The organism is Adhaeribacter swui (genome assembly GCF_014217805.1).
Taxonomy (GTDB): domain Bacteria; phylum Bacteroidota; class Bacteroidia; order Cytophagales; family Hymenobacteraceae; genus Adhaeribacter; species Adhaeribacter swui.
In genome coordinates this window covers 3633299-4556044 of the sequence record NZ_CP055156.1, presented here as the reverse complement: position 1 = coordinate 4556044, position 922746 = coordinate 3633299, and the positions used below count along the sequence as shown (strand labels likewise).

Here is a 922746-nt window from a genome sequence, read left to right as displayed (position 1 = left end):
GGCGGGCAGCCATTCAAATAATACAGCCTGCTGAACCCAGTTTAAACCGGACAGTTCTAGAATTTTGTACCCCTGATTCTTCTTTTGTTCTGCTTCCGACTCCCGGTAAAGCCGCCGAAATAAAGTTTTCAGGCGAATACTCTGTTCCCGAGAAAACATAGAAAATACCGGGGCATAATCAGTATTTGCCTGGCTAAACGTGAAACCAGCTTTTTCCGGTAAAAGATATTCTTGCTTTAGCTCCCGGATTTTCTCGCGGGTAGTGGGCTTGCAATTCTCATTGAGCCGCTGCCAAACAAAAGTATGTAGCGGTTGATTTTTTAAAAAATCTTTAAATTTTCCGGGCTGCTGCTTCGCTACCCGGTTTATGATAGCATCCAGGTTTAACGACTGACTTTTATCTATCCACCAGGGCACATCGCCGGTTTCTAAAAAAGTTTTTACCAGTTGCCACTCCTGCTGTAGCGTAAATTGCAGCTTTTGGCTGGCCAGCTTATTTATTAACCGAACCGCAGCCCCTCCCGGATTATAGGCATCTTGTTGAAAATTTCTTAGGGAACCGTCAGAATTATCAATTAAAAGTGACTCAAACTCCGGCTGCAGTTTACCCGCCAGTAAAATGTTGTTTTTATAATTAATAAGTTGCTGCGTAAATTCCTGCTCAAACTTTATTAAGGTGGTCGCCTGGCTTAATTCCAACGGAGCAATTTGGCCCAGATCTATTTCCAGAAAATCAATTTGCAGGTTTGTTTGGGGAAAGCGCTCCGTAACAATTTTTAAAATTAGCGCATGGAGTTGCGGCGCCAGATAGTGCACAAATTCTTGCTGCACTATTCTGGCTTTTTGCTCTTGGGTGCAACTAAACTCAAATACTTCTTTATTTATCGCTACCGCATGCATCTTATTTGCGCAGTTGATTTAGCTGGTAAATCAAATTATTTTCTACCTCGGTGTTCGCAATTTCGGCTTGGGGCAACTCTTCCAGCCATAGTTTATACGCTTCTTCCAGTTCGCGCATTTGCTTGTGGTTTAACCAAAACACCTGCGGATAAATATGCGCCGGCGTTTCCATGTAAATGGTTTTTTCGAGCAAGTGCTTAAAAGTTTTATTCCGAAACCGGGCAGGCCACTCAGGCAGCATTATCGATATTTGAAAAGAATATGGGTCGGCTTGCGCCAGCAGGGCGTTTTCTTCATCGGGTTGATTAGCGGGGTTTTGCTGCTCAAACGAGAAAAATGTAACCATGCTGGTTAGTTCGGCTTCGAGTTCGTCTAGTTGCCGGTAGCGTTTTTTGCTTTCGCCCAGCACCCGGTCTACATCTACTAAGCGAAAAAAATGGTAGCCATCGGCATTTTGCTCAATGGTGAAATTAGCTCTATCGGAAGCAAACTGCCGGATTTGTTCCAGGCGGCGGGTCAGGTGTTTATAAAACAGAAAATCTTCGTTTATCAACAAAATTTCGTTGTAATCTTCTTTGGTAAGGCTTAAACGCCAATTGGTTTTACCTTCGTTTTTAATGTTGATAATCCGGAATTTGTATAAAGGCGCCGGATTTTGAAAAGTGCTTAAATTGTTAATGGCGGAAGTGGTATTTACCGATAAGTATTCTACCGTATCAGCGTTTAAACTGCTGCCCCTTTTACCGGACCGCTCCCGCCCGTCCACTTTGGGCCGCAGCAAAATATGCTCGATTACATGGAAATTCTCGTCGGTAGCAAAGCCGGTAAGCACGCCCATTGTTTGCTCATAAGCAGCTTCGGCATCGGCTTGATACGTAAATGTTTGGCTTGCAATAATTTCGTAGTCGTTTTCGTGCGTAAATCTTTTCAGGTGATAGCTCCACTTATCGCGGCGGCCTTCTTTTTCGTACAAATCTGTGTTGGATCCATTCTGCAGTATATAATTTAAAATTTCTTCGGCTTCGCTCGCAAATTCGTACTCCAGGCTTCGCAGCAAAACTTTTTCTTTATTCTCCGGATTGGTAAGCACCACCACGTAGCGGCGCACCTGGTTATCCGGGGTTATTTCCTGAATCGAGAGGGCATTGCTGGCGATAAACTTTTGGCGGTAATGCGGCATGCCCAGTAAGCGGCAAATGCGTTTTTTTAAGCCGCTCACATTGGTGCTGTCCCAGGTTGCGTCGGGGTTGTTGTAGTTAAAGCCCTGGCTGCGGTAAGTACTTACGGCTACATAATCTTGCAGGAAAGCTATTTTATCCTGAATTAATTTTTGGTTAGTGTTTTTGCCGGCGGTAGTCTGCAGAAAATTACCGTATTTATCCAGGCTTTCGGCAAAGCGGCCCAACAAATGGTTCAGGAGTTGGTTGCGCCGGGTAAAATAAGTTTCTTCAGTTTCGGCCAGGCGTAATTGCTGTTCCTGAAATTTAGCGTAATCCAGAAATAATGCTTCGTAGTCGGGTAACCCGGCTAAGGTTTGCGGAAAATAAGTTTGCTTCAGGTTAGCCGAAAAAGAAAGCAAATTCCGGATTTCGGCTAGCTGTCCCAGGTAATCCGCTAAAATTTGTTCAAACACCATCAGGTAGCCGCGCAGTTGCAAAGCCAGGCGTTGCCGGGGTTCCAGTTGTTGTAGTTGCCGCAAACGGTACATATCGCGCACCTGTTGCACCTCTTCTTCGGGTAAATCAAACAAAGAGCTATTGGTAATTTGATTAACTACTTGCTGTATTTCGCGGGCCATACGGGAACTAGCCACCGGAATACGGCGGTGCTGCGCCAAAAGCGCGGTCATCTGTTCCGGAATGGGTAAAGCGGCTATTTCGGCGGGTACCAGTTGGGGTAAATAACGGGTAATAATAGGCGCATTTTCTTTGTCCGTAGCAATTTGTTGCAGTATAGCGTCGACCTCTTCTACCGTAAGATTTAAGTTTGTCAAATGGTTGATTTGTTCGAGTAGCGTATCGTCGTTAGGTTTTTCAATCAGCAGCAAACTAAGTAATTCCCGCAGGGTTAAGCCGATTTGCGCATCTAATAATTCAAAAGCCGCACTTTTTATTGTTGAAGCGGTAAGCGGCGGGTGCAAGTACGTTTCGGCTAAGCCATACACCGCCGGCAAACTTTTTTGCACCGGATAATAATCCCGCACATCCATGAACTCGCCCGCGGGTACCGGTAAATCTTTGCCCGCGCCCTGCAGCCGCGCCCGGAAATTGGCCGATTGAAAAAAGGAGAACAAGGCTTTTACGCGTTCCGGATTGGGCTGTTTTTCCAAGTTGTTGCGGTGCCGGTCACCGCTGCGGATAAAGGAAATCCGGGAATTATCGGTATCTAAGCGCGGGGCGCGTTGGTGGTCTTTTACATCGGTAAGCCAATCTGTAAAATCCGAAAAAGCCGACTGCGACTCCCGGGGTAAAGCTAGTTTTTTAATGGCAATTACACCTTCAATGCCGGAGATTAAACGCATAATATCCGACAGATGCACGTCTTTGTACTTCTCCGATTTTTCCAGTTCTTCCGACTCGATAAAACCGTGGCGCAGCACCGGTCCCTGAAAAATCTCTTCGGCGGAGTACCCTTTAGCAATCATTTGGTCCAGTGTATAAAAAGTAACGGGCGGCGAAAAAAAGTTGTAAATCACTTCGAAAATGCGGGCATTTATTTTTTCAATATCTGTGCCTTCACTTACCTGAATTTCTGCTTCCATTTTAAAATATTCGTACTCAATGGAAGTAACACTAATAAAATCTTCGCCGAGGTTGCGGTGCGCATAAAGCCGCTCTTTAATTTGTTGGGCTATTTCTTCTTCATTTTTTTTAAAAATTACGTCGGGCTCGTATTCCACAAACACTTTGTATAGCCCTTTTAACCGTAGCAAGTCGCCGGTTTCGCCGGATAAAACATACAGGGGTTGCTGCGCATCTCCCGAACTATCGGCTGCCCGCAAATAAATTGGCACTTCGGCATCGTCACTTATTTCAATCCAGGCGTTACGAACCCCTGCTACATCAATAATCAGTTTGCGGTAATCCAATAAAGTAACCGGGTGACACGGCAATGCCTGACGGGCAGTTAAAAAACTTTCCTTCCAGGTTTCGGGCCTGAGTTCCGGGGGAGTAATTAAATCTTTAATATCAAAGTGAGTCCGGTAGCCTAAATCCGTGAGGGCATAGCAAAATTCTTCCAGTAAAGTAATGCCCGGATCGTGGGTGTTGTAATCGGTCCAGACTTTACCGGCTAAATCCTGAATTAACTTAATGCCTTCTTTGCGCAGAAAATGGTAATCTTCGGCTGGCGGCAGCTTGTTTTCTTTTTCGATGGTTACCGGGGCGGGCATATTTAGTTGTGGGTTACAGGTTGTTTATAAGTTGCAGGTTACAAGTTGCAGGTTGTTATAAGTTATAGGTTGTGGGTTGTGGGTTTTTGGTTGATTTATTTTTTAAATTTTCTTGTTTTGGGCAAGTGGTTAAATACTTAAACCAGTTCAATTTCGTGTTTGGGGGCAGATACCAGGATGGAGTGGCCGGTGGTGAATTTGGTTTCTACTAAAGACGTAAGCTGGTCGGTATCTACCGCGAAAATCTTACCGCCCTGGTCGGTTTCGGTGTATTGCTGCATAATCAGGTCTTGCACATAATCCACATACTCGCGCTGGTCAATAAAATTAATAATGGACGAAGCGTAAATCTTAGCGGAAAAAACCAGCGATTCGGAATCTGTGCTGGCCCAGGGGGTTAAAAACTGAATTAATTCTTCGTTCAGGCGCTGCAAATAAAAACCCTGGTCTACGCCGGTGTAGAACTTCACCTTACACCGGATTAAAATTTGGTCTAGCTGCGGATTAAGGGCGTGGATTTTTACAAACGGCGAAGCATGGGCACTTAGTTTTTTTTCGATGGCCCGCAAATCGATGTAACTTAACTTAGGAAACAGCAAGTTGCTGCCGTAATAATTGCGGTTGCGTAAATCCGATACGGGTACTACCGTAACATGGCCAGTAACAAATTGCCCGTTATAATAATTGTTCAGACACTTTACTTTATATACCGCCGGAAAATGATCTAAAACCAACCGCTCAAAATCCCAATTGGTAATTGCCCGGTTTTTATGACGCAACCGCTCGCTTACGAGGGTATAATATGCCGAATCCTGTTCCTGCATTTGGCCCCCAAAGGAGGCAACCGGCTGACTTACTTTTTTTATATCGGGTATCTTCTCAACTAAATTTTTAATTTTATTGGCTTCCAGAGGTAAAGCCAAATGCTGCGGATCGTTTTCTTGATCTAAAAACGTTACTTGAGCCGCCTGGGCTTTTACAGAAATTAATTGCGGAAATGCGTCGGTATCGCTGGCTACGCTGGCGCATAACCAAAATAAATGGTTCGTGTTAAAAATACCCGTCTGGTTTTCGGCGTTGGCCGGAATGGCAAATTGCAGGATACCCGTTGTTTGTAAGCCGTAAGTACTATCCGAAATTAAGGCATCTTCGCTTAGTGGCCGCCATTCGGCGTTGTGGCGGAACCACCAATGAACGACGGGCGGTTTTTTATCGTTTACCCGTGACCCTTCGGCTACCTGCACCAGCAAGGCTAAATTTTGGTTGGGTACAACCTCGCGGAGCCCGATAAATAACATGCCCGGCATAGTAGCGGTACCCGGCCCTTGCGCCAACAGGTATTTCGGGAACACGGCCGCAGGTTTTGCTAAAGTGCCCGCGCCATTGCTGTTGCTGCCATACTTGTTTGCAGGAAAAACACCCAAAGGAGTAATGTGATAAAACAGATCGTTGGGGGGAACGGCTAGTTTGGTACTGGTATAACTTAGCGAGATAGCGTTTATTAAAGGCGCGTAAGGTGGCGGCGGTAATTCATTCGACGATAACAGGATGGCTATTTTGCGGGCAATCATGTCGTTGATTACTTCGTTGGCCTCTTTAAATTCCTGGGCTAACAAAGCCGATACCTGCACCGGATCAGCTACCTGGTTTGCGCGGGTGGCTAAAATTTCGTCTACCACGTTGGCTACGGTTTTGCCAATGGCGTTGCTGGCTTCTGTTACAATTACGTTTTCCAATTCCCGGTCGGTGGGTAAGATAAAATCGGCCTGGCGGGTTACTTTTTCTTTTACCTCGTTTACTACTTCCGGGGCGCCTTGCTTATCTTTATCGTAGTAAATGGTATCTGCTACCAAATTTATTTTTTTTAAAAATCGCAAAATCCGCTCGATGTAATTATCGTCGTTCACGATAACCTGGCCTTCTTTTTCGGGCGTTCCGGTTTCCTGTTCCGGGGTAGGCTTGGGCTTACGCACCAGTAAATGGGTACCATTTACCCGTCGGATCATTTCACTTAAGCTATTGATAATCATGCTGCGGGCCTGAGCCGGGTTGGGCACTTTTTCCAGGATGTCGTACACCACGCGCAAAGAGCCGCCGCGTTGCGCCATGTCATCGGGCAGCTTAATGGTAATCCGGGAATCGTGGAGTTGCTTTTTTACAATTTTATAGAAATCTACGGAACCGTACTTCGACGAAGCTTTTTCCATAACGGCGGTAGTAATTAACTGCGGATAAATGCTATGCCCAAAATCCGGGTAATTCAGTTTTAAGCGCAAGGTACCGTCCTGGTGCTCGTTATCCACGGTGGCTACATCCATGTCCGGTTCGTTTTCCGGAGTAGAGATTATTTTGCTAAAATCCAGACGTAATACTTTAAACCGTGGGCCGCTGGCGTCTTTATCAATCACCGAAACTTCACTTATTTTTTTCCAGCGCTTATTTACCAGAATGCTTAAAGCAACTTTAAACTGATGCGAATCGTAGGGTGGCAGGTATTTGTTGTAGTAGGTGCTAAAATTATCGGGCAAGAGCCACTCCAGGTTTACGGTTAGTTTATCTATTTTTTTATAAAATAAATCCTTGCAGCCCAAGTAAAAAGCAGAACCCACTTTAGGTATTGGTGTAAAAGGATAAAACGGTTTTTTGCTATCAATTGGGGCATCATTGTTTTCCAGAATCAATTCTTTTACGCCGTCAAAACTTACCGGAGCGTTTAAGCTACCGACTTGCGCCTGAATGCGGGCGCTTTTTATGTGCAATTGCTGCAGCACATTTAACTGTTGAATGTGCTCCTGATACAGGGCATACTGCGGGTCTTCGGACAGTAGCTGGCGGCGCGGAAATTTTAAAATAAATTGCACTACCGGCATCTTCGTAGCAAAATTACCGGCGTGCGTGGCCGGATCAAAAGCCACAATTGCGGACTCCTGCGTAGCTGACACACTAAAATTTAACTCTAAGGTTGTAGGGATCGTGCGGATTAAGGATTGCACGCTGATACCGCTGTTGACATCGTCGCTGTTTAGCCAGCCTTTTTCGCCGGTAAGCAAAAGCCGCAACAGCCGGGTATTAAATTGTTCCACCGGAACAGGTTCTTCGGTTTCCAGCACCAGGGTTACTTTTCTTTCGCCTTTAGCCAGGTAAAACTGCGTGGAGGCAATACCAAAACCCACTTCCGCAAGAGTGGGTGTTTTTGCTTCGCCAAACATTTTCCAGGAAGCTACCTCGATGTTTTCGGTATTTGCTTCCGGGTTTATAGTTAGCTTTTCGGTGTAGTAATTCAGGGTTTGTTTGTTCGCGTCTTGTTGCAGGAACAAGGTATGCACGGCGGCCACCTGCGCTTTGGTAACGGTAATATCATCCTGCAATTGGTAAATCAGTTCGGTGTTTTGTTTGTCTTTGCCAGCGGTAAATAAGGTGCCTTTTTTTAAAAAAGTGGTTTCAAATCCTTTGGCTAATTCTAAAATTATGTAAGCTTGGTCGGGTACCGCGGACTTGGTTTTAATTTGTAAAACTTCTTTGTAGTAAAAATCCAGGTGTTTCCGGGGTAAATTATTTAGTTCTTGCTGGGCATAACCATATAACTTTATAAAAGCGATAAACAAAGCTAAATGGGGCGGATGATTTTGCTGCTGGCGAATAATTTCTTCGAAATAATGACGGGAGTGGTTTACTATATTTTCAGTGGCATAATATACCGCCTCAAAAATTTTGTTTAACCGCAAGGCGGCGCTGCTCCGTTTTTCTTCGTCGGTTTTGCCGGCAAACAGCCGTTCGCGCAAGCTACTATTTTCTTTATCCTGGAGCGCCCATACATTATCCTGTTTTAAAATTTCTTTTACTTTTTCATGGGCGTTTAGTTGATTTGCCTGGCTTCCGGAAAAATTAAAATTTTTAAAAATAGCATTAATTTCCCGTTCGTTATCGGCCGCGGTGCTACGGCTACTAAATAAATCTGTTTGAAAATCCGGGAGGCGGTAGTTCTGATTTACCAAGAGGTTGCGGGTATACAGCAGCATTTCCTGCAAACTTTCCAGTTCGGGACGCAAATACGAGCTAATGTAAAGTTTTAAATCAAAGTTTAAAGCACCATCGGCGGCTGAAGCATAATACCAACTGTTAATTTTTTTGTACCGGGAAAAAGTAAATTCAAGCAGTTCGTTAAAGTTGTTCAGGTTATTTTCCCGGTTAAAAAGCGCCAGTAAATGGTCGTGGGTTTCTTTGTAGGCAGCCACGTTTTTAGTGGCAATATGGGCAAGCAGCAGAACGCTGTTATTTTTAAAAAAATCTTCCCAAGTGGTTGTTAAATCCACCTCCGATGCCTGCTGCGGTACAAACAGCACCTGTTTGGCGTACCGCTGCGCAAAAGAAATAAAGTCCTGCAACTGCCGGTCATCCAGTAAAACCGATCCGGGATCCAGGGCGGGCAAAAAACGCTCGTACCGGGAAGTTCCTTCCTGTTTTAAAACATTACCAAAACTTCGCAGATCATTCATGGTTACAGGTTTATTGGTTTGAAGGTTGGAAGGTTTGAAAGTTGGAAGGTTTATATTGCGGATGTACTTAATAACCAGACAGCTAAAGTTTAGCTTCTTCTTTATGAAAGCGCAGCATTATATTTTTCATTAATAGTTTTATTCATTATTAAAATTACAACCTTCCAACTTTTAAACCTTTCAACCAATACTCACCACTCCAAATTGGTGGCTTCTTTCAGGTAAAAAGGATAGACATAGTTGTACCGGTTGTTAGTGGCAGTTATTTTGTATGCTATGGCAATATCCAGCCGGTTACTTTCATCGGGGGCTAATCGCAACTCTATATCGGTGATAACAATGCGGGGTTCGTTAAACAGGATTTCGTCGCGCACCACGGCTTCCAGGTAAGTTAAGTTGCTTTTGTGCATGGGCATAAACAAAAAACTGGATAAAGAAGAACCATAGCGGGCATGCATGAGGCGCTCCCCCACTCGCGTCGAGAACAAAACCTCTAAACTGTTGCGAATATCTTCTTCGCCGGATAACAGCACAACTGAACCGGAATTAGAATCAAACTCTACCGGAAATTTCCAGCCGTTACCCGTAAAATTTTGAAAAAATGCGTCCATTTATTAACCGCCTATCATTACATTGGCACACCCCACTACTATCATGCCCCCATGCACCGTCGGGTCGCCCATGCGGACGGCAGGCTTTTTACCAATAAATACCGTAGCCGAGCCTTTTAAAATACTATCGGGCCCGCCCGCGCAAACCAGCATATCTCCCACCGTGGCGGCCGGCAAACCGCCAATAAAAACTGTTGGATTGCCGGGAGGTAAAACCGGCCCGCCCACGTGGGGCACTACGCCTGTTACCATGGGGCAGGTATGCATATCGGTTACGCGGGCTGCTAAAGGCATTTTTAAATTTTTTGCTTTTATGGGTTCTTGTTGCGTTTTGCTGAAGCTATTTTTTATTTCTTCTAACTAGCTCTCGTTCGCATAGCCACCGCGCTTTGGTTAATTGCCAGTAATTCTCGTTCGCATAGCTGCTGCTGTAGTTGTAATTTCAAAGTGAAGTTGTTTCATTGCTCGCTTCTTGTTCTTTTTGTCTTGACACAAAAAGAACCAAAAAAGTCAAGACGCTACTCGCTGAACGCTCAAACAGTTTAGCGTCGTTCTTTGCACCTGGCTAAAGCTATCTGTTGCATAGCAGGTCAGCAGAATTTAAAAAATTTAAATTTTCAACTTGAAACTTCCAACTTGTAACCTGCAACTTTACAACCTTCCAACTTTCCAACCTTTCAATTTTCCAACCTTCCAACTTTCTAACTAATTAATATTCACAATAGAGCCTTTTACCACGGTTTGGCCGGAGGATTGGAGGCTGGCGGTGGCGCTGCCTTCGGCGCTGTATTGGGCTTTGGCTTTGCTTTCGATATTTACTGCTTCCATTTTAATGTTGCCAACGGTGGTTTTCAGGATTATATCTTTTGCGCTTTCGATTTTAATGCCGGAAGCGTCCAGCGTAATTTTATTATTGTTTTGGTCCGAGAGCGTAATGGTGTTTTGATCGTCGTTGATTTCTATTTTTTTGCCTTTGGGGGTTTCCAGGTTAATCGTGTTTTTCTCGTCGTTAAAAGTTAGTTTCATTTTACTCCGGGTGACAAAACCTTTTTCGTTGTTGTCGTCTGAGGCCACTAGAGGCGCCGGTTTGGCGCTGCTGTGCAGCATGCCCAGAATAATAGGGTGACGTGGATCATCGTTCAAGAAACCGACCACTACTTCGTCGTTAATTTCGGGTCGAAAAAAAGCCCCCCGTTCTTTGCCGGCATCCAGGCTGGCCATGCGGGCCCAAATGGCTTCTTTGTTATCGATTAAAGGCAATTGAATTTGCACCCGGTCTTGTTGTTCCGGGTCGTTTTCTAACTGCGTTACCAAGCCAATTTGCAAGCCGTTAATGCAAGGCAGTAAACCAGCGGCCGGTTTTTCCAGAATATCTTCGCGCTGGTAAAACCATTGCTCCGGAAAACCAAACTGCATATCGGTTTCCCAAATGGATTGTTCGTAGCTGTGCCGCAGCCCCGTTACCAACACCGGACCATTAAACCTTTGGCTGAACCCAATTAACTTAACCACTTGATTTAACTTAATTTCCGTAGTTCCTTTTAATTTAACACGACCCATTACTTTGGCCAAGCGGCTTTTTAGCAACCGGGCTTCGCTCCAGGCTTTTAATTCATCAGCAGTTAAGGCAGCCCCGTGTATCAGGGTATTTTCCTGGCGGTTTAAGGCTTCCGCTAATTGGTTGGCTTTAACGTTACCCGGTTCTTTAAAACTTATGCTTGCTTCCGGCGATTCTTCTAATTTCTGATCTTGTGCATTCCAGCTTTGGGCTTTTACTTGTTTTAACTGTGAACCCGCGTCCAGCTCGCTTTCAAATTCAATCACGTCTACGCCATAAGTAATGTCTTTCACCGGAGCCTGGTTAGTATCGGGCTTTTTAATGATGAGTTTGTTATCGTCCGGAAACACCAGCATGCCGTTCATCTCGGCCCGGGACAATATAAAATCCCAATCACTTACGTTGTACTGTACCATCTGCGCGTGTTTACCGGGGGTAACGGCTATATCCAGATCGCGGCTGCTGAGCCCGGCTTTCGTACATATTTGCTCGATAATGTCTTTATCCGATTTATTTAAAAAGCAAACATTATGGCGATTACCGGCCAGTTTAATGGCTTTGTCTTTGGCCTCAATGGTTACATACGATTTTTTATTTTTTCCCGACCGTAAGGCTTGCTTCACGATTATGCCTTTAAAAACCACTTGCGCCCGACCATGATACCCCATAGCAATTTCCATTTCACTCCCCGGCACCAAGGCCGCTTCCTTGCTGCTGATTTCAAAATCTTGTTTAGCTGGGTCTCCGTCCGCCAGGGTTAGCCGGGCGTAAGAGATTTTATTTAAATTTTTAAAAATTTGTAATCCTACTACCGCGTACTCGCCGTTCATAGCGTTGCCATTTAACTTTATTTTAAAGTTTACTAAATCGGTAGGCTGTTCGCGCGCAGCTAAAGTATTTGCAGTTTCAGGCATCTTGCTCAACCATTGGAGGTAAAATCAAAGTAACACCCGGCGGAATGTTCCGGAAATTTTTTAATTTATTTACCCGCGCCAATTGCAGGTAATAAGCGGAGTCTTCGTAGTTGTTGCGGGCAATCAGCGGCAAAATATCGCACTCGCGCACTACTTGGTATTTTGTTAAATCCGGCGACTCGAGGCGCGATTGCCGCCCTCCTTTGCCAGGCGCAATCCGTTCCAGGAAATTACAGGTTACCTTGGCGCGCAAAGGCGTTCCTTCGGCATCGAACAAATTATACGTAATGTTTAAGGCGGTAATAACGCACTCCAGCCGGAAGGTGCCCCATAATAAAGCCAGGTAGTTGGGCCGGTGAATATCGCCGTTAATGCCGCTGCCGGTTACCTCGCGTAGTTTTATAATTTGTGATTTAACGTAGTCGTGTTTTTTATTTTTAAAATTATTTTTTTTATCCGGCGATAAATTACCCATGGCTACGCCGGTACCATCGATGGTAAACTCCAGACTAAACTCCAAGGGTGGAATTTTTTCAAATACCGGATCGCCGCCCGTTTGGCCTTTGGCATCGGGTTGTTTGTACTCAATTTTGTTATTTACCGTAAAAGTGTTCGGGTTAAAATCCACGGTAAAATCCCCGATTTCTTTGGATGGATCTCCGTCTTTGGGTTTACCGTAAGCAATAATCCGCAGGTTCGTTTCCGCCATTACCGTTGATTTTTAGTTTGTAGTATTTCCAGCACCAGGGCCGCACATTCTTTTACCAGTTCTTCCTTGTTCACTTCACCCGCCGCAGCCGGTGCTTGGTTATTTTTATCACGGGAAGTTCCTTCAATAATATTAGCCCGGATCACCATTTCATTTATTTGTACTGGCATTGATTTTTGGTTGAAAGGTTGGAAGGTTGCAGGTTACAAGTTGCAGGTTACAGGTTGTAAGTTGGAGGGTGCAGATTGAAGGTTCTAAAAGGTGTATTCAGGATTATTCTGATAAGCTTTTTAAAATTTATAATTTATTATAATCCATACATTTACTATTTTAAATTTTAAGTTTTAGTACAAGTTTATTCTTACTAATTTATCCAGTCGTAATCCTACAAGTTTATGAGATAGTATTCCTTTTTTCACTTAAAAAGCAAACGGTCTTATTCTTTTAACTTTCCAACAAACCAACTTGCAACCTGCAACTTGTAACCTGCAACCTTCCACCTTTCCAACTCGCCCTCACTTCCTCGTGAAGAATTGGTAGGCTAGTTCGATGGTTTCTACTACCAGGGAGTTTTCTAAGGCCTTGAAATCCGAGATGACCCATTTAACGGGATAAGCTTGCCGGAAATCCCAGGAGTTAAGTACTTCGTGTTTCTCGTTGAGCAAATGCACGCTTAAATCCACGGGCTCAAATTCAAAGTTCTCGATCGCATTCCGGAACCATTTAATTAATCCGGAGTCTTTGAGCATGCCGCGTTTTAATACTACGTTGGCGTATTTAGCTCGGGTAGGAAGCCGGTAGGTAAACCGGTTTTCGCCACCTACGGCTAGTTCCTCTACGCCAATTTCGGCGCTCAATCCGGTTACTTCCTGAAACCGCATGTCTTTATCTCCGGCTCCAATACCGGGGATATCTACTTTAAAATGAAAGCCAACGGGTGGGTAATAGGCGGCCATAAACCGGACAATTTTTTTGAAATTTTAAAATTATATAATATTATATATCAATGATATCCATCAAACCAATAAACCTATTACTTTAATTTACCTAACTAGCTATTTTCGAGCGTTAGACCTTCGTGAGCTATTTCAATGGACTCGATGGCGACTTCGTTACCGTTGGCTTTTAAACCCGGACCTTCTACTTTTACAGGCCAGCAATTGCGGGCTTTCCAGCTCATAACCGGCTCGTGGTTTTCGTTTAACAGGTTTATGGTTAAGTTCCGGCGTTCTACGGTATTTAGCTGCACGGTATTTAGCCAGGTAAAAAATTCGTTGTCGCCTTTGGCAATGCCGCGCTTCAGGGTAATATTGTTGTACTTGTGCAAGCCCGGCATTTTAATGGTGGAGTAATCAGGGCTGCTGCCCTCGCGGTATTCAATGAGCTGCACTTCCTGGGTAAGTCCGGAAACTTCCGAAAATCCGATTTTGGTGCCCCCCCATTCTACTCGAAAGTGAAAGACGGGTAATGGATAATCTGCCATAATACTTTTAGTGATTAAAGGTTATTAACTACGATTTCTGGAGAAAATGCGAAAACCGGATAATAATAAACTCGGCCGGCCGCACCGCCGCTAATCCAATTTCAATAATCATCCGGCCTTCCAGAATATCAACCGGCGACATGGTTTCGCCTAAGCCTACCCGCACGTAAAACGAATCATCGGCTTTCGCTCCGGCCAAGGCGCTTTGTTCCCATTTTTGGTACAGGTAATTCTCGATCATGGCGCGTACGCGTACCCAGGTGTTTTTATCGTTGGGTTCAAACACAGCCCAGTACGTCGATTTTTTTATGGATTCTTCTACCATATTAAAGAACCGGCGCACGTTCACGTAACGCCACTCGTTGTCGTTGCCGGCCAGGGTGCGTGCGCCCCAGATTTTGGTACCCATCCCCACAAAAGAGCGAATGGCGTTGACTGATTTACCGGCTACCACATCCACGTTTAAATCCCGTTGGTCATCATCGGTAATCCGGGCGGCGGTAGAAGTAACGTAGTTCAAGCTTATATTGGCGGGTGCTTTCCAAACGCCGCGGGTGCTATCTACGGCTGCGTACACGCCCGCCACGGCAGCGCAAGGGGTTAATTGCACGCCTAAACCCCCAATCATTTTTTTAATTTGGTTTTGTACTGCGTTATTTTGAGCCTCAAACGTTTGTTCCGTTACAGCTTTACCGGCGGCATCGGCCACAGTTTGAGCCGCTTTGGCCGCTGACTCTAAATCTCTCGCTCTTTTTTCGGCATCGCCAATTCCTTTTTTGGCATCCGCATCGCCGGCATCGGCGGCTTGCTTTAACCGGTCTACTTCGGCCCGGGCCGCATCCGCATCACGCCGGGCTACTAAGGCCGTTTGCCGGCTATCTTCCAGGGCACGTGCAGAGGTATCATCCCCGGCCAGCAACACGCGCACATTGGCGGGTTCGTAGCGGTAATCGAGGCTGGTATTTAAGTAAGGATAATAGGCCGCCCCGTATTTGGTTTCGGATAGATTAGCAGTAATGTTTTGCCGGAAAGCCGCTACCGAAGCTAAAGAATCATCGTTCACGTTCAATACATCCACAATGGCAAACCGGTCGCCGAGGCGGGAACATTCGGCTAAGGCATCGTTCATTAAACCGTAATAATCGGCGGCGTTTAAAATAAAAGGCGCATCCGGAAAAACCAGCAAGGTGGGCTCGTCTTCTTTAGAACTGGCCAGTAAAGCATTGCCGTAAGCTTCGCGCGGATTGCCGGCACTGTCGGCAAAATTGCCCGTAGACACAATGTAGCAAGGTCCGCCCCCATTGGCAAAATACATCTGCAAGGCGTAGTAAAGTACATTTTTAGATTTAGTAGCCGGATCAATGGTAACGTTGAGTACCCGGGTTTCGGCAGCATTACTGGCATTTTTTTCTACGGTAACCGTAATACTTCTTTCAATCTCAGCGTACCCAAAATATTGCTGGTATTCCACCAGCGAAGCAATTCGCCGGGCATCGTTGCGCACCCCGGTTTCCGTAAAGCCGATAAAGGCCGGGATGGCCGTTTCTACCTCGGCCACCGAGGGCGGTAAAGTGGTTATTTCTTCAATGTATACCCCGGGGGTTTTATAAGTTAAAGTTGCCATTTTTCAGGTTTTAATATGTGTACATTTGAATTTGGATGCATGGTGCTTCAATTGGGGCAAAAGGATAGTCGTAACAGTTGCAGAACTGCTAAAATCAAAGAATAAACGGCAGGTAGTTTACCTGTTCAAAAAAGCGTCAGGAACTGTTGGAGCAAACAAAAGTGGGTAACCGGAACAGCATGGATCAGAATTATTTTTAATTTTTAAAAATTTAGATCGAACCAAAACCAGGCGCGGACAAACAAAAAGAAGCAAAAATCCGGAGCGAAATAAAACTGCTTTTTTTAAATTTTACCCGGCGTTTTATAGATACTAAGGTACTAGCAACACCGGCAGAAAGAAATACTGATTTTTCAGTATTTTTAAGGATAAACTAATTGCGGATTCAAACGGATGAAACGGATTTCGCTGATTATTGGAGGGATGTGAAGCGTTTATTGGAGAAGGTCAGAGTTATTGATTTTTTTAAAATAAGAATGGAAAGAAGGCGTATTGGTGGGCTTTATATTTAGATTAGAAAGAATTTCAATAAAAATTTAAATTATCATCTTAATAATAGCAAGCTCAGGCTCCCATTTTGAATCAATTTACTTCCTTGCTGGATAGACTTGCAAATAATCGGCACAATCTAACACATCTGCTTTAATCCGCGATTTTAGGCGGACTTATCTTCTTTCCGGAGTTCGCGGCGGATGCCCAGCAGTAAATCGTCCTGGTACAAAGTCTGGTCGGGGCGGCTTAGGGCTTTGAGCGCGGCAAATTGCACGATGTTGAGGATGGAAGCGCCGCTAAGTTCGTGTGCGTCGGCAAGTTGCGAAAGGTTAAGCTGGTTGTGCGTGGTTATAGAGTGTGGTAAAGATTGTTGCCAGAGCCTTAATCGTTCCTGAGCGTTCGGCATCGGGAAATGCACAATAGAATGGAACCGGCGCAGAAAAGCTTCGTCCATGTTGGCTTTGTAATTAGAAGCCAAAATTAACAAGCCCCCAAAATCTTCGACCCTTTGCAGCAAAAACGACACTTCCTGGTTAGCGTATTTATCGTGGGAACTTTGCACGTTCGTGCGTTTGCCGAACAAGGCATCGGCTTCGTCGAAAAACAAAATCCAATCTTTGTGTTCGGCCCGGTCAAAAATTTTGCTCAGGTTCTTTTCGGTTTCCCCAATGTATTTCGAGACAATCTGCGACAAATCGACGCGGTAAACATCTTTGTTAAATTCTTTTCCCATGAGGCCGGCCGTGAGGGTTTTGCCGGTGCCTGGTGGCCCGTGAAATAAAACCCGGTAGCCTTGTCTGATTTTCCGGGATAAATTTACATCGGCTTCCAGTACGGTGTGGTAGCGGAACCAGCGTTTAATATCTTCTATTTGTTCGGCGGTAAACGGGTGCAAAACCAGGTCGTTCCAGTCCATTTTAGTTTGCACCAACTTTGCCGGAAAATCGGGGCTAAATTTCGGTTTTACATCGGTACCTTTTAACAAGGTATTTACCCACTCGGGAGCCAAAATAATCCGGCCGCTCATGGTAGGCTCGCCTTCCCGCACGGTTTCAAGCCAAATAATATCGTTCTGGTAAAAAAAATGTTCTTCCTCAAATAAAGCTTGTACGGCTAATCGTTGCGTTAAATCGGTGCCACCAATAATAAACTGCGCGGTTTCGCCGGTGGGCAAAATACCCCGGTGGTTTGTTCCTTTTACCCCGCCAAACTCCGGAAAATCGCCGCCGCCGGGTAAATGCTCCACCATAATAGATTCAAAAAAGTTTGGTTGCAGGTGCGGCACCAGGGCCAGCAGCAGCACCATGTATTCTGCCGGGGTTTTTAGCTGCGGCAATTGCCGGGCAAAGGGCAGCTTCACGAACTGGTCCGCAAAAGTCCGGGATAACCAATTATCAAAAGCAGCCGCATCCTGCTGAAAATAAGATTCCAGCCGCTGTATAATAATCTGCCGCAAATCGGAGAGCATATTTTCCAAAACGGGCGGGGCAACAATTTCTTCCGGAAGAGCAGTCGACATAGCGACAAGTAATTTAGTAGTGAATTAAAATACCAAATTATTAAATACTTTACTTTTGGTAATTTAAGTTAAGGATTAAGGTTGTAAAAGATAAATTTTTAAAAATTTTGCTGAATGTTTCGCTGGGAGCTACTTACCAACAAATAAAAATTATGCGTCGCAATTGCATGGTATAGTAGGATTAAAGGGATCGAGTTTATCGCTTTTGGCATTGGCAGCTTCTCTTCTTTTGGTATTTAAATTTTCGTGAATGGTTTGAATGTGGGCATCTAAACCGCTGGCGCAACCCAGGTATTTATACGGGGTATTGATTTTTCCATTGTAAGTTTTAAAGGCGGCCACATGCTGCATTTCGTGGTTTTTGAGGGTAGTATTTATAAAACGGGTAACGGCTTTAGATTCACATTCGCTTAAATTCTCGGGTACGTCGGGTAAAGTAACCACCGGATTAGCTTTAAACTCCGAAATAACCGTACCCTTAGCCGCCACACAATCATCGGGGCAATCTTCGCATTTGGTGGATGGCGTGGTTGTGCCGGTTGAGGTATACGAATCGGTATAGTTGGCTTCGGTTTTTCCTTCCACCGCTACTCCTTCGCAACCATAGGCTACTTTATTTTGGTTATGATAGGCTTGGCCGCTAATGGTAACGGTTTGGCTTTTAACCGCACGGTTTAAAACTTTTTCATCTGGCTGGCTAATGGGTTTTACATTTTTATTGTGTTGCACTACGTGGGTTAGTTCGTGGGCCAGCAGTTTTTTTCCGGCTACGGAATCAGGATTGTACTGCCCTTGATTAAATACCAGGTGGTGATCCACGGCATAGGCTTTGGCGTTCAGCTCGCGCGCCGATTGCTCCGCTTCGAGATTAGTATGTACTCTTACGGGGCTAAAATCGAAGCCCATGCGGTGGGCAAAAAATTTTAAGGTTACCGGAGACAAAGCGTTGCCCTTGCCGGTTAAAGAATTTACAAAATCATGGGTGCGAGCCAGAACACCCGGGCTACTTTTATTTTCTTTTTTATCTATCTTTTTCTCTTCCGGAATATCGCTTTTTGTAGCCAAATGCTTTTCTTCTTTTTTTTCCTGTTTTTGTAAATTCTTTTCCTCCGGATCTGCGGACATCTTCTGTAATTTCTTTTCTTCTTCTTTCTGCTGGGGCATTTTCTGCAGCTTTTTCTCTTCTTTTAAGTCGGTTTGGCGGCTTACTTTTTTATCCTCGGCTTCGCAAGTGGCGCACTTACGTTGGATGGATGAATTGGGCTTAAAAAAACTTACCGGAGAAGGACCCGCAAAAAAAGCAGGCTCTGGTTGATGATCTTTTTTGGCCGAATCCCAGGCTCGGGAAACCGGCCGACGGTAGCGGCGGGCATAAGTTAGTTTCATAACGATCCATGTTTGTTCTTATTCCTCTATTTTTCTCTTTCTAATCAAGGCAGTATTTAAATTTTTTTAATATTTAATATTAGCGGGTAGGTTCAAAATCGAGCTATCTAAAAATTTAAATTTTTAAAAATTTATTTAACTCAATACCTGATAATAGCCCCGGCCGTGTGGCGTACCAGGTTTTACCGAAACACCTTTTGTGCGGTAATAAGCTTTTTTAAATTCTTCGTGTTCCGCAAAATTGCGGCTCTGCAACAAGTACTCCCGGATGCTGATCAGCTCGTTCACTCCTTCGGCATTGGGCCGGCTGAGTTTTGATTTTAAATGAGCCGGCAGAAAATCCAGTTGACTGCGGTCGTAGGTACCGAAAATCCGGCCAACGTTCTGGTTGATGGCAGTAGGCGCCCAGGCTAAATTCTTCTCGGAGTTAACTTGCTGCGACGAGAAAATGCCGCTCCGTAAGGTACTGTGCTCTACGGTATGTTCCCATTGGTAAGCAGCATCGTTGTTCAGTTGAAATCCGCTTCTCCGGTAATTCAGCACTTTGTTAGCTATAGCGTAAGAATCCCAGGCAGATTGCGCGTTTAATTGCAGGAAGTTATTGTCCAGGGGCATTTGTGAAGGCTGCGGAATTTTGCTGTACGTTTTGCCATAATCGAGGTATAAAAAGTTGGCCGTGCCGCCTTTCTCACCCAGGTAGGTAGCTTTTACTCTTTGTTCGGCATTGTTCAGGGCTATAATTTCGTACTCTTTGCTGCCTTGTTTTACAAAATCACCGACCTGCACCGGCGCCGTTAGTACTTCGCGTTTTACATCGTGTTCCGTTACACCCACTTCCCCGAACGTTTCTATAATTTTATCTACTAACCCGAAAATATCCCGCTGCAGCCCAGATTTCTCTTGTTCATCCGTTGCCTGTTGCAAATTTGTTTTCAAAACGTTCATGGCCTTATAAGTTTTCTCGGCCTCCGTTAGTTTTCTACGATAATTTCTTTTCTGCCCCTTATCCATTGCTTCATCATTACTAATTTCGGCCCGACGATTGGCTACGGTTTCTTCAAAAGTTTTAGGGGTGGTGGCAATCATTAACTCCGGATTATCAGGGTTACCGGCAAAGTAAATGGTATGAGAAGCGGAGCCGCTGGCAAATGTTTTTTTGCGGCTTAACCAGCCCATTAAATTTTTCACGCCTGACTTCACGGCTCCGCCCACGCCTTTAACTACACTCACGGCTTTTAAAAGTCCCCAGTCGATGGCTTTTTCGACCCGGGTTTTTACTCGCGTAATAATATCCCGGATTTTGGCGGCAATATTATTTAAACGCAACAGTGCCGCCAGAAAACCAATAATTACCGGAATCGATTTAGCAAAGGCTCCTTCAATGGCTTTGGCAGCCCCGTCAACCGCTCCCGATGCAAGGTTGGTAACAGCATTTAAAATAGTATCCAGCAAGTCCATAATGCGGTCTTTAAACCGGACCAACAGCATTAAAAAATCGTAAATAGCGATACAAACTTTTACAAACGCCCCGACCGGATTAAGCATACTCAGCAGAAAAGTGAGAGCAGCCTCGATAACCCGGGTTTGCAGATAAGATTTAATCGTTTCCCATACTATTTCCTTAAAATCGCTAAGTTTTTCCGAGATAATGTCCCAGAGTACCCCAAAACCTTCGTTGTAAATCCGGACTAATAATCCACCGCCAGCTTCCAGTAGCGCTACTTTTTTTTCGCCCAGCAAAGCCACGGCCCTTTCGCGAATGTGCGCTTTGGTAATGCTCATAACCTGCAAGGCCAAACTAAATATCGCCGATGGCTCAAATTTCTGGGGTAATTCCAGGCCATTGATGCCAAGATTTGTTTTAAGCCAATCCATTAAACCTTGTTCGAGGTAGCCTAAAAAGTTCTTTTTAAAATTATCAAATCCCAGACTAAAGGCTTTGCCCAGGTTAGCGAAAAATTTACCCGGATTACTCAGCACGATGTCGATGATGGAAGCAAGTTTGGCAAAAATGGTGGTAAACAGATTGGTTAAGTCTTTAATTATTTGCCATACTTTTTTCAGGAAACCAATGGCTTTGTCAATCAGGCCTTGGTTGGCTTCTTTCATTTCGGTAATGCGGTCGTCGAGTTTTTTAACATTATTTACGTATTTCCGGGCGAAGCCTTCAATTAACGCGTCGCGCTTATCGTTTACACTTTGTTCCAGGGCATCAAACCTATCCTGAATAGTAGCGGCGGCTTCTTTGCAAACTGCAGCTAAATCCCGGGGCAATTGCGCCACGTAATCATCAATGGCTTTTTTACCCTCGGCGATGGCTTGCTTGGCTTGGTTTAGTTTGGTAGTAACCGTGTTGGCTACCCGGGTAATTACCTGGTCCATTTTATTCAGGTATAATTGCCGGCCTTGCGTGTAAAAAGCATTTACTTCTTCGGACATGCCAAACAGTTTATCTTTGCCCCAGCGCAGCTTGCCCCAAAAACCAGAGTAACGCCGTTTTTTGTAGGCCCGCATTTTTTCGGCCACGGTATTTTCAAATTCTTGCCGGGCGGCTTCCGCCCCTTCGTCAAAAAGCTGGTTCGATTCTGTTTCTGCTTCTTCCAACGCTTTTTTCACCTTGTTTTCGGCAAGAATGTATTTTGCCTGGATTTCCTGAGTTACTGCAGCCCGGCGGTCCTGGTCTTTTTGCTTGGTGGTTTGTTGTTGCTGTACTACGGCTGTAAAGTTTTTACCCCGGTTGGCGTGCATGCCCGTTACAGCCTGCGCAGCATCCTGCTGCACCGATGCTTGTGCCTGGTTGATTAATAATGCCTCCTGCTTGCGGTATTGTTGCGGTTTTTCGATGGCATCTTGCTGGGCTTTTCTTTTTTCCTGCAAGGCGGTTGTAAAATCAGGTTCGTTGCTGGTTATTAATTGCTCTTCGGTTACCTGGTGCGCTTTTATTTCTTCGTCCAGGGATTTGCTTTGCTCCTGTAACGAAATTTCCGGGGCTAATTTAGGTTTAGGGGCCGCTTCCCGGGCACCCAACATTGCCGGAACAGCGCCTTGGGGTGTGGGCGGCAAAGGCGCTGTTTTTTTATGATCTTCCTCGTTTATTTTTAAAGGTTGGGCGCTTGCCTGCGCAACCGGAGCGGTAGTACTTTGTTTTTCCTGAGCTACTTTTTTGCCCATCGCCTTTTTTACTTCCCCGATGCGGTTGTTTTCTTTAAATTCGGTTGCCTCTTGCAGCGTTTGAGGGGTAATTTCCTCTATTTTTTTAAATAATTCTGTTTTAAAAGCATCCTCGTTAAAAGCTTTATCTATTTTTCCAGCTTCATCCAGACCATCAGTTTTTCTTTTTTGTGCTTTGCTTTCCGCCTCGTTTGCTACTGCCGGTGCGGCTTTTTGGGCATCTGTGGCTTTAACTCCGGCATCCTCGTGTTGCTTCTGGGTTTTGGCGGTGGCTTTAACTTTACCTACTATTTTTAAAAATGCCGGATCTTCACCGGGTTGCGCGGGCGATTTTTTAAAATTTTGCTTTACTGCTTTAAAAGCCGGGCCATCCGAAATAGGTTTTTTCTTATTTTTCCGGAACGCAGCACTTTTTTCTTTTTTAGACCCGGATTTAGCGGCCGCCAGATTTCCGGTTTTCTTTTTATCTAAAGCGGAAGGCAAGGTTTTCTCTTCGGGTGGAGTAGTTTTATTTGGTGCGGTAACGGAGTTATCTACCTGGCAACTGGCCGTAATCTGGTTCATTAAACCCGGAGTTGGAATGCCCAATTGTTTTAAAGATCCGGCAACTTGTTGAGCGAGTAATTGGCTTCCTGCCTCGGTTCCGGGCGCATATTTCTCCGGTACAAAGTAAAGGTGATTCCCTTGGGTAAAAGCGACTGCCTGTTTCTCCCGACAAATAGCCGCGGCTTCCGCATCGGCATGTACCTGGATAGTACTGACATCAGCTCTGTACGAATCCTGAAAAAATTCCTGCGCTTCCGCGGGTAAAGGCATACCGCCTAATGTTCGAAATAAATGGGTAATACCTAAGGGTGCAGCAGGAGCATGTGCCTGTTGCGGAACCCGGGAAAGAAAGGAAGGTATATCGGACTTACTACCCAAGCTTTCCTGCTCCCGCCCAGATTGCCGGGCCAGCCTTTGCACCGAAGCCGATAACATAGCTGCTAATTTTAAATTTTGCTTAAAATTAGCAGCTACTTCCGGGGAATTAGTTTTTTTTGGTATTATTTCTTCTTTTAAGCGGGAAAGTTTTTCTTCTTTTTTCTGCGGCTCATCCGGATTATTTACTGTTAACTTGGCCTGCACCGGAGGGTGAAGAAAACGCGCATTTTCTTGTTTAGCCACCTCCTTTCGGAAAAAACCTTCATCACCTGCCTTCCGGAAGAAGGAGGTGTCCGCAGCTTTTTGTGGCAAAACAGCTGTGGGTTTCACGGTTTTTTCAGCGGTTGTAAACATTATTTTGATTTTAAAATCAACTTATTCTGGGTAAGCTGTTAAGATGAAAAAGCTTTTCTTACCATTAATAATTAATCTTTTTAAGATAATTCTGGCATGCCAAACATCATCTTTATGAATGATGTTATCTATTTTAATCAATCCAGTTCCTAAAACATTTGCCCGATTGCCTCGATAATTAAATCTATTTTTTTCATTATCCGGATCATTATACACTAGCCATTTAATAATATTAGTTCTATTGGAAGTAATAACGTTGGATATCGTAGTAATAGCAGTTTGTTGATCGTTCCAGGCCGAACGGGCATCTTCGGTATTTTCATTCCATATCCTAGATGTTGCATATATCTCATTCATTTGTTCCTTTGAGTGGGTAGCTGGTGTAATCCCTGGGATTATGGGATCAGTATGTTTTTCTATGGTATGTCCGCCCCGACCTTCATGCCAGCTTAAAACCAAAGGTGGCCACTCTAGTTCTCTTTCTACCAGATCATAATCAATCTCCATCCTTTGTCCATTAATTACAGGATTAATCTCTGCATATACGTGTACTGTTTCACCTTTATCTTTTTGTTCATCTACTACATACTTAAGGTCTTTTAAACGAAATTTATTTTTGATAGATTGAAGTCGATTATCTCTAATTCTTTTATCTAAAATCCTCTCACCTAACAAGGAATTACTTTCTTTCACGGCACCTTCTAAATCTTTTAGCTTTTGTTCATTAGTGCGTTCATCAGATTTAAGTTTAGCATCTCCGCCCATCACCATATAAATTACCTTCTCCACAATCGTCACCAACTTATCAATCAGCCAGGTTAAGCCGGTATCTACTTTTTGGCGCACGGTGGTTAAGGCATCGCGCAGGCGGCCCCTTAAGTTTAAGCCGATTTGGTTAGCTAGGAAGCCAATTACAATGGGCACCCCACGACCCAGCGCGTTTTCGAGGAAGTTGGCGGCTTTTTTGGTGGCGCCTTTGGCAATTTCTAAAGTACCCTCCACAAAAGAGTTAACAATTTCCAGCATTTGCCGCAGGTACCGGATAAAGCTCTGAATGGCTCTGTACAAGGCAATGGCACTGTTGATAACCGCCATAATACCGGTAGGGTCCAGCATACTGAGTACTTTTTGCATGGCCTTGTTGATAATCTGATCCATAACAAAGCTTTTCACTGAGTCGAGCACCAGATCCCACACGTTGGTTAGCTTTTCTTTGATTTTTTCCACGATAACCACCATAAAGCCCCGTTTACGCACATCCTGCACAAATTCGTAAGCCTCGCCGGCGGCATTGGCTACCTGCTCGGCTTTATCAATAAAGCGGCGGATTTTATTTACTTTTTCTTTGCCAATCTTTTCTTCCAGCTTTTTCCAGATTTTTTCCCGGGTAATGTCCAGCACGGCTAATAGCCATTTAATAATGCCCATTGCAGTAAAATCGGTCGGGATGGGAATGCCCGCGGCCTGCACTTCCGAGAGGAACCAGGTTTTTAAGCCGTTCCAGAGGTGCGTTAAAATGTTGCCGAAGAACTGCAAAAAACCTTCTTTAATGGCGCGCAGCAAATTTTTTAAAAATCCGATCGGGTCGCGTTTAATCATCTCGATGGCCTGCATGGCTTTGGCCACAATGTTCTGGATAAGATCAGTTGGGAACTGCATGACCTGCAGCAGAATATCAATTACAATCCGGATAATTTCTACCACAAAGGCTATCAGGCGGCCAATTGGTTCGCCAAAGCGGGCCATGATGCGCTGAAAAGCCGCAATCGGATTTGCCAGATCGGCAAAACTAAACGAATTCCAGATTTGGATGAACAACTGCAAGACGTACTGCGGGGTCATGTTCAAGCGGTTCACGGCCGCTTGTACGCGTTGTTCGGCGCGGGCAATGGCGCCCGTTTGTTTCATTTGATGAAACTGTTCTTCGCCACCGTCCATCAAACTCATAAAGCCCTGAATCAGGTTTTCGACGGTGCGGGGCACAACCTGGTTAGTAAACGGATCTTTGCCGATAATAACGGTTACTAAGCTATACCCCTTCACGGTTTTAGCCCAGGCACTCAGGCGAACCATTAAAGCTTCTTTAATAAAGCCCAGAATAGCGGTCAGGGCTTCGCGCCCAAAATCCAGCACCTGTTTTACCGGGGCGGCAAAGGTGGCGTAAATGCGGTTAAAAGTAGCTACCGGATGTAGCAAACTCTCAATAGAAACCACATTCCAGATCTGGCCAAAATTGCTCCGGATGGTAGCGTATAAATTACCAAACACCGCTATACCGCGATCGATCCAGGCAACAGCTTTCGGGAAAGTACCGGTTTCCTGCATTTGCTTGCGCTGCTCCCGGCCGGCATCGCCGCCCATTTCCAATAAAGCATTTAAAATATTGGTACCGTTGCGCGCTACCGGTTCTTCGGTAACGGGGTCGTGGCCCAGAATAACCTTTAGCAGCTCATAAGCATTGGTGTGTTCTTTAATAAAGCCGACTACGTGCGTGAGCAGGAATTTTTTAATAATGGCGAGCAACTCGGCGGCGGCCCGGCGGGCAAAATCAATAATGTTGTTTAAGGCTCTTTCGAGAATAGTACCCAGGTTCCGGACGATGGCCATGGGGCCATCCAGAATGCTGCCGGCGTCAATGGCATTCCAGGCATTCGTAAACTCTGCCCGGACACCCCCTACGATGCCTTTAACCGTATCAATTTGGGTATCAATCCAGGCGGCGGCCCGCTCCAGAATGCCCAGTTCTTCTAATTTTTGTTTTAAGAGGTTTCCGCCCGGAATAATATCTAATCCGGCTTCCAGGAAGTTGCGTCCGTTGCGCGGAATTTCTTGACCCGTAATGGGATCGTGCCCCAGAATAACGCCCAACGCCCGGTAACCCGGAATATACGAAGCAAACTGGCGCACCTTACCCAACAACCAACCCTTCGGATCGGCCAAATCAGCGAGTCCGGGCAAATCAGTTAAAAATTCACTGACCCGCGCTAAAGCGCCATCGTAGAGGGCGCGTTGCACCGATTTTGCTTTAGTAGAGCTGCTTACTAAACTTACGGGAGGCGCCCGTAAACTTATGTTACTAGCCGGCCCAGAAGATAAGGGTACGCTAGTACGAGCAACAATTGTGTTACCGGATTGCACGGCAGTGCTTGGTAAAATGGGTTTACCTCCTGTGGCAACTGACCGATCTACCTCTACCGGGGATAGTGGTTCTGACGCGGCTTTTTTGGGTAGGCTGGAAATTGAATTTTTTAAAAAATCAGCTTTTACAGGTGGTGCGGTTTTCGCCTGAGCTTCCGGAAAATGCTGTAATTCCAAAACAGATTTACTTGGGGCTACCTGCAACTTACCTCGCGGGTTTATTTGCCAGCTACTTAATGGCGTTTGCCGAACCGAGGCTTTGGAGTTCGGCGAATCCGCGTTTATCCAATTGATTTTGGGTAACCGGTTTATTTTAAAATGCTGATTTCCGGTACTGGGCTCAGGAGTACTTCTGGTTTGATAAGAAGATTCCCCGGCAGTTTGCCCCAATACCGACCTGGACAGCTTAGTAGTAGCCGGATTAGAGTTTATTTTTTGCGCGGACACGTTGGCTTTGCTCGCCCCCTGCTGAATGGTATGAGTGAGTTCGTGGGCCAGTAAGGTGCGCCCGGAAGTTGAATCCGGCGAAAACTTACCCTGGTTAAAGTAAATATCAGGCCCATTCGCAAAAGCTTGCGCTTGGATGATGCTGCTCAGGTTTTCGGCCGTAGGACCGGTATGAATGCGCACGCTGCTAAAATCGGCGTTAAACCGGCTTTCCATAAATTGCCGGGTAGCATCGGGTAAAGCGCTGCCACCTCCTTTAGAAGCCGCTAAAGTTTGTTCAAAATTAGTTGCTATGGGTGGGGAGCCGCGGCCATTTCGTGGCAGAATATTACTTGCAAAAAGGGATTGAGACTTTCGGCGTAAGATTGGTACGGTATCGCTTTTCGTACCTAAAGTTTCTTGTTGATTAGCCACTTGCCGGGCTAAAACCTGTACCGGAGAAGCTAACTTGGCGGCCAGTTTTTGTTCAGGTTCTTCTTTGGCCGGAATAGGTAAAGTTTCTGATTTGGCCTGTACTTCCCGGGCTTCTTTCCGGGAAGGTTTTTCTTCTTTTTTCTCCGGGTTGTTCAAAGTACTTGCTACGGGTTCGGGTAGGCGCATTACTTGGTCGGCTACCGCATCGGCTTCTTTTTCCTGTGGGTCATCCGGACGGCTTACCGTTAACTTGGCCTGCACCGATGGATGAAAAAAGCGCGTATTTTCTTGTTGAGCCGGTTCCTTTTGGAAAAAACCTTCCTCCCCTGCCTTCCGGAAGAAAGAGGTGCCCGCAGCTTTCTGTTGCAAAGCAGCGGCAGGTTTTACGGTTTTTTCGGCAGAGGAAAACATCTTTATTTTAAATTCTTAGGTAGCTCATCCGTGAAATTTTAAAATTTAAAAATTATTGATTTACCATTAGCTAGTTAAAATACATTCTAGCAATAATTTAGTAGTTTAAATACATTTCGGAGCAGATGTAATCGTAGTCGTCGCGGTGGCATTTGCTAAAACGTTGCCCTGAGGGATTAGGCAAAGGCGCTAGCTTAAAATCAGAGGTATTAAATTCTAGCTTCAGGGTTTTAATTACCCCTTCCGATAAAGGAATGGGAACGGTAGATATAAACGCATCGCCGGTTAAATCAAACTGATATTGGTTGTGGCCGGTATCCGTAATAGTTTGGGCACGGTCGTCTTTCCGGATGTATTTCCATAAAACGCGGCGCGTCGGGAAGAAGATGCTGTAAGCCGGGATTTTAAATTTTTCTTCGTCGGTGAGCAAAGCGTATGGATTATCGCCGGGTAAAAAATTAAAAATTTCGATTACACCTAAAACTTTCCCGTTAGGCAAATTAGGATCGTAGTAAACCGGCACGGTTTCTTTATTTACCACAATCTGGTATTTACCGGCTGGCAGTTGATTTAATTGAACGTTTACTTGGCTTACCGGCTGACTAAAATGCTGCGTTTGCGGCAAACTGACGGGCACATCGTAGGCCGGGTTTTCCGGATGGTAGTTAAAACCCAGAATACTGATTTCGGCCTGATTAACGGGTTCCGGTAAAGTAACCAGGTAATTGCCATTGCTAAAATCAATCTGGTCGTTACCGGTAGGATACTGCAGTTGGCCGGTGCCGCGGTTTAGCCAAAAATTGGCATCTTTTAACTGCGCCCCGTTACTACAAATATGTTGACGGACAGCTTCCCATATTTGGTCTTCGTGAGTAACCAGATCGCCGGGTTGGTAGTTTTTGCCGGTTTGTAGCGGCGCAACAGGTGTGCCTAGGTAAGGCAAACCTTTGGGTGCCCACAATGCTAAATCATTCAGATCGGTTTTTTTCTTACTTAGGTGTTTGCTGTTGGCTTCGTACACCTGGCCCGTTTTACCATCGCGCACGAGTTTGCCGGGTTGGTACAATTTGTTCGTGGTATATTCTTCCAGAGGAACAGTTAAATTCAAATAATTATTCTGGAAGTTAGCCGCCCGGTTGCTGAAGTAAAATATTTTACGCGGCGTGGGCTGTAAATTGGTATAATTTAAAAAAACCGGATCTTTCAGGCTTACATAAAACCGGAAAATAGATTGGCCATAATCAGCACGGTAAAATTTAATTTGGCCGAAATTGATAAATGGATCTTGTGCTTCGTTGGTTCCGATTAAGGCTACATATTGGTTTTCTATTTGGCGGCCGTGCATGTTCAGGCGCCGGAAAAGCATTTGACAATCCGGGGTAGGTATTATGTCCAGGTGCGGGCACTTCCGGTTAAGGTAGTACTCATGATATAAATTGAGCGAGAAAAAACGGTGGTAATTGCGAACCATTTTTTTAAATTTATTCGGTTGCGTGGTTGATGTAAATGCCCGAAACCGGCTCGGCTTGCATGTCGGCCAGATCTTCTTCGATGGTTATCAGGCGCACTTTGTATAATACCGAAGGCAAATACTTACCCCCTAACGTGGCCCATAAATGATTTACCTGTTCGGCGTTCATCGATACCATATCCAGGATTAATTTTTCTATTTTGGGGTCCAGGGTCAATCCGTTATCCGACGGGGTATTTTTGGCGGTAATTACATTTTTGTACTGGAAGCATTGCAGAATTAAGGAAAGGTATTGCAAGGCCGTTTCGTAGGAGCTATGGTTCACCGAAAACAAACAATACAAATTAAGGTACAGCTTGGGGTTGCGGTATTCAATCTTGTCGTTCAGTTTCACGTAATTGTTGGGATTCCGGGCATTTCTTTCTTCTTCCAGGTTTACCAGGGTAAGCAAACCCGGCGCCGTTGACGAATCGGCCCGCGCCCCCCCGGCATCGCCTTCCTGAGCTTTTGCCACGTTGCCAATCATCATCCGTTTCGTAGAAGTCGGGTCGCGGTCAGGGTCCAGTTTGCGCACAATGTACCGGTTTACTTCGTTGGCAATTACCTTTAATGCATTATCAATCATACACCGGCTTTTTTAAAATTATAATTAAACTGTACCCGCATGGGCTTAAGTAAAAAAAAGCAAATACGACAGACAGGTGCGCTGTTTTTTTATTTTGAATAGACTAAGGTAGGTGGCCGGCAAAGCAGTTTCAATACTGATTTTTCAGTATTTTTTAATTTACTAGTGCATTATAAATGCGCATCATCAAGAAAATATCAACAAAATATAATCTGCTACAGCCTCGCGAAAACAGCTTTTTTAAAAACAAAGTCCGGGTTAAGGAAAGCTCTAGATTTTTAAATTTTCTCTACGTTCCAGCCTATTTAGATTTATGGCATTTTGTGCTTACTGGCTTAGTTTATTCCGGCTTAAGATTTTGTTTTTAACCTACTTGAGTTCCAATATAATAGTAGTAACACCGCGGGTTAACCACAACAATTTTCCGGATAAGTGCAAAACCCTGGATTAAGTTTTTCGTTTTTTATTATAGATGAAACAACGGGAAGCGCTTACTCTGATGAACTTAAATTTCAATAATTATCACAAATACACGAATCATTTACTTTCGGCGGAACAAAAACAATTTGATAAATACCGCAAATATATTTTACAGTTCTGCCGGGAAGCGCAATCGCGTTGCGCCATTTTAAACCACATTGGAGTAGAAGAAAACTACGAGAATTATAAAAAGTACATTGTGAAGATGATCAACGAAAGGTATTTGAATTATACCGATCCACGGCATCCGCAATCGCCGAAGCAAACCTTTATTATAACCCAAAAAGGCTTAAATTATTTAAAAGCTATTTCGTAAAATCAGCGTTTCCAGCTACTTGTTGTTGTAGTTTTTAACTTAAATAGCCGAGGTTAAAAACCTTAATTGTTTATTAAACCATCAATTACGCTTCTGCTTTTTAGGCATTTTTTAAATTTTTTCTACTGTACCACTTTAATCAGCGTGCCGGCGGTTACCTGGTCTTGCAGTTCCATGCCGTTTAAAATGGCCATTTCGGTTAAGCGATTATCGGTTACTTTGTTTTGGCGCAAAGCCTCGGCCAAGGTAGTAGTTTTGGCAATGGTTTTAATGCGAACACGTTCGGGTTGTTTATTCAGCCGGGCCGGATCGGTTAGTTTCCGGAACTGCTGCATGGTGTTGCTAAACGTAGTAAAGTAAGTTTCAAAATCTGGCTTCGCCGAAATACCCATTAAACTATAAATCGAAGCGCCATCCTGGATAAAATACGTTAAGGTGCGTATGGTAGCAGTTTGTTGTTGTTGCTGTTGCTGCTGATCTTGCTGGGCTTGTTGATCGGCTACTACCGCCAAAGCCGGAAACCCATTAACAGTAACTTTCTTCGACTCCAGGGCTTGCAAAGAATATTTTTGCATGGTTTGCTGGGCGGCCTCCTCTAAAGTTTTACCGCCCGCTAAGGTTAAAGCCAGTAAGGCCTTGCCTTCTTTTTCGGCCATCTGAAACTGGGTTGGCGAATTTTGGTACAACCAGCCGGTTGGTACCGGAAATTGAAACTTTAACTCCGGATGGTAAAACACGTTGGCTTCCACAAAGCCTTGCCGCGGGTCTTCGCCGTACACCAGGCCATCAATTAATTTTAAGTAAGTATTCCGGTTTACCTGCAGGTTCTTGGCTTTGGTTTTTTGTTGCCAATCAGCGGCTAATTCTTTCACGGTTTGGTAGCGGTCAGCGGGATTGGGGTGGGTAGATAAAAAATCCGGAATAGGCTCGGCCTCGCTTTGCTCCTGTTGGCGTTGCAAGGTCCGGAAAAAATCGGCCATGTAGTTGGCATCGTACCCAATTTTGGTAGAATATTCCACGCCTAATCGGTCGGATTCGCGCTCATCGTCGCGGCCAAATTTTAAAAATAGCAAAGCCAGACTTTGCTGGGCTTGTTCGCCAAACTGGGCCAACTCCGGCGATACTACCATGCCCACCACTAAGCCTAATTGAGCCAGCATGGTTTTGCTTTGCTGGCGGGCCGAGTGCCGCGCCGCAATATGCCCGATTTCGTGACCCAATACCCCGGCAAACTGCGCCTCGTTGTTAAAGTGGGCCATAATGCCCCGAGTAAAATACACGTAACCACCCGGCACGGCAAAAGCATTGATTACCGGCGAATCCACAATCCGGAACTGGTATTTTAAATCTTGCCGATGCGACACGGCTACCATTTGCTGCCCTTTTTGGTTGATAAAGTTTTGCAAAGCTTCGGATGGATACAAGCCAAACTGCGCAATCACCTCCGGGTCGGCTTGTTGCCCCATGGCAATTTCCTGATCTTTGCTAACCAGCGAAAAATCTCTTTTGCCCGTAACTGGGTTTCTGGCGCAGGAATTACAAATAAAAATGGCGGTTAAAACCAGTACTACTTTTTTACTTTCTGTTAATAACCGCTTCATAGTGTATGCGTATTTTAGATTTATAATTAATTTTATCTTAGAAAATTTATATTTATTTAAACGATTTTTAAAGTAATAAGTTGCCCGGAAGCTTTGCAGTTACCCTCATCCCATTTTAGGTGAATCATCGAAACATACCCATTTCTTAGCTGCTCCATTATCAGCTTATTCTATACTTCCTGCTTTCCCATCATAAATATTGGTTGAGAATACCGGCATCTATACTTGCGGCTCTTTTGTTCTGTAACCCGTTGTTTATAATAGCATAAAATGCAACAAATTATAGGCTTTTACTTATAACAAGTACCACTTTATAAATCAGTTTATGAAAAAAACATCTACTGCTTTGGTTGTGCTCCGGCAACGTATTTTTTTAAAAATTTTACTTTTACTTTGCTGGTTTTGGGGCAGCGCAGCACCAGTACCCGCCGCTATTCTTAGTAAAGCAAACAACCATATTGTAACTTCCGGATCAGCGCATTACTCTACCTGGCTTGCGGCATCGGCACCGGTTTTTACCCCGGAAAAGTATGTATTTAGCTTATCGGAAGACATTTTTCCCGGCACTACCATTGGAAAAGTAAAAGCCACGGATGCCGCCCGCGAAACCTTAATTTACACGATAACCAACGGTAATACCAACCAGACTTTTACCCTGGATGCTGTTTCGGGTGTCCTAAAATTAGGCAAAAAATTAAACTACCACACCCAAAGTACCTACCAACTTACCGTACAGGCCACCAATACCGCTAACCAAACGAGCGAAACTACAGTTACCGTAGCCGTTACCCAAGCTACCGGAGAAGCCCTGCTAAATAAAATTACCTGGAGCTCGGCGGCTAACCAGCCTTACATTTTTTACGAAGGCCAGGGGGAAGTAGTAAATAATAAGTGGTATACCTTTAGCGGTTTCGATGCGCTCAAAGGCTTTACGCCTACCAGCCGGGCTTACGTGTACGATCCCAAGGTTAATACCTGGTCGCCGATTGCGCCTATGCCCCCCATGAATGGTACCAAGTACGGGGGCATTACCCACGCCGGCTTCACCACCGACCAAACGGACATTTACTTTGCGGGCGGCTATACGGCCAATGCTTCTGGTAAAGGGCAGATTTTAGGCACCAGCGAAGTTTGGAAGTACGTGGTGGCCGAAAACCGGTACGAGCGCTTGCCGGATTTGCCCCGCGTAAGTGCCGCCGGGCAACTGGAATACCTGAACGGCCAACTGCATTACATTGCCGGCACCGACCGTAAACTGCAAATTGATTTAGGCGACCATTACGTGCTAGACCTGGGTAACCTAGCGGCTGGTTGGGATACGTTGGCTCCCTTGCCTAGTCCGCGGCAGCACGCCGGCTCAGCGGTTTACCAAGGCAAAATTTATTTTATCGCCGGACAAACCGGTCACGACGAAGGCTCCGTATCCAGCAAATTAGTGCACGTCTATGACCCAGCTACGGATAGTTGGACCCGTCTGGCCGACATTCCGGCTCCTGCGGGCACACCCGGTATTGCGCACATTTCTTCGTCGGTAGTAGTGCTGGATAACCAGATTCTGGTGCTAGGCGGCGAATACGCCTTTACCAAAGGTACCCGGCGCGTATCGGCTTATACTCCGGCCACCAATACCTGGACAGAACTATCCGGTTTACCCATGATTATGCGGGGCGGAGTTGGAGCAATTATTGACGGTAAAATTTACTATACCGGGGGCAAAGGCGTAAAAGCTACTATTTCCGGTGTTCCCGTTTCTGACCAATCAATAAAGCAACTTACCTGGGTAAATACCACCAACAACGCCGATATAAAACCTTTAACCGCCAACGATACCGTTAACCTGGCAGCTTTGGCTACTTCCCGCTTAAGCATTCGGGCAACCACCAGTCCTGATACCGTGGGCAGTGTCGTTTTTGAATTAAGCGGTACGCAAACTCATTCTCAATTAGAAAATAAAATGCCGTACGCCTTATTCGGCGACACCCGGACCAATAAATATACAGCCTGGGCACCCAAACCGGGGGCTTATACGTTAAAAGTAACGCCTTACAGCCTGGCGGGAGGCAAAGGTTTAGCCGGACCAACTTTAACCGTAAAATTTACCGTAATAGATTCGCTGGTAACGCAACTCCAAAGCACTACGTCGCGCCGGTATGCCATCAGTACCTTAAAGTCCGGCGCTAAGGTGTATACCGACCGGACTTATCAGGCGCTTACTGTGCCGGAATTTTTACAAAATGCCACCTTTATTCAGGTACCCAACGACGATAAGAGTAACACCTCCGACAGCGTATTTTCTTTCTATTTAAACCGTGCCGCAACGGTATACGTGGCTTACGATTCTCGGGGAACAACCTTGCCGGCCTGGTTAAGCAACTGGCAAAAAGTAGACAGCCAAGTTGATATTAATAGTCCTAAAAACAAACATCTGGTGCTGTACCGCCAACAGTTTGCGCCAGGCAAAATTACAATGGGCGGTAACCGGGCAGCCCCAGCAGCGGGTACCCTCAATAATTATTTTGTAATAATCCAGTCAGAAATAGTCCCGGCCGCAATAGTAACCAACAATCAATCTGGCCTGGAAGTTATAAGCAAAAGTCCCGCCTCGTTAAACGCTTATCCTAATCCAAATAAGCCTGGCTCGAAAGTCACACTAGAATTAGATAATCTGAAGCAAAACGAAGAAATACAACTTACTTTATACGATATTTCAGGCCAGGCACTACTAAACCAAAGCGCAGTATCGGATGGAAAAGGAAAAGCCAACGCCGAAATATCGCTGGCAAAAATTACAAAAGCTGGCCTGTATCTGATTCAAGTAAAATCAGGCACTGGTAACCAACAGATAAAGCTTTTGGTGGAGTAATCCGTTACACTATTAAATAAAAAAGCTACCCCAGGGTAGCTTTTTTATTTAATAGTGTAACAAATAATGATTTCGTAAGACCGTTGATTTAAACCTTTACTTAACCCAATCATAACCATCTGTTAATAGTAGCTTAACCCGTAATAGCCGTGTAAATTTTATCTTTATAAGATTTTAAAATTCGGGATAATTGGAATAGATACTGCTGCTGAATTAATAAAATTTAAAAAAGGATTTTGGGCCGATCTATTCAGGTTATCTGGATAAATACGCCACTTGTTGTTGGAATAAAAATTTGATTTAATCACCGGATGAAAATAATTGCTCCTTTTCTTTTATTAACAGGTGTGATATGGATCTATGGTTTACAGTCACCGGAAGAAAGCGATCCGGCCGTTTCCTATGCCAGCACCTTATCTCAAAACACTTCTCAGGCTGCATTCAGCAAATCGGTAACTCAAAATAAACAGGTGCATTCTGGTATGACTAAAGCTACCTTTTCCTTGGATGAAACTTCCTATCCTTTACAGCAGCAAGCCCAGCCTGATTCCAGTTTAAAGAAAAATTTATAATTAAAACAGATGGCAATATAAGGTATAACCGGAAGGTAAACTGTTGCCGCTGCTTCATTCATTAACACCAACCTGTCTTTAGATATTTTTTGATGCCTATTTAAAGAACAGGCTTGTTAAGCTTATTTTTTTCCTTTCCTGCCGCTTTTACCCTTTTATTCACTTTTGCTTTATTGTTTGTTGGTTTAAACCAGCTTTCCCCTATTTACCCAATATAGGATTATACCCACTCTGTACTTAAATATAAGTTACTTGAGCAGTACTATCTACTATAATTACGTAGTAGTCCTTATTCTTTTGGGGGTATGTAAAACCTTAACTTTGTGTTACTTAATCAATCAAAACAATTAAAATTTTTAAAAATAATATTTAACCCTTTACCCTGAACAATTAATCAACCTATGAAAAAAACAAACATGCACCAAGTAGGAACAAAGGCAGTATTATTTACCCTTTTAATGCTGGTTTCCCTGATGCTACCCTCCTGTTTTCTGTTTGGCGATGACGATGAAGATGACCCCAAGCCGGCGCCGCGTTCAGAAGTACCAGCCGCGTTAGCGCACAAATGGCTGGCCGGTCAATTCTCTATGACCGAGTTCTGGAAATACGATGGGTCTTACTCCGGAAATGCGTTTGAAATGGGTATTGCTTTTGACTTTAAAGCGAATGGCGACGCCGAATTTTACATGGTTACCGGCGGTACTTCCATGGGTTGCCGCACCGAATCTTTCATCTACAAAAAAGGAACTGTGCTTTTTAATAACAACAATTCGTTTACCTTTTACCCCACCGAAGGCAGAAAACGAGGCTACTACCGGGGCTGCGCCGCTTCTTACGACGATTACGACGAAAAATACACCAGTAAAGACCTGAAACCGGAAACGTATTTTTACACCATCGAGAAAAACAGTAACGGCCAGGACCAACTCGTTACCCGGTTTAAGGTAACAGATGCAGCCGGCACTTATTTCCGGGTAGTGAACTGGTAAGTTTTACCGGAATCTTACTGGCAATAAAGGAATAAAGCCAGCATCTAAAAAAATAAAAATTAAAAAAAAGCCGGTTGCTAGAACAGCAACCGGCTTTTTTTTAATTTTTATCAATCCTGAAATTAAGAATTATCTTTTTTACTATTCACCTGAAAAAGTACTTCTCCTCTACCGGGTTTTCCTTCGTCCGAGATCCCTTCGGCCTGGGCACGGTAGCTGGTAGTGCAGTCGGTGGTGTAAAAAGTAACCGTGGCTTTACCTTGAGCGTTGGTTTTAACGCTGGGGTTCCAATACAACGTAGTCCGTAAATCGGGCTCGTTGCTGGCTGGCGTGGTGCCGTTGTATTTGGGGCTATAAAACTCCCTCACCTTGCTGTACCCTTTGGCGTGGTGAATAATAATGTACGTGCCTGGCGTTACTTCTTTCGGTTCATCGTTGTTGCGGTCAGTAAATAAAGCAATAACGCCCCCGGAAGCCCTGCCTCCATAAATGGCCGCACTAGCCGTATTTTTTAAAATTTCGATGCGGCTAATATCAAATTGGCTAATCCCCGAAACAGTACCTTCCAAAATGGGCATTCCATCCAGTAAATACAGCGGCGAATTTTGCTGGCCCCGAATACTGGCCCGGAACTGATTTTGACCTACCCGGTACACCTGTAAACCAGCTACCCGACCCTGCAAACTTTCGATAATATTACCCGAAGGTGCAATCGGCAACTCCCGGCGGTTAATAACTACATCTGCTTTGTCGTGCAGTTTAAACGGTACAAACACGTCTTTTTCGCCTTTTACTTCTATACTGGATAACAATATGCTGCGCAAAGTATAGTTGCTGTTGGTGGTAGCCGCCGAAGCCATTTGCTGCTGGCTAGCTACGATAAAATCTTTATTCGTGCTGGCTAGCAAACCATCGGACCAGGAAGGAACTGAAAAAGCCGGAATAGCCGGTACATACTGCTTATCATCCATTTTTACCTGCAAGCGATCCCGACGGCCGCGGGCATCGGTACCCTGTACTACCACATCGATGGTGCCGGTAAAATCAAAACCCGGAAAACTAAATTCCCCGTTCTTTCCGGTTTCGGTGGTGATAAACGTTTGGTGTTGCCCTTGCAAATACAACAAGGCCTCCCCGCCTTCAACCGCTTTGCCTTTATTGGTTACCAATTTACCGCTAATAGCAAGATCGGTTTCTGCCGGGAAATTTAATTGCGGAAATTTACCCGTGGCTATTTCCTGCCAGTTAAACCGGCGCCAGCCTTGGGTTAAAAGCAAATTGTCCAGGGCTTGTTTTCGTGCTAAGTCGTTGCCGGCAAAATAATAACCCGGTTGCTCTACCTGCCCTTTTAAATCCGAAGTCAGGAAAAAATAAGCTTTCAGGTTTAAGGCGTTTTGGGGTTGTTTCACTAATTCTTCGTCGGTAACGGCGAGGGCTAAATCGGTAGCTACGGGTTTTCCGGCATTATCCTGCGCGGTTACTTGCATGGTTACCTGATCGCGACCCGCATACGTTTTTTTATCCGAAGTTAAAGTTATCTGCAAATCATCGTGGTTATCTGCAAAGGTTAGTCGTTCGGCTATTGGTTCGCCGTTGCTTTTACTTAAAGTAAACCGCACAATACCAGTGGCAAATTTATCATTATTAACTTTTACCGATGTTGGTTGGCCGGGCCGCACGTTTATCTTTTCAGAATATAGCAGGGCATCGCGACTTAAACCGGTTAATATCAATGGTTCGGCGGGCGTGTTCTGGCTCGTTACAGTTATCTGCCAATTTTTAAAATCTGGTGTTTCTTCTACGCGCAATACATAGCCGCCGGGCTGGGCAATAGGCAAGGCATAATCCAGGATTTTACCATTTACGGTAACTTTGGCCAAATAATTTTTACCAGCTTGGGGCAGCAATTCAAAAGAGCCCATACCTAAATGAACATCTTTAAAATCAAGCACTTTCTGCCCTTGATTATCAAAAACCGTTCCTTCAACGGGAACGCCGGTGCCATTTGGATTGATAGCTTTAAAAGCTACCCGGCTGGGCAAACCCGCAATTAAGTCGCCTCCTTCCGGAAAAAACTGCAGTTCTATTTTATAGTTAGTTGTGGCATTTTTCTGGCTAGCGGTAGTGGTACCCACTACATCTATGGCTTGATTATAAAAGTTTTCTTCACCAAAATTACGCTGGTATTGGGTGTAAGCAATTAAATGGTACTGACCAGCGGGCAAGTCGGTGGGCAGGGCAATATCGCCTATTGCTTTGCCGGCTACTATTTTTAAAGTAAGCTGTTCCACCGCTTTGTTTTCGGTGTTTAATAAATCTACGTACAACACGCCGCTTTTACCCGAAGGCCGCAGGCTACCGGCCTCCCGCACGTAACCTTTTAACCAGATCGATTGGCCGGGGGCGTAGTACGGTTTATCCAGGGTTAAGTAAACTTTCTCGGGGGCGTATTGGGTCCGGTAAGTGTCCAGATTGGCTTTCAGTTGCGGTAGCCACTTATCCGGCGGACTTATAAATGCTCCTAAAGCCAGCAAAAATGCAGGCAATAAATATATAATATTTTTTATTTTTCGGTTAGTCATCTTGTCTAATTATTAGCTAAACTATAGGCTTATTTTTCTTTATTTATAAACAATTATTCCGTTTTTATCATTCCCATGCTGGGGTATTTAAATGATGTATTCTATAATATTTCCTGGAACATACAAGCAGCCTGCACGCAAATTTTCAGGGAATAATGCTGCCAGGAAATTAAAAAATCAGGCTAGACTTAATGTAACGGTAACCCGAATAAGCTGCCGGGTTAATTAAGGAAGGGAATTTTACCGGTTTTTACGAAACGTTCTTATCTCGTTTATTCCGGCAAGAAATAAAAGTTTACCATCTACCTACGCTCCTCCTGTTGCTTATTCTATAACGGCGGTTGTGCCATTATCTTATGTACTAAACGCTACCCAAAAGCTAAGGTTGAAAACAAGGAAATTTTGTTCGTAATACCCTCGCGTACCTGCTTTTATAATGGAGCAATTAACGGGTTCGTGGTTTTTTATTAACCTTAAGTTAGGCTTTGTCCGTACAATGGTATTCCGGGTGAAAGGCCGGGAAAACCAGAAAAATTTAAAAATTTTAAATTATAACCGAAATAACCATGTCTGACAAAGTAAATAACCAAGAAGGTAACAGCCAGTTAAAACACGATAATACCGGTAAAGGCGTAGGGGTTAGCGGCCAGCAACCAACGCAGCACGAAGGTCCGGTAGCGGGTGGTGCCGATAATACCCGCGGCGAAAATAAACCAAGCCGCGAAGGCCACAGCGCCGGCGCCAAACACGGAAAAGATACGCCCGAGCATAACAGTCCGCAAGGCTCGCATGCCAATCCGGCCGATACCCGCGGCTCCGATAGCAGCGATAAAGAATTCCGGAATAACCAGCCCAACGCCAGCACCTTAAAAGGTTACAAAAACAGCGAAAACTCTGGCAGCGAAGAAAGCGGCCAGGAATAACAAAATTTAAAAACAAGTTCCTTTCTTTTATAAAAACACCCGGGTTTGTCCCGGGTGTTTTGGTTTATAGTGGTTCTTAGCTTTTATGTATTTGGTTAATACCGATAAACCAGTATTTATCCGGCAACTTAAGCCAGTTCGGGGCGTACGGTAAGCAGTGTATTTTAGAAAATTTAAAATTTTACATTTATGGTAGCAATCATAACAGGTGCATCCAGTGGTATTGGCCGGGCTACCGCCCTGGAATTTGCGCGACAAGGTATATCGGTGGTATTGGCTGCCCGTAACGAAACTGCCTTGGAAGAACTAGCCCAGAAATGCACGAACCTGGGCGCGGAGGCTTTAGCCGTTCCTACGGATGTAAGCAACGAAGACGAAGTAAACGCCTTGGCTAATCGCGCATTGGCGCATTTCGGGCATTTTGATATTTGGGTAAACAACGCAGCCGTATCGCTTTTCGGGAATTTTGACGAAATTCCTACCAACGATATCCGGCAACTTATGGAGATAAACGTATTTGGGTATATATACGGGGCACGGGCAGCTTTACGGCACTTCCGCGACCGCAATGTGGGTTTGCTCATTAACGTTTCCTCAATGACCGCCTTGGTAGGCCAGCCGTTTAGCGTGCCGTATTCCATCAGCAAATTTGCGGTGCGGGGTTTAAGTTTAAGCTTGGCGCAGGAAGTAGCCGATAAGTCCAACATTCACGTGAGTTGCGTATTACCAGCTGTAATTGATACGCCTATTTTTCAGCACGCAGCTAATTACATGGGTAAAAACGTAAAAGCCCCTGAACCGGTAATTCCGGCTACCGATGTGGCTAAAGCTATTTTTAAATTAACTCAATCGCCGAAAGAAGAAATTGCCGTGGGCAACATGGCCCGGATGCTGCGCGCGCAACGCCTGGTAATGCCGGCCGGTATGTTCGATAAACGCATCCAGAAAATGATCCGGCAAAAACATTTTAACAACGAAAATTCCCAATCGTATCAAGGCAACTTGTACCAACCCGACCTCAATCATACCCGCATAGATGGTGGCTGGGTGGCGCTATCCAAAATTAAAAACAAAAAGAAAAAACAAGGCAGCACCTTTAATGTGGTGTCGGGTTTTGCTACTTTGTTTTTGGTGGGTGGTATTCTGGGCGCCGCCTGGATTAACAACAAAATAAACAGCACCGTACCCGCCACGATTTAAAATTTTAAAAAGCAATTGTTTTTCTGCGCTGGTTAAAGAACCATTTGCTAAGGTACCATTGCAGCGGAAGTTGGTTTAGCCAAAGGAGCTTTGCTTTTCCAAAATCAAAATTTTAAAAATTCTTATTCCGGAATACTTCAGAAAGCCGTTGGATTTGTTTCAACGGCTTTTTAGGTTCTGTGGCTCATGGTACATTTAAACTGAACAAGATTACCAGCAAACCTTACTACCTTTGCGCTTTCCGGTAATTAGTATTTAATGTTTACCCTACCATTTAGCATGCCCCATCAACATTTTATGCTGCACAAACCTTATGGTTATTTAAGCCAGTTTGTGGGAGAATCGAAAAAGAAAAAACGTTTGGGCGATTTGTTTCCTTTTCCGGAAGGATCCATGGCCATTGGCCGCCTCGACGAAGCCAGCGAAGGTTTATTGTTACTCACCACCAACGGCAAGGTAAGCACCTTAATAACCAGCAGTAAACTGGAAAAAGAGTATTACGCCCAGGTAGATGGCTTAATTACCCCGGAAGCCGTAGCGCAACTGCAACAAGGAGTAGAAATTGGTTTGCGCAACGAAAAATACCAGACGAAACCTTGCTGGGCTTATATTCCCGAAATTATACCGGATTTTGGGGAGCGCAGCCGTAAAATCCGCGACGAGCGCCATGGGCCTACCAGTTGGGTATCCATAACCTTAACCGAAGGCAAAAACCGGCAAATCCGCAAAATGACCGCTGCCGTTGGTTTTCCTACTTTACGGTTAGTACGGGTGCGCATCGGGGCTTTTCACCTGGGCAACCTGCCGGTCGGCGAAGTTCTGGATATAACTAACCAAATGGAAGAAATGCTTCAACTGCATTTTTAAAAATAAAAGAATTTATTACTTTAACTACAAATACTTGATCCAAGCCCAATCTTATTTACTACTTGTTAAAGAACTACGCTATGGAAACTACGCCAAAAAAATTAACGGCAGACCAGATTGATCAGTTTGTGCAGCAAGGATTTGTGAAAATAGAAAATGCTTTTCCCAGCGATGTAGCAGCCGAAGCCCGCGCCATTTTGTGGCACGATACAGGCTGCAATCCGCATGACCCGGCCACCTGGACACAACCCGTTATCCGGCTGGGGAATTACCACCAGGAGCCTTTCCGGCAAGCCGCAAACACGCCGGTCTTGCACCAGGCTTTTAACGATCTGGTAGGTCAAGACCAATGGCTGCCCCGTACCACTTTAGGTACTTTTCCGGTGCGTTTTCCCAGCGCACAAGACCCCGCCGATACCGGTTGGCACGTAGATGCCAGCTTTCCGGGTACTGAACCAGAAAATTACCTGGCCTGGCGCATTAACGTAAAATCCAGAGGCCGGGCTTTGTTAATGCTGTTTCTTTTCTCGGATGTAAGCGAAGACGATGCGCCTACCCGCATTAAGGTAAGCTCGCATGTAGAAGTCGCCTGCTTGTTGCAACCCTTCGGCGAGACTGGATTATCTTTTATGGAGTTAGCAACGCAATTGCCCACCCTAAAAGCCACCCCCGAAGTATTAGCCACCGGCCCGGCCGGTACCGTTTATTTGTGCCACCCTTTTTTGGTACATGCCGCCCAGCCCCACCACGGCACCTCGCCCCGCTTCCTGGCCCAACCACCTTTACACCCCAGAACCGAACTCGACCCGTTTGCCCCCGGAAAAACTTATAACCCAGTAGAAAAAGCCATCCGGTTAGGTTTAGGATTAGACTGAAGTTTAAATTTTTAAAAATTTAAACTTTTAGGTACATCTATTTTTTTGCTAAGTAGGTTTATTACATGCCCTTATTTTTGTATTGTTTTAATTATATATAGTATATTCACAAATAAACCATAGTTTTTAGTAAAGGATATCAGTTAATTAAGATATTACCTTAGCATAGAAGGAGGAAATTTCAAGATTGAAAAACGCCATTTTAATTTTTATTCTTATTTTATTATTAAGCTGTTCTGGCAACAAACGAGAAAAACCTACAGATTATAGTCAACTCTACGATAAAATAGAAAAGTTAAAGCAGAAGTACCACTTGGTAGATGTAAGATTTGATACAGAATACATTTATAATCCTGGAGACTTATCAAATTTATTAAGTCATATTGTAAACACAACAATACCAGAAAAGAGAATAAAAGTTAATGAACAGTTATCTAAAAATGGTAAATTTTATGTAGCTACTGTAACTAATTCCGATACAACCATCCAAATCTCCACTCCTATTAATTCTGATTGGTTGTCTGATGACGTTATGGATAAAGTGTTTAAAATTCCTGAAATCTTTAAATCAAATAAAAAATTTTATTTGATTAATCCGGTAATTACCGGCCAAGATGCCTGGTTTTTTTGCGGCTTAGAAGAGGACTTAAAAGCGGCCAAAAAAGAGGGTCTTCCGATATATTTTTCAGGGGAAGATCCCACCACAACTCCTGAGTTTACAAAATTTCAATAGCAATACTTTCAACAATTAAAAACTAATCCCAAAAACCATAACCCGGTAAGCTCGGCTTTTAAAAATAAAAAATTTTAAAAATTACTTGCGTAGCTAAATAACTACATATTAATTTGTAGCCAAATAACTACACAATGAATTTAAGACGAGATGTTTTTCAAGCCATCGCCGATCCTACGCGCCGGGCTATCCTGCTTCTGGTAGCCGCGCAAGCCATGCCGGCCGGTGCCATTGCCGCTAATTTTGATACAGCACGCCCCACTGTTTCAAAGCATTTACAAATTTTAACTGAGTGCGAGTTACTGCAGCAGCAGCAACAAGGCCGGGAAATTTACTACCATCTCAATCCCAAAAAAATAAAAGAAGTAGCCGACTTTATTGAACCTTTCCGGCAAATGTGGGACGAGCGATTTAATAAGCTGGAAGACATTATGCAGCATTATCAACCCAAAAAATAACTACCTATGAAACAAAAAACCAACGTGCATGCCGAAGAAGGTAAACAAGATTTGCTCATTACCCGTGAATTTAACTTGCCCCTGGAGTTGCTTTTTAAAGCCTACTCCGAACCTGAGCTGGTGGAGCAATGGATGGGAACCAAAGTGCTGAAGCTAGAAAACAAACATCACGGCAGTTGGCAGTACCAAACCTCCGATGCGCAAGGCAATGTAGTGTTTCAGGCGCACGGGGTCATTCATGAGTTCAGTCCCGAACAAAAAATTACCCGCACTTTTGAAATGGAAAATGCGCCGTTTGGGGTGCAGCTAGAATTCCTGGAATTTGAAAAATTAACCGAAACTACCAGCAAACTGAACATGCAAATTATTTACCAGTCGGTTTCCCACCGCAACCAAATGCTCCAACTGCCCTTTGCCCAAGGACTGAACATGGCTCATAACCGGTTACAAGACCTCATAGGTAAATTACAAATTAATTAAATCGGTATGAGCAAAAGAAATAAAATCATGTATTGGGTTGCCACTCTTTGGTTGGCCCTCGGTATGTTTTCTACCGGACTTGTGCAGTTGTTGCGGGTACCGGCAGAAGTAGAAAATATAACCCAATTAGTTTATCCGGAGTATTTTCTGACTTTACTCGGTACCTGGAAAATTTTGGGAGTAATAGCGGTGTTAATTCCTGGTCAGGCGGTAGTAAAAGAATGGGCCTACGCTGGCTTTTTCTTAGCTATGTCGGGCGCTACTTTTTCCCGGATTGCTGCCGGCAGTTCCGTTAATGAGGTTTTTCCTTCGTTGTTATTGCTGGTTTTAACAATTGTGTCCTGGTATTTTCGTCCACCAAATAGGAAAGTGGTTGGTTTCACGCCTAATTCATAAACGATTAATTTGAAGGTTAAACCTTTTAATCCGGGAAATCCGCGTAGCCAAATACGTTCCGCACATTCTTCCGGGTAAGGGTTTGCACGATTAAAATTTTTAAATTTTTACTTTTCCGGCAGTTTAAGTTGGTAATGTGCATGAGCTATGGAAGGTTTATACCAGAAGTATTTAGCGGCGAATCAACCAAAAATTTTAAAAATTAAAAATTTACAGTATCATACGGGCCTTATCGAAATAACCAGGTTGCGTTAATTTTTATAACAATTTTCTTTTTTGCGGGTAATCTATACTACTGTAAACTGATTTTCGCAACCCGCGCCTATGCAACACCAAAATCGACCGTACCAGCCTATCGAGAATTACGGGATAATTGGCAATTTAAGAACCGTGGCTTTGGTTTCCACGCATGGTTCCATTGATTTTATGGCTTTTCCCCGGTTCGATTCGCCCACCGTTTTTGCGGCTTTACTGGATGCCGACAAAGGCGGGTATTTTTCGATTGAGCCGATTATGGCGGATTATACCAACAAGCAACTGTATTTACCCGGCACGGCTATATTAATTACCCGGTTTTTCTCTGAAGACGGCATTGCCGAAATTATCGATTACATGCCCCTGGACCCGGAGGCCGATCATCAATTAAGTACCATTGTACGGAAAGTAAAAGCGGTTCGCGGAAATTTAAATTTTCGATTGCATTGCGCACCCCGGTTTCATTACGCCGCCGCTAATCATGACAGTAGTTTACAGGAAAATCAAATTATTTTTAAAGCGCAGAATGATGGGGCCGTGCAGTTGCGCTTACTGGCTGATGTACCATTGCAACTAAATGGCCAGGATGGTTACGCTGAGTTCACAGTGAAAGAATCGGAAATCGTGCACATTGTGCTGGAATCTTTTGTACCTGGCAAAGAACAGGCTTTACCAGATCTTTCGCATTATGCCCAAGATACCTACGGCGAAACTTTAAATTTCTGGCGTAACTGGTTGAGCAAATCCCACTACAAAGGCCGCTGGAGCGAGTTAATTCACCGGTCGGCCATCACGTTAAAACTGTTAACTTCCGGGGAGTTTGGTTCGGTAATCGCGGCAGCCACCTTTGGCCTTCCCGAAACCATTGGGGGCAACCGCAACTGGGATTACCGGTTTACCTGGGTGCGCGATGCGGCCTTTACCATGTACGCTTTTCTGCGTCTGGGATTAAACGAAGAGGCCACCAACTTTTTACAATGGATTTTTAAACAATGCCAAAATAATAAACTGCAACTTATTTATGGGGTAGATGGCAACACCCATTTAGTTGAGCAAGAATTAGATTCGTTGGCCGGTTATAAAAATTCGAAACCTGTCCGGATTGGGAACGGCGCCATGGACCAACTCCAGATAGATATTTACGGCGAACTGATTGATACCATTTACATTTACAATAAATCGTATAAACCCATCACGTTTGCTTTCTGGACCCAGGTAACCCAAATGGTGGAAGCTGTTATTCAGCAATGGCAATTACCCGACCATGGCATTTGGGAAATCCGGAGTGAGAAACGCGAATTTTTACATACCCGCCTCATGTGTTGGGTGGCTATGGATCGCGCCATTAAAATTGCCGAACACCGGTCGTTCCCCTACCCCATTACCGAATGGACCGAATTGCGAAACGAAATTTACCTGGATATTTACCACAACTTCTGGAACGAGGAAATACAAGCCTGGGTGCAATACAAAGGGGCGCAGGTAGTAGATGCCAGCGTTTTACTAATGCCCCTGGTGCATTTTATTTCGCCGGTAGAACCGCGCTGGCTTTCCACGATGGAAGTAATAGATAAGCGGCTTCGACTGGACGTGCTAATCTACCGTTATCAAAACTCGTTCGAGAAGATAGACGGCCTGGACGGCGAGGAAGGCACTTTTAACATGTGCTCGTTTTGGTACATCGAGGCCTTAGCCAAAAGTGGCCAGGTAGACCGGGCCGTAGAAAATTTTGAAAAAATGCTGGGCTATGCCAATCACCTGGGCCTTTTCAGCGAAGAACTGGGTAAAAAAGGCGAGCACCTGGGCAACTTTCCGCAGGCTTTCACGCACTTAGCTTTAATTAGCGCCGCTATGGAATTAAACAAGCAGCTCGACCGCATTTACGATTAAGCCATTTTTTTAAAATTGCTGCCGTAGCAAAGGTTATGTTTTTAAAATTTTAATTTTTCGCGGAGGTAAGTTTATGATTTACCGGATAGCGCTACCCGCCCGCAACCAGTTATATTCGTAGCCGTCCAGGTTTAAAGTAAAGCCAGCAGTATTGGCTACTACCTTGTTATGGTGCGTCAGGCTGAATAACTCCTTTTCGCTTTCGGATTGCTGGGGAATTTCAATTTGCTTTGCTTCTTTGGAAAAATTATGCGCCATGAGCACTGATTTCCCCTGGTAATTATACCGGATTACTAAAACCTCGGGCACACCGGCATCCACAATCTGCCAATCGCCTAAACCAATCTCAGGGCATTCTTTCCGGATGCGCATGATGTTGGCGGTCCAGTTAAGCAGCGAGTTAGGATCTTGTCGTTGAGCCGCTACGTTTACTTTTTTATAATCAAAAGCACCCTCGCTGATTACCGGCCGGAATGGTTTTTCGGCGGAAGTAAAACCAGAATTTTTCTGGTTGGTCCACTGCATGGGCGTGCGCACGGCAATTCGTTCTTTTAACCGCAAGTCATCGCCCATGCCAATTTCGTCGCCGTACCGGATTACGGGTGCACCCGGCAACGAGAACACCAGGCTATAAGCCATTTCGATTAATTTTCGGTTATTGCCCAGCATGGGCGCTAATCGCCGGCGAATGCCCCGGTCGTAGAGTTGCATGTTTTTATCGGGGCCAAAAACCTGATACACTTTATTGCGCTGTTCGTCGGTTAAGCGGCCCAGGTCAATTTCGTCGTGGTTGCGCAAAAAGTAAAACCATTGTGCCGTGCCGGGTATTTTTTTGGTGTCGAGCAAAGCTTTTTTAAAAGGTTCTACTTCGCCGGTAGCAAGGCCGTAGAACAAGTACTGATTGGCGTAAAAGTTGAACATGGTGTGCATGCGGTCGCCGTTTTCGCCAAAGTATTCTTTGTTTTCGTCGGGCAAAACGTTGGCCTCGCCCAGAATTAAAGCATCGCCTTTGCGCCATTGCACAAACCGCCGGAACTCCGTAATTAACTCAAACATATGTTCTGGTTTTTCGGCACTGGTTTTGGGCAAATCAATAATAAAAGGTACGGCATCCAACCGAAAGCCGCTCACGCCCTGGTTCAGCCAGAAACCCAAAACACGTTGCGCTTCATTGCGCACATCAGGGTTTTCAAAATTTAAATCCGGTTGAAAGTTATAGAAACGGTGGAAATAATATTCACCGGCTTTTTTGTCGTACGTCCAGCTTTCTTTTTGTACCCCCGGAAAAGCCATGCCTTTGTTCCAGTCTTGCGGCCGCTCCTTAGACCATACGTACCAGTTGCGGTACCGCGAGTTTTTATCCGCACGGGCTTGTTTAAACCAAGGGTGTTGGTCGGAAGTATGATTTAACACAATATCCATAATTACCCGGATGTTATGCTTGCCCGCCTGGTACATAAACTCGGCGAAATCGCCGGGGCTGCCGTATTGCGGGTCCACATCGTAGTAATTGGCTACATCATAACCATCGTCCTGCTTCGGCGACGATTGAAACGGAGCCAGCCAAATGGCATCCACTCCCAAAGATTTTAAATAGGAAAGTTGGCCGGTTAAACCTTCAAAATCGCCGGTACCATCGCCGTTGCTGTCACGAAAAGTGCCTACCTCCAGGGAGTAAATGACCGCATTTTTGTACCAAAGTTCTTCATTGATGTCGTGGGCGGTGTTTTGCGCAAAAGCCGGCTGAGCCACCAAGCACCAGAGCGCTACGCAGCAACCAAGTATTTTTTTCATAGTAATGTTTGTTCGAGCCAACTTACGGAACAGCAGAAAAGAAAGATATTTAAAATGTAGGGTCGCCCGAAAGGTCAAAAGTTTAAATTTTAAAAATTACGGTTTACTTGGCGCTACTGTCTAAAAGCTTCTGCATCTGGTAAACTGCCGGCAAACTAAATACCCAACAACCTCTTTATTAGTAGGATAAATTTATTTATGCTCCCGGATGGCTTTTTCCAGTTCTTCTTTTTTCATGGTGGAGCGGCCTTTTATATCTAGTTTTTTAGCCTGTTCCAGTAAGTCTTTCTTGGTAGCGCCTTTTTCGTTTTGGCTTTTTACCTGCTGCATGGCTTTTTTAACAGCGGTAGTATAAGCAATGTGTTGTTCGCCTTTTTTAGAACCTTTGGCTTTAGTTTGTTCGGCTTGTTTTTTCTCTTCGGGGCTTAGTTTTTCCCACACTTCTTTGGGCAGGTAGCGGCTGGTTTTATCTTTTTTCCGGGCTTTAACATCACCTTCTTTTGTCTGCCAGTCTTCCTGGGTCCATTGGTCTAGTTCTTTGGATTTTTCATCTTTGGGTCCTTTGTAGCCGCCGCCCTGCTCTTCGTATTCTTTGGCTAACAACTGGCTCTTGCGCGCCGACCATTGCCCTTTTTTGCCGCCTTTATCCGATTGTTTTAATTCTTCTTTTATTTTCTCCCTCAGTTCCGGTTTGGTATACTGCTGTTCGTTTCTATTCTGGGCCATTTTTCTATCATGTTAGTGCTAGTAAGTAACTGGTTTAGGCAGAAAAGGTTATAACAGGTGGTGCTCACATAGCTCCTGAATAGCTGGGAAAAAGATTTTTTAAAATTTTCTATTTATTCAGATCTGATGGTTGAGATAGTATTGGCGTATATTTTATATTTTAGTACTTGATTACCATTAAATGCAACGACTATTCTTTGGAGCCTGTTCCAGCCTCCATGATTTGGTGATATCTAACTTGACAAGTAACCAGTTTGCCTCATGGCCGGCGGGCCCCGTTTGGCTCTTACGGGCTAGTCTAAGCTTGTTTTCCTCGTTCCTCGGAATGCTACGCACCACAACCTTAGAAGGCCCTTCACAGCCAAACTGATGTCGTTTACTTTTAACGACAGCTTTTCTGGTTTATATTGATAAGAATGAAGAAATCTTAATTTTTAATTTTTACCAACTACAATATTATAATTAATCATACTACTTCTATTCCTCTCTTCTGGATAAAACAGTAGCTAAAAGTAACTGACACCAGTTTGGCTGTGGAGCACCTGCTAGGGTTCCGGTACTGCGCAGCAGTATTCCGCAGCGGAGCGAGGAAAGGAAGGCTAGCGAGTTGCGGAAGAGCCAAACGAGGCCCGCCGGCCATGAGGCAAAACTTGTAGCTAGCAAACTAGATAGCACCGCAGCCTGGAGACTGGAACAGGCTCCAAAGATCATCGGTAAGCGTTAAAAGTTTTACCCACCCAAGAACATAATCCGGACAAACCAGTTAATAGGAAAACTTTACCTGAACAGAAACCTATAAACTATAAGGTTTTAGGGGCTTTGACCCGGAACCTAGCCGCTTATTCATGAAAAAAAACACCATTGTACTAGTTGGAGGGGGAGCTAACGGGGTAGCTTCCTTTATTCACCTGGTCATAAAACTAATTATTCACAAAAAGCCTGGTTTAGTAAACCTGGTATTGTTAGAAAAAGAGGAAGAAATTGGACCGGGCTTGGCTTACGGCACCCGCCAGAAGGGCCATTTACTCAATACCCAGGCTAAACTCATGGGCATTTTTGCCGAAGAACCCCTTCATTTTGTTCATTGGTGCCGGCAAAACCAACCTATTATACAAGAGCATTTTCCCGGCCTGGAGATTCAGGAAAACTCTTTTCCGCCCCGCGAACTGTATGGTTTTTATTTAAAAGCCGTGCTACAGGAATACGTGCAAATAGCCCGCGCCAATAAAATTCAGGTAGAGTTGCAACAGGACGAAGCCGTGGATGCCGATATAGTTGGTAATAGAATCAACCTTCACTTGCAATCCGGCACCAACCTGCTGGCTGACGTGGTAGTGCTCGCGACGGGCACGCCAAAGCCCAATAACTTTCCGCATTTAAAAAACTCGCCGCGCTATTTTGATTTTCCTTGGCCTGCAAAGCCACTGTTGGAGCGAATTCCTAGGAACGAACCGGTAAGTATTTTGGGAAGCAGCCTGACGGCCATTGATACCGTAATGACTTTCGTGGACAACGGGCACACCGGCCCTTTAACCATGTATTCGCACCACGGCTTAATTCCGCGGGTGCAAACGCCTTTTGAGGTGCCGTATGAGCGGAAAATACTTACTATGGAAAACATCCGCCAAATAATGCGGGAGCAGCAAAGACCCATCCGGGCCAAAGATTTATTCCGGCTGTTTATCGCGGAAGCGGAACAGGTGATGGGCAAACAAGGCTCCTGGAAAAAATTTAACCGCACCGATCAGCCGCACCAGGAATTACTGCAGCACGATATTGCTGTGGCTGAAAAAGGAACCAGCGTATTTCAGAATATCGCCTACTCTACCCGCCATTTGTCTTCTAAGGTCTGGCAGCTTTTACCGGAAAACGAAAAAATTAAATTTTTAGAATGGCTTGGCCCACATTGGGACCTGAACCGGTTTAGCATGCCCCCGGAAAACGCCCGCAAACTCCTCGGGTTGTTACAAACCCGCCAGCTTACCATTCAAGGTCATTCCGGCAAGATAGAGTGGCAAGCCGCGGAACAACAGTTTTTACTGCACCTGGAAAGCGGCGAAACCCATACTGCCCGCTGGCTGGTAAATGCAACCGGCACGGCCAAAAAACTAGAGAAAATGGAAATACCTTTGTTGCAGCAAATGCACCGAAAAAGCTTAATTCAACCTTTTAAACCTGGTGGCATTCAGGCCAATCCGCATAACTTACGCATTCCGATACCCCACCATCCGGCTGTTTTATTGTACGGTACCGGTCAATTGTTAAACGGCGAACTGCTGGATACCAATTCGGTGTGGTTTAACGTAACCGGCATCGACCGCCTCACCAACGATATTATAACCCGCCTTTTGCATGGAAGTACTGAGTAAATTATTAACCAGCGTAGTACCGCTGTATTTGTTTATTGGGGTTGGTTATTTTGCCAGCAAATGGTGGAATTTAAAAAGTAAGTTTTTATCAAAACTGATGCTCTATGCCTTAATTCCGCTCCTTATTATTGATAACATCTTGCAAGCCGATATCGCGCAACTGCTGATTGTGGTTACCATTGTGTTTGCTTTAGCCCTGGCCATGAGTGTACCGGCCTGGTTTACGCACCAAAAATTGGTAAAAGACTTTAATCCCTACTTGCTATACTGCGGCTTTTCTTATTTTAACGTGGGTTGGTTTGGTATTCCGGTGGTGCTGGCTTTGTTCGGCGAAAAGCAAATGCCGCTCATTATCAGCGCTTACATGGGCAACGTGTTGTACGGCGATACCATTGGCTATTACCTCATGTCCCGGAGTAAAGATTTGCCGGTAAAAGAATCCGTGAAAAATGTAATTAAAATTCCGGCAATTTATGCCTGTGCGGTAGCTATTGTGGCCAATCTACTGGGTTTTAAATCACCCGAGTTTATCTCGCCGATTATGAAAGTGGTGAGTTGGATTGTTTCGGCTTTGGGTATGGTGATTATCGGCATTGGCCTGACGAAAGTAAATTTTAAAGAAATTGCTTATAAGATGTTCGGCAAACTGCTTGGTGTTCGGTACGTAGCCGCGGCCGTTATCATGGGCTTGCTGGTGCTGGCCGAAATGCTGCTCGTGGGCCAGTTAAAATCCGACGAGCAAAAGCTGTTGTTATTAATTCCGGCTTTCCCGATTGCAGCCAACCTGGTAGTATTTTCGTCTTACCTCGATACCGAAAATGAAAACGCTTCCTTGCTGGTATCCTTATCATCCTTAATTTCCTTAGTAATCGTGCCCATTGCTTGTTTGCTTTTGTTTGCGAAATAGTTAAAATTTTAATATTCCCCTTAGACGAGAATAAACATATTGAGCACGGCCATACCTTGCAAAACATTGATTTTGCCAAAGTAGCGGAAGGCTGCGGCGCCGAAGGGTACCGTTGCGCCAAACCTAACGAGCTAGCTGCCACGCTCAAAAAAGCTTTTGCATCTAAAAGACCGGCGGTAATCGAAGTTAGCATCGATCCGAAAGAGTTACCCAAAGCCCCGGATAAAGTTAAAGCTTAAGCCGGGCAAACTAAGTTTATTGCTTACTAGTAAGCCGTTTATCTGGTTTGTAATTCGGTTTTCCCGGAAAAGTTTAAAACGAAAGTACTTAATTTTAAAAAGTAACCGTTAAAGAATACAACCCAGGAAAGTTGTCCGGGTTAAACAAACCAAACTAAGCTCCTGACTATGAAAAAATTTAGCTTGTCTTCGGCCTCAAACCGGCGCAATTTTTTAAAAAATTTCTCTTTAGCCGTTGGCACTACGGCGGCGGGCGTTTCGCTGCTTTCCTTAAGTTCCTGCAATTCCAACAAGTCCGGCGAAAAAGAACAAAATAATGCGGCGCAAAATGCGGGTGGCAAGAAGTTAGGCATTGCCTTGCTGGGCTTGGGTAAATACAGCGAAGGACAACTCGCCCCGGCCCTGCAGGAAACCCAAAATTGCTATTTAGCGGGCATTGTAACGGGTTCGCCGGATAAAGTAGATAAATGGAAACGCAAGTACGACATTCCGGATAAGAACGTCTACAACTACGAAAACTTCGACCAGATAAAAGATAACCCCGACATTGATATCGTGTACGTTGTTACGCCCAATGCCCTGCACCGCGAATTCGTGGTACGCGCTGCCCAGGCAAAAAAACACGTCATCTGCGAAAAGCCTATGGCTACCACCGTAGAAGATTGCCAGGCCATGATTGATGCCTGCAAACAAAACAACGTGCAACTATCGGTTGGGTACCGCCTGCACTTCGAGCCGCATAACCAACGAGTAATGGAACTTGGGCAAAAAGAAGTTTTTGGTCCGGTAAAAAGCATTAAAGCCGCCGATAGCTTTAAAATTTCGGTTAAGCCCGACGATTGGCGGCTGAGTAAAGAGTTAGCCGGGGGCGGCCCTTTGATGGACGTGGGCATTTACTGCGTACAAGGCGTTATTTACACCATGGGCAAAGAACCCATTGCCATTACCGCCAAGTACGGCGAAAAAACCCGGCCCGATTATTTTAAAACCGTGGAGCAATCCATTAGCTGGCAAATGCAGTTTGAGGGCGGCGTAATTGCCGATTGCGTGAGCAGTTACAACGACGAAGCCGGCATGTTATACGGCGAAGCCCAGGATAGCTGGTGGCGTTTAGATCCGGCTTACAGTTATAAGGGCATTAAAGGCGAAACCAGCCAGGGTAAAATGGATTTTGAGGAAGTAAATCAGCAAGCCCGCCAAATGGATAATTTTGCCGATTGCGTGCGCAACAACAAACCCACCCAGGTTCCCGGCGAAATGGGCTTGCGCGACGTACGTATTTTACTGGCCATTTACGAAGCGGCCCGCACCAACCAGAAAGTAGGCGTTTAATTTGTGCCCGGTTAGCCGCTCCAGATTTAGTAACTGGATATCTTACCCGCAACTTTACTGAAAAAATTACCACCCCTAACCCCTCCTGTACTTAGGAGGGGAGCTGTTACTCTTCTAAGGTCCGGTATTGTTTATTTGTCTTTTTACTGGAATAAACTTTTTTTTAAAATTTTGGTATTCTAACCCAGGCGGTTAAACTACTTTGGTCGCTAACTCCGTCCTTTTTGTAGGCTTGGTTAATCAGGGCAGTATTTTTTCCGGCAACATTCAGGACATTCTTTAATTAAGCACTTATGGAGCATTACCAGGCCATTATTATCGGTTCCGGACAAGGCGGTACGCCACTCGCCAAAAAACTGGCCCAAGCCGGCTGGAAAACGGCTTTAATCGAAAAGGAAAAAGTAGGCGGCACCTGCGTGAATTATGGCTGCACGCCTACCAAAACCTTAATTGCGTCGGCCAAAGTAGCGCATACCGTGGCCCGGGCAAGTAACTGGGGCGTAAAAAGCAATGAATATAAAGTAAATCTGCCCGCCATTATCGACCGGAAAAATAAAGTTGTAGCACAATTCCGAGGTGGTTCGCAAAAAGGTTTAGAAAGCACCGAAAACTTAACTTTAATTTTTGGAGAAGCTACTTTTACCGGAGAAAAACAAATTAAAATAAAACGGAATACCGGCAAAGAGCAGGTTATCAGCGCCGATAAAATATTTATTGATGTTGGCACGCGCCCCACGGTGCCGGATATTCCGGGCCTGGCAGAAGCGAACTATTTAACCTCCACAACCATCCTGGACCTTCAGGAAATACCTGAGCATTTAGTAATTATTGGCGCCGGCTACATTGCTTTGGAATACGGACAAATGTTCCGGCGTTTCGGGAGCCAGGTTACCATTCTGGAACATCACGCGCGATTTTTAAAAAAAGAAGACGAAGACGTGGCCGCCGAAGTACAAAAATTTTTAAAAAACGAAAACATTCAGATCCTTACGCAAGCCAAAGTAACCCATATTACCCAGCAGGAAAATAATCAGGTTTTAACCCTGGAGGTGGCCGGCAAGCAAACTAAAATTACCTGTTCGCACCTGTTACTGGCGGCCGGTCGCACACCCAATTCCAATACTCTAAACTTAAACGTAGCCGGAGTAAATACCAACGAAAAAGGGTACATCGTGGTAAACGAAAAACTGGAAACCTCCGCAGCAGATATTTATGCCATTGGTGAAATTACCGGCGAGCCCAAGTTTACCCATATTTCGTACAACGACTACGTTATTTTGTATAAAAACTTATTAGAACAAGGCCAGGAAACCACCACCAACCGCATGGTGCCCTACTGCATGTTTACCGATCCGCAGGTAGCCCGGGTAGGGCTAAACGAAACCGAAGCGCGCGAAAAAAACTTAAACTTTAAAGTGGCGCAAATGCCCATGGCAAAGGTAGCCCGAGCCATTGAAACTGGTGAAACGGCGGGGCTGATTAAAGCCATTGTGGATGCGGATACCGGACAAATTTTAGGCGCTACCGTAGTGGGCCCCGAAGGCGGAGAATTAATGTCGCTGATGCAAATGGCCATGGTTGGTAAGGTAAATTACCAAACACTGCGGGAAATGATTTTTGCCCACCCGCTATACGCCGAATCGCTGAATAACCTTTTTGCAACTATTGAATAAAGTATTTTGCAGAATTGTAGAATTTTTAAAATTTTATAGTTGCTAGCTTAGTCTGGGCTTTTTATACCGTTTAACCCGGTCCAGGACGGTATTCATTTCGTAGTTAACGGCCCTAAACGCAATTTGCGACTCGATAATGAGTAAAAGGCTGGCGTAAAAAAGAAAACCGGCGCCAAAAATAGTTAACAAGGTAAGCACCCAGGTATGTTGCAAGCCCGAAAACTCTAGTATGCCAATGGTAATACTAATAGCTACATACATGCCCAAGGTAATGTATAAGGTTGTTAAAGCTTGTTGCAATAACCGGCTGCGGCGGCTGGCATATTGAATTAATTCTATTACAATTTCATTTTCGTCTTCCAGAAAAGTACTTTCGCCGGGATGCATCATGAGTTTGCGCAATTGGTCGGATAAATTACGCACGCGCTCCACGGAGCGGCTTAAACGCTGCGAGGTTGTTAAAATTAAAGATCCGCTGGCAACAATAAGCACGGCCGGCGTAATCATGGCCGATAGAATAGTTAAAGCTTCGTTCAGGTTCATTCGGGTAAATTGGTCTGTACTTCAGAGGCAAAAGATACCACAAAATACAGAACTATAGCAATGCCTGGCTAAGTAGTAGCTGGCGTGATATTTAAAAAACCGGATTTATTGATTTACTCCGGAAATATTGCCTGATGGTTTTTTCGTAACGGCAGAATAAATAGCCTACAGCCAAGCATACCCCTAAATTTAAAACCAGGTTAAAGCGGTTTTCGATTAACCCGAAGTAAATAATTTGCACCAGAAAAATATGGTACGACGCCTTACCCAAAATTGCCAAAAATTTTAAAACAGGGTTATCAGACTGACTCGGTAAAGCTTTAAACAACAGCAAAACCACAAATGCGGCGTAGCTAAACGTAAGCACATTCTGGGTTTTCCATTCTTCTTTTATCTGGGGCAAATTTAAATCGCCGTACATCATTTCGAGCAGATAAACCCCACTGATAAGCGCCGCACTGGTAATTAAAGTAATTTTGGTAGCCCGGGCTTGCCGGAACACCAGCTTCGATAAAACCAACCCAAAAGCAATTGCCGAAAAATACCGCGGAAAAGCGGCGCTGTACAGGTATTTATTGCGGCTAAATAAGGGCAGGTCAGCGCTCAGGAGCAGGAAAGCCACTTCCAGCACCACCAAGGCAATAATGGTAAAAAAGGGATGCCACTTAAACCCGTATTTAATAAAAGGCAGCAACAGAATAGACTGAAAAGTTAAGGTAATAAAGTAATTACCCGGGCCCGATACCGGCAACACCCCCATCAGGTTAGATTTTCGGAATTCTATTTTATAATGCCCGGTAAGCCAATACCAGATAAACCCCAGGATAATGGATAAACCAAAAATTAAAAGAAAAGGCACCACAATCCGGTCGAACTTTTTTTTGAAATAGGTTGTGGTGAAGAGCTCCGCAAATTGGGGTTTTTTATTAAAAACCGACATGCCGGTATTCAGGCCCATGAGCACCATAAATAAAGGCACCGCCTGCCAAATGTGCAGTACCGAATAAGTTTTTAAAAGCGCTTTTTGATCAACAGAATGCAGAATAATTACCGAAATAATGGCAAATCCTTTAATTACATCTATCTGCTGAAAATCTTTACGCATGGGTTTTTGGTGCCGAAGAAAATACCCGTACCGGCAGGCTTAACAACTTCTCTTTACCTATTCGGGCAATTACCATTTTTTAATTTTTCAAATTTTATGTTTCACCGTACCAGTGTACCACTATGTTAACCATTCATCAGCGTTTTTGTTGCTCGTTGAGCCACAGCAAAGTAGGATTATATACCAGGTCGTGCACGCCTTCAAATAACACCAGCGTTACGTTAGCCGATTTTTTTACCAGGTGCACTTTAGGGTCCGCAGAACCAAAATACGATTCGGTGTCGGTGCTTTTTAAATCTTTTGGTACGGCTTTATTTTTTACGATGTAGTTAATCTGTTCTTCGGTTAACCGGTCTTTTTCGTCGGCCAGTAAATTATACGCCCGCAACGAATGGTCCGGGGGCACCAATATATCTTTAATGCCGTGGGCAATGTAAATAGGCATATCAATTTTCTGGTTTAAATGACTGATGGCACTGCGCTTTTTAGTTTCTTCCTCCGCTTTTTTATCTTGGGTGGGGTCGCCGCCTGCCGCCGCTATAATTTGTTGGCGGTATTTGCGGCTCGGGAATTTGGCGTTGTATTTAAACCAGCTATAAATATCTACCACGGGTACCCAGGCCGCTACCCCGGCCCAAATTTCGGGATGGTGGCTGGCCGCCAGTAAAGAACCCATTCCGCCCCCCGAAGCGCCCGTAACGTACACCCGGCTGGCATCTACGTTGGCGTTTTTCTTGGCGTAATTTACCGCATCCACAATATCCTGAATGGCCAATTCTGAACCCATGGCTTCCGGTGTTTGAAAAATGCCCCGGTAATTAGGCTGAATAAATACCCAATCGTACTTTTTGGCCCACAAGCAAAACGGAATGCTAGCCTGTTGTAAATACTCGTCGCTCCAACTGTGCAGCACTACCAACAGCGGCTTTTTTTTATCGCTACCGGAGTTAAAAAATAAAGCGGGTTCCTGTTTTTTGTCTTTGCTGGAGGTAACTTTAATATTCTGGATTTCTGGAACAGCTTTTTTCCAAGCGTTAAAATCCTGCGCCGAAAACGAAACGTATTTGCGGCTGGTGGTATACTCCGCCATGCGTTCTACTTTTTGCTTTTCCGGGCTTCCTTCCGGTTCCGGCTCTTCTTTTTTGGCGTTGGCACTATCGTTAACTTCGGCATTTGTGGTTTGGGCAGATTCGGCCGGCGAAGTACTTTCCTGGCTTTGTTGTTCGGTTTTCTGGTTATTTGAACAGGCGCTTAGGATAATAGCGAATACAATACAGCAGTTGTAAATAAAAACACGTGGCTTCATGAGGCTTTATTTTATTTTCTGCTCTAAGTAGCAGGCGGTTATCTGCCTCCAATACGGCTTATTAGTAAATTTAGATGTAGTTGCTTTTATATTTCCCTGATTTTTTTCCGGCGAAAACCGAATTATTAACCAATAGTAAGAAGTAGTTGCTATGGTGGACTTTGCTGTAGTTCTTTGGAGCCTGTTCCAGCCTCCAGGCTATGGTGCTATCTAATTTGCTGGCTTCAAGTTTTGCCTCGTGGCCGGCAGGCCTCGTTTGGCTCTTTCGGGCGGTTTAGCGAAACTTGGCTCGTTGCACTGCGCCATGCCTCCTGCGTCGGCACCGGAACGCTAAAAGGCCCTCAACAGCCAAACTGGTGTCAGTGGCCATGAGGCAAACTCAGCCCGTACAAATAAGATGGGAGCCGGCTCCAAAAGAAACACTTACTTTCAAGCAAAATCTATGTTAACTTTTTAATTCGATTTGATACGATTTAATTGGAAGCTTAAAAAATGGTTCGGCTGATTATGCACCAAAAATAAGGAAACCTGCGGGCATTTGTGTTAGGCAGAAAAGAGGATTTTTTAAAAAAATTGATTTTTAGCTTTAATATAAAGGGTTAGGTTGGTAGCCTGGGCCATACAAAATGTCCCCATTGCGCACACCGGTGTGTTTTCCTTCGGCGAGGGTGAGTTGGCCGTTTACCAGCACGTATTCCACTCCTTTGGTGTACGCGTGAGGCTTGGTAAACGTACTTAAATCCTGAATGGTATTGGGGTCGAACACCACTATGTCAGCCATCATCCCTTTGCGGAGCAGGCCGCGGTCTTGTAAAGCAAATTTTTGCGCGGGCAGCGAGGTCATGCGCCGGATGGCATCTTCCAACATAATAATTTTGCGGTCGCGCACGTAGTGGCTTAATACCCGAGCGTTGGTACCGTAACTCCGCGGGTGCGGCACCCCCACCCCAAACTCCCGGATTCCTCCATCCGAAGTAACCATGGTAAACGGGTACTGCATAATGTATTCCACATCGGCCTCGTTCATGCTGTGAAATACCATTTGCGCGCTCGATTGCTCAGCTAAATCCAGAATAGTTTCTATCTCGGCCGGAATAGTTTTGGAGCGGTGGAGCAAGGCATTTATTTCCGAAATATTTTTGCCGTTGTAAGCGGGTTTGGGTAAAAATTGCGCTACTACGCAGTAACTAAAATCGGGGCGTTGGCGGCGTTTCATATCGCTCACCATTTCGGCAATTATTTTTTTCCGGATAGCTGGTTGATGAAAACGGTAACTAATACTGTCCTGGCCGCCGGCCAAAGCCCACGCTGGAATTAAGGTATAAATGGTAGTGCTGCTGGCCGTATACGGATATTGATCGATTGTTACTTCCAGACCTTCTTCCCGGGCTTTTTTAATCATGGCCAAGGTTTCATTAGAGCGGTTCCAGTTGGGTTTGCCAATTTTAAAATGCGACACCTGCACGGGCATGCCGGTTTTTCGACCTACGTTTAAGGCTTCATCAATCGCTTCAAAAATTTTGTTGGTTTCGTTGCGGATGTGCGACGTGTACACGCCCTGGTGTTTGGCAGCAGCTTTAGCCAAGGCAACCACTTCGGCGGTGCCGGCGTAAGTGCCCGGCGTATAAATTAAGCCCGTCGAAAAACCGTTAGCCCCATCGCGCATGGCTTGCGCCACCAGGTTTTCCATTCTGGATAATTCTTCGGCGGTTGGGCGGCGGTTCGCCATTTGCATCACGGCTTTGCGCACATCGTTGTGCCCGATAAAACTGCCGATATTTACCGATACGCGTAAACTATCGATGTAGCGGTAATACTGACCAATGTCGGTGCGGGAAATACCGCAGTTACCGGTAATGATAGAGGTTACCCCATCGTAAATAAAGTTCTCGGCTTTAGGACTGGCTTTTTCGTCGCCTTCAATGTGGGTATGCACATCAATAAAACCGGGCGCAATTACTTTCTTTTTTACGTCAATTACTTTTTTAGCCGGAATATCTAACGAAGTACCCACCGCCATAATCCGGTCACCGAGCACGGCCACATCGCCGTAGTACCACGAATTGCCGGTGCCGTCCACTATTTTCCCGTTTTTCAGCAAGAAGTCGGCCTCGGTTGCGGTTGATTCAATTGCAGTTGGTTTTGTTGCAGGCGCAGGCGGCTGCTCCGGAAATTGGGTGGAGAGCAAAAAAGTAAAAAGCGATATCAGAAGAAAATAAAATACCATCATTTTTTTACCCGTTCGTTGCAAACCTTAAACTCACCGGAATAGTTTACCCGGATTTTATTCCTGCGTTTATAAATGCTATTAGCTGTTACGTAGATTTTTTAAAAAAAGTAAGTTGGGTTGCTGTTTTAAACCAACGAAGCTATTTGGTAATTCCCTCAAAAACTAAGCTGCTTGCGAGAAGACCTTGCATTATTACTCATTCCAAATGCATTGCCGCCAGCTTGTAGCTGGCGGGATTTTATAAGTGGAAATGGTTAATTCTAAAATCAAATTTAAAAAAATACACCTGCTACCTGATACTTGCTACCTGCTACGTGCTACCTGATACTAAAACCTAACTACTTACTACCTTCCACTGTGCAGCTTAAAAAAACTAATTTTTCTTGGTTTAAACCTTTAACCAATTAATTAGTTTAATACCAAAAATAAAATAGTTATGCGAAGCCTTGTGTATACTTGGTTCGCATTTTTGTTGAAATACCCGACAAAATTTATTTTAGCGGCGGGAAAGTATTAGAAAAACCCTGAACTATAATATCTAAAAAGCCAGTATGTTCGCAACACCTTTACCCACAAAGATGATTTTCACGAAGCTTTTTAGTGCCTACTATGAAACAAACTATGAATTTTTTAGAAAATCCTGTACTCGAGCAGGAAAGAATACAAGATTTACATTCTTATTCAATTCTGGATTCTTTCTCGGAAGAAGATTTTGATAACCTAACTACCATTGCTTCCCAAATTTGTGGCACCAGCATTTCCCTGATTTCGCTGATAGATAATGATCGTCAATGGTTTAAAGCCAAACACAATTTTACGGCAGACGAAACCCCGCGCGAATTTTCTTTTTGTGCCCACGCCATTAATCAACCAAACGATGTTTTAATCGTGGAAGATGCCCGCGCCGATACGCGTTTTCAGGATAATCCTTTAGTTAACGGCTCCCCCAATATTGTTTTTTACGCGGGTGTTCCTTTGGTTAGCGAGGCCGGTTATCCCTTAGGGTCGCTGTGCGTAATCGACGAAAAACCTAAATTGCTGAGCCCCGAGCAAATTACCTCCCTGAAAGCGCTTTCCAAACAAGCCATGAACTTAATGGAACTGCGGAAGAAGAAAATACAACTGGAAAAAGCAGAAGCCCGCTTGCAAGAGAAAAATGCCAACCTGGAGCAATTTGCCGTTTTGGCGGCTCACGACCTGAAATCGCCGTTGTACAACATTTCTTCGCTGATTGACTTAATCGAAAGTCAGTACGAGCAAGATATCCGGGAAGAAGTAAAAGAAATTTTAAATTACATTAAAGCCTCATCTACGAAGCTAAAAGATTTAATTGAGGGCCTGCTCGCCTACAGCCGCTCCGATCAGTTATTTAACGGCAACCAGGTAGAAATTAAATTATCGGACTTGCAACAAGATATTACCTGTTTGTTCCGGGGCAACAAAAACAGCCAGATACGCTTTTATTCTGAGGTAGACGCGGTGTATACCAACAAAGCCATATTGCAACAGATACTGGTAAACCTGGTAGCTAACGCCATTAAATACAACAACAAAAAAATGGCCGAAATAGAGATTGGCGTAACTGAGCAAGAAGAAGAATATCTGTTTTACGTGAAAGATAACGGCCCGGGCATTGCGCCCAAAAACCACGAACGCATTTTCCGGATTTTTGAAACGCTGCTCCAAAAAGACCAATACGGCGAAAGAGGCAATGGCATCGGCCTGGCTACCGTAAAAAAAATAATTGAACGCTCCGGCGGCACCATCCGGGTGGAATCGGAAGTCGGGCAAGGCGCTACGTTTATTTTTACTTTAAAGAAACCCGGTTTTACGCCAGCTCTACCTTAGTGCGGGGTTTGCTCAGGTCTTTTTCCGGAAGTTTTGAGGTAAACTGATTATTGTTAAGCTTAGCTAAAACTGAATTTTTTAAAAAATTAAAATCTGGATTACCTTTTTTAATAAAAAAACAGCCAGTTAATTAAACTGGCTGTTTTTAAAATAAGTTATCTGCAAATTATTATGGACACAGGTGCGTGGATGAGTATTTTGTTTTTTCGTCCCGCTCCGGCACGGTACCATCCGGTAATTGCCAGGGCCGTATGGCAGTAAAGGGCAGCCAAAACAGCTTTTTGGGCGTTTGTTCTTTGGGATCGCGGTAGGCGGGTACGCCAATAACTACTTTCTGCTGAGGCACATTTAACCGCAAGGATTGGTGCAGCCGGTCCCACCACGAAAATATTACCGAAAAATTGCTGTTGGTTTCCTGAGCCACAATGGAATGATGAATGCCGTGCATACGCGGAGTCACCAGCACTTGATTTAAACGTCGCTCTACTGGGTACGGCAATTGCCAGTTAGCATGATGAAAGGCAGTACAAGCTTCAAAAATAACTTCGTAAAATAAAACCAACGAAGAAGGCGCCCCCATTAGCGCAATAGCCGCCCCTCGGTAAGGTACCGACGCAATGTTTTCCCCGATGTGAAACCGCCAAGCCGTAGACAGGTCTAAGTCCAGATCGCTATGATGTACCTGATGAAAGCGCCACAACACATCGGATTTGTGCAGCAGTACGTGCCACAAGTAATTTGTGTAATCGAGTAGCAAAAAACCTATTGCGTAACGCAACCAGGTAGGTAGCCTCAGCCAGGCCAATAAACCAAAATTCTGTTTTTCGGCCCACCGGCCGGCGGCGTACATGCCCGGCACCAGCAACAGGCGCAAGGCCGGCAAAGCCGCTGCGGCCACACTGCCGTTAATCAGCAGCCTTTCTGGTTTAGGGCGGGTTCTGGGGCGCAGGGGTTTTCGGGCTTCCATTATAAAATACACCGCCGCCGCCAAACCCACCAGGGGCATCCCCCACTTATCAAACTTAGGAAATATAATTTTCATTCGTTTCAGTACCTCTTTCCGGATGCCTGGGTTACAAAGTTTGCAGCAGCCTAAATTTTTAAAATTTTAAATTCCGGAAAAATAGGAATGTGTTTCAGATTTGGCTTAAAACTAAGTTGATTATCTGAAACCATAACCTTACTACCCATTCAATATACCTTGCATTGCTGCCAGCTTAAGCTGTCTGGAACTTATAAATGCAAGAGCTCCAACTTTTCACAGCGTTAAACTCGAAGAAGGCATAGCGATATAATACCTGGTCCGCGTTGGATTGTATGAACGCCAACCGAACCAGGTATTTTATGGCATTACTTATTCAGTTTTAAAGTTTGGTGCACTACTCCCGAGTTGGTAATTAAGCGACTGAAATACAATCCACCTGGCAATTTGTTGCCATCCAGTTCTAATTCGTATTGCTTACCGGCTTCGGCATTACCGTTAAATAAAGTAGTAACCGGCACCCCGTTTACGTTATAAATAACCAGCGAAGTTTGACTGGATTCGGCCACGGTAAACTTTATTTTGGCTTTCTGGGAAAAAGGATTCGGGAACACCTTTAACTCGCTTTTGCCTTTCAGCTTTTCGGCCAAAAGGGGTACATCCAGCTTGCTGTTGGTGGCAGCAAAGAAAATAACTTTGTTGGAACCGGCTTTGCCCTGGGCCGCTGCATCGGGGTACGTAGTGGCAAGCAGCGAATATAAGGACGTGCTGAAATTAATACCCGTGTTGGTGTTAGTGCCGGCCAAATCGTAAGGCACTTTATTTTCGGTGGTAACTACGCCGTTTAAATTAAACTGCACGCTACCCACCTGGGCAGGATTGGTAACGGCTCGGATATTAAGTTTATCGGGCAACTCGGGCAAGTACAGAATATCGCCATTGTTTAAAGTTTTAATTACTTTTCCGGTAGTTACATTCACTAAATCAAAGCGTACAATTTCTTCTTCAACTACTTTAAATTTAATGGTAAGCGGCACTCCTTTTTCGCCTTGTCCGTTGGCTTTGCTGTACGGCGTGGCGGTTAAAGTATATTCCCCGGCTTTTAACTCAAATCCTTCACTAGCCGAATTCGGAAATTCATATGGCATTTTGTTTTCGGTAATTTTGCTGCCGTTCAGCTCCAGTATTACGCTGCCCACCTGCCGCGGGCCAACCATAGCCTGAAAGCGTACCTTTTTGCCAGGCAGCCGGGTAAGATTAACCACCGTTCCGTCGTAAATAGCTTGGATTTCTTTGTTGTTAGCGGCATTAATCAAAGCAAAAGACCGGGTGCCGGGCTTCGCCACGGCATTTATCGCGTCAAAAGCATTTAAAAAACCGTATCCGGTGTTATAGTCAAAACCTGGTTCGTCCATGTCGATGGCGGTTTTCTGCATGGTTTCCAGTATTTCGTTACGGTCTAGATTATTGCCGGCTGATTCTTGCATTAAAGCTGCTACGGCTGCCGCGTGCGGGGCCGCCGCCGAAGTTCCAAAGAAATAATATTTGCCCTGGAAAAGTTGACCAAAGAACGAGGTATTACCACCATCCGGTGCCGAAATTTCGGGTTTAGGCCGGACTACTTCTTTTATTTGTTTGCCATCTTTATCAAACAAAATCGGGGTGCCGCCCATCGAAGAAAAATCTTCCAAAAGAGGTTTAGCTGAACCATACGCCGGCGTATCGCCCCAGAATACCGCTCCGGTACTTACCGCACCGGTGGCATTGCTATGCCCATAAATGGTAGGGCTATTGGTAACATGTTCCTGGGGTTGGCCATTGCCAAAATCAACCCATTTTATATACATGGGATCTGGCCCGCTTACTTTTACAATGGCAATTTCAATTTCTTCTGAACTTGTGGTATCGGTAGAGAGCCCTATAAATTCAAAAGGATCGTTGCCGGCGCTTCTCTCCAGCGAAGAAAATTCATTAATCAGCTCGCCTTTGTAAAAAACCAAAACATCTAAATCGGTTTGGGCGCCGGGCACCCCACTCACCGAGAAAAACGGATCGGACCACTGTACCGGCAAAGTAATACTGCCCCCGGCCGGAAGAACAATGCGTTGCTTAATGTCGCCCTTGCCAAAGTCGTGGGCTACGCCGTAATTTCTTCCGTTTGCCACAATGTATTTACCGGAATTTTTAAATTTTGCCTGATACGACTGCTTCCCATTATTACCCGCCGAGCTAAAGTAAGCCACGTTCTTTTTAGTTACTTCATCTACGGCCTGGGCAATAATGCCATCCTGAAACATGGGTTCGGCAAAATAACTTACATCGTCGGTGATGATGTTACAACCGGCTTTTTGCAAATCCAGAATACCCTGGGCAAAGTTGGCCTGGCCGGCAAAAGCTGTATGAAAAGCCAGCTCCGCCGCTGGCGCTACATCATGAATAATCTCCAGCATGCCCCGCCCTTCGTCGCTATAAGAATTTTCATCAGCATCTTGTAGCACCTGCACCGGCGTAGAATAACCGTTGGGATTGCCTTTACCGGGCAACTCTCCTGCTTTCACGCCTTTATCTGCTCCCCCCTGGCTATTATAGCTATCCGACAATACCCCGATTTTGTTGTTTTTGCCTTTAATTACCTGGTATTTCCGGGCCGAATCGGCGTACATGGCAACATCGCCCTGGCTGTTTACTTCGCCGGTCCGGTGGATGGGCTTATAGCCCGGCCGGGCAAAATGCAGGTTCGTTAAGGCCGCTACCTTGTTTAAATTCCGGATCGGCATTTTACCCGACACCATGCGTCCGTAAACAGCTCCCTGCACCAAGCCCAAGGCCTGCAAATCCCGGAGTAGTTGGGCAGTTTGCTCTGGCTCAGCTACCGCTTCAATTACCACGTATCCGTCCTGGACTTGCAAGAAGCTTTTTTTGGTGAGATTACCCGGTCCTTTTTTTGGAATAGCACGGACACCCGTCTGGTAGTTCAGATGCAGTTCTGCTAACTCCGAACCAATTTTAGCTAAAGGGTGGGTAGCCGCCATTTTAGCATCTGGCTTGGTTTGCGCCCGTGCAACGCCAAGCCCAGCTAACAAGAGCAGGAAACAACTAAAAATAAGTAGCTTAAATGATTTTTTTTGGAAAAAGTAAATCATAATGAAAGGGTTTAAGAGTGGTTGAAACGAAAATCAAAAATTCTCCCTAACCCGAATCAAAGCAATAGCAAACTATGACCTAAGCTGGGCAAGGGCAATGAAAACGTGCAACAGGTAATCATTAAAATTAAGAAAAGAATAGCTAAACTAGACGGACGGTAGAGCTTCCATCCAGTTGTTAAGACGAAAAAAAACGTACTTGGTTAAAACTAATTTCACTTTTGGCAGAAAATTAAGTTTTAACATAGAAGCAGCCACTAACTCACTGTTTTTAAGAACTTAATGTAATAAAATTAACAAGCAAAAAAAATTAAAGGTTTATTTTAACTCCGTAAAACAGTTAAAGAGCGGTAGTATTGTTTTACCTGACGCCTAAAAAGAACCCAAAATAAAATACTATAAATAAACCCGGTAGGTTTGGGAAACCTACCGGGTTTGCCTGGTATTAAACTGAAAAATAAAAATTTTTAAAAATTTAAAATCTGAGCGTGCTATATAGATACACTAAGCTTATTTAAAAGCGTATTAACTTTAAAGTACAGCTCTAACTTTGCATACCCAGCGATGGCGCTCCCAATCCTTCTTCTTTTTTGCCGAACCGTTTTCTTAGCTTAGCTATAGCTTTATCAACGGTAAAGTAAATGGATGGCACCAACACCAAGGTTAATAATAAAGAACTTGTTAACCCACCAATAATTACCCAGGCCAGGCCATTTTTAGTTTCAGCGCCGGCCCCTTTGGCCAACGCAATGGGCAGCATCCCGAACACCATGGCCAAGGTGGTCATTAAAATTGGGCGTAACCGCTCCCGGCCGGCTTCTATTAAAGCTTCGCGTACCTCCATACCTTGAGCTTTTAAGTGATTGGTAAAGTCCACGAGTAAAATTGCGTTTTTCGCTACCAAACCCATGAGCATAATCAAACCAATAATGGAGAAAATACTTAAGTTTTCCAGGGATAAAGCCAAGGCCAGCAAAGCCCCGATTAGCGCCACCGGCAACGAGAACAACACAATAAACGGATAAACAAAGGAATCGTACAAGGCCACCATAATCAGGTAAACAAAAACAATCGCAATAATTAAGGCCAGACCTAAACTACCAAAAGCGTCGGATTGCTGCTCCAGCGAACCGCCATAGGACAGCGTCACCCCATCGGGCAGTTTTTTACTGGCCATAGCCTCCTGGATATCGGCACCCACAGTTCCTACCGGCCGACCAATAACCTGGGCATTAACCGTAATAGAAGTTTGCCGGTCGCGGCGTTCGAGTTTGCTGGCTCCTAGTTCCTGACTTACCTGGGCAAATTGCTTTAGTTCAACTTTTTGATTTTGATTGTTCACGAAAGAAATGTTACGCACGTCTTCCTGGCTGGAACGATTAAATTTATCCAAGGAGATTACAATATCATATTCGTAACCCTCTTCGCGGTACTTAGAAACGTCGTTACCGTTAAAGGCCGTTTGCAGCGTTGAGCCTACATCGCCTACGTTCAGGCCCAAGGCCGCCATACGGTCCCGGTCCAATTTCACCTGTAATTCCGGACTTGGGTCTTCCACGGATAAGTCTACGTCCGTAGCGCCTGGTACATTTTGCACTACCTTTAATACCATGTTCGCCGCTTCGCGCACCCGATCGATGTCGGTACCTTTTAACACTACCTGCACAGGAGCCTGGTTGGCGTTACCCGTTATACCTGTTGGGGCGGCGGTAGCTTTTACGCCAGGTATTTGCCGTAACTCTTCTTTAATGATACCGCCAAATTCTGAAGAGCTCATGCTGCGTTGCTTCTTATCCACCAGAATTACCGTCATTTCGGAGCGGTTGCTGGTACCGGCTACCCCAAAGGTGGCACTGGAGTACCCCACCCTACTGATTACCCGCTGCACTTCCGGGTGCTTCATGATCAATTGCTCTACTTGCCGGGTGGTTTGGTTATTTTGGTAGAGGCTTACCGAAGGTTCCATTTCCAGTTGCACAATAATTTCGCCCTGGTCACCTTGGGCGGCAAACTCACTGCCAATAAACCCCGCGGGCACTAAAGCAATAGAGCCGGCAAAAAGTAAAAAAGTAATTAAGTATACCGTTTTCCGACGGTTTAAGGCCCATCTTAAAATATTGGCATAGGTATTCTGTAACCGCGTAAACCCGGCTTCGAACCCTAAGGAAATGCGTCCCCACAATGTAGCGCGGGTAAAATGGTCGAGTTTACCAAAGCGGGATGCCAGCATGGGCGTAATGGTAAACGAAACAAATAAACTCATGAGCGTAGAAAATACCACCACCAAGGCAAATTCCCGCAAAATATTACCAATTAAACCTTGGACTAGCGACATCGGCAAGAATACCACTACGTCCACGAGGGTAATGGCCATGGCAGTAAACCCAATTTCTTCCCGGCCTTCCAAGGCGGCGGTGCGTTTATCTTTGCCCATTTCCATGTGCCGGTAAATATTTTCGAGTACCACAATCGAGTCGTCCACCAGAATACCCACTACCAGCGACAGCGCCATCAGCGACATCAGGTTTAGCGAAAAATCGAACAGGTACATGAGTATAAAAGTAGAAATCATGGAGGCTGGAATAGCTACCATTACAATCAGGGAACTCCGCAAACTATGCAGGAAAATCAGCATAACCGCTGCCACAATAATTACCGCCAAAGCTAAATCGTACACTACGGCGTTGGCCGAAGCCAAGGTATAGATGGAAGAGTCGTTGGCAATGTTAAATTTAACTCCCTGGGCTTTGTACATGTTCTCGATGTTACCGATTTCGGCCCGTACCCGTTCGCTGATATCCACGGCGTTGGCATCGGCTTGTTTCTGAATAATCATCCCGATGCTGGCGCGGCCGTTAATGCGGTTTAAAGTAGTGTAATCGGCAATGCCATTTTGCACTTCGGCAATGTCGCCTACCCGCACCTGGCTGCCATTGGGATTTGTAAAAACAATTAAATTCCGGATTTGGTCCAGGGAAGTAAACTTAGCGGCCATCCGGATATTGTACTGCTCCTCGGTGGTTTCGATTTTACCGGTAGGATAATCCTGGTTGGCGGTAATAATGGCTTGGGTTACCTGGTTTAAGGATAAACCGTAGCCCCGTAGTTTTTCCGGGTTAACGTTTACTTTAATTTCGCGCTCTTCGCCGCCTACCAGCGTAATCTGGCCTACCCCTTGTACTTTGGCGAGTTGCGGTTGAATCCGGTCTTCTACTAATTTAAAAAATTCGGTGGGCGGCACGTTGCCCGAAATACCCAACTGAATAATCGGCAAATCAGAAGTAGAGAATTTGTTGAGCGTGGGCGATTCTACTTCGTCGGGCAATTGGGCCAGAATGGCGTTTACCTTGCGCTGGGCATCCTGCACCGATTGGTCCACGTTGGCGGATTGCAGCAATTGTACAATTACCATCGAAACCCCTTCGGATGAAGTAGACTGCAGCCGGTCCAGGTTTTCTAAAGACGATAAAGCATCTTCGATGCGTTTGGTAACGGAAGTTTCTACCTCGCCGGCGGCGGCTCCCGGGTACAACGTAACTACCGAAACGACCGGCGCTTCAAACTCCGGCAATAAGTTATAGTTGAGTTGGGTGTAGCAAATAGAACCCAATATGCCTAACACGGTAAAAATAACAATTACCAGAGCAGGCCTTTTGATGGATATTTCGGTAATAGACATAATTTCCTGATTTTTTAAAAAAAGCAATTTTGGGTAAGCGCATTATTGCACTACCGCTACCAAGGCATTATTGGTTAAGTTGATTTGGCCGGTAGTTACCACCGTTTCACCTTCTTGTAAACCTTTCAATACTTCCAGGTAAGCGCCGTTATCAGAACCCACAGTAATATTGCGGAGCTGGGCTTTATTATCCTGTACCACGTAAACCTGCGCTTCGCGCACGCTGCCCACTAAAGCTGACCGCGGTATTTGCAAGGTAGCCACCTGGTTTTTGCGGTTAAAGGCAACATCAACGTAAGTACCAGCCTTCAGGGAATTTTTGTCCTGGTTTTGCAGGGTTACTTCTACTGGGTAGTTGTGGGCTTCGTCGCCGCGCGGACTGATGTAAGAAATTTTACCGGCATAGGTAACACCCGGGTAAACGGTAGCGGTAATTTGTACCGGATCGCCCAGCTTTAAAGCGTACACATCGTTTTCGGAAACGCTAAGCAGCACTTTTAAACTCGATACATCTACAATAGTTACCAAGGAAGTACCAATATTTACGAATGCGCCTTGCTCCACGGCTTTTTGGGTAACCTGCCCACTAATGGGAGCCGGCACGGCCGTGTTGGAGGCTTCGGTGCGGGCTTGCGCCAGTTGAATTTCGGCGTTGTTGTAGGCGGTTTGGTATTGCTCAAACTGGGCCTGCGTGGCAGCGCCCCCTTCGAGTAAGCGGCGGTAGCGCTCCAGGTTTACGCGGGCATCGTTCAAGGCTTGCGAGGCGTTGGTTACCGACAAAGCGCGGGTGCGATCATCGACGCGGGCAATAATTTGGCCGCGGCGTACCCGGTCTCCTAAATCCACAGTCAGGCTGGTTAACTTACCCGGCGTTTCGGCTTTAACGTCTACTACTTCGTTGGCTTCCACGGTACCTACCAAGCGCAAAGTTCTTTCGGAAACCCGGCTTTGTACTTGGGCCACGTTCACGGTAACCCGAACGTTGCTATTATCCACTACCTGGTTCTTGGACGAAATTTCTTTTTTATTATTTAATAATCGAACAACGATTAATCCAGCTATTACCAATACTATTACAATGGTGATGGCTCTTTTCATGAGTCTATTTTTAAAATTTTTAATTTTTTAATTTGATTGGAGGTAGTCCATTAAGGTGCCTTTGGCTCTTTCCAAGTCCAGGCGGGCGGTATACCAATCGAGTAAAGTAGTAATAAAGGTATTTTGGGTCTGACGCAACGAAGTTTCGGCCTCCACTAAATCGGTGGAGGAGCCTACTCCTTCCCGGAACTCCAGTTGCGTTACATCATACACTTCGCGGGCTAAAGCCACATTATCTTGTTCGGCCTGGATGCGCTGTAAGGTATTTTGGTATTGAGTTAAAGCGTTTGATACTTCCAGGTTAATGCTTTGCTTGGTAAGCTGCATGTTTTCTTCTAGTTGCTGAAATCGTAACCGGCTCTGCCGCACCTGCGCGGAGCGCTGTAAACCATCAAATAATGGAATGCTTAAGCGTAAGCCCACCGACGACGTCGTATAATCGACCCAGCCGTTATTGGGGGTTCTAAAAAAACCAAAATCGGCGCCCTGGCCCTGGTAGCCATAATTGGCGAAAGCCCGCAACGACGGGAAATAACCCGACGAAATGTTGCGTCGATCCAGGTTCTGTAGTTCCAAGTTGGTTTTTAAAATTTTGTACTCAATCCGGTTTTCAAAATAATTATCCGGCGCATCGGTACCAACTACTTCGGTTTGGTTAAAAGTTAAGGTAGTATCGGTAAGTACCACCTGCTCTTTCAGCGACATACCCATCTGGAATTTTAAAGCGTTTAGGGCTTGTTGCATATTTAGCTCGGCTTGCCGAATTTGCGATTGCAGGTTGCTAGCATTTACCCGGAGGCGGCTTACATCTACCTTTCGGGCAACACCGTTCTGGAACTGCAGCTCCGTGGTAGCCAATATTTGCTGGGTACTTTTTAGGTTAGATTGCAGTAATTGCCATTGTTTCTGAGCCACAATTACCTGGTAGTATGCGTTGGCAATGTTATAAGCGGTTTCTTCGGTTACCTGCTGGGTAGTTTGCTGGTACAACTGGCTCGAATACCGGGCAGCTTTTAAGCCTACCCAAAACGAAGGATCATAAATCATCTGGGTAATTTCGGCGTTTAAAGCTGAGTTGTATTTGTAACCCAAAGGGATGCCTTTGCCATTAGCGTTATCGCCGGTATTGCTACCCGAAGAATCAGGTGAAACTCCGCCCCCGAAACCGCCCGGAATAACCAATAAGGGTACTTTTAACCGGTTTTCGAAACTGCCATTCGCGTTAATTTGCGGTAAGCCGCGTCCTTTTACCTGGTTGGTTTGCTGTTGGGCAATGCGTTCATCCAGGCGCGAAACTTTTAAATTACTATTATTTTGCTGCGCGTATAAAATGCAATCCCGGATAGAAAAAGTAGTGGGTGTACCCGTAGACTGCGCTAACGCGGACCAACTCCCCAAGCACAAAAATAAAACCGGGAAACATCTACGATTAAAAAGAAAGTACGGGTAGAACATAGGGTAATTTTTAAATTTAACTGTTTTGATAAGAGCCGAAAAGCAAGCCATAGGTTGACTCTGCTGGATTTAGGGTTAGGCGGTTTAAAATTAAGGTTAAAAAACGGAGTAGATTTTATACCTGCATTTTTATACTTAACTAATTAGCTTTCAATACCTGGCTTTAATTTTCTTTTGCTTATACTGCCCAATCTAAAATTGGTTGAAACAGTCAACTATTTTGTTAAAAAATTTTCGGATTTTGGGCTACGTTGCATGTGCAAAGCTACTTTCGTAAAAGTGGCTATCTCTTCGGGGGTTAAACCTTGCTGTAGTTGCGCAAAAACTTTTTCGGCGATGGTTTGTGCTTTTTTAAACAGGTTGGTGCCGGTGTGGGTAAGCTGCAATTTCTTTTTCCGGCGGTCCTGGCTGTGCGGTATCCGCGTTACCAGGTTCTTTTTTACCAGTACATCAATGGAGCGCAGCACCGCTGATTTGTCTTTTTTTAAAATTTCAGCCAAATCCTGCTGAATTAATTCCTGGCCGGTAAATAAAAAATTTAAAAAAACGTACTCCCGGAAGTTTAGGTCGATCCCGCTGCTATCAAATTCATGTTCAATGGCCTTGCCGCTGTGAAAAGCAGTTTGCGCAATAATCAAGGCGTAATTATTATTCATGATTATCTTTTAACGCCGGAGTACACGGGAATACCTGAATGAGCAGGAGTACCAACCCAAACGCCTTCTTCAAGTAGGTTCTGGCTTAATTTAAAAATGCATACTCCTTTTTCCCGGTTTAGTTGGCACTCCGAGAAGAATTCTTTATTACCAAAACAACTGCGCGTTTGCGGCTTAATCCGGAGCCGTTTTAAGGAAGGAAAATTGTAAAATGAAAGGAGGGTTTAATTAGCTGTTGTAAAACGAGGAGATAGTAGAGCCCGTCAAGATTACGGTAGAATTTTAAAAATTTTAAAATCTAAATGCTATAAGCTACCTCACACTTCCACGGAGAAGCTCACCCGCCAAAAGCTTGCCGGTGAAAATCCGAAAACTCCGTGCAGAAATCATTCAGAAAATTGCCCGGCAACTTCATCCAATACGCATACTGTAATATAGTTTACTTACCTGACTGCCTTGCATTGCCGCCAGCTTAAGCTGGCGGGTATTCATAAAACCGGGTATTCATTAAACGGATTGATGTATTTCAGCATCAGCCGGCACGGGAATTTCCTGATTAGCGCGCCATTCTTGTTGTAATTGCTTCGCAGTTTTGCGGCTACCATCGGGGCTCCAACCCGGGGGGCCGAACACGTACATCACGCGTTCCCGCCAGGTTTTCGCCTGCTTAACATCTTTCCAGATATCATTAAACTCATGAAAATTTAGCGTGATTGGGTTGTGTCCGGTAGGCGGGTGCAATACCCCAAATTGCGTTTCCAGGTTTTTATCTTTGTCTAAATAAGTACCGAATATTCGGTCCCAGATCAGTAAAATGCCGCCGTGGTTGCGGTCTAGGTACTCGATGTTGCGGGCGTGGTGCACCTGGTGCACCCAGGGATTATTAAAAATTTGGCCCAGCCAACCCAAACGTGGCACTAAGGTAGTATGTAAAAAAAACTGATAAATCGAATTAAACGACATGCACAAAGCAATCATGATGGGGTGAAAACCCAGCAGGGGCATCCAGATCCAGTAAATGGGCTTATACAAAAAGATGGTCCAGCCGTTACGAAAAGCGGTGCCTAAGTTAAATTTTTCGGAAGAATGGTGCACCACGTGGGCTGCCCAAAACAACCGGATGGTATGGCAAAAGCGGTGATGCCAGTAAAAATTAAAATCGTCGCCGATTACGCAAAGCACCCACACCCACCAGGCCCAGCCTAAGTTATCGTAGCCTAGGTACTTTAGGCGCACCGGCTCGAACAATTCGTAAAACAAAAAGAAAAAACCAATTTGGTAGGCTTTGGTAAGGGTGTTAAATACGGCGGCCCCAATGCCCACCCAGGTACTGGCTACGGAATCTTTAAAATTGTACAATTCCCGATCTTCGCGATAACTGATGTAGGCTTCGCCCACAATAAGCAAAGCAAAAACGGGCATAAAATAGGCAAATGGGTTGGGTAAATTACTGAGAAGAATTTCCATAGAAATGTATTAAAGGGTTGGCCTTTTACTTGATTAACATTTCTGGAAATCGAGCCGAAATTTTTAAAATATTTTCAATTCTACACCATAATAACCTAAAAACAGCAGGTTTCTTATAAGTAGCTAGAGATAATTATTGCTTTGCTTTTACCTGATACGAAATAAAAAACAAAGCGGTTAATGCTATTACACGGGGTTTAACACTAACCGCTTTGTTAAAAATTTAAAAAATCACAACTGATTAAGCCAGTTTCCAGCCGTTTTGGTACTCGCGTTTTACAAACTGGTTCGCTTCTTCGAAGTTAGTTATGCGGGTTTTGGCGCCATCCCATAACAGTTTTTTGCGACCCGGATAATTAAAGCCCTTGCCATCGGCGGTTGGGGTACGCAGGTTATAGCTCCGGATTGCCAGGTTCCCCATCAATACAGTTTCGGTAAGCGGACCGGCGTAGTCGAAGGAAGAAGTTAAAGCTTTGTGTTTGGCGCTGTTGAACCCGGCCTTGCAGGCTTCCTGCCAGGCTAAATTATGGCCCCACTCCGGTACTGATGGATTTGTATTGGAACTTTCGCCGTTGCTGTTTATTACTTGCCCGTTGTTCAGGAAAACTTTGGGGTTTACGCCATAGGTACCGCAATTAATTACGCCTTTGGTACCAACCATAAATACGCCGTTGCTGCCATCTGGTTCGCTTAGTTCGGCATCGGCCGGAATTACTTCCGGACGGAAAGCGCGCAGACCGCCATCGGACCAGGTCATGGTAATGGGGGTTTTATTTTTAGAAGTAGCCGGAAACTTTAATTGCACATGCGACGACGGCGGCGCTCCTTCGGGTAAATATTCGGGAGTCCAGTCTTTCAGGAACACCGAACCCACGCTGGCTTCTACCTCGGTGGGATAACCTAAGCCCAGCACCCGGAAAGGCGGATCGATAAGGTGGCAGCCCATGTCGCCAAGCGCACCCGTACCAAAATTCCACCAGCCCCGCCATTTAAATGGATGGTAAGCCGGCGTATAACCTACCTTGGTAGCTGGCCCTAACCATAAATCCCAATCCAGGGTATCGGGCGGCGACCCGGCTGGTTGCGGTACCGGAATGCCTTGCGGCCACACCGGACGGTTAGTCCAAACGTGTACGGTATGCACATCGCCAATTACACCGTCGTTAAACCATTTTATCATTTGTTGCTGCGCCGGGTTCGAGGCCCCCTGGTTTCCCATTTGGGTTACCACTTTATACTTCCGGGCGGCTTCGGTTAATAAGCGCGCTTCGTAAATGTTGTGGGTTAAGGGTTTTTGCACGTAAACGTGCTTGCCTAACTGCATGGCCGCCAAAGCTACCAAAGCGTGGGTATGGTCGGCAGTAGAAACGGTAATGGCATCAATATTTTTTCTTTCTTTTTCCAGCATCTGCCGGAAATCTTTGTAGCGCTTGGCTTTCGGGTGTTTTTCAAATTGTTCCTTGGCCAAGTTCCAATCCACATCGCACAAAGCCACAATGTTATTGGCTCCGTTGTTGTACGCGTTATTTACGTCCGAAAATCCTTTGCCCGATACTCCTACCCCCGCAATGTTGAGTTTATCGCTCGGCGGAATAAATCCTTTACCGAGTACGTGCCGGGGGAAAATAAAAAAGCTGCTTACAGCCAGGGCACTGGTTTTAAGAAAATCGCGACGGCCGGTCGTTGTTTTTTCTTTTTCTTTCATGTTTGATTTGAGGTAGGGATAAGTGAATTTTTAAAAAATTGAATTTATGGATAGAAAATAACAGAAAGAAGTACAAAGCGTATTATTTTTTCCGGTTTCTATTTTTCCGGCTACTCCCGCGAATTAGCCGGCTTACCTTTAACTAACGTCTGCCTTTAAAGTTATAATTAACATCAACTTATAAATAATTGATTTACAATATTATAAAATTTTTAAAAATTTGGCTACCAGCTACTATTTTATTCTAAGCAGGTAAAAATTTCCAACAGTTACAGAGTAGATTTCTTCTTTATTATTTAGCCATCAGATTAAAGCTAGCTTAAATTATCAAACAAGCTAACCAGCCCGGTTTATCAGCAATATCAACGATAAAACGGGCGGCTTTGCAAATCCCGGGGCCCGTAGATGGTTTCTGGTTGACCGGCTTCCAAGGCACCTAAGTCCGGGGCTTTGCCTTTAAAGTTATTATTTACATTAGGTAAAATTTCGCCGGCATCGATGGCCTTGCTTTTGGCTTTAAGCTGAAACGAGAAATCGGTGGCGTGGTAAATAGCGTGAGGTTTAGTTGCATCCGGCGCCGGCAAATTTTTAAAAATAGTATAATCCAGCTCCACGCCGTGCTTTTCCAGGCCACTACTTTTGGTGAGGCTGCTTAAATCCGGAAAAGATTGCGCATCTTTTAAGGTACGGGTATAATCGCGGAGTTGATTTTTGTCCGGCGAAACCCAGCGGTATTGCTCCGGGCTATTGCGGTTAGGCCTGTAACCGTTGTAATCCGAAGTAGAATAAGCGGTAGCATTCGGGAAAATAACAATGGGCCGCTGGGGAGCATCGGTGCCCAAAAACAAATTGTTCCGGAAGTGGGCATTAGAAAACGTTTGCGGATTTACATTCTCCGAAATAAACGTGTTATGGTAAACTATTAAACCGGCTGGTTTCGACATGAATTTTAACGCACAGCCGGTGGGAATATGGTATAGTACATTCCGGATAAAATAAGCCGGTCCGCCAAATATTGGCTGGGCGCTCAAGCCACATTGGGCGGCATTTACCCCCCGGTTCCGCATTACCCTTATGTTGTGCACCCCACCATCGGCTTCGATAAAATCATCGACCATTACATGAATGTCGTTGTTATAAATATCAATGGCTACGGCTTTTTGCTCCGGATCCGGGGTACCGTAAGTAGATACCGTAATGGCATCGTGAAAGTAAGCCACCGCATTAAAACAGATTACATGGCCGGACCCATATACTTTTATAGCAAAATAACTTTTAAGGGGAGTAGCCGCATATTGTCCCGGGTTGGCCCAGCCTACTAAATGGTGCCGGTCGTCGCGGCCCAAAATCAGATTATCGGCAATGTAAAAGTTTTTAGACCCGGCATATTCGGTAGTTAAGGCAATGCCTACGTCTGTAATGCGGCAATGGCGCACCGTGAGGTCGGTAGCTCCCAATACTTCTTTTTGCCCGGCCATAAAAGCTACATCGGTGTCCCGGATTACTAAATTTTCAAAAATATGGTGCGTTGTTGCTGTTACATCGAATAACCGGTGGGCGCCGGCCCCATCAAAAATAGCTTCGCCATCGCCAGCTCCCCGAATTACAATAGGCTTGTCGGCAGTGCCTTTGGCGGTTAAAACGTATGTGCCATCAAACGGAATGCCGTGAGGTTCTACGTAATTCAGGCGGTCGGCTTTGTATAAACCCGCGTGTACCAGAATAATATCGCCGGGCTGCACTTTGCGCTCACTCACCACCGACCAATCGCCTAAGCCGGAGCCGTAGTAAGCTGCCTTTAATCCCGTAAAGGCCGGTTCTTGTTTAGCCCCTTTCCAATCGGGCGGGTACACGTGCAAAACCCGGCCTTGCGGCGCTCGCTGGGGCTCGGTTCGGGTTTGTACGGTAACTACTTTCGTCGCTTCGCCCAGTACGCCATCGGGGTCGGTCATGGTGAAGCGGCATTCGTAAGCGGTACCGGGTTCCAGATCCAGAATGCTACCGGCAAATGCATGGGGCACCGTATAATCCAGGTATTCTGTTTCCCGGATTACCCGCTCCCCTCCTAGCCGAAGCAAGGGCTGCGCATCGATCCACTTGTTTGCTCCTTTCGGACGATAGGCAACTTGTACGGTAGCATTCCGGTTGTCGTCGCCGGTGATGGACCAATCAAAGCCTAAGTTCAGTAAAGTAGGCGGCTCTACCGTAAATTGCCCCGGACGAACGGCATCCTGGGCTTTAACCAGGAACGGGAATAATAAAAAGCAAAAACCAACCAGCCGAACCAACGAGGCACTTAAAAGGATTGTGGAAATTTGCTGCATAGCCGTGGCGCTTTTTAAAATTATTTTGCTTCCAGCAAAATACTATTTCTACTGCATTTCTTTTACTGGTTTACGCTTTAGATTAGGCCTGAAAAGCAAATTTTTAAAATTTTACATTTATTACTTAGCCGTTTTTCTATGGAAAAAGCAAATTACCGCGATAAGCAATTGGTGGTAGATATACTTACCGCTGCTTTTGCCGCGAATAAGAGTGTTCATTATATAGTAAAAACAGGTAAAAACCAATTAAAGAGAATTAGGTATTTAATGGATTATGCCTTTGAGATGTGCTATCGATTTGGATGCGTTTTTATCTCCAACGACCGGCAAGCCTGTGCTTTAATTTTATACCCGGATAAAAAACAAACTACGTTTAAAGCCATTTGGTTGGATATTAAGCTAATTTTGTTTGTGTGGGCCTTCTGAATTTAAAGAAAACGCTGCGCCGCGAAGCTGTGATTAAGAAACTCCACCCAACCAACCCAATTACCTACTTATGGTTTATTGGAGTGCACCCAAACTATCAGGGCCGAGGATTGGGCACTCAACTTTTAACCGAACTTATACAAGATAGTCTTTCTATTAACCGGCCTGTTTACTTAGAAACGTCAACCCAGGAAAATCTACCTTGGTATGTTAAACTTGGCTTTAAGCAATATTACGCGCTTGATCTGGGTTATACTTTGTATTTTTTTAAAAAAGATAATTATTAAAGAGTGTTAGTAGTGCTTTTATAATAAGAGTGGCTTCTTAAAAGCACAAAAAAAATGTAACCAAATCTACCGAAAGGCAGGAATTTGTAAAAATCAATGCATCATCTACTCATCCCTATTTTAATATACGATTAAGGCTAATAAAGCGAGTTTCGCTCTACAAAATTAATCTTTAATAATTAAGTAAACGGTTTTATACAGGGATGATTCTATCTATTCTAAGAAGTACTTAAGTAGTCCTGAATAAAATAGATATACTCTTTAGTCAGGCTTTATTTATCCTTTATAAAGCCTAAAATACCTATACGGTAAGATTTAGCTTTTTTAAAAATAAAATAACTATAAAATATATTTTAATATTATAAAAAAATATTAGATTTAGCCAAGATACACCTACATCCATTCAGCCAGCTTTAGTGAGACGATTCTTTGCCATTGGTCTACTCGCGATTCATCTATTTAACATAGCTGGCTACTCCCTCGTTTTTCAATATTTTATTTACCAAACAGATACCAACCTGATTACAAAACTGGATTTGAACCAGTACCGGGAAAGTGAGCTGATTCAATTTAAAATTCCGATTTCGGTACCCTACATTGCCGACCGGCCCGATTACGAACGGGTAGACGGGCAAGTAGAAATAAAAGGCGTTTTATATACCTACGTAAAGCGCAAGATTGAAAGAGATACCATTTACCTGCAATGTTTGCCTAACCGGGTAACGCAGCGTTTAAGTAAAGCCCGCAATGCTTATACAAAACACGTAAACGATCTGCCCCAAAGCAAGAAAAACCAAACGGGTAGTACTATTAAAAAAAGTGGTATTTTTAGCGAGTACGACTTTAAAACCCTAGATTATCAGTTTGCTGCACCTCTAGCAACAGCCAGTACTTATATTTCCTATCTTTCTCCATCGCCCGTTCCAGGAGCGTTAGAGGTTCCCGGCAAGCCGCCGGAAAACCGTGGTTAATTCTTTCTTTCTGCTTTCGCGAATAACCTGCCGGATTTTACCCAGTAAGGTGAATTTGGCTTTACCTACCTGTATTCCGGGTAAGGCCATAATGCTATTCTGGTATTAGTTGCTGTTAATTGTTGCTGTCAGCGGCTATTATAGTCTGCTGCTTATAACAATTTGCTTTGGCCAGCTTATTCGCCTCTGTTTGCTTGCCGCTAAACTGCGCTGTTAAAAATAGCAGCGGTTTTGGGGGCTGCTATCTGTATCATTTATTTTAATTGTATTTCATGTCTTATATTCCTCTGGAAGCGCACTTGCCGGGTATTACCGGCTTGCTCGAATACCGGCAAGACTCCGCCGAACCTATCCGCCATTTAACTCAATTGTTACTCCGTGGCCCTTCTACGCTCACCGAAGCCGAGCGCGAACTCATTGCTACAGTAGTATCGTCGGGTAACGAATGTACGTTTTGCACCACCGCCCACACCGCTGCCGCTGATTTGCTGCACGGCGATCCGCACCTGACCCAACAAGTAAAAAAAGATGTAGCTACCGCGCCACTGAGTTTTAAAATGAAGGTGCTGCTCACCATTGCGGATTTAGTGCGCCAAAGCGGCCAATTAGTAACACCCGAAATTATTGCCCAGGCTAAAGCCGCCGGAGCTACCGATCTGGAAATTCACGATACCGTGTTGATCGCTGCCTTGTTTTGCCTCTACAACCGCTATGTCGATGGTCTGGCTACTGCTTTGCCAGCGGAACCAGCCTTCTATGACCAGCTCGCCCAACGCCTCGTGGTCCACGGTTATACCCGCTTGCCCCAAGGTTATGATCACCTCAAAAAATAAAGAATTTTAAAAAACATTTAAAATGAAAACAATCCTACTCCTTTATCTAACCTTTTTCACTTTTACTTTATTCGCGCAAGATACCCAACTATCCGGCACCATTACCGATGCTGCTACCAAAGAACCGCTGCGGGGCGTGAGTATTTCGGTAAAAGATAATTTAATTGGTACCATCACCAACCGGGAGGGTGCCTTTAACCTTTCGGTACCAAAAGTAAAATTGCCATTCAACTTAGTCATTACATCGGTGGGTTTTGAGCGGCAGGAAGTGGCAGTCACCTCTTCTGGTCAGGAAATAAATATTGCTTTGCAGCCCCAGTCGGTACAGCTCAACGAAATGGTTTTTGCGGCTCGCCGCGTGAATGAAGGCATTCTGGAATCGCCGGTGAGCATCGAGAAAATGACTACCCAGGCCATTCAAGAAAATCCTTCTTTTACTTTCTACGACGGCCTGCAAAATTTAAAAGGCGTGGAAGCGGTAACCAGCAGCATCACGTACAAACAGGTAAATACCCGCGGCTTTAACAGTACCGGCAATTCCCGGTTCTTGCAGTTAGTAGACGGCGTAGATAACCAAACGCCCGGTTTAAACTTTTCGGTGGGCAACCAGTTTGGCGCTTCTGACATTGACGTGGAAAGCGTGGAAATTATACCGGGTGCAGCTTCGGCTTTGTACGGCCCAGTGGCATTTAATGGACTGCTGTCGATGCGCACCAAAGATCCGTTTACCTACCAAGGTTTAACGGTACAAGCCAAAGCTGGTCTCAACCACATCGGCGAAAACGAAGTACAGCCCAAAGGTTTGTACGATTTTGCCGCCCGCTACGCCAAAGCTTTTAACAACCGGTTCGCCTTTAAACTCAACGCTTCTTATTTATCTGGGGTAGATTGGTACGCCACTAATTTTACCGATGTGAGTGCCCAAACCGCTCCGGCGCAACGCGGACCAAACAACCCAGGCCGGGATGCTTTAAATATTTACGGCGACGAAGTATCCCGCACTTTACCGGGTATTGGTCTGGTATCGCGCACAGGTTACGAAGAAAAAGATTTGATGAATTATAATGTGTACAGCCTGAAACTAAATGGTGCGTTACATTACCGGATTTCGAATAACCTGGAAGCCATTTATCAATATAATTTTGGCCGCGGCACCGCCAGTTATACCGGCAGCAGCCGTTTTGATTTAAATAATTTTGTGCTGCAAACGCACCGGGCCGAGTTAAAAGGCAGCAATTTTTTCCTGCGCAGCTACGCCGTATCCGAAAACTCCCACGATTCGTACAACACCCGCTCGCTGGCGCAGTTTATTAACCGCGATTGGGTGCAAAACCTGGATGGGCAAACCGTAGCGCCCAACCAAGCCGACGACACATGGTTTACGCGTTACGCCTATGCATTCAACGGCAGCGCTACTGGCGTAACGGCCAATAACCACCCGGCGGCCCGCGCTTTTGCTGATCAAGGCCGGTTTTTACCCGGTACAGCGGCTTTTAATCAGGCCAAAGATGCTTCTATTCATAATTACGGTTTAAGCGGGGCTGGCGTGTTTAGTAACAGTAAGTTCTACCATTCCGAAGGACAATACGATTTTACCAAGTTTACTAAAGTGGTAGAGTTGCTGGCCGGGGGTAGTTTCCGGTACTACGATATGTTTACCAACGGCAGCTTGTTCGACGATAAAGATCAGAAAATTACCATTAAAGAATACGGAAGCTTTGTGCAGGCTTCTAAAAAACTGTTCCAAGATAAATTAAAATTAACCGCCTCGCTGCGCTACGACAAAAACGAAAACTTTAAGGGCAACTTTACGCCCCGCTTTTCCGGCGTTTATGCGATCAATAAGATGCATTACTTCCGGGCATCGTACCAAACTGGTTTCCGCAATCCAACTCCTGTAGATCAATTTATTAAATTAAATGTAGGGCCTATTACTATTTTGGGAGGAGCACCTAAGAACAGCCGGGGCTTAAACGTGTACGAAAATTCCTTCACGGCTGCTTCGGTGGGGGCATTCGGGGGCGCTTTCGGGGCAGCCCTGGGCGGTGGCAAACCTTTCCCGCAAGCAGTTTCCGAAAATTTAAATTTATTGCAAAAATCGGACGTCGCTTACATCAAACCGGAACAGCAAAAAGCGTTTGAGGTGGGTTACAAAAGTTACTTAGCTAGTAAATTACTGGTGGATGTGAATTACTACTACAGTTCCTACACCGATTTTCTTTTAAATACGGTCGTGATTCAGCCTCAAAATAACGTGTACGATGCGAGTGGTAAAATAAATTTCGACGCGGCTACCGATATTCTGAACGGCAAGGTGCACGCGTTTCAGTTGTATACCAATGCTCCGGATAAAGTATCAGCGCAGGGTGCCGGTTTATCATTGACTTATCTGCTCAACAAAAGCTACAATGTGGGTGGTAATATTACCTGGGCCGATTTTAATTTAAAAAATGCGAACCGCAACAACATTGCGGCTTTCAATACGCCGGAGTACAGCACCAATTTAACTTTAGGCAACCCCAACGTTTTTAAAGATTTTGGTTTTAACCTGGCCTGGCATTGGCAAAGTGCTTTCGACTGGTACGGCACTTTTAATGGCAACCGCCCCGGCCGCATTGATGCCTATTCGTTGGTAGATGCCCAGATCAGCAAAAAGTTACCGAAGGCTAACTCCACTTTAAAAATAGGCGCCAGCAATTTATTTAATAATCGGGTGTACCAGGCCTACGGCTCTCCGGCGATTGGGGCCATCTACCACGTGTCTATTATTTTCAACGACCTTTTAAAATAAGCACATGGAAACGACGGTATTAAATACTCCAATAGCTACTCCGCAAGAACGCACCGGGCAACGCTACCGGACTGTTTTGTTCTTGCTATGTTTTATCAGTTGTGCCCTTGGCGGCACGGTTTCTACGTTAATGGCCGTGTATCTGCCGGTAGTAACTACAGATTTGCAGGTTGGTGTTAGTTTTAAAGTTGGCAGCGATGTTAGTGCCTACATTAACGCCATGTTTATTTTCGGCTGGGCTTTGGGTGGTTTCTCCTGGGGAGTAATCAGCGATAAGTTTGGGCGTAAGAAGGCGCTCCTACTGGCTATTGCATTTTATGGCTTGTTTACGTTGGCTACAGGTTTGGCTCCTACCTGGGGCGTGGTGGTGCTTAGTCGTTTTCTCAGTGGTTTTGGAGTAGGCGGCGTATTGGTGGTTTCGTTTACCTTGCTCAACGAAGTTTGGCCGGCCCGTAGCCGGGCCATTTACACGGGTATTTTGTCCATTGCTTTTCCGGTGGGTATTTTCTCGGCGGGTTTGCTCAATTACACCGTGGCATCGTGGCGGGCAGGTTTTTTAATCGGACTAGTACCTTTAATCCTGGCTTTGCTGGGCATCTGGTTCGTGCACGAATCCGATAAATGGCTGGCTTACCGCCTTCAAAACCACCAATCTGCCCCACCTTTAACCACCTTGTTTTCCGGGGCGCACCGGTCTGCTTTGCTTCGGGGTTCTTTAACTTTTGGTGCCATGCTCATTGGATTATGGGCGATATTCTCGTGGTTACCTACCTGGGTGCAAAGCCTGATTGCCACGGATGCACCGCAAGAGCGCGGACTTAGCATGATGTTTTTGGGAATAGGCGGTTTAAGCGGCGGCTTTTTGTCGGGTTGGCTCATCCGTTTTCTGGGGCTGCGGCAATCGCTGGTGTTGTGTTTTGGCGTGTGCACGGTGCTGTCATTCGTTCTGTTTAAAACGAACCTGATTTTTACGCCCATTATTTACGCGGAGATTATGGTGCTGGCTTTGTTTTTTGGCTTAAGCCAGGGCGTTTTGTCGGTGTATATTCCGCAATTGTTCCCCACCGGCATCCGGTCTACTGCCACCGGTTTTTGTTTTAACATTGGCCGCTTGTTTACCGCTTCGGCGGTTTTGTTGGTGGGTATCCTGGTTTCTAAGCTGGGCGGCTACGGCAATGCTATTTTCCTGTTTTCCCTGGTTTTTCTGATAGGCTTGCTAGTGGTATTGTTCCTGCAAGATAAACGGGAATTAACTCTAAATACATAGCATTGAGGCTTTGTGAAAATTTTGAAAATAGATAAAGTATTATTCCCGGGAGAAGCTGATAAAGTAAATTTTTAAAATTTTTACCCAAAAGGCAACCGGCAAAACTTATTGCAAACTGGTTAATCAATCCTTTACCTGGCTCATTCCAAGCCAAAATTCAAAATCTGTTGTTCTGCTGGGAGCTTAATGCTGGCTCTTTTCAGCCATCGAGTTTCCGGTAGAACAACAGTAAAAAATAAACAACGCTTACCTTAATTGATTTACTAAATATTTAAAATAAAAAGAATTATGGCTCACATTAACGTTCCGGAAGGAGTACCGGGTATTCGATCATTGGCAATGTTCCGGCCCGACACCGGACAACATTTATATAATTTGGCGCAAGTGCTACTGCGGGGCGAGTCGCCGCTTTCGGCCGCTGACCGGGAACTGATTGCTACCTACGTATCGCATTTAAATAACTGTATGTTTTGCCGCAACAGCCACGCGGCGGCAGCCCGTTGTTTATACAGCCCGGAAGATTCTCACCACGTAGACGAAGTTTTGGCGGATATGCAACAATCGGCGGTTAGCCCCAAACTAAAAGCCTTATTGCACATTGCCCACAAAACGCAAATATTGGGCAAAGCCGTTTTACCCGGAGATATAGCGGCTGCCCGCGACCTAGGTGCTACCGACCGGGAAATCCACGATACAGTATTGATAGCTGCTACCTTTTGTATGTTTAACCGCTACGTAGATGGCTTGGCTACTCTAACCCCCACTGATGCTGCTGCTTACGCCGCCATGGGCGAACGCCTGTCCGAACACGGTTATGTAACTCCGCAACCCGCCTTAAAAATTTAAAAAAATGGCCCACATTGATTTACAGAATGATTTACCCGGTATCCGGGGTCTAATGGCTTACCGGCCCGATACGGCCAAACACCTAAATGCCTTAGCCGAAACGCTCCTGCGGTCGGATGATAATACCCTGAGCCGCGGCGAGCGCGAATTAATCGGATCGTACGTATCTTACCTAAACGACTGCTTTTTTTGTCAGCACGTGCACGGCGCTTTGGCCGGTCATTATTTACAATGCGATATCCAAACGATTGAAGAAATCAAGAAGAATTTTACTGCCGCCGATTTATCGGACAAAATGAAAGCCTTGCTGGCAATTGCTGCGAGCGTGCAACAAAGCGGCCGAAAAGTAACCTCCGAACAAATAGCCGAAGCCCGCGATTTAGGCGCCACCGACCGGGAAATCCACGACACGGTTTTGATTGCCGCCGCCTTTTGTATGTTCAATCGCTACGTCGATGGTCTGGCAACCTGGGCTCCTACCGATTTGCAATTCTACGTGAACCGGGCACCGCAACGCGCCGCCAAAGGGTATATTGCTACGGATCTACACACATAGCAGTTAATGCATTATTTTGATTGCCAACAGCCTGACCAATCTTCTTCAGAAAAGGACGAAAAAAGATTTAAGAAGACCTTAGTAAAAGTTAATTTTTAAATTTTATAAAAATTTACGGGAGAAGCAGGATTGACTTGTCTAGAAAAATGAGGCAGTTAATCTAGATAATACAGTCAAGCTTGATAGATTTAAAGTCTACCGGAAATAAAAATGTTTAAGTATTGTTAAACCCATAGAAGCAAAAAAGCCTGTAAGAACTTATCTTACAGGCTTTTTAATTTAATTACAGCAGAGAGGAAGGGATTCGAACCCTCGATACCCTTTTGAGGTATACACACTTTCCAGGCGTGCTCCTTCAACCACTCGGACACCTCTCTGTTTATGGGAGTGCAAAAAAACAGATAAAAATTTATCCAAGCAAGTTTACGGGTTATTTTATGTTGTTTTTAATTAGGTTCCTATTTCAGTATATTTTGGCAAATTACTAATTATCCCCCTTTTACTAATCTTATTACTCTCTTCTTTCTACTTAATCCTACTTTACCTAAAGCTTAAAAAATTATAAAGTAACCAATTAACTTACAGATAAAAAATACTGAAAAATCAGTATTTTTTAAACTAAAAAACTTCTATACCTTACCCACCTTAATCCATTTTAAGCTTGCTTTTGAGACATTTATCAGTCGTTAAAAACAAGATCAATTCTTAATTTCATTTTCTCCTATTTAGGTGCTTACCTGCTAGTATATTTCTTATTACCGGACACCTGGTTGGCTGATTTTTTTCTCAGCAGCATACTACTTGCTAACATTATTGATTAAAGCTCCCTCTGGCATCTTCTCCATTTTCATTTTACAATCTCGCAGCTTTTCTGCTTTATAAGGCAGCAAGCTAAGTTTTCATGTTTTCTGCTACTAGCCAGCTCTGCTGGAAATACAAAATTTTAAAAACGTAAAAATTAAAAAACAGCTTAGCCTACTTCTATCAGGCGCTATTACTAATCAATTCTTAACTCCTAAAACTAAAAAATCATGAAACCATCTTTACCAATAGCATTTTGGGTTGATTTCCTGAATTCAGGAATAATAATTTTTAATTCTAGATTCCAGAACTCCCGGAACTTTCTTTACCGGGTTCTTACCTTTATTACTTTAATTATGAGCGGCTTATTATTGCCTCTTCCGCACCTATATGCCCAAGATGAGCTCTTAGGCCTTACCTCGGTTGGTGGAGCACAAGGAGCCGGTACTGCTTTCAGCATAAAAAGCAATGGCACTAATTTTAATGTGCAGAAAACTTTTACCCAATCCGGCTACACGCCTTACGATAACTTAATAAAAGGACCCGATGGCAATTTTTATGGGATGACCTACCAAGGAGGCGCCTACAACGACGGTACTATTTTTAAAATGACTTCCAGCGGTACCATAACAATTTTACTAAGCCTGCGCTCCGCAGAAACAGGTAGTAACCCCCAAGGCAGCCTGTTACTGGCTACTGATGGAAACTTCTACGGGATGACTTACAGCGGAGGAACATTTGGGTACGGTACTGTATTTAAAATAACCCCTTCCGGCAACTTTACCTTACTGCGTAAATTTAACGGACAAATTGATGGCAGATATCCCCAAGGCAGCTTAGTTCAAGGAAACGACGGTAACTTTTACGGCATGACCTACCAGGGTGGTTCGAGTAATTATGGTACTATTTTTAAAATATCAGCAACAGGGGCGTTTACCGTAATCAAACATTTAGATAATACCACAGGCAGTTATCCGCAAGGCAGCTTGGTAAAAGCTAACGATGGTAATTTTTACGGTTTGACCTATCAGGGTGGCACCAACAACTACGGCACTATATTCCGGATAACACCCAACGGGAATTTTACGATACGGCGGCACTTAGATAGTAGTATTTCGGGGGGATACCCCCAAGGTAGTTTGGTGCAAGGTAGCAATGGTTCTTTGTACGGCATTACCTACCAGGGGGGTGCTAACGGTTACGGTACGATTTTCCGGATGGCTTTAAATGGTACCTTTACGGTGTTACATAGCCTCAATTACACCACCGATGGCGGTTATGCGCAAGGAAATTTAATTCAAGGTACTGATGGCAATTTTTATGGCACTACGTACCAGGGAGGTACCAACAGCGCCGGTACAATTTTTAAAATATCTGCCAACGGAAAATTTACGGTTCTCCATAATCTAGATAACATTAATGATGGTCGTTATCCTAGAGGCGGTTTAGTGCAAGGTACTGGTGGCAATTATTACGGAATGACTTCATCTGGTGGTCCCGGTGACCAGGGTACTGTATTTCGAGTTACTTCTTCCGGATCATATTCTGTACTGGCACATTTTCCGGAATCCAGCAAAGGCCAAGCCCCGCTCGGAAGTTTAATCCAAGCTAAAAACGGCAACTTTTATGGTCTAACTTCTTCCGGAGGAACCTATGGATACGGCACGCTTTTCCGGTTGTGCAACGATTCGTACTCCACGCTACATTCCTTTAACTCAAGCACAAGTGGTCGTAACCCCCAAAGCAGTGTGGTACAAGGTGCCGATGGCAATTTTTACGGCACTACCCAAGACGGCGGTACCAGTAGCTATGGCACTATTTTTAAAATTACCCCGGGTGGTACCCTGACGGTGTTACGTAACCTGAGCTACGCTACTGATGGGGGAAACCCCACGGGCAGTTTAATTCAAAGCGGTACTAATCTTTACGGCATGACTTCTACGGGAGGTACTGAGGGTTATGGTACCATCTTCCGGATATCGCCCTCGGGTACTTATACCGTGTTAAAGCATTTAGAAAATTCAACTACTGGAGGGCGTCCGCGCGGTAGTTTAATAAAAGGTACCGACGGCAACTTTTATGGGATGACCTACCAGGGAGGTGCAAAAAGCTATGGTACCATATTTAAAATAACTCCGAGTGGTACGCTAACTGTGCTCCGGAATTTAGATTATAGTAATGATGGCGGATACCCGTACGGAGACCTAGTTCTGGGCACAGATGGCAACTTCTACGGCATGACTAACCGGGGCGGCCTATTTAGTAGCGGAACTATTTTTAAAATTACAGCCGGTGGAGTGTACACGGTAATTCATCACCTGGACTTTTATAATGATGGTGGCCAACCAACCGGAAGTTTAATCCAGGGTAGTGATGGTAGTTTTTACGGTTTAACTCCGGAAGGTGGATACTTCAGCAGCGGTACTATTTTTAAAATCACGGCAAGCGGCACATTCATGGTTATTCGACAGTTAGATCAGGAAACCGACGGCGGTAAGCCCCTGGGCAGTTTGGTAATTCGCAAAGCTAATCCCATGGCCAATGCCCAAAGTGTTACTACCGTAGAAGAAACCAGTAAACTCATTACGCTTACCGGCTCAGGAAGTGGTACTCCGCTATCTTATAGCATTGTTACCCCACCGCAAAACGGTACTTTAAGCGGCGGAACAGGCGCTAATCGCACTTATACCCCCAAAACCAACTTTGCCGGAAAGGATTCTTTCACTTTTAAAGTAATTTGGGGTTGTCAGGAATCAACGGTCAAAACAGTGTCCATTACCGTAACCAACGTGAACGATGCTCCGGTACTCGCAGCCATTGGCGACAAAAATGCTACGGTAGGATTTCCACTTCAGTTTACGGCTTTGGCCACTGACCCGGATGTTGGTCAAAATAAAATTTTCTCCTTAATCAGCGCTCCTGCGGGGGCCAGTATTAACGCCAGTTCAGGTAAATTCAGTTGGACTCCGGCCACAGCAGGCAGTTACACTTTTAAAATAAGAGTAACCGATAATGGCACCCCGGCCTTATTCGACGAAGAAGCCATCACAGTAACCGTTTCTGCGGGCATTGTTCGTTTAGCTAGCCAGGAATCAAAATCGGGTGAATCGGAAAACGCCAATACGCTAGAACTCTATCCAAATCCTGTTATTTCTACTGTAACGGTGAACTTACCCGAACCAGTAACTACCTTAAATACGATTATTAATGATGCCAAGGGAGTAAAACTGTTGGTAAACAAGCACCAACAGATTAGCCCGAATCAGATTCAAGTTAATGTACAGAAACTACCGGCGGGTTTATACTTATTTCATCTTCAGTTAAACAACAAAGGCGAAACTCTTAAATTTATTAAACAATAATCAATTCTTTAACGCTCTTCCTGCTGCGGAAGAGCGTTAAAGAATTGATTATACATGCCTCTTATGGTTTAGCCCAAATAGCAACTTCCGCTTTCCGGTAAAAAAATAATGCCGCAGAACTAAGAACTGCGGCATTATTTTTAAAATTTTTAATTTTTTAATTGAAATTACAATCAGAATGAACTAACCAACTGAAAACTTATTCCATCGTCATTTCGCCGCGCAAATCAGTTTGCAACAGGCGGCGGGTTTCTTCGGGGGATAGATTTTGGCCCAGCACAAACATGAGCTTAGTAACGGCGGCTTCGCTGGTTATATCGCTTACGCCAATAATGCCCATTTCTTCCAGGTATTTGCTGTTCTGGTATTTTCCCTGAAACACCCTTCCCCCATCGCACTGCGATACGTTTACGATAAAGGTACCCCGGTTTATAGCGCCCTCCATGGCATCTAAAAACCATTTGGCAGTAGGCGCATTCCCGGAGCCGTAACTTTCCAGCACCACTCCTTGCAAATTTTCGGTAAGTACCAGGTTGCGGATAACGTGTTCCGAAAGGCCCGGAAACAAGCGCAAACGGACTACCCGGTTATCGAGTTTCTGGTGCGCTTTAAAAGGGCCATTAGGTAAAGGCAAGATGTTTTTAGCATGGTATTCTATTTCAACACCTGCTTGAGCCAAAACCGGGTAATTCGTTGATTTAAAAGCATTAAAATGACTGCTTTCTACTTTTTTAGACCGGTTGCCGCGCAATAACAGATCGCCGAAGTAAATACACACTTCCGGCACAATGCAAATACCCCGGCTGGTAGAAGTAGCAATCTCCAAAGCAGTAATTAAATTTTCACGGGCATCGGTACGCATCTTGCCAATGGGCACCTGAGCCCCGGTAAAAATCACTGGCTTTTGTAGATTTTCGAGCAAAAAAGATAAGGCCGAGGCCGTGTAAGCCATGGTATCGGTACCGTGCAAAATTACAAAACCATCAAAATCGTCGTAGTTCTGCTGAATGATGTAGGACAATATAATCCAGTCGGCATCGGTTACGTCCGAAGAATCAATAGGACGGGCAAAGCTAATCAGGGATAAATCAATGTTCAATTGCCGCAGTTCCGGCATTTTGTCCATGATTTCGTTAAACTTAAAAGGTACCAGGTGTTGGCCGGTTTTATCAAACACCATTCCGATGGTACCACCAGTATATATCATTAACACAGACCCTTCCGGCTCCAGTGTAGCTGCGGTATTTAAATGAACTTTACGTAATTTCATGTTATAATTTAAATAAATTACGGGTATTCTGGGTGGTAACCTGACCTACTTTTTCGGGAGAAATTTGCTTTAAAGTAGCAATTCGCTCCGCAATCAACGGTAAATAGGCCGGTTCATTCCGTTTACCCCGGTACGGTACCGGCGCCAGATACGGGCAGTCGGTTTCCAGTAAAAGATTGTCTAACGAAATTTCGGGCAGTAAGGTATCCATTCCCCCGTTTTTAAAAGTACTTACGCCACCAATACTCAGGAAAAATTTTAAATCGATGGCCCGTTTGGCTTGCTCCGGCGTGCCACTAAAACAATGAAATACCCCGGTTAAGGTACCATCCTGGGCGGCAGCTACTAATTCGTACGTTTCCTCAAAAGCATCGCGGGTATGCAGCACAATAGGAATTTGGTATTTTTTTGCCCAGTCCAGTTGAATGGTTAAGGCTTCTTTTTGCTGGTTGATAAACGATTTATCCCAGTACAAATCCAGGCCGGTTTCGCCGACGGCAATAAACTGGCGTTTACCCAACCACTCTTCTATCAAATATAACTCTTTCTGAAAATCTTTTTTTACGGAACAAGGGTGTAAGCCCATCATGGGCAGGCAATAACCCGGAAAATCTACTTCGGTTTGCAACAAACTATCTAGCGAGGTATGATCCACGTTGGGCATTAAAATCTGGCTAACCCCGGCAGCCCGCGACTTCCGGATTACTTCGTCGCGGTCCGGTTTAAATTCCGTAGCGTAAATGTGCGCGTGCGAATCAATTAAATCAATCATGGTAAGGCAATGGCATTTGAAATACCAAAGTTACCCAAGCTTACGCATATTTTCGTTGTTTCCAGGTAATTTTAACGGGCAAGATGTAATAGATGATAGACGCAATGCCCAGGAACATCATAAAGAACTCATATAGCAGTAGTTGCCAAATAGAAAATTTAAAATTGATACGCCGGGCACATAACCAAATAAACAAAGTTTGCCAGGTTACTTTTGCTACTAATATACCCCAGTAAAATAAAGGCGTGGTTTCCTGAAAAAACGGAATCCAGATGGGGTAAAAGCAAGAATATAAAATAAATACCGCCGACATGTAAAACGGAATGTGGCTGATGCCTTCCATCCACCTACGACGCTGCCGTAATAATTGCCCGGTATCCAAGGCCGGTGTAGATAAAGCCAGTACCGATTCGTCGAAGATGTTAACCGTATGAAAATGCTTCTTCACTACCTCCTGGTAAAGTTTGGCATCTTCGGTTACCGAGAATGGAATGTTTTCGTACCCACCGGTAGCTTCGTAAGCCTCGCGGGTAATCAGCATGTTATTGCCCATAGTAAATACCGGCAAATCCAGGTCCGTAACCACCTGAAATAAACCCAGAGCATAAATCCAATCAATAGATTGCAGCTTATCAAACAACCTTGGGCCTTTAACAGTGGTAATGCCGGTAACAATACCAATGTAAGGTCGCACGTGCGCCATCATAATCTGAATCCAGGAAGGCGGTACCTGAATATCGGCATCGGTGATAAAAAAGTAATTGCTGGTAGCCATGTGGGCTAAATGCGCGAGCACATTGCCTTTGCCGCGGGCCATTCCCATATTTTGGGTAATGGTAACACATTTAAACTGGGGTTTATCCTGAATAAATTGCCGCACAACCCGGTAGGTATTGTCCGTGGAGGCATCGTCGCCGATTAAAACTTCTATTTTATCGCGCGGGTAATCTAAATTCTCAATGGCCTTTAAACAACGGAGAATGGTATGTTCTTCGTTGCGCGCGGCAATTAAAATGCTCACCTTCGGGAAAACCAGCAACTGCGAACGGTAACGCCGGCGGTTAAACACCCACAAACCCAGGATAACCAGCGACACGCTAAATAAAACTGCAAAATAAATTACCTTCAGCATCATAATAATTTAAAGCTGTAACCAAGCCCGGTGAAATAATGCAGAAAACGGGGCAGCACGTACTGCAGGTTAGGAAACGCTTTTACGGAATCATGAAAAACCACGACCGAGCCAGCAGTAGTTTTTTTTAAAATTTTCTGCAGGATTTGCTCCGGCGCCAGGTTAACATCGAAATCATACGTAAGGATATCCCACATGATGACGCGATAAGAAGATTTAATTTTTAAAAATTGCTTTTTTTTAATGCGGCCATAAGGTGGCCGAAACAGTTTAACGCCGTTTTCCGGTTGAATTTGACTTATTTGCTCCTGGCATTTTTGAATATTCTGCACGTAATCTTCCGTGGGAGTTGCCCAGCCTCGTAAATGATTATGCGTATGATTTGCCAGTTGATGGCCTTGCTGCACCACCTGCCGGGCGATGTCCGGGTAGCGGCCTATATTTTCGCCCACGCAGAAAAAAGTAGCTTTCGCCTGAAAGTTGGCCAATTGATTTAACACAAATTCTGTTACCACCGGAATAGGTCCGTCGTCGAAAGTAAGATAAATAATTTTTTTGGTATTGGGTTGTTGCCAGACGTATTCCGGATATAAAAACCGCAACAAAGCGGGAGTTTTAAAAATTCGCATTTTACCCGTACTTAACTGAAATATTTGGGGTTTGTACGGCTTCTTCCAGTTTTTGATAAACTAATTGCGCAGAATGTGACCAAGAATAGCGCTGGCAATTTTGCTGCCCCAACCGAATTAGGGCTTCTCGTTTATCGGGATAATGGTACAGTTGCATCAGAGCTTCACCTATTTCGTCGGGCAATAATGGATTTACTAACAGGGCGCTATTTCCGGCTACTTCGGGCATGGAACTGGTATTGCTGGTAATTACGGGGCAATGGCATTTCTGGGCTTCAATAATAGGTAAACCAAAACCTTCGAAAATAGAAGGAAAAACCAGCCCCAGGGCCGAACCGTACAATTGCCGGACCTCCGCATCCGAAACCCGGCCGGTAAAAACCACATCGGCTTTATGCTCCATTTGGCGGTAAGCTTTTAAAATAGATTGGGCTTTCCAGGCTTTGCGGCCCACAATTACCAGTTTTACTTCGCTGCGGGTTAAATTTTTAAAAAAATCAAAAGCTTTAAATACGTTGGCCAGGTTTTTCCGGGGCTGCAAAGCGCCCACAAATACAAAATACATTTCGCCGGCGCAGTATTTTTGCCGGATTTCTATTTGCTGCGCGTAAGCTGTTGGTTTAAAAAAATTAGAAACACCGCAGGGAGTTACCTGTATTTTTTGGGGCGCTACCCCTAATTGTTGCACCACATCGGCTTTGGTAAACTCCGAAACCGTTAAAATAGCCCGCGATGCCGCCGCAAATTGGGGGATAAACCGTTCGTAATAACGCCGGTCCAAATACTTTTTTTCTTCCGGAAAATGCAGGTAAGCCAAATCGTGAATAACCGTAACCCGGGGCACTTGCGTGCGCAGGCTGGTCATGTTATCCATCGATAGAAAAACATCGGCTTTTAGTTGCCGCAATACCCGCGGCACCATTCCCTGAAACCACAGGTAAAACAAAAAAGGATGCCGGGCCGGGGGGTAAATAACCAAGGGTTTTACATTTGGCCCGTAAATAAACTGCGGATGGTACGGACGGTCGAACAAAAAATAAAATTCGTGCTCCGGATGTTGCCCTACCAGGTGCCACAGTATTTCGTGCGTAAACTTGCCCACTCCTTCTAACTGATCGGGTAATAAAACCCGGGTATTAACAACTATTTTCATGCAAACAGATAGCAGAATTTTACTTATTTGGCGTGAGCAGATTTGCCTTGATTTCGGAGAGATTAATGATGCGGGTAACAAACAACAATCCTATTAACGCGAAACCCGCCAGGATAGTGTTTAACCACCAATAACCCGAAAACCAGGATAAAATATAAAATATTCCTGCTAACCCAAGCGTGGTTAATCCTAATTTTAAAATTAATACAAATGGGATGGTAATGTTTAACTTAGGCCGCAATAGAGCCAGATACCCCCCCGAAACCAACACGGCGCTTAGCAGGGTATTAACGGCCGCCGCCAAAGAACCATAAGCCGGAATAAAAATAAAGTTAAGCAGCACGTTTACCACAATACTAGCGGCCACCAACTTACTTACCGTTAATTCCCAATTACTGGCCGTAAGAATGGTAGAGTAAATAGCAAAAAAACCGTGCACCAAAACGCTGGCAAATAAAATTTGCAGGTTTAAACGCATTAAATTTAACTCCGTTGCCGACGAATTGCTAAACTGCCAGAACAACTTTTCGCCGTAAAAAAACACGAATACACTCATAAAAATTAAAGGTACACTCCCGATTACCTGCCCAAAGCGTAATAATTTTTGCTGCTCCTGGGGCTCGCGTTGATGCGCCGCAAACTTGGCAAAAAAGATGGGCAGCACCGTCCAGGTATACATCATAACGGCATCTACCCACCGGTACGCCCCGGCGTAAATTCCGGCTTCTTCGCTCGAGGCTAAGCGCTCCAATAGCACCATATCTACTTTCTCGTTAATTCCATAAACCAGGTTAATTACGGCAAACGGAAAACTGGCTTTAATTACCCGAAGCAGTTGCGAAGAATTCCACCTGGCCGGAAATGCGCCAAAGGTGCGCCGAAAAATCAAAAACAAAATACCGAACGTAAGAAGTACCGAGGCTAGCCGCGCGTACACGTATTTTTCGAGGTTAATGCCGAAATACAGCAAAGCCGCAATAATAAAAATCAGCAGAAAACGCTCTAACACCGACAATAAGGCATCGAGATTAAAGTATTGGTGCGCCTGCAATATGCCCCGTAAAAAAAGCGTAAACTGGGTAAACGTAAAAGCAAAGCCAATTAACGTTAAATAATAAAGCTCCTGCGCCTTATACCCAATTACCCAACCCGCTACCACCATAAGCACCGGAAACAACAAAGAAATAATGGTTTTAAAAGGCAAAATTACCGGTAAATGCGCGGGCATAAAAGCCGGGTTAGCGGCGGTTTGTTTCGTAAAATACTGGTGAACGCCTAAATCGGTGAAGGCAGTAAAGAGGTAGGTAAAAGAAAATAAAGCAGCAAAAGTACCATAAGCCATATGCCCGATTTGGTTTTGCACGTTATTTTCCAGAACCAGCCAAACCGGTTTCACGAGTAAATTAAGCAGCACCACCAGGCTGATATTACCAAATAGCTTTTTAATACGTTTTCGGGTAAGGGAATAATGATTTCCAGAAGATAGAAACAGAAATTTTTAAAAATTTCTGTTTCTGCAATCGCCGGATGATTAACAATGCGCAAATATAAATAGCCTAGCCCAGTTCGCAAGATTTTAATTTAAAGGCGATTTAACCGGTATGCTCTCCTGGCTTGCATATCATGGTTTTTATGTAGTTTTTTGTAATTATAAGCTTAAGCAAATGAACTATATCCCCGAAAAATACTGGTCGAAAGTAGCCCAGGAAATTGCCAAAAGAAACAACGGAAACGTAATTGCGGGAGATGATGAACCGTATTATGAATACAAAAGGCAGCAATTTCTGAAAGTTTTTAACCAGATAAATTTTCGGGGTAAATCGGTTTTAGAACTAGGTAGCGGCCCCGGTGGCAACTTACGGGAAGTGCTCCGGCACCTACCCGCCCGTTTAGTTGGCGTGGATTTATCCGAAAACATGTTGCAATTGGCAGCGCAAAATGTAAATAATAATACCGTAGAATTGATAAAAACAGATGGTACCGGCATTCCATTACCCGATAACGCCATGGATATTGTTTACTCCGTTACGGTTTTGCAACACAACACCGATTATAACATGTTTCGGCTGTACCTGGAAGAAATGGGCCGGGTAGCGCGCGAGAAAGTAATTTTGTTTGAAAGAACCGAAGCAACGGAAAAAGGCGACGAGTTAAACATCGGGCGGCCGATTAGCACTTACGTCGAAATTTTAAAAAATAAAGGATTTGAACTGGTAGCTACCCAATATTTGCCTATTCATGTTAGTTATTATGTTTGTGGCGCCATCCGGAAGTTATTTAACCCGGCTAACCGGATAGAAGGCGAACCATTAAGTAAATTATCGTTATTTTTAGAAAAAGCCACATTGCCCATTACCCGGCTTATGGATCCATTTTTTATTCTGAAAAAAGAAGTTACCAAAATGGAATTTCAAAAAATTAACCAGGCACCAGTAGCAGGATATTAGATGTTGGATGTAAGATATTAGAAGACTTTTGAATAAAGTGAGAAGTGTAAATCTACTTATCGGCTGATGTAGTGATAGCGAGTATTTTATTGTGAAGCTGTTTAGTATTAATAGAAATTGAGGCAACCTGCGCCTTTGGGGGTGTCTCCACCACCAAAATGGGATATCTCCACAAAATCCTACTCGCTTCTAGTTGGTAGATTTAATTATTACATTTTAGAATGCGAAGCAGCTTCTGTTTTAATCTCGAAACTTACACAATAATGGAGTGGCGAAAACCAGAATTTTTAAAAATTTAAATTAACGATAAAGCGTAAAGTTGGGCAATAGTTACATGGCGTCTTCGGAATTTAATTTAAATAAATTTTTACCCTTAATGCAGCAATGGCGCTGGCCCTTAGCAGGAGTAACTTTGGCTGGTTTTCTGGTGAGTGTTATTACGGCGTTGTTATTGCCGGATATTTACCGGTCTACGGCCATTTTCTATCCTACTAATTTGCCGGCCCTGCAAACCACCCTTAACCCCGAATATACCACCCAAGAGCGCTTAGCTCTGAGCATGAGCACTGACGATGCCGACCGACTTATTAGCATCGGGCAATCGCAGCCGGTTTTAAAACACATTATTCAAAAATTTAAACTCGCAGAGCACTACGGCTATCCGGCCCACGATACTTCCGATAAAATCCGGCAAAAAGTAACGGAAGAATTTTTATACAACTACAACATTTACCAAAATAACCGTTCGGCAGTAGAGGTTTCTTTCGATGACCAAAATAATTTTTTTGCGGCCCGGATGGCCAATGCCATTATGCAGCAAATTGATACAGTTAATCAACAGCTAACCCGATCTAATCAGTTTAAAATTTTAGATGCTTATGCCCAACGCGAACTGGTTTTACGGCAAGAGTTAAAACAAATGCAGGATTCGTTGCTGTTAACGCGGCAGCAATACAACATTTTCGGATCTATGTCGGCTGAAGCCGAAGGTAGGCCCGAAAGCCGTTTTTTAGCGGAACGTTTAGTGCAAACCGAAACCGATCTGCAACAGGCGCAGGGCACGCTGCAAAGTTACAAAAGCCAACTTCCGGCAAATCATACCAAAATTATTACACTTACAGCCGAGATTAAAGGTTTACAGGCGGCATTAAAGGCATTAAAAAGTAAAAGCGCCGGCAGTAGCATTAATCTAGAGTCTTACTTAGCCGGCTCCGATCGTATCGCTCGTCTGGAAAACGCTTTTAAAGCTTTGCAGGAAGAACACCAAAAAGCCCGGCAAACCTACGCCGAAGCGCAACTTACCCTGAAAAATGGCACTACCTCTTTGTACCTGGTGCAACCGGCTACTCCGGCGCTTAAAAAAATTCGGCCTATCCGGTGGTTAATTGTTGTGGGTTCTACGCTCGTTACTTTTGTGCTGTCGGTGGTGGTAATAACTCTGCTGGAACGGAGAAGAAGCCTGCAGCACCAAGCCTTTTACGCATGATATGGCCGGAATCTGCTACTGGTAATCGTACTATTGGTCTGTTTTGGGCTTTTAGCTTTATTTTACTGGCGAGTCTGGGAATGGCAATTTACTGGCAGAATGTTTTTATTCTGGTTATACCCTTGTTATTCGTTGTAATTGGCGTGGTACTCACGGATTACTCGATTCTGTATTACTTATTATTGATTGCGATTCCGTTTTCCGTAGAAGTAGACTTGCCTAATGGTTTAGGAACCGATTTATTCTCAGAGCCCCTGATTATTTTGCTGGCTGGCTGTACGCTAGGCTCCTGGCTTTTGGGTGCCAAACAAAACCCGCATTTCTGGAAGCACAGTTTAATTAAAATGCTTTTGCTCGTATTTATGTGGGCGGTGGTAACTACGCTTTTTTCTGAAAATTATGTGCGTTCCGTAAAGTATTTGCTCGCGAAAAGCTGGTATTTATTGGTGTTTGTATTTTTAACGAGCAGCTTGCTGCAAAACCCGGCTACGCTGCAAAAATACCTGTACTTTTTTATGGGAGCCTTGGGCATTGTGGTGGGCATAACGTTGTTGCGGCACGCGCAGGTAGGTTTTTCTTTTGGTTTAGTTAATAAAATCGTCGCGCCTTTTCTCCGGAACCACGTGGCCTATGGGGCATTAGCTGCGGCTGCTTTGCCCTTTTCGGTGTACCTCACCCTTTATCAAAAAAACAAATTCTGGCAGGCTCTATGGGGTATGGTTAGTTTGCTGCTGTTGGCCGGAGTGGCGGCCTCCTACACCCGGGCTTCGTGGTTAAGTTTGCCTTTGGCACTGGCCTATGCTTTGGTTATCCGGTTCCGGTTAACGCGCTACTTGTTGCTCTCAGTTTTTATAATCTGCCTTGGCACAGTGCTATATTTTAGCTCGAACTACCGCTACATGCAATACGCCCCGGAGTACGAAAAAACTATTTTTAACCAGGGCGATATTACCAAACATTTGAAAGCCACTTACACCTTACGCGATGTATCGGGGATGGAACGGGTGTACCGCTGGATTGCCGCCGCCCGCATGGTAGCTGCCAAACCCGTGATGGGCCACGGCCCTAACTCTTTTTACCCCGAATATTTTAAATATACGGTAAGCCGATTTACGACCTACGTCAGCGATAACCCGGAGAAATCCACGGTACACAATTATTTCTTGTTGCAATTTGCCGAACAAGGTTACCCTGGCGGTATTTTGTTTTTAATTTTAATGGGCTATGCCCTGCTCCTTCCCGAAAAGTTGTATCACCGGGCAGCTACTACACCAGAATTTAAAAAAATAACTTTGGCGGCCGGTTTATGCTTTTTTATTATTACCGTGCACTTGTTTTTAAATGAGTTGGTAGAAACCGATAAAATCGGCTTTTTGTTTTACTTCTCTTTGGTGGTATTAATCCGGTTGGATATTTGGACTACAGAGAAAGGCAAAGTTATCGATGTAAAATTTTAAAATTCTACCTGAAAGAATACCTCACATTCTAAAAACAGCCTATAATCATCCCTGCCAGACTTTAGCCAATGGTCCTTGGACTATCGACCATCGACTATACTCTACTTAAACCGGCAAGAAAGCAGGGTAATGTCGTCGTGGAAGTTGGTGCTGCCTTGGTTGTGTTCTTTAATTTCTTCGAGCAGCTCTTCGTGCAGTTTGGGCAAGGGCAAGTACCGGTAATTTTGCAGGAACTTGATGGTATTTTCCAGGCCATACTCGTCTTCGTCGGTGTTAAATACCTCGGTTAAGCCATCGGTATAACACAACATTAAAGATTTAGCCGGAATGGGAACCTCCGTAAGGGATATAAAGGGCAAGGTTTCAAAAATACCCAACATGGTACACCCTTCGGTAAGTAATTGCACCGCATTATTTTCGTGCAGCAATACCGGCGAATTATGCCCCGCGTTTACGTAACTTAATACTTTAGTCTGGCGGTTATAAATACCGAAGAAGGCCGTAATAAACTTTTCGGCAATGGCGTTGCAATAAATTAAAAAATTAAGCTCCGAAACAATGGTTAACAGGTTGGTAGTCTGACGCAGGATGGTGCGTAAACCCGCCTGAAAGTTAGACATTAACAACGAAGCCGGCACACCTTTCCCCGAAACATCAGCAATGCAAAACAAAAACTGGTCGGCATCAATTTGAATGTAATCGTAGTAGTCGCCGCCAATGGAAGAATGGGGCAAATAACTCGCGTGAATTGCTAAGGCATCATCGTTGGGCAAACCTTTCGGGAAAAGCATGGTTTGCACTTCGCGGGCAATTTTAATTTCGTTCCGGATGGCTTCTTCTGCTAAACGCTGCCGGGCCATGCGCCGATTTTGCATAGCTACCAAAATAATATTACTTAGCGTTTGCACAAAAGATAAAGCGCCCAAAGTAGAATAGTAGTCGTGCGAATTGCCGATAAAAACAAAAGCAATTATTTTTTTATTCTGCAAAATAGGCACTACGGTTTCAAACTCGCTCCACTGCGCATCCAGGTTCAAATCGGTAACGTAGCTGATTTCGGTGAGGCACGTAATGGCGTCGGGCAAAGATTCGCCATTTTTAAAATTATAGCTGGTGCCAAAATTTACTTTACACTCCCAGGAATCTTCGAGCACAAATAAACTTAACCGCGAAATGTGCAATTGCGCCAGTAAGGTAAAATGATAGATTTTGTAAAGATCCTGATCGGTTAAGTTGCCGTTAATTGCCTGCGTAATTTCCAGCAATGCCGAAAGCTCGAGCTTTTTTAAATCAAGCTCCTTCTTCATAAACTCCGCGTTTACTTTAGGCATTGTGGATAAGTAATTTGGGGTCATAAGCATCACGTAGCCCGTTACCAAGCAAGTTAAAAGATAATACCAACATACTTATACATAAACTCGGCAGCACCACCAAAAACAATCCGGACCGAGTACCGATTAATTGAAATCCTTCGTTCACCATCATTCCCCAGGAAGGGGCCGGTGGTTGTACCCCCAACCCTAAGAAACTAAGGCCAGCTTCCATTAATATGGCCGCCGCAAAATTTGCCGTACCCATTACAATTAACGAGCCAATCATGTTTGGCAGTATATGCCGGAAAATAAGTCGGGTTTGTGGTAAACCAAGTACCCGGCCTGCTTCAATGTACGTTTTTTCTTTTATACTTAAAAACTGCCCCCGCACGAGCCGGGCCACATCTACCCACATGGTTAAGCCTACAGCCACAAAAGAAACCCACACGCCCCGGCTATCCAGCGCCAGACTAATGGCAATAACCAGCAAAATGCCGGGTATCGACCAAACAACGGTCATCAGAAACAGCATTACCTGATCTACCCAACCGCCAAAGTAACCTGCCACCGCCCCAATTAAAATGCCCAGGCTTACCGAAATAACCACCGCCACAAAACCAATACCCAGAGAAATACGGGTTCCGAGCATGAGCCGGCTTAATACATCCCTGCCTGCGCGGTCGGTACCCAACCAATACGTTTTGCGAACTACAGCTTCTTTAATTACTTTTTGTTTCAGCTCGTCCGCACTCAAGGGATGTTGTAAGTTACTTAGATTCAAGCCAAAAACCTCGTGCAGATTAAAAATACGTATATCTTCGGGCAAAGCGTGGGTATTTACGTACGGATTTATCCGGATGGATTTAGCGGTAACCTGAAAAGTTTGCACGGGAATTTCTTCGTAAGGCAAATCCTCGCCAAAGAGCCATTGATCCAGGAAGTTAGCTGGCCGGGTTACTTTTTTTTTCAGGCGAAGAATTAGAACCGAAAACCCCGGCTCTTTTTTTTGCAATTGTACCAAGGCGTGGTTGGCATTAGGAGTGGCATCGGGCATAATGGCGTAACCCAATACGGCAATGAGTACAGCCAGCAAAATAATACTTAAACCAAACATAGCCGGCTTATTGCGCAGTAATCGCTGTTTAATGTAATAAGCCGGGGGATGTGCCATTTTTTAAATTTTTGCTTTTTAGCGCGAATTGTGCGCCATTAAACCAGCTTTGGTAGCCAGGTAGTAAAAGTGGGTGCCTTGTTCCCGGAAAGTAGCTGGATTATAGTCTACTTCGGTATCCGGGTCGGGGAAGAAGCACTTTACATAGCCTTTTTTAAGCAGTTCCTGTAGACTTTGGCTTAACTCTTCCTCTTCTAAAGCTAAAGTAGTAGCTATATCCGCGAAAGAATTTACAAAATATAACTCATCAATAATATCGAATTCTGTTTCCGTCATGTCAAAAAGGCAAATTTTTAAAATTTATACTCCACCAACCCCTAACCTGGACTTATTTCCAGCATACAGGTTAAAGCTGTTCTTATTTTGTTTTTAGTTAAACCGGTACTTTTTCTATTTGCCGGCCTTTCCAGGAGTAAGCGCCCCGTAAACCCCGCAGCGCCGTATACAGCACGTAGGGTATGTAAACAAATTGTAAAGGAATTTGATACAAAATATATCTTCCCCGCTTAAAAAAAAGCAAAACAGTTAGTAAAAACAAACCATCAATGCCAAACTTAAACAAATACAAACCCAAGGTTTGCGGGCCGGTAAAACCACCAAAAAAGTAACTGATTATAGCCCAGAACAAGCCCAAATTTACGGCAAAAACCAGCACTGCAAGCGTTTTAATATGGGCAGCTTGGTAATTGGGCCATTTACTTGCCCAGCGGATGCGCTGTTGCACAAAGGCTGGTATTGTTTGTTGCGCGGCCGTATATACCATGGACGCCCGCGATTTTAAAAATAGAACTTGCCCCGGAAATTTTCCGGCTAGTTTATGCATTAAAAATTCGTCGTCGCCGGAGGCTACGTGTTCGGTGCCCGCATAACCTTGTACGTCCAGAAAAGCTTTTCGTGTGTAAGCCAGGTTCGCGCCATTGCACATATTGGGTTTTCCCAGAGCCATAGATGCCCCTCCTACCCCAATTAAACTGGCAAATTCTACTACCTGCATGCGGGTAAATAAATCGCCGTTATCTATTAAACACACCGGGCCGCTAATGCATACTGCTTGGGTTTGCTCGTAAAATTGGGCTATAGTTAAAAGCCAATCCGGATTAACCCGGCAGTCTCCATCGGTTTGTACGATTAGTTCGCCTTGAGCTTGGGTTACGGCTGTGGTAATCGCCGCTTTTTTTTGACTTAAGCCGATGTACTCCTGCAGACAAATTAACCGAACCGGTAAATAACTGCTTTTTTTAAAATTTTGAACTAAATCAACGGTATTATCTTCTGAGTGATCATCAACCACTACAACTTCAAAACCTGACTTGGCATACGTTTGCTGCTCTAAATCGGCCAATAAATTTAAGATATGCCGGGCTTCGTTACGCACCGGTATAATTACCGAGATAAAAGTAGTTGGAACAGCCACAGTTGGAACAACATCTGGTACGCGCAGCCAGGCCCACCAACGTCGTAAAATAATCCATCCGTAAGCCAGGCATAATCCCCCGCAAATCAAAAAAGAAACATACATGCTATTAAAACACCCGGGCCCTAAAATTAAAATTTTTAAAAAACCGAAAAAATAGGTTGGTTTTACGCCCGCAAATTATTTTTTTATTAAGAAAGTAGCTTGTTTTACAAATAAGCTGTAATATTAGAACAATCTCTCCAAAAAAATACACTTCTGAATTTACCGAAACAGGCTATTTATTTAAATCTGATTGTAATCTTAAAACTTAAAAATGAAAGACCCCCAAAATTCTTCTGAGCAAAATAAAAAAGCTTTCAGCCGGCGCGATTTTATGAAAGGAGCCGCATTAACCGCCGCCTCTTTTTACATTTTCCCGCGGCACGTACTGGGCGGACCAGGTTTTGTTGCTCCCAGCGATAAATTTAATGTAGCCGGAGTGGGTGTTGGTGGCATGGGCCGGGCTAATTTACTAAACTTATCGAGCCAGAATATTGTGGCACTATGCGATGTAGACTGGAATTTTGCGGGAAAAGCTTTCGATAAGTTAGGTACCGATTTAGAAAACGCCCAAACGCGTTTGAAAAACGCGACCACCGACAAAGATCGCGAAAACATTACAAAACAGATTACCAATTTTACGCAATTAAAAGCGCAATACCCCAAAGCCAAGCGTTTTAAAGATTACCGCGAAATGCTGGATAAAATGGGCAAAGACATTGATGGTGTGGTAGTGGCGACGCCCGACCATACCCATGCGATTATTGCCATGGAAGCCATGCGCCGGAAAAAGCACGTGTACGTGCAAAAACCGCTCACTTATACCGTACACGAAGCCCGTGCCTTAACCGAAGCCGCCCGCAAATACAAAGTAATTACGCAAATGGGCAACCAGGGGCATTCCAGTGAAGGTGCCCGCTTAATTAACGAATGGATTGCTGATGGCGCCATTGGTAAAGTAAATACGGTTTATGCCTGGACTAACCGGCCTATCTGGCCGCAAGGTATTCCGCGGCCAACCGATACCATGGCCACCCCGGATGGTTTAGATTGGGATGCTTTCTGTGGTCCGGCCCCTCTGCGGCCTTATCATTCAGCGTACCATCCGTTTAAATGGCGCGGCTGGGTAGATTATGGCGCCAGCGCACTCGGCGACATGGGAGCTCACTTACTCGACCACCCCAACTGGGCATTAAAGTTAGGCGCTCCGTTGAGCGTAGAAGCAACCAGCACGCCATTTGGTGGCGGAAAAGACGACCTAGCTACCTACCCGAGTGGCTCCATGGTAACCTACGAATTTGCCGCCCGCGACAACATGCCGGCCGTTACCTTAACCTGGTTCGATGGCGGTTTAATGCCACCTAAACCTGAGGAAATGGCTCCTACCGAAAATATGGATAAAAGCGGTGGGGTATTGATGATTGGCGACAAAGGCAAGTTAATGCACGAAACTTATGGTGCTAACCCGCGCCTGCTCCCAGCCAGCCGCATGGCCGAATACAAGCAACCCGCCAAAACCATCCCGCGGATTGATGTAAGTCACGAAATGGATTGGGTGCGGTGCGCCAAAGACGGTAAAAAACAGCCTTCCTCCAGCTTTGACTATGCCGGTCCGCTTACCGAAACCATGTTGCTGGGCATTATTGCTACCCGCTTTACCGGTAAAAAACTATTGTGGGATTCCGCTAAAATGCAGTTTACCAATGCCCCGGAAGCAAATCCGTACGTTACCCGGGAGTACCGTTCAGGTTGGAGTTTAACGGCCTAAATTTTTAAAAATTTACTTTTACAACGGTGGCTTATTTATAGGTCACCGTTTTTTTGTGGGTAGTACATATGTTATATTGACTTTTAGAAGAGTTAATCTGCATTGATAATAGTAAAATTTTTATAACGCTGTTCTATACATTTTAATAATACTATAAACCTATTATAGTACCCTAAATGTATACTTGACCAATAAATTTTAAAAAATTAAAAACTTTAGCGCTTGCTTCAGAAGTATTTTGGGCTACAAAACAGATATACTTGTTATCAAAAAGGCAGGATAAGAGTAAAAATTAAGTAATATTGGGTGCTTTATCAGTTTATCTATTACATGAACGCTAAAACTCCCCAGGTTACTTTAGTGGGCGCCGGTCCCGGCGACGTGGAGTTGTTGACTCTGAAAGGGGCGAAAGCTTTAGCTGCCGCCGATCTGGTACTTTACGATGCTCTCATTAATCCGGCTTTATTGGATCTGGTACCCGCTGATAAGCCGCGCATTTTTGTAGGAAAACGTTCCGGTAAGCACGAGTACCCGCAAGAAGAAATTAACGCGCTCATAGTTAAATACGCTTTAGAATACGGGCACGTGGTGCGCTTAAAAGGCGGCGACCCATTTGTGTTTGGCCGCGGCTACGAAGAAATTCAGTTTGCGGCCCAGCACGGCATTGTTACGGCGGTAGTTCCGGGTATCAGCAGCGCCGTAGCGGTTCCGGCCTCCCAGAACATACCGCTCACCAGCCGGGGCGTAAGCGAAAGCTTTTGGGTAATTACCGGTGCCACCAAACACGGACAAATCTCTTCCGATATAGCTTTGGCTGCGCAATCGTCGGCCACCGTTATTATTTTAATGGGTATGAAAAACCTGGAAGATATTACCCGGGTTTTTCAGGTATTGGGCAAAAACAATACGCCTGTAGCCATTATTCAAAACGGTACTTTACCCAACGAGCGGCTTATCTGCGGCACCATCGATACTATTTACCAGATAGCCCAGGAACAGCAAGTTACCTCGCCTGCCATTATTGTAATTGGTCAGGTGGTAGATTTACGGTTTAACTCAGAACATAAAGCCCATATTATAAATGAAGCCAACCGCTTTAGCCCACCCGAAAATTTAAATTTTTAAAAATTTTTATTTCCTGCCATTTTTCTAAAAAAGAAGTGCTTAGTACGTAAAGCTAAATTTTACTTAATGTAAATGGCTGGATGGAGCATGCATTTAGATATAAATTTTTAAAAATTTACAATTCCGATGAATGAATTTACACTGGATCATAAAATTTATGCTTATACCCCATCCGGATTGTAAAACCTCCTGCTTTCAGTTACGTTTGCCAGTACAAATACACATCTTATTTCTTGAATAAAAGAAATATCCCATTTAGATTTTTCCGGGTTTAAAAATAGAATTGGTTGGAACCATGTCACTTATATATTTATAACCTTTCACTTAATCTAAAAACAATGCGCAGAAAACTTACTTACCTCCTGTCTTTTGCCTTATTGGTTGGCACCTCTGGTTGCGATGAATTTTATGAAATTGTGGACGAAATAAAACCGAAGCCACCTAAATCGAAAAATGTAATTACCGGCTTACACGCGCCCATAGGCATTGAAGCGGATAATAAAGATCAATTATGGATTACTGAATCTGGTACCGGAAAGTCGCTGGAGGGCATTAATGACGGCCAGGTTTCTTTAATTACCCCGGATGGTCAGGTTTATCCGGTAGTACAAGGTTTTACTTCGTTTGTTAACGATGGCGCCGTGGTTGGTCTGAATAATTTACTTTTAAGAAACGGTGTGCTCTGGATTTTACACGGCATTGAAGGCCGCTTATATAAATTAGATATTACCACGTTTAAACCCGGCGATACGCCATACCATGCATCTGATTTAAAATACGAAGATTTAGGTACTTTTATTAAAAATTACGAGTTTACCGAAGACACGAACGAATCAAATATTTACAATTTAACGATTGGTCCGGAAGGCGATTTTTACATTGTAGATGCGGCAGCTAACGCCATTATCCGGCGGGAGGCTGAAACCGGTAAGTTAAGTATGTTTGCTTTTGTGCCGGCTGTGCCGTATGCGGGCGGGGAGCTACCCGGTGCCCAATCTGTACCTACCGGCATTACTTTCGACGGGGATAAATTTTTAGTATCTACCTTTACCGGCTTTCCGTTCCCGCAAAAACAAGCGCCCATTTACGAATTTGATTTACAGGGCAATGTTTCGGTTTATCAAACCGGCTTTACCAGCGCCACCGATATTGTACTGGGCACCGACCGCCACCCGATTGTGGTGGAATACAGCGCTTTCAATAATCAAACCTTTACGTTTACTCCTAATGCCGGTAGTCTGGTATTTTCGAGCCGGCAAAAAAATGTGCCGGTTTTAACTAATTTAAACTTCCCGACCTCCATTGAACGCTCTGGTTTAAAAACCTATTACATTGTATACAACACCGATGGTAAAATACAAAAAGTTAACTTCTAGTTGTACTACGTGTGAACTGCAGTAATAAAATCAACAAAAAAAGGCGGCGTTTAGGTAAACGCCGCCTTTCTCATATTAAAATTTTAAAAATTTAAAATTTTAGTAAGCCCGCACTTCTTTCTTTTCCATGAAATTCATGAAAGCCCGGTTTACCACTTTATTACCGCCTAAAGTGGGGTAATTACCGGTAAAGTACCAGTCCCCGGTATGGTTGGGGCAGGCTTCGTGCAGGTTTTCGATGGTCTGGAAAATAACCTCAACTTCCGCGTTAATTTCGGGAGCCCGCACTATTTGAGCTACTTTCGCCGAAATTTGCTCTGGCGTAAATAAATCAAATAATTCTTTTACAAAATTGCTGTGTTTAAAAGTTTCGGTGCCTTCGTACATGCGGCACTTGTCGTACACTTCTTCCAGCTTTTCGTCTAAATCGTTTTCTTCCAGCAAGTGCAACATCGCCCGGAAAGCCACAAATTCCTTCAGTTTAGACATATCAATGCCGTAACAATCGGGGTAGCGAATTTGGGGAGCGCAGGAAACCACCACAATCTTTTTCGGCTCCAGCCGGTCCAGCATCCGGATGATACTTTTCTCCAGAGTAGTACCGCGCACAATTGAGTCGTCGATCATCACAATGGTGTCCACGCCTTTATTGATAACTTCGTAGGTGGTGTCGTACACGTGCGCTACCAGGTCGTCGCGGTTATCGTTATCGGTAATAAAGGTGCGCATTTTAGCATCTTTAATTACTAACTTCTCGGCCCGGGGCTTGGCCACTAAAATTTCGTCCAGTTCTTCCGGACTTACACCTTTTAAAATAGCTTCTTTGCGGTACTTGCGCAAGTAATCTTCAATGCCCTGCATCATGCCCAACCAGGCCGTTTCGGCGGTGTTGGGAATATAAGAGAATACTGTATTTTTTAAATCGTAATCAATAGACTCCAATACTTGCGGTACAAGCAATTCGCCCATGCGCTTGCGCTCCTGGTAAATTTCCGGATCGTTGCCGCGCGAGAAGTAAATGCGCTCGAAGCTGCACGATTTCTTTTCGGCTTCCGGTAAAATTTCGAGTTCACGGGAGCCGCCGTTTTTGTTAATGATTAAAGCATGCCCTGGCGTTACTTCCTGAATCTGGCTGTATTCAATACCAAAGGCAGTTTTAATGGCTGGTTTTTCCGAAGCAATTACCACTACTTCTTCGTCGATGTAATAATAAGCCGGCCGGATACCCGCAGGGTCGCGCACGACAAAAGCTGCTCCATAACCCGTAAGTCCCGCCATGGCGTAGCCCCCATCAAAATCTTTACAAGCCCGGCGCAAAACCCGTTGTAAATTTAAATTATCTTCAATCAGGTGGGTTATTTCGGTGTTGGTGTATTGTTGTTGTTTATACGACTCAAACAAAGATTGATTTTCTTCGTCGAGGAAATGGCCGATTTTTTCCAGAACGGTAATGGTATCGGTGGTTTGGCGCGGATGCTGCCCAATATCTACCAGCACGTTAAATAACTCATCGGCATTGGTCATGTTAAAATTACCGGCTACAGCTAAACTGCGGCTGCGCCAGTTATTTTCCCGCACCATGGGGTGGCAGTTATCAATGCTGTTTAAACCGTGCGTGCCATAACGCAAATGGCCCAAGTAAACATCGCCTAAAAAAGACAGATTTTTCTTGAGCCATTTGGTGTCGTTTACCTGATCCGGAAACTGTTTCTTTAGCTTGGTATACGCCCTGCTTACTTTACCAAAGATTGCTGGAATTGCCTGGGTTTTAACGGAGCGGTAACGCGAAATATATTCGGTGCCGGGTTCGGCATCAATTTTAATACTAGCTACCCCAGCGCCGTCTTGCCCGCGGTTGTGTTGTTTTTCCATTAACAGGTACAACTTATTAATGCCGTACATGGCGGTACCGTATTTATCGACATAATATTGAGTAGGTTTCCGGAGCCGGATTAAAGCTATACCACACTCATGCTTTATTGCGTCGCTCATAATTTTTCAGAGTAAAAATAGAAGTAATGAATTGCAAGTTACTTGAGCTAACTTGTTCGTTTTTAATTAAATAAAATTTTGTAATGCTTGAAAAAACTTAATTAATTTTTAAAAATAGAGGAAACAACAAATAAGCTCTGCTACTATTTAATATACAAATGAATAAAATTCATCAACCAATCGGTACGAAAGAAAAAAAGTATAATGGGCAACGCGAGTATCAGAATAAATACTTGCGAAGTTACGGGTATAACCTTTTTTTGCTTACGTAAATTCCTTTTGAAAAATAAGAAATACGGAATTTTTACATAATAAAAAAAAGCGATCCCGGTAAACAACAAACCCGCTACTACCAATACCAACATTAACGGATTACCGGATATCTGGTAATTTTGCCAAACCGAGCTAAAAACCAATAATTTTGCCGTAAAACCAGCCGTAGGTGGCAAACCGGTTAAGGAAACCAGATAAACTAAGGTAAGCACCCCTAATAAAGGATATTGCCGGCCCAAGCCACTATAATCCGGAAATTGGTTGATACCCCACCGGTCTTCAAACTCCTGAATAAACCAGAATAGGCCGAAATTGGTAAAAAGCAGCACCGTAACGTAAAAAAGTAAATTGCTTAAGTTATCGCCCGACAAAGACAAACAGGCCGCCAGCATAAATCCGGCGTGCGAAACCGAAGAATAGGCCAGCATCCGTTTAGGCTTTGTTTGCCACAACGCCGTAAAATTACCAATAATTAAAGTAAAAATGGCAATGCCCGCTACAAAAAGCAGCACATCAAAATATAAAGCCTGGTATAATTCCTGCGCTTTTAAAACTTCCACCAAACGCAAAATTACCACAATACCCGCTATTTTAGGAGCCGACGAAAACAAGGCGACTACCGGGGTAGGCGTATTCTCGTACACATCGGGCGCCCAAAAATGAAACGGCACCGCGGCAATTTTAAATAGTAAACCGGCCAGGGTAAAAACTAAAATTACCGTAACCGCCGGCGGAAAAACCTGACTTACGCCTTGCCAGAAATCGGCTTGTAAAAACTGCAAAGAACCGGTAAATCCGTACAAAAACGACATGCCGTACAGCATTACTCCGGCGGCCATGGTACCGTACAAAATGTATTTAATGCCGGCTTCGGTACTCCGCACGTTATCCTTCACGATCATGGTAAGGAGATAACCCACAATAGAAACCAGCTCAATACTCACAAATAAAAGCAGTAAGTTAGCCGACTTTACCATGAAATTTAGACCAACTGCCAATATAAACAGGTAGGCATAAAACTCACCCTGGCCAAAGTTTGGGGTTTTAAAAAGAGTATGGTTCCAACTCAGCAAAATGGTGAGCAAGCCGGCCAAGGAAAATAACAGACCGGCGTACATGCTTAAACCGTCTTTTAAAAGCAAGCCCAGCAAAAAAGAATCGGAAAGCGCAAATTTTAAAATATGGAAGCCTTCGTACAATTGGTAGCTTAGTACCAGGCCAAAACCCAGCAAGGCTACCCAAGGTAAGAGTTTCTTCAGGGTTCCGGATTTAAATAAATCTAAAAAAATAAGCAAGATACCCAAGCTGGCAAGTAACAATTCGGGCAGCAAGGAACCTAATCCGTTTTGAATTTGCTCCAGGGAGGCGGTTAAGGTTTGTACGGTTTTTTGCACGTTGCTCCGGGTTTAAGGCATGGATTTTAAAACCTGCTGGAGTTGGGTACTACCTTGGGTAAGCACATGTTCCAGAAAAAGGCTAACGTCCAGATTAATTTTGCCGAGCAAAATTGAAGGAAAAATTCCGAATACAATTACCAGAATAGCCAGCGGAATAAATAAACCGTACTCCCGGAGAGTTAAATCTGTCAGTTTGGTTCGTTCGCGCAGTTCCGGATGAATCCAGTGTTTTCCAAAAAACATGCGCTGCAAAGCCCATAAGTAGTACGCAGCTCCTAATAGCATACCACTCATGGCCGCAATAGCTAACCAGCGCGGCAACATACCCGAAGTGGAAGCGGAGGCGAAAGCGCCCAACAATACCAGCAGCTCCGCGATAAACCCAGCTAAACCGGGCAATCCTAAAGAAGCAAAAAAAGCAATAATCACTACCGTAGTAAATGCCGGCATCACATCGGCCAGCCCCCGGAAACAAACAATGGAACGGCTGCCCGAACGGTCGTAGATAACACCTACTACCAGAAACAACATGGCCGAAATAAGGCCGTGGCTAAACATTTGGTAAATAGCGCCATTGGCTCCTTCGGAAGTTAAAGCCGCTAATCCCAGCAACACAAAACCCATGTGCGATACCGAGGAATAGGCAATTAACTTTTTTAAATCACTCATGGCTAAGGCACACAGCGCACCATAGATGATTGTAATCACCCCCAGCAATCCCAGGAAAAAAGAAAAATAAACCGCTGCATCCGGGAAGATTGGGTACACAATCCGGAATAAGCCGTAGCCTCCAACTTTTAACAACAGACTGGCCAAAATAACGGATATGGGCGTAGGCGCTTCCACGTGGGCATCGGGGAGCCAGGTATGAACCGGCACCAAAGGCATTTTAATGGCGAAACCCGCAAAAATTAACAAGAAAGCCACAAAACGGATAGGCACCGAACCCAGCATTTTACCCGAAGTAACGTGCAGTAAACTATCCGGAATAAAGTTTTGCGGCGAAACCATATCGGGAATACTGAAGGAATGCACCAATACATTGCTAGGCAATTTACCCGCGGCTAATAGTTGTTGTACCCGACTAATTATCTCTGCGTCTACGGACATATTTTTAGATAATGCCCCGGTTTGCCACGCTGTAGCTTCCGGATCTATAACCGAGGTATATAAACCAATAATGACAATCAGAATAAAAATAGACCCGATAAGGGTGTAAATAAAGAATTTAATTGCCGCGTATTCCCGCCGGGGGCCACCCCAAATACCAATCAGGAAGTACATGGGCAACAACATAAATTCAAAAAACAGGTAAAATAAGAATAAATCCAGAGCCAGAAAGCAGCCCATGATACTGCCCAGTAATAACAAGTATAAGGCAAAATAACCTTTTACGCTTTTAGTAATGCTGAACGAAGAAATGGCTCCCACTAGCCCGATAATGCCGGTAAGCAGCACCATACTAATGCTTAAGCCATCTACCCCTAAAAAATAATTGATTTGTAAATAGCCCAGGCTGTTCAGGCTTAAACTAATCCATTTAACTTTTTCGACAAATTGGTAACCAGAAGAACCCAAACCTGGACCCGACCAAAATTCGAAGAATAACAGTACCGCCAACAACAATTCCACGAAGGTAACCCCGCAAACCACCGATCTTATCAGGCGAACGGACCGGGCAGGCAAGGCAAGAATTAGCAGAACAGATGCTAACGGAATAAAGATCAGGCTACTCAGGATAAAATTCATTCAAATTATTTGTTTCCCGCAGGCTTTTTTTAAAAAATTAAAATATAAAATACCAACAGCAACAAGCCCAGTAAAGAAAATAAGTAGTACGATTGGACTTTGCCGTTTTGCATCCACCGTCCTACATTACCAGATAATCGGGCAAGCACCGCCAAACCTCGTACCAAGCCATCTACAATAGCCCGGTCAAACCAACCCACGATTTTAGAAAAAACCACCAAAATTTTAGCGAAGGTGTTAATGCTGTAATCAATCAGGTAGGCATCGGTTTTGGCCACCCCGGCAGCCAACCACAATATCGGTTGCACCAACATTTTCTGGTAAACCCGATCAAGGTAAAAATTTAAAAATATAAATTTTGTAAACCGGGAAGGCGGCAAAGCTGATAGTTGATAGTTGGTGGCATTAGTAATTAAGTTACGGCCAAATCGACGCCATGCCAGGCCACCCCCCAAAATAATGGTGAGCACCGATATAATGGGAGCCAGTAAATGCGCATTATGCTGATCTAGGGAATTTAAATTTTTTAACCAGGTACCCGCCAGTAAAAGATTATTTGGATTTAAAATTTTTAAAGAAATGCCCTGCAGGAACCAGCTATGGCTACCCGATAGTGGATTAAAAGAGTAGAAAAAGCCGAGCGCCAGCCCGGATAAAATCAAAACAGGTACCAGCATGAGCCAGGAAGCTTCTTGTTGCGGGCTTACCCGCAAGTGCTTTTCGCCGAAACCCAACCGGAACTTACCCAAAAAAACAAAAATGAGCTGGCGCATCATGTAATAGGCTGTAAGCGCCACCGAGGTAAAACCTACAATTGGAACAAGATACCACCCGTAACTTCCGGTAGTTGCCTTGCCGTAAGCAGCCCAATTCCAGGCTCCAATTAAAATAGCGTCTTTGGATAAAAATCCTGAGAAGAAAGGTACGCCCACCAGGGCAGCAGCCCCCAGTAAATACGCGTAAAAAGTTAAAGGAAGTATTTGGCGCAGTCCGCCCATGTTACGGATATCCTGGGCATCAATCAAGGCGCGGGTTTCGGCATCTTCGTGCAGCAAGGCATGATGAACGGCATGAATAATAATGCCCGAGTTTAAAAATAAAGCGGCTTTAAAAAACGCGTGGGTAGTCAGGTGAAACAAAGCGGCATCGTGTGCCCCTACTCCCATACCCATTACCATATAACCCAGTTGCGAAATGGTAGAATAAGCCAGGATTTTCTTAATATCAAACTGTGTGCAGGCTACTAATGCTCCCATGAAAGCGGTAAGCGCCCCCACCAAAGTAATTATGAGTAACGCATCGGGGGTGAAAAAAGCGTAGCATTTGGCCAGCAGGTAAATACCAGCGGCTACCATGGTGGCCGCGTGGATTAAAGCGGAAACCGGCGTAGGGCCTTCCATGGCATCGGGCAACCAAACCTGCAGCGGAAATTGCGCCGACTTACCCACGCAGCCACAAAATAAAGCTAAACCGGTTAAGGTAAGCAGGTAAGTGGGTATTTGCGCCGGAGTAAAAACTTCTGAAACAGAAAAAGTGTTTGAACCAGCGGGTAAATTATTTATTAAAGTACCAATCTGCGCTTTTAGGGTAATTAAATCAAAAGTTCCAAAGAAACTATACAGTAAGAATAAACCAATCAGTAAGCCAATATCGCCCACACGGTTTACCAGAAAAGCTTTTTTACTGGCTTGCGCCGCCGCCGGACGATAAAACCAAAAACCAATGAGCAGGTACGAACAAAAACCCACCAACTCCCAAAATATAAAAATCAGGAGCAGATTATCCGCTAAAACCAAACCCAGCATACTGCCGGTAAATAAATTTAAATAAGCAAAATACCGGTTATAATGTTCGTCGTTGTGGAGGTAGGCTACCGAAAATATTTGCACCAGCAAAGAAATAAAGGTAACAAATACCAGGAGCAGTACCGACAAGTTATCGAGGTAAACACCTGCCGTAAATAGTTGCTGGGTATTATTAAGGCCGGTTAACCTAAACCAGGTAAATTGCTGATGAAGAGGAAATTGTTGCCAAACCTGACTAAAAAGATATAAGGCCAGCATTAAAGAGAGTGCTCCCGCACTGATGCTAAACCAATCGCCCTGGCGAGGCAATTTTTTACCAAGAAAAAAACAAACAGCAAACCCCAGCAAGGGCAACAAAAGCAAACCTCCGGCAAAAGCGAAGGCAAGATTTTGGTTGGTTGAGCTTGTCAGGAGACTGGTGTTCAAAACGCTTTATCCTTGCGAGGCATCTACCTCGTTTACATTTACAGTGTTAAAATATTGATATACTTTTATGACAATAGCCAAAGCAATGGCAGCTTCGGCGGCCGCAATCACAATTACAAAAAGCGCAAATACCTGCCCTTGCAACAAATGGGGGTCGTGCTGGCTAAAAGCAATTAAATTTAAATTTGCAGCGTTAAAAATAAGCTCAATCCCCATGAGAACGGCCACCGCATGCTTTTTAATAACAATGGCCAGAACGCCAATGCTGAACAAAACAGCACTGAGCAACAACAAATGTTCGAGCGGTACGGACGCCATTATTTCAATTTACTTTGCGAACTAATAAAGGCAGCTCCCATTAATGCCACGAGTAAAACCAGTGAAGCAACTTCAAACGGGAGCGCGAAGTTACTCAATAAGTTGATACCAATGCCATGTAAAGTAGATTTTGCACCAGTGCTTGCTAAGGTTTCGCCTTGTTTCATCCAGGGTAATTGCGTAAAACCCACCCGGGCAATAATGTACACCAAACCTCCAAGTAACAAAAAAGTAAGCAAGCCCCCTGCCGCCACGTTACTGGATTCAGAGCGGATAAAAAGATTATCGCCGCGGTTACTCAGCATAATTCCAAACAAAATTAAAACTAAGATTCCGCCTACGTACACCATCAGTTGCGTCACAGCAATAAAGTCGGCCATTAACAACACGTACACCGCCGCTAAGCTTAATAAAGTAATTAAGAGCATAAAAGCCGCGTGCAGCAAATTCTTCATGAAAACCATGAGCAGCGCCGAGCAAAGTATCAGAAAAGCAAATACATAAAATAAGGTCAGCACCATAGTTGAAAAGTTGGAAAGTTTAAAAGTTAGAAGGTTATAACTTTAATTAAATTGAGAATTTACTTCAAACATTATATACCAGTGTATTTTTAAAATTATCACTATTTTATTAATCCAGTTAATCTTGCAAACTTTTCAACTTTTCAACTTACTTCTATTTTTTCTTCGCGGCTTGTTGTTGTTCGAACAGTAGCTGTTTTTCGCGGGCTTGTTCAGGGGTGAGGTCGGTGAAGTGGTAAATCATGTTTTTAATATCCACTTCTGGAAAGTCGTACACCTTGGTCATGGTTAAACAGTCGGTGGGGCAAACGGTGGTGCATAAGCCGCAGTAGCAACATTTGGCCAGATCAATATCAAATTTAGGCGCATACAACCGCTTTTTAGTGCCGTCGGAGGTAATGCCAATTTCTTCGGTGGCTTTAATCGATTCTATTTCGATGCAATTAACCGGGCAAATTTTGGCGCATAGATCGCAAACGATGCAATCATCTATTTCGTTGTGCAAACGGTAACGCCCATTATCCGGCACCGGGATGGCTTCATAGGGATATTTTAAGGTTACTAATCCTTCTTTCTGCGCAAAATAATCTTTGTCAGAAATATATGCCTGGTTGCGCCGCTTGGTAGCTTTCCGGATGTGGCGCAACGACAACATCAACCCGCTCCACAACGAACTGACCGATGCCCAAAAGCTATTTTTACTTTCTATATTTACTGTGTTATTTTCCATGTAATTAAATCATCAACAACCGCCAGATACCCGCCAATAAAACCATCCCTAAACTAACCGGAATTAAAATTTTCCAGCACAACTGCATTAATTGGTCCACGCGCATGCGGGGGTAAGTCCAGCGTAACCAAATCTGGGAAAGCAATAAAATGCTTACTTTACTCATTAACCAGAAAAAGCCCCAAAGGTTGGCCACAATTGTTCCGGGTGTGCTGGTTGTCCAGGTGGCTAGCTTGAGTGGGCCCAGATTAGGTAAAGGAGTATTCCAGCTACCTAAAAACAAAATGGTAGCTACCAGGCAAACCAGCACCATCATGGTGTACTCCGCTAAAAACAAAGCAGCAAACCGAAAACCCGAGTACTCCACGTGAAAACCCGCCACTAATTCCGATTCAGCTTCCGGAATATCAAACGGCGCCCGGTTACATTCGGCTAAAGAAGCAATGTAGTACACAATAAAACTCACCATTAAAAACGGCATACGCACAATGTTCCAGGTGGTTATGCCGCCTACCTGGGTCACATCTATTTGTAAAGCTTTTAAGCCGAAAAGGTAATTTTTCTCGTTCTCTAATCCGGCAAACTGGTTTAACAAGATACCCTGCTGAAAGCTGATTTCCTGCAGATTTAAAGACTGGCAAATCATAATGGCACTTAAAATGGCGAGTCCGGCCGGAATTTCGTACGAAACAATTTGCCCCACCGAGCGCATCGCTCCTAATACGGCGTACTTGTTATTAGAACCCCAACCGGCCATCAGCAGGCCAATTACATCCAGCGACACAATCGATAACAAAAAGAAAATACCCACTTCGGCCCCGGAAGCAATTAAATCTGGCGAAACGGGTACCACGGCAAATCCAGCTAAAACTGCAGCAAAAATGATTATTGGTGCTAGCCGGAATAAATTTTTATCGGCAACGGTGGGTATAATATCTTCTTTTTGCAGCAGTTTTACTACATCAATAATGGCCTGAAACATGCCATACGGACCAACTTCGGTAGGCCCGAGGCGATCCTGGATAAAAGCCGCTACTTTACGCTCGGCGTAGGCCAGCGCAATTACCACCCCCAAAATAACAACAAGGCATACAAGCAGTGCCACCATATTAATCCTACCTGAATAGCAGACAAAAGTTTTAGTCGATATAAAACCAAATACTTTTCTGCCAGATTGGTCACAGGTTTAGTTTAAAATCGCGTAAACTTATGAAACTTTAGCTTTAAAATTAAAAAAAGAACCCACTGCTTCACTTATTTATTCCGGCACTTCCTGAATTTTAAAAATCTACTACCGGTAGTATCAAGAACAAGTTAGATACTATATATTTATAAGTTAAGAATACCTCGGCGGTAAATTGATGGATTAATCCAGAAAGTAAAAAGTAGTCCGGAATATAAACATCTGAATTGTAGCCCTATTTACTTAGCGCTGGTGTTTAAACTATAAACTTGCGACCTGATAAAACCGGAAGAAAAATTTTTAAATTTTTATGAAAAACAGCAACCATGCTGCCGATTACGGCAGAAGAAAATTTTTAACTTCAGTTACAAAATTAGCGGGTACAACGGTGCTTCTAACCGCCGCGGGACAAAGTTTCGCTCGCCAGATAAATCCTGTTCAAAAAACAGTTACGGTAAAGCAGGTTATTAATACAATTTTGAAAGAAATACCTAATGCGCCTTTTGCCTCCACTGTGGATCAGTTGCGGTCGGGCAGTATGGAACAGGAAGTGAAAGGCATTGTTACTACCATGTTCCCGACCATTGAGGTAATTGAGAAAACGGCTAAAGCCGGCGCGAATTTTATTATTGCCCACGAAACCCCGTTTTACAATAACCAAGACGAAACCGATTGGTTAAAACAAGATGATGCCTACCGGTACAAAGTAGATTTACTAAACAAACATAACATTGCCGTTTGGCGCTTTCATGACTACTGGCATGCCCACAAACCCGACGGCATTATTATGGGTAATCTGACCAAACTGGGCTGGGATAAATATTACGATGCAAACAATCCGCGGTTACTTACTTTACCGCAGCCGCTTGCTTTAAAAAATATTGCTACGCTGGCCAAAAACAAATTGGGTATTGCTAGTGTGCGGGTGGTGGGTAATTTAAACCAGAAATGTACTACCGTTTACCTGGCTTTTGGCTACATGGATAGCCGCCGGCAAATTGCCGCGATTCAGGAAATGAAACCCGATTTAATCTTGAGCGGCGAAACCCGCGAGTGGGAAACGGTTGAACGTGTACGAGACGGTTTACTGATGGGCCAGAAAACTTCTTTACTGGTATTAAGCCACGCCGTAAGCGAAGAAGCCGGCATGGAATACGCCGCCAAATGGTTACAACCTAAATTACCTGGTGTTAATATCACCCACATAGCTTCTACCAGTCCGTTTACTTATTTGTAAAAGTTAGTAAAAGCTAAATTTTTAAATTTCTATTTGATTTATCCGAAAAAATAGAAATTTAAAAATTTATTGAAAAGGAATGAAGAAATATGCTAAGTAAGCTTTAAGTTAAATTCTTGCCCAATATTATTTTTGAAGACAATACAATAATTTTCTTCTAAACTTTGGCAATATATTTTTTCGAAACTGGATAAACTATCCAGGTAATTTTGCAAATGGTGATTTTTTAAATTTGAGACAGTTGCTGCTTCCACGCTTAATGGAAAGTTATTCTGATTAGGGTTTGACGTGTGAATATAAACAGCATCATCCGAACTATCATAATCATGAATAATGGCGAATAAGTGAAATGGCTTGGGATAACTATTTAAACTTTCTTCAAAACTGTTAAAATGTTTAATTAAGCTATCTAAATGCGGCTTTCTCTTTTTCCAGCTTTTATTTCCTAATCCTTTCCAATCAAAATGAATGTGCCAAAGGTCAAACCAGGAATTTGAATTACCGGAAAGATCCAAGGCGTTATTTTTAAAATTTTTTAATTTTTGAAGATTGCGGTAATATCTTCTTTGGCCCCGAAGTTTTTTCATAATTACCGATTTATATCCAACAGGTGCGGCAAAAACTGCGACAAGTTCGTGATAATGCCTTTTTCCCGGCGCAGGCCAATGGCGCAACCTTCGCCAGCCCAAAATACGCCGGCCTGGTACAAATTACCTTGGTCGTCTTGGGGTAAATCTACCCAGGCTTGGTAAACAAACTTTTGATTGGCGTACTCCCCTTCTTTTTCGTCCACAATTTTTTGATCTACTACCTGCACGTTTTGCCCTTCGCGACCGAAAAAAGGCTTACGAATGTATTTGCCCGGAATAGGCTCTAAGGCTGTTTCTAGTAAAAGCGGGTGATGCGGGTAGGCTTTCCAGAGCCAGGCCAGAAAACCTTTGCTTTGCCAGATTAAGGTATACGGCGGATTAGCTACCACCACATTGCGGGTAAGCATCAGACTGGCTAAGTCCTCGGCGAGTTCCGGTTCTTCCCAAGCAATCTGCTCCCAGGGCAGTAATTTAAATACAAACGGAAACTCAAGCCATTCATCCTTCCCCACTTCGCCCCAAACGCCCCGGTCTGCTCCCTCGGTAGAAAAAGTTAATTCATCAATCGGAAATAAGAAGGCTTCGAAGCCGGCTTCGCGGGCCGCCTGGGCAATAACTTCGCAGTTGGTACGGTCTTCGGTGCTTTCGCCAATGTAGGTTAATACTAAATTCGGGGCTAAGTCGTCGTTCCGGGAACGCCAGTTGGCTAGTTGCTCCACCAAGGCTTCGTACAAGCCCGAGGCTTGGGCCGCCTCGTTTTTACCCGCCGCTGCCAAACTAGCCCATTGCACCACGGCGGTTTCCGGAATAGAAGTAGCGGTATCGGCATTAAATTCTAAAAGCTTGGGCCCTTCAGGAGTTTGCACCAAATCAAACCGGCCATATAAATGCCAGTGCCGGTCATCGTTCCAGGACTGCCGGATTATGGGCCACAGGTTTTCCGGAATATCTAATATTTGCAAGAAATCAGCGGGTAAATCGTCGGGCACGGCGGCCACCATCAGGTCGTATAGCTGAGTAGCGGCATTTAATAAAGCATCCGCCTCTTTTTCGGGCAAAAGAACTGCTTCGTCGGGCAAATAATTTGCGCAGCCTTCCTCGGTTACCCAGTTCCAGCCTAAACCTTGCAGCACCGCATTTACATTGCCGTGGTGTTTTATTACTTGCACGCGGGTATTTTTACTCCCATTAAAAGAAGCGAATTTCTCTAAGTTTGCCAAAGTGTATTAAAAGCTAAATGTACGTCCAGAACAGCGGAAGTTGCCAGAAAACTCAAATTTTTAAAATTTTGATTAGCTGGCAATTTCTAAAAGATTAGACCGGAAGATTTAAGAGGAAAAACCACTGCGGCGGCCGGAAAAATAGCCCGAACGGCCCTGCGGTGCTTGAGTAGCACTCCGGCTCCGGTAAGTGCCGCTGCCGTAATAACCACCCCGGCCCCCACTTTGCTGCCGTTGCTGGTAAATGTTATTCCGCCAACCACTGGTCCGGTTTAAGATAGAAGAATTAGCATAATAGGCCGGGTTCGGCGACATCATGCGGCCGGCCATGTACCCGATGCCGCTCCACATGAGCACATCCATCATGCCAAAGCGGTTGGTATTATTCGGGTGCACCGAGGCATATTCGTTCATGGCGCGTTGCAGCGGCTCGCCGGTTAAAGTATCTACTTTGCCATCGTAATGCTTTAAAATGGCGGCTACTTGACCAGCTCCGGCTGGTTTTTCGTCGGTTATTTTCCAATTATCCGGGCTGGTTTCGGTCATTTCGGTAATTACGCCTTGGCTTAAAGTGCTGGTACCCGTTGACCAGTCGCTGGTAGCCGTATCCTGCTGCGAATTGCTGCCCGAACTACAACTCGCTAAACCCAGACTGCTCGCCGCCGCCAGAATAAGCATGTTGCGTTTTAAATCGCCAATGATATGATATCTTTTCTTCATTTATTTAGTCCCTAGTCCATGGTCCATAGACCACAGATTTTTAAATTTTTAAAATTTGGAATGCCGGTCTAGGTATAATTAAGAATAACCCAAAGTATACCCTTAAACTTTCCAACACGTCCACCTTTCAACCTTAAACTTGTAACCTGCAACCTGTAACCCCTTACTCCCACAACGGGTAGTGTTCCAGATTTACTTTCCGTTCAAAGAAAATCCGGGTAGATTCTTCGAAGGATCGGGTAAAATCAGATACGTAAAACGCGTGCTCTTTAACTAATTTTTCGGCGGTTAAATCGTTGGCAATTAAAAATTGCTTTACGTGTTCGGCCACGAGCGTCGATGCATCCACAATATCTACGCGCCCCTGATAAAACTCATTAATCTGGTTTTTAATTAATGGGTAGTGCGTACAACCTAGTATTAACGCTTCGATGTTGTCGAGCTCTGGGTCCGATAGATACTTTGCTATAACGCTTTCACTAATGTTATTATTGAAAAATCCTTCTTCAATCATGGTGGCCAGCAAAGGGGTAGCTAAAGATTGCAGGGTAATGTTTTTTTCCAACGCATCGATCTTCTTTTTGTACACGTTGGAATTTACCGTTTGTTTTGTACCAATAAGCCCGACGGTTTTATTAGCGTAATGCTGGCCAATATATTCTACGGCCGGATCGATCACATTTAAAATTTTAGCTTTACTGCCCACGTACTCCCGCACTAAATCGTAAGCGGCCGCCGAAGCAGAATTGCAGGCAATTAAAATAACTTTACACTGCTGCTGAATGAGCAAGTTGCAAATTTTAACGGAATAAGCCTGAATAGCCGCCGTAGATTTATCGCCGTAGGGCAAGTGGGCCGTATCGCCAAAATAAATTAATCTTTCGTGGGGCAGTAAGCGGGTAATGGCCTGGGCCAAGGTAAGTCCGCCAATGCCGCTGTCAAATACCCCAATGGGTTGTTGTTTTAAATGCTGGCTCATGCAACAAAATTACGGCAATTTTATGAATAACCACCTAGTTGGCCGAAAGGCTTAAATTATTAGAAATATTAAATTAAGTATACCTACTTACGTATTTATACTTATATAATTAATTTAATACCAAATACCTAAAATTAGCTTGTTACCCACATGTTATTTGTATTTTAAAAACCTTTACTCCACCCAACCGTATAGAAACCCAAATAAATAATATTACTCTTTACTACCAACTAAATAAGTAAAACTATGCGTATTATTCCAACAAGAATCCACGGGATTTTAGATTATCTGGTGGGTATCATTTTAATAGCCTCACCATGGGTGTTTGATTTTAACAACGGCGGAGCAGAAACCTGGGTACCGGTAATTGTAGGTATTATGGTGTTATTGCAAACCATCATGACCGACTTTGAAGTAGGTATAATCCGGAAAATTCCGATGGTAAGCCACTTGCGGATGGATTTGTTTGTGGGCTTATTTTTAGCGGCCTCACCCTGGATTTTTAATTTTCATGAAGTAGTTTGGGAACCGCACGTAATTTTTGGTATTTTCTCCATCCTGGCTTCCCTCATGACCCGTACCGTGCCGGCCACCGTAACAAACGCTACCCGGAGCACTATAATCAACGATTTAAATAACAATCGTAGTTAATTTAGAATCTATTATTAATTGGTTTAGGAGAAAGCCGGCAAATGCCGGCTTTTTTATTGTTAAATTTTTAAAAATTCAGGCTAAACCTAAGCAGCTTAACTAAACGGCGGGCTTCTCCAATCTTTCCGCTACCTTTGCAGTATGAATTACTTATCTGCCGAAAATATATCGAAAACGTTCGCTGACCGCTGGCTCTTCCGGGATTTAAATTTTGGAATCAGCAAAGGGCAGCGTATGGCGCTGGTAGGCGTAAACGGGTCCGGGAAAACTACTTTGTTAAACGTACTGGCCGGCAAACTAGCTCCTGATTCCGGTTCTGTGAGCATCCGTAAAGAAATTAAGGTGGGCTACCTGGGTCAGCAACCCGAGTTTAACGAGGCCATGACCGTGCAACAAACCTTGTTTTCGGGCCAGAATGAAATTATTGAAACCATAAGCCAGTACGAACGGATTTTACTTCAGGAAAACGCCAATCCGGACGAACTGCAACGCTTAATGGAGCGCATGGAAGAACTGAACGCCTGGGACTACGAAACCAAGGTAAAACAGATTTTAAGTAAATTTGGCATTAACGACCTCGAAAAAGAAATCCGCCATTTATCAGGTGGCCAGAAAAAACGGGTAGCCATGGCCCGGGTACTTATTGAAGAACCCGATTTGCTGATTATGGACGAACCTACTAACCACCTGGATTTAGATACCATTGAGTGGCTCGAAAATGTGCTATCGTCGCCGCAGCAAACCATACTGATGGTAACTCACGACCGGTATTTTCTGGATAAAGTAGCTAACGAAATTGTGGAGCTGGACCAAGGCAAAGTTTACTCTTACAAAGGCAACTACGCGTACTTTATTGAGAAAAAAGCTGAGCGGGAATTGCAGCAAGACCTGGAAATTGAAAAAGCCCGCAATTTAATGCGCAAAGAATTAGATTGGATGCGCCGGCAACCCAAAGCCCGGGGCACCAAATCTAAATCGCGCATTGATGCTTTTTACGACCTGAAAGAAAAAGCCAGCAGCAAAGTAAACCAGGCTCAACTGGAGTTATCGGTAAAAACAACCCGGCAAGGCGGAAAAATTATTGAGGTTGAAAAGATTTCTAAATCATTTGGTGCCAAAAAGATAGTTGATAATTTTTCCTACGTTTTTAAGAAAAAAGACCGCATCGGCATCATTGGCGAGAATGGCGCAGGTAAATCCACGTTCCTGAATATGCTAACCGGCAAATTAAAACCCGATTCGGGCGAAGTAGACCCAGGGCAAACGACGGTGGTGGGCTATTACACCCAAGACGAACTCACGTTTAAAGAAGACCAACGGGTAATTGATATTGTAAAAGAAATTGCTGAAGTGGTAGAAATGGCCAACGGCGAGGTAATTACCGCGTCGCAGTTTTTGCAGCACTTTATGTTTCCACCGGCGCAGCAATACACGTTGGTAGGTAAATTAAGCGGGGGCGAAAAGCGCCGCTTGCAATTACTCCGGGTGCTAATCAAAAATCCGAATTTTTTAATTTTGGATGAGCCTACCAACGATCTGGATATTATCACGCTTAATATTCTGGAGGACTTTTTACTGCAATTTGGCGGCTGTTTGTTAATTGTATCGCACGACCGCTATTTCATGGACCAATTGGTAGAGCATTTGTTTGTGTTTGAAGGAGAAGGCATAATCCGCAATTTTCCGGGTAATTACTCCGATTACCGCGAGTGGCAAGCCGAAAACGAAAAAGAAGCGGCTAAGCCAAGTACCAAACCAGCCACTCCCCCTCCTACTGCTACCCCGGAGCCAGCAACGAGCGCAAAACGAAAAGCGAGTTACAGCGAAAAACGAGAGTATGAGCAATTAGAAAATGAAATTGCCACTTTAGAAACGGAGAAAGAAGCCATTATTATCCGCATGAACAGCGGCATCGCCGATCATAAGCAACTTGCCGAAGACGCAGCCCGTCTGAAGCAAATAGACCAACTACTCGATCAAAAATCAGAGCGATGGCTGGAACTGGCCGATATAATGGATTAACGATTTAATGGACTAAAACTAAAAGGCCCGCCGGATAATACCGTGGGCCTTTTAAATGCAAATTGTATTTAACATAATAAATACAACAAAGTACTATTTTTTAAATTTTTTATTCTTGGAAAAGCGGCACCAGCCCAAACTTAATACAAGCCTTGAAAGTTGTTATTGTTGCTTTCGTAGCTAAAACTAAAACCCAACTTCTGGCCGCGGCTTACTTGCTGGTTTTCCATTTTTTGTTTCACCGAAATCTTTTTGATATCATCGATGGCTGGGGCTATTAAATCGTTATTAACCGAAGCCACCATCGCACTTTCGATAAATAAACGTAGCGCTTTATCATCAATTACATTTTTAGAAATATCCGAGTATTCCAGATCAAGCTCGCTAACCCCCTCCAGGTAATAATGGTTTTCTACGTTAATCAGGATGCGGGCCAGCAAGTACCCAGGATCGTTCATGCGGTTGTATTTAATAGAATCGGCCATAAAATTATATGCCATGATGTGCCCAAAAAACCGGCGGCGGAAATCTTCTTCCACGTAGGGGTTACTCATTAGTTCATGATCTTCCGGAAAAGTTATAACATTGGAATGCATCACAAAAATGAGCAGATCGCCGGAAAACTTAATTTGAAATTCAAATTCGTTAATGTTGCGGTATTCAATTACTACATTAGAGTCTACTTCCGTGATTTTTTGACTTAAAATATCCACAATCTCGGCCGCTGCTACCCGTAATTTTTCAAATACTACCTGCGTGTTCCGGTAAATTGTTTGTTTGGTGATTGATTTTTGTTTAAGCCCTTCAAATATTACTTCGAGTTTGTCTTCCATATTCCATGCATTTAGCTATTGCTTTATTCGTGCAATAGCACGTAATCTTATTTAAGTTTTTCGAGTAAATGATTCGGTAATTATTTACTCGTTTATTATTTCAAAATTTCAGCCAAACTTTGCAAGCTGGTATTTTTTACTGGTTACATTTCTAAATTGGCCATCTGCTCCTGGTTTAATTCCAAATTGTGATATACTTTTTGCACATCGTCGTCGTCTTCGAGTACATCAATCAATTTAAGCACTTTTTTGGCGGCTTCATCGTCCAGGGCAACAGTGGTTTTGGGTAGGCGCTGCAGTTCAGCGGTTTCTACTTCCAGATGCAGGCTTTCTACCATTTTTTGCAAAGCGCCAAAATCTTCCATGGCGCAATAGATGGTAATATATTCTTCTTCAAAAATTACTTCTTCGGCTCCGGCATCAATCATTTCAAAAGTAAATTCTTCTTCATCCAAAGGAGGTTGGGTTTGTTTCACCACAAAAACCCCTTTCCGGTCGAACAGAAAATCCAAAGAACCGTTGGTACCCAAAGCCCCACCATTTTTACTAAATGCCGACCGCACACTGGCTACCGTGCGGTTTAAATTATCGGTTAAACACTCTACATAAACGGCCACGCCGTGGTTGGCGTATCCTTCGTACGTAATTTCGGTGTAGTGGGCATCATCCGCGCCCGAACCTTTTTTAATGGCCCGCTCCATGTTTTCTTTGGGCATGTTGGCAGCTTTTGCACTTTGGATTGCTAAACGCAAACGCGGATTACCATCCGGATCGGGGCCGCTCTCGCGTACCGCCACCGATATTTCTTTAATAATTTTAGTAAATATTTTGGAGCGTTTGGCATCAAGGGCTCCTTTCTTCCGCTTAATCGTTGACCATTTACTGTGTCCTGACATGTGCCGTTTTAATCGTTATGAGTTATTTATTAGTTGTTTGCTGTTTAAGTGGTTGTTGCCGGTATAGGTGTATACGCTGTAAAACAGATTTTTAAAAATTCGCGTTTTCTACTAACTTATATTTGATAAATAAACGTTGATTTACTGCCAAATTATTTAATAATCTTAGTAATGTAAAGTTCTGGTTAAAAGCTCTTCGTTAATCCCTATTTTGTATATTAATTTCACAACCCTAAGCTGTTACTTTAGTTATAATCCTAAATTTAAGCCGTTAAAGCTATTTAATTTAGTATCTTTACTTTTTACGTATTAGCATTTACTTTATTATAATGGATATTCAACCCGATGATCAACCTGTTTTGGAACAAGATTTTCATTCTTTCCAATTACACGATGACCTCTTAGCCGGTATCGATGCCATGAACTTCCGGAAGCCGACACCTATTCAGCAGGCGGCTATTCCGGTAATTCTGGAGCAACACGATTTAATTGCCTGCGCCCAAACCGGTACCGGTAAAACCGCCGCTTACGTATTGCCGCTGCTGGATAAAATATCGCACGCTGGCCACAATCATACCAGCACATTAATTTTAGTGCCCACCCGCGAACTGGCTAAGCAGATTGACGACCAGATTGCCGGTTTTGCATATTTTGTTTCGGCTACTTCCATTGCTATTTACGGCGGCAACAAAGGCGAAAGCTGGGACCAGCAAAAAAATGCTATAACCAGCGGGGCCGATATTATTATTGCCACGCCCGGCCGCTTAATTGCGCATATGAACATGGGTTACGTAAAGTTTGACCAACTGGATTACCTGGTTCTGGACGAAGCCGATAAAATGCTGGACATGGGTTTTATGCCCGATTTACTCCGGATAGTAAGTGAGTTACCGGTTAAACGGCAAACTTTAATGTTTTCAGCCACTATGCCCCCGAAAATACGGGAGCTGGCCCGCAAAATTTTGAAAAATCCGAAGGAAATAAACCTGGCGATTTCTAAACCCGCTGAAGGCATTGACCAGCGCATGTACCTGACTTATGACAAGCAAAAACCAAAATTACTTGAGCATTTGCTGAAAGATTTAACGGTACAAAGCATGATTATATTTACGTCCCGGAAATCGGCAGTAAATGAAATTGTGCGGATTTTACAAAAGATGGGCCACAAAGCCGAAGGCATTACCTCCGACCGCACTCAGGACGAACGCGAAGCTACTTTGCAAGGCTTCCGGAACAAGCAATTTCAAATTTTGGTGGCCACGGATATCATGTCCCGGGGCATTGATATTGATAATATCAGCCATATTTTAAATTACGATGTGCCCCAGGATGCCGAAGATTACATTCACCGGATTGGCCGGACGGCGCGGGCTTCCACCACTGGTACTGCCATAACTTTTATTAACGAGAAAGACCAAATCCGGGTTAAGCGTATTGAACGTTTAATTGAACGGGAATTACCTAAGCTGGAAAACCCAGAAGAAATTGGCCCGGGCCCCGCATTCGAACCCAGCAAACACCGGGACACGGACCGTGCTAAACCCCGGAATAAATCCCGCAAAAAACCCGGTCAAAAATCAACTGCGCCGGATGCAAAATTGACAGAACCAGTGGTCCCCAAAGAAAGAAGACCCAAATCGAACAAACCCAAACCTTCGCGGCCTAAGCCAGTGGCTGAAAACCAACAGGACCGACCAAAAGAATTGTATAAGCCCAAACCGCGGTTTAATAAAAAACGCAGCAATAAATCCACCGGCGAAACCCCAGCATCAGAAGCTACTCCTGCCGTACAAAGCGAAGAGTAATTGAAGTCCAAAAAAATTTAAAAATCCTTGGCTAACCTGTATTTAAATGATTGGGTTAACCAAGGATTTTTAATTTTTATAATTTCTAAGAATTTTAAGTTTAGGTATCGCTTATACCTAATACTATATACAAGCTATCCTGAATTTTGCTTGTTGGTAAGGAAAGTTCTTTGGAGCCGGTTACCGTCTCCAAAGAACAACAGCAAAGCTAGTATAGCAGCAACTACTTCTAACTATTAGATTTAACTAGTTCACAAAATTTGCCCGATGCCAAATAGCAAAACAAAAAGCATGGTGCTTAAAGCCATTTGTTTTAAATAAGGGTCAAGCTGGGCGGGTTGTTGCAGGCGGTATACGTGGGTACCGATTCTAAAAAAAAGCGGTAAGGTAATTAAAAACAAAAATTGCCCCGGCGAATGGTAGTTTAAACCCACGTATATAATTCCGGAAAGTAAACCGGCGGCTAACAAAAACCAATGATACACCCGGGCACGCTGCGGCCCTAATCTTACAGGTATCGAGCGTTTACCAGCCAGTTCATCCGACCGGATATCGCGGATGTTGTTTATGTTGAGCACTCCCGTGGAAAAAAAACCCAGGCTGGCCGCTGGCCAAAACATATCGGCGGTTAACACGCCGGTTTGCAAAAAATACGTACCTAAGACCCCGACTAAACCAAAAAACACAAACACGGCAATATCGCCTAAGCCCGCGTAGCCGTAAGGTTTACTGCCCGCCGTATACGATACTGCCGCCCAGATGCACACCAGGCCCAAAGCCAGAAAAGTAAAAAAAAGGTAAATGCCGTGCGTGCCCAGCGCCAAAAACAAAAGCAGCACTCCGGATACTAAACTTAAAAAAGCCGTCAGGTAAATAGCCTTTTTCATTTCGGTGGCGTTAATATGCCCCGCTTGCACCGCGCGGGAAGGACCTTCGCGGTGCAGGCTATCCGCCCCGTGCTGCGAGTCGCCGTAATCGTTGGCCAGGTTAGATAAAACCTGCAGAAGTACGGTAGTAAGGGCGCATAAAAACACAATCGTAAAGTTAAATTTACCTTGCGATGCGGCCAGAAAACTTCCCATGCCGATACTGGCCAAAGCTAAAGGCAACGTACGGAGCCGAAAGGCCGAAACCCAGGCCTTTACTTTACCAGGCGACTGAATGGAAGAAGATGAAGCCAATTTTTAAAATTTTTTATTTTTGAATAGCCGCGATTATTTCTTCGCTCATAGGCGCTACTTTCGATGAGAAAAACTGCACTACTTTGCCGTCTTCGTTAATTAAATATTTGCAGAAGTTCCAGGTAGGTGCCTCGTCGGTTATGCCGTTTAAAGATTTGCTGGATAAGTACTTGTACAAAGGATGCTGTTCCGGGCCAGTTACTGCAATTTTTTCTACTACCGGAAAAGTAACGCCATAGTTCTTTTCGCAAAATGCCGCAATTTCCTGATTAGAGCCGGGTTCCTGACCGCCAAAATCGTTAGCCGGGAAACCAATTACCACTACCTTGGTGCCGTACTGGTCGTAAAGTTGCTGCAGTTCTTTATACTGCGGCGTAAAACCACACTCCGAGGCCACGTTTACCAGCAGCATTTTGCGGCCTTTAAACTCGTTCAGGTTAATTTCTGAACCATCCAGAGTTTTAAATCTAAAATCATAAACCGAAGGTTTGTTTCCTTCTACGTGTTCTGTTGTTGTTTCCATAACGGTTGTTTCGGGTGGAGTAGATTGTTCTTTGGCCTTAGTAGACTGCTGACAAGCAAATGGCAGCCATAATAACAGAAGTATACCCAGGTATTTCATATTTGTTTAACCATTTTACCGGTAATTTGCTTTTTAGGAGCGCGTAAAAATGTAAATTTTTAAAAATTTAGCATGTACGGCAGTCAGCAGACTGCCGCCCTTTGTTCACGTACACCAGTAATGCTTCGCTGAATACTTGCGCCAGTAACAAGAATCTAAGTCTAGTATCTAACGTCTAGTGTCAAATCTCTAACCTACATGCGCTCCGGTACTTCAATGCCTAATAGCAGCATGGCCCGTTTAATGGTTTGAGCCACCATTCTGGATAAAGTAACCCGAAAGCTTAAGGCCGCCGGATCGGTTTCCTGAAAAATAGAAACTTCGGTATAAAAGCGGTTATAGGTTTTGGCTAACTCATAAGCGTACTGCCCTATTACCGATGGAGCATATAAATTGGCAGCTTCCTGCACCACATTCGGGAAGGCGGCCAATTGGGTAATTACCTCCCGTTCTGTTTCGTGAAAAGATTTTACACCGGCATAAGCTTGTAAATCAGTCGGAATATTTAACTCGGCGGCTTTACGCAAAATAGCCGCAATGCGGGCGTGGGTATACTGGATAAAAGGCCCCGTATTACCAATAAAGCTGATCGATTCTTCTGGGTTAAACAGCATGCGCTTTTTTGGATCAACTTTTAGCAGAAAATACTTGAGCGCTCCCATGGCTAATGTATGATACAAGTGCTGCGCTTCGGCTTCGGTAAATCCTTCAATCTTGCCTAGTTCGTCGGTTTGTTTGTGGGCCGTTTCTATCATCTCGGCTACCAGTTCATCGGCATCCACCACCGTTCCTTCCCGCGATTTCATTTTGCCCGAAGGCAAATCTACCATGCCGTATGATAAATGATAAATGCCGCCGGCATAAGGCTTGCCTAATTTTTTAAGAATAGCCTGCAACACCTGCATGTGGTAATTCTGCTCATCGGCAATCACGTAAATGGATGAATCGTAGTTAAAATCCTGGTACTTTAACTCGGCAGTGCCTAAATCCTGGGTAATGTACACCGAAGTTCCATCGGCCCGCAGCACTAATTTCTCATCTAAACCTTCGTCGGCTAAGTTTACCCACACCGAACCGTCCGGTTTTTTAAAAAATACTTCTTTGGCTAAACCTTCTTCTACCGTTGATTTACCGAGTAAATACGTTTGTGATTCGTAGTAAAATTTATCAAAGTCTACGCCGATGTTTTTGTAAGTTTCATCAAAACCCGCGTACACCCAGCCGTTCATTTGCTGCCAGAGTTGGATGGTGGCGGCATCGCCTTGCTCCCAGCGCTGCAACATTTCCTGCGCTTGCCGCATTAAGGGGGCTTCTTTTTTAGCTTTATCTACCTCCATGCCACTCGATACCAGTTCGTCAATCTCTGATTTATACGCTTTATCGAAGAGCACGTAATATTTACCCGCCAGATGGTCGCCTTTAATGCCGGCACTTTCGGGGGTTTCGTTGTGCCCGAATAATTGGTACGCCAGCATGGATTTGCAGATGTGAATGCCCCGGTCGTTTACCAGATTTACTTTTACTACCTCGTGGCCGTTGGCTTTTAAAATTTCGGCTACGGAGTACCCTAAAAAGTTATTGCGTAAATGCCCCAGGTGCAAAGGTTTGTTGGTGTTGGGCGAAGAATACTCTACTACTACTTTGCTTTTCTTAGTTTTAGCGTAACCAAAATCCGGATCGTTGGCTAATTGCTGGAACACGTTGGCCCAAATTGCATCATCTATTTCCAGGTTTAAAAAACCTTTCACCACGTTGTAGCTGTAAACCTCACCGGTATTTTCTTTCAGGTATTTGCCTAACTCTACTCCTATCAGGTCGGGGGTTTTGCCGATGGTTTTGGTATATGGGAAAGTTACAAAAGTAAAAGTACCGGCAAATTCTTTGCGGGTGGGCTGCAAGGCAATGGCCGTTGGTTCTACGGTAATGGAATATAAATTCAGAAGGGCTTCGCTGATACTTTGGGCAATAGCTTGTTGTAATTCAATCATACAGGAGTACTAAAGTTTAGTTTTGGGCAAATAAAACAAACGTTAAAATTATTTTACCCGGTTATATTTCTTTAAATGCTACCGGAGCATGCGTTTTTTAGTGTTTTAAGCCGGTAGCGCTGTTTAATTATTGTTATTACTATTTTTTAAATTTTATAGAACCAAGATCTAAATAGTCGAATTTAAAAAATTAGCCTGTCCGGCTTAAAATAGCTTCGGTGGCAAGTTCCAGAATACGAAAGGCATTTTTGGCCATGGTATTTTTAATATCCAGCATGGGGTTAATTTCTACCATTTCAAAACAACATACTTTAGGACTGAGGCATAAAGTATAACATAGCTCCTGAGCCTGGGTAACCGACAAACCAATAGCTACCGGCGTACCCGTTCCCCGCGAAAATTTTGGATCTAAGCTATCCACGTCGAAAGATACGTAAATGATATCGCAATCTTTTAAACGCTCCAGCACCTCCTGCCCTACTTGTTGCGGGCCTTTTTCGTTAAACTCTGCGTATTTGTAGTTTTTAATCCCGTGTTGCTGCATTAACGTATTTTCCGGTTCTTCGGTAGAGCGCACCATTACGTACACTAAGTGTTCGTGTTTTAACTTGGGGCCTTCGCCGCCCACCCTTTTCAGCACGTTCCAGAAAAACAAGGTTTCGAGGTCTGGGTTATTTACCTGGCAGCAGAGGTTGTCTTCGTTTAAAGCAATTCCTAAAGGCATGCCGTGCACATTACCTGATGGCGTGGTAAATGGCGAATGGCAATCGGCGTGCGCATCAATCCAAACCACCCCCAGGGTTTTATCGCGGTTAGCGGCTTTAATGCCCGCAATAGTTCCGGCGGCATTTGAGTGGTCGCCGGCCAGCACCAACGGAAACATACCTTGCACCATGGTTTGCTGCACCGTAGAGGCAATGCTTTTTTGCACAGTTAAAATAGAATCGATGTATTTGGCAAACGGAAATAAATTGCGGTCGAAAAGTACGTAATTTAAATTAGCAACTTCCGTAGAAATGAAACGCTTAAAGTAATCTGATTGTTTATTCAGGCAGGCCACTTTCAGCGCATCAATGCCCATGCTCGCTCCCCGCGTGCCGGCTCCGAGTTCTGAACGTACCTCAATAAGTTTTATGTTTTTATTAGTTAACATAACAATAACACAACAATCTTTTGCAAAGATGGTAAAATACAAACAATTTTACATCGCCCGCAGAGAGTTAAACCTAGCATGGATAAATACATCGATTTAATAAACCAAACTTTTGATTTTCCCACCGAAGAATTTCACGTAGAAGATGATCAAATGATTTTTAACGGCATTCCGCTGCTCGAAATCATTAAAGAATACGGTACTCCGCTTAAGCTTACTTATTTACCCAAAATCAGTTCCCAGATTCAGAAGGCCAAAAAGCTGTTCCGCGAATCAATGGAAAAGCTGAATTACCAAGGTACTTATACGTATTGCTACTGCACCAAGTCGTCGCACTTTTCTTTTGTGCTGGAAGAAGGGTTAAAAAACGACATTCACATCGAAACTTCGTCCTCGTACGATATTCCGATTATCCGGGCTTTGTACGAAAAGGGAAAATTAACCAAAGACCGTTACGTGATTTGCAACGGCTTTAAACGCGAACTATACAAAAGCTACATCGCCGAGTTAATTAACGACGGGTTTTACAATGTTACCCCTATTCTGGATAACCTTTCGGAAATTGATTATTACAAAGAGCACGTAACCGAAAAATGCCGCCTGGGTATTCGGGTAGCTTCCGACGAAGAACCAAAATTTGAATTTTATACCTCACGTTTGGGCATCCGGTACAACGATGTGGTAGATCTTTATTTAAATAAAATTAAAGACGATCCAAAATTCGAATTAAAAATGCTGCATTATTTTATAAACAGCGGCATTAAAGACACCTCGTATTACTGGTCAGAATTAAGCCGGTTCGTGCATAAGTATTGCGAACTGAAGAAAGTTTGCCCGGAACTGGACAGCATTGATATTGGCGGCGGTTTCCCGATTAAAACGTCCATTCAATCAGAATACAACTACCGCTACATGGTAGAAGAAATTCTGCGTACTATCCAGCGTATTTGCCAGGCCGAAGGCGTGCCGGAACCGAATATTTTTACTGAGTTTGGTATTTTTACCGTTGGTGAGAGCGGCGCCAATATTTATTCCATTCTGGATTTAAAATTACAGAACGACAAAGAATTGTGGTACATGATTGATGGCTCGTTTATTACCAACTTGCCAGATTCATGGGCTTTGAGCCAGCGGTATATTTTATTGGCTATTAACCATTTAAATAAAGGTTACCGGCGGGTGCAAATTGGCGGCTTAACCTGCGACAGCCAGGATTATTATAATTCCGAGACGCACTCGTTCCAGGTGTTTTTACCCACTATAACTTCCGAGGAGAAAGAACCGTTATACATTGGATTCTTCCATACCGGCGCTTACCAGGAGTCGTTGAGTGGTTACGGGGGCATTAAACACTGTTTAATACCGGCCCCGCGCCATGTTATCATCGATCGCGACGAGAACGGCCACCTGAAAACTAAAATGTTTGCAGATGAGCAGGATAGCGATTCGATGTTAAAAATATTAGGCTATAAACAATAGAAAAAAAAGTTGTTCGTTTATTTTATAATACCAGTAATATTTATGTATTTTTGCATTATATAAAGATACTAAAAATCATATATGAAAAAGTTACTTGTTGTTGGCGCCGTTTGCTTAGTAGGGTTAAGCTCGTGCAGATCTGTGCCTTGTCCGGCTTACACTAAAAAGGATGCCGTTAAAAGCCCCGCTTCCCAAATGGTAAAGGCTAATACCACGATTGAAAAAAATAGAATTTAATCGTTTTCATGCTTTTTCAGATAAATAAAAAAACCGGCCAGAGCCGGTTTTTTTATTTATGGCTTAAGATCAACTGAGTAGCATCCCATAAATTAGTACGCTGTTGAAGGTACGTTTCCGGCGGGTGCGGCCCCACTAAAATTCCTTTTACGTGTACTTTCCCAGCCGCTTGCATGTCACGTAACTGGTCGCCCACCATCCACGATTTGGACGGATCAATGTTAAATTTAGCGATGGCTTTTTCCAGCATTAACGAACCGGGTTTGCGCGCCAACGAAGCCGATACCGCCGGATGGGAAGGCGCGTAGTAAATGGCATCGATGATATCCCGGCAATTTTGCTGGAGCTTTTGGTGGCAGGCTTGCATTTGCGCCCGGGTAAATAATTCTTTGGCCAAACCGCCCTGGTTGGTTACTACAATTAACAAAAATCCATTTTCTTTTAATAAAGCTAAGGCTTCCGGTACTTTTTCTTCCAGAATAAAATCTTCGGGCAAATACGTATAGTCGCCGCGTTCTACGTTTAATACGCCATCGCGGTCTAAAAAAACAGCTTTTTGTTTCATCCTAATTTAAGCTCCTACGGTGGATCCAGACAGAATTTTAAAAATTTAAAAATTTCAAGTTAAGGCGGCAAATATATTCAAATCGGAGAAATCTTGTTTCCTGGGGTTTTTACTATCTTTGTCAGGTCATGAAAAATTCGCTTGTTATTATTCCTACTTACAACGAAAAAGAAAATATTGAAGATATTATCCGCAGTGTACTTTCGCTTACCCCACCTTTCCACGTTTTAATTATAGATGATAACTCGCCGGATGGCACCGCCACCATTGTTAAAAGCCTGCAAATAGAATTTCGTGACCGTCTTTTTTTAGAGCAGCGCCTGGGTAAATTAGGCTTAGGTACGGCCTACATTCATGGTTTTAAATACGCTTTGGCCAACGGCTACGACTATATTTTTGAAATGGATGCCGATTTTTCGCACAATCCCAACGATTTGCCGCGCTTGTACGATGCCTGCCATCGCGAAGGCTACGACCTGGCCATTGGCAGCCGGTATATACAAGGGGTAAACGTGGTAAACTGGCCCATGAACCGGGTACTGATGAGTTATTTTGCCAGCGCTTACGTGCGTTTAGTAACTGGCATGCCCATCCAGGATGCTACGGCTGGTTTTAAATGCTACCGCCGCAAAGTACTCGAAACCATCAACCTTGACGAAATCCGGTTTATTGGCTACGCCTTCCAGATTGAGATGAAGTTTTTAACGTACAAGTTTGGCTTTAAAATAAAAGAAGTACCCATCATTTTTACCGACCGCACCAAAGGCATTTCTAAAATCAGCAAAGGCATTATAAAAGAAGCTTTTTACGGCGTGCTTAAAATGAAGATTAATAGCTACTTCCGGTACTTTAACCGCTAATGCCGGATAATTCTTTGCGCCTGATGTATGCTTTGTGCCTGATTAGCCTTAAATTTCATTTTTAATTGAGTAATTCCCGTTAAATGTAAATGGTTACTCTGGTATTAATTTTTTGTTAAGCTGCTAAAAACCAGGCACAAGCCGGTATTAACAGCTAAAATTTACGTATTAAAATCAATGGATCACAATAATATATATTTTTGGATACTGTTCAACGCCTTTATTTTATTACTACTGGGCCTGGACTTATTTGTATTCCACCGGAAGTCGCACGAAGTAAAAATTAAAGAAGCGCTGGGCTGGAGTGCCTTTTGGGTTGCTTTAAGTTTATCGTTTAATGCGTTAATTTATTTCTGGATGGGCCCCACGCCCGCCTTAGAATTTTTAACCGCCTACCTCATCGAAAAATCACTCAGCGTCGATAACTTGTTTGTGTTTATCATGATTTTTTCTTATTTCAAGATTCCCATCCAGTTTCAGCACAAAGTTTTGTTTTGGGGTATTTTGGGGGCCTTGGTTTTGCGGGCCACTTTTATTGTGGTGGGCGTAGCCTTACTGGCTAAGTTTCATTTTATTATGTATATCCTGGGCGCTTTCCTGATATTTACCGGAATTAAAATGGCTACCACCGAGCAAGAAGAAATAGACCCGAAAGCTAACCCGGTAGTTAAATTTATCAGCCGTTATATTCCGGTTACCAACATGCTGGTGGGCGATAAGTTTTTTGTTAAATACGATAAAACCTGGTTTATAACGCCTTTGTTTTTGGTGCTGGTAATGGTAGAAACCACCGATGTGGTTTTCGCCGCCGATTCTATTCCGGCTATTCTGGCGGTTTCGCGCGATTCGTTTATCGTGTATACGTCAAATGTGTTTGCCTTATTGGGTTTACGCGCCTTGTACTTTGCCCTGGCGGGCATTATGAAGTTATTCCACTACCTGCATTATGGTTTATCTTTAATTCTGGTATTTATCGGGGCCAAATTATTGCTCTCGGATATTTATAAAATAGACATGGTTTACGCCTTAATTGTAGTGGCGGTAATTTTAGGAGGCTCGGTAATTATATCTATTTTGTTACCGAAAAAAGAAACCGATGAACCCGAAATAGTTATCAAAGAATCGGAAAAACCCCAGCAGGAATAATTATTTAAAATTTCTAAAAATAATAAACTTACTCCTTCTAATAACAGAGTAGTAAAAAGAAAGCTCGCCGATGCAACATGGGCGAGCTTTCTTTTTAGATATTTTTAAAAACTGATGTTATGGCTGATAATCAATCCGGTAAATAACGCCATTTGTATCGTCTGATAACAGCAACGAACCATCGGGGTGCACCGCTAAACCTACCGGCCGGGCAAAATGCGCTTTATTCTTATTCACCAAAAAGCCTGTTAAAAAATCATCAAAACGAGTGGGCTGGCCATTTTCAAAGTGCAGCCGCACTACGCTGTATCCTACCGGCGAACTGCGGTTCCAGGAGCCGCGCATAGCAATAAAGGCATCGTTCTGGTACTCCGCCGGAAACTTAGTGCCAGTATAGTATACCATTTGTAACGGAGCCGCGTGGGCCTGGTACGTTAAGGTAGGTAGAGTAGTTTTTTGTAAATATTGCTGGTAAGTTGTATCGCCTTCGGGCCGGTCGCCGGGGTTATACTTGCCCTCGCCGTAAATATAGGGCCAGCCGTAGTCGGCGCCTTGTTTAATCTGATTTAGTTCTTCTTTTTGGTCGTTGTCGCCTAACCAATCAATGCCGTGGTCCATGCCCCATAAAACCCCGGTTTGCGGGTGCCAGCCAAAGCCAATGGTATTGCGCAACCCTTTGGCGTAAATTACACGGTTGGTACCATCGGGATTGGCTTGCAAAATGGTGGCATTTTCTTTATTGGGTTCCGGACATGAGTTACAGGTACTGCCTACGGTTATGTATAATTTGTCATCCGGGCCAAAAGCAATGGTACGGTTAGGGTGCTGGCCGGCATCGGGTAAATCGTTCAATAACATTTGGGGTGGGCCCAGCGTACCATCCGGGTTTATATCGGCCCGGTACAATTCCCGCACCGCCACCAAGTACATTTGGTTGCCCCGAATGGCTAAACCGTGTACTTGTTTAATGTTGGCTACCGTATTTTTGCTATCGCTGGCGCCATCGCCATTGGTATCTTGCAGTAAAGTAACCGTGCCAGCATCCCGGTCAGAAGCGTACACGTGCCCGGCGGGGCTTACCACCAACATACGGGGTTTGCCCAGATTTTCGGCAAACTTGTTAACCTTAAAACCCGCGGGTACTTTTAGCTGCTGCACATTTTCATCGGTGGCCGGTACTAAGGCCGGTTTAAAAACGTAGCCGTTTATTTGGGTAGTAGTAGGGTCTTTATCGGTTTCCGGAATCATGGCATCCCAGAAACTATCGTCGTCGCTACAGCTCCACACTAATCCGGTAAAAGTAAAAAATACAACAAATAGTTTAATCCAGTTTTTCATAGTTTCATTTTATAACCAGCACAATCACAGTCAGCAGCAAACACATTCCAGCGAGTCCGTTTTTTTTAAATAATTATCATTCTTAACGGAAGTAGGTAGAGATAGTTAATTAAATAACTACCTAAATTTTAGGAACAAGGCGCTTTTTGCCGCAGCAGTTGCAATACGGGTTAGTTTTAAAATGAAAAGGATTAACGGGAGCTCCGGATAAGAATTAATTAGACTACCACTTAGCCCGAAAATTAATTTTTAACCTCACGGATTAAACCGCTTAAAAAAGGAATTTGACTGATGCATGCAGCCAACAGATCCAATATCTGGTAAATACTGGTTAAACAGGATTTAAAAAGAGCCGCAACCCAAATAACTATCTGCTTCCGTTGGCTAAGCCTTTTTAAAAAGAAAATTAAAAAAAAGAAAATTTTTAAAATTTAGCTCGGCAGCTATTATTTTTCATTTAGCCAGGCCAACGCTTTTTGGTAATCGGTAAAGTTTTTAACCTGGAATTTGGTTACGCCTAAAGCATCGGCGCGGGTTACTACCGACTCTAAAGCAATTTTAGAAAAAACGTTTTCAGGTAAAATGCGCGCAAGCTTGGCTAATTTTGTGGTAGAAAGAAGCTGGTAAAAACTGGTGGACATCCACTCCTTGGCTTCGCTGGATAAAGTAGTTAAAGTTTGTGCATTGGCAACGGCGTATTCAATACCTGTGTCCCGTAAAACCTGGTAAAGCGCAGTGCCGCCCGAAACTATTTCGGCTTTATCCGATGCCCGTAGCCAAGTAGCCTGTAATAAATTTGCTGTTAAATCAACTTCAATCCGGTAAAAATTAGAGGCATACCTCACTTCGAAAGGCATATAACGAGTACGTTTTACTTTTGGATGTATGTAATTGTTTGTTCAATAGAATGCGGCACAAAAAATTTTTAAAAATTTAAAATTTAATCGTGCCCTCTTTTTAAAGTTAACTTACTACTAATTAATGTTTAAAAGCAGAATTTAAAATAAGCTATTACATGCTTAAGTAATTAAAATTCAAGCCTTAATTCCGGAAAGCCCAGCATAAAAACTCCGGCATAATTTTACCCCAAGTAGTAATATCATGGCGCCCGCCCAGCAGCTCTACGTACCGTACTTCTGTGTTCCGTTCGTAGCCTTTCCGGTATAGTTCTGCAATCAGGCTGGTGGTATCGTCAATGGAATCGATAATGCCGTTTTGGTTGCGGTCTGATTTTTCGTCTTGGGTGCCGGCCTGAAACCAAAATTTTAAATTTGGCTTATCGTTTGTCTGCCGGATTACCTGGTGCGCAATGCGGTGTTTATCGGGGTTCTTGGGCGTATACTCTTTGCTGCGCCACCAAAACGAACCGGAAAAAGCCCCTACTCTGGAGAATATAGTTGATTCGTGCCAGGCAATATCCAGGGCCGATAAAGCACCTAGCGAAAAGCCCGCAATCGTATAACTGCTAAATGCTGCCCGGCTCGTGTGGGAATGAATAAAAGGCAATAATTCCTGAACAATAAACTGCCGGTAATGATGCGCTTCGCTGCCGCGTTCTTTAAAATCGGGTTGGCCCGATACGCCGTATTCCTGCAGGCGGTTACCGGCTTTAATGCCCACGGTAAGTACCGATTGTATATTTTTATGCTGTAAGGTCCGGGTTAAGATCCGGTCGTACTGCATGGTAACTAAATCTTGCCCGTCGTTTAATAAAAGTAAATGCAAAGGCCCGGTAGCGCTCAGGTATTCGGGTTGGTAAATAACCCCGGAAACTTCCCGGTTTAAAATTTGCGACGCAATGGTCCATTCTTCCACACAAATGCGCACTTCAGCTTCGGCGTAATCAAAAAACATGGTATAATTCAGGCAATTTCTAAAAAGTCAAAATTAACCAAATTAAGTTTAATAAGTATAATGGAATTGTACTTTATCCTTTATTACCGAATAACTTAAATCTTTCCTATTCCTTTATCAGAAAAATACTTTTGTCAATAAAAAGTATATATTTAAGCTATGACCGAGCAGTATCATAAATGGTATTCGCAGCAACTTAACGCCGAAATCGAAATGCTGGTTTTTGGGCACCAGGGTTACCCGGTAATCTTGTTCCCTACGTCCAAAGGCCGTTATTACGAAAACAAAGATTTTAAATTAATTGATAGTGCTGCCTGGTTTATAGAGCAAGGACTGGTAAAAATTTATTGCATCGATTCGGTGGATGCGCTTAGCTGGTATAACAAAGCAGTGCACCCGGCCGAAAGGGTACAAAACCACCTGCGCTACGATCAAATGTTGTACCACGAATTGATGCCCTGGGCTTTGCACGAAACCGGTAAAGAAAAAGTATGCGTGGCCGGCTGTAGCTTTGGCGGTTACCACGCCGCTAATTTTGCTTTTAAACACCCCGATAAAGCCAGCCACCTGTTTAGTATGAGCGGCGCTTTTGATATCCGGGAACAACTGGATGGCTTTTACAACGATGATGTGTATTATAACAATCCGGTAGATTTTGTTTCGAACAGTGCAGATCCGGCCATTTGGCAATTAAAAATAATTCTGGGTACCTCGGAGTACGACATTTGTAAAGACGCGAACTTGAATTTGAGCAGCATTCTGTCCCGCAAAAATATTCCGCATTGGCTGGATGTCCGGCCCAATGCCGTGCACGATTGGCCGGTATGGCGCGACATGTTCCCGCATTACTTATCCACTTTGTAAAAATTTAAAAATCTATTATGAAAAAAATCGGAATTCTTTTTGGTCAGGAAAACACCTTTCCGCAAGCTTTCGTGGACCGGATTAATAAAAAAGGGGTGAGAAATATAACGGCCGACTTTGTGTTGATAGATAAAGTAATTCAGGGAGAAGCCTCGGGCTACGACGTAATCGTGGACCGGATTTCGCAGGATGTGCCTTTTTACCGCGCCATGCTAAAAAATGCGGCCATGTCGGGCACGGCAGTAATTAATAACCCCTTTTGGTGGAGCGCCGACGAAAAATTTTTTAATAATGCCTTAGCCGTAAAAATTGGCGTACCGGTACCCAAAACCGTATTGTTGCCTTCGCGCGATATGCCCGATAATACCAACGGCAATTCGTTCCGGAACCTGGAATATCCTTTAGATTGGGACGGCATTTTTAAATACGTGGGCTTTCCGGCTTACATGAAACCGTTTGACGGGGGCGGCTGGCGCGATGTGTACAAACTGCACAGTCCCGAAGATTTTTTTGATAAGTTTAATCAAACGCGGCAACTCGTAATGATGCTGCAGGAAGAAATAATTTTTGAAGATTATTTCCGGTGTTACTGCGTGGGCGGCCAACACGTGCGCATTATGCAGTACGAACCCCGCAATCCGCACCATTTACGTTACGAACACGGCAAAGCGCCGGCGGCCAAAAAAATCTTAAAACAAGTAAAAGAATACGTTATTAAGCTTAACCAGTATTTGGGTTACGATTTGAACACCGTAGAATTTGCCATCCGCGACGGCATTCCGTATGCCATTGACTTTTGCAACCCTGCTCCCGATGCCGATTTAAACAGTGTAGGCGAAGAGAATTTTGAGTGGATTGTAGAAACCATAGCTTCTTACGCCATTAACCGGGCCAAAGCGCACAAACCGGGCCTCGATAACTTAACCTGGGGACAATTTGTAAAATCCGGCGCCTCCAAAACCGATTTAATACCAAATGCGGTTGCGCCGCAGGTTCCGGCCCAAAGCAGCCTAAAACCCCAAGTTAGTTCCTAAGGTGTCCTGGGTTTATTCGCTGCCTTTATAACTTACTTATAATTAAATTCCGGAATCCGCGGGCGGCATATCAAAATTCAGTATGCACCGAAATAAAGAGCAACCAGAAGAGCAATTTTTTAAATTTCTTAATTTCTAAGAATCTATCAACTACTTATTACTACCGTTGGTTGACTTTACAGAATAGCAGCACCTTACCTATCAGTCAAATAAATCGGGATTAATAGCTTCATACGAGCCAAAACTTATACATAACCAAACTCATGAATAAATTCACCTTAGGCGTAGAAGAAGAGTTTATGGTAATTGATCCCGTTTCGCGGGAGTTAATATCGCACGAACAAAAAATTGTAGAAGCCGCACAGCGGGTGCACGAAGACCAGGTAAAAGCCGAAATGCACCAGGCCGTGGTAGAAGTAGGCACCAGCATCTGCCAGAACACCGCCGAAGCCCGCACCGAGGTTACCAAATTACGAAGAACGGTAGCTACTTTGGCCGGCGAATTAGGCTTTCGGATTGGCGCAGCCGGTACCCACCCTTTTTCGCATTGGCAGCACCAACTCATAACCGACCACCCGCGCTACGCCGAAATTGTGGATGAATTGCAGGAAGCCGCCCGATCAAATTTAATTTTTGGTTTACACGTGCACGTCGGTTTTCAATCGCGCGAAATGGCCATTCATATTGCTAACCAGGTTCGGTACTTTTTACCGCACATCTACGCGCTTTCTACTAACTCGCCGTTTTGGGAAGGCCGCAATACGGGTTATAAATCGTTTCGTACCAAAGTATTTGATAAGTTTCCGCGCACGGGCATTCCGGATTATTTTCTAAGCATAGAAGAATACGATAACTACATTAAGCTGCTGGTTAAAACCAATTGTATCGATAACGCCAAGAAGATCTGGTGGGACGTACGGGTGCACCCCTTTTTTGAAACAATCGAATTCCGGATTTGCGATTGCCCCATGCTGGTAGACGAAACCATGGCTTTTACAGCGCTTTTTCAGGCGCTTTGTGCCAAGCTGTATAAATTGCGCCAGCAAAACATGAAGTTTATTACCTACAACCGGGCTTTAATTAATGAAAATAAATGGCGGGCCGCCCGCTACGGCATTGATGGCAAACTGATTGATTTTGGCAAAGAAACCGAAGTAAATACCCGTTCCTTAATTATGGAATTACTCGATTTTGTAGACGATGTAGTAGACGAACTGGGTAGCCGCGACGATATTAATTACATTACCAAAATACTGGAACATGGTACCGGTGCCGACCGCCAACTACAAGTTTATCAGAAGAACCAGAACTTTGTTGATGTGGTAGATTACATCACTTCGCAAACCTTAAAAGGCGTTGATATTTAACTTATTATTTAAGTGAATAATTTTCTTAAGAATTTAAGTTATCAGAAATTTGTAATTTTGCCCCTGCATGTAAGCGGCAATAATTTTTAAAAAAATCGTTTAAAGCTAATAAGTAACAGAACCGCATCCAGTTTTCCGTTTAAAGCCCGGCTTATTGCCCACATTTGTCTTGTACTAACTGCATATAATCGCTGGATGTTAGGTTCTCTTGCATCGTTTTATTTTATATTTCAATAACATAGTGTCAGTAAAAGTTGCCATTTTAGATCTGAATGCGGGGCATCCTAACCAAGGCTTGCGTTGCATACAAGATATTTTAGTACGATATAGCCAGAAAAACCAAATTGCCTTAGATTTTGAAATTTTTGAGGTTCGGGTTAAAAATGAAATTCCGGATTCTGACTTTGATATTTACATTTCAAGTGGCGGCCCCGGCAGCCCTTTAGAAAGTGTTGGTACCGAATGGGAGAATAATTACTTCGGCCTGATTAACGAATTGGAAGCTATTAACAACAACCCGGACCGCTTGGATAAAAAGTATGTGTTCTTTATTTGCCATTCTTTCCAGTTAATTTGCCGCCATTACCAGTTGGGTACCCTTTCGAAAAGAAAATCTACTTCGTTTGGCATATTTCCAATTCCCCGCACTTTGGCGGGCAAAACCGAAGAACTTTTTAGAGGTTTAGATGAGCCTTTTTACGCCGTTGATTCCCGGGATTGGCAAGTAGTTGAACCCGACGAAAAGCAGTTTATAACGATGGGCGCTAAAATTCTGGCTTTAGAGAAAGAACGGCCCCACGTAAACTTAGAACGCTGCATAATGGCTATCCGGTTTAATGCGTATTTCTTTGGGACACAGTTTCACCCGGAGGCCGACCCGGTTGGCATGAAAAAGCTTTTGCTGGAAGAAGAAAAGAAAAACCAGATTATTCAGGTGCATGGCGCTGATAAATACGCCGACATGTTGCAGTTTTTAGATGATCCTAAAAAGCTGGAACGTACCCAGAACCAAATAATACCCGCTTTTATAAATCAGGCCATACAAGCACTTCAGGAAACTTACTCATGATTAAAGATACCCGTTCGGCCTACAACGCGGCTTTTACCGAAGTAGCTTACCAACAGCTATTAGCGGATTTAAACCATAACTTGGAGAAAAAAATCGAATTCCGGGTTGCCGAAACACCCGTATTTTTAACGCCCGAATTCAAAAACAAGCTAATAAAAGCGGGCGATGATTTAGTTAGTACCATAAAAAAAGAAAATTTTAAAAAATTAACCGAAAATGCCATCCCCGAAAATTGGCGGGTAGCCCACGAAAACAGTCATCCGCATTTTTTAACTTTTGATTTTGCTGTTACCCGCGATAACACCGGTGCGCTTACCCCGAAGTTAATTGAATTACAAGGCTTTCCCTCGCTGTATGGTTTTCAAGCAAAGTTAGCCCAGGCATACCAAAACAATTTTCCGGTGAGTCGAGGATTTACCCCTTTTTTTAACCACTTAGACCAGGAAAGTTACATTGCCTTGCTCCGGCAAACCATTATTGGCAACAGCTTGCCCGAGGAAGTAATTTTACTCGACATTGATGCCTTTGAACAAAAAACTGCCGTTGATTTTTTTATAACCGCCGAGTATTTGGGCATTGCCGTGGTTGCTTTACACGAATTACAGCAAAAAGATAATATCTTTTATTACTTCCGGAACGGGAAACAACACCAGGTAAAAAAGATTTACAACCGATTAATCTTTGATGAAGTACCAAATCAAAAAGCAGCATTTTTAAAAATTCCGGATTTACTAACTACCAAAGCTATTGATTGGGTAACGCACCCCAACTGGTTTTACCGGATCAGTAAATACACCATGCCTTTTTTAGAAAGCGAGTTTGTACCGGCCACCCATTTTTTATCGGAGCTAAAAACGATTCCGGATAATCTGGACAACTACGTATTAAAACCGCTATTTTCTTTTGCCGGGCAGGGCGTTATTATTGATGTTACAGAACAAGATATTCAGGCGATTGCGGACCCGGAAAACTGGATTTTGCAGGAAAAGGTAACCTACGAACCCGTGATCGAAACCCCGGATGGACCGGTTAAATGCGAAATCAGGCTGATGTACTTGTGGCCCGACCAAGACACAGAACCAACCTTAGCTATTTCGCTGGCCCGTTTAAGCCGCGGCAAAATGATAGGCGTGCGCTACAACAAAGATTTTAGTTGGGTAGGCGGTAGCGTTTGTCTTATTTAAAATTTCAAAATTTTAAAAATTTGATTTTGTCGTAATTACTGGTAAGCCAATACAGCTTGCTTTTTCGGCCTTTTTACGGGCAACAAACTTTTACCGGTTAATTGATTTAAATCCACGGTAACGCTAACGCCGGGCACGCCATACAGGTAAGTAGGCGCATACACAATGGTAGGTTTACGGCCCCAACGGTTGCGGTGCGACAAATAAGCTAAATGCGACGACAATATACCAATACCGGCCCCGGCAAATACATCCGATTGCCAATGTTTGTTGTTTAACATCCGTAAGGCTCCCACTCCAGTAGCAATGGTATAAGCGCCAATACCAAACCACGGGCTGCGGTGCCGCAATTCCGAATGAATAATAGAGGCCGCTAAAAACGCGTGGGCCGTATGCCCCGACGGAAACGAATAAGAATTTTCGCCGTTGGGTCGTTCTTGCTTGGTTAAACTCTTTAATCCAAAAACCGCTACAGCGTTAATTGCTTCGGCTTTTAAAATTAAAATACCGGTATTTAAATAATCATGGTTTCCTTCAAATTGTAAGACGTAAGCCAAGGCCAATTCCGCAAATGGTGCAAAAATTAAATAATCATCTACGTTGGTTTTAAAATTAGGAAAATGTCGCTGTAAATCGCGCTTGGCATCGTAGCTGCTGTAAATACCATGATCCTTAATAGTGCTTACGCCATAGCCAATTAAAATAGCCGGTACAATGGTAGCCCGAAAACCTTTAGATTTAAAAAAAGAAGCTTTGGTGGGAACAGCAGTAGTATCCTGGTATTTTCTTAAGGTGTCGGTATCCTGCGCCTGTAATTCGGGGCTTAAAAAACTAAGAAATAGTGAAACAGTTATCCATACACGAGTAACAGACTTCATAAACCTTTTTAATAAAAATAAGAATTTAACCTTAGTGTAGTATCATTCGCAATACCGCTATTTAAAGTTGCCTTTACCTTTCTCCTGATTGTACAGTAGCTACTGTTATTATGTTATAACAACCAGCTATCTACCTCTTTATCAATATTTTTGCTTATTCATATTCTATTTAGCCCGAATTATAAAAATTTAAAAAATCGCATAATTTTATCGCTTTTGCCGCAGCAATCGTATGGAATTAACCTGCAAGATTAAATTTAACGCGCCTCTTTATTATGTTCTTTAAGTTGCCTTTTCTGTATTTATCTGATAAGATTCGATTGTTTTTCCGGAAGCCGTTTATGCAGCGCTTAAAGGCCAGGTATCCGGGTATTTTTGCTTTTATCCGGAACAGGTTTAAAACCGGCAACTTCTTTGGCCTGCCCTTTACAATTTTGCTTTTCTTGATTTTTTTAAACGTTGCCATGCTCTCGGAATTAGCCGAAACCGTGATTAATTCCCAACAATTAAAAAAACTCGACATAGAAGTATCGGCGGCCTTATTTAACATCCGAACTCCGATTTTAAGCCAGGTGCTTTTTTACTTTACTAAGCTGGGCTCGGTATATGGCATTACTTTAATTACTACCCTGGCGGGGGCAATGCTAATTATTAAAAAACGCTTAATTCAATTAGTGGCATTACTTTTATCGGTGTTGGGCAGCGGCATCACCATGCATTATTCTAAAATTTACTTTCACCGGGAGCGCCCTTTAAACATTGCGTATTACGTGCCGGAAAATTCTTTTTCTTTTCCCAGCGGCCATTCTACGAGCATTATGGCTTTAATTGGCATTATTTGCTATTTTATTTTTATCGATGCCAAACCCCGGTGGCGGCGCAATAGCCTGGTATTACTGGGTTGCAACGTTATTTTGCTGGTTGGTTTTAGCCGCATTTACCTGGGAGTTCATTTTTTAACCGATGTTACGGCAGGTTATTTACTGGGCTTTGTTTGGGTATTGTTAGCCGTCGGGGTTATGGAATATTTAACCTTAAGGCAGCTCCGGCGAACAGCTAAACTAAAAGCCCTGAAGAGCAAGTAAACAAGTAGGATAATTCTGATATTTTAATAGGATTTTAAAAAATAAACTTTAAGCTACCTGCCTCTTTTTGTTTTAATTAACCTTAAATTAGTATACTCAGCTTAGCTTGTATAAGCCGTGTTGAAGAATAAGCTTTTTTGCTACCGACCTCCAGACTGATAGTATAAATACTTGGTAATTCGCAAATTACATAAATAATTTGCCGTATATCTTTGTTTTAAAGTAGCCGTAGGAAGTATTATGAGCCTTGATGAATTTCTTATTCAACCCTTGGATTGGCGTGCCCAATTTGTCAGCTTGAAAGGTGTGTTTCTGGCTACCAGAAACGGTTATAAATTTGATTTTAGCCTGTATTACGTTGCCGATTTTTTTGTGGAAATCTGGTATACCAAAGGAAGCCATGAGGTAGGCTTAATCCGGGGTTTTACCGAAACAGCCTGCCTCACTACTTACCTCGACGAAATTGATCTGGCGGATATCCTGATTTAACAATAAAATCATTCCTGAACCCGCTATAAAATTGACGTTATCTTTTAAAATCCTTGTGTTGTTCTTAGGCTTTATTGGTTATTAATCTAATAAATCAATGGGCGTAACCAAATCCATTTGTAAAGAATCTACCGCGGTGGTATCGGGTGCTGGTGTTGCCGTAACAATTAAATCGCGGGCCCTACCGGCCAGATTTACGTGCGGATATAAGTTGTCGTATTCTTCCTGCGAGATTAAACCCCGGCGCAACATAATACCCGAAATAAGTTTGAAATAATACTTGGTCCGGTTGCGCAAATTACCGTAAGAGTCAAAAGAATAACGGTAAGCTTTGGGGCGGGGTATAATGCTGGTTAAAAACAAACTCTCGGCTAAATTAAGGTCCGCCGGATATTTTTCAAAAAAGAACCGCGATGCTTCTTTTACGCCATATACGTTGGGCCCCCATTCAATAATATTGAGGTACACTTCGTACATGCGCTGTTTAGAAGTAAGCCGGTTATTTTCTATCAGCCACACAATCAGCATTTCTTCTACTTTACGGGCCACCGTTTTTTTACGGGTCAGGAACACATTTTTAACCAACTGCATCGAAATAGTACTGCCCCCGCGGGTAAAATTCTTTTCTTTAATATTGGTAATCATGGAATGCCGGAAGGCGCCTTCGTGAAAGCCTTTGTGTTTAAAAAATCCGTAATCTTCGGAAGTTAAAATGCTATTTTTTAAATAATTGGAAATCTGATTGTAAGGCGTAAAGTTCGGGTTTTGTGGCCCTACCGTAAACGTGCGCAAGGGCTTGCCATATTCGTAAACCGTATGCTCAAAAGGCTCGTTCATGCGGCGCAAATCGGTTTTGCCGTAACTTAAAATATTAAAATACTTGCCTTCTAAGCCCGAATTAAACTTTAAACTGTCTACCTGCGCCATATCCACGTAAAAGTTCATGTTATACGTTAAATACCCCTGGGCTTTAATGCCTTCCAGGGTTTCGAACATGCCCTTGGGTAAGGATTCAAAAAAGTCGTTGGCTTCGGTTTGCGCCGACCGCACCTTTAAGGCAATGCGTTTAGATGGTTGGGTTATCAGGCGGGCCTGCGGATAAATAACCATTTTATTTAATGTTACCCGGCTTAACGTATCCAGGGAGTAATAATCCTGCCCAATGGTAACTACGTAATTAATAGCTCCTTTATCAATTTGCACATCGCCATCGGCTACTTTCGGATGGTTTACCAAAAGTTTATTCATGCGCCCCTCACCCTTAATGGTTAGCCGGTTTTGCTTGTACACTTTGTCGGTTAAACTAACCTTTAAAGAATCAAAGGACAGTTTAGCGCCGTATTTTTCTTTGATGTACGGAATGCGGATACCGGCAGTATCGGTGGTATAAAGGTTAGCCGAAATCTGATAATCATCGGGGTTAATGTTACCCTCTACGTGCAGTTTATTTATTAAGGAATCGGTTTGCACCGTTAAAGAACTGCTGATATTTCCTTCATCTACGGTTAGCAAAGGCATATTTACCCGGATGTTGCGGTTATCGCCTTCGTAGGTTACCAACAAATTACGGAAAGTAACCGCTTCCGGCACATTCTCGAAGGCCGTTTCAATTAAGTTATTTAGTATTTCGCCGTAGTTGCGGCCCGTTTTTGATTTTTTAACACTAGGTTCGGCCGGTTTTTTCCGTAGTAAAAAGCTGTAGTTATTCTGGGTTTTAGTTTTCCGGGCGGTAAGGTAAGCATTCGCGATTTTTAATTCGCTAAAAACCGGCCGGCCTTTAAAAATGGTCCATAAACTAATTTGGGCATCTACGCTATCGGTAGTAAACAAGGTATCGGCTCCTTTGGGTATTACGGCAATGTTGCGCATAATTACCGTATTTACTCCCACGTAGTCGGCTTTTCCAATTACCAGGTCCACGGGGTATTTGCGTTCCACGCGGGTGGTAACTTCTTTTACAACAAACTGTAAAATATTCCGGCGGAAAATAAAGATAATACTTAATCCGATAAGCACTATCCCAGCCGCAATAATGGCTACTCTGCCAGCAATTCTGGCACCTTTACTTTTTAAAAATTCTTGTATTTTCGGATTCAACGCAGTTACATTTTAAATTAATTACCAGGCAACTAACACTTTACAGGCTTACCGGTAATTTTACATCGTTCACATAGGTTTACGTTTAACAACTTAAACATAAACGTAAAAATTTTGCTAAAAGGTTATCTATTTTTAATTTTTAAGCGTGCGGCAAGCGCCACAAAATTAACGCCATTTCTTTAATTTTAGCATCTTTTACCTTCCTGGCCGCACCTTTATTTAAATTATCATGCTTATCTTTGACCAAAACATGGATGTATGAAATTACAAACCTTAACGGCCCTATCCCCGATAGATGGCCGCTATCATCGGCAAACGGCGGAACTAGCGCCTTTTTTCTCTGAATTTGGTTTAATAAAATACCGGATACTTATTGAAATTGAGTACTTTATTGCCTTATGCGAATTGCCGCTGCCTCAATTGGCCGGGGTTGCAAAATCAGTTTTCCCGGACCTGCGGCAGGTTTACCAAAACTTCACCGTAGAAGATGCCGCAGCTATTAAAGAAATTGAAAAAACCACCAACCACGATGTAAAAGCCGTGGAATATTTTATAAAAAATCATTTCGACCAGCTAGGTTTGGCCGCTTACAAAGAATTTATTCATTTTGGCTTAACCTCGCAGGATATAAATAACACCGCTATTCCTTTATCTTTAAAAGAAGCTTTTAGTGGGCAAATACTACCGGCGTTTGAGCAAATTTTAAATGAGTTGCAAGCCATGGCTACAACCTGGCAAAATATTCCTTTACTCGCCCGAACTCACGGACAACCCGCCTCTCCTACCCGGCTGGGCAAAGAAATACAGGTGTTTGCCGAACGGTTGCAGGTGCAGTTAAAGCAATTACAGGCTGTGCCTTTTTCGGCTAAATTCGGGGGAGCAACCGGCAATTTTAACGCCCACTTTGTTGCTTATCCACAAATTGATTGGATAAATTTTGCGAATAATTTTGTAAATAATAACCTGGGTTTAAACCGGAGCCAGTATACCACCCAAATTGAACACTACGACAATCTGGCAGCTTTCTTTGATGCGCTAAAGCGGTTAAATACCATTCTGATTGATTTTGCCCGCGACATTTGGCAGTATATTTCGGTGGGTTATTTTAAACAAAAAATTAAAGCCGGCGAGATTGGTTCTTCGGCCATGCCCCACAAGGTAAACCCCATTGATTTTGAAAACGCCGAAGGCAATCTAGGATTAGCCAACGCCTTATTCGAGTTTTTAGCGGGTAAACTGCCCATCAGCCGGTTGCAGCGCGACCTCACCGACTCTACAGTGCTCCGCAATGTTAGCGTACCTTTAGCGCACACCCTGATTGCTTTAAAATCGTTAATAAAAGGAATTGGTAAACTGGAGTTAAACGAGCAAGCCTTACAGCAAGATTTAGAAGATAACTGGGCCGTAGTAGCCGAAGGTATTCAAACCATTTTGCGGCGCGAAGGTTACCCGCAACCCTATGAAGCCCTGAAAGCTTTAACCCGGGTAAACGAAAAAATCACGGCCAACACCATTGCCAGTTTTATTCAAACTTTAGCCGTAAGCGACGAAGTTAAAAAAGAACTGGCTGCTATTACCCCATACAATTACACCGGTATAAATTTTTAAAAAAGCCAATAACCGGCAGCTATGTAAGAAGCTATTTTGTCATATTGTAAGAATTTAAAAAATTGCCCCTGGTAGTGAAAACACCACCAAGAATGAGCTTGCAATAAAATCAATGTTGCGGAAACTCACGATATTTATAATTTTAAATATGACAAAATAGCTTTTTAGCCTAATGGCTTAATTTCTAATTCTTAATTTCTAATTTCACTTTTAAAAGAATGTCTGTTTTAAACGGAGTACAGGTACATACCGATTGCATTTATTTCCGGGGCGATATTCCGTGCAAACCCAATAAAGAATCAGGATACCAGTGCGGCAATTGTCCGGTTTATATACCTGTTCTAAAACGCATCTTAATTATAAAGCTGGGCGCCATCGGTGATGTAATCCGCACTACGCCCCTGCTGCGTAAAATCCGGACTACTTACCCACAGGCAAAAATTACCTGGCTTACGCATACACCAGCTATTTTGCCCAAGCAGGAAATTGAAGAAATTTTAAAATTTGACTTAGCGGCCATTCTGTACCTGCAAAATACGCAATTTGATATTTTATTTAACCTGGATAAAGATAAAGAAGCGTGTGCTCTGCACGACTCCATTCAGGCGGATCAGAAATTTGGTTATACTTTAAAAAACGGGGTAGCTTACCCGTCCAACGAATTAGCCAATCACAAATTTTTAACCGGGGTTTTTGATCAGTTAAGCTTAGAAAACAAAAAATCGTACGTCGAAGAAATTTTTGAAATCTGCGGCTGGCAGTTTAACTACGAAGAATACATTTTCGATAACCACCAGGATAAAGGCTTTAGCTGGCCTTTCGACCACAGCAAACCTTTAATTGGCCTGAACACCGGCTGCGGCGACCGCTGGACTACCCGGCTGTGGTCGGATGAAAAATGGATAGAGCTGATTCAGTTATTGCACCAGGAAAACTATACCGTTGTATTATTGGGCGGCGAGCAGGAAGATGCCCGGAATACCCGCCTGCAAGAAGCCACTAATGCGCTTTATTTGGGTTACTTTAAACTGGAACAATTTATTAATTTAATGTACCAGATGGATGTAATTGTAACCCAGGTAACCATGGCCATGCATATTGCCATTGCGCTGCAAAAGAAAATGGTGTTACTCAACAACATCTTTAACCCGTACGAGTTTGAACTGTACCAACGAGGTGTAATTATTCAACCAGATAAGGAATGCGCTTGCTTTTACCGCGGAACCTGTAAATACGGCACCTCGTGCATGGAAGATTTACCAGCCAGTAAGGTTTACCAGGCCGTAAAAAACACCCTGCACCAACCAGTAATTACACCTGCGCCGCCAATTGCTTAAGAGCCTCAACCATACTTTGCCAGGAAAACTGTTTTTTTAAAATTTTTACTTCCTGCGATAAATAAGTTTCGCGGTTATTCTGGTAGAAATCCAGAATGGCATTGGCAATAGCTTCGGGTTCGACGGGTATTACGTACCCGGCTTTACCATCTGGTATTAACTCGGCTAAGCCCCCAACGTTGGTAACCAGCATGGGTTTATTAAAATGATAAGCGATTTGCGAAACCCCGCTTTGCGTAGCGTGTTTGTAAGGCTGCACCACCAAATCGGCCGCGCAAAAATAATTTTTAACCTGACTATTCGGAATAAAATGCGTTGCCAGCACAATGCGGTCTTCTAACGCATGATGTTGAATCAATTGGTTATATGGCTCGGGGTTTTCGTAAAACTCGCCCGCAATAATTAATTTTAAATTTTTTAATTGGGCAAGCCGCGGGTCGGCAAAAGCTTGCAGCAACAAATCCAATCCTTTATACGCCCGGATAAAACCAAAAAATAAAATGTATTGGTCGTCTGGGTTAAGGTGTAATACTTTTTTGGCCTCCGGTTTAGACAAAGGCTCCCCGAAATTATCGTAGAGCGGGTGCGGATGATATTTTTTTGGTTTGCTGGGTTGGAGCTTTTGCAATTGCGCCAACACCTCCACCGACATGGTAACAAAACCGTGGCACGCAGCCAGAAAATATTTGGTGAAAGGCAAATCGCCCGGCCGCTTTTCGTGCGGAATTACATTATCCGTAATAGCTAGTAATTTAGTATGCTTGTTCCACTTAATAATTCGGGCTATGGTGCCTAGGGCGGGTCCCATAAAGGGCAACCAAAACCGGAAAATAACGATATCGGGCTTTTGTTGCCGGAGGTAATTTCCGGTTTTTAGCCAACTTAGCGGATTTATGGAGTTAATGAAAGCCTTAATGCTTAAATCAAGGGGTGCCGGCTCATCGGAATACTGCGTTTGGCCCGGAAACAAAAAACCAGGATACTGTAAGCTAAACGTGACAATCTCTACGGCATCGCCGTTTTCCTGGAATGCCCGGGCTAAGCGCTCGTTGTAGGTAGCTAACCCGCCGCGTAAAGGATGCGCCGGCCCAATAATTACAACTTTAGACATGGGAGGGCGCTAAACCAATTTGGTCCCGGATAAGGTATTCGTTTTTCCGGCTACCGGTCAGGGAAATCATTTCGGCCAGGAAACCCGCTAAAAATAGCTGCACGCCTACAATTAAAGCTACCAAAGCTAAAAAAAACAAAGGCTGCGCTACTACATCGCGGGTTCGTTGGTGCAGGTAAAACGAGTAATAAACCTTGTCCCCAATCAGCCACAGGGTAATAAAAAATCCTACTAAAAACGACAAAGTACCCATAGTACCAAAAAAGTGCATGGGCCGCTTTTTAAACCGCGACACAAAGGTTATGGAAAGCAAATCTAGGAAACCGTAAACAAAACGCTCCAGACCAAATTTAGTGTAGCCGTATTTGCGTTCGCGGTGCTGCACTACTTTTTCGCCGATATTTTTAAAACCGTTCCATTTGGCAATAACCGGAATGTAGCGGTGCATTTCGCCGTACACGTCAATGTTTTTAACTACGCGCTGGTCGTAAGCTTTCAGGCCGCAATTAAAATCGTGCAGCTCAATTCGGGAAATTTTGCGCGTAACGCCGTTAAATAGTTTGGTAGGAATGGTTTTGGACAATGGATCGAACCGCTTTTTTTTCCAGCCCGAAACCAAATCGTAGCCTTGTTCTTTAATCATGCGGTAGAGTTCCGGAATTTCATCGGGACTGTCCTGCAGGTCGGCGTCCATGGTAATTACTACTTCGCCGCGGGTTTCTTTAAAACCTACGTTTAAAGCCGCCGATTTGCCGTAATTCCGGTTAAACCGGATGGCTTTAATGGCGGAGTTGAAGGTAGCCAGTTCCTGAATAACCCGCCAGGACGTATCGGTACTGCCATCATCCACTAAAATTATTTCATAAGAATAGCCGTGCAACTGCATTACACGGCTAATCCATTGGGTAAGTTCCGGGAGCGATTCTGCTTCGTTTAAGAGCGGAATAACCACCGATATATCTAAATCGGGTTGTTGCATCAATTAAATTTATTCAAACTCGGGCTTATTCTTTTTAGTTATTGCGGATACAATCAAAGAAAAAAGAAATCCCATCGTTAATCCAGTAGTTAGTCCACCTGTAATTTGTTTCGCCGGAGTGTTGCTTTCTTCCAATTTTTGAATTGCTTCGTCCATCTTATCTTCTGGCAGGCCAAATTTTTCCATCATCACAATTTGCAATTCATTCATCCGATCTATAACGCTCATATCAACAAATTGAATGTAGGCAAAAGAAATTAATCCGCCCACTAAACCGCTTATTGCTGATAGGATAGTGCCAATAAGTAAACCCCGGCCATAGGTCATAAATCCGTTATTCTGAGACTTAAAATCTTTATGGGCAAAGACTATACTTCCAATTTGAATTACAACACCAATTATAAATCCTATCCAAACCTTCTCAAACCCTCCCGTAATAAATAACAAAATACTTACTACCCCAGCCACTAAACCGGTAATAATGCCATACCTTAAAGCTACCGGAAACCAAGAAGGTTGGGTATAAGTTGAAGTAGAATTTACGTTTTCCATATATTGACTATATCATTTTCGGTAAAATGTAGCGGATACTAAGGAAAATAAAAAGCCGATCAAAGTTAATTTTATAAAATTATCTAGTACTAAAGTGTTACCGGTAATTTGGTCGAGTTGCTGGTAGTTGGTATTGTAGGCTTGCTCACCGTTGGGTAATTTTAAAAATTGCGCTTTGTTTTCCTCCATCATGGCTTTCATTTCCTGCACGTGCTCTTGAATGGCGCCGGAACCTGCTACCTGCGTAAATCCAAATAACAAGATACTAAAAGTTACGGCCGCTATTAAGGTTACCAACCAGCCAAATTTTAAGCCTTTAAAAAATTTTAATTCCGGATCTATTTTCCGTCTTAAAAAAGCCGTTCCTAAAACTAAAAATACGGGCAGTAGAAACAAAGTGTAAAAGCCACTTTGCCCAAACGGATTTTTGCCAGCTACATACAACAGCACCATTATTATAAAACTGGAGAGTGCGGCCAATACCCCGTACCGCAGGGCCACACGAAAAACAGGTCTTTCAAACATCCGGGGGCGTTTACAAAATTTAAAATTTTAAAAATTTGCTACGAAAGCGCGAAGTTGGGATTAAACACAACCTGGCTTTTATTAATAATGCCAAACACCTGGCCTTGTAAGTTTTTGCCGTAAAAGGGATTGTTAAAACTTTTAGAAGCGGAATTGGCTTCGGCTGGAGTCCAGGTTTGCTCCGGGTGAAACAAAGTTAAATTAGCGATTGCACCGGCTTTAATTTCGGGTACGGCCATTTGTAAAATCTGGCGGGGTCCATCCGTTAGTTTGGCAATAACCTGGTCTAAACCAATTACCGGGCCTAAATACGTGTTGGCTACCGCAAAAGCCGTTTCCAGGCTGGTAATACCAAACTCGGCCATATCAAATTCCAGGTTTTTAGATTCGGTATCCTGCGGCCGGTGCGCCGTAACTAAAGCATCAATGGTACCATCCTGTAAACCTTGCTCAATGGCCTCCCGGTCTTGTGGCGAGCGGAATGGCGGATTTACTTTGTAATTGGTATCGAAAGGTATAATTTCTTCGTCGGTAAAGGCGGTTTGGTAGGCAGCTACATCGCAGGTTACGGGTAAACCTTGTTTTTTAGCTTCGCGTACCAGATCCACGGCTTCTGCCGACGATATTAGGGTAAAATGCAAGCGTCCGCCGGTGTACTTTAGTAATCGTAAATCACGGGCAATAATTACTTCTTCGGCCAGGGGCGGCATGCCTTTTAAGCCCAACTGCGTACTTACCACACCTTCGTGCATTAAGCCGTGCTGGGTTAAACTGGTATTTTCGGGTTTCTGAATAATTAAGCCCCCAAAAAACTGCACGTATTGCAAAGCTTTTACCAAAACATCGGCCTGCTGCACGGGGTGCAAACCATCCGTAAAAGCTACGGCGCCGGCCTCGTGCAAGTCAATCATTTCGGTTAATTCTTTGCCGTGGGTATCGGTGGTAATAGCGCCGAAGGCATGAAAACTTACCGGCAGCAAGCGGGTTTGATTTTGAATATAGTTAATCGCGTTTTTAGTCTGGTGTACCGGCTCAACGTTGGGCAAACAAACTACTTCGGTAAAACCGCCCTTAGCGGCAGCCAAAGCAGCGCTTTGTAAATCTTCTTTGTGCTCTAAACCCGGATCGCCTACCCAGGCGTTTAAATCCAACCAACCCGCCGACACACACAAACCCGGCTGCTCCACGGTGGTTAAGGGAGCATCCAACAGCGTTAAATCGGGGTTAATGGCACTGATTACGCCATCTTGTATATAAATATCAATAGTTTGTTGATGAAATTCGGAAGCGGGAGCAATTACTTTAACTGATTTCAGTAGTACCTGCATGTTAGAAATAGCGGATTAATAAAATTTCGGTGAACATAAAAACCAGACACAATAATAGGCAATATTTCCATAGCGGCACACCTAAATTTTCGTTAGTTAACTCTCTTTGTAAATTTAACTCATTCGAAGTGTCTAAAACATGCACGTTTTTCTGGCCGGCCACCGCGTTGCGCAGCTCCTGCACCGAAAATTGTTTTAAATCCGATTCGCGTTTATCAAAGTTAAAAGCCAGGGTTGCCAAAACTTTATCTTTAAGCATCAGGTCGTAAAAGCCGGCTTCGTTGGCCTCGGTCGGGATACCCAGTACCAGTTGGTTTTTGCGCACCTGTTGTTCCGGAATAAACGAAACGCTGTCTTTGCGTAACTGCACTACCTGGTCGGCGGGTAATTCTTGATTAAAAGGTACCGTAAAAATGCGGTTATTCAGGGCATAAGCCAAAGGTTGTTGCTGGCGCGAGCTCAACATAGCCATCTTATACATTACCGGCACAAACAATCCATTGCTCTGAAAATCCGAAAATTCTTCGGTAAGCGGCGAAGCAAATAAATAAACCTGCCCGCTGCCTAAGTGGAAGGACGATAAAAAGCTGCCGCCTTCTTTAAAGTGTAAAATATCGCTGGCCGACCGGTTCCAGCGCCAGGCTTTGGTAGCGCTCGGTAAAATGGTGTTGCGGCTGGGTTCGCTAAAAATATTTTGAAAAAACGAGTTACGGATGTCCGGGTAAGCTAGTAAACTTTTTTTATTTTCCTGATTGCCCGCCATGGGTTGCACACTGGTTAACTGCAACTTACGCATAAACTCCTGGTAAGAACCAACGTTGGCCTTAGCCGCCGGAATCAGCAACACATTACCGCCTTCCTGCACAAAGGCGCGCAGATTGTCGGCCAAAGGGGCATCAATTTCTTCGATGCTGTTCAGAATAATAAAATCGGCTTGCCCAATTTGTTTGTAGTTTATGTTGTTGTAAGCCGAAGAAGTATACTGAAAAATATTTTCGTTGGTATATAATTTATCACCAACGGTATTTTGCCCGCTTAATTCTAAAATTTTTATGTTTTCGGAAGGTTTTAAATTAAAATAATACGTGTTATCGAAAGTAACCGGAAAATCTTCCAGCACCAGCCGGCAATTGGCCGTTTGGTTGCCGCTGAGGCGGTAGTTTAAGGTAAAAGGCACCGTTTTGTTTGCCGGTACATCTATACTCAAGGCCGATACTTGTTTGGCACCGATAAAAAATTTAACCTGACAATCGTTTACGTCTTCGTTGCCGGCGTTGCGCAATTTTACCTGCAGCACATTATTTTCATTTTCGCGGATAAAAGCATCTTCGCTGTAAACCGTATCGATAAACACGTTGCGGTTGTTGGCGCTTTGCACCGGCACCAGGTAATATTCGTTAACGGTATCCGGAATAACTAAAGTAGGCGATTTAAGATTAGATTTTTGAAAATCCGAAATTATGAATCCTTTAAAAGGTTTGCGGTCTTCTTCCTGATTAAACCACGCAAATACTGAAGCCAGAGAGCGATTATTGGCCGATTCGTTAATGCTGCTTATTTGCTTCTGAAAATCGGATTTGCTAAAATCGACATAAGACAATTTAGCCTGCGTGCCCAATTGATACGAAGCGTTTACGTTAAATAATTGCGTTAGGCGGTTAGCCTGATCCAGAGCTACCTGCAACAGCGAGTTTTCGGAAGTACTCGCCTGGTTTTGCATGCTAAACGAATTATCCACAAATATCTTTGCCCGGTTGGTAGATAATGCTTGCTGGCTGCCGGTAGAACGGTAGGGCTGGCTGAAAAGTAAAACCAGAAAAATAATAAAAAGGATGCGGGCCAGTAAAATAAGCCAGCGTTTTAACTGGCGGTGACTAGCCGTTACGTTTTTAACTTCTTTAATAAAACTTAAGTTGGTAAAAACCACCCGCTTGGCTCTGCGGAGCTCCACTAAATGGATGATAATGGGAATGGCGATTGCAGATAAAGCATATAAAAAAGAAGGAAATAGAAAACTCATCGAATAAAATTCCTTTCTGGTGAAGAATCAAGTTACAAAAAACATCTGAATAGGTGAAGGCAATTCAAAAAATTACCGCTTTACCCCTACTTGCAACGTAGGTTGCCCTGTTTTAGATATGGTAAGTGCCCGGCTAAGTGCGTTTTATCTGATTTTTTAATTTTTTACTTTTCCGGTAGAAGAACTTTCTTTTTTTATTTAAAAGTAAAAGCCAGATTTAAGAAGTTGTGCCGTATCTGGATCAAAACAAAGCTGATTGTCTGGCACGCTCGCCTTACAGCCTATTCAAAATACCCTGCCTTGCCGCCAGCTTAAGCTGGCTGGTATTCGGGTAATCTGGTATTATCCAGAAAATTAAAAATATAAAAATGAGCAAAATAAAAAAGGAAACGCTTAAAGCGCTTCCTTTTTTAAACCATTATAGCTAAGCATTATTTTAAAATAATCCGGCTTTCTTTCTGGCCGGCGGCTCCGGTAGCCCGAAGTATGTATATGCCTGGGTTCATGGTTGTGCTTACCGGCATTTCGGCGGAGCTGCGGCCTTGTTCATCTACCTGTATGGTTTTAGCCTGGTATAATTGCCCGAAACTGTCGTACAGGTTTAAAGTTACGGGTTCATTGGCGTTAAAACCGGCTAAATCAAAATAGATCTTAGATCCTACTTCGTTCGGGTTCGGATATACATTTAATTTAAGTTTATCGGGGTTTAATAGTGGCTTGGTTACATCCACTACAATATTGGTAGCCGAATCCAATAAACCGCCCAGCACCGAATCAATGCCTTCGTAGGTAATTCCTAAACCAACCAGATCAACCGAAACAAACTGGCCTTTTTTCTTTTTGTTATTTACGGCTTCTAACTTGGCGTGCTTTAAACCAATGGATTTTGGATAAAACGCTACGTTAAAGGTGATCGAGCTGTTCTTCCGGATTTTAATTGGTTTGTTTGGATTAACATTAGGTTGGTCTAAGATTTTAAATTCGCTGGCATTTGGGCCGGTAATTTCCAGGTTTTTCAGCATTAAATTTCCCCGGCCGGTATTGGAGATCGTAACCGCATGGCGCGTAACCCGCGAAAAATCCAAGAGGTCATCGTCATCATTATTGCCGTCATCGCCTTTGCCATTATCCTGATCGTCATCATCATCATCGTCGTCTTTATCTTTACCCTTGCCTTTACCTTTATCTTCTTTTTCTTTCTTGTCTTTTTTAGCTGTACCTGCAAGTAAAGGAGATGTCAGGTTTTGCACCGAATTTAAAATATTAGAAACTCCCACTACTTCGGTAGCCGATATTTTTTGCGGATAGGCCGATGCATAACCGTCGGCGTCTGAAATATTGCTCACGCGCAGCAATGTAATCTGTGAAGTACGGTCAGGAATATTGTTCCAGTTAAACTCAATCACGTACAAATTGCCGGTTTGCGGGTCTTCTACCAAATCCAGGGGATTAATAAAGCCCGACATGCCGACCAAGCCATTAGTACCGGCGCCGGTATAATTATCGGTGATATTGTATTGTCCATCGGTGCTGCCTTTTACTACCGAACCTGGTTTTAACACGATGATATCGCCCCCCCCACTGAAGCGGCACACCAGTATTTTGCCTTTTAACGCCCCGTTAAATGCATTGCTCTTGTACTCAATGGCACCGTTGGGGGAACGGTTCAGGTTAAAATTAAAGGCGGCACCCCGGTAGTTCGGATCTGCTACTACGGTACTGGCGTATTTCGAATTATCTTTGTAACCCCGGTTTGCCACGTACTCGCCCCGCAATGGGTTTGGATGCCCGTAATAACCGCCTTTTTTTATCCGGAACAGCCAATCGTTTTGCACCTGCACCCCACTGGTTGCCGGAATAGAAGGACCACTATACTTGCTGCCATCCGGGCGGCGGGTGCCACTTAACGAAGCGGGCGTATTTCCCCCGGCGGCCGAGCCATTTGCCGGTGAATACAACTGCCCATTGCTGTGCCACACTAAATCGTAAGCATTGCGCACGCCCGAAGCATAAATAGTAAGCGGTGAAGCACTGGAATACGGATTGTAGGTACCATCCGACATTTTGGCGGAAGTACCGGAAGCCGCGTTAATCACGCTTTGGTTTGTAGTGGTTTTTGCATCTAAAGTAGCGCTGCCTAACTTAACTAAATCCAACCGCAGAATTGACCCTGACAATAAACTTTCGGTGCGTTGCCATGAGCCATCGTAAGCGCCCATGGAACTGTTACTGCCTTGCGATATATACAAAGCCTTATCGGGCCCGAAAGCCAAACTGTTAACTAAATGGTCTTTGGTAGAACGGGGCAAGTTGGTTACCAGTAAGCGTTCAGTGGTAAGGTTAGCGCCCGTTAATTTTGAAATTTTACCATCAAAGGCCGGGGCGCCTTCCAGCTTACCAGAACAATGCGACACGTACGCAATTAAATTAGAAGCCGTAGAAGCCGGATCAAACACTAACCCAACAGCCGCCCGGCTACCGTACTTGCCCGATAAAGCCGTACTAATTACCGATTGGTTACCCAGCATACCGGTGGTACGGTTTATGGTAAACCGCTCAATAGCGCCGTCTAAACGCAAAGCATAAAATTTACTATCCGGGCCAATTACAAGCGAAGAATATTTTTTCTTTTGGGTACCCGGGATGGCTACTTTGGTAAACTCTACCGAAATGGGATCCCGGGATTCCAGCGCGGCCCCAGTGGTAAAGGTAGCTGTGTACGGAATAAACGAAGCCTTACTGTACGATTTTACGCCATCGGTAATTACAAACTTATAAGTAGCATTGGGTTCCAGGGCAAAAGTGGGGGAAAAGCTAATGGCATCGCCGCCACCGGTACCCTGCACCACTCCTTGTATCTGGGTAGTACTGGTGCCTACTACTTTTAATAATTTTACGGTGCTGCTGGTGATGGTGCTGTTATCGACACCGCCTTTGTAACCGGCAACGGTGGGTACGAACAAATTATTAGCCGCAATACTGGAGGTATTTACACTTACATTGGTAGCTTTATTGGCCGGCGTAGACGAAATTACATAAGGCCGGGGTGCACTAACTGTTACCTTAACCGTTACACTTCCGGCGGTAAACCCAGCGGCAGCGGCATACACCGTGGCTTTGTACGTGCCCAATGGTAAGTTTTGGGTAGCGGTGTAGTTAATGGTTACGTTGGGCTCCGTACCCGAATGTGTCCGGTTAAAACTCAACCAGCCGCTTGCACCGGTACCATACGTAGCTGAAAGCGTATATTGTACGCTTTTGTTGCTGGAGTTGCTTAAATCTAAAGAAAAGGTTTTGGTGGTGGCAGAGCTGGTTTTCTGCACGCTTAGCTGTTGCTCATTCGCCGACCAGTAAGTAAATGGCCCGGTAGAATAAGGCACAATCCGGACAGAGTTGATTTTGGTATTCACGCCGCCATCGGCATTAATCGTTAAATTTCCATCGGTAACGGCAACCCGCACGGTGGCGCTTTTAAAACGCGTACTGGAACCGGCAGCCCCGGTGGGAACAAAATCCTTAATGGCTTGCACGCCCTCCACGTTTAAAGTGTGTTTTTCCGGAAATGAATAGACGCCGGCATCGCCCGCTGATACTACCACATCGTAAATGCCCTTGGTTAATTTAGCTTCCCAATAACCTTCGGCTTTAGTTCCGTCAAAAGTACCGGCAATATCGTCGGCTTGCATGTGAATAAGCGTGGCTTGCAAAGGATCAGATGGCATTTTCCGGTTACGGCCGTTGCCCGGCGTGGAACCTCCTACCGACAGATTTAACAAGCTATTATCGGAACGTTTTTTCCAACCGTAAGTACGTTGATTGCCCTGGTAAGAACCCGTGCGCAGGCCATAAGCTTGTCCGTAATCGCGAACCCACCCCGTAGGCGGAACCGTTTTGGGATCTTGGAAATTAACTTTAAGTAACTGCGGAAAACCGGCCGTACTTAATGCCAGACCAACTATTAAAAAGAATAATTTTTTAAAATTTAACAAACCAATAAGCGAGAAGTGAACAGTAAAACCTTTTTTCATTGTAAGCTGATTAATTAGAAATAATTTTTACTAAAGCGCGGGATTGATAAAATGAAGGATTGAAGTAGAAAGATGTTAATGATAAATGCAGAGAAGGAAACAATCATGTTCGGCGTAATAATTTATTGAAATACAAGCAAATAAATGCCAGTTTATTAAAACTAGAATTTACTTTTTTTAAAATTCCTGAATTCTAAGAATAGGTAGAAGAACTGCGTTATAAACCAGTACTAATTAAAATTAAAATAATCCAGAATTTTAGACCGTTTTAACGGTCTTTTACCGGAATAAGTTCTGGTTTAAGGCATAAATGTTTCAAGCTATAGTAACCCGCTCCTCTCCATTAATTCTGATTGCAATATTCCTAATTAATAATTTTCGCCTAATTTTCAAGAAATTGCTTAATCTAATAGCACATACAGCTTTATAATAAAACTTAGCTCCTAGAAAGTATTTAGCACAGCAACACAGGACTACTACTGGATTTAAGGGAAGATGTATCTGAAAAAAGGAAAGAAGCTTTCTTATTTAAGCAGGTCAAATGCCGCCATGGGATTAGAAATAAAAAAGGGGAATGGCGTTGCCACTCCCCTTTGCTGTTAATGAAGTTGTATAGCCTATATAATACTAGCGGCAACCTTCGCCTTTGTTGGTGTCTCCACTACCAAAGCAGGATTGCTCCACAAAATACGACTCACTTCTAGCTAGTACCTTTATTTTCTAAGTTTTAGAATGCTAAACAGCTTCATTTTTTAAAAATTTAAAATTTTACTATTTTAAAATGAGTTTACTTTGTTTTTGGCCCGATGCTCCGGTAACCTTCATGATGTAGATACCGGCATTCATGTTTTTATTAACCGGCATTTCGGCGGAACTAATGCCTTGCTCATCTACCCGTACGGTTTTAGCCCAGTATAGCTGGCCATAACTATCGTACAAACTTAAGGTTACTGCTTCTTTCGGCGCAAAGCCGGCCAAATCAACGTAAATTTTTGAACCAGCTTCGTTCGGATTCGGATAAACGCTAAGTTTTAAGTCTTTGCTTTTGGAAATTTCACTCAGGCTACTAGCCGTTTCAGTAACCGAATCTACGGGAGAACCTGTACCCACCGTATCTATTCCTTCGTACATAATGCCCAAACCTTCTAACTCCACCGATACCGATTGATCTTGTTTTTTCTTACTGCTCACGGCTTCTATCTTAGCCTTTTTTAGCCCTTTAGTGGTAGGGAAAAACGCCACGTTAAAAGTTACTGAGCTATTCTTCCGAATTTTAATCGGTTTATTGGGTTTCGCATCGGGTTGGCCAAGTAACCGGAACTCAGCGGCATTTTCACCAATAATGGACAAATTTTTTAATTTTAAATTACCCCGGCCCGTGTTGGAAATTGTAACCGGATGCCGCGTTACTTTTGATAAATCCGGCAAGTCGTCATCTTTATCCTTGTCCTTGTCTTTGTCTTTATCCTTGTCTTTGCCTTTTTGGCTGGCGGCAGCGGCTTTTTGGGCAGATGTTACAGTATTGGTGCTGGTAATCCCAACTACTTCGGTAGCGGATATTTTTTCCGGGAAAGCCGTGGCAAATCCTTCATCATCCGAGATGCTGCTTACGCGCAGTAAGGTAATTTGAGCCGTCCGGTCGGGAATATTGTTCCAGTTAAACTCAATCACGTACAGGTTTCCGGTTTGTGTATCTTCCACTAAATCTAAAGGATTGATAAAGCCCGACATCCCTACTAATCCATTTGTACCGGCACCGGTAAAATGATTCACTATATCGTACTGTGCATCGGGGCTACCTTTCACTACCGAACCTGGTTGTAACACGATAATATCACCCCCACCGCTAAAGCGGCACACCAGTATTTTGCCTTTTAAGGCGCCGTTAAAAGCATTGCTCTTGTATTCAATAGCGCCATTGGGTGAGCGATTTAGCTCAAAGTTAAAAGCAGCACCCCGGTAATTTAAATCGGAAGTTACATTGGTGGCGTATTTGGGGTTATCGGCATAACCCCGATTAGCCACGTACTCACCCCGTAAAGGATTAGGATGGCCGTAGTAACCACCACTTTTTACCCGGAATAACCAGTCGTTTTGCACCTGCACGGCCGAAGTAGCCGGAATAACCGGACCGTTATAGGTAGTGCCATCGGGGCGGCGGGTACCCGCTACCGATGGTGGCGTATTTCCGCCAGCGGCCGAACCATTGGCTGGGGCGTATAACTGGCCGTTGCTGTGCCATACAAGGTCGTACGCATTGCGCACACCCGAACCGTATATTTTTAAAGGAGCATTGGTAGCGTACGGGTTATACGTACCATCCGACAATTTCAGGGAGCTGGTGGTCGCAGCGTTGATGACGCTTTGGCTGTTGGAAGTTTTAACATCCAGCGTAGTACTGCCAAGTTTGGTTAAATCCAGCTTTAAAACTGCCCCTGATAACAAACTTTCAGTGCGTTGCCACGAGCCGTCGTAAGCGCCCATGGAGCTATTACTGCCCTGGGAAATGTACAGCATTCCATCCGGCCCAAATGCCAAACTGTTTACCAAATGGTCTTTCGCGGAACGCGGCAAGTTGGTTACCAACAACTGCTCCGTAGCCAGGGTAGCTCCCGATAATTTTGAAATTTTACCATCGAACTCGGGGGCACCGGTTAAGCCGGAAGAGCAGTGCGAGACGTAAGCAATTAAATTAGATGCCGTAGAAGCCGGATCGAACACCAGTCCAACTGCCGAGCGGGCACCGTATTTATTAGGTAAAGTAGCAATGTTGGCCTCTAAAGTTAAAGTACCGCTTGGGCGGCTTATGGCAAAGCGTTCGATGTTGCCATTCAGTAACAAGGCGTAAAATTTACCATCGGGGCCAATCACCAGCGAAGAATATTTTTTCTTTTGGGTGCCCGCAATAGCCACTTTGGTAAACTCCACCGAAATCGGGTCGGTTGGTTCAATAGCATCACCGGTGGTAAAAGTGGCGGTATACGGAATAAACGAAGCACCGCTGTACGATTTTACGCCGTCGGTAACCATAAACTTATACGTAGTATTGGCTTCTAAAGCAAAAGTTGGTGAAAAGCTAATGGCATCGCCGCCGCCGGTACCCTGCACCACGCCTTGTATTTGCGTGCTAACCCCATTTACAACTTTAACTAATTTAACGGTGCTGCTGGTGATGGTACTGTTATTTACCCCACCTTGGTAGCCAGCAACTTCCGGCACAAATAAGTTATTGGCCGCAATGCTGGAGGTATTTACGCTCACATTAACGGTACCATCGGCCGGCGTGGATGAAATAACGTATGGGCGGGGCGCACTTACTACTACCTGAATAGTAACGCTGCCGGTGCTAAACCCGGCCGCAACGGCGTTTATAGTAGCTTTGTAGGTACCTATAGGTAGATTTTGCGCAGCGGCATAATTAAAAGTTACGTTAGGTTCGGCACCGGTATGGGTGGCGTTAAAGGTTAACCAACCACTAGCGCCAGCTCCGTAAGTTGCCGTTACCGAGTAGGTTATATCGTTCCGGTTGCTGGAATTGCCTATATCTAAAGAGAAAGTTTTTTTTGTGGCAGAACTGCCTTTTTCAGCGGATAATTGTAATTCATTGGCCGACCAGAAAGTAAATGCACCCGTAGAAACCGGCACAATCTGTGCGGAGTTTATTTTGGTGTTAGTACCACCGTCGGCATCGATGGTTAGATTACCATCCGTAACCGTTACCCGCACGGTACCACTTTTAAACCGGGTGCTTGCACCGGCTGCGCCACTCGGTATAAAATCTTTCAGAGCGGTTGCCCCTTCTACGTTTAACGTGTGTTTTTCCGGGAAAGAATAGACTCCGGCGTCCCCAGCCGAAACGGTAACATCATAAATTCCATTGGCTACTTTGGCTTCCCAGTAACCTTCGGCTTTGGTGCCGTCAAAAGTGCCGGCGATATCGTCGGCTTGCATGTGCATGAGGGTAGCTTTTAATACATCGGCCGGCATGTTACGATTACGCCCGTTACCCGGCGTGGTACCCCCTACCGCTAAATTTAATAAGCTGCCATCGGCCCGTTTTTTCCAGCCATAAGTTAAATTACTGCCTTGGTTGGTGCCGGTGCGTGCGCCATAAGGTTGCCCGAAATCGCGCACCCACCCCGAAGGAGGTACGGTATTCGGATCCTGAAAATTTACCTGAATGGCCGGTTGGGTTGTTTGGCCAGTAGCAAAGCTGAAAGTAATGGTTTTGGCCGTACCAGCAGTCCCGCCGCCACCGGAGCCGGAGTACGGAGTAGCTTTTAAGGTGTAAGTCCCGACAGCCGGAACCCAGGCGTGATAATCTCCGCTAACATCGCCGAACAAGGCATAGGGCGCACCCGTTTCGGTTTTATTGTACGTTTGTTTGCCGCTTAAATTCATAACCACACTGCCCACCGTAGCCGGACTGGTGTTTATCCGGATGTTTAAATTTGTAGTAGCTAAACTAGCGAGGTTAATGGTGCTGCCATTGGTAATGGTTTGAATATCTGTATCCGAATCGGCATTGATTAAGGTAAAGCTGGCAATGGTTTCGCCAGCCAAGGGCTTAGCTGCCTTTTTTAAGTTTTCTGGTGCATGCTTGTTAAAAGCACTAACGGAATAACTTTGCAGAAAAATAAGACAACAGAAAAGTAAATTAAATAATTTTTTACTACGGGATGAACACACAACCACGCGTGGAGGAGTACAAATCTTTTTCATTCGTTTAGGATAAGATTAATTTTTTAATAATTAACTAAGGCAAAAAGTTTTTAATGCGTATGAAGCTAAGAGCAAGCAAGAAAAGCAACCGGAGCACGGATGACTTAAGGGGGAAGAATAGAAGGTAAAACTAAAAACCGGGATAAATTCAGCAAATTTTCTTACACAAAAAGAATAATCTGCCTGCTTCAGAAAGAATTTTCAGTTGGTTTTAAATGCAATTAAATTTTTAAATATTCTTATGACAAATTAAAGAATAAGAACATAAAATTCAAATATATCTTTAATAATTTATTGGCATATAATAGCTTATACAACTAAGTTACTTACCAACTGATTTAACCTTAAAAGGTAATCAAATTGTACCCACTATAGTTTCTGTTATTACAATTATGAAGCTGGTAAATACCGGCATCTACTACCGGAATTATAAAGTAAAAAGCGAAAGCTTTGATTTTAGAATAGCAGCATTTTAAAAAAAGTAGCTATTTCGTATTTATAAACCAGAGGCAACCTTCGCCTTTGAGGTTGTAACCACCACCATAACAAGATAGCTCCACAAAATACTACTCGCTTCTGGATGGTATCTTATATTATTCGATTTTAGAATACTAAAAAGATTCATGTTAAGCAGCGACCAACTGTTGCAACCTGGCTTTATTTAATTTAAAAAATTTAAATTTTAGTTTCTATTGTTACTTCCGGTTTAAAAGCGCTCCTGAATTTTGGGTTGGTGTAAAACTTATTTAAGTGAAACCGAATGAAGGATTTTTAAAGGGTACTGGAGAAAGGATAGTCTTTTATTTTTTGCCAGGGGCCGCCTAAATACTCCCACAAACTTAAACCTACGCCCTGAACAGTAAAGCTGTTAAAGGTGGCTATTAATTTATCGTATAAAGCCTGGGCTTCAGCGGGAGTAACTTTATTCTGCACAGTTACATGGGGCCGAAAGCCCTGGCGGTCCTGGGGGGTTAACCAATTATACCACTGCTGCTTTAGTTGAGCCTGAATTTGCATTAAAGCCTTGCTTTCCAGTTTAAAGGCTATGCCCCTGCCAAGTTTAAAAATGCTGGTTACCTGCAGGGTTATATGGGGCTGTTGGGAAGTTAGCGTTTCTAAAACCTGTAAAATTTCAGACTCCGCCGGCAAATGATGGAACAAGGTAACATGCGCATCTAAATAGTTAATTTGCGCCGGAAAATGCTTTTTCCTTAAATCGTTGAAATAACTAAAACCGGACTCTTCCAGTTGTAAGGTTAAAATGCGCGGAGGCTGGTTATTCATAAAGTAGCTTACGGAGCAAGAGGAATTTCGACGAAAATACCGACGCTATTCTATAATCCATAATGGCTACTGATGCCCATAAATATTGGTTAATTTTCGTTTAGTTTAAGACTGCGCCTACCCCAAAGAATAATAAAAGTGGATGACATCTTCTTCGTTGGTTGGGTGGGTTCCCCGGTAAAAATCCAATGCATAATCATCCACTACATCGGCCTGTACAAAAACTTCCTGGTAATTGTTTTGCTGGCAGTAAGCGTTAATTGCCGCGATTAATTTTTTACCAATTCCCTGCCTTTGATATTTGGTAAGCACCGCCAAATCGTAAATGTAAGCCAACGGTTTTTCGGAATAATACTGCGTTAGCGTGTATGCGGTTAATCCTGCAATTACTTTATCTTCTTCTTCGGCCACAAACACTATAAAATCTGGTTTAGACAGAAGTGCCGACAAATGTTGCGGCGGGGGCATAACAAAATTTTGCATTTCAAAGACTTCTTCAAAAACCAAAATCAACTGAATAAAGCGCTCAACATCATCGTGATTTAATTTTTTGATTTCCATTTTTTAAATTTTTTAAAAAATGTTTGAATAGTTTGGCTAGCAGATTAACCTAATATTTTAAAAATTTTTACTGTTTCGTTATTGCTTATAAAAAGGGAAAAGCAGATAAACTACGTCACAGAAGTCTAATTTAAAGCTTGCTTTACTTCTCTTATAATTGGCGGTTACAACTATATCGCTGCAAAACAAAATTCTTAAAAATTAAGCTATTATGGGGGTAATTACTTTGCCGTGCACATCGGTTAGCCTAAAATTTCTTCCCTGAAAAGCATAGGTTAATTTTTCGTGATCCATGCCCAGTTGGTGCAAAATGGTGGCTTGCAAATCAAAAATATCGGTACGGCCGCTAATGCCGTAGTAGCCTATTTCATCGGTTTCGCCGTGGGTATAGCCTTGTTTTATGCCTCCGCCGGCCAGCCAAACGGTAAAGGCTTCGGTGTGGTGGTCGCGCCCTTTAAAGGCCATTTCTTTGCCTTCGCGGTTTTCCTGCATGGGCGTGCGGCCAAACTCAGCTCCCCAAATTACCAAGGTTTCTTCTAACAAACCCCGCATTTTTAAATCCTGCAACAAAGCGGACACCGGCTGATCGATGTTGCGGCACAAATTACCAAATCCTTTATCCAGGGCATTCATGGGGTCATTGCCATGCGAATCCCAGCCCCAATCAAACAATTGCACAAAGCGCACGCCCCGCTCTACCAGGCGCCGGGCCAGCAAACAATTATTGGCGAAAGAAGCCTGCCCGGGCGAGGTGCCGTACATTTGGTGTACGCTGGCTGGCTCCCGCGAAATATCCATAACATTGGGCACGGACACCTGCATTTTAAACGCCATCTCATACTGGGCAATGCGCGATATTATTTCGGGATCCTGCATTTCTTCGTAGTGCAGTTTATTGATTTCGTTGATGGCCGAGATGGATTGCTGGCGCAAATTGCGGCCCATGCCCTCCGGATCGGATACGTACAACACGGGCTCGCCTTTTTGCCGGCATTCTACACCCTGGTAAACGGTTGGTAAAAATCCGCTGCCAAAACCAGCTTTACCCGCATCGGGCGCTTTGCCACCCGACAGCAAAACCATAAAACCCGGTAAGTTTTCGTTTTCGGAACCTAAACCGTAGGTTACCCAGGCGCCCATGCTGGGCCGGCCCAGGCGGGCATTACCGGTTTGCATGAGCAACTGAGCCGGCGCATGATTAAACTGATCGGTGTGCATGGCTTTGAGAAACGAAACCTCATCCACCATTTTAGAAAAATGCGGTAAGTGCTCCGACACCCAAGCCCCGGATTGGCCGTGTTGTTGAAATTTAGCCTGCGGGCCCAACATTTTAGGAACTCCTTTAATAAAAGCAAACTTTTTACCTTCCAGCAACGAAGGCGGGCAATCCTTGCCGTTTAACTGGTGCAACTCCGGTTTATAATCAAATAACTCTAACTGCGACGGTGCCCCTGCCATATGCAGAAAAATAACCGACTTGGCTTTGGGTGCAAAATGCGGCGGTAAAGGCGCAAAAGGCTGATTTAAATCCCGGAGAATAGAGCTGGCATTTTCGGGTTCCAGGGATTTACCGCGACCCGAACAGCCCAGCAACGAAGACAGAGCCATCGCGCCTAAACCCGTGGTGCATTGCTTTAAAAAATGCCGCCGGGTAAAGTATTCATTCTGCCGGAAAATAGCTTCTTCCAATAAATTCATGCGATTATAGTTTAGGTAACCGGTTCCTCTTAATTTACTGATCTATTGTTTATCTCGACCTTGCGCCGCCATCGTTTTTAAATTTTTCAATTTTTAAAACTTAACGGTTGCTCCTTTAAGTTCTTTTTTCCTGTCTAAAGCTTAGTTAAGTATTTCTCTAGTTCTGTTGTTACTCTTTGGTGATAAATTCATCCAGGTTCATGATAGCATTCGCCACAACCGTTAAGGCAGCCAACTGCGGAGCATTTTTTAATTGATGATCGATAGCTGGTAAAAACTTTTGTAGCTCCTGGGTTTTTTGGGTAAAATGCTGCTCGCTTTGCTGGTATAAGCGCGTTAATACATGTAAGGTGGCAAAATTAGGTTGTTTAAACAAAGCCCGGTAGTATCCTGCTTTAATTTGATTTTGGGGCGTCGCACTCATATTTTGCATTTGCTGGGCTAAACCGCGGGCAGCCGTTAAATATACCGTATCGTTTAAAGTAACTAAAGCTTGTAATGGCGTGTTGGTCCGGATGCGCCGGGATACACACACTTCGCGGCCGGCGGCATCAAAAGTTAATAAAGACGGGTACGGACTCGAACGCCGCCAGAAGGTGTACAGAGCACGCCGGTAAGCATCTTCCCCCTCGCTGGTTTCCCACTGCATGCCACTGTATACAACCTGCCATACGCCGGGTGGTTGAGGTGGCATTACGCTTGCGCCGTACATTTTAGAACTCAGCAAGCTGCCGGTTGCCAACGCCTGGTCCCGGATTTGCTCGGCCGATAACCGCACGCGCGGCCCCCGGGCCAGCAAACGATTGGCCGGATCTTTGGCCAGCAAACGGGCATTTACGCGGGAGCTTTGCTGGTAAGTTTTAGAAAGAACCAACAAGCGCAGCAATTTTTTAATTTGCCAGTTTTGTTCCCGCTGAAAATGGATGGCCAGCCAATCGAGTAACTCCGGGTGCGACGGTTTACTACCCTGCGAGCCAAAATCTTCCAGACTTTCTACCAAACCCGTTCCAAAGAGTTGTTCCCAAAACCGGTTTACCGTAACCCGGGCGGTTAAGGGGTTTTCCGGACTAACCAGCCATTGCGCCAGGCCTAACCGGTTTTTTTTAAAATTTTTAAAATCTGGCAAAAACCGCGGCGTGTTAGGCTGCACCTCTGGGCCTTTGGTTAACCAATTACCGCGCACAAATACCCAATTTTTCCGGCTAAGCTCCGAGGGGTTTTCGCGCATAACGGGTATTTGCTCCATTTCAGCATTGAGTAGAGCCAGCAAAGTTTGTTCATTTTCGAGGTAGCCGGGTTTAGAGCTACCGGGCAAATCTTCCAGAAACAACACGTATTCTAACTGGCACACGTAATCCTGGGGGTTCGGCTGGGCCGCATTTTTAAAAACAAAATACAAATCGTGTATACCGGTGCCTGGTTTTAGTTTAACTAAAACGCGCTGGTTTCCCCGGCCAATTGTTTTTTTGTTCTGGTATACGCCAATTACTTCCCCATCCAGTTTATCTTGCCGGATTTCCAAAGTACCTTCTTTTTGGTTCGACCGAATACTGAGCAGCAAATTTGCTTTACCCGTTAAGTTCACGTTTTTTAAACGGGCATACCCCGCGTGCCCGCCGCCCAGGTATTTGCCATCGGATAAAGCCGCGTTGGTTAATTGATCAAAGGCATGCGGATGGATTTTAGGTTCGGTAAACTGCAACAGATGTTCAATAGTTTTGCTGCCAGCCGCTGCTTCCGGAGCAGGTAATTGTTGGTGCAACCAGGCTTTTACCTGTTTAATTTTTAACTCGGCTTCGGGCTGGTATTTATTTAAGTTCGGGTATTCGCCGGGCACATCTTCGTCGCGGGTATTATTAAAAAAAGCCATCGATTCGTAGAACTCCTGGTGCCTAATCGGATCATACGGATGGCTGTGGCATTGCACGCACGCCATGGTAGTACCCTGCCACACTTCCCAGGTATTGCTTACCCGGTCCAATACGGCTGTAGTCCGGAATTCTTCGTCGTCGGTGCCGCCTTCGTCGTTGTTGGCGGTATTGCGGTGGTAGGCGGTAGCAATAATTTGTTCTTCGGTAGGTTCCGGCAACAAATCGCCGGCGAGTTGTTCCAGGGTAAACTGATCGAAGGGCTTGTCTTGGTTAAACGAGCGGATCACGTAATCCCGGAAACCCCAGATGTTGCGGTAATCGTCTTTTTCGTAGCCTTTGGTATCGGAGTAGCGGGCCAGGTCGAGCCACATGCTGGCCCAACGTTCCCCAAAATGCGGCGAAGCTAGTAAGCGGTCTACTTGTTTTTCGTAAGTTTTGGGTGATTTATCCGCCAAAAACGCCTGCATTTCGGCGGATGTAGGTGGTAAGCCAATTAAATCCAAACTCAGGCGGCGCAGTAAAGTTGCTTTGTCGGCGGGACTGCTGGGCTGCAAGGTATCGGCTTGCCAACGCGCCTGGATAAACCGGTCCACGGGATGATCGGACCAGTTGGTAGCGGGCGGCAGCGCTTTTTTTTCTGGTTTTACATAAGCCCAATGATCAGCCCAGGGTGCCCCCTGGTTAATCCATTGCTTCATTTTGGCAATTTCCGGGTTGCTTAACGGCGCAGCGTGGTACGGCATGCGCTCGTCCTCGTCCTCGGATAATAAGCGCCTGATAAGTTCACTGTCTGCAGCGTTGCCCGGTATAATGGCCGGCTTGCCCGATTTGGTTTTGCGCAAAGCATCTTCCCGGGAAAATAAACTAAAACCGGCACTTTCTTTAACGCCTCCGTGGCACGAGATACATTTGGTATTTAAAATAGGCCGAATATCCGTATTAAAGTCAACGGGTTCTTCCGAGCGAAACCAATGCCTCGAAATCCAGCCGACTATTAAAGCCACTATGGGAATCAGCAAAATTTTAAAAAATTTCATGGCCTAAATGCTTGAAAGAAAAATACCGCTGTCTTTTTTAATGCAGTTTGTAAGTTAAGGAATCTGGCAGCAGAATGCAAAATTCCCTTTCACTAGATATAATTATCAACAGGGTTATTCTTTATTGAATTGCCTTTACGCTATTATGGCCTAGTATTATATTAAATCGATTACCAACACCTCTCCTGTCACAGAAAATTAAACCTACAAAACTGGAGTCAGAAACTTCTAAATTTGTAGAAGTTCTCAAAATTAAATATATAAAATATTAAATAATTTAAATACACTATCTACCCTTGCCATTTAAACTATCTTTAATAATTAAAATTTTTTGCTTTAAAAAAGCGAGTATACGCTTTAAACCCAAGGCAGCTCTTCTTTATTTTATCCTACATTCAACTTAAATTTTAAAATAACCAACCCAAAACAACTTAGATTTATTACATACTGCTGTGATAACCTGAAAATTGAATTTTTAGGTTGTTTATTCTCAGCATAGATAAATTTTAAAATAAAATACTTGTATATCTTACAATTATACTTTTATTTGTACCGCAACAAACCAAAACTTTATCCAACATTTACTTTAAAATTTTATAATAAGGAGTTAATAGCAGCTCTTTGTGCAACAATTTGTAAAAGGGTGATAGGTATATACTATTCCCCTATTTATAATTAATTACATATGTGTACCGGCGTAATTTTAAATTTTTTAAAATTTAAAATTATAAACCTGGTATTTACCTGATTTTATTACTTAAAACATAAAAAACTAAACCCAGATAAGTTCAAGTACACGCCCATGCAACTTATTTTTAAACGGTACAATTTAACCACTGTAGCTCATAGGGTTAGTTATTTCACTTTGCTAGTATTTACGCTTCTTTTCTCAGCCTTTACCCGAACAGTTAATCTATCTAAACTATTATTGTATGCCCAGAAAATTTACGCAAGTATTTTTTTCGTTACTGCTTTGTGCTCTTTTAAACCACCCGGTATTGGGTCAGGGTTTTCAGAAAGCCTGGGATAAAACTTTTGGCGGCAGTAGTTCTGATATTTTACTAACCAGTATAACTTGTAAAGATGGTGGTGTTTTACTGGCGGGCGCTTCCGACTCTAATGGCGGTGGCTCTAAATCCAGTAACAGCAAGGGAATTCAGGATTTTTGGGTAGTTAAAACCGATGAAAATGGCAATAAAAACTGGGATAAAACTTTTGGCGGCTCCGGCAATGATTTTTTGCAGACTGCGCTTCAAACCCCGGATGGCGGGTTTATATTAGCCGGCACCTCTAATTCGCCGGTGAGCGGCGATAAATCGGTTTCGGCCTCCAGCCAGTACGACTACTGGATTGTGAAAATAAACGCGTCCGGCGATAAACAATGGGATAAAAGTTTTGGGGGCACGGGCAACGACCATCTGCGCTCTATTTGCCCCACCAGCGATGGTGGCTACCTGCTTGCTGGCTCGTCTAATTCGCCGGCTAGCGGACGCGCCCCATACAACAAAACTACCAGCAACCGGGGCGAACAAGATTACTGGGTGGTAAAAATCAATGCGGCAGGCACGAAATTGTGGGATAAAACTTTTGGCGGCAGCAATTACGATTATTTACAAACCATAGTACCTACCCGCAATAATGGTTTTATTTTAGCCGGATCTTCTTATTCTTCTAAAGGGGGCGATAAATCAGAAAGCGGTACGGCCTACAGCGATTATTGGGTATTAAAAATTGATGCTTCCGGAAACAAGCAATGGGATAAAACTTACGGCGGCAGCCAGGAAGAAACCCTGAAAGCCTGCCTGGTTACTTCCGATGGTGGCTTATTACTGGCCGGCAATTCCAACAGCCAGGCTGGCAGCGAAAAATCAACAAACTCTTATGGTTTAAACGATTTTTGGCTCATTAAAACCGATGCTTCCGGAAACAAACAATGGGACAAAACTTACGGCGGAAATAACAACGATTACCTACAAGCTATAACGCAAACTTCTAACAGCAGCTTTTTAGTGGGAGGCACTTCTAAATCGCCGGCGAGTGGCAACAAAACCAGTGCTTTAAAAGGAGACGCCGATTTCTGGATTTTAAAAATTAACGCTTCTGGCAGCAAACAATGGGAAAAAACCTACGGCGGCGAAAGGTACGATAACCTGCAGGCTCTCCATACCACCAGCAACGGCAATTTCTTTGCCAGCGGCACCTCTAACTCCGGCTCCGACAATGATAAAAATGCCCCAAACCGGGGTGAATCGGATTACTGGCTTCTTTCTTTGAAATCAGGAAGTCAAGACGAACCAGATGAGCCGGACGTTCCCGAAGACCCTACGCCTGAGCAATTAGTAGAAAGTTTTACTTTATTAAATGCAGACAAGGACAGCGATATTCAAACATTGGCCAATAACGCAGTTCTAAATTTAGCTACTTTACCCACCACTAACTTGAACATCAGAGCCAATACCCGTACCAATGCGGTTAGCCTGGTATTCCGGCTTAGCGGTACCCAAAGCCTGGAGCGCAATGAAACCAGCGCTCCGTACATTGTATTTGGCGCCTCTGGTAATGATTATTATAACTGGAATTTTGTTCCGGGCAATTACACGTTAGAGGCAATTCCTACCCTTAATAGTCAGCCGGGCCTTACTTATAAGATTAATTTTCAGGTAATAAATCAAGGATCCGGCAACAAAATACCCGTGGCCGAGGCGGGGGCAAATACTACCCTTACCCTACCCAAAAACTCCCTCACTTTAAACGGTTCCGGCTCAGACCCGGATGGCAGCATCACCAAATACCAGTGGTCGCAGCTAAGCGGCCCCAATACCGCCACATTTAACAGCAAAGAAATAGCCAAACCAACGGTTACCAACCTGATTGCCGGAACCTACACCTTTAGCCTGATGGTTACGGATAATAAAAACGCTAGCAGTTTAGCCGATCAGGTAGTTGTAACGGTTAATAGCAGTAACACTACCACTCAGCAGGTAACTAGCTATACTTTAATGAACGCGGATACCGATACCGAGATCATGACCATTACGGATGGATCCGTAATTAACTTAAGTACGTTCCCCACCAAAAATTTTAATATTCGTGCTAATACCAACCCTGGTAAAGTGGGCAGTTTAGTGTATGCGCTGAGTGGCGCCTACACTATTAATAAATCCGAAACGGCTGCTCCATATGCTTTGTTCGGAGATGATGCCGGCGATTTTAAACCCATTGCTTTAAAGGTGGGCCAATATAACTTAAAAGCTACGCCGTATACTTTGGCATCAGGCAGCGGAACAGCTGGTACTCCTTTGGCCATTAGCTTCAAACTAACCCGTACATCGGCTAGCGCCAATAACTCCGATTCCAGTTACGTTTACCCGGAAGAAGAACTCGGTGAAGAAGAACCCTGGGATATTTATGCTTCTGATACGGATCCAGCTTCTGTGGTGGAACTTACTAATTATCCTAACCCCTTTCAAGAAAATACCACGCTGCGGTTTACCTTCGCCGAAGAGCAGGAATACACTTTAGAAGTTTACGATTTACACGGTACATCCATCAGCGAACCGCGGCAGGGGCTTGCTTTACCGGGCGAACCCGTTACTCAAATTTATGATTTAAGCCAATCCCCCAACGGAATTTATCTGGTAAAATTAATTACGAGCCGCGAGGTGCAGCACTTACAAATTATTCACGGAGATTAAGGTTTATTAAGGTTTATTGCCTGATAAACAGAAAATAAGTTTCTTTTATATTCAGCTAATGCCCACGGCAATTTTTGGTTTTAGAAAAATTTTAAATTTTTAAAATTTAGATTGCTACTTTGCGCCTATGCAAGTACCTATTGACAAGCAAATTTTTGAAGGAGAAATTGCCACTTATTGGTTCGACGATGGGATATTGGTTTCGTTATCTAAAAGCCCGCGACGGACTGTTGCTAACATTACCGGTAATGTAGCCTTGGTAAAGCAGATTACCAACAACACCCGAATGCCTTTGTTGATTTACTTATCTAACTCGCCCGTACCGGATAAAGAAACCCGAAAATTTTCGACGGAGCAACTGCCTACCATTTATTCGGCTATGGCCATGGTTTCCAAGCCAGGTTTATCTCGTTTTATCATGAATATTCTGTTTGCTTTAAAACCACCACCCATTCCCATGAAAAGCTTTACCGACGATAAAGCCGCTAAAGAATGGCTGCAGCAATTTACTTAAGCGGAGCACTTATAAAACCCGAATAGCAACATCTACGGAAATTGTTATCTACACTTTTTAATCCGCATCAAACAACATTAGCTAGATTCCTAAATTTAAAAAATTGGTTTTTCTTAAATCACTGATTAAAAAGTTATCCATTGAATCGATTATTTAAGAATTACCCCTAAAAACAAAAAGGCTTCACCCCGTCTGGGTGAAGCCTTTTTTAGCATCTAAAAAATTATTTTATCCGCTTGTATTGGTTTTTTATACGCGTATAAAACCCGAAGGTTTAGTAATTACTGCGTTTTTTCTTTTTATCGAAGTTACCACCGCCAAAGCGAGACCCAAATCCACCCCGATCCGAACGGTCGGAGAATCCTCCCCGGCTACCACCTCTTTCGGAATAGCCTCCACGATCACCTCTACCTCTTTCGCGATCACCACCCCGGTCACTGCCTTTATCGCCACGATCTTCACCGGAACCAGCGGTTTTCTTTTGCGCCTTCTCAAAAGATACCGGCTTGCCCAGCATGGTGGTACGGCCTAATTTATCAACTACTTCCGAGGTATATTCTTTCGGGATTTCAACGAAAGAAAATTTATCGTATAAGCTAATGTCGCCTACTTTGCTGGCCGGTAAGCTGGTGTTATCCGAAATTATATCCACGATATCTTTCGGGTTAACGCGGTCTTTTTTGCCAATCGTTACAAACAAGCGGCTCATGCCTTCGCGCGGGCCATCGAGTTCTTTCGACACTTCTTTGGCTTTTTCTTCGCGCATGCTCATTTTCATGAGGGCGGCAGCAATTTCCAGCGAAGTAAAATCTTCGGCGAGTAAACGCTCTACGCGGGCAATGTGCTTGGTTAAATTTCCTTTTTGAATAACTTCTTTTACCTGGCTTAAAAACAAAGTGGTTTTTACTTCGGCTACATCTTCGTAGCTTGGTACGCTGGCCAGCTTAATTTTCGCGTTAGTAAAACGCATGATATCTTTTAATTTGTAAATATCGCGGCCCGATACAAACGAAAACGCCCGTCCGGATTTACCAGCCCGACCGGTCCGGCCAATGCGGTGTACATACGCTTCTTCGTCTTGCGGTAAGTCGTAGTTAAACACGGCTTCCAAATCTTCTACGTCGATACCCCGGGCGGCTACATCGGTAGCTACCAGAATTTCCAAGGTACCATTTTTAAATTTGGCCATTACGTTGGTCCGCTGCGTCTGGTTCATGTCGCCGTGTAAACCATCGGCAAAGTAACCGCGGGCTTGCAGGTTAGCCACCAGTTCATCTACCATGCGTTTGGTATTACAAAACACAATGATCGATTTTAAATTGTACATATCTACCACGCGCGATAACACATCCATTTTCATGTTGTTACGCACTTCGTAGTAAACCTGCTCAATGTTGGTTACCGTTAAAGTCTGGTGTACTACTTTCACCAACTGCGGATTAGTCTGGTATTTTTTGGTAAGCTCCATTATGGGCTTACTCATGGTAGCCGAAAAGAAAATGGTCTGGCGGTCTTCGGGGATTTTACTTAAAACAAACTCAATATCCTCCCGGAAACCCATGTCCAGCATTTCGTCGGCTTCGTCCAGAATAATTTTTTTAACTTTATCCAGTTGCAACGTACCGCGCTCAATGTGGTCCATTACCCGTCCCGGGGTACCAATTACTATCTGCACGCCTTGCTTTAAAGCCCGTAATTGCCGGTCGTACGCCTGACCACCATATATCGGCACCGTGCTGATATTACGCTTGTATTTGATTAATTTATTTACTTCTTCGGAAACCTGGATAGCCAGTTCCCGGGTTGGGCACAAGATAAGTGCCTGCACGCTTTTATCCTGCTCATCGATGCTCTCGATGGTCGGAATGGCAAAAGCGGCGGTTTTACCGGTTCCGGTTTGCGCCTGGCCAATTACATCCTGGCCTTGCATCAATACCGGAATTGCTTCGGTTTGTATAGGTGATGCTTCTTCAAAGCCCATGTCGGCAATAGCACGTTGCATTTCCGGCGAGAGCGGAAGCTCGTCAAATCTTAATTTGTTCATGAATTAAATTTTTTAAAAAATAGGTTTTACGCAATCTGGCATCAGCAGGCTTGCATCGGAACCGGTATTTATCATTTATGAAGGCAAAAATGAGACGGGTTTTAATGCAACAAATCGAACGACAAAAATTTAAATGAAGATAAATCCGTACGCTGATTCCAAAATTCCGGGGCAAAGGTAAGCTTTTTATTTAGATTTTAGGCTTATTCCTTTTGCTTCATGATAATATAACAAGCAAGGCTTCGTTTTAATTCATTGTATTTACTGTATCTTCTGCAGATTATTTCCTGTAGTCTATTCATAATGTTCACTATGGCGCGGAAGTTACTTCCGTGACTTGCTATTCACAAAGATGATTCTTGTTCGCATAGCTACTGTTCTCGCTTTGATTGTTGATTGAAGTTGTTTCATTGCTCGCTTCTTGTTCTTTTTGTCTTGACACAAAAAGAACCAAAAAAGTCAAGACGCTAAAAACTCGCTGAACGCTCAAACAGTTTAGCGTCGTTCCTTGCACCTGGCTAAGGCTATTTGTTGCATAGTTGATAGTAGAATTTTAAATTCTTAAAAATTTAAAATTTTACCCACGGTGTCATTCAGAAGGAACCTATTTAGCTACGCAGCAGAATCATTATCATTAAAACAGGATATTTTTAATTGATTAACAACTCTTTACATTTTGTTTTACAGAGTTAAACCTGAGTTATAACAGGAGAATAGTGCCTTTTAAAAGGTATAGGTGTAGAATTATTTAAAAAGCCGTAGCTAAACGCAATTGAAACCAGTTTGGCTGTGGAGCACCTGCTAGGCTTCCGGTTTTGCGCAGCAAAATTCCGCAGCGGAGCGAGGAAACAGAATAACGGCATCTCCTCCCCTGTTTTTAGGGGAGGTCCCGCAGGGGGAGGGGTAAACACCGCCGGCCACGAGGCAATCTTAGGCCTGTCAAATCGAATTAGCACCAGTACATGGAGACGGGAACAGGCTCCAAAGAATAACATCAACTTACTTCTAGGCCAAACATTTCAAGATGATAGAAGTACAAAATCCTTCTGCCAACATCTTTGCTTATCTTCAAAGTAAGCTGTAATTTTAAAAATCGCTCCATTTAGCCAACAGATTCATTCTTCTAACAAGGGTATTTCGGAGCATCCAACAACCAGCAACGAATAACGAACACGTGCCGCAGCAATTTAAAATTTACTCTTCTTCCGCCGGTTCTGGCAAAACTTACCACCTCACCAAAGAATACCTGAAGCTGGCTTTGCAAAGCGAGAACCCGGGCTATTACCGTTCTATTCTGGCCATTACGTTTACTAACGACGCCGCCAACGAAATGAAAGAACGGATTCTAGCGGCTTTGCGGCAGTTTAACGAAGTACAGGCAAATGCGAACGCCCAGGCCCGCAGCGAAGAATTGCTGGATCTGATTACCCAAGAAATTCAAACAGAATACAATCAACCGGATACCGACCGGGAAATGGTTCGGTCGCGGGCGCAGCGAACGTTTGAACAAATTCTGTACAACTACTCGGAGTTTGCCGTGAGTACCATTGATGCTTTCGTGAACAAAGTGGTAACGGCTTTTACCCGCGAACTCAATATTCCTTACAACTTTGAAGTAGACCTGGACACCACTACCCTGCTCAACACGGCCGTATCCATGTTGCTGGATAAAGTGAATAATGCGCCGGATAACAGCTTGCTGGCTCAAACCCTGGAACAATACGCCTTGGAAAAAGCCGACGAAGGCCGTAGTTGGAACAGTTTACCCGATGAGTTAGCGGCCTTTGCGAGTAATTTACTCAACGAGCAGGTGTACGAAGCGGTGTCGGAGTTGCAGCGGCTGAAACTGGAAGATTTTAAAAAAATCCGGCAAGACTTGTACCGGTTTAAAAAGCAGATTGAAGAAGCGGTGGTGGAAGCCGCGCAAGCAGCTCTGGATTTATTCAGCGCTAATCAGATTGAAGCCAGCTTTTTGCATTATAAAGAAAAAGGCATTTACGGGTTTTTTAATAAATATTTAAAAAATTTCGAATTTCAGAAGCCTAATACTTATTCCGAGCAAACTATTTACAACGATAAATGGGTTGGCGCTAAGGTTCCAAAAGATGTCGAAGCGCGAGTAAACAGCATTAAAAGCCAGATCGTAGCTTATTTCCAAACCATTGAAACCATCCGGACGCAGCAAAGTGCCAATTATATTCTGATCACCGAAATTATTAAACACTTGTACCAGGTTTCGGTGCTGAACGAGCTCGAAAAATGCATTCAGGATATTAAGCGCGATACCAACCTGGTCCATATTTCGGAATTTAATAAACGCATTACCGATATTGTTCTGAACGAGCCGGTACCTTTTATTTACGAGCGGCTCGGCGAAAAATACAACCACATCCTGATCGATGAGTTTCAGGATACCTCTTCGCTGCAATGGAACAACCTACTGCCTTTAATTGAAAACTCGTTGGCTTCGGGGTATTTTAACATGGCCGTGGGCGATGCCAAGCAAGCTATTTACCGGTGGCGCGGCGGCGACATGGACCAGATTCTGCATTTGTACAAACGCAACACGCCGGCTTTGTACCAAAACCGCAAAAACGAAGATTTGCTGGAAGCCCGTTACGATACACTGGATATCAGTTTAACGCCCGCCGACCTGAACACCAATTACCGGAGCGCCTCGGAAATTATCAGCTTCAACAACGATTTTTTTAAATTTGTGAGCGAAAGCAACCCGGCTTACCCGATGCTGCAAAGCATCTACGACGAAAACTTTAAACAAGCCACCCCCGAAAGCAGCACCCGCACCGGCGGACACATTCAGGTAATCTTCACCCACAACGAAGACACGAACTACCAGCACGAATTAAATTCGTGCGAACGTACCGGGCAATTGTACGATGGCTACGAAAAGCCCGAAGTACTCACTTACCAGGAAAGTACTCTCCAAATAGTATTGCAGCTGATCCGGCACGCGATGGCCGAAGGCTACGAGTGGAAAGACATTGCCGTGCTGAGCCGCACCAACCGCAACAGCCGTTTGGTGGCGGGCTTCCTGAAAGAAAAGAAGTTTGATATTATTTCGCAGGACTCGCTTTCGTTGCAATTTGCCGAAGTGGTAAACCTGGTGGTGGCTTTGTTCCGGGTTTTTAACCGCCCCGATGATACCCTGGCCCGCTCCGAAGCCATGTATTTGTTCTGCAAAGTGGTATTAAACGTGCAACCCGACAATACCCTTACCCAAACGATTGCGACCATTGCGAACTGTGCCGACAATACCGCTTTTTTTGATGAACTGCGTACTGCCGGTTACGACCTGGAAGAAAAAGAAACGGGCAATTTATCGATCTACGAACTTACCGAAAAGATTATCCGGGTATTTAAATTATTAGACAAAAACAACGAGTGCGAGTACTTGTTCCGCTTCCTGGATGTGGTGCTGGAGTACAGCTTGAACCAAAGCAATAACCTGAACAATTTCCTGGAATACTGGGAAACCCACAAGGAAAAACTCAGCATTAATTCGCCCAAAAATCGCAACGCCATTACCATCACCAGCATTCACAAGGCCAAAGGTTTGGCGTACCCGGTAGTCATTATTCCGTTTGCCGATTGGTCAGTGGAGCCGCAGCGCAGCGCTTTGCTGTGGAGCCGTTTGCCCGCAGATTTACCCATCTTCCATGATTTGCCCGCGGCCGTGGTAACCATGAGCAAGCGCCTGGAAGAAACGCCCTTGCAGCCCCAGTACCAAATGGAGCTGGAAAAAACCTTTATCGAAAACCTGAACATGCTCTACGTGGGCTTCACCCGCCCCCAGGACCGCCTGTACTTAATTGCCCAGAAAAAAGATTTCAACCAGGGAGGCAACCAGAAAAATACCAGCTTTTTATTGTACCAATACCTGCAGCACCTGGACTTATGGCAAGACGACCAACTGTGTTACCAGTTAGCCCAAGGTGCCGCCACGCAACATTCCAGCACGCCATTTACGGAGCAGGTTTTTCACCTGGACTTATTTAGTTCTTTTAACTGGACCCAGCGCCTGAAACTAAAACAACACGCCAACAACGTGTTCGACTTTGAAACCCAGCAGGAATACCGCCGCCTGAATCGCAAATTACACTACGCCCTCTCCCGCATTACCACCGCCGACGACCTGAATTTTGTACTGAAGCAACTGGTTAACGAAGGCATTTTCAGCAGCAAAGAAACCCCGGAACTGCGCGAAACTTTAAAAAAGATCATCAACCACCCCGAGATCAAGCGTTATTTTGGTAAAGACATTCTGATCGAAAAAGAAAAAGAAATCTTAAACGTACGGGCTACCCGCTACAAACCCGACCGCATTGTTTTCGACGGCACCAAAGTCGTGCTCCTGGATTTTAAAGCCCCCCCTTTTACCCCCGAACACGCCGACAACCTGAACTTCTACGCCAGCCTTTTTAAAGAATTATTATACACCGAAATTGAATGCGTGCTGTATTATTTTGACGTGGAGGAAGTGCAGAAGTGGGTGTATGTGGAAGATTTGAAAGTTGGTGTTTAAATAAAGTCAATTAACGAGTTATATATAACATACCAAAGTGTATTAGCAACATAAATTCAGATTTACTCATTGTTGATTATGAATAATAAAATAAGGGAAGAATCAGAAGTTTTTACAGAATTGTCTGAGTTATGCACCTCTCCTGGATATGTCCATGCTATTGCATTTCTCTGTTTTCGAGATAATACTATAAAGCATGGTGACACATTGACTGCCGAAGATGTATTGCAGCAATTTACTCCAGAAAGATTATTAAGAACAGAAATATCAACACTCATAGGTCTTGCCTGTAAAAAAAAGCTTGATACAGATCTTCCATCGCCAGAAATCATACAAAGATATCTAGAAAGAACAGAGATATTGCTTAAAGAACTTCATCATTCTATGATGGCACCTTCTTTAGAAATGCTAAATCCTAGTAATTTAATTGATGAAAATTACAACCCATTTAGAAATGGTTCTATATTAAGAGAATCTATATTTTATGGGGGAGAAGGTGTATATCTTTCTCAATACAGAGATTTTTCAAGTTTAAAGTACCAAAAGGATAATAATTGGTTCTTAGAAAATAAAGGTTTTACAATTGATCAGGCTACTGAAGTGATTGCTACTATCCAGTCACTTCAAAATGTAAAAATCAATTATGAAATGCTTAGTTTAATTAACAAAAAGCCACAAGAATGGAGTTTGCTTCCAGCATACGAATTTACTACTGATGAGATAAGTAAAGCATCAAACATTGAAGCAAGCATTGTTAAAGGAGTTATCGAATCCTTTGTATCAACTAATATTGAATATGACTTTGCTTCTTTAGATGATTTTAATCCTAAAAATGCATATCCAATCATCAAGTTGTCAGAAGATAATTATTTACTGTTTCAGAATTATAGCCTAGCACAGGCTTTATATGAAACGCCTTTCTTTTGGTTGCATGATGACAGAAAATATCGTCCTGCAGCAATGCAACATAGAGGAGAGTTTGCAGAAACATTTTCTACGGAGAGATTAAAACTTGTATTTGGAGAAAACAGGGTATTTTCAAACATTAATATTTATACTTCTAAAAAAAATTAGCGGGAGAAATTGATGTACTAGTAATCTTTGCGAATAGAGCAATCGTTCTGCAGGCGAAGTCGAAGAAACTTACAATTGCTGCTCGTAAAGGTAACGATAACAGTCTTCAAAGTGATTTTAAAAAAGCTGTTCAAGATGCCTATGATCAAGCTTATTTATGTTCAACATTACTAAATAATAAAGATAATAAATTTATAGATGCTAAAGGCAAGGAATTAAAGATACCTAATAATCTAAAAGAAATATATCCAATTTGTATTGTTTCGGAGCATTATCCAGCACTTACTTTCCAATCTAGGCAATTTCTAGAGGTTTATGAAAATGAGATTATAAAAGTTCCATTCATAATGGATGTTTTCATGCTTGATGTAATGACGGAAATGTTGCAATCACCTTTATACTTCCTAAGCTATGTAAATAGGCGAACATCATACGGTGATAAAATTATGTCAACTCATGAATTAACTATCCTTTCCTATCATTTAAAAAGAAATTTATGGATAGATAATGAGTACACAATGATGCAACTCGAAGATGATATAGGTGCTGATCTTGATCTTGCTATGCTTACTAGACGAGATGGTGCCCCTGGTTTAGATACGCCTGAAGGAATATTAACAAAATATAAAGGAACACCATTTGACTTAATAATTACAAATATAAATAGACTTGAACACCCGTCTATTATAGATTTAGGTTTTTTACTGCTATCCTTAAGTAGTGAAGCCATTGAACCCTTAAATGAAGGTTTTACTCAAATACTTAATTTATGCAAAGAAGATGGCAATAATCATACTTTAACTTTAACGTTCCCAGAATTGAAATCTGGGTTAACTATTCATTGTAATAATGATATTACATCTATTTCTATCCCTCGTTTGAATAATCATTGTCGGCAAAGAAAATATAAAGAAAAAGCTAATTTTTGGTTTGGCATCTGCATTGAGCCCATAATGCAAACTATTAAATTCGGAATCAATTTAGAAAGTACTTGGGTGCAATCTGACAAGATGGATGAAACTGTAAAAGATTTACCAACTTACAAAAAAGGAAAATACAACTTTCCTTCGAATACAGTTACACTCACAAAACTAGGAAGAAATGAAAAGTGTAATTGTGGAAGTGGTAAAAAGTATAAAAATTGTTGTTTAAAATAACAAATTTTTGAAAAATTAGCATTAATAATTTAATATGAGGATTTTACAAAGCCATTACTTCTTCAACCTTTATTACTGTTTACGTTTTCTATATTATCTTTTTAACAAGAACACCAATCAATATTAGATAATTTAATTTCAATATGAGTAAAACATTACAAAGAAATATTTGGCAAATAATATTAATCTCATTAATATTTACTTCAATTTACATGTATATTGAAAAACAAGTAATTATTAAAATAGAAGTTTTAATTACAGCAATAGCAAGCTTAATAACTATTTATTTAAGTTTTGTAAAACAAAAAATAGAAGATGATAAAGTTTTTAGAGAATTATTTATTGACTTTAATAATAAATATTCTGGTGAGTTAAATGACCTTTTGAATAAACTTCGCACACAAAATGAAATTACATTAACAGATAAAGAACGCTTAAGTATCATCGATTACTTTAATCTATGCTCAGAGGAGTATCTCTGGTATTCAAAGGGCAGAATACCTAAATCGGTATGGTATGCATGGCAATCTGGTATTTTGGAAAATCTTTCAATTCCAGTAGTTAGGAATATTTTTGAGGATGAAACGAATACTGAAACTAAATCAAAATCTTATTACGGATTTGCAGAAGAAATAAAAAAAAGACTATGACTATATCTGAAATTAAATTCAATTGTTCTTAAATTTTGAAGTACAATAATTATCCCAGAATAAGTATATACTTGTTTCTAAAAAATACAAGGTTTGAAAATTTAAATTCTTCCTTCTATTTAGAATTAAGTAACTTTAAATTTGGCTCTTACTACTATGATCATAACCAATATAATAACTTACCCACCATGCAGCTAAATGTGTTTACAACAAAAATGTCAAAAACGCAATATACTTAAAATTTGCGAAAGCGGCCCTTAAGCATTTTAGGACTGCCATCACTCCGGCTTCATGGCAGCTATCAGTCCGTAATCCATCAAAGTAGGAATTTCATCCGTTGTTGGTACCAAGCCAGCTTTCGTAAACCAGTTGCGGTATTCTTTTCTGCTGTAGCAACGTCCTTTGGTTCCTAAAAAGAGCATCGCCGAGTATTCCGTCACGGCTAAAGGGCCATCCAGGGTATCATGTAAAAAAGCATCATGCACCCACAAGGAGCCTCCCTGTTTAAGACTTTTAGTAAATTTCACCGCCAGCTTTTCGCAGGTTTCTACGGGCCAGTCATGAAATAAACTGGCGGCCAGCAAAACATCTGCTTCCGGAAGTTCGTCGGTCAGCATATCGCCGGGCTTAAAAGTTATCCGATTTTTAAGGGAAGTGGCCTCCGCCGGATGGTCCTGGCAAAATTCTTCGAACAGTTCCGCAGCTACTTTCAGCACTTCGGGCCGGTCGAAAAGAATGGCCCGGGAGGTTGGATTAGCTAGCAACCATTGATAAGAATAGTAACCCGTGCCACCCGCTACATCCAATAATACACCGGGGTGTTTCGTAATTTTATTTGTTACCAAGGGCGAAAGAAACTTAGCCCTACCCGCTAAGGCCATAGTAAAAAACCGGGCAGTTTCCGCCTCATCCATCGGCGAAGGTGCGTCTTCGTCTTTTACATACGAAAACCCTTGGTCTGTATTTACCGGTCCGTCGTTTTGTAACCATTCCACCATTTGCTTTACCCCCGGATCATCTTTTTCTAAACCAACATAGCCCAACAGATGGGTGGCGTTGGTGGTGGTTAAATATTTTCCGGTTTCAGTTAGCTTTAGTTTACCGGCTGCATCATATTCCAGCATACCCATGGCGCATAAAGCCGGGAACAAAACCAGGGCAGGCCGTTCTTTTAAATGTAGCCGTTCCTGCATTTCCGGTATAGATAATGCGCCTTGGCTTAACTCTTCAAAAACCGGTAAGTAATGCGTGGCGGCAACTAAAAGATGAGAGCTGGCTTTTGCTCTTAAAATTCGGGTAATCGGCGCGAGGTCTAACATGGTAGCGGGAAATTTTCTTCAATAATAATTGCAAAAAGGGTCGCATAAAAACTTTATATAAATTAATAATTACTCTTTTAAATGAAACCGGATTTAAAACCAGTCATTTGCATTTCTAAACTTCTGTTAAGAGGATGTAGTACGTTGAGGAAACAAGCTTAAGGAATACTTACCTAAAAAATGCTATGGTTCAGGTAAACACTGAAAAAATCTGGCTCCCGGAAGTTTTTTCGAAAGAAGATATTATTTGTCGGTTAGCCCGGGTAGACGTGCAGGTATCAAACTACCCACAACTATAATTATTTGCTATCCGGCAGGACCTGAAACCGAATCAGAATTTTTTAATCTTAATTATTATTAACATTTCAGCACTTGTAAATCCTTCGATTTAGAACATGCATAGTAAATTATATTATAAATTTGCTGGTATCGCTTAGATTTTATATTTCTAAAATTATAGCAACATTTCACATTTTGCCCTATCGTAAATTTTTAAAAAAATGAGATTTACACTTTTAATTATACTAGTTTTCTCTTTCACTGGAGCTTTGGCTCAAGCTAAGAAAGCATCCGCATCCAAAGACGCGGAGTCAACTGATTCATTTAAAATCGAAAAAGGCCAACAAGTTTGGATGATGACTTACTTTCGTCAGCGTTATCCTACTCGTATTGAAATTGATGCGCAGGGAAAAACCATTGAGGTACCTTTGCCAAATCCCATGCAAGTAGAAAGTTTGCACCTGGCCTTATCCACGGACGGCCGTCATTGGACCCCTTTAAACAACAACCAACCCATATGGGAGCAGCAAATGCGTGATCCTTATGTGCGGCGGGGTCCGGATGGACTTTGGCGATTATTGGCAACTGGCGGCGGAAAGCGTAACGACCGCGAGCAAGTAGGGCCTAGCTGTTTGTATGCCACTTCTAAAGATTTAATTCACTGGCAAGTGGAAGGTGCTTTGCCTTTAATGAAAGACGCCCGGAACGAAGCCAATGCTTTGGCTCGCAATATATGGGCCCCTGAATGGTTTTATGATGCTATAAACCAAGAATATATGTTGTTCTGGTCTTCGTCGTTTGAAGATGCTGGCTGGAAAAAGAGCCGGTTGTATTATTGCAAAACGCGCGACTGGAAAACATTTACCCCAGCCAAAGTACTCTTTGCTCCCTCCTATTCGGTTATTGACGGAACCTTATTGGAACATAAAAAGACCTATTACCTTTACCATAAAGAAGAAGAATTTGGGGTTAAAACCGGCGAAAGAAGAGCCATTCGGGTAGCCACCGCCAAGAACCTGGAGGGGCCTTACACTATTCAAAAAGGGCATTTAAATAAAGGCCAGATTGCTCCGGTAATTACCGAAGGCCCCACGGTAATGAAAGACCCCATAAAGACCGGTTGGTTATTGTTATATGATTTCCCGATGGCTAATGGTTTTGGAGCTTCTTACTCGCCCGATTTACTAAACTGGAAAATAGAAGAAAATGTAAGTTTTCCGCCTGACGCCCGGCATAGCACCGTATCGCTTTTAACCCCAGAGGAAGCCAAGGATTTATTGGCAGCTTATTCCAATAAAAACTGATAAAAGGAGTTAAACGATAAAGTTATATATAACTTGTTTGTACCTTCTATTTTGATTACAGGATTCATCCGAATAAAGAATACATGAAATCATTCCTGCACCAGGCAGCCGAATATATTTACAGCAAACACGCCGAAAACATCAGCCAAATTTGCGTGATTTTACCCACGCGGCGGGCAAGCGTTTATTTTAAAAATGCCCTGGCCCAGGTCGCCTCTGAAGGTATCTGGTCGCCGGAGGTGTCGTCGATGGAAGATTTTGTTACCCGGCTGGCCCGGGTAGAAGTACTGGAACCCATTCACCTGCAACTGGATTTATTCGATATCATGCAGGAACTCGACCCTAATATTGAGTTCGACCAGTACGTTACCTGGGCGAATACTTTGCTGGAAGATTTCAGCCGCATGGACCAGGAAGTAGTAAATACCGGCAAACTGTTCGAGTATTTAAGCGAGGCCAAAGCCCTGGAACGCTGGGACCCGAAACGCGCCGGCTTTGATATTTCGCCCATGCTGAAAAAGTATTTTAAGCTCTGGGACAATCTGCAGGAAGCCTACACCCGCCTGAAGAAAAAACTACGCGCCGAAAAGCAAGCCTACATTGGTATGGCCTATCGGCACGTAGCCGAAAACGTGCTGGATATTGTGCAAAAAACCACTTGTTCGCAGTTTATTTTTGTCGGGCTTAATGCCTTGAGCCGTTCGGAGCAAGTTATTATCCACACCTTACTCAAAGAAAACAAAGCCGAGGTATTATTCGACTCGGATGCGTTTTACATGGATGAGCAAACCCAGAACCGGGCCGGTTATTTTTTAAAACGTTACCGAAAACAATGGCAACTGCCCGACTGGAAATGGGAACAAAACCACTTACTTACCAGCACCAAAGAAATTAACGCTATTGCGGTAGCTAACGCGAGTATGCAGGGCAAAGTAGCTGGACAATTGCTGCAGCAAATCCGGCAGGAAAACCCGCAGGCGCAGGTGGCTATTATTTTGCCCGACGAAACCATGTTGCTGCCGGTGCTGCACTCCATCAGCGAAGATATTCCGGATTACAACGTTACCATGGGACTTACTTTTAAAGGAACGCCTCTTTATAACCTGATAGATTTACTGTTCGAGTTGCACTTAACCGGTGTTATTCAGCCCAACGATGCGGGTTATAAAGTAAACCGCTACCATTACCTCACGGTCCAGAAAATTCTTAGTCACCCGTTTATCCGGCGCTACGAGCAATATTACAATACCGTAACCGAAGATGCCGCGGAGCAAAACTTAATTTCCCAGGTTTTAACCGAGATCATTACCCAAAACAAAGTACTGGTTTCGGCAAAAGAATTAATTGATGCAGGCAAAGAACACCCCATATTTAAAGCCTTATTCCGCACCTGGCGCAACTGCGACGATATAATTGCTTCTTTTTACAACCTGATCGACCTACTCAAGCAAGTGTACCAGTTCCAGGCCGAGAACCCCATCGAAACCGAGTACCTGTATATTTTCTATACTTTAGTTAAGCGGCTCGATTCGATTTTTGATTGCCGGGAACAACGCATTTCGGTGCGCAGTTTTAAAAAATTCCTGTACGAAAACATTGCCCAAACCCGCCTGCCTTTTAGCGGCGAACCAATTTCGGATATTCAGGTAATGGGTTTTCTGGAAACACGGGCCCTGGATTTTGAAAATTTAATCATTCTGTCGGTGAACGAGAACGTGTTGCCGCAGCCAAAGAGCCATAAATCGCTGATGCCCTACGACGTACTAAAAACCTTTGGTTTACCCACTTACGCCGAACAGGAAAGCATTACCTCCTATTATTTTTACCGCTTGCTGCAACGAGCCAAACGCGTAAACCTGCTGTATATTTTACCTTCTGATACCTACGGTTCCGGGGAGAAAAGTAGGTTTATTTTACAATTGCAGCACCACTTGGTACCAGCCAATCCCAACATAACTTTTCGGGATTTAACCGCCGTAGTAGAACAGCACGAAAGCAAAACCTACGAACCCGACATCGTTATTCAGAAAGACGAACAAGTGCTGGCCAGCCTCAAAAAAGCGCTGCAAAAAGGTTTGTACCCCTCCCACCTGAACATGTACATTAACTGTTCGCTGCAATATTACTTCAACAAAATTGCCGGCCTGAAAGAAACCGACGACATTGAAGAAAAAATTGGCGCCGATCAATTCGGGAATATCGTGCACAAAGTGCTGGAAGATTACTTTAAACCTTTCCGGGAGAAGAACATTCTGGTTACCGCCCCAGATATTAACCGCATGCGAGCCGTGTTGCCGCAGCGGGTACAACTAGCATTTAAAACCGGCGTTTTGGGCAATGTGCCGGAGCAAGGCATGAACTATTTACTCCTGAAAGTAGCCACCCAAGTGCTGGACACTTACCTGAAAAAACAAGCCGAGTCGCCGGATTTACCCCTGCACATCATTAGCCTGGAACAAGTGCTGGAAACGGTGTTGGAAGTGAATCTGGAGGACGAAGTGATTAACGTAAAAATTGCCGGTAAAGCCGACCGCATTGAGAGCACCGGCAAAGCCACCCGGGTAATCGATTATAAAACCGGCCTGGTAAATGCCGCCGATTTAAAGATAAAACAGGAACACGTCGCGGAAAATTTACTCACCAATCGCAAGTACGAGAAAGTGCGGCAATTATGGCTGTATCGCTACTTAATGGCCAAAAAAATGCAAGCCGATGGTAGTTTAAGCAACTCTTTGTTTCAACCAGAAATTGAAGCGGGCATTATTTCGTTCCGGAACCTGAACGCCGGCTTTATGACTTCCGATATTGCATTCTCCGATAACAAGCCTGAAACTTTGGAATCGTACATTCAGCATTCCGAAGATTACCTGAGACTATTTGTTCAGGATATGCTCAACCCCGACATACCCATCCGGAAAACCCACGACCTCGAAGTTTGCCAATATTGCATTTATCGCGGCATATGTGCCCGGTAAAGTAAAAACCCGGTAAGTTTTACAACCTACCGGGTTTATCTTTTCATTCAAAACTCGAACATCCAATATCTAACGTTCGAACCTCTAAATCTATCGCGGAATCACAAATTTTTGACCCGGATGAATTAAGTTCGGATCTTTGATTTGGTCTAGGTTAGCCTGGTGAATTTTGTGCCATTGCTGGGCATCGCCGTATAATTCTTTCGCAATTTTAGACAGCGAATCACCGCTTTTTACGGTATAATATTCTTTTTGCGGCGTGGCGGGTGCAGCAGTTGGTTGCGGTACGTCGCGGTTATTAGCTTGCGCCTGGTTACCGGTTGGTGGTACGTTAAAAGCATTTTTATTCGGGTCGGCTTTCGGCTGGGCCGGTCTTTCCTCCCCTTTTTTCAAGAAATCAAATAGTCCCATAGTTTTATTTTCTACTAAATAGTTTTTTCATATCAAGCTCTGTATCAATCCAGAGCCCCGATAATCCACATACGCCGGAATTCCGGATAATGTTCTATTTAGTAATGGCAAACACCTCATTGAGAACCAATGCTAATCAACTTTTTAATAATCTAAATCAGAACTTTACGATTCATTATACCTGTCAGCATTCAATTTTTTAAATTTTTTAAATTTCTGGGGAAACGTCAGGTTAAAACTTTAATTAAAGGTTTGTGAATAAGGGAAGCCTGTTATTATTCTGAGTAAAAAAACATAAACGGTTAATTCCATTTAACTAAATCCCATATCCGCCGTAATATTCAAAAAGTTAAGTATTAAAACTTAACCTAAAAGTCACTATAATCCTAAAACTATGAAAATCTATAATCTTAGAAATTACCTGATGTTGCTGAGCTTTACCCTTTTACTTTTTGCGGGAGCATGCAAGAAAAAAGACAGTGTGGGCAATGCAGGCATGTTAACCGGCGCCGACAGCAAAGTTTGGAAAACCGAAAAAGAAACCACCGCCTCCGGGGAAAAAGATAAATTAACCAAAGACGAAAAAGAACAAGAAATTCAGTTCTTTGCCAACGGCTCGTTTAGCATGCGCTCGAAAACGCAAAATGCATCGGGTAAATGGACCTACGATGCCATGGCGCGGAATTTATCGCTGCAATTTGTAGGATCTGATTTAACCGAAAATTTCCAAGTTTTAAATCTTACCAATGATGAGTTGAAGTTGCAAGCTGCCGATGGTTCGCAAATGATACTGGAAGCGGATTAAAAATTTAAAATTTTTTAAAATTTTCATCGTCAGGCTGTTCATATGAGCAGCCTTTTTTATTTATAAGCCTTTTTTACATTCGGTTCTTCGTTAGAGCCTTTACAAGTCTCCATGCTCCGGTGCTATCTAACTTGCTAACTTCAAGTTTTGCCTCATGGCCGGCGGGCCTCGTTTAGCCAGTTCGGGCGGTCTAAGCTTCCTTTCCTCGCTCCGCTGCGGAATTTTGCTGCGCAAAACCAGAACCTTAGAAGGCCCTCACTAGCTAAACTGGTGTCAGTTGCTAATGGCTTCCGCTATCCTTATAGCAACTTCTAGAATGATAAGTAATCTTAAAATTACCTTATACTTATATAGGTTTAGCGAAGGTTTGGTCAATCACAATCACAAAAACAGTTTAAACAAGTAAATACAGTAGCTAAGAGCAGATGACATCAGTTTGGCTGTGGAGCACCTGCCAGGGTTCCGGTGCCGCAGGCATTCCGCAGCGGAGCGAGGAAAGGAAGGCTGGCGAGTGCGGAAGAGCCAAACGGGGCCCGCCGGCCATGAGGCAAACTCAGCCACTTCAAATAAGATGGAACCTGAGCCTGGAGGCTTGCAAAGACTCCAAAGAATTTCTTTTGTAATACTTTCCGCTAAAGAAGGAGAATAGAATATGAAAAGTAAACAAAAAGCTTAACCGCCGCAAAAGGCACTTCCTACCCCCACAATTTGTTACAAAACCCAAATAATAGTAAATTCAAGGGATGGAAATAATATTGGTGATAACGGGTTTTCTGGTAGGATTAATTGGTGCTTATCTGGCTTTAAAAGCAAAACAGAATGGTACCCAACAACAAGTAAACCAGGCAATAGTAGCGCAGCAGGTTTGGCAAACCCAGGTGCAGGAAAAAAATGCCGAAATAAACCAACTCAAAGAACAACTGCGTACCGAAAACAACACCATTTTGGGTTTGCAGTCGGAATTAACCAAAACCGAAACCGATCTGTACCACCTCAAGCAAAAACTGGAAGATCAGAAAATAGAAATGGAAACCTTGCGTAATACGTTTCTGCAGCAATTTTCCAGCGTGAGCAACCAGGTTTTACTAAACAATGCCGAACATTTTAAAAAAGCTTCGGCCGAAAACCTGGAAACCATTCTGACTCCTTTAAAAGAGCGCATCAAGGAATTTGAAACCAAAGTAGATACCACCTACGAGAAAAGCCTGAAAGAAAATACTGCCTTAAAAGAACAAATTACCATGCTGGCTCAACTAAATCAGCAGATGAGCCAGGATGCAATTAACCTGACCCGGGCTTTAAAAGGCGAACGCAAAACCCAGGGTAACTGGGGCGAATACCTGCTGGAAGTGTTGCTGGAAAAATCGGGTTTAAAGAAAGACGAACATTACCGGCGTGAAGTGGTATTGCGCAACGACGACAATAAAGTGTACCGCCCCGATGTAATTATTAATCTACCCGGCGAAAAACATTTGATTATTGATTCCAAAGTATCGCTTAACGCCTATGATGCGTACTGCAACTGCGACGATGAAGCCATGCAACTCGCGCATTTAAATAGCCACATTCAATCCATTCGGACGCATTTTCTGGAACTCAGCAAAAAAGAATACCACCAGCTCATTGGAGTAAATTCTCCGGATTTTGTGCTCATGTTTATTCCCATTGAACCGGCATTTAACTTGGCCATGCAACACGACCGCGAATTGTTTATTGATGCGCTCAATTACAACGTGGTTTTTGTAACTACTTCTACCCTATTGGCCACGCTGCGCACCGTAGAAGGCGTCTGGAAGCAGGAAAATCAAAAAAATAATGTATTGAGAATAGCCAAAGAAAGCGGTTTATTGTACGACAAGTTCGCCAACTTTGTGGAAGACTTAAAAGCCATTGGCAAAAGCATTGAAAGCAGCCAGACCAGTTACACCGCCGCCATGAACAAACTCACTGAAGGCAAAGGCAACTTAATCCGGAAAGTGCAGCAATTAAAAGTATTAGGCGCGCGCACCACCAAAACCATCGATACCAATTTTCTCCGGGAATCAGACCTGGAACCAGAAACAACCCCATCCCAACCAGAATTGTTGGAAGAGTAATTGGAGATTAGATGTTGGATGTTGGATTTGGACAACTTTTTAAACAAATGAATACACCCTTCAAGTATCTGACCAGAAAAAGCGAACATACATTACAATTGAGTAAAATAAACAGCTACAATATTTATCCTTTTTCCCATTAGATATGCAACAAGTAGCTTTAGCCAGGTGCAAAAAGTGACGCTAAACTGTTCGAGCGGTCAGCGAGTTTTTAGCGTCTTGATTTTTTTGGTTCTTTTTGTATCAAGACAAAAAGAACAAAGACCTCAGCTATGAAACAACTCCACTATACAATAAAGCTACTGCAGCAGCTATGCGAACGAGAATTTTTTAAATAACACGTTTACCCATAGTTTTAATATCTCATTAAAAAATCTTTCCGATTTAAAAGAAATAAACCGAACCAGCTTGGAACAGTATACAAGCTGGCAACCTATTAAAAATTTAAAAAACTATGCAAGAAACCACTCAGCTACGCATTGGCGGCGTACCCGAACATTTTAACATTCCCTGGCACCAGTCCATAGAGCAAGGCTTGTTCCAGGCCGAAAACATTAATTTAACCTGGACCGATTACCCAGGGGGAACCGGTGCCATGGCGAAAGATTTACGCAATGGGACTTTAGACATAGCCGTTTTACTTACTGAAGGCATTGTGGCCGATATTGCCAATGGCAATCCCAGTAAAATTGTACAGGTGTACGTAGAATCGCCGCTGATCTGGGGCATTCACGTGCCGGCAAATTCTAGTTTTCAGTCGCCTGATGATTTACAAGGAAAACGCTACGCGGTAAGCCGGATGGGTTCCGGTTCGCACTTAATGGCTTTTGTAGATGCGACCCAACGCGGGTGGAACCCACAGGCGCAGGAATTGGTATTGGTGGGCAATCTGGATGGCGCTAGAGCCGCTTTTAAAAACCAGGAAGCCGATGCTTTTATGTGGGAAAAATTCATGACCAAACCCCTCGTGGATTCCGGCGAATTCCGGCGGGTAGGCGAAACGCTCACGCCTTGGCCTTGTTTTGTTATTGCGGTTCGGGAAGAAGTGCTGCAAAATAATTTACCTGCTGTGCAAAAAGTACTCACTGTTATTAATCGCACTTGTCAAAAATTTATGACTAACCCGCAATCTGTAGATTTGGTTGTGGAGAAATTTCATTTGCAACCGGAAGATGCGGTAGCCTGGTTTAAAAGTACCCGCTGGTCTACGGGTGAACCTATTTCAGAGGAAATGCTACAGACCGTTATATCTACTTTGCAGGACCTAAAAGTTATTACCACTAACGTTGAGCCCGCGGATGTATACCAAACGGTATCTTAGTTAGTATTGTTTTTAATTAAAAGGGCTCCTTCGATTTTACCTAAAATTTAAAAATTCATGAAAAAACTTCTGCTTTCCGGCTGTGCATTGGCGTTGCTATGGTCCTGTGAAACAAAGAAAGATTACAAACAGCAAGCCGACACGTTCCTGCAAGCATATTCGGCGCAGTATAAAAAATTGTACACCGCTTCCAGCGAAGCCGAATGGGCATCCAACACCCGAATTGTAGCCGGGGTTTCTACTAACGCCATCGTTACCCGTAAAGCCAACGAAGCCTTCGCGGCTTTTACCGGCAGCAAAGAAAACATCCAAGAAATTCAAGCTTTATTAGAGCACAAAGACCAACTCACCGAATTACAAGTCAAGCAACTCGAAACTGCTTTACGAGCCGCTGCCAACAATCCGCAAACGGTAGCCGACGTAGTAAAAAGCCGCATTAAAGCTGAAACGGAACAATCCGAAAAACTATATGGCTTTGATTACAAAATAGACGGAAAATCGGTTACTACGAACCAGATTGAAGAAATATTACGTACCGAAACGGATCCGGCGAAACGTTTAGCTGCCTGGCAAGCGAGTAAAGAAGTGGGAACCGTGCTTAAATCGGGTTTAGTAAATCTGCGGAATTTGCGTAACAAAACCGTTCAGGCCCTCGGCTACGATGATTATTTTAGTTATCAAGCTGAGGACTACGGCATGAAGCGCGAAGACATGATGAATTTGATGCGCCAAATAAATCAGGAACTAAAACCTTTGTACCGCGAACTGCACACCTACGCCCGTTACGAACTAGCCAAAAAATACGGGGTGAAAGAAGTGCCCGACATGCTACCAGCACACTGGTTACCGAACCGTTGGGGACAAGATTGGAGCGCGATGGTAGAAGTAAAAGGCAGCAACCTGGATGCTGCATTAAAACCCAAAGGGGCCGAATGGCAGGTAAAACAAGCCGAACGTTTTTACCAGAGTTTAGGATTTCCGGCTTTACCCGCCAGTTTTTATACTAAATCCAGTTTGTACCCGGTTCCTGCGGGGGCTAATTATAAAAAGAACAATCACGCCTCGGCCTGGCACATGGACTTAGAAAAAGATGTACGTAGCTTGATGAGCGTAGAACCTAACGCGGAATGGTACGAAACTACCCACCACGAACTCGGCCATATTTACTATTACCTGACCTATACCAACCCCGATGTACCTATTCTGTTACGTGGTGGCGCTAACCGGGCTTACCACGAGGCCATGGGCAGTTTAATGGGCTTGGCGGCAATGCAGCAACCATTCCTGGCGAATTTGCAATTAGTAGATGCTAACGCCCAAACTGACCAGGTGCAAAGTTTATTAAAAGAAGCGTTGAACTACGTGGTTTTTATTCCGTTTGCCTCCGGGGTAATGAGCGAGTTTGAGCACGATATATACGCTAAAAACTTAGCTCCCACAGATTTTAATAAACGTTGGTGGGAACTAGCGCAACAATATCAAGGCATTGTACCACCTAACGAGCGCGGCAATAAATACGCCGATGCTACTACCAAAACGCACATCAACGATGATCCGGCACAATACTATGATTATGCTTTGTCGTTTGTCATCTTATTCCAACTACACGACCACATTGCCACCAAAATTTTAAAACAAGACCCGCATGCCACCAATTACTATGGCAATAAAGAGGTAGGTAAGTTTTTAGCCAGCATCATGTACCCCGGTGCCAGCGCCGATTGGCGGCAAATGTTAAAAGAAAAAACCGGCGAAGATCTGAGCGCCCGCGCCATGATTGCCTATTTTCAACCCTTAATGGACTATTTAAAAGAGCAGAACAAAGGCAGGAAGTATACTTTATAGACGCAAGATATTAGACGCTAGACTCTAGATTTAAGAAGGTGAATTTAAAAGTTAGGTGAGTTAAATCTAAATATCCAAAAATTTAAAATTTACTCAGAATCCATCAAAAAAGGCAGTACTGGGCTGCCTTTTTTACTTCGATCAAAATACGATAAACTGAATTTTTAATATTTAGGGTCCAGTATCTAGTATTTAGTGTCTAAACTAATAATTCGCCTCCACGGCTGGAACATCAACTAAAATAAAAGAACTATCTTGGCTGGCCCGGATGAGGATGGCGCTTTCTTCGTCAATGCGTAACTGGTCGTTAGTGGTAGCTTGCATGCCGTTGGCGAACAACTCTCCTTCCAGTAAATAGATCAGGGTGCCCCGGATTGGGAATGTTTTAAAATCTATTTCTTTGTCTTTCTTTAGGCGTCCGAAATAAACCGTAGAATTTGAATTCATAAATACGACATCTTCCAACACTTTCTGTCCGGTAACTAGAGGAATTAATTCGTTTTTAGCATCGGTAAAATCAATGTTTTTTTGTTCGTACGAGGGGTTTAAACCCGGTTTGTTCGTATTAAACCACAATTGTAACAAGTGCAAATCTTTATCGGAGTTGTTGGTTTCTTTGTGCGTAATGCCGATGCCGGCTGTCATGCGTTGCACATCACCAGCTTTAATAACCGTGTTGTTTCCCAAGCTGTCTTCGTGCGTAACTTCGCCGTCCAGCACAATGGTAATTATTTCCATTTCGGAATGCGGGTGCTGCGGAAAGCCGGAGTTTGGTGCCAGGTAGTCGTCGTTAAAAACCCGGAGCGGGCCGAAATGTGTATTGCCCGGATCGTAGTAATCGGCGAAGGAAAATAAATAATGCGATCGCAGCCAATCCGTCGACGAAAAATGGCGGTCTTCGGCGTTAATAAGTTTTACCATAGTTTTATCGTGTAGGTATCGTAATTTTTAAAAATCTGATTTTTCTAAAATACGCGATATCAGGTGATAAGTTAATGCCGGTACCTGGTAACCGTAAAAACTGCGCTATAAACATAAAAAAGCCCGGCTTACAATAAAGTAAACCGGGCTCATAAAATGGATTAATTAATTTACGCTTTCTTTAATTTAAGTACTTCTTGCTGCAAGTCCAGCACAATCGAAGTTAGTTTGTTTAAAGATAAATCGGCAATGGGGAAAGTAGTGCTAATGTAAGCGCGGGCTTCCCAAATTTCCAGAATATCTTCTACCTGAATCTGGTACGGCGAGTAAGAAGGATTATCGGAATGCAGGTAAAGTACAGCTTCGTTTTTCAGTTTATTAAATATCCGTTTAAAAACCACACCTTCTTTCTGGCTCACGATAATACAAGGAGTTCCGTCTTTAATGGTGGTCCAATCTTCGATAAACCGGCCAATAATAACGGCTCCCGAAGCAATCGGCAACATGGAATCCCCGGAAATTTCGAAAGCACGATGCGTACCCTGGTTACTCAACATGGGTAACCGGAAACGGGGCAATTCTTCAATAAACTCCGGATCGGCATAACCATTCAGGTAACCAGCACTCGCCCGCTGGGGCACCAATTCAATATTTTCCCGATCTTCCCGGTCTACGGTAATGGCCAACACCCGCAGGTTACCGTTATTAGGCCGCTGCACCGCCATGCTGCTGGATTCGGTACTGGAAGAAGGCAAATCTTTAGTAATTAAAACATCTAAAGAAATATTAAACAGCTTCGAAATATTTACTAAGGTGCTTAGCTTAGGCTCGGCGCGACCTTCTTCGTAAGCTCCGATTAAAGAACGCTTAATGTTCAGTTTTTCCGCTAACTGCGACTGAGTCAGACCAGTTTGCTTTCTCAGAAATTTTAAATTAGTATTTATCATGCCTTTGTATTCTTATTTCCTTTTACGGAAATTAATTCTTTTAGACAAAGTAAATTTACTAATTTTTTTATTATTTCTAAATCATTTAGCAAATTAATTCAGAAGCATTTAGAAAATTTTTTAAATTTTTCAAGTTGGAGCATTAAACCCGAACCAGGAAGACCGGAATTAGCTGATAAATAATAATTAGGTAAGTTCTGCTTGCTAAAAGTCAATCTACTTAACCGCTTTTAGCTTGCGTTTGTACACAGCTATAGCCATACGGATGGTGTTGTAGTCTACTGTTCCTTCAAAATGATCGAAGTATTCTTTTAGTTTTGCATCGGTGCCTAAGCGGGCAATTGTTGGCTCTAGTTTCTGGTAATCGGCCGCCGAAATATATTCTTTAATGTCGATGGCGTAACCTTGCTCGTACAACGTGGCCAGGTGGGAGTAAATGGTAACAATATTTAAATTGCGTTGCAAGGCAATTTGTTCAGCTTTGTAACCTTGCTTGTAAGCTTCCAGTGTAATTAAATGGGTAGCGCCTTTCACCTTATTGCCTTGCTCCTGCTGATCGGTAACAAAGGCAATAATTTCGTTGATAAACGCTTCGCCGTAGTTTTCCAGTTTTACCATACCAACGCCCGAAATCGACAACATAGCCGGTCGGCTGGTTGGTTTTTCCTGGGCCATTTCGCTCAAGGTAGTATCGTTGAAAATAACGTATGGCGGCACATTTTGCTCATCAGCAATTTTCTTACGCAGTACCCGCAAGCGCTCGAACAATTCGTCTTTTAAAACTTCTTTCTTGCTCTTTGCTCTAACGGGCGCCACTTCTTCGGCCTCCGCTTTAGGCTCAAATTTAACTAAGGCAAAGGGCTTATTCTGCAGCAACACTTCTTTACCTGCCTTGCTGATTTTAAGCGTATAAGCGTCATCGTAGGCTATTTCAAATAAGCCTTGGTTAATCATCTGGTGCAGGTAGTTTTGCCAGTCGATGTAGGAAGTATCCCGGCCTGCCCCGTAGGTTTTTATTTGATCGAAGTTTTTTTCCAACACCTGCTGGCTCCGGGAGCCGCGAAGTACATCAATTACCAAACCCAAAGGTGCTTTTTCGAGCATGCGGGCCACGGCGGAGAGTGCTTTCTGGGCGTGAATGGTGCCATCAAAAGATGCCGGCGGGTTGCGGCAGATATCACAGTTCTGGCAATTTTTATGTAGCGTTTCGCCGAAGTAATTTAATAAAATGCGCCGACGGCAACTGGTAGCCTCGGCGTATTGCTGCATGCGCTCCAGCTTTACTAATTGTAAGTCCTGTTGTTTTTTATCGCCCTCAGTCAGCATTTTACGCAAATTCAATACATCGGCGAAAGAATAAAATAACAACGCATTGGCCGGCGCCCCGTCGCGACCACCCCGGCCAATTTCCTGGTAATAACTCTCGATGTTTTTAGGCAGATTATAGTGTATTACCCAGCGCACATTTGATTTATCGATGCCCATCCCGAAGGCAATGGTCGCGCACATAATCTGGATGTTATCTTTCAGGAAAGCATTTTGCGTACTTGCCCGGGCCGTGGCCGACATGCCCGCGTGGTAATGGGCCGCTTTGTAGCCTTGCGCCCTTAACTTTTGGCTAAGCGACTCCGTGGTATTGCGGCTTAAACAATAGATAATACCTGGCTGCCCTTTGTGGCTATCCAGAAAATCCGTGATCCGGTTAAACCGATTACGCCCCGGCAACACGGTTAAATTAATATTAGGGCGGTCGAAAGACGAAATAAAAACAGCCGGATCCTGCAGGTGCAATTGCTCCTGAATATCTTTTTGAGTTAACCTGTCGGCGGTGGCGGTGAGGGCAATAACTGGTACGTGCGGGAATTGCTCTTTTAAGCTGCGCAGTTGGGTATATTCCGGCCGGAAATCGTGCCCCCAGGCCGAGATACAGTGCGCTTCATCCACGGCAAATAAATTAACCTGCAACCTTTTTAAAAAAGAGAAAAACCCCTGTGAAAGCAATTTCTCTGGCGATACGTACAGCAGTTTAATAGCTTTGCCTAAACAAGCGGTTTCGATGTTATATTGTACATCAGCGGTTTGGGTGCTGTTTAAATAAGCGGCATTAATGCCATTGGTGGATAAGGCTTTTACCTGGTCTTGCATTAAAGCAATTAAAGGCGAAATAACCACGCAAATACCCGGCATTACTATGGCTGGCACCTGGTAGCACACCGACTTACCCCCACCGGTTGGCATTAAAACTACCGTATCGCGTTTCGCCAAAACCGAAGAGATAATATCCTGCTGCATGGGCCGGAAATTATCGTAACCAAAGTATTTTTTTAAAACCTGCTGCGCTGCTGTTATCATCTTACCTGTTTAGCTCTCGTAACAACAAATTTACGGTTTTAGATGCAAGGCTTAAAAAAAGTTTTCGAGCCAATAATTACAACCACTGCTTATACCGGCTGCGAGTGAATAAGGTATTTTTTAAACATGCTGGTAAGAGCCTCGTACAAACAAACTTACCTGTGCTTTAAACTTAAAATTTAAAAAACTATGAAATCGGAAGTAACGAATAACCTTGAACACGTTTTAATTAAGTGTATTACTGCCTGCGAAACCTGCATGACTTTGTGCTTGCAAGAAGAGCACGTAAATATGATGGTAAAATGCATTCAACTGGACCGCGACTGCGCTGATATTTGCACCTTAACTGCGCGGTTTGTAGCCCGTAATTCGCCGCACGCGCCCCATATTATGCGGGAGTGTATCGAAATTTGCAAAGCTTGCGCCGAAGAGTGTGCCAAGCATGATGCTGATCATTGCCAGAAATGCGCCGAAGAGTGTCAGGAATGCGCCGATGCTTGCCAGAATTGGCTGCAAACCAAGGCCGCTTAAATGCAAAAGGCCCGGCAAAAAGCCGGGCCTTAATCGTAATTTTTTAAAAATTTTATTTTGTAATCATATCCACGATAGAGGTAAGAATAGATAATACAAAGCTAAAAATAAGCGCCCAAAAGAAACCGTTCACGCTAAAACCCGATAATAAATAATCGGCGATTAAAATAATAACAGCATTAATTACCAATAAAAACAAACCTAAAGTAACAATGGTAATGGGTAAAGATAACACTACCAAAATAGGTTTTACGATAGCGTTTAAAATACCAAGAACAATGGCCAGCAAGATGGCGGTACCTAAGCCGTCGATGGTAACCCCCGGCAAAATATAAGATGCTACTAAGGCTGCTACCCCCGTTAAAATTAGTTTAATAATAAATCCCATAGTTTTTTTGTTTTAGTGAACAGATCGTAATACGGGCTAAAACAAAAAAGAGATTTTGTGCTTCGTAAAGCGCAACCAGAAAAAGAAATTAGCACCAGATTTTACCTGCACCTGTTCTGTTTATCTAATTACTTTTTCTTTAGTTTTACCCCGTAAAATTTTAAAAATTTTAAATTTGGCTAAGTTAAGCCTAATGGTATTATACCGGATTATACGCTTTCTTAAACCAAATGGCTATACGGAATAAAACAGATTTGTGTACAGTAATACTTTACTCCGCAGAAGTTTGCGCTAATTTATTAGACACTGCCATCCAGTTACTTAATTGATACAGTAAGCGGGCGCCCACATTGCCGTTCCAATCAGAGTCGCCGGGAGCTACTTCGCATAAATCAAACCCAATAATTTCGCGGCCGGATTTTACCAAAGCTTTAATTAAGTAAACGGCTTCTTCAAACTCTAAACCGCCGGGCACCGGCGTACCCGTAGCCGGGCACAACTTAGGATCTAGCCCGTCGATATCAAAACTGATGTATACTTTGGCGGGAAGCTGGGCAATAATTTTCTTGCATTGCTTTTTCCAGGTTTTACCTTCGTACATCTCATTTTTTAAAAAAGAGTCGAAGAAAGTAGAAACTCGGCCGTTACTGTGCCGAATTAAAGCATTTTCGGATTCGGCACTATCGCGGATGCCCACCTGCACCAGTTTTTTAACTTGTGGTAATTTTAAAGCATTATACATAATAGAAGCGTGCGAGTACGTGAAGCCTTCGTATGCTTCCCGTAAGTCAGCGTGTGCATCTACTTGTAAAATACCAAACTCTGCGTGTTTTTCGGCTAAGGCGTGCATTAAACCCAAAGGCGAGCTGTGGTCGCCGCCTACTACGCCCACTAATTGACCCTTATCTAAATAAGCTGTTGCTTTTTGCTTTAGCCAGTTTAGTAATTGCTCTCCTTGCTCATTTACCTGGTTAAGTAAACTGGTAATATCGGTTTCGGTTAAATCCGATTCTGCTCCTTCCAGGTACTGGATATAAGCGGCGGTTTGTTCGCGCAGGCGGGTACTGGCTTCGTGCCAATTCGTATCTATCGGTTCCAGGGCCAAGCCAATTTGCCAGGCATCTGCTATTGCTGGGTCAAATAAATCCATTTGCGAAGAAGCCGATTTAATGGCCTCGGGGCCTAAAGCAGTACCGGCACTGTACGATACCGTTACTTCCCAAGGCACCGGAATGAGCACCACAGCGGCTTCGTCGGGGGTAAAAGGCAAACCGTATACGCCGGCGTTGCTGTTGCCAACGCCACTCGGGTCAAAATTTAAAATTTTATCTTTTCTGCTCGCGGCTCTATCTGCTGCCTGGTTCATAGTTAAATTCTGAGTAAGTTAAAGAATGAATAAATTTTAATTTTTTAAAAAATCGGCTAAAACTTCTGCTTTGCTAATTGTACCTACCCGCATAAGACAAGTAAGTGGCAGGGGTTAAAAGCAAAAGAGCGTTAAACTAACGCTCTTCGTAAAATTTATAGGAACGAATAATTTCTAAGATTTTATTAAAGGTTATGGTATCGAAAAAGAGGAACAAAGGTAACTCCACCATGCCCTCATGATCGGTAAAATGCGTGAGCACCGTAAAAATCATGGGTTGGAACTGCGGATTCACCTCCAGGATATGTTTTAATGATTGGTTGATGCCGTTGAGCGGATACAAAGGCGGCGAACCATAAATATCGGCTTTTAAAATATTGGCTAACTGGGTAACAAAAGCGCCGGTTATAATATTGCTGATTTCCAGCAACAAAGATTCCTGCATGGTGGTGAGCGGCTTTTTATATGCCTGGTGTAAATTCAGGCAAACCGCCGAAAGCATTTCTACGTGGTTGCCCGAAAACAGCATTAAGGTAGTGCCATTCAAATCGCCTTTAATGTCGGATTGAATAATTTCGTGGGTACCCTCGTAGCCGCCTATAATTTTAAAAAGGTCGCCAGCCCCAATCAGTTCCATGTCCGGCACTTTCATCAGCACCTTATCTTTGGCTATCGAAGCAAAAGAATCGGCCGCCCGGGCAAGCCCTATATTTAAAATTTCCTTAATAATATCCTTTTCTAATTCGGTTACCTGTAGTTCCATGAATAAATCTTTATTACGTGCCGGCAACTTGGAATATAACCCCATCCTCCGCTATTTCTTAGTAACAAAATAACGGGTAATGGCTGGTACATCCAGCACCAGGCAAACTTTACCTGTTCCCAGCAAAGTAACACCGCCGTAAATATCGATGTTATCTACTGGTTTATTTAATGGTTTAATAACAATATCTTGCTGGCGATACAGTTTATCTACAATTAAACCTAAGCGCCGGTTGTTGTAAATAACAATTATTGTGTTTTGCACCGAGCCATTTAGCCGGGATTTATTGCCCGGCAACATTTTACCCGTGTCGTTATTTAAAAAATCGCGCAGGTAAATAACCGGTATGGTTTCGTCTTTAATATTGGCTACCAGCATGTCGCCCACTTCGTGCAACTCGTCTATATCCAAGGCCACCACCGAATCGGTGTGCATTAACAATATGGCGTAGTAGCCGCCTTCCACCTCAAACAATAAAGCGCCTTTTACCGCAATAGAAGTAGGCAAGTGCAAAGTAAACGTGGTTCCCTTGTCTTTTTCGGAATGTACTTGAATGCGGCCGCCAATCGAATCAATGGCATTTTTAACTACGTCCAACCCTACGCCGCGCCCCGAGAACTCCGTAACTTCTTTGGCCATAGAAAATCCGGGCTCAAACAAATACGATAAAACTTCGGCTTCGCGTAAATCTTCTACGGCTTCGCGGTTTAAAAATTTACGCGCCACAATGGCTTTTTTTACTGCGGGTACATCAATGCCTTTGCCATCGTCGGTTAACCGGATTAAAACATTATCGCGGTCGCTTTGCGCCGACAAAATAAGCGTACCCTGCGGAGGTTTATTCTTTTTAAGCCGGACGGCCGTTTTTTCGATGCCGTGCGAGATGGCGTTCCGTACTAAATGCAGCAAGGAGTCGGTCATGATTTGCAGAATATTCCGGTCGATTTGAATATCCTGGCCCACAATTTCCAGTTGAATTTCTTTTTGTTCGGCTTGCGCAATATCCCGGACAATCCTCGGAAATTTGTTGAACAAGGAGCCCACATTTACCAATCGGGCATCCATTACGCTAAACTGGATTTCTTCGGTAATCCGGTACAAATGCGAACTCACCGCTTTTAACTCTTCGCTGTTTAAGTCTTTACTTAGCGAGATAATGCGGTCGCGGTCGATGATTAATTCTCCAACTAAATTTAACAGATGATCTAATTTTTTAATTTGAATATAAATCAGATCTGAAAGCGTAATGTTGCGGTCGTTAACCTTTACTACTTTGGCTACTTCGGTAGTGCTATGGGCTAATTCGGGGTTAATAATAACATCGAGGTTGCGAATGATGTTTTCATCCGGAATCTTATAATCTTGGTTATCGACGTTGGTAATTTGTTCGCCCAGCAAATCTATGCCATCAAACAACACAGCCGCCACTTCGTTGCTAAAAGCTAATTCGTGTTTGCGGATTAATTCAAAAGCAGTTTCGAGTTTATGCGATAAATCAGAAATTTGCAGGTAACCAATGGCCTTGGCATTCGCCTTCAGGTTATGTAATAAGCGAAAAACCTCAGCCAGAATTTGCTCATCTTCGGGGGTTTTCTCTAAAGTACTTAAATGCCGGTTTAGGGCATCAAAATACTCCAGGGCCTCTGCAATAAATATTTCTTTATATTCTTGTTCTCTCGATTTCATGCGTTGTTTAAAACAACCTGGCTTTCTGCAGAATAAGCATTCCTGTAAGAAAAAGCCTTGCTTTTATTCCGGTTTATCTCGGAATGTTTTACATAACCGCTTAGTAATTTTTTAAAATTTCAGTTACAAATAAGCTTTTTTGAACTGTAAGTTGCGGTTAACCAATAGTATTGCATCACTTATTATTAAAACTGTGCCGTGCTAAAGTTTAAAATTTTAAATATTTCGCCACTATTAAATTAGCGTTTTGGCGCAGGTATAAACTAAGCTTCTTTCAAGGCTTGCGCTACCGTATCTAAAACTTTTTCTTCGGAAAAAGGCTTCACGATGTAAGAAAAAGCGCCATTCTCGATGGCTTCGTTTACGATTACTTCCTGCCCTACAGCACTTACTATAATTACTTTCATATCCGGCTGGTCTTTCTTAATTCCTTTCAGTACATCCAAGCCGGTATTATCGGGTAAAATAACGTCTAAGGTTACTAAATCCGGATTGGTTTCCCGGGCTAGTTGTAAGGCGGTCTGGCCGTTGGGGGCCTCGCCTACTACTTCGTAGCCGGCATCCGATAACATGTTTTTAAGCATGGTGCGCATGTAAAAGGAGTCGTCTACTATTAATATTCTATTTTTCATGTTGGATATATTTTTTTCCTTGGCTCTGATTAGAGTTCAGGCTACAATATGCGTTATAATTTTTAAGCTTTTAATTGTTCTATTTCTTCAAACGTTAAAATCTTCTCGAAATCCAGCACAATAATCAGTCGGTTGCCCAACTTACCAATGCCTTCGATGTAGTTATCGTTAATATTTAAATCCTGAATAAAAGTAGGCGTTTTTTCGATGCGGCTCACCGGGATGGTTAACGATTGCGGCACTTCCCGCACCATTAAACCCATGGTATAATCTTTGGCCTCTAACACCAGAGTATAGGTATTCCGGACTTTAGTGGCATCATTATTTTCCGGAACAACAGGAGTTATCCGGAACCGCTCTTCCAGGTCCATTACAGCAATAATATCGCCCCGGATATTGGCAATGCCTTTTATAAAAGGTGGCGTTTTGGGCATCCGGGCAATTTCGGGCGTGATGGTTACTTCCTTCACTTGCTCAATCCGGATGCCGTATTCCTCGGCCCCTAATTTAAAAACAATTAAGTGCAAGCTGGTTTCCCGGTTAACTTCCCGCTTTTCGCTAATCTCGTCTGGTTGCATTTTTATGATTTCGACTTATTCGACGTTTTTTTAGCCGGTACTTTTTTAATTTCTTCGGTGTTTGGTGCCGGTTGTTTTACTACTTTACTTTTAACCGGAACATTTTCTTTGGGTAAAGCCGGTCCGGGCTGGGTTGTAGTTTTAGCTTTTGCCGGCGCAGGTGTTCCATTTCGACGCACGGGTTGCTCACGACGGGTAGGCACCGGTTTAGTTGCCGGGTAAACCCGTGCCGGACGTACCGGTATAACTGGCGGTTGGTAATCCCAGGAATCGTCTAACAATTTAAAGGCGGCAATACCTTGTTGTAAATCGTCGGCAATATCATTAAGCTGCTGACTGGAAGCCGTCATTTCCTGCATGGAACCCGAAAGTTGCTTGGCGGTACCCGCCACTTGCTGCGTACCAGAAGCAGTTTGTTCGGCAATGGCCACTACTTCTTCCACGTACTTTACTACATCCGAAATGGAAGCTTTCTGTACTTCGGTAGCGGTTAAGATATCCTGCGAAGTGCGCAAAGTTTCGCCGCTGGAAGTAGCAATGTTTTTAAATGCCCCGGAAGCTTCAAACGTCGCGTTTTTACCTTTAAGTACCCGGCCTTCCATGGTAGAAATAGCCGCTGCGGCGGAGGAAGTATCTTTCTTTACGTCGTTTACCAGAGTTTCAATTTCGCTGGCTGATTTACGGGAACCTTCAGCCAATTTCCGGATTTCTTCGGCTACCACCGCAAAACCCCGTCCCGCTTCACCGGCTCGCGCCGCTTCAATGGCGGCATTAAGCGCCAGTAAATTAGTTTGGGAAGCAATGTCGGTGATTACCCCCAATGATTTCGAAATTTCTTGGGAACGGGTGCTTAATACTTCAATGGTTTTGGCCGTTAAAGCCGCCGCCGAAGAAATTTCTTCCATGTTTTTAACCACCTCGGCTACGGTTTTCAAACCTAACTGTGAGGTTTCTTCACCCAGAATCGCGGCCCGGTTTACCACATCGGCTTTGTTGGCAGTGGCTTTGGTAGCTTTCATAATTTCTTCGATGAGTTTGAAAGCCTGGTCTGTTTTTAAAGCTTGATTCTGGGCACCCTCGGCCATTTGCTGCATGGCTAAAGCCACTTCCTGGGTAACCTGGCTCATTTCCTTTCCTTTTTCCGCCATTTCCTCCGACGAAGAACCTACTACCAAAGAAGAATCATTGATTTCTCCTAACAGCGTGTTCAGGTTTTCTACCGCCAAGTTTAAGGCGTTAGACATGGCCAATAAATCACCGGAAGTTTGAATTTCTACTTTTTGGGTGAGATCCCCTTCCGAGATAGCCCGCACTACCCGGGATACTTCTAATACTGGGGTTACAATAGACTCTAATAAGTCGTTCAGGGTGTCAACTAATTCTTTCCAGGAGCCGCCTACTCCGTGCACCGTAGCCCGTTCGGTCAATTTGCCTTCTACCCCGGCTACCCGGGCTACCCGGCTAACTTCCCCGGCTAAACGGTTCAAGTCATCCACCATCCGGTTAATGGTTTCGGCTAAATCGGCTACCTCGCCTTTGGCTTCCAGAATTAGTTTTTGGGTTAAATCGCCCTTAGAAACCGAATTTACAATTTTAACAATGCCCCGCACCTGTGTAGTCAGGTTTGAAGCCATGGTATTTACATTATCGGTTAAGTCTTTCCAGACGCCGCCCACGTTTGGTACCGAAGCTTGGCCACCGAGTTTTCCTTCGGTTCCCACTTCCAGCGCCACGCGGGTTACTTCGCCGGCAAATATATTTAAGGAGTCTACCATCTGGTTCAAGATGTTTTTCAACTCCAGAATTTCACCTTTTACATTTACCGTCATTTTCTGGCTCAAGTCGCCTTTTGCAACGGCCGTGGCTACGTTGGCAATATCCCGCACTTGGAGCGTCAGGTTACTGGCCATGGTATTTACGTTATCAGTTAATTCTTTCCAGGTTCCGCGCACTTTCGGTACATCGGCCTGACCACCCAGTTTCCCTTCGGTACCTACCTCGCGCGCTACCCGGGTTACCTCATCGGCAAAAATATTTAAAGAATCCACCATCTGGTTGATGTTATCCTTTAACTGCAACAACTCGCCTTTCACATCTACCGTAATCTTCTGGCTTAAGTCGCCCCGGGCCACTGCCGTGGATACGTTCGCAATATCCCGCACCTGGCTAGTCAGGTTACTCGCCATAAAGTTTACGTTATCGGTTAGGGCTTTCCATACGCCACCCACGTTCGGCACGAAAGCTTGCCCTCCCAATTTTCCTTCGGTTCCTACTTCTAAGGCTACCCGGGTTACTTCCCCGGCAAAGATGTTCAAGGAGTCCACCATCTGGTTCAAGATGTTTTTTAATTCTAATATCTCCCCGTTTACATCTACCGTCATTTTCTGGCTCAAGTCGCCGCGGGCTACGGCGGTAGCTACGTTGGCAATATCCCGTACCTGACTGGTTAGGTTAGAGCCCATGGAATTTACGTTATCGGTTAGGGCTTTCCATACGCCGGCCACATTCGGCACGGAGGCCTGACCGCCCAGCTTCCCTTCGGTACCTACTTCTAAGGCCACGCGTGTTACCTCCCCAGCAAATATGTTCAAAGAGTCCACCATTTGGTTGATGTTCTCTTTTAGTTGCAACAGTTCGCCTTTTACATCTACCGTAATCTTCTGACTTAAGTCGCCCCGCGCTACGGAAGTGGCCACATTGGCAATATCCCGTACCTGGCTGGTTAAGTTGCTGGCCATGGAGTTTACGTTCACCGTTAGCTCTTTCCAGATACCGGCTACCCGCGGTACATTGGCTTGTCCGCCCAAAATACCTTCGGTTCCTACTTCGCGGGCAACCCGGGTTACTTCATCCCCAAAAATATTCAGAGAGTCCACCATTTGGTTGATGTTCTCCTTTAATTGCAACAGCTCGCCTTTTACATCAACCGTGATTTTCTGGGTTAAATCGCCTTTAGCAACGGCGGTAGCTACATTGGCAATATCGCGCACTTGGAGCGTTAAGTTGCTGGCCATGGAGTTTACGTTATCGGTCAATGCTTTCCACACCCCGGCTACATTCGGCACGGAGGCCTGGCCACCCAATTTCCCTTCGGTACCTACTTCTAAGGCCACGCGGGTCACTTCGCCAGCAAAGATGTTCAGGGAATCCACCATCTGGTTGATGTTCTCTTTTAACTGCAACAGTTCGCCTTTTACATCTACCGTAATCTTCTGGCTTAAATCGCCGCGAGCTACGGCGGTGGCTACGTTGGCTATGTCGCGTACCTGGCTGGTCAGGTTAGAGCCCATGGAGTTTACATTATCCGTAAGGGCCTTCCAAACCCCGGCTACATTCGGTACATTGGCCTGCCCCCCGAGCTTACCTTCCGTTCCCACTTCCAGCGCCACCCGGGTAACCTCCCCGGCAAAGATGTTCAGGGAATCCACCATCTGGTTCAAGATGTTTTTTAATTCTAATATCTCCCCGTTTACATCTACCGTCATTTTCTGACTTAGGTCGCCTTTAGCCACGGAAGTAGCTACGTTGGCTATATCGCGTACCTGGCTAGTTAGATTACTTGCCATGGAGTTTACGTTATCAGTAAGCGCTTTCCAGACGCCGGCCACATTCGGCACTAAGGCCTGACCACCGAGTTTTCCTTCCGTACCTACTTCCAAAGCCACCCGGGTTACCTCACCAGCAAAAATATTCAAAGAGTCCACCATCTGGTTGATGTTCTCTTTTAATTGCAACAGTTCGCCTTTTACATCTACCGTAATCTTCTGACTTAAGTCGCCGCGGGCTACGGAAGTAGCTACGTTAGCAATATCCCGTACCTGACTGGTTAAGTTACTCGCCATGGAGTTTACATTAACCGTTAATTCTTTCCAGATACCGGCTACCCGCGGTACATTGGCTTGTCCACCCAATTTTCCTTCCGTTCCTACTTCGCGGGCTACCCGGGTTACTTCATCGCCGAAGATATTCAGAGAGTCCACCATTTGGTTAATGTTCTCCTTTAATTCCAGAAGTTCGCCTTTAACGTTAACGGTAATTTTTTGGGTTAAATCGCCTTTAGCAACGGCGGTAGCTACGTTGGCAATGTCGCGTACCTGGCTGGTTAAGTTACTCGCCATGGTATTTACGTTATCGGTTAGTTCTTTCCAGGTACCGCCCACATTCGGCACACGGGCCTGACCACCCAGTTTCCCTTCCGTTCCTACTTCGCGGGCTACCCGGGTTACCTCATCACCAAATATATTTAAAGAGTCCACCATTTGGTTGATGTTCTCTTTTAGCTGCAACAGTTCGCCTTTTACATCAACCGTGATTTTCTGCGTTAAATCGCCTTTAGCAACGGCGGTAGCTACGTTGGCAATGTCGCGTACCTGGCTGGTTAAGTTACTCGCCATGGTATTTACGTTATCGGTAAGGTCTTTCCAAACACCGGCAACGTTGGGCACCGAAGCCTGGCCGCCTAATTTTCCTTCCGACCCTACTTCCAAGGCTACCCGGGTTACCTCGCCGGCAAATAAATTTAAATTATCAATGGTGCGGTTAATGGTTTCGGCCATTACCTTAAAATCACCGGAAACCGGAATCTGAAAGGTTTCGTCGAGGTTGCCTTTGGATATATTTTTTAAAACTTTACCTACTTCCAAAACCGGCACCGCAATAGAATCTACCAGACCATTAATGTTATTGATCATGTCTTTCCAGAAACCAGAAGCGCTTTCGGCGGAAGCCCGGGCCTTTAAGTTTCCTTCTACCCCCGCTACTTTTGAAATGCGGGATACTTCGCCACCTACGCCCCCGATCATTTCCACCATGGAATTATAAGCTTCGGCTATTTCTGCGAAAATATCATCGTCTTGTTTCGTTAAACGCACCGATACGTCGCCTTTTTTAAAAGCATCCAGGGCATACAACACCCGATTTAATTGTTCGTTTAAATACGTTTGCTCCCGGGTATCCGATCCATCGCCGGCCACCGAAGATTTGCGGGCTGAATTGCCACCAGCGGAAATCCGGGAAAAAGATCTTCCTTGCCCGTTTTTAGGGATTGTGGGAGTACTAGAAGTTGAAACTGCTTCCGGCACGGTTTCCTTCGCGATGGCAGATTTAGTTGCTTGTTCCGGTTTAGATTCCGTAGCCGTACTTTCCGGCACTTTACTGGTTTCTAAAGGCGCAATTAACTTTTCTTTATTCAACTTCATGTTTTTTCCTAAAGCCATATTGCTTTTATAATTGTATGTAATTGTTCAAATGGGAGTATTTGGTAAATCAGCCTAAGTTTGCATAAAGCTGATTTGGCAAAAGCTAAAGTTATAAATTATTTAGATTAAAAAGGAAAAAGCTTTGATGGTTAAAGCTATAAAACCATTTTTTAACGGGTAAAATTAATGTTTCGGCGGGTAAAAAGTGTTATATATATTATTCTATTTTTCCGCAGTAAAATCAAGCAATTTGTAAATATTTAATTTTAAGTTAAATACATAAATCCTATACTACCCTAGCAGTAATCAGTCGTTTACAGTGATTGAATTTATTAAGCCGTAAATTCTTTGGCTAATGCCAGATAATCTTGGGCGCCATTCGATGAAGGGTCGTAATCCAGGATGCTTTGACCAAACGAGGGCGCTTCGGCCAGTTTTACGTTTAAACGGATGCGCGACTTAAAAATCTTTTCGTTTACATTTTCCTGCAGAAATGCCTCTACTTCGGAGCTGAGCTTGCGCCGTTTATCGTACATTACAATTACAATTCCTTTTACCTGGAGTTTGGGGTTTAAAGTAGTTTTAATTTTGCCAACGGTATTTAGAATTTGATTAAGTCCTTGCATGGTTAACACTTCCATTTGCAAAGGAATTAAAACTTGGTGTGAGGCCGTTAAGGCATTTAAGGTAAGCACACTTAGTGAAGGCGGACAATCAATTAAAACATAGTCAAAACCTTTAATGCCCGAAAGGATATTTTTTAAAAAATTTTCTCTTTTCTCCTGCGTAACCAACGAAATTTCAACATCCACCAGTTCGGACGAGCCCGGAGCTACAAAAAATAATTCGCCTTTTTGAATCAGAATTTCTTTTAATTTTTTAGTTCCGGTAAACGCATCAGCCAAGGTGAATTTTGGCTCCGAAATATCCAGCGAGTACGACAGGTTGCCCTGCGGGTCCAGGTCAACAAGCAATACCTTATGCCCCAGTTTACTTAAAGCCCGACCTAAATTAATGGTAGTGGTGGTTTTGCCCGTTCCGCCCTTTTGGTTAATAACCGATACAATTGTTGTTGCCATACGTAAGGTTTAATAAACGGCCTTCGCCTTAAAAACCTGAGATTAACTTACCAGAAGGATTAAAGCAAACTAAAGTTTAGTTTAACTTTTAAATTTTAAAAATTTTAAAATTTCCAGCAGCCAATCAGGTTTATACTTCTACCTTTTATTTGCCTAAATAAGCCCTGTAGTTTTTAGCGGTGGTTATAAACAGCTCACTCCAATCGGCCATTTCAAAAGGTAAATAATGCACACTGCCGGTTGGCACATTGCCCTGGTTTTTACCACTTAAAGTACTCACCACATCCGACACTCCTGGATTATGTCCGACTAAAACAATTGTTTTTTGTTCCTTTTCTGTTTTGGCCAGAAAATTTAAAAGCTGGCTCTCCGAAGCATTGTACAAAGCTTTTTCGGCCAGAACCTTTTGCTCTGGGTAAGCAAGTTTAGCTGCTATAATGGCCGCGGTAGTCCGGGTACGTTGGGCACTGCTGCAAACAATTAAGTCGGGTTTTGTGGCTTGTAGTTGCAACCAATTTCCGGCTTGTTCTGCTTCCAGAATTCCATTTGGGATTAGCTCCCGTCCAAAATCAGGAAGGTTAAAATTGGGCTCTTGCGCCTGCGCGTGGCGGCAGATAAATAAATGATAGGACATATAAGCTATTGAACTTGTAACATTCGGATTGGGTTGTAAAATTACACACAGCTATAATATCTTACTAAATAGTCTTGCGGCAAAGAACAGACATTTAGTAATAATGTAGAAAAAATATTCATCTTTGCGCAAAAATGGCGATTAGGCCAACTTTAATATAGAATGGTAAAAAACTTAGTTATTGTGGAGTCGCCTGCCAAGGCAAAAACGATAGAAGGGTATCTGGGAAAAGATTTTGTGGTAAAATCCAGTTTTGGTCACGTGCGCGATTTACCTAAAGATAATAACGCGATTGATATCAAAAACGGCTTTAAACCCACCTATATTGTTTCGGCAGATAAAAAAGATGTGGTTGCCGAATTAAAGAAACTAGCGAAAGAAGCCGAAATGGTTTGGCTAGCTTCCGATGATGACCGCGAAGGAGAAGCTATATCATGGCACTTAGCCGAAGCACTTAATTTAAATGATAAAAAAACCCGGCGCATTGTTTTTCGGGAAATTACTAAAAATGCCATCCTGAACGCCATAGAATCGCCGCGCGGTATTGATATTGACCGGGTAAACGCCCAGCAAGCCCGCCGCGTGTTAGACCGTTTGGTAGGTTTTGAGTTATCGCCGGTACTCTGGAAAAAAATAAAAACAGGTTTATCAGCTGGTCGGGTGCAATCGGTTGCGGTGCGCCTGGTAGTAGAGCGCGAACGGGAAATTGAGCGTTTTAAAGCAGATTCTGCGTTTAAAGTTACCGCTCTTTTTACCGTAGACGGCAAAAAACTGGAAGCAGAATTACCGAGCCGTTTTAAAACGCAAGCCGAAGCGGAAGCTTTTCTGGAAAAATGCAAAGGTGCTACCTACACCATTGACAACCTGGAGAAAAAACCTTTAAAAAGATCGCCGGCTGCTCCTTTTACCACTTCTACTTTACAGCAAGAGGCCAGCCGGAAATTAGGTTTTTCGGTTGCCCAAACCATGACCGTTGCGCAAAAATTATACGAAGCCGGTAAAATCTCGTACATGCGTACCGACTCAGTAAACTTATCGAAAGATGCCATTGATGGGGCTGTAGCCCGGATTACGGCCGCTTTTGGCGAACAATACGTAAAAGTACGGCAATATAAAAACAAGTCGCAGTCGGCACAGGAAGCCCACGAAGCCATCCGGCCCACCGATTTTTTTGCGAAAGAAGTTTCTTCGGACCGCAACGAACAACGTTTGTACGAACTAATCCGTAAGCGGGCCATTGCCTCGCAAATGGCCGATGCCGAAATTGAAAAAACCACGGCTACCATTGGCATTTCTACGGTAAAAGAAAAGTTTGTAGCTACCGGCGAAGTAATCACTTTTGACGGATTTTTAAAAGTTTACATCGAATCGAAAGATGATAGTGAAACGTTGGAAGAAGATGAGCATGACATGTTGCCGCCTTTAACCATTGGTCAGCAATTAGCCGCCGAAAGAGTTTTAGCTACGCAACGGTTTTCCCGGCCGGCACCGCGCTACACTGAAGCCAGCTTAGTTAAAAAACTCGAAGAAATGGGCATCGGTCGGCCATCTACTTACGCGCCTACTATTTCTACCATTCAAAAACGCGGCTACGTAGAAAAAGACAATCGCGACGGTAAAGAACGGGCTTACCAGGTTTTATCTTTAGTAAAAGATAACATTACCACCCAAACCAAAACGGAGCTGGTAGGTGCAGAGAAAGGCAAACTCTTCCCGACGGATATGGCTATGGTGGTGAATGATTTTCTGGTAGATTATTTTCCAAGCGTTATTGATTATTCGTTTACCGCTAAAGTAGAAGAAGAATTTGATCAGATTGCGGCGGGCAAAAAAGCCTGGGATAAAATGATCGAACACTTTTACAGCGGTTTTCACGAAACGGTAACTTCCAGCCAAAACGTAGAGCGCTCCACCATTAGCGGAGCCCGGGAGCTAGGCGTTCATCCGGAAACCGGGAAGAAAATCACGGCCCGTTTGGGTCGTTTTGGACCTTTCGTGCAGATGGGAGAAGAGAACGAAGAAACCAAGGAAAAACCCGTATATGCCAGCCTGCGGAAAGGGCAATTTTTAGAAAATATTACCTTGGCCGATGCTTTAGAATTATTTAAGTTACCGCGGGTAGTAGGTACTTTCGAGGAAAAAGACATGACCGCGGCCATTGGCCGGTTTGGGCCTTTTATCCGGCACGACAACAAATTTTACTCATTACCTAAAACCCTGGACCCTTATACTGTTAATGCAGATGAAGCCATTCAACTGATTGAATCTAAGCGCAAAGCAGATGCCGAAAAATGCATTAAATCTTTCGCCGAAAACCCGGATGTACAGGTACTCAATGGTCGATTCGGACCGTACATTGCCGTGGGCAAGAAAAATGTAAAAATTCCGAAGGATAAGGTTCCCGCCGACTTAACGTTAGAAGAATGTTTAACTTTAGCCGAACAAACTCCGGATAAACCGGCCCGGGGCGGGTTCAAGAAAAAAGCGGATGCTAAAGCCGATACGCCGGCCAAAACTACAGCCAAAAAAGCAGCTACTAAAAAACCCGCAGCTAAAAAAGCAGGCACTAAAAAAACAACTGCTTCTGAAAAGAAAAAATAATCAAATTTTTAAAAATATAGTAAAGCGAAGTAGGCAACAAAGCGTACTTCGCTTTTTTATTTTACCTAATTGCTTAGCTGAAAAATAAAAAATTTAAAAATGACAACACGTAAAAAAGTAGTGGTTTTAACTGGAGCCGGTATAAGCGCCGAAAGCGGCATTGCTACTTTCCGGGATTCAAATGGTTTATGGGAGGGCCATGAGGTTATGGATGTAGCCTCGCCGGAAGGTTGGCGACGTAACCCGGAGCTGGTACTTAATTTTTATAACGAACGGCGGAAAAATGCCCATCAAGTACACCCCAATCCAGGACATTTGGCTTTAGCGCAACTGGAAGAACAGTTCGAGGTTACCGTTATTACGCAAAATGTAGACAACTTACACGAAAGAGCTGGCTCCTCTAAGGTAATTCACTTGCACGGCAAGTTATTTGAATCGCGGAGTACCGTAGATGAAAACTTAATTTACCCTATAAAAGGCTGGGAGTTAAAAGTAGGCGACTTATGCGAAAAAGGCTCACAGTTACGGCCTAATATTGTTTGGTTTGGCGAAATGGTACCCATGATGGAGGTGGCGGTAAAAGAAGCCCAGGAAGCCGATATTTTTATGGTAGTAGGCACCTCGTTGGTAGTTTATCCGGCAGCAGGTTTAATTGACTACGTACCCTACGGCATTCCCGTTTACGTCATCGATCCGAATTTACCTTCCGTAACCAAACGACCTAACCTGCATTTATTCCCCGAAAAAGCCAGCACGGGAGTACCTAAAGTAGCAGAAATTTTAAAAAATGAAAATACTACAGAAAATCAATAACGGCTAAAATTTACCTTTTAAGCCGATAAATAATTTAAGGATTTACCAGAATAAACTAGGGTAATTTGTGGATTAAAAATTTTTTAATTTTATTTATAAAACACTATAAATCAAAAATATAATAATTTAAATTTAAAGCTATAATTAAACACTAGACGTATTAGTCTTTACACTTTTTGATACCATAATGGTTGCAAATCCCAGGTGGCGGTTGCCTCATAATAAAGTTTACCAGACCTAATAGTTAAGGGCGAGCGCACATTATTGTGGTACAGTTGGCCCGTGCCCAGACCTTGTTCTGTCTGTAAATTATACTCGGCCGTAAACTGGCTAATCGCATTTAACCCAATATTCGACTCCAGGGCCGATGTAATCCACCAGGAAATGTTTTGCGCTGCGGCTAACGCAATCCATTCTCGAGTAGCCTGAAAACCGCCCAATAAAGTTGGCTTTAAAATGATGTAAGCCGGCTTCAGATTGAGGAGCATTTGTTGCTGCTCGATTTTATCAACAACACCAATCAATTCTTCGTCTAAAGCAATAGGAATAGGCGAATGCCGGCACAAATAAGCCATTACCTGATGCTGCCTCGGTTTTATGGGTTGTTCTATAGAATGGATGGCGAATTGGCTTAATTGTTCTAGCTGGTTTAAGGCCCGCTCTGGGGCAAAAGCGCCATTGGCATCCAACCGGATGCTTAACACTTTTGGACTGGCAACTTCCCGGATTTGCTTTAAAATGGCGAGTTCGGTGTTGAAATCTAAACCGCCGATTTTTAATTTTAAGCAAGAAAAACCTTCTTTTAACTTCTTCTCAATCTGCTGCTGCATAAAAGATTGGTCGCCCATCCAGATTAATCCATTGATTGGAATACCCGTTTGCGACCGGGAAAAAGAATTATTAAACAGTTTTTTACTGCCTTGTTGCTGCCAATCTAACCAAGCAGTTTCCAGAGCAAAGCGCAAAGAAGGCCAATACTGTAGGTTAAACTTATTATTTAAATAATTTATTTCAAATAATTCATTATCAATAGTCTCCTTATTAAAATCACTTACCCAAGTATTTAATCTGTGTTCAAAGGTAGAATCGTGTTCCGGACTTAAACCAGGTAGTGGGGCGCACTCCCCGATTCCGGTAATTTCCGGATAACGGGTATCCTGCAATTTTAAATAAAACACTTCGTGCTGCTGCATAGCTCCCCGCGAGGTACGAGCATCAAACTTAAAATTTAATAGATGCTTTTGCACAGAAGCCTGTATTGCCATAATCCGGAAATTTACTTTTAATTAACAGAAATAATATGTTGTTTTAGTCAATAAAGATAACCATTCGTTTTGTTTTAACAGTTGCGCGGCGAATAACTAAACCTTTAGGGTTATTACAAGTTATATCAAAAAACCATCTTATTTCTTACCTTATGATGCCAGTTGTTGCCATAGAAACGGAAAACCTATTACAACGTTTTTTAAAAATCCGGAATCAGACGGAAGTTTTATGCCGGCCGCTGTTGCCAGAAGATACGGTAGTACAACCCATGGTAGATGTGAGCCCGCCGAAATGGCACCTGGCGCATACCAGTTGGTTTTTCGAAACCTTTATTTTACAAAAGTATTTTAAGGATTACCAGGTTTTTAATAAAGACTATAATTACCTGTTTAACTCGTATTATAACTCCATTGGCAGCCGTATTTTAAGGCAATCGCGGGGTACTTTGTCGCGCCCCCCTCTAGAGGATATTTACCAGTACCGGACCTATGTTAATGAGCACGTAGCGCAATTATTCACTAAGCTGGATGATGTAACACTTACTGAAATGTGGCCCGTTTTTGAATTAGGTTTACAGCACGAGCAGCAACACCAGGAATTATTAGTCACGGATATCAAATACATATTAAGTACCAATCCTTTAATGCCGGCCCTGCTGCCGCCAAGCAAGCAACCACCTGTTGCCCCGGAAAGCTTGGCTTTGCCGGAGTACTTACCGGTAAAAGCGGGATTGTACACCATTGGTCATGCTGGTTCTGATTTTTGTTTTGATAATGAGTTAGGCCTACACCAGGTTTGGCTCGATGATTTTTCGTTCCGGAATAAATTAGTAACCAACCTGGAATACCTCGAATTTATGGAAGCGGGCGGCTATCAGGATTTCCGGTTTTGGTTACACGAGGGTTTTGATCTGGCGCAAAAAGAGCAATGGGCCAGTCCGTTGTATTGGGTAAAACAACCAAATGGCTGGTACCGCTTTACCCTGCATGGTTTACAGCCCGTAGATTGGAATGCCCCCGTTTCGCACGTTAGCTTTTACGAAGCCGATGCTTTTGCAAATTGGGCCGGCAAACGCTTATTATCCGAATTTGAATGGGAAGTAGCCGCACAACAATATCCGGCTACTGCTGAACCCGGTAATTTCTTGGAAGAAGGATTATACGACCCGCAACCCAACCCCGAAAACAGTCAATTACTGGGTGATGTCTGGGAATGGACTTACAGCGCTTACTTACCTTACCCCAAGTTTAACAAAGCCGAAGGAGCCCTGGGCGAATACAACGGTAAATTTATGATAAATCAAATGGTTTTACGTGGTGGCTCTTGCGCTACTCCCCGCAGCCACATCCGAACTACTTACCGTAACTTTTTTCATCCGGATAAACGCTGGCAATTTACTGGTATCCGGCTCGCTAACAAATAACTATGAAACCTAAAACTGCATTGCCTAACGTCACCACCCTGGAAGAAGCCGACACTAACCAATTTGCGCAAGACATAATTCAGGGCTTATCCGGTAATCCGAAAACCTTATCATCCAAGTATTTTTACGATGGTACGGGAAGCAGACTTTTTCAGCAAATTATGGATTTGCCAGAGTATTATTTAACCCGCACCGAAACCGAGATATTCACCCGACAACAAGAAGCTATTACCAAGGCTTTTTGCGCGCCCGGTTCTTTTGATTTAGTTGATTTAGGATCGGGGGATGCGGCAAAAACTAAAATTTTGCTCCGGGCGTTAGTTAACCAGGCAGTAGATTTTACTTACGTGCCCATAGATATTTCTTTGGATGCGGTACAGGAATTACAATTGAGCTTAGCGGATGAATTGCCGGGCTTAAAAGTGGCCCCTTTAACCGGTGATTATTTTGAAGCCTTGCAGCAGTTGCAAACGCAATCCACTAACCGCAAAGTGCTTTTGTTTCTCGGCTCCAACATTGGCAATTTTTCTTATCCTGAAATCAGGAATTTTTTAAAAAACTTGCGCCAATACTTCGTTGCGGGCGATCAATTACTCATTGGATTTGATCTAAAAAAAGACCCGCGGGTAATCCGGTCGGCCTACGACGACCAAGCCGGCATTACTGCTGAGTTTAATTTTAACCTGCTGCGCCGGATAAACCAGACTTTTAACGGTAATTTTAACCTCAACCATTTTAAACATTTTGCCGAGTACAACCCTGTTTCGGGAGAAATGAAAAGCTTTTTAGTAAGTACACATAATCAAGAAGTTACTTTACACGACTTAGATTTTAACTTTAAGCTGAGCGCCTGGGAAGCCATTCACACCGAATCATCTTTTAAGTTTTCCGAGTCGCAGATTAAAGAATTAGCGCAAGAGGCAAACCTGCAAACCGAGTACGTGTATACCGACTCCCAAGAATATTTTGCCGATGTTTTATTCCGGGTGAGTTAATCAATTAAAGCCAAGATGGATTATATCAATTTAGCCTCCGGAGCCGCTTATTTTCCTACTGCAGAGATAGTACAACAAGCGGCTATTGCCGCTATTCAACAAGGGCAAACAACCTACGGGCCTACTGAAGGTTTACCAGAACTAAGACAAGCCATCGGGGACCGGTACCGCGCATTGAACCAATCGGTAGTTGCACCGGAAAAAATTATTGTAACAGCCGGCGTAAAACAAGCCATTTTTAATCTTTTCCGGACCGTGCTGCAGCCCGGCGACGAAGTAATTGCGCCAGTGGCCAATTGGTTCGGCTTCCACGAATTAATAGAAGAAGTAAGGGCCAAACTAATAGTTTTACCTACCTCTCCAGCGGATAATTATACCATTAATCCAGAAGTTTTAGAGAAGTTAATAACCCCGAAAACCAAGGCATTTATTCTGTGCAACCCGGGTAACCCTACTGGACGGATTTATAACAAAGCCGATTTAGCCGCTATCCTACAGGTTTTGGAGGCGCACCCTAACGTGTTGGTTTTATCCGATGAAATTTACGATTTAGTAACTTTTAAAAATCAGGTACCCTCCTTAGTAGAGTTTCCGGATAATTATAACCGGTACGTGGTAGTTAATGGTTTTTCTAAATCGTTTGCTATGTCGGGTTGGCGGATTGGTTATCTGATTGTACCAGAGCAGTTTTACCAAGCTTGTTTTAAATTCCAGCAAAATACCATTGGTGGTTTAAGTCCGTTTACCCAAAAAGCAGCCGCGGTTGCTTTACAAAACTACCACGAGGTACTGGCTCCAATGCGAAAGGTGCTCACGCAGAACCGGGAAATAATGTGTTCGGGGCTACGGCAAATAGGAAATATTTCTTTTAACGAACCCGAAGGCACTTACTACGTTTTTGCCGATTTAAGCGCTTATTTAAACAAGAAGTGCCCGGAAACCGGCGAAACCATCGATACTAGCATCGAATTAAGTAAATTTTTAAAAAATAAGTTTGGCTTAGAGATTTTTGCCGGCGATTACTTTGGCGCTCCGGGTTTTGCCCGAATATCTTTTGCCGTAGAACCAAACCAATTGCAAGAAGCCCTTAAACGGCTCCAACAAGGTCTCCACAGCTTATCATAGACGCAACTGGTAGGTTAGTCTGCGCGGTTTAAGTTGTAAAGTATTTATCTTATTTTTGCCGGCTCGTTTTTAATTTTACTTTCAACCATGCTGGTAGCAAGCTTTAAATCGCACTTTAAGCAAAATTTTTTCTTAGCTTATCCGGTGGTGTTGAGCCAATTGGGGCACATCCTGGTTTCGGTTTGCGATAGCATTATGGTGGGCCGGACCGGCACTTTGCCTTTAGCCGCAGCGTCATTGGGCAATAGCATCTTTACTATTTTTATGGTGGTGGGCTTGGGTATTTCGCTGGGCATTACGCCGTTAATAGCTGCCGCAGATGGCCGCAAGAACCGGCGACGAATTTCCCTATTGCTCATTAACGGTGTTTTAATATGTACTGTGGTAGGGGTATTGTTGTTTTTGATGGGTTATAGTTTCTCACCGTTCCTGTATTATCTTAATCAACCGGAACAAGTGGTTCGTTTAACTATTCCTTACCTGAACATCTTATTTATTTCGCTCATTCCTTTAATGATTTTTCAGGGTTTCCGGCAGTTTGCCGAAGGCCTGATGCTTACCCGGCAGTCGATGTACATTTCGGTGCTGGCCAATGTGGTCAATTTTATTCTCAACTATTTGCTGGTTTTTGGTAATCTGGGCTTTCCTAAGTTGGGTTTAAACGGAGCCGCCATTGCTACGCTTATTTCCCGGATTTTAATGCCGATTATAATGGGCATTTACGTTTGGCAAGCGCCCCGCTTTGCCGAATACCGCGCCCGGGCCCAGGCCAAAATAATCTCCTACAAACACATCCGGCGCATTATTCAACTGGGCTTTCCGATTGCTGTACAAATGATTTTTGAAATGAGCGCTTTTAGCTTTTCGGCTATTATGATTGGCTGGCTGGGCGCGCGGGAATTGGCCGCCCACCAAATTGCCATAAATATAGCCGCCGTTACCTACATGATGGCAAATGGCATTGCCACGGCTACAACCATCCGGGTAAGCAACGAACTGGGTCGGGGCCGGTACCAACAAATGCGCGAGGCGGGGTTTAGCAGCATGATTATGACCCTCTTATTTATGCTGGCAATGGCCGCCCTAATGGTTTTGGGCAAACATTGGATACCCAGTTGGTACGTAACGGATGTAGACGTAATTCAAATGGCGGGTGGACTCTTAATTATTGCAGCCTTATTCCAATTATCAGATGGTTTGCAGGTAGTTGGGTTAGGGGCTTTACGGGGCCTGGAGGATGTTAAAGTACCCGGCGCTATCTCGCTTTTAGCGTATTGGGTACTGGGTTTACCTACCGGTTACTTGTTTTGTTTTAAACTGGGTTACGGGGTAAACGGCATTTGGCTGGGCTTATTAACCGGGCTAACCATTGCGGCTTTGTTGTTATTTTTTCGGTTTAAAAAATTATCCGCCATTGTCGCACGAAGATTATAGTTTTTGAGTTATAATGTAGATAGTAGCTACTGCTGACAAAGTAAGATTTAAATTACGATAAAACCTTTAAACCAGGTAAATAGCAGTTGTTTTATCTTGTTATGATTTAAAAATTTTAAAGTTTCCGGAATAATTCCCCTATATGTTTAATCATATTATTCTTGTTTTATTGCTTTTGTTTTCGGGAGAAAATACCGCTTCTTTTGTATCAGCAACCACATTTACCGATAAACCAATAACAGAAGATTCGAAGCAAATTACCTGGAGCAGCAACCGCAAGTTAACCTGGGACGATTTTCAAAAAGAAGCAGATGTGAATGATCCCTTGCACGCTATGGCTTCTACTAATATTGCCGTGAAAGCTACTTGCCAAAATAACGTGATGGTTTTTGATGTTAAATGCCAGTTTGCCCCAAACGAATCTTGGACTAAAAACAAAGTATCGGAAGATTTGCTGCAGCACGAGCAATTACACTTTGATATTACCGAACTCTACGCCCGGCAATTACGGCAGAAATTAAGTCAGCAAAAAAGCTTGTGTAGCGGTGACAAAAATAAATTTAAAGCCGTAGTAAATAAAGTTTTTGCAGATTGGCAAAAAGCGCAAACCCGCTACGATAACGAGTCGAAGCATGGCATAGATGATGCGAAACAAGCTGCCTGGACCCAGTCTATAGCTGAACAATTAAATAGTCTATCAGCCTTTCAATTAGAAGAAGATAATTCCGCCGGATTGTAAGCTACTATAATTTAGCTTCTACATTCATTAAAATTTTAAAAATTAAAAACCGCAGGACCTAAATACTGCGGTTTTTTAATTTTTAAATTTTGCTATTTAGCATTTCCTAAATCCGATAAGGCCGGACCGGTTACTACCTTGCCGTATGGATCAAAACGGGATCCGTGGCAAGGGCAATCCCAACTTTTCTCTACGTTGTTCCAATTTACAATGCAGCCCAAGTGCGGGCAAACGGCCGAGTGTTCGTGTTTTACTCCATCTAAGTCGCAGTAAACAGCTACTTTAGTTACTCCTTTCCGAATAACGCTGCCGGTACCCGGTAAGACCTGCTCGGCACTTTCTACTTCTCCGGGAGTTACCCAATCGGTATATTGAGCCGCTACGTTCACATTTTCTTTAATAAACTCTAAAGCCGATGGCCCAGATAAAGTTACCCGACCGGGATTATACAATTTTTCCCAGGCATTTGGCCTACCTACAATTAAATCGGTTATCAAAATACCAGCTATGGTACCGTGCGTCATGCCGTGGCCGGAATCACCGGTAGCAATATATACATTATCATCGCCGGGATTTTTACCAATGTAAGCCAGATAATCTACCGGCTCCAGCACCTGCCCCGACCAACTGTAAACCACCTCGCCCGCCATCGGAAATTTTTCGCGGGTCCATTGCTCTAAACATTGCAACCGTTCCCGTTCGTCAGTTTCCTGGCCGGTTTTATGATCCTCCCCTCCTACAATCAACACATTGAATTTATCCTGACCGGCTTGAATAGCATCGGGATGTTGGTCCTTTACTAACCGAATGTAATGGTAAGGTTCGGAGTTATCCCAATAAAGCGCATTCGGAATAGCATCTTCGAGTATTTTAACCCCGACCACGTAGGTGCGGTAAGGTGCTTGCTTGGTATGCATTTTAACGGTATCGTTAATCGGCGAATTAGTAGCCACTACTACCTGGTTGCCCGTAATGGTATGCCCAGATTCTGTTTTAACCCGAACCACACCACCTGTATTATCAAAAGACTGCACGTGGGTTTCTGTGAAAATCAAACAACCTTCTTTTTCCAGAATGGCCCGGCTTAAACCGGCCAAATATTTCATGGGATGAAAATGCGCCTGGTCCGGAAAACACAATACGGGGCCTTCGGATAAACTGGGCACCGGGCATTTTTTTAATTTGGTTACCCCGGTAAAACCTAACTTCCAGCAAGCGTCTAATTCTTTGTCCAGAGAATCTTCTGAGTCGCTGGGTTGTACGAACAGGTAACCATTTACGCGTTCAAAGTCGCAGTCGATATTTTCTTTTTTTAAAATTTCCTCAATCCGCCGGATGGCTTCGGTGTGGCTCTCGGCTGCCAAACGCGCATTTTTTTCGCCGTGCAGTTGTATTAATTTTTCGTACCGATCGTCGAGAGCGTTAGATAAATGGGCCGTGGTACGGGAAGTTTCGCCGCCGCCAATGGTTTTAGACTCTACCACAATTACTGTTTTACCTTCCTGCGCCAGCAAATAGGCAGTGGTTAAGCCCGAAATGCCTGCTCCCACTACGCACACATCGCACTGTAAGTCGGATTGCAAAGCCGTGGTAAAAGGCAAATCTACCCCGTGTTTCCAAACAGATTGTGTAAAGCCAGAATCAATTCTCATAGTTTTATATTTTTGCGCTAGTTTTTAATTAAAGAACCAGAAGCTATACTCATTATAATAGTTAAAAAACTGGTTTGATTTGATTACGACCATAAATAGGTTTAGTTACTAACCTGCGCCAATTATAAAGTACTATGGAAACGATAAACTGGAATGATTTTGAAAAAGTAGCCTTACGGGTAGGTACCATTATAGAGGTAAACGATTTTCCGGAAGCCCGCAAACCGGCCTACAAAATAATAGTAGACTTTGGTCCGTTAGGAATTAAGAAATCGAGCGCGCAGGTAACGGTTAATTACACAAAAGAAGCGTTAATAGGCAAGCAGGTAATTGCGGTGGTTAATTTTCCGCCGAAGCAAATCGGGAAATATTTATCGGAAGTGTTAATAACCGGTTTTGAAGATGCTAATGGCCACATTGTTTTGGCCCAACCCCAAAGCCCCGTACCCAATGGTGCAAAATTGATGTAGGATGTAATAGTTGGAAAGTTAAAAGGTTAGAAAGTTGGAAGGTTGTAAAGTTTGGATAGTTGAATGGTTGGGAAATAAAAAATTTAAAAATTTCGATTTTACCTGAATTTACCGTAAGGTCTTTACTTACATGATTTTGAAACTCATGTTTTAACCTTTCAACTTTTAAACTTTTCAACCTTTCAACCAAATAAACCTTCCAACTCCACTACTTCGGGGGTTGGGCTTTGAGCAGGGTTTCTCGTACGGTGAGGCTATCGATTACCTTTTCGTAGATTTTGTCGAGCAGGTTTAAATTGCGTAGGTAATACTGGTAGCTGGTATTAAAGTCTGTTTCTTTTACCTGGTATTTTTTAAAAATTTGCTGTTGCAGTTTGCGGTAAACCGCTTCCCCGGAATCTAACGGCAAGCCAGCATTTTCAACCTGTGCCTCTGCCAGATGTACATCCATCATAATGCGGGTCATTTTTTCTTCCGGAATTAAATTAGCCGGTTGAGGCTCGCTGGCCGGCGAACAAGAAAGCAGTAAGAAAAGCGGGGAAATTAAAAATAGGGATTTCACGAACTAAAATTAATTAAATAAATTCTAATTTTAAATTTTAAAGCTAACGGGTAAGCCACTATGAAAGATTTGGTAAGAAAGCTGCAAAAGTACGAAATTCGGATACGCAAGGCGATTAATACCCAAATGCAAGGCAACTTCCACTCGGTTTTTAAAGGTACCGGGCTGGAGTTCGACGATGTGCGCTCCTACCAATACGGCGATGATGTACGGGCTATTGATTGGAACGTTACCGCCAAAGGCCACGGTACTTTTGTTAAAACCTACAAAGAAGAAAAAGAACAATCGGTTTTTTTAATTCTGGACGTAAGCGCTTCGCAGGCCATTGGCGCGGCCGGCCAGCAAAAAATAGATATTGGCAAAGAAATTTGCGGCATTCTGGCTTTAGTGGCCGCTAAGCAAAGCAGCCAGATTGGCATCGTTTGCGTTTCGGACCAAAAAGAAAAATACATTAAACCCGGTTTAGGTATTGAGCATGCTTTTACCATTATAAAATCCGTTTTTGAATTAAAAGCAAAATCGCTGCGTACGAACCTGGCCGCCGGTATTAAGCTGGCATTAAGCATTATTAAACGCCGCAGCATTATTGTTTTAATTTCGGATTTTATTGATCAGAATTACGAGCGCGAATTAACCATGCTGGCAAAAAAGCACGATTTAGTGGTTATTCAGTTAGTGGATAAGCGCGAAATAGATTTTCCGGCATTAGGCATTATTCCCTTGTTGGACAAAGAAACCGGTAAAACCATTTGGGTTAATACGTCATCTACTTCTTTTCAGCACAGTTATTTAACTACTTACGCCGATAATCAAGAAAAAATTGCTAAAATTTGCCGGAAATACCAAGCCAATTATCTCACCATCGATACTTCGGATGATTACGTGCCGCAATTGGTAAACCTGTTTCGGTTAAGAAATTTAATGCGGAAAAGTGTTTAAAAAAATTCAGTTATTCTTCTTTTTTCTTTTAACATCTATTCTGCCGGTTAATTCTGCCGTGGATTTGCCTGTTGGCAATTTTCTTCAGGATTCGGTAAAAATAGGGCAGCCGGTAAGATACATGCTGTGTTACAAGCATGTGCCCAACCAAGAAATTATCTTACCCGATTCCACTTTTTCGTACGCACCATTTGAGTTTGTTTCTAAAACCTATTACCCTACCCGCACCCGCGGAAACATTAGTACCGACAGCGTTATCTACACCTTACGCACTTTTGATTTAGGTAAAGTACAGCGACTGCAAATACCCGTATTAATCCTGCAGAACGGTACCACGCAACCACTTAAACCAGCTCCCGATAGTATTTTTTTACAGGAATTAGTTACCCTACTTCCATCCGACTCTTTAATGCTAAAAGCTAATACGCAGTTAATTCCGGTAAATCCCCACTTTAATTATCCATATGCTTTTGTGGCGCTCGGGGTAATTTTGTTATTAGCTTTAGGAGTTTGGGGAATCTTTGGCCGACGAATTATCATTAATTTTAATTTGTATAAACTCAAAAACGATCATAATGCCTTTGTAAGCCGGTACAATACCCACATCGAACGGTTTAACCGTGTTCAATCCTTAGAAAATATCGAGAAAGCCATTACCCTCTGGAAAAATTACCTGACCCGTTTAGAAGGCAGCGCCATTAATTCGTTTACTACCAAAGAAATTGCCCAATTTTACGGCGAAGACGAAGACGTTACCACTGCCTTAAAGTTATTTGATAAAGCTATATATGGCAATATGCTGTCGGATGAATCGTCGGAAACCATTGTGGCTTTTTACTTACTGCACCATTTTGCCGACCGTAGGTACGAATTTATAAAAAACCAAACGCGTTATGTTGCCGTTGCCCGATAATGCTTTTGAATGGTTTAATGTGGATTGGTTTAGTTATGCCACTTTAAAATCTTTTGAGTGGATCAATCCGTTGTACTTGTACTTGTTACCGGTAGTGCCTTTTTGTTTTTTACTGCGTTGGCTCCTCGCCCTGCGGTTCCGTAAGAAATTAGATATTGCTTTTTTCGAGGGCAAAGCCCGGTGGCATTGGACTTCTATTTTGCGGTACATCCCCGACGTAGTATTTACCGCCTTTGCTTTACTGGTGATGGTTGCTTTAGCCCGGCCCCAGCGCACCAACGAAATTATAGAACAAACCTCCGAAGGCATTGATATTATGCTGGTACTAGATACTTCGGGTTCGATGGAGCTGAAAGATTTTAAACCCAATCGGTTAGAGGCTGCTAAAGGAGTTGCGCTGCGTTTTATTCAAGGCCGTTTTCAGGACCGGATTGGCTTGGTGGTATTTGCCGGCGATGCGTATTCTTTAGCCCCACTTACTACCGATTATGATTTGCTGCGCGAAACCATTACAGGCATCCATTTTAAAATGATTCCCAACGACGGCACCGCCATCGGCAGCGCCTTAGGAGTAGCCATAAACCGCATGCGCGAATCTACGGCTAAGTCTAAAGTATGCATCTTAATCAGCGATGGGGAAAACACAGGGGGCAACATTGAACCTACCGTTGCTGCTCAATTAGCCCAGGCTTACAACATCCGGATTTATACCATTGGCGTAGGCGAAGATGGCCAGGTACCCTACGGTACTAACGAGAAAGGCGAAGTTACCTACGTAAACACCCGCCTCGATGAAACCAACCTCCGCGAAATTGCCCAGGTAGCCAATGGCCAGTTCTTCCGGGCTACCACCGTAAATACTTTACAGCAAATATTCAGTAAAATTAACTTACTCGAAAAATCAGAAATCAAAGAACTGCGCTTCCGGAATACCAAAGACTATTACGATATCTATCTGAAATGGGCCGTGGCCTTTCTCTTGTTATGGCTTTTTTTAAAAAATACCTTTTTAACCAACGCCTTGGAGGATTGATTCTAGTTGCAAAGTTGAAAAGTTTTAAAGTTGGAAGGTTGAAAAGTTAAAATTTTAAAAATTTTAGGTATTGATCTTTTAACATTTCGTTTATAGGCGAAGAATATTACTCGTTTCTAGTTCCGGCTTTTTCTTTACAACTTGTAACTTGCAACCTGTAACCTGCAACTAAATTCATGAACATAGAAGAAAATATCCGGAAGTTTCAGCAAAGACTAGCTGGTACTCATTGTAAACTGGTAGCAGTTTCTAAAACCCAGCCCACCGATGCTTTACAGCAGGCCTATGATGCCGGGCAGCGAATTTTCGGCGAAAACAAAGCCCAGGAGATGGCCCAAAAAGCCGCTGTTCTGCCTCAGGACATAGAATGGCACATGTTGGGGCATTTGCAAACTAACAAGGTAAAATCCATTGCTCCTTTTGTGCACACCATTCAATCCGTAGATAGCTTACGCCTACTTGAAGAAATAAACAAACAAGCCGAAAAAAATAATCGGACTATTAACGGCCTACTGCAAATTTACATTGCCCAGGAAGAAACCAAGTTTGGGCTTTCGATTATTGAAGCCCGGGAATTGCTGGAATCGCCCACGTTCCCAACGTTACACAATGTTAAAATTACCGGAGTAATGGGCATTGCCACCAACACCGATTCCGAAGGCCAGCTCCAACGGGAATTTAAATTTTTAAAAAATACATTTACCAGCTTTAAAGAAACTTACTTCTCTAACAGCCCGGAGTTTAAAGAAATTTCGATGGGTATGAGTTCGGACTTTGAACTGGCAATTGCCGAAGGAAGCACCATGATTCGGGTTGGTTCTTCTATCTTTGGGGCCAGAAATTACTTGGTATAATTATGAATCAAAAACAAAGTTTAATAACAGCGGCCATACTGGGCGCTCTAACGGTTACGATTGGTGCATTTGGCGCGCACGCCTTACGTCCGGCTTTAGAAGCCGCCGGCCGACTTGACACCTTTGAAACCGCGGTAAAATACCAGATGTACCATACCTTGGCGCTTTTTTTAACCGGCTTGCTGCAGTTTCATTGGTTCCATCCGCTTTTTAACCGGGCAAGTTTAGCTTTTTTACTAGGCACCATCGTGTTTTCCGGATCGTTGTATACGTTGAGTTTGAGCGGCGTAACTAAATTTGGGGCAGTTGCCCCACTTGGCGGGGCCTTGTTAATAGCTGGTTGGTTATTTCTAGCCCTGGGGATAACGAAGAACCCAGCTAAAAACAAAAAAATTTAAAAATAAAAAAAAGGTCCTGGTTTTAAACCCAGGACCTTTACATGTATTATCAATAATACTAATAGAATCAGCTATAAAACTCGGCTGAAATCAATTCATTAATTTAATTAGTTCTTTTTTGCATCAGCGGGTTTAGCCGAAGCTTCGGTAGGAACAATTACGTTGGTTATAATGGCCACTTGCGCATCGCCGGCAGCTGCGTTAGATTTAACGGTAATGATTTTGTTTTGCATACCTGATTTGTAAGCCGAATTAAATTTAGCTTTTACGTAACCTGATTTACCCGGAGCAACAGGCTCTTTGGTATAGTCGGTAGCGGTACAGCCGCAGGTTACGCCTACGTCTGAGATTAAGAGTGGTTGATTACCGGTATTTTTAAAATTAAAGGTATATTCTACCACATCGCCTTGTTTGATGTTGCCAAAGTCGTGTTTAGTTTCAGCAAAAGTAATGGCCGGACCGTTGGTAACTACTTTGCTGGCAGAAGCCGAAGGAGCAGTTTGGGCATTAGCCACAGAAACGCCTAAGGTTAAGCTTAATGCCAAATAAACTAATTTTTTCATGTTTGAATGAATTGATTGAGTAAGTTGAATATAAAACAAAAATATACATTTATAGTTTCAAACCTAATAAATTTATACGCTTAATCGCCAAATAGTTGCTGATTAAAATTTACCAGGTATAACTCAGTAGCAGCTCGTGTTACGGCCGTGTACAACCATCTTGCAAAATCAGTGCCGGTAATCTCTTCTTTTAAATACCCATGATCTACAAAAACGGCATCCCACTGCCCACCCTGGGCTTTATGGCAGGTAAGAGCATAGGCAAATTTCACCTGCAATGCATTTAAGTACGGATTCTTTTTTAATTGCTGGCTGCGTTCGCGTTTGGTACCTAAATCTGAATAATCTTTGAGTACTTCCTGGTACAACTGTTTACTTTTATCTTGCGGTAAAGCGGGTGCTTCGGTGTATAAGGTATCCAGCATAATTTTTACTTCCAGCTCTTCTTCCGTGGGGTAATCCACAAACCGAATCCGGACATCGGCAAAACGGAAACCGTACATGTCTTCGTAGCGAATAATTTTAGTTACTTCTACAAAGTCGCCGTTGGCCATAAAACCAATTTGCGAATCTTTATCCAGCCAATAGTAATTGTTGCGCACAATCATTAAATAATCGCTTACGCCTATTTCGTCTTCCGAAAAAAATATTTGCCGCCGGATGTGCTGGTTATACAAATTGGCATTTTTGTTAGAACGGCAGATTACCGTAGTATTTTCAACGCCAAATTTATCGTACGCGTACCGCAAGCCGTCTTCCAGCTTTTCGCCGCTCATGCGGTACAGATCTTTGTACGGGCGAGTGCGCATTTTTAATTGCGGCTCGGGTTGGCGCAATTGTTCGCGTAAACTGGTGGCATTCATTAAAATACCCGATTGCTGGGCCTGCCGCATTACCTGGCGCAATTCTATCTCGTATACCTCGCACCGGAAATTAGATTTAAGATAAGCTGCATCTAACGAAGGGCTAAGCGCCTGGTTTACGGGCGGTAACTGGGCGGTATCGCCAATTAACAACAATTTATTGTTATTTCCTTCAAACACATAACCCAACAAATCCTGCAGTAAGCCGCTATCGCCAAAAGCTTTTTCGTCCGAAATCATGGAAGCCTCATCCACGATAAATACGGTGTTGTTTAACTTATTAGGTTGCCGGGTAAAGGACAGCCCTTCGGAATAAGGATTATTTTTCTGGCGATATATCTTTTTATGAATGGTAGAAGCCTGCTTTTTGGAGTACGACGACATTACCTTAGCCGCCCGGCCCGTGGGGGCGAGTAACACGTATTTATAACCAAAAGTATTTAAAATTTTTACCAGCGAGGTTAAAACCGTAGTTTTACCGGTACCCGCAAATCCTTTAAGTAAAAATACTTCTTTACTGTTCGTGCGGCTTAAAATAAAAGATTCTAATTTTTTAAATAGTTGCGCTTGATCAGTGGTTGGTTCGAACGGAAAGTTTTTAAGTAAAGCTTCTTCCGGACGCATTATTTTTTAAAATTTAAATTTAAGTATAAGGGTTTAACCGCAGCCAACAAAATCAGGTTGCTGCTAAGTTTAAACATCCCCATTTTCCCGAAAAGTTTCGTGTAATGGAGAAGCACCACCCCATCTGCTTTTAATTTTAAGTTATTCAAACTTATATGTTTTATCATTTTGTAAAATTAAGCCAAGCTACCGGGAAGTGCTAATTTTTTAAATTCTAGTTAATTTCCGCCGTTTAAAATAACCGGTACAAAATTAAAAATTTAAAAAATATAAATTTAAAAATGGAAACGGACATAGCAGCGCCATCTTACTCAGGTAAATTGCGGGTGCGGGTATGCGGTATTTGCCAGCAAGACAACCAACTTTTGCTGGTGCGGCATAAGCCCTTCGGGCAAAATAAAGAAGGTTTGTGGTCGCCTCCGGGGGGGGGCGTAAATTACGGTGAATCTTTACAGTTAGGTTTAATCCGGGAGATTGCAGAAGAAACTAATTTAAAGGTAGAAGTAGAGAAATTCTTATTTGTGCATGAGTTTATTGGCTTGCCGCTCCACGCCCTGGAAATATTTTTTAAAGTAAACGTAATTGGGGGAACATTAATCACCGGCTACGACCCGGAGTTTACCCCGGACAATCAATTAATTACCAAAGTTGTTTTTAAAAGCTTAACCGACATCCGGCAAATACCCCAAAACCAGTTACACCACTGCCTGCACCACCTTCAAAACCTGGAAGATTTGTATAACAAAGAGTTTTTCAGCAGCATTTTGTAATCTAAACCACCATTAGGAACTTAAGCAACCTGCGCCTTATCTTTGTTTAACCACTAATTAAGCGTTTTCTTATTTTGGCTACCGAAACTAAAAACCACCGGCTATTTACCCAACTCATTGACGAATCTTTCTCGGTGGTAAATGCCGACGTGTACAACCTCTACATTACTTTAAGCAAGTACACCATCCGGTTTGGCGTAGAAGATAATATCCGGCATAAATTTTTATTGCTGGAAGATTATACCCTTACCAAAACTTTTAACCCCTTGCAATTAGTAAGGCAATTGCGGGAAATTATTTTGGAGCACGCTTTTTTAAGTACTGTAAAGTGGCACCAGGTACGGGTAGGAATAAAAAATCAAAAATTTACTTTTTTGCCCGGCACCTTGTACCAGGCTGAAGCAGCGGAGGAATACCTGAAGTTACACTCCGAAATCGACGAATTTCACGACCGGGTTTATTCTTACCAACATCCCAGTCTAGACATGGTAACTATTTTTGCTACCGACCAATATTTGCCCACGTTCCTGCAAGCCACTTTTCCGCCGGATATTATTCAGATTCGGCACCAGGTTAGCGCTTTTATAGAAACTTTGCTGCACATTACTGAACGTAGCGCCCAAAAAAGATTATACGCCTATGTAGAGCAAGATTATCTCACGTTGATTATCATCAAGAACAATCAACTGGAATTTGGCAACGTATTTTATTATGCTACCCCGGAAGACTTTATTTATTTTTTAATTTTTGTGATGCAGGAACACGAATTAAATCCGGATCAAGACCCGGTAACCATTTGGGGCGATGTATTACACGATTCGGACCTGTTTGATATGATGCGCAAATACGTTCGGAACCTGCAAATGGGCAAAAAACCTTCGGGGCTTTCCTACAGTTACAAATTTGAAGAACAATTTGACCATCGCTACCTGGAAGTTTTCAGCCTGCATTATGGCGAATAATCTGCTCCTTAAATTCTGCGAAACCTTGTTACCTTGTTTTGCGAAACAACTAGCCGCTTAAAAATTAAAAATTTGAAGCATGAAACGCATTGCTATTTTTCCCGGATCATTTGATCCGTTTACCAACGGGCATTTAGATGTAGTACAGCGGGGCGCCAATTTATTCGACGAGCTGATTATTGCCATCGGGAACAACAGTACCAAGCAGCGGTACATGCCCGTCGACAAAATGACTGCCATTATTGCGGAATTGTTCCGGGAGGATTCCCGGATTAAGGTGCAAGCTTATAAAGGTTTAACAGCCAATTTTGCGCAGGAAGTAGGAGCACGTTTTTTACTTCGCGGATTACGTAACACCACCGATTTTGAGTACGAAAACACCATTGCCCAAGCCAACCGGCACGTAAACCCCGGTTTAGAAACCGTATTTTTAATTACTTCACCTCATTTAGCGGCTATTAGTTCGTCTATTATCCGGGAAATACACAGCTACGGGGGTAACGTAGATGCCTTTATACCATTCCGGATTTAGCGGCGCGTAAATAATAATGCACCACAAAAGCAATAGAAGCATAAGCTTCGGGTAACACGGCTTCTACTTCTTCCGGTGTCATGAATCGCACTTCCTCAATAAATTCTTCGGCCTGGGGTTTCATCATCGAATCGTCGAGGCAGTTCATTAAAAACCAACTGGTTTTTTTTAAAATTTTATTGCCTTTATACGCGTAAGAATGCCAGGTTTTCGGCAATTTATCAATGGTTTCTACCTTTATGTTGCATTCTTCTTCTACTTCCCGCATAGCCCCTTCCCGGTCATCTTCGGTCTTTTTTAACTTACCCTTAGGTAAATCCCACATGCCCAGCCGATGAATCATTAAAATTTTGCCTTCTTTTACCACTAAACCGCCGGCAGCTTTAACAATTTTAAACTGATCTTTTAAATGCCGGATTAAGCGGTTCTTTTTATCGGTGATTAAGGTAAGCGAATTTAGTTTTTTTAATTTTTTAACTTCCATCAAGCGTACCATCCGGTCAATGGTGGCATCGCTTACGTTCCGGATTAATACATCGCCCACCAAATCTTTTGAATTAAAAGAAGCGCCTTCTTCCAGAATCAAGTCATAATGGTGTTTAAATACCTTCTCACTGGTTCTTTTGATAATCAGGGGGATATCGTTAATAAAAACGTTCATCGAGAAAGTTTTAGCTGGGAGTGGATATTGGTTTTACAAATCAATAAATAATAATCCGGAAACAAAAACAAGCGCCCGTAAAAATACTGAAAAAATATTGCGTAATTTCGCTCATGCAAAAGTCTGAAACTGCCCTAAAAGTAGCTTCGTTCCTGCTCGAAACCGAAGCTGTTAAACTTCGTCCGGATAGCCCGTTTACCTGGAGCTCTGGCTGGAACTCGCCTATTTACTGCGATAATCGGGTTACGCTTTCGTATCCTTTAATCCGTACTTTTATAAAAAAACGCTTAGCCGAACTGGTTACCGAATACTTCCCCAACGTGGAAGTAATTGCCGGGGTTGCAACGGCCGGTATTGCCCAGGGTGCCCTGGTAGCCGATGTGCTGGAGCTGCCTTATATTTATGTGAGGCCAGAACCCAAAAGCCACGGCATGGGCAACCAAATTGAAGGCAAGTTTAAAGAAGGCCAAAAAGTAGTAATGATTGAAGATCTAATATCTACGGGTGGCAGTTCTTTAAAAGCGGCTAAAGCCGTGCAGGAAGCCGGCGGCGAAGTAATTGGCATGGCCGCCATATTTACCTATGGCTTTGAACAAGCCACCAAAAATTTTGAACAAGCCCAAATTCCTTACTACACCTTAAGCAACTATCAAAATTTGCTCGGCATTGCTTTAGAACAAGGATACATTTCGGCCAGTGCGCTGCAAACCCTCTCGGATTGGCGCAAAACTCCTGAAACCTGGGGGAAGTTAAATGGTTAAATAGTTGGAAGGTTTTAAAGTTGAAAGGTTGAAAAGTTAACAAGAGAATACGTAGCGATTTCTCTCGTTTAGGTCTGACTTGTTCTGAGTAAGAATAAAAAAGTAAAAATTAAAAAATTTAAAATTTCTAACTTTTAAACCTTTCAACTTTAAAACCTTCCAACCCTCAACTTCATGAAAATCGGTTTGCTTTCGGATACGCACAGCTATTTAGATGACCACATTATCCGGCATCTAAGTACTTGCGATGAAATCTGGCATGCCGGTGATTTTGGTAGCTTAGCTGTGTCGGAAACGTTGGCAGCGGTAAAACCTTTGCGGGGCGTTTACGGAAATATCGATGACTCTTCGATTCGGGCCGTGCATCCTAAAAATTTGCGTTTTACCTGCGCTGGTTTAGATGTTTTGATGACGCATATTGGCGGTTATCCGGGCAGATACAGTCCGGATGTTCGGGCAGAGATTCAGGCCAAGCCACCGCAACTGTTTATTTGCGGTCACTCCCACATTTTAAAAGTAATGCCGGATAAAATCCATCATTTGCTCCACATTAACCCCGGAGCAGCCGGCAAACACGGCTTTCATAAAGTGCGCACCCTGGTAACTTTTGAAATTAGCGCCGGAAAAATAAGCGATTTAAAAGTTATAGAATTAGGCAAACGCGCTTAAAAACAAAAAAGTGTACCTGTTTAGCCAGATACACTTCTTCTAATTTCTTCAAGTATAATATAACCTTAAGCCGACGGCAGTTAACTTTTTAGCGTTAAAGTTAACGCAAGGTTATTTATTCAGCAGCGGTTTCCGGAGCGGCAGTAGCTGCTGGCGCAGGAGTTGCTGCTGCATTGTTAGTGAACGATGCTTTTAAAGCTTCTACATCCACGTTCTTAATTACCGGGGTAGTTAATAATTGTTTAATTACCCGCTGTCTGTTGTTCGCTCTTGCTTTATTCTTACGATCTTTTCTTTTAAGTCTGGTAACTGCCATCTTTCTAATTTTAAAATTGAAACGCAAAAGTAAGTTATTATTTTTACAATCTCAAAAATTTCTAAAAAGGAGCTGCTAAAAGAACTTGTAAACCTACTCTATTTTTAAAAATTCGGCTCTTAAAATAACTTTTTACCTAATTAAGCTAGAACTCCGCACCTTTATTTATGATAGTAACTGATTTACGTAGCGATACCGTTACCCGACCCACTCCCAAAATGCTGCAGGCCATGTTTGCCGCCCCGGTAGGTGATGATGTTTTTGGGGAAGACCCAACTGTGAATGCCTTGGAAGAAAAAGCGGCGGCCCTGTTTGGGTTAGAGGCTGGCCTCTTCTGCCCTTCAGGCACCATGACCAACCAGATTGCCATTAAAGCCCATACCGAACCTTTATCGGAAGTTATTTGCGATTATACTTCGCACATTTACCAGTACGAAGGTGGCGGCATTGCTGCCAACTCGGGAGCCTCGGTTTATTTGCTGCACGGCGAACGCGGAAAAATTACGCCGGATTTAATCCGGACGGGCATTCGGCCCAATAACATTCATTACCCTTTATCTAAGTTGGTAGCTTTAGAAAACACCTCGAACAAAGGCGGTGGTTCTTATTATACTTTACCCGAAATAATGGCTATCTCGGAAGTTTGCCGGCAAAACCATTTAGTTTTGCATTTAGATGGCGCCCGGGTTTTTAACGCCTTGGTAGCCGCTCAGGAATCGCCGCTCCCCTACGGCGAATACTTCGACAGCATTTCGGTTTGTTTATCTAAAGGTTTAGGCACGCCGGTTGGTTCGGTTTTATTGGGCAGCAAATCGTTTATTCACAAATCCCGGCGCATTCGCAAAGTATTTGGGGGCGGCATGCGCCAGGCCGGCTATTTAGCCGCTGCCGGCATCTACGCGCTCGATAACCACATAAACCGCTTAGCCGAAGATCACGCCAAAGCCCGGATTTTAGCTGATGTTTTACAGGAATGTTCTTTTGTACAAACCCTGCAGCCCGTAGATACCAATATTGTTATTTTCCGGTTAGTAGATGGGGTAAGCGAAGAACAATTTTTGCGGGAGTTAGCTGCTCAGCATATCCTGGCTTTGGATTTTGGCCCGCAAACCATTCGCTTGGTTACGCACCTGGATTTTACTTCGGCTATGCTGGACCATACGGTACAGGTACTGAAAAACTTAAAATTTTAAAATTCGGGCAGGTAATATGAACCAAAATCAGGAATGGCGGAATGTCTTAAACCAAGATCCGGTGCTGGTACAAATAATGGCAGTATGTCCGGAGATTATTCCAGCACCGCGTACCGATATTTATTTAAGTTTAATCAGCTCGATTATTAGCCAACAGTTATCAACCAAAGTAGCCGCGGTAATTAAAAATCGTTTTCTTAATTTGTTTCCCAACCAATACCCTGATCCGGAAATTTTAAAAATCACGCCCGACGAAACTTTGCGGGGCGTAGGATTATCGTACCAGAAATTAAACTACATCCGCAACGTAGCCGCTTTTAAAGATACCGGCCAACTGGAACATGAATATATTAATAGCTTAGATGATGAAGCCCTCATCGCGCACTTAACCCAGATTAAAGGAGTAGGCCGCTGGACTGTGGAGATGATTTTGATGTTTGCCCTAGACCGGCCAGACGTTTTGCCGGTATTAGATTTAGGCATTCAAAATGCCATAAAAAAAGCCTACAACCTGGATTTAACCGGAAAAGTCCTTCAAGCCAAAATCCGCGAAATTGCCGAAAACTGGCGCCCCTACCGCACCATCGCCTGCAAATACCTCTGGAAATCGCTGGACATCTGAGTTGCAGGTTGGAAAGTTGCAGGTTATAAGTTGCAGGTTGAAAGGTTATAAATTTAAATTTTTACTTTTTTATTTTATTGGAAAATTGTTGCGGATTCTATCAATAATTAATTAACCTCGTAATTTCCAACTTTCCAACCTGCAACTTGTAATCTGCAACCTTTATCTCACTTTCGCTCTTTTAATCAGGTACGATTGTAGCACTTTATCGAAGGGTTCGGAAATATCTACCGGAATAAAATCTATTTTATACTGACCGCACTTTAACGCTAGTTCTTGTTTAAACTGATTAATAGCTGCCTGGTACTGGGCTTTCACCTGCGAAGGTTGTAGTTTTACTTCTTCCCCGGTTTCTACATCCACAAAAATGTACGGGCGTTCGGCAAAATCAAATTGTTCTTCGGTGCGTTTATCCATTACATGAAACAACAAAACTTCGTGGTTTTGGTGTTTTAAGTGCTGCAAAGCCGCAAACACCGAGGTTGTATCGTTATCCCTACCCAACATATCGCTAAAGATGATTACCAACGAACGTTTCGGAATTTGCTGGGCAATCTGGTGAATAACCGTAGCCGTTTCGGTGGTTTTGGTTGTGGTAGGCTGACTCAAAACCTGTTGCAGGTTCAGGAGCAACGTGTGTAAATGCGTACTCGTGGATTTAACCGGCGTTTGTAATAAAATTTTGTCGGAGAAAGTAACTAAACCTACTGCATCGCGCTGTTTTTGCAACATTACGGCCAGAGCGGCAGCACTTAGGGCGCTAAAAGCTACTTTCCCGTAAGTTTCCACGGGGTAATACATCGATGGCGATACATCCAGCAGCAAATGGCAGCGCAGGTTTGTTTCTTCTTCGTAGCGTTTTACAAATAATTTATCGGTGCGGGCAAAAACTTTCCAATCTATGTGGCGGGTACTTTCGCCACTATTGTATAACCGATGTTCCGAAAACTCCACCGAAAACCCGTGGTAAGGCGATTGATGTAAGCCCGTAATAAAACCAGCTACTAACTGCTTGGCTAAAAACTCCAGATTCTCAAACCGCCGGATGGCAGCCAGGTCAATGGTAGGCGTATTCTTCATCAATAAGTTTCGTTAAGCATTTTTTAACCGGAGCACGGTAGTTTTTTTAAAAATCCGGCTGATTTACAACGAAATCTGGCCCGGATAATTACTTGTGTACGGACAACCGCCGGTATATTTACAAAAACAATCTAAAATTAACTTTGAAAATTTTTATAAATCATAACAATATATTACTTTAGCCTTATATCCAACAACAGAAAATAGAGAAAAGTGGAAGAGAACAACGAAAAAGCTGAAATTTATTCGCAACGAATAAGAGCAGGGAAAAGGACGTATTTCTTTGATGTGAAATCTACTCGTTCCAACGATTTTTATCTCACCATCACGGAAAGTAAACGTAAATTTAAGGACGACACGTATTCGTACGAAAAACACAAGATTTTTCTTTACAAAGAAGATTTTGCCAAGTTTGTGGAGGCCTTACAAAGTACTATCGACCACGTAAAAACAGAACTCCTCACCGAGGACATCCTGGCGGAACTGGAAAAGCAGGCAACCGAACCTGCCACACTCGACGACGAGTTGAAGTGGGAATAGGATTACTTTAAGTCAGGCCGTATTTTCATCTTCGATGAGGCTCATGCTTTGCGTGGGCTTTTTTATTTTAACCCCACTCCTTTTACCCTGTTTTTTAAATTTTTTATTTTTTACCTGGCAAAAAAAATCGGCTGCTGCTAACCGCCTGCCAGTTTTTTTTGCGAGCCTTACTATTAATATTACCGGCAAAGTATGCTTCTAATTTCACATTCTAATGGCTCTTTATCTTACTAATCTTAAAATCGTACTGTTAGTACTTTTGCTGTTAAACGTTGCTTTGGTATTAATTTTTAAAAATCCGCTGCGTTTAATTAAAGGGCCTTTTATTTTGTTCGGGGTACTCAGTGTGCTATGTTTAACGTACCGGTTCGTGATTTATCCGGCCACTAAAAGCCAGATTCAAAAAGAAAAAGCAGCGGTAATTAATAAACGAGGCTGGGAATACATTAACGACCCCGAATTGGATACTGCTTTTATAAATCGGGAGCAAGATAATAAATTAATAAGCGGCGCGCTTTTCCGGATTGCGGGTTTTCAAACGGTAGTGGCTTTTGTGCTGGCCGCAGTGGGAATCTTTACTTCCGGCGATAAAAAAGTGTATAGCCTGTATGCCCTTGGTTTTCTGGTGCTGGCCTTCTTGTTTTTAACTTAAAAATCCGCACCTTTTTATATCTAACCTGCTCCTTTTTCCGGATGGTTACAGGTGTGCCCGACTCTGGCGGCAAGTTGACCGGACCGGAATAACGCATGCTATTGTTTTTGTGGCTATATTTGCGCCCGAATTGCTAAAAACAAGAATCAGAATAAAGTACGGGCACAATTTACCTCAGGCTTTACTTGTTCAGGCATTAACGTATTATTAAAACAAATCATTTTTTAAATATTTCATGGGTTTACGTTGCGGAATTGTAGGCTTACCTAATGTGGGTAAATCTACTTTGTTTAATGCCATATCCAGCGCCAAGGCAGAGTCGGCTAATTATCCTTTTTGTACCATTGAACCCAACGTGGGGGTGGTAACCGTACCAGACGAGCGCTTACAGATTTTAGAAGAACTGGTGCATCCGGAGCGGGTATTGCCCACCATTATTGAATTTGTGGATATAGCGGGCTTGGTAAAAGGCGCCAGCAAAGGCGAAGGCTTAGGCAATAAATTTTTAGCTAATATCCGGGAAGTAGATGCCATTATTCACGTGGTGCGCTGCTTCGACGACCCCAACATTGTACACGTGGCAGGCGGGGTAGATCCGGTTTTTGATAAAGATGTAATTGATACCGAGCTGCAACTAAAAGACCTGGAATCTATTGATAAGAAAATTGGTAAAGTAGAGCGCACCGCCAAAGCCGGCGACGCCAAAGCCAAAAAAGAATTAGCTTCGTTGCAAGCTTTTAAAGCGCACCTGGAAAGTGGCAAAAACGCCCGTTCGTACACCGCTTCTGACGAAGACCTGGAAGCCGTAGAAGATTTACAATTGCTTACTTTAAAACCCGTGGTTTACGTAGCTAACGTAGACGAAGCCTCGATTAACACCGGCAACCAATACATTGAGGCTTTAAAAGAACACGTAAAAGACGAAAACGCCCAGGTAGTAGTTATTTCGGCGGCCATTGAAGCGCAAATTGCCGAATTAACCGATCCGGAAGAAAAAGCCATGTTTTTAGAAGAGTACGGCTTAAAAGAATCGGGTTTAAATCAGTTAATCCGGGCTTCGTATAGCTTACTTAACCTGATAACTTACTTTACCGCCGGAGTAAAAGAAGTACGAGCCTGGACGATTCAAAAAGGTTGGAAAGCACCCCAGGCGGCCGGCGTAATTCACTCCGATTTTGAAAAAGGTTTTATCCGGGCCGAAGTAATTAAACTACCCGACTATCAGGAATATAAAACCGAAACCAAGATAAAAGAAGCCGGTAAAATGGCCGTAGAAGGTAAAGAATACGTGGTGCAGGACGGCGACATTATGCACTTCCGCTTTAACGTTTAATTTAAAAAAATCAAAATAAAAAGGAGCCGGTATAAAGTACTGGCTCCTTTTTTTATGCAATCAAAATTTTAAAATTTTTACTTTTCCAGCATTATTTTTACCACATACCGCTGCGTACCTTGGGTTATTTGCAGGTAATATAAACCAGAATTTAAATTACGGTTTGCGAGGTTAAAGGGTAAACTATGGGTAGCGGCAGGTAAGTTTAGTTTATCGGATAACAGAATAGTACCTGATTGGTTTACCAAAGAATAAGGCACTTCACCGGTTAAGCCTTCGGGCAAGTTTACGGTAAATTGACCATTTAAAACCGGGTTCGGGTAAACGGCTACCATTTGATTATTAAAAGCTATTTCGGCCGAATTTTCGGTGTCGGCATTTCTCGTGGCTGCTTTAACCCCCGATCCGCTCATCGCAATGGTTGTACTTCCCCCCTGTCCGGAATGTTTGATAACCACACTGGCCGTTTGGCTGCCGGTTATACCGGGCTTAAATTTACCGGTTAAAGTAACGCTTTTGCCGGGCGCCAGTACAAAAGGCAGCGTATACGGCACACTCACGGTAAATGCGCCAGCCCCTGATTTTGTTACCGAACTGATTAATATGGCTTGGTTGCCGGTGGTATTACTTAAAGTGATGCTTTTGGTACTGGTGGTATTTAGCGTAACCGTACCAAAACTTACACTGGTAGGCGCGGCTAATTTGCTTTGCGTTAAATTAGAACCTGTGGGGGCAGTCCGGCTAGATAAGTAAAAGACTTCCTGGGTATTTAATTCTGGGGTACCACCACGGTTACCGCAGCCGGCCGCCAGGTAAATGTTGTTGTTATTTACAATAGCTTGCGTGCCGTGCCGCCCTTGTTTTAAATCAGCTAAGCGGCGCCATTTATTGGTAGTTACATTAAGCGCCTCGGTGTGTTTGTGTGCCGAGGTTTGGGAGCCACTTTCGCCCCCAATAATAATTAACTCATTGCCCAAAACGGCGGTAGCCGTGCCCGCCCGCTGCGTAGGAATATTACTGCTGCTGGGTAAGGTAGTCCATTTAGACGCGCTAAATTCAAAAACATCTACCTGCGGCACGGTTAACTCAAACGTTTGATTGGTGCTCGCGGAAGAACGCCGGCCACCAGCCAAATATAATTTGCCATTTACTACTGCTGCCTGAAAATGATCGCGGGCCCGGGGTGCATTGGGTAAAGTTCGCCAGGTGTTCGTGGCCGGATTATATTCATCAAACCAATTTACATGACCCGCCCAATGGCCGTCTTTAATTCCGCCTACCAGGTAAATTTTCTTGTTATAAACAACTACCCCCACCGAACCCCGCCGCCGGGCCGAGGGGATTGTAGCCCCGGTAATCCATTTATTGGTAGTAGGGTTATAAATGTAGATGTTAGAAACAGGCTTTTCGTGCGGATAAGAACCCGTAAAAGCGCCTACCACATAAATTAAACCGTCCAGGCTAATGGCTTGAAAATGGTGCAATTCAATGGGGGTATTTACTTTGTTAACCCAGTTTTTTTTAACCAGATCAAATACCTGCACGGGTTTGATTTTTCGGCCGCCCATTAAATAAAATTTGTTACCTGCTTGTACATAACTAGCTTCGTGGCGCGCCGTGGGAGCGCCGGAACCAGGTACAATCGAAGCCCAGGCTCCTAAACTGGATGCCACTGCCGGAACCGGTAAACTTGCCGGACTACCCGTATTTTTAGAGCCAGTATATTCATTTATTAAAATTTTGTTCGTTGGTTTACTTTCTGAATTTACCGTTAAACTTAAAAACAGAGCAGAGAATATACTTATTTTTAAAAAAGAAGAATTTTTAAAAACCAAAAGAGTCAAATTCTTTTTCATGAGGCAATAGGTATAATTAAAAATACAGCTAAACTTCCTGATTACTCTAAACCCTAAGTGTATCTACTAGGATAATAAATAAGTTAGTTACAAAGTTTAAAATGGAAATTTATCAAGTTTAATTATAAATATACGCACATCATTTTTAAAAGGCTATATATATTTTAAATAATAATGGTTTAATGGTGTACCGTCTGGTATTAAAAGTTATACAAGCGTAAACAACAAATAGTAAACAGCAAAAAATTAGTTTATACCCATGGCGCAGCAAATAGGTCAGATTGCTTTATTAGTTCGTGAATACGACGAAGCTATTGCGTTTTATACGCAAAAACTTTCGTTTAAACTCTTAGAAGATACTCCGCTTTCGGAAGTGAAACGCTGGGTAGTGGTGGCACCTAAAGGTGGGGCCGGTTACCGGTTGCTCTTAGCCAAAGCCAGCAATGAGGAGCAAGCGAGCCGGGTAGGCAACCAAACAGGAGGCCGGGTATTTCTTTTTCTTTACACCGATGATTTACGGCGCGACTACGCAGAAATGAAGAAAGCCGGAATTAACTTTGTCCGCGAACCCTCCGAAGAGCCTTACGGCCTGGTAGCTGTATTTCAGGATCTTTACGGCAACCTCTGGGATTTTATCCAAACAAATAAAAAGTACTAAGAGTAAAGACAGTTCTCTGGAAATAGATTTTTTAAAATGACAGAGCAACAAAGGCTCAAAGTCAGCAAATTACATTCACAGAATTTGATTTTTTTTTAAAATATAACAAAAAACCAACTCCATATAGAGTTGGTTTTTTGTTATATTTTAAAAATTTAAACCTATTTAAATTTTAAGCTATTTCTGGGCAGTTAACTGCTCTGCCATTTTCACAGCTTCATAGGCATTAACCACACCGCCGGTAATAGATAAAGAACCAAAAGGTACTAAACCGGCATCTGTTTTTTTATTTAATCCAGGCTTAGCCACTTCTAAGGTAGGGTACTTAACGCTTGATTTTATTATAATGTCGCGCACCTGTTCGGCGGTTAATTCCGGGAAATAAGAAAACAACAAGGCGGCTACTCCGGTAGTTACCGGCGAAGCCATGCTGGTGCCACTGTTTTCGTTATAAGCTTGGTTGGGTTTTAAGGAGTAAATATCAACGCCTGGCGCAAATACATCTACGGACTGTTTGCCGTAGTTAGAGAAATTAGCCACAAACTTTTCATTATTCTCCCACGACGAAGCCCCGATTTCTAACCAAGTAGCAATGGTTTTTCCGTCTTTTAATTTGCGGGTAGGATAATTGGCTGTTTGATCCAAGTCTTCGCTATCGTTACCGGCTGCGTGCACGAGCAAAACGCCTTTGCTTTCGGCATATTTCATGGCAGCATCTACGGCTTCTTTATCAGAAGTATACTTTTTCCCGAAGCTCATGTTTATTACGTGGGCGCCATTATCTACGGCGTAATAAATAGCGTTGGCTACGTCTTTATCGCGCTCATCGCCGTTGGGTACCGCCCGGATGGGCATAATCTTAACGTTGTCGGCAATGCCTTTTACACCTAAGTTGTTTTTCCGGTTTGCCGCCACAATGCCGGCTACGTGGGTGCCGTGCTCCGCATCCGGACCTGTAACATCACTGTTGCCATAAAACTTATCTTTTACGTTGTTGTAGTCATCACCTACTATCGATCTGGAATCATAATCCGGGTTTAAGCCTACTTTTAAAACATAATCAAAGTGTTTCTGGGCTTTGGTAATTTCTTCTACCAAATTATTTTCGTAAGCGTATTGCAACAGCGCTTTAGATTTCATTACGCGTAAATCCGGCGACGTAATGGCTTCTACTTCGGCTTCGGTATACTCGGTTTTACCTAAATGCTTTTGTATAAAATCTTCGGCCTGCTTAAAAGTATCGTAGAATTTTTGAAAATCGGCGGCTTGCGCTTGCGCTTCGGCTACTTCTTTATCGTAATCAGCTTTAATTTTTTGGTATTCGGCGTACTCAGCGCGGTCTTTGCGCTTAATTTTTTTAGATTTTGCGTTTTCAAATTTCTTGCGCAAACGGGCGTATTGCCGGGTTAATTCGTAAGTATCGTCTTTCACGTTCTCCCCGCTTTTATTGCCCAAAAAGCTCCAGCCGTTAACGTCGTCTACGTACCCGTTTTTATCATCGTCGATGCCGTTCCCGCTAATTTCTTTGGAATTTACCCAGATAATACCTTGCAGATCTTCGTGTTTTATGTCTACCCCGGAATCAATGATAGCCACTACCACGGTACGCGACGTCCGGTTTTGTAGCCGCTCGTAGGCTTTTTCGGTGCTGATTCCGGGAACTTTGTCAGTCATAAAATCCAGGTTAAACCAGTTTTCCGGCGCTTTTAACGTGGTAGAATCAACTGTAAAAAGGTAGCGGTATTTTTTATGAAGTTCGCGGTGGCCGGTATCGGCTTGCACAAAAGTTGTAGCCGTAGCAGCAGCAAACAATCCGCTTAAGGCAATTTTTTTAAAATTCATGAATACAAACTTAAAAGATAGAAAAAAGCAGCAAACCATTTTTACTATAACGGTTTGCTGCAAACCCCAAAAAATTGTTGGAATATACGTAAAAAATCTAAATTGATTTACCTGGATTTTAACGACGATCGCCGTTGGTTTCTAACCATTGATAACCGATAAGTAAATCGGTGCGGGTGCCTGGTGGCCGGTAGTACACTAAAATGTCGTACGTGTTCCGGGTTTGGAAATGGCTGCCTTCAAAATAAGCTTCATTTACCTTCTGGGGCTGGTTAGCGGCTTGCAAAGCAAAAGAATAATTATAGTAGCCTTGTTTGAGTAAAATTTTACCGGTGTATTGCTGCGCTTCCGGCACGTAGGTTAATTTACACTCGGGCGCTAGCTTCCAGTCGCTGAGCTGGCCAAAAACGTATACATCGCCGGGGGCTGGTTCGGGAGCGGCTAAGGTAAACTGGGTTTCCACGTAATCCGGGTCGCCGGTGTTGGTGCTACCAAACCTACGGTTTTCATAAACTACTTTGCCGTTAATATCTACATCCTGCGAATATACGTCGCGTGATCGGTTTTTCTCGGGGTACAAACGCACGGCAACCGGGTTCGCTTCCAGGCTTACCGCTTCCATATTAAATCCTCTGCCGCGCAGGTTACGATCATCAAAACCCCGGTACTCTTTTAAACCCGGAAAACTGCTAGCGCCATTAAAATAGGTATATTCCAGTCGTTTTTGGGTATCGTGCACAAAAGTAGGCCGCAGGTTATATTTGGCATTGTCCCAGCGGCTATTCTGGCGCAGCACCACTTTTATCTCCTGCGACGGGTTTACTACCGGATAATCCGGGTACAAAATATTAAAATCAATTTGTTGGTTGGTAGCGCGTTCACTGGCTCCTACCGGCATTACGGACCTGCCCGCTACCGTTACCCTGTTTTCGTACACCAACAAGCGGCGACTTAATACCAAGTTACCACTGCGGTCGGTAACTACTACCATATAATTACCGGGTAGTTTTATCCGCGGCAACTGAAAACGGTAATGGATGTAGGGCACTTTGGTGTTAAACGAAGCTACCCCATCGGTAATATAAAACTCATTAAACTCGTCGATAAACTGAATTTGAGTTAGGCGCGCTTCGGTCCAATCCAGGTTGCAATAAACGTATTTTAAAGTAAACCGCTGCTGCGGCGCATTTAACTGGTCAAACTCCAGAACTAAAGGTTCAGTTTGCGATAAAGGTACTACCGGCGCGTTAAAAACTTCTTCGGCGTTGCCGGTTTGCACGTAAAACTGCACCGATTTTATACTGGGGTCGTAGATAAAATCTTCGTACCGCAACGAGGTTGAGCTATAATATTCGGTTTTACCGGAAGTAACACCCGACGAGGCCGTGGTTTGCTCTACGGGCACGCAGGCCTTAATCAACCAGACCAGGCTTACCAAAGCCAGCAGGAGAAAAGTTTTTTGTTTATTCATTCGTGAGCTTAAAGGTAATAAAACGAATCGGGCGCCTATTCTTGTTTAATCCTTCAGATATTTTTTACCTGGTTTTCCAGTTCATCAATGGCCTGCAATATTTCTTCCCAACCGTTATTTTTTTGATCCAGTTGCTTTTTCAGCGCCTCAAATTGCTGGGTAACTTCCTGCAATTGGCTGGGGTTTCCGTAAATCTTTGGATCAGCGAGTTGGCGTTCCAGTTCTTTTTGCTGCTGTTCCAGGCTACTAATCTGGTTCTCGACTTCTTTTAGCTGGTTATTCAGTTTTTTTAAATCTTGTTGCAGATTTGCCTGATTGCCCGAATTTGTTGAAGTAGTGGGTTTCGTTGCGTTTTGCTTGTTTTCTACTGATTTAGTAGAAGCACTTTCAGCTTTCCGGCCGCTTTTCTCCCTTTGCTCTTGCCAGTATTCGTACTCGTGGTAAGTACCCGGATATTCTTTTAACTGGTAATCTTCGATGTACCAAATCTTATTGGCTACATTCTCTACAAAATACCGGTCGTGCGAAATAACCACAAAGGTACCTTCGTATTGCTCTAAAGCCTGAATCAGGATGTTAACCGATTGCATATCCAGGTGGTTGGTGGGCTCATCGAGCAACAAAAAGTTGGCTTCCGAAATTAAAGTTTTTGCTAAAGCCACCCGCGATTTTTCACCCCCGGATAAAACCTTGATTTTTTTAAAAACTGCATCGCCGGTAAACAAGAAAGAGCCCAGTACCGTGCGTAATTCCATCTCGTTACGCTTACTGCCGGCTTCTACTAACTCCTGCAGAATTTCGTTATCTACGTTTAAGGATTCTAACTGGTGCTGCGCGTAAAACGACATGATGACGTTATGCCCCAGTTGCCGTTTGCCGTTAATTTGTTCGTCGCCGGCAATAATACGGAGCAACGTAGATTTACCTTTACCATTAGCCCCGATTAAAGCAATTTTATCGCCGCGTTCAATGTTAACGTTTGTATCCCGGAAGATTATTTTTTGATCGTAGCTTTTGCTCATGTGCTCCAATCGCAAAATATGGCGCCCTGGCTCTACGTTAAACTGAAATTTAAAATTTACTTTAGGCGCATCGCTGGCTACATCTTCAATGCGTTCCAGTTTATCCAGCATTTTGGCCCGGCTTTGCGCTTGTTTGGCTTTGGATGCTTTGGCTTTAAACCGTTCGATAAACCTTTCGGCCTGTCTTATTTGCGATTGCTGGTTTTCAAAAGCTCCTTTTTGAATTTCGTTGCGCAGTTCTTTTTCTTCCAGATAAAAAGAATAATTACCCGCGTATACGTTTAGTTTTTGCTGGGCTACTTCTACAATAGTGTTGGTAGTTTTATCTAGAAATTCGCGGTCGTGCGATACAATAATAACCGAACCTTCGTAGTTTTCTAAGTAATTCTCGAGCCATTTAATAGAAGGTAAGTCCAGGTGGTTGGTAGGCTCATCGAGTAAAAGCAAAGAAGGTTTTTGCAATAATATTTTGGCGAGCATCACGCGCATGCGCCAGCCTCCCGAAAACGTTTTTAGAGGACGTTGCAACTCTTCGGTGCTAAAACCCAGACCTTCCAGAATTTCTTCAGCTTTGTTTTGAATGTTGTAGCCATCCAGGGCTTCGAACTGCTCCTGCAGCTTAGCTAATTTATCTACCAGCTCGTCGCGGTAATCTGTTTCGAACTCATGCAGAATGGCATCAATCTTCTTTTGCAAGTTTAATGCTTCTTCGAAAGCCTGCATGGCAACCAGCAAAATACTATCTTCGGTTTGATACGATAACAAATCCTGGTTTAAAAAACCCAAAGTAGTTTCGCGGCTCATTTGAATGGTACCGGCATCGGGTTTATACTCCCCCACCAGTACCCGGAGCAACGTAGATTTACCCGTTCCGTTTAAACCAATTAAGCCAATTTTATCTTTCGGTTTAATGTGTAAATTGGCGTCTTCGTAGAGAGTACGGCTACCGAAGTGAAAATCAAGGTTATTAATAGAAATCATGAATGGCCAAAATAAAAATGCAAAGGTACGCAGTGCAACCCCAAGTTGCAAGTTACTACAACGTTGATAGCGGGTGATACAGAATAGTTGTTCCTATAACCGGATATTGTTGTACTTAGCCCCCTAACAGCTAGCTATAAAACTATTAGCAAAGCAGATTAATTCATCAGAGGCCTGAATTGTAAATTTTTAAAAATTCTGCATGAATCCATTATTCGTAAGCATAAACCAAATACAACGAACCACGACCAACTTTCGTTTGCACTTTAAAAATAAGAAATGATAGCAGTAGTATCTTTACTGGATGCGTTGCACACGCAAATTGTGAACGAGATTATCGACGACTTAGAACGGGTTTTTGGATTACAGGGAGTTAAAATAACCGCTGATCCTCATATTACCTGGCTCATTTGCGAAGTAGAAAAACTCAATGAATTAAAATCTTTTTTAAAAGAAGTAGCCAGCCAAACTCAATCCATAGTAGTAAAAACTACTGGTTTAGGAATTTTTCCGGGCGAAAATCCCGTAATTTTTGTTCCAGTGATACGCGCCGATGGATTTAACCTGGTTCATGCCGCGCTTTTTCAGGGAATCCGCACTTTTAGCAGGCACACCGTTAATTTCTACGATCCGGATAACTGGGTTCCGCACATTTCTTTGGCCCTGCGCGATACCACTCCCGAGCTGCTCCCTCACCTGGTGCAGTACTTAAACCAAAGAACTTACAACTGGCAAATTGAATTAAACAATCTAAGCATTTTGCGCAGTGAGAACAACCGGTTCCGGCAAGATGTAACTTACTTTTTCTCGAATGTATCCGAGCTAAGCCGATAAGAGCAGAAATTTAAAAATTAGCTTATTACTTACCGGGTTTTTTCTTTAAAAATAAGCTAAGGTTTACCAGATTGATTTTTAAACAAATTATGCTTTAGTAGCATGAAAAACCCGTTGAGCTTTAAAATGCTAACGGGTTGATTTTCTTAATAAATAAAGTATTTCAAAAAATCGGTTTTTATATTAATAATACTTCGACGTTAAAAGGTCGATATCGGTACCGGCAATAAATTTGGCGTGGGTGCTGGATAATACGGGTTGCAAGTTTATATCTTTATACATCGAGGAACCGGTCCGGGCAATCGAAACAAAAGCTTCTTTTTTAAAAGTTCCGATTTGTTGGTAAGGCCAAGCCTTAGATCCTGCTGCATAAGGCAACATAAATTCAAACGCTTTTTTCAGGCTTTTACCGTTTGGTGTGGTATAGGTCCAGAGGTTAACGCCAACGTTTTCGGCACAAATGGCCAAATTAAACCAACCTTCCAAATTTTTGTTACTGTAAGTCCAGGAGCCGGTACGGGCCAATTCAAAAGGCTGCTCGCCATTTGCTTTTAACTGGTCATCCATTCTTTTGTAAGTTTGTTTTTCCAAAAGCGATTTGGCTAAAGTTTTATTTTCGGCATACAACGCGTAGGTTACTACTTGCAAATCATACATGGTACCAATGTTATTAGGAGCAATATTGGCTGCATTCCCCATTTCACTGGTCATTAACCAATTCAGATATTCGTTAAACCAAGATTTTAAAGCTTCGTTATTCTGAGCGGTCCAGGAAGGAGACCCCGCTAACAGTTGCACGCCATCAATCAGGTCAGGAAATTTTTCAGTATCAATCGTTCCGGTACCGTAAACCTTGGTATCGCCCCGAATAATTTGCGCATACTTTAAATTAGGATTCATGCGGGTATCTCTATTCAGAAAAAATACTTTTAATAATTCTGCCGCTTTTTTGGCGTATTTTTCGTCGTTGGTAAAGTAATAAGATAGTCCGAGTAAACGTACATCCCGGCTTATACCGCGCGCGTATTCCCCGTCTTTTACCTTTTCTACTTCCGGATTGGTCTGACCGTCTTTTTTGATATAAGGTAACCCATTTGAAGTGTTAGGATTAGGCCACCAATACGACGCCAAACTCATATAATCATGTTTATCCCCGCTGGGCGGAGTAATAGATTTATTTACCACGGTGTACGGTACCCGGTTTAAGGGGGCACCTACGGTATTAAGAAGCACCTTTAATGCGGCTAAACATTGTTCGTTACCGGAATTAATTTTAATCTTAGTTTCCAGCAAATGATCGCCATTCATCAGAAATGTATTAGGCCGCACCTGAGCAGATACTTGAAACGTAATACCTAAAAAAAGAATAAATGAGATAAACGATAAACGTGTTTTCATTGGTAAATTACTACTTTTAAATTAATGCAAAGTTACAAACTAAAACCACTTAAAAGAAAGTATAAACTAGCGCACCAATAGTATTTTTCTAATAGAAGGAAGGCACATAAGTTTGCTAAAAATAAAATTTATTCAAATTAAATTTAATTCTTCCCTCTTACTAGTAGATATTACATGAAATAGCTAATAAAATATCCAACAGAATCTATATCAAACTTTATTTATAATATTAATTATTTCACAAATTATCTTATAATTATTCATATTGTATACATTAGAAGATAAAAGGCTTCTGTAGCTTATTTCATAAAGTATGAAGTAAGCAAAAATATACTGTTATAGCGAAAATTCAACAGGTTTAAACTTTTTCAAGAATCAGTTATTTAAACTTGCCCGCGTTTAAAGTTATATAGTTGTAGCAAGTATTCCAATATGTCTAATTAAAATAATAATTCAGTAATAAAGCCAACATAACTTTCCGCACCGATACATCGGCATTTGAATTTAAATAACCAGAACCTTTCTCTGCTCTAATTTCAAAAGCTACCTTGTTTATTTTCATACCGCCCCCAGCAACAAAACCTAATTCGTACTTACTCGGATTTTTAAAAATTTCTCTAGTAGCTACCCTATTTTCAACTTTGTATAATTCCTGACCTGTTACATACGTATTGATGTCTAGTCCTAAATTACCTGCCAAGCCAAAATTTATAAATGGCTGAAAGTTTTGGTGCGCCCAGGAATAGCGAAACATGGAAGTTAAACCAATGTAATCTGCCTTAATATTCACCTCACCTTTTCCGGTATAATAAGCATCTTGCTCAAAGATAAAATCATCATCCTGAATATCAAATTCGCCATGATTATAACTTCTTTTCCAAACCAGTTCATTGTAAATAGACCATTTGTGACGGTTGCGGGGTAACAAAATCTGATAGAACATGCCCACCATGGGATTTTTGTGCCAATCAAATTGAGATTTTAAAAGGTAGTCGTAAGCCTGCCCTTTAAATTTATAATTGGTAATATTTCCTCCGGCTACTAGCCCTAACTTACTTATAGCCTTACTGATTTTTTTAATTTCTACTGTTTTATTGGGGTCCAGCCATTTATTATAATTCTCTACAATAGATATTAAAGCGGCTTTGGTGTAAGTTGCTTTATCTATTTGGGGGAATAAAGCAGGATTGTCGGATAAAATAGAATATTTAAGTTGATTTTTGTACTGGTCGGCTGTACCCACCAAAGGTTGATCATTTTTATAAGTAACGTACAAGCGCTGGATTAACTCTTCTAAAGTGCCGTCTTTTTTAAGGATATAAAAGTGGTTTTTGTTTGCTTCATCGAGTAAATGGTATAAGCTAATAGTACCTTTTACTTGTTCCAATAAATATACACTGTCGGTTACAATAAAAGGTTTAGGTCGCTGAATAATCTCTTGGTGGCGGGTTGGTGTTTTATCAACTTGTAAAACTGCCTTCCGGTATACATCGCCATCTATTAAATTAAAACCACTTAATTGACTAACGGTAAAATGCTGAGTAGCACTTTCGGGAGTTTCTTTAAAATCAATTGTTCGAGGATTTCGATCCCAGTTCTGATCGTCAATGTAACCAGAAATGGTATCACCCGCGGATAAATAAAGGTTACCTTTTACAAAGTTTTTTTGACCAAAGGAATTAGTTTGTAGAAGAAACAGGAAACTAACTGCAAGAGCAACTTTAAAAGTTTTAAACATTAAATTAAATCTTAATATTATGTATAATAAATATATTAAAAACACAATATTAACAAAAAAGCCGAAGATGAGTTCACCTTCGGCTTTAAATATTTATAAAATTTAATATTATATATCTAAAACAATCGCGAAAATCAAAGGCGCCACAATGGTAGCATCCGATTCGATTATAAATTTAGGGGTATCTTTGCCTAATTTACCCCAGGTAATTTTTTCGTTAGGTACCGCGCCGGAGTAAGAACCGTAGCTGGTAGTAGAATCAGAAATTTGCGCGAAATAACCCCACAACGGCACCCCGGTGCGTTGTAAATCCTGGTGCAACATCGGAACCACACAAATCGGGAAATCGCCGGCTATACCACCACCAATCTGGAAGAAACCAATGGTAGATTCTTCTTTAGCGGTTTTAGTGTACCAATCGGCCAGCTCGATCATGTACTGGATACCGGTTTTCATGGTATGTACATTTTTAATATCGCCGCTGATAACGTGGCCCGCATATATATTACCCAAGGTAGAATCTTCCCAGCCCGGAACAAAAATCGGCAAATTCTTTTTGGCAGCTTCCAGCATCCAGGAGTTTTTCGGATCAATCTGATAATATTGCTCTAATTCCCCTGAAAGTAAAATCTGGTAGAAAAACTCGTGCGGGAAATACGCTTTGCCTTCCTGGTCGGCTTTTTCCCAGAATTTAAGTACCGTATCTTCAATGCGCCGCATGGCTTCCATTTCGGGAATACAGGTATCAGTTACCCGGTTCATGTGGCGGTTCAATAAATCTTCTTCGTCCTGGGCCGTTAAATCGCGGTAATGCGGAATGCGCTCGTAAAAATCGTGGGCTACCAAATTAAAAATGTCTTCTTCGAGGTTAGCGCCCGTACAGCTGATAGCATGAATTTTATCTTGCCGGATCATTTCGGCTAAGCTAATTCCTAGTTCGGCGGTACTCATGGCGCCGGCTAAAGAAACCAGCATTTTGTTACCGTTGGCCAGGTGCGTTTTATAACCTTCGGCGGCATCAATTAAAGCGGCCGCATTAAAGTGTCTATATTGATTTTTTAAAAAATCGGATACTTTCATTCTGTTGTTAGAAAATTAAAAATTTAAAAACATTATTTTACTCTTTGCCTTACTACCGGCCAAAAATCAAATTTTGTTTAAACTAATGTTCAAACTATAAACTGCCCGTTTTAATTCAAATAAAATTAATTTTATACAGCCGGTTTTTCAATAATCAAATTGTGGTTGGTAAACACGCAAATATCTGCCGCAATAGATAAACCTTCGCGAACCATTTCTTCGGCGGTTAAGTGCGGGGCGTGTTTTTTTAAGGCGGTAGCGGCCGCCTGGGCGTACATACTCCCCGAACCAATAGCGGCAATCTGGTTATCGGGTTCCAACACATCGCCGGTACCCGAAATAATCAAAAGCTCGTCTTTGTTGGCCACTACCATCATGGCTTCCAGGCGGCGTAAATACCGGTCGGTGCGCCAATCTTTGGCCAGTTCAATGGCGGCCCTTTTCATATTCTGGCTGTAGGCATTTAATTTTTCTTCGAAACGTTCCAGCAAGGTAAAAGCATCGGCGGTAGAACCGGCAAAACCCGTTACAATTTTACCATCCAGCAGCTTTCTTATTTTTTTAACGTTACTTTTAGCAATAGTATTACCCATACTGGCCTGACCATCGGCGCCTAAGGCTACCTGGCCGTTATGTACCACTCCCAATACCGTGGTTGATCTCACTTTTTCAAGCGCCATATTTGTAAATTTTAGTTTCTGTTTCAATAAAACTGGCAAACCTGGAAATTAGTTTTTCACCGGCTCCCAGAATTGTTCTTGAAATTCCCGCGCAAAGCTATTTATTTTAAATCGAAATGTCGTATTATTTTAAAATTGCCTTTAAGCTGACTTGTTTTAGGAAGATAATGGATGAAAGTAAAATTGAATAAAACGTTCGAGTTCCAGCTACTATTTAACATAATTTTTTAAATTTTTACCTATATCCTTTTGCTGCTTCTTTTAAACGTCCGTAGGTTGTTGCCGAAAAAATTTTTAAAATTAACTAACCTGTTATACCTGATCTTCCTTCTAGCAACCATCATTAGTTGCTGCGGGAACCAAGACCAAAATTTAAATCGAAGCGTAAGGTCGTGGGCTCCGTACCAACCAGATCAGGAAATAATATTTCGAAATGCCAACGCGGATACTGTTGTGTTTAAAACCAAACAGGTTAACCGCATTGAAGCTGGTCACGATAAAGTTTGTGGTAATTACGCCATAGAAACCGCTGAAACTATTTTAATCAACCAAACCGATACTACCTTTCAGTTTAAAATTGCGCTTACCCAGGAAATACTCGTAAAGCTGGATTCGTACCAGACCCAGCCGGTTACCAAAAGTTTATCCGCGATGTTTAACAGCGTATCCGAGCAATTTGTGAGTGATGATTGGCGCGATCGATATTTAAAAGAAGTAAATTTAAATGGCGTTACTTACAAAAATGTATTGCACGTTTATGCCAATTCGCCTTTACCCGGCACCAGCATTCAAGAAATTTATTACGCTCAAAACGCCGGCTTAGTAGCTTTCAGCGACTTTAATGGTATTTGGTATTACCGGGAATGAAATTTTTTAAAAATTTTAAAATTTCAACCTTCCTCATGCAAGAGACTGGCTATAGCTAGCAAGTTTATTAGGGCTGATTTTTTAAAAATCAGCTTAAGCTTCTTCCTTTTTCGTGATTCTTTCGGCTAACCACAAATATTCGTGCACAAACGTATCAATGTTGCTCTGAAACTTACCATCGATTAAGTTGCCGGCGGTGTCAAATTTTTCATCCACGAAAGGCGTTACCAACATGTATGGCGAGCCAATGCCAAACAAGGCATTTATAAGCAATTGCAACTGCTGACTAGCCCGCATCCCGCCCATGGCGCCCGTAGATGCTGTTACAATACCAAACGGTTTGTGCATTTGCTTCGGAAAATGGTCGAATAAATTCTTTAAAGCCGGAGAATAGCTGCCGTTATATTCGGGTGTAACTAAAATAAAGGCATCGGCAGCAAACATTCTTTCGGCGGCAGCTTTGTATTCGGCCGGCGCTTTATCCACCGACACAATTACTTTTTGCAGTAAGCCAAACGAATAATCACGGACATCCATTAAGCCCACCTGGTGCGAGGTAGTATCGGAAAACAATTGATGCAAATGGAGTGCTACACGGTGGGTAATGCTTTCCTGCCGGGGGCTGCCCGAAATAATTTCAAGATTCATAAAAATTAAAATTTTATTTTTTTAAAAGTTGCTCCCCTACTGTTCTAAAAGCTACGAGTCCATATTAAATTGTACGCTATACGGCGCTTACGAACAAATGGAGGCATCATAAAAAAAGCCTTCCGCTTTTACAGAAGGCTTTTTTATTTTAATGATCTACTTATTAAATTATACCAGAATCCGGATGGGGTCTTCGAGTAATTTTTTAAAGGTTTGTAAGAAAGCCGAACCAACTGCGCCATCTACAACCCGGTGGTCGCAAGATAAGGTTACTTTCATCACGTTACCCACTACAATCTCACCATTTTTAACAACCGGAGTTTGCTTAATACCACCAACGGCCATAATACAGGCATCTGGCGGGTTAATAATAGCGGTAAACTCTTCGATACCAAACATTCCTAAGTTAGAAATAGTAAAAGTGTTACCCTCCCAATCGGCGGGTTGCAGTTTTTTAGCTTTGGCTTTTCCGCTGTAGTCTTTTACTTCGCCGGCAATTTGCGATAAACCTTTCTGATCGGCATTGCGCACCACCGGTACCAGCAATCCTTCTTCTACGGCCATAGCAACGCCAATATTAATTTGTTTGTTATATCGGATTTTATCGCCTAACCACGACGAGTTAACGGCCGGATGTGAGCGCAATGCCGCGGCAGCAGCCTTTATAACTAAATCGTTGAAAGAAATTTTAACCGGGCTAACCTCGTTCAAGGCAGTGCGGGTTTCAATCGCCTTATCCATGTCAATTTCCATGGTCAGGAAGAAGTGCGGCGCAGTAAATAAGCTTTCGCTTAAACGGCGAGCAATAACTTTACGCATCTGCGATACGGGTACTTCTTCGAAGTCACCACTTGGTTTTGTCGCAGCGGCTGGTTGGGCTTGTGGAGCAGCTGGGGCAGGAGCCGGAGCGGCGGCCGGAGCCGGGGCAGCTGGCTTAGCAGCCGGAGTAAACGATTCTACATCTTTTACTACAATGCGGCCATTGTCGCCGCTACCTTTTATTTGTGAAATATCAATGCCTTTTTCTTCGGCAATGCGCTTGGCCAGAGGCGAAGCAAAAATGCGCCCGCCGGTATTTTCGGAAGCCGCCGCTGTACCTTGTCCGTTATTAGCCGGGGCCGGAACGGTTACAGCCGGATCAGACGATGCCGGAGTGCTGTTTTTAATTTGATTATCTGTCTGCGCGTTTTCTACTTGCTCGTCCGCTTTGCGTAAGTCCTGGCCCGGTGTAGCTTGCGCCGGAGCAGCGCCACCGCTACCGCTATTAAGTAATTGCTGAAAATCAGCACCTTCTTCGCCAATAATGGCAATAACGCCATCTACCGCTACCGAATTACCGGCCTCTACGCCCACGTATAACAAAGTACCATCTTCGTACGATTCCAGTTCCATAGTGGCCTTATCGGTTTCCACTTCTGCCAGAATATCACCGGATTTTACTTTATCGCCTACTTTTTTCAGCCAGTTGGCAATGGTACCTTCCGTCATGGTATCGCTCATTTTGGGCATAGTAATAACGGAAGCATTTACGGCCGCTTTGGCCGGAGCCGCTGGTGCGGGAGCAGCCGGAGCTGGAGCTGGTTTTTCTTCCGGAGCCGGGGTTGGTTGAGCAGGAGCAGCAGCGGCTTGCGGTGCAGCACCCCCACCTTGTATTTGGCTTAACAAGCCCGAAATATCTTCATCTTTTTTACCAATAATGGCTAAAACACCATCCACCGGCACCGAATCTTTTTCTTTTGGCCCGATGTAGAGCAACGTTCCATCTTCGTACGATTCCAGCTCCATAGTAGCCTTGTCGGTTTCTACTTCGGCTAGAATGTCTCCTGATTTTACAGTATCACCCACTTTTTTTAGCCACGATGCGATCACCCCTTCAGTCATGGTGTCACTCATCTTCGGCATTTTTATAACTTCGGCCATGTTTTATTTTGTTTTAGATGTTCAAAAATAGATTGAAATTTAAATTTATCAAAGTTTATTTGGTTGATAGTCGATTGTCCATGGTCGATGGACTAAAGGCCACCGTTAAAAGAATTTAAAAAATTTAAATTCTTAAGTTTATGTGCTCAACTCAAAAACCTTTATTCTTAATTGTACTGGTATTTTGTTTATGGACTATCGACTATGGTCCATGGACTAACTTAAAACATTGGTCTTAAATGTTCGATATCCATGTGGCGGTGTACGCTAAACATAGATCCGGTATAAAACAATTGATACAAACATAAGTTATGGTGCTCAAAAATATCCATGCATTGGATGGGGTAGTTTAGGAGTTTACATAATAAAACCCGCATGGCCCGGCCGTGCATGCAAATAAGTACCGTTTCTTCTTCGGGCCGCGATAAAAGCATATCCAGAAATTCTTGTTGCCGATCGGCTACATCCTGTGGACTTTCGCCCCCATCTATCCGCAGCGTAATATCTCCGTCTTGCCATTTTTGCAGCGTGTCGAAGTAATACGCATCTTCTTCGGGGGTTACGCGGGTACCTTCGCGGTGGCCCCAGCAAATTTCGTTTAAGCCCGCGTGTTTTTCGTGCGGAATGCCTAAATCAATAAACCCTTGCACCGATTGTATGCTGCGCTGAAGAACGGAGGTATATACTTTATCAAAAGGTACGTGCTTATAGCTTTCAAAGAAAAGGCGGGCTTGCTCGCGCCCGGTGCTATTTAGCGATGAATCTACCCCGCTACCCTGTATAATGCCTTGCAGGTTAAAATCGGTTTGTCCGTGCCGGACAAGGTAAACTTTTTTGATACTCAATTTTAGTCTATTTTTGTTTCGCGCAAATTACGAAGAACCGTTAGAATGCGAATTGGAATTAATGAAAAAAGCCGACTACACCCTCGAAATATTAAACGCCTGGAACCAGAATACCATGGGTGGCCATTTGGGCATGGAATTTACAGAAATTGGGGATGATTATTTGTGCGGTAAAATGCCCGTGGATTATCGTACGCACCAGCCCATGGGCTTGTTGCATGGGGGCGCATCAGCCGCATTTGCCGAAACCCTGGGCAGTGTAGCCGGCCTGATGCAAGTTGACTCGGACAAACAAGCTTGCGTGGGTATTGAAATTAATGCCAACCATGTAAAAAGCGCCCGCAACGGTTATGTATACGGCAAAGCTACCGCTGTACATATCGGCTCCAAAACCCAGGTTTGGGACATTCGCATAACCACCGCAGGCGGTGAGTTGGTGTGCGTTAGCCGCTTAACTTTAGCCGTACTGGACCGCGCCAAAGGTTAAATTTTTAAATTTTTCGAATTCTAGAAGCTTACAGTAAGTGTTATTTCGGGTTGATTTACAAAAGTAAATGCAGGCGATTGAAACACTAATTGTTAAAAAATGTTTTATAAGTAAACAAAAACAGCAACCCCTTGATTTCCACCTTACCAGAAGCAATAGAGAATAACCGGGTGAATTTAGAAGGTGATTCTAATCAAATACTTAAGGCTTTATTCGCCACTGCCATTCGTTTTCATTTACCAGTAGCCGTTTGGCGTTTACCGGCCACCAGCGAAATTAAACTGTGCGTTTCTTTAAGGCCGGCGCAAACTTCCGGCGACGTGCCGCAACTGGAATCCGGCGTTTCCGGTTTTGCGTTTTATCCATTTCAGGTTTCCGAAAAATACCCGGCGCAATTTATTAAAGCCGATATTACCTACAGCAGCTTATCGGCGAAGTTAAAATTTAACTTTAAACTCAGCGAAAATCCGGAGTATGTAGCCTTGGTGCAGCGGCTGCAAGAGTATTTCGACAAAATTAAAGGCTCCGCTACCACCAATAACTGGCACGTGAGTCGCAAAGTAAAACCGCATCAAACTTCCGAGGATTCATTTAAAAACTTAGTGCAGGAAAGCGTAGCGGCTATTGAGGCCGGGCAAATTGAAAAAGTGGTTCTTTCGCGGGTGCGGGCTACCGATTTAGTGGCCGGTTTTGATTTAATGGATACCTACCTGCGCTTACAGGAAGTTTATTCCAATGCTTTTGTTTCTTTAATTTCTATCCCAGAAACAGGTACCTGGATGGGAGCTTCGCCCGAAATTTTAGTGCAGGTTTCTAAAGAACGGATTTTTAAAACCGTAGCCTTAGCCGGCACCCAAGCTTTAACCGCCGACTGCAACCCAGCGAAAGCCTCATGGCAGCAAAAAGAAATTGAGGAACAATCCTTAGTAAAACGCTACATACTAAATTGTTTTAAACGTATTCATTTGCGGGATTATACCGAAACCGGACCGCGAACCGTAGTAGCCGGCAACCTGATGCACCTGCGCACAGATTTTAGCGTGGACATGAAGAAAGAAGAATTTCCGAAATTGGGTACGCAGTTGCTGGAACTTTTGCACCCTACGTCGGCGGTGTGCGGCATGCCCAAAGAAACGGCCACACAATTTATTCTAGAAAAAGAAGGCTATGATCGGGCTTATTTTAGCGGTTTTCTGGGTCCCGTGCACATTGACGGCGAATCTAATATTTACGTAAACCTGCGCTGTTCCCAAATACTCGAACAAGTAGCCTTAACTTACGCGGGCGCCGGCATCACCGCCGAATCGGAGCCCGAAAAAGAATGGCTGGAAACCCGCATGAAAATGGATACCATTCGTCAGGTATTCCGTAACGAAGCTTCATGAACCTACACGCCGTATTTAACATTGCCGAAATCTGTGCCCAGCACGGCATTAAAGAAGTAATTTTATCCCCGGGTTCCCGGTGTGCTCCCCTTACTTTGGCTTTTGTGCGGCATCCCGCCATCCGGGTACGCACGATCAGCGACGAAAGAGCCGCGGCTTTTATTGGTTTAGGCATTGCCCTTACTACCCGCCAACCGGTGGGTCTGGTATGTACCTCAGGAACAGCGGCTTTAAATTACGGACCAGCCATTGCGGAGGCCTTTTACCAGCAAGTACCTCTTTTGGTTTTCACCGCCGACCGGCCCGCCGAATGGATCGACCAATTAGATGGGCAGACCATCCGGCAGGAAAATGTGTACGGTGCTCACGTTAAGCAAAGTTTTTCTTTCCCGGTAGATACCCAGCACCCCGACACAGAATGGTTCGCCGAACGGATTATTTCGGAAGCAATATTAGCAACGCAGGCCTTCCCGGCAGGACCAGTACAGTTGAATGTGCCGTTGCGGGAACCGTTTTACCCGAAGCCTGGCGAAACGATAGTATTTAAAAAAAATGTAAAAGTAATCCGGGAAACCAGTAATACTTATGATTTAAGTATAACGCAGGCGGAACAATTAGGTCAGGAATTAAAGAAATTCTCCCGGATTTTAATTGTAGCGGGTCAGCAGCCTTTACAAACTGAATTACAAATTGCATTACACCATTTTGCCCAACAAACGGGAGCGGTTGTAGTGGCCGATATTATCAGCAACCAGCATGCGGTGCCCAATGTTATTAGCCACCACGATGTATTCTTAAACGGTAAAGCCACTCTGGATGGGCCTGCTTTACAACCGGACTTACTGATTACTTTTGGCTTGTCGAATATTTCTAAAAATTTAAAATTGTTTTTACGGGCGTTCTCTCCCCGGGAACATTGGCACGTGCAAGTTGCCGGTAAAGTAGCCGATCCTTTTCAATCTGTCAGCCGTGTAATCCGAGTTGCCCCCATCTATTTTTTTAAAAATTTAGCTTTCCAGAACCAAACTCCAGCGTTAAAGTACGCCCAAGTATGGTTACAAAAAGAAGCTGCCGCTCAGGCTTACTTAAACCAGTTTTTAAATCAGGATGCTTTTAACGAGTTCACGGTTTTTGCCCGAATTTTAAAAAATATACCGGCGCAAAGTTTATTACACTTGGCTAACAGCATGGCGGTGCGTTACGCCAACATTATCGGGTTGGAGCCAGAGCAAACCGTAGAAGTTTATGCCAACAGGGGCACCAGCGGGATTGATGGCTGCACCAGCACTACAGTGGGAAGTGCCTTAAGTACCGACAAATTAACCGTTTTAATTACCGGCGATTTAGCATTTTTCTACGATCGTAACGGTTTGTGGCATAATTACTTGCCGGCTAATTTGCGGATTATCGTTTTAAATAACCACGCAGGTGGCATTTTCCGGCTCATCGATGGACCCAAACAACAGCCCGAATTAGCCGAATTCTTTGAAACCTATCAACCTTTAGAAGCTAAATTAACCGCGCTGGAATTTAATTTAGCTTATTTCCGCTGCGAGAATTTGCAACAATTATCTAATTTTTTACCTGCTTTCTGGAGCGATGGGCCGGGGATATTAGAAATATGTACGCAAAGCGAGCAAAACGCTGCATTTTTTGAATCATACCGAAATCAATCGCCTTTTAAAAGTAAGTAACTTTGTGTCAATAACTTATTCCGGATTTCATTAAAAATCGTATATTTAAACAGACGTTTTTTAAAAAATCAGGATTATGGAAGTTACGCACAAAATTGAACATTGGGCTGATCAGCATCATCCCATTTGGCTCGACTTTATCCGCTTTGGCCTCGGAATCTTCCTCTTCGTTAAAGGGCTGATTTTCATCAGCGACATTGGTGTTTTAGAAAGGCTCCTGATCAACATTAACATGGATTGGTCGTCGTTCTGGTTCGCGCATTACATTGCTTTTGCGCATTTAGTCGGGGGGTTGCTCATTACTATGGGCCTGGTTACCCGCACTGCCATTTTGTTCCAGCTCCCTATTTTAATTGGAGCGGTGTTATTTGTGCGCCCAGGTATAGATTTTGGTTCTATTAATACCGAATGGGGGGTATCGGTTTTAACCTTATTTCTATTGGTTGTATTTTTCATTTTTGATTCCGGCCGTTGGTCCATTGACCAATACATGCGCACTCACCGTGAAAGTTAGCTATTGCTTTAACCGCGATTTTAAAAAATCGAAAATGTAAACGTTATGGAAATTACCCAGAGAATAGAAAACTGGGCCGCCTTGCATTATCCGGCCTGGTTTGATTTTGTGCGGATGGGTTTAGGCGTTTTTCTGTTTGCCAAAGGCTTTATTGTGCTTAGTCAGATAGAAGCGGTACAAACCTTTATTACCAACATTAATTTACTCAATGGCTCTAATCTCGACTGGAGCGCCCAATCATTGGTACAATTTATTGCCTATACCCACATTATAGGAGGTTTATTTATAGCACTTGGGTTTATAACCCGTATTGCTATTTTCTTTCAGTTACCCATTTTGTTAGGGGCGGTGTTATTTACTATGCCGGGCATCCGGATGAGTGCCGAAAATAATCTGGCCCAGGGCGGCATTAACTTTGTGTGGTCCGAGGTAAACCTGGCAAGTAACCCCGTGGAATGGTGGACGGCGCTAATTACTTTGATACTGCTAATCAGTATGTTTATTATTGGTTCAGGACCCTGGTCCGTGGATAAATACCTGGAACATTACGAAGAAGAATAACCATTATTTTTTGTGTCCATATTTTATCTGTTCTAGCGTAAGAACTTAAAAGCCGTTACTCCTATCCGTAACGGCTTTTGTTTTTATAGAGGTAGAATTTTTTATTTTTCGGCCGTATAATCTACCTTCGAACTCATTTTTAACCTGAATCTGCAAATACCTATCATATGGAAAGTAATTATCCGTGGCAACCGCTAAAAGAATATCAAGAAATTATTTTTTCTTACTATAAAGGCATCGCCAAAATAAGCATTAACCGGCCGCACAAGCATAATGCTTTTACGCCGCTTACCGTCCAGGAAATGAGCGACGCCATGGAACTGGCCCGTCAAAATCCGGAAGTGGGCGTTATTATTTTAACCGGCGAAGGCGGCAAAGCTTTCTGCAGCGGCGGCGACCAAAGCGTGCGGGGCCACGGCGGCTACATTGGCCAGGATACCGTGCCGCGTTTAAACGTTTTGGATTTACAAATGCAAATACGGCGAATTCCGAAACCAGTAATTGCCATGGTAGCCGGTTGGGCTATTGGCGGCGGCCACGTATTACACGTAGTTTGTGATTTAACTATTGCGGCAGAAAATGCCCGCTTTGGCCAAACTGGCCCGAAGGTAGGTTCTTTTGATGGTGGCTTTGGCGCGTCTTACCTGGCCCGGATTGTTGGTCAGAAAAAAGCCCGCGAAATCTGGTTCTTATGCGACCAGTATGATGCTCAGGAAGCCCTGGATATGGGACTAGTGAATAAAGTAGTACCGCTCGAAAAACTGGAAGAAACTACCGTGGAATGGTGCGGAAAAATCTTGGAGAAAAGTCCGCTGGCGCTACGCATGTTAAAATCAGCCTTTAACGCCGAACTCGACGGACAAGCTGGTATCCAGGAATTAGCTGGTAACGCCACTTTACTGTATTATTTATCTGACGAAGCCAAAGAAGGCAAAAACGCTTTCATGGAAAAACGCCAACCCGATTTCTCAAAGTATCCAAAATTCCCTTAATTTTTTAGTAGCAGGTATCAGGTAGTAGGTAATATGTAGTAAGTAGCAGGTAGTATGAAGCCAGATTTTTAAAAATTTAAAATTTAGGTTGACTTAATACATTCCACGTATTTCTCCGTTCTTAATACTTGTTACTTGATACTTGCTACCTGATACTCGCATGGACCATCTGCTGCTGAATGGCAAAAAATTTTACTACGAAGAAATAGCTAATTATTCTTTCCGGAATAGTATTCCTTTAAACGGCTACGAGGTTACCACCCTGGAATTTTGCCACAACTGGCTCAAAGGCGTACAGGAAATTACCATAAATACTTCCGGCTCTACGGGTGCCCCCAAACTGATTACTTTAACCCGTAAGCAAATGGAAGCTAGCGCCCGCTATACGCTGCAGGCTTTAAACTTACAGGAAAACGATCGGGCGCTGGTTTGTTTAAATACCGAATACATAGGCGGCATGATGATGTTGGTGCGGGGATTAATCGGGAATTTGCATCTGACCATTATAGAGCCGATTGGTAATCCATTGAAATACTTGCCACCCAATGAACCGGAAAATTTTGCGTTTGGCTCTTTTGTGCCCCTGCAGTTAAGTACCATATTAACCGAGTCACCGGAAAAGAAAACCCTGCTCGATAATATGAAAGGAATTTTGGTGGGCGGCGCACCAATTTCTGCTGATTTATTCAAGCAAATTCAGGCCATTAAAGCCCCGGTTTATCATACCTACGGCATGACTGAAACCGCTTCGCACGTGGCGTTAAAAAAATTAAACGGCAACCAACCCAATAAATACTTTCGGGCGGCACCTCAAGTGCACTTGGGTCAGGATCAACGTGGCTGTTTAACCATACAAGGCGCCATCACCAATAATGAACTTATTACCACCAACGATTTAGTAAACCTTATTTTAGGGCATGAATTTGAATGGCTAGGGCGCATCGATAATACCATTAATAGCGGCGGCGTAAAAATTCAGGCGGAAAAAGTGGAGGTTATTCTGGCCCAGGTTTTAGTGGAGCAACAAATCGACCGCAAATCTTTTATTACGGCTCTGCCCGACGAAAAATTAGGCCAACGGGTAATTGCCATGCTGGAGGGTGAAAAATTAAATCCGGAACAGGAAGCATTACTTTCAGCAGAATTAAAAAAACGGCTGGATAAATACGAGAACCCCAAGGAAATCCGGTACACAGCGACTTTTTCGACCACTGCCTCCGGCAAAATTGATAAGTCGGCTACCGTAGCCCGAATTTTATAGAAAACGCGTATAACGAAATTTTCAGGTTTTGTTTTTGGTAAGCAACAGAACCGTAAACAACCCAGCTGGAGCGTATTTTTTTAAATTATGGACTTACCTGAACTATGTACAAATCCCGAATTGGTGCTGCCAGCTATATTGGAACACTTAACGGGTTGCCCGCTTCTGGCGATGGTGGCAAATCCGGATAGTTCTAATGTGCGGATCGATTGGCAAACCTTTGCTACCAATACTACGCCCTGGCTCACAGATGTACTTCGGCTGGTTTTGCATGGCAAACCCGAAATTTATTACCTGAGTTATACTGCAACTACAGCCAACCGCATACCCCTATCGGAGCCCAGTAAAATTGTTGCGCATAACTTAACTTTACAAGGCGCTACCCTGGTAAACTCCCATAAGCTTATTTTATACTGCAATTCCTCAAAACAGATAGAAGCCGGAGAGCTACACGTAACTTTTATCCATTATCAGCTCTACGATGATCAATTCGGCCGAATAAACCCGAAAAATTTACTATTGCGGCTAAAAGAGCATAATAGAAATCAACAAGCCTGAATTAAAAATTTTAAAAAATTTCAAAATTTAAGCTTAGCCTGTTAAGTATCCGTACAAGCTTATTCTATCAGTTTTTAAAAATAAAGTATTTTTAAACGGAGTAGTTGGAGCAATAAGGTTAAACTATTTGGCTGCTTTGTAAACCAGCTTAGTGGCTTTTTCAGAATCAAATAAATGAACCAGATAACAAATACAGCAAACCGGTGGAATTTAACTGGTAAACGCGCCTTAGTTACGGGCGGTACTAAAGGCATTGGTCGGGCCATTGCCGAAGAATTTTTAAATTTAGGGGCTGAGGTGCTGATTGTAGCGCGTAAACAACTGGAAATAGATGCGTTGCTATCGGAGTGGCAAGCGCAACAATTACCCGCCAGCGGCTACGCCGCCGACTTAAGCCACTCTACGGACCGCATTAACTTAACTACCGAAATTACGGAACGTTGGGGCAAATTGGATATATTGGTAAATAACGTAGGCACCAACATCCGGAAAAAAACCACGGCTTATTCCGAAAAAGAATACCAATTGCTGGTGGATACCAATCTTACCTCTACTTTTCACTTATGCCAGCTTTTACATCCATTGCTAAAACAATCCGGTCAAGGCAATATCATTCAAATTTCTTCGGTGTCGGGTTTAAACCATTTGCGTACCGGCGCCATTTACGGCATGACCAAAGCCGCCATGATTCAGTTAACCAAAAACCTGGCGGTAGAATGGGCCCCAGATAACATCCGGGTAAATGCTTTAGCCCCCTGGTATATTCGCACTCCTTTGGCCGATGCCGTATTGCAGAACCCCGACTACCTGAACGATGTGCTTTCCCGAACGCCCATGGGCCGGGTAGGCGAACCCATTGAAGTAGCTGCGGCCGCCGCCTTTTTGTGTATGCCCGCCGCCAGTTATATCACCGGGCAATGTTTAGCCATCGACGGCGGTTTTTCGGTATACGGTTTTTAATTTTTTAAATTTTTAAAAAAATTCTCTCTTTATTACGGTAAGATCCGCTAATTAAATTCTAAGTATTGTTCATGGCTCAACCCAAAATAGCCTTTATCACTTACCAGGATTATGGTAAATACACCTCTACCGTAGAAGACGAGGATACGGTTTTGTTTAATTTTTTAAAAGAGAAAGGGTTAGATCTTACCTTCGAGATTTGGAACGACCCTAAGGTAAATTGGGATAAGTACGACTTGCTGCTTTTAAAATCGCCCTGGGATTATTTTGATTACATTATTGATTTCCGGGAATGGTTGGATGTAATCGAAAAGAAAAACATTCCCATGCTGAACCCGCTCAAAACTGTGCGTTGGAACACCGACAAACATTACTTGGGCGATATAGAGGCTGCTGGCTTTAACATTACCCCTACCCTTTGGATTGAACCCGGCGAAGCTTTTAAACTGGAACAAATTTTCCGGCATTACGGCACCGAAAAAATAATTATAAAGCCTTGCGTGAGCGGCGGCGCCAAAAACACCTTTGCCATATCGCGCGACAACGCCGAAGAGCAAGCCATTAAATTAAATGCTTTGTTTGCGCAGGAATCTTTTCTGGCGCAGCCTTTTTTGCCGGAAGTGCAAACCCAGGGAGAATGGTCTTTTATTTTCTTTAACGGCCAATTTAGCCATTGCTTACTTAAAACACCGCAGGAAGGTGATTTTCGGGTGCAACATTACCTGGGTGGCAGCATTTTTCCGAAGGATGCGCCGCCGCACTTACTACTTCAGGCCAGCGGCATTGTGCAACAATTTGCCGCCAACTGTTTGTATGCCCGCGTGGATTGCTTAGAAGTAAACGGCTCTTTTATGCTAATGGAATTAGAACTGATTGAGCCATTCTTGTTTTTATTTACGCACCAAAACTCTCTGGATAACTATTACCAGGCGCTGCAACAGCACTTAAGTAAAGCCGGTTTAAAATTTTAAAATTTTTGCTTTTACAACGGCTTACTTTCTACTCGTGTGCAGATTAATAATATCGTTTAACTTTTGCGGGGTTAACGGCTTAGTTAAAAAATATGGAATACCTAAAGCCTTTGCTTGCTCCAGATCCCGGGCATTTTGCGACGTAGTAAGCATTACGGTAAAGCAAGACGCATATTCTGGTTGTTGTTTAAACGTAGAATAAAACTCGAAGCCATCCATGCCCGGCATTTTAATATCCAATAAAATTAAATCGGGTAAAGCCTCGCCGTTGTTTAAACGGTCTTGCAGTAAACTTAATGCCGCCCGACCATCCTGCACCGATAATAACTGATCCGTAATATTTAATCGTTCAATGAGTAAGCGGTTGATAAAAGAAGTTGTTTCGTTGTCATCAATCAGTAATACGCAATTTATCTTGCTCATACACTACCGGCCTGTTTTAATTGGAGAATAGAATGGTAAATAAATGAATAAGTAAGAACAAATTATATTCAAAAAGGTTATTTTTTAAAATTAATCATAAAACATTTCAATTTTAAGTTTACTTTGAGCTAAAAGTACGCATGAATTAGAGCATCCAACCTAGGCTTAAAAGTAATCCTTTATAATTAATAAGTGCTTTTACTCTTAAGAAGCAAATCTTGCTTTTGCCCATTGCACACGGCATACGAAAAACCGCTTTGAATAGCGTAAGCGCCGTATTCCCCTTTTTTGTTCAGAGCTAAAAACCCAACCTGAATTTCTTTGGCTTTAGCTGGCTTTTTATTAATGATCCGGTCAACGGCGGCTTTACAAGCAGCTTCGGGAGAGTAGCCTTGCCGCATTAATTCTACCACCAGAAAACTGCCTACATTCCGGATTACTTCTTCGCCTACTCCCGTAGAGGTTGCGCCGCCTACTTCGTTATCTACGTAAAGGCCCGCGCCTATAATGGGGCTATCGCCTACCCGGCCCCGCATTTTAAAAGCCATGCCACTGGTAGTACAAGCCCCCGACAAGTTACCTTGGGCATCCAGAGCCAACATGCCAATGGTATCGTGGTTAAATTTATTGCCGGGCAGTTTATCAACGGGCTGGTATAATTTATTTTCTACGTTAATGGTGGGTTTGTATTTGGCATCTTTTAACCATTCTTTCCAGGCTTTTTCCGATTCGGGGGTGAGTAGCTTTGTTTTTTTAAATCCGTTTTCCAAAGCAAACTGCATAGCCCCTTCGCCAACCAAAAACACGTGCGGGGTTTTCTCCATCACCAAACGGGCCACCGATATCGGATGATCAATGTATTCTAAAGCCGCTACCGCTCCGCAGTTACCTTGTTCGTCCATGATGCAGGCATCCAGGGTTACGTGGCCATCGCGGTCGGGGTAACCTGCGCGCCCTACACTGTGGTTATTTAAATCAACTTCGGGTACGCGGGCGCCGGCTTCTACGGCATCCAAAGCACGCCCGCCATTGTTTAAAATTTTCCAGGCAGCCTGGTTCGCCGGAATCCCGAAATCCCAGGTAGATATTACAATGGGTTGGGTGGGCGCTGCGGATTCTTCGGCTAAAGTGCGGCCAAGAGCACTCCGGTCCAGGGCAAACAGCGACATGCCCAACGACGAGGCTTTTAAAAATTTACGGCGGCTATCTAAATACATAATACAAAAAGGTTAAAGCCAGAAAACAAAACAAGATTTTACACTAACACCAGCCTTTGGCAAGCAATTAAACTTCCGGAATGACCTGGCCGAACTAAAATTTAAAAAATTCAAAATTATGGTCCTTTTTTAGGGGAAAGTTTTTGAATGTACCCGTCCTGATTAATGGTGTAAGTAACGGCATCCGGGCCGGTTACATAAGCCATAAACTGGTGCGTGCTGGTCTCTAATTTAAAGTAATTTAATTTATCATCAATCTTGATGGATGAATTTTGCGGCAGCCCTAAATCCGAAAAAGAACGGGCATAGTGCTGGTGTTTTTGGTAGTACTCCCGCTGCTGGTAATACAGGTACCATAAATATTTTTTTTGTTTCTCGGCGTAAGGCAAAGCAAATGCAGGGGTAGTTTCTTCTGCCACTGCTTGCCGACTGAAGAATAAATAACCCCAGCGTTCCGGAAAATGCATGTTAATAACACCCTGCGGCGACCAAACCCAATTATGCTCCGGATTAACTTTGCCTTGCGCATTGGTTACTTTTACGTAAGCGTTATTTTTTACGAATACATCCCACTGCACCCGCGAGAAATTAATCCGCCAAAAGTCTTTGTCTTGGGGGGTAAAGGATTTATTGTTTTTGGCAATGGCCCGAAAAGGAATTGCCATTTCCACTGTCCAACTTTTATCGGTGTCCTGGGGTTGGTTAATGGTGCCTTGCACCTGCACCCTGGATTGTAAACCTTCGGCCTGCCACGGAATTACCGCTATGCCGCCGTTGCGGTAAGGTTTATCCAGGAATAAATCAAATAGGGTGTTAAAGGCGTTTACTTCTATTTCGTAGTAATGCCGGCCATCGTTATCCGGATCGATAAAAATCTCAAAATCGTTGTCGTGGTAAATAATGGCATCGTGTTTTTTTAAAGTTGCCCATACCTGTGGTTCCTGTAATTCGGCGGCCACAAACAAACAGGTATCGTTCCATAGCATTTTAAAACGGGTCTGGTAAGTCGGCTTGGGTTTGGCCTCCCCCTCAATATCCATAAATGTATCGGACCAGGGTGCGGCCTGCCAGACTGGTTCGTTCAGGTTACCATCAATAAGCGGCGGCTGTGCCGTAAAGTAAGTTACGTATTGTTTAGGTTCGGTAAAAAGCGCTTCTTTATCTTTAAAAAAGGTTTGAGCGCGCACCCATGGGCTTGGTAGCGCAAACAAACTCAACAGCAATAACTTTAAAATCCGCATTTTTTACTTAGCATAAAGTCCACTCTTACTTTCATAAAATCGGTTGAACAGGTAACTTTTAAAAATTTTAAATTTTAGCGGCTTCCGCTTTGCTTTTCATGTACACTAAAGCCGCCGCTCCCAAAATAGCGCCGTTGTTCATCCGCGACCGTTCAATTATTACATGTTTTTTGATTTGCGCAAACGGAAACCGGGCCACGCTAAGCTGCATACCGGCTTTAAAATAAGGATAACAGGTACTTACCGAACCACCTAAAAAAATGGCTTCAGGAGCTAACACGTACATAATTATTTTGATGGCTTCGCCGAGATGCTCGCCAAATTGGTGCAAAATGGTTAAAGCTTTGGGGTCGTTCTTAATGGCCCGGGCGTGTATCTCGGGTCCGGAAATACCAAACTGATTAATAAAAAACTTACCACTGCAATAATCTTCCAGGGTTTTATCGCGGTACGGAATGCAACCAAATTCGCCGGCAGCAGAAAAAGCGCCGGAATACAATTGGTTGTTGGTAATAATTCCGCCGCCTAAACCTGTACCCAAGGTTAAACCCACCACATTCTGAAATGGCTGGGCGCGCCCGTAGAGTTTTTCGCCGAGAATAAAACTATTAGCATCGTTGGTGAGATAAGTAGGTTTAGCAAAGTAATCCTCCAGGCATTTTTTTAAAGGCACCTGGGTAAAATCCGGGATATTTTGCACGTCAAAAACGACTCCATTCCCTTCGTCAACCAGGCCCGGAACTCCCACTCCAATCCCCAGCACGTCTGGTTCTATAAATTGTTGGATGCCCTGAATAAGTTCGTTTAAAATTTGTTCTCTGCCGGATTGGGCAGAAGTCGGAATTTTCATTTCCCGGATAACGGTACCGTGCTGCACTAATCCCAGGTGAATTTTGGTGCCGCCAATATCCACGCCAATAATTTTTTCTTCGGGTATAATTCTTTCCATTCTATAAACCAATCGAGCAGCTGGCCGCACTAATCAGCTTTAACTGCCCACTCTACAATTTAAATAGTTAATGAATAATTATTTAAGTTAAATTAGTATTCAATTTTAAAGCCGGCGGCTTGTTTTAGGTTGTTGTTTTTCTGCAACTTACCGGGTATTTGCACCCGCAATTTATTACCTTGATATTGCCATTTTAATTTCTCCGGAGAGCCTAACAAACTAACCTTTTTTACCTGATTAATTTTATCCAGAGGAATCTCCAGGGTAGCGGGTAAGTTTACCTGTTCTTTATCGGATAAATAATAAGCGTAAATAACGGATTGATCTTTTGACTGCGTGTAGTAAATGTTTTTATAAGCGTAAGGGGCCACCGAGCGGGAGTTATAAATGCCTTCTCCGTTTACGTTCATCCAATTTCCAATTTGTTCCAGCCGCTGGTATGCATCCGGCGCCCAATCGCCTTCCGGGCTGGGGCCAATATTTAATAGGAAATTACCGCCGCGGGATACTATTTTAACAAGCAATTGAATAAGCTGATTGGTTGATTTATACTTATCGTTGGGTACATAACTCCAGGAATCGCCCATGGTCATGCAGGTTTCCCAAGGGTGATCCAGTGGTTGGTCTGGTACGGTGTGTTCGGGCGTCGTGTAATTTTCGAATTCGCCGGCTACGGTGCGGTCCACTACAATTAAGCCGGGTTGTTTTTCGCGGGCCATCTTGGCGATGCGGGCCATATCAATATCCTGCTCAAAAGTGATGGCTTTTTGCCAATCTACGCTAGGATCAATGGTGTTTTTAGGCCGTACCCAGCCTCCATCCAACCACAAAATATCCACCGGGCCATAACCCGACATCAACTCACTGATTTGGTTATAAGTAAAATTTTTAAATTTTTGCCAACGCTCGGGGTATTTAGCCGGATCGTAGTTTACGTTGCGGTCTTTGGGCGGGAAGTAAGGCCACCAGTAATTTTCGTTGTGCCAATCGGGTTTAGAAAAATAGGTTCCTAATAAAAAATTTTCTTTCCGGAAAGCGTTAAATACTTCTTTGGTAATATTACTGCGGGGGTTAGCGGCAAAAGCAGTTTTGGGGTCGGTAATTTTATAATCCGATTCTTTTGTATCGAACATGGCAAAACCATCATGGTGTTTGGTGGTAAATACCATGTACTTCATGCCGGCTGCTTTGGCTGCCATCACCCATTTTTCCGGATTAAATTTTACCGGATTAAATTCGGTGCGTATGTTTTCGTAGGCTTTTTTATAGGTATTGTAATCGCTCGCGTAAGGTCCCCGGCGTTGCGTCCAGCCTTCATCTTCGGGGCAAATGCTCCAGCTTTCTACAATGCCCCACTGACTATAGGTACCCCAGTGCATAAATAAACCAAATTTTAAATCCTGCCATTGAGCCAGTTTGGCCTGTACCTTGGCATCGGTAGGAGCTACGTAAGTTTTAGAGGTATTATGCTGCTGCCCCCAACTCAGATTTAAACAAAAAGTTACCAGTAAAAAAGTAAAAAATAGGCGCATAAGTAAATAGGTAAACTGTTTCGTGCTTTATAACCGTTTAATGACAGAGGTAATAGGTGGCTGAAAGCCGGCTTTCTTTACCACAAAAGCCATCCATTACCTTGCGCAACAGCCCGCGAACTTAATGGAATGTAAAATATTACAAGCCCGTAGAATTCAACCTTAAACTACAGAAATTCAAAGCTAAACCTATCTATAATTTAATATAAAAACTTACCACCAACGAGGCAGTTCCCATTAAACAGTTTGATTAACAACGAATAGGATGGAGCAAAATACTAAATTGAATTTTGCTTATATGGCTTTAAAATTCGGGTTAAACTTACTTAAAAAAATAACAGCACAAAACTTATTTAATCTAAAAATGTGTACGCACACATGATTTTATTGATTTAAGTGTGTGCGCACACATACTAAATTAATTTTATTCCCAATATTTTGCTTTTACAATTCTATTTTTATAATTATTTTTAAAAAAACTTTTAAAGGTTAAGTAATTATTATTTTATTTGCTTAACCAAAGGCTGTTAAATTGTGCAGCAACATTCCGGGTAAAAACAGTTATTTTTAAAAATCAATATGAAAATAGAATGCCTTTTACCAGAAAGCCACTATCATTTAGCCAAACCGACTTAAAAAATTAACAGCACATCCAAAAACCTAAATATTGAATAAAATTCGCGTGTTCATTTTAGCTTATGTTTTAAATAGGCCGCTTTTTATTTAACATCCGGAGCATGAAAACTTCTTAAAACAAGAAACCTAGTCTGCCGGTTTATAATCCGGTTTAATTGATTTTTACTACTAACCTACTCTTACATTTCACACCAACCAACTTTTATTTTAACACAACACTATGATAAAAATAATTGATTACTCGTAAATTTAAAACTACAAAAACATCCATGTTTATAAGCTATAAGTACAAACAGCTTTAAATTTCTTCTACCGGAATCTTGTAAAAGGTTCAATTTGGTTTCTTAACACCTTATTACCACACATTTCTCTATCTTAATATTTTACTCATGCTAAAAAAAGCTTTACCCTTTTTAACATTACTGCTGCTACTGAGCCAACTATATGGCTTTGCGCAGAGTAACCAGGTTACCGGCAAGGTAACCGGTTCTGATAATTCGCCGTTGGTCGGAGTTAGTATCCAGATTAGCGGTACCACGCAAGGTGCTATTACAGATGTAGATGGCAATTACCGCGTGGAAGTGCCAGGTAACGGCAGTCTTATTTTCTCTTACATTGGCTACAAAAACCAAACTGTTCCAGTTAATAACCGCTCAGTAATAAATGTGGTATTGGAAAGCGATGCGACTGCGCTACAAGAAGTGGTAGTTACCGCTTTGGGTATCAAAAAAGAAGAGCGTAAACTGGGTTATTCAGTTTCTAAAGTAGGCGGCGAAGTATTAAACGTTGCCCGCGAAGCCAACGTAGCCAACTCTTTGTCAGGCCGGGTTTCTGGCTTAAACGTGGCTGGTACCAGCGGTGGCCCTGGTTCTTCTGCCCGGATTAACATTCGGGGGGTAACTTCGTTTTCCGGTAGTTCTTCTCCTTTAATTGTTATTAATGGTGTGCCCATGGATAACAGCAACCGGGGTAGCTCCGGTGAGTGGGGCGGTGCCGACCAAGGCGATGGTATTGGTAACATCAACCCGGACGATATCGAAACCATGACCGTTTTAAAAGGATCTACTGCTTCGGCTTTGTACGGCTCGCGGGCCGCTAATGGTGTTATTCAAATTACGACTAAAAGTGGCGTAAAAGGCAAAACTACCATTGAATACAATACCAACTTACAGTTCGACAAAGCGGTTGATAATACCGATTGGCAATACGAATATGGCCAGGGAACGCAAGGTGTAAGACCCGTTGACGTAGCTTCGGCGGCTTTATCTGGTCGTAACTCCTGGGGTGAGCGCCTGGATGGTGTTCCTACTATTCAGTCTGATGGTCAATTGCACCCTTACTCTGCAGTGAAAGATAACATCGAAAATTTCTACCGCACTGCTGCCAGCTGGACCAATACTGTAGCTATTTCGGGTGGTGGCGACCGCGGAACTTACCGTTTATCGCTTTCTAACCTGGATGGCCAGTCTATTTTGCGCAACAGCGGTTTAGATCGTAAAACCGTAAACTTTAATACCTCTTACGAAATCACCAAAAAGTTAAGCTTTAACTTAATGGCGAACTACATCGACCAAAAAGACAAAAACCGTCCGTATTTGAGCGATGCCCCGATGAACGCCAACAACATTGTTTTCCTGGCTACTAACGTTGATCAGGCTAGCCTGGCTCCAGGTTACGATGCTTCGAATAATGGTTTAGAAACCGCTTGGAGCGATGATATTTACGCTACTAACCCTTGGTTCGTGGTAAATCAATTTAAAAATGATATCTCTCGTCGTCGTTTAATTTCGGCTATCTCGGCCCGTTATCAATTCTTTGATTTTCTTTCGTTACAAGCCCGGGTTGGTTACGATTTTTCCAGCGACCGTAGATTCACCGTTAACCCTTACGGAACGTTATTTTCTTCTAACGGCGAAGGCTCTCTGGAAGCTTTATACCAAGGAACCCGCTTAGAATTAAACACCGATGCGTTATTATCATTCAGCAAAAACATCAACGATGATTTCTCGATTGATGCCAGTGTGGGTGGTAACTTCCGTCGTAACAACACCGAAAGCACTCGTTTATACGGAGGTCAGTTTATCGTGCCTTATTTGTATACGCCAACCAATACCCGTACCAGGAACTCCGAGTATTTGTATACCGCTTTAGAAACCCCTTCAGTATATTATACCGCCGATTTCAGCTACAAATATTTAACTTTAAGCACTACCGGCCGTTACGATACTTTTTCTTCTTTACCACGGGGCAACCGGAGCTTATTTACGCCATCGGTTTCAACTAGCTTTGTATTCTCTGATCTGTTGAACACCCCAGCCTTGAACTACGGTAAAATACGGGCTTCTTACGCCGAAACCAGCGGTGAGCCAGCGCAGCCTTACCAAACTGCTTTTTACTACAACGTTAATAACCCAATCAACGGTGTAGCCCGCGGTTCTTTCGATTCAAAACTGCCAAACGCGAACTTAAAACCTTTCAGCCTGAACGAAATTGAAATTGGTACTGAAATGAAGTTTCTAGATAACCGTTTGGGATTAGATGTAACTTACTTTGACCGCAAAACCGAAGGAGAAATTGTTTCGGCCAGCTTATCATCTTCTACTGGCTTTAACAGCCGTTCCGTTAATTTAGGTTCTACTTCTAACCGCGGTATTGAGTTAATGGTATCGGGTAACCCAATCCGGTCAGCCTTCAACTGGAATACTTCCTTTAACTTTACCAAACTGAAGAACGAAGTATTAGACATTGACCAGTCTGAAAATCCTTCGCCGTTGCAAACCGGTACTTACCGTCCATTAAACGGTAATATCTCTATCGTAAAAGGTTTACCTATTGCTCAGGTTATGGCCTATGATTACAAGCGCGATGCCAATGGCAACGTTATTGTTGGCGCCAACGGTGTACCATTACGCGGCGATTTAAAACCAATGGGATCTGGTTTACCAAACCTGTACGGTGGCTGGAATAACGATTTCTCTTACAAAAACTTCAACCTGTCGTTCTTAATCGACTTTAAATACAACAATAAAGTGCTTTCGGCAACCGAGCATTATTCTTACGTTCGGGGCTTAAACAAAGCAACTTTAGTAGGTCGTGAAAATGGCGTGGTAGCTGAAGGCGTAAAAGAGGATGGTAGCGTAAACGAAACAGTAGTTCCGGCTTACATTTACTATCCGCAATTAGCCAATAACGTTTCTGCCGTTTCGGTACTGGATGGTAGCTTTATTAAATTCCGTCAGTTAACGTTGGGTTACACCTTTACTCCTACTTTGTTAACCAGAACACCATTCCAGTCGATTGGTCTGTCTTTAGTTGGTCGTAACTTATTTACGATCATGAAGCATACCGATAACATCGATCCGGAAAACACCATTTCTTCCTTAGTAACCTACGCCGGTGTAGAAGGTGGTTCGCTGCCATTTGCCAGAACGTACGGTTTTACTGTTAACGTTAAATTCAAATAATTTTCTGATGAAAAAGACTTTTCTATATTTAGCTCTTGCTTCCGTACTATTGGCCCCGGCTTGCTCCGAGGACCACTTAGACGAAGTAAATACCAATCCAAATGCGGCTAATGCTAGCCAGTTTAACCCTAACTTTTTGCTGGCTGATGCACAATTAGGTTTCTCCAATACCGGTTACGCGCAGTTATTGTACCAGGCTACCGGCATTCAAGCTTTAGCCAGCACCTACAATTATTACGGCAACGGCGACAAATACATTAACGCCGGTAACTTTACCGATTACCAGGGTCGTATTTTTAATGATGGTTATACCTCATTAAGCCGTTTAAATCAAGCCATTTTAATTGCGAACACCCAGGATCCGGCCCGTTTTAAAAATGTGATTGCTATCAGTAACATCATGCGGGTATTGATTTTCCAACGCATTACCGATACTTACGGCGACATTCCGTATACCGAAGCGTTACAAGCCGCCGAAGGTATTACTACCCCGAAATACGACAAGCAACAGGATATTTACATGGACTTGCTGCCGAAACTGGAAGCGGCCATTAACAGCCTGGATGCAGCAGCCCCTAAACCTACCGGCGACCTGATTTATGCCGGCGATGTAGCCAAATGGAAAAAGTTTGGTTATTCTTTAATGGTTCGGGTAGCCATGCGCTTAACAAAAGTTGATCCGGCTACGGCCCAATCCTGGACCGAGAAAGCTGCTGCGGCCGGCACCTTCGCCAGCACCGCCGACAACGGTTTTGTAATTACCGATGCGGCAAACGGCGATACTCAAAACAGCACCACCGGCGCTTTATTGACTCCCGATGATTTTCGGGAAGTAAGATGGAGCAAGACGTTAATTGACTACTTACGGGCGCAAAATGACCCACGTTTAGGGGTAATTGGTGAAATTCCGCAAGCAGGTGCCATTAACAACGCGAACCAAGGCTTAACTGGCAATACCAGTGCCGCAGTACAGGTAGGTATGCCCAACGGTTATGATTTATCTGGTGGCGCTTTCGATATCCGGAAACACCCGAATTATCCTGGCGCTACCGGTACGGGCAGTGACGTTGCTCCATTAGGTAACTATTCTCGCCCGCGGGTAAACGTTTACATGAAACGGAATGGGGCTAACTTTATATTGACCTACGCCGAAACCGAGTTCTTATTAGCGGAAGCAGCTACCCGGGGCTGGAATGTAGGTAGTACAGCAGGCGAACATTACGCTAATGGTTTACGTGGTGCCATGCAGTCGCTGGCGCAATTAGATGCCGCGGCTACCATTAACGACGCAGCTATTTCTACATACGTAACGGCCAATCCATTGGGCACCGAAAATCCACTGAAGCAGATTAACGAACAATACTGGCTCGAAACCTCTACTACCTTTAACTTTATCGAGGGCTGGTTTAACTGGCGCCGTTCTGGTTACCCTGAGTTAACCCCGGTAAACTATCCTGGTAATATTACCAATGCTACCATTCCGCGCCGCATGATTTATCCGGCCTCAGAAATTTCTAACAACCCAGCCGGTTTGCAATCGGGCGTTGCCAGCTTACAAGGTGGCGATTTACTTACCTCCCGGGTTTGGTGGGATAAATAATTACCTGTTTTTTATTTTATTAAAAAAGACTACTGAAATCAGTAGTCTTTTTTTTGTTAGTACCATCCATATAGTTTATCACTCTAACGACCAATTCAAAAAGATAGGCTATTCTTTGCTAATAGTAAATGGATGAAAGTGAAATGCAGGAAGGTACTTCTAAACCCAATAGGTTCAATAGCTTTTCGGGTGGCTGGCACGCTTTACTAAAGTTGCTTTGTACCGTGATAAATGATTTTGAAAAAATTAACAGCACTCCCCACAAATCAACCATCCCTAACCCCTCCTTATCTAAGGCGGAGAGCTTTTTGGTTTTACCAACATCCTTTAGTAGAAATTAATCCTACTCCATCCAAAGAAAAAACTGAATGTCCCCAGTCTTTCGCGAGCATCTACGCTCGTGATGCTAATCGTCCGGCTTCTGGCCGGTGAGAGTTTGATGCTGATTGGCTTTTAATTATTGTTTATCGGTTCGCCCGGCCAGAGGCCTCATTCTAGACACGAGCGGAACTCTCGCGCCATCGAGTTTATTAAATTTTTAAAAATTTAAAATTCTACTTGCCAGCTCTGTAAATGATAGCCAATGACAGATGTAAGCAATGAGGCTAAACTGTTCCGTTGTTCAGCGAGTTCTTAACGTTAGGATATATCATTCCGGACTAACCGCATCTCCTTCCCTGTTTTTAGGGAAGGTGCCGTAGGCGGAAGGGTATTTATAGCCAGACAAAAAGAGCAAATACGCAAGCAATGAAACAGCTTAAAGCACTGGCAGCAGCTATGCGAACAAGAATCTACTTTATTATTCGTAAGTCACAGAAGTAAATTCGAGCCATAGTTAGACCAGGTAATAGAACAAATTGGATGATGCAACAGAAATTTAAAAAATAAAAAAAAGAGGCCGGATAACACGGCCTCTTTTTTACTTCAAATAAATTTAAATCTCCATCTTACTTCACGTCCCAGAAAATTTTAACCGTAGGCAGATCTTTGGCAGCTACCTGGTTATAATTTTGCGTGTTCAAACTTTTTTCCGTAGCTGGATAAAGCAAGCGCGACGGAGGTAATTTTTCCGCTGGCGTACTGGAATCTTCCTGGAATGGTAAGGCTGGGGTTTTTGTTCTTCTTACTTCGGCCCAGTTTTGTACCGATTGCAGTAAGCCCAAATGCACCCACTTTTGCGTCCAGATTTTAGCTAGTTTTTCTTCCTGTCCACCGGTGTACTCCATAGCCGGATTTGCTAAAAACTTGGCGATGGTGGTATCGGCAGGCGCTTTTTCAGCGTTTCGGCCGGCATTACTGGTACTATTTAAATTATAATAAAAATTAACCGACTGGCGAACTCCATTCTGATAAGCGGTGCTGGCATCGCCCCCACCCCACCGCTCAAAAGCTTCGGCTTTCAGGAAAGATACCTCAGAAGAAGTAAATACAATACCGGGTAACTTGCTGTTCCGGATAAAAGTAGCTGAGTCCAGAACGGCGTATTTGCCTTGGCTAATGTTTGCTTCTTGTTCCGCTGATGGTAAATTTACCGGCATGCCAAAGTAATCTTCGTTCCGGATAGATTTACCTTGTTCCCGCCGAACGCCTTTATCGTACAATACTGGAATACGTAAATCGTTGGCTGGTTTTAAAACGCCTTCCAGCAAAGTAGCCGGGGCTGCATAACCCGATAAATCATTCAGCGAACTTTCCAAGCTACCGGTATTGCTATCCAATGGTTTTAACAATACATCATATTTCGCATCGTCTACCAGAGGGTATTTTACTGGATCGGCCAAAATAGCGGCTACTTCGGCTTTAGCCCGGGTTTCATCTACAAACGAGGTACGCATTAACAACCGCAAGCGCAAGGAATTTGTATAACGGCGCCATTTGTCCACATCGCCGCCCAACAAAATATCCTGCTTCTGAAAAGTAGCTTTTGCTAAAGATTCTAACTGGGCGGTAGCGAAATAATCCGATGCTTCTTTTAAACCGGTTAAAACAATTTCATAAATTGCTTTGGCATCATCAAACTTCGGGCGTACAACCTGGCCGGTAGCATTAATTGATCCAGCTTCGGAGAACGGAATATCGCCCCATAGGTCCACCATCTGCGAAGTTTGATCCAGGAACACCACTTTGGCTGCCTGCACCATTACTTCAAAATTTTTCTTATCTGCATCCGATAAACCCGCGTAGTTTTTTTCAATTTCGCGGTACTGAGCCATAATGCCACCACCGTTGGTACCGGGAGTGTAATAATCGTCCCAGCGATTTTGCAAATACGAAAGCTGTTGCTGGTACATTTTAGTACCATTTACATAGCTGGCCGTTTGAGTATATTTAACGGTGTGCGGTAAAGCAAAGGTCCGGATTTCCCAGTAGTCGGGTCGTACCCGTCCGTTGTTGAGCATCCGGGTAAAAAACTTATCGATAGCGGGTACCGAAGTGGTTCCCGGATCAACGTACAATTCTTCCAGCTTATCGGTACAGGCGCCTAATCCAGTTAACAGCGTTACGGCGCAACCGATATTTATTATTATTTTCTTCATGATGATAATAGCAAAATTAAATCTGTTAAATAAAACAGGAATTAAAACGAAACATGCAGCGAAACGCCATAGCTACGGGTTGGAGCCATAGAGCCTTCATCCACGCCCTGGCGGTTCCAGGAAGTACCAATACCCGTTTCTGGATCTAAATGTGGTACTGTTTTCCAGAAGTAGAACAGGTTACGGCCAATCAACGACACCGACATGTTCTGGAAGCGAAGTTTAGAAGCTAAGGCTTGCGGCAGATTATAGCTTAAAGTAAGTTCCCGCATTTTAACGTAAGAATTTTTAAAGACCGCACCGTTTTCGTACCAACCGGTGCTCCAACCGTACGTGTTCAGGTAATAGTTGGCCGCATCAACAATGGTTTGGTTTGGCGTTCCATCGGTAGTAACGCCTTCTAGCAATACGCCATCGTGGTACACTTTGGCGTTGTTCGGCGCCGTAGCGTTGTGGTCAGGTAAACGTACTTTGTCACCGCCTTCGTTAATGTAGTAAGGAATACCGCCGTGTTCGGCATCGCGGTGCTGCAAAGTTTCTTCGTATAAACCAGAACCTTTACCATATAATAAAGGAGTAGAAACTAATTTACCGCCTAAACGATAGTCTACTAAAAAGTTTAAAGACAGATTTTTAAAAGAAACGGTATTGGCTAAACCACCTACAATTTTTGGTAAGGTATTGCCTACTTTCACGTAATCGGTGCTTAGGGTATAGTAACCATCGCCGTCGATGATAAAGTTACCGTTAGCATCGGTTTCGCGGGGGTGCACGTAAATATCACCTAAAGGCTGGCCTACTTCGGCGTACATTTTTATAGCACCACCATCCGCATCGTAATACGTTAACCGATCTAAACCGGGCATTAATTTTTGCACCTTGGTGCGGTTTAAGGCAAAGTTAAAGCGGGTGTCCCATTTAATGTTTTTTTCAATTGGTGTGGCATTTAAAGCCAGCTCATAACCGTAGCTGCGCAACTCGCCCAGGTTAGCTAATACATCGTTGGCACCGGTGCTTGTAGGTAACTGCATCCGCAATATCTGGTCAATCATCCGGCTGTTGTAGTAGGTTAAATCTACGCCCAGTTTGTTGTTTAAAATCCGGGTTTCCAGACCAAACTCAAGTTCTCTTTTTTCTTCCGGACGAATTTCGTTATTACCGTAAGAGGTCATGGAACTTAAAACCGGAACCCCGCTGCCGTTGAACTGAATGGTATTTTGGTTGTAAGCAATATTAGCCGCATAAATTTCCGGGGCATTGGCTACTACGCCGTAACCGGCCCGTAACTTACCAAAACTTAAAAATTTAGGCATGTTAAAGGCTTGCGAGAATACAAAGCTACCATTCACCGATGGGTAAAAATAGCTGTTGTTTTTAGGGGCCAAGGTAGATGAGTATTCTTTACGGGCGGTGGCTTCTAAAAACAAGTATTCTCTAAAGCCAAAATTAGCAATTCCTAAAAAGGCATATTTTACTAATTCTTTGCGCCAGGCCGATGTAGTAACAAAACCTTGCGAGTTATTTAAATTAAACCAGTTTTCGACTAATAAACCGCCGTTGGTTCCGGAAGACTGATACCGGTGGGTTTCCTGCCGACCCTGAAAACCGCCACTCACGGAGAAGTCAAAATCATCAGAAAATTTATTAGAATAGGTTAATAATTCATCAGTATATAATATAGAGTAACGACCGCTGTTTAACCCGTAATAACCGGTGCTGTTGGTACCATTAAAAGCCAATGGATACTCATTAAACTGTTCGTTCTCGATGTTAATACTAGTAAAGTCGTTACCAACCCGGCCACGGAAACGCAGGTTCTTCGTGATTTCGTAGTTTAAGGTAACGCTGGAGATTAAGCGGTTCTGGTATTCGTCTTCGTTATTTTTAATTTGGCGCCATAAGAAATCCATTAAATCGGTAGCCCGGATGTTATATTTTAAGGCTTCAGAAGGATTGCGCTGCGGCTGATCGTAAGGCACATATTTATAACCGGCAGAAGTCTGGAATTTATCCAGGTAAGTTTGCATATCATCGGCACGGCTAAAGAAGCCACCGTAGTTAGCAGTTACGCGGTTAATTTGCTCTGGCCGGTTATGTACCTTAGAGTTTACGTAATTAACAATAATGTCGGTATTAATTTTATCGTTCAGCTTTAAATTGCTGTTCAGGTTAAAGGTGTTCCGCTCTAATTTACCACCCCGCTGAATGCCTTCGTTATCTAAACGGGTAAAAGAAAAGCGGTAAGCCGATTTATCGGTTTGGTTCGATAAAGCCAGGTTGATAGACGAGTTGTAACCCCTACGATAAAAATCTTTGTAATTATCCCGACGGGCCGAGTACGTTTTCATACTGCCATCCCACCAAGGTACCAGTTGGCCTTCCATTTTAGGACCAAACTGACCGTAAGCCCGGAAATAAGGGCGCTGGCTTTCGTTTACGCCATCACCATCTAAATCTACCGGAATCCAGCCTTCTTCGGTAGCACCGTTTTGCAAGTTGGTTTCGCGGTCGTAACCTGGGCCGTAAACATTCTGGTATTTTGGCCCGAAAGCTATTTCTTCGGTGTTGAAAACGTAGTTCAGGTCTACGCCTAAGCCTTTGTTTTTGGCTCCACGTTTGGTAGTAATTACAATTACCCCGTTAGATGCCTCAGAACCATAAAGAGCCGATGCGCTGGCGCCTTTTAACACACTCAAAGATTCGATATCGGCCGGATTAATATCCAATACCCCGTTACCGCGGATTTTAGTATCGCTATAGTAGCCGCCGTTGTTAAAATTAGTGGCGCCGGTTTCGCTGGTGTTCCGGATTACAATACCATCTACCACATATAAAGGCTGGGTATTGCCACTTAAAGAGTTAATCCCCCGAATTTGCACGTTGGCGGCACTGGTAGCACCACCGGGAGCCGTAGTGATTTTTACCCCGGCTGCTTTGCCGTACAAGGCCGAAGCAAAATTGGTATTACCTGCCTGGGTAATCTGCTCCGCCGAAACAGTGCTAACGGAATAACCTAACGCTTTTTGCTCCCGCTTAATACCTAAAGCGGTAACTACAACCTCATTTAATGCTTGTGCATCGGAGGCTAAACTGGTATTAATAACTGTTTGGTTGTTAATGGCTACTTCTTTGGTAACATAACCAATAAAAGAAAACACCAAAGTTCCGTTTCCGTTAGGAACCTGTAACGAATAAGTTCCTTCGGCGTTAGTAGCGGTACCCGTGGAAGTTCCTTTAAGTAACACAGTTACGCCCGGCATGGGCTGTTTTGCTTCGTCGGTTATCAGGCCTTTTACTACGAGTTGTGCCCAGCTTACCTGGCAGCACAGGAGCAAAGCACCGAATAACATTAAACTGTACTTTTTTTTCATGTTGTGTAATTGATTAGTGAATGGGTGGTAGCATACCGGAATATGCTGGTAGCAGTAAAAAAGATATGATTTAAAAAAATCATAGGCGGAGAGTCAGAATATTTGATTGTATCGAAAAAATGGAAGGTTTGCTTTTCCGGGGTGATGCCGGATGGAAGAGTAGCGTAACTTCTGATTTTAGTAAACACAAAAGAAGGTTTTTATCGGGCTAAAAGCTGAGGCAAACTTACTAAAAATTTAACATAAAAATAATATGTGTGCGGCAACACTTTTATTGTGTACGGCAACAATGTTTATTGTTTTTTAAATTTTTTAAATTATACTCTCCCGAAATATTCCTTATTTCGGCTTTATTAAGCCTAAAATGCAGCAAAGAAAGTATGTTTGTCCTGCCTTTTTGATTTTAAATAAAAGTTTGGATTGCTTCTATTTGCTTTTTTTAAAAAATAATCCTCACGGCCTTTATAATGTAATAGATTCTCTCTTAAATTGGACTCCCAGGCAGCTCCTCAGAAATGGAAAAGAAAAACATCAGGATTAAAGATATTGCGCAATTAGCCGGCGTTTCTATTGGCACCGTAGACCGGGTTTTGCATAACCGGGGTAAAGTATCGGAAGAAGCTTTGCAAAAAGTATTAAGTACCCTACGCGAAATAGATTACAAACCTAATTTAATTGCCCGCACCCTGGGCACTAAAAAAGTGTTTAGGATTGCGGTTATTATTCCGGACCCGGCCCAGGACGAATATTGGGCGCAGGCGCACCTGGGCATTCAGCACGCTGCCGTTGAATGGAACCAGTACGATGTAAAAGTAGAAACTTACTTTTTTGATTTATACCACCACGAATCTTTCCTGCAGCTTACCCAAGCGGCCCATGTAAATAAACCCGACGGCATTGTGCTGGCTCCTATATTTTACCACGAAGCTTTACACTTTTTGCACCAATGCCAGGCCAGCAAAATTCCGTTTGTAATTTTTAACACCAACCTGCCGGAAATTCATCCTTTAAGCTTTATTGGGCAGAACCTTTTTGATAGCGGCCGGGTAGCCGCCGAACTAATGAGTTTGGGCCAAACTGCACCGGGCGCCTTTACCGTATTGCACGTAAACGAAGCCAGCGAAAACTCCATCCATTTATTAGATAAGCAAAAAGGCTTTGAACATTTCTTTAAAGTTAAAAACCAACCCGATTTTAAAATTTCGGCTTTAGATATTAACGAAACTGAAGAAAACCAACTGCAGGAACACTTACAAATCCTGTTAAGCGATGCGGAAATAAAAGGCTTGTTTGTAACCACATCTAAAGGCACGGCCGCTATTGCCGCCATTTTAAAAAAATTAAACCGGACGGATATCCGGTTAATTGGCTACGATTTGTTGCCCGAAAATATTCAACATTTACAAGCCGGCACCATCGACTTTTTAATCAATCAAAATTCCCGGCACCAAACTTTTCTGGGCATTCAGCATTTGGCAAATTATCTTTTTTTAAAAAAAGAACCGCCCGCTACTAATTTATTACCCCTGGAAATAATTTCCCGCGAAAACTTAAACTCGTACCTAGGTTCGGCGCTGCCGCAGTTCTAAACGTTGGTTTTTATTTTGTAAATTTTAAAGTGCTAATCGCCGCTGAGTATTTCCGGTTTAAACTATCCTGCACAATAATCATGGCTTCTTCGTTTTGCCGGATAGCTTTAGTTATGGGCGCCGAAGCAAAAAGGTAAAAATAATCGGTCGGCATTTTTACAATGTACTCCGACGATACCACCTTATTGGCTTTATCGATGGTAGTTTTGTGCAGATAGGACTGCTCGTTTACTCTACGGTTAGCAAAGCCCGAATTTTTAATTTTTACGGTATCGGCTAAGCTAATAACACTGCCCACGGCGGTATAAGGTACCTGGTCGGGGTTGTCGGCACCGCCGCTGTAAAACAAGATTTTTTGCGGTGGTTGGTCGGTAAGCTGAGCGGCGTATTTTTTAAATTTTTTATCAGAAGCCCGCTGCAAAGCCTGCGTATGCGTTAAAGGCGATTTACTTTCGGGCAAAACGATGGAAAGTGGTATTTCGGTGTTGGAGTATTGGTTAGAGGTTAAAAACTGATTGGTGGTGCAGCCAACCAACAAAAACAAACTAAACAGTAAAGTAACGAGGAGCTTCATGATCGTATCTATTTTTAGTACGATTACGCAAGATTACCCGAATAGATTTACCCTGCGGTACAAGAATTTTGCAGTTACCTCAGCCGGAAAACTGGTTACATTAAAAGCTTAATCTTGAAGGTAAGTTTCAATGTTAAAACCTGCCAATTTTTAAATTTTTAAAATTCTGCTTTATCAGGTTAGGTTTTCTTCTTTTTTAAAGCCCAGGCGAGTTGTTTTAAAACCTTCGGGCACCGAAATTATAAAATTTTATACCTAAGTTATCTTAAAAATAAGAATTAGACTAGGAAGTTGTTCTTTGGAGCCGGTTCCCGTCTCCATGTATTGGTTCCATTACATTGTAACAGGCTGAGTTTGCCTCATGGCCGGCGGGCCTCGTTTGGCTCTCTCGGGCTGGTCTAAGCTTCCTTTCCTCCTTACGTCGGAATGCTACGCACCGGAACCTTAGAAGGCCCTCAACAGCCAAACTGGTGTCAGTGGCGAGTAGCTACGGCTTTTCTTAAATTAAGCATAATGAAATATAAGCATTGACTTTAATAACAAACTGCATCAAAGAAAATCTACTAAAATCCATATTTCTGTTTACAAAGCTTAAAAGGATATACTTGAAGGATGTCAATACCATTATTATTCGAGAATTCAGGAGTAAGTAAAATCCGTAGCTAAACGCCACTGACACCAGTTTGGCTATGGAGCACCTGATAGGGTTCCGGTTTTGCGCAGCAAAATTCCGCAGACGGAGTCGAGGAAAGGAAGACTAGCGAGTGCGAGAGAGCCAAACGAGGCCCGCCGGCCATGAGGCAAACTCAGCTGTATCCAGTAAGATGGAACCTCAGCCTGGAGGCGGGAACCGGCTCTAAAGAAAAACGCTTCCAAGCTAACAAACTGAAGTTAACTTTTTAATCCAATAATTTATCAAACCTTTTTTTCACAATTTTTTTACTTTTCGCTAAAGTAATTTTGCAGGATAGTGCAGGACAGTTTCTCTTGTTTTTACAACTACATTTCCCAATATAGTAGATTAATTTTAAAAATTTTTAAAAAACGGCTTTATAGACAGCTAAAATCATGAATTAGCCGGCAAATTTTTAAAATTTTCCATTGCCATTTGTATTTCAATTTTTCCAAAAAAAATTTACTTTTCTAAACCAACTATTCCTCTATGCAGGTCATTCTGGGATTATTTTACCATTTTATCGGGGGCTTTGCCTCCGGCAGTTTTTACATACCGTTTAATCGCGTAAAACAATGGGCCTGGGAAAGTTACTGGCTGGTGGGAGGTATTTTTTCGTGGTTAATTGTGCCGCCCATTGGCGCCGCCCTTACAGCACCCGGCTACTTAGAAACCTTAACCCACACGCCTTTTTCTACTTTGTTTTACACCTATTTAATGGGTTTACTGTGGGGCATAGGTGGTTTAACCTTTGGTTTAACCATGCGGTATCTGGGTTTGTCGTTGGGTATGGCTATTGTTTTGGGTTTTTGTGCGGCCTTCGGCACGCTTATACCACCCATATTTTACGAGTTTTTTGGCCGGTCCGGTAACGCCAAAACCATTACCGAACTGCTCAGCACTACTTCCGGACTAATTATTTTTGCCGGGGTTTTACTGTGTTTAGTGGGTATTGGCATTTGCGGCAAAGCCGGCACTTTAAAAGAAAAAGAATTATCGCCGGAACAAAAAACCGAAAACATCAAGGAGTTTAATTTCCCGAAAGGTATTCTGGTGGCCATATTCTCAGGGGTGCTCAGCGCCTTTATGTCGTTTGGGTACGAAACCGGCAAACCCATCGCCGAAGCCACCGTGGCCCGCGGCATCGATCCGTTATGGCAAAACAATCCTACCCTGGTGGTTATTTTACTGGGCGGCTTAACTACCAACATTATCTGGTGTTTGTATTTAAATATCAAAAATAAAACCGGCGGCGATTACGTAAACAAAGCCACGCCTTTAGTCCGCAATTATCTTTTCTCGGCCATTGCCGGTACCACCTGGTATTTGCAGTTCTTTTTTTACGGCATGGGCGAAAGCCTTTTTTCGGCCAACGGCCTAGGTTTTAGTAGCTGGACCTTACACATGGCCTTTATTATTATCGTGAGTAATATCTGGGGCATTTATTTTAACGAATGGAAAGGCGCCAGTGCCCGCACCATGCGGGTTATTATTCTGGGCATTGTTACGGTAATTATTTCTACGATGGTAGTGGGCTACGGAAATTACCTGGCCTCCTGAACAAAACTGCCGCGTTTACAGTAACAAACAATCAACTTAAACCGACCTTCTGCAAGATATAAAAACCCCGACAGGATAGCACAGGATGGCCTAAAGGGGTATAATAACTACATTTGATAATGGTAAAACCGGAAAAGGCAACAAACCCATTTTTTAAATTTATTACTTTCTCCCGCTTCACCTTAATAATAGCAAACGCAAAAATTTAAAAACCAAATCATCTTTAGAATAAAAAAACTTAAACATAATCGGATATGGATAATTCGACTGCAACCACCACATTTAAATACGTAAGTTATCTCTGGGACGAGCAAGTAGCCAATTCTCTAAAGGATGATGAGGTAGCGCTTTTAATTTATCGTTCTAATTTATTGGGCGCCGATTTACGCTTAACCAATTACGCCGGAGGCAACACCAGTTGCAAAGTAGATATGCCCGACCCTTTAACCGGCCAGGATGTAGAAGTAATGTGGGTAAAAGGTTCCGGCGGCGACCTGGGCACTTTAAAGAAAAGTGGCCTGGCGGCATTGTACGTCGATAAATTGCACAGCCTGAAAAACCGCTACCGTGGTTTAGCCCACGAAGACGAAATGGTAGCCTTGTTTAATCATTGCATTTATGATTTAGATTCCAAAGCGCCTTCCATCGATACGCCTTTACACGCTTTTTTACCTTTTAAGCACATCGACCACTTACACCCCGATGCCATTATTGCCATTGCGGCCGCCAAAAACGGCGAACAAATTACCCGCGAATTGTTTGGCGGTAAAGTAGCCTGGGTGCCGTGGCAGCGGCCCGGTTTTGACTTAGGTTTACAGATGGAAAAAGCCGTACAAGATAATCCGGGTATTACAGGCATTATTTTGGGCAGCCACGGTTTGTTTACCTGGGGCGATACTGCCTACGAAAGCTATATCAATACTTTAGAAACTATTGAGAAGGCATCGGAGTATTTGCAACAAAACTATGGGAAGGATCGGCCGGTATTTGGCGGCGCTAAAATTCAGTCTTTGCCCGCTGAAGAACGCCTAGCCAAAGCCAGCGAAATGATTCCGGTGCTGCGGGGTTTGTGCTCCAGCCAAAATCGCATGATCGGGCATTTCACCGACGACGAACGCGTGTTGGAATACATTAACAGCCACGATTTAGATAAACTAGCGCCGCTGGGTACCAGTTGCCCCGATCACTTTTTGCGCACCAAAATACGGCCTTTGGTTTTAAATTTAACTCCGGATGCGGACATCTCAGATGCTGAAAATTTAAAAAATCAACTTACTGCCCAGTTTGAAGCTTACCGGGCCGATTACACCGGTTATTACGAACGCAGCAAACACCCGAATAGCCCGGCGGTTCGCGATGCGAATCCGGTAATAATTATTTACCCCGGCGTAGGCATGTTTTCGTTCGCCAAAGACAAGCAAACGGCCCGCGTAGCCAGCGAGTTTTACATAAATGCCATTAACGTAATGCGGGGTGCCGAAGCTATTTCGGAGTACCAGGGTTTGCCGGAACAAGAAGCGTTTGATATTGAATATTGGTTATTAGAAGAAGCCAAACTGCAACGCATGCCCAAAGAAAAACCTTTGTCGCGCAAAATTGCCTTAATTACCGGTGGTAGCGGCGGCATTGGCAAAGCTATTGCCGATAAACTGGCTCAGGAAGGTGCCTGCGTGGTAATGGTTGATATGCGCGAAGCTGATATTCAGGAAGCGCAAGCGGAATTTAATAAAAAGTTTGGCCGCGATACCGCCGCCACCGCGATTGTAGATGTTACCAGTTCGCAAGCCATTGCTGAAGCTTTTAAAACGGCAAATCTAGCTTTTGGCGGCGTAGATATTGTGGTGAATTGCGCCGGTTTATCTATTTCTAAGCCCATGATGGAAACCACCGAAGCTGATTACGATATACTGCAGGATGTACTGGTAAAAGGCCAATTCTTAGTATCGCAGCAAGGTGTTAAAATAATGCGCAAGCAACAACTGGGTGGTGATATTGTAAACATTGTGAGTAAAAATGCCTTGGTTTCCGGGCCTAATAACATTGCCTATGGTACTGCCAAAGCGGCTCAATTACACATGTCGCGGTTAATGGCTGCCGAGTTGGGTTCTGATAAGATACGGGTAAATGTAGTAAATCCAGATGCGGTAATCCGGGGCAGCAAAATCTGGGAAAGCGGCTGGGCCGAAGGTCGGGCTAAAGCTTATGGCATTTCCGTGGCTGAACTGCCAGCTTATTACGCCAAACGTACGGTATTAAACGAAGAATTACTGGTCGAAGATATGGCGAATGCCGTGTTCTTATACGTGGGTGGCTTACTCAACAAGAGCACCGGCAACGTATTGAACGTGGATGGTGGCGTACCAGCCGCATTTGTGCGTTAATCTTTTCTTAAAATTAAAATTTTTAAAATATTGGTAATACCCGCTGGTGCGAGTTTGTAGCTCGTGCCAACAGGTATTGCCGATATCATACGTTTCTGTTTTTTAAATTATAACAGACTAGTTGCATCCTATTGGTGCGGCTTTACTTCCGGCGCTAACCGCACTTAATGCGCTAAAGCTGTAATCTGTTAAAAAGTATAAATTTAAAAATTGGTTGAGTTTATCTTTAAAAACCTGCTGCCATGATCCTGGATAAATCGCTGATTGACCAACATAACCAAACTTTAGCCTCGAGCCAGGATAAAAAGTTTAAGTACCTGCAAAGTGTTTTACAAGACGAAGGCCACAACGTAAACGCTATTCTGGAGCAACTCGCTGCCTTTCAAGTAGCCATTCCCAGTTGGGCTTTAGGAATGGGCGGCACCCGGTTTGGCCGTTTTGCGGGTGGCGGGGAACCGCGGAGCTTAGAAGAAAAAATTGAGGATGTCGGGTTACTGCACGCTTTAAATCAATCGAGTGGGGCTATTTCGCTGCACATTCCCTGGGACATCCCGCAGAATGCAACAGCCATTAAACAATTAGCGGCTTCGTTTGAGTTGCAGTTTGATGCCGTCAATTCCAACACTTTTCAAGACCAGGAAGACCAGGCGCATTCCTATAAATACGGTTCTTTGTCGCACACCGATAAGCACGTGCGCGACCAGGCTATTGCCCATAACGTAGAAGTAATTAAACACGGCGTGGCGTTAGGTTCCAAAGCGTTAACGATCTGGTTATCGGACGGTTCGGATTTTCCGGGGCAGCAAAATTTCCGGCGTGCATTTCAGCGTACCCTGGATTCGTTTCAGCAGATTTACGAAACATTGCCCGATGATTGGAAAGTATTTATTGAATACAAACCCTACGAACCTCATTTTTACTCCACGGTAGTTGCCGACTGGGGTACTTCCCTCCTGTTCTGCCAGAAACTCGGCGAGAAAGCCTTGGGTTTGGTTGATTTAGGCCATCATTTACCCAATACCAACATCGAACAAATTGTGTCGCGGTTTATGATGGAAGGCAAACTGGGCGGTTTTCACTTTAACGATTCTAAATACGGCGACGATGATTTAACCGTGGGCGCCATGCGGCCTTTCCAGTTATTTTTAATTTTTAACGAACTGGTAGAAGGCATGATCAGCGCCGAAGTAAAAAACCCGCCTTTAAGCTGGATGATTGACGCCAGCCACAACGTAAAAGACCCGCTGGAAGATTTACTGCAATCGGTAGAAGCCATAAAAATAGCGTATGCCCAAGCCTTAATCATCGACCGGCAAGCGCTGGAAAAAGCCCAGGAACAAAACGATGCCACCCAGGCCCAGGAAATTCTGCAACAAGCCTTCCGGACAGATGTACGGCCTTTGCTGGCGCAAGCCCGGTTACAAAGCGGAGCGGCCTTGCAGCCCTTAGCGTTTTACCGCGAACAAAAAATCCGGCAGCAGCTTATTAAACAACGTGGTCTTAAAACTTACACTACCGGTTTGTAGGTTGGATTTTAAATTATAGATGTTAGACACTAGATTTTAGAAAATCAGATTTTTAAAATTTTAAAATTCCACCACTTTTAACACATAACTTTTAACTCCTAACTCTTAATTCTAATGGTTCCTTGCGTAGCGGTATTTGATATAGGTAAAACCAACAAGAAATGCGTTCTTTTTGACCCGGAATATCGGATTATCCACGAAATAGAAACGCGCTTTCCTGAAATTACCGACGACGACGGCGAACCAAGCGAAGATTTAAATTCCTTGATTAACTGGTTACAACAAACCTGGCAACATCTCGAAAACAACACCCAATTTGATATTCGGGGGCTTAATTTTACTACCTACGGGGCCAGTTTTGTGCACTTAAATGCGCAAAATAAACCAGCTACTCCCTTATACTCTTACTTAAAACCTTTTCCTGAAGACTTAGACCAGCAGTTCCACGCGCAGTACGGCTCTAAGCTGACGTTTTCTGCCCAAACGGCCTCGCCGGATTTAGGCATGCTTAACTCAGGAAAACAACTTTACTGGCTTAAATACAAAAAACCACATCTATTTAGCCAGATTAAATGTTCGTTGCATTTGCCTCAATTCTGCGCATTTCAGTTTTCGGGGCAGCGCGTGTCGGAATATACCAGTATTGGGTGCCACACCGGCCTCTGGGATTTTACTAAAAATCAGTACCACAACTGGGTTTATCAGGAAGATATTATTTCGCTGCTACCCCGTATTACCGACTATAATACTACTTTCAGCATTAAGTTTCGGAATAAGCAAATTCCAGTGGGCATTGGCCTCCACGACAGTTCGGCGGCTTTAATTCCGTATTTACAAAAATACCAGGAGCCTTTTTTATTACTTTCTACCGGCACCTGGGGCATTACGCTCAACCCGTTTGCCCAAGAGCCGCTCACCGAAGAAATGCTGCAACAAGACTGTCTGAATTATTTAACCTACAATGGCAATCCGGTACGGGCTTCGCGGGTATTTATTGGTAACGAGCACGAAGTACAAACCAAAAAACTGGCGGCGCATTTTAATAAACCGCTAGATTATTTTAAAACTGTGGTATACCAACCCGAGTTTACGCCCAGTATGGTGCCAGCTGGCTCGGGAATGCCGGAATCGGGGGAGGCTTCCGCTAAAATTATCTTTAACTACCAAATTGCCAAGCAGTTTGATGGCGGCGCTTACCAAACCTACGAAGAAGCTTACCATGCTTTAATACGGCAACTCCTGGCGCCCCAGATTAAGGCGATACACCTGGCTAGCGAATACCGCTTAGCTGCCTTTAAATACTTACTAGTGGACGGCGGATTTAGTAAAAACAAAATTTTTATGGCTTTGCTGCAAGAAGCATTTCCTACCCTGCAAATCATTGTTGCAGAAAATTCGCAAGGTACGGCGCTGGGTGCAGCCATGGCCTTACAAATATGGCAATAGCCTGGCAGCAAGCTTAAACGCACCTGAATTTTTAAAATTTTGGCGGTAAGCTGGTGTCCTGCCCTATCCTGTAAAAAAAATTTAAACCCCAGGATAGTAGGTATTTCTTTAACTCAAGGACTTACTTTTATAACCTGCTAACCCATAGTTAACAATAATGTTAAAAATTAATTTTTGAAAACCGCTGCGGGTTTTGTTTCCTAGTTCAGGTAAGCCAGTCCCGGGTAGCTCCTTGTTTTTGGCTGCCTTTCCAGTCGCCTTATAAGTTTACGAGGTTTATTAACCTGTAAGCATTTGATAATTAAGCCATCACTCTGGCTTTTACGCTTCTTATACTTAACCTAATACTTTCGCTTGTATTTACCGGCACAGCAGCTTACTGTTTTATGGCCATAAGTTTGATTCTGTTCCACAGAGGTTAATCCAGAACCTTTAAATAGGTAAACTCAATATTGATTTTATTCGGTTTGTATCTAAGGAATTAGATTTAGAAAAGTTAAAAATTTAAAATCTATCCGTTTAAAATTCTTTAGAAAGTAAAGCCAGAGCAACCTTCTTTTTAAGTAAAAATGGCATAATTATAAAATTTTTAAAATTGAATCGATTAAGCCCGGACAGTGCAGGATAGTCTGACATTTTTTTGCCGGTAAATTTAAAAATCTTAAATAAAGCTGAGTAGCCTCTAGATAACTTGGTTTTGGAGGTTAACGGCTTTTACCAGGATTTCATACATGTAAGTTTTAATCAAACTACTTTTTATATAAATAAAACAAGCACATGAAACACAAACTACTAAAAACAATGCAGTACTTAGGCGTTCTGCATTTGTTATTTTTTACTCTTACGAGTGCCTGGGCGCAGGGTTTACAGGTTACCGGCAAAGTATCTAGTAACACCGGCGAAAGCTTACCCGGAGTAACTGTATTGGTAAAAGGAACCTCTACTGGTACGGCTACCGATGCAAACGGCGGATTTTCGTTAAACGTACCGAACGGCAATGGCACCTTAGTAGTATCTTTTATCGGGTACATTACCCAGGAAGTAGCCATTAATAACAAAACCAACATTAATGTAACGCTAGCCCCCGATACCAAAGCTTTAGAAGAAGTAGTAGTAGTGGGTTACGGCAGCCAGCTTAAAAAAGAAGTTACCGGCGCCGTACAAACCGTTACGGCCAAAGAAATTAAAGACGTACCGGTGTCGCAGGTTACGCAAAAGTTACAAGGCCGTTTGGCCGGCGTACAAATTACCCAGGCCACCGGTAAACCAGGCCAAGGCATTTCGGTTCGTATCCGGGGGCAATTATCGGTATTAGGTGGTAGCGATCCATTGTACGTGGTTGATGGTTTCCCGATTACCGGTAACATCAGCACCCTGAACCCCGACGAAATCGAAGATATTTCCATTTTAAAAGACGCTGCTTCTACTTCGTTGTACGGTTCGCGGGCAGCCAACGGGGTGGTTTTAATTACTACCAAACGGGGCAAGAACGGCCAGACCAATGTGAGCTTTAATAGCTTTGTGGGTATCCAGAAAGTACCGCAACGCGGTCGCATTGAAATGATGAATGCCGAAGAATTTGCCCAATTTAAAAAAGAATACTACGAAGATGCCGGCCAACCCGTGCCTGAAGCATTCCAGAACCCTGCGGAATACCGGGGTAAAAACAACGACTGGTACGATGCTTTACTGCGCACCGCGCCCATGCAGAGCTATAACTTAACCATTACCTCTAACAAAGAAAAAGTAAATACGGCGGTAGTGGCCGGGGTATTTAATCAACAAGGGGTAGTCTTAAACAACGAGTATAAAAGATACTCCCTGCGTTTAAACACTACTTACGATGTATCGGATAAGTTCCGGTTAGGTTTTAACCTGGCGCCTTCCTACATTTTTGATAATACGCCCCGCACCGACGGCGACCGGGGTACCGGGATTTTGTTTAACGCCCTGCACACTTGGCCAGTAATGCCCATTTACGACGAAAACGGCGAATTAACGAAATTTAACCGCTTCCCGGCCAATACCGGTAACATCTTTGACTACCCGAACTGGGTTCGGTCGGCGAAAGAGTTAGTAAATGAAAATAAAAACGTAAACATCCTGGGCAATACCTTCCTGGAGTTCCGGCCTATTAAAGATTTAGTATTAAAAACTACTTTTAACGCCGAATTATATAATTCAAAATTCTTTTTCTTTAACCCCTCTACGGCTACCAGCGCCATTAATACCCCCATACCTACCACGGCTGTTTCTATCCGGAACAATGTGCAGGTATTTACCTGGCTAAACGAGAACCTGGCTACTTATTCTAAAAGCTTTAACGATCATAACTTTGAACTCTTAGCTGGTTATACCAACCAACAATTCCAGTTCGAGGGCAGCCGCATTCAGGCCGATACGTACGCCGACGACCGCTTGCCCACAATTCAGGGTGGTTTAAATATTAACCGGGGTGGTACTTCTAACGATGTGCAAGAATGGAGTTTAACTTCATTGTTATCACGCCTTACTTATAATTTTAAAGGCAAATATTTGTTCACCGCGGCCGTTCGGAGCGATGGTTCTTCGCGTTTTGGTTCGGCTAACCGCTGGGGAACTTTCCCTTCAGCTTCCGTGGGCTGGGTAGTGTCGGATGAAGAATTTTTAAAAAGTATTCCCAAAATATCTTTCGCTAAAGTTCGGGCCAGCTACGGTATAACCGGTAATAATAACATCGGTAACTATACGCCATATGCCCTTATTAACAATACAGTAAATGCCGCTTTCGGTAATAATGTAGCTCCTGGCTCGGCGGTAACTTCTTTGGCTAACCCGAACTTAAGCTGGGAAACCACCAAGCAATTTGATGCCGGTTTAGATTTAGGTTTGTTCGAAGACCGCATTACCTTCATGTACGATTTCTACAAAAAGAAAACTACCAACCTGTTGTACAACGTGCAGATTGCGCAGGAAGCCGGCTTTAGCAACTTTAACGACAACATTGGTGAAATTGACTTCTGGGGCCATGAGTTTGCGGTAAATACCCGTAACACTCAAGGTAAACTGGTTTGGACGACCAATGCTAACATTTCTTTTAACCGCAATAAAGTTATTGCCTTAGCTGAAGGCATCGACCGGGTGTACGGTACTTTCCACATTACCAAAGTAGGCGAGCCTTTTGGTCAGTTCTACGGCTTAATTAAAGAAGGCTTGTACATGAACGAAGAAGACTTGAACAGCTCGCCGCAGGTTCCCGGCCGTTCTACGGTAGGTAGCATTAAATTAAGAGATATTAACGGCGATGGCATTATCACCAACGGCGGCGACAACGACGACCGCACCATTATTGGCAACCCCTTCCCGGATTTTACTTACGGCATTACCAATAATTTAAGCTACGGCAAGTTCGATTTCTCTATTGTAGGTTCTGGTTCTTACGGTAATGATTTACTGGTTCGCCACTTATACAGCACCGCTAACCTGGATGGCGTATTTAACATGGTAAAAGGCGTAAAAGACCGTTTCCGTTCCCCAGAAAATCCGGGTAAAGGTGTGTTTGGTACAACTGTAGGTGGTGGTAACGTAACTGGTATCGAACGCGATTGGATGAGCACGCACTTTATACAAGATGCCTCTTACTTTACTATCAAGAACATTACCCTGGGTTATACTTTGGGTGAGTGGAAAAATGTGTTCCGTTCAGCCCGCCTTTACACCTCCATTCAGCAAGCTTACGTGTTTACCAAATACAAAGGCGGCCCTAACCCTGAAACCAGCGGTAATGGCTCCGGAGATGGTAGCGGCGGTAACTTAAGCCAGGGTATCGACTTTTCGAACTATCCGGTACCGCGCACTTACACCATTGGTATCAACGTTAATTTCTAAGCCCTATCAGAAGCTTAAATGATTTAAATTTTAAAATTTCAAACTTTTAAATAGAATGAAAAAAACAGTCATATTCACCTTGCTGGTAGGTTCCATGCTGAGCAGTTGCAAGGATGATTTCTTAACCATTGTACCTAAAACCCAACTAAGTTCGGCAACTTTCTTTACCAAAGAGGCCGATTTCCAACAGGCCGTTAATGCTGCTTACGTGCCTTTACGTACTATTTTTAACGATCGGGCCTGGCTTTTGGGCGAAATGCATTCCGATAATACCTACTATGGCCGGAATCCTTTATTCGGGGCTACGGAGCAACAAGAAGATATTGCCGATTTTGCTATCCCGGAAGCCAATGGAGTTACTTCTAACACGCACGTATTAAACCAGTACCGGCAAGATTATTTAATTATTGCCCGGACTAACCAAATTTTATCTACCATTGATAACATAGAATTTGCGGCCGAGTCTAAGAATAATATAAAAGGCCAGGCTTTGTTTTTAAGAGCTTTTGCCTATTTTGAACTGGCCCGTTACTTTGGCAAAGTTCCGTTGCACTTAACGCCGGTAACCAACCGCGAAGAAGCTGCCTTGCCGCTTGCTTCGGAAGAAGAAGTGTACGCGCAGATTGTTAAAGATTTAACCGAGGCCATTCCTATGTTACCGCCTAAATCGAAGCAAGAAGCTGGCCGGGTAACTTCGGGGGCAGCCCGTACTTTACTGGCTAATGTGTACGTGGTACAAAAAAATTGGCCCGAAGCCGAAACTTTACTACGGGAAGTAGTTACAAGCGGCGAATACGCCTTAATTCCGAATTATGCCGATGTTTTTTCTACTTCTACCAGCAATAAAAACAATAAAGAATCGGTTTTTGAAGTACAGTTCCTGGAAGGTTCTGCGGGCTTAAACGGTAACTTTATCTACCAGTTTTTGCCGCGCCCCATGGCAGCCGTTGAGTTGGTAACTATTACAGGAACTTCCAATCCGCAACCCCTGGATGCTGAAGGTAACAATATTCCTACTCCGGATATTATTGCGGCTTACGAACCTGGCGACCTCCGCAAAGATGTTTCTGTAGGTTTTATTACTTTAAGTGGCAGCGCCCGCAGCAACAAAGTGTATCCTTATATTAAAAAATACGCTAAAACCCATGCTTTACACAACAATACGGGTACCAACTGGCCGGTTTACCGGTACTCCGAAGTATTGTTATTTTTAGCGGAAGCCCTGAATGAGCAAGGTAAAACCGGCGAAGCAGCCACTTACCTGAACCAGGTGCGCAGCCGGGCCGGCTTAGGCGAAGCCACCGGCGACTTGCGCGAAGCAATTTACCAGGAACGGCGCGTAGAGTTAGCTTTTGAAAACAAACGGTGGTTTGATTTAGTGCGCACCGGGCGGGCTATAGAAACCATTACAGCTTACGGTAATCGCATTAAAGCCGATCCGCAGGCTTATTATTACCCGGAAGGTAGCACCCCCCGAAGCCACGCCTTCAGCAACATTAAATTATACTATGCTTTACCAGCCGATGAAGCTGCGTTAAGTCCCTATTTTTAAAATTTTTTATTTGCAACTTTTCTACAAAGCAACAAAGTGAGCTTCCCTCATTTTGTTGCTTTGTTCCGTGATGCCAATAGCTCATTTGGCCGTTTGGCTTAATCGTTTAAAGGGATTTCCCGATTTAATTTTTATTTGTAAAGTAATCTTTATAGTTTATAAGCCCATTAAAGCATACTAGATTTGGCACTCCAACCCTGGCATCAAAAAATAGCTAACCCTACGCAATTAGGCGGCATTGAAACCGCAATTCTGGACAATGGCTCCGGCAAAGGCACCCGCATCGCCTGGATAAATACCGGCACCGGATTACGGTATAAAGTAGTGCTGGACCGCGCCATGGACATTGCCGATGCCTTTTTTAACCAACACAGTCTGGCCTGGATTAGTCACGCCGGTGTAACCTCCCCGGAACCTTTTTCGAACCATGGCCTGGAATGGCTCCGCACTTTTGGCGGTGGCTTAGTTACAACTTGCGGATTATCGCACTTTGGCGGCCCCGAAAACAGCCCTGCCGGCGAACTAGGCTTACACGGCCAGATTAGTAATATCCCCGCCGAAATAGAATCGATTATTCAACCCGATATTTTTACCGGCCAACTGCAGATGCAACTTACCGGCCGCATGAAACAAACCCAGGTACTGGGTCCCAGCCTGGAACTGAAACGCACCATCACCAGCACCCTGGGCGAAGCTAAAATTCAAATTCAAGATACGGTTATTAACCGGGGTAACCAAACGGCACCGCATATGCTGCTGTACCATTGCAATTTTGGCTGGCCCCTCGTGGACGAAGGCACCGACCTCATCTGGTCGGGTAATTGGGAATCGCCGGGGGAGGTAACCGAATCCAAGATCTTCCAAGAAGGCAAAAATTTTAAAAAATGCCTGGCCCCTTTAGAAGCGCACGCCGGCACTGGCGAAGAAGTAGCTTTTATTCAGATAGAAGCCGATAAGGCGGGCGTTTGTACCGCCGGTTTGCATAACGCCCAACTGGGTATTGCCCTGGCATTGCGATTCCCGAAGAGTCAACTGCCCTGGTTAACCAACTGGCAACACTGGGGCAAAAACGAATACGTAACCGGCCTGGAACCCGGCACCAACCCGCCCATTGGTCAGGGTAAAGCCCGGGAACAAAATACGTTAATTTACCTGGAACCCGGCGAATCCCGGCAGTATTACCTGGAAATTGAAGTACTCTCAACCCCAGAATCTATTGCCCCTTTTATACAGAATTATCAAGTTAATTAAATTAAGTTTAATGGAAACTAAGGAAAAATTAAGTTTAGCAGCCAAAGCATTAGAGCAAGGAAAAGGCATTTTGCGGTTAGCTCCCACCTGGGTACCCCGTTCGTTTTGCGTACCTGGCCGCCGCATAAAATTGCACCCCGATGATTATTACGTACTCGGCGGCGAGCGGGGCGGCATTGACGAACGCTGGTTATCGTCTACCACCCCGGCGCAAAATGGTCCGCTTACCGGCGAAAACGAAGGCTTAAGCGCCGTGGTTTTTAACGATGGCTCCAAAGACCAGCAAATCTTACTAAAAGATGTAATTGACGAGTTAAAAGGCGAAGTAATTGGTGAGCGCCTCTGGAACGAATACCAGGCCTGGCCAATGTATTCTAAGTTTTTCGATAACATGGGTCCCCTGCCCCACCACATTCACCACAGCGACGAGTACGCGGCCATGGTGGGCCAGGCCGGTAAACCCGAAGCCTACTATTTCCCGCCGCAACTGAATAACCACGGCGGCGATTTTCCTTATACGTTTTTTGGTTTTGCCCCCGGTACTACCAAAGAACAAATCAAAGAATGCCTCCAGAACTTTACCAAAGGCGATAACAAAATAACCAATTATTCTTCGGCTTACCGCCTAGAGCCCGGCACCGGTTGGGACGTGCCCCCGGGAATTTTACACGCGCCCGGCAGTTTGTGTACCTACGAGCCGCAAAAAGCCTCCGATATTTTTGCCATGTACCAGTCGTTGGTAAACGAAGCTATTATCCCGGAAGAACTGTTGTGGAAAGGAACTCCCGAAGACCGCAAAGGCGATTACGACCTGTTAGTAGAAGTAATCGACTGGGAGGCCAACGTGGATCCCAACTTCATGCAAAACCATTTTATGCGGCCTAAACCAGTAAAAGACCTAGCCGAAATGCAAGCCGAAGGCTACATCGAAAATTGGATTTGCTACAAAAACGAAGCCTACAGCGCCAAAGAATTAACCGTATTGCCCGGCCAAACCGTTACCATTAAAGATGCCGCTGCTTACGGCTTAATCGTAATGCAAGGCCACGGCAAAATGGGCGTATGGGATATTGAAACGCCGGCTTTAATCCGCTACGGCCAATTAACCAACGACGAGTTTTTCGTGAGCGAAAGAGCCGCCCAAGAAGGTGTAACTATCACCAACCCATCTAACAACGATCCCATTGTAATGCTGAAACACTTCGGCCCGAACAATCCGGACTTGGTGCTTTAGCATTTTGGATGTTAGACACTAGACACTAGATTATTAAAAAATCATCCTTGGAGCAAGTCACGTAACGCTCGACTTTCATCAAGGATGATTTAATAGAGCAATACCGATGGAGAGTGATTCTGCTGCGCAGCTAAATAGGTTTCTTCTGGAAAACACTGTGAATGGAAATTTAAATTTTTAAAAATTTGAATTTACTTCGTCAGCGATGCAACAAACAGCTTCAGCCAGGTGCAAGGAACGACGCTAAACTGTCTGAGCGTTCAGCGAGTTTTTAGCGTCTTGACTTTTTTGGTTCTTTTTGTGTCAAGACAAAAAGAACAAGAAGCGAGCAATGAAACAGCTCCACTTAGAAATAAAGTAACTCAGCCAGCTATGCGAACGAGAACCAACTGGCAAAACACATAAGCTCTATAAAGCGCTTTGCGAATAAACCATTAAGGATTAATAAATTAAAACTTACAAAAATTTAAAAATTAGCCTTATGACTGACAATAATTTTCCTAAACTCCATAACGCCACCTGGCCCGGCCTGGTAGGCAAAGGTCCGGATTCCGAGCCGGTAATTCCGTTCGATACCATGTTGCAAATGACGGCCGCCGCCGAAGTAGACGGCGTGAAATTCGACGGCATCGACATTGGTCTCATGGACCCGCACATTAACATCGACAGCAGCGATGATGACATTAAACGCCTGGCCGATAAAGTGGGTAATTTAAACCTGGTAATTGGCAGCATGGTAGCTCCTATCTGGGGCGGGCCAGCTATGGGCAGTGAGGCCGACCGCAAACAGTTTGTAGAAAGTGTGCGGAAATCCTGCGTATTCGGCCAAAAACTGCGCGACTTAGGCGTGCGGCCGTACGGCGTAATCCGCATCGACTCGGCTAGTTCGCCGCAAAGCTGGGCCGTTGATCCGGTAAATAATTCCAAACTGATTGTGCAAACGTTTCAGCAAGCCTGCGACGTAGCCGCCGACTTTGGCGAGAAACTAGCCGCCGAAGGGGAAATTTGCTGGGCGGGCATGCACAGTTGGCGCGCCATGATCGAAACCTTAGAAGCCGTAAACCGGCCCAACATGGGTTTCCAAGCAGATATGGCACATACTTTATTGTACCTGATGGGGTATAACAGCCCCCAAGACCGTATTTTACCCGAAAATTACGACTGGAGCGACCGGGAACCTTTAACTGCCGGTTTAAAACAATTAACCGCCGCGCTGCGCCCCTGGACCATCGATTTCCACGTGGCCCAGAACGATGGCACCGTGTTTGGCTCCGGCTCGCACGATAAAACCGGCCGCCATTGCCAGGCCCTCGACCCAAACGGTAAATTAAACATTGTGGAAGATGCCGGCCACTGGCTGCGCGACGAAAACGGTCAGTTAACGAAGGCTTTCCAGCACATCTGCTGGGATGGTTGCATGTTCCCGAATCAGGTAATGAACAACCAACAAACCTGGAACGACATATTAGCCACCATGATTAAAGTACGGCAAGCCCACGGCTGGAACGAACCCGTGGCAGTGAAAGAAGAATCATTAATCGGATAATTAAAATGAGTAATAAAAAAGAATTAAGAATTGGATTAATTGGCGGCGGTTTTATGGGCCGCACGCACACCAACGGCTACAAGCGGGTAGGCGATTTTTTTCCGGAACTAGAATATAAACCCGTGTTAAAAGCCGTATGTACCCGCAACGAAGCCCGCGTAAAAGCTTTTGCCGAGCAATGGGGTTACGAATCATACGAAACCGATTGGCGAAAAGTAATTGCCCGCGACGATATTGATGCCATTGATATTTGCACGCCCAACGATACCCACGCCGAAATAGCCATAGCCGCTGCGGCTGCCGGTAAAATGATTTTGTGCGAAAAGCCTTTGTCGCGCACCTTAGCCGAAGGCCAGCAAATGGTAGATGCCATTCAGCAAGCGGGCGTACCCAACACCGTTTGGTATAACTACCGCCGCTTACCGGCCGTAACTTTGGCCAAGCACATTATCGATTCGGGTAAACTGGGTAGGATATTCCATTATCGGGCTAACTTCTTGCAAGACTGGACCATTAGCGCGGATATTCCTCAAGGCGGAACGGGCACCTGGCGCCTGGATGCCGAAGCCGCTGGTTCCGGGGTAACCGGCGATTTACTGGCACACTGCATCGATACGGCTTTGTGGCTCAACGGCAGCATTACCGATGTGTCGGCGGTTACCGAAACTTTCGTGAAAGAGCGTACCCACGCTTTAACCGGTCAAAAGCAAAAAGTAGGTATTGATGATGCCTGTATATTCCATTGCCATTTCGAGAACGGTTCTTTAGGTTTGTTTGAATCTACCCGTTACGCTCGTGGCCACAAGGCTTTGTATACGTTTGAGATTAACGGCGAAGAAGCTTCTATCCGATGGGATTTACACGACTTAAACCGCCTGGAATACTTTGATCACCGCGACGAATCCGTAGTGCGGGGCTGGCGTTCCATTCACGTAACCGATGGCGATCAACCGTACATGAACAAGTGGTGGGTACCAGGTTTATCCATTGGGTACGAGCACAGCTTTGTGCACCAGGTAGCCGATTTCTTAAAAAGTCTGGAGAACGGCGAACCTTGCTCCCCTACTTTTCAGGAAGCTTTAGAAACCCAAAAGGTATGCGAAGCGGTGCTGGAATCGGCCGCCACCCGCAGTTGGAAAAGCATTGAAGTGGACGAACTGGTAAAATAAGGAAATACATTTTAGAGCAACAGTCCGGATAAGGCGCTTCCTTTAAGAGGCACTTATCCGGACTGTTTTTTTAAATTTTACTCCATTTTTGATTTAATACAAAGAACCTGAAGGTTAAACCTTAATGGTATAAACCTGACAGTTTTTGATACCTTCCGGGTTTGCACTATAAAAGGTTCTTTTTACATTTGATTATCACTTGCCTTTAACAAGACAACCAGATTGCTTTTTTTAAAATAAAGAAAATTTAAAATTTACGGCTGTAACATTCATTCCGGACTGGGTTCATCCCCTTTTCTTCTCCTACTAATTTAGCTTTTAGGCTGGCTTAAGCCATTATTCTCCTGTATAATTTAACTATCAACCGGCGAAAATTCCATAAAATTTAAAACTAACACCTACCGTATTTCTCCGGAGGGTGTATAAAATACAGCAAATTTTATAGTATATAATCCTGTAACAATAGCTAAGTTTTATTGTAATTTAATAGATTACAAAATTGTTTCAGCTTAAAATTAATGCCAGTAAATAAAACCAATACCACGTACCAAAACCAACTGCCAGAAAATGGACTTGCCCCACCGGTACCAGCAGAGCCGAGCACGCATTTAACTAAAGTAATTACGGCTTTCCCGGACCCTTACCTGCTGCTAAAACCAAATTTAACGGGGGTGGTGGCATCTGCTGCTTTTTTTAAAATAACCGGCACTCAGCCGCATAACTGGGTAGATCAGAATTTTTTAACGGCCTTTTCCGGTCTGTTGGTACAACCGGTTCCTGCGTTACTGGGCAATCTTCAAACGCTTTTTGATCAGGCACTTTCTACTAAAACGGCCCAGCAAGTGGCTCCTGATAGTTTTCAAATCCGCTCATCCGAAACTGCTAACAGTAATTTTACCTTGCAATACTGGGGATTTAGCGTTAGCGTCGTGCTCGACCATGCCGGAGCCGTAGAATACCTGCTTTTTAAGATAAACGACCTGACTGCGCAAAAAAAGGTAGAACAGCAATTGCAGGAACAAGCGCATTACCTGCGCCGGATTACCCAAACCGTGCCCGATATGGTAAGTGTGATAGAACTGCAAACCGGGCAGGCACAATTTTTAAATAAAGAAACTTTTATTAACCACGGCTTTGATCCGGAGGCAATGCGCACCTCGTCTGCCCGGGAACGTGCCGAAATAATTTACCCCGACGACCGGCAGGTTTTGCACGAATATTTTAAAAAATTAAGCAAAGCCACCGAAGAGGAAACCATTATGGCAGAATACCGGGCCCGGAACAGCCTGAGCGAATGGATGTGGTTTCATGTGCAAGGCAAAGTTTTTCAGAGAAATAATGCCGGCGAAGTTACTCATGTTTTAAATGCCATCGAAAATATTACGGCTCGCAAAAACGCCGAGCAAGAAGTACTCCGGCTGAAAGATGCCATCAACCGGCGGGCTACAGATAAATACCTTACCTTATTCAACGCCATAGATGAAGGTTTTAACATTATAGAAGTCATTTTTGATGACAACGGGAAAGCGCATGATTATGAAATTTTAGAAGTTAATCCGGCGCAGGAATAGCTCATGGGCTTGGGCAATATAACGGGGAAACGGGCGAAGGAAATAATGCCAGACCTGGAAGAACATTGGTTGCATAAATTTGAACAGGTAATAAAAACCGGCCAGGCAACCCGGTTTAATCATTATCTGGCTGGCTTAGACCGGTGGTTTACCATGTATGCTACCCGCCTCGGAGATGAAAATTCCCGGCAACTTGCCTTAGTTTTTAATGATATTACATCTCAAAAAAAGGCAGAAGAAACGCTTAGGCAAAGCGAGGAACAAAAAACATTCTTGCTTAAATTAAGCGATGTGCTTCGGTCAATACAAGACCCGGTTAAAATCCAGGAAGTAGCAGCTCAGGCGGCCCTGGATTATTTTAAAGCCGACCGCTGCTATTATTGCGAAATACAAGGCGATAAGTCCATTATCCGGCAAGATGCTTTCCGGGGGAATTTACCTTCTGTAAGTGGTACGTATGCTCTTAGCAGTTTTCCGATCTTTAAAGCGGTGCTACAAAAAAAACAGCCGTTTGTAATGCCAGACGTACACACTACTAACCTGCTGGACGATGACTTAAAGCAGTTGTGCTGCCAATTAAAGGTAATTTCCTTTATTGATATTCCGGTAGTTAAAAGCGGTAAGCCGGTGGGAATTCTTTGCATAACCAACTGCAACCCACGAAACTGGACTAACTCAGAAGTTGATTTGGCCGAAGTGCTGGCCGAACGTACCTGGGCCGCCGTGGAGCGGGCCCGCGCCGAAGAAGACCTACGCCAATCCGAAGCCCGTTTCCGGTTAATGGCCGACGCGGTTCCGCAAGCCATTTGGCTTACCGATGCGCAGGGCCAAGTAGAGTTCATTAATAAATGGTGGACCGATTATGCCGGGGCGCCTTTTAAACCAACTAGTGTGGCAGAGATTACTTCCCGCTTTGTTCACCCGGAAGATGCGCCCAAAGTAGAAGCCGCTTTCCAAAAGGCACAGCAAACCGGTAAAGGTTTTGAAGTAGAACAACGTAATTTATCCGCAAACGGAGCGTACCGCTGGTTTATTAACCGGGGCGAGCCGTACCGTAACCCACAAACCGGCCAAATTGAAAATTGGGTGGGCACCAGCGTTGATATTCACGACCGGAAGCAAGCCGAAGAAGCCGTGCGGCGTACAGGTGAGCAATTGCGCAATTTTAATACTTTATTGGAACAACAGGTAACCGAACGCACCCAGGCCCTAAAAGAAAACCGCGACCGGTTACAATCGGTATTCGATACTACCCTGCTGAGCATGTCTATTCTGGAAGCCGTCCGGAACGAAAACGGGGATATCACGGATTTTAAAATCAAGTTTGTAAACAAAGAGTTTGAACAGGTAACCGGTCGTACGGATCTGCTGGGAAAGTTTTTAATAGAAGAATTTCCGGGGGTGAGCACCAGTGGTTTGTATACGGCCATGCTCCGGGTAATAGAAACCGGTAAACCAGACCAGATGGAGTATTTTTACCCCTTCGATGGGTTTAATAATTGGTACTCAGCCATGTTTGTAAAACTTAACGATGGCTTAGTGCTGAGTAACCTGGATATTACCGAACGCAAGCTGGCCGAAGCGGAACTGGTTAAAAACCTGACCTTGCTGCAACAAACCGAAGAACTGGTAGGCTTGGGAAGTTGGGAATTTAACCCCGAAAACGCGGAATTTAAATGGTCGGAGGGCATGTACCGTTTGTTCCGGGTAAAATGCGGCACGCCCGTGCAACTGGAAACCTACCTGGATTATGTTGTAACCAAAGACCGGCCCAAAGCCGAGAAGATTATCCGGTTAATCCGGCAAAAAGCCGATTCTTTCGAAGAAACATTACGGTTTAATATTAATGACCATACCCAAACCCTGAAAGTAAAAGGTATAGCGGTGAAAGATGAAGCCGGGGTAACGGTTAAAATGCTGGGCCTGATTTTAAATATTACGGAAATTAAAAATCTGGAAGAAGAAAATTTAGTGCTCCGGCTACAACAACAAAAAGATTTACTGCTGGCCATTCTGGAAGCCCAGGAAGAAGAAAGAAGAAGAATTTCGGAATCGTTGCACAACGGCGTGGCCCAGATTTTATACGCGGCCCAGCTAAGCCTGGAACAAGCCGTTTCCGCTACAATTCCGGCTACCCGGGCCGAGTTGAAAAGCATTTTAAATAAAAGCGAAAACTTAATTAAAGACGCCATCCGGGAAACCCGCCAAGCATCGCACGAATTGGTACCGCTGTTGTTGCAGGAGTTTGGGCTGGATGCGGCTATGAAAAATTTCTGCGAACGGTTTTCGCATACAGGGTTGAATTTGTCATGCATTGGACTGGAGCAACGACTGGAAAAACACCTGGAATTAGCGATTTACCGGATTACTCAGGAACTGGTAAACAACATTGCCAAACATTCCGGCGCCACCCGGGGCCGGGTAGAACTTTTCCGGGAAGGCGAAAGCTTAATTATCGAAGCCCAGGATAACGGCAAAGGCCTTAACTTAAACACTACCCACCGGAAAGGCATTGGTTTAAAAACCATCCGGGATCGCGTAAACCTTTTAGGCGGTACCCTGTCCATTGAATCGGAGTTGGGCCGGGGCACTTTAATTACCATTATCTTGCCCATGCAAACGCCCCGGATAACAAATCTGGAATAAAAAGGGCCAGATTAAACTTTAGAATCTGGCCCTTTTTTTAAATTTTTTGCTTTTACAATTGTTTCAAACGCAAGTCTTTGTATTGCACTTTCATGGGCGGCCCCACATGTACCTGCACGCCCAGCAAACCTTTCATTTTGCGGTTTACGGTGTCATTATCGGTTACGTCGCTCATTAAAACGCCGTTTACGTAGTGCTGCAGCCGGTTACCTTTTATAATTAAATGAAACTCGTTCCAATCGTTAGATTTAATTAAAGTTTGCAAAGAATCGGATTTTCCTAAAGAGCCGGTAACTTCGCGCGCTTGCCAGGCATTATTCTTTACGTTAGCCCGGAAAGATGCCGGATCCGAAGCATTGGGTTGGGTATTTACCGTTACTTTTTCGCCGCGGTAAGCCAGGGTGGTGCGGCCCCGCTCTTCGTAATTTTGCCCGGTATAGCGAATCTTCCCGTCAATATCGGCTTGGTACCCTTTTAAAGCAAACGGAATATCGGTGAGTTGTTCGCTGCGGTAGTTAATGCCGGTGTTGCCATCTTCGGTTATCCGGAACGAGCCTTTTAATTCAAAATCGGCGGGCGTGCCGCCTTTCCAGATTATAAACGAATTGGTTTTTAACAAAGTAGCCGGCGTAATTTCACCCACTAAAGTACCTTCTTCTACGCGCCAGTATTTGGTATCGCCATCCCAGCCCTGCAAATTTTTGCCGTTAAAAATAGATTTAAATCCGGCTTCGCTTTGGCGGCCCGACCGGGCCGTTTGGCAACTGCCGGTAAGTAAACCTACGCACAATACCGCTACCGGAATTCCGGTAAAAAACGCTTTCTTAAACATATTGCTATTGATTTATTTTTTAAATTTTTAAATTTTAGACAAACCATCCGGTATTTATTAAGCCGCCAAACCCGGTAAAACGCCGGATTTTACAAAATTAATAAACCGAATGTTTTGCTAATGTATTTGTTAACCCAGGGATTTCTATCCTGTCCTATCCTGCTTGGGTGTTATTTGCCCTTAATATTCTGGTAGTGTGTTAGATTGCCGGCCAGTAAAAATAAAAGCAATTCTATTTTTAAAATTTTAAAAATTACAAATCAAAACAAAAGCCCAAGGCAACCAAAGCAGGATACAACAGGATAATATTTTATGGGTTAGTACTCAATTTTAGAAACCAAGTAAACAGGCTGCCCCATTTTATGGCAAAAATTAATTTACCAGAAAATAGCTAAGTCAGTCCTGTTCCCTTTTTTTTAAATTATAAGTTAATCCACTAAACTACATTTTGTTCATGCGCCAAACGGTTCTGCTCGGTATTCTGCTGTGTTACTTTTCTTTTCAGACCACTGCCCAAACGAAAGAAAACAGTGCTAAACCGGGCAGCCGGCCCGTTAAATTTTTAAAAAAACAAATTGCTGCCGAAAGTTTTGAAACTGTAGCCGTGTTTGACGTAAACCAGGATAAAATTCCCGACTTGGTTTCAGGGGCCTATTGGTACGAAGGGCCGCATTTTTTTAAACGCCACACTATTGGTACGGTAACGCGCATTAACGAATACTGGGACGATTTTTCGACGGTAGCGCTGGATGTGAATAAAGACGGTCGTCTGGATTTTGTAACCGGCGGTTGGTTTGGCAAAACCTTAATCTGGCGCGAAAACCCCGGCAACGATAAAGAATGGCCCGAACACGTGATTGCTAAACCCGGCAACATCGAAACCACCCGTTCCTGGGACATCGACGGCGACGGCACACCCGATATAATCCCCAATACGCCCAACGATTCGTTGATCATCTACCGATTAAGCGCCAATACGCCGGGCAAGTTTACTAAACACCGCATTACCGGTAAACACGGCCACGGCTTAGGTTTCGGCGATATTAACGGAGATGGGCGCGGCGACTTAGTAGTAGAAAACGGCTGGCTCGAGGCTCCGGCGCAACCATTTACTCAAGCCTGGACCTTACACCCGGATTTTAAACTCGGTACTGCCAGCGTGCCCATCCTGGTAGTAGATGTAAACCAGGACAAACTCCCCGACTTAATTGTGGGCCAGGCACACGGCTACGGCTTGCATTGGTACGAACAACAAAAAGATAAAAAATCTAAAAAAACCACCTGGGTAAAACATCCCATTGATTTAATTAACTCCCAGTACCACACCCTGGAATGGGTGGATATTGACCAAGATGGCCTACCCGAATTAATTACCGGCAAACGCTACCGGGCCCACAACGGCAACGACCCCGGCGAAACCGACCCGCTGGGTTTATACTACTTTAAATGGAACGGCGAATCGTTTACCAAGCAAGTAATCAGCTACGGTCCGTTTGGCGAAGGCAAAGGCGCCGGCCTGTACTTCAGCGTCGCCGACCTGACGGGTTCCGGCCGCAAAGATATTGTGGTGGCCGGAAAAGATGGGCTTTATGTTTTTTATAACCAAGGAAGTGAGTAACTTACTAATTGCTAAGTAAAATTCCGCAACTACCAGAACGAACAGACCCATTAACATGAAATTTAAAAAATCAGCGCTGTTCCTGCTCTTGTTTGCTTTTATACTAGGCCCTGCCCTGCTGCTTCCGGCCGGCGCAGAGCCTTTATTTGCAACTCCAACTACGGAAGGTTTTTGGCTCTGGAAATTACTGGGGCGCTTGCACCCGCTGGCAGTTCATTTTCCGGTTACCTTGCTGTGTCTGGCGGCAATTTTAGAAATAGCTACCTTCCGCAATTTTACGTCGCGTTTGCGACCCGGCATTGATTTATTGGTACTGATTGGAGCCATTGGCGCGGTAATATCGGCTTTGTTTGGGTGGCTGTTAGCCGGTCAGGAAGATTACGCCGGCGAACTGTTGGCCTGGCACCGCTGGACTGGCGTGGCTACTGCCGTATTGGGCATTCTGGCAGCCTTGCTTTTGTACATCATCGAAAAACAAGAACGCTGGGCATTTATTAAGATTTACCGAAGTGTTTTAATATTTACCGCCCTAGCCGTTACCGCTGCCGGCCATTACGGCGCTTCTTTAACCCACGGCGATGTTTATTTAACCAGCGTGATGCCCTGGACTGATGATTACGAAGCTGCCCCGGCCCAGGATAAAAAATTTAACCTCGTAGCTATTCAGGAAAGCGGCAACCTGGATGCCAACAAAGAACTGGAGTTGAACGTGCAGGTGCGGGCTATTTTTGCCCATAGTTGCTACAAATGCCATAGCGCCGATAAAATTAAAGGTGAGTTGCGGCTCGACCAAAAGGATTTAGTTTTTAAAGGCGGTAAATCCGGCCCCATCATTGTGCCGGGCCAACCTGATAATAGCGAACTAATCCGGCGCATTACCTTGCCACGCAGCCACAAAGAATCCATGCCGGGCAAAGGCAAAGCCCTCAGCACAGAAGACATAGCCCTGATTACTTATTGGGTAAAAAAAGGCGCGCCCTGGCCCGACAAAGGACAGAAAAGCATTTTCCGGGTAGCCGAACTTAAACCCCGCACACCAGCCTTACCCCAAGCTACCGAAAATTTAAAAAATCCGGTAGATTTATGGGTAAACCAGTATTTTTTAAAAAATAAAATTTCCTGGCCCGAACCCGTAAGCGACCGCACCTATCTGCGGCGCATCTACCTGGATATAATCGGCATGGTGCCCACTCCGGAAGAAGTGCAGCAATTTACCCAGGATAAACGGCCGGATAAACGAGCACAGTGGGTACAAAAATTACTAAACCGCGACCAGGATTACACCCTGCACTGGCTTACTTTCTGGAACGATGCCCTGCGCAACGATTACTCCGGCACCGGTTACATTACCAACGGCCGTTATAATATTTCGGATTGGTTGTATAAATCCCTGGAAGCCAACAAGCCTTACAATCAGTTTGTAAAAGAACTTTTAAACCCTTCGGATGCCTCCAAAGGATTTATCAGTGGCATTCAGTGGCGCGGCGTGGTAAATGCCAGCCAGCGCGTAGAAATGCAAGCCGCCCAAAACGTATCGCAGGTGTTGCTGGGCTTAAATTTAAAATGCGCCTCGTGCCACGACAGTTTTGTAAGCGACTGGAAACTAGCCGACGCCTACGCTTTCGCTAACGTATTTGCCGACTCGGCCCTGGAAATAAACCGCTGTGACGTACCAACCGGCAAAATGGCCGACACCAAAATCTTATGGGAAGAACTGGGTACCATTGATAAAAACGCCCCGGTAAAAGTAAAACTGCAACAACTCGCCGACAACCTGGCCAAACCCCAAAACGGCCGTTTGTACCGCACCATCGTGAACCGGGTATGGGGCCAGTTAATGGGCCGTGGTATTGTAACTCCGGTGGATGCGATGGACAACGAACCCTGGAACCAGGATTTACTCGATTGGCTGGCATCGGATTTTGCAGCCCAGGATTACGACGTAAAAAAGCTGATTTACCTGATTACCACGTCTAAAACGTACCAGCTACCCTCCGTGGGCGTAAAAGATGTGAATTGGATAAACTCCCCGGATTTTAAATTTACAGGGATGCTGCGCCGCCGCATGTCGGCGGAGCAATTTGCCGATGCCGTGAGCAGCGTAATTCAACCGGTTTACGCCGACTCGGCGGTGCAATACAACCCTGCCGGGAAAGATAAACCTAACCCGATTAAGACTCCGTTTGTGCGGGCTTCGCTGGTAAAAAACGACGGCTTTTTAACTGCCTTAGGCCGCCCGAACCGCGAAACCGTTATTACCAGCCGCGAAACCCAGGCCAACCTGCTGCAAGCGCTGGAACTTACCAACGGCAAAAAATTTAATCAGGTACTGCAACAAGGCGCGCAAAACTGGCTTACCCGCTACCCGCAATCAAATATTTTAATCCGGGAAGTATACCAAAAAGCATTTAACCGCGCCCCCTTGCCCCAGGAACTGTCAGCCGCCCAACGCATGCTGGGCACTCAACCTTCCGCCGAAGCCACACAGGATTTCCTCTGGGTCATCGTGATGCTCCCGGAATTCCAGTTTATTTATTAATTAGTTGGAAAGTTGGAAAGTTGAAAGGTTTAAAAGTTGCAGGTTGCAGGTTGGAAGGTTGCAGGTTGGAAGGTTGCAGGTTACAAGTTGCAGGTTAGAAGAGTTTAAGATTGAAATTTTTTAAAATTTGGCTGTTTCTGCTGGATCGAGCGTCCACGCTTGTGTCTACTATCCGGTAGACCTCTGGCCGGGTGAACCGAAATACAATAACGAAGAGTTACACGAAAGCAAAAAACGAAAATACACGCAATCTACCATCGGCCAGAGGTCGGACGATAATCATCACGAGCGAAGACGCCCGCGATAGTATATTTTATAATTTAATTTTTTAAAATTCTGCTATCTAGCTATGCAATAAATAGCTTCAGCCAGGTGCAGAAAACGACGCTAAACTGTTCGAGCGTTCAGCGAGTTTTTAGCGTCTTGACTTTTTTGGTTCTTTTTGTGTCAAGACAAAAAGAACAGAACCTCAGCTATGAAACAACTTCAATTGGCAATCAAAGCTAGGACAGTGGCTATGCGAACGAGAACTTTTAAGCTTATCTGCCATTAATTCGAAAGGCACGGAAGTAAACCCGCGCCATAGCAGGGCAAATTAACTCCCTAGTAGGTATAATTTAAATTAAGAAAGTAGCTTTTTAATCAAACTTCTTTACCACAATGAAAGCAAAATGGGACCGACGCGAATTTTTAAAAACCGCCAGCGCCGCAACCCTCGGCGCCTTAGCCGCGGGTGCCCCGGTATCCGGGTTGCTAACTGCCTGTAAAAGCGACAAAAACCAACAAGTACTGGAATCCGAAGCGGTAAAAAACCAGATCGGTCATTCTAAAGCCGACACCGTCATTTTATTGTGGATGGCTGGCGGCATGGCGCACACCGATACCTTTGACCCAAAACGCTACACGCCCTTCGAGAAAGGCATGGACTCGAACCGGGTGCTGAGTACTTTTAAATCGGTGCCTACGGTGCTGGACGGCATTCATTTTTCGGAGGGTCTGGAGTCTATTGGGCAGGTACTGGACAAAGGTACCTTAATCCGGTCGTACGTGGCGGCAGATCTGGGTTTTATCTTGCATTCGCGGCACCAGTACCATTGGCATACTTGCTACGAACCACCGCAATCGGTGGCGGCACCGCATCTGGGCGCCTGGATTGCGAAGGAACTAGGTCCGAAAAATCCGGTTATTCCGGCCTTTATTGACATCGGCCAACGCTTAACTTTGGGCGAAGGCGAAGAATTAAAAGCCTTTCATACTTCTGGGTTTCTGGGTAATGAATTTGGTCCCTTCATGATTCCGGACCCTACTAGCGGTTTGGATAGTGTGAAGCCACCCGTAGGTATGTCGTACAAACGTTTCGAAAAGCGGAATCAATTGTACAACGATTTAATCAGCGAGAGTGCTTTTGGTGAGTTTGGCAGCAATTACCAAAAAGAATCACTTAAAAGTGCCATGGAGCAATCGTACATGCTGTTAAACTCGCCCGAAGCCAAAGCCTTTGACCTGAGCACCGAGCCGCGCGAATCGTACCAGGTATATAATACCGGTAAATTTGGTTTGGGATGTTTGCTGGCCCGCCGCCTCACCGAAAAAGGGGCCCGATTTATTAGTGTTACCACCGAGTACGTTCCTTTTATGGGCTGGGACACGCACGAAAACGGCCACACCCGCCTGCGCGACATGAAAAAAGAAATTGACGGCCCCGTAGCGCAACTCATCAAAGATTTAGATAAAACCGGTCACCTCGACCGTACCCTGGTTATTTTGGCCAGTGAATTTAGTCGCGATATGATGCTGGAAGGCCGGCCCGGCGCCGAAGTAAAACACCAGGTAGACCAGCCCACGGTAATCAACGACATGAAGAATTACGGCATGCACCGCCATTTTACCGATGGTTGCTCTATTTTAATGTTTGGGGGCGGCATAAAACAAGGCAACGTATACGGCAAAACCGCCGACGAACGTCCGTGCAAAACCATCGAAAAACCGGTTAAGATTGATCAGGTGCACCAAACCATTTACCATGCCTTGGGCATTGCCGAAGATGCCCACGCCATTGTGGAAGAACGGCCTTTTTACACCACCCCCGACGGTTTAGGCAAACCCGTGATGGAATTATTTGCTTGATACCGGCCCATTCGGTAAATTAAAAATTCTTTGTACACTAGTTTGGTGAGAAATGCCGGGTGAACCCATGAACCTGGTAATAGCCTCTTAAATCAATCCGCTAAAAATTAAAAATTTAAAAAAATGAGCCTGGATAACACCCGTCGTACCTTCCTGAAAAAAACCGGTTCTGCTTTGCTGGCCAGCACCCTATTCCCGACTATTTGGGTAAAAAAAAGTTTAGCTAAAACTACGGCGGTAACCATTGGGCATAACTCGCACCGGTACCGGGTAGTAGAAGGTTGGGGTGTTCTGGATGCCGGCAAAAACCCGGTAAACGATTGCCACGAAATGGTGCAGGATGCCCAGGGCCGTTTAATTTTGCTCACCAACGAAACCCGCAACAACGTTTTAATTTATGATAAATCGGGTAAGCTGCTCGAAAGCTGGGGCACTAGTTACCCTGGCGGGCACGGCCTGACCTTGAGCAACGAAGGCGGCGAGCAGTTTTTGTTTCTCACCGACACCGACCGCAACCAGGTAATTAAAACCGACCTGAAAGGCAAAGAAATTTTAAAATTAGACTATCCGCGCGAGAATAAAAGCTACAATCATCCGGGCGAATTTAAACCCACCGAAACCGCCATTAATCCTACTAACGGCGATATTTACGTGGCTGACGGCTACGGCTTAAATTTTATTACCCAATACAATGCCAAAGGCGAATACATCCGGCATTTTGGCGGCAAAGGCACCGCCAACGAGCAATTTGATTGTTGCCACGGGGTACTTTACGATAACCGCGACGCGAAAAACCCCACCTTGCTCATTACCGACCGGTCGCATACCAGCTTAAAGCGCTTTACCCTGGATGGTAAATACCTAGCTACCATTCCGGTGCCCGGTTCATTTATCTGCCGGCCCATAATCAAAGGCAAAAACTTGTACGCTGCCGTGTACCGCAGCACTTCCCAGGATTACCCTAATTCCGGCTACATCACCATTTTCGACGAGAAAGACCGGGTAATTTCCACCCCGGGTGGCACCGAGCCCAAATACGTGAAAAACGTATTACAGGAACAGCAAAAAGACCGCAGTTTTACCACCTTCATGCACCCCCACGACGTTTGCGTAGACAACGACGAAAACATCTACGTACCCCAATGGGCTTCTAAAAAAACCTACCCAGTTAAACTGGAACGGGTTTAAAATTTGATAGTATTTCACGACTTGCTATTGTATCGGTTTCCGAGATTAGGTTTTAGTAGTTAATTACAGATTTATTTTGCTTTGTTAAACTAAAAATAAAACATTAGAAAACGGCAATACTCCGTTTATCCCGCCACTTATGGAGTATATGTGGAATAATCAAGTAAAATATAATGCAGATAACCGGAACAACTCCGTTTATCTGCTAGTTGGTGGCAATTTGTTGTGAGACGTTAAACTTCTTAATAAATGAAAAATGTAACAAACTCTAATTCGACGTACAATGAAATGTACGTAGCTTTTGCCATGGAGAAAAACAGTACGCAAAGGTTTGAGTTAATTACTGGTTTTCATCCTTTTGAAAAAAGAATGCTGACTGAACGAGAAGAACGGCAGATATTCTCATTTTTATCTTTGGTTAATCATACTGAAATAATTAATTCAAAAGTTGATTTAGACTATATAAAAACCGCGAAATTGTATCTAAAATTATTTCCAGAATTGCATAATTATTTAGGCACATCAGAACAGTCTTTTTATAAAAAGTTATGGCAAGTAGTTTTAAACGAGGTTTTACCTGTTAAAATTGGATACGTTTTCAGCCCGTATGCGACAGCAACAAGAACACTTCTGAAAGACAAAATTGACAAATTTAAGAGTGAGTTTCATGATTTGAGTTATCAAGATTTACGGACGAAGAACAAAATAGTTTGGACTATGCCCTTTCCTGCATCAAGTGAATTTGGTGTAGTAGTAGAAGAGAAAGTAGGAATCGGCAGTGCTTTGAAGGGAGGAATATCAATAAATCAATTTCCTTCCGGCTTTTTATCCAACTATCTACTTAACAGCCAACAATCTTTTGATAAATTATTAAATGCTAATCAATTTGAAGAATTGGTTGGAGTTGTATATGAAAATGAAGGCTGGAAGATTAAGAGAACAAAGAAAACAAGAGATGGCGGAAAGGATTTGATAGCCACGAAAATTACTGACAGCGGTGAGAAAATTATGGCTTACATAGAAGCTAAAAAACCGGATAAAAATAAAATTAAAGTTGAACAAGTAAGAGAATTTTATGGCGTAATAAGAGATGAAACAAATAGAGGCTACTTTGTAACATCTTCTGTGTTTACCCGTGATGCAAAAAGATGGCTACAGAAGAAATTAAATTTGGCTCCTGTAACAATAGAACTAATTGAAGGAAAAGAACTAATATCAAAACTGAGCAAGTTGATTGATGGAAATGCGTTCACCTATTTTCATAATACAACTCCTTGACACTGTTAATACTGTCACCAACAGTGTCTTTATAAAATTGTGGCTGGACGAATGGGCATTCGGCTTTAAATCGTTATTTTGCTTTTGTAATTAATTGAAACAGGCGTTTTTCAATTGCCACAACTTCATAAACACTTTAACGTTAGCTGCAATTTTCGAACGACAAAAGTTTCTAATACCAAACATTCCTTCGATGCGTCAACCCCCAGTCAATCATAGTATCTATAAGATTAAGCAAACTTTTACCAGATTCTGTTAGTTGATATTCAATTAAAACCGGGGTTTGATTATATACTTTACGCACCACAATACTATTTATCTCCAGTTCTTTTAGTTCTTTAGAAAGCATGCGGGGGGTAATTTTTTCTATATTATCCAGTAAATCTTTAAACCGGATTTTGCCACGTAATAAAGAAGCAATAATAGGCAACTTCCACTTGCCGCTAATAACGTTCATCGTATCTGTTAAAGCTAATACATAGTTTTGCGGGCATCGCTCGGATGCTCCTGCTTGCTGTACAATTTCTTTAAAATCATTCATCTTTATTAGTTTATATAATCCACTATACAAAAGTATACTACTTATTATTAATAACAAAGTATAAAAAGTATAGTAACCTCCATAGCTTTGGCACTTCATCAAAATAATAATTATGATTTTAGTTACAGGTGCAACAGGGAACTATGGTTCGAAAGCCATAGCCCATTTATTAAAAAAGGGAGTAGCCGCAACCAATATTGCAGCCTTGGTAAGAAATGAAGAAAATTACCAGGTGTTAGCAGAACAAGGAGTTATTATTAGAATAGGCGATTATGCTGATGTTGATTCAATGGTAAAAGCTTTTGCAGGAGTGGATAAGCTATTATTAGTTTCCAGTAATGACCGAGGTGCAATTGAAAACCGCACAAAACATCACATCAATGCCATAACAGCTGCTAAACAAGCTAATGTTAAGCATATTATTTATACCTCTTTTGTCAGAAAGAATGGTCATGAAACTTCTGCTATTGCTGGTTTTCAGAATTCTCATGTAGAATCCGAAAAGTTTTTAAAAAAAAGTGGTATAAACTACACTATTCTGCAAAACGGCATTTATCAGGAAATGATCTTGGCCTTCATAGGCGATAAAGTTACTGAAACAAGTACTATTTTATTTCCGGCACAAGCTGGTAAAGCAAGTTGGGTTCTGCGGGAAGAACTTGCTGAAGCAGCCGTTGCTATATTAACTACCCAAGGGCATGTAAACAAGACTTATGCTTTAACCAACAATACATCGGTAAGTTTTGAGCAAATAGCTACCTTTATCTCGGAAGCTTTGGGCAAAGAAGTAAAATATCTTTCTCCTGATGTGGAGGCGTTTAAAGCCATCTTGGAAAAAGCAGGTGTGCCGGAAATGTACATAGGTATGTTTATTATGTGGGGCACTGCGGTGGCAGAAGGGATGATGGACTTGGAAGATAACACTTTAGAATCTTTACTAGGCAGAAAGCCAACCAGCGTGAAACAATTTATAGAAAAGATTTACAGTTAATTTCTTCTGCCTTTTAATTTAATAGGTTGCTGAAATAAACGTGTAATTTCAACAACCTATTTGGTTTTATACTTAATTTGAAAATAACTATGGCCAACACAACCTAAAAAGCATTAAAACGCTTTTTAGCCGCGGCCTGTTAGTGGCAATGGCAGCATGACACCCAACCAACAGAAACCCTAACAATCGTTCCATACAATTTAACTACAAGAAATACCAATCCGGCTACACTTTCTCGGATGTCAATTGAGAATTTTGCAATTGATATTTAAGTCAGTTTCAAAAACAATTAAAAAATTATGCAAAAAAGAAAATTAGGGAACAGCGGATTAGAAGTTTCGGCATTAGGGTTTGGCTGTATGAGTTTAAACTTTTTGGACGGCAAGGGACTTGAGAAAAAGGAAGCAATAACACTACTGCGCAACGCAGTTGAAAGAGGCATCACATTTTTTGATACCGCAGAGGCCTATGGACCTTATACCAATGAAGAAATTGTGGGCGAGGGATTACAACCATTGCGTAAAGATGTTGTGATCGCAACAAAATTTGGTTGTAAAGACGCTAAACCAACAACAGGTTTAGATAGCAGACCAAAAACTATCAGAGCAGTAGCCGAAGCGTCATTAAAAAGATTGAGAACAGATTGTAAGCTTCCCTGAAAATAGAACTGTTTGAGAAGAGAAAAAAATTTAACTTAGAACAGTGCTTATGAAAAGAAAAACCTTCAGTCCCCAACAAATTGCCAAAATCCTTAAGGAGTTTGAGGAAGGCAAAAGCGCCGCCGAGATTAGCCGGGAGCATGGCCTGAGCCAGGCAGCTTTTTACAAATGGCGGCAGCGCTACAATGGCATGGATGCCACGGAACTCAAACGGCTCAAGGACTTAGAAGAAGAGAACCGACGGCTGAAAGCCATGTACGCCGAACTAGCCTTGGATCTAAAGCTAGCCAAAGAAATCATTGAAAAAAAGCTTTGAAGCCCTGCCAAAAGCGACAGCTCGTGGAAGAGGTGTACCAGCAACCACAAGCCGGCATCAGTAGGGCGTGCCGGGTATTGAACTTAAGTAAGTCGGTTTACTACTATCAAGTTGTTAAAGATAACCAGCCGCTGGAAGAAGCTTTACGGCAGAAAGCCGAGCAGCATCCCCGCGAAGGCTTTTGGAAAGCTTTCAGGCGGTTGCGCCAAGAAGGTTATCTCTGGAATCATAAACGGGTTTATCGCATTTACAAGGCTATTGGATTGAATATCCGGCGCAAAGCGAAAAGGCGCTTACCCGCCCGCACTCAACAGCCCTTGCAAGTACCAGAGTCGTTGAACCACACTTGGTCGATTGATTTTATGAGTGATGCTTTGGAAAACGGGCGAAAGTTCCGCTCCTTCCATGTCCTAGATGATTTTAACCGAGAAGCACTGCACATGGAGGTAGACTTTTCGTTGAAGAGCAATCGGGTAGTCTGGGTACTTAATCATTTGATCAGGCGAAGGGAAAAACCAAAACAGATTCGAATGGATAATGGACCAGAGTTTATTGCTAGCTTAATGACGGAATGGAGCCAGATGCAAGGCATTGAGTTGATTTATATTCAACCCGGCAAGCCGACCCAGAATGCTTTTGTGGAACGCTTTAATGGCACTTTCCGGAGGCAGGTGCTAGATGTCTACATGTTTGAAAACCTGGAGGAAGTAAGAGAAATTACTTCTACTTGGGTAAACGACTATAACCATAAACGACCACATGATGCTTTAGCCGGAATGCCACCCAGTGAGTACGCCAGAAAAAAACAATTAGAACTAATATTATCTGCTTAACCAAATTTATACTTTTACCCAGTTCTAATAATGGGAAGCCGACAAGATTACATTGATTTGTTCTATCAGCACAGAGTTGACCCAAATGTTCCAATAGAAGATGTTGCAGGAACGGTGAAAGACCTGATACAAGAGGGCAAAGTAAAATATTTTGGTTTGTCCGAAGCAGGTGTAAAAAATATTCGCAAGGCACATGCAATTCTGCATGTAACAGCATTACAAAGCGAATACTCTTTGTTTTGGCGTGAACCCGAGAAAGACATCATCTCAACGTTAGAAGAGTTAGGAATTGGTTTCGTTCCGTTCAGTCCATTGGGCAAGGGTTTCCTCACAGGTACAATAAACACAAAATTACCGGATATAGACCGCAGGAATATCATTCCTCGTTTCAGCGAAGAGAACATAAAAGCCAATCTAGCTTTGGTGAACGCACTTGCTGAAATTGCCAAACAAAAAAACATTACACCGGGGCAGTTAGCCTTGGCCTGGATATTAGCACAAAAACCTTGGATGGTACCAATACCAGCAACTACTAAATTGCATCGTTTAGAAGAAAACATCGGCAGTATAAATGTTGGATTAACAGCCGATGAGCTTGCAAAGATCGACGCAACAGTAAATGCCATTACACTTGTGGGTGACCGATATCCTGAGGTTTTAGAAAAGCAAATAGATAGAGAGTAAAGTAAAACAAAGTGTGGTCAATTACAAGATAATACCAAAAAGAGGCTGTAATTGACCACACTTTGCTTCCGGCATTGTAATGATCCGTTGTTAAACAGATTAATTACATTTTTAACAGAAGAAATGTAACCAGAGTCTAACATAAAGCAAATTAAAAGTATATCGCAACTTGTGCGGGAAGTAGGACTTCCTTCACCTTTGCATACATTGATCGCATTGGTGGATTACAATAATGTTTCGATCGAAAACTTTCCGAAGGGACAAAAAGTATGTATTGATTTTTATAAAATTGGCTTTAAGCCTACATTCAAAGGGCAAATAAAATACGGACAAGGATATTACGATTTTGAAGAAGGCGGATTAGCATTTTTGAAGCCTAAACAAATCGTTTTTCCTCCGGATGATCCAGAAAACTATGAAGGCTTTGCTTTGTTTTTTCACCCTGACTTTATACGAAATTATCCATTAGGAACCGCGATAAATCAATATGGTTTTTTTTCTTACAATGTTAACGAAGCCTTGTTTTTATCAGCAAAATAAAAAGAGATCATAGCCCATTTATTTGTTTCAATAGCTAATGAATTAGCTAGCAATATTGACAGTTTCAGCCAAGATGTTTTAGTATCACAATTAGAATTATTATTGAATTACAGCAATCGTTTTTATAATCGACAATTCATTACAAGAAAAGCTGTCAATAACGACATTATCACTTTATTGGACAAACTTCTAAACAATTATTTTGAAGAGGAAAACAGTCTTAAAAACGGCCTACCATCGGTAAAGTATATCAGTACGGAATTAAAATTATCACAACGTTATCTGAGTGATATGTTGCAATCCTTGACAGGACTTAATACGCAACAGTACATTCAGAACGCAATCTTAGAAAAAGCCAAAGAAAAACTATCAACAACAAACCTTTCCGTAAGTGAAATCGCTTATAATTTAGGTTTTGAACATTCACAATCGTTCAGCAAACTTTTTAAGACAAAGACAAATGTCTCTCCTTTAGAGTTCAGGCAGTCGTTTAAGTAAAAAAATGACAAAAAAGCGGAGGACTAAAGCCAGTTCAGGAACCCCATACAACTTTTATGGAGAAAAAAGCATCTACCTATTTAAAGCCTGAATATGTTTAAAATCTTATGTTTGGTTATTTCTCTAATAACATTCCATACTTATGCCCAAACTTCCATTACCGGTATAATTACTAATAACCACAACGAACCTATCCCCTATTGTTCTATCGGTATTAAAGGCGTAAAGGTTGGTGCAATGTCGGATGCCAATGGGAACTACCATTTAGTGATTCCGGATGAAATTAATCAACCAATCATTTTCAGTGCTATTGGTTATGTCAATACAAGTAAAAGTAAAGATGAATTACTAACAAGCTCTAATGTTATATTGGAATACAACCCCATCTTACTTAAAACAGTGGTTATCAAGCCAAAAAAGATGAAAGAAAAAATAATTGGCCAAAAAACAAGGCCAATGGTTACTTTCTCTAAAATGTTTGACCAAAATGTTCCAACAATTGAACAAGGAAACATTTTTAATATTTATCCAGAAACAGAATTAAAATCTTATAGTTTCTTTATTATTCCAAGTTCTAGATTTGAAGAAATCACTTTAAAACTGAATATTTATAGCATTAAAGAAAATATTCCAGAAAAATTATTGCTTTCCGAAAACATTATCTATAAAACAAACAGTACCGGATGGCAAAAAATAGATTTAACCCAATACAAATTAGTTTATAACGATTTAAAGCAGATAGCGCTAACGCTACAGCTCGTAGATCATAAACCTTTAGAAAATTCTGATTTTATATTTGGTATTTCTGCTAAGAAATCCATTTCAGATAATTTGTTATTCCGTTATCAAAATCAAGGGAATTGGGAGAAAAGTAAAGGCGTTTTCATTGCCAACTTAGATATTTCCTATGTTAAAAAGAATAAAATAATGGAACCAAGTGAAAAAGAAAACGATGACCAACTTCAAAATGATGCTGACACGCAATCAGTAATCAACTATTATATAAATAGCGAAAACGCTAACCAAACAAATTACGGGAAAGATAAAAGTGGGAAGTTTATAAATATAGGCGATGCCGAAATTTATTATGAAAGTTATGGTACAGGCGAACCACTGGTTTTACTCCATGGGAATAATGGATCGATTTCCGAATTCTATAAATTAATTCCGGAATTAGCTAAACATTTCCAGGTAATTGCTCTGGATACCCGGGGACAAGGCAAAAGCCCCGATTTAACCACTTCTGATTATACCTACGAATTATTTGCCAACGATTTGCTGCAAGTAATACAGCATCTTGATTTAGGGAAAGTAAATTTAGTAGGTTGGAGTGATGGTGGAATTACAGGATTAATTTTTAACGCAGCACATCCTGAAAAAGTAAATAAATTAATAACAATAGGCGCAAATTTAAGTCCGGATGGCATTGATGATGGTCTGATTGCTACTTTTAAAGAGCAACTAGCCGAACAACAAGGAAATTCGCGACTGATAAAACTTATGTTAAATCACCCCCACATCACGCCTAATCAACTCAAAAAAATACAAAGCCCGGTTTTGGTACTTGCCGGAAGCGACGACGTTATTAAGGAAGCGCATACGAAGCTAATCCATCAATCTATTAAAGATGCTAAACTCGAAATAATTTCAAACGCTACCCATTACATCCCATTTGAGCAGCCCGACCAACTGAATAAATTAATTATTGATTTTCTACAGAAATGAGGCTAATTACCAGAATTGGTATCTAATAGAAACTAGTTGAATCTGGTAGAATTCCTGGAAACTATTTTGATATAGTTTTCTAATTGGCTATTGAATCAGCACTGGCTGATTTATTTGGCTCCTTGCAGGTTACTTCAAGAGCTGAAATTGATAAAGTATTTTCCATTACACCAGAAGGCCGGCATTTACCCACCATCCACCCTTATAAGGCAGCTTCGCCACCGCATAGCCCTGCCCGGTACATTAACTTTATAAAATGCAGCCACGCTTTTTAGCAGTTATTTCTATCTTTATGCCGGCTTACCAAATTAGTTTACTACTTCATGCTTTACAAATTTAAAATTTTAGCTCTTTCTCTTTTGCTTCCGTTACCGGTTGCCGCACAGGAAAACCCCGCTTGGGAAAAAGTTTTTAATCGCATTAACACTGAGGTACAACAAAACTCCAAAGCGTATAGCACTTTACAACAAGCTTCAACTACCATTGGCCACCGCTTAACCGGCTCCGAAAACGGAAAAAAGGCCGAAGAATATGCTTATAATTTACTAAAGTCGTATGGCTATGAAACGGTGCATTACCAACCCTTTGAAGTAGAAAGCTGGCGCCGGGGTCAGTTACGGGTACGGGTAGGTACCGATGCCAACCATTTGCAGGAAATTAAATCGGTGTCGTTGGCGCATTCGCCGGTAAAAGCCGACCTTACCGCAGAAGTAGTGGATATGGGCAACGGCCTGGAAGCAGATTACCAGGCTCGTCCGGGAGCAGTTACCGGCAAAATTGCTTTGGTTTATTTAGGAGTTCTGCCAGGATCGGCACCGGGAACGGGCACTTTGCACCGCTCCGAAAAAACCGCAATAGCTACCAAGTACGGCGCCAGTGGTATCATCATTATTAATACCGTTGCTGGTGGCACTTTACTTACCGGCACCGCTTCGGTTACCGGCAAACTCATAACCATACCAGCGGTATGCATTGGCAAAGAAGACGGGCTGAAACTAAAAGATCAACTAAGCTCCGGCCCCCTGGTTTCTACAATTAACATGACCAATTTTTCCGGGGTAATTAAAGCCCGCAATGTAATTGCTACGTTGCCCGGTACGTCTTTTAAAAAAGAGAAAATTGTAGTGGGCGGCCACCTGGATACCTGGGATTTAGCCAGCGGTGCTATTGATAACGGCATTGGCTCTTTTTCGGTGATGGATATGGCGCGAACTTTTAAAATTTTAAAATTACAACCCAAACGAACAATAGAATTTGTGCTGTTTATGGGCGAAGAAGAAGGTTTGCTGGGCTCCAAAGCTTATGTAGCCGAAGCGTTAAAAGATAAATCGATTAACAACATTGCCTTTATGCTGAACTACGACATGACCAACGATCCCAAAGGTTACCATACTACCAGTGAAGCTTGTAAACCTTTATTCCAGTCAATCGGGAATATAGCCAGTAAAATCGATACAACTTTTAAAAATACCTTTAGCAGCCGGGCGGGCCTGCACAGCGATCATCAGCCGTTTATGCTGCACGGTTTACCCACAGGCGGTTCTTTCGGCGGCAAACTTCCCAAGGGAGGCGGCGATTGTTACCACGCCGATTGCGATGGTTTTGATTTGGTAGAGGAAAGCGGCCTGAAAAACACGGTTCGTTTCAGCAGCATGCTGGTTTATGGTTTAGCCGATGCCCCCAAAATACCCACGAAACGCTTAACTGACGCAGAAACCAAAGCTTTTTTAATCGCTAATAAATTACAGGAGCCTTTAAAAATTGCCAGCGATTGGCGCTGGGCAGATTAAAAGCGCCGAACATAAAATTATTATTTTTAAATTTTTAAGGTTCCATCATTTTTCATGAAGCTTTTTCGGAATAGCTGATTTATACTAAAAACCTGTTTCTACTTCTATTATTTAGCATGCCCCATATACATAAAGCCAAACCGCAGCATAGTGGTTTGGCTTTATTTTTCTAAACTTAAGTAAAACGGTTTTCTACAGGGGTTCCCAGAGTTCAATCTTATTGCCCTCAGAGTCCATGATGTGAATAAATTTACCGTATTCGTATGTTTCCATTTCATCCAGAATAGTTACCCCGTTTTCTTTTAGCTTTGTAATAAGTCCTTCTAAATTCTGAACCCGGTAGTTTATCATAAAGTCTTTCTTGGATGGTACAAAATAAGTACTTCCTGTTTTAAAGGGAGTCCATTGGAGTTGATTGATTTCGTCGGGGGTATTTATATTTCTGGATTCAAAGGTGCTCCCCCACTCATTTACCTCCAAACCTAAATTAGTAGCGTACCATTTTTTAATTTCCTGAGGGCTATCCGAGAAAAAGAAAATTCCTCCAATGCCCGTTACCTTTGGAATAGTAATATCTGCGATGGGTGTATTATCCCTGTTGTTTATTGGTTCTTCCATTGCATTTATTTCTATTGCTTGAATTAAGGCAGGTAAAAACTCGCTTATTGAATAATTGCGGAAATACACCGTCTCTATATTCTATTTAAGTTATTCGGTCAATACTAAAAAGTGACAAATAAAAATCAGGAGCAAAATGGCCCGTTTTAAAATAATTCTTCAGAAGAAAAGCAGCGCCAAACGGAGTAATAAAATTACTTTTCTGGGGCGAGAAGTATATTTATTTAAAACCGTTTTAAGTTAAAAAATTTCTCTTTTGGAAAAGGTCAAATTTTTAAAAATTTACATTTTTCTCTGGTACATACGGATATACGGTTTTAGACTAACTAGTACCTTTTAGCCATCCGGCGACAATAAATTCAGTACAATTTATTTTCTTTATTCTACATCGTAATCAATGAATTAGCCGTAGTAAAGCCATTGTAGTACCTCAAATTTTGCTTTGCCAATAAGGGCAACAGTAAAGTTTACCTTGGAATGATTTTAGGTTTGCGAGCAGGTAATTTTAGCCAGGAAATAAGAAAATGAAAATAAACAAGATACGGTTAAGCCTGTGGGCTATTTGCTTGTTGTTAATGGTAAGCAGTACCGCCTGCAAAACTGGTTCTACTGCAAGTAGCAACAACACATCCAACACCGATCGCAGGAATTTACCGCCCGAGCGCGTAGATATCCGGGGAAGCATTATTAACCGGCATTACAGCCAAGGCCAGGTTATGCTGGAGGTAGAAGGCATCGTTTCGCAGAATACCCGCTATAACCGGGCTTTTGTACTGGTATTGCCCACCAGCCAGATTACAGACTTGAACGGCAGCACCATAAGCCTAAGCGAACTGCAAATCGGGCAAAATGTAGCTGTTTTGCTACGCGCCGGCGGTAAAGGCAACTTAGTAGGCATGGGCGTAGCGCGCAAAATGTGGGTAGAGTAAATACTTAACTTGCTTCCGGGATTATATTATGTTGGTTGATTAAGAGCGAAGCAAATTTTTAAAAAATTGCTCCTATTAGCCGGCTCCTTGCGATTTAGGAATAACAGCTTCCTGCGTAGAGTGTACGCCTTTCACTTTTAATTGGCGACGGTATACTTTATCGGTAGTTTTTACAAACAAGAAATCGGGCGTTTCCTGATCGAACCACAGTGCAATTGGCTGGCCACTGGGCAAAGGCAAAATAGCCCGTACCCGGCCATTCTGGTCACAAACCTGGATGCCTAACTCGGTAGCCACGTACAAATTACCAAGCTCATCAAAGGCCATACTGCTTATTTCCCGATTATCTTCGTTGCCCGGATTGTGTAACCAATACAGCTTTTGTTTATTAGCTAAGGTTCCGTTGGGCTCTACGGTATAGTTATACAACCAGCTCGAATGTTTGATACTGGCAATCAATTGTTTTTTATCCGGTGAAATAGCAATGGCATTGCCTAAATTTTGGTCTTGATCCACTACTCTCGTTTTATTTTTGGTACGGTAATTTATTTTTCCTTTTTCCAAAGTATAACGTGTTCCGTTGGGCAACGCAATTACGTTGTTGGGGTCTTTGGATATAGGCTTATTTAACGTACTCTCTTGCCACGTTTGGGTGGAGTCCAGGATGGTTTGGAGCATGTTATTCGCGGACCAGCCACTTTTTACGGGAGTGGGCCAGGCTTTCCATAACCAGCGCATGGCATCGGCGAAAATAGCGGTAGCCTGTTTGGTTTCGTGGCCTCCCTCCTGCCAGGTATGGGTTACCTCGTAACCGGCAAAATTTAAGGCAGCTTCCATGTTTAAGTTCGAATGGTACCAGTTGCCAAACAACGGATTCCAGGTATCGTTTTTATTATCCTGCAAATATACGCGCAAAGGTTTAGGCTCGGTTTTCCGGGCCAAAATCGGATATTGGTCGCCGCCGCGCATGCCAATGTACGTACCAATGGCGCTAAAAACCCGGCTATATAAATCTGGCCGTTGCCAGGCGGCAGTAAATGCACAAATGGCCCCGCTGCTGGCGCCCGCAATAGCCCGGTCGTTTGCCACTGCTGAAATTCGGATTGGCCGCCCATCCGAAGCTTTTTGTTTTTGTACATCCGGCAAAATTTCTTCTTCTATAAACCGGGCAAAACGGTCGTTCATGTTATCAAACTCGTTGGTACGATTGTACCGGATAACCGTACCATCTTTGGCTTTAATCGTGCCCGCTTGAATAAAAACCCCAATAGTTACGGGCATTTCTTTTTTGCTGATTAAATAATCAAATACGGTGGGCGCGTTAAACAAAACCCCATCCAGACAAACAAATAAACAGGCCGGCTTTTCCGGAGTATAGGCCTTGGGAATGTAAACCCAGTAGGTGCGGCTGGTGCCCGGGTACAGTTTCGATTGGTTAAATTCAAAAGACAGTACTTCACCGGGCGGCACCTCGGCCGACGCATGCTGGGCCGGTTCGTATGGATAACTTTTATTAGCCATATCCTGTGCCCAACCCATTACCTTAAAGCTGAAAATTAAAAAAATTAAAAAAAGCAATCGCCGCATTGTAAATGAAGGTAAACAGGTTATGTCGAAATTTGGTAGAGGATAAAAAAGTATGATAAAATAAATAAAGGCAGTAAAAAGCTTAATGAGATGGAATGCGCGAGAGTCTCCTCAAGCTAAACTGTCCTTACTGTCAGAGCAGCAAGGTAGTTAAAAACGGAAAGAAAAAGAACGGTTCCCAGAACCAACGCTGCCGGAATTGCCAGGAGCAGTGTCGGGCAAGTTATTGTTATAAAGGAGCGAACTTAGCCCTAAAACTGTTACTATTTCGGCTTTTGGAGCAGAATAGTAGCATCCGGGATATTGAAGTCATTACATGGAATCAGCCAAAAATGTATGCTGGATAACTTATGCCGGCCGGGAAATGGCATGTGGATGCAAACAATCGCCCAACTTTATAAATCCGTACTGATTAAGGAAGTGTGGAGTTTTGAGGGCAAACGCATGAAAGGGAAATACGGGTTGTTGTTTTAATCAAAAATTATTTAACATAATAAATAAAATATCCCTTTATACCAAGTAGCATGAGCCCGATTTATGGAAAGACGCTAAACTATCCCGTTGTTCAGCGGGTGAAGTAGTCCGGCGAAAAACAAAAAAATGAATGCCACTCTTTTACCCGATTGATTATCTGTATTTTTTAAAAATTAGCAAAACCGGTTAAATTGCAGTACTAATTATAACGGAAATGCCTGATACTACAGTTGGTCGGCCCCGGCCCGTATACCGCGATACCTGGGTAAAAATAATTGGTATTCCGGCTATAACGGGTTTTGCTTATTACCTCACCTACGATCATGTAGAATTTAACGGCTGGTTTATTTACGAAATCTTCAGCGATGCCCTTAAGATTTTCCTGGTCTGGCAGGTAGTTTTTTATCTAATCACCACCCTCGACAAAGTACTGCCCTGGCCGCAGCAATTAATAAAACGGTTGTTGGTGCAAACTCTGGTTACCGCTATCGGCGGAATTATGGCTCTTAGTATTCTGGTTTTCCTGGATTACGCGTTTATCCGGCCTTACCAGATTAACCATTACTGGAGCCTGGACGTGGTAATTGCCCTTATTTTTATTTTGTTTATTAATGGCATTTACGCGGCTTTGTATTTTTACGATTCGTACGTAACCAGCGTAGCCGAAAAAGCAAACCTGGAGCAAAGCCTGGAGATTAAGGTAGAACAAATAAAGGAAGAATTAAAGGCCGAAGACTTTTTTACATCAGCCCGCGAACAGCTACTGGTAAAAGTAGGCCGCAAAGAAATTCTGGTACCTTACCCCGATATAACCTGCCTTTACTCCGAAGCGAAAGAAACGTATGTACTTACCCACGACAACAAAACCTACTTGCTGGATTTATCCCTGGACCGCCTCGCGGAACAACTACCCGACAGTAGATTTTTCCGGGCCAACCGTAAGTGTATTATCACCCCGGAATTAATTCGCAGTATTACCACCGAAACGCACGGTAAACTTACTGTGCATCTTCAACCCAAACCGCAACTACCCGCTACCTTAAGCATTAGCCGCGACAAAGCCCCGGCGTTTCGGCGGTGGCTGAAACGTTAAATCAGCAATTCGTCGCTTTATTTTGGGTGTTTCGGTAACAAAACCGGCTTTTTAGACGCTACCGGGCCTTTGGTGCCTTTAGATTTGCCCCGGCATTTCAGACTAATCAGCACCATGAAACCTCAACAATTATTCGTCTTTTCCTTACTCCTCCTCGTTGTTATTTCACCCATCCGGGTAAAGGCCCAAGGCTTACCAGAGCCCATTGTTTTGCACATTAACCATCTATTTCGTACCTGGAACAATTCTAAAACGCCTGGTGCGGCCATCGCCATAATCAAATATGGGCAAGTCATTTATCAGCAAGCCTATGGCATGGCTCACGTGGCACATCAGGAAAAACTTACGCCCGATCATACTTTTTGGGTAGCCTCTATGGCCAAGCAATTTACTGCCCTAAGCGTTGCCTTATTAGCCGAAGAAGGCAAGCTGAGTTTAAACGATGATATCCGGAAATATTTACCGCAACTCCCGGACTTAGGCGATACCGTGCGCATCCGGCATTTAATCCATCATACCAGCGGTTTGCACGACGGGTTTACTTTAATCGGACTCACTTTTAAAGGCGAAAAGCATTATACAAATCAAGAAGTAATAGCGGCTATGGCTCAGCAAAAAAGCTTAAACTTTAAGCCCGGCACCCGCTACGAATACCTGAACAGCGGTTACGTGTTGCTAGCCGAAATTGTAGCCCAAGTCAGCAAAAAAAGCTTTGCCCAATATACCCAAGCCGCCATTTTCCGGCCACTCGGCATGACGTACACGCAGTTTGCCGGAAATTTTAAAAATTCTGTTCCGCAGTTGGCTACGGGCTACGGAGTGAATTATAAAGATGGAAAAGTTACATACCGGCCCCAGCATTTTAAAGGCAACACCGTAGGATCGAGCGGTTTGTTTACTACCTTATCGGACCTGACGAAGTGGGACGCCAACTTATACCACAACCAACTCGGGAAAGGCAACCCGGCTTTAATCAAGCAACTTTTAACCCCCGATACCTTAAACAACGGCACCCCCAATCCTTATGGTTTTGGGTTAGAAGTAGGCACGTACCAGGGATATCAGGCAACCAGCCACAGCGGCGCCGACCCCGGTTATAAGGCCGAAATGGTGCGCTTCCCGGACCAGCGTTTAACTTTAATCTGCCTGGCCAACACTGAAGATCAATATAGTCTAACTCCCAAACTTCTAAACCTAGGCGCTCGCATTATTCAGGGTAAAGTAACCGAAAATAAACCAGCAGAAATTAACAAAACAGAAAACTTATCCCGGCTTACCGGCTATTATTTAAATCCGGAAAATCACTCGGATTTAAGCCTTATCACAGAAAAGCAAGGCAAACTATTTGCCGCCACTTCGCTCCAGGGCTACCAGGCGCCTTTGGTGCAAACTGCGCCTGGTCAGTTCCAAAACGACGGTTTGCTGGAATACGCTATTTATTTCCGGAAAACCGATGCGGGCGAAGTAGCCGGTATGGTATTGAAAAACCTGCGGGAGAACGAAGTGTTTCTGCAAAAAGTAAAACTAATTACCTTAAATCCAGAAAATTTAAAAAAATACGCTAGCCGCTATTATTCTCCCGAGCTAAATAAAACGTACCGCTTAACAGTAAAAAAAGGCAAATTAGGACTTAAAATTTACGGGATCATCCACGTGCCTTTTCAACCACTGGAAGGTAACCAGTTTCTGGCTGATTTAATTGGGAATAATTGCTTTATTTTTCAATCAGACACGGCAGGCAACATTACCGGTTTTTCCTTTAACCGTAACGGAGTAACAAACCTTACCTTCACGCGCCACCTTTGAAACTTGAATTTAACAGCCAAATTTCAGGTAGTTGGATAAAAAGAAAATTTAAAAAATTGTTAATTTTTAAAATTTCACCCCGGCAATCACCAGCCGGGGTTTTCTCATTTTATTAGGAAAAGCGTTACTCCAGTAAGTTTTAAATTACGGTAAACGTTGCCGTTAAACCCACACAAAAATTCCGCGACAATTTAGCTACGCCAAAAATCGCCCGGCTATGTGTGCCTTTATCGCCCAGCACCTGCACAAATAAATCCGAAGCGCCATTTACTACCGCGGGAGCCTGGTCAAAATCTGTTTCGGCCTGGTAATAAGCATCAAAATGGTTTAAACCTAAAACCTTATCAAACCCGATATATTGGTTTATCTGAGCCAACACATTTAATGCGCAAAGCTGCATGGCTTTATACCCTTCTTCCGTCGAAATTTCGCTGCCCAGTTTGCCCCGGTAAAGCACTTCGCCGTTTTTAAACGGAAACTGAATGGCCAGGTAAGCAATTTCCCCCCGGATATTTACCGAAACATAGTTGCCCCCAGGCTTAGGCGGCTCCGGCAACTGCAAACCCAGTTCTGCTAATTTTTCGTGAATGTTCATGCGGGTTATTTTTTATAATTCAGACGTGGTAAATTATCGGCAAATAACATCATTTACCAGCTTCTTTAAGTTTTACCCAAAGTATTTTGGCGAAAAAACCGGTACAGGAGGTGAAGACACAACCTTTAACGGCATTCAGCAGCGCTATTTAAAATGCCACCCATTTTTAACTCGATTCTCTCGCACTTCTGTTATGTAAGAAAGTAAATTTTTAAAATTTACTTTTTGCAGAATCTTAAAACTAAAGCTATAAGTCACATTTTCACGAAACAGGAATAGTTACTCATACTTTTACTTTGCTATCCCGAAAAGCCGGTTCTGCCATATTTTAAAATTTTAAAAATAGCTGGCCAGAAAATGTATTAAATAATCAAAGGACGCTAATGCCCTTAAGGTAATTAAAAAAGGGGTCGCTGTATTCAAGATTAAATCCGAAAATCAAATTTTTTAAAAATTGCCCGGCACCTTGTTCTTCCACTGCAATTAAAAAGGCTAGCTCATTAAATTTCCAGTTATAACCAACCCTCCGGAACGTTGTTCAACACTAATAAACCTTCGCTACTTACCAGCCAAGTAGATTGCAAAATCAAGTCTAAAATACAACTAAATAATTTAGCAAAACATTTAATTTACTACTAAATTATTTATCATCATTATAAATAAAAAAATTTTTATACGAGCAATTACAACAATAATAATTAATTGATATTCAGATAATTAAATTTTAAAAAAAGCAGCAAAATTTAACACTTTTTGCAACTAAACCGGATGTACTTTTTGTTAGTAAATTATGAAAAAGCTAACGGACGAAAACGTAATTCCTTTATTTTCGGAAGAGCCCAAAAGGCCCGATGAAGTATGGCGCAAATCCATCCCAGCCCAGGTTTTTCTGAATTATTTTTTTGCTATTAACTACCACATCCAGCATACCGATGATGCCTTTGGTTTACAGCATTTAAGTTTCTTCCGGGAGCACCGCGCCAAGCTCACCGAAAAGGACTTAGTTGCAATTACCAAACTCCTGCATAGTTGCTGGAGCACCGAATATGCCTTGCGCGCTACGGCTGAACTAGGCAACGACGATTACCTCCGGAATGCTTTGCACTGGACATTTCCGCAGGCGTATTATACCGTATTTGCAGGCTTGCAGGCTTTTTTGTATACCCTGGATGTAAAAACCAACAATGCTACGGTGCTGCGGCGCGAAGCGGGTCGTTTGGTGGTGAAAAACGCTTACCCCAGAGCCATTGGTTATTATGCCGCCGGTCCGTATTACGATTTCAGCGTGCATCGTTTGCCTCTGGCCGGTTCTAAACCTAGCTTGCACATTCCCGAAAAAGGCATTGAGGTGCAGGCCCAGATTGGTCAGTTTTTACGTACCACCCGTAAATTAAAGGCCATAACTACGCGGCAACAAGTGCAGAGTAACCCTAGTACGGCTATCCGCAGTTCCAAAACCGGTTTAGTACTGGATAAGTGGGGCGCTCCGCATTGGGACCAGATTACCTGGCGTTTGGGGTATACCACTATATTTGATTTGCTCAGTCGGTTGCGTATTTCGTCGAGCAACAAAGAAATCGACCGGTTTGTGGAAGCCGATATTGATTTTAAATTATTCCACGAATCGCTGCTGAATATTGTGAGTTATTTAAACGCGGTGCACGAAAGCTACGTAGCCCAGGCCATAGGTATTGAGAAGTACCAGGAAATAGTGGCTACCTTACCGGCGCACTTGCAACACAGCTTTGTACAAGACCGGCTGCACGCTAAAGTGGCGCCGCTTTTCCCCGGAAGTGGCCATCTGCAAATGGGCGCTGCCGCTTAAGTTTTTATTATCTCCTACTCCATATACCAAATGCACCGGCCCCCAGAGTCGGTGCATTTTTACTTTATAAATAAGGCTAATTTTTTAAATTTTTGCATTTTACCCACTGCTTACTATTCGGGCCAAATCTGAAGCAGTAACTTTTTCTTTTCCCCGCTGATTATCCGTAACATTGCATACCAATCTGGATGGATTTTATAGCAGCATGATTTTAACTTTACTTTCCCTTTTATTACAAATTACTCCTCTTTCTAACGCAGGCAATTGGCTTACCCCTTACGAAAAAAGCCTTGGCACCAAAACCGCTACCTATTCCGAGTGCATCCGGTATTACCAACAACTGGATAATGCCTACGATGAATTTAAAATGGAAGAATACGGGTCCACCGATTCGGGTAAACCCTTGCATTTAGCGGTATTGTCGTTGGATAAAGATTTCAACCCGATTTCGGTGCGCCGGAAAAACAAACGGATAATATTAATTCAGAATGGCATTCACCCGGGCGAGCCCGAAGGCATTGATGCCAGTATGATGCTGGCCCGCGATTACCTGCAAAAAAAAGAACTGCGAGCTTATTTAAAAGACGTGGTTGTGTTGTTTATTCCCATTTACAACGTTGACGGCTCTTTAAACCGGAACCGCCACAGCCGCGCCAACCAGGACGGTCCAGAATCATACGGCTTTCGGGGTAATGCCCGAAATTTAGACTTAAACCGCGATTACATTAAAAATACGTCGCGTAATGCACAATCTTTTACGGTACTTTTCCGGGAATGGCAACCCGATGTTTTTGTGGATACCCACACCTCCAACGGCGCTGATTACCAACACACCATGACTTTGATTGCCACGCAAAAAGATAAACTGCAAGCTCCTTTACGCGATTACCTGACTACGCAATTATTACCGCAGTTGTACGGGCAAATGCAAAAACGCCAATGGCCCATGAGCCCCTACGTTGACAGTAAAGGCGAATCGCCGGATACCGGTTTAGTAGGTTTTTTAGAAACCCCTCGTTACTCTACTGGTTACACTGCTTTGTTTAACACCATCGGCTTTATCACCGAAACCCACATGTTAAAGCCATTCCCAAATCGGGTACAGGCGCAGTACGCTTTTTTAGATATTTTAATCCGGATTGTGCAGCAAGACGCCGGTAAAATTGCCGCTGCCCGTAAAAAAGCCGACCAGGATGTATTGTTGCAAAAGCAATTTGCTATTTCCTGGCAGCTAGATACTACCGCTGTGGATACCATTACTTTTCTGGGCTACGCAGCCAAACACAAACCCAGCGAAGTAAGCGGTTTAAGCCGTTTATACTACGATCGCAACACCCCTTTCAGCAAAAAAATCAACTACTACAACACCTTCCGACCCGAAACTACCATAACCAAGCCCATCGCGTATGTGGTACCGCAGGCCTGGGAAGAAGTAATTGACCGCTTACGTTTAAACCACGTAAAAATGCGGACTTTGCGCCGCGATACCAGCTTTACCGCCGAAGTGTATTACATTGCTGATTATAAAACCAGTTCCCGGCCCTACGAAGGACATTATCTCCATTCGGGAGTACAAGTGCGTACCGAAAAACAAAAGCTGCACTACTTCGCTGGCGATTACCTGATCCTGACGAACCAACCCGCCAGCCGTTTTCTCGTGGAAACCCTGGAACCCCAGGCTACCGATTCTTACTTTAACTGGGGCTTTTTTGATGAAATTTTACAACAAAAAGAATATTTCTCTAGCTACGTTTTTGAAGATATTGCCGCTCAATTGCTCCGGGAAAATCAAAATTTAAAAAAACAATTGCAGGATTACCTCGCCAGCAACCCGGAAGCTGCTAAAAACGGGCAAGCCCAACTCGACTTTATTTACCGCCATTCTCCGTACTACGAAAAGTCGCATTTACGCTACCCTATTACCCGCATTGGGGAGAAATAAGGTGAATAAAAGATTTTATTTAAAACTTTATGCTATTCGTTTTTATTGGTTTTCAATTAAAAAAATACCCGACTTATATTAAAATTAAAAAATAAAATACCGAAATAGAACTGGCCAGGAATTCAGGAACTCTATTATCTAAATTTTAAATTTTAAAAATTTGCAATATGGAAACGGAGAAACTGTATCTTACTTTACTGGTATATGTTCGGAAAGGAGAAGAAGAAACTTTTTTAAAATACGAAGATCAGGTGTTACCACTCTTGCCCCAATATTACGGTGAGTTAGTGTATCGAATCCGGCCGGATAAAAGTAATTTTGTGCATGCTACGGACGAGCTTCCTTACGAAATTCACCTACTAACCTTTCCTACGACCCAGGATTTTGAAAATTTCCGGCAAGACCCGGAGCGGCTCAAACATCAACCTTTATTTACTAAATCGGTTCGAAAAGTTTTGTTATTGCCTGGTCAAAGCTAAGAATTGCCCATATAAATTAATAATCAAAACTTTTACTTTGTTCCGCTTACTCTATAAATTCAGTAATCTATAACGGCTTAATTAAAAACATTTGGCACCCGTCCTGCAAATAAATAATTTATCAAAAAAATATGGCTCAGTACTGGCCTTAAACCAGGTAAGCTTAACCGTGGAGGCCAGCAGCGTTTATGGGTTATTGGGCCCGAATGGCAGCGGCAAAACCACTACCTTGGGCATTGTGCTGGATGTATTACATGCTACCTCGGGTACTTTCACGTGGTTCGGCGAAAAAATCAGCCACTCTACCAAACGCCGCATTGGCGCCATTCTGGAAACTCCTAATTTTTATCCTTACTTATCGGCGTACCAGAACCTGCAAATTACCGCGGATATTAAAAACGTGTCGCATCAAGTTATACCCGCCGTGCTCGATAGGGTCGGATTATTAAACCGCAAAGATTCGGCGTTTAAAGGATTTTCATTAGGCATGAAACAACGTTTAGCTTTAGCCGCGGCCTTATTAAATAACCCGGACGTACTGGTGCTAGACGAACCTACCAACGGCCTGGACCCGCAAGGCATTGCCGAAGTGCGGGAGTTAATTAAACAAATTGCCGGCGAAGGTAAAACCATAATTATGGCCAGCCATTTACTTGACGAGGTAGAAAAAGTATGTACCCACGTGGCCGTGCTGCAAACCGGTATACTGCGGGCATCTGGTTCGGTAAGTTCCATTCTGGCGAAAGACGATCAGGTTATTATCAGCCTACCCGGTGACCAGCAAGCAGCATTGGCTTTGTTGCCGCAACTACCAGTAACTCTCGTAAAAACCGAGCCGCATCAGTTAACTTTAACTTTACAACCCGGTTTTACGAGCTCCGATTTAAATCAGGCTTTTTTTGCGCAAGGTTTGGTATTAAGCCAAATCACCGTTAAAAAGAAAAGTCTGGAGTCGCAATTTCTACAAATTACCAACTACCCTGCTCCATGAATTTGCTTTTAATTGAACTGCGTAAATTAGTACCATATCACACTTTCTGGTCAATTTTATTAATTTTTACCGGGTTGTTTTTGCTATTTGCTTACCTGGGCAGCAAGGTAGAGATTAACGGTCAGGCGGCTGGGCCTACGTTGTATAACTTCCCCGACATTTGGTTGAAGTTAGCCTACATTGCCAGTTATTTTAATTTATTATGGGGTGTGCTTTTGATAATTCTGGCTACCGACGAATACAGTTTCCGGACCTTGCGTCAGCAGGTAATTGATGGTTGGTTTAAGCGCGATGTGGTACTCGCTAAGTTTACTGTAATCTTATTATTGGCGGCATTTGGCACGTGCGTATTGCTCGGAACTGGCTTGTTTTTTGGCTTAACTTATTCTCCAGATGTAACAACGGCTAAAGTATTACAAGATATCCGGCACTTGTTGTTTTACTTTGTGCAAGCTATCGGCTACATGAGTTTGGCCTTGTTCTTCGGGTTTTTGATCCGGAAAAACGGGTTAGCCATTATTGCTTTTTTGGTGTACGCTAAAATTTTAGAACCGCTCATTCATCTGCGCTTTCCCGACCAGGTAGATCAGTACTTCCCGATGAAAGTATTATCCAGCTTAACCCCTCTGCCGGGCCGCGATGTACTCGAATCGTTTACCGGCCCCAGCTTAGCCCTTACGCCAACTGCTGCTTTGTTGCCCGCCATTGCTTACATTGCCTTGTTTATTTTTCTCACTTATCTTCTTCTTAGATTTCGCGATTTGTAAAATTTTAAATTAGCACATAATAACAAGACACATATATTAAAAACCGGTTTAATAATTCTTCAATAATATCACAATCAGCATTTTATCAAATTTACGAGGCGCGTTAGATAAACTTATTTAAACAAAAAAAGTACACCTTTAGGTGTACTTTCTGGTATATCAAATTTTTAAAAAATTATTCTGTAGCGCCTGTATTTTCAGCGTTTTTGCTTTTTCTACCCCGGTAACCACCACGTTTTTTAATAGTTAGCTTGCCGTCTTTAGCTTTAGCCACCAAAGTTTCTAATTCTTCTAAGCCCTTCTTTTGCTGCTCTACATAACGCTCCAGGCTAGTAGTTAAAGCTCCTAAAAGTTCTTTGTTTTGTTGCGCTTCCTGTAAGGTTTGCACAATCTCGGTAATGTTAGCTTCTTTTGCCATTAGGTAAATTTTATGAGTTAGTTAATACATGAAGTGGCGAATATATTTAATTTAATTATATAATTCTAAACTATTGTTAAGTACTTCATTTAAACCAGAGTTATTGCCTTCAAAAATGTTCTTTGAATACGGTTAAACTTATTTTAAAAATTTACAAAAAATCAAAAAAACCGGTTGATTAGGTTTTGATCCAACTTAATCAACCGGTTTTAAAAATTCTATAAAAGGCAAAATTTAGATTTAAAATAAGATTGCTGTAGAAAACCGCATTATTAATAAAGGCAGAAACTTATTTAAAAATCAAACCACGTATAGAAATGAAAAATTTTAAAATTTATTTCTTCTTAATTCGCATCAAACCACGCTTGCCACGGAATACGGCTAAGTACCAGCAAAAGTCCAATACCGTAGAAAATAACCAAATTCTTGAATCGGGCATTGTCGGTTCTTAGGCGTTTTGCCCGGGAGTAACCAACCGTTATTAAAATAACGGCAATTACCATAGTAAGCGGATGCTCCAGAATATATAAGCGCGAAGTAGCATCTTTCATAGCCGCTCCGGATGCGTTTGGCGCTCCTAAAGGCGAAACAAAATACAATATTACCCCAATTACCCATTGCAAATGCACAGGAATTAAGCCGAGCAAAGAACGTTTCCGGTCTTTATCTTGAAAGCGACGATTTTGCAGCCAACCCAGCAAAGAATTACCTAAACTGATTAACAATCCCAGTAAAACCAGGTAGGCTAAATAAGAATGTAAATGTTGTAATCCGGTGTACATTTATTTTTTAATTTTTAAGATTTTACCAATTGCCCGAATGGGCTTTTTTAAAATTCAGTTCAATATTACTTAATTTTTAGAGAAAACGAATGCCGGACTGTAATTAGCTTTTCTACCATAATTTTAATTTTATTCAAGCGGCACTCTGTTTTAGGCACGCATCAAACCAGAAAACGGCCATAGGATGTAAGTTATTCCGGCAAGAATTAGATTTCTTCATTTGCATTTTTTAAAATTAATTTGGCTCAAAATAATTATTTTTAATTGAATTTATCTTGTTTCATTAGCCAAAGCTGTTACTTTTGCAAATAAAACAAGTACCTGCTTGTAAAATTAAGAATGAAGAATTTTTTAATAATTTCTTTTCTTCAAACTAACAACTGCTGTTGTTGTAGCTAAATACCCGAAGGTCGGTAGCTACGCATCCTCTGTTGACTTTCAACTATCCTCGCCCGTAAAAGGCTCTCTTTTCTAAATCTTTAATTCTTTAAAATTGTTATTGTCTTTGATACGCAAAGGCAAGTTTGTGCTGCTTTTCTTTTTTTTATAATTTTATATAATTCTTTAAACATGATAACTACTGATATATGCATTATTGGTGCCGGGCCCGTAGGGCTGTTTGCTGTTTTTGAAGCCGGTTTATTAAAAATGCGTTGCCATTTAATAGATGCTTTGCCCCAGGTGGGCGGTCAATTATCGGAGATCTATCCGCAGAAACCTATTTATGATATTCCGGGTTTTCCGGCCATTAACGCCCAGGACTTAGTAAATAACTTACTGGACCAGATTAACCCTTTCCATCCTACTTTTACCTTGGGCGAACGGGTAGAAAAACTGGAACGCCAGGAAGATGGCTCTTACCTGGTAACCTCCAACGAAAACACCGAAATTCATTGCCAGGTAGTGGTAATTGCCGCCGGTTTAGGTTCTTTTGAGCCCCGCAAACCTGCCGTGGAGCGCCTCGAAGATTTTGAAGGCAAAGGGGTAGCGTACATGGTTAAAAACCCGGAATTGTTCCGCGATAAGCGCATTGTGTTAGCCGGTGGCGGCGACTCGGCCCTGGATTGGACTTTGTTTTTATCCGAAATAGCCAAAGAAGTAACGCTAATCCATAGGGGCGAAACGTTCCGGGGAGCGCCCGATTCGGCGGAAAAAGTATTTGCCAAAGCCGAACAAGGCCAGATTAACTTAATTTTAAATGCTAATGTATCGGCTTTAAACGGTAACGGCCACTTAAAAGAAATTGCGGTAGTGCAAAAAGATAAAAGCGTTACAAACCTCGACGTAGATTACTTTATTCCGCTCTTTGGTTTAACGCCTAAACTTGGACCCATCGCCGACTGGAATTTAGCCATCGATAAATCGGCTATTGAGGTAAATACCAAAGATTTTATGACCAACGTAGAACGCATTTACGCCATCGGTGACATTAACACCTATCCGGGCAAGTTAAAGTTAATTTTGTGCGGTTTCCATGAGGCAGCATTAATGGCACAAAGCGCTTTTAAATACGTATTCCCGGAACAAAAATTAAGTTTTAAATACACTACTGTAAACGGTATTCACGCTTTATAATTTTTTAAATTTTTATGATTAACCTCACCATTATCGACCGGGATGGCAGCCGCCAGGATTTAGAGATTCCGGAAGGTATTAACTTATCCTTGATGGAAGTTTTGAAAGCCTCGGAGTACGATATTCTGGCGACGTGCGGTGGCATGGGCATTTGTGCTACCTGCCACGTAGAAGTGCTGGAAGCTCCGGAAACTTTGCCTCCCGTAAACGATACCGAACTAGATATGCTGGATACCTTGCCCGAAGCCGGCCCTAACAGTCGTTTATCGTGCCAGTTGCGGGTGAACGAAACCCTGGAAGGCGCAATTTTTAAAATTATGGGCGAATCGAACTAACTCGTTGGAGCAGCAACGTTTTTAATATAAAGCAAAAAGCCAAAGTTGTACTTTGGCTTTTTGCTTTACCCTGGCTAACCAGGTTAATGAATTTAATTTGTTAGTGTAATACGGTAATACGGTAAGCACATCGGCGGGCGCCTTCCAGAATATGTTCTACCCGTTGCACATTTACTGCCGGGCCAAGTACTTGTTTTAATATTTTCAGTTCTGATTGGCAAATTGCCGGACTGGCATTTGCCGCTGCGCAAATAGGGCAATGATTTTCTACTAACAAAAATCCCAGATCGTCTTTGGCCCAGTCGGCTAAGTAACCCTCTTGCTGGCGAATGGTGGCAAACCGGGCAATTTTTTCTTCTAAAGTATGGCAGGATTTTAATTCTTCGGCGTACCGCAGCAAAATATCTTCGCCTCTCTTATCTATTATTTGCTCCAGAATAGCATCGCCTAGTTCGTTTTTAATGGTATTAAGTAGTTGTGTCGATAGCTCGCCGTGCGCATTAGGAAAACGAGCATTGCCAACAGCTGTTAAACTCCAATTTAAGGTTGGCCGGCCTACTCCCCTGGATTCGGAGGTAGCTTGTACTAAACCCTCTTCGGCTAATTTTAATAAGTGCAAGCGGGCGCCTTCGCCGGTAATGCCCAATATTTTTGCCAGATTTCCAGCAGTTTGGGCACCCTGGGTTTTTAAAACCATCACGATCCGGTCAGTGGCCGATTGCGAACTTATAAAACTATTCTCCAAGGAATAACTTGCTTTATTCATTATTGTAATAACTTTGCCTTTTAATAGAGTAAGGCGCTGTAAAAATGCAAATATAGTTTTTTAGGCCAGGTTGTTCGTTATTTAACCTTTATAAAGCTAAAACAAGAAAATAGGAGAAAGCGTGCTTCTACCTAAATTTATTTTATAAACACAGCATAATTTAAAACAAATAGGCGCGTACTTTATTTTATAGTTAATTAAAAGTCAATAATTTACCTAGGCAATAGGTTTACCCAAAGCAGGCTACCTTATTCACAGGTAACTGCAGCGGTAATATGTAAATGCAGGCGTTTATTTTGCAACCTATTACTTGGAATATTTGTTCTTTAACTGATTAATCTAGTAATAATATGATTACGGTATCCACTAAAGCAAAAGAATATATTAGCCAGTTAATGGCAAAAGAAAACAAAGATGCTGATACCTTTGTGCGCGTAGGCGTAAAAGGCGGCGGCTGTTCTGGTTTAGAATACCAGTTACAATTCGATTCGGAGAAAAAAGAAACCGACGAAGAATTCACCGATAAAGACCTTAAAGTAATTGTAGACCGCAAAAGTTTACTTTACTTATTCGGTACCGAATTAGATTATTCGGACGGCCTTAACGGAAAAGGCTTGTTTTTTAATAACCCCAATGCCACCCGTACTTGCAGTTGCGGCGAGAGCTTTGCGGTTTAATTTTTAAAAAATTTACGAGGCGGAATGAAAGATAGCAACGAAATTATAAATGACTTTGCCACCAAAGAGTACGAGTACGGCTTTGTGACGGATATAGAAATGGATATTGCCCCGGCCGGTCTGGACGAAGACATTATCCATTTTATTTCTGAGAAAAAGAACGAGCCGGCCTGGTTGCTGGATTGGCGTTTAAAAGGGTATCAGGCTTTCCAGAAAGAAGAAATGCCGCACTGGCAAAACTTTGAGATGCCCGAAATGGATTTTCAAAAAATTTCTTACTACGCGGCTCCCAAGAACAAGAAAAAGTACGAAAGCCTCGACGAAGTTGATCCGGAATTATTGGCTACTTTTGCCAAGTTGGGTATTCCGTTATCGGAGCAAAAAACCTTAGCGGGCGTGGCGGTAGATGCTGTTTTCGATAGTATTTCGGTGGCTACTACCTACAAAGAAAAATTAAAAGAGCTGGGTATAATTTTCTGCTCTATTACCGAAGCGGTGCAGGAACACCCCGAGTTAGTTAAAAAATACCTGGGCTCCGTGGTACCGCATTCCGATAACATTTTTGCGGCACTTAATACCGCAGTGTTTTCCGATGGGTCTTTTGTGTACATCCCCAAAGGGGTTCGTTGCCCCATGGAATTATCTACTTACTTCCGGATTAACAGCCAGAACACGGGCCAGTTTGAGCGTACTTTAATTATTGCGGACGAAGGCAGCTACGTAAGTTACCTGGAAGGTTGTACTGCTCCCATGCGCGACGAAAATCAGTTACACGCCGCCGTGGTAGAATTAATTGCCCTGGAAAATGCCGAGATTAAATACTCTACGGTGCAAAACTGGTACCCCGGCGATAAAGACGGTAATGGTGGAATTTATAATTTTGTAACCAAACGCGGTATCTGCAAAGGCGCCAATTCTAAAATATCCTGGACTCAGGTAGAAACCGGTTCCGCTATTACCTGGAAATATCCGGCCGTTATATTGCAAGGCGATAACTCCAGTGGTGAGTTTTATTCGGTAGCTGTTACTGGTAATAAGCAAATTGCCGATACTGGTACTAAAATGTACCATTTAGGAAAGAACACCAAGAGCCGGATTATTTCGAAAGGAATTTCGGCGGGACAAAGCAATAACAGCTATCGTGGTTTAGTACAAATTGGTAACAAAGCCGATAACTCGCGTAATTTTACGCAGTGCGACTCCTTACTAATTGGCAGCCACTGCGGTGCGCACACCTTTCCGTACATCGAAACCAAGAACAGCACGGCCACCGTGGAGCACGAAGCGACAACTTCTAAAATTGGCGAAGACCAGATATTTTATCTGAACCAAAGAGGTATTGATTCGGAGAAAGCTGTAGCGCTAATCGTGAACGGATACGCCAAAGAAGTATTAAATCAGCTACCGATGGAATTTGCGGTAGAAGCACAAAAGTTATTATCGATTACCCTCGAAGGTAGCGTGGGTTAAAATTAAAATTTATATTAAATGCTGAGCATTAGAAATTTGCACGCCGAAGTAGAAGGCAAAAAAATTTTAAAAGGTATTAATCTGGAAGTGAAGGCGGGAGAAGTTCACGCCATTATGGGCCCGAACGGTTCCGGTAAGAGTTCATTATCCTCCGTGTTAGCCGGCCGGGAATCGTACGAGGTTACCGAAGGAGAAGTACTTTTCGATGGCAAAGATTTACTGGATATGGCTCCCGAAATCCGGGCCCGTGAGGGATTGTTTCTGGCTTTCCAGTACCCGGTAGAAATTCCGGGCGTGTCTAATATCAACTTCCTACGCACGGCCTTAAACGAAATCCGGGAACACCGGGGATTGCCCGCTCTGGAAGCGAAAGAATTTTTAAAATTAACTAAAGAAAAACAAAAACTGGTTGAGTTTCAATCCAAACTGGTAAATCGTTCGTTAAATGAAGGTTTCTCAGGTGGTGAGAAAAAGCGGAACGAGATTCTGCAATTGGCTATGTTGGAGCCTAAGTTATCCATTATGGACGAAACTGACTCCGGCCTCGATATTGATGCTTTACGCATTGTAGCCAAAGGTGTAAACCAGATCCGGAACGAGCATAATGCGTTTGTGTTAATTACTCACTACCAGCGTTTATTAGAATACATTGTGCCGGATTTTGTGCATGTATTATACGATGGTCGTATTGTAATGTCCGGAACCAAAGATTTAGCTCTGGAACTGGAAGAAAAAGGCTACGACTGGATAAAAGAAGAATTTAAAACTGAAGAAACAGCCCACTAAAATGGCTAATCAAATATCCACTATACCGTTGTACCAAGACCTGCTGCACGGTTTTGATAGTTGGTTTACAAGCAGGCAAACAACCGGCAGTGAGGCCTCTTTACCGTTTCGGAAAAAGGCTATTGAAGATTTCCGGCTTTTAGGTTTCCCTTCCCGCAAGGTAGAAGATTGGAAATACACGAATGTATTGCCTTTTCTGAAGGAAACGTATGAGTTTAACCCCTACGCTATCCAGAATGCTGCTAAAACAGCTATTTCGCTGGATAATGCGGCTATTCCGGCTTTAGATGCTTACCGGATTGTATTGGTAAACGGTCAGTTGCAGGCAGCTCTATCGGATCAGTTACCGGCGCATATAAAAATTAAAAATATTGCCGATGCTGAAGCGGAACCTGCTTTTGCCGCTCATTTTGGCCAACAGGTTAATACCGGAAAATACCATTTTGCGGCTTTAAACACCGCCTGGTTTTCGGATGGTATTTTTATTGAAATTCCGGCCAGTGTGGTCCTGGAAAAACCCATTCACCTGGTGCATATTTATGCCGGAGCCGGTAACCTGTTTATTCAACCGCGCCATTTGGTGGTGGTGCATCGCAGCGCCTCAGTAAGTCTGGTAGAGTCCGTAGTTTCAGACAACTCAACCGGCGATTTCTTTATCAATAACTTATCCGAAATTGTAGTTAAAGAAAATGCCCAGGTACAGCATTACAACCTGCAAACCAATACTAAAAATACGCGTCAGGTAAGCCATACCGAGATCAGCCAGAAGCGGGATAGCGTGTACAGCAACTACACTTTTTCGTTACCCGAATCGGATTTGCTGCGCAACAACCTGCACGTAAACCTGGACGATGAATACACCGAAAGCCATTTATACGGTTTGTATCTGGCTAATGGCAAACAGTTGGTAGATAATCATTCATTTGTGAACCATTTGCATCCGCATTGTAATAGCAATGAGGTGTATAAAGGCGTTTTACTGGATAATGCTACCGGTGTGTTTAACGGTAAAATATTTGTGCAACGCGATGCCCAGAAAACAAATGCTTTTCAGCAGAACAACAACTTGCTGTTAAGTAACAAAGCTACCATTAACTCGAAGCCGCAGTTGGAAATTTTTGCCGATGATGTAAAATGTAGCCATGGTTCTACGGTAGGTCAGTTAAGCCAGGAAGCAATGTTTTATTTGCGGTCGCGGGGAATTAGCGAATCAACGGCCCGGCGTTTACTGGTAAGCGCCTTTGCGTTTGATGTTACGCAAAATATTCAGATTCCGGCTATTGAAACGTATATCAATAATTTAATCACGCACCATATTCCTGCGGAGCAGGAGTTGGTTAAAGCCTAAAATGTATGTCGGCAAATACAAGTTTTGAAACAGGTATCCAGTTGGATATTCAAAAAATCCGGGCTGACTTTCCGATCCTGCAAACGCAGGTTTACGGTAAGCCTTTGGTGTATTTAGATAATGCCGCCACTACCCAAAAACCTAAATTAGTGCTGGATGCCATCCAGGATTATTATACGCAATACAACAGCAACGTGCACCGCGGCGTGCATTATTTAAGCCAAAAAGCGACCGGCGCTTACGAAGAAGCCCGTAAAAAAGCTACGGCTTTTATTAATGCCAAGCACGCGCACGAAGTTATTTTTACCCGGGGTACTACCGATGGCATAAACCTGGTGGCGAGTAGTTTTGGTCGTAAATTTTTAAAAGAAGGCGATAGCATCGTTATCTCGGCCATTGAGCACCACTCCAACATTGTGCCTTGGCAAATGATTTGCGAAGAGCGTGGTGCCAGCATTAAAGTTATACCGGTAAACGAAAAAGGCGAACTGGTACTGGAAACCCTGGACGAGTTGCTCGATGAAAGAGTAAAACTGGTGGCTCTTACTTACATCTCAAATACTTTGGGTACTATTAACCCGGTAAAAGAAGTAATTGCCCGGGCGCACCAGCAAAATATACCGGTGTTAGTAGATGCGGCTCAAGCGGCTCCGCATTTACCTTTAGATGTGCAGGACCTGGATGTAGATTTCATGGCTCTTTCGGCGCACAAAATGTACGGCCCAACCGGTTTTGGCGTTTTATACGGCAAAGAAGATTGGTTAAACCAAATGCCTCCGTACCAAGGCGGCGGCGACATGATTAAATCGGTGAGTTTTCAAAAAACTACCTACAACGTGTTGCCTCTAAAGTTTGAAGCCGGTACACCCAGTATTGCCGAAGCCATTGCTTTTGGAGCGGCAATTGATTACATCCAGGAAATAGGTATATCTAATATTCAGGAAACGGAAAGCCAGTTATATAGCTACGCCGTAGATGCGCTACGTACCATTGATGAGTTACGGTTTATCGGCGAAGCCAATAACCGGGCGGCGTCCATATCCTTCCTGGTGGGTGATGCGCACCCCTTTGATATTGGCGAAATTCTGGATAAACAAGGCATTGCGGTGCGTACGGGGCACCATTGTACCGAGCCGATTATGCAATATTTTAAAATTCCGGGTACCGTAAGAGCATCCATTGCCATGTACAATACCCCGGAAGAAATTGACAAGCTGGTAGTTGGCGTTAAAAAAGCGATTACCTTATTAAACGGATAATACCCCTATGACCATAGACGAGCGGCAGGATCAGATCATCGACGATTTCGCGATATTTGATGATTGGATGGACAAATACGAGTACATTATTCAATTAGGTAAGGAACTGCCCATTATCGACGAAAAGTATAAGACCGAAGAAAATATTATTAAAGGCTGTCAGTCGAAAGTTTGGTTGCACGCCGATTACAAAGACGGGAAACTTTATTTTACCGCTGATAGCGATGCAATTATTACCAAAGGTTTAGTAAGCATGGTGGTGCAGGTTTTATCGGAGCAAACGCCTCAGGATATTGCCAATGCTGATATTTACTTTATTAATGAGATTGGTTTACAAAACCACCTCTCTCCTACCCGCTCCAACGGTTTATTAGCCATGCTGAAGCAAATAAAATTATACGCTTTAGCTTATCAAACGCAAGCTTTAAAAGCATCATGAACGCCTCGGAATTAAGAGATAAAGTAGAAGAAGTTCTCCGGACCGTTCACGATCCGGAAATACCGGTTAATATTTATGATTTAGGGCTGGTGTATGAAATAAAGGTAGAAGAAGGCACCAAAGTACGCGTAACCATGACCTTAACCGCCCCGGCTTGTCCGGCAGCCGGCGACATTATTTTTGAAACCCAAAGTAAGTTAGAAGCGATTGAAGGCGTAACCGACGCTTACGTGCTGCTCACCTTCGACCCACCCTGGACCCGCGATATGATGAGCGAAGAAGCTAAATTGGAATTAGGCTTTTTATAATAATCTTTCAGACCTGAGTTTTTCAACTTGGGTCTTTTTTTTAAATTTTTACCATTTTGGTTGGCCATATTATAGGGCACCCTAACTTTTATAAACTATTCTGATTCAGCAGGTAAATAACACAGGCAAACATTAAAGCTGAAATTTAAAAAATTTAAAAATCTGATAAGGTTAATAAAAAGCAAGTATTCCATTAATTATTAGCCCCATTAAGTAGAAACTAAACTTAGCCTAAAACCAGACCACGGAATAAACTATACCTTAATTTAGTTTATCCGGTATTAGCCATCTTGCTTCGGGCTTCTATAAACCATACTAACTCCTGCAGAAAAGTTTGCGTTCTTTTTTCGGTACCAGGCACATCGGCGGGGTTACCTTGGGCATCAAAAGCTTCCTGTACTTGGGGCACCTGATACCGAGCCGGCACTACCCAAACACCTTTTTTCCATAAAGAAAACACAAGCGACGGATAAACCAAAACCCCACCCAATGGCCCCGTTGATACCGTAACAATGCTGGTAGGTTTACCCTTCCACTCTATCGATAATAGATCAATCACGTTTTTTAAACTAGCCGGAAATCCGCCGTTGTATTCGGGCGTAATCACGATAATACCGGCCGCTTTTTGCATCCGGGAAGCAAACTCTACCACCGATGGTAACGGATTATCCATAAACCGCAGTCGCTCTTCAAAAATCGGGAAATGATAATCTTGCAGATCAATTAAATCGGCGGTGGCAAGTTGTTTTTCTTCAATAAACTTTTTAAAATAGATACCTACCCGGTGGCTGTTCCGGCCAGTTCGTACGCTGGTAGAAAGAATGGCTATGTGCATATTTTTAAATTCTTACCTTTCTATAACAAATAAAAACGTCTTTTTCTGCTGATTAAGCAACTTAGTTGGTAGGTATTAATAATCGAATAATAATTTTAGAATAAGGTTGAGCAAATTCTGTTTAATCGTGTTCAACTAAATCGGTAAGGACAGGTACCGGCGTAAGTAATTTAAGCTTTATAGGAGACCTTCACTTGCGAATTGCTCTTTACTAACTATATTTACCGTTATATTTTTTAAAATATAACGGTAAACTTTAATTAAGTACTTTACCGGCACCGCCGGGTTTAACTGGCAATTCAGTAAGCCGAAAAAAATTACAACATTAGATGCTTGAGGCCACATTTTACTAAAATAATATTTTTAGCAAACCATTATAATTTAATAATTATTAATTAAATGATTACTAAAATTTACTTTTCCGGAATTTACCTGCTGGCTTTTTTACTGCTGGGCTATAAGGGACATGCCCAAGCCCCGGAGAAGAATATATTACAGGTATCCGGAGAAGTAAAAGAACCCCTAACTATAACCTTGGCTGCCATTGACACTATGGAAAAAAGCTCGGTGATTGTTCTGGATAAAACAAACCAGGCACATACCTATTCCGGCGTATTGCTGGCTACTATCCTGAAAAAGGCCGGGGTAACATTGGGCGCAGAGTTAAAAGGAAAAAATTTAAAAAAATACGTTTTACTTAAAGCCCCGGATGGATACCAGGTGGTTTTTTCACTAGCCGAAATTGATCCGGCTTTTTCTAATAAGAAAATAATTTTGGCTACCCGTATTAATGGGGAGTTACTAGGTACCGGACAAGGCCCTTTTCAAATAATTGTGGAAGGCGAGAAAAAGAAAACCCGTTTTATCCGGCAGGTTAATCACATTATTATTCAATCCGCTTCTTAATTTTACCGGGTCTTATGCGCCTTTTCTTAACCATAGTTTGGTTTGTTTTATTTCCGGTATTGGGGTGTAGTCAGCCTTTGCGGGTGGCGGTAGCAGCTAATGCGCAATTTGTTCTTAAAGTTTTAAAAACAGATTTTCAGAAGAAAACAGGTATTGACCTGGAAATAATAAGCGGCTCTTCCGGAAAATTAACGGCGCAAATTAAAAATGGCGCACCCTACGATTTGTTTTTATCAGCCGATATGGCAATGCCCCAAAACCTATATCAGGCAGGTTTTGGTTTAAGTAAACCAAAATCGTATGCGCTTGGCAGCTTAATTGTTTGCAGTAGTGCTAATCTGGATTTAAAAAATTGGCCTAAGCTGGTAAATCAAGCCGAAATAACTAAAATTGCGTTGGCTAATCCAAAGCTGGCACCTTATGGCCAGGCCGCCGAAGCTGTTTTGCGGCAGTATAAATTATGGGAAACCTTGCAGGCCAAGTTGGTTTTTGGCGAAAGTATTGCCCAGGTAAATACCTACCTTACCACGGGTGCCGTTAAACTAGGATTTACCACCGAAGCTTTGATTTACGAAAGTCAAAATAAAAAATTAAAATGGGTGCGGGTAGACCGTAAATTGTACCCACCGATACAACAAGGAGTTATATTGCTGAAGCATGCCCAAAAAGAAAATTACGCAAAAGCCCAGCAGTTTTACCGTTATTTGTTTTCCGCGGAGGCCCAACAATTATTCCGGCAATACGGCTATTTAACTCCCTAGTTGGCAACTATAAGAGTATGGATTTAGCGCCTATTTGGCTCAGTTTAAAGCTTGCATTTGTTACCACGGCTATTTTACTGGTAATTGGCTTACCTATTGCCTACTGGCTGGCTGGCCGCAGCTCGGTACCCAAACTCATTACCGAGGCCATTATAACCATGCCCTTAGTACTTCCCCCATCGGTATTAGGTTTTTACTTACTTTTGGCTTTTAGCCCGCAAAATGCTTTGGGTAAATGGCTGCAAGATACTTTTGCCGTGCAATTTGTATTTTCGTTTAAAGGTTTAATTCTGGCTTCGGTTATTTATAGTTTGCCTTTCATGATTAGTCCGGTAAAGTCGGCCTTTAACCATTTACCGCGCTCCATGGCCGAAGCAGCTTACACGATGGGCAAATCGCGGTGGCAAACTTTCCTGTACATTTTATTACCTAATATTAAATCGTCGTTGATTACGGCGGCGGTACTTACCTTTGCCCATACGCTGGGGGAATTTGGCGTAGTTTTAATGATTGGCGGCAATATACCGGGATTAACCAAAGTAGCTTCCATTGCCATTTACGATGCCGTAGAAAGCCTGGATTACGCCAGCGCTAACTATTATTCTTTGTTTTTGTTCAGCCTTACTTTTGTAATTGTGGTGGCTGTTTTTGTTTTAAACCAAAAATCGGCCAAAAGTCCGCTGGAATGATCCGGGTAGAAGTAGTTAAACATATAAAAACGTACAACGGGCACCAGCCGCTGCGGCTAAATACCACTTTCGCGGAGCAAAGCACCACGCAAATTTCGGGGCCATCGGGAGCCGGAAAAACTACTTTTTTAAAAATTATTGCCGGTTTGGTGCAGCCCGACAAAGGCTTTATTCAGGTAGGGCCGCACATTTGGTTGGATACGCCGAACAATATTTGCTTAAGTCCGCAGCAAAGGCGGGTGGGTTTTGTTTTTCAGGATTATGCGCTTTTTCCGCACATGACCGTAGAACAACACTTGCTTTTTGGTACCCGCGACCAGGCCTACGTGCAGCGATTATTAGATTTGGGCCGCATGCAATCTTTCCGGAAACACAAACCCCGCCACTTATCCGGTGGCCAGCAGCAGCGGCTGGCTTTATTGCGGGCCCTTACTACCAAGCCCCAACTGCTCCTCCTGGATGAACCTTTTTCGGCCCTCGACTCTAATTTAAAACAAAGTTTAATTCCTGAATTAAAACAATTATTGCGGGAGTTTGCCATTACTTGTTTGGTAGTAACCCACTACCCCGCCGAAACCGGAGACTTGGCCCAACATGCGTTTGAGCTGAAGTAAAAATTTTAAAATTTTCTTTAAATTAAAGTACTGGTAAAATCACTTAAGTCTATTCTGATTTTGCTTCTTAAAAATGCCATTTTTTAAAAATTCAACTTTGTAGCGGCAGCAACAACAAGCAGCTAAGCGCCTGCTGTTGCGATTTAAATTTTACTATTATTTGCTATTTTTAAACGCCCACTCCTAATTCAGCTTGTCGGGCAATTGTTGAAGAAAGCCTATTTATGAAGGACCTGGAAATTATTATCCTCCTGTTAGCCGTTACTATCTTATTTGCTTTAGTTGCCATTAAGATTAAGGTCGCTTACCCGGTTTTTTTGGTAATTACGGGTTTATTAATTGGTTTAGTACCGGGCTTACCAGTTATTAAACTGGACCCCGATATTGCCTTGCTGGTTTTCTTACCCCCGGCCTTATACGGCGCCGCCTGGAACACCTCGTGGCGGGATTTAAAGAAATTTCGCCGGCCCATTTCATTTCTGGCTATTGGTTGCGTCTTATTTACCACATGCCTTATTGCGTATGTCAGTTCGTCTTTAATTCCGGGTTTTAGCTTAGCCGAAGGTTTTATTTTGGGAGCCATTGTATCTCCACCGGATGCCGTAGCTGCCACTTCGGTAACCAAAGGTTTACGGGTGCCCCGCCGCATAATTACCGTGCTCGAAGGGGAAAGCTTAGTAAACGATGCCTCCGGTTTAATTGCCTACCGGTACGCGGTGGCGGCTGTACTAACCGGCCAATTTGTAATCTGGGAAGCAGGTTTGCAGTTTGTGGTGGTGGGAGCAGCTGGTATAATAATTGGTTTATTGGTGGGATATGGCGTTTATTATCTGCACAAATTTATCGACGGCATTCCTACCATTGATACAGCCCTAACCCTGGTAACCCCGTATTTGTCTTTTTTATTGGCCGAGCATTTTCACTTTTCAGGCGTTTTAGCGGTAGTTACCAGTGGTTTGTTTTTAACGCGCAAGCTGCACGCTACTTTCACGCATAATACCCGGCTGCAAACTACCTACGTCTGGGATATTATTATTTTTCTACTGAACGCGGTTATCTTTATCATCATCGGCTTACAACTGCCCGTAATTCTTACCACGCTGGGTTCTTATTCTTTAAGCCAGATTATTTTCTATGGTTTAGTAATTAGCGTAGTAACCATGCTCATCCGGATTATTTGGGTTTACCCCGGCACTTACCTGCCCCGGCTATTAAGCAAACGCATCCGCTCTACCGAAACCCGGCCTAGTTGGCAAGCCGTGTTTATTGTATCCTGGTCTGGCATGCGGGGCATTGTATCTTTGGCCGCCGCCTTGGCTTTACCGGTAACCTTAACCAACGGCAATGCTTTTCCGGGTCGGGAACTCATCATTTTTTTAACTTTTTGCGTGATCTTGTATTCTTTGGTGGTGCATGGTTTAACCTTACCCCTGCTCATAAAAAAATTTGATTTACCCATCGAAGAAAAATACAAAGAGGTTGAAAAGAAAATTCGGCTACAAATGGCCAGTAAAGCCATTGTGCACCTGGAATCTAATTTCTCGCCGGAAAATATCAGCAACGAAATTTTGCAATTTTTAAAAAATAAATACGAATTGCAGATCGACCAAATCAACGGCCGGGTACGAACCGACAACAGCCACGTAGACCCCAAGGTATTATTTCAGGAATTTCATTCGGCTCAGTGCGAAATTTTTAAAGTAGAACGCCAGGTATTGCAAGAGCTGCGCCAACAAGGAATTATTGAAGAAGAACTGTTGCGGCGACTGGACAACGAACTGGATTTAGAAGAAAGTAACCTGTCTTTACAAACCAGTTAAATAACATGGATTCAACGAAGAATTTACACACACCAAAGAACCTGGTAACGCAGCTTGTTATGTTCTTCCCTCTATACTATTCCCGTTATTGGGGAAAGATGTAACCAAATACTTACTGGTTAGATTCCTATTGAAATAGCAGGAATAAAGAACAACTTGTTACGGTTTATACACTATTCTTCCCTCCTAATTTCGTTAAGTAAAGCCTATCAAAAACTTAAACCTCATTTTTTAAAAATTTCATTTTTCAAGTCTCCAGATTTATCTCTAAAAACTTCTTTAAAATGATAGTGGCAGCTTTGTTATTATTAAATAAACTTTAGTTAAATTAACTGCCCTTGGCTAGCAAGCTATTATTTTTAAAATCAATAAATTAGACTGATAAAAGCGCCAAGAACCTGCTATTTTTATTTCGTGCGTGAGGTTAATTTTTGCCAAACTGCTGCTAGTAAAAATTACCAGCGCAAAGCTGGTTTAAGCACGTGTACAGCGGCGACTCCGATCTTTTTTTGCAGCCCGTTTCCAGTTTATAGGGTAGCTAATTCCGCTATTTTTTAAAAATATAATTACTCAACTCTCCCGGTATTTAAGATTTAGGCGCTCCAAACCAGTTCCTTCAATTTAAATTCAAACACGACAGATGAATTACATGATAAAGAAATAAACTACTTTTCTTAAGTCTGATGAAATGTATTACGGCGGCTTTGTTTTTATTGCTTTTTGGTAAAATTGCCTGCGCCCAGACGAGTCCGCTGGATAGTTTAAGTTATCTGATAAGTAAGGCTACTTCCGATACCGCCAAAATTAATCTCCGCAACAAAAAAATCAGGTTGCTGATCCGCGAAAACCTGGACTCCGCCGAGCAACAAGGTCTGCAAAATTTACAACACGCCCAAAAAATTAAGTACGCTGCCGGGCAGGCAGCCGCCCGCATTAACTTGGCCAGCAGTTACAGCCTGAAAGGTAATTTTAAACCAGCCAGGGAACATATGGACATTGCCCGGAAATTATTTTTAGATTTAAAAGATTCTCTGGGCCTGAGTAATACCTATGCTACCTACGGCATGTATTTCGGCATCCAAGGCAAGTACGATTCGTCTATTTTTAACCTGGAAAAAGCCATTGGCATTGCCGAGCGCAACAACTACCAGGAACGTTTAGCCACCTACTACGGCAATATTGCCATTGGCTACCAGATGCAATCTAATTTCAGGCAGGCGCTGGCCTATCAACAAAAATCCCTGGATTTAGCTGTGGCCAATAATGATGTATCGAACCAAGCTTATACCAACCTGAATTTAGGGCTCATTTATGCCAGCATGAAAGATACCTTGCGGTCCCGGCTTACTTTGTTAAAAGCCATTAAGCTGGCAAAAAAAGAAAAAATTAAAAATGTAGAACTGTACGCCTACTCGAACCTTTCTAACTTATACAGCGAGAAAAAAGAAGCGCGTAAAGCTTACAATTATGCCATTATAGCCGCAAGATTAGGGCGCGAAATGGGCGATTACGGTATACAAGCTGCTAGCCTGTCTAAAGCTGCCGGCGCCCTCGAAACCCAGGAACAGTTTGCACGGGCAAGCGCCTTAGCCAAACAAGCCATTGCTCTGGCCGATTCGTCGGGTCAATCGTACATTATTTTTCAGGCATATTCCAGGATGGGCTCGATTTTACGGGGCCAGAAGCAGTATAAAACCGCTATTTATTACCTCGAAAAAAGTGTAAACGCCCTGGAAAATACCGAAACTTACCGGGAAGATGTAGGGCAGACATTTAAAGATTTGTCTTACTGTTACGAGCAAACAGGCAACTTTAACAAAGCTTTAAGCTACTACAAAACCTCCGCCCAAATTGCCGATTCGGTACTTAGCCGCGATAACATCCGGGAAGTAACGGAGCTCAGCATGACTTATGAATTTAATAAGCAACAGGAAGCCCAGCAACTCGCGCAAAAAAACAAAGACGCCATAACCCGCACCCGGCAGTGGGCTCTAGGTATTGGTTTGGCACTAACCTTTGTTCTGGCGGTGGTTTCGTTAAGAGCCTACCGGAACAAGCAAAAAGCCAATGCTTTGCTGCAAGGGCAAAAAGAAGAAATTCAGAATACCCTTACCCGTTTAAAAAGCACCCAGGCGCAACTAATTCAGTCCGAAAAAATGGCGTCGCTGGGCGAACTTACCGCCGGCATTGCCCACGAAATTCAAAATCCGTTAAATTTTGTCAATAATTTTTCGGAAGTAAGCGCCGAACTACTAGACGAACTGGAGGAAGAACTGCAAAAAGGCGACACCGAAGAAGCCTTAGCGATAGCCGGCGATATTAAAGAAAATTTAAAAAAGATTCAGCATCACGGCAGCCGGGCCGATGGCATTGTAAAAGCCATGCTGCAACACTCCCGCCCTAGTTCCGGCGAGAAAAAACTCATCAATATCAACAGTTTAATTCCGGAGTATTTTCGCTTGGCATATAACAACGTGCAGGCCAAAAACAAAGAATTTAACGTAACTTTTACAACTGATTTTGATAATAGCCTCAGCAAAATAGAAGTTAATCCCCTGGAGTTGGGACGGGTACTGGTAAACATATTTAACAATGCCTTTTACGCCACCCAGCAGAAAAAAGCCCAACTAAACGGCCAGTACCAACCCGAAATATCGGTGAGCACTTATCAACAAAATGGCCACGTAGAAATTAAGGTGCGAGATAACGGCACCGGGATTCCGGAAAATTTAAAAAATAAAATATTTCAACCTTTTTTTACCACCAAACCTACGGGTCAAGGCACTGGTTTGGGGCTTTCGCTGGCTTACGATATTGTTACCAAACAGCACGGTGGTAAACTGAAGGTAGAGACAAAGGAAGGGGAGTTTGTAGAGTTTATAGTTATATTACCTATTGCTTAAATAAATATGAGAGCACAAAAAGAACAAGCCTTGCATGAAGCATATGAAAAATTTATACAGCTACATTTAGGCAACCTGCCCTTAGAATTAGCCCCACATCTTGTGGCAGAAAACATGATGATCTATGGTACTACTAGAGACGAAAGAGTGTTTTCATTAAAAGAATATGTACAACTAATATCCAAACAACGGGCACAATCAAAAGGTCATATTATCCATATTGCAGCAACACCTGTATTCCACAAAACTTCAGCAAAGGAAGATGTAGCAATTATTGTCACAGAATTAATATTAAACATAATGGTGGAGGGCAATCAACATGAAATTTGTATTAGGCTAACAATGGTAATGGAATTTCAGAATGAGCAATGGCTGGCTGTTCATGTACATGCTTCTAAACCTGATGATGGATCAACAACCGAGGACACTTGGCATATTATTAAAGAGTGGGAAAGGAAAAATGAGCAACTGCTAAGGCTGGTAAATGAAAAAACCGGTGAATTGGAACAAAAAAACCGGCAGTTAGAGATTGAAGCCGCTTTGGAAAGAGTACGGGCCAAGATGATGTCCATGCATAAAAGTGAGGAGTTGAAGGAAGTCATTCAACTGATACTGGATGAGCTATGCGGGCTAGAATTCAATATAGACTCAGCGAGCTTTGTGGTAGATTTTCGAAAAAGCCTTGATTTGCAAGTTTGGGTGGCAGCTCCCGGTCAGCAATACGCTTCCCGGATCAATCTTCCTTATATAGATCATCCCATATTCAACCGCTTATTAGAAGCACAGGAAAAAGAGGAGCATTTTTATACACTTACCTGCACAACGGAAGAGAAAGACAGTTTTTTTGATCATTTTTTTAAATACGCCCCAGTAACGGAGGAAAGAAGAAAAGTCATGTATAGTAGCACTGGCTGGACGCAATCATCTGTATTAATGAAAACGGTTGCCTTAAATATTTATAATTACTCCGGCATTCCTTTTTCTGAAGAACAGAATAATACCGTCATGCGATTTGGTAATGTATTTGAACAAACCTATACCCGTTTTCTGGACCTGCAAAAAGCAGAAGAGCAAACAAAGGAAGCGCAAATAGAAGCCGCACTGGAAAGAGTAAGAAGCCGCTCCATGGCTATGCAAAAAAGCGAGGAGCTAAAAGAAGTAATTCAATTGGTATTGCATCAGTTATGTGAACTTGGTTTTAATATCCATTCGGCCAGTTTTGCGGTTGAATTACACGAAAGTAATGATTTAAGGGTTTGGGTGGCAGCTCCCGGTCAGCAATATGCCTCTCGAATTAATTTTCCTTTCATTGATCATCCAATATTCAATCGTTATGTGGAAGCAAAAGAAAAAGGGGAAGATTTTTATACTCTTACCTGTACCAAGGAGGAAAAAGACAGGTTTTTTGACCATTTTTTCAAATATGCTCCGGTAACGGAAGAAAGAAGAAATTTTATGTATACTACCAATGGCTGGACACAATCTTCTATGTTGATGAAAACAGTTGCATTGAATATCCAAAATTATGACAGCATTTTATATTCAGAAGAACAAAATAATACCCTAAAAAGATTTGGTAGAGTGTTCGAACAAACCTATACGCGTTTTCTAGACCTGCAAAAAGCGGAAGAGCAAGCAAAGGAAGCGCAAATAGAAGCCGCACTGGAACGTGTGCGCAGTCGCAGTATGGCAATGCAAACAAGTGAAGAGTTAAGAGAAGTTATACAGGTAATTTTTGATCAGTTATACAGCTTACACTTCAACATTGACTCGGCAAGTTTTGCAGTAGACATTAATGAAAGTGATGATTTTAGGCTCTGGATAGCGGCACCCGGTCAGCAATATGCAGCCCGGATCGATGTTCCTTATATAGATCACCCAATATTCCGCCGTCCTGCTGAGGCAAAGAAAAATGGAGAACACTTCTATACACTTACCTGTACGAAGGAAGAAAAAGACCGCTTTTATGATCACTTTTTTAAGTATGCTCCGGTAACAGAAGAAAGAAGAAAAGTGCTGTATAGCAGTGCTGGTTATTTGGTGTCAGCTGTATTAATGAAAACAGTGGCGCTTACTATTTATAATTATTCAGCAATTCCGTATTCCGATGAGCAGAATAAAACCCTCATGCGCTTTGGAAAAGCCTTTGAACAAACGTACACCCGCTTTCTTGATTTGCAAAAAGCCGAAGCAGCCGCCAAAGAAGCGGTTAGGCAGGCGTCAGTTGACCGTGTGCGTGCGGAGATCGCCTCTATGCGCACCACCAACGACCTGGATAGAATCATACCGCTCATTTGGAATGAGTTAACCATTTTAAATGTACCCTTTACACGTTGCGGGGTTTTTATTTTGAGCGAGGAAGAACAACAGGCAAGTGTATATTTATCTACCCCCGAAGGAGAAGCGTTAGCAGCATTTAAGTTACCTTTTAGCAATAAAGAATTTGTAGATGGTGTATTACATTACTGGCGAAAAAATCAACTATTTATTGACCATTGGGACGCACCAAAATTTGCCGTCTGGACAAAAAGTTTATTGGAAGCAAGCCTTATAAAAAAGGATGAAAAATACAGTGCTGAAAAACCTCCTGAAAATCTATATCTACACTTTGTACCTTTTTTGCAAGGCATGTTGTATGTAGGCAATACCGCACCACTTACTGAGGATGAAATCAGCCTGGTTCAATCACTTGCCAATGCCTTTTCCACGGCTTATGCTCGGTATGAAGACTTTACAAAACTAGAAAACGCTAAACAACAAATAGAAAAAACGCTCCTGGATTTAAAGTCTGCACAAGCCCAACTTATCCAAAAAGAGAAAATGGCTTCGTTAGGTGAACTAACTGCCGGCATTGCGCATGAAATAATGAATCCGCTCAACTTTATTAATAATTTCTCGGAAGTAAGTGCGGAATTACTAGAAGAATTAAAGGCCGAAATCCAAAATGGTGATAAGCAAGAATCACTACATATTACCGGCAATGTTATTGAAAACCTTCAAAAGATAAATCATCATGGCAAACGTGCCGATGCCATTGTAAAAGGTATGCTGGAACATTCCCGCATTAGTTCCGGTCAGAAAGAACCCACTGATATAAATGCTTTAACAGATGAATACCTACGTCTCTCCTACCACGGCCTACGCTCCAAGAATAAGGATTTTAATGCCATCTTAGTCACTGCTTTTGATAATAATTTAGGCAAAATAGAAGTTAATCCGCTGGAGTTGGGCCGGGTACTGGTAAACGTATTTAACAACGCTTTTTACGCCACGCAGCAAAAGAAAACCCAACTAAACGGCCAATATCAACCCGAAATTAAAGTAAGCACCAGCCAGCAAAACGGAAACGTAGAAATTAGGGTGTGGGATAATGGCGTTGGAATTCCGGAAAATTTAAAAAATAAGATTTTTCAGCCGTTCTTCACTACCAAACCCACCGGGCAAGGCACTGGTTTAGGCTTGTCGTTGAGCTACGATATTATTACTAAAGGCCATAATGGCTTTTTAAAAGTAAATTCCATTAAAGGGGAGTTTACTGAGTTTATTGTTTCCCTGCCGGCAAACCCATCCATTCATTAAACAACCTTACCCACATGAAAAAGCTTTACGGCCTTTTAATTCTCTTAATAAGCTTTCCGGGGCTTAGCCAAATCCGGGAATTGAATTTTACCCGGCTCTCTGTAGAAAATGGCTTACCGGAAAATTTTATTACGTGTTCTTTGCAGGATAAGCTGGGCTACATGTGGTTTGGTACGCAAAACGGGCTGGTCCGCTATGATGGGTATAACCTGAAAGTATATAACCTGGAAACTGCGGATAAAAAGGATCGCACTTTTCGGTCGGTTTGGTACATCTTTGAAGACAGCAAAGATAACCTCTGGATTGGCACTTTACAGCAGGGGGTATTCCGGTTTAACCGTTCTCAGGATAATTTTACACACTTTCCGCACCTTTCCTCTAAAAAAGAGATTGAAATGAATGGTTGGACAGTTGTAAAAGCAGAAGATAAAGAAGGCTATCTCTGGATCGCCAATTTAACTGTGGAATTCCAAAAACATATCGACCGCTTTCATCCAGTTACCGGCGACATGGTTACCTACGATTCGCTGGCTACCGGAAAATATCATCTCCCCACCAATGACTTTAATGAACTCATTAATGATTCTAAAGGCCGAGTCTGGTTAGGTACTCAAAATGGCTTGTACCAGTATAATGCCCATAAAAAAAAGTTTGACCAATTTCTGGCCAGTCCCGATACGGCTAATAAGCAATATATTGCCTATCTATATGAGGCGCCTTCCCAGCCGGGTTTGCTATGGCTGATTATAAGAACGAAGGCAGGCAGCCGCCTGGTACAATATAATCCGGATACCAAAAGCATAAAAAGTTTTAAAAGCCCGGTTTCCGGCCAGGGAACCGAAAAAATGCTGACCCTTTTTGAGGACAAGGCCCACCGCTTATGGGTAGGCACCAATAAAGGTATTCTGAAATTTAACCCCTCCGGCGGAACGTTTACCAGCTATAAAGTTAACGACAAAAACCTGGAAGCAGATGCGGATAGTTGCTTTGATATAAGAGAAGGCCGCAACGGGGCCTTGTGGGTGCTCTCGGGCAAAGGATTGCTGTACTTGGCCTCGCCGGGCGCCGCCTTGCGCCGGTTTGCCGCTGATGAGAATAAGCCGGGGGGCTTACCGACCAATGTGCTGCAAAACTCGTTCGTAGACAGAAACGGCAGTTTATGGGTGGCAGGCAGGGGCCATGGCATATTCCGGTTAAACGAAAAGCAGTCGCAGTTCCAATTTATTCAGCAGACGGGCACTGGTGCCGGTTATCCGGGAGGCTATGCGTATAGTATAGCCCGATTAAAAAGTGGGAAGTATTTGATAAGTACCCCCAAAGGTTTATTTGAAAGTGATAAAAACTTAACCCAGTTTGAATCGGTAAACCTGGCTGCTGGAAAGCTTATACAAGTGCGCAGAGCTATTTTAATAGATAAGGAAGGAATAGCCTGGATTGGAAGTTTGAATGATGGTTTATTCCGGTATGATCCTCAAACCAAAAAAGTAACCAACTATAAAAATAAAAAAACTGATTCTACTTCCCTTAGCAATGATGCTGTCATAAGTATTCTGGAAGACTCCCGGGGCAATTTATGGGTAGGTACCCATAAGGGCGGGTTATGTCGCTTAGTCCGTCAATCCGGAAAATTCACCCGTTATCCCTATATTGTCAATTCGGGTAATAATGCCCCTGAGAAAGGAGAGCTGGATGATATCCAGGTAAATTCTTTGTTTGAAGATAGCCAAGGAATATTGTGGGTAGGCACCAACGGCGGCGGCTTAAATAAATTAAACCTCAAAACGGGTAAATTTACCTCCTATTATAATAGCGATAAGGGTTTGCAATGTATTACTTCCATTTTCGAAGACCGGCAAGGCCGGCTCTGGGCCGGCACTTATTTATGGGGTTTATTTCTTTTTGATCGGAAAACCGGCCACTACCGACGTTTCACCGAAAAAGAGGGTCTGGTATACGATAATATTTCTACCATCCGGGAGGATAAAGCCGGTAACCTGTGGCTGGGCGGCGGCCGAGGTTACTCTATTATGAACCCTAGAAATTTTGCTATACGGCAGCTCACTCTACAGAATGGGTTGCCTGCCGGCGACATGGTTTATGGTGGTTCCGCCACGGCATCCAACGGCGACTGGCTCGCTGGCACCAGTACGGGCATTCTGCGCTTTAACCCGGATAATCTTGTTTACAATACAACCCGGCCGGAAGTAATTCTGCAAACCATGAGCTTTACCAATCAGAATAAAGCCGGCACCCGTGATAGCATTATTATTCTGACGAATCAAAAAAGAATAGAACTAAAATACAACCAAAACCGGGTTACGTTTCAGTTTGTCGCTTTTCATTATGCTAATCCTTCGTTTAACCAATATAAATACAGGCTGTCCGGTTACGATACCAACTGGATCTCTGGCGGTACACAACGCTCGGCTACCTATACCAACTTGGCTCCAGGCACCTATACATTTTCGGTTAAAGCCGCCAGCAGCGATGGTCTCTGGAATGAGCGGGATGCCACCATCACCGTTATCATTCACCCCCCCTGGTGGCGTACCTGGTGGGCGTATACCTTTTATATAATTTTATTTGCGGCGGTTTTACGTATGTATATTTTGCATCGTTCCCGAGTTTTACGTCGCGAAAATCAACTGCTGGAAAGTAAAGTAAACCTGCGAACCTCCCAATTAAGCCAGGCCAATGAAGAAATATCCCAGGCCTTAGCAAACCTGAAAACCTCCCAAACCCAGCTCATACAATCCGAGAAAATGGCCTCCTTGGGTGAACTTACCGCCGGAATTGCGCACGAAATTCAAAACCCCCTCAATTTTGTCAACAACTTTTCGGAAGTTAGTATAGAGTTGCTAGACGAATTAGAAGAAGAAGCTCAAAATGGCAATACAACGGAAGTGCTGGCCATATCTACTGACTTGAAAGAAAACCTGCAAAAGATAAATTACCACGGCAAACGGGCCGATGCCATTGTGAAAGGCATGCTGCAACATTCCAGAGCAGGGTCAACAGAAAAACAACTTACCAATATTAATGCCTTAGCCGATGAATATTTGCGCTTAAGTTATCATGGGTTGCGGGCCAAAGACAAAGAATTTAATGCTGCATTGGTAAAAGATTTTGCTCCCGATTTACCTAAAACCGAAGTGCTGCCGCAGGATTTGGGTCGGGTGCTGCTAAATTTATTTAATAATGCTTTTTATGCAGTTGCCCAGAAAAAACAATTGCTAAATGGGCAATATCACCCGGAAGTTCAAGTAATTACCAAAGACTTAGGTGATAAAATAGAAATCAGGATCAGGGATAATGGCAGTGGCATTCCGGAAAATATAAAGCAAAAAGTCTTTCAGCCTTTTTTTACCACCAAGCCAACCGGGCAAGGCACCGGATTAGGTTTATCTCTTAGCTATGACATTATAAATAAAGGCCACGGTGGGCAATTAAAATTAGAAACAGAAGAAGGAAAAGGGGCAGATTTTATTATTATATTACCTGTAAAACCTGGGTTATGAGACTTGCTGTTTCTTTTCTGTTTTTTTTCTCACTTGTGGTTTCTGTTAATGCACAAGTTGAATCATTAAGTGAATTAAAACAAAAAATAGTTACAACCAAAGATACGGACACTCTTAAAGTAATCTTGTTAAATGATATTGCCTCCAAATATAGGTACCGAAAACCCGATAGTGCTTTAATTTATGCTCGCCAAAGCATTTACCTCGCTAGAAAATTAAATTATCATTATGGAGAAGCAGAGGGTTTGTTGCAGATGGCCGGTATTATAAATTTAGCCGGAAATTACCCAAAAGCTTTAAAAACGATTTTAGATGCAACTAAAATTATTGAAAATTTAAATTTTGGAAAAGAAGCGTTACTGGTAAAGGCTTATAGGCATCGGAGTTTGCTTTTATCAAACATGGGGAATTATAAAAGTGCTTTACCTTTTCTTAGTTTAGCTTTAAAATTACAAAAACAACACCACTTACCCGAAATAGAAGGTACTTATAATAATTTGGCCAATGTGCATGTTAGGCTAAACAACTTAGATTCTGCTTATTTCTTTGCCGAGAATAGTTTGCGGTTAGCAAAAAGCAATCCTAGCCGGCAGAATCCTTACTATATTGGTACCATGGGGTTAGTTCTGGAAAAATCAGGAAGAAATCAAGAGGCTATTACTTATGCCCGAGAAGCTTTAAAAGTAGGTAGCCTTTATGGTGATGATAATATAAAAATACAGATTTATAATGGCCTGAGTAAATTATACAAAAAACTAAATTCTTCAGATTCGTCCATCTTTTATGCTCAAAGAGCCCTGCAATTAAGTAAAAAATTGGGCTTTAATAATTACACCTTAGAAGCCAGTAAAAGTTTGGTTGATGTTTTTGAATTACAAAATAAACAGGATAGTGTTTTAAAATACCTTAAAATAATGCTGGCGGCAAAAGACAACCTTTTTAGTCAGCAAAAAATTCAGGAATTTCAAATAGTTTCTTTTGAAGAAGAGGAAAGGAAAAAAGAAGCTTAAATAGCGAAAGCCACCTTTATAAATCAAATAAAAATCTATTTAATGGGGGCAGGGTTGGGAGTTTTCGGTTTAATAGTATTAATGTTATACCGCAACAATAAACACCGAAAAAAAGCGCAGGCCTTGCTACAAATCCAAAAAGAGCAATTAGAAAACACTTTATACGAGCTAAAATCTACCCAAGCCCAACTTATCCAAAGTGAGAAAATGGCATCATTGGGAGAGCTTACTGCCGGAATTGCCCACGAAATCCAGAACCCGCTCAATTTTGTAAATAATTTTTCTGAGGTAAGTATAGAGCTATTAGACGAATTAAAAGAAGAATTACAAAAGGACGAAACCGAAGAAGCTCTAGCTATTTCCATGGATTTAAAAGAGAACTTATCTAAAATAAACCACCACGGCAAGCGAGCTGATTCAATTGTTAAGAACATGCTGCAGCATTCTCGCGCGAGTTCAGGCGTGAAACAACTTACTAACATTAATGCTTTGGCCGAGGAATACCTAAACCTTTCTTACCACGGCTTTCGCGCCAAAGACAAAGACTTTAATGCCAACTTAATCACTGAGTTTGATAATAATATCAGCAAAATAATAGTAGGCCCTCAAGAATTAGGCAGAGTATTACTAAATTTATTTAACAACGCCTTTTACGCTATCCAGCAAAAGAAAGCACATCTAAACGGCCAGTACCAACCCGAAGTTAAAGTACTAACCCGTCAGCAAAACGGGCAGGTAGAAATTACCATCCGGGATAATGGCACTGGAATTCCGGAAAATTTAAAAAATAAAATTTTTCAGCCTTTCTTTACTACCAAACCTACGGGTCTGGGTACCGGTTTGGGGCTTTCGCTGGCTTACGATATTATTACCAAACAGCACGGCGGTAAACTGCTCGTGCAATCGGAGCCCGGGCAGCATACTGAATTTACTATTGTATTACCCCACCATTCTGCATCAATTGTAAATTAATTAGTTATTTTTAGCTCCTGAACGAGCTGGCTTCTTATGTATTTTTTTACCTTACTTTCTGTTTTTCTGCTGCTACGGCGCCTGCGCAAATCCAATGTAACTTCGCCCAAAGCTTCTAAATGGGATCAATGGTTAAATGTATCCAGTTGGATTTCACTGGGGCTGATGTTTTCCCTGGGCAGTTTTCTGACCGACGAAGTTTCTAACTTAGGCGCGTCCATTTTCCTTTGGCTAGTATTGTTCTTTCTTTACACCGAACCTGATTTTCACGCTTCCCGCCCTATAGTTTATTCTTTTATCCCTTTCGCGGTTATTACTTTTATCAGCGCTTTTTTAAATTTAATTGTTCCGGAGTTTTACCAAAGCTTGGAAGGTTACCTGACCACCGCCATTATGGGAGCTTTTGTCTGGAATTTTGCCAGTTGGATTAACGCCAATAAGCAGGAAAAAGAACTCGAGTTTGAGCGTCAGCAAAGAATACAGGAAGAACAACAAAAACTGGCTTTATCTGCCCAAAAGGACCAGTTAGAAATTTTAGTAGCCGAACGCACCTCCGAAATAACCAAGCAAAAAGAAGAACTGGAAGTAACCGTACAAGAGTTAAAAGCTACTCAGGCCCAACTCATTCAGCAGGAAAAATTGGCCTCATTGGGTGAGCTTACCGCCGGCATTGCCCACGAAATTCAAAACCCCCTAAACTTTGTCAATAACTTTTCGGAAGTAAGCACCGAGTTACTGCAAGAATTAAAAGAAGGCCCTTTGCAAAAACTGCCGGAATCCGAAAAAGAATACGCCGAAGAGATTTTGTTTGACCTAACTCAAAATTTAAATAAAATTTCGCACCACGGGCAACGGGCCGATAAAATCGTGAAAGGCATGCTGCAACACTCGCGCGCCACTACCGGCCAGAAAGAACCTACCGATATAAACGCTTTAGCCGACGAGTATTTACGACTTTCGTACCACGGTTTGCGGGCCAAAGACAAATCGTTTAATGCCACCATAAAAACTGATTTTGCCCCGGATTTAGGTTTGGTAAATATAGTATCGCAAGATGTTGGGCGGGTTTTACTAAATTTGTACAACAATGCGTTTTACGCCATTAGCGAGAAAAAGAAATTGCAAAACGGGACTTTTGAACCCACCATTTGCGTAACTACCCAGCAGAAAGACGGCAAAATAGAGATCCGGGTGAAAGACAATGGCCTGGGTATACCGGCCGCCATCCGGGAAAAAATTATGCAGCCTTTTTTTACGACCAAACCCGCCGGCAAAGGTACGGGCTTAGGGCTTTCACTGAGTTACGATATTATTACCAAAGTGCACGGCGGTTCGCTGGAAGTAAATACCCAGGAAGGCGAGTTTTCAGAATTTATCTTGCGCCTGCCGCGGAATAACAAATAATTTATAATAATTTAAACGGTACTTACGTCAAGATATCATATAAAATGAAAATATTAGTAGTGGACGACGAAGCCGATGTACAACCTTTATTTTTACAACGCTTCCGCCGCGAAATAAAAAATGGAGAGTTAGACTTTGCCTTTTCCACATCCGGCGAAGCCGCCTACGCGTACCTGGAACAATACGATTCGGAAGTGGTTCTGATTTTATCGGACATTAACATGCCGGGCATGAGTGGTTTGGAATTGTTACGATTAATCCGGCAAAAACACGAACACCGCCCTCCTACCGTGATGATGATTACCGCTTACGGCGACGACGAGAATTACCAGCAAGCCATGCAACACGGCGCCGATGATTTTTTAACCAAGCCGCTGGACTTTAGCCTTTTAAAAGAAAAACTTAAAAATTTTGCATCCTGATGGCCAAGATACTGGTGGTTGACGACGAAACGGATCTGGAATTATTAATCAAGCAAAAGTTTCGCCGGAAGATTCGAGAGAATACCTACGAATTTGTTTTTGCCCACAACGGCGTAGAGGCTTTGCAAAAACTGGCCGAGCACCCCGATCTGGATATTGTGTTGAGCGACATTAACATGCCCGAAATGGATGGCCTTACCTTACTTACCAAATTGCCCGAAGTAAACCCGCTGGTAAAAGCCGTAATGGTATCGGCGTACGGCGACATGGAAAACATCCGAATGGCCATGAACCGGGGCGCTTTTGATTTTGTGTGCAAACCCGTAAACTTCGAAGACCTGGAACTAACCATGGATAAAACCGTGCTCCACGTGTCGCATTTGCGCGAAACCATGCAGGCCATTAAAGAAAACAATATTTTAAAAATGTACGTGGACGAGAACGTGCTGCATTTTATGACGCACAAAGAGTTTGAAAACAGCTTGCTGGTAAACGAAGCCATCGATGCCACTATCATGTTCATTGATATTTGCGGCTTTACTTCCATCACCGAAAAAGTACCGGCTAATACCGTAGTAGGCTTATTAAATAAATACTTTGACATGATGGTGCAGGAAATTATTGCCCAGAATGGCCACGTAGATAAATTCATGGGCGATGCGGTAATGGCGGTTTTCCGGGGCGATTACCACCTGGACCGAGCTATCGATGCAGCGTTGGCCGTTCGGGAAAAATTACAACTGGAAACAGAAGTACAACTGGATGGCCATTTTTTTAAACCCCAGGTTTCGGTAGGCATTAATTCCGGGGAAGTAATTTCGGGCAATATTGGTTCTATCTCGTTACGCCGCCTGGATTATACCGTAATCGGCGACGGGGTAAATTTAGCCCAGCGGCTGCAATCGGTAGCGCAACCCAACCAAATTGTTATTTCAGAGGCAGTGTATGAGCGCGCCAAAGAATCATTTAATTGCCAGCGTCTGAAAGAAGTAAATTTAAAAAATAAAGCCCAGGCGGTAGTTATTTACGAAGTTATTGAGTAGTCCCGCATTAGTAACAACATCATTGAATGAGGGAAAAATTGGGTATGCAAACAGGGATTTATCAATTATTAAACATTAAACCTGCCGAAGCCAGGGTTGTAAAGCAGCTTTTTTTAGTGCAGTTTTTTTTAGGTGTGGGTACTTCATTTTTGTTTACCAGCGCGCTCACGCTTTTTCTGGCTACCTACCCCATTAAAGAATTACCTAAAGTTTCGTTGCTAGCTGCCGGCTTATTACTGGTAGCGAATTATGGCTACGCCCGTCTGGAAGCTACTTTATCGGCTAAAAAACTGCTGCAGGTTATTATTTTGTTTTCGGTGGCCTCTATTGCCCTGACCTGGCTGGAAGCTACCCTTTTCTCCATTACCTGGCTGCCCTTTTTCTTATCGGCCTGGAACATGGTGTTGTACATGGTAATTGGTTATGCTTTCTGGGGAATGGCCGCCATAATTTTTAACGTCCGGGAAAGTAAAAGAATTTTTTCGGTGGTAGGCTCCGGCGACATTCCGGCCAAAATTATTGGTTACGCGGCCGTAGCGGTTCTGGCTCCTATTATCGGGGTAATTAACGTACTGGCTATTTCGATGGTAGCTTTGCTGGTTGCGTATTATTACCTGCAGCGTTTTAATCATCCTGTAATTGTAGCGCCACCCCACCACGACCATCCGGAGCATCATGCCTCCACGCATGGTCACGGAGAACATACCGGCCTGATTAGCCGTTTTTTTGAAAATAATTTAATTTTTGTCATTGCCATTTGGTCTTTCGTGGGCTTTGTTCTTTACTCCCTCCTGGATTATACATTTTTAACCGAAATAAAGGTAAAGTATAAAACCAGTCACGAGCTGGCATCTTTCCTGGGGATTTATTTTGCTGTGGGTCGGGTTTTGGCCATGTTTATTAAATTACTTTTTAGCAGCCGGGTTATCAACCGTTTGGGTTTAACTAATTCCTTGCTAATTACTCCAATTGTGTTAGCGCTAGTTACCATGTACATTCTGCAAACCAGCACGCCTACCAATACCGGCTTAATTGCTTTTGGGGTTATGGTATTGCTGTCGGAAGTATTAAAATCAGCGGTGCAAGAACCTGCTTTTTTTGTGCTATTTCAGCCGTTGCAACCCCACTCCCGCTTAAAAGGCCATTTAATTACCAAAGGCTACACCATGCCTTTTGCCTTGCTGGTGGTGGGCCTGTATGCTTTTGCCTTCCGCGACTCCCACGGCGACATATCTATTTCCTTTGTTTGCTATACCTTAATTTTATTGATTGCGGTATGGTCCGGCATGGTTTTCCTGATTAAAAAAGAATACCTGCATACCTTAATTCAAGCTTTAAAGAAAGGCTATTTTACGGGCACGCAGTTATTTTTAACAGATAAGCCGGTGCGGGAATTATTGCTGGCTAAATTAAACAGCCCTAAACCTAAAGAAGTACTGGTGGCTTTAGAATTGCTGGAGCGTTCGGGTTACAAACAACTCAACCAGGTATTATTGCGCGAGCTCAACAACCCGGACCTCTCTATTAAAAAATACGTTTTATCCCGAATTAAGCACCGGCATCTCACTGCTGCGTTGCCGGTAGTGCAACAGCAATTAGCCTCAAATTCTTCCTCCGAAATTAAACCAGATTTACTGCAGGTCTTTTATTTTTTAAGTCCAGAGCAAGCGCAGGAATTCTATAATTTAAAAAATTTAAATTTTGCCGATAAAAAAGCAGCTTTACTAGGTTTAGCTTCCCGACCAGATGCAAGTTCTTTACAAATTGTGCAGCAAGAAGTAGCCGCATTAACCCGGAGCACGCATGAAGCAGATAAATTATTAGCCTTGGAGATAATCTCTACGGCACCACACGGCGACTTTGAAACTTCCTTACGCAGCTTGTTGCACGATGCCTCGCCGATAATTTTAAAAAAAGCCCTAGAGGCCATTGGTCAGGTAAAAGCATTTGCCTTGTGGCCGGATGTAGTAGCTACCGCCGTAAAACAAAATACTCCCACGGCGCTACAAAAAGCCATATTGCATTTTGGCGATGCTATTTTTGCGCCCGCTTACCTAACTAATCTCAACCTGCCCGCTTCGTTTGCTGCCTTATTTATAAAAACGGCAGGTTCCGTACAAGGGCCATTATCTACGCAATACCTGCTGCCTTACTTACAAAAACAAAATGAATTAACAGACTTAGCCGTAAACGCCTTATACCGCAAGAAGATTAGTTTGCCAGATGCCGGTAAAACAGAACTTACCCGTTGGCTCGAAAATAAACTGGAACAAACCAGGCCCAAAATAAATGCCTTAACTCGCTTGCGTTCCGACTCTGTAGTAGAGTTATTATGCCAAGCCCTAAAATCTGAGTTAAAGCAAGATTTAGAAGTAATTTTACAAGCTTGCGCCATCTTGTACGACCGGCCGCACCTGGAACGGGTAATGCAATTAATTCAGTCGCGCGATGCGAGCCGGATATTTAACGCCATCGAAGTGTTAGAATTACACATTCCCCGGCGTTACTTTACTCCCATCGATGCGCTTCTGGAATTTACCCTGGAAAATCAAACAAACCTTACCAGTAACTCAAGCGCAGAGATCGCCGTTAGAAACGCCGTAATCACTGAAATTTTAACTACTACCGAAACCAGTTTTTCTGTCTGGACGAAATCTGTAGCTTTATATTTAATACCCGATTTACAAGACCCGGAATTAACGCAAATTTTAAAAAATCCGCTTTCTCAGGAAGCTAACTTCTTGCTGCGCGAAACCAAACAATTTGCTTTATCCCAGGTTGCAATTTAATAGCCCCATGTTACTCATCGAAAAAGTGCTGACCCTGCGTTCTTCGGAAATTTTCCATAATACGCCCGAAGCCGAACTGGTGGAATTAGCCGGTATTTTAGAAGAATTATACCTGAACCCCAACGAAACTTTGTTTCAGAAAGGCGAAATAGGCGAAAGCATGTATTTTATTTACAAAGGCAAAATCCGGATTCATGACGAAGATTTAACCTTAGCAGTGCTGGAAGAAAACGAGATTTTAGGCGAATTATCGGTACTGGATGCCGATACCCGTTCGGCGAGCGCTACGGCTCTGCAAGAAACTATTTTGCTTAAACTAGATCAGGAACCTTTTTATGATATTATGCTGGCCAATGCCGAAGTATTAAAAGGAATTTTAAAAACCCTGGGCCGACGGCTCCGCATCATGGATGCTAAACTGGCCGAAACTAAAGCAACTCCAACCGAGCAACCTTCTCGATAACTTGCTGCAAATATTCCTGCTTTTGTTTTTCGCGCCGGGCAATGGATGAAGGCGTAAAATAACGGTGATTTTTTAAAAATTTTACCTGTACCCGGTTCCAATCCAGTTCATTTTTCACGATACCCTGCCACAGAAATTCCTGGTACAAGCCCTCCCCGATGGCATAAAAATCCGGACGGCCCAAGTAATCTAAATCAGCATCGCAGATAATTTCTTCTAATTTGGTTTGGGGGTTTTGCGGCACCTGCGTGGCTTTAATCAAGCCAAAAACTACTTCTTTTTGCGGCTTACTAAAACCAAAATTGGTTAAATCCACGTCGGCAATTTCGCAGCTTTTATCTTCATGGCCCTGGTAGGTATACAAAAATCCCATGTCGTGGTACAAGGCCCCTACCTGCAACAAAAACAACTCTTCCGGTGCCACTACGCCTTCTAAATCCGCAATTTTGGTACATTGCTCTAATACATCTAAGGTATGCGCTACATGGTGATAGGTATATTTTTCGGATAAACCGGCCTGCAGTTTTTGTAGGGCAAACGCGTGTATTTGCGGGTAAATGGCGTAGATCATGATTAAGAACTAAATTCTTGAATTTAATAGTTTTTTATAATTGATTTTTAATTTTTTTGAAATCTGGCTATGCCCTTTTATCAGCGAACATGAAAGTTATTTTCTTAGATATTGATGGCGTATTAAATCCGGCTTACCACATGCACGCGCTGCACTTCCACCAAAAATACGGCGGCGTGGCAGAGGATGCATATGGTTATTTATTCTGCCCGCATACCCTGGAACATTTAGCTTACATTGTGGAGCATACCCATGCCAAGCTTGTAATCTCGTCTACGTGGCGGAAAAAGGGTTTAACTTTTATGCAGGATTTGTGGCACCATCGTGGTTTACCTGGTGAAGTAGTGGATATTACACCCGTAATAGACAATATCCGCGGCGAAGAAATAGCGGCCTGGCTGCAACCGAATGAAGTAGAAAACTTTATAATTATTGATGATGAAAATTACCTGCTACCCAACCAGGTACCTTATCTGGTGCAAACAGATATGAATTACGGATTGAAATTATCGGATGCCCAGCAGTGTATTGCGCTCCTGAATCAAAGTTAACCTGTTTAACCTTCCCACCCTGAATACAAAAAATCAAAAATAGATGTAAATTTTTATCAACCAGACTCCTCTGCCATAACAGGTTTGCGCTAAATTTTAAAATTTTTAAATTTTAGAAAAACATGAAAAAACCAGAATTAGTGATAAGGATACTACTCCCGGCTGCTTTATTCGAGGCTGTCTTAAATGTTAAAGTAATCTAAGTATTAATCTGAAAGTAGCGGCAAAACTTATTGCTGTGGTTTTTACGCCATCGGCTTAAGCCCATATAATTGATACACCAATAGTTCTATTTGCTTCGTTACATCGTTAAAAGTAAGCGGTTGTTTTTCCTGCCAGGTGCGCACAACTTCGGCCACCCACAGCCGGGTTATCTGCACCGCTTCATTCGGGTTCCCTACGCTATCTTCCGGCTTTAAAGCGGAGTCATACGTAGTTAATGATTCTAATAAGTTTTGGTTGAGTTCCGACGATTCATCGGTATCAAAGCCTTCGCGCAGTCCGCTGGCCGAAGCGTAACAAATCGGGCTGCTGTAACTTTCGGGTTCGTGGTGATCCATAACAAAAGCGGTTCCGGCTACCCACGTTTGTAAGTGCAACTGAATCTTTTCTTCACTTGCTTCTGGGTTTATCTCTTTAATTAATTGCGTGATACCATCCAGAAACAAATCCAGGACCGGGCGCTTTAATATAACCCGGCCGATTATCCGGTTCAAATCTTGCTTCAGGGCCAGCAAAGAATCGTCCATTGGGATTCGTAAAATTTTAAAAATTTAAAAATTAGAGCTTAAGAAAAATCCGTTTTCAGGCAATCTCCCGGTCCAGCAGAAAAACCAGTAAACTTTTCGGGCCGTGCGCTCCCAGCACTAAAGATTGTTCAATATCGGCGGTTTTAGATGGTCCGGCAATGAAAGTGGCAAAGCCGTAATCCGCGTCGGCAATTCTGGCGTAGGCCTCGTGCATGGTGGCTACTAAATTCTGCGGCTGAATAATTAACGCTAAGTGCTGCGCAATAAACGGTAAAGCCCGCTCCTGCACCATGGCTTCGGTTACCCAAATGGCGCTATTTTCGGCTACGGCCAAATTGGCTTCCACTACGGCTAATTCCAGATCGGCAAAAGCATGGGCGTTCTTGTAATCTAAACCGGTATCCATCAGTTCGGCTAGTTCTTGGGCCGAGCTAAAAATAGTTTTGCTGCCAAACTCTTTTTTTAAAATTTGATTGATTTCGGCGTAAGAACTTACCCGGTGCACCTCCCCGCCAATAGATTGCAGTACTTTGGTAAACTTTTGTTCTAAGTTTGTAAAGGGCGGCGTAAAAAAAGGAATATGGGGCAACGAAACTGGTTCCGGCTGGTTTTGTTTAACGGCTTGTAATATTTTTTCGCGACTATTCATTATTCGTTTTGTTTTCGGTTTTTCTTGTACCAATCGTGAAAAGATTCTTTTGGTGGCTCAGGCATATCGCGTTGTTTGTACCAGGGGTTAAAGCTGTTGTTTACCACAAAGGGCGTGGTTTTCATAAACCATTTGCCGGTTTTGCCCGCCATCCGGTAAAAAGCCGGGTGACTAAACGTAAAGGCCATGCCCTGCATGGCTGCTTTCTTGGCTGCGGGCGCGTATCCTTGCTGTACTAACACCTGGCGCCATTTATATAATTGATTATGAATGTCAATTTTAACCGGACAAACATTACTGCACGAGCCGCAGAGCGTAGAAGCAAAAGGCAAATCGGCGTAATCTTTCATGTCCAGGTTAGGCGCCAGAATGGAACCGATAGGGCCGGCAATGGCATTGTGGTAGCTGTGCCCGCCACTACGCCGGTAAACCGGGCAAGTGTTCATGCAGGCGCCGCACCGGATGCATTTCAGCGAGTTCCGGAAATCTTCGCGACCTAACTGTCGGCTACGGCCATTATCAACCAACACCAAATGCATTTCCTGACCTTGTCGCGGTTTTTTAAAATGACTGCTGTAAGTAGTTATGGGCTGACCTGTAGCACTTCGGGCTAGTAAGCGTAAAAATACCCCCAAATGGTGGCGTTCGGGAATAAGCTTTTCGATGCCCATGCAGGCAATGTGTACGTCGGCGAGGTGGGCGCCCATGTCGGCGTTGCCTTCGTTGGTGCAAACTACAAATTCGCCGGTTTCGGCTACGGCAAAGTTTACCCCCGTTATGGCTATTTTGCGGGTTAAAAATTTCTCGCGTAAATGCAGGCGGGCGGCGGCGGTTAAAAACTGCGGATCGGCGTTGCCGGCTGGGGTGCCCAGGTGCAAATGAAACAATTCGCCAATTTCTTCTTTCTTTTTATGGATGCAGGGTAATACAATGTGGCTGGGTGGTTCTTGCGCTAACTGCACAATGCGCTCGCCTAAATCGGTATCAATTACTTCAATGCCTTCTTTTTGCAAGTAATCATTTAAATGGCATTCTTCCGTGAGCATGGATTTACTCTTTACAATTTGAGCCACGCCGTGTTTTTGCAGAATACTTTTTACAATGGCATTATGTTCCTGGGCGTCGGCGGCCCAATGCACCTGTATGTTGTTTTTTAAAGCATTTTCCTCAAACTGCACCAAATACTCACTTAAGTTAGAAAGCACATTGTGTTTGATCTGGGAGGCCAGATTACGCAAATCCTCCCATTCGGGTAAAGTATGAGCGGCTTTATCGCGTTTGGCCCGCACCCACCACAAAGTTTGGTCGTGCCAGTTAACGCGTTCTTCGTCCTTGTTAAATTTGTCGGCCAGGCTGGGATGTTCGGCTATTGTTTTATGCATGGCTATTTAATATCTCGGCAATGTGTTTTACCTGTACGTTACTTTTTTGTCTTTTTAAGATGCCTTCCAGGTGCATCAAACAACTCATATCGGCTCCGGTAATAAACTCAGCTCCGTGGTCCAGATGGTCTTTTACCCGGTCTTTGCCCATTTTGGCGCTCACGGCTTCTTCGGCTACGCAAAAAGTACCGCCAAAGCCGCAGCATTCATCTTGCCGGCTTAAATCAATCAGTTCCAAGCCCTCTACCATGCGCAGTAATTTCTCGGGTTTCGAAAACGGCTCCGCTACCAATTCGGTCATTTGCGACAACTTTAAACCCCGCTGTCCGTGGCAACTTTGGTGCATGCCTACCCGGTGCGGAAAACGGGCGGTTAAATTTTCAATTTTTAAAATATCGGTTAAGAACTCGGTGAGTTCATAAATTTTGTTGCGGATGTGGGTAGCGGCAGGCTCTTCGTGGGGTTTTTCAGCATGCAGATGTTCTTTAATGTGCAACACGCAACTGCCCGAAGGCGACACAATGTAGTCCAGGTTGATAAAGTTTTGAATAAATAAATTATTGCAGCTTTGCGTTAAGTGTTCGAAACCCGAATTAGCCATGGGTTGGCCGCAACATGTTTGATTAAACGGATAAACTACATCTACTCCCAGTTTTTCCAGTAACTCCAGGGTGGCAATAGCCACTTTCGGGTAAAACTGATCGACGTAGCACGGTATAAATAAACCAACGGTCATAAGTTAATCTTTTGCTTAGGGCGTAATTTTTAAATTTTTAAAATCTAATTGAATCAGTAGAAGCGCCTTCGCCGCAAAACTTCCGGAAACAATTAAAAAGCAAACCCAAATTAAAGCAATACAAGGTAGCAAGTATCCTGTACTGTACTGTTGCCCGATTTTTAATTTAAACCGGGCTTTAGTAAAATCAGAAATTTTAAAAATTGTTTAAATGGCAATGGTCGGAGTTAGCCCAATCAGAAGAGAAGGCATTAAATGAATCAGCATGAAGGCTTTTGTTGCACCGGCTTTATAAATGCTGGTGAAGAAAGAAAATGATGTACTTAATTTGGAACGGCCGTAAATGCGGCAGGCCCGCTTCTCCGGAATTTTTTAAATTTTTACTTTTCCGCAGCTAAACTTTCTTATTCTAAAACTACAATTTTGAGTAAAGGCTTATTGGCTTAGCTTCTTTGGTTATTTGAAGCACCTTAATTGGTTTGTTTGTCAATAGCAACAGTTGTTTAATCGTCTTCCCGCAAAATTAATTGCAACTCTAAATATTCCGGGGTCATGCTTAGCTCACTAACCAGGTAAAAACCCCGGTATCGTAGTAAATCCAGCTCCGGTTTACTTAAATTAAAAATTTTGCTAAACCGGGTTAAATCTACTAACATGCCTTTGGTGGGTGTGTACGGCAGGTAAAAAACCACGCCATTCACTTTTTTTAAAATCGAGAAATGCAGCGTTTTACTTTCCGGATCATACAGGTATTCATCCATGGCTCCTTGTAATAAATAAAATGCTACTTTCATATTCCGGTAAATTAGGTCAAGGCATTACCATTCCCGGCGGGGTTGCACGGCGGGAGGCAAACGAGTAAGGCAATTTTTTAAAAATTATATTTTTCCAGCAAAGGCTTTAACCTCATTTTAGTTTTTTCGGTAATAATTTTCTTGCCTCTCACCATTTTGGCCAAAGAACCTTCGGCCATGCCGGCTTCTTTCTCTAATCTACGGATAGAAGGAATTCGATTAAAAAACTCGTGCAGGGTTTCGGGATTGATATCTTTCATCGGAATTAACCATTTAGTAATACTGCAAACGTAGTAGTAAAATTAAAAAGTTAAATACTAATCTTTCAAAAATATTTGAGGACTATGAGTTGCTGTTCTTAAAACCAACCATCCCGATTTATAAATAATTTACCATAACTGCTAAGCAAAATAATGGGCCAATAAACCAGGAAACCTTTACCGACAATTTACCCCAATTTACCGACTAAACCTTTATAATGGCCTTTTTACTAGTGTAAAGCCTGGTTTACTAAGCTATCTTTCATAAAAAATTAATACCATGAACATGCACCACACCAGCTCAGCATCCGGTAAAATTGTAGCCGGCTTTATAATAATAGCCGTAGGCGTTATATTTTTCTTACGCCAAATGGGTTACTTATTTCCGCAGTGGTTATTTACCTGGCCCATGATTTTAATTGTGGTGGGTTTAATTAACGGCGCTAAAATGGGCTTTCGCGATTTTGGCTGGCTCATACTAGTGGGTTTGGGCATTGCCTTTCAACTCGATAAAATGTACCCGGTTTTTCATCTTATCCGGTATGTCTGGCCCCTACTAATCATAGGATCGGGTTTATTTATGATTTTAAAACGCAACCAAACCTGTCCGGACCGGGCGGAACGCCGCCTGCGCCGGCAAAAACGCCGGGGAAGATTTATGCAACAAATGCCCACTACACCGGAACTGGCTCCTTTTACAACGCAAGAAGCTCCGGTTTTTACCCAGCCGCAGGATTATACCGTTTATTCTTCCGCCACTGCCGAACCACTAACAGACAACAACAGCGAGTTCGTGGAAATTACCGCTGTACTCGGCGGCAATAAACGCCATATCATTTCTAAAAACGTTAGGGGCGCTGAGGTAATTGCCCTGATGGGAGGCGTAGAATTAAACTTTGCCCAAGCCGACATTCATGGCCGGGTAATATTTGATATCACCTTGCTGATGGGCGGCTGTAAACTGATTGTACCCGCAAACTGGCTAATTAAATCCGAAATAACATCCGTAATTGGCATCATAGAAGATAAACGCCAGGTAATGCCCGCTACGAACGAAGCCAATCCCAAGATTTTAGTTTTAAAAGGATTTGCCGTAATGGGCGGCATCGAAATAAACAGTTATAGCTAAATTAAGATATAGTGGCGTTTAAATTCACCGAGAGAACCGGATAGTTTATCGGGTCAAACTGACCGGTTCGTCTAAATGTGGCAGCCCGGATAGAACACAATTAGGAGCTTTAGTGTATTATAAATAAGTTTATTAAAATATATTAATTAGTTGTTAATACTTATTATAATATCTCTTATGAATTCTTTAGCTCTGTTCATCTTTTCTCTGGTAGGTTTAATTCTTTTCACAACCTGGTTGATACTGTCGCTAAGAACCAAATAAAAGCGGCCGGTTCTAGGGAGCACTACCTTAGCCGGTAAACTTGCCTTAACAATTTAGACCTTAACCCGATTACTTTCTCTTGAGCCGCCAACGAGCTTCAAGGGCTCAATTGTATTATGCCTTATTTGTTTACTTCTGGTAAGGGTAATTTTTATTTACGATTACTATTATCTGGGTGGTAATGTAAACCGGCCAGCAGAATCTAAATGTTTGCGTAAAACGCCACCTCTATTGCGGAAAGTAAATTTTATACTGGGCGGGGGCAAAAGCAATGGGTAAGCTTTTATCCTGGTTCACGGGTTTTCTTACTTTATTTATCGTCCGGTATAACTTAGCGCAAGCGAGATAAAAAATTATCAGTAAAACACTCAAAACAATCAATTTTATAACGGTTGCGCGGAAGATTCTACCTCTGGGGGAAAGGTCCTGATACGGCTTCTTAATCATAACGGCAAGAAAGGAAGTTTTCTTTTTTAATGCATCACAGGTAAGTCACATTGTCGTCATTTTTAAATTTTTGATGAATAGTCTTCCGTTGTAACCGTTATTCTAAAACCTAGAAAATTCAGATGATCCAGTAAGGCATATATAAAGGTAGTAACTCCTATCATTTCCATACCTTCCTCCAGGCAATATAGTAGTTCGTTGTACTTATGATTTAGAGAATACAGTTTATAAAAATGTCCTTCAAGTAACTCTAATCCAATGGCGCCGCTTACGTAAATAAAGCCCGATAAAATTATTATGTTTCTGGTATAAGCGGGCAGGTTTAAAACAAAACGAAATAAATAAGCTGCTACCCCTAAAAACAACAAGAAGTAAGGTATTACCCAAGACCAATACAGTAACCCAGACAGATCGCTCTTTAACCAGGGCCGGATAAAGTTAGAAGTAAACTCATGTATTTGCACAATTTCGTCGAGGGCAACAAAAACAAACAACCCGGCTAAAACCTGCCAGGGCCTGGCCTGTTTTATTGAAGAAGAAACCTTTGCTTGGTGGAAAGTAACATAAGCAACCAAAGCAGCAAAAAGCAGCAGAAAAGCTGAGTAAAAAGTGGGAATATTGGCTTCATTATTCACATTAAAGAACTTATCAATCGAATCCAATATCCAGTTTTCCAGAGGGCGGGTGTGTTGCAGAATTACATTAATAGTGTTGGCCGTTAACAAAAGGAATATTATTAAAAATAACCGTTGGGTAATTTTCCGCGGATTCAGTTTAAGCGAATGGATAGTTGGATGAATTTTAGTAAAGGACATATTAAATTATATAATATCACAATAATATTAAATATATTTAATATTATCAACAAGCTATATAAATTTAACTTTCCTAATCTCCTATCTGATTTCTTATTCTGGCTTATCGGTTATTACGCTTGTTTAAATCCAATTTAAATACCCCATTTCGTTTAAACTTTTATCAAAAGCAACGGAAAAATTGACGATGTACCTACCCGTAATAAATATATACGCTGCTTAAAAATACCATAAACTGTTTCTCCTAGTTGTTATCGCTATATCTTTTCTCGGGCCCACCCTGTACTTTCTGTTCAACTTCTCGTATTACCAACCTAAAATACAGCTTTCACTTAATATAGATTTATGTACACCACCACCATTATAATTAACGACCCCGATATTTACGTTAAAAGTCCGCAGTTATTAAAAGAAGATGTATTAGCCAAATTGTGCAGCGAGGCGGAAAGTAAAATTGGTACCAGGCCAGAAATTAATGAAATAAATATAATCAGTGGTTTTCCCGAACTTATAGATGGGCAATTACTCCCCTTTAAAGTAGAATGGGAAATAATCGGGAAAGAACAACCAAAATAAATATTATTAAAAAATGCCGCTGAGAGCGGCATTTTTTAATTTTTAAAACCTATGCAATGAAAGGATTGCTCTTGAAGCTGTAAAGATTCGACTAAACTATTCTCTGGCTGCTGTCTGATTGTAGCCAAATAGCATTTAAGAAAAATTTTAAAAATTTAAAATTCTTCATCAATTTTGAAATTATTTTAATATTCGGCTTCGTCAATTTAGAACTGTAATACATAAGATTATACTTGTATCAAGTTCTTAAATCAGGAAGCCTTCAATAAAGCGGGGAGCGTTTTCGGCTTTAGCGCTTCAAATGATTCTTACAGAAAGGCTTTTCTCTTTATTTACCTACGTATCTTCATTCACCCAATTACCTCTGCCGCCACTTGTAAAAAGCAGCTTGGCTCCCAACTAATTTCGGTGACACTTTAACCTTCCTTAAATTCTTTAAGGATTTTGGCAATCTGTTGGGGAGTGAAGAGTATCCTTTTCATAAGTACTGTTTCAAGTTATTAATTTCCCCTTGCTAAGCAGTTCTATTTTTGGGGAAGCTTACAATCCATTTTAAAGCCTTTTCCGCAGTTTGGCTAAGCAATACCCCGATTTCACTACGCCGGGAAGTTGAAGACTGATGACCTTTGCTTATATCAAAATTTAATCAATAATAAAATGAAACAGTCACAAACTCCCATCTTCAGCTTTAGTCCGGTTGTATTACCAGTTTCCGGCCGTCACGTAGACCTTGAAATGAAAGTTACTGCTCCCGCAAGCGGAAACAACTTGCCGGTTATTCTTCTTTCGCATGGGCATGGCCCCTCCAACTTTCTCTCTTCGTACAGAGGATATGGCCCCATTGTAGATTTTTTTGCGGCAGCAGGGTTTGTCGTCATTCAACCTACTCATCAAAATTCAAGAGCACTTGGGCTTTCTTCATCCCTCCCGGAAGCACCCTTGTTTTGGAGTTCCCGGGCTACGGATATGATATTTATCCTGGATTATTTAGACGAAATTATTTCCACGGTACCAGGGTTGACCGGAAGAGTAGATAAAGCAAAAGTTGCAGCCATTGGCCATTCCATGGGCGGCCACACTGTTGCCATGCTGGCTGGCATGGATGTGACGGATCCCGCAACAGGTAAAATAGTAAATTTCATAGAACCTCGGATAAAAGCCCAGGTATTGATTGGCGTGAGCGGTGGTCCCGAAGGATTTAACGGCGTAAACAGACAGCATTATCCTGTGTTAGCGGCCGGCAATTTTGGTACTATGACTTTGCCTGCGCTCATCGTGAACGGGGACCAGGACAAAAACCTGATGTTCTCTGATGTGGACAATTGGCGTGCAGACGCTTATTATCAAAGTCCGGGTCCTAAGGATTTGCTGAACGTATTCGGCGCTGAGCACATTTTTGGTGGCATATCAGGTTATGATGCCCGCGAAACAAGTGATGAAAACCCCGAGCGTGTTGCTTTTGTATGTGAAAGCATTCTTGCGTATATTCGGAGTACATTCGATCCAAACGATTTAAGTTGGGAACAACAAAAGAAAAACCTTAACGGCGTGCCGGGAGCGTTGGGTAGCATTGAAAGCAAATAAATAAACAGACGATATGAAGGACGAAATGTCTAACCATCGATTCAATTCATTATCAAGGTTGCACAAGGCGCTGGACATACCGGCACCTATGCACCCATTGGTAAGCTTGATCAATAATGCCACAGGAACCATTCCGCTGGAAAAACTACCCAATCCCCACATCTTAAGTTTTTACAAAATATCCTATAAGATGAACTTCCAGGGAAAGTTCAAATATGGACAGCATTACTACGATTTCGACGAAGGGGGAATGTTTTTTGTTTCGCCGAATCAAATCACAGGAGGCCACACTCCACTAAGCGATCAATCTGGTTATACTTTACTCTTCCACCCGGATTTTTTACTTGGCTACGACCTCGCCAGAAAAATTAAAGACTATGGTTTTTTTTCCTATTCAATTAATGAAGCGCTGCATTTATCGGAGAAAGAAAAAATCACCATTATTGCAGTTTTCGAAAGTATCGAAGAAGAATTAAAAGGCAGAATTGATAATTTCAGCCAGGACGTTGTGATTTCCCAGATCGAATTGCTGCTAAATTATGCCAACCGATTCTACAGCCGGCAATTTATCACCCGTAAGGCGGTAAGCAGCAGCTTATTACAACAGGTAGAAGCGGTTTTGCATACCTACTTACAGTCGGAAGCTCTGCAAAAACAAGGTCTTCCTACTGTCCAGTATCTTGCCAGTCAATTGAACGTCAGCGCCAGTTATTTAAGTGATATGCTGCGATCCTTTACCGGGCAAAATGCACAACAGCACATTCATAATAATCTGATCGAAAAAGCAAAGGAACGATTATCCACCAGCCAGGCTTCGATCAGCGAAATAGCTTATGAATTAGGATTCGAACATCCCCAATCCTTTAGTAAACTATTCAAACTCAAAACCAGTGTATCGCCCGTGGATTTCAGGCGTTCTTTCAATTAAAATATATTGACATACACGACAATCCTTCAGGCTATATACAATTCGCAGCATCACTTTATATCCTATGGCAAACCCGGTGTAGCGATCTTAAGCCTAACCTAAAAAAATTTGGTTTGCTATCCATTACGACCAATCATCAGTAGCTTATTTTCAGGAATACAATCTTTCAAAAGCGAACAGGCCATGTCCGAATGACCTGTTTGCTTTTTCAATCGGGAAGAAGAAGATCAAAAATGGACACTCATATAATAGGAAAAATTAGAAAGTAAGCTTAACCCGTTCTTTATAACTCTTATTGTTTTATAAATTTGAATATCTGTTGATCTTGCCCCAAGTGCAGATGTAATAAATAAACTGCCGGAGGTAAGGAGCTAACGGGTACTTCCAAGATGGTCGCATTTAGTTGTTGATGGGTGTTGAACTGGTATTTCACCCCAGTTATATCCGTGATAAAAGTGCTTATTTGCTGCACGGGTTGAGATAGCCTTACTCTTATTTTATTGGTTGCCGGGTTTGGATAGAGTTGTGCATGGGATGATTCTTTTGCCTCGACTACTGCCAGGCGAGCTCCGGTGGTTACCGGCGATATCTCGATAGCGGCTATACTGGCTTTATCTACTACAGACACAAAGTTTAGATTGAGCATCCCATCTTGAACCATGATGGTCTTGGAAGCTACGATGGCTTTTTTAGCACCTCCCGCGGCAGCGTAGATATCATAATTGGTGAGCCAGCTTATTCCCTCAGCACTTACATTAAACTTGCGTCGGCCATTAGAAGTAAATGCCAACTCTACCAGGTGCAGCTTTACCGTGTAGGTACCATTACTCACGGGTAGCGCATAAGCAAAACTGCCACCAGTTACTTCGGCTTTGCGGGTAGTTTGGTAGAGCTCATCATCTTGGGTGTTGGCAATGGCTGCTGTAGAAGTTGTGATGGTAGTGGCGCCGCTATAGTAAGCATCTTCACTAAAATTACCCATACTCGTATTCACCGCATTTCCACCACTGTTTAGGCGGATAGTTCTGACTGAGGCTGATTCGATCAGGAGTTGAGGTGGATTCAGGGTATTCTCCCGACTATTAAATTCCAGTTTTCTGTTCTGATTAGCTGCATCCTGGAGCAACAAACTTACGGTTTTATCACCCGCTAGCTGCGCTTGTACAAAACTAGTAACATCCCATTCGTAATACTTTGCTTCATTAGTCACCGCCACGGAACTTAAAGCAGGAGAAGTGGCTAGTGGAGCATTGTTCCAAGTCAAGCCGGTTTCGGTCCAGTTATCCGGCTCTACTCCGTAAACCGAAGTCATAATAGCGGAGTTATTTTCCGTATTGTTACCATAGATCCGCAATTTAGCGGAACGCACACTACTTATTTGCTCCAAAGAAAACTTCAAATAGGAAGATCGGGCATAACCATTTTGCGGATTGCCCTTTACCACTAAAGCCGGTGCCTGGCCAAAGTTGGTATTGACGTAGCTACCATTATGCACATAGGTATCTGCAATAGCCGACAAAGGAATCGTGGCCTGGTTCCCAGTAACCGAAATAAATACCCTTGTTATCGCCGAAGTTTGACAACCCCAGGTCGCGGTAAAGGTAAACGAATCACTGCCGGTAAAGCCTGCTTGGGGCAAGTAGGTGTAATTGGCTCCGGAACCGGTCAAAGTACCGTACTTGGGTGGACTCTGAATGGCGTAGGAGATGGGAGAGCCCGGAACTGAAGCTTGAAGCGTAATAGACTTTGCCGTGTTGGCTACAACCAAAACATTCTGAGAATGAGCGTCCGGATTAGCTTTTTGAACCACCAGATTACCAGTAGGATTAGCGCCATCGCTACTTGGGTTGAAATGTCGAAGTATGGTAAAAGCACCACTTGCAGTAATTCTAAAGATTGTACCGGCATTGTAGGTGCCGCCTCTACTCGTCATTCCATAAAAGCTGTCATCCGATCCCTGTACTAAGTCTGCTGAAGGGTTACCCCCATCTGCGGTATAATCAAAATCATGGAGCACGGTAAAAATACCCCCAACAGTAATCTTAAAGATAGCACCGGCATTGTCTGTTCCTTTACCTCCCGTAGCAGTCATCCCGTAGAGATTTCCATCCTGGCCTTGGATTAAACTTCCTAAAGGGATTGCGCCCTCTGTATTGGTTTTAAAATGATGCAGTACCGTTAAATCTCCTGCTGCCGTTATTTTAAAAATGGTGCCGCTTTTATTTTCTCCTCCGTATGTAGTCATGCCGTAGAAATTACCATCTTGGGCTTGGATTAAATTGCCATAAGGACTTGAACCTATTTTGGAATTAAGTTTTTTCAATACGGTGAAAGTGCCATCCGGAGTCATTTTAAAGATCGTGCCACCGGGTTCATGAGCATTGGTACCTCCCTCGGAGGTCATACCATAAAAGTTGCCATCTTTACCCTGCACCAAACTGCCGTACGGTGTTCCCCCATCCATTTGAGTTTTGAAAGGATGAAGAACCTGAATAATACTGGATGGGGTGACCTTAAATATGGATCCAGAATTAAATGCTCCTCCTCTAATGGTCATACCATAAAAATTCCCATCGGTGGCTTGGATCAAATTTCCTTTTGAATTACCCAAGGCGGAATTTAAATCACCCGCTGTATAAAAATCAAGACCTGTAACACCCGAAAAATCATCCTGGCACATTCGAAAGATAGAACTATTACCACCAGCTAGGCCATAGAAGCGCCCATCACGGGCTTGTACTAAGCTACCTTGTGGCGCCAGAGGTTTAGAAATATCCGGAAATTCAACCAACACCGAAATAACACCGGATAGTGTTATTTTAAAGATGCTGCCTCCGCCCCGTGCCCCATCCTTATGGGCCATACCGTAAAAGTTACCCTCTCCATCAGGTACCAAACTACTATTATGTCGGAACGGTAGAGATTGGCGTAAATAGCTAATGACCGTAAATGTTCCGTCCGGCTTGATTTTAAAGTAAGTTCCCAGGTTTTTAGCGCCACCTCGGGCCGTCATCCCGTAAGCACTCCCATCCGGGCCATGCACGAGACTACCCTGCGGATTAATCCCATCTGAATAAGTTAAATGACGCAATACCGCAAAGGTGCCATTGAAATTTATTTTAAATATCGTACCGTAGTTGTTCTTGCCACCTTTCGAGGTCATGCTGTATAAATAATCATCTTGGCCTATCATTAAGCTACCAGATGGTTTCCCCCCATCCAAAGTTGGCTCTAAATGGCGCAAAACGGTAAAGGTGCCGTCCGGAGTAATACTAAATACAGTACCACTTTTATATTTCCCACCAGCTGTAGTCATACCATATAAAAGGCCATTTGTGCCTTGCACCAGATTGCCGTACGGAGTTCCACCGTCCGTAGCAGAATTAAAATGGTGTAATAAGGTAAACGTTCCGGTTGCTGTTAATTTAAAAATGGTTCCTGCATTATTCTTTCCTTTATATTGAGTCATGCCGTAGAAACTACCATCAACACCTTGCACCAAGCCTCCTTTTGGTTGTGCGCCTTCATTATAATTATAATTAAAATGATGGAGTACAGTAAATTTTCCATCTGGAGTAATTTTAAAGATGGAGCCATTATAATAATTACCACCTCTATTGGCCATACCATAAAAGTTGCCGTCTGCACCTTGTATTAAACTTCCCTGAGGATAGCTTCCATCATAGTAGTCTCGGAGATGCTTGAGAATTGTGATCTTACCGGATGGGGTCATTTTAAAGATAGTTCCACATTGGTAGGTACCTAACATTTGAGTCATGCCATAGAAATTACCGTCTTTACCTCTGCAAAGATTCTCGGATGGCAAATAACCTGATACCTCAAATGATTTATGAATTGTGAAGTCGGAACCACTACTTTTAATACTAAAGGCAGTACCATAATTTTGTGCCCCACCTTTAGGCGTTAATCCTAGCAAAACATCCTGAGCAAATGAAACGGGGCCTACAAAATAACATAGAACCAGCAATAACAGCCCAAACCTTCTGGCCCAGAGGAACGACCCAAAAGAAAACCAGCAATTAGGAATATAAAATGTATTAACCAGGCCTAAATGGCCTGATTCGCATAGAAGTAAAATTCGATTCAAGTGTCGTTTAATTAGGTAATGAAATTATAGAAATGCCTTTGTTATAAATTTATACCAGTAAAAACCAGGACTTATTTCCACTACCAAGGAGACATAATCAAGGTAGAAACTAGAAGTAAATGTAGCAAATATTTAATATACAATATAACAAATGTTCGCTGTTTATAGGAGAGGTTAAATCATAAAAGTATTTACAAGGAACTCCTAAATAGCTATTTAACTGAATGGTAATTGACTATTGTTAGTTAAGGCATTCCACTAAAAATACCATTTTCTTAGTAATAGGTGGTTCTATTTTACATATACTTACTTATATGACTTATACTTATCAAATACTGGAAGCCATAATCATTCAAAAGCTTTTTGCCGAGTTTATATATCTAATTGGGTTTTCGCTTCCTCGTTACTGGCCATACATTTTTGTTTCAGAAATGAACAACTTACTGTGCCATAACCGGACAGCTTTCTAGTAGTATTGTTGTAATTTGTTCTCTATCAGCATCTAAATTTATTGGCATTGTTCTTATTGCTGAGTAGACATGAGTTATAGAGCTAGAATTCATTCCGTTTTGAAAGTAATACCAAAAGGTAGTTTCCCTTTCATTCCGTTACACTCTTCTGCGGATCAATCGCTGCCAACTGAAACAATAAAACAGGATTCTCCTAGTATAATAAGATTTATGACTATGGCGTTAGTTTGCGTGCTAAGCCCGCTTTTAACCCGCGCCCAGTTTACGGAGAAGATATCGGAAAACGTGACTCTTTCGGTAAACACCAATATAGAAACCTACTTTCTGGCGGAGAAACTAGCCGTCGAGCATATAGGTAATTACGTCTATAGCTATAATAACGTGGTGTTTTCCCATCAGCCAATCGTTTATTACGGATTGCAGGAATTTATGCCCTGGAAAGATAAGCCGGTAATTTTGCGGATTGCGGACATATTGAAGCAATTGCGCGATCAATTCCACGATAATGCCCCGCAATTAGAATACCTGCTTTATAGGAATCAATTTCCCGCTTCTGGATTAAGGTGGCCCGTTCCCGCTGATTTGCCTGTGTTTGACGAAGAACATCATCATGAAGCAAAAAGATTAGTTCTGGAGCTTGCCGATAGCTTATCTTCTTTTTATCACCAGGCAAAAGTAGGCGAGTTTCTGCAGCGTAATGCATTTTTTTATAAAGGAGCTTTGGCCGAAGCCAAGAAACATATCAATGTAAAAGCCATACCCTATATGGAAAAATGGTATGGACAAAAATTTGCGGGTTATGAGCTTTACCTGATGCTGGGTATGCCAATTACGCCGGGAGAGGATAATTACCGGGCGTTTGGGCCCATGCTCACTAGCCCGAAAGGAAAAGTATCGGCCATGGTATTCAGTTCTAGTGTTCAGTTACCCCTTTTGCCAGCGTTAAAGGACTATAAAGCCTATGGTTTTGATAATAAGGAAGTGACCCAATTTTTAACAGTACACGAAATAGGTCATTCTTTTGTGAACCCCATTGTGAAATCTTTTCCAGCGGAAATAATAAAGGATAGCGCCTTGTTTACGCCTGCTCTGGCTAAAACTTTGGAAAACTCCTACATTGGTAGCTGGGAGACTTGCGTAATTGAGCATTTGGTTCGATTGGGAGAGATCCGAGTCACTAAAATGGTAGGAGATAAGACGGAAGTAAATCGCCTGCGTAAGCTTCATATTGACGAGTTCCACTTTGTACTCTTACCACTCCTAGAAAAGAAAATAGCCGCCTACGAAAGTAATCGGTCGAAGTATCCGGATTTTAAAAGCTTTTTACCGGAACTCTTCCAAACACTCCATCAACTAAAACCGACAGATATTGATGCCTTATTAAAAAAGAAAATGCCTTCTGCTAATTGAATTTGGTTACTTGGAAAAGTTTTAAAAAAGGTGTTCCAAATAGACCCATCTAGAAGCGTTTAAACACAGTTTCTCTCATAACGACTTTTATGTTAAATAGGAGTGGTTTTCTAGCTTTTGTCCAATGAATGAATTAACGTTTTCTCAGCTTTAGACAGTAGTGGTATTTATTGGTCTATTGTCTCACTACGTTCTGAAAGTCTATTAAAGATATTTTGTTTAAAGTTATTACTCAAACCACTATTGCATAAAGCTGTTGTTATAGGCAGCTTTCATTGCGGTCGCTTAGCCTTCAATAAATAGAATATTGTAAAAAGCCTCTCCAGTATCAACGACCAAAAGAATATATTAACCACAAGTCCAAGTCTATACAAAGTAGAACTTTGACTAATTGCATCCCATAGCAAGGTATGTGTTGGAAAACGTAATACAAGAAACAGATAAGGTAAAAATCCTTCCCCTTTGCCCATTAAGGAAAGATAGCTTAGACCCGTTAAAATGATAACAATAATGAGAGCTAAGAGAAAACGTTTAGCACTTATTCTCTGGAACAAAAGCATGGTTGTATTAATTGCCCTTAAAGGGCTGGGCTATGCGGCGGCGAAGCTGCCGTATAGGTGTGGTTAGTGGTAGTTATTTTTTTCTTTTCTACCTCCTTAATATATTCGATAAAATTTTCAAGCACCACAGAGTATTCTTTCCGTCTACCTCTTAGGTTTTCTCTAAGTTTACTGACAAGTTCATTAATGGCCTTAGGTTCGTAGCCTTCTTTTTCAATTTGAATTTCTCCTACAATAAAACTTGCCCAATTTTTCATATCATTTTTAGTCAATGTTGGGCCAATATTGAAATAGTCGGCGAACCATTCCGTTTTAGTAGTTATAAATTCTGTTGCTTTTGCACCCGCTGCTTCAGAATAAAACCCATCCGATCCATTTAAGGATTTTGTGAACACAACGAAGTAAAAGAAATCCTTGTTTTGGTCATTTGAAAGGAGGCTGTCCGTGATAGAAAGCATTTTCTTATCGTCGTGGTGCGGCACCATTTTCCCTTCTTTGAATACTTCTAAAAAGTATTTATCTGTTAATGGGTCATTTATTGCATTCTTCAGTTCTTTTCCAAGTGGATAGTTGCTGTTAAAATTTAAGGTATCCTTATATGCTTCTTCATTTATTACTGCTTTCTTTCCTATATCGGTCTTTTTTTGATTGTTTTCTTTAGCCGATTGTTTTTGGCAAGCAATCAGACAAATGACGATAATGGTCAGAAATAGTCTATTCATTATTAATTTTTATTACTACCAACGGACTTGGCTTTTCGGTGGCGAAGCTATCGTAAAGGTGTTGTTAGCCATAGTAGTATACTTTTATAAATCAAAAAACAGTATAGCTAATGGCACAATTAAACTTAAAGGTTCAAAAAAGTCTTTCAGGAATTTATTTTTACCTACAAAGAAATTGGCAAGCGGAATAAGAAGTAAAATAGGAATTAAAGGAAAAGCATAATACAAGCTTGAGTATGGTAGTCGAACTAATCTTCCTGCTTCTTTTGACTCTAAGGCGAATATTCTTCTTAGAACAAACGTTCTAAGAACCGTAACCCCATCCCCTTCATTTAATTCCCCATAAGTTGTTCCATCCACACTAATATCTTTACTATCAATCCTAATAAAATAATTATTTGTGCGTGCGGAGGGTACTTTAATGTTAGTTTGACTATTTTCCTTCTTTGTTCCTTCTACTTTGGTCACTACTTTATCTTTGGGTAAGTAATGGTCCATAAAAATTAAGACTCCTAAAGCCACACAACTGCCACAATAGATTAAAAATATCAACCTTACTTGTTTCATTTCTTTTTTCTTATTTTGGCTAACGGTCTCGTATAAACAGCGAGCTAGGCCATCGGCCGTGGCTTGTTGTTTATACGAGACCGTTAGCGGTTGTTTTTCTTATAATGGCTAACCCGTTATAGTAGATAGAGTTTGCTTTTCTTTTAGAGTAGTTGATTGTCATTCTCCAATAACAGTCACCCCCATCCTTAGGGATGATTATTCTGTAATGCCATCTGCGTCGGTTAGACTCTTTCCCTTTGATATTACTTGGTGGCGCATACCAAATCTCGCACATACTGTTGATATAGGCTATCGAATCCCCCTTACTGTCAATGTAGAAGATAAACTGCTTATATGCGGTCGCAAGGCTATCCGCTTTAAGATACTCGGAACGGCTATTTTCTTGTTCACTTACCGCTTGTCGTGCTATCTGTAGAATTTCATTGATTTGCTCCTCTGTAGGAGCCCAAAAGGATTTCCCCCCGTATGCTTCGATATCAGCCTCCTTCGCGTCTGTGATTATTGTATAACGTTGCTGCTCCCTTCTCAATGAGTCGCTGTCCATTTTGGGTAGGGATTGGTTCTCAACTATATCATTCTTCCTGCTTCCACAACTGAATGCTGCTAGAGTTAACCAAATCAGTAATAATCTTTTCATGTTTATAAATAACAGCTAACGGTTTGGGTTAGGGCGATGCTGTCCCGAAGGGCAGCAATGGCCTAAACCTGTTGTTGTACCTCGTTTATATTCACTGGTTTTATTCCAGTAATATTGGTCAATTTTTTAAGGCCATTTGTTGAAGCAATGCGAAAAGTTAACTCCATGAATACAAATCTTATAAATAGAATTCCAAAAATCATTGGGATTAAAATTCCGAAAGATTCTTCAATTCCATTTCTCAATACAGTAATACCAAATCCGATAATTGGCATAACCATTAAAATAGAAAATTTTACTTTAAATGCATTGTTAAGCTTTATTTCAATTGTTCCAAGGGAATCTTGAAGTTCTCCAGTAAAAACACAAACAGCTCCATGCCCAATTCCGGATGATATTATCTTAAATCCGGAATCATCAACCTTTCCAATAAATCCTTTGTCAGTATAATCAGATATTAGCGTGTCAGTCAGCTTGGTATTTTGCCTTAATTCATTTAATGTAGTCGCTCTATCATTTCGTAATTTTACAACAATGTTTTTATTCGGAAACAATTTCATTCAGTTTACATTGTTTATTAAATGTGGTACAACGGCTTTGCTATGGTGCGTTTATGCACTATAGGTTTTGTTGTACGCTGCCCTCTATTTTTATTTGTTCGAAGTGAAGGTTTTTAATTCTTTCTTTATCGAATATATTCTTTAAATCTTCCCGAACAATAATCCATGGTCGAGCATACCTGATAACATTATTGCCATAATTTTTTCTATTAGATTGACCAACGCATTCCCAAGTCTTTAGTACTACCGAATCAGGAGAATTCTTAAAGTCTTGATAATTATATCTAAGCTCTAAAGGTTTAATGATGGTCGGTGAGCCGATAGTAGCATCATTAAAATATCCATTCCTGTTACAAACTGAACAAGGGTTTTCTCTTACAAATCCGGCTGAGGTTTCCTTAGATTTTGGCAGCGACAATCTGGTGTACAGATGATAAAATTCTTGGGGTTGGTTTATAATGTCAACAACTTGTACTACTTCAAAATTGGAAATTTCTTGACATATCACTTCCTTAAGTCTTTTTGATATTATACAGTCACCATTTATGGTTTCAAAATAATCCCTTTTTGTTTTTGAAATTCCTTTAACTTTCAGGTTTCCCTTTAATTCTACACCTGTTCCACAAATTTCACAGGCATTAGTGAAGTCATACTCGGTCCCGCATTGTTCTCCACTTTGCCCTGGTGTGCTGCCATTGTAAGTTATAATATAATAATGCATTTAATATTTAAGGTTGCGTACAACGGTCTAGTATAAACGGCGGCGAAGGCCGTCGGCCGATGCTGGCGTTTATACAGTGTTAGCAAGCGTTATTTTTTAATTGGTAAGTTGGAAACTCTTTTTCTACTGTTGTGACACATTTATTGATGGTTTCTATCACATCTTCTCTTTTTACTACAGTAGAATAAACTTCCCCAATTCTTTCTTCAGGACAGGGACTTCGTAAGCCTTTCCAGATAAACTTCAAAAATCCTTCATTTTCTATTAATGCAATCAACCATCCATCTGTTGTTTCATCAATTGTGAAAGAGGCAGATTCAATAAATTCTTTATCTGTTCTGTCGGTAAATTCTTTGCTACTTAATACGTTGGTGTCTAATATTTCCCTGTTGATTCTTTTTACTTCATTTAACCATGTAGGAAGGAAACATTCTTCTTCAGGGTCTCCTATAATTTGTCCGCCTAGTATTAAATGTAAGAAAGCATAGTAATATCTGTCAGCTTCAGTTTTATAACCAGGAATATACCTTATCGCAAATTGGTCAGGATTACCGAAAATTACTTCTTTCATTTTTTTTCTAATGCTTGCTAACGTACTTGTGTAAACGACCGCGAGGCCCTTGGCCGAAGCTGGCATTTACACGTTGTTGTGCGGAGTTATTTTACATAATGATTTGGGCTAATTCTATATAGCGCTCTGATTTTACAAAATCAATGCAGTCTTCTATAATCATTTTTAAACTATCTTTTTCCTCCTCTATGATTGCAGTTCCCCATTCTGCTTGTTGAACGGCAATCAGTATTTCCTTTTCAAGTTCTGACCTTACTTCAACTTCTTTTCTGTTTATTAGGAGACTTCCTGGTCGGGGATGATTTTCATATCTTTTTAAAGCTACTTTCTGAACAAACTCAATTTCGCAAGTTTGAGAATTTTGGTCTTGCATAATAAGTGTTATCGTGCCTCCGTCCATCCAACAAGAAACATCTACTATTGTCAGCTTATCTTTAATATTGAACATTTTGATAATCATTAATTACGCACAACTAGCGGATAAACGGAGTTGTTCCGGTTATCTGCACTATGGATGGAGTAGGTATAGTTGCTTTCAGGAGGCTTGTAAAGGCGTTTTTACTAGTTAAAGCGGCTTGTAGCATATTATAAGTAATATATACAATATTCTCCAATTATCCTGCCAGTCCTTCCTATTTATTAGAAATCGGTTTCTAATGAATGCGAGCCGTGCTTTTGGGGGTTATGGCTCCTTATTCGGCCGTTTTTTATTCGCCGTAGAAAGAGCTTTCGGGTAAAATAGGAGGCGATTCCTGCATTTTGCTCGCTTTGGAAAGCCACTTATCCGATTAATAAACGTTTATATCCGATTATAACCGTTTATTAATCGGCTAAGATCATGAAAGCTCAGACGGCTGCTTGCCAGGTTTGCGGGCAAGCTATCCCAGGAAGAAGTGATAAGAAGTACTGCTCGGACCAATGCCGTTCCGAAAGCAACAACCAAAAAAGGCGCGGGGACCCGGCCGAACGCTTAAGGCAGGAGATTAACGGCATATTGCGCCAGAACCGCAATATTCTCCGCAAGGCAAGTCCCTGGGGTAAGACAACGGCCCAGGTAGATCAGCTGGTGCAGCAAGGATTTGATCTGCGCTACTTCACGCATCAGTACCGGACACGGAAAGGGAACACCTACTTTTTCTGCTATGATTATGATTACTTACTGCTGCCCGAAGAGAAAGTGCTTGTCGTGAACGGGCAACCCTACATGCAACCCTAGGAAAGAGGTTAATATTATTTTGTCTTGACCAAAACTTACCAAAAATCCGTCTCACGAAACGACGGAATAGAGAGATAAAAATGATTGTGCAGAATCAGCTATATTTGGCTAGATATCTCATCTTAAAAGCCCATCTCACCAATCTAAATAGGTTATTTATTTGTGAGATGCGTTAGTAGGACGACCCGATTCTAAGCTTGGTTCTCCGCCAAGCAAGTAGAGCGATTCACCGGCAGAATAGATTAAATTTACCGCAAACCAAAAAAAAGAGAAGTATTTTTTCATTTATACGAATTTTCCGTATAATTACGAAAAATTCGTATAAATGAAAAAATTAACCAAGCAAGAAGAAGAGGCCATGCAGGCCATCTGGCAAACCAACGGCGGGTTTATCAAGGACTTCATCGATCACCTTCCCGAGCCCCAACCCCCTTACACCACGGTCGCTTCCACGGTCAAAAAACTCGAACAAAAGGGTTTTATCCAGAGTGAGAAGCTGGGTAACTCTTACCGCTACCTGCCCCTGATAGCGGAAAAGGACTACAGCAAAAGCTTTATGCGCGGTTTTGTCAGCGATTACTTTCAAAACTCTTATAAAGAGCTGGTCACCTTTTTTGCCCAGGAGAAAGAAATTAGCCCCCAGGAGCTCCAGGAGATCATCGATCTGATTGAAAAACGTAAATCCGAATAATGATGCCGGCCTTATTTGTTTACCTGCTTCAAGTGAATGCGGCCCTGGTACTCTTTTACCTGGCTTACCGTTTTTTGCTGCGCCCGCTCACTTTCTATACCCTAAACCGCTTCTTCCTGGTCTTTGGTATTGCTTTTTCCCTGGCTTATCCCCGGATCGATGTTTCCTGGATGTTGAATCAGCCGTCGCAGCTCAGTAATCAGTTGACCGCCGTTGCTCCTGATTGGCGAGCGGTAGCGTTGTTGCCGGCGCAAGCGCCGGTACCTGGGTTTTGGCAGGTACTTACTATTCTCTTCTGGGCTGGAAGTCTGATGATGGCCTTGCGCTTGCTGGGGCAGTTCTATTCCCTGTACCGGATCCATCAGCAGTCAAAGCCCGCCTGTCACGAAGGTATGTCCTACCGGCAAGTGACAGGTCAAGTAAATCCTTTTTCTTTTTGGCAAACTGCTTACCTGAATCCCGACCAGCATTGCCCCGAAGAATTGATTTCTATCCTGCGTCATGAGCACATTCACGTGCGCCAGTGGCATACCCTGGACGTGCTGCTGGGGGAATTTAGTACGGTGCTGTGCTGGTTTAATCCAGGTGCCTGGCTTTTTAAGCAAGCGGTGAAGGAAAACCTGGAGTTTTTAACCGACCATCAGGTGCTGCAAAGTGGTGTGGACAGCAAAGCTTACCAATACAGCCTGCTGCACATCAGTGATCTGGCGCAAGGGGCCAGCTTAGTTAATAATTTTAATTTTCTTACCATAAAAAAGCGAATAACCATGATGAACAAAAAACCATCTTCCCGGAAGTACGTTGCCCGCTACGCGGTATTAGCCCCTTTAATAGCGGCACCACTCTTTATTTTAACTGCTTGCAGTGAAGAACCGGTGGCGACGGCACCCCAGGTTAACCAGGTACCAGCCAGTGAACCAGCACAAGCATTAGCAGATGTGGTGTACTACATTGATGGCGAAGAAGTATCGGACGGCACCTTCAAAAAGTTAGATACCAAAGAAATTGAAAGCGTAAATGTGTTCAAAGGCGAAAGCGCCATCAAAGTATTCGGCGATAAAGGGGGCAATGGGGTTATTGCTATTACCACCAAGAAAAACAAAAATGCCAGCCAAGTGATCCAATTTAATGAGAAGTTGCAAGAAACACTGAAAAAGTAATTACCCTAGTGAAAGCTTGTTTGGGCAGGATAAATCTTGTCCAAATAGGCTTTACCTCTTTCGACTAGTCCTTAGGAATTGTTTCTTATTGTAGTAGATTAGTATGTCTTTTCTAACTTGGCTTATAATCGTGATTATGTTCAACAGCGTGTTGCCAAGTATCATTAGATACTACTAATTCCGATCCACCCAATCTAATATTTTCTGCAAATAGTTCGGGGAAGCTTGCTGGTTGTTGTCAGTACTTGCTAAATAATGATTACAGCCAATACAAGGATCATACGTCAAATTGGTCTTGCCTAATCTTATAAACTCCAGAGGTACGTAATCTAAACCGTAGATGGGAGAGCTGGTGTCCGCCGTGGCGGCAACCATGTAAATGGGAATGGTTAACTTTCGTAATTGTTCAAAGGGAACCACAGAACAAAAACTGGCCCATCGCTGATAGGAATGGCCGCCTATTTGTTTATCGGTAGCAGTGGGATATTTATAAACAGCAGCAATATTTTTCAAACCTACATTAATGCTATCTTGGGCTTGTTGGTGCGTTATTTCGCCTTTTGCCGCTTTGATACGCCAACCAATAATCCCATCATAAAATTGGTTGAGTCCACTCCCAACAACAGCCGCGATATGGGTGATTCGTTTGTCTTCCACCGCTAAGGTAGGAACTACTTGGCCACCTTCGGAATAGCCGTATGCTACGATCTTGGTTTTGTTCCAGTATTTATTTCTAATCAGATAGGAAACAACCTTTTTGGTCGCTTCCACCCGCCATTGTAAACTTAAGCGTTTGGTGTACTCGTCGGAAAATTTATAATCTTTTAAAACTTCTGGTAAATTATATTCTTTGGCCGTTTGGTTGGTCGTGATGGTATCACAGAAAGGAGTTCCCGGTTTGTCTAAGATTACATAATGATACTTGGCCTTGGTATTTTCCAGGATGTCGGTAGTAAAGGTATTGGCAGTTGCTCCAAAATCCTTCCCTTTTATATAGAAACACAAAGGCAAGCCGCCACTGCCATTTATATCAATGAAGAGCGGTGCTTTTTGGGTAATACCGGTTGTATCAACATAGAAATTAATGAGCCCTAATTTATTATCTGTTATAGAAAAGGCTTTCAAGCCATAGTCGATAGGTTTTGTTGGTTGAGCGATCAGATTGATTTGACAAAAAACAAGAAAAGTAAGTAGTAAATATTTCATGTTTATTAGCAAACAATTAATAAGTATTGATCCTTACCATGAGCTGTGAATGGTATTAACCATTACAATATATGGAATAATAAAGAAGGAGAAATACTTTTTTAGAAGGTAAATAGTACCTGAACTTTTTAATTCGCTTAAAATTTTAATTGTAAATTTGTCCTGATAACTAATCCAGCAATGTAAAAAGAAATTAATGAATAAATTTTTCCTGATAACTACTATTATCCTATGTTTGCCTAAAAGGTTATATTGGGATAAAAAGAGAAGAAAGGAAGGATAAAGATTCCTAGTATTATCAGGTGTAAAGAACCCGTTTAACATGAGAATCCCCTTCCTTTTCTATGGCTACTTTGAACAGTTCCATAAAGCCTTCGAGCTTGCATCAGGATAGAGAAAGCCTCCATAGTCTGCTCTTTTAACTTACTTATTTAGTTTCTTCTTACTAAACGTTACAAGTTATGATCTCACCCGTAAAACAAAAGGTAATTGGTATTGATGTAAGTAAAGATTCTTTGGCCGTTTGCTTCTCCTTGACCAATAAGCTCCAGCACCTGGAGGTGAGTAATGATAAAGCTGGTTTTCAAAAGCTGGTGAAACAGTGTGGCGTTGATTGCCTGTATGTGATGGAAGCGACTGGCATCTATTACTTGCAACTGGCCTATTACCTCTATGAGCAAGGAGCACAAGTATTTGTGGTAAATCCAGTTATCATAAAACGGTTTATTCAAATGCATTTAGGCAAAGGCAAGAGCGACAAGAAAGATGCCCAATGGATACAGCGCTACGGAGAACAAAGCCAAGCAACCTCTTGGCAACCAGAGCAGCCGGTGATTGTGGAATGCCGCCAATTAGAGCAGGTTGCCGAGCAGCTCATCAAACAAAGAACCATGGTTATCAATGCATTGGAAGCTTTAAAACTGCAACCTGTTGTCAGCAGTTTGGCTACCAAAAGCCTGCTTCAAACCTTAAAAATGCTTGACAAGCAGGTTAAGCAAATTCAGGAAAAGCTACTAGAAACTTTAGAAAAGGCTTTTGCCAAGGAGCTTAATCTACTTACTTCAATTCCGGGAATTGGCCGAAAGACGGCGGGGATGTTGCTTTTATTTACCGGTGACTTCCAAAAATTAGATAATTACCGCCAGTTGATTGCCAAAGCCGGTTTATCGCCCCGCGAATATACTTCCGGGACGAGTATCCGAGGGAAAGTGCGCATTACGAAAATGGGTGGGAGTTTAATCCGAAGCAAATTATATGTGTGCAGCTTTTCGGCCAAGAAATCGAATGCAGCCTGCAAGGCCCTTTATGAGCGGTTGGTGGCCAAAGGGAAGAATGGCAAATTAGCTTTAATAGCGGTTTGTAATAAATTGCTCAAGCAAGCTTTTGCCATCGTAAAATCGGGTATTCCTTACCATCCTAATTATATGCATATTTCAACCCCAAAACCTTGATTTTTAACACAGTTCATGTTAAATAGAGTGATATGCAACTTTATACAGCTAAGCAATTTATTGTTCTAACTTTCTTAGCACTGCATTTGATTAAAGATAGTTTACTTAGTTGATTCAATCAATAATGGTGTGTGCCGCATTAGTTTACAAATTTTAAGCTTCCAATAAATTCTTCATCAGAATTTAACTTTTCCACTCTTTCAGTAAAAAGATCTCTATTTAAGCAAATTCCAGAGGCTAAGTACTTATCTATGCTGCTTATAAGTCCATCTGATGTTAATGTAAGTTTAGAAAAAAAATCTGCATATACCTCAGCTTCCTTTAGCAAAATGGTTTTAGCATTATCTATTTCATTCATAGTATTCCCTTTAAGAATAGACGGCATTTCCCGTTTAGGATTTTCATTAAATATATGTCCTAACTCATGCGAAAATACTCCATCAAGTTCTTGATCAGTTAAATGTAACTTTTCAATGTTACTGATATTCAATACAATTAAATGATATTTATTGCCATTGTAAGTGATGTTTCCTTTTACACCACCAAAACCTTCACTATAAGCTTTTTTAAAAAGGTTAAAATTATCGCTGTAAATTTCCTCAGCTTTTTTATCATCTGTCACAATTATAGGCAGAGACACAATTTGCTTTTTTAGGTGTTCTCCGCAGTTGTTAATAATGCGCAGTAGTGATGCTTCTATCCTATTTTTGACAGACTCTGAAGAGGGTATTACTTTCATAAATATGGTTTATAATATGGCACATTCTGATTTGTGTAGGCGGCTAGCAAAGGCTGACTTTTACGCGAATTTGTGCGTTCCCATTTTAATTCTTTTTTATTATCTCTGGTGCAGTTGGATAAGATGTCATTAAGCTTATAATTTTTGGCAAAAACCATTCTCGGCAAATATCTTCATACATAGTCCCAAGATTTGTCAGTTGATGCCATATGACTAAAGTTCTGTTCTTGATCTCATTCCAATCACTATTATCAACTTGAAGCAATTCCTTTATTTTTAAAAGATCATTTTGTGTTTCAGGCAATACTTGCCATTCTACATATGACCAAATGTCTAAATTTTCTATTTGGCTTATAAAATATAATAGTATTTTCCTTATTTCACCATTATTATATATTTTATTTTTCTCTAATTCATCTCTAAATGTCCAAAAAGGAAAATAATTGTAACCAAATACGTAAGCTATCTCGTTCTTTTGATATGCAAACTTGGAGAAGGCTGAAAGTAACTTTGCTCTTTTACCATAAAATTTTAAAGCATTTAATGAGATATTATTGTTATGCAAATTATTTAGAATAGGTATACTTAATGTAATTGAAGCTTGGTTTATATAATTTGGATTTTGAGGTAAAATTATTTTATCGATATAGTCGTTTATATTAATAAAATATACGTTTTCTGTGCTTATATCAACCACAAAAAGCAAAACAGAAACACTTGCACCCAGTGATTGTATTGTAAAAATGGAATTAGTATCAAAAGAATATTTTTAATATCTATTTCTGCATACTCTGACCGATCTTCCCCCCATACACCTTTTGCAACATTATTAACGCTGAATATTTTTTCTGTTACAATCTTTATATTTTTTAATGATTTTACTTGAACATAGATAAACTCTCCTAGAGTCTCTGAATAATGGTCATCAATTTTTTCGAATAGTTCAATTACTAAGTCAATCCCATAATCGGGCCTATTAAATTCACGTATTACCCATTCTTTAGGAATAAGATTTTTAATTATTTGATAAGATTCATCTTCCATAATATGCTGAAAAACTCTTCTTTTTTTATTAACCATTTAACCTTTACGTTTCTTAAGTGACACATAACTAATTCATATAACTGCTGTATAGATCAGTATTTTTATCGAATTTTGTTATGCAAACAACTGATTCTAATTTCTGCTTTGGGATTAAAGTTTTTTACTAAACTTTCAACTATCAATTTCTCTGATGTTGTATGTTTTGGTCCTAGCAGTATTTCCATATTTTCAATTTTATTTTTATCAATATCAACTAAATAGCTTGAGAACGGGAGTTTATCCCCTTTTCGCATTGAGTATATTGAATCTGCCATAATATTAGACTCTCGCATACTATAATATGCAGGATTGCGACTACTTGTTGGCATTATTTTAATTATATATCTCCATTCAGATTGGAATTTCCAATGTAATGACTTATAAATTCCTATTTTATTTAAGTTAATATTAAAGCTATCACCATTTATTGTTTCTATCTGTGGAAATAATTTCTTATTATCAGATGTATAATCTACATCAAATAAATATTCATTTTGAGTTGGGACAATCCAGTAATTATTTTGGAAAGTTTCTTCTTGAGAAACAATTGACTTAAAATGGCCTTCTGCTAAACCATAAATACCCTTAGTAGAAATATCATTAGTATTAAAAAAATCATAAGGCATTTTTATCCGAATTCCTTTCATGTTTGGTGTATACATATTCCAAAATGGCAGACTTTCTTCTTCTAAGCTTGTCCAACAGCTTACAAAGAAATATTTACTAATAAATTTGAAATCTAAACATTTCCCTTCATCTAAATCGTCCACTTGATTTAATGCATTGAATCTTATCTTCTTAGTAGATAAAATTAGTGCAAGTGTTTCAATAGATGTGTAATGATAAAGATATTCGGGTTTACTTTTCATTTTGTTTTATTTAGTAAAAGTCAAAATAGTTTGCGTTGGTAGTTTTTGTATTTTTTTTGCATTAACCATTAGTAAACCGTTAAAATAGCATCAATTCCCTTTTTATACTAAATAAATAATGTTTTATTTATTATTAAATTTTTAGAGTAAATGCTTTTTACTTTCCAAGTAATTTACATGATAAATCAGATCAACAGAGTTTATTTTAGCTATATTACGATAAGCCTCTCTATGGCACTTCCGATATTTATTAGAACTTCCGCAAAAGCACAACGATGTCCTTTTTGGCTCAGATTTTAAAGCAATAAAACGCAACATTTTAATAGTTAATTTTATATTTCCTGATGTGCCTAGGATTTTTGAGTAATATTCATAAATACCCTTTGCCCCATGCGAATACTCTCCATTTACATAGTATCCAACTTCCATCCGGTGAGTTTGATTAAAAAAGTAAGGAATAACCTCTTCTTCTATAAACTCGAGTACGGATATCCCGTTTTTACACCTAATAATTTCTTCAGGAGGTATCTTCAGACAACAGGCTTTTGAATCTTCATAAACATGCCAATCACCGATTTTTGGTATTTTACCACCCGTTTCGTGCAGTATTGGAAATCTATTAGGAAATTTTGGTGAGTACCGAATTTCAATTTCATATGAAGTCCAGTACTTACCGTAGCTATCAACTATATCTATTTCACCTTTAATAATGGATTGACCTTCGGACTCTATAATTTTAAGCTTTGGATATTTAACTATAACCTCATCTGTTTGGGCGAGAAAAAGTAAATACCCTTCCATTATATAATTGTGCCGTACGGCTTAGAATTAGCTGCCCCCATCACTAAACCTGAAACAGCAATATTTCTTTGTTCTTCGTCTTTTGCTAAGTGGCACGGGAATCGGTCACCAAGGCTCTTTTGCCAGTACTCACATCCTTTTTTCTGGTTTTTTTCCTCTATCGCCAGTTTTGCATTAGAAATAAATTGTCTTAAGCTACCCATGAAATACTCCTCTTGGGTATATTTTGAAAGTAAATTTTCTCCAGCAGGAGTAGTTGGCCGTTCACACCTAAAATTTACTCGGAGTGCAGCCTCGATGCTCACTAATGTTTCTTTTAGAGAAATATCATCTCTATCGTGACGATAATAATGATTCGCTGCTAAAATTGTTAAAATAAGACCACTTGGCATTGGTTTGCTAGTATTACAATATTGACGATAATCTGACCAAGTCTTTAGATATCTTACTATTCTGCGCAACTGGGGATTAATCTCAGCTTTCTCGTTAAACCATTGGCTAAATTTTAACGGATCGCTTTCCAGCCAGCTTTTTGCTTTATGAGCTAATTCCGGAGTATCCCCTTGCTTATAGTATATAGGTAAATCAATATTGTGACCATCCGAGAACAAAACTCTTACGCAGGTGTTTTTATCGATTGGTGGAGTATCCGTATGCCCATCTACAGCATCATAAATCCAATTATGATAAGTTTGAATGGAATACCTAGTTTTAGTTTCCAGATTACCGATAAAATAGATGCCATCATCAATATCATAGAAATATAAATATTTTACTGTGTTTCCTTCTATTTCCTTCCGGGGTATTGGATTAATAATACTATCCATCATAAATGAGCCCTGCCCAGAAAATTTAGGCATTATTCCGTCTTTCTCATTTTCTTTGAAATATCTTCTAATTTTCCTTCTAAGTTCGTGTCTTGAAAGTTTGAGGCTCTTTCTTTTAGACTCGCTGAGCCTGATTGTGCTATTGAAATCCAGGAAAAGGTCGTGACAGTTTGCCATAGTTTTATAATATGTAGGTTTTAGTGTTTTCAAAAAATGATTCTACTTTAGGGTCTTTTTTAGTGATCTCCCCTCTATCATTGCCTTTGCCCTTGATAAAATTAATGGCTTGAGGAGTAGCGCAATCTAGCTGAACCAAATGCTGCTGCTCAGTTGATATCTGCTCGGATGGAACCCGGATGTAGTCAATGCCAGTATGGTTCATTTCACATAGCCTAGACATAAGGTAATCCGTAAAGATGCTTTGTCCATTGATAGATGTTTCGAAGAGGTCATTTCTCCATTGCATAAAAGCTCTTGCCCTTTTTAGACCAATAGGTTTGCCTCCGTTGTTATTAAGGCTACTAATGGAAAGTACTTTGACAGAGCTAAATTGCCGTTGTGGACCAACGAAGTAGGTTAAAGCTTCTAGTACTCCTACCATGGTAGGATTATTTGCCCATACTCCGCCATCAATAAATTGCTTCTTATCATAGTAATCTATCTCGCTTAGTGGAAAGTAAGTAGGGGCCGCAGAAGTAGCTAGAGCGACGTCTACGCAAAACGCTTTGTTGTCTCTATCGAGCTTGCCTTCTTTATGATCGTATTTGAATATCCAGGGCCTAGCATCGGTAACAGAATAGGAGGGAATACAAACTAGATTATGGAGATCTGATACTTTTGCATCTCCAAACATACCTTCCAGCGCTTTTCTTAAAGGCTCATCCGAATATTTGCCTTTCCAAAGCGCTTGTCTAAGTACACCGTACCACTTACCACGTTTCGGAAAAATTGCTGGCCCATGTACTTCGTACATGTTACTTATTTCAGAAGATGGAATCTTAAGAGCAAGCCCAAGCGCTATTAAATCCCCAGTAGATGTGCCACAGATCATATCAAAGTAATCCGAGATTGGTCCGTAGCGTTGCTCTAAGTGTTCTAGGATTTTGGATGTATAGAGTCCTTTAATGCCCCCACCATCAATTGATAAAATCTTAAAGGTTGATTCTTCATTCATAGTTTTATATTTGTTTTATAATATTTGCTTTAAATTATTGCTCCGTTAAGCAGTATTCTTTATGTTTGGTTAAAAGCTAAACCTTTTCATATCTAAATTTTAGATGATCTAAAGCACTTATCTTCATTAGGGCTTTGGTTTATTAGCTAGCTATACTTCATAAATTATATTCACTTAGCCTTACTTAAAACCGTTACCTAACGCTTTTGAGTAGTACAGAAAAGAATGACCTGGGAGGAATTAAAAGATGAAAGCACACCTGATTTGATAGACTATGTCAAATCAGTAAATGATCCCGGATATAAAGACCTTGCTGAAGCAGCATTTATTGCTTTAACTTTCCGGTTTAGGAAAGATCTCATCGATAAATGTGTTATAATGTCAAGAAAATGGCAGCGCACTGAAGATGACGCGATCGAGCTTGTTAATCGAGTATTTAATCGTTTTTGGCAATATCCCAGATATGAGCATTCCGAATGCAAGGATGGTAATACCGATAAGTGTTTTAGGAAATATCTTTATGGAATAGCGAACCGTGAAATTGTAAAGCTATATAACCCATCTTATTCTCCTTACGACGGTACGGAAAAAGTTATTACTTCTTTGATTGACCCTTCTGTAAACTATGAGCCTGAACGACTGAAAATTCTTCAGGAGTATGAAAAAAAGTTAGATCAAGCTTTTGCCAAACTTCCCCCTAAACATAAAATCATTTACTTGACATACAAACAACACGAAAAAGAAGGCAAAAATTTGCCAAGACATTTAACCTTAGAGCTTAGAGAAGCAGTAGGAGGGCTTTCCCAAAATACCATTAGAATTTATAAAATGGAAGCTAATGAATTGATGAGAAAGGAATTTGGTAATGGCTAAAGATATTATAAATATTAATGAAGATAACCTGGAAGAATGGATGCATTCTGTGGGCTATTTTCTGCCTAGAAGTGAGAAGGAGTTAAATAGATTCGAACGTTTAAACCCAGAAGTAACTAGGTCTGTTAAAGATGACGAAGTAGACCCCTTTGCTATTCTTAACGGATCATGGAAACCTAAAGCTATTGTAGCCATTTTTGATCATGAGCTTAATGATGAAATTCAAGATTTACGGATGGCAGCCCGTAACAATGCTGACATTTCCCAAGATGTCATTGAAAAGATGAAAGCGAACCAGAAGAAGAAAGGTGAATCCGATAACACCAAAGGTTAAAAAAGAAGTAGTTAAATTAACTTCATTTTTAACAGCCAATTTCTCCGAAGGTAGTAAAACTAATTTGCTAGCTATTTGTGAGGATGAGATATTAACTCTTTGTATAGACAATTATGGAAGCGAATTTGACGGCATGCTGGTATGGCATGATCGCCAGTTTTTTATTCATTTAAATAGCGCTAAAGGTAATACTCTGGAGAGTAATAGAGGTAGGTTCACCTTAGCTCATGAACTTGGGCATTATTTTATCGATGCCCATCGAGAAGGCTTAAAAAGAGGTTTACTCCCACCGCATCCGTCTAATATATCTTTAATTCATACAGGCAAAATGGAAACAGAAGCTGATTATTTTGCTTCTTGTTTACTTATGCCATTGGAAAAACTTAGAGCATTTACTGGTAGACGTAAATTTTCATTTGATATCATTCGGCAAATCTCCGATAACTTCGGAGTAAGCTTAACAGCTGCAGCATTAAGATTTACTGAGGTAGGAACTCATGAGGTAATGATGGTTTTCAGTCAAGGGAATAAAGTTAAGTGGTACTACAGAAGCCCGGATTTTCCCCAGCTAGCGAATCAGTTCAAGGTAGGAGGGCAATTACCACCAACAAGTGTTGCTGGCGAGTCTTTTTTAAAGTCTGAAGCAAAATATACGGGAATCGAGCTTATTGACTTGGAGGATTGGTTCTACTATAGAAAAGGAGCTCCTGAAAGGCAATTATACGAACAGTGTTTTTATTCAGACATATACGATTATGTTATTAGCCTTATATGGTTTGAGTAATCTTAATTCTTCCGTTATGTCTGAAAATAAAAAAGCCCCATGGAAGGGGCTTTCTTTTATTCTTTCACTTGATTACGTTTCTTTAAAAGAAAGAGGCTTGATCAAGCATTACACTACAATATTACGAAATATATTTGTATTAGGTTCAATATCAGAAAATATATTTATTTAGGTCCTTTACTCTATAAAGCTTGAGATACGATAAACTAGAATACTTTGCTTCACAACCAAGATTAAATCGGTTTCTGGCTGCTTGCAATGGCTCTAAGGCAAAGGCACAAAAATTATACAGAATAAACCTTAGGGTAGCACAATCGTTTTACCCACTACTAAACTTATTTGAGATATTTCTCAGAAATTCAATTAATTACCATGTTTCGGCCCACTTTGCAAATCCAAATTGGATAATGACGGAGAAAACTGGATTTATGAATAGCCCTACTTTACGTCAATCAAAATTCTTTCTAAAAACTACTGTTCAAAAGGCAGAAAATAAGATAGCAAGTAGGGGTATAGTAACATCAGGCAAAGTTATAGCTGAGATGATGTTTGGTTTTTGGACAAGCCTATTCGAACCTCACCATTATCGCTTAATTGGAGGAGTTGTAATTCATTGCTTTGCTAATAAACCGGCTAATGTTAACCGCTCCAATATTGCTACCAGCCTTACTAAAATAAGAGAATTTAGAAATAGGGTTTACCATAACGAACCAGTTTGTTTTAATGGTTCTGTAATCAGCTTCCAGGAAGCCATAGATATTAAGATTGAACTTTATACTTTATTTGGTTGGATAGACGCGGATTTAACAGATTATGTATCCTACTTCGACTCTATAGATGAGAAGATCGCACAAGCACAAAATCTGTAATTGAAGCAGAGTATTTCCACTTTGTGTAGTCAATTAACAATTTTATTTAGCAGCAAACTCTAAATAACGATAACAGGTTGCCCGAGAGATACCTAAAATCTTCGCTATTTCTTCCGGCCTTTTACCCGATTCCAAAAGTACTTTTGCGGACTTCGCTTTTTCTTGGGCTTCTAGAGTTAAACCTGCCGGTCTCCCTCCTGCTCTACCCCGAGCTCTAGCAGCGACTAACCCGGCTTTCGTTCTTTCCTTAATAATCTCGCGTTCAAACTCCGCGAGTGATGCAAAGATGTTAAAGGTAAAGCGCCCGGTAGAAGTAGCCGTATTGATCCCATCCTGTAAACTCACGAAGTCTACCCCCCTCTTCTGAAACTCAGCAACTAAGTCAATCAAATCGCGCAAGGATCTACCTAAGCGATCAAGTTTCCAAACTACTACCGTATCGCCGGACCGGATTTGACCTAGCAATTTTTCGAGCTCCGGTCGTTCTTTGTTCTTACCCGATTTCTTTTCCTGGAAGACGAGCTCACAACCTTGCTTGATAAGAGCATCGAGTTGTAGTTCTAATTTTTGATCCTGGGTGCTGACCCGGGCGTAGCCTATTTTCATATTTGTCTCACGAATGCCATCTCAAATATACAAAATTCTTTTTGATTTGTGAGATGGTCATTTGATACGGTTTTTAGCCGAAAAAAGCCTCTTTTGGGAGGCTCTGATTTTGTCTCGTAAAACGGTCGTTTTCTAAGACAAACTATTTGGATACAATCAGTTTTTGAGTGCAGGCTTTACTGGGTGTTTGTAATCGTAAGAAATACATTCCAGTTGATTGATTTTTAACAAACCAAGTAGATTTGTATTCCTGACCAGCTTGGGCTACAGCCTCAAACAAGGTGTTTAACACTCTTCCTTGGCTATCATGAACCCGCAAGTTCACAAACTGGGTTTGGGGTACAGTAAAGGTGACTATTACCTGGTGGCCTATAGTAGGATTAGGGAAAGCATTTAAGTTAACTGCTGCCAATGTTTCTGATTTCGCGACAACCCGGGCGATGGTAGTAGGCGTGGTTTTCACTGGTGCTATTTTCACCAGCCAGTAATCCATTTGTCCCTGGCTGGGTTGGGTTCTATTTCCACTCACCCCAGACTCCGATCTCCCGCCCAACAACAAACCCCCATCCGCGGCTCTTTGAATATACCGCAACTCCTCCTCTCCCGCTCCTCCATACCGCTGGTCATACTGCTTGTTACCTTCAGCATCGGTCTTGATGATCCAGTAATCCATTCCACCTTGGCTGGCTTGGGTTTTATCCCCGCTGATGGGCGAGTTAGAAGAACCGGCTAACACGTAGCCGCCCCCCCGAACTTCAATAATCGACCGTAGCGTTTCTACCCCACTGCCCCCAAAGCTCTTGTCCCACAGCTTCTCCCCCGTGTTGCTGAGTTTCAGCATCCAGTAGTCACTATTGCCCTGGCTGGCCTGGGTCTTGTCGCCACTCTGACCGGAAGAACTGTGACCCGCCACAAAATACTCGCCACTGCTGGTAATGCCAACGGAGTATAGCTCGTCATCTTGATCTCCTCCGTAGCTCTTATCCCAAAGGAGTGTACCGTTGCTGTTGATGCGCACTAACCAGTAATCCTTACTCCCTCTACTCACCTGACTCTTATTGCCGCTTATACCCGAAGCGGAGGAACCGGCTAAAAGGAATTCCCCATTGCTAATCTTGGTGAAGCTTTCCAGGTTCTCATCCTCGCTGCCCCCGTAAGTCTTATCCCAGCGTTTGTTACCCACTTGATCTATTCGGACAATCCAATAGTCTTTGCCGCCCTGACTCGGTTGTGTTTTATCCCCACTTACCCCAGAAGCACTGGTACCTGCTAGCAGGTAGTCGCCATTGGAAAGCTGGTTGACTTTGCGTAAATCATCGAAGCCTGAGCCACCATAGGTCTTGTCCCACTGCTTAGTACCATCATTACTGATCTTGACAATCCAATAGTCCTGATCACCTCTGTTACCTTCATTTTTATCTCCTCCTTTCCCAGAGGTAGAAGAACCAGCCAGCAAATACCCGCCATCTGAAGTGGGAATGATGCGGTTGAGGTAGTCGTGGTTGCTACCACCATAACGTCTGTCCCATTGCTTGGCGCCTTTCTCGTCAGTTTTTACGATCCAGTAGTCGGCACCGCCTCTATTATTCTGGCTTTTATCCCCACTAACAGGAGAGTTGGAGTAACCACCAGAGAGATAACCACCATCACGCGTCTTGATCACCACCGTGAACCGGTCCACCCCACTGCCACCATACCGTAAATTCCAAGTATTTGGATGGGGCGGAGTGGCTTGCTCTTGAATCTTTATTATCCAAAAATCCGTATGGCCCCGAGTAACTTCACTCTTATCGCCGCCTATACTTGACCTAGAATACCCCCCCAAAAGGTAGCCACCGGCCGGGATAGGGATCATAGCAGTAAGCCAATCTAAATCACTTCCGCCATAGGTCTTATCCCCAACTTTCTTGCCAGTGGCATCTATCTTTACCACCCAATAATCACTATCACCCCTGCTGACCTGGCTCTTCTCGCCGCCTATACCTGAACTAGAGTAACCAGCCAGTAAAAAGCCGCTATCCGCCGTGACCACTATAGCCATTAGGTTATCTTCGGCGTTGCTACCAAAAGTCTTATCCCAGAGTTTAGTACCATTAGCATCCAGCTTGACGACCCAATAGTCTCCTATTTCATACCCATCTCCATCCCGACTAGCTTGGCTCTTATCCCCACCAATCCCGGATTGGGAATACCCCCCAGTAGATAGCCGCCATCGGCCGTAGTCACCAAGGCTTTCAGTTCATCCAAGTTATTACCACCAAACGTCTTATCCCAGACCTTTTTGCCGTCGGTATCGATCTTTACTATCCAGTAGTCAGCATCTCCCCTACTATCCTGGCTTTTATCCCCACTAACAGGAGAACCAGACCAACCTCCTAGTAAATAGCCCCCATCAGCCGTTGTTATCAGGGCCCGTAAGAAATCAGGAGCGTTGCCACCCAAAGTTTTATCCCAAATCTTATTGCCATTGCCATCAATTTTTATTACCCAATAATCAATAGAACACCCTTCACCATCGCAAAATCTGCTGTCTTCGCTTTTATCGCCACCTTTACCGGATCTGGAATAACCACCTAGCAAGTATCCGGCATCCGGTGTGGCTATTAAAGCCGTCAGATCATCCTCATCTTTGCCACCATAAGCCTTTTCCCAAACTTTATTTCCCATTGCATCGAATTTTCCAATCCAGTAATCTTTCTCAGAGTCACTGGTACCCCCGAGCAAGTAACCGCCATCCGCGGTAGTAATCATAGCTGAAAGCCCTTCAATGAATACGCTGCCGAAAGTTTTATTCCATTCTTTAGCCCCATGGGCATTAATCTTAACCAACCATATGCCATTAGTGGCCTCGGTCTTGTCGCCGCTAATGCCCGACGAGGAAAAACCACCCAGCAAATACCCGCCATCGGCTGTGGCTACCATGGCAGAAAGTTCATCACGAAAACTGCCACCAAAGGTTTTATCCCAAAGTTTGGCAAAGGGTGTCGCTGCTTCTACCAGAAACACTTGGCTAACTTCGAAGGCCGCGTTGTAGATATTATTCCCGGCCTGCGATGCTTTAATCGAAACCGTGCCAAGGCCGGTGAGCGTAACGGTATTATCTTTTATAGTAGCCGGACCGGACAGAATGCTGAAACTTACCGGCAGGCCCGAGCTAGACTTAGCCGAAAGGGAGAAAGGAGAATCACTCAAGGTCTTGTACAAGATGGGATTGAAGGTAATGGTTTGCCTTTTTTTACCACTTTCCTGTACCTTGACCACCCAGTAATCTTCGCCTCCTTTTGCTTCGGTTTTGTCTCCACTGATATTGTACTCGGAGGTGCCCCCCAGCATATAATTTCCATCTGGGGTTTGCTGCAGCACAGCCAACCGGTCACTATAATCACCGCCCAAGGTCTTATCCCACTGTTCCGTACCGTCAGCCTGTAACTTCACCACCCAGTAGTCATAGCGATTCTCGTAGGTTACGTCACCGCGGGGATCTTCGCTCTTATCCCTGCCCATATTGGACCGGGAAGAACCGCCAAGAATATACCCTCCTTCCCGGGTTTGCTGTACGGAGGCTAATACATCAATATGATTTCCTCCAAGAGTTTTATCCCAAGCTTTCGTGCCGTCGGTATTTACCTTTACCACCCAGTAGTCCGTGTAATCACGGATTCCTTTATTCCCTTCAGTTTTATCGCCGCTGATATCAGATCTGGAAGACCCTCCCAGAATATACCCCCCGTCACTGGTCTGCTGCAGAGAAGTTAAGAAATCACCTCTATTCCCCCCAAAAGTCTTATCCCAAATTTTATTTCCTTTCCCATCTATTTTCACGATCCAGTAGTCACCTTTATTCCATTCACTTTGACTTGTATCCCGGCTATCATCCGTTTTATCGCCGCTTTTTCCCGATGTTGATCGTCCTCCCAATATATAGCCCCCATCTAGGGTCTGCTGCAGAGAAGTCAATAGATCCTCCTCGCTACCGCCTAGGGTATTATCCCATTCTTTATGGCCAGCGGCATCTATTTTCACCACCCAGTAATCAGGGCCGCCTTTAGAGACTTCACTTTTGTCTCCGCTTTTCCCAGAATAGGAGCCGCCTCCTAGAATATAGCCGCCATCTAGGGTCTGCTGAATGGATGGAAATACATCATAGTTATTCCCACCAATAGTTTTATCCCAGGCTTTGGTACCGTTGGCATTCAGCTTCACGATCCAAAAGTCAGTTGTATACTCTTCCCCTTTATTGTCTTCTGTTTTATCACCGCTCTTATTGGATTCGGACTGGCCTATCAGAATATAGCCGCCATCGTTGGTCTGCTGCACAGAAGTTAAGTTTTCCCCCCCAGTACCACCCAGCGTTTTATCCCAAGCTTTGGTACCGTCAGCTTTGAGCTTTATTACCCAGTAGTCAGAGTCGCCTGCATCACCTCCTTTATTTCCTTCGCTTTTATCCCCACTAGCGGGAGACCTGGAAGTACCGCCCAGAATATAGCCCCCATCGCTGGTTAAGTGCATAGAAGATAATTGGTCATTATCACTACCCCCAAAGGCTTTATCCCAGAGCTTGTTTTGGGCAAAGGTGGTAACAGAAAAAGTACTTAAGAGCAGTAGGATAATAGCTAATCTAATCCAATCAAAGTTTAATTTGCAGACTATATGCTCTATTCTGGAAAGGAGTATAGGTGTTTTCATGGTGGTGGAGTTTAAGAATGGAATGAGTACTATCAGCAGAAAAAAGCCCAGACAGAAGTTTTGCTGATAACAGGACATCCGCTGAACCACCGGGGATTCAAAATTAATGGCAGGAGCCCTGTGAGGTAGAATCCATGTGAATAGCCATTTCTAAACTAGCAAAATCTAGTGAACTTCACTTAAGGGAAAGAAGCCGTAGTAATTAATACTAATAATTGAATTAATATAAATTAATTTAGCCGTAAATCAAAACAAACAAGTTGATAAATAACTTATACCCAATAGCTTATTATAAAATTTACGCATTTGTTACATCCTACTTCTTTTGGAACACTCACTTTCTATAATATTTTTAAAAGGTGGAAGTTCTTCCTGATAGTTGAGGTAAAAAGCTATAAAAGAAAATAAGATTACCAACTGCCACTGCTTTTTATGCGAAGCCATTAACCCTAACTCCTATTTGGCCATTTAGCCTAATAAGTATGCTCATGGAAAATAACTCAGTCAATAAAATATTACCCCTTACAACTTATAAATATAACAAAAGCTAGAAACCGATCCTTATTTAACATATGATTCGTTATCAGAAAGATCGCGTTTCCAGCGTTCTGAACAGGTTCTTTTTAGGGCGCATTTTCTGGTACTTTTACTCGTTTACTAAAACTAGAAAGACATTGACTGGGATTAGCTTGTCTTGGAACAAAAAAGGTTTTCAATTATGGAATCCGGTTGTCACAATCATCCTTAGGACATGAAAAGACTGATAACCCTTCTTCTGCTATCGTTCATTATACTTACATCCTTTGCCCAGACCAGGGATTTGGTTAAAGAATTAAACCAGCGGGCGATCCCTCTTGATAGTACTTTTTCTTTCACCCAAGCAGCCAATTCCACTTTACTCAAAAACTTAACTCAATACAGAGCCTTGGGCCTTGGGGAAGCGACTCATGGTACGCATGAATTTTTCCTGGCCAAGGCAAATATCATTAAAAAGTTAATTGGGTTCCATCAATTTGACAGAATCGGATTGGAAGCTCCCTATGCCGAAGTAGAAGATCTTAATCAATATCTAATAGATGGAAAAGGCGACTTGAATGAAATTCTAAAAAGCTTCCGCCAGTACACCTATGAAACCCGGGAGTTTGTAGATCTTATTAAGCACCTGAAAATGCATAATGCGACGGCCAAGACAAAGGTTTTATTTTATGGTTATGATTTTCAAAGTCCTTACAAAGCAATGAGCAATCTGCGTTCCGCTTTGAAAGACCCACCAGCGCTATCCGCCGCTGACAGCTTGATAGCTACTTTCAACTCGCTGAGTAATGAGCTTTACGGGCACCAAGTGGCTGTAGACACCTATAACAGAATAATTCAGGATAGTAAAAAGATGTACCAGGAACTCGATAAGATTAGCAATCCCGCTCTTCTAAAGAACCTGAATAACTATCGCCAGTTCTTACGAATGAACGATCCGCAGTTTTCCAGCGATATGGGAAAAGCCTCGGAACTGAGAGATTCACTCATGGCCAACAATATTTTAGAGGAGCTAAATAGGGGTCACCGGATGATCGTTTGGGCTCATAATGGGCATGTGCAGAAAACAAAAAGTAAATTCTCCCAATCCATGGGGCAGCACTTATCCCGCTCCTTAAAGACAGATTATGCGGCCATGGGATTAGCTACATACCAAGGATTTTATACCGGGTATAATAACAATGCACAGGGAGTAGTGCGTACCAACCGGTTAGTGGTTCCCAAAACATCCCAAATTGAATACTACTTAAATCAAGTAAAGCACAAAAACTTTATTATAAGTACAGATAAATTGCTTGTTCCCGCGATGATTGTGGAGCATCGGCTATTGGGCTACGGGGTGACGGACGATCAATTTCAGTCAGGAAACATGGTGGATGCTTTTGACTATATCCTTTTTATTTCTAACACCAGTGGCTCCTGGAATCACTATTTAAAAAAGCAGTAGCTCAACACAATAACCGGTCGAATGTATAGAGGGATCCACCTCCTTACCTTTATAGGCTGTTCTAATTTTGGCAGGCAACTTCTAAAGCCTAAAAAGCATCTGCAGGAAAAGTCTTTCCCATGAAAAACATCTGCCTGCTACTGCTCTTGCTTCCTGTTTTCTGTTCGGCTCAAACTCTAAACTATTTGGCTTATCATCAGCAAATCACCCAAGCCGAAGAACATCTGGTAGCTCGGCAATTTCCGGAAAGTTTAAAAATCTATCTCCAGCTAACGGCTACCTATCCGCATGTTTTTTTACGGGATCTGAAGGTGGCCACTCAACTGGCCGCTTACACCAAAGACACCGCCAACCTCTACTTCTTTTTAGAAAAAGCCATGCTAAAAGGTTGGACTTCCAAACAGATCCTAAAAAGAAAAACCCTGCAGCCGTTCAAATCCAATGATCAATTTAAAAAGCTCCTGGCCCGCGAGGATCAATTTCAAAAAGCATTCGAAAACAACATTAATTTAACTCTGCGCACCGAGATCAAGCAAATGTTGGCCGCCGACCAGAAACGCGCCCTCCGCGTGGCTTTGACCCCCGGAATAAAGTGGCGCGAACGCTATACCAAGCAAAAATTTGTTCCCCACAACCGAGCGCAAGTGCGACGCATTAATCAAATCATGGATCAAGTGGGCTACCCCGGAGAAAAGATTATTGGAGACCATTCCTGGGCAACGGTGCTGATCAGTCACAATGAGCATGATTCTATTTACCAGCAGTTACAACCCAAGCTATACGCCGCTTTGGAGCGGGGGGAAATATCGGCCATCGAACTGGCAATTGTGGAGTCTTGGCGCCGGGTAGTAGATACGAGTGGGCAAGATCAAGCTTTTGTTATTTGGGAGCAGTAAATTAGCCCAGAGCAAGCTGCTCATGCCGACTCTTTAAGAAGCTCCATCGGACTACGCAGCATTGCCTTAAACAACCAATTACTAGACTTGGAAAAAGAGTTAAAGATGAAGTTTTATCTCTCTCCCTCCCATGGCGGACGAATCATCGTCAAACCTTAAGCATGACCAACCTAGTCCTATAAGTCAAGTTATGTTAAGTGACTCTAATCTGATCCTCCTTAAATTTTACTCTGTAAGCACTTTTTGAATGATTGCTTCTAGCTCAGCGGGAAAGCCTTCGCTTATCATCCGAACTTGGCCTTTTTTATCAATTAAGATATATAGCGGAACTGCCCCCGTTAAATGATAATCTTTTCGTAACGCTTCATTCCCTATCAACATCGCATAACTTAAACCTCTTTTACGTACCAAAGCTTTTGCTGCTTCCAGTTGTTTTAAGTCATTTACGATACCGTAGACCTGTAAACCACGCTTTTTATACGTGCTATATAATTGTTCCATCTTCGGCAGCGCTTCGATACAGGGGCTGCACCAGACTTCCCAAAAATCAAGCAAGACAACCTGACCTTTTAATGGCGCCGAAGATACCGGATCATTTCCAAAGGAACGAAGAGCAAAGGGGGGAAACGGTTTATCTTTTAAGTTCATCACCGGCCTATTAGCGTGTACTTCTAGCACCTGATTATAATCTTTAAGGAAGGACAGTTCGGAGAAATTATAGCTGAAAGCAGGATCATTTACCAGCAACCCGGTTATCCGGTAGGATAAATCTTGAATCTTTCCTAAGGTCTCCTGATGGCTCCTCAAGGCAACAGGTAGCAGGCTGGACTTAGCGATAGTAAAAACTTTATAGCGTTTGCGAACATCGTATTCCTCCAGATCACGGTAGTTAAAGGTAAGATAATAATGTTGGGCATCTTCCCGAAGATGCATAGTCGTCACTTGGGAGGTATTAATTCGAACAAGATCTTCCAGGACGAGATGCCCCCCACCCCCGTTTAATAATTGCCGCACGCGAGAAGCCTCCGTTAGTAATCGGTAAGTTTTAGTACCCGGGTAAGTTTCATATCCCACGTGTCCGTCATAAATTCTTTCGCCTGGTTCACTATCTTTCCGGGCCACGAACTTAAAACCAAAAATACTGTCTTGAATAGCGACCTGCAGCTTTACCTTTCCCCGCATGGTGCGGACGTCACCGGTAACCAGCGTATCGGTCCGTTCCATGGTATAAGAGATTGTTTGTAACGCGGCTTGTGCTTTTTTTACCTTATCCAGAATGGCTTGGGGTGGTTCAGATTTACCTAATGCAATTTTAGCAGTACGTTCAGAAATCCTGAACTGGTGGAAAGTACTCATCACCCCAAATAAAAGAGCCGGAATTAGTAACGTGGCTGTCATAGGTTTTCTTGTTAAGTGCTACAAACCTACACGAATAGAATACTTAAAAAAGCCGGTTTAGACGATATCCCCAGGAATTTAGACGGAATTAATGCCGGCCCATTTAGTCGAAAATAATGCCGGTTTAGTCGAAAACTGATAAAAGATTACCATACCTTCTACTGCCAAAAAGAGAAATTGAGTACTTTGACGTACTATGTATTTAAATATACGCCGATTCAGTAACCGGTTTGTCTGGCTGGAAATTGCTTTTTTCCTGGGCTATTTCCTGTTCTTTCCCCTTTCATCGGATATTGAGTTTAATCTTCGGGAAGGAGGCAGCACGACTATTGTTTTACAAACTTTACCCTACCGAATCGTCTCTGGGATAGGGTACCTGGTTCCGTACTGGGTGTATTATAAACTTTTGCTACAGCGATATCTCTTCCGGAAACGGTATCTGCTTTTTGGCGGATTGCTTTTCTGCTTTCTGCTGGTGTTTAATTTTTATACTCCCTTGATTAATGGGCTCGTTTCTCAAATAAGCTTTTCTCCGGTAAATTTTATTTCTTCCCAAGGGATTAATTTTAAAAAAAGTATTAAGCTAAACTTTAGCCTCTTTTATATCTGTCGGGAGCTTTTGGTGATAAGCGCCTTGGGATATTTCATCAAGTCAGCTAAACAAGAACAGCAACTGCAAAGGATACACAAGCAACAACTACAGGCAGAGTTAACGTATTTAAAAGTGCAGCTACAACCGCATTTCTTTTTTAATACCCTCAATAATATTTACGCGCTAATTCTCCAGGATTCCGTGCAAGCGGCTCCGCTTGTAGCCCGGTTGGCAGAAATGATGCGCTACATTATTTATGAGGCTTCCAAACCTTTGGTTCAACTCCAGCAGGAAATTGATTTTCTGAAGCATTACGTGGCAGTGGAAGCGGTGCGTTACTCCGGCCAAACCAGAATCCTATTTGATACCCAAGGAATAAGGGACACGGCTCAGATTGAACCGCTCTTACTATTACCCTTGGTAGAAAACTCCTTTAAACATGGTTTAGCGGAAGAAACTAACGCAGGTTTTGTGCAGATCATTATCAGCCTGATGGGAAAGGAGCTGTTTACTGAAATTAGTAACAGTAAGGCCGGTTTAGTTCGTAACCCGCCAAAAGGAATTGGTTTAGAGAATGTATTGAAAAGACTCGACCTTCTTTATCCTGGCCGGTATACGATGGAGATAAATAACGGGGAGACCGTTTATGAATTGCGGTTAACTATTCAACTAAAATCACATGATACAGTGCCTTATAGTGGATGATGAACCTTTGGCCCAGCAGATATTGGAAAACCACATTTTACAAACGCCTCAACTACAACTAGTACAAAAATGTGCCAATTCCCTGGAAGCCTTTGAAGTTATACACCGGGAAAAGATAGATTTACTTTTCCTGGACATTCGCATGCCCATCTTAAGTGGTATCGAGTTTATCCAATCTTTAAAAAATCCCCCCGCTTTTATTTTTACTACGGCTTTTTCCGAGTACGCGGTGATGAGTTATGAATTGCAAGCCGTCGACTACCTGTTAAAGCCTATTACTTATGAGCGGTTTCAAGTTAGTGTGGCTAAGTTCTTAAAACAGCCCATTGTACCCCAAGCGGAAAAAAGCTACTCTTACTTTAAAGTCAACGGCAAATTAATCAAGGTGGAGCATGCTGCTATTATCTACGTCCAATCCGTTAAAGACTACCTACTAATAAACACCGGTCAAAGTAAATATATCACCCACATGACCATGAAATCCTTAGTGGAATTACTGCCTTCCACGTTGTTTCGCCGGGTACACCGCTCTTTCTTGATAAACGTTTCCCATATTACCGCCATAAGTAAATCAACAATCGAGCTGGGTAAAACAAGGGTGCCTGTAGGAGAGAAATATAGGCAGAATTTACTTCATTAACGCGGATGTGAGAAGTTATTCTAAATTCCTATAACCAACATTATGTTAAACTAACAATTATTTGTAGTTAAAAGTGAGATTATAATAATTCAAAATGATATTTTATGATTAAGATCAAAAGCAAATACAATGTTGGTAGTTGAGTGCTTTAACAATAATAATTTATAGAAAAGTTAATGAGATGTTTCCACATAAGGTTGTTAATTCATCAGATTGAATTTTCAAAAAAGTAACACCACAATCTTCATTTTAAATTTAATTATCTCTCTGATTTATTTAAAAGTTTTGCCTATGTTTTACCATATAAATAAAATACCGAGATAGTGGGTTAAAAAGTATGATGGTTGGATTTTGGTTTTATTGCGGTAGTTGAACATGATATTCAAGCTAGCGATATGGTTTTCTTTTTTCTTGGAGAAACAGGTGGTTTTATCTAACAAGACGCTTGTTCCTGGCTATCAGGCAAGTATTCACCCCTTCTATATTTTTGGTATAAGCTTTCCCAATGCGGTGCTTTTCTGTCGGCAAAATTTTGGCAAATGCTTTCCAGTAGTCGGTACAATATTGGTCAATATTCACTCCTTGTAGCTTTCTGAGTAATGTCTGTAATGTAGTAGCGCTCCTGCTCCCGCACGTATAGGTCAATATTTTGTCGTATTCTGCACTGTAAGCATAAAACAACCAGTACTTGCCTTTCTTCCGCTGACCTACAAAGCTCCAGACTTCATCAATTTGAACAGTAGAATAGTGCTTTTGGGCTGGCTTAATCTGAATGGCATTGCCCTGTCGCAGCAAGATCCGCAACACACACTGGCGGCTTACTTGTAGTACCTGTTACATGTCCCGGATGCCGGTATTCCTTTCCAGTAGTCGTATCATCAACTGCTTAGTGGCGGGATTAACCCCTTTATACTGGTAAGCGGCTTAAAACTGTTTGCAGCAGCAATGGCACAACAGGTTCCGGGAACCATTCTTTTCTTTCCGTTATTTACTATTTTACTGTTCTGGCAATAAGGACAGTTTAGCTTGATGAGGCTCTCGCACATTCTTTCATATTAAACCCCCATTGCCTTTTTTAACCCAGCATACTTTCTAAAACTCTACCTGAATTAAATATAAGTATTTACTAAAATAAATATAAGTATTTGCTTAAATTTTAGAAAAAGCATTTTCGAACTTGCTTTTGCATTGCAGGTAACAAAAACTTACCAAGTAGTATTTATTTATGCACCAGATTATCCATAAACATGAAATACTGTTTACTCATATTCACTCTTACAGTAATCTTTTCTTGTGAGACAAAGCTTACTAGACAGATTGTATTTGATGGGGATAGTATGACTACTCCCAAACCAAAGGATGGTGGCACGGAGTGGCCCATTTTACTGCGGCAGCAAGTAGGACCAGGTTATGTTGGATGGCAGAACTTTGCCGTAGCTGGGCAGACTTTAGCTCAAATGCTGGAAGATCAGCAAATCCAGGTAATTCCGGCCTGTACGAAGAACCGGGCCATTTTAATGGTTTGGGGTGGTATAAACGACTTACACCACGGATCAAATGCTGATGCTTTAGCCACTATGATCAAGGCTTATCACCAACGCGCTAATAGTAATTACATCACTACCTTTGCTTTTACTTTAACAGCCAGCCAATATGCTAAATATGCTCCCACTGAAAATCAACGAGAGTCAGAACGACTAAAGTTTAATCGGTGGCTCCGAACTAATTGGCAAAAAATTGGCGCGGATGCCTTAGTGGATTTAGCTGCAGATAAGCGGATCGGCAACTTTGATTCTGTTGCCAATCGAAAGTATTTCCAAGCAGACAAATTGCACATGAACCAAGGCGGCCGAGCGGTAGTAGCCGAACTTGTAAAGGCTCAATTATAATGTTAAAGCAAAGTAGCTGTTTGACCAAGGAAATAAGAAACAGAGAGCAACTACATTATTATAAAAAATCAGTAAATCTGTACTTGGTTTCTTAAGGTTATAAAATTAAAAAGCCTTCCAATAACTTGGAAGGCTTTTTAATTAATGTGGGGCGTACTGGATTCGAACCAGTGACCCCCTGCTTGTAAGGCAGGTGCTCTGAACCAGCTGAGCTAACACCCCTTTTTTGTGTTTTAACAACCTGTTGTTGTCGTTTGGTGATGCAAATGTCGTGGTTTTTTTTGAATCTGCAAGTACTTGCTCAAAAAAAATTAAAAAAATTTTTAACCCCCTCTGGTTTGCCCCGCCGGATTTTAGAATGTATTTTTAATGCCTGATTCGGTAAATTTATAAAGCTTTCGTTTTGAATAAGATAGGCATTCGCAAGGTAATACAGTATAGCTTAAGTGGTATTTTACTGTTGCTGGTACTCGGGGCGGGCTTGTTGTATACGTGTCAGGAAAAAATTATTCAGCTGTTTGTAGCGGAGGCCAACCAACACTTAAAAACCAAAGTGCAGGTGGGGCAAATCGGGCTTTCGCTGGTAAATAAGTTTCCGGACCTGGCTATTACGCTAAAAAACGTTACCGTTACCGAAAGCTTTACTCAGAGCCAAGCGCCCCTGATCCAGGCCAAACGACTTTACTTTACCTTTAACTTGCTCGATGTGCTGCGCAGCAAATACCGCGTTCAGGAAATGTTTCTGGAAGACGGCAAAGTCTCGATTAAATTTTTACCCGATGGCACCGCCAATTACCTGGTTTTTGCGCCGGATACCAGCCAGTCAAAAAATGAGCAGTTTGCGTTTGAGCTGAAGAAAATAACCCTGCAAAATGTAGCGCTCACCTACTCGGACCAGCACCGCAACCAATACTATCAACTAAAAACCCGTCAGGTACAGGCTGCCCTGCAAGTTACCGGCAAAACCATTCTGGTGGCGGCCAACGGTCAGGCGCATCTGCAAACCATCCGGATAGAAGGTGATGATTATTTTCAGGATAAACAGGTAGATTTGGAAACCAATCTGATAATTGACCGGCAACAAAACCAGGTAAGTATTTCTTCGGGGGAAGTTGCGGTGGGGCCGGCGCGGTACCAGGTAGCCGGTTTGGTAAAATACAACGGGCCTACCGATCTGGATTTACGTTTCGCGGGTAAAAACACCAATGTGCAATCGTTGCTGGCCTTGCTGCCGCCCAAATTCAACCAAATTTTAGGGGAATATCAGAGCCAGGGCCAGGTTTATTTTAATGGCACTGTAAAAGGCATTACTTCCGGTAAAGCTAATCCGCAGGTACTGGTGCAGTTTGGCTGCCGGCAAGCCACTTTTTTCCATCCGGCTTCTAAACAAAAAATAGAAGATTTAAATTTTGAGGGGCAGTTCACCAATGGTCCGCGGCAAAATAACCAAACCTCGCTGATTACCTTTAAAAACATCCGGGGGCGGCTGAAGAACCGGCCTTTTACCGGCCAGGTAATTTACCGCAACCTGCAGGACCCTTACCTGCAAGTAAAATTAAAAGGTACCCTGGACGTAGCGCACGCCCTGGAAGTTTTCCCGAACGATAACCTTAGCAGGGGCAGCGGCGAAGTAACAGTAGATATTGCCCTAGCCGGTAAAGTAGAAGCGTTTCAGTCGCAGAAGGGCTATGGTCAGGTAAGCAGCTCCGGCGAGATAAATTTCAAAAATGTGGCTTTGCAGGTTAAAAATTATCCACAACTTTTTCATCACCTGAACGGCAATTTTATTTTCCGGAAAAGCGACTTAGCGGTTTCGGGTTTTAAAGGCAATCTGGGCAGTTCGGATTTTGTGCTTAACGGTTATTTTAAAAATGTGCTGGGCTGGATTTTCTTAACCAACCAACGCTTGCTCGTAGAAGCCGACCTGGAATCTAAATTTTTAAATTTTGACGAATTGCTGAGCGAGGAAAAAGTGAAACCGGGTAGCCGCCTGACTAGCAATGCCGCCCGGCGGTCAGCGCCGGCTTATAAACTGGTGGTATCGCCTTATCTTAATTTTGATATAAACACCACGGTTCAGAAGGTGCAATTCCGGCGGTTTAGGGGCAAAAATGTACAGGGTACCCTGCGCCTCAAAAACCAGGTAATCTCCTCGCCCAGCCTGGCTTTACAAACCATTGGCGGGCGTTTTAGTATCCAGGGAGTACTGGATGCCCGCCAGCGCAACAACATTCAGGTAACTACGCTTACCACTGTAAACGACCTGAAGCTGGATAGTTTATTTTACGTTTTTGAAAATTTCGGCCAGCAGTTTTTAGTACAACGGCACTTACGCGGCGCGCTTACTGCCACGATACATTCCGATTTGTATTTTAACCACCACTTAACCCCGCTTACCGACCGCATGGAAGCCGAGATTAAAGCGCAGGTGCAGAACGGGCAACTCATTAACTTTGAACCCATGCAAAAACTGGCGCCTTTTATCCCCAAGCGGGAGTTAGCCAATTTGCAGTTTCCGGAACTGAGCAACACCTTCTGGATTCAGAACCGCACGGTGTATATCCCCGAAATGCAAGTACGTTCTAATACGTCGCGGGCTTCAGTTATTGGGGTACAGGGCACGCATACCTTCGATCAGCAATTAGATTATAAATTCCGGGTGCCGCTGCGCCATAAAACCAACGCTGAAACCGATGTATCTGGAGCCGTATTTGCCAGCAACGGGCCTAACATATTCCTGACCTTAAAAGGCAGCGAAAATAACTACAAGGTGGCGCTGGATAAACAACGGGTAAAAGCAAAAATAGCCCAGGACTTAAGCCGCGAAAAGCAGGAATTTAAAGAAGTAATTAAAAAAGGAAAAACCGCCCCCGCAAACAGGAACCCGGCCCCGCAACCCAGCCAGAACGAGTATTTTGATTTTTAAGAACGAGTTGGAAAGTTGGAAGGTTAGAAAGTTGGAAAGTTGGAAGGTTAGAAAGTTGGAAAGTTAGAAAGTTGGAAGGTTGAAAAGTTTGAAAGTTTTAAGGTTGGAAAGGTTTGAGATTTGAAAGTTGTAAAGTTGAAAATTTTAAATTTTTAAAATTATATAAAACAGAAAGCCAACTTTCCGGGGCGATTATATTGCTCTGAGAAGTTGGCTTTTTAATTTACAGGTTCTGATTTGTTTAATCTAATTTGGGCAATACGGCTTCAATGTCGGCGCGGCGGGGTTCGTATTGCGGCGGTAACAACAACCCGGAACCTAACTGGTCAAACGACTCGTCGATACCAAAGCCGGGATTATCGGTCGCGATTTCAAATAAGACGCCGCCTGGCTCCCGGAAATACAAGGAATAAAAATAATTTCGGTCTATTTTCTGGGTAATGTTATAACCCTGGCTGGCAATTTTATCATGGAAGTACATCAGCACTTCTTCGTTTTTTACCCGGAAAGCAATGTGGTGGTTGGTACCCGCTCCGCCGGCTCCCCGAAGTTCGTTGGGCGCTTCTACCAAATCAATTATATTGGCTTGTTCTACCGCATCGGTAACGTAGCGGTGCCGGTTCCCTTCGTGGCCGGTTAATTTATAATCAAAAATATCCGTTAAAACCGCCGCTGTAGCTTGTTTATCGCGCAGGGTTAAGGTGGCACCGGCAAAACCGCGAGTGGCTACGGTGGCATCTACTTCGGCCGTGGCCCAGGGCACCCGGGTATCTTCGGCTTTAGGAGCTACCAACGCAAACTGCAAACCATCCGGATCCTGGAAAACAATGTATTTCTCCCCGAAACGTTCGGCAGGTTGCTGGTAAGGCACGCCGTTTTCGGCAAAGCGGTTGAGCCAGAAAGCAAAGCTGTTGGCCGGTACAGAATAACTAATTTCAGTAATCATGCCCGTACCATTCCGTCCGCGGCGGGAACCTTCGTAAGGGAAAAAAGTAAGAATAGTACCCGCACTGCCTTTTTCGTCGCCGTAATATAAATGGTAAGTACCCGGATCGTCGAAATTAACCGTTTTCTTTAGCAGGCGCAGTCCCAGCGTTTTGGTATAAAAATCAAGATTGCGTTTGGCCTTGTCGGCAATGGCCGTAATATGATGCAGGCCTAAAATTTTATTTTCCATAACATTCATTTTTTAAAAATTACCAATTTCCGGAACTGCGCTTTACCAAAAGGACGGCGCCGGAAACTTAACTTTGTTTCACTAATTGTATTTCGGCTTGCAGCTTAATTTCGTCGCTTACCACTACGCTACCGGCTTCGGTTACGGCGTTCCAGGTTAAGCCAAATTCTTTCCGGCTGATTTTACCGGATACCGTAAATCCGGCTTTGGTTTGGCCGTAAGGGTCTACCACAATTCCGCCAAATTCTACATTCACGGTAATGGGTTTGGTAATGCCCCGGATGGTTAAGTCGCCGTGCAGTTTATAATCATCGCCGCCGGTATGCTCGTATTTATTACCCACAAACTGAACCTGACCGTGGTTAGCGGCATCAAAGAAATCCGGGGATTTTAAGTGCGTATCGCGTTGTTCGTTGTTGGTGCTGATAGAATCTACATCGGCGGTGAAAACTACCTTGGTAGCATTGGTAAACTGATCGCCTTCGGTTTCCGCTTCCACGTTAAATTTTTGAAAATAACCGGTTACGGTGGTAATCATTAAGTGCTTTACCTTAAACTGAACTTCGCTGTGCGTTGGGTCTACTGCCCATTTTGTAGTTGCCATAGTTTTTAAATTTATTTGTTTTAGGTGAAATATCGTTTTAACCTTACAAATGTACATACATTTAATGTATATACATACATTTTATTTAAAAAAATTTTATTTACTAGTTACTCCTTATAAAAGATTTTATAAATCAATTACTTAGTAAATCAACTTAAATTCTCCGGACAGGTATTTTTTAAAATTTAACTTACCCGCAGCTGCTTTATCCGGCATTATTTAGTTAGTTTATCCCGGCTAATGCCCTTATTTAAGTTATAACCTTTTGCCTTTTTCTTTAGCTTACCTGGCCATTGGGTTAAACCGGGTTAACGGCCATTTTGCGCTAATGGGTTCATTTAAATACATCGGATCGGGAATGCACCCCATAGCACAACTTGTTTTACTAAAATAAGTATATTACTGTTCTGAAAACTTGCTCTTACTACCGCTACATGATGAAAGAATTATTGCCCGAAGAAAAAATTTTGTCGATAGATATTGGTGGATCTAACATTAAAGCCACCACCCTGGATTGCCAGGGCTCCCTCCAGAATGAGTATAAAAAAGTACCTACTCCCGCGCCTGCCTCGCCCGAAAACGTGATTGAAGCAATTCAGGAACTGGTAAAAAACTTTGAAGGTTACCACAAAGTTTCGGTGGGTTTTCCGGGGTACGTGCGCAATGGCCGGGTACTTACGGCGCCTAATTTAGATACAGCCTTGTGGCGCAATTTTAACTTGCAGGAAGCTTTAAAGCAGGTGTTGGATAAACCCGTGCGCTTAGTGAACGATGCCGATTTGCAAGGTTTAGGTGTAGTTAGAGGCAAAGGCCTGGAAATGGTGATAACTCTGGGAACCGGATTTGGCACCGCCTTACTGCTCGACGGCAATCTCCTCCCCCACCTGGAACTAGCCCATCACCCGGTTTGCGGTAATAAAACCTACGACCAGTACATCGGTGAAAAAGCTTTTAAAAAACACGGCGAAGAAAAATGGAACAGCCGCATGGTACGGGTTCTAGCTATTTTAAAAGCTGTTTTTAACTACGATCATTTATTTATTAGCGGCGGCAACGCGTCTAAACTCCGGTTTAAACTCGACGAAAATATTACCATTGTGTCGAACCGCGATGGCATTAAAGGGGGCGCCCGGTTGTGGCAGCAGGAAGAGCATCATTTTATGGAAACGGAGTATTCTGCTTTTTAAAATTGTTTTGCTTTTATTAAATGCAGTTTCTATAGCGCGGATTTACTTCTGTTCCTTCAAGCTAAATACCTTACTATGCCGCGGATTTACTTCCTTATAATTCCTCTGCTATGGCGCGGAAGTTACTTCCGTGCCTTGCAAACTCTCGTTCGCATAGCCACTGTTCTAGCTTTTATTTCTACTTGGAGTTGTTTCATTGCTCAGGTTCTGTTCTTTTTGTCTTGACACAAAAAGAACCAAAAAAGTCAAGACGCTAAAAACTCGCTGACCGCTCGAACAGTTTAGCGTCAAATCCTGCACCTGGAACAGCTATCTGTTGCATAGTAGACCGGTAATTGATTACTGCACCTGGCTACTGATATCTGTTGCATGGCAATCACGCTAAATTTTAAATTTTCAAAAATTTAAAATTTGCCAGTTTACATAGTTAACTTATAATTGATTTTGGCTAGTGAATAGTTCTGAAAATTAAAGCTAAAGCGCTAGACCTACCTATAAAAAAGAACCCGGCCGCTGATGATAGCGGCCGGGTTCTTTTTTAAATTTTTAAAATTTACAAATTATGATTTTGTGGGGGTAAGCCGGATTAATAAGCCGGGGCCTTCGGTTAGGGCGTAGATGTAGCCATCGGGGCTTTGGGCTACGCATCTTACCCGGCCAATATCTTCCACCAGTTTTTCTTCGGTAACGTATTTATCGCCGTTTAGCTCTACCCGGGCAATGTGCCGGAATGCTAACGCGCCTACTAATAAATTGCCTTTCCAGTCGGGGTAACGGTCGCTGGTAACCTGGGCCATGCCGCAGGGGCCAATAGATGGTACCCAGTAACGCACCGGATTGGTTACGCCTTCCATTTCTTTATATTCAGTTAAAATGGTGCCGTCGTAGTTAATGCCGTACGAAGTTTTAGGCCAGCCGTAATTTTTACCTTTCTCAATCAGGTTTAATTCGTCGCCTCCTTTAGGTCCGTGCTCCACGGCCCACAAGCGGTTCGTAGCGGCGTCGTATACCATACCTTGGGGGTTGCGGTGGCCGTACGACCAAATCGTGGGGCGGGCTCCTTTCTGGTTTACAAACGGGTTATCCTGCGGTACCCGGCCATCGTCGTAAATCCGGTGAATTTTACCGTGGTCGTTATCTAATTCCTGTACTTTGGGTTGCGTGCCCCTTTCGCCGGAGCTGAAGTATAAGAATTTATCTTTATCAAACACAATGCGGCTGCCAAAGTGGAAATTAGCTTTTAAATAAGGCTGCGCCAGAAAAATATCTTTTTTCTCTACCAATTGGTTGCCTTGCAGTTTAAAGCGCATAATAGCGGTGGTAGCGCCACCTTCTACGGGCTTGGAGTACGAAATGTAAATCCATTTATTTTTAGCGTAATCGGGGTGCAGTTTAATATCCAGCAAGCCACCCTGGCCTTCGGCAAAAACCTGAGGCACGCCGCTCAGCTTCTGGCCGGTAAACTTATTGTTTTTAAAAACCAGGATGTCGCCGGCGCGTTCGGTTACCAGCAAACGGCCATCGGGCAACCAGGCCATGCCCCAGGGGTTGTTAAAGCCCTCGTGCAATTTCTCGACGGTAAATGGCACCGGCTTAGCGGCGGCAACTGGCTTTTTGGCCGCCGGGGAAGTAGCAGGCTCCGGTTGGTTAGCCCAGGTAAAAGAAGCCAGAACCAACAGGCCTAAAAAATAAAGAACAGGTTTTTTCATAGGATAGCACCAGATAAAAAATTGTAAAACATGATTTGCTTTCAGAACCCAAATTTGGTTAAGGAAAATATAAGTTCAAATTATTTAACGCACAATGCGCGTTTCATTTTGTAGTAACCCGCCGATATATTTTATAGCACCCTGGAATATACCGGTTTTGGGCTAATTCGGGCTCTTAACTTAACCGCCATTTTTTAAAAATTTATCTTTTCCCAGGAGCAAATTTGCGCGCCGGAACCCGCTCCAGATAGGCTTTCTGCTACTTAAAAAGAAACTTAAATCGATTTAAATTAATTGTTTTAAACATTTGTTTAAATTATTAGTTTAAGATTAGGAAACGGAAAAATTTTCCATTTACCTTTGTATCATTCATTAGCGAAGCAGTATGACCAATTGTTTTTTAGTACCGGAGGAAAAGTTAAAGGAGGCCGCTAAAAAAATATTTCTGGAGAAAGGTTTCGACGGCACTACCACCCGCGATATTGCCCAGGAGGCCGGTATGAACGGTGCCTTGTTAAATTATTACTTCCGGAGTAAAGAAAAGCTTTTTTCTCTGGTTTTCAACGAATTATTTGAGCTTAACTTCCGGGGCATGCTCCAGATCATGAATCAGCCCATCTCATTAAAAGAAAAAATTATCAGCTTGATTGATCATGATTTTCAAATTTTTAAATGCAACCCTGGGTTGGTTACTTTTTTACAAAACGAATTGCACCGGAACCCAGACCGTTTTCTGGATGCCATTCCTTTAGAAAAAGGCCGCCTCACTTCGGTTTTTGGGAAACAGTTGCAGGAGGCTATTAACGCCGGCGAAGTTCGCCCGATTACTATTCCGCATGTCTTGCAACTCATCGCCGCTAACGTTCAGTTTATTTTTCAGAGTAAAGTAATGGCTACGCGGCTCTGGAAAATGACCGATGCCGAATACGACCAATTTGTAGCAGATCATCAACAAATTGTGAAAGACATGATCTGCAACTACTTATTTATACCGCAAGCAGTTAGCTGATTTTTTAAATTTTAAAAATTGCTTAAAACTTATAAACAAGCTGTTGGTTGTAAATACCTATTTCAGAGCCCAAAAGCTTGTTTAAACTTTTAAATTACTTAAATTACTATGCCAATATGTACACCCCGGTCGGTTAAAGATTTTTACCGAGAAAATTCGCCGGTTCACCTGAATTATACATCCTTTTACCCGGCAGACTCTTTTACAGCTAGCGGGCAATCCTCAGATTTGCGGTATTCTTCTTAGTCCAAGATACCGTATAGCGTGCTTCAATCCAGACAGAAAAAAATGCTTTCTTCCCATATAACTAACCTTATTAAGGTACTGCTCTTAGTAGGATTACTGTGCTTTTTGGCCGTTGATAAAATGATGGCCCAAGGCACTTCGCCTACGGTAGTACGCGGAACTTTAAAAGATGCGCAAACCCAGGAACCCTTAATAGGTGTTTCCGTTTATTTCCCTGACACTCAAATTGGTACCGTTACCGATATTCAAGGTAAATACAATTTACGGGCAAACCAGCCTTTTACGCAAGTCCGTTTTTCGTACGTTGGCTATAAAACCATAACCCGTACCATTAATCCTAACCAGATACAAGAATTAAATTTAAATTTAGAAGATGACAGCCAGCAATTAACCGAAGTAGTTATTAAAGGCAAGCGGCGTTACCGCAACAAAAACAACCCGGCCGTAGATATAATCCGGGAAGTAATTGCGCACAAGAACTCGAACCAGTTGCAGCAATATAATTTTGCTGAGTACGAACAATACGAAAAATTACGTTTCTCTTTAACCAATACGCCCGCTAAACTCAAGAAAAACTTTTTACTCCGCAAGTTCCCTTACTTAATTGCTGATTTAGACACTACTACCCTAAAAGGGAAAGCGCTGCTGCCGTTTTATATACAAGAGGTTTTTTCGAATAATTTCTATCGCCGCAACCCCGATAAAAAGAAAAAAATAATAACCGCTGAGAAAAAAGTAGATTTTGGGGAATACATTGATAGCAAAGGGATGCAGGCTTATTTTAACCACCTGTACCAGGACATTGATATTTACCAAAACAACATTACGGTAGTAACCAACCAATTTTTAAGCCCAATTGCGGATGCGGCTCCTACTTTTTACCGGTTTTATATAACCGATACGGTGGCTACCCAAAATGGCAAACTAATACAGCTAACTTTTGAACCGCGTAACGAAACCGATTTTTTGTTTGAAGGCCATTTATACATAACCCAAGACGGTAATTTTGCGGTGCAGAAAGCCGATTTAGGTATCAGTAAAACCATAAACTTGAACTGGGTGCGCGATTTGCGTATTAAGCTCGATTTTACTCCCGACGAAGCTGGTAAATACCACTTGAGTAAAAGCGAAATGCGCGCCGACCTGGGCTTAACGCCGAAAGGGAATTTCGGGATGTATGGTAGCCGCTTAGTGGCTTATAGAAATTATGCCTTTGATAAACCCCAACCTCCTGCTATTTACGAAGGTTTACCGGTAGTAACGGCGGAGTTAACGAGCCAACCCGACGAAAACTTTTTAAATGCCAACCGTCCGGATTCGTTAACGGCCAGCGAAGCTGCAACTTACACCAACATCGAAACTTTACGCAATTCGCCTTCTTTTAAAAGAACCGCCGATTGGGCCACTTTATTAATTGCCGGTTACAAAAAAGCCGGGCCTAAAATAGAAATTGGCCCAGTGGCTACTTTTTACAGCTTTAACCCCGTAGAAGGTTTCCGGCTGCGATTTGGTGGCCGTACCACGCCTAACTTTAGTAAAAAAATAAATTTTGATACTTATGCGGCTTACGGTTTTAAAGACGAAAAATGGAAGTATTACCTGGGAGCTACCTATTCTTTAACCGACAAAACTATTTACGAATTTCCGGTGAGGTCGGTGCGGGTAAGTTACCAGCAAGACACCAAAATACCCGGCCAGGAGCTGCAGTTAATTCAGGAAAGCAACGTTTTTTTAAGTTTTAAACGCGGTATCAACGATAAGTATTTATATAATAAAACCTTTACCCTGGAGTATTTGCAGGAATTTGAAAATCACTTCTCTTATCGTTTGGGTTTAAAAAGATGGCAGCAAGCGCCGGCCGGCAGTTTAGAATTTGCCCGCATTACAACCACCGAAAACCAGTCGCCTATGTTATCTAATTTAACTACTGCGGAGCTTTCGGCAGAATTGCGGTGGGCGCCTAACGAGAAGTTTTTTCAAGGTAAAATTTACCGTACTTCCTTTGTTGGCCGGTACCCGGTATTTACGTTGCGCGGCATTGCCGGCGTAAAAGGCCTGTTCGATGGGGAGTATAATTACCAGCAAATTACTTTAAACATATTTAAACGCTTTAGCTTGTCGCAGTTAGGTTACACCGATGTGGTTACCGAAGGCGGTTATTTATTCGGGCAGGTACCGTATCCGTTATTGTCCATTCACCGGGCAAATCAAACGTATTCGTACCAGTTTCAGTCGTATAACCTGATGAACTTCTTGGAATTTGCCAGCGACCGCTACGCCAATATTATGCTGGACCATTGTTTTAACGGTTTTATTTTTAATAAAATACCACTGATTAAGAAAACCAAGTTCCGGGAGTACGTTACCCTGAAAGCGCTTTACGGCGGCTTACGGCCCGAAAATACGCCTTCCGAAAACAGTCAGTTATTGAAGTTTCCGACGGATGCGAACGGACAAACTACGACTTATTCCCTGGCTGCTAAACCTTACGTAGAAGGCAGCGTGGGTATTGGTAATATTTTTAAATTTTTCCGGGTAGATCTGGTAAAACGTTTTTCTTACCTGGATCACCCGAACACGTCGGAGTTAGGGCTTCGGGGCCAGTTTAAATTTGATTTTTAATCAAGTGCGTTTGCAATTGGTTTTAGCCAGTCGCAAACGCTTATCTTCCGGTTTTTATCCGGTATAAAATTTAAAACCAGAAGGATTGAATTTTCTTTCGGCAGGTTGTTTTCCGGAGCTAGCGCCAAAATTTTAAAAATTTAAAATAAACGGTGGCTTGGCTCCTATGTAGATTGATTATTTAAATTGGCAGCTAGTTACAGCCTTATTTGGTAAAATTTAGCTGCGGTACCTCTAACATATATTATCATGACCACATTTAACCAGGTAAAAAATTTGATTTTAGCGCAAGGTATTGTTTCGCGGGTAGCAATATTGCCCGAAACGGATTTGGTACTCGACTTAAATTATAAGGCCGCCGACCGCGCCGAGTTGTTCCGTATGATCCAACGCGAATTTAAAATAAACCTGGAGCCGGAAGAATTTGCCTCTTTCACCCAACTAAATCAGATTACCAGCTACATCCAAGGTATTCTGCAAATTTCTAACCCGCGCTAAACTATTTACTTATTTTACCGGGCCTAACTTCCGGCAACACACTTTACTAATTCACTTTATTTATTACAATGAACAACAAAAAAGTACTCATCAACGAGAAATTAGTATACCACCGCATTAAAGAAGAATGGCAAATCTCGAAAGAGTTGCCGCAGTTAAAAAAAGTGCCTTTAAAGAAACTGGGCGTATCGGCTCTAGAGATAAACTGGTTGCTTAACACCATGGAAGGCGAATTTCATTGCAACATTACAGAAGACACGGTACCTTTAGGCATGCCCCTGGAAGATTTTGTTCACCTGATTATGCAGGCCAACGAAAAATAAAAAATTTTAAAAATTTAAAATTTCCGGTGGTTTTATTTCATAAAGCCTACCCAAAGTTGCTACTGAAGTACGCGCCCGATAAGCATATAATACTTTAATTGGTACAAACTATTTGGTTCCGGTATAATTTAGTAAGTACTCCTTATTCTGTTTTTAATAATACGCCCGCATGCAACCCATTCGCATCAACGTTCCGCCGCCGGTAGAAACAGGTTTGCAATTGCGTTTATCTTTTGCTCCGTTTATCCGGTATTTACAGCAACAGAAAGAAACAGCAGCGCAAGGCGATAAATTAACGTTTATTTATGATACGCTTTTAGCTAAATTTTTACCGTACCAGGATTATTTGGTACCAACCGGGCAAGTAGTGGTAACCGAAGCCCTGGAAGAGCTTTTTACCTTAGTGAAGTACAGTATTTTACCGTTTATTCACCAGGGCGAAGAAATTCCATACGCCATTGGTTTACCCTGTCAGCCACTTACGTTATTTCATTACGCCGATACTTTTAAGCATTTAACGCATCAGCAAGGCGAGATTTTTACCCGCAGCAGCCTGACAGTAATCCGCCAGGACTCGCTGCGGGCCTTTTACCGCTTAATTTTAAATAAATGTTACCATTATCCTATTAGTAAACCAACTTTTCCGTTAGTAACTTTTACCAAAACCCAGGATGGCCTCACGAAGTACTACCGGATGCGCCTGGATTTCCGGTTTATCGATCCTTCGCTGGTGGGCGAACTGCCCCCTTTGCAGCCCGAGTGGGTAGCATTTGCGCAAAACGAACTACCTACCGCCGAAGAAATACCGGTAACCTTGCCCCTGACTCAATTTACTTTTGATGGCTTTGCTTTTTTTCAGATTGAGGATATAACCGAAGAAGTTACCATTCAGGAACTGAAAGAAGTTTTTGTGCATCTTTCGTCGGAGGTAGAAAGCGAAATTTACCTGCGCTTCGAAAAAGCTCTACGTAATTTATGCGGACAACCCGATCTGGAAATTGGAATTATGCCTTTTTTGCAGGTAAACGGCCGCCACGTGCAGCACAAAGTTTATACCTCGCGCAGCATTTTTTTTAAAAATAACAATTGCTTCGTAGAAGAAATTACCGATGCGGCGCTACAGACTTTGCTCCGCGAAATAATTGCCGACCCGCGGCTGCGCATCATCAAAGACTTAAGCCTGACCACCGATTTCAAGCACCAGTTTTTGTACCAGAAAGGATTCCGCAGTTTTATTATGTACCCGCTGGTGGTGTCTAACCAGGCCTTGGGCATGCTGGAAATTGGCAGCAAACACCCCAATGCTTTAAACGGCGAAGTGCTGCGGCGGGTAGAACAAGCCATTCCGTTGGTGGTAGAGTTGCTCTTGTACCAGATTAATGAGTTCCGGACCCGGATGGAAGAAATTATCCGGAAGAAATTTACGTTGCTGCAGCCCGCGCTGGAATGGAAGTTTACCGATGCCGCCTGGGCTTATTTGCAAAAAGGCGAAGATGCAAGCCCGGACGACGAAGCTACCCAGGTTTATTTTAAACAAGTATATCCTTTTTACGGCGCCATCGATGTCCGGAACTCTTCGGTGGAGCGCAACGCGGTCTTGCAGCAAGATCTTAGCCGCCAATTCCGGGCCTTAGAGAAAATTTTAAAAAATGCGGCTAATCTGTCCGGTTCGCATCAATCCGATTCCATGCTGGCCAGAGTATACCATTGGCAACGCCGGCTGACTCAGGTAATCAGCCCCGAAGAAGAAAACCAGATCAGCGTATTTCTGCGGCAACAGATTCATCCGCAACTCCAAAAACTAGCCACTCACCCCGGTGAAGCAACATCGGTGGCAGATTATTTTTCGAATATCGATCCGGAAACCGGTTTATTTAACCAGGCTTTTCAGGCTTACGAATTGAGCCTGGCGCAAATAAATAAAACCGTGAATACTTTTATGGAGCAGGAAGCCCGGGAACTGCAAAACTTGTTTCCGAATTATTTTGAGAAATTCCGGACGGATGGCCTGGAATATAACTTATACGTTGGTTCGGCCATTGCACCCTGGTTAACATTTAAGCCGCAGCATTTACAGCAGTTCCGGGCCTGGCAACTAAATGCCATGGTGCAGATGGCTACTTTAACCCACGATTTGTTGCCCGCCTTGCCCTTACCGCTTAAAACCACCCAGCTTATTCTGGCCCACTCCCACCCCGTAGATATTAAATTCCGGCTGGACGAACACCGGTTTGATGTAGAAGGCTCGTACAGTATCCGGTACGAAGTTATTAAAAAGCGCCTTGATAAAGCTTACGTAAAAGATACCAACCAGCGGCTTACCCAACCCGATACCATTGCTTTGGTTTACACCACTCGCACCGAATTAGACGATTTTTTGCCTTTGGTGTACCGCCTGCAGCAAGAACAAAAGCTAACCTCTACCCTGGAATATCTGGAACTGGAATCGTTGCAGGGAGTAACCGGCTTAAAAGCACTGCGCCTCCGCATTAACTATAGTGGTGCTCAAAATTAGATTATTCTCTATGTGCGCAGTTTAGCGTTTCTAAAACAAAATTTAAAAAATTAACCGATCTAAATATTCTCGTTATGAGTAGAGTTCGCGCCAGCGGCCTCTACTCTTTGTTATGGGTAGAGTTCACGCAAGTGGTCTCTACCCATTTTCGGACAGCCAATCTCTGATCGGCGTTTACCAGCATTTTAGGTTACTCCAATCAGAGATTGGCCGCACAAAAAGTACTTAGGACACTGCGCTAACTCTAAGTACAACTCCTGGTGCTTTGCTAACTCTAAGTTCAGCTTTAGAAAAGCCGTTTTTTAAAAATTCTCATTCTAACTGCCGGTCTACGCATTCTTGCTAAATTTTAAAAATTTTTAATGCAGCATGCCCACGGGAGCTTCCAGTTCAGGTTGATCATCGGTAACCGGAATGGCTTTGCGGCCAAGTAACAAAATAGATAAAGCAACTACCGCTGAGCCCAGCATAATCCCCGTCATGGGTACGGCCGATCGAGCCTCAAACATACTTAACAAAACAGTAGCCAGGGCACCAAAGCCCATTTGCGACGCCCCCATTAAAGCCGAGGCGCTACCGGCGTTCTTCGAAAAAGGCCGCATTGATAAGGCTGAGGCATTCGGGAAGGTAAAGCCCAGGCAGCACAGGTAAACAAAGATAAAAGCAATGGTTTCGTACAATCCCAACCAACCCAAGTTGGTGGCAATTACAAACAACAAGGCCGTAATAGTTTGGCAAAACAGCGCCGTAAAAATTATTTGTTCGCTGCGGTACTTTTTAAGTAACACACTGTTTACCTGACTGGCACCGATTAAACCAATCGAGAGAAAAGCGAAAATCCAGCCGTATTGCTTTTCGCCGACTTTAAATATTTCCATAAACAGCAAAGGCGAGCCCGATACGTAGGCCAGTAAACCCGAAAACGAAATAGCGCCCGAAAACGCGTAGGTGTAAAACTGGGGTACTTTTAGTACTGCAAAAAAATTATTTAAAATAGGTTTAGGCTTTAACGAATACGTAGGGTCGGGCTTGCTGCTTTCGGGTAAGCCAAAATAAACGGCTACTAAAATAGCGGCTCCCATACCGGCTAAAATTAAAAAAACTACTTGCCAGCCAAAATCAGCCGTTACGTAACCACCCACGGTAGGCGCTACCATCGGCGATACGCCTACAACCAGCATCAGCAGCGAAAAAACTTTGGCGTTGTCTTCAATCGGAAACAGATCACGCACCATGGCTACCGAAGCTACCGCAGCCGCACAACTACCAATGGCCTGAATAAACCGCAGCACCACCAAGCTTTCGATGGAAGTAGCAAAACCACAAGCCACCGACGAAAGTACATACACTACTAAACCCACGTAAAGCGGTTTTTTCCGGCCAAACCGGTCTAACAAAGGCCCGTATAACAACTGCCCCGCCGAAATACCAATAAAAAAGCTAGATAAAGAAAGCGCTACATCGGCTACGATGGTGTGCAAATCTTTAGCAATGGCCGGGAAACCGGGCAAGTACATGTCAATGGAAAAAGGGCCTAGGGCAGTAAGGGTTCCTAAAATAAGAATAAGGGAAAAATATTTCTGGCGAGTCATTCGGGGTAAATTTACCGGCAAAGATAACAGAATAAAAGCGGCCAGGTAGCATTACCTGGCCGCTTAACTACGTGCTGCTGGATGATTGGTTTACATATGCATGTAAATCCGGCTAAACACCCCTGAATAAAATCTATTCTTAGACCAAAAGGCTATTTATGCAACCGCATCAATAAATCTGTTTTGTATTTGACTTAAAAACAAAGTTGGATGCAAAAAAAACAGCACTAACGCCCACTTGCCAGTGAAAACACGAAAGCCATCCAAGAAATAAATAATTTAAAAAATTAATTGCATTGCCATCAGCTTAAGCTGGTGGGTATTCATTAAACTGGAAGCAGGTGAATTTTTAAAATTCAACCGCTATTTGGCAGTAGCTGCAGTTTTTAATACCGCTTGGTAGGCAGGTTTGGGCTGATACTGACGATCAAACAACAACGGATAACTGGTACGACCCCGAATTGGCCAGTTATTTAGCCAGGAGTTTGCATCGGTTACACCCCAAAACGTAATGCGGCCAATTTTATCACGGTGCTTCTGGAACAAGGCAAATAAATCGGCGTAGCGCTGGGTTAATTTTTGCTGCACCGAATCGGGCAGGCCGTTGGTATACACGTTAAATTTTTGATCCGATTCAAAAGTTTCGGCAATATCGGCTCCTTGCCGACGGCTTGGGTTCGGTAGCACATCAATGTCCAGTTCGGTAAAGTTTACTTCTACGCCTAACTTAGAAAAAGCCACAATGCTGGCTTCTATCTGCTCGATGGTAGGCACCGTTAAACCATAATGCCCCTGCATGCCAATCGCTTTTACTTTAATGCCTTTAGCTTGTAAATTTTTCACCAATTTAATGGTGCCCTCCCGTTTGTCCGGGCGGTACAAACTATAATCATTGTAATACAGTTCGGCTTTTGGGTCGGCTTTATGGGCAAACTCGAAGGCTTTCTGGGCAAAATCTTCGCCGATAATAGATAACCATTTAGTCGGGCGCATCTGGCCGCCCTGGTCCGCAATGGCTTCGTTCACCACGTCCCAACCCTGAATCTTGCCTTTGTACCGGCCTACTACCGTATTAATGTGTTTTTCCATGCGCTGCAAAAGTTCTTCGCGCGAAACCGGTTTACCTGCCTCGTCTTCAAATACCCAGTCGGGGGTTTGCTGGTGCCAAACTAAGGTATGGCCCACAATAAACATGTTGTTTTGCTGACCAAAAGCTACGTAATCATCGGCCAGTTTAAAGTTATATTCCTCTAGTTTCGGATGCACCGGTCCCCATTTTAACACGTTTTCGGGACTAATGGTATTAAATTGTTTTTTAACGAGCGCTAGGGCTTGCGCATCCCGGCCTGATACCTGAAAATTATTGACAGCGGCGCCCACGTAAAAACTTTTCTTAAATGCGTCTTTTAAAGTAGGCTCCGATTTTTGTACCAGGCCCAGGCTGCAGGCAGTTAAAGCCAGAGCAATCCAAAGTTTATTATTTTTCATATAGTAGTCTAAGCAAGTGAAATAATAGATTATTTAAAATTTTTAATTTTTCAGAAAGTAATTTTGAGATAGGTCCCTGGTAGATCAATTTTTCAAAAGATGAGTAATCAGCAATGACTTAAATGCCGGGCACAAATTTAGGGTCTTGCTTTTGATAGTACTCCAGGGAGTGCGTTGGTTTCTCTAAGCCAGCCGGGATAGGCCGTTGCGCGAAAGTTTGAAAATACAATACGCAGGCATCGCGCCACCAACGGGCTTCTTTCTCCTGAATTAATAGCAGCATTTTTACGTGGTTAAAACGTTCGGCATCTACGTAAGACTGCGTGGCATCCCAGGTTTTTCGCATCTCTCCTACCATGGCGGCCCCGCTGTAATACCGGTGACAGATCTCGTCCCACACAGTGCGGCCTGATTTTACTTTAAAATCCCATTTTACATGATGAAACCAGAGCAAAAATGGCTCGGGGCAAGTTTCTGCTTTGCCATAAAGTTTTTGAACGCCGGGTGCGTACTGGGCTAAGGCGTTGCTGCCAGTGGCGGTTCTATCAAAACCAATTCCTTCCGGTGATGCCTTGTGGTAATACACCGAAGTCCAGTCAGCACGTTTTTTATCTTTAATCCAGGGTCCGGGGCCATAATGGTGGTCGTAGCCCATGATGTGGTGCAAACCCAGCGGAGTCATGTAGTTTACCAGCGTTTCCCGGGATTGCAGCATCATTTTGTTGATCGGGTTCAGAAAAGCCGTTTCGTTCGTGAACGTCATCCGTAGCCATTCGTCGGCTATTTTCTCCGACGTTAAAGTATGATCCCAAGCCAGCCGGCCAAAGCAATACCAATTAGCCTGCCCGAATAAATGGCCGGTCCAGTTGCGGTCGTTACCAATATTCGCCACGCCCGCCATACCGGTTAAATTGTACTGGTGCAAACTACCATCAACTACTTTCGCCACCGTAGAACCCGCGCCTTTCACGAAGGTATCAGCATCTAAAGTTTCTTTGTACAACGGAGCCTGGTACACCAAATTAGTAGCCTGACCTAAATATTCCTGGGTAATCTGAAATTCCATCATTAAAGGCGTTTGGGGCATCGCGCCAAACAACGGATGAAAAGGCTCGCGTGGTTGAAAATCAATCGGACCGTTTTTTACCTGCACCAATACATTTTTCCGGAATTTACCATCTAGGGGTTTAAATTCGGTAAATGCTTGTTTCGCGCGGTCGTCGGGTACTTTATTATCGTACACGAAAGCCCGCCACATCACAATACCACCTTTGTCGGCTACGGCATCGGCCAGCATGTTGGCTCCGTCGGCGTGGTTGCGGCCGTAATTTTGTGGCCCGGGCTGCCCTTCAGAATTTGCTTTTACCAGAAAACCGCCAAAATCTGGCACGTAGGTATAAATTTCGTCGGCTTTGTTTTTCCACCAGGCTTTTACTTGTTCGTCCAGCGGGTCAGCCGTTTTTAAACCACCAATTTCTACGGGAGCGCTAAAGCGGGCAGTTAAATACACTTTTAACCCGTACGGCCGAAAAGTATCGGCGAGCGCTTTTACTTTCACTAAATAAGCCGGCGTTAAGATTAGGGCATTGGCGTTTACGTTGGTAAGCACAGTGCCGTTAATTCCAATCGAGGCATTAGCCCGGGCGTAATCAATATACCGTTGGTCAATGTAGTCGGGTAGTTTATGCCAGTCCCAGATCGAAAAACCGGCGTAACCCCGTTCCACGGTGCGGTTCAGGTTGTCCCAGTGGTTCAGTATCCGGCGATGAATTTTTGGGGTACTACTAATGCTTAAGCGCGTAATATCCTGGTTGGTTTGCAGCAGTTTAATAAACTGAAAAGTACCGTAGAGCACCCCCACATCGGAGTTAGCGGCAATTACCGTTGCTTTCTGCCCTTTTACTGCTACTGTTTCGATTAAGTAACCTTCGGTTCCCAACTTGGCCAGTTTACTGGTTACATTCAGGCTTTTGATAAGCGGCGAATTTTCCGGTGTGCCCAGCACCAGCGCGTTAGCTGTTATTTCAGATTGATTTTTTACATTTTGACCCAATAAACCGCTCAAAGCCATATCCAGTTCTTGGCGGGTTACCGTTAACGTAGGCGAGGTTCCTTGTATTAAAACACCCGAAATATTTTGCCGGTATTGCTGTAGCTTTTGTGGGTCTTTCAGGAGTTCGTAGCGTTGCCAAAGCCGGTACCCATCGTCGCTGTAAGCCAATTCGGTTAAGTTGATGATCAGCAACAAGGCCAGAGCAAACGGTAAAATTTTAAATTTCATAAGAGTATAATAATCGCGTGGCGCTTTTCCGGAAAATGCTAAACAACCGAAAGTACCCTTTTATAAACTGCTTGATAATCAAGCAAACTTAAATGTACGGCTTTTTACAATTTCTCCTGCTCTGATTATAAAAAATAACTTTACCCGGCTATTTAATTTTAATGCTACGGCAGTTTAACTATCAATCGGCCATTTTGGTAAATTAAAATTTTTAAAAATTACGGTAACAGGCAGTTTTAGCAGTAAAATTATCGCGGTAGGCAAGCAATCTGTATTTGGGTAAATGCTTGCTTTCCGCTACTTTCGGGAATTAAACTTTATACACAAGGCTATGAAAATGAGACAAACCTGGCGTTGGTTCGGGCCCAACGATCCGGTAACGCTACAAGATATTCGCCAGACCGGCGCCGAAGGAATTGTAACGGCTTTGCACCACGTACCGCACGGGGCTGTTTGGCCCGTGGAGGAAATAAAAAAACGCCAGCGGGAAATTGAAGCCTATGGCTTAACCTGGGACGTGGTAGAAAGCGTAACCGTACACGAAAGCATTAAAACCCGTACCGGCGACTACCAGCATTACATAGATTTGTATAAAGAATCGCTCCGCAATATTGCGGCTTGCGGCATTCAGATTGTAACCTACAACTTTATGCCCGTAAACGACTGGACCCGTACCGACCTGAACCTGGTAATGCCGGATGGCTCTAAAGCTTTGTATTTTAATTGGTTTGACCTGGCGGTATTTGATATTCATTTATTAGAACGGCCCAATGCGGCGCAAGATTACCCGGCCCATGTGGTGCAAGAAGCTGAAAAGCGATTTAAAGAGTATACCTCCGAAAAACTGGAGTTGCTAACGTACATTGTGATGTTTGGGATACCCGGGGAAAAAAAGCAAACCCTGGAGCAAATGCGCGACAACCTGGCCCGCTATAAAGACATTGATCGCCATGTGCTGCGCGAAAATTTAAAATATTTTCTGCAGGAGATTACCCCGGTAGCCGAAGAAGTGGGTATTAAATTGGCCATTCACCCCGATGATCCACCGTTTCATATTCTGGGTTTGCCCCGCGTGGTAAGTACCGCCGACGATTTAAATTATATCCTACAATCGGTGCCAAGTCCGGCGAACGGTATTTGTTTTTGTACGGGTTCCTTAGGGGCTAACCCGAAAAACAATTTACCCGAAATGGTAAAACATATTGGCAACCGCATTCATTTTGTGCATTTGCGCAACGTGGCCAAAGACGAGCACGGCAATTTTTACGAAGCTGACCATTTAGGCGGTGACGTGGATATGTACGCCGTGGTTAAAGAAATTCTTACCATTCAGCAGCAGGTAGCCGCCCCCATTCCATTCCGGCCCGACCACGGCCACCAAATGCTCGACGATTTAGCTAAGACCACCAACCCGGGTTATTCGGCCATTGGCCGTTTGCGGGGCTTAGCCGAGTTAAGAGGCTTAGAATTAGGCATTTGCCGCTCCGAAGGCTGGGAGTAATATAAATAACAAGAAGTTGGTTGTACTTAGAGTTAGCAAAGCGCTCTAAGTACTTTTTGTGCAGCCAATCTCTGATTGGCATTTACCAGAATTTTAGGTTACGCCAATCAGAGATTGGCTATCCGAAAAATGCGTAGTGACCGCTTTCGCGAACTCTACGCATAACAAACATGCAAATGCTTTTGCAAATGCTACCAAAACAACTATTTAAAAAATAAATGAAGCTTGCTATTATCGGCAGAAGTTCTTTTGCCGGCTATGAGGTGAGTTGTAAATTTTAAATTTTTAAAAATTTACGTTTTCTGGTTTATACGTTGGAGCCAGGGCGAGTAGCTGTTGGTGAATGACTAATACCTGCGGAATAACTAATTGCTGTTCGTCGTTGGTAATTACAAAATCTACCCGCTTTATTTTTTCTTCGTCAGAGAGTTGCTTGTGCATAATAGCCTGGATGTCGGCAATGGTGCGATGCGGGTCGCGCTGGAGCGTGCGCTTTAAACGGAGCGGTTCCGGCGCCGTTACTAGAACCATTTGGTTTACCTGCTTGTGCGCTTCGGTTTCGTACATCAAAGCGGCTTCTTTAATCAGGTAAGGCACATTTTGTTGCGCAGCCGCCCAATCGATAAAATCCTGCTTTACCTGTGGGTGCACTAAACTGTTAAGTAAGATTAACTGTTCCGGATTATGAAAGACCAGTTGCGCCAGGTAAGCCCGGTTTAACAAGCCGGTAGTGGCATCAAAAGCTTCTTGCCCGAAAGCTGCACGCAGTTCCTGTTGCAGTTCGGGTTGGTGTTGCATCACCCATTTGGCCCGGAAATCAGAATCATAAACCGGAATACCCAGTAAGGCAAATAGGCGGCAAACCAAACTTTTACCGGAACCAATGCCACCTGTTACGCCCACCTTCAGCATACGATTTACCCGCTATATTTTTACTCCCGGAAAAACTTTTACTTTACTGGGCTGCACAATTACCCGGCGCACCAAAGCCGGTTTTCGCAACAACTCTAAGGCTACGGTAGAATCTTTGGGGTTTACCTGAGAAAGGTTAGCCGATAAGGCAAATTGCGTCAGGTTTATTTGGGCCGCTTGTTCCGGAAAATACCCGTAGCGCACCGTAACGGTAGGCGGGTATAAAACTATAGAATCTTTTTCGGGCTTGTTCTGCACGGCTGGGGCTAGTAACAAGTTTTGCCAGGCCAGCAATTTTACGTTAAATTTAACTTCGGCTTCTACAATATCGCTTTTAACCAGTTCTTTAAACGGGTAATTAATGGGTACCGAATTATTATATGCCCCGGTTAAATTTGTTTTGGGCAAAGTTAACACAAACGGGTTAGGCAGCGAATCCAGCACCGAGGCCGGACCTTCAAACTCTACTTCTTTGGGGGTAATGGTAATGGGTCTTACCAACGCGTAGTTCGGGTTAATGGGTAAATGCAAGGTATCCAGTACCAGCGGAATTTTTCGCTTTACCTGCTTATCAAAATCAAACCGGATGCTATCCGTTACAATAAAGTTTAACTGCAGGCCATCCAGGGCATTGGCCACATTGGGCCGGAAAATGCTCGTGGAAACCGCCTTTTGCTGGGTAAGCCCCTGCATGGGAATATCGGCTGGTTGCACATCCAGCATCAGGTATTTGCGCAAAAGTTTCCAGCCTTTGCCGCTTACGTTAATGGTTATTTCTTCGGGTAAAGGTTTTAGCGGAATGTACTCGCGCTGGTCGTAAACAAAACGAATGGGATAAGTAACCCGGATGTTGGTGTAATTTTTATTGAGGGCGTTTAACAGCCAGAAGGTAGATGCTGCTGTAAAGCACAGCAGCACTACCCGCCAGTATTGTTCCCGGCCGTGAAATGGTTTTAAGAACCACAAGACGATATTTTTGATGGGCGCTAATGGCAAGTTAAGCTTTGTCGTTCGCTTTGGTGGTAGATTCTACTGCAATGGCAGATTTATCAAATTTAAGCCGCAGACCTTTATCTACTTCTATCCAAACGGTAGTTTCGCTGATGTCCACGAGTTTGCCGTGCAAGCCGCCAATGGTTACTACGTTCATGCCTTTGCTAAGCGATTCCCGAAATTTTTTGGCATCAGATACTTTTTTCTGCTGCGGCCGGATCATAAAAAAGTAAAACACTAAAATAATAGCCCCAATAAACAAAATATTAGAGATATTACTCGGGGTGTTTACTTGTAAAAATAGTTGATACATGTTGTTGTTATTGCGTTCTTAAAGGTCCGTTAGCTGCCATATCGGGCAAAATGTTTGTTTTAATGGCAATCTGATTGGTAGATGGCTGGGTATTGGCTTCAATTGTAATGGTTTTAGATTGTTGCCCGGTTTTACCATGGCTATCAAACTGCACATCTATTTTACCTTCGGCGCCAGGAGCAACGGGATCTTTGGGCCACTCGGGCACGGTACAACCGCAGGTAGCCGAAGCATTGGAAATAATTAAGGGCGATTTACCGGTATTTTTAAAAGTAAAGGTATGTTTTACTACCGCACCTGGTTTAATATCGCCAAAATCGTGTTCCATTTCGGTAAACGTCATCACGGGGGCATCGGCGTTGCTCATTACCTGCTCGTTGGTCAGGTTGGGGTTAGCAACGGCATTTACGGCCGGCGTAGAAGCAGAAGCAGTAGTTTCGGTGCTGTCGCCTTCGGAGTTACTATTAGAATTATTGCAGCCAGCAGCCAGTAACGATACTGCCAATAAGCCGGCAAAAAGTTTATTCATTTTCATTTTATAAAGTTACAGTTAAGATACTAGGTTCGCGTTTTTTTAGGCTTGCTTAGTTGATTAAAACAAATTACAGCATAATGATTTACCCTGTAAAAGCAAATTTTTAAAAAATTATTGTAAATGCGAAATTACATTTTGCGCAAATTCCATAGTGCTGGCTTTGCCCCCTAAATCGCCGGTGCATTGCTCGCGGTTTTTAAAGGTTTGGTCCATGGCAGCTTCAATGCGGGTGGCATGTTCGTGCTCGCCAATGTGATGCAGCATCATAATGGCCGAACGTAATAAAGCAGTAGGGTTGGCAATGCCTTTACCGGCAATATCGGGCGCCGAGCCGTGTACGGCTTCAAAAATAGCCATGTCTTTGCCAATGTTGGCACCGGCAACCACACCTAAACCACCTACCAAACCCGCACATAAATCCGATAAAATATCGCCGAACAGGTTGGTGGTAACTACTACGTCAAACTGCTCTGGTTTATTTACCAACTGCATGCACATGTTATCGATGATTTTATCATCCAGGGTAATTTCGGGGTACTCCGGGGCAATGGTTTTGGCCGAGTTAATAAATAAACTACCGGCTAATTTTAAAATATTGGCTTTGTGCACTACCGTTACTTTTTTGCGGTTATGCTGGCGGGCGTATTCAAAAGCGGCACGACAAATTTTATCGCAGCCATCTTTGGTAACCCGGGCGATCGCGTCGGCAATGCCGTGGCGTTCGTCGTAAAATTCCAGGCCCGAGTACAAGCCTTCGGTATTTTCGCGGAACAACACTAAATCTACAAATTTAAAAGGCGTTTCGATGCCTACGGTACTTTTGGCCGGCCGCACGTTCTGGTACAAATCAAACATCTGGCGCAGGGTAACATTAATGCTTTTAAAGCCGCCCCCAACCGGTGTGGTAATCGGGCCTTTTAAAGCAACCCGGTTTTTATTTAAAGAAGCAATAAGCGAAACCGGAATTAACTGGCCACCGGCGTTGTGCGTGGTAATGCCGGCATTTTCCACTTCCCAGGTAACGGGCACTTGGGCAGCAGCAAAAATGGTTTTTACGGCTTCGGTAATTTCGGGACCAATGCCATCACCCGGTATTAAGGTTATTTGTTTCATAGTTTAGAGTGTGTCTGTTATGCGTTGTTCGTTATACGTTTTTAAGCAGTTAAAAACCAAGGTTAAAGGAACAACGAATAATACCAACCAAATTTAGATAACTTCGCGGCGGCTGTTAATTTGATTAATTAGCAAGTCTACATCGCCCAATAATTTTTCGGCTTTATCTTTTGCATCCTGAATTACACGCTGGCCTTCGGAGCGGGCCGCTGATTGGTGCGGTTCGCGGTTTTCGCGCAGTACGTCGGTTAAGTCCATCAGCATGTCGCGGTATTTATCTAACTGGTAGCTTAAGCGGTTACGGGTTCCCTGGCCTTTGTCGGGCGCGTATAAGACGCCAAAAGCAGCTCCGGTAGCTACTCCGGATAAAAACGCCAAAAGCGTGTAGGTTATTTTCTTGCTCATAGTTATAATAGTTCGGTTAAGCCTTTTAAAGCCTCAATTTACGGTTTAAATCGAAACTTTAAAAGGGTAACTGGTTTGTGGGTTTATTTATTGTCTATTAAGCCCCGGCCCGATTTCCGGATATCTCCTTTTTCGGCTAGCTCCTGGGCTATTTTATCCAGTACGCCGTTGATAAATTGCTTACTCTTGGGCGTGCTGTACAGCTTCGATATTTCGATGTACTCGTTAATGGTTACTTTTACGGGAATGCTGCGAAAAATATGCATTTCGCAGAGGGCCATTTTTAAAATTATTTTATCCAGCAGGGCTACCCGTTCTACGTCCCAGTTCTTAATATGGCTGTTTATCAGGGCTTCGTAGGTGGCGTCTTCCTGAACGGTTTGGTTGTATAAATCTTCGAAAAAAACTTTATCGTCTTCCCAGTTGGCCGATAAATCGAGCAAAGGTAAATTTTCGTCGGCGGTTTCTTCTAAGGATTTAATGGTTTTGTTTACCAGGCTTTTTACAATGGCTTTGTTTTCGACCCAGTTCATGTCCTGCTCTTCGAAATATTTTTGCAGGGTTTCGTCTTTAAAAATTAAATTTTTATAGAGGTGTTTTACTAGCTCGTGGTCTTCTTCGTAAGTATGCTCGGGCGTGGCTAGATAATTCTGGATGGTTTCATCGTTTTTAACTACGGTTTTATACCACTGCCGTAACTGGTCGATGTCGGAGCCCCAGCTAATGTTGCGGCGAATGAGGCGCTCCTGGTACGATTTATTGGCGAGCAGTTTTTGCACTACCCGGTTATCTAATAAATTTTTAAAATTTAATTCTTTTTTAACGGTAAAGCGGGTGGCCTTTTTTTCTTCTTCGCCCTCGATTAATTGCACCAGCACTTCGGTAATTTGCAGGTTGCTTAAATAATGATCGTAGATTTTTTCTACGGCATTTACCATTTGGCTACCGTAGGTGCGGAAGTCTTTTTTGAGTTGGGTTTCGTAGAACCGCACGGCATTATTTACGGCCGCCAGAACTTCTTTATCGGTTTCTTCGGTATCGAACTGCCGGGTATCGTACCATTCTTTAAAGAGGATGGTGGCAATTTTTTTCTGCCCTTCCAGTTTTTTGCGATCCTGCACTTCCATCGAGTTTAAATCGGGGGCAAAATCAGCCTCAATTTTATCTAAGGCCAGGTTGTAATCGGAACCTTCGGCTTGCATGTAGGCGTAAATGGCTTGCATCGCCTTGATTCGTAATGTTCTGCGGTTAAGCATTCTAGTATGTTAAAGAACGTAAAAAATTTAAAAAATTTTAATTTAGCTGCCATTCCGCCGCAGACTTGGTAGCCCGCTTAAACGGTACGGGGAAATCAGTTTTTTATTAGTCCGGCCTAAAACCAGGGGCTTTCCGCAAGTATATGTACGCGGTACCCGGTTGGTAGTTGGTCTGGTTTGTCAAACATCTGCCGGGAGCTTTTTGTTCTACCGGTAGTTTAGTTTTATTTGCCTTATGTAATCTTAAAAATTAGCGGCTTGGCTTTGTTTAATTTCACCTTCCGGCCTTGTTTCTGTTTCCGGAAAATCGCGCACCGGAATACCAAAGGCGATGCTTATATTTGTAACCGGTTTATAAACCGGCTGTTGCTGTAAGCGGTGCAAAATTAAGCTTTTTTCTGGTAATCGCACGGGTACGGGTTGAACTTACCGCATTAAAATGCCGCCATTTTCTGCTAAAGTGCGTAAAGCAACTGGGTACGGCAACCCGGGTTAGTTTTTTAATTTTTTACAAAAACCCCTATTCATTTACAGGGTTGGCAGTAATTTTTTAAAATAAATCCGGCAGCAGAACCTGCTCTAAAGCAAAACCGAACGCTTCAGACAAAATATAGGAAAGCGCTGCCAACGTTTTTCTGGTTTATTTTAAATGGTTCATGTGGGTAGTTTTACCCGCTAGAAACCAACCGTAAATAGCTCCGGATTTTTAATCTGTTGGGTTATTTTAAAATTTTTAAATTTTAGCAATTCTGTGAAATCACTCCGTTACTTAAATAAATATTTACTCAAATATAAATGGCACCTCTTGCTGGGCACGCTGTTTATTATTATCTCCAACATCTTCGGCATAATTCCGGCGCAGATTGTGCGCTACGCTTTTAACTTAATTGTAGAAGGCATTAACCAATACCACTTGTTTGAAGGCACCAGCAAGCAAGCCGAAATTTATAACGTATTTGCCCGCAATGTAACGCTGTACGGCGGCCTGATTATTTTGCTGGCTTTATTAAAAGGCGTGTTTACGTTTTACATGCGCCAAACTATTATCGTGATGTCGCGGCTGGTAGAGAACGACATGAAAAACGAAATTTACGCACACTACCAAACCTTGCCCCTCAGCTTTTACCGCCGCAACAACACCGGCGATTTAATGGCCCGCATTTCCGAAGACGTGAGCCGGGTGCGCATGTATCTAGGCCCGGCGATTATGTACGGCATTAACCTGGTGGTGCTATTTTTACTGGTGGTGCCTTATATGTTTTACATTAACCCCAAGCTTACTTTTTATACGTTGCTGCCTTTGCCGATTTTATCGGTGAGCATTTACTACGTAAATAACATTATCGAGCGTAAATCCGACGAAATTCAGCGGAGCCTTTCGGGCATAACTACGTTTGTGCAGGAAGCTTTTTCGGGTATCCGGGTTTTAAAATCGTTTGTGCGCGAAGACGATTCGCATCAGAATTTTACTGTGGCCAGCGACGTGTACAAACAAAAGTCTTTGGATTTAAACTTTGTAAACTCACTTTTCTTCCCGTTAATTTTATTTTTAATTGGCCTTAGTACCATTATTACCGTGTACGTGGGCGGGCAGGAAGTTATTAAAGGCAGCATTACGGCCGGTAACATTGCCGAATTTTTAATTTACGTGAACATGCTTACCTGGCCGGTAACTTCGCTGGGCTGGACTACCAGTTTGGTGCAACGAGCGGCCGCCTCCCAGAGCCGCATTAACGAGTTTCTGGAAACCAAAACCGAGATTATTTCCCGGAGTAACGTGCAGCAAACTATTACGGGCGATATTGTTTTTGACAAGGTAAACTTTATATATCCCGACACCGGCATTCACGCGTTAAAAGACATTTCATTCCGGATAAAACACGGCGAAACCTTGGCAATATTGGGCAATACCGGTTCCGGAAAAAGCACGGTGGCGGCCTTGTTGTGCCGGCTCTACGATACCACCAATGGCCGCATTGAAATTGACGGGGTAGACATCCGGGATTACCATATACCTACCTTGCGCAGCCAGATTGGCTACGTGCCCCAGGACGTATTTTTGTTCTCCGATACCATCCGCAACAACATTGGTTTTGGCTCCGAAAAAATGACCGAAGAACAAATGGCGCAGGCTGCCAAAGATGCCGACGTATACGAAAATATCATGCGTTTTCCGGAAAAATTTGATACTAAACTGGGCGAGCGGGGCATCACGCTGTCGGGCGGGCAAAAGCAACGGGTATCCATGGCGCGGGCTTTGGTACGGGAACCGGCTATTCTGATTCTGGATGACTCTCTAAGCGCCGTAGATACCAAAACCGAAAACGCTATCCTGAATAATTTGCAACGCATCATGCACAACCGCACGTCTATTATCATCTCGCACCGGGTTTCGTCGGTAAAACTGGCCGACCAGATTTTGGTGCTCGACGACGGTGAAATTGTACAGCACGGCACCCACCAGAATTTAATGCAGGAAGAAGGTTTGTATAAATCGTTGTACGAGCGGCAATTACAAACCGAAGAGCAGGATTAGGTTCGTAGAAACGGAAAAATTTAAAAAATTCCGGCATTTTGCATTTTATCTTTTGCAAACCTTTTTGTTTATTTGCCAACCAATCAGGAAAATCTTTCCTTATCGGGGTGTAGCGTAGCCTGGTATCGCGCCAGCATGGGGTGCTGGAGGTCGTGGGTTCGAATCCCGCCACTCCGACATGTAAAAAGGCCTTAAATAGCTCATTTAAGGCCTTTTTGTTTTACAAACCCCCTCGCCGTCAATTTTTCCGTCAGTTTTATGGCAAAAAATGATCTAAAAACTTCCAAAAATGGCTACCAATATCGACCGGCCAGACTCGTAATTTCAAAAAATTCTGCCGGCAATCCGGACCTTTCCCGCAGCTGGTACGTGGTGTACTACATTTACTCCGAAGTTACCGGCAAGCTCGAACGCCAGCGCAAAGAAGGTGAAATAAATGCTGCCAAAACCATCAACGACCGGAAGTCCATTGGCAAGAAACTCGCTGAAGATATCAATACCCTCCTGGCCAACGATTACATTATTAATAAACCAGGTGCGGAGCTGGAGGAGGAAGTTGAATCCGATCCGGCAAATGCCCACCTGCCATTTGACGTTACTAGAAGAACGCTGCTCGATGGTTTTGTTTACTTTAAAGAAGTTTACTTCAGCTCTATTCTACCAGGTACCCAGAAAGGGTATAATTCCTTATTCCGAGCGCTTTTTGAGTGGTTTGAACAAAAAGAAAAAGAAGATGGGAAGAACTGGCTTAATTTAATTTTTATTGAGTTCAACGTGCACGTTGCCAATGCCTTTTTTGATTACCTCAAAAACGAGAAAGAAGTAAAATTTAAAGGTGAAAAAAAGAAAGGAGTCAGCAACAAAACATTTAATAATTACCTGACTTACTTTGCCACCTTCTATAATTTTTTTATTGACCGGAGCTTATTAGCCGTTCATCAGAATCCATTAGCAAGATTTAACAAAAAGAACACTGAAACTAACCAACACACGCCCTTTACTAATAAACAAATCCAACTAATCAAGGCCAAAATGCTGGAGAAAAAAGCGCACCAGCTGCTTACATTTGTGCAGTTTCTCTACTATACTTTTGGACGGCCGGGCAAAGAAGTGCGCCTTTTACAAGTAAAAGATATCCGCGCCAAAACAATCTTCTTTCCAGCTAGTCGGGCTAAAAATGCCACCGGTGCGCACGTAGGTATTCCTCCGGAGCTGGAGTTAATCATTCAAGAAAATAACTACCGGGAGTACCCTCCCCATTATTATATATTTACTTTAAAAGGGAAGCCCGGACCAGAGCCGGTGGGCATTAATTATTTCCCGCGAAATCACGCTAAAATTTTAGAACTGGTTGGTATTACCGAGCCGGATTATAGTTTGTACGGTTATAAGCACACCGGCAACATAAACCTTTACAATGCCACCAAGGATTTAAAAGCGGTCCAGCGGCAAAACCGGCATAAAACCAGCGCCCAAACTGATACTTACCTGCGGGCTTTAGGCTTGCTCCAAGATGAAGATCCTATTATAAATTTTCCGAAGTTCGGCGGAGAAGATCCCGAAAACAAAAAAGCCAACGACTTATAAATCGTTGGCTTTTTTTTTGGAAGTTGCCTAATTAACAGACTAACCGACTATGGTAGCGCTTTGCATTAGTGTAACGGTAGTAAGGATCCACTCCTTGCCATCGCTTCCGAATATGCGGCTTGTAAATGGTGGCTAAATAATTTCGGAGCTTTCGAAGGGGAATAAATGCAGTGAAACTTCGAACATTCCTGGTTCGCTGATCCGGAATTACTAAGCGTTGCTCCTGGCCAGACTTGCAAATCACCAGGTGCGAGGCTGGTGCCGTTACTTGCGGTTGGAAGGCCACGGTTAAAAAATTTACTTCTGCCATGGTCGTGGTGGCCACGGCAGGCTTTACCTGGTAACTCAGCTTTTCTTTTTCGATTTTCACCGGTGAGCTGTGCCCGGGAAGGTGTAGGCAGAGCATTAAGCTCAGGCTACACAAAATGGCAATAAGGTGTTTCATTGTTTTTTTTAAAAGTTTAATAGTGAATGTTTGAGGATTTAAAAATCCAGAAAAACTAGCCGGCAGAAAGGACAAGAAATAAGCTGCTTAGCGCCAATCCAGGAAAGGTTCATCAAATAAGTCTGGGGCACCGTCTCTGATAGGATCGTTTTTTTCCAGAATCGTATTTATATCCTTCTTTTCCTGCTGGGTTAAATACTTCTCGTATACCAACAATGCGGTTCTAAGCGGTTGAACAAAATAAGAGTAAGTTATTTTCTCGCTATTATTAAAACGTTTTTTACCCATGAAGTACGGCAGCATGTAGCGGATAACTTCTAACAAAGGCATTTTACCACTCCGCTCTTCATACCAGATTCCTTGCCCCAAGCTGTTGTAAATCCGGGCACATAGATAAATGGCATCGATGGCTTTACAGTGATACATAAAAGCTTTTACCCTTTTCTTTTCCTCCGGCAGCCCGCCGTCTGGCGCTATATCGTGGAATAGTCTGGCAATTGCCTTTGCGCGCCTTTTGGCAGCGTAATCCATGTTGCCTCCAAAAGCATTAAATGCTACCAGCTGAGCTTCGTAAATCGAAGCAATATTACCAACAGTTTCTTCATTGGCTTTTTTGCCAGTGGCACTAAATTCTAACCAGTAGGCTAAATCGGCAAACCATTTCTGCATGCCTTTCCGGAAAGCTTCTGTATAAAATTTACTATCCTGTAAAAATAACAGCCAATTAGCCACTATAATAAAGGGACGTCCCTCAACAGCACTTTCCACTCTTACTTGACCTGGTACAGCGTTCGCGTAAATAAAACTTGGCATCATACCCGTTTTACTATCCAGGAAAAAGCTGGTGCAGATATCAATTACTCGTTTAGCAAACTTATCTTTTAAGTTTTGGTCATCGGTGGCCACGTAGGCTTTGGATAAATTTTCTACGGCCGGCATTAATTGTTTTTGCAACCTGGTAACGTCCCCGATAGCTTCTGAAATGCCGTTCGCTTGTGCATCTTTCCTTACCCACTCGCCTTTAATTAAATGCCAATAAGGGGCCATTGACATAAAATAATGCAAGCTGTCTTTTACGCCCGGGATAAGCTTGGTCTTTTCCGTTACGTAACTCACTTTTTGATTCAGCCAATCCTGACCTAGTTTGATAACATTGTTAATGGCTTTCTGCATTAACTTGTCCCCTTTTTTGGCCGCCTCTTTGTTACTGTTTAAGCGGTTGGGGTTAGTGGTTAAACCACTAATTTGGCCAGTTGGGGCTTTCGGTGGCTCGGGCTTAGGCTCGGGGGTTACCGGTGGCTGAGGCACTACTTTGGGCGGTTGCGGCTTAAGTTGCTCCTGGAGGGTATCCTGAATTTGCTTGGCCACTTCCGCTTTTTCCTGGTCTGATTTGCCGGTGAAAAAGGCCACAATGATGGCTAAAATACTTTTTAAATCCATTGGTTCTTAAATGATTAAATGGTTAGTGAATGTTTCAGAATCCAAAAATCATGAAAGAACTGCCGGCAGAAAGGACAAAACTTACCCGCGTGACATTTCCCGAATTTCATTTAAAAGCTCCAGCTTTTCCTGCGTTTGCCCCACATCATTATAAACCTGCAGCTTGGTAGGCCAGGCCTTAATTTCATCAGTAAGTGAATCCAAACGGCTGAGCATGGCTTGTTCGTAAGGAGTATAGCCCTGGTTTTCTTCCACTGGACGCGGTGCCGGCAGGGAAGTTTCCGAGGTTGGGCCACCGGTGGCAAAAGCCGTTACGCCTTTTTGGCGCTCCGCCTCCAGGTAGGCTACTGTATTGGCATATTTGGGCGACTTGATCATCCAGTTCGGAATCACGAGCTCCGCTCCTTTCTCCCCGATCAGCCCGAGGCGGGCTTCATTTACCATGCCTCCTTCCGCAAAAGCCCCGATACTGCCGCCACTCTGGCCACTGGCCATTTCCCAGATACCATTGCGCTCCATCATTTTAATAAGGGCCGGATTGCCATCTTTTTTGGTCATACCACCGGCGTAAAATTGCTGTGCAGTAACTTCTTTGGTACTCTTTACAGCCCGGCCAATTGCCAGTGCCGTTTGCACGCCGGCAATAATGTTACCGGATCCGGGAATTAAGGCGTTCATGGGGTTTTGGTTGGCGTGCTTCCAGATGGCCTGGATTTCTTCCCGAAGATCTACCGCAATTTTACCTAAGCTAAAAGCTTTGTGCGCGGTTACAGCCACTTTCCGGGCAGCCGTATCTTTGCCCAACAAATCAATACCGGTCTGGATAGCCTCCTGCGCTTTGCCGATCTGCATGCGGGCCAGGTCACTTTTTACTTTGGTAAGCTTTTCCTCATTGTCACGCATTTTCGCGGTGCGCTCGGAATCGTGGCGCAAGACTTCATTTTTTAACTTTAAGGCCTGCGCTGATTCCCCTTGGCCAGCGGCTTCCAATGCGGCAAGTTTAGCAGCTGCCGTGGCGTTCTTTTGTTCCAACAATGCCATATCCCGAATCTGTTCGGCTTCAATCGTCCGGACCACCTGGCCATCCAGCGCTGCCTGTTTTTGCAGGTACTCATTTTCAATACTCTCGGCCGCTATAACAGCTTTTTCATCCAGTTCTTTCAGCTGCTCATCTTTCGACTTCTGATTTTTACTTTTCTGCAGATCTTCATCTTTTTTACGCGCTGCGGCTTCCTGGTTAGCCAGCTCCTGAGCTTTGGCTGTTTTCTGCTCTTCAAACCGGGCAATGGCCGCATCTTTTTCTGCCTGGGTAGTGACCGCACTTTTTACCACTTTATCCCGGTGCTTTTCCATTTCCTTCAGCTCCAGCTCATTGGCTAAGCGAAGTTTGGCCAGCGTTTTATCCAGGCCATCGGCCATGACATCAATCTTAAGTTTAGCCAGCTCCAGCGCCGCCTTTTCTTCTTCTTTTTCAAATTGCTCCCGGGCCTGCTTTTCCTTGGCGCGTTGCTCTTTTAATTTCCGTTCAGCTTCTTTGGCCGCTTTGTCGGCTTCTTTTTCTTTCTCCTTCCTGGTTTTTTCTGCCTGATCTTTTCGAAGCTCCTCCGCCTGCTTGGCCGATTTTTCGTGCTCCTGCTTTTCTAATTTTAGTTTGTCTTCGGCCGCAATTTTATCATAATGGTTATAGCCTTCCCGGTAGGCTTTGGAAGCATTGGTACCCATATCCGAAAAAGCCTTTTTAATTCCGGAGAAATCACCATTTTTAAAAGCATCCCACATCGCGCCGAAGCTGGATCCTAAACTTTTGATGGCATCCCAAACACCCACTACGGCATTCCGGAGGCCTTTCATGTCATTAATGGCCCAAGCTACGGCATTTAAAAGCCAGGCTTTGGTAACCGTCATTAACCAATCGATGGTGGATCCGGTACCGGAGAAAGTAGCACCAAGGGCTGCCTGCGCGGCCGCCAGTTGCTTCTCGGCATCCAGTTGATCAATCTGCGCGGAAGTAAGAATATTATTTTTATCGATCATGGAGTCAATTTCGCCACCCAGATCTTTCAGGCTTTTCAAAAACTCGATACCCGCATCTTCACCAGGTCCACCAAAAACGTCCGCTACTACCGTTTGCAAAGCACTGGCCGGAATAGTAGTGTTGTTCATTTCGGTACTCACCAGCTTCAGCGCTTCGACGGTAGTCATACTACCGTCATTAATACCTTTAAAAATTTTATCGGTAAAAGCCTGGCCAAATGCGGCATCCAGAGCCTCGCCGGTAGCTTTGGTTTGCTCCCGGATCCGGAGGCCAAATTCTTTCACGGTATCGGCCGCTTTATCGGAGAAAATACCTTCATTGGCACCCTTGGCTAAAACCGCCACAAAGTCTTCGGCGGAAGCGCCGGCCGTGGCAAATTGGGTGGAGTACTCGGATAGCTGTTCCAGGAAATCACCGTTCGCATCAGCTCCGGCCAGGATTCCTTTTTCAATTAACTCAAAGGCCTGCTCGTTAGAAATACCGAACTCTTTGGCCACCACGTTGCCGGCCCGCATCACCTCGTTCCAGTCTTTATCAAAAGTTTTGGAGATGGCTTCCACCTGCACGTATAAGCCATCGAGCGCCGCTCCCTGCTCGCCGGTCAAACTGGAAATACTACCCCGGACCTCATCGACGTGGTCCACTAAACCCAGAAACCCCTTCGCTAACTCGATTAAACCGTCCAGCGCCAACAAAGGCAGAAATGCCGCCACGGCCGCTTGAAATCCAGCCTTCAGCAAACCGGTAGCGGAGGTAACGCCGTTTAAACCAAGTTTGGCCATCAGGGAGTTTTTCTCCAGGCCAAGCATTTCATCCTTGGTATCTTTAATATTTTCTTTGAGCTGCTGGAAATCCTTTTTGAGTTGCGCCCGGCCGGGATCATCCTTGCCCATTTTCTGCAGCTGGTTCCACATCACGGCGGCGGCCGCGTTCATTTCTTTTAAGGAAGCATTGGCCTGCTGCCCGTTGATAATAATTTCAACGATGCGTTGTTCTTTTGTCGTTGCCATTTAAAAATTCACTACAATTTTTTGATTTTTGCTGCCGGCCACTTTCTCGGTGGCGGCCATTACCATTATTTCTTGCATCAGCTGCCCCAGGCGCGAAGTCTGGTAGCCAATACTGTTGCGGTTTTTGCCGCTGTACCATTTTTTAGCCTGGCGTCGGTTGCCTTTGTAGCGGCCGATCAACTTACGCTCGGTGGCCTGGTCCTTTTGCTCGCCGGAACGGGTACCCCGGCCCACTCCCATATCGACCATCTGGCCGTACCAGGCGTAGGCAATCTCGACTTTAATCCGTTCGCCTCCCGCCTGCTCGATCACGTTGCCGTGGAAGCTGTTAAAAAGCTCATCGGTATCGCGGGCTCGTAAACGAGTGAGCTCTTTCTTCCAGTTTTCAATCGCGAAAACGAGCCACTCTTCGGCCGTTTGTTTTTGTGTTTTCATACTTAAAATGGCACTTTAAACAAGGAGACTTTGGCTTCCTGGATGCCGGTTTTGTTGTTAATGCCGAGCGTGATTTTTTCCCACAGCGCTTTGATGGTACCATCTTCGTAGCGAATCATGGCTTTTAAATCGGGTTTGAGTCGCAGCAAATCTTCGATCGTAAAATTGATCTTGGCTTCCACCAACTCCGTCGTGCCGCGAAACTCGATCCATTCTTTGTGCGCCTGGTTGTAAAGCCCATCCGGACCATCCCAGACCAGCGGCGCGTTGGTACCCTGCGGATATAAGTTGCCTTGGGAGTCAGGCTGCATGCCGGCGTAAGAAAGCAGGCGTAGCGCAAATTTATTTTCCCCGATATCCATCTCCAGGGTACTCCCTTTTTGATTAGCCTGGGGCACGAGCCACTGCCGGGAAGTATTTAATTCATCGGCTTGAAAAAGGGTAGGCAAGGTGCCGGCCGGGTAAGTAATTTCTTCTTTGGCCGCTCCTACTTTGAAAGTACCAAAGCCAGATGGCTGCGTTTTATAAATTTCATCACTGCCATCCGGCTCTTGCTTGAGCGTAAAGCCATTGGTGAGATTCGGTTCCCACTCGTAAGAGGGCTTGGCACGCGAGGTCCAGTCCACGTAAGCGGTGCTCCGGAGTACATCCTTAAGCTTAACCACTTGCATTATTTTGGCGGTGGTATTAAAAATAAATCCCAAGCCCAGCAGCGACCGAACCGCCCGCAAAAACTCGTTTACCTTCATATCCGGAACGTGCCGGTTGATCGGGAAAGGAGCACCAGCAGGAACCTGGTTATTATAGATCACCAGACGCCGGGTAGACTCTTCTTCCAGCCAGGCTCCCTGAATGCGGTAGCCATAATGCGCCATTACCTGGTACAGCACGTGCACCAGGTAAGGAAAAGGCGTTTGGGTATGAATGCCACTAGCTACTGGAAAACCATCCGCGTAATAATTCAGGTACTTGCCAAAAGTTTCTTTTTTACCGTCGTAAAAACCCGGATTTTTCAGCGGAAATAAGGCGTACAAACTACCCGGATAAATATCAGCCGGCTGCATGCTCAGGGGAGCGGTACCCAGATTCAAGTCCCGCAGATTGTCTTCTTTCAACCGGCTCTCGATGTCGCCGATATCGGTTTGAAAATTGACGCTGTAATCTTTAACTTTTTTCAGCACATTGAGTTTTCCTACCCGCCAGAGCTGATCCATTAAATACATTTGCGCCGAGAAAAACTTCTTACTGTAGCGGCTCACCGCCAGCTCTCCCGGGAAGGAAAGCTCCCGCTGATTGAGTTTGCTGTCGGCCGGCAAATTAAACGGGTACGTGAGCGAGCCGGGAATGTAATCTGTTTGAAACAGCGGATTATAGATTTCCATTTGCACGCTCAAGTCCGGAGGTAAATCCAGCCAGGTTTTATTTATCCGGTATCCTACCATGGTTCGCGCGGGTCAGTGGTGGGCGTCTCATCCAGGTAGCCGGCCAGCTTTAGCTGCGGCGTGTAGTTGTATTGCTTGGCCAGCATAAACTCAAAATCGATGTAATTAAAGTCTTCGCTTTCATCATCCAGCACCACGTTTTTAGCAACGAAAGTCCCGGCCTGGTACCGATCACGGCCAAAGAGCCGGGCCTCCCGGGCGAGCACAAAATCCGTTAAACTGGCTATTTCCTTCCGGGTCCGGTAACCGGTAGTAAGCTCCAGGGAGGGCTTCAAGTATTTATCCGTGATGGCCACTTCGCCCCGGGCCGGATTAAAGTCCGGCGTAATAATGCGTTCGAGCTGCTGCACATCCGGATCCAGCTTACTTTTGCCTTCGCCGAGAGCCGCAATGGTATTGATGCCGCCAATGCTGTTAGTGTACAACAAGTAGCGTTTTTGGCGAAAATAGCGCTGGTCCAATTCGTAGCGCCGGGTTTCGGAAATCTGGGTGCCGGCCTGATCTACCACGTAGATATCCCAGCCCAGGATAGTACTGCCAGGCCTTTTACCCGCTAAATCCAGCAAGTCATGGCCGGCTGGCACGCAGTACAACTCAAATCGGTTGATGTTTTCCTGGGTAAATAAATCGTAGGTGACAGGCGCTTCGCCCCGGTAATTTACTTTAGCCTTAACCGTGAAGCTGGTAGTCAGCATACTCAGGGGCATAAAGTACAGGTATTCCGGTTGATCCGGGAACACGGCCTTAGTAGGTAAATCCCAGGTAAAGAAAGGCTGGCGCTGGGGCAAATAGCTTTCAAAATAGGTTTGCGCGTAATGCTCCGGCCAGTCCAGGCCACCGATCAACACGTACCGGTAGTCTATTTGGCTAAAGGAAGAAGGTACCGGAGGGTTGCCAAACTTCTCGGTGTGCTTCAGGTAAAAGCGTTTAAAACAACTATCGGCCCGGCTAATCGTGTTCTGTTTAAACTCCGGAAAGTGCGGCTCCAGGTACGCATCCAGAAGCCGGCGCACGTTAAAAATGGTTTTACCATCGCTGTCGGCCGGGTGCTCCAAAGGATCCTCGGTTATTTTTTCGAAGTTACCGGATAGATAAACTTTTTCCAGCCAGACTTCGCACAAGAAGGTCAGGTTTGGTTTTAACTCCAGCTCATCGGCCTCCAGCTCCAGGGTAACCGGATTGCGGGAAAAGAAAAAACGTTCTTTATCAAAATTAATCGGCACCTCTACCTGGCACCCTAAAGAATCAGTTACGATACAGGAGTACTCCCCGTAACTAACATTCTCCCGGGAGGATCCGGTGCTGCCGTCTTCCCACAAATAGGTGTAAGGCGCTACGCCTCCCGAAACATTTAGTGCTAAGGTGCCATCACCTTTAATCACCTGGACTTCGATCCGAGGGTTTTGGCCTACCTCCGCCGTTAAAGAATAATCCTGGCCGGTACCATCTTTAATTAAAAGTTGATAAGTGCCGGCAGGCAATAAGTCGCGATCTTTAGTGGTAGGACCATCGGCCCACAAAAAGGTAAAAGGTCCTTCTCCGCCCGTAACGGTAACAGCAATGGCACCGGAGCTGCCACTAAAGCATTTTACCAGGCTAGTTGTATAAGTGGCCGATAAAAATTCGGCACGGGAATCGGTGTAGCCGATCACCCAGGTTGTACCGGAAACGGTGCTGCCGGTGAAGTTGTAAGCCGAACCCAGCTCCGTGGCTTGAACCACAAAAATATAAATCCAATAACCATCGGGGTTTTCGGAGCTTGGCCCATCTCCTTCCTGAAAATATTCTACCGTGTACTTGCCCGCACCACTGGCCGCAATGTAATCCTGAATGATTTGCTGCAAAGCAATGGCGGCCGGTCCGGCGCCGGAGGTTACTTTAAATTGGCGGTTGGCAGTGTCGGTAACGGTGGCTCCCGTAAAGCGGACCACATTACCAAACAACCGCAACTCCACGTATTGGCCTACTTGCAGGCTATTATGTCGAAAACTAAAAGTTAAGGAAGCTTTATTGGCCATTAATTTAAGAATTTAGAAGGTTTGTGTTTTAAAGCTCCATTAGCAGCTTCCGAAAAAGAAAAATTAAAGCGGGTACCAAAAAAATTGTCGCCTACAGGCCCAACTTTCTCGGAGGTAATATCCCGGGCGGATATCACTTTAATGGGCGGGGTAAAATCCGTTTGCCACCGGTGCAGCACGGCTCCCATAATGTCTTCGCCGATTTCCTCCGTGCGATCGAGCACTTCTTCCTGCCCGTCGTAATCGCCGGTTTTAGCTTTGCCAAGTACGATAATGGCTCCATGAAATATTTTCTTCAGGTTGTCGGAAACATTGTCCTCGAAATCGATCTCATAAGATTGGAGCACCAGAAAATACCCTGACTTTAATTTCGTCCGGAGACTATCATACAATTCTTTTAAATCCAGGTGGCGGCCTAGCCCATCTGCACTTAAGGTTGCTCGCATAAACCGGCATTCTTTATCCGTATGCCGGATATCCACGTGCCGGCTGGCCAGCTCCCGAAAGAGAGTGGTGTATTCTTTTATTCTCATTAGAATCTTTGGTTTTTGTTTCGTGCTTGTTCCGCTTGATCCAGCTTATCTTCCATAAAGGCAAAAACATTCCGGGCCATCGCCTGGCCAGTAGCCTCTACCTGGTGGACGTTGCCGGCAATGTGCCGCAACACATCATCCCAGCCACTTTTCTGGGCTTTATCCTGGTTATCGCCAGAAAAAACCAGTGGGAAGTTTTTCTCCAGCTCCTGCCGGCAGCCCCGGTACCAGAGCACAATGGCTTGCTTTACTTCCGGAGGCAGTTTAGAAATATGCTGAGCCCGATCGGCGACCAGGTGCGAGTTAAAAGCCTGGCGATTATCGCCGGTGTAGCTGGCCAGGTTTTTCTTGACAAAGTGGAACCAGGTGCGTTCCCGGTATAGGCAGGCTATGAATTTATTCAGCAGCTCCTCGTTTTGTTTTTTTGACCAGGCAATGAAGTAGGTGTCGGCAAAGATGAACTCTAAAAAGAGCAGGTTCCGGAAGTTAGAGGCTGGACCGTAAAACTTGCGCCATTTGCCTACCGAAACTACTGGCAGCAATTGCTTGGTTAGCAAACCGCCAGAAGTGACAAACCGGGTGAGCCGGATTAGGTTTACCAGCTGCTCATCGGAGCAGAGGATCAAAAAAGAAGTTTTTACCTGCAGCAGGATTTCAACCAGGTTAAATTTTAGCTGCGATTTATTACGAATGGTGAGTAATGCGGTCACCACCCGGAGCAGCTGCTTGCTGGTGAGTTCGTTCCAGGAAGCCGGAACTTGCTTTTTAAGGTGCTTATTCTCGTATTTTAATTCTACCAAGTGCATAGTAAGGGAGATTACTATGCGAAGTTCAGCAGGGCGCTAACCTATAGAAAGGACATAAATGAATAGAAGGGGTATAGAAGATAAGTATTAAAAACTGCGGCTGATATTAGCCGCAGTTTTTAAAGCACTATAATCTTTTAAATTCGTCATCAATTATTGATCTAGCATCATCTAGGACTTTTTTTAATGTTTTTGCCAAATCATCAAATCCTTTATAATCATGATTAATCACGTAACTAGTAGTGGAAGCAATAAATGTTTCAAAGGCTTTTTGTTTGGGCCTTTTAATATCTAATAGCATTATTATAAGTACAGAACTATTTGTAATCTTTATTAAATCATCATCACTGGAATCACGCTTTATTGAAATTGCCAAAGTATAATAATTAGCTATTTCCTTTCTAAAATCTTCAATCCATGCTGATCGCTTATTTTTTAAAATCTGTTTAGACAGCAAATAATAAGAAGAAAAGATGGCGATTAAAGCTACAAAAGCAGTGGCTAGAGGTAAATAATCTTTTGTTTCCATTAATATTAAACTATTTATAAACTAGTACTAGGATCCTGATGCCTCCGTATCACCGTTAAAAAATCGCGGAGGTACTGCATTAAATCAAATTCTTTCTCCCATTTATCCCGACTCGATGGATCATAAATAAGAGCGGTAGCTTCCAAATTAGCTAAATAATTTAAAAGATAATTGGGGTCTTCTACCTGGTCAATAAATTCTACTAAAGCGCCGAGGGTCTGTTCAGTGAGCTGCGGCTGATCCTTAATGGTAATGATCACCTGGCCATTTTCATTTTTGACCGAGATGCTCATGATACAATGGATTGCTGAGCGTGAACTGTTCTAAATTTCTCTTTAGGAAATAAATGCCAATTGCCAAGTGGGGCTAGGATTTTTGTGGAGGTGTTTTGTTTAGTTCGCATGGTAATGTTTTTAAAGCACATTGCCCGTAAGGAGTCGGAGCTGCGAACTAAACTAGTGGTTTAATCTGGGCCATTACTGGGAACCCACTCCTTCCTTACGGGCAATGCTATCGTTATAGAAACGTCTTTCCTATAAAATACAATTGCCACCTTAAACTTTACAGATAGTTTTCAAGTGGCATCTGTTCCACTAATTAGTTCGCATTTCAAAGGAGCAAAAAAATCAACTTAAAATCAAAATTCTAACCATTTTATTTTTTAATCCAGTTGCTTAACGTTGACTCCGTGACCTTATAGCGCTTAACAATAAATTTCTGGGTGCCACCCTTATTTCAACAATATGGCATTAAAAAACTTAATTAACCAGCAGTACCCCCGCCACAAAAGCAGCAACCACTACAACCCCATTGCCAATTTTGCGCCACACTCTTTTACGGCGCTGCCGGCGAGCTTCCTTCGGATCCAGTTGCACATTCACCTGGCCAGCTGAATCTATGGCGATGGCCAGCGATGGTAAATCTTTAGCGGTGAAGGTACTGACTTCAGTTATTCCCTTGGGCGAGATTCGGTGTACTACTAGCTTTTTATTCTGAAGCTTCACGCCACTTACCAGCGTTCCCTTTTCCATGGCCTGACGCCGAACCGTGTCCGGCTTGGTATAGACCTCCAGCTTTTTGGGTTTATCCGGCAGCTGCTCAAGCTTTACTACCGGAGCTGCTTTCTTTTTGGTGACTACTCTGGTTTTAGTTACCTTTTTTACTTCTGGTACCGAAGGGGTTCTAAACCAGAACTGCACGGTTAAGCAAAGAATAAGTAAGAAAGGAATAGAAACCATTGGTTTGCGCCAATGCTTTTTAATTGCCAACAGCCAGTTTTGAATTAACTTGTTCATTTTTATGATTGGTATGATCTAATAAATCTTTGATGTAATCTTTTAAATTGTTCTGCAAAGCAATATTCTGCTCCAAGATCTCGTGCTTGATGGCAGCATCGCCGTTTACCTGGTTATCAAATACTTTCTCCATCATCACCTGCACATCTTTGAGGGTGGTAATGTTTTTCTCGGCCATCGACTGGATGTAAGCATTGAGCTGGTCACACTTGATTTCCGATTTATCTAATTTTCGAACTAACCAATAAATAGCAGCAGCCATGGCGAGTACCAGAACACCAGCCTCCCCGAGTTTGGACCAGATAGCCGGTTCCACTTGTAATAAAATCGCGAGCATGGTTTAGGTAATAATTAAGGTGAAAGAGTCTGGGAGCAAGCTTAAAAGCATTTTCATGGTGTTTTTGCTGTTGGTCACATCGCGCAGGCCATCGCCATTGATGTCGCTAAAGTTTTGACCAGGGAGGATGCATCCAAGAATATCAGTGTAATAATTACCATGGTGAATCAGGATGTAATCCCGGCCGGGAACATCGAGCACGTGGAAGTGGTCGCCGTATTTGGGCGAGTTCCGTTTTCGCACCTGGTAGGTACCGGTGGGAATGCAGCTTACTTTGGATTTATTTTGAAGCCAGGGCAGCTCCAGGGTTTTACAGTTGTAAATAACCTGGCTACCGAGCTTTACGGTCATCACGCCTAAAGTTTGTTTAGGCTGATGCAGCGTCCGATTAATGTGGAGGGTGGATTGATTAGGCATGTTAAAAGAAGCGGAAAGTTTTAGCGGTTGGATCCGTGTTGCGGATAACAATATTTTTTGGTCCTCCGGGTGGTTGGTACAAAGGACTCTCATAGTAGGAAGAATAAACAGTTGCGGAGGACTTTGCGTCCAGGTAATTACGGAGTTTAACCAGGTAAGCCTGGCCGTCCTGGTGCGCGTTCCGGATCTTGCGGTTTAATTGGCTGGCGCTGTCCGAGGCTTTTTCTTTATTTAAATCATCAAAGCGGCCAAAGGTCAGTTCAATGCCATCCGGCGTTAACCGGAAACCTTCTTCAGCTAAGGCCTGGGAAACCACCAGGTGCGCCAGCGCCGGCCTAATAAACTCCTCGAGTAAAATTTTATTCTCCGGCAGCAAGTCCCGATCCTTAATCTGGTCTTTTAACTCATAAAAAAGTTCTGGGCCCAGCACCGGCTCCAGGAAGAAACTCTCAGCTTTTTTTAAAATATGCAGTAAGTGCATGTAGGTAAGCCGCGAGTTATAAATGTTATACTCCTGCGAAAACTCCCGGGCGGTATTAATAAAGAACTGGTGAAAAGCGGTGGCAAAGGAGGACTCTGCCCAGGTGGCAAACTCGGTCGCATCGATATTTACCTCCAGAACTTCCAAAGCCCGCTCCAGACCATTATAGCCTTTGCGCAAAAAGCTTTTCCGGAGGTTGTTGATCTGCCACTGAAAGGCCGTTTTCCGGGAGCCGGTGCTTTCGATATGAATACCGCCATCCGAAATTTGCACCTGGTTTAAATCCAGGTAACTTTCCTGCGCCAGGTTGCTGATCGCCTGCTGCAGCTTATCAATCAATTTAACTTCCAGCTCCGTTAAACTATCCGGAGCTTCGTTGTATTTTTGATCCAGTTCCGCCATAAAATTGCGGCCCAGGTACTTGCTAATGATTTCATCTTCCACTAGTAAGATGTCGCCCATCACGGCTTCGAGGCTGGCACTTTCGTTAACGCCCACCCACTTTTGAAATTCTTCGATCGATTTAATTAAAGCCATGGTTATTTGGTTTCTTGCTGGACCGGCTGGCCGGCGTCAAGCGTCATGATTAAAGGATTTTGAATCCGGAACACCAGGTTAGGATCCCAGCCGTTGTAGTCGCGCACCAGGTGCAGCGGTTCCAGGATTAAGTCTTGCTGAAATTTGGAAGTAGAAATAAAGTTATTGAAGGCCACCCGGGCATCCGATCCGGAGCCGGCACCCATGCCTTTGCCCGGGCTAATACCCATCAGCGTGGGAGCTAATCCAAGCGCGGTAAAAATGTGCGATGAAGCTTCCTGCGAATCTTCGATGTACAGACCGGTCTTAAGTTTATCATCGATGGCCGTGACTTTAAAAGCTGCAATGGTTTCGCCATCCACGGTGATGGTGGTAGTCATAATGGACTTGCCAGCACCTTCGGTACCCGCCATTACTTTATCAAACTCATCCAGCTCATCCGATATAATTTTACGGCGTTCATCATCCGTCTTGGTTTCCCAATCCTTGTATTTCCAGAGCCAGTAGCTGGAATGCACCTCCACCACGTATTTAATGGTGAGCTGATTTTTAAATAACGCTTTTTTAAATTCCGGAATGGCCTGGGCTACTTCCAGCCAACCCGAACGGCGAATGCTATTCCAGCTGGCCAGCTGATAAGCGTTCTTTTCCGGCGATGGAATGGAAACCGGATAAATGTATTTAAAGCTATCGGTGCGGCTTTGCAAATCTTCTACCGGATCGGCGTAAGGATCCAGTACTGGTACCGGCGTGGCGTACTCATCATCGTGCTTGCCCCCATCACCCCAATTAGCGTTTACATAAACATATTTAAAAGCACCGGTGGATTTATCGGCTTTGGAGTAGCGGCAATAAGGTGCTTCCTGGATGGTAATTTTATTTATTTTCTTCCGGTCGCGGCTCAGGATTAATTCCGGAAAAGTGTTGGCCCACCAGGATAAATCCATAAAGCCTTCGAAAGCATAACGGTTTATTTTAGAGCGCTGGTAAAACAAGTCCACATCCGGAAACTGGCCGGGCTGAGCGCGTCTAAAAATTTCGTTGTTCTTGGCATCGTAACCCTCCAGGGTGCCGTAAACAATGCCGCCGCCGTACCAAAACTCCGCCCGGCGTTGCAGCACCGTGGGCAGAATGGTATTTTTTTCTACTTCCTTCCGCACGTTTTGCGGAAAAAGGTTATCATCGCCCCAGAACTCAATAGCTGAACTGCCCTCATTTTTTTGCACCGAAGTAGTGGGCACGGCCCCGGCCTCGCTGGATTTGGTACCAGAAAAACCCGTGTTGGTTTTCATCATCACACCGGACCGGGAGCTGAAGGCCATGGTGCCGGATTTATTTACTGTTGCCATTAAATAATTACTTTCTTACCGTTGAATTGCAGAATCAGGAAAATGTGGACGGTCCGCACCTGGCCATTGGCTTTAATTATGTTGCGGGTAGCATTCTCGAAGTGGTTCGGTTTTTTAGAAGATTTGCCAGCAGGTACCGTTTCGTTTGGCTGCGGAGCTGCCTCTTCATTAATATTTTTACTGGATAACCGGCAGCCATTGCGTACTTTAATTTCTCCGCCAGTTCCTTTTTTCAAATCCGCTGTGCAGTACACCAGGTCAAAAGGCTGCGCTTTGTCCCCTATAATTTTTAGCACTTCGCTCAACCGGATAATGTCCATTTGCATTGTCATGAATCAAATTTCCGATGCTGGCCAAGCTATAGAAAGGACACAAAATAAAGCGGCAAGTGAATAAGCGGCCGGCGAAAAAAGCCAGTCTCAAAAATATTTTGTGAAAAGTGCCTGTACTTGCTGGAATCAAAGATTTTAGCCCGAAAAACTATTGCGCCAGTCTCAAAATCCGGATGCGCACCCCGGCGTGCACTATCGCGCCCTGGCAATTGCCACCCTCTCAAAAATAGGATATATGACAGGGCCGGAAATAAAAAAGCCCCAACGCGGTGCGCTGAGGCGGTTTTCACTGGCAATTTCCTTATCTATAAAAAATAATCCATGGCACTTTGAAGTTTATAATATTTACCTCACACAAATACATAATAGGGTATTTAAACCTGATAAATACGTATTTATCCTAGCCGTTTTAAATTAACTTCATTTACCTTTATATAAGTTAATGATTTAGATACATGGAGGGTTTACTTGACTCAATATTCAATAATCTAGATATTGAGAACCTTCCTTACGTTGACGTCTTGGAGCATCTTAACTATCTTAGAGAAGCATTTCCTAATATGAAAACCGAGGATAAGGTTAAATTTTATTCTATCAGGTTAAAGCTTCATAAAAGGTTAATAGAAATTAACGCTGCTAAAGTTTTTGCAACAAAAAAATTTCTTCAAGAAAATAAGAAGGTATCATCTAACGAAGACTCCCCAATACCATCAACTGACTAAAATCTGGTTGCTTACGAACCACGTGCTTGTCAATGCTGAGCAAGTGCAGGTCCACGGTATCGGTGAAGTGGGTAGCCTCCTGACCTGGTACCGTCAGCTTCTTTTCACTGCTCTTATCCTTCTCGATCTCCCCCTTACTTCCCTGCTTCACGGGAGCCATGGCCATAGCCGTTAGGATATCACGGCAGTTGTGCTTATTAAAACGAATACGCGGTAAGCGGGTATCCGTCTCCCCTAGCATCTCGTGGGCCAGGTGGTAACGGGTCTGGTAAGCAGGCACCCGGCCCAGGTTAGTACGGGTTATGCGCCAACCACGTGACTTCAACCGATCAATAAACTGCTCATTATAGGTCTTATCACTATCGGGCTTACGGGCATTACCCCACTCACTATCCTCAATAAACACCAGCGTTTTATTCAAATGATAGGCATAGTAGTCACAGAACAAATCAGCTAAATCATTGATTAATTTAGGGTGCTTTACATACAGGCCCTTTAAAAAACGATATTCATTGGAGGGCACCAGGTGCTGAGCCACGGATAGTACCGATATTTTGCTACCCCAGTCTACCGCCAGGCGTAAGGCACAGCTACTATCACAATCGCCATCCATCCTACTATCTACCTGCTGCAGCTTTTTTAAATTATAATCCAGGCCTTCCAGGTAGTTGTTATTAAAATTTTCGTAAGCGTGCCGGTGGTAATTGAGCGTTGGATAAAAACCGGCTTCTACGGTACCTGGTCTTTTATTTAGAATTTCCACCAGAAAAACAAAGTCCGTTAAAGTGGCCCTTTGATCTTCCAGGTATATTAAACCTAAATTTTCCAGGTTATCAAACGTGTTGGCTTCCGAATAAAGCAGCTTGGTTTCTTTATTGGGATAAAAGCGGATTTGCCGGCTCAGCTCCTGCATGGTTTCCCATTGCTTTTTGCGGAATTCCCGGTCTTTTTTATCAATAAATTCCAGCTGCAGTTTTACCAGCTCATTTTGCAGCTGCAGAAAATCGTAGTTGTCTTTTTGGTAATACCGGCCGACATCCAATAGCCATTTACCCTGATCGCCGTAAGGCATGGAAGAAAAATGGAATTCTCCGTGGTGCAAGGGATTTTTAGCGAAAAAACGCAGATTACCCCGGTTTGCGGCCGAAACTTCTTTATCGTAGCGCTCTTTATTCAAGAGTAACGTCTCATCCGAAATAATGCCGTCGAAGTTAGCCCCCCGGGAGCCGGAGCCACCGGCATCCTGGCTGACCATTTGAAAAACGACGCCTTGCTTCCAAAAATAAATGCAGTGCTCATAATTGAGTGGCGGTTCATAGGGCTCCACCCCGTTCCAGGCGGCTGGGCACTTGCGGCCAATGAAATAATGTTTATCCTTGTAAAAACCGAGTCGCTCCAGCGAGGCGATGGTGGAAGGCAGCGTTAAGGTCAGGATCTGCTTGTAGGTGCTGCCCACCAAAGCCCACTTACTCCGCGGCATGGTTTCCACGATGCACTTCATGAGCCAGGCAATCAAGGTTGATTTCCCGGTTGCCCGACTCCAGATAGAAACGGCGGCCGACAGCATCGATAAAATAAATCGCTTCTGCGGCCGGTTAAAAAACAGCGGTTTAATTTTACTCATCTTCTTCCTCCTGGTCCGAGCTAAGCTTTCCATCCAAAATATCATCAATGGATTGATGGCCCAGGCCTTCTTCTTCCACGCTATCGAGCACCTCCTGGTATTCGGTTTCCGGGAGCTTATTGATGGCGCTTATATTTAAAGTTTTGGGCTTTTCGGAGCCTTTGGCCGTCAGCTGCAGCAAGTAAGTATGCGCCTCGAGTAACTCGGCATCGAAGGAGCCGGCATCGTTCTGGTCCAGACCTTTGAGCATAGCCATGTTTTTGATGGCCCGGTTCATTTGACCAAGTTCCGGTGGTTTCTGGGTCGCAGCCAGCTGGAAAACCTTCATGGAGTACTCGTAAAGAATATGCCGCAGACCTTGCTTACTTACCTGGGTCACGTCGCCGAACAACCGGGTGCAGTCGTTGAGTACCCGGTAAGCCGTTGCGCGGCTAATATCAAAGCGGCTCCGGAGCAAGGGTACCGATTGCTCGAAAGAATGGTACTGCACTAAAAGCGACCAGGCAGCTTCCAGCTGCTCACGGTACTCCCGGTCTTTATCCGTTAAGCTGGCCTCTACTTCCTCATCGATGTAGGAGTAGTAGAGCCGGTCCATTCGGGTGTCGAGCTTAGCTTTGGGCTTCGTCGAATCTTGAAAGTTCGGTTCCATCGAGTTCTACTCCGTTTCTTTTGACAGTAAAGGGCAAATTATTATCGCGCATGTATTTTACCCACCGGCGCACATGCACGTCCACAAAGCGCGGATCCAGCTCCTGGGCATAACACTGCCGCTGCAGCTGCTCGCAGGCGATCAGGGTGCTGCCGGAGCCACCGAAGAAGTCAGCCACGATATCGCGGCGCTGGGAGCTCTGTTCCAGTAAATAAGTCAGAATGGGGATAGGCTTCATGGTTGGGTGCTCCGCGTTGCGGGTAGGCCGGTCAAACTCCAGCACCGTGCTCTGCTTGCGATCGGAATACCATTTGTGCGCTGCGCCTTCTTTCCAGCCGTACAAAATGGGTTCGTGCTGCCAATGGTAATCCTGCCGGCCCATGACAATAGAGTTCTTTACCCAGATCAGGCATTGCGCCAGCTTCAGCTGCGCATCTTTGAGTGCCTGGCGAAAATTAGCCCCTTCCGAGTCAGCGTGGAAAATATAAAACGGAGCACCTGGTTCCAGGAATAAAAAGCAGTTGCAGTAAAAGTCGTAGAGAAACTGATAAAAGGAATCATTATCCATCTTATCATTTTCAATCTTCAGCTTTTCTTTAGTACCACCCTGGTAATCGACGTTGTAAGGTGGATCCGTGATCAACAGGTTTACCATCTTACCAGCTAGCAGTTTGGCGACCGCATCGCTGTCGGTACTGGAGGCGCAATGTACGCGGTGTACCAGCTTCTTTTCGATGCTTTGAAACTCATACAAATCACCCAGAACCGAGATTGGCTCCCGGGGCAAGATGGGTTCAAAATCCTGCTCTTCTTCCGGGTGCAGCTCTTTGAGTAAGGAGTCGGGCAGTTTGATTTCGCTCAGGTCCAGGCCCAGGTCGGCCAGGTCGATATCGCTAAAAACTTCTTCCAGGATATCGCGGTCCCAGAAACCCACCGGCACGTTGGAGGTGATGTTGTATTCTTTCATCTCCTTTTCGGTGAGCATGCGGTTAGGGCAGCGCACATCAATGTATTGTTCGGACCAGCCCAGATCCACCATGACCTTAATCCGCTGGTGGCCAGCAATTAAAATATTATCCAGGTTAATGGCCGGTATTTCTACCAGGCTAAATTTTTCAAACGACTCCTTTAATTTTTGAATACGCTCCGGAGTAAGGATGCGCGGATTGTACTCATAAGGCACCAGGTCCTTAACCTGGCGTTTAACGGTTTCCCACTGTAAATCAGTCATTGGTTTTGCTGGATTGGATTAATTGTTCGAGTTGTTGAATCTGCGCTTCGATGGCTGGCAGGTCCGGAGCACGGTTGGGTTTATTTTTGATTTTGGTGCGTAAGCTCCGGAGGTTGGCTAATTTTTTATGTTGCTCCAGGCCGGATAGCTGGCTAAAATCTACGGCAGCGGGTGCTGGTACCACCGGTGCGGCTAGTGCCGTTTGTTGGTACAGCGGCGTGATCTGGCGGGTCAATGCCAGGATCCGGAAAGCTATCTGCTTCATTTCTTCTGGCGAAAGACCAAGCTCCTGGTACAAGCCCAAGCGGTTATGGAGCATGGTGCGCTCATCCAGGAGCGGGCGCATTTTATCCCGTACCGATGCCGGAGCTGCGGATGCTTTAGGGGTATTTTCGGACGTTTTTGGAAACTTTTGGGGCACCTTGGCTATTTTTTCTTCCACCGGTGCCGGATCCTGATCAAGTAAGACCTGCAAGGCATCTTCGAGCTTGCGCCGGGTAAAGGAGTACTCCCCATGGGCAAACAGCTGCTTGAGCACCTGGTTACTGCCCAAGCGATCATACAACGCTACTCCGGTACCATAATCCCGGTTACTGCGGAGCCATTGTGTAATTTCAAGATTCATGCTTCAAATTTCCGAAGGGCACAACCGAGCAGAAAGGACGTAAAAAAAGCCTGGTCCAACGGCCAGGCTTTAGTAAAAGTAAAGTTATGAAAAAAGTTATTGTTGCTTTTAGGTTTAAGCGCCACCTTCTGCATCCGGAGTCACTTTCACAATTTCTCCTTCGTAGAACAGTTGCTTATTGGTATAGTACTCGCCTTTAAAGGTCCAGCCTCTTCTACCTCCGGATACTTTGGCGGAAGTGTAGCTGCCCACGATCTCAATACCTAAACCTTTGCTGCCTAATTGGAGCTTAATACCGTCCAGTTCTTCCACGATCAGGATGCACGCTAAATTTTTTACGCGGCGGGCAAAAACAGCCGCTTCTTTGGCGTTTCCTGGGTAGAAAAATTCAAAAGTACCTTTTTGGCTGCGGCCATCCCGCTCCCCTACGGCTTCCAGTTTGTTTTCAGAAGAATCCAGGGTGCCGTATACTTCGGTAAAACCTTTGCCTGGTTTAAAGGTGTGGCTACCATCAATCGTTACTTCATCACCAGGCGCGGTTGTTTTCTTAGTATCTTTAATTGCTAAAAAATCACGCTCCGGCGCCACGTACATGACGGTCTTTACGCCACCGTTGTTATCGGCGCCATCCGGGCCTTTCAAATCAAATAAATCTAATGCCATTATTTCGGTTTCCTTTCTACTTAATGGTGATTACTTAATTTCTTGCAGAATACCGGCACCAGCTTCGATCAACTTTTTAACCAGGTCTTTATCCGACTTTAAATCTTCGGCTTTGTACTCCTGGCCAGCAAACTGAAATTTAGCAGCCAGCAACTGGTATTTCTTTTTGTCGTGAGCTACAACGGGCAAAGTATTGCCTTTTTGCGCTTCGGCTAAATCTAATTGCTCCAGCTGCTCCGCGATGATCTGATCCTTCTCGGCTTGCTGGGCCTCCAGTTCAGCATTTCTTTTCCGGAGAATTTCTAATTCTTGCTCCGGAGTTAGTTGGGTATTATCCACTTTTATTTTCTCCTTATTTTAAATATGAAACATGAGTAAAGGATCTGACTAGGTCAGATCCTGATCGTTGGTAAACACAACTTCCGGCAGGATAAAACCAACTCCGGAGCTCCAGTCAGAGTACATTTTGATCAAACGATCTACGTTTTCAATCTGCACGGAATTCTTATTCTGGGTGCGCTTGCCCATGTGAATGGCATTGCCTTTCGGTGTACACCAGATTTTATTAGAACCAATCATCGACGGTAAACCAATAATGGTAATGTTGGAGAAGTCCACGGAACCGTTAGAACCTTTATAATCGGTATCTTTACCGTACAAAGCCCGGTATCCCCGGTGAAAGCGACGCTCCACCGATGGCTGCACGCACAACTGCATGGGGATGTGCTGGTAACGCAGGTTAATGGCATCCACAAAAGTTTCGAATTGCTCCACTAAGGTTTTGTTATCGGAAGATAGCGCACCGGTAACAATCGGCGTGATCCGGCCAGCCGTAATGTTATCATTGATGGCTTTCCGTAAACCGTTCATCGAAGTACCTGCAGCACCAGCGGTGCCGGCAGTCGGCTCCACGCGAACGCCTTTAAATACCTCATTTAACTCGTAATCCTCGGCTGCTTGCGGAATTAATAAAGTTTCCACGAACCAGCGGACAAATGGCCATGATTTCCGATCGATGCCTTCGCCGGCTAAGAAACCTAACCAGGAAGCTTCCAGATCATCCGGATACTCCTGCGAGTCAATCTTCATTTTAAACTGTTGAATGCTCAACGGCTTAAATTCCGCTTGACCAATCGGCGTCCAAGCCTTCTGGAATGGTTGTAAAACCCGGCCTATAGAAGCTTTTGAAGCCTGCCATACTGTTTCATCTGTTTTGATTGGCGTTAAAACCGAATCGGTAACAGAAGTAATGTTCAGCAACTTAAACAAACGAGCTAAGTTCTGACCGTTATTCAGGTAGTATGCCCCGAACTCGGCTTTAATGTCTGCAATATTCATTTTTGCTAGATGAAGGGTGATTAATTGTTTTAATAGTTGGTTGGTTTGTTCTAGTTAAAAAGCGGGTTACCGGCTAAAGCCTGGTTGTGCGGTAAAGCATCAATCAACTTCTGATTTTCATCATCGGCTGACTCTTCGCCCATTTCGTTACCAGCTTTCGGTGTTCCAGTTGGAGTAGCGCCATCCAAGGCACCTAAACGGGTAACTTCTTTATTGGCCGCTTCCAAATCAGTAGTCAATTTGGTATTAGCAGTGGTTAAAGTCTTGTTCTCGGCGGTTAACCGGGTAACATCCTTTTCAGCTGCTTCAAAAGCAGTTAACTGCGCGGCCGAGATAACACCCGCGTTTTCAATACCAGCTGCGGTTAGCTCTTCGTTCACGGCCTGAATGTCTTCGGCGGTGATTTCTTCCGATTTTTTGCCGGCTAAAGCACTCAGCTTCGGAAATTTGTTTTTAGAAAAAATGCTCATTTCTTGGTTATGGATGGAGGTTTGGTTGCTGGAGGAATGGTCCTGGGCGAGTTCCTGCGCCCGGCGAACCGCGTAATCAAAGTTTCCGATTTCATCGGCTAAGCCGACATCCACGATACTTTGACCGTAATAAACTTTGCCCGTCAGGACGTCTTCTTTTTTAAGATTTAATTTGCCTTCCCGGTTTTCTTGCACGGAGCTCAGGAAAGCTTCATTGATGGGATCCAGGCTTTCGGTCCGGAGCTTTTCGTATTTGCCTTCCATGGCCTCGTAATAGCCCTGGTTTTTATCTCGAGACTTGGTGGCCCGGATATTATGGACTTCGATGCCGATTTCTTTGTAATATTTATCAAAGCTGGCCAGGCTGATCATGGTGCCAATGCTGCCCACACCGGCCGTTTTACCAGCGGCCACAATCAGGTTAGCGCCAGATCCGGCCCAATAACCCGCCGAACACATGGATTCAGCGAATGCTACGAGCGGTTTTTGCGTTTGCCCGATGATAGAAGCAAAAGCTTCGGTACCGTCCACGGTACCTCCCGGCGTATTAAAGCGTACCAGGTGAGCGCCAATATTCGGATGCGCATCAGCTTCTTTAATGCGCTGGCCCAAGGTATTGGTACCAGGCGAGCCGCAGTAGTCGTTGCGCATCATGGTGCCGGAAACGGTCGTTACCGCAATGGATCCGGCCGGCGCGTCATCGTAGCTACTGTAACTCATCATGGTACTGGCTTTCGCATCCACGGAAACGCCGTTTACAAAAGCCAGGGCATAAGGCTTGGTACTCTCACTTTCTTCTGGCTCCTCACCCAGCTGAGCCGGAGCACCCTGCTTGAGCATGTTTACTACTATAGGCAGCAGCCCTTCGGCGGCGATGGGATCTATCAGCCAGGCTTGAGATAGGACAGCAGAAAGTATGCGGTTGACTTGCATCGTTACTTAATTGTTCGATGCAAAGATTAGGTCAGGGAAGCACCATGGAAAGGACAAAAAAAAACACCTCCCAAAGAGAGGTGTTTTAAAGGCAAATAATTAAAGTCAAGCTCTAGTACGTATAACCTATTTTTTGGTACAACATAAACCAGTCTTTTCCGGCCCGGTACCCTGCTTCCGACTGATCGCTGGTGGTACCTAATTTAGTATTCAGGCCAGTTAAGTAGGTTTGAATCTTTGCTTGCAGCGTCGCATCGCCCGGGAAACCACCTGAAATTTTGCGCATGGTATGGCGGGCGTAAATGTAATTTTTGTAGTAGGCGTAATCCTCCCATGACTTTACGGGCCATTGGGTTGGATTGGCCGCATAGTACAACAATGACTCCGCCGCCTTTTTCATGCTAGAGCCACTCGGGGAAACGTAATTCCACATATCGATACCCAAGTGCTCGGCTACTAAGGTTAGATTCACCAGGGCTTCCAGGCCTTTAGCCGAATACGTACACGGTTTGGTGCGTTTTACTTCCGGAAACAACGAGCCAGCCTTAACGGTTACGGAGGGCGAAGAATTATCCTTTTGTTTGATCTCGCCCGCTTTAGTCACGTAGTCGGCGCCCATTACAACCCGCGACAGCACCCCTTTAGTAGTACCTTTATCTTTGATAACGTCATTAATGCGGTTAATGGCCCAGGTTCTTTCTCCTAAAGCCAAACTGAATGTAAGAATTTGTACTTCGTAAGCCGACCGGATATTCTGGTAAAGTTTCCGCATATTGGTAAGCATGAGCCAGTGATAATAGTCCGTGGTGCCATCAGCCGGCGTGCTCGTCCAGGTCTTAGTTAACCAGATCCAGGCATCGCGCAGCCATTGCACAAACCCCGATTCCACCTCCAGATCAAACCCAACCTGGCCACGGAGCAACTGGAAACCTTGGATTAAATCCGGCATGTACTCCAGATCCACCAAACCGTATTCGGTGCCCATATTATTGTTATGGCCCTTCATTACTTGCACGTACTTAAAGCTTGGGTTCATGCGGGTAGCTGGCGTTACAAAGAAGGCCCGCAACAATGCTGCGGCTTTTTCGGCGTATTCTTTTTGCTTCGCCGGATCATTGGAGAAGAAGTGCGCTATACCCAGCAACTCAATTTGCTCACAAACATTGCGGAGTTTTTTATGGTCCGGCATGGCACTAGCTTCCGGATTTGTCTGGCCATCTTTCCGGATGTAAGGCAAGCCATCGGTTTTGTTAGAATCCGGCCACCAGTACATTCCCAAAGCCACGTAATCGTTGGCAGTTGCACCAGCCGGTAAAACCAGAGGCCGGGTAACTGAGGTACCGTTTAACGTGTACGAATAAGAACTTGGCTTCGGAGCAATGCCTATTGGTTTAGCCGTCAGGATACCGCGTGAAGCAATTTCGGCGGTAATATCGCTCACAGCTTTTACGATGTCTTGGCGATTAGCCTTACCGGTGAGCGTGTTGTGATACAAAGCCCGGTTTTTTAATAAAGCATCGTAATTCCAGAACGAAGTCTTAAACGTAGTCGGCTCCGGTGGTGTCACCGTTCCCACGGTGATGTACTCAGTATCAGCGGTGCTTTCTACGTGCCACTTGTCCCGCACTTTAAGTGTTGCGGTCTTTACACCAGCAGTAGAGTAAGTATGCGTAACAATCGGACCAGTAACCACGGCCGTGCTGCCGTCGCCAAAATCCCACATGTAAGCATCCACGAAATCATTAATATCCGGATCAAAGCTATCAGTAGCGTCGAAAGTCACCGTTAAGGGAACAGGTCCGGTTAACGGGCTGGCATGAAACGCAGCGGTTGGGGGCGTATTTAAACGCCCCTTAAATCCCGAAATACTGCGCTTGCCCTGCAATATATTTCCTAATAATATAGCCCGCATCGCTTAAACCGTTACCTGAATATTTACATACACTGACTCATCCAATCCATTGTAAGACCGGGTCTTGATGCGGTAATAATAAGTTTTACCATCCACCAGGGTGCCGTTCGGGAACGCAGCACTAAAGCCGGTATCGTTGTAGGAAGAACCATTGCTTTGATAAATCGTGCCCTGGTCGGAGAAATCCGGCTTAGTGGCGCGATAGATGTGTACCTGGTAGGATCCGGCTCTTTTTTCCCAGGTTAATGCTACGGCATTAGTACCATTGGAAACTCCTTTAAAGTTTAAAGGTGGTAACCACTTGGTGGGCGCTACTACGGGTACAGCACCGAATGGAACCGGGAACACGAAAATGCGGCCGGAATCTTCGTCAAGTTCAAACTGATAAAAATCAATGGATCCAGCTCCGGTAGAAGCCGTAAATCCAACTGGCGCTAGCAAGGCATTTTGAAAAGTAACTACTTCATTGCCGTTGGTTTTCTTCAATTTCAACAATCCCCGGTGGTCCGGGGTGATGTCTTCAATGACAATAGCCGTATTTGCCCCAACCGTGCACTTTACATAAGGCTCTTCCGGATTGCAAGCAATGGTCACCACCCCGTTTACGGCAGCTCCTAAAACTACATACTTCGAATTAATCTTATCCGATTTAGCTTCCAAGGCTGATTGCTGCGCTACTGAAACAGGTTTTGCAGCATCCGGCGTGTTATCTACTTTGTCAATTAGCAGGGATTCTCTGGTTAAAGGCGGCAGGTTAGTAAGCTGTTCGGATAAATCCTGAAGCGCTTCACTGAATTGCGTCATGTTATCAGTACCATTGAGCAGGGCCATGGCATCGGCGATGGCTTGAGCGGCGTTGGAAGCGGCAGCAGCAGCATTTACGGCCGCTTGTTGCGCATTCGTAGCTGCCAGCATCGCTGCAGCTTTTATTTCATCAAGAGTTTGGGGGGAAGTGGTGGACTGAATCACTTCTGGTGTTTCGGACATGGATTGATTAAGGTTTAGGGTTAGAAAAAAGAATTTAATTAACTGGCAATTCTCGGGGAGGTATCATTCGGTCGTAGGCTCGGTATCTAAAGGCAATTCTAGTTCTCCGGTATATGGATTGAACATGGTTACCCCTTCTAAATGAATGAGCAAGCCATTAATAATCATTTTTTCAATCTGCTCCCCACTTCGGGCATATTCATAGAAATATTGCCAGTTCTCCTGGCTCGTGGCCACGAAAGTTTTTATTTCGAAAGCCGATCGAATTTCGCCTAAAATATCTACCAGCACCGGTATGTATTCCACGACAATTGTCTCTAAATCCATTCCAATCCGCACATCTTTAACCTGGTAGCGCGTGATGGGGCCAGTATGATCATCAACCTGAATATACCGGGGTTTTTCACCGAGTTGAGCTGTAAAATCTTTGCCTTTGTATAAGAAAGTGTAAAGCATTAGCGTAAATTATTTATGGGAGTTAAAATGTAATCCGGGTTTAATGGGTCTAATTCGGCAGCAGTATGGTCGGGAAAACTAAGGGTGCGGGCCGTGGTTCCGCTCCCATTAATTACGCCGGCATTTAACTGATTCATGGTAAAACCAGAAACCAACCGGAAACCCGAAAAATTAAAAAGTAAGTTTCTGAAGGCCTTTAAGTTGTCGGCTTGGCTTAACACATTGGAATAGTAACCGAAGTAAATAAAGTAGCCGCTTGTAAAATAATTGCTGTACGCGTGCGCCTGTACGCCACCTAAAGACGTACCCGTAATTTTTAACCCCAACCCTTGCGCCGTTGCCAAATCAGCAACAAGGTTCCCGTACACCGTACTATTAATTACTGATGATAAAGTAAAAGGAATGTACCGGCCATTAACGGCCACTTTGAAACCACCAGCATTTTCAAAACCGGCGCGGGTATTTTGATGCCCGATAGTTACTAAATTAAAACCTTTAGTAATTACCCCGTTAGCCGTTTTTAAATTGCAACTTGCTAAATTCGCCCGGTTTGTACCATATAGTAATGCACCGTTTGCATCGAAATAAATGTCAGTATATCCGGTTCCGGTATCTATCCGGGAACTCCCGAAAAGATATTCGGTCTTAGTCGGGTTTTCAGTCAGATAGAAAGCAAACATTAACGTTCCACTAGGAAGGTTATTAAGGGTAGGCGAAATTAAAACCCGCTTATTATTTAGCATTTTAAGCGCGTTTACCGGTTCGGGTAAGCCGGTAATTAAATCTTTTCGTTCGGAATCAAACCGAAAAACCGGTTTTTTCTGGTAATAATCTACCCATTGCGAATAGTTTACTGGATTTTTCTGGACAATATCTATTCGGTCGGTTATGCCATAAGTGCCCGCCGTGGAACCAATACCCGCAAGCGTTAAAATTATATTACCATTTTCCGGAGAAACAAAATCTAAGGTCTTTTTTGCCATAGGTACGGTTATACCGCCCGTACTTGGGCCGTTTACCGTTGCTAGAACATTTCCGTTGGTATCGCTAACGGTTAAACGTAAATAGGCTCCAAATCCGCTTTGGTTGCTCAGTCCCGCGATGATTGAATAATTGGCCGATGATGTTAAATAAAAACTTCTATACGCTGAAAAACCAACCTCTACCCGACTAAATTGAGCCGAACCGTCACCAATAGAACCAGTAAAAGTACTAGCCGCCTTACCGGCCGAACCGAAAATTAAAGCAATACTCCCATTAAGGTAAATTTTGGTTTCATCGTCGGTATAGTTAATTAATTCGCCGTGGTTGGCGGTTAACGTGTTCCAAGTCCTAACAACAATGTTATTTATAGAACCGGTAGTATTATTAGCATTAGCAATAAAATCCAGGCGAAACATTGCCAAGGCATTATGCGTGTTTTGTACTAATGTGGTATAAGAGTAAGTACCAGCATTTTTATAATACCCTGAATTAGCAACAAACCGGTCGTAATTGTTTTGGCCGGATAAATAAACACCGTCGCCGTCGAAACTGTCAACAATCGTAAAAGTAATTGTCGTAAAAAACCAATCCGTTACACTTATTTTAGGCGCGGCACCAATAAGTTGAACAAAGGCTGTATGTCCGTTTTCGACAATGGCACTTCTATTGATATTAAAAACTGCCTTATCGCCTTCAATGGCCCATTTATTACCATAAGTAAAGCCGCTTAGAGCAAGAGCTGAAGTTCTATCACCTTTGGCGTAATTAAACATTTCCACTGAATCCCAGGCCTTACGGCCGTACCGGTGATTGAAAGTCCAAAAACCAACACAGTTAGTGTGAAAACGGCTAGGAATATTGCTGATTTCCAACCGCAACAACTCCGCTTCAATCACTGTTAATGAGCGGCTAAAAAAGACTAGGTCACCAATGAGGCAATCATTGTATTCAGAATTGTCGTATTTCGGACCAATGGTAACCCCTTCACTAACCGGTGTAATGGAAGTAAAAGAACCTGTACCACCGGTAACTGCTGCGTAATATTTATTGTTTACTAAAAAAAATGCCGAACTCGTACTAACGTTTACAAATACAATCCGGTAAATTATATTATTTGATAGATTAACTGGTATTTGCCAACCTTTCCTGCCGGAACTGAGCGTACCGTAGTTATTGCGTAAAGAAAATATTAAATCAGTGCCGCTATATTGGAAAGTCCAACCTGTAACGGTGTTATCCCCGTTAGTTCTAATTTGATTAATCTGTAATCGGCCATTTCTTAAAACTACCGTGACCGCAATAGCAAAACCGTTAGCCAGGTTAAAAAAAGTATCTAAGCGTCCATCGGTTTTCGGAATAGAAACTTTGTGGTTCTTGGCCGCCTCCAGGCTTAGTAAATTTTCTACGTTAACCCAATCTTTCGCGGTTTGATGGTCCCGGATTTGTATAGCTTGCATTAGCGTTTCTTAACCGTTATTAAACAAGAATTTGGAACCGTGGTCGCGGTATTGATAACCCGGACTAACATTACTTGCGTATCGGAGGTGGTAGCAATAGCCGTTTGCAAAGCTGCAACTGTGGCAGCCGAGGACCAGGTGGCTGCAAAATTTAATTTGTACTCGTACGTGTAGCTTGTAGCCGCAATAGTAGTAGCATCAAAACCGTTTATTGGGTCAACAGTTAAAGAAACGATCTTGCCTTTAATGGCTATTAATCCGGAAGTCGTATTCACATCCGGGTTCAAATCTAACTGAAATGGCAATTCGTATGCTCCGACAATTAGGTTATACAGCTCGTTCACAGCGGCAACTAGATTGGTTTTGGCTGTAGTAACTAGGTTCGATAAAACGCCAGTAATAGCGTTTAGAGTAGTGATTCCTTCGGCGTTATCATCAGCCTTCTTTTCTAAAACTCCGATGGCCGTCATTAAAGAATCAGTAACAGCAAGTGCCCGGTTTGTGGCCGCTTTGGTATAACCACTCAGCAAAGTTGTAAAACGGATATAAGCAGAATTAGCCAGGGTGTATGGCGTAATAGCTTTTGTAGTTTCCGTGCCCGCATTTACTTCTGCAACGGATGCAGCTGAAAAAGAAGTTGATTGTGCAAAAGCCCGCTTGAAGTAAGTATTTGCATCAGATGGTTCCGCATTACTGGTAAAATCAGTACTCCGGTTGGATTGCCATAGCACCTGGTTATGGTAAACAAAATCATTAGACTTGATAACCATACCATCGTACCAGGAGCCACGCCAGGTAAGTCCTGCCTGAAGCAAAGTAATCCGGTTATTTGTAGCTGTATCGGCCAGTTGAAAATCCGAAATGGCTGATTTAATTTTTGTCGCTAGCCAATCAAAGGCTAAGCGGATCTGGATTTTTAAAGTGCCGTTAGTCAACCCCCACCAGGTTGGATCAGCTGGCGTGTAATCCTGATCCTCAGCCGGTATGCCTACCTCCCCACCAGGATTATTACTGGTAGGGCTACCCACCCAATAATCTACTTCGGCTTTGGTCCAATTAGTAGGCTGGGTAATGGTAATTACTTTGCCAGCAATGGTATAAATCGGTTTATACGTACCATCTGGTGCGTAAACCCGGATTTTAAAGATGCCATTGGGCGAATAAGGCGTTAAGGCCGTAGGATTGTATTTTAAAGTAAGGGTGGCGGCTTTCGGAAATGATTCGCTGTATAAGGCCACTGCATCACCCACTGGCACGTCATTTTTATTCACGAAAGAGTCCACCATATCTGTGGTAAACTCCTGTAAATCCGGCTCATCAATTTCGCCGGTATCATTCGGTGCAAACCGGGGAACCCACTTGTTTTTTAAATTGGTATTACTGAAGTATGCCATTAGGAAAGAATTCTAAAACCAAAATTGAAACCAGAGCGAATTTGGAAGGTGCTGCCGGCCGGCACCAGGGCGATAAGTTCGCCATTGCCTTTCTCAAAGCGCACATAACCACTAGGCTCCTGGCTTGGTGGCGTTACCGGATCGGTGGCCGTTACCTGGCCAGAGTAAAATAGTGCCGGCATTAAGCTATCGGCTTTGAAGCTAGCCGTGGAGCCATTGCGGCCATCGGGTGAATCCTGCGTATTAAATTTACTCTCGAACTTAAGGCCGTAATCTGGACCACCGCTCAGGCGCATGAAGCCGTTATGATCGCGGTGCAGCACGGCGTACCGGCGTTGCGTATTCATTTCAAATAAATGCGCCGCTAACTCTGGTGTTTCCCGGGGAATAAAGCCTTTGATTTCGTGCGGGTAAATGGTACCGCGCCGGTCCTGCTTGGTAGGTTGGGAATAGCCGGCCGTTTTGGAAGTAAAAACCAGCATGCCCCAGGTAGCACCTTCCTTCAGGAAAATATCGCCGATTAAGCGTAAGCCATCAAGTTTGGGAAACCGGGTAAAATCAATATTGTCCCAGTCGGTGTAAAAGCACACGGCCAGGCCACCCAAGTTATCATCCGTAATCTGCTCAATGTTTTTCATGGTGCCACTTACTCTCTGCAAAAGTAAGTGGGCCTATAGCCGTTAGATAGGACGAGAAATAAAGGGAATAAGGGGCTATAATTTTTTGTACAACCGAATTAAGTAAATTTTCGTAAGCGCAGTTTAATCAAAAGAAAAACTTACCCGAAGCTACTCCGGAACCATTGCAAGTAAAGTAGTCTTTTTACGGGACAAATGCGGAACCACTAGGCCGCCGATTTCACAACCTTTTTTATTTTTTTACGTGAGCCGAGCATATTTAAGGCACAAAGGTAGGGAAGAATGTCTGAAACCTTAATTGGTAATATTCCAAGTTTAGTTTGTTCTACCCGGAAGCGCTGGTATGCTTTTTTAATGGTTTCGAATTTTATATCCGTTTCATCAAAATCATACTTGGCCATAAAGGCTTCAATGGCGTAGCGTTGCTCCACCCCGTGTGCCTCTAAATTTTCAATGTAACCGCAGTATTCCTGGTAAATCAAATCTTCTACCAGCTTGTGCCATTCAATGCTCATGGCATCATCCAGATTGCGACAGCCGCGCTTCCAGAAATCTTTGGGCGATAGTACCACCGGATATTTGGCCGTGTAAGTTTTAATGCGTTCCGTAGCCCGGGCCTCGGTGGAAGGCCGGCGCAGCATTTGAAACAAAACAATACCTATGGCATCGCGCTTACTAACGGTGTATAAACTGCCGTAGCGTTTTACCAAGTATTTTTGAACGTAAGATTTAACGGGTATAAAAAGGGTAATTTTTTTTTCAGGTTTCTTTACCTGAGCCGTAGGCGTCGTCTGCATATATCCTGGTCTTGAATATACTAAAATTAACCTAGACCAGGTACTTTCTAAAGGACGTTTGCCCCAGAAAAATTCAAAAATAATTAATCCTCTATTTCAACTATAAAACCGGCTGTTATTAAATCTTTAGCGAAATCATCCACGCTGCTGGTCCGGATCACCGCACTCCGCTGAATTTTACAACGCCGGGAAGTTTCTTCCATAAACTGGGTTAAGGAGTCAGTTGGTGTAAAGCTTTCGTTTTGCATTTGGGTCACCAAGGATAAGAAGGAAGAGGCCTCAATCAGGCCTCCCCCAAAGATTTTATATTTTTTCATTTTTATGCGGCTAAAGCGGAAATTCTTCTTTGAAAAAAGCATACTATTTCTGGTTGGTTAAAAGTACTAAAGGATTCTACATTTTTTAAGTTGGAAACGTTTGATTTTGAGAACTCTATTAAATTATTCAAAAATTTAATCCAGTTTAATACTTTGTCGATCTCGATAGTTCCTGAGTGCTGGCGGAATTCCACCGTACCGTGGCGGAAGAAGCTCTCGGCGTTTAATTTAAAATACCGGCTTTTACCCGTTACTTTTCTTGAAAGTTGTTCTACATCCCGAGCGGCGTCGATGGCGGCAAAAGCATCCCGTTCGGAGCGGAAGTGGTGCATCAGGCTGCGGCAATACTGGTTGTTGTTTCCTCTCCGGCTCAAGGGCATAAAAGAATCAATTACGCCTTCGTAGTTCAAATAATTTTTGTAAAGGTTCTTCCACTGCTTTAATTCAAAGTCGTTGGCGCCAAAGTGAATGTGCATGCCGCAGCTTTTATTTATTAAGGCGTTGCACTTCTTCAGGGCTTTGCAAACCTTTTCTACTTGCTCCAGGCCTGCTTCACCCCGAAGTACCGGGCTAACTAATTCAAATGTATTAGATCCGGTTAAAGATGCGTCCGTTACTATTTTCCAGTGGTTGCGGGTAGTGTGGTTATAACCTTCAATTTCTACTACAATTCCCAGGCGCTCCAGCTCATCACTTAATTTTTCTTTGGTTACGCCGTAGGCTTCGAATTCTACGCCGAAGCTCCGGGTGAAGGCAGAAGGAATAAAATTTAAAGCAGCAGGCTGTGGGTGGTTAAGCTGCATTTTAGCGTAAACGTTCTGCACAAACCCGTAACCCACTCCCATCATTTCGGCTACTTGTTTGCGGGTAAATCCGAGCTGCAACAGCTGCTGCATTTTGTGGGTTTTGGTGGTTGCCTGGTTTAAAATTTCTTGAGTTGTCATTGTTGGTTCGCGTTTTATTATGAGTCTAAGTACGCACTTAACGCGTTGACAATCAAGTTATTTACAACAATAATTAAGGATTTTTAGCCATATTTTCCGCCTTTTGTGCCATCATCCGGATACCCACCATCCGGCCAAGGGAAAAGAGAAATTCGGGTTTTTCTGTGGATACAATTACCTCCACATAGTCCGGTTGAGGTTTATAATCAATTAATTGCACTGAAAACAATTTCTTAAATTCTTTATGGCCAATTTGCTTTTTAATAGCTTCGGCGATTTCCTGATCGGTGACTAATGTGTACTGTGGCATAGCTAAAATTCTATTATTTGATCAAAATTTAAACTTCGTTGCTGCAGCTGGCCCAGGAGCTGGAGGAGCAGGCCATCACTTCCCTCGTAACAAATGCAAACCCGGATGGCCAAAATCTCCTCCAAGGAGAAAGCAAAAGCAAATTCAAGTTTCTTGCGCCGTTCACACGTATAAATGGCAAGCAAGAGCCGGTTCTTTAATTTCCACAAATGCCCAATGCTTAGAACTTGCTCGATGCTCACCCGGGCTTTTACATCGGCTGCCGGCAGCGCAAAATTATCCTCGATCCAATCATCGATGGCCAGCACCAAAGCATGGGCCCCAAGTTTACTGATCACTAACTTTTCTTTAACTGCTAACATTACACATGGCCCTCCTCCAGAATTTTAAAGTTGCGGCCACTGGTCCGTTCACAAAGCCGGAAGTATTTAATTTTTTTCTCCAGATCCTGCCGGTGGTGAAGCAGCTGCTGGTACCCGGATCGATCGTTGTTGAAGGAATACCAGGTGAAATTTGTAAAGCCGACTCCTTCTTTGGTAAACTGCATTTCCCGAAAAACTACCCAAAGCCACCATTTTTTATCTTTACTGGCTTCACTCATGGAGTCGTTTGTGGTACCAGGTAATGGTTTAGTGGGAGCAGTTTTCGTGAGGTAATCATTAAAATCTTTGTAGCCTTGGTAAATGGAATTGTGCCGGGTCACGGCAATACCTTTTTCCTTACATTTTGCCTGGATGAGATCCGTGGCCTGCAACCCGGTAAAATCGTTATCCAGGAAAGTATGCACGTGCGTATGGCTCAGCAGGATGGGCATTGCCGACTTAAGCATCCGGGTCGAATTCAGGATCAGGATGTCGTATTGTAAAGAAGTTCTTTTGTGATGGGTTAAGGCGGATAAATAATCAAGAAAGCCTTCGAACACCGCTATGCCTGGGCGAGTGCCTTTGATATAGGTAACATCCTTTTTAGGCCCGATGAAGCTTTGAAATCCGTGGCTTCTAACTTCGTACCCTCCGGAGCTATTTTTAAATCCAATACCATAAAAGGTTTTTTCTTTGCCGGCTATTTTGTAGTGTACCTGGCGCAGGTAATCCTGGCAACCTGAGAGCAGATCCAAGTTGATACCCCGGCTCTGGAGGTACTTGGTTAAAATTGGATTAACGATCGGGCCGGCGTAAGTCAGGGTAAGAGTACTTTTATACTCCTTCTCGGCCGGAGCCACGTTGAGGAAACTTTTAGGATCCAGGCCGGCCAGCTCCGGATTGCTTTTCAGCTGCGTGATTAATTCTACCGCTTCGTTAAACTCTAATTTTAGCACCTGCTGCAGGAGGCTGATAATATCGCCACCGGTGCCTTTTACTCCCTGTCCATGATCAAACCAACAATTCTTTTGCTCATTTACGGTAAAGGATGGGGTTTTCTCCTGGCGAAAGGGAGAAAGATAATAATGCTCGTTGCCTGATTTGTACTGCGGGAAAATGCCCAGAGAGGCTAAAAAACTAACTATAGATGTAGATTTAATATCGTTTAATTCTTTCTTATTCTGCTTCATTTTTCTACTCTTTACAATGGAATCATTCTAAAAAAAATGCAATAAGGTACCTTCGGGCGATTTTTTGCGCCCGGAAAATTACTATTTGACTGCCCAGCGCCGCCACCGCAGCCGCCCCAGCCCCCTCCGCTTGTTTTTTCTTTCAGCGGATAACCTAAATTTTTACTACTGTGGAATAGCTAGTGGATAAAAAAGCCTAAAATCGACGTTCTTATTATTCATAAGATATATGAGTAGTTCATATAAGAACAAATATTAGACTTTCTGTCCGATCAGCCTTAAAACATCAGCTGAGCGCGTTTTGGGTTGAAAATTTTTGACTGAGCCGGGTCAGGAAATTATCCAATTTACCCGCTAAGCTTCCCGCTGTGCCGCTTTTTAGGGGTGCAGCAGGTTTTGGTGTCTCCTCGTAGGCATCGAACGCCACAAGGGCCTCATTTAGCATTAATTGCAGGCCATTCCCCACGCGGACCTTGCCCTGAATGATCTCCAGATCAATGAGCTTCTGAATGTGGCGCTGGATCGTGCGCACGTGGTTGTTAGTGACCTTAGCCAGGCTGATGTTGGTGGTCCGGAATGCCCGGACCACGCGATTAGTTTTTTTAAGTCCCGCCATAAACAGCCGGTATATTTGAAAAGCCGTGGCATTAACGTTGCCTTTAATCGCTCGCCTTACCTGGCCATTGCGCACCTGGGGCGGCAGCTTATCAATCATTTCCTTAATATTTCTTAAAGTTTTTTCAAAATTTACCTTAAAAACCGTTTGTTTTTTAGCGTTCATATTCGTACTTTTAATCAGTTTAACTTAGGTTAATTGCGGCCATACATTGCTCTTTGGCCGTGTTTAAAAAATTTAATTGTTCGTGCGAAATTTGGCCATTGACCTGGCTGGCCAGCAGCTCCCGGTGGTAAGCTTCGCGAATGGTTGCCGCATTGGCTCCGGGAGCAATCTTGAGGATTTCCCAGCAAGTAGCTCCCGTACCTCTTTCGGGTAATGCTTTAAAATTGGATGTGGCTGATCGAAACGCCTGGTGGCCACCGTGGCGCTCAATCGTTCGAAAGGATTCAATAATGTAGCGAATCGCCTGCATGTTCTCGGCTATAGATTCGTACTCATCACAAGGCACTACCCACTGCTCCTCCCCCCGGGTGAAATACACGGCGACGCCGGCATCTTCCGTTTTAGTGTTTACACTATAAGGCAGTCCATCTTTCCTCAAAGGGGCGTTAGAGCTGATAACAATGTTTTCGGCTCGCCACTTACGCAACTCCTCAAGTATTCCGTCCCGTGCTTTAGCCAGCGTCAGGGCAAAGAACAGAGAACGCCGTGGGTCATCCGTTCGCGGATACCCCAACGGCCACACGAGCGGGAATGGTTTTACTTCGCTCATGCTACCTGCTCCATTTCTACCGATTCAGCTTCGAAATTTTTTATTTGTTGCTGAAGATGGTTGTAAGTTTTTAAAAAGAGTTTTTTAGCATGCGCCCAGGGTAAGGGCACGATTTCAATTTCAATGGGTGGCGGAAAATCCTGGCACCAGGCTTCGCTTAAATCCCAGGCCATCAAATCCCGGCCTTCCGTCACCAATAATACTCTATCGGCCAGCTTCACTTTAAATTTCGTCACGGATACTGGCGGCAGATTAAACTTTTGGGTAATGGCCAGCATTAAGGCCGACTCAATTTCATCAAAGCCTTTAATTACTTTTTTTAAGGGGGTGGCCAGATCCGGAAGGTAGGCTTCCGCAGCATCGTGCATCAAGCCAGCCATGGCCAACAGTGGATTCTGGTACATTTCCAGCAACAAATAAGCGACCCGCATGCTATGCTCCGCTACGGAGTAAAATTGATTAGTTTGGCCGTTCCAACGGCATTTCATGGCCAGGCCATGGGCGATATCTTCCAGATCAATTTGCTCTTGTTTGGGGGCCAGCAGATCCAGCTGGCGGCCCGTAAAGGTTTTTATGAAACACATGGTGAAGCTTAATTAGGATTTAAATAGTGGTTGCTGCAGGGAGCTTTCGACTTCTTTTATCTCCCGGCGTTTTTTAATTTTTAACTCTTCTAAAGATTTTAGCCGGCTATTTTTCTGGCTTATAACATTAGCCTCATCGCCGTACACTTTGCCATCCAGCATCCGCTGGCAAATCGCAGCTACTTCGCGATTATTTTCTTGAGTTTCTTCTTCGAAAGCAGCCAGGTGTTCCCGGAGCTCCTTGAGCTTAGCGTGCTTATCCATAAAAATTGGGCTTTGCCGAAGCGATTAGATTGGGGTAAAAGTGGCGGGTGCCACAAATAGTGGGGTTATAAATTGCTAGTTCCATGCGCAGATAGGAATTTGATTTAAAAATTTATTTAGAAGCTTCCATTTCCTGGATAACATCAGTTAAGCATTGCTCACACTGTTTATCGCATTCATCGAAGGTGGCCTGGTCGATGGTACCAGCTTTCAGATCGGCAGCCAGCTCCTCTCGCATTTCCACGAAAAGCTTTTTCATGCCACTGGTTAATTGGCGGTAGTAATACTTTTTTGTTTTCATGACTTTACTATTTGAATATCCTGGTCCATTAAGGCCAGGGCGGTTTTACACAATGTTTGATAATGGACCGGCGTAATCCGGTATGCTTGCCAGGTTTTTAAAAAGAAGTTGGCCATCTTTAAATCTTTAAAGCCATTCACCTGGTAAGCGTCTGGCTCATCCTCCGGATGGCGGTTGAGCTGGATAATCTGGAGCCGGTCCGGCGCTCGGATCATGACAGCCTTTTTGATATCCTCCCTAAAAAAATAATGCACTTGCTGACTCATAGGCATACCGTTTAAATTGTTAGAAGGAAATAAAAATACCGGCACTTCCCCGACCGGCTTAGGTTTGCGTTTATAGCAAATTCGCAACTAGAACCCCGCTTCTTTTGCCACCAATGTTCTAGCACCCTATCCTTGTTCATTTGCGACCAGAGCCGGATTCGAACCGGCAAGTGTGAGTAGCTTTGCACTAATACCCGGCCGGTATTAAGTCACTTTATTCAAAGGCGCTGGCTGGTGACCAACCTTTGTTTCTCACTTGAATGACTATCGCTCCAGCGTATTTCCAATTCCGCCATCTGGTCAACCGCTTGTTTACATCGAATTGCGATGGTATTTCCCGTTAAGGCGCGGTGACAACAAGCACACCGTCTTTTGCTATCAATGCCGGCCTCGAACCAGCAACACGACCTAAAGGGGCTCTCTAGTTCACGCGTGTACCCACGTTTCGGTATCGGCCACCACTTCGATCAAGATTCAAAATGGGCATTCTCCCGAATTTCTTTCGACCGAGCTTCAACGTTATCCCCTCCGCTGCTTCTGTCAAATAATAATGCAGCAAGCCACGCCCATGGCGTTTTCTAGCCTCTCGTTCTCGTTTTCCTAATCGTTTCTTCGACATAGTTTTTGATCTTGATGGTTGGTTACTTCATTTACTTACTACTGCATGGTGCTCTGCCAATTGAGCGAATCGATAGTTTGGTTTAGTTAACAACTTTCCTTTGCCCTGGCCCAACTACTTTTTTTTAAGGTGATAATATCCAGGTCTTGCTCGTGCTTCACCGGTGCACGCATTGGGTTTGTTGCGGGAGGCGGACTCGAACCACCGACCTCTGGGTTATGAGCCCAGCGAGCTACCTTCTGCTCCACCCCGCTTTGATTACTTTGTAATGTAGCCTGGCTCCACCCTCGGAGTGTCAGCTGCGGATGCGTTTTTAGTGTCTCATCGGCTTCATGGCTTTAGTGGAAGATTTTTTACTCATGCCAAATCGGGCAGCCAGGCGCTGAGGATCATTTAACTCTTGGTCAAGCGTCCGGACTGGCAAAGAGAAATTGACCAGGCTTTCGGACGTGGTACCTAATAAGCAAGCTATCTGCATCAAAATGGCCGCAGGAATATCCTTGGTGGAATTAGTTTTAAGATTAAAATAGGTGGTTAACTGCCGGGCGGTGAGCTTCGTAATTTGAGCCATTTTCACGCGGTAAATTTTCTGCTCCTCCGGTGAAGGTGCCACTTTGGCCATCTGAGCCCATAGCTTGTATTTAAATTCCGCTGCCATGTAATAATATTTAGAAAAACTTTAACTTTTATTTAAGATTGGTACAATATTTATTAAATAAAATATAGTACTTTTATATATCTATAACGGCCTGCTTAGAAGTGTTTCCTTCTTGCTTTCGCTCTAGTTCTTTCACGCTCTCTGCTTTCACTATTGGTTTTGTAAGAAGATCTTGAATGCGGCAGTCAAAGCTGCCAGCAAAGAAAAATAGCTCGTCCACCGATAGATTGTCACCTTTTAAAGTGTAATAAAAGTTTGACTGGCTTCGCTGGAATGTGGTTTGAAACTGCTCTTGTAAGATCAATTTCTGATGATTATTAAGCCTTTCGTAACGCCGCTTAATGTTGTATTTCCTTTCCTCTTGAGGAACTACATTTTTTTGTTGGCTTGCTACCATGGTTTAACTATTTATTTCTAATTTGTGGTAATATTTAAGTCAATATTAACAAATAGGTTGCAAAACTACAAATATGTAGTTACTAAAATGTAATAAAAAATTTTAACTATTTGATAATCAGTAATAAAATTTTAATTAAATGTTGTTAGGCGAAAAGATTAAAGCAGCTGTAGAAGCTTCCGATTTTAGTGCAGAGATGGTTGCAAATTATATTGGAATCAGTTCTGTAAATCTTTATAGGCTATACAAAAAAGATTCTTTTGAAATAAAATATTTAATTAAAATATCTGAATTGCTAAAGGTACCGCTGTCTCAATTTCTCCCAGAAGAAAACGCAAATGTGCCTTCAGGTCCAGTTAACCAACATGGTTTAATTAACACTCTGGGAAATATAAAGAAGCAAAGTATAAAGTCTAATTCCGGCAATGCTGAATCAGATTACTTACCTAGCCAAGTGGATGAAGAAAAGCTGCTGCAGCAAATAGAATCCTTGCATGCAGAAATAAAGAGCTTACAAAAGGAAGTGGCCTTAAAGGATCAGATTATTAATCTTAAGGACCAATTAATTGAACAATTTAAAAAATAATTACCCACAATGGTTTTAAGCAGTCAAGAAATTTTAAGTATAGTTTCTATACTAATAACCGGGTTGGTAGGCACTGTACTTTATAATCAAAACCAAAGACAGAAGGAGCTTATTGATTCATTAACTAAAGCAATGGATTCTATGAGTAAAATGAATCAGTTGTTTGATCCGGTAAAGCTAGGCCAGTACTTAGAACTAATGGTTGAAAAAGCTAAAGTAGAGAATGAAAAAATTCATAATGATAAGTTACAGCAGGCAACTTTGGCTCACGAGAAAAAAGTACAAGAAGAAGTAAACAAAACCTTCAGCTTTTCAAAGGAATTGTATTTAGACGTAAATAAAGATTTTGGAGCTGCCTTTGAAGAATTGATAAGCATTCCTATAGGAATATTAATTAAGATGAATAACGAGGAGAGAGAAAACCAACTGAAATTTTATCCTAAAAGTGGTTTTTTTATTAAGACTGCAATTGAAGCATTTGAAAAAGGTCACATTAAACCTAATAGTAACCCCGATGCTTCTGGGCATACTCCTTAACTTTTAAATAAGAAGATTCATCGGTGTATCCATTTTTCAAAATAAACCCGAACTCTTCATCAAAGTCGTTGGACGCCGGTTTATTCCGGATTTCAGTAGAAGCACCAGGTAAATCATGATATTCTAAGCTCAATTTTACCCCCTTATCTAACAACGTATCAATAATGTTTAATAATGCTTCCCACTCCTCCGCAGAAAGATTCTCTCTAACATTATGAGGTTGCATCACTATCAATCGCTTTTTTATTGATTTAGATTCTGTTTGAGTAGTGTTCGAAATTGCTTGGTCAGTATTCATATAGGATTGTTTTTTAAGGTTAGTTGTATTCTGCTCAGACAACCTTGATGGTAAATGGGATGCCTTGAAAAGTAAATTGAACAAAGCTGTTTTCATCCACAAATTGTTCGATTTCGGCTTCATTAACCTCCATATTAATTTCCGCCAATCCTTCCTTAATAGTGTATACTAGCCAGCTCTGGAATGAGGGAAATGCCGGAAAAATATCTTTAGCAGGTTGTACTAAATCACATTTATAAACTGGATTCTCCATGACGAAATTTAATTATGTAAACTTTTTAAACTTAGAAAAAGATCAGGTTTTGAAATTAAAATTAATTGAACTAGACGACTGGATTTATGTTCGTCGCGTCAGTAAAAGTTTATTTAAACCGGCTCAACCTACTTTTACTCCAACTACAAAAATTAACCTGGATGTAATCAAAGACCTGGATTTATACAAGGAAGACATTAACGATTTAGACAATCGCTATGAGCTTAAGGTAGAACCAGAGGAGGTTGAACAGTATGAATTAATAAATATATATGATAACGACTTACCCAACAATAATTTGATGTAAAAACAAAAAACATTTACACGCTCTGGCTTTATACCATACAAGAACTATTTCTCACCAACCCAACCAGTAAGGTTTATTTTAACTCATGACTCATTTTATACCGCTTACCAACTTAGTACCATTAATCGCAATTACCGGTGTTGGCATCATTGGCAACATCAAAGAACAAAAAATATACAATGCTCACCTTCAGGCACAAAATGCGCAAGTTCGGGAGCAAATATAACAAATACCGAATATTTATCGGAAAAATACATTAAAGAAATCGAATATTTAAAAAAAGAAATTGCTTTAAAAGATATCATCACATCCCAGGAGCAATTAATAAATCAACTGACCAATGGAAAATAACTACTCCCGGACAAAAATGCTGCAGGAAGCATTGGACCACTCTAGCCTTACCATGGAGGATTTAGAAGAAAAGCTAAATATGCCCTTCCTGGAAATTTATTCTAAACTGGAATCACCGGATCATGAAATAAGCACTCCCATCATCCGGACCGTCTCTGATGCTTTAGGAATTCCGGATGCTTACTTCTTTGATGGATTACGATACAATGAGCATGGGCAATTAGTACCAAACTCTCCAAGCAATTATGTAGATGGCTGGAAGGATGAAATCTAAATAATTGATAACCAAATAGTGAATTTTTGCCGTCAGTTTTGCCGTCAGTTTCCAGGGTAAAAATTGGCATTTTAACATAAAAAATAAACTCAAATAGTGCCCTAGAGCCTATTTAGAGGCAATTTACAATATAGTGCAACGGGTTCGAATCCCGCCACTCCGACAAAAAAGGCCTTAAACTTTATGTTTAAGGCCTTTTTTATTGTTGTTCAGTTTCACCTGATTCTTGATCACTTGGTAAGTATTGATAGAGTTATTTTCTTGATTACAATAATATGCTTCCCGCTAAATATTAAATCTATCCGACGTAAATGCCAGATTATAATCTTTGCCATTTAGCTTATTTCCACTTAAATAGTTAGAGTTACCATTAAAGGAATATTAGGCTACCACAATTATTAAATTTTGAAATTTTCTATCAAGTAAGTGGCGCTTAATACCCGCCGCCAAAGTGCATAAAGCGCGCTAAGTCAACGCATAACTTTTGCATTTATGTAAGCTTCCCTGAAAATAGAACTGTTTGAGAAGAGAAAAAAATTTAACTTAGAACAGTGCTTATGAAAAGAAAAACCTTCAGTCCCCAACAAATTGCCAAAATCCTTAAGGAGTTTGAGGAAGGCAAAAGCGCCGCCGAGATTAGCCGGGAGCATGGCCTGAGCCAGGCAGCTTTTTACAAATGGCGGCAGCGCTACAATGGCATGGATGCCACGGAACTCAAACGGCTCAAGGACTTAGAAGAAGAGAACCGACGGCTGAAAGCCATGTACGCCGAACTAGCCTTGGATCTAAAGCTAGCCAAAGAAATCATTGAAAAAAAGCTTTGAAGCCCTGCCAAAAGCGACAGCTCGTGGAAGAGGTGTACCAGCAACCACAAGCCGGCATCAGTAGGGCGTGCCGGGTATTGAACTTAAGTAAGTCGGTTTACTACTATCAAGTTGTTAAAGATAACCAGCCGCTGGAAGAAGCTTTACGGCAGAAAGCCGAGCAGCATCCCCGCGAAGGCTTTTGGAAAGCTTTCAGGCGGTTGCGCCAAGAAGGTTATCTCTGGAATCATAAACGGGTTTATCGCATTTACAAGGCTATTGGATTGAATATCCGGCGCAAAGCGAAAAGGCGCTTACCCGCCCGCACTCAACAGCCCTTGCAAGTACCAGAGTCGTTGAACCACACTTGGTCGATTGATTTTATGAGTGATGCTTTGGAAAACGGGCGAAAGTTCCGCTCCTTCCATGTCCTAGATGATTTTAACCGAGAAGCACTGCACATGGAGGTAGACTTTTCGTTGAAGAGCAATCGGGTAGTCTGGGTACTTAATCATTTGATCAGGCGAAGGGAAAAACCAAAACAGATTCGAATGGATAATGGACCAGAGTTTATTGCTAGCTTAATGACGGAATGGAGCCAGATGCAAGGCATTGAGTTGATTTATATTCAACCCGGCAAGCCGACCCAGAATGCTTTTGTGGAACGCTTTAATGGCACTTTCCGGAGGCAGGTGCTAGATGTCTACATGTTTGAAAACCTGGAGGAAGTAAGAGAAATTACTTCTACTTGGGTAAACGACTATAACCATAAACGACCACATGATGCTTTAGCCGGAATGCCACCCAGTGAGTACGCCAGAAAAAAACAATTAGAACTAATATTATCTGCTTAACCAAATTTATACTTTTACCCAGTTCTAATAATGGGAAGCCGACATTTAGGCGTGGGTAATTTTCTTATTGGATGATTAGTGGGACCTGAAAATTGACAGTTCTTTGCCCGTCTTCAACTTCAGTGCCTTTTATTTCTATGTATGTTTTGCCCGTTGTCTCTAACTTTCCAATAGTTATTTTGTAGAGCTTCATTTGTAAATCCTGAAAGTCGGCTGCTGTCTTTATTTACTCTTGTTCCTAATTCGCTTCTTCAAACCGCCAAGAAAAACCTTGCCATTTACTTCTCAATCCATTGTCCGCTGTATTGATATTTACAGACTCAGGTTTAGGTAACTCTATTTTTCCAAATTTTGCAGTCAGTTCATTTAAGTTTATTGATAGTTCGTCAAGGACTTTTAATCTACCAGAGCCTACAAAGGTTATCTTGCACTCAGAATACTTAATTGCAACGGTTTCAGAACTGCTTTTAGTCATATTCAAGCTATTTGGATTCTTTGGCAGGTTCACAAACTCTTCATACTCTTCTTTTGTCAAGCCAAGCTGTTTGCTGTATGGTAGTGGCTCTCCTGTCTTTACCTTTCGTTGTTGTTCTATGAACCAGTCAGGATTTTTTTGCACCGCAGCTTGAAGCTTTTGCATGAGAAGTTGAGCTTTAGGATCCATTTCTATCTTATCTATAATATCGACATGATACTGTCCTTTTGGCAGGAGAATTATAATGTCTTCTTTTGTATTTCCTGTTAAAGATTTGCTATTTCTTCTTTCTTGTGCATGGCTGCAACTAAACAGAAAGAGTAACACAACTAAGTTTATTATTTTTTTCATATTTGTTTATTATCCTAATGGCTGGGATAAACGATGGGCGAAGACTGACATTTAGGTTTTGTTACGGTTGTTTTTTCTATTCACCGTATTCCAAAAGTGTCATTAAACCTTGGCCATCTGTTGTAGCAAATTCTGATTCTTCTTTTCCGTTCGAGATTTTTATAGCTTGATAATGTCCAGCAATCTTTAGGGTATTCTTTTTAACTAATAAATTATCCAGCTTTTGTATAAATTCTTGAGTTTGAAATCTAAGGATTGTATCTTTTGCTCCACCCAGCATATTTTTAATGTGGCTTCTTAATTCTAAACTATCATTTTCTGCTAGTAATGAAGAAGTAATTATGTATCTACCATTATGACTATTGGTAAGATTGATGCTTATTCTTTTGTTGTCCAGGCTAATATAACTTTTCACTAATTTCACTGCCTTGGCAAAAGAATCATTTTGTAGTTCAAAGTAAGTTTGAGCAGATAGTGCTGAAAAGCTCAATGCACAAAGTAAAAGCGCATAAAGTAGATTTTGTTTCATAAAATAACAGCTAACGTCTTGGCTAAGGTATGCCTTGGTGTGCTTTAGGTGTGGTTAGGGGTAGAGATTGTTATTCCATCTATTGCAATAAAAAAATCATATTCTCAACTCCATTTGCTCTAGTTATTGGAATATAAAATTTAATCTGACTATTTGTTTCTTCCACTACAATATATGTATCGCTATATTTATCGCTGTCGATGAATAATTCTTTTGTCTTTCTGTTAAAAGTGTAAGTTTGAGTTACCTTTAGTGTCTCGTTTATTCCGCAGTGGTCATTATTTCTAAACCATTCTAATTTCCCTTCTGAACCAAATTTGAAAGTGTCATCTTTTTCACAATCAGCTACAGCATAATAAACATTTGCGCCTGGTGGATTAGTAGATGGGTTTTTATCAATAAGGCCTCTCTTCCAAATTTTGGATCTCCATAAATTTGGAGCACTTTCGCTGTCTTTCTTACAACTTGCAAGAGCCAAAGCCATTGAGAAAATAATTACTAAGCGCGTAAATTTCGTTACATTTAACATAATCTTCGGTTTTTTATTTATATCTACAAATTTGCCACATAACGTACTAGGCTATGTGGCGGCGTAGCTGCCATATAGCTTGTGTTAGAGCCAGTTTTATTTAAGATTATTTTCTTTTATGTCCATAAACACAATTTCTGAATTCCCAATATCTTCAATAATATTTTTCTTAATTAAAAAAGAGGTTTTATTGCCATTTTTCAATAATTTTCTAGGGGCATTAGAGAAAATAAAAATAGTGTCCCGTTTTAAAGAATAACCTCCTTTTAATTCATAATTATTTGAATTAGCTAATCCCGAATTAGATATTTTAAATGTACTATCTGCATAAAGTATTAGGCTTATTCCTCCTAATGGCGCTTCTCTGGTAGCAATAAAAACTACTTCTTTTTCCTCTTTTGATTCTGTAGAAGTATTTCTTTCAATGGCAGGTGCAATAATTAGGAAAAGTATTGTTGAAAAAAAAGTAAGTGCTGCTCTCTTTATTGCCCTTTTCCTATTTCTAAATAAACCTATTATTAGGAAAGTAACTGTTAGGAGTATTCCAACTAAAGCAACAATAGCTGTTATCATTAAGGTTTTCCATTTTTAAATTGTACCTAACGGTTAGTATAAACGACGGCGAAGGCCGTCGGCCGATGCTGGCGTTTATACAATGTTAGCTGCTGTAATTTTTATTTTTTTAATCTGTTCACAAACTTCTTCAGCAACTCCACAGCATCAAATGGTTGCTGTGCGCTATCCTGTTTTTGTGAGCTGTTTATTTCTGTTAAACTAAAGTCACCATTTTCCAGAAAAGTAATAGAGTAAACTCCAGTTCCGTCGTCTATTGTTGTCGGTTTGCAACCAAATGAGCTAATAAATACAATCAGGCCTGTCACACCACCGTATGGATAGCCAAATGGATAGTATTCGAGCCTTCCTTTTCCAGTCGAAATTTTAAAGCAATCTATATACTCAATATCGTAATCAGTTTGCAACAAGTTTGTCAATGAGTAAAAGTGCCAAGTAACTTCATCTAGTTCTGCAGTCTTGAAGTTAGGCCTTGGCTCATCGTCGGAAAAGTAGAAAGTGCTTAATGAGTAGTTAGGAAAGGTTTTAAGCCAGAAATTATCTTCTTTAGGTCTTCCAGTATTTTTTGCCTCCTTTATATGCTCAAAAGTTGAATACAAATCTTCATAGCTTTTCTCTAATGGAATATCAAATTCAATATAGCAATTCTGATTCTTCATTTTTATTTATTGCAGCTAACTAGCAGATAAACGGAGTTATTCCATATATCCTCCAAATATAGCTGGATATATGGAATAATATTAAAAAAAACATATATAAATCAATTTTACTTTTTACTTAGTTATTGATAAAAGTTGATTGTCTTAAGAAGTTGTTTGAGGATTAAAATACCTGTTATAGAAGCTGTAATGCCTGCAACTCAGTCCCTGCATTGGCTCCAGGCTTTTATGCGGCGCTGCCGGCAATTTTTTTCGGTTCTATTTGCACGTTCGTTTGGCCAACTGAGTCGCTGGTTAGTTGGAAGAGAAGACATCTCCTATAGAAGTACAAACCTCCGTTACCCTTTGCGGCACAATTTGGGGCACGATCAGCTTACTATTTCTAGTTTTACGCCACTCACCAGAGCATCTTAGTAACTAGCCTGCCGTTAATTGTTATCTGAATTAGTAACCACCTCCAGCTTTTTAAAATTTTCAAAAGCTACGCCAGTGTTACTGTTGGTGTTGCTTCTTATTGGTAACTACCAGGTTGATATTTAATTACTTCTGAGTTTAGAGAAATCTGAGCCTTAGTTAACAAGGTGAACCCGAAAACAATTAATCTTGATAAAGCGATCTACGCGCCAGGGGAAGTTGCGTATTTCTGCAGCAAAGCAGCCAGTTTTTCATCAACGTTTTCTTCCACAATGCCGCCGTGGTAGCAAATGATTTTTCTGGGTCGCAGTTGTTTTATTCTTTCCGCCGATTTAATTGCCTGGGGTAAGTCCAGGGTGAACGCGGGGTTGGCAATGTCGAAGCCCTGATCCGCTACTACCAAGGCATCATTGGCAATTAGTAGCTGCTCCGAAGCAATGTAAAAAGAAATATGCCCTTGGGTGTGCCCCGGCGTAAAAAGAACTTCTATTTCTTCGTCAATCTTTTGGTTGTCGCTTAAAAGTCCATCTACGGCGGTTCGTTTAATATTTTGTAACCGTCGGATAAATTCTTTCGCCCATTCCTGATGCTCTGGAGGCAGATTGATTAATGAATTTTCTGCTTGCTGCAACCTTTCGGATTTTAATTCACCCGAGATAGCAGGCGCTTCTACGTAACTGCTGTATATTTTAAGATTTGGATTTTGGTCTTTAAATAAGGTAAGCGCGCCCAGGTGGTCAATATCATCGTGCGACAGCAAAATAGCGTGCAAATCTGTTATGGCTACCTGTAATTTGGCTAATTCTCTAACAAATTCCGTGAACGTTTCCTCGTAACCACAATCAACGAGGTATTTCTTTTGATTAAGTTCTATCAAGGTCGGAAACAAAATTTCTTCGCGGCCCTGTACCACCTGGCAAATTTTAAAAGTATGAACCTTTATCATAAATTTTTAAAATTTTTCCCGTTTTAAATCATGTGCATAATGGTAGCCAAGCTAGCTATTTTTCCGGATGCTCCTTTGGCAAACCAGGTTTGGCTACAGGTAAGTAAACTGTTTCATTCTCCTATTCTTTTCCGGAATTCAGGATTTCGTCGGTAAAATGCGCTTTTTGCTTGGGTTGCGCAAATTTGTCGGCGTTGTAGTTTTGCGAGTTGCCCTTCGGGATGGTTAAGGAAACCCAGCTATTAGGGGCGAGCATTTTACCCAGAAATACAATTTGCCCCACGTGGTACGGATAATGGGCCAGCTGCCGATTGATGGCTTCCATTACCGTATGGCCTTGGTTGCGGATGTAAATAATTTTGTCGAGGTCATCGGGGTGTAAGGCTTTGATGGCCTTGAGCAAACAATCCCAACCGGCATTCCATTTTTCCAGCATTTCCTGGCGGGTAGTAATGTCGTTTTCAAATTCGGCATCGCGGTTGCGCCATTCTTTTTCGCCATCTGAGGTTAAAAAGTCGGTCCAGCGCGAAAGCATATTGCCCCACAAATGCTTTACAATGGTGGCAATGCTGTTACTATCCGGGTTATACTGCCAAAACAAGTGCTCATCTGCTAGTTGCGCAAACGTTTTATCACCCAGCAATTTGTAGTACTCCAATTGCTTGCGTACGCTTTCTAAATAATCGTTTGTCATAGGATTTAAAATACAAGGGTCCTAAATAATCTATTAAATTACAATATAAGATAGGTGTGAAACAGCGCAAAAGCTAACATGCCACTACTTTAATTTACTGAACCTTTGTGGGTTGAATTTTTCACTACTACGATTAATGAAACGTATTATTACTCTCCAAGTAAATGAGCGCCTCAGCAAGTTGGTTTAGACCTAAAAACATTAAACCAATTTGAAATAGACTGGTAACCTAAAATTGCGGTAAATTTTTAAATTCAGGTTAGTTCTGGCAAGTACTTGATCCCTACAGTCGCCAACATTAAAACTATATCCGGTATGTTCCTTGGTTTATAGCCGTGGTAATTATCCGGCGAATTTCTTCTGGGTTTTGTTCTGCGGTCGGGAGCACATGCCGCTCCAGTTCTCCCAGCGCCACAAATTGCTGGTGAAGTGCCGAAATAACAACAGGATTGGTAAGAGTATTCCCGCCGCGTTCCTGGCACCGTTGAATAGCTAGGGCGAGCGGCGGGCGTAATACCAGGTAGTGTAGCGGTACTTGCAGTATCCGGAATAGCGGCAAAAACCAAGGCCCTATTATGCCATCCAGCACCACAAAATATCCACCCCGGGCATATTCTTCGGCCGCCCTGGCGAGTACCTGCATCACTACTTTGTTTTGCTCGTGGGCTTCCGGTAAGTAAGGGTCAATGGTTCCCTGCTTAATAAAATGCCAGAAATCATCGGCGGGCAAGTGCACTTTAGAACAACCGGGTTGCTGGGCGAGCATTTGTGCCAGGGTGGTTTTCCCGGAACCCGGCGGCCCAGACAAAATCAGCAGATTGCCCGCCCAAGAGCCTGTTTTGTTTTTGCCGGTTTTAGACATGGCTTCGCTATTTTGGCCTAAGTGCCTGTATGTAAACTATTCGTTGTTGCAGTATAGATCTTTGCTCCTATTCTAAAGGTCAGCGTATATAAGCACAAGAACAAGCACAAATAAATTAAATATTACAATTAGTTAATGATTTCGGCTTTTGGATCGGCCCGTAACCGCGCTATGTTTTCGCGCCATTTTTGGTGTTCTTCCGGGGTTAATCTTACCCAATCGGTTACTTCGCCCACAATTTTTAAGGGAGACCGGCTGCGGTACGAACGCGTGGGGTTACCGGGAAATTTCTTATCCGTTACGTTTGGGTCGTTTTCAAAACTTCCGGTTGGCTCTACCAGGTAAACTCTGGGTGGTCCTTCTCCCGGCACCAATTCCGCGGCCAAACCTGCTCCTGCTACTAAAGCCGTGAAATAGATATGGTTCATAATAATGTCCGGGTTATAGTTAGATTTAAAGCCGGCAGTCAGAAAATCACCTACGCGCAAATCGGCTTTGGTACCGTGATAAAAAGGTCCGGTGTCTAATACTGGAGTCTCTTCGGTAGTTTTCATAATTCTTTGCTATTTAACTGGTTAATGGTGCGGTTCATTAATTTAATGTATTGGCCAAAATAGGTTTCCAGAACCCGTAGCTCTTCTGCCGAAAATGTGGCAATCAGTTCTTCTGTATTTTTTTGGAAATCCTGGTAATACGGCTGCAGCAGCGCCCGTATTTTTTCCTCATCGGGAACAATAAAAACCTTACGCCGGTCGGTTTTATCAAATTGCCTTTTTACAAGTTGCTTTTTCTCGAACCGGTCAATTAAGCCCGTTACTGCTCCGGTTGTTAAACCCGACAGTTCAGCTAACTCACCCGCCGTTAGTTTTCCCTTTTGCAGAAAAAAGCCCAAATACTTATGATCAGTCGCGGAAAAACCAGCTTGCCGGGCAATGGTTTCGTGCATTTGCAAGGCAGTATAGGCGTACTGCTGGCTCAGCTTTCTTAATTGAATAACCTGATCATTCATTAAATTTATCTTTATTACTAAATATCTTACTCACAAAGATAATCAAGATTATTGTTTAGTAAAAACCCTTTTGCATTTTAATCAATGATTTGCCGGTGAAATAAAGAGTTATTGCTTAATAAAAACCGGTAATTGAGTAAACTTGTTTTTTTTAAAATTTACAATTTACAGACCGCTTTTGCTACCCACATTTCTATCAGTATGTTACTGTTGCCCAGTTGCCATCGGCCTCAGGTAAAAGCAGATCTTAAGAATAAAAAAATTCAAAAATCAGGTTGAATAACAACTTTTCTATAATCCAGGTAAGTACCTCGTTTTTAAATGAATAAGTTATCTTATTTTTTATTTCTTACGTATTTATACAAACAGCAAATAAATGCGGATTTAACCTAAAATTTGAAAAAACTATGGCTCAAAGCACAGTATCAACCGAAAGTTACGGCGTCCGCTACGGCCTGATTGCGGCAGTGGTTATGATTGCCTACTTCCTGTTCATTAACATGATTAATTTACAAGATGTGGAGATTGTCCGGTTTGCCAGTAATATCTTTATTATTCTGGCAGTAATGTGGGCAATTTATTCTTTTAAAAACAACTACCGCGGTCCGGTACCCTACTTACCCGGCTTAGCCGTTGGTTTTTTGGTGGGTTTAATTGGGTCGGTGGTATACGCCTTTTTTATTTACGTGTATGCCAAATTCCTGAATCCGAACTACGCCACCGTACTTAACACCCAGGATTATTACGGCTCGGTATTAAGCCCCATGATGCTGGCCGGAGCCATTACCATTCTGGGAACCGCCGTGGGCACCATGACGGGCTACATTCTGATGATGGCCTACGATAATTCAGGCGCTCGCACCACGGAATAAACAAGTAAAAAACCCAACCCATTACTATAGCAAAAGCCGGTTCATAACCGGCTTTTTTTGTGCTTAATTTTTTAATTTTTTCAAATTTTGTGATAAAACATGGCAGGGTAAAAGCACTTAATTAAGCCGGCGAAGCGGAATCGGCCTCAAGATAAGATGCAAACCCGGAAGAAGTTTAGGGAATAGAACACAAATTTCTATCTTCGCTTTTCACCTCCTAGCCCGACCCGGATGACCAACACGTATTATCTGTTAGCCCTTCTGATTGTTAGTATTGGTTTTATTATCTGGATTACGGCTTATAAAAAAGTAAACGCGTTTTTTGCTTTGCTGTTAGCGGCTTTGGGCGTAGGCGCGCTTAGTGGCTTGCCTCTCGCGGAAATAGTTACGGTATTAAAAACCGGGTTTGGCCATACCATGGAAAAAATTGGCTTGCTAATTATCTTTGGTACTACCCTGGGCGTTATTCTGGAACGAACCGGCGCTACCATCAGCATGGCCAATGCCATTCTGCGGCGCGTAAAAGAAGAAAATGCGCCGGTCGCCATTGCCTTAACCGGTTTTATTATTGGCATTCCCATTTTCTGCGACAGCGGTTTTATTATATTAAGCGGCTTAAATCATTCGTTGGTAAAAAAATCACACCACCGTATGCCTGTGATGGCGGCGGCTTTGGCTACTTCGTTATACGCGGTGCATTGTTTGGTACCGCCCCACCCGGGCATAACGGCGGCCGTGGGTACCGCTAACGGCGATTTAGGTTTAGTAATGTTGTGGGGCTTAGGGCTGGCAATACCCGCGGCAATAGTAGGTTATTTCTGGAGCGTGGGACGCGGCAAACACATAGAACACGCTTACCTGCAGCCAAAAGCGGAAACAGAAACAGAAGAATTTAAAAAATTGCCTTCGGCGGGCCTTTCTTTTTTGCCGGTTATTTTACCCATTGCTTTAATTGCTTTAAAATCTGTGATGTTGCTTCTGGTTAATGGGGCAGCAGTACAAGAGCAGGTAGTTTGGCAAATTCTTTCGTTTGTGGGCGAACCCGTTATTGCCCTGGCTATTGGTATTATTACATCTTTTTCACTGATACAGCCAGAATTTAAAAAAAACATATCGCCCTGGCTCACGGATGGCGTAGACAAAGCCGGAATGATTCTGGCCATTATTGCTGCCGGGGGCATGTTCGGCGAAATGTTGCAGGCAACCGGCATGGGTAAAAATTTAGGAAACCTGCTGAGTGGCTTATCACTGGGTATTTTTTTCCCGTTTTTAATTGCCACTATTATTAAAACGGCCCAAGGCTCTTCTACGGTAGCGGTAATTACGGCGGCTTCGCTGGTAACTCCCCTGCTCCCGGATTTGGGCCTGCAAACGCCCACCGCATTAACCCTGGCTATTCTGAGTATGGGCGCCGGTAGTATGCTCATCAGTCACGCCAACGACGCGTATTTTTGGGTAATTAGTCGCTTTTCTAACCTCGAAACGGCCGCTACTTTAAAAGTATACAGTGTAGCCAGTATTTTTATGGGAATAACGGTGCAACTGCTCATATGGGGTGTAACCTGGTTCACAACTTAGTTTTGCCATTTGCTTTGGGTTAAACTTGCCAGTAAAATTACTTTAGCTAATGCAGACGTTTGCTTAAAATCTACCATGAAATAGAAATAAATGAGGAATGAATCAGGGTACACCCAAAAAAACTTGGCTTTGGCCGAAACCTTAATCCAGCTTTTTAGTTTTATAAACAGGCAAATTTAACGCTGCGATTTTAGCCTGTTTCTTAGCAATTAGGATTCTTCGCTTTTCCACTGCAAAAATCCGGCTGAAGGTTAATCTAATTTTCAGCGGCATTTCTTTCTTTCATCTTTCTTCCGGAATATTCCGGTATCTCTTTCTTATTCGGGGCATAGTTATTACCGCAAACTATCAAGACTTTAAATTTTTGAGGCAAGTTTTTAAAAATTGACATTTTTGAATGCTTACCCCATTTAATATAAACTTAATATTAGAATTAAAACGCGATTAAAGACAGATTAAAGCAAAATTAAAACGACTTAATTAAAAATTAAAATTTAATTAAATTTACATACAACTTTAATTTTATTTTAAGGCTTTATCTTATTATTTATGGTATTTTCATTAAAACAGCATTAAAAGTAAAGCAATTTTTAAAAGATATCGATTTTAATCAACTTTTAACCTCCCTTTAATAGCATATTAATTCCTGCAGTTCAACTTTGCACACTTCCCTTTATCAAAGGTTATCGCATCTAAAATAATGAACTGTGAAAAAAATAATAATCCCTACTGACTTATCTACCCGGTCGTTAGACTTAATCAAGTACGGTCTGCAAATAATGAAAGGCCAGACTTGCCAGATTATTCTGCTGCAACTGATTCCTCTGCCGGATTCCATTACGGAATTAATAATGTTGCCGCGAGAAGAAGAAACTCTGGCTAATATTAATACGCCGTTCCACAAAGCCCTGGAACGAATTCGAAAATTATACGCCATTGAAATTAGTAGCCTAGAGGTAGTACCGCTGTATGGGGGTAATGCTTTAAAAATTCGCAACTTTATCGACAACCATGGTATTGATTTAGTGCTGTGCCCGGTGGCAGATACCCATTATGCCGACCCGAACAGCGGTGAAACCTTTAGTTCTTTAATTAAAGATGTGTCGTGCCCGGTGCTGTACATTCCCAGTGAATTAGACTCGTTGCAATTCCGCAAAATTGTGTACCTGCTCGATACCGACGATAAGTACACTTTGCTCTTGCACGATTTACTGCTAAACCTCACGGCTGGCACCGATTACTACGTAACCTTTTTAATCATTTTTAAACCCGAAAGCGCCCGGGGTAAGCTGGAACAGGTATTAAATAAAGTATACCGCAACGAAAAGCTGAAAGGTGTAAACTGCTCCGTACATCTTATCCAGGAAAAAGATTTTAAAGGGGGTGTTTACACTTTCGTGGAAGAATTTAAAACCGATTTACTGGTAACCGGCCGGAAAAAGAATTTGCTTGGTAATTTATTTACCCGCAAGCGCATTTCCAAAGATGTAGCCAAACACACTAAGGTTCCTTTTTTGACCATTTCTTAAAGTTTTTCCGCTTAAAGGCATCCTGCCGTTCTCACCTTAGATTAACTACTATGCTACTGAAAAAGAAAATTCCGATATCTTACGTTTTTGGGAAAGTAAAATACGAAATCAGTTTTGTACTTATATATGCTACCCTTATTGGCGTTTGGGATAAATACTTTCATACCATTAATATTCATATCCCATTGAGCGTACCCATGATTTTGGGCACGGTACTGTCCCTGCTGCTCGCTTTTAAATCGAATCAGGCTTACGACCGCTGGTGGGAAGCCCGCATTGTGTGGGGCGCCATTGTAAACGACTCGCGCACCCTAACCCGTCAAATTTTAAATTTTATGGCCGATCCGTACGTGTCGGTAAACGTGAAAAATTTTCAGGATCGTTTTGTGAACCGGCAAATTGCCTGGTGCTACAGTTTGGGGCAGTCGCTCCGCAACCAAATACCCACCCAACAACTGGATAAATACCTGGAACCGCATGAAATGGAATTTATCAGTAAACACGACAACGTACCCAACGCGCTACTGCAACTGCACGCCCGCGATTTAAAAAACATACTGGAAGAAGGCCAGATCAACAAAATCCAGCAATTGGCCTTGGATGAAACCCTTACCCGGCTTTGCGACTCTATGGGAAAATGCGAAAGAATTAAAAACACGGTATTTCCGGCCACCTACAGCTTATACATTCATTTTTCGCTGTTTGTATTTATATTATTACTGCCATTTGCGCTCCTGGAAACCTTTGGGTTATTCCAGGTTCCGATGATCGCAACCATTGCTTTATCGTTCTTTTTAATCGAGAAAATGGCAATTCACTTGCAGGATCCGTTTGAAAATAAACCTACCGATACGCCCATGACCACCATTACGCTCACCATTGAACGTAACCTGAAACAAATGGTGAACGACAACAAAATACCCGAAAAAGTACCTGCCGATAAGTTCTACGTTTTGTAATTGGATGTTAGATATTGATTTTAGATGTTCAGGTATGATTGCAAAAACGCCACCATCTGGGCTAATAATGTAATCTGGTACTGATGTTTGTTCGACAAGTTTGGATTAACAGGCATACGATTTGTTTTAAAAATTTACTTTCCTGTTTTTATTTTGAACAGCCGGGGCCTTAAACCTGGCTGTACTTTTATTCTAAAACTGGAATAAGAGTAAAAATTGAAATTTTAAATATCCTTAATTCTGGGCACTTTGCTACCTTCTACATCTTTAGGTATAAGTAGCCAAATAATCAGATACACCACTATACTTGCTGGTTTTACTTAGATTTATAATCATAAATAAATTAATTAGTTGTCATCTCATTATAGCATACTTTAAAAAATTTAAATTAAAATGAACAGGCATAAAACCAGAACAAAGCATTGGTTATTTGCTTATGTCCTTTATCTTTGCCCCGATACTATCTAGAAGTGTACCGTTTTAAAAACTATATCGCCCTGTTTTTACTGCTTTTGTTTGTGCGCGTAATTGTGCCGGAAGCAGCGGTACTGGCTTTGCACACCCACGAACATACCCAGGACAACCTGGATAAAATGGATACGGGATTAAAACTGGAAAAAGCCCACACCCATTGCCATACAGATAATATTTACAATACCCCTTTCTCGCCAGCATACGGCACCGTTACTTACCCAACTCCGGTTACTTTTACCCAAACCTACGCCGCTTTAACCGGCTTTGCCTGGCAATTTACCTTTCCGAATAATACCGAGCTCCGTGGTCCGCCGGTAGTTTAATTTTTTCTTTTAACGGTACAGATTACCTCTACCCTGTTTTATATGTAAACGGCGGTTTGTTTGGCTATTCTTATTTTTTAGTTCTTATCTGGTAATCTGCCGCTAGCCTATCTATTTTTTTATTTCCGCCAGTAGAGTTTCCGGTTCTCCGGAGAAAGCTGCGCGTTTTTAAAATTTTAAAAATGATCAAGTATTTTTTCTTGGGGTGGCTGCTGCTTGGCAGTGGGCCACTTTCCGGGCAAATTCTGTCGTCGGCTACCCCAAACTGCGGCCTTTCTTTATCCGGCACAGTATCGGATCAGCACCACGGACAAGCCTTGCCCGCCGCTACCCTGGTACTGGAAGAACTTAACCAGGCCGTACAAACCGATGCCGACGGGCATTACCATTTCCATGGTTTATGCCCGGGCGTTTACCACCTGAAAACCACTTACGTGGGCTTTGAAACTGTGCAGCAGGAAATACGCTTGTTGGCCTCAGCTAACCGGAATTTAAAATTACATCCTACTGCAACCGCTCTAAACGCTGTACAAGTGGTGGGGCAAAAGCAAGTACCTACCCCCACCCAAGCTTCGGGTAAATTAGAAGGTCAGCAACTGGAACAAACCCGCGGCGAATCACTGGGTAAAGCGTTGGAACAACTGGCCGGCGTTACTACGCTCAACACGGGGCCTAGTATTTCCAAACCGGTAATTCATGGGCTGCACAGCAACCGGGTATTACTTTTAAACAATGGCGTTCGGCAGGAAGGCCAACAATGGGGCACCGAACACGCCCCGGAAATTGATGCCAGCGTAGCCTCGCGGTTAACGGTAGTAAAAGGGGCGGCCGGCGTACGCTACGGCTCCGATGCCATTGGCGGGGTGGTGTTGGTAGAGCCAGCTCCCTTGCGCGACTCTGTAGGTACCGATGCCGTTATTAATTTGGTAGGCATGAGCAACAACCGCATGGGCCAAGTGAGCGGTGTGGTAAATCATAATTTTAAAAAATGGCCGGCCTGGAGCTTACGGGCCCAAGGTACTTTAAAAAGAGGCGGTAATACCCGTACTCCCAATTATTTTTTAAAAAATACCGCTTTTGCGGAGCAAAACTTTTCGGCGGCGATGGGCTACAACCAGGATAGCCATGGCGTAGAAATTTACTATAGCCAGTTTAATACCCGTTTAGGAATTTTATCGGCTTCGCACATTGGCAATTTAACCGATTTGCAGCGGGCCATTGACAGTCCGGTACCCCTGGAAACCTCCGGGTTTAGTTACCAGATCAATCGCCCCTACCAACAGGTACAGCACCAATTGTTAAAAATAAGCGGTTACTTGAATACCGGCGAAGCAGGTAAACTTACCTGGCTTAGTTCTTTTCAGGAAAATAAACGGGCCGAGTACGACAAACATTTGCCCCGCAACAACGAACAAGCAGCTCGTAATTTACCCGAGTTAGATTTACAATTAAGTAGTTTTTACAACGAGTTGGCCTGGGAGCATCGTTCTTTCCGGAATCTTACCGGCACCATAGGCCTAACCGGCATGGTACAGCGCAACCAATACAGCGGCCGCTTTTTTATTCCGAATTATTGGAATTATACGGGCGGGATTTACTGGCTGGAAAAATGGCAAAAGAATAAATGGCTCCTGGAAGCGGGCGCTCGCTACGATTACCGTTTCCTGGATGTAATATTTTACGAAGGCAAACAACGCACCGAGCCGCAGTTTACTTACCATAATTTTTCCGGCACTTTGGGTGGGGTTTACGAGCTCAATCATCACGTATCGTTCCGGTTAAACGGGGGCACGGCGTTTCGTTCGCCTAACGTAAATGAGCTATTCAGCAATGGTTTGCACCACGGCACGGCTTCCATCGAGATAGGCGACCAAAACTTAAAACCCGAAACGGCCTACAATCTGGTGGCCACCGCGGTTTACCAAAGCACCCAAAAGTTAAATGCCGAGCTGAGTGTTTATTCTAACTACATCCAAAATTACATTTACCTGGCGCCGGTATTTCCGGCTACGCTTACGGTGCGCGGGGCATTCCCGACTTTCCGGTATACCCAAACCAATGCGCGTTTTACTGGGGCGGATGTATCCGTTAACTACCGTTTTGCTCCGCCTTTGTCCGTTCAGGCGAAAGCCAGCGTGGTGCGGGCCCGCAATCAAACCACCAAGGATTATTTAATCCTAATTCCGCCGGATCGGCTGGATGCCACGTTGCGGTACGAATGGCAAAAGCAAAAATTTAAAAAATTCTCGCAGTCATTTATTCAGGTGGGCACTTTGCTCGTGGGCGAGCAAACCCGCGTGCCAACTCAGGCCATCGCTAATCCAAATCCGAAAGAAGAAACCACAACTTTTGTACCCGTTAACGGCGACTACAAGGCCCCACCAAGCGGTTACGCTTTGTGGCAAGCGGCTGTTGGCACCACCTTTCAGGCCGGGGATCAACCCATCGAAATCAGTATTTCGGGTACCAATTTACTTAACACCACTTACCGCGATTACCTCAACCGTTTCCGCTATTTCGCCGACGAAATGGGCCGGAATGTGGTACTGCGGGTACGAGTGCCTTTAAACTTTACTTCTAACTAAATTTTTTCATAAACCCTTAAACTTACTATGATGCTTAAAAATGAGAAAAATCCATTCAAGCGAAACTTCCTGAAACCCGGTTTGCTATTTGTGCTGACCTGTGGGATGCTGATGAGCTGCGATAAAGACGATGACGATGCCGATGCTCCCGTTAACGAGTCGGAACTGATTACCACTGTTACATTAACCATGCGGGAAGTAGGCACCGCTAATACGGTAACCGCCACTTTCCGCGACCCGGATGGTGAAGGCGGCAATGCCCCCACCCAATTTGATGAAATTGTATTAAAACCCAATACGGTGTACAATACGACTATTACCTTGCTCGACGAATCGAAAACACCACCTGCTGATATTACCGAAGAAATAGAAGAAGAAGAGGAAGACCACCAGTTTTTCTTTACTCCTACGGCCGGTTTAAATGTGAGTGTAGCTTACGACGATGGCGATGACAACAACTTACCGGTTGGTCTGGAAACCAAAATAACCACCGGTGCCCCCAGTACAGGCTCTCTGAAAGTAACCCTAAAACACCAGGTAGGCACCAAAAACAATAACATTGCCACCGGCGAAACCGATGTGGAATTAAATTTTATTACCAAAGTGCAGTAATCCGCGGAAGTGACCTTCGGGTCACTTTTTCTTCAAAAATTAAAAATTTTAAAAATTACCTATAAAACTTATGAAATCAACTTACAACAAATTGATTATTAGTGCTCTTGCTATATTTTCTCTTACTGCCTGCGACAACGACGATGATACCAACGTAGTAAACCCTCCGGTCGATGCGAATAAAGAATACGAGTACATCCGGATCTTAACCACCGATGGTACGTCCAACGCGCTCACGCAAATTAAACCGGCCGACGGCAGTGTGATAAACTTAGAAGCCAAATACCCCAACGCTTCGTTGTACGCTACTGCTACTGGCCGCTACGCTGCCGTGTTGTACAATAGCCAAAACTTGGTGGAATTCTTTGATACCGGATTGGAATATCACGGAGATCATGTCGATGTAAAAGGAACTCCTAAGTTTGCTGCAATAACTGGAGATGGAAACAAACCTACACATTACAAAACAAAAGGCGACGAATCGATGGTGTTTAATGATGGCGATGGCACCTTAAGTATTGCCAAGGAAGCGGACTTTCACGTTTCGGGGGCTAAAATGCAGGTAATAAATGCCGGTTTAGAGCCGCACCACGGGGCCATGGTTAAATTTGATAATGGCAACTACGGGGTTACTATCTTGGATAATGCTTCTAGCTTGCCCGGACCGCACGGCGTAAAAATTATTAATGCTTCGGGCGCCGAGGTGGTAGCTTCTACCCTGCCCACCAGCCGCATTCACGGCAATGCTACCGATGGTACCAACGCTTTATTTGGCGCCGAAGGTGGCATATTAGTGGTTACGCAAAACGAGGAGCAACGCCTCATTCCGAATCCGGAAGGTTTTGGCACCGTACGGGCTGGTACTATTTTGTATGCCGCGGAAGCTCGTAAGTTTTTGGCTTATACCAATTTAAAAGGTGTATACACCGTTGATCTGGCCGGAAACAAAATGAATCCCTTGTTCGAAAGCACCGACATTATGCAATGTAAATTAGATAAAGAAGGCGAAAATTTATTGATTTTATTACTGGATGGCACCTTAAAAGTGTACGACCTTGAAACCGGCAAACTAGACCGGGAAGGCAAAGTAATTGCCGCTACCCTAGCCACCGAAATTTATAAACCAGTAATAGAAGCTACGGATGATTTTGCTTATATCGCTCTACCTGCTCTCGGGGAAGTACACCAAATTTTATTATCAGATTTTACCAAGATCAACAAAATAAAAGTTTCCGCTCAGCCTACCAAAATAGCTATTCTGGGCTACGAAACAAATGAGTCGCATTGATAGCCGGCTTAAATTAAGATTTTAATGACCATAAAAAAGAGCTACTTTACCGGCTCTTTTTTATGGTCAATCTTTGAATGCTTCTGATAAAGTTACATAGATCAAGAGCAACTTAGGCGCGTAATTTTTAAAAATTTCGACTTGGTTTTATTTCAAGGAATAGCTACCCGCGACACCGTAAAAGGAAGTACCGGATTATTGGTAACGCGGCGGTTTAATTGTCCGTTTACCACTAAAAAGTAATTGCCCGCTTTATCCAGGGTGGTATTGAATAACAGGTTAGTGCCAAAACCGGCGCCTAGGGTGCCTTGCGTATACTCGTTGTTGAGTGTTACCGGGAAAATCTGGTTGGTAGCGTTGCGGGAAACATACAGCACATTGCCGTTTAAATAAAGTCCATCGCCGGCCGTAACGGGCGCATCCAAGGCTATCTCCTGAATAGCTTTACTGGCTTTATCGATGCGGTACAGTTTGCCAGAGTTAGAAACCACCATAATTAAATATTTATTATCCGGGGTATTTACAATGCCATTGGCATTGATGCCAGTAGCATACGGGATTTCAGAATTGGTGAAAGTTAGCCATTCTTCCATCTCATCGGGGGCATCGAGGGTAACATTGGTGCGGTATATTTTTTGAACATTGGAGTCGGTAAAATAAATGTGGGTATTATCGTAAACGCAATCGTTAATAAACCCCGAACCAAATAAGGTACTGGTATTCCAGCTTTTAATTAACATGCCCCGAATATCTAAAACCTGAATGGTATTACTAGCGCCGCCGCAAACCCACAACCGGTCTTTAGGGTCTATTTTCATGCCGGTAGCCGCGGCCCGGTTTTGCTGACTCCCCGAAGCAAATAGTGTAACGTCGCCGTCTTCCGCATCTACCCGCACAATATCGCCGTTAGTAGTGCTGCCCGTAAAAAAATCCCCGGATTTCTGGTGAAACGCAATGCCCTCGGGGTAAAAAGTATCGCCCGGAATAGCGTAGGTTTCCTGCTCTACTTCAATATCATCCATATCGTTGTCATCGTCGGAACAGGCAAAGGTTCCTGAAATTAGGAACAGGGCAAATAACAGCTTTTTCATTTTGTAAGTAACTGGTCTGGTATTACCGGGATAAACGAAAATCAGGTTGAATGGTTAATCCCCAACTGGGTATAGGGCAATTAAAAAAGGCAACCGGTTTAATACCAGTTGCCTTTTAATAGTAGGTTCATTTTTTTAAATTTCTTGCTTTTCTTAATCCCCTGTCTGGTTAAAACTTACCGTAAAAGTAGTGCCTTTATTTAGTTCGCTTGCTACTTCAATGGTACCGCCCAGTGCTTCTATCTGCATTTTGGTTAAGTACAGGCCTAGCCCTTTGGCGTTTTCGTGGCGGTGAAAAGTTTTGTATAAGCCAAAAAGCTTATCGCCCATTTTGGCTAAATTCATCCCTAAACCATTATCGCTTACTGCTATATAAATGCGCTCGTTCGCTAACCACGATTTTATGGTTACTACCGGAGCCCGTTCGGGGGAGCGGTATTTAATAGCATTAGACATTAAATTATGCAGAAAACTTTCAACGTAAATTTTAGGCAACAAAATGGTTTTTACTTGTAAATCAACGTGCCACTCCACGGGCGCCTGGCCCGGAATAGCCAGCAAATTTTGTTGTTCTTTTTGAATTATCTCGCTTAGCTGTACCTCCTCAACAGGTAATTGACGGTTTATCCGGGTTTTCAGGATTACGTTTAAGTCTTCGATGGTTTGTGTCATGTTATCGCTCACGCGCTTAATGTGCTCTATGGCAAAAGCAGCATTTTCCAGGTTAGGCTCATCCTGGTACAATTGGTGCAAACCGGTTATATTAGATAAAGGGGACCGTAAATTATGCGACATAATATGCGCAAAATCTTCGAGTTGGTCGTTTTTGGCCTGCAAAGCATCGGCGGCCTGGGTAAGTTCTTTATTTAAATTTTCGAGTTGGGTGGCCTGGTTACGTAACTGCAAAGCCACTACATCTTTTAAAAACGTTTGCGTTATTTCCTGTTCGTTTAAGCTCCAGCCTTCCGATTTTCCTTTAATTACTTCTTCCCATTTTTCAAAAGATTTGCGGGGGTGCAAGCGCAGGTCCGCACCCAACTTAGGCAGTTCCGGGTTACCGGCCCACACGCGGGTTTCTTTAATTTCGGGTTTAAAAAACAACAAATACTCTTTATTATACCGCGATATTTCTAAAGCCAACAAACCACTGGCTACCTCGCGGTAAGCGGCGGCTTCCGGAAATATCTTCTCTAACTGACGGGAGCAAAAAAGCCGCTCCGTGTTATTTTCGGCCAACCAATCAATTAATGCCCGCACCTGCTCTTCGGTAGGTACCAAGCCAAAATTAGTAACTTGATTGCCCAAGGCCACAATGGCTCCCGTGCCTTCGGTAAGGGCCAACAGATTATATTCAGTTTTTAGCAGTCCGGCCCGGATGTTTTTACTACTGTTAATTTGCCGGATTAACTGCTCTTCGGTTTCCCTGAAACGGGCCCATTGTTTTTTATCCCGCTTTTCCTGAATAGAAGACACATTATTGGCAAAAGCTTTAGTAATTAACTCGCCCGTTTGCCGTTTCCAGACATCCATAAACACCGGCGTAACATTGTGACAGGAAATAAGCCCCCATAAATTACCTTTTACCAGAACAGAAAAAGAAATGGTAGCTGCCACTCCCATATTATGCACGTATTCCAGATGAATTTCTGAAGGATTACGAAGTTCTGATTTAATAATATTGGTGGGGGCGCCGGTGGTTGGGTTATAGTACGGTATTATTTCTACGGATGGGGCATGCACATCCGGAATTTGCCGGATATGTTTTTGCCGCAGCAGTTCCCGGGCGGGTGCCGGAATATCGCTGGCCGGAAAATGGTGCCCCAAATAAGCCGGCAACTGGTTGTTACGGGCTTCGGCAATTACTTCGGAGTTCCACTCGCTATCGTACTGAATTACTTCTACCCGGTCGTAAGCTAAAACCTCTAACAAAGTTTTAGCTACGGCTTGCGCTACACTGGCCAAGTTATCCAACACATTTAGCTGCTCGTTTAACCGCACCAAACGGTTATTATCTTTAATCCGGTCCAGGTCCGACGACGTAGTGTAAGGCTCCCCTTCCAGTATTATTTTATTTCCGGAAGTATGAATAAAACCAAAAAACAAATTTCCCTGCCAGGACAATAACTGCGGATTTACCGGTTGCTCCTGTAATAATATATCGTGCAGGTGTTGGTATTCTTCGTTGCTTAGCAGATCGGCTAAAGGCTGATTTAATAAGCTTTCCGGCGAAAAATTTAAAAAATCGGCCGTATTTGTGCTTGTTTGCTCAATAACGTGGGTAACTGCATCGAGCACCAGTAAAAAGCCGTGCGGTTGAATGCGGCCAATAATATAGATCGGTTCGGTATCGCAATTTGATAAATCAACGAAATGGTTTTTGTAATTTTGCATGAGGCCTGGAAAAGCAGCTTTTAATATAAGATGAATGATGCCTTTTAAGTACTACCTGTATACGCTTCTGGCAGTATATATTTTCAACGACGCAAAACTATTTACTTTTAATTGTAAACATTAAAAAAAGATGCCCGAAAAGTTATATTTTTAGAAAAATCAGCTACTCCAGGACATTCTAAACAACAACTTCGCTTTTAAAAAGTTATCGTACGCATGTTTATTTGCTAGTATATAAATGTTGTAATTAAACAGATTAAGCTGGAAAACTAGGTTAGCATCCGGCGCCAGAACTTATGGCTTTAAGTTTATTTACCAGTTGATTATATACCGGAATGCATTTGCTAAATTGTTATTTTAAAATTTTAATGGATACTGATCTTATTTTAAATGCATCCGGCTTTAAGCAAATACCTGCACGGAAAAATTAATTTGTCGTTACCGCACCAGGAATTCGTAAATTCTTGTTTCAAATTAAAATACACCCGGCGCCACGAAATATTAGTGCCTAAAGGCGGTATTGCCAAACACATTTATTTTGTGGTAAAAGGCTGTTTACGCGTTTTCTTAACCCAGGAAGATGGCAGCGAATCCACCCGTTTTCTTTTGTTCGAAGGTCGGCTGGGCACGGCTTTTCCCAGCTTTATTTTACAGCAGCCATCAATGGCCACTTTAGAAAGCCTGGAACCTTCGGAAGTACTGATGCTGAGTTATGCCAATCATCAAACCTTATTACAAGAAGTACCGGGTTGGGAAACCATGTACCGCCATTGTTTAGAACTGGATTATATTGCGGCTATTCAACGCATCGAAAGCTTTATAACCCAGGATGCCAAAGCCCGTTACCTCACCTTACTGCAAAATTACCCGGAAATCATTCAAAGGCTGCCAGCCAAAATTATAGCCGATTACCTGGGTATTTCGCAAGAAACCTTAAGTCGGCTTAAAGCTAAAAAGTAATTTATTGATAATTGTCAATCTTTTTAAGTTGGCAATCCGCTTGTTTTAAGAAAAAAAACAACCATATGTCCCGCTTTATCTTTTTACTTCTGTTTTGGCTGCCGGTCGCGGCATTTGCCCAAAGCAACCCTAAAACCCTTATCGGTCAACGAACTTTTACGTTCCACGATTCTGGCCGCAGGCGACCGGTAACTACGGAAATATGGTATCCAACAACAGAAATTTTAAAAAAAACCGATCAGGCATTTTCGCCTATTATCCGACAATACACGGTACGCGATGCTAAACCTACCGCGGGTAAATACCCTTTAATCATGCTTTCGCACGGCACCGGCGGCGGCAGACTTACCCTGGAGTGGTTGGCGCAAGCGTTGGTTCAAAACGGATTTATAGTAGCCGCCGTGGACCATTATGGCAACACCTACGATCATAAAATTCCTTTAGAATTTTTAAATTTTTGGAATCGGCCTTTAGATATAAGCTTTGCTATAACCAACCTACTGCAACACCCGGAAATTAAGCCCGTGATTGATGCGCAAAAAATAGGAGCTACCGGTTTTTCGTTGGGCGGTTATACAGTTATTGCCCTAGCCGGCGGCCAGTTAAATTACCAGAACCTGACTACCTATCTTAAAACCACTGGAAGAAAAGAATTAGAAATACCCGAACTACCCGGCTTAGCGCGGTACCTGGATGATAGCACCTTGCTTACTACTTCCCTGCGCCCTCCCGAGTTAAAAGATAGCAGAATAAAAGCTTTTTTTGCCATTGCCCCGGCATTAGGAGCCGGCTTTACCGCCAAGAATCAGTTTAATCAGGTAAATAAACCGGTTTACCTAGTGGGGGTGCAAAGCGATAGCATCGCCCCGGTTAAAACAAATGCCCGGCACTACCATCAGTTACTCGCCTCCTCCCAATACTATGAACTGCCGGGTAAAACGGGGCATTACGTGATGCTCAACGAAGCCAACGACGAAATGAAAAAAGCGGCCCCGATTTATTTTGCGGATGATGCAAGTGTAAACCGCCAACAGGTGCACGCCCAGGTAGCTGCTTTAGCCAGTAACTTTTTTAAAAATAATTTAAAATAATGCGCCTTTACCCAGCTAGTTGAAAATTTAAAAATTTAAAAAACAGAACGTTACTTTAAATTTATTCCCGTGTTTTGCCCGGCCAAGGCCAGCGCCCAGCTCCAGGCAACAGAATAAAACATTTATTCAGCAAACAACCAATTTACCAGTAAATGCATCTAAATCAGAAAGAAAGCCGGATACGTGAAAATTCGCGTATACTTTCCGCTATTTTTGCGTTATATAAATCATTTTTACAAACATAAAAATGAACAAAGAATTCGATCGAACCCAGCTTTTAAAAACAGCGCTCACCCACTCTGCCGTTACCATTGATGACCTAGCGAACCGCCTGGGATTAACGCCCATTTTGTTGTACCATAACCTGGAAAGTGAAGAAGAAGGCAATGCTACCGTAAAAGCGATAGCGGCAAGCTTAAATATTCCGGTGTCTTATTTTGAAGGAAAATACTACTACAACGAGCGTGGTCAATTAGAGCCCAGCCAACCAGAGTAATCTTACTTGTTTATTAAATTCTGCTAATTTAAACCAACATTTTAGTGCGCTCACCCGCATAATAGCCCCCAACTTGCTAATGCTTTAAATTTAATAGAAGATTAGTTTTAATAACAAATTAAAAACCGGCCTAAGCTACATAATAGTTTAGGCCGGTTTTTTTAAAAAGTCTTTTCCCAGCTCCAATTATAAGCCCCGGTGCTTTTTAAATAAATTAAAATAATTTTATTCCTGCTCCAACCTACTTTTTAAAAATCCCCTAAGGCTTTAGTTAAAATAAACACTTAAGGAGTCAAGGGCTAGCAGCAGCAAATAAAAGTGCCCACCACAAAATTTAAAATTTTCCTAAAGAGCCATAATATTATTTATCAAACTTTTAATTAAAAATAAATAATAATTGTAACCTTATAGAGTTGGTACTTTACTTAGTAGCTATTATCTTAGATTCAAATATATCTTAAAACCTGAAATGCGTTGTTATACAATATTAAGTTATTTTTATATTCCATTCTAAGCGCATTAATTAAAATATATTTTGTTCACTGAAGTTCAACTAAGTATTAATCTAATTTTATATAATTTAAATACAGTTACTTGCTGACAAATACTCAAAATTTAAAATTTTTGTCATTAAACTTTACTGTAAACTAACAGAAAAGATTTAAACAAAGCAGTAGAGCCTAATTTTTCTGTAAACCTATTCCCTAATTTTATAAAAATAGCTTTAACTACATTATATAACATAAACAATATTAGCAAAACGAATTAAAACAATAACTTTTATAAAAGAACCAATTTTTAAACAAGAATAAGACAAGCTGTTAAATATTAAAAATTCAGTATATAATTTAATATTAACATCCAGTAATTCCGTGACCCAACCGTTCCGGATATTCTAGTTACCGTTTGATGCTGTAATTAACCAAATTAGTTAAAGATAATTTTTTGCAGGAGGCATATCGCCTTTAAGTTCTTTCTTTCAGCAGGCAAGCATTACTAGAATATAGCCCTTAAGCATTCTGCACTAACAGAATACATTCCTGATCAAAACAGCTCTGGCTTCTTTAATCTTAAGCAAGTGAACACCACCAACACCTTTCGCGCTAACCATAAAAAAAGATTTTCGATTAAACTAAGCGGAATACTTTTTATTGCTTTGCTACTTTTTAATATAAATGCCAGCTCCGCGCAAGCCCGGATAAACTGGGACGCAGCTTACGGCGGCAGTGATAATGATTTATTGCAATGCCAGCAACAAACCAGCGATGGAGGCTACATTTTAGGGGGCACTTCTACCTCTCCCGCCAGCGGCGATAAATCTAAAGATTCAAAAGGGCAAGAAGATTTTTGGATTATAAAAGTAGATGCCTCCGGAAAAAAACAGTGGGATAAAACTTTTGGAGGCAGCGGCAAAGATTTTTTACAAACAGTACAGCAAACCCTGGATGGCGGCTACATTTTAGGCGGTTATTCTAACTCGCCGGTAAGCGGCGACAAATCAGATGTGGCAGCGGCCGAGTATGACTTCTGGGTAATTAAAATCAATGCCTCCGGCAAAAAACAATGGGACAAAACCTTTGGTGGCAAACGCAATGATTTTTTAATTTCCATAGCCCTCACCAGCGATAAAGGTTATATTTTAGGAGGCACATCCAACTCGCCGGCTAGTGGTAAACTGGGCATGAACAAATCTATCAGCTCTAGAAAAGAAAAAGATTACTGGATAGTTAAAATAAATTCCCGGGGGCAAAAAGAATGGGACCGAACCATTGGGGGCAGCAGCTTTGATTATTTACGGGTTGTTAAACAAACCCGCGATAAAGGATTTATTATCGGGGGCTATTCTTATTCACCCAGTAGTGGCCATAAAACAGGCACCAACAAAGGTTTAGGAGATTACTGGATTGTAAAATTAAATGCGTTTGGGCTAATTGAATGGAACAAAACCATTGGTGGCCGGAACGAAGATTTGCTGGAAACCCTGGAAGTCACCAAAGATGGTGGATATATTTTAGGCGGTACTTCCAGTTCTTCGGTTGGGGGTAATAAAACCCAGAAAAGCCACGGTGAAACAGATTACTGGCTTGTGAAGTTAGATAAAACCGGCACCATTATTTGGGATAAAACCTTTGGCGGTAGCCGCAAAGACAACCTGCGCTCGGTAAAGCAAACCAGCGATGGCGGGTACATTGTAGGTGGCTTTTCTACTTCTCCGGTAAGTGGCAACAAATCCGAAAAATCGAATAAAGACATTGACTTTTGGGTATTAAAATTAAATGCAGCCGGATCGTTGCTGTGGGACAAAACCATTGGGGGCAACCAAGAAGATGGCTTACAAACTGTTCAGCAGGTTCGCCCTGGAGAGTATGTTTTGGGCGGTTATTCTCTATCGTCGGCCACCGAAGACAAAACCGCTAGCTCTAAAGGAAACTACGATTATTGGTTGGTAAATATATCGGTAAACGAAGAATCGGCAAGTAATTACTCCGGCGCTTATACTTTAAATGTAAAAACCGACGGCAACGGTACCGTAGTTAATAGCAACCCCGCAGATTATTACCCCAGCGGCTCGGTAGTTTCTTTAAAAGCTAAACCTGCGCCAGGCTATAAATTTACCGGTTGGAGCGGCGACGTGAATGTGTTTCAAAACCCGTTAACCATTACCATCAATAGCAATAAAAAGGTTAAAGCTATTTTTGATCCGATCGGTCAAAACGTTTATGAAGCCGAAAATGCCTTTTTTATTAAAGGTGCCTTGGTTCAAAATGAACACAGAGATTACCGGGGCAAAGGTTACGTAGATATTAAAAGTAAGAGTTACGCCATTATTAGCTGGCTCCTGGCCGATCAAAAACCAGGTGATTGCGAGTTAACGTTCCGGTACTCGAATGGCAGCGGCACGGCATACCCTTTAAAAATAATCGTAAACGGCGAAATTATTGCAGAAGCTAAATCTTTTAAAACTACCGAAACCTGGTCTACGTGGTCGGATGTTACAGTTAAAGCAAAACTAAGGCCCGGATTAAATGAAATTAGATTGAAATCTGGTGAAAAAGGGGGGCCAAACATTGATTACCTACGAATTAAAAATTTAACCACCAGCACCGGAACAGAAATAGCTGCGGCCAACTCCGTGGCGAATCAATCTGAAAAATTAGCTGGAACGATTAGTTTTGCTTCGGAGCTGCTAATTTATCCAAACCCTGTTCCGCAATCGGCTACGCTTACCTTTGCGTTAAAGCAAGACGAGGCATACGAACTTTCTATTCACAATCTAGATGGTACCCTGGTACAAGCATTTCCGCCGGGTTTAGCGCAAGCCAATCAGGAGGTGCGGGTAACCTGGAATGCCAATTCTGTGAAAAGCGGTATTTACCTGGCCAAACTAAAAACAAAATCGGGGGTGCAAAATTTACGGTTGATTAAAAATTAGATTGTAGAAATTTAAATTTTTAAAAATTTAAATTTCTACGTCTCTTACAATTGCTTCTAAATTGTTTCAGGCAAAATAAAAGCCTGGCTCTTGGGGAGCCAGGCTTAACCGAATAGTGCGCTAAAACAAGGAAAATTAATTAAGCCGCAGCGGTTTGTTCGTCTTCCCGTTCTTCAATTACTTTTTTAAGTTTAGCAATAGCTTGGGTAGCCCGCTCTTCGTCTAATTTGTTAATGTTTAATAACATTTTTGTTTTCTCCTGACGGGTAATTACCGGGTTGTTCAGCAAACGAATAATTTCTTCTTTTTGCTTAGCCGATGCATACTTAACCGAAGCGGCTGCCGGGGCAGATTCCGGTTGTTTTTCCGCTTCTGCCGGAACCGCTTTCATGGCTTTAGGTTCGGCGGTTATCTGAGGTTGCTCCACCCGGGGCGCATCCTGCGTATTACCGCTGTAATCCATTTCTTCAGCCGGAGTAGGCTCGTAACCCGCTGCCCGAATAATCCAGGCCAGAATGTTACGGTAAGCTTTACCAATAGCCCGCGTTTGCGCCATCGAGGCAATAGCAAATTCCTGATAATACTTTTTACCTTGCTCCTTATTAGAGCAAATGGCAAAACCCGCTCCTACTACTTGCTCGGTACGTAAATTAAGTAAATTCACTTTGGCCTGATACTTTAATTCGGTATCAGTACTTACGTTAATTACATGCTCTACTACTGGCAGAATACCTAACCTGGAACCGGCATATTGCCAACCTTCCACGTTTACGTATTCCTTACCTTGTATATTTTGGTATAACTTATTCTCCTTTATAAACTTCGCAAGGTCGATGGCCAGGTGCATGGTTTCGTCAGATTTCGCGATATCGTAGCTCTCGATCCGCGACTTCTTAACTAGCTTGTTTTCATTATTTTCCTGATTCATTTCTTTGTTTTTATGTTCTTTAAGTAAACATATTGACGTAGGTTTTGGTGCCAAACCAGCCATAAATTTAGCAAAATTTTATCATTGATAATCAATAACTTACATTATATTTTTTAAAATTTTTCTATTTTCATTAGCAGCTACAAACTAAATATTTTAGCACACCAAAACAATGTTTACCTGCACTTTAAACTTTAGCCGTAATAAACTAAAATTTAAAGCCGCAGAAGCTTTTTTACTGGTATGCGTTGTTTAGGTTACGAACTTGGGTATTTTAGTTAAAAATCTTTTTATCAAAGCTTTATGCTTTTATGAACACCAGCTTAAGCTGGTGGAAATGCATGCAGGAAATATGGGGCAGGGATGTAAATCTATACCTTTATGTCCAAATAGCTAAGGTGATGGATTCTGGCAATTAACTTTAGCTTAAAACCGGATGCTGGGCAAAACTTTCGGGCTGTAAAAATCTTGGGTTGAGGCTTTCGAGTTCTTTTAAACTTGTAAGAAAGACATTCAGAAAATAGGATTAGGGAATGAGAAAGGGAAAAAGTATATCCTGGTAAGAATTAAGCTTTGAAGGATAACCTAAAATAAAAAACAGGCCGGTAATTCTAATCTACCTACCTGTTTTTTAAATTTTTTAATTTTAAGCGAGTAAGTAACCATCTTTCATCACCAACTTACGGTCGGCCATAGTGGCCAGATGTTCGTTGTGGGTAACAATAACAAATGTCTGATGCAGCTCGTTGCGGAGCCGGAAGAAAATTTCGTGCAGTTCCCGGGCATTTTCTGAATCTAAATTACCGCTGGGTTCATCGGCAAAAATAATTTCGGGAGAATTGATTAAAGCCCGAGCCACGGCGGTGCGTTGTTGTTCCCCGCCCGACATTTCGGAAGGTTTATGGCCGAGGCGATGGCCTAAATTCAACATTTTTAAAAGATCTTTGGCCCGGTTTACCACTTCTTCTTCGGGGCGGCCCGCCAGGAAACCCGGCAAACATACATTCTCGACGGAGGTAAACTCCGGCAACAAATTATGAAACTGAAAAATAAAACCAATGTGCTGGTTCCGGAAACGCGCTAACTCTACGCTTTTAAATTTATTAACCGCATTACCGTTAAATAACACGTCGCCTTGGTCGGGGGTATCTAAAGTTCCTAAAATGTGCAGCAAGGTACTTTTACCTGCTCCCGAGGAACCTACAATAGAAACAATTTCGCCTTTGGCAATTTGCAGCGTAATTCCTTTTAAAACGGGCAAAGCTCCGTAGGCTTTATGAATGTTGGTGGCTTGCAGCAAGTAGATAAAATTTAAATGGCTCCGGGAGAGTTTTCGGCAAATCTAGCCAAAAGTTACCATTTTTTGCAATTAAGTTAGCGCTCCCTAAAAATTGATTCCTCATGCGAAGCCAGGCGGTAAGTTTAACCAGCAAAATGGCCATACTCTGGGTAATAAACGAAGTAAAGTTTATATTTAAGAGAATTATAGCTTTGTTGGTATGGTCCGGTCCAGATCGTTTTTATGGCTTTTAATAATGCTCTTCAGTTTGGGTGCTTTGCACCTATGCTTCCGGGCAGCTCCCGTACCCAAAAGACCGACAACGTATCAAGCTAAACTAAAATACCGGGGTGTAAACTGGGTAGCCAGCGATTCGGTTACTCTTAACCACCTGGCGGCAGCAAAAAAATGTAATATCCAATGGATTGCCCAAACGCCGTTTGGCTGGCAACGTAACTACAACACCCCCGAAATACAACTGAATACGCGCCCTAATAAACATTATTGGGGCGAAAGCGATGCTGGTTTAATTCATACGACTTTACTGGCCCGGCAAGCTGGTATAAAAACGTTATTAAAACCGCATATCTGGTTAATGAACCGGGAGCAAAACAAATGGATTGGCGATATTGCCATGATCAGCGAAGCCGATTGGCAAGCCTGGTTTAAAAATTATGCTGCTTTTATCCTGCATTATGCCCGGTTAGCCGAAACCCACCACATCGAGGCTTTGTGTATTGGTACGGAACTTATGAACCCGGCAGTTAGCCGCGAAAAAGACTGGCGCCAATTAATAAAGGAAATACGGCAGGTATACCACGGCGAACTTACCTACGCGGCTAACTGGTACCTGGAATACGAAAAGATTAAATTCTGGGACGCCCTCGATTTTATTGGCGTACAAGGTTACTTCCCGCTGAGTCAAAAAAATAATCCTGACTTAGCTGAATTACAAGCTGGCTGGAAATCGCACGTACCCCGGTTAGAAAAAATAGCTAAAAAATACCGCAAACCCATTGTGTTTACCGAAGTAGGTTACAAAAGCTCGCCGGATGCGGCCGTAGAACCCTGGAAATGGCCGGAGCGTGGAGATAATACTGCATTTATGGAATCGTACGAAACACAAGCCAATTGCTATGAAGCCCTTTTTAAAACGCTTTGGCACCAGCCTTGGTTTGGCGGTATATTTATCTGGAAGTGGTACCCCCAAGTGCGCGATAACGGCCGCGACCACCGCGATTTTACCCCTCAACATAAACCCGCCGAAAAGATTTTAGCCGAATGGTACGGGAAGTAGATGATAGTCGATAGTCGATGGTCGATAGACCATAGTTGGTAGTTTAAGGTTTGTGGTTAAAAGTTGGGGTGTATAGAATTTTTAAAATTTTTAAAATTCTATACGCCCGAAACTGTAACGATGAGCCGTTGTTTGCGAAGCATTAACTTTCAACTGTCAACAATAGCCTACTGGCTGTCGTCCGTGGGCTATCGACTATAGACTATCATCTAAATTAAAGTTTGAAATAAAAAGATTACTTTTTACTTTCGTGCCACACGAAATGCTCCAATCATGAACATACACGAATATCAGGGAAAAGAGATTCTTAAAAGTTATGGCGTCCGGATTCAGGAAGGAATTGTAGCCCGCAATCCCGACCAAGCTGTAGAAGCTGCGAAACGTTTAACTGCCGAAACCGGCACCGGTTGGCACGTAATTAAAGCGCAGATTCATGCGGGTGGCCGTGGCAAAGGCGGTGGCGTAAAGCTAGCCAAAAACATGGACCAGGTACGGGAGCTCTCGTCGCAGATTTTAGGTATGAACCTGGTAACGCACCAAACCGGGCCCGAAGGTAAAACCGTTCATAAAGTTTTAATTGCTCAGGATGTGTATTATCCTGGCCCAACAGAGCCGCAGGAATTTTACGTAAGTATTCTGCTGGACCGAGCTAAAGGCCGCAACGTAATTATGGCCAGCACCGAAGGCGGTATGGACATTGAAGAAGTAGCCGAGAAACATCCGGAAAAAATCTTAAAAGAGTGGATTGATCCGGCTGTAGGTTTACAAGCTTTTCAGGCGCGTAAAATAGCTTTTGCTTTTGGCCTGGAAGGGGAAGCGTTTAAAGAAATGGTAAAGTTTATTACCGCGCTTTACAAAGCTTACATCGATACCGATGCCTCGCAGTTCGAGATAAATCCGGTTTTAAAAACTTCGGATAATAAAATTTTAGCGGTAGATGCTAAGGTTAACTTAGACGATAACGCCTTGTACCGTCACCGGACTTTTGAAGACCTTCGGGATTTTAACGAAGAAGATCCTTTAGAAGTAGAAGCCAGCGCCAGCAACTTAAACTACGTAAAACTGGATGGTAACGTAGGTTGTATGGTAAACGGCGCCGGATTAGCGATGGCTACCATGGATATTATTAAACTATCGGGTGGTGAGCCGGCTAACTTCCTGGATGTGGGAGGTGGTGCCAACGCCCAAACCGTAGAAGCTGGTTTTAGAATTATCCTGAAAGACCCGAACGTAAAAGCCATTCTGATTAATATTTTTGGTGGTATTGTTCGCTGCGACCGCGTAGCCAACGGGGTGGTAGAAGCTTACAAAAATATCGGTGATATTAAAGTACCAATTATTGTACGTCTGCAGGGTACCAACGCCGAAGAAGGCGCCCGCATTATTGATGAATCCGGCTTAAAGGTTTACTCCGCCGTTTTATTAAAAGATGCTGCCGCTCGCGTAAAAGAAGTATTAGCGTAATTTTTTAAATTTTTACATAAAAGCAGCGCCCCGTCTGAACTCAGACGGGGCGCTGCTTTTATATTGTTATTCAGGTAATACATTGCTAACGGCAAAATGCGATTTTTTTAAAAATCTGCTTTTAGTAGTGTCGCTTTAAATTAATAATCTTCTAAAAGCAGAATTGCTACACTACTTCCAATTGCACGTCTATATTTCCGCGCGTACCTACCGAATACGGGCAAACTTCGTGTGCTTCGTTTACCAATTGTAGTGCCTCGTCGTGGTCTAAGCCTTTTACATCTACTACCAGCTTTACTCCTAAGCCGTAACTTTGGTTATCAAGTTGCAGCAAGCTTACGTGTGCCGTTACCGTAGAATCTGGTTCTAACCTGATTTTCTTTTTTCCGGCAATCAATAACAAGGCGCTTTGAAAACATGCGGCGTAACCCGCAGCAAAAAGTTGTTCGGGGTTGGTGCTGCCTTTTTTACCGCCTAAGCCTTCCGGCACATTCACCGCCATATCAATAACACCATCGGATGATTTTACATGACCGCTGCGGCCTCCCGTTGCCGATACTTCGGCTGTATACAAGGTTTTCATAGTTCGTAGTTTAGTTAAAAAAATAGTTTTAAGAGTTTAATAACCGATTACCTTTCTTTTTGTTAAGATAATCTTGTTAATTTTTAGAAAAATTAAAAATAAGGGTTTGGTGCAAAACACACCTTCTACTTTTATTCACCCGCAAAAACGGCAAAACAAGGCATTCTGGTAGTAGCAATAACAAATTCTGGTAGGATGGGGTATAAAGCCTTATAAGTAATTAAACTCTTAACAATTGCCACTTAAACATAAACTCATGAGCATAGAAGCCTTAAAATTAATTCCGCAAGACGAAGCTTTTAATGAATCTACTTTCGACCAGGAATTTACACAAAAGAATAAATTACAAGACCATCCGGAAATTGTTCAGACTTTAAAAACGATTCTGAAGTTAATAAATCCGGTACGGGTACACGGCGCCGGCGACCACGAAATAACGACCTTGTTCCGGGATACGGTATTTAAAAACCGGAATACCATTGGTACCAGCAACCTGGATCAATTAGCTGATGCCGGACTAAGCGATAGCGCCGGCACGTTAACAGAACAAGGTGTAAAGTTAGTAAAAGCTTTTGCTGCCCCTTACAAAGGCGTAGAAGGAGAATTAGCCTACTAATTTTAATTTATAGCATCGCGGTTTTACAAAATTTTAAAATTTTACTTTTTAAGCCTGTTACAGGTGTTCTTACTTAAAATTATATCGCCAAAAAACTGGTACCGTGCGGGCACAAAAAAGGCGCTTCTACCTGTAGAAGCGCCTTTTTTAATTTTTAAATTTTTACTCTTTGCTATGTACAATCGGGGTTTTATTTAACTTACTATGCTTGCGGCTGTACGTAAAATATACGACCAAGCCAATGGCCAACCAACCAAGTAAGCGGTACCAGGTATGAACATTTAAACTGGCCATCATGGCAAAACAAACCAGCATCCCCAAAATTGGCACTAAAGGCACCCAGGGCGTCCGGAAAGGACGGGCCCGTTCTGGTTCATAAACCCGCATGTACCATACACCTCCGCAAACAATAACAAAGGCCAGTAAAGTACCTATAGAGGTCATTTCGCCGAGTTGTGCAATGGGTAAAGCCCCGGCAGTAATAGCGCATACTACCCCAATTAAAATAGAACTAATGTAAGGGGTTTTAAAGCGTGGGTGCACTTTACCAAACAAAGGCGGAATTAAACCATCGCGTGACATAGAGTAAAAAATGCGGGGCTGCCCCAATAACATTACCAACATTACCGAGCTTAAACCGGCAATTGCACCAATTTTAATCAAATCTCGCAGTACAGAATAACCAGTTACTTCAATACCAATCGCAATAGGTTCGGCTACGTTTAATTGGCGGTAATCTACTAAACCGGTTAATATACCCGATACCAAAATATATAAAATGGTACAAATAACGAGTGAACCCAGAATACCAATGGGCATATCACGCTGCGGATTTTTAGCTTCCTGCGCGGCCGTACTAACAGCATCAAAACCAATATAGGCAAAAAAGATAACCCCGGCGGCCCGCATAATACCGCTCCAACCATAATGTCCAAATTCGCCGGTATTATCCGGGATAAAAGGAGTCCAGTTTTGCGCAGCTACCTCGGGGTTGCGCAACAAATAATAGCCGCCCGCCAATACAAAAGCGATAACCACAAAAAGTTTAATAAACACAATAAAATTGTTAAACTTTGCCGACTCCTGAATACCTACTACCAGAATAATGGTAATTAAAATAATCGCGGTGGCAGCTACTAAATTAAATACGCCGGTAGCCTGCGGCAAGGTGGCAATATCAATGCCCTGGGCGGTATATTGGTGGGTTAGTTGGTCCGTAACCTGCAACCAGGCACTGGTTTTTGGATCTTGCACTAAAGAGATACCAGGCGCATTCCACCATTCCGGGGCAATGTTAATGTTTAAATCCCGTAAAAAACTCACCATGTAGCCGCTCCAACCTACCGCTACGGTGGCGGCTCCAAACATATATTCCAGTATTAAATCCCAGCCAATTATCCAGGCAATTAATTCCCCTAAGGTGGCATAACCATACGTGTAAGCTGAACCCGCAATCGGGATCATGGAAGCAAACTCGGCGTAACAAAGGCCGGCAAACGCGCAGGCAATACCGGCCACCACAAAAGAAATTACCAAACCTGGTCCGGCAAACTGGGCGGCGGCGCTGCCCGTAAGCACAAAAATACCCGTACCAATAATAGCCCCAATACCTAATAATATTAAGTTAGAAGCGGTTAAAGTACGTTTCAGCGAATGGCCATGTCCATCACTCCCTCCTCCTTCTGACTCCTGAATTAGTTTTGTAATCGATTTTTTTGCAAATAAATTTGATGCCATTCGTTTGTATTAAAATGTGGAAACAAGATTGTTAGTAAATTTTTAATTATAGTAACTTACCTGATTTAATTAGAACGTTATACTTAATAATATTAAATTTTAAAAAAGCTGTATAAATACGACCTTAAATTAAATAAAATCTGCCATTTGTTGAATAAATAGCATAAAACATTTTAAACTAAGCATTATTCCGTTTGGTGTCAATTGCCAGGTTTCATCAATCTTAATAGTATTACTTTTTCTTACACCAGTAAATAGAAGAAGGTTTGTAACAAGAAATTACCGTGGCGGGCGGCTACTACTTATTCCGGTAAATAATATGAAAACTGTAGCTGACTGAAAAATTGGAACTTATAAGTACTTGATGCTGCAAACGAAGCTAAAGCACATCTTTTTTTTAAATTTTAAGTAAAAACCGGTATTACCTCTGAAGTTTTTCGAATTTAATACTTAAAATAAAAGATACTACTATGGACCACTACCCTTTAAAACCAGAAAATATGCGGGCGCCCGCGCACTTAACCCGGGATGAAATTAAACAAAGTTTAGAGGAATTAGATAACAAGATAAAAATACTGCAAGGCCGGGCGCATGCAACCACCATCGACTCGAACCATACGTACCACGAGCATATTGCCGGTTTAGAGAAAAAACGCGCTTTGCTGGCCCAGCAACTTGATACTACCCAGGACGAATCGTCTAGCACCTGGACCGATATTAAAACCGGTTTACAAAACTTAAAAGATGAAATCCGGAATATGCTGGACTAAGTAATTTCAAAAATTGAACTTCGTAAAAGAATAAATTTTAAAAATTACTGGGTTAAGCAATTACAATTATTAGTTTTTAAAATAAGCTAACCTTTAACTTTTGTTAGAACCGGATAAGCTAAAAATAGAAGCGCCGGATGTGATACACATCCGGCGCTTCTATTTTTAAAAATTTTAATTTCTGCAACTAGTCTACATTATCATGTAAAAACTTGTTATCGCCTAAAATATCGTTATCGTCGCTTAAGTTAAACCGGGAAATATTGCGGTTTGAAGAATGAGGTACATTCTCCAGGGCTACATTGCGGCGCAGATAAGCGGGCACTTCTAATTTCTCTTTAATGGCTTCGTTGGTAATTTCGCTGCTTAACCGGCGCAAACGCTCCCGCCGTTCCTGCGATTTTTGCTGCAGATCATTTAAATCATCCTCCACCGGGGGTTTTGCAAATTCATGTCGTTCTTCCGGGGTAAACACTTCCTGCTTCGACTCTAAATCAAATACCACCCGAACTGGTTCGGCCGGCACACGGGTTGGCGTTGGAGCAGGCGTTGGTACCGGAATTGGCGTAGGTACTGGGACCTGGTTTACCACAGGAGCTGGTTCCTGCACGGGTACCCGTACGGGGGCAGCTGGCCGGGCAGCCACAATGGGCTCTGGTGTTACCACCGCCCGATCGGTATCAAAAATGTTTATTTGAGGGTCAGCTTCCGGTGTAGTGTTTTTTTTTACCTGATTTGTGTTTATAGTAACCGCATCGCGGGCAAAACCAGTAGCAATAACCGTAACTCGAATGCTTTGGCCTAACTCCGGATCAATACCGTGCCCAAAAATAACTTCGGCTTCTTCGCCGGCTTTTTCCTGGATGTACTCGGTAATTTCGGTTAATTCGTCCATTTCCAGTTCGGCCTGGTCGCCGGACATAATGGAAAGCAATATTTTTTGTGCCCCGTGAATATCGGTATTATTCAACAAAGGTGACGATAAAGCTTCTTCGGCGGCGCGTAAAGCCCGGTTTTCGCCTTCAGTGGTAGCAGAACCCATTACGGCTGCTCCCGAATCTTTCATAACGGTTTTAACGTCTTCAAAATCCACGTTAACTTCCGAAGTTACCGTAATAATTTCGGCAATACTTTTGGCGGCGGTGGTTAACACGTTATCGGCTTTGGCAAAAGCCTGACGAATAGGCAAATTACCAAAGATTTCGCGGAGCTTATCGTTCAGAATTACTAAAACGGTATCACAGTTTTCGCTCAGGTCTTTAATCCCTCTTTCGGCGGCGTCACGTTTTTTCTTACCTTCAAATATAAAAGGAGCAGTAACAATACCTACCGTAAGTATATCGAGTTCTTTCGCAATTTTAGCAATTACGGGGGCCGCACCCGTACCGGTACCACCGCCCATCCCGGCTGTTATAAAAACCATTTTGGTATCGTTGCCCAGTAACTCCCGGATTTGCTCCCGGCTTTCGATAGCAGCTTGCTTACCCCGCTCCGGATTTGCCCCTGCACCTAAGCCTTCGGTTAAGTCAACGCCAATTTGCAGTTTGTTGGGTACATTGCTGCTTTTCAGAGCCTGCGCGTCGGTATTACATACCACAAATTCAACATCTTTAATGCCTTGGCCACACATGTGATTTACAGCATTGCTACCTCCCCCACCAACACCAATAACCTTAATAATAGATTTGCTTTGTGTAGGTATATCAAACTTATAGGATGAAAAACTCATATATTACTCTCCTTAAATATTCTTAATAATTTTGCTTATCGTCGAAATCGTCAATTAATAAACCTTTGGTACGGTCTATTATTTTTTTGAAAAAATCGCTTCCTCCCGAAGAGGCGGGTTTTGCCACGCGTTCGTTTACCCGGTTTTCGGTAGTCCGGGAAGCTATTTCGGTATAACGATTTAAGCGTTCATCCAGAGCCTGATAACCAGTTAATACTAAACCAACGGTAGTGGCATACATTGGGCTTTTTACAGCGTCTATTTTACTTTTACCTAGATGCTCATTTGGGTAGCCAATACGGGCATCCAGGCCGGTTAAGTATTCAACTAACTGTACTAAGTTTTGCAATTGCGAGCCACCACCAGTGATTACAATACCGGCAGCCAGATTATTAGCGTATCCGCTTCTAACAATTTCCGAATAAACAAGTTCAATAATTTCTTCCATTCTTGCTTCAATAATATAAGCAAGATTTTTAATGGATATTTCTTTTGGCGTCCGGTCGCGTAAACCCGGTATAGAAACAATCTCGTTATCAGAAGCTTCGTCGGCAATCGCTCTGCCAAATCTGATCTTTAATTGTTCGGCCTGGTTTTGCATAACCATGCAGCCTTGCTTAATATCCGTGGTTACAATATTCCCCCCAAATGGTAAAACTGCCGCGTGCCGGATAATATTATCTTTAAAAATAGCCAAATCCGTGGTACCGCCTCCAATATCTACCAAAGCTACACCCGCTTCTTTTTCTTCGTCGCTCAACACCGACATACACGAGGCCAGCGGTTCCAGAATCAGATTGTCGATTTCTAAACCGGCCCGGGTAACGCACTTGTTAATATTGTTAATAGCGTTAGACTGTGCCGTGATAATGTGGAAATTACCTTCTAAACGCACGCCCGACATACCCACCGGATCTACAATACCTTCTTCGTAATCTACTTTGTAGTCCTGGGGCATTACGTGAATAATTTCGCTGCCGGGCGGAGTTACTAATCGATACATGTCGTTGGTCAAGCGGTTCACGTCTTCCACGGTAATCTCGTTGTCAGTAGTAGCCCGGGTAATGCTGCCGTTGTGCTGTAAGCTTTTAATGTGCTGCCCGGCGATTCCCACGTTTACTACGCCAATGTTAATGCCGGATTGTTCTTCGGCCTGTTTAATGGCCTTCCGGATGGCATCCACGGTTTTGTCGATGTTGCTCACGATGCCGCGAACCACCCCTTCCGAAACCGCTTTTCCCATTCCGAGGATTTCTAATTTACCAAACTCGTTTTTCCGGCCAACCAAGGCACAGATTTTGGTTGTCCCGATATCCAAGCCTACTACAATTTTGTCGTTTTGCATATCTATATTTTATTCACAAATGATCTGATCATCAAACTCCAGGTTTACTCGCTTGTAGCGCTCCCAACCCATGGCTGGCAGTACCTTCTTATAAAAAACCAGCAATTTTTTAAATTTTTGTTCTACTCCTTCCGGTTTTCCAAACTCAATGGCCTGGGTACCTACCTGGGGCATAAAAATAACCTTTCCTTTGGCATCAATTTGCATTTCGGCTAATTGTGCCTTCCAAAAGGTATCTTTTTCAATAAATTTCAACAAGTCCAAATAAGCCTGACCCAAAGAATCCTGGTAAAAGGTCCTGGTCTGTGCCGGCCGAAATAAAGATCTGGTAATCGGAATTACCCGGGCCGTGAATCTTTCGGATAAAGGTAAGATATTTCCTTCATCGTCAATGTATACATCTTCGTCCGAATTGTCGTGTACTATCCGGGCTATAGGCCTGTTTTGCTTTATCTTAACGTTTAAATTGCCCGCCAAATCGCGGTATACCTGCGCATCTCGCACAAATTTATGCGATTTAATCCGCAATTCAAGGCTTTTTAAATCTACGTCGGTTATTTTTGAGCCTTCTAATTTTTTCTCTCCATCATTCGTTAAAATATTTTTCACTTCCCGATCGCTAATAAAGTAGTTATTGTACTCATTATCGATGGTAACTGAAACCTTACGGATCGCTTTTTGAGCCTGCCTCTGCGCTACAAACACCCCCAATGCGGTGAGCAATAGAATGCAACAAGATGCAAAAATTAAAGAAATTATTTTACGCTTCCGAAACATTTTTTTTATTTTTTAAGATGTTTTTAATCGGCGTAACCAAAGTATCAATATCGCCCGCCCCAACCGTTGCAATTACCTCAAAATCAATATTTTCTGTTATTTTTTGCAATACTTCCTGCTTAGATAAAAGGCTTTTTTTAGGCCCGGAAATGCGATTTAAAAGCATTTTGGCGTTTACGCCCGAAATTGGCTTTTCCCGGGCCGGATAAATTTCCAGCAGCTCTACTTCATCCACCTGACTCAAACTTTTTGCAAATTCATCGGCAAAATCGCGGGTGCGGGTAAACAAATGCGGTTGAAAAATAATTTTAATTTTTTTCTCTGGAAATAAAGCTTTTAAAGAAGTAACAAAAGCGTTTATTTCAGTCGGGTGATGGGCATAATCATCCACGTAAATGCAATCCGGGCTATCCACTACAAATTCAAAACGGCGTTTTACTCCCCGGTAAGCCGCTAAGGCAGCCCGGATTTGGTGCGGCGGCACCCGCAGGAGCTGTGCTACAAAGCAAGCGGCCAAAGCATTTTCTACGTTGTGGTAGCCCGGTACCGGCAAGTCCAATCCGGGTAGTAGGTTCGTGGAGCTAGTCAGGTTAAATTTAAAATGATGGCCCTCGATGGTAACGGGTCCGGCATTAAGTTCGGCTTTTTCTAAGCCGTACTGTACTACTTTTACCGAATTATCAATTGTAGCTAAAGCGCGCGCATCTGCTTTGGTATTAAAAAGTAAGGTGCCGCCCGGCTTTATCTGACTAATAAAATCCTGAAAAGATTGGATTAGCGCATCTTTATCGCCGTAAATATCCAGGTGGTCTGCATCAGTAGAGGTAACAATGGCAATGTCGGGGTACAAGCGCAGAAAAGACCGGTCGTATTCATCGGCTTCTACCACCACAATTTCCCGCCCTTCTGCATTCTGGCTTAGTAGCAGATTAGAATTTAAATTAACAGAAATGCCACCTAAAAATGCCGAACAATCAACCCCGGCGTGGTGCAGCAAATGCGCAATCATGGACGAGGTAGTGGTTTTACCGTGAGTACCGGCTACCGCAATGGTATAGGCGTTGGCCGTGATAATGCCCAGTACCTCAGATCTTTTTTTAATTTCAAAATTATTTTCGCGCAGATAAGCCCACTCCTGATGTTCGGCCGGAATTGCCGGAGTTAAAACCACTAAAGTTTGTGCTGGGTTTTGTTTTATTTCTGTTGGGATCAGGTCGATATCATCTTCATAATGAATCTGGATACCTTCCTCGGTTAAGGCTTGCGTAAGCGGGGTGGGCGTTTTATCGTAACCCCAAACCGGCAGCCCTTTGGCATTAAAGTACCGGGCAATGGCGCTCATACCAATGCCGCCAATACCTAAAAAGTAAATATATTTATACGCGTCTGCTCTCACTTCCTTAATTTTAATAATTCATCCACAATGGTTTGAGCGGCCTGGGGTTTTGCTAATTTTAAAATATTAGCGCTCAAAAGTTCCTGCTGCGGTTTATTTACCAATAAGTCAAACGCTGCCGGATATAACTGAGTAGCGGCATCCACGTCTTTTACCAGTAAAGCGGCCTGGTTATTTACTAAAGCTAAAGCATTTTGGGTCTGGTGATCTTCGGCTACGTTGGGTGAAGGCACCAGAATAGCAGGCTTTCCCACCAAGCACAATTCCGAAATAGACAAAGCTCCTGCTCGCGATATTACCACATCCGCTGCCGCGTAAGCCAAATCCATCCGTTGAATAAACTCAAAACTTTTAATACCGGTATCTACCAAAGAAGCCGTTTGTTCGGCCGCCTTAGGATAGTAAGTTTTACCTGTTTGCCAGAGTAACTGATAGCCTTTCTGCATCATTTGTTCTAAATGAGCGGCCGTACTCTCGTTAATGGTGCGGGCACCCAAACTTCCCCCAATTACCAGAACAGTTAATTTTTCCGGTTTTAACCCGAAGAAATTTAAGGCTTCCGCGCGTTTGATCTGGCTACCTACAATATCCTGTCGTACCGGATTACCCGTTTCGATTATTTTTTCCGCCGGAAAAAAGGTTGACATGCCTGCGTACGCCACGCATATTTTATTTACCCGCTTGCCTAATAATTTATTAGTAATACCGGCATAGGAGTTTTGCTCTTGTATTAAGCTGGGGATGCCGAGCGAAGTAGCGGCAAACAGAATTGGCGCACTCGCGTAACCCCCTACCCCCACCACAGCATCCGGCTTAAAATCTTTTACAATTTGCCGGGCCGCCCGCACACTGGAAATTACTTTAAACGGGAATGCTAAGTTTTTAAGCGTAAGCCTCCGTTGTAGACCTGCAATGGGTAAGCCAATTATTTTATAACCGGCTTCGGGCACCCGGGTCATTTCCATGCGGCCTTTGGCTCCTACAAATAAAATCTCGGCTTCGGGCTGCCGGGCTTTTATTTCATTGGCAATGGTTACCGCCGGGTAAATGTGACCACCCGTACCGCCTCCGCTAATAATTACCCGGTATGGATTTTTATTCTGCATGCGCTACTACTTTTTTTGAAATATTACCCGACAAGATCGTTCCGCCCGGCGCTTGTTCGGCTTCGGTGCGGCTAACGCTGAGAATAATGCCAATCGAAATGCCGGTAAAAATCAAAGACGTTCCCCCCATACTCAAGAGAGGCAAAGGCAAACCGGTAACTGGTCCGAGACCAACGGCTACCCCCATGTTTACCATGGCCTGCAACACCAGACTAAAACTGAGCCCCGCCGAGAGCAAGCCCCCGAACGCTCCGAAACTTTTACTCACGGTTACTAAACCCCGGTACAAAAATGCCAGATACAAAAACAAAATAGCGGCGCCACCCAATAAGCCATATTCTTCGATGATGATAGCGTAGATAAAATCGGAATAAGGGTGCGGCAAAAAGTTACGCTGATCGGAATTACCAGGTCCTTTGCCAAAGGGACCACCCGTAGCAATGGCTATATAAGATTGCTCTAATTGAAAAACCGGCGAATCCGTACTGGCAAAATTTTCTACCCGACTGATTACGGTTTTCATCCGCTGTCCTAAAGCCAGAGCCGTTACGCCCAATACCCCTCCAATTACCAATACCATGATAATATGCTTCATGGGTACGCGGCCAATAAACATGAGCAATAAACAGGTAATAAATAACAAAGTAGCCGTTGAGGCATTGGTTAAAGCAATTAAACCGCAAATGCTGCCGCACCAGAACATAATAGGAATGAGCGTACTTTTTACGTCGGTGGTAACGTGCTGCCGTTTAGAGAGCATACTGGCTAAATGTGAGATTAGAGCCAACTTAGCTAAATCGGAGGGCTGAAAAGTTTGATTAATTAGCGGAATGGTTAACCACCGGGAAGCTTCGTTGATGTTGGAGCCATACAGGAACGTAAACAACAGTAAGGGCGCCGATAAGCAAAGCGCTAATAAAGATAAGCGGGAATAATAGCGGTAATTTACTTTATGGGCAATCCACATAAAAGCTAAACCTACCAATATTAAACTGGTGTGCTTAAACAAAAAATATTCGGTATTACCCGACATTTTCTTATAAGCCAACGTACCCGTAGCGGAATATACCACGGCAATACTGATGAGTGAAAAAGCAATCACGATTCCCCACAGGATGGGGTCTCCTTTTAAATTTTCCCGTAACCAAAGCTTTACCTGCATCATATTTTTAGTTGATTAACTCAGGAACCGTAATTCATGAGAATTTTTAAAATTTTACTATTTTACTGATTATCAAATTATCTTTCCTGCTGCACTGGGCTCAGCGCTATTTGTTGCACGGCCTCGGCGAAGCGTTGGCCGCGGTGTTCGTAGTTGTTAAACAAGTCAAAACTGGCACACGCCGGGGAGAGTAATACCACATCGCCGGGAGCGGCTATTTCTTTGGCCATCGTAATGGCTTCTTCTACCGATTGGGTTTCTTTAATTACCGGAATAATGCCGGCGAAAGATTCTACCAACTTTTTGTTATCTACCCCCAGGCAAATCAAAGCTTTAATTTTCTCCTGCGCCAGGTTTTTCAAAGTAGTGTAATCATTGCCTTTATCCACGCCGCCCGCAATCCAGACAATAGATTGGGTAATACCATCCAGGGCATACCATACGGCTTCCACATTGGTGGCTTTGGAATCGTTAATGTAGCGTACCCCGTTCGCTTCCCCAACAGTTTGCAGCCGGTGATCGGCATTTTTAAAATTTCCTAAAGCGGCCGTAATTTCTTCCGGTGAAATGCCAATTAAACGAGCAGCCAATACTGCCGCAGCGGTATTGTATTGGTTGTGTTTGCCAATTAATACCGAAGTGCTAGTATCTATTTGTTCTTCCGCTCCGGCGTAATTGGTTTGCAACTGGGTACCTTTGTAATAAGCTTTGGCATTTGCCTCCTGGTTAATGGCAAATGGGATGGCCTGTCCTTGAAATGTTTCCGGCTGAAAATATTCATTTATCAAAGCATCATCCAGGTTATAAACAAAGTAATCCGAACTAGTTATATTTTGCGCAATACGCAATTTGGATTGCGCGTATTTCGCCATGCTGTATTCGTACCGGTCGAGGTGATCTGGGGTAATGTTTAATAAAATGGCAATATGTGCTTTAAACTGGTACATGCCGTCCAGTTGAAAGCTGCTCAGCTCCACTACATAATAATCAAACTCGTCCTTGATTACTTTTTCTGCTAAACTTTCGCCAATGTTCCCGGCTAAACCTACGTTTAATCCGGCGCTTTTTAATAAATGGTAAGTTAACAGCGTGGTAGTGGTTTTGCCGTTGGTACCGGTTATACAGATAAATTTGGCTTGGGTATAGCGGGCGGCAAATTCAATTTCAGAAATAACCGGGATGTTCTTCGCTTTTGCTTGCTGGATTAAATCGGCTTTATCCGGAATGCCCGGGCTTTTGATAATTTCTGAAGCACTTAAAATGCGATCGTAATCATGTGACCCAGATTCGAACGGGATATTAGCCGCTTGTAGTTTTTGCTGGTACACCGGCTTGATTTCTGCTTTATCCGAAACAAACACCTCCATTCCTTTAGCCTGCGCCAACAGGGCTGCTCCTACTCCACTTTCCCCGGCTCCCAATATTGCTATCATTTCGATTTAAATTAGAAATTAAAAAATATGAATTAGAAATTAGTTTGGGTTGCGATTGTTGAACTCTATTTCTTCTTAGACCCAAGCAAATTTTTAAAATTTTGGACTTACCAGTTGGCCATTCATTAATTTACCGCAGCTTTAAAGTAACCAGTGTTAAAATAGCCAGCATAATACCGACAATCCAGAAGCGGGAAACAATTTTTGCTTCGTGGTAACCTAACTTTTGGTAATGGTGGTGCAGCGGCGACATTTTAAAAATCCGGCGGCCTTCGCCGTACTTTTTCTTGGTGTATTTAAAATAGCTTACCTGCAGCATCACCGATAAATTTTCTACCAGGAAAATACCGCATAAAATAGGAATGAGTAACTCTTTGCGCAGGATTAACGCCAAAACTGCGATAATTCCCCCGATAGATAAACTACCCGTATCGCCCATAAAAACCTGGGCCGGGTACGAATTATACCAGAGAAACCCAACGCAGGCCCCCACAAAGGCGGTACAAAAAATCACCAGTTCTCCCGAATTAGGCAGGAACATAATATCTAGGTAATCCGCGAAGAAAGAGTTACCCGATACCCAGGCAAAAATCGCCAATGTTATACCAATAATCGCGGAAGTTCCCGCGGCTAATCCGTCTATCCCATCAGTAATGTTAGCACCATTGGAAACCGCCGTAATAATTACAATAACCAAAGGGATGTATAAAAACCGGGCGTAAGAACCGAACAACGGACTGGCAAATGAAAAAAGTTGGTAATAATCGAGTTCGTTATTTTTAGCGAATGGAATGGTGGTAATCATTTGACGCACATCTTTGTAGCGGGCCGAAGCATCCACAGCGCTGATTCCTGTATCAGTAACGTATTGCCGCACCACTACATCGTCGTTAAAAAATAGGATACAGCCTACAATTAAACCAATCCCTATTTGGCCGATAACTTTAAACCGGCCGGCCAAACCTTCTTTGTTCTTACGGAAAACTTTGATGTAATCATCCAGAAAACCAATGGAGCCTAACCAAACGGTGGTAATAATCATCAGGATAACGTACACATTATCCAGGCGGGCAAACAATAAGGTAGGTAATAGAATGGCAAACAAGATAATTAAACCACCCATGGTGGGGGTACCTTTCTTTTCCATTTGGCCGGCCAAACCTAAATCCCGGATGCTTTCGCCTACTTGCCGGCGCTGCAACAACCGGATTAGTTTGCCCCCGAAAATCATGGCGATTAGCAAAGAAACTAAGGCCGCCATACCCGCCCGGAACGAAATATACTGAAATACCCCGGCCCCGATAAAGTCGAACTGTTGATCTAAATATTTAAAAAGATAGTAGAGCATCTAAGTTTTAATTATTGGTTGGTTGCATGAGCCTATAGCTTAGAATTGGTAAATTCAGATTTTTTAAAATTTTTCTTTTCTACTGGGTTCATCAACCATATATTATCTATTTTCCCATTTGGGTAAACATTTCCTGTAAAATCTTTTTATCGTCGAAATCGTATTTCACGCCTTTTACCTCTTGGTAGGTTTCGTGCCCTTTGCCCGCCACCAAGATTATATCGCCTTTATTCGCCAGGGCACAAGCAGTTTTAATAGCCTCCTTGCGGTCCACGATAGTTAAGGTTTTTTTAAAATCCAGCGGTTTTACGCCTTGCTGCATTTGATTTAGTATTTCCTGCGGGTCTTCAAACCGGGGATTATCGGAAGTTAAAATTACCCGCTCGCTCAGTTTACAAGCAATGTCGGCCATAATGGGCCGCTTGGTAGCATCGCGATTGCCCCCGCAACCCACCAGCGTAATAATTTGCTGCGACGGCGTGCGGATTTGTTGAATGGTTTGCAACACGTTTTCCAGCGCATCAGGGGTATGGGCATAATCCACAATACCGGTTATCTGGGTATCAGAAACTAAGTAATCAAATCGGCCCGCCGCTGAAGTTAAGCTGGACAGCACCGTTAATACTTCGTGCGGCTCTTCGCCCAACAAAACAGCCGCCCCGTAAACGGCTAAAATATTGTAGGCGTTAAACGTACCTATTAGCTTAAACCAAATTTCATTGCCTTCAATTTCTAAATGCAAACCTTGAATAGAATTATCAATAATCCGGGCTTTAAACTCAGTGGCTTTCCGTAAAGAATATTCGTGCGTGCTGGCTTTGGTATTTTGCAACATTACGGCACCGCGTTTATCATCGGCATTTACCAGGGCAAAAGCTTTGGCCGGCAGCATATCAAAGAACATTTTCTTGGCCCGGATGTACTCGTCAAAAGTTTTATGATAATCCAGGTGGTCGTGGGTGATATTGGTAAAAATGCCGCCGGCAAAAGTTAAGCCGGTTACCCGGTGCTGCACCAAGGCGTGAGAACTTACCTCCATAAAGCAATGCGTACAGCCCGCCTCTACCATTTGCTGCAGTAAAATATTTAAATTTATCGCGTCGGGGGTGGTATGGGTAGCAGGAATTACTTTCTCGTTAATCTGATTTTGCACCGTAGAGAGCAGGCCCACGTTGTAACCCAACTCCCGGAATAATTTGTGGAGTAAGGTAACACAGGTGGTTTTACCATTGGTACCGGTTACGCCTACTAATTGCAGTTTTTGGGAAGGATTGCCGTAAAAAGCGGCTGCCATGAAGGCCAAAGCTTCGCTGCTGTCTTTTACCTGCACATAAGTAACCACCGGTGCTAATTCGTTCGGAAGCACTTCACAAACTACCACCGAAGCACCTTGCTCAATGGCCTTAGCTATATATTCATGCCCATCGGTTTGTACTCCTTTAATCGCAAAAAAAGCCGTTCCGGTAGCAACCTTGCGCGAATCGAAGGTTAACTTCTGAACAGCAACGTCGTTCGGGCCAATAAGCCGAACGACGGAGACATTTTTTAAAATATTTTCTAAAACCGGCATCAACTAAGGGTTAGAATAATGGTACTTCCTTTCTGAATTGGGGAACCTGGCTCCAAAGATTGCTTTTGCACCCGCCCTAATCCAACTTTTTTCACTTTTAAACCTTGATTGCCGAGTAAAAACAAAGCATCGCGCAAGGTCATGCCGCTTACATCGGGCACCCGCCCTACTTGCAACGGAACCGGCTTCCAGGCGTACGAATGAGCCTGCGAGTCGGCTTTAATCCATTCCTGGTCTGCTACCGGGTGACTGCTGATGCCAATGCGGTTGCAGATTAAAGTTAATTCTTCTTGTTGACCGGCCTTTACCGGTGGTAAAACGCGCTTATCCGGTGTTATTAAGGCAGCAAATGGTTTATGGATGGCGAGGTCGCGCACATAGGCTTTGTCGGCTAATTCCCGGAATACCGGGGCTGCTACATCGCCCCCGTAAATCCGGCCTTTTTTAGGCGTATCAATAATAATGATGCAAGAATACTTGGGATTATCGGCCGGGAAATAACCCGCAAACGAAGTAGAATAATCTTTAATGTACTTACCGTTTTTGGTCTTCCAGGAAGTTCCGGTTTTACCAGCCACTTTATAATTTAAATTTTTAACTTGTTTACCGGTTCCTTTTTCTACTACCGCTTCCATTATAGAGCGCAATTGTTTAGCGGTTTCTTCGGAGCAAATCCGACCTAAAGTTTCCGTTTCGAATGAATCTACCACGGCATCGGCTTTCCGGATTTCTTTTACAATCATGGGCTTTACTTTTATGCCGTTATTAGCCACTGCATTGTAAAAAGCCAGGGTTTGTAAAGGCGAAATTTTTAAACCATAACCAATCGCCATCCGGGACAAGGTAGAACGGCTCCAGCCCCGGTCGGTGGTTTTGCGGATGTAGGGTTTAGCTTCGCCGTGCATCTGAAAGCCCAGCGGCTTATCGATGCCAAACTGCTGTAAATACGCAATGTATTTTTCCGGATTTTTACCAAAGTGGGTTTCGATTAATTTGGCAGTACCAACGTTGGATGATTTTTCAAAAACCTGGGAAATCGAAATTTTACCAAAGCCGCCGCCGTGCGCTTCGCCCATACTTACACCCCCGAATACCTGGCGTCCGTGACCGGTATCCACGGTATCTTCCGGAGTTAAATCGGTATCTTCGAACAATGCCATCATGGAAGCTAATTTAAAAGTAGAACCTGGTTCCGTACGGCCATGATCCCCTACGGCATAGTTGTAATTTTCTACGTAAACACCTTCACCGGCTTTGCCTAAGTTAGCAATGGCTTTTATAGCCCCGGTTTTTACTTCCATCAAAATCACGCAGCCGTACTGGGCATTATTTAATACTAAAGCTTTGTACAAGGCATTTTCGGCTACGTCCTGCAGGTTAATATCAATGGTAGTTTTAATATCGTAGCCCGGTAGGGGTTTTATTTCGGTGCCGTCGTATATAGGTTTGTTACCGCCGGCCATGCGCTCAAACAAAGCTTCGCCGTCTTTACCGGCCAACTGGCGATTATAAGTAAACTCCAGGCCCGAGCCGTTCCCATCTTCGGTCATGCGGCCAATGGTACGTTGCGCCAAGGAGCCAAACGGCCGGAAACGCTTGTCTACTTTTTCAAAAATTACCCCGCCTTTATTCTTACCCGCCCGAAAAATAGGCCAAGACGCCATCATCTTTTTCTCCTGGTAATTAATCTGCATGGGGTGCAAACGCAGGTAACGCCGTTTCTCGGCTCGGGCATTTTTTATCTTGCGGCGGTATCCTTCCGGAGATTTGTCTTTATAAAAACGCGATAATAAAAAGGCCAACGAATCAATGCCTTTGTTAAAAACTTTATCGTCGCAGATGGTGGCATCAAAAGCAACCCGGTAAAAAGGCAACGAGGTAGCCAGAATGCTTTCGTTATCCGAGAAAATATTGCCCCGGGTAGCATAAACCGGCTGGTAAATAATCCGGCTTTCTTTGGCAATCTGACGCCACTTGGTTCCTTCCAGGTACTGAATCCGGACTACCTTATAGAAAATAGCGCCAGCAAAGAGGCATACGCACAAAAATGCTACCCGTACCCGGGTAACAATTGATTTTTTAATATTCTTCCCCATCTACTTCAATTTGATAAGGTGGTGATGAACTTTCGATGATTCCGGCCGGTGCTACTTTGCGCGCCACTTCGCTTTGCTTACTGGCTTCCATGTAGTCGGATTTTAGCGTAGTATAATCGGCCCGCAAGTCTTCGGTTTCGCTTTTGGTGCGGTCGATTTTACGGATGGTTTTTTCGGCGTAATGGGTGTTACCAATGTAAAACAAGGTTATTCCCATGATATAAAGCACGTAAGGCAGGTATTTTACCGGTAACCCATCCTGAAAAATACTATCTACTTTCGTGTAACGATCCAGTAAATGAAACAAGCTGGTGCCTTTTTGGCGGGGCACTTCTACCGGGGGTGGTACCGGCACCGGTCGCAGCGTATTGGCGTTGGCCTTTACCGGCGGTATTTCCTTTACTGTATTATATGCCATAATTCTTCGTTTTTAAGTTATCTGTTTTAGGTTGTCCGTTTACCTCTACAATTTGCTTCTTCTTTTTCCCTATTACTTTCTCCTTAATACTTACTATTCCGTGCTCAACTCATAATTTTTGCGCTACTCTTAATTTCGCGCTCCGGGAACGATTATTTTCCTGTAATTCTTTGTCGGATGGTACAATGGGTTTGCGGATAACCGACTCCAACGGTTTGATTTCGTTGCCGAATAAATCTTTTTCTACTTCCCCAAAAAACTTTCCTTTGGCAATAAAATTTTTCACCAGCCGGTCTTCCAGCGAATGGTACGAAATAACCACCAAGCGCCCGCCGGGCTTTAACACGGCCGCGGCTTGTTCCAGCATTTCTTCCAGCGCTTTTAATTCATCGTTTACTTCGATGCGCAAAGCCTGAAAAACCTGCGCCAGGTACTTGTTTTCTTTCCCGCGCGGAATCAGGCTGGCGATTATTTTTTTAAAATCCGCGATGGTTTCCATACTCTGGCTGCTCCGGGCCATGACTATTTGCCGGGCCAGGGTGCGGGCATTCTTTACTTCGCCGTACATGCCAAATATCCGGTGCAGCTCTTCTTCGGAGTAGGTTTCTAAAACCTGCTGCGCCGACAAAGGAGCCTCCGGGTCCATGCGCATATCCAATGGACCATCAAACCGAGTAGAAAAACCGCGTTCCGGCACGTTAAACTGGTGCGACGATACGCCCAGATCGGCCAGAATGCCATCTACCTCTTTAACCCCGTACAACCGTAAGTATTTTTTTAAATAGCGAAAGTTAGCTTTCACAAAAGTAAAAGCCGGGTTTGCTATTGCTTGCGCCTGCTGCTCCGCATCCTTATCCTGGTCAAAACCAAATAACCGGGCGCCATCCGAGAGTTTATTTAATATATACTGGGAGTGTCCACCACCACCAAAAGTAACATCCACGTAGGTACCACCGGGCTTTATAGCCAGCGCTTCTACAGACTCCGGTAATAAAACAGGAACATGATACGTCATTTATTCTACTACAGGATTTAAAGGCTGGTCACCTAAAAACTTTTGCGCCAGCTGCGAAAAACTTTCCTGATCTTTTATCAGGAACTCCTCATACTTATCCGGATTCCAGATTTCTACCCGGTTGCCTAAACCCACTACAATTGCGTCTTTGTCTATTTCGGCGTAACGCACCATGGTGCGCGGCAAAATAAAACGGCCGGTATTATCTAGTTCAATCTCGGTATTTCCCCGAAAAAAATTCCGTTGAAAGTGCCGGTATTCCTCATTAAACTCGTTCAGGCCCGCTACCCGATCGTAAATTTTCTTCCACTCCTGCTTGGGATACAGCACCAGGCATGGCTCGAACCCACGGGTTAATACCACGTGATTGCCCGACTCCTCCGGTAGATTGGCTTTAATCTTTGCAGGTAAAACCAACCTTCCTTTCGGATCCAGCTTGCACTCGTATTCACCGGAGAGAAAGTTCATAGGACCTACCCGATTTTTTAAAATTTCTCAGGTAAACAAATGTACGCAATCCAAAAATTTTGTCAACCACGTTCTCCCACTTTTTACCACTTTGTGGATAAATTATGGTTATCCCCACCACTTATACACATTATCCACATAGTTATCATCCTGGTTTTAAAAACTTGGTTATTGGGCTGCAAATGGCCTTTTTCTTCGCTAAATAGCTTTGTTTTTTCTTAAAGCATTAAGAAGCAAATATTTACAAAACCAGTAAAGAACTGGATTGAGTCTAGTAAAAAGAACCTGGCAGAAAAGTGGGAGAAAGTGGAAGATTTTTCCTAAATTTGCGGTATGAAAAAGCAATTTGCCCGGATAATCTGTTTGTGCCTGGCCCTCGTGATTACGTTGGGATCGGTAGGCATGGCGGCTACCGAACAAATTTGCTTAATGGCCGGCATTGGCAACATGCCAGCTAAACCGCAGGCCGACTCTTGCTGCACGAAAGAAAAAAAGGAAAAGCCAACCTCTGCTAAAACCAAAGTCAGCCAGAAATGCTGCATCACGGCTACACAATACCACAAGCTACAAACACCAGCCGCCGAAAAGCCCAATACCGTTAAAGTTCCGGTACTGTTGCCCCTGGAGCAGGAAGTTGCTTTTGAATGGTACGTACCAGTACCCGTTGATACGACGACCTTTGTAGATAACAACAAATCTCCCCCACTTTTTGGCACCGAGCTGCTAAAATCGTTGCACCAGTTTCTAGTTTAGAAATTTATTAAAACACCTTGTACCAGATAAAGTAGCTGCATCTGCTTTGCCTGGCTTTCCTGTTTTTTTAAATTTTTAAAATTTTAGCAATGAAATCTACCTATTGGTTCTCAGGTTTTATCCTCCTGGGGCTCCTTTTATTCAAAAATAACTACTTATTAGCTCAAACTATAACTGGTCACGTTTATGAAAAAGTAAATGGCCAGAACTCCCCGCTCATCGGAGCTTCGGTTTACTGGCCAAACAACGCGGCTGGTACTGTTACCAACGACAAAGGTTTTTTTACTTTAGCTTTACCTAGCGATAGTACGGCGGCATCTACCCACCTTATTGTCAGTTATATTGGCTACCAATCCGATACAGTAGCAGTAGAGCCGAATGTACCCGTAAACGTTGTTCTGCAGAAATCCAGAACGTTAAACGAAGTTACAGTAATTGGTAAAACTGAGCGATTTTCGGCGCTTACACCTACGCACACCCAAATTATCACGGCTAAAGACTTAACGAAATCGGCGTGCTGCAACCTGGCCGAAAGCTTTGAAACCAATGCCTCTGTGGAAGTTACCACCTCCGATGCCGTTTCGGGCGCCCGTCAGATCCAGATGCTGGGTCTGGATGGCGCTTACACTTTACTAACTACTGATAATATCCCGAACCTGCGGGGTTTGGCTACTCCGTACCGCTTAAACTATCTTTCGGGCACTTACATCGAATCTATTGATATTATTAAAGGCATGGGCTCGGTAATAAATGGTTACGAATCTATTTCGGGGCAGGTGAACGTGCGCTTGAAAGAACCCGAAAAAACAGACCGTTTATTAGTGAACCTGTATGGAAACAGCTTGGCTAAATTCGACGGGAATGTTAACTTTTCAACTAACCTTACTAAAAAGCTAAGTACCGTACTCATGTTCCACACGGACCATATTGGCAACCGAGTAGACCGCAACCATGACCGCTTTTTAGATTTGCCTTTAAGTACGCAATACAACGTTTTTAATAAATGGAAATACTTAAGCGGCAAAAATGTGGTATCGGAAGTAGGTATTCAGGCTTTACAAGAAGACCGTTTAGGCGGCCAGGTTGATTACCAAAAAGGCCAGGCTGAAGCAGGATCGCAGGCAAATTACGGCATCGAATCGAATACCAAACGGTTGCAGGCGTACAATAAAACTTCTTATACTTTTCCGGGCAAGCCTTACCAAAGCATTGGAGTTATAGTATCGGGCACGCGGCATCAGTTTCATTCGATTTACAGGCAGCGCCAATACAACGGAGAGCAAAATAGTTTACTGGCCCGGTTACTTTTTCAATCTATTTTCGGCAATACCCAGCATACCTACAAAGCCGGATTAGATTACCAACGAGACGACTATCAGGAACAACTCTCGATACAAAACTTTAACCGGAAAGAATCGGTGCCTGGCGCATTTTTCGAGTACGTTTACCAGGATAACCAAAACCTGACCATTGTGGCCGGAGCCCGGTACAACTACCATAACTTGTACGGTTCGGTATTTACTCCGCGGTTAAACTTTAAATACGACTTTACTCCCAACAGTATTTTCCGGGTAGCTGCTGGTCAAGGATTTAGGGTAGCTAATCCTATTGCCGAAAATTCCGGTTCCCTGGTCAGTTCCCGCGCATTTATATTCAACGAAAAATTACAACCCGAAAAAGCCTGGAATGTGGGCGGCTCCTTTACGCAGTACTTTACCATAGGCACCCGGAAGGGCACGTTTGTAACCGACTATTACTATACCCGTTTCCGAAACCAGGTAGTAGCGGACATGTACTCCAATCCCAATGCGGTAATCTTCAGCAACCTGCAAGGCAAATCCTTTTCAAAAAGCTTTCAAACCGAAGTTCAGTTAGAAGTAGCGCCTGGTTTGGACCTCAAAGCAGCTTATAAGTACTTCGATGTAAGAACCACCTACAATAACAACCTACTGAATAAACCTTTTAACCCGAAACATCGCTTTTTTGTAAATGCAGCTTTTGCCACGCCTTTTGATAAATGGCGGGTTGATTTAACTACGCAGTGGTTTGGCTTACGCCCGGTGCCCACTACAGAACACACGCACCCAGGTTCGGCGCAGGAGGTAAAATATTCAGAAAGGTATTACGTATTAAATGGTCAGGTTACCCGGGCATTTAAGCGGTTTGAACTATACGCCGGCGGCGAAAACTTACTGAACTTTAAGCAAGCTAATCCGATTATAGATGCAGGAAATCCGTTTGGCAACAATTTTGACGCCAGTATGGTTTGGGGTCCGATTGTAGGCCGGGTAATTTACGGTGGCCTCCGGTTTAAGATTGAGTAAGATCAAGGATTTTCTCAGATTGATCGGATGACGCGGATTAAAAATTTGGAAATCTATTAATGTATTAAAACTTAAAATAACAAAAAATCAACCATAGAAATAAGATGAAAACTATAAAATCAATTTTAACTATTGTTGCCCTGCTAGGTTTTACTTTTTCCGGCCAAGCTCAGGACAAAAATCCCGAAGAGATTAAAATTAAAACTTCTTCGGTGTGTAACATGTGTAAGAAAACGATTGAAAAATCCATGGCTTACGAAAAAGGCGTTAAATCGGCCATTCTGGACGTAGACTCGCAGGTATTAACCGTAGCATTTTTCCCGAGCAAAACCAATCCGGATAAATTACGCAAAGCCGTTACCTTAACCGGCTACGATGCTGATCAGGTACCCGCCAACGAACGGGCTTATAACAAACTGGAAGATTGCTGCAAAAAAGACAAAGGCATCCACAAAAATTGATCGCAGATTTTACCGGATTTAACGGATTTCAAGGATCATAATTTGAGATTTTTTAAAAATTAGTTTTAAAACAGAAGAGCCATTACGCAAAAACGTAATGGCTCTTCTGTTTTGTTGGTGTTATTGTGTTTCAATATAAATCCGTAAGGCTTTAATGATGCCAATGCATATAGCAAGATTTGAACAGGCTTAAAACTTAAAATTTTAAAAATCCGTGTAATCCATTAAATCCGTTAAAATCCGTGATTCAGGTTTTAACTTTGTAGAGTTGCCACCAGGGTACGTAAGGTTTGTCGTGGTGCTCGTAGTGGTAACCAAAAAAATAACAACTTACAAAAGCCCAGAGGTGGTTTTTAGATTGGGTGCGCGATTTATGTTTGTTATCGGGTTCGTGCTCGCCACGGTGCGGCAAGTAAGTACCATAATAAAATAACTGAAACGTAGCCACAATAGCCGGAATCATCCAGAATAAAACTACATTCTCCACCGGGAAGAAGAATTTCAGTACATTAAAAGTAATGGCCATCAGCAAAATTTGCCACCAGGTAATGTATTGCTTTAGAAAAGAGTAATACCAGGCCAAAAAGTTACCCCCGTGGTAATCCGGGTCCAAGTCGGTAGCTACGTGGTGATGGTGGGCATGATGGCGGGGCAGCAAACGATAAAAGCTGTTATAAGCAAATAAGCCTGCCGTAATAACGCCAATGGTTTTGTTCAGCTTTTTATTGCCCGATACTACGCCATGCATGGCATCGTGGGCCGTAATAAATAAACCCGTATAGAGGTGCGTTTGCAGTAATACAAACAGGTAAGTTATCAGTGAAGCCCAGTTTACTTGTAGCTGCAATAAAACCGCTAAACTGGTAAACCAAAGCAAAATAATCAGAAAGGCAATGATAACGCCCCGGTGTTTTTTAAAAAATGGCTGTTGCATAAGCATTTTTTAGTAAGCCAACAATGCTTTTTGCACCTCTTCCATGAGCCACATGGGCGTGGAAGTAGCACCGCAAATACCTACAGTTTCGTTGGCGTTAAACCAGGTTGGGTCCAGATCTTCTACCTTCGAGATAAAAAAAGTATTGGGATTGGTGTCTTTACATACCTGGTAAAGCACTTTACCATTTGATGACTTGGTACCCGACACAAACACAATTTTATCAAACTGACCAGCAAACTTCCGTAATTCCTGGTCGCGGTTACTTACCTGGCGGCAAATGGTATCGTTGGCGTTTACCTGGTACCCTTTGCTTTCGAGCAAATCTTTGATTTTATAAAAATTGTTGGTGCTTTTGGTTGTTTGGCTATACAGGGTAATGTTGGCGGGCAACTCGTTTTGCAGCAACTCCTCTATATTCTCAAAAACTACCGCATCATTATTGGTTTGACCCAGCAAACCTAAAACTTCGGCGTGCCCGTGTTTACCATAAATAAAGATTTTTTCGTTTTTATCGTACGAAGTTTTAATCCGGTTTTGCAATTTTAAAACTACCGGGCACGAGGCATCAATCAAATTTAAGTTATTAGCCAAAGCCATTTGGTAGGTGCTCGGCGGTTCGCCGTGAGCCCGGATGAGCACATGCTCGTTGCGTAATTCTTTTAACTGCTCGTGATTAATAATGCGTAAACCCCGTTTTTCCAGACGCTGAATTTCTTCGTCGTTGTGCACGATATCGCCTAAACAATACAAATAGCCTTGCTCATCCAGAATATCTTCCGCCATTTGGATAGCGTAAATTACTCCGAAGCAAAAGCCGGAATTAGGGTCGATATGAACGCGCAACTGTAACATACCTTTTAAACAAAATTTGTAGCCGGAAGGTTTTGTTTTGGGTGGCGTCGGAAATATTCGTAAGCCGTAATGGTAATCAGCAACATAGTCATGGAATACATGGTATCCTCGATAGGAATTGTGGTCAATCTGATCCCTAGGTTATGGCCGTTGTCGTACCAAACAACGGGCAAAGCTGTGAGTACACCATTCACCAACAAAAACGGGATTAAATGCACCAGGTAAGCCAAATAAAACCTGCCGAGTAATTTATCGCGGAACAACCGGTAATGAACCAGCATAATAACCGGCAGTAACAAAAACGTGACCGACGTATACAGTTGCCGCAAATGCAGCAGCCCTACCAAGATAATAAAGATGGCCAGAATAATAGAGGCTACCAGCGAACCAGCTTGTAAATAATCCTCCTTCACGTACACATTCAGGCATTCGTAAATAAAAACGCAGGCATAGGGTACCGTTATAAAAAATAATACTTCTTCCAAAGGCAAATTATACAGGTAAATACCCACTAAGTATTTATCGTTAAAGCCCCACACCCCATGATGCGTAAATATGGCATCCCAGATTATAAAAAATAAAGCATTAATAAACATGGCCGGAAACAGGTATTTCCAGGTTTTATAGAATTGCACCCGCTTATCAAACGAAAGCAGAAAGGGAAACAAAATGGTAAAAATATTTAAATACAGGTAAATATACATCAGGCTTTTAGGTTGCGTAACTGCTTTTTTTCATCGGTAGTGGTATGGTCGTCGCGCAAAAAATAATCCCGCATTACTTTAAAAGCATCGGCATCTACCCCGGAATCCGGGTAAGTGAGCAAGCTTTTCATAATTACCTTTTTATCTTCGTGCAAATGGCCGCTCATTAATAAATAACGCGGAATGTGGTACTCTATGGTATAGCGCAAAAAGCGGACTTCCGGATTATACGGGTCTTTGCTGATTACTTTTTCAAAGGCTTGTGCCGAGTTCCGGACGTGTTTGATTTTCGTATACAAGCCCGAAGCGTACTTGGCCCCCACGCCTTCTATGCCGGCCTGAAAACCTTGGATAAGCACATCGTTGCCCTTATACCGGGCTAGATGCGGTGCTAATTGCTCGTAAGCCTCTTTTTCGTTGGCCGCCTGAAAATACATTTTACGCAGTTCAGGTATTTTGTAAGTTAAATCAGTTTGAACAAAAGAAATAATAAACAACAATCCAGTAAGCAGCAGTACATTCACGGTGATCAGATGGTATTTAGCCTGTATTTAACGTATGAACCCAATAATAACGCTATTTTAGTGTTATCTGGTACTCTTACGCGTTCAGACAAAATTCGGGCGGCCGGTAAATGCTGTATTTTTTTAAATAATTTTAAATAATAGATATAAGCCAGATAAACGCCCATGCGCGAGGAGCGCGGTAATTTTAAAATGCCTTCGTAGGCCAGTTTAAAATCTTTTAAAATATCTTCTTCAATTTCTTTTTTGCAGCCATTATCGAAACACTGGAAATCGATTTTGGGAAAGTAAACCCGGCCCCGCTCCTGGTAATCGCTCTTCATGTCGCGCAAAAAGTTTACCTTCTGAAATGCTGATCCTAAACTACGCGCCGGTGCTTTTAAGCGGTCAAATAACTCCCGGTCGCCTTCGCAAAATACCCGCAGGCACATTAACCCCACTACTTCCGCGGAGCCATAAATGTATTCGTCGTATAAATCTTTATCGTAGCGTTTGCCTTGCAAGTCCATTTCCATGCTATGCAAAAAGGCTTCGATAAACTCGTGATCGATATCATATTGGTGCACCACCAACTGAAAAGCGTGCAGAATAGGATTTAAGCTTATTTTGGTAGCAATGGCTTTGTACGTGCATTCTTTAAACTCCTGAAGTAAAGCGGCTTTATCGTGCTCATGGAAAGTATCTACAATCTCGTCGGCGTAGCGTACAAACCCGTAAATGGCGTAAATGGGATAGTGGAATTTTTTATCCAGCGTTTTAATGCCCAGAGTAAAAGATGTACTGTAATGCTGGGTAACCAGCCGGCTGCATTTATAACTCGTTAGATCGAACAATTCCATAGTTTCTAATAATTAAAAATTATGAATTAGAAATTAGAAATTGAAAAAAGAATCCTTACAGCCAGATCTTATCTCTAATTAATAACTTCTAATTTCTAATTATATGGCACTAAATTCTTTACGTATTTCTTCGGCTACTACCTGGCCCGAAATTAAAGAAGGCGGTACTCCCGGACCGGGTACGGTTAACTGCCCGGTATAAAAAAGGTTTTTTACTTTTTTACTCTTTAATCCAGGTTTCAGGATGGCAGTTTGCCGTAAGGTGTTTGCTAAACCATAAGCATTGCCTTTAAACGCATGGTAGTCGCGGATAAAGTCGGCGTGCGCGTAGCTGCGTTTTACCACAACGGCGTCCCGGATGCGCTGTTTAGTTAATTTTTCGAGCCGCTCCATTACCAGGTGGTAATAATACTCCCGGATGGTTTCGTTATCTTCTAAGCCCGGAGCTACCGGAATTAAAATAAACAGATTTTCGCAACCCGGCGGGGCTACCGAACTATCGGATTGGCTTGGCACCGATACGTAAAACAAGGGTTTTTCCGGCCATTTGGGCGTTTCGTATATTTCCCGGGCATGCGGTTTAAAATCCTCGTCGAAAAATAGATTGTGATGGGTTAATTGTTCTAAACGTTTGTTAATGCCTAAGTAAAAGATCAGCGAAGATGGGGCCATTACCCGATTCTCCCAATATTCCGGCGAATACGTCCGGTATTCCGGCGAAAGTAAATTTTGTTCTACGTGGTGGTAATCGGCCCCTGCTACTACCACATCGGCCTTAAAAATACCACTTTGGGTTTCCAGGGTTTTTACCTGGTTTTCCTCAACATGAATTTGCTTAACTTCCTGATTATAATGAAAAGTTACTCCTTTTTCCTGAGCCAGGGCCACCATGCCGGCTACAATTTGGTACATGCCGCCCATAGGGTACCAGGTACCTAAACTTATATCGGCGTAGTTCATTAAAGAATACAGCGCCGGGGTATTTTCGGGTAAAGCGCCCAGAAAAAGAATCGGGAACTCCAGTAATTTTAATAATTTTTCGTGCTGAAAGTACTTCCGCAGGTGCGTGTGAATCGATTGAAAAACATCCAACCGAAATACATCCAGCAATAATTTAAAATTTAAAAATTCGCTTACGTTGCGGCTGGGTTTGTAAACCAGATTGTTTATACCTACCTGGTATTTATAAGCGGCTTCGGCTAAAAACTTTTGTAAAGCTTGGCTGCTGCCTGCCTCTAACGATTCAAATAAATAGTTTAATTGAGACATTTGGGCCGGAACCGGCATAAAGTCGTCCGGCCCAAAAATAATTGTATAAGAAGGATCTAGTCGAACAAGTTGGTAGTAGTCCGCGGTAGACTTATTAAATTTTTTAAAATATTGCTCAAAAACGTCGGGCATCCAGTACCAGCTCGGCCCCATATCAAAGGTAAAACCATCCTGGGTGAAACTGCGGGCCCGCCCGCCAGGTGTACTATTTTTTTCCAGCACATCCACGGTAAATCCGTTGGCCGCTAAACTGGTAGCCGCCGCCAGGCTGGCAAAACCAGAACCAATAACTACAACTTTTTTACCGCTCAAAATATAAATATTTTAAAAAAGTAATTACTTACCCATTTTGCTCATAAATTTTTAAAACCCGTTTTAGTTCTTTGCGGGCAATATGAATCCGGTTTTTTACGGTACCAATCGGAATATTTAATTTTTCGGCAATTTCCAGGTACTTAAAGCCAATGTAGTACATCATAAAAGGAGTACGGTATTCTTCGTTTAAATGGGCAATGGCTTCGTTAATATCCGATACCACAAACGTATAAACCGCGCCGTTTTTAGCAATGTAGTTTTCGTCGGTATTAAAATATTGAAAATATTCCGAAGAATCGATGTTGCTGCTGCGCTTGGTAATTTTATTATAGTTATTAATAAAAGTATTGCGCATAATAGTGTATAACCAGGCTTTTAAATTGCTGCCGGCTTTAAACTTATCTTTGTTTAATAAAGCTTTTAACAAAGTTTCCTGCACTAAATCTTTGGCATCATCTGCATCGCGGGTTAAATTAAGCGCTACCGGCTTTAAAGATTTGGATATTTTTTGCACCATGGAGCTAAATTCTGTTGCTGTCATTCTGCTCAACTTTTTTAAGATAAAACTTATACAAATATATTGGGTATTACTTAAAATAAAAGTTTTTGTTTAATAATTATAGATAAATAATTAAACAAAAATTTTTAAGTTCGCTCAAATGGCTTGCAAGTAGTATAGGCCGTGCCGGTAAAGTTTCTGGAACATACCGGAACAAACGAAATTTTAGATCGGCCGGATTGGGGAGGTTCTAAACTTTTTTAAAATTTTTAGTTAGTTGCTATTTAAACAACGCCAGAAGAAGAAACTCTGGTACTTACAGGCTTCCGGGAATTATTAAAATTTAAAAAAATGGAGAGAACTCTTAAAATAAAGCCCCAATTGGATACAGTACTTTAAATTTTAGTACCTATAATGGCGTATAGCAGGGAGAAGCAGCTAAAAGTAAGAGCTGGATTTTAAAAATTTAAAAAATTTATAATGCTGATGATCGTATTACGTTAAAGCGGGAACAGCCTTCAGTTTTTCTACTTCGCGGGTAAAACTTTGCATATCGCGCAAGTATTTAAACTGGGCCGGTAATGTAATTTGGTTACAGGAAAACTGGTAACCCGATACATAAAAACCACAACCTGGGAAATAGCTGCTTAATTCATCAAGGTAGGCTTGTAATTGATCCCGGGCAGGCACCGATGTAATAACGGTACAAAAATAATCGGGCCGGAAACCTTCGTAAGCTTTCACTAAATCTACTAAAGGTAAGTTTTGCCCTAAATACATGACCCGCATCTGCCGGGACCTTAAAATGTATTGCATAAATAAAAGGCCTAACTCGTGCAGCTCGCCTTCGGGCAAAAACAAAATAAAGCGCGGGGCATCCATGCTGTTGGGTATTACTTGCCCATCGATGGCCACAATAAACTTTTGCCGGATAATATTCGAAACAAAATGTTCGTGCGCCGGATTAATGTTACCGGTTTGCCAAAGAATTCCAATTTTTTGCAGGAATGGCAGTACTAATTGATTAACGGCTGCTTCAAAACCTCTTTGCAGAATAATAGTGGTCAGCACTTTATCAAAACGCTCTTCGTCCATTTCAATCATGGCGCAAACCAAAGCGCTAATCTGGTGCGGACAATCTTCTTGGCGTTCGGTAAAAGTCAGGATAGCTTCGCCAATCTGGCAACTGCTCATGCAGGCGATTTTGGAGATTTTAAAACCGTTTTGGTTTAACAACGAAACATTTAAAATGTGTTTTAAATCATCGTCGTCGTAGGTACGGATGTTGGTTTCGGAACGTTTAGGTTTTAATATACCGTAACGCTGCTCCCAAATACGAATGGTATGCGCTTTTATTCCCGTTAATTGCTCCAGTTCTTTTATCGAATACTGCCCCACTGCCCTGCTTATTTAAAATTATTATTTATTCTTGGACTTTGCTAATTTATAAAATTTAGTATTCACCCACAACATACCATAAGATTCGCCGCCATTTTTACCGGTTGTTTTATGGTGTACTTTATGCGCAATATCTAAGGCTTTTAAATACGTGTTCTGCGTTTTACCAAACAAGCGTAAACGCCGGTGTATAAATACATCATGAATTAAGAAATACACCAATCCATAAATGCCGATGCCAATGCCAATCCAAAAACGATAATCTTGTTGTTCGCTGCCGTAAATTACAAAAAAGGTAGATAGCACCCCATAATACACAAAAAACAAATCGTTGCGTTCTAAAGGGTGCGGGTGCCGGGTATGGTGCGAGCGATGCAAAAACCACAGAAACCCGTGCATAATGTATTTATGCGTAAACCAGGCAACCACTTCCATCGCTAAAAAAGTAAGTATTACAATTCCAATGTTCCACCACATAGTACAACAACTTGTTTTACACGGAAATGTTTATTTTTTATTACCAATTACCAGGAAATTTTTTCTTTGTTTAAAAACGAAGCAATACCCCGCCGATAGTCCAGGGTTTCGCGGGCGTACGCGTTGCGTTCAGCGGCATAACTCAGGCCGCGTTGCAAATCCATATCCTGCAAATGCGCGATCAGGTCTTTGGTTAACTCAATGGATTGTAAAGAATTTTGCTGACAAATCCGGCTGGCAAAGGCATACACTTTATCGTCCAGTTCCGGCTCGGGTACTAAATACGTTAACAAACCAATTTCTTTTGCCTCGGCCGCCGATAATAAATCGCCGGAAAGCAATAACTGTTTGGTATGGGTTTCACCAATTTTACGCAGCAAAAACACGCTTACAATAGCCGGTATAAACCCGATTTTTACTTCGGTATACCCAAAAGTAGCCGCCGGCGAAGCAAAAATAATATCGCAAACTGTGGCCAAACCGCAACCACCTGCAATAGCCGGGCCTTGCACCTGGGCAATTACCATTTTACGCAGGGTATATATTTGATAAAATAAATGCGCCAGGTGGGTCGAATCATTCAAATTTTCTTCAAACGTATTTTCCTGCAAAGCCTGCATGTAGCCCAAATCGGCGCCGGCGCAAAACACATCGCCGTTGGCTCTTAAAACAATTACTTTGCAGTCATCATCGCTTTCGGCCAAATCAAATGCTTCTTTTAGCTCACTAATAACCTGATAGTTAAGAGCGTTACGTTTTTCCGGACGGTTTAAAGTAATGTAACCAATCCGGTTTTCGATGTAGTAATCTATATAATGCATACCTCAACGGATTATAAACTAAACTAACAAAACTGTTTTTGAGTACGCGAAAAACTGGTAAGCTTGATTCTATAAATTTTTAAAAAAACAGAATTTCTGCTCGGGCTGATTTCTGAATAAATAATCTCAGAAACAACTTGTTTTTCGGTAACTCTGATACACAAATAATATCAAATATTATACTAAAAACCTACTGACCAAGCCAATATTTGAAGCAGGAGAATTATTTGCCTGATTGATAAACAAAGGCCCCTCGTTTAGAAACGTCGTAAACCGAAATCTGTTGCCTGTTGCAAAGCTGCGCTATTTGTTTTCGGTACCAGGGTTTATTGGAAGAGTCGAGAATCAGCGCTTTAAATTTAAAATTAGCTTGCAGCGTAGCCGGTTCTATTCTAACGTTATGCTGCAGTAAAATATAATCAAACGAAACCGGCGAAGCTAAAACTGAAGAAAACTGCTCTGGATTTTTTAGTATCAGAATGCGTACCCCGTGCCACACCACCCCAATGTTACCTGCCGGAGTAGTAAAGGTAGGAATAGCTAGGTTACTAACGTTTTTGAACGGAGTAAATTGCACTTCGGTAATTCCTAACTTCCCCCAATGGGGCTGAATGTTATAAGTAAAATCTGGTGCATTTTTAACTAGGGTTGAATCGGTTAACAAATAAGCTTGTTGCCCTTGAATAAAACCTAAACCAGAGGCATTTTTTAAATTATACACCACCCACAGCTTTTGCTGACGCTGCTCCTGCTGCTTTACGAACTGCAATCCGGAAAATACAACAATAGCACCGGAAGCCACCGCTAACAGTAACTTGTGGCGGTACAGCAAAAACCACGTGGTAAACAAAAAAGCAGCGGCTAGCAACCAGGCTTGCATCATTGACAGATTAATGCTCTCGATAATAGCCATGGGCCAGCTTTGCATGAGCAAAACCACGCTGTTCATGGCATCCAGTAAAACCCCCATGATCCACCCCAGCCATTCGCCCAACCTAGGTACCCAGGCTACGGCCAGCAAAATAAAACCTACATATAAAATAAACTCCGAGATGATAATGGCAAAAAGATTAGCTACTAAAAAGTAAACCGGAAACTGGTGAAAATAATACAAGGCCAGCGGCATCGTGGCTAACTGGGCAGCTACCGAAGCAGTTACCCCTTCCCAAAGTTTGCGGCCAAGCCAATTTTTAAAATTTATTAATTTACTTAACCGGGGTTGCCACAGCACAATGCCCAACACTGCGGCAAAAGATAACTGAAACCCCACATCGAGTAAAAAGAACGGATTAAACACCAACAAGCCAAAGGCGGTTGCTGCCAGAATATTGTACATATTTCGGCGGCGTTTTATTTGCTTGCCCACCGATAATAAGGTAAACATAACTACGGCCCGCAGTACCGAAGGCGACAAGGCGGTTACAAAACCATAAAGCCACATAACAACCAACAACAGCAGAAAAACCAGCAGTTTTTGTTGCCGGGTTTTGGCTAACTTACCCAATATGGTATTTAAGGCAAAAAACAGCAAAGCCACGTGCAAACCCGAAACCGCCAGCACATGCGTAGTACCCGTGCGGGTATACGCCGCTTTAATGTCCGTATCCAGATATTCTTTCATCCCCAACACTAAGGCAGTGGCAATAGCGTAATTGCGCGCTCCGGGCACGAATTCTTTTAAAACAGAATTCAGGTAATTACGAAACCAGATGCTACCCGCCATTACCCGGGAAGGTGGAGCATAATTAATGACCTTATATTGCCCGGGCCAAACGTATTGTTGGTGGTAAATTTGTTGGTGCGCCAGGTATTCTTTATAATTAAAGGCGTTGGGGTTTAAAGGTGCATTCGGTAACAATGGCTGGCCTTTAAAGAGTAAAACATCGCCGTAACCGGGCTTTTTCATTCCGGGTTCTTTCCGCAGCATCAGCATTACTTTACCGGTTACGGGTTGCCACTTCTGCTGTGTTCTTACCTGCGAAACCCGCAGGATAACGTTGTAATGTTTAGGCTTTTCTACTACAAAATCGCTAATAACCCCGGTATAATAAACAATAGGTTGCTTTACATGGGCTAAATGATTTGGCTGATTTGTTTCGGTTCGTTGGTAGGTAATCAGGTTGCCCAATAAAAAGATACTTACTAAACCCGAAAAACCAGCCAGATAGATAAATAAGTTAGCTGCTTTTTGCGTACCAACAAGGTGAAAAATTAAAAATAATATGCTAAAAACAGCAATGAGAACCAAAAGCGGAGCAATGGGGTAACTACTGTAAATCTGCCATAAAATGCCGGCGCAAAAACAAACAGCTATTCTGATAAAAATAAAAGGCGCCCACTTAATCATGGCCGGTATACCATTTGATAGTGGTCGATGGCGCATTCGGTAAATAGCTCGCCTACTTTTGTAAAGCCATGGCGCTTATAAAAAGGTACGGCCGCCAATTGGGCGTGCAGGTAGATTTGGCATTCAGGGTGAGCCAGCTTTACGTCGTTCAAAATAACCCGCAGCAAGGCGCTACCCACTTGTTGATTCCGGTAATTGGCTAATACGGCAAAACGTTCCAGCTTAATGCCTTTATCTGTTTGTCGCCAGCGGGCGGCGCCTACGGGTTGTCCGTTAAAAGTTGCTAAGTAATGATGGGCCGTTTTATCGTGCAGGTCGTATTCCGCCTCTTTTGGTACGCCTTGCTCTTCTACAAAAACTTTTTCCCGGATAGTAAAAGCAGCGTCTAAATCGCGGATATCCGATACTTGCTTTGCCTCAACCATATAAGGAGAATAAAATGCGTACGTAATGGGTAAAATCTGGCGAACGAAATACGCTACCGTTTTAAATAAAAAATGGATGTAAGTGCTCTACGTAACAGAAGCACTTCCATCCATCAAAAATTTTAAAAAATTTAAATTGTCCGGGGTTCAGCTAGCTTTATGGGCCGGTCTTCCTGGTTGGGTGCTGGTTTTTCCGGTGCTATTAACTTAGCTTCATCGGCTTTGGTATAAGCCTCCACAATTGATTTTACGAGCTTATGCCGTACCACATCTTCGGCTTTCATTTCTACAAAAGCTATATCTTTAATGTGTTTTAAAGTCTGTAGCGCATCTATCAAACCCGACTTTACCTTAGTAGGCAAGTCAATCTGGGAGCGGTCGCCGTTCACCATTACTTTAGAGCTGGGCCCCATGCGGGTCAGGAACATCTTCATCTGCATGGGTGTGGTATTCTGGGCTTCATCCAGCAAAACAAAAGCATTATTCAGGGTGCGGCCCCGCATGTAAGCTAAAGGCGCAATTTCAATAATTTTGTTTTCCTGATAATACTTCAGTTTTTCAATCGGAATCATATCCTCCAGCGCGTCGTAAATCGGCCGGATGTAGGGATCCACTTTTTCTTTCATATCGCCCGGTAAAAAGCCCAGGTTTTCGCCTGCTTCCACCACGGGTCGTGAGATAATGATTTTTTTAACGGTTTTATTTTTCAGCGCCCGCACGGCTAAGGCTACCGATATGTACGTTTTTCCGGTACCGGCAGGCCCCAGTGCAAAAACTAAATCATGCTTATCAACGGCATCTACCAGTTTTTGCTGGTTTGGCGTTTTGGCTTTAATAATGCCGCCTTTGCTCCCATATACAATTACATCCGGCGAAGTGGCTATTACTTCTTCTTCTGAGTCGCCGTCTGCGGCAATGTAGTGGTTCACGCTGGTATGGGTTATTTTACCAAACTTATGATAATGTTCGATCAGCGAACTTAAGATTTCGTTTATTTTGGTGATCTCGGGGGTTTTGCCCTGAATTTTTATTTCATTACCCCGCGAAATTATTTTGCTGCTCGGGAATGCTGCCGCTAATTGTTTAATATTTTGATTCTCAGTTCCTAGGAAATCTATCAAAGATACATTTTCTAAGGTAATTACTTTTTCTACCAAATGCTTAGCTTATTTTGCGTATACAGTTAACTTAAAAATAAAATAGTTCTTACTTTTGTATAATACAATAATACAAAATTTATAGTTCGTTTGTATGGGTTTGATTACTTTTTTGTCGGATTTTGGCTATACCGATCATTACATAGCCGCAGTAAAAGCCAGAATCTTACGGACTGCTCCGCAAACCCCCATTATAGACATATCGCACGCTATAGAACCTTATAACATTGCCCACGGCGCATTTGTTCTAAATTCCTTATTCCGCGATTTTCCGGTTGGCACGGTTCATCTGGTAGCAGTTGATTCTCAAGGCAGTAAACAAGACCGCTATCTGGCGGTACAATTTCAGGATCATTATTTTGTGGCCGCCGATAACGGCATTTTATCTTTAATTATTGAATCACAACCGGCAACCATGGTGGAGTTACCGGTAGAATTGCCTACAACTTTTGCTGCAAAAGACGTATTGGCGCCGGCGGCCCTGGCGCTGGCTACGGGTGCCGATCTAAGCGATTTAGGTACCGGCCTTACCGATTACCGGCAGTTAATTAACCGCCAATTGCGCCTGAGCGATCATGCCATTACCGGGCACGTCGTACACGTAGATCATTACGGCAACTTAATTACCAATATATCCCAGGACAGTATGGATGCGATTGGGCACGACCGGCCTTTTACCGTGCATTTTGCCCGCGAATCGGTACAGAAAATTTCCAAGGATTTTACGCACGTAGACGAAGGCGATGTGGTGTGTTTTTATAATCACCAGGGGTGGTTATCCATTGGCATCAACAAAGGGCACGCTTCGGAACTTTTGGGCATGTACTACGACTCCCAGGTTAATATTCATTTTAAAAAGATTTAAAGCTCCCTAAACTTTTAATTTTATTTTGCTGTTCCGAGGGGACGTTCAGAAACAGCACAAATCTTTTTTTGCGACGTTGTTTTTAATTTTAGCATGCAACAACCTTTTATTGTTGGTATTACCGGGGGTAGTGCTTCGGGCAAGACTACTTTTTTAAAAAAATTAATTTCTTCTTTTCAGCCAGAAGAAATCTGCCTGATTTCGCAAGATAATTACTATTATCCCCACGACGATCAGGAATTAGACGCTAATGGCGTTATAAATTTTGATTTACCTTCTTCTATTGATTCCGCCGCTTATGCCCGCGACGTTTTCAGATTAAAAAACGGCGAAACCGTTACCCGTAAAGAATATACCTTTAACAACCCGGATATTATTCCGCGGGATTTGGAATTTAAACCTGCCCCCATTGTGGTGGTAGAAGGAATTTTTGTTTTTTACTACGAAGAAGTAGCCCGTCACCTGAACCTACGGGTGTACATTGACGCCGAAGAACACGTGAAATTACAACGCCGGATACTGCGTGATGTTAAAGAGCGGGGTTACGGCGGTTTAGATGATGTATTATACCGGTATTCGAACCACGTAGTGCCCACCTACGAAAAGTACATTCGGCCTTACAAATACGAATCCGACCTGATTATACCCAATAATCGCCAGTTTGAGAATGGTTTAGAGGTATTAGTCACTTTTTTAAGATCAAAAATTAAAAGTTATTCCAGCTAATTATTGAAAAAATATAAAATACTGTAACTTCGCAGTTTAAATGGCAGCTACACGTACCATAACGCAACATATCAGGTTCCTGTTTACCGCAGTAACCTTGTTTTGCGTTTTGTTATTAAACAACCAGGAAGTACCTACCTACTCTTCGGTTGCTGCCAAAGCAAACCCTGAGAACAATAGCCATTTACAGAGCTCCAAAAAACAGAAAACCATTGTAAAGCAAAAAGTTAGTTTTGAAGCCACTAACACGTATTTTGTTTTACATCTGGTTGATTTAACCCGCTGGTTATCTTTTGATTTTTTCAATCCGGTACGTGTTACGGTTAAGCTGCTACCACTCCAGGAATCTTTTATTCCCTTCTTTCGCGTTTTTTTAGGTTTTACCATAATTCCAAACGCCCCCTAAATTTTCGGGTAGTTTCCGAATTTTACCCACAATAGCTTTGTTGCTGCTACATAACTATTTCGGAAACCAACAACACCCGGCAAGGTGGTTTTTTAGTGGCTCTTCCGGAGCCCAAAAAATCTGCTTTTAAATTTTTAAAATATTAAATTTTCACCATTCATCATTTTTTAATTAATCATCAATGCGTAACAAAACCGGAATATTGTTGTTAACGATATTGGTTACCGCCCTTTGCGCGTATTACCTGTCGTTTACCTTTGTATCCAAACGCGTGCAACAACAAGCTGAAGCGTATGCCACGGATGCCAAAGGCAATGTAAACACAAACAAAAAATTTGCTTACCTGGACTCGGTTCGGAAAGAGCCTGTTTTTAACTTTTTAGGTATAAGCTATACTTACGAAGAAATCCAGAACAGCGAATTAAGCTTAGGTTTGGACTTAAAAGGTGGGATGCACGTAGTGCTGGAAGTTTCGCCCGTGGAAATTATTAAATCCATGGCGGGTAACAGCAAAGATCCCAGCTTTTTAAAGGCTCTTGAAGTAGCGCAACAACGCCAATCCAGCAGCCAGGCTAAATTTACTACTTTATTTGCCCAGGCTTACCGCGAAATTAACCCAAGTGGCAAGTTAGCGGCTATTTTCTCTAACACTGCTAATAAGGGCCGAATTAACTACAACTCTACCAATGCCCAGGTAATTGCTGCCATCGATACCGAAGTAAGTGCGGCTATCGATCGTTCTTTTAATATTTTACAAACCCGGATTGATAAATTTGGGGTAAACCAGCCCAACATTCAGCGGTTAAAAAGCACCGACCAAATTCAGATTGAATTACCCGGGGTTACCGATGCTACCCGGGTGCGTAAGCTGTTACAAGGAACGGCTAACCTGGAGTTCTGGGAAGTATGGAAGCCCGAAGAGTATTTTCCTTATTTTGGCCAGTTAAATGAGATTTTACTTAAGCAAGAAGCTGCTAATAAATTAACCGCTGGCAAATCTGATAACGCCAAAGCGGATGCTGATGTATTAACAAAAGCATCTGCCCAGCCCGCTATCGACCCATTAACCGGCAAGCCGGTAACTGATTCGGCAAACGCCAATAGCGTAGCTTCTGCTAAAACCGATTCAACCAAAACAGATTCTTTAGCTACCAATCAAAGCACCCAGCTTACCCGGTTATTCCCGCTTTTACAATCTGGCCTTTTACAAGCAAACGTGCGCGATACCGCCAAAGTTAATGCTTTACTACATCGTCCGGATGTACGGGCTCTGTTCCCGGCGAACATGAAGTTTTTATGGGCTGTTAAGCCTACTTCCTTACCAACTGCTCAGGCTGGTCAAGCAAAACAAGAATTTATAGAATTATACGCCATTAAAAAAGGCCGCGATAACAAAGCGCCGGTAGGTGGCGATGCCATCAGTGATGCCCGCCAGGACTTCGACCAGCAAGGTCGTCCGGAAGTAAATATGGGTATGAATGTGGCTGGGGCTAAAAAATGGCAGCGTTTAACGGCATCTTCTATTGGGCGCCAGGTTGCGATTGTGCTGGATAACTACGTGTACTCGGCGCCGGTAGTACAAGGCGAAATTCCAAACGGTAACTCTTCTATTTCGGGTAATTTTACTGTAGAAGAAGCTCAAGACTTAGCTAATATCTTAAAAGCGGGTAAAATGCCTGCTCCCACCCGGATTGTAGAAGAAGCTATTGTGGGCCCATCTTTAGGTCAAGAAGCCATTAACCAAGGTTTATTATCTTCAATAGCTGCTATGGGTTTAGTAGTAATCTTTATGATTTTCTACTACAGCAAAGGTGGTTTTGTAGCTGACTTAGCCTTGTTCTTCAACATTTTCTTTATCGTGGGTATTCTGGCCCAATTTAACGCGGCCCTTACTTTACCAGGTATTGCCGGTATGGTTTTAACCATGGGTATGTCGGTGGATGCGAACGTACTTATTTTCGAACGGATCCGGGAAGAACTGGCCATGGGAGTGAGTATAAAAGATGCCATTCATAAAGGGTACGACCGGGCTTTCAGCTCCATCTTCGACTCGAACGTAACTACTTTACTTGCCGGTGTTATTCTTTACTTTTTTGGTTCTGGTCCGGTAAAAGGTTTTGCTATTACCTTAATGTTAGGTATTGCTACTTCGTTCTTTACTGCCGTTTACGTATCCCGGTTAATTCTGGAGTACATGACCAGTGGCAAAAAAGTAAATACGATGAGCTTCTCGACAGCATTTTCTAAAAATCTGTTCAAGAACTTTAATTTTAATTTTATTAAATACCGCAAAATGGCCTATATCGGCTCTAGTGCCGTTATTGTCTTTGGTTTTATCTTAATGTACATTCAGGGTGGGCCTAACCTGGGTGTTGATTTTAAAGGCGGCCGGGCTTACGTAGTTAACTTTGATCAGGCTGTACCGGCTTCGGATGTAAGAACTGCGTTATTGGATGAGTTTAAAGGTTCTGGTACCGATGTAAAAACCTTTGGCGCTTCGAACCGCTTAAAAGTAACTACCAGCTACCTGGCCGAAGATGAATCTACCAAGGCCGATGAAACGGTACAAGCAGCATTGGAAGCGGGATTACAGCAATTTAGTGCTCAAAAACCAAAAGTATTAAGCTCGTCTAAAGTAGGCGCTACCATGGCCGATGATATTCAGAAAACTGCGGTACTTTCGGTATTGCTATCGTTTGCGGGTATCTTCCTGTATGTGATGCTGCGTTTCCGGAAATGGCAATATAGCTTAGGCGGGGTTATAGCATTGGTTCACGATGCATTAATGGTAACTGTTTTCTTCGCGATTGGTCGTTTATTTGGTTTAAATTACGAGATGGACCAGGTGTTTATTGCTTCCATTTTAACGATTATCGGTTTCTCTATTAACGATACCGTAGTTATTTACGACCGGATCCGGGAGCATTTAACGAATCATCCGAAAACCCGCATTAAAGACGTGATTAACCCGGCCTTGAACGATACTTTAAGCCGGACCATTATTACCTCTTTAACCGTGTTATTTGTGGTAGTAATTCTGTTTGTATTCGGGGGCGAAACCCTGCGTGGCTTCTCTTACGCCATGTTGGTAGGGGTAATTTCAGGTACTTATTCTACCTTATACATTGCTACTCCTATCCTGCTTGATACCATTGATGATGATAAATCAAACGTAGCGGCAGCTACGGTTACGCCTAAATTGGCTGCTACCGGAAAAGTACGGTCTTAGTACAATACAAGTGCAAAACAAAAAGCCCGACCTAAATGGTCGGGCTTTTTGTTTTTCTAAGAAAAGTAAAAATTTAAAAAATTTTAAATTCTTTAACAAAAGAGATTAATTACCAGGATTCGGTAACGCCTTCGGCAACTACTTCGGTTACTTCCGGAACCATCCGTTTTAACAAGTTTTCGATGCCGGACTTTAACGTAATCGTAGCAGATGGACAGCCACTGCAAGAACCTTGTAAATTTACCGTAACAACCCCGTCTTTATACGATTTAAAAGTGATATTGCCACCATCCTGCTCTACCGCTGGACGCACATAATTTTCTAATAAATCAATTACTTTATGCGAAATAACGGCATCATCGCCACTTAGTTCGCCGGTAACATCAGTAACTGCCTGGGTTTGCTCGGCCACCGGATCTTGCAGGAATATAGGCCCTCCGGCTTCTACGTACGATTTTATAAACAAGCGCAATTCCGGAATTAACTGCACCCACTGATCATTCGTGTTTTTGGTTACGGTAACAAAATTGCTGGCAATAAATACCCGCGAAACGTAATCAAAATTAAACAGCTCCTGCGCAAACGGCGAATTAGCGGCAGCTTCTACGTTAGGGTAATCTACGCTAACGCCATCGGGTAACAAAATGGTGCTCAGCACAAATTTCATCGATTCCGGGTTCGGGTTCGCTTCTGCGTAAACCGAAACGGCTTTTTCTTTATTTTCTATCATGGTGATTGCTTCCTTAATAAGGTAAAAACTTAGTAATAATTATTAAAGTTTCAAAAGTAACAGGTTTTAAGAATATTCCACTAGGTGGGTAGTTTATTTGAAAGGCAAAATACGGGTAAGCGCCGCAAATAAAAAACAAGTTCGTTGACCTAATGTTTAAAAGCCTTTACCTTCGCCGGAAAAGTTGCTGATTAGCAAGTCAGCTGATATAACTCTGATGTATGCTTAACTATTTGTTACTCGCTGCCCCTATAGCTCCGATACCCCTATATATCACTGCCCCTTTTTTAATCTTACTCGGCTTAATTGCTTGCGGCCCCATCTTTTTCGAGAAGTTTTGGCACCATTACTACCGGGTTATTGCGGTAACTTTAGGATTATTGATATTACTCTACTATTTAGTGGTACTCCACGACACCCACTTGCCAGCCGAAACGTTGGCAGATTATGTTTCTTTCGCGGTTTTACTGAGTTCCTTGTATATTGCGGCAGGAGGCATTTACATTAACGTAAATGCCCGGGCCACTCCCTTTATCAACGTTTTTATTTTAATTACCGGAGCGGTGCTGGCCAACTTAATTGGCACAACGGGAGCTTCCCTCCTGCTCATCCGGCCTTATATCCGGTTAAACATCAACCAAATTCGCACGTACCACATTATCTTTTTTATATTTATCGTGAGCAACGCGGGCGGTTTACTTACGCCACTCGGCGACCCACCATTGTTTATTGGTTTTTTAAAAGGAGTTCCTTTCTTCTGGACTTTGCAGCATTTACTCTTGCCCTGGCTTATGGCAATTCTGGGTTTAGCGGCCATTTTCTTTTACCTGGAAAGACGCCATGTGTGGTTAAATTATCAACCCAAAGAAGAAGTATTAGAAAAGATAAATCAGAAAACAGAATTTTTCTTTACCGGTAAACGTAATTTAATTTGGCTGGCTATTATTATTGGGGCTATTTTTCTCGATCCGAATGTATTATCGGGTTTACCGCACATTCCATTTCACGAATTTAAATTTTCATATATCCGCGAAGTTATTCAATTAACGGCAGCCTTTTTCTGTTACCATTTTGCCAGTAAAACTGCCTTAAACGGCAATCATTTTAGCTTTGGCCCCATTCTGGAGGTAGTATTTCTTTTCTTCGGAATATTTTTCACGATGATGCCAGCCTTACAGTACGCAGCCTATGTGGCGGGTTCTCCGGCATTTGCCCAATTATTAAATGCCAATACGCTTTACTGGAGCGCAGGTACGCTTTCGGGTTTTCTGGATAACGCCCCCACGTACGCCAACTTTTTATCTTTAGCCATGGCTAAATACGGCTTAAGCTACAGCAGCGTAGATCACGTTAAAAACTTTGCGTACGGTTTAACGCAAGCCCCCGAAACTTTTCACTTACTCGAAGCCATTTCGATAGGTTCCGTTCTATTCGGAGCGTTTTCTTACATTGGCAACGGGCCTAATTTTATGGTAAAAGCTATTGCGGAAGAAGCCGGTGTAAAAATGCCGAGTTTTTTTAAATACATTACCGCCTTTTCCATCCCGTTTTTGTTGCCAGTTTTATTCTTGATTTGGCTGTTGGTGATTTATTTATAAAGAAACACCAGCATCAAGATTTTTGATATTACCCCTTTATTTACTTAATCATTCAATTATTAATTTTTAAAAATAACTTCCCACTTGCTTACTATCAAACGCAATTATTAGGCGTAACTGGTAAGGTTAAAAGAGTTAATATCTCCGGTAAAAATTTGAAATTTTACTTGTTAGTTGGTTGTAAATAGGCTTCGTAAACTCTACAAACAAAAATTGCGGGTTAGGCACAGCACTCTCCCGCCGTTTAGCTCTTTTTAACTGTTCTTTACTTAAAGCGCGTTCATCGCCTTTGTACGTAGCCCACTCGTCACGCCACACAAAAGTACCGGGCATTTTCTCCTGGGTTATAATATTTTTCGATTTCCAATCCATCACCCGGAAATCGAGTAAGCCGCTGGAGGTAATGGTTTTCTCGTAGGTGATGTACTTGGCTTTTACAGTTCCATACACCTCTTTTCCTTCAACGGTGCCCGTTTTTACGCTGTCCCGTGCTACGTTTTGTTCTTTTTCTTTTAAATACGTTTGGCCCACGGCAAAATCATCGAATGTTAATGTTAGCACATGGTCGGGCACTAAGGTTTTGCTACCGGCTTCCTGGGGAGTATAAAACTTAATAAAACTTTTCTGTTCGTAATGCTCCAGGTACTCGTATATTTTGTTTTGAAAGTACTCGTTACTTAACTGGTAAATACCTTTATTTACTTCTACCGGTTCTACTACTACTTTTAGTAGAGCTGCCTGGTAAGCTTCGTCTTGCTTTTGCCGGGTGTTTTTATAATCCGGTACAAACTGTTTTACTTTCTCGAAATGCTGGTAAGCTTCTTTCGCACTTTGGCGATTGTTTTCTTTTAATAATGTAAGCCCCAGATTATAGCGCACATCAGCAGCCTTTTGCTTAGCGGCACTTAGTTGCTCCGGGTACTTGGTATTGGTTCCGGTAATTGAACGGCAGGCGGGGCACTGCCGCACGTCTACTATCAGGTTATTCAGGTTTTCGTATTCCTGCACTACCGTTTCCCACCGGAAAGTTTCCGAAGATTTCATAGCTTCTTCGATGCGGGTTTGGTGATCTTCCTGGGCAAATTTATAGGCTTGTTGTAAAGTGCTTACGGCTTTTTTGTTACCGGGATCTTTCTGCAACCTATTAACCGCCTGATAAACGGCCCGGTCATAATCGCCTTTTTGAAATGACTGCTTGCCACTAGAACAAGCAGATAGCAGCACCAATAAGCCAAACGGTAAAATTTTGCTTATAATAAAGTGTTTTGGGATTGTGAATAATTGTTCCATGCGAATAGGTTTTTAGGTGCGGGCGGCCTTAAAGTTTAAAAGAGGAAACCTTAAGGATAGTTAAGTTTAAAGGAAAAAATATGCCAAATTTTTAAATAAATAAAAAAGCCACCTTACAAGAAAGTGGCTTTTTAAAATTTCTAGCATTTACCTTAATAGAACGCCGTAATCTTTTAGGTCGGATTAAATCTTAACGGTTCTTTGGCGCAGTAAAAAATCAATCAATACCAAAGCGGCCATGGCATCCACAATTGGTACGGCCCGGGGCAGCACACAAGGATCGTGGCGGCCTTTGCCCTCCAGCGTAATGGTTTCGCCTTGGTCGTTAATGCTGGTTTGCGGCTGTAAAATAGTAGCAACCGGCTTAAATGCTACCCGGAAATAAATATCCTGCCCATTGGAAATGCCACCCTGGATACCTCCCGAATGGTTGGTGCGGGTTTGCACCTGGCCATTTTCGTCGGTGTAAAATTCATCGTTGTGCTGGGAGCCGTATAGCTTAGTACCTTCAAAACCACTGCCGTATTCAAAACCTTTCACGGCATTTATGCTCAACATAGCTTTGCCTAGTTCGGCGTGCAGTTTATCAAAAGCCGGTTCACCTAAACCAACCGGAGTGCCTTTAATCACGCAGGTAATAACCCCCCAATGGTATCGCGGTTTTTGCGGGTTTCTTCTACCAGTTTAATCATTTCTTCGGCTACCTGCGGCTGCGGGCACCGGATTTTATTGCTATCAATCAGATCAAGATCGAGTTGTTCGTAAGTTTCTGTTAAGCTAATGGGCCCCACACTAGAAACATAAGAAGCAATCTGAATGCCTTGCTGCTTTAAAAATTTATTGGCCACGGCTCCGGCGGCCACCCGGGCCAAAGTTTCGCGGGCCGAAGACCGGCCTCCACCCCGGTGATCGCGCAAGCCGTATTTGGCGGTATAGGTATAATCGGCATGCGAGGGCCGGAAGGCATGCTCCAGGTGCGAGTAATCTTTGCCGGCTTGGTTTTTATTGTTTACCATCATGGCAATGGGGGTGCCCGTGGTTTTATTGTCGTACAGTCCGGATAAAATTAAAATTTCGTCTTCTTCTTTACGCTGGGTAGTAATATTAGACTGACCCGGCCGCCGCCGGTCTAACTCTTTTTGTATTTCTTCGGCCGTAATTTCTAAACCTGCCGGACAACCATCAATTACCACGCCCACCGATTGCCCGTGTGATTCGCCGAAAGTAGTTATCCGGAAAATTTTACCGTACGAATTACTCATGCTGTTATGTTTTTCTAAAAAAAGTGTAAATAGATATGGCCAGCAAAAGTAATACAATCAGGTTGGTATACAATTTAAGTTTTTCGAATTTATGGATACTGACCAGGTTATTATCTTCTGTTTGAATTAGATTATAGAAGTCGCCGGCTACTCCGGTACCAATTGCGGCGTCGCGGTCTACGGTGCCTATTACCTGTAAGGTAAACCGGGACTGAAGCGTATCGTATCGCTCCCGCTTGGGATCGAAGTAAATAAATTGCATTAATTGCCGAAGAGGCACTTTACCAGGCGTTTTAGGAATAATGGAATAGTTAAACTGCTTAGAGCCTGAGATGCGTTGCTGCTGACGCAATATACTTTCTTTAATTTGGGGAGGATATATTTCTAAAGTAGGCAGGTTTTGCAAAACCGGTGCTGGCAATGCGGCAATATTACCTTCCCCGATAATAGAAAAATTATAATTTACCGCCCGATTAATAGGCACTTTGGCACGTTCCAGATTTTCATCTAACCGGTAAATACCAACCGGCACTGACTCCCGGCGCGGATGAGGAGGTAAAGCTTTTACGGCAACCATTTTAGTCGTGGAATAAAACAGTTTAACTTCAGACTGCCGCTTTTCATCGGCAAAGGTGGCGTCTTTAGCCGGCGTATATTTCAGCATTTTTAAAGTTAAGGCCGGAAACACCAAATTTTGGGCATTAAGCGGATAATTTACCGCTTCGTATAATTTGTACCGGATGTACTTTTCTTTTTTCACCATTACCGTATCCGGCAAAACTTCGCTTTGTTCCCATACTTCTTCCCAGCACGTTGGCTGCTTAATTTTTTTAAATATTTCGGGTAGTTGCTGCAAAAAATCATAAAATTCCAGTTGTCCGTTTTCGGCCGATGATAAATAAAAATACAAAGCTACGTGTACTCCTTCGCCGGTGTAAATTTGTTTTTTACTTACTTCTACATTTAAAAAAGATTGACCACCCGTATTAGGTAACTCTGCTTGCTCGGCATCGGGCTCATCTACAGTACCGGGCACTTCATCGTCGTTGACCGGGCCAACCTGCACGGTTATTCCCGGACTTTTTACTGCCTGACCATTAACGGTTATAGAGAATGGTTTAATCGTGAAAGTACCTTCGTTTAAAGCCGCATAATTTTGGGTATGCACCTCCTCTACCAAGTTATTGCCCGTTTTTAAAGTAACTTTCTTCGAAAAGCGGTTACTTTTTTGAAATCCTTCGATTTCGGGAAAAGGCGATGCCTCTTTTAAAGGTTCTCCTTTTAACCGGATTGAGATGGTAAAATACGTTTCGATGGGGATTTGATTGGGGCCAAACTCAATGCTAATCTGTTGCCCGTAAACCGGGAGTAAGACCAACCCAAACAAACATAAAAGAATATATTTTTTTAACACAGAATAGCTAATAAACACCGGAGTCTTTTAAATCTCCAGTAAAAACAACGTTGGCAAGTTAAAATTTATTCTTTCAAATTTATACTACTCAAAATATCAACCCAATTTAAATAATTGATAATCTATTACTTACACCATTACACAAAATCAAGAAATCAGATTTTTTAAAAAATCAGAAATAAAACCGCGTTTTTTTAAAAATCTTAAAATCCAGACTCCGGACATACTTCGTAGGTCGGTTAAATCTGAAGAGAAACAGCTACCTCATTCGCTATGATTAAAGTTGGCGGCAGCTCGTCAGAGTTTTTGTTACACTCTATAAAACATACCTAATTATGACGAAACTATCAAAACCGAATGCAAGCGGTAATGGGTTAACCGAGTCGGTTAATAAACCCATTAACCGGAAAAGCTTCTTTAAATTTGCCGGAGCGGGAGCCGCATTAACTACCCTCCTGATATCTGGTTGTAACGACGACGATGACGGGAAATTTAACGGCGTAGTAGATACTCCCCCAACTACCGGTACTGGTGCCGTAAGCCTGGGCTCGGGCGATGTAGGAATTTTAAATTATGCGTATGCGCTGGAACAATTAGAAGCTGCTTTTTACACCCAAGTGGTAGCTACCAAATTTTCGGGCATGACGGCTCTGGAAACTTCTATTTTCACGGACATTCGCGATCACGAAATTGCGCACCGCGAATTCTTTAAAGCAGCCATTACCGCCGCTGCTCCTACAGCCATTATTCCGGCCTTAACTCCCGATTTTTCTTCTATTAATTTCGGAGACCGAAATGCTGTGCTAACCGCTGCTAAAACTTTTGAAGATTTAGGTGTTACGGCTTACAACGGCGCCGGCAAATTATTAACCAATCCGGATTTTTTAACTATCGCGGGTAAAATCGTTTCGGTGGAAGCGCGTCATGCTGCTGAAATTGCTGACCTGATCTCGAACGGAACTTTTGCCAACACGGCTAACAATGCCAATGGTTTTGATGATGCTAAAATGCCATCCGAAGTTCTTGCCGCCGCTAAATCCTTTATTAAGGAAACCATTGATTTCAGCAAATTACCTACATCTTAATTTAAAATCAGGAGAAACTAATCATGAATATATATAACCTGCTTACCCAAATAGAAAAAGCTGATCCGGAAATATACGAGCGTTTAGATTCGCGCCGGGCCGTATTTAAACATTTTGCTGGTTTTGGCAAAAAGTTAGCTGCCACCGCCATTCCCCTGGCTTTTGGTGCTATGCTTAACAAAGCCTATGGCCAAACAACTACGCGCTCGGTTACCGATGTACTTAAATTTGCTTACTTATTAGAAAACCTGGAAGCAGAATTTTACAAACAAGCTGCTGCCACCGATATTTTTGCCAGTGCCGCTGGTAAAGGAGCTTTTGAAACCATCCGGAACCACGAAGTAGCGCACGTAAATTTCTTGAAAGGTGCACTGGGTGCTGATGCTCCTACTTACACCGCCGACAGCTTTGATTTTGATGCTAAAGGCGCTTTGGGCGGTATGACATTTAAAGATTACCCAACAATGTTGGCCGTAGCTCAAGCTTTTGAAGACACCGGCGTACGTGCCTACAAAGGTCAAGCGGCCTTTTTAATCAGCAACAACGACGTACTACAGGCTGCTTTGCAAATTCACTCGGTAGAAGCACGCCACGCAGCCCATATTCGGCGCATGCGCCGCGATTTTGCAGCTGCTCCCGCTGATCAAAAGCCCTGGATTACCGGTAAAGACCGGGGCGGTTTACCAGCTTTAGTACAGGCTATTTACGACGGAGAAGAAGCCACCACCCAGGCTGGCGTAAAAATTACGGGCACTTTTGGTGGTATATCCATCAGCGACGCGGCTGCTTCAGAAGCATTCGATGAGACCTTAAGTACCGAACAAATACAAGCGATCGTTACGCCTTTTTTAAAAAATTAAACAAGCTTTCCCTAGTAATACTTAAAAAGGACGGACAACCCGTCCTTTTTTGTTATAAATTTAAAAAATTTAAATATTTTTTTGAATTTAAAAAAATACAACCAATCTATTTTTAACAACTTAATTATTAACATGTTTATTAAAATTTGAACAATTCTTTAAAATTAATTCAACATCTAAGCTACATTCCCGTATATTAGATAGCTCAAAACAAGCACTTGGTTTGAGTAGTTTAAAGAATAATTTCATTTTTAAAATAAACAAACAAAATGTTAGAGTATGTTAAAACTATTCTTGTTAAAGTAAGTTTTGATGTCCGGTTATTTGAGAAAGAATTGCGTAAAGCTTTTAAAATGCTCATTCAGGAAGAACTAGAAGAATTACGGAAATGGTGCTACGTCCGCTTCTCCGGCATTTATCATGGCATCATCAACCGGGTTTTTGCGAAAGCTTCCTAGTTAATTAATCTTCGTTTTTTTCCGTCACAAATGTAATATTTCGTAAGAGGCCGTTATAACCAGTGCGTTTAACGGCCGACTTACGAAACACTTCTTTAAATATTTCTTCGGTAATTTCCTGCCAATCTTTTTTTGAAAATTCTTTTATTCCCGGGTGCGGCGTAAAAGCTGGTTCCTGATGGGCTTTGGCAAAACGGTTCCAGGGGCAAACATCCTGGCAAATGTCGCAGCCAAATACCCAGTTGCCAAACTTACCATTTACCTCGGCCGGAATTTGGTCTTTTAATTCAATGGTAAAATACGAAATACATTTGCTGCCATCTACCACGTAAGGCTCCAGAATAGCATTGGTCGGGCAAGCATCCAGGCATTTGGTGCAGGTGCCGCAGTAATCTTTTATCGGACCATCGTATTCCAGTTCCAGATCAATAATTAACTCGGCAATAAAATAAAAACTGCCTACCTGCGGCGTTATTAAATTGCTGTTTTTACCAACCCAACCCAAACCACTTTTTTTAGCCCAGGCTTTATCCAGTACCGGCGCCGAGTCCACAAAGGCCCGACCTCCTACTTCCCCGATTGCTTCCTGAATGTAGGCCAGCAAACTTTTCAATTTATCTTTTATAACAAAATGGTAATCCTGACCATAGGCGTATTTGGAAATTTTAAAAGTATCATCGGGCTGCTGTTCTTCGGGATAATAATTGAGCAATAATGAAACTACGGATTTGGCGCCATCTACGAGCAAGCGCGGGTCCAGGCGTTTGTCGAAGTGGTTTTCCATGTAATGCATTTGGCCATGCATCTGGCGGTTAAGCCAGTTTTCCAGCCTAGGCGCTTCTTCTTCCAGAAATTCAGCCCGGGATATACCGCAATACATAAAACCCAGCTCGGTTGCTTTTTGCTTTATTAAATGGGTATAGTGTTGCGTTGGTGTCAATGGATTTCCTACTTTAGGCCGATAACAAAATTAAAAGAAAATTAATCCTTACCCACGACTACTTTTATCATCCAGCTTCAATTACAAAAAATTTCTTGAGCACGGTTACTGCCCATAAAAGCAAAAAAGCAGGCACGTAGCCTGCTTTTTTAAAATTTTTAAATTTTAGCTTTTAAGATAAAGGCGAATCAAACAAAGTACCAATTTGCCGGGGCGGTATTTTACCCAGGTGGATATAAGCTAATTCCGTAGCTTCCCGTCCGCGAGCCGTCCGTTTAATATAGCCTTCCTGGATCAGGAATGGTTCGTATACTTCTTCAATGGTCTCGGATTCTTCGCCGCAAGCTGTAGCAATGGTAGATAACCCTACCGGACCACCTTTAAATTTATCGATAATGGTATTTAAAATTCGGTTATCCATTTCGTCCAGGCCATTATGATCTACGTCCAGGGCATTCAGGGCAAACTGGGCAATTTCTACGGTAATGGTACCATCACCTTTAATCTGGGCAAAGTCGCGGGTACGTCGCAGTAAGTTGTTGGCAATACGCGGGGTACCACGGCTCCGGCGGGCAATTTCATAGGCTGCATCATCGTGGATAGGTGAACCCAAAATATCCGCCGACCGCTTGACAATGCTGGTTAACAAAGCAGAATCGTAATACTCCAGCCGCGAGTTAATGCCAAAACGGGCTCGTAGTGGCGATGTCAATAAACCCGAACGGGTGGTAGCCCCAATTAACGTAAACGGATTCAGACTGATTTGCACAGTCCGGGCATTGGGGCCGGAGTCCAGCATAATATCAATCTTATAATCTTCCATGGCCGAGTATAAATACTCTTCCACAATAGGGTTTAACCGGTGAATCTCGTCGATGAATAAAACATCGTTACGTTCTAAATTGGTTAACAAACCGGCTAAATCGCTTGGTTTATCCAGTACTGGCCCGGAAGTCATTTTAATATTGGCGTCCAGTTCCGATGCAATAATGTGCGATAGGGTAGTTTTACCTAAACCGGGAGGCCCATGCAAGAGGACGTGGTCGAGGGCTTCGCCGCGGCGACGGGCAGCCAACACGAATATTTTTAAATTTTCGACAATTTTATCCTGACCGGTAAAATCCCGAAAACTAAGGGGCCGGAGCGCTTTATCTATTTCTTTTTCAGCCTGCGACATGTTTTCGTCATCGCCGCTTAAATAATCTTCACGCATATAAGTATAACTCGAAGTCCGTTTTTATAACTTAAAGATAACACTTTTAGCCGGTAAAAGGCTCCTTTTTAGTAAGAAAATCAACTAAAAAACTAAATATTTTAATTATTCACACATAATTTCTAATTTAATTAGCAAAACATATCAATAACTAAGCCCTATTAAAATTAAGTTTACGGCAGGATTATCTTAAACTAAAAGCATTGTATTAGGCAATATTAATTAAGAGTTTTTTTAATCCGGAATAATAGCAGTTGCTTCTATTTCTACCAATAATCCAGGTTGAATGAGGGCTTTTACCTCCAGCATAGAAGTTACCGGTTTAATATTTTTAAAAAATTCGCCGTGCGCCCGCCCAATTTCTTCCCAACTCGAAATATCTACCACAAACATCCGAGTCCGGACTACATCTGCCAGACTGGCTCCAGCTTCCTGCAACGCTTTTTCTATTTTACTTAAAATAAATTTGGTTTGCTCATAAGGATCGTCCAGGCCAATAATCAGGTCACCAGCTACGGCGGTGGTACCGGCTACTTCCACTACATTTCCAACCCGTACGGCTCTTGAATATCCTACCACATCTTCCCAAATAGCACCCGAAGCAATATTTTGTCTAGTCATTGTGGGTATATTAATTAAATGGTAAAACAAGAATTATTCATTTGTTTCAGAAGTCGGGAGACTTCCAGTTGTCTATGGAGCACAAGTGACGCTAGGCTTAACACTTGCGCTAGTTCCAGCTTTTAAATAATATAAATTTTTAAAATTTATATTATTTAAAAGCTGGAATGCCGGTAATATCAGCGCCGGTAATGAGTAAATGAATGTCGTGGGTGCCTTCGTAGGTGATTACGGATTCCAGGTTCATCATGTGGCGCATGATGGGGTACTCACCGGTTATGCCCATGCCCCCGTGGATTTGGCGGGCTTCGCGGGCTACTTGTAAAGCCATATCTACACTGTTGCGCTTGGCCATAGATATTTGCTGGGTGGTAGCTTTGCCTTCGTTTTTAAGCATACCTAAACGCCAGGCTAGCAGTTGGGCTTTGGTAATTTCGGTGAGCATTTCGGCCAGTTTTTTTTGGATTAACTGAAAAGAAGCAATAGGTTTATCGAATTGTATGCGTTGTTGAGCGTACCGGAGCGCCGATTCGTAACAATCAATAGCGGCACCAATGGCTCCCCAAGCAATACCGTACCGGGCCGAATCCAGGCAACTTAATGGTCCTTTTAAACCTTCGATGTTGGGCAAAATATTTTCTTTCGGGATTTTTACATTATCAAAAACCAACTCGCCGGTAGTGCTGGCGCGCAAACTCCATTTATTATGAATTTCGGGCGTAGAAAAACCTTCCATGCCGCGCTCCACGATCACGCCTTTAATGCGACCGGCCTCATTTTTGGCCCATACTACCGCAACCTGGCAAGCTGGTGCGTTAGAAATCCACATTTTGGATCCGTTCAGAATATAATAATCGCCTTCTTCTTTGATGTTCGTGAGCATGCCGCCCGGATTAGAACCATAATCGGGTTCCGTTAAACCAAAACAACCTAACCATTCACCGCTGGCCAGTTTAGGCAAATATTTCCGCCGTTGTTCTTCGGAGCCGTACTGGTAGATAGGGAACATTACCAGCGAACCTTGCACCGATGCCGTAGACCGCATGCCTGAGTCGCCGCGTTCTAATTCCTGCATGATCAGGCCATACGAAATATAATCCAGTCCGCCCCCACCGTACTCCGTTGGAATGGTTGGCCCAAACGCCCCTACCTCCCCAAACTTGCGCACGATTTCCGGCGGAAAGTACGCCTCCTGCGCCCATTGCTCGATGTTGGGAGAAATTTCGCGCTGCACAAAATCGCGCATGGTTTGCTGAATGAGCCGGTGTTCGTCGGTGAGCAGGTCCGAAATTTTAAAATAGTCAGTCATAAATCGCGGATTTGGCAGATTAAACGGATTTCACAGAATGTGTTATTATTCTACTAAGCAACAGTATCCGGGTTCTTTTATCGTAAATCTAAATATACTATTTAATCTTGGATGGAGATGTGCTGTTACCAAAGTTTAGAATTCTATTGAGTTTAGAAATGGTTTAGATAAAATAAGTTGATTTTATTTCCTCTCCCATTCCCAATGTTTTCCTGCTTACTTCTTTCTACCCGTTGGTGCAAAACAAAAAAGACCTCCGAAGAAGCCTTTTCTAACATTTATCCAAGTTTATTTTATTTGAAACGCTACATATTAATGAACCCGCGCAATCCGCCAAATCCGCGAAAATCTGCGATCTAGAACTTAACGCCTACCGATAACAGGAAATTACGGGTGGCCTGCGGATAATAGTAATTATAATCGTAGCGGGTGGGGTCGCCGGAGTATTGTTCGCTGAAAGTATAGCCGTTGGCTTCGTACTTTTTATTTAAAACGTTATTGATCAACAAAGCCAATTCCAGTTCTTTCATAAAAGTGGGTTGAACAACGTACCGGAAGCGTAGATCGGCCACTTGGTATCCGTTTATTTTACGCTCTTCGCTGGAAGTATTATCCAAGTATTGCTTGCTCACGGTTTTATACAAAATAGCTGCTTTAAAACCTTTTACTGGTTGTACCTCTACTTTATGCGCCGACACTACGTTGGGCGAGAAAGAAATATCAGTTTCGGCGTAATTATTAACTACCGTATTTTCTACGTTGTAATCAGCATCGTACACGTAAACCGTTTCGGCGTAATTTTTAATTTTATTACGACTTAAGGTTAAAGTGCTACTCACTTCCACCACATTGCGCCAGTTAGCCAAACCCGCGAGTTCTACCCCGGTGCGGTAGCTGCGTTTTATGTTGGTGCGCAACGCCGAACCCACATCGTTTAACTGGCCGGTTAACACCAGTTGGTTGTAATAATCCATGTAAAAGTAATTAACATCCAGGCTATACGTGAGGGGCTGGCCGTTGCTGTTTGTTTGGTTACCGCGTAAACGGTAACCGGCTTCCAGGTTGTACATGGTTTCGGCCTTGGGTTGCTCGGCTCCTTTGCGGTCCACGAAATCGCTGCGAACGGGTTCGCGGTTTCCTACGGCGTAAGAAGCGTAAATAGTCTGGCCCGGAGTAAAAGCGTAAGTAACGCCGGCCTTCGGATTTAAAAATTGAAAATCAGCTTGCTGCGTTACGTTGCGCTGGTTATCGTCGGTGCCTTTCAGGTCGTAAGTAATGGTGCGGTATTGCACATCGCCAAAAAAGCCCAATTGCTCGTTCGCCTGATAATTTACTTTGCCATACACTGTAAAGTCGGTTTTTAAAGCATCGCCCTGGTAATAACGCTGCCGAATTTCGCTGCTGGAAGCGTAACGCGCCCAGATAATTTCGCCGTAATGGTCGCCGTCGTAGCGGTTCCAGGAACCACCCAAGGTAGCCGAGAAGGTGCTTTGGGGCGCCCGGTAGTTTAAAGCGTAGGTTGCCCCGTAAAAATAATTATCGAGCCATTTGCGGCGGATTAAATCGGTGTTCGTTATGGTAGTATCGCCCAATACTACCGGAGGCACATTATAATTAGCCAGGCTCTGGTCAGTTTTGTATTGTTCGTAGTAGCCTTTGCCGCGGGTTAAATGAAAAGCGCCACCAAAATCAAACTGCGGCCCGAAAGTTTTAGAATAATGCAGTTGGTAGTGATCTTGCTGGTAATTATCAGTTTCGTTGTCGTAGGTTAAAGAATTATACCGCCGATTGGTTTTAAGCGAATCTTCGGGTACCCCATTCCAGGCTTGATAGGTTTGCTCCTGCCCCGAGAAAGTAACAAATTTGAGCATGCCCGATTTACCGTTGTAACCCGCCGCCAGGTAGTACGACTTTAATTTGGAAAAAGCCCGGTCGACGTAACCATCCGACGAAATCCGGGATAAGCGGCCATCCACCGTAAACTTGTTATTAATTAAACCAGTACCAAAAGCAACGGTATGCTTCCAGGTGTTATAAGACCCAAAGGTATTGTTGACTTCGGCATAGGCTTCGCGGTTTACCCCTATGGTGCGCATGTTGATGCTGGCCCCAAAGGCACCAGCGCCATTGGTAGAAGTTCCTACGCCCCGTTGCACCTGCATATCCTGCACCGACGAAGCTAAATCCGGCATATTCACGAAAAAAGCCCCGTGCGACTCGGCATCGTTTACCGGAATACCATTTACCGTAACGTTAATGCGGGTAATATCGGAGCCCCGGATGCGGATACCCGTATACCCCACACCGGCACCCGCATCGGAATTAACTACTACCGAAGGCGTTTGCTCCAGCAAATAAGGTAAATCCTGCCCAAAATTGCGGGCGGCAATTTGCTCTTTGCTGACGTTGGTAAAAGTAGTACCGGTTTTATCGTTGGCGCGGGTAGCCTGTATTACCACTTCGTTGGCCCGGATGCTGCTGAGGTTGAGCGTTAAGTTACGCGTAGTATTTTGATTAACGGTAATTTCCGTTTTACTGGCTTCGTAGCCCACGTACGATACCTGCAATACTTGCTTTCCGGAGGGAATGGCGTTTAACTCGTAATACCCTTGCTCGTTGGTAATGGTGCCGGTTTGATTAATTTGCACGGTGGCTCCCACCAAAGGCTTTTGGGAACCGGCTTCGGTAATCTGGCCAGTTACGGTAAACTGGGCAAAAACAAATAAAGGGCAAAAAATTAAAAAACTAAGTAAAAGTGCGTGTTTCATCCCGCTAAATTTTTTATTTTTAAAAATAGAAGCAGGAGTGCCCGACAAAAGAGCAGTAAAAAAGAAAATCCGTTTTTCCCTTCGCCGGCATTACCCGGATCAGGTTCAATGGGTATGATCTCAGCCTGAAATTATAAGGCACCCCTAAACTGCGCCAAAGGTAGCGGCATTTTTTTTTATTACAAATTTTATATCCATTATACTTTTTAATTGTTATCTTGTTATCTTGAACTAGAGTAATAAAATACTTTGGGAATCAGGACCCAAACTAAAAACCTCTTAGGGGGTATTACGTTACATCATTATGGCTTTTTATGCAGATTAACCTTTAATAGTGACTAAATATTATGTTAATTTCACTACTTTATACCTTTGCGGTGCTTACGATATTGGCATATTTTATTGTGATGCCCCGCCGCAAATACAATAGACCTTCGTCAGAAGGCAGTGACGATGATGGTGGCGAGCCAATTGGTTTAGACTTACCAGACCTGGATTTACCGCCGGGCATTTCCCTGCCAGTAAGTGATTTTGAACCGGACTATAATAAGCCTACGCCCCGCATTTTTGTGCGCGAAGATGGCGTGTTAGTATATTCCTGAGTAGAAAATCGTAAAAATTAAAAAAGCTTTTGCCCTGAGGTTTCATCCATCAGAGCAAAAGCTTTTTTGATTGAATACATTCAAATCCTGTTAATATTACATTTCCTTCTACCTTACAACAATCGTATACGCACAAGTAAAATCCTGACCGGGAGGCAGCATTATAATGCCTTCTTTCTGGGTAAGTTCACCGGAACTGTTCACGCTGTCGGCAATGCCGTGCCAGGGCTCCAGGCAAATAAAGGGCGCATTTTTCTCTTTAGTCCAGATGCCAAAATAGGGATAGTTTGGGAATAAAAAATCCAGGCCATGTTCGTGGTTACGGCTGCGTAAAGAAATCTTCCGGGATTTTAAATTTTTTAAAACAATGGCATCTTTCTCGAACAATTCATAGGTAAGCGGCAATTGCTTCTTATTTTCCAGCGGCACCGGTTCTGTAGCGCCATTCTGCAAGCCAGCATCGAGTAAGTATCTTTCTAAATTTTCAGGCTGCTCCAATTCTAAGTAATAATCTGAGAACTGTTCCTTGGGGAACAAAGGACAAGTAAAACCCGGATGAGCGCCCAAAGAAAAATACAGATCATGGCTATTCGGATTTTCAACCCGATAAGATACCGTTAAAGCATTTTCATCTAGTTGATAACGAATATACAACCGGAAATTAAAAGGATAATTAGCCAACGAAGCTTTGGATTGCTCCAGCAAAAAAGTTAAAGCGTTTTCGATTTTGCTTTCCAGAACAAACGGAAAGTCGCGGGCAAAACCGTGTTGCGGCAAGGTATAGTTTTTACCCTGATATGTGTATTGGTTATTTTTGAGTTTACCTACCGTCGGGAATAGAACCGGAGCATGCCGCGCCCAGATAGCCGGATTGGCTTGCCAGATATATTCTAAACCGGTTTGCGTATTTTTAAAACTGCACAATTCGGCGCCGTGTTCCTGCACGCCAATCTGGTAAGTACTGTTTTGTAGGGTATGCATCATGGGAGGTTTTAGGTTACAGGTTGCAGGTTACAGGTTTTACGTAGAAAGTATTAAGTTAAAAGTCGCAAGTTTTCATTTGGTAGAGAAAAGCAGAGCGCATTAATTCTTATTTCATAATTTGGCGTAGCCCTGTTGTTTAAATACCAAAAGTCTAACATCTAGTATCTAAAGTCTAATTACTTGCCAGCAACTTATCTATTTGTTGGCGGGCAGCTTGTAACCGGTGTTGGTAAGATCCGGAAATAGTGACAAAGTTAAACTTATGGGCTTTTAATTCGCGCTGGTACCAATCGTAAAAAAACTGCCGCAGGTGCGGGTGCTCGCGTTGCGGATCGGGTTCCCAGGGTAAATCAATATCCATGAGCAGGTACAAATCTATATTTTGTTGCTCAATGGCTTGCCGCAGCCAATCCGGACTAGTGCCGTAAGCGTTTTCCAGCCATATTTTTAAAACTATTAATTCGGTATCAAAGAAAATAAGTTTAGGGTTTTGCTTTAAGGCCTGGTCCATGCGGGCCAACTGCCCGGAGGCAATTTGCGCTACATCCGTTTGCGTGTACGGCCTTTGTAAATTGGCCAGGTATTCGCGGGCGTATTCCGGAACCCATACAGCTCCGTAATGATTGGCTAATTGCTCGGCTAAGGTAGATTTACCCGTAGATTCTGGTCCGGTAATGCCTATTTTAATAATTTTTTCGGGCAAAGAATTTAAATTTTTAAAAAATTTGGTAGCTACTGCTAATATGGTTTGCAAGTTAAGGTAAAAAGATAATCGGCATATTGGTAAAATAAATATTTCCTACCCTTTACTTACCCCAAACAACATCCTATCAGCCATACGGCACTAACCCCTATTTTGATTTTTATGGATTGATAAAGCTTCATTGCATTTCCATTAACAGCCTAGACTTATTGATCTATTTTCACTCTTTTGTAGCGCTAAATAAAAAATGCAGCTCAGGCCAACCTTATCGATATATTTAATAATTTACTAACTGTAAACTTATTAACATAATCAAAACACAAACTTAAACTAAGGCCAATACTTATGTTGGCATTTAAATAAGTATTAAACCGTAATTGCGCTTACTACTTTTTACTACTTAAAAATTAACGAAGAAAGCTTGTGTAATCAGGCAACCTTCGGCATCTAAGCAGCATCTAAGTTAGTAAATCACCCTTATTCAATTAATCATCCTAAAATAAACCGCTATGAAAAAGATTACCGCATACTCTTTCGCCTTGTTGCTCACCCTGGCCACTTTGGCAACCAGTTTCGCCAGCCTGGCATTAGATAAAAAACCTTTTCAGGTAAAAGAATTTACTTTAAATGGAGTGGGCAAGCTGCAAGCCAAAACCTCGGGTGGCAGCATTAAAGTAACCGGTGGCTCTGGCAACCAGGTTAAAGTAATGGTGTTTGTTACCCCCGCCAACTGGAAAAAAAGATTAGATGCCCCGTCGCCGGAAGCCCTGGCCAAATACACCATTGATGTGCGCCAGGAAGGTAATACCATTTACGCCATTGCCGAACGTAAAGATAAAGGTTGGAACAAGGAAGACGCCCTAAGCATTGGTTTTGAAATTGAGGTGCCGGAGCAAATGGCTTGCAACCTGCACACCAGCGGCGGCAGCATCAATCTGGCCTCCGTTACCGGCGATCAAGAAGTAAAGACCAGCGGAGGCAGCCTCGATTTTAAAAATATAAAAGGCAACATGAATGCCCATACCAGCGGTGGCAGCATTACGCTGGATGATTACCAAGGTAACTTAAATGCGCAAACCAGTGGCGGTTCTATTACCATTAAAGATGCCAAAGGCCGGGTAAAAGCCCATACCAGCGGCGGCAGCATTCAGTTACACGACATAGCCGGCGACATTGATGCCCACACCAGCGGCGGCAGCATCCATGCCGATATTACCAGTTTAGGCAAATATTTAACCCTGGAAACCAGCGGCGGCAGTGTGCACGCCACCATCCCTGGCGGCGAAGGCCTGGATTTGGATTTAGAAGGCAACCGGGTAAAAACCGCTTTAACCAACTTTAACGGCACCTCCGACACCCGCCGGGTAAAAGGTACCGTAAATGGCGGCGGCATTCCGGTTAAAATGAGCACTTCCGGCGGCACCACCGAACTAGCTTACCGCCTATAATCTTTTAAATTTTTAGAATTTTAAATTTTTGATTTCTGAATGATTTAAACAACAATCCCAAACTGTCATGATAGTTGGGGATTGTTGTTTGGGTTCTGCTCTAAATAACTTTAATAAAAATTAACTACCCGCGCATCCACGAAAGTTAAACTTTGTTGTGGTTCCAGTCACTTAATAAAATTATTCTTATCTCTCTAAAAGGTATTTATACGCCCTTAACCTATCGCGAGCGTGGACGCTCGCACCAGTATTTAAAGATTTTTAAATTTTAAAAAATTTAAAAATCTGCTAATCTACTATGAAATAAACAGCGGTAACCAGGTGCAAGTATTGACGCTAAACTGTCCGAGCGTTCAGCGAATTTTTAGCGTCTTGACTTTTTTTGGTTCTTTTTGTGTCAAGACAAAAAGAACAGAACCTTAGCAATGAAACAACTTCAATAAGAAACTAATGCTAGGACTGTAGCTATGCGAACGAGAACTTTTTAAGCTAACTTGATTCGAAAGGGCTGGTACAGCGGCTATGCGAACGAGAATCTGCAAGTCACGGAAGTAACTTCCGCGCCATAGTAAGGGAAATAGCAAAGCACGATGTAAATACGCGCCATATTTATCATCTATGCAAACTAATACAGCAAGCACAAACAGCACACTCGCGCTAGCGAAAACTTACTGCCCTAATTGTACCCGCGGCAACTCCGAGCCATCGCGTATTTCATCCGTTGCAACGGTTACCAACTGGTCACCGGGATTTAGATTTCCGTAGATTTCTACTTTCTCCTCTGCTTGGCGGCCTTTATGAACCTCTACCCACTGGGCTTTATGATCGGCTACTTTAATTACAAATATTTTCTCGGTAGAAGCCACTACCGCACTGGTAGGCACCACAAAGGTGCTGTCTTTGGCGGGTAAAGGTAGGTTTACTTCGGCGTACATCCCCGGTAATAGTTTACCGTTAGTATTGGCTACGTCCATTTCCAGGCGCTCGGCGCGTAAACGGGTATCCAGCGCCCCGGCCATGCGTTTTACCTGGGCTTTGAATTCTTCGTTCGGTAAGGATTTCACTTTAAACGTTACCTGGTCTTGCTTGCTTAACAGGCCGGTGTACATTTCCGGCACCGATACCACTAAACGCAGTTTTTTCTGTTCCTGCAAGGTTAACAAAGGAAACTCCGAGCCTTTACCAGATGGCCCTACGTAAGCGCCGACGCTGACATTCCGAGCCGTAACCACTCCGTTAAAGGGTGCCTTTATCTCCAGATAATTACGGGTAGCCACTACCGACCGGTAAGCTGCCTGCGCGGCTTCTAACTGCGCAAAATCCGAATTCTGTTTAGCTAAGGCTTGGTCCAGGTCGTTGGGCGAAATGGTGCCGGGCGTTTTACTGGTTTCCAGAAGACGTTGATAATGCGCTTTACTGGCGGTATACAAAGCTTCCTGCGATTTTAACCGCGACTGCGTTTCGGCGAGCCGGGAGTTTAGTTCGGGCGCTTCTAGGCTCACCAGCAATTGCCCTTGCTTTACCTCCGAGCCCACATCCACGAACATTTTCCGGACGTAACTATTTTCCTTGGCGTACAAATCAACCTGGTGAAAGGGCAACAGCTCGCCGGGAATCTGTAGGTTAGAAGAAATTTTTCCTTTTTGCAACGTAATCACTTCTACGGGAGGAGCTTCTACCATTTCGGCATTTTCTTCGTTTTTACTATTGGCCGAGTGACAACCGGAAAAACACGAGAGCAACACCAGACTACTACCCACTATTATTTTGCCCGAAAAAGCATTTATTTTTAAAAAATTAATTTTCATGGAGTGAGGGAATATAAAATTTACTTTCCTTGTCTTCCGGATCTAAAGATACGGATTGGGTGCTGGCCTTACCTTGCACCCAGGCAAAAACCAACGGCAAAATAAGCAAAGCCGCAAACGTAGAAGCAATTAAGCCCCCAATTACCGCCCGGCCCAAAGGCGAAGCCTGATCGCCGCCTTCGCCCAGACCCGAGGCCATGGGAATCATACCGGCAATCATGGCCAAACTAGTCATTAATATGGGTCGCAGCCGCAAAGCCGCCGCTTCTTTCGCCGACTCCAGCGCATTGCCGTTGTGCCGCCGCAAATGTTCGGCATTGGTTACGAGTAAAACCGCATTAGACACCGACACGCCCACCGACATAATCATGCCCATGTACGATTGTAAATTAAGCGTAGAACCGGTTAAGAGTAGCAAAGCTAGAGAACCTAAGATTACGGCCGGTACCGTGGATAATACCACCAGCGAAACTTTAAATGATTGAAAGTTGGCAGCCAGCATTAAAAAAATCACCACAATGGCCACCAGTAAACCCGACTGCAAACTATCCAGGGTTTCGTCGAGGGTGCGGGATAAACCAGTAGTTTCGATGGTTAAGCCGCGGGGCAATTCACCTAATGCTTTTATAGCCGCCTGCACGTCCGCCGAAGCCGTACCTAAGTCTATTTGGTTTAAATTAGCCGTTACCGAAATTACCGGTAAAACACCCACGTTGTCGTTTTCGCCGTAAGAAGTGGCTGGTTCTATATCGGCAACATCGCTTAAAACCGGCCGGGTGCGGTTAGCCATCAACGGGATTTCCCGGATATCGTTGATACTGGCCATGTTGTATTCCGGCACTTCTACCTGCACGCTGTAGGTTTGGCTGGCTTTATCATCTACCCAAACGTTTTTCTCGATAAACCTGGACGACGACGTAGAAGCTACCAGCGACCGGGAAATATCCGACACGCTTAAACCTAGCTGCGAAGCCCGAGTACGATCGATATTAATGTTGATGGTCGGGTATTTAATGGCCTGCCCGATTTGCACGTCGCGGAGGTAAGCAATTTGCTTTAGTTTTTGCGTTACTTTTTGGGCATACTCTTCATTGAGCTTTTTGTTCTTGCCCGATACTTTTACTTCGATGGGCGTAGGCGAACCCTGGCTCAAAATTTTATCGGTCAATTCTATAGGCTCGAAAGATACCCGCAACTCCGGCATGGCGGCTTTAATTTCTTTCCGGAACCGCTCTTTGAGTTCGTCCATATTCACGTGGTAATCTTCGCTTAAATTTACCTGCAACACGGCTTCCTGGGGGCCGCTCATGAACAAATAAATAGGCGCCGTAGAATACTGACCCGGATGCTGCCCGATAAAGGCGGAAGAAATTTCAATATTTTCTTTACCCACCATGTTTTCGAGCACTTTTAAAGTTTTTACCAGTTTAGCTTCAGTACGCTCGATACGGGTTCCATCGGGAGCCCGCAAACGCACCTGAAACTGGCCGCTGTTTACTTTGGGTAACACATCGCGGCCAATGGTAGTGAGTAATACCGCCGAAATGCCCAGCGCCAACACCACGTAGCCCAACACTATTACTTTTCGGCGCGGCAGCATAACTTCGATCCATCGCAGAAAACGCAACCGGAATTTATCAAAACGCGTTACTTTCCCATCTTTACTGCCTTCCAGTAATATTTTCTTTTGATCCCAGGTATCTTCCAGGTCGTGGTTGGTATGGGATGGCGGCAAAGCGTGGTTGGTTTTATGATGATCCTGCATGAGCCAGTTTGCCATAATGGGTACAAAAGTTTGCGCCAGCAAATACGATGTAATCATGGAAAACCCAATGGCTAAAGCCAGCGGCAAAAATAAAGCTCCCGGAATGCCCTTCATGGTTAAAGCCGGGGCAAACACCGCCAGAATACAAAACAGGATTAACAGCTTGGGAAAAGCAATTTCCTGACAAGCATCCCAGATAGCCAAAGCTTTGGGTTTACCCATATCTAGGTGCTGGTGAATGTTTTCGATGGTTACCGTGGATTCGTCAACCAATATACCAATCGCCAGCGACAAACCACTTAAGGTCATAATGTTGATGGTTTGACCGAAAAGATATAGGAATAAAACCCCGGCGATGATGGAAGTAGGGATAGTTAATATCACAATGAGCGCTCCCCGTTTGTCGCCGAGGAAAAACAATACCATTAAACCGGTAAGAATCGCCCCGATTACTCCTTCGGATATCAAACTTTTCACGGAGTTAATCACGTAAACTGACTGGTCGAACTCATACGATAATTTCACGTCGGGCGGTAATTGGCTTTGGAAGCGGGGCAGCGCTTTTTTTAAATTTTTAACTACCTCCCAGGTCGAAGCATCCGCAGATTTAGTAATTGCCAGATAAACCGACCTCTTCCCGTTTACTAAGGCATAACTGGTAGTTACGTCAGCGGCATCTTCCACGGTGGCAACGTCGCGCAAATACACGTTATGAATGGCGCCTTTATACAAAGGTATATTTTCAAAATCCTGCACCCGTTTAATAGAGGTATTAGCGGGCGTTAAATAATTATAGTCCCCGATGCGCACGTTACCCGCGGGCGAGTTTTGGTTGTATTCCCGCATCGCCAAAACTACCTGGTCGGGCGTTAGATTATGCGATCGCAATAATTCCGGATTAACTTTTATCACAATAGTGCGCACATTTCCCCCGAACGGTGGCGGTGACACCAAACCCGGAATAGAGGTAAACGACGATCGCAAATAGGTATTGGCCATATCCTGCAATTCGTTGTTGGAGCGGATGGCGCTACTTAAAACCAATTGCCCCACCGGCAAAGTAGTAGCATCAAAGCGCATGATAAACGGCGGCTGCGACCCCGGCGGGAAGAGCACTTGCCCCCGGTTGGTAAAGGCGGTTACCTCGGCGGCGGCCTGGGCCATGTTGGTGCCCTCGTAAAAAGTTAATTTCATGAGGGTAAGCCCTTGAATGTTGCGGGTTTCTATGCTTTTTACCCCTGCCACGTACAACATCAGGTTTACGTATTGTTTCCCGAAGTAGGCTTCCATTTGGGACGGGGTGTAGCCGCCGTACGGGTGCGAAATGTAAATTACAGGCAGTTTAAGGTCCGGAAAAATATCTATTTTGATGTTACGAATGGCATTGATCCCAAAGAAAAACACTCCCGCCACAATTACCATAATGGTAATGGGTTTTCGTAGCGCACTCCTGATTAAATCCATCGTGGATAATTAGTGAAATTAAAATTTTGATCGCGCATTTTAGCGCGCATTTACTTTCATGCCTTGCTTCTCTATTATGGCGCGGAAGTTACTTCCGTGACTTATAGAACAGTGCAAGTTGTTAATTCAAAAAAAGTTCTCGTTCGCATAGCTACAGTCCTAGCATTAGTTTCTTAGTGAAGTTACTTCATTGCTCAGGTTCTGTTCTTTTTGTCTTGACACAAAAAGAACCAAAAAAGTCAAGACGCTAAAAAATCGCTGCCGCTCAAACAGTTTAGCGTCAATCTTTGCACTTGGATAAGGCTACTTGTTGCATAGCTAGCTTAAAAATTTAAAAATTTGATTTTTATAAACTTTAAAAATCTTTGTCATTCATTCCGAAACTATTTGGCTATGTAGCAACATCGTTACATAGTGTGTAAGCCTCTTCTTTGTGTCACATCACTTAATTATCCTTTGAGAGTGATACACCTAATTCCTTCATAAACATTTTAATTACCATGGTTAAGTAGATAGCAATAATATGAAAACTCTCCTTCTAAGCTTAGGAGGAGCATGGGTGTCTATTTTCTAAAATTCATTTGTAAAAATACTCAGGTCACCGGCGGCGGCGGCTTGGAGCAGTAAGGCTTGCCAGACATTGGTATTGGCGATATCGCGGTCAATTTCGGCCCGATTTAAGGTGTATAGAGCTTGGGTGATATCCACGATGGTGGCCAGGCCGTTGCTGTATAGTACATTCTTTTGCAGATAGGCGTTCGAGGCTGCCTGGATCTGGATAGGCGCTTCGCGGTAATTGCTCAGGGCGTTCTGCACTTTGTTTTCGGCCAGGTTTTTTTGCGCTTGCAGCCGCTGGTTCGCTAGTTCATATTCGGCATTTAAACCCCGGGTGGTATATTCCTGGGCTTGTACCTGCTGGTGTATGCGCAACGAACTGGTTAAATTCCAGACCAGGCCCACGCCCACCAAATAATTGCCGCGGGTGGGTACTATGCCTTCGCGGTAGCTTTTAGTGTAAGCCTGGGTATTTAATTCGTTGTAATCGTACCCAAAACCGGAGCCCCTCCCCTGCAGCACACTGAAAAACGAAAATGTAGGATATTGTAAGGTGCGAAAATACTTTTCCCTTTCCTGGCTTACTTTTACCCGCTGCCGGTAAAAAGTTAAAACCGGGTGGCCTTCTGTTGGCGAGTTGGTAGTAGCCGCAAAAACTACCGGTACTTTAGTGATAAAGGTACTATCCAGGCGAAAACCTTGGGGCAATATTCCTAATAACTGGGCGAGTTGGTTGCTTTGTTCTTGTTCGGTATCGCGGCTACGGGTTAAAGCTATTTTGGCGCTGGACACTTCGGCGTTGGCCAGCGACGAATCAACCCCGGGGTTTAAACCGTTTTTCGCCCGGGCAACTACTACCCGCTTCAAAGCCAAAGCCCGTTCCAGGTTGCGTTCCTGCGATTGGGTAAGCCGTTGGGCGGCTTGCAAATTTAAATAAGCGGCCGCAACCCGTACTTGGTGCTGAAATTGTTCCTGGGTTAAATCCGCTTCGTCCTGCGACCGGGATGCTTTAGCTAGTTCAATCCTTTCGCGCGCCTTACCAAAAGAGAAAAAATCCCAGCTCACGTTTGCCAGATACAAAGAACCAAAAGCCGCGTTCCAGTTTTGGTTTTCCATGGGTGGGCCCGAAGAAGAAGAATTTAAACCCCGGAAGCCATAGAAAGCTCCGTTTTGTCCGTTAATTGTGCCGTAATCGTGCTGCCCCGAAATGCTGAAATCCGGCAAATATTCTTTTTGGCTTTGTTTTACTGCGGCTTCGGCGGCCAGAACGTAATTGGTTTTGGCTTTAATGGTCCCGTAATTGGCCAAACTGGTTTGCAGGGCCTCGGGTAAGGAAAGAACTTTATCCTGGCAATTAGCTTTAACTGAAATAAATAAAACGGCAGCGGTAATAAAAATACGAATACTACTTTTTGTAAACATGCAGGTAACAAATAAGCTGTAGTGCCAGCAGAAATAGTAATACTACACAAACATGATAAATAAAACAGGCATTTTTTAACAAACCTTTAAAAAATTATTGCATAACCCATCATTTTTAAAGCCGCTGAAACAAACCAATATTGCCTTTATTTAACTAAAAAATAAGAAGTAGCTTTGTTTTTTAAAAATTTCAAATTTTACACCTTCAAACCCCGTCAACTTTGATAAAAATTTAAAAATGCAAGTTCCTTAATCCATTAAGCTGTAGCTAAAACGTACTTCCGAATTTTTCTTTCGTTATCATTATTTTTCACCCTCGTTACCCCGATAATCACGGCAACACCGGCATTTAAGATTCTCTACTCTGAATGTATATCTTACCGGTAAGCCAAATTAATTCCCAACCTTGTTGAGCCATTTTGGTAGTATGGCCGTACTTTATCTAACATAAACCGCCTGCAAGTTGCTTTCCGGTTGGTTGCTGCAAATGGTAGCTGCTATAATCTTCGGTTCAATTTCTTATTTTTGAGCTTTATATGCTAGTTCGCGCCATTACGCAATTTGGAGCTAAGCAATTATTTTTAAAAATTTTAAATTTTAGATATGTCTTTTTATTCTTCCGAACCTTCTGATTTGCTTTTTGATGCCGTCCGTAAAGGCGATGTTGCCCTGATTCAGGAGTTGTTGAGCCAGGTAGCCGATATTGATGTGCAGAATGGCCGCGGTTTTACCCCCCTGATTTTAGCTACCTACGACGAACACCTGGAAGCCGCCAAATACTTAATTGAACGGGGCGCAAACGTAAACCACCAGGATTTAGCCGGCAACACCGCCTTAATGGGCGTTAGTTTTAAAGGTTATCCCGAAATAGCCCAATTACTGATTGCTAATGGAGCCGATTTAAATTTACAGAATGGCAGCGGTGGCACGGCCTTAATGTTTGCCACCATGTTCGGGCGAAATAAAATCGTGAAGATTTTGGTAGAAGCCGGAGCTGACTTATCTATCCGCGACAGCCGGGGCCTGACGGCATTAGATATGGCTTTGAGCCAGGGAAACGTAGAAGCTATACCTTTCCTGAGGTAAAATATTTTAACCTCTAAATTCTTAAAAGCCTCATTTTAATAAAATGAGGCTTTTGTTTTTAATGGCTTATCTTATTTTTCATGCTATTTTCAACTTAACCACTTTTAATTTCAACCGGTTTTCACAAAACGATATAAATATAATATTTCCAAGTACACATCTTTTCGTGAAAACAACTTGCAAACCAACTTATTAATGAGATTGGGCAATCCACCATTTTAAATAAAACCTGTCTAACTTTTACCGGAACTTTTTAAATCAGAAAATCAAATTTTTAAAAAATTACAAATTTAAAAGTTCTAAAAAGGATGTAAATTGCATCAATTTTAATAATAAGCCAGTATATACCTTAATAACCTATAAAATTGTTAAATTTTAATCTAATTTTAATGTGTCTTTAATTTACTTTTAATTTACAGAAATTACTTTTGTGTTAATTAATAACAATAAATGTTTAACCCCTAAATTTCAAATAAAATGAATATCTTAAAATATAAAATAGCCGCAGCCGTAATTGTATTTTTCAGTAGTGCTTCGTTAAGTTTTGGCCAGCAAATTCCGGAACAAGAATTAAAAAAGAATATCACGCCCTTGGAAAATGCTTTAAGTTATGTGCAAAAGTTAGAGCCTAAAGCGTACGAGTACGATACCCGCCGTTTTAATAGGCTTAACTTACCAGTCGGTCAGCAATACGGTTTTCTGACCGATGACGTGCAAAAAGTATTACCTAATTTGGTAAGCTCACAGTCGCAGTCGTATATGGTAGCCAAAAACACCTACCGCAATACTACTTTAAAAAATACCGACCTGGAGAGTTTAGTGCCTTTGTTAGTAGCCGCCATTAAAGAGCAGCAACAACAAATAGATGAACTTAAAAAACAGTTGGACGCTACCCAAAGACCTTCCAACCAAAATACCAGTCAGAATACTACTCAAAAAACTACTCAGAGTAACTAATAATAAATTAGCCCTGCGGGGTTGCTTCCCTTAAAAGCTTTTATTTCCTAAATCATTTTTGTCCGGAAACCGACAGCAGTGAGGCAGGAAGTAAAAGCTTTTTTTATTTTAATCCTTTCGCTAATTTTCGCCATAACTCAATTTTTTAAAATTATCTGTCCCGCACGGCGCCTACCTAAATTTTCAATAATCCGCCTTTCTCTCATCAGTTTTACTGTTCGAAATTATTACAGAATTGTACGTTATCGTACACTATTTTAGTCCCTAAACCTACACCATATTATACAAACATTTAAAAATCAGATATTTAAAAATTAATTTCCAGATTGGTACAAAAGTAGAAGATGATAGCATAAGAACTCCAGCTCTTATTCAAACAAAAACATCATGAAGAACTTGTACCGTTATCTTAGTGCTTTTCTCCTGCTTTTTACCTGCCAACAAAGCCTGGCCCAAACGGCTAACCAACTTACCGGTATAGTAAAAGATGCCAAAGGAACCGTAGTGCCTTACGCCAGCGTAGCCGTGGTACAAACCAATACCAAAGCTATAATTACCGGCGCTACCACCGATGAACAAGGAACATTTGCCATTAAAAGTCCGGCTACCGGCACTTACCTGCTGCGCGTTACCGCTATTGGTTTTACCACTTTAGATACGTCCCCTTTTGAAGTAAACAGCGCGGAGTTCTCGAAAAACTTTGGCACTTTAACCGTGCAGGAAGATGCCAAATTATTAAAAGAAGTTACCGTACAATCGATGCGCCCCAAAGTGGTAGCTCAGGCCGATAAAATGGTGGTGAGTGTGGATGGTACTGCCCTTGCCGCCAGCAGCACTGCTTACGAAGTTTTAGCCAAATCGCCGGGCGTATTCATCGACCAGGATGGCAACATTCAGCTAAACGGCAAAGCCGGCATTCAAATCATGATTGATGGTAAATTAACGTACTTATCCGGAAAAGAGCTGCAAACCATGCTGCAGGGCATGTCGGCGGAAAATTTAAAAGATATTGAAATTATAACCAACCCCTCAGCTAAGTACGATGCCGAAGGTAACGCCGGAATTTTAAATATTAACCTGAAAAAAAACTCGCTTACCGGCATGAACGGCAGCGTGTACGTGGGCAGCTTCCACAACGGCATGTCGGGATTAAGTACGGGAGGTACCCTCAATTATAAAAAAGGAAAATGGAGTACTTCGGCCAATATTGATGCGGCACGCCGGGTATTCTACCGCAATGCCATGTTTAACCGCGAATTTAATACCGATAGCAGCAGCAGTAAGCAAAAATCAAATGGCCGGCAAGAAGATATTCGGCAAGTACCTTCCATGCGCTTAACCACCGATTACGATATTACGGATAAGCACAGCGTAGGCGTAACGGCTAATTTGTATTACCAGGATTTCGATAGTGAATTTATAACGCGTACGTTCACTTCCAATGGCAACCCCGAAGTAGATTCGCTTATTACAGCTACTAACTTAATTAACGGTCAGTTTTCAAACTACACCTTTAACGGCCATTACATGGGCAAACTCGATACGGCCGGCACTACCCTATCTGCGGATGTAGATTACGTAATGATTAATAACAGCTCTAATTCCCGGTTTTACAATTTATACCAGCAGCTTAATAACGGTAATTCGCGGTTGGTTTTACCCGGCAGCGACAACCCTTCGGACTACAATATCTTTTCGGCCAAAACCGATTTTACTAAGCCTTACTCCAAAGATACCAAACTGGAGCTCGGGGCTAAATTTAGCCGGGTAGTTTCGGATAACGATTTACGTTTCTTTTATAACGTAGATAACGTGAACGTGCCGGATGCTTTAAAAAGCAACCACTTTATTTACAAAGAAAAAATACTGGCCGCCTACGCCAACTTTAACACCAAGCTAAGCGAAAAATGGAGTTTGCAAAGCGGTTTACGCGCCGAACAAACTTTAGGCGAAGGTAACCTGATTACCACCAACACTACTTTTAAACGCCATTATCTGAATCTTTTCCCGAGTATTTTCCTGATGAACAACATCAGCAAAGATTACCAGATTTCTTATAACTATAGCCGCCGCATTAACCGCCCCCGCTACGAAAGCTTAAACCCGTTTGTGTTCTACATCGACCCGTATACCTATGCGCAGGGTAACCCGAGCTTGCGCCCGGCTTATACCAACTCTTTTGAAGTGACGCAAACTTTAAAAAGTAAGTATATTTTTAAAATGGGCTACGCGGTTACTACCAACTTTATTGCCGAAGTGCCGGAACAATTTCCCGAGCTGAACCGGACCGTGTTTATGCAAAGCAACGTGAAACGCTACGAAAACGTGAACAGCAACCTGGTATTACCCATTAAAATTTCGAAGAACTGGGATATGAACAACACTTTTAACGTGGCTTACCAGGATTATACCATCGAACAAAAAGAACGGTCGTTGCGGAACAAGCTGTTAAGTTACTACGGCCAATCTACCCAGAATATTCAATTACCCAAAAAAGTGCGCCTGGAGGTAAACGCCTTCTACCAGGGGCCAGGAGCGTATGCCTTGTACCGCATTTCCGGATTGTGGGGTATTGATGTGGGCCTGAAACGCTCTTTCCTGAACGACAAGCTGGAGTTCTCAGTAAACGTAAACGATATTTTCCGGGGGCAGCAAATAATCGGCCGGGCTAATTACAACGGCAACATCAACGAATTCGACCAGTATTTTGGCTCCCGGAGCTTGCGGCTAAACCTGCGCTACCGGTTTAACAAAGGCGCCAAATTTGAAGAGAAGAACCGCAACACCAACCTGGAAGAACTAAACCGGGCCGGTGGTAACAATTAAAGAAGCAAAGGTATTTACCAGAAAGATTTTTATAAACAATTAGCAATCCATCCTAAAAGTCCGGTGTAAAAACCGGACTTTTTTATTTTTCGGGAAGTAAGAATAACAAAATTTTAAAATTTCTCTTTAAACACCAAGTTGTATTGGGAGTTGTACTTGTACTTAGATTTAGCGAAATGTTTCAAGCACTTATGAGTTGTACTTAGAGTTAGCATAGCGCTCTAAGTACTTTTCGTGCCGCCAATCTCTGATTGGCGTATCTGTATATCTGAATGCTGGTAAACGCCAATCCGATATTATTTGTCCGGAAATTGCGGAGAGCCCGATCACGCGAACGCTCCGCATAACGCGGGAACATTATATAAAGCAGGTTAGTGGCATTTTTACCCGAGTCCGAATTATAATTTTTTAAAAAATTAACACTAAACCCTGCATCTAGAAACCAGGTATACCGGGGTAAAAAGCAAATGGAGGATACGCGCAAAATCTGGGTGGGCTGTTCGGGTTATCATTACAAGCATTGGCGCAATATTTATTACCCGGCTGGCACGGCTACCCCGGATTATCTAGCGTATTACTTAAAGGATTTTAGCACCGTCGAAATTAATAATTCTTTTTACCGCTTACCTACTCCCGAAACGTTTACGGGTTGGTACGAGTCCGTTCCGGCCGACTTCTTATTTGCTGTAAAAGCCAGCCGGTTTATTACCCACATGAAAAAGCTGAAAGATCCGCAGCAATCGCTGCTTCGGTTTCTGGAAAATGTAAGTTTTTTAAAAGAAAAGCTTGGCCCAATCTTGTTTCAATTGCCGCCGCAATGGTCCTGCAATGTAGATCGTTTAGAAAACTTTCTGCAAGCCCTGCCACCTTATTACCGCTATACGTTCGAGTTCCGGGATCATAGTTGGTATAATCCCGAGGTATATCAATTATTAGCATTACATAAAGCAGCTTTTTGTATTTACGATTTAGAATACCATTTATCGCCGCTGCAAATTACCGCTGATTTTGTATACGTGCGCCTGCACGGGCCAGTGAATAAGTACGATGGCAGCTACTCCGAAGAAACCTTAACCGAATGGGCCAGCCGGTGCAAAGCCTGGCAACAAAGCGGCAAAGAAGTTTTTATTTATTTTGATAACGACATGCACGGGTACGCTCCTTATAATGCCCGGCGTTTACAGGAACTGGTGCAGTAAGCTAAGTAAATCAGGCCAGCAGAATATCTTCGGGTTGCAGCATGGGTAAACTTTTAAACCGGAGTAAAAGCTGGGCCACCGTTACTACGTCCTGCTCACAATACCGGCTAATTTTTAATAAATCGCACTCTTCGTAAAATACCCGGGCCACATCCGAGCCGTCCATTTCGGTTTTGGGACTCGGAATTTTAAAAAGTGCCGCCAGCAAGTCCAGTGATACGTAGCTGCGCGAATCGCCAAAACGCCACAAATGCAAGGTATCCAGGTGCGGTACTTCCCAGGGTTTTAGTCCGGTGCAATCCACTAGTTTAGGGATGCAGATATCGTTTACCAACATGCGGCGGCACAAATACGGTATGTCAAATTCTTTAATGTTATGGCCGCACAAACAATGGCTTTTGCCGGTAAACTTGGTATTTAATAACTCGCACAACTCCAGGAGTAATTCTTTCTCTTTGGTATTGGCAAAAGATTTCAGGCGCAGGGTGTAATGGCCAGCCGAAGTTTCGCGTAAGATGCCGATGGAAATGCAAACAATCTGGCCAAACTCGGCGTGTAAACCAGCCCGTTCGTAAATATCGGCGGGGTCGGGTTCTATTTTGGCTAACTGCCGCGACTTTTTAGCCCACAATTCCTGAAACCGTTCGTCTAAATCAGCAAAGTTGGCCTGACCCGGCACCGTTTCAATATCTATAAAAAGCAGGTCTTCCAGTTTAAGCTGTGCGAACATAATACAAGTAGGTCAACAGAAAGCCAATAATAAATTAAGCTGAGGCGGCTCTCCTTCCCCTAAATTGGATAATACTTCTTTATTTCGCTATACTCCGGCCAGTTTAAATTTTTCCACAAGGTGTTTATTATCTAGGCAAATTTTTGATAATCAAATCAATAGAACAGCACAAAACCTTTTAAAAGATGGTCAGAAAAACAACCGGCCGCTGGGTGCGGCCGATTATTTTTAAAAATTTCTATTTCCCGAAAGTTTCAGGTGCTAAAACAGGACTTATATAATATCAACTACTATGATAATCGTTGTAATACAAGCGTTTGATAAACTCTTCGAAGTTGGTACCCAGCGGAATAAAGTCTTCTTCCTCGCTGAAAGCAGGCAAAATACCATACACTAGTTTTTTATTTCGTTTGCCTAAAACATACATTTCGCCGCCACCATCGCTGCCAATCTGCACCGCCCACGGGAAATATTCTTTGCAGTACCCTTCGGTAATTTCTACCAGTTCTTCCAGTTTGTTAAAGGTGCAGTAATTTTCCCCCACAAAACCTTTAAAGCCGTTAGTTACTTTAATAAATGCTTTGTAGTCTTCGGGTAAGGTCAAATCAAGTTCCTGTTCAATCTGTAAAACCTGACTCAGGTTGCCGGGTGGATAAAACTCGTTTGTAAACCCAACCTGATTTTTAAAAAACTGGTCGATTACACTTTTCATTTTTTAAATCTGCAAACAATTTATTCCGGGTTATTCATTACAACCAAATAATACAAGGCCTTTTTTCGCATTAATTACAAGATCAGCTTTTAGCCAACTATTTAGCGCACTTGCTGGTGGAGCAAATATCCTTCCTTTAAGTCGGTTAAAAATTAAGCAAGTAAAGCTTAACTAAATGTTAATCTTGCGGCGTTTTTTAAATTTTTAAAATTTAGGCAAGCCGGGCGCAGCTTAGTTTCTGCTACCTGCTACCTTCAGGCGAATAGCTACTTCGGGGAAAATGTGGCGGTTATCCAGGGCCGGATCGGCGGCGTAGTTCATGCCCCATTGCGTGCGATCAAGTTTAAAAGCAGCGTCCACGAGTACGTTATTTTCTTGTACTTCAATTTTAGCCGGAAACGATATCGCATGGGTTTGGCCCAACAAGGTTAAGTCGCCGGTTACCCGGGTGTTGGCTGCCGTGGTATCGCCTACGGCGGGGACAATAAGGGGCTCTACCTGCGTAATTTTAAAAATGGCTTCGGGGTATAAGGCCAGATTAAAAAAGTCTTTGCTTTTCAGGTGTTTGAGCAATACAGGTTTAATCGCTTTGGGTAAATCATAATTTTTAATTGAAGCAATGGGTATCACAAAAGTACCACCTTGTATTTGTTCGTCGGTTATTTGCAGCTCCTGGCAGGTAACAGCAAAAGAACCCTGATGCGACACTTTCGGGCTGGCTCCCGACCACTCTACTATGGATTTATCGGGATCTAAGGTAAAATTTACTTTGGCTTGATTCGGCGAAAATATACCGTTGTAAACAAAAGTTAAAATTAACAGGATTGATAAGAATACAATTTTCATAGTAAAGGCAAAATGCAGACTGGAGCTAAATGCCTATCCGGCAACTTTCTAAATTTTTAAATTTTTAGAAAATACACCGGATAAGCAGCTAATTTGGATTGATTAATTCTGGTTTGATTGTGGTTTATTTATGCGGCCTACTATTTACATTTTAGAAGAGCCGCATAAATAAGTTTTACATAGTTTTATTGCAGCGTAGTTAAGGGCTGGGTAAGTAGCCGCCTAACCCGATTATATAATTAGATGGCGTAAGGGAAATTGCGGGACACTTTGCGCATCATCCGTTCCACTAAGTCGTCGGTGGATGAAGTAAAATCATCGTCCATGGTTTTGAAAAAGCGCCACAGCAACTCGCCGTCTTTGCCGTTGTTAATGGTCATGGTTAAGGAACCAGAACCGGTTTTACCGGCATAACCCCCAAATACCACCGCCGTAGCAAACGCAGCCCCATCGGAGCGGGTTTGTTCCATATCAAACTTGCCACCAATTACCGCGTCTACGCTCAAGGCTTCGGCAATTTCCTGACGGGTAAACTCGTCTAGTTTGCCGAACATGCCCGCTTTTTTCAAGAGAATATTGGTTTTTTCTACATCCTGAAAAGTAACTGAGTACGATTTAGATTTCCGGAGCAAATACGTGTACATGCTGGCCTGAATGTTTTTGGCCAGGTTTTCTTCTTGTTCCTGGTGCGCCTCGGCGTTAAAGTTTTTGGGTTGTTTGCGGTAAGATATTTTAGCCGCGAAAGGTAAAATGGCAACTGTTTTATGCTGGCCAATTTCCGTTTTAAGTTGCGGACTGGCAAAAATTTGCTTTGCGCTTTCGCCCAACATTACTTGCGCCGAAGCCAAGGTAGCGGTTAAAATAAACAGAAGTAAAAAGCTTAAAATTTTCATGGTTTTATAGGATTGTTATTGTTTAGGTTGGATGATTGATTAATGAATGTAAATAAAAATATACCCGAGAAAATAGTAGCTAAGAGCATGCAATAAGGCGGCCGGCTTACGGGCTGGCCTTTAACCTTATTTAATTGGCAGTTGAAGCAGAATTAGTGGCAGCGGGCACTGGAGTAGCGGCGGCAGCTTTAGGCTGCGGTTTGTAAATAGCGCCTGTCGCAAAATCTACGGCTAAGCTGGGCCAGAATAAAAGCACATCGGCCACTAAGGCACCTACCCGAATTTGGCGTTGTGGCTGGCCCGGAGCCGGCGTTGTTTTTTGATACGCGGTTACCTTGCCCCCAAACAAAGTAGCGCAGCTAGTCATGGATAAGGTTAAGGCAAAAAGAACGGAAGCTTTAGCAATTTTTTTCATGGTTTGATTAAGTTTTTATGTGGTATAAATAGTCGTTTAGTTCTTTAGTTTTCTGGCGATTATATTAATTCCGCTTTAGAATAAGACAAAGGTAATAGGTGCCTGAGCCGAACGGTATAAGTACTAGTACTCAATTTTATAGGCAATATTGCTCATTTGCATTCCGGCACCTAAAACTTTGCCTATTAGCAAGTTACCTTTAAAAAAGATAGCTTTTACCGGCACTCAAAACGCTTAATTTTAAAAAAATGCTTGGTTATTATTTGTTTTACTTGAGCCATTACAAGCCCTAAGCCAGTTCTAAAAAAAGCCTCTGGTAAGCCGTAATAAACTTTTTGTTCTGACTTAGATTAAATAACTGTCCATTTATAAAAAAATGTGTTCCATTTTAGAACAATCCGTGAGCTAATTGCCGGTTTAAGAACTTTAATACCAGCGCTTTTTCAGTATTTCCCGGATTATGGCGTGAGTTGCAGCAATAAGCCTATATTTTTAGCTAGCTCGCTACGTTTTTTTTTAAATTTTCTCTTTTTCTTACATATCTGTATAGATTAGGCTACCTGAGAAATTATTTCTGGAACAAGGCGTACTAACTCGATTAACAGGTTCGTACTTAATAAAACCTACGTACCATAAGAAACAAAATGGCGCTTGTTGATTAAATGGGTAGGTTAAACACTTTAAAACTATTATGTGCTAACCGCTGGAAAAAACCGGCCGGTAGTTTAAATTGCTGCAGAAAGTTTAAAAACCAGAAGCTATTTAAAGTGGCTAACCACCAGATTTTTATTTGGCGTATTTTCCTTAAAATTTAAAAAATTATGAATGCGATTATAAACCCGGAAGAATTAGTTTTATTACAACAAAGCCCGCAGTTGGTTTTGGTGGATGCCCGCAGCGGCCCGGAATCGCGCGCGAATTACCAACAACTGCACTTACAGGGCGCACGGTTCGTTGATCTGGAACAAGAACTTTCGCATAAAAAAGCCAGTGCCGCCGAAGGGGGCCGCCATCCCCTACCCGATATAAACCAATTTGCTCAGGTTTTAGCTAAATTAGGAATAACCCCAGACAGCCAGGTAATAGTATACGACGATAAAAACGGCGCCAACGCAGCAGCCCGGTTCTGGTGGATGTTACGCGCCGTCGGTCACGAAAAAGTGCAGGTACTTAACGGCGGCATTCAAGCAGCTCTGGCGGCTGGTTATCCTACTTCGTCCGGCGAAGAAACCCCGGCGCCAGTGGCGCCTTATCCGGTAAGCACGTGGCAATTAGCTACGGCCAGCCTGTCAGAAGTGGAAAAAGCTGCCGCCGATCCGCAGTTTTTAGTGATTGATGTACGCGAGCCCGAGCGGTACCGCGGCGAAAAAGAACCCATCGATTTAGTGGCCGGACATATTCCGGGAGCCGTAAACATACCCTTTAGCACCAACTTAGACCCTAATGGATTCTTTTTGCCAGCCGAAGAATTGAAAGCAAAATACACAGAAGCTCTGGGCAACCGCGAACCCAGCCAGGTAATCGTTCATTGCGGCTCGGGTGTTACCGCTTGCCATACGCTGCTGGCCATGGCCGAGGCTGACCTGGATATACCGGTACTTTACGTAGGCTCCTGGAGCGAATGGTCGCGAAATAACAAAACTATTGCTACCCAAGTGTAGTATTACTTTGGGGAAATAGCGCAACCAAATTAGATACCTGAATTTTACTTTTATCAGAGCACTCCGGTGCATGGTTTTACCTGCTTTTAAAATAAAGTTAGATTAACGGTATAGCACCAAAAGCAAAGTTTGGCAAGTAAGCTTTCTTTCCGCAACAAACGTATCGCTCCGTACTAAAACTAAAATTAGCTTCTTTAACGTACCTTTTATCTACTTTAAAGAGCGAAAGTTTATGGAGTCCGGAATTATTAATTTTTATTTGAATGTCTGATTTTGCTGCTAAGCCGTTGGCCTTTTTGTCCGAAGATTTAGTTTCTACGGATGAATTGTTACATAATTTATTTCATCTTTCGCTAACGGCCATTAATCTGTTACGGCCGGTATTTCAACCCGGATCTTCCGAAATAGTTGATTTTGTTATTGAATACGTGAATCCTGCCGGGCAGCAGATGGTAGGTTTACCGGAGCGGCCCCAGGTTACCTTACTCACGCAATTTCCTTATACCCACGACACCGGGGTTTTTGCTTTTTACCGCGATACGTTTTTATCCGGCCAGGCCGCACAATATGAAGTTAATTACCAACACGATGGCCTGGATAATTACTTTCATTTAGCGGCCCAGCGCACGGGTAAATTATTGTTGGTAAGCTTTAGCGATACAGCTACCCAAAACCGTTCGGCGGTAGAAGTAGCTTTGCGCGAAAGCCAGGCCCGCGAAGAAGCCGCCCGCGACGAGGCCGAATTACAACAGCAGCAATTACAGGCTATTTTTATGGCGGCACCCGCCATGATCTGCATTCTTGAAGGGCCAAAGCATGTTTTTAAATTAGTAAATCCGCCGTATCAGCGTTTAGTGGGTAACCGGGATTTGCTGGGCAAACCCATTGCCGAAGCCATGCCCGAACTGGCTGGTCAGCCAATTTTTGGTTTACTGGATAAAGTTTACCGCACCGGCGAAACCTATTATGCCCAGGAAATGCTCGTGCAACTCGACCATAATAACGCAGGCGGCGACCTGGGCCAGAATTATTATAACTTTGTATATCAGGCTACCCGCGACCTAAATGGTAAAATTAACGGCATCATGGTATTTGCCTACGAGGTAACCGAACAAGTACGGGCACATCGCCAGTTAGAATACAGCCATCAGCAATTATTAGATTTAAACGAAGAATTTCAGGTTTCTAACGAAGAGCTGCTGGCTACCAATACGGAGTTATTAGATACCCAGAAAGCCTTACAGCACCTGAACGAAGAACTGGAAGCACGCGTGCTCGAACGGACCAACCAATTACAAACCGCTAAAGCTGCTACCGAACAACAACGGGCCCGTCTGGAACGTTTTTTTGAACAAGCTCCCGCAGCCATCTGCATTCTGGACGGGCCGGAGTTAATTTTCGAGTTGGTAAATCCCCGGTACCAGCAATTGTTTGCCGGGCGTAAGTTGTTAGGTAAACCCATCCTGCAAGCCCTGCCCGAAGTAAAAGACCATCCGGTTTATCAAACCCTGCAGCAAGTATACCAATCGGGCCGAACGCACGAAGCTTACGGCGTTCTGTTTCCGGCTGCCCGTTACCAAGACGGACCGCTGGAAGACCTGTATTTTAATTACATTCAACAGGCCCGTTACGACGATAAAGGCCGGGTAGATGGGGTGATGGTGTTTGCTTTTGAAGTTACCGATCAGGTACTGGCGCAGCAACGGGCCGAAATATTGCAGACCGAAGTATTGGCGGCCGCGCAGCGCCAGGTTCAGGAACGGGAATCGTTTTACCAGATTTTTGAACAAACGCCGGCTTGCATTGTATTGCTGCGTGGCCCGGAACACCGGGTAGATTATTACAACTTAGCCTATCAAAAGTTGTTTCCTGGTCGGCAGATGCGGGGTAAAACCATAGCCGAAATTCAACCGGAAGCTTTAGAACAAGGTTTTGTTGCCTTACTCGATCGGGTTTACCAAACCGGCGAAACTTTTTACGGGAATGAATTGCTGCTGGCAATAGAACAAGAACCCGGAAAACCGCCAGTAGATACTTACTTTAACTTTACCTATCAAGCTTATCAAGAAAACGGGGAAACTGTAGGAATTTCGGTGTTTGCCTACGATGTAACCAACCAGGTACTGGCCCGAAAAGAAGCCAATCAGCAGCAAAAAATGTTGCAAACCTTGTTTATGGATGCGCCCGCCCCCATTGTAATTCTGGATGGTCCCGAGATGGTTTATCAATTGGTAAATCCGGCTTATCAACGCATTTTTCCGGGCCGGGAACTACTGGGCAAGAAACTGTTAGAAGCCTTACCGGAATTAAAAGATACCCAATTACCGGCCATTCTGGAAAACGTTTACCGCACCGGCAAAACCTACGTAGCCCAGGAAATGCCTTTATTGCTGGCCCGTAACGAAGGTGGCCCGCTGGAAGAAATTTACTGGACCTTTACCTACCAGGCCCGCTACAACGCCCAGGGTGTAATTGATGGCGCACTGGCGTTTGCTTACGAGGTAACCGATCAGGTAAAAGCCCGCCGCACCGTTGAAGAAAGCGCCAAACAACTGCGCCTGGTAACCGATAATTTACCCGTATTGATTGGTTACGTGGATACCCAGGAAAAGTACCGGTTTGCCAACCGCCCTTACGAAGCCTGGTTTAATTTAAAAGCCGATGCTATGCTGGGTAAACCAGTAGTGGAGGTAATCGGGGAAAAAGCGTATAAAAATGTAAAACAATACATTGATCGGGCTTTAGCCGGCGAGCGTTTTAGTTTTGATATCACTATGCACTACCGGCCCGGTTTTACCAGGCACATTCACACCAATTACATTCCGGATATACAAGATGGTAAAGTTGTTGGTTTTTACAGCATGGTGCAGGACATTACCGACCAGGTAGAAGCGCAGCAACGTTTAGCGCAGTCGGCAGCCGAATCGCAAATGATTGCGTCCAACGCGCCGGTATTTATTTTTCGGGCCGATGCCGCCGGCCACCTTAACTACGTAAACGAAACCTTTTTTGTGTGGAGCGGCCTGGTACGGCACGAAGCCCGGTTAGATGAAGTGTGGAGCCTGATTCACCCGGAAGACTTACCCGATATTACCTTGGGCTTAGCTGCCGCCTTTCAGTCGGGCAAAGCATGGGAAAGCCCGGCCTACCGCATGCGCCGCCGCGACGGGGAATACCGCTGGTCTATTACCCGCATTCAGCCTTTATTGGGCGAGGATGGTAGCTTTCAAGGTTTTAGCGGAGTAAATATCGAAATTCATGAGCAAATTGAGTTGCAGCGGCAACTTACGCGCACCAACATAGACCTGGATAATTTTATTTACACCGCTTCGCACGATTTAAAAGCACCAATTTCCAATATAGAAGGGTTAATGGAGGCACTACTGGAACAGTTACCGGAAGAAATTTTAAAAATTAACACGGTGCAGCGTACTACCGAGCTCATCAACGAATCGGTGGAGCGCTTTAAACGCACCATCGACCATTTAACCGAAATCACCAAACTACAAAAAGAAAATAACGACGAAGCATCGTCGGTAGACTTGGCTACCATTATTGCCGAAGTGCAGCTAGATCTGGCTCCTCTGGTTAAAAATACCCAAGCCCAACTCACGGTAGATGTAACCTCCTGCCTTCCCATTCGTTTCTCAGAAAAGAATATGCGCAGCATAATCTACAATTTGCTTTCTAATGCTATTAAATACCATTCGCCGGATCGTACACCCCAAATAGCGGTGCGCTGTTATCTCGCCGCCGAATACCAGGTTTTAACTGTCCAGGATAATGGTTTAGGCATGGATTTATCGCAGGGGCATAAACTTTTTGCCATGTTTAAACGCATGCACAACCACGTAGAGGGTACTGGTATTGGTTTATACATGGTAAAAAAAATAATAGAAAATGCCGGCGGTAAAATAACAGTAGAGAGTAAAGTGGGAGAAGGATCTACATTTAAAGTATTTTTTCCTTTAAGCGCGTAATAAAAAGAATTACCTGAACTTGGTTAAAACGCTTTAGGAGGCACCCAGCATGAATAAAATTGCCTGTACCTTACTGGTAGATGATGATAATACAGCCAACTACTTAAATCAGTTACTTTTTGAAAGATTAGAAGCAACTGAAAAATTACTCGTGGCCCATAATGGGCAAGAAGCGCTTACGTTACTTACGGAAAATTGCCCCGGTAAAGGCTGCCCTACCCTTATTTTGCTGGATATTAATATGCCTATTATGGATGGATTTGAATTTCTGGAGGCATATGAGCAGTTAAATTTCAAGGAAAAGCAGAATATTATTATTGTTGTGCTAACTACCTCCCTGAACCCGATGGATGTGCAAAAAGTGGAACAAGCCAAAATTGCCGGCCTTATTAACAAACCGCTGTCTAAAAAAGCTTTACAGGAAATTATAGAACAACATTTTAATTAGGTTAGCTTATTTACCGCTGCCTGCGCGCTAAAATTTTTAAAATTTTGTTTACTATCGGGTGATATTTTTGCAAAAACCCGATTAAAGATAAAAAGCGCATGCAAACCGTACTTTCTTCCGTAACAAATACCGATTGGCGGCAAGCTTTTACAGCCAATCGGGAAAAAGCTTTAACGCAAATTTATGCTTTAACTTACCCCAAGGTCTTACACTACGTCATTCAACACGAGGGCCAGCCCGCAGATGCGCAGGATTTGTTGCAGGAAGCCATTATTGTATTCTACGAGAAGGTAATGCAGGAGCAGTTTCAACTAACGGCTCAAATTACCACCTACCTGATGGGCATTTGCAAAAATTTGTGGCACCAGGAACTGGAGAAAAAACAACGCCAAAAAAACCTGACTACTGCAGAATCTAACCCTGTAATAGAACCGGTACCGGAAAAATCAGAACAACCCGTTTTGGAACTGATATATTTTGTGGACCAACTCGGTCAGAAATGCCGCGGTATTTTAACTTCGTTTTACTATTTCGGTCAGTCAATGGCAACTATTGCCGAACAAAATAGCTACCGCACCATCCGCAGCGCTACCGTCCAAAAATTTAAATGCCTGGAGCGGCTGCGTAAATCCTTAGCTGGTTTTTCAGTTCATTATTTCCGGTAAAAGAAGAGCAACTGTTTTTTCAACTATCCAGGTTATTCCGGGAAGTAGCAACCTTCTTATTTTTTAAATTTTTCGCTTTTTCAATCGCTTAAAATTCTCTTTTGATGCTGGCATTAACCTGTTACAAAAACTATAAAAAGAACTAAAAACTATGCGGCCCGAACTGGAAGAAATTAAAACATTAGAAGGCTTTATAAAAGGCACTTTACCTCCGGATAAAACCCAAGATGTCCAAATCCGGTTACTATGGAACCAAACCTGGCAGGCTGGTTTGCATCAGCAAAATGTAGCTTATTGGGCTATACAAGCAGCGGGCCGGCAACAATTACGAGCCGAGCTAAATGCCATCCACAACCGTTTATTTCCCTGATTTTTTAAATTTTTAAATTTTAGATAGTCTGCCTTAATTTTAGAGTATTCTAAAAGAAATAACCCTTTATTTACCTGCCGCTTGGCGCCTGTTCTTTTAGCCTGATCGCCCCAGAATAGTTCTATTTTCCAAAATGTACCGGTTAGTTTTTTAACTGGTCAGGAACCTCCATGTCTAATTTTTTAAAATTTAACCATCCTTTATATGTATCCAGCAGAATTTAGTACCAAAGATTTCCGGCAGTTTGCCGTAAAAGGCCGATCTGTGAATGGTTTGGCGTTTGACCAATACGTAACCACTATCCAAAACATGACCCGCTCGGTTATTGAAGAAAGACCGGTAAACTTTAGAGAAGTAGATGTTTTTTCCAGGTTAATGGCCGACCGGATTGTTTTTTTAGGCACCGCCGTAGACGATAACATTGCCAACATTATTGTGGCGCAAATGCTGTTTCTGGAGTCGGTAGATGCCAAAAAGGATATTTTGTTGTACATTAATAGTCCGGGTGGTTCGGTGTATGCCGGTTTGGGCATTTACGATACCATGCAGTACATCCACCCGGATGTAGCTACCATTTGTACGGGTTTGGCCGCTTCCATGGCTTCGGTATTGTTGTGCGGCGGCGCTGAAAACAAACGGTCGGCCTTACCCCACGCCCGCATCATGATGCACCAACCCAGCAGCGGCGCCCAGGGCCCTGCGTCCGATATTGAGATTTCGGCCCGTCAAATTTTAAAAATGCGCCAGGAATTATACGAGATAATCGCCCATCATACCGGCAAAACTTACCAGGAAATACATGACGCTTCGGATCGCGATTACTGGTTAAAAGCCGACGAAGCCCGCGATTACGGTTTAATTGATGATGTTCTGGTGAAAGAAAAGAAAAAGTAACAGGTAGATAATGGTAGATGACCTTTCTACTGGATCACCTAAATTTAAAAAATTTAAAAAATCAGGCTAAGCTTTCGTTTATAATACAACCCAATTTTTAAATTTTTGCTTTTGCTCATTTCTTATTAAGCACTATCAAATGCTTTTAATTAAGCCCTTCGGGAGATTGATTTAACCACTAGGCTAAATTAAAATTCTTCAACCAGCCTATAGTTAGAAATCACTTAGTGTTATTTACAAAATACAACTAGCAACTTCATATAAATAATACTCTAGCCGGCAATAATATAGAACTGCCGGCTAGAGAAACTTAAAGTTTATTAATTAGCCGAACCGGTACGCCAAGGACCAGTAATCGCCAAGGTTAGGCCAACCCCTTGTAAATTTACAAAGTATGTTTCGCCGGTGGGCGAAAATACACCACCCGCAAATTCGCTTGGCGAGCCAATATTTTGGGCTAATTTATAAAACTCTCCTTTGGGAGTAATACCTACCACAAATGGCGCGGCATTATCTTCGCATAAAATTAAATCGCCCCAGGCCGATACCGTCATGTTGTCGCAGGCATTGGCAATGGTAGAATCATGCGATTCAACAAAAAGCTCCAATTTGCCCGGCTGTTTCTTTTCTTCGGGTTTACCTTCGTGCAAACTGGGTGTGTACCGAAATACTTGCCCGAAAGAAAACTTTCCGCCATTGGTGCAGGCAAAGTATACTTCATTGTTCCCGAACCACATGCCTTCGCCGCGCGCAAACCGGGCAGCTCCTTTGTCGTAGCCCTGCAAGCGTAAGTCATTTTCCGGCGATTCTACATTTTCAATATCAATCCAATCTACTGCAAAAGGCTGCCCAATGGGCATGGGTGGCGTGGTTAATTTTTCCCAGTTGCGGGTATCGAGGCTTTTCTGCTCCCGGACCACCAGCGCCTGCAGTTTACCACCTTTTAGTAATTGTCCGTTTTTGTTCGGGATAAAGCGGTAGATTAAGCTATCCGAGGTATCTTCGGTCATGTAAACAATGCCGGTTCGCGGATCAACCGCTACTGCTTCGTGGTTCATGCGGCCCATGGCTTTAATGGGTAGGGCTTTTGTGAGTTGCATTTTATCACTGGCGGGCACCTCAAAATTATAACCGTGCTCTTTTTCGCAACTATTAGCCTGCTCCGGTTTTAAAACCGATTCTTCGCAGGTTATCCAGGTATTCCAGGGAGTTGGTCCGCCGGCACAATTGCGGGTAGTGCCCACTAAACTTAAAAATTCTTTTTCTACCTGGCCGGTGGCTGGGTTATAAACCAGCGTGGTGGTGCCCCCTAACTCCGGGTTACCTTTACCAAAATCGTAAACTTTACTTTTATCAATCTTAGCAAGCATTTCGTTCGTTGCCCCAAATGCCCCTTTATCCGGGCTGGCGCTTAGTTCGTGATTACGCACCAAAATAACCCGTCCGTTGGGGCCTTTAAAAGTAGCCATACCATCGGGAGCACCCGGTACCAGCAAGCCGTCGCTCATCGGATTACCTTTTTTCGAGATAATTTTATAAGAAAAGCCCTGGGGTAAACTTAACAATCCCTGCGGATCGGGGATTAATGGTCCGTAACCAACCGGGCCAACCGGATTGCTGCTCGCCAATAAAGGATTTTGGACAAAATGATGTAAGCCCATAAAGCCAAGCGAAGCAATGCCGGTTTTTTTAAGAAATGCGCGTCGGGAGCTACCTAGATTCTGTTTCATGGTGAAGAGAGGTAAATACTTATTAATAGGAAAACCAGTAGAAGCTGTTTTTAAATTAACAAACTAATTTTCATTTCAGCAAACAAAGGCTTTCGCCAGTGCAGAAGAAAGCAATAAGGCACCAAGATCAGAATCCCCCCTGTAAGAATCAGACTTTGTTAGGTTAAATAAAGGTTAAGTTTTCCGGCAACGCAATCATTCACCATTATAATAGTATTACTATCAACCTTAATAATATTTGTATATTATTCAATAGTTTTAATATCATTTTAATACTTCAGATTTAATTTTAAGGCAAAAATCAGGTGAACACCGTATTGAAAATTAATTTAAACCATAAATCCTACCTCCGGAACCCCGAAGAAACCGCGCTGGGAAAGAAGATAATAGCCGAAAGCATTCGTCTGATCGACTATTTAGGTTTTGAAGAATTTACCTTTAAAAAGTTAGCGCAGGAAATTAACTCTACCGAAGCGTCGGTGTACCGGTATTTTGAGAATAAACACAAACTGTTGATTTACCTCGTATCGTATTATTGGGTGTGGCTCGATTATCAAATAAGCTTTCAGACGAATAACATTTTGGATCCGGCACAGCGACTTGGCATTATCATTCGTATACTAACCGAGGCCTCTTTGGATAATTTGCAGACTACTTACATTGATGAAGCTGCCTTGCACCGGATTGTTATTGCCGATGCGGCCAAAGCTTATTTAACCAAAGGAGTGGATGAGGATAACAAAGCGCAGTTTTTTCAGGAGTATAAAACACTATGCAGAAAAATTGCTACGGTTCTTCTGGAGATTGCCCCGGACTACCCGTATCCGCATACGCTTATTAGCACAATAATGGAAGCTACTCACCAACAAACGTACTTTGTGCAGCATCTGCCTGCCCTAACGGATATTAAGTCCGGAGAAAATGTAACAGTTAAAGTAGCTGATTTTTTAAAACATCTGGTTTTTGCGGCCATTGCCGCCTACAAAATTTAAAGTTCAGACAATGGATTTAACCCTTTTACCAGCGATAAATAAAATTGTAAGCCAATTGCAAGGGCTTTCGGCGGCTCCTACCCCGGCCAAAGAACCTTTAACGCTGCCGGTTGATAAACCAGCCAGCGTGCCTTCGTTTTTGGCTTACTTACAAGAAACGGCCATTAAAGAAAAGCTAATATACGTTTTATCGGAACCAACTACAGCCGAATTGCCTACTATTCTGGAACACAGCAAATCACCCGTAGTTTTGTGCCAGGTAATAGATAACCAGGTAGTACCGGTAGTAATTCAGCGACAGCATAACCACTATCACGTTTATCGGTTTAGGCAAGCCAAGCCCGAAAAATTAACCTTTCATTCCGTAGAAGAAATAAGCCAAAGCTGCTATCAAATTCCAAATCGCCCGGAAGGTCAAACGTACTTACTAACCAGTTTGGTGCACCAACCGCCCGGCTTTACCGATGCGGACCAAGCTAAAAAACCCTCGCACTTAGGGCGGTTATTTAAGTTTTTAGCCGTTGAAAAAAGCCAGATCGGTTATATCTATATCTACGCTGCTATTGCGGGTATTATCAGTCTTTCTTTGCCTTTGGGTATTCAAAGCATTATCGGGTTTGTTTCAGGGGGGCAAATGTCTACCTCTATTGTGGTACTCATTGGCTTTATTGTAGTGGGCATCTTTGCGGTGGGTGGGCTACAAATTATGCAGGTTTATTTGGTGGAGCATTTACAGCAACGTTTGTTCAGCCGCATGTCCTTTGATTTTGCTCACCGTATTCCCCGCTTACAACTCGAAAGTTTACAGTCGGAGCAGCCGGTAGAGCTCATGAACCGCTTTTTCGAAACCTTGACTTTGCAAAAAGGCATTGCCAAAATTCTACTCGAATTTAATGCGGCCTTACTGCAAATCCTTTTTGGTTTAATATTGCTGTCTTTGTACCATTCTTCGTTTATCTTTTTCGGTATATTTCTGGCGGCTACGCTTAGTCTTATTATCTATGCTACGGGTAATAAAGGCGTGCAAACCAGTTTAGTTGAATCCAAATACAAATACCAGTTGGTAAGTTGGCTGGAGAGTATGGCCCGGGCGATCTATACGTTTAAAATGGCCAGCTACTCTAATCTGGGCATGCAACAAACCGATTACATTACCAGCCAGTACATATTAGCTCGTCGGCAGCATTTTAGCGTGCTCATGACCCAGTACTGGGGCTTTATCTTTTTTAAATCGCTCATTACCGCCGGCTTACTCATATTGGGCTGTTACCTGGTTTTACAGCGCCAAATCAACATTGGGCAATTTGTGGCCTCCGAAATCATCATCATCTTAACCATGAACTCGGTAGAAAAAATAATTTTAAAATTAGATGTGGTGTACGATGTTTTAACCGGCTTAAAAAAGATTACCGCGGTAACGGATTTACCTTTAGAAGAAGCCCGGGGATTAAAAATTACCGAAACAGAATCCGGACCAGGCATAAGCGTACAAGCCGCCCATCTGGCTTACCACAGTCCTTCAGAAGCGCAGATAAAATTACACGACATTAATTTAAAAATAAACGCTTCGGAGAAAGTGGCCTTAACGGGCATCAGCGATGCCGGTAAATTTACTTTATCGCAAATATTACTAGGATTAACCCCGGGCTACGAAGGGCGGCTGGCTTACAATAACTTATCGCTCCGCGATTTAGATGTGGTGAATTTGCGGAGCCAGATGGCCGCCATTATTGCCACCGACCAAATTTTTGAAGGTACCCTGCTGCAAAACATTACCTGCGGCGAAAGCAACATTACCACCCAGGAGGTGCTCGAAGCATTAGAAATTTGTCAGCTCTCGGCATACGTGCAAAACCTACCCAAAGGCTTACACACCGTTTTAACCGGCACCGACTGGCAATTACCCCGTAGCGTGGTTTCTAAAATTATGCTGGCCCGTTGCCTGGTGCGCAAACCCAAACTGGTTGTACTGGATAATAACTTATTAGCCATTAACCGGGCCGAGAAACTGCCTATTCTGCAAGCCTTGCACCAACGCCTAAACTGCACTTTAATAATTATATCGCACGACAAAAAAATTATGCAGTTCTGCGACCGCGTGATGTTGATGCAAGAAGGCACCATTACCCACCAGGGTACTTACACCGCTATTCAACCGCATTTACCTTTAACCGTGTTAACCGAAACCACTGTATAATCATGGCACCCGCTGTTAAAAATAAAGAATACCCCGCACAAGCCCAACCGCATTACAGTACCGCCGATTTATTAAAAACGGCTCCCACCGGGCGTACCCTGGCGCTTTGGTGCGGAGGCATTTTTTTGGTTCTTTGCTTAGCCTTGTTTCTCCCCTGGACGCAGAATATCCGCTCCAATGGTACCCTCACGGCGTTAAACCCTGCTGGCCGGCCTCAAACGCTGCAAAGTGTTATTTCTGGCCGGATTGAAAAATGGCACGTGCAAGAAGGACAAACCGTGCAAAAAGGCGATACCCTGATCAGCATCTCGGAGGTAAAAGATAAGTACTTCGATCCGCAGTTGTTGCAACGTTTAAATGAACAAATCGAAGCAAAAAGAATGAGTTTAGTTGCCACGCAACAAAAAGCCAAAGCCCTGGAAGATCAGATTGCCAATTTAAGAGGAGGTTTAACTTTTAGCTTAAATAAAGCGCGAAACAAAATAGATCAGGTAAAATTTAAATTGCAAAGCGACAGCGCCGAATTAGTAGCTGCCCAAACCGATTACAAAATTGCCCAGGTGCAACTGGAACGCCAGGAAGCATTGTATCAGCAAGGTCTTAAATCTTTGACCGAACTGGAAACCCGCCGATTGAAATTTCAGGAAGTGCGGGCAAAATTGCAGGGCTACGAAAACAAAGTGGCTAGCACCCACAACGAGTTGCAAAATGCCCGCATTGAACTAAATTCTTTAACGGCCGAGTACGGCGAAAAAACTGCCAAAGCTGAATCCGAATTAAGTGCTACCCGCGGCTACGCCTATACCACCAACGGCGAACTGGCCAAAATGAAAAACGAATACGCCAATACTAAAATCCGGGCGGGCTTTTACCACATAACGGCCCCACAAAATGGCATCGTGGTAAAAGCCATGAAAGCCGGTATCGGCGAAACTGTAAAAGAAGGAGAAGCGGTAGCCACCATTTTACCACGCGAAGCGCAATTAGCCGTGGAGCTCTTCGTAAAGCCCATGGATTTTCCATTGATCCGCAAAGGACAACACATTCGTTTGCAATTTGATGGCTGGCCGGCCCTGGTATTTTCGGGTTGGCCCAATACGGGTTTTGGTACCTTTGGCGGCCGCATTGCCGTAATTGATAACGTAGCTACCATGGGTAAATACCGCATTCTGGTAGTGCCAGACCCACAAACTGAGCCCTGGCCGGAAGCCCTGCGCATTGGGTCCGGCGTTTATGGCTGGGCTTTATTAAACGACGTGCCTATTTGGTACGAGCTGTGGCGGCAGTTAAATGGCTTCCCGGCCGATTATCCAACCCAGGAAACTGGGGCTACTTACGCCCCGAAAGACAAAAAAGAATCTAATGCTTTAACCGATGAAACCAGTGCTGAATAACTTTATCATCAAACCGGCGCTATTGGTTTTTTCACGGGTAAACTCCGGTCAACCCCTACGTGCCTTCCTTGCCAGAATTACTCAATATAAATTACTGTTGCTTCTAGAGCTGCTAATTACCGGTATTTCCATCCGCAGCCAAGCCGAAATTTTAAATGATTCTATAAAAGTAGTAACCTTTGCGGCTTTTTACGACCAAATTAAAGCCAATCACCCGGTGGTACGCCAGGCTGCTTTGTTACCGAAACAGGCGCAGCAGGAACTCCGCATCGCCCGCGGTTATTTCGATCCGCAGGCCATCAGTTACTACGACCGCAAAGATTTTAAAGACCAGTTATACTACGAGAACTGGAATAGCATGGTAAAAGTACCCTTGTGGTTTGGTGCCGATTTAAAAGCCGGATACGAGCGTAACAAAGGCGTAAACGTTAACCCGGAAGTAAAAACGCCCGCCGCGGGTTTAACTTACGCGGGTATTTCCTTACCCATCGGCCAAGGATGGCTCATCGATCAACGGCGGGCCACCTTGCGGCAGGCGCAGTTGTTAATTAATGCCGCCGAAGCCGATAAAATTAAAATTATTAACAAGTTACTGCTGGAAGCTTCTAAGGATTACTGGGATTGGGTGTTGGCATACCAACGGTGGCAGCTATACCAAACTGCCTACAACTTATCGGAAGTACGCTACCGCGGGGTATCCGAGCGGGCCCGGTACGGCGATTTAGCCGCCATTGATACTGTGGAAGCCCGGGTCGATTTAATTAACCGCCAGCAATTGTTGCAGCAATCCTTAACCGAATTCCAGAATAGCCGCCTGGTAGTTTCGAACTACCTCTGGACCTCCGATCAAAATCCCGTGGAACTAGTTTCATCAGCTGTACCAGCATTTAATGAAAGCGATTTAAACCTGATCCCCGCGGATACGCTACAGCAACTTTTCCGGTTTGCCCAGGAGAACCATCCGGAATTACGGAAACTGGATTTTAAATACAAACAACTCGAAATTGAGCGCCGGTTAGCCGCCGATAAATTTAAACCAAAACTCAACCTAGAATATAATTTTCTGCGTCAGGACTTTGGTTTACCCGTGGAGCGGCTGAACTCTACTTATTTTTTAAATAATTACAAATTAGGAGTGAGCTTTAGTTACCCTTTACTGCTCCGGAGCGAACGCGGCAAATGGCAGCTTACCCGGTATAAGTTAACTGAAACTGATTTGGCGCTAACTCAAACCCAACGCGATATAACCACTGCCTTGCAAACTACCTACAACGAATTGCAGATGTTAGCGGCCCAGATAAATACTCAGGAAACCCTGGTATCGCAAGCCGATATCCTGCGCCGGGGCGAACAAACCCGGTTCGAAAACGGCGAAAGCTCTTTGTTTTTAGTAAATACCCGGGAAATGAACTTAATTAACCAGAATGTAAAATTATGGGAATTAAAAACCAAGTACGTTAAATCCATTGCTTTACTATACTGGTCGGCGGGTACCATGGACAACTGGTAATGGCATGTATCCGGCTGGGGCGCTTACTTAAATTTATATTACAGAAAAAAATTATAACTTAAACCAAACTAGTTTACTTCCACCTGCTGCAAATAACATTAGCATAACATTTGGCTTTTTTATTTAACATTTTGTTAATCACCTAAAAAGCTAACTCGGAACCGCCGCGCTTAATTTTGCGGCTTGTTCACTACGCACGTTATGCTTAAAAATTTACTCTTTGTTGTGGCATGGATGATACCTGCCTTCTGTTTCGCGCAAAATGGGGTTGTATCGGGGAAGGTAACCGATGCCGAAAACAACTTTTCGCTGCCCGGCGCCACCGTTAAGTTTAGCAACGGCAACCGCTATACCATTTCTAACCAAACTGGCGATTATGAATTTTTAAATATTCCGGTTGGCAGCTATGAGGTGGAAATATCTTATCTGGGGTACCAACGCCAAGTGCAACAGGTTACGGTAGAAGCCGGAAAAAATACCGTGGTAAATTTTAATATGAGTACCAATACCGGCATGCTCCAGGAAATGGTAATTGTGGGGGATCGGTTAAAAGGCCAGGCCCGGGCTTTAAATCAGCAAAAGAACAATCAAAATATTACCAACGTTATTTCTTCGGATCAGGTGGGCCGGTTTCCGGACGCCAATATTGGCGATGCTTTAAAACGGGTGCCCGGCATTACCATGCAAAACGACCAGGGTGAAGCCCGTAACATCATCATCCGGGGTCTGGCGCCGGCTTTAAATTCGGTAACCTTAAACGGCGACCGTATTCCTTCGGCGGAAGGCGATAACCGGAACGTGCAGATGGATCTTATTCCGTCTGACATGATCTCTACCATTGAGGTAAATAAAACCCTTACGCCGGATATGGATGCCGATGCTATTGGCGGTTCGGTAAACCTGATTACCCGGGCTTCGCCCAACGGCGAGCGGATTTCGGCTACCCTGGCCGGCGGTTACGGCCCCATCCGGGAAAAAGCCATTTATACCGGTGGATTGATATACGGAAATCGGTATAATAACAATAAGTTGGGCGTGGTACTTAGTGCTTCTTACAACAATAATGATTACGGTTCGGATAACGTGGAAGCCGTATGGGTACAAGACGATTTTAACAATGTATACGTAGAAGAAGCTGAAATCCGGAAGTACGATGTACAACGCATCCGAAGAAGTGGTTCAGTGGCTTTGGATTACAAGTTTAACGGCAATCATACTTTGTACGCCAATGCTATTTATACCTGGCGGGACGACCGGGAAAATCGCTTCCGGACTACTTACGACGACATTGAACCGGAGTATAACGGCGAAATTATTACGGGTTTTACTGGTCGCATAACCCGGGAAACCAAAGGCGGAATAAACAACAACCGTAACCAAAGCCGGCGCTTGGAAGACCAACGAGTACTAAACTACAGTTTGCGGGGCGAGCACCTGTTAACCCCAAAACTGGACTTGGACTGGTCGGTGAATTACGCTAAAGCGCGGGAGTTTAGACCTAACGAACGCTACATTGAATTTCAGCAGGAAGATGTTACTTTTTCGCAGGCAGGCAATAGCCCCGAAAGGCCATTTATCTCAGCTTCCGGCGAAAGCATGAACTTGTTTGAGCAATCCGAATTAACCGAAAATCGCGACAATACCGAAGAGTCGGAGTTTGGCGCAAAAGTAAATGTCCGTTTTCCGCTTTCTATGATTCCTGCTCAAAAAGGCCGCCTAAGAACCGGATTACGATTACGCATTAAAGATAAACTGCGCGATAACAATTTTTTCACCTACGAACCCCTGGATGATGTTACCCTGAACAATGTAACCACCAGCAATTTCAACGGCGAAGGTTTTAACCCGGGCAGCAAATACGTGCCGGGCGTTTTTGCCTCGGCTAATTACCTGGGCAACCTTAACCTGAACAATCCGGCCTTGTTTACCAGTGAATCAGACCCATCGGAATTTTTGGCTGTAAACTACACGGCCCGGGAAAACATATACGCTGGGTATATCCGCTGGGATCAGGACTTAAGCGATAAACTGGCCATGATCGTAGGTGCCCGCCTAGAACACACTTACATCGATTATCAGGGCAACCGGGTACTGGACGAAGAAGAACTAGAAGGTCAGTTGAACAATACCAATTCTTACACCAATGTACTTCCGAACCTTTCGTTTAAATACAGCGCTTCCGATAACTTAATTTTACGGGCGGCCTTTACTACGGCATTGGCCCGCCCCAATTACTACGCCCTGGCTCCTTACGTAAACAATGTGGCTTCTGATGCCGAAATTAGCGCCGGTAACCCTAACCTGAAAGCTACCTACGCCTACAATTACGATTTTATGGCCGAAAATTATTTTAAATCGGTGGGTTTAGTTTCGGGTGGCGTGTTTTTTAAAAAATTAAACAATTTCATTTACAATTACAGCAATAACCAGTATACCTCCGCCGATTTTGCCATTGACTTTCCGGGCCAAAGCAACCCCGTACCGGTTAATGAAAACTGGACTTTCCTGCAAGCCAGAAATGGCCGGAGTGTAAATGTATACGGCTTTGAAGTTGCCTTCCAGCGGCAACTGGATTTTCTACCGGGATTTTTAAAACACTTTGGTTTATACGCCAATTACACCTATACTAAGTCTAAAGCGAATGGCGTCACCAACGAGGACGGTGAAGAAAGAACCGACGTAAGTTTACCCGGTACGGCCCCGCACATGCTGAACGGGTCTTTATTCTGGGATAACAGTAAATTCTCGGCGCGCTTATCCATGAATTATGCCTCCGATTACCTCGACGAACTGGGCTCGGATTCATTTCAGGACAGTTTTTACGACAAGCAATTATTTCTGGATGCCAACGCTTCTTACAAATTTACTTCAAAGCTGCGCCTGTTCGTTGAAGCCAATAATTTAACTAATCAGCCTTTACGTTACTATCAGGGCATTCCGTCCCGCACCAAACAGATAGAATTTTACCAAGGCCGGTACAACTTAGGCTTTAAGTTCGATTTGTAGTATAAACTAAACTACTAATGGAGCCGGGCTATTATAATTATTAGCCCGGCTTAAATTTTTAAAAAACTTAGCCTTTTGATCCTATAAAACAATCCGATATCGGAAAGAGATAAAGCAACCCTTACCTTTTAAAGAAAATTTTAAAAAATTTAAAATTCAGCCTAAGCCTGCGCTATAAGTAAAAGGCAGCTGTTCTACAGTTAACCCGTGAATCAATACCGAATGCGCCTATCTTCTATTTTAATAATTACCTTATTCACCTTTGTATCATGCCAAAGCAGTCTGGCCCCTGTGCGGGAAGATGCCTTAAAACCAGTAGTTATAACCCAGCCAACTCCCCACGATACCGATGATCCGGCCATTTGGATAAACCGTTTAGATACCAGTAAAAGCCTGATCGTTGGCACCGATAAGGATACAGACGGAGGGCTTTATGTGTACAATCTAAAGGGAGAAATTGTACACAAAAGTATACCGTTGCAAAGACCCAATAACGTGGATGTAGCTTATGGCCTGGTTATAGGCGAAAAAAGTTACGATGTAGCCATCACCACCGAAAGAGAAACAAATAAGATCCGGATTTTTTCCCTTCCAGACTTGCAACCGCTGGACAATGGCGGCATTGAAGTTTTTGCCGGAGAAACCGAAAAAGACCCTATGGGTATTGCCATTTACACCCGACCCACCGACCAGGCAATTTTTGCGGTGGTAGGCCGTAAAAGTGGCCCATCCGGTTCTTACTTATGGCAATACAAAATTACGGATGCCGGCAACGGCCAAGCTACCGCCACGGTAGTGCGTAAATTTGGCAGCTTTAGCGTTAAAAAAGAAATTGAAGCCATTGCCGTAGATAATGAGCTCGGGTATATTTACTACAGCGATGAGCAAGTAGGTATTAAAAAATACCAAGCCGATCCGGATGCGAAAGATGATGCCGAGATCACTGTTTTTGGTAAAAAAGACTTTAAGGCCGACCACGAGGGCATTGCCATTTACAAAAAAACAAATACTACTGGTTATATTTTAGTATCTAATCAGCAGGCGAATACCTTTATGGTTTATCCGCGCGAAGGGTTTAACAACAACCCGAACACTTACCCCCTAATGGCCGAAATACCGGTATCTACCATTGAATGCGACGGAGCGGATGCGATACATGTTAATTTCGGTGGTAAATTCAGTAACGGTTTGTTTGTTGCGATGAGTAATGGCCGTACGTTTCACTTCTACGACTGGAACCATATTCAAAACCTGATCGACCAAAACTACGGCCTAAAGAAATAAGCCAACTAGCCCTTTACACTTTAGATAAATCCGGAAACTACCATCTTTTTTAAAAAACGCCTTAAGACCAATTTAAATATAGATTTTAAATTACGGTTAGTCGCCTTACTTCGACCAATCTGTTTTGGTAAGTGAATAATCTATACGTAAAACATTAATTTACTAAATTGGTAAAAAACTGCGCTTGTTATTTATACATTTACCAAATACGATGCAGCGACTTAGGTTTCACATATTGTTCCGTTGTTTCTGGTTGGTATTGGCTTGCCACATCCTTAACCTGAGTATTGATGCCCCGGATAATAGACCTGTTTCCGCAGCCGAAGATCTTACGTTTAACGACGTAGAGAGCGTCACGGAGTTAATTCTGGAGAATTGTTTGGGTATGCACAATGCAGTGGCAGAACACGATGAACCCGACGATCAAGGTGGCACCGGCTCAAATTTTAAAAAAATTGATTTTTTCTACCAACTAAGTACCTATCTCCCTCCCAATGCAGCGTACCAGCTTATTACCCGGGTATGTACAATCCAAACTGCTTCTTTCTATCTTTCTAAATATTTGCGAGTAATTAGTCCGCCACCGGAATTTTAAATTTCTTTCCTCCTCCAAAATTTTTTATCACAAGCCTTCAGTCCAACAGCTTTGGTAAGGCTCTTTTGCCAACATCTGTTAATTGGAGCTTAAAAAAAGATTCGGGCGCTATGCTAACTATATATGAACTTAGTAAGCTGCTGGTAAAAGCCTAACGGCGAACCAAGAACTATTGCTCCGACAACATAATCCTCCATCTATTATTCAGAAGTAAACCCTAAGCCAGACGAAAACCTGAATAATTTTCTGATTCAACAAAGCTATTTTCCGGCATCAGTTTTTTAAAATTTTGCCCGCTTTGGTTCGGAAGAGTACCGATCAGCCGTAGCCTTTCCACCGAAAGCATTTGCAACTTAATCTGCTTACCTGGGCAGCTGGGAAATATGGAGTATGTAAAATTTTTAATTGGCTTTAGCCGCCCATTAACTTATGACCCTTCCCGAATTTCAACAAAATTTAAAAGAAGACCAGGCCCATTTAATCTGGCAGCGCGGCAATTTTCTGCTAATGCGTAATTACGTAAAGCACCGGATATTACTTTACGATATGGGCTCCTTTTACGCCGAAATCTGGTACCACCTGCAATCCAATAAAATTGTAATCATCCGCAGCTTTAATAACATCTGTTTTTTAGAGCCTTACCTCGCTTTAATAGATTACCCGGACTTGACTCTATAAATAGCAGAACCAAGCCATTCTTTTATTTATACCCAAATTTTAAGTTTAATCGTTAAAGGCACATAGTTCTAAGCCAAAATGGAAATAGCCATCATTTTTATTTTAACCTTGCTCAACGGTTTTTTCGCCATTTCTGAAATCTCCATTATTTCTGTTCGTAAAAGTCGCGTGGAAGAAAAAGCCCAGCAGGGCAGTAAAAATGCCCGCGCTCTTTTACAATTAATTCAGGAACCGGAAGATTTTCTTTCAGCGGTTCAGGTGGGCATTACCCTAATTGGAATTATTTCGGGTGCTTACGGCGGCGCCGCCTTAACCGACGATATGCAAGGTTTATTAAGCCAGGTTTCTTTTTTAGCACCCTATGCCGATTGGTTAGCTCTGGTGTTAGTAATTGGCTCGATTACTTACTTTTCGATTGTTATCGGGGAATTAATCCCGAAAACGTTGGCTCTGGGCAATGCCGAGAAAATTGCTTTTCTGGTAGCTCCCATCATTAAAACGTTTACCTCTTTAACTTTGCCGCTGGTAAAAATTCTTTCGGTATCTACTAACCTGGTTATTCGCTTATTTGGCATTAAAGACTCTAGCGAAGATAAAATGTCAGAAGATGAATTAAGGCAGCTTATTAAAACCGCCGGGAAACAAGGCGTTATTCGCCGCGACGAAACAGAGCTGCACCAGAATATTTTTCAATACGCCAACCAAAAAGCTAAAAATTTAATGACCCACCGGCTCGATACCGAGTGGATTGATTTAAATGCTACTTTAGAAACTATTCAGGAAAAAATCAAACAAAGCGCCCACACCAAATTCCCGATCTGCGAAAACGACTTTAACAACGTGGTAGGTATTTTAGCCACCAAAGATTTTTACGAAAACTTAATGGTGCAGCACAAGCCTTTACTGGAAATTATAAAGCAGCCCATTTATGTGGCCGATACCATGTTTGCCCGGGATGTTTTAACTTTATTTAAAAAGCAAAAACAGTATTTAGGCATTGTGGTCGATGAATTTGGCGCTACCATTGGCATAATAACCTTGCATGATATCCTGGAAAGTATTGTGGGCGATATTCCGGATGTGGACGAAACCGATGAAGCCGACATTGTACCGCGCGACGAAAAATCTTACCTGGTAAACGGCGCTATTCCCATCTCGGATTTAAATAAAGCCTTAAAGCAAGCCTTAATCCCGGCGGCGGCTGCCGATTATACCACCTTGGCCGGTTTTATCATCTACCAATTAACCCGGTTGCCTAACACCGGAGAAAAGTTGGCATTTAATGGTTACGAAATGGAAATTGTGGATATGGATGGCAAACGCATTGATAAGGTAATCTTAACCAAATTAGAGGTTCCGGAAGATGAAATTCTTTATTCTGATACAATGATTTAACCTAGCAGGAAAAAGCAAGAAGTATTAGAGGATTTGCTATTGGTTGAACAGCCCATAACTTTTAAAATTTTGATAATATAAATATAACGGTAGTTTCAGGAGCTAATAAGGTATAAATAATTTTAATTTAAATCTTTTGTTTACGGTTGATTTGCATGAAATAACTTGTAAAAACTACCTGTTATCCCGCACAAAACTCAACTATTCTATGCTATTCATTTTTTAAATTTTCTTATTTCTGGCGCTTTAATTTTAAATAAAAACCGATTTACAAAAATTTGAATAATTAAAACCGGAGGCAGAATAGTAAACTCTTTTATTTTCGCTTAACCAGTTACAAAGGAACCCTTATAAAGTTTAATATAATCACAGCTATCCGCCAAGTATACACAGATCAATCAATATGATCAGGGCTAGTTTTATTGATTATGCCATCCGGCTTTCTCCACTCGATGCACCAGCAATGGCTGCTTTGCAAAATAATTTAGTAACAAAATCAGTCCTTAAGGGTGACTACTTATTGCGAGATGGTGAAGTTTGCAAACACCTGTATTTTATAAACGAAGGACTTACTAAAACTTTCTTTTTAAAAGAAGACAAAGAATTTATTATGCGTTTTTTTCCGGAGTACTCCATGTTTACGGTGCTGGATAGTTTTTTAACGCAAACCCCTTCGCTTTACTCCATTATAGCCTTAGAAGATACTTCTTTAACTTTCATATCCCATACTCATTTAGAAGAATTATGTAATAAGCATCATCGCATCGAAACATTTTTCAGAAAGTTAGTTTCTGTTGCTTCTATTAACATGATGAAACGCATTAGCGAAATGCTGGAAGAAAACGGAACTAAGAGCTATAACCACTTCTTAAGCGAGAACAAGCAACTTCTGCAACGAATTAGCTTAGGCGACCTGGCAAGTTATCTAGGCATTACTCAGGTTTCCTTAAGCCGGATCAGGGCTAAAAAATAGTTTTTAACATTTGTAAAATAATTCATCTTTTTTTCTTTGGAAGTTTAAAGGCACCAAAACTTAAGCCTTGAAAACTTCAAGAATTAACCAATTTTTTAATTTAACTGTCGCCGTTTGCCTCTGCATTTTAGCTCCTATTATAGGTTATTTAAAAATTGGGTTACCTCCGGTAATTATTGTGGGTGGCTCTGCTGTTGTCGGATTTGTGTGCTGGTATTTCACTTATTTTAAAAATCCGACAGATCCTAAAATCATATTACCCTTATTTGTATTAACGGTTGCTGCTTTGCAAATACATATTGTGGAAGAATACCAAATGGGGTTCGGACCTGCTATGAGCAGGTTATTTAACATTCCGTGGAGTGAAAAAAGTTTTTTATTGATTTTTGCTTTGATTGGTCCTACCATTTATACCTTAACCACCCTGGGCTTGTACTACAAAATACCACTAGCAGGTTTTGTGGCGTGGTTTATTTTTATTGGTCCGGGTGTAGCCGAATTCACCCATTTTATTTTCCCTTTATTAGAACCGCAAATCGATCCGGCAAATCCCCAGGATATTAGCAGGGTAATTAAAGGCGTAGAAATTGCTGCCATGCCGAACTACTATTACCAAACTACCGGCCATTATTACTTTGCAGGCCTCTATACCGCCGTATTACCAATGCTACCCGGAGTTTACGCCATTTTTCGTTTGATAAAAGATAAAAGACAAGCTAAACCTTAAATTCAGTGATAGTTACCCGTTAATATTAACATTTTTTTAAATTACTTATAATAAAAAGCTAGCTTTCATAAGGTTAGTCAAATCCAAAAATATCCATAAAGTTGATTAAACCCAATCTTAACATAGGTTAGCTGACCGTATGTTGCTACTTATTTCCAGTATTTGGTGGCACGCATTAAAATCTGTAATAATCAAAAATAGTGTTTCTTACATTGCTAACCCCCTTACCACAAAAATAGTGTTTCTTACATTGCTAACCCCCTTACCACAAAATCTTGATTGTGTGATTCGTTGAGGAACATCAAATAAATTGTTAAGTATTATCCCGATTTATCTTTCGATTTAATCTATTGCCTTAATATATTTAGGAATTGGTAAGATGTCTGTATATATTTCCCTTATTTTAATTAAAATTTAAAAATTAAAAATTTATTATTTGCTTACGTTTAGTACAAGCTGTGAGGCGCAGCCGGGTATGGCTTATGCACAAGATGAGCAGCCTTAATTTTTATTCTTTAAAGCTATTGCCACTGGCGTACAAATCAAAATCAATGAAAAGGTTAAGCTTTCCCATCCTTTGGATGCTTAAGCTATCAATGTACATTCCGCCGAGCATGCCGTTCCCATTATGAAAGTCCATTACAACGGTTATTCCACCATGGGCTTCTGCAACTAGCTGCCGAACTCCATCCGTGTCTTGCTCCAGAAAATCTAGGAGTTTACTAAGTTTGTTCTCAAATTCGTCTGGTTCCGGATTTGGCATAAATTCTATTGAGCTGAAATTGTAAGGCTGGTTTCCTGTTTTGCTCAAATCTCCTTTGCTCCAGCCATAAGTTGGCGACAAAGTTGTAAACGCTTTTAACTCATCCAAGGTAAATAAATCAGAGGTTACCCTGAAGTAAACCCGGTTGTATGATTCCGTTCCTACTCCAGTTACGGCTTTTTCTTTTAAATCTACATAAACAGCGAAGTGAAAGCACGCTCCAACAACCGGAATATAGACAATAGCTGTACCCGCTTCGCTATTTGTATTTACTTTGTCAATTTTTAACCTATCATCAATGGTAACGGGCTTATGTATTTCCAGATACTGCTGAGTAACACCTAGTATGGGGTTTTGAAGTTCTTCCGTAACTAAAAATATAATTTCTTCTTCCGACATTCTTTTATTTAATGTTGTTAAAAATCTTAAATATTGCCGAAGGCAAGGAATTAGCAATGTAAGATTTTTGAAAGTTATGCTGCTTCAATTAATAGATGGATAAAATTTTTGGTGTTATCAAATCAATGTTACCAGCACGGGCTTTTTGTTGGTCGTTGTTGTGGCTTGTTAATTAAACGATTGTCTAAATTCTAAAGGCGAAAAATTTGTTTTGGTTTTAAACAATTTACTGAATGATTGCAAATGTTCAAAACCTAACTGATACGCAATTTCGCTTACGGTTAAATTAGTTGTAGATAGTTTTTCCTTTGCTTTTTCAATCAGCTTTTTGTGAATGTGTTGCTGTGTTGTTTCTCCTGTTAAAACTTTCAATAACGCACCTAAATAATTGGGCGATACGTTTAACTTTCCGGAAACATATTGAACGGTTGGTAAGCCCTTCGAAATCAACTCCTCACTATTAAAATAATCGATCAAAAGTTTTTCCAACTGTTCTAAAATTTGATGGTTGGCTTTTTCTCTTGTGATAAACTGACGATTGTAAAATCGCTCAGAATAATTGAGTAAAGCTTCAATGTAAGAAATAATAATTTGCTTGCTGAATTTGTCAATATTCGTATGATATTCTTGCTGAATGTTGGCGATTATGCCATCAATTATTACTTCTTCTTTTTCGGAAAGGAACAAGGCTTCACTTACCGAATAATCAAAGAACTCGTATTGTTTAATGTTTCTGGCAAGCGGTGTGTTCCAAAGAAAATCGGGGTGAATGAGTAAAACCCATTTCCAACCGGATTGCTTTACCGTTTCGTTGGGATTATGTTCAATGCTGAAAACCTGATTGGGCGACATAAAAAACAGGGTTCCCTCGTTAAAGTCATATTCCTGCTGCCCATATTTAATTGTTCCCGTAAAATTTCTTTTTAACGAAATGGAGTATAAGTCAAGCACCAAACTTGAAATGGTATCGGGAAACTTTTGTACGTCTTCCAGGTTTACGATACTTATTAAAGGGTGTGCCGGTTTTGGCAAACCGCGCAATTGATGAAACTCGCTGATTGATTTTACCCGAAATGGCTGTTTATTTCTCATCTATTAAATTTGGCACCATCAAACTTTTTAATGGCTTCTTGGATAACGGGGGTAAAAAAATTAATAAGATTTCCGTCAGGGTCACGAAGCAAAAGCGATTTATTGCCCCAAGGCATTATTGTTGGTTCTTGAACAAGGTAAGGTTGAATAAAATCACGCAACCTTTCATAATCTTCATCTACGTTTAAGCTTTTAAACTCTATTATAGCCGAGCGATTTTGGGCTGCTTTAGCCACCTCATGGCCCCCAAAGAATTTCAAGGTGTTGGTGCTGCCGATAGCTAAAGTCGCCAATTCGGTTTTCAGTTCTGCAAAGTCAGGGGTGTATTGGATAGCAGATAACCCGGTAATTTTTTCGTAAAACGTTACTAAGCTATTAACATCAGCCGTAACTATTCGAATCGAGATAATGTTCATCATTCTTTTTTCTTTTTAATGATGCAAAAGTGCCACAACTGAAACAAACAAATTTAGCCAAATCAATTTTTAGTTTAGCCAAAAATGAGTTGTCGGGTTGGTGGTCGGTAGGCTTTGGTTGGTTTTTGTGAGGCGGTGATATCTGCAGCCGGTTAGCCTTGCTGGTAACCTACGAGGCATGCGGTGGCGTAGCTGCCGTTTAGGTGTGGTTAGGGGTAGTTATTCTTCTTTAAAATTGTAAGTAGCTCTTTTTAATATTCTAATAATTGAGCTGGGAGGCTTTATGTTCATGTGTTCAAACGTTACTAATTCTGGCCAGTCCCTATCTAATAAAGCATCAATTTTTTTTATCCAATCTAATTTATTTTCGATACTCATAGCTACTTCATAAAAGTGATTTCCAATAAACTCCTTAAATAAATAAGTACCGTAGACCAGATTAAATTCCAGATAATAATTACTAAAATTTTTAATTGATACTGTATAGTCTTTTAGTCTTCCGTCTTCTCCAAAAGTTCCCCATGCCATTTTTGCTAAAATATCAGGTCTAAAATGAACAAGACTTGAAGTTGCATAATAAAAGTATGTATATAATTCTTCGTATCCAGTTTTCTTAGCCATAACATAAACTGAAGGAAGAACCTTATAACCTTTTTTTAATTCTTGTTTCCTATCATTAGGCTTGTTTTTAACAAAATCAATTCTTGATTGAGGTATTAACTTTTGAGGTGAAAGAACTATTTGAGTAGGATTCACTTTTTAAGAAATTCGTGTTGGACTATTAAGCTTTTTTGAATTTCAAAGTTCAATTGAAAAGAAAGATAATCGTTCCTTTCAGCTTCACTTAAAGTATTTAAATAGGCCAAAATAATTAAATCCTCACAGATTCCTCTTAAAGTTGCCATCTGAAAGTAAGAAGATTCCGATGATTCTACTTGGCATGTAAATAAATTAAACTCTAAGCATTTCATAAATGCCCCTTTTACAACAAATTCTAGAACTGATTTCTCATTTAGCTCTCCTGGAATTTTATTGTCGACCCCTTCTTTAACAGCAAGATAAAACTCCTGGAAGGGCTTAAGGTATTTCTTCAGGTCTGTCACAATTTTCTTAATTACTCCTAACGTCTCTGCTAAACGACGGGCAAGGCCATAGGCCGAAGGCTGACGTTTAGCAGAGACGTTAGGCAAAGATGTTTTTAATAATAGACTTTTTTGGAAAAACAACCCTTATTCTCCCATTGCCCATTTTCAATTTTTTTGAATAATTCTACACATGACCAACCACATAGATTACCGCAATATAATTCAGTCTTCATTAATGCGTAATTCCTGTCTTTGCTGAACAGAGGTACTGAATAAATATAGTACTCATCCTTATTGTGCTCTGAATTCTTTGTTTTTTGGAACTCCTTTACTGTTTGCCATTCCTTTACCTTTAATCCAGAAATCTGCTCTTTGATGAACTCAAAGTCGGCTCTTGTTAAGAAATCAGCGAGAAGTGGGGCTTCACCATAGTTAAAGCTATAATTTCTTTTTTCACTAGGCGTCAAGGTTTTCCAACTTCCTAATTTTTTCAAAACGGAGTCGGGCTGGTATACTTCTTCCAATTTCCAGTTATTTATCTTCTGATTATATTTTCCTTTTGCCTGGTTGTGGATAAAGGCTGTTATTTCTATGTCATCAATAATTGATGAGTAAGTTTGGCCAAATGTTGATAGGCATGTTATGAGAAGGAGGAGCTGCGTAAGTATCAGATTTTTCATTTTTACATTTTTGCCTAACTACCAGATAAACGGAGTTATTCCATATCTTCCATATTTAGCTGGATAAACGGAGTAATTCCGGTTTTCTGCTTTATATTTCATTTATTTACTCCATCTATCCGCACAAAATATTCAACATCCGGAACAGTTTAACCAAATATACTATATTCAATTAAATCAATATATAATTACTACATAAAGCAGGCGTTCTTTTTTAAAAATAGTTTAACTTAGAGGTAAACCTTTTATGTTTGAAAAAGCTATTTTCTTTTCTCTTCGAAAACCTGCTGCAACTAATATACTTTATAGCCTTTGAGGCGGCTTTGTATTTTGGTTTGCAATACTTGTTGTTTAATCAGCCCTTTACCCAGGATACCAAAGACCCTACCATTGTGCCGCGTTGGGTAAATGTAATTTATTTTATTTTGCTTTACCTGGGTGTGGTAATTGGGGCCTTACTGGTGCTGAGCAACCTGGTGCCGCGGAAACACAAAAACCAGGTACTGCGGTGGTTCTGGTTATCGTTGGCTTTAATGCTGCCATTCTTAATTTTACTGATTAACCAGTAAGTTTATTGCTACCCAAAATGGCTATTTTTTAAAAAATTTATTTTTAGCCTACCTAAAACCTTTTAGCTTAAATCTGGTACTTACAAGGCATTATCGTAAATAGGCAAAACCATGGAAAATTACTCCGTTAAACATAACCCCGACGATCAAGAATTTACAATTGACATAAACGGCAGCAGCGGCGAATTAGCTTATTCCTTACCGCAGGACAAGGTCATTGATTTTTCGCATACCTACGTGGATGAAGAACTGCGCAACCAAGGTATAGCCAACGAATTAATTAAAACCGGTTTGCAATACGCCCAGGATAACAATTTTAAAGTAATTGCCTCGTGCCCGGCGGTATCGGCTTACATCCGGCGCCATCCGGAGTGGCAAAAACTTTTGCAGTAAAATCCATTAATTTTAAAAATGGAAGATTTTACTAACGCAAGAACTCATCAAACAGGAGCGTAACGTAATACATTGCCCCGATGGTGGGACCGGCTACCATTTGGTAATACTGGTGGTTAAGCACATTGCTGCCGCCCACTTTCACGAGTAATTTACTTTCCGGAATTTTTAAACTTACCTGGGCATCGAGGGTGTGGTATGCCGGAACCGTACCGGTACCCAGCGACGACTGCCACAAAAAACTGTTTTGCCAGTGCCAGGCTATATTAAAACCAAAATTTTTAAAAATTTGTGAATTCCCTAAACTCAGATTGGTAATCCAGGTGGGAGTATTAAAAGCTTCTTCCAGGCCGTCGTTCAGGGTTTTGCGGTAAAGTTTAGCCAGGCTGCCGTTGCCCGCCAGCGAGTAATTTTTATAAAACTGAAACCGGATGCCCACCGAAGAACCGTAATTAAAAACTGTACTCGTGGAATTAGTCCATAACCGGTACCGGTCTTGTTTTTGTTTGTCGTAGAGGTAAAAAGGAACAGAGTCGGTGGGCACACCGCGCTTAGCTATTTGGTTTACTTCTACTTGGGCAATAAAATTGCGGTAACTGTTAAAATAAAAATCAGCATCCAAGAACAAACGGTTATTCCGGCTTACACTTTTATAACCTACTTCCCAGGAGTTAATCCGTTCGGGTTGAATGTAATCGTAATTCGATTTTTTAAGTAAGCCCGCATTTTGGCGGATGGCTTCCGGAAGGGAAACTTGCTGTTGATTTACCTGTTGGTTAACGGCAGCCGAAAAAGCATCGATGGAAGTCCGGATATAGCTATCTTCAAAAATCCCCGCGGACATAACCGGCAAGCCGCCTACCCTTTTAACCCCACCGCTGTTTACATTCGAAAAAGCTTCGAACAACGACGGAAACCGGTAACCATTCTGGTACGAAAGCCGCAGAAAATGATTTTCCGTTAAAGTATATACCGAAGAAAATCGCGAGTTGAAAATACCTTTAAAGTATTCGTTTTGGTCGTAGCGCAAAGTGGCATTTACCTGCAAACGCTCCCGGAGAAACTTGCGCGAAAGCTGCACAAAACCGCCACCCTTCCGGTACAGTAAGTTATGTCCGGCTTCCCGGGGGTTAATAAAGTAATTTCCGTCCGGAAAAACGGAATACAAACGAAAGTCGCCGCCCACCAGCAAACGGGCAAATTTAAGCTGGTCGCTCAGGTCGTACTGTCCTTCGGTATGCAAAAGCGTGGCTTTGGTGCGCAACGCAGCTCCTACATCCCAGTTATTTATCTTAATTATTTGGTTCACTGCGCTGTCGTAGCGGCTAGTGCCAGGTTGGTAGCGGCCCTGGTCGGCCAAGGAACGGGCCAGGTGATGGCTTTCGGCTACCCCTAGCCCATTTTGCTGGCTATTCTCAAAATTTGTCCGGTAATCCCGAAACCACACTTCGTCGGTTTTAAAATGCTTATCCAGGTTTTCGGCCAGCGAACGGATATTATATGAATTGCCAGATAACTCCCGGGTTAGATAGGCTTTCCATTGCAGGGCTTTGCCTTGTAGTTGCACCACATGTTGATCAACGGTATAATCATCCAGCTTAAAACGATTGGTACGCTGGTATACGTTGTCCATTTCACCGGTGCGGTAACTATACAAAGCCTCTAATTGCGTGGTTAATCGGTAATGCAGCGCTACATCGGCTTTTAAATTTTGTAAAGTATAATCAGTAATATCTTTTTCATAGTAACCGGTTCGGGCTACCACGTAATTCTTCCCGTTTAAAGTCAGTGTCCGCCGGTTAGAACTTTCGTTACCGTACGAACTTACCGGGTCCAAAGCTGGATTATCAGCACCCAATAACTGGACGGAGGCATTCGCGTTAGGATTTAAATCGGTAGTTTGATGCGCAAACCAATCGTAGCCTTGCAGGTAAGATACATTTACCTTAAACGCTAAACGGTTATTAAGTGCTTTGGAATACCTGACAGCGCTTTCGGTTAACAAGTGAGCTGAGGTTTGTGCATCGTTTACATGGTTGATTCCGGTTCGTTGGTACACACTTAAGCCTTGGTATTCGAAAGGGTTTTTGGTAATAAAATGAACCAGTCCGTTTAGGGAGTTCATGCCGTATAAAGCCGAAGCCGTACCCGGAATTACTTCTACCCGCTCAATATCCAACTCGGTTGGGCCCGCCGCATTCGCAACAGACGCCCCTATTACTGGGGCCTGGTTATCGGCCCCGTCTACTAACTGCAGAAAACGTACATTGGTAGAGTTGGTAAAGCCGCGGGTGTTGGGCACCTTAAAACCTAGACTGGCCGTGGTCATTTGCACGCCTTTCGTGCTTTCCAAGGCATCAAAAAACGTGGGGGCCGGGGTTTGCCGGATGGCGCATTGATCGAGCTGTTCAATGGTAATCGGCGACTCTAAGCTTTTTTCCGTTACCCGCGAAGCCGTAATTACCACCTCATTGGTCAGCAAACTTTGGGGCTGCAAATAATACGTGCGATTACTTCGTTCCGTAATATTTTGTTCTATCTCCTGGTTACCCACTGACCGAAGCAAGAGCGTAAACGGAGTATTATGCCTGATTTTTTAAAAAAACTTCCCGTTAGCATTGGCGCTGGTGCCCGTTAACGTGCCTTTTAAAGTAACAATGGCAAAAGGTATGGACTGCTGCGTGGTAGCATCTACAACTTTACCCGCGAGTAAATAGCTATCCTGAGCGCGAATGATAAAAGTAACCAACAGAAGAAAAAGTAAGCCAAGAGTAAGGTGGCGCATAGGCGGATTTTAGATTATCCTACATCGTTATATTTTTAAAAATATAACAACCACCAAAAGTAATTAAACCCGTTATATTTTAAAATACATAGCGGAGATATTCTTCTACAAAGCTTTGTTTTCGTTTTCCAGGAAAGCCTGGAACCTGGCTTGCAACAATTTGTAGCTGCTGATGGCCTGTTCTCCGGCTTTAGTTACGTGAGCGCCGCCGCCTTTGGTACCGCCAGTTTGCGCTACTACCAGCGGATTTCGGGCTTGTTGATTCATGGACGCCACCAGATCCCAGGCTTTTTTGTACGACATTCCCATGGCTGCCGCCGCTTTAGATATAGAACCAAATTCCTGAATCTTTTCCAGCAGTTCAATCCGGCCGGGGCCCAGAAAACGGTCCTGGTCACTTTCGACCCACAAACGGCCACTCACACGAAAGGTAAAGTGCGGGGCAAATAAATCTTTCATGCCGGCAATTTACTGTTTAAATGATAAAGTGATTACGTTAGGAAGTAGCAACAGTTCATCTACGGCAAAAAGGCCCGCTTGTAAGGCGGGCCTTTACTTTAAAATAAACTCCAAGGCAAACTAAAAAGTAAATTATGGCTTTTCTATAGTAAGCCTGGATTAAGTTAAGCTGAAGCCCTTTTGGGACAAACGGTATTGGAGCTACACTTGCTTATTTGCCTGGTTCCGCAGAAAATTGATTTAACAAAGCATACTGAAATACGTCTGTTTCCACGATATACCGGCGAAATAATTTAAACCCTTGCTTTAGTATTTTGGCGAGTTTGCAAACTTCTGCTTTGCTCCATTCCGGGAAATAATAGTCTCCACTGGGATGCCCCAGAATAGGATCGCCCACAAAATCATTGTTGCCCCAAAATAGCTTATCGTAGATGCGATTGCGCAGCCGGGCGTGTTTGTCGCCGTTAAAGGTTAGCATTAAGGTATAGGCTACATCGGTAAACAAATTCCAGGCCGCCAAACAATCATTACAACTAATGTAGTCATCGGGTTCTTGCAACCATATTTCCACCGCATCTAAGTCGTGTAAAATAGGTTCTTCATTTTCAATTTTTAAATTCTTAGATGCGGCATAAATGGCTAAATCAATTTCGCTGGTAAAAACCGGAATCTGGCCTTGTTCATTTAACCAAACTTCTTCCGGCTCATCCACGTCGCCCGACTTGTATATCCATATCAAATACCTGTCCGCTTGGTTCAAGCGGAACCAGGTTGCAAAATATTTCCTTTCCATTTTTTTAAATTCCGGATAGTCTGGTTGTCGGCCTGGGCTTCCATTCTGGTGAGCGTAAAACTTATTTAAATTGCTGGCTCACCAGAAATCAAATAAAACCGCACCTGAAAATTTTATCAGGCGGCGTCAGGGGCTAACACCAGAACTATCTTGTTGTGATTTACGAGATTAATAAATTTTAAAAATTTCCTTTATTGGTACAGGTGAGTGTAGCAGGCGGTTGTCAGGCTACGAGCTAAGCGCAAGCGCGTTTTACATCTGTTGGCCTAACCAAAATAAAGCAAACACCAGCCAGACGCCAGGCAAAACTAAAATAGAACCTAACTACCTTTTAAAAGGAAGTAATAAATAGAGGGCTGGAAAACAGATGAGCATAAAACAATAGCTATCTTGTTTTCCCGTAAAGAATGGAAAGGATTATTTCCCAGTAAAGGGAATATGGAAAGTGTGTACTAGTTTCATAATGATGCTTATACGAGCATAACTCCAAAAATATACAGATTTTTTAAAAATTTTAAAATCCACGCGTTAACGCTTCCGAATGAGCCTCAACAAATAAGATTAAAGTCTATTTTTCCGGTGGCAAGTGGTACCTTCTACCAGCTGCTATTTACTAATTAGCTTAAGCGTATATTAGAAAAAGCCCGGTAAATTTTAAAAACTTACTGGACTTTGGCCAGCGCCCTGCAGGCCTCCATTTTTTGAATTTAATATTGTTTGCCCGCCGGTTAATTATCGGGGTTAAAGTCTTTAAAAGTTTTAGCTAAGTTTTCGTTGGTGGGCTTGTTTTTGTTTTGCCAACTCGAATCTAGTTCTAACGCTACCAAGCCGCGTAAACTTAATAAAGCTACCAGCTCGTCGCGGTCGGTGATAAACTCGGGGCGCCGCCGCGAAGAACGCAAACCATATTTCCGGGCAAAAATATCGCCTTTCGTTTGCAGCTCGTTGCGTTTTTCCATGATGTAATTAAGGCGTTCTACCAGGTCTTTGGTGGAGCGGCCAATTACTTCGGTGGCTTCCAGGGTGCCAATGGTCATTACCAGGGTACCGCCGATGGTGGTAATTTTTTCGGTGGTGTTGGGCACTTCAATTACCAAGGGCGAAATACCGGTACCGGCGCCTAAAGTGGCACTAGTAAGCGAACGCGCTTTTTTGCCTTTCCGGGCTTTGTTGTATTTCTTTTTTAAATCATTTTCGGCCACCTTTAACTGTTCAATCAAATCCCAGGTCCTTACTAACGAAGAGCGGTATTCCTGGTACAGTTTCATGTCGCTTTCAGCCTCGTTTATGGCATTTAAAACCGAGAAAGTAACGGTGCGTTCTTGTTGTTTATTGGCTTTATCAATAGCAAAAAACGTCAGGCTAAACGAAATAGAATCCAGGGGATCTTTCACGAAATCGTAACCGGGACGCCAAATAAACTCGTACTGCGAGGGCGAGTTTTTTACTAAAGCGCTGGCGGGCACCAAAGGGCTCTCGGAGCGGAAACTAAACGTAGCTATATCGTTTTCGCCATTCGGGTCGTTTAGTTGTAGTTTCAGGTTCAGCGTCATGTCTTCTTTAAACCGGAACCGTTTTTGGGAAGGAATTAATAAAATGCTCGGCGGCAAATCTTGTTGGGTTACTTCCATCCGGAACTGGCCTTTGGTGCGCGCCTTCGAGGGCTGATCTTCTACGTAAAACTCCAGGGTAATGGGATTAGTACGCAAACGGTTAAACTGGGTGTTGGAGGGTTTCCAGGTAAATTCGCCTTGCTCGGTTAGTTTGGCACCTTCGGGCATGCTGTTAATAATGGGCACGAAAATTACCGGGTCGTTGTCCGGGTCTTTTACCGCCGACGACTCGATGGTGTAGGTGTTATTTACATCGTATTGCACGTAAAATGGTTTTAGCTCACCGATGCTGGGCGGCCGGTTTACATGCTCCACTTTTAAATCTATTACCTGGGTTACCCGTTCATTTTTTTCGTTTCGGGCTTCAAAAAGCAATTGCACGGTTTTGTCTTTAGCCAGGCGGTCCACAAAATCGTAGCCGGGAGTCCAGGAAAAACGGCCTAAAGTATCAAAAGTCATGTCGTCCAGACGGCCCTGGTTAAGAGAATAGATAAACCGGTTACCAGTACCACCCGTGGCTTTTACTTCAAATTGCAGGGTTTGCCCTTCTTTTACCAAGTTCCAGCCCGGTTGTGTAGGAAACGCAAGCTGGAGATTAGCCGGATTATATGTTTGAACGGTTACTTGCTGGGCACTTGCTTGAATCAGGAAAAAGAAAACACCAAAAAAAAGAAGAACGCTTTTTTTCATGAAAGAATGAATGCTTGAACAGTATAAAGGTAACAAAGACTTTACAGGGAACAAAGGCAATTTAATTACAAAGGCACTACGACTGATTGGTTGCTCCGGTTAGTTACTCCCCAAAGATGGCATAAAACTGCTACTTTTAGATTAATCAAAATAATAAAACCAGTCACTCCATTATTTTACAAGCAGGAATCTTACCAATTTTTAAAAAATTGCATTTTTGGCTTGTTTGCCGCACTACTTGTAAGGTTTGGGTTAAATTGCTTTGTTTTGGGCACTATTGAGCAAGTTCTTTTAAATCTTTTAATTTTAGTTGCGCCAGAACACTTTACCGATTCGCTAAAATTTAAAAATTAGAAGTAAATACAATAAAAAAGAGGCCCCTGGGGGCCTCTTTTAATAAGAATTACGTGGTAATTATTCAAGTACAACCTTGGTTTCCCGGGTACCAGAACCAGCCCGCGCTTTCATAATATAAATGCCCGGTTTCATAATTTTATTTACCGGCAACTCTACCAAAGAACTTCCTTGATTATCGGTATGCACGGTTTTAGCCTGGTACAGTTGGCCATTGATATCGTACAAACTTAAGGTTACCGCTTCTTTTTTGTTATAACCAGTCAGGTTAATATAAATTTTAGAACCTACCGGGCTAGGATTTGGATATACCTGCATGCCTGGTTCTTTTCCATTTTCCGGGGTAGCAACCTGCGCGGTGGCAGCTTTTCTTTGCGGGTTGTTGGCCGTAGAATCAACAACAGTAGTATCGGTACCTTCGTAAACAATACCTAAACCATACAATTCCACTTCCGCAATCTGCCCTCGTTTCTTTTTCGTACTAACGGCTTCCAGCTTAGCTCTTTTTTCACCTTCGGAAGTTGGATAAAAGGCCACATTAAACGTTACCGAACTATTCTTCCGGATGCGGATGGGTTTATTCGGCTTGGCGTCCGGTTGGGCCAGCATCTGGAATTCCCGGGCATCATCTCCTGTAATGTTTAAGCTCTTGATCCGTAAATTACCCCGGCCCGTATTAGAAATAGTTACCGCGTGCGGTGTTACCTGCGTTAAGTCGGGCAAATCGGGCACTTCGTCTTTCTCTTTTTTAGAACTTACTGCCGTGCGCAAGGCCACCGATTTTTTAACCCCTACTACCTCCGTAGCTACAATTTTTTCGGGGAAAGCCGTGGCGTAACCTTCTTCTTCGGAGGTACTGCTTACCCGCAATAAAGTTATTTGAGACGTACGGTTCGGGTTGTTGTTCCAGTTAAATTCAATGACGTACAGGTTCCCGTTCTTTGTATCTTCTACCAAATCCAAAGGATTAATAAAACCCGACATACCTATCAAACCAGTTGTTCCGGCGCCGGTATACGAATCTTTAATATCATACTCACTTTCGAGGCTGCCTTTTACCGTAGAACCTGGTTTTAACACCATAATATCGCCCCCGCCACTAAAGCGGCAAACCAGTAATTTACCTTTTAAAGCGCCATTAAAGGCATTGCTCTTGTACTCAATGGCGCCGTTCGGCGAGCGGTTCAGTTCAAAGTTAAAGGCTGCGCCCCGGTAATTCGGATCCACTTCAATGGTATTGGGGTACTTTGGATTGTCAATATAACCCCGGTTAGCCACGTATTCGCCGCGCATAGGGTTCGGGTGCCCGTAGTACCCTACTCCTTGGGCGGGGTTTATCCGGAACAGCCAGTCGTTTTGTACCTGCACAGCCGAGGTAGCCGCAACAGCCGGACCATTGTAAAAAGTACCATCGGGCCGGCGGGTACCCGCTACAGATGCCGGAGTATTACCACCAGCCGCCGAACCATTGGCCGGTACGTATAATTGCCCGTTGCTGTGCCACACTAAATCGTAGGCGTTGCGTACTCCGGAAGCATAAATCGTCAGCGGCGAAGCGCTGGAATATGGATTGTAGGTACCATCCGACATTTTCGCGTTATTAGAAGGGGCCGCATTGATTACGCTCAGGTCAGAAGTAGTTCTGGCATCCAGGGTAGCATTACCGAGTTTTACTAAATCCAGCCGCAGGACAGCCCCCGATAACAAGCTTTCGGTACGTTGCCACGAGCCGTCGTAAGCACCCATAGAGCTATTACTGCCTTGGGAAATATACAAGGCTCCATCGGGGCCAAACGCCATACTGTTTACCAGATGGTCTTTAGCCGAACGGGGCAGGTTTTCTACTAATAAGCGGTGGGTACCCAGGCTGGCACCAGATAACTTTGAGATTTTACCATCAAATTCGGGCGCTTTGGTTAAGCCGGAAGAACAATGCGATACATAAGCAATTAAGTTAGATGCCGTAGATGCCGGATCAAAAACCAACCCGATGGCCGACCGGTTTCCAAATTGCTGCGTTAATGTAGTAATAGTTGATTGAAGCGTTAAGCTACCATCGCTATGGTTAATGGTAAACCGTTCAATTACACCATCTAACCGCAAGGCATATAACCGGTCATCCGGACCAATGGCTAAAGAAGAATACTTCTTATTCTGAGTTCCCGGAATGGACGTTGGGGTAAATTGTACCTGAATGGGTTCGGCGGGCTCAATAGGATCGCCGGTGGTAAAAGTAGCCGTATACGGCACAAAAGGAGCGCCACTAAAAGATTTTACGCCATCCGTTACTAAAAACCGGTACGTGGTATGCGGCTCTAAGGCAAAAGTAGGCGAAAAGCTGATGGCGTCGCCGCCGCCAGTACCTTGCACTACCCCCTGGATTTGCGTAGTGGTATTGCCCACCACTTTTAGCAATTGTACGGTGCTGCTGGTAATGGTACTGTTATCTACCCCTCCTTTCACATCTTCTACTTCGGGAACAAACAAGTTATTGGCGGCCACACTGGAGGTATTTACGCTTACATTAACGGCTCCATCGGCAGGTGTAGATGAAATTACGTGGGGTCGTGGGGCCGCCACCGCTACTATCACTTTAACTGTACCAGCGGTAAACCCATTGGCAGTAGCCTGAACCGTAGCCGTGTAAGTACCTACTGGTAAATCTTCGGCGGCGGTATAGTTAAAGGTTACGTTGGGTTCCGTGCCTGCGTGCGTTGGGTTAAAGCTTAACCATGGCGTAACACCCCCATCGTAAGTAGCCGAAAGTGTGTACTGCACATCATCCGCTTCGGAGGAATTGCTTAGTTCCAGCGAAAACGTTTTAGCGGTAGTGGTGCCTTTCTGAATAGTTAATTGCTGCTCGTTCGCCGACCAGTAAGTAAACGGACCGTTGGCTAAGGGCACTACCCGCACCGAGTTAATCTTGGTATTTACCCCACTATTGGCATCAATGGTTAAAAATCCGTCGGTAACGCTTACCTGCACCGTGGCTGATTTAAAACGGGTGCTGGCTCCGGTGGCGCCAGTAGGCACAAAGTTGGTAATGGCGCTGGCCCCTTCTACATTCAGGCTGTGGCTTTCCGGGAAAGAATAAACCCCGGCATCGCCCGCCGAAACCGTTACTTCGTAAATTCCTTTCTCTACCTGCATTTCCCAGTAACCTTCGGTTTTGGTGCCATCAAAAGCACCGGCAATACCATCAGCTTGCATGTGCATTAAAGTAGCCCGGAGCACATCCGAAGGTACCCCGCGGTTACGCCCGTTACCGGCGGTTCCGCCACTAGATAAATCCAGCAACGAATTATCGCTCTTTTTTCGCCAGCCGTAGGTAAGCCCCGTACCTTGATTAGCACCGTTTTTTAGCCCGAAAGGCTGACCAAAATCTGCTACCCAACCTGCTGGTGGTACTGTTGCCGGATCCTGAAAATTAACCTGAACAATAGACTGCGACTGCGGGTTGACAATTACCGATACGTAATCGGTTTTACTAGCCGTATACAAATTATCTTTTACAATGAGATAAAAAGTATACTTACCCGCGATTAAATTGCTAATAGTAGGATTAGCTACGTTTTTGCTGCTAAAAGTAGCGGTATTGGGGCCAGCAGTCTGCTTCCAGGTATAGGTGGATATAGTACCATCGGCATCGGTGCCCGACCCATCTAAAGTAACAAAATTGGTGGGTAAAGTAACTTGCTTGTCCGGACCAGCGTTAGCCACCGGAGCCGCGTTGTTGGTTACCACTTCGTTCGTAATTTTGAAATTTATTGTTAGAGGGCTACCGGCAATTCCGGCCCCACCGGCTGCCGTATACGGCGTTGCTTTTAAGGTGTAATCACCTACTGCCGGGGTCCAGTTTAAATTATCCCCGAATAAATCGTAGGGCGCTTTGGTTTCGGTTTGGGTCCGGCTTTGCTTGCCGCTTAATACTAAAACCACACTACCTACCAACGATGGGTTGGTGTTTGCCCGGATATTTACATTTTTGGTAGGCAAAGTAGTCAGGTTAATGGTAGCTCCATTGGTGATGGTTTGAATAGTAGCTTTGGTGGCAGAGTTAATTAAGGTAAAGCTGGTTACCTGATCTTTAGAAGTAGCATCGTTAATAATTTGAAAACTAATGCTTAAAGGTTTGCCGGCCGTTCCGCCGCCCCCACCCTCAGAGTAAGGCGTAGCTATTAAGGTATAATTGCCAACGGCTGGGGTCCAGTTTAAATTATCCCCGAATAAATCGTAAGGCGACTTGGTTTCAATCTGGGTCCGGCTTTGCTTGCCGCTTAACGTAAATACCACACTGCCCACCAGCTTGGGATTAGTATTGGCCCGAATATTTACATTTTGGGTGGGGAGCGTAGCCAAGTTAATGGTACTCCCATCCGTAATCGTGCGGATTGTAGCTTTAGTAGATGAATTTATTAAAGTAAGACTAGTTACTTCTTCGCCCGCCAGTATTTTTTTTAAATTTTTTGAATTATCACTAGCTGCCTGCGTTTGCCAGGAAACAAAAAAACCAAGTAAAAGCAGACAATACCACTTGGCCATTAAAAACAAGAAAGAAGGAAAGACAGGGATAAACTTTTTCTCCATAATAAACCGGTTAAATTAGTTTGTAGAAAAGCATTAAGAATTAAAAGAACAACAGAAAATAAACTGCGGGCCGATCTGAGACTTACCAGAAAATCTGTAACAAGTATTATAATTAAAACCACTTTGGTTATAACAAAAATAATGCAAATTTAAATAAAATATAACCTTTATTCATTTTTAAACCTGCAAGTACTACGTGTAAATTGATTAAAGGGCGGAAAAAAGACGGCATTTCTTACATAAAAAATTGAAAAAATTTCTGGTTAAAAGAATGTAGTTATTAGAATTACTTCTTAAAAGGCTAAACTTTAGGATTAAAGTTCAACCTAGCAGTTAACAATCGTTTATCAAATTAGTTGTTTTGTAAGCCAGCAGTTTTAATCCCAAAACAACTACTTCATTTATAACCGATTGTGGTTAATCTTTTGGCATAAACTAATTAAAAGTTTTCAGGAGAATTATATTTAAAAATGGCCTTCAAGATTTAATTAAATGCCACAATACTTAGTACGCTTTCCAGAATCAGAAAACTAGATATATCAGATCGCCAGAATTAATTTAATATCATTTTAGCAACTTATATTTTAAGTAACCCCGGCCAGAAAGAATTTTAAAAAATCAGCCTTTAGTTTTAAATTGGCCCCATGATTACAGCTTTTCGCCAATTATTTTACCACCTGCCAGTATTAATTCTTGTGATTATGGCCTTTCCGGCCGTGGCGCAACAACCTACCAATTTACCCACCAGCCCGATTTTGTCTGATTCGGTAATAGCCGTAGCGGCGCCGGATGCTTTACCTAAAAAAAGACCGGCTATTATCGATAGCTTGAGTTACCGGTTTATTGGCGATGGTAATTTCTCCAGGGGTAATGTGAACCGTAGTTTACTGGTATTGCGTGCCGAATTAATTTTTCTGGGGCCGGTCATTAATATCTCCAGCAACCCGCGGTTTACTTATGGTACCTTAAACCGGGTTTTGGCCGAGCGCGACACGTATGTAGACTTATTTGTGGATGTTTTTAAGAAAAGAAAGGTGTACGTGTTTGGCTTGGGTACAATAGAGAGAAGTAATTTACGGGGCATTGACTTGCGGCAATTGGCCGGCGCAGGTGTAGGTTTCCGTCTTATTCAGAATAGCCGCCACGATGTATCCCTTACTAATGCGGTAATTTACGAATCAACCAACTTTGAGGAACGCCCCACGGTAACCATCATCCGAAATTCTGCGCGTTTAAAAGGTAAGCATTCCTTTTTAAATGATCGTATCCGGATTAATCACATTACTTTTTACCAACCAGCTTTAAACAACTTCTCTAATGTGCGTTGGAGCACTTTAATATCGCTGGAACTACCCATTAACCGTTGGGTAAGTATGCGGGGCAGTTTTGAAAACTCCTACGAAAGTGTGGTGGAAACTACCCGCCAACGGAATGATACTCGCTTTACGTTTGGTATTTCGGTAGGAAATAAAAAATAGAAGTTGTATTTTTTTAAATTCTACTTCTATGCTTCAGTTTAAAATAAAATGAAAAGATAAAATTATTTATTTAGGCGCAGGCACTTCTTCTACTTTAGCCGTAAGCTCAGGCAAAAACTTTTGACCAGCAGCCGATACAATGCCGGAGGCAAAAAGTTTTACATTTAAGCGGTAAATTTCCAGCCGCTTAAATTTTTTCGGTTGAAAAGTTTCGGAGTAAAAAATACCTTCTATCTGGCTAATATACAATTGCGTTAAAACTTCCGGATCAAGCTCAGCCCGGTAAAGTCCGGTTTCAATGCCGCGTTTAAAATTAGCCCGGAACCGCTGAATAATAGTACCTTCTTTATAATTCTCCCACAGTTCATGCGCCGCCGGATAATACTTTTTTAAATCGCTAAAAAAAGATACGTGAATCGCCGTAAACTTTTGTATCAGGCTGTTTAACGATTTGCAAAATTCTTCTACGGCGTTTTCTTCGGTTGCTTGTTCTACCTCTATAGGCCCACACAAATTGGTTTTCAGCATTTCTTCAATCAAATGGTCCTTGTTTTCGAACCATTTGTATACCGTTTTTTTGGATATACCCAGGTCCTGAGCAATATCATCCATGGATGTGCTTTTGATGCCCCGATAAATAAAAAGTTCTAAAGCCCGGTTTAAAATTCTTTCTCTCAAATCTGGTTAATGTATTATTTTAATTTATAATGAGTAATATTTTTAAATTTTAAAAATTCAGCTCGCTTTTATTGTTAGAGCTACTATTGACATGTTATAAATAGCGCCATAATATTTAAATTTTTAAAATTTATGATTTTTGAACGGACATTTTCTGGCTGTAGTCTCCTTAATTAATCAAAAAAGCAAGCTGTATTTCTGTAAATACTGCAAATCCGAATAAAAAGATTACGCCTACTGAACCGCACCTCTAAATAGTACGAGCCAGTAGGCGCCTTTTTAAAAAATTAATTATTAAGCGTGCATTAGTTTTTCTTCCATCTCCGCGGTTTCGCGTTCCAGCTCTTCCACTGTTTTATCTTCCAACTCAATCTTAGTAGTTTTATCTAAACCAAACTTAGCTAAAATCCGGTCGAAGATGTAGTAGATAATTGGTACCACAATCAGGGTTAAGAACATCGAACTGCTCAAACCACCAATCAAGGCCCAGGCTAAACCGTTTTTAGAAGCCGCAACGGCACCACCGGCTAACGCAATCGGCAACATACCAATTACCATCGCTAGGGTAGTCATCAAGATCGGCCGGAAACGAATCCGCACGGCTTCCACCAAGGCTTGTTTCACCGGCACCCCTTCCGACTTCAGCTTGTTTGTAAAGTCCACCACCATAATCGCGTTCTTCGCTACCAGACCAATCATCATGATGATACCCAGGATAGAGAAAATACTCAAGGTTTCCGAAGCTAAAGCCAGGGCCAGTAAAGCTCCGATAATCGCCAGCGGAATAGAGAACAATACCACAAACGGATATACGTAACTATCGTACAAGCCCACCATAATCAAATACATGAAGATAATGGAAGCCAGCAAGGCCACTCCTAAAGTACCAAAACCTTCGGATTGGTTTTTCAGGTTACCTTCGTAAGTAATACCTACACCTTGCGGCATTTTAAGCGCGGCTAATCTTTGCTGAATTTCAGCACCTACCGAACCTGAAGGACGACCTACTACTTGTGAGTTCACGTTAACGGAAGTTACCCGGTCGGTACGCTCCAGTTTAGAAGGACCGGAAGATTGTTTAATGTCGGCAAACTGACCTAAACGAATGGTTTGTCCGGCATTATTTACGAAAGCTAAATTAGCAATATCGGTTACGTTGCGGCGGTCAAACTCATCCAAACGAATGTTGATGTCGTAGTTGTTGGTTCCTTCGCGGTATTCGGCATCGGTGTTCCCGCTAAACGCTACCTGCATACCAGCACCTACCGTTTCCAGGGTTAAGCCCAGACTAGCCATTTTATCGCGATCCACGGCTACTTCTATTTCCGGATTACCTCCTTCTACCGAGGTTTCTACGTCCGAAGTGCCCGGTACTTTTACTACTTCGTTCATTACCCGTTGCGAAAAATTCAACAAAGTATCCAGGTTCGGACCAGACAACACAATCTGGATGGGAGCCTGGGAGCTACCTACTAAACCAACCGGAACTGGCGTTACTTTCACTCCCGGAATTAAGCTTTCTACTTCGGCTTTTACTAACCGGCTAAACTTCTCGGTACTGAAATCCCGTTTTTCTACCGGCACCAGAGCCACGAATACCTCCGATTCATAAGCCGAACTTTGACCTTGCTGCGACGAAGAGGTAGCGCCCACCGTTGTAAATACCCGCGTAATCTCTGGGTACTTTTGCAGGTAATTTTCAATTTTAGTAGTAGCGGCATTGGTTTGCTCTACCGTAGCATTTTTAGGTAATTCTAACTGGAAGTTAACTTCACCCCGGTCACCGTTACCAATAAACTCACTACCGATAAAACCGGCTGGGATTAACATTACCGAACCCACAAAGGCCACAACAGTTAAAGTTAAAACTACTATTTTGTGGTTAAAGGCCCATTTTAAAGTGCTGGCAAATACCTCAATTACCCGGTCCAGGAAGCGCTCGAAAGCCAGAATAAACCGACCAAACAAGTTTTTATCAGATACGTGCTCTAACTTAGAGAAACGACTAGCTAACAACGGAATCAAAGTAAAAGCTACAAACAAACTAATTAATGTGGCTACCGCTACCACCACGGCAAACTGCCGCAGAATATCCGATACCAGACCACTAGATAGAGCCAATGGTACGAACACCACCACAATTACTAAAGTAATGGAAGTTACCGTCGCACTAATTTCCCGGATACCATCGTACGCAGCTTGCGCCGGTTTCTTACCCATCTCCATGTGTCGGTAAATATTCTCGATCACCACAATCGCGTCATCCACCAGAATACCTACCACTAATGATATCGCCATTAAAGACATCAGGTTTAACGAGAAACCAAACAGGTAAATCGCGATAAAAGTAGCTACCAAAGAAGCCGGAATGGAAATCATTACAATTACCGCGTTACGCAAGCTATGCAGGAACAATAACATTACCACAGCCACCAGAATAACGGCCAGGAACAAGTCGTGCATTACCGAATCCGCGGCTTCCAAGGTAAACTGCGAGCTATCGTTGGCAATGTTAAATTTCAGACCCACGTTGGCGTAGGTTTGTTCCAGTTGAGCCAAGGTTGCGCGGGTTTGTTCACTTACTTCCACAGCGTTCGCATCCGACTGTTTCTGGATGGTAATACCTACGGAAGGCTTAGAATTAATTCGGCTAAGAATTTCTACATCTTTCTGAGAATCTTGCACTTCAGCTAAATCGCTTAAGCGCACCACTCCCCGGTTATCCTGCCGAATTACTAAATTCTGTAATTGATTTAAAGAAGAAAACTTACCAGCCAGACGAATCTGGGTTTGGCCATTCGCGTCTTTAATCTCACCAGTCGGGAAGTCCAGGTTAGAGCTCCGTACCATTTGCATTATCTGCAGCGACGAAATACCGTAAGCTTCCAGTTTATTCGCATTCAGGTTAATTTTAATTTCGCGTTCCTGTCCACCCAGAATTTTAATCTGCGCTACCCCTTGTGCCCGTGATAACTGCGGCTTGATTTGATTTTCAATCAAATCGAAGAACTCGGTAGCTGGCATGTTGGCAGTAGCCCCCATTTTAATAATAGGTAGATCATCAAAGTCGAATTTACCTAAAGCGGGTGGGTCGGCATCTTCGGGCAATTGGGCCAGAATAGCGTTTACTTTCCGCTGCGCATCCTGCAAACTTAAATCTACGTTGGTGCCTTGTTTTAAATTAATTACTATAATAGAGAAGCTTTCCTGGGAAGTACTTTTAATATTGTCCACGTTTTCCAGGGAAGAAATCGCATCCTCAATTTCCTTAGTTACCGAGTTCTCCACTTCTGAAGGCGAAGCACCTGGGTACAAAGTGGTAATAGTAAGTACCGGCGGACTGAATTTGGGCAACAACTCGTAGTTTAACGAATTGTAGGCCCCAACCCCCAGCAAGGTTAATACGGTGAAAACCACTACCACAATGGTCGACCGCTGTATGGATATTTTTGTTATATTCATTTTGTTTTTTCTTACGTTTTCGGGTAAACCCCAAATTAAAGAACACTCACTTTTAAGCCGTCGCGCAGGTTAATTTGGCCGCTTTGTACTACTTTCTCGCCAGCTTTTAAGCCCTGCGCAATTTCTACCTGATCCTGAGTAATGGTACCAGCTTTTACTTTGCGTAAACGGGCTACATTGTTTTCCACCACGTAAACCGATGGGTCCTGAATGCTACCCACAATGGCTTCGCGCGGGATCAAAAGTGCGTCGCGGGTATCGGCAATTTCAAAAGCAGCAGTACCGTACATACCGGCGCGTAAGCTATTGGCATTCGAATTTTTCACTTCAATCTCCACGTCGTACTTCAAAGAGTTATCGGCTTGAGCGGCAATAGCAGTTACTACTCCCGGGAAAGTTTGGCCGGCGTTTACATCGGCTTTTACTTCTACTTTAGCTCCTTTTTTAATTAACAACACTTGAGCTTCGTCTACTTTCACATTCAATTTCAGACGATCCACGTTCACGATGTCGTACAGCTTGGTTCCGGCATTTAAGTAAGAACCTACTTCGATGTACATTTCGTTAATTTCACCCGAAATAGGTGCTACAATGCGGGTTTTAGCTACCCGTTGGCGGGCGTTGATTAACTGCGCCTGGGTAGTTTGCACTTGTAAGCGGGCATCTTCTAACTGGCGTTTGGTAATGGCTTCGCCGGAGGCTAAGTTCTCGAAGCGGCCTAAATCTCTTTTGGCTTTTTCGTAATTGGCTTCAATAGTTGCTAAATCGGCTTTTGCCGTATTGGCTTCTACCTGCACCAATAATTCCCCCTGGCGTACCCGGTCGCCTTTCCGCTTCAACACTTGCTGAATCTGACCAGTTGCTTCGGAGAGTAAGGTTAAGGTTTGTACCGGCCGGAAATTTCCTTGAGCGTTAAAAGATTTATATATTTTACCTACTTTCGGGGCGGTTACCTGCACCGAAATAGCTTCGCTTTTAATTTCGGCTACCGCGGCTTCGGTGGCCATTTCTTCTTTATTCTGAATTAATTTAAACGCGACAGCTCCCACGAGTACCAGCGCAACCAGAATATAAATCAGTTTTTTCATTGTTCTTGGTGTAATTCTATTTTATTAAAGTTTTTAATCCGCCTTTGGCTTGTAAATAAGATAATTGGGCTATTTGATATTTTAATCTTTCACTGTTCAGGTTAGTTTGCGCTTCCCGCAAGCTTACTTCGGTATCTAGCACGTCGGTAAGCGGGGCTAAACCTTCTTTGTACAATTCGTTGGTATTGCGGTATACTTCCTGCGCCAGATTCACATTTCGTTCCTGCGCCTGAATAGACGATAAACTGGTTTCAATTTGTGTGCGGGCATTCTCCAGGTTCATCTGCGTGTTGCGGGTTAACTGGCTAATATCCTGCTCGGTTTTATCCACATCTATTTGAGCCTGCCGAATTTGGTTTCTTCGCTGGAAACCGTCGAAAATCGGTACGTTTAATTGCACTCCAATAGATACTGCTTTAAACCAGGGCTGATTGCCATCGAAAAAGTTAAACTCGTTCCGCATGGCGTTATAGCTGTAATTACCAACGGCCGATAAAGACGGGGTATAACCGGAGCTGATGTTTTTCACATTTAACTTGTACAAGTCTTTTTGCGTGTTCAGCAATTTAAAGTCTACTTTATCAGCCAGAATAGCTTGGGCATCGTCTTGGGCAGCAATCGGGATATCCAGCACCACCGCCGCATCATCTACTTCAATGATTTGTTGCATGGGCACGCCCATGAAAAACTTCAGGGCGTTTAACTGTTGGTCATAAGCCGCATTTAAAGTTTGCCGGCTATTTTCCAGGTTGGTTTTATTCACCGTTACCCGGTTTAACTCTACTTTAGTGGCCACATCGTTTTTGTACTGGAGGGTTAATATTTTTTCCAGTTGCTCTAAACGCTTAAAGTTGGCATCGATGGTAGCAAATTGTTCTTTGGTTTGCAGTAATTGCAAGTAAGCCGAGCTCACGTTATAAATCACTTCTTCCTCGCTCATTTGCGTGCGCAAAGCAAATAGATCCTGGGTAGTATGGGCGGCCTGCAATCCAATAAAGAATGATTTGCGGAACAACAATTGCTGCAACTGAATGCCCCCGCTGGTATTATACTTGGTACCAAACTGCACCGGAATAAGCGTACCAGGCTGACCGGCCAACTCACCGGGTAATAACTGGGTAGCTAAGGCCGGATACGTGGTTACGGTACCAGTACCGCTAATTTGGGGTAAGCCCGATCCTTTAGTTTCTTTAATTTTGTATTCCGCCCCTTTTTCGTCGAGCTGCGCTTTTTTAATAGTTTCGTTATTTGCTAACGCAAACTTCAGAGCCTCGGGTAACGATAGCTTCGCTCCAGGCGCTGGTTGTGTTTGCGAAAATCCCGGCTGAAATAAGAATAGCAATAAGCCGGTTAGGTAAACTAGTTTTTTCACGTTGTTTAATTGGTTAATTAATAATTAGTTAGTTCTGAAAATAAAGAACTTTAAAATCAAAAAAATTTATTTATTCCGGTTCTCCCACTTATGTAATAATCCAGGTAGTTCCTGATTCACGAAATCTAAAAAATCTATCAGATCTTTCAGGTTATTGTTGAACTCGGGCGTATCCGGGGTACGTACTTCCAGAACTTGCCGCAGAATCTCGTTAAATTTGGTCATGCCTTCGATTCTTCGGGTAAAACTATCCCGCCAATTCGACACTTTTAACCGAAAATAACGTTTGCGATCGCCTAAGTACGTGATGTATTCAATGTGATCGGCTTGCAAAAGCAAGTTAATCGCATTGCTGGTAGCGCTTTTGGCAATTTGCAGGCAGTCCGTAATTTCGTCGAAAGTGAGTTCCGGCTTGTCGGCTACGTAAAGCAAACCCATAATGCGGGCAGCCGCTGGTTGCATACCGGCCATCTCGTGCGAAATGCCCACTTTTTCAACCATCACCTTTTGTTTTTCACTTAATACCATATTTGTTTTGTTAAATACATCTACTTAACGGCACAAAGGTAAGCGTTAGTTCACTTAGTTCAAAATTTTAAGAACTAAAAATAAAATATATTTTAAAAATAATTCTCGATCTGGTTTTAAGCCTTAAATGCTTTTGCTTATTCGCCTGTAAGTAGCTATAATAATCTTTTGCGTCGGTTACTCGGGTTATTACAAACAAGCTAGTTAAGATTTTTTTAAAATAACCTTATTTTATTTTACCTGTTTTAAATCAATAATCGTTCGAACGGACAAACAGGACCTAGCATTACTCAGAATAACCCGGCAACTATCCTGCTGGTGATTCCGGAAATTCCCGGATAGGTTCTATTCGTAGTTTCAACGCCTTTTGCTATAAAGGTGCAGGTAACCTGATCTATAATTAAATAGTATTTAAATAAAACAACCGTATTGAATGATTGGCGGGCGAAAGAGCCCGGATTTATAATGAATGGAAGAACCAGTAGTAAACCTGACTTACTTGCGGGATTTAGCGGGAGGAGATACCAAGTTTATGACCGATATGATCGCGTTGTTTTTAAAGCAAACGCCAGCCAATATGCACCTGCTTACCGGCTACTTAGAACAGCAGAATTGGGAAAATTTAAAAAAGCTTGCCCATAAAATGACTTCGGGCGTAGCTCTAATGGGCATCCAGGAATTGCAAAACTTTTTGGCAGAGTTACAAACCTATACACTGCAACCAATAAACGTAGAATTAATTCCAATTAAAATAGCGGCCATAATGGCTATTTACCAAAAAGCAGTCCTGGAATTAGAAAAAGAACTTTTTGCTTTAGCTCAACTTGATTGTTCTTAAATAATTAACAGAAGCTAGGTTGGGTAATTTTTAAAAATTTATTTTTTTAAATATGATTGTTGGTAGGCATTAGAAAGATAAAAACATGAAAGCAATCCTGACAACAATTTTTTTCTCCTTCATTTACATGGCTTCTTACGGTCAGGAATTGTTTAGCTCAAGAAAAGGCACTAAGTTCTTCCCCGGACATCTCGACATAGCAGTTTCAGTTGACGAAAATAACGTAAAATATGAACTATTTAATCATTGGTACTCTAGAATGTATTCTCAGCTACGGCAAATAGAAATCCCGATTAACAGTTTGAAGAGCTTTAACCAAGATAATGACTCAATATTGATTAAGATTTTCAATAATAAAGTAAGCCTAACAGACAAGAGGTATAAGCTGAACCGCAAAGTGCGACATAGATCTTTATGTAACTCGATTGAAAACATGCGGAAGATTTCCTTTGCCGTTGACTTAGCTTTGCAACATTCAATTGGACCACATGGTCTTTATTCTTATGAAGACCTGAAACTGGACGAAATAGAATTCAAACAAAAGGTGCTTGGCAACTTAAACAAAAAAGAAAAATAACGACACGCCAACATTATGTAAACACCTTGCCACGGCCGACAGCCTTGCACGTCTTTTACCCAAAGCCTTAACTCAGCCATTCCAAAAATAAAAAAATTTAAAAAATACTGTGACGGAAGACAAAAAACAAGAATTTATGCGGGAAGCGATTCAGCTTTCTATGGATACCATGAAAGCCGGCCACGGCGGGCCTTTTGGTGCCGTAATTGTTCGGAATAACCAGATTATTGCCCGTGGCTTTAATAATGTATTAGCTACTAACGACCCTACGGCCCATGCCGAAGTAGATGCCATCCGGAAAGCTTGCGCGGCTTTGCAAACTTTTCAGTTAACAGATTGCGAATTATACACCAGTTGCGAACCTTGCCCCATGTGCCTGGGCGCAATTTACTGGGCCCGGTTCCGGAAAGTGTATTACGGCAACACCAAACAAGATGCCGCCGCCATCGGCTTCGACGATCATTTTATTTACGAGCAAATAGATAAACCACTCCCGGAACGTAGTATTCCTATGGAGCAATTGCTACCCGAAGAAGCTAACCTTGCATTTCAGGAATGGCGCACGTTCTCGGATAAAAAAGATTACTAGCCAATAACTTGTTGCCAGCTTGCTACAAAAAGAAAAGGCTTTGGTGAACCAAAGCCTTTTCTTTTTGTAAAAATTTAAAAATTATTTAAACGATTTCATTTTAGATAAAGCACCGCCTTTACCGGTTAACTTATTCATGTTCTTCATCATCTTGCGCATGTCGTTAAACTGCTTCATCAGGTTATTTACCTGCTGAATGTTGGTGCCGCTGCCTTTGGCAATGCGGTTGCGCCGGCTGCCGCTGATCATATCCGGGTTAGCCCGTTCATCTTTGGTCATGGATTTAATGATAGCTTCGATGGGTTTAAAAGCATTTTCATCGATTTCCACGTCTTTCATGGCTTTACCTACCCCCGGAATCATACTAACAAGGTCTTTAATATCCCCCATTTTTTTAATTTGCTCCAGTTGCGATAAAAAGTCGTCGAAGTTAAACTGGTTCTTGCGGATTTTTTGGTTAATCCGGCGGGCTTCTTCTTCGTCGAAGGTTTGCTGCGCGCGTTCTACCAACGAAATTACGTCGCCCATACCTAAAATCCGTTGCGCCATCCGATCTGGGTAGAACAAATCCAGGGCTTCCATTTTTTCGCCGGTGCTGATAAACTTAATGGGTTTTTCAACTACCGCCCGGATAGACAAAGCAGCTCCCCCGCGACTATCGCCATCAAGTTTGGTTAAAACTACCCCATCAAAATTAATGCGGTCATTAAAAGTTTTAGCCGTGTTTACCGCATCCTGGCCCGTCATGGAATCTACCACGAACAAGGTTTCAGTTGGTTTCAGCACGTCTTTTAACTGAGCAATTTCGCGCATCATGGCTTCATCCACGGCCAAACGGCCGGCAGTATCCACGATTACTACCTTTTTATTATTGGTTTTGGCGTAAGCAATAGCGTTCTGCGCAATTTGTAACGGATTTTTATTATCAGGTTCGGTATAAGCCTCTACTCCTACCTGCTCGGCCAATACTTTTAACTGATCAATCGCAGCGGGGCGGTACACGTCGCAAGCCGCTACCAATACGTTGCGGTTTTGTTTTTTAAGATAATTGGCCAATTTGCCGGTAAAGGTTGTTTTACCCGAACCTTGCAGACCCGCAATTAAAATAACAGCCGGATCGCCTTTTATCTGGATATCCTGCTTTTCGCCGCCCATTAATTCGGTGAGCTCTTCGTGCACAATTTTAACCATCAACTGGCCCGGCGATACGGCAATCAGCACGTCGCGGCCCATGGCTTCGTCTTTAATTTTATCAGTTACCGTTTTGGCAACTTTATAGTTTACGTCGGCATCCACCAAAGCCCTACGTACTTCTTTTATGGTTTGCGCTACGTTAATTTCGGTGATACTGCCCTGGCCTTTCAGGGTTTTAAAAGCCCGGTCTAACTTGGTACTTAAATTATCAAACATGTTATATCTCCTTTGGTAAACAAAAATACGCAGAAAAATCAAAAATACCTGATATTTTTACGCGAGCCGCGTATATTCGATCTACTAAATTTCCCGGAACTTATTTTCGCCGGAATTTTTCGTATAAGCTTAAATTTAGATTATTCGATCCTTGGCAAACCAAAATACTTCCAAACCCAGCAATGTTTTATTTTTTTCGTATTACTGGCCGCCTTCGGGCGGAGCCGGTGTGCAGCGTTGTTTAAAATTTGTAAAGCATTTGCCCGAATTTGAGGTAAACCCCACGGTTATCACCGTAGATGAGAAAAAAGGCGCTTACCCGGTGCTGGATCATTCTCTATCCGCTGATATTCCGGCCTCGGTGCGCGTAATTCGTACGAATACCAGCGAACCTTTCGAATTTTATAAAAAGCTGACCGGCAAAAAAGAAATTCCGTACGGCGGTTTTGCGAACCAAAATAACCAAAGTTTGGTGCAGAAGGCCTTTAATTTTATCCGGGGCAATTTATTTATTCCGGATGCCCGCGTGGGCTGGAACCGCTACGCCGTTAGTGCCGCCAAAAAGGTGTTGCAAGCCGAACCATTTGCCGCCTTTGTTACAACCAGTCCGCCACATTCTACGCAGCTTATTGGTTTAAAATTGAAAAAATTGTTTCCGGCAGTAAAATGGATTGCCGATTTGCGCGATCCCTGGACAGACATTTATTATTACAAAGAACTGAACCATACCACGCTGGCCAAGCAAATAGATGCCCGCTACGAAAAAGCGGTAATTGAAGGTGCCGATGCTATTTTGGTTACCAGCGCCGATACCAAACGCCTGCTGGTAGCCAAATCAACCTTAATAGATTCAACTAAAATCCACGTTTTACCGAATGGCTACGACGAAGAAGATTTTGTTTACCCCTCCGATCCACCCAAGGACATTTTTTGTATTACGTATACCGGTACTATTTCGGAAACCTACAACATTGAGTTGTTTTTAAAAGCCTTAGCCGATGTGGCGAACCGTTATCCCCAAATACCATTTCGTTTACGCTTTGTAGGTAAAATTTCGGAAACAGTGCGGCAGCAAGTGCAGAAAGCCGGCATTGATCCAATTACAGAGTTGGTTTCCTTTGTGCCGCATCACGAATCTATCCGTTATTTAATGTCGGCCACGGTATTGTTAATGGGCATTCCGGATGTGATTAATAACTTTTGCATTTTGCCCGGTAAACTGTTCGAGTACCTGGCTTCAAACAAGCCCATTATCTGCATTGGCCCCCTGGACAGCGATGCTGACCGCATTATTGACGAATGCGGAGCCGGGCGGGTTTTCCATTATACCGGCTACAACAAAATGGTGGATTACCTGGACCAGATGGCCCGCAACTGGAAAATTAACCCCAACCTGGATTTACCCATGGTAGATTACCACCGATACTCCCGGCGGGCCTTAACCGGCAAACTAGCTGAAATTATTGCGAGTTAAATTTTAAAAATTTAAAAAATCACAAAAGCCGGTTGCACTAAATTTTAGTTTAGCCAGCTTTTGTGATTTCGCTAATCAGTTTAACTTTTTACTTACTACCGCAAGTACTTGCTCTACCCGCACTTCAAAATCTAAATTATTATCTGCGTTACTGCCTAATACATAATCATAATTAAAATTTAAGGCTTTTGCGGCTAAAAAATAATGCGGTTTAATAATGTTAACGGGGTGCAACTCCATTACACTGCATTGTTCGCTAAATAACAAATTGGTTAAGCCGGCCCCGTGCGGCGCCACCACAATAGCGGCCTGGTAAAATATTTGAACTTGTTGGGCGTAGGTTAAATCTTCGGCGTAAATTACCTGAAAGTTATACGGGATTAAAGCTTTAATTAATTCTGCTTCGTTTATTACTCTGCGCTTGCGGGCTTTACTTCGGCTAATGTAAATTCTGTTTTTTGCAGGAAGAGCTTGTACTTGGTAGCCTTGCCAAATTTTATTTCTTAAAAAATGCGCTACCTCCGCGGGTAAATAACCGCTAATATGATTAGTGGTAAACCCCGGAAAAATATAATGTTCCAGTTCCCATTTCTCATTTTTGCTTTGGAAGGTTATAGAAAAATGCGGATAATCTTTAATTACAAATTGCAGGGTTTGTAATTGAAAGGCCGGTATGTCTTTGTTTACAATTAATTGAATGGGGTCTTTTACTTGCTGCAAAAGGGGGTACAAGCGGGGCAAACAATCATAAAACCAGTGATAGTTGCTGGTTTGCGCCCAGGGTAAATGAAAAATAGAAGTATATAACCCGGTTTTCCGGCGTTTACGCATAAAAGCCGGGCTCCGGTAAGCCGGTGAAAGGCACAGGCGCACCTGATCAAAGGTTGAATCCGAAATAACTTTCTCTTGTTTTACTAATGCCCCGGAATTTCCCAGCAAAGTTACCTGACTAAGCTTTACTGTATACAATGCTTTTTGCCAATAAACATCCGCGTAATCGGTGGCGTAGTTAAACGTAGCAGCGCTTTTTTTTAAAAATTCTATTTCTTCAGGTGTAAAATTAACTTTATACCTTTCTAAGTAAACATCTTTACTTTCCGGCGCGAGAGAAGTTGGAAAATAATAATAGTTAATCCAGGATAAAAATTGATAAACAATCTTTCTTAAACTCATATCTTAAATAAAAGTCAAATTTAACGCTTTAAGCAAGCAAAATAAGCTGTGCCCTAATTACAAAACACATTTCGCTTAACTACTCATTTAAACCGCTTATCTTTACTCTTCTTTTTACTTTTAAGTAAATAAAGATTAATAGTAGATTTTTAAATTTTTTAAATGGCATTAGACTTAAATAATAAAGCTATTCTTATAACGGGGGGTACGGGCTCCTTCGGGAAAAAATTTGTGGAAACCATTTTCGAAAAGTGGCCCCAGGTAAAACGCCTGGTGGTTTACTCGCGCGATGAGTTGAAACAATTTGAAATGAGCCAGACTTTTTCTCCGCAAAAATATAAAGCGCTCCGGTATTTTATTGGCGATGTGCGGGACGGCGACCGACTAAAACGCGCTTGCGAAGGAATTGATATTATTGTGCACGCCGCGGCTTTAAAACAAGTACCGGCAGCCGAGTACAATCCGATGGAGTGCATTAAAACCAATATTTTTGGGGCAGAAAATGTGATAAATGCCGCCCTGGATTGTGGCATACAAAAAGTAGTGGCTTTAAGCACCGATAAAGCTGCTGCTCCTATTAACTTGTATGGCGCAACCAAGCTTTGTTCCGATAAATTATTTGTTGCGGCTAACAACATGAAAGGCTCCCGGAACCTGGCTTTTTCGGTGGTACGCTACGGCAATGTGATTGGTTCGCGCGGCTCCGTAGTGCCTTTTTTCCTGAACAAGCGCCAGGAAGGCCTTTTGCCCATCACGCACCCGCACATGACCCGGTTTAATATTTCGTTGAAAGACGGCGTAGATATGGTATTGCACGCAATAGAACACGCCTGGGGCGGCGAGATTTTTGTACCCAAAATACCATCTTATAAAATTACAGATGTAGCCACCGCCATTGCTCCTACTGCCCAGCAACACATTGTGGGCATTAGACCGGGCGAAAAGTTACACGAAGAAATGATTACGGAATCAGATTCGTACAATACCATTGAGCTGGAAAAATATTTTGTAATTCTGCCTTCCACTCCGGTTTGGTCCACCGAGGAGTTTATTCAAAATTTTAAAGGCCACTACGTTGAGCCAGGCTTCCGTTATAATTCCGAATCGAACACGGAATGGTTAACGCCGGAAGGAATTCGGGAGCAAATAAAGTTACACGTTGATCCTGATTTCACGGTTTAACTTACATAATAAATGTGCATTTAACTATTGGCGGTTAGCCTTTCGAGTTAAAGCGCAATTTAATTATAATGTTCTACCGGCATCAGGTTATCTATACGAATAATACTTAAATCTTTTCAAAAAGCTTTTTTAGCTCTTTGCAAGCGATAAATTTTAAAATTTTTCCTCGATAACTTACTCAGAATAGCTGTTTAATCTTATTCGATTACTAAACCAAGAACACGCATGCGGCCTATTCCTTACGGCAGACAAAACATTACCGAAGCCGATATTCAGGCGGTGGTAGAAACCTTACAATCCGATTTTTTAACGCAGGGCCCGAAAGTAGAAGAGTTTGAACAAAAATTTGCGCAATATATTGGGAGTAAATACGCCGTAGCGGTAACCAACGGCACCGCTGCTTTGCACTTATGCGCCCTGGTTTTAGGCGTAAACGAGCAAAGTAACGTTATTACCACGCCCATAACTTTTGCCGCCTCGGCCAATTGCGTGCGTTACTGCGGCGGCACCATTTGGTTCGCCGACATCGACCCAGCTACCGGTTTACTGGATATTGATAAAGTAAAGGCTCTGCTGGAAAGTAAACCCAAAAACTTTTTCTCAGGCATCATACCGGTTGATTTTGCCGGTATGCCCGTAAACCTGGAGGCTTTCCGCGCACTAGCCAATGCGTATAATTTGTGGCTGCTGGAGGATGCCTGCCATGCCCCGGGCGGTTATTTTGTAGATTCTAAGGGTGTAAAGCAAAATTGCGGCAACGGTGATTTTGCCGATTTAGCGATATTTTCTTTTCATCCCGTAAAGCATATTGCAACCGGCGAAGGCGGCATGATTACCACCAACAACCAAGATTTTTATAAAAAATTGTTATTGCTCCGCACCCACGGAATCACTAAAAACCCGGAATTGTTGCACCAGAACCCAGGCGGTTGGTACTACGAAATGCAGGATTTAGGTTATAACTACCGCATTCCGGATATTTTAACATCTTTGGGAATTTCGCAGTTAAGCAACGCCGCCGCTGATTTAGTTCAAAGGCACCATATTGCGCAGCGCTACGACCAGGCTTTTAAAAATTTAAAAAACGTTACTATTTTAAACCCGGAGGCTTATCAGGAGAAGAATACAGATGGGCACGCCTACCATTTGTACATCATCCAGGTGCCGGACCGAAAAGGTTTATACGACTACTTACGCCAGCATCAGATTTTTACCCAGGTGCATTACATTCCGGTGCATACCATGCCTTATTATCAAGGGTTAGGGTGGCAAACCGGCGATTTTCCGCTGGCTGAAAAATATTACGAGCACTGTTTAAGTTTACCGATGTATCCTACTTTAACCGCCCAGGAACAACAACACGTAATTGATAAGATTTTAGAGTTTATTGATCGTACGTAATTTTTAAACTTAGAGCGTTATTCCTTGAAAAAAGTAGGTATTATATCGCAGGCCCGCATGACCAGCACCCGCTTGCCGGGTAAAGTTTTACTGCCGGTTAAAGAACAGCCCTTATTAAAGTACCACACCGATCGTCTGCGCCAAAGTGGTTATCCGGTATTTTTAACCACCACTACCAATGCCACCGATGAGGCGCTGGTGCAATTTGCTAGAATGGAAGGTTTAGATTTTTACCGAGGCGACGAAAATAACGTGCTCTCCCGTTACTACGAAACCGCTTTAGCCTACAACCTGGATATAATCGTGCGGGTAACTTCTGATTGCCCTTTAATTGATGGTAACTTAATAAAATCCGGCGTACAGCAATACCTGCAAAAGGCCGATGACCGACTATATTTATCGAACACGGTAGTGCGCACGTTCCCACGGGGCCTGGATTTTGAAATTTTTTCATTTGTCTTGTTACAAGAAGCGGCAAAAGCAGCCACAGAAGCATTTCAAAAAGAGCATGTTACCCCATACATTAAGACCCACGCCAGTAATGCCGATATCATTAACCCGGTAGATGCCAGTAATTTTCGGATAACTGTAGATACGCCGGAAGATTTTGATTTAGTTAAAGTTTTAATAGAAAAATTTGCCGCGGATAAGTTAGGTTATACCTCTATTATTCACTTACTACAAAACAATCCGGAACTAGCGCAGATAAACGCGCATATTGAACAAAAGAAAATTTAAAAAATCACTGGATTACTTTTGAGTATAACTTGATTTAAAATTTTACAAAAGTTTTTCAACCATAACGGAAGAAATTTAGGAAGCCGTCGTTTTATTCAGAAAATGATTTGCCCCGCGCGGCTTGCTTAGGGGAGCAGCAAATCCGGAAACAGATAAAATGAATTTACTTTTTAGAACCGATGGCAACAGCACCATTGGATTAGGGCACTTCGTGCGGTCTTTGGCCCTGGCCGAAATGCTGCAACCCTACTACCATTGTTCCTTCGCCATTCAGGCTCCTTCGGAAGCTATTGCGGAACAAATTCAAAAAAGTGGGTGCGTTCTAATTAAGCTACCCGCTACTACCAATTATATTTCCGAGGCCGAATATCTGGCGCAATCTTATGCGGGGCAGTTTGCCGCAGTAATTCTGGATGGCTACCAATTTTTAACCGGTTACCAAAGCGCGCTTCGGCCATTTTTTAAAATTATTTGCATCGACGACCTGCACACTACGCACTTTTTGGTCGATGTAATTATTAATCCGGCGGGCGGTATTACTCCCGAAAATTACGCGAAAGAAGCTTATACGAAAGTTTACACTGGTCCTGCGTTTGCCCTGCTCCGACAGCCATTTTTAAAAGCAGCCCAACAAGTTCGCTCCCGACCAGATTCCCCGCGGGTATTTATTAATATGGGCGGGGCCGATCCGGAAAACTTTACGCTTCAAGTTATAACGGCATTGCTGCAGCGGCCGGAAAATTTTAAAATAGAGGTAGTACTGGGTAGCGCTTATAGCTATTTAACCACTCTAAAAAATAGTACTGCCCATACCAACCAACTAAACCTGCACCAAGGATTAAGCGCCGTTGAAATGTGCCAATTAATGCAACAATGCACTTTTGCTATTTTGCCGCCCAGCACGGTAGCGTACGAATGGTGCAGCGTAGGTGGCCCTTTATTTTTAATCCGGACGGCCGAAAATCAAAAAAATTTAGAAAGGTTTCTCTTACAGCAGCATTTAGCTTTACCGTACACGCAGTTAAACAACTTTTTACCGGAAGTATTAACGAACACCGCCTTTTTTACCGAGCAAGCACTCCAACAACACCAGCAATTTGATGGGCAAAGCCCGTTGCGGTTGCGCCAGGTAATTGACCAGCTTTTTTATCCGGAATTGCTGCAGCTCCGGCGCGCGCAAGCCAGCGATGTGCAACTGTTATTTCAATGGATTAACGACCCCGTTGTGCGGCGGTTTTCCCTACACCCCGACCCCATTCCTTTAAATACCCACACAACCTGGTTTCAGTACAAGCTGACCGACAAAAATTGTTTTATCTTTATTGCCGAAATTTATCGGGAGCCGGTTGGTATGATCCGGTTTGATGTAAACATAAACAATAAAAACGAAGCCGTTATCAGCTATTTAATTGATCAGAATTTTCGCGGGAAAGGATTAGGAACTTTAATGTTGCAGGCGGGCCTTAAAAATTTAAAAAAAGCAGCCCCCCAAATCACTACGGTTAGTGGTTTAGTGCAACCCGAAAACAACGCTTCCATTAAAGCTTTTACTAAAGCCGGTTTTTCAGTAGAGTCTAATCCGGATAAAGATTACCCGAATATTTTAAAATTTACGATTTCCCATTAATTTTTGGGGCTATTCAACTTACATGAGAACAATACAAATTGGTAATATACTGGTAGGCCCAGGTCAAAAGCCCTTTATTATTGCCGAAATGTCGGGTAACCACAACCAGTCCCTAGACCGGGCCTTGGCCATTGTGGATGCTGCCGCCGAAGCGGGGGCGCACGCTATTAAACTGCAAACCTATACCCCCGACACCATGACCATGGTGGGCGCCCTGACCATCTCGGACCCTAACTCACTTTGGAAAAACCGGGAACTGTATGATTTGTACCAGGAAGCCTACACGCCCTGGGACTGGCACCAGGCAATTTTCGACCGGGCCCACGAAAAAGGGATGCTGGCTTTTAGCTCGCCCTTCGACGAAACCGCCGTTGATTTTTTAGAAAAACTGGAAGTGCCTGCTTATAAAATTGCCTCGTTCGAAAATACAGATCTGCCTTTGCTTAAAAAAGTAGCTGCCACCGGCAAACCCGTAATTGTATCTACGGGGGTAGCTACCGTAGCCGAAGTAGACGAAGCCGTAAGAACGTTACGGGCGCACGGTTGCCAGGATATTGTTTTGCTTAAATGCACCAGCACCTACCCCGCTACCCCCGAAAACACGAACCTCCGTACCATTCCTCATTTAGCGCAGTTGTTTGATGTACCGGTTGGTTTATCAGATCACACAATGGGTGTAGGCGCTTCGGTGGCAGCAGTGGCTTTAGGCGCCAGCGTAATCGAAAAACATTTTACCTTGCGGCGGGCCGATGGCGGCGTAGATTCCACTTTTTCTTTAGAACCGCACGAGTTAAAGCTTTTAGTGGAAGAATCGGAACGGGCATTTTTAGCTTTAGGCGCTATTCAATACGGGGTGCAAAAAGCCGAGAATAAAAGTCGTTTGTTTAAGCGCTCGATCTACGTGGCGCAGGATGTTGCCCCCGGCGAACCGTTTACCAAGGAAAATCTGCGGGTTATCCGCCCGAATAATGGTTTAGAACCAAAATACCTGGATCAGGTTTTAGGAAAAACGGCTAAAACCGCCATTAAAGCGGGTACCCCCTTAACCTGGGAATTGCTTTAATGCGCTACAAAAAGTTAATTACGGTTTACGCCGATATTTTGCATTTACGATTTACCGATACTTTTGCGTTATTGCCGGCTCACGCTATTAACGCTATTAGCCCGGTGAATGTATTTGCCCGTATCCTCCGGGTGATTGGCTACACTGCCGGCCGGTTAATTTTACCTTTGTTTTTACCCTTAAAAAATCAGGAGAACCTTACCGGCAAAATATGGCTGTACGTGGTCAGTAAAAATAATTATGAATCGCTGCAATTCTTGCAAAACCATTTGCCCGGAGCTGTATTTGTGGCGGGTCAAAACAAAGAAATCGGCATCTATAACCAGAAAGTAAACCGTTTATCAACCCGGCGCAAGCTTTTTTATTATTTTAAATTTTTCCCGCTTTTATGGGGATTATACCGGTTAAAAGGCAAGCGGGCTTTGCGCTTTTTCGATTTAATTTATGTGGCCACTGGTTACTACGAGTTATCGGTTCATTATTTAAAAAAGTATCGCCCAAAAGCTATTATTTTTGCTAACGACCATAACACCGATCCCCGGGCTTTGTTATTGGCCGCTAAAGCCGCAGGGGTGCCAACCATTTACATTCAGCATGCCAGTGTAAGTACCAGTTTTCCGCCGCTCGCCTTTGATTTAAGCTTGCTCGAAGGCCAGGATAGTTTAAATAAATACCAGGCCTGCGGCCCCATTGCGGGCACAGTGCAGTTTATTGGCATGCCTAAGGCCGACGATTTTTTAAAAAATAAAAAACAGCGCACACAAATTAAAGCCATTGGGGTTTGTGCCAATATTATTGATGAGTTACAAGCTATTCAGGAACTATTAACCCGCTTAACCCAGGAATTTCCGGATAGAATTATCTCCTTTCGCCCCCACCCCAGCGATACACGCAACTTTAATTTTATTTTTAAAATAAACCCCGCTATTCAATTTTCTGATGCTAAAGCAGAACCGGCATTTTCGTTTTTAACGAAACAAGATGCCTTGATTGCTGCCGATTCTTCCATTCACCTGGAAGCTGTAATGCTTAATGTTCTTAGCATTTACTATCGTCTGGAAAAAAGTAATTTTATTACCGACTATTACGGTTACGTGCAACACGGCCTGGTAGAACAAGCCCCTAATCTGGACCAATTAATTATTATTTTAAAAAAGTATCAGTACCAAAAACCCGAGGTGTCGGAGCGGGCCCGCTATTACAATGCAGTAATCGGTACCGAGTACGAAGGCCGAAGCCATGAGATGGCCATCCAGCATATTCAGGCGTTTTTAAATAAAAATACCCGCCGCAATTAATGGAAGCTATATTCCGGTACGTTCTCGATCAATTTAACATAATATACCAACTCCAAGCCCCAGTTGAAATTTATTATGGATTAAATAATACCAGCCGGATTCAAATTAAAGCGGCGCAGACTGCTTTCTTCCAAAACACATCTCCTTTCCCCGATGCCCCGCCGGTTTATTATACCTGGAAAAATCAAAAAATCCCCTTCTGGTTTGAATCGCTGCCAACCGAGGAAATTATAACTTTGATTAATGGTAAGGCCATTATTCAGGTAGATATCATTGCGAATGCGTTTTACTTTTTGAGCGGCTGGCAGGAATACTATTCTGCCGAAAGAGACCAATACGGACGATTTCCTTACCGGGCAAGTTTGCAGCATCAATACAATTTTATTACCCTGCCGGTGGTAAACTATTACTTCGATATTTTAAAAACTGCTATTGAACAGGTTTATGGAATTACATTAAAATCTGTTTTGGCGGATAATGCTGATTTTACTACCTGCCTGACCCACGACGTAGATAATTGCCAAACGGCTTGGCTGGTGGAAGGAATGCAAGCGCTCCGGAAAGGTAAATTTTTAAATTTTTTAAATTTACTTAGCTTAAAGGTGGCTGGAAAAGATAACTGGTTTAACGTACCGGCGGTTATGCAAACCGTGCAGCAATACGGGGCACAATCTACCTTTTTCTTTTTGGCCAATAATCGTAAACACCAGGGCATTGCCAACGCCGATTATGATGTAACCCAAGCGCTTTACCAGAAATGGCTCACTTTATTGCAGCGCCATAATTTTGAAATTGGGGTACACGGCAGCCACATTACCGCTCTGGAACCAGGTAAACTAGCCCCAGAAAAGTTAAAAATAAAAGCCCGAGTGCGGGGTAACCGTTTTCATTATTTACGCTTTGAACCCCTCCTGACACCTACCTTAATGGATGAAGCCCAACTGGCGTACGACAGCACCTTAGGTTTTTCGGAGCATTTTGGATTTCGCCACGGTACTTGCTTTCCGTTTCGCCTGTTTAATTTTAAGACCCAACAAAGCTATTCGTTTTTAGAAATACCCTTGCACCTAATGGACGCCACGCTGCACCACCCCAAATACCTGCAACTTACCACCGACGAGATATTACCAGCCATTAAACCCATGCTCCAGGAAATTAAAAAGTTTGGCGGTTGTTTTACCTGGCTTTGGCACAACGAAAATTTTTCACAAAATAATGGGCACAATGGTCCGGCGGCCTTTAAAAGCATTATGGCGTACTTACAAGAGCAACAAGCTAACTTTAAAACTACCGGTCGGGTTTATGATTTGCTGCAGCCGCATCGGCCAGATTAAATAATAATTTCCGTTATTTGCACACTTTTAAAATTTACAGGGCGCATGGGCATCATTAAACGGCAAGGCATTCAGAACAGCATTATTTCTTACGCCGGGGTGCTTATTGGTTACGTAAACGTGATGGTACTTTTTCCGCGCATGTTAAGTGTGGAACAGGTGGGTTTAACCCGGGTGTTACCCAACATTGCCATTGTACTGGCGCAATTGTCGGCTTTGGGTTTCGGGAGTGCCGGCATTAAGTTTTTTCCTTTTTTCCGGGATAAAGCTTTAAAGCATCATAATTTTTTAACTTTTTTGCTGGGAATACCCCTCCTGGGTTTTAGCATTATTATAGGGTTATTCTATCTTTTTCAACCGCAAATACTAGATTATTACGCCAAAGAAGCGCCGTTGCTCCGGCAGTATTCTTACTACATTGGTCCGCTGAGCTTATTTACACTTTTCTACACTTTATTTAATAGCTACTTAACCTCGCTTTACAAAACGGTTATTCCGTCCTTTACTAAAGAATTTCTGCTGCGGGTGGGCGTGAGTGTATGCGTGCTGCTGTACGCCTACGACTTCATAAATTTTGAAACTTTCTTGTTTTTATTTATTGCGGTAAACGCCGGTATTACGCTGGTTTTGCTGGTTTACATTGTATGGCTTAAGCAATTTTATGTATCGCCTAAGTTTACCCAGTGGCGAGGGCAGCCCATTAGGCCAATGCTGCAATATGGCTTATATGCCTTTTTGGGAAACATTTCCAGCACCATTATTACCGTTATCGATTCCATCATGATTACGCATTATAATGGGCTCGGCGATGCCGGTATTTACACCACAGCTACCAATGTAGCCAGCATTATTTTAATTGCGGGTAGTTCCATCTATAAAATTGCGTCGCCTAAAATTGCCGATTACTGGAAAAATAACGATTTAAAAACCATGCAGGTGCTCTACAAACAAGTTACCCGCATTAACATGGTGGTGGGCTGTTTGTTATTTATTGGCATCTGGGCTAACATTCATAATTTATTAGCGCTGCTACCTAAAGCTTATAGCGCAGGAAAGTACGTCATCTTTTTCGTATGTGCGGCCCGTTTGTTTGATTTAGCTTCGGGTATTAACGGCTACATTTTATTAACCTCGCCGCGTTACCGCTGGGACCTTATTTTTAATATTTCCTTAGCCTTACTCACTATCGTGGCAAACCCGTTTTTTATCCGGAATTATGGCATCAACGGGGCAGGCTTCGTGTTTTTTATTGTGTACGGGGTTATCAATACTATTCGGGTAGCCTGCGTGTATTACTTCTATAAAATGCAGCCTTTCGATAAAACTTCGGTGCAAATTATTATGCTGGCCTTGCTGGCTTACGTGGTGGGTTGGCAACTGCCTTTTATGTACCATCCGTTTGTAGACATTGCCATCCGGTCGGTTTTAATTACCCTGGTTTACGGCATCGGCGTTATACGTCTGAACCTGGCTCCTGAAATGACGGATAAATTGCTCGCCAATATCCGGAAGATTTAAGTAAAGCTTGTCTGATTTTTAAAAAATTTTAAAATATGGAAAGTGATGTATTGCACCTGGTCTAAAGTAAGAGCGGGATGCATGGGTAAGGCAATTACTTTCGGGCAAATAGCTTCGGCTACCGGAAAATCCCCGGTCTGATAACCCAAATGCTGGTAGGCCGGTTGCGTATGCAACGGACTGGGATAATAAACCGCAGTTGGAATTTGCTGTTCGTGCAAATAGTGCCGCAGAGAATCCCGGTACCCGGCAGGTACTTGTATCACATACTGGTTAAAAACATGCGTACTTTCTAGGGATCGTGCCGGAACTTGAATAAAGGTGTTATTTTGCAGCAATTGATCGTACTGCTGGGCTATTGCTTGTCGTTGGGAAATGTAAAAATTTAAAAAATTTAATTTTACCAGCAGAAATGCCGCTTGTAACGTATCTAACCGGGAATTAACCCCAACGCGCGCATATGTATATTTCTGGCTTTGTCCGTGCCGGGTAATTTGCCGCATACTCGTAGCTAGTTTCTGGTCGCGGGTAAAAATGGCACCACCATCGCCGAGGGCTCCCAGCATTTTAGTAGGGAAAAAAGAAGTTGTTCCGATATGACCCACTGTGCCGGCATACGCCGACTTTCCTTCTGAGCTTAAACATTGAGCGCCTAGACTCTGGGCATTATCTTCAATTAAATACAGTTGGTGCTGGCGGCAAAACTCGCTAAGAAAACCTAAACCGGCGCATTGCCCGAACAAATGTACTGCTATAATAGCCCGGGTTTTAGCAGTAAACCGGGCTTTTACCGAATTGGGTTCTAAAGAAAAAGTATCTGGCAGCACATCTGCTAACACCGGCACGAAGCCCAATAAAACTACCACTTCCAACGCCGATACGTAATTAAATGCCGGAAGAATTACTTCGCTGCCGGGTGGTAAATCCAACGCCATTAAAGCAATTTGCAACGCATCGGTACCATTACCGCAAGTAATAACTTCGGGTACCCGCACCAAATTTCCTAAAGCCTTTGCAAAAGTTTTAACCGGCGCCCCGTTAATAAAATCGCCCGACTGGAGCACCTCGTTAAAAGCGCTTTCCAAGGCTGTTTGCAATAATTTACCAGTATCTTGGGCGTCAGATAAACTAATTGGATTCATGAGCGGGAAAAGCAATTATTTTAAAAATTTTAATATAATACAAGATAAGCTCCTCGAACCGGAAGCATAATTATTCCCGGATAAGCCTTTGCCAGAACCCGGCCCAAAATGATACTTTTGAAACAATATAGGTTTAAATACGTTTTTATAGTTGTACATTTTCTGGAATAAGCATAAAACACCAGAAGAATTTAGAACTTAAAACTATGAAAAAATTATTTAAAACTCCGGTTCTGGGCTATGCTTTAGCCTTTGGTTTGGCTGCCACGCAGCTAAGCTGTTCATCGGATACTAAAAATACTTCCACCGAAACCATTACCAGCACCCCTACCGAAGGCGAAACTGCTTACACTGATTTTAGAAATTACGTAAGTACCCTGGACTCCAGCACCATTGCCACTATGGATACGGCCAGCAATAGCTGGAAAGACCAGCGCACCTTATACCGTGAAAAAACCGCGCATTTAGATCAGTACCGCAACGATTTTGATGCTAATCGCCAACAAGAAATTGATCAGTTAAAAACCCGTTATGATTCGTACTGGGGCACCAACCAAAGCGGTGGCACCGTGGGCGATAAGGTAGACAATACCATTGCGGATGTGCAGGCCACCGGCGAAAAAGTGGGTGATAAAGTAGAGCGAGGCGCCCATAAGGCCGGACAAGCCGCCAAGGAAACCGGTAAAGATGCCAAAGCAACCGCTAATAACGTGGCCAGCCGCGTAGGTACTGCCGCCGAAAATACCGCCGAAGATGCGAAAGAAACCGGCAGTAAAGTAGGCAGCAAAGTAGGTACCGCCGCCAAAAATACAGCGCAGGATGTAGCCCAAACCGGTGAGAAAGTAGGTAATAAAGTGGGTACCGCCGCTAAAAACACCGTGAAGGATGTGGGCGAAGCCGGCAGCAAAGTGGGCCACGCAGCCAAAGAAACCGGTAAAGACGTAAAAGAAGGCGTAGTAAAAGGCGCCAAAGCCGTTGGTAAAACTGCCGACAAAGCCGGCGAAAAAGTAAAAGATGCTTTCGACGGCAAAAAAGAAAACGAATAATTCCGACCTATCTCGATATAAAACTATGAAAATAACAGAAGCCCGGTTATCTACCGGGCTTCTGTTATTTTTAAGCTTAGCTGATTTTATTCCAAAACTTAAATTTTTAAAAATTTTGCTTTTGGGTTTTCTGTATGGCGTTTACGAACAAGCCTAATTTATACATGTCCAATAAAACTAAACTTGGGCAGGCGCTACGCAATCGAACTAAAAGCAACGACTGCACCTTTACAAAAATCCAGCGGAATAAATTTACCGCTTTTACTTTTTTTAAAAATCTGTAAGTTCGAATCAACGAGGATGATACAACTTGCCCACTCTGGTTTAGCAGTACCAAATTATTTACCGCCTGTTCGGTTTTAAGTAAAAAGTTTGCAGTAGAAACTAAGCCCGCGTGACAAACCGGATTATCTAGGTGCCACACGGGTATTTTTGCTTTTGCCAGGTGAGTACCCCAAAGCGTATCTTCGTGGCCATAAGATGCAAATACTTCGGGTAAGGGATTAGCCAGATACAAAGCCCGGCTTACAAAAAGGTTGTTTACCTGAATTTGCTGATAAGGATTTTGCTGCCGGATAACGGCTGGGCGTTGTTCCCGCTTTTGGCCGTAATACCAGTGCAAGCGATACTCCGGAGCTGGCGGCTCCGGCTGGTACACAGTGCCTCCAACGTAAACCGTATCCGGCTTGGCTGCTTGTAAATAAGTAGCGATAAATTCTTCCGAAATAATTTGGGAATCATTATCCAGAAAAAGCAGGTACGCGTACCTGGCTTTCCGGGCAAGTACATTCCGGATGGCCGCACGGCTAATGTTTACCGGCAGCTCTTCGTAAATTACATTTTTCAAAAATTTTACTTTTTGGTTACCGATTTTGCACCCGTTATTTGAAGCATCGTCGAGGCAAATAATTTCGTACGCAATAGCGGCTCGTTGGCATTGCGCCTGGAGCTGGTGCACTATGGTAGTAATGTGGTAATTATAAACAGGAATCAGGATAGATACCTCAGATACCATCCTTTAATGAGAAACTTTGTTTCGCCGAATCCAAGACTTTGCCTTGCTCGCATTTTAAAATGCGGTGCGGATACGCGTTGATGATTTGGTGATTGTGCGTCGCCATTAAAACAGCAGTACCCCGGTTATTAATTTGATTAAACAACTGCATAATGCCATCGGCCACTTCGGGGTCCAGGTTACCAGTAGGTTCGTCGGCAAATAAGATTACCGGATCGTTGAGCAAGGCCCGGGCAATTACCACGCGCTGCTGCTCCCCGCCCGAGAGTTGGTGCGGCATTTTGTTCGAAGCCGAATCTAAACCTACCTGCATTAATACTTCCGAAATGCGTTGTTTAATCTTGGAAGAATCTTTCCAGTTGGTTGCTTTTAACACAAACCGCAAATTTTCCGCCACGGTCCGGTCGAACAGCAATTGAAAATCCTGAAATACAATCCCGATTTTGCGACGCAGAAAAGGCACCTGGTTGCGCGGTAATTTAAAAATTGGGAAACCCGCCACACTGGCCATGCCGCTGCGCAAAGGCAAATCGGCGTACAAGGTTTTTAATAAAGAAGATTTACCGCTACCGGTACGACCTACCAGATACACAAATTCGCCTTTATCAATATCAAAAGAAACGCCCTGTAATACCGTTTGCACGTCCTGGTGAATGGAAACGTCTTTTAACGATACCACCGGCGCAGAAGAAGAAAAATCACGCATATTCAAATTTCCAGTTTCTGGAGCTTTCCAAATTCCAGTTCTTGTATAACGGCCGCCAAAGCAGTTTCCTTATCGGCTAACCCGTACCGCTCTAAATTCTTTAACGGACGATCGGCCCGGAAGTAGGCAATCAGCACGAAATTTTCGTCGCGTAACTGAATATAATCCGGAATTTTGGCTTTGCCTTTTACTTTAATGATGTACACGTTATTTAAATTATGAATTAGAAATTAAAAATTAGAAAGAGTAAAACAGATTAAACACTATATTTAATACAGCACCAATTTCTAATTTTTAATTCCTAATTTCTAATTTTTATTAACCGTTTACTTTTTTATGATCGGCCAGGAATTTAGCCAAACCACTATCGGTAAGCGGGTGGTTCAGTAAAGAGGTAATTACATTTAACGGGCAGGTAACCACATCGGCACCAACTTCGGCGCACTGCAACAAATGGTTGGTATGGCGCACCGAGGCAGCTAATACTTCGGTGGGGTAACCGTAGTTGCTGAAAATCTGAACGATTTGCTCGATTAACTGCATGCCATCCTGGCCAATATCATCTAAGCGGCCAATAAACGGCGATACGTAAGTAGCCCCGGCTTTAGCGGCTAACAAAGCCTGGCCCGCGTTAAAAATTAAAGTGCAGTTAGTTTTAATTCCTTTATCGGAGAAATATTTAATCGCTTTTACGCCTTCCCGGATCATGGGTACTTTTACCACAATGTTAGGGTGCAGTTCGGCCAGCATTTCGCCTTCCCGGATAATACCTTCGTAATCCACGGCAATTACTTCGGCGCTAATGTCGCCGTCTACGATGTCGCAAATAGCCTTGTAATGGGCCATTACGTTGTCGTGGCCTTTTATGCCTTCTTTCGCCATCAGCGACGGATTAGTGGTAACACCATCCAGAATGCCTAAATCGTAAGCTTCCCGGATTTCGTTCAGGTTAGCAGTATCAATAAAAAATTTCATAGCGATAAAGTTAATTTTTTTACCGCGCAAAGCTACGCGAAATTAAACGGAAATCAGCAGCGAAAAAGAAAGAAATTAAAAAGGAGAAATTAGAGGAAGGAATAAAAAAAGTGGCAAACCGAACATCGCACCGCTCAACCACCTACCCTTGCTTCCTTCCGAACCTGGGGGAGTTCAGCAGGAGCTGGTCGTGCCGATTTGCCGCTGCAAAGATAGAAAAGGATTTTGAACTCACAATAACCAAATCACAGATTTTTGCGGATTAATCGGATTACACGGATTATTATTGTCAGAACCTTGATTTACAGGATTAAAAAATTACCCTGATTTATAATTGTAATTTGGTATTGCAAATCAATAAAATAAACCAGTGTAAATTATATTTTTATTATATAATTTATATAATTGACTTGAAGGATACTCTATTAAATAAGAATTAGTAGAATATTTTTTAAAATTTACCCGAGTTCATAGCTATCCTGAAATCCTGTAAATCAAGGTTCTGGCAAAAATAATCTGCGTAATCCGATTAATCCGCGAAAATCCGTGATCCGAATTAATCCAGCCTTGGTTCCTTAAAGTTGGTGATGGCCTGGTACACCATCGCTTTAAATTTGTCGCTTAAAGAGCCACCCGTACTATTCGGCGCTTTTTGGGTATAGATTAAGGCCACGATACCTTCTTTGGGGTCTACCCAATAACTCGTACCAAAATAGCCGCCCCATTCATAAGAACCTTCAGATACGCCTAACTTGGCAGCGCCTTTAGCCGTGATTATACCAAAACCTAAACCAAACTTGTTGTTTTCGCCCTGGTTTACGTCGCCAATCTGGTTGGTGGTCATTAAACGTACGGTTGCCGGACTAATAATTTGCTTGCCATTGTACGATCCCTGGTTCAACATCATCTGCAGAAATTTAGCGTAATCGGTGATGGTAGAAGATAAACCCGCGCCCCCAGAAAAGTAAGTACCATTGGTCACTTTCGGGTAATCTAATGATAAACCTGGACGGTCAGCTGCTTTAATCGTATTTTTTTGGGCATCTTCGGTAAACAAGTTCGCCAGCCGGTTTTGCTTATTCGTGGGTAAGTAAAAATAAGTATCCTGCATATCCAGCGGTTCAAAAATGCGGGTGCGCATAAACTGGTCCAGCGGCATGCCCGATAATACTTCAATTAAATACCCGAGCACATCGGTACTTAAACCATACGTAAATTTTTCGCCGGGTTGGTGCATGAGTGGTAATCCGCCTAAGCGGTTCATGGCGTCGCCCACTTTGCCGTTAGGAGTACCAATACCGCTGGTTACATTAGCTTTGGCATAAATAGCTACCGCCTCTTTGCTCCCGATACCCGCGTACCCAATGCCCGAAGTATGGGTAAGTAAATGCCTTATGGTAACTTCACGTTTGGCAGGCACGGCCGTGTAAGTAGAATCCTTTTCGTTGAATTTTTCCAGAACTTTTGGATTTTTAAAAGTGGGAATGTATTTAGATGCCGGATCGTCGAGCAAAAATTTACCTTCTTCAAACAACAGCATAACGCCCAGGCTGGTCAGGGCTTTGGTTTGGGAGGCAATGCGCATAATGGCATCGGGCGATAAGGGCGTTTTCTTATCTAAATCATTTACGCCAGTGGCTTTTTGGTACACTATTTTACCATCGCGGGCAATAAAGGCAATAGCGCCGGGCACGTAATTTTTACTTGTGTATTCCCGGATCATGTTATCCAGGCGTTGCAGCCGTTCACTGCTCATGCTTACTGTTTCGGGAGCAGCATTTTTAAAAATTACTCCAGATTTGGGGCTGGCTATTTTTTGGGCATAACTAAAAACTACACTGCAAGTTAGCAGTAAACTAAGTAAATATTTTTTCATAATTTTCTGGAAGGTTAAAGCGCGTATAAGTTAATTTTTATTTACCAGGAGTAACTGTAACTTAGCCATAAATTAAGCTTTTTTTAAAATTACGCGATTTAAAACAGATGTAAATAAAATCTGTTTGCTATAAACATACTTATTGTGTTGAAGTAAAAATCACCTGCCCCTAGCTAATGGTAAATGTACCCGTACCTAAAACCATTCAAAACACGTTTATAGTATCGCTTGCTGTTTTATGTATTACGTTTATTCTGGCGTTGTACAGTGTTAACAGAATAGATACCAAATCAGATTGGGTAGAACATACTAACCTGGTGTTGCTCCGGCTAGAAGACATCTTATCGTATTTACAAGATGCCGAAGTAGGCCAGCGGGGCTACTTACTCACCGAAAACCCGGATTTTTTAAAACCTTATTACGGCGTTTACGACCAGTTACTGCAAAGCTACAACCAAGCACGTAAATTAACCCACGATAATTATCAGCAGCAACAACGGCTAGATACCTTATTGGTATTAATTAACAAGCGGTTTGAGGTATTAAACCGCACCATTGCTTTGGGTAAAAAAGGAGAACAGGATTCGGCCACTGCCTTAGTTATGTCCCAACAAGGCAAAAAGCTCATGGACCAAATCCGGGTTTTAATAAACCGCATGGAAACCGAAGAGCTCCGGTTAAAAAAAATCCGGTACGATCAGGTGAAAAAGTCATCGATATTAACGGCTATCTTAATTTCTATTTCTTCTTTTCTGGCATTATTAATTTGCATTATTGCTTACCGGGTTACCAAAAAAGAAATAAAGCAAACCCTAAAACTGCAACATCAGCTAGCGCAGTCGAACCAGGAAATTAAACAAACCAACGAAGAACTAAAGCAAGCCGAAGCCACTTTAAAGCAACTTAACACTACTTTAGAAGCCAAAGTAGCGGAAAGAACGGCTTATTTAACGCACGTAAAAGATGATCTTAATTTATTAAATCAGGAGCTTTTTGAAAAAAACCAAAGATTAAACCGGGTTAATACCGATTTAGATAATTTTATTTATGCGGCCTCGCACGATTTAAAAGCCCCGGTTACCAACATTGAAGGTTTAATTAACCTAATCAAAAAAACCGATTGCTACCAGGACGAAGACACCAAAGAAATAATTGACAGAATGGGCGTATCCGGCGAAAAATTAAAAAACGCCATCGAAGATTTATCCGTGGTTATTCGGGTGCAAAAAGAATTAGACTTAAACACCGAAGTGATTGATGTGGGCACTATTATTCAGGACATCCGCATCTCCATCGCCGATTTGCTACAAGCCTCGCAGGCCCAAATAAATTTAAAAATTGATCCTGCCGCCCCAATTAAATTCTCGCGGAATAACTTCCGGAGTATACTGTATAATTTAATTTACAATGCCATTCAGTACCGTTCTTACGAAAGAACCCCCGAAATTTTAATTTCCACTACCAGCATTCCGGGTAATACTTTGCTTACCGTAAGTGATAATGGCATTGGATTTAACCCGGCCAAAAAAGACAACATATTTCTATTGTTTAAGCGGCTGCACAACCACGTAGAAGGCTCCGGGGTGGGTTTATTTATCGTAAAAAGAATGCTGGATAATGCGGGCGGTAAAATAGAAGTAGAAAGCGAAGAAAACGCAGGCACTACGTTCCGGCTATATTTCCCGGTTTAAATTTTTTTAAAAAACTCTCGGTTGCAAAGGCAAAGTTTCGCCGTCCGGATTAAAACATTTTTCCTTAACTTTGCGCATGCCAGAAAAAATTCTCATTCTCGATTTTGGTTCGCAATACACCCAACTAATTGCCCGCCGGGTACGCGAACTTAATGTTTACTGCGAAATTCATCCGTTTAATAAAGTTCCGGCTTTTACCCCGGATATTAAGGGCGTTATTTTATCGGGCAGCCCTTGCTCGGTGCGCGACGAAGACCATCCGAACCCGGACTTAAACCAATATTTAGGTCAAACTCCCGTATTGGGTGTGTGCTACGGCGCTCAGTTGCTCGCCTTTGAAAATGGCGGCGATGTCATTGCTTCAACAATTCGCGAATACGGCCGGGCCCGGCTCAGCGAGGTACACGCCACCAACCGGCTATTAAAAGAAATAACCATTGGTTCTCAGGTGTGGATGTCGCACGGCGATACCATTAAGCAAATTCCGGATAATTTTGAAATTATTGCCTCTACCGATTCGGTGGCGGTGGCCGCGTATAAAATTGCCGGCCAGGAAACCTACGGCATTCAGTTTCACCCGGAAGTAACCCACACCACCGAAGGTAAAACCTTGCTGCGTAACTTTGTGGTGCATATCTGCGGGTGCCAGCAAGACTGGACTCCCGACCAATTCATTGAATCTACAGTTCAGGAATTGCGCGATTTAATTGGTAACGACAAAGTAGTTTTGGGTTTATCGGGCGGCGTCGATTCGTCGGTAGCGGCCATGCTGATTCACCAGGCCATCGGCAAAAACTTGTATTGTATTTTTGTAGATAACGGTTTGCTGCGCCACAACGAATTCCAAAGCGTATTGGACTCGTACCAGCACATGGGCTTAAACGTGAAAGGTGTGGATGCCAAAGCAAATTTCTATAACACTCTGGCTGGTTTAACCGATCCGGAACAAAAACGCAAAGCCATTGGCCGGGTTTTCATCGAAGTTTTTGACGAAGAAGCGCACCAGATTGAAGACGTAAAATGGTTGGCCCAGGGCACCATTTACCCCGACGTGATTGAATCCGTTTCGGTAAAAGGCCCATCGGTTACTATCAAGTCGCACCACAACGTAGGCGGACTACCCGATTTCATGAAATTAAAAGTAGTAGAGCCGCTGAAAAGTTTATTTAAAGACGAAGTGCGCTTAGTTGGTAAAACATTAAACATCGATGATTTGATTTTAAGCCGGCACCCTTTCCCGGGACCAGGTTTGGCAATCCGCATTATCGGCGACATTACCCCGCAAAAAGTGCACATCCTTCAGCAAGTTGATCATATCTTTATTTCGGGCTTACGCACATCTGGTTTATACAACGAAGTTTGGCAAGCCGGCGCCATGTTGCTGCCAGTGCAAAGCGTGGGCGTAATGGGCGACGAACGCACTTACGAAAACGTTGTAGCCTTACGTGCCGTAACCAGCGTAGACGGCATGACCGCCGATTGGGCGCATTTACCTTATGAGTTTTTAGCGGACGTTTCGAACGAAATTATAAACAAGGTAAAAGGCGTAAACCGCGTAGTGTACGATATAAGCTCTAAACCACCGGCTACCATTGAGTGGGAGTAATTAGTTTATAGTTGGAAGATTGGAAAGTTAGAAGGTTGAACGATTTTTTAAATTTTGGCAATCTTCTAATCTATCTAATCTTACTTTCCAGGAGTTTTGGTGCTCCGAAAATTTTAAATTTTTAAAAATTTACATGAATAATATCTTCCGGTACTTATTTGCCTTTACCTGCTGGCTGCTGTTCATACCTTTGGGGCAGGCCCAAACCACCAGCGATTTGGCTACCAAGTACGCGAATGCCAAACAACTGATTACTGCCAAGAAATTTTCTTTGGCAATGGCAGAACTGCAACCGGTAATTGCGGCCAACCAGGCTACTTACTCGCCGGGGGCCATGTATTTGTATGCAGTAGCGGCTACGCAAAACCAGAAGTACGCCGAGGCCAATCAGAAATTAACTTTACTTAAAAACGCCTATCCCGACTGGGCCAACAAAGCCGATGCCTTGTTTCTGGAAGCTACCGTTGCTTTCGAGCAAAAAGACTATGACCGGGCTTTAACATTAACGGAATCCATCGAGAGTAAAGACCTGGCGGATGAAGTAACGGCCATGAAGTACCATTATTTAAGTCAGTTAACCGAAAAAGCTACCTGGCAAAATTTAGTAAGCCGCCACGAAAACGACAAAATGCTGGGTCAATGGTACGCCGATAAATTAGTGGGGGGTTGGTACACGGCCGCTGATAAAGGAACTTTAGAAGCGTTGATTAAAAAGTTTAAACTGGATAAAAACAAATACTTACCGGAAAATCAGGAAAATTTAAAAAAAACCAGTTTTAATGTAGCGGTTCTTTTTCCTTTCCCACAAAACGAAGCCGAAATAAAAGCCCGGAAAAACCAGTTTGTGACCGATTTATACGGAGGCATGCTGTTGGCGCAAGATTCGCTGGCTAAACAACAAATTCAGCTAAACTTATTTACCTACGATGCTCCTGCCGATACTAATAAGGTAAAAGCTACGCTGCAACTACCCGAAATGCACAACATGGATTTAATTGTTGGTCCGGTTTACAAGTCAGCCAGTAAAATTATTTCCCGTTTTGCCCAGCAAAATTCCATCAACAGCATCAATCCGCTTTCTGATGATTTATACCTGGTTAAGAATAATTTACATCTGTACCTTTTTGAATCATCGATAACAACCCGGGCAAAACAAAGTGCCGCGTATGCCATTCAAAATTTCCCTTTAAAAACGGCGCTGATTATTGCCGAAAACAAAGAAGAAGATACTACGTTTGCCAACGCTTATAAACGGGAATTTGAGCGTTTAGGGGGTAAGATAACGCAGTACAAAAAGTTTAACCCCAAAACTACTTCGGGCGCTACCCTGCTGGCTAATGTGGATTTAAAAGCTTTAGGTCATATTTTGTTGCTATCCAATACGCCGTCGGTAGCAGTGTTTACTTTAAGCAACCTGGCCCAAACCGAAGCCACTACCCCGTTAATTACGTACCCCAGTTGGTTAAACGTAAACCAGATCTCGTTAAGCCAGTTTAACAACCGCGAAATTTATTTTATCTACCCTAAATTTATTGATAATACCCAACCTGGCCCGCAGCAATTCCGCCGAAAATACGCTACCAGGTTTAACGTTCCGCCTACGGTGTATGCTTACTCCGGCTTTGAAATGTTGTATTACTTTGGCCAGGTTTTACAAAAATACGGCAGCCGGTTTAACGGCGGTTTACAGAACGAAGGCCCGGTTTCGGGCGTTTTATTCCAGGGGATTGGTTATGCGGGAGCTCAGGATAATCAATACGTACCATTAATAAAAATGCAGGACCTGCAGCTTACCGTAGTAAATCCTATTTTCCGGTAAGTTATACCCATCAACAAGCATTAAGCATGATTCAAAACAGTCAGAATTTATTTGAGCGCGCGCAGCAAGTAATACCCGGAGGCGTTAACTCGCCGGTGCGGGCATTTCGCGCCGTAGGCGGCAACCCGGTTTTCATGACTTCGGCCAAAGGCCCTTACCTCTACGACGAAGATAACAACCAGTACCTGGATTTTATAAATTCCTGGGGACCAATGATATTGGGGCATGCCTGCGACCACGTAGAAAAAGCCGTACACGATGCGCTCGGCAAATCATTTTCATTCGGGGCGCCTACCCGCCGCGAAGTAGAAATGGCCGAGTTAATCATATCCATGGTTCCTTCCGTGGAAAAAGTACGCATGGTAAACTCCGGCACCGAAGCAACCATGTCGGCAGTACGGGTTGCGCGGGGTTATACCGGCAAAGATAAAATTATTAAGTTCGAAGGCTGCTACCACGGCCACGGCGATTCTTTTTTAATTTCGGCGGGCAGCGGCGCTATTACCCTGGGCGTACCCGATAGTCCGGGGGTTACCAAAGGCGTAGCGCAGGATACCATTACGGTGCCTTACAATAACCTGGAAGCGGTAAAAGCGGCCGTAGAAGCCAACCACGGCGAAATTGCTGCCATTATTCTGGAACCCGTAGTGGGCAATATGGGCCTGGTGCCGCCCGTAAATGGCTTTTTACAAGGCTTACGCGACCTTTGCGACAAGGAAGGTATTATATTAATATTTGACGAAGTAATGACCGGTTTCCGGCTAGCCAAAGGCGGCGCCCAGGAATTATTTAACGTGATGCCCGATTTAACCACCATGGGTAAAATTATCGGGGGCGGTTTACCGGTGGGCGCTTACGGTGGCCGCCGCGAAATTATGGATTACGTAGCTCCGGCCGGTCCGGTGTACCAGGCAGGTACTTTATCGGGTAACCCCATTGCCATGGCTGCGGGTTATGCCATGCTCACCTACCTGAACGAACATCCCGAAGTATATGCTTACCTGGATAATATAACGGGTAAAATGGTAGCAGGCATGCGGGACAATTTAGCCCAATTAAACCTGGATTATACCATTAACCAGGTAGGTTCTATGTTCAGTATTTTCTTTACCTCTAACCCGGTTACCGATTTTACTTCGGCAAAACAATCGGATTTAGCTTTGTTTGGGCAGTATTTTAACAGCATGTTACGGCAAGGCATTTACCTGGCTCCTTCGCAGTTCGAAACCTTGTTTGTGTCCGTTGCTTTAACCGACGAACTAGCTGACCAGTACATTGCCGCTAACCGTAAGGCTTTACAGGAAATTCATCAACCAGCTTAATTATTCCGGGGCTGGCCGGTAACTTTTGAGTAAAAAGCCAGCCCCGCTAAATTTACCAACGGCTATTCGGCAAATAATTCTTATTTTTAAGCTTGATTTGCAAGCACCATGATCTTAACCGATAAAGAAATTCTGGCCGAAATAGCGAAAGGCAACATTGTAATTGAGCCTTATAACCGCAGTTGCCTCGGCACCAACTCCTACGATGTACATTTAGGCAAGCACCTGGCCACCTATAAAGACGATATTATTGACGCCCGCAAGCACAACGAAATTTTGCATTTCGAGATACCGGAAACCGGCTTTGTGTTGCAGCCTTCTACCTTATACTTGGGCGTAACCCAGGAATACACCGAATCGCACGCGCACGTGCCTTTCCTGGAAGGTAAATCAAGCGTGGGCCGTTTGGGTATTGATATCCACGCAACGGCCGGTAAAGGCGACGTAGGATTTTGCAACACCTGGACTTTAGAAATTTCGGTTACCCAGCCCGTGCGGGTATACGCCGGCATGCCCATTGGGCAACTTATTTACTTTGAAGTAAAAGGCGATATCGAGAATTTGTACAATAAAAAATCCAACGCTAAATACAACCAACGTACCGAGTTCCCAGTGGAGTCGATGATGTGGCGCAATCAATTTTAGTATTTAGATGCTAGATGCTAGATGTTAGATGTTAGATGTTAGACTTTAATTGATTGAAAAGAAAAATATTGAAACTGATATTCAGCAAAATAGTTTAAGCTAATCCTTGGCTTAAGTACGTTTTTTAAAAATTTAATTTTTGATGCCTCTTCTGGTTTAACCACCGCAAGAGGCATTATTATTTAATCCATTGAAACACTATGTAGCGAATTTACTTACCAATGCATTGCCGCCAGCTTAAGCTGGCGGCAATGCATGAAAGGAATTTTTAACTTCTAACTTTATAAATTTTTAAAAATTTCAATTTTCCAAAACTGCCATTCTTTACCTGTTACGGCCTTGCCTTGGTAATCCAACATCCTGCGCTGGTTTGCGTTATAAACCACAGAAGAAATCTTATTTTCTAAATAATTGTTCATTAATATCCGGTAAGGAATTTAAAATAGCAGCTATGAAAAAGATATTAATAACGGCGTGCTTCACTTGGTTTTCTGTAGTTGGTAGTATGGCGCAAAACGAATCTAAAGCAGACTTAGTGAAGCAACGAGCCGACCGGCTTTCGGATCAGATGATACAGGAGTTGCGCCTGAATAACTACCAGGCTAAACGTTTACGGGAAATAAACCAGGACAAAGTAAGTAAAATAGTGACTATCGAGCAGAAATACGCCAATAATCCGGAGCTGGTAGAGAAAAACAGTAAGAATGTATGCCGCGAACGCGATAAAGAACTGGAAAGTTTTTTAAGTTTTGACCAATACAGTAAATACTACGGTAGTCGTTCGGAGTTTTACCAGTACGATAAAGATTTCGCTAAAAGCCTGGGCCTGGTAAAATCAACTTCTTCCGATAAAAAACCGAATACCGATCAGGTTTTAAAACCATCAGTTAATTAAATGTACTTGGATTCAAACCAACAAAAAAGGCCTTGCGGGTGCAAGGCCTTTTTTGTTGTTATTTATTTTCTTCTTCGTCCACGTGCTTCATGAGCTCCTGGCAAAGTTTCTTCATTTTTTCGGCCATAACGGTGTCGTTGGTGGCGCGCTGCAGGCTTTCGGCCATAGAGCCGATGGTATCAATGCAAAAGTATTTCATTTCGTTTACGGGCATGTCTTTGGTCCATAAATCAATTTTCATGGTACCGGCTTCGTTGCGGTCCCAGAGGGCAATGTTTATGGCTTTGGCAAAGTGAATGGCTTCGCCGGCATCGGTAGCGCGCCACGAAATTGCTTCCGGCACGTGCTGATCATCGAGGGCAATGCTGAAGTATATTTCTGATTTTTTCATAAGTCAGGTTATAAGTAATATGTTTTAAGTTATCCGTTCAAAACACGTAATAGCATTTTAAGGCAAAGGTAAGGCTTCAACCGGTATTTATAAATCGTTCCGCAAAATTATTCCGGAGGTGGGTGGTGTAAGCCATGGCTAAAGCTTAATCCAATAAAAAAGGGAAGCATTAACTTCCCTTTCTGTATTCCTAAATTTTAAAAATTTAAAAATTTCCACTTATAACCGGTAACCTACAACTTATAACTTTTAATTACACGTAGTTATTTAACATAACCGGCATTACCAACATTAAAATATTTTCGTTGTCGTCGTTGTTGGTTGGCATGAGTAAGCCGGCCCGATTCGGGGTAGAAAGCTCCAGGTTCACTTCATCGGAGTCGATGTTGTTGAGCATTTCGAGTAAAAACTTGGCGTTAAAACCAATTTCCATGTCCTCGCCTTCGTACTGGCAGCTTAAACGCTCATTGGCTTCGTTCGAAAAATCTAAATCTTCGGCGGAAATTTGTAGTTCGCTGCCGGCAATTTTTAAACGAACCTGGTGCGTGGTTTTATTCGAGTAAATCGAAATCCGGCGCACGGAGCTGAGTAAATCGTAGCGGTCGATGCTTAACTTATTCGGGTTTTTAACCGGGATAACGTTTTCATAATCCGGGTAGCGCTCATCAATTAACCGGCACACCAACCGGATATTATCGAAGCTGAAAGAAGCGTTGGAGGTATTAAACTCCACCCGTACCGATGTAGGCTCGGCGGGTAACGTAGATTTTAATAAAGTAAAGGCTTTGCGCGGAATAATAATGGAAGCGGTATCGCCGGGAGCCACATCGCTGCGGCGGTAACGTAACAAACGGTGCCCATCGGTAGCCACAAAAGTAATGTTGCTATCAGAAAGCTGCACAAAAATACCCGTCATGGCCGGACGAAGCTCATCGGTGCTTACCGCAAATATGGTTTTGTTAATGGCCCGGGCTAACACGTTAGAAGGAACTTCAATGGAGTTCTGGCTTTTTACCACCGGCACTTTCGGGAAATCGGTGGCATTTTCGCCGGACAGTTTGTAGCGGCCGTTCGCCGAACTTAACTCAATGGTGTAAGTCTCTTCGTCGATGGTGAACGTTACCGGCTGGTCGGGCAGGTTTTTTAAAGTTTCGAGTAAGATCCGGGCAGGCGCGGCAATGCGGCCATCTTCCTTTGCTTCCACGTGGATTTCCGTAATCATGGAAGTTTCCAGATCAGAGGCGGTAATAGTTAAGGTACCGTCGTGAATTTCGAACAAGAAATTTTCCAGAATAGGAACTACCGGGTTGTTGGCTACTACCCCGTTTATACTTTGGAGTTGCTTTAATAAAGCAGAAGACGATACAATAAATTTCATTCCTTCAAGGCTGATGTGATGAAACAAAGTTAAAAATAAATAGAGTTTTTCCTACCCCCAAAACCCGCATTGTGGAAATCTTTTGCAAGTTGTGGATATGTTTTCAGAGCGCAAACCAACTCCGGAAAAACTGCCGTAAAACTTAATAAGGCAAGTTTTTAAAAATTTAAAATTTTACCGGCCGCAAAAAACAGCTAGGCCGCATATCGGCGGCGCCGGAGGTAATACTTGCCCAATCCAAACAAGAGTAACAATACCAGAGGGCCGGCCAGGTTAATGATTTGCCAGCGGCTGCGTTCTTCTTTTACCCGGATTTTATCCAGGGGCCGTAAGGTTATTTGCTTCGCTCGTAAGTTAATCAGGCCGCTGTTATCCAACAGGTATTCCATGGCATTCATTACCAAATCTTTGTTGGCGAACCGGGTGCGCATAAAACGGTCGTAGCCCAGTTCAAATGGCTGGTTAGTCTTACGATTTACCTCATTCCAAATTAAATCGCCATCGGAGAAAACAATAATTTTGGCAGGTTTGCCGGCAGTAATAGCGGTGACATTAGCGGGTAAACCTTCCGGTAAAGGCCGGTTGGTATACAACGATGGGAAATTACCTTCGAGCAAATAACCTACGGCTTGCGGGCCTTTATTATACAAACTTGGTTTAATATTTACCCGGGCTTCGTTTAAACTAATGGTAATGGGCGGCGCCAGAATTTTAGTGTACCGCGAAGTAAACAGCAAAGGCGTTTTCTTTATTCCTGAAACCCGTACGCTATCCAGGGTACTCACAAACCGGCCGTAAACGGCATCCAGGTTACGTGTAAGTGGGTGCTGACTAAACGAGTTAATCAACGGAAAATACCGCCAGTTTAATAGTTGGGTCTGGGGCTTGTTGCCAAACATACCGGTTACTACCGGCACCTGGCCCGAGTTAATATCCTGCACCAGATCGGCGTTTACCCGCACGCCGTACTTAAACAGTAAATCATCCAGGTTTACATTATTGGGCAAAGCAAAATAACCCTGGGGCGGAATGCTGTCCATTTCGGCTTTAATGCCGTCTAAAAAAAAGATAGCTCGGCCGCCCTGCATCAAATACTGGTCAATTTTAAATTTTTCGATTTCGGTGTACGGCCGGGTGGGCTTGGCAATTACCAGGGCGCTTAAACTTTGCAGACTGGGCACTTTGTTAATATCTACCCGGTATACATCATAATACTTTTGCAGCGAGGTAATAAAATCAGCCGCTTCGAGGTTATCCAGTTCGCCGTGACCTTCTACAATGCCGATGCGTTTGCGGTTGGTGCTGGCCAGTTTCCGGATAGCCGAAGCCATTTCAAATTCCAGACCTTCGATAGATTGGTTTAACCGTTCATCCGGTAAGGCCGCCTGGTTGCCTTTTAACAGCATCACGGGTTCTTCTTTGCCGTTAGCTGAAAAAATGGCTCCAGGGAAAATCAGTTTTTCTACTTTTTTATCGCCTTCGGTGGCAAATAAATTAGTGGGCTGAATACCTTTTAAAGCCAGATTGGTATACAATTGATTCCGTTTTTTTAAATCGGTACCGGCACTGGGGTCAATAAACGAGTAAGAAAAGTTAGAAGAATACTGCCGGAATTCTTCCAGGGTTTCGCGCACGGCGGCTTGCAAGCGTTTAAAACCCGCGGGAAACTCCCCGGCCAGGTAAACGTCTACGTGCACGGGCTGGGGCAATTCTTTTAGCAATTGGCGGGTGGCTGGCGCCATGGTGTAGCGCTTATCCTGGGTTAAATCAATCCGGAAAAAATAAAAACCCGAAACAACATTGAGTAAAACAACCAGACCAACAAGTACGAAGAATTGCGAAATATCTTTTTGCTTCCGGCTGCTGGTTAAAGCCGCCTTATTTTCGTTTACCATTTTCTGCTCTCCATTACTAATTTGGTAGCCAGTAAAAACAATACTGCCACGCTTACAAAGTATAACACGTCCCGGGAATCAATTAAACCTTTACTCAAAGCACTGTAATGAAAAGAAACGCCTAACTGACTGATGACATACGAAGCCGTACCCCACACGTCAATAGCAGCCAGCGAATCGAAGCCGGAGTACAGCAGAAAACAAAAAAACACCGCAATGATAAACGCTACAATCTGGTTTTCGGTGAGGGCCGAGGCAAATATACCAATGGCGGTAAAAATGCCCGCCAAAAACACCATGCCCAAATACGAACCCGCTACCGCCGCCGAGTCGAGGTTACCGGCCGGACTGCCCAGCGTATACACCGAATAATAATAAATTAAGGTGGGCAGCAAAGCCAGAACGGCCAGACACAAGCAAGCCAAAAATTTACCGGTAATTAATTCCAGGTCGGTGATGGGCTTGGTGAGGAGCAATTCAATGGTGCCGGATTTTCTTTCTTCGGCGAAGGTGCGCATGGTAATGGCCGGAATTAAAAAAAGAAATACCCAGGGCGCAATGTTAAACAAGGTTAACATATCGGCGTACCCGTAATCTAAAACGCTGCTATCCGGAAAAACCCACATAAATAAACCCGTGGTGAGCAGGAAAACCCCGATCACAATGTAGGCTATCATGGAATTTAAAAACGAATTTATTTCTTTCCGCAGAATGGCGAACATAGTTCTTTTAATTAGAAATTATGAATTAGAAATTAGAAATGGCTCGTTAAAGATTCCTGATTTTCAATGCCGTCGTTTGTGTCTTCACAAACGACTTATAGAGCTACTCTCCACTAACCAGCATATGACAAACATGATTTATCATTTCTAATTTTTAATTTCTAATTCATCATTTTTTTAAAAATTATTTATTTAGTTAATGATTGAAAAATCTTTTCGAGCGAACGCTCTTCCTGGCGCAAACCTACCAAACTCCAACTGTGCGTGGCGGCCAAACTAAACACCGCCGACCGGATGTCCATGTTTTTAGTGGAAATAATCCGGTAGGTATACTCTTTTACGTGTTGTACTTCCTGCACGCCCGGCACGCCTTGCAACAAACTTACCTCTACCGGGCTTTCAAATTCTACCAGCGTGGCTATTTCCTGTTGCCCTAAGCTGTTTAAAGAAGCTACATCGCTATCGGCTACAATTTTGCCGTTGTTAATAATTACAACCCGGTCGCAGATAGCCGAAACTTCCTGCATAATGTGCGTGGAAAACAACACGGTTTTTTCTTGCCCGATTTGCTTAATCAAACTACGGATTTCACTCAACTGGTTCGGGTCGAGTCCGGTGGTTGGCTCATCCAGGATTAATACCTGCGGATTATGAATAAGCGCCTGGGCTAATCCTACCCGTTGCCGGTAGCCTTTCGACAAAGAACCGATTTTTTTGCGGCGTTCTACCGTTAAGCCGCACAGCGTAATCATCTCTTCTACCCTATTTTTTAAATTTTTACCCGCTAAGCCATAGAGCTGCCCAATAAATGTGAGGTACTCGGTTACATACATATCCAGGTACAAGGGGTTGTGCTCCGGTAAGTAACCCACATTGCGCCGCACGTCAATCGGGGACTCCTGCACATCGTAGCCGTTAATGGTAATGGTGCCCGCACTCGGGGGCAAATAGCAGGTAGCAATTTTCATGGTGGTAGATTTACCGGCGCCATTCGGCCCCAGAAACCCTAAAACCTGACCAGGTTGCACCGCAAACGAAATATCATCTACGGCCCGCTGCGTGCCAAAAATTTTTGTTAAACCTTTTACCTCAACCGACATATTGGCGTTGTTTGTAATTAGCTGTTTGTTTACTGGGGTTTGGTAGTAAACGAATTATTTAATCCCGTACTTAAACGCGGAAACTGCCCGAAATATATAGCGGAATAATGGCTCCTGATTAAATTTTTTAAAAATTTCTAATTCCGGCAGCCTTCCAAAATACGCAGCGAACCTGTTTGCCCTTCAACCCCAGGCAACTAATACCTCAATTACCTGATTAAAGAACACTGCTTTGCTTTATGATTCGATATCGCCCAGCTGCGGGCGAATTAAAAGTTCTTCCACTACCGCCGAATCGGATAACTGATATGCTCCAAATACGGCATTGGCTACATCTTCGGGCCGGATAAACCGCGACGGTGGCAAATCTACACCTTCCCAGCTGGCAGTTAAGGTAGCACCGGGCAGCACCGCCGTTACTCTTACATGGTGTTCTTTTAGTTCTTCGCGCAGTACTTTCGTCATGCCGTACAAGGCGTATTTAGAAATACAATACGAGCCGCCGTTGGTATAAGGCGTAATGCTGGCCGTGGAGCACATATTAAAAATATGCCCGCTACGCCGTTTAATCATTTCGCCCACAAAAGATTTTGTAACAAAATAGGCGCTATACAGGTTAGTTTCCATCATGTGCCGCAAAACCGTATCCGGCTCGTTATGAATGGTGCCGGGCAAAAAGATGCCGGCATTATTTACAATTACATCAATCCGAACTTTTAAAGAATGCACGTAATCTAAAAAACTTTGCAGGTCCAGGGCATCGCTTAAATCAGCGGCGCGGTAAAAGACCTTACTAAACGTATATTTTTGTTGCAGGTCTAACTTTAGTTTGCGTAGCTCACTTTCTTTACGCGAACAGGTAATTATATGAAAGCCTTCGGCCGCGAACCTTTCGATAATTGCCCGCCCAATCCCTTTCGTGCCGCCAGTAACTAATATATATTTTTGCATAGGTTTACGATAGTTTTATGAATTTCCTCGTAATATAGTCAATTGTAGACCGGTTTAGCATTTTTAGCCCGCTGCTTGTACTTAAAACCTTTATATGAGAACCTTTGGTAACTTTTTAATTTTTATAGGAAGTCTTTTTTCCCGGGGCGAAAGCTTCCGGATTTTGTTTAACCGCACCATCGACGAAGCCATTCTGATCGGGATTAACTCTATTTTTATTGTGGCGATAGTGTCTACGTTTATTGGCGCGGTAACCTGCGTGCAGGTATCCTATAACCTCACCAATGCTTTAATTCCGCGTTCTACCATTGGCTTTATGGTACGCGAAATGACTATCCTGGAACTGGCCCCTACCATTACGTCTATTGTGCTGGCGGGTAAAGTGGGCTCCAATATAGCGGGCGGTTTAGGCACCATGAAAATTACCGACCAGGTAGATGCCCTGGAAGTAATGGGTATAAATTCGGCCTCGTATTTGGTTCTGCCCAAAATTGTTGCATCCCTGATTATGTTTCCGATGCTGGTAATTGTAGCCATGACTTTATCTATCGGGGGTGGTTACGTAGCAGGTACATTTACCGGCGCATTAACCGCCACCGAATACATCGAAGGTATCCGGGATGCCTTTGTGCCGTATAACATTGTATTTTCTTTAATTAAATCGGTGGTTTTTGCTTTTTTAATTTCGGCTATTTCTTCTTACGAAGGTTACTTTACCAAAGGCGGCGCCTTAGAAGTAGGGGCCTCCAGTACCAATGCCGTTACTAAAAGCATTATTGCCGTACTTATTGCCGACTTTGTGCTGGCTAAACTGTTGTTGTAAGTTTGCAGGTTGCGGGTTAAAAAGTTGGAAGGTTGGAAAGTTTTAAAGTTGTAAGGTTTAAAGGTTGAAAGTTGGTGGTTGAAAATTTAAAATTTTAAAAATTTACTATCATTATTCACCTTTACCAAGCAACGATTTTAACTAATACAAATAAACTACACTAAATTATATAGTTACTTCTGTGGTCTGTAGACCATGGACTATGGACTAAAAAACATGATTGAAGTACATAATATTCATAAATCTTTCAACGGTACCAAAGTACTAAACGGCATTAGCGGCGTATTTGAATCCGGTAAAACCAGCTTATTGTTAGGCGCCAGTGGTACCGGTAAAAGCGTGTTGTTGCAATGTATTGTGGGTTTAATTAAGCCCGATATTGGCAGTATTACGTACGATGGCAAAGTGTTCACCAATAACAAATTAGATTTACGCCAGGAAATCCGCCGGAAAATAGGCATGTTGTTTCAGGGGGGTGCCTTGTTCGACTCCATGACCGTGGAAGAAAACGTAGAATTTCCGTTGCGGATGCACAGCAACATGAGCCGCGAAGAACGGCGCGAACGGGTAAATTTTTGTTTAAAGCGGGTGGGTCTGGAGAATGCCGGTAAAAAAATGCCTTCCGAAATAAGCGGCGGGATGAAAAAACGCGTGGGTATTGCCCGCGCCATTGCGCCCAACTCCAAATACCTCTTCTGCGACGAACCCAACTCCGGCCTGGACCCACTCACCTCCATTAAAATAGACGAGTTGATTTACGAAATTACGAAGGAGTACGACATTACCACCATTGTGGTAACCCACGACATGAACTCCGTAATGGAAATCGGTGATCATATTATTTACATGCACAAAGGCAACAAAGTATGGGAAGGCACCAAAGACGATATCATGAACACCAAAATTAAAGAGCTGAACGAATTTATCTTTGCCAGCACTTTAATGCGGGCCGCCAAAAAAGTAGACGAAGAACTCGGCGATATTCAAAGCATTTAATTTAGGTGGTAAGTTGTAGGTTTTAAGTTGTAGGTTGTAGGTTATAGGTTTAAAATTGTTGGAACCACAATAGCCACTTTTAACCCAAAAAAAGAAGCCTCCCGGATGTACGTATATCCGGGAGGCTTCTTTTTTTTAAAATTTTTAAATTTAGGTCTACACAAAATAAGCCCCTGAATTGCTGAACTTAAAACCTACAACTTAGAACCTTTAACCTATAACTTTCTTAGCTTCTTTTATTTAACTCGTCGCGGATTTTAGCGGCGCGTTCGTAATCTTCTTTATCGAGCGCTTCAATCAGGATTTTATTTAATTCTTCCACGCTCATTTCTTTTATGTTTTCCTTGCTTTCGTAAACCGGCTCGGCTTTGCTGGAGCTGGTTATTTCGTTATCATCTTCTTCCTCTTCTTCTTCCAGGTCGCTGAGGATAATACCGGCTTCGGATAAAACGCTTTCAACGGTATAAATATTTACGCCAAAACGTAAGCCAATGGCAATGGCATCAGAAGGTCGGGAATCCAGTTCAAACTCGCGAAGGCCATCGGAACAAATAATTTTAGAATAAAAAACGCCTTCTTTTAAATCCGAAATTAAAACCTCTTTTACCATAATGCGCACCTGCTGCGCAAAAGATTTAAATAAATCGTGCGTTAAGGGGCGATTGGGGTTAATTTTCTCGATTTGAATGGCAATTGATTGTGCCTCGAACATACCAATAATAATTGGCAAACGCCGGTTTCCATCTTTCTCTCCCAAAACCAGCGCAAAGGAACCGGATTGTGACTGGCTGGATGATAATCCTAATATTTCTAACTGAATTTTTTTCACAGTTTATCGTCTCGTGTAATATTTTCTCCTGTTTATTTTTCCAGAGCTTTAGCTGCTTCAATAAGCTTGGGTACTACTTCAAAAATATCGCCTACAATTCCGTAATCGGCAGCTTTAAAAAACGGCGCCTCCGGATCTTTATTGATAACGACAATTACTTTAGAAGAGTTTACCCCGGCCAGGTGCTGAATAGCCCCCGATATACCTACGGCAATATATAAATTTGGGCTAATGGTAATGCCGGTTTGTCCTACGTGCTCGTGGTGCGGGCGCCAACCTACATCGGCCACCGGTTTAGAACAGGCGGTAGCCGCTCCTAAAGCTTTAGCTAAATCTTCGATTAAATGCCAGTTTTCGGGCCCGCGCATGCCCCGCCCTCCCGATACAACCACATCGGCTTCGGTGAGTAGTACATCGCCGGTAGCCCGGATGGTTTCCCTGGGAGCGCCGGTAAAATCAGCATCGGTAAGCGAAGCAGTAAAACTTTCCACTTCAGCTTCATGGGTACCTACGGTATTTACCTCGATAGCATTCTTTTTTACCGCTATAATTTTTGTGGGCGCCGTAAGTACTTCGTCGGCAAAGGCTTTGCCGGAAAATACACTTTTTTTAACTTTAAGCGAGTTGCCCGCAAGTTCGGGTAAAGCAACTACATTGGTAGCAAAACTGGCTTGCAACCGGGCCGCTAAACGGGCGCCAATTCCGGAGCCAATATTGGTGTTAGATAAAACAATTACCGTAGCATTTTCTTTTTCAACGGCCGCGGCTACTACCTTAACGTAAGCCTGGCTTACGTAATCTTTTAGGCGGGTTTCGGTATCGTGTAAAACTTTGGTAATACCGTATTGCCCTAAATTTTTTAATTCGTCGGCAGCAACCTCTCCTATGGCAACCGCAACTGCCGATGTACCCAGTTGGGTAGCTACCTGGTGGCCGTAAAAAGCTGCTTCTAAAGCAGATTTTTTTACTTTACCATCGGCACATTCTACAAATACTAAAACCGACATATTTAAATTATTTTAGCTTCGTTTCTTAACAACGTTATCAGCTCACCAGCGTTGGCCGGATCAATGAGTTTTACGCCTGATTTTTTTTCCGGCAAGGCATAAGCTTCGGTTTGGGTTTTTGCTTCGCCGCTAACCGGCTCCACTACTTTTAAAGGTTTGGTCCGGGCCGTCATGATACCGCGCATGTTTGGGATGCGGGGCTCGCTCATGGGTTGCTGGCAACTTACCACAATGGGTAAATTTACTTTTACTATTTCTTTACCGCCTTCAATTTCCCGTTCCAAAGTAGCCGTATTTCCGGCCACGTCTAATTTTATAGCCGGTACAATGGCCGGCCAACCCAGCAGTTCTGCTACCATGCCGTGCACCTGGGCTCCGTTGTAATCCACCGATTCTTTTCCCATTAAAATTAAATCGTAAGCTTCGTTTTTGGCGACTTCCGCAATTTGCTGCGCTACCAAAAAAGAATCCGTTGGTTTCAGGTTTACCCGGATGGCATCATCGGCGCCTATGGCTAAAGCTTTCCGGATATTTGCTTCCGTATCGGCTAAACCTACGTTTAATACAGTAACGGTGCCACCCAAACTTTCTTTTAGTTCAAGGGCCCGGGTAAGCGCGTATTCGTCGTAAGGATTTATTACGAATTGTACGCCAGCCGTGTTAAGTTCTTTATTATCAGATGAAAAAGATATTTTAGTAGTGGTATCGGGAACGTTACTTATACAAACTAAAATTTTCATCGGCGAATTGTTTACGTAGAAAAATTAAATTTGCGCAAAGTTATAAAAATAAGCCAGAATGGAAAGGAACCGCACCAGATTAGACCAACTTTTCGAGTTTTACCGCGAAGATCCCAACGACGCATTTACCATATACGCTATTGCCACTGAATATGTAAAGATTAACCCCGAAAAAGCGCTGGAATATTACCAAATTTTGTTAAAAGATCATCCGGATTATGTGGCTACTTATTACCATGCCGGTAAACTCTACGAAGGGTTAGGCCAAAAAGAAGAAGCCGAAAAAATTTACCAGCAAGGCCTGGTAGTTAGCCGGCAACAAGGTAACCGGCACGCTTTCTCGGAACTGCAACAAGCCTACAACAATTTAATGGGGCTGGATTACGACGATGATGAATAAGGATAACGAGAGCAGATGATTCCGTTGAAGAACTTTAAAAATACGCCGATGAACCAGCGGTAAATTAAAAAAGCAGGCCCGCTTAAATAAAGCTGCCCTGCTTTTTTTAAAATTTTATATTTTGAATAAAACGGAAACAAACCTAAATCATAGGAATACGCTATCGTTAAATTAGTTAGACTTCATCCGGTTAATTTCTTCCATTAACAAAATATCTTCCGACGCCAAGGTACCGGGAGCAAACAAGTGGGAAAATTTGTTTTTTGAAATTTTAGATGCTACCGGTATTAACTTTAAATCAGCTCCTTCTACCGAAGCCGTGAGCACCACGTGCTCGTGCAGGCTGGTTCCCGCAAAAGTAAAGTTGTACGGATGCTCGCCCAAAACAATTTGAATAGGCCAATCGGTAGTGCTGCCATTGGTTCTTATTTCGCTTACCAACTGCAACACTGCATCAAAAGATTGGACATTAGCTAAGGAAATAAGGGATTTGTGCAGAATTTCCTTTTGGTCGAATTGAATATTACTGTACAGTATTTTCTCTACAAAATAGCCATTACTGCACAATAAAACTAATTCGCCTTTTGGCTCACAATCATTCATAATTTAAAAAGGTAATAAATAAAAAAATACTTCCTTAGCCTTTCCAGCTATTAATCTTGGCGATACGTAAAAGTTTAACAAAAAGTTAACACAGACATTAAAAAATTTTAATGTCGGGGTTAAATATACTCAATCATAAAAATCTACGGACAACCTACGCGTAATTTGTACTACCAGGTTGGTAACAATACTTATAAATCAAGCCGCTGTTTTTGTTTGCACTTTACATAAGGCTGGTTTCCGGGATTCGCTAGAACCTCATTCAATATGTGTTTATTAGATAAATATCATTACCCCAGATCAGAAAAATTTTAAAAATTTTCTTTCTGGCAAAGCGATTCCTCCCCAATATCAGTATGTACCAGCCAATTCCTGTTTTTATTTCACGTCCTGTGGCTGAATGCGGGTGGGCGTATCTTTACCGGCTATAATGCTGCGTGCTCCCTGGGCAATGGCTTCAATAATACTGGTCATGTTGCTTATGTTCAGGCTGGCAAACTCATCATCCACGGTGTGGTATAATTTATCGGTATCAATTTTATCCGTGGATAAAGTATGCGCCGGCACGCCTAACCGCGCCAAAGCGGCATTATCGGATCGATAAAATAAATTTTCTTTAATGTAGGGGTCTGGGTGAAAAGCAAACTTGCTGCCCGCTAAGTTTTTTTGCACAATAGCGCCAAAATCTGATTTATCGAAGCCCGTAATAAACCCGGCATTTTTCCCGAACTGCGATTCTTTGCCAATCATTTCGATGTTAAACATGGCGGTAATTTGCTCCGGGTTTAGCTGCTTGGTAAAGTACTGGGCACCGTAGCCCCCAATTTCTTCGGCGGTAAAAGTTACAAATAGCAAACTGCGGGCATTATTTAATTTTTTAAAATATCGGGCTAAAGCAATTACCGCCGTGGTGCCGGAAGCATCATCATCGGCCCCGTTGGCGATGGAGTCGCCGTTAACTGCTGGCAAAATACCGATATGATCGTAGTGGGCCGAGAAAATAACAAATTCTTTTGGCCGGGATTTGCCGGGTAAATAACCTACCACATTGCGGAGGCTTTTGGGCGTAATTTTGTTTTGGGCCGTTACCTGTACGTTTTTTGGATTTTTATTGGTTGTTAAGGCAAATACTATGGTGGTGCTATCCAGGTTTAAGTGCATGTTGTTATTGCCCAGGTAGTTTTGGTAGCGTTTAAACATTTCGGCGTGCGCCGGATCTATTAGCACCAGGCCGCTCTTTTTTCCGGCTAAAGCTTCCTGAAATTTCTGGCTTAGGTTATCCTGGGCTTCAATCCGCGAGATGTTGGCTAAAGCGGGATTGTTCTGGTTCCAATTTAAATTTTCGGCGCAGGTCTGAATAAAAAAAGCTTCATGGGCGAGCGGCTGCCCATCCAGAACAACAGCGCTTTGTTCGGTGGTTACCTGGTACACGTTAAATTTTTGCTCGAAAGAAGTAAGACCAGGAAAATTTTGTAGTCCAGCTTTTTTAAATTCTGCCTGAATAAAATCCGCGGCTTTGTCATTACCGGGGGTAAAAGCCTTCCGCCCTTGCATGTCGTCGGCGGATAAAGTTTTTACGATGCGGCTCACCTCCGCTGCATTAATCGTTTTGTTTTGCGCCTGTAAAGAATTAGTAAAAAGCAAACCGAGCGCGCCGGTAAGAAGTAAATATTTCATAAATAAATGGCTTTAATATTCCGGTAATTTGAACTGCAATTTATTTAAATATTTTACCTCCCTACAACTTTACTACTATCCTAAATAATCTGGCTCCGGTAACTGGTAAAATTCTGGTAAAAAAGTTTGGCTTTCCAAACAATCTATTGCGTTGGCAGTTTCATAAGCATTGTACTATTGAGCGAGCAAGCTTTTGCTCTTAGCATCATCTACAAAAACGAAAATTTTTAAAAATTCTCGAATATATATCCCTAAGCATGGCAGATAAAAACATATTAATTATTGGCGGCAGTTCGGGCATCGGCGCGGCGCTGGTACAATTATTAAGTCAGGATAAAAACTTCCATGTTTATACGTTAAGTCGGCAACAACCTAATTTTTTGCCTTTACCTAACGTTAATTTTATCACTTGGGATATTCGCCAGGTTCCTACCCCGGAATTATTATACCAATTACCAGAAGTTTTTCACGGTTTGGTGTACTTACCCGGCACCATAAATTTAAAACCTTTTCACCGGCTTACACCCGCCGATTTCCGGGAAGAATGGGAGGTAAATGTATTGGGAGCGGTTACGGCGTTGCAAGCTTTTTTGCCCCATTTAAAAAGATCCGGCGCAGCCGCGGTGGTTTTGTTTAGTTCGGTAGCCGCCCAAACTGGCATGAGCTTTCACGCTTCTACCGCTTCGGCCAAAGCCGGCGTTGAAGGTTTAGCTAAAGCTTTGGCGGCAGAATGGGCCTCATTAAAAATCCGGGTAAATGTAATTGCGCCATCGCTCACGGATACGCCGCTGGCCGGCAACTTACTGGCCACTCCCGAAAAACGCGAAGCGGCTAACAAAAGACACCCTTTAGGCCGGACAGGTACGCCATCCGAAATAGCTGCTTTAACTAAATTTTTAATTTCGGAGGAAGCAGGTTGGTTAACTGGCCAAATTATTGCCCAGGATGGGGGATTATCTGCGCTCCGCTAAATAAATTTCCGATGCTGTTTTCTCAGCCCCTTACTTTGTTTTGGTTCCGGCGCGACTTGCGCCTGGAAGATAATGCCGGCTTGTATTACGCTCTCAAAAGCGACAATCCGGTTTTGCCTTTGTTTATTTTCGACCGGGATATACTGGATAAATTGCCCACACCAGTTGATGCCCGGGTGCAATTTATTCACCAAACAATAACCGCATTACAAAACCGCTTACAGCAAATGGGTTCGGGTTTGCTGGTGCAACACGGCAAACCTCTTGAAGTGTTCGCGCAAATTTTAAAAAATTTAAAATTTGCGGCCGTTTACACCAACCACGATTACGAACCTTATGCCCAGCAACGCGACGCCGCTATTAAAGAATTACTGGCTCATCAAGGTATTCCCTTTTACACGTACAAAGACCAGGTTATTTTTGAAAAGAATGAAGTAACAAAACCCGACGGAAAGCCTTACACGGTATTTACTCCCTATAAAAAGCGGTGGCTACTTACCTTAAATGAATTTTATCTTCAGTCGTACCCCACCGAAAAATATTTTAAAAATTTAGCTTCTCCGGGAGTTTTGCCCTTGCCCACTTTATCCGAACTTGGGTTTGAGTCATCCAAAACCTCTTTTCCCGGCCAAATTGTTCCGGAAGAACTTGTAAAAACTTACGATCAAACCCGCGACTACCCGGCGCTGGCCGGAACTTCCCGATTAGGTTTGCATTTGCGGTTTGGTACCATCAGCATCCGGCAAACCGTAAAATCAGCCCAGCAATTAAATGCTACCTGGCTGAACGAGCTCATCTGGCGGGAATTTTACCACATGATTTTGTACCAGTTTCCGCACGTAGCTGAGCGCGCCTTTAAACCCGCTTACGACCATATCCCCTGGCGCAACAACGAAGAAGAATTTGCGCAGTGGTGCGCCGGTACCACGGGCTACCCCTTAGTAGATGCCGGTATGCGCGAATTAAATGCCACCGGGTTTATGCATAATCGTGTACGTATGGTGGTTGCCAGCTTTTTGTGCAAACATTTACTCATTGATTGGCGCTGGGGCGAAGCGTATTTTGCCGGCAAATTACTGGATTACGATCTGGCCGCTAATAACGGGGGTTGGCAATGGGCCGCTGGTTCGGGTTGCGATGCGGCTCCGTATTTCCGGGTATTTAATCCCAGCGCCCAATTTCAGAAATTTGACCGGGAAAAGTTATACGTGCAACAATGGGTGCCAGAATGGGAAAGTTCTAATTACAGTAAGCCGCTCGTTAATCACGAATTAGCCCGAAAACGGGCTATAACCACGTATAAAACGGCATTAACAAATTATAAAAACAACCTGTAATTATATTTAACGTTATAAAAATTTTAATATTGCAATTCCGAAAATTCTTGTTGTTTTGTATAATTTTATCAAATTACTAGTAGATTAAGGCGATTTATAACTTCACCTCAATGCAGCAACCTATACGTTACCTATACTTATTTCTTGTTTTTGTACTTTTCTCGGTTTCTTCTTATGCGCAGTGTCCTGCCAATATCACCCCTTCTGGTACTGCTTATATTTGCAACGGCTCACCGGTACTTTTAACTGCTAACGAGGGACTTGTAAATCCGGATTTAAGATATCAGTGGTTTCGAAATGGCACTTTAATACCGGGCGCCACCAACCAGACTTTTAACGCAACCACCGTTGGCACATACGCCGTAGAAGTAAACAGCAGATCAACTCCCCCGGCCTGTCCTTCCAATACTACCAATCCGGGCACTACCGTTGAAATTGGGCCAAACCTGGTGAGACCCGATTTTACTTTTTCGCCTACCGGAGTACAATGTTCCGGTGATGCCATTACGTTTCAGATAGTTGGCCCCAACAATTCAGATTACGAGTATCTCTGGGATTTTGGCGATGGCACCGTTGGCCGCGGCTACCAAGTTGAGCATGCTTTTACTTATTTTGGCACGAACACCAAAACGTTTAACGTTTCTGTAGTTACCGCTTTTCAAGGTTGCCGCTCCCAAACTTCCGCGCCGCAAACCATCACCATTGAAGGTGGGCCAAACTTTACGCCTACCATGGTTACCGATAGCGCTAACTTTGAAGTTTGTATCCCCAAAGATTCCTCGATTAGCGTTCGGGCCAAATTATTTAATAACATCACGGCAGATGCAGCGAGTGCAGCCGGAATTACGGGTTATTTAGTACGCTGGACTCCCGATGGCGATCCTATAAACTATGATCCAACCTTATTTAATCCGGATGCCTTTATTCGGAACGATATTCCATTCGACACCATTGGTACTTATCCCATTAGTATAACCGCCGTTGGCCCTACCTGTAATACTACCATTACCTTATTATACCAGGTCAGTCAGGATCCTACGGCTGGTTTCTCCGTTTCGCCGCCCGATGGTAAAAAACGTTTAGACCCGAACCAGTGTGTGCCCGTTATTGTAACGCCCGTAGATAGTGCGCGGGGGGGTAATTTAACCTATAAGTGGTCGGTGCTGAACAACCAAGGCCAACCGGCGGGCGGGGTTACTTACATCAACAACACTACCGATACCTCGGTATCGCCCGTTTTCCAGTTTAATATGATGGGGCGGTTTCAAATTCAGCAAATTGTTACGAACCAATGCGGCAGCGATACTACCTCGCAAAGTGTATTAATTGCCTACCCCGAAGTGCAATTAAATGCTGATGGCCCTTTTTGCGGCCCCACTACAGTTAAGTTTTCGGACCAGAATGTTTTTTATGATACCAACTTAGGAACAGAAGTACCAGGTTCTTTCCGATGGGTTATAACCGGAACCAGCGGTGCTACGTTTGTTAATGGCACTTCCGCTAACTCCAAATATCCGGAGATCCGTTTCCCTAACGTGGGGGAGTATAAAGTTTCGGTAAGTTTTGCCAACGAATGCGGGAACTCGGCAGATGTAGCCCAGCAAGGAGCCGGCGAAGTAACCATTACGGTTAACGAAATTCCACGGGCGCCGGTTATTGCCGTTACCGGGGTAGCCATTTGTTCCGACGAAAGCACTACTATAACTCCTACCGGCCCGGCAGGTAATACCTTTTTGTTTTACACGGGAGCTACCGGCGGCACTCCGATTGATACTACCACCAGCTTTAATACCGGACCCCTAACAGCCAGCACCACTTTTTACGTGACCACCCTAAGCCCGAATGGCTGCGAAAGTGTAGGCGCTCGTACTCCTTTTGCCGTAACCGTTTTCCCGGCTATTGCTAATAACACCATTACCCAGGATCAGGAAGTTTGCCAGGGTTCGGCGCCAGCCTTGTTATCCGGCACGCAACCAACCGGCGGCGATAATTCTACGGGCTACCGCTATACCTGGCAGTTTAGCCAGGAGGGGCCAAATGGCACTTACAACATCGCACCAGGCGTAAACAACGGCCGCGATTATACCCCACCCGTATTACAGGCTAATACCTGGTTCCGGCGCTTAGTTGCTTCGGCTTCCTGCGCCAACGATACCAGTAACGTAATAGCTATTACGGTAACTCCGCGGGTAGCGGGCGGCACCATTACCGGCGAACAGCAGGTATGCGCCAACGAACCGGTACTGCCGTTAACCGGTAGCCCATTAACCAGTGGTACCATTCAGTGGCGCAGCAGCACCGTTAGCGCTACGGCTGGTTTTACGCCGGCTACCAACATTAACAACGAAGAAAATTACGAGCCGGGCATATTAAGCCAAACTACCTGGTTCCGGCGCTACGTTATTTCGGGCGGCTGCATCGATTCTTCTAATGTAGTTCAGGTTACCGTTACCCAACCGGTAACGAACAATACTATTTTAAATGATCAATCGCTGTGCGGCGGCACTCGTCCGGCGCCATTAACGGGTTCTACGCCGCAAGGCGGTACCCAGCCGTTGCGGTTTATCTGGGAAAGCAGCACTAGTGGGCCAAACGATGGCTTTGCGCCAGCAGCCGGCACCAACAACACCGCCAACTATAACCCCGCAGCCATTACCGTAACTACCTGGTTCCGGCGCGGCGTTTTATCGGGTGGCTGCGACCCGAACTACAGTAATACGGTACAAATTTCGGTATTTCCCGGTATTACCGCCAACACCATTAGTGGCCCCGAAACGGCCGTGTGCGAAAATACCGTACCGCAAACCATTAACGGCTCGGCGCCGTCCGGTGGCAATGGTACCTATACTTATTTATGGGAAAGCAGTATAACCAGCGCCACTGCGGCTTTTGCCCCAGCAGCCGGCACCAATAACACGCAGAATTATACGCCGCCGGTACTTAACCGTACCACCTGGTTCCGAAGAACGGTAATTTCGGATAATTGCTCCAGCGTTTCGGAAGTTGTGCGGATAGACGTAAACAAATTGCCCACCGCGCCAATCGTGGAAGCCGCCAGCGTATCTACCTGCCTCGACAGCACGGCTACGTTAGTAGCAACCGGTCCGGGCGGTACTTACCAGTGGTTCGAAACTGCCACCGGGGGTAATATTCTTTTTGAAGGCGCTACTTTTGTTACCTCGCCCTTACGGCAAACCACTACTTTTTACGTGCAAGCGGTTAATCAAAACCAATGCGTGAGCCCTACCCGCACTGCAGTAACGGTAAATGTAAGTTCTTTTACCGTAGATGCCGGCCGCGATACCACCATTATTGAAGGCAACACCATGGAACTGGTTGCGCGGGGTGGCGTACGGTGGCAATGGGAACCAGCTGCCGGCTTAAACGACCCAACGGTGCAACGTCCGGTAGCAAGACCCACTAAAACCACCACGTATAAAGTTACCGCTTACTCCGAAGAAGGCTGTGCCGCTACCGACGAAGTAACCATTACGGTTATACCGAGGGTAATTATAGTAAACACTTTTAGCCCGAACCGCGACGGCATTAACGAAACCTGGGAAATCCAACGGATAGAAAATTACCCGCAAGCCACCGTGGAAATTTTTAACCGCTATGGCACCAAAGTATTTACGTCTGCACCGGGCTACCCCAAACCGTGGGATGGCACCTACAACGGCAAGGATTTACCGCTGGCTACCTATTATTACATTATTCGACTGGATAATAATTCAAAACCAATTTCGGGGAATGTTACTCTGATCCGTTAAAATTATTTTATGAAAAGAATTTTATTAGTTGCTGCTCTATTGGTTGGTTGGTTCAGTGAGGTACAGGCGCAGCAGCGTCCGCAGTTTAGCCAGTACATGCTGAATCAGTATTTATTTAACCCGGCGCTTTCGGGCATCGAAGATTATACCGATGTAAAGATGGGTACCCGATACCAATGGGTAGGGTTAGATGGGGCACCGGTTACGTATTACGTAAGTGCCCATACCCCACTCAACAAAGAGGCCGGCAGCGTAAAAAACCGCTACAATAACAAAACGCATACCGTTAACCGCAACCGCTTTTACAAACCCCGTCCGCACCACGGCGTAGGTATTATGGCCCACGTAGATAAAACCGGGGTTTTGCGGCGCACCAATTTAACGGGTAGTTACGCTTTTCATTTACCGGTAACGCATTCCATTAATGTGTCGGTGGGGCTTTCGGCCGGTATGATCCGGAATAGTTTAAATACTTCTGAAGCTACGTTTATTAATCCCGCCGACCCGGCCATTACCGGCGATTTTGTAAATAAAACTTACCTGGACTTAAACCTGGGTACCTGGATTTACTCCCAAGATTTTTTCGTGGGTATATCGGGGGCGCAACTAGCAAGAGGGCGTACGGACTTGAATAATTCGCCGAACCAGAAAACGCCCGGCGTTATTCAACGGCATTATTACGCCACGGCTGGTTATAAATTCCGCTTTGGCAACGATCTGGCCCTAGTGCCTTCGGTAATGATGAAAATGGCCGGCCCTAGTCCGTTTTCGGTGGATGCAAACTTGCGGGCTATTTACGCCGACCGGGTTTGGGCTGGCGTATCGTACCGCAACCAGGATTCCTTTGCCGGGTTAATTGGTTTAAACATTAGTTACCTCATGGATATTGGCTATTCTTACGACTACAATAACTCCGAACTAAGTGTTACCAATACCGGCTCGCACGAAATTGTATTGGGCCTGAAACTCTTTAACAAAGGCCGGGTAATTTGCCCGCAATGGATGCAGTAATTGGATATTAGATGTTGAGTTTTAGACATAGGACATTAGCTGGAAAAGCAGTTAAGCATTTTTAAATTTATTCCTTAGAAGCACCTTTTGCGTTTTTTTTCAGCGGTACTTTGGTGAGATTGCCAGTATGGACGGGAAAGACTTTAGGAGAATTTCCGAACCTGTTCATCCTGTTAAATAGCTTTGTCAGATTTTAAAATTTTTAAAAAATAGCTTACTATGAAAAAACTCTACACAGTCTTGTTCCTTTTAATTTCCCTTATCCCGGCTGCTTGGGCCCAGCATGCGAGTTGCTGCACCAAACCCAGCGAGGTTTCACAAACCTTTGCGATGCTGGTAAGCACCGATAAAAAATTTGTGCTGGATCATGCCAATCCGCTGCCTTACAAGCACCAAAGTGAAGTAGGCCAAATGATTACTTTTAAAACGCCTGACGGCCAAGCCGGCAACGGGTACGAGTTAAAAGCTATTAAAAAAACCAACAATTACTTGTTCGTGTACCAAGAGTGGTGGGGTTTAAACGACCATATTAAGAAAGAAGCTGAAAGTTATTACAACGACTTAAAGCAAGAAGTAAACGTAATTGCGGTGGATTTATACGATGGTAAAGTAGCCGCTAACCGCGAAAATGCCATGAAATACGTGCAAGCGGTAAAACCTGCCCGGCTCGAAAACATAATTAAAGGAGCGCAGACTTATGCTGGTCCGCAGGCTAAAATTGCTTCTGTTGGCTGGTGCTTTGGCGGCATGTGGTCTTTGCAATCGGCTATTATTACGGGTAAACAAAACGTGGGCTGCGTCATGTTCTACGGAATGCCCGAAAAAGACGTAAACCGTTTAAAAACCTTAAACAGCGATGTGCTTGGCTTTTTCGCTACCGAAAAAATGATTTCGGAAGAAGTAGTAAAACAGTTTGACGCGAACATGAAACAGGCGGGTAAAAAACTAACCTACAAAATTTACGATGCGCCGCACGCCTTTGCTAACCCCAGCAACCCCGACTATAACAAACAATTTGCCACCGAAACCCACCAACAAGCCGTGAAATATTTTATGGGCAAGTTTAAGCTTAAGGCTTAAGTTGTTTCGTTGTTCGTTGCTCGGTGCAGATGATTTTTTTAAATTTTCGGTTTTCTGAAAGTTGTGTTTAGGTTTAGCGCTGTGCAATCTTGTTTTTAGAGTCAGCGCAACGCTCTAAGTATTTTGGTGCGGCCAATCTCTGATTGGCGTTTATCTGATTGCCAAGTTACGCCAATCAGAGATTGGCTGTCCGAAGATGCGGAGAGACCGCTAACGCAAACTTTCCGCATAACCCGCACCTTTTAAGCCTATAAAATACAATGCTTTCAAAGTGAGGAAAGTCAGAATTTTTAAAATCTTAAAATTTTGATTGTTGTTTAAAACGCAAAGCCCACGTTAAAATGCATCCATTTGTGGCGGCGACTGCCTTTAAACTCCGGCGAAATAAAACTAACCGCCGATTCCAGGCGCAAACCTTTTACTATTAAAACTAACCCGGTTTGGCTTTCTAAAATCGTCCGTGAAATATCTTGGGCTGGTACAATATAAATGTTGCGGCTATTTAACAGGCCGCCTTGCATGGTAGCATTATAACCCACTAATCTCCCCTGAGTGCGGCCAAAAGCGTACAATTGCCATTTTCGTAAATTGGCTTGCTGTCGGCTGGTTTGATTGCTAATGCCTAAATCCGAAAAATAATTGTTCATCCACCCGAACCGGATTAATGCTCCCGCGTTCGCGTTGGTGTATAAGGTTCCCAGGCTGCCCCCACCTTCGCCAAGCAGTTCAAAAGATGAAGTCCGGATTAATCCTTGTTGAAATAAAAAATTATAATTTAAAACCAGGTCGGTTTTTATCTGGTATTTCCAACCCTGCGGTATGCCGTGGTGCAGGTACTCGTGAATTTTTCTTTGAAATTTTCCGGCGCCGGTAGCGGGCCCAATAAATCCTACATCCAGGGAGCTAGTGATTCGTTGTTGCTTTACTTTATTGGTAGTGCCGGCAATCTGGCTCACAAACATGTAAGAAGCATAGGGCCGGTCGCCTATCCGGAGCTCCGGATCGCGGATGTTCGTAGGAGTAAAACTATCGTATTTATAATTTAACCCGTAAAACTGTTCGGCTGCTTTATTTTTCGAAAAAATTAAAATTTTATTGATGGGCGACTTCCGGAAAACCGGATTGTAATGCATCACCCCAATGCCTTGCGTATAATAATAATCTACTTTAAAGGTAGCGTCGTTATCAAAAATAAAATAAAACAACTTATCCGGGTTTACATTAGCAGAATCGGCAGCGGCACCAGTTTGAGCCCAGGTTACCGAACAAAGAAAAAAGGAGAAAAGAAAAAGAAAATAATTAAATTTTAAGCTAACCTTCTTAGAAACAAGATTTAACAATTGCCAGAATCGTAAAATTTTAAAAAAATGCTGCATAAAGTATTGTTAACTGAACTCTCGTACCCAGGATTTAAATTGCTCTTCAGCCACGGTGCTGCAAAAAACGTTACTAAACGCATAACAACCCACTAAAAAGTTAAAGATTTTGGAAAAGCCCCAATCACCACTTCTGCCGCTCCCTGACGAACGCTTACGATGGGTAGAATCTGTTTCGCGTTTAATGGATAGCCAGTTCCGGTTGCCCGGTACTAATTTTAAATTTGGCTTAGACCCCATTCTGGGATTTATTCCTCTGGCCGGTACACTCTCTACCTACGCCGTTTCGGGCATTCTGGTATTTACTATGGCTCGATACGGGGTAAGCCGGAAAGTAGTTATTTTGATGTGCCTAAATATTATGCTGGATGCCTTAATTGGTAGCATTCCGGTGCTCGGGAATATTTTTGATTTTGCTTACAAAGCCAACGATCGCAATGTACGGCTGCTGCGCCGCCATTATGCAGAAGGAAAGTACAAAGGTAGTGGTACGGGTATTGTAATAACAGTACTCTTACTATTACTCGTAATTCTTGGATTTATCTTTTACGGTATCTGGGTTTTAGGATCATATTTGTGGCAATACTTGCAGCAGGCCCTAAGCAGTTATTAAGTAGGCGTAGAATATTTCGGTATTTTACATTCTATTGATCAGGAGACACTTGTTTTGCTTTGTAGCGAATTAAGTTTCTCCTGATTACAGAATGGATTTTTAAGATTACTTACCAAACTACATTTAGGAAAAGATAAATTTTAAAAATTCCGATTTTGATTAATTAGGAACCACCGGAAAAGCCACAATCCGGACTTTCGTGCAACCGTAAGGCACCAAGGTTATTTTTTCGACGGTGGGTGTTACCCTTCCGCGATAAATTCCGGTACGGTCGGTTACTGGTTGGGGAGCAACATCGTTTACAATTTTCCAATCCGGAATTTTCTTGGCAATGGCGGTAATCTGGATTGGTGCGTTTGCCAGGTTCCACACAAATTTATCGGTAACAGGTTTTACATTTTTTACCTGCAAGTTCTTTACCGGCTCTTTTACGATGGTCTGTAGCAAACCATAGTTCCAAGCCGATTTCGGAAATACATTCCAGTAAGCGCCTTCTTTTTGATCGATACCTTTTTCCCATTTTTCTTCCAGTTTTAAAGCATAAACCAAAGGCCCGCGTTCGATGGTACGGGAATTGCGGCCCCAGTTGCTGGTAGAAACTTCCATTGGAAGCTGCAGGGTTACTTTATCTTTATTTTTCCAGGTTCGGTCTAGGGTTATTATATTTTTATCTGGCTGCACCTCTACGGTTTGGCCGTTGATCTTTAAAACCGGGGCCTGGCACCAAGCAGGCACCCGTAATTGTAGCGGAAAACTTACTTCGTTTTTGGTAAAAATTTCAAAATTCACTTGGTCTTCAAAAGGATAATTGGTGATCTCGTTAATGGTTACTTCGGTATTGCTTTTTCCTACTTTGGTGGTTAATTGATTGGGGCTGTAAGCCATGGCAATTACGCCCTGCTCCGGGGTGCCGTACCACAAGTGTTGAGTAAATTTAGTCCAGCCCTGGTGCATGTTGGCTAAACAGCACGTATATCCACTGCGCATGCCGTACACGTTGTTCATTTCGCGCTCAAAGGGCAACGAAAAATTAAAAACGCCCCGCTTCACCTGCACCTGATTCGCAATCTGGAAATATTGCTTGGCATTGTAATCATCGGTGGTTTGGGTAGGTAAGGCGTTAAAAGTCATACGTTCCAGGGCATCGGCATAACGCAAATCGCCCGTAATGCCAATTATTTCTTCCAGGGAATACATGGCTTCCACGATGGTGCATAATTCGGTACCTTGGGTAGGATCGTTGCCGTGCAAATCTTCGTCGCTGGAGAAAATGCCCATAGGCAAACCGTGTAAAGTCATCAAGTCCTTAAAACCCGTGTCCAGGGCACTTAAGTATTCTTTATCCTGCGTGCGTTGGTAATTTATGGCCGGCGCTTTTATGGCCATGGCTACGTTTACCCCGTGCCGGCGCATCCAGTGGGCATCGTTTTGCTGGGTAGCCGCCCCAATTACCCAATCGCGATTACCCAGCCAGGTACTCCAGGTAAAAGATTGCGAATCAATCAGGTTAGCTAATTCCAGTAAGCTTTGATCTTTAGTAATGCCGTAGAGCCACTGTACCAGCATTACATTATCGGTACCCCGCGATTCCGCCCAGTCGGTCCATTTACCAATGGGGCATTGTTTTAAGGTTTTAAGCTGATAATCAAAATATTTAGTAAAAAATGGAATTACCCGCGGGTCTTGCGTGGCCGTGTAGTATTGCCGCATTACTTTTAACATCACCATTTTGGGCCACCAATCCTCGCCTTGCGAACAATTTTCCACGGTTACTTTCACGCCTTTTTCCCGCTCTTCTTTGGTAATCGGGCCAAAATATCCGGAGGGTCGTTGATTCTCGAGGGTCCAGTTAATGTACCGGAGTACTTTGGTTTGTAACGTTTTATCTTCGAGTAGGTAAGCCAGTGGCACGGCGCCATCGAGCCAATACGGTGTTTCTTCCCAAGCGTCCCCTTTGCCGCCGAGCCAGCCATTATCGTTTTTGATTTTGGGGTAAACTTCGTCTAAATGCCCCGTAGTACCGTTGCGCATGATTTGCAACTGGTTATGCAACCAACCTTTGGGTTTAATTTCGCCCAGGGGTAAGGCGGTATAAACCGGAGCCACATAGGTGGGGGCAAACGCCGGTGTATTTTCGCCGAAATTAGTGTTTACGGGTTTAAAAGAAGTAAAGAGCAGGAAAGCCAGGGAAGAAGCAAGCACTTTAGCGTTCATAAAAAATCAAAAATTTAAAAATTAGCTATTAAAAAGTATTAAACTTCCGGTAGGTGTTCAATGCCTTAAGGTTAAAAAGCAGGAAAGGTGGCAAGTAATTAACCGGCTTGTCGTTTAATCTAAATTTTCAACTTTAAACCAATCAAAAGTCGCTGTGGTATTTACCGGGCCTTTGGCAAATAGCCCGGTGCGCACGCCCCGATCCCAGGGTGGTAGATAAGCGGCGTCAATGGCTTGGCCTTTGTTGAGTTGGTTCCAGGCCGTGCCGTTGGTACTCCAGGCAAACTCCAGTTTATTGCCTTTACGAGCTGTTAATTTTAACTGCACGGTGTTTTCCGTGGGGGCTTTTACTTTTTCCAGCGTCGTTACTTTATTATCTTTTACGGACCATAATACCAGATCGCCTTTGCTCACACTTACCCCAACGGCGTTACTGTTGTCGCCAATGGCGGCCAAGCCGGCGGTTGCGCCATTTGAGAGGCTACTTTTATCGAGCAATGTGGTGGTGGTGTAATCGCCGGTTAAGGTGCGTTGCGCCAGCACCGTTCCTAATTCAGCCGGGGAAGCTTTCATTACCAACTGCCCATTTGATTCGGGTTTAATTTGATAATTTGATTTTTGGTTTACCGGCCATTGCCAGCTTTCGGCTAAAGTTTTCTGGTTAAACTCCTCAATTAAACTATAAATGTCCGGCGCATTCTGGTTAAAGGGTGCCGCAGCAGTAGCAGTGGGTGCGTTTTTAGCAAACTGCGGCCAGCCATCTTTGCCCCAGGTTATTTCATCCAGCAAACCTTGGCGGCCGGGGTATACAAAATCATCTTTCTGGTACGCGTGATACAAGTAAAAATCCCGGCCTTGCGCATCCGAAACAATGGAGCCGTGGCCGGCGCATTTCCAGGTGTCACTTTGTTTTAAGATAGGATTGGATGCGTATTTTTCCCAAGGTCCGCGCAAAGTTTTAGAGCGGGCCACTCCTACCCCGTAAGTACAACCCCGGCCGCAGCAAGCATCGCCGGAGTAAAAAGTATAGTAGTACCCGTTGCGTTTTAAAATAAAGGGACCTTCTACCAAGCCACCTTCCCAGGTTTTCGGGTCATTGCGGAATAATTCAAACCGTTCGCCGATTAAAGCGGTACGTTCTTCGTTTAAACGCTGGCCCCATATAGGCGTGGGCAACTTTTGGCTGTTCCCGTCTTCTTTCCAAACCATATACAAATCGCCTTTTTCGTCGCGGATCGGGAAGGCATCGATGGAGCCTACTTCCTGGCAAACCAAGGGGCCGTGGTCGGTATAAGGGCCGGTGGCTTTGGTACTACTTGCTACGCCGATGCACAAATTACCGCCTTTTTTCTTGGCTGTATAGTAAATGTAGTACTTGCCGTTATCGTAAGTAATTTCCGGTGCCCAGAAATGCGCGTCGGCCCAAGCAGGCGCTTTTTCCGGAAAAACATGCCCCACGGTTTCCCAATCCACGAGGTTTTTAGAATGCAGAATCGGGTACAAAGGCGCCCACTCCGACGAAGTAGCTGTGGCCCAGTAATCGTCGCCTACCCGCACCACCGAAGGATCGGCGTAATCGCCGGGCAAAACCGGGTTGTTGTACGTAACCGAAGCCGTTTTAGTCGTCTGATTTGAACTGGCGGTTTGGCCGGAATCTGCTTCGGAAGACTTGTTACTATTACAGGAAAAAACTACCCAACTCAGGAGTACGAGTCCAATTTTTTTCATAATTTTTAAAATTTTCGCTTTTTAGTAAATGGGAATACTAAGCCTCCAATTAAATATAACCGAAAAATAAAATCTGCCAACCTGAAATAAATACAAGTTGGCAGATAATGCCGCAAAATAAAGTAGCGCTTATGGCCACCCTGCAGCTTGGTTTATTTTACTTCTTTAACGGCCGGCTGGCCACTCCTTCGTTGGTAATCTTAACCGGCTTAATCATGCCTTTCTCGTCAAAATACATGCGGTCGATGCAGGTTACGCGGTGGTTGCCATCGGTTTCATCCAAGGGCCGACGGTGATACACAATATACCATTCGTCTTTGCCGGGTACCTGAATAACGGAGTGGTGACCAGCACCCGTAGCAACTTTCGGGTCTTGCTGCAACACGGTACCAATCCGTTGGAATGGACCAAATGGTGAATCGCTTACCGCATAAGCTACCCGGTAATCCGGGCCAGTCCAGCCACCTTCCGACCACATAAAGTAATATTTCCCGTTTCGGATAAACATGAAAGGACCTTCTACGTAACCTTTCGGCGTGATTTCTTTAAAAGTAACTCCATCCGAAAACGGGGTAAAACCAGTGAAATCGTCTTTTAACTTGGCAATGTTGCAACGTCCCCAGCCTCCGTAAATCATGTAGTACTGGTTGTCTTTATCTTTAAACACGAATTGGTCGATCGGTTGGGCTTTATTATGGATTTTACCGATTAAAGGCTTACCCAATAAATCTTTAAAAGGGCCGGTCGGATTATCAGCCACCGCTACCCCAATGCCACCTACTTCTTTATTATCGTCGTGAATGTCGTTGCCGCCAAAAAACAAGTAATATTTATTTCCTTTTTCCACAATGGCCGGCGCCCACATGGCCTTTTTCACCCATTTAACCGAAGCCGTATCAATAATGCGACTGTGTTTGGTCCAGTTTACTAAATCCGGCGACGAAAAAGCATCGAGGTGTACCTGCTGCTCGTAAGGAGCCGAATAAGTGGGATATACCCAGTATTTATTTTTAAAAATAATGCCTTCCGGATCGGCGTACCAGCCCGGAAATATAGGATTACCGGACGTTTTTTTGGTTAAAGGCGTTTTAACGGTTTGCTGCGCTAATGCGGGCAAAGTAAGTAAAGCCGTAGCGCCACAGATAAGAAAAGTTTTTTTTAACATAATATATGGTGTACTCTGATTTTTTTTAAATTTTAACCTGATCTCAGCAAAAATATTGGAGAACAAAATGCCGGGAACTTAAGCATAAGTTTACAACCGTTGTGTTGATTCTTTTCACTTCTTAAATTCACCAAAGTGCCACAGCACTCCCGCTGGATCGGTCATAAACAATTCTCTGCCCCAGTCAAATTGCTTGATCTCTGTAAATTTTACTTCCGGGTATTTGCTTTGTAAATTCTTATGGAGCAAACTTTCAGCGCATTTTTCGATATCATCTACCTCCAAAAACACCATGGAATTGTCAATCCAATCTGCTACATCATAATCCTGCAAATAAAAACCTAAATTCTCATTTACCCGGAAAAGGCACATCTTATCTCCAATTACCACTTCCTCAAAGTCCAGGTCGCGGTAAAATGCCCGGGATCTATTATAATCTTTGGCGCCAATAAAGGTGCGAATGGTTTTGGCGGTATAATTCATTTAAGTTTAATCTTGTTTCGGGCTGGTTTGTTATTAATAATCCACAACACCAGCTTATAGGTTATAGCGTATTTGTTTTTTTAAAAACGGCTTATTGCTAGCTTTCCTATTAAGCCCGGATAATAAAATCAATGACCATTACGCCGATAATGCCCACAATAGAAACCAAAGTTTCCATCATCGACCAGGAACGAATGGTTTGCTTAATGGATAAATTAAAATATTCTTTAAAAAGCCAGAAACCGGCATCGTTTACGTGCGAAAACATAAGACTACCAGCCCCAATAGCCAGAACCATTAAATTAGGATCAACGGGAATTTGCTTCATGAGCGGCGAAATAATACCAGCGGTAGTTAAACCGGCCACCGTAGCCGAACCCAAACATACCCGGATAATGGCTGCGATCAGCCAACCCAGAATCAAGGGGTGTAAAGTCCAGCCTTGCAACACCGAAGCAATTTCGGCGCTAACGCCGCTGTCCAGCAATACCTGTTTTAAAATTCCGGCACCGCTTACGATCAATAAAATCATGGCCACATCTTTTACGGCATCGCCGTAAACGCCCATAATGGATGCCATGCTGCGCCCCTGATTTAAGCCCAAAGTTACTGTAGCCAGAATTACTGCCAGCAACATCACAATATTGGGTTCGCCTACGAATTTTAGTGTTTGGCTCATGAGGCCATCTTTAGGTACAAAAACCAAAAACAAGGTGGTAAACATGAGCATGAACACCGGAAACAGCGAGGATAATAAGCTGTTGGTAACGCCTGGCAACTTTTCCGCGGGAATATTTTGCACCACAAAACCTTCGAGTGGTTTAGAAACCATGTTTTTTAAAGTTTTGGCAAAAACAGGCCCCGCTACAATAATAGCCGGAATAGAAACAATTAAACCGTATACCAAGGTCCAGCCCATATCGGCGTTAAACTGCGTAACCAAAGCGGCCGGCGATGGGTGCGGCGGCAAAAAACCGTGCGTTACCGACAAAGCCGAAAGCATGGGCACCCCAATGTACACCGAAGGTAATTTATAGGTATAGGCCACCGAAAAAATCAAGGGAATCATGAGCACAAAGCCCACGTTGTAAAACAGCGGAATACCCACTACCAAGCCCGTAATCATTAAGGCCCAGTGAATGTATTTTTCGCCGAAAGCCGACATCATGGCGTTGGCAATGCGTTGCGCCGCGCCGCTTTCGGCCACCAATTTACCCAACATGGCCCCCAAAACCACCACAATCACCAACGAACCCAGCGTATCGCCAATGCCTTTTTGCACCGAGGTATTAATGGCCGATAGCGGAATACCTAAGCCCAGACCGGTGAAAATAGAAACGATCAGAAATGCGAGGAAAGCATTTACTTTGCCCCAGGTAATTAATAAAATAAGCGAGATAATGCAGAGGAGAACAACGAGTATCGTCATTGGGATGGGTTGGAGGGTTGGAAAGTTTTAAAGTTAGAAGGTTGAAAGGTTAGAAAGTTTTAAGGTTGGAAAGTTAAATAATTATTTTTCAATTAAAATAGCGCGTTGCCTGATACCCTGCTCCCCTAAAATTTTAAAAATCCCAGCGCTGAAATAATTCAGATTGTTAGTGTAAGGTGTTTTAGCTTTTTATTTTCCAACCTTAAACCCTACCCACACTCAACCTTACAACTTTTCAACCTGCTAACTTTCCAACCTTTCAACTAAATTAATGTGAATCGCGGCTTACTTTATCGCCGGAGCCGCCTACTAAGAAGTCCAGGTCGGCGCCTTTGTCGGCTTGCTGCACGTGTTTGATGTACATATTTACGTAACCGCGGTCGGCAACCGGGGCAGGTTGTTGCCACTTTTGCTTCCGGCGGGCGATTTCTTCTTCTGGTACATCCAGGTGCAAGCGGCGATTTGGCACATCTAATTCAATAAAGTCGCCGTTTTGCACTACGGCTAAGGTACCGCCAATGGCAGCTTCCGGCGAAACGTGCAATACTACGGTGCCATAAGCAGTACCACTCATGCGGCCATCCGAAATACGCACCATATCCACCACGCCTTTTTCCAAAATCTTTTTCGGTAAAGTCATATTACCCACTTCGGGCATGCCTGGGTAACCCACTGGACCCACATTTTTTAAAACCATAACACAGGTTTCGTCGATGTCTAGATCCGGATCGTCTACCAAAGCATGGTAATCTTCAATGGTTTCGAATACCACGGCGCGGCCACGATGCACCATTAATTCTGGTGTTGCCGCCGAAGGTTTAATTACCGCGCCATTCTCGGCCAGATTACCTTTTAATACCGCAATACCGCCTTCTTTAATCAATGGGTTAGAAATGGGCGCAATTACCTCGGTATTATAGCAGTTTATCTTGCCTTTTATGTTTTCGGCGTGGCCTTTACCGGTTACGGTAGTGGTATTCATGTGCAGGTGATCCCGCAGTTCGTTTATAATTACCGGCAAACCGCCCGCGTAGAAAAAGTCTTCCATCAGGTACTTTCCGGAAGGCATTAAGTTTAACAGCAACGGAATTTTACTGCCTAAATCATCGTAATCTTCCAGGTTTAGCTCCACGCCAATACGGCCGGCAATAGCGGTTAAGTGAATAATTAAATTGGTAGAACCACCTACGGCTGCGTTTACTTTAATTGCATTTTCAAAAGCTTCGCGGGTTAACACTTTCGAAATCCGCAAATCTTCTTTTACCATTTCTACAATCCGGCGGCCGGATAAGTGCGCCAGTACTTTCTTCCGGGAATCTACAGCCGGAATAGCAGCGGCTCCCGGCAAGGTTAAGCCTAATGATTCTACCATACACGCCATGGTGGATGCCGTACCCATGGTCATGCAGTGACCGGCACTCCGTGACATGCAGCTTTCGGCGAACATATAATCTTCCTGCAGCATTTTACCGGTTTTCACGTCGGCGGCAAATTTCCAAACGGAAGTACCCGAGCCAATATCCTGGCCTTGGAATTTACCATTCAGCATCGGTCCGCCGGGCACCACAATGGTAGGCAAATTTACGCTGGCCGCACCCATTACTGTAGAAGGCGTGGTTTTATCGCAACCGGTTAAAAGCACCACCCCGTCTATTGGGTTGCCCCGGATCGATTCTTCAGCATCCATGCTGGCTAAGTTGCGGAACAGCATTGCGGTTGGTTTAAGCAAAGTTTCGCCCAGCGACATAATCGGGAATTCCAGCGGGAAACCGCCGGCTTCGTACACGCCGCGTTTTACCACTTCGGCAATATCGCGTAAATGCGCATTACAGGGCGTTAACTCCGACCAGGTATTACAAATACCAATAACCGGTCTACCATCAAACATATCTTCCGGATAACCCTGGTTTTTCATCCAGCTCCGGTATATAAATCCCATTTTATCGGTTTTGCCAAACCAATCGCTACTTCTGTATTTAGACATAGATGTGTTATATTTTTTAGCAGGTAAACCTTTAAATTGAAGATATTTTTTTAAAAAATCCAGAAAAAGATTTATCGCTTTTGTGGATAGCTCATAATGAATACCTTAGTTCTGTTTTTAGATAAAAACTCCCCATAACAATACTGCATAATTTTAAAAATTAAGGCGTAAGAAGTTGGGATAGCCTACCCAAATCTGCCAAAAAAGAAAGAAAAGCTCCTTCCAGCTCGCCACTAATTCAGGATATTGTTCTAGTTGCATCCGGGTAAAAATAAACCCGCCGGATCTATTATGATGCAGCGGGTTTATCTTAAAATTTAAAAAGCGCGTTTATTTTAATTTCTGATCGAGCATTTTAATATAATAACCCCCTACCACGGAACGCGCCCGGAAGCCCACCGATTTTCCATCGGTAGTTTCGTGCCAGTCGCTGATGGGCATGCGGGTGGTGGTTTCGTTTACGTATTTAAAAACGGGTTGAACTAATTTTTGAAAATCTTCGGGATTGTTGGCCATGGTAGCCGTCCAGATTATCCAGTCGCTTTTGGTGTAGGTTTTGCGGCTATCGAGGGGTAAGCCGTAGGATTGTTGCTTGGTGAGGTAGTATTTAATTTCGCGTTCCTCCACTTCGTCCGGGAAAATGTTTAAATCCAATAACTCATCCCAAACCAAGTTATACTTCTGGCTCCAAGTATTGGGTTTTTCAAAAACCAGGCTGTAATGATCGCCGGCATTGGCGAGCTGCATCCATTTTTGCGCCATTTCTTTGGCCAAGTTTTGGTAAGCTTCGGCGGTTTTGGTATCACCTAACTGCCCGGCTAATTGGCCGTAACTGGCCAGGCCCAAAATGGCTTTTATAGATAAGTTGGCATTGCGGGCTATATGGCCGGCAAAATCGTCGGTGCACAATTGATTGGCAGGGTCAAAGCCTTCTTTTTTTAAATATTCGGCCCAGGTGGTTAATACTTTCCAATGTTTTTTGGCGTAGTTCGCGTTCTTTTCGGCTTTGGCAATGGCCGCGGTTAAAATCAGCATGTTACCGGATTCTTCCACGGGCATATCTTCGCCGTAGGTTTGGCCGTTGGCTAAAGGGTAAGTTCCTACGTCGTGGGCGGCAAAAGGCTTGTTCCATTTACCACTCTCGGAATAGTAAAAAATAGGCTCCATCATGCCTTGCACCAATACCGGGTTGTACAACAAAAACAACGGGGCCGACGGATAAGTAATATCTACGGTACCAATAGAGCCATTACTAAAGTTTTCTTTCGAGAAAAATAAAGGTGTACCATCGGTATTAGCCACCAGTTTATGCGCCGCAATGGCCTGGCGGTAACTTAAGGCACAAAGCTTGGCGTAAGCCTCGCCGCCAGCTTTTAGGGCATCGGCGTACAGGCGTTTATCAAAAGCAGCACATTGATTAATTAAAGAACTGTACTCTTTTTCGGCAGCGGCCAGCATGGTTTCGGCAGTAGCGTTACCATCGCGGCGCCACCAGGCCGGTAACTTTTTACCAAAAAACTCTACCGAGTAAATATCATCGTAACCTAACGTAACGTGGTTGCTAACCGGCGTTGCACCTACTTTACCTAAATTTTGTACTACCACTAAAGCAACCGTTTTATCGCTGGCAGCCCGGGGCAGGTTGGTGTCCAGGGTTGTGGTTAAAGCCCCGGTTTTGGTAAAAGCGGCCCGGGCGGCTGCTCCGGTGGTAATGGTAGTACCGGTTTGGGCGGATTGCGGAGCGGCTACGTACAAATATCCCCAATCAATGCGCACGTCATCGCCTTTTTTACCCAGCACTTTTTGCTCCGAGGTACCTACGCGCAATACGTTTAAATTATTGGTGATTGTTTTTTTCCAGGCAACTTTTTGGTCAGGTTGGTCTACGGCTAAGTCGGCGGCGGCATCAAAATACACTTTTACCTCGTGGGTTTTACCATCGTTGGCTTTGGCCTGCCAGGTAATATAAGAAGCGGGTCGCGCTAAAATATCGAGTTTGTTCAGGAGTAAAGGCGAGGTAAAAGTTACTTTTAAGTCTACGGGGCCGGCGGTAAAATCGTAAACGCTCTGAGTAGCATTTACCTGCACCGCTTTTTGCCGGGCTTTATCTACAACTACCGTGGCGGGTAGTTCTTTCAAGAAGCCAAAATCAATTAAGGAGGGGCCAGCGGTATTTTTTACGTGGGCGGCTAGCAGGTTTTTACCTTTTTTTAAAGAAGCTTTTACTTCTTTGCTTAAAGGATATTGCTGGTATTTATTTGTAAAGCATTCGCATTGGTAGGCGGGCAGGCCGTTAATATACAATTCCACGTTATCGTCGTGAAACATGGTTAAGATTAACTGCTCCGGATTTACCTCGGGCAAGTTAATTTCACGACGCAGCCAAACTTCTTCGGTATTCCAGGAGGTAGTTGGTTTCGGGTTCATGTTATCGGAACCCAGCGAACCTTTGCCGGCTTTCCAGGCTGTGGCACTAAAACCAGGCTTCATCCAATCGCTGGCGGGCTTTTCAAAAGTGTATTGCACCGGATAGGCTTCGCTTACTGCCGTAGGTACGATGGTTTGGTAAACGGGAGCTTCGGCGCCTAAAAACTGGTAAGTTTTGCCATCTACTCTTATTAATCCGTTTAAAGGTTGGTTTCGGCCGGTCCAGTGTTTGGTAGGTTCTTCGTTTAACTTATCCGCAAACGACCATACGCTGGTATACGGATCGATGGTAACTAATGGTACCGCCGGGGGCCGCATTTGTTGGGCTTGTAAATCAAGAAATTTAAAAAAAATAAAAATACAGGCAACTAATTTTTTCATTCGAGCTAATTTACGCTGGTAATAAGTTTGTCTTGGGGAAAGTTGTATTTGATTTCTCTTGTTAGAATTACTTTCACTTTAAACGGGAGTAGTTGAATTGATGTGTGCTACGGTAAGAAAGTTTAAAAAATTAAGGTACTGGTACAATATCAATATCTTGACTAAATAAGTTAATGGTTTGCCTTGCAGGTTTTGCAAAATTCCGTTCTGGTTTGCATTATCATACGAAGCTTCAAATTTACTTCCCCACCTTATGATCCAGATTTACTTTCGAGATTTTCAAATTAACAACTATTGGGTACTATGGCGCGGAAGTTACTGCCGTGACTTGCTATTGGAGTAATAGATTCTTGTTCGCATAGCTACTGTTCTCGCTTTGATTGTTGATTGAAGTTGTTTCATTGCCCAAGTCTTGTTCTTTTTGTCTTGACACAAAAAGAACCAAAAAAGTCAAGACGCCAAAAACTCGCTGAACGCTCGAACAGTTTAGCGTCGTTCTTTGCACCTGGCTAACGCTATTTGTTGCATAGTAGATGGAGGAAATTTTTAAAATTTAAAATTTTAAATATGTAAAACACCCACTTAACTAAATTTAGACAAAACGGCAGCATACCGGCATCAACTATATTAATCTTTTTTAAAATTAAAGCCTCTTCTCACACGGGAGAAGAGGCTTTAATGGATTATTTACTTTAAATTAACTAATCCGGAATCGTACAATTTAGTATGTACTTGTTTTAACTGGGTCATGGGCACTTTTATTACTTTGCGGTCGTAAGTCATCAGGCCATTGGTTTCTACTTCTACATCGGTGGTTTGGGTGTAAACGGCCGCTGATAAACCAACTTTAATTAGCTCCGTCATGGTATCCATAAACTTGGAGTAGCGGGCAAATAATTCTTCGGCGTTTTTGAAACTTTGGTAACCCCAGTTATCTTTTTGCTGCCAGGTGTGTCCGGTTAGCGGTAATCCTAAACCGCCAAACTCACCCAAAACAATAACTTGTTTAGCACCAAACAAATCCGCCCGCGGCATAGCCGGTGCTGGATAATTATGCAAGTCGATAATATGCCCTACCGGATGGAAATTACCACCACTGGCACTGTTAATCAGCCGGGATGGGTCTTTCTGCATGGTCCAGTTGGTAATTTCTACGGTTTTAAATTGGCCCCAGGCTTCGTTAAACGGTACCCACACTACGATACTCGGGAAGTTGTGCAAGTCTTGCATAATTTCGGTCCACTCCTGGCGGTAGATTTTCTCCGATTCCGGCGTACGGGTCATGTCGGCGTTCAGCATTTCAATACCCGGTTGCGTTACCCAACGGGCTCCCAAATCGCCGCTCGGCATATCTTGCCATACCAGCACGCCCATTTTATCGCAGTAGTTATACCAACGAGCCGGTTCTACTTTTACGTGTTTCCGGATCATGTTAAAGCCCATTTCTTTGGTCTTCTGAATGTCATACACCAAAGCTTCGTCGGTGGGAGCCGTGTATAAACCATCGGGCCACCAACCTTGGTCCAGGGGACCATACTGAAACACGAATTTATTGTTTAACAACATGCGCTGAGTACCGTTAGCATCAGTTGCCATGCTGATTTTACGCATGGCAAAGTAACTTTTTACCTCGTCTACGGTTTTGCCTTTACGTACTATTGCTACCCGCAAATCATACAAAAATGGGGTTTCCGGGGTCCATAACTTGGCATTGGCTACGTTTAAGGTGGCCTCGGCGCCACTGGCAACTTCCTCCTCAGCTACTTTCTTTTTACCATCCCAAGCCGAAATTTTAATTTTATCGCCGGCTTGCGCATTTTGCACCTGGGCGCTTACCAGCAGGGCTTGTTTATCAATATCGGGCGTTTGTTTGGTTGCGGTAATGTAGGTTTTAGGTACCCCTTCGAGCCACACCGTTTGCCAAATGCCCGTTACCGGTGTATACCAAATGCCTTCGGGCTTTTTAACTTGTTTGCCGCGCGGCTGCGGACCACCGTCGGTGGGGTCCCAAACGCGTACAGCAATTTCCTGCTGATTACCAGATTTTAAAGCTGCGGTAATATCAAAGAAAAAAGGATCGTAGCCACCCTGGTGCGTACCCACCGATTTGCCATTTACAAATACTTCGGTTAACCAATCTACGGCGCCAAAATGCAGCAACACATTTTGTTTTCTGATTTTACTTGGAACCGTAATGGTTTTCCGGTACCACAATACACTGTCTTTCCCCACGGTTTTACCTACTCCGGATAATGCCGACTCAATGGCAAAGGGCACCAAAATTTTACCGTTAAAAGTAGCAGGCTTGGTGGCTTCCTGGCTTTTGGGTTGCAACGCGTAATCCCATAATCCGTTGAGGTTATGCCAATTTTCGCGAACCATTTGCGGGCGGGGGTACTCGGGTAACGGGTTAGCCGGATTAACTTTACTGGCCCATTCGGTCCGAATTTTATTGCCTGCTGGTTGCCAGTTGGTTTGTTGCGCCTTGGTAAACCCAAACTGAAAAAGGAAAACTACTGCAAGAAAAACGTTTTTTTTAATCATAGTGTAATGAATAATTAATTTACCGGCCAACTACTTTTATCTGGTTTATCGCTGGCCGGGCATTAGCTAAGGAGCCGTTAAGTTAATGGCTTTATTTTCGAAACGGCTTATTGTATAATGGTAAAAAACTTTTGTTCCGGATTTTGCTTACCAGGCCATATTCATTATTGCCGGTAATCTGGTAACCAGAAAAGCAATTTTTTAAAAATTTTAATTTTGATAGCTGCAAAACTAAAAAAGGTACCCGGCTAAAATCAAATCCGGGCACCTTTTTAATTTTTATACTACAGGTTTATTTTCTGAACCGGCGAGAAAATCATGTCTTCGACGCCGGCAATTTTTACCCCTACCCGACCGTACACATAATTTTGCGCCGGATTGATAGCCGGAATATCTACGCTTAAACTAATGTTGTTCATATCAGTAATGTCGGCACCGTTAAGCGTAGCCGAGGCAATATTGTTACTGCTGCTCCGGTCCACGAAGAAAGTTTTATTGGTATAAAACCCGACGAACTCCACGCTTTTAGCATCTAAACCCGTAATAATTTGCTCTACTTTAAATGTAGCCGAAGCTTTATTACCGCTGCCGGTAAGCTGGGCACTCCGGATCATGTAGTAAGGTAGCACTTCAATATCAAAGGTTTGGCTCCCTTTTACTTCTACCAGAATGGTATCGGACTTGGTAACATCGTTTGTTTTGGATTTAAAAGGTCCTTGAAACGGCTGAATAATTAATTTGTAAGTATTGTTAAATAAAACCGTGGAGTACGACCCATCCTGGTCTACGGCCACGTTAATGGGTGTTTTTTTCTGCCAACCCGGCTCCCACAACTGAAAAGACACATCGTTGTAGCTTACGTTAATGGGTTCGCCGTTATAAACCAAACGGCCCTCTAGCATGGATTTCGGCTCATCGTAGTTATCGAATTCGCAGGAGACTAAACCCAAGCCCAGCAGCAACATCAGGCATAAATGAATTTTAAATTTCATGATACTTTATGTGATAAGTGAAAACTTATTGATTCGGATTTCTGATAATTTTTGGATTGTTATTCACAATATCGTCGCCGATCTGGGAATAGTAATTACCTAACCGGAAACGATCGGCATTGGTAACCTGGCTGGGCAGCACAATTTTAAAAACCCAGTCGAAAGTACCTGGTTTTGCCGGATCGTAGTATTTATAAGGCCATAAGCCATACACCATGGTACTTACTTTATTGGCTTTGCCCAGATTGCTGGTTAAATCCTGCACACTAATCCGGGAACCGTTCCAAACCTGGTGCGCTAACCGCCAACGTTTCATATCAAAAAGCTGATGGCCTTCAAAAGCTAATTCTACCTTACGTTCGTGTACAATGCGGTCGAAAGTGACTTCATCGGTAGTTAATGGCGTAGTTAAGCCAGCGCGGGTACGTACCTGGTTCAGGTAATCGGCAGCCAGGGCAGGTTGTTCTAATTCAAAAGCCGCTTCGGCGGCATTCAGCAATACTTCGGCGTAACGATACCGGATCCACCAAACCTCGCTCCGTGTACCAATTTGCCCCGATCCTACCTGAGGGTCCATGTACTTGCGCACGTAAAAGCCGGTTTGAGCGCTAAATTCCAAATTATCGATGGGGCCGCTAAAACCTACCACTTGTTCGTTCTGGCCATCGCCATCCACATCGGCCTGGCCGCCTAAATTACCGGAAGTTACAATGCTGCCATCTTTGCGCAGGTAACCGGCCCAAATATCTACATCTTTTGCTTTAAACTGCGTACCTGGTAAAATAACGGTGCCGTATAAACGGGCATCGCGCCCAGCAAATAATTCAGTAGGGTTGCTGTAATGAATTAAGTTCCCGTTTTCGTCGGAAATAGGGAAAGGGGCAAAAGTGTTATCCAGTTTCTCGAAAGATTGCACCAGATTTAACGACGGATTTAACCGGCCGCCCTGCTGTTCTTCAGATTGAAACCGAGGCTGATTATCTAAAGTCCAGGACTGCACTTTTCCGCTCTTCAATTTAAAATCTTCTACAAAAATAGCTTCTGGGTTATTGGCTTTATCGTAGAACAAGCTGGCAAAATTTTCACCTAAATCGGGCTTCTTATTATATAAAGAGTATCCCAGGGTCATTACTTCCTGGGCCGATGTTAAAGCAGTTTGATAATAGCCGTTTGCCTTATCAGCCGGGATTCCTACTTCGCCATTTGGCAAAGACACGTTTGGAGTAGTAGCGCCGTACTTCGCGATTGAACCAGCGTACAAGGCCGCCCGGGCTTTCATAGCTAAAGCAGCGCCTTTCGTGGCCCGGGATTTTGTATTTACTTCGGCCGGCAAAGTAGATTTTATAGCTTCAAGCTCGCTAATAACAAAATCATAAATTTCGTATTCTTTCGCTCTCGGGTAACGAAGCCCTGATGCATCGCCACTGTAGTCGTAAGTTAAGGGTTCCAGAATTAACGGCACCCCGCCCATCCGCTTAACGGCTTCAAAGTAAACCCCGGCCCGGATAAAACGTGCTTCGGCTAAAAACCGGGCTTTGGTGGTTTCGCTTAAAGCAGTAGTGGCTTCACATTTTTGAATAAATAAATTTATTTCCCGGATATACCCATAATCCCAGAATCCCCAACTTCCATAACCGTATTCGGTATTACGGTGACGGCCATACTCCCCAAAAGCCGAAGCAAAAGCTTCGTCGAAGTCGGTGAATGTTGCCCAACTTTCTATGGTTTGGAAATCCGGAAAGCGACCATACAAGTTGGCCAAGACTGAAAGCACTAAACTTTCATCTTTCCAGACTTGCTCGTCGAGTAAAATATTGGTAGGTTCCCGGTCCAGGAAGGAGTCGTCGTTACAACCGTAACTCAGCGTTAACAAACCGGCAAGTACAAAACTGATATATTTTTTCTTTTTCATTGATGTAACGGATTAGAAAGAAAGATTTACCCCGAGGTTTACAAAGCGATTTTGCGGATACTGCAAACCATTTTCATCCATGATTTCCGGCTCCACACCTAATTTGCTCACATTATCGATGGAGAACAGGTTATAGGCATTCACGTAAATCCGGGCTCTTTTAATTTTTACTTTATCGAGTAAAGCTTGCGGAATGGTATAGCCTACCTCTAAGGTACGGGCCCGCAGGTAGCGCACGTTGGTTAACCAAAAATCGGAATTGCGGTTGTAGTTGCTATGTCCGCCGTCGTTGAAACGTAGCGCCGGGTACCGGCCAGGAATCCAGGGGCTATCCAGGTTATACATATCCTGGCGGTGCCATCTGTCGTCGTAAAACTGGCGCAGCAGGTTACCGGTATTTTGGTAAGGCCAGCGCATTTCCCAACCTTGGTTGTAGGAATACATGGTACCTCCCGAAAAATCAGCTTTAACATCAAAGCCTTTGTAAGCTAAAGATAAGTTTAAACCTACGTTTACAATCGGGTTTTTATCGCGGGGGTAGCCAATGGGGCGTTCGTCCATGCCATCGATTTTTCCATCGTTGTTTACATCTTTGTAAATCAAGTCGCCGGGCAGTAAGGTTTTATTACCTTGGCCATCAATATTAACTGGGTACGCATTAATTTCTTCCTGCGACTGAAACTGGCCTTGTATTTCGTAACCCCAGTAAGTGCCGTTCCACCTGTCTTCGGAAGAGTTGCGGTACCGATCCCAGGAATTGCCGAACATGGGTTTATACGATTCTAAGTTTCGGTTGCGGGAGTACGACACGTTACCGCCCACGCTAAAATCAATTTCGTTTACTTTGCCGGTATAGCTCACCGAGAACTCCCCTCCCATTTGGGCGTCGCTCCGCAAGTTTTCGGCAGGTAAGGTATAACCCAACTCGCTTGGCACCAGCACATCGTAACGGCTCTGGAACAAACCGGAACGTTTGCGGTAGAAATAATCTAAGGAACCCGCTAAGCGGCCATTAAACAAAGCATAATCTAAGCCTATGTCGGTGATTTTACTGGTAAACCAAGATATTTGATTGGTAGGCACCGCCCGGTTTTGCCTGGCTCCCGCTACAATATTCCCGTCGAAGATAGTTACCCCGTCCGGATAGTTGTAACCCACGATGTAATCAAAAGCGCCAAATCCGTTTTGAATATCATCGTCGCCGAGTACCCCGTAAGAACCCCGGAATTTTAAATCAGATAAGGCGGTAAGATTTAAATTTTTAAAAAATTCTTCTTCGGTAATGCGCCAACCCGCCGATATGGAACCAAAATTACCCCACCGTTGCTCCGGGGCAAATTTCCAGGAAGCATCGCGGCGGCCGCCTACTTCTAAATAATAGCGGTCGGCGAAGTTGTAATTTACGCGGCCCACGTAGCCAATCCGGGCTTCATCCCAATCCCGATCGTCGTATGTATCTACGTCGGCAAATTGTATAATCGGCAAGGCATTGGTTTTGGGTACCGCGTGCACCCATACATCTAACTCATTGCGGCCAATTCTTTCGGCTACAAAGGTGGCGCCTACATTGTGTTTCCCGAACGAGTTATTGTAGCTTAACTGGCCTTGTAAGGTAGTCGCAATTACTTTGTGCGTGCCGCGTTCGCGCCACGGGTTGGTGCTGCCACCGGTTCTTACGTATTCGTTGGTTTGCGCATTGTAGGTGTAGGCATCGTAGGTATATTCGTGCCCGTTCATTACGCGGTCGGCTAAATAATACGAGTATTTGCCCAATACTTTTAAACCTTTAATGGGTAATTCGTATTCGCCGTTAAAATTGGTTTGCAATACCCGCCAGTCTTCGGTCCAGTAACCAGAAATCTTTTTATTTAAAATTCCCCAGTTGGTATCGTTATGGCCAATGTCGTTTACGTAGTTCGGATTATCGTTGGCGTAAGGCCGCTCGGTAGGCCGGTTCCGGAAAAGAGCAAAACGCGGTGCCCAGTAATCATCGCCGCCGGGTACACCAGGGTTGTCGCGGGTTTCGATGCGGCCGTTAATTTGTACCCCTACTTTTAAGCGGTTGGTTATTTTGGCATCAATGTTCGATTGAATGTTGGTACGCTTAAAGGTAAACTCTCGCCCTAAAACCGAATTTTGATCTAACCGGGTAAAAGACAAGTAATAGTTAATTCGCTCGGAGCCACCGGTTGCATTAACGTTAATAGAAGTTAACGGCGCATTAGGTTTTACGATAAAGTCGTACCAATCAAAGCTGCGGTAACCAGGTTCCGTACCAGCCCGCCATTTTTCTAATTCCGCGGGCGATAAGTTCGGATCAGTGCTACCGCGCTGGTTCATTTGCGCATCGGCTAAACCCGACATCCACTCATAGGCATTTACGGTTTCGGGGAACCGCGCCCAGTTTTGCCAGCCAGTATAGGCATCTACGTTAATGGTATTGCCACTGCCGGTTTTACCGCGTTTAGTAGTTACAATTACTACCCCGTTGGCCGCCCGGGAACCGTAAATCGCCGCCGAAGCATCTTTTAATACCGTGATGCTTTCGATATCGTTCGGCGAAATATTATTAAACTGACCCGCATCCTGCTGCACCCCGTCAATCACGTACAAAGGGTTACCCATGTTCCGGATTTGGATATTAGCGCTGGCTCCGGGCCGGCCATCAGGCATCCGGAAAGAAACCCCCGGGATTTTACCGGCTAAGGCCGCACTTACCGTAGAAGCATGTACCCGTTCTAAATCTTTTGACGTAACCCCCGATACCGCTCCTGTAACGGATTCTTTGGTTTGGGTACCATAACCCACTACCAGTACTTCGTCGAGGGCTTTATTATCGGGCGCTAGTTGTACGTTTATAGTAGCCAGGCCATTAATAGGTACTTCTTTGGTTAAGTAGCCAATAAAAGAAACAACCAGAGTATCATTTTTCTGATCGTCCTGTATAGTCAGGTTAAAATTACCTTCGGCATTGGTGGTGGTGCCGTTGGTAGTACCTTTTAGCAAAACGGTGGCACCGGGCACTCCCGCATTTTTTTCGTCGGTAATTCTACCGGTAATTTGTAAAGCTACGTTCTTCTTCTGCGAAGCATCCGCTGCATTGGTTCTACTTGCCGTAAAGTAAGTTACCGCAGGGGCAGCGGGTAAAATAAAATAATAGCTATCGTTGGCTTTTTCGAAGCTTAGTTGCAGTGGTGCCAGCAACTGTTTTAAAGTAACTTCTACGTTAGCCGATTGCGACAGGGTATTCAGGTCAAAAATTTTGTCGGCCAGCAGCTCGCTGTCGTACAAAAACCCAACATTATATTGGGTTTCCAACTCATGCAGGATACTTTTTAAGGCCTTCTCGTTTTTCTGTTTGGCAGCGTACGTTTTAACCGGCAAAGCTTTGGCTGATGCAGTATACAGTTGGGCTTCCGCGGGTAAACTTAAACCTGTCCACAGAAACAAAGGACCTATTAAGGTTAATTTCTGTAATGGTTTTAACATAAATCCCAGATTTTTAGGTGAAATTTTTAAATTTTTTACTTAGAACAAAAGAACATGCAAAGGCTTGGGCATTTCCGGATTATCGAATTAAGATTTTCTTACCCTGCCGGGTAACTTTTAAATGAAACAGCCTCTCAAAAGCCTTAAAAAGTAAGTCGAGCCGGTTAGCCGGAATGGTTCCGGTAAATTTTTTATCGGCAAAACCGGGTTGGGCAAATTTTACCTGATAGCCATAATTATCTTGTAATGTGCGGGCAACCTCAGAAAGAGGTGTATCTTCAAAAACCATTTTTTGCTGCTGAAAAGCGCCAAAAATTTCCGGATTAGCTATCTGCGTTTTAACAAAAACTTCCGAACGCGGTACCACCTCTACTAAATCGCCGGGTTTTAATGTAGTTTCGGAAGTGCCCGGCGCGTGTTCTTTTGTTTGGGGCGTGGCTAAGGCTAGTTTTACTTTTCCTTCGGTAAGCACTACCCGGGTTTTAGTGGGGCGCGTGGTAGCCGTAAAACTGGTACCGAGCACCTCTATTTGTAACTGATCGGTAAGATTAACTTTAAATTTCTGATGTTCGGGGGTATGCATTACTTTGAAATACGCTTCGCCTTGTAAAGCAACCTCCCGATTATTGTTGTTCCACTGCGCCGGAAAGCTAATGGCGGAATTGCCATTTAAAGTTACCTGCGATCCATCCGGTAAGATTAGGGTTTTTATTTGACCGTAAGTGGTAGCATGTTGCACCAGTGCAACCGGTTGATTAATTAACCAAAACCATAAAAAAGCGGTAACCAATATGGCCGCTAAACTGGCCGCTATGCGCCGGTCTAACAACCAGGTAAACCCAAATAGTTGTTTCGGAGCCGCCGGCTCCGTTTCAGGGGGTGCTGTGTCTTCCTTTCTTAAAACAGTTAGTTTTTGCCAAAGTTGATCTTTATCGCTGGGATTTAATGATTTGCCCGGATTTTTTAATTCCAAGGCCATTTGATGCGCTTGTTTCAATAAAAGCTGCTTGTTGGGGTTTGCGGCCTGCCAGTCTTCCCAGTATTTTTCTAACTCCGGATCGTTGGTATACACCCAATCCAAAAAGTGAGCGTCCAACAAAAAATCCTGTAACGTAGCGTAATTATACTTCATGCGGTAAAGAATTTAAGGTGATAGCAGCAAATCTAGCTTCTATTCTGCTTTAGCCTTCTGGGTATATAAAGGCCCTTTACCGGAAAAGTGACCCAAACCTTAAAAAAGTTTTTATTTTGTCTATGAAATTATGCTTATTTTTTTAAATTCTTTATTCCTGAAACCACTTTGCTTGTTAATTATTCAACATACCAGTTTGCTGTTTCCCCGTTTCGGCGCACTTATTTTTCTGCCCGCTTTTGTTGCAGCTATTTTAAAAAAAACTTAAAATTCAGGTTTTTTTTAGTAGTAATCCGTAAAGAGGAGGTATCATAAATAAATGTTACTTTATCCAAAAAAGTTTTTGTAGCCAGGATTTTAACTAATTTACTCAGCTAATATTCACCTTTAAAAACCCGTATAATTATGGAATGGTACGAATGGCTTGCCTACCTTGCAATAGCCGCCGGCGTTTACTACTATATAATGAAAAGTATCCGGAATAATGGCAATACCCGCCCCAGAAGGCGCCGGTAAATGCGGTTAGCAATTAAAAACCATACAAAGAGTTGCTGCCATATTCTTAACAGCTTATTATTCAGTAATTTTTTTAAAATGAAACGATAAAGCTGTTAGGTTTTTAAATTTTTTGTATTTGCCGGAGTATTGCAGCAGATAAACTGCTTGGACGGTGATGATGCTATTTTAAGCCGCAGAATGCTTCTATTAAAAAGCGTAACTGCTTATTCTTTGATAAAGTGAGAAAATACAAGTTATAGCAGATCGCTGAAGTGAAGCATAAGGGCGAGATACGTTAATTGCATTTCGGGGTGCCCGCTATACTGCACTTTGGTTTGCGGATAAGATTTCTGAAGCACATCAATGGCGCGGTAAATTAATTTATATACCGCCCGGGCCGAAATATCCATCATAAGTGCAATTTCTTCGAAACTCATGTTTTGGTAGTATTTCAGGTAAATGGCTTCGCGCTGGCGCTCAGATAATTGTTTTAAAGCTATTTCCAGGGCCTTGGTATGATGCAAACTTTCTTCGTCGGTAATCAGGCGGTCTTCAAACGAAGATTCGGCGGTTGCTGCCTCATCATTTTTTAAAATTTTTAATTTTGGAGCCTTGCGCGCAATTTCCCGACGCAGGGCCCGGAACAAATAAAACTTAATACTATCGGTAGCTCCCAGCGTGGCGTGGTTCTTCCATAAGGTAAGAAACAAGTCCTGCAAGCAATCTTTTACCACCTCTTCATCCGGGTTTATGCGGCAGCCATAAGTATATAATACCGAAACGTAGTTTTCGTAAATAGCCGCGTAAGCCACCTCGCTCCCTTTCCGCAGGTTATTCCACCAAATTACTTCTTCGGTTTCTGGACACGTTGTAACTTTATTATCCGGCATAATCAATAGCTTGCACCTTCTAAAGCAAAGTTTTAATTGCGTTTTTTAAAGTTATACATTTTATATTTCGAAATTATACTTTGCTTCAAATTATTTCGCCTTTAAAATACCCGGCTGTTTTTCTTTGTTAATAAGCTATTTAGCTAAAACTACCATCAATCGTTCATTTACATCCGGCTGCTGGTTATACCTCCACTCATCGCTTATCTGCTTTCCATAGCTTTTATATTAACTGCTGCTGGGTTGGTTCTCTTGCATTATGGAATATAGCCAGCGTTGAACCAACGGGATTAAAAAACAAATCCAGACAAAGAGCCGTAAGTACATCTATAATAAATTATATATGTTATACTTAAAACACCAGCTAACTATTAAAAAACTTCAATTATGGCTGAACTAAATGTACAACCTAAAAACAAAAGGCCTGTATGGTTATGGCTTTTGTTGGCTTTAATTGCATTGGCGTTGCTCTTTTTCTTACTTCGGGGTTGCAACCGCGAACAAACCAATACCACACCTGATACCGGAATGACATCTGACACCACCGCCATGAGCCGGGATACTACTGCCGAATTTTCCTGGAACTCTATTGATTTTGACGCTCCCGCGGCTACTTACGAAGAAATTTCAGATTCGGCTATTTCGGTAAGAGGCAACAACGATTACGCCATTTACGCTATAGACGAAACCATTTTGTTCGACACCGACCAAAATACTATTAAACCAACCGCCGCCAGTAAGTTAAAACTAATCTCAGAATCGATGGGCAAACGGTTCGCTAATGGGCAGGTACGGATTTATGGCCACACCGATGCGCAAGGCTCAGCGGGTTATAACCTGCAGTTGGCCGAACAACGGGCCGAAGCCGTTAAAAACTGGTTAACGCAAAACGGCAATATTACCGAAGACCGGATTTCGTTGCACCCCGTTGGCGAATCGCAACCCGTAGCTTCCAATGCCAGCGCCGCGGGCCGGCAGCAAAATCGCCGGGTAGAAATAGTAGTTCGCCGCAGCGATCAGGGCTAGTAGGCAATAGCCCTTAGTTGGGTTACTAGAACCCAGACTACCCAGTGTAATTTATTTTAAAATTTAAAAATTTAAAATTATGGCTTTAGATAATAATGATAAAAACTACCAGCTACAGGAGTTAGGTGGTAGCGATTACGAAATAGCAGAAGGCCAACCGGATATTAGAGGTTGGGATGTAAAAGACCGCCAAGGCAACACTATTGGCGAAGTAGATGAGTTGATTTTTGATCCGCAATCTTTAAAGGTACGCTACATGGTAGTTGACCTCGAAGATACCAGTCTGATAGATACGGATGACAATAATGTATTAATCCCAATTGGATTAGCTCAACTCCACGAATCAGATGATGATGTTTTATTACCAAACCTGGAGGCAGCCCAGTTAAATTCTTTGCCTAAGTACCATAAGAATATGCTCAACCGCGATTACGAAGATTCCGTGCGCAATGCTTTTGCCGGCTTGGGAACCGGAGCTGCCTTTGCCGGAACTGCCAGCACTGATTATTACAACCACGACTTTTATAACGAAGATAATTTGTACCGCAACCGGCAAACCGGAGTCGCCAATACTACCAACGAAGCGGGCACCATCCCAATTATCGAGGAAGAGCTGCACATTGGCAAGCAGGTAGTAGAAACCGGTGGAGCCCGTTTACGCAGCCGCATAATCGAAAAACCGGTAGAAGAAAGCATTAATTTGCGCGAAGAACATGTTCACGTAGAGCGTACGCCCGTTAACCGGCCCACTACGGATGCCGATTTAGCTACTTTTCAGGAAGGGGAAATTGAAATTACCGAACACGCCGAAGTACCTGTGATTAATAAAGAAGCCCGGGTAGTTGAAGAAATTTCATTAGAAAAAGAAGTGGAAGTACGCGATGAAACCATCCGGGATACTATCCGCCGCACCGATGTAGAAGTGGAAAACTTAGATTCTGATGTAAATTTAGAAAACCGCCGGACTACCGATTTAAAGAATTCCGGTACGTCCAACATTTAAAATTTTTAAAATTAGATAATCCTAAAAAAGCCAAGGCCACTCTTTTGAGTGGCCTTGGCTTTTTTAGGATTATTGAAAACAGATAGCCTATTTGCCGCAAATAAGTTTTAAATTTTGTACCCCGGCAGCGGTGCTCAGACGTACGGTGTAGATACCATTTATTAGTTTTTCGCCGGATAAACTAACCTGTACTTTCTCACCTGCCCGAGCGGTGCCAGCTGGCAAAGTTTGTACTTGTGTGCCGTTCATATCGTAAACCGCAATGGTATAAGTAGTAGTCGTATTATAAGTAAACTCGATAGTAGCTTGCTGACCAAAAGGATTAGGATAAGCTGTTAAAGCTGCCGATGCATTAATATTCACAGGCTCTGCTACAGAAGTGGCTTTAGCAGTTGTAGTAGTAGTGGTAAATTTCTGTACAGCTCCATAAGAAGTTCCGATAGCGTTGGTAGCAAAGGCCCGGGCATAATAAGTAACACCTGCTTTTAAGGTAGTAAGGGTAGTTGTAAAGTTTCCTTCTCCGGTTCCCAACAACACTTTAGAACTGTTAATAGAAGGTGAAGTAGATGTAGAACTATAAACCACACCGCGGGCTGAAACTACGCTACCGCCGCTGGAAGTAACATTGCCACCTAAAGTTACCGATGAAGTAGATAAAACATTATACGCAATATTTTCAACTTTAGGAGCAGTAACCGGAGCAGCATAAGTTAAAGAAAACGTAGCACTCGCTGTATTTTTGTTTCCAGACGCATCGGCAGTTACGCCAGCCGGCACATTCACCGTAATAATTGTGGAGTTACCACCAGTTAAGGCTACTGGTTTTACATATAAGGTATAGTATCTGCCACTTCCGGCAAAAGTTCCTTTAGTTGCATTGGTTACCGTAACAGCAGCAGCGGTAAAGTTGGTAACATCTTCGGAAAAATTAATTTTTACCGGAATATTATTGTTAGAAGTAGGGCTTACTTCGGTGCAGCTAAAGCTTACGGTAGGAGCTGTTTGGTCCAGGGTAATATTATCAGATACCGAAGCAGATACGTTACCAGCGGCATCACGTACTTGTAATTTTATCCATTTACTGCCATTGCCGGTAGGTAATGTCCAGTTTTTTGTAGCGCTTACCGGCTCCCAAGCTGACCAAACCAGATTATCGTCGTTATCGTAGAAGCGCATCTGGGTTGCATCCGGAGCAGTAATAGTTAAGATTACTTCATTATTGTTAGTAGTAGCCGCATTATTATTTATTACGATAGATGCTACTGGCGCTGTTTTATCAATGGTAAATAGAACGGTGGTAGTATTACCAGCCACATCGCTGGCTATTAAAGTGTGCGTACCTTCTGCAGTAATTAAGGTTCCGCTGGTAAAAGGCGCATTGTTTAAGGTAGCGGTTCCGCCAGTGTAAGTAACAATTTTATCGGTTTTGTAAATACCCTGATTGGCTGCGCCACTTACTACCGGAGCTGTAAAATCGAGCGTAACAGAAATGGAGCTGCTGGGGGCACTAGTTAAACCATCAGGATCGGTGGCAGTAGCATAGATGGTCCGGTTACCCGCCGCTAAAGCAGTAGTAAAAGTAAATTCCCAGTAACCATTGCTATCGGCCAGGGTAGTTCCGGCTGCTATTTTATCTGCAAAAATAGTAACTTGTGCTTTAGGATCGGCCATACCAGTTATGGTTGGAAGAGCAACGTTGGTAATATTATCGTTGGCGCTTACTCCATTATCGTTGCTGGCAGCTAAAGCTAATTTAGTAGGCGCTTTAGATGCAATTTTTAAAGTAGGAATGTCTAATCTTAATACGGTTGCGGCCCGGGCTTTTACAACATCAGCAAAGGCAACGTAAAGCGAACCATTATTTGCTATACTTAAAAATACATCATTAACGGGACCGGAAGTAAAGTTGGAAGTTCCAATTTCTTCCCATTCCGGGCCATGTAAACGTTTAACTTTCGTTTGACCAGGATTACCGATACCGGCGGCGCTTTCGCGATAAGCTACGTATAAAGTATTATTATTATCGATCCCTAAAGCGGCGAAATAAATCCATGAATCTGAAATTCCGGTTGTACTTACTTCTACCCATTTGGCGCCATCAAATTGTTTTACTTTGGTTGTACCTAATTTATTAAGAGCAGCACCATTAAATTCGCGATAGGTAATATAAGGTTTACCATTATTACCAACTATTATAGAAAGATCTAAGGCCGTACCTGCGGCTATGGCGTCAGTACCAATATTGGCCCACTTGCTACCATCCCAACGCTGCACAAATGCTTGTCCGTTTTTAGTAGCATCAGTATAAGCTATGTAGGGCGTATTTTGCGCATCTAAAGCAAAAGCTAACTTTTCGGTTTGCGGTAGAGCAAAGCTGCCGGTACCTATTGTTTGCCAGTTTGTCCCATTTAACATTTTAACCCATCCCTGGCTATTTTCGGAGTATGCTACATAAGGAGTGCCAGTAGAGCTTATAGCTAGGCGCAACCCATTAGGGTATTTGTTGGTTTGTAAGCCAGTACCCACTACTACCCAATTAGTTCCATCAAATTTTTTTATACTAAGCTGGCCATTAGCTGCGTTATCGGTGTAAGCCAGATAAGGCACATTGTTTGTATCAATGGCAATTGCTAACTCACCCGCGTAATCAGTTGAAATACCTTCGGCCCCTACTTTAACCCAATGCGCACCATCAAACTTTTTAACTGTGGCACGACCACCCATGATTGGATTAGAATACGCCACATAAGGTGTTCCATTCTGAGCTAACGCAAAAGCCAGGTTAGCGCCTCTTCCACCGGCCAGTTCTGCTGAATTTACATCCAACCAAGTTTGGGCTTTACCATCTAAATGGCAAACCAAACAAAAGAAGCTAACTAAATAAACCAGGAGAGTAGAAGTTTTTATCATAAAATAAATATTACAGTAACAACCAAAAATTTAAACCAACTCGTTTTTTGTACTTTTATTTACAATACAAATGTATTAACGAGTTTTTAATGTTTAAACACCTCTTCTGTTTTATAAATTAAAATTCAGGTATATTAATAATTTATAATACCATAAAATTAAAAAAGTACAATTTTTAAATAATTAACAAAAACCCAGCACGTATAAAAAATGCCATATTTCGCTTTTTAAAGCCATTAAAACTTTAAAAACAATTACTCTATAATAACAACATTAAACAAAATACTAAATCAATATTCAACATATAGGTAATTTTAAATGCATTATTTTTTAATCGAAACATTTACCACATCTAAATTTCTTAATTTAAAATTTATATTTTTCCAACTTTGCATTTTTAAATATTATTAGATTTAAATAGAATTAATTTTATAAAACAACCAATTAACACCTTACCACTACAGAAATTCGGCAAGCCTTTAGCCTGTTTAAAGAGCTTAGAATAAGCTATTTTAGATAAAGCTTGAGCGGCAAATGGCTAATAAACCTAAACAGAAATTTTATGGTGAGTTTAAGGGATATACAGGACACGGCACTGTAAAATCACAGTTGCCGAGATTTTTAAAATTTTAAATTTTAAAATCAGATTTCCTCTAGATTTATTACCTGGTTTTGAAAGAAAACGCAACTTCCTAAAATAAGCCGGAAGGCGTTTTATGTAGTAATTAAAGCCATAAACTTACCAGGTAAATAAATGAAACTTATGTTGGGTGCCGTTCTTAGCTGGCTGGGTTTTTGGCAAATTCCTAGCGGACTGTTAAAGATCATACTTTTGCCAAGCCAGTAATTAGAATTTTTAAAAATTTACTTCAAACCAGAAATAATTTTCTGCAGCACTCGTGAAAGCCCGATTACATTTTCTTTGATTTTAAAGCTACCAAAATAACAATACCGGCCATTGTTTGTGAATGGCCTTACTTTTTGATTTTTATTTACCCGGTAACAAGTAGTTTAAATTGTTTTTCCGGAATTCGCCCATGAGCAATTCTACCACTTTGGAGTAGCTTTTAATACCCTCGCGTTGGTCGTTAGCTTTTAAGAATAAATCGTAGAACCAATGGCTAAAAACTTCGATTGGGTTCTGAAAACGTTCCCAATAAAGTTTGTTTTCGGCGATATCTTTTTTTAAGGCAACACTATATAGTTGCTCCAGTTGCTTATAAGCGCGGGGGTTTACTTTTTTTAACCGGTTCATGGCGTACTTCATGGCCATATAATTGCCGGAGTATTGAAAAGCCGGGTCAGGATTCAGGCGGCAGGCTAAATACGCCACAAAATTAGCTTCGTCTTCGGAAGCAAACCCTATTTGGTGCGCCATCTCGTGGCAAATGGTGCTGGGCAACAAATAAGCCGGGGGATGCATATTTACGTTAGCTTCGCCGGTAAACGGAAAATAAATGCCACTTACACCAAAAAACGACATAACTTCCGGCACATAAACTTCTTTAACCGCAGGATACGCGTAAGCCATTTCCGGGAAAATTTTGGCGGCTGTTGCAAAACCCCGGGGAGCGCTGGTCAGCAAGTGTTGGTTACTCAACGCAAAACGCACGGGTTGCTGCTGGTTGGTAGTTACTTGTTGCCGGCTTTGGTTGGTAAGCTGAATCAGGCGTAGGCATAATGCTTCTAACTCGCGCGTAGAAATAGAATCTTCTTTTATTTTCACAATATCGGCAATGGGCAGCCGATGGTAATTTAAAGCCCACATACCGGTAAACAGAAAGTAAAATACCGATAAAAAAGTAAAGATGCCCAACAAGCCTCGGCGGCTAAATTCCCTCCAGCTTATTTGCCGTAACACTAACCGGCGGATATGTTTTATAATACCTACCAATAGCCCCGTTAAAAGGCTGTAAAATAAAATTTGTCCTACCGGAACAGAAACCCGGCCAAAAATTGCCCGAAGAAACTGACTTAGTTCTTTGTAAAAAAAATGGGTATAAAACTTTTCTACCCACTCCGAATTAAGTGCAATAATTTGCACCACTACTATTTGCAGGGGCAAACTCCCATAAATTAAAAAATGTGGGTGTTGCCTAACCAGCGCAAAGATTTTTTTAAAGAAAGATTTGATAGTTAAATAAACAAACAAGGCAAATACACAAATAAACTTGTAATCACATAAAACGGGCGGCTCCTAGTAAATACGTGCTGCTCCAAATTAATAGCTGGGTTTTAGGAAGCCATTCTCTAAATAAAACATTTTTTTGTTAAACGCTGATCACAGGTTTAAAAGGTGGCTGGAAAGTAAAATTTTTAAAAGTTTAAATTCTATGTGATTCTCAAGTTCAAAATTTACCATAAAAAAAAGAACGGCCACTTACGTGGCCGTTCTTTTTTTTAAATATTAAAAATTTACTCGATTACTAATTTGGTTTGAGTATTTCCGGAAGTGCCGGCTGCTTTTAAGAAATAAATACCACGTACCATTTTCTGGTTTAAGTTGATTTCGGTGTTGGCAGTACCTAATTCATCGGTTTGAACCGAAATTGTACTTACTACGGTACCCACCATATCAATTAAAGAAAGGGTAACCGACTCCTGAGCAGCAAAATTCTGAACCGTTACGTGCAGGTTCTCGCCTGGGTTCGGGTTAGGATAAACATTAACTACTAAACCTGTTGCTGCATCGGAAGTGGTTTCATCTAATTCTGTTAAAACACTATTGCTAACACCGGTTCTATTGGCCGTGCTGGTAGCTGGTTTATCTGCTTTTAACAAAGTAATACGGGGTTTACCATCGCCATTACCATCGTAATATTCCGATACGTATAAGTTACCGGTCTGCACGTCTTCAATAACATCCAGCGGATTGGCAAATGGCCGGCGCAATCCCGGAATTTTAATTCCTTCGGTAGCAGTAATTTTGCTTTTATTTACTGCATCTACTGCTAGTACCATTAAGTCGTCGCCACCGCTAAAACGACAAACCAGCATTTTACCTTTTAACTTACCGCCAAAAGCATTGCTCCGGTATTCAATAGCACCGTTGGCCGAAATATTTAAACCAAAGTCATAGATATACCCCCGGTAATTAGGTTCATGCGGCGTGCCAACTTTATAACCGTACTGTACTCCGTTTACAGACCAAACCACTTCGCCTGGGTCAACACCACTGGTGGGGTTACCTCCAAACATAATATATTCGTTGCGCAACGGGTTTGGATGGCCATAATAGCCTCCTTTTACAACTCTAAATAAATAATCGCTTTGCGTGTCGCGGATGTTTTTAAGAGCAGGGATGGATGGACCGGTATAAGTTTGACCGTTAGACCATTTTTTGCCCGAAGACAAAGCTGGCGCATTACCACCCGCAGCCGAACCATTTGTTGGCACGTACAACTCGCCGTTAGAGTGCCATACCAAATCATAAGCATTCCGAATACCGGTGGCATAGATTGTTAATGGCGCATTAGAAGCATAAGGGTTGTAATTACCACCATCCTGGGTTTTCACATTAATTGGTAAACCTTGTTGCTGGGCTTTATTTAAATCTAAACGCAGTATAGCGCCGTTTAATAATCTTTCCGGACGATATCCCCAGGCGCCATCCGTATCACCCATTGCAGAGTTACTACCTTGCGGGAAATACAGAGCACCATCCGGACCAAACTTAATACTGTTGGTAGCGTGGTCTTTGTAAGAACGGGGCAAATTAATAACATAATCAATTATCTGAGGAGAAGCAGGATTATTTAAATTTATCCGCGATATTTTACCAGACCAGTCTGGTGCATTGGTAAACACCGGCGACGAATGGCTGATATAAGCTAATAAATTACTGGACGTGGCATTAGGCGCAAAATGCAACCCGATTAATAGACGACGGCTGGTTCCAAAAGGAGCAATGGTTTTATGGTTAGTAATGGTACCATCACTCCGGATATCCCAACGCTCAATTTTTCCGCCGGAAGTAGTGGCGTACAAGCGACGATCTGGCCCTACAACCAAAGAAGTAAATCCATCTGAACCAAAGGTGTTATCAATTAAAGTTTTTTCGGTAAAAGAAACACCACTTAAATCACCGGATGAAACCGGGGTATCGCTGGTAGTTTTAAACCGTGAAGTAAAAGGAATCATCATATTCCCCTTATCGTCCTTCACGTTGCTGGTAATCTGGAATTCGTAGGTAGTGCTGGGCCGCAAAGAAGCTGACAATGTAATGGCATCACCAGCGGCTGTTGAGTTAACCGCTGTACCGCTTACCTGGGTTTTGGTACCGGTAGAACTAACCATAAATAATTTGACCGTACTCGTATTTACGGTACTGCCATTAATGGCATTGCCCCAGGATATTCTAAATCTACGGAGATAGATTTATCTAAAGCTACATCAGTTTCTCCATCGCTGGGTCTAACAGCAGTAACAAAAGGACGTACGTTCGTGGTGGTAGTAGGCTTTACCACCACAATATAGGTGTTTTTAGAACCAACTGCCGGCGAAGCTAAATTGCCGCCTAAAGAAACAGTGCCTGCCGCAAAAGTTTTACTATAAACTGTTAAATAGCTAATTCGGGGATCGTTAATACCAATCCGGTCCGTTAGTTTTTGCCAGCTGCTCAACCAGGTAGGCAATTGGGTAGCCAACGGATCATATGCCACGTAAACCGTTACACTTTGGCTTACCGAAAAAGTTACGGCCGGCGAAGTTTTAACATATTTGTCATCGTTGGGGGTTTTAATAAAAACCTGGTTGCTTAACGAAGAAGGAACTGAAGTGATTTTGTAATCCCGATCGGTGTAAAAGATAGTTCCTACAGCTAATTTAGCCTGTGAATAAGGGTTACCCGTAAAAGATTTTATATTGCTAACCAGGTTGGTGGTAGTAGCTTGGTTAACTACACTAAACGAAATAGTTAAAGAAGTTCCGGCACCACCTGTGGCAGATGCACCGGCGTAGGGAGTACCGGTTAATTTGTAAGTACCAGTAGCTGGCACCCATGGTTTATAATCGCCATTTGTATCGCCAAATAAAGAATAAGGAGCGCCGGTTTCAGTTTTATTATAATTTTGTTTGCCGCTTAATGCAAAAGCCACACTACCCACGTTTGCAGGCTCAGTATTGGCCCGGATATTCAGGTTTTTCGTTTGTAAGGTTGCCAGGTTTAAAGTGGCCCCATTGGAGATAGTTTGAATGGGCTGATCGGTGTCAGCATTGATTAAGGTAAAGCTTACTACTTTCTCGCCCGCAAAAATGGCGTGTTTTAAAGAAGCGGGGTTCGCTTTATTTTTTAAAATTTTAATCGCTTTAGTAGCCATAGCAGCAGTTGGAGCCTGAATATGGATTATTAAAGCGAGAAGCAGGGTAACAGACCACTTCCTATTTGGTAATTCTACGAACTTTTGATAGGGAGTACATTCTTTTTTCATAATAACTTAAATTGCACAGGTGTAAAAAAATAAATTTTAATATGGGATACATCATATTTCATAAAAAGCGTTAGCGTATACTCCTAATTAAAATCAGGAATTTTAAACAGAAGCTACTCATGTTCAGCAATTATGAGATGCTAAAGATTTGGATTAGTTGGTCGAGGTCTCAGTAACTAGCTATTCTATAACTTTACTTGTAGATTTTTATACATAAAATTTAGCTTAATTCAGGTTAACAGGATTTTTTAAGACTATTGCTTTAACGGTATTTAATTAATTATGTTTTAAATAAAGATATTTATAAAATTATTACAATTTAGGTTACATACCAAATTAACTATTATAAAATTTTATTTAAATCTAAAACAAAGCCCTGTATGTACATTCAAACAAATTTTAGATTAATCCGGGTAATTATTTAACAGTAACTATTTTATCATATCTTAATTAATTAAAATTTCCATTTAATCCCACTAACATTTTTTATAGCTATTAACCGGTTTTTTAAAAATTTTATAATAATTTATAATCATTTTAAATAAATACACAAGTAAATAGAAAAATCAGCATATTAATTTAATTACCCAAATTCCTAAAACAGTAAAAATCAGCTATTTAAATCAATTATAACTTTTTTCAGTTAATCTTGCCTGTTACACTAACAAGCTAATTTAAATTAAAAAGTATTTATAAAGTTAAATATATAAAATAGACTTATACTAATTTTACTGCAAGATGCAGCACTATCCAGAGAAAAACAACACTTTAAGCCGGGGATTTAAAGTGGCATGTACCTTGACTTACATGAAATTACATGGTACTTAAGTAATGCACTTGGTTTAAAACCATTAAAACATTATCTGTTTCCTGCTTTTTTAAAGTTTTCGATTATTATAATTTACTTACCAGATTATGATTGAAATGCTTTGGGTTTGCTTTTTTTATTTAATCCGGCAGAATCCTTAACATTTATTTAATTTTTGAGTAGTGTTTATTTAACTCCTTAATATGGGGGGGGTAAGTAATTTAAAACTGATATTGGTTTTTAGTTAAAACAATTGCTTGCCGTTTAAACTTAATTAAAATTATAACTACTACTTTTGCTCCAAAACCAGTATTAACAACCTATGGCCCATACCAACGACAACCCTGGTTATAAATCGCCACGTAAATACATTGTTTCGAAACGAATAGACCGTTTGTTTTTAGAGCTATACTCTATTTACAGCTTTATTGCCCGCTTTTTTAAAGAAGTATTTTTACCCCCCTATGAAGGCAAAGAAATTATAAAGCAGTGTTTTGAGATAGGAGTTAAATCGTTACCGCTTATTTCTTTAACCGGGTTTATTATTGGTATTGTTTTCACGAATCAGTCGCGGGTTTCTTTAGCTGAGTTTGGGGCTACCTCGTGGTTACCGGCGTTAATCTCGGTGGCCATTGTGCGGGCTATGGGGCCTTTGGTAACTGCTTTAATTGCGGCGGGCCGGGTAGGTTCCAGCATTGGAGCCGAACTTGGCTCCATGAAAGTAACGGAACAAATAGAAGCCATGGAAGTATCGGCTACCAACCCGTTTCGCTTTTTAGTGGTAAGCCGGGTATTGGCTACTACGTTTATGGTACCTACTTTAATGATGTATATGGTTTTAGTAGCATTGTTAGGAGCCTACGTAAATGTGCATAAAAACGAGTTAACCAGTTTTACTACTTATTTCGTACAGGTGTTTAATGCCATTACCTTTTTAGATATTTTTTCTTCTATTATAAAATCGTTTGTGTTTGGTTTTACCATTGGGGTAGTTGGTTGCTATAAAGGGTATAATTCTTCGAAAGGAACCGAAGGGGTTGGTAAAGCGGCAAACTCCTCGGTAGTAACCGGCATGTTCCTGATTTTTATTGAAGAATTAATTTCGCTGCAAATAATTACTGCTTTAAGAACCATGTAATTCGGCCGTTATCATTATTTATGAAAAAAATAAATCCGAATATAGATAAAAACAACCGGGTCATTTCCATCCGCAACCTGAAGAAATCTTTTGATGATTTTGATGTGCTGAAAGGAGTAGATCTGGACTTGTACCAGGGCGAAAACCTGGTAGTACTGGGCCGCTCTGGCACGGGAAAATCAGTTTTAATTAAAATAATTGCCGGCTTGTTAAAAGCCGATTCAGGTGATATAAATGTATTAGGTAGCGATTTAAATAATCTTACCTCGGTAGAATTAGACCAGCTTCGTTTAAAAATTGGCTTTTCTTTTCAGAATAGTGCCTTGTACGATAGTATGACCATTCGCGAAAACCTGGAGTTTCCGTTGGTTCGGAATCAGAAAAACTTAAGCCGGCACGAAATCGACCGGATCGTGAATATAGTTTTGGAAGCCGTAGAACTCTCGCATACGATTAATCAAATGCCTTCAGAGCTATCGGGTGGCCAGCGTAAACGCATTGGTATTGCCCGTACGCTGATTCTGAAACCCGAGATTATGCTTTACGACGAACCTACGGCCGGCCTAGACCCGATTACCAGTATCGAAATAAATAAACTGATAAACGGTGTACAGAAAAGATTTAATACCTCGTCGATTATTATTACCCACGATTTAACTTGCGCCCGCTCCGTTGGAGACCGCATTGTTATGTTGCTCGACGGGCAGTTCCAGTACGAAGGATCTTTTGAAGAAGTATTTGCGGCGGGCGATGATCGGGTAAAAGCATTTTATGATTATAATTTTATCGAATAACTTTATTAATCTGTAAAAAGTAAAAAGAGCGGGTAATCAGAGGAGCGTTCTTCCGGAGCCTTGCTCATCACTATTAAACTAAATATTTATCACTTACTTAAAATGAGTGTATCAGAAAATAAACGTTCCGTTCTTGTAGGCATTTTTATATTACTGGCCTTGGTAATTTTTATTAGCGGAGTTTTTCTCTTAGGTGGCCAGCAAAAGCGGTTTGTAAACAGCATTAACATTAAAGCCGTTTTCGACGATGTAGCCGGTTTAAAACCCGGTAACAATGTTTGGTTTTCGGGGGTTAAAATTGGCACGGTTAAAGCTATTAATTTTTACGGCGAATCGCAGGTAGAAATAACCTTAAGCATCGAAGAAAAAACGCGCCAGTACATCCGCAAAGATTCTAAAGCTCGGATAAGCTCCGAAAGCTTAATTGGGAATAAAATTATTGTATTGTTTGGGGGCAGCCAGCAAGCCGCCCCGGTAGAAGATGGCGACCGGGTACTGGCCGAAAATCCTTTAGACACCGATGATGTAGTTGAAACGCTGCAGCAAAACAATAAAAACCTGGTAGGTATTACGCAGGATTTTAAAACTTTGAGTTCCCGGTTGGTGCAAGGCCAGGGTACCATGGGAGCTATTTTAAAAGATTCGGCACTGGCCGATAACTTCCGGGCAGTGGTAAATAATTTAAAACAAGCTTCGGCTACCACGGTACGGGCAGCGGGCGCATTAGCAACTTTCACGACTAAACTAAATACCCAGGACGGTTTAGCCAACAAATTTTTAACGGATACCGCCGTATTTAAACGTTTAGAAAGATCGGTTAGTAACATTGAGAATGCTACAGCCTCTGCCACCGACATTACCAATAACTTAAAACAAGTAAGTAATAAAGTAAACAGCGACTCCAATGCGGTAAGCGTGTTGCTAAACGACCCGGTTTTTGCCGAGCAACTTCGCAACACCATGACCAACCTGGAATCGAGTAGCGATGATTTAGATGAAACGTTAAAGGCGGTTCAAAACAACTTTTTATTAAAAGGGTATTTTCGCCGGAAAGCCGTGCGCGATGCCAAAGAGGCAGCCAAGCAAAAAGAAGCCGCTAATCAAAAAGAAAACGCCCCGGCCAATTAAAAATTTTTAAAATTTGGCATCTGAGTGAATGCCCAGCACCTATGGCTCATGTAACACCAAGCCCTGTTAAAGGATCTGCCTTTCCAGAAAACGCAAAGAACCTTATTTTAATTATAGGCGGAATTCTTTCGGCAGGTTTGGGGTTAAAAGGCTTTTTACTTTCCAGTCATTTTATTGATGGGGGAGTAACCGGCATTTCCATGTTGCTGGCGCAAATCTCGGGCTTTCCGCTGTATATTCTAATTTTATTTATAAACCTGCCGTTTATTATTTTGGGTTACCGGCAAATGGGCTGGCGCTTTTCTATTAAAAGTGCCTGCGCCATTGCGGGTTTAGCTATTTGTCTGGCGGTAGTGGATTTTCCCGATATAACCCCAGACAAGTTATTAACCGCGGTATTTGGTGGCGTTTTTATTGGGGTGGGCATTGGCTTAGCCATGCGTGGCGGCGCAGTGCTGGACGGTACCGAAATTGCCGCTTTAATTGTTAGCAAAAAGTACCCATTACTCAAAGTCAGCGATTTTATCTTATTACTCAACATTATCATTTTTACTGCGGCCGCTTTCTTGTTAAGCATCGAATCGGCGATGTATTCGATTTTAACTTATTTTGCGGCTTCCAAAATGATTGATTTTTTACTTTCGGGGATTGAGCAATATACCGGAGTAACCATTGTTTCGGAATTTAGCGAAGAAATTCGCCAAAGTATTACAGAAAAACTAGGCCGGGGAGTAACCATTTACCAGGGCAAGCGCGGCTTTGGCAAACGCGGCGACCGTAGCTTAAGCATTGATATTGTATTTACCGTTGTAACCCGTTTCGAGATTCCGGACTTGCGCAAAGAAGTAAAGCGCATTGACCCCAACGCTTTTCTAATTCAACACAGCATCGACGATACTGAAGGTGGTATGGTTAAAAAGAAACCTCTGCATTAGCCTCGCTCCTATTACGGAAGTTTTTAAGAAATAAGATTTTTTAAATTTTTGGCGTTTGGCAATGCACTTACCTCTTTTTATTCATGGGTAATTAGCCGAACCCCGTCCGGCGGCTCGCCTTTCTCAGATCTGCTTAAATTACTTGGCCGTTATGCTTTATGGTATTGCGGGCCAAAAAATTTTTAATTTTTTTTATTTCTACCGGGTTAATCAACATAATTTAAACGCTAATAATCAGTTATATACCCAAATACGATATAAAGAGCTTAAAAACTATGAAAGCCATTTTTCAAAATAAAAAACCAGCTAAAAAACAACTAAATAAAAAAAGTTTACTGCGGGAATGGGCCGATGCTATTATGTTTGCCGTAGTAGCGGCTACTTTAATCCGGTGGGCCACCTTCGAGGCTTATGCCATTCCGTCGGCTTCGATGGAAAAATCTTTGCTTACCGGCGATTATTTATTCGTGAGTAAATTACATTATGGCTCCCGAACGCCGGCTACGCCTTTGCAATTGCCTTTAACCCACCAAACCATTGGCAGCACCAAGATCCCCTCCTACTCCGATGCCATTACCTTGCCTTCTTTTCGCTTACAGGGTTTTTCTGAAATAAAACGCAACGACCCCATCGTTTTTAATTTACCTCCCGAGGATGAACATCCTTTTGATTTAAAAACGCATTACATTAAACGGTGCGTAGGTATGGCCGGCGATTCTTTTGCGATTAAAAACGGACAAATTTACGTTAATGGTCAGCCTACCAGCAATCCAAGTCAGGAACAATTTCAGTATTTTCTGGCTACCGACCGGGAACTCGACAAACAGTTTTTTCTAGACCGCGACATAACCGATTTTTATGCGGTACCAAATGGCTATGCCGTGCACATTACCCCATCTATAGCCCAAGACCTGGCTACCCTGGAATTTATTAAAAATGTGCAGCTCGTAATGGCTCCCGCGGGCGAGGTAGAGAATGATGTATTTCCGCAGGAACCCCGTATTTTTAAATGGAACCGCGATAATTATGGTCCCTTGTTTATACCTAAAAAAAACAGCACGGTAGCTATTACCCCCCAAACGCTGCCTTTATACGCCCGGATTATTACGGCCTACGAACATAATTCTAACGCCAAAATACAGGACGGTAAATTGTTTTTAGAAGGAAAAGAAGCGCAGCAATATACTTTTAAACAAAACTACTATTTTATGATGGGCGACAACCGGCACAACTCCGAGGACTCGCGCTATTGGGGCTTTGTGCCCGAGGACCACATAGTAGGAAAAGCCGTATTTGTTTGGATGTCCGTTGACCCGAATGCCAGTTTCCTGGAAAAGGTACGTTGGAACCGGTTATTTAAACCCATTGAATAATTAACACGAAGCAGCATTATTTATCGGTTATCAACCCGAAGATTTTTTGCTCTCGCCTGTTTCAAAAGTTTTAATGCCCGTGTTATTGATAAAACGCGGGCATTTCTCTTTTTTGGCTTATGGTACAACCCAACGATTGTTTAAAATAATATTTTTAAAATTTATAGGTTTTTAAAATTTATGATAATTTGCTGGCACATAAAATGACGGACAGTAATGCAGGTGATTGCCCTTAAGCATCACCCGTTTTTTTAAATTTCCGGATTTACCAGGTATGGTAAACGGGCCTCTTAAATCCTTACTTATGAATTCCATCGGCACATTCTTCGGAGTACTGTTAGTTTCCTGGCTTTTGCAAAGCATTCCGGTTTTTAGTCAGGTTAACAACGCTAAACCTTTGCGGGTTGGTATTGCCGGATTAGTGCACGGCCACGTAGGCTGGGTATTCGACAGCCACAAGCGCGGCGACATTCAAATTATAGGTATTGCCGAAGCGGATGCCGAACTAGCTGACCGGTATATAAAAAAGTACAACTTGCCTAAAAGCCTGGTTTATTCCGATTTAAATACCATGCTGGATAAAACCAAACCTGAAGCGATTACGGCCTTTAATTCAATCTTTAACCACTTAGCGGTAGTGCAGGCTTGTGCGCCGCGGGGTATTCATGTAATGGTAGAAAAACCTTTGGCCGTTAGTTTGGAACATGCCCGGCAAATGGAAGCTTTAGCTAAAAAGCACAACATTCATCTGTTAACCAATTACGAAACTACCTGGTACGGCAGCAATCACAAAGCCTATGATTTGGTACACACCGATAAAGCAATTGGTAGCATTCGCAAAATGGTAGTACACGATGGGCATCAGGGACCGAAAGAAATTGGCGTTGGCCCGGAGTTTCTGGCCTGGCTCACCGACCCGGTACAAAATGGCGGCGGCGCTTTAATAGATTTTGGTTGTTACGGCGCTAATTTAATAACGTGGCTGATGCAGGAACAACGGCCGATATCAGTTACGGCGGTAACCCAGCAATTAAAACCCGATATTTACCCCAAAGTAGATGATGAAGCCACTATTTTGGTAACTTATCCGGGTGCGCAAGGTATTATCCAAGGCTCCTGGAACTGGCCTTACGGCCGGAAAGATATGGAAGTTTACGGCCAAACCGGCGCCGTTACTACAATAGACAATACCAAAATGCAGTTGCGCTTAAAACCAGATGAGCCCGCCCAGGCTTACCAGGCCCCCGCCCGCCCTGCGCCCTACGACGATCCTTTCCGGTACTTAACGGCAGTAGTAGGAGGTAAAATTAAACCCGTTCATGATTTGTCTTCCTTACCTAATAACATGATTGTGGTCGAGATTTTAGATGCTGCCCGTCAATCGGCCAAGACCGGGAAAACGATTTATTTAGACCCGCAAAAAACAAAGTAAGAAGTCGTTTTACATATTTAAACAGCTTTAAGAACAACCACCCCCTAGCCCTCCTAAAATAAGGCCGGGAGCTTTTTACCTAAACTTTCCAGATATAATTGTTTTATATCTTTAACAGATATGGGAGCTGTTTCACATTTTACAAGAAAATTAAAAAATTGCCCTCGATGGTGTCCAGCCTACTAATACCGGATAGCTCCGCAAAAATACGGTTGGCAAAAACCTATCATTCGTACTTTTTATTATCAAATTTAAAAATACAGAAACATTGCGTATTTTACTCTAGTAAACCTGCCCTATAGAACAGCTTCTTGATTTTGAACTGTTTACAAACCTTACCATTTTATTTTTTTAGAATTTTCATTTCCAGAGTAGTTCAACTCTTGCATCCCGGATTAAACTGCTGTCTTCTAATTTTATCTCCTCTCTATTTAATATCAAGTCTCCAAAGCACTTTTTTACCGCGACCCAATACATACGGCTACGCACCTAATGGTAAAACAATCAAATTTTATTTAGATATGTTCTAAATAGTATTGCATTTTAGGTAAACTCTTCTACTTTTGTAACGCTATTTAAATTTAGTCTAAACAAAATTAAAATAAGCCTCTTTGTATTTGCTACTTTATTCTGGTTAATAAATCCAGAAAATACATATAAGGATGCAGGTCGTTTTTAATTACTAATTAAGCTGGATTTACTTGTAAATGCTGTCTGGAGCACGGAATCATACCTGGGATTCCACGCAGAAATGTAGCTATAAAAGAAGAGCGGCAAGTTTAACTTAACAACAGAATTGCTGGTAAGCACTTAAATAAAAATTTAAAATTTAAAAAAAATATGCTGCGAAAAGTTGTTGGCAAACTGCATTTATGGCTTGGCTTTGCTTCCGGGCTAATTGTTCTTTTCCTGGCAATTACGGGTTGTATTTTAGCTTTTCAGCGCGAAATTGAAAACGCAACCCAAGCCTACCGCTACGTAGATTACCAACCCGCTTTGCAACCTTTACCGCCAAGCCGGCTAAAGCAAATTGCCGATGCGCAACTGCCGGGCAAAAAAGGCCACAGTGTAATATACCAAAAAGACCGGGCCGCGCAGGTAGTTTATTACAATTTAGAACCGGAGTACTATTATCTGGCTTATTTAAACCCTTATACGGGCGAGGTATTAAAGGTAAAAAACATGGAAGAAGATTTCTTCCGGATTATGATTATGGGCCATTATTATTTGTGGCTACCTCCTACTATTGGTCAGCCCATATTGGCTTCTGCCACCCTTATTTTTGTAGTAATGTTAATTACCGGCATTATTCTGTGGTGGCCCAAAAACAAGAAGGCCCGCAAACAACGATTTAGCATAAAATGGAACGCTGCCTGGCGCCGCCGAAACTACGATTTGCACAACGTACTCGGCTTTTATATTACCGGGGTAATTTTATTTATTGCCCTAAGTGGTTTGGTTATGGGCTTTAAATGGGTAGCCAATTCTGTTTACTGGACTGCCTCCGGGGGCAAGCCAATGGTTGAGTTTTACGAGAGTTTTTCTCAAGTACCTACAAACCCAGTCCATAAAATTACTTCGCCCATGGACCAGCTTTGGTTAAACATGCAACCCGAGTTTCAGAAAATTACCGGCAGCATGGAAGTACACATTCCCGAAAATGAGCAATCTTCTATTGAAGTAGCTTTTAACCCCGATACTGATACGTACTGGAAAACCAATTACCGGTACTTCGACCAGCATACATTAAAAGAAATAGAAGTAACGCACGTTTACGGGAAAATTGCCAACGCTACCGTAGCCGATAAAATAATGCGCATGAATTATGATATTCACGTGGGAGCCATTGCCGGCCTCCCCGGTAAAATTATTGCTTTTTTTGCCAGTTTGTTCGCCGGAAGTTTACCTGTTACCGGCTTCCTGATTTGGTGGGGACGTAGAAAAAAGGCGAGAAAAGCAAAAGCCCAACCCAGCAAAGTTGCCCAAACAAGCCAATTAGTCGGCGCCGGATTTATGAAAAAGTAATCCGGAAAATCAGCAGCGTAATTTTCAATTTTTTTTAAAAAATAGTAGAGAATAAAACTAATGAAGGCTGTTTTTTTAAATACCGACGTAAAGGGAATTAGAACCAGAGTAAAACCAGGAAAGGCTGTAAGAAGAAATTTTTAAAATTTAAAACTAGCTACGAGTAGAGCTAAAAAATAAAGATGGTTGCGTAATTTGCAGTTACGTGTTTTACGTAACTGCTTATAATTTAATTAATTGAATACCCTACTGCCTTAAGCCGCTTTTACCCCGGTTAATTCCAGCTTGAGCTGTTCATACATTTTATTCCAAAGGTCGGCTAACTCTTCTAACCGGGTTAAATCCAGTTTCGGATTTACCAGCAACCGGATTCTCCAGAAAGTAGCCATTTCTTCAGCAAATTTTAACAGATCTAAGTTGCTAAAAAAGGGCGCTAACTCCGAATCAGTCAAAAATTCTTCAGAAAAAGACTTATTCACATCAAAAGGGCTTTCACAAGATAATACTAAATAATATTTACCTTCGCATTGTTGGTTGGTTAGATCATTTTCTGCAACCCTAAGGCTAAAGCTAAAAGTTTTAACTTCGATCATGTAACCTGTTTTAAATAAACACACTGTAATTGCGATGTAAAGATAGTGTTTATTTATCAATGAACCAAAATAATACAAATTATATTAAAATAACTCAATTTTAACTTAATTAATCCTTATTCATCTGTAGGTTTCGCAATTATTATTAATTTTTGATTAAAATTGCGAACGTTTTTGCTTCGGTTGTTAACAAAACTTTTCAACATTAAAAAACAAATATTATATTAGAATAATTATAAAAACAATTTTAAATATATATTAAAAGTCAATACAATTTTAGTTCTCTAATAAAACCACTTAGCGGCTTAGCAAAATTTTGATAAAAGTTAAAGTTTTAAAATTTCACCTTTTACTTTAATACTGGTCGAACAGCATCTGCCCAAATACGATAACCGGCTGCGGTCATATGAAGACTGTCAGCGCGGTAAAGCTGCGGATTAAATTTGCCTGTAGGTAAAAGCATTTTATTAAAAACATCTACATAACCCGTTCTTTTTTGGCTTTTTAGAAATTCCTGAACAAGCTGATTGGTTTGTTTAATGCCTGGCAACAATTGTTTACGCGATGGGCTCGGTTTTATTGATATAAAAGTGATATAGGTTTGTGGGTTGTTTTGCCGGACTTTTTGAAACAACGCCTTAAAATCCTGAAAAACCTGCTCGGGTGTTTTGCCGCTTGCCAGGTCATTGTCGCCTACATAAATAACTACTTGCTTGGGCTGATACGGTAAAATCAGGCGATCGGCAAAATGGGTTACTTCAAACGTTTGTGAGCCGCCAAAGCCCCGGTTTAAAACATTTTTACCCGGGAAATCCTGCGCTAAAGTTTCCCATAGTTTAATAGAGGAACTGCCGGTAAACACAATCGGATTTTTGGGCGGCGCTTTAGATTTATCTTGCTGCTCCAGCGTCGAAATTTCTTTTTCCCATTTCGACATATCCTGGGCTTGCGCACTGGTAAACCCAAGAACTAAGAATAAAACCAAGGTAAAATAAAAATTTTTAAAAAATCGCATGGCACAATGTTAAATAGTGTGGTTTCGGTCAGATGATTTATTAACCAATAATTGCGTTTCTAAAACAATAGATTGCGGGGTAAAGTCTTCGGCTTCCGATTCTATCTGTTCTAAAAACAAGCGAGCTGCCTGCCGGCCCATATCTACGGGGTATTGCATTACCGTAGTTAAAGCCGGATCCAGAATAGATGAAGTAGTTTCGTTGCCAAAGCCCACTACCGCCACATCATCGGGAATACGTAAACCGGCAGCTTTGATCGCCAGCATGGCGCCTATGGCTACCCGGTCGCTGATGGCAAAAATGCCATCTACCCGGTTGCTTTCTTTAATCCATTGGTTAGTGGCATCAATAGATTTTTGCCGGTCAAAATCAACGTGTTTAATCAGTCTTTCGTCTATAGGGATGTTGTTTTTACGTAGCGCATCGAAGTAGCCGTTTTTCCGGTTAGCGGTTATTTGTAGTTTCTCGGGGCCAGCCAGGTGGGCGATGCGTTTGCAGCCAACTGCTACCAGATGATCTACGGCCGCAAAAGCGCCCTGGTAATCGTCCACAATTACTTTGGAGGCTTCAATGTCGTCGCACACCCGGTCGAATAAAATTAAAGGAATGCCTTTTTTCTGCAGAATTTTAAAATGATTGGTGTTGGTAGTATTGCCCGACACCGATACAATAATGCCGGCCACCCTACTGGAAAGTAAAGCCTGGATGTTGTTGGCTTCGGTTTGCTCCGATTCGTTGGATTGGCAAATCATGACGTTAAAGCCTGCCGCCGATGCCACCTCCTGAATACCGCTAATGGCCGAAGCAAAAAACTGAACGGCAATATCCGGAATAATTACTCCGAGAATATTGGTTCTACGTTTTACTAAACTAAGGGCAATAGAATTTGGTTGATAATCTAATTCAGCCGCTAAATCCAATACGGCTTTTTTAGTTTCTGAATTAATGTCCGGCGAACCCCGCAAGGCCCGGGAAACCGTAGAAACGGAAATCTGTAATTGTTGCGCAATATCTTTAATAGTAACCGGTCTGTTCTTCATACATAAAGCGCTTTGTTCCGAACCCAGGACTAAAGACTAATTCCTACAAAAATGAACAAAATTTTTATATAAAAAACACCTGTTCCTATTATTCTAAGTTAAGTTTCGCTCCTTTTCTTTCGTATTTACACACCTCCTACTTTGTTAGGCAACCCTGGTTTGCGGCCGTTAAATAAGAGCTTTTCAATTAAAATAAAACGCTATAATCCTCCTTTGTTACAGTAAGCCAGCCAGTAGTACGCCGGCATTTATTACGTTTAAACACCTTTGTACTTGTTCTTTCTGAATTTTTAAAATTTTAATAAATAAAAAAAAGGAGCCAATATTTAGCTCCTTTTTTCATCCGTAGAAACTTAGTTTTAATAGTACTTTAATTCACAATTACTTTTCTGATTTCGCTGTACTCGTCGGCTTCTAATTTTACGTAATACAAACCACTGGCAACATTACTTAAATCCAGAACTTTAAGGGTTTGATCTTCGGTTTCGTTAAAACTATCCCGTAAGATAACATTGCCAATTACATTAGTTACTTGCACCTCGGTGCGTTTGCCTTTAAATCCAGAGAGCTCTAAAAAAACTTTTCCGGTACTGGGGTTGGGGTATACATTTACCCTTTTATCGGTATCCTGATTTGTTGGAACCAACACTTGCGGCTTCTCTGACCTTAAAGCGATGGGGGCTTTAACTTGCGCCCCAATCGTTAAGCAGCAGAGAAAGGCTCCTAACAAAAGTATAATTTTTTTCATATATATAAACGTGTATAAGTAATTTAACTTTTTAAAATAACGAAGGTCGCTTAAATTAGTTTTTGTATTTTAGCCCTTAACCCTTGCTTTAGTCCAAAAAAAACAACAGCTTTTATGTTTATCTGGTTAAATTGCTACTACGTACTTTGAAAAATATAATTATAATTGGCGGCGGCTTAGCCGGATTAGTAGCAAGCCTGCAATTGCAAGATGCCGGAGCCGCGGTAACGGTAATTGAACGAAAACAATATCCCTTTCACCGGGTGTGCGGAGAATACATTTCTAATGAAGTAAAGCCATTTTTACAATCTTTAGGAGTAAGCCTGGCAGCGCTTCAACCTGCCACAATAAAACAGTTTATGCTAAGTTCGCCAGCCGGCAAAACCCTTCACGCGCCCCTGGATCTGGGCGGTTTTGGGGTAAGCCGATATACCCTGGATAATTATCTGTACAGATTAGCGCAATCCCGCGGTGTTAATTTTATCCTAAATACCAGTGCTACGGAGGTAACTTTTAACCAGGATAATTTTGCTGTTGAGCTCTCGGATGGGCGCACGCTGCCTGCCGATCTGGTAATTGGCTGCTACGGCAAACGGGCTAATTTAGACCGGCAGTTTCAACGTTCTTTTTTTCAGCAACGCTCACCTTATATTGGGGTTAAATACCATATAAAAACCGATTTCCCAAAAGATTTAATCGCCCTGCACAACTTTAATGATGGCTACGCTGGTATCTCGGCCATTGAGGACGATAAATACTGCTTTTGTTACTTAACCACACGTAAAAATTTAAAAAAACACGGCAGCATTGCTCTTATGGAGCAGGCAGAGCTGCAGCAAAACCCTTATATAAAACAGATTTTTAAAAAAAGTGAATTTTTGTACAGTCAGCCCGAAGTAATTAATGAGATTTCTTTTGCCCCGAAAAGCTGCCTCGAAAACCATGTTTTAATGTGCGGCGATGCCGCCGGCCTTATAACACCCTTGTGCGGCAATGGCATGGCCATGGCTATACACGGAGCCAAAATAGTGAGTGATTTGGTGCGGGAATACCTATACAGCAAATGCATCCGGGAGCAGCTCGAACAAAATTACGTACAACATTGGCAAAATCAATTTGCGCGCCGCCTGCAAGTGGGCCGGTTAATCCAAGGAGTATTTGGCAAACCAATTTTATCGGAAGCGGCGGTTGCTACTCTTAAAATAATACCTGGGGCGGTAAATTTTTTAATAAAAAATACGCACGGCAAAGCTTTTTAAAGCATAATTGATGGCCAGTGTGATTTAGAGCAAAACAATTTCAAAGAATTTTGCTTATAATACCACGATGAACAGCTTTATCTGTGCCATTGGCACTGCTACGCCCCCTCACAAAATAGCGCAAACCCAAACGGCCGATTTTATGGCGGCAGCTTTGCAGCTAAACGCGGAAGAAATCCGCAAATTAAAGGCTTTATACCGGGTTACGGGCATTGCCCACCGGTACACCGTACTGCCGGATTATGCCTCCAATAACGGACAATTTACCTTTTTCCCGAATACCCCCGATCTGGAGCCTTTTCCTACGGTGCAACAACGTATGGCCGTTTACCAGCAAGAAGCTTTGCCGCTTTCGGTGGCCGCGGTTACTGATTGTTTTTCGGTTCTGGGGGATTTTGACCGGAGTACGATTACGCACTTAATTACGGTTTCGTGTACCGGCATGTACGCTCCCGGCTTAGACATTGACCTGATCCAAGCACTGGATTTACCCACTACCACCCAGCGCACGCAAATAAATTTTATGGGTTGTTATGCAGCTTTTAACGCTTTAAAAGTAGCCGATGCTTTTTGCCAGGCCAATGCGCAAGCGCGGGTATTAGTGGTTTGCACGGAGCTGTGTACCATCCATTTTCAAAAATACCGCGAAAACGATCATTTGGTATCTAATGCTATTTTCGGCGACGGGGCCGCCGCTGTTTTATTGCAAGCTCAACCCATGCCCAACCAAAAAAATGTGGCTCTGGCTGCCTTTCACTGCGAACTAATACCCGCCGGCAAAAAAGAAATGGCGTGGCATATTGCCGATCACGGTTTCGAGATGACCTTATCCTCCTATGTGCCCGATCTGATTCAAAAAGGAATTAAAAAACTAACGCAAAATTTACTACACAAACTAGAAATAGAGGTAAGCGAAGTAGATTTATACGCCATTCATCCGGGGGGTCGAAAAATACTGGAGTCCATTGAAAAAGCCTTGAATTTAACTCCGGAACATAATTGCTTTGCTTACGAAATTTTACGAGATTACGGCAATATGTCGTCGGCTACCGTTTTGTTTGTGCTGAAATCTTTATTACGCACCCTTACCAAAGCCAGCCACAACCAACCAATATTAAGTTTTGCTTTTGGTCCCGGATTAACCTTGGAATCTATGCTTTTAAAAGTGCATTATGTTTAAAAACAGGTCTACCACTCCCGAGTTAATGGACGATCCGAACGTAGACACTGCGGCGCTCCGTAGAAACCTGAAAGAATTAGAAATTATAAATAAATGGTTGGGGGGCAACGAAGTAGTAACCGATGCTTTAGACACTTTATGGAAAGAGGGCGTACTTAATCCGGAAATAATAACAACTTTACAAATTGCTGATTTAGGTTGCGGCGGCGGCGACATTTTACGCGAAGTGGCCGAATGGGCTTTCGAAAAAAACATGAATGCCACTTTAACCGGAGTAGATACCAACCCGGTTATGATTAAATACGCGCAGCAAACCTGTAAAGACCTGACAAATATCTATTTTCTGGAAGCAGATATTTTTTCGGCAAATTTTAAAAAAAATAAATACGACATTATCATTTGCAGCTTGTTTTGCCACCATTTTACCGATGCGCAACTGCAAAAGTTATTGCGGCAATTAAAACAACAAGCGCGCCTGGCTATTGTTATTAACGACATTCACCGCCATCCTTTTGCCTACTACGCTATTAAATGGCTTACCTACTTCTTTTCGCGATCGTACTTAGTTAAAAACGATGCACCCTTATCGGTGCTCCGGGCTTTTCGCCGGGTTGAATTAAAGCAACTATTTAAAGCGGCCGGCTTTTCGCAGTACAAACTTCGCTGGCAATGGGCTTTCCGGTGGCAGGCTATTCTTTTAAAATAATCTTTATTGTTTAGCCTAATTTTTAAAAATTCCTTTCCGCAAAAATCATCGTAACAATGCGGAACGATGAAGATAAATTTAAATTTTAAAAAAATAAGTATTGCGCTAATCGAAAGGTATTAGCGTGAGCTTCCACAATTGTCGCAATCTTTTCGGAGTAACCACCACCCATACTTACCGCCACCGGAATTTGGTTTTGCTTACACATTTCCAGTACCATCCGGTCGCGGGTTTTACAGCCTTGCAACGATATTTTTAATCTTCCCAGCTTATCGGTTTCCAAAATATCTACACCCGACTGATAAAAGATAAAATCGGGTTTTACTGCATCCAGCAAGCGCGGTAACACTTCGTTTAATTTTTTTAAATAAGCAACATCTTCTATGCCATCGGGCAAGGGCACATCCAAGTCCGACTTTTCTTTATGCAAAGGGTAGTTATGGTCGCCGTGCATGCTAAAAGTAAAAACCCGCGGTTCATTTTTAAAAATCTGGGCTGTTCCGTTGCCTTGGTGCACATCTAAATCAATAATTAAAATTTGATTTACCCGTTGCTGTTGCAATAAATAATTGGCCGCAATTGCCATATCATTTAACAAACAAAAACCTTCTCCCCGATCTGTAAACGCATGGTGGGTACCTCCAGCCACATTCATGGCAATGCCGTGTTCCAGAGCAAACAAAGCAGCTTGCACGGTTCCGTTCATAATTACCACTTCACGGGTTATTAATTCGCGGCTTAACGGAAAACCTGTTTTCCGGATCTCGGCAGGACTAAGTTCCAGATTATTTAAACGGCGCCAGTAAACCGGATCGTGGGTGGCGGTAATCAAACTTTCGGGTAAAGGTTCCGGCTCAAATAAGTTGGCGGTTTCTATGGTTCCTTCGTGCAGTAGTTGTTGCGGCAGCAGCTCATATTTCAACATCGGGAACCGGTGACCGGCGGGTAAGGTATGGGCGTATTGCTTATTCCAGGCAATTTTAAGCATGCAGTAAAAAATTTTTATAATAAATAACAAAAAGTTCCCTTTGTAACCATTCTTAAATTACTTCTGGCTCATAAATTGATTATAGCAAATAGCTATTAAAAAACGCTGTTTAATCAACGGTTTGCCTTCAGCAATATTGGTTTAGTGAATAAACAGGGTAATCGCCATTACTCTTATTCCGAATGTATTTCTAAGGAAGCCTGCTTAGATTAATACAATTATCCTGTATTTTATTACTTTATACAGAATCTAATATAACTTATAGGATAATAGCTGATTTAGTAGCCTCAAAAGCAATTTATTACTGAATTATACAATTAATTTGTATCATGATTAATCAGAAATCATACTTAATAAAGTGCCAATATATAGCTTATTTTGAATGTATTTTTAAATTTTTAGAATCTATACTTATAGTAATATTTATACCCTACCATTTAAATGAAACAATTTTACGATCCGGAAGAATATTTTTTGGTTGCAGACCTATCAACCAGAAAACTTTATTTAGTTCATACGTTTTACACTTTATTGTTTAAGAAAAACCGGCCTGATGATTTAATTTCCTGTTATTTATACGAAGGCCAGGGAGTTATTGCGAAACAAGACCGTGTTTTAGTTGCCCGGAAATACTTGCAGCAGGCAAAAGAAATTATGCCCAAAGAAAAACAACAAAAAGAGCCAAAACAAGCTACCCAGCCGCGCGAATACATGTACGCCAATCTTTAATGGGTTGTTATTTGCACGCTTTTGATAAATTATACAAGCTGGTTGTTTAAACCAGATTACCTTGCTTCACAAATACTTCTGATTGATGGTACCTCTTCCGGTGGTACATCCTTGATTAGCTTTCGTGAGTAAAAAATTTAAAAAATTCCTAAAATTTACTGGATTTATATAATTTAATTTTTATATATTTGAACATATAAATATTTACTTGTATGGGCTCTTTAATCATTTGTTTTACCAGCGCATTTATTATCTACTACTATTTAAATTATAGTACCTGGGCTAAAAATAATATTGTAACTGCTACAGTGCCCCGAATTGCTCCGCAGGCCAAAGCATTGCAGTACGAGTTATTAAAGCTGGGCATTAAAGCACGATTAGAGCGGTTTACCACCCAGGAACAAATGATAATCTCAATACCGGATTCTAAAATCACGATTGAAATAGAAAAAAGTTCTACCGAAGATGCAGCCGGTAACCCTTTGCACGACTTGCAGCGGACCCACTACTCTTTGGTAAACGGCCATTATACCATCCGGATGCCCTATACTTTAATTAAAAGCAATTTAATGCAATCGGTTAATTATGTAAACCGCATTATTGCTTCGCATCAATCCAATACAGAACAAGTAATTGCTTACCCCTTTGAGTATTCTCTTTTAAAGAAAGCGAGCTAATTTAATTGCTAAAGTAAAGTTTAATATAAAGCAAAAAGGCCGTTGTACCGGCCTTTTTGCTTTATATCGGATTTTGATGCTAAATCCCTTTTTCTATCTTATTCTGATTGCAGTTTTTTATTTACTGCCTTGCGTAAAGGATCTTCCAGATGTTGCAGGGCAGCTTCATCGCCTTTTTCAATGGCTTGGGCCAACTTTTGCGCAAATTCTTTGGCTAACTCCGGGGTAAAGGTTAATACTTCCGGGTCGGTGAGGGCATCAATAATTATCGGGCGATCTGCTTGTAAAGCCGTTTCCCAGGCAGCAGCTACCTGCTCCGGGCGATCCACCCGGATACCCACAAAACCTAAGCTCTCGGCATATTGCGCGTAATTAAATTCTGGTAACACTTGTGATTCATTAAATTTAGGGTCGCCTTGCATTAAGCGTTGTTCCCAGGTTACAAAGTTAAGATCGCGATTATTGAGGACCAGCACCACTAATTTCGGATTTGACCATTTTTGCCAATATTTTTGAACCGTTAACAATTCGCTGTTGCCTCCCATCTGCATGGCACCATCGCCCACAAAGGCAAAAACCGGCTTGTCCGGGTGGGCAAACTTGGCCGCTATAGCATAAGGAATAGCGCAGCCCATGGTAGCCAGCGTACCCGATACAGAAAATTGCATGCCCTTGCGAATGCGGATATGCTGGGCCGTCCAACTGGAGGTAGAACCAGAATCGCAGGCTATAATGCAGTTATCGGGTAAGCGCGGCGACAACTCCTCGAATAATAAACGGGGGTTAACCGGATTGGCTTCCCGGGTGGCCCATAAACTTACCAATTGCCACCAGGCTTTTACATTCTGCTCGATGCGTTGCTGCCAGCTTCGGTCGGTTTTTCGCGTGATGAGCGGTATTAAAGCCTTTAAGGTTTCGGCACTGTCGCCGGTTAAGTTTACTTCCATGGGGTAACGAATACTCTGCATGCGTCCATCTAACTCAATCTGGATACCGCGGGCTTTCCCTTCTTCCGGTAAAAATTCGGCGTACGGAAAACTGGAACCAATCATGAGCAAGGTATCGCAGTTTTGCATCATGTCGTGCGAGGCGTTCGTGCCAAACAAGCCAATAGCTCCCGTAACAAAAGGCAGATCATCCGGTAAAACTATTTTGCCCAAAAACGCTTTGGCCACGCCGGCGCCTAGTAAATCGGCAATTTGAATGATTTCTTCGGCGGCGTGCAGCGCCCCGGCACCCGCCAGAATAGCCACTTTACTACCGGCATTTAAAATGGTGGCGGCTTTCTCTAAATCGTTTGCTTGCGGAATTACCCGCGGCGCCGAATAGCCGATGCCCGAATGGATGGTTTGGTGTTGGTGCGGCGGCTCCTGGTATTCTTTGGTTTGTAAATCATTCGGGATGATGATACAGGTAACCGTGCGTTGAGAAATAGCAATCCGGAAAGCCCGGTCAATTAAGTGACGAATCTGGGCAGGATCAGTGGCCATTTGCACATACTCCGAAGCTAAATCTTTAAACAAAGAAATTAAATCTACTTCTTGTTGGCTATTGCCGCCTAAAGCGGTAAGCGCTTTCTGCCCCACAATGGCTACTACGGGTTGGTGATCCAGTTTGGCGTCGTACAAGCCATTTAGTAAGTGAATAGCCCCCGGCCCCGAAGTAGCAATACAAACCCCTACCTGCTTAGTAAATTTTGCGTGGGCGCAGGCCATTAAAGAAGCCATTTCTTCGTGCCGGGTCTGCACAAACTCAATCGGATTTTCCATACGGTCCAAGGCTCCCATGATGCCGTTTATTCCATCGCCCGGATAACCAAACATCCGGGTTACTCCCCAGGCAGCCAAACGTTGTAACAGGAAATCGCTTACGTTCTCTTTCATCGTTTTTACTTTAGAATTAAGCCTGTTTAAACGAAAACCAGCCAAAGAGTGCCGTAAAAATCAGAATTTTTAAAAATTAAAACTTTTGGTTAAACTGATCATGCTAAGTTTTTAATCAAATCCGGCGATAGCAATAATTTCTTCACCTTCAGGCACAACGATTACCAATGAACTCGCAGAAGAAATTTTTAAAAATTCAGTAAATTTCTTCAACTTATAAACTTTAAATAAGTAGTAGTAAATTACTTACCTAATTTTCCTGAATACTCATTAAGCAATTAAAACAGAAGCGATACAGCCTATTTTTAATTTAAAACAGGCTATTATAGCTTTTCAGCCGATATAACTTAAAAAGAACGATATACACCAAATTTACAGACATAGACCGGGTATAAGCCATATCTATTTAATAACCTTTAATCATTAAGCTATGACCAAGTTTTTATTGTTTTTGGGTTTCACCTTTCTGGGATTAGCCCAAACCAAAGCACAGTTAAAAATGACCAAAGCGGAAGCGCGCGAAACAATGAGCGAAATGGCTTTTACCGTGGAAAAGAAAACAGAGCAAAAAAATCAATTCCAGTTTATTCATTACAGCAACACCAAAATAAACATGAACACCATTTTGCGCTTTAACCAAGCTGATGTTTGCGACCTGCTAATTACCGTTCTGCCTCTATCGGAATGGGAAAAGTCGAGAAAAGCTTTTGAAAATCAGGTTACCACGGGCTTACTTAAACCAAAAGCATCCGGTAAAAATACCTGGATAAAAGAAGATGGCTCCACCATTGTAATGGTACCGGAACCAGGTAAAAACACCTTTTCAATTGTGGTTTCTTCTCCGGCAGCCTAGCCTCCTGAGCTTAAAAGGTAAAACTGATTTGCATGGCCACCAGCGTAAGTTGGTGGGTATTTATTTTGATGTAAAGGGAAAACCAGGATCGGGCTATTTTTTAAAAAATAAAAATTTAGCTTTTCCCGAACCAGCCTTTTACTTTTTCCATCCATTTTGGTTCTTCCACGTCGTTCTCTAATAAGAAGCTGTAAGGCGCTAAAGCCGGCAGGTGGTCGCAGATAATCCGAATAATAGCAAAAATTGGAATAAACAAAATCATACCGGCAATTCCCCAAATCAGTTCGCCCAATACAATTGCCACAATGGTTATAAAGGGGCTAATGTTCATGCTGTTACCTTCCACCAAAGGTTCAATTATGTTATTATCTATCACCTGGGCCAGCACCAACACAATAATTACCGGCAGCACCATGCCGGAAGAACCCGCTACCAGCGCCATCAACAACGGAAACAATCCGCCGATAATCGAACCGATGTAAGGCACGATGGTGGGCAGAACAGCTACTAAACTGATGATAATGGCATTTTCAATTCCGATAACGGAGAAGCCAACCATGTAAAACACTGCTAAAAATACCATGGAGAACAAACGGGCTACTAAGTACTGCGAAGCTACTTGTTTAATTTCTGAGAGGGTTTGCTTTACTTCCGGCCGGTTTTCTGGCTGAGCCAGGTGTACAAAAAACTTTTCGTATTTTTCCCGCTTCCACATCAGAAAAAAGAAATAAAATAGAATTAAGGCAAAACCACTGAGCAGGCCCATTCCGCCGGATAACAAACTAGTAGCAAATTGGTTAAACAATTCGGAGAACTTTGAAATCTGCGATTTTAAAACTTTAATTTGTTCCTGCGGCGCTACGCCAAATTGTTGCTGTACCCATTGCTGGCCGGTATCTAAATATTGTTGCAGCTTTTTCTGAATCTGCGGTAAATCTTCCGATAAACTAGCGGCTTGTAACCCCACTATAAAAAAGATGGCCGCAATAAACAGCAAGATTAAAGCAATGCATAGCAAAGTAGACCAAATCCGGCCAATTCCCCATTTTTCCAGTTTGTTACTCACGGGCAAAAGCATCATGGCAAAAAATACAGCAAAGGCCAAGGGTATTAAAAATACCCGGCCATAGTATAAGATTAATACCGTAAGTACCAATACTACTTGCGTTACCGCCAATCTATTTATAGAAATTCCTGTCATACCGTTTAATTTACCTGTAACACCGTTGATTTTACCACCAACTGGTAAAAACCGGGAAGTACGTTTTAACTTAGAATTATGCCGCTATTAAAGCTGATTTTTAAAAATTTTAAAATTTAACTTCCTCTGCAGCCTTATTAAATACCCCTTTACGTAATTAATCCAGCTTCCGGTTAAGGTTGCCCGAGTCTGGCAAATAAGGAACTCCGTAAATTATTACCCGTATTACTTTTAAACTACAACAATATAACAAGACGAGGCCTTGGCAAGGGGTTTAAATTTGAATTACTTATAAAGTGCCTTTATCTGATAAATACCTTGGGTGCTGATTAGGCCGGAACTTCTCTGGAAAGGTTATTTAGCTTTGTTCCATTAAATTACCTGTAATGTTTTGTTTTAAGAGCAAAAAGAATTTAACAGCAATTATTTGTGATAAGCGTAATTATACCCACTTATAACGAAAGCGAGCATATTGCATCCACCATTCGGGCTATATACCAAAAAGGAACGCGCCAGGCCATTACCGAAGTAATTGTGGTGGATGGCGGCAGCACCGATGATACCGTGCAACAAGCCCGTGCTGTTGGTGCCCGGGTAATTGTTAGTACCCATAAGGGCCGGGCAGTACAGTTAAACCAGGCTGCCCAAGTAGCCATAGGCAATGTATTGTATTTTCTACACGCCGATACCACCCCACCCATTGGCTTTACAACAGACATTATGGAAGCCGTAAAATCTGGCTACCACAGCGGCTGCTTTTTACTCAGTTTTGATTTTAGTCATTGGTTTTTAAAAGCCAATTGTTGGTTCACGCGTTTTAATCCTATTTTTTTCCGGTTTGGCGATCAAAGTTTATTTGTTACCAAAGAAAAATTTACCCAGATAGGCGGTTATGACGAAGCGCATACCGTGTTGGAAGACCAGGAAATCATTAAACGGCTTCGAAAAAACAACAAATTTATAATTTTAAAAAAGCCGGTTTTAACCTCAGCACGTAAGTATCTAACCAACGGTATTTACAAAACCCAGGGCATCTTTTTTTTAATTTATGCCATGTATTTTCTCGGTTTTTCCCAACATCAACTGGTAAGCACCTACCGAAAACTAATACCCGGTAACAAAATTTAAAAATAAAGTTCTGCCTTAACATAGTAACCTATGAAACCCAACGACGACAATGCGGCACTACCGGTAAACGAAAGACCTTTCCGGGTATTAATTATTTCGGGCTCTGACCGGAGGCAATACAACTGCCCCGGCGTAGATAGCAAATCCCGAACTTTAATGCTGCAAATGGCCGAAATGTTACCCGCCGATTGGGAAATTGATTACGAAGATTTAGGCAACGTGTACAGCCGAGCCCGTATCCAAAGCTGCAATGCTTGTGTTTCTACCTCTATGGCGCTCTGCGTTTGGCCTTGTAACTGCTACGAAAAAAACAGTTCTTCTGAACCCGATTTGTTGTGGGATTTAGATATGTACGCGCGTTTAGATATGGCCGATGCCTGGGCCATTATCGGGCCCATTAATTGGTACGGACCTACCAGCAATTTAAAACTGATGTTCGATCGTTTGGTTTGCATGAACGGCGGCAACCCCGACGAAAACACCATTGAGCACAAAGATCCCGAAAAAGCCATGGCCCTGGAGCATACCGAGCAATGGCAGCACATGAGTCAGAATCATTTAGAAGGCCGCACCGCCGGCTTTTTTTGCTACGGCGACGAAGGGGCCGATGAAATGGATGCTACTGGCCGACCTAAGATTTTACGTCATAAACAATACTTCGACCCGGAAGCAGAGCCTTTTGAAAATGAACGCGACGCGTATGCGCCTTTTGTGTGGCAATGCCGCTACGGCGGCGTAGAAGTACCCGATAAATTATGGGCGCACGCTACCACCGGCAAAGGCCAAAAATACAGCGACAACCAAGCCGAAGACATGGTGCAGGAAGACCAGTTTATGCAGGTTTTTAAACAATGGGTGCTGGAATTTACCTTATTTGTAGCCGAAAAAGGCAAAGTACCCCCTAATCAATACCGGGCTTATGGTTACCAAAGACCCAAAAACTATTTAAAAGAATTAAAAACCGGTATCCGGGAATGGCGCTTGCGCTTTGGTTTAGAACCTAAAAATTCTTCTCCGCAAATTCAAAAAGAACTAGGCTTAAACCAAGATACTACCTTACGCCCCCATAAAAGCGAAGGGGAAAAATTACGGGAATGAAATAAGATGTTAGATGTTAGATATTGGATGTTAGATTTTTGTATAATTAGGTAATTAACTGCTGATACTTTATCGTAACCTTATCAACTCGTAAATTTGATTTAAACACTTATTTAACAAGTCTGTTAATCTAATTTTTAAAAAATTTAAAATTATAAACTACCCCCAACCGAAAGCCTTGGTTATACTCAAACACGTTGTTGCCCGAAACCGGATCTGTTTCGGCGTGTTGTGTAATCTGGTACAAATAATTTAATTCTACCTGAAAATCATCGGTAAACTGGTAACCCAAGCCACCGGATATCCGGTTTTGATTATAGACGTTCTGGCCCACATTTTTCCCAAAGCCCAGAAATAATTCATCGAAAAAGTTAATATACCATTCCTGATCATCAAGGGTAAGGCCTTGTAACGGCACCTGCAGCGCAATCTGGTACCGGATGCGGTTCTGGTACTCCCAGCTTTGCACGTTCTTGCCGGTACTTTGCTGTAATTGCCCGAGCCAGCGTTGTTCTAACCGAAAGCGGTGTTGCAAAGCTACCCTCCCCATGGTATTACTTAGTTGAATATCCTGGTGCAAACGGCGCTCCGGAAAAGGGTCACCGGTTTCGGCAGTAGGGTAACCCCCGTAGGGGAAAGTTATAAAAGAAGTATACCCCGCCCCTACTTTTACTTGCGGTAATATTTGGTAAGTGAAGCCAACCCGGGCCAGCGATTGTTGCCAACTCTTAATGTAATCAATGCGTCGCCATTGGTACTCAGTGTGAAGTTTCCATTTTTTACTCAGTGCATGGTCGCCCTCGTAAACAAACCAACCTATTTTATTTTTATCCGCAATCCGGTTAGTCTGCCCTAAAGCAAACCGGATGTTTAAACCCACTAACAGAAACAGAATTATTATCGAACGCAAAGAAATAATTTTTAAAATTTTAAGGCTACCGGGTTGTTTATAATTTACTTTTCTGATATCAATACCTTACGACAATTTTAAACTAAAGCTGTCATGTAGAGGCCTTTAATTTAATTTTTTAAAATTTTGGCTTTTCTACCATTTGCTTAAACCTAAGTAAAGGCTTGGGAGTAGACGTTAAGGCAAACCTTTTATTTATAATACGCTCTGCCCCAGCCATGAAAGACCTGAATACCATTTTAAACGCTCTTACCGAAGGAGAAGACGGTTATACCCGGCGCACTTTTTTAACCAATACCGGTAAAAGTATTTTGGCAGCCACTGCCTTAAGCAGTCTGGCTTCCTGCGACACCAATGCGCAGCAAAAAGCCCCGGGCAGCCCCACCGATAAAGACATTCACGCCAGTTCAGTAACCGAACCCATTGAGCTAAAAGAGATTGCCGATCCATCGGAAAAGAAAAAAGAACCTTTTCCGGCGCCGGAACAACCCGATAAACGCGTAGGTTTTGCTTTGGTTGGTTTAGGCAATCTTACTCTGGGCGAACTGTTACCGGCATTTGGGTCGTGTAAATACGCTAAAGTTACGGCCTTAGTAAGCGGCAGCCCCGAAAAAGCCAAAAAAGTAGCCCGGCAGTACGGCATTCCGGATAAGAGCATTTACAATTACCAAAACTTCGATAATATCAAAAACAACCCCGATGTGCAGGTAGTGTATATTGTGCTACCCAACTCCATGCACGAAGAATTTACTATTCGGTCGGCCAACGCGGGCAAACACGTATTATGCGAAAAGCCCATGTCGGTTAATTCGCAATCGGCACAACGCATGATAGATGCTTGCGAAAAAGCCGGCAAAAAATTAATGATTGCCTACCGCATTCAGTACGAGCCTAACAACCAAAAAGCCAAAGAGTGGACCCGCAACAAAAAAATGGGTACCGTAAAAATTATCGATGCCATTAACACCCAAAATCAAGGCGAACCCGGACAGTGGCGTTTAAAAAAAGCTTTGGCGGGCGGTGGCTCTTTGCCCGATATTGGCCTTTATTGTTTAAACACGGCGCGTTACTTATTAGGCGAAGAACCCGTGCAGGTAAATGCCACCATCTACAGCACGCCCAACGATCCGCGCTTTAAAGAAGTAGAAGAAACCGTATTTTTTCAACTGCAATTCCCCAGCGGCGCTCTGGCTAATTGCACCACCAGTTACGGCGTGCACGAATCAAAAAGGTACCGTTGCCACGCCGACAAAGGCGGGTACTTTGGTTTAGACCCGGCTTTTAGCTACCACGGTTTGCAAATGGAAGGCTCGCAAGTGCAGGACGATATGGAAGTAAAAATAAACCCGAGTGCCGGCCAGAAAAATCAATTTGCCCTGGAAATGGACCATATGGCCCGGTGCGTAACCGAAGATAAAAAACCGTATACCCCCGGAGAAGAAGGCCTGCAGGACCATGTTATAATGGAGGCTATTTACGAATCGGCGAGAACCGGCAAACCCGTAAAACTTAAACGGATAGATAAACTAGATGCTTTTCGGGGTACCGTTCCCGACCAGTTACAAATAAGCTAAACCCAAATTTAAAATTTTTAAAAATTTTAATTTGCGGGTCACCAATTTTAGATCTGTTCGTATAAAAAATTCACTGTCAATTTTTTAGTACTGAAAGCTTGCCCAGGTAAGTTAAAAATCTATTGTGAAGTATGATTAAAAACGTAATTCTGACCCCGCGCTAATCTGGTATTTTCTGATTCTTCCGGAAACGATTCACCGATTTAAACCCTGGAACTACAGCAATTTTATTTCTAATATTAATTCTTAGAAAACCCGTCCAATTTTTAAATTTTTCATTTTCCAGCCTATTACAAATTTACAAGTAAGCAAATCTGCCTTTGTTTACTTAAGTCCTAAACTATAAATTAACTATTATGAGCCTAGCCAACATAGATTTAAGCAAATTTTGTATTGTGCGCCACCGCGATACCGATAAAGTTTATTTATACGAAAAAAACCAGCATCCGGCATTTCCGGGAGCGGCAGAGCAAGATGAATTTACATGTTTTGCCTTAGATATTTTTGGATGCGTAAATACATCCGAGAGCTTTACTTTCAAAAAAGAAAATCTCTACCTGCAACCTATTCATCAAAAAGTCTAGATTTTAATTTAGCTCCAATCTGCAAACAGAATGTTATTGCAAGAAGCCGCTATCTTATTATATTAATTTTTTGGGCAATAGCACGCGGAATCCTTTCCAATGTTAGAACCCGGAATACATAAAAAAAGCATCCCTTTGGGGATGCTTTTTTAAATTTTGTGAGGCGTACTGGGTTCGAACCAGTGACCTCTACCCTGTCAAGGTAGCGCTCTGAACCAGCTGAGCTAACACCCCTTAGCTGGGGCAAAACTAGCTATTTTCTCTTAATCCGCAAGGTATTGCGTAATGGCGCTGTAATAGCAAGAGAAACTTGGCGTTAAATCCTTGAAAACAAGAATAATTATTGGTTAAGCGCCGGCACCTACCAACGCAAACGATTCAATTATTTGTTTGTTAAAAGCCGGTATATCATCGGGTTTGCGGCTGGTTACTAAATTACCATCTACCACTACTTCCTGATCCACCCAGTTTACGCCGGCATTTTTTAAATCTGTTTTAATAGATTCGTAGCTCGTCAGGGTTTTGCCTGAAATCAGGCCGGTTTCAATTAAAGTCCAGGGACCGTGGCAAATAGCAGCTACGGGTTTGTTGGCAGTTAAAAAATCTTTCACAAAGCTCACGGCGGTTGGGTTAGCCCGCAACTTATCCGGGTTCATTACGCCGCCGGGCAGTAACAAGGCATCGTAATCGGCCACCGAAACTTCGTCTAAAGTTTTATCTACGGCTACTTTATCGCCCCAATCGGTTTCGTCCCAGGCTTTGATTTTACCAGATTTTGAAGAAATTACGTGGGTAGTGGCACCGGCCTCTTCTAAGGCTTTTTTGGGTTGTTCTAATTCCGACTGCTCAAAACCATCTTCGGCCAAAATAGCTACTTTTTTTCCTTCCAGTTTGTCACTCATATTTTAAAAATTTAATCCGTTATACATCTAATTAATTGCACTTGTAGTACGGTTTGATTACCAGATGGTTTATAAGGCAGTAAATTTTAAGGTTAAGACGTAGCTTGAGCGCGCTTTAAAGCTTGGGTAATTTCCGTGATGCGATTATGAAAACCTTCGGGCCGGTGTTCTTTTTGCGCCACCTGCACGGCAGCCAGCATTTCCAATATTTCTTCCGGATGTTCCGTAGACCGGGCAGTTTCGGCACTCACGTACCGCATCGTAGACCATAGTAAAGATTTTAAATGGCTCCGGTTTTCGTTATACATCGAGGCTTCAATTACAATGCTATTATTATCGAAATAAATAAGTTGGGTTTGAATTATGATGTTTTCGCCTAAATCGGCTGGCCGCACATAGGCAATCTGGTGATTGGTAACAACCCAGTTGGCCCGGTATTTTTTGGCAAGCTCCATTAAATTTAAAGCATAATAATAGCGGGTATGTTCTTCGCGGGTATTTAAAAAATAATCGAAATAGCGCACATTATTTAAATGGCCCAAAGCATCGCAATCCTGAAAACGGACAAACATTTTGCTTTCGGGCACTTTAACCAGGTTGTCCCTATCTATTTTCATACAAATTGGTTTTAAGATGTTGGTAAAATTACAAGTAGATTTAAGGTTACTACCCGGGTTACACCGGAAGTATTTTAACAAAACTTAATCCCAACTTAAATGTTTCACCAAGGCTTGGCTGAATTATTTTGCATCCAGCGTTTTTTCTGCTAAGCGCGCTTCTACCTCAAATTTATTATGATAATACCCCACCTTCATGGACTCTATTAGATAAAGCCAAAGAAACCGAAAAAAACCATATTTTTTAAATTGCTGCAAATGGCAGTGCTCGTGGGCTACCCAAGCCTGGTTACGCAAGAACGCTTCTTTTTTAACGCCGCTTAAATGAATGGCCTTTCCGAGCACCATTGCCACATTATCAGTCCGTAACACTAAACGGGCAAGGCGGGCGAACCACGAATTTTCAACAATTTTAATTTCGTTAAATTTCATGCGGGCAACGGAGAAATGCAAAATATAGGTTTAGTATAATCCTGTAAAAATAACAATATTGTTATTGTAAATTTCAGAGATATGTTGCACGAAAGAAAGATTTTTTTTCTGACGGCTCTTGGATGTTAAAATTAATTATCTAATTTTAGTCAACAAATCAAGATTGAATAATCAATTTTATACTATTGGTTACTTTTTAAGGTTTCATTTTTAACCTTGAATTTTAAAAAATTTTAGTTTTTGCCAGTAAACGCTTAGCGTATTGTATCATTCTAACCCAACCAGATGAAAAACATTATTTTAGGTAGTTGCGCCGCACTTTCTATGACTTTATCGCTCTTTTTTGAGCATACCCCTACTAATAAAAATGCTAAATTAAATACCGTAGAAACGGCTTCGGTTTTGCCCTTGAACTTACCCGAAGATCCGATTATAACTGAAACTACGGCGCCCACCACCAGCTTTAAAGACACCCTTTACTATAATTACTACGCTCAAACCCTGGGGGTTAAGTTAAATTACTCCGAAAACAAACAGCTCTTGGCAACCGTGGCCGAATGGCTGGGTACTCCTTACCGGAGTGGCGCCGCTTCTAAAAAAGGAACCGATTGCTCCGGCTTTGTTTCTAAAGTTTATAAAGAAGTTTACGGCATTACGCTTACCCACAGCTCCCGCTCCATGTTTCAGAGCGTAGAACGCATTAAGAAATCAGCAATCAAAGCTGGTGATTTAGTTTTCTTCCGTCGCGGCCCAGGTAAACCCATTTACCACGTGGGCATTTACTTAAACAATAACAAATTTGTTCATTCGGCCAGTAACGGAGGCGTAATGGTATCATCGTTAAACCAGGCTTATTACGCCCGAAATTATTATGCGGCCGGTCGCGTAAACTTATAATCAGCTACATTTATAATAAAAAGCTCGGGTACCAGGATGTTTGCTCCTGCTACCTGGGCTTTTTATTTTATGCCATCGTATTTTTTTAAATTATATCAGTGCTTTCGGGTTTGCTTTTGTTTTGTTCATAGTCTTGCTTAACTATTTTTACGTAAACCAGTATAAGGTAGGCAGCTAAAATTTTATGCTACATTTGCTTCGGTTTACGTTATAATAAAAAACAGTAAAACAGCAATTTTTTAAATTCAGCAGACTTAACCAGATACATCAACCACTTGCTACTATGGAAAATAACAAAAGCACCGGCCAGAAAATATCCGAATCCTCGATTTTTAAAAATATTCTTAAAAACGCCGAAGAATACCTGAAGAAACCTTTACGGGTAAAAAAACTTTTAAATGATGCTTATACCAAAGCCAGTCAGAAAAAAGATGTAGGCACCCTGGCTCATGAAGTTTGGGAAAGCTTGCAAACATTGTCCCGGATGATTAAAGCGGCCGTAACCGGCGAGTATACCGGCATCCCGACCAGCACGGTAGTAGGCGGTATTGCGGTAATTTTGTACTTTTTATCGCCGATTGATTTTGTACCAGATTTTATCCCGGTAATTGGTTTGCTCGACGATGCGGCTTTGCTGGCTTGGTTTATGACCGGCATTAAATCGGAAATGGATAAATTTGAAGAATGGGAAAGAGGCAACCAGGTACAAACCGTTCAAAATGCCGTGGTGAGCAGCAGCCAACCGGTAGATACCTCCAATACTACCCCCAAGTACGGTTCTCCCGAAAATAACTATGCCTCTACTCCTAACGCCCACAACGCTACCAACCAGTCAGTTGGCAGTAGCCAGACAATAAACCCGGAAAACAGTACATCGTCGCAGAAACGCAACGAAGACGGAACTTTAAAAAACGACGCGGAGAAATTAGGAGTAAAAGAGTTTACACCGCACGATTTGCAAACCGAAAGCAACACGCCCGATGATTCGGCCATCCGGGCTACTTCTTCCGGAGCTGGCGAACCAAACGTACGCGCCGCCACCACCGATAGCACCCGGATACCCAGCTCCAACGACGCAGATAGCCGGGCAGGTGGCAACGTGCGCTAATATAAAATTTAAAAATTTTAAAAATCACTCTTCTAACGGGGAGTGATTTTTGTTTTTATGCCGGCGTAAGTAAACCCGGTTTATTTGCTATTTCCGGAAGGATGTGTAACTTTATATTGTCAGCAAGATTATTTATTGTGCGCGCGGGATCACCATCTATTTCTTCAGTCCAGATTTATATCGAAAGTATCGGCACCGTACTTTTAGAACGTAGTAAAAAAGCCAAACACGTCAGTATTCGCATTAAACCTTTAGCGGGCGTGCGGGTTGCAGTACCCCCCCAGGTAAGTTTCGAAAAAGCCGAGGAATTCCTGCGCAGCAAAACCGACTGGGTTCAGCACCATTTGCATCATATTAAAGCGCAAGAAGATAAACGTACCATTTACTCCGCGAGTAAACCTTTCCGCACGTTTAACCATACCTTGCAGTTACAAGCCATTTCGGGACAAACCATTTATAAAGCCCGGATTCAGAGTAATACGCTTTTGGTTACTTACCCGGGTTATAAAGAAGAAACCGATGCGGAAGTACAGCAATTTATCCGGCAATCGGTAGAAGCGACTTATCGCTTAGAAGCGAAAGCTTATTTACCAGGCCGGTTGGCTTATTTTGCGCAAAAGTTTGGCTTTACCTTTAACAAAGTAGTTATTAAAAATACGAGCACGCGCTGGGGAAGCTGCTCCGCTACGAATAACATAAACCTCAATTTACATTTAATGCGTTTGCCCGAAGCCTTACGCGATTACGTGATTTTGCACGAGTTAGCCCATACCGTCGAAAAAAACCATGGCCCACGTTTCTGGGCTTTGCTCGACCGCATCAGCGGCGATGCCCGCGGTCTGGACCGCCGCATGAAAGCCTACCGGGTAGCCATTTTTTAAAAATCCGGTAATAATTTCAATTCTTAAATTCTCTAACTCTGGCGACTGTATAACTGGGTTGTAAATTGAATATAGTTTAAGAGTTAGGTATTCTGTCTTGAATTGCTTTTATTAGGTGCGTTCTAGTTTACAAACCCGCTTCTAATTCATGAGGAATTATTTTACCTCCACCGCTTATTGGTTTTTGCTTTTGTTTGGTTACGCCTGCGAACAAAATAATCAAAAAGAAATAACGTCGAGTAAACCGCAGCCGCCTCCCAAAGCGCTACAATCGCTAACCGACTCCGGAACTACGTCGTACCAGGATACCCTTCTGATTTTGGATGCGTTTGCCTCGCAACCTTTTATGGTTGACTCTATTTCGACTCGTACCGTTCAACAATTGTTTCATACGAATCAGGTTGTTAAAAAACCAGTGATTAACAAGTTTTCGGCCGGACAAACCGATACCATCATCACCATCCGGAAAGCCCACTCCTACGTTGAACTCTACCGGGTAAGTGCCGAAGAAAACAAGTATTTTTACCAATCGGCTTTAATCCGCGATTCAATGCGGGTGTTTACTCACCCTTTACAAATTGGCTTAACCAAAGAACAAGTAAAGCATTTGTTCCCCACTTTGACTGCCGAAAAATCTATACCTGACATTATCCAGATCAGCAACGACACCGGTACCGACAACATCTATCTTGTGTTCCGGAATAATAAGCTAAGCGCCGTCAAGTTTCGGCCTTACCTGGATTAAGTAAATCGAATTCTACCGATATCCCTGTTTTAAGTATAACGTAGTATAATTGGAAGTATACACTTCCCCGAAGATTGAACTATTTAGTAAAAGAAAAAATATTAACTTAAAACAGTGCTTATGAAATTTACTCGATGCTTATACTTTTGAAAACTTAAGCGAAGTGAGATAAATTACTTCTAATTGGCTACAGGACTACAATTATAAAAGATCATATGATGCTTTAATTCGATTCGCCCAACCTTTCAAGCATAATGCCTCAGCTATACTGGGCTAACTTGTGGAACGGAAATAAGTTTTTTATCAAGACAATCTAATATTTCCGGACAATTCTTTGAATCAAATTTTCTGGCAAATAATTTATCAGAAGATAAAAGCTGATCTTTATCCTTTAGAGTGAAAGTTTTAGGACTTGCTTTCCCTTCTGACCAGTCTATGAGACGTAAATCATTATTAATCAAAATGTGTCGGTACTCTGAATTATAAAGAATGGTTTGAAAGATAAATTCGTCAGGTGCCCAAGTAAGCCTTGTAAATCTCCTTAAAGCAGGATGTGTTGCCCAATACTCTAAAATATACTTGACGCACTCAGTAGGAATGGTAAACCATTGAGAGCGTCCTACAGGTACTAAGCCATAAGGCATTGTCCTAGTAGGTAGCAATCTATTCATTATCTTTTGTACTTTGTACCTGCCCGGGAACTGGTAATTATTTAGGTGATATTCATTGATTCTGGGTATTGCTTCTTGCCAATCATCATAAATAAACCGGTAATTCATAAAAGCTTTGCCGGGATGGTCAGTTAAAAATTGATGAATAGTAACAGGCATTTGCAAAGGGTAGTCAGAACCGCTTAGTAGATTGATGTATTGGTATTCTGTGCCCGAATGCAGAATTTCTTGAAAGCTTTTAAGGGTAGCCTTCACTATATTAAAAGCACCCCAATCAATGGAGGTACGATTTTTTATAAAAAAAACATTTTTATTACTAATTAAGTTATGGAACGTAGTTATGTCTACTTTTTTATCTACGTGAATAAAAATAACATCATCTCCATATGTTAGCCTTTGAATAAGACGTTTTAAATGATCCGGGTGGTTATGCGTAAGAATAAGATGGGCAAGTTTCATAGATTTTTGTTTCGATTTATTCCTTAAGAAAGCAAATACTTGAATTCCTTAAGTTATTATCTATTATCAGTTAAGAAACAAATAGAATACAAAAATATTACAATATATTAATATAAATAATAAATTCTATTTTTTTGAATTGAAAAGTAATTATTTATTGAGCCAGTAATTTCTCTTATAATACTATGCATTATATCAATAGTAATAGAAGGCAGAGAACTAGCACTATGAAAAAATGAAATCTTAAGTAGTTGTTTCAGCTTAACCGAAAATAGAATTGTTTAGCAAGATCAAATTTTTAACTTGAAACACTATTTATAAAAAGGAAGACCTTCACTCCTTAACAAATTGTCAAAATTCTCAAAGATTTTAAGCAAGGCAAAGGTGTCACTAAAATTAGCCAGGAGCATGGCGTAAGCCAAGCGGCTTTCTCCATATAGCGACAGCGTTACAACAGTATGGATGCCACCGAACTCAAACGGCTCGAGGAACTGGAAGAAGAGAATAGAAGGTTGGAGGCGATTTATGCTGAATTAGCTTTGGACCTACAACCGTTGAAATACATCATTGAAAAAGCTTTAAAGTTCTGCTAAAAGTGCAGGTTGTGCAGGAGAGCTTTAAGTCGGCATCAGCAGGATATGCCATGTGTTAAACTTTAGTATATTAGTTTACTACTATCAACCTCACCAAGGTGAGCAGTTAGAGGAAGTCACTCTACGATAGTAACCCGAGCACCCCAGTAAGAAAACGGCTACCTACCGCATCCAGCAGCCTGTACAGATGCCGAAAGAAGTAAATCATACAAGCTTTAAAGTGGAGAATTGTGGAAACTGGCTCTGATAACCGACTTTGTTTTTAATCTAGCTGCTACTCAATTTTAATTTAAATACATTCATAAAAAAGGCGAATCACCGGATTCGCCTTTTAGCTTTATACAATCGTAAAATTTAAAAATTGACTTGTGTGTTTATAGATTAACTAGCCTTAGCAAAAGTTTGGGTGGATACGAAATGGATAAAATCACCTACCGTATCCAAAGGAACTTCGTCCGGAATGGTTATTTTAAAACTTTTCTCTAATTCTAAGATTATATCTACCACGTCAACAGTATCGAAACCAAACTCCCGGCTTAAATTGGCGTGCGCTTGTAACCGGGACGGTTTTATTTCTTTGGTTTTACTGATAATATGAATTACTTGGTGCTCGATGTTGGAAGTTCGTGGCATAAGTGTTTACATTAATGGGTGCTAAATTCTTCTACTAGATGCGGTTGTGGTGCTATTGGTTGCACGGGCTTGGGCTTACGACCTAATTTTAATTTAAATCTTTCGCTGATTAAGTACATAGCAGGCACTACCAACAGTGTTAAAATTGTAGCAAAACTTAAGCCAAATATAATAGTCCAGGCCAGCGGCCCCCAGAATACCACGCTATCGCCACCCAGGAAAAAGTGCGGTTCAAAGTCGGAGAATAAGGTAAAGAAATTTAAATTTAATCCAATTGCCAGCGGTATTAAGCCCAGAATGGCTGCAGTAGCCGTTAAAATTACCGGTGTTAAACGCGTTTTACCCGCCATTACAACCGCCTCGCGCAACTCGTATCCTTCCCGTTCGCGCAGCACGTCGGCAAATTCCACTAGCAAAATACCGTTCTTCACCACAATACCCGCCAAAGCAATTATCCCGATTCCGGTCATTACAATGGAAATATTCATGTTGAAAATGGAGAAGCCCAGCAATACCCCAATTAAACTGAATACGATTTCGGACAGTATAATGAGCGGTTTTGATACAGAGTTAAACTGCGTTACCAAAATCAAGAAGATCAAACCAATGGAAGCCACCAGCGCTACCATCAAGAAATCAGAGGTTTCTTTTTGGTCTTCCTGCTGACCGCCAAATCTAACTTCGTAACCTTCCGGTGTTTTAATGTTGGGCAATGCCTGCTGAATACGGGCCACAATTTCGTTGGCATTATAGCCTTGCAACACGTTAGACGAAATAGTAATTACCCGTTTTAAATTTTTACGCCGGATACCACCAAAAGTAGTAGAGTAATCAATTTTGGCTACCGATGATAACGGAATCTGCCGGATAGCGCCGCCCATGGACATGTCCCGGAAAGTTAAACGCATATCCATTAACGCATCAATATTCTTACGGTAAGGTTCGGCGTAACGTATTTGGATGGGGTACTCATCTTCGTCGCGTTTAAACTTAGATGCTTCCGTTCCAAAAATTGCGGTACGCATTTCCATAGCAATTTGCGCCGTGCTGATACCTTCGCGGTTTGCCCGTACCCGGTCGATGGCCACGCTGATCTGAGGATTTTTGTCTTCCAGGTCAGAACGTAAATCTTCGATACCGCCAATCTGTAACGAATCAATATACCGTTCTACTTTGCGGGATACTTTAATTAAAGTGCCGAAATCTTCACCGGAAACTTCGATACTTACCGGCTTACCTACCGGCGGGCCACCTTGCTCCTGATCCACCACAATATCAGCCCCCGGAATACCTTTAACAGCTTCCCGGATTTTAGTAAGATAAGTAGCCGTAGACGGACCGGTACGTTCCATAAATTCCACGAAGGCCACCGTAACTTTACCTTTATGCGACTCAGCGGTATAAGAAGGTTGTGTCGGGTCGCCGGCGCCAATGGCTACGTTAGCAATTACCGATTCCACATCCGGGTTGTTTTTACCAATAACGGAGGTTACCCGTTTTTCTACCACACTGGTTAAAGAATCCGTAACAGCCTGGTCGGTACCTACCGGTAAGGTTAAGTAGGCATAGATAAAGTTTGGTTCGCCTTGCGGAAAGAAATCAACTTTTGGTTGGCGCATGCCTGTAATTACCACCGAAACAATCAACAGGAATACCACTGAACCTAATACGATCCAAGGGCGGCTACCTTTTAGTACGCCCCGCAAAGTGCGTTCGTACAAATTCATGAACCTAGGCAACGCTTTTGTTTGAAAACTATTGATCCAACCGGTAAACACATATTTATTTAATGCCACAAACAGCATAATAACTATGGTTAAGTTACCTACTCCCCGAAAACCGGCGATGTAGCACAAACCAGCAAATACGGCCATACCCACCATGGAATACAAGAAAGTTTTACGCGCTTTTATCGGGTTCTCCTCGGTCTTACCCATGAAAGACACCGCGAAAACCGGGTTTATAATAAATGCCACCAGTAACGAAGCCATTAAGGTAATAATAAGGGTTACCGGTAAAAAGAACATGAACTCACCCACAATACCGGGCCAGAATAAAAGCGGCGCAAATGGCGCTACTGTAGTTAAAGTTCCCGCCAGTACCGGCACAAACACTTCGCCGGCCGCCGCCTTCGCTGATTTTACAATATTCCAATGATGGTCGTGGTGAATCCGGTGCGTATTTTCGATAACCACAATCGCATCATCCACCACAATACCCAAGGCCAGCAAAAACGCGAACAATACAATCATGTTCATGGATAGGCCAAAGAACGAAAGCACTATAAACGCCACAAACATGGAAATAGGCACCGATAACCCCACGAACAAAGCGTTGGTAGTACCCATAAAAAACATGAGAATAACGGTTACCAGAATAAAACCAATAATAATGGTATTAATCAGGTCATTTAAACTGTGGCGCGTGCGCGTAGATTGGTCGCCTGTAACGGTAACTTTTAAATCTTTGGGCAGCGACTTACCCTGCATGTCTTTTACAATTGCGTTGATTTTATCCGAAGCTTCAATCAGGTTCATGCCGCTTCTTTTTATCACGTTCAGGGTAATTACCGGTTTACCATCCAGGCGGGCGTAGCTTTCTTTTTCTTTAAACCCGTCGCGTACGGTAGCAATTTCGCTTAGCGGAATATTGGCTCCAGGCAGAGATTTTACTACGATATTTTTAATTTCGGTAGCATCGGTATACTGCCCTACCACTCGTACGGCGCGTTTCATTTCGCCTACGCCAATTAAACCGCCCGACATGGTTACGTTTTCGGCCGCAATAGCCCGTTGAATATCCCCGAAAGTTACTTGCGCGGCCTGCATTTTGTACATATCCACGTCGATCTGTACTTCCTGTTCCAGCGCACCCACAATATCTACCCGGTTAATTTCCGATAAAGCTTCGATGCGGTCCTGTACGTTCTCAGCGTATTGCTTTAATTTATCGCTGGAATAATCACCGGACAGGTTAATGTACATAATCGGGAACTCCGAGAAACTTACCTCCTGTACGTCTGGTTCGTTGGGCATATCCTGCGGCAAATCCGCTTTGGCCCGGTCTACGGCATCTTTTACTTTCTGCTTGGCTACATCTACCTCAATGCCGGTATTAAATTCTACCGTAATCATACAGAAATCCTGCATGGAGTTAGAAGTAACCCGCTTTACCCCCGATAAAGATTTAATTTCTTTTTCGAGGGGCCGCGACACCAGGTTTTCCATATCCGAGGGCGACGTTCCCGGATAAATTACCCCGGTAATAATGGTGGGGATCACAATGTCCGGAAAGTTTTCTTTTTGGAGGCTGTTGTAAGACAGCAAACCCGCAATTGTCAGGATTACCGTCATTACATAAATGCTGGTTTTATTATCAATGGACCAGCTGGTCGGAAAAAATTCTTTTATCTTTTTCATTCGCTTACTTAAAAGGTAACTGGTTGTCCTTCGTTCAGATTTTGATATCCGGTTGTAATAATCCGGTCGTTAAAAGCTAATCCATTGGTTACTTCGGCTTTGCCGGCGTAACTCAGGCCGGTGGTAACTTTTTTCTTGCGTACTACATTCTGGTTGCCTTCTTTGGCGGCCACGTACACAAAATCGCCGGATTCATCTTTTTGTACCACGTTAACCGGCACTACCACGGCTTTGGGTTTTTCGTAATCTTTTACTTTAATTAAAGCAATCATATTGGGCCGTAATTCTACCCGGGAGCCACCTTTAATATTTAACTCCACCGGAAAAGACCGCGACGATGCATTAATGGCCTGGCTAACTACCGTAACCGTAGCCGGGAACTCTTTATTTAAGTCCGGAAGTACCACTACCGCTTCGTCGCCTTTGTTAATTTTACCCGCATTTGCTTCTGAAATATCGGCCTTTACTTTCATGCCGGACGTGTTTACAATGCGCGCGATGGGCAGCGGCGAACCCGGATTCACGGCTTCTCCTGCTTTTGGATTAAACTCATCTACTACCCCGCTAATGGGAGCTTTAATGTAATATTGGTCTTTTTGCTGGCGCAGCGTAGCCAAACGGCGTTCTAAAGACTCTTTATTGTTTTTAGCGGTTAAGTACTGAATTTCGGTACCGATTTTTTGGTCCCATAAGCGTTTTTGCTTTTCGTACACCGTATTGGCTAGCTCCAAACCAGTAATTAATTCTTGTTCGCTGGTTTCCAGCACCGAAGCATCAATGGTAGCCAGCACCTGACCTTTTGATACCCGATCGCCAACAGCTACCCGCACACTGGTTAATACGCCCGGTACTTTAGGGCTAACGGTTACGTTCTGGTCGAAATCTATTTTACCTTGCACTTCCAGGTAATGGTCAAAGGTTTTGGGCTCAACGGGTTGTACTACTACCTGCACGGCGGCCGCGGTAGGTGCAGCTGCATCGGTAGTTTTAACCTGACCTTCCAGTTCGGCTATTTTGCTTTGGGTTTCGGCTTGTTGCTTTTTAAGAGCAGCTAATTGTTCTTCGGGAGTGCCACCACCTTTAGAGCAAGCAGTAAAACCTACTAAAGCAGTTACAAGGGCTATGGTTAATTGTTTTTTCATATTTTTAAAAAAAGTATATCAGTTCTGAATAATTTATTTCTGTAAGGTTCCGGTAGCTTTCTGTAAATCTACTTTGGCGATAAGCGCATCGTAGATGGCGGCGTAGTAATTGGTTTGGGCCTGGCGTAAGTCGGTTTCGGCGGTAATTACTTCCAGGTTGGAGCCTACTCCTTCTTTAAATTTAATATTGGTTACCCGGGCCACTTCCGTAGCCAGATCCAGGCTTTCTTTTTGCGATTTAATTACCTGTAAGGCATTTTGCAGATTGGTATTTGATTGGCTTAGCTGTAAATCAATGCTTTGCTGTAAAATCCGAAAGCCGTTATCCAGGGTTTTTAAGTTTAATTTAGCCTCCTGAATCTCGTATTTCTTGCGTAAGCCATCGAAAATAGGTACCTGTAAACTCACGCCCACAAAGGCAAAATTGAACCAATTAGGGTAGAACTTCTCGCCAACCTGGGTTTCGAAACGGGCCAGATCCCGAAAGCTGTTGCTGGAACCGCTATACCCATAGCGCCCATTTAATAACAACTTTGGATAATAACCCGATTGCTTGTTTTTGATATCCAGCTTGGCCAGATCGCGCTGGGTTTCCAGAATAGAATACTCAATACGGCGGCTGTAATCAAAGTTACTGTTTGCCACAATTTCGGCTTCTACTAAGGCATTGTCTAATTTATCGGTTAACTCCAGCGGCTGGCTCAACTCCATGCCCATCTGAAATTTTAATAAATCAACGCCTAGAGCAACTAAACGCGTAGCTTTTTCTTGTTCTACCTTCAGGTTATTATAAGCTACCTGTAACCGGTCTACGTCTATTTTCTCGGCAAAACCTTGGTTAAAAATTTCGCTGGTTTCCCGCAGTTGATTTTCCAAACGTTCCAGGTTGCGGTTAAGTAAGGTTAGCCGTTCCCGCGACACTAAAACGCTGTAATAAGCTTTGGTTACCTGGTCTATTGTTTCAATTTCGGTTTGTTGCAATTGCTTCCGGGATAAATCGGTATACACCTTAGCAGCTTTTAAACCTATCAGGTAAGAACCATCGAACAACAACTGGCTCGCCGAAACCGCGGCGCTACCGGCGTATTGTAAACCAAAGGCAATGGTAGTGGGTGGTAGAGGTTCGGTATCCGCTACAAACTCCGGGTTTAACACTACATTTTGTCCGTTATTTAGAGAATTCAAATTGTTGGGAGTTATGGTAATTTGCTGTTTACCGGCGCCGCCAAATGTATTAGGGTCCAGTAAGGTTTTTTGCAAAATCACGTTATTCCCGACATCTACCCCGGCATTAATTTGAGGCAAACCAATAGAGCGGATTTGGCCAATACGAGCCGCCGCAATTTCGTTCTGCAGCTGGGCATTTTTTAAATTTGGCTGATTTGCCAAGGCGTAATCGATGCTTTGTTGCAGGCTAAAAGCCTGCGGTGCCTGCTGCGCCCTGGCCACTTGGCCCGACCAAATAAAAGCTGCACCCAATAAGAAGAGGATTAATTGTTTTTTCATAATTTATTCTTGTTCAACTACTTGTTTATAGGTATTTATAAGCTTATGTCCTTTTAAACTGGCTATGCCCCGCATAAAATGTTCGATGGTAGCCAGCTGCACTTTTTGTAAATCAAATTTGTCCGGCGGAAAAATTTCCGGGTTAAAAATATCTTCAATCTGGGCCAGCCGTAACCGGGCCATTATTTCCAGATCCAGATCGGTTCGGTACAAGCCCTGCTCCATGCCGGCTTGCAGGTTTTGCGTAATTTGCTGCATAATAAATTTGTTTTTATGCGTCGTCCAGATTTGCCAAGCCGGTTGATGATACTTTTGCAAATCGTAAAAAACCGAAGGGTGCATATTGGCCAACTGCTGCCGAATCATTTGCATTATCTGAAATAACTCTTCAATCGCGTTTTTGGCCTCAGTGGTAAAAGTGCAGCAATCGGCTTCCATTTTACCTAAATGCTCCTGCAGCATGGTCATTACCAACTGGTCTTTGTTCTCGAACCAGCGGTAAAGTGTTTTCTTTGAAACTCCTAAACTTAGGGCGATATCATCCATCGAAACACTTTTTATTCCGTTGCGCATGAACAGTTTAAAGGCTGCTTGTAATATTTTATTTTTGATTTCCATATCTGTTGCCGTCGGCACAAAACTAAGGAAACTATTTTTGTTTCCAAAGTTTCCAGGGGTAAACCTAAAAATTTAACAATTGTTTAAAGATGCTCTGTTTTATCTTTTACTTTCAGCAGTTTGCCCAGCAGAATGGCATCTTTATTAGATATTTTATTAAATTTTAAATTAACGATTTAAAGGTATTGGCTCCGGTGAAGTTGTACAAGGTGGTTTATGCCAATGGGGTAAGAATTACCGGTAAATGGCAGTAAATAGTCGGTAAAAGTTTTACCGATGACCTAAACCTATCTAAATCAATCACCAACCCTGTATTAACACTTAGTTTAAATAGAACCAGAACCTGACGTAGTGTGTCTAGTACTTGTGCAGTAAATTCCGATAAAGTGTATATTTGCAACCATGAAATTTGAAGAAATAGCCCAGGTAGCGCAAGAAGTTGCCGCCTACGACTTAACGAATAAAGAACAGCTGGAACAATTCCGGAATTTATATACCGGCCGCAAAGGTCGCATTGCCGATTTATTTGATGGCATTAAAAATGTTGCTCCGGAACAACGTAAAGCCTACGGCCAGGAATTAAATGCTTTGAAGGAACAGGCACTAGCTCGTTTTAAAGAAAAACAAGAAGAACTGGAAGCGGCCGGTAACAACCAAACCGAAACCAACTTTGATTTTACACTACCAGTGGTGCCGCAAACCTTGGGTACCCGGCATCCTTTAACTTTGGTACGCGAAGAAATTATCCGCATTTTTGAGCGAATGGGCTTTAACCTCTCCGAAGGCCCCGAAATAGAAGATGACTGGCACAACTTCTCGGCGTTAAACTTTCCCGAAAACCACCCGGCCCGCGATATGCAGGACACTTTTTTCGTGGGCGCCGACGCCACTATGTTGCTCCGGACGCATACTTCCAGCGTGCAAGTACGGGTAATGGAAAACGAAAAACCACCTATTCGTACCCTTTCGCCAGGTCGCGTATACCGCAACGAAGCTATTTCGGCGCGGGCGCATTGCATTTTTCACCAAGTAGAAGGCTTGTTTATCGACGAAAACGTAAGCTTCGCCGATTTAAAACAAACGCTTTACTACTTTGTGCAGGAAATGTTCGGAGCCGATACGCAAATTCGTTTCCGCCCCTCGTTTTTCCCGTTCACCGAGCCCAGCGCCGAAATTGACATCTCGTGTTTAATCTGTAAAGGAGCGGGCTGTAATATTTGCAAGCAAACCGGGTGGGTAGAAATTGGTGGTTCGGGTATGGTAGACCCCGAAGTTTTAAGAAATTGCGAAATTGATCCCGAGCGATATTCGGGCTTTGCTTTCGGGATGGGCATTGAGCGCATGGCTATGCTTAAATACCAGATTAAGGATTTACGCTTATTTACGGAAAATGACGTGCGCTTTTTGCGGCAGTTCGAATCATTGTAAATCTTAACTTACATAAAAAAGCTTTGCGGGGTATTTAAGTAACTATCCTGCAAAGCTTTTTTTATGTGAATCATTTTTTGCTCTTCCGGTTTAAACGCATGCGACCTAAGCAATTTGTAGATGTTGCTTTCTGCAATTTAATAGAACTTATTCCTAAAAGTTAAATTTTTAAAAAATTAGTTTTTTCTACGTACTCCTGCTATATATTGGTAATCAAAACCTTTCAACAGTCTCATAGAAACAATATTTATTGTTTGTCTCCGTACTATTTACTTTAAACAAAAGTTATCATCAGAAATAACGGTATAGGATATCGGAAAAGAAAAAATTTAAAAAATTGCCCTTTTACCCGCTTTATTCGTTAAAAAACCATGTACCCTCTAAACAATCTTATTTACATCGCACTATTACTCTTCGTAGCGGCCTGCGGCGAGAAACAGGATATACCTTTAATTCCGAATGCCATTGTAAACGAGCAAATCAATTTAACCAACATTCAATACAATGCCCTGCGCCGCGATAATGGCTACGTTTATTTAAAAAGCGGGGTAAAAGGTATTATTTTAATCCATAGAACCGGAGATACCTACGCGGCCTTCGAGCGGAATTGCCCTTTCCAACCATACGACGATTGTGCTCTTGTTTCTATGGATCAATCTGGTTTTTTCATGTCGGACTCCTGCTGCCAATCTGTGTTTGATTTAAACGGCTACGTTACCGGCGGGCCATCGCCCTACCCTTTGCGCAGGTACAACACGGCTTTAACAGGTAATTTGCTTTACATCACAAATTAAATTTATTCATAATCAGCCAGATGCAATTATTTTTAAAATTTTTATCGAAAACAGTTGCACCCAACGGGTTTTTGCCCTAATATTGCATCCGAATTCAACGCTAATCGAGTTCACAAACTCCTCCTTAGCTCAGTTGGTTAGAGCACATGACTGTTAATCATGGGGTCCTTGGTTCAAGCCCAAGAGGGGGAGCTTCTAAAAAGCCACTTACGAGATAAACTTGTAAGTGGCTTTTTATTACATACAAATTACATACAAACATCCATTTAATTTCCCTCTCCCCGCAACTTTTTCACTTGATCCGAATAAACGGCTACAAGTTGTGGGTTAAGTAGTTGTTCCATTTAGGCTGGGGTACGATAGCCCAGAGCGGAATGTAACCTTTCTCGGTTATACCAAATTTCAATAAATTTAAAAATGGCACTAGCGGCCGACTTTTGATTTTCCATTTGACAACCGTACACCTCTTCCGTTTTTAGGGTCTTAAAAATCTCTCGACTGCGGCATTATTCCAACAGTCCGCTTTCCGGCTCATACTCTAGCGGATGAAAGGGTAAGCCTGTAGTTCTTTTTGGAACTCCTCACAAGCATACTGTAAGCCCCGGTCGGAATGAAAAATCAAAGCCTTAGCCATAACTCGCTTACCTATGATCATTTTCAAAGCAGCTACGGTAGTATCCTCTGCTTGCATCGTTTCACTTAAGGCCTAATTACTTTTCGGTCGGCTAAGTCCAGCACCACGGTCAGATAAAGCCATCCATTTAACGTTGCGATAGGAGTAATATCCGATACCCAAGCTTGGCCGATGGCGGTAGCAGTAAAATGGGGGTTCAGCAGATACTTACTTACAGCATAATCGTGTTTGAAATCAGTGATTACCTTAAATCTTCTTTTCCTCGTTGCCTGAAGCTCCCGCCTGCTGCATCAGGCAGGCCACTCTGGATCGGAAAACTTGCATCTTATGTGCTTTTAGAACTTGTTGAATCCGGGGGCTGCCATAGTGTTGCTTGCTTTTCTGATGCACCTCTTTTATCATTGCCAGTAAATTTTTATTCGCTTGTGCTCTTTGGGAGACAGCACCTGCCAAATACGTGTAATAGCTGCTTCGATTCACTTGGAACACTTTACATATTTTCTCTGGCGGAAAAATTTGGCCTTGTGCGCGGCTATAAACTGGTAGATTTCCCGCCTCCCTTGGAAAAGATACTGACAGCTTTTTTAAAATACCCCTTTCCATCTCCAATTCCCGAAGTTGCTTCTTTAATTTGACTATTCCGACTTCCTCAAACGTGTGTTTCAGTTTCCCATGGCCTGGGAAACTACCTTCTCCTTTTTGTAAAAACTCACTGCGCCAGCGATAAATCAACTCTGCCCAGATACCAAGTTGCCTGGCCAATTCATTTAAATTCTGGCGAGGTTTGCTAACCTCTAGGGTCATCAGCTTAAACTCTTTATCGAATCTCCTCCTTTATTGGGCATAGCGTCACGTTAATTATTTTTTATTTTCGAATAAAATATAAATTACTCGTTGCTTGCTGCAGTACAATAAGTATTAAGGTAATTAGGCTAAGTATTTCTAGGGATTGTCTTAACCGATTTGATTATTTTATTATTTATTTTTCCTTCCTTTTTAAGCATTGAACCAGTTAATAAGCTTTATTATTTAGAAAATTGCCATTGTTGAAGAAAATAATTGCATTGGCATATAGCTACTTAGAATAAATAGATATAAATTGAAAGGGTGATACCTTGTAAATTGATCATACCTAAGCGGTTAGCCATATAACTATTTGTAATTATTTATACATTTTATTAATAAGATGTTTAAGGATTTTGTAAAGGAAGATGCAGTATTATGGGAGGAATTTAAAGGCGGCAATTATAATTCATTTACTGTTATATATCAAAATTATATACAAGTATTATATAGTTATGGTCTTCAGGTAATAAAAGATCCAGAACTAGTAGAAGACTGTATACAGGATTTATTTATCTATATATGGGATAACAAGAATACTTTAGGAAAGACCGAAAATATTAAATTTTACTTATTTAAAGCTTTAAGAAGGAGGATTGTAGTAAAATTAAAACTTAAAGATAGGGAAGAACTAAATGATGATTTTACCCATCATACTTCCCATGTGCAGATGTCTTATGAGCAGACTTTAATGGCGCTGAATTTCGGGCTGCTGTGGTAAAGATTGATATTACTCCGGAAGATTCTCAAAATTTGCTTGGTTACGGCGCCCGAAAATCAAACGGCATACACGATCGGATCTTCCATCGGATTGTGGCCTTAGATGACGGCACCACTCAATTCTTCTTAATCTCCTCAGATATCTGTCTTTATTCACCTTCAGAGTATGATAAGGTTGTAGCTAAACTGCAGGAAAAGTATGGAATTAACCCAATGAATGTATGGTGGACAGTAACCCATACTCATTCAGCGCCAGAAGTTGGGTCTTCTGGTATGTATGGTATTTACTTGGGTGATCGTGTGCAGCACCAAATCGACGCGGAGTATACAGCTCAGGTGGAGCAGAAGTTAATGGACGGTATATTGACAGCCCGGAAAAATCTGGCACCCGCCCGGCTGGGAGTCGGCTGGGGGTTTTCACAGGCCAACATCAATCGTCGGGCACGTGACCTGGATGGAAAAACGACGCTGGGCATGAACCCCGACGGACCCGTAGACCGCCGCATCGGCATGCTACGCTTAGAGAAAGAGGACGGAAGTTTGCTGGCTTTGATTGCCAACTATGCCATTCACGGTACGGTTATGAGCGGGGAGAATTTACAAATCAGCGGGGATGCCCCCGGAGTAGTTTCCGAATATGTTGAACAGAAAACCGGGGCACCGCTTCTTTTTATCAATGGGGCAGCCGGAAATATCGCTCCAATTTACAGCGTCTATCCTAGTCCGGCAGCCGGACATTTGAACCAGTTCAAAGTTTTATTAGGTGACAAAATCCTGGAAGCAAATAAAAGCATTACGGCTACGACTCAGGATATCACTATTAAAACGGGGGGTACGGTTGTAGAAACCCCGCGGAAGAGCGGCTTAGATTGGCCGGAAGATTTAGGTGATTACACCCGCACGACCAAGGCCGGAGTGAAGATGGTGCGGTTACCCGTGCGCTTTTTGAAGATTAATGAGGAGGTAGCTATCTGGAGTGCGCCACTGGAATTATTTTGTGAAGTTTCCAATGAAGTACGCGAGCGTTCCCCTTTTCCTTATACCTTTTACTTTGGCTATACTAATGGCTGGCTGGGATATCTGCCAACTGAAGCAGAATGGGAATATGGCGGTTATGAAGTAGAGAAAGTTTCTCCATTTACACCAATGGCGGAAAGGCAACTTTTAGAATCAGTTATCAATCATCTGCAAAGTAAAATGCGCTCAAAGCAGCAAGGCAACCTTCAGGTTCTCAAAAAGAAAAAAAGTTAAATCATTATATATTAATTCAACCTAAAATGTATAAATCAGATAAAGTAAATAACGTGAGTTCGACGTAAACTTTTAGCTAAACAAACAGCAATATATTTTAAGTTCTTGCTATCAAATACAGTCTTCCTGAAAGAATTTGCAAAATACCAAAGATGAGGATTAATAATTAAAGTAATTAATTTTCGGCTACATTAAATGAGACTCCTCTAAAATAAATATGAATATGAAAACCTTTCTATATGCCTGTTTTTTTTGCCTAGTCGCCGCTGCCGCATGTAATCAGAAAAAAAACACTACCGACAATGCTGCGGATATTACTGTTAAATCTGCTTCAGGAGATGTTGCGAAAGACTGGAAATTCGGCGTGGCTTTATGGACCTTTCATAACTTTAATTTTACTGATGCTTTAGCTAAAGTGGATAGTGCAGGATTAAAATACATTGAACCAAACACTTTTCATAAAACAGGGCCTGAGCAAAAGGATTCTTTGATCTTGCAGCTTTCCCCTGCCGGTCTGGGCAAACTTAACGCTCTTATCCGTCAGAAAGGCATGAAAGCCGAGTCGGTCTATATAGTAGGAGATTCGACAATGTTATCATGGAAAAAACAGTTTGAGATTGCCAAACAACTAGGGGCAACATTTGTAACTGCAGAGCCACCGATAAATATGTGGGATAGTGTAGATAGCCTTGCCGGAGCCTATGGGATGAAAGTAGCCATCCACGAACATTGGAAGGGGGTGAGTCACTATTGGCATCCAGATTCGGTATTAGCTGCCATTAAAAATCACCCCAACTTTGGCGCTTGTGCTGACTTAGGTCACTGGCCTAAGAGTGGGATTAATCCAGTAGAAGCGGTAAAAAAGCTAAGTGGCCATATAATTGGCGTGCATCTTAAAGATATTGCAGCCTATAATGACCCGAAATTAAAAGATGTACCAGTAGGTACAGGTATAGTTGATTTTCCCGCTATTTTCCAAGAATTGAAAAAGCAGCAATTCACCGGGCCTATTTACCTGGAACGCGATGCCGAAGATCAACCCAGCAATCTGCCCTCAGTTCTCCAAACGGTAAAGTATTATAATGACAAAATAAAGCAGTTGCAGTAACTCTACTTAAAGATGCAAAATAACTGCTAATGGATACCTGGTTTTCTACTAGGTAGAATCTAAAATAACCCCAATGCATACATAGTGGTATTCGTCCTTAATCTTAAAAAGCAAGGATCTTAGCTGACTTACAACAGTCTGCTTCTATACTTGGCATAGAGTAAGTTTGAATGTCTAAGACAGATTAGCCAAAAGAACACTTTTAGATAGTCAAGCTGTGTGTATAATCAGCACAATCCCCACCAGGAACACGGTGCTATGCCCAGGCCGAGCAAGGCCGGGTTGCCCTTTCGAGCGCTACGTAGTTTACAATTACACCCAATATCAGGTCAATATCCACCGGGGAGGTTACCGACATGCCCGCAATAGCAATGGCTGCCATTTATAAGATATTAGCCAGGCTAAAGATTACTCCGCCCATAAATGCGCTTAGCAAATTTTCGGGTAGAGCCTGTTGCCAATCGGGGATAAAGCTATGACCTTGGGAGCCGGTACTGCCTACCGTAATCGCCGCCACCAGCGAAAATCAAAGAATGCCTAATACATAATCTCAGTAAAATAATTCAAAACGCCATTTGCCAGGTATTAGTTTTTGGGTATTGGCCTACAAATCCCAGCAAAGCATAGTAATTACGCAGAATAGAACCGCAAGCGTATAATTTTCGACAATAAACATAATTGGCTTTATACTTTATAGTTTATATAAAAAACATCTTTTTAGCAATTAACTCATTGCGGTAGGGAATGGACGATTGCGCTCCTAGCTTGGTTACCGAAAGAGCGGCCGCTAAACAAGCAAATTCCACCGCCGGAATAAGCTCCTGCCCTTCGGCTAGTGCCACGGCCAGGGCACCATTAAAAACATCCCCCGCAGCGGTAGTATCCACAGTAGCTACTTTTTGCGCCGGCACCATGGTGAATCCTTCCCCCGTAAAAACCAAAGCTCCCTCGGGTCCCAGGGTTACTATTACATTTTTCACTCCTTTTTCATAAAGCACCATGGCTGCCTTTTTGGCGTCTTCCATACACTTTACTTCCACTCCCGAAAGCATTTCGGCTTCTTTAGCATTGGGGGTAATAATATCAATGCGTTTTAACAATTCTGTTGACAGTATATTGGCCGGTGCAGGATTTACAATTACTTTAATGTTTTTGCCAGCGGCGTATTGCGTAACAAAATCAACTGTTTCGATGGGTATTTCCAGTTGAAGTAATATAATGTCTATATCGGTAATTTTCTGTAAACACTTTTCTACATCTGCTGGCATCAGGTTAGCGTTGGCACCCGAGGCTACCACAATGCTATTTTCGCCTATTTGGTCTACTGTTATTAGTGCCACGCCGGATGGAGAAGTAGGATCAGACAAGGCGCAGGAAGTATTAATACCTTCTTCTTCAAACAATTGCAACGATTGCTTGCCAAATATATCCGTACCAATTTTGGTAATAAAAGTGGCGTCTCCTCCTAGGCGGGCTACCGTTACTGCCTGGTTAGCGCCCTTACCACCTGGGTTCATAAAAAAAGATCCTCCCAAAACGGTTTCTCCCGGAACAGGCAAATGCGTGGTTTTCACCACCATATCCATATTGGTACTGCCAATTACAGTTATTTTCTTTATTTCCATTAAATAGTACGAGAAAGGGTGATTCGTGAATGAGCTAAAATCAAAAATAAAAGTAGTTATGGTTTGTAGATTATCAGTTTTTATCTTAAAACATATTTTTAAATTAAGTATAATTTAAACTTTTCAATTTTTAAATTTTTAGAATTATTGCCTTAAAACCTGTTTAGAGTTTGGCTTTTTTATTGATTTTTCGAATAAGCTGGATCCTAATAGCCAGAAAATGGAGCGCAAATTAATGTTGGGCTTTTGTTTCAAATCGGATGAGCAAAGTTTTAAAGCTATCCAGCCAGGCATTGGCTTGTTCCATGGCATTCTTTCGTTTGAAGAGTTCTTCATCAAAATAGATGTATTCTTGATTTGGTTAACTATTGCGAGGATTACAGGCGATATTTGCTTATATCCCCCTCTGGGCACATTGTTGTCGGAACTTCTGGCTGTCAAAACCCGCATCGGCATGTAAAAATAAGCCATTGGTTGCACAGCCAGCCTCTTGTAATAAATCAAATAACTCTGCTACCATCGGCTTAATCTGGTATAAGTCATGGTGCTGGCCCGCTTGCGAATGGCAACAAGCAAGCATCAACGGTTTGCGTACCGGCGGCAAACATAGCCTGAGTACCGCCGTAAATTTAGCCCATCAGACCTACCCGACTGGTATCAATTTTCATATCTAGCTGCCAATGCATCCACCCCGGAGATAATATCACGCAAATCGCCTAAACCCCAGTCTCGCCGGTTGGCCCGGGTAAATTTTTCACCTTGGCCCTTACTACCCCTTGCGTTAAGGAAGAATACATAGTAACCCATTTGCGTATAAACGGTGGTATTAGAATCAGGCGCCATCTAGGCGGAGGTAGCTATCCTGGCGGTTCCTATTACTATTTCCCCTACCTTTGTTTTAATTAATTAAATAGTAAATGAGCAGCACTTTTGATGTAATGGTAGTGGGTCTGGGCGCAGCGGGCAGCTCCGCATTGTATCATTTATCTAAAACAGGCAAAAAAGTTTGCGGTATTGACCAGTTTGTGCCGCCGCACGCGCAAGGTTCGTCGCACGGACAAAGCCGCATCATCCGACAGGCTTACCACGAAGATCCGCTGTATGTACCTTTTATAAAGCGCGCGTATGAGCTCTGGGAGGAAATTGAAAAAGAATCGGGCAAGCAGTTATTTTTAAAAACTGGCGGACTAATGCTCGGAAACTCCAATGCCGGTGTAATTAAAGGCGCCGAGCTTAGCGCACGCACGCATGATATACCTTATACGTATTTAAGCAACCAGGAAATCAGTACCCGCTTCCCGGCTTTTAAACCAGACAACGATGTTGTGGGGGTGCTGGAAGAAAACGCCGGTATATTATTTCCGGAGGACTGCATAAAAACCCATCTGGAGGTAGCTGCATTAAATGGCGCAGAAATTTTAAAAAATGTAAAAGTTACAACCATTCATACCCATTCGGATGTTGTAACAGTGGGGACTAATCAAGGCAAATACTTGGCAAATAAAGTAATTATTGCCACGGGGCCCTGGATAAGCGAGTTTATACCCGAACTAAATCTACCATTAACAGTAGAAAGGCAAGTTTTGTACTGGTTTAAAACAAATGAACCGAGCATACGGTTAGATAATTTGCCTATTTACATTTGGGAATATGCGCCGGGTAAAATGTTTTATGGTTTTCCGGATTTAGGCGATGGCATTAAAGTAGCGCACCACCATGCCGGCGAACCAACTAGTCCGGATACTTTAAACCGGAATATAAGCCCGGAAGAAATAAGTTCGATGAAAAACGTAATAAGCACTTATTTTAACCTAAACGTTGAATTTAATTATGGCACGGTATGTATGTACACCAACACGCCGGATGAGCGCTTTATTATCGACTATCATCCTCAACATAAAAATATGATTATCGCTAGTCCTTGTTCGGGGCATGGTTTTAAATTTGCGAGCGTAACGGGCAAACTATTAAGTCAGCTGGCGCTTGATGAAAAACCGGAACTGGATATCTCCCTATTCAGTATAAGCCGATTTAGTAAATAAAGTAAATGATTGAATTAAAAAATATAACCAAAACCTTCCGTCAGAAAAACCGGATAGTTACCGCGCTCAATGGGGTATCGCTGCAGGTTAGTAAGGGCAAGATATTTGGGGTAATTGGCGCTTCAGGGGCAGGAAAGAGTACCCTGATCCGTTGCGTAAATTTGTTGGAAAAACCTACTTCGGGCGAAGTGATTGTGGACGGGCAGGATTTACTGCAATTATCCGCCCCGCAGCTGGCACAGGCACGCCGGCAAATCGGGATGATATTTCAACACTTTAATTTGCTATCGTCTCGCACTGTGTTTGATAATATTGCCCTACCTTTAGAATTAAGCAACACCCCCAAACAAGAAATAAATACCCGCGTGCTCGATTTGCTGGCATTGGTAGGCTTACAGGAAAAACAACACGATTACCCCAGCAGCCTTTCGGGCGGACAAAAGCAGCGGGTTGCCATTGCCCGTACCCTGGCCAGCAACCCCAAGGTTTTACTTTGCGATGAAGCTACTAGTGCCCTAGATCCGGAAACCACCGGTTCTATCCTAAAATTGTTAAAGGATATTAATCAGCGGCTGAACATTACCATTTTACTTATTACCCACGAAATGAACGTGGTAAAATCAATCTGCGACGAAGTAGGCGTAATCAGTAACGGGCAGTTGATTGAGCAAGGCACCGTGGCCGACATATTTTCGCATCCTAAAACCGAGCTAACCAAAAAGTTTATCGCCTCCTCATTAGAGATCGAATTACCCGAAAATTTTAAAAATCGGTTAAGCAACACCCCGGATAGCGGCAAACACCCATTAATCCAACTGGAGTTTTCGGGTCAATCGGTGAATGATCCGGTACTGTCGGAAACAGCGCGCACTTTTGGGGTCGATTGCAATATCATTAGCGCGCGTATGGAATATGCCGGCGGGGTTAAATTTGGCATAATGCTGATTGAAGCCTACAGTACCGGCGAACAAACCGACAAGGTATTGGCCTATTTTGAAAATAAACTGATTAAAACGAAACTAATAGGCTATGTCTGATTCCATGCTATCACTCCTGGTTCAGGGCTTACTTGAAACCATATTAATGACGCTTGCTTCCGGCTTTTTCGGTTTTGTGATAGGCCTGCCGGCGGGGGTATTCCTGTTCATGACGCGGCCCGGCGAAATACTGCAAAACGGTTCACTTAACCGGGTAATATCCGTTATTGTTAACATTTTCCGTTCCATTCCTTTCATTATTCTAATTGTTTGGATGATTCCGTTTACCCGCGGCTTAGTGGGCACTTCTATTGGGGTAAAAGCCGCTATAGTACCGCTGAGCATTGGCGCAGCCCCATTTATTGCCCGCATGATTGAGAATAGCCTGCTGGAGATACCGCCCGGGTTAATAGAAGCAGCCCGGGCAATGGGCGCTACCCCTTGGCAGGTAATACGCAAGATTTTACTACCGGAGGCATTACCGTCTATTGTAAACGCAGCTACCATTACCTTAATTACCCTGGTGGGCTACTCGGCCATGGGTGGCGCCGTTGGAGCCGGCGGTTTAGGGCAAATTGGGTATCAATATGGTTACGTAGGTTATGATACCTTGGTAATGAACTCGGTATTGATACTCCTGGTTGCGCTTGTTTTTATAATTCAATTCACCGGAAATCACCTTTCAAAGAAGGTAGATCACCGTAAATCCATTTAACTTATTCTAATGCAAAAACAGATTAAATTTTTAGCAACCTTATTATTTGGTGTTTTTATAGCCGGTTGCGGCGCTGAAAAAAAGAATGTTCCTAACCATATTGTGGTAGGCATTATGTCGGGCCCGGAATACCAGATAGCCGAAGCGGCCAAGAAAGTGGCCGAAGAAAAATACAAGCTTAACGTAGAACTGGTAAGCTTTAACGATTATGTAATGCCCAACGAAGCGCTGCAGCAAGGCGATATTGATGTAAACGCTTTTCAAAACAAACCCTACCTCGACGTTCAAGCCAAACAGCGGGGCTATAAGCTGGCCATAGTGGGCAACACCTTTGTTTACCCATTGGCTGGTTATTCTAAAAAAATAAAAAAGCTGGACGAACTGAAAGAAGGTAACACCATTGTTATCCCGAATGACCCAACTAACAGCGCCCGGGCTTTATTGCTGATGCAGCAGGCGGGTATTATTCAGTTAAAAAATGGCGTTGGTATGTTCCCTACCCTTGCCGATGTTACAGCTAACCCCAAAAACATTCGCATTTTGGAAATGGAAGCCCCGCAGTTGCCTCGCGCCCTCGATGACCGGGATGTTACTATTGCCGTTATTAACGCCACTTTTTCGACACCAATCGGCCTTAATGCCCTCCGCGATGGCATTTTTGTGGAAGATAAAAGCTCGCCTTACGTAAACAACATTGTAGCCCGCGAAGACAACAAGAATGAAGAAAAAGTAAAAAAGTTTGTCCAAGCTTATCAATCGCCCGAAGTAGAACAGGCCGCTATTAAAGCATTTGATGGAGGCGCCATTAAGGGCTGGTAACACCAAACTAAATTCAGGTATCCGTGAGAAAAAGATGGGGTTGTTTTGCTGGCAAAACAACCCCATCTTTTTCTACTTTAATTTTCCGCTTGATTTATAAAAAGTTTTGCCATTGTTAAACCCGTAAAATCAAAAAAGCCTGTAGGTATATAACCTACAGGCTTTTTCGATTTTACTTGCAGAGAGAGAGGGATTCGAACCCCCGGACCTGTTACAGTCAACGGTTTTCAAGACCGCCGCAATCGACCACTCTGCCATCTCTCTTTAGTGATACAAAAGTAGGAGTTTATACGAAAACCACCAAAAAAAATTTTATTTTGTTTATCTAAAATTTATAACACACTTACTGTGAATACATTTTTTTAAAAATTTCTTTTTTTCGATCACGTAAACCTACTTTAAACTTGCTCCTCTTTCTTTTTTAGGGGCCTTCTGGTTAGCGGTAATTGGTACTAGAACCCATTTTTAACTAAAATAATAAGCCGCTTTTTTATATAAGGGTTTATGATTTTACTCCAGATTTACTTTTGAGAAACGTTTGGTTATAGAATCAATGCTAATGTTTATTTCAAAACCCAGCACCAAAATCATGGAAATAAAATCCAACCAGATCATCATCCCCACTAAAGCTCCAATGGAGCCGTAAAAATGGTTATAGGTATCAAAAATGCGGATGTAAAGCGAAAATAACCACGATACCAGGAAAATGAGCAAGGTAGCCACTACGGCTCCTACCGAGAAAAAGGGCCACTTATCGTTAATAGCTGGCACGTAATAGTAAATAGAACAGGTACCCAGCAAAAACAAAAGAACAATGGCAATGTATTTTAAAGCAACAATTAAGGTGTAAGTAAAAGCTTCCGTTACAATCTCGTAAAACACCAGCACATCCAGCAGATAGGTACCAAAAAATATAATACCAATAGACATAATCAGGATAAAAGAAAGCATAAAGGTAAGTCCGGTAGCAATAATCCGTTTCCGGAGATAAGATCGCTGCCGAAAGGTTTTATACTTTTTATCAAAAGCATCCATTAACGACATTAACCCATTGGTAGATAGCACCAAGGCAAATAAAAAGTTAACAGATAATAAGCCCCCCCGCGGGATATTTACAATATCTTCGATGGTGCTGGAAGCGGCCGCGTACATCTCCTTGGGCATAAAATCCTGTAAAAAATTAAGAATACTGGAATTTAAATCCGGAATGGGGATATATGGGATAAGCGTGAATAAAAAAATAATGGTAGGAAATATGGATAAGGTAAAGTTAAAAGCCATATAGGAGGCTCGCTTCGTAAGCGAATCGAGCTTTAACTCCCGGATTAAAACTTCCAGAATATCGTACACCGAGAGCCGGCCTTGACTAAACCGCAGCCGCTTCAGGAATATAATAAATTTCCGGTAGGGTTTCCGATCTTCTACATATTTCTGCTGAAGGCCCATATTCTAATAATAACTTTCGAGCAGCGAAACTAAGCTCTCCGGAACTGCCGTTGGTTTCCCAGACCGCATATCCACAAATACCAACGTGGTATCGCCCACATTTAAAAGTTCTTTTGCTTCGTTAAACACTTCGTACTCAAACTTTATACGCGTTCCGTGGGGTTTGTTTGGGATAATTACTTTAACGGTAAGTAAATCGTCGTAACGGGCTGGTCGGATGTATTTGCACCGCAGCTCCAAAACAGGCATCATCACGCCCGCTTTTTCTAGTTCTTTGTAGTTAATACCCAAATTACGGAAGGTTTCGGTACGGGCTACTTCGTAGTAAGCGGCAAAATTACCATAATAAACGTATCCCATCTGGTCGGTTTCGGAATACCGAACCCGCACATTTACTTCCGATTGAAACATCTTTTTTAAAATTAGAAATTAGAAATAATCTTTAAACGTTATGCCCCGATGCTGTTAACAAGAATTTTAAAAAATTAAAAATTAGCCAAAGTTTATACTACCAATTTCTAATTCATAATTTTTAATTTCTAATAACTTTATCTCATAATATTCCGCTCATTTAGGGCTTGTTGGTAACGACGGGCATTCCGGATGTGCTCGGCTTCGGTCACGGCAAAATTATGGTAACCCGAGAAGTCTTCTTTGGCGCAGAAGTAAATGTAATTATGCTGTTCCGGGTTTAATACCGCATCGATAGAAGAAATAGAAGGTAAATTAATAGGACCTGGCGGTAAACCTTTGTACTTGTACGTGTTATAGGGCGAATCAAAGCGTAAATGTTCGTTTAGCACACGGCGGATACTAAAATCACCTAGGGCGAAAACTACGGTAGGGTCGGCCTGTAAAGGACGTCCGGTTTTTAAACGGTTCAGGTAAACACCCGCAATCCGCCGGCGTTCGTCTGGGTGCACTGATTGTTCCGCTTCCACAATAGAGGCCAGCGTAGATACTTCGCTTTTTGTTAAGCCCTGGGCTTTGGCTTTAGCTACCCGGGCAGGAGTCCAAAAAGCATCGTATTCCTTTTTCATCCGTTTTAACAACTCTTTACCCGAGGTATTCCAATACAACTCATAAGTGTTCGGAATAAACATGGTCATGATGGTAGTTGTGTCAAAGCCCAGATCTTGCACGTACTTTTGATCGCTCAGCAAAGAATCCAGTTCGGTTTGAGTAGCCGAAATATCGCTGCTTAACTTAGCCGTTAAATCTTTCTTGATGCGGATATTATTAAAGGTAAGCTTTACCGGCGATTGAATACCGGCCCGTAACCGGCCTATCATCTGATAATTAGTGGCTCCGTTAACTAACTCGTAATGGCCTGGCTTAATAAGCTTGGGGTAATCCATTAACTTCGCCATAAAACGAAAAGATAACAGATCAATTACTACTTTTTCTTTTTCTACCGAATCCATTACCTGCTCAAAGGAGGCGCCGCGGGGAATGCGGATATAGGTATTTTTGCCGTGCGTATCAATGTTGGGCGTATACACAATCTGGTAGGCATAGTAAGAAAAGCTAACAAACAAAATACCACCTACTACCAGAAAATTGCGAAGCGCATTTGATTTTTTCCGGGCTTTTTTCTGAACTTCCATTTTATAAAATTATGTCCTCTCAGCCGCCCTACGCAGGCGAGACGAGTAAACAAAAGTAATACATCTGACAGGATTTAAAAACTTTGACGAAGGGAGAGCAAACAGTTGTTTTTAAAAAACTATTTGTAGTTTCGTATTATTCATGGACGTAGCGCGCAGTAAAATAAAAGTTAACTAGCTATATAAACGTAACCCAGGCAAAGTTATTTTGCCTGGGTTAATATCCGAATCATACAACTAGAGACAACCTTTGCCTTTGAGGGTGTCTCCACCACCAAAACGGGATATCGCCACAAAATACTACTCGCTTTTAGCTGGCACCTTTAATTAATACATTTTAGAATGCGAAACAGATTCATCCATTCTATCTAATAATTTAAAAACCAACCTCGTGTAAATTCAAGAATTTTAAAAATTTTAAATTTTAAAAATTCTCTGGCGGTAAACCTTAACCTTGCAATCGGGCAATTTCGGCGCGTAGCTCGGCTACCACTTGTTCTACAATAGCACTCATTTTGTTTATTAATCCAGGAATTTCGGCTAAGTTGCTTTGTTGCCGCGCATCATTTTCTAGGTTCCGGATGGGTTGATGTAAACTGGAAATTCCTAAAGTATCAAAGTTAGATTTTAACTGGTGCGCCAGGCTGGTTACAGTTGCCCAATTAGCTTGTGCGGCTGCTTCCTGCATGGCTTTTACCTGAGGAGGCACCTGGTTGATAAACAGCATAAAAAACTGAATTAAGAAATCGTTTTTGCCGTTAGCCATTGCTTGCAAGGTAGCCAGGTTACATAATTTATCGGGTTGTGAATTAGAAGTAGGTAGCACAGTATGCAATTGGTTTAATTTTGTAGTAGAATGTTGCAAAGGTTTATTTAAGTTAGTCGCAATCTTTTGAAAGAGTTTTAACTCCTCAAAAGGTTTCGCCAGATAGTCGTTCATACCCGCCGCGATAAATTTCTCGGCATCTCCTTTTAAAGCATTTGCCGTAAGCGCAATAATGGGAATATTTGCTTTAACCGGGTCGGGTAATTGCCGGATTTGGAAGGTTGCCTCCGTACCGCTTACTTCCGGCATCTGAATGTCCATTAATATCAAGTCATAAATACAGTCAGTGGCTAAGTCAATAGCTTCTTTCCCGTTTTTAGCTACATCTACCGTAAAGCCCCAGTTTTGCATAATAGATTTAGCTAAAAATTGATTTACCTCATTGTCTTCGGCAAGTAATATGCGCCGGTGACCAAGGCTGGAAAAATCAACCGTTGTATCTTCCTGAACTACTTTTTTAATTTGATCGGGTTCGGCTTTCCGGAAGGTGAGTTCAAACTTAAACTCGCTGCCCTGCCCCAGAGCACTTTCTACCCAAATACGGCCGCCTTGCTTCTCTACCAGGCTTTTACTAATGGTTAGGCCTAAACCTGTACCTCCATAATTCCGGGAGGTATGCGGATCAGCTTGGGTAAAGCCATTAAAAATGATATCCAGTTTTTCCGGCGATATTCCAATTCCCGTATCTTTTACGGTAAATAATAAACTAATGTGGGTGGCCGATTCATCTAAAACCTCCGTACGAATAATTACTACGCCCTGACTCGTGAATTTAATAGCATTACTTACTAAATTAAGTAAAACCTGCGTGAGCCGATGCGGATCGCCCACCACGTACGAATTAGTTACATTAAAACTTTTTACAATGAGCAGAATATCTTTTTCTTCGGCTTTGTACTCCAGCGATTGTTGAGTGCTTTGCAAAACCTCTTTAATACTAAAAGGTATTTGCTCCAGAGCCATTTTACCGGACTCAATCTTAGCCAAATCCAGGATATCATTAATAATTACCAACAGATTACGCGCCGAGTAATCAATTATATTCAGGTATTTTTGCTGGGATTCGCTCATCTGGGTTTTAGAAAGTAAACCCGCCATACCCAAAATACCATTTAATGGAGTCCGGATTTCGTGGCTCATATTTGCCAAAAAGCTTTCTTTAGCCACAGCCGATATTTCGGCTGCCACTTTGGCTTTCTTTAGCTTATGTTCGGTTTTTTTCCGGGCCGTAATGTCGTGCGATACCGTTTGTACTTCTACCACGTTACCTGTTTCATCAAAAATGGGCCGCAAACCAGTATCTACCCAAATATAAACGCCATCTTTCCGCTTAAGGCGGTATTCTAAATTTTTAATATTTTGGTTGCCCGCCAAAACGTCAACAACAATACTGATTAACTTACTCTTATCTTTTGGATGAATAATGGAGTACGGGGATTTACCGATGAGCTCGTCCGGGGCAAACCCTAAAATATCTTGCACCGAAGGAGAAACATAAATTAATCTGCCGTCTGGCTCGTGCAAGCAAACCAAATCGGTCATATTTTCGGTAATTAACCGAAATTGCTTTTCACTTCGCCGCAAGGCACATTCGGCCGCTTTCCGTTCACTAATATCCTGAATAATACTGGTAAAAATGGGAGTAGTGGGTGTACCGCTGGCCGCAATTGATATTTCTACCGGAAATTCTTCTCCGTTGGCCCGGATAGCCGTTAATTCAACCCGGCGACCTATTATTCTACTGTCGCCGGTCAGGAACAAGCAGCTTAAATCAGAGGTGTTGCCATTAAGTAAACCGGGTGGTATAATAATATCTTGTAGCTTTTTACCAATTACATCTGCCCGGTTATACCCAAAGGTTTTTTCAGCCGCCGGATTAAATTCCAAAATATTACCCATATAATCCATACTGATAATACTCTCCATAGCAGTAGCCAATACCGCTCTGTTTCGGGTTTCACTTTCTTCTAACGCTTCCTGGGTATGCACCAAATCCGTAATATCAATGGCGGTGCCAGCAATAAAAGAATCGCCGTTAATGGTTTGCATAGGGAATTTATATACTAAAAATTTGCGAAGTATGCCGTTGGGCAAAAGTATTTCTTCCCGGAATTCGGTTGCCCGCTGCGATTTTACCACTTCTAAATCATTCTGATGCAGCGCAACCGCAACAGGTTCGGGCCATACTTCATAATCTGATTTACCGGCTACATCATCGCGCGAAAGCCCTAAAACATGTTTATGGGTGGCATTGGCATAGCTGTAGTGCCAATTTTCAGTATTCTTCATCCAGGCTAAAACCGGGCTATTATCCATAAACGCCGAAAAACGTTCTTCACTTTCGAATAATATTCTTTCCGAGTTTTTCTGTTCCGTTACATCGTGGCAAATAGCCAGAACCGCTTTTTTATTATTAAAGTCAATAAAAGAAGCATTCACTGATAAATGGATTTCGGTGCCATCTTTCCGGAAATGCGTGGTATCAACGTTTTCCAGAGTACATTGCATCCTTAATTGCTGCAAATAACTTTTTCCTTGTCTTGCATTTTTAGAAATATTTACCAGGCTTATGGCAGTAAACTCCGGTAACGTATAACCATAAAGTTTACAAGCCTTATCATTCGCATCAAAGATTTGTTCTGTTTCTAAGTCAAAAATAATAATGGCATCGTTGGCTTTATTAAAAAGATCGCGGTAATCGCGCTCCGAACGCATCAGGGCCTCGCGCTGGTTCGAGATATCCCGAATAATAGCCAAACATTTTGATTCGCCGTTTTGGTCGGTATAAGTATTGGAACTAATTTCGGTCAGGAACCGCTCCCCATTTTTACGAACCAATACAATCTCGCCTTTAAAGTTGGGGTTATGCTCTTTTTCCTGGCGAAACAAGAAAAAACTAGGATCGTTTTGATCTACAACTTGCAGGTAACTTAATTGTTGTAGCTCCGCCGCAGAATAATGCAACAAGGCACAAAGCGCTCTATTAGCCCCTTCTATTTCGCCTTTTGCCGAAAGAATTAACATGGCATCCGGGCTGTTCTGGAATATTTGCTGAAATACAATTTCGAACCCAGAGTTCTTATCACTATTATTTTTAAAAAATTCCGGTTTAGCGCTGGATGCTTGCGAAACTAGTTGATCTGGAGCAAACAGGCTTAATTTTTCCTCTAAAACCGCTTGCTTCTGCAAAAGAAGCTGATTTTGATTCTCCGATTCTATAATTTGTTGCTGCAGTTCCTGTAATTTATTTAGTAGCTCTGTTTGCATAATTCTTTCACACGGGTCAACGGGCTTACTAGTTGCTTAAACCGTTATAATACAAATTTAATAAATAACCTGATACTTGTATTGTTCTTTCAGAAGAACCCTTAGCCCAACTTGTATTGCCACCAAAACAGAATTTTGCCCGGATAAGTATTAATAGAAGAACATACCAATACACCTACTTCTGCTAAACAAACACACTTTCTGAAATAGTTCGTTAAAAAAATAAACCAATTTTTAAATTACCGGTAGAATACAATGCATTTTATAATTAAATAATATATCCTATGGCGAGCGCAGTTTTTTTAAAAATTCATCCGGCCAACCCACCCATGAATAAAATTTTACAGGTGGTAGAAATATTAAAAAAAGGCGGAATAGTAATTTACCCAACAGATACAATCTACGGGATGGGCTGTGATTTACATAATGCCAGGGCGCTGGAAAAACTTTGCCACATCAAAGGTATCAGACCCGACAAAGCTAATCTTTCTTTTATCTGCTCTGATCTAACCCACATTTCGGATTATGCTAAAAATATTTCTACGTCGGTTTATAAAGTTATGAAAAAAGCTTTACCCGGCCCATTTACCTTTGTGTTGGAAGCCAGCAGCAAGGTTCCGCGCTTAGGCGGCAACCGAAAAAAAACAGTCGGCATCCGGGTACCGGACAATAAAATTCCGTTGTTTATTGTAAAAGAACTGGGCAATCCAATTATTTCTACTTCCATCCACGATGAAGACGATATTATTGAATACGCCACTGATCCGGAGTTAATTTTTGAAAAATTTAAAAATTTAGTGGATGTAGTTATCGATGGCGGTTACGGAAATAATATCCCATCCACGGTAGTAAACTGCGAAGATGAGCAGTTTGAAGTTCTACGCCAAGGCGCCGGCATTATTGAAGAATACGTTTGATTAAGTTATGAGTTAAAAGTTATGAGTTTAGAGTTATGAGTTTAGAGTTATGAGTTAAAATTCTTAAATTTTAAAAATTTCAAGAATTTACAACTATGTGTTTTTAAGCCTATCTACTATCCCGGCCCTAATTCACCAAAATCGGTTACTCATAACTTTTAACTCATAATTCTACACTTTTAACTTGCCTCGCCCACCGGGCGCTGGTGTTTCCAGCGGCGATGCGACCACAGGTAATCGGCGGGGTTTTCCTGAATCCAATTTTCCAGCATGCGGGTAAATTGCTCAGTTACCGGAAACGCAGTTTGCCTAGCTGCTTCGGATGGCTCAATAGGAATAAATTTAAAATTATACCAACCACGACCTACCCGTTGTGCATGAATAAAAAACACGGGCATGTGAAACGAAGCGGCTAACTTTTCGCCACCCACAAAAAAGCCGGCATCCTGGTGCATAAAAGTAGTCCAGTACTGAATTTCACTTTTAGGGGGCGTTTGGTCGGATAACATGCAAAAAAGCCGGGGCTGGTTTTTGCGTTGAATTAAATACCGGAGCGTGTCTTTCATGCGAACCATGTTGGGCCCTAACCGGGTACGGGCTTGCCAGATAAAAGCTTCGAAAAAAGAATTGCTCAACGGTTTATATACCACATCAATCGGGCAATTAAAAAACGGGATGCCCCCAGAAGGCGCCCACTCCCAGTTACACTGGTGCCCGCCTAAAGCTAAAGCTATTTTACCTTGGTTAGTAGCAGCCGATATTACCTCCGGATTTAAAATTTTTACTCGTTTATGTAATTCTTCTGGCGAAATGGCAGCCAGCTTTATGGTTTCAACTACTATATCGGTCAGGTTCCGATAGAACTGCTTGGCAATAGATAAGCGCTCCGCTTCGGTTTTCTCCGGAAAGGCGTTTTGCAAATTTTTAAAAACTACCTTTTTCCGATATCCGGTTACATAATATAATAAAAAGTAAAGTACGTCTGATAAAAGATAAAGTACCCCAAAAGGCAACCGGGCTATACCTTGTAATAAATACCAAAGCGGATAAAAGCGCCTGGGAATCTGCAATTTCGTCATGCCGGAAATTGATTTGCAATGCAAGATTTTTTATCTTACTCACGGTTTCCAAATAAAAGGTGCTAATATAGTAATCCAGAATCCGAATTCCTTACTATGATCCTTTTAACTGAAATCCAATACAACCCGTGCATTGCTTATTTTCAGCAGGCCGCCCAAGTGGATGAAATTTGCCTTGAAACGCACGAACACTATGTGAAACAAAGTTACCGTAATCGTTGTTATGTATTAACCGCGCAAGGAGTAAAAGATTTAACTATTCCGGTAAAAAAGGGCAATAGCAAAGTTTTAATTACTGAATTAGAAATTGACTACAACCAAAAATGGCTTAATACGCATTGGCGCACCATTAAGTCGGCGTACGGGAGCTCCCCTTATTTTACTTTTTACAGCGATTATTTACAACAAATACTGGAGCAGCGCGTTTCAACATTATTCGAGTTAAATTTTGCATTATTAAAGTTTTACGTAAAAAGTTTGCAAATCCGCAAACCTATTACCTATACAAAGGAGTATATTCCATTGTACCCAAACGGGGTGCTCGATTTACGTAACCAGATTCATCCCAAGCAGGAGTCTGCCATTTTGGACGTAAAACCATATCAACAAGTGTTTGGCAAACAATTTGCCCCCAACCTGAGTATAATTGATTTGTTGTTTTCACAAGGTCCGGCAGCTAAAAACTTCCTGTAATTTCGGTAAATTAATACACTGAACAATTACGTACTAAAGCTTGTTTTTATATAAAAGACGCTTATCTTGGAGCAGCGCAATCAATACAAACGCATTTTTTATTTTTTAAATAATATACATGGAAGCTAAATTCTCAAACCGAGTAAAAGAGGTCATCTCGCTTAGCCGTGAAGAGGCTATCCGACTTGGTCATGATTATATAGGTACGGAACACTTGCTTTTAGGTATGATTCGCGAAGGCGAAGGTACTGCCATTACCTTGCTGAAGAAATTGGGTATTTCGATTGACGAGTTGAAGTATGCATTAGAGCAGGCCACCCGTAATACGGCGACCCCCGGCACCAGCATTACCGGCAGTATTCCGCTCACGAAACAAACCGAAAAAGTTTTAAAGATTACTTACCTGGAGGCCAAAATATTTAAAAGCGATATTATTGGCACCGAACATTTATTGCTCTCCATCCTCCGGGATGAAGATAACATATCTTCGCAAACTTTAGCCAAATTCAACGTGAACTACGAAACCATAAGAGATTCACTGGATTATCAAAATAATAATCCGATGGCATCTTCCGATACCGACGACAACGACGATAACGACAAATTGTTTGGCAGCAGCTCCAGCAAAGGTAGTACTGCTAAAAAACCCGGCGAAAAATCCCGGACTCCGGTTCTCGATAACTTTGGCCGCGACTTAACAAAACTGGCCGAAGAAGATAAACTCGACCCGATTGTTGGCCGCGAGAAAGAAATTGAGCGCGTAGCCCAGGTATTAAGCCGCCGTAAGAAAAATAACCCGATCTTAATTGGGGAACCTGGTGTTGGTAAAACCGCTATTGCTGAAGGTTTAGCGCTGCGCATTGTGCAGAAAAAAGTATCACGCGTATTATTTAACAAACGTGTAGTTACTTTAGACTTAGCCTCTTTGGTAGCCGGCACCAAATACCGCGGTCAGTTTGAAGAGCGCATGAAAGCTGTGATGAACGAGCTGGAAAAATCGCCGGATGTAATTTTATTCATCGATGAGTTACATACCATTGTGGGTGCGGGTGGTGCTTCTGGCTCTTTAGATGCCAGCAACATGTTTAAACCAGCCTTAGCTCGCGGCGAAATCCAATGCATCGGGGCCACTACTTTAGACGAATACCGCCAGTACATTGAGAAAGATGGTGCTTTAGCCCGTCGTTTCCAGATTGTAATGGTAGACCCAACTTCGCCTGAAGAGACTATTGAAATCCTGAATAACATTAAAGATAAATACCAGGATCACCACCATGTACTGTACACCGACAAAGCCATTGAAGCTTGCGTGAAATTATCAGACCGGTACATGAGCGATCGTTTCTTACCAGATAAAGCTATTGATATTCTGGATGAAGCTGGTGCCCGAGTACACATCAATAACATTGTGGTGCCGGAGGATATTCTGAAGCTCGAAGAGCAGATTGAAAATATTAAAACCGAGAAAAACCGGGTTGTTAAATCTCAGAAATACGAAGAAGCGGCTCAACTGCGCGATAAAGAGAAAAAACTCATCGATCAGTTAGATGCTGCTAAAAAGAGCTGGGAAGAAGAAACCAAGAAAAAACGTTATACTGTAAAAGAAGAAAACGTGGCCGAGGTAATCGCCATGATGACTGGAATTCCGGTAAAGCGTATTGCCCAGAAAGAAGGTGTAAAGCTTCTGAACATGGGTGAAGAACTCAAAGGCAAAGTTATTGGTCAGGATAAAGCTATTGCCCAGTTGGTAAAAGCGATTCAGCGTACCCGCGTTGGTTTAAAAGATCCGAAAAAACCAATTGGTTCTTTTGTATTCTTAGGCCCAACTGGGGTAGGTAAAACCGAGTTAGCCAAAGTATTAGCTACGTATCTGTTCGATAAAGAAGACGCTTTAGTTCGGATTGATATGAGCGAATACATGGAGAAATTCAGCGTATCGCGTTTAGTAGGAGCGCCTCCGGGCTACGTAGGTTACGAAGAAGGTGGTCAGTTAACCGAGAAAATCCGCCGGAAGCCTTACTCTGTTGTATTGTTGGATGAGATTGAAAAGGCGCACCCGGATATCTATAACTTGTTGTTACAGGTGCTCGATGATGGTATTTTAACCGATGGTTTAGGCCGTAAAGTAGATTTCCGGAACACCATTATCATCATGACGTCGAACATTGGAGCCCGCGATTTACAGGATTTTGGGGCTGGTATCGGTTTTGCTTCTAAAGCTAAACAAGATAACATGGACGAAATCATGAAAGGCACCATAGCCAGTGCGCTGAAGAAAACCTTCTCGCCGGAGTTCATGAACCGTTTGGATGATGTAATTGTGTTTAACTCTTTGGTTCGGGAAGATATTCACAAGATTATTGATATCTCTTTGAGCAAACTTTTAAACCGCGTAGAAGCTTTAGGTTTTAAAATTGAATTAACCGATAAAGCCAAAGACTTTGTGGCGGATAAAGGATACGATCCAAAATACGGTGCTCGCCCATTAAACCGGGCCATTCAGAAGTATTTGGAAGATCCGATCGCTGAAGAAATCCTGAAAGCGGAATTAGTACACGGTGATACCATCACGGTTGATCACGAAGAAGGTAAAGAAACTTTAACCTTCCAGTCGAAAAACAGTGGCAAAGGTACTACCGATACTAAGGATGAATTACCAGAGTCGGAGCCCAAAACTACCGATCCGAAAGCAACTGAATAATTTCATTTAAATAATATTAAAGGCTGGCATTTATGTCAGCCTTTTTTGTTTTTAACCTTTTTTAAAAAATGGAACGCACAAAAAAATTCTTATGCTAATTCTATTTTCATAAATTTACAATATCAACCTACCCTAGCAGCGCAATAGATGGCAGACACTACCCACTTAAGTAAAATTAAGGTATTAGAACAAAAAAACGCGGAAGCCTTATTAGGCGGCGGCCAGGCTCGCATTGAGGCACAACATAAAAAAGGCAAACTGACTGCCCGCGAACGGGTTGATTTACTCTTGGATCCGGGCTCGTTCGAAGAAATCGGAAAATTTGTCATGCACCGCTCCAAAGATTTTGGTCTGGATAAAGAATATTATTTAGGTGATGGCGTAGTAACCGGCTATGGTACCGTAAATGGAAGATTGGTATACGTTTTTTCGCAGGATTTTACCGTCTTTGGCGGCTCGCTTTCAGAAACGCACGCGGAGAAAATTGTAAAAATCATGGACCTGGCCATGAAAAACGGCGCTCCCATTATAGGATTAAACGACTCAGGTGGAGCCCGGATTCAGGAAGGCGTGGTATCCTTAGGTGGTTACGCTGATATTTTTTATAAAAATACACTGGCTTCAGGGGTTATTCCACAAATATCAGCGGTAATGGGGCCTTGTGCGGGTGGGGCAGTATATTCGCCGGCGATTACCGACTTTATTTTAATGGTGGAGAATACTTCTTACATGTTCGTGACGGGGCCAAACGTAGTAAAAACGGTAACCCACGAAAATGTAACATCAGAGGAACTGGGAGGAGCCAGCACCCATAGTACCAAAAGTGGCGTTACACATTTTTCCTGCGCTAACGAAGTAGAATGCATCAACAACATTAAAACTTTACTTAGCTACATACCCCAAAACTGCGAAGATACCACTCCCCTATTCCCCTACGACTCAACTGGCAACGAAGCCCGCGAAATACTGAATAATCTAATTCCGGAGAATCCCAATCAGCCTTACGATATGCGGGAGGTAATTGAGGGCATTATCGACGAAAATTCTTTTTTTGAAGTACACAAAAACTTCGGAGAAAACATTGTAGTGGGTTTTGCTCGAATAGCTGGTCGCAGCATCGGGATTGTAGGAAATCAGCCAGCCGTATTAGCGGGCGTGCTGGATATCAACGCCAGTACAAAAGCGGCGCGGTTCGTTCGGTTTTGCGATTGTTTTAACATTCCTTTGCTGGTGCTGGAAGATGTACCCGGTTTTTTACCTGGTACCGACCAGGAATGGCGGGGTATTATCAGTAATGGAGCTAAATTATTATACGCTTTTTGCGAGGCCACGGTACCGCGCATTACGGTTATTACCCGCAAAGCTTACGGCGGCGCATACGACGTAATGAATTCGAAACACATTGGCGCCGATTTAAATTTTGCCTGGCCTACCGCCGAAATTGCCGTAATGGGTGCCAAAGGAGCCGCTGAAATTATATTTAAACGCGAAATTTCTGCTGCCGAAAATCCGGAAGCCAAGCTGGCCGAGAAAATAGAAGAATACCAAACCAAATTTGCTACCCCATACCGGGCTGCGCACCGTGGCTTTATTGATGAGGTAATTATGCCGGACCAAACCCGGACAAAATTAATAAAAGCCTTTAAAATGCTGGAAAATAAAGTAGATCAACTACCCCGCAAAAAACACGGCAACATTCCATTGTAATTAGATTTTACACTTTAAATAGCAGTGGCTTAACAATTTGGTAATTTATCCGTTCAACAAGTAAAAATTAAAAAACATAGTCTGTGGACTATGGACTATCGTCTATTGACTAACACATGCGACAGGAAAGCTTTCAATTTTTAGAAAAATATTTAAATACAGCAGCCCCAACGGGCTTTGAAGCCGAAGGACAGAAAGTTTGGCTCGAATACCTTAAACCTTACATCGACGAGTACTTCGTTGATACCTACGGTACGGTGGTAGGAGTCATTAATCCGGAAGCGGAATACAAAGTTGTTATTGAAGCCCACGCCGACGAGATTAGTTGGTTTGTTAATTACATTACCGATCAAGGTTATATTTACGTGCGGCGCAACGGCGGCTCCGATGCTTTGATTGCCCCTTCTAAGCGCGTAAATATTCATACCCGCAAAGGCATTGTAAAAGCGGTATTTGGCTGGCCCGCCATTCACGTACGCAAAGTAGAGCAAGACAAAGCCCCTGCCATGGAAACAATTTTTCTGGATTGTGGCGCGAGTAGCCGTGAGGAAGTAGAAAATATGGGTGTACACGTTGGCTCGGTTATTACCTTCGACGACGAAGTAATGCTCATGAACGAAAAATACCTGGTTGGCCGGGCGCTGGATAACCGCGTAGGTGGTTTTATGATTGCGGAAGTGGCCCGGATGCTGAAGGAAAACAAAAAACAATTGCCGTTTGGTCTATACATCGTGAATGCCGTGCAGGAAGAAATAGGTTTACGCGGAGCCGAAATGATTGCCCACCGCATTAAACCCCACGTAGCCCTGATTACCGACGTAACCCACGACACCCAGTCGCCGATGTACGAGAAAAAAGTAAGCGGTGATATTCATTGCGGCAAAGGCCCGGTAATTACCTATGGCCCGGCGGTGCAAAATAACCTGCGGGATATGTTAATTGAAGTAGCGCAAAAAACCGAAACGCCTTTTCAGCGGGCAGCCGCTTCCCGGAGCACCGGTACCGATACCGATGCTTTTGCCTATTCCAACGAAGGAGTAGCATCGGCCTTAGTATCTCTGCCATTAAAATACATGCACACCACTGTAGAAACCGTGCACCTGGAAGACGTGGAAAATGTATCGAAGCTGATGTACGAATTTTTAATTCAGTTACCATCCGGCCACGACTTCCGGTATTTGTCTTAGAAACAGATTATTTGCAAATAAAATAGCTACATTATTTTTTGCACCTCACTGGTTTTAAACTGGTGAGGTGTTTTATTTTAAAATTTTAAAAATTGATGCTGGTTACGGATCAGATGGGCTTCCAGGTTGAAATACCAGAGCAACCCAAACGCATTATTTCTTTAGTACCCTCGCAAACCGAACTGTTGTTTGATTTAGGTTTAGAAGATCGAGTAGCCGGAATAACAAAGTTCTGCATTCACCCGGCGGAACAAATTAAAAATAAACCTAAAATCGGTGGTACCAAAAATTTTAACTTCGAGGAAATAGCCGCTTTAAAACCTGATATGATTATCGGAAATAAAGAAGAAAATTACCAGGTCGGCATCCTGCAACTTAAAGAAAATTATACGGTTTGGATGAGCGATATTTCTAATTTAGTTGAAGCAACCGAAATGATCCGGCAAATTGGGGTTATTACAAATACTTTTAAACCAGCGCAAAAAATTATTCACCAAATTCTTACTGGTTTCCAAGACTTAAATTATCCGGATAAAATTCCGGCTGCTTATTTTATTTGGCGAGAACCATTTATGAGCGTGGGTCAGGATACATTTATTCATCAAATGCTGGACTTGAGCGGTTTTGCTAATGTTTTTGCCGATTACAATCGCTACCCGGAAATTACCCCGGAACAATTGCAAGCAGCTCAGCCGGCGGTTATACTTCTTTCGTCGGAGCCTTATCCATTTAAAGAAAAACACCTGCCAGAATTAAAAAATTTATGCCCGAATGCTTTGATTAAATTAGTAGACGGCGAAATGTTTTCGTGGTACGGCAGCCGGTTGCAATATGCCGGGGCTTATTTTCAAGAATTACGAAAAGCAATAACATCAGCGCTCTAATCAAGGCAAGCACCGGGCTGGTTCATTTTAAAGCTTTCCGTTTCACCTAAATTTTTAAATTTTCCCTATTCCAGCAAAGCCCTTTTTTGTGAGATACTTCCGGATAATAAACAAAAAAAGCCCTCCGGTGCGCCAGAGGACTTTCTGATGATAAATTATAGATTCTAAAATTTAAAATTTTTAAAAATTTAAATTTCTCAGTGACCTTATTTCTCTTCTGGCGTAATCGCAAAGCCGAGTTGCTCTAAATCCTGCCAAAACCGGGGATACGATTTTTTAACTACCGCGGGTTCATCTATGGTAATGGGCGTTAACAAGGCTACTGGCGCCAAAGCCATAGCCATGCGGTGATCTTCGTAAGTATGAAAAACAGGGTTGTTGGTAATTGAAGTAGCTGGTTTTACCCGAAATAAACCTTCGCCTAAATCTTCCAGGTCGCCGCCAATTTTTTGAAGTTCTTGCTGCAAAGCGGCAATTCGGTCGGTTTCTTTAATCCGTAAGCTTTCTAAGCCGGTCATTTCTACGGCTACGTTTTTAACCGCCGCTACTACCGCTACCGTTTGCGCCAGATCTGGGCAATCGGTAAAATCAAAGCTAAAAATTTCGGCGGTATCGGTTTTGGTAAGCACAACTTCGTCAGCAACATAGGTAGTGCGCACCCCTAAATGCTCCATAATGGTAGCAATAACACTATCCCCCTGAAATGAGGTGGAACGCAATCCTTTCAGTTCCACGGTAGCTTCTTTAGCAAGCGCAACCATACTGTACCAGTAACTGGCGCCCGACCAGTCCGATTCAATGGTATACTGATTGGATTGGTATTTTTGTGGCGGTACAGTAATAGTGGTGCCGGCAAAAGTACCTTCTACCCCAAAATGTTTCATTAAAGACAAAGTCATTTGGATGTAAGGCCGCGAACCCACTTTTCCTTGGAGTTCAATGGTTAAGCCTTGCGGAAACAAAGGCGCCACCATAAGTAAAGCCGATATATACTGGCTGCTGATATCGCCGCGAACTTGCAGGGTGGCAGGGTATTCTTTGGTCCGGTCGATGCCTTTAAATTGCAAAGGAGGATAACCTTCTTGTCCCAGGTAATCAATTTGAGCACCTAACTGCCGCAGTGCCTCCACCAAAATCCCGATGGGCCGCTGCAACATGCGGGGCGTGCCGGTAATTACTTTGTGCTGGTTGGTTACCGCCAGGTAAGCCGTCATAAAACGCATTACGGTACCTGCATCCTCGGCGTTTAGCTCATCGGCCGTCGATTGCAGCAAGTTAGTGATTACCTTGGTGTCGTTTGCTTCAGATAAATTGTCGAGCGTGGAAGTAGCGCCGGATAATGCATTTATAATCTGGGCCCGGTTACTTTCGCTTTTAGAAGCAGGCAACAACACCGTGCCCCGTAAAATTCCAGTAGGGTGAGAAAGAGTAATAGCAGAAGAAATCATAAAGAATGGTAATATTTTAAAGCAAGTTCTATTTCGGCTAAAGTAATGGGTTGGTCATAAACCGCTTCGCCGATCTGGGCCAGTAAAGTACAATTAATAGTAGAACCCGTATTTTTTTTATCCTGTAAAGCTAAGCGGGCAATGGCCGCGTATTCATTTGGCTCAACAGTAACTTTTTCGTAAACCGAGAAAAGGAACGTTTCTATTTTAGAAAGATCAGCTTGAGATAACAAGCCTTTCTGCACTGATAAGTAACTTTCGCAGAGCATACCCACCGCAATGGCTTCGCCGTGAAGCAACCTGCGACCGGGTTGATTTAATAAATATGTTTCCAGCGCGTGGCCAATGGTGTGACCAAAATTTAAAATTTTGCGCAGACCGTTTTCTTTGGGATCGGCGGCAACTACCCGGGCTTTTACGGCCACCGAATCGGTGATTAATTTGGTCCAGTTCTCGGTCATTAAGCCAATGTAGCGCTGTTCTTCAAACGAGGCCGCATCCGCAATGAGCCAATGTTTAATTATTTCGGCGTAACCCGATTTTACTTCCCGGCTCGACAAAGTTTTTAAAAATTCCGGGTAAATAAATACCTTTAATGGCTCCTGAAAAACGCCTAGATGGTTCTTTAAACCGTTAAAATCCACGCCGGTTTTGCCGCCCACGCTGGCATCAACCTGCGACAGTAAAGTGGTAGGCACTTGCACAAAGTAAATACCGCGTTTAAAAACGCCAGCGCAAAATCCGCCTAAATCGCCAATAACGCCCCCACCCACGTTTACCAACACCGACCAACGACTTGCCTGCATATCGGTTAACTTTTGCCACACCTGCTCGCAGGTAGCCAGGGTTTTATTTTCCTCCCCACTTTTTATGGTAATAAGCGTATGCTCGGGCAGGTACGGCCGCAATAAATTGTAACAATTTGCCTGGGTGTTTTCATCCACCAATACCGCTACTTTATCGAAGGCGCGATTTTTTAAAAATTCTTGTATTTGCTCGGGGGCATCTAAGCCGATGTGTATATTTTCTGACAAAACAATAATCTTCTAAAATTAACGGCCTAAAAATAGGTATTAAATTTAACCTTTACGGCGTTATAAAGTAAAACTTTATACAGAAAGCAGTTTACCTGATTTCTATTGAAAGAACCTAACCTGAACCTGCATTTTAAAACTACTAATACCAAAGCACTTAACTTTTTTAAGTAATTACCAGTTAAGAAAACAGAAGCCCCACCCGATCATTAAACTAAATTTGTAAACCGAAACCGGGGACTAAAACCCAGATACTTTAACTTATTTTGCATGACAACCGAAAGCAAGCTTTCATTTGACGATACCGCTGTGGCCTTTGCCACCAAATCTGACGCCGAATTATTGAAAATGTACACTTTGTTTGCTACCATGAACAACAATTTTCTGGTAAAAAAAGGCGGCAACTTGGTTCAAAAAGCGTTTAAATGGGGGCTACCCGTAAAGTTTTTAATTAAACCCACCATATTTCAGCATTTCTGCGGAGGCGAAAATTTACTCGAGTGCAACCAGGCCATTCAGAGTTTAGGAAAAGCCAATATCGGCACCATCCTGGACTATTCCGTAGAAGGCGAAAACGACGAAAACAGCTTCGATCGTACTACCAAAGAAATCTTGGCTACCATCGAAAAAGCCAACACATCCAAGCACATTCCTTTTTCGGTTTTTAAAGTGAGTGGGATTGCCGATAGCCGCATTTTAGAAAAAGTACAAGCGGGCCAAACCCTGAGCCCGCAGGAAGAAAAAGCGTACGCCCGCGCCCGCGCCCGCATGGAAACCTTGTGCCAGCGCGCGCACCAATACGGCGTTGCGATATTTGTAGATGCCGAAGAAAGCTGGTTTCAGGAAGTAATTGATACACTGACTTACGACATGATGGCCAAGTACAACCAGGAAAAAGCTATTGTATACAATACCTACCAACTCTACCGCCACGACCGCCTGGAAGTGTTGCAGCGCGATTACCAGAACGCCGTAGAAAAAAATTATTTCCTGGGAGCGAAACTGGTGCGGGGCGCTTATATGGAAAAAGAAGCCCGCCGGGCGGCAGAAAGAGGCTATGAAAATCCGATTAACCCCACCAAAGAAGCCTCCGATGCTTTATTTAACGAAGCTTTAACTTTTTGCGTGGAGCACCTGGACCGGATTGCCATTTGCGCGGGTACGCACAACGAAGCAAGTTCCTATCTGCTGGTAGATTTGATGGCAAAACACGGCATTGCCCCCAATGATAAGCGTATTTACTTTGCTCAATTATACGGCATGAGCGACAACTTATCGTACAATCTGGCCCACGCGGGTTACAATGTTGCCAAATATGTACCTTATGGTCCGGTAGAGGCCGTTATCCCGTATTTACTACGCCGCGCCGAAGAAAATACCGCCATTGCCGGCCAAAGCAGCCGCGAATTTAACCTGATAAAAAAAGAAATGCAGCGGCGAAAAGCGGTGAAGTAAAATTTTTAAAAATTTGCTTTATATACCAGATAAATTCCGGTTAAGCCCCAACCTGGTGCAGCTAGAAAGCTTAGCCGAATTAATTTTTATTTAATTAAAACCATCCTATTACCGGGCTGAACGCAATAAACCATTCTAAAATTTATTATAATTTAAACAACATTAGCACATCCTTGTTTACCTATATTTTTCTATTCTATTTAGCCTGATTGCAGTGGTGTTAAGTTTAGGTAAATATTGCAACTTATTAAATTGCAAATCGTTTAGCCATAAACAAATTCAGGCTATCTGGCAGTACATAAATCAGATTGCCTGAGTATAGTTCTAAACTCTAAATGTGACTAAACTATGGAAAACACAACAGGCAACATGAACCAGAATAGTAGCGGTTTTAATAACCCTAATAATTCTAATAATCCTTTCAGCACTTCCAATACCGATTATAATACTTCCGGTAATTCTAATAACATGAGTGGTTCTTCTATGAGCGGTTCCACTATAGGTAGTTCTTCTAACGTAGGCAGTTCATCCAGTGGTTCTACTTTTGGCCACACCAATTCCGATGGAAGCCGTCGCATCATGACGGGTATGTTCCGGGACCGGGAAAGTGCCGAAAGGGCGTATTCTTCGCTGCAAAGCCGCGGATACAGCCGGGACGATGTAAACTTAGTAATGTCGGACGAAACCCGCAAGAGACATTTCGGGGATCATACTCCGGATTCTGATTTAGGCGACAAAGCTTTAGAAGGAGCCGGAGCCGGATCAGCCATTGGCGGTACATTAGGAGCAATTGTAGGGGCGGTAGCCGCCATTGGTACCTCGGTTGCTTTACCTGGCTTAGGTTTAGTAGTAGCGGGCCCGTTAGCAGCCGGTCTGGCAGGTGCGGGAGCGGGTGGTTTAACCGGTGGTTTATTGGGCGCCTTAGTAGGTTCCGGCATTCCCGAAGACCGAGCTAAAGAATATGAATCCGGCGTAAAAGAAGGTGGTATTGTGATGGGCGTTCATCCGCGTAATGACGAAGATGCCCAACTCCTGGAAAATGAATGGCGAAACAGTCACGGCGAAAGCATTTACCGCTAATTTTTAAAAATTTTCATACCTGCACAAAAAAGCCTTACCAACATGGTAAGGCTTTTTTATTAGAAAAAAGAATAACGTAATTACAAATGTTTAAGAAGCCAGTGAGAAACGAAGCGGCAAAGTAAACCTGACGGGTACCGGTTGCCCGTTCTGGCGTCCCGGTTGCCAAGGTTTCATGCTCTGAATTACCCGGATTGCTTCATTGGCGGTTCCCCCGCCAACATCTTTAATTACCTTTATGTCCGAAATTTCGCCGGTTTTACCCACTACGAAAGTAACTACTACGGTACCTTCCAAACCTAAGCGCTGGGCTTCGGCGGGGTAGCGTAAAGTGCGGCGGATATAATCATACATCTGCTTCATTCCGCCCGGAAACTCCGGCATTTTTTCTACAAATTCGCGTACCTCGTTGGTATTGTCGCCAGCTAAGCTGCCTTCAGCCCCGGTAGCCGCCTCGCTCGGAACCAGCATTTCGGTCTTAGAATCACCCAGTGCATCTTCCAGGCCTGGCTCGGCCGCAGTAAAATCGGTTTGGTTGGGTGTAGCCTCTTTTACCGGCTCCTGGTCCGGAACAATGCGCAAATTAACAAACCGTTTTGTTGGAGTAGAAGGCACAACCTTAGTTACAGGTTTAGTGGTTGGTTGTTCCACTACCTTTTCTTTGGTTTGTGGCAAAACAACATCCGTTATAATAACTTTTCTTTCCAAAGGCTCACTAATCTTCGACTCAGGCTGAAAGGCAATGCCCAGGCGGGCAGCTGCTAAAATAATACCTACCGCCGCAAACATGTAGGTGGTAGCTCGTTTTATATGTTGCGGGTAAGCTTTTCTTAAAGCATAAGCGCCGTAAGCCTGGTGGCGGCCTTCAAAAATAATATCATCCAGCGAATACTCCGGTGTGGTTAGGGTTTTCATAAAAGTTTTAAATTAAAGATAGCAGGCAATAAATTTTAAAATTTTCCGGGTTGTTTATCTGGCTTCAGTGTTTGGGTGGCGCACCTCCTTTCGTTTTGGTTTATAGCTTTAGGATGTGCATACTGGTAAATTTCCATAGAAAAATAAATTTTTTCTTTTCCGGATTTTGCCCGTATTTAAGACCACTGGAAGGCCGTAAACCAAAAAATCTATGCTATTCCGTAAATCAACATCGGGTTCGCAGCTGAAAGACGAAGAACTAATTCGGCTTTACCAGCAAACCAAAGACAGTAATTACGTGGGCGAATTGTACCGGCGCTATACGCACCTGGTGTATGGTGTGTGCCTGAAATATTTAAAAGATCCGGAAGAAAGCAAAGACGCGGTAATGCAGATTTTTGAGCAGCTTTTGGGAGTTTTAAAAAAACAGGAAGTTACGCATTTTAACAACTGGCTGCACGTACTTACCCGCAACCACTGTTTAATGCAGCTACGTGCCGTTAAAACCAAAGACGAAAAAGTAAAAGCTTTGTCGCGCAATGGCCTGCTCACCGAAGCTGCCCCCGACGAAGAATTTCCGGAAATGTTACTGGAAGCGAAAATCGAAAAACTGGAACAAGGCTTAGCGCAAATTCCGGCCGAACAACGCCAATGCGTGGAGCTTTTTTACCTACACCGCAAATCTTATAAAGAAATTGCCGACATCACTGGCTTTGACTTGAACAAGATTAAAAGTTATATTCAGAATGGGAAAAGAAATTTAAAAATTTACCTCGACCGCCATCATGATTAATTCCCAGCCCTCTCCCCGCACCGAACCTATTGGTAAGCATTTATCCCAGGAAAAGCTGTTTCAATTCTTATCCGATGAGGTTTCGCCCGCCGAAAAGCAGGAACTGGAATTGCACCTCCAGACTTGCCCGCTGTGCCGCGAAGCTTTGGAAGGATTTGCCGAAACCGACCATTTAAAGTCGCAGGCTGATTTATTAGAGTTAAACCATTTACTTAAAAAAAGAACCAGCCGCCGCAAACCCAACACTCTGGTAAACGACATTAAAACCTGGGGAATAGCCACGGCCATTGTTTTTCTGCTTTTAATATCGGCGGCTATCGTCTGGAATGTGGTGCACACCAGCAAACCTGCACCGGCGAATAATTCAGCGCCAACGGGCCCTGGGGTAACCTTATATGCCCGCCCGGTAAAAGGCTACGATCATTTAAACCAATATTTACGCCAGGCGCAAGCCCAGGCAACCAGCAATGCCGGAAAAACCACCTTTCAAAAGGGCAAAGTAATTTTGAGCTTTACCGTAAACCCCGATAGTAGCCTGAGCCATTTTAACGTGCTAAAAAGCTTGGGAAAAGAAACCGACAATCTGGCCATTGAAATAGTAAAAAAAGGCCCAGGTTGGCAGCCAGGCAGCAAACAAGGCCAAATAGTAGCGCAAAAAGTTACCTTGCCGGTTATATTTAAATAAACCAAAAACTAAAAATTAATGCGCAATGTTATAAAATAAATAAAGCAGATTAAATAGTTTCCGAACAATATTTTCTGCAACTTGTTTCGTTTAAAATGAGCGGTTTAGTGCTGTATTTTAAATTTTTGATATTTGGTTAAATTAAAATTTAAAAAATACGTTAACTAGCTATTTTACTGAGCAATATTACTTTTTAAAAAGCTCACCTAATTTTAGAAACTATCGTACAAAATCAGTACTGCCAGACTCACAACGGGCACTACTTTTGATGAATACCCAGTATAACTTTACCTAATATGTTTAAATTGAAAACTAAATTTCTTGCTTATGCTGCTGTACTGCTATTAGTGGTGGTATTGGCTTCTTATAAATTTAATCATTCTAAAGTTGCCCTAGATGCTACTGTCGACAAGAATGCCGTGTTGATGAAGGTATTAATGCAAGGCCTTTCGTCGGCCCACTTTCACCCAAAAAAAATAGACGACAATTTTTCGAAGGAAGTATATAAAACTTACCTGGAGCGGCTGGCATTTAATAAAAAATTTTTAACGCAGGCCGATATTGCCCAACTTAAAAAATTTGAAACTGATATTGATGATGAAGTAAAAAAAGGTTCGTATGAGTTCTTCGAATTTGCTACTAATCTTTTCCAGACCCGGGTAAAAGAAACCGAAGGTTTGTACAAAGAAATCCTGGCGAAACCTTTTGATTTTACCGTAGCGGAAACCGTAGAAACCGACGTAGATAAATTAGAATATCCCGCCGATAAAGCCGCTTTAAAAGAAGCCTGGCGCAAATACCTGAAATATCAAACTATGTTGCAATTATCAGATTTAATTGATATTCAGGAAAAAGCCAAAGAAAACAAAGATTCCAAAGTGGTACAAAAATCCATGGCGGAACTGGAAGCTGAAGCCCGTAAAAAAGTAGTAAAAACTTACGAAGATTTTTACCGCCGCTTAGGCCAGACTGATAAAGAAGAATGGATGGCTATTTACGTAAACTCCATTACTAACCTTTACGACCCACATACCGAGTATTTTCCACCTAAAGACAAAGAGCAGTTTGATATATCTATGACTGGTCGTTTGGAAGGAATTGGCGCTCAGTTGCAGGAAAAAGATGGCCAGATTAAGATTATGGAAATTGTGCCCGGTACCCCCTCCTACCGCCAGGGCGAATTAAAAGCCGGCGACATTATTTTAAAAGTGGCGCAAGGCCGGCAGGAACCTGTGAACGTGGAAGGTATGCGCATTGATAAAGCCATCCAGTTAATCCGGGGTAAAAAAGGTACCGAAGTACGTTTAACTGTAAAAAAACCTGATGCTACCATTAAAGTTATTCCGCTTATTCGCGATGTAATTATTATTGAAGATACTTATGCCCAGTCGGCTTTAATTCAGGACAAGCGCAAAGTGGGTTACATTAAGCTACCTACTTTCTACGCTGACTTTGCCCGCAAGGGTGGCCGCAACAGTGGCGAAGACGTGAAAAACGAAATCGCAAAGTTAAAACAAGAAGGTGCTACCGGCATTATTCTGGATTTACGCAACAACGGCGGTGGTTCTTTACCGGATGCCGTAGAAATGACCGGTTTGTTTATCCCGGAAGGCCCGGTAGTGCAGGTAGAATCCAGCGGAGCAGCTCCTAACGTGCTGCGCGACCGCGATGCCACTACCCAATTTGATGGTCCGGTAGTAGTAATGGTAAATTCTTTCAGTGCTTCGGCTTCCGAAATTTTAGCCGCTGCGCTGCAAGACTATAAACGCGCTATTATTGTGGGTTCTTCGTCTACTTACGGCAAAGGTACCGTACAACAAGTATTTGATTTCGACCAGGTTTTGCCATCGGAGTATAATGCTTTAAAACCATTTGGCTCGTTAAAATTAACTACCCAGAAGTTTTACCGCATTAATGGGGGCGCTACCCAGTTAAAAGGCGTAACTCCAGACATTATTCTGCCAGACTTATATACCTATATTGAGCAAGGCGAAAAAGAACAGGAACACGCTTTACCTTGGGACGAAATTAAACCCGCTGACTATAAAACATGGTCGAAACCGACTTTAAACGTAGAACGCATTAAGGCTAACAGCAAACAACGGATTGCCAACAACGAGTTGTTTAATGCCATTACCAACCAGGCAAAAAGCTTTAAAGCCCGGGCTGATATGTCGAATTATTCTTTAAAATTGGCGGATTACCGCGCCATGCAGAAAAAAGCCAAAGAAGAATCGAGCAAATACGAAACACTGCAAAAAAGCGCTCCGGCCATTAACGTTACTGCTTTAAAAGCCGATTTAGCTACCGCTAAATCCGACACCGTAAAAATTAACCGGATGAACCGTTTTGCTAAATCCCTGAATAAAGATATTTATCTGGAAGAAGCCTTAAACGTAGTGAAAGATCAGTTCAGCGAATAAACTTTCTAGTTAAATATAAAAGAAGAAGGCCGGTAAATTTTACCGGCCTTCTTCTTTTATTGGTATGCAAATAGTACGTACCAATGAGCAACACAAGAGTTCATTCTAAAATTTTTAATTATTACGCAGCCTTGATCTTTGTACTTCTTGTTTTAAAACAAAGCTCTAACGTTCTAACCAATAACTTACCTAAAAACTTTGTTAGTTGGATTGTACTTCTAGGTGGTGGATAATTTCTTTAAGGAAAAGCCAGGAATAAACTTGTTTACATTGCCACTGTATTAAAAATAAAATTTAAGCGGGTGAATGAATAAGAAAGAATAAAAACTAAGTCTCGGATTAAATTTACCGGTAAGTTGATTCTGCTACACTTTATCAAAATTTAAAAATTTTAAAAATTTAAAATCAACAGCCCGCGTGTTTGCGGGCTGTTGATTTTCTTTTTGATTAAATAATATTAGCAGTTTAGCTGCTACTTCAATCCTACCTATCGTACTATTTTAAGCCATTGGTGCAGGGTATTGCTTTGCACGCGCAAATAATACATACCTGTTTTTTGCATCAACGTCGAAAAGTTAAAATACAATTGGTTAGTTGGCTGAAGCAACACAAGCTTGTCTTGTTTTAAAGAAGCACCCGTAGCAGCAATCAGCTCAAAAGTTACCTCCCCTGAAACAGCATACGGGAGGGTAACAGTCAATTCTCCATTATTACTCGGATTCGGGTACACTTGGATTGTTGCCTCATCTTCAACGGGTAATTTTAGCGCTGTACTTGTTCGGGCACCTTGAGCCGCCACACTGAAATTTATGGTAAGCGGGGTACCGGCAGTACCGCCACTTGCTGCAGCATAAGGAGTTGCTTTTAAAGTATAACTACCGGCCGCCGGGCTCCAATTATTATAATCGCCATTGGTGTCGCCGAATAGGGCGTAGGGAGCAACGGTTTCCGTAACATTCCGGGTTTGTTTGCCACTTAAATTAAATACCACTCTACCTACCGTAGCCAGGCTAGTATTAACCCTAATAGAAATATTTTTAAAAATAGAACTGTTTATTACTTCTCCTGACTTCATCTCGCGAATAGGCTGGTCGGTAGTAGCGTTAATCAAAGTAAAACTTACCACCTTAGGACTGGTACTTGGTGCCGGGTTAACCGTTATTTTTACCTGATCCGCCGCACTATTGGCCCCTAAATTATCGGTAACTACTAAGTTAAAAGTATAAGTACCCGCTACTAAACCGCTAACCGAAGGGTTAGCCACGGTTTTACTACTAAAATTAGCCGTATTTGGTCCGCTTGCTTGGCTCCAGGAGTAACCGGCAATAGTGCCATCTGTATCCTTGCCGGAACCAGCCAGTACCACACTTGCCTGGGGCAAAGTTATCGTTTGATCCGGACCAGCATTTGCCGTAGGAGCCACATTAGGATTTTGGGTACCTTCACCGGTTAATCCAATTACAACCGGCGACACTCCGTTGCTGTACGATACATGTAGCTGCGCTACTTTAGTACCCAAAGCCTTAGGCTTAAACGTTACCGCAATAACCGTAGTGGAATTAGCTGCTAAAGTTATAGCCTTCGTAAAATTATGCGCAAACTCCGTACTGTTCGTGCCGGTTAGACTTACCGCAGTAATCTGCTGGCTGGCAGCACTGGTATTAGTAAGTGTTATATTCTGCGCCGTGGAAGTGGTTCCGGCCTGCTGACTAAAGAAATGCAACGAGGTCGGATTAGCAACAAGGGGTACACTGGCCGGAGCCGGAGTAATCTCAATCGCCGAAATTTTAGGTTGATCTACAATTACCGAAAAGTCAATATTGAGCGTACCATCTGTTACTACTACATCAAACGTTTTAATTAAAGCTTTCATAGCTCCAGCTTCGGCATAAATATCAAAGTTGGGCAGTTCTACAGGACCACCTTCTAAATTTACACTGAAAAGTCGTTTACCTTTACCGGCAGCTCCACCACTCGTTGCGCCCCAGTATATTTCCGCAAAATGCAGATTTACCCGGTAAGTGCCATTGGTTACCGGAAAAGCGTAGCCAAATGGGGTAGCAGAACTACGTTCCGTTTTATAAAGCTGGTCAGAGGCAGTGTTGGTTATATCGGCAATTTTGGTGTTGGTGTAAATTTTACCCCCATTAAAGTACGCATCTGCCGCCCAGTATTTATTTTCCAGGGTAAGTGCCGGGCCACCGGTATTCATAAAATACGTTGATGCCGTAGCTATGCTCCCGGCCTGCCCGCTTAAAGCAATGGTAGTTGTGCTCCCGTTACCCGAATGCTGGATGGTTAAATTACCGGCCTTAGTACCGGCGGTAGTTGGGTTAAAAGTAACATTTATGGAAGCGCTTTGCCCGGCCGGAATCACAAACGGTAAAGAATAAGGCGCACTAAAACTAAATGCCGCATCGCCGGACTTGGTAACTGCCGTAATAACAATTGCCTGATTTGAACCTGTGTTTGAAATAACCAAAGTTTTACTGGTGCCGGAATTCGTAGCTACCTGACCAAAATCTAAATTAGCCGGTACACTCAACGAACTTTGAGTTAAAGTAACTCCAGTAGGTGTGGTTGCATTTGCCGGGAAATAAGCTTCGTGTGAGGTAAGCAAAGGGCTGCCGCCTTGGTTGCCGGCACCGGTAACAATATAAATACCATTGTTATTTTCAATAGCTTGCGTGCCGTGCCGGCCTTGTTTTAAATCGGCTAAACGGCGCCAGGTATTATTGTTCACATCCAGCGCTTCGGTTTCTTTATGCCCAGTTGGCAGTTGGCTTTCTCCCCCAATTACCAGTAATTCATTGCCTAAAGCTACCGTGCCGGCACCAGCCCGCGGCGTAGGTATATTGCTACTAGCTGGTAAAGTAGACCAGGTTTCGGTATGAAAATCATATACGTCTACCTCCGGCACCGTTAGCGCAAAGGTTTGGCCTGTGCTTGCCGACGAGCGACGGCCACCAGTTACATAGAGTTTTGTACCTATTACCACCGCATGAAAATGGTCGCGGGCCCGAGGCGCATTTGGTAAGGTTTTCCAGGTATTAGTAGCTGGATCGTATTCATCAAACCAATTTACCCAACCGTTCCAATGGCCATCCAGAATACCGCTTACTATATAAATTTTGTTGTTATAAACTGCTACCCCCGCCGAACCACGTCGTCTGGCTTGTGGAATCGTTGGCCCGTTAACCCACTTATCAGTAACTGGATTATAAATGTAGATTTGATTTACTGGCGTTTCGCGTGGGTAACTACCCGTAAATGCCCCCACCACGTAAATCAATCCGTTTAAAGTTACTGCCTGAAAATGGTGCAGTTCCGCTGGTATGTTGGCTTTATTGGTCCAGGTTTTGGCCACAGGGTCGTACACCTGCACGGCTTTAATGCCGCGGCCACCCATTAAATAAAATTTATTTCCGGCTTGTACATAAGCATTTTCTTCGCGACCAATAATGGTACCCGAGCTAGCTGCTAAAGTTTGCCAGGTACCAACGGCTGCTGCCTGATCAGAAGTAACATGAATAAAATCCCAGGTTGCCGTAAATGGAGTGGCATTCCGGGAAGTGGCAATAATGCCAACGGCTACGGCGGGAGCACCTTGTAAAGCAGTTAATAAGGAACCGCTTACCTGAATGGGGGCACCTAAATTAATAGTGGGCGCACCATCGCGGGAGTATTTTGGCTGCACCTGGCCGGTAACTGGATTTACCGATAAAAACAAATCTAAAGTAGAAGCCGGCATACCGTCCGTTAAAGTAAATTGCGATGTTACCGGAACTCCGGCATTCTCATAAACTACCTCCAAATTGCTCTGCCCATCGTTGGCGTGAAGCACAATTTTTAAAAAATTATCCTGGTCGCCGGTACCAATATATAATCCCTGAGATTGGTTTCCCTGTGGATTATTATTAAAAAAATTACCTAATATCCGGCCATGCACAGTAAAAGGCCCGGTACCGGAAGATACGTTTATACCAAATTGGAAGGCGTTTTCCTGATTATTCAGGCTTTCTATTGCATCGCCCGAGGAAACATCAACTATCGAGAATGCGCCTACTGCGCCTCCGGCTATTAAATTATCTTCCTGAAAAACTTTTAAATAGTCATTGTCGGCCTTCTGGTTAGTCATTAAACCCGTAAATCCTAACCCGAAAAAGCCAGTACCCGGGTAATTATTAAATAAATCGTATTTAATAGGTAAAGAAGTATTTAAACCATTGGCTGCATCTAATACAAAATAATCTACAGCATCCGCTATTTGATCATTATCATCATCCGCATCATTTAAATCCGAAATTTTATCATTATCAAAATCAGCAGGTTTACTACTGGCCGAACAGGGATTGGTTTTATTGTCTATTTCATCAGCATTGGAGTAGCCGTCGCCGTCCTCATCTAACGAAGTGCTGTACTGCCCCGTGCAGGAAGTATAATCTGCGGGTTCAAAAATAGTAATAGCATTGGCCCCGTACGTAGCCGCCCACACCGATCCCGGGAAAATATCGGTATCGCCTTGAGCAATGATGTCTAAAGGTTGAGCACCGAAATTAGAAGCAAAAGGCGTATCCTGGTTAAGGCGTTTGTTGCCTTTGCTATTTAAAACTCCGTCACCGGCACTATTTAAGTTAATTCTGTAAATATTACCATTGTAGCAAGCGGCGAGCAAGTTGCCTTTTAAAGTATTATTAAAATTTGAGGCCGTGTATTCTGTTAAGCCATTGGTAGAAGTAGGAAAAGTTAGCAACGATTGATCTGCTTCACCGGGGCTTTGGTAATCACCTTCAATGGGGTGCGCTAAACTTACCGGCACGGGCGGCCAATCGGCGGGTAAAGGATTGTTCCCGGTTTTACTTGTCCTGAACACACCCGTAGATCCTTCGCGGGTGTATAATCCTGCTCCGCTGGGGTTTGCCCTAATTGGATTAGGGTGTCCCGCATAGTAACTACCGGCAACGTAGTTATCCAGATTACCGATGTAGTGAAAGCCATCCAGATTATTTACCTGCGGATCATTTATTCCCGGTCCGCTGGAACCAGGCTCACCTACCACATAATTATTCGTAACGGTGCCTTTTGAACCTTCGTTGGCCGGGCCACCGCCCCAACCCTGGTTTGGGCCATTATCTACGGTGTACATGCGGCGGGCTTTGCCGGGTGTTTTGGTAATTACTAAATCATACGCATTCCGGTACCCGGTAGAATGAATGGTTACTGGTCCACCTATTACAATTTTAGCTTGGTTCAACCCATCGTTGCCCCCAAAAGGATCGCCTACGTCGCTGCCATCGGCATTATTACTGCGGGTAGGATCATCCACCGTAGGAAGGTCATACTTATATTTGGTATTACCGCTGCCTTTTACCGGCAAGGCTTCTATTTTGGTTAAATCAATGGCTACTATAGCCGCTGATAACGCGTATTCACAGATATAGGCAAAGTTAGCCGATGGGGCACCGGCATTTGTAAACCCTCCAATGGTTAAGTAAAGAGTATTGGTTTGCGCATCCAACTGCATGCCGTTGGTCGAATGATTTTCTTCGGAACGCGGAAAGCCACGGACCAAGTCTACTTTATCCCAGCCGGAAGTGGTTTTGGTAAGCTTAGAAAGAATTCCAGAGTTGGTGTCCAGGTTTAAATCCCCGGAAGGCCCACCAATGCGGCTATCACTGGAAGTAACGTAAAGTACCGGATTGCTGGCGGTTCCGGCAAGCAACAGCGAAGTGATTTGCCGGGTAGTTACTCCGGTATTTACAGCGCCATTATCGTTATGATTGGGTATTTGATTAATTAAGTTGATGTTTTCGGTAGCAGTTACATTATAATTATTGGCGCTGATCCGGTTTATAGTAAGTACTTTAATTAATCCGTTTTGTTGAGCAACGTACAAACGGTTATCCGGCCCAAATTGTAAGGAAGTAGGATTGGTTAAATTAGCACCTTTTAGACTGCTGGTATTAAAATTAAAGTTCTGCCCAAACACAGGCACAGACTTAGATAAAAGGATTAGTAAGAGTAAAGTAAAAGGCATAAAACTCTTGCTAACCAAACGGATAAGGTATGGTATTTTCATAATAACCTGAAAAGTGGAGGTAAAGATTTAGTAGGTGGTGGTTATCTAAAGGGCTTAGATATAGGATATTGAAAAACTGCTTCTATAAGAAAATGGAAGAGAGGTTAAGGAAGATTTTTTAAAAATTAATAAAAAAGAGCTACCAATTGGTAGCTCTTTTTAAATTTCACTTCATTTTACCGAACAACAAGTCGGGTACTTACTTTATTTGTTCTAGAAGTTGCCATTAACATGTAAACTCCTGAGCTTAAACGCTTCGTAAATACCAGGTTGGTGCTTAGGTTACCTTGGGCATTAGTCACCGCTGCTTTTGTTTGAATAACGCTTCCTTGTGCATCGTACAGCACGATAGTTACATTTTCATCAGCCATAAAATTATTGCCCGTAATAGTTACCTCATCGCCTGGGTTCGGATTTGGATAAGCTGTAAGAACAGAAGTTGTTAATTCAGCATTTTCCCCGATGTATCCGGCAACAGCAGAACCAATCCGGGCTCCTGTTTGCGTCAGTACTTCAATAGCCGATACTTTTGGCATATCCGCCGTACCGCTGGTAAAGTTGATGTTCAGGATTCCGTCGGTTACACTAACCGGAATGGTTTCCTGAATGGCCCGCATATTACCACCGGCTTTGGCGTAGATGTCGTAGTTAGTCAGCTTGCGACCACCTTCCACGTCCACGTTGAACATCCGGCGGCCGGCAGCAGTATGGTAAACTTCAGCAAAGTGCAACACTACGTTGTAGGTTCCATTAGTAACCGGGATGCTGTAGTTGAAAGTAGCCGAAGAACGTTCTGTACGGTACATCTCATCATCTGTGGTATTCAGAACATCACCGCTGGCAATGGAGTAGGTACGGTTCGTGCCACCAAAGTACTGATCAGCAATAAACTGCCGGTTACCAGAGGCGGCATAAGCTGCACCACCAGCATTAATCCGGATGGCATTCGCGGCGACCACATTGTTCACCGTTACAGTAATCCGCTCCTCAGCAAACATCACCGGCGAGCCATTGTCGGTTACCCGTACCGTGAAGGTATAAGTACCTGCTGTGGTCGGTGTCCAGGTGAACACTCCCGTTGAAGCGTTGATGCTGGCTCCCGTTGGCTGACCAATTAAAGAGAACGCTTTGGTTTGGTTCGCATTGGCATCGGTGGCAGTAGCCGTGAAAGTCAAGGCTTGGTTCACGTTCACCGTTTTGTTGCCAATAGCAGTCAGTACCGGCGCCACGTTGGTTGGCGTTTGTGGCAACACTTCAATGGCAGATACTTTCGGTAAGTTAGCCGTACCTGAGGTGAAGTTGATGTTCAGGGTTCCGTCAGTCACAGTTACTGGGATGGTTTCCTGAATGGCCCGCATGGCTCCTCCCGCTTTGGCGGTGATGTCGTAGTTGGTCAGCTTACGGCTGCCTTCTACGTCCACGTTAAACATCCGGCGGCCTGTTCCGGCAGCGCCACGGCCTGTAGCACCAGTAAACCAGATTTCAGCAAAGTGCAACACCACATTGTAGGTTCCATTAGTAACCGGGATGCTGTAGTTGAAAGTAGCCGAAGAACGTTCTGTGCGGTACATCTCATCATCCGTGGTGTTCAAGATATCCCCACTAGCCAACGAGGAAGTTCCTGCGGTGCCACCGAAGTACTGATCAGCAATAAACTGCCGGTTACCAGAAGCGGCATAAGCTGCACCACCAGCATTAATCCGGATGGCATTCGCGGCGACCACATTGTTCACCGTTACAGTAATCCGCTCCTCAGCAAACATCACCGGCGAGCCATTGTCGGTTACCCGTACCGTGAAGGTATAAGTACCTGCTGTGGTCGGTGTCCAGGTGAACACTCCCGTTGAAGCGTTGATGCTGGCTCCCGTTGGCTGACCAATTAAAGAGAACGCTTTGGTTTGGTTCGCATTGGCATCGGTGGCAGTAGCCGTGAAAGTCAAGGCTTGGTTCACGTTCACCGTTTTGTTGCCAATAGCAGTCAGTACCGGCGCCACGTTGGTTGGCGTTTGTGGCAACACTTCAATGGCAGATACTTTCGGTAAGTTAGCCGTACCTGAGGTGAAGTTGATGTTCAGGGTTCCGTCAGTCACAGTTACTGGGATGGTTTCCTGAATGGCCCGCATGGCTCCTCCCGCTTTGGCGGTGATGTCGTAGTTGGTCAGCTTACGGCTGCCTTCTACGTCCACGTTAAACATCCGGCGGCCTGTTCCGGCAGCGCCACGGCCTGTAGCACCAGTAAACCAGATTTCAGCAAAGTGCAACACCACATTGTAGGTTCCATTAGTAACCGGGATGCTGTAGTTGAAAGTAGCCGAAGAACGTTCTGTGCGGTACATCTCATCATCCGTGGTGTTCAAGATATCCCCACTAGCCAACGAGGAAGTTCCTGCGGTGCCACCGAAGTACTGGTCAGCAATAAACTGCCGGTTACCAGAAGCGGCATAAGCTGCACCACCAGCATTAATCCGGATACCGTTGGCTACAGTACAGTTTTGCTCACGAGTAACTGTTACCTCTTGCGTTTTACTGCAACCTGAAGCATCTAAAACAGTTACGGTGTAAACACCTGGCTGCAAGTTGGTAGCAGTAGCTCCGGTTTGTACCGGAGAGGTGTTCCAGGTAATCGTATAGTTCCCTGTTCCACCGGTAACGTTACTTACTGAAGCTGTACCGGAAGTTGCTGCACACGTCATTACTGGCGCAGTAACATTAAAGGCCAAGGTATTGCGCTCTGGTATAGTAAATACTTTCGCAGTTTCACAACCACCAGTTACGTTTTCTTTCACAAAGAAAGTAAATGAACCTGCAGTTAGGTTATTAAATACCGGCGAAGTTTGGTATGTACCATTTGGCCCCATTTTGTATAAATAAGAACCAGCGGTAGAGTTTGTTACGCCAAAGGTAATAGAACCGTTAGCCAAACCGCATTCAGCACCCAATACTGTTTGCTGGGTAAGTGTAACCGCGTTCGGGTTGGCAGAGGCCGCGAAGATTTCCATACCTGCTAACGCTACGCGGTTTACAGTTGGGTTAAACTTCACATCCAGTTTTCCGTCGGTAACATTTACTGTGAAATCTTTTACCAAGGCAGCTTTATAACCTGCTTCCCGGAAGATATCAAAGTTAGATTGACGATTCTGGTTTTCCAGGTTAATGCTAAATACCCGGGAACCTTCGGTAGTAAAGAAGTTTTCTACAAAGTGCATCCGTACCATATAATTACCATTTGCAACTGGTACTGAGTAGCGTGTTTCGGCTAAATCAGCAGCGGCAGACAAATAAGTTTGATACAGTACATCTTCATCAGTACCAGCAATCGGCGTAACCGCAGGTCTGTCTAGTTGCACGGAACCTTGGCGATAAGTCCGATCCGCTTCCCAAACTTTACCGTTTATGGTAACATTCGCATCTGATCCACCTTTAATCCGTTTAACAGCAGTTATCACGTTGCAGTTATCATCGGCAATGCCGTAAAGCGGCACTCGAAGCGGTGATAAGCCATTGTTATAATGCACCAGTAAGGCAGCATTTTTAATTCCCTGGCTGTTCGACCGGAAGCCTACTGTTACAGATGCAGTTGCCTGCGGAGCAATGGTAGTAGCAGATGGTGTAGCTACGGTAAACTCATTTAAGTTAGCGCCCACAATTTCCAGACTCTTGATAGTAATAGCCGGATCGGTAGTGCCATTGGTATAAATCTGACCCAGGTTCTTCAGTTCGATGGTACGGGTTGCAGCCACCCCAATCTGACGGGAACCAAAATCAACTGCCGAAGGAGTAGAAGCTAACTCTGAATAATTCAAGGAACCAGCTTCCGGTTTAATGTTACTCACATAGTATACATTGTCCTGATAGTCATAATTTGTCACATCCGGATTTCCAATGTAATCATGCCCAATGATATAAGCATTTGGAATAACGTTGCCATTAGCATCTACCGCTTTCCATACCCGCATACCTAATTTTCCTTCGGAATTCCGGGTGCGGTCAGAGTAAGAACCACTAATTTTAAATCCAAAGCTACCAGTCGGGTTAAAAGTACCTTCAGCTAAAGTGCCGGCAGTACCATTTCTTAATGGAAGCAAAGATTGTCCATCCAATGGATGATGCGTGAACACAGTAGCATTGCTGGTTGAACCTTTTACGTAATACTGGAAGGTTTCAGTAGCGGCACAGCAGCCATGGTAAGCTCCCATTTGCACCACATACACTGGTTTACTAGCATCCGCTCTGGTAAAGAAAGAAGAAAGAATCTCATCAGAATTTAATACCAGACTGTTACCGGTGTTGGTACCATCGTTGGTATTAAAGCCAACTTTAGATTTAAAACCAAAAGCCTGAATAATTTCTTGTGCATGAGGTTCATTACCACCTTCTCCGCGAGCCTGCCACATACCATGTAATACTACTTTCTTCTTCGGAGTTAAGTCGTCGTTAGAAGCAATTTGCAAGGTATCATTCAGAATCCGAATGCGACCGGATGTAAACTGAGCAATAAACTGAACGCTAACTTCTACAGAGCTGCCGGCATTTACCGTAATAGGAGCAGTTGCAGTAGCATCATAGTCCACGTTATTTACTTTGGTTACTTTCCAGCCAGTTGGGTTAGACAAAGTTAAACCATTGATTGTAAGAGCACCTGTACCTTTATTACTGATGCGCATTCTTACCACATCGTGGTTCCGGTTGTACGGCGTGAACGTACCATCATCGTTAGCTCTCCGCCAAGGCGTTTGAATCAGAGAGGCTACCAAGCGGTCGTTAGCTGGGAATTTGTCCAGGTTTTCCACTACCATATTGGTATTACTCAATTCTGGCTGCACTATGGTAAAGGAAACGAGATTGGTGATCGTCTCATTTTTGTTACCATCAATTGCTTTAGCCCGCAAGGTGTACGTTCCGGCAGTATTTACTAAGATCGGAGCGTAGTATTCGGTATACGGTTGGTTATTTAAACTATACAGTACTTGCGCTAGATTAGAACCTCCGGCATCCGAAGCATTAATAGTAGCAATCACCTGGTTGCGGTAAACACCTGTTGATTGTAAAGTACCTTTTAACTGCACCGAAGCAACTGGTGGCAAGAAGTCACCATCAGCAGTAGCTGGGTCCACAATCACAAATGTAATTTTGGTGTTCGTACCACCTGTGGCGTCAATCGTCAATTTACCATCGGTTACATTAACCGTAGTAGTGGCTATCTGATGCGGAACCTGAGCGGTTGGCACAAAATTACTGATAGCGGTTACTCCTTCTACGTTAATCCGGTGGTTACTGTCATAGAAATCGTTATCACCGGCACCAACTGTTACATTGTACTGACCATTAGCAACCTTTACTTCCCAGGTACCTGGAGTTTGACCACTAGCCGTTCCCTGCATTAAGGCTAAGGTTTTCAAACGAGTATCAGCATTGGCAGAAGTCCGTTCGCGCATGCTGGCCGTATGATCCTTAGGCTCTTTAGTAGTCGGATTTATCCAGCCATAACCCCGGGTATCATTGTATGGCAAACCAGCATCAGCCAGGTACCCAGCCGGAGTAGCGGAAGTAGCTAACTGGAAGTTTACTTTAATTGCATTGGCACTTACATCGCCTATGCGCAGATTAACCGAAATTACAGCATTATCAAAGCCGGTAGCTGTAGCCGTTACGGTAGAGGTATATACCCCGGCAGTTAAGCCGGTTGTATTAATACCAAAGGCTAAGTTTCCGGTAGCTGCTGTTGGTAACACTAACCAGTTGCTGTTAGCCGACTTGCTTAAAGACACTCCGCTTGGAGTACCATTCTTAGCAGTTAAGGTTACGGTTTTGGCAGCAACGGATCCGTTTACTGGAGCATTAAAGTTCAGGGTAGCTACATCGAAAGCTAAAGATTTGCGTGTTCCTGCTGCTACTACATTTTTCAATACGAACATGTAGTCCTGGTAGTCGCCATTAGATGCATCTTCGAAGCAAATTAAGTAGCTGTTAGGCACCATTTCCCCTGCACGATTCTTCAGCGGGTAAGCACGTACTGCATGTAAAGCAGGACCGCCTGCATTCAGTTGATCTTCGGTGTAAGATATACGGTTTTCTAAACCTACTACGTAGATACCGAAAGCTGCTGATTCTGGATTGAACTGATCGGAACCAGCTACAATTTGCGGGAATAAAGCGTTATGCTGACCAAATACTCCGGACAAAGTTCCTACAGTAGAACGTACTGGGGCATTGTTGTTTTTGGTATAATATCCGAACGGCAACTCCTGATTAGGCGAATAACGCGCTACTGGTGTAATCGTTACGGGGCCATTACCCGATTTTTCAAATAATTGAACCGGTACTTCTTCCCCTTTCATAGTGGTTTGAATACCTCCGGCCAAATTTGTCCAGCCTACATTAATGTTATACCCTAAAGTATTTACTACAGTTTGCAAAGGCGGTTCGTTGTTACCTTCGTACCCGTTCAACGACATGGCGTATAAGCCAACTTTTAATGCTGGTGAGTTAACGGCATTACTATTAATGGTTAAAGCAGCTTCAAAAGTACTTACAACGCTTAAGTTGCCTGGCGTGAAGGCTATCTGATAAGTTTTGGTTTCTTCCGGCGCCAAAGTAGTGCCGGTCGGCTCCCCTTCTAAGGTAATAGCCTGCACACTAAATTTATCTGCGTTCGTACCGCCAACAGCTACAGATCCTAAGTTCAGGGTGCTGGTACCAGTGTTAGTAACAGTTAAACGTTTGGTTACTGTAGTATTTTTAAGCGCATCGAATACTAATTCTTCGTTGCTCACAACAATCATGGCTCCTGCTACAGAGCTATTTACCGTTAATGTTACCGGCAGTATAGCACTGGTATAACCATCTGCAGATACCGTAACAGTGGCATTGTACGTGCCAGGGTTTAAGCCAGCTTCGTTAATACCGAAAGTTAAGGAACCTAATGCAGCAGTAGGTAAAGTAAGCCAGTTGCTGTTTGCCGATTTAGTTATTGTTAATACCGGATTACCCGTGTTAGCAGAAAGGGTAACTGTCTGCGGAGTAGTAGTAGAACCAGACGTAGTGGTGAAAGCCAATGACTGGCTAGAGAAGGAAAGTTCCTTGGCCACAGCTTGTCCAAAAGGTTTCACATTACGCACAATTACCACTATATCCTGATAATCGTAACCACTGGTATGTTCTTCGGTAGCTACAATGTAAGCATTCTCAATAACGCTTCCATCAGAATCTTTCAAAGGATACACCCGAACATGATGCGGTACAGCACCGGTAAAGGTGTTCAAAGCATCTTCGCTGTATAAGTGACGATTAGTAAAATATGGCCAACGGGAATAGAAGCCAAAAGAAGCAATTCCTGGATCAAAAGAAAGCGAGCCGGTTGTTTTCACATCTACAGTTTGGTAGTTGTCGTTAGCAACCGTAAACAATTCATTCTTATCGTTGGCGTTACCTGAAGTGTACCAGCCCAAAGCGGTCACAATACCGCCAGCATCCTGCGGACCAAACACGGACAAAGGCTCAATAGTTACCGGACCATCTACTGCCCGTTGGAAAGCTTGAATTGACACTTCTTCACCCAGTAATGGTGCTTTGAAATTAGTACTATGGATGATATTGGTAGACTTGTTATCGTCGCCTACGTTTACATTAATGCCATGTACATCCAAAACAGCTTGTAATGAAGGTTCGTTGGTTCCGGATAAGCCTGATGTACCTAATCCGCTTAGTTTCACTTCTTTCACCGAATTGTTGGTGCTGTTCACTAATAAACTAGCGGATTTTACACCAGTTGAAGTAGCATTAAAGGCCACGTTAAAGGTAATGGCACTACCCCGGGCAATGGTGATTGGAGAAGTTACACTTGGCGTAGGTGCTCCAATTAATTGGAACTGACCTTTATCCACCCCGTCCAGAGTTATTCCGGTTACAGTTAAATTGCTGTTACCAGTATTGGCAATGGTGATGGTGTGATTTTTACCGGCTCCGCCGCCTACTACGTCATTGTCTACTATTTCACTTGGGCTCACGGCAGCAATCCCTACTTGCGCCGAAGGAGCTTTTGCTTTCAGCAATACAATTTGAGCAGTTTTACCGCTAATGTTGTTCCAGTTGTATTCAATTACGTACAGGTTACCAGTTTCTACGTCTTCGATGATATCCAGCGGATTGGTAAAACCGGAAAGTCCAGTAATACCGTCCGTACCGGAACCAGTTTGAGCCCCGATAATGTCGTATATTTTATCATCGCTATCAGCAGAATTAACGGCCGGATCTTTTGCCATAGAACCTGGTTCAAGCACGATGATATCGCTACCACCGCTGAAACGGCACACTAATATTCTACCCTTTAAAGCTCCGCCAAAAGCGTTGCTCTTGTACTCAATTACTCCATTAGGCGATTTGTTCAGCTCAAAGTTGTAAGCTGCACCCCGGTAATTCGCATCCGGGCCTTGCGTAGGAGCGTATTTTGGATTATCCAAATAACCCCGGTTAGCAACATATTGTCCCCGCAATGGGTTTGGATGACCAAAGTAACCAACGGGTTTTAAAGGATTAATCCGGAATAACCAATCGTTCTGCACCTTTATACTAGTAGTAGCCGGCACAACCGGTCCGCTGTATAAAGTACCGTCTGGACGACGTGTACCTGGTACAGAAGCCGGTGAGTTACCTCCAGCAGCCGAACCGTTGGCTGGTACATATAATTGTCCGTTTGTATGCCACACCATATCCACGGCATTCCGGATACCGGAAGCATAAATGGTTAAAGGAGAATTAGTGGCGTAAGGGTTATAGGTACCATCCGAGAAGCGAATGTTATTTGCAGGAGCGTTATTAATTAAGTTCTGGTTAGCGGTAGTCCGTACGTCTAAAGGCAAAGTCATACCTGCTAACTTATTTAAATCCAAACGCAATACAGAAGCTGATAATAAGCTTTCGTCCCGCTGCCAGGTACCATCGTAGCTACCCATGGAGCTGTTGCTACCCTGGTTAAAATACAGAGCACCATCCGGACCAAACGTAATACTGTTTACCAAGTGATCAGCTTTTGAACGTGGTAGCTTTGTTAAAATCAGTTCTTCAGACCCTAAATCCGCACCGCTCAAACGGGAAATATTACCGTCGAACTCAGGTGCATTGGTAAGGCCTGCACTGCAATGAGAAACGTAAGCAATCAGGTTAGTTGCTGTTGCATTAGGAGCAAAAGTTAAACCTACCGAAGAACGTAAACCATACTTGTTGGTTAGGGTCTTAATTTCAACGGCTCCTGATAGCATACCGGTTTCCCGGTCTACGATAAAGCGCTCAATTACCCCATCCAAACGCAAGGCGTAGAATTTTCCATCTGGGCCAAAGGTTAAGCAGGTATATTTTTTACCCACGGTGCCCGGAATAACCTGCTTCGGCGCAAACTCGGCCGCTACTGGGTTTGGTGTTCCGGTAGTAGTAGCACCGGTAGTAAAGTTAGCTTCATAAGGTAAGAAGGCGGCTCCACTGTGCGATTTAACCTGGTTGGTAATAACAAACCGGTACTTGGTATTTGGCTCCAAGGCAAATGCCGGAGAGAAGCTTATCGCATCACCCCCACCTGTTCCTTGAACAACACCTTGGATTTCGCTGGTAGTAGTACCACTTACTTTTAACAGCTTAACGGTATTTACCGTTAACGTAGAATTGTCTACACCACCTTTAAAACCAGAAACTTCCGGTACATATAAGCTATTTGCCGCAATGCTCGAGGTATTTACACTCACGTTAGTAGCGCCATTAGCTGGGGTAGAAGAAATAACATAAGGCTGATTACTACCCGGAGTTAATACCGTAATCTGGATTAAAGTGCTAGCTGGAGTATAACCGGTTGTAGTAGCCGTAATAGTTGCTGTGTAAGTACCTACCGGCAATGATTTTGCGGCAGTATAATCAAAGGTAACATTAGGCTCACTGCTATTATGCGTGGCATCAAAGCTTAACCAATTGGAGGCTCCTGCACCGTAAGCAGCGGTTAAAGAAATCGGCAGATTATCTAAATCAGCAGAGTTACCTAAATCCAGCGAGAAAGTTTTGTTAGTTTCACTGGTTCCTCTCTCAATTACCAGGCTATGATCACTAGCTGACCAGATCAGGTATGGAGCTACATCAATCGGCGTAATTAAAGCAGAGTTAATCTTGGTATTGATGCCGCCATCAGCGTTGATGGTTAAAAAGCCATCATTAACGGTTACCCGTACTTTGGCCGATTTAAAACGGGTAGCTGTACCAGCAGTACCAGTTGGCACAAAGTTAGAAAAAGCGTTTACGCCTTCTACGTTCAAGGTATGGCTTTCCGGCACGGTACCCGGATCAGAATCACCCGCTGATACGGTAACATCATACTTGCCATTCGGCACTTTAATCTCCCAGTAGCCTTCAATCGGGGTACCGTTAAAAGTAGTTCCTGTAATATCATCGGCTTGCATGTGCATTAAGGTAGCTTGAAGTATATCTGCCGGGGTAGTACGTTTGCGACCATTACCTGGGGTTGTTCCACCAACAGATAAATCCAGCAATGTGCCATCGGAGCGCTTACGCCAGCCGTACTCCAGGTTAGTTCCCTGGTTCGCACCTGTTCTTAAACCAAAAGGCTGGCCATAATCTTTCACCCAACCGGTTGGTGTCACAGTGGCCGGATCCTGGAAGTTTACTTTAATCTCCTGCGCTACAACTGGGGAATTTACAGTTAAATTAATTAACAAAGTAGCAGACTGATAGCCTTCAGCCGATGCTGTAATGGTAGCTTCGTAAATTCCAGGTGCGAGAGTAGAGCTAAAGTTAGTAGCACCAAACGCTACATTACCTAAGCTGGCCGTTGGTAAAGTTAACCAACTGGCTGGCGTACTGCTGAAAGTAACAGCGGGAGCTCCTTCACTAGCAGCTAAAACCGTCATTTTTGAAGCTACAGACTGTCCTTGAATAGCAGTAAAATCAAGCGCATTTGGTGTGAAAGCTAAAACTTTACCTGCTGTGTTATCCTTGGTTAAAGAGAAGTTTTCAAAAGTATAATTAACGGATGCATTAGCATTACGATGAGTGGCATAAATACCAGCATACGCCATTTTACTAGCTAAAGCTAACTTGGTTATATCTAAAGCCGGGGTTGCGTAACGTGCGCCAACATTCAGGTAAGTAACACCATCTGTCGAGTAGAAGCCTTCTAATTTATTTACAACTAAATCTACTACTAACCGCAAACGTACGGTTTGCGTATTTAGGCCCGTAATAGCATTTAATAAGATACGTTGATCCGGATTATTTAAACCATTATTGGCAGCATCAGTAGAAGAAATGTCATTCAACTCCTGGCGCATCTCAATTTTATTACCAGATACTGCCAGTTTTACAAAGGTTTTATCGTCCAAACCAAACCATAAACCTGCTTGCTCCGACAGAGTACCATTATACGGGTTAATTACAGTTGTTTCAAGAGTAAGTTTACCATTAGCTAAAACACCTGCACCTAATGCATTTAACTGGTTATTACTTGTTAAGAAACCAATACCCTTATTTGTGGCAACGGTTAGTTTGCCATTAGCAATAGTTAAACGTGATGGCTCATAACCTGTAACTGCGGAAGAAGCTATACCATCCACTGTTAGACGAGTACCAGAAGGTGCATCTACCATAGTGAAGCCTGTTTGGATGCCACTTTTATCTGTTAAACCTCCTTCGCTACCATCAAAGTTGAGCACAAAAGGTAAAGGCACATTTATTTGCTCGCATGGTAAAGTACTTAATGGAGAGCAAGGCACCACGATTGGGGCCGCCTCTACAGTAATAGTAAATGAGGCACTAGTAGCTGCAAGCGCTTTATCAGTAGCGGTTAAACGCACGGCCACGCTAGTAGCGGTTGTCGGAGCGGTTCCACTAAAGGTTTGTGTATTGGCATCAAACTGTAACCAGGAAGGCAAGCTGTTACCGTTTGCTAAAGCAGCGCTATACGTTAACACATCGCCGGCATTCGGATCTGAGAAAGATCCTGTTACAAAGGAGAACACTTGACCAGCCGTGAGTACTTGATTTTCCGGAGCAGAAACAACCACCGGTGCTAAATTAGCAGCTTGTACAGTTAATGTAAATTCGGTACTTACAGACGCCTGACCATCCGTGGCAGTAACCTTAATAGGATAAATTGCTGCACTTGTTGGCGTACCACTAAATATTTTGGTAGCGGTATTAAAAGTTAACCAACTTGGTAAGGCACTACCATTAGATAAGCTAGCCGATAAAGTTAAAGGATTATTATCTGCATCGGTAAAAGTATTGGCTGGTACTTCAAAGTTAAAAAGAGTACCAGTGGTTATAGTTTTATTACCTATAACTGCCGCTACAACCGGTGCCTGATTAGTTGGCGTAGTTTGAGGAGCTATGCTGAAGCTATCGAAGTTGTAAGTAACCGGGGTAGTTCCATTACGATAGGTACCAAAAATACCGGCATAAACTTTATTGCCTGTTAGCCCCATGCCCTCGATGCTTAAACTTGTAACCGGATAGCCCTCCCCTACATTGATATAGGTAGTTCCGTTAACGGAGTAATAGCCTTCTACAGTGTTAGCAGTTGGATCTACTACTAAACGTAACCGAACCGTTTGTTTATCCAGGTTACTAATGGCAGAAGTATTGCGGCGACTTGGATCCGTAAGATCTGAAGCTATTGGCGACAGGTCGTTTAATTCCTTACGCAACACTACGCGGTTATTATTAATGGCCAGTCGAACAAAAGTCTTGTCATTTAAGCCGTACCATAAGCCTGCTTGTTCGTCGTTACTACCCCGGAATGGGTTTACAATTGTAGCTTCTATGACAAAACGGCCGTTACTAGCATTAAACTCAACACCTAAACCATTAATCTGGTTGTTGTTACTCACAATAGATATACCGCGGTTAGATACAATAGCAAGTTTACCATTGCTTACTGTTAACTTGGATGGCTCATACCCTCTGATATCAGAAGATGCTACCCCATCCGTTGTTACACGGGTACCGGTATAGGCATCCGCTATAGTAAAACCGGTTCCTTTGCCGTCTTTGTCTAATAATCCACCTTCTGTACCATTAAAAGTTATGTTAAAAGGTAAAGAAACAGCGACTTGATTACACGGCAAAGTACTGTTTGGCGGGCATCCCACTGCGGGAGCAGCTTCTATTGTTAAATTAAACTCCGTACTTACCGAAGCTTTTCCATCGTTAGCAGTTACTTTAATTGCATAATCAGCCGCACTTACCGGAGTGCCGCTGAATGCATTACCATTAAAGCTTAGCCAGGTTGGTAAAGCACTGCCATCAGCCAAAGTAGCCGACAGAGTTAAAGCATCGTTATCCGCATCCGAGAATGTGTTTGCGGGTACCGCAAAATTAAACCCGGCACCTACAGTAGCCTTCTTGGCACTGATCGCATTGGCAACTACTGGAGCTACATTTGCCGGAACTACATCAATTACAGTTATATTCACTAGCGCGGTAGCTGATTGAACCGGATTACCGTTATCCGTAGCTTTCACGGTTAAGGTATAAGCCGGAGTAAGGGCATGGTCCAGGGTTGCGGCTAAGGTAATTACACCAGAAGCAGGATTAATAGCAAATTTACCTGCTTCGTTACCGGCAATAATGCTATAAGTTATAGTATGATTTTCTGTATCTGTGGCTGACACACTGCCGATTACGGCACCAATAATGGCATTTTCATCTTTGCTGAAGCTATAATTAGAACTGGCAAAAACAGGAACCTGATTAACCGGAGTAACTACTTCTACAGCTATGTTAAATTGAGTGCTAGCAGTTGCCTGGCCATCGTTAGCGGTAACTTTTACCGTATATGTAGCTGCATTTTCGGGAGTACCGCTGAATGCACTTCCATTAAAGTTTAACCAGCTTGGTAAAGCACTGCCATCGGCTAATGTGGCCGACAGGGTTAAAACATCGTTATCGGTATCTGTAAATGTGTTTGCGGGTACCTCTAAGAAGAAAGCTGAACCTACAGTAGCCGTTTTATTGCCAATCAGGTTGGCAACAACAGGAGCAGCATTAGCAGGCACTTCCCCATTGATAGTTATCGTAACCTGAGTAGTAGCTGAAAGTGCCGGAGTACCATTATCGGTTGCTTGTATGGTTAAGGTGTAGGATGAAGTAGAAACATCTAATAAGCTAGCCGTTAAAGTTAGTTCGCCGCTTACTGCATCAATAGCAAATTTAGCTGCTTCGTTTCCGGCAATAATACTGTATGCAATTGTTTGGTCTACAGCATCCGTAGCTTTAACACTACCTATAACGGTATTAACTGGAGTAGCTCTCTCTTTACTGAAGCTATAATTAGTACTACTAAATACGGGTGCCTGATTAGCAGGAGTTGCAGCCTCTACCGTTAAATTAAAGTCTGTACTTACCGAAGCTTTTCCATCAGTAGCAGTTACTTTAATAGCATAATCAGCCGCACTTACCGGAGTACCGCTGAATGCATTACCATTAAAGCTTAACCAGGTTGGTAAAGCACTGCCATCAGCCAAGGTAGCCGAAAGAGTTAAAGCATCGTTATCTGCGTCCGAGAAGGTGTTTGTGGGCACTTCAAAAACAAAAGCTGAACCAATAGTACCTGTTTTGCTGCTAATTGCATTAGCTACTACTGGAGCATTGTTGGCCGGTACTACATCGTTCACCGAAATGGTTACCTGGGTAATAGCCGATTGAACAGGCGAACCGTTATCAGTTGCTTGTACGGTTAAAGTGTAAGTGGGCGTAACCGCATAATCCAAGGCGGCGGCCAAGGTAATGACGCCGGAACCAGAATTAATAGTAAATTTACCGGCTTCGTTGCCGGCAATAATGCTGTAGGTTATCGCATTATTTTCCGCATCGGTGGCCGATACAGAACCAATCTCAGTTCCTATACTGGCATTCTCATCTTTATTAAAGGAATAGCTTGTACTGGCAAATGCAGGCGGCGTGTTTACTGCAATTGGTAGGATTTCGATCGCATTAACAATAGCCTTATCTTTAGAAGCAACAAAATCAAGGTTCAGAACTTGATCCTTCACTTCTACCTCATAAGAGCGGGTAACAACAACTTTGTTTTTATTACCTCCGGCTACAAATAAATCTAAATCATCAGCTACCGTTTTATTTTCTAAAGCAATATCAAATAAACGGCTATTTGCCGCTGTGTGGAAATTTTCTAACATCTGCAAGTTCACGGTGTACTTGCCATTTGCAATGGGCATATAGTAACTTACCGCAGTACCAAAACGGCGCTCATAATATATCTCTGGAACATCAACTCCAGTTAGAGTATAATTAACAACATTACTTGCCTCCCCCTCAGTGAGTGCATAAGTATTATCCGCGTTAAAAACTTTTCCACCTACTATCCGCTGAACACCTCCAGCATTAATGCGGTAAGGTGCCGTTACTACTGGAAACTCTTGCCGTTTAATGGAGAAGTCATCAAATGTAAATGTAGGACCATTATATGTAGTAGAAAGAGCAGAATTAGAATTCCGATAGGAAGCATAGATACCGGCATAAACGGTTTTGCCAGCTAAACCCATATCAGCAATGTTAATTGCCATTGGATTGTTAGGATATGTGGTATAGTAGCGGGAACCAACATTTAGATAAGTAATGCCATCTGTGGAGTAAAACCCTTCTAATCTGTTACTGATTAGATCTACAATCATACGCAAACGCACTGTTTGTGTATTCAAATTAGAAATGGTACCGGTAATACGTTGATCAGGATTAGATAATTCTCCAGTAGGGTTTGAAGTGGTATTACTAACCGTACTCGAAATGTCATTTACCTCTTTGCGCATTTCTACTTTGTTCCCAGTTGCAACTAACTTTATGAAGGTTTTATCGTTCAAGCCGAACCATAATCCTGCTTGTTCTGATTGAGTACCGTTCAAAGGATTGATAAGGGTAGTCTCTACGATAATTTTACCATTACCTGCAACGCTTGTTCCTAAAGCATTAATTTGATTGTTGTTCGTTAAAAACCCGATTCCTTTATTGGAAACAATGCTCAACTTGCCATTGACTACTGTTAGTTTTGCAGGATCATAACTTGGTTGGTTAGGGTCGCTTGGCGTTCCATCAGCTGTACTGCGAGTACCCGAATATGGATCTACCATGGTAAATCCGGTACCAGCAACCCCGGTTTTATCCGTTAAACCGCCTTCAGTTCCATCAAAAGTCAGAGTAAAAGGCAACGCTACCTCGTCAGCAATTGCTTCCGATGCATACATGGGGATTAGATTACTACTCCTTTTTCTATGAGTAGTTTTTACCTGCCGCTTCGAGTTACTCTCAGCGTTTTTTAAATTTTCAGGTAATTTTTCTACCAACGGAGTCTTAAAGCTCCACAAATTACTTTTTGTGAAAGCTTGCTGGACATTCCAGGCAAAAATGCTAATATCCCGGGTATATTCCAGAGCGTAGACTTGCCAGCTCAAGAATAATCCCAGGATTGTAATTAGCGGCCACGATCGAGCTAATACGCGAGGTGGGCCAAAAAATGGGGTACGTTTTTTCTCCATTTAGTTAGTAATAAATTAAAAGTTGTTTGGTGTAAAATTGTTGTTGGTTGTAATTAGATTAGGATTGGGGAGTTAATTTTAATAATTAATATATAATAATACTTTAATTTAAATACACGTACTTATTCTAGAATGCTTCATCAAAATTTTTAAAAACGACTAGTATTTAAAAGATAGAATTAGATTAGGTTAAAGATTTCCCAGAATTGTTCTAGACTTAATAATAGCAGTAGCGTTTTACTTAAATGTTTAATAAATAATATACTTAAAAGCTAAATTTTAAAAAAAGTCATAAGATCACTATCGAGCGACCTTGTTCTGGATCTTCAATCAACATGAAAAAGAAAAAATTAATATGACCTTATTACAATTTTTAGATAGTGTTGTAAATATACAGAAAGGTTAATATATAAAACAAATGTTATATACTAATATTTAATATAATTTTTAAGTTTTTATAAAGTTGTGCCCAGCTTAGCTCTTTCTCCTAACTTATTGAGTATAAAGTAATGCTGTTGCCATATCATATAAAGCAATTTGCCGGCCCTTCACTTAACTAAGTTTTACTTATAACTTAAAATTATAACCGGTAAATAAACCGGAGCAGGTAAGTAAATAAATAAGTACTTTAATAAATATTTTCCCGAATACTTATGGCATTTACTATTATATAAAGGAGCTACTTTTTTGTTTTCAGATTTCGTTTTAAAATGCACATCTCGATTAACAAAACAATAAGAGGCTAATAGGAGTAAAATTTAAAAATAATTTTACCAAGCAGACTTTTACATATGGCTATTAAATCACGTAATCCGGCTACGAAAGAGGTGTTAAAAACATTTGAACCTCATACATCCGCTGAGTTAGAAAATATTTTATACACTGCCGATGCGGCTTTTGCTAAATGGCAAAAAACCCTCTTTGATGAACGGGCTAAGTTAATGCGCCAGGCGGCACAAGAATTACGGGACAATAACCGCCATTATGCTAAAACTATAACTTTGGAGATGGGCAAACCCATCCGAGAAGCAGTGGCTGAAATTAATAAATGTGCCCTCTGTTGCGATTTTTACGCAGATAATGCGGAAAACTACCTGCAAGACGAAGAAATTAGTTCTGATGCCTCTATAAGCTACATTACGTACCAACCTTTAGGAATTATTCTGGCAATTATGCCCTGGAACTTTCCTTTTTGGCAGGTATTCCGGTTTGCCGCTCCCAGCTTAATGGCCGGAAATGTAGGTTTGCTTAAGCATGCGTCTAACGTGCCGCAATGTGCTTTAGCTATTGAAGAAATTTTTAAAAAAGCAGGATTTCCGGAAGGGGTATTTACGTCGGCTTTGATTGAAACATCGGAAATAGAAAACCTGATAAAAGATGACCGGATTAAAGCGGTAACCCTAACGGGTAGCGAAGGAGCGGGGGCCAGTGTAGGCGCTTTAGCGGGCAGTCAAATTAAAAAGACCGTGCTGGAATTAGGAGGCAGCGATGCTTTTATTGTACTTCAAGATACGAATGTAGAAGAAACTGCCAAAATGGCCGCCAAAGCCCGAATGATTAATACCGGCCAAAGCTGCATTGCCGCCAAACGTTTTATTGTGGAAGAAGCAATAGCACAACCGTTTATGCAGCGTATGAAATTTTACTTAGAACAGATGAAGCGGGGCGATACCCTGGATGAAACCACCGACTATGGCCCTTTAGCCCGGCCGGATTTAGCGGAATCTGTACAGAAACAAGTAAACGATTCGGTGGCAAAAGGGGCCCAAATAATACTGGATGGCGGTCAGCCCGAACCGGAAAGTGCTTACTTTTATCCCATGATGCTAACGAATATTCCGGCGGGCACTCCTGCCCATGATGAAGAAATCTTTGGCCCGGTGGCTTGTATCTTTGTCGTGAAAGATGCTGAAGAAGCCATCCGGGTTGCTAATGACTGCCGCTACGGGTTGGGAGCTTCTATCTGGACAGGCAATGTGCCGGAAGCCCGGCGGCTTGCCCGGCAAATAGAAGCCGGCGCAGTATTTATTAACGGCATTGTGCAATCGCATCCGGCTTTGCCTTTTGGGGGAATTAAAAAATCAGGTTACGGTCGGGAATTATCGTATGTTGGTATCCGGGAATTTGTGAATCAGAAAACCGTTTGGGTAGCTTGATTGTATAAGAAAAAAGGCGATAAAATTAACTCTATCGCCTTTATTAAAGTTTTTCACTTTTGGAAGGAATGAGAAACCTTGAAACGAATCTGGTTTATTGCCTTACAATTTTACGAACATTAACCTGGCTGCCGGTTTGCAACCGGTAAAAATACAAACCTTTTGCCAACGACGAGCCATTTACTGTTATAGCATGTACCCCGGCGGTTTGCTTCTCATTTACTAACACTTTTACTTGCTTGCCTTCCAGTGAATACAAGGTAAGATTAACCGGCACATCTTCGGCCAACGTATATGTAATAGTGGTATTATCAGTAAAAGGATTAGGATAAGCCAGGTGTTCTTTTACCGAAGCGGCTGCCTTTTCCCGAATTCCGGAAGCAAGACTAGCTGAAGCCATACGGCTAAACGAAGCTTCTGGTGCAGCGGAAACATAACTAAGCGACAGATAATCTACATTGGGGCCGCTTTGGCCGATGGCAGTTGCCCGTATCAAATGAGTACCCGGCGTAAGAAAAACACTGGATCCACCAAAAAATGACCATGTTTCCCAATTTGATGTGGTAGTAAAGGAATGTGTAGTTATCCCTATACCATCTACAGTAATATGCAAAGCCCGATTAGCTTCTTGCCCGTTAGAATAATTTAGACCTACGCTATATAAACCAGGCGTTTCAATTTTTACTGACCATTCAATGTAATCGCTGCTTGGATTAATAAAGTCGACAAAACCGGTACCACTATATCCTGAATGATTAATTGCTATTCTGGCCCCTTTTAAAGTAGCATATTCCGCCTCATACCGGGCAATTTCTGGTTTTTCTACGGCGGCTACCAGGTAATTAGATTGAGCACCTGTAGCGGGTACTGCCATATTGCCCCCTAGCAGAAAAGGGGCCGGATAAATGTAAGGGTTATCTATTAATTTACTGTATACGTTTAAAAAGCTGTTTGCCGGATCGTTGGTTTCGATAATATCCCCGGTTTTTTTCCAGCCTTTTAACCAGGCCGGTAATTCGGTAGCTTTTGGGTCATATGCAACATACACTACCACGGCTTTTCTTAAAAACATGGTCAAAAAAGTACTACTGGTATCCCGTCTGTCTTCGGCGGAAGTTTGAATAAAAGAAGCACCTTTTAAATAATCCGGAACCGATGTAATAGTAAACAATTGATCGGCATACGATTTTGCGCCTACGTTTAATTTAGTCACATTGTAAGAGCGGCTACTGGCTGCCGATACCTGCGTAATAATATCGTCCGGGGTTGGTTTTTCCCGCTCGGCGGGTTTCTCAACCTCCGGTTTACGAGCTTCAATCCAATCCACGAAAAAGGCCTCGGGAGCGGTTTGGGTATCTATTTGCCAACCAAAATGGCCCAGTTTCTGGTAAGTGGTATCAATGGCTTCTAACAAGGGAATATTGGAATAACCGCGGCCTTTATCTAAATAAACCTGAATAAGACCGCTCTTATAACGTTCAATTTTAAAACGGTACCAACGGTTAGTATCTAAAAACGGATAGATACTAACCTCATCTAAAGTTTCGGTATAATAAATATTGCCCGTAGCTTTTGATAAAGTTAACTGCCCGCCTGAGTTTGGTGTATAGCTTAAAACATAAGAGCTATCAATACCCTGATCATTTTGCCCTGAAACTTGTCCAAAAAAAATGCGGAATTCGCGCTGGTAGCTAACTGAAAATCCTTTACTGGTTGTTTCGAGGATATACGATGGAGCTGAATAATTTTTTGCCGTTTTTAAATAACTTCCTGTACCATTTACAAAGTTGTATGCATAGCCCGATTGAATAGACCAATCGTATGACTGGCTCCAATCATCTCCTAATTCCGGTCGGTTAAAATCGTCTCTAAAAATTGGAGGGTTGGTTTGCGCATAAACAGAAGCAACCGTAACAAAAGAAAATAAGAACAAACATGCCCCTATCACTTTTATGTTAAGTTGATGCTGATAAGAGGAGAGTCTAATTAATTTCATAAAAAAGAAGTTTTAAATGAGTAGGCATTAAAAAAGAGCGGTTATAAAATCTTGCATATGATTTAGGAATAAAGCCGGGCGTCTAAATAATTTGCAGTGGGAAATACCAGTGTCTATTTGTTGCTTTTATCTCCCAGAGAATTAAATTTTAAAAAAATCGGATTCTTATTGTAGTTCAATTGCTAATTTAACAATAATCTATAAATAAGCCGGTACTTTCGCGTTCTTTATTTATTGGAAAATTAATGTAAATTTAAAAAAATAGTTTTAATATGGATATTATAATATTTAGTATATTATTAAAATCACATATAGCTGGGGTATTATAATCCACAACCTGAATATTTTGGTTAGCTATATTGCCTATTTTCTCCTGTTTTTAAACTAAATAATTAACAATAGCCTAAAATTTTATACGTAACAAAGCCCATTATTTCGTGCAGCAAAAGGTGCCAATTGGCAAAGGCCGCTGCCGAAGGCACAATTATATTTTGCGGTAAGTACGAACGATCTATCGAGTAAAAATCGGCGGGAAAAATTACCGGTTGTAACCCGGCTTTTTTAAAGCAAGCCGCCGCCCGCCGCATATGAAACGCCGACGTTATTAAAACGGCCGAACGAATATCGGGGTTCTTTTGCATGAGTTGAGCCGTAAACAAAGCATTTTCGCGGGTGTTATGACTTTGATCTTCCAGTAAAATTACGTTTTCAGGTACGCCAGCTTGTAATAATATTTTTTTTAATTCCATGGCTTCGGTGGAGTAAACCGATTGAATACTGCCTGAGCCACCAGAAATTATGATTTTCCGGATTTTTTTTTCATGGTACAACCAAAGAGTATGCAGTAGCCGGTCGGCTCCCCGCTCTATGTAAACCCGATCATGCGGCGACTTTTGAAGGGAAGTAATACCGGTAAGAATAATGCCGGCATCCGAAACCGGTACTTCGGCGAGCGGTTTGGGGGGTAACTCCCAGGCCAGCCATGCTTCGTTTATTAAATAAGGATTGGTAAGGACGGCCACCAGAATAGCCAGAAACTTTATAACCAAACGGCGCCGGCGCTTATTGTTGGTAAATGCTGCGTAAAATAAGAGCGCTACCAGCCAAACCACCGGTAAGGCAACGTAAAATAAAATCTTAGAAAAAATAAAAAACATGTTTGAGAAACGCCGGTTAGTAAACCCACACCAATTTACATTGTACGCAAACTACTAACTTACCTTATTATTTGGTATGGTTACTTCAGGTTTATAAGCTAATTTTTAAAAAATTTAAATTTCTGAAACTTAATTAACCGCGGATTTGGCTAGCATTAAAGTCCGAATGTAGCCCACCGGCGCATTGCCAAAACTTAAAAATTGCTCATGAAACTGCTTCAGGTTAAATTCTTTGCCTTGCTTTTTCTTCATTTCTTCGCGTAAATCATAAATCTCGGTATAACCAGTAAAGTAGCTGGATAGTTGCACTTGCGATAGCGTGGCTCTTCTCCACTTTTCACGGGCTTCGGTTTCTTCCTGAAAGCCTTCGTTTATTAATAAATTCAGGGCTTCTTTTTCGCTCATGTTTAAAACGTGTACGCTATAATCCAGAATGGCATTCAGGGTTACCCGTAAATTCCACTTGTACCAGCTTAGCCACATCTTGGGAGCATTATTGCCGTAGCCTTCTTCCAGCATCATGCGTTCGGCGTACACGGCCCAACCTTCTATCATGGCACCACTACCCAGCACGGCTTTAACCACCGAAGGCGCTTTATTGGCGTAAACCAACTGGGTATAATGGCCCGGTATAGCTTCGTGAATATTTAAAATCTGCAATTGGTAATGGTTGTATTCCCGCAAATAACTCTCGGCTTGGGCGGCGGTATAATCGTCTAAAGGGGTTACATTGTAATACGTATTGGCACTTTTATCGTAAGGACCGGGAGCCGATATAGAAGCACCGGCTACCCCGCGCATGTATTCCGGAGTAGCCCGTACTACTAAAGGTTTACTCGGATCTTGGGTTAGTAGTTTTTTCTTATTTACAAAATCTACAAGCTGCGGAATTTGTGCTTTTACCGCAATTAAAAAAGAATCGCGGGAGACGTGCTTCTCGGCAATTTTGCTCATTATTTGTTTTACACCGGCTAGGCCCGGCACCAAAGGTTTGTCCGGGAAATAAGTTGGCCAAACCTTTTGGGTTAATGCCAGCATTTGGCGGTGCAGCTCGGCTTTATGCGCTAAAGCTTTTTGGTAAACTTGCTCGGCGGTATAGCCCGATTGAATGTCGTGTTTAAATTTTTGAGTAAAAAGTTCTTTCCCAATCCGGAAGCTGCGCCCCTGCCCTTTGCGGATTGCCGGTAGTTTTTCGTTTTGTAAGTAAGCAAGGTAGCTGTTTATCTCGGTTTTGGCGGTAGCAATTCTGGAATTTAAAAAATCTTTCTCAAAAGGTTTTAAGCGGGCAATTTTTACCGAATCGGCTAAATCGTTTAACACGGTTAAAGCGCCTTTATTTTGCAGAATGGCTAATTGGGTATGTTCTTGCGTCGGATTTTTTAAATTATTTTTGGCCGCTTCGTAATAGGGCACTACGTGTTCTATTTTAAAAGAAATACTCCGCAACCGATTGGTTAAACTATCATGGCGGCCATTTAAAATTTCGGCTACGCCATTTCCAATATTATACTCGGCGGGGTTCCACTCTACGGGTTTTAGAACAGTAAGGTACCAAATGCGGCCATCTAAAAAATCATCCAGCATCCGGTAATCTGTTTGGTTGTTTTGCGATAAGCTGGTTAATTTTATTTGGTGCAGGTCGCGGCGCATGGATTCGTACGACTTTACTTCATCGGCTATGCGTTGCGGGGTTACAATTACCAGCTCTTTATCGTACTTATGATACCCCACCGAGGTAGCCCACTCCGGATTGAGCCGCCACAACTTTTCTAGTAAAGTGGCTTTTAACGCATCAAATTGCTGATCCGGGGTCGTCGTTTCACCCGATTCTTTTACTTTCTGCCGGTCGCAGGAAAAAATAAATACCGTTACAAACAACACTAAAAACAGGCGCAGACTACCTAACTTCATACAGGTCTCGAAAATAAAAATAAACTTTTAGCAACGGCCCAACACTTTATTATTGAGCCGCCAAACAGAACCGGAAACAAGAATTAATAAAACCCGAAAATTTAAAAATTTAAAAAAATCGCCGGATGAGCCACATGACTACACTCAGCAATATACTTACCAGAATCATACTGGTGAGTGGTGCGTAAAATTTAAAATTAGGTTTTTCAATTCGGATATCGCCCGGCAAATGGCCGAACCAGCTAAGTTTATTGCCAGTCAGCCACAACAGCAAGCCAAAACCAACAATAACTAAACCTACCAAAACCAGATATTTACCTAAAGGCTGCATACTACTTAAAATAAGTACAAGTAATTACGGGGCGCAAAATATTTACTGAACATACGCAGAATGCTGCTTATTAGATATTAGCGTACAGGCTGAAATCAGAATATAAATTTTGCTCCGATGGCCAGCGATAGTATATCTGAAGGCTTTAAAGATTTATTAGTTACTACACTTAGTACGGCCAGATCATGGGTTCCTGCCTCCAGGTAAGATTTTACTGTTTTTATACCGGTAAATGCATATTTTTCGCTAACCTTTTTACTTACGGCCGTGCTGATAAATGGAATTAACCGGAAACTGGTCGTCCAGAAATAATAACCATCCGGATAGTGTTTTGGCAGAGAGGTGTAAAACTGCGGGCCCAAAGAATAACTAATGCCCAACCCAAACTGAAAAGGCTGCCAGGAGTAACGGGAGTTCAGCCTTTTTTTCCAGCGCGCGTACGTAAATTTTCCGGTTAAAGAATGAATACTAGTACCGGCCTCAAAGCCGGGCGTAAAGCCGTACAAAAAATCCAGGTCTATTTTATCATCTTTTAACATATACCCAAACCCCGCCGATAAAAACCCGATGTTACCCGCAAACTGCAAACTTACTTGTTGGGGTATGTACCATTTTTGTTTAATTACAATAGAATCAGCCTTTTGAGCCAGGCTGGTAGAGCTACCCGTTACTAGTAAAACCAAAGCCAGAACTAAATATTTCATTTTCATGGCTTAAAACTTAATCCGTTCAAAACTTACTTTTTCCCCGATTACCGTTACCACAATAAAATTCCGGTTCTGAATGGTATCGGCCACCAGGTAATATTGTCCATCGTTAAATGGCTGGCCAAACCGAAAGCTGTGCTGGTGCCCGTGAATAGAATAAGCCACCTGATGAGTACGGATTAAACGGGCAAACTCAGGCGTTAAATCCTTGTCAAAATCGGCATCAAACGGCGGAACATGCGATACCACAAAGGTATTTTGGTATTCTGATGAACGAACCAGGGCTTGCCGCATATAATCCATATCCGGAACCGGATAATCAAACTCCAACGAATTCGTATTTAAAAAAACAAAATAATTGCCGGCTATCTCAAAAGTAAAATCCATGGGACCGTACATGGCTTCGTAAATTTTTACGCCGTTTGCTACACAATCGTGGTTGCCGATTACGGCCAGGTAGGGCATGGTAAACTTATTTGTGCGGGCCACCTGCCAGCGGTATTCTTCTTGTAAACCAAAGTCGGTTAAATCGCCGCAGTTTATAGTAAAATCAATGCGGTGCGTAGTTCTGGAATAATTATTTATGGCTTTTACGGCATCTTCCAACTCATCGTAATACCGCTGGTTATCTGAGAGTACCGCAAACCGTAACGTATCTTGCGGCTGCAGTTTTAAGGCGGCAATCCGGTCTAAATTCTTTTTATTTAAATTTCGCTGTTCTTCTTTTAAATGAACTTGGTACGGACTAAAATCGAATTTTTCGCAACCGCCACTTACCAGCAAAAACCAACAACTTAGCCAGAACAGCCACTTACGATAGGGTAATAAAGGAGGCATAATATTTAAGCAAAAAAACAAAAGTGCAAGAGACTTGCCTTTTAGTAAGTTTAACCAAGTTAAACCTGATTTGTTTTTTAAGTTTTTCCTAAAGAATAAAGCTGATTTTTAATCAAACTGAAAAACAACTTTACCGTCTTCGTTTATTTTTAAAATAGCGTCGAACTTATTTCCGGTTTTGGGGGATAAAAATCCTTTAATTTTCGGCGTTTTACCTTTTACCAGTAAATCGGCTACATGCTTATCCGTTAAAGTTTTGCTGGCTATAACAAAAGGAATAATAAACGAACAACCCTCCCGAAAACGGCTGCAGCCGTAAGCCGAATTGCCTTTTAAAATTTTCCCGAGGCGGCATTTAGGGCATTGTTCAAACGGGTCGGCGCCGGCTTTCTTTTCGGCAACTTGCGGCTTTAAGTTTAAGTTTTCGTCGAGCATCAATACCGCATCCATTTTATCGGAACTGCCGGATAGGAGCAACCCTTTTAATACCGGGGTTTTTCCTTTTTTCAGTAAACTGGCCAGGGCTTTAGCGGGTATTTCTTTACCGCCAAATTGCAGGGGTAACCTAAAACCGCAACCTTCTTTCCAGCGCGAGCACCCGTAAGCCTGCGAGCCTTTTAAAACCTGACCGCTTTGGCACGCCGGGCAAGTACCGTAACCAGCGGTGGGCTCCGCTCCTGCTTTCTTTTTTAAATTTTTCTCTTTGGCTTCCGTTGGCTTGGCTGTTGGCGCAGCGGAACTACTTACGGGTTTGGGCTCCAGGGTAAGTACGGTACGGTCGATCTTTACTTCCTGCACCATTTCGTGCACCAAGTGCTTTAACTCCGTTAAAAAAGCCTCCGGCGAAAAGCTGCCGTTCTCAATCTGCCGTAATTTTTTTTCCCATTGGCCGGTTAGCTCCGGCGATTTAAGCGTTGGGTTTTTGATTAAGCCAATTAAATCAATGCCCATGGGAGTAGGTATAATTTTCTTTTTTTCTTTCCGGATGTACTCCCGCTTAAATAAGGTTTCGATAATGGCGGCCCGGGTAGATGGGCGACCAATGCCGTTTTCTTTTAAAGCTTCTTTTAACTCTTCGTCCTCAATTTGACGGCCAGCGGTTTCCATGGTGCGGAGCAAAGTGGCTTCGGTGTAATCTTTGGGCGGACTGGTCATTTTCCGGTCGAGTAAAGGTTGATGCGGCCCGTGTTCGCCTTTTAAAAAAACCGGTAAAATAGCGGTTTCCTCTTCTTTCTCCGGGTTATCGCCTTCGCCGGACGATTTTTTTTGATTTTCTTCTTTTTCGTAGATAACGCGCCACCCTGGCTCCAGAATCTGGCGGCCTTTGGCCCGGAACGTATACTTGGCTATTTCGGCAGTAACGGTTGTATTACTCACAATACAATCGGGGTAAAAAGCGGCCAAAAAGCGCTTTACTATAATATCGTACACGCTGGCTTCCGGACCGTACAAATTGCCGGCGCCGGCACCGGTAGGAATAATAGCGTGGTGATCGGTAACTTTGTTGTTGTTAAATACTTTGTTGGTTTTCCGGATTTTCGATTGCAGCAAAGGCGCAGCTAAAGCCTGGTAATTTGTTAAACCCTGCAGAATGCCAGGAATTTTGGGGTACATATCGTCTGGCAAAAAAGTGGTATCTACCCGCGGGTAAGTAACTACTTTTTTCTCGTATAGGCTTTGCACCGTTTTCAAAGTATCGTCGGCCGACAACCCCAGTTTATTATTGCACTCAATTTGCAAAGAGGTTAAATCAAAAAGGCGCGGCGGGCTTTCGGTGCCTTTTTTAGTTTCAATTTCCGTAATGGTTAATTCTTCGGGCAGAATGGCATGTAAAATAGCCTGGCCTTTGGCTTCCTCTAAAAATTTACCGGTAGTGCTGGCAAAAGTAGTTTCGCGGTAAACGGTTTTTAACTCCCAGAAAGGCTCCGGCTTAAAATTCTGAATTTCGTGGTAGCGGTTTACGATCATGGCCAGCGTGGGCGTTTGCACCCTGCCTAACGATAAAAGCTGCCGCCCTTGCGCGTATTTAATCGTAAATAAACGCGTGGCGTTAATTCCCAGCAGCCAATCGCCGATAGCCCGGCTTTTACCCGCCTGGTACAGTAAATCAAACTCCGAGCCTTCTTTTAAATTTTGAAAACCTTGCCGGATGGCTTCTTCGGTAAGCGACGAAATCCAGAGCCGTTTAAAAGGTTTCCGGAATTTAGCCTCCGTTAGTACCCACCGTTGAATTACCTCTCCTTCCTGGCCGGCATCGCCGCAGTTAATTACCAAAGTAGCTTGCTCCAGTAATTTTTTAATTATTTTAAATTGTTGTTCTACGCCTTTGTTTTGCAGCAACTTAATACCGAAATTATCGGGCACCATGGGCAACTCGTGGATGCTCCAGCGTTTCCATTCGGGCCGGTAATCTTCGGGCTCGCGCAACTGGCAAAAATGGCCAAAGGTCCAGGTTACCTGGTAACCATTGCCTTCGTAATAACCGTCTTTTTTAGATTTGGCGCCAATTACCTGCGCTATTTCGCGGGCAACACTCGGCTTTTCTGCAATACAAACTTTCAACTTCCAGGTGGTTCTGCTTTAACGTTCCGCTTTTAACGAATTGCAAAAATACGGCTTCTGTTTTTAAAATACGTAAACCATCCCCGATATAATATAACCGGGCCTGAAAACAAAAAGGGCATCTGGTAGTGATGCCCCTTTTAAAACAAGAAATTAATGAAAGGTTATAATTCGTTTACCGGATTAAAAAATGAGCTTCTTTAACCTGGGTATTGGTGCGGTTATCCATTAAATTAAAACGCAGCAAATAATGGCCCGGCTCTAAACCTGTCGTATTTAAAGTAGTGTCAACAATTACCGGATTGGTTTTAGGAAACTTTTTGTAGCCCCAGATAACCGGCGAAGCTACGCCCTGCGATATTTTAAGCACTTGCACTTCCATTTCTTTAATCCGGTCTTTATCGCTGATAACAGATTTAATCGGAATGATTTTGCCGCGGTTAAACAAACTATTATCGGCGGGCGCTTGCAACTGAATAGCCGGGGCTGATCCATCCGGTGCCGTATCCGAGTCGTTTAAGAGTTCGGTGCAGGCACTAAACAGCCCCACTCCTATTAAAATAAAAAAGCTAAAAAGTAATTTTTTAAAAATTTGCATCATTACTAAACTTAATCGGGTTCTGAATTTTAAAACTTTGATGATCTAAATTGCATTTTTAAAGCAAGCCATTATGCCACCCTTAAATGTTGCTATATAGCATTATAGCGGGTTTACACCGCTATACTTTCGCCGCGCAACCAGCCGCCGCACCAGCTCTACTTTTGATTGTTTTTATTAATATTTAACAACCATGCAATAAAAACCTTTATTCAGAGGTATTTAGTTTTATCTAAGCGCTAATTTTTTAAAAAATATCTTTACTTATAGCTAATTCTTTAAATATTAATATAACCAACAAGGCATTAGCAGTTGAACATTTCTAATTTATTTGTCGTACACAGAAATCCAATCGGGGTAAGGCCGATTGGTAAATTAATTGAACTATTAACTAAATACATGTCAATTATGAGAACTTACGAAGATTCAGATCCATCATCATTCAATAGTTTCCGGAGCGGAAACGAAAACCCAAGACGCGATAATTCAACCCGTAACGAATTTGGTACGAACCAGGCCAGTATGCGCCAAGGTTCTAACGAAGGTACCTCAGACCACTGGTCTAATTCGGGTCCTAATCAATATTCAGCTTACCAGCCTTTTAACCGGCAAAACGATCAGCAAAACAATAATTGGTCGCAAAATAACCAACGGTATAACCGCGATCAATTTGATAATAACCGGCAATATAACCAAGGCCATTCTTCCGGCTTTGGCAATCAGCAATCCAATTTCCGGAACGATAATAACCGCTTTAACCAGCACAACGAACACCACGACTGGCAACGGTCACAAAACCGGAATAACAACGACGACCGCAACTTTTTTGAACGCGCCGGCGACCGGATTCAGGATACCTGGAACCGCTGGACCGACGACGATGATAACAACAACTTTAACCGCGGCTTGCAGCAGTTCCGGAACCAAAACCAACATAACCAATCACGGTTCAACAATTTCGACCAAAACAGCACCCGGCATTCGTCGGATTACAACAACCAGAACAATTTTAACCAAGGCCGCAGCTTTGATTCAGACCGTTATCAAAACCGCCGCAACCAGCACGAAGACGAAGGATTTTTCGACCGGATGGGTAATAAAATTAGCCAGGCTTGGAATAATTTTACCGGCGATGATGAAGAACGCCGCTACCAGGAACGAGGCAACATGAACAGCCAGCACCACTGGAACAATACGTTTAACCAAAACCGGGGACATCAGGAAGATAATCCGCGCCGGAATTTTAACCGCAACGATGGCCCTCCTTATAATTATGGCTCTTCTTCGGAGCGCGATTATGAGTGGTAAAAATTAAAAAATTTAAAAAAGAAAAAGCCTTGCATCAGAAATGCAAGGCTTTTTTGTTGACTCTGAATTTAAAAATTTAACAATGGGAAATAGATTTATGAAAATCAGGCTGTAATCTTTAATCTGCTGGCTTATTAAGCTTTGGCTGGTTCGGTTTCGGTAGCCGCTAGTTGCCCCTCTTCAACTTCTAAAGGTAAGTGGTAGCTGGCCGCGTATTGTCTAAAATCTTCCGGCGACCATTTTACGTCTTTTAAAATACCGTTAGCAATGTCGTAAACCAAACCGTGCAAACGCAGGGGTTTACCGGCGTTTATTGCATTTTGCACAATGGTAGTTTTGTACAAATTATTAACCTGCTCAATTACGTTTAACTCCACGGTTCTACGGAAACGAGCGTCTTGATCCGTTATTTCGTTTAATTCATCCTGGTGATTACTAATTACATCTTTAATATTGCGTAACCAGTTATCAATTAATCCATACTGTTGGTCGCCCATGGCCGCTTGTACCCCGCCGCAACCATAGTGGCCGCACACAATTACATCCTGCACCCCCAGCACCTCTACAGAGTACTGCAGCACCGATAGTAAATTTAAATCGGTATGTACAACCACGTTGGCAATATTGCGGTGCACAAACATTTCGCCGGGCTCGGTACCAGAAACGTTGTTGGCTGGTACCCGGCTATCGGAGCAACCAATAAATAAATAACGCGGTTTTTGTCCTTTAGCTAAGTTTTTAAAATAGTTGGGGTCGTTCTGCATTTTTTCAGCAACCCACTTGCGGTTATTTTCAAATATTTTTTCCATAATAATCAGTCAGGTTAGGTGTTTTTTAATGGGCATTGGTTGAAACTACTTCCGGTATGTCTTTTAAATGTACCTGGATATTGCGCTCTTTGGCATTTACCTTAAAGCTTTGAATGGCATCCAGCACATCGTAGTCAATGAAAGTAGATTTTGAGCCATCTACGATTACTTCGCAGTTATCGGGCAGATGGTGTAAGGTTAATAGAATACTGGCTTTATTTAAAAAACTAACGTTTTCGCTTAATTGTAACCGGATAACTTCGTTTTGATTGTGGTTTTCTTTATGAAAAAAGTAAGGCGTTTTGTAATTGGCTTTCAGGATAAAGAATACACCAACCGCTAAACCAATAGATATACCTACCAACAAATCAGTAAATAAAATAGCCAGTACGGTTACAATAAACGGTATAAATTGCTCCCAACCCAGTTTAAACTGGCTGATGTACAGGCTGGGTTTGGTAAGTTTAAAACCAACTAACAACAATACCGCTGCTAATGCCGATAATGGTATTTGGTTTAAAAATGCCGACAAAAATAATACGCTAATGAGCAATAAAACCCCGTGTATAAAGGCAGAAAGCTTGGTTTTACCGCCAGAGTTTATGTTGGCTGAGCTTCTTACAATAACCGCTGTCATGGGTAAACCGCCCAGCATACCGCTGATAAAGTTACCTACCCCTTGGGCTTTTAATTCGCGGTTAGTAGGGGTAACGCGTTTCATAGGGTCTATGCGGTCTACCGCTTCTACGCTTAATAAAGTTTCCAGCGATGCAATAATGGCAATGGTAATGGCTAAAATATATACATCCGGGTTCTGGAAGGCTCCCCAGTTAGGCATACTCAGTTGGCCCACCAACTTATCCCAGGTATTCATTTCGGGTAATTGCACCAGGTGTTCGGCACCTACAACCAGGTTAGGAGCATTTAAATTATAAAAGAAATTTAGTCCTAATCCGATTATAACGGCAATAAGGGCCGAAGGCACAAATTTAAACAGTGCGTATTTTTTCAGGCGCGGATTGTCCCAGCCCAGCATAATTAATAAAGATACAAAGCCAATAATTAAAGCGCCTACTTCGATGTGCTCAAAGGCATAGCCCAATTCGGTAAAAGTATTCCGGCCATCAAACTGGAAGAATTCCATTTCGCCGAAGAAATCTTTATCAGCTCCTAAAAAGTGGGGTATTTGTTTTAATATTAAAGTTAAACCAATAGCGGCCAACATACCTTTAATAACACTGGATGGGAAATAATGCCCGATAATGCCTGCTTTTAAAAATCCCAGCACTAATTGCAGCACACCCGCAATTACCACAGCTAATTGAAAAGCTTCGAAAGACCCTACTTTGTTAATGCCGTTTAAAACAATTACGGTTAGTCCTGCTGCCGGCCCACTCACGCTCAACGATGAGCCGCTTAGTAACGAAACTACCACACCGCCCACTACGCCGGCAATAATGCCCGATAATAAAGGAGCCCCCGAGGCTAGCGAAATTCCCAAACACAAAGGTAGGGCTACTAAAAATACCACTAGTCCGGCGGGCAAGTCGCTCGAGAGGTTTTTAAAAATACTCTGATTTTCGGATTTCATTTTTAACTCCTCCGTTTGCTTTTTATATAAGGATGGCATTGTTTATCTAGTTTTATACTTTCCCTGGCAAACTTAGCAGCACTACATTAAGGTGGAATTAAAAGGAAATTAAAATGAGATTAAAAAATGGTGGGAAGGGAAATCAACACTTCTGTTCCTACGTTCAGTGCCGAATTAATTTGAATGTAACCTTGGTGTACTTTGATAATTTTTTCGGATAAAGGTAATCCAATGCCATGTCCCGAAATATCGCGCACATTATCGGCCCGGAAAAACGGAACAAACACGTGCTTCATATCTTCTTCCTTAATCCCAACGCCACGGTCTTTCACTTTTAGCTGTAATTCCCTATCGGTTACGTTGATAATAGCAGAAATTAAACCTTGTTTCGGTGAAAATTTGCAGGCATTTTCTAAAACATTTATAACGGCGATCAGCAACAAGGGTTCGTTGGCATAGCAAAATAACTTGCTTTCGTCTTCGGGTAAGTTTTCGAAGTTAATTTCAATATTGGCGTTGGGGTGCCGTTTCTGTATTTCTTCCGTGGCCGTATAAATTATTTCATCAAAACGCACCTTATTTAACATGATTTTAGAAATCTCGAAGCTTGCCTGGGCAATTTGCAGCAAGCCGTTAGAAAGTTGCGTTAAAAGTTGTGCTTCTTTTAAGGTGGCCCACAAAACGCGTTGGTATTCTTCGTTGGCGCGTGGTTTCATTAAAGCTACTTCCAATTCCCCGATCATGGCGGTTAAAGGTGTACGGAGTTCGTGCGAGGCATTGGAAAGAAAAGTTTTTTGCATTTCAAAAGCTTGCTCCAGGCGGTCCAGCATTTTGTTAAAAGTAAGCGCTAAATGCGACAATTCGTCTTTGCCGTTGGCATCGGTCAGGCGCAGGTGCAAATCCGAAGCGCTAATGTTTTCTACTTCGCGCACTACTTTGGTAATAGGCCGCAAGGCTTGTTTCGAAAATAACCAACCCGCTGCCAACACAATAACATTAGCCACCAGGCAGCCCATTAATAAAATTAAGCGCAACTCCAGCAACTGCTGCCGGCTGTTTACATCAATAGAAGAAGCAATAACTAAATACAACTCCTGGTTTTTGTTGTCGCGGTACTGAATACCTACTAAGTGCCGACCATTTACTAACTGCACTACTTCTTTGCCCTGGCGCAGCTCGGCTAATAACTCGGTGTTTACCGGCAAAGTATCTTCGCCTTCCTGAAACACCAAGCGCCCGTGCTGGTCGAAGACATAAACAATTTCGTGCGGCAACGTTTGATTGTATTGCCGCAAGATGCGGCGGTAGGTTTCCTGGCTTACCCGGTTAGCATCGAGGTACACGTGGGCTACAATATTGGCGCGATTTTTTAAATTTTGCCGAAAATCGTTTTCCTGATACAACGCTACAAACACGTAAATAAACAGCGAAAACAAGATGAGGATAAATGAAAAAATACCCGCGAACTGCAGGGTTAATTTCGTGCGAATGGTCATTTACTTCAGGTTTCTTTAATAACGTACCCCATACCTACCAGCGTGTGAATTAACTTAGTCGCATGATCTTTATCAATTTTCTTACGCAAAAAGTTAATGTACACGTCGATTACGTTGCTGCCCGTATCAAAAGAAGTTTCCCAAACGTTTTCAATAATATCTACCCGCGAAACTACCCGGCTTTTATTGCGCATTAAATACGAAAGCAAGGCAAATTCGCGCGCGGTTAAGGTTATGGGTTGGTTATTGCGGGTTACTGTTTTGCGAGCCATGTCTAACTCTAAATCAGCAATTTTTAAAATTTCGGTACTGGGGAAATCATTTTTACGCCGGGTAAGCGCCCGGATGCGGGCCAGTAATTCCTGAAACTCAAATGGTTTTACCAAATAATCGTCGGCGCCGGCATCTAAGCCTTCAATTTTGTCGGTGGTGTTACCCAAGGCCGTAAGCATTAAAATAGCCACCGAAGAATTTTGCTGCCGGATTGCTTTACATACTTCCAGCCCGTTTAACTGCGGCAAGATAATATCCAGAATAATTAAATCGTACGGTTTTTCCAGGGCTAGGCGTTTACCAATAAATCCATCATAAGCTTGATCTACGTCGTAGGATTGTTCTTCTAAACCTTTTTTTATAAAAGAAGCTACTTTGGGTTCATCTTCAACTAAGAGTATTTTCATAGGCCAGGCAACCTTTATGGGTTACAATTCAAGGTAAAACTTATTTACAGGATTAAGTAACCGCCAATATACGGCAAATGTTCTCAGTTTATCGCAAATGAGGGAGCTGCTGGGTACTACTTTTGCTCTTATGATCAGTAATTTTTATTTGACTGCTTTAAACTAGCGGCCGCAAAATGCGCACAAATTGCCTGTAATTACCTGAAAATATCTTTTTTTAAAATCCGACATTTTTAAATTTTTAAAATTCCTTGGGATTAAATTCTACATCATGAAGGCTTAAAATAGCTTACTCCCGATAAAAGTAAAGGGGAACTAACTACAGGCTAGTTCCCCCATAATTTTTATTAAAAAGCACAAACAAACCCACACTTTATAACTCAAACGTAAAGCCTTTTTCTTTTAATTTCAGGTAAATGCTAGAATTAAAACGGTACAAGCGCGCAGCCCGGTGGGCTACGCCAATCTGGGTTTCGTCGAGTTGTTCGAGCAAGTTCATTTTCAGCAGTTTTTTCCGGAAGTTGCGGGTATCAAAGGTGGTGCGTAGTACGGCTTCGTAAAGCTCTTGCAGTTGCGTTAAAGTAAATTTTGGCGGTAACAACTCAAAGCCAATAGGCTCGCTGCGCACTTTACTTTGCAAATGCTGCAAAGTAACGTTTAAAATATGCTTATGATCAAATACCAATTCGGGTAAATCCGCGATATCAAACCAATTAATTTCGCTGGCATCGGGACCAGCTTTTAAATCGTCGGTGCGGTATTTAATCAGGGCGTAAAAAACAATGGTAATAACCCGGCGCCACGGAAAGCGGTTTACCTGCCCAAAAGCTTGCACTTGTTCCATAAAAACGTTCGACATGCCCGTGGTATCGTGTAAGGTACGCATGGCCGAATGTTCTAATTCTTCCGAATCGAGCACAAAGCCCCCTGGCAAAGCCCATAAGCCCGGCGAGGGTTCAATGTTTCGTTTGAGCAGCAACACTTTTAATTTGCCATTATCGAGGCCAAAAATCACGCAGTCCGTAGAAACAGAGGGAATAATATCTTCAGGTTTAAAATTTAAAATTGAACCGGCAAACTTTGTTTTTACCATAGTAATACGTGGAGATTAATTGCTTAAACACTGAGTACCAGTATTTATTTTTTTTATGTGGTTGTAAATAAATGCGGCGTTTAAATTATTATAATTTTTAAAATATACGCGCATCAGCCGGTTAAAATTACGTTTTAAAAATTGGAATAATAAAGATTTAATTTTAATATTGTATCTTTTACAATAAGCCTTACAAGACAGTTAGTTTATCCTTAAATAATTGCTCATCCGGAATTATTAAATGTAAATTTTTATAACTAGGTTTAACGCCTTTTTCAACTACTCTTTAATTAAAAAGTAAACACAAACTTTAAAAAGATAAAAATGTATTTCTACTGGTGCGGGAAATACCCGGCCGGCAATTCTAAGTTTACATTTTTTCTGATATAAAAACGCGATGTATTTATTAGGATACGACATTGGCTCTTCTTCGGTAAAAGCAACATTAATTAATGCAGAAACTGACGCCGTTTTACGCTCAGCTTTTGCGCCCGCCCAGGAAATGGGCATGATTGTAAAACAAGAAGGCTGGGCCGAACAAGACCCTGAACGGTGGTGGCATTACCTGAGCGAAGTAACGCACCAGGTTATCCGCGAAAGCCGCATCCAAGCCTCTGACATTAAAGCCATTGGCATTGCTTACCAAATGCACGGCCTCGTAGTAGTAGACCAAAACCAACAAGTGCTGCGCCCTTCCATTATCTGGTGCGACAGCCGGGCGGTGCGTTATGGCGATAAAGCATTCCGGGAAATAGGCGCGGAAACTTGTTTATCATGCTATTTAAATTCGCCGGGTAATTTTACCGCTTCCAAGCTAAAATGGGTAAAAGAAAACGAACCGGAAATTTTTAAAAAAATAGATAAGTTTATGTTGCCCGGCGATTACATCGCCATGAAGTTATCGGGCAAAGTACAAACCACGGCTTCCGGTTTATCCGAAGGTATTTTGTGGAATTTTCAAAAGAATGAACCTGCCTTCGATTTACTCGACTACTACGGCATTCCGGCCCAACTTATTCCGGAAATTGTACCTAGCTTTGGTTTACAGGCCGAAGTATCCAGTAGCGCAGCGGCAGAATTAGGTTTAGCAGCGGGCACGCCCATTGCTTACCGGGCCGGCGACCAACCCAATAACGCTTTTTCGTTAAACGTACTGCACCCCGGCGAAATAGCCGCTACGGCCGGTACTTCCGGGGTAATTTACGGCGTAAACAACCAGTTTACGTATGATCCGGAGTCGCGGGTAAATACTTTTTTACACGTAAACCATACCACCGAGCAACCCTCTACGGGTACTTTACTGTGCGTAAACGGCACTGGTATTTTAAATTCGTGGCTGCGGAAAACGGTATTTACTTCCGAGAAAGCCAACGCCAGCTACAGCTACCAAGAAATTAACGACTTAGCCCAGGCCGTACCGGCCGGCGCCGAAGGCCTTTTGATCTTACCTTTTGGAAACGGAGCCGAACGTTTTTTAAAAAATAAGCAGGTAGGCGCCCACATTGCCGGTTTATCTTTTAACCAGCACACCCCGGCGCACTTAGCCCGAGCCGCCCAGGAAGGAATTATTTTTGCCCTGCGTTACGGGTTCGATATCATGAAAAATATGCAGATTAATGCCCGCACCGTAAAAGCCGGCGATGCTAACATGTTTTTGAGCCCCTTGTTTGCGCAAACTTTTGCCACCGTTACCAATACTACTGTAGAGCTGTATAATACCGATGGTTCGCAGGGCGCGGCCCGGGGGGCTGGCGTGGGTGCCGGTATTTACGCTGATTATTCCAAAGCTTTTGCGGGTTTGCGCCGTACACGCGCCGTAGAACCCGAATTGGCCTTACAGGAACAATACGAAGCTATTTACCAAACCTGGCTCGCTGAATTACAAGTGCAACTCAACCGCATTCAGGACTAATTTTAAAAATTTTAAATTTTAGCCGTAAAATCAACTTATTAACCCTCGTTATAAATCTCCACTAAATTCCGCTTTGCAGTTTGCTGGCGGGATTTAAAATTTTTAAAATCTATTTTACATTAAAATTACTTAAATCATTAAAAACCTTAATTGTAGCAAAATATGGCAGTTAATGTAGTAACCGGATCGAAAGAATACTTTCCGAATATTTCTAAAATAGCGTACGAAGGCAAAGAATCTACCAACCCTTTGGCGTTTAAATATTACGACGAAAACAAGCTAGTGGCGGGTAAAACCATGAAAGACCATTTCAAGTTTTCGGTAGCTTACTGGCATTCGTTCACCGGCACTGGCGGCGACCCGTTTGGTCCGGGTACCCGGGAGTTTCCGTGGTCGACCAGCTCCGATACCATTACCTGCGCCAAAGATAAAATGGATGCGGCTTTTGAGTTTACCTCTAAATTAGGCTTGCACTACTACTGCTTCCACGATTTTGACATTGTAGCTGAAGGCAAATCGATTGCGGACTCAGAGCGTAACCTGCAAACCATTGTGGATTACGCCAAACAAAAGCAACAAGAGTCCGGTGTAGGTTTATTGTGGGGTACCGCTAATTTGTTCTCGCACCCGCGCTACATGAACGGCGCCGCTACCAACCCTGATTTTAACGTACTAACGTATGCTGCTGCGCAAGTTAAAGCTGCTATTGATGCAACTATTGCTTTGGGCGGACAAAACTACGTATTCTGGGGAGGTCGTGAAGGTTATATGTCGTTGCTGAACACCAATACCAAACGCGAAATTGAGCACATGGGCCGATTCCTGGCAACTGCCCGCGATTATGGCCGGAAAGCTGGTTTTACCGGTACTTTCCTGATTGAGCCTAAGCCGATGGAACCAACCAAGCACCAGTACGATTTTGATGCCGCTACTGTAATCGGATTTTTAAATAAATTTGGTTTACAAGACGACTTTAAATTAAACCTGGAAACCAACCACGCTACTTTGGCGCAGCATACTTTCGCGCACGAATTGCAGATTGCCGCTGATGCTGGCTTGTTGGGCAGCATTGATGCCAACCGCGGCGATTACCAGAACGGTTGGGACACGGACCAGTTCCCGGTAGATTTGTACGAGTTAACCGAAGCTATGCTGGTTATTCTGGAAGCCGGTGGATTAGGAAATGGTGGCGTAAACTTTGATGCTAAACTGCGCCGGAACTCTACCGACCTCGATGACTTATTTTTAGCCCACATTGGCGGTATTGATGCGTTTGCTCGTGGCTTATTAATTGCCGACAGCATTCTGCAAAAATCAGATTACAAAAAACGCCGCCAGGAACGTTACGCTTCTTTCGACAGCGGTGATGGTCAGCGTTTCGAAAACGGCGAACTTTCTTTGGAAGATCTACGAGAATTAGCTTTGAAAAACGGCGAACCGCAACAAATCAGCGGCAAGCAAGAGCTGTTCGAAAACCTGATCAACCAGTACATCTAATTTTATTAAATTTTTAACATTTAAGATAAACCCGGTGAGTTTTTCTACTTGCCGGGTTTATTTGTTTATAATTTTCAACAAAAACTACTTTAAACCATTCTAACCCAGTTTTTCTAAAAATTAGCAATTCAAAAAAGCTTTCTATATTCGCCAACGAATTTTCCTTTTTACTTCCAATTTTTTAATTTTTTTATATAAAATTATCGCTTTACCCATAGACATAACTTTAAATTCCCTTTATCTTTAAGCATAACAAACTCACACTTCCACACTTTCCTTGTTTATGAAATCAATTGACTACATCGTTTTTTTGGTGTACTTTATAATTGTATCCGGTTACGGATATTGGATTTATAGAAAAAACCGGACCGGGCAAGCCGACTCAAAAGATTACTTTTTGGCCGAAGGCTCTTTAACCTGGTGGGCCATTGGTGCTTCCTTAATTGCATCTAACATTTCGGCGGAGCAATTTATTGGTACTTCCGGTTCGGCGTTTGCGCTGGGTTTAGCTATATCTACCTACGAATGGATGGCTGCTGCCACCCTGGTAGTTGTGGCAGTTTTCTTTATTCCCATTTACCTTAAAAACCGAATTTATACCATGCCCCAGTTTCTATCGCAGCGCTACAACGACGCGGTAAGTACCATTATGGCGGTATTCTGGTTGTTGGTATACGTTTTCGTAAACTTATCATCCATCCTGTACCTGGGCGCTTTAGCGGTACAAACCGTATCTGGCATTGACTTTTACTACTGTATGTACGGTTTAGCCATTTTTGCGATTTTTATAACCCTGGGCGGCATGAAAGTAATTGGTTATACCGATGTTATTCAGGTATTTGTATTGGTATTGGGTGGTTTAGCCACTACTTACCTGGCCCTGGATTTAGTAGCTACTACGTTAGGCAGCAGCGGCGCCTGGGAAGGTTTGGGCTTTTTGCGCAAAGAAGCCGCCGACCACTTTAGCATGATTATCTCGGAAGGCGAGTTAATGATTCCGAATGGGCAAGGTGGTACCCGCGATGCTTACATGGATTTACCCGGTCTATCGGTATTAATTGGCGGGATGTGGATTGTAAATTTAAATTACTGGGGCTGTAACCAATACATTACCCAACGTGCCTTAGGTGCAGATTTAAAAACAGCCCGAAGCGGTTTGTTGTTCGCAGCGTTCTTAAAATTAATGATGCCGATTATTGTGGTATTGCCCGGTATTGCGGCTTACGTACTCTTCAAAAACGGTCAGTTCCAAACCGAAATGGCGAACGAAGCCGGTCACGTTATTCCGGACCATGCTTACCCCGTTCTATTAAACTTATTACCTGCTGGCTTAAAAGGTTTATCATTTGCGGCTCTTACCGCCGCCATTGTGGCTTCCTTAGCCGGTAAAGCCAACAGTATCTCTACGATCTTCACCTTGGATATTTACAAGAAGTTTTTTAACCGCAATGCTTCCGAAACCAAGCTGGTTAACTTTGGTAAATTAGTAGTGGTTGGAGCTTTTGTGGTAGCTATTCTGGTAGCGCCGGTGTTACGTAATTTAGATCAGGCTTTCCAGTACATTCAGGAATATACCGGCTTTATTTCGCCGGGGGTATTTGCGATTTTTGCCTTAGGTTTCTTCTGGAAACGTACTACTGCACCGGCTGCATTAGTGGCTGCCGTATTAACCATTCCATTATCTACTTTCTTAAAATTCCAATTTCCCGAAATTCCATTTATTGACCGAATGGGCATCGTGTTTTTAATTTTAGTAGCCTTAATGGTAATTATTACGCTAATGGATCCGAAGAGCAAGAACAATCCGAAAGGTCTGGAAATCGATGCTTCCATGTTCAAGACTTCTTCATCTTTTGCGGTGGGGGCTGTGTTAATCTGCGGTATTCTGGCCGCTTTATACACCATCTTCTGGTAAAATTAAAATATTATTTTAAAACAAAAGAGCACGGCTGATAACAGCCGCGCTCTTTTGTTTTAAAGCAAATAAAGAAGAAATAAGTTTACTAAAGTATTATTTTTTAAATATATAATTTTAGGCATACATCTTGAATATCGTTGATTTAACCCAAGATCAACGATATGACTAAAACATTTACCTTTTTATTACTATTTGTTTCTTTTTCCACTTTTGCCCAGGTTAAAATGGAGTGGAAAAAAGATGTGGTACTTTCTAAAAGCGACTTTAAAGGCCAGGCACCTCAAAATTCTATTGCAGGGGTACAACGCCATTACTTAGCCGCCAATCTCGATTTTAGTTATGCCATGAGCAATTATGAGTTTATGCTGACTAAAAACTTCAACAAATTTGTGACGGCTTCTTATAACCCCGCAACTTCCTGGATAGAAGAAGGTAACAAAACGGACTTAATCTTAAAAATGGCTCAACTGGACTTTGATCTACTGGAGCTTTATGCCCGCAAGTACCGCCAGCGGTTATACGAAACTAAAAACGCACTTTCGGCTAACAACTTTTTTCAGCAAGCCCACGATGAATTAAATGCTGAAATGATAAAAAGACAAGCCGATATACAAGCTTTAGTTACGGATTCAGAAAGCAACCTGGAAGAGCAACATGATTTAATTAAAAAAGAAGTAGAAGTGCTGGCCGATTTTTGCAAAGAATGCAAACCAGCCAAAAAGAAAAAGTAGTTTGCTTATATCTATTTAAAAATATAATTACTTCTCAAAAAGAAACCCCAAGTTATCCAGCTTGGGGTTTCTTTTTAATGAAAGAGGGTCGCCTCTGGTTTCCTTCTAAAAAAATACTTTTTTAGTTGAAACTTGATCTTTTATGACTTAGTAAAATTTTGAAATTTATCTCGCTTGAACAAAGCCAGGCGTAAACTAATGATCGTGCGCGGCACAAGCGTCTAGCAACTCCGCTACTTCCGGAATAGTAAAACGTTCGTTGTTGTTGCCAAAGTTAGTTTGCACAAAATTCAACAGGTTCGTTATTTGGTCGGGAGTTAAATCTTCAGCGCCAGGCATTTTCTGCTGGTATTGCTGGCCATTTACAACCATCGCCTCCGCCGTACCGTGTTGGATCAAACACGGCAATTCTTGACGATGTTTTACTAAATAATCCGAATTAGTTAATGGCGGAATCAGTCGTCGTAAACCGTTTCCATCCGGCATATGGCAGCTTTCGCAATGTTGCACATATAATTGTTTCCCGCTATCCGAATCAGCGGGGGCACAACGTAACCAGAAAAATGGCACAAGCCCTGTTAAAATTATAACCGATAATTTAATTTTTTGCATGCTGCGACTCTTCGGCTAATAATAGTGGGATATCTTGTATTAATTGATCTACTTGTTCCGGAACGGTACCGTGGTAAATGCCCCGCACGTGCCGGTTAGTATCTACCAGAATAAAGGCCCCGCTGTGCACAATCCCACCCGGCTCTTTTTCATCTTCCATCGCCGAAACCATGTACTTGGCCGCTATATCGTAAATACTGTCTTTCGCCCCGGTCACGAACTGCCATTTATTGCTGCTTACGCCCAAACGCTCCGCGTAGTCCCGGAGCACCGCCACCGAGTCGTGCTCCGGATCAATGGTATGCGATAACAGCACTACTTGATCGTTATTTTTAAATTTTTCGTAAACCCGCAGCATTTGGCTTTTCATCTTGGGGCAAATGCTTGGGCAAGTAGTAAAAAAGAAATCCGAAACGTAGATTTTACCAGCCAATGTTTTACTGGTTACTTGCTGGCTATCCTGATTGATAAAAGTAAAATCCGGAATTTGATGATATAAGGTGTCATTTACAGTTTGGCCGTTTACTACTTTTTGAGTGGCTTCTCTTTCGCCCAGAATTGGTAATTTTTTGGAAGTATTATCCGTTTGAGAACAGCTAAAAAGTAAACCCAGCAGCAAAACAAAGCTAGCCCGGGAAAGTAAAAATTTTAAAAAATTGGTATGTACTAGGTGCATTGCTTCGTTTTATATTTTCTCGGTGTTACTCAGGGCGTTTGCCACTTGTTTTTTTACCTGCTCCATTTTTTCTAACTGGTCCTGCAAATAGATAGTAGCTTGCTCGGGCGCTAAATCGGTGGGGCTTTTGTATTGGTGCATCCAATCCATCATGGCCGCATCCGCATTTTTTAAATCGGTTATTTGTTGCCGGATTTGGCTAACATTTAATTGCGTGGTATCGCCATTTTGGAGGGAAGCCTTTAATTTACGCTGCCGCTGATTGATTTTATCCATTTGGCTCATTACTTCGTCGTGCACGGCTAAAACTTTTTCTTCTAACTGCTTTACTTGCTCTTCTTTGGAGGGAGCACAAGAACTGATGTTTAGCAGCAGCCACAAGATTATAAGGTAAGAACGATTCGGCATCATGCTTTATTTACTTTTAATTAAATACTTGGTCTGGTTAAAGTTGTAGCTAAACCCGAGTACTAAACGACCGGCACTGGCTGGGTGCCCGGTATCTTCTTCGTAGATGGGTAACTGAAAAGCCAGGTTGATGCCCGCATTTTTGTAGTAAATATCCAGACCCGGACCGAGCAAAGCGTTGTTCATTTTGTGTTCGCCGGTGAGTTCGCCGTTAAACTCTTCGCCCTTGGTAAACTCGTAGAAAAATTGCATTGATGGATTAATATTCCAGTTCTGGTTTACATTGTAGCGGTAAAACAAATTGGCAAAATGGGCCGAACTGTTTGCGATACTTTCTTTATAATAATTCTGGCCGTTGAGTTTGTAGCTGGAGTTAATGCTTAAACCAAATTTCTTGTAACCCGCTATGTAATTCACGTAGCCAAAGTAATCGACACTGCCTGTGCCGGTTTGGTACAACAAGGGATATCGGGCTCCTTCGGCATTGGTGCGGTAATAATGTCCGGTAGGTAACTTTACCCCGCCACCCACAATTAAACGTTGCTGCACGCCGGCCACTTCAATTTTACGTAACACGTGCACTCCGGCAAACAAGTTGATATCGCCCAAACCCGACAAAGTAGTGCGGTTGTTATTGTACTGGGTAGTATTTTGCACGTACGGCACAAAGGCGTTTAACTCAATGCGCTGATGTACAAAATACTTCGCCCGGATTTCCGTGGCCCGGTATACTTCAAAGTCCGAAGGGTTGCCGTTGTGGCTGTGCGAACCCGCCCCGCTATCTGGCCCACCTGTAAAAACTCCCGCTCCTGCTGGGAAAAATCGGGATTTTTGCTCGAAACTTTGGTAGCCGTTAAAACTACGGTAGCGGTGCAGTACGCCAATACTGCTTTGGTTATCGTAAGGCGTAATGCCCATAAAACAACCACAGATATCGCAGGCTAAACTGACTGAATTTTTAAAAAATAAGAGGATAAACAAGTATAAAATTTTCTTCATGATCAACTTAAAAAGGATCGGCAAAGCGCGGATCGGTGATAAACTTTTTGTCGGTTAAAGCGTCTAGAAAACTTAAAAGCTGTTGTTTTTCTTCCGGAGACAAGGGAATACCCGGTTGCGCATTCGCTAATACCGGGTCAAGGGTAGTCGATTTTTTAACACCCTGGCTGTAATGATCGAGCACCTGGGCCAGCGTACGGAACCGGCCATCGTGCATGTAAGGCGCGCTCACGGCTACATTGCGCAAGCTGGGCACTTTAAACTTACCCGCATCTGCCACCAATTGCGTAATAATCTGCCGGCCCGCATCTTTTTTAAAATCTGCATCTAAGCCGTTGTTGCGGAATGACAAGTCGGTAAATAAACCCGGCGTATGGCAACTCGCGCACTTGCTGTTAAACACCGCTAAACCCTGAACTTGGGTAGCCGTTAAGGCGTTGGTTTTGCCCTGCACGTACTGGTCGTAAGGCGCCGAAGCCGATACGAACTGACCCATAAATTGCGCCATGGCCCGGAACAATTGCTGGCTGTTAATGCTATCCTGATGGAAAACTTTTTTAAAAAATTTCACATATTGCGGGCTGCGGTTCAGTTTCCGGACTACGTTACTCAAGCTTTCGCCCATTTCCACAGGATTTGTTATGGGTGCCAATGGTACCAGTTCCAGGTGCGTAACTCCTCCATCCCAAAAAAATGATTTATCCCAACGCAGATTAGCTAAACTCGGCGTGTTGCGCGTTCCTAATTGGTCTTGTATGCCGTGGCTCACCGTATGATCTAAATCCGCAAAGCCGGCAAATTGTTTATGGCAGGTACCACATGATACCGTACCATCCCGGGAAAGCAGCGGATCGTAAAACAACTGGCGCCCCAGCTCAAAACCGGCTTGGCTTGGTTCGTTATCGGTGAACAGGTAAACGGGTTCGGGAAAGTGGGCCGGGTTTTTCTGTAAGTCAACGGCTGTGGGTACCTCCGGATCGGGGTAGCAACCGGCCAAAAAATTTAAAAAAATAGCCGCCAGAATCAGCCCATACTTTCTGTTTAGCAGCCAAAAACCAAACATGGTTAATTATGGATATGGTCCACCTGGAACATGTCGCGGTAATTATCCGCAATGGTTACCGAAGCCGGCCCACCCATGGTAGAGCTTAAATCAGCAAACTTGATTAGATGCGGCGACTGAAACATCTCCAGCACGTTTACTTTTAAATGTACCTGCGGCGCTTTACCAGCCGCTACCAGCATTTTACTCCCGTTTAAATTAGGCGAAATGGTGCGGATGGTGTTGTTCGGTGCTTTAAAGCCGCCAATGTGAAAAGTTAAACCGCCTTTCTCGGACTGGGGTGAGTAACCTTCCAGCTTCAGGAAAATATAACCGGTATTCCAGCTCCAGAACATGCCTAAGGCGGTGTCTAAGGCGCCGGTTTGTGCCCCCGACACATTGCGTACGCTATCCACACCCACCGTAAAAGTTAAACCCGTGTACTCGCCCGACGGTACCTCTTCCAGGGTAATCAGCTTGGAATCTGGTTCTTCCTCGTCTACCAGGTAATAGCTTTCGGGTTGCTTGTAGCTGGTGCCATCGGCTTTGGTTAATACAATATTACTGATGTAGTATTTAAAGGTAGTTATCTGAAACTGATCGCCGTTGGCATTGGTGTATTGCTGTGGATTTAAGGCTAACGCTTGGTCACCGACTACGTGGTCAAACTCCAGAGTTACTTTGCCCGTGGTAATGGGAGTGGTTCCGGGTTCGGGATCTTTTTTACAAGCGGTAAACAAAACAGCGAAAGAAAAAATAACAAGAATATATTTCAAGAATAAAGATTTCATGAGTTATTAGAAATTTATTAAATAATGAATAGCGCTATCTGTTAAGCTGGGGAACCCGCTTAAACTGCCATTTTTAAAAAAATCAGAAAGATAGAGCATACGCTCCGGTAGCTTAATTCAGGCGTAAGGTCACCCAAACGCAATTCGTTGGGATAACGAAAAATTTAAAAATTAAGCTAAAACCGTAAACTGAGGCGGATGGAAGATAAACCTGAGGTTGGCTTTTGCTACACCAGGCAGGTAGGTAAAGGTATGCTGAACGGGTAAAGGAACGGGAGTAAAAGGCAACGAAAACAAATGCTGGCAAAATAAAGTTATTTCGGCGGCGTGCTTTAAGTTAGGAGTAGTTGATTGATTTTCTTGTTGCTCCGCTTTTTGCAACTGCTTTTTCAGGTAGCATTGGCCGTTACAATGCATTTGCGGCTTGGCCTTGTTCACGCACAAAAATTCGGCGATGTAGTTTTTATTGGCCTGGTAATCCAGAACAATAAATACCTTGCTGAAGCTTTGCACCAGCATTACCAGTAAGAGCGCTATGGTAACGGTACTTTTCAAGTAGTTTTGTTTGCGGGGTAAAAGTAGAAACGGAAATTTTTAAAAAAAAGCATTATTTCGGTTTTTACCACCATGGCTTTAAGGAGTCGTGATTTCCGAGAACTGCTCGTCCTGCAAAAACGATTCATCGGTAAGCGTATGCAGAAACTTAATAATTTTCGTTTTTTCTTCGGGAGTAAGCAACAACGATTTACCTCTTACCTGGTTCGACGCTTCTATGATTAAAGGATCCAGGTTGGGGCTGGCATTGTTGATGTGGTCGTTGTAATGATCCAGTACTTCTTCCAGGGTTTTGAACCGGCCGTCGTGCATGTAAGGGGCGGTAACGGCAATGTTGCGTAAGGAGGGCGCTTTAAACTTACCGTCGTCGGTAGCTTTGTCGGTTACGACACCCCGACCTTTATCGGCAAAAGTTTCGTCTAAGCCGTTGTTGTGGAATTGCTGTAAGGTAAAAAAATCGCTGCCGTGGCAATCGCCGCAATTCCCACCGCGCAAATTCCGACTCGGGTCGGGGTGCGTGATAAACAACTGCATGCCTTCTAGTTCTTCCACGGTTAAGTTGGCTTGTCCGGCCCGGAATTTGTCGTAGCGGGAATTAGTAGAAACCAGGGTGCGGGTAAACTGGGCCAGGGCTTTCAGCATTAAATCCGAGGTAATGGTGCTGGTGCCAAAGGCTTTCTTAAAAAGGTTAGGGTACGTGCCGGTATTCTGAAGTTCGCTAACGGCTTCGTCCAGGTTCTGGTGCATTTCCAGAGGGTTCTCAATGGGAATGCGGGCTTGCGCTTCTAAAGAATTAACTTCGCCAGCCCAGTTAAAAGTTTTGTTCCAAGCCAGATTTACCAAGCTCATGGAGCTCCGGGTAGTGCTTTGGCCGTTAATGCCGGTACTCAGGGCTTTGCCGTCGGTAAAGGCTAGTTTTTGCTGGTGGCAACTGCCGCAGGAAATGGTGTTATCGCCGGATAGTTTCTTCTCGTAAAACAACCGCCGACCCAACAGAACCCCTTCTTCGGTTAAAGGATTATCGGCCGGAATGGTAGGCGGCTGAAAGCGTTCGGAAAAAGAAAGCGTGTAAGGCGTGGGCTGCGGTTCGGGTACTTCTTCGTTTTTGCCGCCGCTCGGCGAAGAACAAGCAACCGCTAATAACCCACAGAATAAATATAAAAAGTAAAGTTGCTTCACTGAAAATTTTTAAAAAATTCGGAATCTAAAGTAAGTACCTGCACTTAAATCTTACTCGAAACTTATCATTTAGCTTTTTACAAAGAGTGCGCCGGTATTTGTTTAACGCAAGTTAATCCTTTTATATTTCAAAACAGGCTATGTTAAGTCATAAACAACAATAACCCGAAACCAGTTCTTTGATTGTCTTATTTACTAAAGCACTTTTAAAAATATTTAGTTTTCCGCTAGTGCGAGCTTGTAGCTCGTACTTTGAACGATTAAGGTACGAGCTACAAGCTCGCACCAGCAGGAGACTGGCTATTGTTCTTTAGTTACCAGTATCACTATGCTAGGACTGGCGCCAGTTAAAATGAGCAGAAAACTTAATCTGTTTTCTCAACTTATAAATAATATAAAACTCCCGATACCAACTTGTTAAACTGAACAGGTTGGTATCGGGAGTTTTGAGGAATAAGCTACAATATGTAGCAATTGCTTAAAAGCGCGCGTATCAGCTACTTTTTTTAAATTTTTACTTTTTCTTACGGGCTAGCTCCAGGGCTTTGGTGGTAGTGTAGTATTTCGCCAGCATATTGGGCACCTCCCACTTCGGCATTTTACCCGTGGATAAAAACTCCAGGTACTTTTCGGTAACCTGACCAAAATGGGCTTCGTGGCCGTTGTGGTATTTTTCGGGAGCCGTAACGGTCCAGATGTTGCCGGTTTTTTCGACGGTTACGCCCGGGAAAGTAGTTTGGACCGTGGCCAAGCCGGTCTTTAAGGTTTCTTCAAAAGTTTTTAAATCAGCGCCGGCCACGGGTTCGATGTACAATACCGGTTTGTAGTTTTGCTCTTTGCCCTGCCGGATAATTAAGTTGGCCTTGGTGCCTTTCATGATGGAGAAGTGGGTATCACCGGCACCTTCCGGGGCTTCAAAATTCCAGATGACCGATACTTTGGCGTGTGTGCCTTTTAGTTGGTAATTGATTTCGCCGTTCGCGTATACGCCCAATAAAGAATCATTTAGCACGTCTTTTTTTAAAAAATCCGGATAAGAATCAAGTTGCGTTACGGTTTTAAATTGTTTAGGGGTGAGTTTGGTTTGCCAGTGGCGGGCGCTGGTTAGTTTTACATCCTTGGCATAATCAATAACCTGCTCGGGGTAAGCTTCCCATTGCACTAAATCTACCAGGTGGGTAGTTACGTCCACAATGCCTTCGCCCTGCTGCGTTACATCAAAAAACCAGGCTGGTCGTTTTAAAGGCGAACCGGATACGTATTTAAAAAAGTGATGTACGCTTTCTTTGGTAATAGCCGGATCCGCTGCCGTTCCTTTTTGCAGGGTACCAAATACCTCGGGCAGTTTCGAGAACTCGCGTTGCAACATGGTGGTAATCTCGTAACGCTCCGTCATGATGTCGTATAGCATTACTTTATTTTTTTCCGCCGAGGCAAACGCTTCTTTTAATAAATCAAAGTTTTGCGTGGTAATGGCCATGGGTTTATCGGCCAAAACATTTAGGCCCGCATCCACGGCGGCTTTAATGTATTCCGTTTTTTTCTGGTTATTGCCCGACATTACTACCATGTTGCCGGGTTTGGTCGTCAGCATTTTCTGCAAGAAATCCGGACCGGTATACACATCTTCCTGCCACTGGGTAGGACTTTCGGCGCGGGCATTATACTGGCTGATTCGTTTAAGATGTTCGTCCACGTCCTGTCCGGCCGGCGCAAACACGTGCACCAAAGGATCTACGTTGGGGTACATGGACTTTTGCACTAAAGCCGCGTGAAAATGCCCCGGATCCAAGGTCATTAACTTAATCTGACCGGTAGTAGTGGCGGTGGTATTAGCTTCTGTTTCGTTTTTATTTTCCGTATTGGTTTCTTTTTTGTTGTTAGAACAGCTAATCAAAGTGCTGATTAGTAAAACAGGTAAGGCGGGGAAAAAGAGTTTTTTCATAGAATGCATTTTATTGCCAGGATTCGAACGGGTAAATAAAAAGCTTATACCGGAGCAAATCAAATTTAACTCGCATTTAAATTCCGGAAACGTAACCGAATCAGGAGGAATAGTCTGACGAAACGCTTCTCCTATTTACCATTACACTCTTTATTCCTCAATAATTGTATAACTTAAAGTTCTGAATTTGTCGAGAGAGTCTTCGTTCACGTCCCTTATCTTTCGATCTCAGGTTGGCAAAAACTTGACAGATGATTTGTTCTAGGAAAGGTAAGTTCGGTTCGCCTTTGTAGAAGCCTCCCGATTCATAAACAACAAGTATTATCAAAAATTTTTGACGGTCATCCCGAGCTTGTCGAGGGATCTAATGGGTACCGAAATGAACGGTATTATTTAGTTTCTTCGACAAGCTCAGAATGACCATGGAATGGAGACATTTCTTTTATGCAGACTTATGTCTGATCAACAGATTCTGATCTTTGATAAGTGGAAATTTTAAATTTTCTTCTTGGTAAAGGCTTAACAGTTTGGCATTGCCGGAGGCTAACCAAACTGTTAGAAACGAACGTGAACGCTCACGTCAGAATCTATAATTCAATATACTTCCACCTGCCAAGCAGCATCACTTAGCTAAGTCATGCATATGCTTAAAAACTACACCTGAAGATCCCTTTACAGATTACCCCACTAAATATGGGTAACGTTGCGACCTGGACAGCATGCTGTTGGCTTCGTCGTCATTTTTAAATTTTTCTTTGGCGGGGTCCCAATACACCTTGCGTTTCAGCTTCATCGCAATCTGGTGAATAAGGCAGGTAGAACAGGAACGGTGGCCCACTTCCACGGGTGCAATCGGGGGCTTACGCGATTTAACCGACTCCAGCCAGTTGCCGTGGTGATCCGAACTTTCGTATAAATGAATTTCTTCCGGACCAATCTTTGAGGTCAGCAATTTGGGATTACTCGCTTCTAAGGCTTTGGTGCCGGATTTTTTGGCTACCGGGTCACTGGCCGTGGCGGCGTAATCGCCCCGGGTCACAAAGATCCAACCTTCCGTACCTTCGTAACGAATGCCGTTGGGCAATTCATTACTTACAATCATTTTCATGCCATTGTCATACAGGGCTTCCGTCCGGAAAATCCCATGCACATCCCACAAACCTTTGGCCGGGTATTCTGCCTTTCCCCATACTTCAATAGGCCCAGTGTATTCGGTATCCATGGCCCAATGGGCGCAATCGACGTGGTGCGAGCCCCAACCGGTGATCATGCCGGCACCAAACTGTTCGCAGCGCAACCAACCCGGCCGGCTGTAATCGTTTTGCGGATGCACACGCTTTTCGGTGTAATACACGTACGGCGTGGAACCCAGCCAGGCATCATAATTTAAATTTTTCGGGATTGGCATTTCTGGTTCTTCGTCGCCGGCCGGGTCGCCGGGCAAACCTACCTGTACGGTTTTTAACTGACCAATGCGGCCATTTCGCACCAGTTCGGCAGCGTACCGGAACTGCGCTGAAGAGCGTTGCTGGCTTCCAATCTGTAAAATACGGCCGGTGCGGTGCACCGCATTACTTAATGCCCGCCCTTCGGCAATGGTGAGGGAAGCTGGTTTTTGCAGGTATACGTCTTTGCCTGCTTCTACCGCGTGGATACCAATGTAGGCGTGCTGGTGATCGGGGGTGCTGATAACTACCGCGTCTATGTCTTTGTTTTGCAATAATTCCTGGTGATCGAAGTATACTTTTACGCCATCGTAGGGCTGCTTGTTTTTCTTGCTGTAATATTCGTTTACGAGTTGTTTGGCTTCATTGGCGCGTTTTTGGTCCAGATCACAAACGGCCATGATGCGGGCTTGATTGTGTTTCCAGATACCAGGCATATCGTGGCCACGCGAAATGCGGCCGGTACCAATGGCACCTATGTTTATCTGGTTGCTCGGCGCGTTTTTACCCAACACCGAGGCGGGCACAATCGTCGGAAATCCGATTCCGGCCAGGGAAGTAGCTACTGTTCCGGTGAGCGCTTTTTTTAAAAAGCTGCGCCGCGATAATTCAGAAAAATCATTCGTTGCCATGTTACAAATAGTTTTGGGGGAGAAATCAACTTATAAATTACTAATCCCGATTGAATTTAGAAGCTTTTACGGAGGATTTTTTTAAAATTCACTATGAATCTATTATTGCATAAGCTTTTTGGCAGTAGAGTTTTTAAATTTGAAGCTGTTTTGTATTTATAGAAATAGAGGCAACCTTCGCCTTTGGGGGTGTCTCCATCACCAAAACGGGATAGCTCCACAAAATACTACTCCTAAAAGCTTCTAATTGGCACTTTTAATTATTAGATTTCAAAATGCTAAACAGCTTATTTTACTCTTCTTATTGGTTCTTTTGCCTAACACCAACTTTTACTTGCGCCAATTTTTAAACTTGTGCTTATTTATAATGTAAAGTCTGTGACTTCACTCCGGCTAAAAGCCGGAAACCGCATTGGCTGCACGAAGGCAGAACTGGTGTTACTTGGAGCCGGTTCCCGTCTCCAGGTTTTAGTTCTATCTTGTTTGAGCTGGCTGAGTTTGCCTCATGGCCGGCGGGCCTCGTTTACCCCTCCCCCTGCGGGACCTCCCCTAAAAACAGGGGAGGAAATACTGCTATTCTGTTTTCTCACTCCATGCGGAATTCTGTTGCGCAGAACCGAAACCTTATATGTGCCTTACTGGCTAAACTGGTGTCGGTTGCTAGGAGCTACAGTTCTCAATTAAGGATAATACTAATGTTTAAAATTACTGGTCTCTTTATAACTATTTAAATCCTGCGAATAAATATCGCTTGTACAAAGCGAAAACTTAATCCAATCAAAGCAATTCAAAAGCTCCCCTCCTGTTTCAGGAGGGGCCGGGGTGGTAAAATCACCATAGTGGAATAGTTATTTATTGATCCTCAGGCTAAGTAAATAGTAAATCTTCCGCCGCAAAACTTAATACCGTACAGGTTCGTCGTAAGAGTTGGCGTAGGCGTTGCTAGACGTTAGTTTTTTTACCTGACCGGCTACGTACTGGATTCCTTGCCAAATGTGGCGTAAGTAAGTGGGGTCCTGGTAATCGGTTTTGGCGTGTCCCAGGGCAGTTATCCAGACGTGGCCACCATCGAAGGTTTGGTACCAGGCCGCGGGGTACAATGTGGTATATGGGCCGGCGGTATTTTTAATTTTTTCGCTTTCGGCAGCATCCGTTCTGTCCAGAACCGTTAAATCGTGGGCCATAAAGGCGCGCGCGCCGGGGTATAAATCTTTCATAAAATAGCACTCATCTTGTTTCTCCCAAACTTTAGGCAAACCCTGTGCACTGGGGTGGGTCGGATCAATCACTTGAATTTTTAAATTTTGAAATTTTGGGTGCCATACAAAGCTGCCGCCCAGCATTTGCTTAAACCAGGTCCAGTTACGTTCGGTACCAATTACGGAGTGCAAGCCCACGAAACCACCCCCCGACTGCATGTAGCGTCTAAAAGCCAGGCGTTGCTCGGGCGTATTAAAAACATCGTTGTTAGTGCTGGGGAACAACAGTAAGGTAAATTTTTTTAAATTTTCGGGCGTAAACACCGCCGGATCGTCGGATACTTCTACTTTAAAACCTTGCTGCTTGGCCATTAATTGCAAGGCCGCTACCGCCGACGGAATATTATCGTGCACGTAGCCTTTCCCGTTTTTGGTGTAGATCAAAATAGTTACATTCTTCCAGTTAATGGCCGGCTTAGCCGAAAGACCGATGGGCAACAAAAATCCGATAATCAGAACAAAAAATAAGTATTTCGTAAAAATGCGCATGGGTAATTTTAGGTTTTACTTCTTTTGATTGGAACAATGTATCGCCAAGCCAGTAGCTTTTCCGCAGAATCAGCTAGCACAACATTTCAGAAATGTAATAAAAACAGAAACAATCTTGCTATAAATTTTTAAAATTAAACCATAGCGCTAATAGTTATTTTATAGAATATGCTGTTAAACCTACTTTATTTACTTGGAGCCGGTTCCCGTCACCATGTTCTGGCGCTATCTAATTGGCAAACTACAAGTTTTGCCTCATGGCCGGCTGGCCTAGTTTGGCTCTTTCGGGCGGTTTAGCGAATCTTTCCTCGCTCCGCTGCGGAATGTGGCTGCGCCACACCGAATCGCTAGATTCGCAGAATCCGAAAGACCCTCCACAGCCAAACTGGTATCTTCGCGCTTAGCTGCGGCTTTTCCGGCTCGTCTGGTAGAAATCAATCTGTTTGATTAAAAAGAAGGAAAATGATTTTAATTGGTTGCTACTAATGACAAGAATTAACGGAATGAAGCTGCCTGGTTCTGCTTTCCCCCTCAGCAAATCCTGACAAATTCAGCTTAATACAATCTAATAATACTAAAAAAAGTAAACACGGAAGCTACTAGCAAAGACACCAGTTTGGCTGTGTAGGGCCTTCTAAGGTTGTGGTGCCGAGGCACGAGGCATTGTGAGGAACGAACAAAACAAGCTTAGACCAGCCCTACACAGCCAAACGAGGCCCGCCGACCATGAGGCAAAACTTAAAGCCAGCAAACTAGATAGCACCAAAGCCTGGAGACGGGAACCGGCTCCAAAGAAAAACTATGAATCTTACTTATTTTAACTAAGGCTTGGTACCATTTAACCTGCTGGCATAAAAAAATTCAGCCGTACTTTCCATTGAAAATACGGCTGAATTTTTAAAATTTTAAAAATACTAAGCCGGTAAAAACTTAGGCAAGTTCTTGAAACTGGTAGTAATGCTATCGATGGGATTGCCCGGGGTAACATCTTGCTCCACAAAATAATACTCCATACCGGCGGTTTGAGCCGCTTCAAAAATAGGTTTAAAATCAATGGTACCGTTGCCTACTTCGGTAAAGAACTTTTTATCGGTATTATCCATGTCTTTTACGTGCCACAGCGGGAACCTGCCTTGGTGTTTCTGGAACAAGGCAACTGGATCGTTACCGGATTTTTCGGCCCAGTACAAGTCCAGCTCCATTTTCACTAAATCTTTATCCGTTTCGTTTAACAGAATGTCGTAAGGCACTTGGTTGTCTATTTTCTGGAATTCAAAATCATGGTTGTGGTAAGCGAAAGTGAGTCCGGCTTTTTTACAAGCTTCGCCGGTTTTGTTAAACAACTCCGCGTATTTTTTATACTGGTCGATGGTTTTGCGCTCGCTCGGGAACAAAAAGGCACAAACCAAATAACTTTGCCCAGCTTCAGCGGCCATGTCTACGAGCTGCTGCATGTTGTTATTTAACGTTTGCAAGCTATCCGGCAAAGGCGCTTCTTCTTTAGCTTGGCCACCTACCAATACGTGGTTGCTCCGCACTTTCATGCCCATGCCGTCCAGCATCGACGCAAATTCTTTGGGTTTTAAGCCATAATAATGGCCTTTGGCGCCGGCCGCCGCTTCCATGTTTTTATACCCGATGTCGGCTATTTTTTGCAAAGTACCTTTCAGGTCTTTATCTAGTAATTCGCGCACGGTGTATAATTGCAAGCCAGCCGCCGGTATAGCGGCCGCCGGGGTATTTTGACTGGTGTTTGCGGTAGCCGTACTATCGGTAGAGTCCGTTTCGGAAGTAGTTTTGGCATCTTTGGTATTGCAACCCGGGAGCATTAAACTTCCCAAACCGCCCAACATTAGGGCACCGGAAGCTCTCAAAAAATTTCTTCTATTTTGCATAGTTTTTTAAATAATAGACTTATAAAAGTAATATATGTGTCGTGCTTGGCTTCTGGTCAATCATTTACCAGAAGTAAGATTTTTAAAAATTCAGCTAAAACCAAGAGAATCCCGGTTGTAGTTTATACCCTATTATCACTCAAATTATTCAACGGGTTTATTCTAAACCAGTATTCCAATCAGGAAGATGCTGGTTTATTCCGGAAATAAAAAATTTAATTTTTTGAAAGTTTAGGGCAATATGTTCCCCAAAAAAGTGTTTCCTTATCTCTTATTTTAAAAGAAAGGTATTCCGGTTTAACTAAAAGTAAGATAAGTCTGGTTGGTTTTACGCCCTGAATTTATGTTTAAATTATAAAGGCAAGCTTATCTGTAAACGGTGAAATAATTAACTCATAGAATTTAATGGATGGTAAATTAAAATACTTAGGTTGGTATCAAATTGCTGGAGGGATTCTAGGTTTATTCATAATTTTATGGACTATCTTAAATAGATCAACAGTTCCGGGCTCAACTTTAAGCATATTTTTTATAGCCATGGCTTTATATGCTTTTTCTATTTATTGCGGCAGCCTTTTAATTCAAGAAGAGACAAAAAGTAAAACTAAAATCAAATGGACAAGGATTAATCAATCTCTTCAGATTATTCATTTAAGCGCGTTTGGTATAACTTACAAATTTTACTCTGGTATCCAGCTTTCATTTGGGGTTGACCTTAGTAATAATTTTCTGATTAATTTTTTATATTCTTTATCAGGTTTTGAACTGGCTTATAGCTCAATAAGTGCAGAAATAATCGTTATGATCAATATTGTCCCTATTCTGATTTTAAAATATCTGACTAAAGTTAATGATTAAATTAAGCATGATAAGTCGTACAATCGACTAAAAAATTAATTTAGCAGTAGCTCCAGCAGAAAATTCATAAAGTTAAGTAAAATTAAATTTCGAGATAACCTTTTTAACCCGCCAATTTCGCATTCCTTGAACCAGAATAATTTTTAAAATAATACATAAATTTACTGTCGACCATCGACGGTCGACTATGGACTAAATTATGCAAGCTAAAGTATTAAAAGTACACCCCCAGGACGACGTAATTGTGGCGCTTACGGATTTAAAAAAAGGGGAAGCCATTGTTTTTGAAAATGAGACTTATCTGCTGCAAGACGATGTAGCAGCCAAACATAAATTCGCAGCCAAGGATTTTGCCATCGGCGACCCGGTTACCATGTACGGGGTGTTGGTGGGAAAAACCATGCTGCCCATTGCGCGGGGTGGGCTAATTTCCACGGCTAATTTAAAACACGCCGCCTCGGATTACAGCGGCCGCACCAAACAATACTCCTGGACGCCCCCGGACGTGAGCAAATGGCAAAACCGCACCTTTAACGGCTATTTGCGTTCCGACGGCAAAGTAGGAACGGCTAATTACTGGCTGTTTGTGCCCACCGTTTTCTGCGAAAACCGCAACTTAGAAGTAATAAAAGACGCCTTAACCCGCGAACTTGGGTACGCCAAAAGTTTTAAATACCAAAACCAGGCCCGGCAGTTAGTAGATCTGTATAAGCAAAGCCAATCGGCGGAAGCGGTGGCTAACACCGATTTTAAATTATTTACCGAAGAACTCCAGACCAAACGCGTATTCGAGAACATCGATGGCATTAAGTTTTTGACGCACCAGGGCGGTTGTGGCGGCACCCGGCAAGATTCCGAAATCCTCAGCAAATTGCTCGTGGGCTACATGGATCACCCCAATGTGACCGGCGTTACCATTCTCAGCTTAGGCTGTCAGCATTTGCAGTACGACCAAATGCAACAACACATCCGGGAACGTAATCCGAATTTTGACAAGCCGGTTTACTTTTTTGAGCAACAAAGCAGCCAAAGCGAAGAACAATTACTCAGCGAAGCCATTAAACAAACTTTCCTGGGCTTAATTGAAGCCAACAAACAAACCCGGCAACCGGCTCCGTTAAGCAAACTGGTACTGGGCGTAAAATGCGGCGGCTCCGATGGGTTTTCCGGCATATCGGCGAACCCGGCATTGGGCTACGCTGCCGATTTAGTAGTGGCTTTGGGTGGCTCGGTTTTACTGGCCGAGTTTCCCGAACTGAACGGCGTGGAACAAGAGCTCGTGGACCGCAGCGTTGATGATGAAACCGCCAACAAGTTTATCCGGCTCATGAAAGGCTATTCGGCGCAGGCGCAAGCCGTAGGTTCTGGCTTCGATATGAATCCTTCGCCGGGCAACATTAAAGATGGCTTAATCACAGACGCCATAAAAAGCGCCGGCGCAGCTAAAAAAGGCGGCACTGCTCCCGTAGCCGACGTACTGGATTATACCGAACCCGTGCGCAAACCCGGCCTAAGTTTAGTTTGCACTCCCGGCAACGACGTAGAAGCTACCACGGGTAAAGCAGGTTCCGGCGCTAACGTCATTGTGTTTACTACTGGTTTAGGCACGCCCACCGGCAATCCCGTTTGCCCGGTTGTTAAAATATCCACCAACACCAAACTAGCCCAACGTATGGCCGACATTATTGACCTGGATACCGGCGATATTATCACGGGCGAGGCCACCATCGAAAGCAAAGGCGAAGAAATCCTGGAATTCTGCATTAAAGTAGCCAGCGGCGAGATTACCCCCAAAGCCGTACAACTCGGCCAGGATGATTTTATTCCCTGGAAGCGCGGCGTGTCGTTGTAGGGGGTTGGAAAATAAATTCACCATAAGGCGGTTTTATACACTCCGTTTATCCAGCCAAAATAGACGGATATATGGAATTACTTTACTCCATATAATGCAGATAAGCGGAGTAGTTCCGTTTATCTGCTAGTTGGTAGTCATTTATGAAAATACTCATAACCTTAATCTTATTTTTCTTTGCAACTACCTGTTTTGGGCAAGTTGATAATCTGGACTCTTTTCATCCTTCCTTGCGAAAAGTTTTGGAGAATTTAAGAAAAGATAATGTTGATACAATTCTTACATACCATTATTATTGTAATGGTTGTGAGACTTTAGGTGCAGAGTTGGATTGTGAAGGATTTATCGATGCAGGAATCATTTGGAGAAAAAATGGCAAAACATTTACCAAAACAATATTTTGCGACCAAAAGGAAAGCAAGGTTGAACAAAAGAACTCAGAAGCCTTAGAATATTTTATTGCAAACCGAATACAGATCACAACCAGGCAACCATTACCAAATCAGAAGTTCTACCCACCCATATCTGTCCACTATGACGCTGAGGACTTTTCTTTATTCCTGAATGAAGAATTATTTAAGGTCCGCTTATTTAAGGAGCAAAAAGAGGAAAGAATCTGGAGGAAATACAGTTGGATAAAGCCAACCCTAATGCTTTCGGAGCTTTATAAAAAAGAAAAAAAGTAAAAACGACTACCAACAAAGCCTTTACGGCACCCGGGTTATATTCTGCCTCCCTTCCTTTACATTTCAACCTTGGCTCTTTCGGGTGGCAGGATCATCAAGTAAATCTCCCGGCCGCCGCAAAGCCGGGGACGTTAGCCACAATCAATAAAAAATGAAAAGGGTATTAGTTACAGGTTCTTCAGGAAAATTGGGGAAAGAAATTGTTCGGCTCCTAAGAATGAATAATTACAATATATTAGGAATTGACCTTATAGAAAGCGATACAACAGATGAAATAATCGATATCCGGGATAGAAATATTATTAAAGAAGTTACAAAAGGAGTTGATGCCATAATCCATACAGCCGCTTTACATGGAAAGCATACAGACCTAAACTATTCCAGGGATAAATTCATTGAAACAAATATTAATGGAACCAATAATCTCCTGTCAGCATCGGTTGAAAATAGGGTCCGTAAGTTTCTGTACACAAGCACAACCTCCATTTATGGTACAGCAATGGTAAGTGACAAGCAAGCTGTTTGGGTAGATGAAGAATTAATTCCTCAACCAAGAGATATTTACGATATCACCAAACTAACATGTGAGTTGCTTTGCAAGGACTATTTCGAGAAAGAAGGAATTGAAACCACAGTCTTAAGAGTGTCCAGGTTTTTGCCAGAAGACGATAACACTAAAGCAAATCATCGAATATATAGGGGATTGGATGAAGAGGACGGAGCAAAGGGGCATCAATTGGCTTTGGAAAAGAAATTCAGCTCATTTGAGATTTACAATATATCAAACGAGAGCCCCTTTAAAAAGGACGACTTGTCAGAAATATATAGTAACCCTCAGGATGTGATTTGTAAATACTATCCGGAAGCGGAAGAGTTTTACAGACGAAATAACTGGAAATATCCCGAAAAGATAGACAGAGTTTATTCAATAGCTAAGGCAAAAAGAGATTTGAATTACCAACCCAAAAATAATTTTGATACATTCCTGAAATAAAAAAAGACCATGGCAAACCTTGTGTAAACGTCAGCCTTCAACCACCGCTAACACGAGACCTTTGAGCAACATGGATGGAATTTAAAAATTCTTAAAAATACATTAATGGGACAAAACAAAAGTATCACCTTAGTCTTGGCTTTAATCATAAAGGCCTTATTTAGCTTTACCCAGTACGAGCAGGCTGTTTCTAAAGAAACCATGACGTTTATAGTCTCTGGTCAACGTAAAAATATGATTATAAACATATCAACTCCAGAAGCAGCCGCAGCTTTGGGCAAAAACGAGTAACTGCAGAAAATGTATATGATTATTCAGGTGCTTTAAAAATATTAAAAGAGCAACAAGAAAAGGGGTGGCAAATCAAGAGCAGTAATTACGCTACCCATGGGGAGCCCAACCAAGACCAAAGTTTTTATCTGTACTTCCTTTTAGAGAAATAATCATCACCACAGTAAATTAAAATAAATTAAGATAGCGCCTGCGGGGGTGGACTGCCAGCAGGACGGGATTTATCTTCCGGGAGCAGTACAAATTCCAGGTTATCGGTAGGCGGTAGCAATATGCGGCCTTCTTTCCAGCCGGCTTTGGCTTGTTAAAGGCGCTCTTTCCTCTACAACACAAAATTCCACCAGTTAAACCGTTTGCCCTAGGGTTCGCCGGCCAACAGCATCCGGGTAAATGGTTCTTTTCTTTGGCCAGAATAATTGGGCCGATATTCTTAGTAAATACCAGCATCTGGCCCACCGTTTAGGTTCATCCTGCCAGCTCAAATCTGCTTCTAGCCACGTTAATTCCTCTTTCAACACGCCCGCACTACAAAAGAGAAACAAGACCTATCCCCTGGCACTTGCATCGTTCCTGAATTAGTAAGCCAAAAACCAGATTTTTAAAAAATATTTTATATAGTAGCTTGCAAAACATAGTACTATATATTACCTTCATATCACTCCCTTATCTGCTAATCCACGCGATTCGGAAGCGCACCACTTGTAGTAAAAAACAGTAGGCTTGCTCTTATAAAGCGCTGCATTGCAGTCAGGTGGCCAGATCAGAATTACGGCTAATAGAATAAACCCATGACCCTACAAATTACCAATATCGCCAAATTATATCCTAACGGGGTTCAGGCACTCCGGGATATTACGCTCACCATTCCGAAGGGCATGTACGGCCTGCTAGGGCCAAACGGAGCCGGTAAATCCACCCTCATGCGCATCCTGGCTACCTTGCAGGAACCCGACACAGGCAGTATTTACCTGGATAGTCTGGACGTGTTGAACCAAAAAGAAGCAGTGCGCCAAACATTGGGATATCTGCCGCAGGAATTTGGGGTGTACCCGCAAGCAAAAGCAGAAGATCTGCTCGATTATTTTGCTGTACTGAAAGGCATTACTAACCGGTCGGCCAGAAAAGAAGTAGTAACGGCCTTACTGAAACAAACCAATTTATGGGAAAAACGCCGGCAAAAACTGGGCAACTTTTCGGGTGGTATGAAGCAGCGATTTGGCGTGGCCGTGGCGCTGCTGGGAAACCCGAAGCTATTGATCGTGGATGAACCTACGGCAGGACTGGACCCAGCCGAACGGGTGCGCTTTCTTAATTTGTTAAGCGAGTTGGGCGAGAACAGCGTGGTGCTGCTATCTACCCACATTGTAGAAGATGTACGCGAGCTTTGCCCCCGCATGGCCATTATCCATAAAGGACAAATTTTGCAGGAAGCGGAGCCCCTAAAAGCCATGGCAGAATTGCAGGGCAGGATCTGGCGCCGTATGGTGGAGAAAAGTAAGCTGCCGGAGATGGAACAAGAGTATCAAATTATCTCTACTAAACTGCTCGGCGGCCAGACCGTAGTGCATATTTACAGCGAGGAAGCTCCCGGCAACAACTTTGAAGCAATAACCCCTGACCTGGAAGATGTTTACTTTGCCACCATGGCCGGCCATACAGCATACTATAAACCGGTTGCCCCATGAAACTCTGGACGATCTTCTGCTTTGAATTCACCTACCAAATACGGCGCCGCACCACCTGGCTTTATTTAGGAGTTTTGCTGGTGTTTACTTTGCTGATGAACCTGGTAACTACCCCGGGCGACGGCGTATACCCTAACAATACCTTCCATATCACGGCAGTTACGGTAATTGGTGGCTTTATTTGGCTCATCATGGGTGCGGCCGTGGCGGGCGAAGCCGCCGCCCGGGATCTGCAAACGCGAATGCATCCGCTAACCTACACTGCTCCGGTAACGAAGCTGCACTATCTGGGCGGACGCTTTTTGGCTGCATTGGCGGTAAATGCCTTGCTGCTGCTCTCGTTACCAGTGGGGGCACTGCTTTCCTTCTATCTGCCCGGTATGGAGTCCGGCGAATTATTACCTTTCCGGCCATTAATTTACGGAAACGTCTACTTCTTCATTGCCTTGCCTGGTGCCTTGGTGGCCACCGCGCTCCAATTTAGCCTGGCTGCGCTTAACCGCCGGGTAATGACCAGTTACCTGGCCAGCCTTCTGTTAGCCTTGGTGGCACAAATTATTGCGCTGGCGATGGCCAGGCTCTTCGGTAACTGGGACCTGGTAAAATTACTAGACCCGGTTGGAGTTACCGGAATTATAGGTAACGAACTGCAAACCTGGACGGCCACCGAAAAAAATACGCGACTAATTATGCTGGAAGGAATGTTTCTGCTGAATCGTGTTTTGTGGCTGAGCGTGGCTTTAGGCTTGCTGTTACTTACGTACTTTCGCTTCCGTTTTACTCATCAGGAAACCCACCATGTTGTAGTTGGCTTAAAACGTCGGCCAAACTTACCGCCCGAAACATTTACCGCCACCCGCAATAAAGCACCCGCCATTTCTGTTCCGCAAGTTTCCCGCAGTTTCAACTTTGCCACCTATTTCTATCAGACATTCACCTTAGCTGGGGCATTTTTTAAAAAAATTGCCCAACACCCAGCCGGACTTACGCTGGTTGCGGCACTAGTTTTGGTTTCGGTAATAAGCGCTAATCGCATCATAACGCAGTTTGGTATTCCGTTGCTCCCAACTACGCCGCAAGTATTAAGCTACCTGGCTACGCCAATCTCTAATATCAGTAGCCCGTGGGTAATTATTCCGCTGCTCATTATGTACTATAGCGGGGAGCTTGTCTGGCGGGAACGGGATGCCGGCCTGCAGGATTTAATTGATGCTACCCCGGTACCGGAATGGGTATTTTTTATCGGTAAGTTTCTGGGTTTAAGCCTGATTATCGTGGTTTGGATGGTGCTGCTTTTGGCCGAAGGTATCGGGATGCAGTTAAATATGGGCTACTATACATTGGACTTAGGCTTGTACTTGCAGGTGCTCTTTCTCCTTCAGCTTCCGGACTACCTGATTTTTGCCCTGCTGGCCCTGGTGGTACACGTGGTGGTGAATCAAAAATACATAGGTTATTTGGTAATGCTGTTAGTTTTCGGCTTCATCGCCTTTCCGGGCACTTTTCAGGTAGAGCACCCAATGCTTATATTTGGCGCTTCCCCAGGATGGTCGTACACCGATATGCGGGGCTTTGGTACTACCCTGGGACCGTGGCTGTGGTTTAAGTTTTATTGGATTGCCTGGGCTTTGTTCCTGGCTGTAGCCGCCAATTTGCTTTGGCCGCGGGGCCGCGAGCAAGGTTTAAAATACCGCCTTCAGTTAGCCCGACACCGTTTTACCCCCGCTACCGCCTGGGTTACCGTAATTGTTACCGGACTTGTTCTTACCCTGGGTAGCTTTATTTTCTACAATACAAATATATTAAACGAGTACCTGTCCAGCGCCGACCTGAATAAACGTAAGGCCGAATACGAACAACGCTATAGCCAATTCCGAAACACACCGCAACCCCAGCTTACTGCTACCAAACTGCACGCCGAGATTTACCCGGATCAACAGCAAGTCGAAATCCGGGCTGCTTACACCCTGGTGAATAAAAACACCGTGCCCATTAACTCTATCCATATGGGGAGCACTCCGGGCGTAAAATTAAGTGCGGTAAAGTTCAACCGTTCAGCGGTTGGCGTAGTTAAAGATAAAGAACGCAGCTATTACATATATGCGCTAAAGCAAGCATTACAACCCGGCGACTCCCTGCAATTAAACTTTGTAGTAACTCATAAACAGCGTGGTTTCCAGATGAACAACACTCATTCCCTGGTGGTAAAAAACGGCACCTTCTTTACCAATTACGACCTACTCCCTAGTATTGGCTACCAAAGCCGCCGGGAAATTAAGGATGCGGTGCTCCGGAAAAAGTATAAGCTCGCCCCACGCCCCACTATGCCTTCGCTGTACGATTTGCAGGCGCGTAACAAACCCTTTAGCAACGATCAAAGCACTTTTGAAGCTACGGTAGGCACAGCCAAAGAAGAAATTGCCGTAACACCGGGCAGCTTAAAAAAGACCTGGACAGTCGGCAACCGGCGCTACTTTCGGTATAAAACCGATGCGGCCATCGGGGGCGAGTACGCTTTCTTTTCCGGCAACTACGCGGTGCACAAAAGCAAATGGCAACATGTTGCCATCCGGATTTACTACCATCCCGGGCACGTCCAAAACATTGACCGCATGCTGCAGAGCGTGAAAGCATCACTGAGGTATTATACAGAACAATTCGGTGCTTACCCCTATGGGCATTTAACGGTAGTAGAGCACGCTGGCTCCGGGGGTGGGGGTGGGGCTAGTGCCGATGCAAGCCTGATTTATTATGGAGAACAATACTCCCTGATGAACCCCGATGACAGCCCACAAGGCTTTGATCTCCCTTACTATATTTTGGCGCACGAAGTAGCGCACCAGTGGTGGGGAATGGCCCGATTAAGCCCCGCCAACGTAGAAGGTGCCGGGGTACTGATTGAAGGCCTTGCCGTATATGCCGGCATGCAGGTTCTGGAAAAGTACTATGGCCAAAATCATTTGCGGCAATACGTTAACTACCTGCACTCCGCTTACGAAATGCCCCGTTCCCTGGCTAGTGCTTCTTTACTTCGGGCAAATGAAGAATTTTTGTATTACCGTAAAGGTGGGCTTGCCATGCATGCCTTAAGTAAGTACATCGGTCAAGCCAAAGTTAATGGGGCACTCCAGCGATTACTCCAAAAACACAGCTCCGGAGAGCTACCCCTGCCCACTACCCTGGATTTGTACCAGGAGCTGCAACAAGTAACCCCAGACTCCTTACATTACCTATTACGCGACCTTTTTCAACAGAACACGTATTGGCGCCTTAAAACAAAGCAAGTTACTGCAAACCCAACAAAAGCTGGTAACTGGCAGGTAACCCTGCGGGTGCAGGCGCAAAAAATAGTTGTGGATAGTACGGGTTTAGAAAAAGAAGTACCCATGCATGACTGGCTGGAAGTAGGCTTATACGAAGAAGATAAAGATCTAAGTGATCCCCTTTATCAGCAGATGCACCGCATTCGGACGGGTGAGCAAACCATTAAACTAACCGTACCCCGAAAGCCCATTAGTGGCGGTATTGATCCAAATTATCTACTTATTGACCTGAGATTGGAAGATAATGTTATACAGGTCGAGAAGTAATGCGCTATCTAAGACCTGTCCTTAAATAGCATATTCTATCAACTTTGCCCTTTACGCATACAGTATTCGTTGTTGCGAATGCTGTATGTGTTAAGGCTTGCATATCTGTTAAAATAAATCAGAGCAACACAAACTAAATACTCTGAAATTAAAAATAGCGGTAGTTGAATTTTTAAAAAATTTAAAATTTAAAAAAAAGAATCACGTTTTTCATTCCGTTGAATTCTTGGGTTCAGCTAAGTTTCATACTCTTTTGCGTGCGTACGAAGCAGCTAAACAGGAATACTTGTCAGGGCTGCTAATAACTTTTTGTTTATCTGCCAATTATTTTCCCAAAATTTGGTTGTTCCGCTTTCCTCAGGATAACGCTTGCGGGGGTGGGCTGCCGGCTGGGCGGGATTTATCTTCCGGGAGCGGCACAAATTCCAAGTTATCGGTGGGCGGTAGCAAAATGCGGCCTTCTTTCCAGTCGGCTTTAGCTTGTTCAATGCGCTCTTTACGCGACGACACAAAATTCCACCAGATAAACCGTTCGCCCAAAGGTTCGCCGCCTAATAACATCAAAGTCGTTGGTTCTTTGGCCAGAATAATTGGGTCGGAGTTTTTGGTAAATACCAGCATCTGGCCCACCGTGTAAGTTCGTCCGGCAATTTCTACGCTGCCTTTGGCTACGTAAACTCCTCTTTCGGTATGTTCCCGCGGTAACCCGAACCGGGCGCCGGCTTGCAAAACCACGTGTAAGTAAAATAGCGGCGAGTGGGTTTTTACGTTATTCTGTAATCCAAAGGCATTGCCGGCAATCAAGCGCATCCAAACGCCGGTATCGGTAAAAACGGGTAATTGTTCCGGCTGGTAATTATCAAAACTGGGCAAAGCTTCTTCTTCTTTTTCTGGTAAAGCCACCCAGGTTTGAATCATTTCTAAAGAACCGCCTGCTAGCGTAGCCGGATCTTCGAAACGTTCGGAATGAGCAATGCCACGACCGGCCGTCATCCAATTGACTTCGCCGGGGCGGATTACCTGTTTAACCCCCAGGCTGTCGCGATGTGTTACCTGGCCATCAAACAAATAACTTACCGTGGACAAACCAATGTGCGGATGCGGCAACACATCCATATTAGAAACCTGCTGGGGCGTAATCTGCACGGGTCCCGCGTGATCCATAAAAATAAATGGCCCCACCATCCGGCGCAGCCGAAAAGGTAAAATCCGGCGTACTTCCATCCCCGGCATAATAGCCGCATTCCGGGCTTCAATTACAATATCAATCATGTTTTATTTTTAATTTTTTTGCTAAAACCCAACTCAACCAGCAGAAATCATTTAATTTATTAAGAACTAAGTTTTACTCTATAGTTAAGCAAAATAAATGAAGCCGATTTTTAAAATGATAATTAAAATCTGAATACCAGCCATTAAACCATATCTATGGTTCAGGTTCCCGTTAATCTAACCTACAATTATTTGCCACTAGTATTAAATACGGAAAGATAATTAATAACCCTTACGGATAAATACCGTTAATACTTTTATACACCATGTGTAATTACTTAAAGATAAAACAAAATGGAAAATAATAGCTTTAACGATGATGCTGCCGAGCTAAGAGCCCGCAGCAACTGGACCGAAACCAAAGGTAAAATCAGACAACAATATGCCCATTTAACCGACGATGATCTGGAGTATTCAGAAGGAAAACAAGAAGAATGGTTTGGTAAAATTGGCGACAAAATAGGCAAAGCCGCCCAGGATGTAAAAAGCTGGATTCAAGGTTTATAAGCCATAAATTCATTTACTTAAAAAGGTAGTTCTTTAACGGGAACTACCTTTTTTATTTAGGAGCAACTTGCGCCTTTATTTTTGGTTAAACTTAAAGCTGTAACATTTACCACTTGTTTACTATCCTGTAAAAAGTATTTTTTTAAATTTTTACAGGATAACATTTAATAAAGTAACTACCCCAAAGCATTCGCCTGCTAAAATTGGGTTAATTAAATTATTCCTGTTCTTTTGCGTAAATTAATGTACCTACATGTATCATGGAAATTGGCATAACCACCTTCGTTGAAAATACGCCCGACCCGAGCACCGGCAAACTTTTAGCTCCGTACCAACGGATAAGCAACCTGATGGAAGAAATTGAACTGGCCGACCAGGTTGGCCTTGATGTGTTTGGTATTGGCGAACACCACCGGCCGGATTTTGTAGTTTCTTCGCCGGCCATTGTTCTGGCTGCCGCCGCCGTTAAAACCAAGAATATAAAACTTACCAGCGCCGTTACAGTACTAAGTTCCGACGATCCGGTGCGGGTTTTTCAGGATTTTGCCCACGTAGATTTATTATCTAAAGGCCGGGCCGAGATTATGGCGGGCCGGGGTTCTTTTATCGAATCTTTCCCGCTGTTTGGCAACGATTTAAAAGACTACCACACCCTATACGCCGAAAAGCTGGACTTACTTCTAAAACTTAATAAAAGCGAAAAAATCACCTGGGAAGGCCACCACCGACCCTCCATTGATAACCGCGGCGTTTACCCCCGCCCCTACCAACCCGAGTTGCCGATTTGGGTAGCCGTGGGTGGTACCCCAGAATCGGTGGTGCGGGCGGCCAACTACGGCTTACCCATGACTTTGGCCATTATTGGCGGCATGCCGGAGCGGTTTGTACCTTTCACCAACCTGTACCGAGAAACCTACCAGAAAGCCGGTCACGATACAACGAAACTGCAACTGGGTATTAACTCGCACGGGTTTATCGGGGAAGATTCAAAAAAAGCTGCGGATGATTTTTACGGACCTTATGCGTTTTTAATGAGCCAGATTGGCCGGGAACGCGGTTGGCCGCCCATGAACCGGCCGCAGTTTGAGATGATGCGCGCCCCAGAAGGTTCTTTGTTAGTAGGTAGTCCGCAGCAGGTAATTGATAAGATTTTGTACAACTACGAGCTTTTTCAGAATACCCGCTTTTTGTTGCACATTAGTGTGGGTACCTTGCCCCACGACAAAGTTCTGCGGGCGATTGAGTTATTAGGAACGGTTGTGGCTCCGGCGGTGAAAAAAGCTGTTGGTACAACAGCCGAGTTAACGTAATTTTTAAAAATTTAGGATAATTCAACTATGTGCGGATTTACTTCCTTAGCTGGCAAATCAAAAAGGAGGTTCTCGTTCGCATAGCTGTCTTGATAGCTTTGGTTTCTAAGTGAAGTTGTTTCATTGCTGAAGTATTTGTTCTTTTTGTCTTGATACAAAAAGAACCAAAAAAATCAAGACGCTAAAAACTCGCTGAACGCTCGAACAGTTTAGCGTCACCTTTTGCACCTGGAACGGCTATTTGTTGCATAGCAATCAAATTTTAAAAATTAGGGTCATTCAGGAGGAAACTATTTAGCTACGCAGCAGAATTGTCTCCCATTGAATAACAGGAAAAGAGATGGTGGCATTCTTGATCATTATCAAAGAATAAGACTAGGAAGTAAACCAGCGCTAATGTACATCAGGTTATGAAAAGCAAAAGCCCTTGCGTAAACGCAAGGGCTTTTGCTTTTAGCTGGAAGTACTACCAATTAGATTAATGGAGTATTTTTCAATTTTTAAAATTTCACTTCGGTTCCAGGGCTTTTTTTACCAGAGCTTGTACCGTGTGGTTCTGGTGGCTGTGGTCCATCATGCCCAGGTGGTGTTGCAAGCCTTCCAGCGCTTTCTTGGATTCCGGAGTGTTGATGGCGGCTACGCGTTGTACGGTGAACGGTAAAATGGAATTTACTTTGGCTTTGCGGGCCAATTCAATTGCCCGGTTCATATCGGTGGGTACCATGGGCTCAAAAGCGTACCATAACATCAAAGGCAAATTATGATCGTCTTTATCTTCTTCGTGCTGGGCTAAGGCTTCCAGCGTTTCCCAGCGTTTTTCCGGAGCGGTGCGCTGCATGGCCGACACCAGGTACAAACGAACTACCGCGGATTGATCGTTTTTGGCCATCTCGGCAAAACGTTTAAGCGCGGCGTCGGATAAGTTTTGATCTTCGGCTAAAAGCTGAATAGCCCAGCTTCTGACGTATTCACTCTTTTCATCCAATAAAGCCAGCAACTCTTTTTCATCTAAGCCTTTGGTTACGTGCAAAGCCCACATGGCGCGGAGTTTCCGGGTTTCGTCAGGGTTATTTTTTAAAATTTCCTTAAGGGCTTTATGCACTTTTTTGTTCGGACCGCGCTTCTGCAAAATTAAGCGGGCGTTACGCACGTACCACTCGTTTTTGTGCAGCTGGTAATTTACCAGTTCCTTATCCGACGCTTTAGCCAAATCTACCTTCACAAACTTATCGGACTCGTGGCTGATTTTAAAAATCCGGCCCATGGTTTTCTGGTGCACGTCGGGGTTAGAGCTGTGGCATTGATTTTTGTCGTACCAGTCGATGGCGAACACCGACCCGCTCGGATCGTAGCGAAAATTCAGCCACTGCGACCAGGAATCGTTGGTAACCAGAAAGTCTTTATCGTGGCTGGCCACGTAACCCGAACCTTTGCGGTTTAACTGGTCTACGTTTACCTTGCTGCCGTGAATGTTGTTCATGAACACATTGTTGCGCAGTTCTTTCGGCCAGTTCTCGTTGCCCAGGTAAATCATAGCCCCGGCGTGGGCGTGCCCACCACCTTTGGCATCCGATCTAAAATTACCGGCGTGCGGCCCACGGTCGCCGACCCAGTGCACGTGATCGCCAGATTGCTTAATATCGTCGTAGGTGAATTTGTTGAAATGCTCGCCGGCCTGCCGCTGGTACCTTCCACCTTGAATCATATGGAACATGTGCGGGATTACGCACACCGTAATAAAAGCATGACCGTAGTCGTTCCAGTCGATGCCCCAGGGGTTACTGGTACCTTCGGAGAATAACTCAAATTTCTTGGTAGTCGGGTGAAAGCGCCACACGCCGGCGTTTAATTTAACGCGCTGGTCTTCGGGGGTGCCTGGTGCGCCTACTTTGGAATGGGTAAATACGCCGTGCGTGCCGTACAACCAACCATCGGGTCCCCAGCGGAAGTTATTCAAAATTTCGTGGGTATCATCCAGGCCCCAACCATCGAGCAGCGTTTGTGGCGGACCAGCCGGTTTATCGCCGGATTTATCTACCGGAATAAACAAGAGGTTCGGCGCTGAGCCGAGCCATACGCCACCCATGCCCACTTCAATGGCGCTGATCAAATTTAAATTTTCGGCGAATACTTTGCGGCTGTCCAGGGTGCCGTCGCCATCGGTATCTTCAAAGATTAGTACCCGATCGCGGCCCTGGCCTTCGGGAGCCCGTACCGGATAGGTATGCGCTTCGGCTACCCATAAACGGCCGCGGGGATCGATGGTAAAGCTGATAGGGCGAATAATCTGTGGTTCGGAAGCGGCTAATTTCACGGTAAATCCGGGTGCCATGGTCATGGCTTTGGCGGCTTCCGGGCCAGATAAGCCGGCGTGCAAAACCGGATCGATTGGAGGTAAAATGGCAATATCGCTTGGCTTTAACTCATTCGGGAAATCAGGACGGGTAGCATAAAACTGAAAATCATCGAAGTTTATGTGGGCCCATTTGTCATCGCCAATATAGGGAATGGTAGAAATACCAGTTTCTTTATCAACTAACCGGATGAAAATTTCTTTGTTCTGTACGTCTTTTAAATCAACCACCACAGGTTGCAAAGTAGCCCGGCCCGAACCGGTAATTTGAAAAAACACCTGGTTGTTATCAGCCCGCACCAATTCTACGCGAGTATCTTGTAAGGCGCCGCCCGATACTTTAAAGGCGGCAAATGGCTGGTTCACCAGGAAAGGCGCCGAAGTTAGCGTACCAGTTAATTTATAATTTTTAGTGCCGCCACTGCTCACAAAGTGCTTACCCGACATGCTGATTTTCATGTCTTTTTCGTGCACCGGCGAAGGATCCTGCGACACAATCGGACTCTGAAAAGCATCACCTTCGGCGGTCCAGTCCTGTAGGGTACCTTTCTCAAAATTCAGGTTTAAAACTCTACCAGCGTTTTTAGGCGCTATTCCCGGAATTACTTTTTCCGAGGAAGCAATTTCGGCTACTACTTCAAATTTGCCCACCATACCGGCCGCTTTATGCCCCGGAATGGTACAGAAATACGTATCGCTTTGGGTGGCTTTAAAAACTACGCTGGCGGTGTCGCCTTTTTCCACGAGCACTTTACTTTTTACCCCTATTTTTTCCAGGGCAATGTCGTGGGTCATGAGTTCGCCGTTCACGATTTTAATGCGCACAGTTTCGCCTTTTTTAGCTTGCAGCACCGGGTTGCGTTTGCCATCGGGCCCGTAGTAACCCAAAATGGTGGTTTGCAGGGTATATTCCCGGTCGTACTTGGCTAGTTTTTTAATTTTTGCCATTGGCACCCCCGGCTTGGCGGCAGCAGCAGAAGCACTAAGAGATAAAGTTAAAAAGAGCAATGCAAGAGAACGGGGTAAGTTCATAAAACAAGAATTAAGATGCGTTATAATCAGAATGAATAGCCTTTCGGCTAAATTTTAAAAATGGAAGATGCCCGAACCGCCTTTATTTTGGCAAGTAAGTACCCGGTTTAACCTATAAAGTAGCGATTATTTCTAAAGAAAAGCAATATTAAAAAGAGTAATTTCGGGCAGATGCCCGTTCAAAATCAGCATTTACAAAAAAGCTTTTTTTGTTTTAGTACTTATTCGCAATCAACCCGGTACCTGGTTGTTGTCCTTGTTATTTTCTTGATTTCGGCAGTTCTTCCAGATAAATATCTTTGTAATATACCTCTACTTTCCCGCCGCCGTGTACTTGCAAGGCAATCAGGCCCGATTGCGGAATAGTGGCTTCCGGTTCGGTGTAATCTACTGTTTGCTGACCGTTAAGCTTAATTTGAATACGCTTGCCTTCGCTGCGCACCTCGTAATCGTTCCAGTCGTTGGGCTTTAAGATTTGTTTTACCAGATTAGAATCGGCCACTGCCAGTAGTTTATCGCGGCGCGATTCGTCGTATAAACTAGCCCAGAAGCCTTTGCCTAAATCGGCTTGGTAGCCGGTCATTTCGTAGGGCGGGTTGGCGATGCGCTGGCTATGAAACTGCACGCCACCGTTGATAAATCCTTCGGTACCGGTTAATTTAATCTTCAGGCGCAGCACGTAGTTGGAGTAACTTTTGGTAGTGCTCAAAAACTCGTTATGCGGTACTTTTTCGGTTAAGGAACCACCTACCAGCGCACCGTCTTGAATGCGCCAGGTTTTTAGGGTATCGCCTTGCCAATTTTTAAAATTTTTGCCATTAAACAGGCGAATTGCTTTGGGTTTCGTTTGGCTGATAACGACCGGAGCCAAACTAACAAAGAGCAAAAACAGAAGAGCATTTTTCATAACGAACGGTTAAATCAATCTTCTTTAGACTTCTTACTACAATTTAAAACTTCCGAAATTATGATTTTCTAAATTAAATTATTGTTGTTCGTCAAAAAAGAAAATTTAAACCTTAGATTTTACTTACAACTACCAGATTTTATAAAGTAGTCGGTTGCAGAATTATATAATATGATTAAATCCTACTCCATTCATGTAAACAGGACGAATAAACGGGTTAATAAAATAGCTGTAATTCTTTTGGGTGTAGCTGTTTTGGGCTTTTGGGGTTTAGGTTTTATACAACCGTTTATTCAGATAATAACATCTGACTTATCTCCCAAGAGTATCAACAATGGGATAGGTTTCATATTTTTTTTGGGACTGGTCTCTTTGTTATTACTCGCTATAAAAAGTAATGAAAAAGGTTGTTTAATGTTATATGAAGATTACATCGAAGTAAAATCTAGTTCGCCAGTTTTTCGGGTATATTTTAAAGATTTAAAAAAGATTTCGTTTGTTGTTGCTACTATTACTTTTAAACCATATCGAGTGGAGTTTATTTATCCAGACGGTCAACTGAAACGAGTAAGATTACAAACAAAAGAGGAATTTTATGACCTGATGAATTACCTCTATGAAGTATCGCCTAAGGAACTTGAAAAAGATGTTAGTGCTTTTGAATCAGAAGAACAATAATGAATATATCAACTAATTACACCTAAATATTAGCTACGCCTACTTTTAACTCAGTTCGGCTGTAAAATTATAGCCAAGCTATGGTGCAGCTTTACTTTTGCATCATAGCTTGGCTAAATAATAAATATTGATTTAATACCCTACCGTAAACCGTTGACGGATGTGCTTCGGGTTTTCCAGTTCGTCCACAATAGCAATGGCCATATCTTCCACGGAAATTACGCTGCGGTTGTTTTCATCGAAAACCGGATTTTCTAAACCTATGCGGTACTTGCCGCGGCGTTCGCCCGAAGTTCCCTGGTGCATTTCGATGGCCGGGCTCAGGAAAGTCCAGACTAAATCTTGTTCTTTTTTTAAAATATTCAAGTAATCGCGGGCCGCAGAAGCGCCGGCTTTAAAGCTTTCCGGGAATTGCGGCGTATCAATTAACTGCGTATTGGGGGCTACATACAAACTGCCCGCACCACCTATTACAAACAAGCGCTTTACCCCTGCTTTCTTTACCCCGCTTTGAATGGCCTGAGAACCTTGCATGGCTTCTTCGTAAATATTCGGGTTGGTCCAGCCGGGATTAAAGGCGTTCACTACTACGTCATGGTTTTTTACTGCTTCGGCTACTTCGTTTTCGTCCAGAACATTGGCTTTTACTGCCGTTATATTTTCCGCTGATTTTACTTTTTCCGGGTTCCGGACAATGGCGGTTACCTGGTGGCCCCTTTCCACTAATTCGTTTAAAATGGCGGAACCCACAAATCCCGTTGCGCCGATTAATGCTACTTTCATGATATTTTAGTTATGATGTTTTTTAAAATTTTAAAAATTACTTACCAGTCAGTTTGCTGATTTTTAACTACCTCGTAGCGAATCCAGAGAAAATCGTCATATATCCGGTCGACGGATTTGATTTTAAAATGCGTAGCCTGGCGAGTACCATAACCTTCTTCTACTTCAAAAACCGTGGGCGAGCCAATGGTACCATCGGCGACGGGTGCCAGCACCAAACTAAATTCATCAATTAAGCCGGCTTTTAAAAAAGACCCGTTTACATGCCCCCCGCCATCTATCCGCACAGTTTTAATGTTAAAAAGATCGTGTAATTTCTCCAGTACCAGTGCCAGATCGAGTTCTTCTTTTCCGCCAAAAATGTAAGACACATTTTTGCTACGCAAATGCTCCAGGTAATTAGCGGGCACTTTTTCGGTGAGCACTTCAATTACGTGTTCCGTAGAAACCATATTGGTATCCCAGAAACATTTGCCAGCCGGGTCGATGACTACCGCAAAAGATTTTTCCGGCTGATCCGCCACAAAATCGGTTTTTGGTAAATCTTCCTGGGCGGGTGGCAACGCATATTCCTGCTTGCTCGAAAACTCCTGCATGGTAACCCGGCCTACCAGCCAGGCATCCGCCGGAATTTTCTCAGCGGTTTCTTCAAAATATTTATGATGGTCTTTAAATCCCCAGATATCCTGTTTAATCCGGCCATCCACCGAGCCGAGCATGTGGCATATTACGTAAGGTTTCATCTTATTTAAATTCGTATTTTTTAAATTTTTGATTTTTTGAATAGCAACAAAAGCAATTTTTCCTGCTTGTGTTCCGGTAATTACCGGTTTATTTTTCAGCGAGATTAATCCCGGAAAACGGTTATAAACGAATTTTTATTTTTTTTCTTTTCTCATAAAACTTACCCAATACTTGGCAGTGAGACACTGCCTTGGGCGAATTTAGAGCGCGTTGCCCATACTGGAACAATTATTATACTATTAAACAGTGCCATCGCAGCATCCCAATTAAAGCTGTCGTTTAGCTCTTTCCAGTGCCGTCGTTGGTGTCTTCACAAACGATTTGTCTTTACGCGAAACGATTGCGGTTATTAATTCTTCTTCAGCTTCGCTGCGGGTATTGTATACGCAGTTTTAAAACAAACAATTAAGCAAACAAGTAAACCGGCTGATGGTTATAAATTTTAAAATCAGTTGGCTTTTGTCTTTAACCGGTTGATTTACGTACATGCTCGCTCCGGATTCTTAAAAATGCGGTTTGCGCAATTTAACTTTAGAATGTATGCTGTATGGCTATGCCTCCATTAATTTAACTTTGGCCGCTCAAAAAGTGCAGGTAAACCGTTCCATGATGAAACGGACTTTCCTGGAAAAAGGAGTGCCTTACGCTTCGACGCTGGCGCTAGCTAATTTTACCGACTTTGAAAAGGTATTGAACTGGAATATCCAACACGGTATTTTGTTTTTCCGGATGAGTTCGGACATGCTCCCCTGGATGAGCCAGTACCAGCTAACGGACTTACCGGATTACGAGGCAATCAGCCAGGTTCTAAAGCGTTGCGGCGAGAAGGCGGCCCAAAGCGGCTTGCGTTTAACCTACCATCCCGGTCCGTTTAACGTGCTGGCGTCCAACTCCGAAAACGTAATAACCAAAACCTTTCACGAACTCAGCCAACACGCCGCCGTTATGGATTTACTGCAATTACCCCAAACCCCCTACGCCAAAATTAACATCCACGTGGGCGGCGCTTTCGGCGATAAACCCTCGGCACTCGACCGGTTTGCTGACAATTACATGCGCCTACCCGACAACGTGCGCAAAAGAATAACGGTGGAGAACGACGACAAAGCCAATATGTTTAGCGTACATGATTTATTGTGGCTGCACGAACAAACCCACGTACCCATTACTTTCGATTATTTTCATCACCAGTTTTGTACCGGCGGCTTAAGCGAAGAAGAAGCCTTGCTGGCAGCCATCAGCACCTGGCCTGCCGGTATTACGCCGGTGGTGCATTATTCCAGTTCCAAGAAAAAGTACGAAGACCCCAGCTCCGTTGCTACCTCTCACGCCGACTACCTCTACGAAAAAGTACAAACCTATAATCAGAAAATGGATATTATGTTCGAAGCTAAGGCCAAAGAACTGGCAATTGCGAAGTACTTGCAGGATTATGGGATAGAGAAATAAGGACTAGCCTATTGAATAATTAAAATTTTTATAAATTCAACCACCCCCAACCCCTCCTTATCCAAGGCGGGGAGCTTAAAGTATTTCAAGCAAAAGAATTCTTCAAATCCGCATCTCCCCCCTGTTTTTAGGGGAGGTGCCCTTTAGGGTGGAGGGGTTAGATAGCACCAAAGCCTGGAGACTGGAACAGGCTACAAGTAATAACTATATACTTAACCGAGCTTCCTACTCAAAGATTTTTAAAAAGCAGAAGAATACAATTCCTGACACATTTCGCAGTAATAACAAGAACGCTTGGTTTTGCCGAGCTTTTCTTTTCGTAGAGGTACGAGATCCCGGGGACAAGTATTTCGCTGGTAAACCAGCCAGTTATTCGTATTGGCACCTTCCTGCTTCCAGGACAAGTATTCGTGGCTAAAAGCGACACAGGTTCGGATGAGGTTTTTTAATTTAATTTCCGGAATTGCGCCTACGGTACTTAAGGGATGCAGTTGGGTCCGGAATAAAACTTCATTTTTAATGCCATTGCCTACGCCCGCCAAAATAGTTTGATCCTGGATGGCATCGCAGATGAGTTGGTCTGGTTTACGCTGTAATTGCTCTAATGCTTTATCCTGGTCAAAGGCCGGGTGCAGTACATCCGTGGTCCAGTCGTATAGTTGGTCTAAGGGTTCGGGAATATACCGGCAATCGCAGGCGTAAAAATTTACTACCCCGGTTTCAAACATTAAACCTAATTGCAATTCGCGGTTTAATTCGGCATTAATGGCGTATTTACCAAAAAACATGAGGTGAATACGCAAAGCGAAATCCGGAAAACACAATAACAGTTCTTTTCCGAAGGTCTTGATTTCAATTAAGGTTTGCTCCGGTAATAAAGCGAATGGAATATTTTTAGCGGTACCCTGCGCTTCTACCAACGTCTGCCCCACAAATGGGTCTAGTTGTTCTTTTAAGAAAGCAATCCGGGGTCCTTCGGGCATATTAGTTCGTTACTCGTTGTTCGTTGATGACCGACAATTGTACAATCATCATCTTACTCATTGCTCTAACAACGAATAACGAGCAACTAGTAACGAATTTTCAGCTATTTTTTACCTGAATGTTTTGTAACTCAATCCGGGAAAACTCTTTCAGCTTTCCGGCGGAAAATTGCTGTTCTATTTGCCAGAAATCCAGAGAATCGGTGGGTGCGTAATTCACGTAATCCTGAAACCGAATACCTTTAATTTCCCGGGGATTGATGGCTTCGCGGAAACGGATGCCGCCGCCTTCGGTGGCATAGGTGTAGCCAAAATAATCCAGGGTGTTGGTTTGTTGATTGATAAAGTATAAAAACTCATCCTTAA

740 protein-coding genes, 7 tRNA genes, 1 other RNA gene, 4 pseudogenes and 1 riboswitch (2 of these 753 only partly in view) are annotated in these 922746 nt (G+C 43.0%); of the genes and pseudogenes, 343 read left to right on the top strand and 409 right to left on the bottom strand.

Going from position 1 to position 922746, the window contains the following annotated elements:
• The 17 genes from HUW51_RS19005 to HUW51_RS18925 form a co-directional block, all read right to left on the bottom strand.
• Positions 1-900, bottom strand: partial view of a contractile injection system tape measure protein gene (locus HUW51_RS19005; RefSeq protein WP_185271212.1) — the 5' portion only. It extends 1674 nt beyond the left edge of the window; only the first 900 of its 2574 coding nucleotides appear in the window; its start codon is at positions 898-900; the stop codon falls past the left edge of the window.
• Between the two features lies 1 nt (position 901).
• Positions 902-4291 (bottom strand): hypothetical protein, encoded by a 3390-nt coding sequence (locus HUW51_RS19000; RefSeq protein WP_185271211.1) that lies wholly within the window; start codon positions 4289-4291, stop codon positions 902-904.
• 137 nt (positions 4292-4428) lie between these two features.
• Positions 4429-8787, bottom strand: a complete 4359-nt coding sequence (locus HUW51_RS18995; RefSeq protein ID WP_185271210.1) for a baseplate J/gp47 family protein — start codon at positions 8785-8787, stop codon at positions 4429-4431.
• Between the two features lie 191 nt (positions 8788-8978).
• Complete coding sequence (locus HUW51_RS18990) at positions 8979-9398, bottom strand: GPW/gp25 family protein (RefSeq protein ID WP_185271209.1); 420 nt, start codon at positions 9396-9398, stop codon at positions 8979-8981.
• Between the two features lie 3 nt (positions 9399-9401).
• Complete coding sequence (locus HUW51_RS18985; protein WP_185271208.1) at positions 9402-9692, bottom strand: PAAR domain-containing protein; 291 nt, start codon at positions 9690-9692, stop codon at positions 9402-9404.
• Between the two features lie 411 nt (positions 9693-10103).
• The gene (vgrG, locus tag HUW51_RS18980; protein ID WP_185271207.1) at positions 10104-11870 is read right to left on the bottom strand and encodes a type VI secretion system tip protein VgrG; all 1767 of its coding nucleotides are present in this window, start codon (positions 11868-11870) and stop codon (positions 10104-10106) included.
• Positions 11863-12579: a CIS tube protein gene (locus HUW51_RS18975; protein ID WP_185271206.1), complete on the bottom strand. Its 717-nt coding sequence runs from the start codon at positions 12577-12579 to the stop codon at positions 11863-11865. The genes vgrG and HUW51_RS18975 overlap by 8 nt, the downstream gene beginning before the upstream one ends.
• Complete coding sequence (locus tag HUW51_RS18970) at positions 12579-12749, bottom strand: DUF5908 family protein (protein WP_185271205.1); 171 nt, start codon at positions 12747-12749, stop codon at positions 12579-12581. Before HUW51_RS18970 ends, HUW51_RS18975 begins: the two co-directional genes overlap by 1 nt.
• Before the next feature lie 345 nt (positions 12750-13094).
• The gene (locus HUW51_RS18965) at positions 13095-13535 is read right to left on the bottom strand and encodes a phage tail protein (protein WP_185271204.1); all 441 of its coding nucleotides are present in this window, start codon (positions 13533-13535) and stop codon (positions 13095-13097) included.
• Positions 13536-13630: 95 nt separating this feature from the next.
• Positions 13631-14062, bottom strand: coding sequence for a phage tail protein (locus HUW51_RS18960; protein ID WP_185271203.1), 432 nt, complete (start codon positions 14060-14062; stop codon positions 13631-13633).
• 28 nt (positions 14063-14090) lie between these two features.
• Positions 14091-15686 (bottom strand): phage tail sheath family protein, encoded by a 1596-nt coding sequence (locus HUW51_RS18955; RefSeq protein WP_185271202.1) that lies wholly within the window; start codon positions 15684-15686, stop codon positions 14091-14093.
• 655 nt (positions 15687-16341) lie between these two features.
• Positions 16342-17697, bottom strand: a complete 1356-nt coding sequence (locus HUW51_RS18950) for an ATP-binding protein (RefSeq protein ID WP_185271201.1) — start codon at positions 17695-17697, stop codon at positions 16342-16344.
• Positions 17698-17847: 150 nt separating this feature from the next.
• Complete coding sequence (locus tag HUW51_RS18945) at positions 17848-19083, bottom strand: eCIS core domain-containing protein (RefSeq protein ID WP_185271200.1); 1236 nt, start codon at positions 19081-19083, stop codon at positions 17848-17850.
• A gap of 135 nt (positions 19084-19218) precedes the next feature.
• A complete protein-coding gene (locus tag HUW51_RS18940) occupies positions 19219-23532 on the bottom strand; it encodes an eCIS core domain-containing protein (RefSeq protein ID WP_185271199.1) in 4314 nt (1437 codons plus the stop codon).
• A gap of 21 nt (positions 23533-23553) precedes the next feature.
• Positions 23554-27942, bottom strand: a complete 4389-nt coding sequence (locus HUW51_RS18935; RefSeq protein WP_185271198.1) for an eCIS core domain-containing protein — start codon at positions 27940-27942, stop codon at positions 23554-23556.
• 97 nt (positions 27943-28039) lie between these two features.
• Complete coding sequence (locus tag HUW51_RS18930) at positions 28040-29413, bottom strand: hypothetical protein (RefSeq protein WP_185271197.1); 1374 nt, start codon at positions 29411-29413, stop codon at positions 28040-28042.
• A gap of 10 nt (positions 29414-29423) precedes the next feature.
• Positions 29424-30038, bottom strand: coding sequence for a DUF4255 domain-containing protein (locus HUW51_RS18925; RefSeq protein WP_185271196.1), 615 nt, complete (start codon positions 30036-30038; stop codon positions 29424-29426).
• A gap of 472 nt (positions 30039-30510) precedes the next feature.
• Here HUW51_RS18925 and HUW51_RS18920 point away from each other — a divergent pair, with 472 nt between their 5' ends.
• On the top strand, positions 30511-30834 hold the full coding sequence (locus HUW51_RS18920; RefSeq protein WP_185271195.1) for a hypothetical protein: 324 nt from the start codon (positions 30511-30513) through the stop codon (positions 30832-30834).
• A gap of 122 nt (positions 30835-30956) precedes the next feature.
• On the opposite strand, the gene HUW51_RS18915 is transcribed toward HUW51_RS18920, so the two are convergent.
• Positions 30957-32435, bottom strand: coding sequence for a M48 family metalloprotease (locus tag HUW51_RS18915; protein ID WP_185271194.1), 1479 nt, complete (start codon positions 32433-32435; stop codon positions 30957-30959).
• A 325-nt stretch (positions 32436-32760) separates the two neighbouring features.
• On the opposite strand from HUW51_RS18915, the gene HUW51_RS18910 reads away from it, so the two are divergent.
• From HUW51_RS18910 to HUW51_RS18900, 3 genes are all read left to right on the top strand, one after another.
• On the top strand, positions 32761-35298 hold the full coding sequence (locus HUW51_RS18910; protein WP_185271193.1) for a cadherin domain-containing protein: 2538 nt from the start codon (positions 32761-32763) through the stop codon (positions 35296-35298).
• A 311-nt stretch (positions 35299-35609) separates the two neighbouring features.
• On the top strand, positions 35610-35870 hold the full coding sequence (locus HUW51_RS18905) for a hypothetical protein (RefSeq protein WP_185271192.1): 261 nt from the start codon (positions 35610-35612) through the stop codon (positions 35868-35870).
• A 401-nt stretch (positions 35871-36271) separates the two neighbouring features.
• A complete protein-coding gene (locus tag HUW51_RS18900; protein ID WP_185271191.1) occupies positions 36272-36859 on the top strand; it encodes a hypothetical protein in 588 nt (195 codons plus the stop codon).
• Between the two features lie 122 nt (positions 36860-36981).
• Here HUW51_RS18900 and HUW51_RS18895 read toward each other — a convergent pair whose 3' ends face one another.
• Positions 36982-39441, bottom strand: coding sequence for a TonB-dependent receptor (locus tag HUW51_RS18895; protein WP_185271190.1), 2460 nt, complete (start codon positions 39439-39441; stop codon positions 36982-36984).
• 566 nt (positions 39442-40007) lie between these two features.
• On the opposite strand from HUW51_RS18895, the gene HUW51_RS18890 reads away from it, so the two are divergent.
• From HUW51_RS18890 to HUW51_RS18850, 9 genes are all read left to right on the top strand, one after another.
• Positions 40008-40364, top strand: a complete 357-nt coding sequence (locus HUW51_RS18890; RefSeq protein WP_185271189.1) for a hypothetical protein — start codon at positions 40008-40010, stop codon at positions 40362-40364.
• A gap of 189 nt (positions 40365-40553) precedes the next feature.
• The gene (locus tag HUW51_RS18885) at positions 40554-41564 is read left to right on the top strand and encodes an SDR family oxidoreductase (RefSeq protein ID WP_185271188.1); all 1011 of its coding nucleotides are present in this window, start codon (positions 40554-40556) and stop codon (positions 41562-41564) included.
• Positions 41565-41843: 279 nt separating this feature from the next.
• The gene (locus HUW51_RS18880) at positions 41844-42431 is read left to right on the top strand and encodes a pseudouridine synthase (RefSeq protein ID WP_185271187.1); all 588 of its coding nucleotides are present in this window, start codon (positions 41844-41846) and stop codon (positions 42429-42431) included.
• A gap of 80 nt (positions 42432-42511) precedes the next feature.
• On the top strand, positions 42512-43306 hold the full coding sequence (locus HUW51_RS18875; RefSeq protein WP_185271186.1) for a phytanoyl-CoA dioxygenase family protein: 795 nt from the start codon (positions 42512-42514) through the stop codon (positions 43304-43306).
• 187 nt (positions 43307-43493) lie between these two features.
• Positions 43494-44039 carry a hypothetical protein gene (locus HUW51_RS18870; protein WP_185271185.1) on the top strand — a complete coding sequence of 182 codons (546 nt, stop codon included), beginning with the start codon at positions 43494-43496 and terminating at the stop codon, positions 44037-44039.
• Between the two features lie 134 nt (positions 44040-44173).
• On the top strand, positions 44174-44497 hold the full coding sequence (locus tag HUW51_RS18865) for an ArsR/SmtB family transcription factor (RefSeq protein ID WP_185271184.1): 324 nt from the start codon (positions 44174-44176) through the stop codon (positions 44495-44497).
• Between the two features lie 6 nt (positions 44498-44503).
• Positions 44504-44977, top strand: coding sequence for an SRPBCC domain-containing protein (locus HUW51_RS18860; protein WP_185271183.1), 474 nt, complete (start codon positions 44504-44506; stop codon positions 44975-44977).
• A gap of 6 nt (positions 44978-44983) precedes the next feature.
• Positions 44984-45373: a DoxX family protein gene (locus tag HUW51_RS18855; RefSeq protein ID WP_185271182.1), complete on the top strand. Its 390-nt coding sequence runs from the start codon at positions 44984-44986 to the stop codon at positions 45371-45373.
• Positions 45374-45697: 324 nt separating this feature from the next.
• Complete coding sequence (locus HUW51_RS18850; RefSeq protein ID WP_185271181.1) at positions 45698-47518, top strand: glycoside hydrolase family 15 protein; 1821 nt, start codon at positions 45698-45700, stop codon at positions 47516-47518.
• Positions 47519-47596: 78 nt separating this feature from the next.
• On the opposite strand, the gene HUW51_RS18845 is transcribed toward HUW51_RS18850, so the two are convergent.
• Positions 47597-49312: an alpha-amylase family protein gene (locus HUW51_RS18845; protein WP_228466736.1), complete on the bottom strand. Its 1716-nt coding sequence runs from the start codon at positions 49310-49312 to the stop codon at positions 47597-47599.
• 192 nt (positions 49313-49504) lie between these two features.
• Positions 49505-50038, bottom strand: a complete 534-nt coding sequence (locus HUW51_RS18840) for a DUF5872 domain-containing protein (protein ID WP_185271180.1) — start codon at positions 50036-50038, stop codon at positions 49505-49507.
• A gap of 845 nt (positions 50039-50883) precedes the next feature.
• On the opposite strand from HUW51_RS18840, the gene HUW51_RS18835 reads away from it, so the two are divergent.
• The 5 genes from HUW51_RS18835 (at position 50884) to lpdA (ending at position 56558) form a co-directional block, all read left to right on the top strand.
• Positions 50884-52407 (top strand): FAD/NAD(P)-binding protein, encoded by a 1524-nt coding sequence (locus tag HUW51_RS18835; protein WP_185271179.1) that lies wholly within the window; start codon positions 50884-50886, stop codon positions 52405-52407.
• On the top strand, positions 52391-53314 hold the full coding sequence (locus HUW51_RS18830) for an AEC family transporter (protein WP_185271178.1): 924 nt from the start codon (positions 52391-52393) through the stop codon (positions 53312-53314). Before HUW51_RS18835 ends, HUW51_RS18830 begins: the two co-directional genes overlap by 17 nt.
• Positions 53290-53553, top strand: a complete 264-nt coding sequence (locus HUW51_RS18825; protein ID WP_185271177.1) for a thiamine pyrophosphate-dependent enzyme — start codon at positions 53290-53292, stop codon at positions 53551-53553. Before HUW51_RS18830 ends, HUW51_RS18825 begins: the two co-directional genes overlap by 25 nt.
• A 168-nt stretch (positions 53554-53721) precedes the next feature.
• Positions 53722-54885 carry a Gfo/Idh/MocA family protein gene (locus HUW51_RS18820; RefSeq protein WP_185271176.1) on the top strand — a complete coding sequence of 388 codons (1164 nt, stop codon included), beginning with the start codon at positions 53722-53724 and terminating at the stop codon, positions 54883-54885.
• A gap of 293 nt (positions 54886-55178) precedes the next feature.
• Entirely contained in the window at positions 55179-56558 is a 1380-nt protein-coding gene (gene lpdA, locus HUW51_RS18815) for a dihydrolipoyl dehydrogenase (RefSeq protein WP_185271175.1), read from the top strand.
• Between the two features lie 42 nt (positions 56559-56600).
• Here the strand turns inward: lpdA and HUW51_RS18810 are convergent, their stop codons facing one another.
• From HUW51_RS18810 to HUW51_RS18795, 4 genes are all read right to left on the bottom strand, one after another.
• Entirely contained in the window at positions 56601-57101 is a 501-nt protein-coding gene (locus HUW51_RS18810) for a DUF2721 domain-containing protein (protein ID WP_185271174.1), read from the bottom strand.
• A gap of 91 nt (positions 57102-57192) precedes the next feature.
• On the bottom strand, positions 57193-58206 hold the full coding sequence (locus HUW51_RS18805; RefSeq protein ID WP_185271173.1) for an acyltransferase family protein: 1014 nt from the start codon (positions 58204-58206) through the stop codon (positions 57193-57195).
• A gap of 136 nt (positions 58207-58342) precedes the next feature.
• Positions 58343-59512 (bottom strand): alpha/beta hydrolase family protein, encoded by a 1170-nt coding sequence (locus HUW51_RS18800; protein WP_185271172.1) that lies wholly within the window; start codon positions 59510-59512, stop codon positions 58343-58345.
• A gap of 586 nt (positions 59513-60098) precedes the next feature.
• The gene (locus HUW51_RS18795; protein WP_228466734.1) at positions 60099-61742 is read right to left on the bottom strand and encodes an N-acyl-D-amino-acid deacylase family protein; all 1644 of its coding nucleotides are present in this window, start codon (positions 61740-61742) and stop codon (positions 60099-60101) included.
• A 621-nt stretch (positions 61743-62363) separates the two neighbouring features.
• Between HUW51_RS18795 and HUW51_RS18790 the strand changes: the two genes are divergently transcribed.
• Positions 62364-63590: a sensor histidine kinase gene (locus tag HUW51_RS18790; protein WP_185271171.1), complete on the top strand. Its 1227-nt coding sequence runs from the start codon at positions 62364-62366 to the stop codon at positions 63588-63590.
• 169 nt (positions 63591-63759) lie between these two features.
• Here the strand turns inward: HUW51_RS18790 and HUW51_RS18785 are convergent, their stop codons facing one another.
• The 9 genes from HUW51_RS18785 to HUW51_RS18745 form a co-directional block, all read right to left on the bottom strand.
• Positions 63760-64632: a sterol desaturase family protein gene (locus HUW51_RS18785; RefSeq protein WP_185271170.1), complete on the bottom strand. Its 873-nt coding sequence runs from the start codon at positions 64630-64632 to the stop codon at positions 63760-63762.
• 308 nt (positions 64633-64940) lie between these two features.
• Positions 64941-67715, bottom strand: a complete 2775-nt coding sequence (locus tag HUW51_RS18780) for a S8 family serine peptidase (protein WP_185271169.1) — start codon at positions 67713-67715, stop codon at positions 64941-64943.
• 544 nt (positions 67716-68259) lie between these two features.
• Positions 68260-71394 (bottom strand): efflux RND transporter permease subunit, encoded by a 3135-nt coding sequence (locus HUW51_RS18775; RefSeq protein ID WP_185271168.1) that lies wholly within the window; start codon positions 71392-71394, stop codon positions 68260-68262.
• 42 nt (positions 71395-71436) lie between these two features.
• Positions 71437-72492, bottom strand: a complete 1056-nt coding sequence (locus HUW51_RS18770) for an efflux RND transporter periplasmic adaptor subunit (RefSeq protein ID WP_185271167.1) — start codon at positions 72490-72492, stop codon at positions 71437-71439.
• Positions 72493-72519: 27 nt separating this feature from the next.
• A complete protein-coding gene (locus tag HUW51_RS18765) occupies positions 72520-73890 on the bottom strand; it encodes a TolC family protein (protein WP_228466732.1) in 1371 nt (456 codons plus the stop codon).
• 272 nt (positions 73891-74162) lie between these two features.
• Positions 74163-74603, bottom strand: a complete 441-nt coding sequence (locus HUW51_RS18760) for a MarR family winged helix-turn-helix transcriptional regulator (RefSeq protein ID WP_185271165.1) — start codon at positions 74601-74603, stop codon at positions 74163-74165.
• 507 nt (positions 74604-75110) lie between these two features.
• A complete protein-coding gene (locus HUW51_RS18755) occupies positions 75111-76070 on the bottom strand; it encodes a sterol desaturase family protein (protein WP_185271164.1) in 960 nt (319 codons plus the stop codon).
• A 241-nt stretch (positions 76071-76311) separates the two neighbouring features.
• Entirely contained in the window at positions 76312-77775 is a 1464-nt protein-coding gene (locus tag HUW51_RS18750) for a Gfo/Idh/MocA family protein (RefSeq protein ID WP_185271163.1), read from the bottom strand.
• Between the two features lie 362 nt (positions 77776-78137).
• Complete coding sequence (locus HUW51_RS18745; protein ID WP_185271162.1) at positions 78138-80099, bottom strand: right-handed parallel beta-helix repeat-containing protein; 1962 nt, start codon at positions 80097-80099, stop codon at positions 78138-78140.
• A gap of 138 nt (positions 80100-80237) precedes the next feature.
• On the opposite strand from HUW51_RS18745, the gene HUW51_RS24635 reads away from it, so the two are divergent.
• The 8 genes from HUW51_RS24635 (at position 80238) to HUW51_RS18710 (ending at position 88076) form a co-directional block, all read left to right on the top strand.
• Complete coding sequence (locus HUW51_RS24635; RefSeq protein ID WP_228466729.1) at positions 80238-80525, top strand: hypothetical protein; 288 nt, start codon at positions 80238-80240, stop codon at positions 80523-80525.
• Entirely contained in the window at positions 80513-80812 is a 300-nt protein-coding gene (locus HUW51_RS24630) for a GNAT family N-acetyltransferase (protein WP_228466727.1), read from the top strand. The genes HUW51_RS24635 and HUW51_RS24630 overlap by 13 nt, the downstream gene beginning before the upstream one ends.
• A gap of 416 nt (positions 80813-81228) precedes the next feature.
• Entirely contained in the window at positions 81229-81783 is a 555-nt protein-coding gene (locus tag HUW51_RS18735; RefSeq protein ID WP_185271161.1) for a hypothetical protein, read from the top strand.
• Between the two features lie 272 nt (positions 81784-82055).
• Positions 82056-82616, top strand: coding sequence for a carboxymuconolactone decarboxylase family protein (locus tag HUW51_RS18730; protein ID WP_185271160.1), 561 nt, complete (start codon positions 82056-82058; stop codon positions 82614-82616).
• Positions 82617-82638: 22 nt separating this feature from the next.
• Positions 82639-85407 (top strand): TonB-dependent receptor, encoded by a 2769-nt coding sequence (locus HUW51_RS18725; protein WP_185271159.1) that lies wholly within the window; start codon positions 82639-82641, stop codon positions 85405-85407.
• Between the two features lie 4 nt (positions 85408-85411).
• Positions 85412-86674, top strand: a complete 1263-nt coding sequence (locus HUW51_RS18720) for an MFS transporter (protein WP_185271158.1) — start codon at positions 85412-85414, stop codon at positions 86672-86674.
• A gap of 288 nt (positions 86675-86962) precedes the next feature.
• Positions 86963-87520 (top strand): carboxymuconolactone decarboxylase family protein, encoded by a 558-nt coding sequence (locus HUW51_RS18715; protein WP_185271157.1) that lies wholly within the window; start codon positions 86963-86965, stop codon positions 87518-87520.
• Between the two features lie 4 nt (positions 87521-87524).
• A complete protein-coding gene (locus HUW51_RS18710; protein WP_185271156.1) occupies positions 87525-88076 on the top strand; it encodes a carboxymuconolactone decarboxylase family protein in 552 nt (183 codons plus the stop codon).
• 289 nt (positions 88077-88365) lie between these two features.
• Here HUW51_RS18710 and HUW51_RS18705 read toward each other — a convergent pair.
• Positions 88366-88453 (bottom strand) — tRNA-Ser (locus HUW51_RS18705).
• 780 nt (positions 88454-89233) lie between these two features.
• On the opposite strand from HUW51_RS18705, the gene HUW51_RS18700 reads away from it, so the two are divergent.
• Positions 89234-92239 (top strand): choice-of-anchor tandem repeat GloVer-containing protein, encoded by a 3006-nt coding sequence (locus HUW51_RS18700; protein ID WP_185271155.1) that lies wholly within the window; start codon positions 89234-89236, stop codon positions 92237-92239.
• A gap of 199 nt (positions 92240-92438) precedes the next feature.
• Here HUW51_RS18700 and HUW51_RS18695 read toward each other — a convergent pair whose 3' ends face one another.
• The 6 genes from HUW51_RS18695 to HUW51_RS18670 are packed head-to-tail and all read right to left on the bottom strand — an operon-like array spanning position 92439 to position 98612.
• Positions 92439-93509, bottom strand: coding sequence for an asparaginase (locus HUW51_RS18695; protein WP_185271154.1), 1071 nt, complete (start codon positions 93507-93509; stop codon positions 92439-92441).
• A 1-nt stretch (position 93510) separates the two neighbouring features.
• Complete coding sequence (locus HUW51_RS18690; RefSeq protein WP_185271153.1) at positions 93511-94281, bottom strand: TatD family hydrolase; 771 nt, start codon at positions 94279-94281, stop codon at positions 93511-93513.
• Positions 94282-94321: 40 nt separating this feature from the next.
• Positions 94322-95416, bottom strand: coding sequence for a glycosyltransferase (locus HUW51_RS18685; protein WP_185271152.1), 1095 nt, complete (start codon positions 95414-95416; stop codon positions 94322-94324).
• Positions 95413-96042 (bottom strand): polysaccharide deacetylase family protein, encoded by a 630-nt coding sequence (locus HUW51_RS18680; RefSeq protein WP_185271151.1) that lies wholly within the window; start codon positions 96040-96042, stop codon positions 95413-95415. The genes HUW51_RS18685 and HUW51_RS18680 overlap by 4 nt, the downstream gene beginning before the upstream one ends.
• Before the next feature lies 1 nt (position 96043).
• Positions 96044-97195 (bottom strand): glycosyltransferase family 4 protein, encoded by a 1152-nt coding sequence (locus tag HUW51_RS18675; protein WP_185271150.1) that lies wholly within the window; start codon positions 97193-97195, stop codon positions 96044-96046.
• A gap of 19 nt (positions 97196-97214) precedes the next feature.
• Positions 97215-98612 (bottom strand): oligosaccharide flippase family protein, encoded by a 1398-nt coding sequence (locus HUW51_RS18670; protein ID WP_262891291.1) that lies wholly within the window; start codon positions 98610-98612, stop codon positions 97215-97217.
• A gap of 247 nt (positions 98613-98859) precedes the next feature.
• Here HUW51_RS18670 and HUW51_RS18665 point away from each other — a divergent pair, with 247 nt between their 5' ends.
• The 3 genes from HUW51_RS18665 (at position 98860) to HUW51_RS18655 (ending at position 102585) form a co-directional block, all read left to right on the top strand.
• On the top strand, positions 98860-99642 hold the full coding sequence (locus HUW51_RS18665) for a class I SAM-dependent methyltransferase (RefSeq protein WP_185271148.1): 783 nt from the start codon (positions 98860-98862) through the stop codon (positions 99640-99642).
• Between the two features lie 334 nt (positions 99643-99976).
• Positions 99977-101128, top strand: a complete 1152-nt coding sequence (locus HUW51_RS18660; RefSeq protein ID WP_185271147.1) for a GumC domain-containing protein — start codon at positions 99977-99979, stop codon at positions 101126-101128.
• The gene (locus HUW51_RS18655; protein ID WP_185271146.1) at positions 101125-102585 is read left to right on the top strand and encodes an O-antigen ligase family protein; all 1461 of its coding nucleotides are present in this window, start codon (positions 101125-101127) and stop codon (positions 102583-102585) included. The genes HUW51_RS18660 and HUW51_RS18655 overlap by 4 nt, the downstream gene beginning before the upstream one ends.
• A gap of 101 nt (positions 102586-102686) precedes the next feature.
• On the opposite strand, the gene HUW51_RS18650 is transcribed toward HUW51_RS18655, so the two are convergent.
• From HUW51_RS18650 to HUW51_RS18635, 4 genes are all read right to left on the bottom strand, one after another.
• Positions 102687-103892 (bottom strand): PP2C family protein-serine/threonine phosphatase, encoded by a 1206-nt coding sequence (locus HUW51_RS18650; RefSeq protein WP_228466725.1) that lies wholly within the window; start codon positions 103890-103892, stop codon positions 102687-102689.
• Between the two features lie 16 nt (positions 103893-103908).
• Positions 103909-105069, bottom strand: coding sequence for an ABC transporter permease (locus HUW51_RS18645; protein WP_185271144.1), 1161 nt, complete (start codon positions 105067-105069; stop codon positions 103909-103911).
• A gap of 18 nt (positions 105070-105087) precedes the next feature.
• The gene (locus HUW51_RS18640; protein WP_185271143.1) at positions 105088-105345 is read right to left on the bottom strand and encodes a hypothetical protein; all 258 of its coding nucleotides are present in this window, start codon (positions 105343-105345) and stop codon (positions 105088-105090) included.
• A 97-nt stretch (positions 105346-105442) separates the two neighbouring features.
• Positions 105443-106588, bottom strand: a complete 1146-nt coding sequence (locus HUW51_RS18635) for a glycosyltransferase (RefSeq protein ID WP_185271142.1) — start codon at positions 106586-106588, stop codon at positions 105443-105445.
• A 211-nt stretch (positions 106589-106799) separates the two neighbouring features.
• On the opposite strand from HUW51_RS18635, the gene HUW51_RS18630 reads away from it, so the two are divergent.
• The 3 genes from HUW51_RS18630 to HUW51_RS18620 all read left to right on the top strand — a co-directional run bounded on the left by HUW51_RS18630 (position 106800) and on the right by HUW51_RS18620 (position 110794).
• Complete coding sequence (locus HUW51_RS18630) at positions 106800-108293, top strand: Gfo/Idh/MocA family oxidoreductase (RefSeq protein ID WP_185271141.1); 1494 nt, start codon at positions 106800-106802, stop codon at positions 108291-108293.
• 330 nt (positions 108294-108623) lie between these two features.
• Positions 108624-109418, top strand: coding sequence for a uroporphyrinogen-III C-methyltransferase (gene cobA, locus HUW51_RS18625; RefSeq protein WP_185271140.1), 795 nt, complete (start codon positions 108624-108626; stop codon positions 109416-109418).
• Between the two features lie 338 nt (positions 109419-109756).
• Positions 109757-110794, top strand: a complete 1038-nt coding sequence (locus HUW51_RS18620) for a ScyD/ScyE family protein (protein ID WP_185271139.1) — start codon at positions 109757-109759, stop codon at positions 110792-110794.
• 99 nt (positions 110795-110893) lie between these two features.
• Here HUW51_RS18620 and HUW51_RS18615 read toward each other — a convergent pair whose 3' ends face one another.
• From HUW51_RS18615 to HUW51_RS18580, 8 genes are all read right to left on the bottom strand, one after another.
• Positions 110894-112786 carry an amidophosphoribosyltransferase gene (locus HUW51_RS18615; RefSeq protein WP_185271138.1) on the bottom strand — a complete coding sequence of 631 codons (1893 nt, stop codon included), beginning with the start codon at positions 112784-112786 and terminating at the stop codon, positions 110894-110896.
• Between the two features lie 143 nt (positions 112787-112929).
• Positions 112930-114453, bottom strand: a complete 1524-nt coding sequence (locus tag HUW51_RS18610; protein ID WP_185271137.1) for an NADH-quinone oxidoreductase subunit N — start codon at positions 114451-114453, stop codon at positions 112930-112932.
• Between the two features lie 12 nt (positions 114454-114465).
• Positions 114466-116205 (bottom strand): complex I subunit 4 family protein, encoded by a 1740-nt coding sequence (locus tag HUW51_RS18605; RefSeq protein ID WP_185271136.1) that lies wholly within the window; start codon positions 116203-116205, stop codon positions 114466-114468.
• A 29-nt stretch (positions 116206-116234) separates the two neighbouring features.
• Positions 116235-118436, bottom strand: a complete 2202-nt coding sequence (nuoL, locus tag HUW51_RS18600) for an NADH-quinone oxidoreductase subunit L (RefSeq protein WP_228466723.1) — start codon at positions 118434-118436, stop codon at positions 116235-116237.
• 6 nt (positions 118437-118442) lie between these two features.
• Positions 118443-118754, bottom strand: coding sequence for an NADH-quinone oxidoreductase subunit NuoK (gene nuoK / locus HUW51_RS18595; RefSeq protein ID WP_185271135.1), 312 nt, complete (start codon positions 118752-118754; stop codon positions 118443-118445).
• Positions 118754-119275, bottom strand: coding sequence for an NADH-quinone oxidoreductase subunit J family protein (locus HUW51_RS18590; protein WP_185271134.1), 522 nt, complete (start codon positions 119273-119275; stop codon positions 118754-118756). Before HUW51_RS18590 ends, nuoK begins: the two co-directional genes overlap by 1 nt.
• Before the next feature lie 154 nt (positions 119276-119429).
• Positions 119430-120005, bottom strand: a complete 576-nt coding sequence (locus HUW51_RS18585; protein WP_185271133.1) for a 4Fe-4S binding protein — start codon at positions 120003-120005, stop codon at positions 119430-119432.
• A gap of 4 nt (positions 120006-120009) precedes the next feature.
• A complete protein-coding gene (locus HUW51_RS18580; protein ID WP_185271132.1) occupies positions 120010-121113 on the bottom strand; it encodes a complex I subunit 1/NuoH family protein in 1104 nt (367 codons plus the stop codon).
• Positions 121114-121498: 385 nt separating this feature from the next.
• Between HUW51_RS18580 and HUW51_RS18575 the strand changes: the two genes are divergently transcribed.
• Positions 121499-122425, top strand: a complete 927-nt coding sequence (locus HUW51_RS18575) for a Nif3-like dinuclear metal center hexameric protein (protein ID WP_185271131.1) — start codon at positions 121499-121501, stop codon at positions 122423-122425.
• Between the two features lie 92 nt (positions 122426-122517).
• Here HUW51_RS18575 and HUW51_RS18570 read toward each other — a convergent pair whose 3' ends face one another.
• The 4 genes from HUW51_RS18570 to murI form a co-directional block, all read right to left on the bottom strand.
• Positions 122518-123012, bottom strand: a complete 495-nt coding sequence (locus HUW51_RS18570; protein WP_185271130.1) for a hypothetical protein — start codon at positions 123010-123012, stop codon at positions 122518-122520.
• Positions 123013-123014: 2 nt separating this feature from the next.
• Complete coding sequence (locus HUW51_RS18565) at positions 123015-124235, bottom strand: glutathionylspermidine synthase family protein (RefSeq protein ID WP_185271129.1); 1221 nt, start codon at positions 124233-124235, stop codon at positions 123015-123017.
• A gap of 108 nt (positions 124236-124343) precedes the next feature.
• Positions 124344-124955 (bottom strand): hypothetical protein, encoded by a 612-nt coding sequence (locus tag HUW51_RS18560; RefSeq protein WP_185271128.1) that lies wholly within the window; start codon positions 124953-124955, stop codon positions 124344-124346.
• Positions 124956-125118: 163 nt separating this feature from the next.
• Positions 125119-125934, bottom strand: a complete 816-nt coding sequence (gene murI / locus HUW51_RS18555; protein WP_185271127.1) for a glutamate racemase — start codon at positions 125932-125934, stop codon at positions 125119-125121.
• A gap of 246 nt (positions 125935-126180) precedes the next feature.
• Between murI and HUW51_RS18550 the strand changes: the two genes are divergently transcribed.
• Together HUW51_RS18550 and HUW51_RS18545 are read left to right on the top strand one after the other, a co-directional pair.
• The gene (locus tag HUW51_RS18550; RefSeq protein WP_185271126.1) at positions 126181-126585 is read left to right on the top strand and encodes an SPW repeat protein; all 405 of its coding nucleotides are present in this window, start codon (positions 126181-126183) and stop codon (positions 126583-126585) included.
• A gap of 141 nt (positions 126586-126726) precedes the next feature.
• Positions 126727-128607: an ABC-F family ATP-binding cassette domain-containing protein gene (locus HUW51_RS18545; protein ID WP_185271125.1), complete on the top strand. Its 1881-nt coding sequence runs from the start codon at positions 126727-126729 to the stop codon at positions 128605-128607.
• A gap of 140 nt (positions 128608-128747) precedes the next feature.
• On the opposite strand, the gene HUW51_RS18540 is transcribed toward HUW51_RS18545, so the two are convergent.
• A complete protein-coding gene (locus HUW51_RS18540) occupies positions 128748-129440 on the bottom strand; it encodes a hypothetical protein (protein WP_185271124.1) in 693 nt (230 codons plus the stop codon).
• Between the two features lie 143 nt (positions 129441-129583).
• Positions 129584-130336, bottom strand: a complete 753-nt coding sequence (locus HUW51_RS18535) for a YebC/PmpR family DNA-binding transcriptional regulator (RefSeq protein ID WP_185271123.1) — start codon at positions 130334-130336, stop codon at positions 129584-129586.
• Positions 130337-130665: 329 nt separating this feature from the next.
• Between HUW51_RS18535 and HUW51_RS18530 the strand changes: the two genes are divergently transcribed.
• On the top strand, positions 130666-132141 hold the full coding sequence (locus HUW51_RS18530; protein ID WP_394353939.1) for a DEAD/DEAH box helicase: 1476 nt from the start codon (positions 130666-130668) through the stop codon (positions 132139-132141).
• 251 nt (positions 132142-132392) lie between these two features.
• On the opposite strand, the gene HUW51_RS18525 is transcribed toward HUW51_RS18530, so the two are convergent.
• The 4 genes from HUW51_RS18525 to HUW51_RS18510 form a co-directional block, all read right to left on the bottom strand.
• Positions 132393-133322, bottom strand: a complete 930-nt coding sequence (locus tag HUW51_RS18525; protein ID WP_185271122.1) for a 1,4-dihydroxy-2-naphthoate polyprenyltransferase — start codon at positions 133320-133322, stop codon at positions 132393-132395.
• A gap of 13 nt (positions 133323-133335) precedes the next feature.
• Complete coding sequence (locus tag HUW51_RS18520) at positions 133336-133944, bottom strand: glutathione peroxidase (protein ID WP_185271121.1); 609 nt, start codon at positions 133942-133944, stop codon at positions 133336-133338.
• Between the two features lie 194 nt (positions 133945-134138).
• Complete coding sequence (gene argS, locus HUW51_RS18515) at positions 134139-135929, bottom strand: arginine--tRNA ligase (RefSeq protein WP_394353962.1); 1791 nt, start codon at positions 135927-135929, stop codon at positions 134139-134141.
• A gap of 193 nt (positions 135930-136122) precedes the next feature.
• Positions 136123-137085, bottom strand: coding sequence for an arginase (locus HUW51_RS18510; RefSeq protein WP_185271119.1), 963 nt, complete (start codon positions 137083-137085; stop codon positions 136123-136125).
• Positions 137086-137163: 78 nt separating this feature from the next.
• Between HUW51_RS18510 and HUW51_RS18505 the strand changes: the two genes are divergently transcribed.
• The gene (locus HUW51_RS18505) at positions 137164-138564 is read left to right on the top strand and encodes a type III PLP-dependent enzyme domain-containing protein (RefSeq protein ID WP_185271118.1); all 1401 of its coding nucleotides are present in this window, start codon (positions 137164-137166) and stop codon (positions 138562-138564) included.
• Positions 138565-138853: 289 nt separating this feature from the next.
• On the opposite strand, the gene HUW51_RS18500 is transcribed toward HUW51_RS18505, so the two are convergent.
• Positions 138854-139366, bottom strand: coding sequence for a D-glycero-alpha-D-manno-heptose-1,7-bisphosphate 7-phosphatase (locus tag HUW51_RS18500; protein WP_185271117.1), 513 nt, complete (start codon positions 139364-139366; stop codon positions 138854-138856).
• Between the two features lie 128 nt (positions 139367-139494).
• Between HUW51_RS18500 and HUW51_RS18495 the strand changes: the two genes are divergently transcribed.
• Both HUW51_RS18495 and HUW51_RS18490 read left to right on the top strand, forming a co-directional pair.
• The gene (locus HUW51_RS18495; protein ID WP_185271116.1) at positions 139495-140226 is read left to right on the top strand and encodes a polyprenol monophosphomannose synthase; all 732 of its coding nucleotides are present in this window, start codon (positions 139495-139497) and stop codon (positions 140224-140226) included.
• A 177-nt stretch (positions 140227-140403) separates the two neighbouring features.
• A complete protein-coding gene (locus tag HUW51_RS18490; protein ID WP_185271115.1) occupies positions 140404-141372 on the top strand; it encodes a TerC family protein in 969 nt (322 codons plus the stop codon).
• 117 nt (positions 141373-141489) lie between these two features.
• Here the strand turns inward: HUW51_RS18490 and HUW51_RS18485 are convergent, their stop codons facing one another.
• From HUW51_RS18485 to HUW51_RS18475, 3 genes are all read right to left on the bottom strand, one after another.
• On the bottom strand, positions 141490-142710 hold the full coding sequence (locus tag HUW51_RS18485) for a PQQ-dependent sugar dehydrogenase (RefSeq protein ID WP_185271114.1): 1221 nt from the start codon (positions 142708-142710) through the stop codon (positions 141490-141492).
• Between the two features lie 446 nt (positions 142711-143156).
• Positions 143157-143567 (bottom strand): hypothetical protein, encoded by a 411-nt coding sequence (locus HUW51_RS18480; protein WP_185271113.1) that lies wholly within the window; start codon positions 143565-143567, stop codon positions 143157-143159.
• Positions 143568-143751: 184 nt separating this feature from the next.
• Entirely contained in the window at positions 143752-144564 is an 813-nt protein-coding gene (locus HUW51_RS18475; RefSeq protein WP_185271112.1) for an alpha/beta hydrolase, read from the bottom strand.
• A gap of 159 nt (positions 144565-144723) precedes the next feature.
• Here HUW51_RS18475 and HUW51_RS18470 point away from each other — a divergent pair, with 159 nt between their 5' ends.
• The 5 genes from HUW51_RS18470 to HUW51_RS18450 all read left to right on the top strand — a co-directional run bounded on the left by HUW51_RS18470 (position 144724) and on the right by HUW51_RS18450 (position 150082).
• Positions 144724-145428 carry an esterase family protein gene (locus HUW51_RS18470; RefSeq protein ID WP_185271111.1) on the top strand — a complete coding sequence of 235 codons (705 nt, stop codon included), beginning with the start codon at positions 144724-144726 and terminating at the stop codon, positions 145426-145428.
• A gap of 17 nt (positions 145429-145445) precedes the next feature.
• Positions 145446-146462, top strand: coding sequence for an ATP-grasp domain-containing protein (locus HUW51_RS18465; RefSeq protein ID WP_228466722.1), 1017 nt, complete (start codon positions 145446-145448; stop codon positions 146460-146462).
• A gap of 263 nt (positions 146463-146725) precedes the next feature.
• Positions 146726-147829 carry a carboxylate-amine ligase gene (locus HUW51_RS18460; protein ID WP_185271110.1) on the top strand — a complete coding sequence of 368 codons (1104 nt, stop codon included), beginning with the start codon at positions 146726-146728 and terminating at the stop codon, positions 147827-147829.
• 241 nt (positions 147830-148070) lie between these two features.
• Positions 148071-148898 carry a type 1 glutamine amidotransferase gene (locus HUW51_RS18455; protein WP_317175610.1) on the top strand — a complete coding sequence of 276 codons (828 nt, stop codon included), beginning with the start codon at positions 148071-148073 and terminating at the stop codon, positions 148896-148898.
• Entirely contained in the window at positions 148895-150082 is a 1188-nt protein-coding gene (locus HUW51_RS18450) for a hypothetical protein (RefSeq protein WP_185271109.1), read from the top strand. Before HUW51_RS18455 ends, HUW51_RS18450 begins: the two co-directional genes overlap by 4 nt.
• Positions 150083-150117: 35 nt before the next feature.
• On the opposite strand, the gene HUW51_RS18445 is transcribed toward HUW51_RS18450, so the two are convergent.
• Positions 150118-150960, bottom strand: coding sequence for a phosphatase PAP2 family protein (locus HUW51_RS18445; protein WP_185271108.1), 843 nt, complete (start codon positions 150958-150960; stop codon positions 150118-150120).
• A 275-nt stretch (positions 150961-151235) separates the two neighbouring features.
• On the opposite strand from HUW51_RS18445, the gene HUW51_RS18440 reads away from it, so the two are divergent.
• The gene (locus HUW51_RS18440; protein WP_185271107.1) at positions 151236-152045 is read left to right on the top strand and encodes a phosphatase PAP2 family protein; all 810 of its coding nucleotides are present in this window, start codon (positions 151236-151238) and stop codon (positions 152043-152045) included.
• Between the two features lie 240 nt (positions 152046-152285).
• Entirely contained in the window at positions 152286-152534 is a 249-nt protein-coding gene (locus tag HUW51_RS18435; RefSeq protein ID WP_185271106.1) for a hypothetical protein, read from the top strand.
• Positions 152535-152615: 81 nt separating this feature from the next.
• Here the strand turns inward: HUW51_RS18435 and HUW51_RS18430 are convergent, their stop codons facing one another.
• Positions 152616-154631, bottom strand: coding sequence for a biosynthetic peptidoglycan transglycosylase (locus tag HUW51_RS18430; RefSeq protein ID WP_228466720.1), 2016 nt, complete (start codon positions 154629-154631; stop codon positions 152616-152618).
• A gap of 261 nt (positions 154632-154892) precedes the next feature.
• Between HUW51_RS18430 and purB the strand changes: the two genes are divergently transcribed.
• Both purB and HUW51_RS18420 read left to right on the top strand, forming a co-directional pair.
• A complete protein-coding gene (gene purB / locus HUW51_RS18425; protein WP_185271105.1) occupies positions 154893-156242 on the top strand; it encodes an adenylosuccinate lyase in 1350 nt (449 codons plus the stop codon).
• 218 nt (positions 156243-156460) lie between these two features.
• The gene (locus tag HUW51_RS18420; RefSeq protein WP_185271104.1) at positions 156461-157579 is read left to right on the top strand and encodes a glycosyltransferase family 9 protein; all 1119 of its coding nucleotides are present in this window, start codon (positions 156461-156463) and stop codon (positions 157577-157579) included.
• On the opposite strand, the gene HUW51_RS18415 is transcribed toward HUW51_RS18420, so the two are convergent.
• The 12 genes from HUW51_RS18415 to HUW51_RS18360 form a co-directional block, all read right to left on the bottom strand.
• Entirely contained in the window at positions 157554-158690 is a 1137-nt protein-coding gene (locus HUW51_RS18415; RefSeq protein WP_185271103.1) for a glycosyltransferase, read from the bottom strand. The genes HUW51_RS18420 and HUW51_RS18415 overlap by 26 nt on opposite strands.
• Positions 158683-159669 carry a glycosyltransferase family 2 protein gene (locus HUW51_RS18410; protein ID WP_185271102.1) on the bottom strand — a complete coding sequence of 329 codons (987 nt, stop codon included), beginning with the start codon at positions 159667-159669 and terminating at the stop codon, positions 158683-158685. Before HUW51_RS18410 ends, HUW51_RS18415 begins: the two co-directional genes overlap by 8 nt.
• Positions 159670-159678: 9 nt before the next feature.
• Positions 159679-160221 carry a DUF4199 domain-containing protein gene (locus HUW51_RS18405; protein WP_185271101.1) on the bottom strand — a complete coding sequence of 181 codons (543 nt, stop codon included), beginning with the start codon at positions 160219-160221 and terminating at the stop codon, positions 159679-159681.
• A 12-nt stretch (positions 160222-160233) separates the two neighbouring features.
• Positions 160234-160746 (bottom strand): DUF4199 domain-containing protein, encoded by a 513-nt coding sequence (locus HUW51_RS18400; protein WP_185271100.1) that lies wholly within the window; start codon positions 160744-160746, stop codon positions 160234-160236.
• A 38-nt stretch (positions 160747-160784) separates the two neighbouring features.
• Positions 160785-162074 (bottom strand): dihydroorotase, encoded by a 1290-nt coding sequence (locus HUW51_RS18395; RefSeq protein ID WP_185271099.1) that lies wholly within the window; start codon positions 162072-162074, stop codon positions 160785-160787.
• A 1-nt stretch (position 162075) separates the two neighbouring features.
• Positions 162076-164094: a BatA domain-containing protein gene (locus HUW51_RS18390; protein WP_185271098.1), complete on the bottom strand. Its 2019-nt coding sequence runs from the start codon at positions 164092-164094 to the stop codon at positions 162076-162078.
• Between the two features lie 431 nt (positions 164095-164525).
• Positions 164526-168122, bottom strand: a complete 3597-nt coding sequence (locus HUW51_RS18385; protein WP_185271097.1) for a T9SS type A sorting domain-containing protein — start codon at positions 168120-168122, stop codon at positions 164526-164528.
• Between the two features lie 771 nt (positions 168123-168893).
• Positions 168894-172844, bottom strand: coding sequence for a T9SS type A sorting domain-containing protein (locus tag HUW51_RS18380; RefSeq protein WP_185271096.1), 3951 nt, complete (start codon positions 172842-172844; stop codon positions 168894-168896).
• A gap of 771 nt (positions 172845-173615) precedes the next feature.
• Positions 173616-174128 (bottom strand): 2'-5' RNA ligase family protein, encoded by a 513-nt coding sequence (locus HUW51_RS18375; protein ID WP_185271095.1) that lies wholly within the window; start codon positions 174126-174128, stop codon positions 173616-173618.
• 117 nt (positions 174129-174245) lie between these two features.
• Positions 174246-174689: a GNAT family N-acetyltransferase gene (locus HUW51_RS18370; protein WP_185271094.1), complete on the bottom strand. Its 444-nt coding sequence runs from the start codon at positions 174687-174689 to the stop codon at positions 174246-174248.
• Between the two features lie 201 nt (positions 174690-174890).
• On the bottom strand, positions 174891-176387 hold the full coding sequence (locus HUW51_RS18365) for a DUF1501 domain-containing protein (RefSeq protein WP_185271093.1): 1497 nt from the start codon (positions 176385-176387) through the stop codon (positions 174891-174893).
• 169 nt (positions 176388-176556) lie between these two features.
• A complete protein-coding gene (locus HUW51_RS18360; protein WP_185271091.1) occupies positions 176557-179295 on the bottom strand; it encodes a DUF1553 domain-containing protein in 2739 nt (912 codons plus the stop codon).
• Between the two features lie 932 nt (positions 179296-180227).
• Here HUW51_RS18360 and HUW51_RS18355 point away from each other — a divergent pair.
• Both HUW51_RS18355 and HUW51_RS18350 read left to right on the top strand, forming a co-directional pair.
• Positions 180228-182990: a T9SS type A sorting domain-containing protein gene (locus tag HUW51_RS18355; protein WP_185271089.1), complete on the top strand. Its 2763-nt coding sequence runs from the start codon at positions 180228-180230 to the stop codon at positions 182988-182990.
• Between the two features lie 127 nt (positions 182991-183117).
• Entirely contained in the window at positions 183118-183504 is a 387-nt protein-coding gene (locus HUW51_RS18350; protein WP_185271087.1) for a DUF7793 family protein, read from the top strand.
• Positions 183505-183778: 274 nt separating this feature from the next.
• Here the strand turns inward: HUW51_RS18350 and HUW51_RS18345 are convergent, their stop codons facing one another.
• On the bottom strand, positions 183779-185548 hold the full coding sequence (locus tag HUW51_RS18345) for a DEAD/DEAH box helicase (protein WP_185271085.1): 1770 nt from the start codon (positions 185546-185548) through the stop codon (positions 183779-183781).
• Positions 185549-186722: 1174 nt separating this feature from the next.
• Here HUW51_RS18345 and HUW51_RS18340 point away from each other — a divergent pair.
• The 4 genes from HUW51_RS18340 to HUW51_RS18330 all read left to right on the top strand — a co-directional run bounded on the left by HUW51_RS18340 (position 186723) and on the right by HUW51_RS18330 (position 192972).
• Positions 186723-190091 carry a UvrD-helicase domain-containing protein gene (locus HUW51_RS18340; RefSeq protein ID WP_185271083.1) on the top strand — a complete coding sequence of 1123 codons (3369 nt, stop codon included), beginning with the start codon at positions 186723-186725 and terminating at the stop codon, positions 190089-190091.
• Between the two features lie 78 nt (positions 190092-190169).
• Positions 190170-191165, top strand: a complete 996-nt coding sequence (locus HUW51_RS24625; RefSeq protein WP_228466718.1) for a hypothetical protein — start codon at positions 190170-190172, stop codon at positions 191163-191165.
• A 446-nt stretch (positions 191166-191611) separates the two neighbouring features.
• Positions 191612-192322 carry a YecA family protein gene (locus tag HUW51_RS24620; protein WP_228466716.1) on the top strand — a complete coding sequence of 237 codons (711 nt, stop codon included), beginning with the start codon at positions 191612-191614 and terminating at the stop codon, positions 192320-192322.
• A gap of 143 nt (positions 192323-192465) precedes the next feature.
• Positions 192466-192972, top strand: a complete 507-nt coding sequence (locus HUW51_RS18330) for a hypothetical protein (RefSeq protein ID WP_185271081.1) — start codon at positions 192466-192468, stop codon at positions 192970-192972.
• A 278-nt stretch (positions 192973-193250) separates the two neighbouring features.
• Here HUW51_RS18330 and HUW51_RS18325 read toward each other — a convergent pair whose 3' ends face one another.
• On the bottom strand, positions 193251-194291 hold the full coding sequence (locus HUW51_RS18325) for a methyltransferase (protein WP_185271080.1): 1041 nt from the start codon (positions 194289-194291) through the stop codon (positions 193251-193253).
• A 500-nt stretch (positions 194292-194791) separates the two neighbouring features.
• Between HUW51_RS18325 and HUW51_RS18320 the strand changes: the two genes are divergently transcribed.
• Both HUW51_RS18320 and HUW51_RS18315 read left to right on the top strand, forming a co-directional pair.
• On the top strand, positions 194792-195874 hold the full coding sequence (locus tag HUW51_RS18320) for a glycoside hydrolase family 43 protein (protein WP_185271079.1): 1083 nt from the start codon (positions 194792-194794) through the stop codon (positions 195872-195874).
• An 83-nt stretch (positions 195875-195957) separates the two neighbouring features.
• Positions 195958-198849 (top strand): PD-(D/E)XK nuclease family protein, encoded by a 2892-nt coding sequence (locus tag HUW51_RS18315; protein ID WP_185271078.1) that lies wholly within the window; start codon positions 195958-195960, stop codon positions 198847-198849.
• A 90-nt stretch (positions 198850-198939) separates the two neighbouring features.
• On the opposite strand, the gene HUW51_RS18310 is transcribed toward HUW51_RS18315, so the two are convergent.
• On the bottom strand, positions 198940-199260 hold the full coding sequence (locus tag HUW51_RS18310) for a LysM peptidoglycan-binding domain-containing protein (RefSeq protein ID WP_185271077.1): 321 nt from the start codon (positions 199258-199260) through the stop codon (positions 198940-198942).
• A gap of 394 nt (positions 199261-199654) precedes the next feature.
• Here HUW51_RS18310 and HUW51_RS18305 point away from each other — a divergent pair, with 394 nt between their 5' ends.
• The 4 genes from HUW51_RS18305 (at position 199655) to HUW51_RS18290 (ending at position 205327) form a co-directional block, all read left to right on the top strand.
• A complete protein-coding gene (locus tag HUW51_RS18305; protein ID WP_185271076.1) occupies positions 199655-200065 on the top strand; it encodes a lipocalin family protein in 411 nt (136 codons plus the stop codon).
• Positions 200066-200808: 743 nt separating this feature from the next.
• Positions 200809-202161, top strand: a complete 1353-nt coding sequence (gene rmuC, locus HUW51_RS18300) for a DNA recombination protein RmuC (protein ID WP_185271075.1) — start codon at positions 200809-200811, stop codon at positions 202159-202161.
• A gap of 454 nt (positions 202162-202615) precedes the next feature.
• Positions 202616-203482, top strand: coding sequence for a substrate-binding domain-containing protein (locus HUW51_RS18295; RefSeq protein WP_185271074.1), 867 nt, complete (start codon positions 202616-202618; stop codon positions 203480-203482).
• Positions 203483-203539: 57 nt separating this feature from the next.
• Positions 203540-205327 (top strand): M2 family metallopeptidase, encoded by a 1788-nt coding sequence (locus HUW51_RS18290; protein ID WP_185271073.1) that lies wholly within the window; start codon positions 203540-203542, stop codon positions 205325-205327.
• Between the two features lie 204 nt (positions 205328-205531).
• Here HUW51_RS18290 and HUW51_RS18285 read toward each other — a convergent pair whose 3' ends face one another.
• The 3 genes from HUW51_RS18285 to recQ all read right to left on the bottom strand — a co-directional run bounded on the left by HUW51_RS18285 (position 205532) and on the right by recQ (position 209547).
• The gene (locus HUW51_RS18285; RefSeq protein ID WP_185271071.1) at positions 205532-206248 is read right to left on the bottom strand and encodes a pirin family protein; all 717 of its coding nucleotides are present in this window, start codon (positions 206246-206248) and stop codon (positions 205532-205534) included.
• A 170-nt stretch (positions 206249-206418) separates the two neighbouring features.
• Complete coding sequence (locus HUW51_RS18280; protein ID WP_185271069.1) at positions 206419-207195, bottom strand: XRE family transcriptional regulator; 777 nt, start codon at positions 207193-207195, stop codon at positions 206419-206421.
• Positions 207196-207411: 216 nt separating this feature from the next.
• A complete protein-coding gene (recQ, locus tag HUW51_RS18275; protein WP_185271068.1) occupies positions 207412-209547 on the bottom strand; it encodes a DNA helicase RecQ in 2136 nt (711 codons plus the stop codon).
• 189 nt (positions 209548-209736) lie between these two features.
• Here recQ and HUW51_RS18270 point away from each other — a divergent pair, with 189 nt between their 5' ends.
• The gene (locus tag HUW51_RS18270) at positions 209737-210078 is read left to right on the top strand and encodes a four-helix bundle copper-binding protein (RefSeq protein WP_185271066.1); all 342 of its coding nucleotides are present in this window, start codon (positions 209737-209739) and stop codon (positions 210076-210078) included.
• 52 nt (positions 210079-210130) lie between these two features.
• Here HUW51_RS18270 and HUW51_RS18265 read toward each other — a convergent pair whose 3' ends face one another.
• From HUW51_RS18265 to HUW51_RS18225, 9 genes are all read right to left on the bottom strand, one after another.
• On the bottom strand, positions 210131-210466 hold the full coding sequence (locus HUW51_RS18265) for a phage holin family protein (protein ID WP_185271065.1): 336 nt from the start codon (positions 210464-210466) through the stop codon (positions 210131-210133).
• Between the two features lie 271 nt (positions 210467-210737).
• Positions 210738-211832: an agmatinase family protein gene (locus tag HUW51_RS18260; RefSeq protein ID WP_185271063.1), complete on the bottom strand. Its 1095-nt coding sequence runs from the start codon at positions 211830-211832 to the stop codon at positions 210738-210740.
• A gap of 136 nt (positions 211833-211968) precedes the next feature.
• Positions 211969-212595 (bottom strand): chemotaxis protein CheC, encoded by a 627-nt coding sequence (locus tag HUW51_RS18255; protein WP_185271062.1) that lies wholly within the window; start codon positions 212593-212595, stop codon positions 211969-211971.
• 51 nt (positions 212596-212646) lie between these two features.
• A complete protein-coding gene (locus HUW51_RS18250; protein WP_185271060.1) occupies positions 212647-214281 on the bottom strand; it encodes a chemotaxis protein CheA in 1635 nt (544 codons plus the stop codon).
• A 263-nt stretch (positions 214282-214544) separates the two neighbouring features.
• Positions 214545-214913 (bottom strand): response regulator, encoded by a 369-nt coding sequence (locus HUW51_RS18245; RefSeq protein ID WP_185271059.1) that lies wholly within the window; start codon positions 214911-214913, stop codon positions 214545-214547.
• Positions 214914-214975: 62 nt separating this feature from the next.
• Positions 214976-215491: a chemotaxis protein CheW gene (locus HUW51_RS18240; protein WP_185271057.1), complete on the bottom strand. Its 516-nt coding sequence runs from the start codon at positions 215489-215491 to the stop codon at positions 214976-214978.
• A gap of 2 nt (positions 215492-215493) precedes the next feature.
• Positions 215494-220707, bottom strand: a complete 5214-nt coding sequence (locus HUW51_RS18235) for a HAMP domain-containing protein (RefSeq protein ID WP_228466714.1) — start codon at positions 220705-220707, stop codon at positions 215494-215496.
• Between the two features lie 314 nt (positions 220708-221021).
• Positions 221022-221768: a ParA family protein gene (locus HUW51_RS18230; RefSeq protein ID WP_185271056.1), complete on the bottom strand. Its 747-nt coding sequence runs from the start codon at positions 221766-221768 to the stop codon at positions 221022-221024.
• A gap of 145 nt (positions 221769-221913) precedes the next feature.
• Positions 221914-222402: a SixA phosphatase family protein gene (locus HUW51_RS18225; protein ID WP_185271054.1), complete on the bottom strand. Its 489-nt coding sequence runs from the start codon at positions 222400-222402 to the stop codon at positions 221914-221916.
• Positions 222403-222564: 162 nt separating this feature from the next.
• On the opposite strand from HUW51_RS18225, the gene topA reads away from it, so the two are divergent.
• Together topA and HUW51_RS18215 are read left to right on the top strand one after the other, a co-directional pair.
• Positions 222565-225003: a type I DNA topoisomerase gene (gene topA, locus HUW51_RS18220; protein WP_185271053.1), complete on the top strand. Its 2439-nt coding sequence runs from the start codon at positions 222565-222567 to the stop codon at positions 225001-225003.
• A gap of 99 nt (positions 225004-225102) precedes the next feature.
• Positions 225103-225816 (top strand): SIR2 family NAD-dependent protein deacylase, encoded by a 714-nt coding sequence (locus HUW51_RS18215; RefSeq protein WP_185271051.1) that lies wholly within the window; start codon positions 225103-225105, stop codon positions 225814-225816.
• A 167-nt stretch (positions 225817-225983) separates the two neighbouring features.
• Here HUW51_RS18215 and HUW51_RS18210 read toward each other — a convergent pair whose 3' ends face one another.
• Positions 225984-227081 carry an o-succinylbenzoate synthase gene (locus HUW51_RS18210; RefSeq protein WP_185271050.1) on the bottom strand — a complete coding sequence of 366 codons (1098 nt, stop codon included), beginning with the start codon at positions 227079-227081 and terminating at the stop codon, positions 225984-225986.
• Positions 227082-227233: 152 nt separating this feature from the next.
• Between HUW51_RS18210 and egtB the strand changes: the two genes are divergently transcribed.
• From egtB to HUW51_RS18185, 5 genes are all read left to right on the top strand, one after another.
• Positions 227234-228505, top strand: coding sequence for an ergothioneine biosynthesis protein EgtB (egtB, locus tag HUW51_RS18205; RefSeq protein ID WP_185271049.1), 1272 nt, complete (start codon positions 227234-227236; stop codon positions 228503-228505).
• A gap of 2 nt (positions 228506-228507) precedes the next feature.
• Positions 228508-229500, top strand: coding sequence for an L-histidine N(alpha)-methyltransferase (gene egtD / locus HUW51_RS18200; protein WP_185271047.1), 993 nt, complete (start codon positions 228508-228510; stop codon positions 229498-229500).
• A gap of 15 nt (positions 229501-229515) precedes the next feature.
• A complete protein-coding gene (locus HUW51_RS18195) occupies positions 229516-230625 on the top strand; it encodes a pyridoxal phosphate-dependent aminotransferase (RefSeq protein WP_185271045.1) in 1110 nt (369 codons plus the stop codon).
• An 87-nt stretch (positions 230626-230712) separates the two neighbouring features.
• Complete coding sequence (locus tag HUW51_RS18190) at positions 230713-232059, top strand: MATE family efflux transporter (RefSeq protein WP_185271043.1); 1347 nt, start codon at positions 230713-230715, stop codon at positions 232057-232059.
• Between the two features lie 142 nt (positions 232060-232201).
• Positions 232202-232798, top strand: a complete 597-nt coding sequence (locus tag HUW51_RS18185) for a DUF922 domain-containing protein (protein ID WP_185271042.1) — start codon at positions 232202-232204, stop codon at positions 232796-232798.
• Between the two features lie 92 nt (positions 232799-232890).
• Here the strand turns inward: HUW51_RS18185 and HUW51_RS18180 are convergent, their stop codons facing one another.
• Positions 232891-234450 (bottom strand): FAD-dependent oxidoreductase, encoded by a 1560-nt coding sequence (locus tag HUW51_RS18180; protein ID WP_185271041.1) that lies wholly within the window; start codon positions 234448-234450, stop codon positions 232891-232893.
• 134 nt (positions 234451-234584) lie between these two features.
• Here HUW51_RS18180 and HUW51_RS18175 point away from each other — a divergent pair, with 134 nt between their 5' ends.
• Positions 234585-234920 (top strand): tRNA-binding protein, encoded by a 336-nt coding sequence (locus HUW51_RS18175; protein ID WP_185271040.1) that lies wholly within the window; start codon positions 234585-234587, stop codon positions 234918-234920.
• Positions 234921-235128: 208 nt separating this feature from the next.
• Here HUW51_RS18175 and HUW51_RS18170 read toward each other — a convergent pair whose 3' ends face one another.
• The gene (locus HUW51_RS18170; RefSeq protein WP_185271039.1) at positions 235129-235482 is read right to left on the bottom strand and encodes a DUF4296 domain-containing protein; all 354 of its coding nucleotides are present in this window, start codon (positions 235480-235482) and stop codon (positions 235129-235131) included.
• A gap of 60 nt (positions 235483-235542) precedes the next feature.
• Here HUW51_RS18170 and HUW51_RS18165 point away from each other — a divergent pair, with 60 nt between their 5' ends.
• From HUW51_RS18165 to HUW51_RS18145, 5 genes are all read left to right on the top strand, one after another.
• A complete protein-coding gene (locus tag HUW51_RS18165; RefSeq protein ID WP_185271038.1) occupies positions 235543-236421 on the top strand; it encodes a DUF58 domain-containing protein in 879 nt (292 codons plus the stop codon).
• Positions 236414-237334, top strand: coding sequence for a hypothetical protein (locus HUW51_RS18160; protein ID WP_185271037.1), 921 nt, complete (start codon positions 236414-236416; stop codon positions 237332-237334). Before HUW51_RS18165 ends, HUW51_RS18160 begins: the two co-directional genes overlap by 8 nt.
• Entirely contained in the window at positions 237315-238367 is a 1053-nt protein-coding gene (locus HUW51_RS18155) for a vWA domain-containing protein (RefSeq protein WP_185271036.1), read from the top strand. The genes HUW51_RS18160 and HUW51_RS18155 overlap by 20 nt, the downstream gene beginning before the upstream one ends.
• 176 nt (positions 238368-238543) lie before the next feature.
• The gene (locus HUW51_RS18150) at positions 238544-239221 is read left to right on the top strand and encodes a YggS family pyridoxal phosphate-dependent enzyme (RefSeq protein ID WP_185271035.1); all 678 of its coding nucleotides are present in this window, start codon (positions 238544-238546) and stop codon (positions 239219-239221) included.
• 2 nt (positions 239222-239223) lie between these two features.
• On the top strand, positions 239224-239619 hold the full coding sequence (locus tag HUW51_RS18145) for a DUF423 domain-containing protein (RefSeq protein ID WP_185271034.1): 396 nt from the start codon (positions 239224-239226) through the stop codon (positions 239617-239619).
• Between the two features lie 107 nt (positions 239620-239726).
• On the opposite strand, the gene HUW51_RS18140 is transcribed toward HUW51_RS18145, so the two are convergent.
• On the bottom strand, positions 239727-240182 hold the full coding sequence (locus HUW51_RS18140; RefSeq protein ID WP_185271033.1) for a DUF1573 domain-containing protein: 456 nt from the start codon (positions 240180-240182) through the stop codon (positions 239727-239729).
• A gap of 80 nt (positions 240183-240262) precedes the next feature.
• Positions 240263-241669 (bottom strand): ATP-dependent DNA helicase, encoded by a 1407-nt coding sequence (locus HUW51_RS18135; RefSeq protein ID WP_185271032.1) that lies wholly within the window; start codon positions 241667-241669, stop codon positions 240263-240265.
• A gap of 281 nt (positions 241670-241950) precedes the next feature.
• On the opposite strand from HUW51_RS18135, the gene HUW51_RS18130 reads away from it, so the two are divergent.
• From HUW51_RS18130 to coaD, 3 genes are all read left to right on the top strand, one after another.
• A complete protein-coding gene (locus tag HUW51_RS18130; protein WP_185271031.1) occupies positions 241951-242439 on the top strand; it encodes an NUDIX domain-containing protein in 489 nt (162 codons plus the stop codon).
• Positions 242440-242513: 74 nt separating this feature from the next.
• Positions 242514-243401 (top strand): DUF3822 family protein, encoded by an 888-nt coding sequence (locus HUW51_RS18125; protein ID WP_185271030.1) that lies wholly within the window; start codon positions 242514-242516, stop codon positions 243399-243401.
• Positions 243402-243480: 79 nt separating this feature from the next.
• Entirely contained in the window at positions 243481-243933 is a 453-nt protein-coding gene (coaD, locus tag HUW51_RS18120) for a pantetheine-phosphate adenylyltransferase (RefSeq protein ID WP_185271029.1), read from the top strand.
• Here coaD and HUW51_RS18115 read toward each other — a convergent pair.
• Positions 243914-244594 (bottom strand): NUDIX hydrolase, encoded by a 681-nt coding sequence (locus tag HUW51_RS18115; protein ID WP_185271028.1) that lies wholly within the window; start codon positions 244592-244594, stop codon positions 243914-243916. The two genes, coaD and HUW51_RS18115, sit on opposite strands and share 20 nt — an antisense overlap.
• Positions 244595-244707: 113 nt before the next feature.
• Between HUW51_RS18115 and pyrE the strand changes: the two genes are divergently transcribed.
• Together pyrE and HUW51_RS18105 are read left to right on the top strand one after the other, a co-directional pair.
• Entirely contained in the window at positions 244708-245355 is a 648-nt protein-coding gene (pyrE, locus tag HUW51_RS18110; protein WP_185271027.1) for an orotate phosphoribosyltransferase, read from the top strand.
• Positions 245356-245529: 174 nt separating this feature from the next.
• A complete protein-coding gene (locus tag HUW51_RS18105; RefSeq protein WP_185271026.1) occupies positions 245530-246024 on the top strand; it encodes a metallophosphoesterase family protein in 495 nt (164 codons plus the stop codon).
• Positions 246025-246139: 115 nt separating this feature from the next.
• Here HUW51_RS18105 and HUW51_RS18100 read toward each other — a convergent pair whose 3' ends face one another.
• Positions 246140-246340, bottom strand: a complete 201-nt coding sequence (locus tag HUW51_RS18100; protein WP_185271025.1) for a hypothetical protein — start codon at positions 246338-246340, stop codon at positions 246140-246142.
• Between the two features lie 167 nt (positions 246341-246507).
• Here HUW51_RS18100 and HUW51_RS18095 point away from each other — a divergent pair, with 167 nt between their 5' ends.
• Together HUW51_RS18095 and HUW51_RS18090 are read left to right on the top strand one after the other, a co-directional pair.
• Complete coding sequence (locus tag HUW51_RS18095) at positions 246508-247533, top strand: threonine aldolase family protein (RefSeq protein ID WP_185271024.1); 1026 nt, start codon at positions 246508-246510, stop codon at positions 247531-247533.
• Positions 247534-247549: 16 nt separating this feature from the next.
• Positions 247550-248155: a DNA-3-methyladenine glycosylase family protein gene (locus HUW51_RS18090; RefSeq protein WP_185271023.1), complete on the top strand. Its 606-nt coding sequence runs from the start codon at positions 247550-247552 to the stop codon at positions 248153-248155.
• A gap of 162 nt (positions 248156-248317) precedes the next feature.
• Here HUW51_RS18090 and HUW51_RS18085 read toward each other — a convergent pair whose 3' ends face one another.
• Positions 248318-249235, bottom strand: a complete 918-nt coding sequence (locus tag HUW51_RS18085; RefSeq protein ID WP_185271022.1) for a DUF58 domain-containing protein — start codon at positions 249233-249235, stop codon at positions 248318-248320.
• A gap of 213 nt (positions 249236-249448) precedes the next feature.
• Between HUW51_RS18085 and HUW51_RS18080 the strand changes: the two genes are divergently transcribed.
• From HUW51_RS18080 to ychF, 3 genes are all read left to right on the top strand, one after another.
• Positions 249449-249775, top strand: coding sequence for a DUF3276 family protein (locus tag HUW51_RS18080; protein ID WP_185271021.1), 327 nt, complete (start codon positions 249449-249451; stop codon positions 249773-249775).
• A 259-nt stretch (positions 249776-250034) separates the two neighbouring features.
• A complete protein-coding gene (locus tag HUW51_RS18075) occupies positions 250035-250427 on the top strand; it encodes a hypothetical protein (RefSeq protein ID WP_185271020.1) in 393 nt (130 codons plus the stop codon).
• A 235-nt stretch (positions 250428-250662) separates the two neighbouring features.
• A complete protein-coding gene (gene ychF / locus HUW51_RS18070) occupies positions 250663-251760 on the top strand; it encodes a redox-regulated ATPase YchF (RefSeq protein WP_185271019.1) in 1098 nt (365 codons plus the stop codon).
• Positions 251761-251837: 77 nt separating this feature from the next.
• Here the strand turns inward: ychF and HUW51_RS18065 are convergent, their stop codons facing one another.
• On the bottom strand, positions 251838-253616 hold the full coding sequence (locus tag HUW51_RS18065; protein ID WP_185271018.1) for a Kelch repeat-containing protein: 1779 nt from the start codon (positions 253614-253616) through the stop codon (positions 251838-251840).
• A 259-nt stretch (positions 253617-253875) separates the two neighbouring features.
• On the opposite strand from HUW51_RS18065, the gene HUW51_RS18060 reads away from it, so the two are divergent.
• The gene (locus HUW51_RS18060; protein WP_185271017.1) at positions 253876-254274 is read left to right on the top strand and encodes a VOC family protein; all 399 of its coding nucleotides are present in this window, start codon (positions 253876-253878) and stop codon (positions 254272-254274) included.
• A gap of 177 nt (positions 254275-254451) precedes the next feature.
• On the opposite strand, the gene HUW51_RS18055 is transcribed toward HUW51_RS18060, so the two are convergent.
• The 3 genes from HUW51_RS18055 to HUW51_RS18045 all read right to left on the bottom strand — a co-directional run bounded on the left by HUW51_RS18055 (position 254452) and on the right by HUW51_RS18045 (position 259590).
• On the bottom strand, positions 254452-256116 hold the full coding sequence (locus HUW51_RS18055; protein WP_185271016.1) for a S8 family peptidase: 1665 nt from the start codon (positions 256114-256116) through the stop codon (positions 254452-254454).
• A 118-nt stretch (positions 256117-256234) separates the two neighbouring features.
• Positions 256235-257587, bottom strand: coding sequence for a type IX secretion system plug protein (locus tag HUW51_RS18050; protein WP_185271015.1), 1353 nt, complete (start codon positions 257585-257587; stop codon positions 256235-256237).
• 53 nt (positions 257588-257640) lie between these two features.
• Entirely contained in the window at positions 257641-259590 is a 1950-nt protein-coding gene (locus HUW51_RS18045) for an ABC-F family ATP-binding cassette domain-containing protein (RefSeq protein ID WP_185271014.1), read from the bottom strand.
• Positions 259591-259869: 279 nt separating this feature from the next.
• Here HUW51_RS18045 and HUW51_RS18040 point away from each other — a divergent pair, with 279 nt between their 5' ends.
• A complete protein-coding gene (locus tag HUW51_RS18040) occupies positions 259870-260424 on the top strand; it encodes a 2'-5' RNA ligase family protein (protein WP_185271013.1) in 555 nt (184 codons plus the stop codon).
• A gap of 183 nt (positions 260425-260607) precedes the next feature.
• On the opposite strand, the gene HUW51_RS18035 is transcribed toward HUW51_RS18040, so the two are convergent.
• The 4 genes from HUW51_RS18035 to hslV form a co-directional block, all read right to left on the bottom strand.
• Positions 260608-261822 (bottom strand): alginate lyase family protein, encoded by a 1215-nt coding sequence (locus HUW51_RS18035; protein ID WP_185271012.1) that lies wholly within the window; start codon positions 261820-261822, stop codon positions 260608-260610.
• Between the two features lie 436 nt (positions 261823-262258).
• Positions 262259-263560 (bottom strand): outer membrane beta-barrel protein, encoded by a 1302-nt coding sequence (locus HUW51_RS18030; RefSeq protein WP_185271011.1) that lies wholly within the window; start codon positions 263558-263560, stop codon positions 262259-262261.
• A gap of 108 nt (positions 263561-263668) precedes the next feature.
• Positions 263669-264640, bottom strand: a complete 972-nt coding sequence (locus HUW51_RS18025; RefSeq protein WP_185271010.1) for a deoxyhypusine synthase family protein — start codon at positions 264638-264640, stop codon at positions 263669-263671.
• Positions 264641-264771: 131 nt separating this feature from the next.
• On the bottom strand, positions 264772-265320 hold the full coding sequence (gene hslV / locus HUW51_RS18020; RefSeq protein WP_185271009.1) for an ATP-dependent protease subunit HslV: 549 nt from the start codon (positions 265318-265320) through the stop codon (positions 264772-264774).
• A 453-nt stretch (positions 265321-265773) separates the two neighbouring features.
• Here hslV and HUW51_RS18015 point away from each other — a divergent pair, with 453 nt between their 5' ends.
• Positions 265774-266187, top strand: a complete 414-nt coding sequence (locus HUW51_RS18015) for a hypothetical protein (RefSeq protein ID WP_185271008.1) — start codon at positions 265774-265776, stop codon at positions 266185-266187.
• 93 nt (positions 266188-266280) lie between these two features.
• On the opposite strand, the gene HUW51_RS18010 is transcribed toward HUW51_RS18015, so the two are convergent.
• The 3 genes from HUW51_RS18010 to HUW51_RS18000 form a co-directional block, all read right to left on the bottom strand.
• Positions 266281-266835, bottom strand: a complete 555-nt coding sequence (locus HUW51_RS18010; RefSeq protein WP_185271007.1) for an NADPH-dependent FMN reductase — start codon at positions 266833-266835, stop codon at positions 266281-266283.
• A gap of 168 nt (positions 266836-267003) precedes the next feature.
• Positions 267004-268755, bottom strand: a complete 1752-nt coding sequence (locus HUW51_RS18005; protein ID WP_185271006.1) for a pyruvate dehydrogenase complex dihydrolipoamide acetyltransferase — start codon at positions 268753-268755, stop codon at positions 267004-267006.
• Positions 268756-268976: 221 nt separating this feature from the next.
• Complete coding sequence (locus HUW51_RS18000; protein WP_185271005.1) at positions 268977-269600, bottom strand: histidine phosphatase family protein; 624 nt, start codon at positions 269598-269600, stop codon at positions 268977-268979.
• 61 nt (positions 269601-269661) lie between these two features.
• Between HUW51_RS18000 and HUW51_RS17995 the strand changes: the two genes are divergently transcribed.
• From HUW51_RS17995 to HUW51_RS17950, 10 genes are all read left to right on the top strand, one after another.
• Positions 269662-270087, top strand: a complete 426-nt coding sequence (locus HUW51_RS17995; RefSeq protein ID WP_185271004.1) for a hotdog fold thioesterase — start codon at positions 269662-269664, stop codon at positions 270085-270087.
• 131 nt (positions 270088-270218) lie between these two features.
• Positions 270219-271472 (top strand): chorismate-binding protein, encoded by a 1254-nt coding sequence (locus HUW51_RS17990; RefSeq protein WP_228466712.1) that lies wholly within the window; start codon positions 270219-270221, stop codon positions 271470-271472.
• Positions 271469-273166, top strand: coding sequence for a 2-succinyl-5-enolpyruvyl-6-hydroxy-3-cyclohexene-1-carboxylic-acid synthase (gene menD / locus HUW51_RS17985; RefSeq protein ID WP_185271003.1), 1698 nt, complete (start codon positions 271469-271471; stop codon positions 273164-273166). Before HUW51_RS17990 ends, menD begins: the two co-directional genes overlap by 4 nt.
• Positions 273167-273242: 76 nt before the next feature.
• Positions 273243-273680 carry a DoxX family protein gene (locus HUW51_RS17980; RefSeq protein ID WP_185271002.1) on the top strand — a complete coding sequence of 146 codons (438 nt, stop codon included), beginning with the start codon at positions 273243-273245 and terminating at the stop codon, positions 273678-273680.
• 45 nt (positions 273681-273725) lie between these two features.
• Positions 273726-274241, top strand: a complete 516-nt coding sequence (locus HUW51_RS17975) for a DoxX family protein (protein ID WP_185271001.1) — start codon at positions 273726-273728, stop codon at positions 274239-274241.
• Positions 274242-274408: 167 nt separating this feature from the next.
• Entirely contained in the window at positions 274409-275233 is an 825-nt protein-coding gene (menB, locus tag HUW51_RS17970; RefSeq protein WP_185271000.1) for a 1,4-dihydroxy-2-naphthoyl-CoA synthase, read from the top strand.
• 160 nt (positions 275234-275393) lie between these two features.
• On the top strand, positions 275394-276494 hold the full coding sequence (locus HUW51_RS17965; RefSeq protein WP_185270999.1) for an AMP-binding protein: 1101 nt from the start codon (positions 275394-275396) through the stop codon (positions 276492-276494).
• Between the two features lie 87 nt (positions 276495-276581).
• Positions 276582-277052, top strand: a complete 471-nt coding sequence (locus HUW51_RS17960; protein ID WP_185270998.1) for a hypothetical protein — start codon at positions 276582-276584, stop codon at positions 277050-277052.
• A 174-nt stretch (positions 277053-277226) separates the two neighbouring features.
• Positions 277227-278012 (top strand): SDR family oxidoreductase, encoded by a 786-nt coding sequence (locus tag HUW51_RS17955; protein WP_185270997.1) that lies wholly within the window; start codon positions 277227-277229, stop codon positions 278010-278012.
• 71 nt (positions 278013-278083) lie between these two features.
• Positions 278084-278983 (top strand): ATP-grasp domain-containing protein, encoded by a 900-nt coding sequence (locus HUW51_RS17950; RefSeq protein WP_185270996.1) that lies wholly within the window; start codon positions 278084-278086, stop codon positions 278981-278983.
• A 21-nt stretch (positions 278984-279004) separates the two neighbouring features.
• Here the strand turns inward: HUW51_RS17950 and HUW51_RS17945 are convergent, their stop codons facing one another.
• The 5 genes from HUW51_RS17945 to HUW51_RS17925 all read right to left on the bottom strand — a co-directional run bounded on the left by HUW51_RS17945 (position 279005) and on the right by HUW51_RS17925 (position 284345).
• Positions 279005-279406: a response regulator gene (locus tag HUW51_RS17945; protein ID WP_185270995.1), complete on the bottom strand. Its 402-nt coding sequence runs from the start codon at positions 279404-279406 to the stop codon at positions 279005-279007.
• Between the two features lie 185 nt (positions 279407-279591).
• Positions 279592-280623, bottom strand: a complete 1032-nt coding sequence (locus HUW51_RS17940) for a N(4)-(beta-N-acetylglucosaminyl)-L-asparaginase (RefSeq protein WP_228466710.1) — start codon at positions 280621-280623, stop codon at positions 279592-279594.
• A gap of 116 nt (positions 280624-280739) precedes the next feature.
• Entirely contained in the window at positions 280740-281864 is a 1125-nt protein-coding gene (locus HUW51_RS17935) for a carbohydrate-binding family 9-like protein (RefSeq protein ID WP_185270994.1), read from the bottom strand.
• A 67-nt stretch (positions 281865-281931) separates the two neighbouring features.
• Entirely contained in the window at positions 281932-282813 is an 882-nt protein-coding gene (locus HUW51_RS17930) for an ROK family protein (protein WP_185270993.1), read from the bottom strand.
• Positions 282814-282905: 92 nt separating this feature from the next.
• Positions 282906-284345 (bottom strand): alpha-L-fucosidase, encoded by a 1440-nt coding sequence (locus HUW51_RS17925; protein WP_185270992.1) that lies wholly within the window; start codon positions 284343-284345, stop codon positions 282906-282908.
• 1025 nt (positions 284346-285370) lie between these two features.
• On the opposite strand from HUW51_RS17925, the gene HUW51_RS17920 reads away from it, so the two are divergent.
• Positions 285371-288445, top strand: coding sequence for a SusC/RagA family TonB-linked outer membrane protein (locus HUW51_RS17920; protein WP_185270991.1), 3075 nt, complete (start codon positions 285371-285373; stop codon positions 288443-288445).
• Between the two features lie 7 nt (positions 288446-288452).
• Entirely contained in the window at positions 288453-290045 is a 1593-nt protein-coding gene (locus tag HUW51_RS17915; RefSeq protein WP_185270990.1) for a SusD/RagB family nutrient-binding outer membrane lipoprotein, read from the top strand.
• Positions 290046-290992: 947 nt separating this feature from the next.
• Here the strand turns inward: HUW51_RS17915 and HUW51_RS17910 are convergent.
• Positions 290993-292582, bottom strand: coding sequence for a SusD/RagB family nutrient-binding outer membrane lipoprotein (locus tag HUW51_RS17910; protein WP_185270989.1), 1590 nt, complete (start codon positions 292580-292582; stop codon positions 290993-290995).
• A gap of 41 nt (positions 292583-292623) precedes the next feature.
• Complete coding sequence (locus HUW51_RS17905) at positions 292624-295953, bottom strand: SusC/RagA family TonB-linked outer membrane protein (protein ID WP_185270988.1); 3330 nt, start codon at positions 295951-295953, stop codon at positions 292624-292626.
• Between the two features lie 515 nt (positions 295954-296468).
• Between HUW51_RS17905 and HUW51_RS17900 the strand changes: the two genes are divergently transcribed.
• Positions 296469-297542, top strand: coding sequence for a LacI family DNA-binding transcriptional regulator (locus HUW51_RS17900; protein WP_185270987.1), 1074 nt, complete (start codon positions 296469-296471; stop codon positions 297540-297542).
• Between the two features lie 10 nt (positions 297543-297552).
• Here the strand turns inward: HUW51_RS17900 and HUW51_RS17895 are convergent, their stop codons facing one another.
• On the bottom strand, positions 297553-298116 hold the full coding sequence (locus HUW51_RS17895; RefSeq protein ID WP_185270986.1) for a hypothetical protein: 564 nt from the start codon (positions 298114-298116) through the stop codon (positions 297553-297555).
• A gap of 1162 nt (positions 298117-299278) precedes the next feature.
• Between HUW51_RS17895 and rhaT the strand changes: the two genes are divergently transcribed.
• The 12 genes from rhaT to HUW51_RS17835 all read left to right on the top strand — a co-directional run bounded on the left by rhaT (position 299279) and on the right by HUW51_RS17835 (position 320538).
• On the top strand, positions 299279-300349 hold the full coding sequence (rhaT, locus tag HUW51_RS17890; RefSeq protein ID WP_185270985.1) for an L-rhamnose/proton symporter RhaT: 1071 nt from the start codon (positions 299279-299281) through the stop codon (positions 300347-300349).
• Positions 300350-300603: 254 nt separating this feature from the next.
• Positions 300604-302730, top strand: coding sequence for a bifunctional aldolase/short-chain dehydrogenase (locus HUW51_RS17885; protein ID WP_185270984.1), 2127 nt, complete (start codon positions 300604-300606; stop codon positions 302728-302730).
• 242 nt (positions 302731-302972) lie between these two features.
• Positions 302973-304256, top strand: a complete 1284-nt coding sequence (locus HUW51_RS17880; RefSeq protein WP_185270983.1) for a TIM barrel protein — start codon at positions 302973-302975, stop codon at positions 304254-304256.
• Between the two features lie 114 nt (positions 304257-304370).
• Positions 304371-305702 carry an FGGY-family carbohydrate kinase gene (locus tag HUW51_RS17875; RefSeq protein ID WP_185270982.1) on the top strand — a complete coding sequence of 444 codons (1332 nt, stop codon included), beginning with the start codon at positions 304371-304373 and terminating at the stop codon, positions 305700-305702.
• 777 nt (positions 305703-306479) lie between these two features.
• Positions 306480-309569 carry a SusC/RagA family TonB-linked outer membrane protein gene (locus tag HUW51_RS17870; protein ID WP_185270981.1) on the top strand — a complete coding sequence of 1030 codons (3090 nt, stop codon included), beginning with the start codon at positions 306480-306482 and terminating at the stop codon, positions 309567-309569.
• 55 nt (positions 309570-309624) lie between these two features.
• A complete protein-coding gene (locus tag HUW51_RS17865) occupies positions 309625-311121 on the top strand; it encodes a RagB/SusD family nutrient uptake outer membrane protein (protein WP_185270980.1) in 1497 nt (498 codons plus the stop codon).
• Positions 311122-311304: 183 nt separating this feature from the next.
• On the top strand, positions 311305-312372 hold the full coding sequence (locus tag HUW51_RS17860; protein WP_185270979.1) for an aldose 1-epimerase family protein: 1068 nt from the start codon (positions 311305-311307) through the stop codon (positions 312370-312372).
• A gap of 10 nt (positions 312373-312382) precedes the next feature.
• Positions 312383-313606 carry a cupin domain-containing protein gene (locus tag HUW51_RS17855; protein WP_185270978.1) on the top strand — a complete coding sequence of 408 codons (1224 nt, stop codon included), beginning with the start codon at positions 312383-312385 and terminating at the stop codon, positions 313604-313606.
• Positions 313607-314087: 481 nt separating this feature from the next.
• A complete protein-coding gene (locus HUW51_RS17850) occupies positions 314088-315152 on the top strand; it encodes a sugar phosphate isomerase/epimerase family protein (protein WP_185270977.1) in 1065 nt (354 codons plus the stop codon).
• Between the two features lie 5 nt (positions 315153-315157).
• Positions 315158-316321, top strand: a complete 1164-nt coding sequence (locus HUW51_RS17845; protein WP_185270976.1) for a Gfo/Idh/MocA family protein — start codon at positions 315158-315160, stop codon at positions 316319-316321.
• Between the two features lie 518 nt (positions 316322-316839).
• On the top strand, positions 316840-317892 hold the full coding sequence (locus tag HUW51_RS17840) for a PAS domain-containing protein (protein ID WP_185270975.1): 1053 nt from the start codon (positions 316840-316842) through the stop codon (positions 317890-317892).
• Between the two features lie 45 nt (positions 317893-317937).
• Positions 317938-320538, top strand: a complete 2601-nt coding sequence (locus HUW51_RS17835; protein ID WP_185270974.1) for a PAS domain S-box protein — start codon at positions 317938-317940, stop codon at positions 320536-320538.
• A 52-nt stretch (positions 320539-320590) separates the two neighbouring features.
• On the opposite strand, the gene HUW51_RS17830 is transcribed toward HUW51_RS17835, so the two are convergent.
• Entirely contained in the window at positions 320591-321370 is a 780-nt protein-coding gene (locus tag HUW51_RS17830) for a 3-keto-disaccharide hydrolase (RefSeq protein WP_185270973.1), read from the bottom strand.
• A 454-nt stretch (positions 321371-321824) separates the two neighbouring features.
• Here HUW51_RS17830 and HUW51_RS17825 point away from each other — a divergent pair, with 454 nt between their 5' ends.
• The 5 genes from HUW51_RS17825 (at position 321825) to HUW51_RS17805 (ending at position 330120) form a co-directional block, all read left to right on the top strand.
• Positions 321825-322988, top strand: coding sequence for an FG-GAP repeat domain-containing protein (locus tag HUW51_RS17825; RefSeq protein WP_185270972.1), 1164 nt, complete (start codon positions 321825-321827; stop codon positions 322986-322988).
• A 55-nt stretch (positions 322989-323043) separates the two neighbouring features.
• Positions 323044-325527: a DUF1549 domain-containing protein gene (locus tag HUW51_RS17820; RefSeq protein ID WP_185270971.1), complete on the top strand. Its 2484-nt coding sequence runs from the start codon at positions 323044-323046 to the stop codon at positions 325525-325527.
• 660 nt (positions 325528-326187) lie between these two features.
• Complete coding sequence (locus HUW51_RS17815) at positions 326188-327654, top strand: DUF1501 domain-containing protein (RefSeq protein ID WP_185270970.1); 1467 nt, start codon at positions 326188-326190, stop codon at positions 327652-327654.
• A gap of 123 nt (positions 327655-327777) precedes the next feature.
• The gene (locus tag HUW51_RS17810) at positions 327778-328842 is read left to right on the top strand and encodes an NHL repeat-containing protein (RefSeq protein ID WP_185270969.1); all 1065 of its coding nucleotides are present in this window, start codon (positions 327778-327780) and stop codon (positions 328840-328842) included.
• Between the two features lie 249 nt (positions 328843-329091).
• A complete protein-coding gene (locus tag HUW51_RS17805) occupies positions 329092-330120 on the top strand; it encodes a restriction endonuclease (RefSeq protein ID WP_185270968.1) in 1029 nt (342 codons plus the stop codon).
• Between the two features lie 172 nt (positions 330121-330292).
• Here the strand turns inward: HUW51_RS17805 and HUW51_RS17800 are convergent, their stop codons facing one another.
• Positions 330293-330661, bottom strand: a complete 369-nt coding sequence (locus tag HUW51_RS17800) for a winged helix-turn-helix transcriptional regulator (RefSeq protein WP_185270967.1) — start codon at positions 330659-330661, stop codon at positions 330293-330295.
• Between the two features lie 112 nt (positions 330662-330773).
• Between HUW51_RS17800 and HUW51_RS17795 the strand changes: the two genes are divergently transcribed.
• The 8 genes from HUW51_RS17795 to HUW51_RS17765 all read left to right on the top strand — a co-directional run bounded on the left by HUW51_RS17795 (position 330774) and on the right by HUW51_RS17765 (position 338697).
• Positions 330774-331652, top strand: a complete 879-nt coding sequence (locus HUW51_RS17795; RefSeq protein WP_185270966.1) for an SDR family oxidoreductase — start codon at positions 330774-330776, stop codon at positions 331650-331652.
• Between the two features lie 299 nt (positions 331653-331951).
• A complete protein-coding gene (locus HUW51_RS17790; RefSeq protein WP_317175609.1) occupies positions 331952-332311 on the top strand; it encodes an aldo/keto reductase in 360 nt (119 codons plus the stop codon).
• A gap of 49 nt (positions 332312-332360) precedes the next feature.
• Positions 332361-333460 (top strand): IS3 family transposase gene (locus HUW51_RS17785; protein WP_394353938.1). Its coding sequence is split into 2 segments (ribosomal slippage): positions 332361-332622 and positions 332622-333460, totalling 1101 coding nucleotides; the frame shifts between segments, so codons are not numbered across the junction.
• A gap of 30 nt (positions 333461-333490) precedes the next feature.
• Positions 333491-334144, top strand: coding sequence for an aldo/keto reductase (locus HUW51_RS17780; RefSeq protein WP_449369434.1), 654 nt, complete (start codon positions 333491-333493; stop codon positions 334142-334144).
• 171 nt (positions 334145-334315) lie between these two features.
• Entirely contained in the window at positions 334316-334684 is a 369-nt protein-coding gene (locus tag HUW51_RS24880; RefSeq protein ID WP_317175608.1) for a cupin domain-containing protein, read from the top strand.
• Positions 334685-334786: 102 nt separating this feature from the next.
• The gene (locus tag HUW51_RS24875; RefSeq protein WP_317175607.1) at positions 334787-335182 is read left to right on the top strand and encodes a helix-turn-helix domain-containing protein; all 396 of its coding nucleotides are present in this window, start codon (positions 334787-334789) and stop codon (positions 335180-335182) included.
• Positions 335183-335275: 93 nt separating this feature from the next.
• On the top strand, positions 335276-336907 hold the full coding sequence (locus tag HUW51_RS17770) for an alpha/beta fold hydrolase (protein WP_185270965.1): 1632 nt from the start codon (positions 335276-335278) through the stop codon (positions 336905-336907).
• Positions 336908-337230: 323 nt separating this feature from the next.
• Positions 337231-338697 (top strand): M28 family peptidase, encoded by a 1467-nt coding sequence (locus HUW51_RS17765; protein ID WP_185270964.1) that lies wholly within the window; start codon positions 337231-337233, stop codon positions 338695-338697.
• Positions 338698-338889: 192 nt separating this feature from the next.
• On the opposite strand, the gene HUW51_RS17760 is transcribed toward HUW51_RS17765, so the two are convergent.
• Positions 338890-339315, bottom strand: a complete 426-nt coding sequence (locus HUW51_RS17760) for a VOC family protein (RefSeq protein ID WP_185270963.1) — start codon at positions 339313-339315, stop codon at positions 338890-338892.
• Positions 339316-339839: 524 nt separating this feature from the next.
• Here HUW51_RS17760 and HUW51_RS17755 point away from each other — a divergent pair.
• Positions 339840-340244, top strand: coding sequence for a hypothetical protein (locus HUW51_RS17755; RefSeq protein ID WP_185270962.1), 405 nt, complete (start codon positions 339840-339842; stop codon positions 340242-340244).
• Between the two features lie 75 nt (positions 340245-340319).
• Here HUW51_RS17755 and HUW51_RS17750 read toward each other — a convergent pair whose 3' ends face one another.
• Positions 340320-341831, bottom strand: coding sequence for an alpha/beta hydrolase-fold protein (locus HUW51_RS17750; protein ID WP_185270961.1), 1512 nt, complete (start codon positions 341829-341831; stop codon positions 340320-340322).
• 95 nt (positions 341832-341926) lie between these two features.
• Here HUW51_RS17750 and HUW51_RS24945 point away from each other — a divergent pair, with 95 nt between their 5' ends.
• The 4 genes from HUW51_RS24945 (at position 341927) to HUW51_RS17730 (ending at position 345204) form a co-directional block, all read left to right on the top strand.
• Complete coding sequence (locus tag HUW51_RS24945) at positions 341927-342178, top strand: IS1/IS1595 family N-terminal zinc-binding domain-containing protein (RefSeq protein ID WP_185270960.1); 252 nt, start codon at positions 341927-341929, stop codon at positions 342176-342178.
• Positions 342168-342305 (top strand): hypothetical protein, encoded by a 138-nt coding sequence (locus HUW51_RS17740; protein WP_185270959.1) that lies wholly within the window; start codon positions 342168-342170, stop codon positions 342303-342305. The genes HUW51_RS24945 and HUW51_RS17740 overlap by 11 nt, the downstream gene beginning before the upstream one ends.
• A gap of 214 nt (positions 342306-342519) precedes the next feature.
• Positions 342520-343398: a LytR/AlgR family response regulator transcription factor gene (locus tag HUW51_RS17735; RefSeq protein WP_185270958.1), complete on the top strand. Its 879-nt coding sequence runs from the start codon at positions 342520-342522 to the stop codon at positions 343396-343398.
• Between the two features lie 114 nt (positions 343399-343512).
• A complete protein-coding gene (locus tag HUW51_RS17730) occupies positions 343513-345204 on the top strand; it encodes a serine hydrolase domain-containing protein (RefSeq protein WP_185270957.1) in 1692 nt (563 codons plus the stop codon).
• Between the two features lie 139 nt (positions 345205-345343).
• Here the strand turns inward: HUW51_RS17730 and HUW51_RS17725 are convergent, their stop codons facing one another.
• Positions 345344-345799 (bottom strand): RidA family protein, encoded by a 456-nt coding sequence (locus tag HUW51_RS17725; RefSeq protein WP_185270956.1) that lies wholly within the window; start codon positions 345797-345799, stop codon positions 345344-345346.
• A gap of 790 nt (positions 345800-346589) precedes the next feature.
• Between HUW51_RS17725 and HUW51_RS17720 the strand changes: the two genes are divergently transcribed.
• From HUW51_RS17720 to HUW51_RS17700, 5 genes are all read left to right on the top strand, one after another.
• A complete protein-coding gene (locus HUW51_RS17720) occupies positions 346590-347624 on the top strand; it encodes a hypothetical protein (protein ID WP_185270955.1) in 1035 nt (344 codons plus the stop codon).
• Between the two features lie 205 nt (positions 347625-347829).
• Positions 347830-349566 carry a M14 family metallopeptidase gene (locus HUW51_RS17715; protein ID WP_185270954.1) on the top strand — a complete coding sequence of 579 codons (1737 nt, stop codon included), beginning with the start codon at positions 347830-347832 and terminating at the stop codon, positions 349564-349566.
• 167 nt (positions 349567-349733) lie between these two features.
• Positions 349734-350045 carry a DUF1330 domain-containing protein gene (locus HUW51_RS17710; RefSeq protein ID WP_185270953.1) on the top strand — a complete coding sequence of 104 codons (312 nt, stop codon included), beginning with the start codon at positions 349734-349736 and terminating at the stop codon, positions 350043-350045.
• A gap of 91 nt (positions 350046-350136) precedes the next feature.
• Positions 350137-351036, top strand: a complete 900-nt coding sequence (locus tag HUW51_RS17705) for an ABC transporter ATP-binding protein (RefSeq protein WP_185270952.1) — start codon at positions 350137-350139, stop codon at positions 351034-351036.
• The gene (locus tag HUW51_RS17700) at positions 351033-351803 is read left to right on the top strand and encodes an ABC transporter permease subunit (RefSeq protein ID WP_185270951.1); all 771 of its coding nucleotides are present in this window, start codon (positions 351033-351035) and stop codon (positions 351801-351803) included. Before HUW51_RS17705 ends, HUW51_RS17700 begins: the two co-directional genes overlap by 4 nt.
• Before the next feature lie 175 nt (positions 351804-351978).
• Here the strand turns inward: HUW51_RS17700 and HUW51_RS17695 are convergent, their stop codons facing one another.
• Together HUW51_RS17695 and HUW51_RS17690 are read right to left on the bottom strand one after the other, a co-directional pair.
• Positions 351979-352221: a hypothetical protein gene (locus tag HUW51_RS17695; protein ID WP_185270950.1), complete on the bottom strand. Its 243-nt coding sequence runs from the start codon at positions 352219-352221 to the stop codon at positions 351979-351981.
• Between the two features lie 344 nt (positions 352222-352565).
• On the bottom strand, positions 352566-353003 hold the full coding sequence (locus tag HUW51_RS17690) for a hypothetical protein (protein ID WP_185270949.1): 438 nt from the start codon (positions 353001-353003) through the stop codon (positions 352566-352568).
• A 570-nt stretch (positions 353004-353573) separates the two neighbouring features.
• On the opposite strand from HUW51_RS17690, the gene HUW51_RS17685 reads away from it, so the two are divergent.
• Both HUW51_RS17685 and HUW51_RS17680 read left to right on the top strand, forming a co-directional pair.
• Positions 353574-354578, top strand: a complete 1005-nt coding sequence (locus HUW51_RS17685) for an NAD(P)/FAD-dependent oxidoreductase (protein WP_185270948.1) — start codon at positions 353574-353576, stop codon at positions 354576-354578.
• A 14-nt stretch (positions 354579-354592) separates the two neighbouring features.
• Positions 354593-354913 carry a 2Fe-2S iron-sulfur cluster-binding protein gene (locus HUW51_RS17680; protein ID WP_185270947.1) on the top strand — a complete coding sequence of 107 codons (321 nt, stop codon included), beginning with the start codon at positions 354593-354595 and terminating at the stop codon, positions 354911-354913.
• Positions 354914-355013: 100 nt separating this feature from the next.
• Here HUW51_RS17680 and HUW51_RS17675 read toward each other — a convergent pair whose 3' ends face one another.
• Positions 355014-355679, bottom strand: a complete 666-nt coding sequence (locus tag HUW51_RS17675; RefSeq protein ID WP_185270946.1) for a helix-turn-helix transcriptional regulator — start codon at positions 355677-355679, stop codon at positions 355014-355016.
• Positions 355680-356029: 350 nt separating this feature from the next.
• On the opposite strand from HUW51_RS17675, the gene HUW51_RS17670 reads away from it, so the two are divergent.
• Genes HUW51_RS17670 through HUW51_RS17640 form a run of 7 tightly spaced genes read left to right on the top strand, consistent with a single transcriptional unit; the run spans position 356030 to position 361966 of the window.
• Positions 356030-356356 (top strand): HesB/IscA family protein, encoded by a 327-nt coding sequence (locus HUW51_RS17670; RefSeq protein WP_185270945.1) that lies wholly within the window; start codon positions 356030-356032, stop codon positions 356354-356356.
• 24 nt (positions 356357-356380) lie between these two features.
• The gene (gene sufB / locus HUW51_RS17665) at positions 356381-357826 is read left to right on the top strand and encodes a Fe-S cluster assembly protein SufB (RefSeq protein WP_185270944.1); all 1446 of its coding nucleotides are present in this window, start codon (positions 356381-356383) and stop codon (positions 357824-357826) included.
• 18 nt (positions 357827-357844) lie between these two features.
• Positions 357845-358612: a Fe-S cluster assembly ATPase SufC gene (sufC, locus tag HUW51_RS17660; RefSeq protein WP_185270943.1), complete on the top strand. Its 768-nt coding sequence runs from the start codon at positions 357845-357847 to the stop codon at positions 358610-358612.
• 1 nt (position 358613) lies between these two features.
• On the top strand, positions 358614-359960 hold the full coding sequence (sufD, locus tag HUW51_RS17655) for a Fe-S cluster assembly protein SufD (RefSeq protein WP_185270942.1): 1347 nt from the start codon (positions 358614-358616) through the stop codon (positions 359958-359960).
• Positions 359961-359965: 5 nt separating this feature from the next.
• Positions 359966-361219 (top strand): aminotransferase class V-fold PLP-dependent enzyme, encoded by a 1254-nt coding sequence (locus HUW51_RS17650; protein WP_317175606.1) that lies wholly within the window; start codon positions 359966-359968, stop codon positions 361217-361219.
• Between the two features lie 7 nt (positions 361220-361226).
• Complete coding sequence (locus HUW51_RS17645; protein ID WP_185270941.1) at positions 361227-361658, top strand: SufE family protein; 432 nt, start codon at positions 361227-361229, stop codon at positions 361656-361658.
• Entirely contained in the window at positions 361655-361966 is a 312-nt protein-coding gene (locus HUW51_RS17640) for a metal-sulfur cluster assembly factor (protein ID WP_185270940.1), read from the top strand. Before HUW51_RS17645 ends, HUW51_RS17640 begins: the two co-directional genes overlap by 4 nt.
• 271 nt (positions 361967-362237) lie before the next feature.
• Here the strand turns inward: HUW51_RS17640 and HUW51_RS17635 are convergent, their stop codons facing one another.
• The gene (locus HUW51_RS17635) at positions 362238-362801 is read right to left on the bottom strand and encodes an NADPH-dependent FMN reductase (RefSeq protein ID WP_185270939.1); all 564 of its coding nucleotides are present in this window, start codon (positions 362799-362801) and stop codon (positions 362238-362240) included.
• Positions 362802-363200: 399 nt separating this feature from the next.
• On the opposite strand from HUW51_RS17635, the gene HUW51_RS17630 reads away from it, so the two are divergent.
• The 15 genes and pseudogenes from HUW51_RS17630 (at position 363201) to HUW51_RS17560 (ending at position 385694) form a co-directional block, all read left to right on the top strand.
• A complete protein-coding gene (locus tag HUW51_RS17630; protein WP_185270938.1) occupies positions 363201-363707 on the top strand; it encodes a molybdopterin-dependent oxidoreductase in 507 nt (168 codons plus the stop codon).
• 14 nt (positions 363708-363721) lie between these two features.
• Positions 363722-364468, top strand: coding sequence for a molybdate ABC transporter substrate-binding protein (modA, locus tag HUW51_RS17625; RefSeq protein WP_185270937.1), 747 nt, complete (start codon positions 363722-363724; stop codon positions 364466-364468).
• A gap of 17 nt (positions 364469-364485) precedes the next feature.
• The gene (gene modB / locus HUW51_RS17620; RefSeq protein ID WP_185270936.1) at positions 364486-365157 is read left to right on the top strand and encodes a molybdate ABC transporter permease subunit; all 672 of its coding nucleotides are present in this window, start codon (positions 364486-364488) and stop codon (positions 365155-365157) included.
• On the top strand, positions 365154-365771 hold the full coding sequence (locus HUW51_RS17615; RefSeq protein WP_185270935.1) for an ATP-binding cassette domain-containing protein: 618 nt from the start codon (positions 365154-365156) through the stop codon (positions 365769-365771). The genes modB and HUW51_RS17615 overlap by 4 nt, the downstream gene beginning before the upstream one ends.
• A 224-nt stretch (positions 365772-365995) precedes the next feature.
• Positions 365996-367591 (top strand): Na+/H+ antiporter, encoded by a 1596-nt coding sequence (locus tag HUW51_RS17610; RefSeq protein ID WP_185270934.1) that lies wholly within the window; start codon positions 365996-365998, stop codon positions 367589-367591.
• Between the two features lie 683 nt (positions 367592-368274).
• Positions 368275-370494, top strand: coding sequence for a tetratricopeptide repeat protein (locus HUW51_RS17605; protein WP_185270933.1), 2220 nt, complete (start codon positions 368275-368277; stop codon positions 370492-370494).
• Between the two features lie 6 nt (positions 370495-370500).
• Positions 370501-374073 carry an ATP-binding protein gene (locus HUW51_RS17600; protein ID WP_185270932.1) on the top strand — a complete coding sequence of 1191 codons (3573 nt, stop codon included), beginning with the start codon at positions 370501-370503 and terminating at the stop codon, positions 374071-374073.
• 14 nt (positions 374074-374087) lie between these two features.
• Positions 374088-377591, top strand: coding sequence for a two-component regulator propeller domain-containing protein (locus tag HUW51_RS17595; protein ID WP_185270931.1), 3504 nt, complete (start codon positions 374088-374090; stop codon positions 377589-377591).
• Positions 377588-378601: a tetratricopeptide repeat protein gene (locus HUW51_RS17590; RefSeq protein WP_185270930.1), complete on the top strand. Its 1014-nt coding sequence runs from the start codon at positions 377588-377590 to the stop codon at positions 378599-378601. Before HUW51_RS17595 ends, HUW51_RS17590 begins: the two co-directional genes overlap by 4 nt.
• 135 nt (positions 378602-378736) lie before the next feature.
• A pseudogene (locus HUW51_RS17585) lies at positions 378737-379573 on the top strand (sensor histidine kinase); the annotation flags it as partial.
• A gap of 36 nt (positions 379574-379609) precedes the next feature.
• Positions 379610-380977, top strand: a complete 1368-nt coding sequence (locus HUW51_RS17580; RefSeq protein WP_185270928.1) for a sensor histidine kinase — start codon at positions 379610-379612, stop codon at positions 380975-380977.
• Positions 380978-381021: 44 nt separating this feature from the next.
• Positions 381022-381399 (top strand): response regulator, encoded by a 378-nt coding sequence (locus HUW51_RS17575; protein ID WP_185270927.1) that lies wholly within the window; start codon positions 381022-381024, stop codon positions 381397-381399.
• Entirely contained in the window at positions 381396-382442 is a 1047-nt protein-coding gene (locus tag HUW51_RS17570; protein WP_228467053.1) for an adenylate/guanylate cyclase domain-containing protein, read from the top strand. The genes HUW51_RS17575 and HUW51_RS17570 overlap by 4 nt, the downstream gene beginning before the upstream one ends.
• Before the next feature lie 26 nt (positions 382443-382468).
• The gene (locus tag HUW51_RS17565) at positions 382469-385231 is read left to right on the top strand and encodes a hypothetical protein (RefSeq protein ID WP_185270925.1); all 2763 of its coding nucleotides are present in this window, start codon (positions 382469-382471) and stop codon (positions 385229-385231) included.
• A 7-nt stretch (positions 385232-385238) separates the two neighbouring features.
• Positions 385239-385694 (top strand): Crp/Fnr family transcriptional regulator, encoded by a 456-nt coding sequence (locus tag HUW51_RS17560; protein ID WP_185270924.1) that lies wholly within the window; start codon positions 385239-385241, stop codon positions 385692-385694.
• On the opposite strand, the gene HUW51_RS17555 is transcribed toward HUW51_RS17560, so the two are convergent.
• Positions 385660-386265, bottom strand: coding sequence for an HD domain-containing protein (locus HUW51_RS17555; protein ID WP_185270923.1), 606 nt, complete (start codon positions 386263-386265; stop codon positions 385660-385662). The two genes, HUW51_RS17560 and HUW51_RS17555, sit on opposite strands and share 35 nt — an antisense overlap.
• 89 nt (positions 386266-386354) lie before the next feature.
• Between HUW51_RS17555 and HUW51_RS17550 the strand changes: the two genes are divergently transcribed.
• Positions 386355-386816 (top strand): HAD domain-containing protein, encoded by a 462-nt coding sequence (locus HUW51_RS17550; RefSeq protein ID WP_185270922.1) that lies wholly within the window; start codon positions 386355-386357, stop codon positions 386814-386816.
• Positions 386817-387061: 245 nt separating this feature from the next.
• Here the strand turns inward: HUW51_RS17550 and HUW51_RS17545 are convergent, their stop codons facing one another.
• The 6 genes from HUW51_RS17545 to HUW51_RS17520 all read right to left on the bottom strand — a co-directional run bounded on the left by HUW51_RS17545 (position 387062) and on the right by HUW51_RS17520 (position 391386).
• Positions 387062-387565: a hypothetical protein gene (locus HUW51_RS17545; protein WP_185270921.1), complete on the bottom strand. Its 504-nt coding sequence runs from the start codon at positions 387563-387565 to the stop codon at positions 387062-387064.
• A gap of 55 nt (positions 387566-387620) precedes the next feature.
• On the bottom strand, positions 387621-388214 hold the full coding sequence (locus HUW51_RS17540) for a LutC/YkgG family protein (protein WP_185270920.1): 594 nt from the start codon (positions 388212-388214) through the stop codon (positions 387621-387623).
• Positions 388214-389596, bottom strand: a complete 1383-nt coding sequence (locus HUW51_RS17535; RefSeq protein WP_185270919.1) for a LutB/LldF family L-lactate oxidation iron-sulfur protein — start codon at positions 389594-389596, stop codon at positions 388214-388216. Before HUW51_RS17535 ends, HUW51_RS17540 begins: the two co-directional genes overlap by 1 nt.
• Positions 389589-390332: a (Fe-S)-binding protein gene (locus HUW51_RS17530; protein WP_185270918.1), complete on the bottom strand. Its 744-nt coding sequence runs from the start codon at positions 390330-390332 to the stop codon at positions 389589-389591. Before HUW51_RS17530 ends, HUW51_RS17535 begins: the two co-directional genes overlap by 8 nt.
• A 503-nt stretch (positions 390333-390835) precedes the next feature.
• Positions 390836-391126 (bottom strand): hypothetical protein, encoded by a 291-nt coding sequence (locus HUW51_RS17525; RefSeq protein WP_185270917.1) that lies wholly within the window; start codon positions 391124-391126, stop codon positions 390836-390838.
• A 77-nt stretch (positions 391127-391203) separates the two neighbouring features.
• On the bottom strand, positions 391204-391386 hold the full coding sequence (locus HUW51_RS17520) for a hypothetical protein (RefSeq protein WP_185270916.1): 183 nt from the start codon (positions 391384-391386) through the stop codon (positions 391204-391206).
• 280 nt (positions 391387-391666) lie between these two features.
• Between HUW51_RS17520 and HUW51_RS17515 the strand changes: the two genes are divergently transcribed.
• Complete coding sequence (locus tag HUW51_RS17515) at positions 391667-392515, top strand: LiaF transmembrane domain-containing protein (protein WP_185270915.1); 849 nt, start codon at positions 391667-391669, stop codon at positions 392513-392515.
• A 773-nt stretch (positions 392516-393288) separates the two neighbouring features.
• On the opposite strand, the gene HUW51_RS17510 is transcribed toward HUW51_RS17515, so the two are convergent.
• Positions 393289-394041 (bottom strand): multidrug transporter, encoded by a 753-nt coding sequence (locus HUW51_RS17510; protein WP_185270914.1) that lies wholly within the window; start codon positions 394039-394041, stop codon positions 393289-393291.
• Positions 394042-394386: 345 nt separating this feature from the next.
• Here HUW51_RS17510 and HUW51_RS17505 point away from each other — a divergent pair, with 345 nt between their 5' ends.
• The 3 genes from HUW51_RS17505 to HUW51_RS17495 all read left to right on the top strand — a co-directional run bounded on the left by HUW51_RS17505 (position 394387) and on the right by HUW51_RS17495 (position 397129).
• Positions 394387-394617 carry a hypothetical protein gene (locus tag HUW51_RS17505; protein WP_185270913.1) on the top strand — a complete coding sequence of 77 codons (231 nt, stop codon included), beginning with the start codon at positions 394387-394389 and terminating at the stop codon, positions 394615-394617.
• Positions 394618-395274: 657 nt separating this feature from the next.
• Positions 395275-396201 carry an alpha/beta hydrolase family protein gene (locus tag HUW51_RS17500; protein ID WP_185270912.1) on the top strand — a complete coding sequence of 309 codons (927 nt, stop codon included), beginning with the start codon at positions 395275-395277 and terminating at the stop codon, positions 396199-396201.
• 13 nt (positions 396202-396214) lie between these two features.
• A complete protein-coding gene (locus tag HUW51_RS17495) occupies positions 396215-397129 on the top strand; it encodes a helix-turn-helix domain-containing protein (RefSeq protein WP_185270911.1) in 915 nt (304 codons plus the stop codon).
• Positions 397130-397421: 292 nt separating this feature from the next.
• Here the strand turns inward: HUW51_RS17495 and HUW51_RS17490 are convergent, their stop codons facing one another.
• Positions 397422-401066, bottom strand: coding sequence for a choice-of-anchor tandem repeat GloVer-containing protein (locus tag HUW51_RS17490; protein ID WP_394353961.1), 3645 nt, complete (start codon positions 401064-401066; stop codon positions 397422-397424).
• Between the two features lie 851 nt (positions 401067-401917).
• Between HUW51_RS17490 and HUW51_RS17485 the strand changes: the two genes are divergently transcribed.
• Entirely contained in the window at positions 401918-403117 is a 1200-nt protein-coding gene (locus tag HUW51_RS17485; RefSeq protein WP_185270909.1) for a DUF4932 domain-containing protein, read from the top strand.
• Positions 403118-403694: 577 nt separating this feature from the next.
• Here HUW51_RS17485 and HUW51_RS17480 read toward each other — a convergent pair.
• From HUW51_RS17480 to HUW51_RS17450, 7 genes are all read right to left on the bottom strand, one after another.
• Positions 403695-404399: a hypothetical protein gene (locus tag HUW51_RS17480; RefSeq protein ID WP_185270908.1), complete on the bottom strand. Its 705-nt coding sequence runs from the start codon at positions 404397-404399 to the stop codon at positions 403695-403697.
• Positions 404400-404483: 84 nt separating this feature from the next.
• A complete protein-coding gene (locus HUW51_RS17475; RefSeq protein ID WP_185270907.1) occupies positions 404484-404966 on the bottom strand; it encodes a hypothetical protein in 483 nt (160 codons plus the stop codon).
• 70 nt (positions 404967-405036) lie between these two features.
• Positions 405037-405606 (bottom strand): hypothetical protein, encoded by a 570-nt coding sequence (locus HUW51_RS17470; protein WP_185270906.1) that lies wholly within the window; start codon positions 405604-405606, stop codon positions 405037-405039.
• 62 nt (positions 405607-405668) lie between these two features.
• A complete protein-coding gene (locus tag HUW51_RS17465; RefSeq protein ID WP_185270905.1) occupies positions 405669-406166 on the bottom strand; it encodes a hypothetical protein in 498 nt (165 codons plus the stop codon).
• Positions 406167-406224: 58 nt separating this feature from the next.
• Complete coding sequence (locus HUW51_RS17460; RefSeq protein ID WP_185270904.1) at positions 406225-406887, bottom strand: hypothetical protein; 663 nt, start codon at positions 406885-406887, stop codon at positions 406225-406227.
• 79 nt (positions 406888-406966) lie between these two features.
• Positions 406967-407458, bottom strand: coding sequence for a hypothetical protein (locus tag HUW51_RS17455; RefSeq protein ID WP_185270903.1), 492 nt, complete (start codon positions 407456-407458; stop codon positions 406967-406969).
• 91 nt (positions 407459-407549) lie between these two features.
• On the bottom strand, positions 407550-407906 hold the full coding sequence (locus tag HUW51_RS17450) for a hypothetical protein (RefSeq protein WP_185270902.1): 357 nt from the start codon (positions 407904-407906) through the stop codon (positions 407550-407552).
• A 390-nt stretch (positions 407907-408296) separates the two neighbouring features.
• On the opposite strand from HUW51_RS17450, the gene HUW51_RS17445 reads away from it, so the two are divergent.
• The 3 genes from HUW51_RS17445 (at position 408297) to HUW51_RS17435 (ending at position 410525) form a co-directional block, all read left to right on the top strand.
• Positions 408297-408674: a DUF2116 family Zn-ribbon domain-containing protein gene (locus HUW51_RS17445; protein WP_185270901.1), complete on the top strand. Its 378-nt coding sequence runs from the start codon at positions 408297-408299 to the stop codon at positions 408672-408674.
• A gap of 325 nt (positions 408675-408999) precedes the next feature.
• Positions 409000-409365 carry a BlaI/MecI/CopY family transcriptional regulator gene (locus HUW51_RS17440; RefSeq protein WP_185270900.1) on the top strand — a complete coding sequence of 122 codons (366 nt, stop codon included), beginning with the start codon at positions 409000-409002 and terminating at the stop codon, positions 409363-409365.
• A complete protein-coding gene (locus HUW51_RS17435) occupies positions 409365-410525 on the top strand; it encodes a M56 family metallopeptidase (RefSeq protein WP_185270899.1) in 1161 nt (386 codons plus the stop codon). Before HUW51_RS17440 ends, HUW51_RS17435 begins: the two co-directional genes overlap by 1 nt.
• Positions 410526-410699: 174 nt before the next feature.
• On the opposite strand, the gene HUW51_RS17430 is transcribed toward HUW51_RS17435, so the two are convergent.
• Positions 410700-411731 (bottom strand): hypothetical protein, encoded by a 1032-nt coding sequence (locus tag HUW51_RS17430; RefSeq protein WP_185270898.1) that lies wholly within the window; start codon positions 411729-411731, stop codon positions 410700-410702.
• A gap of 461 nt (positions 411732-412192) precedes the next feature.
• Here HUW51_RS17430 and HUW51_RS17425 point away from each other — a divergent pair, with 461 nt between their 5' ends.
• On the top strand, positions 412193-413182 hold the full coding sequence (locus HUW51_RS17425) for an IS110 family RNA-guided transposase (RefSeq protein WP_185269968.1): 990 nt from the start codon (positions 412193-412195) through the stop codon (positions 413180-413182).
• A 139-nt stretch (positions 413183-413321) separates the two neighbouring features.
• Here the strand turns inward: HUW51_RS17425 and HUW51_RS17420 are convergent, their stop codons facing one another.
• From HUW51_RS17420 to HUW51_RS17395, 7 genes are all read right to left on the bottom strand, one after another.
• The gene (locus tag HUW51_RS17420) at positions 413322-413921 is read right to left on the bottom strand and encodes a hypothetical protein (protein ID WP_185270897.1); all 600 of its coding nucleotides are present in this window, start codon (positions 413919-413921) and stop codon (positions 413322-413324) included.
• An 85-nt stretch (positions 413922-414006) separates the two neighbouring features.
• On the bottom strand, positions 414007-414627 hold the full coding sequence (locus HUW51_RS24610; protein ID WP_228466706.1) for a hypothetical protein: 621 nt from the start codon (positions 414625-414627) through the stop codon (positions 414007-414009).
• Positions 414606-415001 carry a DUF4365 domain-containing protein gene (locus HUW51_RS24605; protein ID WP_228466704.1) on the bottom strand — a complete coding sequence of 132 codons (396 nt, stop codon included), beginning with the start codon at positions 414999-415001 and terminating at the stop codon, positions 414606-414608. The genes HUW51_RS24610 and HUW51_RS24605 overlap by 22 nt, the downstream gene beginning before the upstream one ends.
• Before the next feature lie 65 nt (positions 415002-415066).
• Positions 415067-415873: a DUF2971 domain-containing protein gene (locus HUW51_RS17410; RefSeq protein ID WP_185270896.1), complete on the bottom strand. Its 807-nt coding sequence runs from the start codon at positions 415871-415873 to the stop codon at positions 415067-415069.
• Positions 415874-416014: 141 nt separating this feature from the next.
• Entirely contained in the window at positions 416015-416674 is a 660-nt protein-coding gene (locus HUW51_RS17405) for an SEC-C domain-containing protein (protein WP_185270895.1), read from the bottom strand.
• Positions 416674-417678 (bottom strand): cyclic GMP-AMP synthase DncV-like nucleotidyltransferase, encoded by a 1005-nt coding sequence (locus HUW51_RS17400; protein WP_185270894.1) that lies wholly within the window; start codon positions 417676-417678, stop codon positions 416674-416676. Before HUW51_RS17400 ends, HUW51_RS17405 begins: the two co-directional genes overlap by 1 nt.
• A gap of 4 nt (positions 417679-417682) precedes the next feature.
• The gene (locus HUW51_RS17395; protein ID WP_185270893.1) at positions 417683-418675 is read right to left on the bottom strand and encodes a CBASS cGAMP-activated phospholipase; all 993 of its coding nucleotides are present in this window, start codon (positions 418673-418675) and stop codon (positions 417683-417685) included.
• A gap of 225 nt (positions 418676-418900) precedes the next feature.
• On the opposite strand from HUW51_RS17395, the gene HUW51_RS17390 reads away from it, so the two are divergent.
• The 4 genes from HUW51_RS17390 to HUW51_RS17375 all read left to right on the top strand — a co-directional run bounded on the left by HUW51_RS17390 (position 418901) and on the right by HUW51_RS17375 (position 421535).
• On the top strand, positions 418901-419548 hold the full coding sequence (locus HUW51_RS17390; protein ID WP_185270892.1) for a sigma-70 family RNA polymerase sigma factor: 648 nt from the start codon (positions 418901-418903) through the stop codon (positions 419546-419548).
• The gene (locus tag HUW51_RS17385; RefSeq protein WP_185270891.1) at positions 419541-419882 is read left to right on the top strand and encodes a hypothetical protein; all 342 of its coding nucleotides are present in this window, start codon (positions 419541-419543) and stop codon (positions 419880-419882) included. Before HUW51_RS17390 ends, HUW51_RS17385 begins: the two co-directional genes overlap by 8 nt.
• Positions 419857-420666 carry an ImmA/IrrE family metallo-endopeptidase gene (locus HUW51_RS17380; protein WP_185270890.1) on the top strand — a complete coding sequence of 270 codons (810 nt, stop codon included), beginning with the start codon at positions 419857-419859 and terminating at the stop codon, positions 420664-420666. Before HUW51_RS17385 ends, HUW51_RS17380 begins: the two co-directional genes overlap by 26 nt.
• A gap of 191 nt (positions 420667-420857) precedes the next feature.
• On the top strand, positions 420858-421535 hold the full coding sequence (locus HUW51_RS17375; RefSeq protein WP_185270889.1) for an Abi family protein: 678 nt from the start codon (positions 420858-420860) through the stop codon (positions 421533-421535).
• Between the two features lie 42 nt (positions 421536-421577).
• Here HUW51_RS17375 and HUW51_RS17370 read toward each other — a convergent pair whose 3' ends face one another.
• The 3 genes from HUW51_RS17370 to HUW51_RS17360 all read right to left on the bottom strand — a co-directional run bounded on the left by HUW51_RS17370 (position 421578) and on the right by HUW51_RS17360 (position 426827).
• Positions 421578-422141, bottom strand: coding sequence for a recombinase family protein (locus HUW51_RS17370; protein WP_185270888.1), 564 nt, complete (start codon positions 422139-422141; stop codon positions 421578-421580).
• A gap of 142 nt (positions 422142-422283) precedes the next feature.
• Positions 422284-424182: a T9SS type A sorting domain-containing protein gene (locus HUW51_RS17365; RefSeq protein ID WP_185270887.1), complete on the bottom strand. Its 1899-nt coding sequence runs from the start codon at positions 424180-424182 to the stop codon at positions 422284-422286.
• 83 nt (positions 424183-424265) lie between these two features.
• Entirely contained in the window at positions 424266-426827 is a 2562-nt protein-coding gene (locus tag HUW51_RS17360) for a hypothetical protein (RefSeq protein ID WP_185270886.1), read from the bottom strand.
• A 751-nt stretch (positions 426828-427578) separates the two neighbouring features.
• Between HUW51_RS17360 and HUW51_RS17355 the strand changes: the two genes are divergently transcribed.
• Positions 427579-428808 (top strand): erythromycin esterase family protein, encoded by a 1230-nt coding sequence (locus HUW51_RS17355; protein ID WP_185270885.1) that lies wholly within the window; start codon positions 427579-427581, stop codon positions 428806-428808.
• A gap of 119 nt (positions 428809-428927) precedes the next feature.
• On the top strand, positions 428928-429704 hold the full coding sequence (locus HUW51_RS17350; RefSeq protein ID WP_185270884.1) for a hypothetical protein: 777 nt from the start codon (positions 428928-428930) through the stop codon (positions 429702-429704).
• 225 nt (positions 429705-429929) lie between these two features.
• On the opposite strand, the gene HUW51_RS17345 is transcribed toward HUW51_RS17350, so the two are convergent.
• Complete coding sequence (locus HUW51_RS17345) at positions 429930-431102, bottom strand: TlpA family protein disulfide reductase (protein WP_185270883.1); 1173 nt, start codon at positions 431100-431102, stop codon at positions 429930-429932.
• Positions 431103-431598: 496 nt separating this feature from the next.
• Here HUW51_RS17345 and HUW51_RS17340 point away from each other — a divergent pair, with 496 nt between their 5' ends.
• Together HUW51_RS17340 and HUW51_RS17335 are read left to right on the top strand one after the other, a co-directional pair.
• Positions 431599-432399: a sensor histidine kinase gene (locus tag HUW51_RS17340; RefSeq protein WP_185270882.1), complete on the top strand. Its 801-nt coding sequence runs from the start codon at positions 431599-431601 to the stop codon at positions 432397-432399.
• Entirely contained in the window at positions 432374-433039 is a 666-nt protein-coding gene (locus HUW51_RS17335) for a LytR/AlgR family response regulator transcription factor (RefSeq protein ID WP_185270881.1), read from the top strand. The genes HUW51_RS17340 and HUW51_RS17335 overlap by 26 nt, the downstream gene beginning before the upstream one ends.
• Positions 433040-433367: 328 nt before the next feature.
• On the opposite strand, the pseudogene HUW51_RS24980 reads toward HUW51_RS17335, so the two are convergent.
• Positions 433368-434085, bottom strand: a pseudogene (locus HUW51_RS24980) (IS1 family transposase).
• A gap of 201 nt (positions 434086-434286) precedes the next feature.
• Between HUW51_RS24980 and HUW51_RS17325 the strand changes: the two are divergent.
• Positions 434287-434928, top strand: coding sequence for an SGNH/GDSL hydrolase family protein (locus HUW51_RS17325; RefSeq protein WP_228466702.1), 642 nt, complete (start codon positions 434287-434289; stop codon positions 434926-434928).
• A gap of 147 nt (positions 434929-435075) precedes the next feature.
• Here HUW51_RS17325 and HUW51_RS17320 read toward each other — a convergent pair.
• A tRNA-Val gene (locus HUW51_RS17320) sits at positions 435076-435150 on the bottom strand.
• A gap of 181 nt (positions 435151-435331) precedes the next feature.
• On the opposite strand from HUW51_RS17320, the gene HUW51_RS17315 reads away from it, so the two are divergent.
• Positions 435332-437854: an AsmA-like C-terminal region-containing protein gene (locus tag HUW51_RS17315; protein ID WP_185270878.1), complete on the top strand. Its 2523-nt coding sequence runs from the start codon at positions 435332-435334 to the stop codon at positions 437852-437854.
• Between the two features lie 241 nt (positions 437855-438095).
• Here the strand turns inward: HUW51_RS17315 and HUW51_RS17310 are convergent, their stop codons facing one another.
• Both HUW51_RS17310 and HUW51_RS17305 read right to left on the bottom strand, forming a co-directional pair.
• Positions 438096-439031, bottom strand: a complete 936-nt coding sequence (locus HUW51_RS17310) for a ring-cleaving dioxygenase (protein ID WP_185270877.1) — start codon at positions 439029-439031, stop codon at positions 438096-438098.
• Positions 439032-439098: 67 nt separating this feature from the next.
• Positions 439099-439635, bottom strand: coding sequence for a YceI family protein (locus HUW51_RS17305; protein WP_185270876.1), 537 nt, complete (start codon positions 439633-439635; stop codon positions 439099-439101).
• A gap of 434 nt (positions 439636-440069) precedes the next feature.
• Between HUW51_RS17305 and HUW51_RS17300 the strand changes: the two genes are divergently transcribed.
• The gene (locus HUW51_RS17300; protein ID WP_228466700.1) at positions 440070-440822 is read left to right on the top strand and encodes an ROK family protein; all 753 of its coding nucleotides are present in this window, start codon (positions 440070-440072) and stop codon (positions 440820-440822) included.
• A gap of 560 nt (positions 440823-441382) precedes the next feature.
• Here the strand turns inward: HUW51_RS17300 and HUW51_RS17295 are convergent.
• Positions 441383-442531 carry a PQQ-dependent sugar dehydrogenase gene (locus tag HUW51_RS17295; RefSeq protein WP_185270875.1) on the bottom strand — a complete coding sequence of 383 codons (1149 nt, stop codon included), beginning with the start codon at positions 442529-442531 and terminating at the stop codon, positions 441383-441385.
• Between the two features lie 385 nt (positions 442532-442916).
• On the opposite strand from HUW51_RS17295, the gene HUW51_RS17290 reads away from it, so the two are divergent.
• The 5 genes from HUW51_RS17290 (at position 442917) to HUW51_RS17270 (ending at position 449744) form a co-directional block, all read left to right on the top strand.
• Positions 442917-443540, top strand: a complete 624-nt coding sequence (locus HUW51_RS17290; RefSeq protein WP_185270874.1) for a TetR/AcrR family transcriptional regulator — start codon at positions 442917-442919, stop codon at positions 443538-443540.
• 288 nt (positions 443541-443828) lie between these two features.
• Positions 443829-446408, top strand: coding sequence for a DUF5686 and carboxypeptidase-like regulatory domain-containing protein (locus tag HUW51_RS17285; protein WP_185270873.1), 2580 nt, complete (start codon positions 443829-443831; stop codon positions 446406-446408).
• Positions 446409-446657: 249 nt separating this feature from the next.
• Complete coding sequence (locus tag HUW51_RS17280) at positions 446658-446906, top strand: acyl carrier protein (protein WP_185270872.1); 249 nt, start codon at positions 446658-446660, stop codon at positions 446904-446906.
• 68 nt (positions 446907-446974) lie between these two features.
• Entirely contained in the window at positions 446975-447229 is a 255-nt protein-coding gene (locus HUW51_RS17275) for a hypothetical protein (protein WP_185270871.1), read from the top strand.
• 169 nt (positions 447230-447398) lie between these two features.
• Entirely contained in the window at positions 447399-449744 is a 2346-nt protein-coding gene (locus HUW51_RS17270) for a GAF domain-containing protein (protein WP_185270870.1), read from the top strand.
• A 359-nt stretch (positions 449745-450103) separates the two neighbouring features.
• On the opposite strand, the gene HUW51_RS17265 is transcribed toward HUW51_RS17270, so the two are convergent.
• From HUW51_RS17265 to HUW51_RS17255, 3 genes are all read right to left on the bottom strand, one after another.
• Positions 450104-451336 (bottom strand): multidrug effflux MFS transporter, encoded by a 1233-nt coding sequence (locus HUW51_RS17265; protein WP_185270869.1) that lies wholly within the window; start codon positions 451334-451336, stop codon positions 450104-450106.
• Between the two features lie 363 nt (positions 451337-451699).
• Positions 451700-452824 (bottom strand): endo-1,4-beta-xylanase, encoded by a 1125-nt coding sequence (locus tag HUW51_RS17260; protein ID WP_185270868.1) that lies wholly within the window; start codon positions 452822-452824, stop codon positions 451700-451702.
• A 118-nt stretch (positions 452825-452942) separates the two neighbouring features.
• Entirely contained in the window at positions 452943-455105 is a 2163-nt protein-coding gene (locus HUW51_RS17255; protein ID WP_185270867.1) for an alpha-glucuronidase family glycosyl hydrolase, read from the bottom strand.
• A gap of 331 nt (positions 455106-455436) precedes the next feature.
• On the opposite strand from HUW51_RS17255, the gene uxuA reads away from it, so the two are divergent.
• Positions 455437-456606, top strand: coding sequence for a mannonate dehydratase (uxuA, locus tag HUW51_RS17250; RefSeq protein WP_185270866.1), 1170 nt, complete (start codon positions 455437-455439; stop codon positions 456604-456606).
• 285 nt (positions 456607-456891) lie between these two features.
• Here uxuA and coaE read toward each other — a convergent pair whose 3' ends face one another.
• From coaE to HUW51_RS17210, 8 genes are all read right to left on the bottom strand, one after another.
• Positions 456892-457518: a dephospho-CoA kinase gene (gene coaE / locus HUW51_RS17245; RefSeq protein WP_185270865.1), complete on the bottom strand. Its 627-nt coding sequence runs from the start codon at positions 457516-457518 to the stop codon at positions 456892-456894.
• A 12-nt stretch (positions 457519-457530) separates the two neighbouring features.
• Positions 457531-458484 carry a YbbR-like domain-containing protein gene (locus tag HUW51_RS17240; protein ID WP_185270864.1) on the bottom strand — a complete coding sequence of 318 codons (954 nt, stop codon included), beginning with the start codon at positions 458482-458484 and terminating at the stop codon, positions 457531-457533.
• Positions 458485-458515: 31 nt separating this feature from the next.
• Complete coding sequence (gene yajC, locus HUW51_RS17235) at positions 458516-458824, bottom strand: preprotein translocase subunit YajC (RefSeq protein ID WP_185270863.1); 309 nt, start codon at positions 458822-458824, stop codon at positions 458516-458518.
• Positions 458825-458831: 7 nt separating this feature from the next.
• Entirely contained in the window at positions 458832-459359 is a 528-nt protein-coding gene (locus tag HUW51_RS17230; protein WP_185270862.1) for a DUF1573 domain-containing protein, read from the bottom strand.
• Positions 459360-459470: 111 nt separating this feature from the next.
• Positions 459471-460472 carry an isocitrate/isopropylmalate dehydrogenase family protein gene (locus HUW51_RS17225; RefSeq protein ID WP_185270861.1) on the bottom strand — a complete coding sequence of 334 codons (1002 nt, stop codon included), beginning with the start codon at positions 460470-460472 and terminating at the stop codon, positions 459471-459473.
• Positions 460473-460565: 93 nt separating this feature from the next.
• Positions 460566-460877: a YtxH domain-containing protein gene (locus HUW51_RS17220; protein ID WP_185270860.1), complete on the bottom strand. Its 312-nt coding sequence runs from the start codon at positions 460875-460877 to the stop codon at positions 460566-460568.
• A gap of 83 nt (positions 460878-460960) precedes the next feature.
• The gene (gene nusB, locus HUW51_RS17215) at positions 460961-462133 is read right to left on the bottom strand and encodes a transcription antitermination factor NusB (protein ID WP_185270859.1); all 1173 of its coding nucleotides are present in this window, start codon (positions 462131-462133) and stop codon (positions 460961-460963) included.
• A 243-nt stretch (positions 462134-462376) separates the two neighbouring features.
• Positions 462377-462544 carry a hypothetical protein gene (locus HUW51_RS17210; protein WP_185270858.1) on the bottom strand — a complete coding sequence of 56 codons (168 nt, stop codon included), beginning with the start codon at positions 462542-462544 and terminating at the stop codon, positions 462377-462379.
• Between the two features lie 340 nt (positions 462545-462884).
• Here HUW51_RS17210 and HUW51_RS17205 point away from each other — a divergent pair, with 340 nt between their 5' ends.
• From HUW51_RS17205 to HUW51_RS17195, 3 genes are all read left to right on the top strand, one after another.
• Complete coding sequence (locus HUW51_RS17205; protein WP_185270857.1) at positions 462885-464669, top strand: ABC transporter ATP-binding protein; 1785 nt, start codon at positions 462885-462887, stop codon at positions 464667-464669.
• Between the two features lie 103 nt (positions 464670-464772).
• Positions 464773-464846, top strand: a tRNA-Pro gene (locus HUW51_RS17200).
• 81 nt (positions 464847-464927) lie between these two features.
• On the top strand, positions 464928-466256 hold the full coding sequence (locus HUW51_RS17195; RefSeq protein WP_185270856.1) for a tyrosine-type recombinase/integrase: 1329 nt from the start codon (positions 464928-464930) through the stop codon (positions 466254-466256).
• 31 nt (positions 466257-466287) lie between these two features.
• On the opposite strand, the gene HUW51_RS17190 is transcribed toward HUW51_RS17195, so the two are convergent.
• The 16 genes from HUW51_RS17190 to HUW51_RS17115 form a co-directional block, all read right to left on the bottom strand.
• Positions 466288-466701 (bottom strand): hypothetical protein, encoded by a 414-nt coding sequence (locus tag HUW51_RS17190; protein ID WP_185270855.1) that lies wholly within the window; start codon positions 466699-466701, stop codon positions 466288-466290.
• Between the two features lie 87 nt (positions 466702-466788).
• Positions 466789-468141, bottom strand: coding sequence for an alginate lyase family protein (locus HUW51_RS17185; protein ID WP_185270854.1), 1353 nt, complete (start codon positions 468139-468141; stop codon positions 466789-466791).
• Between the two features lie 81 nt (positions 468142-468222).
• Positions 468223-471186, bottom strand: a complete 2964-nt coding sequence (locus tag HUW51_RS17180) for a phage tail tape measure protein (protein ID WP_185270853.1) — start codon at positions 471184-471186, stop codon at positions 468223-468225.
• Positions 471187-471621, bottom strand: coding sequence for a hypothetical protein (locus HUW51_RS17175; RefSeq protein ID WP_185270852.1), 435 nt, complete (start codon positions 471619-471621; stop codon positions 471187-471189).
• Between the two features lie 2 nt (positions 471622-471623).
• Positions 471624-473063, bottom strand: a complete 1440-nt coding sequence (locus HUW51_RS17170; RefSeq protein WP_185270851.1) for a hypothetical protein — start codon at positions 473061-473063, stop codon at positions 471624-471626.
• On the bottom strand, positions 473057-475081 hold the full coding sequence (locus HUW51_RS17165; protein WP_185270850.1) for a SprB repeat-containing protein: 2025 nt from the start codon (positions 475079-475081) through the stop codon (positions 473057-473059). The genes HUW51_RS17170 and HUW51_RS17165 overlap by 7 nt, the downstream gene beginning before the upstream one ends.
• A complete protein-coding gene (locus HUW51_RS17160; RefSeq protein ID WP_185270849.1) occupies positions 475081-475614 on the bottom strand; it encodes a hypothetical protein in 534 nt (177 codons plus the stop codon). The genes HUW51_RS17165 and HUW51_RS17160 overlap by 1 nt, the downstream gene beginning before the upstream one ends.
• Complete coding sequence (locus HUW51_RS17155) at positions 475614-476420, bottom strand: hypothetical protein (protein ID WP_185270848.1); 807 nt, start codon at positions 476418-476420, stop codon at positions 475614-475616. Before HUW51_RS17155 ends, HUW51_RS17160 begins: the two co-directional genes overlap by 1 nt.
• A gap of 127 nt (positions 476421-476547) precedes the next feature.
• Complete coding sequence (locus HUW51_RS17150; protein WP_185270847.1) at positions 476548-476949, bottom strand: hypothetical protein; 402 nt, start codon at positions 476947-476949, stop codon at positions 476548-476550.
• Positions 476950-476963: 14 nt separating this feature from the next.
• Entirely contained in the window at positions 476964-477242 is a 279-nt protein-coding gene (locus HUW51_RS17145) for a hypothetical protein (protein WP_185270846.1), read from the bottom strand.
• A gap of 465 nt (positions 477243-477707) precedes the next feature.
• Entirely contained in the window at positions 477708-478244 is a 537-nt protein-coding gene (locus tag HUW51_RS17140) for a hypothetical protein (protein WP_185270845.1), read from the bottom strand.
• Entirely contained in the window at positions 478207-478581 is a 375-nt protein-coding gene (locus HUW51_RS17135) for a hypothetical protein (protein ID WP_185270844.1), read from the bottom strand. Before HUW51_RS17135 ends, HUW51_RS17140 begins: the two co-directional genes overlap by 38 nt.
• A 3-nt stretch (positions 478582-478584) precedes the next feature.
• Positions 478585-478998 carry a DUF5675 family protein gene (locus HUW51_RS17130; RefSeq protein ID WP_228466698.1) on the bottom strand — a complete coding sequence of 138 codons (414 nt, stop codon included), beginning with the start codon at positions 478996-478998 and terminating at the stop codon, positions 478585-478587.
• Position 478999: 1 nt separating this feature from the next.
• Positions 479000-480016: a DUF6712 family protein gene (locus HUW51_RS17125; RefSeq protein WP_185270843.1), complete on the bottom strand. Its 1017-nt coding sequence runs from the start codon at positions 480014-480016 to the stop codon at positions 479000-479002.
• 2 nt (positions 480017-480018) lie between these two features.
• Positions 480019-481365: a hypothetical protein gene (locus HUW51_RS17120; RefSeq protein ID WP_185270842.1), complete on the bottom strand. Its 1347-nt coding sequence runs from the start codon at positions 481363-481365 to the stop codon at positions 480019-480021.
• Complete coding sequence (locus HUW51_RS17115) at positions 481365-481697, bottom strand: hypothetical protein (RefSeq protein WP_185270841.1); 333 nt, start codon at positions 481695-481697, stop codon at positions 481365-481367. Before HUW51_RS17115 ends, HUW51_RS17120 begins: the two co-directional genes overlap by 1 nt.
• A 151-nt stretch (positions 481698-481848) precedes the next feature.
• Between HUW51_RS17115 and HUW51_RS17110 the strand changes: the two genes are divergently transcribed.
• Complete coding sequence (locus HUW51_RS17110) at positions 481849-482115, top strand: hypothetical protein (protein WP_185270840.1); 267 nt, start codon at positions 481849-481851, stop codon at positions 482113-482115.
• A gap of 269 nt (positions 482116-482384) precedes the next feature.
• Here HUW51_RS17110 and HUW51_RS17105 read toward each other — a convergent pair whose 3' ends face one another.
• From HUW51_RS17105 to HUW51_RS16965, 29 genes are all read right to left on the bottom strand, one after another.
• Positions 482385-484043, bottom strand: a complete 1659-nt coding sequence (locus tag HUW51_RS17105) for a hypothetical protein (RefSeq protein WP_185270839.1) — start codon at positions 484041-484043, stop codon at positions 482385-482387.
• Positions 484036-484692, bottom strand: a complete 657-nt coding sequence (locus tag HUW51_RS17100) for a hypothetical protein (protein WP_185270838.1) — start codon at positions 484690-484692, stop codon at positions 484036-484038. The genes HUW51_RS17105 and HUW51_RS17100 overlap by 8 nt, the downstream gene beginning before the upstream one ends.
• Positions 484652-485923, bottom strand: coding sequence for a DNA modification methylase (locus tag HUW51_RS17095; protein ID WP_185270837.1), 1272 nt, complete (start codon positions 485921-485923; stop codon positions 484652-484654). The genes HUW51_RS17100 and HUW51_RS17095 overlap by 41 nt, the downstream gene beginning before the upstream one ends.
• Positions 485916-486548: a hypothetical protein gene (locus tag HUW51_RS17090; RefSeq protein ID WP_185270836.1), complete on the bottom strand. Its 633-nt coding sequence runs from the start codon at positions 486546-486548 to the stop codon at positions 485916-485918. Before HUW51_RS17090 ends, HUW51_RS17095 begins: the two co-directional genes overlap by 8 nt.
• Positions 486549-486662: 114 nt before the next feature.
• Complete coding sequence (locus HUW51_RS17085; RefSeq protein ID WP_185270835.1) at positions 486663-487211, bottom strand: hypothetical protein; 549 nt, start codon at positions 487209-487211, stop codon at positions 486663-486665.
• A 30-nt stretch (positions 487212-487241) separates the two neighbouring features.
• A complete protein-coding gene (locus tag HUW51_RS17080; protein WP_185270834.1) occupies positions 487242-487550 on the bottom strand; it encodes a hypothetical protein in 309 nt (102 codons plus the stop codon).
• Between the two features lie 48 nt (positions 487551-487598).
• Entirely contained in the window at positions 487599-488549 is a 951-nt protein-coding gene (locus HUW51_RS17075) for a hypothetical protein (RefSeq protein WP_185270833.1), read from the bottom strand.
• 50 nt (positions 488550-488599) lie between these two features.
• Complete coding sequence (locus tag HUW51_RS17070) at positions 488600-489952, bottom strand: S49 family peptidase (RefSeq protein WP_185270832.1); 1353 nt, start codon at positions 489950-489952, stop codon at positions 488600-488602.
• A gap of 112 nt (positions 489953-490064) precedes the next feature.
• Positions 490065-491864, bottom strand: coding sequence for an alginate lyase family protein (locus HUW51_RS17065; RefSeq protein WP_185270831.1), 1800 nt, complete (start codon positions 491862-491864; stop codon positions 490065-490067).
• A gap of 3 nt (positions 491865-491867) precedes the next feature.
• On the bottom strand, positions 491868-492851 hold the full coding sequence (locus HUW51_RS17060) for a hypothetical protein (protein WP_185270830.1): 984 nt from the start codon (positions 492849-492851) through the stop codon (positions 491868-491870).
• 63 nt (positions 492852-492914) lie between these two features.
• A complete protein-coding gene (locus HUW51_RS17055) occupies positions 492915-493307 on the bottom strand; it encodes a hypothetical protein (protein ID WP_185270829.1) in 393 nt (130 codons plus the stop codon).
• Positions 493307-495748, bottom strand: a complete 2442-nt coding sequence (locus tag HUW51_RS17050) for a hypothetical protein (RefSeq protein ID WP_185270828.1) — start codon at positions 495746-495748, stop codon at positions 493307-493309. Before HUW51_RS17050 ends, HUW51_RS17055 begins: the two co-directional genes overlap by 1 nt.
• Positions 495748-497142: a hypothetical protein gene (locus tag HUW51_RS17045; protein ID WP_185270827.1), complete on the bottom strand. Its 1395-nt coding sequence runs from the start codon at positions 497140-497142 to the stop codon at positions 495748-495750. The genes HUW51_RS17050 and HUW51_RS17045 overlap by 1 nt, the downstream gene beginning before the upstream one ends.
• Positions 497142-497780 carry a hypothetical protein gene (locus HUW51_RS17040; protein ID WP_185270826.1) on the bottom strand — a complete coding sequence of 213 codons (639 nt, stop codon included), beginning with the start codon at positions 497778-497780 and terminating at the stop codon, positions 497142-497144. The genes HUW51_RS17045 and HUW51_RS17040 overlap by 1 nt, the downstream gene beginning before the upstream one ends.
• A 206-nt stretch (positions 497781-497986) precedes the next feature.
• A complete protein-coding gene (locus HUW51_RS17035) occupies positions 497987-498577 on the bottom strand; it encodes a hypothetical protein (protein WP_185270825.1) in 591 nt (196 codons plus the stop codon).
• Between the two features lie 83 nt (positions 498578-498660).
• Positions 498661-498894: a hypothetical protein gene (locus HUW51_RS17030; RefSeq protein ID WP_185270824.1), complete on the bottom strand. Its 234-nt coding sequence runs from the start codon at positions 498892-498894 to the stop codon at positions 498661-498663.
• A 2-nt stretch (positions 498895-498896) separates the two neighbouring features.
• The gene (locus tag HUW51_RS17025) at positions 498897-499838 is read right to left on the bottom strand and encodes an amidoligase family protein (RefSeq protein WP_185270823.1); all 942 of its coding nucleotides are present in this window, start codon (positions 499836-499838) and stop codon (positions 498897-498899) included.
• 73 nt (positions 499839-499911) lie between these two features.
• The gene (locus HUW51_RS17020) at positions 499912-500148 is read right to left on the bottom strand and encodes a hypothetical protein (RefSeq protein WP_185270822.1); all 237 of its coding nucleotides are present in this window, start codon (positions 500146-500148) and stop codon (positions 499912-499914) included.
• A gap of 2 nt (positions 500149-500150) precedes the next feature.
• Complete coding sequence (locus tag HUW51_RS17015; protein ID WP_185270821.1) at positions 500151-500486, bottom strand: hypothetical protein; 336 nt, start codon at positions 500484-500486, stop codon at positions 500151-500153.
• A gap of 23 nt (positions 500487-500509) precedes the next feature.
• Complete coding sequence (locus HUW51_RS17010; protein ID WP_185270820.1) at positions 500510-501700, bottom strand: toprim domain-containing protein; 1191 nt, start codon at positions 501698-501700, stop codon at positions 500510-500512.
• Between the two features lie 286 nt (positions 501701-501986).
• On the bottom strand, positions 501987-502481 hold the full coding sequence (locus HUW51_RS17005) for a helix-turn-helix domain-containing protein (protein ID WP_185270819.1): 495 nt from the start codon (positions 502479-502481) through the stop codon (positions 501987-501989).
• Positions 502482-502500: 19 nt separating this feature from the next.
• Positions 502501-503055, bottom strand: coding sequence for a hypothetical protein (locus tag HUW51_RS17000; protein WP_185270818.1), 555 nt, complete (start codon positions 503053-503055; stop codon positions 502501-502503).
• A 32-nt stretch (positions 503056-503087) separates the two neighbouring features.
• A complete protein-coding gene (locus HUW51_RS16995; RefSeq protein ID WP_185270817.1) occupies positions 503088-503675 on the bottom strand; it encodes an HD domain-containing protein in 588 nt (195 codons plus the stop codon).
• 12 nt (positions 503676-503687) lie between these two features.
• Positions 503688-503939 (bottom strand): hypothetical protein, encoded by a 252-nt coding sequence (locus HUW51_RS16990; protein ID WP_185270816.1) that lies wholly within the window; start codon positions 503937-503939, stop codon positions 503688-503690.
• A gap of 112 nt (positions 503940-504051) precedes the next feature.
• Positions 504052-504240 carry a hypothetical protein gene (locus HUW51_RS16985; protein ID WP_185270815.1) on the bottom strand — a complete coding sequence of 63 codons (189 nt, stop codon included), beginning with the start codon at positions 504238-504240 and terminating at the stop codon, positions 504052-504054.
• Positions 504237-504506 (bottom strand): hypothetical protein, encoded by a 270-nt coding sequence (locus HUW51_RS16980; protein WP_185270814.1) that lies wholly within the window; start codon positions 504504-504506, stop codon positions 504237-504239. Before HUW51_RS16980 ends, HUW51_RS16985 begins: the two co-directional genes overlap by 4 nt.
• An 800-nt stretch (positions 504507-505306) precedes the next feature.
• Positions 505307-505379, bottom strand: a tRNA-Met gene (locus HUW51_RS16975).
• Between the two features lie 59 nt (positions 505380-505438).
• Positions 505439-505783: a hypothetical protein gene (locus HUW51_RS16970; protein ID WP_185270813.1), complete on the bottom strand. Its 345-nt coding sequence runs from the start codon at positions 505781-505783 to the stop codon at positions 505439-505441.
• Between the two features lie 73 nt (positions 505784-505856).
• Entirely contained in the window at positions 505857-506180 is a 324-nt protein-coding gene (locus HUW51_RS16965; RefSeq protein ID WP_185270812.1) for a hypothetical protein, read from the bottom strand.
• Positions 506181-506319: 139 nt separating this feature from the next.
• Between HUW51_RS16965 and HUW51_RS16960 the strand changes: the two genes are divergently transcribed.
• Together HUW51_RS16960 and HUW51_RS16955 are read left to right on the top strand one after the other, a co-directional pair.
• Positions 506320-506766 (top strand): helix-turn-helix domain-containing protein, encoded by a 447-nt coding sequence (locus HUW51_RS16960; protein ID WP_185270811.1) that lies wholly within the window; start codon positions 506320-506322, stop codon positions 506764-506766.
• Positions 506767-506775: 9 nt separating this feature from the next.
• Positions 506776-507303 (top strand): hypothetical protein, encoded by a 528-nt coding sequence (locus tag HUW51_RS16955; RefSeq protein WP_185270810.1) that lies wholly within the window; start codon positions 506776-506778, stop codon positions 507301-507303.
• On the opposite strand, the gene HUW51_RS16950 is transcribed toward HUW51_RS16955, so the two are convergent.
• Both HUW51_RS16950 and HUW51_RS16945 read right to left on the bottom strand, forming a co-directional pair.
• Positions 507266-507601: a hypothetical protein gene (locus HUW51_RS16950; protein ID WP_185270809.1), complete on the bottom strand. Its 336-nt coding sequence runs from the start codon at positions 507599-507601 to the stop codon at positions 507266-507268. The two genes, HUW51_RS16955 and HUW51_RS16950, sit on opposite strands and share 38 nt — an antisense overlap.
• Before the next feature lie 34 nt (positions 507602-507635).
• Positions 507636-507854, bottom strand: a complete 219-nt coding sequence (locus tag HUW51_RS16945) for a hypothetical protein (RefSeq protein WP_185270808.1) — start codon at positions 507852-507854, stop codon at positions 507636-507638.
• Here HUW51_RS16945 and HUW51_RS16940 point away from each other — a divergent pair.
• The 4 genes from HUW51_RS16940 (at position 507853) to HUW51_RS16925 (ending at position 510443) form a co-directional block, all read left to right on the top strand.
• On the top strand, positions 507853-508161 hold the full coding sequence (locus tag HUW51_RS16940; protein WP_185270807.1) for a hypothetical protein: 309 nt from the start codon (positions 507853-507855) through the stop codon (positions 508159-508161). The genes HUW51_RS16945 and HUW51_RS16940 overlap by 2 nt on opposite strands.
• A gap of 85 nt (positions 508162-508246) precedes the next feature.
• Complete coding sequence (locus HUW51_RS16935) at positions 508247-508387, top strand: hypothetical protein (protein ID WP_185270806.1); 141 nt, start codon at positions 508247-508249, stop codon at positions 508385-508387.
• Positions 508388-508501: 114 nt separating this feature from the next.
• A complete protein-coding gene (locus HUW51_RS16930; protein ID WP_185270805.1) occupies positions 508502-508786 on the top strand; it encodes a helix-turn-helix transcriptional regulator in 285 nt (94 codons plus the stop codon).
• A gap of 557 nt (positions 508787-509343) precedes the next feature.
• A protein-coding gene (locus HUW51_RS16925; protein ID WP_394353938.1) for an IS3 family transposase occupies positions 509344-510443 on the top strand; the annotation gives its coding sequence in 2 pieces (ribosomal slippage) (positions 509344-509605 and positions 509605-510443; 1101 coding nt in all).
• Positions 510444-510681: 238 nt separating this feature from the next.
• On the opposite strand, the gene HUW51_RS16920 is transcribed toward HUW51_RS16925, so the two are convergent.
• The 10 genes from HUW51_RS16920 to HUW51_RS16875 all read right to left on the bottom strand — a co-directional run bounded on the left by HUW51_RS16920 (position 510682) and on the right by HUW51_RS16875 (position 517484).
• Positions 510682-511269, bottom strand: coding sequence for a hypothetical protein (locus HUW51_RS16920; protein WP_185270803.1), 588 nt, complete (start codon positions 511267-511269; stop codon positions 510682-510684).
• Between the two features lie 76 nt (positions 511270-511345).
• Entirely contained in the window at positions 511346-511798 is a 453-nt protein-coding gene (locus tag HUW51_RS16915; RefSeq protein WP_185270802.1) for a hypothetical protein, read from the bottom strand.
• Positions 511799-511877: 79 nt separating this feature from the next.
• Positions 511878-512327, bottom strand: coding sequence for a hypothetical protein (locus HUW51_RS16910; protein ID WP_185270801.1), 450 nt, complete (start codon positions 512325-512327; stop codon positions 511878-511880).
• 96 nt (positions 512328-512423) lie between these two features.
• On the bottom strand, positions 512424-512900 hold the full coding sequence (locus HUW51_RS16905; protein ID WP_185270800.1) for a hypothetical protein: 477 nt from the start codon (positions 512898-512900) through the stop codon (positions 512424-512426).
• Between the two features lie 101 nt (positions 512901-513001).
• Positions 513002-513559, bottom strand: coding sequence for a hypothetical protein (locus HUW51_RS16900; protein WP_185270799.1), 558 nt, complete (start codon positions 513557-513559; stop codon positions 513002-513004).
• A gap of 616 nt (positions 513560-514175) precedes the next feature.
• On the bottom strand, positions 514176-514919 hold the full coding sequence (locus HUW51_RS16895; protein WP_228466696.1) for an MBL fold metallo-hydrolase: 744 nt from the start codon (positions 514917-514919) through the stop codon (positions 514176-514178).
• A 121-nt stretch (positions 514920-515040) separates the two neighbouring features.
• Positions 515041-515613 (bottom strand): DUF1572 domain-containing protein, encoded by a 573-nt coding sequence (locus HUW51_RS16890; protein ID WP_185270798.1) that lies wholly within the window; start codon positions 515611-515613, stop codon positions 515041-515043.
• Positions 515614-515917: 304 nt separating this feature from the next.
• Positions 515918-516475, bottom strand: a complete 558-nt coding sequence (locus HUW51_RS16885; protein WP_185270797.1) for an AAA family ATPase — start codon at positions 516473-516475, stop codon at positions 515918-515920.
• Between the two features lie 128 nt (positions 516476-516603).
• Entirely contained in the window at positions 516604-517029 is a 426-nt protein-coding gene (gene arr, locus HUW51_RS16880; RefSeq protein ID WP_185270796.1) for an NAD(+)--rifampin ADP-ribosyltransferase, read from the bottom strand.
• On the bottom strand, positions 517026-517484 hold the full coding sequence (locus tag HUW51_RS16875; protein ID WP_185270795.1) for a MarR family winged helix-turn-helix transcriptional regulator: 459 nt from the start codon (positions 517482-517484) through the stop codon (positions 517026-517028). The genes arr and HUW51_RS16875 overlap by 4 nt, the downstream gene beginning before the upstream one ends.
• Positions 517485-517891: 407 nt before the next feature.
• On the opposite strand from HUW51_RS16875, the gene HUW51_RS16870 reads away from it, so the two are divergent.
• The 8 genes from HUW51_RS16870 to HUW51_RS16835 all read left to right on the top strand — a co-directional run bounded on the left by HUW51_RS16870 (position 517892) and on the right by HUW51_RS16835 (position 527704).
• Positions 517892-518356: a DUF4199 domain-containing protein gene (locus tag HUW51_RS16870; RefSeq protein ID WP_185270794.1), complete on the top strand. Its 465-nt coding sequence runs from the start codon at positions 517892-517894 to the stop codon at positions 518354-518356.
• A gap of 231 nt (positions 518357-518587) precedes the next feature.
• Entirely contained in the window at positions 518588-519934 is a 1347-nt protein-coding gene (locus HUW51_RS16865) for a GntP family permease (RefSeq protein ID WP_185270793.1), read from the top strand.
• 707 nt (positions 519935-520641) lie between these two features.
• Complete coding sequence (locus HUW51_RS16860; protein ID WP_185270792.1) at positions 520642-521463, top strand: universal stress protein; 822 nt, start codon at positions 520642-520644, stop codon at positions 521461-521463.
• 50 nt (positions 521464-521513) lie between these two features.
• Positions 521514-522422 (top strand): bestrophin family protein, encoded by a 909-nt coding sequence (locus HUW51_RS16855; RefSeq protein ID WP_185270791.1) that lies wholly within the window; start codon positions 521514-521516, stop codon positions 522420-522422.
• Positions 522423-522871: 449 nt separating this feature from the next.
• A complete protein-coding gene (locus tag HUW51_RS16850; RefSeq protein WP_185270790.1) occupies positions 522872-523219 on the top strand; it encodes a hypothetical protein in 348 nt (115 codons plus the stop codon).
• 182 nt (positions 523220-523401) lie between these two features.
• Positions 523402-525804: a TonB-dependent receptor gene (locus HUW51_RS16845; protein WP_185270789.1), complete on the top strand. Its 2403-nt coding sequence runs from the start codon at positions 523402-523404 to the stop codon at positions 525802-525804.
• Positions 525805-525831: 27 nt separating this feature from the next.
• Positions 525832-526416 carry a hypothetical protein gene (locus tag HUW51_RS16840; protein WP_228466695.1) on the top strand — a complete coding sequence of 195 codons (585 nt, stop codon included), beginning with the start codon at positions 525832-525834 and terminating at the stop codon, positions 526414-526416.
• 70 nt (positions 526417-526486) lie between these two features.
• Positions 526487-527704, top strand: a complete 1218-nt coding sequence (locus HUW51_RS16835) for a hypothetical protein (RefSeq protein ID WP_185270788.1) — start codon at positions 526487-526489, stop codon at positions 527702-527704.
• A 152-nt stretch (positions 527705-527856) separates the two neighbouring features.
• Here HUW51_RS16835 and HUW51_RS16830 read toward each other — a convergent pair whose 3' ends face one another.
• Complete coding sequence (locus HUW51_RS16830) at positions 527857-528795, bottom strand: NHL repeat-containing protein (protein ID WP_185270787.1); 939 nt, start codon at positions 528793-528795, stop codon at positions 527857-527859.
• A gap of 153 nt (positions 528796-528948) precedes the next feature.
• Entirely contained in the window at positions 528949-531186 is a 2238-nt protein-coding gene (locus HUW51_RS16825; protein ID WP_185270786.1) for an ATP-binding protein, read from the bottom strand.
• A gap of 390 nt (positions 531187-531576) precedes the next feature.
• Here HUW51_RS16825 and HUW51_RS16820 point away from each other — a divergent pair, with 390 nt between their 5' ends.
• From HUW51_RS16820 to HUW51_RS16805, 4 genes are all read left to right on the top strand, one after another.
• Positions 531577-532146 carry a Crp/Fnr family transcriptional regulator gene (locus HUW51_RS16820; protein WP_185270785.1) on the top strand — a complete coding sequence of 190 codons (570 nt, stop codon included), beginning with the start codon at positions 531577-531579 and terminating at the stop codon, positions 532144-532146.
• Positions 532147-532211: 65 nt separating this feature from the next.
• Positions 532212-533237, top strand: a complete 1026-nt coding sequence (locus HUW51_RS16815; RefSeq protein WP_185270784.1) for an alpha/beta hydrolase family protein — start codon at positions 532212-532214, stop codon at positions 533235-533237.
• A 247-nt stretch (positions 533238-533484) separates the two neighbouring features.
• Positions 533485-533733, top strand: coding sequence for a hypothetical protein (locus tag HUW51_RS16810; RefSeq protein ID WP_185270783.1), 249 nt, complete (start codon positions 533485-533487; stop codon positions 533731-533733).
• Between the two features lie 1078 nt (positions 533734-534811).
• A complete protein-coding gene (locus tag HUW51_RS16805; protein ID WP_185270782.1) occupies positions 534812-537166 on the top strand; it encodes an InlB B-repeat-containing protein in 2355 nt (784 codons plus the stop codon).
• 139 nt (positions 537167-537305) lie between these two features.
• Here the strand turns inward: HUW51_RS16805 and HUW51_RS16800 are convergent, their stop codons facing one another.
• Both HUW51_RS16800 and HUW51_RS16795 read right to left on the bottom strand, forming a co-directional pair.
• Positions 537306-538094: a hypothetical protein gene (locus HUW51_RS16800; protein ID WP_185270781.1), complete on the bottom strand. Its 789-nt coding sequence runs from the start codon at positions 538092-538094 to the stop codon at positions 537306-537308.
• A gap of 646 nt (positions 538095-538740) precedes the next feature.
• Positions 538741-539394, bottom strand: coding sequence for an ABC transporter ATP-binding protein (locus tag HUW51_RS16795; protein WP_185270780.1), 654 nt, complete (start codon positions 539392-539394; stop codon positions 538741-538743).
• A gap of 235 nt (positions 539395-539629) precedes the next feature.
• Between HUW51_RS16795 and HUW51_RS16790 the strand changes: the two genes are divergently transcribed.
• Together HUW51_RS16790 and sucC are read left to right on the top strand one after the other, a co-directional pair.
• Positions 539630-540670 carry a glycoside hydrolase family 113 gene (locus HUW51_RS16790; RefSeq protein ID WP_228466693.1) on the top strand — a complete coding sequence of 347 codons (1041 nt, stop codon included), beginning with the start codon at positions 539630-539632 and terminating at the stop codon, positions 540668-540670.
• A gap of 273 nt (positions 540671-540943) precedes the next feature.
• Positions 540944-542134, top strand: a complete 1191-nt coding sequence (gene sucC, locus HUW51_RS16785; protein WP_185270779.1) for an ADP-forming succinate--CoA ligase subunit beta — start codon at positions 540944-540946, stop codon at positions 542132-542134.
• Positions 542135-542300: 166 nt separating this feature from the next.
• Here sucC and HUW51_RS16780 read toward each other — a convergent pair whose 3' ends face one another.
• The gene (locus HUW51_RS16780; RefSeq protein ID WP_185270778.1) at positions 542301-542717 is read right to left on the bottom strand and encodes an organic hydroperoxide resistance protein; all 417 of its coding nucleotides are present in this window, start codon (positions 542715-542717) and stop codon (positions 542301-542303) included.
• 256 nt (positions 542718-542973) lie between these two features.
• Here HUW51_RS16780 and HUW51_RS16775 point away from each other — a divergent pair, with 256 nt between their 5' ends.
• Positions 542974-543333: a hypothetical protein gene (locus HUW51_RS16775; RefSeq protein ID WP_185270777.1), complete on the top strand. Its 360-nt coding sequence runs from the start codon at positions 542974-542976 to the stop codon at positions 543331-543333.
• A 162-nt stretch (positions 543334-543495) separates the two neighbouring features.
• Here the strand turns inward: HUW51_RS16775 and HUW51_RS16770 are convergent, their stop codons facing one another.
• A complete protein-coding gene (locus HUW51_RS16770) occupies positions 543496-545070 on the bottom strand; it encodes an amino acid permease (RefSeq protein ID WP_185270776.1) in 1575 nt (524 codons plus the stop codon).
• 470 nt (positions 545071-545540) lie between these two features.
• Here HUW51_RS16770 and HUW51_RS16765 point away from each other — a divergent pair, with 470 nt between their 5' ends.
• Complete coding sequence (locus HUW51_RS16765; protein ID WP_185270775.1) at positions 545541-545840, top strand: sll1863 family stress response protein; 300 nt, start codon at positions 545541-545543, stop codon at positions 545838-545840.
• A gap of 187 nt (positions 545841-546027) precedes the next feature.
• Here HUW51_RS16765 and ftsZ read toward each other — a convergent pair whose 3' ends face one another.
• From ftsZ to mraZ, 13 genes are all read right to left on the bottom strand, one after another.
• On the bottom strand, positions 546028-547569 hold the full coding sequence (gene ftsZ, locus HUW51_RS16760; protein WP_185270774.1) for a cell division protein FtsZ: 1542 nt from the start codon (positions 547567-547569) through the stop codon (positions 546028-546030).
• 22 nt (positions 547570-547591) lie between these two features.
• The gene (gene ftsA, locus HUW51_RS16755; RefSeq protein ID WP_185270773.1) at positions 547592-548914 is read right to left on the bottom strand and encodes a cell division protein FtsA; all 1323 of its coding nucleotides are present in this window, start codon (positions 548912-548914) and stop codon (positions 547592-547594) included.
• Positions 548915-548923: 9 nt separating this feature from the next.
• Positions 548924-549691, bottom strand: a complete 768-nt coding sequence (locus tag HUW51_RS16750; RefSeq protein ID WP_185270772.1) for a cell division protein FtsQ/DivIB — start codon at positions 549689-549691, stop codon at positions 548924-548926.
• Positions 549675-551087: a UDP-N-acetylmuramate--L-alanine ligase gene (gene murC / locus HUW51_RS16745; protein ID WP_185270771.1), complete on the bottom strand. Its 1413-nt coding sequence runs from the start codon at positions 551085-551087 to the stop codon at positions 549675-549677. The genes HUW51_RS16750 and murC overlap by 17 nt, the downstream gene beginning before the upstream one ends.
• Positions 551084-552193, bottom strand: coding sequence for an undecaprenyldiphospho-muramoylpentapeptide beta-N-acetylglucosaminyltransferase (gene murG / locus HUW51_RS16740; protein WP_185270770.1), 1110 nt, complete (start codon positions 552191-552193; stop codon positions 551084-551086). Before murG ends, murC begins: the two co-directional genes overlap by 4 nt.
• The gene (locus HUW51_RS16735; RefSeq protein ID WP_185270769.1) at positions 552183-553358 is read right to left on the bottom strand and encodes an FtsW/RodA/SpoVE family cell cycle protein; all 1176 of its coding nucleotides are present in this window, start codon (positions 553356-553358) and stop codon (positions 552183-552185) included. The genes murG and HUW51_RS16735 overlap by 11 nt, the downstream gene beginning before the upstream one ends.
• A gap of 74 nt (positions 553359-553432) precedes the next feature.
• Positions 553433-554788, bottom strand: coding sequence for a UDP-N-acetylmuramoyl-L-alanine--D-glutamate ligase (gene murD, locus HUW51_RS16730; protein ID WP_185270768.1), 1356 nt, complete (start codon positions 554786-554788; stop codon positions 553433-553435).
• Positions 554789-554918: 130 nt separating this feature from the next.
• Entirely contained in the window at positions 554919-556136 is a 1218-nt protein-coding gene (mraY, locus tag HUW51_RS16725) for a phospho-N-acetylmuramoyl-pentapeptide-transferase (protein WP_185270767.1), read from the bottom strand.
• A gap of 106 nt (positions 556137-556242) precedes the next feature.
• Positions 556243-557706, bottom strand: coding sequence for a UDP-N-acetylmuramoyl-L-alanyl-D-glutamate--2,6-diaminopimelate ligase (locus HUW51_RS16720; RefSeq protein WP_185270766.1), 1464 nt, complete (start codon positions 557704-557706; stop codon positions 556243-556245).
• A complete protein-coding gene (locus HUW51_RS16715) occupies positions 557706-559802 on the bottom strand; it encodes a penicillin-binding protein (protein WP_185270765.1) in 2097 nt (698 codons plus the stop codon). Before HUW51_RS16715 ends, HUW51_RS16720 begins: the two co-directional genes overlap by 1 nt.
• Positions 559786-560220 carry an FtsL-like putative cell division protein gene (locus HUW51_RS16710; protein ID WP_228466691.1) on the bottom strand — a complete coding sequence of 145 codons (435 nt, stop codon included), beginning with the start codon at positions 560218-560220 and terminating at the stop codon, positions 559786-559788. Before HUW51_RS16710 ends, HUW51_RS16715 begins: the two co-directional genes overlap by 17 nt.
• A gap of 109 nt (positions 560221-560329) precedes the next feature.
• Positions 560330-561235: a 16S rRNA (cytosine(1402)-N(4))-methyltransferase RsmH gene (gene rsmH, locus HUW51_RS16705; protein WP_185270764.1), complete on the bottom strand. Its 906-nt coding sequence runs from the start codon at positions 561233-561235 to the stop codon at positions 560330-560332.
• Positions 561236-561703, bottom strand: coding sequence for a division/cell wall cluster transcriptional repressor MraZ (gene mraZ, locus HUW51_RS16700; RefSeq protein WP_185270763.1), 468 nt, complete (start codon positions 561701-561703; stop codon positions 561236-561238).
• Positions 561704-562036: 333 nt separating this feature from the next.
• Here mraZ and HUW51_RS16695 point away from each other — a divergent pair, with 333 nt between their 5' ends.
• The 3 genes from HUW51_RS16695 to HUW51_RS16685 all read left to right on the top strand — a co-directional run bounded on the left by HUW51_RS16695 (position 562037) and on the right by HUW51_RS16685 (position 565241).
• Positions 562037-562456: a hypothetical protein gene (locus HUW51_RS16695; protein ID WP_185270762.1), complete on the top strand. Its 420-nt coding sequence runs from the start codon at positions 562037-562039 to the stop codon at positions 562454-562456.
• An 89-nt stretch (positions 562457-562545) separates the two neighbouring features.
• Positions 562546-564780: a TonB-dependent receptor gene (locus HUW51_RS16690; protein ID WP_185270761.1), complete on the top strand. Its 2235-nt coding sequence runs from the start codon at positions 562546-562548 to the stop codon at positions 564778-564780.
• Between the two features lie 104 nt (positions 564781-564884).
• Positions 564885-565241 carry a heavy-metal-associated domain-containing protein gene (locus HUW51_RS16685; protein WP_185270760.1) on the top strand — a complete coding sequence of 119 codons (357 nt, stop codon included), beginning with the start codon at positions 564885-564887 and terminating at the stop codon, positions 565239-565241.
• A 247-nt stretch (positions 565242-565488) separates the two neighbouring features.
• Here HUW51_RS16685 and HUW51_RS16680 read toward each other — a convergent pair whose 3' ends face one another.
• From HUW51_RS16680 to HUW51_RS16620, 13 genes are all read right to left on the bottom strand, one after another.
• Positions 565489-566175, bottom strand: coding sequence for a fatty acid desaturase (locus HUW51_RS16680; protein ID WP_185270759.1), 687 nt, complete (start codon positions 566173-566175; stop codon positions 565489-565491).
• Positions 566176-566184: 9 nt separating this feature from the next.
• Positions 566185-567030 (bottom strand): 4-hydroxy-3-methylbut-2-enyl diphosphate reductase, encoded by an 846-nt coding sequence (locus HUW51_RS16675; RefSeq protein WP_185270758.1) that lies wholly within the window; start codon positions 567028-567030, stop codon positions 566185-566187.
• A 5-nt stretch (positions 567031-567035) separates the two neighbouring features.
• Entirely contained in the window at positions 567036-567734 is a 699-nt protein-coding gene (locus HUW51_RS16670; RefSeq protein WP_185270757.1) for a lycopene cyclase domain-containing protein, read from the bottom strand.
• The gene (locus tag HUW51_RS16665) at positions 567734-568258 is read right to left on the bottom strand and encodes a hypothetical protein (protein WP_185270756.1); all 525 of its coding nucleotides are present in this window, start codon (positions 568256-568258) and stop codon (positions 567734-567736) included. Before HUW51_RS16665 ends, HUW51_RS16670 begins: the two co-directional genes overlap by 1 nt.
• A gap of 5 nt (positions 568259-568263) precedes the next feature.
• Positions 568264-569097: a phytoene/squalene synthase family protein gene (locus HUW51_RS16660; RefSeq protein ID WP_185270755.1), complete on the bottom strand. Its 834-nt coding sequence runs from the start codon at positions 569095-569097 to the stop codon at positions 568264-568266.
• Between the two features lie 99 nt (positions 569098-569196).
• A complete protein-coding gene (locus HUW51_RS16655; protein WP_185270754.1) occupies positions 569197-570678 on the bottom strand; it encodes a phytoene desaturase family protein in 1482 nt (493 codons plus the stop codon).
• A 28-nt stretch (positions 570679-570706) separates the two neighbouring features.
• Positions 570707-571222 (bottom strand): RNA polymerase sigma factor, encoded by a 516-nt coding sequence (locus HUW51_RS16650; protein WP_185270753.1) that lies wholly within the window; start codon positions 571220-571222, stop codon positions 570707-570709.
• A 453-nt stretch (positions 571223-571675) separates the two neighbouring features.
• Positions 571676-572578, bottom strand: coding sequence for a MerR family transcriptional regulator (locus HUW51_RS16645; RefSeq protein ID WP_185270752.1), 903 nt, complete (start codon positions 572576-572578; stop codon positions 571676-571678).
• Between the two features lie 21 nt (positions 572579-572599).
• Positions 572600-573055, bottom strand: a complete 456-nt coding sequence (locus HUW51_RS16640) for a sterol desaturase family protein (RefSeq protein ID WP_185270751.1) — start codon at positions 573053-573055, stop codon at positions 572600-572602.
• Positions 573056-573102: 47 nt separating this feature from the next.
• Positions 573103-573876 carry an enoyl-CoA hydratase/isomerase family protein gene (locus HUW51_RS16635; protein ID WP_185270750.1) on the bottom strand — a complete coding sequence of 258 codons (774 nt, stop codon included), beginning with the start codon at positions 573874-573876 and terminating at the stop codon, positions 573103-573105.
• Positions 573877-574099: 223 nt separating this feature from the next.
• Positions 574100-576259 (bottom strand): ComEC/Rec2 family competence protein, encoded by a 2160-nt coding sequence (locus tag HUW51_RS16630; RefSeq protein ID WP_185270749.1) that lies wholly within the window; start codon positions 576257-576259, stop codon positions 574100-574102.
• On the bottom strand, positions 576220-576648 hold the full coding sequence (locus HUW51_RS16625; protein ID WP_185270748.1) for a GNAT family N-acetyltransferase: 429 nt from the start codon (positions 576646-576648) through the stop codon (positions 576220-576222). The genes HUW51_RS16630 and HUW51_RS16625 overlap by 40 nt, the downstream gene beginning before the upstream one ends.
• Positions 576649-576779: 131 nt before the next feature.
• Entirely contained in the window at positions 576780-577805 is a 1026-nt protein-coding gene (locus HUW51_RS16620) for a PhoH family protein (protein ID WP_185270747.1), read from the bottom strand.
• A gap of 94 nt (positions 577806-577899) precedes the next feature.
• Here HUW51_RS16620 and HUW51_RS16615 point away from each other — a divergent pair, with 94 nt between their 5' ends.
• From HUW51_RS16615 to secDF, 4 genes are all read left to right on the top strand, one after another.
• Positions 577900-578670 carry an SAM hydrolase/SAM-dependent halogenase family protein gene (locus HUW51_RS16615; protein ID WP_185270746.1) on the top strand — a complete coding sequence of 257 codons (771 nt, stop codon included), beginning with the start codon at positions 577900-577902 and terminating at the stop codon, positions 578668-578670.
• A 93-nt stretch (positions 578671-578763) separates the two neighbouring features.
• Positions 578764-579396, top strand: a complete 633-nt coding sequence (locus tag HUW51_RS16610) for a uridine kinase family protein (RefSeq protein WP_185270745.1) — start codon at positions 578764-578766, stop codon at positions 579394-579396.
• A 40-nt stretch (positions 579397-579436) separates the two neighbouring features.
• Entirely contained in the window at positions 579437-579802 is a 366-nt protein-coding gene (locus HUW51_RS16605) for a hypothetical protein (RefSeq protein ID WP_185270744.1), read from the top strand.
• A gap of 181 nt (positions 579803-579983) precedes the next feature.
• On the top strand, positions 579984-583031 hold the full coding sequence (secDF, locus tag HUW51_RS16600; RefSeq protein WP_185270743.1) for a protein translocase subunit SecDF: 3048 nt from the start codon (positions 579984-579986) through the stop codon (positions 583029-583031).
• 109 nt (positions 583032-583140) lie between these two features.
• Here secDF and HUW51_RS16595 read toward each other — a convergent pair whose 3' ends face one another.
• On the bottom strand, positions 583141-583761 hold the full coding sequence (locus HUW51_RS16595; protein ID WP_185270742.1) for a NifU family protein: 621 nt from the start codon (positions 583759-583761) through the stop codon (positions 583141-583143).
• A gap of 221 nt (positions 583762-583982) precedes the next feature.
• Here HUW51_RS16595 and HUW51_RS16590 point away from each other — a divergent pair, with 221 nt between their 5' ends.
• Positions 583983-585359: a sodium:proton antiporter gene (locus HUW51_RS16590; RefSeq protein ID WP_185270741.1), complete on the top strand. Its 1377-nt coding sequence runs from the start codon at positions 583983-583985 to the stop codon at positions 585357-585359.
• A 135-nt stretch (positions 585360-585494) separates the two neighbouring features.
• Here the strand turns inward: HUW51_RS16590 and HUW51_RS16585 are convergent, their stop codons facing one another.
• From HUW51_RS16585 to HUW51_RS16575, 3 genes and pseudogenes are all read right to left on the bottom strand, one after another.
• Entirely contained in the window at positions 585495-586649 is a 1155-nt protein-coding gene (locus HUW51_RS16585; protein WP_185270740.1) for a hypothetical protein, read from the bottom strand.
• A gap of 183 nt (positions 586650-586832) precedes the next feature.
• Positions 586833-587911: pseudogene (gene aroC / locus HUW51_RS16580) on the bottom strand (chorismate synthase).
• 4 nt (positions 587912-587915) lie between these two features.
• Positions 587916-589325, bottom strand: coding sequence for a BatD family protein (locus HUW51_RS16575; protein WP_185270739.1), 1410 nt, complete (start codon positions 589323-589325; stop codon positions 587916-587918).
• A gap of 335 nt (positions 589326-589660) precedes the next feature.
• On the opposite strand from HUW51_RS16575, the gene HUW51_RS16570 reads away from it, so the two are divergent.
• The 3 genes from HUW51_RS16570 to HUW51_RS16560 all read left to right on the top strand — a co-directional run bounded on the left by HUW51_RS16570 (position 589661) and on the right by HUW51_RS16560 (position 591728).
• Complete coding sequence (locus HUW51_RS16570; protein WP_185270738.1) at positions 589661-590410, top strand: ferritin-like domain-containing protein; 750 nt, start codon at positions 589661-589663, stop codon at positions 590408-590410.
• Positions 590411-590433: 23 nt separating this feature from the next.
• Positions 590434-591270: a ferritin-like domain-containing protein gene (locus HUW51_RS16565; protein WP_185270737.1), complete on the top strand. Its 837-nt coding sequence runs from the start codon at positions 590434-590436 to the stop codon at positions 591268-591270.
• A 269-nt stretch (positions 591271-591539) separates the two neighbouring features.
• Positions 591540-591728, top strand: a complete 189-nt coding sequence (locus HUW51_RS16560; RefSeq protein ID WP_185270736.1) for a hypothetical protein — start codon at positions 591540-591542, stop codon at positions 591726-591728.
• Between the two features lie 4 nt (positions 591729-591732).
• Here the strand turns inward: HUW51_RS16560 and queG are convergent, their stop codons facing one another.
• The 5 genes from queG to HUW51_RS16535 form a co-directional block, all read right to left on the bottom strand.
• On the bottom strand, positions 591733-592668 hold the full coding sequence (gene queG, locus HUW51_RS16555; RefSeq protein WP_185270735.1) for a tRNA epoxyqueuosine(34) reductase QueG: 936 nt from the start codon (positions 592666-592668) through the stop codon (positions 591733-591735).
• Between the two features lie 172 nt (positions 592669-592840).
• On the bottom strand, positions 592841-593881 hold the full coding sequence (ruvB, locus tag HUW51_RS16550; protein WP_185270734.1) for a Holliday junction branch migration DNA helicase RuvB: 1041 nt from the start codon (positions 593879-593881) through the stop codon (positions 592841-592843).
• 234 nt (positions 593882-594115) lie between these two features.
• Positions 594116-594502, bottom strand: coding sequence for a RidA family protein (locus HUW51_RS16545; RefSeq protein WP_185270733.1), 387 nt, complete (start codon positions 594500-594502; stop codon positions 594116-594118).
• A gap of 151 nt (positions 594503-594653) precedes the next feature.
• Positions 594654-595811, bottom strand: a complete 1158-nt coding sequence (locus HUW51_RS16540; RefSeq protein WP_185270732.1) for an acyl-CoA dehydrogenase family protein — start codon at positions 595809-595811, stop codon at positions 594654-594656.
• Between the two features lie 356 nt (positions 595812-596167).
• Positions 596168-598579 (bottom strand): TonB-dependent receptor, encoded by a 2412-nt coding sequence (locus HUW51_RS16535; protein ID WP_185270731.1) that lies wholly within the window; start codon positions 598577-598579, stop codon positions 596168-596170.
• Positions 598580-598637: 58 nt separating this feature from the next.
• Positions 598638-598735: riboswitch (TPP riboswitch) on the bottom strand.
• 191 nt (positions 598736-598926) lie between these two features.
• Here HUW51_RS16535 and HUW51_RS16530 point away from each other — a divergent pair.
• A complete protein-coding gene (locus HUW51_RS16530; RefSeq protein ID WP_185270730.1) occupies positions 598927-599181 on the top strand; it encodes a hypothetical protein in 255 nt (84 codons plus the stop codon).
• A gap of 108 nt (positions 599182-599289) precedes the next feature.
• On the opposite strand, the gene HUW51_RS16525 is transcribed toward HUW51_RS16530, so the two are convergent.
• On the bottom strand, positions 599290-600165 hold the full coding sequence (locus HUW51_RS16525) for an aldose 1-epimerase family protein (protein WP_185270729.1): 876 nt from the start codon (positions 600163-600165) through the stop codon (positions 599290-599292).
• 172 nt (positions 600166-600337) lie between these two features.
• Positions 600338-600919, bottom strand: a complete 582-nt coding sequence (locus HUW51_RS16520) for an AAA family ATPase (protein WP_228466689.1) — start codon at positions 600917-600919, stop codon at positions 600338-600340.
• A gap of 458 nt (positions 600920-601377) precedes the next feature.
• On the opposite strand from HUW51_RS16520, the gene HUW51_RS16515 reads away from it, so the two are divergent.
• Positions 601378-602316, top strand: coding sequence for a DUF4097 family beta strand repeat-containing protein (locus HUW51_RS16515; RefSeq protein WP_185270728.1), 939 nt, complete (start codon positions 601378-601380; stop codon positions 602314-602316).
• A gap of 668 nt (positions 602317-602984) precedes the next feature.
• Here HUW51_RS16515 and HUW51_RS16510 read toward each other — a convergent pair.
• The 3 genes from HUW51_RS16510 to HUW51_RS16500 all read right to left on the bottom strand — a co-directional run bounded on the left by HUW51_RS16510 (position 602985) and on the right by HUW51_RS16500 (position 609330).
• Positions 602985-604124 carry an efflux RND transporter periplasmic adaptor subunit gene (locus HUW51_RS16510; RefSeq protein ID WP_185270727.1) on the bottom strand — a complete coding sequence of 380 codons (1140 nt, stop codon included), beginning with the start codon at positions 604122-604124 and terminating at the stop codon, positions 602985-602987.
• The gene (locus tag HUW51_RS16505) at positions 604114-607353 is read right to left on the bottom strand and encodes an efflux RND transporter permease subunit (protein ID WP_185270726.1); all 3240 of its coding nucleotides are present in this window, start codon (positions 607351-607353) and stop codon (positions 604114-604116) included. The genes HUW51_RS16510 and HUW51_RS16505 overlap by 11 nt, the downstream gene beginning before the upstream one ends.
• Positions 607354-607923: 570 nt before the next feature.
• On the bottom strand, positions 607924-609330 hold the full coding sequence (locus tag HUW51_RS16500) for a TolC family protein (RefSeq protein ID WP_185270725.1): 1407 nt from the start codon (positions 609328-609330) through the stop codon (positions 607924-607926).
• A gap of 603 nt (positions 609331-609933) precedes the next feature.
• Here HUW51_RS16500 and HUW51_RS16495 point away from each other — a divergent pair.
• The 4 genes from HUW51_RS16495 (at position 609934) to HUW51_RS16480 (ending at position 615398) form a co-directional block, all read left to right on the top strand.
• A complete protein-coding gene (locus tag HUW51_RS16495; protein ID WP_185270724.1) occupies positions 609934-610416 on the top strand; it encodes an ankyrin repeat domain-containing protein in 483 nt (160 codons plus the stop codon).
• Between the two features lie 477 nt (positions 610417-610893).
• On the top strand, positions 610894-611373 hold the full coding sequence (locus HUW51_RS16490) for a tail fiber domain-containing protein (RefSeq protein WP_185270723.1): 480 nt from the start codon (positions 610894-610896) through the stop codon (positions 611371-611373).
• 387 nt (positions 611374-611760) lie between these two features.
• Positions 611761-614199, top strand: coding sequence for a TonB-dependent receptor domain-containing protein (locus tag HUW51_RS16485; RefSeq protein ID WP_185270722.1), 2439 nt, complete (start codon positions 611761-611763; stop codon positions 614197-614199).
• Between the two features lie 467 nt (positions 614200-614666).
• The gene (locus HUW51_RS16480; RefSeq protein WP_185270721.1) at positions 614667-615398 is read left to right on the top strand and encodes a DUF72 domain-containing protein; all 732 of its coding nucleotides are present in this window, start codon (positions 614667-614669) and stop codon (positions 615396-615398) included.
• Between the two features lie 10 nt (positions 615399-615408).
• Here the strand turns inward: HUW51_RS16480 and HUW51_RS16475 are convergent, their stop codons facing one another.
• The 5 genes from HUW51_RS16475 to HUW51_RS16455 all read right to left on the bottom strand — a co-directional run bounded on the left by HUW51_RS16475 (position 615409) and on the right by HUW51_RS16455 (position 618994).
• Complete coding sequence (locus tag HUW51_RS16475; RefSeq protein WP_185270720.1) at positions 615409-616128, bottom strand: ribonuclease H-like domain-containing protein; 720 nt, start codon at positions 616126-616128, stop codon at positions 615409-615411.
• Between the two features lie 283 nt (positions 616129-616411).
• The gene (locus HUW51_RS16470) at positions 616412-616840 is read right to left on the bottom strand and encodes an SMI1/KNR4 family protein (protein WP_185270719.1); all 429 of its coding nucleotides are present in this window, start codon (positions 616838-616840) and stop codon (positions 616412-616414) included.
• A 231-nt stretch (positions 616841-617071) separates the two neighbouring features.
• Entirely contained in the window at positions 617072-617686 is a 615-nt protein-coding gene (locus HUW51_RS16465; RefSeq protein ID WP_185270718.1) for a YceI family protein, read from the bottom strand.
• Between the two features lie 239 nt (positions 617687-617925).
• Entirely contained in the window at positions 617926-618579 is a 654-nt protein-coding gene (locus tag HUW51_RS16460) for a hypothetical protein (protein WP_185270717.1), read from the bottom strand.
• 130 nt (positions 618580-618709) lie between these two features.
• On the bottom strand, positions 618710-618994 hold the full coding sequence (locus tag HUW51_RS16455; protein ID WP_185270716.1) for a hypothetical protein: 285 nt from the start codon (positions 618992-618994) through the stop codon (positions 618710-618712).
• An 821-nt stretch (positions 618995-619815) separates the two neighbouring features.
• Between HUW51_RS16455 and HUW51_RS16450 the strand changes: the two genes are divergently transcribed.
• From HUW51_RS16450 to HUW51_RS16425, 6 genes are all read left to right on the top strand, one after another.
• Positions 619816-620655, top strand: coding sequence for a sulfurtransferase (locus tag HUW51_RS16450; RefSeq protein WP_185270715.1), 840 nt, complete (start codon positions 619816-619818; stop codon positions 620653-620655).
• Between the two features lie 263 nt (positions 620656-620918).
• Positions 620919-624635, top strand: a complete 3717-nt coding sequence (locus tag HUW51_RS16445; RefSeq protein ID WP_185270714.1) for a PAS domain-containing protein — start codon at positions 620919-620921, stop codon at positions 624633-624635.
• Positions 624636-624684: 49 nt separating this feature from the next.
• Positions 624685-625083 carry a response regulator gene (locus HUW51_RS16440; RefSeq protein WP_185270713.1) on the top strand — a complete coding sequence of 133 codons (399 nt, stop codon included), beginning with the start codon at positions 624685-624687 and terminating at the stop codon, positions 625081-625083.
• Between the two features lie 98 nt (positions 625084-625181).
• Positions 625182-625748 (top strand): RNA polymerase sigma factor, encoded by a 567-nt coding sequence (locus tag HUW51_RS16435; RefSeq protein ID WP_185270712.1) that lies wholly within the window; start codon positions 625182-625184, stop codon positions 625746-625748.
• Between the two features lie 151 nt (positions 625749-625899).
• A complete protein-coding gene (locus tag HUW51_RS16430; RefSeq protein WP_185270711.1) occupies positions 625900-626118 on the top strand; it encodes a hypothetical protein in 219 nt (72 codons plus the stop codon).
• A 204-nt stretch (positions 626119-626322) separates the two neighbouring features.
• On the top strand, positions 626323-627012 hold the full coding sequence (locus HUW51_RS16425) for a ClpP family protease (protein ID WP_185270710.1): 690 nt from the start codon (positions 626323-626325) through the stop codon (positions 627010-627012).
• A 320-nt stretch (positions 627013-627332) separates the two neighbouring features.
• Here HUW51_RS16425 and HUW51_RS16420 read toward each other — a convergent pair whose 3' ends face one another.
• The gene (locus HUW51_RS16420) at positions 627333-628742 is read right to left on the bottom strand and encodes an alkaline phosphatase PhoX (protein WP_185270709.1); all 1410 of its coding nucleotides are present in this window, start codon (positions 628740-628742) and stop codon (positions 627333-627335) included.
• A gap of 305 nt (positions 628743-629047) precedes the next feature.
• On the opposite strand from HUW51_RS16420, the gene HUW51_RS16415 reads away from it, so the two are divergent.
• The 11 genes from HUW51_RS16415 to HUW51_RS16365 all read left to right on the top strand — a co-directional run bounded on the left by HUW51_RS16415 (position 629048) and on the right by HUW51_RS16365 (position 643493).
• Complete coding sequence (locus HUW51_RS16415) at positions 629048-629734, top strand: TetR/AcrR family transcriptional regulator (protein ID WP_185270708.1); 687 nt, start codon at positions 629048-629050, stop codon at positions 629732-629734.
• 10 nt (positions 629735-629744) lie between these two features.
• Positions 629745-631931, top strand: coding sequence for a peptidase domain-containing ABC transporter (locus tag HUW51_RS16410; protein ID WP_185270707.1), 2187 nt, complete (start codon positions 629745-629747; stop codon positions 631929-631931).
• 2 nt (positions 631932-631933) lie between these two features.
• A complete protein-coding gene (locus HUW51_RS16405; protein WP_185270706.1) occupies positions 631934-633325 on the top strand; it encodes an HlyD family secretion protein in 1392 nt (463 codons plus the stop codon).
• 97 nt (positions 633326-633422) lie between these two features.
• The gene (locus HUW51_RS16400; RefSeq protein ID WP_185270705.1) at positions 633423-634835 is read left to right on the top strand and encodes a TolC family protein; all 1413 of its coding nucleotides are present in this window, start codon (positions 633423-633425) and stop codon (positions 634833-634835) included.
• Positions 634836-635069: 234 nt separating this feature from the next.
• Complete coding sequence (locus HUW51_RS16395) at positions 635070-637841, top strand: TonB-dependent receptor (protein WP_228467051.1); 2772 nt, start codon at positions 635070-635072, stop codon at positions 637839-637841.
• A 207-nt stretch (positions 637842-638048) separates the two neighbouring features.
• Positions 638049-639125: a phytase gene (locus HUW51_RS16390; protein ID WP_228466687.1), complete on the top strand. Its 1077-nt coding sequence runs from the start codon at positions 638049-638051 to the stop codon at positions 639123-639125.
• 211 nt (positions 639126-639336) lie between these two features.
• Positions 639337-639720 (top strand): hypothetical protein, encoded by a 384-nt coding sequence (locus HUW51_RS16385; protein ID WP_185270703.1) that lies wholly within the window; start codon positions 639337-639339, stop codon positions 639718-639720.
• Positions 639721-640149: 429 nt separating this feature from the next.
• On the top strand, positions 640150-640398 hold the full coding sequence (locus tag HUW51_RS16380) for a hypothetical protein (RefSeq protein WP_185270702.1): 249 nt from the start codon (positions 640150-640152) through the stop codon (positions 640396-640398).
• 78 nt (positions 640399-640476) lie between these two features.
• Positions 640477-641793: a hemolysin family protein gene (locus HUW51_RS16375; RefSeq protein ID WP_185270701.1), complete on the top strand. Its 1317-nt coding sequence runs from the start codon at positions 640477-640479 to the stop codon at positions 641791-641793.
• Positions 641794-642196: 403 nt separating this feature from the next.
• Complete coding sequence (locus tag HUW51_RS16370) at positions 642197-642766, top strand: Crp/Fnr family transcriptional regulator (RefSeq protein ID WP_185270700.1); 570 nt, start codon at positions 642197-642199, stop codon at positions 642764-642766.
• A 67-nt stretch (positions 642767-642833) separates the two neighbouring features.
• Positions 642834-643493, top strand: coding sequence for a hypothetical protein (locus tag HUW51_RS16365; protein WP_185270699.1), 660 nt, complete (start codon positions 642834-642836; stop codon positions 643491-643493).
• Between the two features lie 508 nt (positions 643494-644001).
• Here the strand turns inward: HUW51_RS16365 and HUW51_RS16360 are convergent.
• The 6 genes from HUW51_RS16360 to HUW51_RS16335 all read right to left on the bottom strand — a co-directional run bounded on the left by HUW51_RS16360 (position 644002) and on the right by HUW51_RS16335 (position 647928).
• Positions 644002-644655, bottom strand: a complete 654-nt coding sequence (locus tag HUW51_RS16360) for a DUF4279 domain-containing protein (RefSeq protein ID WP_185270698.1) — start codon at positions 644653-644655, stop codon at positions 644002-644004.
• Between the two features lie 168 nt (positions 644656-644823).
• The gene (locus HUW51_RS16355; protein WP_185270697.1) at positions 644824-645747 is read right to left on the bottom strand and encodes a helix-turn-helix domain-containing protein; all 924 of its coding nucleotides are present in this window, start codon (positions 645745-645747) and stop codon (positions 644824-644826) included.
• Positions 645744-646166: a VOC family protein gene (locus HUW51_RS16350; protein ID WP_228466685.1), complete on the bottom strand. Its 423-nt coding sequence runs from the start codon at positions 646164-646166 to the stop codon at positions 645744-645746. Before HUW51_RS16350 ends, HUW51_RS16355 begins: the two co-directional genes overlap by 4 nt.
• A 216-nt stretch (positions 646167-646382) precedes the next feature.
• A complete protein-coding gene (locus HUW51_RS16345) occupies positions 646383-646919 on the bottom strand; it encodes a hypothetical protein (protein WP_185270696.1) in 537 nt (178 codons plus the stop codon).
• Entirely contained in the window at positions 646916-647353 is a 438-nt protein-coding gene (locus HUW51_RS16340) for a hypothetical protein (RefSeq protein ID WP_185270695.1), read from the bottom strand. Before HUW51_RS16340 ends, HUW51_RS16345 begins: the two co-directional genes overlap by 4 nt.
• Positions 647354-647361: 8 nt before the next feature.
• Entirely contained in the window at positions 647362-647928 is a 567-nt protein-coding gene (locus HUW51_RS16335) for a hypothetical protein (protein ID WP_185270694.1), read from the bottom strand.
• 251 nt (positions 647929-648179) lie between these two features.
• On the opposite strand from HUW51_RS16335, the gene HUW51_RS16330 reads away from it, so the two are divergent.
• Entirely contained in the window at positions 648180-648497 is a 318-nt protein-coding gene (locus tag HUW51_RS16330; protein ID WP_185270693.1) for a hypothetical protein, read from the top strand.
• 111 nt (positions 648498-648608) lie between these two features.
• Positions 648609-648890 (top strand): GNAT family N-acetyltransferase, encoded by a 282-nt coding sequence (locus tag HUW51_RS16325; RefSeq protein WP_185270692.1) that lies wholly within the window; start codon positions 648609-648611, stop codon positions 648888-648890.
• Positions 648891-648921: 31 nt separating this feature from the next.
• On the opposite strand, the gene HUW51_RS16320 is transcribed toward HUW51_RS16325, so the two are convergent.
• The 6 genes from HUW51_RS16320 to HUW51_RS16295 form a co-directional block, all read right to left on the bottom strand.
• The gene (locus tag HUW51_RS16320; RefSeq protein ID WP_185270691.1) at positions 648922-651456 is read right to left on the bottom strand and encodes a TonB-dependent receptor; all 2535 of its coding nucleotides are present in this window, start codon (positions 651454-651456) and stop codon (positions 648922-648924) included.
• A 30-nt stretch (positions 651457-651486) separates the two neighbouring features.
• Positions 651487-651675, bottom strand: coding sequence for a carboxypeptidase-like regulatory domain-containing protein (locus HUW51_RS16315; protein ID WP_185270690.1), 189 nt, complete (start codon positions 651673-651675; stop codon positions 651487-651489).
• Between the two features lie 105 nt (positions 651676-651780).
• Positions 651781-652134 carry a winged helix-turn-helix domain-containing protein gene (locus HUW51_RS16310; RefSeq protein ID WP_185270689.1) on the bottom strand — a complete coding sequence of 118 codons (354 nt, stop codon included), beginning with the start codon at positions 652132-652134 and terminating at the stop codon, positions 651781-651783.
• 211 nt (positions 652135-652345) lie between these two features.
• Entirely contained in the window at positions 652346-652873 is a 528-nt protein-coding gene (locus tag HUW51_RS16305; RefSeq protein ID WP_185270688.1) for a hypothetical protein, read from the bottom strand.
• Positions 652874-653655: 782 nt separating this feature from the next.
• Complete coding sequence (locus HUW51_RS16300) at positions 653656-655230, bottom strand: hypothetical protein (RefSeq protein ID WP_185270687.1); 1575 nt, start codon at positions 655228-655230, stop codon at positions 653656-653658.
• Between the two features lie 414 nt (positions 655231-655644).
• Positions 655645-660171, bottom strand: coding sequence for a PKD domain-containing protein (locus tag HUW51_RS16295; RefSeq protein ID WP_185270686.1), 4527 nt, complete (start codon positions 660169-660171; stop codon positions 655645-655647).
• 644 nt (positions 660172-660815) lie between these two features.
• On the opposite strand from HUW51_RS16295, the gene HUW51_RS16290 reads away from it, so the two are divergent.
• Complete coding sequence (locus HUW51_RS16290; protein ID WP_185270685.1) at positions 660816-661649, top strand: DUF481 domain-containing protein; 834 nt, start codon at positions 660816-660818, stop codon at positions 661647-661649.
• A gap of 66 nt (positions 661650-661715) precedes the next feature.
• On the opposite strand, the gene HUW51_RS16285 is transcribed toward HUW51_RS16290, so the two are convergent.
• The 5 genes from HUW51_RS16285 to HUW51_RS16265 all read right to left on the bottom strand — a co-directional run bounded on the left by HUW51_RS16285 (position 661716) and on the right by HUW51_RS16265 (position 668750).
• Positions 661716-662327 carry a TetR/AcrR family transcriptional regulator gene (locus HUW51_RS16285; RefSeq protein WP_185270684.1) on the bottom strand — a complete coding sequence of 204 codons (612 nt, stop codon included), beginning with the start codon at positions 662325-662327 and terminating at the stop codon, positions 661716-661718.
• Positions 662328-662621: 294 nt separating this feature from the next.
• Positions 662622-665789, bottom strand: coding sequence for an efflux RND transporter permease subunit (locus HUW51_RS16280; protein ID WP_185270683.1), 3168 nt, complete (start codon positions 665787-665789; stop codon positions 662622-662624).
• A 35-nt stretch (positions 665790-665824) separates the two neighbouring features.
• Positions 665825-666877 carry an efflux RND transporter periplasmic adaptor subunit gene (locus HUW51_RS16275; protein ID WP_185270682.1) on the bottom strand — a complete coding sequence of 351 codons (1053 nt, stop codon included), beginning with the start codon at positions 666875-666877 and terminating at the stop codon, positions 665825-665827.
• A 16-nt stretch (positions 666878-666893) separates the two neighbouring features.
• Positions 666894-668249 carry a TolC family protein gene (locus HUW51_RS16270; RefSeq protein ID WP_185270681.1) on the bottom strand — a complete coding sequence of 452 codons (1356 nt, stop codon included), beginning with the start codon at positions 668247-668249 and terminating at the stop codon, positions 666894-666896.
• Between the two features lie 66 nt (positions 668250-668315).
• Positions 668316-668750 carry a GbsR/MarR family transcriptional regulator gene (locus tag HUW51_RS16265; RefSeq protein ID WP_228467050.1) on the bottom strand — a complete coding sequence of 145 codons (435 nt, stop codon included), beginning with the start codon at positions 668748-668750 and terminating at the stop codon, positions 668316-668318.
• A gap of 496 nt (positions 668751-669246) precedes the next feature.
• Here HUW51_RS16265 and HUW51_RS16260 point away from each other — a divergent pair, with 496 nt between their 5' ends.
• From HUW51_RS16260 to HUW51_RS16250, 3 genes are all read left to right on the top strand, one after another.
• Positions 669247-669615, top strand: coding sequence for an Hpt domain-containing protein (locus tag HUW51_RS16260; RefSeq protein ID WP_185270679.1), 369 nt, complete (start codon positions 669247-669249; stop codon positions 669613-669615).
• A gap of 85 nt (positions 669616-669700) precedes the next feature.
• Positions 669701-670192 carry a hypothetical protein gene (locus HUW51_RS16255; protein WP_185270678.1) on the top strand — a complete coding sequence of 164 codons (492 nt, stop codon included), beginning with the start codon at positions 669701-669703 and terminating at the stop codon, positions 670190-670192.
• Positions 670193-670301: 109 nt separating this feature from the next.
• On the top strand, positions 670302-670781 hold the full coding sequence (locus HUW51_RS16250) for a nucleoside deaminase (RefSeq protein WP_262891287.1): 480 nt from the start codon (positions 670302-670304) through the stop codon (positions 670779-670781).
• 81 nt (positions 670782-670862) lie between these two features.
• On the opposite strand, the gene ffh is transcribed toward HUW51_RS16250, so the two are convergent.
• Positions 670863-672191 carry a signal recognition particle protein gene (gene ffh / locus HUW51_RS16245; RefSeq protein ID WP_185270677.1) on the bottom strand — a complete coding sequence of 443 codons (1329 nt, stop codon included), beginning with the start codon at positions 672189-672191 and terminating at the stop codon, positions 670863-670865.
• 151 nt (positions 672192-672342) lie between these two features.
• On the opposite strand from ffh, the gene HUW51_RS16240 reads away from it, so the two are divergent.
• A complete protein-coding gene (locus tag HUW51_RS16240; protein WP_228466683.1) occupies positions 672343-673665 on the top strand; it encodes a glycosyltransferase family 4 protein in 1323 nt (440 codons plus the stop codon).
• A gap of 75 nt (positions 673666-673740) precedes the next feature.
• On the opposite strand, the gene HUW51_RS16235 is transcribed toward HUW51_RS16240, so the two are convergent.
• Positions 673741-674838 (bottom strand): glycosyltransferase family 61 protein, encoded by a 1098-nt coding sequence (locus HUW51_RS16235; RefSeq protein WP_185270676.1) that lies wholly within the window; start codon positions 674836-674838, stop codon positions 673741-673743.
• Positions 674839-675000: 162 nt separating this feature from the next.
• Here HUW51_RS16235 and pseB point away from each other — a divergent pair, with 162 nt between their 5' ends.
• The 8 genes from pseB to HUW51_RS16195 all read left to right on the top strand — a co-directional run bounded on the left by pseB (position 675001) and on the right by HUW51_RS16195 (position 684999).
• On the top strand, positions 675001-676020 hold the full coding sequence (gene pseB, locus HUW51_RS16230) for a UDP-N-acetylglucosamine 4,6-dehydratase (inverting) (RefSeq protein ID WP_185270675.1): 1020 nt from the start codon (positions 675001-675003) through the stop codon (positions 676018-676020).
• 225 nt (positions 676021-676245) lie between these two features.
• Positions 676246-677421 (top strand): UDP-4-amino-4,6-dideoxy-N-acetyl-beta-L-altrosamine transaminase, encoded by a 1176-nt coding sequence (pseC, locus tag HUW51_RS16225; protein WP_185270674.1) that lies wholly within the window; start codon positions 676246-676248, stop codon positions 677419-677421.
• Between the two features lie 24 nt (positions 677422-677445).
• Complete coding sequence (locus HUW51_RS16220; protein ID WP_228466681.1) at positions 677446-678159, top strand: glycosyltransferase family protein; 714 nt, start codon at positions 677446-677448, stop codon at positions 678157-678159.
• Positions 678160-678316: 157 nt separating this feature from the next.
• A complete protein-coding gene (gene pseG, locus HUW51_RS16215; RefSeq protein WP_185270673.1) occupies positions 678317-679786 on the top strand; it encodes a UDP-2,4-diacetamido-2,4,6-trideoxy-beta-L-altropyranose hydrolase in 1470 nt (489 codons plus the stop codon).
• A gap of 22 nt (positions 679787-679808) precedes the next feature.
• Positions 679809-680849: a pseudaminic acid synthase gene (gene pseI / locus HUW51_RS16210; RefSeq protein ID WP_185270672.1), complete on the top strand. Its 1041-nt coding sequence runs from the start codon at positions 679809-679811 to the stop codon at positions 680847-680849.
• Entirely contained in the window at positions 680849-682147 is a 1299-nt protein-coding gene (locus HUW51_RS16205) for a glycosyltransferase family protein (RefSeq protein ID WP_185270671.1), read from the top strand. The genes pseI and HUW51_RS16205 overlap by 1 nt, the downstream gene beginning before the upstream one ends.
• The gene (locus HUW51_RS16200) at positions 682147-683481 is read left to right on the top strand and encodes a polysaccharide deacetylase family protein (protein ID WP_185270670.1); all 1335 of its coding nucleotides are present in this window, start codon (positions 682147-682149) and stop codon (positions 683479-683481) included. The genes HUW51_RS16205 and HUW51_RS16200 overlap by 1 nt, the downstream gene beginning before the upstream one ends.
• 45 nt (positions 683482-683526) lie before the next feature.
• Entirely contained in the window at positions 683527-684999 is a 1473-nt protein-coding gene (locus tag HUW51_RS16195; protein ID WP_185270669.1) for a lipopolysaccharide biosynthesis protein, read from the top strand.
• On the opposite strand, the gene HUW51_RS16190 is transcribed toward HUW51_RS16195, so the two are convergent.
• Positions 684996-686141, bottom strand: coding sequence for a DegT/DnrJ/EryC1/StrS family aminotransferase (locus tag HUW51_RS16190; protein ID WP_185270668.1), 1146 nt, complete (start codon positions 686139-686141; stop codon positions 684996-684998). The two genes, HUW51_RS16195 and HUW51_RS16190, sit on opposite strands and share 4 nt — an antisense overlap.
• A gap of 206 nt (positions 686142-686347) precedes the next feature.
• On the opposite strand from HUW51_RS16190, the gene HUW51_RS16185 reads away from it, so the two are divergent.
• The gene (locus tag HUW51_RS16185; protein WP_185270667.1) at positions 686348-687187 is read left to right on the top strand and encodes a hypothetical protein; all 840 of its coding nucleotides are present in this window, start codon (positions 686348-686350) and stop codon (positions 687185-687187) included.
• Positions 687188-687293: 106 nt separating this feature from the next.
• On the opposite strand, the gene HUW51_RS16180 is transcribed toward HUW51_RS16185, so the two are convergent.
• The 6 genes from HUW51_RS16180 to HUW51_RS16155 form a co-directional block, all read right to left on the bottom strand.
• Positions 687294-688202, bottom strand: a complete 909-nt coding sequence (locus HUW51_RS16180) for a glycosyltransferase family 2 protein (protein WP_185270666.1) — start codon at positions 688200-688202, stop codon at positions 687294-687296.
• Positions 688192-688908, bottom strand: coding sequence for a cell division ATP-binding protein FtsE (locus HUW51_RS16175; RefSeq protein WP_185270665.1), 717 nt, complete (start codon positions 688906-688908; stop codon positions 688192-688194). Before HUW51_RS16175 ends, HUW51_RS16180 begins: the two co-directional genes overlap by 11 nt.
• Before the next feature lie 2 nt (positions 688909-688910).
• Positions 688911-689114 (bottom strand): fructose-6-phosphate aldolase, encoded by a 204-nt coding sequence (locus HUW51_RS16170; protein WP_185270664.1) that lies wholly within the window; start codon positions 689112-689114, stop codon positions 688911-688913.
• A 112-nt stretch (positions 689115-689226) separates the two neighbouring features.
• Complete coding sequence (gene fsa / locus HUW51_RS16165; RefSeq protein ID WP_185270663.1) at positions 689227-689883, bottom strand: fructose-6-phosphate aldolase; 657 nt, start codon at positions 689881-689883, stop codon at positions 689227-689229.
• Positions 689884-689989: 106 nt separating this feature from the next.
• An RNA gene (gene ffs / locus HUW51_RS16160) (signal recognition particle sRNA small type) lies at positions 689990-690089 on the bottom strand.
• A 350-nt stretch (positions 690090-690439) separates the two neighbouring features.
• Complete coding sequence (locus tag HUW51_RS16155; RefSeq protein WP_185270662.1) at positions 690440-691759, bottom strand: serine hydrolase domain-containing protein; 1320 nt, start codon at positions 691757-691759, stop codon at positions 690440-690442.
• A 176-nt stretch (positions 691760-691935) separates the two neighbouring features.
• Between HUW51_RS16155 and HUW51_RS16150 the strand changes: the two genes are divergently transcribed.
• The 5 genes from HUW51_RS16150 (at position 691936) to dcd (ending at position 698842) form a co-directional block, all read left to right on the top strand.
• On the top strand, positions 691936-693450 hold the full coding sequence (locus HUW51_RS16150; RefSeq protein ID WP_185270661.1) for a sensor histidine kinase: 1515 nt from the start codon (positions 691936-691938) through the stop codon (positions 693448-693450).
• Between the two features lie 76 nt (positions 693451-693526).
• The gene (gene guaA / locus HUW51_RS16145; protein ID WP_185270660.1) at positions 693527-695056 is read left to right on the top strand and encodes a glutamine-hydrolyzing GMP synthase; all 1530 of its coding nucleotides are present in this window, start codon (positions 693527-693529) and stop codon (positions 695054-695056) included.
• Positions 695057-695189: 133 nt separating this feature from the next.
• Positions 695190-696875, top strand: coding sequence for an ABC transporter substrate-binding protein (locus HUW51_RS16140; RefSeq protein ID WP_185270659.1), 1686 nt, complete (start codon positions 695190-695192; stop codon positions 696873-696875).
• Between the two features lie 26 nt (positions 696876-696901).
• Entirely contained in the window at positions 696902-698197 is a 1296-nt protein-coding gene (gene hemL, locus HUW51_RS16135) for a glutamate-1-semialdehyde 2,1-aminomutase (protein WP_185270658.1), read from the top strand.
• 108 nt (positions 698198-698305) lie between these two features.
• A complete protein-coding gene (gene dcd / locus HUW51_RS16130) occupies positions 698306-698842 on the top strand; it encodes a dCTP deaminase (RefSeq protein ID WP_185270657.1) in 537 nt (178 codons plus the stop codon).
• Positions 698843-699123: 281 nt separating this feature from the next.
• Here the strand turns inward: dcd and HUW51_RS16125 are convergent, their stop codons facing one another.
• The gene (locus tag HUW51_RS16125) at positions 699124-699261 is read right to left on the bottom strand and encodes a hypothetical protein (protein ID WP_185270656.1); all 138 of its coding nucleotides are present in this window, start codon (positions 699259-699261) and stop codon (positions 699124-699126) included.
• A 32-nt stretch (positions 699262-699293) separates the two neighbouring features.
• Here HUW51_RS16125 and HUW51_RS16120 point away from each other — a divergent pair, with 32 nt between their 5' ends.
• Positions 699294-699737 (top strand): hypothetical protein, encoded by a 444-nt coding sequence (locus HUW51_RS16120; protein WP_185270655.1) that lies wholly within the window; start codon positions 699294-699296, stop codon positions 699735-699737.
• A gap of 58 nt (positions 699738-699795) precedes the next feature.
• Here the strand turns inward: HUW51_RS16120 and gldC are convergent, their stop codons facing one another.
• From gldC to HUW51_RS16090, 6 genes are all read right to left on the bottom strand, one after another.
• On the bottom strand, positions 699796-700128 hold the full coding sequence (gene gldC, locus HUW51_RS16115; protein ID WP_185270654.1) for a gliding motility protein GldC: 333 nt from the start codon (positions 700126-700128) through the stop codon (positions 699796-699798).
• Positions 700129-700381: 253 nt separating this feature from the next.
• On the bottom strand, positions 700382-701506 hold the full coding sequence (gene dnaN, locus HUW51_RS16110) for a DNA polymerase III subunit beta (RefSeq protein ID WP_185270653.1): 1125 nt from the start codon (positions 701504-701506) through the stop codon (positions 700382-700384).
• A gap of 194 nt (positions 701507-701700) precedes the next feature.
• Positions 701701-703401 (bottom strand): gliding motility-associated ABC transporter substrate-binding protein GldG, encoded by a 1701-nt coding sequence (gene gldG / locus HUW51_RS16105; protein ID WP_185270652.1) that lies wholly within the window; start codon positions 703399-703401, stop codon positions 701701-701703.
• Positions 703395-704123, bottom strand: coding sequence for a gliding motility-associated ABC transporter permease subunit GldF (gene gldF, locus HUW51_RS16100; RefSeq protein ID WP_185270651.1), 729 nt, complete (start codon positions 704121-704123; stop codon positions 703395-703397). The genes gldG and gldF overlap by 7 nt, the downstream gene beginning before the upstream one ends.
• Positions 704124-704311: 188 nt before the next feature.
• Positions 704312-705223, bottom strand: a complete 912-nt coding sequence (gldA, locus tag HUW51_RS16095; protein ID WP_185270650.1) for a gliding motility-associated ABC transporter ATP-binding subunit GldA — start codon at positions 705221-705223, stop codon at positions 704312-704314.
• A 237-nt stretch (positions 705224-705460) separates the two neighbouring features.
• Entirely contained in the window at positions 705461-706174 is a 714-nt protein-coding gene (locus tag HUW51_RS16090) for an SDR family oxidoreductase (RefSeq protein ID WP_185270649.1), read from the bottom strand.
• 94 nt (positions 706175-706268) lie between these two features.
• On the opposite strand from HUW51_RS16090, the gene HUW51_RS16085 reads away from it, so the two are divergent.
• Together HUW51_RS16085 and HUW51_RS16080 are read left to right on the top strand one after the other, a co-directional pair.
• Positions 706269-706997, top strand: coding sequence for an MlaE family ABC transporter permease (locus tag HUW51_RS16085; RefSeq protein ID WP_185270648.1), 729 nt, complete (start codon positions 706269-706271; stop codon positions 706995-706997).
• A 216-nt stretch (positions 706998-707213) separates the two neighbouring features.
• Complete coding sequence (locus tag HUW51_RS16080; protein ID WP_185270647.1) at positions 707214-707993, top strand: ABC transporter ATP-binding protein; 780 nt, start codon at positions 707214-707216, stop codon at positions 707991-707993.
• Positions 707994-708219: 226 nt separating this feature from the next.
• Here HUW51_RS16080 and HUW51_RS16075 read toward each other — a convergent pair whose 3' ends face one another.
• From HUW51_RS16075 to HUW51_RS16065, 3 genes are read right to left on the bottom strand one after another with little or no spacing between them, the layout of a single operon-like run.
• The gene (locus HUW51_RS16075) at positions 708220-708822 is read right to left on the bottom strand and encodes a bifunctional nuclease family protein (RefSeq protein WP_185270646.1); all 603 of its coding nucleotides are present in this window, start codon (positions 708820-708822) and stop codon (positions 708220-708222) included.
• A gap of 32 nt (positions 708823-708854) precedes the next feature.
• Positions 708855-709829, bottom strand: coding sequence for an electron transfer flavoprotein subunit alpha/FixB family protein (locus tag HUW51_RS16070; RefSeq protein WP_185270645.1), 975 nt, complete (start codon positions 709827-709829; stop codon positions 708855-708857).
• A gap of 2 nt (positions 709830-709831) precedes the next feature.
• Positions 709832-710569, bottom strand: coding sequence for an electron transfer flavoprotein subunit beta/FixA family protein (locus HUW51_RS16065; RefSeq protein WP_185270644.1), 738 nt, complete (start codon positions 710567-710569; stop codon positions 709832-709834).
• Between the two features lie 58 nt (positions 710570-710627).
• Between HUW51_RS16065 and HUW51_RS16060 the strand changes: the two genes are divergently transcribed.
• On the top strand, positions 710628-710969 hold the full coding sequence (locus HUW51_RS16060; RefSeq protein WP_185270643.1) for a tetratricopeptide repeat protein: 342 nt from the start codon (positions 710628-710630) through the stop codon (positions 710967-710969).
• Positions 710970-711140: 171 nt separating this feature from the next.
• Here the strand turns inward: HUW51_RS16060 and HUW51_RS16055 are convergent, their stop codons facing one another.
• Together HUW51_RS16055 and HUW51_RS16050 are read right to left on the bottom strand one after the other, a co-directional pair.
• Positions 711141-711572 (bottom strand): hypothetical protein, encoded by a 432-nt coding sequence (locus tag HUW51_RS16055; RefSeq protein ID WP_185270642.1) that lies wholly within the window; start codon positions 711570-711572, stop codon positions 711141-711143.
• Between the two features lie 378 nt (positions 711573-711950).
• Positions 711951-713249: a M20/M25/M40 family metallo-hydrolase gene (locus HUW51_RS16050; RefSeq protein WP_185270641.1), complete on the bottom strand. Its 1299-nt coding sequence runs from the start codon at positions 713247-713249 to the stop codon at positions 711951-711953.
• A gap of 257 nt (positions 713250-713506) precedes the next feature.
• On the opposite strand from HUW51_RS16050, the gene HUW51_RS16045 reads away from it, so the two are divergent.
• From HUW51_RS16045 to HUW51_RS16025, 5 genes are all read left to right on the top strand, one after another.
• Positions 713507-714220: an SDR family NAD(P)-dependent oxidoreductase gene (locus tag HUW51_RS16045; RefSeq protein WP_185270640.1), complete on the top strand. Its 714-nt coding sequence runs from the start codon at positions 713507-713509 to the stop codon at positions 714218-714220.
• An 11-nt stretch (positions 714221-714231) separates the two neighbouring features.
• Entirely contained in the window at positions 714232-715557 is a 1326-nt protein-coding gene (locus tag HUW51_RS16040) for a cryptochrome/photolyase family protein (protein ID WP_185270639.1), read from the top strand.
• 110 nt (positions 715558-715667) lie between these two features.
• Entirely contained in the window at positions 715668-719327 is a 3660-nt protein-coding gene (locus tag HUW51_RS16035; RefSeq protein WP_185270638.1) for an Ig-like domain-containing protein, read from the top strand.
• 9 nt (positions 719328-719336) lie between these two features.
• A complete protein-coding gene (locus HUW51_RS16030) occupies positions 719337-720338 on the top strand; it encodes a PorP/SprF family type IX secretion system membrane protein (protein WP_185270637.1) in 1002 nt (333 codons plus the stop codon).
• 219 nt (positions 720339-720557) lie between these two features.
• On the top strand, positions 720558-721418 hold the full coding sequence (locus tag HUW51_RS16025; RefSeq protein ID WP_185270636.1) for a dienelactone hydrolase family protein: 861 nt from the start codon (positions 720558-720560) through the stop codon (positions 721416-721418).
• Between the two features lie 317 nt (positions 721419-721735).
• Here the strand turns inward: HUW51_RS16025 and HUW51_RS16020 are convergent, their stop codons facing one another.
• On the bottom strand, positions 721736-722794 hold the full coding sequence (locus HUW51_RS16020; protein WP_185270635.1) for a lipid A deacylase LpxR family protein: 1059 nt from the start codon (positions 722792-722794) through the stop codon (positions 721736-721738).
• Between the two features lie 109 nt (positions 722795-722903).
• Between HUW51_RS16020 and HUW51_RS16015 the strand changes: the two genes are divergently transcribed.
• A complete protein-coding gene (locus HUW51_RS16015; RefSeq protein ID WP_228466679.1) occupies positions 722904-723407 on the top strand; it encodes a DUF4112 domain-containing protein in 504 nt (167 codons plus the stop codon).
• Positions 723408-723566: 159 nt separating this feature from the next.
• Here HUW51_RS16015 and HUW51_RS16010 read toward each other — a convergent pair whose 3' ends face one another.
• The 13 genes from HUW51_RS16010 to HUW51_RS15950 form a co-directional block, all read right to left on the bottom strand.
• Positions 723567-725621, bottom strand: coding sequence for a beta-L-arabinofuranosidase domain-containing protein (locus HUW51_RS16010; protein WP_185270634.1), 2055 nt, complete (start codon positions 725619-725621; stop codon positions 723567-723569).
• Positions 725622-725735: 114 nt separating this feature from the next.
• Positions 725736-727349 carry a family 43 glycosylhydrolase gene (locus HUW51_RS16005; protein WP_185270633.1) on the bottom strand — a complete coding sequence of 538 codons (1614 nt, stop codon included), beginning with the start codon at positions 727347-727349 and terminating at the stop codon, positions 725736-725738.
• Positions 727350-727506: 157 nt separating this feature from the next.
• The gene (locus HUW51_RS16000) at positions 727507-728514 is read right to left on the bottom strand and encodes a glycoside hydrolase family 43 protein (protein ID WP_185270632.1); all 1008 of its coding nucleotides are present in this window, start codon (positions 728512-728514) and stop codon (positions 727507-727509) included.
• A gap of 114 nt (positions 728515-728628) precedes the next feature.
• Positions 728629-728997: a VOC family protein gene (locus tag HUW51_RS15995; protein ID WP_185270631.1), complete on the bottom strand. Its 369-nt coding sequence runs from the start codon at positions 728995-728997 to the stop codon at positions 728629-728631.
• 109 nt (positions 728998-729106) lie between these two features.
• On the bottom strand, positions 729107-730426 hold the full coding sequence (locus HUW51_RS15990) for a gluconate:H+ symporter (protein ID WP_185270630.1): 1320 nt from the start codon (positions 730424-730426) through the stop codon (positions 729107-729109).
• A gap of 268 nt (positions 730427-730694) precedes the next feature.
• Positions 730695-732410 carry an IlvD/Edd family dehydratase gene (locus HUW51_RS15985; protein WP_185270629.1) on the bottom strand — a complete coding sequence of 572 codons (1716 nt, stop codon included), beginning with the start codon at positions 732408-732410 and terminating at the stop codon, positions 730695-730697.
• A 330-nt stretch (positions 732411-732740) separates the two neighbouring features.
• The gene (locus HUW51_RS15980) at positions 732741-735218 is read right to left on the bottom strand and encodes a glutaminase family protein (protein ID WP_185270628.1); all 2478 of its coding nucleotides are present in this window, start codon (positions 735216-735218) and stop codon (positions 732741-732743) included.
• Positions 735219-735905: 687 nt separating this feature from the next.
• A complete protein-coding gene (locus HUW51_RS15975; RefSeq protein WP_185270627.1) occupies positions 735906-737762 on the bottom strand; it encodes a glycoside hydrolase family 2 protein in 1857 nt (618 codons plus the stop codon).
• 284 nt (positions 737763-738046) lie between these two features.
• Entirely contained in the window at positions 738047-738754 is a 708-nt protein-coding gene (locus tag HUW51_RS15970; protein WP_185270626.1) for a DUF3823 domain-containing protein, read from the bottom strand.
• Between the two features lie 25 nt (positions 738755-738779).
• On the bottom strand, positions 738780-740666 hold the full coding sequence (locus HUW51_RS15965; protein ID WP_185270625.1) for a RagB/SusD family nutrient uptake outer membrane protein: 1887 nt from the start codon (positions 740664-740666) through the stop codon (positions 738780-738782).
• Between the two features lie 12 nt (positions 740667-740678).
• On the bottom strand, positions 740679-744155 hold the full coding sequence (locus HUW51_RS15960; RefSeq protein ID WP_185270624.1) for a SusC/RagA family TonB-linked outer membrane protein: 3477 nt from the start codon (positions 744153-744155) through the stop codon (positions 740679-740681).
• 79 nt (positions 744156-744234) lie between these two features.
• Positions 744235-745287 (bottom strand): FecR family protein, encoded by a 1053-nt coding sequence (locus HUW51_RS15955; RefSeq protein ID WP_185270623.1) that lies wholly within the window; start codon positions 745285-745287, stop codon positions 744235-744237.
• 752 nt (positions 745288-746039) lie between these two features.
• Positions 746040-746675, bottom strand: coding sequence for an RNA polymerase sigma factor (locus HUW51_RS15950; RefSeq protein ID WP_185270622.1), 636 nt, complete (start codon positions 746673-746675; stop codon positions 746040-746042).
• Positions 746676-747062: 387 nt separating this feature from the next.
• On the opposite strand from HUW51_RS15950, the gene HUW51_RS15945 reads away from it, so the two are divergent.
• Both HUW51_RS15945 and HUW51_RS15940 read left to right on the top strand, forming a co-directional pair.
• Positions 747063-747701, top strand: a complete 639-nt coding sequence (locus HUW51_RS15945) for an OmpA family protein (RefSeq protein WP_185270621.1) — start codon at positions 747063-747065, stop codon at positions 747699-747701.
• 79 nt (positions 747702-747780) lie between these two features.
• A complete protein-coding gene (locus HUW51_RS15940) occupies positions 747781-748704 on the top strand; it encodes a DUF2382 domain-containing protein (RefSeq protein ID WP_228466677.1) in 924 nt (307 codons plus the stop codon).
• Positions 748705-748791: 87 nt separating this feature from the next.
• Here the strand turns inward: HUW51_RS15940 and HUW51_RS15935 are convergent, their stop codons facing one another.
• The 4 genes from HUW51_RS15935 to HUW51_RS15920 form a co-directional block, all read right to left on the bottom strand.
• Positions 748792-751614, bottom strand: a complete 2823-nt coding sequence (locus tag HUW51_RS15935; RefSeq protein WP_185270620.1) for an Ig-like domain-containing protein — start codon at positions 751612-751614, stop codon at positions 748792-748794.
• A 988-nt stretch (positions 751615-752602) separates the two neighbouring features.
• The gene (locus HUW51_RS15930; RefSeq protein ID WP_185270619.1) at positions 752603-753679 is read right to left on the bottom strand and encodes a DUF3810 domain-containing protein; all 1077 of its coding nucleotides are present in this window, start codon (positions 753677-753679) and stop codon (positions 752603-752605) included.
• Positions 753680-754029: 350 nt separating this feature from the next.
• Complete coding sequence (locus HUW51_RS15925) at positions 754030-755910, bottom strand: T9SS type A sorting domain-containing protein (protein ID WP_185270618.1); 1881 nt, start codon at positions 755908-755910, stop codon at positions 754030-754032.
• A gap of 23 nt (positions 755911-755933) precedes the next feature.
• Positions 755934-756932, bottom strand: coding sequence for a hypothetical protein (locus HUW51_RS15920; RefSeq protein ID WP_185270617.1), 999 nt, complete (start codon positions 756930-756932; stop codon positions 755934-755936).
• Between the two features lie 1241 nt (positions 756933-758173).
• On the opposite strand from HUW51_RS15920, the gene HUW51_RS15915 reads away from it, so the two are divergent.
• The 7 genes from HUW51_RS15915 to HUW51_RS15885 all read left to right on the top strand — a co-directional run bounded on the left by HUW51_RS15915 (position 758174) and on the right by HUW51_RS15885 (position 766676).
• Positions 758174-758989, top strand: coding sequence for an MlaE family ABC transporter permease (locus HUW51_RS15915; protein WP_185270616.1), 816 nt, complete (start codon positions 758174-758176; stop codon positions 758987-758989).
• Positions 758990-759009: 20 nt separating this feature from the next.
• The gene (locus HUW51_RS15910) at positions 759010-759783 is read left to right on the top strand and encodes an ABC transporter ATP-binding protein (protein WP_185270615.1); all 774 of its coding nucleotides are present in this window, start codon (positions 759010-759012) and stop codon (positions 759781-759783) included.
• A gap of 102 nt (positions 759784-759885) precedes the next feature.
• Positions 759886-760911 (top strand): MlaD family protein, encoded by a 1026-nt coding sequence (locus tag HUW51_RS15905; protein WP_185270614.1) that lies wholly within the window; start codon positions 759886-759888, stop codon positions 760909-760911.
• 41 nt (positions 760912-760952) lie between these two features.
• Positions 760953-761846, top strand: a complete 894-nt coding sequence (locus tag HUW51_RS15900; protein ID WP_185270613.1) for a YitT family protein — start codon at positions 760953-760955, stop codon at positions 761844-761846.
• A gap of 275 nt (positions 761847-762121) precedes the next feature.
• Positions 762122-763219, top strand: a complete 1098-nt coding sequence (gene lepB, locus HUW51_RS15895; protein WP_185270612.1) for a signal peptidase I — start codon at positions 762122-762124, stop codon at positions 763217-763219.
• Between the two features lie 304 nt (positions 763220-763523).
• Positions 763524-764651 (top strand): Gfo/Idh/MocA family protein, encoded by a 1128-nt coding sequence (locus HUW51_RS15890; RefSeq protein WP_185270611.1) that lies wholly within the window; start codon positions 763524-763526, stop codon positions 764649-764651.
• A gap of 840 nt (positions 764652-765491) precedes the next feature.
• Positions 765492-766676 carry a PepSY-associated TM helix domain-containing protein gene (locus HUW51_RS15885; protein ID WP_185270610.1) on the top strand — a complete coding sequence of 395 codons (1185 nt, stop codon included), beginning with the start codon at positions 765492-765494 and terminating at the stop codon, positions 766674-766676.
• A gap of 254 nt (positions 766677-766930) precedes the next feature.
• Here HUW51_RS15885 and HUW51_RS15880 read toward each other — a convergent pair whose 3' ends face one another.
• The 4 genes from HUW51_RS15880 to HUW51_RS15865 form a co-directional block, all read right to left on the bottom strand.
• A complete protein-coding gene (locus HUW51_RS15880) occupies positions 766931-767269 on the bottom strand; it encodes a hypothetical protein (RefSeq protein ID WP_185270609.1) in 339 nt (112 codons plus the stop codon).
• 349 nt (positions 767270-767618) lie between these two features.
• Entirely contained in the window at positions 767619-768284 is a 666-nt protein-coding gene (locus HUW51_RS15875) for an SGNH/GDSL hydrolase family protein (protein ID WP_185270608.1), read from the bottom strand.
• A 9-nt stretch (positions 768285-768293) separates the two neighbouring features.
• Positions 768294-769325 carry a LacI family DNA-binding transcriptional regulator gene (locus HUW51_RS15870; protein ID WP_185270607.1) on the bottom strand — a complete coding sequence of 344 codons (1032 nt, stop codon included), beginning with the start codon at positions 769323-769325 and terminating at the stop codon, positions 768294-768296.
• Between the two features lie 370 nt (positions 769326-769695).
• Positions 769696-770073: a T9SS type A sorting domain-containing protein gene (locus tag HUW51_RS15865; RefSeq protein ID WP_185270606.1), complete on the bottom strand. Its 378-nt coding sequence runs from the start codon at positions 770071-770073 to the stop codon at positions 769696-769698.
• Positions 770074-770219: 146 nt separating this feature from the next.
• Here HUW51_RS15865 and HUW51_RS15860 point away from each other — a divergent pair, with 146 nt between their 5' ends.
• The 3 genes from HUW51_RS15860 (at position 770220) to HUW51_RS15850 (ending at position 773218) form a co-directional block, all read left to right on the top strand.
• On the top strand, positions 770220-771332 hold the full coding sequence (locus HUW51_RS15860; protein ID WP_185270605.1) for an NAD(P)/FAD-dependent oxidoreductase: 1113 nt from the start codon (positions 770220-770222) through the stop codon (positions 771330-771332).
• A gap of 67 nt (positions 771333-771399) precedes the next feature.
• A complete protein-coding gene (locus HUW51_RS15855) occupies positions 771400-772512 on the top strand; it encodes a type III polyketide synthase (protein ID WP_185270604.1) in 1113 nt (370 codons plus the stop codon).
• On the top strand, positions 772505-773218 hold the full coding sequence (locus tag HUW51_RS15850; RefSeq protein ID WP_185270603.1) for a methyltransferase domain-containing protein: 714 nt from the start codon (positions 772505-772507) through the stop codon (positions 773216-773218). Before HUW51_RS15855 ends, HUW51_RS15850 begins: the two co-directional genes overlap by 8 nt.
• A gap of 85 nt (positions 773219-773303) precedes the next feature.
• On the opposite strand, the gene HUW51_RS15845 is transcribed toward HUW51_RS15850, so the two are convergent.
• Complete coding sequence (locus HUW51_RS15845) at positions 773304-774206, bottom strand: histone deacetylase family protein (protein WP_185270602.1); 903 nt, start codon at positions 774204-774206, stop codon at positions 773304-773306.
• 441 nt (positions 774207-774647) lie between these two features.
• Here HUW51_RS15845 and HUW51_RS15840 point away from each other — a divergent pair, with 441 nt between their 5' ends.
• Positions 774648-774935: a hypothetical protein gene (locus HUW51_RS15840; protein WP_185270601.1), complete on the top strand. Its 288-nt coding sequence runs from the start codon at positions 774648-774650 to the stop codon at positions 774933-774935.
• Between the two features lie 212 nt (positions 774936-775147).
• Positions 775148-775612 (top strand): hypothetical protein, encoded by a 465-nt coding sequence (locus HUW51_RS15835; protein WP_185270600.1) that lies wholly within the window; start codon positions 775148-775150, stop codon positions 775610-775612.
• Positions 775613-775710: 98 nt separating this feature from the next.
• Here the strand turns inward: HUW51_RS15835 and HUW51_RS15830 are convergent, their stop codons facing one another.
• The gene (locus HUW51_RS15830) at positions 775711-777495 is read right to left on the bottom strand and encodes a thiamine pyrophosphate-requiring protein (protein ID WP_185270599.1); all 1785 of its coding nucleotides are present in this window, start codon (positions 777493-777495) and stop codon (positions 775711-775713) included.
• A gap of 430 nt (positions 777496-777925) precedes the next feature.
• Between HUW51_RS15830 and HUW51_RS15825 the strand changes: the two genes are divergently transcribed.
• A complete protein-coding gene (locus HUW51_RS15825) occupies positions 777926-778348 on the top strand; it encodes a hypothetical protein (RefSeq protein WP_185270598.1) in 423 nt (140 codons plus the stop codon).
• A 115-nt stretch (positions 778349-778463) separates the two neighbouring features.
• Here HUW51_RS15825 and HUW51_RS15820 read toward each other — a convergent pair whose 3' ends face one another.
• Positions 778464-779549 (bottom strand): AI-2E family transporter, encoded by a 1086-nt coding sequence (locus tag HUW51_RS15820; RefSeq protein ID WP_185270597.1) that lies wholly within the window; start codon positions 779547-779549, stop codon positions 778464-778466.
• A 429-nt stretch (positions 779550-779978) separates the two neighbouring features.
• Between HUW51_RS15820 and HUW51_RS15815 the strand changes: the two genes are divergently transcribed.
• Complete coding sequence (locus tag HUW51_RS15815) at positions 779979-780677, top strand: TIGR04283 family arsenosugar biosynthesis glycosyltransferase (RefSeq protein ID WP_185270596.1); 699 nt, start codon at positions 779979-779981, stop codon at positions 780675-780677.
• 30 nt (positions 780678-780707) lie between these two features.
• A complete protein-coding gene (locus HUW51_RS15810; RefSeq protein ID WP_185270595.1) occupies positions 780708-781775 on the top strand; it encodes an NAD(P)H-dependent oxidoreductase in 1068 nt (355 codons plus the stop codon).
• A gap of 130 nt (positions 781776-781905) precedes the next feature.
• On the opposite strand, the gene HUW51_RS15805 is transcribed toward HUW51_RS15810, so the two are convergent.
• Positions 781906-782685 (bottom strand): DUF2490 domain-containing protein, encoded by a 780-nt coding sequence (locus HUW51_RS15805; RefSeq protein WP_185270594.1) that lies wholly within the window; start codon positions 782683-782685, stop codon positions 781906-781908.
• A 218-nt stretch (positions 782686-782903) separates the two neighbouring features.
• Here HUW51_RS15805 and HUW51_RS15800 point away from each other — a divergent pair, with 218 nt between their 5' ends.
• Positions 782904-784259, top strand: a complete 1356-nt coding sequence (locus HUW51_RS15800) for a Gfo/Idh/MocA family protein (RefSeq protein ID WP_185270593.1) — start codon at positions 782904-782906, stop codon at positions 784257-784259.
• Between the two features lie 356 nt (positions 784260-784615).
• Positions 784616-784843: a hypothetical protein gene (locus HUW51_RS15795; protein WP_185270592.1), complete on the top strand. Its 228-nt coding sequence runs from the start codon at positions 784616-784618 to the stop codon at positions 784841-784843.
• A gap of 159 nt (positions 784844-785002) precedes the next feature.
• Here the strand turns inward: HUW51_RS15795 and HUW51_RS15790 are convergent.
• From HUW51_RS15790 to HUW51_RS15775, 4 genes are all read right to left on the bottom strand, one after another.
• A tRNA-Val gene (locus HUW51_RS15790) sits at positions 785003-785077 on the bottom strand.
• A 113-nt stretch (positions 785078-785190) separates the two neighbouring features.
• Positions 785191-785745: a type 1 glutamine amidotransferase domain-containing protein gene (locus HUW51_RS15785; RefSeq protein WP_185270591.1), complete on the bottom strand. Its 555-nt coding sequence runs from the start codon at positions 785743-785745 to the stop codon at positions 785191-785193.
• Between the two features lie 92 nt (positions 785746-785837).
• Positions 785838-786362 (bottom strand): acyl-CoA thioesterase, encoded by a 525-nt coding sequence (locus tag HUW51_RS15780; RefSeq protein WP_185270590.1) that lies wholly within the window; start codon positions 786360-786362, stop codon positions 785838-785840.
• A gap of 123 nt (positions 786363-786485) precedes the next feature.
• On the bottom strand, positions 786486-786794 hold the full coding sequence (locus HUW51_RS15775) for a DUF4157 domain-containing protein (RefSeq protein ID WP_185270589.1): 309 nt from the start codon (positions 786792-786794) through the stop codon (positions 786486-786488).
• Between the two features lie 285 nt (positions 786795-787079).
• On the opposite strand from HUW51_RS15775, the gene HUW51_RS15770 reads away from it, so the two are divergent.
• The 4 genes from HUW51_RS15770 to HUW51_RS15755 all read left to right on the top strand — a co-directional run bounded on the left by HUW51_RS15770 (position 787080) and on the right by HUW51_RS15755 (position 790425).
• On the top strand, positions 787080-787691 hold the full coding sequence (locus HUW51_RS15770) for a C40 family peptidase (RefSeq protein ID WP_185270588.1): 612 nt from the start codon (positions 787080-787082) through the stop codon (positions 787689-787691).
• A gap of 283 nt (positions 787692-787974) precedes the next feature.
• Positions 787975-788799, top strand: coding sequence for a YkvA family protein (locus HUW51_RS15765; RefSeq protein ID WP_185270587.1), 825 nt, complete (start codon positions 787975-787977; stop codon positions 788797-788799).
• A 137-nt stretch (positions 788800-788936) separates the two neighbouring features.
• Positions 788937-789680, top strand: coding sequence for a M48 family metallopeptidase (locus HUW51_RS15760; protein ID WP_228466675.1), 744 nt, complete (start codon positions 788937-788939; stop codon positions 789678-789680).
• A 148-nt stretch (positions 789681-789828) separates the two neighbouring features.
• Complete coding sequence (locus HUW51_RS15755) at positions 789829-790425, top strand: hypothetical protein (RefSeq protein ID WP_185270585.1); 597 nt, start codon at positions 789829-789831, stop codon at positions 790423-790425.
• 263 nt (positions 790426-790688) lie between these two features.
• On the opposite strand, the gene HUW51_RS15750 is transcribed toward HUW51_RS15755, so the two are convergent.
• A complete protein-coding gene (locus HUW51_RS15750; RefSeq protein WP_185270584.1) occupies positions 790689-791555 on the bottom strand; it encodes a beta-1,6-N-acetylglucosaminyltransferase in 867 nt (288 codons plus the stop codon).
• A gap of 458 nt (positions 791556-792013) precedes the next feature.
• On the opposite strand from HUW51_RS15750, the gene HUW51_RS24790 reads away from it, so the two are divergent.
• Positions 792014-792148 carry a hypothetical protein gene (locus tag HUW51_RS24790; protein ID WP_262891286.1) on the top strand — a complete coding sequence of 45 codons (135 nt, stop codon included), beginning with the start codon at positions 792014-792016 and terminating at the stop codon, positions 792146-792148.
• Positions 792149-792529: 381 nt separating this feature from the next.
• Here HUW51_RS24790 and HUW51_RS15745 read toward each other — a convergent pair whose 3' ends face one another.
• The 5 genes from HUW51_RS15745 to HUW51_RS15725 are packed head-to-tail and all read right to left on the bottom strand — an operon-like array spanning position 792530 to position 799466.
• Positions 792530-792781, bottom strand: coding sequence for an acyl carrier protein (locus HUW51_RS15745; protein WP_185270583.1), 252 nt, complete (start codon positions 792779-792781; stop codon positions 792530-792532).
• Positions 792782-792792: 11 nt separating this feature from the next.
• On the bottom strand, positions 792793-796200 hold the full coding sequence (locus tag HUW51_RS15740; RefSeq protein WP_185270582.1) for an efflux RND transporter permease subunit: 3408 nt from the start codon (positions 796198-796200) through the stop codon (positions 792793-792795).
• 8 nt (positions 796201-796208) lie between these two features.
• Complete coding sequence (locus HUW51_RS15735) at positions 796209-797342, bottom strand: efflux RND transporter periplasmic adaptor subunit (RefSeq protein ID WP_185270581.1); 1134 nt, start codon at positions 797340-797342, stop codon at positions 796209-796211.
• Positions 797343-797375: 33 nt separating this feature from the next.
• The gene (locus tag HUW51_RS15730; protein ID WP_185270580.1) at positions 797376-798848 is read right to left on the bottom strand and encodes a TolC family protein; all 1473 of its coding nucleotides are present in this window, start codon (positions 798846-798848) and stop codon (positions 797376-797378) included.
• A 3-nt stretch (positions 798849-798851) separates the two neighbouring features.
• Positions 798852-799466, bottom strand: coding sequence for a TetR/AcrR family transcriptional regulator (locus HUW51_RS15725; protein WP_185270579.1), 615 nt, complete (start codon positions 799464-799466; stop codon positions 798852-798854).
• Between the two features lie 402 nt (positions 799467-799868).
• On the opposite strand from HUW51_RS15725, the gene pheS reads away from it, so the two are divergent.
• The 3 genes from pheS (at position 799869) to HUW51_RS15710 (ending at position 801880) form a co-directional block, all read left to right on the top strand.
• Entirely contained in the window at positions 799869-800894 is a 1026-nt protein-coding gene (gene pheS, locus HUW51_RS15720) for a phenylalanine--tRNA ligase subunit alpha (protein ID WP_185270578.1), read from the top strand.
• 371 nt (positions 800895-801265) lie between these two features.
• Positions 801266-801688 carry a Rieske (2Fe-2S) protein gene (locus HUW51_RS15715; RefSeq protein WP_228466673.1) on the top strand — a complete coding sequence of 141 codons (423 nt, stop codon included), beginning with the start codon at positions 801266-801268 and terminating at the stop codon, positions 801686-801688.
• A gap of 118 nt (positions 801689-801806) precedes the next feature.
• A tRNA-Asn gene (locus HUW51_RS15710) sits at positions 801807-801880 on the top strand.
• A 152-nt stretch (positions 801881-802032) separates the two neighbouring features.
• Here the strand turns inward: HUW51_RS15710 and HUW51_RS24935 are convergent.
• The 3 genes and pseudogenes from HUW51_RS24935 to HUW51_RS24780 form a co-directional block, all read right to left on the bottom strand.
• Positions 802033-802179 carry an IS3 family transposase gene (locus HUW51_RS24935; RefSeq protein ID WP_394353959.1) on the bottom strand — a complete coding sequence of 49 codons (147 nt, stop codon included), beginning with the start codon at positions 802177-802179 and terminating at the stop codon, positions 802033-802035.
• Positions 802180-802568: 389 nt separating this feature from the next.
• Positions 802569-802925, bottom strand: coding sequence for an IS3 family transposase (locus HUW51_RS24785; RefSeq protein WP_262891337.1), 357 nt, complete (start codon positions 802923-802925; stop codon positions 802569-802571).
• 21 nt (positions 802926-802946) lie between these two features.
• Positions 802947-803144, bottom strand: a pseudogene (locus HUW51_RS24780) (transposase); the annotation flags it as partial.
• Between the two features lie 364 nt (positions 803145-803508).
• Here HUW51_RS24780 and HUW51_RS15695 point away from each other — a divergent pair.
• From HUW51_RS15695 to HUW51_RS15685, 3 genes are all read left to right on the top strand, one after another.
• Positions 803509-803886, top strand: coding sequence for an RNA polymerase sigma factor (locus HUW51_RS15695; protein ID WP_185270575.1), 378 nt, complete (start codon positions 803509-803511; stop codon positions 803884-803886).
• Positions 803880-805136 (top strand): neutral/alkaline non-lysosomal ceramidase N-terminal domain-containing protein, encoded by a 1257-nt coding sequence (locus HUW51_RS15690; RefSeq protein WP_185270574.1) that lies wholly within the window; start codon positions 803880-803882, stop codon positions 805134-805136. Before HUW51_RS15695 ends, HUW51_RS15690 begins: the two co-directional genes overlap by 7 nt.
• Positions 805137-805353: 217 nt before the next feature.
• A complete protein-coding gene (locus tag HUW51_RS15685; RefSeq protein ID WP_228466671.1) occupies positions 805354-806244 on the top strand; it encodes a sugar phosphate isomerase/epimerase family protein in 891 nt (296 codons plus the stop codon).
• A 256-nt stretch (positions 806245-806500) separates the two neighbouring features.
• Here HUW51_RS15685 and HUW51_RS24775 read toward each other — a convergent pair whose 3' ends face one another.
• The 3 genes from HUW51_RS24775 to rbsK form a co-directional block, all read right to left on the bottom strand.
• Entirely contained in the window at positions 806501-806626 is a 126-nt protein-coding gene (locus HUW51_RS24775; RefSeq protein WP_262891285.1) for a hypothetical protein, read from the bottom strand.
• Positions 806627-806761: a hypothetical protein gene (locus HUW51_RS24770; protein ID WP_262891284.1), complete on the bottom strand. Its 135-nt coding sequence runs from the start codon at positions 806759-806761 to the stop codon at positions 806627-806629. It abuts the gene before it with no gap.
• A gap of 181 nt (positions 806762-806942) precedes the next feature.
• Positions 806943-807869, bottom strand: coding sequence for a ribokinase (gene rbsK, locus HUW51_RS15680; protein WP_185270573.1), 927 nt, complete (start codon positions 807867-807869; stop codon positions 806943-806945).
• A 220-nt stretch (positions 807870-808089) separates the two neighbouring features.
• Here rbsK and HUW51_RS15675 point away from each other — a divergent pair, with 220 nt between their 5' ends.
• Both HUW51_RS15675 and HUW51_RS15670 read left to right on the top strand, forming a co-directional pair.
• Complete coding sequence (locus HUW51_RS15675; RefSeq protein ID WP_185270572.1) at positions 808090-808329, top strand: hypothetical protein; 240 nt, start codon at positions 808090-808092, stop codon at positions 808327-808329.
• 10 nt (positions 808330-808339) lie between these two features.
• A complete protein-coding gene (locus HUW51_RS15670) occupies positions 808340-808543 on the top strand; it encodes a hypothetical protein (RefSeq protein WP_185274666.1) in 204 nt (67 codons plus the stop codon).
• Here the strand turns inward: HUW51_RS15670 and HUW51_RS24930 are convergent.
• The gene (locus HUW51_RS24930; RefSeq protein WP_394353958.1) at positions 808527-808676 is read right to left on the bottom strand and encodes a prolyl oligopeptidase family serine peptidase; all 150 of its coding nucleotides are present in this window, start codon (positions 808674-808676) and stop codon (positions 808527-808529) included. The two genes, HUW51_RS15670 and HUW51_RS24930, sit on opposite strands and share 17 nt — an antisense overlap.
• A 110-nt stretch (positions 808677-808786) precedes the next feature.
• Between HUW51_RS24930 and solA the strand changes: the two genes are divergently transcribed.
• The 4 genes from solA to metQ are packed head-to-tail and all read left to right on the top strand — an operon-like array spanning position 808787 to position 812422.
• On the top strand, positions 808787-809911 hold the full coding sequence (solA, locus tag HUW51_RS15660) for an N-methyl-L-tryptophan oxidase (RefSeq protein WP_185270571.1): 1125 nt from the start codon (positions 808787-808789) through the stop codon (positions 809909-809911).
• A 5-nt stretch (positions 809912-809916) separates the two neighbouring features.
• Positions 809917-810948: a methionine ABC transporter ATP-binding protein MetN gene (metN, locus tag HUW51_RS15655; RefSeq protein WP_185270570.1), complete on the top strand. Its 1032-nt coding sequence runs from the start codon at positions 809917-809919 to the stop codon at positions 810946-810948.
• Entirely contained in the window at positions 810941-811603 is a 663-nt protein-coding gene (gene metI, locus HUW51_RS15650) for a methionine ABC transporter permease MetI (RefSeq protein WP_185270569.1), read from the top strand. Before metN ends, metI begins: the two co-directional genes overlap by 8 nt.
• Before the next feature lie 9 nt (positions 811604-811612).
• Positions 811613-812422, top strand: a complete 810-nt coding sequence (gene metQ, locus HUW51_RS15645) for a methionine ABC transporter substrate-binding lipoprotein MetQ (protein WP_185270568.1) — start codon at positions 811613-811615, stop codon at positions 812420-812422.
• Between the two features lie 179 nt (positions 812423-812601).
• Here metQ and HUW51_RS15640 read toward each other — a convergent pair.
• The 5 genes from HUW51_RS15640 to HUW51_RS15620 all read right to left on the bottom strand — a co-directional run bounded on the left by HUW51_RS15640 (position 812602) and on the right by HUW51_RS15620 (position 819568).
• A tRNA-Ser gene (locus tag HUW51_RS15640) sits at positions 812602-812686 on the bottom strand.
• 246 nt (positions 812687-812932) lie between these two features.
• The gene (locus HUW51_RS15635; RefSeq protein ID WP_185270567.1) at positions 812933-813868 is read right to left on the bottom strand and encodes a YihY/virulence factor BrkB family protein; all 936 of its coding nucleotides are present in this window, start codon (positions 813866-813868) and stop codon (positions 812933-812935) included.
• 3 nt (positions 813869-813871) lie between these two features.
• Entirely contained in the window at positions 813872-814279 is a 408-nt protein-coding gene (locus HUW51_RS15630) for an acyl-CoA thioesterase (protein ID WP_185270566.1), read from the bottom strand.
• A gap of 137 nt (positions 814280-814416) precedes the next feature.
• Positions 814417-815475: an endolytic transglycosylase MltG gene (gene mltG, locus HUW51_RS15625; protein ID WP_185270565.1), complete on the bottom strand. Its 1059-nt coding sequence runs from the start codon at positions 815473-815475 to the stop codon at positions 814417-814419.
• A 448-nt stretch (positions 815476-815923) separates the two neighbouring features.
• A complete protein-coding gene (locus tag HUW51_RS15620) occupies positions 815924-819568 on the bottom strand; it encodes a PAS domain S-box protein (RefSeq protein WP_185270564.1) in 3645 nt (1214 codons plus the stop codon).
• A gap of 284 nt (positions 819569-819852) precedes the next feature.
• Here HUW51_RS15620 and HUW51_RS15615 point away from each other — a divergent pair, with 284 nt between their 5' ends.
• Positions 819853-820485 (top strand): L-threonylcarbamoyladenylate synthase, encoded by a 633-nt coding sequence (locus tag HUW51_RS15615; protein WP_185270563.1) that lies wholly within the window; start codon positions 819853-819855, stop codon positions 820483-820485.
• Between the two features lie 179 nt (positions 820486-820664).
• On the opposite strand, the gene HUW51_RS15610 is transcribed toward HUW51_RS15615, so the two are convergent.
• Positions 820665-821564, bottom strand: coding sequence for a lysophospholipid acyltransferase family protein (locus HUW51_RS15610; RefSeq protein WP_185270562.1), 900 nt, complete (start codon positions 821562-821564; stop codon positions 820665-820667).
• A gap of 96 nt (positions 821565-821660) precedes the next feature.
• On the opposite strand from HUW51_RS15610, the gene HUW51_RS15605 reads away from it, so the two are divergent.
• The 5 genes from HUW51_RS15605 to HUW51_RS15585 all read left to right on the top strand — a co-directional run bounded on the left by HUW51_RS15605 (position 821661) and on the right by HUW51_RS15585 (position 828736).
• Positions 821661-822257 carry a WbqC family protein gene (locus HUW51_RS15605; protein ID WP_185270561.1) on the top strand — a complete coding sequence of 199 codons (597 nt, stop codon included), beginning with the start codon at positions 821661-821663 and terminating at the stop codon, positions 822255-822257.
• Positions 822258-822375: 118 nt separating this feature from the next.
• A complete protein-coding gene (locus tag HUW51_RS15600; RefSeq protein WP_185270560.1) occupies positions 822376-824958 on the top strand; it encodes an ATP-dependent Clp protease ATP-binding subunit in 2583 nt (860 codons plus the stop codon).
• A 147-nt stretch (positions 824959-825105) separates the two neighbouring features.
• Entirely contained in the window at positions 825106-826665 is a 1560-nt protein-coding gene (locus HUW51_RS15595; protein WP_185270559.1) for an acyl-CoA carboxylase subunit beta, read from the top strand.
• Between the two features lie 116 nt (positions 826666-826781).
• The gene (locus tag HUW51_RS15590) at positions 826782-827852 is read left to right on the top strand and encodes a M42 family metallopeptidase (RefSeq protein WP_185270558.1); all 1071 of its coding nucleotides are present in this window, start codon (positions 826782-826784) and stop codon (positions 827850-827852) included.
• 95 nt (positions 827853-827947) lie between these two features.
• Complete coding sequence (locus HUW51_RS15585; RefSeq protein ID WP_228467047.1) at positions 827948-828736, top strand: ABC transporter substrate-binding protein; 789 nt, start codon at positions 827948-827950, stop codon at positions 828734-828736.
• A 206-nt stretch (positions 828737-828942) separates the two neighbouring features.
• Here the strand turns inward: HUW51_RS15585 and aroA are convergent, their stop codons facing one another.
• Positions 828943-830184 carry a 3-phosphoshikimate 1-carboxyvinyltransferase gene (aroA, locus tag HUW51_RS15580; RefSeq protein ID WP_185270557.1) on the bottom strand — a complete coding sequence of 414 codons (1242 nt, stop codon included), beginning with the start codon at positions 830182-830184 and terminating at the stop codon, positions 828943-828945.
• Positions 830181-831218 carry a 3-dehydroquinate synthase gene (gene aroB, locus HUW51_RS15575; RefSeq protein WP_185270556.1) on the bottom strand — a complete coding sequence of 346 codons (1038 nt, stop codon included), beginning with the start codon at positions 831216-831218 and terminating at the stop codon, positions 830181-830183. Before aroB ends, aroA begins: the two co-directional genes overlap by 4 nt.
• A gap of 270 nt (positions 831219-831488) precedes the next feature.
• On the opposite strand from aroB, the gene HUW51_RS15570 reads away from it, so the two are divergent.
• Both HUW51_RS15570 and HUW51_RS15565 read left to right on the top strand, forming a co-directional pair.
• A complete protein-coding gene (locus HUW51_RS15570) occupies positions 831489-832673 on the top strand; it encodes a proline dehydrogenase family protein (RefSeq protein ID WP_185270555.1) in 1185 nt (394 codons plus the stop codon).
• Positions 832674-833021: 348 nt separating this feature from the next.
• Entirely contained in the window at positions 833022-833753 is a 732-nt protein-coding gene (locus HUW51_RS15565; protein ID WP_394353937.1) for a hypothetical protein, read from the top strand.
• Between the two features lie 90 nt (positions 833754-833843).
• Here the strand turns inward: HUW51_RS15565 and HUW51_RS15560 are convergent, their stop codons facing one another.
• Positions 833844-834668, bottom strand: coding sequence for a TonB family protein (locus tag HUW51_RS15560; RefSeq protein ID WP_185270554.1), 825 nt, complete (start codon positions 834666-834668; stop codon positions 833844-833846).
• A gap of 211 nt (positions 834669-834879) precedes the next feature.
• Here HUW51_RS15560 and HUW51_RS15555 point away from each other — a divergent pair, with 211 nt between their 5' ends.
• The 3 genes from HUW51_RS15555 (at position 834880) to HUW51_RS15545 (ending at position 838569) form a co-directional block, all read left to right on the top strand.
• On the top strand, positions 834880-835461 hold the full coding sequence (locus tag HUW51_RS15555) for an RNA polymerase sigma factor (protein WP_185270553.1): 582 nt from the start codon (positions 834880-834882) through the stop codon (positions 835459-835461).
• The gene (locus HUW51_RS15550) at positions 835454-836146 is read left to right on the top strand and encodes an energy transducer TonB (RefSeq protein ID WP_185270552.1); all 693 of its coding nucleotides are present in this window, start codon (positions 835454-835456) and stop codon (positions 836144-836146) included. Before HUW51_RS15555 ends, HUW51_RS15550 begins: the two co-directional genes overlap by 8 nt.
• A 296-nt stretch (positions 836147-836442) precedes the next feature.
• Complete coding sequence (locus tag HUW51_RS15545) at positions 836443-838569, top strand: carboxy terminal-processing peptidase (protein ID WP_185270551.1); 2127 nt, start codon at positions 836443-836445, stop codon at positions 838567-838569.
• A gap of 487 nt (positions 838570-839056) precedes the next feature.
• Here HUW51_RS15545 and HUW51_RS15540 read toward each other — a convergent pair whose 3' ends face one another.
• On the bottom strand, positions 839057-844648 hold the full coding sequence (locus tag HUW51_RS15540) for a Kelch repeat-containing protein (protein WP_185270550.1): 5592 nt from the start codon (positions 844646-844648) through the stop codon (positions 839057-839059).
• A 176-nt stretch (positions 844649-844824) separates the two neighbouring features.
• Positions 844825-860898 carry a malectin domain-containing carbohydrate-binding protein gene (locus HUW51_RS15535; RefSeq protein WP_185270549.1) on the bottom strand — a complete coding sequence of 5358 codons (16074 nt, stop codon included), beginning with the start codon at positions 860896-860898 and terminating at the stop codon, positions 844825-844827.
• A 1082-nt stretch (positions 860899-861980) separates the two neighbouring features.
• Here HUW51_RS15535 and HUW51_RS15530 point away from each other — a divergent pair.
• Positions 861981-863345: an NAD-dependent succinate-semialdehyde dehydrogenase gene (locus tag HUW51_RS15530; protein ID WP_185270548.1), complete on the top strand. Its 1365-nt coding sequence runs from the start codon at positions 861981-861983 to the stop codon at positions 863343-863345.
• Positions 863346-863439: 94 nt separating this feature from the next.
• Here the strand turns inward: HUW51_RS15530 and HUW51_RS15525 are convergent, their stop codons facing one another.
• The 8 genes from HUW51_RS15525 to HUW51_RS15490 all read right to left on the bottom strand — a co-directional run bounded on the left by HUW51_RS15525 (position 863440) and on the right by HUW51_RS15490 (position 873447).
• On the bottom strand, positions 863440-865341 hold the full coding sequence (locus tag HUW51_RS15525; RefSeq protein WP_185270547.1) for a T9SS type A sorting domain-containing protein: 1902 nt from the start codon (positions 865339-865341) through the stop codon (positions 863440-863442).
• Between the two features lie 392 nt (positions 865342-865733).
• The gene (locus tag HUW51_RS15520; protein WP_185270546.1) at positions 865734-866498 is read right to left on the bottom strand and encodes a YdcF family protein; all 765 of its coding nucleotides are present in this window, start codon (positions 866496-866498) and stop codon (positions 865734-865736) included.
• Positions 866499-866627: 129 nt separating this feature from the next.
• Positions 866628-868409: a DUF885 domain-containing protein gene (locus tag HUW51_RS15515; protein ID WP_185270545.1), complete on the bottom strand. Its 1782-nt coding sequence runs from the start codon at positions 868407-868409 to the stop codon at positions 866628-866630.
• Positions 868410-868518: 109 nt separating this feature from the next.
• The gene (locus tag HUW51_RS15510) at positions 868519-868740 is read right to left on the bottom strand and encodes a DUF2905 domain-containing protein (RefSeq protein ID WP_185270544.1); all 222 of its coding nucleotides are present in this window, start codon (positions 868738-868740) and stop codon (positions 868519-868521) included.
• A gap of 95 nt (positions 868741-868835) precedes the next feature.
• The gene (locus tag HUW51_RS15505) at positions 868836-869450 is read right to left on the bottom strand and encodes a hypothetical protein (protein ID WP_185270543.1); all 615 of its coding nucleotides are present in this window, start codon (positions 869448-869450) and stop codon (positions 868836-868838) included.
• A 3-nt stretch (positions 869451-869453) separates the two neighbouring features.
• Complete coding sequence (locus HUW51_RS15500; RefSeq protein ID WP_185270542.1) at positions 869454-870284, bottom strand: metallophosphoesterase family protein; 831 nt, start codon at positions 870282-870284, stop codon at positions 869454-869456.
• Positions 870285-870392: 108 nt separating this feature from the next.
• Positions 870393-872846, bottom strand: coding sequence for a type IA DNA topoisomerase (locus HUW51_RS15495; protein ID WP_185270541.1), 2454 nt, complete (start codon positions 872844-872846; stop codon positions 870393-870395).
• A gap of 175 nt (positions 872847-873021) precedes the next feature.
• Entirely contained in the window at positions 873022-873447 is a 426-nt protein-coding gene (locus HUW51_RS15490; protein ID WP_185270540.1) for a hypothetical protein, read from the bottom strand.
• 405 nt (positions 873448-873852) lie between these two features.
• On the opposite strand from HUW51_RS15490, the gene HUW51_RS15485 reads away from it, so the two are divergent.
• The gene (locus HUW51_RS15485) at positions 873853-874752 is read left to right on the top strand and encodes a hypothetical protein (RefSeq protein ID WP_185270539.1); all 900 of its coding nucleotides are present in this window, start codon (positions 873853-873855) and stop codon (positions 874750-874752) included.
• A gap of 134 nt (positions 874753-874886) precedes the next feature.
• On the opposite strand, the gene HUW51_RS15480 is transcribed toward HUW51_RS15485, so the two are convergent.
• The 5 genes from HUW51_RS15480 to HUW51_RS15460 form a co-directional block, all read right to left on the bottom strand.
• Complete coding sequence (locus HUW51_RS15480) at positions 874887-875561, bottom strand: carbonic anhydrase (protein WP_185270538.1); 675 nt, start codon at positions 875559-875561, stop codon at positions 874887-874889.
• 25 nt (positions 875562-875586) lie between these two features.
• Positions 875587-877152: a SulP family inorganic anion transporter gene (locus HUW51_RS15475; protein WP_185274559.1), complete on the bottom strand. Its 1566-nt coding sequence runs from the start codon at positions 877150-877152 to the stop codon at positions 875587-875589.
• A 119-nt stretch (positions 877153-877271) separates the two neighbouring features.
• On the bottom strand, positions 877272-878648 hold the full coding sequence (locus HUW51_RS15470) for a HAMP domain-containing sensor histidine kinase (protein ID WP_185270537.1): 1377 nt from the start codon (positions 878646-878648) through the stop codon (positions 877272-877274).
• 5 nt (positions 878649-878653) lie between these two features.
• On the bottom strand, positions 878654-879328 hold the full coding sequence (locus tag HUW51_RS15465) for a response regulator transcription factor (protein ID WP_185270536.1): 675 nt from the start codon (positions 879326-879328) through the stop codon (positions 878654-878656).
• 373 nt (positions 879329-879701) lie between these two features.
• The gene (locus HUW51_RS15460) at positions 879702-880421 is read right to left on the bottom strand and encodes an NUDIX hydrolase (RefSeq protein ID WP_185270535.1); all 720 of its coding nucleotides are present in this window, start codon (positions 880419-880421) and stop codon (positions 879702-879704) included.
• Between the two features lie 397 nt (positions 880422-880818).
• Between HUW51_RS15460 and HUW51_RS15455 the strand changes: the two genes are divergently transcribed.
• From HUW51_RS15455 to HUW51_RS15440, 4 genes are all read left to right on the top strand, one after another.
• A complete protein-coding gene (locus HUW51_RS15455) occupies positions 880819-882333 on the top strand; it encodes a xylulokinase (RefSeq protein WP_185270534.1) in 1515 nt (504 codons plus the stop codon).
• Between the two features lie 162 nt (positions 882334-882495).
• Positions 882496-883830 carry a xylose isomerase gene (gene xylA / locus HUW51_RS15450; protein WP_185270533.1) on the top strand — a complete coding sequence of 445 codons (1335 nt, stop codon included), beginning with the start codon at positions 882496-882498 and terminating at the stop codon, positions 883828-883830.
• Between the two features lie 283 nt (positions 883831-884113).
• Positions 884114-885745 carry a sodium/sugar symporter gene (locus HUW51_RS15445; RefSeq protein WP_185270532.1) on the top strand — a complete coding sequence of 544 codons (1632 nt, stop codon included), beginning with the start codon at positions 884114-884116 and terminating at the stop codon, positions 885743-885745.
• A 164-nt stretch (positions 885746-885909) separates the two neighbouring features.
• Positions 885910-886479 (top strand): hypothetical protein, encoded by a 570-nt coding sequence (locus HUW51_RS15440; RefSeq protein WP_185270531.1) that lies wholly within the window; start codon positions 885910-885912, stop codon positions 886477-886479.
• 195 nt (positions 886480-886674) lie between these two features.
• Here HUW51_RS15440 and HUW51_RS15435 read toward each other — a convergent pair whose 3' ends face one another.
• The 12 genes from HUW51_RS15435 to HUW51_RS15380 form a co-directional block, all read right to left on the bottom strand.
• Positions 886675-887049 carry a c-type cytochrome gene (locus HUW51_RS15435; RefSeq protein ID WP_228466669.1) on the bottom strand — a complete coding sequence of 125 codons (375 nt, stop codon included), beginning with the start codon at positions 887047-887049 and terminating at the stop codon, positions 886675-886677.
• A gap of 28 nt (positions 887050-887077) precedes the next feature.
• Positions 887078-887767 (bottom strand): SCO family protein, encoded by a 690-nt coding sequence (locus HUW51_RS15430; protein WP_185270529.1) that lies wholly within the window; start codon positions 887765-887767, stop codon positions 887078-887080.
• Between the two features lie 9 nt (positions 887768-887776).
• Positions 887777-888178: a hypothetical protein gene (locus HUW51_RS15425; RefSeq protein ID WP_185270528.1), complete on the bottom strand. Its 402-nt coding sequence runs from the start codon at positions 888176-888178 to the stop codon at positions 887777-887779.
• A 3-nt stretch (positions 888179-888181) separates the two neighbouring features.
• Positions 888182-889174 (bottom strand): hypothetical protein, encoded by a 993-nt coding sequence (locus tag HUW51_RS15420; protein ID WP_185270527.1) that lies wholly within the window; start codon positions 889172-889174, stop codon positions 888182-888184.
• 7 nt (positions 889175-889181) lie between these two features.
• Positions 889182-890237: a cytochrome-c peroxidase gene (locus HUW51_RS15415; protein ID WP_185270526.1), complete on the bottom strand. Its 1056-nt coding sequence runs from the start codon at positions 890235-890237 to the stop codon at positions 889182-889184.
• A gap of 2 nt (positions 890238-890239) precedes the next feature.
• Complete coding sequence (locus HUW51_RS15410; protein WP_185270525.1) at positions 890240-891007, bottom strand: MbnP family protein; 768 nt, start codon at positions 891005-891007, stop codon at positions 890240-890242.
• A gap of 171 nt (positions 891008-891178) precedes the next feature.
• The gene (locus tag HUW51_RS15405) at positions 891179-891562 is read right to left on the bottom strand and encodes a hypothetical protein (protein ID WP_185270524.1); all 384 of its coding nucleotides are present in this window, start codon (positions 891560-891562) and stop codon (positions 891179-891181) included.
• 78 nt (positions 891563-891640) lie between these two features.
• Entirely contained in the window at positions 891641-892741 is a 1101-nt protein-coding gene (locus HUW51_RS15400) for a cytochrome-c peroxidase (RefSeq protein ID WP_185270523.1), read from the bottom strand.
• A gap of 514 nt (positions 892742-893255) precedes the next feature.
• Positions 893256-894686, bottom strand: coding sequence for a putative oxidoreductase C-terminal domain-containing protein (locus HUW51_RS15395; RefSeq protein WP_185270522.1), 1431 nt, complete (start codon positions 894684-894686; stop codon positions 893256-893258).
• A 679-nt stretch (positions 894687-895365) separates the two neighbouring features.
• On the bottom strand, positions 895366-896763 hold the full coding sequence (locus HUW51_RS15390) for a Gfo/Idh/MocA family protein (RefSeq protein WP_185270521.1): 1398 nt from the start codon (positions 896761-896763) through the stop codon (positions 895366-895368).
• An 899-nt stretch (positions 896764-897662) separates the two neighbouring features.
• Positions 897663-898511 (bottom strand): ThuA domain-containing protein, encoded by an 849-nt coding sequence (locus HUW51_RS15385; protein ID WP_185270520.1) that lies wholly within the window; start codon positions 898509-898511, stop codon positions 897663-897665.
• Positions 898512-899425: 914 nt separating this feature from the next.
• Complete coding sequence (locus HUW51_RS15380; protein WP_185270519.1) at positions 899426-900406, bottom strand: sugar phosphate isomerase/epimerase family protein; 981 nt, start codon at positions 900404-900406, stop codon at positions 899426-899428.
• Positions 900407-900811: 405 nt separating this feature from the next.
• Here HUW51_RS15380 and HUW51_RS15375 point away from each other — a divergent pair, with 405 nt between their 5' ends.
• From HUW51_RS15375 to HUW51_RS15345, 7 genes are all read left to right on the top strand, one after another.
• Positions 900812-901264, top strand: a complete 453-nt coding sequence (locus HUW51_RS15375; protein ID WP_185270518.1) for a hypothetical protein — start codon at positions 900812-900814, stop codon at positions 901262-901264.
• A gap of 199 nt (positions 901265-901463) precedes the next feature.
• Positions 901464-903116, top strand: coding sequence for a UxaA family hydrolase (locus HUW51_RS15370; RefSeq protein ID WP_185270517.1), 1653 nt, complete (start codon positions 901464-901466; stop codon positions 903114-903116).
• 143 nt (positions 903117-903259) lie between these two features.
• Entirely contained in the window at positions 903260-903802 is a 543-nt protein-coding gene (locus tag HUW51_RS15365) for a hypothetical protein (protein WP_185270516.1), read from the top strand.
• Between the two features lie 151 nt (positions 903803-903953).
• Complete coding sequence (locus HUW51_RS15360; RefSeq protein WP_185270515.1) at positions 903954-904796, top strand: NAD-dependent epimerase/dehydratase family protein; 843 nt, start codon at positions 903954-903956, stop codon at positions 904794-904796.
• Between the two features lie 105 nt (positions 904797-904901).
• Positions 904902-905087: a hypothetical protein gene (locus HUW51_RS15355; RefSeq protein ID WP_185270514.1), complete on the top strand. Its 186-nt coding sequence runs from the start codon at positions 904902-904904 to the stop codon at positions 905085-905087.
• A gap of 788 nt (positions 905088-905875) precedes the next feature.
• Entirely contained in the window at positions 905876-906772 is an 897-nt protein-coding gene (locus HUW51_RS15350; RefSeq protein WP_185270513.1) for an ABC transporter ATP-binding protein, read from the top strand.
• A complete protein-coding gene (locus HUW51_RS15345) occupies positions 906769-910362 on the top strand; it encodes an ABC transporter permease/M1 family aminopeptidase (RefSeq protein ID WP_185270512.1) in 3594 nt (1197 codons plus the stop codon). Before HUW51_RS15350 ends, HUW51_RS15345 begins: the two co-directional genes overlap by 4 nt.
• 357 nt (positions 910363-910719) lie before the next feature.
• On the opposite strand, the gene HUW51_RS15340 is transcribed toward HUW51_RS15345, so the two are convergent.
• Positions 910720-911634, bottom strand: coding sequence for a pirin family protein (locus HUW51_RS15340; RefSeq protein WP_185270511.1), 915 nt, complete (start codon positions 911632-911634; stop codon positions 910720-910722).
• 294 nt (positions 911635-911928) lie between these two features.
• Here HUW51_RS15340 and HUW51_RS15335 point away from each other — a divergent pair, with 294 nt between their 5' ends.
• Together HUW51_RS15335 and HUW51_RS15330 are read left to right on the top strand one after the other, a co-directional pair.
• Positions 911929-912141 carry a CsbD family protein gene (locus HUW51_RS15335; RefSeq protein WP_185270510.1) on the top strand — a complete coding sequence of 71 codons (213 nt, stop codon included), beginning with the start codon at positions 911929-911931 and terminating at the stop codon, positions 912139-912141.
• 260 nt (positions 912142-912401) lie between these two features.
• Positions 912402-913451, top strand: a complete 1050-nt coding sequence (locus HUW51_RS15330; RefSeq protein WP_185270509.1) for an LLM class flavin-dependent oxidoreductase — start codon at positions 912402-912404, stop codon at positions 913449-913451.
• Between the two features lie 508 nt (positions 913452-913959).
• Here the strand turns inward: HUW51_RS15330 and HUW51_RS15325 are convergent.
• Both HUW51_RS15325 and HUW51_RS15320 read right to left on the bottom strand, forming a co-directional pair.
• Positions 913960-916836 carry a PVC-type heme-binding CxxCH protein gene (locus HUW51_RS15325; RefSeq protein ID WP_185270508.1) on the bottom strand — a complete coding sequence of 959 codons (2877 nt, stop codon included), beginning with the start codon at positions 916834-916836 and terminating at the stop codon, positions 913960-913962.
• Positions 916837-917095: 259 nt separating this feature from the next.
• Entirely contained in the window at positions 917096-917743 is a 648-nt protein-coding gene (locus HUW51_RS15320; RefSeq protein ID WP_185270507.1) for a 3-keto-disaccharide hydrolase, read from the bottom strand.
• A gap of 171 nt (positions 917744-917914) precedes the next feature.
• Between HUW51_RS15320 and HUW51_RS15315 the strand changes: the two genes are divergently transcribed.
• Positions 917915-918421 (top strand): hypothetical protein, encoded by a 507-nt coding sequence (locus HUW51_RS15315; RefSeq protein ID WP_185270506.1) that lies wholly within the window; start codon positions 917915-917917, stop codon positions 918419-918421.
• 132 nt (positions 918422-918553) lie between these two features.
• On the opposite strand, the gene HUW51_RS15310 is transcribed toward HUW51_RS15315, so the two are convergent.
• Both HUW51_RS15310 and HUW51_RS15305 read right to left on the bottom strand, forming a co-directional pair.
• Complete coding sequence (locus HUW51_RS15310) at positions 918554-919204, bottom strand: NAD(P)-dependent oxidoreductase (protein WP_185270505.1); 651 nt, start codon at positions 919202-919204, stop codon at positions 918554-918556.
• A 41-nt stretch (positions 919205-919245) separates the two neighbouring features.
• Positions 919246-919947, bottom strand: a complete 702-nt coding sequence (locus HUW51_RS15305; protein ID WP_185270504.1) for a RibD family protein — start codon at positions 919945-919947, stop codon at positions 919246-919248.
• A gap of 541 nt (positions 919948-920488) precedes the next feature.
• On the opposite strand from HUW51_RS15305, the gene uvsE reads away from it, so the two are divergent.
• A complete protein-coding gene (uvsE, locus tag HUW51_RS15300) occupies positions 920489-921397 on the top strand; it encodes a UV DNA damage repair endonuclease UvsE (protein ID WP_185270503.1) in 909 nt (302 codons plus the stop codon).
• 239 nt (positions 921398-921636) lie between these two features.
• Here uvsE and HUW51_RS15295 read toward each other — a convergent pair whose 3' ends face one another.
• Entirely contained in the window at positions 921637-922380 is a 744-nt protein-coding gene (locus HUW51_RS15295) for an endonuclease (RefSeq protein ID WP_185270502.1), read from the bottom strand.
• Positions 922381-922480: 100 nt separating this feature from the next.
• Positions 922481-922746, bottom strand: partial view of a DUF6503 family protein gene (locus HUW51_RS15290; protein WP_185270501.1) — the 3' end only. It continues 511 nt past the right edge of the window; the window shows 266 of its 777 coding nt (coding positions 512-777); its start codon lies beyond the right edge, outside the window; its stop codon occupies positions 922481-922483.

Coding starts and splice junctions, on each gene's coding strand:
- HUW51_RS16150 (WP_185270661.1), top strand. CDS start 691,936: ATGGTAAATGTACCCGTACCTAAAACCATTCAAAACACGTTTATAGTA.
- uxuA (WP_185270866.1), top strand. CDS start 455,437: ATGAAAATGAGACAAACCTGGCGTTGGTTCGGGCCCAACGATCCGGTA.
- HUW51_RS15695 (WP_185270575.1), top strand. CDS start 803,509: ATGTTTAAGGATTTTGTAAAGGAAGATGCAGTATTATGGGAGGAATTT.
- HUW51_RS17800 (WP_185270967.1), bottom strand. CDS start 330,661: ATGAATGATTTTAAAGAAATTGTACAGCAAGCAGGAGCATCCGAGCGA.
- HUW51_RS18590 (WP_185271134.1), bottom strand. CDS start 119,275: ATGGTGCTGACCTTATTTTATGTATTTGCTTTTCTGATACTTTGCTCG.
- HUW51_RS17195 (WP_185270856.1), top strand. CDS start 464,928: ATGGCAAAAAATGATCTAAAAACTTCCAAAAATGGCTACCAATATCGA.
- HUW51_RS18850 (WP_185271181.1), top strand. CDS start 45,698: ATGCAACACCAAAATCGACCGTACCAGCCTATCGAGAATTACGGGATA.
- HUW51_RS18365 (WP_185271093.1), bottom strand. CDS start 176,387: ATGAATTTATTGGAAGAAGCTATTTTCCGGCAGAATGAATACTTTACC.
- HUW51_RS17305 (WP_185270876.1), bottom strand. CDS start 439,635: ATGGCAACTACAAAATGGGCAGTAGACCCAACGCACAGCGAAGTTCAG.
- HUW51_RS18445 (WP_185271108.1), bottom strand. CDS start 150,960: ATGAAGTCTGTTACTCGTGTATGGATAACTGTTTCACTATTTCTTAGT.
- cobA (WP_185271140.1), top strand. CDS start 108,624: ATGAACGCTAAAACTCCCCAGGTTACTTTAGTGGGCGCCGGTCCCGGC.
- HUW51_RS18435 (WP_185271106.1), top strand. CDS start 152,286: ATGAGCCTTGATGAATTTCTTATTCAACCCTTGGATTGGCGTGCCCAA.
- lpdA (WP_185271175.1), top strand. CDS start 55,179: ATGGAGCATTACCAGGCCATTATTATCGGTTCCGGACAAGGCGGTACG.
- HUW51_RS18665 (WP_185271148.1), top strand. CDS start 98,860: ATGAACTATATCCCCGAAAAATACTGGTCGAAAGTAGCCCAGGAAATT.
- HUW51_RS17630 (WP_185270938.1), top strand. CDS start 363,201: ATGATTACTAAAATTTACTTTTCCGGAATTTACCTGCTGGCTTTTTTA.
- nuoK (WP_185271135.1), bottom strand. CDS start 118,754: ATGGCGTCCGTACCGCTCGAACATTTGTTGTTGCTCAGTGCTGTTTTG.
- HUW51_RS18130 (WP_185271031.1), top strand. CDS start 241,951: ATGGAAACGGACATAGCAGCGCCATCTTACTCAGGTAAATTGCGGGTG.
- menB (WP_185271000.1), top strand. CDS start 274,409: ATGGAAAGTAATTATCCGTGGCAACCGCTAAAAGAATATCAAGAAATT.
- ychF (WP_185271019.1), top strand. CDS start 250,663: ATGGGTTTACGTTGCGGAATTGTAGGCTTACCTAATGTGGGTAAATCT.
- HUW51_RS16255 (WP_185270678.1), top strand. CDS start 669,701: ATGAAAGCAATCCTGACAACAATTTTTTTCTCCTTCATTTACATGGCT.
- HUW51_RS15945 (WP_185270621.1), top strand. CDS start 747,063: ATGGCTGAACTAAATGTACAACCTAAAAACAAAAGGCCTGTATGGTTA.
- HUW51_RS18900 (WP_185271191.1), top strand. CDS start 36,272: ATGAAAAAAACAAACATGCACCAAGTAGGAACAAAGGCAGTATTATTT.
- sufD (WP_185270942.1), top strand. CDS start 358,614: ATGGCTAATCAAATATCCACTATACCGTTGTACCAAGACCTGCTGCAC.
- HUW51_RS18510 (WP_185271119.1), bottom strand. CDS start 137,085: ATGTTAACTAATAAAAACATAAAACTTATTGAGGTACGTTCAGAACTC.
- HUW51_RS18585 (WP_185271133.1), bottom strand. CDS start 120,005: ATGGAAAATAACACAGTAAATATAGAAAGTAAAAATAGCTTTTGGGCA.
- HUW51_RS17535 (WP_185270919.1), bottom strand. CDS start 389,596: ATGCATAAAACAATAGCCGAACATCCCAGCCTGGCCGACAAATTTAAC.
- HUW51_RS16350 (WP_228466685.1), bottom strand. CDS start 646,166: ATGATGAACATTATCTCGATTCGAATAGTTACGGCTGATGTTAATAGC.
- HUW51_RS16985 (WP_185270815.1), bottom strand. CDS start 504,240: ATGAAAACAAAAAAGTATTACTACCGCCAATTAACCAGTGGCATGAAA.
- HUW51_RS16560 (WP_185270736.1), top strand. CDS start 591,540: ATGTTAGAGTATGTTAAAACTATTCTTGTTAAAGTAAGTTTTGATGTC.
- HUW51_RS17635 (WP_185270939.1), bottom strand. CDS start 362,801: ATGCACATAGCCATTCTTTCTACCAGCGTACGAACTGGCCGGAACAGC.
- HUW51_RS18500 (WP_185271117.1), bottom strand. CDS start 139,366: ATGAAACAAAAAGCTGTTTTTTTAGACCGCGATGGCGTATTAAACGTA.
- HUW51_RS16565 (WP_185270737.1), top strand. CDS start 590,434: ATGAATATATATAACCTGCTTACCCAAATAGAAAAAGCTGATCCGGAA.
- HUW51_RS16525 (WP_185270729.1), bottom strand. CDS start 600,165: ATGATGCATACCCTACAAAACAGTACTTACCAGATTGGCGTGCAGGAA.
- HUW51_RS18895 (WP_185271190.1), bottom strand. CDS start 39,441: ATGACTAACCGAAAAATAAAAAATATTATATATTTATTGCCTGCATTT.
- HUW51_RS17740 (WP_185270959.1), top strand. CDS start 342,168: ATGCTGGATAACTTATGCCGGCCGGGAAATGGCATGTGGATGCAAACA.
- rhaT (WP_185270985.1), top strand. CDS start 299,279: ATGCAGGTCATTCTGGGATTATTTTACCATTTTATCGGGGGCTTTGCC.
- HUW51_RS15745 (WP_185270583.1), bottom strand. CDS start 792,781: ATGCCACGAACTTCCAACATCGAGCACCAAGTAATTCATATTATCAGT.
- HUW51_RS18880 (WP_185271187.1), top strand. CDS start 41,844: ATGCCCCATCAACATTTTATGCTGCACAAACCTTATGGTTATTTAAGC.
- HUW51_RS15770 (WP_185270588.1), top strand. CDS start 787,080: ATGAAAAACATTATTTTAGGTAGTTGCGCCGCACTTTCTATGACTTTA.
- dcd (WP_185270657.1), top strand. CDS start 698,306: ATGATCTTAACCGATAAAGAAATTCTGGCCGAAATAGCGAAAGGCAAC.
- HUW51_RS18685 (WP_185271152.1), bottom strand. CDS start 95,416: ATGATGCTGAAGGTAATTTATTTTGCAGTTTTATTTAGCGTGTCGCTG.
- HUW51_RS18495 (WP_185271116.1), top strand. CDS start 139,495: ATGAAAAATTCGCTTGTTATTATTCCTACTTACAACGAAAAAGAAAAT.
- HUW51_RS17820 (WP_185270971.1), top strand. CDS start 323,044: ATGAAATTTAAAAAATCAGCGCTGTTCCTGCTCTTGTTTGCTTTTATA.
- HUW51_RS15850 (WP_185270603.1), top strand. CDS start 772,505: ATGTTTAAAAACAGGTCTACCACTCCCGAGTTAATGGACGATCCGAAC.
- HUW51_RS17720 (WP_185270955.1), top strand. CDS start 346,590: ATGAAAAAGCTAACGGACGAAAACGTAATTCCTTTATTTTCGGAAGAG.
- HUW51_RS15505 (WP_185270543.1), bottom strand. CDS start 869,450: ATGAAAATGAAATATTTAGTTCTGGCTTTGGTTTTACTAGTAACGGGT.
- HUW51_RS16690 (WP_185270761.1), top strand. CDS start 562,546: ATGAAATCTACCTATTGGTTCTCAGGTTTTATCCTCCTGGGGCTCCTT.
- pheS (WP_185270578.1), top strand. CDS start 799,869: ATGAAATTTGAAGAAATAGCCCAGGTAGCGCAAGAAGTTGCCGCCTAC.
- HUW51_RS17260 (WP_185270868.1), bottom strand. CDS start 452,824: ATGAAAAATAATAAACTTTGGATTGCTCTGGCTTTAACTGCCTGCAGC.
- HUW51_RS18420 (WP_185271104.1), top strand. CDS start 156,461: ATGTCTGTTTTAAACGGAGTACAGGTACATACCGATTGCATTTATTTC.
- HUW51_RS17420 (WP_185270897.1), bottom strand. CDS start 413,921: ATGAAAGTAATACCCTCTTCAGAGTCTGTCAAAAATAGGATAGAAGCA.
- HUW51_RS15355 (WP_185270514.1), top strand. CDS start 904,902: ATGGGACAAAACAAAAGTATCACCTTAGTCTTGGCTTTAATCATAAAG.
- HUW51_RS17265 (WP_185270869.1), bottom strand. CDS start 451,336: ATGACTCGCCAGAAATATTTTTCCCTTATTCTTATTTTAGGAACCCTT.
- HUW51_RS17975 (WP_185271001.1), top strand. CDS start 273,726: ATGGAAATTACCCAGAGAATAGAAAACTGGGCCGCCTTGCATTATCCG.
- HUW51_RS17295 (WP_185270875.1), bottom strand. CDS start 442,531: ATGAAAAAACCTGTTCTTTATTTTTTAGGCCTGTTGGTTCTGGCTTCT.
- HUW51_RS17910 (WP_185270989.1), bottom strand. CDS start 292,582: ATGAAGAAAATAATAATAAATATCGGTTGCGCCGTAACGCTGTTAACT.
- HUW51_RS15920 (WP_185270617.1), bottom strand. CDS start 756,932: ATGGCTACTAAAGCGATTAAAATTTTAAAAAATAAAGCGAACCCCGCT.
- HUW51_RS18865 (WP_185271184.1), top strand. CDS start 44,174: ATGAATTTAAGACGAGATGTTTTTCAAGCCATCGCCGATCCTACGCGC.
- HUW51_RS18955 (WP_185271202.1), bottom strand. CDS start 15,686: ATGGCAACTTTAACTTATAAAACCCCCGGGGTATACATTGAAGAAATA.
- vgrG (WP_185271207.1), bottom strand. CDS start 11,870: ATGCCTGAAACTGCAAATACTTTAGCTGCGCGCGAACAGCCTACCGAT.
- HUW51_RS15485 (WP_185270539.1), top strand. CDS start 873,853: ATGAGAACTTACGAAGATTCAGATCCATCATCATTCAATAGTTTCCGG.
- HUW51_RS18535 (WP_185271123.1), bottom strand. CDS start 130,336: ATGTCAGGACACAGTAAATGGTCAACGATTAAGCGGAAGAAAGGAGCC.
- HUW51_RS16615 (WP_185270746.1), top strand. CDS start 577,900: ATGGGTTTGATTACTTTTTTGTCGGATTTTGGCTATACCGATCATTAC.
- HUW51_RS16055 (WP_185270642.1), bottom strand. CDS start 711,572: ATGAATGATTGTGAGCCAAAAGGCGAATTAGTTTTATTGTGCAGTAAT.
- HUW51_RS15350 (WP_185270513.1), top strand. CDS start 905,876: ATGACCCTACAAATTACCAATATCGCCAAATTATATCCTAACGGGGTT.
- rbsK (WP_185270573.1), bottom strand. CDS start 807,869: ATGGAAATAAAGAAAATAACTGTAATTGGCAGTACCAATATGGATATG.
- HUW51_RS16065 (WP_185270644.1), bottom strand. CDS start 710,569: ATGAAAATTTTAGTTTGTATAAGTAACGTTCCCGATACCACTACTAAA.
- pyrE (WP_185271027.1), top strand. CDS start 244,708: ATGCAAAAGTCTGAAACTGCCCTAAAAGTAGCTTCGTTCCTGCTCGAA.
- HUW51_RS15425 (WP_185270528.1), bottom strand. CDS start 888,178: ATGATGCCGAATCGTTCTTACCTTATAATCTTGTGGCTGCTGCTAAAC.
- metQ (WP_185270568.1), top strand. CDS start 811,613: ATGCAAAAACAGATTAAATTTTTAGCAACCTTATTATTTGGTGTTTTT.
- HUW51_RS18490 (WP_185271115.1), top strand. CDS start 140,404: ATGGATCACAATAATATATATTTTTGGATACTGTTCAACGCCTTTATT.
- HUW51_RS24775 (WP_262891285.1), bottom strand. CDS start 806,626: ATGGCAGCCATTGCTATTGCGGGCATGTCGGTAACCTCCCCGGTGGAT.
- HUW51_RS15365 (WP_185270516.1), top strand. CDS start 903,260: ATGAAAATACTCATAACCTTAATCTTATTTTTCTTTGCAACTACCTGT.
- HUW51_RS16180 (WP_185270666.1), bottom strand. CDS start 688,202: ATGGTATCTGAGGTATCTATCCTGATTCCTGTTTATAATTACCACATT.
- HUW51_RS17530 (WP_185270918.1), bottom strand. CDS start 390,332: ATGACCGTTGGTTTATTTATACCGTGCTACGTCGATCAGTTTTACCCG.
- hslV (WP_185271009.1), bottom strand. CDS start 265,320: ATGGCGCTTGAAAAAGTGAGATCAACCACGGTATTGGGAGTGGTACAT.
- HUW51_RS15340 (WP_185270511.1), bottom strand. CDS start 911,634: ATGATTGATATTGTAATTGAAGCCCGGAATGCGGCTATTATGCCGGGG.
- HUW51_RS16465 (WP_185270718.1), bottom strand. CDS start 617,686: ATGAAAATTGTATTCTTATCAATCCTGTTAATTTTAACTTTTGTTTAC.
- HUW51_RS16585 (WP_185270740.1), bottom strand. CDS start 586,649: ATGGAACAATTATTCACAATCCCAAAACACTTTATTATAAGCAAAATT.
- xylA (WP_185270533.1), top strand. CDS start 882,496: ATGGCAGTTAATGTAGTAACCGGATCGAAAGAATACTTTCCGAATATT.
- HUW51_RS18450 (WP_185271109.1), top strand. CDS start 148,895: ATGATTAAAGATACCCGTTCGGCCTACAACGCGGCTTTTACCGAAGTA.
- HUW51_RS17730 (WP_185270957.1), top strand. CDS start 343,513: ATGAAACCTCAACAATTATTCGTCTTTTCCTTACTCCTCCTCGTTGTT.
- HUW51_RS17060 (WP_185270830.1), bottom strand. CDS start 492,851: ATGTCCGAAACACCAGAAGTGATTCAGTCCACCACTTCCCCCCAAACT.
- HUW51_RS15865 (WP_185270606.1), bottom strand. CDS start 770,073: ATGAAAAAAATTATACTTTTGTTAGGAGCCTTTCTCTGCTGCTTAACG.
- HUW51_RS17550 (WP_185270922.1), top strand. CDS start 386,355: ATGAAAGTTATTTTCTTAGATATTGATGGCGTATTAAATCCGGCTTAC.
- HUW51_RS18795 (WP_228466734.1), bottom strand. CDS start 61,742: ATGATGGTATTTTATTTTCTTCTGATATCGCTTTTTACTTTTTTGCTC.
- HUW51_RS17485 (WP_185270909.1), top strand. CDS start 401,918: ATGACTATGGCGTTAGTTTGCGTGCTAAGCCCGCTTTTAACCCGCGCC.
- HUW51_RS15985 (WP_185270629.1), bottom strand. CDS start 732,410: ATGTCTAAATACAGAAGTAGCGATTGGTTTGGCAAAACCGATAAAATG.
- arr (WP_185270796.1), bottom strand. CDS start 517,029: ATGAAAACTACCGAAGAGACTCCAGTATTAGACACCGGACCTTTTTAT.
- HUW51_RS17840 (WP_185270975.1), top strand. CDS start 316,840: ATGCCAGTAAATAAAACCAATACCACGTACCAAAACCAACTGCCAGAA.
- HUW51_RS15470 (WP_185270537.1), bottom strand. CDS start 878,648: ATGACCATTCGCACGAAATTAACCCTGCAGTTCGCGGGTATTTTTTCA.
- HUW51_RS17850 (WP_185270977.1), top strand. CDS start 314,088: ATGACTGACAATAATTTTCCTAAACTCCATAACGCCACCTGGCCCGGC.
- HUW51_RS18885 (WP_185271188.1), top strand. CDS start 40,554: ATGGTAGCAATCATAACAGGTGCATCCAGTGGTATTGGCCGGGCTACC.
- HUW51_RS16590 (WP_185270741.1), top strand. CDS start 583,983: ATGCTTAACTATTTGTTACTCGCTGCCCCTATAGCTCCGATACCCCTA.
- HUW51_RS15315 (WP_185270506.1), top strand. CDS start 917,915: ATGATTAAATCCTACTCCATTCATGTAAACAGGACGAATAAACGGGTT.
- HUW51_RS17090 (WP_185270836.1), bottom strand. CDS start 486,548: ATGAATCTTGAAATTACACAATGGCTCCGCAGTAACCGGGATTATGGT.
- HUW51_RS17685 (WP_185270948.1), top strand. CDS start 353,574: ATGATAACTACTGATATATGCATTATTGGTGCCGGGCCCGTAGGGCTG.
- HUW51_RS17980 (WP_185271002.1), top strand. CDS start 273,243: ATGGAAGTTACGCACAAAATTGAACATTGGGCTGATCAGCATCATCCC.
- rmuC (WP_185271075.1), top strand. CDS start 200,809: ATGGAAATAATATTGGTGATAACGGGTTTTCTGGTAGGATTAATTGGT.
- HUW51_RS17555 (WP_185270923.1), bottom strand. CDS start 386,265: ATGATCTACGCCATTTACCCGCAAATACACGCGTTTGCCCTACAAAAA.
- HUW51_RS17280 (WP_185270872.1), top strand. CDS start 446,658: ATGACCACATTTAACCAGGTAAAAAATTTGATTTTAGCGCAAGGTATT.
- HUW51_RS16990 (WP_185270816.1), bottom strand. CDS start 503,939: ATGGATAAGCACGCTAAGCTCAAGGAGCTCCGGGAACACCTGGCTGCT.
- HUW51_RS17165 (WP_185270850.1), bottom strand. CDS start 475,081: ATGGCCAATAAAGCTTCCTTAACTTTTAGTTTTCGACATAATAGCCTG.
- HUW51_RS18480 (WP_185271113.1), bottom strand. CDS start 143,567: ATGCCTTTCGAAGTGAGGTATGCCTCTAATTTTTACCGGATTGAAGTT.
- HUW51_RS17540 (WP_185270920.1), bottom strand. CDS start 388,214: ATGAATAGTCGCGAAAAAATATTACAAGCCGTTAAACAAAACCAGCCG.
- HUW51_RS16485 (WP_185270722.1), top strand. CDS start 611,761: ATGAAGAACTTGTACCGTTATCTTAGTGCTTTTCTCCTGCTTTTTACC.
- HUW51_RS16035 (WP_185270638.1), top strand. CDS start 715,668: ATGCAGCAACCTATACGTTACCTATACTTATTTCTTGTTTTTGTACTT.
- HUW51_RS15535 (WP_185270549.1), bottom strand. CDS start 860,898: ATGTATGCATCGGAAGCAATTGCTGACGAGGTAGCGTTGCCTTTTACT.
- HUW51_RS15500 (WP_185270542.1), bottom strand. CDS start 870,284: ATGCCTCCTTTATTACCCTATCGTAAGTGGCTGTTCTGGCTAAGTTGT.
- HUW51_RS15305 (WP_185270504.1), bottom strand. CDS start 919,947: ATGAAACCTTACGTAATATGCCACATGCTCGGCTCGGTGGATGGCCGG.
- HUW51_RS18680 (WP_185271151.1), bottom strand. CDS start 96,042: ATGCGAATTTTTAAAACTCCCGCTTTGTTGCGGTTTTTATATCCGGAA.
- HUW51_RS16885 (WP_185270797.1), bottom strand. CDS start 516,475: ATGTCTAAAACCGGCAAAAACAAAACAGGCTCTTGGGCGGGCAATCTG.
- HUW51_RS16800 (WP_185270781.1), bottom strand. CDS start 538,094: ATGAATCAGGAAAATAATGAAAACAAGCTAGTTAAGAAGTCGCGGATC.
- HUW51_RS17010 (WP_185270820.1), bottom strand. CDS start 501,700: ATGAAGCAGAATAAGAAAGAATTAAACGATATTAAATCTACATCTATA.
- HUW51_RS17020 (WP_185270822.1), bottom strand. CDS start 500,148: ATGCCACAGTACACATTAGTCACCGATCAGGAAATCGCCGAAGCTATT.
- HUW51_RS16000 (WP_185270632.1), bottom strand. CDS start 728,514: ATGTTAAAAAAAACTTTTCTTATCTGTGGCGCTACGGCTTTACTTACT.
- HUW51_RS15520 (WP_185270546.1), bottom strand. CDS start 866,498: ATGTTTTTTATTTTTTCTAAGATTTTATTTTACGTTGCCTTACCGGTG.
- HUW51_RS17160 (WP_185270849.1), bottom strand. CDS start 475,614: ATGAGAATAAAAGAATACACCACTCTCTTTCGGGAGCTGGCCAGCCGG.
- HUW51_RS18330 (WP_185271081.1), top strand. CDS start 192,466: ATGAGTAAAACATTACAAAGAAATATTTGGCAAATAATATTAATCTCA.
- HUW51_RS16900 (WP_185270799.1), bottom strand. CDS start 513,559: ATGAAGAATCAGAATTGCTATATTGAATTTGATATTCCATTAGAGAAA.
- HUW51_RS16840 (WP_228466695.1), top strand. CDS start 525,832: ATGATGCTTAAAAATGAGAAAAATCCATTCAAGCGAAACTTCCTGAAA.
- HUW51_RS15630 (WP_185270566.1), bottom strand. CDS start 814,279: ATGTTTCAATCGGAAGTAAATGTGCGGGTTCGGTATTCCGAAACCGAC.
- HUW51_RS16045 (WP_185270640.1), top strand. CDS start 713,507: ATGGCAGATAAAAACATATTAATTATTGGCGGCAGTTCGGGCATCGGC.
- HUW51_RS16140 (WP_185270659.1), top strand. CDS start 695,190: ATGAATAATATCTTCCGGTACTTATTTGCCTTTACCTGCTGGCTGCTG.
- HUW51_RS17710 (WP_185270953.1), top strand. CDS start 349,734: ATGGAAACGGAGAAACTGTATCTTACTTTACTGGTATATGTTCGGAAA.
- rsmH (WP_185270764.1), bottom strand. CDS start 561,235: ATGACGTATCATGTTCCTGTTTTATTACCGGAGTCTGTAGAAGCGCTG.
- HUW51_RS17275 (WP_185270871.1), top strand. CDS start 446,975: ATGAACAACAAAAAAGTACTCATCAACGAGAAATTAGTATACCACCGC.
- HUW51_RS16510 (WP_185270727.1), bottom strand. CDS start 604,124: ATGAAAATTAATTTTTTAAAAATAAATGCTTTTTCGGGCAAAATAATA.
- HUW51_RS17645 (WP_185270941.1), top strand. CDS start 361,227: ATGACCATAGACGAGCGGCAGGATCAGATCATCGACGATTTCGCGATA.
- aroA (WP_185270557.1), bottom strand. CDS start 830,184: ATGATTTCTTCTGCTATTACTCTTTCTCACCCTACTGGAATTTTACGG.
- ruvB (WP_185270734.1), bottom strand. CDS start 593,881: ATGCGTGAAGATTATTTAAGCGGCGATGACGAAAACATGTCGCAGGCT.
- HUW51_RS18375 (WP_185271095.1), bottom strand. CDS start 174,128: ATGAATAACCAGCCTCCGCGCATTTTAACCTTACAACTGGAAGAGTCC.
- HUW51_RS16085 (WP_185270648.1), top strand. CDS start 706,269: ATGAGAACCTTTGGTAACTTTTTAATTTTTATAGGAAGTCTTTTTTCC.
- coaE (WP_185270865.1), bottom strand. CDS start 457,518: ATGCTGAAGGTGGGCGTAACAGGTGGCATTGGTTCCGGTAAAAGTTTG.
- HUW51_RS18805 (WP_185271173.1), bottom strand. CDS start 58,206: ATGCGTAAAGATTTTCAGCAGATAGATGTAATTAAAGGATTTGCCATT.
- pseI (WP_185270672.1), top strand. CDS start 679,809: ATGAGAACAATACAAATTGGTAATATACTGGTAGGCCCAGGTCAAAAG.
- pseB (WP_185270675.1), top strand. CDS start 675,001: ATGGCATTAGACTTAAATAATAAAGCTATTCTTATAACGGGGGGTACG.
- HUW51_RS18810 (WP_185271174.1), bottom strand. CDS start 57,101: ATGAACCTGAACGAAGCTTTAACTATTCTATCGGCCATGATTACGCCG.
- HUW51_RS17835 (WP_185270974.1), top strand. CDS start 317,938: ATGCCAGACCTGGAAGAACATTGGTTGCATAAATTTGAACAGGTAATA.
- HUW51_RS17390 (WP_185270892.1), top strand. CDS start 418,901: ATGACCTGGGAGGAATTAAAAGATGAAAGCACACCTGATTTGATAGAC.
- menD (WP_185271003.1), top strand. CDS start 271,469: ATGAACCTACACGCCGTATTTAACATTGCCGAAATCTGTGCCCAGCAC.
- HUW51_RS18035 (WP_185271012.1), bottom strand. CDS start 261,822: ATGAAAACACGTTTATCGTTTATCTCATTTATTCTTTTTTTAGGTATT.
- HUW51_RS16315 (WP_185270690.1), bottom strand. CDS start 651,675: ATGCGCCACCTTACTCTTGGCTTACTTTTTCTTCTGTTGGTTACTTTT.
- HUW51_RS15490 (WP_185270540.1), bottom strand. CDS start 873,447: ATGATGCAAATTTTTAAAAAATTACTTTTTAGCTTTTTTATTTTAATA.
- HUW51_RS17830 (WP_185270973.1), bottom strand. CDS start 321,370: ATGTTTAAGAAAGCGTTTTTTACCGGAATTCCGGTAGCGGTATTGTGC.
- HUW51_RS16995 (WP_185270817.1), bottom strand. CDS start 503,675: ATGTGTTTCATAAAAACCTTTACGGGCCGCCAGCTGGATCTGCTGGCC.
- HUW51_RS17865 (WP_185270980.1), top strand. CDS start 309,625: ATGAAAAAAACAGTCATATTCACCTTGCTGGTAGGTTCCATGCTGAGC.
- HUW51_RS18095 (WP_185271024.1), top strand. CDS start 246,508: ATGATAGTAACTGATTTACGTAGCGATACCGTTACCCGACCCACTCCC.
- HUW51_RS15635 (WP_185270567.1), bottom strand. CDS start 813,868: ATGGGCCTTCAGCAGAAATATGTAGAAGATCGGAAACCCTACCGGAAA.
- HUW51_RS18995 (WP_185271210.1), bottom strand. CDS start 8,787: ATGAATGATCTGCGAAGTTTTGGTAATGTTTTAAAACAGGAAGGAACT.
- HUW51_RS15785 (WP_185270591.1), bottom strand. CDS start 785,745: ATGAGTGACAAACTGGAAGGAAAAAAAGTAGCTATTTTGGCCGAAGAT.
- HUW51_RS17400 (WP_185270894.1), bottom strand. CDS start 417,678: ATGGCAAACTGTCACGACCTTTTCCTGGATTTCAATAGCACAATCAGG.
- HUW51_RS18780 (WP_185271169.1), bottom strand. CDS start 67,715: ATGATTTACTTTTTCCAAAAAAAATCATTTAAGCTACTTATTTTTAGT.
- HUW51_RS16945 (WP_185270808.1), bottom strand. CDS start 507,854: ATGGAGAATCCAGTTTATAAATGTGATTTAGTACAACCTGCTAAAGAT.
- HUW51_RS16765 (WP_185270775.1), top strand. CDS start 545,541: ATGGACCACTACCCTTTAAAACCAGAAAATATGCGGGCGCCCGCGCAC.
- HUW51_RS17680 (WP_185270947.1), top strand. CDS start 354,593: ATGATTAACCTCACCATTATCGACCGGGATGGCAGCCGCCAGGATTTA.
- HUW51_RS18390 (WP_185271098.1), bottom strand. CDS start 164,094: ATGAGTTTTCTATTTCCTTCTTTTTTATATGCTTTATCTGCAATCGCC.
- HUW51_RS17965 (WP_185270999.1), top strand. CDS start 275,394: ATGGACCATCTGCTGCTGAATGGCAAAAAATTTTACTACGAAGAAATA.
- HUW51_RS18645 (WP_185271144.1), bottom strand. CDS start 105,069: ATGGCACATCCCCCGGCTTATTACATTAAACAGCGATTACTGCGCAAT.
- HUW51_RS18925 (WP_185271196.1), bottom strand. CDS start 30,038: ATGATTGATAATGCATTAAAGGTAATTGCCAACGAAGTAAACCGGTAC.
- ftsA (WP_185270773.1), bottom strand. CDS start 548,914: ATGCAAAACGACAAAATTGTAGTAGGCTTGGATATCGGGACAACCAAA.
- secDF (WP_185270743.1), top strand. CDS start 579,984: ATGCGTAACAAAACCGGAATATTGTTGTTAACGATATTGGTTACCGCC.
- HUW51_RS18325 (WP_185271080.1), bottom strand. CDS start 194,291: ATGTTAGACCTCGCGCCGATTACCCGAATTTTAAGAGCAAAAGCCAGC.
- HUW51_RS16360 (WP_185270698.1), bottom strand. CDS start 644,655: ATGTCGGAAGAAGAAATTATATTTTTAGTTACGGAAGAACTTCAAAAC.
- HUW51_RS18845 (WP_228466736.1), bottom strand. CDS start 49,312: ATGAAAAAAATACTTGGTTGCTGCGTAGCGCTCTGGTGCTTGGTGGCT.
- HUW51_RS18935 (WP_185271198.1), bottom strand. CDS start 27,942: ATGTTTTCCTCTGCCGAAAAAACCGTAAAACCTGCCGCTGCTTTGCAA.
- HUW51_RS15940 (WP_228466677.1), top strand. CDS start 747,781: ATGGCTTTAGATAATAATGATAAAAACTACCAGCTACAGGAGTTAGGT.
- HUW51_RS16965 (WP_185270812.1), bottom strand. CDS start 506,180: ATGGTAGCAAGCCAACAAAAAAATGTAGTTCCTCAAGAGGAAAGGAAA.
- HUW51_RS15560 (WP_185270554.1), bottom strand. CDS start 834,668: ATGAAAACCCTAACCACACCGGAGTATTCGCTGGATGATATTATTTTT.
- HUW51_RS16815 (WP_185270784.1), top strand. CDS start 532,212: ATGTCCCGCTTTATCTTTTTACTTCTGTTTTGGCTGCCGGTCGCGGCA.
- HUW51_RS19000 (WP_185271211.1), bottom strand. CDS start 4,291: ATGCCCGCCCCGGTAACCATCGAAAAAGAAAACAAGCTGCCGCCAGCC.
- HUW51_RS18755 (WP_185271164.1), bottom strand. CDS start 76,070: ATGGAAATTCTTCTCAGTAATTTACCCAACCCATTTGCCTATTTTATG.
- HUW51_RS17070 (WP_185270832.1), bottom strand. CDS start 489,952: ATGCAAGTCAACCGCATACTTTCTGCTGTCCTATCTCAAGCCTGGCTG.
- HUW51_RS15590 (WP_185270558.1), top strand. CDS start 826,782: ATGCGACAGGAAAGCTTTCAATTTTTAGAAAAATATTTAAATACAGCA.
- HUW51_RS17185 (WP_185270854.1), bottom strand. CDS start 468,141: ATGGATTTAAAAAGTATTTTAGCCATCATTGTGGCCTTTTTCACCGGC.
- HUW51_RS16500 (WP_185270725.1), bottom strand. CDS start 609,330: ATGTTTACAAAAAGTAGTATTCGTATTTTTATTACCGCTGCCGTTTTA.
- HUW51_RS17025 (WP_185270823.1), bottom strand. CDS start 499,838: ATGACAACTCAAGAAATTTTAAACCAGGCAACCACCAAAACCCACAAA.
- HUW51_RS16395 (WP_228467051.1), top strand. CDS start 635,070: ATGATACCTGCCTTCTGTTTCGCGCAAAATGGGGTTGTATCGGGGAAG.
- HUW51_RS17925 (WP_185270992.1), bottom strand. CDS start 284,345: ATGCGCCTATTTTTTACTTTTTTACTGGTAACTTTTTGTTTAAATCTG.
- HUW51_RS17920 (WP_185270991.1), top strand. CDS start 285,371: ATGCTAAAAAAAGCTTTACCCTTTTTAACATTACTGCTGCTACTGAGC.
- HUW51_RS16750 (WP_185270772.1), bottom strand. CDS start 549,691: ATGTTTCGGAAGCGTAAAATAATTTCTTTAATTTTTGCATCTTGTTGC.
- HUW51_RS18155 (WP_185271036.1), top strand. CDS start 237,315: ATGTTGCCGTTGCCCGATAATGCTTTTGAATGGTTTAATGTGGATTGG.
- HUW51_RS16980 (WP_185270814.1), bottom strand. CDS start 504,506: ATGAGTCAGCAAGTGCATTATTTTTTTAGGGAGGATATCAAAAAGGCT.
- HUW51_RS17130 (WP_228466698.1), bottom strand. CDS start 478,998: ATGCCTAATCAATCCACCCTCCACATTAATCGGACGCTGCATCAGCCT.
- HUW51_RS18615 (WP_185271138.1), bottom strand. CDS start 112,786: ATGAGCGACGCAATAAAGCATGAGTGTGGTATAGCTTTAATCCGGCTC.
- HUW51_RS15395 (WP_185270522.1), bottom strand. CDS start 894,686: ATGAAAAAACTCTTTTTCCCCGCCTTACCTGTTTTACTAATCAGCACT.
- HUW51_RS18620 (WP_185271139.1), top strand. CDS start 109,757: ATGCGCAGAAAACTTACTTACCTCCTGTCTTTTGCCTTATTGGTTGGC.
- HUW51_RS15820 (WP_185270597.1), bottom strand. CDS start 779,549: ATGACAGGAATTTCTATAAATAGATTGGCGGTAACGCAAGTAGTATTG.
- HUW51_RS18950 (WP_185271201.1), bottom strand. CDS start 17,697: ATGTCGACTGCTCTTCCGGAAGAAATTGTTGCCCCGCCCGTTTTGGAA.
- modB (WP_185270936.1), top strand. CDS start 364,486: ATGGATTTAGCGCCTATTTGGCTCAGTTTAAAGCTTGCATTTGTTACC.
- HUW51_RS17105 (WP_185270839.1), bottom strand. CDS start 484,043: ATGAGTAAAATTAAACCGCTGTTTTTTAACCGGCCGCAGAAGCGATTT.
- HUW51_RS17845 (WP_185270976.1), top strand. CDS start 315,158: ATGAGTAATAAAAAAGAATTAAGAATTGGATTAATTGGCGGCGGTTTT.
- HUW51_RS18650 (WP_228466725.1), bottom strand. CDS start 103,892: ATGAAGAAGGAGCTTGATTTAAAAAAGCTCGAGCTTTCGGCATTGCTG.
- HUW51_RS18265 (WP_185271065.1), bottom strand. CDS start 210,466: ATGGGATTTATTATTAAACTAATTTTAACGGGGGTAGCAGCCTTAGTA.
- HUW51_RS16930 (WP_185270805.1), top strand. CDS start 508,502: ATGGAAAATAACTACTCCCGGACAAAAATGCTGCAGGAAGCATTGGAC.
- HUW51_RS18355 (WP_185271089.1), top strand. CDS start 180,228: ATGCCCAGAAAATTTACGCAAGTATTTTTTTCGTTACTGCTTTGTGCT.
- HUW51_RS17940 (WP_228466710.1), bottom strand. CDS start 280,623: ATGTATTTAGATAGCCGCCGTAAATTTTTAAAAGCCTCGTCGTTGGGC.
- HUW51_RS18395 (WP_185271099.1), bottom strand. CDS start 162,074: ATGCAGGTACTACTGAAATCAGTTAAAGTAATTGCTCCCGCTTCCGAA.
- HUW51_RS17590 (WP_185270930.1), top strand. CDS start 377,588: ATGAGACTTGCTGTTTCTTTTCTGTTTTTTTTCTCACTTGTGGTTTCT.
- HUW51_RS18345 (WP_185271085.1), bottom strand. CDS start 185,548: ATGAACAAATTAAGATTTGACGAGCTTCCGCTCTCGCCGGAAATGCAA.
- HUW51_RS15840 (WP_185270601.1), top strand. CDS start 774,648: ATGAAACAATTTTACGATCCGGAAGAATATTTTTTGGTTGCAGACCTA.
- HUW51_RS15685 (WP_228466671.1), top strand. CDS start 805,354: ATGAATATGAAAACCTTTCTATATGCCTGTTTTTTTTGCCTAGTCGCC.
- HUW51_RS16405 (WP_185270706.1), top strand. CDS start 631,934: ATGGCACCCGCTGTTAAAAATAAAGAATACCCCGCACAAGCCCAACCG.
- HUW51_RS16960 (WP_185270811.1), top strand. CDS start 506,320: ATGTTGTTAGGCGAAAAGATTAAAGCAGCTGTAGAAGCTTCCGATTTT.
- HUW51_RS17350 (WP_185270884.1), top strand. CDS start 428,928: ATGAAAAACATCTGCCTGCTACTGCTCTTGCTTCCTGTTTTCTGTTCG.
- HUW51_RS16825 (WP_185270786.1), bottom strand. CDS start 531,186: ATGCAAAATTACAAAAACCATTTCGTTGATTTATCAAATTGCGATACC.
- HUW51_RS18305 (WP_185271076.1), top strand. CDS start 199,655: ATGAAAATCTATAATCTTAGAAATTACCTGATGTTGCTGAGCTTTACC.
- HUW51_RS18580 (WP_185271132.1), bottom strand. CDS start 121,113: ATGGTGGCACTGCTTGTATGCCTTGTTGTTATTTTGGGGGTGGTAATT.
- HUW51_RS18855 (WP_185271182.1), top strand. CDS start 44,984: ATGAGCAAAAGAAATAAAATCATGTATTGGGTTGCCACTCTTTGGTTG.
- HUW51_RS16455 (WP_185270716.1), bottom strand. CDS start 618,994: ATGAAAAAAATTGCTAAAGCTTCCGTTCTTTTTGCCTTAACCTTATCC.
- HUW51_RS17300 (WP_228466700.1), top strand. CDS start 440,070: ATGATGAAAGAATTATTGCCCGAAGAAAAAATTTTGTCGATAGATATT.
- HUW51_RS16970 (WP_185270813.1), bottom strand. CDS start 505,783: ATGGCAGCGGAATTTAAATACAAGCTATGGGCTCAGATGGCCAAAGTG.
- HUW51_RS18290 (WP_185271073.1), top strand. CDS start 203,540: ATGAAAAAACTTCTGCTTTCCGGCTGTGCATTGGCGTTGCTATGGTCC.
- HUW51_RS17360 (WP_185270886.1), bottom strand. CDS start 426,827: ATGAAAACACCTATACTCCTTTCCAGAATAGAGCATATAGTCTGCAAA.
- HUW51_RS16595 (WP_185270742.1), bottom strand. CDS start 583,761: ATGATAGAAAATAAAGAAAAAGCCGTTTCGGTTTACGCAGAAGCGAAC.
- HUW51_RS17140 (WP_185270845.1), bottom strand. CDS start 478,244: ATGAACAAGTTAATTCAAAACTGGCTGTTGGCAATTAAAAAGCATTGG.
- HUW51_RS17935 (WP_185270994.1), bottom strand. CDS start 281,864: ATGCGGATTTTAAAGTTATTGCTGTTGAGTTTGTTTGCGCTACCAAGC.
- HUW51_RS16855 (WP_185270791.1), top strand. CDS start 521,514: ATGCTACTGAAAAAGAAAATTCCGATATCTTACGTTTTTGGGAAAGTA.
- HUW51_RS18575 (WP_185271131.1), top strand. CDS start 121,499: ATGAAAAACAGCAACCATGCTGCCGATTACGGCAGAAGAAAATTTTTA.
- HUW51_RS15460 (WP_185270535.1), bottom strand. CDS start 880,421: ATGGTAAAAACAAAGTTTGCCGGTTCAATTTTAAATTTTAAACCTGAA.
- HUW51_RS17475 (WP_185270907.1), bottom strand. CDS start 404,966: ATGAAACAAGTAAGGTTGATATTTTTAATCTATTGTGGCAGTTGTGTG.
- HUW51_RS15445 (WP_185270532.1), top strand. CDS start 884,114: ATGAAATCAATTGACTACATCGTTTTTTTGGTGTACTTTATAATTGTA.
- HUW51_RS16030 (WP_185270637.1), top strand. CDS start 719,337: ATGAAAAGAATTTTATTAGTTGCTGCTCTATTGGTTGGTTGGTTCAGT.
- ffh (WP_185270677.1), bottom strand. CDS start 672,191: ATGTTTGATAATTTAAGTACCAAGTTAGACCGGGCTTTTAAAACCCTG.
- HUW51_RS15585 (WP_228467047.1), top strand. CDS start 827,948: ATGCTGGTTACGGATCAGATGGGCTTCCAGGTTGAAATACCAGAGCAA.
- HUW51_RS16835 (WP_185270788.1), top strand. CDS start 526,487: ATGAAATCAACTTACAACAAATTGATTATTAGTGCTCTTGCTATATTT.
- HUW51_RS18835 (WP_185271179.1), top strand. CDS start 50,884: ATGAAAAAAAACACCATTGTACTAGTTGGAGGGGGAGCTAACGGGGTA.
- HUW51_RS16410 (WP_185270707.1), top strand. CDS start 629,745: ATGGATTTAACCCTTTTACCAGCGATAAATAAAATTGTAAGCCAATTG.
- HUW51_RS18255 (WP_185271062.1), bottom strand. CDS start 212,595: ATGGAACTACAGGTAACCGAATTAGAAAAGGATATTATTAAGGAAATT.
- egtB (WP_185271049.1), top strand. CDS start 227,234: ATGATGCCAGTTGTTGCCATAGAAACGGAAAACCTATTACAACGTTTT.
- HUW51_RS16080 (WP_185270647.1), top strand. CDS start 707,214: ATGATTGAAGTACATAATATTCATAAATCTTTCAACGGTACCAAAGTA.
- HUW51_RS18030 (WP_185271011.1), bottom strand. CDS start 263,560: ATGTTTAAAACTTTTAAAGTTGCTCTTGCAGTTAGTTTCCTGTTTCTT.
- HUW51_RS16260 (WP_185270679.1), top strand. CDS start 669,247: ATGGAAGAACCAGTAGTAAACCTGACTTACTTGCGGGATTTAGCGGGA.
- HUW51_RS16790 (WP_228466693.1), top strand. CDS start 539,630: ATGCTCTTCAGTTTGGGTGCTTTGCACCTATGCTTCCGGGCAGCTCCC.
- HUW51_RS18065 (WP_185271018.1), bottom strand. CDS start 253,616: ATGAAAAAGAATTTGACTCTTTTGGTTTTTAAAAATTCTTCTTTTTTA.
- HUW51_RS16050 (WP_185270641.1), bottom strand. CDS start 713,249: ATGAAATATTTACTTCTTACCGGCGCGCTCGGTTTGCTTTTTACTAAT.
- HUW51_RS17310 (WP_185270877.1), bottom strand. CDS start 439,031: ATGGAAAATAAAATTTTAGGCCTGCATCATATTACGGCCATTGCCGAC.
- ftsZ (WP_185270774.1), bottom strand. CDS start 547,569: ATGAGTTTTTCATCCTATAAGTTTGATATACCTACACAAAGCAAATCT.
- gldF (WP_185270651.1), bottom strand. CDS start 704,123: ATGTTCGCCATTCTGCGGAAAGAAATAAATTCGTTTTTAAATTCCATG.
- egtD (WP_185271047.1), top strand. CDS start 228,508: ATGAAACCTAAAACTGCATTGCCTAACGTCACCACCCTGGAAGAAGCC.
- HUW51_RS18465 (WP_228466722.1), top strand. CDS start 145,446: ATGAAAAAAATCGGAATTCTTTTTGGTCAGGAAAACACCTTTCCGCAA.
- HUW51_RS18920 (WP_185271195.1), top strand. CDS start 30,511: ATGAAACAACGGGAAGCGCTTACTCTGATGAACTTAAATTTCAATAAT.
- HUW51_RS17610 (WP_185270934.1), top strand. CDS start 365,996: ATGAAGGACCTGGAAATTATTATCCTCCTGTTAGCCGTTACTATCTTA.
- HUW51_RS15615 (WP_185270563.1), top strand. CDS start 819,853: ATGGCGAGCGCAGTTTTTTTAAAAATTCATCCGGCCAACCCACCCATG.
- HUW51_RS16265 (WP_228467050.1), bottom strand. CDS start 668,750: ATGGTTGAAAAAGTGGGCATTTCGCACGAGATGGCCGGTATGCAACCA.
- sufC (WP_185270943.1), top strand. CDS start 357,845: ATGCTGAGCATTAGAAATTTGCACGCCGAAGTAGAAGGCAAAAAAATT.
- HUW51_RS17190 (WP_185270855.1), bottom strand. CDS start 466,701: ATGAAACACCTTATTGCCATTTTGTGTAGCCTGAGCTTAATGCTCTGC.
- HUW51_RS16355 (WP_185270697.1), bottom strand. CDS start 645,747: ATGAGAAATAAACAGCCATTTCGGGTAAAATCAATCAGCGAGTTTCAT.
- HUW51_RS17715 (WP_185270954.1), top strand. CDS start 347,830: ATGATTTTAACTTTACTTTCCCTTTTATTACAAATTACTCCTCTTTCT.
- HUW51_RS18785 (WP_185271170.1), bottom strand. CDS start 64,632: ATGAAAATTATATTTCCTAAGTTTGATAAGTGGGGGATGCCCCTGGTG.
- HUW51_RS17600 (WP_185270932.1), top strand. CDS start 370,501: ATGAGAGCACAAAAAGAACAAGCCTTGCATGAAGCATATGAAAAATTT.
- HUW51_RS18560 (WP_185271128.1), bottom strand. CDS start 124,955: ATGAAGAAAAGATATCATATCATTGGCGATTTAAAACGCAACATGCTT.
- HUW51_RS18830 (WP_185271178.1), top strand. CDS start 52,391: ATGGAAGTACTGAGTAAATTATTAACCAGCGTAGTACCGCTGTATTTG.
- HUW51_RS17050 (WP_185270828.1), bottom strand. CDS start 495,748: ATGCAAGCTATACAAATCCGGGACCATCAAACCGCGAAAGATTGGGTT.
- HUW51_RS16670 (WP_185270757.1), bottom strand. CDS start 567,734: ATGTATATTTACCTGTATTTAAATATTTTTACCATTTTGTTTCCCTTT.
- HUW51_RS15885 (WP_185270610.1), top strand. CDS start 765,492: ATGCTGCGAAAAGTTGTTGGCAAACTGCATTTATGGCTTGGCTTTGCT.
- HUW51_RS18350 (WP_185271087.1), top strand. CDS start 183,118: ATGCAAGTACCTATTGACAAGCAAATTTTTGAAGGAGAAATTGCCACT.
- HUW51_RS18960 (WP_185271203.1), bottom strand. CDS start 14,062: ATGGCAGATTATCCATTACCCGTCTTTCACTTTCGAGTAGAATGGGGG.
- HUW51_RS17945 (WP_185270995.1), bottom strand. CDS start 279,406: ATGAGCAAGATAAATTGCGTATTACTGATTGATGACAACGAAACAACT.
- HUW51_RS17565 (WP_185270925.1), top strand. CDS start 382,469: ATGAGGGAAAAATTGGGTATGCAAACAGGGATTTATCAATTATTAAAC.
- HUW51_RS15310 (WP_185270505.1), bottom strand. CDS start 919,204: ATGAAAGTAGCATTAATCGGCGCAACGGGATTTGTGGGTTCCGCCATT.
- HUW51_RS15335 (WP_185270510.1), top strand. CDS start 911,929: ATGGAAAATAATAGCTTTAACGATGATGCTGCCGAGCTAAGAGCCCGC.
- HUW51_RS18370 (WP_185271094.1), bottom strand. CDS start 174,689: ATGGAAATCAAAAAATTAAATCACGATGATGTTGAGCGCTTTATTCAG.
- HUW51_RS18150 (WP_185271035.1), top strand. CDS start 238,544: ATGAACATAGAAGAAAATATCCGGAAGTTTCAGCAAAGACTAGCTGGT.
- HUW51_RS16280 (WP_185270683.1), bottom strand. CDS start 665,789: ATGAATATAACAAAAATATCCATACAGCGGTCGACCATTGTGGTAGTG.
- HUW51_RS15950 (WP_185270622.1), bottom strand. CDS start 746,675: ATGCCGGATAATAAAGTTACAACGTGTCCAGAAACCGAAGAAGTAATT.
- HUW51_RS15825 (WP_185270598.1), top strand. CDS start 777,926: ATGACCAAGTTTTTATTGTTTTTGGGTTTCACCTTTCTGGGATTAGCC.
- HUW51_RS16335 (WP_185270694.1), bottom strand. CDS start 647,928: ATGAAAAATCTGATACTTACGCAGCTCCTCCTTCTCATAACATGCCTA.
- HUW51_RS16625 (WP_185270748.1), bottom strand. CDS start 576,648: ATGGTTGAGGCAAAGCAAGTATCGGATATCCGCGATTTAGACGCTGCT.
- HUW51_RS17455 (WP_185270903.1), bottom strand. CDS start 407,458: ATGAAAGAAGTAATTTTCGGTAATCCTGACCAATTTGCGATAAGGTAT.
- HUW51_RS17870 (WP_185270981.1), top strand. CDS start 306,480: ATGAAACACAAACTACTAAAAACAATGCAGTACTTAGGCGTTCTGCAT.
- HUW51_RS15765 (WP_185270587.1), top strand. CDS start 787,975: ATGGAAAATAACAAAAGCACCGGCCAGAAAATATCCGAATCCTCGATT.
- HUW51_RS16515 (WP_185270728.1), top strand. CDS start 601,378: ATGAAAAAGATTACCGCATACTCTTTCGCCTTGTTGCTCACCCTGGCC.
- HUW51_RS15600 (WP_185270560.1), top strand. CDS start 822,376: ATGGAAGCTAAATTCTCAAACCGAGTAAAAGAGGTCATCTCGCTTAGC.
- modA (WP_185270937.1), top strand. CDS start 363,722: ATGCGCCTTTTCTTAACCATAGTTTGGTTTGTTTTATTTCCGGTATTG.
- HUW51_RS18990 (WP_185271209.1), bottom strand. CDS start 9,398: ATGGACGCATTTTTTCAAAATTTTACGGGTAACGGCTGGAAATTTCCG.
- HUW51_RS15550 (WP_185270552.1), top strand. CDS start 835,454: ATGATTAATTCCCAGCCCTCTCCCCGCACCGAACCTATTGGTAAGCAT.
- HUW51_RS17085 (WP_185270835.1), bottom strand. CDS start 487,211: ATGGCATTAGATTTATTTGATTTGAAAGGCCCGGATGGCGCCGATAAC.
- HUW51_RS17825 (WP_185270972.1), top strand. CDS start 321,825: ATGCGCCAAACGGTTCTGCTCGGTATTCTGCTGTGTTACTTTTCTTTT.
- HUW51_RS17410 (WP_185270896.1), bottom strand. CDS start 415,873: ATGAAAAGTAAACCCGAATATCTTTATCATTACACATCTATTGAAACA.
- HUW51_RS18100 (WP_185271025.1), bottom strand. CDS start 246,340: ATGGCAGTTACCAGACTTAAAAGAAAAGATCGTAAGAATAAAGCAAGA.
- HUW51_RS17580 (WP_185270928.1), top strand. CDS start 379,610: ATGTATTTTTTTACCTTACTTTCTGTTTTTCTGCTGCTACGGCGCCTG.
- murG (WP_185270770.1), bottom strand. CDS start 552,193: ATGCAGAATAAAAATCCATACCGGGTAATTATTAGCGGAGGCGGTACG.
- HUW51_RS16610 (WP_185270745.1), top strand. CDS start 578,764: ATGCAACAACCTTTTATTGTTGGTATTACCGGGGGTAGTGCTTCGGGC.
- HUW51_RS16275 (WP_185270682.1), bottom strand. CDS start 666,877: ATGAAAAAACTGATTTATATTCTGGTTGCGCTGGTACTCGTGGGAGCT.
- HUW51_RS17460 (WP_185270904.1), bottom strand. CDS start 406,887: ATGCATTATTATATTATAACTTACAATGGCAGCACACCAGGGCAAAGT.
- HUW51_RS18820 (WP_185271176.1), top strand. CDS start 53,722: ATGAAAAAATTTAGCTTGTCTTCGGCCTCAAACCGGCGCAATTTTTTA.
- HUW51_RS16630 (WP_185270749.1), bottom strand. CDS start 576,259: ATGCGCCATCGACCACTATCAAATGGTATACCGGCCATGATTAAGTGG.
- HUW51_RS18545 (WP_185271125.1), top strand. CDS start 126,727: ATGAATTACTTATCTGCCGAAAATATATCGAAAACGTTCGCTGACCGC.
- HUW51_RS16370 (WP_185270700.1), top strand. CDS start 642,197: ATGATCAGGGCTAGTTTTATTGATTATGCCATCCGGCTTTCTCCACTC.
- HUW51_RS18875 (WP_185271186.1), top strand. CDS start 42,512: ATGGAAACTACGCCAAAAAAATTAACGGCAGACCAGATTGATCAGTTT.
- fsa (WP_185270663.1), bottom strand. CDS start 689,883: ATGAAATTTTTTATTGATACTGCTAACCTGAACGAAATCCGGGAAGCT.
- HUW51_RS17065 (WP_185270831.1), bottom strand. CDS start 491,864: ATGCGGGCTATATTATTAGGAAATATATTGCAGGGCAAGCGCAGTATT.
- HUW51_RS16175 (WP_185270665.1), bottom strand. CDS start 688,908: ATGCGTGATTTTTCTTCTTCTGCGCCGGTGGTATCGTTAAAAGACGTT.
- HUW51_RS15430 (WP_185270529.1), bottom strand. CDS start 887,767: ATGCACCTAGTACATACCAATTTTTTAAAATTTTTACTTTCCCGGGCT.
- HUW51_RS17325 (WP_228466702.1), top strand. CDS start 434,287: ATGAAATACTGTTTACTCATATTCACTCTTACAGTAATCTTTTCTTGT.
- HUW51_RS17125 (WP_185270843.1), bottom strand. CDS start 480,016: ATGGCTTTAATTAAATCGATCGAAGAATTTCAAAAGTGGGTGGGCGTT.
- HUW51_RS16010 (WP_185270634.1), bottom strand. CDS start 725,621: ATGAACGCTAAAGTGCTTGCTTCTTCCCTGGCTTTCCTGCTCTTTACT.
- HUW51_RS16450 (WP_185270715.1), top strand. CDS start 619,816: ATGAATGCGATTATAAACCCGGAAGAATTAGTTTTATTACAACAAAGC.
- HUW51_RS24785 (WP_262891337.1), bottom strand. CDS start 802,925: ATGGAAAGGGGTATTTTAAAAAAGCTGTCAGTATCTTTTCCAAGGGAG.
- HUW51_RS18915 (WP_185271194.1), bottom strand. CDS start 32,435: ATGAAGCGGTTATTAACAGAAAGTAAAAAAGTAGTACTGGTTTTAACC.
- HUW51_RS17285 (WP_185270873.1), top strand. CDS start 443,829: ATGCTTTCTTCCCATATAACTAACCTTATTAAGGTACTGCTCTTAGTA.
- HUW51_RS18730 (WP_185271160.1), top strand. CDS start 82,056: ATGTCTTATATTCCTCTGGAAGCGCACTTGCCGGGTATTACCGGCTTG.
- HUW51_RS24605 (WP_228466704.1), bottom strand. CDS start 415,001: ATGGTTAATAAAAAAAGAAGAGTTTTTCAGCATATTATGGAAGATGAA.
- HUW51_RS15755 (WP_185270585.1), top strand. CDS start 789,829: ATGAGGAATTATTTTACCTCCACCGCTTATTGGTTTTTGCTTTTGTTT.
- HUW51_RS15780 (WP_185270590.1), bottom strand. CDS start 786,362: ATGAAAATAGATAGGGACAACCTGGTTAAAGTGCCCGAAAGCAAAATG.
- HUW51_RS18570 (WP_185271130.1), bottom strand. CDS start 123,012: ATGAAAAAACTTCGGGGCCAAAGAAGATATTACCGCAATCTTCAAAAA.
- HUW51_RS17875 (WP_185270982.1), top strand. CDS start 304,371: ATGGTTCCTTGCGTAGCGGTATTTGATATAGGTAAAACCAACAAGAAA.
- HUW51_RS18675 (WP_185271150.1), bottom strand. CDS start 97,195: ATGAAAATAGTTGTTAATACCCGGGTTTTATTACCCGATCAGTTAGAA.
- HUW51_RS17770 (WP_185270965.1), top strand. CDS start 335,276: ATGTTTAAAATCTTATGTTTGGTTATTTCTCTAATAACATTCCATACT.
- HUW51_RS15900 (WP_185270613.1), top strand. CDS start 760,953: ATGGCTCATGTAACACCAAGCCCTGTTAAAGGATCTGCCTTTCCAGAA.
- HUW51_RS16735 (WP_185270769.1), bottom strand. CDS start 553,358: ATGATGCAGGTAAAGCTTTGGTTACGGGAAAATTTAAAAGGAGACCCC.
- HUW51_RS15325 (WP_185270508.1), bottom strand. CDS start 916,836: ATGAACTTACCCCGTTCTCTTGCATTGCTCTTTTTAACTTTATCTCTT.
- HUW51_RS15955 (WP_185270623.1), bottom strand. CDS start 745,287: ATGAAGTATAATTACGCTACGTTACAGGATTTTTTGTTGGACGCTCAC.
- HUW51_RS16195 (WP_185270669.1), top strand. CDS start 683,527: ATGGGCATCATTAAACGGCAAGGCATTCAGAACAGCATTATTTCTTAC.
- HUW51_RS17135 (WP_185270844.1), bottom strand. CDS start 478,581: ATGCTCGCGATTTTATTACAAGTGGAACCGGCTATCTGGTCCAAACTC.
- HUW51_RS18965 (WP_185271204.1), bottom strand. CDS start 13,535: ATGGCCGCCTATTACCCACCCGTTGGCTTTCATTTTAAAGTAGATATC.
- HUW51_RS17145 (WP_185270846.1), bottom strand. CDS start 477,242: ATGAGCATCTCGGTCAAAAATGAAAATGGCCAGGTGATCATTACCATT.
- coaD (WP_185271029.1), top strand. CDS start 243,481: ATGAAACGCATTGCTATTTTTCCCGGATCATTTGATCCGTTTACCAAC.
- HUW51_RS18720 (WP_185271158.1), top strand. CDS start 85,412: ATGGAAACGACGGTATTAAATACTCCAATAGCTACTCCGCAAGAACGC.
- HUW51_RS17880 (WP_185270983.1), top strand. CDS start 302,973: ATGATCCTGGATAAATCGCTGATTGACCAACATAACCAAACTTTAGCC.
- HUW51_RS15835 (WP_185270600.1), top strand. CDS start 775,148: ATGGGCTCTTTAATCATTTGTTTTACCAGCGCATTTATTATCTACTAC.
- HUW51_RS18260 (WP_185271063.1), bottom strand. CDS start 211,832: ATGAACCAGGCAGCAGATAGAGCCGCGAGCAGAAAAGATAAAATTTTA.
- HUW51_RS18540 (WP_185271124.1), bottom strand. CDS start 129,440: ATGGAAGACAAACTCGAAGTAATATTTGAAGGGCTTAAACAAAAATCA.
- HUW51_RS18320 (WP_185271079.1), top strand. CDS start 194,792: ATGAGATTTACACTTTTAATTATACTAGTTTTCTCTTTCACTGGAGCT.
- HUW51_RS17900 (WP_185270987.1), top strand. CDS start 296,469: ATGGAAAAGAAAAACATCAGGATTAAAGATATTGCGCAATTAGCCGGC.
- HUW51_RS18230 (WP_185271056.1), bottom strand. CDS start 221,768: ATGGCAACAACAATTGTATCGGTTATTAACCAAAAGGGCGGAACGGGC.
- HUW51_RS16380 (WP_185270702.1), top strand. CDS start 640,150: ATGACCCTTCCCGAATTTCAACAAAATTTAAAAGAAGACCAGGCCCAT.
- HUW51_RS17575 (WP_185270927.1), top strand. CDS start 381,022: ATGAAAATATTAGTAGTGGACGACGAAGCCGATGTACAACCTTTATTT.
- HUW51_RS16715 (WP_185270765.1), bottom strand. CDS start 559,802: ATGGGGAAGAATATTAAAAAATCAATTGTTACCCGGGTACGGGTAGCA.
- HUW51_RS16865 (WP_185270793.1), top strand. CDS start 518,588: ATGACCAACACGTATTATCTGTTAGCCCTTCTGATTGTTAGTATTGGT.
- HUW51_RS16475 (WP_185270720.1), bottom strand. CDS start 616,128: ATGTTCGCACAGCTTAAACTGGAAGACCTGCTTTTTATAGATATTGAA.
- lepB (WP_185270612.1), top strand. CDS start 762,122: ATGAAAGCCATTTTTCAAAATAAAAAACCAGCTAAAAAACAACTAAAT.
- HUW51_RS16300 (WP_185270687.1), bottom strand. CDS start 655,230: ATGAAAAAAAGCGTTCTTCTTTTTTTTGGTGTTTTCTTTTTCCTGATT.
- murD (WP_185270768.1), bottom strand. CDS start 554,788: ATGATAGCAATATTGGGAGCCGGGGAAAGTGGAGTAGGAGCAGCCCTG.
- HUW51_RS24625 (WP_228466718.1), top strand. CDS start 190,170: ATGAATAATAAAATAAGGGAAGAATCAGAAGTTTTTACAGAATTGTCT.
- HUW51_RS17495 (WP_185270911.1), top strand. CDS start 396,215: ATGAAGGACGAAATGTCTAACCATCGATTCAATTCATTATCAAGGTTG.
- HUW51_RS15360 (WP_185270515.1), top strand. CDS start 903,954: ATGAAAAGGGTATTAGTTACAGGTTCTTCAGGAAAATTGGGGAAAGAA.
- HUW51_RS16425 (WP_185270710.1), top strand. CDS start 626,323: ATGTATCCAGCAGAATTTAGTACCAAAGATTTCCGGCAGTTTGCCGTA.
- HUW51_RS18135 (WP_185271032.1), bottom strand. CDS start 241,669: ATGCGTCCGGAAGAAGCTTTACTTAAAAACTTTCCGTTCGAACCAACC.
- HUW51_RS18215 (WP_185271051.1), top strand. CDS start 225,103: ATGACAACACGTAAAAAAGTAGTGGTTTTAACTGGAGCCGGTATAAGC.
- HUW51_RS16950 (WP_185270809.1), bottom strand. CDS start 507,601: ATGAATACTGACCAAGCAATTTCGAACACTACTCAAACAGAATCTAAA.
- HUW51_RS15855 (WP_185270604.1), top strand. CDS start 771,400: ATGAACAGCTTTATCTGTGCCATTGGCACTGCTACGCCCCCTCACAAA.
- HUW51_RS18800 (WP_185271172.1), bottom strand. CDS start 59,512: ATGAAGCCACGTGTTTTTATTTACAACTGCTGTATTGTATTCGCTATT.
- nusB (WP_185270859.1), bottom strand. CDS start 462,133: ATGCTTAACCGCAGAACATTACGAATCAAGGCGATGCAAGCCATTTAC.
- HUW51_RS17895 (WP_185270986.1), bottom strand. CDS start 298,116: ATGAAGCTCCTCGTTACTTTACTGTTTAGTTTGTTTTTGTTGGTTGGC.
- HUW51_RS18840 (WP_185271180.1), bottom strand. CDS start 50,038: ATGGCCCAGAATAGAAACGAACAGCAGTATACCAAACCGGAACTGAGG.
- HUW51_RS18710 (WP_185271156.1), top strand. CDS start 87,525: ATGGCCCACATTGATTTACAGAATGATTTACCCGGTATCCGGGGTCTA.
- HUW51_RS18790 (WP_185271171.1), top strand. CDS start 62,364: ATGAATTTTTTAGAAAATCCTGTACTCGAGCAGGAAAGAATACAAGAT.
- HUW51_RS24945 (WP_185270960.1), top strand. CDS start 341,927: ATGCGCGAGAGTCTCCTCAAGCTAAACTGTCCTTACTGTCAGAGCAGC.
- HUW51_RS15555 (WP_185270553.1), top strand. CDS start 834,880: ATGCTATTCCGTAAATCAACATCGGGTTCGCAGCTGAAAGACGAAGAA.
- mltG (WP_185270565.1), bottom strand. CDS start 815,475: ATGGAAGTTCAGAAAAAAGCCCGGAAAAAATCAAATGCGCTTCGCAAT.
- HUW51_RS16875 (WP_185270795.1), bottom strand. CDS start 517,484: ATGAATGATCAGGTTATTCAATTAAGAAAGCTGAGCCAGCAGTACGCC.
- HUW51_RS16545 (WP_185270733.1), bottom strand. CDS start 594,502: ATGACTAGACAAAATATTGCTTCGGGTGCTATTTGGGAAGATGTGGTA.
- HUW51_RS18485 (WP_185271114.1), bottom strand. CDS start 142,710: ATGAAAAACTGGATTAAACTATTTGTTGTATTTTTTACTTTTACCGGA.
- guaA (WP_185270660.1), top strand. CDS start 693,527: ATGCCAGAAAAAATTCTCATTCTCGATTTTGGTTCGCAATACACCCAA.
- HUW51_RS18550 (WP_185271126.1), top strand. CDS start 126,181: ATGCGTATTATTCCAACAAGAATCCACGGGATTTTAGATTATCTGGTG.
- HUW51_RS17805 (WP_185270968.1), top strand. CDS start 329,092: ATGAAAAATGTAACAAACTCTAATTCGACGTACAATGAAATGTACGTA.
- HUW51_RS15465 (WP_185270536.1), bottom strand. CDS start 879,328: ATGAAAATACTCTTAGTTGAAGATGAACCCAAAGTAGCTTCTTTTATA.
- HUW51_RS15715 (WP_228466673.1), top strand. CDS start 801,266: ATGTACCCTCTAAACAATCTTATTTACATCGCACTATTACTCTTCGTA.
- HUW51_RS16205 (WP_185270671.1), top strand. CDS start 680,849: ATGCGCTACAAAAAGTTAATTACGGTTTACGCCGATATTTTGCATTTA.
- HUW51_RS17675 (WP_185270946.1), bottom strand. CDS start 355,679: ATGAATAAAGCAAGTTATTCCTTGGAGAATAGTTTTATAAGTTCGCAA.
- HUW51_RS15980 (WP_185270628.1), bottom strand. CDS start 735,218: ATGAAAAAATTAGTTGCCTGTATTTTTATTTTTTTTAAATTTCTTGAT.
- HUW51_RS18440 (WP_185271107.1), top strand. CDS start 151,236: ATGTTCTTTAAGTTGCCTTTTCTGTATTTATCTGATAAGATTCGATTG.
- HUW51_RS16895 (WP_228466696.1), bottom strand. CDS start 514,919: ATGATAAAGGTTCATACTTTTAAAATTTGCCAGGTGGTACAGGGCCGC.
- HUW51_RS17230 (WP_185270862.1), bottom strand. CDS start 459,359: ATGAAAATGAATAAACTTTTTGCCGGCTTATTGGCAGTATCGTTACTG.
- HUW51_RS17170 (WP_185270851.1), bottom strand. CDS start 473,063: ATGGTAGGATACCGGATAAATAAAACCTGGCTGGATTTACCTCCGGAC.
- HUW51_RS18520 (WP_185271121.1), bottom strand. CDS start 133,944: ATGAAATACCTGGGTATACTTCTGTTATTATGGCTGCCATTTGCTTGT.
- HUW51_RS18245 (WP_185271059.1), bottom strand. CDS start 214,913: ATGAAAAATAGAATATTAATAGTAGACGACTCCTTTTACATGCGCACC.
- HUW51_RS16040 (WP_185270639.1), top strand. CDS start 714,232: ATGCTGTTTTCTCAGCCCCTTACTTTGTTTTGGTTCCGGCGCGACTTG.
- HUW51_RS16460 (WP_185270717.1), bottom strand. CDS start 618,579: ATGAAAATTTTAAGCTTTTTACTTCTGTTTATTTTAACCGCTACCTTG.
- HUW51_RS17815 (WP_185270970.1), top strand. CDS start 326,188: ATGAAAGCAAAATGGGACCGACGCGAATTTTTAAAAACCGCCAGCGCC.
- HUW51_RS15515 (WP_185270545.1), bottom strand. CDS start 868,409: ATGAAGTTAGGTAGTCTGCGCCTGTTTTTAGTGTTGTTTGTAACGGTA.
- HUW51_RS15925 (WP_185270618.1), bottom strand. CDS start 755,910: ATGGTTAGTTCTACCGGTACCAAAACCCAGGTAAGCGGTACAGCGGTT.
- HUW51_RS16420 (WP_185270709.1), bottom strand. CDS start 628,742: ATGAAACAGAATCTAGGTAGCTCCCGACGCGCATTTCTTAAAAAAACC.
- HUW51_RS16605 (WP_185270744.1), top strand. CDS start 579,437: ATGGCAGCTACACGTACCATAACGCAACATATCAGGTTCCTGTTTACC.
- HUW51_RS15890 (WP_185270611.1), top strand. CDS start 763,524: ATGAATTCCATCGGCACATTCTTCGGAGTACTGTTAGTTTCCTGGCTT.
- HUW51_RS18280 (WP_185271069.1), bottom strand. CDS start 207,195: ATGATAAATACTAATTTAAAATTTCTGAGAAAGCAAACTGGTCTGACT.
- HUW51_RS16870 (WP_185270794.1), top strand. CDS start 517,892: ATGGCTCAAAGCACAGTATCAACCGAAAGTTACGGCGTCCGCTACGGC.
- yajC (WP_185270863.1), bottom strand. CDS start 458,824: ATGTATCAACTATTTTTACAAGTAAACACCCCGAGTAATATCTCTAAT.
- HUW51_RS17355 (WP_185270885.1), top strand. CDS start 427,579: ATGAAAAGACTGATAACCCTTCTTCTGCTATCGTTCATTATACTTACA.
- HUW51_RS15800 (WP_185270593.1), top strand. CDS start 782,904: ATGAAAGACCTGAATACCATTTTAAACGCTCTTACCGAAGGAGAAGAC.
- HUW51_RS15975 (WP_185270627.1), bottom strand. CDS start 737,762: ATGATTAAAAAAAACGTTTTTCTTGCAGTAGTTTTCCTTTTTCAGTTT.
- HUW51_RS18085 (WP_185271022.1), bottom strand. CDS start 249,235: ATGAAGAATACGCCTACCATTGACCTGGCTGCCATCCGGCGGTTTGAG.
- HUW51_RS17035 (WP_185270825.1), bottom strand. CDS start 498,577: ATGCAGACGACGCCTACGGCTCAGGTAAAGAAACCTGAAAAAAAAATT.
- HUW51_RS17440 (WP_185270900.1), top strand. CDS start 409,000: ATGAAAAAATTAACCAAGCAAGAAGAAGAGGCCATGCAGGCCATCTGG.
- HUW51_RS17915 (WP_185270990.1), top strand. CDS start 288,453: ATGAAAAAGACTTTTCTATATTTAGCTCTTGCTTCCGTACTATTGGCC.
- HUW51_RS17150 (WP_185270847.1), bottom strand. CDS start 476,949: ATGGAAACAAAAGATTATTTACCTCTAGCCACTGCTTTTGTAGCTTTA.
- HUW51_RS17220 (WP_185270860.1), bottom strand. CDS start 460,877: ATGAGCAAGAAAATAACCTACACGCTTTTGGCGTTTTTATCCGGAGTA.
- HUW51_RS15995 (WP_185270631.1), bottom strand. CDS start 728,997: ATGAATTATACCGCCAAAACCATTCGCACCTTTATTGGCGCCAAAGAT.
- HUW51_RS17510 (WP_185270914.1), bottom strand. CDS start 394,041: ATGTCCTTTACTAAAATTCATCCAACTATCCATTCGCTTAAACTGAAT.
- HUW51_RS16650 (WP_185270753.1), bottom strand. CDS start 571,222: ATGACAGCAACAGAATTTAGCTCCATGGTGCAAAAAATATCCAAATCT.
- HUW51_RS16640 (WP_185270751.1), bottom strand. CDS start 573,055: ATGTGGTGGAACATTGGAATTGTAATACTTACTTTTTTAGCGATGGAA.
- HUW51_RS24620 (WP_228466716.1), top strand. CDS start 191,612: ATGTCAACTCATGAATTAACTATCCTTTCCTATCATTTAAAAAGAAAT.
- HUW51_RS17040 (WP_185270826.1), bottom strand. CDS start 497,780: ATGAAAAACATTGAGCAGATTACGGATGATAACTTGGGTGGCCTGGCC.
- mraY (WP_185270767.1), bottom strand. CDS start 556,136: ATGCTCTACTATCTTTTTAAATATTTAGATCAACAGTTCGACTTTATC.
- HUW51_RS17425 (WP_185269968.1), top strand. CDS start 412,193: ATGATCTCACCCGTAAAACAAAAGGTAATTGGTATTGATGTAAGTAAA.
- HUW51_RS18475 (WP_185271112.1), bottom strand. CDS start 144,564: ATGTTTTTTGATTACGCCGAAGCTGAAGTGCGCATTTGTGTGGAAGAA.
- topA (WP_185271053.1), top strand. CDS start 222,565: ATGGTAAAAAACTTAGTTATTGTGGAGTCGCCTGCCAAGGCAAAAACG.
- HUW51_RS17225 (WP_185270861.1), bottom strand. CDS start 460,472: ATGAAACAAATAACCTTAATACCGGGTGATGGCATTGGTCCCGAAATT.
- HUW51_RS18745 (WP_185271162.1), bottom strand. CDS start 80,099: ATGCAGCAAATTTCCACAATCCTTTTAAGTGCCTCGTTGGTTCGGCTG.
- HUW51_RS18090 (WP_185271023.1), top strand. CDS start 247,550: ATGAACCAAAATCAGGAATGGCGGAATGTCTTAAACCAAGATCCGGTG.
- HUW51_RS16570 (WP_185270738.1), top strand. CDS start 589,661: ATGACGAAACTATCAAAACCGAATGCAAGCGGTAATGGGTTAACCGAG.
- HUW51_RS16770 (WP_185270776.1), bottom strand. CDS start 545,070: ATGGCATCAAATTTATTTGCAAAAAAATCGATTACAAAACTAATTCAG.
- HUW51_RS17615 (WP_185270935.1), top strand. CDS start 365,154: ATGATCCGGGTAGAAGTAGTTAAACATATAAAAACGTACAACGGGCAC.
- HUW51_RS15810 (WP_185270595.1), top strand. CDS start 780,708: ATGAAACCCAACGACGACAATGCGGCACTACCGGTAAACGAAAGACCT.
- HUW51_RS17270 (WP_185270870.1), top strand. CDS start 447,399: ATGCAACCCATTCGCATCAACGTTCCGCCGCCGGTAGAAACAGGTTTG.
- HUW51_RS16535 (WP_185270731.1), bottom strand. CDS start 598,579: ATGAAACACGCACTTTTACTTAGTTTTTTAATTTTTTGCCCTTTATTT.
- HUW51_RS16915 (WP_185270802.1), bottom strand. CDS start 511,798: ATGAAACAAAATCTACTTTATGCGCTTTTACTTTGTGCATTGAGCTTT.
- HUW51_RS16190 (WP_185270668.1), bottom strand. CDS start 686,141: ATGAATCCAATTAGTTTATCTGACGCCCAAGATACTGGTAAATTATTG.
- HUW51_RS18310 (WP_185271077.1), bottom strand. CDS start 199,260: ATGGGACTATTTGATTTCTTGAAAAAAGGGGAGGAAAGACCGGCCCAG.
- HUW51_RS15330 (WP_185270509.1), top strand. CDS start 912,402: ATGGAAATTGGCATAACCACCTTCGTTGAAAATACGCCCGACCCGAGC.
- HUW51_RS17045 (WP_185270827.1), bottom strand. CDS start 497,142: ATGGCATACTTCAGTAATACCAATTTAAAAAACAAGTGGGTTCCCCGG.
- HUW51_RS16940 (WP_185270807.1), top strand. CDS start 507,853: ATGACGAAATTTAATTATGTAAACTTTTTAAACTTAGAAAAAGATCAG.
- HUW51_RS16185 (WP_185270667.1), top strand. CDS start 686,348: ATGAAAAAATTATTTAAAACTCCGGTTCTGGGCTATGCTTTAGCCTTT.
- HUW51_RS16490 (WP_185270723.1), top strand. CDS start 610,894: ATGAATATCTTAAAATATAAAATAGCCGCAGCCGTAATTGTATTTTTC.
- HUW51_RS16635 (WP_185270750.1), bottom strand. CDS start 573,876: ATGCATTATATAGATTACTACATCGAAAACCGGATTGGTTACATTACT.
- HUW51_RS16435 (WP_185270712.1), top strand. CDS start 625,182: ATGCAAACCGTACTTTCTTCCGTAACAAATACCGATTGGCGGCAAGCT.
- mraZ (WP_185270763.1), bottom strand. CDS start 561,703: ATGAACTTTCTCTCCGGTGAATACGAGTGCAAGCTGGATCCGAAAGGA.
- HUW51_RS17255 (WP_185270867.1), bottom strand. CDS start 455,105: ATGAAATTTAAAATTTTACCGTTTGCTCTGGCCTTGTTGCTGATCATC.
- HUW51_RS18140 (WP_185271033.1), bottom strand. CDS start 240,182: ATGAAAAAATTAGTTTATTTGGCATTAAGCTTAACCTTAGGCGTTTCT.
- HUW51_RS17750 (WP_185270961.1), bottom strand. CDS start 341,831: ATGCGGCGATTGCTTTTTTTAATTTTTTTAATTTTCAGCTTTAAGGTA.
- HUW51_RS17650 (WP_317175606.1), top strand. CDS start 359,966: ATGTCGGCAAATACAAGTTTTGAAACAGGTATCCAGTTGGATATTCAA.
- HUW51_RS18045 (WP_185271014.1), bottom strand. CDS start 259,590: ATGATTTCTATTAATAACCTTGATTTTCACTTCGGTAGCCGTACTCTC.
- HUW51_RS17430 (WP_185270898.1), bottom strand. CDS start 411,731: ATGAAATATTTACTACTTACTTTTCTTGTTTTTTGTCAAATCAATCTG.
- HUW51_RS18470 (WP_185271111.1), top strand. CDS start 144,724: ATGACCGAGCAGTATCATAAATGGTATTCGCAGCAACTTAACGCCGAA.
- HUW51_RS16660 (WP_185270755.1), bottom strand. CDS start 569,097: ATGGAATTGTTCGATCTAACGAGTTATAAATGCAGCCGGCTGGTTACC.
- metN (WP_185270570.1), top strand. CDS start 809,917: ATGATTGAATTAAAAAATATAACCAAAACCTTCCGTCAGAAAAACCGG.
- HUW51_RS18115 (WP_185271028.1), bottom strand. CDS start 244,594: ATGAACGTTTTTATTAACGATATCCCCCTGATTATCAAAAGAACCAGT.
- HUW51_RS17100 (WP_185270838.1), bottom strand. CDS start 484,692: ATGGAACCGAACTTTCAAGATTCGACGAAGCCCAAAGCTAAGCTCGAC.
- HUW51_RS16910 (WP_185270801.1), bottom strand. CDS start 512,327: ATGTTAAATGTAACGAAATTTACGCGCTTAGTAATTATTTTCTCAATG.
- HUW51_RS15525 (WP_185270547.1), bottom strand. CDS start 865,341: ATGAAATTAATTAGACTCTCCTCTTATCAGCATCAACTTAACATAAAA.
- dnaN (WP_185270653.1), bottom strand. CDS start 701,506: ATGAAATTTATTGTATCGTCTTCTGCTTTATTAAAGCAACTCCAAAGT.
- HUW51_RS15875 (WP_185270608.1), bottom strand. CDS start 768,284: ATGCGATTTTTTAAAAATTTTTATTTTACCTTGGTTTTATTCTTAGTT.
- HUW51_RS18060 (WP_185271017.1), top strand. CDS start 253,876: ATGGCGCAGCAAATAGGTCAGATTGCTTTATTAGTTCGTGAATACGAC.
- HUW51_RS18250 (WP_185271060.1), bottom strand. CDS start 214,281: ATGAAATCGAGAGAACAAGAATATAAAGAAATATTTATTGCAGAGGCC.
- HUW51_RS15935 (WP_185270620.1), bottom strand. CDS start 751,614: ATGATAAAAACTTCTACTCTCCTGGTTTATTTAGTTAGCTTCTTTTGT.
- HUW51_RS18055 (WP_185271016.1), bottom strand. CDS start 256,116: ATGAATTTTAAAAAAATTGCCTTAAGCGGATTGTTTGCTGCTGCTACG.
- HUW51_RS18605 (WP_185271136.1), bottom strand. CDS start 116,205: ATGAATTTTATCCTGAGTAGCCTGATCTTTATTCCGTTAGCATCTGTT.
- HUW51_RS16020 (WP_185270635.1), bottom strand. CDS start 722,794: ATGCAGCATTTTTTTAAAATTTTACGATTCTGGCAATTGTTAAATCTT.
- HUW51_RS18775 (WP_185271168.1), bottom strand. CDS start 71,394: ATGTCTATTACCGAAATATCCATCAAAAGGCCTGCTCTGGTAATTGTT.
- HUW51_RS16155 (WP_185270662.1), bottom strand. CDS start 691,759: ATGAAAAAATATTTACTTAGTTTACTGCTAACTTGCAGTGTAGTTTTT.
- HUW51_RS15540 (WP_185270550.1), bottom strand. CDS start 844,648: ATGAAAATACCATACCTTATCCGTTTGGTTAGCAAGAGTTTTATGCCT.
- HUW51_RS15510 (WP_185270544.1), bottom strand. CDS start 868,740: ATGCAGCCTTTAGGTAAATATCTGGTTTTGGTAGGTTTAGTTATTGTT.
- HUW51_RS16325 (WP_185270692.1), top strand. CDS start 648,609: ATGGAAAATTACTCCGTTAAACATAACCCCGACGATCAAGAATTTACA.
- HUW51_RS17120 (WP_185270842.1), bottom strand. CDS start 481,365: ATGGCAACAGTAAATAAATCCGGCACCATGGCCTTCAGCTCCCGGTCC.
- HUW51_RS17335 (WP_185270881.1), top strand. CDS start 432,374: ATGATACAGTGCCTTATAGTGGATGATGAACCTTTGGCCCAGCAGATA.
- HUW51_RS16200 (WP_185270670.1), top strand. CDS start 682,147: ATGGAAGCTATATTCCGGTACGTTCTCGATCAATTTAACATAATATAC.
- HUW51_RS17595 (WP_185270931.1), top strand. CDS start 374,088: ATGAAAAAGCTTTACGGCCTTTTAATTCTCTTAATAAGCTTTCCGGGG.
- HUW51_RS18505 (WP_185271118.1), top strand. CDS start 137,164: ATGGATAAATACATCGATTTAATAAACCAAACTTTTGATTTTCCCACC.
- HUW51_RS16005 (WP_185270633.1), bottom strand. CDS start 727,349: ATGAAAAAAATTGGACTCGTACTCCTGAGTTGGGTAGTTTTTTCCTGT.
- HUW51_RS15565 (WP_394353937.1), top strand. CDS start 833,022: ATGGAAAACACAACAGGCAACATGAACCAGAATAGTAGCGGTTTTAAT.
- HUW51_RS15375 (WP_185270518.1), top strand. CDS start 900,812: ATGGATGGTAAATTAAAATACTTAGGTTGGTATCAAATTGCTGGAGGG.
- HUW51_RS18145 (WP_185271034.1), top strand. CDS start 239,224: ATGAATCAAAAACAAAGTTTAATAACAGCGGCCATACTGGGCGCTCTA.
- HUW51_RS17670 (WP_185270945.1), top strand. CDS start 356,030: ATGATTACGGTATCCACTAAAGCAAAAGAATATATTAGCCAGTTAATG.
- HUW51_RS15620 (WP_185270564.1), bottom strand. CDS start 819,568: ATGCAAACAGAGCTACTAAATAAATTACAGGAACTGCAGCAACAAATT.
- HUW51_RS15415 (WP_185270526.1), bottom strand. CDS start 890,237: ATGTTTGGTTTTTGGCTGCTAAACAGAAAGTATGGGCTGATTCTGGCG.
- HUW51_RS15965 (WP_185270625.1), bottom strand. CDS start 740,666: ATGAAAAAGAAAAAATATATCAGTTTTGTACTTGCCGGTTTGTTAACG.
- HUW51_RS18175 (WP_185271040.1), top strand. CDS start 234,585: ATGGAAACGATAAACTGGAATGATTTTGAAAAAGTAGCCTTACGGGTA.
- HUW51_RS17505 (WP_185270913.1), top strand. CDS start 394,387: ATGTACACCACCACCATTATAATTAACGACCCCGATATTTACGTTAAA.
- HUW51_RS16470 (WP_185270719.1), bottom strand. CDS start 616,840: ATGAAAAGTGTAATCGACCAGTTTTTTAAAAATCAGGTTGGGTTTACA.
- HUW51_RS15455 (WP_185270534.1), top strand. CDS start 880,819: ATGTATTTATTAGGATACGACATTGGCTCTTCTTCGGTAAAAGCAACA.
- HUW51_RS15440 (WP_185270531.1), top strand. CDS start 885,910: ATGACTAAAACATTTACCTTTTTATTACTATTTGTTTCTTTTTCCACT.
- HUW51_RS15480 (WP_185270538.1), bottom strand. CDS start 875,561: ATGGAAAAAATATTTGAAAATAACCGCAAGTGGGTTGCTGAAAAAATG.
- HUW51_RS16695 (WP_185270762.1), top strand. CDS start 562,037: ATGAAAAAGCAATTTGCCCGGATAATCTGTTTGTGCCTGGCCCTCGTG.
- HUW51_RS17290 (WP_185270874.1), top strand. CDS start 442,917: ATGACCAATTGTTTTTTAGTACCGGAGGAAAAGTTAAAGGAGGCCGCT.
- HUW51_RS16820 (WP_185270785.1), top strand. CDS start 531,577: ATGCATCCGGCTTTAAGCAAATACCTGCACGGAAAAATTAATTTGTCG.
- HUW51_RS16775 (WP_185270777.1), top strand. CDS start 542,974: ATGAGCATAGAAGCCTTAAAATTAATTCCGCAAGACGAAGCTTTTAAT.
- HUW51_RS18185 (WP_185271042.1), top strand. CDS start 232,202: ATGTTTAATCATATTATTCTTGTTTTATTGCTTTTGTTTTCGGGAGAA.
- HUW51_RS16685 (WP_185270760.1), top strand. CDS start 564,885: ATGAAAACTATAAAATCAATTTTAACTATTGTTGCCCTGCTAGGTTTT.
- HUW51_RS15725 (WP_185270579.1), bottom strand. CDS start 799,466: ATGGAAATCAAAAATAAAATATTACAAGCAGCCTTTAAACTGTTCATG.
- HUW51_RS16680 (WP_185270759.1), bottom strand. CDS start 566,175: ATGCAACAGCCATTTTTTAAAAAACACCGGGGCGTTATCATTGCCTTT.
- HUW51_RS17055 (WP_185270829.1), bottom strand. CDS start 493,307: ATGCTTTACACTTTCTTATACAAAGGCAAAGATTTTACAGCTCAACTC.
- HUW51_RS18890 (WP_185271189.1), top strand. CDS start 40,008: ATGTCTGACAAAGTAAATAACCAAGAAGGTAACAGCCAGTTAAAACAC.
- hemL (WP_185270658.1), top strand. CDS start 696,902: ATGATTCAAAACAGTCAGAATTTATTTGAGCGCGCGCAGCAAGTAATA.
- HUW51_RS18940 (WP_185271199.1), bottom strand. CDS start 23,532: ATGTTTACAACCGCTGAAAAAACCGTGAAACCCACAGCTGTTTTGCCA.
- HUW51_RS17765 (WP_185270964.1), top strand. CDS start 337,231: ATGCTTTACAAATTTAAAATTTTAGCTCTTTCTCTTTTGCTTCCGTTA.
- HUW51_RS17175 (WP_185270852.1), bottom strand. CDS start 471,621: ATGAAAACACAAAAACAAACGGCCGAAGAGTGGCTCGTTTTCGCGATT.
- HUW51_RS16310 (WP_185270689.1), bottom strand. CDS start 652,134: ATGAAAGATTTATTTGCCCCGCACTTTACCTTTCGTGTGAGTGGCCGT.
- HUW51_RS17700 (WP_185270951.1), top strand. CDS start 351,033: ATGAATTTGCTTTTAATTGAACTGCGTAAATTAGTACCATATCACACT.
- HUW51_RS15735 (WP_185270581.1), bottom strand. CDS start 797,342: ATGAAAAAACAATTAACCATAGCCCTTGTAACTGCTTTAGTAGGTTTT.
- HUW51_RS16905 (WP_185270800.1), bottom strand. CDS start 512,900: ATGATAACAGCTATTGTTGCTTTAGTTGGAATACTCCTAACAGTTACT.
- HUW51_RS17155 (WP_185270848.1), bottom strand. CDS start 476,420: ATGCACTTGGTAGAATTAAAATACGAGAATAAGCACCTTAAAAAGCAA.
- HUW51_RS18530 (WP_394353939.1), top strand. CDS start 130,666: ATGGATATTCAACCCGATGATCAACCTGTTTTGGAACAAGATTTTCAT.
- HUW51_RS15390 (WP_185270521.1), bottom strand. CDS start 896,763: ATGGCAACGAATGATTTTTCTGAATTATCGCGGCGCAGCTTTTTAAAA.
- HUW51_RS17345 (WP_185270883.1), bottom strand. CDS start 431,102: ATGACAGCCACGTTACTAATTCCGGCTCTTTTATTTGGGGTGATGAGT.
- HUW51_RS18415 (WP_185271103.1), bottom strand. CDS start 158,690: ATGTCTAAAGTTGTAATTATTGGGCCGGCGCATCCTTTACGCGGCGGG.
- HUW51_RS16675 (WP_185270758.1), bottom strand. CDS start 567,030: ATGTTACAGTTGCGCGTTCATATCGACCCTAATTCCGGCTTTTGCTTC.
- HUW51_RS15545 (WP_185270551.1), top strand. CDS start 836,443: ATGTTTAAATTGAAAACTAAATTTCTTGCTTATGCTGCTGTACTGCTA.
- HUW51_RS15530 (WP_185270548.1), top strand. CDS start 861,981: ATGGCTATTAAATCACGTAATCCGGCTACGAAAGAGGTGTTAAAAACA.
- HUW51_RS16810 (WP_185270783.1), top strand. CDS start 533,485: ATGAACAAAGAATTCGATCGAACCCAGCTTTTAAAAACAGCGCTCACC.
- HUW51_RS18025 (WP_185271010.1), bottom strand. CDS start 264,640: ATGAAAGTATCCGATTTTTTAAAAAATCAATATAGACACTTTAATGCG.
- HUW51_RS18410 (WP_185271102.1), bottom strand. CDS start 159,669: ATGCAACAACCCGATTTAGATATATCGGTGGTTATTCCGCTCTTAAAC.
- HUW51_RS18225 (WP_185271054.1), bottom strand. CDS start 222,402: ATGTCCTATCATTTATTTATCTGCCGCCACGCGCAGGCGCAAGAGCCC.
- HUW51_RS16920 (WP_185270803.1), bottom strand. CDS start 511,269: ATGAAAAAAATAATAAACTTAGTTGTGTTACTCTTTCTGTTTAGTTGC.
- HUW51_RS16845 (WP_185270789.1), top strand. CDS start 523,402: ATGATCAAGTATTTTTTCTTGGGGTGGCTGCTGCTTGGCAGTGGGCCA.
- HUW51_RS15910 (WP_185270615.1), top strand. CDS start 759,010: ATGAAAAAAATAAATCCGAATATAGATAAAAACAACCGGGTCATTTCC.
- HUW51_RS16120 (WP_185270655.1), top strand. CDS start 699,294: ATGAAAAAGATATTAATAACGGCGTGCTTCACTTGGTTTTCTGTAGTT.
- HUW51_RS18040 (WP_185271013.1), top strand. CDS start 259,870: ATGATAGCAGTAGTATCTTTACTGGATGCGTTGCACACGCAAATTGTG.
- HUW51_RS17525 (WP_185270917.1), bottom strand. CDS start 391,126: ATGAAAGTAGCATTTTATTTATTACAAGGAGCCATGGATGAATACCTG.
- HUW51_RS17855 (WP_185270978.1), top strand. CDS start 312,383: ATGGAAACTAAGGAAAAATTAAGTTTAGCAGCCAAAGCATTAGAGCAA.
- HUW51_RS18750 (WP_185271163.1), bottom strand. CDS start 77,775: ATGAAAGAAAAAGAAAAAACAACGACCGGCCGTCGCGATTTTCTTAAA.
- HUW51_RS16710 (WP_228466691.1), bottom strand. CDS start 560,220: ATGGCATATAATACAGTAAAGGAAATACCGCCGGTAAAGGCCAACGCC.
- HUW51_RS18165 (WP_185271038.1), top strand. CDS start 235,543: ATGAAAGATTTGGTAAGAAAGCTGCAAAAGTACGAAATTCGGATACGC.
- HUW51_RS16780 (WP_185270778.1), bottom strand. CDS start 542,717: ATGAAAACCTTGTATACAGCCGAAGTATCGGCAACGGGAGGCCGCAGC.
- HUW51_RS18630 (WP_185271141.1), top strand. CDS start 106,800: ATGAAAGACCCCCAAAATTCTTCTGAGCAAAATAAAAAAGCTTTCAGC.
- HUW51_RS15475 (WP_185274559.1), bottom strand. CDS start 877,152: ATGAAATCCGAAAATCAGAGTATTTTTAAAAACCTCTCGAGCGACTTG.
- HUW51_RS18635 (WP_185271142.1), bottom strand. CDS start 106,588: ATGTATGTTTCTTTTTTGATTTGCGGGGGATTATGCCTGGCTTACGGA.
- HUW51_RS16060 (WP_185270643.1), top strand. CDS start 710,628: ATGGAAAGGAACCGCACCAGATTAGACCAACTTTTCGAGTTTTACCGC.
- HUW51_RS18380 (WP_185271096.1), bottom strand. CDS start 172,844: ATGAAAAAGATTTGTACTCCTCCACGCGTGGTTGTGTGTTCATCCCGT.
- HUW51_RS17795 (WP_185270966.1), top strand. CDS start 330,774: ATGATTTTAGTTACAGGTGCAACAGGGAACTATGGTTCGAAAGCCATA.
- HUW51_RS16530 (WP_185270730.1), top strand. CDS start 598,927: ATGTTAATTTCACTACTTTATACCTTTGCGGTGCTTACGATATTGGCA.
- HUW51_RS24930 (WP_394353958.1), bottom strand. CDS start 808,676: ATGGGTTACTATGTATTCTTCCTTAACGCAAGGGGTAGTAAGGGCCAA.
- HUW51_RS17030 (WP_185270824.1), bottom strand. CDS start 498,894: ATGAAAAAATATAAAATCTTTGGGGGAGGCCTGATTGAGGCCTCTTCC.
- HUW51_RS18010 (WP_185271007.1), bottom strand. CDS start 266,835: ATGAATCTTGAAATTATTTCGGGCAGCCCCCGGCAGGAAAGCATTACC.
- HUW51_RS18725 (WP_185271159.1), top strand. CDS start 82,639: ATGAAAACAATCCTACTCCTTTATCTAACCTTTTTCACTTTTACTTTA.
- sucC (WP_185270779.1), top strand. CDS start 540,944: ATGAACATACACGAATATCAGGGAAAAGAGATTCTTAAAAGTTATGGC.
- uvsE (WP_185270503.1), top strand. CDS start 920,489: ATGCTGTATGGCTATGCCTCCATTAATTTAACTTTGGCCGCTCAAAAA.
- HUW51_RS16720 (WP_185270766.1), bottom strand. CDS start 557,706: ATGCCGGTTTTAGAAAATATTTTAAAAAATGTCTCCGTCGTTCGGCTT.
- HUW51_RS17885 (WP_185270984.1), top strand. CDS start 300,604: ATGGATAATTCGACTGCAACCACCACATTTAAATACGTAAGTTATCTC.
- HUW51_RS18715 (WP_185271157.1), top strand. CDS start 86,963: ATGGCTCACATTAACGTTCCGGAAGGAGTACCGGGTATTCGATCATTG.
- HUW51_RS18210 (WP_185271050.1), bottom strand. CDS start 227,081: ATGGCAATACAGGCTTCTGTGCAAAAGCATCTATTAAATTTTAAGTTT.
- HUW51_RS24790 (WP_262891286.1), top strand. CDS start 792,014: ATGGATGCCACCGAACTCAAACGGCTCGAGGAACTGGAAGAAGAGAAT.
- HUW51_RS16480 (WP_185270721.1), top strand. CDS start 614,667: ATGGAGGATACGCGCAAAATCTGGGTGGGCTGTTCGGGTTATCATTAC.
- HUW51_RS18975 (WP_185271206.1), bottom strand. CDS start 12,579: ATGGCGGAAACGAACCTGCGGATTATTGCTTACGGTAAACCCAAAGAC.
- HUW51_RS18905 (WP_185271192.1), top strand. CDS start 35,610: ATGAAAATAATTGCTCCTTTTCTTTTATTAACAGGTGTGATATGGATC.
- HUW51_RS17180 (WP_185270853.1), bottom strand. CDS start 471,186: ATGGCAACGACAAAAGAACAACGCATCGTTGAAATTATTATCAACGGG.
- HUW51_RS15320 (WP_185270507.1), bottom strand. CDS start 917,743: ATGAAAAATGCTCTTCTGTTTTTGCTCTTTGTTAGTTTGGCTCCGGTC.
- HUW51_RS15915 (WP_185270616.1), top strand. CDS start 758,174: ATGGCCCATACCAACGACAACCCTGGTTATAAATCGCCACGTAAATAC.
- HUW51_RS15795 (WP_185270592.1), top strand. CDS start 784,616: ATGAGCCTAGCCAACATAGATTTAAGCAAATTTTGTATTGTGCGCCAC.
- HUW51_RS16295 (WP_185270686.1), bottom strand. CDS start 660,171: ATGGAGAAAAAGTTTATCCCTGTCTTTCCTTCTTTCTTGTTTTTAATG.
- gldC (WP_185270654.1), bottom strand. CDS start 700,128: ATGAAAAAATCAGAAATATACTTCAGCATTGCCCTCGATGATCAGCAC.
- HUW51_RS15870 (WP_185270607.1), bottom strand. CDS start 769,325: ATGAAGAACAGACCGGTTACTATTAAAGATATTGCGCAACAATTACAG.
- HUW51_RS17755 (WP_185270962.1), top strand. CDS start 339,840: ATGAAAATAAACAAGATACGGTTAAGCCTGTGGGCTATTTGCTTGTTG.
- HUW51_RS17370 (WP_185270888.1), bottom strand. CDS start 422,141: ATGAAAATAGGCTACGCCCGGGTCAGCACCCAGGATCAAAAATTAGAA.
- HUW51_RS17930 (WP_185270993.1), bottom strand. CDS start 282,813: ATGGAAAGAATTATACCCGAAGAAAAAATTATTGGCGTGGATATTGGC.
- HUW51_RS18700 (WP_185271155.1), top strand. CDS start 89,234: ATGAGCGGCTTATTATTGCCTCTTCCGCACCTATATGCCCAAGATGAG.
- HUW51_RS15960 (WP_185270624.1), bottom strand. CDS start 744,155: ATGTTAAAACCATTACAGAAATTAACCTTAATAGGTCCTTTGTTTCTG.
- HUW51_RS18690 (WP_185271153.1), bottom strand. CDS start 94,281: ATGATTGATTTAATTGATTCGCACGCGCACATTTACGCTACGGAATTT.
- gldA (WP_185270650.1), bottom strand. CDS start 705,223: ATGTCGGTTGAGGTAAAAGGTTTAACAAAAATTTTTGGCACGCAGCGG.
- HUW51_RS17955 (WP_185270997.1), top strand. CDS start 277,227: ATGAACCAGATAACAAATACAGCAAACCGGTGGAATTTAACTGGTAAA.
- HUW51_RS15295 (WP_185270502.1), bottom strand. CDS start 922,380: ATGCCCGAAGGACCCCGGATTGCTTTCTTAAAAGAACAACTAGACCCA.
- HUW51_RS17450 (WP_185270902.1), bottom strand. CDS start 407,906: ATGTTCAATATTAAAGATAAGCTGACAATAGTAGATGTTTCTTGTTGG.
- pseC (WP_185270674.1), top strand. CDS start 676,246: ATGCGGCCTATTCCTTACGGCAGACAAAACATTACCGAAGCCGATATT.
- HUW51_RS16495 (WP_185270724.1), top strand. CDS start 609,934: ATGTCTTTTTATTCTTCCGAACCTTCTGATTTGCTTTTTGATGCCGTC.
- HUW51_RS17780 (WP_449369434.1), top strand. CDS start 333,491: ATGGGAAGCCGACAAGATTACATTGATTTGTTCTATCAGCACAGAGTT.
- HUW51_RS17005 (WP_185270819.1), bottom strand. CDS start 502,481: ATGAACGCTAAAAAACAAACGGTTTTTAAGGTAAATTTTGAAAAAACT.
- HUW51_RS17960 (WP_185270998.1), top strand. CDS start 276,582: ATGGACTTACCTGAACTATGTACAAATCCCGAATTGGTGCTGCCAGCT.
- HUW51_RS16430 (WP_185270711.1), top strand. CDS start 625,900: ATGCGGCCCGAACTGGAAGAAATTAAAACATTAGAAGGCTTTATAAAA.
- HUW51_RS17435 (WP_185270899.1), top strand. CDS start 409,365: ATGATGCCGGCCTTATTTGTTTACCTGCTTCAAGTGAATGCGGCCCTG.
- HUW51_RS17690 (WP_185270949.1), bottom strand. CDS start 353,003: ATGTACACCGGATTACAACATTTACATTCTTATTTAGCCTACCTGGTT.
- HUW51_RS17405 (WP_185270895.1), bottom strand. CDS start 416,674: ATGGAAGGGTATTTACTTTTTCTCGCCCAAACAGATGAGGTTATAGTT.
- HUW51_RS18910 (WP_185271193.1), top strand. CDS start 32,761: ATGAAAAAAACATCTACTGCTTTGGTTGTGCTCCGGCAACGTATTTTT.
- HUW51_RS15775 (WP_185270589.1), bottom strand. CDS start 786,794: ATGAAATTTAACGAAATTAAAATTGTTGAAAATTCGTGGTTCGCCCGC.
- HUW51_RS15675 (WP_185270572.1), top strand. CDS start 808,090: ATGGAGCGCAAATTAATGTTGGGCTTTTGTTTCAAATCGGATGAGCAA.
- HUW51_RS18460 (WP_185271110.1), top strand. CDS start 146,726: ATGAATAAATTCACCTTAGGCGTAGAAGAAGAGTTTATGGTAATTGAT.
- HUW51_RS16385 (WP_185270703.1), top strand. CDS start 639,337: ATGCAGCGACTTAGGTTTCACATATTGTTCCGTTGTTTCTGGTTGGTA.
- HUW51_RS15830 (WP_185270599.1), bottom strand. CDS start 777,495: ATGAAAGAGAACGTAAGCGATTTCCTGTTACAACGTTTGGCTGCCTGG.
- HUW51_RS16090 (WP_185270649.1), bottom strand. CDS start 706,174: ATGCAAAAATATATATTAGTTACTGGCGGCACGAAAGGGATTGGGCGG.
- HUW51_RS16890 (WP_185270798.1), bottom strand. CDS start 515,613: ATGACAAACGATTATTTAGAAAGCGTACGCAAGCAATTGGAGTACTAC.
- HUW51_RS16235 (WP_185270676.1), bottom strand. CDS start 674,838: ATGAGTTTAAGAAAGATTGTTTATCAATTTTTATCCTGGATTAACTAT.
- HUW51_RS16445 (WP_185270714.1), top strand. CDS start 620,919: ATGTCTGATTTTGCTGCTAAGCCGTTGGCCTTTTTGTCCGAAGATTTA.
- HUW51_RS18405 (WP_185271101.1), bottom strand. CDS start 160,221: ATGGAAAACGTAAATTCTACTTCAACTTATACCCAACCTTCTTGGTTT.
- HUW51_RS24635 (WP_228466729.1), top strand. CDS start 80,238: ATGGAAAAAGCAAATTACCGCGATAAGCAATTGGTGGTAGATATACTT.
- HUW51_RS18270 (WP_185271066.1), top strand. CDS start 209,737: ATGAAATCGGAAGTAACGAATAACCTTGAACACGTTTTAATTAAGTGT.
- sufB (WP_185270944.1), top strand. CDS start 356,381: ATGAAAGATAGCAACGAAATTATAAATGACTTTGCCACCAAAGAGTAC.
- HUW51_RS16070 (WP_185270645.1), bottom strand. CDS start 709,829: ATGTCGGTTTTAGTATTTGTAGAATGTGCCGATGGTAAAGTAAAAAAA.
- HUW51_RS18315 (WP_185271078.1), top strand. CDS start 195,958: ATGAAATCATTCCTGCACCAGGCAGCCGAATATATTTACAGCAAACAC.
- HUW51_RS17725 (WP_185270956.1), bottom strand. CDS start 345,799: ATGAACATTCACGAAAAATTAGCAGAACTGGGTTTGCAGTTGCCGGAG.
- HUW51_RS18105 (WP_185271026.1), top strand. CDS start 245,530: ATGAAAATCGGTTTGCTTTCGGATACGCACAGCTATTTAGATGACCAC.
- HUW51_RS15970 (WP_185270626.1), bottom strand. CDS start 738,754: ATGAAATTTAAAATTCATTTATGCCTGATGTTGCTGCTGGGCTTGGGT.
- HUW51_RS18945 (WP_185271200.1), bottom strand. CDS start 19,083: ATGAAACTAACTTATGCCCGCCGCTACCGTCGGCCGGTTTCCCGAGCC.
- HUW51_RS16935 (WP_185270806.1), top strand. CDS start 508,247: ATGACTCATTTTATACCGCTTACCAACTTAGTACCATTAATCGCAATT.
- HUW51_RS17640 (WP_185270940.1), top strand. CDS start 361,655: ATGAACGCCTCGGAATTAAGAGATAAAGTAGAAGAAGTTCTCCGGACC.
- HUW51_RS17500 (WP_185270912.1), top strand. CDS start 395,275: ATGAAACAGTCACAAACTCCCATCTTCAGCTTTAGTCCGGTTGTATTA.
- recQ (WP_185271068.1), bottom strand. CDS start 209,547: ATGATAACAGCAGCGCAGCAGGTTTTAAAAAAATACTTTGGTTACGAT.
- HUW51_RS17545 (WP_185270921.1), bottom strand. CDS start 387,565: ATGGACGATTCTTTGCTGGCCCTGAAGCAAGATTTGAACCGGATAATC.
- HUW51_RS18235 (WP_228466714.1), bottom strand. CDS start 220,707: ATGGCTTTAGGAAAAAACATGAAGTTGAATAAAGAAAAGTTAATTGCG.
- HUW51_RS17480 (WP_185270908.1), bottom strand. CDS start 404,399: ATGAATAGACTATTTCTGACCATTATCGTCATTTGTCTGATTGCTTGC.
- pseG (WP_185270673.1), top strand. CDS start 678,317: ATGAATTTACTTTTTAGAACCGATGGCAACAGCACCATTGGATTAGGG.
- HUW51_RS15610 (WP_185270562.1), bottom strand. CDS start 821,564: ATGACGAAATTGCAGATTCCCAGGCGCTTTTATCCGCTTTGGTATTTA.
- HUW51_RS15750 (WP_185270584.1), bottom strand. CDS start 791,555: ATGAAACTTGCCCATCTTATTCTTACGCATAACCACCCGGATCATTTA.
- HUW51_RS18655 (WP_185271146.1), top strand. CDS start 101,125: ATGATATGGCCGGAATCTGCTACTGGTAATCGTACTATTGGTCTGTTT.
- HUW51_RS18695 (WP_185271154.1), bottom strand. CDS start 93,509: ATGAAATTACGTAAAGTTCATTTAAATACCGCAGCTACACTGGAGCCG.
- HUW51_RS17520 (WP_185270916.1), bottom strand. CDS start 391,386: ATGAAAGATATCAATCCCGAAACCCTGCACGAGTTTTTTAATCGAATT.
- metI (WP_185270569.1), top strand. CDS start 810,941: ATGTCTGATTCCATGCTATCACTCCTGGTTCAGGGCTTACTTGAAACC.
- HUW51_RS16290 (WP_185270685.1), top strand. CDS start 660,816: ATGATTACAGCTTTTCGCCAATTATTTTACCACCTGCCAGTATTAATT.
- HUW51_RS17095 (WP_185270837.1), bottom strand. CDS start 485,923: ATGACTGATTTACAGTGGGAAACCGTTAAACGCCAGGTTAAGGACCTG.
- HUW51_RS18180 (WP_185271041.1), bottom strand. CDS start 234,450: ATGAGAATTGATTCTGGCTTTACACAATCTGTTTGGAAACACGGGGTA.
- HUW51_RS15410 (WP_185270525.1), bottom strand. CDS start 891,007: ATGAAATCTTTATTCTTGAAATATATTCTTGTTATTTTTTCTTTCGCT.
- HUW51_RS17075 (WP_185270833.1), bottom strand. CDS start 488,549: ATGAATATTGCAGACATTAAAGCCGAGTTCGGGGCATACTACCTGAAT.
- HUW51_RS15740 (WP_185270582.1), bottom strand. CDS start 796,200: ATGAAAAAGATAAAAGAATTTTTTCCGACCAGCTGGTCCATTGATAAT.
- HUW51_RS17995 (WP_185271004.1), top strand. CDS start 269,662: ATGAAAAAAGCCGACTACACCCTCGAAATATTAAACGCCTGGAACCAG.
- HUW51_RS18930 (WP_185271197.1), bottom strand. CDS start 29,413: ATGGTTCGCAATTACCACCGTTTTTTCTCGCTCAATTTATATCATGAG.
- HUW51_RS18240 (WP_185271057.1), bottom strand. CDS start 215,491: ATGCAACCAGACGAGATTAGCGAAAAGCGGGAAGTTAACCGGGAAACC.
- HUW51_RS18660 (WP_185271147.1), top strand. CDS start 99,977: ATGGCGTCTTCGGAATTTAATTTAAATAAATTTTTACCCTTAATGCAG.
- HUW51_RS17950 (WP_185270996.1), top strand. CDS start 278,084: ATGGCTCAACCCAAAATAGCCTTTATCACTTACCAGGATTATGGTAAA.
- HUW51_RS17385 (WP_185270891.1), top strand. CDS start 419,541: ATGGCTAAAGATATTATAAATATTAATGAAGATAACCTGGAAGAATGG.
- HUW51_RS16540 (WP_185270732.1), bottom strand. CDS start 595,811: ATGACTGACTATTTTAAAATTTCGGACCTGCTCACCGACGAACACCGG.
- HUW51_RS17465 (WP_185270905.1), bottom strand. CDS start 406,166: ATGAAATTGTTTCCGAATAAAAACATTGTTGTAAAATTACGAAATGAT.
- HUW51_RS15905 (WP_185270614.1), top strand. CDS start 759,886: ATGAGTGTATCAGAAAATAAACGTTCCGTTCTTGTAGGCATTTTTATA.
- HUW51_RS17790 (WP_317175609.1), top strand. CDS start 331,952: ATGCAAAAAAGAAAATTAGGGAACAGCGGATTAGAAGTTTCGGCATTA.
- murI (WP_185271127.1), bottom strand. CDS start 125,934: ATGAGCCAGCATTTAAAACAACAACCCATTGGGGTATTTGACAGCGGC.
- HUW51_RS18985 (WP_185271208.1), bottom strand. CDS start 9,692: ATGCCTTTAGCAGCCCGCGTAACCGATATGCATACCTGCCCCATGGTA.
- HUW51_RS18400 (WP_185271100.1), bottom strand. CDS start 160,746: ATGTTTGAAAGACCTGTTTTTCGTGTGGCCCTGCGGTACGGGGTATTG.
- HUW51_RS16440 (WP_185270713.1), top strand. CDS start 624,685: ATGAATAAAATTGCCTGTACCTTACTGGTAGATGATGATAATACAGCC.
- solA (WP_185270571.1), top strand. CDS start 808,787: ATGAGCAGCACTTTTGATGTAATGGTAGTGGGTCTGGGCGCAGCGGGC.
- HUW51_RS15730 (WP_185270580.1), bottom strand. CDS start 798,848: ATGAAAAAACAATTAATCCTCTTCTTATTGGGTGCAGCTTTTATTTGG.
- HUW51_RS18360 (WP_185271091.1), bottom strand. CDS start 179,295: ATGAAATTTTTTAAAATTTTGCTGATTCCCATAGTGGCTTTAATAGTC.
- HUW51_RS17560 (WP_185270924.1), top strand. CDS start 385,239: ATGTTACTCATCGAAAAAGTGCTGACCCTGCGTTCTTCGGAAATTTTC.
- HUW51_RS16955 (WP_185270810.1), top strand. CDS start 506,776: ATGGTTTTAAGCAGTCAAGAAATTTTAAGTATAGTTTCTATACTAATA.
- HUW51_RS15380 (WP_185270519.1), bottom strand. CDS start 900,406: ATGCAAAATAGAAGAAATTTTTTGAGAGCTTCCGGTGCCCTAATGTTG.
- HUW51_RS15845 (WP_185270602.1), bottom strand. CDS start 774,206: ATGCTTAAAATTGCCTGGAATAAGCAATACGCCCATACCTTACCCGCC.
- HUW51_RS18860 (WP_185271183.1), top strand. CDS start 44,504: ATGAAACAAAAAACCAACGTGCATGCCGAAGAAGGTAAACAAGATTTG.
- HUW51_RS18970 (WP_185271205.1), bottom strand. CDS start 12,749: ATGCCAGTACAAATAAATGAAATGGTGATCCGGGCTAATATTATTGAA.
- HUW51_RS18770 (WP_185271167.1), bottom strand. CDS start 72,492: ATGAAAAGAGCCATCACCATTGTAATAGTATTGGTAATAGCTGGATTA.
- HUW51_RS18640 (WP_185271143.1), bottom strand. CDS start 105,345: ATGACGGAAACAGAATTCGATATTATTGATGAGTTATATTTTGTAAAT.
- HUW51_RS18760 (WP_185271165.1), bottom strand. CDS start 74,603: ATGAATAATAATTACGCCTTGATTATTGCGCAAACTGCTTTTCACAGC.
- HUW51_RS18005 (WP_185271006.1), bottom strand. CDS start 268,755: ATGGCCGAAGTTATAAAAATGCCGAAGATGAGTGACACCATGACTGAA.
- HUW51_RS18385 (WP_185271097.1), bottom strand. CDS start 168,122: ATGAAAAAAGGTTTTACTGTTCACTTCTCGCTTATTGGTTTGTTAAAT.
- HUW51_RS16025 (WP_185270636.1), top strand. CDS start 720,558: ATGAAAAAACTCTACACAGTCTTGTTCCTTTTAATTTCCCTTATCCCG.
- HUW51_RS18050 (WP_185271015.1), bottom strand. CDS start 257,587: ATGAATAAACAAAAAACTTTTCTCCTGCTGGCTTTGGTAAGCCTGGTC.
- HUW51_RS17395 (WP_185270893.1), bottom strand. CDS start 418,675: ATGAATGAAGAATCAACCTTTAAGATTTTATCAATTGATGGTGGGGGC.
- HUW51_RS18295 (WP_185271074.1), top strand. CDS start 202,616: ATGCAAGAAACCACTCAGCTACGCATTGGCGGCGTACCCGAACATTTT.
- HUW51_RS18195 (WP_185271045.1), top strand. CDS start 229,516: ATGGATTATATCAATTTAGCCTCCGGAGCCGCTTATTTTCCTACTGCA.
- HUW51_RS17605 (WP_185270933.1), top strand. CDS start 368,275: ATGAAATGTATTACGGCGGCTTTGTTTTTATTGCTTTTTGGTAAAATT.
- HUW51_RS16375 (WP_185270701.1), top strand. CDS start 640,477: ATGGAAATAGCCATCATTTTTATTTTAACCTTGCTCAACGGTTTTTTC.
- HUW51_RS15385 (WP_185270520.1), bottom strand. CDS start 898,511: ATGCGCATTTTTACGAAATACTTATTTTTTGTTCTGATTATCGGATTT.
- HUW51_RS16125 (WP_185270656.1), bottom strand. CDS start 699,261: ATGAACAATTATTTAGAAAATAAGATTTCTTCTGTGGTTTATAACGCA.
- HUW51_RS16505 (WP_185270726.1), bottom strand. CDS start 607,353: ATGGATTTAATCAGGAGTGCGCTACGAAAACCCATTACCATTATGGTA.
- HUW51_RS15420 (WP_185270527.1), bottom strand. CDS start 889,174: ATGAAGAAAATTTTATACTTGTTTATCCTCTTATTTTTTAAAAATTCA.
- HUW51_RS16830 (WP_185270787.1), bottom strand. CDS start 528,795: ATGAAAAAGCTGTTATTTGCCCTGTTCCTAATTTCAGGAACCTTTGCC.
- HUW51_RS17115 (WP_185270841.1), bottom strand. CDS start 481,697: ATGACAATGCAAATGGACATTATCCGGTTGAGCGAAGTGCTAAAAATT.
- HUW51_RS17905 (WP_185270988.1), bottom strand. CDS start 295,953: ATGAAAAAAAAGTACAGTTTAATGTTATTCGGTGCTTTGCTCCTGTGC.
- HUW51_RS15570 (WP_185270555.1), top strand. CDS start 831,489: ATGACAACCGAAAGCAAGCTTTCATTTGACGATACCGCTGTGGCCTTT.
- HUW51_RS15345 (WP_185270512.1), top strand. CDS start 906,769: ATGAAACTCTGGACGATCTTCTGCTTTGAATTCACCTACCAAATACGG.
- HUW51_RS15370 (WP_185270517.1), top strand. CDS start 901,464: ATGCAAGCTAAAGTATTAAAAGTACACCCCCAGGACGACGTAATTGTG.
- HUW51_RS18285 (WP_185271071.1), bottom strand. CDS start 206,248: ATGGTAAAACTTATTAACGCCGAAGACCGCCATTTTTCGTCGACGGAT.
- HUW51_RS17445 (WP_185270901.1), top strand. CDS start 408,297: ATGAAAGCTCAGACGGCTGCTTGCCAGGTTTGCGGGCAAGCTATCCCA.
- HUW51_RS17470 (WP_185270906.1), bottom strand. CDS start 405,606: ATGAAAAGATTATTACTGATTTGGTTAACTCTAGCAGCATTCAGTTGT.
- HUW51_RS17695 (WP_185270950.1), bottom strand. CDS start 352,221: ATGGCAAAAGAAGCTAACATTACCGAGATTGTGCAAACCTTACAGGAA.
- HUW51_RS17760 (WP_185270963.1), bottom strand. CDS start 339,315: ATGGAAGAACCAATAAACAACAGGGATAATACACCCATCGCAGATATT.
- HUW51_RS17810 (WP_185270969.1), top strand. CDS start 327,778: ATGAGCCTGGATAACACCCGTCGTACCTTCCTGAAAAAAACCGGTTCT.
- HUW51_RS17735 (WP_185270958.1), top strand. CDS start 342,520: ATGCCTGATACTACAGTTGGTCGGCCCCGGCCCGTATACCGCGATACC.
- HUW51_RS15595 (WP_185270559.1), top strand. CDS start 825,106: ATGGCAGACACTACCCACTTAAGTAAAATTAAGGTATTAGAACAAAAA.
- gldG (WP_185270652.1), bottom strand. CDS start 703,401: ATGGTAAACGAAAATAAGGCGGCTTTAACCAGCAGCCGGAAGCAAAAA.
- HUW51_RS18190 (WP_185271043.1), top strand. CDS start 230,713: ATGCTGGTAGCAAGCTTTAAATCGCACTTTAAGCAAAATTTTTTCTTA.
- HUW51_RS15605 (WP_185270561.1), top strand. CDS start 821,661: ATGATCCTTTTAACTGAAATCCAATACAACCCGTGCATTGCTTATTTT.
- HUW51_RS17365 (WP_185270887.1), bottom strand. CDS start 424,182: ATGGCTATAGTGGTCACGGCGGATAGCGGCTTTTTACTGGCTGGTTAC.
- HUW51_RS17515 (WP_185270915.1), top strand. CDS start 391,667: ATGAACATGCACCACACCAGCTCAGCATCCGGTAAAATTGTAGCCGGC.
- HUW51_RS15880 (WP_185270609.1), bottom strand. CDS start 767,269: ATGATCGAAGTTAAAACTTTTAGCTTTAGCCTTAGGGTTGCAGAAAAT.
- HUW51_RS15990 (WP_185270630.1), bottom strand. CDS start 730,426: ATGACGATACTCGTTGTTCTCCTCTGCATTATCTCGCTTATTTTATTA.
- purB (WP_185271105.1), top strand. CDS start 154,893: ATGAAATTACAAACCTTAACGGCCCTATCCCCGATAGATGGCCGCTAT.